The sequence below is a fragment of the Micromonospora sp. DSM 45708 genome, from assembly GCF_039566955.1.
Lineage (GTDB): Bacteria > Actinomycetota > Actinomycetes > Mycobacteriales > Micromonosporaceae > Micromonospora.
In genome coordinates this window covers 1-897,848 of record NZ_CP154796.1, presented here as the reverse complement: position 1 = coordinate 897,848, position 897,848 = coordinate 1, and the positions used below count along the sequence as shown (strand labels likewise).

The 897,848-nt window shown below is 73.3% G+C and carries 855 protein-coding genes, 9 tRNA genes, 13 pseudogenes and 3 riboswitches (1 of these 880 running past the window's edge); of the genes and pseudogenes, 359 read left to right on the top strand and 518 right to left on the bottom strand.

Going from position 1 to position 897,848, the window contains the following annotated elements; all coding sequences use genetic code 11:
- The 3 genes from VKK44_RS04375 to VKK44_RS04365 all read left to right on the top strand — a co-directional run.
- On the top strand, window positions 1-183 hold the 3' end of the coding sequence (locus tag VKK44_RS04375) for an Hsp70 family protein (protein WP_343445549.1). Its footprint begins 2,730 nt before the window's first position; the window shows 183 of its 2,913 coding nt (coding positions 2,731-2,913); the start codon falls outside the window, past its left edge; the stop codon is at window positions 181-183.
- A gap of 113 nt (window positions 184-296) precedes the next feature.
- Window positions 297-2,402 (top strand): M14 family zinc carboxypeptidase, encoded by a 2,106-nt coding sequence (locus tag VKK44_RS04370; protein WP_343445548.1) that lies wholly within the window; start codon window positions 297-299, stop codon window positions 2,400-2,402.
- A gap of 75 nt (window positions 2,403-2,477) precedes the next feature.
- Window positions 2,478-2,729, top strand: a complete 252-nt coding sequence (locus VKK44_RS04365) for a hypothetical protein (protein ID WP_343445547.1) — start codon at window positions 2,478-2,480, stop codon at window positions 2,727-2,729.
- Window positions 2,730-2,880: 151 nt separating this feature from the next.
- Here the strand turns inward: VKK44_RS04365 and VKK44_RS04360 are convergent, their stop codons facing one another.
- Window positions 2,881-3,420, bottom strand: coding sequence for a hypothetical protein (locus tag VKK44_RS04360; RefSeq protein ID WP_343445546.1), 540 nt, complete (start codon window positions 3,418-3,420; stop codon window positions 2,881-2,883).
- Between the two features lie 99 nt (window positions 3,421-3,519).
- On the opposite strand from VKK44_RS04360, the gene VKK44_RS04355 reads away from it, so the two are divergent.
- Both VKK44_RS04355 and VKK44_RS04350 read left to right on the top strand, forming a co-directional pair.
- Complete coding sequence (locus tag VKK44_RS04355) at window positions 3,520-4,740, top strand: GNAT family N-acetyltransferase (RefSeq protein WP_343445545.1); 1,221 nt, start codon at window positions 3,520-3,522, stop codon at window positions 4,738-4,740.
- A gap of 156 nt (window positions 4,741-4,896) precedes the next feature.
- A complete protein-coding gene (locus tag VKK44_RS04350; protein WP_343445544.1) occupies window positions 4,897-5,331 on the top strand; it encodes a hypothetical protein in 435 nt (144 codons plus the stop codon).
- Window positions 5,332-5,366: 35 nt separating this feature from the next.
- Here the strand turns inward: VKK44_RS04350 and VKK44_RS04345 are convergent, their stop codons facing one another.
- The 4 genes from VKK44_RS04345 to VKK44_RS04330 all read right to left on the bottom strand — a co-directional run bounded on the left by VKK44_RS04345 (window position 5,367) and on the right by VKK44_RS04330 (window position 8,361).
- Window positions 5,367-5,837 carry a ribose-5-phosphate isomerase gene (locus tag VKK44_RS04345; protein ID WP_343445543.1) on the bottom strand — a complete coding sequence of 157 codons (471 nt, stop codon included), beginning with the start codon at window positions 5,835-5,837 and terminating at the stop codon, window positions 5,367-5,369.
- Between the two features lie 76 nt (window positions 5,838-5,913).
- A complete protein-coding gene (locus VKK44_RS04340; RefSeq protein ID WP_343445542.1) occupies window positions 5,914-7,113 on the bottom strand; it encodes a DUF1015 family protein in 1,200 nt (399 codons plus the stop codon).
- A 125-nt stretch (window positions 7,114-7,238) separates the two neighbouring features.
- A complete protein-coding gene (locus VKK44_RS04335) occupies window positions 7,239-7,574 on the bottom strand; it encodes a hypothetical protein (protein ID WP_343445541.1) in 336 nt (111 codons plus the stop codon).
- A 163-nt stretch (window positions 7,575-7,737) separates the two neighbouring features.
- Window positions 7,738-8,361, bottom strand: a complete 624-nt coding sequence (locus VKK44_RS04330; RefSeq protein WP_343445540.1) for a mycothiol-dependent nitroreductase Rv2466c family protein — start codon at window positions 8,359-8,361, stop codon at window positions 7,738-7,740.
- 225 nt (window positions 8,362-8,586) lie between these two features.
- Between VKK44_RS04330 and pepN the strand changes: the two genes are divergently transcribed.
- Window positions 8,587-11,133 carry an aminopeptidase N gene (gene pepN, locus VKK44_RS04325; protein WP_343445539.1) on the top strand — a complete coding sequence of 849 codons (2,547 nt, stop codon included), beginning with the start codon at window positions 8,587-8,589 and terminating at the stop codon, window positions 11,131-11,133.
- Between the two features lie 84 nt (window positions 11,134-11,217).
- Window positions 11,218-11,781: a Uma2 family endonuclease gene (locus tag VKK44_RS04320; protein ID WP_343445538.1), complete on the top strand. Its 564-nt coding sequence runs from the start codon at window positions 11,218-11,220 to the stop codon at window positions 11,779-11,781.
- A 65-nt stretch (window positions 11,782-11,846) separates the two neighbouring features.
- Here the strand turns inward: VKK44_RS04320 and VKK44_RS04315 are convergent, their stop codons facing one another.
- From VKK44_RS04315 to VKK44_RS04305, 3 genes are read right to left on the bottom strand one after another with little or no spacing between them, the layout of a single operon-like run.
- Window positions 11,847-12,260 (bottom strand): DUF5130 family protein, encoded by a 414-nt coding sequence (locus VKK44_RS04315; RefSeq protein WP_343445537.1) that lies wholly within the window; start codon window positions 12,258-12,260, stop codon window positions 11,847-11,849.
- Complete coding sequence (ctaJ, locus tag VKK44_RS04310; RefSeq protein ID WP_458351603.1) at window positions 12,247-12,549, bottom strand: aa3-type cytochrome oxidase subunit CtaJ; 303 nt, start codon at window positions 12,547-12,549, stop codon at window positions 12,247-12,249. Before ctaJ ends, VKK44_RS04315 begins: the two co-directional genes overlap by 14 nt.
- A gap of 55 nt (window positions 12,550-12,604) precedes the next feature.
- Window positions 12,605-14,068 (bottom strand): amidase, encoded by a 1,464-nt coding sequence (locus VKK44_RS04305; protein ID WP_343445536.1) that lies wholly within the window; start codon window positions 14,066-14,068, stop codon window positions 12,605-12,607.
- A 192-nt stretch (window positions 14,069-14,260) separates the two neighbouring features.
- Here VKK44_RS04305 and VKK44_RS04300 point away from each other — a divergent pair, with 192 nt between their 5' ends.
- Window positions 14,261-15,205 (top strand): poly(ethylene terephthalate) hydrolase family protein, encoded by a 945-nt coding sequence (locus VKK44_RS04300; protein WP_343447662.1) that lies wholly within the window; start codon window positions 14,261-14,263, stop codon window positions 15,203-15,205.
- 58 nt (window positions 15,206-15,263) lie between these two features.
- Here VKK44_RS04300 and VKK44_RS04295 read toward each other — a convergent pair whose 3' ends face one another.
- From VKK44_RS04295 to VKK44_RS04245, 11 genes are read right to left on the bottom strand one after another with little or no spacing between them, the layout of a single operon-like run.
- The gene (locus VKK44_RS04295; RefSeq protein ID WP_343445535.1) at window positions 15,264-16,265 is read right to left on the bottom strand and encodes an amidohydrolase family protein; all 1,002 of its coding nucleotides are present in this window, start codon (window positions 16,263-16,265) and stop codon (window positions 15,264-15,266) included.
- The gene (locus tag VKK44_RS04290) at window positions 16,265-16,789 is read right to left on the bottom strand and encodes a 3-hydroxyanthranilate 3,4-dioxygenase (protein WP_343445534.1); all 525 of its coding nucleotides are present in this window, start codon (window positions 16,787-16,789) and stop codon (window positions 16,265-16,267) included. Before VKK44_RS04290 ends, VKK44_RS04295 begins: the two co-directional genes overlap by 1 nt.
- Window positions 16,786-17,208: a RidA family protein gene (locus VKK44_RS04285; RefSeq protein ID WP_343445533.1), complete on the bottom strand. Its 423-nt coding sequence runs from the start codon at window positions 17,206-17,208 to the stop codon at window positions 16,786-16,788. The genes VKK44_RS04290 and VKK44_RS04285 overlap by 4 nt, the downstream gene beginning before the upstream one ends.
- The gene (locus VKK44_RS04280) at window positions 17,205-17,978 is read right to left on the bottom strand and encodes a 2-keto-4-pentenoate hydratase (protein WP_343445532.1); all 774 of its coding nucleotides are present in this window, start codon (window positions 17,976-17,978) and stop codon (window positions 17,205-17,207) included. The genes VKK44_RS04285 and VKK44_RS04280 overlap by 4 nt, the downstream gene beginning before the upstream one ends.
- Window positions 17,975-19,030, bottom strand: a complete 1,056-nt coding sequence (gene dmpG, locus VKK44_RS04275; RefSeq protein ID WP_343445531.1) for a 4-hydroxy-2-oxovalerate aldolase — start codon at window positions 19,028-19,030, stop codon at window positions 17,975-17,977. Before dmpG ends, VKK44_RS04280 begins: the two co-directional genes overlap by 4 nt.
- Entirely contained in the window at window positions 19,027-19,965 is a 939-nt protein-coding gene (locus tag VKK44_RS04270) for an acetaldehyde dehydrogenase (acetylating) (RefSeq protein WP_343445530.1), read from the bottom strand. Before VKK44_RS04270 ends, dmpG begins: the two co-directional genes overlap by 4 nt.
- Window positions 19,962-20,756 carry a 2-keto-4-pentenoate hydratase gene (locus VKK44_RS04265; protein ID WP_343445529.1) on the bottom strand — a complete coding sequence of 265 codons (795 nt, stop codon included), beginning with the start codon at window positions 20,754-20,756 and terminating at the stop codon, window positions 19,962-19,964. The genes VKK44_RS04270 and VKK44_RS04265 overlap by 4 nt, the downstream gene beginning before the upstream one ends.
- A 17-nt stretch (window positions 20,757-20,773) precedes the next feature.
- Complete coding sequence (locus VKK44_RS04260) at window positions 20,774-22,255, bottom strand: 2-hydroxymuconic semialdehyde dehydrogenase (RefSeq protein WP_343447661.1); 1,482 nt, start codon at window positions 22,253-22,255, stop codon at window positions 20,774-20,776.
- Between the two features lie 20 nt (window positions 22,256-22,275).
- Window positions 22,276-23,604, bottom strand: coding sequence for an FAD-dependent oxidoreductase (locus VKK44_RS04255; protein ID WP_343445528.1), 1,329 nt, complete (start codon window positions 23,602-23,604; stop codon window positions 22,276-22,278).
- A complete protein-coding gene (gene kynU, locus VKK44_RS04250) occupies window positions 23,601-24,881 on the bottom strand; it encodes a kynureninase (protein WP_343445527.1) in 1,281 nt (426 codons plus the stop codon). Before kynU ends, VKK44_RS04255 begins: the two co-directional genes overlap by 4 nt.
- A 13-nt stretch (window positions 24,882-24,894) precedes the next feature.
- Window positions 24,895-25,779: a tryptophan 2,3-dioxygenase gene (locus VKK44_RS04245; protein WP_343445526.1), complete on the bottom strand. Its 885-nt coding sequence runs from the start codon at window positions 25,777-25,779 to the stop codon at window positions 24,895-24,897.
- A gap of 142 nt (window positions 25,780-25,921) precedes the next feature.
- On the opposite strand from VKK44_RS04245, the gene VKK44_RS04240 reads away from it, so the two are divergent.
- From VKK44_RS04240 to VKK44_RS04230, 3 genes are all read left to right on the top strand, one after another.
- On the top strand, window positions 25,922-26,365 hold the full coding sequence (locus VKK44_RS04240) for an Lrp/AsnC family transcriptional regulator (RefSeq protein ID WP_343445525.1): 444 nt from the start codon (window positions 25,922-25,924) through the stop codon (window positions 26,363-26,365).
- Window positions 26,366-26,445: 80 nt separating this feature from the next.
- Window positions 26,446-26,955, top strand: a complete 510-nt coding sequence (locus VKK44_RS04235; protein WP_343445523.1) for a hypothetical protein — start codon at window positions 26,446-26,448, stop codon at window positions 26,953-26,955.
- 157 nt (window positions 26,956-27,112) lie between these two features.
- Window positions 27,113-27,877: a class F sortase gene (locus tag VKK44_RS04230; RefSeq protein WP_343447660.1), complete on the top strand. Its 765-nt coding sequence runs from the start codon at window positions 27,113-27,115 to the stop codon at window positions 27,875-27,877.
- An 11-nt stretch (window positions 27,878-27,888) separates the two neighbouring features.
- Here the strand turns inward: VKK44_RS04230 and VKK44_RS04225 are convergent, their stop codons facing one another.
- Together VKK44_RS04225 and VKK44_RS04220 are read right to left on the bottom strand one after the other, a co-directional pair.
- On the bottom strand, window positions 27,889-28,428 hold the full coding sequence (locus VKK44_RS04225; RefSeq protein ID WP_343445522.1) for an HNH endonuclease: 540 nt from the start codon (window positions 28,426-28,428) through the stop codon (window positions 27,889-27,891).
- Window positions 28,429-28,910: 482 nt separating this feature from the next.
- Window positions 28,911-29,285: a peptidase inhibitor family I36 protein gene (locus VKK44_RS04220; RefSeq protein WP_343445521.1), complete on the bottom strand. Its 375-nt coding sequence runs from the start codon at window positions 29,283-29,285 to the stop codon at window positions 28,911-28,913.
- A gap of 348 nt (window positions 29,286-29,633) precedes the next feature.
- On the opposite strand from VKK44_RS04220, the gene VKK44_RS04215 reads away from it, so the two are divergent.
- From VKK44_RS04215 to VKK44_RS04205, 3 genes are all read left to right on the top strand, one after another.
- A complete protein-coding gene (locus VKK44_RS04215; protein WP_343447659.1) occupies window positions 29,634-30,662 on the top strand; it encodes a mechanosensitive ion channel family protein in 1,029 nt (342 codons plus the stop codon).
- A 232-nt stretch (window positions 30,663-30,894) separates the two neighbouring features.
- The gene (locus tag VKK44_RS04210) at window positions 30,895-32,262 is read left to right on the top strand and encodes an MFS transporter (protein ID WP_343445520.1); all 1,368 of its coding nucleotides are present in this window, start codon (window positions 30,895-30,897) and stop codon (window positions 32,260-32,262) included.
- Window positions 32,263-32,340: 78 nt separating this feature from the next.
- Window positions 32,341-32,727 (top strand): globin, encoded by a 387-nt coding sequence (locus VKK44_RS04205; RefSeq protein WP_343447658.1) that lies wholly within the window; start codon window positions 32,341-32,343, stop codon window positions 32,725-32,727.
- A gap of 21 nt (window positions 32,728-32,748) precedes the next feature.
- On the opposite strand, the gene VKK44_RS04200 is transcribed toward VKK44_RS04205, so the two are convergent.
- The 4 genes from VKK44_RS04200 to ettA form a co-directional block, all read right to left on the bottom strand.
- Window positions 32,749-33,345, bottom strand: a complete 597-nt coding sequence (locus VKK44_RS04200; RefSeq protein WP_343445519.1) for a type III secretion system chaperone family protein — start codon at window positions 33,343-33,345, stop codon at window positions 32,749-32,751.
- A gap of 131 nt (window positions 33,346-33,476) precedes the next feature.
- Complete coding sequence (locus VKK44_RS04195) at window positions 33,477-34,151, bottom strand: hypothetical protein (protein ID WP_343445518.1); 675 nt, start codon at window positions 34,149-34,151, stop codon at window positions 33,477-33,479.
- Window positions 34,148-34,591, bottom strand: a complete 444-nt coding sequence (locus tag VKK44_RS04190; RefSeq protein WP_343445517.1) for an acyl-CoA thioesterase — start codon at window positions 34,589-34,591, stop codon at window positions 34,148-34,150. Before VKK44_RS04190 ends, VKK44_RS04195 begins: the two co-directional genes overlap by 4 nt.
- Window positions 34,584-36,260: an energy-dependent translational throttle protein EttA gene (gene ettA / locus VKK44_RS04185; RefSeq protein ID WP_343445516.1), complete on the bottom strand. Its 1,677-nt coding sequence runs from the start codon at window positions 36,258-36,260 to the stop codon at window positions 34,584-34,586. Before ettA ends, VKK44_RS04190 begins: the two co-directional genes overlap by 8 nt.
- A gap of 348 nt (window positions 36,261-36,608) precedes the next feature.
- Between ettA and VKK44_RS04180 the strand changes: the two genes are divergently transcribed.
- Entirely contained in the window at window positions 36,609-38,009 is a 1,401-nt protein-coding gene (locus tag VKK44_RS04180; RefSeq protein ID WP_107155943.1) for an alpha,alpha-trehalose-phosphate synthase (UDP-forming), read from the top strand.
- Window positions 38,006-40,606 (top strand): trehalose-phosphatase, encoded by a 2,601-nt coding sequence (gene otsB, locus VKK44_RS04175; RefSeq protein WP_343445515.1) that lies wholly within the window; start codon window positions 38,006-38,008, stop codon window positions 40,604-40,606. The genes VKK44_RS04180 and otsB overlap by 4 nt, the downstream gene beginning before the upstream one ends.
- A gap of 145 nt (window positions 40,607-40,751) precedes the next feature.
- Here the strand turns inward: otsB and cobA are convergent, their stop codons facing one another.
- The 3 genes from cobA to cobC are packed head-to-tail and all read right to left on the bottom strand — an operon-like array spanning window position 40,752 to window position 44,262.
- Window positions 40,752-42,035: a uroporphyrinogen-III C-methyltransferase gene (gene cobA, locus VKK44_RS04170; RefSeq protein ID WP_343445514.1), complete on the bottom strand. Its 1,284-nt coding sequence runs from the start codon at window positions 42,033-42,035 to the stop codon at window positions 40,752-40,754.
- A complete protein-coding gene (locus VKK44_RS04165) occupies window positions 42,032-43,186 on the bottom strand; it encodes a nicotinate-nucleotide--dimethylbenzimidazole phosphoribosyltransferase (RefSeq protein ID WP_343447657.1) in 1,155 nt (384 codons plus the stop codon). Before VKK44_RS04165 ends, cobA begins: the two co-directional genes overlap by 4 nt.
- On the bottom strand, window positions 43,186-44,262 hold the full coding sequence (gene cobC, locus VKK44_RS04160) for an Rv2231c family pyridoxal phosphate-dependent protein CobC (RefSeq protein ID WP_343445513.1): 1,077 nt from the start codon (window positions 44,260-44,262) through the stop codon (window positions 43,186-43,188). The genes VKK44_RS04165 and cobC overlap by 1 nt, the downstream gene beginning before the upstream one ends.
- 121 nt (window positions 44,263-44,383) lie before the next feature.
- On the opposite strand from cobC, the gene VKK44_RS04155 reads away from it, so the two are divergent.
- Window positions 44,384-46,516, top strand: a complete 2,133-nt coding sequence (locus VKK44_RS04155; RefSeq protein ID WP_343445512.1) for a transglycosylase domain-containing protein — start codon at window positions 44,384-44,386, stop codon at window positions 46,514-46,516.
- Window positions 46,517-46,556: 40 nt separating this feature from the next.
- Here the strand turns inward: VKK44_RS04155 and VKK44_RS04150 are convergent, their stop codons facing one another.
- The gene (locus VKK44_RS04150) at window positions 46,557-47,987 is read right to left on the bottom strand and encodes a cobyrinate a,c-diamide synthase (protein ID WP_343445511.1); all 1,431 of its coding nucleotides are present in this window, start codon (window positions 47,985-47,987) and stop codon (window positions 46,557-46,559) included.
- Window positions 47,988-48,126: 139 nt separating this feature from the next.
- Between VKK44_RS04150 and VKK44_RS04145 the strand changes: the two genes are divergently transcribed.
- Window positions 48,127-48,957, top strand: coding sequence for an SURF1 family cytochrome oxidase biogenesis protein (locus VKK44_RS04145; RefSeq protein WP_343447656.1), 831 nt, complete (start codon window positions 48,127-48,129; stop codon window positions 48,955-48,957).
- Window positions 48,958-48,982: 25 nt separating this feature from the next.
- Here the strand turns inward: VKK44_RS04145 and VKK44_RS04140 are convergent, their stop codons facing one another.
- Window positions 48,983-50,566, bottom strand: a complete 1,584-nt coding sequence (locus VKK44_RS04140) for an ATP-dependent DNA ligase (protein ID WP_458351602.1) — start codon at window positions 50,564-50,566, stop codon at window positions 48,983-48,985.
- A gap of 202 nt (window positions 50,567-50,768) precedes the next feature.
- Complete coding sequence (locus tag VKK44_RS04135) at window positions 50,769-50,975, bottom strand: hypothetical protein (protein WP_091571646.1); 207 nt, start codon at window positions 50,973-50,975, stop codon at window positions 50,769-50,771.
- A gap of 252 nt (window positions 50,976-51,227) precedes the next feature.
- Between VKK44_RS04135 and VKK44_RS04130 the strand changes: the two genes are divergently transcribed.
- Window positions 51,228-52,490 (top strand): ISL3 family transposase, encoded by a 1,263-nt coding sequence (locus VKK44_RS04130; protein ID WP_343442779.1) that lies wholly within the window; start codon window positions 51,228-51,230, stop codon window positions 52,488-52,490.
- A 142-nt stretch (window positions 52,491-52,632) separates the two neighbouring features.
- Here the strand turns inward: VKK44_RS04130 and VKK44_RS04125 are convergent, their stop codons facing one another.
- On the bottom strand, window positions 52,633-53,994 hold the full coding sequence (locus tag VKK44_RS04125; RefSeq protein WP_343445510.1) for a dipeptidase: 1,362 nt from the start codon (window positions 53,992-53,994) through the stop codon (window positions 52,633-52,635).
- Window positions 53,969-54,669: pseudogene (locus VKK44_RS04120) on the bottom strand (uridine kinase family protein); the annotation flags it as partial. The pseudogene VKK44_RS04120 and the gene VKK44_RS04125, both read right to left, overlap by 26 nt.
- 110 nt (window positions 54,670-54,779) lie before the next feature.
- Between VKK44_RS04120 and VKK44_RS04115 the strand changes: the two are divergent.
- Window positions 54,780-55,181 (top strand): rhodanese-like domain-containing protein, encoded by a 402-nt coding sequence (locus tag VKK44_RS04115; protein WP_343447654.1) that lies wholly within the window; start codon window positions 54,780-54,782, stop codon window positions 55,179-55,181.
- A gap of 85 nt (window positions 55,182-55,266) precedes the next feature.
- Here the strand turns inward: VKK44_RS04115 and VKK44_RS04110 are convergent, their stop codons facing one another.
- From VKK44_RS04110 to ssb, 3 genes are all read right to left on the bottom strand, one after another.
- The gene (locus VKK44_RS04110) at window positions 55,267-56,811 is read right to left on the bottom strand and encodes a cobyric acid synthase (RefSeq protein ID WP_343445509.1); all 1,545 of its coding nucleotides are present in this window, start codon (window positions 56,809-56,811) and stop codon (window positions 55,267-55,269) included.
- Complete coding sequence (locus VKK44_RS04105) at window positions 56,808-57,860, bottom strand: CobD/CbiB family cobalamin biosynthesis protein (protein WP_458351601.1); 1,053 nt, start codon at window positions 57,858-57,860, stop codon at window positions 56,808-56,810. Before VKK44_RS04105 ends, VKK44_RS04110 begins: the two co-directional genes overlap by 4 nt.
- 111 nt (window positions 57,861-57,971) lie before the next feature.
- Window positions 57,972-58,817 (bottom strand): single-stranded DNA-binding protein, encoded by an 846-nt coding sequence (ssb, locus tag VKK44_RS04100; RefSeq protein WP_343445508.1) that lies wholly within the window; start codon window positions 58,815-58,817, stop codon window positions 57,972-57,974.
- 286 nt (window positions 58,818-59,103) lie between these two features.
- Between ssb and VKK44_RS04095 the strand changes: the two genes are divergently transcribed.
- Both VKK44_RS04095 and VKK44_RS04090 read left to right on the top strand, forming a co-directional pair.
- Window positions 59,104-59,529 (top strand): HPF/RaiA family ribosome-associated protein, encoded by a 426-nt coding sequence (locus VKK44_RS04095; RefSeq protein WP_343445506.1) that lies wholly within the window; start codon window positions 59,104-59,106, stop codon window positions 59,527-59,529.
- A gap of 167 nt (window positions 59,530-59,696) precedes the next feature.
- Complete coding sequence (locus VKK44_RS04090) at window positions 59,697-60,722, top strand: alpha/beta hydrolase (protein WP_343445505.1); 1,026 nt, start codon at window positions 59,697-59,699, stop codon at window positions 60,720-60,722.
- 56 nt (window positions 60,723-60,778) lie between these two features.
- Here VKK44_RS04090 and VKK44_RS04085 read toward each other — a convergent pair whose 3' ends face one another.
- The gene (locus VKK44_RS04085) at window positions 60,779-61,513 is read right to left on the bottom strand and encodes a hypothetical protein (RefSeq protein ID WP_343445504.1); all 735 of its coding nucleotides are present in this window, start codon (window positions 61,511-61,513) and stop codon (window positions 60,779-60,781) included.
- Between the two features lie 169 nt (window positions 61,514-61,682).
- Here VKK44_RS04085 and VKK44_RS04080 point away from each other — a divergent pair.
- Both VKK44_RS04080 and VKK44_RS04075 read left to right on the top strand, forming a co-directional pair.
- Window positions 61,683-61,755: transfer RNA gene (locus tag VKK44_RS04080), tRNA-Arg, on the top strand.
- 344 nt (window positions 61,756-62,099) lie between these two features.
- A complete protein-coding gene (locus tag VKK44_RS04075; protein WP_343445503.1) occupies window positions 62,100-62,915 on the top strand; it encodes a superoxide dismutase in 816 nt (271 codons plus the stop codon).
- Here the strand turns inward: VKK44_RS04075 and VKK44_RS04070 are convergent, their stop codons facing one another.
- Window positions 62,916-63,182 (bottom strand): hypothetical protein, encoded by a 267-nt coding sequence (locus tag VKK44_RS04070; RefSeq protein ID WP_343445502.1) that lies wholly within the window; start codon window positions 63,180-63,182, stop codon window positions 62,916-62,918.
- A 284-nt stretch (window positions 63,183-63,466) separates the two neighbouring features.
- Here VKK44_RS04070 and VKK44_RS04065 point away from each other — a divergent pair, with 284 nt between their 5' ends.
- Window positions 63,467-63,703: a winged helix-turn-helix domain-containing protein gene (locus tag VKK44_RS04065; protein ID WP_343445501.1), complete on the top strand. Its 237-nt coding sequence runs from the start codon at window positions 63,467-63,469 to the stop codon at window positions 63,701-63,703.
- 17 nt (window positions 63,704-63,720) lie between these two features.
- Here VKK44_RS04065 and VKK44_RS04060 read toward each other — a convergent pair whose 3' ends face one another.
- Window positions 63,721-63,993 (bottom strand): hypothetical protein, encoded by a 273-nt coding sequence (locus VKK44_RS04060; RefSeq protein WP_343445500.1) that lies wholly within the window; start codon window positions 63,991-63,993, stop codon window positions 63,721-63,723.
- 51 nt (window positions 63,994-64,044) lie between these two features.
- On the opposite strand from VKK44_RS04060, the gene VKK44_RS04055 reads away from it, so the two are divergent.
- Window positions 64,045-64,494 (top strand): hypothetical protein, encoded by a 450-nt coding sequence (locus VKK44_RS04055; RefSeq protein WP_343445499.1) that lies wholly within the window; start codon window positions 64,045-64,047, stop codon window positions 64,492-64,494.
- A 28-nt stretch (window positions 64,495-64,522) separates the two neighbouring features.
- Here VKK44_RS04055 and VKK44_RS04050 read toward each other — a convergent pair whose 3' ends face one another.
- Together VKK44_RS04050 and VKK44_RS04045 are read right to left on the bottom strand one after the other, a co-directional pair.
- Window positions 64,523-65,107 carry a hypothetical protein gene (locus VKK44_RS04050; RefSeq protein ID WP_343445498.1) on the bottom strand — a complete coding sequence of 195 codons (585 nt, stop codon included), beginning with the start codon at window positions 65,105-65,107 and terminating at the stop codon, window positions 64,523-64,525.
- 78 nt (window positions 65,108-65,185) lie between these two features.
- Complete coding sequence (locus VKK44_RS04045) at window positions 65,186-65,593, bottom strand: pyridoxamine 5'-phosphate oxidase family protein (protein WP_343445497.1); 408 nt, start codon at window positions 65,591-65,593, stop codon at window positions 65,186-65,188.
- Window positions 65,594-65,660: 67 nt separating this feature from the next.
- Between VKK44_RS04045 and VKK44_RS04040 the strand changes: the two genes are divergently transcribed.
- The 5 genes from VKK44_RS04040 (at window position 65,661) to VKK44_RS04020 (ending at window position 70,560) form a co-directional block, all read left to right on the top strand.
- Complete coding sequence (locus VKK44_RS04040; RefSeq protein ID WP_343445496.1) at window positions 65,661-66,494, top strand: alpha/beta fold hydrolase; 834 nt, start codon at window positions 65,661-65,663, stop codon at window positions 66,492-66,494.
- Window positions 66,495-66,646: 152 nt separating this feature from the next.
- Entirely contained in the window at window positions 66,647-67,825 is a 1,179-nt protein-coding gene (locus tag VKK44_RS04035) for a sensor histidine kinase (protein WP_343445495.1), read from the top strand.
- Window positions 67,815-69,059: a hypothetical protein gene (locus VKK44_RS04030; RefSeq protein WP_343445494.1), complete on the top strand. Its 1,245-nt coding sequence runs from the start codon at window positions 67,815-67,817 to the stop codon at window positions 69,057-69,059. Before VKK44_RS04035 ends, VKK44_RS04030 begins: the two co-directional genes overlap by 11 nt.
- Window positions 69,029-69,745 (top strand): response regulator transcription factor, encoded by a 717-nt coding sequence (locus VKK44_RS04025; protein WP_343445493.1) that lies wholly within the window; start codon window positions 69,029-69,031, stop codon window positions 69,743-69,745. Before VKK44_RS04030 ends, VKK44_RS04025 begins: the two co-directional genes overlap by 31 nt.
- 74 nt (window positions 69,746-69,819) lie before the next feature.
- Window positions 69,820-70,560, top strand: a complete 741-nt coding sequence (locus VKK44_RS04020; protein WP_343445492.1) for a hypothetical protein — start codon at window positions 69,820-69,822, stop codon at window positions 70,558-70,560.
- Window positions 70,561-71,196: 636 nt separating this feature from the next.
- Here VKK44_RS04020 and VKK44_RS04015 read toward each other — a convergent pair.
- Window positions 71,197-71,949 (bottom strand): lysophospholipid acyltransferase family protein, encoded by a 753-nt coding sequence (locus VKK44_RS04015; protein ID WP_343445491.1) that lies wholly within the window; start codon window positions 71,947-71,949, stop codon window positions 71,197-71,199.
- Between the two features lie 99 nt (window positions 71,950-72,048).
- On the opposite strand from VKK44_RS04015, the gene VKK44_RS04010 reads away from it, so the two are divergent.
- On the top strand, window positions 72,049-72,708 hold the full coding sequence (locus tag VKK44_RS04010) for an alpha/beta hydrolase (RefSeq protein WP_343445490.1): 660 nt from the start codon (window positions 72,049-72,051) through the stop codon (window positions 72,706-72,708).
- Window positions 72,709-72,717: 9 nt separating this feature from the next.
- Window positions 72,718-73,110, top strand: a complete 393-nt coding sequence (locus tag VKK44_RS04005; RefSeq protein WP_343445489.1) for a VOC family protein — start codon at window positions 72,718-72,720, stop codon at window positions 73,108-73,110.
- A gap of 7 nt (window positions 73,111-73,117) precedes the next feature.
- On the opposite strand, the gene VKK44_RS04000 is transcribed toward VKK44_RS04005, so the two are convergent.
- The 6 genes from VKK44_RS04000 to VKK44_RS03975 all read right to left on the bottom strand — a co-directional run bounded on the left by VKK44_RS04000 (window position 73,118) and on the right by VKK44_RS03975 (window position 79,965).
- Window positions 73,118-75,178: an amylo-alpha-1,6-glucosidase gene (locus tag VKK44_RS04000; protein ID WP_343445488.1), complete on the bottom strand. Its 2,061-nt coding sequence runs from the start codon at window positions 75,176-75,178 to the stop codon at window positions 73,118-73,120.
- Complete coding sequence (locus VKK44_RS03995) at window positions 75,178-75,549, bottom strand: SCP2 sterol-binding domain-containing protein (RefSeq protein ID WP_343445487.1); 372 nt, start codon at window positions 75,547-75,549, stop codon at window positions 75,178-75,180. The genes VKK44_RS04000 and VKK44_RS03995 overlap by 1 nt, the downstream gene beginning before the upstream one ends.
- Window positions 75,550-75,711: 162 nt before the next feature.
- Complete coding sequence (locus tag VKK44_RS03990; RefSeq protein WP_343445486.1) at window positions 75,712-76,128, bottom strand: CBS domain-containing protein; 417 nt, start codon at window positions 76,126-76,128, stop codon at window positions 75,712-75,714.
- Between the two features lie 82 nt (window positions 76,129-76,210).
- Entirely contained in the window at window positions 76,211-77,233 is a 1,023-nt protein-coding gene (locus VKK44_RS03985) for an aspartate-semialdehyde dehydrogenase (protein ID WP_343445484.1), read from the bottom strand.
- 99 nt (window positions 77,234-77,332) lie between these two features.
- Window positions 77,333-78,676, bottom strand: a complete 1,344-nt coding sequence (locus tag VKK44_RS03980; protein ID WP_343445483.1) for a M16 family metallopeptidase — start codon at window positions 78,674-78,676, stop codon at window positions 77,333-77,335.
- Entirely contained in the window at window positions 78,673-79,965 is a 1,293-nt protein-coding gene (locus VKK44_RS03975) for a M16 family metallopeptidase (protein ID WP_343445482.1), read from the bottom strand. The genes VKK44_RS03980 and VKK44_RS03975 overlap by 4 nt, the downstream gene beginning before the upstream one ends.
- Before the next feature lie 82 nt (window positions 79,966-80,047).
- On the opposite strand from VKK44_RS03975, the gene VKK44_RS03970 reads away from it, so the two are divergent.
- The gene (locus VKK44_RS03970; protein WP_343445481.1) at window positions 80,048-80,758 is read left to right on the top strand and encodes a phosphodiesterase; all 711 of its coding nucleotides are present in this window, start codon (window positions 80,048-80,050) and stop codon (window positions 80,756-80,758) included.
- Here the strand turns inward: VKK44_RS03970 and VKK44_RS03965 are convergent.
- Complete coding sequence (locus VKK44_RS03965; protein WP_281937453.1) at window positions 80,733-80,948, bottom strand: hypothetical protein; 216 nt, start codon at window positions 80,946-80,948, stop codon at window positions 80,733-80,735. The genes VKK44_RS03970 and VKK44_RS03965 overlap by 26 nt on opposite strands.
- Before the next feature lie 252 nt (window positions 80,949-81,200).
- Between VKK44_RS03965 and VKK44_RS03960 the strand changes: the two genes are divergently transcribed.
- Genes VKK44_RS03960 through VKK44_RS03950 form a run of 3 tightly spaced genes read left to right on the top strand, consistent with a single transcriptional unit; the run spans window position 81,201 to window position 82,807 of the window.
- Entirely contained in the window at window positions 81,201-82,298 is a 1,098-nt protein-coding gene (locus VKK44_RS03960; RefSeq protein WP_343447652.1) for a 3-deoxy-7-phosphoheptulonate synthase, read from the top strand.
- A gap of 40 nt (window positions 82,299-82,338) precedes the next feature.
- On the top strand, window positions 82,339-82,572 hold the full coding sequence (locus VKK44_RS03955) for a hypothetical protein (protein ID WP_396860818.1): 234 nt from the start codon (window positions 82,339-82,341) through the stop codon (window positions 82,570-82,572).
- Window positions 82,573-82,597: 25 nt separating this feature from the next.
- Window positions 82,598-82,807 carry a hypothetical protein gene (locus VKK44_RS03950; RefSeq protein WP_343445479.1) on the top strand — a complete coding sequence of 70 codons (210 nt, stop codon included), beginning with the start codon at window positions 82,598-82,600 and terminating at the stop codon, window positions 82,805-82,807.
- A 59-nt stretch (window positions 82,808-82,866) separates the two neighbouring features.
- On the opposite strand, the gene VKK44_RS03945 is transcribed toward VKK44_RS03950, so the two are convergent.
- From VKK44_RS03945 to VKK44_RS03935, 3 genes are read right to left on the bottom strand one after another with little or no spacing between them, the layout of a single operon-like run.
- Window positions 82,867-83,427 (bottom strand): DUF1360 domain-containing protein, encoded by a 561-nt coding sequence (locus tag VKK44_RS03945; RefSeq protein WP_343445478.1) that lies wholly within the window; start codon window positions 83,425-83,427, stop codon window positions 82,867-82,869.
- An 11-nt stretch (window positions 83,428-83,438) separates the two neighbouring features.
- On the bottom strand, window positions 83,439-83,756 hold the full coding sequence (locus VKK44_RS03940; RefSeq protein ID WP_343445477.1) for a hypothetical protein: 318 nt from the start codon (window positions 83,754-83,756) through the stop codon (window positions 83,439-83,441).
- The gene (locus VKK44_RS03935) at window positions 83,756-84,055 is read right to left on the bottom strand and encodes a DUF6158 family protein (RefSeq protein ID WP_343445476.1); all 300 of its coding nucleotides are present in this window, start codon (window positions 84,053-84,055) and stop codon (window positions 83,756-83,758) included. Before VKK44_RS03935 ends, VKK44_RS03940 begins: the two co-directional genes overlap by 1 nt.
- Window positions 84,056-84,177: 122 nt before the next feature.
- Between VKK44_RS03935 and VKK44_RS03930 the strand changes: the two genes are divergently transcribed.
- Both VKK44_RS03930 and VKK44_RS03925 read left to right on the top strand, forming a co-directional pair.
- Window positions 84,178-84,597 carry a hypothetical protein gene (locus tag VKK44_RS03930; protein ID WP_343445475.1) on the top strand — a complete coding sequence of 140 codons (420 nt, stop codon included), beginning with the start codon at window positions 84,178-84,180 and terminating at the stop codon, window positions 84,595-84,597.
- A 25-nt stretch (window positions 84,598-84,622) separates the two neighbouring features.
- Complete coding sequence (locus VKK44_RS03925; protein WP_343445474.1) at window positions 84,623-84,952, top strand: DUF3817 domain-containing protein; 330 nt, start codon at window positions 84,623-84,625, stop codon at window positions 84,950-84,952.
- Window positions 84,953-84,959: 7 nt separating this feature from the next.
- Here the strand turns inward: VKK44_RS03925 and VKK44_RS03920 are convergent, their stop codons facing one another.
- Window positions 84,960-85,457, bottom strand: coding sequence for a DUF6232 family protein (locus tag VKK44_RS03920; RefSeq protein WP_343445473.1), 498 nt, complete (start codon window positions 85,455-85,457; stop codon window positions 84,960-84,962).
- 284 nt (window positions 85,458-85,741) lie between these two features.
- On the opposite strand from VKK44_RS03920, the gene VKK44_RS03915 reads away from it, so the two are divergent.
- Window positions 85,742-86,707 (top strand): C40 family peptidase, encoded by a 966-nt coding sequence (locus VKK44_RS03915; RefSeq protein ID WP_343445472.1) that lies wholly within the window; start codon window positions 85,742-85,744, stop codon window positions 86,705-86,707.
- A 71-nt stretch (window positions 86,708-86,778) separates the two neighbouring features.
- Here the strand turns inward: VKK44_RS03915 and VKK44_RS03910 are convergent, their stop codons facing one another.
- The 3 genes from VKK44_RS03910 to VKK44_RS03900 all read right to left on the bottom strand — a co-directional run bounded on the left by VKK44_RS03910 (window position 86,779) and on the right by VKK44_RS03900 (window position 90,082).
- On the bottom strand, window positions 86,779-87,768 hold the full coding sequence (locus VKK44_RS03910) for a sigma-70 family RNA polymerase sigma factor (RefSeq protein WP_343447651.1): 990 nt from the start codon (window positions 87,766-87,768) through the stop codon (window positions 86,779-86,781).
- A 455-nt stretch (window positions 87,769-88,223) separates the two neighbouring features.
- On the bottom strand, window positions 88,224-89,171 hold the full coding sequence (gene murQ, locus VKK44_RS03905) for an N-acetylmuramic acid 6-phosphate etherase (protein ID WP_343445471.1): 948 nt from the start codon (window positions 89,169-89,171) through the stop codon (window positions 88,224-88,226).
- Window positions 89,168-90,082 carry a MurR/RpiR family transcriptional regulator gene (locus tag VKK44_RS03900; RefSeq protein ID WP_343445470.1) on the bottom strand — a complete coding sequence of 305 codons (915 nt, stop codon included), beginning with the start codon at window positions 90,080-90,082 and terminating at the stop codon, window positions 89,168-89,170. Before VKK44_RS03900 ends, murQ begins: the two co-directional genes overlap by 4 nt.
- Window positions 90,083-90,334: 252 nt before the next feature.
- Between VKK44_RS03900 and VKK44_RS03895 the strand changes: the two genes are divergently transcribed.
- Window positions 90,335-91,024, top strand: coding sequence for an SDR family NAD(P)-dependent oxidoreductase (locus VKK44_RS03895; RefSeq protein WP_343445469.1), 690 nt, complete (start codon window positions 90,335-90,337; stop codon window positions 91,022-91,024).
- On the opposite strand, the gene VKK44_RS03890 is transcribed toward VKK44_RS03895, so the two are convergent.
- Window positions 91,009-91,842, bottom strand: coding sequence for a dTMP kinase (locus VKK44_RS03890; protein WP_458351600.1), 834 nt, complete (start codon window positions 91,840-91,842; stop codon window positions 91,009-91,011). The genes VKK44_RS03895 and VKK44_RS03890 overlap by 16 nt on opposite strands.
- Window positions 91,843-91,933: 91 nt before the next feature.
- Here VKK44_RS03890 and VKK44_RS03885 point away from each other — a divergent pair, with 91 nt between their 5' ends.
- The 5 genes and pseudogenes from VKK44_RS03885 to VKK44_RS03865 all read left to right on the top strand — a co-directional run bounded on the left by VKK44_RS03885 (window position 91,934) and on the right by VKK44_RS03865 (window position 94,348).
- Window positions 91,934-92,515, top strand: a complete 582-nt coding sequence (locus tag VKK44_RS03885; protein ID WP_343445466.1) for a nucleotidyltransferase family protein — start codon at window positions 91,934-91,936, stop codon at window positions 92,513-92,515.
- Window positions 92,516-92,571: 56 nt separating this feature from the next.
- Window positions 92,572-92,781, top strand: coding sequence for a hypothetical protein (locus VKK44_RS03880; protein ID WP_343447650.1), 210 nt, complete (start codon window positions 92,572-92,574; stop codon window positions 92,779-92,781).
- Window positions 92,782-92,791: 10 nt separating this feature from the next.
- Window positions 92,792-93,569 (top strand): annotated as a pseudogene (locus tag VKK44_RS03875) (metallophosphoesterase family protein).
- Window positions 93,560-93,706, top strand: coding sequence for a GPGG-motif small membrane protein (locus VKK44_RS03870; protein WP_013288160.1), 147 nt, complete (start codon window positions 93,560-93,562; stop codon window positions 93,704-93,706). The pseudogene VKK44_RS03875 and the gene VKK44_RS03870 overlap by 10 nt, the downstream one beginning before the upstream one ends.
- A gap of 144 nt (window positions 93,707-93,850) precedes the next feature.
- The gene (locus VKK44_RS03865; RefSeq protein ID WP_343445465.1) at window positions 93,851-94,348 is read left to right on the top strand and encodes a TspO/MBR family protein; all 498 of its coding nucleotides are present in this window, start codon (window positions 93,851-93,853) and stop codon (window positions 94,346-94,348) included.
- 42 nt (window positions 94,349-94,390) lie between these two features.
- Here the strand turns inward: VKK44_RS03865 and VKK44_RS03860 are convergent, their stop codons facing one another.
- Window positions 94,391-95,167: a peptidoglycan DD-metalloendopeptidase family protein gene (locus VKK44_RS03860; RefSeq protein WP_343445464.1), complete on the bottom strand. Its 777-nt coding sequence runs from the start codon at window positions 95,165-95,167 to the stop codon at window positions 94,391-94,393.
- 238 nt (window positions 95,168-95,405) lie between these two features.
- Here VKK44_RS03860 and VKK44_RS03855 point away from each other — a divergent pair, with 238 nt between their 5' ends.
- The 5 genes from VKK44_RS03855 (at window position 95,406) to VKK44_RS03835 (ending at window position 101,652) form a co-directional block, all read left to right on the top strand.
- Complete coding sequence (locus VKK44_RS03855) at window positions 95,406-96,746, top strand: ABC transporter substrate-binding protein (RefSeq protein ID WP_343445463.1); 1,341 nt, start codon at window positions 95,406-95,408, stop codon at window positions 96,744-96,746.
- 73 nt (window positions 96,747-96,819) lie between these two features.
- The gene (locus VKK44_RS03850) at window positions 96,820-97,869 is read left to right on the top strand and encodes a carbohydrate ABC transporter permease (RefSeq protein WP_343445461.1); all 1,050 of its coding nucleotides are present in this window, start codon (window positions 96,820-96,822) and stop codon (window positions 97,867-97,869) included.
- A 1-nt stretch (window position 97,870) separates the two neighbouring features.
- Window positions 97,871-98,830 carry a carbohydrate ABC transporter permease gene (locus VKK44_RS03845; protein ID WP_343445460.1) on the top strand — a complete coding sequence of 320 codons (960 nt, stop codon included), beginning with the start codon at window positions 97,871-97,873 and terminating at the stop codon, window positions 98,828-98,830.
- A 67-nt stretch (window positions 98,831-98,897) separates the two neighbouring features.
- Window positions 98,898-99,968 (top strand): LacI family DNA-binding transcriptional regulator, encoded by a 1,071-nt coding sequence (locus tag VKK44_RS03840; RefSeq protein WP_343445459.1) that lies wholly within the window; start codon window positions 98,898-98,900, stop codon window positions 99,966-99,968.
- Between the two features lie 40 nt (window positions 99,969-100,008).
- Window positions 100,009-101,652 (top strand): glycoside hydrolase family 13 protein, encoded by a 1,644-nt coding sequence (locus VKK44_RS03835; RefSeq protein ID WP_343447648.1) that lies wholly within the window; start codon window positions 100,009-100,011, stop codon window positions 101,650-101,652.
- A gap of 56 nt (window positions 101,653-101,708) precedes the next feature.
- Here VKK44_RS03835 and VKK44_RS03830 read toward each other — a convergent pair whose 3' ends face one another.
- From VKK44_RS03830 to xylA, 3 genes are all read right to left on the bottom strand, one after another.
- Window positions 101,709-103,139: an MFS transporter gene (locus VKK44_RS03830; RefSeq protein WP_343445458.1), complete on the bottom strand. Its 1,431-nt coding sequence runs from the start codon at window positions 103,137-103,139 to the stop codon at window positions 101,709-101,711.
- A gap of 107 nt (window positions 103,140-103,246) precedes the next feature.
- On the bottom strand, window positions 103,247-104,674 hold the full coding sequence (gene xylB, locus VKK44_RS03825; protein WP_343445457.1) for a xylulokinase: 1,428 nt from the start codon (window positions 104,672-104,674) through the stop codon (window positions 103,247-103,249).
- A gap of 11 nt (window positions 104,675-104,685) precedes the next feature.
- Window positions 104,686-105,873, bottom strand: a complete 1,188-nt coding sequence (gene xylA, locus VKK44_RS03820) for a xylose isomerase (protein WP_343445456.1) — start codon at window positions 105,871-105,873, stop codon at window positions 104,686-104,688.
- 52 nt (window positions 105,874-105,925) lie between these two features.
- Here xylA and VKK44_RS03815 point away from each other — a divergent pair, with 52 nt between their 5' ends.
- Together VKK44_RS03815 and VKK44_RS03810 are read left to right on the top strand one after the other, a co-directional pair.
- Window positions 105,926-107,191: an ROK family protein gene (locus VKK44_RS03815; RefSeq protein WP_343445455.1), complete on the top strand. Its 1,266-nt coding sequence runs from the start codon at window positions 105,926-105,928 to the stop codon at window positions 107,189-107,191.
- A gap of 129 nt (window positions 107,192-107,320) precedes the next feature.
- Window positions 107,321-108,988: a PP2C family protein-serine/threonine phosphatase gene (locus VKK44_RS03810; protein WP_343445454.1), complete on the top strand. Its 1,668-nt coding sequence runs from the start codon at window positions 107,321-107,323 to the stop codon at window positions 108,986-108,988.
- Window positions 108,989-109,092: 104 nt separating this feature from the next.
- On the opposite strand, the gene VKK44_RS03805 is transcribed toward VKK44_RS03810, so the two are convergent.
- Entirely contained in the window at window positions 109,093-109,671 is a 579-nt protein-coding gene (locus VKK44_RS03805) for a MarR family winged helix-turn-helix transcriptional regulator (protein ID WP_343445453.1), read from the bottom strand.
- A gap of 95 nt (window positions 109,672-109,766) precedes the next feature.
- Between VKK44_RS03805 and VKK44_RS03800 the strand changes: the two genes are divergently transcribed.
- Window positions 109,767-110,900: a PP2C family protein-serine/threonine phosphatase gene (locus VKK44_RS03800; RefSeq protein WP_343445452.1), complete on the top strand. Its 1,134-nt coding sequence runs from the start codon at window positions 109,767-109,769 to the stop codon at window positions 110,898-110,900.
- Here the strand turns inward: VKK44_RS03800 and VKK44_RS03795 are convergent.
- The 7 genes from VKK44_RS03795 to VKK44_RS03765 all read right to left on the bottom strand — a co-directional run bounded on the left by VKK44_RS03795 (window position 110,894) and on the right by VKK44_RS03765 (window position 119,402).
- Complete coding sequence (locus tag VKK44_RS03795) at window positions 110,894-112,375, bottom strand: sugar transferase (RefSeq protein WP_343445451.1); 1,482 nt, start codon at window positions 112,373-112,375, stop codon at window positions 110,894-110,896. The two genes, VKK44_RS03800 and VKK44_RS03795, sit on opposite strands and share 7 nt — an antisense overlap.
- A gap of 212 nt (window positions 112,376-112,587) precedes the next feature.
- Window positions 112,588-114,342, bottom strand: coding sequence for a substrate-binding domain-containing protein (locus VKK44_RS03790; protein WP_343445450.1), 1,755 nt, complete (start codon window positions 114,340-114,342; stop codon window positions 112,588-112,590).
- Between the two features lie 177 nt (window positions 114,343-114,519).
- On the bottom strand, window positions 114,520-115,554 hold the full coding sequence (locus VKK44_RS03785) for a lactonase family protein (protein WP_343445449.1): 1,035 nt from the start codon (window positions 115,552-115,554) through the stop codon (window positions 114,520-114,522).
- A 97-nt stretch (window positions 115,555-115,651) separates the two neighbouring features.
- Window positions 115,652-116,251, bottom strand: coding sequence for a GTP-binding protein (locus VKK44_RS03780; RefSeq protein WP_343445448.1), 600 nt, complete (start codon window positions 116,249-116,251; stop codon window positions 115,652-115,654).
- Window positions 116,232-116,621, bottom strand: coding sequence for a DUF742 domain-containing protein (locus VKK44_RS03775; protein WP_343445447.1), 390 nt, complete (start codon window positions 116,619-116,621; stop codon window positions 116,232-116,234). Before VKK44_RS03775 ends, VKK44_RS03780 begins: the two co-directional genes overlap by 20 nt.
- The gene (locus VKK44_RS03770; RefSeq protein WP_343445446.1) at window positions 116,611-117,033 is read right to left on the bottom strand and encodes a roadblock/LC7 domain-containing protein; all 423 of its coding nucleotides are present in this window, start codon (window positions 117,031-117,033) and stop codon (window positions 116,611-116,613) included. Before VKK44_RS03770 ends, VKK44_RS03775 begins: the two co-directional genes overlap by 11 nt.
- On the bottom strand, window positions 117,033-119,402 hold the full coding sequence (locus VKK44_RS03765; RefSeq protein WP_343445445.1) for a sensor histidine kinase: 2,370 nt from the start codon (window positions 119,400-119,402) through the stop codon (window positions 117,033-117,035). Before VKK44_RS03765 ends, VKK44_RS03770 begins: the two co-directional genes overlap by 1 nt.
- A 304-nt stretch (window positions 119,403-119,706) precedes the next feature.
- Here VKK44_RS03765 and VKK44_RS03760 point away from each other — a divergent pair, with 304 nt between their 5' ends.
- From VKK44_RS03760 to VKK44_RS03740, 5 genes are all read left to right on the top strand, one after another.
- Complete coding sequence (locus tag VKK44_RS03760; protein ID WP_343445444.1) at window positions 119,707-120,306, top strand: hypothetical protein; 600 nt, start codon at window positions 119,707-119,709, stop codon at window positions 120,304-120,306.
- A 12-nt stretch (window positions 120,307-120,318) separates the two neighbouring features.
- A complete protein-coding gene (locus VKK44_RS03755; protein ID WP_343445443.1) occupies window positions 120,319-121,530 on the top strand; it encodes a hypothetical protein in 1,212 nt (403 codons plus the stop codon).
- 141 nt (window positions 121,531-121,671) lie between these two features.
- Window positions 121,672-123,327: a sodium:solute symporter family protein gene (locus VKK44_RS03750; protein ID WP_343445442.1), complete on the top strand. Its 1,656-nt coding sequence runs from the start codon at window positions 121,672-121,674 to the stop codon at window positions 123,325-123,327.
- A 16-nt stretch (window positions 123,328-123,343) separates the two neighbouring features.
- Window positions 123,344-123,664: a hypothetical protein gene (locus VKK44_RS03745; protein WP_343445441.1), complete on the top strand. Its 321-nt coding sequence runs from the start codon at window positions 123,344-123,346 to the stop codon at window positions 123,662-123,664.
- Window positions 123,665-123,750: 86 nt separating this feature from the next.
- Window positions 123,751-124,134: a hypothetical protein gene (locus VKK44_RS03740; protein WP_343445440.1), complete on the top strand. Its 384-nt coding sequence runs from the start codon at window positions 123,751-123,753 to the stop codon at window positions 124,132-124,134.
- Window positions 124,135-124,245: 111 nt separating this feature from the next.
- Here VKK44_RS03740 and VKK44_RS03735 read toward each other — a convergent pair whose 3' ends face one another.
- On the bottom strand, window positions 124,246-126,033 hold the full coding sequence (locus VKK44_RS03735; RefSeq protein ID WP_343445439.1) for a glycoside hydrolase family 6 protein: 1,788 nt from the start codon (window positions 126,031-126,033) through the stop codon (window positions 124,246-124,248).
- Window positions 126,034-126,806: 773 nt separating this feature from the next.
- On the opposite strand from VKK44_RS03735, the gene VKK44_RS03730 reads away from it, so the two are divergent.
- Together VKK44_RS03730 and VKK44_RS03720 are read left to right on the top strand one after the other, a co-directional pair.
- Window positions 126,807-128,159, top strand: coding sequence for a putative sodium/potassium/calcium exchanger (locus VKK44_RS03730; RefSeq protein ID WP_343445438.1), 1,353 nt, complete (start codon window positions 126,807-126,809; stop codon window positions 128,157-128,159).
- A 286-nt stretch (window positions 128,160-128,445) separates the two neighbouring features.
- A complete protein-coding gene (locus tag VKK44_RS03720) occupies window positions 128,446-129,153 on the top strand; it encodes a class F sortase (RefSeq protein ID WP_343447647.1) in 708 nt (235 codons plus the stop codon).
- A 94-nt stretch (window positions 129,154-129,247) separates the two neighbouring features.
- Here the strand turns inward: VKK44_RS03720 and VKK44_RS03715 are convergent, their stop codons facing one another.
- Entirely contained in the window at window positions 129,248-134,308 is a 5,061-nt protein-coding gene (locus VKK44_RS03715; protein ID WP_343445437.1) for an NAD-glutamate dehydrogenase, read from the bottom strand.
- Window positions 134,309-134,595: 287 nt separating this feature from the next.
- Between VKK44_RS03715 and VKK44_RS03710 the strand changes: the two genes are divergently transcribed.
- Complete coding sequence (locus VKK44_RS03710) at window positions 134,596-136,557, top strand: penicillin-binding transpeptidase domain-containing protein (RefSeq protein ID WP_343445436.1); 1,962 nt, start codon at window positions 134,596-134,598, stop codon at window positions 136,555-136,557.
- Window positions 136,558-136,597: 40 nt separating this feature from the next.
- Here the strand turns inward: VKK44_RS03710 and VKK44_RS03705 are convergent, their stop codons facing one another.
- The 4 genes from VKK44_RS03705 to VKK44_RS03690 form a co-directional block, all read right to left on the bottom strand.
- Window positions 136,598-137,800 carry an arginase family protein gene (locus VKK44_RS03705; protein WP_343445435.1) on the bottom strand — a complete coding sequence of 401 codons (1,203 nt, stop codon included), beginning with the start codon at window positions 137,798-137,800 and terminating at the stop codon, window positions 136,598-136,600.
- 65 nt (window positions 137,801-137,865) lie between these two features.
- On the bottom strand, window positions 137,866-138,783 hold the full coding sequence (locus VKK44_RS03700; protein WP_343445434.1) for a tetratricopeptide repeat protein: 918 nt from the start codon (window positions 138,781-138,783) through the stop codon (window positions 137,866-137,868).
- Window positions 138,784-138,917: 134 nt separating this feature from the next.
- On the bottom strand, window positions 138,918-140,606 hold the full coding sequence (locus VKK44_RS03695; protein WP_343445433.1) for an acyl-CoA mutase large subunit family protein: 1,689 nt from the start codon (window positions 140,604-140,606) through the stop codon (window positions 138,918-138,920).
- Between the two features lie 65 nt (window positions 140,607-140,671).
- Window positions 140,672-140,923 carry a hypothetical protein gene (locus tag VKK44_RS03690; protein ID WP_343445432.1) on the bottom strand — a complete coding sequence of 84 codons (252 nt, stop codon included), beginning with the start codon at window positions 140,921-140,923 and terminating at the stop codon, window positions 140,672-140,674.
- Between the two features lie 56 nt (window positions 140,924-140,979).
- Here VKK44_RS03690 and VKK44_RS03685 point away from each other — a divergent pair, with 56 nt between their 5' ends.
- A complete protein-coding gene (locus VKK44_RS03685) occupies window positions 140,980-141,360 on the top strand; it encodes a GntR family transcriptional regulator (protein WP_343445431.1) in 381 nt (126 codons plus the stop codon).
- Between the two features lie 520 nt (window positions 141,361-141,880).
- On the opposite strand, the gene VKK44_RS03680 is transcribed toward VKK44_RS03685, so the two are convergent.
- From VKK44_RS03680 to VKK44_RS03670, 3 genes are all read right to left on the bottom strand, one after another.
- Window positions 141,881-142,294 (bottom strand): Asp23/Gls24 family envelope stress response protein, encoded by a 414-nt coding sequence (locus VKK44_RS03680; RefSeq protein ID WP_343445430.1) that lies wholly within the window; start codon window positions 142,292-142,294, stop codon window positions 141,881-141,883.
- A 131-nt stretch (window positions 142,295-142,425) separates the two neighbouring features.
- A complete protein-coding gene (gene meaB, locus VKK44_RS03675) occupies window positions 142,426-143,409 on the bottom strand; it encodes a methylmalonyl Co-A mutase-associated GTPase MeaB (protein WP_458351653.1) in 984 nt (327 codons plus the stop codon).
- A gap of 5 nt (window positions 143,410-143,414) precedes the next feature.
- A complete protein-coding gene (locus tag VKK44_RS03670) occupies window positions 143,415-144,614 on the bottom strand; it encodes an acetyl-CoA C-acetyltransferase (protein WP_343445428.1) in 1,200 nt (399 codons plus the stop codon).
- A 60-nt stretch (window positions 144,615-144,674) separates the two neighbouring features.
- Between VKK44_RS03670 and mce the strand changes: the two genes are divergently transcribed.
- The 5 genes from mce (at window position 144,675) to VKK44_RS03645 (ending at window position 152,208) form a co-directional block, all read left to right on the top strand.
- The gene (gene mce / locus VKK44_RS03665; protein WP_343445427.1) at window positions 144,675-145,139 is read left to right on the top strand and encodes a methylmalonyl-CoA epimerase; all 465 of its coding nucleotides are present in this window, start codon (window positions 144,675-144,677) and stop codon (window positions 145,137-145,139) included.
- A 296-nt stretch (window positions 145,140-145,435) separates the two neighbouring features.
- Entirely contained in the window at window positions 145,436-146,791 is a 1,356-nt protein-coding gene (gene ccrA, locus VKK44_RS03660; protein ID WP_343445426.1) for a crotonyl-CoA carboxylase/reductase, read from the top strand.
- 274 nt (window positions 146,792-147,065) lie between these two features.
- A complete protein-coding gene (locus tag VKK44_RS03655; protein WP_343445425.1) occupies window positions 147,066-148,322 on the top strand; it encodes a DivIVA domain-containing protein in 1,257 nt (418 codons plus the stop codon).
- Window positions 148,323-148,492: 170 nt separating this feature from the next.
- Window positions 148,493-150,601: a hypothetical protein gene (locus VKK44_RS03650; RefSeq protein ID WP_343445424.1), complete on the top strand. Its 2,109-nt coding sequence runs from the start codon at window positions 148,493-148,495 to the stop codon at window positions 150,599-150,601.
- Between the two features lie 326 nt (window positions 150,602-150,927).
- Window positions 150,928-152,208 carry an AI-2E family transporter gene (locus tag VKK44_RS03645; RefSeq protein WP_458351599.1) on the top strand — a complete coding sequence of 427 codons (1,281 nt, stop codon included), beginning with the start codon at window positions 150,928-150,930 and terminating at the stop codon, window positions 152,206-152,208.
- Between the two features lie 3 nt (window positions 152,209-152,211).
- On the opposite strand, the gene VKK44_RS03640 is transcribed toward VKK44_RS03645, so the two are convergent.
- The 5 genes from VKK44_RS03640 to VKK44_RS03620 all read right to left on the bottom strand — a co-directional run bounded on the left by VKK44_RS03640 (window position 152,212) and on the right by VKK44_RS03620 (window position 157,233).
- Entirely contained in the window at window positions 152,212-153,021 is an 810-nt protein-coding gene (locus VKK44_RS03640) for an alpha/beta hydrolase (protein ID WP_343445423.1), read from the bottom strand.
- Window positions 153,022-153,087: 66 nt separating this feature from the next.
- Complete coding sequence (locus VKK44_RS03635) at window positions 153,088-153,420, bottom strand: hypothetical protein (protein ID WP_343445421.1); 333 nt, start codon at window positions 153,418-153,420, stop codon at window positions 153,088-153,090.
- A gap of 227 nt (window positions 153,421-153,647) precedes the next feature.
- The gene (locus tag VKK44_RS03630; RefSeq protein WP_343445420.1) at window positions 153,648-155,438 is read right to left on the bottom strand and encodes a 3-hydroxyacyl-CoA dehydrogenase family protein; all 1,791 of its coding nucleotides are present in this window, start codon (window positions 155,436-155,438) and stop codon (window positions 153,648-153,650) included.
- 122 nt (window positions 155,439-155,560) lie between these two features.
- Entirely contained in the window at window positions 155,561-156,625 is a 1,065-nt protein-coding gene (locus tag VKK44_RS03625; RefSeq protein WP_343445418.1) for an alpha/beta fold hydrolase, read from the bottom strand.
- 161 nt (window positions 156,626-156,786) lie between these two features.
- A complete protein-coding gene (locus tag VKK44_RS03620) occupies window positions 156,787-157,233 on the bottom strand; it encodes an FHA domain-containing protein (RefSeq protein WP_343445416.1) in 447 nt (148 codons plus the stop codon).
- Between the two features lie 240 nt (window positions 157,234-157,473).
- On the opposite strand from VKK44_RS03620, the gene VKK44_RS03615 reads away from it, so the two are divergent.
- On the top strand, window positions 157,474-158,976 hold the full coding sequence (locus VKK44_RS03615; protein ID WP_343445415.1) for an aldehyde dehydrogenase family protein: 1,503 nt from the start codon (window positions 157,474-157,476) through the stop codon (window positions 158,974-158,976).
- Between the two features lie 13 nt (window positions 158,977-158,989).
- On the opposite strand, the gene nucS is transcribed toward VKK44_RS03615, so the two are convergent.
- Window positions 158,990-159,649 (bottom strand): endonuclease NucS, encoded by a 660-nt coding sequence (nucS, locus tag VKK44_RS03610; protein WP_343445414.1) that lies wholly within the window; start codon window positions 159,647-159,649, stop codon window positions 158,990-158,992.
- A gap of 71 nt (window positions 159,650-159,720) precedes the next feature.
- Between nucS and VKK44_RS03605 the strand changes: the two genes are divergently transcribed.
- Window positions 159,721-160,338 carry a DUF4126 domain-containing protein gene (locus VKK44_RS03605; protein ID WP_343445413.1) on the top strand — a complete coding sequence of 206 codons (618 nt, stop codon included), beginning with the start codon at window positions 159,721-159,723 and terminating at the stop codon, window positions 160,336-160,338.
- Window positions 160,339-160,350: 12 nt separating this feature from the next.
- Here the strand turns inward: VKK44_RS03605 and VKK44_RS03600 are convergent, their stop codons facing one another.
- The 5 genes from VKK44_RS03600 to VKK44_RS03580 all read right to left on the bottom strand — a co-directional run bounded on the left by VKK44_RS03600 (window position 160,351) and on the right by VKK44_RS03580 (window position 166,177).
- Window positions 160,351-160,647, bottom strand: coding sequence for a DUF1540 domain-containing protein (locus tag VKK44_RS03600; RefSeq protein WP_343445412.1), 297 nt, complete (start codon window positions 160,645-160,647; stop codon window positions 160,351-160,353).
- Window positions 160,648-160,694: 47 nt separating this feature from the next.
- Window positions 160,695-162,713, bottom strand: a complete 2,019-nt coding sequence (locus VKK44_RS03595; RefSeq protein WP_343445411.1) for a protein meaA — start codon at window positions 162,711-162,713, stop codon at window positions 160,695-160,697.
- A 112-nt stretch (window positions 162,714-162,825) separates the two neighbouring features.
- Window positions 162,826-164,979, bottom strand: a complete 2,154-nt coding sequence (locus VKK44_RS03590; protein ID WP_343445410.1) for an FtsX-like permease family protein — start codon at window positions 164,977-164,979, stop codon at window positions 162,826-162,828.
- Window positions 164,976-165,656, bottom strand: a complete 681-nt coding sequence (locus VKK44_RS03585) for an ABC transporter ATP-binding protein (protein WP_343445409.1) — start codon at window positions 165,654-165,656, stop codon at window positions 164,976-164,978. Before VKK44_RS03585 ends, VKK44_RS03590 begins: the two co-directional genes overlap by 4 nt.
- On the bottom strand, window positions 165,653-166,177 hold the full coding sequence (locus VKK44_RS03580; RefSeq protein WP_343445408.1) for a PadR family transcriptional regulator: 525 nt from the start codon (window positions 166,175-166,177) through the stop codon (window positions 165,653-165,655). Before VKK44_RS03580 ends, VKK44_RS03585 begins: the two co-directional genes overlap by 4 nt.
- Window positions 166,178-166,262: 85 nt before the next feature.
- Between VKK44_RS03580 and VKK44_RS03575 the strand changes: the two genes are divergently transcribed.
- From VKK44_RS03575 to VKK44_RS03565, 3 genes are read left to right on the top strand one after another with little or no spacing between them, the layout of a single operon-like run.
- Complete coding sequence (locus VKK44_RS03575) at window positions 166,263-167,108, top strand: ABC transporter ATP-binding protein (protein ID WP_343445407.1); 846 nt, start codon at window positions 166,263-166,265, stop codon at window positions 167,106-167,108.
- Window positions 167,108-167,953 carry an ABC transporter permease gene (locus tag VKK44_RS03570; RefSeq protein ID WP_343445406.1) on the top strand — a complete coding sequence of 282 codons (846 nt, stop codon included), beginning with the start codon at window positions 167,108-167,110 and terminating at the stop codon, window positions 167,951-167,953. The genes VKK44_RS03575 and VKK44_RS03570 overlap by 1 nt, the downstream gene beginning before the upstream one ends.
- A gap of 50 nt (window positions 167,954-168,003) precedes the next feature.
- Entirely contained in the window at window positions 168,004-168,813 is an 810-nt protein-coding gene (locus VKK44_RS03565) for an alpha/beta hydrolase (protein ID WP_343445405.1), read from the top strand.
- Window positions 168,814-168,853: 40 nt separating this feature from the next.
- Here the strand turns inward: VKK44_RS03565 and VKK44_RS03560 are convergent, their stop codons facing one another.
- On the bottom strand, window positions 168,854-169,702 hold the full coding sequence (locus VKK44_RS03560; RefSeq protein WP_343445404.1) for a 3-hydroxyacyl-CoA dehydrogenase family protein: 849 nt from the start codon (window positions 169,700-169,702) through the stop codon (window positions 168,854-168,856).
- Between the two features lie 66 nt (window positions 169,703-169,768).
- A complete protein-coding gene (gene murA / locus VKK44_RS03555) occupies window positions 169,769-171,199 on the bottom strand; it encodes a UDP-N-acetylglucosamine 1-carboxyvinyltransferase (protein WP_343445403.1) in 1,431 nt (476 codons plus the stop codon).
- On the opposite strand from murA, the gene VKK44_RS03550 reads away from it, so the two are divergent.
- The gene (locus VKK44_RS03550) at window positions 171,198-171,770 is read left to right on the top strand and encodes a cob(I)yrinic acid a,c-diamide adenosyltransferase (protein WP_343445402.1); all 573 of its coding nucleotides are present in this window, start codon (window positions 171,198-171,200) and stop codon (window positions 171,768-171,770) included. The genes murA and VKK44_RS03550 overlap by 2 nt on opposite strands.
- Before the next feature lie 98 nt (window positions 171,771-171,868).
- Here the strand turns inward: VKK44_RS03550 and VKK44_RS03545 are convergent, their stop codons facing one another.
- The 3 genes from VKK44_RS03545 to VKK44_RS03535 form a co-directional block, all read right to left on the bottom strand.
- Complete coding sequence (locus VKK44_RS03545; protein WP_343445401.1) at window positions 171,869-172,597, bottom strand: DedA family protein; 729 nt, start codon at window positions 172,595-172,597, stop codon at window positions 171,869-171,871.
- Window positions 172,598-172,678: 81 nt separating this feature from the next.
- Complete coding sequence (locus VKK44_RS03540) at window positions 172,679-173,371, bottom strand: response regulator transcription factor (RefSeq protein WP_343445400.1); 693 nt, start codon at window positions 173,369-173,371, stop codon at window positions 172,679-172,681.
- Complete coding sequence (locus tag VKK44_RS03535; protein ID WP_343445399.1) at window positions 173,368-174,540, bottom strand: sensor histidine kinase; 1,173 nt, start codon at window positions 174,538-174,540, stop codon at window positions 173,368-173,370. The genes VKK44_RS03540 and VKK44_RS03535 overlap by 4 nt, the downstream gene beginning before the upstream one ends.
- Before the next feature lie 129 nt (window positions 174,541-174,669).
- On the opposite strand from VKK44_RS03535, the gene VKK44_RS03530 reads away from it, so the two are divergent.
- Window positions 174,670-175,263: a class I SAM-dependent methyltransferase gene (locus tag VKK44_RS03530; RefSeq protein ID WP_343445398.1), complete on the top strand. Its 594-nt coding sequence runs from the start codon at window positions 174,670-174,672 to the stop codon at window positions 175,261-175,263.
- Between the two features lie 40 nt (window positions 175,264-175,303).
- Here VKK44_RS03530 and VKK44_RS03525 read toward each other — a convergent pair whose 3' ends face one another.
- The 13 genes from VKK44_RS03525 to VKK44_RS03465 all read right to left on the bottom strand — a co-directional run bounded on the left by VKK44_RS03525 (window position 175,304) and on the right by VKK44_RS03465 (window position 186,013).
- Window positions 175,304-175,858, bottom strand: coding sequence for a hypothetical protein (locus VKK44_RS03525; protein ID WP_343445397.1), 555 nt, complete (start codon window positions 175,856-175,858; stop codon window positions 175,304-175,306).
- A gap of 491 nt (window positions 175,859-176,349) precedes the next feature.
- A complete protein-coding gene (locus VKK44_RS03520; protein WP_343445396.1) occupies window positions 176,350-176,805 on the bottom strand; it encodes a DUF2550 domain-containing protein in 456 nt (151 codons plus the stop codon).
- Window positions 176,806-176,817: 12 nt separating this feature from the next.
- Complete coding sequence (locus VKK44_RS03515) at window positions 176,818-177,096, bottom strand: F0F1 ATP synthase subunit epsilon (protein WP_343445395.1); 279 nt, start codon at window positions 177,094-177,096, stop codon at window positions 176,818-176,820.
- A gap of 108 nt (window positions 177,097-177,204) precedes the next feature.
- Window positions 177,205-178,347 carry an LCP family protein gene (locus tag VKK44_RS03510; RefSeq protein ID WP_343445394.1) on the bottom strand — a complete coding sequence of 381 codons (1,143 nt, stop codon included), beginning with the start codon at window positions 178,345-178,347 and terminating at the stop codon, window positions 177,205-177,207.
- Window positions 178,348-178,562: 215 nt separating this feature from the next.
- On the bottom strand, window positions 178,563-180,008 hold the full coding sequence (gene atpD / locus VKK44_RS03505; protein ID WP_343445393.1) for a F0F1 ATP synthase subunit beta: 1,446 nt from the start codon (window positions 180,006-180,008) through the stop codon (window positions 178,563-178,565).
- The gene (locus VKK44_RS03500) at window positions 180,008-180,937 is read right to left on the bottom strand and encodes a F0F1 ATP synthase subunit gamma (protein ID WP_281937601.1); all 930 of its coding nucleotides are present in this window, start codon (window positions 180,935-180,937) and stop codon (window positions 180,008-180,010) included. Before VKK44_RS03500 ends, atpD begins: the two co-directional genes overlap by 1 nt.
- A 4-nt stretch (window positions 180,938-180,941) precedes the next feature.
- A complete protein-coding gene (gene atpA / locus VKK44_RS03495) occupies window positions 180,942-182,594 on the bottom strand; it encodes a F0F1 ATP synthase subunit alpha (RefSeq protein ID WP_343445392.1) in 1,653 nt (550 codons plus the stop codon).
- Window positions 182,595-182,679: 85 nt separating this feature from the next.
- The gene (locus VKK44_RS03490) at window positions 182,680-183,501 is read right to left on the bottom strand and encodes a F0F1 ATP synthase subunit delta (RefSeq protein WP_343445391.1); all 822 of its coding nucleotides are present in this window, start codon (window positions 183,499-183,501) and stop codon (window positions 182,680-182,682) included.
- The gene (locus VKK44_RS03485) at window positions 183,501-184,040 is read right to left on the bottom strand and encodes a F0F1 ATP synthase subunit B (RefSeq protein ID WP_091069037.1); all 540 of its coding nucleotides are present in this window, start codon (window positions 184,038-184,040) and stop codon (window positions 183,501-183,503) included. Before VKK44_RS03485 ends, VKK44_RS03490 begins: the two co-directional genes overlap by 1 nt.
- Window positions 184,041-184,069: 29 nt before the next feature.
- Window positions 184,070-184,306, bottom strand: coding sequence for an ATP synthase F0 subunit C (locus VKK44_RS03480; RefSeq protein WP_343445390.1), 237 nt, complete (start codon window positions 184,304-184,306; stop codon window positions 184,070-184,072).
- 70 nt (window positions 184,307-184,376) lie between these two features.
- Entirely contained in the window at window positions 184,377-185,174 is a 798-nt protein-coding gene (gene atpB, locus VKK44_RS03475) for a F0F1 ATP synthase subunit A (RefSeq protein WP_343445389.1), read from the bottom strand.
- Window positions 185,175-185,185: 11 nt separating this feature from the next.
- Window positions 185,186-185,422, bottom strand: a complete 237-nt coding sequence (locus VKK44_RS03470) for an AtpZ/AtpI family protein (RefSeq protein ID WP_107157102.1) — start codon at window positions 185,420-185,422, stop codon at window positions 185,186-185,188.
- Window positions 185,423-185,596: 174 nt separating this feature from the next.
- Entirely contained in the window at window positions 185,597-186,013 is a 417-nt protein-coding gene (locus VKK44_RS03465) for a hypothetical protein (RefSeq protein ID WP_343447644.1), read from the bottom strand.
- 102 nt (window positions 186,014-186,115) lie between these two features.
- Between VKK44_RS03465 and VKK44_RS03460 the strand changes: the two genes are divergently transcribed.
- Window positions 186,116-187,582 (top strand): SDR family oxidoreductase, encoded by a 1,467-nt coding sequence (locus VKK44_RS03460; protein ID WP_343445388.1) that lies wholly within the window; start codon window positions 186,116-186,118, stop codon window positions 187,580-187,582.
- Window positions 187,583-187,738: 156 nt separating this feature from the next.
- Here VKK44_RS03460 and VKK44_RS03455 read toward each other — a convergent pair whose 3' ends face one another.
- From VKK44_RS03455 to prmC, 4 genes are all read right to left on the bottom strand, one after another.
- On the bottom strand, window positions 187,739-189,850 hold the full coding sequence (locus VKK44_RS03455; RefSeq protein WP_343445387.1) for a transglycosylase domain-containing protein: 2,112 nt from the start codon (window positions 189,848-189,850) through the stop codon (window positions 187,739-187,741).
- A gap of 113 nt (window positions 189,851-189,963) precedes the next feature.
- A complete protein-coding gene (locus tag VKK44_RS03450) occupies window positions 189,964-190,575 on the bottom strand; it encodes an arsenate reductase/protein-tyrosine-phosphatase family protein (protein WP_343445386.1) in 612 nt (203 codons plus the stop codon).
- Entirely contained in the window at window positions 190,576-191,220 is a 645-nt protein-coding gene (locus VKK44_RS03445) for an L-threonylcarbamoyladenylate synthase (protein ID WP_458351652.1), read from the bottom strand.
- On the bottom strand, window positions 191,220-192,167 hold the full coding sequence (prmC, locus tag VKK44_RS03440; protein WP_343445385.1) for a peptide chain release factor N(5)-glutamine methyltransferase: 948 nt from the start codon (window positions 192,165-192,167) through the stop codon (window positions 191,220-191,222). The genes VKK44_RS03445 and prmC overlap by 1 nt, the downstream gene beginning before the upstream one ends.
- 73 nt (window positions 192,168-192,240) lie before the next feature.
- On the opposite strand from prmC, the gene VKK44_RS03435 reads away from it, so the two are divergent.
- Complete coding sequence (locus VKK44_RS03435; RefSeq protein WP_343445384.1) at window positions 192,241-193,794, top strand: GGDEF domain-containing protein; 1,554 nt, start codon at window positions 192,241-192,243, stop codon at window positions 193,792-193,794.
- A 36-nt stretch (window positions 193,795-193,830) separates the two neighbouring features.
- Here the strand turns inward: VKK44_RS03435 and prfA are convergent, their stop codons facing one another.
- The 12 genes from prfA to argS all read right to left on the bottom strand — a co-directional run bounded on the left by prfA (window position 193,831) and on the right by argS (window position 213,661).
- Window positions 193,831-194,919: a peptide chain release factor 1 gene (gene prfA / locus VKK44_RS03430; RefSeq protein ID WP_343445383.1), complete on the bottom strand. Its 1,089-nt coding sequence runs from the start codon at window positions 194,917-194,919 to the stop codon at window positions 193,831-193,833.
- A gap of 97 nt (window positions 194,920-195,016) precedes the next feature.
- Window positions 195,017-195,241: a 50S ribosomal protein L31 gene (gene rpmE, locus VKK44_RS03425; protein ID WP_181570044.1), complete on the bottom strand. Its 225-nt coding sequence runs from the start codon at window positions 195,239-195,241 to the stop codon at window positions 195,017-195,019.
- Window positions 195,242-195,580: 339 nt separating this feature from the next.
- Complete coding sequence (locus VKK44_RS03420) at window positions 195,581-199,033, bottom strand: phosphodiester glycosidase family protein (protein ID WP_343445382.1); 3,453 nt, start codon at window positions 199,031-199,033, stop codon at window positions 195,581-195,583.
- A gap of 141 nt (window positions 199,034-199,174) precedes the next feature.
- The gene (gene rho / locus VKK44_RS03415) at window positions 199,175-201,298 is read right to left on the bottom strand and encodes a transcription termination factor Rho (protein WP_343445381.1); all 2,124 of its coding nucleotides are present in this window, start codon (window positions 201,296-201,298) and stop codon (window positions 199,175-199,177) included.
- 339 nt (window positions 201,299-201,637) lie between these two features.
- A complete protein-coding gene (gene thrB / locus VKK44_RS03410; RefSeq protein WP_343445380.1) occupies window positions 201,638-202,540 on the bottom strand; it encodes a homoserine kinase in 903 nt (300 codons plus the stop codon).
- Between the two features lie 94 nt (window positions 202,541-202,634).
- On the bottom strand, window positions 202,635-203,867 hold the full coding sequence (locus tag VKK44_RS03405; protein ID WP_343445379.1) for an MFS transporter: 1,233 nt from the start codon (window positions 203,865-203,867) through the stop codon (window positions 202,635-202,637).
- Between the two features lie 9 nt (window positions 203,868-203,876).
- Complete coding sequence (locus tag VKK44_RS03400; RefSeq protein WP_343445378.1) at window positions 203,877-204,698, bottom strand: polysaccharide deacetylase family protein; 822 nt, start codon at window positions 204,696-204,698, stop codon at window positions 203,877-203,879.
- 123 nt (window positions 204,699-204,821) lie between these two features.
- Window positions 204,822-208,055, bottom strand: a complete 3,234-nt coding sequence (locus VKK44_RS03395) for an efflux RND transporter permease subunit (protein WP_343445377.1) — start codon at window positions 208,053-208,055, stop codon at window positions 204,822-204,824.
- Window positions 208,056-208,142: 87 nt separating this feature from the next.
- Window positions 208,143-209,192 carry a threonine synthase gene (gene thrC, locus VKK44_RS03390; RefSeq protein WP_343445376.1) on the bottom strand — a complete coding sequence of 350 codons (1,050 nt, stop codon included), beginning with the start codon at window positions 209,190-209,192 and terminating at the stop codon, window positions 208,143-208,145.
- Between the two features lie 112 nt (window positions 209,193-209,304).
- Window positions 209,305-210,609 carry a homoserine dehydrogenase gene (locus tag VKK44_RS03385; protein ID WP_343445375.1) on the bottom strand — a complete coding sequence of 435 codons (1,305 nt, stop codon included), beginning with the start codon at window positions 210,607-210,609 and terminating at the stop codon, window positions 209,305-209,307.
- On the bottom strand, window positions 210,606-211,991 hold the full coding sequence (gene lysA, locus VKK44_RS03380; protein WP_343445374.1) for a diaminopimelate decarboxylase: 1,386 nt from the start codon (window positions 211,989-211,991) through the stop codon (window positions 210,606-210,608). Before lysA ends, VKK44_RS03385 begins: the two co-directional genes overlap by 4 nt.
- Window positions 211,992-211,993: 2 nt before the next feature.
- A complete protein-coding gene (argS, locus tag VKK44_RS03375; protein WP_343445373.1) occupies window positions 211,994-213,661 on the bottom strand; it encodes an arginine--tRNA ligase in 1,668 nt (555 codons plus the stop codon).
- Window positions 213,662-213,758: 97 nt separating this feature from the next.
- Between argS and VKK44_RS03370 the strand changes: the two genes are divergently transcribed.
- From VKK44_RS03370 to VKK44_RS03355, 4 genes are all read left to right on the top strand, one after another.
- Window positions 213,759-214,592, top strand: a complete 834-nt coding sequence (locus tag VKK44_RS03370) for a DUF3105 domain-containing protein (protein ID WP_343445372.1) — start codon at window positions 213,759-213,761, stop codon at window positions 214,590-214,592.
- Window positions 214,593-214,602: 10 nt separating this feature from the next.
- On the top strand, window positions 214,603-215,274 hold the full coding sequence (locus tag VKK44_RS03365) for a DUF305 domain-containing protein (protein WP_343445371.1): 672 nt from the start codon (window positions 214,603-214,605) through the stop codon (window positions 215,272-215,274).
- 153 nt (window positions 215,275-215,427) lie between these two features.
- The gene (locus VKK44_RS03360; RefSeq protein ID WP_343445370.1) at window positions 215,428-216,123 is read left to right on the top strand and encodes a winged helix-turn-helix domain-containing protein; all 696 of its coding nucleotides are present in this window, start codon (window positions 215,428-215,430) and stop codon (window positions 216,121-216,123) included.
- Window positions 216,124-216,199: 76 nt separating this feature from the next.
- Window positions 216,200-216,274: transfer RNA gene (locus VKK44_RS03355), tRNA-Arg, on the top strand.
- Window positions 216,275-216,330: 56 nt separating this feature from the next.
- On the opposite strand, the gene ligD is transcribed toward VKK44_RS03355, so the two are convergent.
- The gene (gene ligD, locus VKK44_RS03350) at window positions 216,331-217,290 is read right to left on the bottom strand and encodes a non-homologous end-joining DNA ligase (RefSeq protein WP_343445369.1); all 960 of its coding nucleotides are present in this window, start codon (window positions 217,288-217,290) and stop codon (window positions 216,331-216,333) included.
- 575 nt (window positions 217,291-217,865) lie between these two features.
- Between ligD and VKK44_RS03345 the strand changes: the two genes are divergently transcribed.
- Genes VKK44_RS03345 through VKK44_RS03335 form a run of 3 tightly spaced genes read left to right on the top strand, consistent with a single transcriptional unit; the run spans window position 217,866 to window position 221,147 of the window.
- Window positions 217,866-218,339, top strand: coding sequence for a winged helix-turn-helix transcriptional regulator (locus tag VKK44_RS03345; protein ID WP_343445368.1), 474 nt, complete (start codon window positions 217,866-217,868; stop codon window positions 218,337-218,339).
- Between the two features lie 45 nt (window positions 218,340-218,384).
- Entirely contained in the window at window positions 218,385-218,930 is a 546-nt protein-coding gene (locus tag VKK44_RS03340) for a TetR/AcrR family transcriptional regulator (RefSeq protein WP_343445367.1), read from the top strand.
- A 36-nt stretch (window positions 218,931-218,966) separates the two neighbouring features.
- Window positions 218,967-221,147, top strand: coding sequence for an MMPL family transporter (locus VKK44_RS03335; RefSeq protein WP_343445366.1), 2,181 nt, complete (start codon window positions 218,967-218,969; stop codon window positions 221,145-221,147).
- Window positions 221,148-221,181: 34 nt separating this feature from the next.
- Here the strand turns inward: VKK44_RS03335 and VKK44_RS03330 are convergent, their stop codons facing one another.
- On the bottom strand, window positions 221,182-222,438 hold the full coding sequence (locus VKK44_RS03330; protein WP_343445365.1) for an erythromycin esterase family protein: 1,257 nt from the start codon (window positions 222,436-222,438) through the stop codon (window positions 221,182-221,184).
- 81 nt (window positions 222,439-222,519) lie between these two features.
- On the opposite strand from VKK44_RS03330, the gene VKK44_RS03325 reads away from it, so the two are divergent.
- Complete coding sequence (locus VKK44_RS03325; protein ID WP_343445364.1) at window positions 222,520-222,714, top strand: DUF2795 domain-containing protein; 195 nt, start codon at window positions 222,520-222,522, stop codon at window positions 222,712-222,714.
- 9 nt (window positions 222,715-222,723) lie between these two features.
- Here VKK44_RS03325 and VKK44_RS03320 read toward each other — a convergent pair whose 3' ends face one another.
- The 6 genes and pseudogenes from VKK44_RS03320 to VKK44_RS03295 form a co-directional block, all read right to left on the bottom strand.
- Entirely contained in the window at window positions 222,724-224,337 is a 1,614-nt protein-coding gene (locus tag VKK44_RS03320; protein WP_343445363.1) for a molybdopterin-dependent oxidoreductase, read from the bottom strand.
- 30 nt (window positions 224,338-224,367) lie between these two features.
- Complete coding sequence (locus VKK44_RS03315; RefSeq protein ID WP_343445362.1) at window positions 224,368-225,003, bottom strand: fasciclin domain-containing protein; 636 nt, start codon at window positions 225,001-225,003, stop codon at window positions 224,368-224,370.
- Between the two features lie 88 nt (window positions 225,004-225,091).
- Window positions 225,092-225,829 carry an anti-sigma factor gene (locus tag VKK44_RS03310; RefSeq protein WP_343445361.1) on the bottom strand — a complete coding sequence of 246 codons (738 nt, stop codon included), beginning with the start codon at window positions 225,827-225,829 and terminating at the stop codon, window positions 225,092-225,094.
- Window positions 225,826-226,455 (bottom strand): ECF RNA polymerase sigma factor SigK, encoded by a 630-nt coding sequence (gene sigK / locus VKK44_RS03305; protein WP_343445360.1) that lies wholly within the window; start codon window positions 226,453-226,455, stop codon window positions 225,826-225,828. The genes VKK44_RS03310 and sigK overlap by 4 nt, the downstream gene beginning before the upstream one ends.
- A 133-nt stretch (window positions 226,456-226,588) precedes the next feature.
- A pseudogene (gene erm, locus VKK44_RS03300) lies at window positions 226,589-227,380 on the bottom strand (ErmE/ErmH/ErmO/ErmR family 23S rRNA (adenine(2058)-N(6))-methyltransferase); the annotation flags it as partial.
- 421 nt (window positions 227,381-227,801) lie between these two features.
- Window positions 227,802-228,698 (bottom strand): Gfo/Idh/MocA family protein, encoded by an 897-nt coding sequence (locus VKK44_RS03295; protein WP_343445359.1) that lies wholly within the window; start codon window positions 228,696-228,698, stop codon window positions 227,802-227,804.
- Between the two features lie 149 nt (window positions 228,699-228,847).
- Between VKK44_RS03295 and VKK44_RS03290 the strand changes: the two genes are divergently transcribed.
- Window positions 228,848-229,243: a hypothetical protein gene (locus VKK44_RS03290; protein WP_343447643.1), complete on the top strand. Its 396-nt coding sequence runs from the start codon at window positions 228,848-228,850 to the stop codon at window positions 229,241-229,243.
- Window positions 229,236-229,649 (top strand): hypothetical protein, encoded by a 414-nt coding sequence (locus VKK44_RS03285; protein ID WP_343445358.1) that lies wholly within the window; start codon window positions 229,236-229,238, stop codon window positions 229,647-229,649. Before VKK44_RS03290 ends, VKK44_RS03285 begins: the two co-directional genes overlap by 8 nt.
- A gap of 119 nt (window positions 229,650-229,768) precedes the next feature.
- On the opposite strand, the gene fabG is transcribed toward VKK44_RS03285, so the two are convergent.
- Window positions 229,769-230,527 carry a 3-oxoacyl-ACP reductase FabG gene (fabG, locus tag VKK44_RS03280; protein ID WP_343445357.1) on the bottom strand — a complete coding sequence of 253 codons (759 nt, stop codon included), beginning with the start codon at window positions 230,525-230,527 and terminating at the stop codon, window positions 229,769-229,771.
- Between the two features lie 58 nt (window positions 230,528-230,585).
- Window positions 230,586-232,238 carry an alpha-amylase family protein gene (locus tag VKK44_RS03275; protein WP_343445356.1) on the bottom strand — a complete coding sequence of 551 codons (1,653 nt, stop codon included), beginning with the start codon at window positions 232,236-232,238 and terminating at the stop codon, window positions 230,586-230,588.
- A 53-nt stretch (window positions 232,239-232,291) separates the two neighbouring features.
- Here VKK44_RS03275 and VKK44_RS03270 point away from each other — a divergent pair, with 53 nt between their 5' ends.
- On the top strand, window positions 232,292-232,891 hold the full coding sequence (locus VKK44_RS03270) for a DUF1349 domain-containing protein (RefSeq protein WP_343445355.1): 600 nt from the start codon (window positions 232,292-232,294) through the stop codon (window positions 232,889-232,891).
- Window positions 232,892-232,969: 78 nt separating this feature from the next.
- Entirely contained in the window at window positions 232,970-233,632 is a 663-nt protein-coding gene (locus VKK44_RS03265; protein ID WP_343445354.1) for a DedA family protein, read from the top strand.
- 11 nt (window positions 233,633-233,643) lie between these two features.
- Here the strand turns inward: VKK44_RS03265 and VKK44_RS03260 are convergent, their stop codons facing one another.
- The gene (locus VKK44_RS03260) at window positions 233,644-235,068 is read right to left on the bottom strand and encodes a carbohydrate-binding protein (RefSeq protein ID WP_343445353.1); all 1,425 of its coding nucleotides are present in this window, start codon (window positions 235,066-235,068) and stop codon (window positions 233,644-233,646) included.
- 111 nt (window positions 235,069-235,179) lie between these two features.
- Window positions 235,180-238,491 carry a bifunctional lysylphosphatidylglycerol synthetase/lysine--tRNA ligase LysX gene (gene lysX / locus VKK44_RS03255; RefSeq protein WP_343445352.1) on the bottom strand — a complete coding sequence of 1,104 codons (3,312 nt, stop codon included), beginning with the start codon at window positions 238,489-238,491 and terminating at the stop codon, window positions 235,180-235,182.
- Between the two features lie 210 nt (window positions 238,492-238,701).
- Here lysX and VKK44_RS03250 point away from each other — a divergent pair, with 210 nt between their 5' ends.
- The 4 genes from VKK44_RS03250 (at window position 238,702) to VKK44_RS03235 (ending at window position 243,753) form a co-directional block, all read left to right on the top strand.
- Window positions 238,702-239,850 (top strand): carboxylate-amine ligase, encoded by a 1,149-nt coding sequence (locus VKK44_RS03250; RefSeq protein ID WP_343447642.1) that lies wholly within the window; start codon window positions 238,702-238,704, stop codon window positions 239,848-239,850.
- A 41-nt stretch (window positions 239,851-239,891) separates the two neighbouring features.
- A complete protein-coding gene (locus tag VKK44_RS03245; protein ID WP_343447641.1) occupies window positions 239,892-241,265 on the top strand; it encodes an FAD-dependent oxidoreductase in 1,374 nt (457 codons plus the stop codon).
- Window positions 241,266-241,387: 122 nt separating this feature from the next.
- Window positions 241,388-242,809, top strand: coding sequence for a WGR domain-containing protein (locus VKK44_RS03240; RefSeq protein WP_343445351.1), 1,422 nt, complete (start codon window positions 241,388-241,390; stop codon window positions 242,807-242,809).
- A 68-nt stretch (window positions 242,810-242,877) separates the two neighbouring features.
- Window positions 242,878-243,753 (top strand): aminoglycoside phosphotransferase family protein, encoded by an 876-nt coding sequence (locus VKK44_RS03235; RefSeq protein WP_343445350.1) that lies wholly within the window; start codon window positions 242,878-242,880, stop codon window positions 243,751-243,753.
- A 39-nt stretch (window positions 243,754-243,792) separates the two neighbouring features.
- Here the strand turns inward: VKK44_RS03235 and VKK44_RS03230 are convergent, their stop codons facing one another.
- Together VKK44_RS03230 and VKK44_RS03225 are read right to left on the bottom strand one after the other, a co-directional pair.
- A complete protein-coding gene (locus VKK44_RS03230) occupies window positions 243,793-244,602 on the bottom strand; it encodes an Fpg/Nei family DNA glycosylase (RefSeq protein WP_343445349.1) in 810 nt (269 codons plus the stop codon).
- Window positions 244,603-244,627: 25 nt separating this feature from the next.
- Window positions 244,628-245,128: a hypothetical protein gene (locus VKK44_RS03225; protein ID WP_343445348.1), complete on the bottom strand. Its 501-nt coding sequence runs from the start codon at window positions 245,126-245,128 to the stop codon at window positions 244,628-244,630.
- Window positions 245,129-245,228: 100 nt separating this feature from the next.
- On the opposite strand from VKK44_RS03225, the gene VKK44_RS03220 reads away from it, so the two are divergent.
- The 6 genes from VKK44_RS03220 (at window position 245,229) to rocD (ending at window position 251,450) form a co-directional block, all read left to right on the top strand.
- Window positions 245,229-245,522, top strand: a complete 294-nt coding sequence (locus VKK44_RS03220) for a hypothetical protein (RefSeq protein WP_343445347.1) — start codon at window positions 245,229-245,231, stop codon at window positions 245,520-245,522.
- Window positions 245,523-245,787: 265 nt separating this feature from the next.
- Complete coding sequence (locus tag VKK44_RS03215; protein ID WP_343445346.1) at window positions 245,788-246,525, top strand: cellulose binding domain-containing protein; 738 nt, start codon at window positions 245,788-245,790, stop codon at window positions 246,523-246,525.
- Window positions 246,526-246,575: 50 nt separating this feature from the next.
- Entirely contained in the window at window positions 246,576-248,015 is a 1,440-nt protein-coding gene (locus VKK44_RS03210) for an RICIN domain-containing protein (RefSeq protein WP_343445345.1), read from the top strand.
- Between the two features lie 194 nt (window positions 248,016-248,209).
- Window positions 248,210-249,025 (top strand): DMT family transporter, encoded by an 816-nt coding sequence (locus VKK44_RS03205; RefSeq protein WP_343445344.1) that lies wholly within the window; start codon window positions 248,210-248,212, stop codon window positions 249,023-249,025.
- A gap of 395 nt (window positions 249,026-249,420) precedes the next feature.
- Window positions 249,421-250,236: a dimethylargininase gene (gene ddaH, locus VKK44_RS03200; protein WP_343447640.1), complete on the top strand. Its 816-nt coding sequence runs from the start codon at window positions 249,421-249,423 to the stop codon at window positions 250,234-250,236.
- Window positions 250,236-251,450: an ornithine--oxo-acid transaminase gene (rocD, locus tag VKK44_RS03195; protein ID WP_343447639.1), complete on the top strand. Its 1,215-nt coding sequence runs from the start codon at window positions 250,236-250,238 to the stop codon at window positions 251,448-251,450. The genes ddaH and rocD overlap by 1 nt, the downstream gene beginning before the upstream one ends.
- 61 nt (window positions 251,451-251,511) lie before the next feature.
- Here rocD and VKK44_RS03190 read toward each other — a convergent pair whose 3' ends face one another.
- From VKK44_RS03190 to VKK44_RS03165, 6 genes are all read right to left on the bottom strand, one after another.
- Entirely contained in the window at window positions 251,512-252,663 is a 1,152-nt protein-coding gene (locus VKK44_RS03190; RefSeq protein ID WP_343445343.1) for an FHA domain-containing protein, read from the bottom strand.
- Between the two features lie 243 nt (window positions 252,664-252,906).
- A complete protein-coding gene (locus VKK44_RS03185) occupies window positions 252,907-253,959 on the bottom strand; it encodes a fatty acid desaturase family protein (RefSeq protein WP_343445342.1) in 1,053 nt (350 codons plus the stop codon).
- Between the two features lie 146 nt (window positions 253,960-254,105).
- A complete protein-coding gene (locus VKK44_RS03180; RefSeq protein ID WP_343445341.1) occupies window positions 254,106-257,618 on the bottom strand; it encodes an SCO7613 C-terminal domain-containing membrane protein in 3,513 nt (1,170 codons plus the stop codon).
- A 47-nt stretch (window positions 257,619-257,665) separates the two neighbouring features.
- Window positions 257,666-257,986 (bottom strand): divalent-cation tolerance protein CutA, encoded by a 321-nt coding sequence (gene cutA, locus VKK44_RS03175; RefSeq protein ID WP_343445340.1) that lies wholly within the window; start codon window positions 257,984-257,986, stop codon window positions 257,666-257,668.
- Window positions 257,987-258,042: 56 nt separating this feature from the next.
- Window positions 258,043-259,065, bottom strand: a complete 1,023-nt coding sequence (locus tag VKK44_RS03170) for a 1-acyl-sn-glycerol-3-phosphate acyltransferase (protein ID WP_343445339.1) — start codon at window positions 259,063-259,065, stop codon at window positions 258,043-258,045.
- A complete protein-coding gene (locus VKK44_RS03165) occupies window positions 259,065-259,898 on the bottom strand; it encodes a patatin-like phospholipase family protein (protein WP_343445338.1) in 834 nt (277 codons plus the stop codon). Before VKK44_RS03165 ends, VKK44_RS03170 begins: the two co-directional genes overlap by 1 nt.
- 175 nt (window positions 259,899-260,073) lie before the next feature.
- Between VKK44_RS03165 and VKK44_RS03160 the strand changes: the two genes are divergently transcribed.
- Entirely contained in the window at window positions 260,074-261,588 is a 1,515-nt protein-coding gene (locus tag VKK44_RS03160; RefSeq protein WP_343445337.1) for a serine/threonine-protein kinase, read from the top strand.
- Between the two features lie 4 nt (window positions 261,589-261,592).
- Here the strand turns inward: VKK44_RS03160 and VKK44_RS03155 are convergent, their stop codons facing one another.
- From VKK44_RS03155 to VKK44_RS03120, 8 genes are all read right to left on the bottom strand, one after another.
- Window positions 261,593-262,654 carry a glycosyltransferase family 4 protein gene (locus tag VKK44_RS03155; protein WP_458351651.1) on the bottom strand — a complete coding sequence of 354 codons (1,062 nt, stop codon included), beginning with the start codon at window positions 262,652-262,654 and terminating at the stop codon, window positions 261,593-261,595.
- A gap of 236 nt (window positions 262,655-262,890) precedes the next feature.
- A complete protein-coding gene (locus VKK44_RS03150) occupies window positions 262,891-264,501 on the bottom strand; it encodes a trypsin-like peptidase domain-containing protein (protein WP_343445335.1) in 1,611 nt (536 codons plus the stop codon).
- 62 nt (window positions 264,502-264,563) lie between these two features.
- Window positions 264,564-266,108 (bottom strand): sensor histidine kinase, encoded by a 1,545-nt coding sequence (locus VKK44_RS03145; RefSeq protein ID WP_343445334.1) that lies wholly within the window; start codon window positions 266,106-266,108, stop codon window positions 264,564-264,566.
- On the bottom strand, window positions 266,105-266,806 hold the full coding sequence (locus tag VKK44_RS03140; protein ID WP_088646020.1) for a response regulator transcription factor: 702 nt from the start codon (window positions 266,804-266,806) through the stop codon (window positions 266,105-266,107). The genes VKK44_RS03145 and VKK44_RS03140 overlap by 4 nt, the downstream gene beginning before the upstream one ends.
- A gap of 63 nt (window positions 266,807-266,869) precedes the next feature.
- Window positions 266,870-267,490 (bottom strand): PadR family transcriptional regulator, encoded by a 621-nt coding sequence (locus VKK44_RS03135; protein ID WP_343445333.1) that lies wholly within the window; start codon window positions 267,488-267,490, stop codon window positions 266,870-266,872.
- Window positions 267,487-268,326 carry a DUF4097 family beta strand repeat-containing protein gene (locus VKK44_RS03130; protein ID WP_343445332.1) on the bottom strand — a complete coding sequence of 280 codons (840 nt, stop codon included), beginning with the start codon at window positions 268,324-268,326 and terminating at the stop codon, window positions 267,487-267,489. The genes VKK44_RS03135 and VKK44_RS03130 overlap by 4 nt, the downstream gene beginning before the upstream one ends.
- Window positions 268,327-268,459: 133 nt before the next feature.
- Entirely contained in the window at window positions 268,460-269,341 is an 882-nt protein-coding gene (locus tag VKK44_RS03125) for a lysophospholipid acyltransferase family protein (protein ID WP_343445331.1), read from the bottom strand.
- On the bottom strand, window positions 269,338-270,117 hold the full coding sequence (locus tag VKK44_RS03120) for a GNAT family N-acetyltransferase (protein WP_343445330.1): 780 nt from the start codon (window positions 270,115-270,117) through the stop codon (window positions 269,338-269,340). The genes VKK44_RS03125 and VKK44_RS03120 overlap by 4 nt, the downstream gene beginning before the upstream one ends.
- A gap of 160 nt (window positions 270,118-270,277) precedes the next feature.
- Between VKK44_RS03120 and VKK44_RS03115 the strand changes: the two genes are divergently transcribed.
- The 8 genes from VKK44_RS03115 to VKK44_RS03080 all read left to right on the top strand — a co-directional run bounded on the left by VKK44_RS03115 (window position 270,278) and on the right by VKK44_RS03080 (window position 281,092).
- A complete protein-coding gene (locus tag VKK44_RS03115) occupies window positions 270,278-270,934 on the top strand; it encodes a hypothetical protein (RefSeq protein ID WP_343447638.1) in 657 nt (218 codons plus the stop codon).
- A 136-nt stretch (window positions 270,935-271,070) separates the two neighbouring features.
- Complete coding sequence (locus VKK44_RS03110; RefSeq protein ID WP_458351598.1) at window positions 271,071-272,012, top strand: ABC transporter ATP-binding protein; 942 nt, start codon at window positions 271,071-271,073, stop codon at window positions 272,010-272,012.
- Complete coding sequence (locus VKK44_RS03105; RefSeq protein ID WP_343445328.1) at window positions 272,009-272,833, top strand: ABC transporter permease; 825 nt, start codon at window positions 272,009-272,011, stop codon at window positions 272,831-272,833. Before VKK44_RS03110 ends, VKK44_RS03105 begins: the two co-directional genes overlap by 4 nt.
- Before the next feature lie 257 nt (window positions 272,834-273,090).
- Window positions 273,091-276,837 (top strand): multifunctional oxoglutarate decarboxylase/oxoglutarate dehydrogenase thiamine pyrophosphate-binding subunit/dihydrolipoyllysine-residue succinyltransferase subunit, encoded by a 3,747-nt coding sequence (locus VKK44_RS03100; protein WP_343445327.1) that lies wholly within the window; start codon window positions 273,091-273,093, stop codon window positions 276,835-276,837.
- A gap of 65 nt (window positions 276,838-276,902) precedes the next feature.
- Window positions 276,903-277,082 carry a DUF6104 family protein gene (locus VKK44_RS03095; protein WP_089009804.1) on the top strand — a complete coding sequence of 60 codons (180 nt, stop codon included), beginning with the start codon at window positions 276,903-276,905 and terminating at the stop codon, window positions 277,080-277,082.
- 47 nt (window positions 277,083-277,129) lie between these two features.
- Window positions 277,130-277,825 carry a DUF998 domain-containing protein gene (locus VKK44_RS03090; RefSeq protein WP_343445326.1) on the top strand — a complete coding sequence of 232 codons (696 nt, stop codon included), beginning with the start codon at window positions 277,130-277,132 and terminating at the stop codon, window positions 277,823-277,825.
- Between the two features lie 88 nt (window positions 277,826-277,913).
- Window positions 277,914-279,983: a phosphate acetyltransferase gene (pta, locus tag VKK44_RS03085; RefSeq protein ID WP_343445325.1), complete on the top strand. Its 2,070-nt coding sequence runs from the start codon at window positions 277,914-277,916 to the stop codon at window positions 279,981-279,983.
- Window positions 279,980-281,092, top strand: coding sequence for an acetate/propionate family kinase (locus VKK44_RS03080; RefSeq protein WP_343445324.1), 1,113 nt, complete (start codon window positions 279,980-279,982; stop codon window positions 281,090-281,092). Before pta ends, VKK44_RS03080 begins: the two co-directional genes overlap by 4 nt.
- Before the next feature lie 101 nt (window positions 281,093-281,193).
- Here VKK44_RS03080 and VKK44_RS03075 read toward each other — a convergent pair whose 3' ends face one another.
- Window positions 281,194-281,367, bottom strand: a complete 174-nt coding sequence (locus tag VKK44_RS03075) for a hypothetical protein (RefSeq protein ID WP_343445323.1) — start codon at window positions 281,365-281,367, stop codon at window positions 281,194-281,196.
- A gap of 229 nt (window positions 281,368-281,596) precedes the next feature.
- On the opposite strand from VKK44_RS03075, the gene VKK44_RS03070 reads away from it, so the two are divergent.
- The 3 genes from VKK44_RS03070 to VKK44_RS03060 all read left to right on the top strand — a co-directional run bounded on the left by VKK44_RS03070 (window position 281,597) and on the right by VKK44_RS03060 (window position 284,380).
- Window positions 281,597-282,655 (top strand): alpha/beta hydrolase family protein, encoded by a 1,059-nt coding sequence (locus VKK44_RS03070; RefSeq protein ID WP_343445322.1) that lies wholly within the window; start codon window positions 281,597-281,599, stop codon window positions 282,653-282,655.
- A 126-nt stretch (window positions 282,656-282,781) separates the two neighbouring features.
- Window positions 282,782-283,315, top strand: a complete 534-nt coding sequence (locus tag VKK44_RS03065) for a nucleotidyltransferase domain-containing protein (RefSeq protein ID WP_343445321.1) — start codon at window positions 282,782-282,784, stop codon at window positions 283,313-283,315.
- Between the two features lie 99 nt (window positions 283,316-283,414).
- The gene (locus tag VKK44_RS03060; RefSeq protein WP_343445320.1) at window positions 283,415-284,380 is read left to right on the top strand and encodes an alpha/beta hydrolase family protein; all 966 of its coding nucleotides are present in this window, start codon (window positions 283,415-283,417) and stop codon (window positions 284,378-284,380) included.
- A gap of 13 nt (window positions 284,381-284,393) precedes the next feature.
- On the opposite strand, the gene VKK44_RS03055 is transcribed toward VKK44_RS03060, so the two are convergent.
- The 3 genes from VKK44_RS03055 to VKK44_RS03045 all read right to left on the bottom strand — a co-directional run bounded on the left by VKK44_RS03055 (window position 284,394) and on the right by VKK44_RS03045 (window position 287,051).
- Window positions 284,394-285,356, bottom strand: coding sequence for a zinc-binding dehydrogenase (locus VKK44_RS03055; protein WP_343445319.1), 963 nt, complete (start codon window positions 285,354-285,356; stop codon window positions 284,394-284,396).
- 65 nt (window positions 285,357-285,421) lie between these two features.
- A complete protein-coding gene (locus tag VKK44_RS03050) occupies window positions 285,422-286,597 on the bottom strand; it encodes an NAD(P)-dependent malic enzyme (protein WP_343445318.1) in 1,176 nt (391 codons plus the stop codon).
- A 151-nt stretch (window positions 286,598-286,748) separates the two neighbouring features.
- Window positions 286,749-287,051: a S24 family peptidase gene (locus tag VKK44_RS03045; protein WP_343445317.1), complete on the bottom strand. Its 303-nt coding sequence runs from the start codon at window positions 287,049-287,051 to the stop codon at window positions 286,749-286,751.
- A gap of 87 nt (window positions 287,052-287,138) precedes the next feature.
- Here VKK44_RS03045 and sodN point away from each other — a divergent pair, with 87 nt between their 5' ends.
- The 3 genes from sodN to VKK44_RS03030 are packed head-to-tail and all read left to right on the top strand — an operon-like array spanning window position 287,139 to window position 288,546.
- Window positions 287,139-287,543: a superoxide dismutase, Ni gene (gene sodN / locus VKK44_RS03040; protein WP_107160972.1), complete on the top strand. Its 405-nt coding sequence runs from the start codon at window positions 287,139-287,141 to the stop codon at window positions 287,541-287,543.
- Window positions 287,540-288,106: a GNAT family N-acetyltransferase gene (locus VKK44_RS03035; protein WP_343445316.1), complete on the top strand. Its 567-nt coding sequence runs from the start codon at window positions 287,540-287,542 to the stop codon at window positions 288,104-288,106. Before sodN ends, VKK44_RS03035 begins: the two co-directional genes overlap by 4 nt.
- Window positions 288,107-288,138: 32 nt before the next feature.
- Window positions 288,139-288,546, top strand: a complete 408-nt coding sequence (locus VKK44_RS03030; RefSeq protein WP_107160976.1) for an ATP-binding protein — start codon at window positions 288,139-288,141, stop codon at window positions 288,544-288,546.
- Between the two features lie 27 nt (window positions 288,547-288,573).
- On the opposite strand, the gene VKK44_RS03025 is transcribed toward VKK44_RS03030, so the two are convergent.
- Window positions 288,574-288,966, bottom strand: a complete 393-nt coding sequence (locus VKK44_RS03025; RefSeq protein WP_343445315.1) for a hypothetical protein — start codon at window positions 288,964-288,966, stop codon at window positions 288,574-288,576.
- A 43-nt stretch (window positions 288,967-289,009) separates the two neighbouring features.
- Here VKK44_RS03025 and VKK44_RS03020 point away from each other — a divergent pair, with 43 nt between their 5' ends.
- Window positions 289,010-289,960, top strand: a complete 951-nt coding sequence (locus tag VKK44_RS03020; RefSeq protein WP_281937750.1) for a diacylglycerol/lipid kinase family protein — start codon at window positions 289,010-289,012, stop codon at window positions 289,958-289,960.
- 444 nt (window positions 289,961-290,404) lie between these two features.
- Window positions 290,405-290,662 (top strand): WhiB family transcriptional regulator, encoded by a 258-nt coding sequence (locus VKK44_RS03015; protein WP_013288358.1) that lies wholly within the window; start codon window positions 290,405-290,407, stop codon window positions 290,660-290,662.
- A gap of 63 nt (window positions 290,663-290,725) precedes the next feature.
- Here VKK44_RS03015 and VKK44_RS03010 read toward each other — a convergent pair whose 3' ends face one another.
- From VKK44_RS03010 to VKK44_RS02995, 4 genes are read right to left on the bottom strand one after another with little or no spacing between them, the layout of a single operon-like run.
- Entirely contained in the window at window positions 290,726-291,463 is a 738-nt protein-coding gene (locus tag VKK44_RS03010) for a sirohydrochlorin chelatase (RefSeq protein WP_343445314.1), read from the bottom strand.
- On the bottom strand, window positions 291,445-292,203 hold the full coding sequence (locus tag VKK44_RS03005; RefSeq protein ID WP_343445313.1) for a phosphoadenylyl-sulfate reductase: 759 nt from the start codon (window positions 292,201-292,203) through the stop codon (window positions 291,445-291,447). Before VKK44_RS03005 ends, VKK44_RS03010 begins: the two co-directional genes overlap by 19 nt.
- Window positions 292,200-292,358, bottom strand: coding sequence for an IS1 family transposase (locus tag VKK44_RS03000; protein ID WP_174530537.1), 159 nt, complete (start codon window positions 292,356-292,358; stop codon window positions 292,200-292,202). Before VKK44_RS03000 ends, VKK44_RS03005 begins: the two co-directional genes overlap by 4 nt.
- Window positions 292,355-294,064, bottom strand: a complete 1,710-nt coding sequence (locus VKK44_RS02995; protein WP_343445312.1) for a nitrite/sulfite reductase — start codon at window positions 294,062-294,064, stop codon at window positions 292,355-292,357. Before VKK44_RS02995 ends, VKK44_RS03000 begins: the two co-directional genes overlap by 4 nt.
- 526 nt (window positions 294,065-294,590) lie before the next feature.
- Between VKK44_RS02995 and VKK44_RS02990 the strand changes: the two genes are divergently transcribed.
- Window positions 294,591-296,252: a glycosyltransferase family 39 protein gene (locus VKK44_RS02990; protein WP_458351597.1), complete on the top strand. Its 1,662-nt coding sequence runs from the start codon at window positions 294,591-294,593 to the stop codon at window positions 296,250-296,252.
- A gap of 16 nt (window positions 296,253-296,268) precedes the next feature.
- Here the strand turns inward: VKK44_RS02990 and VKK44_RS02985 are convergent, their stop codons facing one another.
- On the bottom strand, window positions 296,269-297,831 hold the full coding sequence (locus VKK44_RS02985) for a histidine kinase N-terminal domain-containing protein (RefSeq protein ID WP_343445311.1): 1,563 nt from the start codon (window positions 297,829-297,831) through the stop codon (window positions 296,269-296,271).
- 24 nt (window positions 297,832-297,855) lie between these two features.
- The gene (locus VKK44_RS02980; RefSeq protein ID WP_343447636.1) at window positions 297,856-298,884 is read right to left on the bottom strand and encodes an SIS domain-containing protein; all 1,029 of its coding nucleotides are present in this window, start codon (window positions 298,882-298,884) and stop codon (window positions 297,856-297,858) included.
- Window positions 298,885-299,072: 188 nt separating this feature from the next.
- Here VKK44_RS02980 and VKK44_RS02975 point away from each other — a divergent pair, with 188 nt between their 5' ends.
- On the top strand, window positions 299,073-300,686 hold the full coding sequence (locus tag VKK44_RS02975) for a tetratricopeptide repeat protein (RefSeq protein ID WP_343445310.1): 1,614 nt from the start codon (window positions 299,073-299,075) through the stop codon (window positions 300,684-300,686).
- 44 nt (window positions 300,687-300,730) lie between these two features.
- Here VKK44_RS02975 and VKK44_RS02970 read toward each other — a convergent pair whose 3' ends face one another.
- A complete protein-coding gene (locus tag VKK44_RS02970) occupies window positions 300,731-302,320 on the bottom strand; it encodes an MDR family MFS transporter (RefSeq protein ID WP_343445309.1) in 1,590 nt (529 codons plus the stop codon).
- Window positions 302,321-302,438: 118 nt separating this feature from the next.
- Here VKK44_RS02970 and VKK44_RS02965 point away from each other — a divergent pair, with 118 nt between their 5' ends.
- Window positions 302,439-303,008, top strand: coding sequence for a TetR/AcrR family transcriptional regulator (locus VKK44_RS02965; RefSeq protein ID WP_343445308.1), 570 nt, complete (start codon window positions 302,439-302,441; stop codon window positions 303,006-303,008).
- Window positions 303,009-303,023: 15 nt separating this feature from the next.
- Here VKK44_RS02965 and VKK44_RS02960 read toward each other — a convergent pair whose 3' ends face one another.
- Window positions 303,024-303,548 (bottom strand): GNAT family N-acetyltransferase, encoded by a 525-nt coding sequence (locus VKK44_RS02960; protein ID WP_343445307.1) that lies wholly within the window; start codon window positions 303,546-303,548, stop codon window positions 303,024-303,026.
- Window positions 303,545-303,760, bottom strand: a complete 216-nt coding sequence (locus tag VKK44_RS02955; RefSeq protein ID WP_091068708.1) for a biotin/lipoyl-binding carrier protein — start codon at window positions 303,758-303,760, stop codon at window positions 303,545-303,547. Before VKK44_RS02955 ends, VKK44_RS02960 begins: the two co-directional genes overlap by 4 nt.
- Before the next feature lie 226 nt (window positions 303,761-303,986).
- Between VKK44_RS02955 and VKK44_RS30930 the strand changes: the two genes are divergently transcribed.
- Window positions 303,987-304,061 (top strand): 50S ribosomal protein bL37, encoded by a 75-nt coding sequence (locus tag VKK44_RS30930; RefSeq protein WP_369700219.1) that lies wholly within the window; start codon window positions 303,987-303,989, stop codon window positions 304,059-304,061.
- 113 nt (window positions 304,062-304,174) lie between these two features.
- Here VKK44_RS30930 and rsrA read toward each other — a convergent pair whose 3' ends face one another.
- The 5 genes from rsrA to VKK44_RS02930 form a co-directional block, all read right to left on the bottom strand.
- Window positions 304,175-304,462: a mycothiol system anti-sigma-R factor gene (gene rsrA, locus VKK44_RS02950; protein WP_343445306.1), complete on the bottom strand. Its 288-nt coding sequence runs from the start codon at window positions 304,460-304,462 to the stop codon at window positions 304,175-304,177.
- Between the two features lie 2 nt (window positions 304,463-304,464).
- On the bottom strand, window positions 304,465-305,271 hold the full coding sequence (locus tag VKK44_RS02945) for a sigma-70 family RNA polymerase sigma factor (protein WP_343445305.1): 807 nt from the start codon (window positions 305,269-305,271) through the stop codon (window positions 304,465-304,467).
- A gap of 340 nt (window positions 305,272-305,611) precedes the next feature.
- Complete coding sequence (locus tag VKK44_RS02940) at window positions 305,612-306,226, bottom strand: alpha/beta hydrolase family protein (RefSeq protein WP_343445304.1); 615 nt, start codon at window positions 306,224-306,226, stop codon at window positions 305,612-305,614.
- Between the two features lie 166 nt (window positions 306,227-306,392).
- Window positions 306,393-306,785 carry a WhiB family transcriptional regulator gene (locus VKK44_RS02935; protein ID WP_343445303.1) on the bottom strand — a complete coding sequence of 131 codons (393 nt, stop codon included), beginning with the start codon at window positions 306,783-306,785 and terminating at the stop codon, window positions 306,393-306,395.
- A gap of 211 nt (window positions 306,786-306,996) precedes the next feature.
- Entirely contained in the window at window positions 306,997-307,704 is a 708-nt protein-coding gene (locus VKK44_RS02930; RefSeq protein WP_343445302.1) for an SOS response-associated peptidase, read from the bottom strand.
- A gap of 102 nt (window positions 307,705-307,806) precedes the next feature.
- Here VKK44_RS02930 and aroA point away from each other — a divergent pair, with 102 nt between their 5' ends.
- The 4 genes from aroA to VKK44_RS02910 all read left to right on the top strand — a co-directional run bounded on the left by aroA (window position 307,807) and on the right by VKK44_RS02910 (window position 312,093).
- A complete protein-coding gene (gene aroA / locus VKK44_RS02925) occupies window positions 307,807-309,108 on the top strand; it encodes a 3-phosphoshikimate 1-carboxyvinyltransferase (protein WP_343445301.1) in 1,302 nt (433 codons plus the stop codon).
- 204 nt (window positions 309,109-309,312) lie between these two features.
- Window positions 309,313-310,200, top strand: coding sequence for a ribosome small subunit-dependent GTPase A (gene rsgA, locus VKK44_RS02920; RefSeq protein ID WP_343447635.1), 888 nt, complete (start codon window positions 309,313-309,315; stop codon window positions 310,198-310,200).
- Window positions 310,201-310,260: 60 nt separating this feature from the next.
- On the top strand, window positions 310,261-311,079 hold the full coding sequence (gene hisN / locus VKK44_RS02915) for a histidinol-phosphatase (RefSeq protein WP_343445300.1): 819 nt from the start codon (window positions 310,261-310,263) through the stop codon (window positions 311,077-311,079).
- Between the two features lie 60 nt (window positions 311,080-311,139).
- Window positions 311,140-312,093 (top strand): hypothetical protein, encoded by a 954-nt coding sequence (locus VKK44_RS02910; RefSeq protein ID WP_343447634.1) that lies wholly within the window; start codon window positions 311,140-311,142, stop codon window positions 312,091-312,093.
- Here the strand turns inward: VKK44_RS02910 and VKK44_RS02905 are convergent.
- Window positions 311,994-313,244, bottom strand: a complete 1,251-nt coding sequence (locus VKK44_RS02905; protein ID WP_343445299.1) for a glycosyltransferase — start codon at window positions 313,242-313,244, stop codon at window positions 311,994-311,996. The genes VKK44_RS02910 and VKK44_RS02905 overlap by 100 nt on opposite strands.
- A 193-nt stretch (window positions 313,245-313,437) precedes the next feature.
- On the opposite strand from VKK44_RS02905, the gene VKK44_RS02900 reads away from it, so the two are divergent.
- From VKK44_RS02900 to VKK44_RS02890, 3 genes are all read left to right on the top strand, one after another.
- The gene (locus VKK44_RS02900; protein WP_343445298.1) at window positions 313,438-314,439 is read left to right on the top strand and encodes an SDR family oxidoreductase; all 1,002 of its coding nucleotides are present in this window, start codon (window positions 313,438-313,440) and stop codon (window positions 314,437-314,439) included.
- A complete protein-coding gene (locus VKK44_RS02895; RefSeq protein WP_343445297.1) occupies window positions 314,436-315,167 on the top strand; it encodes an ATP-binding protein in 732 nt (243 codons plus the stop codon). The genes VKK44_RS02900 and VKK44_RS02895 overlap by 4 nt, the downstream gene beginning before the upstream one ends.
- A gap of 80 nt (window positions 315,168-315,247) precedes the next feature.
- On the top strand, window positions 315,248-315,820 hold the full coding sequence (locus tag VKK44_RS02890) for a DUF5709 domain-containing protein (RefSeq protein WP_343445296.1): 573 nt from the start codon (window positions 315,248-315,250) through the stop codon (window positions 315,818-315,820).
- Between the two features lies 1 nt (window position 315,821).
- On the opposite strand, the gene VKK44_RS02885 is transcribed toward VKK44_RS02890, so the two are convergent.
- The gene (locus VKK44_RS02885) at window positions 315,822-316,469 is read right to left on the bottom strand and encodes a response regulator transcription factor (protein WP_343445295.1); all 648 of its coding nucleotides are present in this window, start codon (window positions 316,467-316,469) and stop codon (window positions 315,822-315,824) included.
- On the bottom strand, window positions 316,466-317,587 hold the full coding sequence (gene macS, locus VKK44_RS02880; protein ID WP_343445294.1) for a MacS family sensor histidine kinase: 1,122 nt from the start codon (window positions 317,585-317,587) through the stop codon (window positions 316,466-316,468). The genes VKK44_RS02885 and macS overlap by 4 nt, the downstream gene beginning before the upstream one ends.
- Window positions 317,588-317,702: 115 nt before the next feature.
- Between macS and VKK44_RS02875 the strand changes: the two genes are divergently transcribed.
- Window positions 317,703-318,170 carry an ATP-binding protein gene (locus tag VKK44_RS02875; RefSeq protein ID WP_343445293.1) on the top strand — a complete coding sequence of 156 codons (468 nt, stop codon included), beginning with the start codon at window positions 317,703-317,705 and terminating at the stop codon, window positions 318,168-318,170.
- Window positions 318,171-318,233: 63 nt separating this feature from the next.
- Here VKK44_RS02875 and VKK44_RS02870 read toward each other — a convergent pair whose 3' ends face one another.
- On the bottom strand, window positions 318,234-319,172 hold the full coding sequence (locus tag VKK44_RS02870; protein WP_343445292.1) for a ribose-phosphate diphosphokinase: 939 nt from the start codon (window positions 319,170-319,172) through the stop codon (window positions 318,234-318,236).
- Between the two features lie 65 nt (window positions 319,173-319,237).
- Here VKK44_RS02870 and glpK point away from each other — a divergent pair, with 65 nt between their 5' ends.
- Entirely contained in the window at window positions 319,238-320,722 is a 1,485-nt protein-coding gene (gene glpK, locus VKK44_RS02865; protein ID WP_343445291.1) for a glycerol kinase GlpK, read from the top strand.
- Window positions 320,723-320,824: 102 nt separating this feature from the next.
- Here the strand turns inward: glpK and VKK44_RS02860 are convergent, their stop codons facing one another.
- Both VKK44_RS02860 and VKK44_RS02855 read right to left on the bottom strand, forming a co-directional pair.
- Window positions 320,825-321,562 carry a VOC family protein gene (locus VKK44_RS02860; protein WP_343445290.1) on the bottom strand — a complete coding sequence of 246 codons (738 nt, stop codon included), beginning with the start codon at window positions 321,560-321,562 and terminating at the stop codon, window positions 320,825-320,827.
- A 34-nt stretch (window positions 321,563-321,596) separates the two neighbouring features.
- Window positions 321,597-322,430, bottom strand: coding sequence for a phosphoribosylaminoimidazolesuccinocarboxamide synthase (locus tag VKK44_RS02855; protein ID WP_343445289.1), 834 nt, complete (start codon window positions 322,428-322,430; stop codon window positions 321,597-321,599).
- Between the two features lie 121 nt (window positions 322,431-322,551).
- Here VKK44_RS02855 and VKK44_RS02850 point away from each other — a divergent pair, with 121 nt between their 5' ends.
- Complete coding sequence (locus tag VKK44_RS02850) at window positions 322,552-323,871, top strand: ABC transporter substrate-binding protein (RefSeq protein ID WP_343445288.1); 1,320 nt, start codon at window positions 322,552-322,554, stop codon at window positions 323,869-323,871.
- Window positions 323,872-323,931: 60 nt separating this feature from the next.
- Here the strand turns inward: VKK44_RS02850 and VKK44_RS02845 are convergent, their stop codons facing one another.
- From VKK44_RS02845 to VKK44_RS02825, 5 genes are all read right to left on the bottom strand, one after another.
- The gene (locus tag VKK44_RS02845) at window positions 323,932-324,183 is read right to left on the bottom strand and encodes a hypothetical protein (RefSeq protein WP_107161041.1); all 252 of its coding nucleotides are present in this window, start codon (window positions 324,181-324,183) and stop codon (window positions 323,932-323,934) included.
- Window positions 324,184-324,291: 108 nt separating this feature from the next.
- Window positions 324,292-324,365, bottom strand: a tRNA-Met gene (locus tag VKK44_RS02840).
- 164 nt (window positions 324,366-324,529) lie between these two features.
- Window positions 324,530-324,603 (bottom strand) — tRNA-Met (locus VKK44_RS02835).
- A 126-nt stretch (window positions 324,604-324,729) separates the two neighbouring features.
- Window positions 324,730-327,717 (bottom strand): UPF0182 family membrane protein, encoded by a 2,988-nt coding sequence (locus VKK44_RS02830; RefSeq protein ID WP_343445287.1) that lies wholly within the window; start codon window positions 327,715-327,717, stop codon window positions 324,730-324,732.
- Between the two features lie 127 nt (window positions 327,718-327,844).
- Window positions 327,845-328,858, bottom strand: coding sequence for a YlbL family protein (locus VKK44_RS02825; RefSeq protein WP_343445286.1), 1,014 nt, complete (start codon window positions 328,856-328,858; stop codon window positions 327,845-327,847).
- A 184-nt stretch (window positions 328,859-329,042) separates the two neighbouring features.
- Here VKK44_RS02825 and VKK44_RS02820 point away from each other — a divergent pair, with 184 nt between their 5' ends.
- Window positions 329,043-330,245, top strand: coding sequence for a zinc-dependent metalloprotease (locus tag VKK44_RS02820; RefSeq protein WP_343447632.1), 1,203 nt, complete (start codon window positions 329,043-329,045; stop codon window positions 330,243-330,245).
- Between the two features lie 944 nt (window positions 330,246-331,189).
- Here VKK44_RS02820 and VKK44_RS02815 read toward each other — a convergent pair.
- Together VKK44_RS02815 and VKK44_RS02810 are read right to left on the bottom strand one after the other, a co-directional pair.
- Window positions 331,190-331,792, bottom strand: a complete 603-nt coding sequence (locus VKK44_RS02815; RefSeq protein WP_343445285.1) for a hypothetical protein — start codon at window positions 331,790-331,792, stop codon at window positions 331,190-331,192.
- An 89-nt stretch (window positions 331,793-331,881) separates the two neighbouring features.
- A complete protein-coding gene (locus tag VKK44_RS02810; RefSeq protein WP_343445284.1) occupies window positions 331,882-332,403 on the bottom strand; it encodes a M48 metallopeptidase family protein in 522 nt (173 codons plus the stop codon).
- A 476-nt stretch (window positions 332,404-332,879) separates the two neighbouring features.
- Between VKK44_RS02810 and VKK44_RS02805 the strand changes: the two genes are divergently transcribed.
- The 3 genes from VKK44_RS02805 to VKK44_RS02795 all read left to right on the top strand — a co-directional run bounded on the left by VKK44_RS02805 (window position 332,880) and on the right by VKK44_RS02795 (window position 335,695).
- Window positions 332,880-333,047 carry a DUF5679 domain-containing protein gene (locus tag VKK44_RS02805; protein ID WP_012014940.1) on the top strand — a complete coding sequence of 56 codons (168 nt, stop codon included), beginning with the start codon at window positions 332,880-332,882 and terminating at the stop codon, window positions 333,045-333,047.
- A gap of 178 nt (window positions 333,048-333,225) precedes the next feature.
- Window positions 333,226-334,338: a TOMM precursor leader peptide-binding protein gene (locus tag VKK44_RS02800; protein ID WP_343445283.1), complete on the top strand. Its 1,113-nt coding sequence runs from the start codon at window positions 333,226-333,228 to the stop codon at window positions 334,336-334,338.
- A gap of 10 nt (window positions 334,339-334,348) precedes the next feature.
- Complete coding sequence (locus VKK44_RS02795; protein WP_343445282.1) at window positions 334,349-335,695, top strand: ABC1 kinase family protein; 1,347 nt, start codon at window positions 334,349-334,351, stop codon at window positions 335,693-335,695.
- 308 nt (window positions 335,696-336,003) lie between these two features.
- On the opposite strand, the gene VKK44_RS02790 is transcribed toward VKK44_RS02795, so the two are convergent.
- From VKK44_RS02790 to VKK44_RS02780, 3 genes and pseudogenes are all read right to left on the bottom strand, one after another.
- A complete protein-coding gene (locus VKK44_RS02790; protein ID WP_073828771.1) occupies window positions 336,004-336,369 on the bottom strand; it encodes a WhiB family transcriptional regulator in 366 nt (121 codons plus the stop codon).
- 127 nt (window positions 336,370-336,496) lie between these two features.
- Window positions 336,497-336,751 carry a hypothetical protein gene (locus VKK44_RS02785; RefSeq protein WP_343445281.1) on the bottom strand — a complete coding sequence of 85 codons (255 nt, stop codon included), beginning with the start codon at window positions 336,749-336,751 and terminating at the stop codon, window positions 336,497-336,499.
- Between the two features lie 124 nt (window positions 336,752-336,875).
- Window positions 336,876-339,039 (bottom strand): annotated as a pseudogene (locus VKK44_RS02780) (ATP-dependent DNA helicase UvrD2).
- A 90-nt stretch (window positions 339,040-339,129) separates the two neighbouring features.
- Between VKK44_RS02780 and VKK44_RS02775 the strand changes: the two are divergent.
- Window positions 339,130-339,372, top strand: a complete 243-nt coding sequence (locus tag VKK44_RS02775) for a mycoredoxin (RefSeq protein ID WP_343445280.1) — start codon at window positions 339,130-339,132, stop codon at window positions 339,370-339,372.
- Between the two features lie 60 nt (window positions 339,373-339,432).
- On the opposite strand, the gene VKK44_RS02770 is transcribed toward VKK44_RS02775, so the two are convergent.
- Window positions 339,433-340,701 carry an MFS transporter gene (locus VKK44_RS02770; RefSeq protein WP_343445279.1) on the bottom strand — a complete coding sequence of 423 codons (1,269 nt, stop codon included), beginning with the start codon at window positions 340,699-340,701 and terminating at the stop codon, window positions 339,433-339,435.
- A 203-nt stretch (window positions 340,702-340,904) separates the two neighbouring features.
- Between VKK44_RS02770 and VKK44_RS02765 the strand changes: the two genes are divergently transcribed.
- The 3 genes from VKK44_RS02765 (at window position 340,905) to VKK44_RS02755 (ending at window position 342,631) form a co-directional block, all read left to right on the top strand.
- Window positions 340,905-341,876 (top strand): helix-turn-helix domain-containing protein, encoded by a 972-nt coding sequence (locus tag VKK44_RS02765; protein WP_343445278.1) that lies wholly within the window; start codon window positions 340,905-340,907, stop codon window positions 341,874-341,876.
- Between the two features lie 61 nt (window positions 341,877-341,937).
- Entirely contained in the window at window positions 341,938-342,165 is a 228-nt protein-coding gene (locus tag VKK44_RS02760; protein ID WP_343445277.1) for a DUF397 domain-containing protein, read from the top strand.
- Window positions 342,166-342,361: 196 nt separating this feature from the next.
- Window positions 342,362-342,631, top strand: a complete 270-nt coding sequence (locus tag VKK44_RS02755) for a hypothetical protein (protein WP_343445276.1) — start codon at window positions 342,362-342,364, stop codon at window positions 342,629-342,631.
- A 236-nt stretch (window positions 342,632-342,867) separates the two neighbouring features.
- On the opposite strand, the gene nudC is transcribed toward VKK44_RS02755, so the two are convergent.
- The 3 genes from nudC to VKK44_RS02740 are packed head-to-tail and all read right to left on the bottom strand — an operon-like array spanning window position 342,868 to window position 346,453.
- The gene (gene nudC, locus VKK44_RS02750) at window positions 342,868-343,815 is read right to left on the bottom strand and encodes an NAD(+) diphosphatase (protein WP_343445275.1); all 948 of its coding nucleotides are present in this window, start codon (window positions 343,813-343,815) and stop codon (window positions 342,868-342,870) included.
- Window positions 343,812-345,146, bottom strand: coding sequence for a M16 family metallopeptidase (locus VKK44_RS02745; RefSeq protein ID WP_343445274.1), 1,335 nt, complete (start codon window positions 345,144-345,146; stop codon window positions 343,812-343,814). Before VKK44_RS02745 ends, nudC begins: the two co-directional genes overlap by 4 nt.
- Complete coding sequence (locus tag VKK44_RS02740; RefSeq protein ID WP_343445273.1) at window positions 345,143-346,453, bottom strand: M16 family metallopeptidase; 1,311 nt, start codon at window positions 346,451-346,453, stop codon at window positions 345,143-345,145. Before VKK44_RS02740 ends, VKK44_RS02745 begins: the two co-directional genes overlap by 4 nt.
- Before the next feature lie 149 nt (window positions 346,454-346,602).
- On the opposite strand from VKK44_RS02740, the gene VKK44_RS02735 reads away from it, so the two are divergent.
- From VKK44_RS02735 to VKK44_RS02720, 4 genes are read left to right on the top strand one after another with little or no spacing between them, the layout of a single operon-like run.
- Window positions 346,603-347,664, top strand: a complete 1,062-nt coding sequence (locus VKK44_RS02735) for an ABC transporter substrate-binding protein (protein WP_343445272.1) — start codon at window positions 346,603-346,605, stop codon at window positions 347,662-347,664.
- Entirely contained in the window at window positions 347,661-348,440 is a 780-nt protein-coding gene (locus tag VKK44_RS02730) for an ABC transporter ATP-binding protein (protein ID WP_343445271.1), read from the top strand. Before VKK44_RS02735 ends, VKK44_RS02730 begins: the two co-directional genes overlap by 4 nt.
- Window positions 348,430-349,314: an ABC transporter permease gene (locus VKK44_RS02725; RefSeq protein ID WP_343445270.1), complete on the top strand. Its 885-nt coding sequence runs from the start codon at window positions 348,430-348,432 to the stop codon at window positions 349,312-349,314. The genes VKK44_RS02730 and VKK44_RS02725 overlap by 11 nt, the downstream gene beginning before the upstream one ends.
- 4 nt (window positions 349,315-349,318) lie before the next feature.
- Complete coding sequence (locus VKK44_RS02720) at window positions 349,319-349,756, top strand: RrF2 family transcriptional regulator (RefSeq protein ID WP_343445269.1); 438 nt, start codon at window positions 349,319-349,321, stop codon at window positions 349,754-349,756.
- Between the two features lie 242 nt (window positions 349,757-349,998).
- Here the strand turns inward: VKK44_RS02720 and VKK44_RS02715 are convergent, their stop codons facing one another.
- The 7 genes from VKK44_RS02715 to VKK44_RS02685 all read right to left on the bottom strand — a co-directional run bounded on the left by VKK44_RS02715 (window position 349,999) and on the right by VKK44_RS02685 (window position 360,943).
- Window positions 349,999-350,166: a hypothetical protein gene (locus VKK44_RS02715; protein WP_343445268.1), complete on the bottom strand. Its 168-nt coding sequence runs from the start codon at window positions 350,164-350,166 to the stop codon at window positions 349,999-350,001.
- Between the two features lie 178 nt (window positions 350,167-350,344).
- The gene (locus VKK44_RS02710; RefSeq protein ID WP_343445267.1) at window positions 350,345-351,604 is read right to left on the bottom strand and encodes a DEAD/DEAH box helicase; all 1,260 of its coding nucleotides are present in this window, start codon (window positions 351,602-351,604) and stop codon (window positions 350,345-350,347) included.
- 211 nt (window positions 351,605-351,815) lie between these two features.
- Window positions 351,816-352,019 carry a transcription antiterminator/RNA stability regulator CspE gene (gene cspE / locus VKK44_RS02705; RefSeq protein ID WP_013288421.1) on the bottom strand — a complete coding sequence of 68 codons (204 nt, stop codon included), beginning with the start codon at window positions 352,017-352,019 and terminating at the stop codon, window positions 351,816-351,818.
- A 229-nt stretch (window positions 352,020-352,248) separates the two neighbouring features.
- Complete coding sequence (locus VKK44_RS02700) at window positions 352,249-355,653, bottom strand: ATP-dependent helicase (RefSeq protein WP_343445266.1); 3,405 nt, start codon at window positions 355,651-355,653, stop codon at window positions 352,249-352,251.
- A complete protein-coding gene (locus VKK44_RS02695) occupies window positions 355,650-359,357 on the bottom strand; it encodes an ATP-dependent helicase (protein ID WP_343447631.1) in 3,708 nt (1,235 codons plus the stop codon). Before VKK44_RS02695 ends, VKK44_RS02700 begins: the two co-directional genes overlap by 4 nt.
- A gap of 172 nt (window positions 359,358-359,529) precedes the next feature.
- Window positions 359,530-360,075, bottom strand: coding sequence for an LOG family protein (locus VKK44_RS02690; protein ID WP_343445265.1), 546 nt, complete (start codon window positions 360,073-360,075; stop codon window positions 359,530-359,532).
- Between the two features lies 1 nt (window position 360,076).
- On the bottom strand, window positions 360,077-360,943 hold the full coding sequence (locus VKK44_RS02685) for an LOG family protein (protein ID WP_343445264.1): 867 nt from the start codon (window positions 360,941-360,943) through the stop codon (window positions 360,077-360,079).
- A gap of 156 nt (window positions 360,944-361,099) precedes the next feature.
- Here VKK44_RS02685 and VKK44_RS02680 point away from each other — a divergent pair, with 156 nt between their 5' ends.
- Window positions 361,100-361,261, top strand: coding sequence for a hypothetical protein (locus tag VKK44_RS02680; RefSeq protein WP_343445263.1), 162 nt, complete (start codon window positions 361,100-361,102; stop codon window positions 361,259-361,261).
- Between the two features lie 50 nt (window positions 361,262-361,311).
- Here VKK44_RS02680 and dapE read toward each other — a convergent pair whose 3' ends face one another.
- Complete coding sequence (gene dapE, locus VKK44_RS02675) at window positions 361,312-362,382, bottom strand: succinyl-diaminopimelate desuccinylase (RefSeq protein ID WP_343445262.1); 1,071 nt, start codon at window positions 362,380-362,382, stop codon at window positions 361,312-361,314.
- 103 nt (window positions 362,383-362,485) lie between these two features.
- Here dapE and dapD point away from each other — a divergent pair, with 103 nt between their 5' ends.
- Window positions 362,486-363,445, top strand: a complete 960-nt coding sequence (dapD, locus tag VKK44_RS02670; protein ID WP_343447630.1) for a 2,3,4,5-tetrahydropyridine-2,6-dicarboxylate N-succinyltransferase — start codon at window positions 362,486-362,488, stop codon at window positions 363,443-363,445.
- A gap of 52 nt (window positions 363,446-363,497) precedes the next feature.
- Here dapD and VKK44_RS02665 read toward each other — a convergent pair whose 3' ends face one another.
- Window positions 363,498-366,866, bottom strand: a complete 3,369-nt coding sequence (locus VKK44_RS02665; RefSeq protein WP_343445261.1) for a S8 family serine peptidase — start codon at window positions 366,864-366,866, stop codon at window positions 363,498-363,500.
- A 116-nt stretch (window positions 366,867-366,982) separates the two neighbouring features.
- Here VKK44_RS02665 and VKK44_RS02660 point away from each other — a divergent pair, with 116 nt between their 5' ends.
- Both VKK44_RS02660 and VKK44_RS02655 read left to right on the top strand, forming a co-directional pair.
- Window positions 366,983-367,540, top strand: coding sequence for a sugar O-acetyltransferase (locus VKK44_RS02660; protein ID WP_343445260.1), 558 nt, complete (start codon window positions 366,983-366,985; stop codon window positions 367,538-367,540).
- 94 nt (window positions 367,541-367,634) lie between these two features.
- The gene (locus VKK44_RS02655) at window positions 367,635-370,199 is read left to right on the top strand and encodes a hypothetical protein (protein WP_343445259.1); all 2,565 of its coding nucleotides are present in this window, start codon (window positions 367,635-367,637) and stop codon (window positions 370,197-370,199) included.
- 52 nt (window positions 370,200-370,251) lie between these two features.
- Here VKK44_RS02655 and VKK44_RS02650 read toward each other — a convergent pair whose 3' ends face one another.
- From VKK44_RS02650 to fdxA, 5 genes are all read right to left on the bottom strand, one after another.
- A complete protein-coding gene (locus VKK44_RS02650) occupies window positions 370,252-370,899 on the bottom strand; it encodes a nucleoside/nucleotide kinase family protein (RefSeq protein WP_343445258.1) in 648 nt (215 codons plus the stop codon).
- Window positions 370,899-371,540 (bottom strand): SIMPL domain-containing protein, encoded by a 642-nt coding sequence (locus tag VKK44_RS02645; protein WP_343445257.1) that lies wholly within the window; start codon window positions 371,538-371,540, stop codon window positions 370,899-370,901. Before VKK44_RS02645 ends, VKK44_RS02650 begins: the two co-directional genes overlap by 1 nt.
- Window positions 371,541-371,545: 5 nt before the next feature.
- Complete coding sequence (locus tag VKK44_RS02640; RefSeq protein WP_343445256.1) at window positions 371,546-372,571, bottom strand: prephenate dehydrogenase; 1,026 nt, start codon at window positions 372,569-372,571, stop codon at window positions 371,546-371,548.
- 125 nt (window positions 372,572-372,696) lie between these two features.
- Entirely contained in the window at window positions 372,697-373,806 is a 1,110-nt protein-coding gene (dapC, locus tag VKK44_RS02635) for a succinyldiaminopimelate transaminase (RefSeq protein ID WP_343447629.1), read from the bottom strand.
- Window positions 373,803-374,129 (bottom strand): ferredoxin, encoded by a 327-nt coding sequence (gene fdxA / locus VKK44_RS02630; protein WP_007464872.1) that lies wholly within the window; start codon window positions 374,127-374,129, stop codon window positions 373,803-373,805. The genes dapC and fdxA overlap by 4 nt, the downstream gene beginning before the upstream one ends.
- 79 nt (window positions 374,130-374,208) lie before the next feature.
- On the opposite strand from fdxA, the gene VKK44_RS02625 reads away from it, so the two are divergent.
- Window positions 374,209-375,207, top strand: a complete 999-nt coding sequence (locus tag VKK44_RS02625; RefSeq protein ID WP_343445255.1) for a GNAT family N-acetyltransferase — start codon at window positions 374,209-374,211, stop codon at window positions 375,205-375,207.
- A gap of 2 nt (window positions 375,208-375,209) precedes the next feature.
- Here the strand turns inward: VKK44_RS02625 and VKK44_RS02620 are convergent, their stop codons facing one another.
- The 3 genes from VKK44_RS02620 to mshB form a co-directional block, all read right to left on the bottom strand.
- Window positions 375,210-375,674: a hypothetical protein gene (locus VKK44_RS02620; protein WP_343445254.1), complete on the bottom strand. Its 465-nt coding sequence runs from the start codon at window positions 375,672-375,674 to the stop codon at window positions 375,210-375,212.
- Between the two features lie 86 nt (window positions 375,675-375,760).
- Window positions 375,761-376,231 (bottom strand): hypothetical protein, encoded by a 471-nt coding sequence (locus VKK44_RS02615; RefSeq protein ID WP_458351596.1) that lies wholly within the window; start codon window positions 376,229-376,231, stop codon window positions 375,761-375,763.
- Window positions 376,232-376,248: 17 nt separating this feature from the next.
- A complete protein-coding gene (gene mshB / locus VKK44_RS02610; protein WP_343445252.1) occupies window positions 376,249-377,169 on the bottom strand; it encodes an N-acetyl-1-D-myo-inositol-2-amino-2-deoxy-alpha-D-glucopyranoside deacetylase in 921 nt (306 codons plus the stop codon).
- An 87-nt stretch (window positions 377,170-377,256) separates the two neighbouring features.
- Here mshB and VKK44_RS02605 point away from each other — a divergent pair, with 87 nt between their 5' ends.
- Window positions 377,257-379,404 (top strand): S9 family peptidase, encoded by a 2,148-nt coding sequence (locus tag VKK44_RS02605; RefSeq protein ID WP_343445251.1) that lies wholly within the window; start codon window positions 377,257-377,259, stop codon window positions 379,402-379,404.
- A gap of 95 nt (window positions 379,405-379,499) precedes the next feature.
- Here VKK44_RS02605 and VKK44_RS02600 read toward each other — a convergent pair whose 3' ends face one another.
- The 5 genes from VKK44_RS02600 to VKK44_RS02580 are packed head-to-tail and all read right to left on the bottom strand — an operon-like array spanning window position 379,500 to window position 385,419.
- Window positions 379,500-381,245 carry an ABC transporter substrate-binding protein gene (locus VKK44_RS02600; protein ID WP_343445250.1) on the bottom strand — a complete coding sequence of 582 codons (1,746 nt, stop codon included), beginning with the start codon at window positions 381,243-381,245 and terminating at the stop codon, window positions 379,500-379,502.
- A 49-nt stretch (window positions 381,246-381,294) separates the two neighbouring features.
- Entirely contained in the window at window positions 381,295-382,281 is a 987-nt protein-coding gene (locus VKK44_RS02595; RefSeq protein WP_343445249.1) for an ABC transporter permease, read from the bottom strand.
- An 11-nt stretch (window positions 382,282-382,292) separates the two neighbouring features.
- A complete protein-coding gene (locus VKK44_RS02590) occupies window positions 382,293-383,300 on the bottom strand; it encodes an ABC transporter permease (RefSeq protein WP_343445248.1) in 1,008 nt (335 codons plus the stop codon).
- Window positions 383,297-384,328 (bottom strand): ABC transporter ATP-binding protein, encoded by a 1,032-nt coding sequence (locus tag VKK44_RS02585; protein ID WP_343445247.1) that lies wholly within the window; start codon window positions 384,326-384,328, stop codon window positions 383,297-383,299. The genes VKK44_RS02590 and VKK44_RS02585 overlap by 4 nt, the downstream gene beginning before the upstream one ends.
- Window positions 384,325-385,419: an ABC transporter ATP-binding protein gene (locus VKK44_RS02580; RefSeq protein ID WP_343445246.1), complete on the bottom strand. Its 1,095-nt coding sequence runs from the start codon at window positions 385,417-385,419 to the stop codon at window positions 384,325-384,327. Before VKK44_RS02580 ends, VKK44_RS02585 begins: the two co-directional genes overlap by 4 nt.
- A gap of 295 nt (window positions 385,420-385,714) precedes the next feature.
- Here VKK44_RS02580 and VKK44_RS02575 point away from each other — a divergent pair, with 295 nt between their 5' ends.
- From VKK44_RS02575 to VKK44_RS02550, 6 genes are all read left to right on the top strand, one after another.
- Entirely contained in the window at window positions 385,715-385,900 is a 186-nt protein-coding gene (locus VKK44_RS02575; protein WP_343445245.1) for a hypothetical protein, read from the top strand.
- A gap of 33 nt (window positions 385,901-385,933) precedes the next feature.
- Window positions 385,934-387,367: a TldD/PmbA family protein gene (locus tag VKK44_RS02570; protein ID WP_343445244.1), complete on the top strand. Its 1,434-nt coding sequence runs from the start codon at window positions 385,934-385,936 to the stop codon at window positions 387,365-387,367.
- Entirely contained in the window at window positions 387,364-388,773 is a 1,410-nt protein-coding gene (locus tag VKK44_RS02565; protein ID WP_343445243.1) for a TldD/PmbA family protein, read from the top strand. The genes VKK44_RS02570 and VKK44_RS02565 overlap by 4 nt, the downstream gene beginning before the upstream one ends.
- 219 nt (window positions 388,774-388,992) lie before the next feature.
- Window positions 388,993-389,799, top strand: coding sequence for a hypothetical protein (locus VKK44_RS02560; protein ID WP_343445242.1), 807 nt, complete (start codon window positions 388,993-388,995; stop codon window positions 389,797-389,799).
- Between the two features lie 11 nt (window positions 389,800-389,810).
- The gene (locus VKK44_RS02555; protein ID WP_343445241.1) at window positions 389,811-391,721 is read left to right on the top strand and encodes a fumarate reductase/succinate dehydrogenase flavoprotein subunit; all 1,911 of its coding nucleotides are present in this window, start codon (window positions 389,811-389,813) and stop codon (window positions 391,719-391,721) included.
- Window positions 391,721-392,791, top strand: a complete 1,071-nt coding sequence (locus VKK44_RS02550) for a succinate dehydrogenase/fumarate reductase iron-sulfur subunit (RefSeq protein ID WP_343445240.1) — start codon at window positions 391,721-391,723, stop codon at window positions 392,789-392,791. The genes VKK44_RS02555 and VKK44_RS02550 overlap by 1 nt, the downstream gene beginning before the upstream one ends.
- Before the next feature lie 179 nt (window positions 392,792-392,970).
- Here VKK44_RS02550 and VKK44_RS02545 read toward each other — a convergent pair whose 3' ends face one another.
- Window positions 392,971-393,411, bottom strand: a complete 441-nt coding sequence (locus VKK44_RS02545; RefSeq protein ID WP_343445239.1) for a (deoxy)nucleoside triphosphate pyrophosphohydrolase — start codon at window positions 393,409-393,411, stop codon at window positions 392,971-392,973.
- Between the two features lie 184 nt (window positions 393,412-393,595).
- On the opposite strand from VKK44_RS02545, the gene VKK44_RS02540 reads away from it, so the two are divergent.
- The 5 genes from VKK44_RS02540 to VKK44_RS02520 all read left to right on the top strand — a co-directional run bounded on the left by VKK44_RS02540 (window position 393,596) and on the right by VKK44_RS02520 (window position 396,388).
- Window positions 393,596-393,904, top strand: a complete 309-nt coding sequence (locus VKK44_RS02540) for a 4a-hydroxytetrahydrobiopterin dehydratase (protein ID WP_343445238.1) — start codon at window positions 393,596-393,598, stop codon at window positions 393,902-393,904.
- A gap of 31 nt (window positions 393,905-393,935) precedes the next feature.
- On the top strand, window positions 393,936-394,298 hold the full coding sequence (locus tag VKK44_RS02535; protein ID WP_089155136.1) for a PH domain-containing protein: 363 nt from the start codon (window positions 393,936-393,938) through the stop codon (window positions 394,296-394,298).
- 22 nt (window positions 394,299-394,320) lie between these two features.
- Window positions 394,321-395,037, top strand: a complete 717-nt coding sequence (locus VKK44_RS02530; RefSeq protein ID WP_343445237.1) for a SanA/YdcF family protein — start codon at window positions 394,321-394,323, stop codon at window positions 395,035-395,037.
- 51 nt (window positions 395,038-395,088) lie between these two features.
- Entirely contained in the window at window positions 395,089-395,820 is a 732-nt protein-coding gene (locus VKK44_RS02525; RefSeq protein ID WP_343445236.1) for a class I SAM-dependent methyltransferase, read from the top strand.
- Window positions 395,821-395,893: 73 nt separating this feature from the next.
- Window positions 395,894-396,388 (top strand): GNAT family N-acetyltransferase, encoded by a 495-nt coding sequence (locus VKK44_RS02520; protein ID WP_343445235.1) that lies wholly within the window; start codon window positions 395,894-395,896, stop codon window positions 396,386-396,388.
- Window positions 396,389-396,416: 28 nt separating this feature from the next.
- Here the strand turns inward: VKK44_RS02520 and VKK44_RS02515 are convergent, their stop codons facing one another.
- The 4 genes from VKK44_RS02515 to VKK44_RS02500 all read right to left on the bottom strand — a co-directional run bounded on the left by VKK44_RS02515 (window position 396,417) and on the right by VKK44_RS02500 (window position 399,673).
- Window positions 396,417-397,232, bottom strand: a complete 816-nt coding sequence (locus tag VKK44_RS02515) for an ABC transporter permease (protein WP_343445234.1) — start codon at window positions 397,230-397,232, stop codon at window positions 396,417-396,419.
- Entirely contained in the window at window positions 397,229-398,221 is a 993-nt protein-coding gene (locus tag VKK44_RS02510) for an ATP-binding cassette domain-containing protein (protein ID WP_343445233.1), read from the bottom strand. The genes VKK44_RS02515 and VKK44_RS02510 overlap by 4 nt, the downstream gene beginning before the upstream one ends.
- An 11-nt stretch (window positions 398,222-398,232) precedes the next feature.
- Window positions 398,233-399,072 carry a DUF4097 family beta strand repeat-containing protein gene (locus VKK44_RS02505; protein WP_343445232.1) on the bottom strand — a complete coding sequence of 280 codons (840 nt, stop codon included), beginning with the start codon at window positions 399,070-399,072 and terminating at the stop codon, window positions 398,233-398,235.
- Between the two features lie 82 nt (window positions 399,073-399,154).
- Window positions 399,155-399,673: an Arc family DNA-binding protein gene (locus VKK44_RS02500; RefSeq protein WP_343445231.1), complete on the bottom strand. Its 519-nt coding sequence runs from the start codon at window positions 399,671-399,673 to the stop codon at window positions 399,155-399,157.
- A gap of 268 nt (window positions 399,674-399,941) precedes the next feature.
- Here VKK44_RS02500 and VKK44_RS02495 point away from each other — a divergent pair, with 268 nt between their 5' ends.
- Window positions 399,942-400,523, top strand: coding sequence for a Uma2 family endonuclease (locus VKK44_RS02495; RefSeq protein WP_343445230.1), 582 nt, complete (start codon window positions 399,942-399,944; stop codon window positions 400,521-400,523).
- A gap of 21 nt (window positions 400,524-400,544) precedes the next feature.
- Here the strand turns inward: VKK44_RS02495 and VKK44_RS02490 are convergent, their stop codons facing one another.
- The 3 genes from VKK44_RS02490 to VKK44_RS02480 all read right to left on the bottom strand — a co-directional run bounded on the left by VKK44_RS02490 (window position 400,545) and on the right by VKK44_RS02480 (window position 402,196).
- Window positions 400,545-401,030 (bottom strand): SRPBCC family protein, encoded by a 486-nt coding sequence (locus VKK44_RS02490; RefSeq protein ID WP_343445229.1) that lies wholly within the window; start codon window positions 401,028-401,030, stop codon window positions 400,545-400,547.
- A 102-nt stretch (window positions 401,031-401,132) separates the two neighbouring features.
- On the bottom strand, window positions 401,133-401,867 hold the full coding sequence (locus VKK44_RS02485; RefSeq protein ID WP_343445228.1) for a cation transporter: 735 nt from the start codon (window positions 401,865-401,867) through the stop codon (window positions 401,133-401,135).
- Complete coding sequence (locus tag VKK44_RS02480) at window positions 401,867-402,196, bottom strand: ArsR/SmtB family transcription factor (protein ID WP_343445227.1); 330 nt, start codon at window positions 402,194-402,196, stop codon at window positions 401,867-401,869. Before VKK44_RS02480 ends, VKK44_RS02485 begins: the two co-directional genes overlap by 1 nt.
- Before the next feature lie 170 nt (window positions 402,197-402,366).
- Here VKK44_RS02480 and VKK44_RS02475 point away from each other — a divergent pair, with 170 nt between their 5' ends.
- The 13 genes from VKK44_RS02475 (at window position 402,367) to VKK44_RS02415 (ending at window position 414,553) form a co-directional block, all read left to right on the top strand.
- Window positions 402,367-402,858, top strand: a complete 492-nt coding sequence (locus VKK44_RS02475) for a hypothetical protein (protein WP_343445226.1) — start codon at window positions 402,367-402,369, stop codon at window positions 402,856-402,858.
- 127 nt (window positions 402,859-402,985) lie between these two features.
- On the top strand, window positions 402,986-404,395 hold the full coding sequence (locus tag VKK44_RS02470; protein ID WP_343445225.1) for a recombinase family protein: 1,410 nt from the start codon (window positions 402,986-402,988) through the stop codon (window positions 404,393-404,395).
- Window positions 404,396-404,461: 66 nt separating this feature from the next.
- Window positions 404,462-404,896, top strand: coding sequence for a hypothetical protein (locus VKK44_RS02465; protein WP_343445224.1), 435 nt, complete (start codon window positions 404,462-404,464; stop codon window positions 404,894-404,896).
- Between the two features lie 287 nt (window positions 404,897-405,183).
- Window positions 405,184-405,381, top strand: coding sequence for a hypothetical protein (locus tag VKK44_RS02460; RefSeq protein WP_343445223.1), 198 nt, complete (start codon window positions 405,184-405,186; stop codon window positions 405,379-405,381).
- A gap of 71 nt (window positions 405,382-405,452) precedes the next feature.
- Window positions 405,453-405,614, top strand: a complete 162-nt coding sequence (locus VKK44_RS02455; RefSeq protein ID WP_343445222.1) for a hypothetical protein — start codon at window positions 405,453-405,455, stop codon at window positions 405,612-405,614.
- Window positions 405,607-408,141 carry a DNA primase family protein gene (locus VKK44_RS02450; protein WP_343445221.1) on the top strand — a complete coding sequence of 845 codons (2,535 nt, stop codon included), beginning with the start codon at window positions 405,607-405,609 and terminating at the stop codon, window positions 408,139-408,141. The genes VKK44_RS02455 and VKK44_RS02450 overlap by 8 nt, the downstream gene beginning before the upstream one ends.
- A gap of 264 nt (window positions 408,142-408,405) precedes the next feature.
- Window positions 408,406-408,645 carry a hypothetical protein gene (locus tag VKK44_RS02445; protein WP_343445220.1) on the top strand — a complete coding sequence of 80 codons (240 nt, stop codon included), beginning with the start codon at window positions 408,406-408,408 and terminating at the stop codon, window positions 408,643-408,645.
- Between the two features lie 347 nt (window positions 408,646-408,992).
- Complete coding sequence (locus VKK44_RS02440) at window positions 408,993-409,802, top strand: hypothetical protein (RefSeq protein WP_343445219.1); 810 nt, start codon at window positions 408,993-408,995, stop codon at window positions 409,800-409,802.
- Entirely contained in the window at window positions 409,802-410,908 is a 1,107-nt protein-coding gene (locus VKK44_RS02435) for a hypothetical protein (protein WP_343445218.1), read from the top strand. The genes VKK44_RS02440 and VKK44_RS02435 overlap by 1 nt, the downstream gene beginning before the upstream one ends.
- An 11-nt stretch (window positions 410,909-410,919) precedes the next feature.
- Entirely contained in the window at window positions 410,920-411,264 is a 345-nt protein-coding gene (locus VKK44_RS02430) for a hypothetical protein (RefSeq protein WP_343445217.1), read from the top strand.
- A gap of 2 nt (window positions 411,265-411,266) precedes the next feature.
- On the top strand, window positions 411,267-412,337 hold the full coding sequence (locus tag VKK44_RS02425) for a DNA-binding protein (RefSeq protein WP_343445216.1): 1,071 nt from the start codon (window positions 411,267-411,269) through the stop codon (window positions 412,335-412,337).
- On the top strand, window positions 412,334-412,585 hold the full coding sequence (locus tag VKK44_RS02420) for a hypothetical protein (protein ID WP_343445215.1): 252 nt from the start codon (window positions 412,334-412,336) through the stop codon (window positions 412,583-412,585). The genes VKK44_RS02425 and VKK44_RS02420 overlap by 4 nt, the downstream gene beginning before the upstream one ends.
- 219 nt (window positions 412,586-412,804) lie before the next feature.
- Window positions 412,805-414,553, top strand: a complete 1,749-nt coding sequence (locus tag VKK44_RS02415; RefSeq protein WP_343445214.1) for a phage tail protein — start codon at window positions 412,805-412,807, stop codon at window positions 414,551-414,553.
- 49 nt (window positions 414,554-414,602) lie between these two features.
- Here the strand turns inward: VKK44_RS02415 and VKK44_RS02410 are convergent, their stop codons facing one another.
- Window positions 414,603-414,755 carry a helix-turn-helix domain-containing protein gene (locus tag VKK44_RS02410; RefSeq protein WP_343445213.1) on the bottom strand — a complete coding sequence of 51 codons (153 nt, stop codon included), beginning with the start codon at window positions 414,753-414,755 and terminating at the stop codon, window positions 414,603-414,605.
- A 277-nt stretch (window positions 414,756-415,032) separates the two neighbouring features.
- On the opposite strand from VKK44_RS02410, the gene VKK44_RS02405 reads away from it, so the two are divergent.
- From VKK44_RS02405 to VKK44_RS02395, 3 genes are all read left to right on the top strand, one after another.
- Entirely contained in the window at window positions 415,033-415,287 is a 255-nt protein-coding gene (locus VKK44_RS02405) for a hypothetical protein (protein WP_343445212.1), read from the top strand.
- Window positions 415,284-415,544, top strand: coding sequence for a hypothetical protein (locus tag VKK44_RS02400; RefSeq protein WP_343445211.1), 261 nt, complete (start codon window positions 415,284-415,286; stop codon window positions 415,542-415,544). The genes VKK44_RS02405 and VKK44_RS02400 overlap by 4 nt, the downstream gene beginning before the upstream one ends.
- A 117-nt stretch (window positions 415,545-415,661) precedes the next feature.
- Complete coding sequence (locus VKK44_RS02395) at window positions 415,662-416,330, top strand: hypothetical protein (RefSeq protein ID WP_343445210.1); 669 nt, start codon at window positions 415,662-415,664, stop codon at window positions 416,328-416,330.
- A gap of 35 nt (window positions 416,331-416,365) precedes the next feature.
- On the opposite strand, the gene VKK44_RS02390 is transcribed toward VKK44_RS02395, so the two are convergent.
- The 4 genes from VKK44_RS02390 to VKK44_RS02375 all read right to left on the bottom strand — a co-directional run bounded on the left by VKK44_RS02390 (window position 416,366) and on the right by VKK44_RS02375 (window position 419,418).
- Window positions 416,366-416,965, bottom strand: a complete 600-nt coding sequence (locus VKK44_RS02390; RefSeq protein WP_343445209.1) for a hypothetical protein — start codon at window positions 416,963-416,965, stop codon at window positions 416,366-416,368.
- A 20-nt stretch (window positions 416,966-416,985) separates the two neighbouring features.
- Complete coding sequence (gene ychF, locus VKK44_RS02385) at window positions 416,986-418,089, bottom strand: redox-regulated ATPase YchF (protein WP_343445208.1); 1,104 nt, start codon at window positions 418,087-418,089, stop codon at window positions 416,986-416,988.
- A gap of 20 nt (window positions 418,090-418,109) precedes the next feature.
- The gene (locus tag VKK44_RS02380; protein WP_343445207.1) at window positions 418,110-418,862 is read right to left on the bottom strand and encodes a Type 1 glutamine amidotransferase-like domain-containing protein; all 753 of its coding nucleotides are present in this window, start codon (window positions 418,860-418,862) and stop codon (window positions 418,110-418,112) included.
- Between the two features lie 79 nt (window positions 418,863-418,941).
- Window positions 418,942-419,418 carry a hypothetical protein gene (locus tag VKK44_RS02375; RefSeq protein ID WP_343445206.1) on the bottom strand — a complete coding sequence of 159 codons (477 nt, stop codon included), beginning with the start codon at window positions 419,416-419,418 and terminating at the stop codon, window positions 418,942-418,944.
- Between the two features lie 210 nt (window positions 419,419-419,628).
- Between VKK44_RS02375 and VKK44_RS02370 the strand changes: the two genes are divergently transcribed.
- From VKK44_RS02370 to valS, 5 genes are read left to right on the top strand one after another with little or no spacing between them, the layout of a single operon-like run.
- On the top strand, window positions 419,629-421,080 hold the full coding sequence (locus tag VKK44_RS02370; RefSeq protein ID WP_343445205.1) for an AlkA N-terminal domain-containing protein: 1,452 nt from the start codon (window positions 419,629-419,631) through the stop codon (window positions 421,078-421,080).
- A complete protein-coding gene (locus tag VKK44_RS02365) occupies window positions 421,077-421,589 on the top strand; it encodes a methylated-DNA--[protein]-cysteine S-methyltransferase (RefSeq protein WP_343445204.1) in 513 nt (170 codons plus the stop codon). Before VKK44_RS02370 ends, VKK44_RS02365 begins: the two co-directional genes overlap by 4 nt.
- 36 nt (window positions 421,590-421,625) lie before the next feature.
- Complete coding sequence (locus VKK44_RS02360) at window positions 421,626-423,440, top strand: ABC transporter ATP-binding protein (protein ID WP_343445203.1); 1,815 nt, start codon at window positions 421,626-421,628, stop codon at window positions 423,438-423,440.
- Window positions 423,437-425,290: an ABC transporter ATP-binding protein gene (locus VKK44_RS02355; RefSeq protein ID WP_343445202.1), complete on the top strand. Its 1,854-nt coding sequence runs from the start codon at window positions 423,437-423,439 to the stop codon at window positions 425,288-425,290. The genes VKK44_RS02360 and VKK44_RS02355 overlap by 4 nt, the downstream gene beginning before the upstream one ends.
- Window positions 425,291-425,345: 55 nt before the next feature.
- Window positions 425,346-427,910, top strand: coding sequence for a valine--tRNA ligase (gene valS / locus VKK44_RS02350; protein ID WP_343445201.1), 2,565 nt, complete (start codon window positions 425,346-425,348; stop codon window positions 427,908-427,910).
- A gap of 54 nt (window positions 427,911-427,964) precedes the next feature.
- Here the strand turns inward: valS and VKK44_RS02345 are convergent, their stop codons facing one another.
- The 4 genes from VKK44_RS02345 to VKK44_RS02330 are packed head-to-tail and all read right to left on the bottom strand — an operon-like array spanning window position 427,965 to window position 431,416.
- Entirely contained in the window at window positions 427,965-428,675 is a 711-nt protein-coding gene (locus VKK44_RS02345; protein WP_343445200.1) for an ABC transporter permease, read from the bottom strand.
- A complete protein-coding gene (locus VKK44_RS02340) occupies window positions 428,675-429,634 on the bottom strand; it encodes an ABC transporter ATP-binding protein (protein WP_343445199.1) in 960 nt (319 codons plus the stop codon). Before VKK44_RS02340 ends, VKK44_RS02345 begins: the two co-directional genes overlap by 1 nt.
- Window positions 429,631-430,509: an ABC transporter permease gene (locus VKK44_RS02335; RefSeq protein WP_343445198.1), complete on the bottom strand. Its 879-nt coding sequence runs from the start codon at window positions 430,507-430,509 to the stop codon at window positions 429,631-429,633. Before VKK44_RS02335 ends, VKK44_RS02340 begins: the two co-directional genes overlap by 4 nt.
- Window positions 430,502-431,416, bottom strand: coding sequence for an ABC transporter ATP-binding protein (locus VKK44_RS02330; protein ID WP_281937937.1), 915 nt, complete (start codon window positions 431,414-431,416; stop codon window positions 430,502-430,504). The genes VKK44_RS02335 and VKK44_RS02330 overlap by 8 nt, the downstream gene beginning before the upstream one ends.
- Window positions 431,417-431,559: 143 nt before the next feature.
- On the opposite strand from VKK44_RS02330, the gene VKK44_RS02325 reads away from it, so the two are divergent.
- From VKK44_RS02325 to galT, 4 genes are all read left to right on the top strand, one after another.
- Complete coding sequence (locus VKK44_RS02325) at window positions 431,560-432,141, top strand: DM13 domain-containing protein (protein WP_343445197.1); 582 nt, start codon at window positions 431,560-431,562, stop codon at window positions 432,139-432,141.
- A gap of 113 nt (window positions 432,142-432,254) precedes the next feature.
- Window positions 432,255-433,784 (top strand): adenylyl-sulfate kinase, encoded by a 1,530-nt coding sequence (cysC, locus tag VKK44_RS02320; protein ID WP_343445196.1) that lies wholly within the window; start codon window positions 432,255-432,257, stop codon window positions 433,782-433,784.
- Window positions 433,785-433,928: 144 nt separating this feature from the next.
- Window positions 433,929-434,717, top strand: coding sequence for a DeoR/GlpR family DNA-binding transcription regulator (locus tag VKK44_RS02315; protein WP_343445195.1), 789 nt, complete (start codon window positions 433,929-433,931; stop codon window positions 434,715-434,717).
- A complete protein-coding gene (gene galT, locus VKK44_RS02310; protein ID WP_343445194.1) occupies window positions 434,714-435,787 on the top strand; it encodes a galactose-1-phosphate uridylyltransferase in 1,074 nt (357 codons plus the stop codon). The genes VKK44_RS02315 and galT overlap by 4 nt, the downstream gene beginning before the upstream one ends.
- A gap of 310 nt (window positions 435,788-436,097) precedes the next feature.
- On the opposite strand, the gene VKK44_RS02305 is transcribed toward galT, so the two are convergent.
- On the bottom strand, window positions 436,098-437,315 hold the full coding sequence (locus VKK44_RS02305; RefSeq protein ID WP_107158977.1) for an NADP-dependent isocitrate dehydrogenase: 1,218 nt from the start codon (window positions 437,313-437,315) through the stop codon (window positions 436,098-436,100).
- Between the two features lie 100 nt (window positions 437,316-437,415).
- On the opposite strand from VKK44_RS02305, the gene VKK44_RS02300 reads away from it, so the two are divergent.
- Window positions 437,416-438,198 carry an MBL fold metallo-hydrolase gene (locus tag VKK44_RS02300; RefSeq protein WP_343445193.1) on the top strand — a complete coding sequence of 261 codons (783 nt, stop codon included), beginning with the start codon at window positions 437,416-437,418 and terminating at the stop codon, window positions 438,196-438,198.
- A gap of 166 nt (window positions 438,199-438,364) precedes the next feature.
- Here VKK44_RS02300 and VKK44_RS02295 read toward each other — a convergent pair whose 3' ends face one another.
- Window positions 438,365-439,315: a malate dehydrogenase gene (locus tag VKK44_RS02295; protein WP_343445192.1), complete on the bottom strand. Its 951-nt coding sequence runs from the start codon at window positions 439,313-439,315 to the stop codon at window positions 438,365-438,367.
- Window positions 439,316-439,414: 99 nt separating this feature from the next.
- Entirely contained in the window at window positions 439,415-440,278 is an 864-nt protein-coding gene (locus tag VKK44_RS02290; RefSeq protein WP_343445191.1) for a bifunctional methylenetetrahydrofolate dehydrogenase/methenyltetrahydrofolate cyclohydrolase, read from the bottom strand.
- A 46-nt stretch (window positions 440,279-440,324) separates the two neighbouring features.
- Between VKK44_RS02290 and VKK44_RS02285 the strand changes: the two genes are divergently transcribed.
- From VKK44_RS02285 to VKK44_RS02260, 6 genes are all read left to right on the top strand, one after another.
- Complete coding sequence (locus VKK44_RS02285) at window positions 440,325-440,507, top strand: hypothetical protein (RefSeq protein WP_343445190.1); 183 nt, start codon at window positions 440,325-440,327, stop codon at window positions 440,505-440,507.
- Window positions 440,508-440,524: 17 nt separating this feature from the next.
- A complete protein-coding gene (locus tag VKK44_RS02280; RefSeq protein WP_343445189.1) occupies window positions 440,525-442,123 on the top strand; it encodes a peptide ABC transporter substrate-binding protein in 1,599 nt (532 codons plus the stop codon).
- 91 nt (window positions 442,124-442,214) lie between these two features.
- Entirely contained in the window at window positions 442,215-443,153 is a 939-nt protein-coding gene (locus VKK44_RS02275; protein WP_343445188.1) for an ABC transporter permease, read from the top strand.
- A complete protein-coding gene (locus VKK44_RS02270; protein WP_343445187.1) occupies window positions 443,146-444,102 on the top strand; it encodes an ABC transporter permease in 957 nt (318 codons plus the stop codon). The genes VKK44_RS02275 and VKK44_RS02270 overlap by 8 nt, the downstream gene beginning before the upstream one ends.
- Window positions 444,103-444,108: 6 nt before the next feature.
- Entirely contained in the window at window positions 444,109-445,146 is a 1,038-nt protein-coding gene (locus tag VKK44_RS02265; RefSeq protein ID WP_343445186.1) for an ABC transporter ATP-binding protein, read from the top strand.
- Window positions 445,130-446,158 carry an ABC transporter ATP-binding protein gene (locus VKK44_RS02260; protein ID WP_343445185.1) on the top strand — a complete coding sequence of 343 codons (1,029 nt, stop codon included), beginning with the start codon at window positions 445,130-445,132 and terminating at the stop codon, window positions 446,156-446,158. The genes VKK44_RS02265 and VKK44_RS02260 overlap by 17 nt, the downstream gene beginning before the upstream one ends.
- 143 nt (window positions 446,159-446,301) lie before the next feature.
- Here VKK44_RS02260 and VKK44_RS02255 read toward each other — a convergent pair whose 3' ends face one another.
- The 3 genes from VKK44_RS02255 to purN all read right to left on the bottom strand — a co-directional run bounded on the left by VKK44_RS02255 (window position 446,302) and on the right by purN (window position 449,271).
- Entirely contained in the window at window positions 446,302-446,793 is a 492-nt protein-coding gene (locus VKK44_RS02255) for a hypothetical protein (protein WP_343445184.1), read from the bottom strand.
- A gap of 289 nt (window positions 446,794-447,082) precedes the next feature.
- Window positions 447,083-448,654, bottom strand: a complete 1,572-nt coding sequence (gene purH / locus VKK44_RS02250) for a bifunctional phosphoribosylaminoimidazolecarboxamide formyltransferase/IMP cyclohydrolase (RefSeq protein WP_343445183.1) — start codon at window positions 448,652-448,654, stop codon at window positions 447,083-447,085.
- Window positions 448,651-449,271 carry a phosphoribosylglycinamide formyltransferase gene (purN, locus tag VKK44_RS02245; RefSeq protein WP_281937957.1) on the bottom strand — a complete coding sequence of 207 codons (621 nt, stop codon included), beginning with the start codon at window positions 449,269-449,271 and terminating at the stop codon, window positions 448,651-448,653. The genes purH and purN overlap by 4 nt, the downstream gene beginning before the upstream one ends.
- Before the next feature lie 179 nt (window positions 449,272-449,450).
- On the opposite strand from purN, the gene VKK44_RS02240 reads away from it, so the two are divergent.
- On the top strand, window positions 449,451-449,747 hold the full coding sequence (locus VKK44_RS02240) for a CD225/dispanin family protein (protein ID WP_107158938.1): 297 nt from the start codon (window positions 449,451-449,453) through the stop codon (window positions 449,745-449,747).
- Window positions 449,748-449,778: 31 nt separating this feature from the next.
- On the top strand, window positions 449,779-450,405 hold the full coding sequence (locus VKK44_RS02235) for a DUF4190 domain-containing protein (protein WP_343445182.1): 627 nt from the start codon (window positions 449,779-449,781) through the stop codon (window positions 450,403-450,405).
- An 86-nt stretch (window positions 450,406-450,491) separates the two neighbouring features.
- Here VKK44_RS02235 and VKK44_RS02230 read toward each other — a convergent pair whose 3' ends face one another.
- On the bottom strand, window positions 450,492-451,832 hold the full coding sequence (locus VKK44_RS02230; protein WP_343445181.1) for a cell division protein PerM: 1,341 nt from the start codon (window positions 451,830-451,832) through the stop codon (window positions 450,492-450,494).
- A 159-nt stretch (window positions 451,833-451,991) separates the two neighbouring features.
- Here VKK44_RS02230 and VKK44_RS02225 point away from each other — a divergent pair, with 159 nt between their 5' ends.
- Window positions 451,992-452,261 (top strand): DUF4190 domain-containing protein, encoded by a 270-nt coding sequence (locus VKK44_RS02225; protein ID WP_343445180.1) that lies wholly within the window; start codon window positions 451,992-451,994, stop codon window positions 452,259-452,261.
- A 54-nt stretch (window positions 452,262-452,315) separates the two neighbouring features.
- Here the strand turns inward: VKK44_RS02225 and sucD are convergent, their stop codons facing one another.
- The 3 genes from sucD to VKK44_RS02210 form a co-directional block, all read right to left on the bottom strand.
- Window positions 452,316-453,203 (bottom strand): succinate--CoA ligase subunit alpha, encoded by an 888-nt coding sequence (gene sucD, locus VKK44_RS02220; RefSeq protein WP_343445179.1) that lies wholly within the window; start codon window positions 453,201-453,203, stop codon window positions 452,316-452,318.
- A gap of 2 nt (window positions 453,204-453,205) precedes the next feature.
- Window positions 453,206-454,384, bottom strand: coding sequence for an ADP-forming succinate--CoA ligase subunit beta (gene sucC / locus VKK44_RS02215; protein WP_343445178.1), 1,179 nt, complete (start codon window positions 454,382-454,384; stop codon window positions 453,206-453,208).
- 401 nt (window positions 454,385-454,785) lie between these two features.
- Window positions 454,786-455,190, bottom strand: coding sequence for a cobalamin B12-binding domain-containing protein (locus VKK44_RS02210; RefSeq protein WP_343445177.1), 405 nt, complete (start codon window positions 455,188-455,190; stop codon window positions 454,786-454,788).
- A 386-nt stretch (window positions 455,191-455,576) separates the two neighbouring features.
- Between VKK44_RS02210 and VKK44_RS02205 the strand changes: the two genes are divergently transcribed.
- Entirely contained in the window at window positions 455,577-456,293 is a 717-nt protein-coding gene (locus tag VKK44_RS02205; RefSeq protein ID WP_343445176.1) for a M23 family metallopeptidase, read from the top strand.
- A 261-nt stretch (window positions 456,294-456,554) separates the two neighbouring features.
- Window positions 456,555-457,331: a M23 family metallopeptidase gene (locus tag VKK44_RS02200; protein ID WP_458351595.1), complete on the top strand. Its 777-nt coding sequence runs from the start codon at window positions 456,555-456,557 to the stop codon at window positions 457,329-457,331.
- 64 nt (window positions 457,332-457,395) lie between these two features.
- On the opposite strand, the gene pcrA is transcribed toward VKK44_RS02200, so the two are convergent.
- Window positions 457,396-459,795, bottom strand: coding sequence for a DNA helicase PcrA (gene pcrA / locus VKK44_RS02195; RefSeq protein ID WP_343445174.1), 2,400 nt, complete (start codon window positions 459,793-459,795; stop codon window positions 457,396-457,398).
- A gap of 288 nt (window positions 459,796-460,083) precedes the next feature.
- Between pcrA and VKK44_RS02190 the strand changes: the two genes are divergently transcribed.
- Window positions 460,084-460,437 carry a chorismate mutase gene (locus VKK44_RS02190; protein ID WP_343445173.1) on the top strand — a complete coding sequence of 118 codons (354 nt, stop codon included), beginning with the start codon at window positions 460,084-460,086 and terminating at the stop codon, window positions 460,435-460,437.
- Window positions 460,438-460,508: 71 nt separating this feature from the next.
- Here the strand turns inward: VKK44_RS02190 and VKK44_RS02185 are convergent, their stop codons facing one another.
- From VKK44_RS02185 to VKK44_RS02155, 7 genes are all read right to left on the bottom strand, one after another.
- The gene (locus VKK44_RS02185) at window positions 460,509-461,525 is read right to left on the bottom strand and encodes an ABC transporter ATP-binding protein (RefSeq protein ID WP_343445172.1); all 1,017 of its coding nucleotides are present in this window, start codon (window positions 461,523-461,525) and stop codon (window positions 460,509-460,511) included.
- Window positions 461,518-462,546 carry an ABC transporter ATP-binding protein gene (locus tag VKK44_RS02180; protein WP_343447628.1) on the bottom strand — a complete coding sequence of 343 codons (1,029 nt, stop codon included), beginning with the start codon at window positions 462,544-462,546 and terminating at the stop codon, window positions 461,518-461,520. Before VKK44_RS02180 ends, VKK44_RS02185 begins: the two co-directional genes overlap by 8 nt.
- A gap of 25 nt (window positions 462,547-462,571) precedes the next feature.
- Window positions 462,572-463,555 (bottom strand): ABC transporter permease, encoded by a 984-nt coding sequence (locus VKK44_RS02175; RefSeq protein WP_343445171.1) that lies wholly within the window; start codon window positions 463,553-463,555, stop codon window positions 462,572-462,574.
- 75 nt (window positions 463,556-463,630) lie between these two features.
- Window positions 463,631-464,557, bottom strand: a complete 927-nt coding sequence (locus tag VKK44_RS02170) for an ABC transporter permease (protein WP_343445170.1) — start codon at window positions 464,555-464,557, stop codon at window positions 463,631-463,633.
- Between the two features lie 143 nt (window positions 464,558-464,700).
- Complete coding sequence (locus VKK44_RS02165) at window positions 464,701-466,344, bottom strand: peptide ABC transporter substrate-binding protein (protein ID WP_343445169.1); 1,644 nt, start codon at window positions 466,342-466,344, stop codon at window positions 464,701-464,703.
- A gap of 558 nt (window positions 466,345-466,902) precedes the next feature.
- A complete protein-coding gene (locus VKK44_RS02160) occupies window positions 466,903-467,580 on the bottom strand; it encodes a response regulator transcription factor (protein WP_343445168.1) in 678 nt (225 codons plus the stop codon).
- A 2-nt stretch (window positions 467,581-467,582) separates the two neighbouring features.
- Window positions 467,583-468,845 carry a PspC domain-containing protein gene (locus tag VKK44_RS02155; RefSeq protein WP_343447627.1) on the bottom strand — a complete coding sequence of 421 codons (1,263 nt, stop codon included), beginning with the start codon at window positions 468,843-468,845 and terminating at the stop codon, window positions 467,583-467,585.
- Window positions 468,846-469,022: 177 nt separating this feature from the next.
- Here VKK44_RS02155 and VKK44_RS02150 point away from each other — a divergent pair, with 177 nt between their 5' ends.
- From VKK44_RS02150 to VKK44_RS02140, 3 genes are all read left to right on the top strand, one after another.
- The gene (locus VKK44_RS02150; RefSeq protein WP_343445167.1) at window positions 469,023-470,867 is read left to right on the top strand and encodes a PspC domain-containing protein; all 1,845 of its coding nucleotides are present in this window, start codon (window positions 469,023-469,025) and stop codon (window positions 470,865-470,867) included.
- Window positions 470,864-471,325: a hypothetical protein gene (locus tag VKK44_RS02145; RefSeq protein WP_343447980.1), complete on the top strand. Its 462-nt coding sequence runs from the start codon at window positions 470,864-470,866 to the stop codon at window positions 471,323-471,325. Before VKK44_RS02150 ends, VKK44_RS02145 begins: the two co-directional genes overlap by 4 nt.
- Before the next feature lie 179 nt (window positions 471,326-471,504).
- Window positions 471,505-472,752 (top strand): phosphatidylserine decarboxylase, encoded by a 1,248-nt coding sequence (locus VKK44_RS02140; protein ID WP_343445166.1) that lies wholly within the window; start codon window positions 471,505-471,507, stop codon window positions 472,750-472,752.
- A gap of 72 nt (window positions 472,753-472,824) precedes the next feature.
- Here the strand turns inward: VKK44_RS02140 and VKK44_RS02135 are convergent, their stop codons facing one another.
- From VKK44_RS02135 to VKK44_RS02125, 3 genes are all read right to left on the bottom strand, one after another.
- Window positions 472,825-473,736: a CDP-alcohol phosphatidyltransferase family protein gene (locus VKK44_RS02135; protein WP_343445165.1), complete on the bottom strand. Its 912-nt coding sequence runs from the start codon at window positions 473,734-473,736 to the stop codon at window positions 472,825-472,827.
- Window positions 473,737-474,081: 345 nt separating this feature from the next.
- Window positions 474,082-475,020, bottom strand: a complete 939-nt coding sequence (locus VKK44_RS02130) for an NUDIX hydrolase (RefSeq protein ID WP_343445164.1) — start codon at window positions 475,018-475,020, stop codon at window positions 474,082-474,084.
- A gap of 63 nt (window positions 475,021-475,083) precedes the next feature.
- Window positions 475,084-476,031, bottom strand: coding sequence for an NUDIX hydrolase (locus VKK44_RS02125; RefSeq protein WP_343445163.1), 948 nt, complete (start codon window positions 476,029-476,031; stop codon window positions 475,084-475,086).
- A gap of 144 nt (window positions 476,032-476,175) precedes the next feature.
- On the opposite strand from VKK44_RS02125, the gene VKK44_RS02120 reads away from it, so the two are divergent.
- Window positions 476,176-476,493, top strand: a complete 318-nt coding sequence (locus VKK44_RS02120) for a PspC domain-containing protein (protein WP_343445162.1) — start codon at window positions 476,176-476,178, stop codon at window positions 476,491-476,493.
- A 7-nt stretch (window positions 476,494-476,500) separates the two neighbouring features.
- Here the strand turns inward: VKK44_RS02120 and guaA are convergent, their stop codons facing one another.
- Together guaA and VKK44_RS02110 are read right to left on the bottom strand one after the other, a co-directional pair.
- A complete protein-coding gene (gene guaA / locus VKK44_RS02115) occupies window positions 476,501-478,057 on the bottom strand; it encodes a glutamine-hydrolyzing GMP synthase (RefSeq protein WP_343445161.1) in 1,557 nt (518 codons plus the stop codon).
- Window positions 478,058-478,174: 117 nt separating this feature from the next.
- On the bottom strand, window positions 478,175-479,857 hold the full coding sequence (locus VKK44_RS02110) for a GMC family oxidoreductase (protein ID WP_343445160.1): 1,683 nt from the start codon (window positions 479,855-479,857) through the stop codon (window positions 478,175-478,177).
- Between the two features lie 131 nt (window positions 479,858-479,988).
- On the opposite strand from VKK44_RS02110, the gene VKK44_RS02105 reads away from it, so the two are divergent.
- Complete coding sequence (locus tag VKK44_RS02105; RefSeq protein WP_343445159.1) at window positions 479,989-481,089, top strand: LCP family protein; 1,101 nt, start codon at window positions 479,989-479,991, stop codon at window positions 481,087-481,089.
- A gap of 6 nt (window positions 481,090-481,095) precedes the next feature.
- On the opposite strand, the gene VKK44_RS02100 is transcribed toward VKK44_RS02105, so the two are convergent.
- The 3 genes from VKK44_RS02100 to guaB all read right to left on the bottom strand — a co-directional run bounded on the left by VKK44_RS02100 (window position 481,096) and on the right by guaB (window position 485,453).
- Window positions 481,096-482,550: a M1 family metallopeptidase gene (locus VKK44_RS02100; protein WP_343445158.1), complete on the bottom strand. Its 1,455-nt coding sequence runs from the start codon at window positions 482,548-482,550 to the stop codon at window positions 481,096-481,098.
- 185 nt (window positions 482,551-482,735) lie between these two features.
- Window positions 482,736-483,854, bottom strand: coding sequence for a GuaB3 family IMP dehydrogenase-related protein (locus VKK44_RS02095; RefSeq protein WP_343445157.1), 1,119 nt, complete (start codon window positions 483,852-483,854; stop codon window positions 482,736-482,738).
- Between the two features lie 36 nt (window positions 483,855-483,890).
- Window positions 483,891-485,453 (bottom strand): IMP dehydrogenase, encoded by a 1,563-nt coding sequence (guaB, locus tag VKK44_RS02090; protein ID WP_343445156.1) that lies wholly within the window; start codon window positions 485,451-485,453, stop codon window positions 483,891-483,893.
- Window positions 485,454-485,650: 197 nt separating this feature from the next.
- On the opposite strand from guaB, the gene VKK44_RS02085 reads away from it, so the two are divergent.
- The gene (locus tag VKK44_RS02085; RefSeq protein WP_343445155.1) at window positions 485,651-486,055 is read left to right on the top strand and encodes a DUF5319 domain-containing protein; all 405 of its coding nucleotides are present in this window, start codon (window positions 485,651-485,653) and stop codon (window positions 486,053-486,055) included.
- 11 nt (window positions 486,056-486,066) lie between these two features.
- Here VKK44_RS02085 and VKK44_RS02080 read toward each other — a convergent pair whose 3' ends face one another.
- Window positions 486,067-486,879, bottom strand: a complete 813-nt coding sequence (locus tag VKK44_RS02080) for a helix-turn-helix transcriptional regulator (RefSeq protein ID WP_343445154.1) — start codon at window positions 486,877-486,879, stop codon at window positions 486,067-486,069.
- Between the two features lie 252 nt (window positions 486,880-487,131).
- On the opposite strand from VKK44_RS02080, the gene VKK44_RS02075 reads away from it, so the two are divergent.
- Entirely contained in the window at window positions 487,132-487,515 is a 384-nt protein-coding gene (locus VKK44_RS02075; protein WP_343445153.1) for a WhiB family transcriptional regulator, read from the top strand.
- Window positions 487,516-487,673: 158 nt separating this feature from the next.
- On the opposite strand, the gene VKK44_RS02070 is transcribed toward VKK44_RS02075, so the two are convergent.
- From VKK44_RS02070 to groES, 3 genes are all read right to left on the bottom strand, one after another.
- Complete coding sequence (locus VKK44_RS02070) at window positions 487,674-489,317, bottom strand: molybdopterin-dependent oxidoreductase (RefSeq protein WP_343445152.1); 1,644 nt, start codon at window positions 489,315-489,317, stop codon at window positions 487,674-487,676.
- Window positions 489,318-489,441: 124 nt separating this feature from the next.
- The gene (groL, locus tag VKK44_RS02065; protein ID WP_343445151.1) at window positions 489,442-491,088 is read right to left on the bottom strand and encodes a chaperonin GroEL; all 1,647 of its coding nucleotides are present in this window, start codon (window positions 491,086-491,088) and stop codon (window positions 489,442-489,444) included.
- 70 nt (window positions 491,089-491,158) lie between these two features.
- A complete protein-coding gene (groES, locus tag VKK44_RS02060; RefSeq protein WP_088998427.1) occupies window positions 491,159-491,473 on the bottom strand; it encodes a co-chaperone GroES in 315 nt (104 codons plus the stop codon).
- A 256-nt stretch (window positions 491,474-491,729) separates the two neighbouring features.
- Here groES and VKK44_RS02055 point away from each other — a divergent pair, with 256 nt between their 5' ends.
- From VKK44_RS02055 to VKK44_RS02025, 7 genes are all read left to right on the top strand, one after another.
- The gene (locus tag VKK44_RS02055; RefSeq protein ID WP_343445150.1) at window positions 491,730-492,962 is read left to right on the top strand and encodes a THUMP-like domain-containing protein; all 1,233 of its coding nucleotides are present in this window, start codon (window positions 491,730-491,732) and stop codon (window positions 492,960-492,962) included.
- Window positions 492,963-493,018: 56 nt separating this feature from the next.
- Window positions 493,019-493,498 carry a Cys-tRNA(Pro) deacylase gene (gene ybaK, locus VKK44_RS02050; protein WP_343445149.1) on the top strand — a complete coding sequence of 160 codons (480 nt, stop codon included), beginning with the start codon at window positions 493,019-493,021 and terminating at the stop codon, window positions 493,496-493,498.
- A 188-nt stretch (window positions 493,499-493,686) separates the two neighbouring features.
- Entirely contained in the window at window positions 493,687-494,790 is a 1,104-nt protein-coding gene (locus VKK44_RS02045; protein WP_343445148.1) for a sugar ABC transporter substrate-binding protein, read from the top strand.
- A 105-nt stretch (window positions 494,791-494,895) separates the two neighbouring features.
- Window positions 494,896-495,714: an ATP-binding cassette domain-containing protein gene (locus VKK44_RS02040; protein WP_343445147.1), complete on the top strand. Its 819-nt coding sequence runs from the start codon at window positions 494,896-494,898 to the stop codon at window positions 495,712-495,714.
- On the top strand, window positions 495,711-496,970 hold the full coding sequence (locus tag VKK44_RS02035) for a sugar ABC transporter permease (protein ID WP_343445146.1): 1,260 nt from the start codon (window positions 495,711-495,713) through the stop codon (window positions 496,968-496,970). The genes VKK44_RS02040 and VKK44_RS02035 overlap by 4 nt, the downstream gene beginning before the upstream one ends.
- A 34-nt stretch (window positions 496,971-497,004) precedes the next feature.
- Window positions 497,005-498,180 (top strand): ROK family protein, encoded by a 1,176-nt coding sequence (locus VKK44_RS02030; RefSeq protein ID WP_343447626.1) that lies wholly within the window; start codon window positions 497,005-497,007, stop codon window positions 498,178-498,180.
- Between the two features lie 101 nt (window positions 498,181-498,281).
- Entirely contained in the window at window positions 498,282-499,019 is a 738-nt protein-coding gene (locus VKK44_RS02025; RefSeq protein ID WP_343445145.1) for a DUF4142 domain-containing protein, read from the top strand.
- A 61-nt stretch (window positions 499,020-499,080) separates the two neighbouring features.
- Here the strand turns inward: VKK44_RS02025 and VKK44_RS02020 are convergent, their stop codons facing one another.
- From VKK44_RS02020 to VKK44_RS01990, 7 genes and pseudogenes are all read right to left on the bottom strand, one after another.
- Complete coding sequence (locus VKK44_RS02020) at window positions 499,081-500,829, bottom strand: ABC transporter ATP-binding protein (protein WP_343445144.1); 1,749 nt, start codon at window positions 500,827-500,829, stop codon at window positions 499,081-499,083.
- Entirely contained in the window at window positions 500,826-502,532 is a 1,707-nt protein-coding gene (locus VKK44_RS02015; RefSeq protein ID WP_343445143.1) for an ABC transporter ATP-binding protein, read from the bottom strand. Before VKK44_RS02015 ends, VKK44_RS02020 begins: the two co-directional genes overlap by 4 nt.
- Window positions 502,533-502,593: 61 nt before the next feature.
- Window positions 502,594-502,848 carry a hypothetical protein gene (locus VKK44_RS02010; RefSeq protein WP_343445142.1) on the bottom strand — a complete coding sequence of 85 codons (255 nt, stop codon included), beginning with the start codon at window positions 502,846-502,848 and terminating at the stop codon, window positions 502,594-502,596.
- Window positions 502,849-503,912 (bottom strand): annotated as a pseudogene (tsaD, locus tag VKK44_RS02005) (tRNA (adenosine(37)-N6)-threonylcarbamoyltransferase complex transferase subunit TsaD); the annotation flags it as partial. It lies immediately after the preceding gene.
- Between the two features lie 5 nt (window positions 503,913-503,917).
- The gene (gene rimI, locus VKK44_RS02000; RefSeq protein ID WP_343445140.1) at window positions 503,918-504,361 is read right to left on the bottom strand and encodes a ribosomal protein S18-alanine N-acetyltransferase; all 444 of its coding nucleotides are present in this window, start codon (window positions 504,359-504,361) and stop codon (window positions 503,918-503,920) included.
- Window positions 504,358-505,050 (bottom strand): tRNA (adenosine(37)-N6)-threonylcarbamoyltransferase complex dimerization subunit type 1 TsaB, encoded by a 693-nt coding sequence (gene tsaB / locus VKK44_RS01995; protein WP_343445139.1) that lies wholly within the window; start codon window positions 505,048-505,050, stop codon window positions 504,358-504,360. Before tsaB ends, rimI begins: the two co-directional genes overlap by 4 nt.
- 137 nt (window positions 505,051-505,187) lie before the next feature.
- Entirely contained in the window at window positions 505,188-506,450 is a 1,263-nt protein-coding gene (locus VKK44_RS01990) for an ISL3 family transposase (protein WP_343442779.1), read from the bottom strand.
- A gap of 165 nt (window positions 506,451-506,615) precedes the next feature.
- Between VKK44_RS01990 and VKK44_RS01985 the strand changes: the two genes are divergently transcribed.
- Entirely contained in the window at window positions 506,616-507,344 is a 729-nt protein-coding gene (locus VKK44_RS01985; protein WP_343445138.1) for a helix-turn-helix domain-containing protein, read from the top strand.
- Here VKK44_RS01985 and ung read toward each other — a convergent pair.
- The 5 genes from ung to VKK44_RS01960 form a co-directional block, all read right to left on the bottom strand.
- Entirely contained in the window at window positions 507,333-508,034 is a 702-nt protein-coding gene (gene ung / locus VKK44_RS01980; RefSeq protein WP_343445137.1) for a uracil-DNA glycosylase, read from the bottom strand. The two genes, VKK44_RS01985 and ung, sit on opposite strands and share 12 nt — an antisense overlap.
- Window positions 508,035-508,087: 53 nt before the next feature.
- Complete coding sequence (tsaE, locus tag VKK44_RS01975; RefSeq protein WP_343445136.1) at window positions 508,088-508,570, bottom strand: tRNA (adenosine(37)-N6)-threonylcarbamoyltransferase complex ATPase subunit type 1 TsaE; 483 nt, start codon at window positions 508,568-508,570, stop codon at window positions 508,088-508,090.
- Complete coding sequence (locus VKK44_RS01970; RefSeq protein ID WP_343445134.1) at window positions 508,567-509,658, bottom strand: alpha/beta fold hydrolase; 1,092 nt, start codon at window positions 509,656-509,658, stop codon at window positions 508,567-508,569. The genes tsaE and VKK44_RS01970 overlap by 4 nt, the downstream gene beginning before the upstream one ends.
- On the bottom strand, window positions 509,655-510,773 hold the full coding sequence (alr, locus tag VKK44_RS01965; RefSeq protein WP_343445133.1) for an alanine racemase: 1,119 nt from the start codon (window positions 510,771-510,773) through the stop codon (window positions 509,655-509,657). The genes VKK44_RS01970 and alr overlap by 4 nt, the downstream gene beginning before the upstream one ends.
- Before the next feature lie 84 nt (window positions 510,774-510,857).
- A complete protein-coding gene (locus VKK44_RS01960) occupies window positions 510,858-512,327 on the bottom strand; it encodes an NAD(P)H-hydrate dehydratase (protein ID WP_343445132.1) in 1,470 nt (489 codons plus the stop codon).
- Window positions 512,328-512,528: 201 nt separating this feature from the next.
- On the opposite strand from VKK44_RS01960, the gene VKK44_RS01955 reads away from it, so the two are divergent.
- Window positions 512,529-512,879 (top strand): hypothetical protein, encoded by a 351-nt coding sequence (locus VKK44_RS01955; RefSeq protein WP_343445131.1) that lies wholly within the window; start codon window positions 512,529-512,531, stop codon window positions 512,877-512,879.
- Window positions 512,880-512,986: 107 nt separating this feature from the next.
- The gene (locus VKK44_RS01950; RefSeq protein ID WP_343445130.1) at window positions 512,987-514,573 is read left to right on the top strand and encodes an alpha/beta hydrolase; all 1,587 of its coding nucleotides are present in this window, start codon (window positions 512,987-512,989) and stop codon (window positions 514,571-514,573) included.
- Window positions 514,574-514,704: 131 nt separating this feature from the next.
- Here VKK44_RS01950 and glmS read toward each other — a convergent pair whose 3' ends face one another.
- Window positions 514,705-516,618 (bottom strand): glutamine--fructose-6-phosphate transaminase (isomerizing), encoded by a 1,914-nt coding sequence (gene glmS / locus VKK44_RS01945; protein ID WP_343445129.1) that lies wholly within the window; start codon window positions 516,616-516,618, stop codon window positions 514,705-514,707.
- Between the two features lie 327 nt (window positions 516,619-516,945).
- Between glmS and VKK44_RS01940 the strand changes: the two genes are divergently transcribed.
- Genes VKK44_RS01940 through VKK44_RS01930 form a run of 3 tightly spaced genes read left to right on the top strand, consistent with a single transcriptional unit; the run spans window position 516,946 to window position 520,292 of the window.
- The gene (locus VKK44_RS01940) at window positions 516,946-517,971 is read left to right on the top strand and encodes an MmpS family transport accessory protein (protein ID WP_343445128.1); all 1,026 of its coding nucleotides are present in this window, start codon (window positions 516,946-516,948) and stop codon (window positions 517,969-517,971) included.
- A gap of 30 nt (window positions 517,972-518,001) precedes the next feature.
- Complete coding sequence (locus VKK44_RS01935; RefSeq protein WP_343445127.1) at window positions 518,002-519,189, top strand: pyridoxal phosphate-dependent aminotransferase; 1,188 nt, start codon at window positions 518,002-518,004, stop codon at window positions 519,187-519,189.
- Window positions 519,186-520,292: a threonine aldolase family protein gene (locus VKK44_RS01930; RefSeq protein ID WP_343445126.1), complete on the top strand. Its 1,107-nt coding sequence runs from the start codon at window positions 519,186-519,188 to the stop codon at window positions 520,290-520,292. The genes VKK44_RS01935 and VKK44_RS01930 overlap by 4 nt, the downstream gene beginning before the upstream one ends.
- 48 nt (window positions 520,293-520,340) lie before the next feature.
- Here the strand turns inward: VKK44_RS01930 and VKK44_RS01925 are convergent, their stop codons facing one another.
- Complete coding sequence (locus VKK44_RS01925; RefSeq protein ID WP_343445125.1) at window positions 520,341-520,979, bottom strand: PadR family transcriptional regulator; 639 nt, start codon at window positions 520,977-520,979, stop codon at window positions 520,341-520,343.
- 96 nt (window positions 520,980-521,075) lie between these two features.
- Here VKK44_RS01925 and VKK44_RS01920 point away from each other — a divergent pair, with 96 nt between their 5' ends.
- Entirely contained in the window at window positions 521,076-523,898 is a 2,823-nt protein-coding gene (locus tag VKK44_RS01920; RefSeq protein ID WP_343445124.1) for an FtsX-like permease family protein, read from the top strand.
- Window positions 523,899-523,900: 2 nt separating this feature from the next.
- Window positions 523,901-524,650 carry an ABC transporter ATP-binding protein gene (locus tag VKK44_RS01915; protein ID WP_343445122.1) on the top strand — a complete coding sequence of 250 codons (750 nt, stop codon included), beginning with the start codon at window positions 523,901-523,903 and terminating at the stop codon, window positions 524,648-524,650.
- Window positions 524,651-524,666: 16 nt separating this feature from the next.
- On the opposite strand, the gene glmM is transcribed toward VKK44_RS01915, so the two are convergent.
- From glmM to VKK44_RS01885, 6 genes are all read right to left on the bottom strand, one after another.
- Window positions 524,667-526,022 carry a phosphoglucosamine mutase gene (gene glmM / locus VKK44_RS01910; protein ID WP_343445121.1) on the bottom strand — a complete coding sequence of 452 codons (1,356 nt, stop codon included), beginning with the start codon at window positions 526,020-526,022 and terminating at the stop codon, window positions 524,667-524,669.
- Window positions 526,023-526,138: 116 nt separating this feature from the next.
- Window positions 526,139-526,603, bottom strand: a complete 465-nt coding sequence (gene rpsI, locus VKK44_RS01905) for a 30S ribosomal protein S9 (RefSeq protein WP_281596266.1) — start codon at window positions 526,601-526,603, stop codon at window positions 526,139-526,141.
- A gap of 20 nt (window positions 526,604-526,623) precedes the next feature.
- Window positions 526,624-527,067 (bottom strand): 50S ribosomal protein L13, encoded by a 444-nt coding sequence (gene rplM / locus VKK44_RS01900; protein ID WP_343445120.1) that lies wholly within the window; start codon window positions 527,065-527,067, stop codon window positions 526,624-526,626.
- Window positions 527,068-527,275: 208 nt separating this feature from the next.
- Window positions 527,276-528,661: a nitrate/nitrite transporter gene (locus VKK44_RS01895; RefSeq protein ID WP_343445118.1), complete on the bottom strand. Its 1,386-nt coding sequence runs from the start codon at window positions 528,659-528,661 to the stop codon at window positions 527,276-527,278.
- Between the two features lie 122 nt (window positions 528,662-528,783).
- Window positions 528,784-529,077: a type II toxin-antitoxin system PemK/MazF family toxin gene (locus tag VKK44_RS01890; protein WP_343445117.1), complete on the bottom strand. Its 294-nt coding sequence runs from the start codon at window positions 529,075-529,077 to the stop codon at window positions 528,784-528,786.
- Window positions 529,067-529,327, bottom strand: a complete 261-nt coding sequence (locus tag VKK44_RS01885) for a DUF6364 family protein (RefSeq protein WP_343445115.1) — start codon at window positions 529,325-529,327, stop codon at window positions 529,067-529,069. Before VKK44_RS01885 ends, VKK44_RS01890 begins: the two co-directional genes overlap by 11 nt.
- Before the next feature lie 246 nt (window positions 529,328-529,573).
- Between VKK44_RS01885 and VKK44_RS01880 the strand changes: the two genes are divergently transcribed.
- On the top strand, window positions 529,574-530,836 hold the full coding sequence (locus VKK44_RS01880) for an ISL3 family transposase (protein ID WP_343442779.1): 1,263 nt from the start codon (window positions 529,574-529,576) through the stop codon (window positions 530,834-530,836).
- A 122-nt stretch (window positions 530,837-530,958) separates the two neighbouring features.
- On the opposite strand, the gene VKK44_RS01875 is transcribed toward VKK44_RS01880, so the two are convergent.
- The gene (locus VKK44_RS01875; RefSeq protein WP_343445114.1) at window positions 530,959-531,657 is read right to left on the bottom strand and encodes a class I SAM-dependent methyltransferase; all 699 of its coding nucleotides are present in this window, start codon (window positions 531,655-531,657) and stop codon (window positions 530,959-530,961) included.
- A gap of 243 nt (window positions 531,658-531,900) precedes the next feature.
- On the opposite strand from VKK44_RS01875, the gene VKK44_RS01870 reads away from it, so the two are divergent.
- From VKK44_RS01870 to VKK44_RS01850, 5 genes are read left to right on the top strand one after another with little or no spacing between them, the layout of a single operon-like run.
- A complete protein-coding gene (locus tag VKK44_RS01870; RefSeq protein ID WP_458351650.1) occupies window positions 531,901-533,919 on the top strand; it encodes a molybdopterin oxidoreductase family protein in 2,019 nt (672 codons plus the stop codon).
- On the top strand, window positions 533,916-535,439 hold the full coding sequence (locus VKK44_RS01865) for an FAD-dependent oxidoreductase (RefSeq protein ID WP_343445112.1): 1,524 nt from the start codon (window positions 533,916-533,918) through the stop codon (window positions 535,437-535,439). The genes VKK44_RS01870 and VKK44_RS01865 overlap by 4 nt, the downstream gene beginning before the upstream one ends.
- Window positions 535,436-537,967: a nitrite reductase large subunit NirB gene (gene nirB / locus VKK44_RS01860; RefSeq protein ID WP_343445111.1), complete on the top strand. Its 2,532-nt coding sequence runs from the start codon at window positions 535,436-535,438 to the stop codon at window positions 537,965-537,967. Before VKK44_RS01865 ends, nirB begins: the two co-directional genes overlap by 4 nt.
- The gene (nirD, locus tag VKK44_RS01855) at window positions 537,964-538,311 is read left to right on the top strand and encodes a nitrite reductase small subunit NirD (RefSeq protein ID WP_343445109.1); all 348 of its coding nucleotides are present in this window, start codon (window positions 537,964-537,966) and stop codon (window positions 538,309-538,311) included. Before nirB ends, nirD begins: the two co-directional genes overlap by 4 nt.
- Window positions 538,312-539,400 (top strand): uroporphyrinogen-III synthase, encoded by a 1,089-nt coding sequence (locus VKK44_RS01850; protein WP_343445108.1) that lies wholly within the window; start codon window positions 538,312-538,314, stop codon window positions 539,398-539,400.
- A 155-nt stretch (window positions 539,401-539,555) separates the two neighbouring features.
- On the opposite strand, the gene VKK44_RS01845 is transcribed toward VKK44_RS01850, so the two are convergent.
- From VKK44_RS01845 to VKK44_RS01830, 4 genes are all read right to left on the bottom strand, one after another.
- A complete protein-coding gene (locus tag VKK44_RS01845) occupies window positions 539,556-540,173 on the bottom strand; it encodes a GTP-binding protein (protein WP_091065903.1) in 618 nt (205 codons plus the stop codon).
- Complete coding sequence (locus tag VKK44_RS01840) at window positions 540,154-540,516, bottom strand: DUF742 domain-containing protein (protein WP_091065900.1); 363 nt, start codon at window positions 540,514-540,516, stop codon at window positions 540,154-540,156. Before VKK44_RS01840 ends, VKK44_RS01845 begins: the two co-directional genes overlap by 20 nt.
- A 62-nt stretch (window positions 540,517-540,578) precedes the next feature.
- Window positions 540,579-540,986 (bottom strand): roadblock/LC7 domain-containing protein, encoded by a 408-nt coding sequence (locus VKK44_RS01835; protein WP_089155226.1) that lies wholly within the window; start codon window positions 540,984-540,986, stop codon window positions 540,579-540,581.
- Window positions 540,983-544,015 (bottom strand): sensor histidine kinase, encoded by a 3,033-nt coding sequence (locus VKK44_RS01830; RefSeq protein WP_343445107.1) that lies wholly within the window; start codon window positions 544,013-544,015, stop codon window positions 540,983-540,985. Before VKK44_RS01830 ends, VKK44_RS01835 begins: the two co-directional genes overlap by 4 nt.
- Window positions 544,016-544,463: 448 nt before the next feature.
- Here VKK44_RS01830 and VKK44_RS01825 point away from each other — a divergent pair, with 448 nt between their 5' ends.
- The gene (locus VKK44_RS01825) at window positions 544,464-545,645 is read left to right on the top strand and encodes an ABC transporter substrate-binding protein (protein ID WP_343445105.1); all 1,182 of its coding nucleotides are present in this window, start codon (window positions 544,464-544,466) and stop codon (window positions 545,643-545,645) included.
- A gap of 87 nt (window positions 545,646-545,732) precedes the next feature.
- Here VKK44_RS01825 and VKK44_RS01820 read toward each other — a convergent pair whose 3' ends face one another.
- Both VKK44_RS01820 and VKK44_RS01815 read right to left on the bottom strand, forming a co-directional pair.
- Entirely contained in the window at window positions 545,733-546,575 is an 843-nt protein-coding gene (locus tag VKK44_RS01820) for an ABC transporter permease (RefSeq protein WP_343445103.1), read from the bottom strand.
- A gap of 102 nt (window positions 546,576-546,677) precedes the next feature.
- Entirely contained in the window at window positions 546,678-547,706 is a 1,029-nt protein-coding gene (locus VKK44_RS01815) for an ABC transporter substrate-binding protein (protein WP_343445101.1), read from the bottom strand.
- Window positions 547,707-547,990: 284 nt separating this feature from the next.
- On the opposite strand from VKK44_RS01815, the gene VKK44_RS01810 reads away from it, so the two are divergent.
- From VKK44_RS01810 to VKK44_RS01795, 4 genes are all read left to right on the top strand, one after another.
- Window positions 547,991-548,836: an ABC transporter ATP-binding protein gene (locus VKK44_RS01810; RefSeq protein ID WP_343445100.1), complete on the top strand. Its 846-nt coding sequence runs from the start codon at window positions 547,991-547,993 to the stop codon at window positions 548,834-548,836.
- 2 nt (window positions 548,837-548,838) lie between these two features.
- Window positions 548,839-549,789 carry an LLM class F420-dependent oxidoreductase gene (locus VKK44_RS01805; protein WP_343445098.1) on the top strand — a complete coding sequence of 317 codons (951 nt, stop codon included), beginning with the start codon at window positions 548,839-548,841 and terminating at the stop codon, window positions 549,787-549,789.
- Entirely contained in the window at window positions 549,786-550,094 is a 309-nt protein-coding gene (locus VKK44_RS01800) for a cupin domain-containing protein (RefSeq protein ID WP_343445097.1), read from the top strand. Before VKK44_RS01805 ends, VKK44_RS01800 begins: the two co-directional genes overlap by 4 nt.
- A gap of 77 nt (window positions 550,095-550,171) precedes the next feature.
- A complete protein-coding gene (locus VKK44_RS01795; protein WP_343445095.1) occupies window positions 550,172-552,814 on the top strand; it encodes a hypothetical protein in 2,643 nt (880 codons plus the stop codon).
- Window positions 552,815-552,853: 39 nt separating this feature from the next.
- Here VKK44_RS01795 and thiC read toward each other — a convergent pair whose 3' ends face one another.
- The 11 genes from thiC to VKK44_RS01740 form a co-directional block, all read right to left on the bottom strand.
- Window positions 552,854-554,437: a phosphomethylpyrimidine synthase ThiC gene (thiC, locus tag VKK44_RS01790; RefSeq protein ID WP_343445094.1), complete on the bottom strand. Its 1,584-nt coding sequence runs from the start codon at window positions 554,435-554,437 to the stop codon at window positions 552,854-552,856.
- 17 nt (window positions 554,438-554,454) lie between these two features.
- Window positions 554,455-555,243 carry a bifunctional hydroxymethylpyrimidine kinase/phosphomethylpyrimidine kinase gene (gene thiD / locus VKK44_RS01785; protein WP_343445093.1) on the bottom strand — a complete coding sequence of 263 codons (789 nt, stop codon included), beginning with the start codon at window positions 555,241-555,243 and terminating at the stop codon, window positions 554,455-554,457.
- Window positions 555,240-555,911, bottom strand: a complete 672-nt coding sequence (locus tag VKK44_RS01780) for a thiamine phosphate synthase (RefSeq protein ID WP_458351594.1) — start codon at window positions 555,909-555,911, stop codon at window positions 555,240-555,242. Before VKK44_RS01780 ends, thiD begins: the two co-directional genes overlap by 4 nt.
- On the bottom strand, window positions 555,908-556,678 hold the full coding sequence (locus VKK44_RS01775) for a thiazole synthase (RefSeq protein ID WP_458351649.1): 771 nt from the start codon (window positions 556,676-556,678) through the stop codon (window positions 555,908-555,910). The genes VKK44_RS01780 and VKK44_RS01775 overlap by 4 nt, the downstream gene beginning before the upstream one ends.
- 5 nt (window positions 556,679-556,683) lie before the next feature.
- Window positions 556,684-556,884 (bottom strand): sulfur carrier protein ThiS, encoded by a 201-nt coding sequence (thiS, locus tag VKK44_RS01770; RefSeq protein ID WP_343445091.1) that lies wholly within the window; start codon window positions 556,882-556,884, stop codon window positions 556,684-556,686.
- The gene (gene thiO, locus VKK44_RS01765; RefSeq protein ID WP_343445090.1) at window positions 556,875-558,005 is read right to left on the bottom strand and encodes a glycine oxidase ThiO; all 1,131 of its coding nucleotides are present in this window, start codon (window positions 558,003-558,005) and stop codon (window positions 556,875-556,877) included. The genes thiS and thiO overlap by 10 nt, the downstream gene beginning before the upstream one ends.
- On the bottom strand, window positions 557,999-558,625 hold the full coding sequence (thiE, locus tag VKK44_RS01760) for a thiamine phosphate synthase (RefSeq protein ID WP_343445088.1): 627 nt from the start codon (window positions 558,623-558,625) through the stop codon (window positions 557,999-558,001). Before thiE ends, thiO begins: the two co-directional genes overlap by 7 nt.
- Window positions 558,620-558,731, bottom strand: a riboswitch (TPP riboswitch). Its footprint overlaps the gene before it by 6 nt.
- A gap of 350 nt (window positions 558,732-559,081) precedes the next feature.
- The gene (locus VKK44_RS01755) at window positions 559,082-560,044 is read right to left on the bottom strand and encodes an aldo/keto reductase (protein WP_343445086.1); all 963 of its coding nucleotides are present in this window, start codon (window positions 560,042-560,044) and stop codon (window positions 559,082-559,084) included.
- A 170-nt stretch (window positions 560,045-560,214) separates the two neighbouring features.
- Window positions 560,215-561,012, bottom strand: a complete 798-nt coding sequence (locus tag VKK44_RS01750) for a nucleotidyltransferase domain-containing protein (RefSeq protein ID WP_343445084.1) — start codon at window positions 561,010-561,012, stop codon at window positions 560,215-560,217.
- Entirely contained in the window at window positions 561,009-562,688 is a 1,680-nt protein-coding gene (locus VKK44_RS01745; protein ID WP_343445082.1) for an ABC-F family ATP-binding cassette domain-containing protein, read from the bottom strand. The genes VKK44_RS01750 and VKK44_RS01745 overlap by 4 nt, the downstream gene beginning before the upstream one ends.
- Before the next feature lie 41 nt (window positions 562,689-562,729).
- On the bottom strand, window positions 562,730-563,335 hold the full coding sequence (locus VKK44_RS01740; protein WP_343445081.1) for a class I SAM-dependent methyltransferase: 606 nt from the start codon (window positions 563,333-563,335) through the stop codon (window positions 562,730-562,732).
- Between the two features lie 125 nt (window positions 563,336-563,460).
- Between VKK44_RS01740 and VKK44_RS01735 the strand changes: the two genes are divergently transcribed.
- A complete protein-coding gene (locus VKK44_RS01735; RefSeq protein WP_343445079.1) occupies window positions 563,461-564,615 on the top strand; it encodes a hypothetical protein in 1,155 nt (384 codons plus the stop codon).
- Between the two features lie 39 nt (window positions 564,616-564,654).
- Here the strand turns inward: VKK44_RS01735 and truA are convergent, their stop codons facing one another.
- The 59 genes from truA to VKK44_RS01440 all read right to left on the bottom strand — a co-directional run bounded on the left by truA (window position 564,655) and on the right by VKK44_RS01440 (window position 609,115).
- Window positions 564,655-565,488 carry a tRNA pseudouridine(38-40) synthase TruA gene (gene truA / locus VKK44_RS01730; protein ID WP_343445078.1) on the bottom strand — a complete coding sequence of 278 codons (834 nt, stop codon included), beginning with the start codon at window positions 565,486-565,488 and terminating at the stop codon, window positions 564,655-564,657.
- 73 nt (window positions 565,489-565,561) lie between these two features.
- Window positions 565,562-566,122, bottom strand: a complete 561-nt coding sequence (rplQ, locus tag VKK44_RS01725; protein ID WP_343445077.1) for a 50S ribosomal protein L17 — start codon at window positions 566,120-566,122, stop codon at window positions 565,562-565,564.
- A 34-nt stretch (window positions 566,123-566,156) separates the two neighbouring features.
- Window positions 566,157-567,179, bottom strand: a complete 1,023-nt coding sequence (locus VKK44_RS01720; protein ID WP_343445075.1) for a DNA-directed RNA polymerase subunit alpha — start codon at window positions 567,177-567,179, stop codon at window positions 566,157-566,159.
- Window positions 567,180-567,274: 95 nt separating this feature from the next.
- The gene (gene rpsD, locus VKK44_RS01715; protein ID WP_091290324.1) at window positions 567,275-567,901 is read right to left on the bottom strand and encodes a 30S ribosomal protein S4; all 627 of its coding nucleotides are present in this window, start codon (window positions 567,899-567,901) and stop codon (window positions 567,275-567,277) included.
- A 14-nt stretch (window positions 567,902-567,915) separates the two neighbouring features.
- Entirely contained in the window at window positions 567,916-568,323 is a 408-nt protein-coding gene (rpsK, locus tag VKK44_RS01710) for a 30S ribosomal protein S11 (RefSeq protein WP_014440747.1), read from the bottom strand.
- 18 nt (window positions 568,324-568,341) lie between these two features.
- Window positions 568,342-568,722, bottom strand: a complete 381-nt coding sequence (gene rpsM / locus VKK44_RS01705; RefSeq protein WP_013288614.1) for a 30S ribosomal protein S13 — start codon at window positions 568,720-568,722, stop codon at window positions 568,342-568,344.
- Between the two features lie 154 nt (window positions 568,723-568,876).
- Window positions 568,877-568,990 carry a 50S ribosomal protein L36 gene (gene rpmJ, locus VKK44_RS01700; RefSeq protein ID WP_043965539.1) on the bottom strand — a complete coding sequence of 38 codons (114 nt, stop codon included), beginning with the start codon at window positions 568,988-568,990 and terminating at the stop codon, window positions 568,877-568,879.
- 91 nt (window positions 568,991-569,081) lie between these two features.
- Window positions 569,082-569,303: a translation initiation factor IF-1 gene (gene infA / locus VKK44_RS01695; protein WP_007073013.1), complete on the bottom strand. Its 222-nt coding sequence runs from the start codon at window positions 569,301-569,303 to the stop codon at window positions 569,082-569,084.
- 446 nt (window positions 569,304-569,749) lie between these two features.
- Window positions 569,750-570,601 carry a type I methionyl aminopeptidase gene (gene map, locus VKK44_RS01690; protein ID WP_343445073.1) on the bottom strand — a complete coding sequence of 284 codons (852 nt, stop codon included), beginning with the start codon at window positions 570,599-570,601 and terminating at the stop codon, window positions 569,750-569,752.
- A gap of 89 nt (window positions 570,602-570,690) precedes the next feature.
- Window positions 570,691-571,344: an adenylate kinase gene (locus tag VKK44_RS01685; protein WP_281938097.1), complete on the bottom strand. Its 654-nt coding sequence runs from the start codon at window positions 571,342-571,344 to the stop codon at window positions 570,691-570,693.
- Window positions 571,345-572,670, bottom strand: coding sequence for a preprotein translocase subunit SecY (gene secY, locus VKK44_RS01680; RefSeq protein WP_343445071.1), 1,326 nt, complete (start codon window positions 572,668-572,670; stop codon window positions 571,345-571,347). It abuts the gene before it with no gap.
- A gap of 234 nt (window positions 572,671-572,904) precedes the next feature.
- Entirely contained in the window at window positions 572,905-573,348 is a 444-nt protein-coding gene (gene rplO, locus VKK44_RS01675) for a 50S ribosomal protein L15 (protein ID WP_013288620.1), read from the bottom strand.
- Window positions 573,348-573,530, bottom strand: a complete 183-nt coding sequence (gene rpmD / locus VKK44_RS01670) for a 50S ribosomal protein L30 (protein ID WP_012015110.1) — start codon at window positions 573,528-573,530, stop codon at window positions 573,348-573,350. The genes rplO and rpmD overlap by 1 nt, the downstream gene beginning before the upstream one ends.
- Window positions 573,530-574,144: a 30S ribosomal protein S5 gene (rpsE, locus tag VKK44_RS01665; protein WP_013288621.1), complete on the bottom strand. Its 615-nt coding sequence runs from the start codon at window positions 574,142-574,144 to the stop codon at window positions 573,530-573,532. Before rpsE ends, rpmD begins: the two co-directional genes overlap by 1 nt.
- A gap of 33 nt (window positions 574,145-574,177) precedes the next feature.
- A complete protein-coding gene (gene rplR, locus VKK44_RS01660; RefSeq protein WP_343445069.1) occupies window positions 574,178-574,567 on the bottom strand; it encodes a 50S ribosomal protein L18 in 390 nt (129 codons plus the stop codon).
- On the bottom strand, window positions 574,564-575,106 hold the full coding sequence (gene rplF, locus VKK44_RS01655) for a 50S ribosomal protein L6 (RefSeq protein ID WP_343445068.1): 543 nt from the start codon (window positions 575,104-575,106) through the stop codon (window positions 574,564-574,566). Before rplF ends, rplR begins: the two co-directional genes overlap by 4 nt.
- 16 nt (window positions 575,107-575,122) lie before the next feature.
- Window positions 575,123-575,530, bottom strand: coding sequence for a 30S ribosomal protein S8 (rpsH, locus tag VKK44_RS01650; protein WP_343445067.1), 408 nt, complete (start codon window positions 575,528-575,530; stop codon window positions 575,123-575,125).
- A 98-nt stretch (window positions 575,531-575,628) separates the two neighbouring features.
- Entirely contained in the window at window positions 575,629-575,814 is a 186-nt protein-coding gene (locus VKK44_RS01645; RefSeq protein WP_007073023.1) for a type Z 30S ribosomal protein S14, read from the bottom strand.
- Between the two features lies 1 nt (window position 575,815).
- Window positions 575,816-576,385: a 50S ribosomal protein L5 gene (gene rplE, locus VKK44_RS01640; RefSeq protein WP_343445066.1), complete on the bottom strand. Its 570-nt coding sequence runs from the start codon at window positions 576,383-576,385 to the stop codon at window positions 575,816-575,818.
- A complete protein-coding gene (gene rplX, locus VKK44_RS01635) occupies window positions 576,385-576,705 on the bottom strand; it encodes a 50S ribosomal protein L24 (RefSeq protein WP_018217055.1) in 321 nt (106 codons plus the stop codon). Before rplX ends, rplE begins: the two co-directional genes overlap by 1 nt.
- Window positions 576,702-577,070 carry a 50S ribosomal protein L14 gene (gene rplN, locus VKK44_RS01630; RefSeq protein WP_007465279.1) on the bottom strand — a complete coding sequence of 123 codons (369 nt, stop codon included), beginning with the start codon at window positions 577,068-577,070 and terminating at the stop codon, window positions 576,702-576,704. Before rplN ends, rplX begins: the two co-directional genes overlap by 4 nt.
- 97 nt (window positions 577,071-577,167) lie before the next feature.
- Window positions 577,168-577,449, bottom strand: a complete 282-nt coding sequence (gene rpsQ / locus VKK44_RS01625; protein WP_343445065.1) for a 30S ribosomal protein S17 — start codon at window positions 577,447-577,449, stop codon at window positions 577,168-577,170.
- On the bottom strand, window positions 577,446-577,682 hold the full coding sequence (gene rpmC, locus VKK44_RS01620; protein WP_343445064.1) for a 50S ribosomal protein L29: 237 nt from the start codon (window positions 577,680-577,682) through the stop codon (window positions 577,446-577,448). The genes rpsQ and rpmC overlap by 4 nt, the downstream gene beginning before the upstream one ends.
- Window positions 577,682-578,107, bottom strand: coding sequence for a 50S ribosomal protein L16 (gene rplP / locus VKK44_RS01615; RefSeq protein WP_007465292.1), 426 nt, complete (start codon window positions 578,105-578,107; stop codon window positions 577,682-577,684). The genes rpmC and rplP overlap by 1 nt, the downstream gene beginning before the upstream one ends.
- A 3-nt stretch (window positions 578,108-578,110) precedes the next feature.
- Complete coding sequence (gene rpsC / locus VKK44_RS01610) at window positions 578,111-578,983, bottom strand: 30S ribosomal protein S3 (protein ID WP_343445063.1); 873 nt, start codon at window positions 578,981-578,983, stop codon at window positions 578,111-578,113.
- Entirely contained in the window at window positions 578,983-579,438 is a 456-nt protein-coding gene (gene rplV / locus VKK44_RS01605; protein WP_343445061.1) for a 50S ribosomal protein L22, read from the bottom strand. Before rplV ends, rpsC begins: the two co-directional genes overlap by 1 nt.
- Window positions 579,439-579,478: 40 nt before the next feature.
- Window positions 579,479-579,760: a 30S ribosomal protein S19 gene (gene rpsS / locus VKK44_RS01600; protein WP_007073032.1), complete on the bottom strand. Its 282-nt coding sequence runs from the start codon at window positions 579,758-579,760 to the stop codon at window positions 579,479-579,481.
- Window positions 579,761-579,772: 12 nt separating this feature from the next.
- On the bottom strand, window positions 579,773-580,612 hold the full coding sequence (gene rplB / locus VKK44_RS01595; protein ID WP_091065788.1) for a 50S ribosomal protein L2: 840 nt from the start codon (window positions 580,610-580,612) through the stop codon (window positions 579,773-579,775).
- Between the two features lie 12 nt (window positions 580,613-580,624).
- Entirely contained in the window at window positions 580,625-580,927 is a 303-nt protein-coding gene (gene rplW / locus VKK44_RS01590) for a 50S ribosomal protein L23 (RefSeq protein WP_013288632.1), read from the bottom strand.
- On the bottom strand, window positions 580,924-581,589 hold the full coding sequence (gene rplD, locus VKK44_RS01585; protein ID WP_343445060.1) for a 50S ribosomal protein L4: 666 nt from the start codon (window positions 581,587-581,589) through the stop codon (window positions 580,924-580,926). Before rplD ends, rplW begins: the two co-directional genes overlap by 4 nt.
- Window positions 581,586-582,251, bottom strand: a complete 666-nt coding sequence (rplC, locus tag VKK44_RS01580; protein WP_091065776.1) for a 50S ribosomal protein L3 — start codon at window positions 582,249-582,251, stop codon at window positions 581,586-581,588. The genes rplD and rplC overlap by 4 nt, the downstream gene beginning before the upstream one ends.
- A gap of 11 nt (window positions 582,252-582,262) precedes the next feature.
- Window positions 582,263-582,571 carry a 30S ribosomal protein S10 gene (gene rpsJ, locus VKK44_RS01575; RefSeq protein ID WP_007073037.1) on the bottom strand — a complete coding sequence of 103 codons (309 nt, stop codon included), beginning with the start codon at window positions 582,569-582,571 and terminating at the stop codon, window positions 582,263-582,265.
- A gap of 355 nt (window positions 582,572-582,926) precedes the next feature.
- Window positions 582,927-584,120 carry an elongation factor Tu gene (gene tuf, locus VKK44_RS01570; RefSeq protein WP_089155259.1) on the bottom strand — a complete coding sequence of 398 codons (1,194 nt, stop codon included), beginning with the start codon at window positions 584,118-584,120 and terminating at the stop codon, window positions 582,927-582,929.
- Between the two features lie 224 nt (window positions 584,121-584,344).
- Window positions 584,345-586,441, bottom strand: a complete 2,097-nt coding sequence (fusA, locus tag VKK44_RS01565) for an elongation factor G (protein ID WP_343445058.1) — start codon at window positions 586,439-586,441, stop codon at window positions 584,345-584,347.
- Window positions 586,442-586,517: 76 nt separating this feature from the next.
- Window positions 586,518-586,988 (bottom strand): 30S ribosomal protein S7, encoded by a 471-nt coding sequence (gene rpsG, locus VKK44_RS01560; protein ID WP_077938296.1) that lies wholly within the window; start codon window positions 586,986-586,988, stop codon window positions 586,518-586,520.
- A 1-nt stretch (window position 586,989) separates the two neighbouring features.
- Window positions 586,990-587,364: a 30S ribosomal protein S12 gene (gene rpsL / locus VKK44_RS01555; RefSeq protein WP_007465318.1), complete on the bottom strand. Its 375-nt coding sequence runs from the start codon at window positions 587,362-587,364 to the stop codon at window positions 586,990-586,992.
- Between the two features lie 487 nt (window positions 587,365-587,851).
- A complete protein-coding gene (locus VKK44_RS01550) occupies window positions 587,852-588,223 on the bottom strand; it encodes a hypothetical protein (RefSeq protein WP_343447624.1) in 372 nt (123 codons plus the stop codon).
- Window positions 588,224-588,784: 561 nt separating this feature from the next.
- Window positions 588,785-589,153 carry a hypothetical protein gene (locus VKK44_RS01545; protein ID WP_343445056.1) on the bottom strand — a complete coding sequence of 123 codons (369 nt, stop codon included), beginning with the start codon at window positions 589,151-589,153 and terminating at the stop codon, window positions 588,785-588,787.
- Window positions 589,154-589,258: 105 nt separating this feature from the next.
- A complete protein-coding gene (locus VKK44_RS01540; protein ID WP_343445054.1) occupies window positions 589,259-593,146 on the bottom strand; it encodes a DNA-directed RNA polymerase subunit beta' in 3,888 nt (1,295 codons plus the stop codon).
- A 79-nt stretch (window positions 593,147-593,225) separates the two neighbouring features.
- Entirely contained in the window at window positions 593,226-596,657 is a 3,432-nt protein-coding gene (gene rpoB / locus VKK44_RS01535; protein WP_343445053.1) for a DNA-directed RNA polymerase subunit beta, read from the bottom strand.
- Between the two features lie 575 nt (window positions 596,658-597,232).
- Window positions 597,233-597,622: a 50S ribosomal protein L7/L12 gene (gene rplL / locus VKK44_RS01530; RefSeq protein ID WP_089155263.1), complete on the bottom strand. Its 390-nt coding sequence runs from the start codon at window positions 597,620-597,622 to the stop codon at window positions 597,233-597,235.
- Window positions 597,623-597,675: 53 nt separating this feature from the next.
- A complete protein-coding gene (rplJ, locus tag VKK44_RS01525) occupies window positions 597,676-598,224 on the bottom strand; it encodes a 50S ribosomal protein L10 (RefSeq protein ID WP_343445052.1) in 549 nt (182 codons plus the stop codon).
- 316 nt (window positions 598,225-598,540) lie between these two features.
- Window positions 598,541-599,233 carry a hypothetical protein gene (locus tag VKK44_RS01520; RefSeq protein WP_343445051.1) on the bottom strand — a complete coding sequence of 231 codons (693 nt, stop codon included), beginning with the start codon at window positions 599,231-599,233 and terminating at the stop codon, window positions 598,541-598,543.
- Window positions 599,230-600,213, bottom strand: coding sequence for an ABC transporter ATP-binding protein (locus tag VKK44_RS01515; RefSeq protein ID WP_343445050.1), 984 nt, complete (start codon window positions 600,211-600,213; stop codon window positions 599,230-599,232). The genes VKK44_RS01520 and VKK44_RS01515 overlap by 4 nt, the downstream gene beginning before the upstream one ends.
- Window positions 600,214-600,292: 79 nt before the next feature.
- Window positions 600,293-601,009 carry a 50S ribosomal protein L1 gene (gene rplA / locus VKK44_RS01510; protein WP_343445049.1) on the bottom strand — a complete coding sequence of 239 codons (717 nt, stop codon included), beginning with the start codon at window positions 601,007-601,009 and terminating at the stop codon, window positions 600,293-600,295.
- Window positions 601,010-601,095: 86 nt separating this feature from the next.
- Complete coding sequence (rplK, locus tag VKK44_RS01505; RefSeq protein ID WP_107157429.1) at window positions 601,096-601,527, bottom strand: 50S ribosomal protein L11; 432 nt, start codon at window positions 601,525-601,527, stop codon at window positions 601,096-601,098.
- A gap of 187 nt (window positions 601,528-601,714) precedes the next feature.
- Window positions 601,715-602,437 carry a transcription termination/antitermination protein NusG gene (gene nusG, locus VKK44_RS01500; protein WP_343445047.1) on the bottom strand — a complete coding sequence of 241 codons (723 nt, stop codon included), beginning with the start codon at window positions 602,435-602,437 and terminating at the stop codon, window positions 601,715-601,717.
- Between the two features lie 35 nt (window positions 602,438-602,472).
- Window positions 602,473-602,877, bottom strand: coding sequence for a preprotein translocase subunit SecE (secE, locus tag VKK44_RS01495; protein WP_091065734.1), 405 nt, complete (start codon window positions 602,875-602,877; stop codon window positions 602,473-602,475).
- 214 nt (window positions 602,878-603,091) lie between these two features.
- A tRNA-Trp gene (locus tag VKK44_RS01490) sits at window positions 603,092-603,164 on the bottom strand.
- A gap of 127 nt (window positions 603,165-603,291) precedes the next feature.
- On the bottom strand, window positions 603,292-603,684 hold the full coding sequence (locus tag VKK44_RS01485) for a MaoC family dehydratase (protein ID WP_343445046.1): 393 nt from the start codon (window positions 603,682-603,684) through the stop codon (window positions 603,292-603,294).
- A gap of 2 nt (window positions 603,685-603,686) precedes the next feature.
- A complete protein-coding gene (locus VKK44_RS01480; protein WP_343445044.1) occupies window positions 603,687-604,133 on the bottom strand; it encodes a MaoC family dehydratase N-terminal domain-containing protein in 447 nt (148 codons plus the stop codon).
- A 122-nt stretch (window positions 604,134-604,255) separates the two neighbouring features.
- Window positions 604,256-604,423, bottom strand: coding sequence for a 50S ribosomal protein L33 (rpmG, locus tag VKK44_RS01475; protein WP_013288652.1), 168 nt, complete (start codon window positions 604,421-604,423; stop codon window positions 604,256-604,258).
- 132 nt (window positions 604,424-604,555) lie between these two features.
- Window positions 604,556-604,628: transfer RNA gene (locus tag VKK44_RS01470), tRNA-Met, on the bottom strand.
- Window positions 604,629-604,654: 26 nt separating this feature from the next.
- Window positions 604,655-604,727, bottom strand: a tRNA-Thr gene (locus VKK44_RS01465).
- A gap of 95 nt (window positions 604,728-604,822) precedes the next feature.
- A complete protein-coding gene (locus VKK44_RS01460) occupies window positions 604,823-607,351 on the bottom strand; it encodes a putative bifunctional diguanylate cyclase/phosphodiesterase (RefSeq protein WP_343445043.1) in 2,529 nt (842 codons plus the stop codon).
- Between the two features lie 591 nt (window positions 607,352-607,942).
- Window positions 607,943-608,179: a hypothetical protein gene (locus VKK44_RS01455; RefSeq protein WP_343445042.1), complete on the bottom strand. Its 237-nt coding sequence runs from the start codon at window positions 608,177-608,179 to the stop codon at window positions 607,943-607,945.
- Window positions 608,180-608,223: 44 nt separating this feature from the next.
- On the bottom strand, window positions 608,224-608,397 hold the full coding sequence (locus tag VKK44_RS01450) for a hypothetical protein (RefSeq protein WP_343445040.1): 174 nt from the start codon (window positions 608,395-608,397) through the stop codon (window positions 608,224-608,226).
- Window positions 608,398-608,630: 233 nt separating this feature from the next.
- Entirely contained in the window at window positions 608,631-608,975 is a 345-nt protein-coding gene (locus tag VKK44_RS01445) for a hypothetical protein (RefSeq protein ID WP_458351648.1), read from the bottom strand.
- A gap of 5 nt (window positions 608,976-608,980) precedes the next feature.
- Window positions 608,981-609,115 (bottom strand): hypothetical protein, encoded by a 135-nt coding sequence (locus VKK44_RS01440; RefSeq protein ID WP_343445037.1) that lies wholly within the window; start codon window positions 609,113-609,115, stop codon window positions 608,981-608,983.
- A gap of 409 nt (window positions 609,116-609,524) precedes the next feature.
- Here VKK44_RS01440 and VKK44_RS01435 point away from each other — a divergent pair, with 409 nt between their 5' ends.
- Window positions 609,525-610,403: a helix-turn-helix domain-containing protein gene (locus VKK44_RS01435; RefSeq protein WP_343445035.1), complete on the top strand. Its 879-nt coding sequence runs from the start codon at window positions 609,525-609,527 to the stop codon at window positions 610,401-610,403.
- Window positions 610,396-610,593: a DUF397 domain-containing protein gene (locus tag VKK44_RS01430; RefSeq protein WP_343445034.1), complete on the top strand. Its 198-nt coding sequence runs from the start codon at window positions 610,396-610,398 to the stop codon at window positions 610,591-610,593. The genes VKK44_RS01435 and VKK44_RS01430 overlap by 8 nt, the downstream gene beginning before the upstream one ends.
- A gap of 51 nt (window positions 610,594-610,644) precedes the next feature.
- On the opposite strand, the gene VKK44_RS01425 is transcribed toward VKK44_RS01430, so the two are convergent.
- A complete protein-coding gene (locus tag VKK44_RS01425; RefSeq protein ID WP_343445032.1) occupies window positions 610,645-611,331 on the bottom strand; it encodes a hypothetical protein in 687 nt (228 codons plus the stop codon).
- 276 nt (window positions 611,332-611,607) lie between these two features.
- On the opposite strand from VKK44_RS01425, the gene VKK44_RS01420 reads away from it, so the two are divergent.
- Complete coding sequence (locus VKK44_RS01420; RefSeq protein WP_343445031.1) at window positions 611,608-612,168, top strand: hypothetical protein; 561 nt, start codon at window positions 611,608-611,610, stop codon at window positions 612,166-612,168.
- Window positions 612,169-612,440: 272 nt separating this feature from the next.
- On the opposite strand, the gene VKK44_RS01415 is transcribed toward VKK44_RS01420, so the two are convergent.
- Window positions 612,441-612,524 (bottom strand) — tRNA-Tyr (locus VKK44_RS01415).
- 146 nt (window positions 612,525-612,670) lie between these two features.
- Between VKK44_RS01415 and VKK44_RS01410 the strand changes: the two genes are divergently transcribed.
- The gene (locus VKK44_RS01410; RefSeq protein ID WP_343445029.1) at window positions 612,671-613,165 is read left to right on the top strand and encodes a YajQ family cyclic di-GMP-binding protein; all 495 of its coding nucleotides are present in this window, start codon (window positions 612,671-612,673) and stop codon (window positions 613,163-613,165) included.
- An 11-nt stretch (window positions 613,166-613,176) separates the two neighbouring features.
- On the opposite strand, the gene VKK44_RS01405 is transcribed toward VKK44_RS01410, so the two are convergent.
- Window positions 613,177-613,623, bottom strand: a complete 447-nt coding sequence (locus tag VKK44_RS01405; RefSeq protein ID WP_343445028.1) for a MarR family winged helix-turn-helix transcriptional regulator — start codon at window positions 613,621-613,623, stop codon at window positions 613,177-613,179.
- Window positions 613,624-613,712: 89 nt separating this feature from the next.
- On the opposite strand from VKK44_RS01405, the gene VKK44_RS01400 reads away from it, so the two are divergent.
- The 3 genes and pseudogenes from VKK44_RS01400 to VKK44_RS01390 all read left to right on the top strand — a co-directional run.
- Window positions 613,713-614,267 (top strand): hypothetical protein, encoded by a 555-nt coding sequence (locus VKK44_RS01400; protein ID WP_343445026.1) that lies wholly within the window; start codon window positions 613,713-613,715, stop codon window positions 614,265-614,267.
- 151 nt (window positions 614,268-614,418) lie between these two features.
- The gene (locus tag VKK44_RS01395; protein ID WP_343445024.1) at window positions 614,419-614,805 is read left to right on the top strand and encodes a hypothetical protein; all 387 of its coding nucleotides are present in this window, start codon (window positions 614,419-614,421) and stop codon (window positions 614,803-614,805) included.
- Window positions 614,806-614,838: 33 nt separating this feature from the next.
- A pseudogene (locus VKK44_RS01390) lies at window positions 614,839-616,047 on the top strand (MFS transporter); the annotation flags it as partial.
- A 24-nt stretch (window positions 616,048-616,071) separates the two neighbouring features.
- On the opposite strand, the gene VKK44_RS01385 reads toward VKK44_RS01390, so the two are convergent.
- Window positions 616,072-617,331, bottom strand: coding sequence for an MFS transporter (locus VKK44_RS01385; RefSeq protein WP_343445022.1), 1,260 nt, complete (start codon window positions 617,329-617,331; stop codon window positions 616,072-616,074).
- A 191-nt stretch (window positions 617,332-617,522) separates the two neighbouring features.
- On the opposite strand from VKK44_RS01385, the gene VKK44_RS01380 reads away from it, so the two are divergent.
- Both VKK44_RS01380 and VKK44_RS01375 read left to right on the top strand, forming a co-directional pair.
- Window positions 617,523-619,154: an alpha/beta fold hydrolase gene (locus VKK44_RS01380; protein ID WP_343445020.1), complete on the top strand. Its 1,632-nt coding sequence runs from the start codon at window positions 617,523-617,525 to the stop codon at window positions 619,152-619,154.
- A 202-nt stretch (window positions 619,155-619,356) separates the two neighbouring features.
- Complete coding sequence (locus VKK44_RS01375; protein ID WP_343445019.1) at window positions 619,357-620,535, top strand: MFS transporter; 1,179 nt, start codon at window positions 619,357-619,359, stop codon at window positions 620,533-620,535.
- A 51-nt stretch (window positions 620,536-620,586) separates the two neighbouring features.
- Here VKK44_RS01375 and htpX read toward each other — a convergent pair whose 3' ends face one another.
- The 7 genes from htpX to VKK44_RS01340 all read right to left on the bottom strand — a co-directional run bounded on the left by htpX (window position 620,587) and on the right by VKK44_RS01340 (window position 628,029).
- Window positions 620,587-621,465, bottom strand: a complete 879-nt coding sequence (gene htpX / locus VKK44_RS01370; RefSeq protein WP_343445017.1) for a zinc metalloprotease HtpX — start codon at window positions 621,463-621,465, stop codon at window positions 620,587-620,589.
- A 149-nt stretch (window positions 621,466-621,614) separates the two neighbouring features.
- Window positions 621,615-623,081 (bottom strand): NADH-quinone oxidoreductase subunit N, encoded by a 1,467-nt coding sequence (locus VKK44_RS01365; RefSeq protein ID WP_343445015.1) that lies wholly within the window; start codon window positions 623,079-623,081, stop codon window positions 621,615-621,617.
- Window positions 623,078-624,583 (bottom strand): complex I subunit 4 family protein, encoded by a 1,506-nt coding sequence (locus VKK44_RS01360; protein ID WP_343445014.1) that lies wholly within the window; start codon window positions 624,581-624,583, stop codon window positions 623,078-623,080. Before VKK44_RS01360 ends, VKK44_RS01365 begins: the two co-directional genes overlap by 4 nt.
- Entirely contained in the window at window positions 624,580-626,499 is a 1,920-nt protein-coding gene (locus VKK44_RS01355) for an NADH-quinone oxidoreductase subunit 5 family protein (protein ID WP_343445012.1), read from the bottom strand. The genes VKK44_RS01360 and VKK44_RS01355 overlap by 4 nt, the downstream gene beginning before the upstream one ends.
- On the bottom strand, window positions 626,496-626,834 hold the full coding sequence (gene nuoK, locus VKK44_RS01350; RefSeq protein WP_343445011.1) for an NADH-quinone oxidoreductase subunit NuoK: 339 nt from the start codon (window positions 626,832-626,834) through the stop codon (window positions 626,496-626,498). Before nuoK ends, VKK44_RS01355 begins: the two co-directional genes overlap by 4 nt.
- Window positions 626,831-627,445 carry an NADH-quinone oxidoreductase subunit J family protein gene (locus VKK44_RS01345; RefSeq protein WP_343445010.1) on the bottom strand — a complete coding sequence of 205 codons (615 nt, stop codon included), beginning with the start codon at window positions 627,443-627,445 and terminating at the stop codon, window positions 626,831-626,833. The genes nuoK and VKK44_RS01345 overlap by 4 nt, the downstream gene beginning before the upstream one ends.
- Window positions 627,442-628,029, bottom strand: a complete 588-nt coding sequence (locus VKK44_RS01340) for a NuoI/complex I 23 kDa subunit family protein (RefSeq protein ID WP_343445008.1) — start codon at window positions 628,027-628,029, stop codon at window positions 627,442-627,444. The genes VKK44_RS01345 and VKK44_RS01340 overlap by 4 nt, the downstream gene beginning before the upstream one ends.
- A 104-nt stretch (window positions 628,030-628,133) precedes the next feature.
- Between VKK44_RS01340 and VKK44_RS01335 the strand changes: the two genes are divergently transcribed.
- Window positions 628,134-628,709 (top strand): Uma2 family endonuclease, encoded by a 576-nt coding sequence (locus tag VKK44_RS01335; protein WP_343445006.1) that lies wholly within the window; start codon window positions 628,134-628,136, stop codon window positions 628,707-628,709.
- On the opposite strand, the gene VKK44_RS01330 is transcribed toward VKK44_RS01335, so the two are convergent.
- On the bottom strand, window positions 628,690-629,112 hold the full coding sequence (locus tag VKK44_RS01330) for an ester cyclase (protein WP_343445005.1): 423 nt from the start codon (window positions 629,110-629,112) through the stop codon (window positions 628,690-628,692). The genes VKK44_RS01335 and VKK44_RS01330 overlap by 20 nt on opposite strands.
- Before the next feature lie 163 nt (window positions 629,113-629,275).
- On the opposite strand from VKK44_RS01330, the gene VKK44_RS01325 reads away from it, so the two are divergent.
- Window positions 629,276-630,322, top strand: a complete 1,047-nt coding sequence (locus VKK44_RS01325; protein WP_343445003.1) for a glutathione S-transferase family protein — start codon at window positions 629,276-629,278, stop codon at window positions 630,320-630,322.
- 390 nt (window positions 630,323-630,712) lie between these two features.
- Here the strand turns inward: VKK44_RS01325 and nuoH are convergent, their stop codons facing one another.
- Together nuoH and VKK44_RS01315 are read right to left on the bottom strand one after the other, a co-directional pair.
- On the bottom strand, window positions 630,713-631,675 hold the full coding sequence (gene nuoH, locus VKK44_RS01320; protein WP_343445002.1) for an NADH-quinone oxidoreductase subunit NuoH: 963 nt from the start codon (window positions 631,673-631,675) through the stop codon (window positions 630,713-630,715).
- 527 nt (window positions 631,676-632,202) lie between these two features.
- Window positions 632,203-632,799 (bottom strand): annotated as a pseudogene (locus VKK44_RS01315) (NADH-quinone oxidoreductase subunit C); the annotation flags it as partial.
- Between the two features lie 103 nt (window positions 632,800-632,902).
- On the opposite strand from VKK44_RS01315, the gene VKK44_RS01310 reads away from it, so the two are divergent.
- The gene (locus tag VKK44_RS01310; RefSeq protein WP_343445001.1) at window positions 632,903-633,949 is read left to right on the top strand and encodes a glucose 1-dehydrogenase; all 1,047 of its coding nucleotides are present in this window, start codon (window positions 632,903-632,905) and stop codon (window positions 633,947-633,949) included.
- Window positions 633,950-633,961: 12 nt separating this feature from the next.
- Here the strand turns inward: VKK44_RS01310 and VKK44_RS01305 are convergent, their stop codons facing one another.
- On the bottom strand, window positions 633,962-635,278 hold the full coding sequence (locus VKK44_RS01305; protein WP_343444999.1) for a DUF2252 domain-containing protein: 1,317 nt from the start codon (window positions 635,276-635,278) through the stop codon (window positions 633,962-633,964).
- Window positions 635,279-635,315: 37 nt separating this feature from the next.
- Entirely contained in the window at window positions 635,316-635,876 is a 561-nt protein-coding gene (locus VKK44_RS01300) for an NADH-quinone oxidoreductase subunit B (RefSeq protein WP_343444998.1), read from the bottom strand.
- A 195-nt stretch (window positions 635,877-636,071) separates the two neighbouring features.
- Between VKK44_RS01300 and VKK44_RS01295 the strand changes: the two genes are divergently transcribed.
- From VKK44_RS01295 to VKK44_RS01285, 3 genes are all read left to right on the top strand, one after another.
- Window positions 636,072-636,632 carry a SigE family RNA polymerase sigma factor gene (locus VKK44_RS01295; RefSeq protein WP_343444997.1) on the top strand — a complete coding sequence of 187 codons (561 nt, stop codon included), beginning with the start codon at window positions 636,072-636,074 and terminating at the stop codon, window positions 636,630-636,632.
- Complete coding sequence (locus tag VKK44_RS01290) at window positions 636,625-637,821, top strand: hypothetical protein (protein WP_343444995.1); 1,197 nt, start codon at window positions 636,625-636,627, stop codon at window positions 637,819-637,821. The genes VKK44_RS01295 and VKK44_RS01290 overlap by 8 nt, the downstream gene beginning before the upstream one ends.
- A 118-nt stretch (window positions 637,822-637,939) precedes the next feature.
- Entirely contained in the window at window positions 637,940-638,890 is a 951-nt protein-coding gene (locus VKK44_RS01285; RefSeq protein WP_343444994.1) for a hypothetical protein, read from the top strand.
- Window positions 638,891-638,950: 60 nt separating this feature from the next.
- Here VKK44_RS01285 and VKK44_RS01280 read toward each other — a convergent pair whose 3' ends face one another.
- The 3 genes from VKK44_RS01280 to VKK44_RS01270 are packed head-to-tail and all read right to left on the bottom strand — an operon-like array spanning window position 638,951 to window position 642,259.
- Window positions 638,951-640,429, bottom strand: a complete 1,479-nt coding sequence (locus VKK44_RS01280) for a pyridoxal phosphate-dependent decarboxylase family protein (RefSeq protein WP_343444992.1) — start codon at window positions 640,427-640,429, stop codon at window positions 638,951-638,953.
- A 52-nt stretch (window positions 640,430-640,481) separates the two neighbouring features.
- Window positions 640,482-641,912 (bottom strand): MFS transporter, encoded by a 1,431-nt coding sequence (locus tag VKK44_RS01275; protein WP_343444991.1) that lies wholly within the window; start codon window positions 641,910-641,912, stop codon window positions 640,482-640,484.
- A 32-nt stretch (window positions 641,913-641,944) separates the two neighbouring features.
- On the bottom strand, window positions 641,945-642,259 hold the full coding sequence (locus tag VKK44_RS01270) for an MGMT family protein (protein WP_343444990.1): 315 nt from the start codon (window positions 642,257-642,259) through the stop codon (window positions 641,945-641,947).
- A gap of 13 nt (window positions 642,260-642,272) precedes the next feature.
- On the opposite strand from VKK44_RS01270, the gene proB reads away from it, so the two are divergent.
- Together proB and VKK44_RS01260 are read left to right on the top strand one after the other, a co-directional pair.
- Window positions 642,273-643,430 (top strand): glutamate 5-kinase, encoded by a 1,158-nt coding sequence (gene proB / locus VKK44_RS01265; protein WP_458351593.1) that lies wholly within the window; start codon window positions 642,273-642,275, stop codon window positions 643,428-643,430.
- 71 nt (window positions 643,431-643,501) lie between these two features.
- Window positions 643,502-644,743 carry a glutamate-5-semialdehyde dehydrogenase gene (locus VKK44_RS01260; protein ID WP_343444987.1) on the top strand — a complete coding sequence of 414 codons (1,242 nt, stop codon included), beginning with the start codon at window positions 643,502-643,504 and terminating at the stop codon, window positions 644,741-644,743.
- Window positions 644,744-644,819: 76 nt separating this feature from the next.
- Here the strand turns inward: VKK44_RS01260 and VKK44_RS01255 are convergent, their stop codons facing one another.
- From VKK44_RS01255 to VKK44_RS01230, 6 genes are all read right to left on the bottom strand, one after another.
- Window positions 644,820-645,956: a prenyltransferase/squalene oxidase repeat-containing protein gene (locus tag VKK44_RS01255; RefSeq protein WP_343444986.1), complete on the bottom strand. Its 1,137-nt coding sequence runs from the start codon at window positions 645,954-645,956 to the stop codon at window positions 644,820-644,822.
- Between the two features lie 110 nt (window positions 645,957-646,066).
- Window positions 646,067-647,314, bottom strand: a complete 1,248-nt coding sequence (moeZ, locus tag VKK44_RS01250) for an adenylyltransferase/sulfurtransferase MoeZ (protein ID WP_343444985.1) — start codon at window positions 647,312-647,314, stop codon at window positions 646,067-646,069.
- 42 nt (window positions 647,315-647,356) lie between these two features.
- On the bottom strand, window positions 647,357-648,148 hold the full coding sequence (locus tag VKK44_RS01245) for a DUF3152 domain-containing protein (protein WP_343444983.1): 792 nt from the start codon (window positions 648,146-648,148) through the stop codon (window positions 647,357-647,359).
- 75 nt (window positions 648,149-648,223) lie between these two features.
- Window positions 648,224-649,069, bottom strand: a complete 846-nt coding sequence (locus VKK44_RS01240; protein WP_343444982.1) for a DUF3152 domain-containing protein — start codon at window positions 649,067-649,069, stop codon at window positions 648,224-648,226.
- Window positions 649,070-649,074: 5 nt separating this feature from the next.
- A complete protein-coding gene (locus VKK44_RS01235) occupies window positions 649,075-650,130 on the bottom strand; it encodes an alpha/beta fold hydrolase (protein ID WP_343444980.1) in 1,056 nt (351 codons plus the stop codon).
- Window positions 650,131-650,172: 42 nt separating this feature from the next.
- Window positions 650,173-652,893: a hypothetical protein gene (locus tag VKK44_RS01230; RefSeq protein WP_343444978.1), complete on the bottom strand. Its 2,721-nt coding sequence runs from the start codon at window positions 652,891-652,893 to the stop codon at window positions 650,173-650,175.
- A gap of 148 nt (window positions 652,894-653,041) precedes the next feature.
- Between VKK44_RS01230 and VKK44_RS01225 the strand changes: the two genes are divergently transcribed.
- Window positions 653,042-653,680, top strand: coding sequence for a TetR/AcrR family transcriptional regulator (locus VKK44_RS01225; RefSeq protein ID WP_107161786.1), 639 nt, complete (start codon window positions 653,042-653,044; stop codon window positions 653,678-653,680).
- A 66-nt stretch (window positions 653,681-653,746) separates the two neighbouring features.
- Window positions 653,747-653,974: a DUF3107 domain-containing protein gene (locus tag VKK44_RS01220; protein ID WP_107161788.1), complete on the top strand. Its 228-nt coding sequence runs from the start codon at window positions 653,747-653,749 to the stop codon at window positions 653,972-653,974.
- A gap of 46 nt (window positions 653,975-654,020) precedes the next feature.
- Here VKK44_RS01220 and VKK44_RS01215 read toward each other — a convergent pair whose 3' ends face one another.
- The gene (locus VKK44_RS01215) at window positions 654,021-654,662 is read right to left on the bottom strand and encodes a ferritin-like fold-containing protein (RefSeq protein WP_343444977.1); all 642 of its coding nucleotides are present in this window, start codon (window positions 654,660-654,662) and stop codon (window positions 654,021-654,023) included.
- Between the two features lie 282 nt (window positions 654,663-654,944).
- On the opposite strand from VKK44_RS01215, the gene VKK44_RS01210 reads away from it, so the two are divergent.
- Both VKK44_RS01210 and VKK44_RS01205 read left to right on the top strand, forming a co-directional pair.
- A complete protein-coding gene (locus tag VKK44_RS01210; RefSeq protein WP_343444975.1) occupies window positions 654,945-656,603 on the top strand; it encodes a DEAD/DEAH box helicase in 1,659 nt (552 codons plus the stop codon).
- Between the two features lie 193 nt (window positions 656,604-656,796).
- Window positions 656,797-657,933, top strand: coding sequence for a class I SAM-dependent methyltransferase (locus VKK44_RS01205; RefSeq protein WP_343444973.1), 1,137 nt, complete (start codon window positions 656,797-656,799; stop codon window positions 657,931-657,933).
- Here the strand turns inward: VKK44_RS01205 and VKK44_RS01200 are convergent.
- Window positions 657,930-658,361 (bottom strand): hypothetical protein, encoded by a 432-nt coding sequence (locus tag VKK44_RS01200; protein ID WP_343444972.1) that lies wholly within the window; start codon window positions 658,359-658,361, stop codon window positions 657,930-657,932. The two genes, VKK44_RS01205 and VKK44_RS01200, sit on opposite strands and share 4 nt — an antisense overlap.
- 187 nt (window positions 658,362-658,548) lie before the next feature.
- Here VKK44_RS01200 and VKK44_RS01195 point away from each other — a divergent pair, with 187 nt between their 5' ends.
- On the top strand, window positions 658,549-658,968 hold the full coding sequence (locus VKK44_RS01195) for a helix-turn-helix domain-containing protein (protein WP_343444970.1): 420 nt from the start codon (window positions 658,549-658,551) through the stop codon (window positions 658,966-658,968).
- Here the strand turns inward: VKK44_RS01195 and VKK44_RS01190 are convergent, their stop codons facing one another.
- The 4 genes from VKK44_RS01190 to VKK44_RS01175 form a co-directional block, all read right to left on the bottom strand.
- Window positions 658,969-659,892 (bottom strand): hypothetical protein, encoded by a 924-nt coding sequence (locus tag VKK44_RS01190; RefSeq protein ID WP_343444969.1) that lies wholly within the window; start codon window positions 659,890-659,892, stop codon window positions 658,969-658,971. It abuts the gene before it with no gap.
- Between the two features lie 148 nt (window positions 659,893-660,040).
- Window positions 660,041-660,271 (bottom strand): heavy-metal-associated domain-containing protein, encoded by a 231-nt coding sequence (locus tag VKK44_RS01185; RefSeq protein ID WP_343444967.1) that lies wholly within the window; start codon window positions 660,269-660,271, stop codon window positions 660,041-660,043.
- 170 nt (window positions 660,272-660,441) lie between these two features.
- On the bottom strand, window positions 660,442-662,562 hold the full coding sequence (locus tag VKK44_RS01180) for a RecQ family ATP-dependent DNA helicase (protein ID WP_343444966.1): 2,121 nt from the start codon (window positions 662,560-662,562) through the stop codon (window positions 660,442-660,444).
- Window positions 662,559-664,310, bottom strand: coding sequence for an AfsR/SARP family transcriptional regulator (locus tag VKK44_RS01175; protein ID WP_343444964.1), 1,752 nt, complete (start codon window positions 664,308-664,310; stop codon window positions 662,559-662,561). The genes VKK44_RS01180 and VKK44_RS01175 overlap by 4 nt, the downstream gene beginning before the upstream one ends.
- A gap of 142 nt (window positions 664,311-664,452) precedes the next feature.
- Between VKK44_RS01175 and VKK44_RS01170 the strand changes: the two genes are divergently transcribed.
- A complete protein-coding gene (locus VKK44_RS01170; RefSeq protein ID WP_343444963.1) occupies window positions 664,453-665,271 on the top strand; it encodes a hypothetical protein in 819 nt (272 codons plus the stop codon).
- Window positions 665,272-665,328: 57 nt separating this feature from the next.
- On the opposite strand, the gene VKK44_RS01165 is transcribed toward VKK44_RS01170, so the two are convergent.
- From VKK44_RS01165 to VKK44_RS01140, 6 genes are all read right to left on the bottom strand, one after another.
- Entirely contained in the window at window positions 665,329-666,447 is a 1,119-nt protein-coding gene (locus tag VKK44_RS01165) for a branched-chain amino acid ABC transporter permease (RefSeq protein ID WP_343444961.1), read from the bottom strand.
- Window positions 666,444-667,334 (bottom strand): branched-chain amino acid ABC transporter permease, encoded by an 891-nt coding sequence (locus tag VKK44_RS01160; RefSeq protein WP_343444960.1) that lies wholly within the window; start codon window positions 667,332-667,334, stop codon window positions 666,444-666,446. The genes VKK44_RS01165 and VKK44_RS01160 overlap by 4 nt, the downstream gene beginning before the upstream one ends.
- The gene (locus tag VKK44_RS01155) at window positions 667,331-668,056 is read right to left on the bottom strand and encodes an ABC transporter ATP-binding protein (protein WP_343444958.1); all 726 of its coding nucleotides are present in this window, start codon (window positions 668,054-668,056) and stop codon (window positions 667,331-667,333) included. The genes VKK44_RS01160 and VKK44_RS01155 overlap by 4 nt, the downstream gene beginning before the upstream one ends.
- On the bottom strand, window positions 668,053-668,796 hold the full coding sequence (locus tag VKK44_RS01150; RefSeq protein WP_343444957.1) for an ABC transporter ATP-binding protein: 744 nt from the start codon (window positions 668,794-668,796) through the stop codon (window positions 668,053-668,055). The genes VKK44_RS01155 and VKK44_RS01150 overlap by 4 nt, the downstream gene beginning before the upstream one ends.
- Window positions 668,797-668,799: 3 nt before the next feature.
- Window positions 668,800-670,002, bottom strand: a complete 1,203-nt coding sequence (locus VKK44_RS01145; protein WP_343444956.1) for a substrate-binding domain-containing protein — start codon at window positions 670,000-670,002, stop codon at window positions 668,800-668,802.
- 551 nt (window positions 670,003-670,553) lie between these two features.
- Window positions 670,554-671,672 (bottom strand): glycerophosphodiester phosphodiesterase, encoded by a 1,119-nt coding sequence (locus VKK44_RS01140; protein ID WP_343444955.1) that lies wholly within the window; start codon window positions 671,670-671,672, stop codon window positions 670,554-670,556.
- A 106-nt stretch (window positions 671,673-671,778) separates the two neighbouring features.
- On the opposite strand from VKK44_RS01140, the gene VKK44_RS01135 reads away from it, so the two are divergent.
- Together VKK44_RS01135 and VKK44_RS01130 are read left to right on the top strand one after the other, a co-directional pair.
- A complete protein-coding gene (locus VKK44_RS01135) occupies window positions 671,779-673,113 on the top strand; it encodes a TrkH family potassium uptake protein (RefSeq protein ID WP_343444953.1) in 1,335 nt (444 codons plus the stop codon).
- On the top strand, window positions 673,103-673,771 hold the full coding sequence (locus tag VKK44_RS01130) for a potassium channel family protein (RefSeq protein ID WP_343444952.1): 669 nt from the start codon (window positions 673,103-673,105) through the stop codon (window positions 673,769-673,771). Before VKK44_RS01135 ends, VKK44_RS01130 begins: the two co-directional genes overlap by 11 nt.
- Before the next feature lie 69 nt (window positions 673,772-673,840).
- Here VKK44_RS01130 and VKK44_RS01125 read toward each other — a convergent pair whose 3' ends face one another.
- The 7 genes from VKK44_RS01125 to VKK44_RS01095 all read right to left on the bottom strand — a co-directional run bounded on the left by VKK44_RS01125 (window position 673,841) and on the right by VKK44_RS01095 (window position 682,612).
- Window positions 673,841-675,475 carry a serine/threonine-protein kinase gene (locus tag VKK44_RS01125; protein WP_343444951.1) on the bottom strand — a complete coding sequence of 545 codons (1,635 nt, stop codon included), beginning with the start codon at window positions 675,473-675,475 and terminating at the stop codon, window positions 673,841-673,843.
- A 71-nt stretch (window positions 675,476-675,546) separates the two neighbouring features.
- Window positions 675,547-677,100, bottom strand: coding sequence for a fused MFS/spermidine synthase (locus tag VKK44_RS01120; RefSeq protein WP_343444950.1), 1,554 nt, complete (start codon window positions 677,098-677,100; stop codon window positions 675,547-675,549).
- A 36-nt stretch (window positions 677,101-677,136) separates the two neighbouring features.
- A complete protein-coding gene (locus VKK44_RS01115) occupies window positions 677,137-678,177 on the bottom strand; it encodes a coiled-coil domain-containing protein (protein ID WP_458351592.1) in 1,041 nt (346 codons plus the stop codon).
- A 192-nt stretch (window positions 678,178-678,369) separates the two neighbouring features.
- Window positions 678,370-679,179, bottom strand: a complete 810-nt coding sequence (locus tag VKK44_RS01110; protein ID WP_343444948.1) for an inositol monophosphatase family protein — start codon at window positions 679,177-679,179, stop codon at window positions 678,370-678,372.
- Window positions 679,172-679,624, bottom strand: coding sequence for a response regulator (locus VKK44_RS01105; RefSeq protein ID WP_343444947.1), 453 nt, complete (start codon window positions 679,622-679,624; stop codon window positions 679,172-679,174). Before VKK44_RS01105 ends, VKK44_RS01110 begins: the two co-directional genes overlap by 8 nt.
- The gene (locus tag VKK44_RS01100) at window positions 679,621-681,342 is read right to left on the bottom strand and encodes a sensor histidine kinase (protein WP_343444945.1); all 1,722 of its coding nucleotides are present in this window, start codon (window positions 681,340-681,342) and stop codon (window positions 679,621-679,623) included. The genes VKK44_RS01105 and VKK44_RS01100 overlap by 4 nt, the downstream gene beginning before the upstream one ends.
- Window positions 681,343-681,400: 58 nt before the next feature.
- Window positions 681,401-682,612 (bottom strand): PP2C family protein-serine/threonine phosphatase, encoded by a 1,212-nt coding sequence (locus VKK44_RS01095; protein ID WP_343444943.1) that lies wholly within the window; start codon window positions 682,610-682,612, stop codon window positions 681,401-681,403.
- A 296-nt stretch (window positions 682,613-682,908) separates the two neighbouring features.
- Here VKK44_RS01095 and VKK44_RS01090 point away from each other — a divergent pair, with 296 nt between their 5' ends.
- Window positions 682,909-685,287, top strand: a complete 2,379-nt coding sequence (locus VKK44_RS01090) for a M28 family peptidase (RefSeq protein ID WP_343444942.1) — start codon at window positions 682,909-682,911, stop codon at window positions 685,285-685,287.
- On the opposite strand, the gene VKK44_RS01085 is transcribed toward VKK44_RS01090, so the two are convergent.
- Window positions 685,284-686,120: an SDR family oxidoreductase gene (locus VKK44_RS01085; protein WP_343444940.1), complete on the bottom strand. Its 837-nt coding sequence runs from the start codon at window positions 686,118-686,120 to the stop codon at window positions 685,284-685,286. The two genes, VKK44_RS01090 and VKK44_RS01085, sit on opposite strands and share 4 nt — an antisense overlap.
- A 109-nt stretch (window positions 686,121-686,229) precedes the next feature.
- Between VKK44_RS01085 and VKK44_RS01080 the strand changes: the two genes are divergently transcribed.
- Window positions 686,230-686,826: a TetR/AcrR family transcriptional regulator gene (locus VKK44_RS01080; protein ID WP_343444939.1), complete on the top strand. Its 597-nt coding sequence runs from the start codon at window positions 686,230-686,232 to the stop codon at window positions 686,824-686,826.
- A gap of 86 nt (window positions 686,827-686,912) precedes the next feature.
- Window positions 686,913-687,515, top strand: coding sequence for a dihydrofolate reductase family protein (locus tag VKK44_RS01075; protein ID WP_343444938.1), 603 nt, complete (start codon window positions 686,913-686,915; stop codon window positions 687,513-687,515).
- A gap of 48 nt (window positions 687,516-687,563) precedes the next feature.
- Here the strand turns inward: VKK44_RS01075 and VKK44_RS01070 are convergent, their stop codons facing one another.
- The gene (locus VKK44_RS01070; protein ID WP_343444937.1) at window positions 687,564-687,737 is read right to left on the bottom strand and encodes a hypothetical protein; all 174 of its coding nucleotides are present in this window, start codon (window positions 687,735-687,737) and stop codon (window positions 687,564-687,566) included.
- Window positions 687,738-688,053: 316 nt separating this feature from the next.
- Here VKK44_RS01070 and VKK44_RS01065 point away from each other — a divergent pair, with 316 nt between their 5' ends.
- Both VKK44_RS01065 and VKK44_RS01060 read left to right on the top strand, forming a co-directional pair.
- Window positions 688,054-688,245, top strand: a complete 192-nt coding sequence (locus VKK44_RS01065) for a hypothetical protein (RefSeq protein ID WP_343444936.1) — start codon at window positions 688,054-688,056, stop codon at window positions 688,243-688,245.
- A gap of 47 nt (window positions 688,246-688,292) precedes the next feature.
- Window positions 688,293-688,850, top strand: a complete 558-nt coding sequence (locus tag VKK44_RS01060) for an SET domain-containing protein (protein ID WP_343444935.1) — start codon at window positions 688,293-688,295, stop codon at window positions 688,848-688,850.
- On the opposite strand, the gene VKK44_RS01055 is transcribed toward VKK44_RS01060, so the two are convergent.
- Together VKK44_RS01055 and VKK44_RS01050 are read right to left on the bottom strand one after the other, a co-directional pair.
- Entirely contained in the window at window positions 688,841-689,083 is a 243-nt protein-coding gene (locus VKK44_RS01055) for a type II toxin-antitoxin system RelE family toxin (RefSeq protein WP_107161860.1), read from the bottom strand. The two genes, VKK44_RS01060 and VKK44_RS01055, sit on opposite strands and share 10 nt — an antisense overlap.
- On the bottom strand, window positions 689,080-689,379 hold the full coding sequence (locus VKK44_RS01050; protein ID WP_343444934.1) for a type II toxin-antitoxin system Phd/YefM family antitoxin: 300 nt from the start codon (window positions 689,377-689,379) through the stop codon (window positions 689,080-689,082). The genes VKK44_RS01055 and VKK44_RS01050 overlap by 4 nt, the downstream gene beginning before the upstream one ends.
- Window positions 689,380-689,463: 84 nt before the next feature.
- On the opposite strand from VKK44_RS01050, the gene VKK44_RS01045 reads away from it, so the two are divergent.
- A complete protein-coding gene (locus VKK44_RS01045) occupies window positions 689,464-689,913 on the top strand; it encodes a GNAT family N-acetyltransferase (RefSeq protein WP_343444933.1) in 450 nt (149 codons plus the stop codon).
- 117 nt (window positions 689,914-690,030) lie between these two features.
- Here VKK44_RS01045 and VKK44_RS01040 read toward each other — a convergent pair whose 3' ends face one another.
- The 4 genes from VKK44_RS01040 to VKK44_RS01025 form a co-directional block, all read right to left on the bottom strand.
- Complete coding sequence (locus VKK44_RS01040) at window positions 690,031-690,894, bottom strand: alpha/beta fold hydrolase (protein ID WP_343444932.1); 864 nt, start codon at window positions 690,892-690,894, stop codon at window positions 690,031-690,033.
- A 116-nt stretch (window positions 690,895-691,010) separates the two neighbouring features.
- The gene (locus tag VKK44_RS01035; RefSeq protein ID WP_013288724.1) at window positions 691,011-691,265 is read right to left on the bottom strand and encodes a Smr/MutS family protein; all 255 of its coding nucleotides are present in this window, start codon (window positions 691,263-691,265) and stop codon (window positions 691,011-691,013) included.
- Between the two features lie 56 nt (window positions 691,266-691,321).
- Window positions 691,322-691,684, bottom strand: coding sequence for a tetratricopeptide repeat protein (locus VKK44_RS01030; RefSeq protein WP_343444931.1), 363 nt, complete (start codon window positions 691,682-691,684; stop codon window positions 691,322-691,324).
- Window positions 691,685-691,770: 86 nt separating this feature from the next.
- Window positions 691,771-692,541, bottom strand: coding sequence for an ROK family protein (locus VKK44_RS01025; RefSeq protein WP_343444930.1), 771 nt, complete (start codon window positions 692,539-692,541; stop codon window positions 691,771-691,773).
- A gap of 85 nt (window positions 692,542-692,626) precedes the next feature.
- Here VKK44_RS01025 and VKK44_RS01020 point away from each other — a divergent pair, with 85 nt between their 5' ends.
- The 4 genes and pseudogenes from VKK44_RS01020 (at window position 692,627) to VKK44_RS01005 (ending at window position 697,482) form a co-directional block, all read left to right on the top strand.
- The gene (locus VKK44_RS01020; RefSeq protein ID WP_343444928.1) at window positions 692,627-694,264 is read left to right on the top strand and encodes an ABC-F family ATP-binding cassette domain-containing protein; all 1,638 of its coding nucleotides are present in this window, start codon (window positions 692,627-692,629) and stop codon (window positions 694,262-694,264) included.
- 38 nt (window positions 694,265-694,302) lie between these two features.
- Window positions 694,303-694,554: pseudogene (locus VKK44_RS01015) on the top strand (hypothetical protein); the annotation flags it as partial.
- Between the two features lie 308 nt (window positions 694,555-694,862).
- Entirely contained in the window at window positions 694,863-696,062 is a 1,200-nt protein-coding gene (locus VKK44_RS01010; RefSeq protein ID WP_343447622.1) for an IS110 family RNA-guided transposase, read from the top strand.
- Window positions 696,063-696,756: 694 nt separating this feature from the next.
- Entirely contained in the window at window positions 696,757-697,482 is a 726-nt protein-coding gene (locus VKK44_RS01005) for a methyltransferase domain-containing protein (protein WP_343444926.1), read from the top strand.
- 141 nt (window positions 697,483-697,623) lie between these two features.
- Here the strand turns inward: VKK44_RS01005 and VKK44_RS01000 are convergent, their stop codons facing one another.
- Entirely contained in the window at window positions 697,624-698,625 is a 1,002-nt protein-coding gene (locus VKK44_RS01000) for a LacI family DNA-binding transcriptional regulator (protein WP_343444925.1), read from the bottom strand.
- Window positions 698,626-698,776: 151 nt separating this feature from the next.
- Between VKK44_RS01000 and arfA the strand changes: the two genes are divergently transcribed.
- Genes arfA through VKK44_RS00975 form a run of 5 tightly spaced genes read left to right on the top strand, consistent with a single transcriptional unit; the run spans window position 698,777 to window position 704,481 of the window.
- Entirely contained in the window at window positions 698,777-700,288 is a 1,512-nt protein-coding gene (gene arfA / locus VKK44_RS00995; protein WP_343444924.1) for an arabinosylfuranosidase ArfA, read from the top strand.
- A gap of 38 nt (window positions 700,289-700,326) precedes the next feature.
- Entirely contained in the window at window positions 700,327-701,661 is a 1,335-nt protein-coding gene (locus VKK44_RS00990; RefSeq protein WP_343444923.1) for an ABC transporter substrate-binding protein, read from the top strand.
- Window positions 701,662-701,667: 6 nt separating this feature from the next.
- Window positions 701,668-702,630: a carbohydrate ABC transporter permease gene (locus tag VKK44_RS00985; protein ID WP_343444922.1), complete on the top strand. Its 963-nt coding sequence runs from the start codon at window positions 701,668-701,670 to the stop codon at window positions 702,628-702,630.
- A gap of 10 nt (window positions 702,631-702,640) precedes the next feature.
- Complete coding sequence (locus tag VKK44_RS00980) at window positions 702,641-703,465, top strand: carbohydrate ABC transporter permease (RefSeq protein WP_343444921.1); 825 nt, start codon at window positions 702,641-702,643, stop codon at window positions 703,463-703,465.
- Window positions 703,462-704,481 carry a glycoside hydrolase family 43 protein gene (locus VKK44_RS00975; RefSeq protein WP_343444920.1) on the top strand — a complete coding sequence of 340 codons (1,020 nt, stop codon included), beginning with the start codon at window positions 703,462-703,464 and terminating at the stop codon, window positions 704,479-704,481. The genes VKK44_RS00980 and VKK44_RS00975 overlap by 4 nt, the downstream gene beginning before the upstream one ends.
- An 89-nt stretch (window positions 704,482-704,570) precedes the next feature.
- Here the strand turns inward: VKK44_RS00975 and VKK44_RS00970 are convergent, their stop codons facing one another.
- Window positions 704,571-706,067 (bottom strand): APC family permease, encoded by a 1,497-nt coding sequence (locus tag VKK44_RS00970; protein ID WP_343444919.1) that lies wholly within the window; start codon window positions 706,065-706,067, stop codon window positions 704,571-704,573.
- Between the two features lie 298 nt (window positions 706,068-706,365).
- Here VKK44_RS00970 and VKK44_RS00965 point away from each other — a divergent pair, with 298 nt between their 5' ends.
- Together VKK44_RS00965 and VKK44_RS00960 are read left to right on the top strand one after the other, a co-directional pair.
- Window positions 706,366-708,024, top strand: a complete 1,659-nt coding sequence (locus VKK44_RS00965; protein ID WP_343444918.1) for a glycoside hydrolase family 10 protein — start codon at window positions 706,366-706,368, stop codon at window positions 708,022-708,024.
- Between the two features lie 176 nt (window positions 708,025-708,200).
- Window positions 708,201-708,743 (top strand): phospholipase, encoded by a 543-nt coding sequence (locus VKK44_RS00960; RefSeq protein WP_343444917.1) that lies wholly within the window; start codon window positions 708,201-708,203, stop codon window positions 708,741-708,743.
- Between the two features lie 153 nt (window positions 708,744-708,896).
- Here the strand turns inward: VKK44_RS00960 and VKK44_RS00955 are convergent, their stop codons facing one another.
- Window positions 708,897-711,707 (bottom strand): ATP-binding protein, encoded by a 2,811-nt coding sequence (locus tag VKK44_RS00955; RefSeq protein ID WP_343444916.1) that lies wholly within the window; start codon window positions 711,705-711,707, stop codon window positions 708,897-708,899.
- Window positions 711,708-711,832: 125 nt separating this feature from the next.
- Window positions 711,833-712,054, bottom strand: coding sequence for an FmdB family zinc ribbon protein (locus tag VKK44_RS00950; RefSeq protein WP_343444915.1), 222 nt, complete (start codon window positions 712,052-712,054; stop codon window positions 711,833-711,835).
- A 56-nt stretch (window positions 712,055-712,110) separates the two neighbouring features.
- Here VKK44_RS00950 and VKK44_RS00945 point away from each other — a divergent pair, with 56 nt between their 5' ends.
- The 3 genes from VKK44_RS00945 (at window position 712,111) to VKK44_RS00935 (ending at window position 717,859) form a co-directional block, all read left to right on the top strand.
- A complete protein-coding gene (locus VKK44_RS00945; RefSeq protein WP_343447621.1) occupies window positions 712,111-713,403 on the top strand; it encodes a lytic murein transglycosylase in 1,293 nt (430 codons plus the stop codon).
- Between the two features lie 72 nt (window positions 713,404-713,475).
- The gene (locus VKK44_RS00940; protein WP_343447620.1) at window positions 713,476-714,492 is read left to right on the top strand and encodes a GNAT family N-acetyltransferase; all 1,017 of its coding nucleotides are present in this window, start codon (window positions 713,476-713,478) and stop codon (window positions 714,490-714,492) included.
- A gap of 94 nt (window positions 714,493-714,586) precedes the next feature.
- Window positions 714,587-717,859: a lamin tail domain-containing protein gene (locus VKK44_RS00935; protein WP_343444914.1), complete on the top strand. Its 3,273-nt coding sequence runs from the start codon at window positions 714,587-714,589 to the stop codon at window positions 717,857-717,859.
- A 23-nt stretch (window positions 717,860-717,882) separates the two neighbouring features.
- Here VKK44_RS00935 and VKK44_RS00930 read toward each other — a convergent pair whose 3' ends face one another.
- Both VKK44_RS00930 and VKK44_RS00925 read right to left on the bottom strand, forming a co-directional pair.
- On the bottom strand, window positions 717,883-718,506 hold the full coding sequence (locus VKK44_RS00930) for a helix-turn-helix transcriptional regulator (protein WP_343444913.1): 624 nt from the start codon (window positions 718,504-718,506) through the stop codon (window positions 717,883-717,885).
- 573 nt (window positions 718,507-719,079) lie between these two features.
- Window positions 719,080-719,421, bottom strand: a complete 342-nt coding sequence (locus VKK44_RS00925; RefSeq protein ID WP_343447619.1) for a MerR family transcriptional regulator — start codon at window positions 719,419-719,421, stop codon at window positions 719,080-719,082.
- A gap of 63 nt (window positions 719,422-719,484) precedes the next feature.
- Here VKK44_RS00925 and VKK44_RS00920 point away from each other — a divergent pair, with 63 nt between their 5' ends.
- Entirely contained in the window at window positions 719,485-720,063 is a 579-nt protein-coding gene (locus VKK44_RS00920) for an NADPH-dependent FMN reductase (protein WP_343444912.1), read from the top strand.
- On the opposite strand, the gene hemB is transcribed toward VKK44_RS00920, so the two are convergent.
- The 5 genes from hemB to VKK44_RS00895 are packed head-to-tail and all read right to left on the bottom strand — an operon-like array spanning window position 720,057 to window position 725,736.
- A complete protein-coding gene (gene hemB / locus VKK44_RS00915; protein ID WP_343444911.1) occupies window positions 720,057-721,040 on the bottom strand; it encodes a porphobilinogen synthase in 984 nt (327 codons plus the stop codon). The two genes, VKK44_RS00920 and hemB, sit on opposite strands and share 7 nt — an antisense overlap.
- A 13-nt stretch (window positions 721,041-721,053) precedes the next feature.
- Window positions 721,054-722,634 carry a bifunctional uroporphyrinogen-III C-methyltransferase/uroporphyrinogen-III synthase gene (locus VKK44_RS00910; RefSeq protein WP_343444910.1) on the bottom strand — a complete coding sequence of 527 codons (1,581 nt, stop codon included), beginning with the start codon at window positions 722,632-722,634 and terminating at the stop codon, window positions 721,054-721,056.
- A complete protein-coding gene (hemC, locus tag VKK44_RS00905) occupies window positions 722,631-723,599 on the bottom strand; it encodes a hydroxymethylbilane synthase (protein ID WP_343444909.1) in 969 nt (322 codons plus the stop codon). Before hemC ends, VKK44_RS00910 begins: the two co-directional genes overlap by 4 nt.
- Complete coding sequence (locus VKK44_RS00900; protein ID WP_343444908.1) at window positions 723,596-724,969, bottom strand: glutamyl-tRNA reductase; 1,374 nt, start codon at window positions 724,967-724,969, stop codon at window positions 723,596-723,598. Before VKK44_RS00900 ends, hemC begins: the two co-directional genes overlap by 4 nt.
- Window positions 724,966-725,736 (bottom strand): redox-sensing transcriptional repressor Rex, encoded by a 771-nt coding sequence (locus tag VKK44_RS00895; RefSeq protein WP_343444907.1) that lies wholly within the window; start codon window positions 725,734-725,736, stop codon window positions 724,966-724,968. The genes VKK44_RS00900 and VKK44_RS00895 overlap by 4 nt, the downstream gene beginning before the upstream one ends.
- 387 nt (window positions 725,737-726,123) lie before the next feature.
- Here VKK44_RS00895 and VKK44_RS00890 point away from each other — a divergent pair, with 387 nt between their 5' ends.
- Together VKK44_RS00890 and VKK44_RS00885 are read left to right on the top strand one after the other, a co-directional pair.
- Complete coding sequence (locus VKK44_RS00890; protein ID WP_343444906.1) at window positions 726,124-727,428, top strand: sensor histidine kinase; 1,305 nt, start codon at window positions 726,124-726,126, stop codon at window positions 727,426-727,428.
- A gap of 71 nt (window positions 727,429-727,499) precedes the next feature.
- The gene (locus VKK44_RS00885) at window positions 727,500-728,156 is read left to right on the top strand and encodes a response regulator transcription factor (protein WP_343447618.1); all 657 of its coding nucleotides are present in this window, start codon (window positions 727,500-727,502) and stop codon (window positions 728,154-728,156) included.
- Window positions 728,157-728,165: 9 nt separating this feature from the next.
- On the opposite strand, the gene VKK44_RS00880 is transcribed toward VKK44_RS00885, so the two are convergent.
- From VKK44_RS00880 to VKK44_RS00870, 3 genes are read right to left on the bottom strand one after another with little or no spacing between them, the layout of a single operon-like run.
- Window positions 728,166-728,816, bottom strand: coding sequence for an HAD family hydrolase (locus VKK44_RS00880; protein ID WP_343444905.1), 651 nt, complete (start codon window positions 728,814-728,816; stop codon window positions 728,166-728,168).
- A 14-nt stretch (window positions 728,817-728,830) separates the two neighbouring features.
- Window positions 728,831-729,085: a glutaredoxin family protein gene (locus VKK44_RS00875; protein ID WP_343444904.1), complete on the bottom strand. Its 255-nt coding sequence runs from the start codon at window positions 729,083-729,085 to the stop codon at window positions 728,831-728,833.
- Window positions 729,075-730,703: an AMP-binding protein gene (locus VKK44_RS00870; protein ID WP_343444903.1), complete on the bottom strand. Its 1,629-nt coding sequence runs from the start codon at window positions 730,701-730,703 to the stop codon at window positions 729,075-729,077. Before VKK44_RS00870 ends, VKK44_RS00875 begins: the two co-directional genes overlap by 11 nt.
- Before the next feature lie 564 nt (window positions 730,704-731,267).
- On the opposite strand from VKK44_RS00870, the gene VKK44_RS00865 reads away from it, so the two are divergent.
- The 3 genes from VKK44_RS00865 (at window position 731,268) to VKK44_RS00855 (ending at window position 734,356) form a co-directional block, all read left to right on the top strand.
- Entirely contained in the window at window positions 731,268-732,239 is a 972-nt protein-coding gene (locus VKK44_RS00865) for an ECF subfamily RNA polymerase sigma factor, BldN family (RefSeq protein ID WP_343444902.1), read from the top strand.
- A gap of 291 nt (window positions 732,240-732,530) precedes the next feature.
- Window positions 732,531-733,379, top strand: coding sequence for a DUF5667 domain-containing protein (locus tag VKK44_RS00860; protein WP_343444901.1), 849 nt, complete (start codon window positions 732,531-732,533; stop codon window positions 733,377-733,379).
- A gap of 101 nt (window positions 733,380-733,480) precedes the next feature.
- Window positions 733,481-734,356 carry an HAD family hydrolase gene (locus VKK44_RS00855; protein ID WP_343444900.1) on the top strand — a complete coding sequence of 292 codons (876 nt, stop codon included), beginning with the start codon at window positions 733,481-733,483 and terminating at the stop codon, window positions 734,354-734,356.
- Between the two features lie 8 nt (window positions 734,357-734,364).
- Here VKK44_RS00855 and VKK44_RS00850 read toward each other — a convergent pair whose 3' ends face one another.
- The 11 genes from VKK44_RS00850 to VKK44_RS00800 form a co-directional block, all read right to left on the bottom strand.
- Window positions 734,365-735,267 (bottom strand): lysophospholipid acyltransferase family protein, encoded by a 903-nt coding sequence (locus tag VKK44_RS00850; RefSeq protein ID WP_458351647.1) that lies wholly within the window; start codon window positions 735,265-735,267, stop codon window positions 734,365-734,367.
- Between the two features lie 272 nt (window positions 735,268-735,539).
- The gene (locus VKK44_RS00845) at window positions 735,540-736,613 is read right to left on the bottom strand and encodes an NAD-dependent epimerase/dehydratase family protein (RefSeq protein ID WP_343444899.1); all 1,074 of its coding nucleotides are present in this window, start codon (window positions 736,611-736,613) and stop codon (window positions 735,540-735,542) included.
- Window positions 736,614-736,732: 119 nt separating this feature from the next.
- On the bottom strand, window positions 736,733-736,834 hold the full coding sequence (locus VKK44_RS00840; RefSeq protein ID WP_007465623.1) for a 30S ribosomal protein bS22: 102 nt from the start codon (window positions 736,832-736,834) through the stop codon (window positions 736,733-736,735).
- 218 nt (window positions 736,835-737,052) lie between these two features.
- Window positions 737,053-737,262: a helix-turn-helix domain-containing protein gene (locus VKK44_RS00835; protein WP_013288759.1), complete on the bottom strand. Its 210-nt coding sequence runs from the start codon at window positions 737,260-737,262 to the stop codon at window positions 737,053-737,055.
- Window positions 737,263-737,454: 192 nt separating this feature from the next.
- On the bottom strand, window positions 737,455-738,639 hold the full coding sequence (locus tag VKK44_RS00830) for an ABC transporter permease (protein WP_343444898.1): 1,185 nt from the start codon (window positions 738,637-738,639) through the stop codon (window positions 737,455-737,457).
- Entirely contained in the window at window positions 738,636-739,493 is an 858-nt protein-coding gene (locus tag VKK44_RS00825; protein ID WP_343444897.1) for an ABC transporter ATP-binding protein, read from the bottom strand. Before VKK44_RS00825 ends, VKK44_RS00830 begins: the two co-directional genes overlap by 4 nt.
- Complete coding sequence (locus tag VKK44_RS00820; RefSeq protein ID WP_343444895.1) at window positions 739,490-740,887, bottom strand: efflux RND transporter periplasmic adaptor subunit; 1,398 nt, start codon at window positions 740,885-740,887, stop codon at window positions 739,490-739,492. Before VKK44_RS00820 ends, VKK44_RS00825 begins: the two co-directional genes overlap by 4 nt.
- Before the next feature lie 49 nt (window positions 740,888-740,936).
- Window positions 740,937-742,196 carry a hypothetical protein gene (locus tag VKK44_RS00815; RefSeq protein WP_343444894.1) on the bottom strand — a complete coding sequence of 420 codons (1,260 nt, stop codon included), beginning with the start codon at window positions 742,194-742,196 and terminating at the stop codon, window positions 740,937-740,939.
- 960 nt (window positions 742,197-743,156) lie between these two features.
- A complete protein-coding gene (locus VKK44_RS00810) occupies window positions 743,157-743,492 on the bottom strand; it encodes a YrdB family protein (RefSeq protein WP_343444893.1) in 336 nt (111 codons plus the stop codon).
- Window positions 743,489-744,058, bottom strand: a complete 570-nt coding sequence (locus VKK44_RS00805; protein ID WP_343444892.1) for a TetR/AcrR family transcriptional regulator — start codon at window positions 744,056-744,058, stop codon at window positions 743,489-743,491. Before VKK44_RS00805 ends, VKK44_RS00810 begins: the two co-directional genes overlap by 4 nt.
- Window positions 744,051-744,845, bottom strand: coding sequence for an alpha/beta fold hydrolase (locus VKK44_RS00800; RefSeq protein WP_343444891.1), 795 nt, complete (start codon window positions 744,843-744,845; stop codon window positions 744,051-744,053). Before VKK44_RS00800 ends, VKK44_RS00805 begins: the two co-directional genes overlap by 8 nt.
- 103 nt (window positions 744,846-744,948) lie before the next feature.
- Here VKK44_RS00800 and VKK44_RS00795 point away from each other — a divergent pair.
- Window positions 744,949-745,068: pseudogene (locus VKK44_RS00795) on the top strand (VOC family protein); the annotation flags it as partial.
- 1 nt (window position 745,069) lies between these two features.
- Here the strand turns inward: VKK44_RS00795 and VKK44_RS00790 are convergent.
- A complete protein-coding gene (locus VKK44_RS00790; RefSeq protein ID WP_343444890.1) occupies window positions 745,070-745,990 on the bottom strand; it encodes a proline dehydrogenase family protein in 921 nt (306 codons plus the stop codon).
- 73 nt (window positions 745,991-746,063) lie between these two features.
- Here VKK44_RS00790 and VKK44_RS00785 point away from each other — a divergent pair, with 73 nt between their 5' ends.
- Genes VKK44_RS00785 through VKK44_RS00775 form a run of 3 tightly spaced genes read left to right on the top strand, consistent with a single transcriptional unit; the run spans window position 746,064 to window position 748,089 of the window.
- On the top strand, window positions 746,064-746,336 hold the full coding sequence (locus tag VKK44_RS00785; protein ID WP_343444889.1) for a hypothetical protein: 273 nt from the start codon (window positions 746,064-746,066) through the stop codon (window positions 746,334-746,336).
- A 1-nt stretch (window position 746,337) separates the two neighbouring features.
- Window positions 746,338-747,504 carry a glutathionylspermidine synthase family protein gene (locus tag VKK44_RS00780; RefSeq protein WP_343444888.1) on the top strand — a complete coding sequence of 389 codons (1,167 nt, stop codon included), beginning with the start codon at window positions 746,338-746,340 and terminating at the stop codon, window positions 747,502-747,504.
- Between the two features lie 18 nt (window positions 747,505-747,522).
- Window positions 747,523-748,089 (top strand): CGNR zinc finger domain-containing protein, encoded by a 567-nt coding sequence (locus tag VKK44_RS00775; RefSeq protein ID WP_107160407.1) that lies wholly within the window; start codon window positions 747,523-747,525, stop codon window positions 748,087-748,089.
- Window positions 748,090-748,153: 64 nt separating this feature from the next.
- Here the strand turns inward: VKK44_RS00775 and VKK44_RS00770 are convergent, their stop codons facing one another.
- Both VKK44_RS00770 and VKK44_RS00765 read right to left on the bottom strand, forming a co-directional pair.
- Window positions 748,154-748,960 (bottom strand): sugar phosphate isomerase/epimerase family protein, encoded by an 807-nt coding sequence (locus VKK44_RS00770; protein ID WP_343444887.1) that lies wholly within the window; start codon window positions 748,958-748,960, stop codon window positions 748,154-748,156.
- A 76-nt stretch (window positions 748,961-749,036) separates the two neighbouring features.
- Window positions 749,037-749,981 carry a Ppx/GppA phosphatase family protein gene (locus tag VKK44_RS00765; RefSeq protein ID WP_343444886.1) on the bottom strand — a complete coding sequence of 315 codons (945 nt, stop codon included), beginning with the start codon at window positions 749,979-749,981 and terminating at the stop codon, window positions 749,037-749,039.
- A 74-nt stretch (window positions 749,982-750,055) separates the two neighbouring features.
- On the opposite strand from VKK44_RS00765, the gene VKK44_RS00760 reads away from it, so the two are divergent.
- Window positions 750,056-750,865, top strand: a complete 810-nt coding sequence (locus VKK44_RS00760) for a hypothetical protein (protein ID WP_343444885.1) — start codon at window positions 750,056-750,058, stop codon at window positions 750,863-750,865.
- On the opposite strand, the gene rraA is transcribed toward VKK44_RS00760, so the two are convergent.
- The 6 genes from rraA to VKK44_RS00730 are packed head-to-tail and all read right to left on the bottom strand — an operon-like array spanning window position 750,862 to window position 756,224.
- Complete coding sequence (gene rraA, locus VKK44_RS00755) at window positions 750,862-751,347, bottom strand: ribonuclease E activity regulator RraA (RefSeq protein WP_343444884.1); 486 nt, start codon at window positions 751,345-751,347, stop codon at window positions 750,862-750,864. The genes VKK44_RS00760 and rraA overlap by 4 nt on opposite strands.
- A 19-nt stretch (window positions 751,348-751,366) precedes the next feature.
- Window positions 751,367-752,560 carry an MFS transporter gene (locus VKK44_RS00750; protein ID WP_343444883.1) on the bottom strand — a complete coding sequence of 398 codons (1,194 nt, stop codon included), beginning with the start codon at window positions 752,558-752,560 and terminating at the stop codon, window positions 751,367-751,369.
- Window positions 752,561-752,953 carry a universal stress protein gene (locus VKK44_RS00745; protein ID WP_281938332.1) on the bottom strand — a complete coding sequence of 131 codons (393 nt, stop codon included), beginning with the start codon at window positions 752,951-752,953 and terminating at the stop codon, window positions 752,561-752,563.
- Window positions 752,950-754,452, bottom strand: a complete 1,503-nt coding sequence (locus VKK44_RS00740) for a tripartite tricarboxylate transporter permease (RefSeq protein WP_343444882.1) — start codon at window positions 754,450-754,452, stop codon at window positions 752,950-752,952. Before VKK44_RS00740 ends, VKK44_RS00745 begins: the two co-directional genes overlap by 4 nt.
- The gene (locus tag VKK44_RS00735; protein ID WP_343444881.1) at window positions 754,453-755,211 is read right to left on the bottom strand and encodes a tripartite tricarboxylate transporter TctB family protein; all 759 of its coding nucleotides are present in this window, start codon (window positions 755,209-755,211) and stop codon (window positions 754,453-754,455) included.
- Window positions 755,212-755,216: 5 nt separating this feature from the next.
- A complete protein-coding gene (locus VKK44_RS00730) occupies window positions 755,217-756,224 on the bottom strand; it encodes a Bug family tripartite tricarboxylate transporter substrate binding protein (protein ID WP_343444880.1) in 1,008 nt (335 codons plus the stop codon).
- A gap of 99 nt (window positions 756,225-756,323) precedes the next feature.
- Between VKK44_RS00730 and VKK44_RS00725 the strand changes: the two genes are divergently transcribed.
- Entirely contained in the window at window positions 756,324-757,964 is a 1,641-nt protein-coding gene (locus tag VKK44_RS00725) for a sensor histidine kinase (protein ID WP_343444879.1), read from the top strand.
- The gene (locus tag VKK44_RS00720; protein WP_343444878.1) at window positions 757,961-758,635 is read left to right on the top strand and encodes a response regulator; all 675 of its coding nucleotides are present in this window, start codon (window positions 757,961-757,963) and stop codon (window positions 758,633-758,635) included. The genes VKK44_RS00725 and VKK44_RS00720 overlap by 4 nt, the downstream gene beginning before the upstream one ends.
- Window positions 758,636-758,743: 108 nt before the next feature.
- On the opposite strand, the gene VKK44_RS00715 is transcribed toward VKK44_RS00720, so the two are convergent.
- Together VKK44_RS00715 and VKK44_RS00710 are read right to left on the bottom strand one after the other, a co-directional pair.
- Window positions 758,744-759,427 carry a response regulator transcription factor gene (locus tag VKK44_RS00715; RefSeq protein ID WP_343444877.1) on the bottom strand — a complete coding sequence of 228 codons (684 nt, stop codon included), beginning with the start codon at window positions 759,425-759,427 and terminating at the stop codon, window positions 758,744-758,746.
- A 21-nt stretch (window positions 759,428-759,448) separates the two neighbouring features.
- Window positions 759,449-760,741, bottom strand: a complete 1,293-nt coding sequence (locus VKK44_RS00710) for a sensor histidine kinase (RefSeq protein WP_458351591.1) — start codon at window positions 760,739-760,741, stop codon at window positions 759,449-759,451.
- Between the two features lie 178 nt (window positions 760,742-760,919).
- Between VKK44_RS00710 and phoU the strand changes: the two genes are divergently transcribed.
- Complete coding sequence (gene phoU, locus VKK44_RS00705; RefSeq protein ID WP_281938341.1) at window positions 760,920-761,564, top strand: phosphate signaling complex protein PhoU; 645 nt, start codon at window positions 760,920-760,922, stop codon at window positions 761,562-761,564.
- Between the two features lie 100 nt (window positions 761,565-761,664).
- On the opposite strand, the gene VKK44_RS00700 is transcribed toward phoU, so the two are convergent.
- Window positions 761,665-762,432: a phosphoglyceromutase gene (locus tag VKK44_RS00700; protein ID WP_343444876.1), complete on the bottom strand. Its 768-nt coding sequence runs from the start codon at window positions 762,430-762,432 to the stop codon at window positions 761,665-761,667.
- 150 nt (window positions 762,433-762,582) lie between these two features.
- Between VKK44_RS00700 and VKK44_RS00695 the strand changes: the two genes are divergently transcribed.
- Both VKK44_RS00695 and VKK44_RS00690 read left to right on the top strand, forming a co-directional pair.
- Window positions 762,583-763,908, top strand: coding sequence for an MDR family MFS transporter (locus VKK44_RS00695; RefSeq protein WP_343444875.1), 1,326 nt, complete (start codon window positions 762,583-762,585; stop codon window positions 763,906-763,908).
- A gap of 80 nt (window positions 763,909-763,988) precedes the next feature.
- Window positions 763,989-765,239: an MDR family MFS transporter gene (locus tag VKK44_RS00690; RefSeq protein WP_343444874.1), complete on the top strand. Its 1,251-nt coding sequence runs from the start codon at window positions 763,989-763,991 to the stop codon at window positions 765,237-765,239.
- 369 nt (window positions 765,240-765,608) lie between these two features.
- On the opposite strand, the gene VKK44_RS00685 is transcribed toward VKK44_RS00690, so the two are convergent.
- From VKK44_RS00685 to mshA, 3 genes are all read right to left on the bottom strand, one after another.
- Window positions 765,609-766,535, bottom strand: a complete 927-nt coding sequence (locus VKK44_RS00685; RefSeq protein WP_343447615.1) for a hypothetical protein — start codon at window positions 766,533-766,535, stop codon at window positions 765,609-765,611.
- Window positions 766,536-766,723: 188 nt separating this feature from the next.
- On the bottom strand, window positions 766,724-767,257 hold the full coding sequence (locus VKK44_RS00680) for a type III secretion system chaperone family protein (protein WP_343444873.1): 534 nt from the start codon (window positions 767,255-767,257) through the stop codon (window positions 766,724-766,726).
- A gap of 44 nt (window positions 767,258-767,301) precedes the next feature.
- Window positions 767,302-768,663: a D-inositol-3-phosphate glycosyltransferase gene (mshA, locus tag VKK44_RS00675; protein ID WP_343444872.1), complete on the bottom strand. Its 1,362-nt coding sequence runs from the start codon at window positions 768,661-768,663 to the stop codon at window positions 767,302-767,304.
- Between the two features lie 171 nt (window positions 768,664-768,834).
- On the opposite strand from mshA, the gene VKK44_RS00670 reads away from it, so the two are divergent.
- Together VKK44_RS00670 and VKK44_RS00665 are read left to right on the top strand one after the other, a co-directional pair.
- Window positions 768,835-769,599, top strand: coding sequence for an SDR family oxidoreductase (locus tag VKK44_RS00670; protein ID WP_343444871.1), 765 nt, complete (start codon window positions 768,835-768,837; stop codon window positions 769,597-769,599).
- Window positions 769,599-770,381, top strand: coding sequence for a class I SAM-dependent methyltransferase (locus VKK44_RS00665; protein WP_343444870.1), 783 nt, complete (start codon window positions 769,599-769,601; stop codon window positions 770,379-770,381). The genes VKK44_RS00670 and VKK44_RS00665 overlap by 1 nt, the downstream gene beginning before the upstream one ends.
- Before the next feature lie 161 nt (window positions 770,382-770,542).
- Here the strand turns inward: VKK44_RS00665 and VKK44_RS00660 are convergent, their stop codons facing one another.
- Window positions 770,543-771,640, bottom strand: a complete 1,098-nt coding sequence (locus VKK44_RS00660; RefSeq protein WP_343444869.1) for a UDP-N-acetylmuramate dehydrogenase — start codon at window positions 771,638-771,640, stop codon at window positions 770,543-770,545.
- A 70-nt stretch (window positions 771,641-771,710) separates the two neighbouring features.
- Between VKK44_RS00660 and VKK44_RS00655 the strand changes: the two genes are divergently transcribed.
- The 7 genes from VKK44_RS00655 to VKK44_RS00625 all read left to right on the top strand — a co-directional run bounded on the left by VKK44_RS00655 (window position 771,711) and on the right by VKK44_RS00625 (window position 779,231).
- Window positions 771,711-772,466, top strand: a complete 756-nt coding sequence (locus VKK44_RS00655; protein WP_343444868.1) for a maleylpyruvate isomerase family mycothiol-dependent enzyme — start codon at window positions 771,711-771,713, stop codon at window positions 772,464-772,466.
- A gap of 179 nt (window positions 772,467-772,645) precedes the next feature.
- Window positions 772,646-773,953 carry an ABC transporter substrate-binding protein gene (locus VKK44_RS00650; RefSeq protein ID WP_343444867.1) on the top strand — a complete coding sequence of 436 codons (1,308 nt, stop codon included), beginning with the start codon at window positions 772,646-772,648 and terminating at the stop codon, window positions 773,951-773,953.
- 68 nt (window positions 773,954-774,021) lie between these two features.
- Window positions 774,022-775,011: a carbohydrate ABC transporter permease gene (locus VKK44_RS00645; RefSeq protein ID WP_343444866.1), complete on the top strand. Its 990-nt coding sequence runs from the start codon at window positions 774,022-774,024 to the stop codon at window positions 775,009-775,011.
- Complete coding sequence (locus VKK44_RS00640) at window positions 775,008-775,841, top strand: carbohydrate ABC transporter permease (protein WP_343444865.1); 834 nt, start codon at window positions 775,008-775,010, stop codon at window positions 775,839-775,841. Before VKK44_RS00645 ends, VKK44_RS00640 begins: the two co-directional genes overlap by 4 nt.
- Window positions 775,838-777,205 (top strand): GH1 family beta-glucosidase, encoded by a 1,368-nt coding sequence (locus tag VKK44_RS00635; RefSeq protein ID WP_343444864.1) that lies wholly within the window; start codon window positions 775,838-775,840, stop codon window positions 777,203-777,205. The genes VKK44_RS00640 and VKK44_RS00635 overlap by 4 nt, the downstream gene beginning before the upstream one ends.
- 19 nt (window positions 777,206-777,224) lie before the next feature.
- Window positions 777,225-778,232, top strand: a complete 1,008-nt coding sequence (locus VKK44_RS00630; protein WP_343444863.1) for a LacI family DNA-binding transcriptional regulator — start codon at window positions 777,225-777,227, stop codon at window positions 778,230-778,232.
- 93 nt (window positions 778,233-778,325) lie between these two features.
- The gene (locus VKK44_RS00625; RefSeq protein ID WP_343444862.1) at window positions 778,326-779,231 is read left to right on the top strand and encodes a GNAT family N-acetyltransferase; all 906 of its coding nucleotides are present in this window, start codon (window positions 778,326-778,328) and stop codon (window positions 779,229-779,231) included.
- Here VKK44_RS00625 and VKK44_RS00620 read toward each other — a convergent pair.
- Window positions 779,224-779,745: an O-acetyl-ADP-ribose deacetylase gene (locus tag VKK44_RS00620; protein ID WP_343444860.1), complete on the bottom strand. Its 522-nt coding sequence runs from the start codon at window positions 779,743-779,745 to the stop codon at window positions 779,224-779,226. The two genes, VKK44_RS00625 and VKK44_RS00620, sit on opposite strands and share 8 nt — an antisense overlap.
- Window positions 779,746-779,771: 26 nt before the next feature.
- Window positions 779,772-780,563, bottom strand: a complete 792-nt coding sequence (locus VKK44_RS00615; protein ID WP_343444859.1) for an EI24 domain-containing protein — start codon at window positions 780,561-780,563, stop codon at window positions 779,772-779,774.
- 105 nt (window positions 780,564-780,668) lie between these two features.
- Here VKK44_RS00615 and VKK44_RS00610 point away from each other — a divergent pair, with 105 nt between their 5' ends.
- Window positions 780,669-781,655: a helix-turn-helix transcriptional regulator gene (locus VKK44_RS00610; RefSeq protein WP_343444858.1), complete on the top strand. Its 987-nt coding sequence runs from the start codon at window positions 780,669-780,671 to the stop codon at window positions 781,653-781,655.
- Here VKK44_RS00610 and VKK44_RS00605 read toward each other — a convergent pair.
- The 7 genes from VKK44_RS00605 to VKK44_RS00575 all read right to left on the bottom strand — a co-directional run bounded on the left by VKK44_RS00605 (window position 781,646) and on the right by VKK44_RS00575 (window position 786,915).
- The gene (locus VKK44_RS00605) at window positions 781,646-782,560 is read right to left on the bottom strand and encodes an SDR family oxidoreductase (protein WP_343444857.1); all 915 of its coding nucleotides are present in this window, start codon (window positions 782,558-782,560) and stop codon (window positions 781,646-781,648) included. The genes VKK44_RS00610 and VKK44_RS00605 overlap by 10 nt on opposite strands.
- Window positions 782,561-782,653: 93 nt before the next feature.
- Window positions 782,654-783,367 (bottom strand): hypothetical protein, encoded by a 714-nt coding sequence (locus VKK44_RS00600; protein ID WP_343444856.1) that lies wholly within the window; start codon window positions 783,365-783,367, stop codon window positions 782,654-782,656.
- A 251-nt stretch (window positions 783,368-783,618) separates the two neighbouring features.
- On the bottom strand, window positions 783,619-784,356 hold the full coding sequence (locus VKK44_RS00595; protein WP_343444855.1) for an alanyl-tRNA editing protein: 738 nt from the start codon (window positions 784,354-784,356) through the stop codon (window positions 783,619-783,621).
- Window positions 784,357-784,367: 11 nt separating this feature from the next.
- Entirely contained in the window at window positions 784,368-785,255 is an 888-nt protein-coding gene (locus tag VKK44_RS00590; RefSeq protein ID WP_343444854.1) for an alpha/beta fold hydrolase, read from the bottom strand.
- Complete coding sequence (locus VKK44_RS00585) at window positions 785,252-785,566, bottom strand: DUF2516 family protein (protein WP_343444853.1); 315 nt, start codon at window positions 785,564-785,566, stop codon at window positions 785,252-785,254. The genes VKK44_RS00590 and VKK44_RS00585 overlap by 4 nt, the downstream gene beginning before the upstream one ends.
- A gap of 72 nt (window positions 785,567-785,638) precedes the next feature.
- Complete coding sequence (locus VKK44_RS00580) at window positions 785,639-786,319, bottom strand: hypothetical protein (protein WP_343444852.1); 681 nt, start codon at window positions 786,317-786,319, stop codon at window positions 785,639-785,641.
- A complete protein-coding gene (locus tag VKK44_RS00575) occupies window positions 786,316-786,915 on the bottom strand; it encodes a helix-turn-helix domain-containing protein (protein WP_343444851.1) in 600 nt (199 codons plus the stop codon). The genes VKK44_RS00580 and VKK44_RS00575 overlap by 4 nt, the downstream gene beginning before the upstream one ends.
- 111 nt (window positions 786,916-787,026) lie before the next feature.
- Between VKK44_RS00575 and VKK44_RS00570 the strand changes: the two genes are divergently transcribed.
- Entirely contained in the window at window positions 787,027-787,824 is a 798-nt protein-coding gene (locus VKK44_RS00570; RefSeq protein ID WP_343444850.1) for an alpha/beta fold hydrolase, read from the top strand.
- Between the two features lie 87 nt (window positions 787,825-787,911).
- Here the strand turns inward: VKK44_RS00570 and VKK44_RS00565 are convergent, their stop codons facing one another.
- The 4 genes from VKK44_RS00565 to VKK44_RS00550 form a co-directional block, all read right to left on the bottom strand.
- Window positions 787,912-788,871: an asparaginase gene (locus tag VKK44_RS00565; protein ID WP_343444849.1), complete on the bottom strand. Its 960-nt coding sequence runs from the start codon at window positions 788,869-788,871 to the stop codon at window positions 787,912-787,914.
- Between the two features lie 94 nt (window positions 788,872-788,965).
- A complete protein-coding gene (locus tag VKK44_RS00560; RefSeq protein WP_343444848.1) occupies window positions 788,966-789,793 on the bottom strand; it encodes a beta-keto acid cleavage family enzyme in 828 nt (275 codons plus the stop codon).
- Window positions 789,794-789,905: 112 nt separating this feature from the next.
- The gene (gene ygfZ, locus VKK44_RS00555; RefSeq protein WP_343444847.1) at window positions 789,906-791,015 is read right to left on the bottom strand and encodes a CAF17-like 4Fe-4S cluster assembly/insertion protein YgfZ; all 1,110 of its coding nucleotides are present in this window, start codon (window positions 791,013-791,015) and stop codon (window positions 789,906-789,908) included.
- On the bottom strand, window positions 791,012-791,443 hold the full coding sequence (locus tag VKK44_RS00550; RefSeq protein ID WP_343444846.1) for a Fur family transcriptional regulator: 432 nt from the start codon (window positions 791,441-791,443) through the stop codon (window positions 791,012-791,014). Before VKK44_RS00550 ends, ygfZ begins: the two co-directional genes overlap by 4 nt.
- A gap of 69 nt (window positions 791,444-791,512) precedes the next feature.
- Here VKK44_RS00550 and VKK44_RS00545 point away from each other — a divergent pair, with 69 nt between their 5' ends.
- Window positions 791,513-792,373: an aminotransferase class IV gene (locus VKK44_RS00545; protein ID WP_343444845.1), complete on the top strand. Its 861-nt coding sequence runs from the start codon at window positions 791,513-791,515 to the stop codon at window positions 792,371-792,373.
- Between the two features lie 72 nt (window positions 792,374-792,445).
- On the opposite strand, the gene VKK44_RS00540 is transcribed toward VKK44_RS00545, so the two are convergent.
- Together VKK44_RS00540 and mtfM are read right to left on the bottom strand one after the other, a co-directional pair.
- Window positions 792,446-793,036, bottom strand: a complete 591-nt coding sequence (locus VKK44_RS00540) for a heme-binding beta-barrel domain-containing protein (protein WP_343444843.1) — start codon at window positions 793,034-793,036, stop codon at window positions 792,446-792,448.
- Complete coding sequence (mtfM, locus tag VKK44_RS00535; protein WP_013475110.1) at window positions 793,030-793,134, bottom strand: small membrane protein MtfM; 105 nt, start codon at window positions 793,132-793,134, stop codon at window positions 793,030-793,032. The genes VKK44_RS00540 and mtfM overlap by 7 nt, the downstream gene beginning before the upstream one ends.
- A 12-nt stretch (window positions 793,135-793,146) precedes the next feature.
- On the opposite strand from mtfM, the gene VKK44_RS00530 reads away from it, so the two are divergent.
- From VKK44_RS00530 to VKK44_RS00520, 3 genes are all read left to right on the top strand, one after another.
- Window positions 793,147-793,521: a DsrE family protein gene (locus VKK44_RS00530; RefSeq protein WP_343444842.1), complete on the top strand. Its 375-nt coding sequence runs from the start codon at window positions 793,147-793,149 to the stop codon at window positions 793,519-793,521.
- 79 nt (window positions 793,522-793,600) lie between these two features.
- Window positions 793,601-793,984 carry an SCP2 sterol-binding domain-containing protein gene (locus tag VKK44_RS00525; protein ID WP_343444840.1) on the top strand — a complete coding sequence of 128 codons (384 nt, stop codon included), beginning with the start codon at window positions 793,601-793,603 and terminating at the stop codon, window positions 793,982-793,984.
- Window positions 793,981-796,035, top strand: a complete 2,055-nt coding sequence (locus VKK44_RS00520) for an amylo-alpha-1,6-glucosidase (protein WP_343444838.1) — start codon at window positions 793,981-793,983, stop codon at window positions 796,033-796,035. Before VKK44_RS00525 ends, VKK44_RS00520 begins: the two co-directional genes overlap by 4 nt.
- A 10-nt stretch (window positions 796,036-796,045) precedes the next feature.
- Here VKK44_RS00520 and VKK44_RS00515 read toward each other — a convergent pair whose 3' ends face one another.
- From VKK44_RS00515 to VKK44_RS00490, 6 genes are all read right to left on the bottom strand, one after another.
- Window positions 796,046-796,912: a hypothetical protein gene (locus VKK44_RS00515; RefSeq protein WP_458351590.1), complete on the bottom strand. Its 867-nt coding sequence runs from the start codon at window positions 796,910-796,912 to the stop codon at window positions 796,046-796,048.
- Between the two features lie 195 nt (window positions 796,913-797,107).
- Window positions 797,108-797,440: a DUF1416 domain-containing protein gene (locus VKK44_RS00510; protein ID WP_343444836.1), complete on the bottom strand. Its 333-nt coding sequence runs from the start codon at window positions 797,438-797,440 to the stop codon at window positions 797,108-797,110.
- 1 nt (window position 797,441) lies between these two features.
- Window positions 797,442-798,290: a sulfurtransferase gene (locus VKK44_RS00505; RefSeq protein ID WP_343444835.1), complete on the bottom strand. Its 849-nt coding sequence runs from the start codon at window positions 798,288-798,290 to the stop codon at window positions 797,442-797,444.
- 194 nt (window positions 798,291-798,484) lie between these two features.
- Window positions 798,485-798,562 (bottom strand): Ms5788A family Cys-rich leader peptide, encoded by a 78-nt coding sequence (locus tag VKK44_RS00500; RefSeq protein ID WP_311202345.1) that lies wholly within the window; start codon window positions 798,560-798,562, stop codon window positions 798,485-798,487.
- A gap of 60 nt (window positions 798,563-798,622) precedes the next feature.
- Window positions 798,623-799,405, bottom strand: coding sequence for an LmeA family phospholipid-binding protein (locus tag VKK44_RS00495; protein WP_343444833.1), 783 nt, complete (start codon window positions 799,403-799,405; stop codon window positions 798,623-798,625).
- 82 nt (window positions 799,406-799,487) lie between these two features.
- Entirely contained in the window at window positions 799,488-800,537 is a 1,050-nt protein-coding gene (locus tag VKK44_RS00490; RefSeq protein WP_343444832.1) for a hypothetical protein, read from the bottom strand.
- 245 nt (window positions 800,538-800,782) lie between these two features.
- Between VKK44_RS00490 and VKK44_RS00485 the strand changes: the two genes are divergently transcribed.
- The 7 genes from VKK44_RS00485 to pstB all read left to right on the top strand — a co-directional run bounded on the left by VKK44_RS00485 (window position 800,783) and on the right by pstB (window position 807,919).
- Window positions 800,783-801,502, top strand: a complete 720-nt coding sequence (locus VKK44_RS00485; protein ID WP_343444830.1) for a winged helix-turn-helix transcriptional regulator — start codon at window positions 800,783-800,785, stop codon at window positions 801,500-801,502.
- Between the two features lie 155 nt (window positions 801,503-801,657).
- Window positions 801,658-802,488: a polysaccharide deacetylase family protein gene (locus tag VKK44_RS00480; protein WP_343444829.1), complete on the top strand. Its 831-nt coding sequence runs from the start codon at window positions 801,658-801,660 to the stop codon at window positions 802,486-802,488.
- Window positions 802,489-802,555: 67 nt separating this feature from the next.
- Window positions 802,556-803,515, top strand: coding sequence for a mycothiol synthase (gene mshD, locus VKK44_RS00475; RefSeq protein ID WP_343444827.1), 960 nt, complete (start codon window positions 802,556-802,558; stop codon window positions 803,513-803,515).
- A gap of 291 nt (window positions 803,516-803,806) precedes the next feature.
- On the top strand, window positions 803,807-804,907 hold the full coding sequence (gene pstS, locus VKK44_RS00470; protein ID WP_343444826.1) for a phosphate ABC transporter substrate-binding protein PstS: 1,101 nt from the start codon (window positions 803,807-803,809) through the stop codon (window positions 804,905-804,907).
- Window positions 804,908-804,948: 41 nt separating this feature from the next.
- The gene (pstC, locus tag VKK44_RS00465; RefSeq protein ID WP_343444825.1) at window positions 804,949-806,034 is read left to right on the top strand and encodes a phosphate ABC transporter permease subunit PstC; all 1,086 of its coding nucleotides are present in this window, start codon (window positions 804,949-804,951) and stop codon (window positions 806,032-806,034) included.
- A complete protein-coding gene (gene pstA / locus VKK44_RS00460) occupies window positions 806,034-807,122 on the top strand; it encodes a phosphate ABC transporter permease PstA (RefSeq protein ID WP_343444824.1) in 1,089 nt (362 codons plus the stop codon). The genes pstC and pstA overlap by 1 nt, the downstream gene beginning before the upstream one ends.
- Window positions 807,123-807,142: 20 nt before the next feature.
- Complete coding sequence (pstB, locus tag VKK44_RS00455) at window positions 807,143-807,919, top strand: phosphate ABC transporter ATP-binding protein PstB (protein ID WP_343444823.1); 777 nt, start codon at window positions 807,143-807,145, stop codon at window positions 807,917-807,919.
- A 39-nt stretch (window positions 807,920-807,958) separates the two neighbouring features.
- Here pstB and VKK44_RS00450 read toward each other — a convergent pair whose 3' ends face one another.
- Window positions 807,959-808,786 carry an NUDIX hydrolase gene (locus tag VKK44_RS00450; protein WP_343444822.1) on the bottom strand — a complete coding sequence of 276 codons (828 nt, stop codon included), beginning with the start codon at window positions 808,784-808,786 and terminating at the stop codon, window positions 807,959-807,961.
- A gap of 406 nt (window positions 808,787-809,192) precedes the next feature.
- Here VKK44_RS00450 and VKK44_RS00445 point away from each other — a divergent pair, with 406 nt between their 5' ends.
- Window positions 809,193-810,161 carry a Gfo/Idh/MocA family protein gene (locus VKK44_RS00445; RefSeq protein WP_343444821.1) on the top strand — a complete coding sequence of 323 codons (969 nt, stop codon included), beginning with the start codon at window positions 809,193-809,195 and terminating at the stop codon, window positions 810,159-810,161.
- A 74-nt stretch (window positions 810,162-810,235) separates the two neighbouring features.
- Here the strand turns inward: VKK44_RS00445 and VKK44_RS00440 are convergent, their stop codons facing one another.
- From VKK44_RS00440 to VKK44_RS00425, 4 genes are all read right to left on the bottom strand, one after another.
- Window positions 810,236-811,240 carry an inorganic phosphate transporter gene (locus tag VKK44_RS00440; protein WP_343444820.1) on the bottom strand — a complete coding sequence of 335 codons (1,005 nt, stop codon included), beginning with the start codon at window positions 811,238-811,240 and terminating at the stop codon, window positions 810,236-810,238.
- Window positions 811,241-811,244: 4 nt separating this feature from the next.
- Window positions 811,245-811,871: a DUF47 domain-containing protein gene (locus tag VKK44_RS00435; RefSeq protein WP_089157475.1), complete on the bottom strand. Its 627-nt coding sequence runs from the start codon at window positions 811,869-811,871 to the stop codon at window positions 811,245-811,247.
- Between the two features lie 121 nt (window positions 811,872-811,992).
- Entirely contained in the window at window positions 811,993-812,973 is a 981-nt protein-coding gene (locus tag VKK44_RS00430) for a PPK2 family polyphosphate kinase (protein WP_343444819.1), read from the bottom strand.
- Between the two features lie 113 nt (window positions 812,974-813,086).
- Window positions 813,087-813,593, bottom strand: coding sequence for a DUF402 domain-containing protein (locus tag VKK44_RS00425; RefSeq protein ID WP_343444818.1), 507 nt, complete (start codon window positions 813,591-813,593; stop codon window positions 813,087-813,089).
- Between the two features lie 123 nt (window positions 813,594-813,716).
- Here VKK44_RS00425 and VKK44_RS30925 point away from each other — a divergent pair.
- Both VKK44_RS30925 and VKK44_RS30920 read left to right on the top strand, forming a co-directional pair.
- Window positions 813,717-815,051: pseudogene (locus VKK44_RS30925) on the top strand (ATP-dependent DNA helicase); the annotation flags it as partial.
- A 111-nt stretch (window positions 815,052-815,162) separates the two neighbouring features.
- Window positions 815,163-815,849 (top strand): annotated as a pseudogene (locus VKK44_RS30920) (ATP-dependent DNA helicase); the annotation flags it as partial.
- A gap of 52 nt (window positions 815,850-815,901) precedes the next feature.
- Here VKK44_RS30920 and VKK44_RS00415 read toward each other — a convergent pair.
- The gene (locus VKK44_RS00415) at window positions 815,902-817,200 is read right to left on the bottom strand and encodes an AI-2E family transporter (protein WP_458351589.1); all 1,299 of its coding nucleotides are present in this window, start codon (window positions 817,198-817,200) and stop codon (window positions 815,902-815,904) included.
- A 155-nt stretch (window positions 817,201-817,355) separates the two neighbouring features.
- Here VKK44_RS00415 and VKK44_RS00410 point away from each other — a divergent pair, with 155 nt between their 5' ends.
- Both VKK44_RS00410 and VKK44_RS00405 read left to right on the top strand, forming a co-directional pair.
- A complete protein-coding gene (locus VKK44_RS00410; protein ID WP_343444816.1) occupies window positions 817,356-817,703 on the top strand; it encodes a GroES family chaperonin in 348 nt (115 codons plus the stop codon).
- A 75-nt stretch (window positions 817,704-817,778) separates the two neighbouring features.
- Window positions 817,779-817,946, top strand: coding sequence for a hypothetical protein (locus VKK44_RS00405; RefSeq protein ID WP_199199902.1), 168 nt, complete (start codon window positions 817,779-817,781; stop codon window positions 817,944-817,946).
- A gap of 17 nt (window positions 817,947-817,963) precedes the next feature.
- Here VKK44_RS00405 and VKK44_RS00400 read toward each other — a convergent pair whose 3' ends face one another.
- The gene (locus VKK44_RS00400) at window positions 817,964-819,415 is read right to left on the bottom strand and encodes a PrsW family intramembrane metalloprotease (protein ID WP_343444815.1); all 1,452 of its coding nucleotides are present in this window, start codon (window positions 819,413-819,415) and stop codon (window positions 817,964-817,966) included.
- A gap of 23 nt (window positions 819,416-819,438) precedes the next feature.
- A riboswitch (SAM riboswitch) is annotated at window positions 819,439-819,560 on the top strand.
- A gap of 43 nt (window positions 819,561-819,603) precedes the next feature.
- Here VKK44_RS00400 and VKK44_RS00395 point away from each other — a divergent pair.
- On the top strand, window positions 819,604-820,866 hold the full coding sequence (locus VKK44_RS00395; RefSeq protein ID WP_343444813.1) for an aminotransferase class V-fold PLP-dependent enzyme: 1,263 nt from the start codon (window positions 819,604-819,606) through the stop codon (window positions 820,864-820,866).
- 15 nt (window positions 820,867-820,881) lie between these two features.
- Here the strand turns inward: VKK44_RS00395 and VKK44_RS00390 are convergent, their stop codons facing one another.
- Complete coding sequence (locus VKK44_RS00390; protein WP_343444812.1) at window positions 820,882-822,114, bottom strand: FUSC family protein; 1,233 nt, start codon at window positions 822,112-822,114, stop codon at window positions 820,882-820,884.
- A gap of 68 nt (window positions 822,115-822,182) precedes the next feature.
- Between VKK44_RS00390 and VKK44_RS00385 the strand changes: the two genes are divergently transcribed.
- Window positions 822,183-822,818 carry an HD domain-containing protein gene (locus VKK44_RS00385; RefSeq protein ID WP_343444810.1) on the top strand — a complete coding sequence of 212 codons (636 nt, stop codon included), beginning with the start codon at window positions 822,183-822,185 and terminating at the stop codon, window positions 822,816-822,818.
- Here the strand turns inward: VKK44_RS00385 and VKK44_RS00380 are convergent.
- Window positions 822,744-823,097, bottom strand: coding sequence for a DUF4031 domain-containing protein (locus VKK44_RS00380; RefSeq protein ID WP_343444809.1), 354 nt, complete (start codon window positions 823,095-823,097; stop codon window positions 822,744-822,746). The genes VKK44_RS00385 and VKK44_RS00380 overlap by 75 nt on opposite strands.
- A 31-nt stretch (window positions 823,098-823,128) precedes the next feature.
- Between VKK44_RS00380 and VKK44_RS00375 the strand changes: the two genes are divergently transcribed.
- Window positions 823,129-824,529 (top strand): FAD-binding oxidoreductase, encoded by a 1,401-nt coding sequence (locus VKK44_RS00375; protein ID WP_343444808.1) that lies wholly within the window; start codon window positions 823,129-823,131, stop codon window positions 824,527-824,529.
- 1 nt (window position 824,530) lies between these two features.
- On the opposite strand, the gene VKK44_RS00370 is transcribed toward VKK44_RS00375, so the two are convergent.
- Together VKK44_RS00370 and VKK44_RS00365 are read right to left on the bottom strand one after the other, a co-directional pair.
- Window positions 824,531-825,040, bottom strand: coding sequence for a hypothetical protein (locus tag VKK44_RS00370; protein ID WP_343444807.1), 510 nt, complete (start codon window positions 825,038-825,040; stop codon window positions 824,531-824,533).
- Window positions 825,041-825,114: 74 nt separating this feature from the next.
- Entirely contained in the window at window positions 825,115-826,917 is a 1,803-nt protein-coding gene (locus VKK44_RS00365; RefSeq protein WP_343447612.1) for a glycerol-3-phosphate dehydrogenase/oxidase, read from the bottom strand.
- A gap of 68 nt (window positions 826,918-826,985) precedes the next feature.
- Between VKK44_RS00365 and VKK44_RS00360 the strand changes: the two genes are divergently transcribed.
- The 3 genes from VKK44_RS00360 (at window position 826,986) to VKK44_RS00350 (ending at window position 830,862) form a co-directional block, all read left to right on the top strand.
- Entirely contained in the window at window positions 826,986-829,493 is a 2,508-nt protein-coding gene (locus VKK44_RS00360) for a S8 family serine peptidase (protein WP_343444806.1), read from the top strand.
- Window positions 829,494-829,526: 33 nt separating this feature from the next.
- Entirely contained in the window at window positions 829,527-830,459 is a 933-nt protein-coding gene (locus VKK44_RS00355) for a GNAT family N-acetyltransferase (protein ID WP_343444805.1), read from the top strand.
- A gap of 184 nt (window positions 830,460-830,643) precedes the next feature.
- The gene (locus VKK44_RS00350; protein WP_343444804.1) at window positions 830,644-830,862 is read left to right on the top strand and encodes a hypothetical protein; all 219 of its coding nucleotides are present in this window, start codon (window positions 830,644-830,646) and stop codon (window positions 830,860-830,862) included.
- A gap of 69 nt (window positions 830,863-830,931) precedes the next feature.
- On the opposite strand, the gene groL (VKK44_RS00345) is transcribed toward VKK44_RS00350, so the two are convergent.
- The 3 genes from groL (VKK44_RS00345) to VKK44_RS00335 all read right to left on the bottom strand — a co-directional run bounded on the left by groL (VKK44_RS00345) (window position 830,932) and on the right by VKK44_RS00335 (window position 834,506).
- On the bottom strand, window positions 830,932-832,554 hold the full coding sequence (gene groL, locus VKK44_RS00345; RefSeq protein WP_343444803.1) for a chaperonin GroEL: 1,623 nt from the start codon (window positions 832,552-832,554) through the stop codon (window positions 830,932-830,934).
- Between the two features lie 274 nt (window positions 832,555-832,828).
- Complete coding sequence (locus tag VKK44_RS00340) at window positions 832,829-834,193, bottom strand: hypothetical protein (RefSeq protein ID WP_343444802.1); 1,365 nt, start codon at window positions 834,191-834,193, stop codon at window positions 832,829-832,831.
- A gap of 109 nt (window positions 834,194-834,302) precedes the next feature.
- Complete coding sequence (locus VKK44_RS00335; protein WP_067305333.1) at window positions 834,303-834,506, bottom strand: cold-shock protein; 204 nt, start codon at window positions 834,504-834,506, stop codon at window positions 834,303-834,305.
- 222 nt (window positions 834,507-834,728) lie between these two features.
- Between VKK44_RS00335 and VKK44_RS00330 the strand changes: the two genes are divergently transcribed.
- The gene (locus VKK44_RS00330; protein ID WP_343444801.1) at window positions 834,729-835,244 is read left to right on the top strand and encodes a GNAT family N-acetyltransferase; all 516 of its coding nucleotides are present in this window, start codon (window positions 834,729-834,731) and stop codon (window positions 835,242-835,244) included.
- 86 nt (window positions 835,245-835,330) lie between these two features.
- Here the strand turns inward: VKK44_RS00330 and paaN are convergent, their stop codons facing one another.
- From paaN to thrC (VKK44_RS00315), 3 genes are all read right to left on the bottom strand, one after another.
- The gene (gene paaN / locus VKK44_RS00325) at window positions 835,331-837,004 is read right to left on the bottom strand and encodes a phenylacetic acid degradation protein PaaN (protein WP_343444800.1); all 1,674 of its coding nucleotides are present in this window, start codon (window positions 837,002-837,004) and stop codon (window positions 835,331-835,333) included.
- Window positions 837,005-837,056: 52 nt separating this feature from the next.
- Window positions 837,057-838,076, bottom strand: coding sequence for a GNAT family N-acetyltransferase (locus VKK44_RS00320; protein WP_343444799.1), 1,020 nt, complete (start codon window positions 838,074-838,076; stop codon window positions 837,057-837,059).
- Between the two features lie 418 nt (window positions 838,077-838,494).
- On the bottom strand, window positions 838,495-839,784 hold the full coding sequence (gene thrC / locus VKK44_RS00315) for a threonine synthase (protein WP_343444798.1): 1,290 nt from the start codon (window positions 839,782-839,784) through the stop codon (window positions 838,495-838,497).
- A 12-nt stretch (window positions 839,785-839,796) separates the two neighbouring features.
- Window positions 839,797-839,930: riboswitch (SAM riboswitch) on the bottom strand.
- Window positions 839,931-840,142: 212 nt separating this feature from the next.
- Here thrC (VKK44_RS00315) and VKK44_RS00310 point away from each other — a divergent pair.
- The 3 genes from VKK44_RS00310 (at window position 840,143) to VKK44_RS00300 (ending at window position 842,226) form a co-directional block, all read left to right on the top strand.
- Complete coding sequence (locus VKK44_RS00310) at window positions 840,143-840,784, top strand: DUF4232 domain-containing protein (RefSeq protein ID WP_343444797.1); 642 nt, start codon at window positions 840,143-840,145, stop codon at window positions 840,782-840,784.
- Window positions 840,785-840,940: 156 nt separating this feature from the next.
- On the top strand, window positions 840,941-841,417 hold the full coding sequence (locus VKK44_RS00305; RefSeq protein WP_343444796.1) for a hypothetical protein: 477 nt from the start codon (window positions 840,941-840,943) through the stop codon (window positions 841,415-841,417).
- An 8-nt stretch (window positions 841,418-841,425) separates the two neighbouring features.
- Entirely contained in the window at window positions 841,426-842,226 is an 801-nt protein-coding gene (locus VKK44_RS00300; RefSeq protein WP_343444795.1) for a hypothetical protein, read from the top strand.
- 69 nt (window positions 842,227-842,295) lie between these two features.
- Here VKK44_RS00300 and VKK44_RS00295 read toward each other — a convergent pair whose 3' ends face one another.
- Entirely contained in the window at window positions 842,296-842,535 is a 240-nt protein-coding gene (locus tag VKK44_RS00295; protein WP_343444794.1) for a winged helix-turn-helix domain-containing protein, read from the bottom strand.
- Between the two features lie 217 nt (window positions 842,536-842,752).
- On the opposite strand from VKK44_RS00295, the gene VKK44_RS00290 reads away from it, so the two are divergent.
- Together VKK44_RS00290 and VKK44_RS00285 are read left to right on the top strand one after the other, a co-directional pair.
- Window positions 842,753-843,295 carry a hypothetical protein gene (locus VKK44_RS00290; RefSeq protein WP_343444793.1) on the top strand — a complete coding sequence of 181 codons (543 nt, stop codon included), beginning with the start codon at window positions 842,753-842,755 and terminating at the stop codon, window positions 843,293-843,295.
- Window positions 843,292-843,531, top strand: coding sequence for a hypothetical protein (locus VKK44_RS00285; protein ID WP_343444792.1), 240 nt, complete (start codon window positions 843,292-843,294; stop codon window positions 843,529-843,531). Before VKK44_RS00290 ends, VKK44_RS00285 begins: the two co-directional genes overlap by 4 nt.
- Window positions 843,532-843,595: 64 nt before the next feature.
- Here VKK44_RS00285 and VKK44_RS00280 read toward each other — a convergent pair whose 3' ends face one another.
- The gene (locus VKK44_RS00280) at window positions 843,596-844,048 is read right to left on the bottom strand and encodes a DoxX family protein (protein ID WP_343444791.1); all 453 of its coding nucleotides are present in this window, start codon (window positions 844,046-844,048) and stop codon (window positions 843,596-843,598) included.
- 213 nt (window positions 844,049-844,261) lie between these two features.
- Here VKK44_RS00280 and VKK44_RS00275 point away from each other — a divergent pair, with 213 nt between their 5' ends.
- Both VKK44_RS00275 and VKK44_RS00270 read left to right on the top strand, forming a co-directional pair.
- Window positions 844,262-844,630 (top strand): hypothetical protein, encoded by a 369-nt coding sequence (locus VKK44_RS00275; protein ID WP_343444790.1) that lies wholly within the window; start codon window positions 844,262-844,264, stop codon window positions 844,628-844,630.
- Window positions 844,623-846,245: a hypothetical protein gene (locus VKK44_RS00270; RefSeq protein WP_343444789.1), complete on the top strand. Its 1,623-nt coding sequence runs from the start codon at window positions 844,623-844,625 to the stop codon at window positions 846,243-846,245. The genes VKK44_RS00275 and VKK44_RS00270 overlap by 8 nt, the downstream gene beginning before the upstream one ends.
- Before the next feature lie 8 nt (window positions 846,246-846,253).
- Here the strand turns inward: VKK44_RS00270 and VKK44_RS00265 are convergent, their stop codons facing one another.
- Window positions 846,254-847,138: an ABC transporter permease gene (locus VKK44_RS00265; protein ID WP_343444788.1), complete on the bottom strand. Its 885-nt coding sequence runs from the start codon at window positions 847,136-847,138 to the stop codon at window positions 846,254-846,256.
- Entirely contained in the window at window positions 847,138-850,002 is a 2,865-nt protein-coding gene (locus VKK44_RS00260; protein ID WP_343444786.1) for an alpha/beta fold hydrolase, read from the bottom strand. The genes VKK44_RS00265 and VKK44_RS00260 overlap by 1 nt, the downstream gene beginning before the upstream one ends.
- 373 nt (window positions 850,003-850,375) lie before the next feature.
- Here VKK44_RS00260 and VKK44_RS00255 point away from each other — a divergent pair, with 373 nt between their 5' ends.
- From VKK44_RS00255 to VKK44_RS00225, 8 genes and pseudogenes are all read left to right on the top strand, one after another.
- Window positions 850,376-851,527, top strand: coding sequence for a hypothetical protein (locus VKK44_RS00255; protein WP_343444785.1), 1,152 nt, complete (start codon window positions 850,376-850,378; stop codon window positions 851,525-851,527).
- Window positions 851,514-854,381, top strand: coding sequence for a nitrate- and nitrite sensing domain-containing protein (locus tag VKK44_RS00250; RefSeq protein ID WP_343444783.1), 2,868 nt, complete (start codon window positions 851,514-851,516; stop codon window positions 854,379-854,381). The genes VKK44_RS00255 and VKK44_RS00250 overlap by 14 nt, the downstream gene beginning before the upstream one ends.
- Window positions 854,378-854,842, top strand: coding sequence for a roadblock/LC7 domain-containing protein (locus tag VKK44_RS00245; protein ID WP_343444781.1), 465 nt, complete (start codon window positions 854,378-854,380; stop codon window positions 854,840-854,842). The genes VKK44_RS00250 and VKK44_RS00245 overlap by 4 nt, the downstream gene beginning before the upstream one ends.
- Window positions 854,839-855,291 (top strand): DUF742 domain-containing protein, encoded by a 453-nt coding sequence (locus VKK44_RS00240; protein WP_343444779.1) that lies wholly within the window; start codon window positions 854,839-854,841, stop codon window positions 855,289-855,291. The genes VKK44_RS00245 and VKK44_RS00240 overlap by 4 nt, the downstream gene beginning before the upstream one ends.
- On the top strand, window positions 855,269-856,030 hold the full coding sequence (locus VKK44_RS00235) for a GTP-binding protein (protein ID WP_343444778.1): 762 nt from the start codon (window positions 855,269-855,271) through the stop codon (window positions 856,028-856,030). The genes VKK44_RS00240 and VKK44_RS00235 overlap by 23 nt, the downstream gene beginning before the upstream one ends.
- Before the next feature lie 44 nt (window positions 856,031-856,074).
- Window positions 856,075-856,563 carry a hypothetical protein gene (locus VKK44_RS00230; RefSeq protein WP_343444776.1) on the top strand — a complete coding sequence of 163 codons (489 nt, stop codon included), beginning with the start codon at window positions 856,075-856,077 and terminating at the stop codon, window positions 856,561-856,563.
- Between the two features lie 39 nt (window positions 856,564-856,602).
- A pseudogene (locus VKK44_RS30915) lies at window positions 856,603-857,184 on the top strand (AAA family ATPase); the annotation flags it as partial.
- 171 nt (window positions 857,185-857,355) lie between these two features.
- Window positions 857,356-858,918: pseudogene (locus VKK44_RS00225) on the top strand (AAA family ATPase); the annotation flags it as partial.
- 16 nt (window positions 858,919-858,934) lie between these two features.
- On the opposite strand, the gene VKK44_RS00220 reads toward VKK44_RS00225, so the two are convergent.
- From VKK44_RS00220 to VKK44_RS00170, 11 genes are all read right to left on the bottom strand, one after another.
- Window positions 858,935-859,288 (bottom strand): gas vesicle protein K, encoded by a 354-nt coding sequence (locus VKK44_RS00220; protein ID WP_343444773.1) that lies wholly within the window; start codon window positions 859,286-859,288, stop codon window positions 858,935-858,937.
- Window positions 859,289-859,355: 67 nt separating this feature from the next.
- Complete coding sequence (locus VKK44_RS00215) at window positions 859,356-859,595, bottom strand: gas vesicle protein (RefSeq protein WP_343444772.1); 240 nt, start codon at window positions 859,593-859,595, stop codon at window positions 859,356-859,358.
- Window positions 859,586-860,371: a GvpL/GvpF family gas vesicle protein gene (locus VKK44_RS00210; protein ID WP_343444771.1), complete on the bottom strand. Its 786-nt coding sequence runs from the start codon at window positions 860,369-860,371 to the stop codon at window positions 859,586-859,588. Before VKK44_RS00210 ends, VKK44_RS00215 begins: the two co-directional genes overlap by 10 nt.
- Complete coding sequence (locus VKK44_RS00205) at window positions 860,364-860,723, bottom strand: gas vesicle protein (RefSeq protein WP_343444770.1); 360 nt, start codon at window positions 860,721-860,723, stop codon at window positions 860,364-860,366. The genes VKK44_RS00210 and VKK44_RS00205 overlap by 8 nt, the downstream gene beginning before the upstream one ends.
- 1 nt (window position 860,724) lies before the next feature.
- Complete coding sequence (locus VKK44_RS00200) at window positions 860,725-861,042, bottom strand: gas vesicle protein GvpO (RefSeq protein WP_343444768.1); 318 nt, start codon at window positions 861,040-861,042, stop codon at window positions 860,725-860,727.
- Window positions 861,039-861,377, bottom strand: a complete 339-nt coding sequence (locus VKK44_RS00195) for a gas vesicle protein GvpG (RefSeq protein WP_343444767.1) — start codon at window positions 861,375-861,377, stop codon at window positions 861,039-861,041. The genes VKK44_RS00200 and VKK44_RS00195 overlap by 4 nt, the downstream gene beginning before the upstream one ends.
- A gap of 3 nt (window positions 861,378-861,380) precedes the next feature.
- Window positions 861,381-862,136 carry a GvpL/GvpF family gas vesicle protein gene (locus tag VKK44_RS00190; RefSeq protein WP_343444766.1) on the bottom strand — a complete coding sequence of 252 codons (756 nt, stop codon included), beginning with the start codon at window positions 862,134-862,136 and terminating at the stop codon, window positions 861,381-861,383.
- Between the two features lies 1 nt (window position 862,137).
- Complete coding sequence (gene gvpJ / locus VKK44_RS30910; RefSeq protein ID WP_458351588.1) at window positions 862,138-862,548, bottom strand: gas vesicle protein GvpJ; 411 nt, start codon at window positions 862,546-862,548, stop codon at window positions 862,138-862,140.
- Entirely contained in the window at window positions 862,545-863,708 is a 1,164-nt protein-coding gene (locus tag VKK44_RS00180; RefSeq protein ID WP_343444764.1) for an SRPBCC family protein, read from the bottom strand. The genes gvpJ and VKK44_RS00180 overlap by 4 nt, the downstream gene beginning before the upstream one ends.
- A gap of 2 nt (window positions 863,709-863,710) precedes the next feature.
- On the bottom strand, window positions 863,711-864,160 hold the full coding sequence (locus VKK44_RS00175) for a hypothetical protein (protein ID WP_343444763.1): 450 nt from the start codon (window positions 864,158-864,160) through the stop codon (window positions 863,711-863,713).
- A gap of 258 nt (window positions 864,161-864,418) precedes the next feature.
- Window positions 864,419-864,928, bottom strand: a complete 510-nt coding sequence (locus tag VKK44_RS00170) for a GNAT family N-acetyltransferase (protein WP_343444761.1) — start codon at window positions 864,926-864,928, stop codon at window positions 864,419-864,421.
- 256 nt (window positions 864,929-865,184) lie between these two features.
- Between VKK44_RS00170 and VKK44_RS00165 the strand changes: the two genes are divergently transcribed.
- A complete protein-coding gene (locus VKK44_RS00165) occupies window positions 865,185-865,397 on the top strand; it encodes a hypothetical protein (protein ID WP_343444760.1) in 213 nt (70 codons plus the stop codon).
- A gap of 6 nt (window positions 865,398-865,403) precedes the next feature.
- Here VKK44_RS00165 and VKK44_RS00160 read toward each other — a convergent pair whose 3' ends face one another.
- The 4 genes from VKK44_RS00160 to VKK44_RS00145 all read right to left on the bottom strand — a co-directional run bounded on the left by VKK44_RS00160 (window position 865,404) and on the right by VKK44_RS00145 (window position 868,941).
- The gene (locus VKK44_RS00160) at window positions 865,404-865,916 is read right to left on the bottom strand and encodes a DUF3263 domain-containing protein (protein ID WP_343444759.1); all 513 of its coding nucleotides are present in this window, start codon (window positions 865,914-865,916) and stop codon (window positions 865,404-865,406) included.
- Between the two features lie 137 nt (window positions 865,917-866,053).
- Window positions 866,054-867,067, bottom strand: coding sequence for an ABC transporter permease subunit (locus VKK44_RS00155; RefSeq protein WP_343444758.1), 1,014 nt, complete (start codon window positions 867,065-867,067; stop codon window positions 866,054-866,056).
- A complete protein-coding gene (locus tag VKK44_RS00150) occupies window positions 867,064-867,975 on the bottom strand; it encodes an ATP-binding cassette domain-containing protein (RefSeq protein WP_343447970.1) in 912 nt (303 codons plus the stop codon). Before VKK44_RS00150 ends, VKK44_RS00155 begins: the two co-directional genes overlap by 4 nt.
- 180 nt (window positions 867,976-868,155) lie before the next feature.
- Complete coding sequence (locus tag VKK44_RS00145; RefSeq protein ID WP_107161380.1) at window positions 868,156-868,941, bottom strand: DeoR/GlpR family DNA-binding transcription regulator; 786 nt, start codon at window positions 868,939-868,941, stop codon at window positions 868,156-868,158.
- A gap of 197 nt (window positions 868,942-869,138) precedes the next feature.
- On the opposite strand from VKK44_RS00145, the gene VKK44_RS00140 reads away from it, so the two are divergent.
- The 3 genes from VKK44_RS00140 to nagA are packed head-to-tail and all read left to right on the top strand — an operon-like array spanning window position 869,139 to window position 872,103.
- Window positions 869,139-870,068: an SIS domain-containing protein gene (locus VKK44_RS00140; protein WP_343444757.1), complete on the top strand. Its 930-nt coding sequence runs from the start codon at window positions 869,139-869,141 to the stop codon at window positions 870,066-870,068.
- 47 nt (window positions 870,069-870,115) lie between these two features.
- Window positions 870,116-870,997: an ROK family protein gene (locus VKK44_RS00135; protein WP_343447968.1), complete on the top strand. Its 882-nt coding sequence runs from the start codon at window positions 870,116-870,118 to the stop codon at window positions 870,995-870,997.
- Window positions 870,994-872,103 carry an N-acetylglucosamine-6-phosphate deacetylase gene (gene nagA / locus VKK44_RS00130; protein ID WP_343444756.1) on the top strand — a complete coding sequence of 370 codons (1,110 nt, stop codon included), beginning with the start codon at window positions 870,994-870,996 and terminating at the stop codon, window positions 872,101-872,103. Before VKK44_RS00135 ends, nagA begins: the two co-directional genes overlap by 4 nt.
- Before the next feature lie 750 nt (window positions 872,104-872,853).
- Here nagA and VKK44_RS00125 read toward each other — a convergent pair.
- Entirely contained in the window at window positions 872,854-874,116 is a 1,263-nt protein-coding gene (locus VKK44_RS00125; protein WP_458351587.1) for a DUF4032 domain-containing protein, read from the bottom strand.
- Between the two features lie 47 nt (window positions 874,117-874,163).
- Here VKK44_RS00125 and VKK44_RS00120 point away from each other — a divergent pair, with 47 nt between their 5' ends.
- The 3 genes from VKK44_RS00120 to VKK44_RS00110 all read left to right on the top strand — a co-directional run bounded on the left by VKK44_RS00120 (window position 874,164) and on the right by VKK44_RS00110 (window position 878,886).
- Entirely contained in the window at window positions 874,164-874,925 is a 762-nt protein-coding gene (locus tag VKK44_RS00120) for a phosphatase PAP2 family protein (RefSeq protein WP_343444754.1), read from the top strand.
- An 85-nt stretch (window positions 874,926-875,010) separates the two neighbouring features.
- Window positions 875,011-877,575 carry a chitinase C-terminal domain-containing protein gene (locus VKK44_RS00115; RefSeq protein ID WP_343444753.1) on the top strand — a complete coding sequence of 855 codons (2,565 nt, stop codon included), beginning with the start codon at window positions 875,011-875,013 and terminating at the stop codon, window positions 877,573-877,575.
- Window positions 877,576-877,647: 72 nt separating this feature from the next.
- Entirely contained in the window at window positions 877,648-878,886 is a 1,239-nt protein-coding gene (locus VKK44_RS00110) for an APC family permease (RefSeq protein ID WP_343444752.1), read from the top strand.
- Between the two features lie 6 nt (window positions 878,887-878,892).
- On the opposite strand, the gene VKK44_RS00105 is transcribed toward VKK44_RS00110, so the two are convergent.
- Window positions 878,893-880,665, bottom strand: coding sequence for an NAD-binding protein (locus VKK44_RS00105; protein ID WP_343444751.1), 1,773 nt, complete (start codon window positions 880,663-880,665; stop codon window positions 878,893-878,895).
- A gap of 88 nt (window positions 880,666-880,753) precedes the next feature.
- Here VKK44_RS00105 and VKK44_RS00100 point away from each other — a divergent pair, with 88 nt between their 5' ends.
- The 6 genes from VKK44_RS00100 to VKK44_RS00075 all read left to right on the top strand — a co-directional run bounded on the left by VKK44_RS00100 (window position 880,754) and on the right by VKK44_RS00075 (window position 885,910).
- Window positions 880,754-881,233, top strand: coding sequence for an MSMEG_6728 family protein (locus VKK44_RS00100; protein ID WP_343444750.1), 480 nt, complete (start codon window positions 880,754-880,756; stop codon window positions 881,231-881,233).
- A gap of 27 nt (window positions 881,234-881,260) precedes the next feature.
- Window positions 881,261-881,731, top strand: a complete 471-nt coding sequence (locus VKK44_RS00095) for a hypothetical protein (protein WP_343444749.1) — start codon at window positions 881,261-881,263, stop codon at window positions 881,729-881,731.
- A gap of 59 nt (window positions 881,732-881,790) precedes the next feature.
- Complete coding sequence (locus VKK44_RS00090) at window positions 881,791-883,323, top strand: FAD-dependent oxidoreductase (protein ID WP_343444748.1); 1,533 nt, start codon at window positions 881,791-881,793, stop codon at window positions 883,321-883,323.
- A 40-nt stretch (window positions 883,324-883,363) separates the two neighbouring features.
- On the top strand, window positions 883,364-884,482 hold the full coding sequence (locus tag VKK44_RS00085; RefSeq protein ID WP_343444746.1) for a hypothetical protein: 1,119 nt from the start codon (window positions 883,364-883,366) through the stop codon (window positions 884,480-884,482).
- Window positions 884,483-884,692: 210 nt separating this feature from the next.
- Window positions 884,693-885,133 carry an HNH endonuclease gene (locus VKK44_RS00080; RefSeq protein ID WP_343444744.1) on the top strand — a complete coding sequence of 147 codons (441 nt, stop codon included), beginning with the start codon at window positions 884,693-884,695 and terminating at the stop codon, window positions 885,131-885,133.
- Window positions 885,134-885,703: 570 nt separating this feature from the next.
- Window positions 885,704-885,910, top strand: a complete 207-nt coding sequence (locus tag VKK44_RS00075) for a helix-turn-helix transcriptional regulator (RefSeq protein ID WP_343444743.1) — start codon at window positions 885,704-885,706, stop codon at window positions 885,908-885,910.
- A gap of 122 nt (window positions 885,911-886,032) precedes the next feature.
- On the opposite strand, the gene VKK44_RS00070 is transcribed toward VKK44_RS00075, so the two are convergent.
- From VKK44_RS00070 to VKK44_RS00055, 4 genes are all read right to left on the bottom strand, one after another.
- Window positions 886,033-886,632 (bottom strand): hypothetical protein, encoded by a 600-nt coding sequence (locus VKK44_RS00070; RefSeq protein WP_343444741.1) that lies wholly within the window; start codon window positions 886,630-886,632, stop codon window positions 886,033-886,035.
- 60 nt (window positions 886,633-886,692) lie between these two features.
- The gene (locus tag VKK44_RS00065) at window positions 886,693-887,286 is read right to left on the bottom strand and encodes a hypothetical protein (RefSeq protein WP_343444740.1); all 594 of its coding nucleotides are present in this window, start codon (window positions 887,284-887,286) and stop codon (window positions 886,693-886,695) included.
- A gap of 60 nt (window positions 887,287-887,346) precedes the next feature.
- Window positions 887,347-888,105 carry an enoyl-CoA hydratase/isomerase family protein gene (locus VKK44_RS00060; RefSeq protein WP_343444739.1) on the bottom strand — a complete coding sequence of 253 codons (759 nt, stop codon included), beginning with the start codon at window positions 888,103-888,105 and terminating at the stop codon, window positions 887,347-887,349.
- 76 nt (window positions 888,106-888,181) lie between these two features.
- Complete coding sequence (locus tag VKK44_RS00055; RefSeq protein ID WP_343444738.1) at window positions 888,182-890,575, bottom strand: M4 family metallopeptidase; 2,394 nt, start codon at window positions 890,573-890,575, stop codon at window positions 888,182-888,184.
- 168 nt (window positions 890,576-890,743) lie between these two features.
- On the opposite strand from VKK44_RS00055, the gene VKK44_RS00050 reads away from it, so the two are divergent.
- Complete coding sequence (locus VKK44_RS00050; RefSeq protein ID WP_343444736.1) at window positions 890,744-891,307, top strand: hypothetical protein; 564 nt, start codon at window positions 890,744-890,746, stop codon at window positions 891,305-891,307.
- Here VKK44_RS00050 and VKK44_RS00045 read toward each other — a convergent pair.
- Window positions 891,210-892,094, bottom strand: a complete 885-nt coding sequence (locus VKK44_RS00045) for a LysR family transcriptional regulator (protein ID WP_343444734.1) — start codon at window positions 892,092-892,094, stop codon at window positions 891,210-891,212. The genes VKK44_RS00050 and VKK44_RS00045 overlap by 98 nt on opposite strands.
- A gap of 72 nt (window positions 892,095-892,166) precedes the next feature.
- Here VKK44_RS00045 and VKK44_RS00040 point away from each other — a divergent pair, with 72 nt between their 5' ends.
- Complete coding sequence (locus tag VKK44_RS00040; protein ID WP_343444733.1) at window positions 892,167-892,823, top strand: type 1 glutamine amidotransferase domain-containing protein; 657 nt, start codon at window positions 892,167-892,169, stop codon at window positions 892,821-892,823.
- Between the two features lie 73 nt (window positions 892,824-892,896).
- Here the strand turns inward: VKK44_RS00040 and VKK44_RS00035 are convergent, their stop codons facing one another.
- The 3 genes from VKK44_RS00035 to VKK44_RS00025 form a co-directional block, all read right to left on the bottom strand.
- The gene (locus VKK44_RS00035; protein WP_343444732.1) at window positions 892,897-893,508 is read right to left on the bottom strand and encodes a histidine phosphatase family protein; all 612 of its coding nucleotides are present in this window, start codon (window positions 893,506-893,508) and stop codon (window positions 892,897-892,899) included.
- A gap of 65 nt (window positions 893,509-893,573) precedes the next feature.
- A complete protein-coding gene (locus tag VKK44_RS00030) occupies window positions 893,574-893,993 on the bottom strand; it encodes a VOC family protein (protein WP_343444731.1) in 420 nt (139 codons plus the stop codon).
- 10 nt (window positions 893,994-894,003) lie between these two features.
- Window positions 894,004-894,492, bottom strand: coding sequence for an AraC family transcriptional regulator (locus VKK44_RS00025; RefSeq protein WP_343444730.1), 489 nt, complete (start codon window positions 894,490-894,492; stop codon window positions 894,004-894,006).
- A 158-nt stretch (window positions 894,493-894,650) separates the two neighbouring features.
- Here VKK44_RS00025 and VKK44_RS00020 point away from each other — a divergent pair, with 158 nt between their 5' ends.
- On the top strand, window positions 894,651-895,331 hold the full coding sequence (locus VKK44_RS00020) for a DUF4386 domain-containing protein (protein ID WP_343444729.1): 681 nt from the start codon (window positions 894,651-894,653) through the stop codon (window positions 895,329-895,331).
- Window positions 895,332-895,372: 41 nt separating this feature from the next.
- Here the strand turns inward: VKK44_RS00020 and VKK44_RS00015 are convergent.
- A tRNA-Thr gene (locus VKK44_RS00015) sits at window positions 895,373-895,449 on the bottom strand.
- A gap of 364 nt (window positions 895,450-895,813) precedes the next feature.
- Here VKK44_RS00015 and VKK44_RS00010 point away from each other — a divergent pair.
- Entirely contained in the window at window positions 895,814-896,905 is a 1,092-nt protein-coding gene (locus tag VKK44_RS00010) for an ABC transporter ATP-binding protein (RefSeq protein ID WP_343444728.1), read from the top strand.
- A gap of 60 nt (window positions 896,906-896,965) precedes the next feature.
- Here VKK44_RS00010 and rlmB read toward each other — a convergent pair.
- Window positions 896,966-897,848 (bottom strand): 23S rRNA (guanosine(2251)-2'-O)-methyltransferase RlmB (gene rlmB / locus VKK44_RS00005; protein WP_343444727.1); only part of this gene is annotated, 883 nt, incomplete at its 5' end.

The window sequence follows — 897,848 nt, the reverse complement described above, 5'->3', positions numbered from 1 at the left end:
CTCTTCGGCAAGGCGCCGAGCGGCTACGAGGACGACCGGGTGCTCGCCGGGCTGGCGGTGGACGGAAAGCCGGTCGAGATGGGCGACGTGAAGCAGATCCGCAGCGAGTCGTGCTCCTGGAACACCGAGGTGCTGGTGTGCGGCGCGGAGAAGGAGTTCCGGCTGTACCGGTTCGCCGGCTGACCGAAACGACCCGCGCGACCGGCGCGACCGGCGCGACCGAAAGTGAGCTTGACAGCCGTCGATGCCTCGACTGGTCTGGACGTCAGTGAGATCGACGTCCGTCAGGAGGCACCTTGTTCGTCCGACGACGGTGGACCGCACTCGCCACCACCAGCATCCTGATCACCGCCGCCCTGTCCCACCCCGGTCCCGGCGTGGCCGCGCCGGCCGCACCCGCGATCACCCTCGCCTCCACCGAGACCGCTCTGGTCCGGGTGCGGCTGGCCGACGAGGCGCAGCTCGCCCGCCTGGTCGCCGGCGGCGCCGACCTGGCCAACCGACCCCGCTCCCGCGACGGCCACCCGGTCGCCGACCTCGTTCTCACCGGTCGGCAGCTCGCCGACCTCACCCGGCAGGGGGCGGACGCGCTCCAGGTGGTGCAACGCGCCGACGACGGCGCCCGGCGGCTCGCCGAGAGCACCCGCGCCGCGCAGGCCCGTACCCGCGCCGGGCTGCGTGCCGCCGACGGGACCGACACGCTCCAGTTCCTCCAGGCGTACTGGTGGACCACCGGCGGGAAGACGTTCCTCCAGGCCCAGGTGGCCACCACCGCCACCGACGACCCGGACGTGGAGATCACGGTGAGCTGGCGGACGGCGGACGGGGCCACCGGCTCCTTCCCGCTGTACCGGTTCGAGGACTCGGGTGAGTACCAGTACCACTACGCGCTGCCGCAGCCGGTGCCCGGCCGGCCGGTGCAGCTCACCGCCACCTCCAGCCTGGGCGGGACGAGTCGGCCGGTCACCCCCGCGCTCTGGCTGGACGCCGCCCCGCCGCCGCAGCCGGCCGGCTACCAGAAGGACTTCATCGACGCCTACCTGACGCCTGTCGACATCAAGGCGCGGATCGCCCGGCTCGGCCGCCAGTACCGCGACCTGGTCGACGTCATCGACCTGCCGAACCGCACCCAGGGCTACCGCCGCACCGCCGCCGGGTACCTCGGCGACCCGGCCGCCGCCGCGGTGGTCGTCGAGTCGGTCCGCTTCGGCGACCAGGGCATGAACGGGGTGCAGGCGCGCACCGTCGACCCGGGCCGGGCCGGCCGGCCGCTGACCGTCCGGTACCGGGACCGGGTGCTCACGGTCTCGCTGGCCACCGACGCCGCCGGCAAGGTCACCAGCAGCACCGACGACGTCGCCGCCGCGATCAACGCGCGGCAGGGCAGCCGCTTCCGGGCCACCGTGGAGGACGGCTCGGCCGGGCTGCCGATGCCGGTGGCCGGCCCGGTACGCCTCGACGACGGACTCCAGGGCACCGAGGTGCCGGCCCACCCGTGGACCGTGCAGGCGCTGCGGATCGGCAAGCACCGGGACGGCTCCCGCGTCGGGGTGCTCGCGTACTCGCAGGAACACGCCCGGGAGTGGGCGACGCCACTGGTCACGCTGGAGTTCGCGGAGCGGCTGCTGGCCAACGCCCGCACCGACGCGGCGACCCGGCAACTGCTGGAGCAGGTGGACGTGTTCGTGATCCCGACCGTGAACCCGGACGGCGCGAACTACTCGTTCCACGACTACAACCTCCAGCGCAAGAACCTGGTCAACCACTGCACCGGCGCCGCCCGCGACCCCGGGTACCGCACCAGTTGGGGGGTGGACGTCAACCGCAACTACACGGTCGGGTCGCTGTTCGACGGGTACGTGGGCGCCAGCGCCAACTGCCTGTCCGGCAACTACGCGGGCACCGCCGAGCTGTCCGAGGCGGAGAGCCGCAACGTGATCGACCTGGCCCGGGCGCACCCGAACATCAGGTTCGCGATGAACGTGCACTCCTACGGCGGCTACTTCATGTGGCCGCCCGGCGCGTACCGGGCGGACGGCCGGGTGACGCTGCCGCGCCCGTCGATCGACGAGTCGACGCTGTTCCTGGCCAGCGCGCGCCGCATCGTCGGGGCCATCGCCACCGAGCGCGGCACGGTCACCTGGCCGTCACAGACCGGCCCGGTCGCGGACGTGCTCTACTCGGCGGCCGGCAACTCGGCCGACCAGCTCTACTACGAGCTGGGCATCTTCGCCTGGGACTTCGAGGTCGGCAACGACAGGTGGAACGAGGCCACCGGGCAGTGGGAGGGCGTCGGCTTCCAGCCACCCTTCGACGAGGCGCACGGCGAGTCCCAGGAGTACGCCGGCGGCCTGGTGGAACTGGTCCGGGTGGCCCGCGACTACGCGGCCGGCGCACGGTGACCCGGGCGGTCCCCGGCCGGCACGTCGGCCGGGGACCGCGGTTTCCGGCCCCCCGGGCGCGGGTAGGGCGGCCACATGGAGACGAACACGAAGGCGTACCTGGTGGGCGGGCCCAAGGACGGCAGCAGCCAGGACGCGGTTGACCAGGCCCTGGTGGAGATCGAGATCGACGGCATGATCCACCGCTACATCCGGACCACGCAGCAGCACGGCGACGACGGGGTGGTCTACAACTACGACGGCATGGTGGCGCCCGGTGGGGGCGAGCCGGGTGTCGAGGACCCCGCCGCGCGGGTCGCCTCGCCGAAGGCCGACGCCGGGGAGTGAGCCTCAGCCCAACGGGCGACGGATGAACCGGACCGGGCGGGGTAATGCGAGCGCCGTCCTGGTGGAGTGACGGCCGGCGTCGCGGCGTACCGCGACCGGGGCCCGGGCGGGCGGCGGCTTCCGACGCCGACCCGCCCGCGCGTCCCGGACGTCAGTTGCCGGTGACCCAGTTCCAGGCCGAGACCACCCACTCGGTCTGCTGGAGGTAGGCCACCCCGACGCCGGCCAGGAACAACGCCGTGATCATGTGCGCGCCCCGCGCGCTGCGGCGCACCCGACCGAGCTGCCGCTCCAGGATCAGCCGGCCGAGCAGCCGGGCCAGCGCGAACAGGCCGACCGCGGTGAGCAGGCTGAGCACGAACGTGAGCAGCGGGGCGACCAGGTTGCCCCGGCCGGAGATCGCCCAGATGCCCCAGCAGACGAACGTGAACAGGGCGCCGGCCGCGCTCCACTCCCCGCCCCGGCGGGCCTGCGCGAGGTGCCAGCTCATCGACCGGCGCGGCGCCGGCGCGTCGGCCCAGTCGCCGGACACCCCCTGCTCGACGGTGGGGAACTGCTCGGTCCGGGGCGTACGCGGCCGGCCGACCGCCGCCACCCCGCGCTGGAACGCGTCCCGCTGGGAGGGCACCACCCCCGGTCGGGGCGGCACCTCCACGGTGCGCTCCGCCCACGGCTGTGTCTGGTCCGCCATGCCTCGTCCTCCCCCTCGACCGACGTCCGCCTCGTAGTCGAGGGTAGCCACCCGGCAAATAGGGTGCCGACCCCGAGGGCGATGGGGTACACACGTGCGATGAGCGACGCGGTGGTGCCCCGGGCCGACGACTTCGACGAGATCGCCGCCTTCCTGGCGTTCGCCTTCCACGGCGACCTCGACCCCGAGGTGCAGGAGGTCGAGCGCCCGATCTTCGAGCCGGAACGGTCCCTGCTGGTCCGCGACGGTCAGACGGTGGTCGCGCACGCCGCCGCGTTCAGCCGCGAGCTGGCCGTGCCGGGCGGGAGCGTGCCGGCCGCGCACGTGAGCATGGTGGCGGTCGCCCCGACGCACCGCCGTCGCGGCCTGCTCACCGGGCTGATGCGCCGGCAGTTGCGCGAGGTCCGCGACGCCGGCCGGGAGCCGGTCGCGGTGCTCTGGGCCAGCGAGGGCCGCATCTATCCCCGCTTCGGCTACGGCTCGGCGGCGCAGCGGCTGATGCTGACCGCGGACACCACCGGGCTGCGGCTGCCCGCCCCGACGCCCGCCGAGGGCACGCTGCGCCTGGACCGGCCGGCCCCGCACGCCGCCGAGTTGGCCCGGCTGTACGAGCGGGCGCGCGCCGACCGGCCCGGCTGGTCCCGGCGGGACGAGCGCTGGTGGGCGTACGTGCTGGCGGACGCGAAGGGGCGACGGGGCGGCGCCACCGAACGGCGGGTGCTGCTGCACGACGGCCCGGACGGGCTCGACGGGTACGCGCTCTACCGGACGAAGGAAGCCTGGATCGGCGACGTCCCCCGGGGCGAGGTGCAGGTCGGCGAGGTGGTGGCCGTCACGCCGGAGGCGTCCCTGGCGCTGTGGCGGCTGCTGCTCTCCGTCGACCTGACCCGGCGGCTGTCGTTCCCCGTCGCCGCCGTGGACGAGCCGCTGCTGCGCCTGGTGGACGAGCCCCGCCAGCTCGCCCCGCAGCTCGCCGACGCGCTCTGGGTGCGGGTGGTGGACGTGCCGGCCGCGCTCGCCGCCCGCCGGTACGCCACCGACGTGGACGTGGTGATCGAGGTCACCGACGAGCTGCTGCCGGAGAACACCGGCCGGTGGCGGCTGGTCGGCGGGCCGGCGGGCGCGGAGTGCACGGCCACCACCGCGCCGGCCGGGCTGGCCTGCGACGTCCGCGCGCTCGGCGAGCTCCATCTGGGCGGCACCACGCCGGCCGCGCTGGCCGCCGCCGGCCGCGTCCGCGAACTGCTCCCGAACACGCTGACCGCCACCGCCCCCGCGTTCACCTGGCACCGCGCCCCGTCCCCCATGGAGACCTTCTGACCCACCCGGCCCCGGCCCGCGTCGGTGATCATGAGGTTGGCGGTGCGGTGTGTCCGGATCGTCCCCGCCGACTTCATGATCGTCCGACGGTGGCCCCGAGGAACCCGGGGTGGTGGACGGGGGGTGGGCGGTGGGGCGGGGCGGTACGGTCGGGGGGTGGGTGAGGCGGAGCGGCGGCGGCGGAGACTGCGGCATCACGGCGAGGCGACCGAGCCGCCGTCGGCCGGGGAGACGAACGCGACCACGGCCGCGGTCGACGACGACGTCATCCCCCGACCGCCCCGCGTCGCCCGACGCGCCGAGCCGGAATCGTCGGAGGACGGCCGCCGGGCGCCGCGCGGCGCCCGACGCGCCGAGCTGGAGCCTTCGGAGCCGCGGGGACGACGCGGCGCCCCGTCCGCCGATGAGGGCGAACGGGGGCTACGCGGTCTCGTCGGTTCGGGGTCGTCGCAGGTGAGCGTCACCGCCGCGCTGCGGGCCCGGGACGCCGCCCGCCCCGGCGAGGACGACCTCGCCGAGGCCGAGGCGCGGGTGGTGCTGGTGCGCCGCAACTGGGTGCCCCGCGAGGACCTGCCGCGCGGCGGACGCTGACCACCGCGTCGGCCGGACCGGCCCGGCCGCACACGTCAGGCCGGCAGCTCCGGCAGCCGGCGGCTCTGCTCGTAGTCGGCCACCTGGGCGATGCGCCGGCTGTGCCGGGGGTTGCCGGAGAACGCCGTGGTCAGGAACGCCTCGACCAGGGCGGTGGCCTCGTCCAGCGTGTGCTGTCGCGCGCCGATCGCGATGACGTTGGCGTCGTTGTGCTCCCGGGACAGCTGGGCGGTGTCGATGTTCCAGGCGAGCGCCGCCCGGACGCCGGCCACCTTGTTCGCGGCGATCTGCTCGCCGTTGCCGGAGCCGCCGATCACCACGCCGAGGCTGCCCGGGTCGCCGACCACCCGGTCGCCGGTGTGCAGGCAGAACGCCGGGTAGTCGTCGTCCGGGTCGAAGGCGTGCGGACCCACGTCCACCACCTCGTAGCCCTGCTTGGCCAGATGGTTGGCCAGGTGCACCTTCAGCTCGAAACCGGCGTGGTCGGATCCCAGATAGACGCGCATACCGCGCAGTCTGACAGGCCCGCCCCCGGGCCGACGCGCGGGCGGCGACCCGGAGGCGGATTCGTCACACGGACGGTCAGCGGGGCAACTCGGCGACCACCAGGCCGGCCCGCGCCTTCGGGGTGAACCAGGTGCTCTTGCGCGGCATCTTCTCCCGGGCCAGGTTGACCGCGACGAAGTCGTCCACGGTCACCGGCGCCACCAGCACGGCCAGCTCGGCCCGGCCGGCGTCGACCTCACCGGTCAGCCAGCTCGCCGGGTAGTCGCCGCCCACGTACGTGATCCGCTTGTCGCCCGGGTCGAGGCCCAGCGCGTCACGCAGCAGCAGCCGCTCGACCAGCGCGTGGTCGAGGTTCTCCAGCCGGCCGGCGCCGACGTGCGGCAGCGTCACCGCGTACCCCCGGCCGGCGAGGTGCAGGTGCACGGCGCCGCCGGTCGCCGGGACGCCGACCGGGCCGTCGGTCGGGGTGACCTCGGCGCCGGCGGCGCGGAGCCGGTCGAGCAGCTCGTCCGGGGTGGTGGTCAGCTCGCTGACCAGCCGGTTGTAGGGCTGGATGGCGACCGACGCGGGCGTGGTGATCACGGAGAGGAAGCGCGGGAAGCCGCCGGTCTGCGCGGCCAGGCTGCGGTGGTTGCCGTCCGCGACCACCAGCTCGCCGCCACCGGCCAGCGCGGTCAGCTCGTCCTGGGCGGGGCCGGGGCCGACCAGCCAGATCGCGTGCGTCCGGCCGGACTGGTCGACGTCGGTCGCGGCGGGCGCGCCGGCCGTCTCGGTCGCCGCCGCGAGCGCCGCGTGCAGCTCGTCGCCGCGCCCGGTCTGGAGCAGGAGTACGGGGGAGAGCAGGTGGCCGACGGCCTCGGCCAACGCGACGCGCTCCCGCACCTTGGCGATGAACACGTCCTCGTTGCGGATCACCAGGCCCGGCTCGTCGGCGCGGGTGGAGATCTGGTCGGTGTCGACCATGGCCCACAGCCCGTACGCGTTCTCCTCCCCCGGCGCGCTGATCCGGTAGAGCACCACCACCTGCTCGGCCGGGGTGTAGCTGCCGTCCGCCTTGGCCTCGGCGAGGCGGGACACCGCGTCGGGGAGCGCGTCGAGAAAGGACTTCCCCAGGCTGCCCGGCGCCCGGTGGGGCATTTCGATGCCCAGGGCACTGTGCGGATTCGCCTCGACGATGGCGGTGATCTCCGCGTCGTCGGCGAACTCGTCGTAGTTCTGCGCGCCGGTGCCGCCAGTGGTGATCCAGGCCCGGGCGATCGGATGCACGACCGTCATGCCCGCTGACGCTACCCGCGCCCCCGTCGCCCCCGCCGCCGGACTCGCCCCCTTCCACCTGGTGAAAGGAGGGGCCCCCGGTTAACGCCTCAGGTAGCGGCGGGGCCCCCTCTCAACAGCGGCGCTCAGGCCACGGGGTCGCGGTGACGGCCCGGACCGGCCGGGCGTCGGGCCGGCGCGGTCGGGCGGGAGCCGGCGTTGAGGCGTACCGTCGTCGCCCCCGCCGCGGCCGGGTGGGCGGCGGCGCCGGACCGGGTCGGAACGCGGGCGGGGCGGCCCGCCTCGGGCGGAGTCATCCTCGAGGTGGCCACCACCCGGGCCACACCGACCACGATGGGCGGAGCAAGCAGGTCGGCCAGCCCGGCGGGCCAGTCACCATCGGCCACCGACCAGTACGTCGCACCGGAATCCTCGGTCGCCGGCTGCGGCGCGTCGTCGGACAGGCGGCGGTGCTTACCCATGCGGAACGCCTCCAGGAGCTGCCGGGGTGCGGCGGCGATCGGGCCGCCGGCTGGGACACCCGGTGAAACGAGCCCCGCACCGACCCGGTGACGGGCGGCGCGGGTTGTTGAGCGGGGCCCCCTCCTCTGCGGGAGGCGTTAACCGGGGGCCCCTCCTTACACCTCAGTCGAAGATGGGGGCCTGGGTGCGGGTGCGCTTGAGTTCGTAGAAGCCGGGCGTCGCGGAGACCAGCAGCACGCCGTCCCAGAGCCGGCCGGCCGCCTCGCCCTTCGGCGCCGGAGTGATCACCGGGCCGAAGAACGCGACCTGGCCGCCGTCCGGGCCGGGCGCGTGGATGACGGGGGTGCCGACCTCGGTGCCGACCGGGCGCATGCCGGCCTCGTGGCTGGCCCGCAGCGCGGCGTCGTACTGCGTCGACTCGGCGGCGTCGGCGAGTCCCGGGTCCAGCCCGACGTCGGTGAGCGCGCCCGCCAGCATGTCCCGGCCCACCTCCTCCTTGCCGAGGTGGATCCGGGTGCCCATGGCGGTGTAGAGCCTCGCCAGCGTCTCGGCGCCGTGCGCCTGCTCGACGGCGATGCACACCCGGACCGGGCCCCAGCCCTTGCGCATCGCGTCCTGGTATTCCTCGGGCAGGTCCCGGCCCTCGTTGAGCACGGACAGGCTCATCACGTGGAACCGGATGTCCACGTCCCGAATCTGCTGGACCTCCAGCAGCCATCGGGAGGTGATCCACGCCCACGGGCAGATCGGGTCGAACCACATGTCCGCGGTGATACGTTCGGTCACGGTGCCGTCCCTTCGGTCTTCCCCGCGCCGGGGTCCCGGCGCCTTTACCTTCGATCCTCCCCCCGCGCCACATCGACATGCACCCGAATGAGAGCCTGACCTCGGCCGCCGAATGCGGCGTCTGCATGGAAGACTCGGTTTCGGACCGCCCGTCACGAGCGGACGGGGAGGCCGGTGCCGAGGGGCGCGGCGAGACGACTGGGATGGAGACGAACAGTGCCGGGAGTGCGCAACCTGACCCAGGTCGAGGCGATCGAGCGGGCCCGCCTGCTCGAGGTGACCGGGTACGACATCAACCTCGACCTGTCGACCGCCGTGCAGCCCACCGGCCGCACGTTCCGCTCGGTGACCGAGGTCCGGTTCCGCTGCGCCGAGCCGGGGGCGACCACGTTCATCGAGGTGGCCGCCGACGCGGTGCGGTCGGCCACGCTGAACGGTGAGCCGGTCGACCTGTCCGGCTGGTCCGCCGAGCAGGGCCTCACGCTGACCGGGCTGGCCGCCGAGAACGTCCTCGTGGTCGACGCCGACTTCGGCTACTCGAACAGCGGCCAGGGCCTGCACCGCACCGTCGACCCGGTCGACGGCGAGACCTATCTCTACAGCCAGTTCGAGACCGCCGACGCGCAGCGGGTCTTCGCCTGTTTCGACCAGCCCGACCTGAAGAGCGTCTACACCTGGCACGCCACCGTCCCGGACCACTGGAAGGTCGTGTCGAACATGCCGGTGGCCGGGGAGGAGGCCGCCGACGAGGGCATGAAGACGCTGCACTTCGCCCGGTCCGAGCGGATGAGCACCTACATCACCGCGCTGTGCGCCGGGCCGTACCACGAGGTGCGTCACACCCACGACGGCATCGACATGGGCTACTTCTGCCGGGCCAGCATGGCGCCCCACCTCGACGCGGACGACCTGCACCTGATCACCACGCAGGGCTTCGACTTCTTCCAGGAGAAGTTCGGCGTGCGCTACCCGCTGCCCAAGTACGACCAGCTCTGGGTGCCGGACTTCAACGCCGGCGCGATGGAGAACTTCGGCTGCGTCACGCACGCCGAGTCGCACTACATCTTCCGCTCGCAGGTCACCGACTTCGAGTACGAGCAGCGCGCCAACACGATCCTGCACGAGCTGGCGCACATGTGGTTCGGTGACCTGGTCACCATGCGCTGGTGGAACGACCTGTGGCTGAACGAGTCGTTCGCCGAGTGGGCCAGCCACTGGTGCAACACCCACGCCACCCGCTTCACCGACGCCTGGACGACGTTCCTGTCCATCCGCAAGAACTGGGGCTACCGGCAGGACCAGCTCTCCTCCACCCACCCGGTCTACTGCGAGATGCCGGACCTGGAGGCGGTCGAGGTCAACTTCGACGGCATCACGTACGCCAAGGGCGCCAGCGTGCTCAAGCAGCTCGTCGCGTACGTGGGCGAGGAGCCGTTCCTGGCCGGCCTGCGGGCCTACTTCGGCAAGCACGCCTGGGGCAACGCCACCTTCGACGACCTGCTCTCCGAACTGGAGGCGGCCTCCGGCCGGGAGCTGCGCAAGTTCGCCGCCCAGTGGCTGGAGACCGCGCAGGTCAACACGCTGCGTCCGGAGTTGACCATCGGCGCCGACGGCGCGTACGAGCGGGTGGTGGTGCGGCAGGAGGCGCCGACCGGGCACCCGACGCTGCGGACCCACCGGATCGGGGTGGGCCTCTACGACCTGACCGACGGCCGGCTGGTCCGGCGCGAGCTGGTCGAGGTGGACGTGACCGGCGAGCTGACCGAGCTGACCGCGCTGCACGGCCGGCCCGCCGCCGACGTGCTGCTGCTCAACGACGAGGACCTCACCTACACCAAGCTGCGGCTGGACGAGCGGTCCATGTCGACGGTGGTGCAGCACATCGCCGGCTTCGACTCGTCGCTGGCCCGCGCGCTGTGCTGGACGGCCGCCTGGGACATGACCCGCGACGCCGAGCTGTCCGCCCGGGACTACGTGGCGCTGGTGCTGGCCGGGCTGACCGCCGAGACCGACATCAACCTGGTCACCGCCACGCTGCGGCAGGCGACCACCGCGCTCACCTTCTACGCCGACCCGGCGTGGGCGCCGACGGGCTGGGCCGACCTGGCCCGTACCGCGCGGACCGCGCTCGCCGCGGCGGAACCGGGCAGCGGTTTCCAGCTCGCCTGGGCCCGGGCGTACGCCTCGTCGGCCCGCTCCGGCGAGGACCTGGCGACGCTGCGCGGCTGGTTGGCCGGCAGCGGGGTGCCGGCCGGCCTGACCGTCGACACCGAGCTGCGGTGGAGCGTGTTGCAGTCGCTTGTCGCCAACGGCGCGGCCGGAACCGCCGAGGTGGACGCCGAGCTGGCGGGCGACCGCACCGCCAGCGGCGAGCGGGAGGCCGCGTACGCGCACGCGCTGGTGCCGACCGAGGCGAACAAGGCCGCGGTGTGGGCGCAGCTCACCGGCCCGGACGCGCTGCCCAACTGGCGCAACCGCGCGCTGTTGCAGGGTTTCACCCACCCGGCGCAGGTGGAGCTGACCGCGCCCTACCGGGAGCGCTACTTCGCCGCCGTCGACCAGGTGTGGGCGCAGCGGGACAGCGAGCCGGCGCAGGAGTTCGTGCAGCTCGCCTACCCGGCGTACCTGGTCGAGGAGGACACCGTCGCGGCCACCGACGCGTGGCTGGCCCGCGACGGTCAGCCGGCGTCGCTGCGTCGCCTGGTGGCCGAGGGGCGCGACGGCGTGGTCCGCGCGTTGAAGGCCCGCGAGCGGGACGCCCGCAGCGCCTGATCAGCGGTACGACGGCCGGGGCCGGCGCGGGTGGAAGCCCGCGCCGGCCCCGGCCCTTTATCGTGTACGGAGGAGGTGGACGTGATGGCACAGCCGATCTACGAATGGCGGCCGCCCGAGCGCGACTGGCGGGAACAGGATCTGTTCAGCCTGCCCGAGGACGGGAACCGCTACGAGATCATCGACGGGAGCCTCCACGTGGCTCCACCTCCGGGGTTCGCCCACCAGGAGCTGGCTGACGATCTGCGCATGGCGCTACGTCTCACTGCGCCTGAAGGATGGCGGGTCATCCGGGAAGCCGGTCTCCGCGCGCCTGGCAGCAATCTCATTCCCGACATCAGCGTGGTCAAGCCGAATGCCCCGCGCGACGGCCTGTGGCTGCACGCGGCCGACGTGGCGCTGGTGGTGGAGGTGGAGTCGCCGAGCAGTCGGCGGCACGACCGCTTCACCAAGCCATCCGTCTACGCCGAGGCCGGCATCCCGCACTACTGGCGGGTGGAGCGGGGTGAGTTCGGGCCGGTCATCCATCGCTACCAACTGACCAAGGGCGTGCACTACGACCTGGTCGGGACGCTCGGCCCCGACGATCCGGCGCAGATCGACGAGCCGTGGCCGATGCGGCTGGACCCCTCCGCCTGGCCCCGCTGAGCCCACGAGAAAGCCCGGTCCACGCGTTACGCGGGCCGGGCTTCGTCGTGTGTGCGGGGCGGCGCTCAGCCCTTGCCGGCGTGGCTGGCGAGCTGGTCGAGGCCCTGGATGACGCCCCCCGCGAGGTCGCCGCCGCCGAAGGACGCCACCATGGAGAGCGCGGCCAGCTTCGCGTACGTGTCCGGGATGCGCTTGCGGGCGTACTTGCCGGTGACGATCTCCAGTTGCCGCTGGTTGGGCGACACCGCGATCAGCACCGACCGGTCCGGCTCGGCGAGCTGCCGGTGCAGCCGCTCGGCGTGCTCGCGGATCGGCTCGTCGAGGCCGCCCACGTAGACCGAGAAGACCAGGCCGGTGCCCTGGTCGGCCAGGCGGAGCGCCTCGTCGATGCGGAGCAGCTGCCGGGTCGAGAACGGCCCGTCCAGCACGTCGGGCGGGGTGCCCGTCCCGGTCGTGGGCCGCGCTTCACCAACGGTCACTTGCGCCTCCGGTTCCACCGGCCGGCGCCTCCCGGCCGGCCTGCTCCTGCTTGTGGCTGGTCAGCGCCGGCGCCTGCGCGCCGGCGGTCAGCGCGGTGCCGGCCGAGTCGGCCAGCTGCTCCGGACGGCCCAGGAACCAGACCGGAGTGAAGTCGAAGGGCCGGCCCGGCCGGTAGCGCTTGGCGACGCCACCGTGGCCACGGCTGCCGGCAGCCGCCAGACCGGCGATCACCAGCACCGCGGCGACCGGGATGCCGACGAAGACCACCAACGTCTCGGTAACAGACAATCCCAACGCCCCCAGGCGGAAGAGAGACCAGGAATGTTCCGGGTCGGACGGACGGTCACGACGGGCCGCGCCCGACCTCGCTTGTGATGTTCACGTTAGCGGAGTCGACGGCCCGCCAGATTGCGGGGTGCTGATCCCATCCGCCACAGCAGTGCTCCAGTTGCGCGGCAGTGGCGATCAGCGTGGCGTCGTCGCCGTAGCGGCCGGTGAGCAGCACCCCGACCGGCAGGCCCTCGGCGGTCCGGCCGACCGGCAGCGAAACGGACGGGTCGCCGGTGACGTTGAAGACCGCGCAGTACGGCGAGAAGCGCCGCTGCCGGTCGAAATCCTCCGCCGGGTCGAGCGCGGCGAACGCGCCGACCGGTGCCTGCGGGGCCGCCAGGGTGGGGCAGAGCAGCAGGTCACAGCCGGCGGTCCGGCGTGCGCCGCGGCGGACCTGGGCCTGGAGTTCGCCGAGCGCGGCCATCAGTCGGGCCGCGCCGACCGCCTCGCCGCGCTCGCGCAGGAACCGGGTCAACGGCAGCAGCTCGCCCTCCCGCCCGGCCGGAACGGGGGCGAGCGCCAGCGCGTACCAGACGGTTTCGAACATCGGCCACACCTCCGGGCCGAGCGGCGCGGGGACCTCGACCACGTCGTGGCCGGCGTCGGCGAGCAGCGCGGCGGCCCGGTCGACAGCGGTCACGCAGTCGGGGTGGACCGGCTCGTCGGCGAGCATCCCGGTGGTGAAGCGGCCGATCCGCAGCCGGCCGGGCCGGGCGGCGCGGGCGACGCCGAGGTAGCCGCCGGCGGGCGCGGCCGGCGGCAGGTAGGGCTCGCCGGGCGCCGGTTGCGCCAGCACGTCGAGCAGCGCCGCCACGTCGGCGACGGTGCGGCCGAGCGGACCGTTGGTGGGCAGCCCGAACGCGCCGAAGCCGAGCGGGCCGCCGGAGACCAGACCCCGGCTCGGCTTGTGGCCGACCAGACCGCAGAGCGCGGCCGGGATGCGCAGCGAGCCACCGCCGTCGGAGCCCTGCGCGACCGGCACCAGGCCGGCGGCGACCGCCGCCGCCGCGCCGCCGCTGGACCCGCCCGCGGTGTACGCCAGGTCCCACGGGTTGCGGGCCGGCGGCGCGACCCGCCCCTCGGAGTAGAGCGAGCAGCCCAGCTCGGAGGTGGTGGTCTTGCCGAGGCTGACCAGCCCGGCGCCGGCCAGGAAGCGGACCACGTCGGCGTCGACCGGCGGGACGAAGTCGGCGAACGCGGCCGAGCCGAACGTGGTCCGGACGCCGGCGGTCAGCGTCAGGTCCTTGATCGCGGTCGGCACGCCGTGCAGCGGGCCGTGCTCGCCCACCGCCACGGCGTCGGCGGCCCGCGCGGCGGCTCGGGCGCGCTCGGCGGTAACCGTGACGAACGCGCCGACGGTGTCGCCGAGCGCGTCGACCCGGCGCAGGTGGTGCTCGACCAGCTCCAGGCTGGACAGTTCGCCCCGGCGGATCGCGGCGGCCTGCTCCAGCGCGGTCAGGTCGTGCGGCTCGGCCATGGCCACCATCCTGCCCGCTCGGTGGCCGGACCGCCGGGCGACACGTCCGGCCGGGCCGCGGCCCGGCCCATACCCGGCTGGCATGACCGGATCGGGATTGTCGCCCGGTGGACCCGGCACGGACCATCAACTCATCGGTCATCTTCGATCGATTTCCGCCCCGACCACCGCCAGGAGCATGCCGTGCAGCCCATCACCGCCCCGCACGACCGCCCGCCCCGGGGCCGGCCGGCCCGCCGCCGCCTGCCGCGTACCCTCCGCCCGTTGCTCGCCCTCGCCCTGACCGCCGCCGGTCTCGCCACGCTGCCCGCGACGCCGGCCGGGGCCCGCGACGGCGCCCCGGTCGCCCCGCTGGCCGCGAACCCCTACGAGCGGGGTCCCGCGCCCACGGTGGCCAGCATCGAGGCCGCCCAGGGTCCGTTCGCCACCGCCCAGACCACGGTGCCCGCGTCCAGCGTGAGCGGATTCCGGGGCGGCACGATCTACTACCCGACCAGCACCGCCGAGGGCACGTTCGGCGCGGTGGCCATCTCCCCCGGGTTCACCGCCAGCCAGTCCTCGGTCGCCTGGCTCGGACCGCGCCTGGCGTCCCAGGGCTTCGTGGTCATCACCATCGACACGCTCTCCGTCTACGACCAGCCGGCCAGCCGGGGCACCCAGCTCCTGGCCGCCCTGGACTACCTGGCCGGCACCAGCGCGGTGCGGACCCGGATCGACCGCAACCGGCTGGCCGTGATGGGGCACTCGATGGGCGGTGGCGGCAGCCTGTCGGCGGCCAACGCCCGGCCCGCCCTTCAGGCGGCGATCCCGCTGACCGGCTGGCACACCGTGAAGAACTGGTCGTCGGTCCGCGTGCCGACGCTTGTCGTCGGCGCCGAGAACGACACGGTGGCACCGGTGTCGTCGCACTCGGAGCCGTTCTACACCAGCCTGCCGGCGACCCTGGACAAGGCGTACCTGGAGTTGAACGCGGCGACCCACTCGGCGCCGACCTCGCCGAACGTGACCGTCGCGAAGTACAGCATCTCCTGGCTCAAGCGGTTCGTCGACGACGACACCCGCTACGAGCAGTTCCTCTGCCCGGCGCCCCAAGGCAGCGCCATCGAGGAGTACCGCGACACCTGCCCGCACTCCTGAGCGGCGCCGGGCGCGTCCGTCGTCTCCAGGGCGACGGACGCGCCCGCCCGCGCAGCCGTCAGCGGCCGAGGAAGCGCAGCGCGTTGCCGCCGAGCAGCGCGGCCCGCTGCGCGTCGGTGAGGAAGTCGGAGCGGTGCACCACCTGCCCGACCGGCCGCTCCCCCAGCGGGTACGGGTAGTCGCTGCCGAGCAGCACCCGGTCGGCGCCCATGGTGTCCACCAGCAGGCGCAGCGCGGCCGGCTCGAAGACCACCGAGTCGACGCTGAACCGGTCGACGTACGAGCTGGGCGGCGCGGTGGACGCGCCGCGTACCAGGTCGCCGCGGCGGTGCCAGGCGTTGTCGGCGCGGCCCAGCCAGAACGGGAAGCTGCCGCCGCCGTGCGCGAAACAGATCCGCAGCGTCTCCGGCACCCGGTCGAACACGCCGCCGAGGATCAGCGCCAGCACCGACAGGTGCGTCTCCGCCGGCATGCCGGTCAACCAGCGGGCCATCCACCGGTTCAGGCGGGGCCCGCCGGGCATGTCCCACGGGTGCACGAAGACCGGCGCGCCGACCTCGGCGCAGTGGGTCAGGAACGCCACGATGCCGGCGTCGTCGAGGTCCCGGTCGCCGACATGGTTGCCGATCTCCACACCGGCGTGCCCGGCCGCGAGGCAGCGGTCCAGCTCGGCGCAGGCGGCGTCCGGGTCCTGCAACGGCACCTGGCAGAACGGCACCAGCCGGTCGCCACCGGCGGCGGTGACCTCCAGCGTGAGGTCGTTGAAGATCCGGGCCACCTTGACCGCCTGGTCGGCCGGACGGTCGTAGCCGAAGAAGACCGGGGTCGGCGAGACGACCTGGACGTCGACGCCGTCGGTGGTCATGTCGGCGAGCCGGGTGGGCGCGTCCCAGCACGCCGCGCCGACCGGACGGAACTCCGTCTCCCCCACCATGATCATCGCGGCACGCTCGGAGTCCACCCGCAACCAGGGCCAACCGGACCCGCCGCAGGCCACCGCGAGGTCCGGCCATCCCTTCGGTACGACGTGCGTGTGCACATCGACCACCGGCACCGGCATCAGCCCTTGCCCGGGTGCAGCGCGCCGCAGTTGTCGCAGGTGCGGGCCTTCTCGTCGGCGTAGAACGCGGCGAAGACCGGGGGCAGGTCGGCGGCGATGTCGCGCACCTGCAACTCCACCTCGTGCACCTTGTTGCTGCACTCGGCGCAGTACCACTGGAACTTCTCCAGCGTGCCCTCCTCGCGGACCCGCTCGATCACCATGCCGATCGAGCCGGCCTCCGGACGCTGCGGCGAGTGCGGGGTGTTGCGCGGCAGCATCCACATCTGCCCCTCACGCACGTGCACCGTACGCGGCCCCTCGGGCGTCATCAGGTTGACGTGCATGTTGCCCTTGACCTGGTAGAAGAACTCCTCGTACGGGTCGACGTGGAAGTCGGTGCGCTGGTTCGGCCCGCCCACCACCATGACGATGAAGTCGTCGCTGCCGGGCAGCATCTCCTTGTTGCCCACCGGCGGCTTGAGCAGGTGCTGGTTCTCCCCGATCCAGCCGGAGAAGCTGAACGGCTCGGCGATCTCACTCATGACGGACCTCCCGACGACAGTAGGGCGACGGCCTGCATCTCGATCAGCAGGTGCGGGTGCGGAAGCTGGTGCACGGCCACCGTGGTCCGGGTCGGCCCGGTGGCGTCGAAGAACTCCGCCCACACCTCGTTGTAGCCGCCGAAGTCGTTCATGTTGACCAGGTAGCTGGTGACCTGCACCAGGTCGGTCAGCTCCGCGCCCACCGACCGGAGCAGGTCCCGGATGTTCTCGACCACGGCCCGGGTCTGCGCCCGGATGTCCAGGTCGGTGGTGCCGAACTCGTCCACCGACACACCGGCGAACGTGTTGTCCGGCCGGCGCGACGACGTACCGGAGACGAAGACGAACCCGCCCGCCACCTTGACGTGCGGGAACGCGCCGCGCGGCACGGCCTTCCCGGCGACGACCCGGGCGGTCATGGGCGGGCCCTCAGCGTGGCGGACCCGAGCTTCTCCACCACGGCGCGCACGTGCGCGCCGGGTCGCAGCGGCACCGCGGCGGTGGCCGCGCCGGCCAGGAACACCCAGCCCTTGCGCAGCCGGACACCGTGCCGGCCGGCCAGCCGCAGGCCCTCGTCGAGCGCGCGACGCGGGTCACCGAGGATGGCCGCGGTGGAGCCGACCTGCGCCACCCGCCCGTCGACCTCCAGCAGCACACCGAGATTGTCCAGCCCGTCCGGCACCGGTGACCAGGGCCCGATCGCGAACGCGGCGGCCGAGGTGTTGTCCGCGACCACGTCCGGCAGCGAGAACGTGAAGTTCGCGTACCGGGAGTCGATCAGCTCGATCGCCGGGGCGACCGCGCGGACGGCCCGGGTGAACGAGCCGACCGGCTCGCCGGGCTCGGGCAGCCGGTCCAGCAGGAACGCCACCTCCGGCTCGACCCGCGGGTGGATGAAGTCGCCGGTGTCGACCGTGCCGCCGTCGGGCACCCGCATCACGTCGGTGAGCCGGCCCCAGATCACCTCGTCCACGCCGACCTGGGCCATCTTGGCCTTGCTGGTCAGCCCCATCTTCAGGCCGACCAGCCGCTCGCCGCGGTCGAGGCGGCGCTGCACCAGCGCGGCCTGCACCGCGTACGCGGCGTCCACGTCGAGGCCGGCCTCGGCGGCGAGCTGTCCGATCGCGGTGGCGGAGTCGGCCGCCGCGCCCAGCTTCTCCGCGATCCCCGCGACGTCCGGCCCGATCATGAGTTCTCCTTACCGGCCAGGTCCAGTGCCACGTCCACGATCATGTCCTCCTGGCCGCCGACCATCCGGCGGCGGCCCAGCTCGACCAGGATCGAGCGCACGTCCACGCCGTACTTCGCCGAGGCCCGCTCGGCGTGCCGCAGGAAGCTGGAGTAGACGCCCGCGTACCCGAGGGAGAGCGTCTCCCGGTCCACCTGCACCGGCCGGTCCTGCAACGGGCGGACCAGGTCGTCGGCGGCGTCCATCAGCGCGAACACGTCGCAGCCGTGCTTCCAGCCGTGCAGCTCGGCCACCGCCACGAACACCTCCAGCGGCGCGTTGCCGGCGCCCGCGCCCATGCCGGCCAGCGACGCGTCCACCCGGACGGTCCGCCCGGACGGCGACCCGAGCGGGCCGTCGCCGAGGATCCGGCCGTGCTCGACGGCCAGCACGCTGTTGGCCACGCCGAGCGACAGGTTGTGGTGCGCGTGGATGCCGATCTGCGTCTCCGGGGCCAGCACCTGCCGGTACGCGTCGACGCGTTGCGCCACGTCGGACATCAGCAGCCGGCCCCCGGAGTCGGTGACGTAGACGCAGTGCGCGCCGTACGACTCCATCAGCCTGGCCTGCGCGGCCAGCCCGGCCGGGTCGTTCAGGTGCGACATCATCAGGAACCCGGCGACGTCCATGCCGTTCTCCCGGGCCCAGGCGATGTGCTGGGCGGAGATGTCCGCCTCGGTGCAGTGGGTGGCGATCCGCACACTCGTCACGCCGAGCGCCTTCGCCGCCTTCAGGTCGGCGATGGTGCCGATGCCGGGCAGCAGCAGCGTGGTGAGCCGGGCGTTCGTCAGCACCTCGGCGGCGGCCGAGATCCACTCCGCGTCGGAGGCCGCGCCGTGGCCGTAGTTGACGCTGGAGCCGGCCAGCCCGTCGCCGTGCGCCACCTCGATGGCGGCCACCCCGGCGGCGTCGAGCGCGGCGGCGATGGTGCGCACCTGGTCGACCGTGTAGCGGTGGGCGATGGCGTGCATGCCGTCGCGCAGCGTCACGTCCTGGATGTAGAGGTCGGTCATCGCGCGGCCACCTCCGAGGAGCGCAGGGCCACCAGTCGCTCGGCGGTGCGCAGCGCGGCCGACGTCATGATGTCCAGGTTCCCGGCGTACGCGGGCAGGTAGTGCCCGGCACCGGAGACCTCCAGGAACACCGACACCTGAAGCCCGGTGACGTGCCGGCCGAGCACCGGCGCGTACGTGTCCACCGGGTCGAACTGCACCTCCTGCTTGAGCCGGTAGCCGGGCACGTACTCCTGCACCGTGGCCACCATGTCGGCCACCGAGGCGGCGATCGCGGCGCGGTCGGCGTCGGCGTCCGGGCAGAGGCAGTAGACGGTGTCCCGCATCAGCAGCGGCGGGTCGGCCGGGTTCAGCACGATGATCGCCTTGCCGCGTTCGGCGCCGCCGACCACCTCGATGGCCCGGGCGGTGGTCTCGGTGAACTCGTCGATGTTGGCGCGGGTGCCCGGCCCGGCCGACTTCGACGCGATCGAGGCGACGATCTCCCCGTACGCGACCGGGGTGACCCGGCCGACCGCGTGCACGATCGGCACGGTGGCCTGCCCGCCGCAGGTGACCATGTTGACGTTCGGCTCGGCCAGGTGCTCGTCCAGGTTGACCGGCGGCACCACGTACGGGCCGATCGCGGCCGGGGTCAGGTCGACAACGGTCCGGCCGTGCGCGCGCAGCACCTCGGCGTGGCGGCGGTGCGCGCCGGCCGAGGTGGCGTCGAAGACCAGCTCGACGTCGGCGAACTCGGGCAACGCGACCAGCCCGTCGACGCCCTCGGCGGTGGTGGTCACGCCGAGCCGGCGGGCCCGGGCCAGACCGTCCGAGGCCGGGTCGATGCCGGCCATCGCGACCATCCGCAGTCCGGTGCCGAGCCGCAGCACCTTGATCATCAGGTCGGTGCCGATGTTGCCCGAGCCCAGCACCGCCACACCCGTCGTGCTCATGAACCCTCCCGGGAGAAACAGGTACGCACCGAGCCGAGCCCGGAGATCCTCGCCTCGTACGCGGCGCCGGGCGTGACCGGCACCATCGGGCCGAGCGCGCCGGAGAGCACCACGTCACCGGCCTTCAGCGGGTCACCGGCACGGGCCAGCGTGGCGGCCAGCCACTCCAGCGCGTGCAACGGGTTGCCGAGGCAGGCCGCGCCCGCGCCGACCGAGACCGGCTCGCCCGCGTGCTCCAGCACCATGCCGCACAGCCGCAGGTCCACGTCGGCCAGCCGGCGCGGCGCGGTGCCGAGCACGAACAGCCCACTGGAGGCGTTGTCCGCGATCGTGTCCACGATGGAGATGTCCCAGCCGGCGATCCGCGAGTCGACGATCTCGATGGCCGGCAGCACGTGGTCCACGGCCCGGATCAGGTCGACGGTGGTGACCCGCTCGTCCGGCAGGTCGACGCCGAGCACGAACGCGATCTCCGCCTCCACCCGGGGCTGGAGCAGCCGGTCGATCGGCACCTCCACGCCGTCACCGACGGCCATGTCGTCGAAGAGCATCCCGAAGTCGGGCTGGAAGACGCCGAAGCTCTCCTGCACCGCCCGTGAGGTCAGGCCGATCTTCGCGCCGACCCGGCGGCGCCCCTTGCCGAGGCGCTGCCGGGTGTAGACCTGCTGCGCCTGGTACGCGGCCTCGACGTCGCCCTCCGGCAGCAGCCGGCCGCGCAGCGGCGGGCAGGGCTTCCCCTCCTGCCGGGCCACGGCGAGTTCCCGGTTGGCGGCCTCGATGTCCACGGTCATGCCGGCTCCTCGCTCGTTCACGTCAGGTCCACGCAGACGTTCGTCAGTTCCGAGTAGAAGGCGAGCGAGTGCACGCCGCCCTCCCGGCCGACCCCGGACGCCTTCACCCCGCCGAACGGGGTGCGCAGGTCGCGCAGGAACCAGGTGTTGACCCAGACGATGCCGGCGTCCAGCCGCGCCCCGGCCCGGTGCGCCCGGCCCACGTCCCGGGTCCAGACGGTCGCCGCCAGGCCGTAGTCGGTGCCGTTGGCCAGCGCGTACGCCTCCTCCTCGTCGTCGAACGGCGCGACGTGCACCACCGGCCCGAAGATCTCCTCGCGGTTGGTCCGGGCGTCCGGCCCGAGGCCGGTGAGCACGGTCGGCCGCACGTACGCGCCGCCGTCGCGGGCGTCGCCGAAGCGGGGCGTCCCGCCGCCGGCGCGCACCTCGGCGCCCTCGGTGCGGGCCAGCGCGTAGTGGCCGAGCACCTTGTCCCGGTGGGCGTGCGAGATCAGCGGCATGTTCACCGTCGCCTCGTCCGCCGGCCAGCCGTACGCCAGCTCGTCGGCGCGCTTCGCCAGCCGCGCGGTGAACTCCTCGAAGACCGGCCGCTGCACGTAGATCCGCTCGGTGCAGAGGCACACCTGGCCGCCGTTGGTGAAGCTGGACCGGACCGAGCCGGCGACCGCGGCGTCCAGGTCGGCGTCGGCGAAGACCAGGCCGGCGTTCTTGCCGCCCAGCTCGAAGCTCACCGCCTTCACCCCGTCGGCGGCGGCGCGCATGATGGCGCTGCCGGTGGCCGACTCGCCGGTGAACGTGATCGCGTCGACGCCCGGGTGCCGGGTCAGGTGCTCGCCGGCCGAGCCGGGCCCGAAGCCGTGCACCAGGTTGAACACGCCGTCCGGCACGCCGGCCGCGGCCATCACCTCGGCCAGCAGCGTGGCCGAGGCCGGCGTCTCCTCGCTGGGCTTGACCACCACCGCGTTGCCGCAGGCCAGCGCCGGGGCGACCTTCCAGGTGAGCAGCAGCAGCGGCAGGTTCCACGGCACGATGACGGCGACCACGCCGACCGGCTTGCGGACCGCGTAGTTGAGCGCCCGGCCGCCGGTCGGGGTGACCGTGGTGAACGACTCGGTCGGCGCGGTCGCCACGATCTCGGCGAACGCCCGGAAGTTGGCCGCGCCGCGCGGGATGTCCAGCGTGCGGGCCTGCGAGATGGCCTTGCCGGTGTCCGCCACCTCGGCCGCGACCAGGTCGTCGAAGCGGCGCTCCAACTCGTCGGCGACCCGGCGCAGCACCTCGGCGCGTTCCCGCTCGCCCATCCGGCCCCACGGGCCGCGCAGCGCCGCCCGGCCGGCGGCGACCGCGTCGTCGACCACCGACGAGGAGGCCTCCACCACCTCGAAGACCGGCTCGCCGGTCACCGGGCTGCGCTTGGTGAACCGGGAACCGGCGTCGACGAACGCGCCGCCGACGAAGTTGCGCAGCAGGCCGGGGCCGTCCGGCGCGTGGCCGGTCATCAGCCGGGGGTCCCAGAGCGTCACCGCCGCCTCCCCAGCGCCACGCCGACACCGGCGGCCAGCAGCGCCGCCGCACCGGCCGCGACCGCGCCGACGGCGGCGTACTGCCGGCGGACCCGGCGGCGCACCTGCGCGTACGGGGTGGTGGAGAACGAGACCAGCTCGTACTGGGAGACGTAGCGGCCGGGCAGCGCCCGTTCCAGCGCGTGCTCGACCGTCTTGCGGGCCCGGAACACCGGCGAGGCGACCTTGTCCCGCATCTCCACGAAGTTGGCCAGCGCCATCCGGGCGATCGCCTCCGCGTCGTCGCGGCGGCGGTGCTGGAACAGCGGCAGCGCGGCGGCCCACTCGTCGTCGCACTCGTCGAGGCAGCGGTCCAGCTCGACCACGTCCTCGAACGCGCAGTTCGCGCCCTGGCCGTAGAACGGCACGATGGCGTGCGCGGCGTCGCCGAGCAGGCCGACCCGGCCGGCCACCTGCCACGGCGTGCAGCGCACCGTGCCCAGCACCCCGACCGGGTTGTGCTGGTAGTCGTCGACCAGGTTCGGCGCGAGCGGGACCAGGTCCGGGTAGTGGTCGGCGAAGAACCGCTCGATCGCGGCCGGGCTGCTCAGCGACGCGAAGCTGCTCCTGCCGTGGGTGGGCCAGAACAGCGTGCAGGTGAACGAGCGGTCCGGGTTCGGCAGCGCGATCATCATCGAGGTGCCGCGCGGCCAGATGTGCAGCGCGCCCGGGTCCAGGGCGAACTCCCCGCCGATCGGCGGGATGGTCAGCTCCTTGTAGCCGTAGTCGAGGAAGTCCAGGCTCTCGGTCAGGCCCCCGTACGCCAGCAGTTGCCCGCGCACCGCGGAGCCGGCGCCGTCCGCGCCGAGGACGACCGACGCGGTGGCGGTGACCTTGCCCCGCGGGGTCTCGAACGTCATCTCGCCGCCGACCGGGTCGAGGCCGACCAGCCGGTGGTCGAACGCGATCCGCACGCCCGGCAGCGCGGCGGCGGCGTCGAGCAGCGCGTTGTTCAGCGCGCCCCGGCTGATCGAGTTGATCGCCCGGTCCCCGGAGACGCTGTAGGACTGGAACTGCGGCTCGCCCCCGACCGGGTGGATCATCCGGCCGCGCATCGGCAGCGCGTCCGCCATCACCTGTTCGTCCAGGCCGATCCGGCGCAGCGCGTCCAGGCCACGCTCGGAGAGCGCCAGGTTGATCGAGCGGCCCCGCTCGACGGTGCCGGTGCGCGGGTCCCCCCGCCGCTCGTAGAGCGCGACCGGGTAGCCCCGCCGGGCCAGGAAGCAGGCCAGTAGGCAGCCGGCCAGCCCCGCCCCGACCACGGCGACCTCGTCGCGTTCCGTCATGACCCCTCCTTGCCGACCACGGCGGCCAGCGCGTCGGCGACCCGCCAGCAGTCGTGGTACGTCGAGTAGAGCGGCACCGGCGCGAACCGGACCACGTCCGGCTCCCGGGCGTCGGCGATCACCCCGTGCTCGTGCCGCAGCCGCTTGGTCACCTCGTTCGCACCACCCGACCCGATCCGGACGGAGAGCTGGCAACCACGGCGGGCCGGGTCGCGCGGCGTGACCACGGTCAGCGGCCGACCGGGCGTCACCTCGTCGAGCAGCCGCTCCAGCCAGCCGGTGAGCCGCAGGCTGCGCTCGCGCAGCGCCGGCATGCCGACGGCGTCGAACAGCGCCAGCGAGGTGCGCACCGGACCCATCGCGAAGATCGGCGGGTTGGAGATCTGCCACGCCTCCACGGTGGCCGGCGGGCGGGACACCGGCGTCATCTCGAACCGGGTGGCCGCCTCGGTGCTCCACCAGCCCTCGAAGCGGGGCAGCGAGGGGTCGCCGAGGTGCCGCTCGTGGACGAAGACGCCGGCCAGCGCGCCCGGCCCGGAGTTCAGGTACTTGTAGGAGCACCAGGCGGCGAAGTCGACGTCCCAGTCGTGCAGCGCCAGCGGCACGTTGCCGGCGGCGTGCGCCAGGTCCCAGCCGACCACCGCGCCGGCCGCCCGCCCGGCGGCGGTGATCGCCGGGATGTCCATCAGCTCGCCGGTCAGGTAGTTGACGCCGCCGAGCAGCAGCAGCGCCACCGTGTGCCCCTCGGCCGCCAGGAAGTCGGTGACGTCGGACGTGCGCAGGGTGTCCTCACCCGGGCGGGGCTTGAGCCGTACCACCGTGGCGTCCGGGTCCAGGCCGTGGAACCGGGCCTGGCTGCGCACCGCGTAGCTGTCCGAGGGGAACGCGCTGTCCTCGATGACGATCCGGGTGCGCCCGCCCGCCGGGCGGTAGAAGCTCACCATCAGCAGGTGCAGGTTGACCGTCAGCGAGTTCATCACCACGGTCTCGGTGGGCAGCGCGCCGACCAGGCGCGCGGCCGGCGCGGTCAACAGCTCGTGGTACGGCAGCCAGGGCCGCTCCGCCTCCAGGTGCCCCTCGACGCCCAGCCGACGCCAGGCGTCCAGGTCGGCGACGAGTTCGTCCCGGGTGGCCCGGGGTTGCAGGCCCAGCGAGTTGCCGGCCAGGTACGCCACGTCGGGGTGCCGCCCGCCCTCGGCCGGCGGCACGTGGAACAGGTGCCGGTGGCCGGGGTCGGCGGCGTCGAGCCGGTGGGCTTCGCTCTCGGGGGTGATCATGGTTGTTCTCCGGTCACATCGCGGTACGGGCCGACCACAGCTCCGGGAAGACCACCCGGGCCATGCTGCGCTGCAACCATGCCAGCCCGGCCGAGCCGCCGCTGCCGACCTTCGCGCCCATGGTGCGCTGCACCGCCTTGACGTGGTTCCACCGCCAGTCGCCGAACTGCTCGGCCACCTCGGTGAGCGCGTCGCCGAGCAGGCGCAGGTGGTTGTCCGGCCCGCTGTCGCCGTAGACGCGCACCCAGGCCGCCTCGACGGCCGGGTGCGACTCGTGCTCGACCGCGACGTCCCGCTCCAGCAGCTCGGCCGGCAGCGGGAAGCCGCGGCGGGCGAGCAGCGCCACCACGTCGTCCCAGAGGCTCGGCGTGGCCAGCGCGGCGGTCAGCTCGGCGTGCACGTCGGTCTGCCGGCGGAACGGGCGGATCAGCGCCGGGTCCCGCAGGCCGAGCAGGAACTCCAGTTGCCGGTACATCGCCGACTGGAAGCCGGAGCCCTCGCCGAGCCGGTCCCGGAACCGGTTGAAGTCGGCCGGCGTCATCCACCGCAGTCCCTGCCAGGCGGCGTTGAGCCCCTCCAGGTGCAGCGCGGCGCGGCGCAGCGGCGGCAGCGCCTCCCAGATCCGGTTGGCCCGCAGCTCGCGCTGGGCGTGCCGCAGCTCGTGGCAGGTCAGCTTGAAGTACAGCTCCATGATCTGGCTGACCATCAGGAAGGACATCTCGCCCGGGTCGTCGCTGAGCGGCTGCTGGAGCCGGTGCAGCGTGCTGGCGTGCACGTACGCGTCGTACGGCACGCGCTCGGCGAACTCCAGCGTCGGCTCGCCTCCGTTGCGCGCCGCTCGGGCCGCCCGCTGCTGCGAGGTGGCCGGGCGCACCGCCGTCGTCTGTTCCACCGTCATCTCCGTCCGTGCGCGGGGGTAACCGCCATGATCTCGCCGGTGCACGCACCGAGGGAATGCCGGTTCAACGGCGGTATGGTGGTCTGACCTCACGAGCCGAAAGCATCTCGGCTCTACGACTTCACGGAAGAAAGGCCGCCGCGTGGACGACATGGACTGGGCGCTGCTCCGGGAACTCCAGGCCGACGCCCGGCTCTCGTTCAGCGAGCTGTCCCGCCGGGTGCACCTGTCCCCGCCGGCCGTCGCCGAGCGGGTCCGGCGGCTGGAGGAGTCCGGGGTGATCACCGGCTACCACGCCCACGTGGACCTGACCCGGGCCGGGCGGACCGTGCTGGCGCTGATCCGGATGTCCTGTTACGGCTCGCGGTGCATCCTCAACGACCCGCGGGTGGCCCAGTGGGCGGAGATCATGGAGATCCACCGGATCACCGGCGACGCGTGCAGCATGCTCAAGGTCGCCGCCGCCTCGATGGGTGAGTTCGAGGCCGTCATCGACCGCCTGGCCCCCTACGGCCAACCCTCCAGCACCATGGTCCTGTCCACGCCACTGGCCTGGCATCCGGTGGTCAAGGCGATGCCGGGTTAGCCCCTGACCCTGCCGGGAAGGCAGCCCCCGCTGCCCGTCAGCAGGATTCCGGTGCGCCGTCGCACCGGGAGGGGGGAATCATGCCAGGGCTCCTGTCACATCGCGCGCTGTCGTCCGTACTGGGCCTGCTGGGCCTGGTCGCGGCGTTCGTCCTGACCACCGCCGCACCGGCCCGGGCCGGGGAGAGCGTCTTCATCGAGGTGACGCCGAACAGCGTCCAGGCGGGCTCCCGGGTGAACCTCCGGGCCGGCTGCGACGCGAACAACAGCCGCCAGGCCCAGGTCACCTCGGACGCGTTCGGCCGGGTGACGCTGCGGTCGAACAACGGCTTCCTCACCGGCTCGGTCACCGTGCCCGGCAACAAGGCGCCCGGCGACTACCCGGTGAACCTGGACTGCGCCAACGGCAACACCGCCTCGACCATGCTCACCGTGCTGAACATGTCGCAGCCGAGCAAGGGGCCGGCGACCGGCGGCGGGGGCACCGCCGGCGGTCGGGGCACCGGCTCGCTGCTCCTGGTCGGCGGTCTGGCGGCGGTCGCCGTGGTGGCCGGCGTGAGCGCCCGCCGCAAGCCCGGTGGCCGCGTCTGACGCCGGCGCCTCGATGGGCCGCCCAGGGCGCCGCACCGGCACGGGTCGCGGCGGCCGGCACCGCCCGGGCGACGCGCCACGGGACCGCGCGGCACGGAGCCGGACCGCACAGGACCGGACCGCGCGGGGCCGGACCGCGCGGGGCCGGACGGCGCGGCTGCGGGCCGCGCTCCGCCTGACGTCCCGGGCCGCGCGTCGGTTCGCCCACGCCGCCGGGCACGCGTTCTCGGCCAGCGTCGCCACCGCCGACCCGCACGCCCGCCCGGTCGCGGCCCGCGCCACCACGCCCACCACCCGCCGGTACGCCCCGCGCCCCGGCCCCGGCGTCCCGGTGCTGGTGGTGGCCGGCCTGATGGCGCTGATCGTGGCCATGCTCGGGGTGGAGCGGGTGACCGGCGTGAGCGTGCTGCCGGACCGGATCGTCGCGGGCCTGCGCCCGCCGCCGAAGAAGTTCCCGGTGCTGCCGGCCAGCCCGCCGACCGACCTGACCATCGGCAAGCTGGACCTGCGCGCCCCGGTGCACCGGGTCGGCATCGCGCCGGACGGCAGCATCGCGGTGCCGGACGTCAGCCGGGCCGGCGAGGTCGGCTGGTACGACCGGGGCCCCACCCCCGGCCAGTACGGCCCGGCGGTGCTGGTCGGTCACGTCGACACCACCACCGGTCCGGCGGTCTTCCACGGGCTGCGGGAACTCGACGACGGCGACCGGATCGAGGTGACCCGGCAGGACCGGTCGGTGGCGGTCTTCGAGGTGACCTCGATCGAGCGGTACGGCAAGGAGAAACTGCCGGTGCAGGAGGTCTACGGCGACTTCAGCCGCCCCAACCTGCGGTTGATCACCTGCGGCGGGCGCTGGGTGGGCGGCGAGACCGGGTACGCCGACAACCTGGTCGTCTACGCGTCGCTGGTGCAGGCCCGCTGAGTGCCGGCCGGTCAGGCCGCTTCGGGCTCGGGCTCGCGCAGGTCGAGCCAGTCCGCCCAGCGCGGGTCGGGAGCGCGGTGACCCAGCACCCGCCAGGCGTTGCCCTTCGGCGCCACCGGCAGGTGGTGCAGCCGCCAACCCAGCTCGGCCGGCGTCTTGTCGCCCTTGGTGTGGTTGCAGCGCGCGCAGGCCGCCACCACGTTCTCCCAGGCGTGCCGGCCGCCCCGGCTGCGCGGGAAGACGTGGTCGATGGTCTCCGCCGGCCCGCGACAGTAGGCGCACCGCCACCCGTCCCGGGCGAAGATCCCCCGGCGGGAGAGCCCGACCTGGGTGCGGTAGGGCACCCGGACGTAGCGGGTCAGCCGCACCACGGAGGGCACCGGGAGCGCGTTGCGCGCGCTGTGCAGGATGCCCTCGCCGTCGGCCACGCAGACCGCCTTGGCGGAGAGGACGAGGATGGCGGCACGACGCACCGACACGACGCACAGGGGCTCGTAGGTGGCGTTGAGAACGAGTGCACCGGAGCCCGCCGTGGGTCGTATGTCAGGCATCGCGCTCACCCTCCCGGTCCAGCCCTCCCGCCACCACCACGCCGAGACCGCCCCGCACACTGCGCGGAACGGCCCCGACGCCGGCCGGATCACCGACGTCCGTTGGGCCAATAGTCCCTGATCGCGCCCCGGATTGCACGCACTAATCCCGGAAGTGGTTTATTGATCATCTCGAATCGGACAGGACCGGCGGCGCGGCAGCGGGGTGACCATCGACAGTCGTCGACGCGCGACCCCACCTCCCCGCCCTGGCGCACCGGACCCGGGGCCGCGGGCCGCGCCACGCCGACGGCTCGACCGAGCGGCAGCCGCCGCCGTCCGGCCCAGTCCCGCCACGGTGCGCCGGCCCGCGAGGCCCGTCCCACCGGATTCCCCGCACCGGTGCCACTTTCTCGCCGGGTCCACCCGGTCCGAAAAAGCCCACCGGCACGGCTGTGGGACACATTCCGCTCAATAATCGACCACTCCGCCGGAGGCGGTTGTCAGCATCGCTTCAGCGAGCTGATCCTGTTCTCGGTATTCGTGCTCATCACATCAATCTTCTGACCCGCCGGCATGAGCGCGACCAACCCCCCTTGATAGTCCGTCCCATCCCAGACGCACCACGTGTCGGAGGTGCAATTCCACATGCTCTCGGTGTTGTTGTTCATGCCCTGCGGTCCGACACCGTCGCCGAGGTTCGCGTCTCCGTTGCTGTACGAGGCGAGCACCCCCGCCCCGCGAGGTGCGGAGAACAGACAGAACCTCCCCGACGGGCAATCGCTGAACGCCGCCTGGGCCGGAGTGGCGACAGCAAGGGGCGTCAGGAGTACAGGAACTGCCGCCCAACCGAATACGATTCGCTTCATCCTGTTCATGGCGTGAGACTAGGTCTTTCCATCTCAGGCGTCAAACATTCACCTCCATCACGCTCATGTTCGGTGTGGCGAGTGCCGTCCCCGCTTCCGTAAGCGCGCTTTCCCTGCCGGGCAAAGACCCTATCTGATGGTAAATGCGGGTAAGGGAAGGTCGATACCGGCCAATCAGGATCGCCGCACCAATCGTCGGCGCGCTTCCGGGCACCGACACCGGGCGTGCCAGGATGGCCGGTTCGCCCGGGCGGACCGGCGCCGGCGGCCCGCCACCTCCGGGGGCGGGTCCGTGCGGCCCCCGCCCCGCCGGTGCGGTACGAATTTCCCGTGAACGTCTCCGACCTGATCACGGCCGTGCTGTCCGCCGTCTCCGACCGACGCCCGGACTGCCAGGGCAGCAGCTCCTGCGAGTGGGTGTACCGGCTCACCAACTCCGCCTGGTTCGCCGAGAGCAGCTACTGGATCCTGCTGAAGCCGCTGCGGGTGGCGCTGATCCTGCTGCTGGCCGTCGCCGCCCGCTGGGCGTTGCACCGGACCATCAACCGGCTGGTGCGCACCACCACGCAGGGCGCGGTGCCGACCATGCTCCGCCCGCTACGGGAGCGGATCCCCAGCGCCACGCTCGACCCGGAGCAGTTCGTGCCGGAGCGCCGGCGGCAGCGCGCCGAGGCGATCGGGTCGGTGCTGCGCAGCATGGTCACCGCGTTCGTCTTCGGCATCGCGCTGCTGATGGTGCTCAAGGAGTTCAGCTTCGACCTGGCCCCGCTGCTGGCCAGCGCCGGCATCGCCGGTGTGGCGCTCGGTTTCGGCGCGCAGAGCCTGGTCAAGGACCTGATCGCCGGCCTGTTCATGCTGATCGAGGACCAGTACGGCGTGGGCGACACGGTCGACCTCGGCGAGGCGACAGGCGTGGTGGAGGCGGTGGGCCTGCGGGTCACCACGGTGCGCGACGGCCGTGGCGTGCTCTGGTACATCCGCAACGGGGAGATCATCCGGGTCGGCAACAAGAGCCAGGGCTGGGCGCTGGTCGTGGTGGACCTGCCGATCGGCTTCGCCGGCACCGAGGAGGCCACCGCGGTGCTGCGGACCGCGGCGGCGTCGGTGGCGCTGGACCCGGAGCTGGCCCCGGAGGTCGTGGAGCAGCCGGAGGTGCTCGGCGTGGAGCAGATGACCGTCGACGGCGCGGTGATCCGTACCGTGGTCAAGACCACCGCCGACGGACAGTTCGCGGTCGGCCGCGAACTGCGCCGCCGGCTCGCCGAGGCGCTGGAGAACTCGGGGATCACCGCCCAGATCGCCGCCGCCCGGCTCTATCCCGGGCTGCCGCCGCAGCCGCCGTCGCCGCTGCGGCCGGAGGGAAAGGGCCCCGGCGGAGCCGCCTGAGGGCCGGGACGGGCGGACGATTTCCGGGGGTCGCGCGTCGCGCGGCCCCTCGGGTATCGTCCGTTCGTTCAGTCGGAGATGCGACGATCAATCCGTTCGCCCTAGTCAGTTGTCAGACGATCGGGCAGAATCCGGTGAACACGCTCCTTCGGGGAGTGTGTCGTGTCCTCGCCGATCGGTTGATCTGACGACGGTTCCCGGTCGGGCCACCACAAGTGGCCGGCTCGGAACGATGGAGGCGACGGTGTCCGACCAGCGACCCGCCCAGGAGAGCCCGGCCACCTTCCGTGACGTGTTCGGCCAGTCGGAGTTCCGCGCGCTGTTCGCCGCCAACGTCCTGTCCTGGGTCGGCGACTACCTCGCCAAGGCCGCGGTCACCGTGCTCGTGCTGCGCGAGACCCAGTCGGTCGCGCTCTCCGCCGCCGCCTTCGCGGCCAGCTACCTGCCCTGGCTGGTCGGCGGCCCGCTGCTCTCGGCGCTCGCCGAACGGCACCGCTACCGCCGGGTCATGGTGCTCTGCGACCTGATCCGGATGGCGTTGATGGTGCTGGTCGCCATGCCGTTCATGCCGGCCTGGTCGATCCTCGGTCTGATCTTCCTGGCGACGCTGGCCAACCCGCCGAGCCAGGCGGCGCGCTCGGCGCTGCTGCCGCACATCCTCGCCGGCGACCGGCTGGTGGTGGGCCTCGCCGCCTCGACCAGCGCGGCGCAGGGCGCCCAGGTGATCGGCTACCTCGCCGGCGCGACCATCGCGGTGCTGAACCCGAGCACCGCCCTGCTGCTCAACGCGGGCACGTTCGCGCTGTCGGCCGCGCTGGTCCGGTTCGGCCTGCGCGACCGTGCCCCGTCGATGACCGAGGCGCACCGCAGTCACCTGCTGCGGGAGACCGCGCAGGGCTTCCGGATCGTCTTCGAGCGGCCGGTGCTGCGCGCCATCGCGGTGCTGGTGTTCAGCGCCATGCTCTTCTCGATCGTGCCCGAGGGGCTGGCCGCCGGCTGGGCCGCCGACCGCACCGGCGGCGGCATGGACGCCGGCACCGCCCAGGCGGTGATCATGGCCGCCAACCCGGTGGGCTACGTCCTCGGCGGGCTGCTGATCGGCCGGCTCGCCGCCCCGGCCCTCCGGCTGGCCCTGATGCCGCCGCTGGCGGTCCTCGCGCCGGCGGTGCTCGTGCCCGCGCTGCTCGACCCGCCGCCGGCCGTGGTGGCCCTGCTGGCCGCCGCGTGCGGCTTCGCGGTCGGGGGCATCGTCCCGGTCGCCAACGGCCTCTTCGTGCAGGCGCTGCCGGACGGCTACCGGGCGCGGGCGTTCGGCGTGATGGCCAGCGGCACGCAGATCATCCAGGGCGCGTCGGTGCTGGCCACCGGCGCGCTGGCCGAGCGGTTCACCATTCCGACGGTGGTCGGGCTGTGGAGCGCGGCCGGGGTGCTGCTCATGCTCGTCGCGGCGGTCACCTGGCCCCGGCGGGCGACGATCGAGGCGGCCGTCGAGACCGCCCGCGCCGAGTCGGTCGCCGGGAGCGCGCACCCGGCGGCCCGGGAGCCGGCCGGGGGCGACCGGGGGCGGGAGCACGCGCGGCACCGGCACGCGGTGACGTGACCTCCGCCGCCCGGCGGCCGGGCGCGGGTGCCGGGTCACGCCTGGCAGGATGGAGGCGTGACTTCCCCAGGCGAGTCGATGACGCTGTTCGAGGCGATCGGCGGTGAGCCCGCCTTCCGCAAGCTGGTGGACGAGTTCTACGCCGGCGTCGCCGACGACCCGCTGCTGCGGCCGATGTACCCGGAGGAGGACCTGGGCCCGGCGGCGGACCGGCTGACCCTGTTCCTGATCCAGTACTGGGGCGGCCCGCGCACCTACTCGGACCAGCGCGGGCACCCACGGTTGCGGATGCGGCACGCCCCGTTCCGGATCGGCGCCGCCGAACGCGACGCCTGGCTGCGCCACATGCGGCGGGCCGTGGACACGCTGGACCTGCCGCCGCAGCTCGCCGTCGCGCTCTGGGACTACCTGGAACGGGCCGCGTACTTCATGGTGAACGTGGCGGACGACCCGGCCGCGGGCTGACCGGCGCCCGCCGGCGCGGGCTCAGAGCAGGGCGCCCTCGTCGTGCAGCCAGTCGACGAACGTGGTGGCCACCGCCGCACCGCAGTCGAGCATCTCGACCAGCAGCGCGTCGTGGGTGCCGGCGCCGAGCGGCACCTGCAACTCCGCGTAGATCGGGAGCTGGCCACGCTCGGTCGGGTCGCCGATGTAGGCCTTGCAGAACCGTCGGGTGTGGTTCCACTCGTTCACCACCCGGTAGGCCCGGTCCGCCCAGTCCGGCGGCACGGTCGCGTGTGGACGGGCCCGCATCACGAGGATCTCGTCCTCCGGCCCCTCCAGCGCGACCAGCACGGCGTGCCGCTCCCACATGGCCAGCAGGTTGCCGTCACCGTCGGCCAGGTAACGCACGTCGAGCAGGTCGAGCGCGTCACAGACCCGGCTCAGCGTGACCGGGGCGACCGTGGCGGGCATGGCGGGCATGTCCGCGATGCCCGGCCGCTCGGGCGCCGCCGCCGCGTCGTCGTCCGGTCGGCGTGGGGTCGGTGGCCCGACCCGGACGCTGTCGTCCACTGTGGTCCCGCTTCGAGTTTCCGGATCGCCGCCACCGGCGGGACCGGGGCGCCATGACCACCACGGCATCGCTCGCGCACCTCACTCCCCAGCGGATCCAGCCGCCTACGGTGCGTTGGATCCGAGGATGGACGGTACCCGGACAGCCGGCAGGAGGCATCCCCCCACCGACCGCCCCAGCCCGGAAGAACGATGCCGGGTCATCCGTTCGGATGAGTCGGGGTAGGCGTGAGTGCAAGGTCCGCGACGGTCCGCGACCACACCGCCCCGTACGGCCCGACCAGTCCGACCCAGTGGCCGGCCACCCGCACCTGAACGTCCCCGGCGTCGGCGCCGAGGAAGCCGAGCCGCACCACGCCCTGCACCAGCCGCTGCGACACCTCCACCGGCGCGCCCGGCTCCCCGTCCGGGGTCACCACCACCGCCACGTGGTCCAGCAGCGCGTCCCGCAGCACCCGCTGGCCGACCGCCCGGCCCGCCACCCCGTGGGTGGCCGCCTCGCGCAGCGTCCCGGCCGCCGCGTCCGCGATCCGGCGCAGCTCGGCGCCGGGGAGCATCTCGACCGGCCGGCTGACCGGCGGCGGCAGCGGCCAGCGCCAGCCGTCGTCGCGTCGCCGCGGCAGCGCCGCGCCCCCGGCGGAGAGTTCGGCCAGCAGCTCCGCCGCGGCCACCGTGACGTCGCCGGGCGCGGCCCCGGGCACGGTGCGCACCACCAGCACCCCCCAGGGCAGGCGGGCCCAGAGGGCGGTACGGCCGGCGCCGGGCACCGGACGGAGCCGGACCAGGACGGCCGGGTCGAGCCGGACCAGCCGGGCCAGGAAGGCGCCGGCGTCGGCCACCCCGGTCAACCCGTGCCCGCCCGCCGGCCCGGTCATCCGGCCAGCCCGGGGGCGTAGCGGAGCAGGAACGCCCGTTCGTCGGCCGAGATCCGGCGCGGGCGCTGCGTGGACAGGTCGAACGGGACCAGCACCGACCGGGCGGTGCCGGCCAGCGCCTCGCCGTCGTACAGCTCGTACGCGACCGAGAAGGACGCGGCCCGGATCTCGTCGACCCAGAGCTCGATCCGCACGCTCGGCGCCGCCTCCGCGCTGGCCCGGCCGAGCGCGTAGTCGACCGGGCGCAGGTAGTCGACCTCGTGCCGGCGGATGACCACGCCGTCGACGAACGAGCCCACCCCCCACGCCCGGCCGCCGGCGAACATCATCGCCACCCGGGCCTCCTCGTAGAGCGTGAGGAAGCGGGCGTTGTTGACGTGGCCGTACGCGTCCAGGTCGGACCAGCGCAGCGCGCAGTGGTAGACGAACCGGTCAGTCACGGGTGAGCTTGCGGTAGGTCACCCGGTGCGGACGGGCCGCGTCGGCGCCGAGCCGTTCGATCTTGTTCTTCTCGTACGCCTCGAAGTTGCCCTCGAACCAGAACCACTTGGCCGGGTTCGTGTCGTCGCCCTCCCAGGCCAGGATGTGCGTGGCGACCCGGTCCAGGAACATCCGGTCGTGGGAGATGACCACGGCGCAGCCGGGGAACTCCAGCAGCGCGTTCTCCAGGCTGGAGAGCGTCTCCACGTCCAGGTCGTTGGTCGGCTCGTCGAGCAGGATGACGTTGCCGCCGATCTTCAGCGTCAGCGCCAGGTTGAGCCGGTTGCGCTCGCCGCCGGAGAGCACCTTGGTCGGCTTCTGCTGGTCCGGTCCCTTGAAGCCGAACGCGGCGATGTACGCCCGGGACGGCATCTCGACCTTGCCCACCATGAGGTGGTCCAGCCCGTCGGAGACGACCTCCCAGACGGTCTTGTCGCCGTCGAGGCCCTGCCGGTTCTGGTCGACGTACGACAGCTGCACGGTGGGGCCGACCTTGACGTCGCCGCTGGTCGGCTGCTCCAGCCCGACGATGGTCTTGAACAGCGTGGTCTTGCCGACGCCGTTCGGGCCGATGATGCCGACGATGCCGTTGCGCGGCAGCGAGAACGACAGGTTGTCGATCAGCACCCGGTCGCCGAAGCCCTTGGTCAGGCTGTGCGCCTCGATCACGGTGCTGCCCAGGCGCGGGCCCGGCGGGATCTGGATCTCCTCGAAGTCCAGCTTCCGGGTCTTCTCCGCCTCGGCGGCCATCTCGTCGTAGCGGTCGAGGCGGGCCTTGGACTTGGTCTGCCGCGCCTTGGCGTTCGACCGGACCCACTCCAGCTCGTCGGAGAGGCGCTTGCGCATCTTGGCGTCGCGGCGTCCCTCGACGGAGAGCCGGGCGGCCTTCTTCTCCAGGTAGGTGGAGTAGTTGCCCTCGTAGGGGTAGGCCCGGCCGCGGTCCAGCTCCAGGATCCAGTTGGCCACGTTGTCCAGGAAGTACCGGTCGTGGGTGATGGCCAGGACGGTGCCGGCGTACTTGGCCAGGTGCTGCTCCAGCCACTGCACGCTCTCCGCGTCCAGGTGGTTGGTGGGCTCGTCGAGCAACAGCAGGTCGGGCGCCTCCAGCAGCAGCTTGCACAGCGCCACCCGGCGGCGCTCACCACCGGAGAGCTGGGTCACGTCGGCGTCCGGCGGCGGGCAGCGCAGCGCGTCCATGGCCAGTTCGAGCTTGGAGTCGATGTCCCAGGCGTCGGCGGCGTCCAGCTCCTCCTGGAGCTTGCCCATCTCCTCCATCAGCTCGTCGGAGTAGTCCGTCGCCATCTGCTCGGCGATCTTGTTGAACCGCTCCAGCTTGGCCTTGGTCTCGGCGACCGCCTCCTCGACGTTGCCCAGGACGGTCTTGGCCTCGTTCAGCGGCGGCTCCTGCGCCAGCATGCCGACGGAGTAGCCGGGCATGAGCCGGGCCTCGCCGTTGCTCGGCCGGTCGAGCCCTGCCATGATCTTGAGGAGGCTGGACTTACCGGCGCCGTTCGGGCCGACCACACCGATCTTGACACCCGGCAGGAAGTTCAGCGTCACGTTGTCCAGCACGACCTTGTCGCCGTGCGCCTTGCGTGCCTTCTCCAGGACGTAGATGAACTGAGCCACGGTGCGGGCTACCTCCGTCGGTTGCGATCGCGGGCTTGCGGGGTGCGGGGCGCGGGGCGCGGGCTTCGACTCCGCCCGCCGCCGCCGGCCGGGAGCCGGCCGTGCGCACACCGCCGTCAATCCTGACAGGTACGGGCGGCCACGCCCACATCACCCCACCCCAGCACCGGTACGGCGTGCGCGTCGTCACCATTCGGCACGTCTGAGCCGCCGCTGTCGACAAGATCACGAGCAGGGTTCGGCGGTTCCGGGGGCGGGTAGTGGACTCCGGCACGGGGGATCAGACGCCGCAGCTACGCTCAGTACGCTCATCGCGGTGGACCCGTCAGTATCCGGAGGTGGCCGATCGTGACCGTCCGTAGCTCCTTTGTCGTAGTGGCCAACCGACTGCCGGTCGACGAGGTGAGCACACCCGAGGGACGGCAGTGGCGACGCAGCCCCGGCGGCCTGGTGACCGCGCTGCACCCGGTGCTCGCCGAGCACCAGGGCACCTGGGTCGGGTGGGCCGGCGGCACCGGTGCCGCGCCCGAGCCGTTCGACCTGGAGGGGATCCGGCTGCACCCGGTGCCGCTGAGCGCCGAGGAGCTGGAGCGCTACTACGAGGGGCAGTCCAACGCGACGATCTGGCCGCTCTACCACGACGCCGTCGAGACGCCCGCCTACAAGCGGCGCTGGCGCGAGGCGTACCGGTTGGTGAACGCCCGGTTCGCGGAGGCCGCGGCGGACGTGGCGGCCGAGGGCGCCACGGTCTGGGTCCAGGACTACCAGCTCCAGCTCGTTCCGGCGATGCTGCGCGAGCTGCGCCCCGACCTGAAGATCGGGTTCTTCCTGCACATCCCCTTCCCGCCGATCGAGCTGTTCATGCAGATGCCGTTCCGCGCCGAGATCCTGCGCGGCCTGCTCGGCGCCGACCTGGTCGGTTTCCAGCAGCGGCTGGCGGCGCAGAACTTCGTCCGGCTGGCCCGGCACCTGCTCGGTCTGCGCTACGAGGGGCAGATGATCCAGGTCGACGGCCGGCAGGTGAAGGCTGGCGCGTTCCCCATCTCGATCGAGACCCGGGAGATGGAACGGCTGGCCGAGGACCCGACGATCCAGGCCCGGGCGAAGCAGATCCGCGAGGAGCTGGGCAACCCCAAGACGATCATCCTGGGCGTCGACCGGCTCGACTACACCAAGGGCATCGAGCTTCGGCTCAAGGCCTTCCGGGAACTCCTTGCTGACGGAAAGTTGACAGTTCCGGACGCGGTTATGGTGCAGGTCGCCACGCCCAGCCGCGAGCGCGTGGAGCACTACCAGGCACTTCGGGTGAAGGTGGAACGCGAGGTTGGCCGGATCAATGGTGAATTCGGCCGGGTCGGCGTGCCGGCGGTGCATTATCTGCATCAGTCGTACAGTCGCTCCGAGTTGGCGGCGATGTACGTGGCCGCCGACGTGATGATGGTGACCCCGCTGCGAGACGGAATGAATCTGGTGGCCAAGGAGTACGTCGCATCGCGCGCCGACCAGGGCGGCGCGCTCGTGCTCAGTGAGTTCGCCGGCGCCGCCACCGAGCTGCGCCAGGCGTTCCTGTGTAATCCGCACGACCCGGACGCGGTGAAGGACGCGTTGCTCCGGGCCGTGCACGTCGAAAAACCCGAAGCCCGCCGCCGGATGCGCGTCATGCAGCGCCATCTGCGCAGCCACGATGTCGGCCACTGGGCCAAGTCGTTCCTCAGCGAGCTCGGTGTCCCCGATACGGAGGCTGCGTGACCCCGCCCGCTGCCGCCACCTCCTCCGGTGGCGTGCTCGACCCGGAACTGCGTGCCGCGATCGGCCGCATCGCCCGGACTCCCCAACTCCTGATCGCCTGCGACTACGACGGCACACTGGCGCCGATCGTCGAGGACCCGACAAAGGCCGTGCCGCTGCCCGAATCGGTGGCCGCGATCCGCGCCCTGGCCTCGCTGCCGCAGACCAGCGTCGCGGTGGTCTCCGGCCGCGCGCTACGCGACCTGGCCACGCTCTCCCGGCTGCCGAGCGAGGTGCATCTGGTCGGCAGCCACGGCTCGGAGTTCGACATCGGCTTCGTCGAACGGCTCAGCCCGGAGCTGATCGCGGTCCGGCACCGGCTCCGCGAGGCGCTGCGGGAGATCGCCGCCGCGCATCCCGGGGTCCGGCTGGAGCGCAAGCCGGCCAGCGTGGCCGTGCACACCCGCGGGGTGGACCCGCAGGTCGCCGCCGCCGCCGTGGACGCGGTCCGCAGCGGTCCCGCCACCTGGGACGGCGTCACCGTCACCCAGGGCAAGGAGGTCATCGAGCTGTCGGTGGTGGCCACCCACAAGGGCACCGCTGTCGACCAGCTCCGGACCCAGCTCGCTGCCGGCGCGGTGCTCTTCATCGGTGACGACGTCACCGACGAGAACGCGTTCGGCAACCTGCACGGGCCGGACGTCGGCATCAAGATCGGCCCCGGCGACACCCAGGCCGACTACCGGGTGGCCGAGCCGATCGAGGCGGCCCGCGCGCTCGGCCTGCTGCTGGAGACCCGGCGGCACTGGCTCTTCGGCGAGCGGGCGGTGCCGATCGAGCGGCACTCGATGCTCGCCAACGGGCGCACGGTCGCGCTTGTCACACCGGAAGCCAAGATCACCTGGCTGTGCCACCCGAAGCCGGACTCGGCGGCGATCTTCGCCGACCTGGTCGGCGGCAGCCCGGCCGGGCACTTCACCATCGGCCCGGAGCGCGGTGGCATCCCGCTGGGCCAGCGCTACCGCAGCAACACCATGACGGTGGAGACCCGCTGGTCCGGCCTGACGGTCACCGACTGGCTGGACCTGCCCGCCCGGGAGACCACGCCGGACGACCCGACCGTGGTCAGCGGCGACTCGACCCTGGTCCGGGTGCTCAGCGGCACCGGGCGGGCCCGCGTCGAGTTCGCGCCGCGCCCGGAGTTCGGGCAGGTCGCGGTGCAGCTCCAGCCGCTCGACGACGGGCTGCTGGTGCTCGGCTCCAACGAGCCGGTCGCGCTGCACTCCCCCGGCGTCGAGTGGGAGGTCACCAACGACGCCGGGTACGAGACCGCGAAGGCGGTGGTGGACCTGTCCGCCGCCGGCGGGCAGGTGGTGCTGGAGCTGCGCTTCGGCACGCAGAGCCTGGAGCCGCACCGGGTGCCGGTGCACGAGCGGCAGGCCGCCGCCGAGCAGCCCTGGAAGGACTGGGTGGCCTCGCTGCGGCTGCCCACCACCGCCCGGGACCTGGTCGCCCGCAGCGCGCTGACCCTGCGGGGGCTCACCCACGAGCCGACCGGTTCGATCCTCGCCGCGGCGACCACCTCGCTCCCCGAGGAGCTGGGCGGCGTCCGGAACTGGGACTACCGCTACTGCTGGCTGCGGGACGCGGCGATGACCGCGCGGTCGCTGGTCGACCTCGGCTCCACCGAGGAGGCCGAGGGGCTGCTGCGCTGGATCGACGGCGTGGTGGAGCGCACCGGCGGGCATCCGGAGCGGCTGCACCCGCTCTACACCGTCGACGGGTACGAACTGGGCGCCGAGGCGGTCATCGACACGCTGCCCGGCTACGCCGGCTCCCGGCCGGTCCGGGTCGGCAACCTGGCCAACCACCAGCTCCAGCTCGACGTCTTCGGCCCGGTGGCGGACCTGATCGCCGCGGTGGCCGACGCCCGGGGCTCGGTCCGCGACGACGAGTGGCGGGTGCTGGAGAACATGGTCGAGGCGGTACGCCGCCGCTGGCACGAACCCGACCACGGCATCTGGGAGGCCCGCCTCCCACCCCGGCACCACGTGTTCTCCAAGGTCATGCTCTGGATGACGGTCGACCGGGCGCTGCACGTGGTGCGCCAGCACGGCGGCGAGGACCGGCCGGAGTGGGTCGACCTGCGCGACCGGATCGGGGCCAACGTGCTGGAGCACGGCTGGCACCCGGAGGCCGAGGCGTACAGCGTCGCGTACGGGCACGACGAGATGGACGCCTCGTCGCTCTGGATCGGCCTGTCCGGGCTGCTCCCCGGCGACGACCCGCGCTTCCTCTCCACCGTGCTCAAGATCGAGGCGGACCTGCGCAGCGGCCCGGTGGTCTACCGCTACCACTGGGACGACGGCCTGCCCGGCCGGGAGGGCGGCTTCCACATCTGCACGGCGTGGCTGATCGAGGCGTACCTGCGCACTGGCCGCCGCACCGACGCCGAGGAGCTGTTCACCCAGATGGTCGACACGGCCGGCCCCACCGGCCTGCTCCCCGAGCAGTACGACCCGCTCGCCGAGCGGGGCCTGGGCAACCACCCCCAGGCCTACAGCCACCTCGGCCTGATCCGCTGCGCCCTGCTCCTGGACAACATGCTCAAGCAGTAACCCGAACCACACGACGCGGCCCGGGACCCACGGTCCCGGGCCGCACCCGTCCCCCGCCCCACCCCACCGCGTTGATCTTGCACTTACCGCCCCGACAAAGTGGGTGGAACCCGGCAACTCCCGGGCACCAAGTGCAAGATCGACGTCAGGGGGCGGGCGGGAAGGGCGGGGCGGGCGGGGCGGTCAGGGCGTCCACGACGTCGCCGACGACCACGATGGCGGGTGGGCGGAGCGCGGCGGCGGTGACGTCGGCGGCCACCGTGCCGAGCGTCGAGCGGAGGGTGCGCTGGGTCGCGGTGGTGCCCTCCTGGATCACCGCGGCCGGAGTGGTCGGCGGCCTGCCGTGGGCGATCAGCGTCGCCGCGATCGCGGCCAGGTTCTTCAGGCCCATCAGGATCACCAGCGTGCCGCGCAGGCCGGCCAGCGACTCCCAGCTCACCAGCGAGGCCGGTGAGTCCGGCGCGACGTGCCCGGAGACCACCGTGAACTCGTGCGCCACCGCCCGGTGGGTCACCGGCACCCCGGCCACCCCCGGCACCGCGATCGCGCTGGTCACCCCCGGCACCACGGTCACCGGCACCCCGGCCTCGGCGCAGGCCAGCAACTCCTCGCCGCCCCGCCCGAAGACGTACGGGTCGCCGCCCTTGAGCCGGACCACGACCTTGCCGGCGAGGGCCCGGTCCACCAGGATCCGGTTGATCTCCTCCTGGGCGCGCGACGGCCCGTACGGGATCTTCGACGCGTCGACCAATTCGACGTCCGGCCGCAGCTCGTCCAGGAGCAGCCCGGGGACGAGCCGGTCGGCGACCACCACCTCGGCCTCGGTGAGCAGCCGCCAGCCCTTCACGGTGATCAGCTCCGGGTCACCGGGCCCGGCCCCCACCAGCGCCACCCGCCCGCCGGACGGCTCAAGCGGGGCCCCCTCCGCTACCGGATGCGTCAACACGGGGGCCCTCCTTGCGCTCAGGAGGGTGCGGACGGCGTCGCGTACGGCCATCGCACGGTGCGGGTCGCCACCGCCGAGGACCGCCACCGTCACCGGGCCGTGACGGGTCACCGCGGGCGTCCACGCGCTGGCCGCGGCCCGGTCGTCGGCCCGGACGCAGAAGACCCGCCGCTCGGCCGCGGCGGCGCTCACCGCCGCCGCGGCGGCCCGGTCGTCCACCGCCACCTGCACCAGCCACGCGCCGTCCAGGTCGCCGACGGCGAACCGGCGCGGCTCCCAGTGCAGCCGCCCGGCGTCGGCGTGCGCGCGCAGCGCCGGCGTCAGCTCCGGCGCCACCAGCAGGACGTCCGCGCCGGCGTCGAGCAGCGCGGGCACCCGCCGGGTGGCCACCGCTCCCCCGCCCACCACGACCACGCGCCGACCGGCCAGCCGCAACCCCAGCGGGTACGGGCTGGGCGACCCCTCCCGGGCCGGCCCGCTCACTTCTCGGCCACCCCGGCCGCGTCGAACGTGGCCACCTCGTGCAGCACCCGGACCGCGCCGGTGACGACCGGCAACGCGAGCAGGGCACCGGTGCCCTCGCCGAGCCGCAGCCCCAGGTCGATCAGCGGGTCGAGCCCGAGGTGCCGCAACGCCGCCGTGGCGCCCGGCTCGGCGCTGCGGTGCCCGGCGACCATGGCGCCCACCGCGTCCGGCGCGAACGCGGCGGCGGCCAGCGCGGCGCTGACCGCGATCACACCGTCGAGCAGCACCGGCACCCGACGCGCGGCAGCGCCGAGGATCAGCCCGGCCAGCGCGGCGTGCTCCAACCCGCCGACCGCCGCGAGGACGCCCAGCGGGTCGGCCGGGTCGGGGGTGTGCCGCTCCAGCGCGGCCCGCACCACGCCGACCTTGCGGGCGTACGTCTCGTCGTCCACGCCGGTGCCCCGGCCGGTCGCCGCCGCCGCGTCCACCCCGGTGAACACGGCGACCAGCGCGGCGGCCGGAGTGGTGTTGCCGATGCCCATGTCGCCGGTGAGCAGGACGGCGGCGCCGGCGTCGGTCAACTCGGCGGCGACCCGGATGCCGGTCTCCACCGCCGCCCGGGCCTCGTCCCGGGTGAGCGCCGCGGTGACCGTCATGTCCCGGGTGCCGGCGCGCACGTTCGCCGCCACCAGGCGCGGCCCGGCCGGGTCGGCGGGCGTCGCGACGAGGCCGGCGGAGAGCACCGCCGGGGTGGTGGGCGGGCCGTCCGGGTCGGCGGAGAGCGCGGCCGGGTCGGCGGGCGGGCCGATCGGGAGCGGGGTGGCCACGCCGACGTCGACCACGGTGACCGAGGCGCCGGCCTGCCGGGCGAACACGTTGACCACCGCGCCGCCGGCCAGGAAGTTGCCGATCATCTGGGCGGTGACCTCCTGCGGCCACGGGGTCACGCCCTGGGCGTGCACGCCGTGGTCGCCCGCGAAGATCGCCACCGCGGCCGGGTCGGGCAGCGGCGGCGGGCAGGTCCCGGCCAGCCCGGCGAGGCGTACGGAGAGCGGCTCCAGGGCGCCGAGCGAGCCGGCGGGCTTGGTCAGCCGGCCCTGGAGCTCGCGCGCCGCCGCCATGGCCGACTCGTCGAGCGGGCGGATCGCCGCGACGGTGGACTCCAGCATCATGCCTCCAGGATCCGTGCCAGCGTGTCGATGAACGCGTCGGTGGTGGCCCGGTCGCGCACCGCGATCCGGAGCCAGTCCGGGCCGAGCCCGGGGAACGTGTCGCCCCGGCGTACCGCCCAGCCGTGCTCGCGCAGCCGCTCCCGCAGCGCGGCGGCGCCGGGCCGGTGGATCAGGACGAAGGCGCTGGCCGGGCGCCCCGCCACGCGTACGCCGGGCAGGGTGGCCAGGCGGGCCACCAGGTGCTCGCGGTCGGCGGCGAGGTCGGCGGCGATCGCGCGTTCGGCCGCGACGGCGACCGGCGTGGCGCAGGCGGTGGCGGCGGCGAGCGCCGGGGTGGAGACCGCCCAGAGCGGCTGGACGGCGGCGAACCGGGCCAGCAGGCCGGCGTCGCCGAGCAGGTAGCCGATCCGCAGCCCGGCCAGCCCCCAGGTCTTGGTGAGGCTGCGGACCACCACCAGGCCGGGCAGGTCGCGGCGGGCGGCGAGGGATTGCGGCTCGCCCTCGACGCCGGGCGCGACGGTGGTGTCGGCGAACGCCTCGTCGACCACCAGCACCCGGCCGGGGCGCGCCAGCGCGGCGAGCGTCTCCGCCGGGTGCAGCACCGAGGTCGGGTTGGTGGGGTTGCCGACCATGACGAGGTCGGCGTCGGCCGGCACCCGGGCCGGGTCGAGCCGGAAGCCGTCGGCCGGGTCGAGCAGCACCCGGTCCACCCGGTGACCGGCGGCCCGCAGGGCGGCCTCCGGCTCGGTGAACTGCGGGTGCACCACCACCGGGTGGCGGGCGTCGCGCAGCGCGTGGGCGATCAGCACGAAACCCTCGGCCGCGCCGGCGGTGAGGAGTACCTCGTCCGGGGGTCGCCCGTGTCGGTGACCGACGGCGGCGCGGGCGGGCGCCGGGTCCGGGTACGCGGCCAGCTCACCCAGCGCGGCGGTGATCGGGTCGGCCAGCCAGTCGGGCATCGGGGCGTGGCGCACGTTGACCGCCAGGTCCCTCAGTCCGGGCGTGGCTTCGGCGTCACCGTGGTGTCCCAGGTCGGGTTCGGCGGGCGCGGCGGCGGTCGGCGGTACGGGCATGACCGCGATCCTGCCGGGAAGCCGGGTCCCGGGACAGCGCATCCCGGCGTGGGTCGCGTCACGGCCCGCCCGTTTATGAATTCTTCTCATTTCCGAATCGGAAATGTCATAGCTTGACCCCGTGAGCAATCGACCCCTTGCGTCCGCCGGTCGTGCCGTGCCCCTTCTCCGTGCCGGGCTGATCGCCGGCATCGTCGTCGCCGCCGCGTTGTACCCGATGGCCGCCGTCACCGGCATCGGCGCGAAGGCCACCGCGCACGCCGTGGAGCAGAAGACGGACATCCTCAAGACCGCGCTGCCGGCCGAGACGTCGTACCTGTACGCGCCCGACGGCCGGACCGTGCTGACCATGTTCTACGAGGAGTACCGGCAGTACACCAAGATCGAGAACATGTCGCCGAACATCCAGCAGGCGATCGTCGCCGCCGAGGACAACCGGTTCTACCAGCACCACGGCGTCGACCCGAAGGGCGTGGCCCGCGCCTTCGTCTCCAACGCCCGCTCCGGCGGCGTCTCCCAGGGCGCCTCGACGCTCACCATGCAGTACGTCCGGATGGCGCTGCGGGACAGCGCGAGCACGCCGAAGGAGGTCCAGGAGGCCACCCAGCAGACCAGCCTGCGCAAGGTCAAGGAGATGCGCATGGCGCTCGACATCGAGAAGCACCTGAGCAAGGAGCAGATCCTCGAGCGCTACCTCAACTCGGCCTACTTCGGCCACCGGGCGTACGGCATCTACGCCGCCTCGCAGATCTTCTTCTCCAAGACGCCGGCCACGCTCACCCCGGTCGAGGCGGCCACACTGGCCGGGCTGGTGAAGTCCCCCTCCGAGTACGACCCGATCACCTCCGACCAGAAGGACGCCACCGGCCGACGCAACTACGTGCTGGACAACATGGCCCGCCTCGGCTACCTGTCGCCGGACGCCGCCGCGGCGGCCAAGGGCCAGCCGATCAAGCTGAAGCTGACCGACCCGCCGAACGACTGCGCCGCGATCGACGACGCGCACCGGAGCTGGGGCTTCTACTGCGACTACCTGAAGAACTGGTGGAGCGCGCAGCCCGCGTTCGGCGAGAACCGCCTGGAACGGATGGACAAGCTGCGCCGTGGCGGCTACCGGATCGTGCTCGCGCTCGACCCGAAGACGCAGGCGGCGGCCGAGAAGAACGTGGGCGCCAAGGAGAACACCGGCAGCCCGTTCGCCAACGGCATCGTGGTCGCCGAGCCCGGCACCGGGCGGATCAAGGCGATGGCGGTGAACCGGAACTACTCGCTCGACCTGGCCGAGAACCCGAACAGCTCCAACCCGGAGGCCGGCCCGAAGGTCAAGGCGAACTACCCGAACACGGTGGCGCCCCTGCTCGGCGGTGGGACGCTCCCCGGCTACCAGGCCGGCTCGACGTTCAAGATGTTCCCGATGCTCGCCGCGCTCAACGCCGGGATGCCGCTGTCCACCGCGTACGACTCGCCGTACAAGTACCAGTCGGCGATCTACAACGGCTGGGCGCCGTCCAACGCCAGCGCCGCGATGACCGGCCGACAGACCATGTGGTCCGGCTTCGGCAAGTCGGTGAACACCTACTTCGTCCAGTTGGAGGAGAAGGTCGGCGCGGACGCCGGGGTGCGCCTGGCCGAGCAGCTCGGGCTGCGCTGGCGCACCGACGTGGACAAGAACCAGGCGTCGCCGGCCAACGCGAGGAAGTGGGGCGCGTTCACGCTGGGGGTCTCCGACGCCACCCCGCTGGAGATGGCGAACGCGTACGCGGCCGTCGCCGCCGACGGGCGCTACTGCGAGGCGATCCCGGTCAACGCGATCATGAACCGGGACGGCACGCCGGCCACCTGGTCCACCCCCGGCGGGGTGCAGCGCGAGGTGGCCAAGCCCCGGTGCCGTCAGGTGGTCAACGCGGACGCGGCCCGCGCCGCCACCGACGCGGCCCGCTGCCCGACCGGCGACACCCCGGCCAAGGGGAGCTGCGGCGGCTGGTCGACGGCGGACAGCGTACGAGGGACGGTCGGCCGGCCGGTCGCCGGCAAGACGGGCACCACGGACAGCACCCGGTCGGCGTGGTTCGTCGGCTTCACGCCGGAGCTGGCCGCGGCGAGCTTCATCGCCGATCCGGACAACCCGTTCAACGCGGTGGGTGACGGGCAGTCCCAGATCCCGGTGAACGCCGTCGCCGAGACGCTGCGCGACGCGCTGAAGGGCCAACCGACGCGCCAGTTCACCCCGCCGTCCGACCAGATCGTCGGCTGACCGCACGCCGACCACCCGACCGCCCGGGGGTGCGCCCGGGTTAGTTGATCAAGGAGTTTGCGCCTGGGATCGCCTGATCCCCGACGCGAACTCCTTGATCGACGTCGGGGTGGACAGCGGCGGGCAGGGCGGCGGCCACCAGCCGCTCGGCGATCCCGGGAAGCGCGGCCCAGTGCGGCACGAGCTGCGAGGCGTGCACGCCGTGGCGGACGAAGCCCTCGGGCGTGCCCCCGCCCCACTGCCAGGCCGGCCGGTCACCGGCCCGCGGCGTGAGCACCGCCGCGTGCTGCTTGTGCCCGGTCACCGTGACCCCGGCCGACGCCACCACGCTTCCGGTGACCGCGGTCGCCTCCCGGTAGCCGACCACCAGGCCGTCCCGGACCGTGCCGACCGCGTCGAGCACCCCGCACATGGGCATGCCGTCCAGCTCGCGGGCCAGCCAGAGCAGGCCGGCCCCCTCGGCGACCACCGGACGGCCGGCGCGGGCCAGCTCCGCCACCGCGATGCAGAGCCGGCGGTTGGTGGAGAGCTGCTCCGCGTACGCCTCCGGGAGCCCGCCGCCGACGACCAGGGCGCGGGCACCGGCGGGCAGCGCCTCGTCGCGCAGCGGGTCGAACGTGACCACCTCGGCGCCGGCGGCCCGCAGCAGCTCGGCGGTCTCCGGATGGCTGTAGCTGCCGGCCGGGCCACCGGCCAGCGCGACCACCGGGCGTTCCGCCGACGCGGGCGGGCCGTCCGCCGGGCCGGGCGACCAGGGCTCGACGGTGAGTGCGGGGGCGGAGCGGGCCAGTGTCAGCAGCCGGTCGAGGTCGACGGTGGCGGCCACCGCCTCACCGAGCCGGCGCACCCCGCGCTCGGCCTCGGCGTCGCCGCGCACCACCGGCGCGGCGCCGTGCCGGCGGGCGGGCAGCACCGGGGGCAGCTCGTGCCGGCGCAGCGCGCCGTAGACCGGCACCCCGACGTCGTCAAGCGCCTCCCGCAGCAGCGTCTCGTGCCGGGGCGAGGCCACCCGGTTGAGGATCACGCCGCCCAACCAGAGCTGCTCGTCGTAGGCCCGGAAGCCGTGCACCAGCGCGGCCACCGACTGGCCCATCGCGGCCACGTCCACCACCAGCACCACCGGACTGCGCAGCGCCGTGGCGACGGCGGCGGTGGACTCGCTCTCCGGCCGGCCGGCGACCGAGTCGTAGAGCCCCATGGTGCCCTGCACCAGCGCGAACCCGGCCCCAGCCGCACCGTGCGCGAAGAGCGGGCCGATCCGCTCCGGGCCGACCAGCCGCGGGTCCAGCGAGCGCCCCGGCCGGCCGGCGGCCAGCCCGAGGTACGCCGCGTCCACCTGGTCCGGGCCGACCTTGAACCCGGCCACCGGGAGCCCCCGGTCGGCGAGCGCCGCGAGCAGGCCGAGGGAGAGGGCACCGGTGCCGTGCCCCGAGGAAGGCGCGCTCAGCACGACGCGCGGCACGTCGGTCATCATCGACTCCTGGATCCTCCGGGGTGATTTCCGCCCGCGTGACCATACCCGTCCGGTCCGGTCCGCGACGGCCGCCCGGCGCCCCGATCACCACCGGCAACCGCGAGTGGCCCCGCTCATACGGGTAGCCTTGACCACCGTGTACCGGTTCCTGCTGACCCCGCGCTGGCTCGGCTACCTGGCGCTGACCCTGGTGGCCGCCGCGGTGATGGTGTTCCTGGGCAACTGGCAGCTGGACCGCTACCACGGGCGGACCGCGGTCAACGAGCGGATCGACGCCGGCGCCACCATGACACCCGCGCCGCTGCGTGACGCGCTGCCCGCGCCGACCGGCGGCCCGGGCAGCGCGGGTCCGGCCCCGGCGGAGCGCCTCACCTGGAGCCGGGTCACCGCCACCGGCCGCTACGACAGCGCCAACATCGTCCTGATCCGCGGCCGGACCCTCGACAACACGGTCGGCTTCGAGGTGCTCACGCCGCTGGTGCTCGCCGACGGCACCGCGGTGCTCGTCGACCGCGGCTGGATCCCGCCCGTCCCGGGCGCCGGCGCGACCGTCCAGCCCCGGGTGCCGGTGGCGCCGGCCGGCGAGGTGACCGTCACCGGCCGGGTGGTCGGCAGCGAGAGCGGCGGCGGCGCGGTGGCCCGGCGCGACGGCAAGCTGGAGGCGCGCCGCATCGACATCGCCCGCCTGGCGAAGCAACTGCCCTACCCGGTGACCGGCGGTTACGTGCTGCTGGACGGCCAGACGCCGGCCGCCGACCCGGTGTTCCAGGCGGTGCCGATCGGGCACACCAACAACTGGCAGAACTTCGGCTACGTGTGGCAGTGGTGGATCTTCGCGGTGATGAGCCTGGTCGGCTACGGCTGGGTGGCGCGCCGGGAGGCCCGCCGGCGGGCCGGCCTGGACGGCCCGCGCGTGCCGGTGGACCGGGCCGCCGAACCGGCTGCCGCCGAACCCGCCGCCCCCTGAGCCCGGGTCAGCCCGGCCCGCCGGGTCAGCCGGTGACCCGGCCGGCGTGGATCGCCCGGACCGCGTCGATCGTGTCCGCCTCGGCGGCGGTCTTGTCGTCCCGGTAGCGCAGCACCCGGGCGAAGCGCAACGCCATCCCGCCCGGGTAGCGGCTGCTGGTCTGCACCCCGTCGAAGGCGATCTCGACGACCTGCTCCGGCCGCACCCGGACCACCCAGTCGCCCTTCTCCACGGCCAGCGCCAGGAAACGCTCGGTCTGCCAGCGCAGCAGCTCGTCGGTGAGCCCCTTGAACGTCTTGCCGAGCATGACGAACTCGCCGGTGCCCGGGTCACGGGCGCCGAGGTGCAGGTTGGACAGCCAACCCTGACGCCGGCCGCTGCCCCACTCGACCGCCAGCACCACCAGGTCGAGTGTGTGCCGGGGCTTGACCTTGACCCAGGCCGCGCCGCGCCGCCCGGCGTCGTAGGGCGCGGCCGGGTCCTTGACCACCACACCTTCCTGGCCGGCGTCGACCGCCGCGGCGAACACCGCCGCGGCCTGCGCCGCGTCGTCCACCTCCACGCGGCCGACCAGCAGCGCCGGGTCGACCGCACGGGCCAGCGTCGCCCACCGCTCCCGCCCGGGCAGGTCGATCAGGTCGGCGCCGTCGAGGTGCAGCAGGTCGAAGAAGTACGGCGTGAGCACCGGCTCGCCGGCGCGCTCGGCGGCGGCCAGCACGGCCGGCGCGACCGGGCTGCGGCCGGTGGTGCTGGGCGTGGTGCGCCGGGCCGCGTGGCTCGACGTCTGCTGGAACGGCAGCGGCCGGCCGGCGGCGTCCAGCCCGATCGCCTCGCCGTCGAGCACCAGCTCGCGGGCGGGCAGCGCGCGGACGGCGGCCACCACCTCGGGCAGCCGGCCGGTGATCTCGTCGAGGCTGCGGGTGAACACCGCGATGTCCTGGCCGGAGCGGTGCACCTGGATGCGGATGCCGTCGAGCTTGACGTCGACCACCGCCGGGGTGCCGGTGGCGGTGAGCGCCTCGTCGACCGAGGGCGCGCTCTGGGCCAGCATCGGCGCGAGCGGGCGGCCCACCTGGAGCCCGAACCCGGCCAGCGCGGTGGCGCCGCCGGTGAGCGCCGCGACCGCCACCGCCCGCAGGTCACCGGCGAGCAGCAGGGCCCGCCGGACGACAGTGACCGGCACCTCGGCGGCCCGGGCCACCGCCTCGGCGAGCAGGCCGGCCTGGGCGCCCTGGCGCAGCTCCCCCCGGAACAGCCCGACCAGGAGGCGTTGCTCGTCGGCGGTCGCGGCGGCGAAGAGCCGGCCGACCAGCTCCCGCCGCCGGGCCTGCGAGCCGGTGCCGCCGACCCGGGAGATCTCCTCGATCGCCGCGTCGACCCCGGCCACGGTCAGCATCGGCGCGTCGGCCGGTGGCGGCAGGTCACGCAGACCCGCCCAACCGACGCCGGTCTGCCGCTGGCGCAGCTCACCGGCGAGATAGCCGGCGCCGGCCGCGATCTCGGCCGGGTCGAGCCCGCGCAGCGCGGCGGCCAGCAGCTCCACCTTGGCCCGCCGGCCGCCGGTGGCGCCCACCGCGGCCGAGGTGGCCGCCAGCTCCGCGAAACGCACGCCCCACATCCTGCCAGTCACCTGCGACAGCGGGGCGCTTCCGGCGGCCCGGCACACCGCATCGGGTGCGCCGGACCGACCGGATCGCGCGGATCGCGGGACGCGCGGATCGCGCGGCGCGCGGATCGCGGGACGCGCGGATCGCGCGGCGCGCGGCCGAGCGCGCCGCCGAGCCGAGCGCCGCGGCCCGGCCCTTCGACGGTCAGGCCGAGACCGGCTCCTCGACGCGCAGGCCGCGCCCGCGCACGCCGTCGGCGACCCGGGTCAGCAGCGCGTCGAGGGTGACCAGCGTGGCGGAGAGCTCACCGAGCTGTTCCTTGAGCGTGGCCTCGGGCCACGCGGAGACGTCGACGTCCCCCAGAGCACGGACGGCGGCCTGGAGCCGCGCCATCTCGTCGTTCGTACGCATGTTCGAGAGGCTATAACACCCGGCCGACCGACACACCGCAAACTCCGACATCCATCCCGAAGTTACGGTTCCGACACCGGGCGCACCGCGACGGGGCAATGAGGCGGTCGGAAAGCGATATACCGCAGCGGCATAATTATGGGTCTTGTGACGTGTTTGTGGGTGGTTGGGCGCGTCGTTGATGGCGCACGCCGTTGTCCTGCCTAGGTTCTGGCTTGTCGAAGGTCAGAACTGAGTGGGCGGGGCAACGGCGTGCGTTCGGTAAGGGTATGGGCTCGGTTGTTCGGGGTCGAGCAGGCGGTGGTGGAGGGTGTCGAGTTCGATGCGGTCGAGCAGGTGGTGGTGGCTCGGGTGCGGGTGGCTCGGGGTGCTCGGCGGCGGTGTCCGTTTTGCCGGCGGCGGTGTCCTGGTTATGACGCGGGGGTGCGTCGGCGGTGGCGGGCGTTGGATCTGGGGGTGGTGCGGGCGGTGATCGAGGCCGATGCGCCGCGGGTGTCGTGTCGGGTGCATGGGGTGGTGGTCGCGGCGGTGCCGTGGGCCAGGCATGGGGCGGGGCATACCCGGGCGTTCGATCAGGCGGTGGCGTGGTTGGCGGTGCACGCGGCGAAGTCGGTGGTGTCGCGGTTGATGCGGATCAGTTGGCGCACGGTGGGTGCGATCATCGCGCGGGTGTGGGCTGATAGCGGCGCAGCGGTGGATCGCCTCGACGGGTTACGTCGTATCGGTATCGACGAGGTCAGCTACAAGAAAGGCCACCGGTATCTGAGCGTGGTGGTGGATCACGACACCGGCCGGCTGGTGTGGGCCGCTGCGGGCAAGAGCGCGGCTACGTTGCACGAGTTCTTCGACCTGCTCGGACCCGAGCGGGCAGCCGCGATCACCCACGTGTCGGCTGACGGCGCGGACTGGATCACCACCGTGGTGCGCCGTCGTTGCCCGAACGCGGTGCGCTGCGCCGACCCGTTCCACGTCGTGGCCTGGGCCAGCGACGCCGTGGACCGAGTCCGCCGGCAGGTATGGAACGCCGCCGCCGGTCGGGGAACAGGCCGTCGCGGTGTCGCCGTCGGCGAAGCGCGGCTGGTGAAGAACACCCGCTGGGCGTTGTGGAAGAACCCGGACAACCTCACCGGCGCACAACGGGCCACCCTCGACTGGATCGCCAAGAACCACCCCCGCCTACACCGAGCCTGGGCCCTCAAAGAAGGCCTGCGCTACGTGTTCACCCTGGCCAAAACCAGCCCCACCACAGCGGTCCAAGCCCTCGACCAATGGATCGGCTGGGCCCGCCGCAGCCGCATCGACATCTTCGTCGACCTGCAACGCCGCGTGGTCCGCCACCGCGACGCCATCATCGCCTCGCTCGAACACGGCCTGTCCAACGGCCGCATCGAATCCGTCAATGCCAAGATCCGCCTCATCACCCGGATGGCCTTCGGCTTCCACTCACCCCACGCCCTCATCGCCCTAGCCCTACTCAGCCTCGGCGGCCACCGCCCCCAACTCCCCAACCGATGACCCACACATCCAGCACAAAATCCATAATTATGACTGCCAGGCATATCGCTTCCGACCGCATCGTCCCGCCCTGCCGTCACCCACCGTCACGGAAGCCGGCGACGACACCCGCCGTGCCGACGTCCACCGGGCGGCCCGCCGGTCAGGCGCGGCCCGCCTCGGCCACCTTGGCCAGCAACAACGCCTCGGCCAGGCAGACCCGGGCGAACTCGCCCAGGTGCAGGCTCTCGTTCGGCCCGTGCGCCCGGGCGTGCGGGTCCTCCACGCCGGTCACCAGGATCGCCGCCCGCGGGAACATCTCTTGGAACGTGGCGATGAACGGAATCGAGCCACCCACCCCGATGTCGACCGGGTCGGTGCCGTCCCAGGCGCCCCGGAACGCGGCGCGCGCCGCGTCGAACATCGGCCCGCTGGCGTCGATCACGCACGGTGCGCCGTCGTGCTCGAACGTCACCGTCACCTGCGCGCCCCACGGCGCGTTCCGCTCCAGGTGCGCGGTCAGCGCGGCGTACGCCTTCTTCGGGTCGTCGCCCGGCGCCAGCCGTACGCTCAGCTTCGCCTTCGCGGCCGGGACCAGCGCGTTCGGCGCCTCACCGGTGGCCGGCGCGTCGATGCCGAGGATCGCCAGCGCCGGCTTCGTCCAGAGCCGGTCGGTGATCCGGCCGGTACCGAACAACCGCGCGCCGTCGACCAGGCCGGCCTCCGCGCGGAACCGGTCCTCCGGGTAGTCGACGACCGCGCCCTCGCGGCCGGCCAGGCCGTCCACCGCGACGTCACCGGCGTCGTCGTGCAGCGTGCCGAGCAGCTTCACCAGCGCGGTCAGCGCGTCCGGCACGGCCCCGCCGAACATGCCGCTGTGCACCGCGTGGTCGAGCGTGCGCACCTCCACGAAGCAGTTGACGATGCCGCGCAGCGAGGTGGTCAGCGCCGGCACACCGACGTCCCAGTTGGTGGAGTCGGCGATCACGATGACGTCCGAGGCCAGGTCGTCACGGTGCTCGGCGAGCAGCCGCTCCAGCGAGTCCGAGCCGTACTCCTCCTCGCCCTCGATGAACAGCACCACGCCGACCGGGAGCCGGTCGCCGAACGCGCGCAGCGCGGCGACGTGCGCCATGATTCCGGCCTTGTCGTCGGCGGCGCCCCGGCCGTAGAGGCGGCCGTCGCGCTCCACCGGCTCGAACGGGTCGGACTCCCACAACGACAGGTCACCGACCGGCTGCACGTCGTGGTGGGCGTAGAGCAGCACGGTGGGCGCGCCGGGCGGGGCCGCCTTCGTCCCGATCACCGCCGGCTGGCCGCCGGAGCGGACGATCCGGGTGTCGAGGCCGCAGCCGCGCAGCAGCTCCGCCACCGCCTCGGCGGAGCGCTCCACGTGCGAGTGGTCGAAGCCCTCGAAGGCGATGCCCGGGATGCGGACGAGTCGTTCGAGGTCGGCACGGACACCGGGCAGTTCCCGCTCGACGGCGGCCCGCACGTCGGACTCGGAGATGATCGGAGTGGTCATGACCGGAATCGTATGCCGGCCTTACCCGACCACGCCCTCCCAGCCCGGTCGCCGGCCGAACCGCACGTAGTAGCGGTCCGCGTCGTGCGGCAGGTCGGGCGCGCCGTCGACCACCAGGTCCACCGCCGCCGCGGTGCCGTCGGCGGTGAAGTGCGCCCGCTCCCCGGCGTGCCAGCGACGCAACTCCGGCAACACCTGGGCGCCGTCGCGGGCCAGCGCCCGGGCCAGCCGCAGCTCGGCCGGCGCGGTCACCAGCACCGACAGCGTCAGCTCGGGGCGCACCGCGGCGCGCGCCGCGCTCACCCCCTCGACGATCAGCACCGGCCCGGCCGGCACCGGCACCACCCGGTCCAGGAAGCGACGGCGGACCCAGCTGTACCGGCGGTGGCCGCCCGCCCGCCCGGCGCGCACCGGGCCGAGCACCCACTCCTCCAGGCGGGTCCAGAACGTGAGCTGGTCGTCCCAGCCGTCGAGCAGGTCGTCGGTGCGGACCAGCGGTGGCCGGACGCCGCCCGCAGCCGCCGCGAACGCGTCCGCGAGGCGCGTCGCGAACACGCTCTTGCCCGCGCCGCTCGGCCCGTCCACCGCCACCAGCCGGGTACGCCCCAACCGCGCCGGCCCGGCCAGCACCCGGCGGGCCAACCCGGCGTACGCCTCGACCACCTCGACGTTCACCCGACCGACGCTAACGTTCCCCCGTCCGCTGGATCCTGCGACCCGGCGGGCCGTTTCACCGGGCGGCGCGGCGACGTGATGGGCATGATCTGGGGGTGCTCCATGACGTGATGTGTCCGGGCGTCGACGCCCTCCTGGAACAGGCCCGCGCCGGCCTCCGCCGGCTCACCCCGCACGAGACCGTCGAGGCGGTCCGCAACGGGGCACTGCTGATCGACACCCGCACCGAGACGCAACGCCGCGAGGAGGGCGAACTGCCCGGCGCGATCGTCATCGACCGCACGGTGCTGGAATGGCGGCTCGACCCGGCCAGCGCGTGGCGCATCCCGGAGGCCACCGGGTACGACCGCGAGATCGTGGTCGTGTGCCGCCAGGGCTACAGCTCCAGCCTGGCCGCCGCCAGCCTCCAGACGCTCGGGCTGCGTCAGGCGACCGACATGATCGGTGGCGTGCAGGGCTGGCGGGAGGCCGGGCTGCCGATGTCCGACCGTCCGGCCGACGTACGCGTCTGAGCCACCCGCCGCCCGGTCGCGGCGGCCGACTGCCGTCGCGGTCGCCCGTTCGCGGCGGCCGGTGCCGGCGGCCCGACACGGCGGTTCAGTCGGGTGCGCCGGGTGGCACGAACGGCAGGTCCGGCGACGGACCGGCCTCGATCAGTCGCCACAGCGCCCCGGTGTCGAGATGCTCCTCCACCAGGTCGCCGAGCAGGTCCAGGGTCCGTTCCCGGGCCGCCGCGAACGACGTGTCCGGCGCGACCTTGAAGCCGGTCCGACCGGCCGCGCCGGCGACCTCGGTGAGGAACCGGCGGCGGAACGCGTCGGATTCGAAGGCGCCGTGCCAGTGCGTGCCGTACACCGCGCCGAGCCGGGCGCCCTCGCCGCTGCCGTCGGCGTACCGCAGCAGCGGCGGCAGGCCCGGGTCGGCGGCGGAGACCCGACCGTGGTGGATCTCGTACCCGTCCACCGGCACGTCCGTGTCGCCGGCCGCCGTGCCCTCGGCCCGGCGGACCGTCTTGCGCGGGTCGAACGTGACCTCGACCGGCAGCAGGCCGAGGCCGGGGACGCTGCCCCGACGGCTCTCCACCGGGTCGTGGATCGCCCGGCCGAGCATCTGGAACCCGCCGCAGATGCCGAGCAGCGGACGGCCGGCGGCGGCGTGCCCGAGGACCGCGTCGGCCAGCCCGGTCTCCCGCAGCCAGGCCAGGTCGGCGACGGTCGACTTCGAGCCGGGCAGCACCACCAGGTCGGCGGCGGCCAGCTCGGCCGGTTCGACGGTCAGCCGCACCCGGACCCCGGGCTCGGTGGCGAGCGCCTCCACGTCGGTGGCGTTGCTGACCCGGGGCAGTCGGACCACTGCCACGTCGAGCCACTCGGTGCCGCGCGGCGCCGTCGGCCGCCCGAGCACCCGCCCGTACGCGAGCGAGTCCTCCGCGTCCAGCCACAGGTCCAGCGCCCAGGGCAGCACCCCGTACGTGGGCCGGCCGGTGACCCGGTGCAGCATGTCCAGCCCGGGGCGGAGCAGCCCGAGATCGCCCCGGAACTTGTTGATCACGAAGCCGGCGACCAGCGCCTGGTCGGCGGCGTCGAGCAGCGCCACGGTGCCGAACATCGAGGCGAACACGCCACCCCGGTCGATGTCGCCGACCACGATCGCCGGCAGCGCGGCCTGCCGGGCCAGCCCCATGTTGACGTAGTCACCGGCTCGCAGGTTGATCTCCGCCGGGCTGCCCGCGCCCTCGCAGATCACCACGTCGTACTCGGCGCGCAGCTCGGCCAGCGCCGCGTACGCGGTGGCGGCGAGCCCGGGACGCAACGCGTGGAAGTTTCCGGCGGTCACCGTGTCGACCGCCTCGCCGAGCAGCACCACCTGGCTGGCGAGATCGCTGCCCGGCTTGAGCAGCACCGGATTGAAGCGCAGGTCGGGGGCGAGCCCGGCGGCGGCGGCCTGCATCGCCTGGGCCCGGCCCAGTTCGCCGCCCCGACCGTCCGGGCCGACCACGACCGCGGAGTTGTTGGACATGTTCTGCGCCTTGAACGGGGCGACCCGGACGCCCCGGCGGCGCAGCCAGCGGCAGATGCCGGCGGTGAGCACGCTCTTGCCGGCGTCGGAGGTGGTGCCGGCGACCAGCAGCCCGCCGCTCACCGCCCCCTCCCCCGGTTGGCGAACGATCCCGCCGGCGAAGCCCCGGCCACCGCCCGGCAGCCGGCCGCCGTGCGCAGCGCGGCCCGGCCAGCGGCGCCGGCCAACCGGCCCACCGTCACCGGGTAGAGCGCGGCCAGCCCGAGCGCGGCCAGCCCCACCGCGCCGGAGACCCGGGCGGCCCGCTTCAGGTGCCGCGCCTCCGGCCGGGGCCCGTCACCGAGGAACGGCCGCGTCTCCGAGCGACCGAAGTACACGTTGCGCCCGCCCAGCCGGACACCGAGCGCGCCGGCCATCGCCGCCTCGCACTGCCCGGCGTTCGGGCTCGGATGGTCGGCCCGGTCCCGCCGCCACACGTGCCACGCGGCGGCGCGGTTCCCGTGCGCCACCGGCGCGACGGCCACGGTGAGCAGCCCGGTCAGCCGGGACGGCACCAGGTTGAGCAGGTCGTCCAGCCGGGCGGCCGGGGTGCCGAAGCGGGCGTACCGGGGCGAGCGGTGGCCGACCATGGCGTCGAGCGTGTTCGCCGCCCGGTAGCCGAGCAGGCCGGGGAGCCCCGCGACCGCGCCCCAGACCAGCGGCGCGACCACCGCGTCGGAGGTGTTCTCGGCGACGGACTCGACGGTGGCCCGGGCCAACTCCGGTTCGTCGAGCGTCGACGGGTCCCGCCCGCAGAGGTGACCGAGGCGGGCCCGCGCGGCGGGCAGGTCGGCCCGGCGCAGCGCCCGCGCCATCACCCGGGACTCGTGCCGCAGCGTACGCCCGCCGAGCACCGTCCAGGTGCCGGCGGCCACCAGCGCGGCCCGCGCCGCCGGATGCCGTCGGGTGGCGCGCCCGGCGACGGCCCCGAGCAGCACCGGCGCACCGACCGCGAGCGCGGTGAACACGACGCCGGCCGCGCGGTCCGGGCGGTAGACCCGCCGCTCCAGCGCACCGGCGGCGCGGCCGAAGCCGGCCACCGGATGCCACCGGCGCGGGTCGCCGAGCAGCGCGTCGAGCGCGTAGCCCGCCACCAGCCCGGTCGCGTTCGCCATGGCGGTCGCCTGCCGCACCCGTCACCACCTCCGGCCGGCCAGCCTAGCCGCATCCGGTGGCGCGGGCGGACCGTGCCGCGGGGTGGCGACGCCGCCACCACCCCGCGTCCCCGTTGCACGGCCGGAGGCTCAGGCGGGCACCGGCGTACGCCGCCGGCCGCGACGGCCCGAGGCAGCCGCGCCACCCGACCGCGCAGCGCCCGACCCCGCGCCGGCCGTCCCGTCGTCGACCGGCAGCTCGACCTCGGCCAACTCGTCGTCCTCAGCCGGGGCCGGCTCGTCCCCCTCCTCGGCGGCCAACTCGTCCTCCTCCCCCGCCTCCGGTCCACCGGGCCGGACGTCCCCACCACCGGTCGGGCCGCCCGGCCGCGTGCCGTCGCCGGTCCCCGGGTCGGCGGGCCGGTCGTCGAACGGGTCGAGTTCGACCACCCGGTCCAGCGAGCCGGCGAGGCCGACCCGCGCCGTCGCGAACTCCGGCGGCGGGAAGTCGTCGTCGAACCGCCGGTCGTCGAACCGGGTCGGTGCCTGCGCGTCGGGCACCGGCTCGGTCGCCTCGCCGTGCACCCGCTGCTCCGCATCGGCGTCCTCGACCGAGCTGGTGGCCGCACGCGGCTGGTTGCGCAGGAAACGCGACCGTCCCCGGGACAGGTCGTGCCCGACCGCGACCGCCTCCAGCTCGTAGAGCGTGCGGTGGGTGCCGGCCTCGTCGACCCAGTCCCTGGTGTAGAGGCGGCCGGCGACGATCACCGGATCGCCCACCGCCACCGAGGCGGCCACCCCCTCGGCCAGGCGTCGCCAGCAGTTGACGCGGACCCGCAGGCTGTTGCCGTCGACCCAACGGCCGCTGTCCCGGTCGAGCCGGCGCGCGGTCGAGGCGACCTTGAAGTTGGCCACCAGCGTGCCGCTCTGCGTGGTCCGCCGCCACTCCGGCGCGGTCAGCACGTTGCCGACGATCGTGACGTAGGTATCGAACATCGCCCCTCCCAGGGATCGGCTTGTCCGGGAGAGCGTGGGCCGGGCCGGGCCGCCCGGACCACCCGCCGGCCCACGCCTGTGGATGACGGACCGCCTTGTGGACAACCGCCTGATCAAGGTCCCGGTCTGCTAGGCCGATGGCCCCTACGGCGTCGACCTGCGGCGGCACATGATCGGAAAGTGACCGGCGCGGGGCGTTCCGGAAGCACGCCGGTTGGGTAAGTACTTGATCAACCGAGAGAAAGGGAGCGCCGATGCTTCTCCGAGACGTCCGCGAGGCAGCGCGATGAGCGCCGTGGCGAACCCCGCGACCGTGGCCGAGTGCCTGCGCGTCGGCGCCGGGTTCTCCCAGGGCGACCGCAACTGGATCGCCGAGCAGTTCGGGACGCTGGACGCCCGGCTCGCCAGCTTCCACGCCGATGCCACCGAGCTGGAGGTGTCGGTCAAGGACCGCGAGGCCCGGGGCCAGAAGGTGACCCTGGAGTGCTGGGTCGCCGGCCGGCAGAAGATCGTGACCACCTCGACCGAGGAGGACCTGCACGCCGCGCTCAACGACGTCCGGGACGACCTGCGCCGCAAGCTCAACGACGCGAAGACCCGGCAGGAGCCGCGCAGCAACAAGCACCTGCGCCCGACGGAGCAGCCCGCGGCCGTCCCGCTCCAGGTCGGCGAGCACGAGGACGCCGAGCGCGAGGACGCCGAGACCGCCTGAGTTCCGCTGTGCCGCCCGCACCCCGCCGCCGCGCGCGCCCTGGTGCAAGGAAGGGCCCCCGCTTAACAGAGCTGTTAAGCGGGGGCCCTTCCTCTACCGAATGCGTCAAGAAGGGGCCCGCCTCGCACCCCTACCGCCGGGTAGCTCGGCGGCGTACCGTCGCGGTCGTGGAACCGGACGTGCTGGGAGCACCCTACGAGCGGCGCACCATCGAGTTGGGCACCGACGACGAGGGACCGGTGGTCGCGACCCTGGTCCGCCGGCGGGCCGACCGCCCGACCGGCCGCGCCGTGCTCTACGTGCACGGCTTCGTCGACTACTTCTTCCAGACCCACGTGGCCGACTTCTTCGCCGAGCGCGGCTGGGACTTCTACGCCCTCGACCTGCGAAAATACGGCCGCAGCCTGCTGCCGCACCAGACGCCGAACTTCTGCCGCGACCTGAGCGACTACTTCCCCGAGCTGGACGCCGCCGCGGAGATCATCCGCGCCGAGGAGGGGCACGAGACGCTCCTCGCCATGGGCCACTCGACCGGCGGCCTGATCATCTCGCTCTGGGCGGACGCCCGCCGCGACGCCGGCCTAGTCGACGGCATCGTGCTGAACAGTCCCTTCTTCGACATCAACGCCCCCTGGCTGGTCCGTCGACCCCTCGCCGCCGCCGTCTCCCGCCTGGGCCGTCGGGCGCCGCAGCGCATCCTGCCGTTCGGGCTCGGCACCGTGTACGGCGAGAGCCTGCACGCCGACCACCGCGGCGAGTGGCGCTACGACCTGGAGTGGAAGCCGCTCGCCGGGTTCCCGGTCCGGGCCGGCTGGCTCAACGCGATCCGCACCGGCCAGCGCCGGCTCCGGGCCGGGCTGGGCATCCCGGTGCCGGTGCTGCTGGCCTGCTCCACCCGCACCTTCCGGGGCACCAAGTGGCACGACAGCGCCACCGGTGCCGACGCGGTGCTCGACGTGGAGCACATGGTGCGGTGGGCGCCCCGGCTCGGCCGGCACGTCACCCTGGCCCGCTTCGACGGCGGGCTGCACGACCTCACGCTCTCCAGTCCCGCCGTACGCGAAAAGGTCTTCGCGGAGGTCGGGCGGTGGGCAGAGGGCTTCCTCCGGGTGGGCCCGACCGAGCCGGAGGCCGCGCCGCCGGCCCCGCGCCGGCCGGCCGACGAGCCGGCCGACGCCACCGCCGAGGGCTGAACCGGCGACCGACCCGACCCTCCCGTCGCCGGCTCGGCGCGGCCCCGCCGAACCGGTCAGCCGTCGACGACCTCGACGAGCGCGGACCGGATCCGGTCGAACGTGGCGACCGGATGCCCGCCGTCGTGGGCCGGCAGCAGCACACCCAGGCAGCGCGGCACCGGCCCGCCGTCCGGCCCGGCCTCGACCGCGAAGACGGGCGCGCCCACGTACCCGGCGGGCAGTTCGCTGGTCACCCGCACCGCGTCGCCGTGCCGGGCGACCCGCTCGGCCACCGCCTCCAACGGGCGTGACCCGTCGTCGGCGACGCCCAGGGCCAGCACGAACGCCGACCCGGGCGTCGCGCCGATCCGGGCCACCGCGTCGGCCGGCGCGGCGACCGCCTCGGTCACCTGCTGGGTACGCCAGCGCCAGCCCCGGTCGTCGGCGTAGCCGTGCAGCCCACCGGTGGGCATCGCGGCCAACCCCAGCTCCGGCAGGTGCAGCCAGTGGTCGGCGAAGCCGGTCAGCTCGATCGGCTCGTCCGCGCCCTCGGCCGGATCGGTGACGCTGGGCCGCAGCCCGATCTCCCCGTACGCCCGGTCGGTGAGCGCGTCGGCGGTGAGCAGCCACTCGTGCGCGATCTCCCCGTCGGCGGTGGCGCCGACCAGCTCGCTGTAGAAGAACGCGGTACCGACCGTGCCGGCCGGAGCCCCGGGTCCTGTCGCCCCGGAGACGGGCAGGATGGCCCGTCCGAGGTGCTGGCACAGCGCGAAGATGATCTCGTTTTCGGTGTCCTGGTCGAGCAGCATCCGCCGAGGGTACGGATCGAGGTGCGGTCGCCGGGCCGGGACCCGCCGGAACGGGGATGCCGGGCTGGGCACCGGCATGGCACGCTGGGCGGCGACGTGGACGCGCAGACCCGTACCCCCGGCCGGGCCAGGGCCGGCGGTACCCTCTTGGCGCGACGATCGTCGACGCGCGCCCGTAGCTCAGCGGATAGAGCAGGGGACTTCTAATCCCAAGGCCGCAGGTTCGAATCCTGCCGGGCGCACCGCTCCTTCTCGCTCCGATCGAGCCGCGTGGAGCTGTCCGTGGTGCGAGTCCCGCAGCCCGGCTGCCGCCCCCGCCCGATGTGGCCCACCTTGCCAGCAGCTCCGCCGGCGGCGGCGATCAGCAGGTTCGCCACACGCGTTCCGTGCAGCCACTCGTCCCGCAATGGTGAGGTGGCTCCGGCATTTGATCCACAGGTATCCATATATGTGTTCAGTCGCCTAGCGAAGGAGCACGACAGTGCACAGACGAACGCTCTTGGCCGCGGCCGTTGCCGCGCCCGTCGGGGTCGCCATCGGCGCGGCTCCGGCATCAGCCCACCCCGGGAACGGCCGATATCCCTCGGTGATCAACCTGCCGAACGGGTTCTGCCCGGAGGGCATCGCCCGCGGCACCGGCACGAAGATCTACGTCAGCTCCATGGCCGACGGTTGTATCTGGTGCGCCGATCTGCGCACCGGTCACGGGATGCTGCTCGTGCCGCCGGTGGCCGGCACCCAGGCGACGGGGCTGGCCGTCGAACGGGGCCGGATCTGGGCGGCCTGCGGCAAGATGGGCGGCGCGGCCGTCTACCGTGAGTCGACAGGCGAATGCCTGGCGACGTACGACTTCGGCGGTGGGTTCATCGACGGCGTTGCCGCCACGGACAAGGCCGTGTTCTTCACCGACTCGGAGAAAGCCAAGGTCTACTGCGTCGAGTTCGGCCGCCACGGGTCGCTGCCCGGACAGTCGGGCGTACGCGCGCTGCCGTTGCCGGCCGGGCTCGGTGACCCCGACGCCTGCAACACCGGCATCGTCGCCGCCTCGGCGGGCAAGCTCATCGTGGTGCAGGCCAGGACCGGCCGGCTCTACTGCTTCGACCCCCGCGCGGGCATGGCCGCCCGGATCAGCACGGGCGGCGTGTCGGTCGCCAACGGCGACGGCCTCCTGCTCCGGGGGCGCACGCTGTACGTGGTGCGCAACCGGAACAACGTGATCGCCAAGTTCCGTCTCAACGAGCAGCTCACCCGGGCCACGCCGGTCGACGTGATCCGTGACTGCGACCTCGACGAGCCGTCGGCTGTGGTTTCCTTCGGCTCAAGCCTGTACGCGGTCAACGCGCGGTTGTCCGTACCGGCGACTCCCGACACCACGTACTGCGTCGTACGGGTGCGCGACTAATCATTCCTTTGGACATCCGGCCGGGTTATCCCCGGCCGGATTAAAGGTGCGCATCCAGCCGGGCCTCAAGCCACCCTGCATCACGAAGATCGACCGCCGGGCGACGGCGTCGCCTCGCTCGTCGAGCTGGTAGCCGTCCAGCCAGATCCAGCCGTCGAAGGTCGTCCAGTCCAGGGCACGGATGAGGCGGAAGTCGAACGGCCGCACGAACTGAGGGCCTGCCGCTCGCGTGACGTGCAGCAGGTCGCCTGCCTTGAAGCCGCTCACGCCCTCTTGGCCTTCCGCCACGCGCGGATGCGGGCGACAGCCACCACGACGACCGGGCACCACCCTTCGCGACACCTGCCACACCTGCCCCGCGCACGATGGTGATCGAGCGTGTACCAGGCGATCTGGATGTCGAAGGGTGGCTCATCGTCTTCCTTGACGTACCGCCCCACGGCTACCTCCGGAGGTTTGGACTCCCACCCCGAAGGTAGACCTGTACGTCCTGTACGTCCATAGACGTAGCGGGAGCAAGTCGTCTAGAGACGTACAGGGAAGGTGACGTCATGAGCGTCGATCCGTTCTCCCCCACGCCGCTGTACGTCCAGGTGGCGGATTTGATCGCGAAGCAGATCGAAGCGGGGAAGCTGGAACCTCGGAAGCCGATCCCGAGCGAGTCTCAGATCCAGCAGACGTACGGCATCGCCCGGGGAACAGCTCGGCAAGCGGTGGCACTACTACGCGAGCGTGGCCTGGTCGTCACCGTTCCGCATCGAGGCACCTACGTCGCCTGGGAGTCGTGATCCCGAGAGTGCGACCGCTACTCCCGCAGGTAGCCGGTGACCGGGTCGATGTCCCGGAGGAAGGCGCGGATGGCCGCCTCCATCTCCGCCCGGGTCATCGCCGGTCCGGAGCTGGTGAAGCCGTAGTCGTGCGGCCCACTCAACCAGTCGAAGTCGTAGGCGGCGGGCCGCCCGACCCGCCTTCTGACCCGAAACTCCTGCCCGTCGACCGTCATCATGATCGGCTCGTCCAAGGTATGACGGGGTCCCACGTGCTCGGGCGCCAGGCCCGGCTCCGGTTCGGTCGACATACAGGATCCTCGGGGTCCGCGGGCGCGATCGTCTCGACCTATCATCGCCGCATGCGGAGCCGCACACGCAGGCACCTGCGTACGGTGCTGGGACTCGCGGTGGCCGGCGTGCTCGCCGTACCGCTCACCGTCCTCGGCGTCCATGTCACCCATCCTCGGGACGAGGACGGTTACCTGGCCCGCCTCCGGCAGTACGGCGACCGGCAGAGCGACGAGCCGCTTCGAACGCTGCCGCCGACCGCGGATCTGATCGCCGAGGGCGATGCGGCCTGCGGGTGGCTGCGCGAGCAGCCGTACGCGCTCTGGCGGCACGACCGACGGTACCGCGAGATGGTGGTCTACCAGCGCTATCTCGACCAGGTCGGCGACCGCGTGCCGAGGTGGGGCAGCGCGCTGCCGGATCTGGCCTCGGTGGCGGGCGCCGCCTGGAGCCACCTCTGCGCGGCGGACCGTGAGCTGCGGCAACCCCGCCGCAATCCCTTCGCCCCCAGGCCGGACTGACCGACGGCCGGCCCCGTTTCAGGACGGGTCAGGCACCCTTCGCCGGCACGCCGGCCTCCAGTTGACCGATCACCGGGCCGAGCAGTTCGTTGAGTTCCCGCGTCAGCACGACGACCGCCCGCCGGGCCGCGGACGCCACGGAATCCTCCGGGCCGTCGGGAGCGGGCGGCAGGTCCCCGAGCGGGATCGGCGCATCCACCTGCACCATGGCGCGCAGGTGCGGGCTGCGCGTCAGGTCCTGGTCGGTCGGCGTCGTGTACTGGCCGAACACCTGCGGCCAGTCCCGCCATCCCCGGTCGCGTTGCCACTGCCGGGTCCAGGTGAGTTCGGCCGGCCACCGGGAGACCACCGACACGGCACCGATCAGGCTGCCGTCCCACGGGCTCGGCGCGCAGGTCGCCGACACGATCCGCCGGTGCCAGCGGACGTAGCCGGGTGTCAGCCCGGTGGCGAGCCGCCAGGCCGTCGCGGCGAAGGCGACCGGCGCGATGTCACCCCACGTGGCGGCGAATTCATCGCTACGCCGGAGCACCTCGTTCTCGAAGCGACCGCGCCCGTCGGCACCGCGCTCCCGATCGAAGTTCTCGTCGAGCCAGAAGGCACGCTGTTCCACGGTCGTCCTCCCCGTCCGGACTCTCGTACCGGTCTACCACGACCGGCGCGCACATGAGATGCCCGCAGGTCCGAGGCGCTAGCGTGCGGTGCCGGCGAGCAGCCACCGCCGGACCGGGATCTCCAGCAGGACCCGTGCCCCGTCCGGCGTGACCGGTTTCCGGATGTCCCAGCCCGCGTACTTGTCGGCGAACGCTCGGACGACGGCGGGTGGGAAGACGCCGTGGTGCGACCGGGCGTCGCCCTCCGCGACGACCGGGGCGTCGCCGTTCTCCAGGGCCAGGGAGACGCGTGGGTCCGCCGCCACGTTGCGGGCCTTGACGCTGCCGGCCTCGCAACCGACCCACCAGACGCCGTCGGCGTGGACGAACCAGACCGGCGTCACGTGCGGGGAGCCGTCCGGACGCAGCGTGCACAGCCAGACGTTCCGCTCGCGGGCGAGTCGCGCCTCGACGTCGGACGGAAGAGATGCCGGCGGTGGGGCCATCCGGGAAGTTCACCACATCCGCATCCGCGCGGGTGGGAGTGTCGGCGGTCGACGCTAGGGTCCGCCCATGGTGACCGAGACGGATCTCCGCCTGCCCGACGGCCGCGCCCTGCACGTCTACGACACCGGCGGGGCGGGCCGCCTGCCCGTGTTCTGGCACCACGGCACGCCGAACGTCGGCACCCCGCCGGCCCCGCTGTTCGCCGCCGCCGACCGCCTCGGTCTGCGTTGGGTGTCGCACGACCGTCCCGGTTACGGCGGCTCCACGCCGCTGCCGGATCGCGACGTCGCGTCGGCGGCGGCCGACGTGACCGTGGTGGCCGACGCGTTGGGCCTGGACCGGTTCGCGGTGATGGGTCACTCCGGTGGCGGCCCGCACGCCCTGGCCTGCGCCGCGCTGCTGCCGGAGCGGGTGGTCGCGGTGGTGGTCGGCGCCGGGCTGGCGCCGTACGGCGCGGCCGGGCTGGACTGGTTCGCCGGCATGGCGCCGTCCGGGGCGGCGTCGCTGCGTGCCGCCGCCGCGGGACGGGCCGCCAAGGAGGCGCACGAGGCCGCCGACGAGTCGTACGATTTCGGGTTCACCGACACCGACCTGGCCGCGCTGCGCGCCGAGTGGTCCTGGTTCGACAGCGTGGTCGGCCCGGCGGTCGCGTCCGGCCCGGGCGGGCTGATCGACGACGATCTGGCGTACGTGCGGCCGTGGGGCTTCGATCCGGCCGACGTCGCGCCGCCGGTGCTGCTGCTGCACGGCGACCGCGACGGCATCGCGCCGGTGGCGCACGCCGAGTGGCTGGCCGGCCGCTGCCCGTCGGCCGAGCTGCGCCGTTTCCGCGAGGACGGGCACATCTCCGTGCTCCGGCACGCCGGGTCGGCCCTGGAGTGGCTGCGCCGGCACGACTGACCCGAAAACCGGACGGTTCAGCTCCGCTTTGCCGTTCACCGGCGACGCGCCGCACACCGAGGGTGACCGGTTCCGACAAAGCGTGTTATTCTCCGGCGTCAATCTATCCCGCGCGGACCCGGTCGGGTCGCTGCCGGAAGGACACCTCTCCGATGCCGGTGGCTGCCGCCACGACCCTCCCACGGTCCCCATTGGACTGTCCGGCCGGCGGCGCGTTCACGCTCATCTTCACCACGCTGCCGGCGCTGCTCCGGCTCACCTGCGGCCTGGTCGGCGCGGCGGTCGCCCTGTCGGTGCGGACGCCACCGGTGCGGGTGGCACTGCTGGTCCCGGCCGTCGTCGCGCTCACCGCGTGGTCCGGCTGGTACGCGGTCCGCGCGTTCCGGCACGGCGTCGGTGGCGCGTTGGCCGCCGGCGACGTGGCGCTGACCACCGCCACCGCGCTGGCCGTGCCGTGGCTGGTCGCACCGGAGGTGCTGCCCGGCGAGGCGAGCTGGGTCGCGGTGCTGGCCAGCACCACCGTGATCAACGCGCAGGCCACCGCGCCGGCCCGCTGGTCGGTGCCGGCCGGCCTGCTGGTCACCGCCGCCTACGCGACCGGCGCCACGCTGGCCGGGAACCCGGTCGAGGCACGCGCGCACACCGGCACGCTGCTGGTGCAGACCGGCTGCGCGGCGGTGATGACGGCGGTGATGCGCGGCTGGCTCGGCCGGGCCGACGTCGCGTTCGCCGGCTACCAGCGGCTGTCCCGCGAGGCGGTGGTGGCGCGCGCCGCCCGCGAGGCGGAGCGGCGGCACAACCGGGACCTGCACGACACCGTCCTCGGCACGCTGACCATGGTCGGGTTGGGCGCGGTCGGAGGCAGTTCCGTGGCGCTGCGCGAGCGGTGCGCGGCGGACCTGCGTACCCTCAGCGCCCTGGCCGGGGCGCGGACCGCGACGGCGGCCGGCGAGGCGGACCTCGACGAGCGGCTGCGCACGGTGCTGGCCGGGCTGCCGGAGCTGGCGGTGACCGCGACGCTGCCGCCGTGCCGGGTGCCGGCGGAGGTCGCCGCGGCGCTCGCCGACAGCGCCGCCGCCGCGCTGGCCAACGTGGCCCGGCACGCGCCGGGCGCGGCCACCACGCTGCGCCTGGCCCACCCGGGCGGCGCCGTGGTGGTCGAGGTGGTCGACGACGGTCCCGGCTTCGACCCGGCCACGGTCCCCGCCCACCGGTACGGGCTGCGCGAGTCGATCCACGGGCGGATGGCCACCGTGGACGGCCGGGCGGTGGTGACTACCGCCCCTGGCGCCGGCACCCGGGTGCGGCTGGAGTGGTCCGATGGCGACTGATTCGGGTACGGCGCTGACGAGCGTGCCGTCGGTGCACACCGGCCCGGCGGCGCTCACCGGTCCGACCACGGGAACCGGCCCGGCACCCCGGCCCTGGCACGTGGCACGCGGCGGGACGGCCGGGGCGCCGCCCCATGCGCACGCCGTGGCGGACGCGTCGGACCGGGGCGCCCGGCTCGTGGCGGTCGGCATCGCGTTTGCCTGGCACCTGGCGATCGGCCTGCCGGCGGTGCTGGAGGCGGGGTCCGGCATGGCCGCCCCGGCGGTGGTGGCGGCCGGCTGGCTGGTGACCGCGCTGGTCGGCGTCGCCACCGGCGTAAGCCTGCTCGGTGGCGGACTGCCCCCGGCCCGGCGGCTGACCGCGGTGCTGCTGGTGGTCGACGCGGCGGTCTTCGCGGCAGTCGGCGAGCGGTTCCTGTTCACCACCGCCAACTGGGTGTGGGGCGGGCTGGCCTGGTTCCTCCTGCTGGTGCTCTGGCAGCGGCCGGTGCGCTGGCTGCTGGCGCTGCTCGCCGCGCACGCGACGATCGCGCTGGTGGCGGTGGCGCTGCACGACGCGACCACGCCGGCCGACCTGAGCCGCTACGCGATGTACGTCTACGGCACCTCCACACTTCCGGTGGCGGTCTTCGCCGGCGCGGCGGCGCTCACCGCGCTGGCCCGGGACCGGGCCGGCACCGCCGCGGCGGCGTCGGCGGTGGCCGCCGAGCGGGAGGCGGCCGAACGGGCTCGGGGCGAGCGGCAGGCCCGGCTCGCCCTGGTCAGCGGCACCGCCGAGGAGGTGCTCGCGGCGCTGGCGACCGGCGACGCCGACCCGGCCGACCCGGCGGTACGCCGCCGCGCGGCGCTGGCCGCGGCCCGGCTGCGCCGGCTGATCGCCGAGTCCGACGACGTGCCCGACCCGCTGCTGCACGAGTTGCGGGCCGCCGCCGACCTGGCCGAGCGGAACGGTCTGCCGATCGAGCTGGTGGCGGTCGGCGCGCCGCCGGAACTGCCGGTCGACGTGCGTCGGGCCCTGGCCGACCCGCTCACGGCGGCGTTGACCGGTGCCCGTGGCTGGGCGCGGCTGACGGTGGTCGCCGGCCCGGACGAGGTGGTGGTCAGCCTGGTGACACCGGACCACGACGGTCCGGACGACCCGGTGCCGACCCCCGACGGGGACCGGTCGGTGGAGCACCTGCACGAACGGGACGGGGAGATCAGATGGACGCAGACCCGCTGGCGGCAGGCGTGAACGCCGGGCAGCCGGTCGGGGTGGCGATCGTCGACGACCATCCCGTGGTGATCGACGGCGTACGCGCCTGGCTGTCCACCGAGCCACGGCTGCGGGTGCTGGCGACCGGTGACGACCCCGACACGGTGCTACGGGCCGCGCCGCAGGCCGAGGTGGTGCTGCTCGACCTGCGGCTGCACGGGCGGATGGTGCTCGACAAGCTGGCCGAGCTGAGCGCCGCCGGGCGACGCGTGGTGGTCTACTCGGAGCACACCGACCCGCAGACCATGCTGGCCGCGCTGGACGCGGGCGCGGTCGCGTTCCTGGCCAAGCACGAGGGGCGGGAACACTGCGTGGCCACCGTGCTGGCGGCGGCGAGCGACCGCCCGTACGTGCCGCCGGCGCTGGCCGGCGCGATGGTCGCCGATGCCCGCCCGGACCGGCCGTCGCTCTCCGACAAGGAACGTGAGGCACTGCTGCTGTGGTTCCAGTCGATGTCGAAGGCGTCGGTGGCCCGCCGGATGCAGATCAGCGAGCACACCGTGAAGCAGTACGTGGACCGGGCCCGGATCAAGTACACCCGGGCCGGGCGTCCGGCGGCCACCAAGGCGGCCCTGCTCGCCCGCGCGATCGAGGACGGCCTCGTCCGACCGGAAGAGATCGGCATCTACCGGTCGCAGGCGTCGGCCGACCGGCCGACCCCCTAACGGGCGTCATGACAGCCGGCCCCGGAATCGGTCAGGCTCACCGGTACCGCCAACCGTCACCGGGAGGTCGTACCGTGCCGGAGGACGCCACACCCTTCTTCATCGGGCCACACCGGTTCGACACCGACGACGACCCGACCCGCCCCCTGCTCGACCGGCGCTACGCGCTGGTGCTCGATCCCGGTGAGCGGCTGCTCGCCCAGCACCGGCTGCCGGTCACCGGTCACCTGCTCGGCCCCACCGAGGACGTCCGCTGCTGGGCGCTGCCCGACGAGGCGTCGGTCACCGTGACCGACCGGCGGCTGGTGTACCTCTGCACCGGCTCCGAGCTGTCCCTGGTCCCCGGGCGGGACAGCCCGACCGGCGCCCGGCACCGGCGCCCGGTCCGGCTGTCCCGCCTGGTCAGCGGTCAGATCCGCTGGCAGTGGCCGTCCCGGCTGGAGCTGGTCGAAACCAACGGCGACACGGCGGAGCTGCGGGTGGTCTGCGACGCGCTGCGCACCATCCGGCAGCCGGCGCTGGCGCTCACCGGCCCGGTCCCCCTGGTCACCGCGCTGGCCCGGCAGGTACGCCGCGCGGTGGCCGGGTTCCGGCTGGCCCACCCCGATCTGGTTGACCTGTCCCCGCGGGAGCGGGACGCGCTCGCCACCCGGGTCGCCGCCTCCCCCGGCCCGACGCCGGGCGTGGTGACGCTGCCCGGCTCGCTGCCGGTGGAGTTCCTGTCCCGCGACGACTACTACCGTCAGCCGGCGGCCGAGGCGCTGGGGCCCCGGTTCGACTTCCTGGCCCGCGACCGACCCGGCTCCGCCTGCTGACGCCTCGCCGGTCGTCATGCCCGGACCCCGCGCGACGCCGCGCGGGGCCGCCTGGCGGACCGGCGGACCGGCGGACCGGCGGACCGGCGGACCGGCGGACCGGCGGACCGGCGGACCGGCGGGCTGCCCGCCCGATCCTTCGGTCGCCCCAATCGCCCGCCTGATCGCCCGATCGCCCAACCTGATCGCCCGATCGCCCGCCCGGCCGGCCGATCGGCCACTCGGTAGGCCCGACGCGGGCGCGGCTCATGTGTTCGGGGCGCCTACGAACTTGATGGCATGAATGACTCACCACGGGGAGCTCGTGCGTGAGGCCCGGAAGGCGAGCGACGCACGAAGCGGGGCCGGGAAGTCGAGCTGGGCCCGGCGTGCGGGCTCGTCCGCTCCGGCTCGCCCTGCGTCCGCCCTTACCGACCTCCGCGTGCCGTGACCCATTCACGCCATCAAGTTCGTAGGCGGCCGGGACTGCTCTCCCCCACCCGCACGGCAAGGCGTGACCCGGCCCTGCGCCGCACGGCAAGGCCTGGCCCGGCCCTGCACCGCACGGCAAGGCCTGGCCCGGCCCGCACGGCAAGGCGTGACCCGGCCCTGCACCGCACGGCAAGGCGCGACCCGGCCCGCCGGAGGCGGGGTCGGTCAGGAGGTGCTGCGGGAGCGGCGGTCCGAGCGGTCCAGCTCGACGGCCTGCTCCGGGGTGGGCGCGCCGCCGCCCAGGTGAGCCGGCTGCCACCAGGCGTCGTCCGGGCCGGCCGGCTGGTCCGGGTAGTCCCGCTGGGCCCGGTCGACAAGCGCCGACAGCCGGATGCGCAGGTCGGCGGTGAGGGCGGTGGCGTCCGGGTAGGCGGACGGGTCCATCGGCTCGCCGATCATGATGGTGATCGGGGTGTGCCGGCGGGTCAGGGTGCGCGGGCGACCCTTGGTCCAGAGCCGCTGGGTGCCCCAGAGCGCCACCGGCAGCAGCGGCACGCCGGCCTCCTGCGCCATCCGGGCCGCGCCGTTCTTGAGGTCCTTGACGGTGAAGGACCGGCTGATCGTCGCCTCCGGGAAGACGCCGACCACCTCGCCCCGGCGCAGCGCGCCGACCGCGGTGGCGTACGACCCGGCGCCGGCGGCGCGGTTGACCGGGATGTGCTTCATGCCGCGCATGAGCGGGCCGGAGACGCGGTGCCGGAAGACGCTCTCCTTGGCCATGAACCGGACCAGCCGGCGGGACCCGTGCGCGCCGTAGCCGCAGAAGATGAAGTCGAGGTAGCTCACGTGGTTGGACGCGAGCACCGCCCCGCCGGTACGCGGCACGTGCTGGCTGCCCGTCACGTCCAGGCGCAGGTCGAGAGCGCGGAACATCGTCTTGGCGGCGGTGATCACGGGCGGGTACACGAGTTCCGGCATCCGGTGACTTTACCCTGCGTAGGTTACCGGACCGTAGTGCCGCTCTGCCCTCGGCAGAGCCGGGTCGCGGAGCGCTCCGGCCGCGACCACGATGGTGGGATGACCGAACGCGGCGTACTGCTCTGGATCCACGGCGGCGGCTGGCGGGCCCGTTCCTCGGGGGACGGCGTGGCGCTGGCACCGCTCGGCCTGCGGGTGGTCGCCGCCGGCTACCGGTTCTCCCACGAGGCCCGCTGGCCGGCCCAGCTCGACGACGTACGCGCCGCCGCGCGGGCCGCCCGGGCCACCGCGGGCGGCCTGCCGCTGCTGGTCGGCGGCGACTCGGCCGGCGGGATGCTCGCCCTGCACCTGGCCCTGCGCGGGGTGGACCAGCCCGGTGACGTGACGGCCGCGCTGGCGTACTGGGCGCCCGTCGATCCGCTCGACGACGAGCAGCGGCGCCGCCGGCCCCCGGGTGACGACCCGTGGGCCGACCTGCTCGGGCACCCGCCGGCCGCCGGCGATCCGGCCACCGCCGACGCCACCGTCGCCAGTCACCTCGGCGCCGGCGTGCCGGTACTGCTGGTGCAGGGCCGCGACGACGTGCCGGTGCCGGCCGCGCAGGCGGTCGAGCTGGCCGGTCGGCTGCTCGCCGCCGGCCACCCGACGCACCTCTGGCTCACCCACGGTGGTCACGCGCTCGACCTGGCCCGCCCCGACCTGCGCGCGGTCACCGCCGCGTTCCTGGACAACGTCCTGCCGGCGGCCCGCGCCGACTAGGTTCGAGGCATGCCCGATCTCGCCGCGATCGTCATCCACTGCCGCGATCCGTACCTGCTCGCCCCGTTCTGGAGCGCGGTCAGCGGGCTGCCCGTGGTGGAGGCGGACCGGACGAAGCTCGCCGACCGCACGCTCGGGCCGGCCGAGGCGGTGCTGCTGCGCGACCCGCACGGGCGGCGGCCGGACCTGTGGATCAGCCCCGCCGGCGACCTGCCCACGCCCGGCCGGATCCACCTCGACCTGGTCGGCGACGCCGAGGAACGCGCCGCCGTGCTGGAGGCCGGCGCGACGGTGGTCCGCGAGCTGCCCCGGTGGACGGTGCTGGCCGATCCGGAGGGCAACGAGTTCTGCCTGCTGCCGCCGAACGAGGCGCACGCCGACGCACCGCCGGCCGGCCACTGAGCCGGGGTCAACCCGCCAGCTTGTCCAGGTCCAGCCGGCCGCGCGCGAACGCGTCCACCCGCCCCCAGCGGCCCGGGATGTCCAGCACCTCGATCCGCCCCATGCCCACCGGCAGCCGCGGGTCCACCGACAGGTGCCCCTCGTGCGGCTCCAGCCCCAGCATGGTCCGGATCAGCAGCAGCGGCGCGCCGGTCGACCACGCCTGCGGGCTGCACGCGGTCGGGTACTCCACCGGGAACTTCGTCAGCTCCCGCTGGTAGCCGCCGAACGCCTCCGGCAGCCGGCCGTCGAAATAGGTGGCCGCGTCCAGGATGCCGTTGGCCACCGTGGCCGCCTCGTCGGCGAAGCCGTACCGGCGCAGACCCCAGGCGACGAACGAGTTGTCGAACGGCCAGATCGTGCCGTTGTGGTAGCCGATCGGGTTGTAGCGGATCTCGCCCTCGGCCAGCGTCCGCACCCCCCAACCGGACCAGAGCCGCGGCCCGACCAGGTGCTCGGCGATCTGCGACGCCCGGTCGTCGTCGACGATGCCGCTCCACAGCAGATGACCGATGTTGGAGCTGAGCACGTCGCACTGCCGCCCCTCCGGGTCCAGGGCAAGCGCGTAGAAACCGCCGTCGGCGACCCACCAGTCGCGGTTGAACCGCGCCTTCAACTCCGCCGCCTCGCGTTCCAACTGATCGGCGTACGCGGGGTCGCCCCAGAACTCCCGGGCCAGGCGGGCGGCGCGCATCTTCGCGTCGTACGCGTACCCCTGCACCTCGCAGGTCGCCCGCGGGAACGGCGGCAACGTGCCGTCGGCGTACGAGATGGAGTCCCAGGAGTCCTTCCAGCACTGGTTCTCCAGGCCGGTGTCGGTGTTGCGCCGCTCGTACCAGACGTAGCCGTTGCCGGCCAGGTCGGCGTAGTCGTCGATCCACTTCAGCGCGGCGCGGCACTCCCGTTCCAGCTCCTTGACCAGCGCGACGTCCCCGCTCCACCGCTCGTACTCGTCGAGCAGCACCACGAACAGCGGGGTCGCGTCCACCGAGCCGTAGTAGGGCGAGTGCGGCTGCTCCTCGAACGCGGCGGTCTCGCCGTACCGCATCTCGTGCAGGATGCGGCCCGGGTCCTCGTCCCGGAAGTCGTCGAACCGCGTGCCCTGGAGCGCGCCGAGGATGCGCAGCGTGGTCTTGGACATCCCGGGCGCGAACGGCAGCACCTGGAGGCAGGTGAGGATGCTGTCCCGGCCGAACATGGTCATGAACCAGGGCAGGCCGGCGGCGGGCAGCGTCTGCCCACCGAGCGACAGCGGGGAGAAGCGCAGCGCGGCGAGGTCGACCAGGCTCCGCCGGTAGGTCGCGGCGACCCGGTCGTGCTCGCTGTTGACCTTGGGGGCCCGGTCGATCCACTCCTCCAGGTCGTGCTGGAGCGCGAGCCGCTCGTTGCCGTGCGCCCGCAGCCCGAGCCGCAGGTCCCGACCACCCGGGCCGATGGCGAACGTCTGCACGTCGATGAGGACGTCCCACTGCTCGTTGGGCTCCAGGTGGATGCTCCAGGAGACGCCCCGGTTGTCGTAGCGGGCCGGCTGGTTCGCGGAGATGACCGTCTCCCGCTTGAAGTTCCCCCGCCGGTAGCCCAGCCGCAGCCGGTCCGACTCCGCCTCGGCGTACAGTTCGCCCTTCTTGTTGAGGATCTCGTCCTTGACCTGGAAGAGGTCGGCGAAGTCGGCGCCGGCGTCCATCCGGATCTCCAGGTCGACCGCGTTCTCGTCGTGGTTGAGCACGCTCACCGTCTCCCGGAAGCTGCCGCCGACCACCCGCTCCCGGATGACCGACAGCTTCGCGTCGACGTAGTGCGTGGCCATCCCGGGCACCAGGAAGAAACGCGCCTCGTAGTACTGGAGGTCGTCGTAGGAGAGCGCGTTGAGCCGTTCGCCGTCGACCGTGAGCACCCATTTCGACAGGTAACGCGTGTCGAGGGAGAACAGGCCGGTCGGTTCCGTCGGCGTGGCCTCGATGTCACCGCTGTCCTCGGAGACCACGAACGTGTTGCCGTCCAGGATCCGGACGGTGCTGTTCCCGGCCATCAGGCGGCCCTCCTGAAGAATGCGTGGCGCGGCCCGCGGGAGTCCGGCGGGCCGGGGAAGACGCGCTCGACCTGCAACACGAGCCGCAGGTCGCCGACGACTGTCATGTCGCCGCGCAGCAGCGCCGCGATGGCGTTCTCCTCGCCGTCGACGAGCGCCCCGAAGAGCCGGGGCTCGGTGCCGACCACGGTGTCCGCCTCACCGTCCTCCTGCCGGACCCGCAGGTCGCCCCGGTCGATCTCCAGCAGCCAGTGCGTGGTCTGAGCGCCCTCGTGCAGGTCGAACCGGAGCGTGCCGGACGTCTTGACCAGCAGGGGCTCGAACCCCCGCCGGTCCAGGGCCTCGAAGAATCTCGTGGTCGTGTCCACCATCGAAGGTGACTCCTCCCGCGGTCAGCGGCCTCCTCGTCGACCGGACGGGTCCCCGCCGGAGCCCCGGGTCAACCTCGCCCGATTCGGGTGAGACGACCGCACCGGGGTACGCGGGAACGCCGGCCCCCGAACCGGGGGCCGGCGTTCACCGTGTCGGACAGGTCAGTTGTTGGCGTCGTCGGCGCTGATGTCCGCGAGCACCGACTGGGGTTCCCGCTCGACCGCCAGGTCACCCATCGACACCAGGCCGACCAGCTTCCCGTCCTCGATGACCGGGAGCCGGCGGACGGCGTACGTGCGCATCAGGTCGGCGGCGGCCACCGCGTCGTCGTACTGGCTCACCGTCACCACGTCCTTGCTGGTGATCTCGTTGAGCCGGGTGGTGGCGGGGTTCCGGTCCTCGGCCACGCCCCGGACCGTGATGTCCCGGTCCGTGACGATGCCGACCACGTTGTCGCCGTCGGTCACCACCACGTCGCCGATGGCGCTGTCGCGCATCTCCTGCGCCGCGGCGGTGAGCGTGTCGTTGCCGTCCATCGTCACCAACCGGGTCGTCATGAACTCTCCGACCGTTGTCATGGTGCTCCCCTCTCGGTGTCGGCACCGCGGTCTACCCGCCGCCGCAGGTGGGGTAACGCGGGCCGGACGGCCCCGAGCGGGGTCAGCGCTCGGCGGCGACCAGCTCGGCGAGCTGCACGGCGTTGAGCGCCGCGCCCTTGCGCAGGTTGTCGTTGGCGCAGAACAGCGCCAGCCCGTGCTCGACGGTCTCGTCGGCCCGGATCCGCCCGACGAACGTCGGGTCCTGGCCGGCCGCCTCCAGCGGGGTGGGCACGTCGCGCAGCGCCACCCCGGGTGCGCCGTCGAGCAGCTCGCGGGCCCGGGCCGGGTCGATCGGCCGGGCGAACCGGGCGTTGATCTGCAACGAGTGACCGGTGAACACGGGCACCCGTACGCAGGTGCCGGAGACCTTCAGCCCGGGGATCTCCAGGATCTTGCGGCTCTCGTTGCGCAGCTTCTGCTCCTCGTCGGTCTCGAACGAGCCGTCGTCGACGATCGAACCGGCGAGCGGGAGCACGTTGAAGGCGATCGGGCCGGCGAACGAGCGCGGTGCCGGAAACTCGACGGCCGCGCCGTCGAAGGCGAGCGCGCTCGCGCCCTCGGCCACCTTGCGGACCTGGTCGTCCAGCTCGGCCACACCGGCCAGGCCGGCGCCGGAAACCGCCTGGTAGGTGGCGACGACCAGGCTGACCAGCCCGGCCTCGGCGTGCAGCGGGCGCAGCACCGGCATGGCGGCCATCGTGGTGCAGTTCGGGTTGGCCACGATGCCCTTGGGCCGGTCGGCGAGGGCGTGCGGGTTGACCTCGGCGACCACCAGCGGCACCGCCGGGTCCATCCGGTACGCCGACGAGTTGTCGATCACCACGGCGCCGGCCTCGGCGACCCGGGGCGCCAGCTCCTTCGCGGTGGCCTTGCCGGCCGAGAAGAGCACGATGTCCAGGCCGCGGTAGTCCGCGGTGGCCGCGTCCTCGACAGTGACCTCGCCGTCACGCCACGGCAGGGCTCGCCCGGCCGACCGCGCCGAGGCGAACAACCGCACCTGCTCCGCCGGGAACTCGCGTTCCGCCAGCACCTGCCGCATCACGCCACCGACCTGGCCGGTGGCACCCACAATGCCGATCCTCATGACCGCGAGGCTACCCAGCCGGGCCGGCCGGACGGGAAGCGTTTCCCAGCGCGCGGGCCGGGGCGACGGGAATCACACCCGTTCCCGCCGCCCCACCGGTCACGCGTGGTCGACGACCTCCCCCAGGCCGGCGGCCACCAGCTCGTCCCGGATCACCGCCGCGTCCCCCTCGACGACAAGCGTCAACGCCTCCGGGTGCAGGTGCGTCGCGGCGGCTGCGGAGACCTCCTCGACGGTCGCCGCGAGCAGCGCCTCGCGCAGCGTGGCGTGGTAGTCGTCCGGCAGGTCGTGCACCACCAGCGTGGTCAGCGCCGACGCGATCGCCCGCGGGCTCTGCAACTCGACCGAGAGCTGCCCGGCCCGCCAGGAACGGGCCACCTCCAGCTCCTCCTCGGTCACCCCGGTCTCCCGGGTACGCGAGACCTCCCCCACGGACTCGACGAGCGCCGGCGCGGTCACCGCGGTCTGCACGCCGGAACTGACCGCGAACCGGCCGAACCGCCGCGACGAGGCGAAGTCGCCCCGGATGCCGTACGTGTAGCCGCGCACCTCGCGGATCAGGTGGTTGAGGCGGGAGGTGAACGCGCCGCCGAGCACGGTGCCGGCGAGCGTCATCGGCACGTGGTCGGGGTGGCCGCGGTGCGGGGACGGGTGGCCGAGCCGCAGCGTGGACTGCACCGAGCCGGGCCGGTCGACCAGGATGATCCGCCGCCGGTCGGCCGGCGGCACGTCGATCGGGCCGCCCCGGTCGACCGGGCCGCCGCCGGTGCCGACGAACGCCGCCGCGCCGAGCGCGTCCAGGTCGATCCGCTCCAGGTCCCCGGCGACGATCAGCGTGCCGGGGCGGATGAACCACTCGGAGTGGAAGACCGTGACGTCGTCCGACTCCAGCGCGGCCACGCTGTCCGGGTCGCCGTAGAGCGGGCGGCCCCACCGGTGCTCGGCGCCGAACAGGTCGGCGCGCAGCACGGCGTCGGCGCGCGGGCCCGGGTTGGCCCAGTCCATCCGCAGCGCGGTCGCCTCGTCGTCGCGGACCCGCAGCACGTCGGCCGGGTCGAGCCGCGGCGTGCGGACCGCCTCGGCCATCAGCTCCACCGCGGCGCGCAGCCGGTCCACCGGCACCTGCACGCTGACCTGGAAGGAGTCCCAGTCGAGCCCGGTGACCAGCTCGGTGCCGAGCGCCTCGATGGCCAGCGCGTACGCGGTGGCGTCCCGGTGCGCGGTGCCCTCCTCCAGCGCCTTGGCCAGCACCGCGCCGAGGCCCTCCTTGCCGACCGGTTCCCGGCCGGCGCCGCCGTCGAGCAGCAGCAACGCGACGGCGAGGTTCTGCCCGGGCAGGTGCGCGGCGACCACCTGACCGCCGGCCACCGTCCGCCGGACCACCTGGGGGAACCGGTAGGCGCGGGCGGCGCCCGGGCCGGGACGGGTGGCGATCAGCGTCATGAGGTCTCCTCGGGCAGGTAGGTCAGGATCACCCGGTCGGCGGCGCCGAGCAGCTCGGCGGCCTGCTCGGCGATCTGCTCGGCGGTGACGGCGAGCCAGCCGGGCAGCCGGTCCGCGGCCCGGGCCGGATCACCGAACTGGGTGGCGTAGCGGCCGAGCGTGTCGGCGCGGCCGTCCACGGTGGACATCTGCCGCCACCACGAGGTGCTCAGCAACGCCTTGGCCCGGTCCAGCTCGGCGGCGGTCACCGGCACGGTGGCCAGTTCGTCGACCACCTCGGCCAGCCCGTCGCGCAGCCGCTCGGCGGTCACCCCGGGACGCGCGGTGGCGGTGGCGATCAGCGGGGCCGGCGCGTGCGCCAGGTCGACCCCGTACGCCCCGACCAGGTCCGGCTGGGCGAGCCGCTCACCGTCGGCGAGCCGCTGGTAGAGCCGGCTGCCCCGGCCGCTGCCCAGCACGGTGGCGAGGACCGTGGTCACGTCGTACCCGGGGGCGCCGAACGGGTGGGTGCGGTGCGCGAGGTAGACGCGGGGGGCGGGCACGTCGGCGGTGACCGTCTCCACCGCCGGCCGGCCGGCGGTCGGCACCGTGCGGCCGTCCGGGGCGGCCGGGATGTCCGGGCGTGGCGTCAGGGCGCCGAAGTACTTGTCGGCCAGCGCGAACACCTCCGCGGCGGTGGTGTCGCCGACCACGGTGAGCACCGCGTTGTTCGGCGCGTAGTAGGTGGTGTGGAACGCCTGGAAGGTGGCCAGGTCGGCGGCGTTCAGGTCGGCCATCGACCCGATCGTGGCGTGGTGGTAGGGGTGGCCGGGCGGATAGAGCAGCGGCAGCAGCCGCAGCCAGGCGTCGCCGTAGGGGACGTTCTCGTAGCGCTGCCGCCGTTCGTTCTTGACCACGTCGCGCTGGTTGTCGAGCGTCTCCTGGGTCAGCGCCGGCACCAGGCCGCCCATCCGGTCGGCCTCCAGCCAGAGCGCCAGCTCCAGGTGCTCGGCCGGGACGGTCTCGAAGTAGTTGGTCCGGTCCGGGTTGGTGGTCGCGTTGAGCGAGCCGCCCGCGCCCTGGATCAGCTTCATGTGCTCGGTCTTCGCCACGTTCACCGAGCCCTCGAACATCAGGTGCTCGAAGAGGTGGGCGAAGCCGGTCTGGCCCGCCGGTTCGTGGCGGGACCCCACGTCGTACCAGAGGTTGACCGCCACGGCCGGGGCGGTGCGGTCCTCGCTCACCACCACACGCAGGCCGTTGTCCAGTCGGGTCGTCTCGATCGGCCAGGGGAAACCGCTGTCGGGCATGGCACGACGCTATCCGATCCGGTGGACGGAAAGGGGACTCGCGACCCGCGTCGTCGCCGCGCGGCGGGGTACCCAGGTCGGCATGACCTCCGCACCGTCCGCCGTCGAGCGGGTCGCCGCCGCGCTGGCCCGGCTCCGGCACGCCCGGTTGCTGCATCCCGCCGGCCGCGCGTTCGCCGCCGAGGTGATGATCTGGGGCACGTCCGGACCACCGACCGGGGTGCCGTTGCTGGACCTGCCCGGCCGGTGGCCGGCCACGGTCCGGCTCTCCAAGGGGACACCGACGCCGCCCGGCTGGCCGGACGTGCTGGGCGTGGCGGTCCGGCTGCACCGGGACCCGGAACCGCCCGTCGATCTGCTGGTCAGCTCCAGCGGCGCCGCGCCGGTGCTGCGGAACCTGCCGCTGCCCCGGCGGCGCTTCACCGGGACGTACACCTCGATCATGTCGTTCCGGGCCGGGGACCGGCGGCTGTTCCTGGCCGTGCTGGCCGACCCGGACTCACCCGACCTGGGTCGCACGCTGGCCGAGGCCGGCGCGGCGGTGGCCGGCGACGAGCCCCGGCTGGTGCTCGCGGTGGCCTCGGCGGTGGGTCCGTGGCGGCCGTTCGGCGAGGTGCGCCTGGGTGGCCGGCACGGCGACCCGGAGGACGCCGTGCCGGCCTTCGACCCGATCGGCAACGTGCCGGCGGGGCTGCGGCTGGCCGGCCCGCTGGCCCGGCTGCGGGACGCCAGTTACCGGGGGTCCCGCCGCGGCCGGGGCGCGGCGCTCAGTCGGGAGGCTCGACGGGGGTGACGGTCTCGGCGGAGGTGCGGTGTTCCAGCACCGTGTCCGGGGCGGCGTTCTGGTCCTCCTCCCGGAGATCCGATTCGGCGAGGATCGCGTCGGCCTGGGCCTGCGCGTCGTCGCTGCCCGCCGCCGCCTCCTCGGGCAGCAGGTGCGCGCGGGATTCGATCCGGTCCTGGTCGCTCTGATGGTGGCTCATGGCCTCTCCCATACCCCGCGTCCCGCTTGGCGGAACGGCGCGGGCATTCCCGGGCGCGTCGGGTAGGCTGGCCGACGTGACGCGGTCGTATCGATGGTTTAGGCAGCCGGCTGGAGGAGCCGGTGACTCGACCGTGAGCTGACGTCACTTCCTCTTCGAGCCGGCCGGGCAGGGATGATTCCCTGCCCTTTCGCATGCGAGCAGCCGGCTCGACACCCTGGGCGCCGGCCCCGGGGCGCGGTCGGCGGAAGGATTCCCACCGTGACCACGTCCCCGGACGCCCGCCGGGTCATCGACCAGCGGATCGACCGCGTCGTGCCGTTGACCACCCCGGCCCTGCTCCACCATCACCTGCCGCTCGACGCGCCCCTCGCCGAGGCCGTCATCGCCGGCCGACGCGCGGTCGCCCGGGTGCTGGACCGCGCCGACGACCGACTGCTGGTGGTGGTCGGCCCGTGCTCGGTGCACGACCCGGCCGCCGCGCTGGAGTACGCGGGACGGCTGCGTGAGGCGGCCGACCGGGTCGCCGACGACCTGCTCGTGGTGATGCGGGTCTACTTCGAGAAGCCGCGCTCGACCGTGGGCTGGAAGGGTCTGATCAACGACCCGGCGCTGGACGGTTCGGGCGACGTGAACACCGGTCTGCGGACCGCGCGGGCGCTCCTGCTCGACGTGCTGCGGCTGGGCCTGCCGGTGGGCTGCGAGTTCCTCGACCCGATCACCCCGCAGTACATCGCCGACACGGTGGCCTGGGGCGCGATCGGCGCCCGGACCGTGGAGAGCCAGGTGCACCGGCAGCTCGCCTCCGGCCTGTCCATGCCGATCGGCATGAAGAACCGTCCCGACGGCAGCATCGGCACGGCGGTCGACGCGATCCGGGCGGCCGGCGTACCGCACGTCTTCCCCGGCATCGACGTCTCCGGCATCCCGGCGATCATGCACACCCGGGGCAACGCGGACGGGCACCTGGTGCTGCGCGGCGGGGGCGGCCGGCCCAACTACGACGCGGAGTCGGTGGCCGGGGCGCTGGACCTGCTGCGCGCCGCCGGCCTGCCCGAACGCGTGGTGATCGACGCCAGCCACGCGAACAGCGGCAAGGACCACCGCAACCAGCCGCTGGTCGCCGCGGACGTGGCCGGGCAGCTCGCCGCCGGGCAGCGCGGCATCGTGGGGATCATGTTGGAGAGCTTCCTGCGCGCCGGCCGGCAGGACCTGGACCCGACGCGGGAGCTGGAGTACGGCCGATCGATCACCGACGCCTGCATCGGCTGGGACACCACCGACGAGGTGCTCGACCACCTGGCCCAGGCGGTCCGCGCCCGTCGCGCCGCGCTGCCCACCCCCGCCTGAGCTCCGTTGGGCGGCGTTTGACCGGTTCGGGGCCGGGTAGGTGGTCGGCGTGACCGATGACGCGCCCGTGACCGAGCAGCCGGACACCAGGCCGCTCGACGACCTGCTCGACGACCTCTACCACGGCCAGGAGCGGATCAGTCAGACCGACATCTACCGCCGCGCGGTGACCGCCGAGCTTCCGGCGGAGCTGCTCACCCGGATCGCCGCGCTCCCGCAGGGCGAGTACGCGGTGGACGAGGTGGCGGACCTGCTGGGCGGCACGGTCGCCTGAGCCCCCGCCGACGAGAGGACCCGACATGACCGACCGCGAACCCGAGCACGAGCACCAGGCGGCGCTCGGCCAGCCCCCGGAGGGCGTGGACACGCTGCCGGAGCCGGACTTCGCCAACGAGCACGACCGCACCGCGGTGGATCGGGACATCGTCACCGGGGAGGACGAGCGGGAGCGGGAGCCGGAGACGTCGCGCGGCTGGGCCGGCGAGGACCACGGCACCACCCCCACCTGATCTCGGGGCACCACGACGACGGGGCCGGCGCGCACGCGCCGGCCCCGTCGCTGTCGTGCTCAGTCCCGGTGGTGTCCGCCCTCGGCGGCCCGCTGGGCGACCGCGTACCCCATCTGGAGGAAGTCGGAGGCGGCGACCGCGGTCAGCGCGGTGGCCACCAGCCGGGTCAGCCGGGGGGCCAGCACCAGGCCGCCGGTGAGGCCGGTGGCCACCCACACCGCCAGGCAGAACGGGCAGCTCACCAGTTCGCCGAGCGCGTGCCGGGTGGGACTGCCCTCGTCCCGGACGTGCTCCATCACCTCGCCGCTGCCGATCGGGTGGTCGTAGCGGGTGAACGGCGCCCGCAGCGGACTGGTGATGGCGTCCTTGGACAGCAGCCGGCTCAGCTTGTGCGTGGCGATCGAGAGCAGCACCACGTCGCCGGGCGTGGGCCGCTCCGGCACCGGCCGGCCGGTGGCCCGGACCAGCCCGACCAGCACCCCGGTCACGCCGGCGTAGGTGCCCATCGCCTTCAGGTAGCCCTCCAGCGGTCGGTGCTCGTGCGGCGCGTACGCCTGGCGCAGGCGTGCCACCTTCTGCTTCAGGCCACTCCCGGTCAACCCGGCCTCCCTCGTCGTCATGGCGGCCGGGCTCAACCGGCGGTCAGGTTCTCGGCCACCTCGCGGTCGAGGTTGGCCAGGATCTCGTCGGCCAGGCCGTGGTCCGGGCCGGCCAGGTCCAGCCGGACGCGGGCGCCGCCGGCATCGGCCGGTTCCACGTCGATCTCCGCGGACCAGTCGGCGCTGCTCCACCGCGCCCGCATGTCGTCGGCGTCGAGCACCTCCACCCGGCAGGCGCCGGAGCCGCGCAGCTCGTCGGGGAGCCAGGCGGCGGACCGGTCCGGGTCGGTGGCGGTGTTGAACACCACCTCGGGCGGTGCGGACATGCCGCGCTCGGCGTGGCTGGCCATCAGGCGTCCCGCAGCCGGTGCGGGTCGATCTCCCGGCCCGGGTGCCGGGCCAGGTACTCGGTCTCCAGCTCGGCGGTGCGGCGCAGGTGGTTGGCGAGCGCGGAGTCGGTGGCGTGCCGCAGCGTGTCCAGCCGGGTCCGGTGCAGGCTGCGCACCTCCCGGATCAGGTCCTCGTCGCTCAGCTCGGCGGGATCCACCCCGGGCACGTCGTCGTCGTTGGCTGTGGTCCGGGGGTGGTCACCGTCCCACTCGGTGACGCGCTGTTCCGGGCTGGCGTCCCGGCGTACCGATTCGGTCATCGTCGCCCCCTCGTCTCGTTCGGGCTGGCGACTAGACGGATGCCCAACCGCTGTGTCACCAAACCCACGCCACCTACGACGCCGCGTCGGAGACGGCCACCGGCCCCGGTACCCTCGACGACATGCAGCGGCTCCGGACACCGGCGTGGATCGCCCGCCACGTGGCCATGGTCGTGCTGGTGGTGGGGTTCCTCGGGCTGGGCTGGTGGCAGGTCACCCGCGCCGCCGGGGGCAACGCGTTGAGCTTCGGTTACGCGATCGAGTGGCCGGTCTTCGCCGGCTTCGTGGTCTTCGTCTGGTGGCGCGAGGTGCGGCAGGCGCTGCGGGCCGCGCCCGGTGCGCCGGCGGAGGACGCGCCGTCGGCGACCGCCGGCGACGAGCCGGTCGCGGCGACCCCGGCGGTACGCCGGCCGGTGCGCGTCGCCCGGGTGCCGTCGACCCCGACCGAGGGGGCGGACGACGGCGAGCTGGCCGCGTACAACCGCTACCTTTCCTGGTTGAACGCCAATCCGGGCGCCCGGCCCGGCGACTATCCCGGTTGAGGCCGGTACGGAAGGACGGACGACGGTGGGCGGAGCCCTTACCCGGTACCGCGTGATCGCCTGGATCGTGGGCGTGGCGCTGGTGGTGCTGGTCCTGATCGGCATGCCGCTGAAGTACGGCTTCGACAACCCGAGCGTGGTGGCCGTGGTCGGGGTCGCGCACGGCTGGCTCTACATGCTCTACCTGGCGCTGACGTTCGACCTGTCCCGCCGGGCCGACTGGCCGCTGAAGCGGATGCTGCTGGTGATGCTGGCCGGCACCGTGCCGTTCGTCTCGTTCTACGCGGAGCGGCGGGTGAGTCACTGGGTGGCCGCCGAGCGCCGGGCGCGCACCCCGGAGCCGGTCGCCGGCTGATCGGGGCTCAGCGCGCCGGCCGCCACGGGCCGGTGCCCGGCGGGTCGGTCCGGTTCCGCTCCCGGGCCTGGCGCAGCGCGTCGGCGACCTGCTCGAACTGCCGTTCGTCGTCGCTGCTGAACAGCAGTTCCTCGGTGCCCCGGAGGCGGCCCCACAGCTCGTACGCCGGGGGCCGCCAGCGGTCGCCGACGAGCACGAGCAGCAGCGGCAGCAGCCCCACCGCGCCGAGCGTGAGGTACGCCCCGGCGGTGAGCCGTTGCAGGCCGCCGGTGAAGCCGAGCAGCAGTCCGGCCGACGCGATGAGCGCGGCGGTGACGGCGACCGCCCGGAGGGCGAGCCGGTCGTGCGGTCCGCGGGCGGTCCGGAGCTGGGTGATCTCGGCGACCGGCCAGCTGGTGCGGCCGACGGTGAAGCGCTCGGCGGTGACGACGATGCCGGGCCGGGCGTACAGCAGGCCGGGTGCGGTCGCGCGGGGTGGTGGGGTGGCGGAGCGGTCGGTCTGCACGGTGGCCTCCCGGGGCAGGGATCCCGCGATGGGATTCCCGGATCCGCGTCCCATTGTGTGACGCATTAGCCATGCCGGAAACGGTCACCGATCGTGAACGTCATCATTGTCACTTTCCGACACTTTGCCAACTTTCGCCCCTGCTTGAACTCCCGTTCACTCCAATCACGGGTTAGGTTGTCCAGGTCGGTCCGGTCGACCGCCATCCGCCCGGATGGCGCCGGTCCGGCGTCGACGGGTCGTCCAGACGCGGCCCGCCGACCGTGGAGAGGAGCTTTCCGCTCTTGTCGTCCTTACGGATGCTGCTCCGCTCGCTGGCGGTGGCCGGCCTGTCGGCCGCGCTGCTCGCCCCGGCGTCGGTGGCTCGGGCCGAGCCCACCCCCGCCGAGCTGACGAAGCAGATCGAGAAGTCCTCGACTGAGCTGGAGCGAATCGTCGAGTCCTACAACAAGCTCAACGAAGACATCAAGGCCAACAAGGCCGTGGCCGCCACGTTGGAGGCCAGGATCGGCCCGTTGCAGGAACAGGCCGAGCGGAGTCGCGCCGACGTGGGCGTGCTGGCCGCCACGGCGTACAAGACCGGTGGCATGCGCACCGCGGCGGCGCTGCTGGAGCCGGGCGGCACCGCCGCGCTGCCGGAACGGCTGGGCACGCTCGACCAGCTCACCCGCCAGCGGCAGCGCACCATCACCGGCTTCACCGCCGACCAGCGCCGGCTGATCGACCAGAAGACCAAGCTGGACGTCACGCTGGCCCGGGAGGCGGCGCAGGCCAAGCAGCTCGCCGCCGGCAAGAAGCGGATCGAGGCGGACCTGTCCCGCCTCTACGAGATGCGCCGCCAGGCATACGGACGGGCCACCGAGGCGCCGGCCAGGGCGAGTTCGGCGGGTACGCCGCCGGCCGTCTCCGGCAAGGCCGGAGTGGCGGTGCGGTACGCCTACGGCGCGGTCGGCAAGCCGTACGGGTGGGGCGCCGAAGGCCCCGGCAGCTACGACTGCTCGGGCCTGACGCTGGCCGCCTGGCGGGCCGCCGGGAAGTCGCTGCCGCACAACGCGGCGGCCCAGTGGAGCGCCACGACCCGGATCAGCCGCAGCGCGCTGCAACCGGGTGACCTGGTGTTCTACTCCGGGCTCGGGCACGTCGCGCTCTATGTCGGCGGGGGCCAGATCATCGACGCGCCCAGCGCAGGCCGCAACGTCAGCAAGCGCGGCATGAACATCATGTCGATCGCCGGCTACGGCCGGGTCTGATCGTCGACAGCGAAACGGCCGGCGTCCCCCTGTCGGACGCCGGCCGTTTCGTCGTTTCCATTACTACCAGGTCAGGCCGCCTGCAACCCCTCGGCGCGGGCCAGCTCGCGGAGCCGGCCGAGGGCCTGGATCTCGAGCTGGCGGATCCGCTCGCGGGAGAGCGAGAACCGGGAGGCGACCTCGGTCAGCGAGTGCTCCCGCCCGTCCTCCAGGCCGTAGCGGGCCCGCATGATGCCGGCCGACCGGTCGTCGAGGTGGTTGAGCAGCCCCTCGATCCGCTGCCGCTCCAGGCCGGTGAGCACGATCTCCTCCGGCGACGGGGCGTCGCTGTCGGCGACCAGGTCACCGAGGTTGGTGTCACCGTCGTCGCCCACCGGGGTGTCCAGCGAGACGGTGTCCTGCGACCAGCGGACCAGCTCGTTGACCCGCTCGACGGTGACGCCGAGCGAGGCCGCGATCTGCTCGGGCTCCGGGTCGCTGCCCAGCTCGCGGGTGAGCTGCCGGGCCACGTTGCGCATCCGGTTGACGTCCTCCACCAGGTGCACGGGCAGCCGTACGGTCCGCTCCTGCTGGGCGATCGCCCGGCTGATGGCCTGCCGGATCCACCAGGTCGCGTAGGTGGAGAACTTGAAGCCCCGCTCGTAGTCGAACTTCTCGACCGCCCGGACCAGGCCGGTGTTGCCCTCCTGGATCAGGTCCAGCATGGGCATGCCGGAGCGCACGTAGCGTCGGGCGATGGAGACGACCAGCCGCAGGTTCGCGCGGATGAACAGGTCCTTCGCCCGCTCGCCGTCGGCGACCACGCGCTCCAGCTCCTCCCGGGTGGCCCCGTCGGGGATCCGGTCGGAGTCGAGCAGGTGCTCGGCGTAGAGGCCGGCCTCGATCGACTTGGAGAGGTCCACCTCCCGGGCGGCGTCCAGCAGCGGCGTCCGGGAGATCTCGTGCAGGTAGACGCCGACCAGGTCCCGCTCCTCGGCGACCTCGTCGGTACGCATGCCGATGTTCTTGTCCACGATTGCCACGGTCCCCTCGCTCGCGCCGGTTGCCCGGTTCCTTGCCATCCCCACGTTCATCAGCCCTCCCCGTAACCTCCGCTGTGCCCGTAGGTGCTGACACCTACACAACAGATGAGACGTGTCGGGGATTCCATGTCGTGAGTCGAAACTGTCACGAATGCCTGAGTGCTACCTGAGAGCCCGGTCCATGTTTCCTGTCAGGACCCCTGCCCGGGCGGGCCGCGGACCCCCTGGTGAGCGGGGTCCGGAGCAGCGGAATCACCGTCCGCCCATGGAATGGCACCATTGCCTGTTCCATGAACACAGCGAGCCGCGTCACCGCCGCATTGGGATCCTGGTCACTGCGTGATACGCGCCCGTGGACCGGTCGGTTCAGCCACGGGAAGGATTACCCTCCGCCTCGTTGAACAATCCGTAGCGGGAGAGCCGTCCCCTCCCGCCCCGTGATACGCGTCGCACCCGCCGGGCGGATGCGCCCGGCGGGTGGGAATCGGGTGGGTTCAGGAGGCGAGCAGGGCCAGGGCGCCGCGGACCTGGTCGGCGGCGCGGGCCAGGGCGGCCCGGGCGGCCGGCACCTCGGCGCCGGAGACCAGCGAGACGAGGGCGGTCTTGAGGTCGCCGTCGGCCTCCCGCAGCGCGACGGCGCAGACCTCCTCGGCGCAGCCGGTGGCCTCCATCAGGATCGAGATCATCCGGCCGCGCAGCTTGGCGTTGGTGGCCACCATGTCGATCATCAGGTTCGAGTAGACCCGGCCGAGACGCACCATCACGGCCGTGGAGAACGTGTTGAGCACCAGCTTCTGCGCGGTGCCGGCCTTCATCCGGGTCGACCCGGTGACCACCTCGGGTCCGGTGTCCACCCCGATGAACACGTCCACCGACGTGGCGGCCTCGGCCTCCGGATTCGCGCAGAGCAGCACCGTCCCGGCGCCGGAGGACCGGGACGCGGCGAGCGCACCGAGGACGTACGGGGTGCGCCCGCTGGCCGCCAGACCGACCACCAGGTCCCCGGCGCGCACACACTCGGCGGCCTCGGCGGCGCCGCCGCGCTCGTCGTCCTCGGCGTCCTCGACGGCCCGCCACATGGCCTCCGGACCGCCCGCCAGGTGGGCGCAGAACCAGTGCCGCGGCGAGTTGAACGTGGGGGCCAGTTCGGCCGCGTCCAGCACGCCCAGGCGGCCGGAGGTGCCGGCGCCGAAGTAGTGCACCCGGCGTCCGCCGCGCAGCGCGGCCACGGCCAGGTCGACGGTCTCGGCGATCTCGTCCAGGACGGCGGCCACCGCGGCCGGGACCCGACGGTCCGCCTCGTTGATCACGGTGAGCACGTCCCGGGTCGACATCAGGTCGAGGTCGACGCTCTGCGGGTTACGCCGTTCGGTCGGCGCGCCGACCCGCACCACCGGACGCGCCGCGGTCACCTCGTCCCGCTCCACCCGGCCCGCCGTCATGCCCGCCTCCGCCCGGGACCCACCCGACGCGACTGGACCGCCTCGGCGGTGGCCTCGAGGGCCTTCTTGGTGCGGGCCCGGCTCCGGGCGGCCACCCCGACGAAGAGGCAGTCGACCACGGTGAGCTGGGCCAGCCGGCTGGCCGTCGCGCCGGACCGGTAGGTCGTCTCCCGGGCGGCGGTGGTGAGCACGTGGTCGGCGACCTCGGTGATCGGTGAGCGGGGGAAGTTGGTGAGCGCCACGGTGGTGGCGCCGCGCGCCCGGGCCTGCTCCAGGACCTCGATCACGTCGGACGTGGTGCCGGTGTGGGAGATGCCGACCGCGACGTCGCCGCGGCTCAGCAGCGCGGCGGAGGTGAGCGCGGTGTGCACGTCCGGGAAGTAGAACGCGATGCGGCCGATGCGGTGCAGCTTCTGCTGGAAGTCGGAGGCGACGAAGCCGCTGGCGCCCGCGCCGTAGACGTCGATCCGGCCGGCCGCGCCGATCGCCTCGACCACCCGCTCGCAGACCGCCGGGTCGAGCTGCTCGGCGGTTTCCTCGACGGCCCGTGCGTCGTTGAACGCGATGGTGGCGATGATCTGGGCCAGGTCGGCGCCGGGCGGGATGTCGCCGCCGACCACCCGGGCGTCCGGCGGCTCGACCCGGCGGGCGGCCTCGGCGGCGAGCCGGATCCGCAGCTGGGGGTAGCCGTCCATGCCGACCGAGCGGCAGAACCGGATCACGGTCGCCTCGGATGTCTCGGCGCCGGTGGCGAGGTCGGTGATGGTGCGCCGGGCCGCGTCCGCCGGATCGGCGACGACCAGCCGGGCCACCCGCTGCTCGGCCGGGGACAGCGACGGCAGGAGGCCGCTGATGTGGACGATCAGTCCACCGGGCTCGTGACTCGCAGAAATCTTCGGACTCTTCGCCACGGATGAAACTTACTTTCAGAGGGCGTGAGCGTCAACCATGACGCCGCGTATCGGGAAATTTACTGCCATCCGCGGCCGATCCCCGCGTCCAGGGTCCCATCACCGCAGCCCGGCCGCCTCCACGGTCCGGCCGGGTCGCGTCGCCGGCCGGCCGGATGTGCTGTCGGATATCGGCGGGTCCGCCGTCCGGCGTGCCACGGACCCCCGCCGGCCGTCGGCGACGCCTCCGGGCGCTGCGGTTAGCGTGTCCGCATGACGGATCGCACGGTGCTGGTGACCGGCGGCACGGGTGGGCTCGGCGGCGCGGTCACCGCCGCCTTCCTCCGGGCCGGCTGGCGGGTGGTCGTACCCGAACGGGAGGGCGGGGAGACGGCGCCGGAGCCGTCCGGCCCGGTCCGGGTGGTGGCGGACCTGCTCACCCCCGAGGGAGCGACGCGGGCGGTGACGGTGGCCACCGCCGAGGCCGCGGCGCCGCTGCGCGCCGTGGTCAACCTCGTCGGCGGGTACGCCAGCGGCGGGCTGGTGCACGAGACCCCGGTCGAGGAGTTCGAGCGGATGCTGCGGATCAACCTGCGCCCCACCTACCTGGTCACCCAGGCGGCGCTGCCGCACCTGGTCGCGGCCGGCGGCGGCGCGGTGGTCTGCGTGTCGGCACGGGCGGCGGTGGCGCCGTTCCCCGGCGCGGCCGGCTACGCCACCGCCAAGGCCGCGGTGCAGGCGTTCGCCAACGCGGTCGCGGTGGAGTACCGGACACGCGGCGTGCGCTGCAACACGGTGCTGCCCAGCGTCATCGACACGCCGGCCAACCGGGCCGCCCAGCCGGAGGCCGACCACCGGCGGTGGGTGCCGCCGGCCGAGATCGCCTCCGTGATCCACTTCCTGGCCGGCGAGGAGTCCGCACCGACGAGCGGCGCGAGCGTCCCGGTCTACGGGCGGGCCTGAGCCGGCACCGGACCGTCCCGTCCCGCGCCGCCGGACGGCCCGGCGTCACCGTCCCGCCGGGCGTCGTCGCCGGGCGGGGTGCCGCCGCCGGGGCGCGGGGTGCCGTCCGAGGGTGGGCCGGCCACCGCCGGCGGATCGTCCGGCAGCCACTCGCTCAGGTGCGCCCGGATCCGGCGGGACACCTCCTCCGGCGAGCCGCTGCCGTCCACCACCACGAAGCCGGCGTACTCCGGCAGCGCCCGGTAGGCCGCGTCGGCGGCGACGAGCCACCGCATGCTCTCGTGGTCGGTGCCGCGCCGCTCGATCCGCCGGTACGCCTCGGCCGGGTCCACGGTCAGCAGGATGGTGACCCGGGGCGGCGGGAAGAGCCGGTAGCCGGCCCGGGCCAGCCGTTCCCAGCGCTGCCCACCGTGCGCCCGGATGCTGGCGTACTGGCAGGCGGACCAGCGGTCCATCACCGCCATCCGGCCGGTCACCAGGCAGCTCAGCAGCGCGAGCGCGATGGCCAGCCACCGCAGGACGGACTCGACCGCGAGCAGGCCGTCGCGCCCGACGAGGCGTTGCGCGTCCGGCCGGCCGATCCGCTGGGCGAGCCGGCCGAGCCAGCGTCGACCGCCGGCGTTGCGGTGGTAGGTGGCCCGGTGGCCGGCGGCGGTCAGCGCCTCGGCGAGCCGGTGGGCCTGGGTGGTCTTGCCGGAACCGTCGATACCGATCAGGGCGACGGCGCGCAGGCGGGCCCCGCCGCGCCGCGTCCGCAGTGAGCTGGCCACCTCCCCGAGGTTATCCGACAGGTGCTCGCCACCGACATTTTGTCGCATTCCTCCCCAGGTGGATGCGGAAGGTGTGACCGGAGCGTCCGCCGGGTACGCCACTCAATCTCACCGCCCACGACGACGACGGGAGATCCAGATGGCCGAGCGCGGGGACGAGACCCTGGTGCACACGCTCAAGAAGGTCGCCGCCGTGCTCAAGCAGTCCGAGATCCCGTTCGCGCTGGGCGGCAGCTTCGCGGTGTACGCCCACGGCGGCCACTCCAGCGACCACGACGTCGACTTCCTGATCCGTGGGGCGGACGTCGACCGGGCGCTGGAGGCGCTGGTCGAGGCCGGCTTCACCGCCGAGCGCCCGCCGGAGGACTGGCTGGTCAAGGTCTACGACGAGGACCGGATGGTGGACCTGATCCACCGGCCGATCGAGACCCCGGTGACCGAGGAGACGTTCGCCGACACCATCGTGCGGCCGGTCGACGCGATCCACATGCCGGTGCTCTCGGCCAGTCAGCTCATGGTGCACAAGCTGCTGAGCTTCTCCCAGCACTACTGCGACTTCGCCCGCGCCCTGCCGCTCGCCCGCTCGCTGCGGGAACAGATCGACTGGGACCGGGTACGCAAGGAAACGCAGCACTCGCCGTACGCGGAGGCGTTCCTGGTGCTGCTCGACCGGCTGGACGTGCTGCCCGGCGGCGTGCCCGGCGGAAGGGAGACCCCGTGACCGGACAGCCCGGTGACGTGCCGCCCGACGAATACGTCGAGGCCGAGATCCAGAACATGCTGGCGGAGGACCCGTCCGTGGCCGAGCAGGGCATCACGGTGCTGCGCCGCGAGCGCGGGCTGGTGCTCACCGGCGAGGTGGAGAGCCCGCACCGGCGCGAGGAGATCCTGCGGCGGGTGGCCGAGCGCTTCCCGGACACGCCGGTGACCAGCGACATCGGTGTGATCCGTACGCAGGCGCCCACCCAGGTGGAGGAGCTGCCGTGAGGGAGGTTCGATCGTGATCCGGATCGCCGCCGTCGGCGACGTGCACGTGGACGAGGACGTGGTGGGCCGGTTCCGTCCGGCGCTGGAGGAGTTGCCGGACTGCGCCGACGTGCTGCTGCTCGCCGGCGACCTGACCCGGCACGGCACCGAGGCCGAGGCGCGCTGCGTGGCGCGGGAGTTCGGCGATCTCGGCGTGCCGGTGATCACCGTGCTCGGCAACCACGACCACCAGTGCGACCAGGTGCCGCAGGTGGTCAAGGTGCTGGAGGACGCCGGGATCACCGTGCTGGAGGGCACCGGCACGGTGCTGGAGTGCGCCGGTGGGCGGCTCGGCGTGGCCGGCGTGAAGGGCTTCGGCGGCGGATTCGCCGGGCGGTGCGCCAGCGACTTCGGCGAGCCGGAGATGAAGTCGTTCGTGCGCACCACCCGGGAGAGCGCCGACGCGCTGGCGTCCGCGCTGCTCGCCCTGGACTGCGACGCGCTGGTCGCGCTCACCCACTACTCCCCCGTGCCGGACACGCTCGCCGGCGAGCCGCTGGAGATCTACCCGTTCCTCGGCTGCTACCAGCTCGGGCAGGCGATCGACTCGGCGCCCACCGCGTTGGCGTTGCACGGGCACGCCCACCACGGCACCGAGCGCGGCACGACGCCGGGCGGCGTGCGTGTCCGCAACGTCGCGCACCCCGTGATCAAGCAGGCCTACAGCGTCTTCCACCTCGGGGATCAGGCCGACTGAGAGGGAGGTTTCCGGGATCGGGCACCCGGGTATCCAGCCGCCATGGAGCTGATTCTCTGGATTCTCGCAGTCGTACTCGTGGTCGCCGGAATTCTCGCCCTCTTCCGTCGGCAGATCCTCTGGGGCATCGTCCTCATCGTCGTGGGCCTGCTGGTCGGCCCGGGTGGCGTCAGCATCTTCAACACGTAACCGCTCGTCCGCACCACCCGAGACCCGCCGGGGTCGTCGGGCCCGGCGCTCTGTCCTCCCAGACCGGAGCGCCCGGACCCGACGATCCCGGCGTTTTTCCGTCCGGCGGGTTTGCCTCCTGAGGCGAGCGGCAACATCTCGACCATGGAGATGTCGCAGCGCGCCGGCCGGCGTACCGCCGGGGCCCGGAGGTGGTGGGCACTGCTCGGTTTCGGCGCCGCCACGTTCGTCGCCGCCGCCGTCGGCGGGCTGGGCGTCCGGGGCACCTCCGCCGAGTACCAGAGCCTGGAACAGCCGGCCTGGGCACCGCCGTCGTGGCTGTTCGGCCCGGTCTGGACGGTGCTCTACGCGCTCATCGCGATCGCCGGCTGGTTGGTCTGGCGCCGGGTCGGGTTCGGTCCCGCGCTCTGGGCCTGGTGCGTCCAACTGGTGCTCAACGCGATCTGGACGCCGCTCTTCTTCGGCGCCGGCCGCTACGGGTTGGCGTTCGCCGAGATCGTGCTGATGTGGCTGGCGATCGGCGTGACCGTGGCGCTGTTCCGGCGGGTGTCCCGGCCGGCGACGCTGCTGATGCTGCCGTACTGGGCGTGGGTCACGTTCGCCGCCGCCCTCAACCTCGCCATCTGGCGGCTGAACTCCTGACCGGGTGGGCGCGGGAGCTCGACGCCCCCGCGCCCGCCGGGATCAGCAGCGGGGCACGCCGGGGATGTATCCGTCGTAGCCGGTGTAGACGTACGCGTCGGAGATGAACCGGCCGGAGCCGATCCGGTCCCAGATCGAGCTGGTGCCGTACGTGCCGGTGACGCTGGTGCCGCTGGTCTGGCAGTAGATCGTCACCTTGGCCCCGTCGGCCACCGTGCCGACCGCGCTGTAGCCGGTGCCCGGACCGGAGCGGACCGTCAGGGCGGTGCCGGCGGTGTTCACCGTGCCGGCGCCGGTGTCCGCGCCGGCGCAGCCGTTGTCGCTGGTGTAGGTCTTCGTGCCCCAGTAGAGGGCCTGCGCGCCGTTGAAATTGATCTTCACGGCGCTGCCGTTCGAGCGCTGCTCGTAGTGCAGGTGCGGGCCGGTGGAGCCGCCGGTGGTGCCGACGTAGCCGATCACCCGGCCGTAGCCCACGGTCTGCCCGACCGAGACGTTGAACGCGTTGAGGTGCGCGTAGTAGGTCGTCCAGCCGCCGCCGTGGTTGATCCGGACGTACTTGCCGTAGCTCGTGTCGCCGAGGTTCGTCACCACGTCGACGGTGCCGGGCGCGCTGGCCACGACCGGGTCGCCGAGGTCGTCGGTGCGGTTGAAGTCGATCGCGTTGGCCGGGCTGTGGTTGGTGCGTGTCTGGCCGGACCAGGACTGGTTGCACGGGAACGGGACCTTGAACGTCGGCGCGGCCATCGCCGGCGCCGCCGGGATCAGGGTCGCGGCCAGGACCGCCGCGCCCGCCGCCAGACTGAGCCACCGCTTTCGCATCCACTGCCTCCTATGTTGAAAGTCTTCAATCTGATGCGGACAGCGTGGCAGAAAGTTCCGCTCGACGGAAGATATGTGGGAGCGCGCCCAGGTGGGTTGTCCGAATTTCGGGATTGTTACCGGGCCGTGTCCGGCCGGGGGTGGACCGGAACGGGATGCAAGCGCTTACATGTGTGCACGACCATCGGACCGGCGCGCTTTCGACTTCCCCCGCGCGCCGGCAAGGAAGGAGATCGGCATGGCGTTTGCCAGATCGCGCCAGGCTCTCGCGGTCACCGGCGTGCTGGGGCTGGCGCTCGGCGTCGCCGCCTGCGGGACCGGCAACGACAAGAAGAGCGACAAGGCGGGCTCGGCCGAGTGCGCCGCATACGAGAAGTACCAGGGCAACGACGGCAAGAAGGTCTCGATCTACTCCTCGATCCGGGACATCGAGGCGGACCGCCTCGACCAGTCCTGGAAGGAGTTCGAGGACTGCACCGGCATCGACATCGACCACGAGGGCTCCGGCGAGTTCGAGGCCCAGCTCCCCGTCCGGGTGGACGGCGGCAACGCCCCCGACATCGCCTTCATCCCGCAGCCGGGCCTGCTCAAGCGGTTCGTCGACTCGGGCAAGCTGAAGCCGGCCGGCGGCGACACCAAGGCCATGGCCGAGCAGAACTACTCCCCCGACTGGCTGAAGTACAGCACCGTCAACGGCCAGTTCTACGGCGCCCCGCTGGGCTCCAACGTGAAGTCCTTCGTGTGGTACTCGCCGAAGACCTTCAAGGAGAAGGGCTGGTCGGTCCCGACCACCTGGCAGGAGCTGATCGACCTCAGCGACAAGATCGCGGCGAGCGGCACCAAGCCGTGGTGCGCCGGCATCGAGTCCGGTGACGCCACCGGCTGGCCGGCCACCGACTGGATCGAGGACGTCCTGCTCCGCACCGGCGGCCCGGAGGTCTACGACAAGTGGACCACCCACGGCATCCCGTTCAACGACCCGCAGGTCGCCACCGCCGTCAACCAGGCGGGCACCATCCTGAAGAACGAGAAGTACGTCAACGGCGGCTTCGGCGGCGTGAAGAGCATCGCCACCACCTCCTTCCAGGAGGCCGGCACGCCGATCACCACCGGCAAGTGCGCGCTGCACCGCCAGGCGTCCTTCTACGCCAACCAGTGGCCGAAGGGCACCAAGGTGGCCGAGGACGGCGACGTCTTCGCGTTCTACTTCCCGGCCATCGACCCGGCCAAGGGCAAGCCGGTGCTGGGCGGCGGCGAGTTCGTCGCGGCCTTCGCCGACCGGCCCGAGGTCCAGGCGGTGCAGACCTACCTGGCCTCCGGCGAGTACGCCAACAGCCGCGCCAAGATCGGTGACTGGGTGTCCGCGAACAAGAAGCTGGACATCAACAACGTCCCGAACCCGGTGGACAAGCTCTCCGTGGGCATCCTCCAGGACCCCAAGACCGTCTTCCGTTTCGACGGCTCGGACCTGATGCCGGCCGCGGTCGGCGCCGGCACGTTCTGGAAGGGCATGGTGGCCTGGATCAACGGCAAGGACACCACCACCGTCCTGAACGACATCGAGGGCAGCTGGAAGTGATCCGCGTGGGTGGCCCGGTCCGTGTCCCGGGCCGGGCCGCCCGCGGCGCATCCGAACCCTTGAGGGAGGGTTGATGGAGTTCGACTTCGCGGCGGAACAGCCGAAGTTCCTCATGCTGATGTACGGGCTGATCGCTTTCGTCGCGGTGGTGGGCGGGCTGCTCCTGCTCCTCGACGTGGTGCCGACCTGGTTCGCCCGGCGTCGGGAGGCGCACCTGGTCGCGGCCACGGCGGGCGGGGCCCCGCTGCCCCGCCGGCACAAGCCGCGCGAAGGCGTCTTCGCGTTCTTCTTCCTGCTGCCGACGCTGCTGCTGCTGACCATCGGGCTGGTGGTCCCGGCCATCCGCACCACGCTGCTCTCGTTCATGGACTCGGGCAGCACCGACTGGGTGGGGCTGGACAACTACGCCTGGATGTTCGCCGAGGACTCGATCGTCCGGGTCCTGCTCAACACCCTGATCTGGGTGCTCCTGGTGCCGCTGGTCGCCAGCGGGTTCGGCCTGATCTACGCGGTCCTGGTGGACAAGGCCCGGTTCGAGTCGGCGGCCAAGTCGCTGATCTTCCTGCCGATGGCGATCTCGTTCGTGGGCGCCACCATCATCTGGAAGTTCATCTACGCCTACCGGGGCGACGACCAGGAGCAGATCGGGCTGCTCAACCAGATCGTGGTCAGCCTGGGCGGCGAGCCGAGGCAGTGGCTGCTGGACTCGCCGCTGAACACGTTCCTGCTCATCGTGATCATGATCTGGATCCAGGCCGGCTTCGCCATGGTGGTGCTCTCCGCGGCCATCAAGGCCATCCCGGCGGACATCATCGAGGCGGCCCGGCTGGACGGCACCAGCCCGTGGCAGATGTTCTGGCAGATCACCATGCCGAGCATCCGGCCGGCGCTGATCGTGGTGGTGGTGACGCTCTCCATCGCCACGCTCAAGGTCTTCGACATCGTCCGGACCGCGACCAACGGCAACTACGACACCAGCGTGATCGCGAACGAGATGTACAACCAGGCGTTCCGGTACGGCGAGAACGGGCAGGGCTCGGCGCTCGCGGTCTTCCTGTTCATCCTGGTCCTGCCGCTCGTGATCTACCAGATCCGCAACCTGCGTAAGCAGCGGGAGGGCTGAGATGACCACCGCCACGCCCACCGTCGGAGCCGGCGTCCAGGCCGCCGAGCCGACCACCCGGGTCGCCCGGGTCCGTAAGCGGCTGAACAGCCGCACCGCCACGCTGGTCTCGATCGTGCTCGCGCTGCTCTGGACGGTCCCGACCTTCGGCCTGTTCGTCTCCTCGTTCCGGCCCGAGAACCAGATCAAGACCACCGGCTGGTGGACGTTCTTCCGCGACCCCCAGTTCACCCTGCAGAACTACCAGGACGTGCTGTTCAGCACCGGATCGTCCGGGCAGCTCGCCAGCTACTTCATCAACTCGCTGGCGATCACCATCCCGTCGGTGCTGTTCCCGATCGCGTTCGCGTCACTGGCCGCGTACGCGCTGGCCTGGATCAACTTCAGGGGCCGGGACTGGCTCTACATCGGGATCTTCGCGTTGCAGATCGTGCCGCTCCAGATGGCCCTGGTGCCGCTGCTGCGGTTCTTCTCCACCGGCGTCACCGTCGCCGGCGTGCAGATCCTCCCCGCGTGGGACCTGGTCGACGAGCAGAAGTTCGCCCAGGTGTGGTTCGCGCACACCTGCTTCGCGCTCCCGTTCGCCGTCTACCTGCTGCACAACTTCATCTCGCAGCTCCCCGGCGACCTGATGGAGGCCGCCCGGGTCGACGGCGCCACCCACCCGAAGATCTTCCGCACCATCGTGCTGCCGCTGATCACCCCGGCGCTGGCGGCGATCGGCATCTTCCAGTTCCTCTGGGTCTGGAACGACCTGCTGGTCGCGCTGATCTTCGCCGGTGGCGGCGACGAGACCGCCCCGCTCACCGTCCGGCTCGCCGAACTGGCCGGCACCAAGGGCAACGAGTGGCAGCGGCTCACGGCCGGCGCGTTCGTGTCGATCGTGGTGCCGCTGATCGTGTTCCTGTCCCTCCAGCGCTACTTCGTGCGGGGCCTGCTCGCCGGCAGCGTCAAAGGTTGATCCACCGTCCCGCCGCCGCCGGCACGACCGACGGCGGCGGGACACCGGGTCGCAGCGGGGAGCCACGATGACCAAGATTGACGACGTCGCCCGCCTGGCCGGGGTCTCCACGGCCACCGTGTCCCGCGCGCTGCGCGGCCTGCCGACGGTGTCCGCCGCCACCCGCCGCCGGGTGCTCGCCGCCGCCGAGCAGCTCCAGTACGCGGTCTCGCCCAGCGCCTCCCGGCTGGCCGGCGGCCGGACCGGCACCGTCGCCGTGGTGGTCCCGCGGATCACCAGATGGTTCTTCGGCACCGTGGTCGAGGCGGTCGAGGACTACCTCCAGCAGAACGGCTACGACCTGCTGCTCTACAACCTGGGCGGCCGGGAGCAGACCCGCCAGCGGGTGCTGCGCACGGCCAGCCTGCACAAGCGGGTGGACGCCATCATCCTGGTCGCCACCCCGCTGCGCGCGGCCGACGTGCACGCGCTGACCAAACTCGACCTGCCCGGCGTGACGATCAGCTCCGGCAGCGGCGTACCCGGCTGGCCCTGCGTCCGGATCGACGACCTGGCCGCCGCGCGGACCGCCACCCGGCACCTGCTCGGCCTCGGGCACACCCGGATCGCGCACATCACCGGCGACCCGGACGACGAGCTGGCCTTCACCACCCACCTGGACCGGCGGCGCGGCTACCAGGAGGCGCTGCGCGCGGCCGGCCTCCGGCCCGACCCGAGCCTCGACGTCGAGTCCCGGTTCACCATCGACGGCGGCACCCGCGCCACCGCCGAACTGCTGGCCCGCGGCGAGCCGCCGACCGCCATCTTCGCCGCCTGCGACGAGATGGCGATGGGCGCGGTCACCGCGCTGCGCGACGCCGGGCTGCGGGTGCCGCAGGACGTGAGCGTGATCGGCATCGACGACCACGACCTGGCCGGCGTGCTCGGGCTGAGCACCATCGCCCAACCCGCCGCCGACCAGGGACGCCTCGCCGCCCGCATCCTGCTCGACCCGCTCGGTGCGGGCGTCACCGACCCGTACCCCGGCCTGGTGCCGGTGCCGCGCGGGGCCGCCGCCGACGGGCGGACACCGGCCTCGGTGATCCTCCCCACTCGGCTGGTCGTGCGGGACTCGACCGCGCCGCCCCGGGCACACTGAACGGACCCGTTCGTCCCGCATACACGACAGGGAGAAGGCGCTGAACACCGACGCGACGCAGCAGGCCCCGGCCACCGGCTGGTGGACCGAGGCGGTCATCTACCAGGTCTACCCGCGCTCGTTCGCCGACTCCGACGGTGACGGCGTCGGCGACCTCCCGGGCATCACCGCCCGCCTCGACCACCTCACCGAGCTGGGGGTCGACGCGGTCTGGTTGTCCCCGTTCTATCCGTCCCCGCAGGCCGACGCCGGCTACGACGTCGCCGACTACCGGGACGTCGACCCGCTCTTCGGCACACTCGCCGACGCCGACAAGCTGATCGCCGAGGCCCGGGCGCGCGGCCTGCGGGTGATCGTGGACCTGGTGCCCAACCACACGTCGTCCGCGCACCGCTGGTTCGCCGCCGCGGTGGCCGCCGCGCCGGGCAGCCCGGAACGGCAGCGTTACGTCATCCGCGACGGCAAGGGCCCGGACGGCGCCGAGCCGCCGAACGACTGGGAGAGCGTGTTCGGCGGCCCGGCCTGGACCCGGCTGCCGGACGGGCAGTGGTACCTGCACCTGTTCGACCCCGGCCAGCCGGACCTCAACTGGGACAACCCGGAGGTCCGCACGGAGTTCCTCGACGTGCTGCGCTTCTGGCTGGACCGCGGCGTCGACGGGTTCCGGGTGGACGTGGCGCACGGCCTGATCAAGCAGGCCGACCTGGCCGACTGGCAGGAGCCGCAGGAGATCCTCTCCGGCACCGAGGCGGACAAGCCCCGGCCGCCGATGTGGGACCAGGACGGCGTGCACGAGGTCTACCGGGAGTGGCGGCGGCTGCTCGACTCGTACGCCGGGGAGCGGGTCCTGGTCGCCGAGGCGTGGGTGGAGCCGGCCGAGCGGCTGGCCCGCTACGTCCGGCCGGACGAGATGCACCAGGCGTTCAACTTCGAGTACCTGGTGGCCGCCTGGACCGCTCCCGCCCAGTACGCGGTGATCACCCGCTCGTTGGAGGCCACCGACGCGGTCGGCGCGCCCACCACCTGGGTGCTGTCCAACCACGACGTGGTCCGGCACGCCTCCCGGCTCGGGCTGACCACCGGCGGCGGGCGGATGAACGGCGTCGGCGTCGACGACCCGCAGCCGGACGTGGCGCTGGGCCTGCGCCGGGCCCGCGCGGCCAGCCTGCTGATGCTGGCGCTGCCCGGCTCGGCCTACCTCTACCAGGGTGAGGAGCTGGGGCTGCCGGAGCACACCACGCTGCCCGACGAGGCCCGGCAGGACCCGACCTGGGCCCGCAGCGGGCACACCCAGCGCGGCCGGGACGGCTGCCGGGTGCCGATCCCGTGGGAGGCCGACGCCCCGTCGTACGGCTTCGGTCCGACCGACGCGAGCTGGCTGCCCCAGCCGCCGGTCTGGGCCGAGTACGCGCTGGACCGCCAGCGCGGGGTGTCCGGCTCGACGTACGAGCTGTACCGCGCCGCGCTGCGGCTGCGCCGGGAGCACGGGCTGGCCCGGGGCCCGATGCGGTTCCTCTCCTCCGGCGACGAGGTGCTCACGTTCACCAACGGCGACCTCACCGTGCTGACCAACTTCGGCACCGCGCCGGCGCCGCTGCCGGACGGGGCTTCGGTGCTCGTCTCCAGCGCCCCGCTCGACGGCTCCACGGTGCCCACCGACGTCACGGTGTGGTTCCGGGGGTAAGGAGGGGCCCCGCTTGACGCCTCCCGCATGGGCGGGGCCCCGCTTGACACTCACTGTCAGGAGGGGGCCCCGCCTTCGAGGCGGTCGGCGCGGGCGTGCAGCAGCGTGCGCACCTGCGCGATGTCGCGGGGGGACGTGCGGGCCGCCAGCCAGTACATGATCCCGGTCGGCACGAAGAAGAGCTGGAACGCGGCCAGCCCGACCGCGTAGTTCAGCGGCGGCGGGAACGCCACCCGCAGCGCGGCGAACGCCACCCCGACCAGCCCGTTGCCGGCCGCCCGCCCGACGCCGTTGACCAGGTTGCCGAGGCTGTAGACAGTGCCCCGGTGCTCGGGCGGGTTGACGTCGGCGATCAGCGCGAACCAGTTGGGCGAGTTGGCCGAGGTGAGCGCCAGCGCGACCACGGCGGTGAGCAGGCTCAGCCCGATCGTCGGTTCGGTCAGCACGCTGGACAGCACCGCCGCCACCACCGCGCCGGAACTGCCGCCGTCGGGCACGTCGATGCGCAACGGCACGAAGAACAGGACCAGGTAGAACGGCACGGCCGCGAGGACGCCCACGGCCGCGACCCGGGCCCGGCCGCTCGGCGTACGCCGTTGCAGCGCGTCGCCGACCAGCCCACCCACGATGGACAGCACGCCGCCGAGCTGGAACAGGGTGGCGAAGACGCTGCCCACCACCACGGCGGTGGCCGCCGAGTAGCCCTGCGCCTCGGCCCGCTGGCTGAACAGCACCGGCAGCCAGACCAGCGAGCCGAACGCGGCCTGCGCGGTGAGCCCCTGGAGGATCAGCCAGCGGTTGGTCCGCCGGGCCAGGATCCGGGGCAGGTCGGCGCGGCTGATCCGGTAGTCGTACTCGCCACCGGCGTCCAACGCCCCGGCCAGCTCCGGCTCGCTCTGCCCGCGCCGGATGTCGTAGGTGAACAGGTACGCCATGGTGGCGGCCAGGCCGACGCCGGTCAGCAGCAGGAACGGTCGCCGCCAGTCGGTCGCGCCGAGCAGCCCGCCGACCAGCGTGCCGGCCAGCGTGCCGACGCCCTGGGACAGGCCCCAGAAGCTCATCACCAGGCCGCGGCGGCGCGGCGAGATCAGGTCGGTGACCACGGAGAAGCCCACCGAGCCGACCGCGCCCAGCCCGACCGCGGCGACGAGCTGGGCGGCCAGGAACGTCGGGTAGTGCCCGGCCAGCGCGCTGCCGCCGGTGCCGGCCGCCCAGATCAGCGTGCCGACCATGAGCAGCGGCTTGCGGTTGGTGCGGTCGCCGACGTACGCCCAGCCCACCGCCGCCACCGCGCTGACCAGGAAGCTGACGGCGGTGACCAGGCCGAGCAGTCGCTGCGGCACGCCGAGCGCGCCGGAGATCGGCCCGTAGAGCGGGGGTACCAGGCCGATCGCCACGTTGTCCAGCGAGGCGAGCACGACGAAGACCACGACGCTGTAGAACCGGTGTGCCGCGTTCCCGCGCCGGGAGACCCTCGTGCCGCTCATGCCGGCAGCCAACCAGGCTTACGTCTCCCGCGCAGCACGACCCCCCGACGCGTCCGGTGTCAGGCGGGGCCCCCTGTTATGCGCGAGGCGTCAACAGGGGCCCTTCCTTACCCCCGGGCGTGGGCGTAGCGCTCGCGGATGGCGGGGACCGGCTCGGCGGTGTGCTCCTCGGTGTCGCCGACGGACCAGGCCGGCGGGGTGTCGCCGCCCAGCGCCACCCAGGCGGCCTGCCGGGCCGCGCCGTCCGCGACGTACTCGCCGGGCGGCGGGACCACCACCGGGCGACCGAAGACCTGCGGCGCGATCCGCCGGACCGCGGCGGATCGGGCGCCGCCGCCGACCAGGATGATCCGATCCGCGCGGGCGCCCTGCGCGAGCAGCGCGTCGAGGCCGTCGGCCAGCCCGCAGAGCAGCCCCTCGACGGCGGCCCGGGCCAGGTGCGCCGGGGTCGACGTGCCGAGCGTGAGGCCGTGCAGGCTGCCGGTGGCGTGCGGCCGGTCCGGGGTCCGCTCCCCCTCCAGGTACGGCACCAGCACCAGCCCGTCCGCGCCGGGTGGGGCGGACAGCGCCAGCTCGCCGAGCGTGTCCAGGTCGACGCCGAGCAGGGTCGCGGTGGCGTCCAGCACCCGGGCCGCGTTCAGCGTGCAGACCAGCGGCAGGAACCGGCCGGTGGCGTCCGCGAAGCCGGCGACCGCGCCGGTCGCGTCGGCGGCGGGCGTGTCGGCGACCGCGAAGACGGTGCCGGAGGTGCCGATCGACACCACCACGTCGCCGGCCCCGGCCCCGACGCCGAGCGCGGCGGCGGCGTTGTCGCCGGTGCCCGGCCCGAGCAGGACCCGACCGGCGGCACCGGACCCCGCGCCGCCGAGCGCCGCCGGGTCGAGCTGCCCGGCCGCCTCGGCCGGGCCGAGCACGACCGGCACCCGCGGTCGCCGCCCGAAGGCACGCTCCAGCAGGTCGAGCCGGTACTCGCCGGTACGCGGTGACCAGTAGCCGGTGCCGCTGGCATCGCCCCGGTCGGTGCGCAGCGCGTCCAGGCCGGGGGCCCCGGCCAGTTTCCAGGTCAGCCAGTCGTGGGGCAGGCAGACCGCGGCCACCCGGTCGGCGTTCGCCGGCTCGTGCCGGGCCAGCCAGCGCAGCTTGGTGGCGGTGAAGCTGGCCACCGGCACCGCGCCGGTCGCGTCGGCCCAGAACCGGCGACCGGTCTCCCCGTCGCCGGCCTCCTCGACCAGTTCCCGGGCGGCGTCGGCGGAGCGGGTGTCGTTCCACAGCAGCGCCGGCCGGACCACCTCGCCCGACTCGTCCAGGCAGACCATGCCGTGCTGCTGGCCGCCGACCGAGACGGCGGCCACGTCGGCCAGCCCGCCGGCCTCGGCGACGGCCGCCCGCAGCGCGTCCCACCAGGCGTACGGGTCGACCTCGGTACCGTCCGGGTGCGGCGCGCGGCCCTGCCGGACCAGCGCGCCGGTCTCCGCGTCCCGGACCACCACCTTGCAGGACTGGGTCGACGAGTCGACCCCGGCGACGAGCGGCATGGCGGCCCGCCTCAGCGCGCGCCGAGCAGGTGCTCGACGGCGAGCTGGTTGAGCCGGACGAAGCCGAAGCCCTTCGCCCCGGCGGCCTCCGGGTCGAACTCCTCGAACGCGGTCCGGTCGGCGAGCAGCTCGGCGTGGCCCTCGCCGGGGTTCAGCGTCGGCGTGGACAGCTCGGCCACCCGGCTGGCGGCGAGCGCCTCGGCCACCTCGGGGTCGGCGCGGAACGCCTTGGCCCGCTCCTTGAGCAGCAGGTAGGTGCTCATGTTCGCGGCGGCCGACGCCCACACCCCGTCGATGTCCTCGGTCCGGGAGGGCTTGTAGTCGAAGTGGCGCGGGCCGTCGTACGCCGGGCCGCCGTCCGGGCCGCCGTGCTCCAGCAGGTCGACCAGGGCGAACGCGTTGAGCAGGTCACCGTGGCCGAAGACCAGGTCCTGGTCGTACTTGATGCCGCGCTGGCCGTTGAGGTCGATGTGGAACAGCTTGCCCTGCCAGAGCGCCTGGGCGATGCCGTGGGCGAAGTTGAGCCCGGCCATCTGCTCGTGGCCGACCTCCGGGTTGAGCCCGACCATCTCCGGGCGGGCCAGGGTGGAGATGAACGCGATCGCGTGGCCGACGGTGGGCAGCAGGATGTCGCCGCGCGGCTCGTTCGGCTTCGGCTCGATGGCGAAGCGCAGGTCGTAACCGGAGTCGACGACGTACTGGCAGAGCAGGTCGACGGCCTCGCGGTAGCGGTCCAGCGCGGCGCCCACGTTCTTGGCCAGGTCGTACTCGGCGCCTTCCCGGCCGCCCCACATGACGAACGTCTTCGCGCCCAGCTCGGCGGCGAGGTCGACGTTGCGCAGCACCTTGCGCAGCGCGTACCGGCGCACGTCGCGGTCGTTGCTGGTGAAGCCGCCGTCCTTGAACACCGGGTGGGTGAAGAGGTTGGTGGTGACCATCGGCACGACCAGGCCGGTCTCGTCGAGGGCCTTGCGGAACCGGCTCAGCCGGGCGTCGCGGGTGGCCGCGTCCGCGCCGAACGGGACCAGGTCGTCGTCGTGGAACGTGATCCCGTACGCGCCCAGCTCGGCGAGTCGGTGCACCGCCTCGACGGCGTCGAGCTCGGGCCGGGTAGCCTCGCCGAACGGATCGCGGGCCGTCCAGCCCACGGTCCAGAGACCGAAGGAGAACTTGTCCGCGGGGGTGGGACGGGGTGCCATGGGGACCTCCGGATGGTGGTGTCGTCCGCGATTTGTTCAGCGGTTGAATTAAATGGCGGGGATGTGGCAGTGTCAAGTGGTGACCACCGCCAGCACCGCCGGAGCGGTCCGGCAGGGCAGCCTGCGCGAGTTGAACCTCGCGGTCGTGCTCGGGCGGATCGCCGCCGCCGACCGGCCGCCGTCGAGGGCCGGGCTCGCCGCCGGGACCGGGTTGACCCGGGCCACCGTCTCCGCCGTCGTCGACGACCTGATCGCCGGGCGACTGGTCGCCGAGGCGGAGCCGGCCCCGCGTACCGGGGCGGGACGGCCGGCGCGCGGCCTGGTGCTCGCCGCCGACGGCCCGGCCGGGCTGGGCCTGGAGGTGAACGTCGACTACCTGGCGGCCTGCGTCGTCGACCTGACCGGCACGGTCCGGCACCACCTGGTCCGCCGGGCCGACCTGCGTCCGGTCTCCCCCGCCGACGCGCTCGCCCGGCTCACCGCGCTGGCCACCGAGGCGCGCGCCGCCGCCGTACGCGACGGGTTGACGCTGGCCGGCGCGACGCTTGCCGTGCCCGGCCTGGTGGGCGACGGCGGCCTGGTCCGGCTGGCCCCGAACCTCGGCTGGCGGGACGTGGACGTGCCGGCGCTGCTCGCCGGGCGTCCGCTCGTCGAGCCGGTCGACGGCGTCCCGCCGCTGGTGGTGGAGAACGAGGCCAACCTGGCGGCGCTCGGCGAGCTGTACGCGGGACCGGCCGGCCCGCGCAGCTTCCTGCACATCACCGGCGAGATCGGCATCGGCGCCGGGATCGTGCTGGACGGCGCGCTCTACCGGGGCGCACGCGGCTGGAGCGGAGAGATCGGCCACTTCCCGGTCCAGCCGCAGGGGCGGCCCTGCCGGTGCGGGGGCCGGGGCTGCCTGGAGCGGTACGCCGGCCAGGAGGCCATCCTCGCCGCCGCCGGGCTGCCCGGCGCGGAGCTGCCCGCCGACACCGCCGCCACCCGGCTCGCCGACCTGGCCGGGGCCGGCGACCCGGCCACGCTGGCCGCGCTCGCCGACGCCGGCGTCGCTCTCGGTGTGGCGGTGGCGGGCGTGGTGAACCTGCTGGACCTGGACACCGTGGTGCTCGGCGGCGGTTACGCCCCGCTCGCGCCGTGGCTGTGCCCACCGGTGGTGGCGGAGGTCTCCCAGCGGGTGCTCACCGCCGCCTGGTCGCCGGTCACGGTGCGGCCCGCCGCGCTCGGCGCCCAGTCGGCCGCGGTGGGCGGCGCCACCTCGGTGGTACGCCGGATCGTCGACCGCCCGGTCGGTTGGCTCGCCCGCGGCGCCACCGGTTAGCCGGCCGTCCTCGACGGGCATCCGTCGCCCCCGCTCGGTACACTTGCCGCGAGGCAACCGGTTCTCGGACGAGGAGCGCACCGACAGCATGCACACCGGTCGACCGACCGAAGCGCCCGGCCAGCGGCGGTGACCGCCGCGCCCCGGGGCGGTGTCGCCGAGCCGGTCAGCGGCGGTGGACACGGCTGGAGGAAACGACCCCGGCGGGTGGCCGGGGTCGGGCTGCCCGCCGACGACCGGCTCGCCCGCGAGCTGCTGGACGGGCTGGCCGAGGCCGTCGTGACGGTCGACCCGACCGGCGGGGTGACCCTGGTGAACGCCATGGCGGCGGAGCTTCTCCCCGAGCTGACGCCCGGCGTCGGCCTGGCCGGCTGCCGGGTGCCGGCGCTGGCCGAGGCGGCCCGCGACGGCGCCGACACGTTCGAGACCGAGCACCACGGCCGGCGGCTGCGCGGCCTGCGGCGTGGGCTGGCCGGGGAACGCGGCGCCTGGTACGTGCGCGACGTCACCGAGGAGCACGCGCGCACCGACGCGCTGCTCGCCGAGCGGTCCCGGACCGCGTTCCTGGCCCAGGCCGGCAGCCGGCTCGGGCTCTCCCTGCACCGCGACCAGACGCTGCGCGCCGCCGTCGCCCTGCCGGTGCCCTACCTGGCCGACGTCGCCGTGGTGGTGCACCGACCGCCGCCACCGGCCGAGGACGAGCCGCAGTGGGTCCGGTACGCGACCGGCGACTCCGGGCCGACCGCCGGCGTGGCCGGCTGGCGGACCGTGGAGTCCGTCCCCGGCCTGGTCGAGGCGCTCGACGGCGATCTCACCGCGCCCAGCCCCTGGCTCGACGCCGAGCTGGCCGACCTGGCCGAGGTGCTCCCCGCCGACTTCGGCCGGCCGGGCACCGTGCTGATCAGCCCGATGTCCAGCGCCGGCGGGCCGGCCGGGGCGCTGATCCTGGCCCGCCGTCCCGACCGGGCCGGCTTCGACCAACGGGAGATCGCGCTGGCCCGAGAGTTCGCCGGCCGGGCCGGTGCCGCGCTGGCCGCCGCCGAGCTGTACGGCGAGCAGAGCCACCTGGCCCGGGTGCTCCAGAACAGCCTGCTCCCGCCGGAGCTGCCCCGCCTGCCCGGGATGACGCTGGCCGGCGGATACCGCGCCGCCGGGGACAGCCTGCGCATCGGCGGCGACTTCTACGACCTGTTCCCCACCGGCGACGGCGGCCTGTTCGCGCTCGGCGACGTCTGCGGCAAGGGCGTCGGCGCGGCCGTGCTGACCGGGCGGGTACGCCAGTCGTTGCAGACCCTGCGCCTGGTCGAGCAGCGCCCCCGGGAGTTGATGGAGCTGCTCAACCGCGCGCTGCTGGACGCTCCGGGCGCGGCCTCGCGGGCCCAGTTCACCACGCTCCTGCTGGGCATGCTGAGCCGGCAACCCGACGGCGGGCTGCTGGTCCGGGTGGCCGGTGGCGGGCATCCCGCGCCGCTGGTGATCCGCGCCGGCGGTGGGATCGACGCGGTCCGGGTGGGCGGCATGCCGGTGGGCGCGCTGCCCACGGCCCGGTTCGTCCAGGTCGAGGTGCGGTTGGCTCCCGGTGACCTGCTGCTGGCGTACACCGACGGGGTGACCGAGGCCCGGGGCGGCCCCACCGAGCCGGCCATGTTCGGTGACGACCGGCTGCGGCAGGCGCTCGCCTCCGGGGCCGGGCTGCCACCGGCCGCGCTCGTCGACCGGGTGCTCCAACTCGTGGACGAGTGGCTCGGCGGGCAGCCGCACGACGACATCGCCATGCTGGCCGTGGCCGCCGGGTGAGCCCGTCCTGCCGGATCGGGCCGGAGACGCTCGTCGCGTCCCCCCGACCACCCGGACCGGGCCGACCGGGTCCACGGCCGGCGGACGGCGGCGCCGGCGCGATGTCAGGCGGTGCGCACCACCGGGGGTTCGTCGGGCGGGACCGGCTCGGCCGGCGGTCGGGGCGCGACCGGCCGACCGGGCCGGGAGGTCGCGCCCAGACCGGCCAGCGGGTCGCTGATCCGCTCGCCGGAGGGACGCAGCACCGGCCAGTCCTCGGCCACGGTCGCCTCGTCGCGGCGGCCGACCTCGTCGAACTCCCGCATGCCGCGCAGCAGCGCCACCCGTCCCTCGGCGCTCATGCCGGCCAGGATCAGAGCCAGCCGGCGCCGCCGGTCGGCGCGCAGCTCGGCCAGGAGCCGGTTGGCCGCGGGGGTGAGGTGCAGCGAGATCTCCCGGCGGTCGTGGCGGCCCGGCTCCCGCTCCAGCATCCCGGCCGCCACCAGCCGGTCGCAGAGCCGGCTGGCGGAGGAGAGCAGCATGTCGGTCAGCGAGGCGAGCCGGCGGAGGTTGATCCCGTCGTACTGCTCGACGACCATCACCGCGCGCAACTGGGCGCTGGAGAGGCGGCTCGTGGTCCGCTCCCGGGCCGCCTCCCAGACGGAGAGCAGGGTGCCCGCCGCCTCGTCCAGTGCGGCGGACATACTCGCTTCGGGTCCCACGGGACCGGGCTCCTCGGTCATGGTGGGCCCGAGACTACCCCCCGGACCAGCCCGGCGACCTGTGCAAAGGAGCAAACATGAGCGAAGCGGAGGCGCGCGCTCGCCGAAACGTGACGGACGCGCCGACAGATCTCATCCTGGCACGCCTCGCCGTCGAGCTGCGGCGGACGTACGGGATCACCCGGACCGAGCTGTACCAGGTCGACTACCGGCTCGCCGAGCTGCTGCCGCTGGGCGGCGGCGAGGCGCTGACCGGCCCCGGCCACCCGGCCTGGTACGCGTTCGACCACCAGGAGCCGGTGTTCGCGGACGGGACCGGCTGGTTCCCGGTGGGGATGCGGGGCGAACGACGCGGCGTGCTCCGGGTCTCGCCGGTGCCCGCCGACCCGGCCGCCCGCCGCGAGCTGGACACCGTCGCCACCGTGCTCGGGCACGAGGTGGCCGCCGTCACGTCGACCACCGACGTCTACCTGACCGCCCGGCGCAGCCGGCGGCTCACGCTGGCCGCCGAGATGCAGTGGGAGCTGCTGCCCGGCCGCAGCCGCATCCGCCCGTCGTTCAGCCTGGCCGGCCAGTTGGAGCCGGCGTACGCGGTGCGCGGCGACAGCTTCGACTGGTCCGACGACGGCCACCGGCTCTGGCTGGCGGTGCTCAACGGCTTCGGGGAGGGGGTGGCCGCGGCGCTGCTCACCTCGCTGGCCACCTACGCGCTGCGCAACGCGCGCCGCGCCGGGCTGGCCCTGGCCGACCAGGCCGCGCTGGCCGACCAGGCGATCTACGCGCAGCACCGGGGCGAGCAGCATCTCTCCGTGCTCCTGATGGAGCTGGACCTGGCCACCGGGGAACTGGTCGCGGTGGACGCCGGTTCCCCGCACCTGATCCGGCTACGCGCCGGCGAGGTGACCTCCCAGGCGTTGGACAAGCAGTTCCCGCTCGGCATGTTCGACGGCACCGACTACCGCGAGCAGCGGTTCCACCTGGAGCGCGGGGACCGGCTCTTCGTGGTGAGCGACGGCGTGATCGATGCCACCACGGGCCAGGTCCGCTACGGCGAGTCGGCCCTGGACCGGTTCCTGCGCCGCACCGGCCCGATGGAACCGCTGGACGCGGTCCGGTCGCTCATCGGCGACCTGCGCGCCTTCGTGGCCGGTGACCTGGTGGACGACGCGGTGGTCGTCTGCCTGGACTGGCTGGGCCCGCAGGATCAGTAGGCGCCCCGGCTGCCCAGCACCGCGCCGAACGTCTTCCAGAGGATGGTCAGGTCGGCCGCGAGCGACCAGTTCTCCACGTAGTAGAGGTCGAGCCGGATGCCGTCCTCCCAGCTCAGGTCGGACCGGCCGCTGACCTGCCAGAGGCCGGTCATGCCGGGCTTGACCAGCAGCCGGCGTGCCACGTCGCCGTCGTAGCGGGCCACCTCGGAGGGCAGCGGCGGGCGCGGGCCGACCAGGCTCATGTGGCCGAGCAGCACGTTGGCGAGCTGGGGCAGCTCGTCCAGCGACCACCTGCGCAGCAGCCGGCCCGTCCGGGTCACCCGGGGGTCGTCGCGCATCTTGAACATCAGGCCGTCGGTCTCGTTGCGCGCGGCCAGCTCGGCGAGCAGGGCGTCCGCGTTGACCACCATGGTGCGGAACTTGAAGACGCCGAACTCCTCGCCGCCCTGCCCGACCCGGGTCTGCCGGAACAGCACCGGGCCACGGCTGTCCAGCTTGATGGCGAGCGCGAGCGCCGCCAGCAGCGGCGACAGCAGGAGCAGGGCGATCAGCGAGAGCGACCGGTCGACGAATCCCTTGACCAGCTTGCGGGCGCCACGGAACTCGGGCGCCTCGACGTGGATCAGCGGCAGGCCGGCCACCGGGCGGGTGTGGATGCGCGGGCCGGCCACGTCGGTCAGCGCCGGGGCCACCACCAGGTCGACGCCGGTGCCCTCCAGCTGCCAGCCCAGGCGGCGCAACCGGGTCGCGGTCAGCTCACCGGAGGCGGTGACCGCCACCGTGTCCGCGCCGATCGCGGTGGCCGCCTCCGGGATGCCCCGGAACGACCCGACCACCGGCACGTCGCCCAGCCGCTGCGGAACCGGGGCGAGCAGCGCGTCCGGAATGCAGGCGCCGACCACCTGGTAGCCGGCGTACGGTTCGCGGCGCAGCGTGTGCACCAGCTCCAGCACGTGCGCGGTGTCGCCGACCACCAGCACCTTGCGGGACCAGCCGGCGCCCCGGTCGCGGGCGCGGTGCAGTCGCTTGCGGGCCGCGAACCGGGCCACCTCCAGGCCGAGCGTGCCGACCGCGAAGGAGATGGCCAGGAAACCCCGGGAGACCCCGACGTCGGCGATGTAGCCGGCGATGGCGATGCCACCGGCCAGCCGCAGGCTCGCGGAGCTGACCCGGCGGTACTCGTCCGCGCCGTAGCCGAGGACCTGGTCGTCGTAGCAGCGCATGGCCTTCAGCGACACCAGCCAGACCACCAGGAGCACCGGGGCGACCACCACGTAGGGGATCTCGGACCCGGTGGGCTGCTCGTCGCCGAACCGGGCCAGGTAGCCGGCCAGGATGGCCACGGCCAGCACGGCGGTGTCGAGCACCACCAGGACCCGGATGTAGGCCCGCTCCGCGGCTCGTGTCGTCGCGCCGGGTCGATCGCCCCCGGGTCGCGACGTCCTGGCAGGGGTCAACAGCGTCGCCGAGGTCACCGGCCCTCCCACTCCACTCAGGCCCGCCCCGTCCCCGCCCGGTCCCCGGTGGGGGACCCGCGGTCGAGGCACCCGGACATCATGCCAGGACAATTATGGTTACCGATTGATTCGGACACATTACCGTCAGTTCACCCCCCGGGCCTTGACCCGGGAAGCCTTCCGCCGTACCGGATCGCCGGTACGGCGGAAGGTTATCGCTGACCCGCCGGTCAGCGCGGCGCGGGCGGGCGCAACGCGATCGCCTGGAGGAAGATTTCACCGATCTTGCTCGGGTCGGTGGTCACGAACGCACCGCCGCCGGTGACGTCCGTGATGGACTTCAGCTCGGCCCGGTTCACCTCGGTACCGATGCCGATGATGATCACCTGGACCGGCTGCTCGTCGTCCCGGAGCTTCTTGAGCTGATCCAGCAGCGCCTTCTGCGAGATGCCGTTGTCGTCCTCGTTCTTGCCGTCGGTGAAGAGCACGATCGAGTTGACCTTGCCGGGCTCCCAGTCCTGCTGGACCTTCTTGTAGGCCGCGAGCATGGTGTCGTACAGGCCGGTGTCGCCGCTGGAGGGCCGGATGGAGGCCAGCCCACGCTGCAACTCGCCCCGGTTGCCCGACAGCGGCCGGATGCCCACCAGCTCGTTCCAGTCCTGGGAACCCTTCAGGTTGGTGGAGAAGGTCCACAGGCCGATCGACCAGGAGTCGTCGAAGAGCCCCAGGCCCTGGCCGGCAGCCGCGACCGTGACCTGCTCCCGGCTGGCGCCGTTGGCGGTGGCCACCGGCTTCTTCATCGAACCGGAGACGTCGACGACGCAGAGCATCCGACCGGACTGGGTGGCCACCGACCAGGTGGTGGTGGCCGTCGAGATGGCGACCGGGTCCAGGTCGGCCGCGCCGCCCTGGCCGGAGGGCGGGACCTGCTTCTCCCCACCGTTGGACGGGCTCGGCGCACCCGTCGGCGCCTGGAAGCCACGACCCCAGTTGCCGTCCGGCGCGCGCAGCGACTGCGCGGCGAGCCGGTCCTTGAAGTCGGCGGAACGCAGCGCCTCGAAGAGCACCCGCGCGGCCGACGCCTTGCTCGGCTCGATGCCGGGAAGCACCGCGAACGGGAAGTCCAGTGGGATCGGCGGCGGGTCGAGGTAGAGCGCGGCGAGCTTGATCGGCGGCTTCGTGTTGTTGTAGGCGATCACGTCCTCCTCGGACAGCGCCGCCGCGCCCAACCCGTTGGCGATGGCCGTCGGGTCGGACGAACGCGGGAACCGCGCGAGCAGGTCCTGCCGCAGTGAGGAGCGGTTGGTGGCCAGCGCGCGCAGCGCCCCGACCATCGCCTCCTGCGCCTTCGGGGAGCCGGCGTCACCGGTGGAGCTGGCCGCCGCGGTCAGCGAGAGCAGGCCGGACAGACCAGCCGCGTCCTGGGTCGGCTCGACGATCCCGGCCCGCAGCGGCTTGCTGGAGGTCACCTGCTGGAGCAGCTCCGACCAGCGGAACTCCTTGTCCGGCCAGCCGATCCGGGTGGCCACCGGCTCGGGCAGCGCGACCACCACCGGGCTACGCGCGATCGAGGCGCCGTTGGCCGGGGCGAAGGCGCTCGCGCCGCCCGCCTTGAGCCGGACCAGCCAGGTCGAGGAGTCGGGCACCCAGACGTCCGGGGTGACCGCGGTGCCGCTGGCCTGCCCCACGCCGGCCAGCGTGGCGCCGTGCTTGCCCGCCACGGCGGCGGCCACGTCGACCGACTCGGCCGAGGAGACGTTCACCGCGATGCAGGTGCCGCCGACCGCCGCGCCGTTGGCCACCCACTCGTCGGCGGCGCCCTGCACCGCCGGAGCGATCTCCGGAGCGGCCGACACCGACAGCTCGATGCGGCCCGAGCAGTTCGGGCCGGCCAACTGCTGGTAACCGAACCAGGAACCGGCTACGACGGCGACAAGCGCGGTCGCCGCTGCGGCGGCGCCTGCTCCTCGGAGGTTGTGACGCATACGATGGCGGCCAGACACGGTGACCATCTTGCGTATCTCGTGGGGTTACTGCCACAACCGTTCGGACGAAAGTTACGCAGGAGAAACAGTTGATCACTTAATCGGTACGCTGAGTTACGAATCAGTGACCGAGGTGATCGTCATCCACTCCGGACCGCGCGTACGGTCACCGCCCCGTCACACCAGCACGCAGGTCGGACTCGCCATCGGCACCGGCTCCCCCACCGGCTCCGGCACCCCGCTGCCCGGGTCCACCCGGAAGACACGCACCAGGTCGGCCCGCTCGTCGGCGACGTACAGGTGCGCCCCGGCCAGCGCGAAGTGCCGGGGCCAGCCACCACCGGCGTCCACCTCGGCCACCAGCTCCGGCGCCGTACCGTCCAGCGCGAAGACGGCCACCGTGCCCACGCCACGGTTGCTGACGTAGAGGAAGCGCCCGTCCGGCCCGACCGCCACCCCGGCGGGCTGCACGTGCCCGGTCCGGCCGCTGGCCTCGACCCGGACTCGCTGGTGCAGCCCGTCCGGCGTGAGGTCGTACCCGGTGACAGTGGCGTCCAGCTCACCGACCAGCCAGCAGCGCCGCCCGTCCGGGTGCCGGGCCAGATGCCGGGGCCCGGTGCCGGCCGGCGTCCGCAGCCGGGGCCCCCGGGGCACCAGCCGCCCCGAGGCGGCGTCGAGGTCGTACCGATAGACGGAGTCGGTGCCCAGGTCGACGGCGAGCAGCGGGCCACCGGCCGGGTCGGGCGAGACCATGTGGCAGTGCGCCGCCTCCTGCCGCTCCGGATCGGCGCCGTGCCCCTCGTGCCGCACCAGGTCGGTGCGCTCCCCCGGCACGCCGTCGGCGTCCAACGGGAACACCGCCAGGCTGCCGCCGCCGTAGTTCGCCACGAACACGTGCCGCCCGTCCGGCGCGACCGCCAGGTGGCACGGCTCGGCGCCACCGGTCGGGCGTACGCCCAGCGGGGTGAGAGCGCCGTCCGGCGCCACCCGGAAGGCGCTCAGCCCGCCCTCGGGAAGCTCGTTGACGGCGTACAGCACCGGCCGGCCCGGGTGCCGGGCCAGGAACGACGGCGACGGGGTGACCGCCACGGTGCCGAGCGGGGTCAGCGCCCCGGTCACCGGGTCACGCCGGGCCGCGACGATCCCCTCGGCCCGGCCGTCCGACTCCGCCGTGTAGCCCCCGATGTGGACGACCTCGTGCTGCCCCGCCACCGCTTCCCACCTTCCGTCAGGTCCTGCTGCGATCAAACCAGGCTTCCCGGGCGGTCGCCCGGTCAGTCGTCGAACGCCGACGTGACCGGCGGGCGGATCAGCCCACCGGGACCGGTTCGCCGCGTTGCCGGGCCACGTGCTCGACCAACGTGATCAGCACCAGCTTGCCGGACTGCCGGTCCCGGGCGTCGCAGAGCACCAGCGGGACCTCCGGGTCGAGGTCCAGCGCGTCGCGGACCGCCTCCAGGCCGAACCGCCGGGAACCCTCGAAGCAGTTCACCCCCACCACGAACGGAATGCCCCGCTGCTCGAAGTAGTCGATCGAGGGGAAGCAGTCGGCCAGCCGGCGGGTGTCGGCCAGCACCACCGCGCCCAGCGCGCCGAACGCCAACTCGTCCCAGAGGAACCAGAAACGGTCCTGGCCCGGGGTGCCGAACAGATAGACCTGGAGGTCGTCGTTGATGGTGATCCGGCCGAAGTCCATCGCCACCGTGGTGGTCGACTTCTGCTCCACCCCGGAGACGTCGTCGGTGCCCAGGCCGGCCCCGGTCAGCACCTCCTCGGTCTGCAACGGGCGGACCTCGCTCAACGCGCTGACCAGCGTCGTCTTGCCGGCGCCGAAGCCACCCGCGATGAGGATCTTCAGGGCCAGCGGCACCCGCGACGCCGGCTCCGGGTCAAAGCGCACGGAGTCCACTGACCACCGCCTTGAGGATGTTGTCGTCGGGCAGGTACGCGGTGGCCGGTGGCCGGTGCACCGCGACGAACCCATGGGCGAGAAGGTCGCCGAGCAGGACCCGGACCACGCCGACGGCGAGGTCCAGGTCGGCGGCGAGGTCGGCCACGGCCTTCGGCCGCCGGGCCAGCTCGACCAGGCGGCGGTGCTCCGGCTGGAGACCGGGTACGCCGGCCGGCTCGGCCGCGGACGTGGTCAGCACGAACGCCAGCAGGTCGAAGCCGTCGACCGGCGGGCGCACCCGGCCGCCGGTGAGCGTGTACGGGCGGACCACGGGACCAGCCTCGGCGTCCAGCCACTCGTGCTGCGGGCCGGGCCACTCAGCTCGCATCGGTCCGCTCCCCCGGGACCCGGGCCGGCGCGGCCAGGTTCTCCCCGACGCGGATCACCAGCATCGCCATCTCGTACGCCACCAGGCCGATGTCGGCGTCCGCGTCGCTGGCCACGGCCAGGCAGGCGCCCTGCCCGGCGGCCGTGACGAACAGGTACGCCGACTCCATCTCCACCACCGTCTGCCGGACCGCGCCGCCGCCCAGGTGCCGGGTGGCCCCCTTGGCCAGACCGGAGAAGCCGGAGGCCAGCGCGCAGAGGTGTTCCGCGTCGGTGCGGTCCTGGTCGGTGGAGGCGCCGAGCAGGAGCCCGTCCGCCGAGAGCACCACCGCCCGGCTGGCCGCCGGCACCCGCTCCACCAGGTCGTCGAGCAGCCAGTCGAGATCGGCGTTCTGCCGCGTCGTGTGCACCACTAGGCGTCCCTCTCAGTCGCGGTTCGTTGGTCCGACGCCGGCGGGGAGGGCTCCGGGGTCGGTTCCGGCGCGGTGGCCGGCGTACCGGTGTCCGCCGGCACGTCGGTGGGCGGGTCGGGAACGGCGCCCCGGATCCGCGCGACCGCCGGGTTGCCGGCGGCGCGCGTGCCGTCCCGGCGTCCGCGCGCGGTGCCGGCCTGCAACGCGGACATCGCGCGGCGGGCCTCCTCCGGCGGGCGGCTGGCCGGGGTGTCGGTGACCACCGCCCGGGGGCGGGCCGGGCCGCGCCGGCGCACCCGACGGGGCAGGCCGTCGCCGTCGGCGGGCGGCTCCACGGTCGAGGCCCGGGCGGCCGGCAGCGGGATCACGGTCGACTCGGGGCGCTCGCGGCCCGGTCGGGTCGGCCGCCCGCGGGGCACCGTGGTCAGCCGGCTCACCTTCGCCATCCGCCGCCGCTCCGGGCCGGCGGCGGCGTCCGGGCCGACCGGGGGCTCGTCGGTGATCAGGTCCAACGGGACGAAGACCGCCGCGGTCGTCCCGGCCGGACGGGCCCGCCGGAGTTCCACGCGTACGCCGTGCCGCACGGCCAACCGGGCCACCACGAACAGGCCCAGCCGGGCGCTGTCGGCCGGGTCGAACTCGGGCGGGGCGGCCAGCTTGCGGTTGGCCGCCGCCAGGGCCGGCGGCGACATGCCGAGCCCCCGGTCGGTGATCTCGATGGTGTAGCCGCCCGGCACGCTCCGGCCGGTGACGTCCACCCGGGTGCCCGGCGGGGAGAACGCGGTCGCGTTCTCGATCAGCTCGGCGAGCAGGTGGATCACGTCGCCGACGGCCCGGCCGAGCACCCCGGCCGACTGCACCTCGCCCACGTCGACCCGGTCGTACGCCTCGACCTCGGAGATCGCCCCGCGCATCACGTCCACCGCGGCGACCGGCCGGCGCCAACCCCGGCCGGGCGCGGCCCCGGCCAGGATGACCAGGTCCTCGGCGTGCCGGCGGAGCCGGGTGGCGAGGTGGTCGACCTGGAACAGCCCGGCCAGCTCGTCCGGGTCCTCGGTGCGCCGTTCCAGGCGGTCCAGCAGCGCCAACTGCCGGTGGACCAGGCCCTGGCTGCGTCGGGCGAGGTTGAGGATGACCTCGTTGAAGCCGCGGCGGAGGGTGACCTCGTCGACCGCGGCCCGCACCGCGGTCCGGCGTACCTCGTTGAAGGCGTGCGCCACCTGGCCGATCTCGTCCCCGCCGTGGTCCAGCTCCGGGGCCTCGCGGTCGACGTCGACCTCCTCGCCCCGGCGCAGCCGGGCGACCACGTCGGGCAGCCGCTGCTCGGCCACCTCGGTCGCGGCGGTGCGTACGCCGGTCAGCCGGTGCGCCAGCGACCGGCCGACCCGCAGCGCCACCAGCAGGCAGACCACGATGGCGACCAGGCCGAGCACGCCGGCGGCGGCGAGCTGGAGCAGGATGCGCACCGCCATCGGCACCGAACGTTCGGCGAGGCTGTCCGCCCCGCGCAGCTCGAAGTCCCGCAGGCTCTGCCAGACCTCCGCGTGGCCGGCCTCCCAGGCCCGGACGTCGAAGCCGGCGGGCAGGTCGTCGGCGCGGATCAGCGCGTCCTGGAGCGCGCGCAGCCGGAGGAACGCGGCGCCCTCGGTGAGTCGCTGGTAGCCGGCCCGCTCGTCGGGCGGCAGGTCGGCGACCGCGTTCTCGGCCAGGAAACGCTGGTTCTCCACGGTGCGCACCAGTTGCTCGTGCTCGCCGTCGGCGTACCGGCCGGCGGTGACGGCGCCGGCCAGCAGCGCGTCGGCCTGACCGAGCAGCTCCCGGGAGCGGCCCAGCGCGGTGAGCGCGGACGCCTCCCGGTTGAGCCGCACGTCGGGCAGCGTCGCCATGGCGGAGAACGCCTGGAACGCCGAGCCGATCATCCCGCTGTAGAGACCGACCGCGCCGGCCCGGTCGACCTTCCGGTCGTCGATGAAGACCCGCCCCGCGGGGAGCGCCTCCAGCGCCGAGCCCAGTTGGTCGAGGCGCGCGTCGAGCTGGTCGTCGGCCGCGTCGCGCAACTTCCCGCCGTCGATCCGGCGACGCAGCTCGGCGACGGCCCGGTCGGTGCGGTCGCGTTGCGCGGCCAGCTCCGGCAGGACGCCGTCGCCGGCGAGCTGGACCACCGAGAGCCGCCGTTCCCGCTGCAACTCGGCCACCACGTTCTCGCCCGGCCGGCCGAGGTCGTACAGGAGGGTGCGGGCGGCGAGCAGGTCGAGCGCGGGCCCGAAGGTGAGTGTGGTGGCGAAGATCCACAGTGCCAGGAGCCCGGTCACCGGGCCGATGACCAGCGCGGTCAGCTTGGCGCGGATCGGCCAGTCGCGGGTGTTCAATCAGACCTCGCCCGGGAAGGTTCGCTGGGTGGCGCCGGCAGCGGCCGTCGGGTCGACGGTCGCGACGCCGGGACCCGGCCCGGACGCCTTGGGCAGGATACGTAATCCCCGACGGATGCACTACCGGCCGTCTCGCCGCTCACTACGGTCCGAGATGGTCTTGGCGGGCACCGTCGGACCCCCGCCGCATCGTCGGACCGGCGCCTCCGGCGCGGGCCGGTGTCGCGTACCCGGACGGAAAGTGCCCCGGAACGGGATTGGCGATCACCCGGAGGAGGGAATACCAGCTGGCGAAGGAGGAGCCATGTCGTCCACGCAGGTAGTCGTCATAGTCATCGTCGTCGCCGTGGTCGCCGCGCTTGTCGCGTTCGCCGTGGTCGCGAACCGCCGGCGGGCGCTGCGGCAGCGCTTCGGCCCGGAGTACGACCGGGTCGTCGCCGAGCAGGACAGCCGCGGCGCCGCCGAGCGCGAGCTGCGGGAGCGCGAGCGTCGGCACGCCGAGCTGGAGCTGACCCCGCTCAGCCCGGAGTCCCGGGCCCGCTACGCCGCCGCCTGGGAGGAGATCCAGGTGCGTTTCGTGGACTCGCCGGCCGAAACCGTCGGTGACGCCGACGAGCTGGTCAGTCACCTGATCGCGGAGCGCGGATACCCCACCGGGGACTTTTCCGACCAGATCGCCCATCTCTCCGTCGAGCACGCCCGCACGCTCACCCACTACCGCGACGCCCACGAGATCCGGCAGCGCAACGAACGCGGTGAGGCCGGCACCGAGGACCTCCGCCAGGCGCTGGTGCACTACCGGGCCCTCTTCGCCGACCTGCTCGGCGCGGACCCGGTCGGCCAGCGGTCGCCGGAGCAGCGCCACCCCGACCCCGACCCCGAGCACGACGCCACGAGCCGCTGAGGAGCCGCCGCCATGCGCCACGAAGAGCAGCAGGTCACGCCGGACCACCCGGAAACCGTACGATCCGCGCCGGTGCCGGTCCCGCCGCCGGACGACCGCGCCGACGTCGACCGGTCGGGGGCCGACCGCGCCGGCCGGGCCGAGGTGCCCGAGGACGCGCTGGACGACCGGGGCACGTTCGACGACCCGGCCGTGGACGACGGGCCGGACGCGCGGCCCGACGACACCCGGGCGTACGACGCCGGTGAGCTGCGCGACGCGGCCGACCGGTCGGACGACACCGACGGGACGCGCGACGGCGAGCGGCCCGCCTTCCACGAGCCGGCGCCGCTGCCCACGGCGTTCGGAGCGGCCACGGTGGGCGACGCGGTGGCCGCCTCGGCGCTGGCCGGCGGTCGTCCGGAGGACGAGCGGGACGCGCGTCGCGAGGACACCGCCGTGCCGGGCGACGGCGCGCCGGGTCGCACCGACCCGCTGGACGACGAGCGGGCCGACCCGACCGCCGGGGACCGGCTGCACGACCGGGACCGCTGGGCGGCCGAGCACGCCGACGCGGACCGGGACGACGACACGGTGACCGCCGACGACGCGGACCGGCACGACGCGCCGGTCACCGACCGGGACCGGGACGACGCGGTGGCCGCCGGTGCGGTCGGCTACGGCAGCGCCGAGCCGGGTCTGGTCGACCCGGACGCCGTGCCGGTTGCCGCGGGCGCCGACGGCGGTGGGTCCGGCCGGCACCACGACACCGTCGACCCGGGCACCGCCACCGCGGCGGCGGGTACGGCGACCGGCGGCGCGACGATGGGCGGCGGCGCGGCGGGCGCGACCGTGACCGGCGGCGAGGTGGGCGCGGTGGCAGCCAGCGACGCGGCGGGCGTGACGCCGACCGGCGACGCGGCGGACGCGGCGGTGGCCGGGGCGGGCCGCGCCACGTCCGGCGCCGTGCCGGCCGACGCGGCGACGCTGTTCGCCCCGGAGGCGGCGCAGGGCTTCCGGGACCGCTGGCGCGACGTCCAGCTCCGCTTCGTGGACGACCCGAAGGCCGCGGTCGGCGAGGCGGAGTCGCTCGTCGAGGAGGCGATCGAGGCGCTGTCCACGGCACTGCGGGAGCAGCGCACCCGACTCGGCGCCTGGCAGGAGTCCGGCTCGTCCGACACCGAGCAGCTCCGGGTGGCCGTGCGCGGCTACCGCGACTTCCTGGACCGCGTACTGGGCCGCTGACGCCCCTCACCTGCGACGGAGCCCCGGCCGGTCACCCGGCCGGGGCTCCTGCGCGCGCGGGGGATCGAACAGTAGGCATGAAACTTCGCGATCGGGGTACCTGCCGGCCCAGCACGCACCCACACGAGGGGAGCAACAGGCATGGGCAGCGGCCTACGGTTGAACATGAACGCCCTGGACTACCTGATCCTGGCGCTCTACTTCGTCACGGTGCTGGGGGTCGGCTTCGCCGCCCGTCGCGCCATCAAGACCAGCGTCGACTTCTTCCTCTCCGGGCGGTCGTTGCCCGCCTGGGTCACCGGCCTGGCGTTCGTCTCGGCGAACCTGGGCGCGCTGGAGATCATCGGCATGGCGGCCAACGGCGCCCAGTACGGCATCATGACGGTGCACTACTACTGGATCGGCGCCGTGCCGGCGATGGTCTTCCTCGGCATCGTGATGATGCCGTTCTACTACGGCTCGAAGGTCCGCAGCGTGCCGGAGTATTTGCGGCTGCGCTTCAACCGGCCCACCCACCTGCTCAACGCGATCAGCTTCGCGGTCGCCCAGGTGCTGATCGCCGGCGTCAACCTCTACGCGCTCGCGCTGATCATGCAGGCGCTGCTGGGCTGGCCGCTCTGGGTCGCGATCGTGATCGGCGCGGTGATCGTGCTGGCGTACATCACCGTCGGCGGGCTCTCCGGCGCGATCTACAACGAGGTGCTCCAGTTCTTCGTGATCATCGCCGGCCTGGTGCCGATCACCGTGATCGGCCTGGTCAAGGTCGGCGGCGTGAGCGGCCTGATGGACGCGGTACGGGAGTCCAAGCTCGGCGAGGCAGGTCTGCACGCCTGGCAGGGCACCGGCAGCACCGACAACCCGCTCGGCGCACACTGGCTGGGCATCGTCTTCGGCCTCGGTTTCGTGCTCTCCTTCGGCTACTGGACCACCAACTTCGCCGAGGTGCAGCGCGCCCTGTCGGCGCGGAACATGAGCGCCGCCCGGCGTACCCCGATCATCGGGGCGTACCCGAAGCTGCTCATCCCGCTGGTCACCGTGATCCCCGGCCTGATCGCCCTGATCACGGTCAAGGGGCTGGGCGCCGACCAGGGCGACCTGGTCTACAACAACGCCATCCCGCTGCTCATGCGCGACCTGCTCCCCAACGGTGTGCTCGGCATCGCGGTCACCGGCCTGGTGGCGTCGTTCATGGCCGGCATGGCGGCCAACGTCAGCGGTTTCAACACCGTCTTCACGTACGACATCTGGCAGGCGTACTTCCGGCGGGACCGCCCGGACGAGTACTACGTGAAGGTGGGCCGGATCGCCACCGTGATCGCGGTGGTGGTGGGCATCGGGACGGCGTTCATCGCGGCCGGCTTCAGCAACATCATGAACTACATCCAGGCGCTGTTCTCGGTCTTCAACGCGCCGCTGTTCGGCACGTTCATCATCGGCATGTTCTGGCGGCGGATGAGCGCGCTGGCCGGCTTCTGGTCCCTGCTGTCCGGCACCGTGGTGGCGATCGCCACCTACCTGCTCTACAAGACCGGTGTGATCAGCTTCAACTCGGACCTGGAGGAGAGCTTCTGGGGCGCGGGCCTGGCCTTCGTCACCGTCGCCGTGGTCGCCGCGATCATCACGCCGCTGACCCGACCGAAGACCGACGACGAGCTGACCGGCCTGGTGTACGGGCTCAGCGACACCACGCTCGCCGACGACTCGCTGGCCGGCGACGCGGCCTGGTACCGCTCCCCGGTGCTGCTCGGCGTCGTCGCCGTGGTGCTCGCCGCCCTCTTCTACATCCCGGTCTTCTGAGGAAGGGACCCACGTCATGGCAGACAACGCGGACCGTTACTCCGACGGCGAGGCCCACGACCCGCTGGTCGACGAGACCGAGGACGCGCGGGAGGAGCGCTCCGCCGCGGCCCGGCTCTTCGACATCCGCCGGGTCATCGGTGGGCTGTTCGTCGCGTACGGGCTGATCGTCGGGCTGATGGGGCTCTTCGACTCGTCGGCCGAGATCGACAAGGCACAGGGCCTTCGGATCAACCTGTGGGCCGGCGCGGTGATGCTGGTCTTCGGGCTGCTCATGCTGCTCTGGCAGCGGCTGCGCCCGACCGAGGCCCCCGCGGCGCACTCCGACGACTCCTGAGCCGCGCCGGATCCCCGCCCGGCCCGCCGGCATGCCCGGCGTCGCACCGGGTACGCCGGGCACGGATGGGGACAGGAGGCAGCAGCATGACCGATCGTGACCCCGGTGGCGAGCGACCGTTGGAGGAGACCCCCGAGGTGGCCGCCGCGGTGGACGACGAGAGCACGGTGCCGCGGCTGCGCAGCGGCGGCACCGACCCGGACAACCCCACGTTCGCCGAGCCCGACGGCGCGGTGGCCGACACCGGCTCACCGGACATCCTCGGTGACCCGTACGCGGCCGGGACCGGCGCGACCGGCACCGGCACCGGCGCGGGCGGGGACAACATCCGTACCGGCGCCGAGCAGCCGTGGGAGCCGGAGGACCTGGTCCGGGCGCGCGGCCAGGACATGACCCCGGAAAACGTCGAGCGGGCCCGCCGTGACCTGGCCGAGCTGGGCCGGGCGGCGATCGAGAAGACGGTGCCCTGACCCGGGAACGGCCGGGGGCCCCTGGTCGACGTGGGCGTCGACCAGGGGCCCGGGGAAACCCGCGCGGCGGTGCCTCACTCCCGCCGCGGCGGGTGGTCCGGCCGCGGGGCTCTACAGCGCCGGGTAGGCGTTCTGCATGAGCTGCGCGAACTGGGCCGCGAACCAGGCGCCGGAGATCGGCGCGTCCGGCAGGGCACCGGACATGCTGTTGCCGTTGCGGGCGTTGCCGGTGTACGTCGGGTCGCACATCCGGTCGAAGCCCTTGCCCTCGTTGTTCGGGATCTCCTTGCTGGAGCCGTCCGACTCACCCGGGGGCTTCACCCAGACGTAGGCGTCGATGCCCGGCTCCGGGTTGGCCTTCGGCCGCTCGCCGAGGCCCGCACCGGCCTGGTTGCACCAGTTGCCGGCGTGGATGCGGCGGTCGACCCGACCACCGTTGACGTAGGCGTCGACGCTGGTCAGCGGGCCAGGACCGGTCGGCCGAGCCGAGCCGCCCCAACCGTTGCGGGAGGTGTCGATCAGCATGCCGATGTTGCTGTCGAAGCCGATCGAGACCAGCTTCTGCCGGAACGCCTGGGCGAACGAGAGCTCGTCGACGTAGAAGTTCCAGTCGATCCACTTGGCCTGCCGCACGGTCTGGCCGTTCACCGAGTCGGTGATCTTGATGTACGGCTCCTTGAGCGCGGAGTAGTTCGCCGTGTTGACGATGAACCCCTGCACGTTCTTCACGGTGCTGCCGGACGCCACCGCGGCGGCCTTGAGCTGGTCGGCGGTCGGGCCGAAGTTGCTGTCCCAGCCGATCCAGCCGTGGTGCGCGGCGTCGATGTAGTTGTAGACGTTGCCGATCGCACCGAGCTTCGCCAGCGCGTAGCCGACGCCGTTGACGTAGGCGCCGTTGGCCTTGACCGTGTCGCACATCGCGGTGCCGCCCGGCTGGCCCGAGGTGTTGGTCACCAGGTTGGGCAGCGAGTCGATCTCGATGATGTTGACGATGCGCAGGTTCTTGTACTTCGCGTCGGCCTGGATCGCGGCGATCGGGTCGATGTACTCGGTCTTGTAGCGGGGCAGGTCGTCCGGACCCAGCTCACCGTTCGACGCGAGCGCGGCGCAGTCCCGGCCGGGCAGGTTGTAGATGACGAACTGGATGTAGCCGGCGCCCTGGGCGAGCGCGGCGTCCAGGTGCTGACGGACCCCCATCGCGCCGTTGGAGCTGCTGTCCGGCGTGCCGTTGATGGCGGCGATCCGGTCGATCCAGACCGCGGTCGGGTTGTTCGACACCCGGTTGCCACCGGCCACCGACTCGGCCTTGGCCTTCCACTCCGGGTTCACGTACCCCTTGACCCCGGCGTACGGGTTGTCCACCTTCTGCCCCGGCGGGGTGGTGGTGGGCGGCGTGGTGGTGGGGGGCGTGCTCGTCGGCGGCGTGCTCGTCGGCGGCGTGCTGGTGGGGGGCGTGCTGGTGGGCGGCGTGCCGCCGTTGCAGACCGTGCCGTTGAGCGTGAACTGCGTCGGCTTCGGGTTGCTGCCGCTCCAGGCGCCGTTGAACCCGAGGCTGGTGCTGGCGCCGGTGCCCAGCGAACCGTTGTAGGACTCGTTCTGGGCGGTGACGTTCTGGCCGCTCTGGGTCCACTTCGCCGACCAGCCCTGCTGTACGCGCTGGCTGCTGTTCGGGAACGTGAAACCGAGGGTCCACGAACTGACCGGGTCACCGAGGTTCTTGATGACCACGTTCGCGGTGAAGCCACCGGCCCAGTCGTTGGTGGTGTAGTCCACGCTGCACTGCGTCGCGGCCTGCGCCGCGGTGACCGGAAGGGTCACCAGCCCGCCGGCCACGAGGACGCCGGCGCCGGTGAGCGCGAGCGTCCGGCTCCGGCCGGACAGCCTTCTCCACAGATTCATACCACTGATCTCCTTGGGCGAGACCGGATCCGCGAACGGCCCGGCGGAATGGCGGCGGTGGTCGCCCTGCGGGAACGACCGTGCGCGCCACGGGTTACTTCGGGGACGCCCGACCCGGACGGGCGTGAGGGTGGTGGTGGTGCCGACCGGTCCGCAGGACCGGCCGAAGGAGCCGGACGTCGTCCGGTGAGACCGGTTGCCCTCGACGTCTGAGCTCGCGGTGTGGCTCCCCGAACCGCGTGCAGCGATTCTTGCATGGGAGCGCTTCCATGGCAATGGCTCGATACGCCGGCCTCGACCCTACCCCTCACCCCCCGCCCCCCACCCCGCTCACCAATCCCCACCACCACCCCACCCCGTCGATCATGAGGTTGGCAGAAGGTGGCAGCGCTCCCCCGCCCGCCAACTCCATGATCACCGAGAACGGCCGGGTGGGGACCCAGTCCCATGGTCGTCGTCCGATGATCAAGGGGTTGGGGTGGGAGTCGATCTCCGGCGCAGACGCCAACTCCTTGATCACCCGGCGCGGGAGCCCCGGGGGTGGGAGGAGGTCGGGCGGGGGGCGGGGGGTGGGGGGTGGGAGGGGCGGGGCATCGGGCGGGGGGCGCAGATGTCGCAGAGGGTGCGGGGGCGGGCGGGGATGCGCTAATGCCGCATCATCGGCAAACTCCTAAAAACGAATCTTTCCCTGAATAAGACGCGAAAAGGTCTAACGTCGGCTGTAGCTCGACTGACGTCGGGCTCAGGACGAACAGGGATGGAGTGACGCTGGTATGGCTGACAAGATGCTCGGGAAGATCGTCGCGGGTGCCGCTCTCGGCGGTGCGGGCCTTCTCGTGTTCACCCCGGGAATGGCCTACGCAGGCGGGCACGACGACGAGGGCAAGGTGATCGCCAAGCCGCACGTGGTCAAGGCCGGCGACAGGGTGGAACTGCTGGAGATCTGCTCGGAGCCCCAGGAGCACGCCTACGTCTGGTCGAAGGTGACCGGCAAGGTCGACCTCCACCCGGCCCGTGACGGGGAGCACGGCGACTGGGCCGACCAGGGCGGCGACTGGGCCGACCGGGGCGGCGACTGGGCCGGGGACGCGGACCAGGGCCCGGACGGCAAGGACGGGCACGGGGAAGACCACGGCAAGGCCCCGGAGGGCAAGGACGAGCAGGGCAAGGGGCCTGAGAACAAGGGCCCCGAGGGCAAGGGTCCCGAAGGCAAGGGTCCCGAAGGCAAGGGTCCCGAAGGCAAGGGCCCCGAAGGCAAGGGCCCCGAAGGCAAGGGTCCCGAAGGCAAGGGCCCCGAAGGCAAGGACGAGAAGGGCCAGGACGGGCACGGTCCCGGCGAGGCGGGGATGCCGGAGCCGCCGGCCGACGCGCCGAAGCCGGGCGGTGCGGGTGCCGGCATGGCCGCCGACGCCGGGGATGCGGGGCCGCAGGGCCACGAGGAGTACGGCCAGGACGCCGAGCCGGGCTGGGCGGCCACCGACTGGACCCAGGACGAGCACGGCAAGGACGGCAAGGACGGACACGGCAAGGACGGCAAGGACGAGCACGGCGCCCCGCCGGAGGCCAACAAGGACGAACACGGCAAGGACGCCAAGGACGAATACGGCAAGGACGCCAAAGACGAATACGGCAAGGACGGCAAGGACGAGCACGGCAAGGACGCCAAGGACGAATACGGCAAGGACGGCAAGGACGAGCACGGCAAGGACGCCAAAGACGAATACGGCAAGGACGGCAAGGACGAGCACGGCAAGGACGCCAAAGACGAGCACGGCAAGGACGCCAAAGACGAGCACCACGGCGACTGGCAGGAGGACTGGCAGGACGACGAGGGCTACGGCCGGGGCGGGGACGAGGCCGGCTGGGAGCACGGGAAGGACTTCGTCTACTACGGCGAGGCCCGCGTCTCCGAGGACGTCCACCCCGGCCGGTACGAGCTGAACGGCTCCTGCGGCGAGGGCGAGCTGGTGGTCCTGCCGCGGGGCGGGGTCGACGGCGGTGACGGCGGCATGGCCACCACCGGCCTGGACCGTAATCTCGCCACCGGAGGTGCCGGCATGATCGGCGCCGCCGCGCTCGGCGGGCTGGTGCTGCTGCGTCGGCGGCGGGCCGGTGGCCTGGTCTGACCGGACGACGACCCGGGCCGGCGGCCGTCACGGGAAACCGTGGCGCGCCGCCGGCGCGGCCGTCGTCGTCCTCCTCGCCATGGTGGGCTCGGGCCTGATCGGCGCGTCCGTCCGCACCGTCCCGCCACCCACCCCGCCGCAGCCGATCGCGCAGGCCGGACCGGCCGGCACGACTGATGCCGCCGACCCGGCGGCCGGACCGGACGCGGACGTCGAGGCCGCCACGCCGTGGGACGACGTCGACTCCGCGCCGCCCGGCACCGCCCCGACCGGCCCGCCGGGAACCATGCCGGCAGCGCCACCCGGGGGCACGCCGGCGGCACCGAGCGGGGGCGCGCCGTCCGGAGCCGCGTCGGCGACACCGCCCGGTTCCCGCCCGGGAGCCGCTCCGGGCGTACCGTCCGGGACCGTGCCGGGCGTACCGTCCGGGACCGTGCCGGGCGTACCGTCCGGGACCGTGCCCGGCGTACCGTCCGGGACCGTGCCGGCGGCGCCCGGAGCCGCGCCGACCGGGCCCACGGGTGCCCCGGCCGCGCTGCCCCGCTCGGCGCCCACCACCATCGTGATTCCCCGGATCGGGGTCCGTGCCGAGGTCATGACGCTCGGCACCAACCCGGACGGCACGGTCGAGGTGCCCCCGCTGGACCAGGCGATGAAGGCGGGTTGGTACTCCCCCGGCGCCAGCCCCGGCGAGGCCGGCAACGCCGTGGTCGTCGGGCACGTCGACTCCGCCAAGCTCGGCCCGGCGGTCTTCTTCAACCTGGGCGCGCTGGTGCCGGGCGACACCATCGCCGTGTCCCGGCAGGACGGCTCGACCGTCACGTTCACCGTGGAGGAGGTCCGCTCGTACCCGAAGACCGCCTTCCCGGCGGAACAGGTCTACGGGCCGTCCGCCGTGCCGGGTCTGCGCGTGGTCACCTGCGGCGGGGTGTTCGACCGGACCGCCGGCAGCTACCTGAACAACATCGTGGTCTACGCGCGGATGATCCGCTGACCCACCTCATGCACGGAAAGAGTGCCCATCCGAGGCGCGATGGGCACTCTTTCCGTGAATCAGCCAGATGGCAGGGGCAGAGGCAGGTGGAGCGTCAGGCCGCCGACGACGTCCGGACCAGGGTACGGATCTGGCGCAGCAGGACCGACAGCGCGGACAGGTCGGCGCGGGACTCGTCGAACTCCCCCATCGCCCGGTGCGCCCGGTGGATCGAGGTCGCGTTCGCCTGCTCCCACTCCTGCACCCGCTCCACCGGCGGCTGGCTGTCCGAGGTGGAGCTGAGCACCTCCGCGGTGAGCGCGGCCAGCGCGGCGTACAGGTCGTAGCGCAGCGCCATCCGGGCCAGCGTCTGCCAGCGGTCCTCCCGCGGCAGCAGGGAGATCTTCGACAGCAGCGCGTCGACCCGGAACCGGTCGGAGAGCACGAAGTAGACCGAGGCCACCTCGCTCACCTCCCGCCCGGTCGTCTTCGCCGTCTCGACGATGTCGAGCAGGCCGAAGCTGTACATCAGGCGGGTCGCCTGGATGGCCAGCTCACGCGGCAGCCCCTTGCCGACGAGCGCCTCGATGTGCGCCGCGATCGCCTCCCGCTCGGTGCCCCAGAACAGGTGTTCCAGGTCCGGCATCAGGCGGGCCACGCCGTCCCGCAGCCGGGCGATCTCCGCCGGCACGTCGATCGGCGAGCGCCGGTTGGTGACCAGCCACCGCACCGCGCGGTCGAGCAGCCGTCGGGTGTCCAGGTAGACGGCGGTCTGCAACTCGGGCGAGACCTTGTTGTCCAGCGCCTCCACCGCGTTCCACAGGTCGCCCAGCTCGAACACCTCACGGACCACCACGTACGCCCGCAGCACGTCCGCCGCCGAGGCGGCCGTCTCCTCGACCACCCGGAACACGAACGAGATGCCGCCCCGATTGATCGCCTCGTTGACCAGCACCGTGGTGACGATGTCCCGACGCAGCCGGTGCCGGCCCATCCGGTCGGCGAAGCGCTGCCGCAGCGGGGTCGGGAAGTAGTTGACCAGGACGTCGGTCGTCCACTCCTCGTCCGCCAGGCCCTCGCTGACGATCTCCCGCTCGAGCACGATCTTCACGTACGCGAGCAGCACCGCGAACTCCGGCGGGGTCAGCCCGGTCTCGACGCGGACCGCCAGCTCCTCGTCCGACGGCAGCGCCTCCAGTGCCCGGTCCAGCGCGCCGGACCGCTCCAGCTCGCTGATCATCCGACGGTGCACCGGGAGCAGCGAGGCGGCCTGGGCCTGGGCGTTGTTCAGCGCCCGCGCCTGGTCGTAGTTGTCCCGCAGCACCAGCTCGGCGACCTCGTCGGTCATCTGGGCCAGCAGCTCGTCGCGCTCCGGCCGGTCCAGCTCCCCGTCGGCGACCGCGGTGTTCAGCAGGATCTTGATGTTCACCTCGTGGTCGGAGCAGTCCACCCCGGCCGCGTTGTCGATGAAGTCGGTGTAGATCCGGCCGCCGCCGGCGGCGTACTCGATCCGGCCCTGCTGGGTGAAGCCCAGGTTGCCGCCCTCGCCGACCACCCGGCAGCGCAGGCTCTTGCCGTCCACCCGGATGGCGTCGTTGGACTTGTCCCCGACCTCGGCGTTGGTCTGCGTCGACGCCTTCACGTAGGTGCCGATGCCGCCGTTCCAGAACAGGTCCACCGGCGCGGTGACGATCGCCTTCATCAGCTCCTGCGGGCTGAGCTGCGTGACGTCGTCGTCGAGGCCGAGCACCGCCCGGACCTGCGGCGTGATCGGCACCGACTTCGCGGTACGCGGGAAGATGCCGCCGCCTTCCGAGATCAGCTCCGGGTCGTAGTCCTCCCAGGACGACCGGGGCAGGTCGAACAGCCGCTTGCGCTCGGCGAACGAGGTGGCCGCGTCCGGGTCCGGGTCCAGGAAGATGTGCCGGTGGTCGAACGCGGCCAACAGCCGGATGTGCTCGGAGAGCAGCATCCCGTTGCCGAACACGTCGCCGGACATGTCGCCGACGCCGACCACGGTGAAGTCCTGGGTCTGGGTGTCGTGCCCCAGCTCCCGGAAGTGCCGCTTCACCGACTCCCAGGCGCCCCGGGCGGTGATGCCCATCTTCTTGTGGTCGTAGCCGGCCGAGCCGCCGGAGGCGAACGCGTCGCCCAACCAGAAGTGGTGCGCGGTGGAGATCTCGTTGGCGATGTCGGAGAACGTCGCGGTGCCCTTGTCCGCCGCGACCACCAGGTACGGGTCGTCGGCGTCGTGCCGGACCACGTCCTCGGGCGGCACGATCTCGCCGCTGACGATGTTGTCCGTGACGTCGAGCAACGCGGAGATGAACTCCTTGTAGCAGACCACCGCCTCGTCCCGGTCGCCCGGCTTCTGCTTGAGCACGAAGCCGCCCTTGGCACCGACCGGCACGATCACCGCGTTCTTCACCATCTGCGCCTTGACCAGGCCCAGCACCTCGGTGCGGAAGTCCTCACGCCGGTCCGACCAGCGCAGGCCGCCCCGGGCCACCGGCCCGAACCGCAGGTGCACGCCCTCGAACCGGGGCGAGTAGACGAAGATCTCGAACTTCGGCCGCGGCGCCGGCAGGTCCGGGATGGCCTGCGGGTCCAGCTTGAACGCCACGTACGGCTTGGGCCGCCCACCCACCGGCTTCTGGTAGAAGCTGGTCCGCAGCGTGGCCTGGATCAACGTCAGGTAGGCGCGCAGGATGCGGTCCTGGTCGAGGCTGGACACCTCGTCGAGCGCCTCGCCGATCGCGTCGACCAGTTCGGCGCTGCGCTGCCGCCGCTCGTCCATGGTGATCCCGCCGGGCGCGAACCGGATCTCGAAGAGCTGCACCAGCAGCCCGGCGATGCTCGGGTACGCGATGAACGTCTGCTCCATGTACTCCTGGGAGAACACGGTGCCGGCCTGCCGCAGGTACTTCGCGTACGCGCGCAGCACCACCACCTGCCGCCAGGTGAGCCCGGTGCGCAGCACCAGCTCGTTGAAGCCGTCCACCTCGGCCTCGCCCCGCCAGGCGGCGGCGAACGCGTTCTCCACGTGCGGGCGCACCTCGGACAGGTCCTGGTGCCGTTCCGGCAGCTCCAGACCGAAGTCGTAGAGCCAGATCCGGCCGTCGACGCGCTCCACCTCGTACGGGTGCTCGTCGACCACCTTCACGCCGAGCGAGTGCAGCACCGGCAGCACGGCGGAGAGCATCATCGGCTCGCCGTACCGGTAGACCTTGAACCGCACGTCCAGGGACTCGTCGCCGTCGGCGGCCCGGCCCGAGTAGGCCCGCGGCGCCACCTGCTTGCGGAACAGGTGCATCTCGAGCTGGCCGGACTCCTCCAGCAGCTCCAGCTTGGCGAGGTCCTTCATCGCCTCGTACGGCGTGTGCCCGTCCTTGTAGCCCTCCGGGAACGCGTCGGCGTAGCGGCTGAACAGGTGCTTGGCCTGCTCGTCGCCGAGCTTGCGCTCCAGCACCAGCCGGTAGTCGTCGTCCCAGAGCCGGGTGGCGTCGGCCAGCTCCTCGGCGAGCAGGTCGGCGTCGATCTCGCCGGGCGGGTTGTTCGGGTCGGTGCGCACGATGAAGTGCACCCGGGCCAGCATCGACTCGGTGACCCTCGTGGTGTAGTCGACGCCGACGCCGTTCAGCTCGCGCAGCAGGATGTCCTGCATGCGCAGCCGGTTCTGCGTGGTGAACCGGTCCCGGGGCAGGTAGATCAGGCAGGAGATGAACCGCCCGTACGCGTCCCGGCGCAGGAAGACCCGGAGCTGCCGGCGGCCGGCCATCCGCAGCACGCCGATCACCGCGTGGTAGAGGTCGTCGGTCTTGATCTGGAACAGCTCGTCGCGCGGGTAGGTCTCCAGGATCTGGAGCAGGTCCTTGCCGGAGTGGCTGCGCAGGCTCAGGCCGGAGCGGTCCAGCACCTCGGCGACCTTGCGGCGGACCACCGGCAGTTCCTGCACGCTGGTCCGGTACGCGGCGGTGGAGAACAGGCCCAGGAAGCGTCGCTCCCCGACCACCTCCCCGGCGTCGTTGAAGATCTTGAAGCCGATGTAGTCGAGGTAGGCCGAGCGGTGCACGGTGGCCCGGGAGTTGGCCTTGGTGATGATGAGCAGGCGCTTCTCCAGCACCCGCTCGTACGCCTCCGGGGTCATCGAGTTCAGCGCCCGGGCCTCCGGCGAGTCGGACCGCAGGATGCCCAGCCCGGTGCCGAGCACCGCCTCCAGGGCCTGCCCGCCGTCCGCGCCGTCCGCGTCGACCAGGCGGTACTCCCGGTAGCCGAGGAACGTGAAGTGGTCGTGCGCGAGCCAGCGCAGCAACTCCACCGAGTCCGTGATGTCCTTTTCCGGCACCGGCGGGCGGTTGTCCGACGTGCGCGCGGCGGCCAACTCGTCGGCGAGCGCCATCGCCCGCTGCCGCATCTTGGGCCAGTCCTCGACGGCCTCCCGCACGTCGGTGAGCACGCGTTGCAGCTCGCGGCGCACCGCCTCCCGCTCGGCCGGGTCGCGGACCGGGTCGATCTCGATCCGCATCCAGCTCTCGACCAGGTCACCGGCGATCGCGTCGTCCGGCTCCACGTCCGCGGAGACCTCGGTGAGCCGGCCCAGCGGCTCCCGCCGGACCACTACCAACGGGTGCACCAGCAGGTGCACGTCGAGGTGGCGGGAGTTCAGCAGCGCGGTGACCGAGTCGACCAGGAACGGCATGTCGTCGGTGACGATCTCGACGACGGTGTGGTGCTGCTCGGCGTCCGGTTCGTGGATGCGCAGCTTCAGCTCGCCGGGCACCCGCTGCTGGGCCAGGTCCCGGTGGGCCCGGGCCGCCTCCAGCATCTCCTCGGCGGTGAAGCCGATCAGCTCCTCGTCCGGCGCGAACCGCCAGAAGCGGTCCACCAGCGTGGCCGCGTCGTGGTCGTCGCCGGCCAGCGCGACCGCCTGGGCGACCAGCCGCTCCGCGTTGGGCACCGGTTCGTCCAGCTCGGCGTCCTCCACGTCGTCGGCCAGGGCCTGCGCGGGCAGCCCCAGGTCGTAGAGGGTGTCGATGCTGGAACCGGTCAGGCCGGTCACTCCTGTGTCGAGACGGCCGAAACCGTCCCCGTCGGTCGCCGAATCGAAGCTGTCATCGTCCCGGCTGGTGTCAGCCTGGAGATCGGGTCCCGGTTTGATCGCCGGACGCCGGTCCATCGGTGCCACTCCCCTCGACCCACCGCGTTGTGGGTCACTCTGCCGCCCAGCCTAGGCCCTGCCGTTGTGCACCTCGGTCGGCGGACCACTGGCCGGACGTCCGGATCGGGACTGTGCCCTTTCACCTGTTGCGGGTCCGTGGTCGGCCGGTCGCGGATTACCCGGCTGGCGATGTTCATCACACTGCCACATGCCACTTCTGAACCCGCCGCAGGCGGTGGCGGGGCGGTGGGGAGCCGCGTGGCGTACTAGCGTGCAGGTCAGTTTCGCACCGGAGGGACCGCTTCATGCCCCTGTCGTACCCCGCCCGCCCCCGTCGCCAATCCCGCCGCCGGCCGATCGCGGCGCTGGTCGCCGCCCTGCTGGCCGCCGGCGCGGTGACCGGGTGCTCCGGCGAGGACGGGCCGGCCGGCACCGTCGACGCCTTCCTGAGCGGCTGGCGCTCGGGCGACCTGCAACCGGTCGGCTTCATCGCGCCGACCGGCGCGCGGGTGCCGGCGGGCGAGGTGACCAAGCAGTTGAAGGCGCTCTCCGGCGAGCTGGCCGCCACGCCGCCGACGCTGGAGCGCACCGGCGAGATCACGACCGCCGGCGACATCGCCACCGCCCGGGTCCGGCTGACCTGGGCGCTGCCGGGCGGCGTCCGCTGGGCCTACGAGAACCCGGTGCGCCTCAAGGGCGACGGCGACCAGTGGCAGGTGATCTGGGAGCCGGCGGTGGTGCACGAGAAGCTGACCGAGGGTGACCACCTCGCGTTGCGCCGGGAGCCGGCGGAGCGGGCCGCGGTGCTGGACGCCGCCGGCAAGCCGATCGTGGCGCCCCGTCCGGTGGTCCGGGTGCAGGTCACGCCCGGCGAGGTGAAGGACGTGCCCGGCCTGGTGCGTCGGCTCGACGCCGCGTTCAAGGCGGTCCGACCCGCGCTCAGCCCGCCGGTCGACCTCAGCGACCTGCCCGAGCGGCTCAAGCAGGCCGACCGGGACGCACTGGTCGAGGTGGTGACGCTGCGCGACGAGGCGTACCGGCAGATCAAGCCCCGCATCTACGACCTGCCCGGCACCCGGTTCCCCACCGATCAGCTCATGCTGGCCCCGACCCGGGAGTTCGCCCGGGCGCTGCTCGGCTCCGTCGACCAGGCCCAGGCCGACGACCTCCAGGCCCACCCCGACCGGTACGCCCGCGGCGACCTGGTCGGCCACGGCGGCCTCCAGGGCCGCTACGACGAGCGGCTGCGGGGCGTGCCCGGCGTCACCGTGATCACCGAGCGGCCCGCCGCGGAGGGCGCCACCGAGCCCACCGGCACCGAGGTGTTCCGCAGCGACCCGAAGCCCGGCCAGCCGGTGCGGACCACGCTGGACGTGGCCACCCAGAACGCCGCCGACGCCGCGCTGCGGGGCCAGCCCCGCCGCTCCGCGCTGGTCGCGGTGCGGATCAGCGACGGCGCGGTGCTGGCCACCGCGAACGGCCCCGGCGCGGCCGGCGAGAACCTCGCGTTCACCGCCCAGGTGCCGCCCGGCTCCACGTTCAAGATGGTCAGCGCGCTCGGCCTGCTCGACCGCGGCGCGGTGACCCCGCAGACCACGGTGGCCTGTCCGAAGACGGCCGAGGTCGACGGGCGCGTCTTCAAGAACTCGGACAATTTCGAGCTGGGCGCGGTGCCGTTCGCCACCGACTTCGCGAAGTCCTGCAACACCGCCTTCACCGCGCTGGCCCCGCAGCTCGGCCCGGACGGGCTCGCCCAGGCCGGCCGCACGCTCGGGCTGGAGGCCGGCTGGGATCTGGGCGCGGACGTGTTCACCGGCAAGGTCTCCGCGAACGGGGGGCCCACCGAGCAGGCCGCCGCCGCGATCGGCCAGGGCACCACGGTGGTCAGCCCGTTGGCGATGGCCGGCGCCACCGCGGCCGTGGCGCGGGGCCGCTTCGAGCAGCCCAAGCTGCTGCTCGATCCGGCGCCGGGCAAGCCCGCCCCGGCCGGGCCGGCGCTCAAGCCGGAGTCCGTGGCGGCGTTGAAGACGCTGATGCGCGGCGTGGTCACCGCCGGCACCGCCACCGCGTTGGCCAAGGTGCCCGGCGAGCCGGTGCACGGCAAGACCGGCACCGCGGAGTACGACAACAGCCCGGCGCACACCCACGCCTGGTTCGTGGGCTGGCAGGGCGACGTGGCCTTCGCGGTCTTCGTCGAGCAGGGCGGCTCCAGCACGGCCAGCGCGGTGCCGATCGCCGAGCGGTTCCTGCGCGGCCTGGCCCGCTGAGCGGGTCCGTACGGTCCGGGGCGGAGCCGACCGGTGTCGCTCAGGCGGGTTCCCCGGTGGCCGGTGGCGCCTCCCCGAGCGGTCCGCCGTCCATCTCGGGCACCGCGACGCGGCGGAGCGACCCGGGGCCGACGGCCGGCCCGGCGTCCTTCTCGCCCGGCTCCGGCAGCCACGCCGCCGTGTCGTCGTCGCCGTCCCTGACCGCCGGCGGGCCGATCGGGTCCGTCGCGACGGCGGGTACCGGCACCCTCGTCGCCGGGCGCTGCACCCGGCCGTTGCCCGGCCGGGGTGTCGGGCCGGCCGGCAGCAGCCGGGGTGGCACCGCGTCCGGGGCGACGACCGGGGCGAGCCCGGCCACCACCGTGTTCACGATCTCCGCCGCGTACGCCCCGTCCGGGTCGTAGTCGGGGTCGAAGACGGTCAGCTCCACGCCGAGGCAGTGCGGCGTGTCCACCAGCCCGCCGAGCAGGATCTCCAGTTCGGCGAAAGCGATGCCGCCCGGATCGGGCGCGTCGACGGCGGGCATCACGGCCGGGTCGAGCACGTCCACGTCGATGTGCACCCAGTAGCCGGCGCAGTCGACGAGCTGTTCGTGCGCCCACTGGGCGGTGCGGGCCGCGCCCTCGGCGCGCAGCGCCGGCACCGGCCGGGTGGTGATGCCGGCGGCCTGGAGGTCGAGACGGTACTCGTCCTGCGCGCGGATGCCGAGCACCACCACGTCGATGTCCCGGAAGTAGGGGCGCCGCCCCTCGATGGCGGCCAGGTCGGGCTGCCCCCGCCCGGTGACCAGGGCCAGGTCCTCCCCCGCCGCCGCCCCGACGTAGGACGCGTTGCCGGGGTGCCGGAAGTCGGAGTGGCCGTCCACGAAGACCAGCCCGATCCGCCCGCCGACCGCCTCGCCGAGCCGGTGCATGGCCAGCGCCGAGCCGAGCAGCACCGAGCAGTCCCCGCCGAGCACCAGCGGGAACTCGCCCCGGTCGATGATCGCGCCGATCCGGTCGGCGAGCGCCACCGAGTAGGCCGAGATCTCCGGCGCGTGGCAGACGCCGTCGCCGGGCCGCCAGTCGCCCGGGTCGTAGCGGGGTGCGGTGAGGCAGCCGGCGTCGCGGGCCCGCAGCCGGGCGAGCAGCCCGTGGTCGCGCAGCGCGCCGGGCGCCTTGCCGCAGCCGGGGACGGAGCTGGCCGTGGGCGGGCGCAGTCCGAGGTTTGTCGGCGCGTCGAGGACGGCGATCCGGCGCATCATGAGCTCCCGTCCTCGATGGTCGGGCGGGCCGGCGGCGCGCCGGCCCGCGCGGGCGTACGACGAATTCAGAACAAGGCGCTGGCCAGGGCGCGTCGGGCGGAGGCCACGGCGGGGTCGTCCGGGCCGGCGATGGTGAACAGGCCGATCAGGTGCTGGCGGACCCGGTCCCGCTCCTCGCCGGCGGTCCGCCGGACCAGGCCGACCAGTCGCTGGTAGGCCTGGTCGGCCAGGCCGCTGAGCACCTCGATGTCGGCGGCCAGCAGTTGGGCGTCGACGTCGTCGGGGGCCGCCGCGGCGGCGTCGAGCGCCCCCTGCGGGTCCGCGCCGGCCACCCGGCGGGCCAGCCCGACCTGCGCCAGGCCCGCCTCCGCCGCGGCGTCCGTCGGGGACTCGGCCAGGATCTTCCGGTACGCCGCCTCGGCGGCGTCGAGGTCGCCGCTCATCAACGCGTCGTCGGCGGCGTCGAGCCGCGGGTCCTCCGGCTCGGCCACCGTGACGCCGGCGGCCTGGAGCACGGCCTGGAGCCACTTGCGCAACTCCGACTCGGGCAGCACACCCGGGAAGGCGTCGACCGGCCGGCCGCCGACGATGGCGTACGTGGTGGGCAGCGCCTGGAGTTGGAACATCTGCGCGAGCCGTGGCTGCTGCTGCACGTCGACCCGGGCCAGGAGCCAGGCGCCGGCGCTCTCGGCGGCCAGCCGCTCCAGCACCGGGGCGAACTGGTCGCTCTCCGGGTAGCCGGCGGCGCCGAAGAAGACCACGACCGGTGTGGAGAGCGAGCGTTCGAGCACCTCGGACTGGATGTTCGCCTCGGTCACGTCGATCACGGCGGCCGAGCCGGCGGGGCCGCCCGGCAGCCCGGCGGGCGGGCCGCCCTGGGACGGTGTGGCGGGAGAGGTGTCGGCCGGTGCGGGGGTGCGCAGCGCGCTGAGGTCGACCGCGCCGCGGGTGAAGATCGACGAGGTGATCCGTGGGTCGCTCATGGTTGTCTAGTCTCGCACGTGTCGCTCGGAACTCGGCTCACCCGCAACGGCGACGTTGCGACTCTCACCCCTGCTCAGAGTGCGCAAGAAGGGCCTTCCTGACAGACGCCGCGTCAGGAAGGCCCTCCTGGCGCCTAGAAGCGGGCGGGCTCGCGGTAGACGCCCCACTCGCCGCGCAGCGCGTCGCAGATCTCGCCCAGGGTGGCCTCGGCGCGGACCGCGTCCAGCATCGCCGGGATCATGTTCTCGCCGGTCCGGCTGACCTCCACCATCCGGCGTACGGCGGCGGTGACCGCGGCGTCGTCACGGGCCGACTTGCGCTCGGCCAGCACCCGGCGCTGCTCCAGCTCCACCTCGTGCGAGATGCGCAGGATCTCCAGTTCCTTGGCGACCGTGCCGGTGTGGCAGTTGACGCCGACGATCTTCTTCTCGCCCTTCTCCAGCGCCTGCTGGTAGACGAACGCCGACTCGGCGATGTGGCCGGTGAACCAGCCGTCCTCGATGCCGCGCAGGATGCCCGAGGTCATCGGGCCGATCTGGTGCGGGCCGTCGCCGCCGAGCTGCCGGATGCGGGCGAAGATCTCCTCCGCCTCGGCCTCGATCCGGTCGGTGAGCGCCTCGACGTACCAGGCGCCGCCGAGCGGGTCGGCCACGTTCGTCACGCCGGTCTCCTCCATCAGCACCTGCTGCGTGCGCAGGGCGATCTCGGCCGACTCGTCGGTGGGCAGCGCGAGCGTCTCGTCCAGCGCGTTGGTGTGCAGCGAGTTGGTGCCGCCGAGCACCGCCGCCAGCGCTTCCACCGCGGTGCGTACCACGTTGTTGACCGGCTGCTGGGCGGTCAGCGACACCCCGGCGGTCTGCGTGTGGAACCGCAGCCACTGCGCCTTCTCGCTGGTCGCGCCGTAGACGTCGCGCAGCCAGCGGGCCCAGATCCGGCGGGCGGCGCGGAACTTGGCGATCTCCTCGAAGAAGTCCAGGTGGGAGTCGAAGAAGAAGCTCAACCCGGGGGCGAACACGTTGACGTCCAGCCCGCGCGACAGGCCCAGCTCGACGTAGCCGAACCCGTCGGCAAGCGTGTACGCCAGCTCCTGCGCGGCGGTCGAGCCGGCCTCGCGGATGTGGTAGCCGGAGACCGAGAGCGGCTTGTAGCGCGGGATCTCCGCCGCGCAGTACTCCATCAGGTCGCCGATCAGGCGCAGGTGCGGCTCGGGGTCGAAGAGCCACTCCTTCTGCGCGATGTACTCCTTGAAGATGTCCGTCTGGAGCGTGCCGTCCAGCGTGGACAGGTCGGCGCCCTGGCGCTCGGCGGCGACCAGGTACATGCAGAACACCGGCACGGCCGGCCCGGAGATGGTCATCGAGGTGGTGACGCCGGCCAGGTCGATGCCGTCGAAGAGCACCTCCATGTCGGCCGCCGAGTCGATCGCGACGCCGCAGTGGCCGACCTCGCCGAGCGACTGCGGGTCGTCCGAGTCGCGGCCCATCAGCGTCGGCATGTCGAACGCGACGGAGAGCCCGCCGCCGCCCGCGCCGAGGATCATCTTGTAGCGCTCGTTGGTCTGCCGGGCGTTGCCGAAGCCGGCGAACTGCCGGATGGTCCAGGCCCGTCCGCGGTAGCCGGTCGGGTGCAACCCCCGGGTGTACGGGAACTCGCCCGGCCAGCCGATCCGGTCGAAGCCCGGGTAGGCGGTCCCCTCCGGCGGGCCGTACACCGGGTCGACCGGCAGGCCGGAGAGCGTGGTGAAGTCCGCGTCGCGCTTGCGGGCGGCGTCGTAGCGGGCCTGCCAGCGGGCCCGGCCGGCGGCGATCTCGTCAGCGTCCATGCGCGGAGCTCCTCCTCGGGTCCTCGTCAAGAAGACCGAGTGTAGAACGAATGCCTGAACGATCGCTAAGGACGTGCGTACCGGCCGGTAACCCGGGAGCAGGGTCCGTCGTGGTCGGCGCGGAGCAGACAGCGCCGGCCGCCGACCATCCGCAGGTCGCAGAAGACCCGATGGCGTACGCCCTGCTCGTCCTCGGCCGACACGGTGCTCTCGCCGGGATCGGCCGAGGTGAGCACGCCCGACCAGCGGGCGACCACCCGCGCCAGGCGCACCGCGCCGGCCAGGTCACCGGCCACCACGGGCTGGATCGCATCCACGAAGGCACAAGGCTTAGGGCACGGCTGTCGATCCGCGCTCGCACACGCCGGTCTATGTGCAGCTCGCCGACCTGATCCGCGAGCAGATCGAGACAGGCGCACTCCCGGCCGGAGCAAACGTCGGCAGCGAGACGCGGCTGAGCCAGGAGCATCGGATCGGTCGCGATGCCGTCCGCATGGCGATCTCGCTACTGCGACCGGAAGGTCTGGTCACCACCAGCAGACCGTTCGGCACCCGGGTGCGGGAAGCGCCTCGGCGACGGCAGGTCGAACTCGGTCCGGGCAGTTCGGTCGTCGCCCGGATGCCGACCGGCAACGAGCGCCGGACGTTGCAGCTCGACGAGGGCGTACCGGTGCTGGAGGTCCACGGCCCGACGGGCGGCGTGGAGCTGCTGCCCGGCGACGAGGTCGAGCTGGTCCGCCCGCCGGACGCCTGACTCGACCCGGCAGGCCCCGCGCCGGCCCGAGTCGTTACTGCCCTCGGTCGCCAAAGGCACCCGGGAGCGACCCGCGCTCATACCGGTGAGAGATCTTGGTACGAAACGGCCCCTCCAGGGGCGCTCCCGTACCAGGATTCACGCCGAGGCGCGTCCTGCGCCGCCTCGGCCAGCCCCGGGTCCAGCGGCGAGGCGGGACCGCCTGGGCCAGCTCCGGGTCCAGCCGCGAGGCGGGGCCGCCTCGGCCAGCTCCGGGTCCAGCCGCGAGGTGGGGCCGCCGGTCGGCGGGCGCATGTGGGCGAGCCGGCCGGCCCCGACGCCAGTTCGCCGACGTGGCGGCTTCCGACGACGGACCGCTCTGCGTTCCGCCGAAGTGGCGGTGTCCCCGCCCGCGCGAGACCACCACGTCGGCGTACCGGTGTTGATCATCGCTGGGCCCGGCCGGGCGATCCATTCTTGCCATCAAGTTGGTAGGCGACGCGAACCCACTCACCGGCCCGAGCTCGCCCGGCGCGCGGAATCAGCCGAGGGGCGCGCCCGGGTCCCCGATCGCCACGTCGTCCACCCGGATGTTGATCTCGTCGACGCGCAGCCCGTACGCCTCGACCGCCGACGTGACCGCGGCCCGCACGCCGTCGGTGACCTGGGGCACCGGGTGGCCGCCGTCGATCACGATGACCAGGTTCACCACGGCCGCGCCGTCGGTGACGTGGGCCGAGCAACCGCGCCGGGCGTCGCCGACCTGGTCCAGCCCGACCCGGTCCAGCACGGCGTTGAAGAACCGGGCCACGTCGCCGCCCAGCTCGGCCACGCCGGGCACCGACTTCGCGGCGGCCACCGCGATCTTCTCCACCACCTCGTCGGAGACGTGCGTCGTCCCGCCCGCCGTCGCCGCCGGCGTGATCGACAGCTCCTGCGTAGCCTCGTGCTCCACGCTCTCCCCCACCCTCGCTCCAACCGACCCCGGGAGCGTACAAGCCACGCCGCCCCGGCCGCGCCCCCGCCCGACACCACCGTCGATCATGGACCTTGGGCCCGACGAATGCCCCTTGTGGAGGGGAAGGGTCAGGAGGCGAGCTGGGTCAGGAGGTCTTCGGCGGCGGCGTACGGGTCGAGGGCGCCCTCGGCCACCTTCGCGGCCAGCGCCGGGAGCTGCGTACCGTCGCGCAGGGAACCGATCCGGGCGCGGAGCGCGCCGAGCGCGATCGCCTCGATCTCGGCGGCGGCCCGCGTCTCCCGGCGGCGGCGCAGCTCGTCGTGGCGCTCCAGCCAGTCGCGGTGCTTGTCGATCGCGGCGGCGATGTCGTCGATGCCCTCCGCACGGGCCGCGATCGCGCGGACCACCTGCGGACGCCACTCCCCCGGCCCGCGCTCGCCGAGCGCGATCATGCCCTGGATGTCGCGGACCGTGGCGTCGGCGCCGTCCCGGTCGGCCTTGTTCACCACGAACACGTCGGCGATCTCCAGGATGCCGGCCTTCACCGCCTGGATCGCGTCGCCCATGCCCGGGGCGAGCAGCACCAGCGTGGTGTCGGCCAGCGAGGCCACCTCCACCTCGGCCTGCCCCACCCCGACGGTCTCGACCAGCACCACGTCGCAGCCGGCGCCCTCCAGCACGCGCACCGCCTGAGGCGTCGCCGCGGAGAGCCCACCGAGGTGGCCCCGGCTGGACATCGAGCGGATGTAGACGCCGGGGTCGGTGGCGTGGTCCTGCATCCGGACCCGGTCGCCGAGGATCGCCCCGCCGGTGAACGGGCTGGACGGGTCGATGGCCAGCACCCCGACCCGGTGGCCGCGCGCCCGCAGCGCGCGCACCAGCTCGTTCGTGGTGGTCGACTTGCCCACACCCGGTGAGCCGGTCAGGCCGACCACCTGGGCGTGCCCGGCGTACGGCGCGAGGGCAGCCGCGACCTGCGGCAGCGCCTCGTCGCCGGACTCGACCAGGGTGATCAGCCGGGCGACCGCGCGGGGATCGCCCGCGCGGGCCCGCTCGACCAGCAGGGGTACGTCGCGGCTGCGGCGCACCGGACCGGTGGCCGGGATGGTCACGTCACTCACGCGTGGGACTCGCCGCCCGTCGGCACGTGGATGATCAGCGCGTCGCCCTGGCCGCCGCCGCCGCAGAGCGCCGCCGCGCCGGTGCCGCCACCGCGCCGCTTCAGCTCCAGCGCCAGCGTGAGCACCAGCCGGGCGCCGGACATGCCGATCGGGTGACCCAGCGCGATCGCGCCGCCGTTGACGTTGACCTTGTCCGCGCTGATCCCTAGATCGCGGGTGGACTGGATGCCGACCGCGGCGAACGCCTCGTTGATCTCGATGAGGTCGAGGTCGTCGAGGCTCAGGCCGCCCTTGCGCAGCGCGTGGTTGATGGCGTTGGACGGCTGCGAGTGCAGCGAGTTGTCCGGCCCGGCCACGTTGCCGTGCGCGCCGATCTCGGCCAGCCAGGTGAGCCCCAGCTCGGTGGCCTTGGCCTTGCTCATCACGACCACCGCGGCGGCGCCGTCGGAGATCGGCGAGGAGCTGCCGGCGGTGATCGTGCCGTCCTTGGCGAAGGCGGGACGCAGCCGACCCAGCGACTCGGCGGTGGTGTCCGGCCGGATGCCCTCGTCCTCGCTGACCACCAGCGGGTCGCCCTTGCGCTGCGGAATGATCACCGGGGTGATCTCCTCGGCGAAGTGACCGTTCTTCTGGGCGGCGGCGGCGCGCTGGTGGCTGGCTGCGGCGAAGGCGTCCTGCTCCGCACGGCTGATGCCGTGCCGCGCGCCGTGCCGCTCGGTGGACTCACCCATCGAGCAGCAGTCCCAGGCGTCGGTGAGGCCGTCGAGCGCCATGTGGTCCTTGACCGTCACGTCGCCGTACTTGTAGCCGGCGCGCTGCCCGAGCAGCAGGTGCGGGGCGTTGGTCATCGACTCCATGCCGCCGGCCACCACGACGTCGAACTCGCCGGCCCGGATGAGCTGGTCGGCGAGCGCGATGGCGTCCAGCCCGGAGAGGCAGACCTTGTTGATGGTCAGCGCCGGGGTGGACATCGGGATGCCGGCCTCGACGGCCGCCTGCCGCGCCGGGATCTGGCCGGCGCCGGCCTGGAGCACCTGCCCCATGATCACGTATTGCACCTGGTCGGGGGCCACGCCGGCGCGCTCCAGCGCGGCCTTGATCGCGATGCCACCGAGTCTGGTCGCGGGGAGGTCCTTGAGGTTGCCCAGCAGGCGCCCCATCGGGGTCCGCGCGCCGCTGACGATCACCGAAGCCATGCCTGCCTCCGAGGGGTGCCGACCTGTACGCCTTAACGATTGTTCGGTCAGACTAGCGCCATGGCTGAGAACTCCTCCGTCGAGCCCGCTGCCGAGTTTGTCACAGACATCGGTCTGCGCCGCATCGACCATGTCGGGATCGCCGTGGCGGACCTGGACGCCGCGATCGACTTTTACCAGCGCACCTTCGGCATGCGCTGCGTGCACACCGAGACGAACGACGAGCAGGGCGTACGCGAGGCGATGCTGGCGGTCGGACCGGACAGCTCCGGGGGCATGGTGCAGCTACTCGCCCCGCTGTCGCCGGACACCACCATCGGCAAGTTCCTGGACAAGCGCGGGCCGGGCATCCAGCAGGTCGCGTACACGGTGGCGGACATCGACGTGGCCTGCGCGGCGCTGCGCGAGCGCGGCGTCCGGCTGCTGTACGAGGCGCCCCGGCGCGGGACGTCGGACTCCCGGGTGAACTTCGTGCACCCGAAGGACGCCGGCGGCGTGCTGATCGAGCTGGTCCAGCCCGCCTGAGAGGCAAGGAGGGGCCCCTTGCTGACAGACGTCTGTCAGCAAGGGGCCCTTCCTAACAGGTGAGAAGACGCGCGGCCATGCGCGGTTGCGCGTTCCCACGGACATCTCCACGCATCGGTCGATGCAGTTTTTCACACAGCCCTTCCGACCCTAGCTACCGTTCAGTAACGTCCCGGCCCACAGGAACGCGACCGGTGCCGGATGTGTCGATTGCCGACATGGCGGTCCCGTCGCACCGGCGCCGACGATGGCAGCACCCCTGCCCCGGTGCGGGTGCTGACGAACGGGAGGTCACCGTGCAGGACATCCTAGAAGCGATCATGGCGACGGAGGGCTCGGCGCGGCCGGAACGGGAACTCGCCGGCCTCGCCGGCCTGCCGGTGCCGGAGAGCTACCGGGGCGTGGTGGTCCGGGCCGAGGACACCCGGATGTTCGAGGGCATGGCCACCCGGGACAAGGACCCGCGCAAGGCGCTGCACGTCCAGGAGGTGCCCACCCCCGAGCTGGGGCCGGGCGAGGCGCTGGTCGCGGTGATGGCCAGCGCGATCAACTACAACACGGTGTGGACCAGCATCTTCGAGCCGCTCCCCACGTTCAAGTTCCTCCAGCGCTACGGCCGGATCTCCGAGCTGACCCGCCGCCACGACCTGCCGTACCACGTGGTCGGCTCGGACGCGGCCGGCGTGGTGCTGCGGACCGGCCCCGGCGTGACCCGGTGGAAGACCGGCGACGAGGTGGTCGCGCACTGCCTGTCGGTCGAGCTGGAGGACGCCGCCGGCCACGACGACACCATGCTCGACCCGCAGCAGCGGATCTGGGGGTTCGAGACCAACTTCGGCGGCCTGGCCGAGCTGTGCGTGGTCAAGGCCAACCAGCTCATGCCGAAGCCGCGCCACCTGAGCTGGGAGGAGGCGGCCAGCCCCGGGCTGGTCAACTCCACCGCCTACCGGCAGCTCGTCTCGCACCACGGCGCGAACATGAAGCAGGGCGACGTGGTGCTGATCTGGGGCGCCTCCGGCGGCCTGGGCGGCTACGCGACCCAGATGGCGCTGGGCGGCGGCGCCATCCCGGTCTGCGTGGTGTCCTCGCCGGAGAAGGCCGAGCTGTGCCGGCGGATGGGCGCCGAGCTGGTCATCGACCGCACCGCCGAGGGCTTCCGGTTCTGGTCCGACGAGCACACGCAGGACCAGGACGAGTGGCGTCGCTTCGGCGAGCGGATCCGCGAGCTGACCGGCGGCGAGGACCCGGACATCGTCTTCGAGCACCCGGGCCGGGAGACGTTCGGCGCCAGCGTCTACGTCGCCAAGAAGGGCGGCACGATCGTCACCTGCGCCTCCACCAGCGGTTTCCTCCACCAGTACGACAACCGTTACCTGTGGATGCACCTCAAGCGCATCGTCGGCAGCCACTTCGCCAACTACCACGAGGCGTGGCAGGCCAACCGGCTGGTCGCGCTCGGCAAGGTGCATCCCACGGTGTCGAAGACGTACCCGCTGGAGCAGACCGGCCAGGCCGCGTACGAGGTGCACCGCAACGCGCACCAGGGCAAGGTGGGCGTGCGGTGCCTGGCGCCCACCGACGGGCTCGGCGTCCGGGACACCGAGCTGCGCTCCCGGCACGAAAGCGCGATCAACCGGTTCCGCGGGCACTGACCGTACGGTGACGCCGGATTGCCTTTCCGGCGGACCGGGACGCCATTCGACTGTCGCCGAGACAGTCGTGAAGACAGTCGTGAACACAAAGGGTCGCGGGCACCTGTCCGCGACCCTTTCCCGCCACCGTCCCGCGCCGCCGCCCGGCCCGGGACCTGCCAAGATCGCCGATTGGTCCGGTCCCGCCGCCGGCAGAAGTTGACCATGTAAAGAGGACGCGAAAGCTGCCGACCACTCTTGCGAACCACCCTGGGGCGTCTGCGAGTATGTCCCAATGCCCCAGCAGCAGTCCTCCCCTCTTGCGTTCTTCGATAACGCGAACTCACAGCCCGATTTCACTGTTGGCCTGCGCGGATACAACACCAACCAGGTCGACGACTTCATCGGCCGGCTGAGCGCCGCACTGAGCCAGTCCGAGCAGGCCCGCGCCGAGGCCGAGCAGCGGATGAACGACGCCCAGCGCCGGCTCCGGCAGGCCGAGCAGCGCCAGGGCGCGCTCGAGCAGAAGCTCACCGAGACCAACAAGCAGCTCGAGGAGAACAGCCGGCCGACCCTCTCCGGCCTGGGCACCCGCGTCGAGCAGATCCTGCGGCTGGCCGAGGAGCAGGCCAACGACCACCGCAACGAGGCCAAGCGCGAGTCGGAGGGCATCCTCTCCGCCGCCCGCCTGGAGGCGCGCGAGATCACCGACAAGGCACGCGCCGAGGCGGCCGCCATGAAGGCCACCGCCGAGCGGGAGGCGGGCACCGTCCGCACCGCCGCCGAGCGGGAGGCCGCCGAGGTCCGCGTGCAGGCCCGCCGGGAGGCGGACACGCTGCGCGCCGACGCCGACCGGGAGACCAAGCAGCTGCGTACGGTCACCGCACACGAGGTGGCCGAGCTGAAGTCGACGGTGGAGCGGGAGGTCGCCACGCTGCGCGCCACCGCCGAGCGGGAGATCACCCAGCAGCGGGCCAAGGCCGCCCGGGAGGCCGAGGAGAAGCGGGCCGAGGCGACCAAGCTGCTCACCGACGCGCGCGACAAGCGCGACAAGGATCTCCAGGCCCTGGAGCTTCAGCTCGCCGAGCGGCGCGAGAAGTCCGAGCGCGAGGAGTCGGCGCGGCACGCCGCCCAGGTCACGCAGACCCAGAAGATGGTCAACGAGGCCGAGCAGCGGGCCCGGGCCGCCCAGGAGCGGGCCAAGGAAATCGAGCAGCGGGCCGAGGCGCGCCGGGTCGAGTCCGAGCGCACCGCCAACGACACGGTCGACAAGGCCAAGGCGCTGGCCGACAAGACGCTGAGCGAGGCACGGGCCGAGGCGCAGCGGGTGCTCAGCGAGGCCCGCACCGAGGCCGAGCTGACCACGCAGGCGGCCCGCCGCGAGGTCGAGGACCTGACCCGCCAGAAGGACGCGGTCACCTCGCAGCTCGGGCAGATGCTCTCCGGCCTGGCCGGCATCGTGCCGGGCGTGCCGTCGGGCGGCAACAAGACGGCCGAGGCGCCGAAGTCCGACACCTCCGGGCAGAAGATCACGGCCGAGTCGGCCGGCTGAGCCACCACCCGCTGACGGGGCATGAGCCACGGCGCGGGGTGACACCGGGTAACCGGTGCCGCCCCGCGCCGTCATGCTTTCCCGGCCCGTTTCGCCACGAGGGTGAAGTAGGTCCCAGAAGGGGCGTCCGTATCGCCCCCGCAGAGGCGGATGCGTGTGAGGATGGGGGCATGTCGCACGGCGAGGAACTGTTCGCGCTCGGCGGGGACGTGACCACGGAGCCCAGCTTCGAGTCCGCGCTGCGGGGATACGAGAAACGACAGGTCGACCGCTACGTCGCCCGCGCGGAACACGAGATCGCGGCGCTGACCACCGAGCGGGAACAGGCGTACACCCAGATCCACAAGCTCGCGGGTCAGGTCGAGGTGCTCCAGCGCGACCTCGCCCAGGTGCGCAAGCAGATCGGTGTGGTGGACCGCGCGTCGTTCCGGCACCTCGGTCCCCGGGTCGAGCAGATCCTCACCATGGCCGAGGAGCAGGCCGACGACATCCTCGCCGCCGCCAACGAGGAGATCGAGGCCCGCCGGGCCGCCGCCGAGCACATCGTCGAGGAGGCCCGGGAGCAGGCCGCGCAGGCGCTCAAGGACTTCGAGATCGCGCTCGCCGCCCGTCGGGCCGAGGAGGAGCGGCACACCGCCACCCGCAAGGCCGAGGCGGAGGCCACGCTGAAGGCCGCCAGGGACGAGTCCGCCAAGCTGCGCACGGCCGCCAAGGACGAGGCCGAGAAGCTGCGTCGGAGCGCCCAGGACGCGCTGGCCAAGGCGCAGCAGGAGGCCACCCAGCTACGGGACACCGCCAAGGAGATCCATTCCCGGGCCCAGCAGGAGGCGGCCCGGCTGCGCGAGGCGGCCAAGGAGGTGCTGGCCAAGGCGCAGCAGGAGGCCAACCAGCTCCGCGAGGCGGCCAAGGAGGTGCACGCCAAGGGCCAGCAGGAGGCCAAGCGGCTCACCGACGCCGCCGCCGAGGCGGGCCGGGCCACCCACGCCAAGGCGCTGGCCGAGGCCAAGAAGATCGTCGACGACGCGGAGGAGGCCGCGAAGGCCACCCGCGGCCGGGCCCGCACCGAGGCCACCCGGCTCACCACCGAGGCCGCCGAGGCCGGCAAGCGCAACCGCGCCGAGGTCGAGGCGTACGTGCAGCGGATGCGCACCGAGACCGAGGCGTACGTGCAGCAGTCCCGCGCGCAGACCCAGCAGGAGCTGGGCGCCTGGCGGGCCGGGGTGGAGAAGGAGGTCGCCGGGCAGCGGGAGAAGGCGGAGAAGGAGCTGGCCCAGCGCCGCGCCGCCGCCGAGCAGGAGTTCGCCAGGCGTCGCGACGAACTCGACAAGCAGCACACCAGCCGGCACGAGGAGCTGGAGCAGGCGTACGCCACCCGGCGCGACGAGATCGAGCGCAACGCCACGAGCATCCGGCAGGCCGCCGAGGAAGACGCGCTCACCATGCGTCAGCAGGCTGAGCTGGAGGCCGCCGAGCTGCTGCGCCGGGCCGAGGCGGACGCCACCGAGCAGCGCCGCCGGGCCGACGAGCACGTGGCGGCCTCGCGTCGCCAGTTCGAGGAGTACGCGGCCACCACCCAGCAGCACCTGGCCACCACCCAGCAGCACCTCGCCGCCACCCAGCAGGAGGTGGCCGCCGGCCGGCAGCAGCTCGCCCACGTGATGCTGGAGATCGCCACGGCGCAGCAGGAGCTGGCCGACCTGCGTACCGAGACGTGGAAGTCCCGGCAGGAGTCCGACGACCTCCAGCGCCGGCTCACGGAGCAGCGTCGGGACGCCGACTCGGCCGGCATCTCGGCCACCCCGGTCGACCCGGCGGAGCTGGCCACCGCCGCTACCGGCGAGGCCGGCCGCCCGACCGGCAGCGGCACGCGGGCAGGCAGCGGTGCGCCCGCCGACCGCCCGACCGTCACCGGTGCGCAGGCCGACCGCCCGACCGGCGACGGCACGCCGGCCGGCGACGGCACGGCGGCCGGCAGCGGCACGGCGGTGACGACGAAGAGCAGCGCGGCGGCGACCAACGGCGCCGAATCGGAGAACGGCGGGAAGCCGGCCGAGGGCGGGAAGGCGAAGCCGGTCGCCGAGCCGGTGACCACCATGGACTCCGCGACCGGAGCGGGCGTCGACGGGGAGCCCACCGTGGCCGCCGTGCCGGGTGAGGGCGGCCGGAGCGCCACCCCGACGAAGATCACCAGCACCGGGGAGAACGGCAAGCGCCCGACCAAGCCCACCACCGACGAGCGCAGCGCCAAGCCCAGCGCAGTCACCGTCGACAAGGACTGACCCCGCCCCTCCCCGCCCCTCCCCGCCCCCCTCACCTCCCCACACCCTCCCTACGGAGTGATCAAGGAGTTCACGTCACAGTCGATCTCCGCGATGACACAAACTCCTTGGTCACCTAGCCCAACCCCGGGGGAGGGCCGGCCTGGGTGTCGCTTTCCGCGCAGGCAACTTTGGGATCAACTGGGCGGGGGTGAAGGGCGGAGGGATGGTCGGTGGGGGCGGCGGCCACTACCCTGCGGGGCAGAGGGCTGCGGCCTCGGCGACACGCGGGCCGCTGACAAGCGCTCCGACGAGCCGGTCGGGGCAACGGGGAGTTGGGAGGCGCGGTGTCACAGGAGGAATCCGCCGCCCCGGAGAACGATCCGTTCGAGGCGCTGCGCAAGGAGCCGGGGTCGGAGCCGACCGACGCGGACCACGCGCCGACCCCGCCGAACGAGGCCGCCGCGAAGGACACCCCTCCCGCCCGACGTCGCGCCCGCGCCGGACTCGGGCCGGTGACCCCGACCGGAAGCGCAGGCGCCGACGCCACCGCGATCGAGCCCGGCGAGTTCGAGCCGTCGGGGCGGTTCGGCGTGCCCGGGCGACCGCTGCGGCGCAACAGCTTCCTGGTCGGCTTCACCGGCGCGCTCGGCGTGCTGCTGGCGTACGCGGTCTTCCTGGGCGTGCGGAACGCGGCCGGCATCCTGGTGCTGGTGGTGATCGCGCTCTTCCTGGCCGTCGGCCTGCACCCGGCGGTGGTCCGGCTACGCCGCTGGGGTCTGCCGCACGGGCTGGCCGTGGCGGTGGTGACGTTGACCGTGGTCCTGCTGATCGTCGGCGGGCTGCTGGCGCTGGTGCCGCCCGTGGTGACCCAGTCCGGGCAGTTCGTCCAGCAGTTGCCCGGCTACGTCGAGGAGCTGCGCCGCAACCCCACGGTCAACGACCTGGTGGTCCGGTACGACGTGATGGAACGGGTCCGGTCGGCGGCGGACGCCGGCACGATCGGCCGGGCGCTCGGCGGCGTGCTCGGCGGGGCGCAACTGATCTTCGGAACGATCTTCCGCGTGCTGACCGTGCTGGTGCTGACCATCTACTTCCTGGCCTATTTCGACCGGCTGCGCGACCTCGGGTACGCGTTGGTGCCGCGCTCCCGCCGGGAGCGGGTCCGGCTGATCGGCGACGAGATCCTGACCCGGGTCGGCGCGTACATGGTCGGCGCGCTGGCCATCGCGGTGCTGGCCGGGGTGAGCACGTTCGTGTTCGCGCTGGTGGTCGACCTGCCGTACCCGTTCGCGCTGGCCGTGGTGGTGGCGGTGACCGACCTGATCCCGCAGATCGGGGCGACGCTCGGCGCGGTGGTGGTGACCCTGGTCGGTCTCGCCACCGACCTGCCGGTGGGCATCGCCTGCCTGGTGTTCTTCCTGGTCTACCAGCAGGTGGAGAACTACCTGCTCTACCCCAAGATCATGCGGCGGGCGGTGTCGGTCAACGAGGTGGCCGCGCTGCTCGCGGCGCTGCTCGGGGTGTCGCTGCTGGGCGTGGTGGGCGCGCTGATCGCGATCCCCACGGTGGCCGCGTTGCAGCTGATCCTGCGCGAGGTGGTGCTGCCCCGGCAGGACGCCCGCTGAGACCTATTCGGCGCGCCGCTGAGCCGGGCCGGGGACCGGGGTGTCGGCGAACGCGGCCACCGTGCGGTCCGCGTACGCGCTGACGTCGCCGGTCTCCATCGGGCCGTCCCAGGTGGTCGGCAGCGGCACCGGCACGTCGGGGGCGACCCGCCGGACGATCTCGTCGAGCGCCTTCTCCGCGTCGCCGACCCAGAGGTGCTTGGCGCCGTCCACACCGACCACCTCGGCCTGCGGCACGGCGGCGAACCGCTGCCGGGCCTCCTCCGGGCGCAGGTAGTCGTCGAACTCCGGCACCAGCGCGGTCAGCGGACGGCCCGACCCGGCCCAGACCGCGAGATCCTCCGGGGCGGAGAAGCGCAGCGGCGGGGAGAGCAGGATCGCGCCGACCACCGCCGGGTCGCAGCCGTACTTCAGCGCCAGGTCGGTGCCGAACGACCAGCCGACCAGCCAGATGTTCGGCAGCTCGTGGAACTCGGCGTACTCGATCGCGGCGGCCACGTCGAACCGCTCGCCGACGGCGTTGTCGAACGCTCCCTCGCTGGTGCCGCGGACGCTGGTGGTGCCCCGGGTGTTGAACCGGAGCACGGCCAGGTCGGCCAGCGCGGGCAACCGCCAGGCGGCCTTGCGGAGCACGTGACTGTCCATCATCCCACCGTGGGTGGGCAGCGGGTGCAGGCACACCAGCGTGCCGACCGGCTCGCGGTCCACCGGCCGGGCCAGCTCGCCGACCAGCGTCAGCCCGTCGGCGGTGTGCAGCTCGATGTCCTCCCGGCGACCGGGCAGGATCGACGACGCGCGAATCGGAGTGCTCACCATGCCAGTGTCCCGCGCCGCCGGCCCCGCCGCCCGCCGGGGCGGCAACCGGGTGATCCAGATCGCTCAGCCGTGCCGGGGGGCGCCCCGGCCGCGCTGGAGGTTGGGGCCGCGCCGGTCCCGGGCCCGCCAGCAGCCGCTGTGCCAGTGCCGACGGTCGGTCAGGTCACCCCGGTCGTCGGCCGGCCAGGCCACCAGGTGCGCCACGCCCGGGCGGATCTCCTGGTCGCACCCGGGACACCGGTACGTCTTGGCGGACGCGCCGCCGCTGATCCCGCGCACCTGCCAGTCGCCGTCGCGCCACTGCTGCACGGTCGGCACGCCGTGCCGGGCTCGTTCGGCGTCCAGGCCGGGACCTTCTTCCCGGCGGGGCCGATTGCGACGGGGGCTCACGGTCACCAAGCGTACGGCCCGCCACCTGGCGCGACCCGCTCGGGCGTGCGCGCTCCGGCGAGCCGCGACGCCGCCATCCGTCGCTCTGCGTCACGGCGCTCCGGCGAGGTGAACCGGAGAGCGATATACCGCCCGGTCATAATTATGACGAGGCGGTATATCGCTCATCGCCTGATGTCCGCCCCCGGAGCCGACAATTCTCGGCCAGACGCGCACGCGGGCCGTCGACAGGCTCAGCGGTTGGTGTGGTCGCGGAAGCCCCGGCCGCTCTTGCGGCCCAGGTAGCCGGCGGTGACCAGGTGCTCCAGCAGCGGCGCCGGCGCGAAGCCGGGCTCGCGCAGCTCCAGGTACAGCTCCCGCTGGATGGCCAGCGAGACGTCCAGGCCGACCACGTCGAGCAGCTCGAACGGGCCCATCGGGTAGCCGCAGCCGAGCTTCATCGCGTGGTCGATGTCGTCGGCGGTGGAGTAGCTGGCCTCCAGCATCTTCACCGCGTCGTTCAGGTACGGGAAGAGCAGCGCGTTGACGATGAAGCCGGACCGGTCACCGCAGACCACGCCGGTCTTGCCGAGCGCGGCGCAGACCGCGCGGGCGGTGGCCGACGTCTCGGCGGAGGTGCGGATGGTCCGCACGATCTCCACCAGCGGCATGATCGGCGCCGGGTTGAAGAAGTGCAGGCCGATCACGTCGGCCGGGCGCTGGGTGGCCATCGCGACGTCGATCACCGGCAGCGACGAGGTGGTGGTGGCGAGCACCACGCCCGGCTTGCAGATCTCGTCCAGGCTGGCGAAGAGCGCCTTCTTGACGCTCAGCTCCTCGACCACGGCCTCGACCACCAGGTCGACGTCGGCGAGGTGCTCCAGCGTGGCGGACCAGGTGACCCGGCCCAGCGCGGCGTCCCGGTCGGCCTCGGCGAGCTTGCCCCGGACCACGCCCTTGTTGAGCGAGGTCTTGACCGCCTCGCAGACCTTGGCGGACTTCTCCGCGCCCCGGGTCACCGAGATGACCTCGTAGCCGGCCTTGGCGAAGACCTCGATGATGCCGGTGGCCATGGTCCCGGAGCCGACGATGCCGACCTTCGCGATGGCACGGGCGCCGTCGGCGAGCGCGGCCTCCGCGCTCACCGGCGTGTGCTCGTCGGGTACGACCTTCGGCGAGCCCGGCCGCTCGTAGGTGTAGAAGCCGCGGCCGGACTTCCGGCCGAGCAGCCCGGCGGTGACCATCTGCTTGAGCAGCGGGGCCGGGGCGTGCCGGCGGTCCCGGCCGCCGCGCCGGTACATCGTGTCGAGGATCTCGTACGCGGTGTCCAGGCCGATCAGGTCCATCAGCGCCAGCGGGCCCATCGGCAGGCCGCAGCCGAGCTTCATGGCGGCGTCGATGTCCTCACGGGTGGCGTAGCGCGCCTCGAACATGCCGACCGCGTGGTTCAGGTAGCCGAACAGCAGCGCGTTCGCGATGAAGCCGGCCCGGTCGCTGATCGTCACGTCGACCTTGCCGAGCCGGGCGCAGAGCGCCTCCACGTCGGCCACCACCTCGGCGGAGGTGACCACCGTGCGGACCACCTCGACCAGCTTCATCACCGGGGCCGGGTTGAAGAAGTGGATGCCGATGACCTGGTTCGGCCGGGTGGTGGCGACCGAGATCTCGGTGACGCTCAGCGACGAGGTGTTGGTGGCCAGGATGGCGTCGGGCTTGCAGACCCGGTCCAGCTCGGCGAAGATCCGCTGCTTGAGGTCCAGGTGCTCGGGCACCGCCTCGATCACCAGGTCCACGTCGTGCAGCGCGTCCAGCCCGACCCGGAAGTCCACCCGCGCCAGCAGCGCGTCCCGGTCGGCCTCGGCGAGCTTGCCCTTGGCCACCGCACGGTCGGTGGAGCCGGTGAGCGTGACCCGGCCGCGTTCCAGCGCGGCGTCGGAGATCTCGACCGCGGTCACGTCGACGCCGTTGCGGGCGAACACCTCGACGATGCCGGCACCCATGGTGCCCAGACCCACCACGCCCACCCGGGTGAACTCGCGCGCCACGACCGGCCTCCCTCGGTTGCCTCCGCCGTTGCCGACATGAACGGCCGCTAAGGTTATGCGCCGGAGTCTGCCACGTGACGCTGCGTTGTCGAGACGCGGTGGGATATTTCACGCACCGCGCCTCACGCGGGCGCGGGCACCCCGGCGAGCGCCAGCAGTTCGGCGACGAACTCGGCCGGCCGTTCCAGGTGCGGGCTGTGCCCGCAGCCGGGCAGCGCCACCTCCCGGTAGGTCCCGCCGGCCGCCGCGTACCGGTCCAGCACCGCGCGGGTCTGGCCGACCATCGGCTGCGGCGGGCACCGCTCGGCGCCGGGCCAGCCGGGCACGATCCCGAGCTGACCGAGGTACGCCAGGTCGAACAGCGAGGTGTCCGAGACGATCACGTCGGCGTCGCCGCGTACCCAGGTCACCGGCGGCTTGACCGGCGCGGCGACCAGCTCGTCGGCGAGCCGGAAGTGGTCCGGGGCCAGCGTGTTGAGCACGCCGCGCCGCCCGGCGGCGGTCCCCGGCCAGTGGTCCGAGGCGACCGCGGTGCCCGGGTAGTTGTCGTCCCCGGTGGCGGTGGTCAGCATGCTCTCCAGCAGCAGGTCCTCGTGGTCGCCGAGCGACGCCGGGTCGGCCACGTACGCGGCGCGCAGCACGTTGCGCGGGCTGGTCGGGCCGTCGGCGCCCCGGTCACCGGCGGCGAGCCGGGCCACGAAGTCCGGGTTCGCGCCGCCCGCGCCGGTGCCGGCGAAGTCGGGCGTGGTGGGGGCGCCGTCGAGGTCCCGGGTGCCACCGAAGCCGTACGGGGACACCGGCGCCGCCAGCAGCAGCCCGGCCACCCGTTCCGGCCGGTCGACCAGCAGCCGCATCGCCACGCCGCCGCCGAGCGAGTGCCCGACGACCACCGGCCGGGCGCCGGCGGCGAACAGCCCGGGGGCGTCGAGCAGGGCGGCCACGTCGTCGGCGAAGTCACCGACGCCGCGGGTGGCGTCGACCGGGGCGGTGTCGGTCTCGCCGTAGCCGCGCAGGTCGGGGGCGACCACCCGGAGCGTCTCCGGCAGTCTCGGCAGCAGTGGCTCCCAGAACGCCGACGACGAGACGTTGCCGTGCACGAGCAGCACCGGCACGCCGTCCGGTGGCCCGGCCACCCGGACCGCCTGGGTGATGCCGTTGGCCTGGACCGTGTGCCGCGCGCTCCGCATCAGCGCATGCTGGCACACCACCCATCCCGAATCCATGTGCCCGCCCCACACACCGCCCCGCCCGCGCGCCCTGTTTCACGGAAAGTGCGGCTGTCCGGGCCGCGACAGCCGCACTTTCCGTGAACTCGCGCCCAGGGTGAACGCGCACGGGGTGCGGACGGTCAGCGGGCGTCGGCGGGCTGCGCCTCGCGCGACTCGATCGGCTGCCGGGGCGCCGGGACCGGCAGCGGCAGCGTGGGCCGCTGGTCGCGGCGGGGCGCGCCGAAGGTCATCCCGACCGGGTCGGTCCGGGCCACGCCGGGGTCGTAGAGACGCAGGTCGGTGCGGCCGAGCCGGACCACGTCCCCGTCGGAGATCGGCACGCTGCCGGTGATCCGGGTGTCGTTGAGCCAGGTGCCGTTGGTCGAGCCGAGGTCGGTGAGCACCACTCCCCCGGGGGTGGCCTGGACGCTGGCGTGCCGGCGGCTCAGGTGCGGATCGGGGAGCACGACGTCGGCGGTCGGCGCGCGGCCGATCACCTGCACGCCCCGGCCGATCCGAAAACTGAGCCCCCGCATCGCCCCGCCCGACACCGTCAGCAACGGCATCAACTCCGGATGTTCCTCCATGGACAGTCGACCTCCACCCCACATCGCCCCGCGGCGTCAGCCTGCCATCTCACCGTAGTGGCTCCCACCACCGCGCGGTCACCACCGCGACCCCGGCCGGTCATCTCCCGTTCGCCGTTCGGGTGGCCGCACCGGGCGCATTCGGTCATGACGTCCGTCGATGTGACGGGCATCGGTCCGGGCAGCGTAGGGGCCATCCGTCACCTACCCATGAGTAATATTCGGGTCTAGACTGCGGCCATGACCGCAGTGCATGTCCCCGGAATCCCGCTCATCGAGGCCGGTCGACTGGTGTCGACCAGCCCGGCGACCGGCGCGGAGGCCGGGCGGCTCCCGGTGGCGACCGAGGCGGACGTGCGCGCCGCCGTCGACCGGGCCCGCGCCGCCGCCGACTGGTGGGCCGGGCTCGGCTTCACCGGCCGGCGCGACCGGCTCCAGCGGTGGCGCGGCGTGCTCGCCCGGCGCATCGAGGAGCTGGCCGACCTGATGCACACCGAGGGCGGCAAGCCCGTCGCCGACGCCGTGGTGGAGATCCTCACCGCGCTGGAGCACGTCGACTGGGCGGCCCGCAACGCACGGCGCGTGCTCGGGCCCCGCCGGGTCCGCTCCCGGCTGATCCTGGCCGAGTTCACCGGTCACCTGGAATACCAGCCGTACGGCGTGGTCGGCGTGATCGGTCCGTGGAACTACCCGGTCTTCACCCCGATCGGCTCCACCGCGTACGCGTTGGCCGCCGGCAACGCGGTGGTGTTCAAGCCGAGCGAGTACACCCCGGCGGTGGGCCAGTGGCTGGTCGACCGGTTCGCCGAGGTGGTGCCCGAGCAGCCGGTGTTCCAGGCGGTGCACGGGCTCGGTGACGTCGGCGCGGCGCTGTGCCGCTCCGGGGTGGCGAAGGTGGCCTTCACCGGCTCCACCGCCACCGCGAAGAAGGTCATGGCGGCCTGCGCCGAGACGCTCACCCCGGTGCTGCTGGAGGCCGGCGGCAAGGACGCCATGATCGTCGACTCGGACGCCGACCTGGACGCCGCCGCCGAGGCGGCCGTGTGGGGCGGGCTGACCAACGCCGGCCAGACGTGCATCGGCATCGAGCGGGTCTACGCGGTCGACCAGGTCTTCGACGCGTTCGTCGACAAGGTGGTGGCGAAGGCGGGCCGGCTGACCGTCGGCGTCGACGGCGCCGACCTCGGCCCGATCACCATGCCGGCCCAGATCGACGTGATCCGGCGGCACATCGACGACGCGGTCGCCCGGGGCGGGCGGGCGGTGCTCGGCGGTCCGGAGGCGGTCCGGCCGCCGTACGTGCACCCGACCGTGCTGGTCGACGTGCCGGAGGACTCCGCCGCGGTCCGCGAGGAGACGTTCGGCCCGACGCTGACCGTCAACCGGGTCCGCGACGTCGACGAGGCCGTCGAGCGCGCCAACGCGTTGCCGTACGGGCTCGGGGGTTCGGTCTTCGGCCGGGCGCGGGCGGTGGCCGTGGCGCGGCGGCTGCGCTCCGGGATGGCCTCGGTCAACTCGGCGCTGACCTTCGCCGGCATGTCGACGCTGCCGTTCGGCGGCACCGGCGAGTCCGGTTTCGGCCGGATCCACGGCGAGGACGGCCTGCGCGAGTTCGGCCGCCCCAAGGCGGTCACCCGCCGCCGGGCCCGCTCGCTGCTGCCGGCCATGACGTTCGAGCGCACCCCGGCGGACGTCGCCCGCCTGGTCAAGGTCGCCAAGCTGATGTACGGCCGGGGCCGCTGAGGCGCCGGTCGGCTCAGAAGAGCGTCAGCTCGTCGCGCTCGACGCCGCGCAGCCTGTCGTAGTCGACCACGACGCAGCGGATGCCGCGGTCGGTGGCGAGCACCCGGGCCTGTGGCTTGATCTCCTGCGCGGCGAACACGCCGGTGACCGGCGCGAGCAGCGGGTCGCGGTTCATCAGCTCCAGGTAGCGGGTGAGCTGCTCCACCCCGTCGATCTCGCCGCGCCGCTTCACCTCGACCGCGACCGCGCCGGCGTTGGCGTCCCGGCAGAGCAGGTCGACCGGGCCGATCGCGGTCATGTACTCCCGCCGGACCAGCGTGAAGCCCTCGCCGAGCGTGCCCGGGTTGGCGGCGAGCAGCTCCTGGAGGTGCGCCTCCACGCCGTCCTTGCGCAGCCCGGGGTCGATGCCCAGCTCGTACGAGGTGTCCTGGAAGATCTCCTCCAGTGTGATGCGCAGCTCCTCGCCGGCCTTGTTGACCACCCGCCAGACGCCGGGCGCCTCCTCCAGCCGGCACGGCGGGCTCATCCAGTTCAACGGCTTGTAGGCCCGGTCGTCCGCGTGGATCGACACCGAGCCGTCCGCCTTGACCATGAGCAGCCGGGTGGCCGGCGGCAGGTGCGCCGAGAGCCGTCCGACATAGTCCACTGAGCACTTCGCAATGACCAACCGCACCCGACGAGGGTAGCCGAGCCCCCGGTCGGCTCCGACGAGCGCCACTGGCGCACCGGTGCCATATTGAGATTGTGCTCGAAGTCCTCACCGGTTCCGGTCTGGCCGCCTCGGCGGGCCTGAACGCCTACATCCCGCTGATGCTGATGGGCCTGCTGGCCCGCTACACCGACCTGATCGAGCTGCCGAGCGGCTGGCAGTGGCTCGGCAACGGCTGGGTGCTGCTGATCCTCGCCGTCCTGCTGGCGGTGGAGATGGTGGCCGACAAGGTGCCGGTGGTCGACCACGTCAACGACATGGTGCAGACGGTGGTCCGGCCGACCGCCGGTGGTCTGGCGTTCGGCGCCGGGTCCGGGTCGGAGACGGTCACGGTCAGCGACCCGGACACGTTCTTCTCCACCCACCAGTGGGTGCCGGTGGTGGTCGGCGTGTTCATCGCGCTCGGCGTGCACCTGCTCAAGGCCGCCGCCCGGCCGGTCGTCAACGCCACCACTGCCGGCTTCGGCGCACCGGTGGCCAGCACCGCCGAGGACGCGACGAGCGTGCTCATGTCGGTGGTGGCGATCCTGCTGCCGGTGCTGGTGCTGGTGTTCGCGGTCGGCCTGGTCGCCTTCGCGGTCTGGCTGGTACGCCGCCGCCGGGGCCGCCGACGGGAACGCGCGGCGGCTCGGGCCGCCGGCTTCCGCGTCTGACCGCGCCGTGGCTCAGCGGCTGCGGTAGGTCATGCAGTCGGCCAGGTCGTTGTCCGGTCCGACGGTGATGGCGGGGGCGCGGCACTCCAGGTCGGAGTTGTGCTGGCAGTCGGCGCGTGAGCAGGCGCCGACCTGCGCGGTGAGCTGCTCGATGCCGCCGCGCACCGGCATGTCCACGTAGGTGTGGCAGTGTGCGTGGTCGCTGCTGCCGATCGTGATGGCGAACGCGTGGCAGTCGTTCGTGTGGTTGTAGGCGCAGGACCGGACGGCGCACTCCTGGACCCGGGGCATCTCCATCGACGCGGTCATCTTTCCGCCCTTCCGTGGGTGTCTTGCCCCACTTTAGGGCTTTACCCCTACGCCGGGTGGGATTCCCCGCCTTGCACGCTCTCCCGGATGACGGTGACCAGTTCGTCGATGATGCCGGTGAGCGCGAAGTCCTTCGGCGTGAACACCCGGGCCACGCCGGCGGCCCGCAGCGCCTCGGCGTCGGCGGGCGGGATGATGCCGCCCACCACCACCGGCAGGTCGCCCCGGCCGGCCGCGCGCAGCCCGTCCAGCACCGCCGGCACGGCGGCCAGGTGCGAGCCGGAGAGCACGGAGAGCCCGACCAGGTCGACGTCCTCCTCCACCGCGGCGGCCACGATCTGCCCGGCGGTCAACCGGATGCCCTGGTAGACCACCTCGAAGCCGGCGTCGCGGGCGCGTACCGCGATCTGCTCGGCGCCGTTGGAGTGCCCGTCCAGCCCCGGCTTGCCGACCAGCAGCCGCAGCCGGCCGGTGCCCAGCTCGCGCGCGGTCGCGGCGACCCGTTCCCGGACCGCCGCGAGGTTCGCGTCGCCGCCCGCGCCGGCCGCGCCGGCCAGCCCGGTCGGCGCCCGGTACTCGCCGAACACCTGGCGCAGCGCCCCGGCCCACTCCCCCGTGGTCACCCCGGCGGCCACGCAGGCCAGCGTCGCCGGCATCAGGTTCGCGGTGTTCGCGGCGTCCGCGCGCAGGCGCGCCAGCGCGGCGTCGACGGCCGCCGCGTCCCGGCCGGCCCGCCATTCGCGTACGCCGGCCGTGGCAGCCGCCTCGACCGCCGGGTCCACCTGCTCGATCGCCTCGGCGCCGGCCGCGGTCAGCGGGGACGGCTCGGTCTCGGTGAAGCGGTTGACACCGATCACCACGTCGGTGCCGGCCTCCATCCGCCGACGCCGGTCGGCCAGCGAGGCGACAAGCGCGCTCTTGAGGTAGCCGGACTCCACGGCGGTCACCACGCCACCCATCTCCAGCACCTTCTCCAGCTCGACCCGGGCCCCGGTGACGATGTCGTCGACGAGCGCGGTCATCACGTGCGAGCCCTCGAACAGGTCGGGGTATTCGAGCAGGTCCGACTCGTACGCCAGCACCTGCTGCATGCGCAGCGACCACTGCTGGTCCCACGGGCGGGGCAGGCCGAGCGCCTCGTTCCAGGCGGGGAGCTGCACGGCGCGGGCCCGGGCGTCCCGGGACAGCGTGACGCCGAGCATCTCCAGCACGATGCGTTGGATGTTGTTCTCCGGCTGCGCCTCGGTCAGGCCCAGCGAGTTGACCTGCACGCCGTAGCGGAAACGGCGCTGCTTCGCCTCGGTCACGCCGTAGCGGTCGCGGGTGATCTCGTCCCAGAGCGCGCCGAACGCGCGCATCTTGGCGATCTCCTCGACGAAGCGCACCCCGGCGTTGACGAAGAAGGAGATCCGCTGCACCACGTCGCCCATCCGCCCGGCCGGCACCTGGCCGGAGTCGCGCACGGTGTCCAGCACGGCGACCGCGGTGGCGAGCGCGAAGCCGACCTCCTGCACCGGCGTCGCGCCGGCCTCCTGGAGGTGGTACGAGCAGATGTTGACCGGGTTCCACCGCGGCATCTCCCGCAGCGTCCAGGCGATGACGTCGGCGGTCAGCCGCAGCGAGGCGGCCGGCGGGAAGATGTACGTCCCCCGGGACAGGTACTCCTTGATGATGTCGTTCTGCGTGGTGCCGGCGCAGCGGCGCAGCTCGGCACCCTGTTCGACGGCGGCCGTGCCGTAGAGCGCGAGCATCCACATCGCCGGCGCGTTGATGGTCATCGAGGTGTTCATCTCGGCCAGCGGGATGCCCTCGACCAGCGCGCGCATGTCGCCGAGGTGCGCCACCGGCACGCCGACCCGGCCCACCTCGCCGGCGGCCAGCTCGTGGTCGGGGTCGTAGCCGGTCTGGGTGGGCAGGTCGAACGCGACCGACAACCCGGTCTGCCCCTTCGCCAGGTTGCGGCGGTAGAGGGCGTTGGAGGCCGCGGCGGAGGAGTGCCCGGCGTACGTGCGCATCACCCACGGGCGGTCCCGCTCCGGCAGGCGTCCCGACATCGCGTCGTCCATGGCCGGAGTTTAAGTTACCGTTCAGTAAAAGAGGCTGTGCAAAACCACACAGTTGGATGTCCGCGGCGGTGGGCCGGCCGGGCCCTCGGGTGTGGCCGGCCCACCGGTCGGGTCATTCGCTGCGGGCGGTCTGCGGGCCGGTGACGCGTTCCAGCAGTGGCAGCGTGGCGGCGATGACGGCCAGGCAGCCGAGCAGCCCGACGGCCACCACGGCGGCGAACCCGAGCCCGGGCAGGCGCAGGTCGTAGTGCATCTGCGCGCGTAGGAACAGGTGCGCGGCGATCAGGCCCATGCCGACCGCGACCGCGGCGACGGTCAGCATCGGCACCACGCTCTCCAGCGCCACCACCCGGCGCAGCAGCCGCACCGGCGCGCCGCTGAGCCGCAGCAGGCTGAACGGCCGCTTCCGCTCGCTGAGGCCGGCCGCCACACCGACCGCCAGGCTGCATCCGGCGAGCACGAGGCCGGCCACCACGACCACGTCGGCCAACCGCTGCCAGCCCCGCATCGTGTTGGCGAAGTCGGACTCGAAGTCACCGGGCACGTTCGGGGCCACCCTGAAGGCGGGGATCGCGCGTTCGATGACCGTCCGGGCCCGCTCGACCGCGATCGGGCCGTCCGCGTCGACCGCCACGGAGTCCGCCGGCAGCCCGGGGAGGGCGGCCGGGTCGACAGTGGACGCCGGCCAGATCCGGTCCGCCGAGGCGGACGCCCGCCAGGGGATCAGGCCCGATGCCACCTCGGCGACGGTCACCCCGTCGGCGCACCGCCCGTAGGCGGGTGGGATGTCCGTGCAGGCGATGACGCCGGACTCGTGGCCGAGGGCGCGCACCGGGTTCTGCCGAACGACCACCGGGTCGCGCACGCCGGGGACCGCGGCCAGTTCGTTCAGCAGCATGGCGGGCACCGTTGCGTCGTCCCCCGGATAGAAGGAGAGCCGACCGGCCTCCAGCGAACCGCGAGGGGCCGGGCCGCGCTCGGCCGCGATCGTCCCCATCACGCCGACCGCGACGGTCGTGACGAAGAGCGCGAGCATCACGCCGCTGACCGCCCGGAAGCCGGCGGCGGGGTTGTCCGCGAGCCGGCGGGCGGCGATCAGCGCCGCCGGTCGGCTGGCCCGGGCCGCCATCGCCCGCGCCCCCACCATGGTCAACCAGGGGCCACCGGCGATCAGCCCGATCATGATCAGGAGCAGCGCGGGCAGGAAGAGCGCGGTCTGGCCGTCCGCGGTGCCGGGCCGGTAGAGCAACGCGAGGCCCAGCCCGGCGAGCCCGAGCACGAGCGGGAGCAGCCGGTACGCCCGCGGCGGCCGGGGCGTCACCCGCCGGGTCACGCCGAGCGGGGAGATCCGCACCCGGCGCAGGGCGACCCGGGCCGCGACCGCCGCGCCCGCCGGCACCCCGAGCGCCACCAGCAGGACGTCCGGCACGCCGAGGGCGAGGTCGTCGGGGAAGTACGGCATGCCGGTGAACGGGATCCCGGCGAGCTGCGGGCGGAACGCGAGGAACAGCACGAAGCCGACCGCGGCGCCGACGGCCGCGGCGAGCGTGGCTTCCACGGCCGCGACCACCGAGATCTGTCGTGGGGTGGCCCCGACCAGGCGCATCGCCGCGAAGCGTTGCTCCCGGCGGGCGGCGCCGAGCCGGGTCGCGGTGCCGATGAAGATGAGCACGGGGAAGAGCAGCCCGCCCGCCACCACGCCGAGGATGAGGTCGATCGCGGTCTCCGGCAGCGGCGCCTCGTTGCCGTCCAGCCGGGTGACCTCCCGGACCCCGGCCAACGCGCCCACCTGGTCCGGGGTGCCGCCGACGAGGACGAGCAGGGCGTCCGGCGAGGTGAGCGCCGCCGGACCGACGACGCCGAGGTCACGGCCCGGGTAGCGGTCGGCGAGCTGGTCGGCCGGGGTGGTGGCCAGCAGCTTCCGCAACGCCGGGGAGGCGTACCACTCGCCGGGGCCGGGGACGCGCGGCACACCCACCGGAGTGGGCGAGGTCGGTCCGGTGGCGGCGACGTCGACGCGGAGGATCTGCGTGCCGTGGAAGTAGTCGTACCGGGTGGACCAGAGCAGCGGATCGGCGGCGCCCCCCGCCGTCTCCTGCGGGTACATCGAGGCGTAGCGGGTGAGCTGGGCGTTGGTGGCGTGCACGCCGGCCACGGTGGTGAGCAGCAGCCCGGTGCCGATCGCGACGGCGGCGGCGACGATCACCAACCGGACGAGCGCCTCCCGACCGCCCGCGACGGCGAGGCGGAGCGCGAGGGAGATCACGAGCCGACCCCTGCCGGGGCGTTGATCCGCCCGTCCCGCACCACGACCTCGCGGTCGGCGTACGCGGCGACGCGCGGCTCGTGGGTGACCAGGACGACAGTGGTGCCCTGCTCCCGCGCGGTGTCGACAAGCAGGGCCATCACCTCCTCGCCGGTGAGCGAGTCGAGCGCGCCGGTGGGCTCGTCGGCGAAGAGCACCTGGGGGCGGGCGACCAGGCCCCGGGCCAGCGCGACCCGCTGCGCCTGCCCGCCGGACAGCTCCCCGGAGCGCCGGTGCTCCAGGCCGGCCAGCCCGAGCCGCTCGAACCAGTCGCGCGCGGCCCGCAGCGCCGGCGCGCGGCGCACCCCGCCGAGCAGCAGCGGCAACGCGACGTTCTCCGCGGCGGTGAGTTCGGGGACGAGCTGACCGAACTGGAAGACGAACCCGAAGCGGTCCCGGCGCAGCGCGCTGCGCTCCGCCTCGCCGAGCGTGTCGATCCGGTTGCCGTCGAAGCGGACCTCGCCGGAGTCGGGCGGCAGGATGCCGGCCAGGCAGTGCAGCAGCGTCGACTTGCCGGAGCCGCTGGGTCCCATCACGGCGACGACCTCACCGGCGTCGACGGCGAGGCTCGCGCCACGCAGCGCGGGGGTCTCGCCGAACGAGAGCGTGACGTCCCGGGCCTCGATCGTCACGGTCACCGCCGCACCGTCTTCCGCAGCGCGTCCAGCCGCGCGCCGGTCATCTCGATCCATCGCAGGTCGGCCTCCAGGTGGTAGAGGCCGTGGTCGGCGAGCATCACGTCGACCAGCCCGCCGCTGCGCTTGACCTCGGTCAGCTCACGCATCCGGTGCAGGTGGGCGGCGCGCTGGGCGTCCAGGTACGCCTCGGCCGGACGGTCCAGCATCAGCGCCAGCACCACCTTGGCGAACAGCACGGTCTGGAGGTGCGGTTCCGGTTCCACCGGCTCGGTCAGCCAGTGCTCCACCTCGGTGGCGCCCCGGTCGGTGATGACGTAGCGCTTGCGGTCCGGCCCGGCACCGGGGGCGACGTCGCTGACCACCACCTTGCCGTCCCGGGCCAGCCGGCTCAGCGTCGAGTAGACCTGCCCGTACGGCAGCGGTTTGCCGCGCCCGAAGAAGGTGTCGTAGTCGCGTTTCAGGTCGTAGCCGTGGCTCGGCTCGCGTTCCAGCAGGCCGAGCAGGGTCAGGGGAACGGTCATGCGGTGAGACTACACCGGGTGTATACCCCGCGTATATAGCTAACCCCGGCACCGGGGCCGGCGCCGCAGGACGCACACTTGAGTCATGGACCAGCAGCTCGCGATCTCCGTACGGGGACTGCGCAAGACGTACGGCGACAACGTCGCGGTGGCCGGGGTTGACCTGGACGTCCACCGGGGCGAGGTGTTCGCCCTGCTCGGCCCGAACGGCGCGGGCAAGACCACCACCGTCGAGATCCTGGAGGGCTACCGGCACCGCGACGCCGGCGAGGTGCGGGTGCTCGGCACCGACCCGGCCCACGCCGACGCCGGCTGGCGGTCCCGGGTCGGCATCGTGCTCCAGGGCACCGGCGAGTTCGACGAGCTGACCGTCGGCGAGGTGGTCCGGCACTTCTCCGCCTTCTACCCGGACGCCGACGACCCGGCCAAGGTGGTCGAGCGCGTCGGGCTGGGCGCCAAGGCGAAGGCACGCACGCACACGCTCTCCGGCGGCCAGAAACGCCGCCTCGACGTGGCGCTGGGCATCATCGGCCGCCCCGAGCTGCTCTTCCTCGACGAGCCGACCACCGGCTTCGACCCGGAGGCCCGACGCGAGTTCTGGGAGCTGATCCGGGACCTGGCCGCCGCCGGCACCACCATCGTGCTCACCACCCACTACCTGGACGAGGCCGAGGCACTCGCCGACCGGGTCGGAGTGATCGCGGCCGGTCGGGTGGTGGAGGTCGCGCCGCCGAACCGGCTGGGCGACCGGCAGGAGGCGCTGGCGACCGTCTCCTGGCGTAACCCGGACGGGACGCCCGGGTCGGCGCAGACCGCGACGCCGACGGCGCTGGTGGCGGAGCTGGCCGCGCGCTTCGGCAACGAGGTGCCCGGCCTGACCGTGACCCGGCCGACCCTGGAAGACGTCTACCTGCGGATGATCGGACACTGATGACCACCACGACGAAGCCGGCGGCCCCGGTCGCCGCCGCACCGGCCCGGCGGACCGGCGCGGGCGCGCTGGCGCTGCGCCAGGGCCGGCTGGAGATCACCCAGTTCCTGCGCAGCCGGGAGTCCGTCGTGTTCACGATGGGCTTCCCGATCATCATGATCCTGATCTTCGCGGCGATCTTCAGCGACGAGATCGCCCCGGGCGTCAGCTACACCCAGTACTTCATCACCGGCATGATCGCGACCGGCCTGATGACGGTGAGCTTCCAGAACCTCGGCATCTGGATCCCGATCGAGCGGGACCGGGGCGTGCTCAAGCGTTACCGGGGCACGCCGATGCCGAAGTGGGTCTGGTTCGCCGGCAAGGTGATCATGGTGGTGGTCATCGGCATCGCCGAGACCGCGCTGCTGCTCGCCGTCTCGGTGGCGCTGTTCGACCTGGACCTGCCGCAGACCGCCGCCAAGTGGCTCACGTTCGGCTGGGTCGCCGTCCTCGGCGTCACCGCCTGCACGCTCTGCGGCATCGCCATCTCGTCGCTGGCCCGCACCGCCCGCAGCGGCTCCGCCGTGGTCACCCCGGTCGCGCTGGTGCTCCAGTTCATCTCCGGCGTGTTCTTCGTCTTCACCAGCCTGCCCACCTGGATGCAGCAGGTCGCCGCGATCTTCCCGCTGAAGTGGATGTGCCAGGGGCTGCGCTCGGTCTTCCTGCCGGACAGCTTCGGCGGCCAGGAGCCGGGCGGCTCGTTCGAGCTGGGCAAGGTGGCGCTGGTGCTCGGCCTGTGGTGCGTGATCGGCCTGGTGCTCTGCCTGACCACGTTCCGCTGGACCACCCGCCGCGACGGCTGAGGTGTAAGGAGGGGCCCCTCCTCACACCCGGGGGTGGCACACTCGCCGGCATGGCACGCACGTTGAGCCGGCGGACCCTGCTGACCGCCGGTGCCGGGATCGCCGGCGCCGGCCTGGTCGGCGGCCTGGCCGCCCGGCAACTGTCCGGACCCCGGCCCGGGTCGGGGCCCGCCCTGCCGGACGCGCCGGCCGGCGACGAGCGGCTGATCCGCATCGCCTCCGCCGCGCGAGGCCGGGAGGTGGACTTCTGGACCGCCGTGCCGGACGGCTACGGCGACGGCCGCGGCCTGCCCGTCTGCCTGGTCCTGCACGGTGCCTCGGCCACCCCGCGCGACTTCGGCCGGTTCGGGCTGGCCCGCTTCCTCACCGACGCGGTACGCCGTGGCGCCCCGCCGTTCGCGCTCGCCGGGGCCGCCGGTGGTCGGCTCTCCTGGCGCCCGTCGGGCGACGACGACCCGCAGCGGATGGTGCGCGAGGAACTGCCCACCTGGTGCGCCCGGCGCGGCTTCGACAGCAGCAGGCTGGCCGTCTGGGGCTGGTCGATGGGGGGCTTCGGGGCGCTGCTGCTCGCCGAGACGTACCCGGACTGGCTGCGGATGGTCGCGGCCTTCTCACCGGCGGTCGGTCGTGGCGACGCGGTCTTCACCGGCGTGGACAAGCTGCGCGGCACGCCGGTCGGGCTCTGGTGCGGCCGGCAGGACAACTTCCTCTCCGACGTCCGCGCGCTGGCCCGGATGCTGCCCGAACGCCCGGTGCGGGCGGCCTGGGCCGACGGGCGGCACAACTTCGGCTACTGGGGCACCGTCATCCCGGACGCGTTCGCGCTGCTCGGCGCCGCGCTCACCCCGCCCCGGACGTGACCCGCCCCGGCCGGTGACGGCCGGGGCGGGCCGCTCGCGATCAGTACGGGTAGAAGCCCTGGCCGCTCTTGCGGCCCAGGTCACCGGCGGTGGCCATGCGCTGGAGCAGCTCCGGCGGGAAGAACTTCTCGTCGGCCGTGTCGGTGTAGATGTTGCGGGTGGCGTTGAGCAACACGTCCACGCCGGTCAGGTCGACCGTGGCCAGCGGACCCATGGCGTGCCCGAAGCCCAGCTTGCAGGCGGTGTCCAGGTCCTCGGCGGAGATCACGCCGGACTCCACCAGCTTGACCGCCTCCATCGCCAGCGCGCAGATCAGCCGGGTGGTGACGAAACCGGCGATGTCCCGGTTGACCACCACGACGGTCTTGCCGATCTCCTCGGCGAACGACCGGGCGGTGTCCATGGTCGCGTCGCTGGTCTTGTAGCCCCGGACCAGTTCGCAGAGCTTCATCATCGGCACCGGCGAGAAGAAGTGGGTGCCGACCACCGACTCCGGGCGCTCGGTGGCGGTGGCGATCTGGGTGACCGGGATGGCCGAGGTGTTGGTGGCCAGCACCGCGTCCGCCTTGCAGATCTTGTCCAGCGCGCGGAACACCTCGTGCTTGATCTCGATCTTCTCGAAGACCGCCTCGACCACGATGTCCGCGTCGGCCGCCGCCTCCAGCTCGGTGGTCGGGGTGATCCGGCCCAGCGTGGCCTCGACGTCGGACGCCTCGATCTTCCCCTTCTCGGCGAACTTCGCCAGCGACTTCCGGATGCCGTCGACGCCCCGCCTGGTGGCCGCGTCGTCGACGTCGCGCAGCGTCACCTGCCAGCCCGCCTGCGCCGCCACCTGGGCGATGCCCGAGCCCATCAGCCCGGCACCGACGACCGCGAGTCGACCCGCCATCTGCTTCTCCCTCGCCCGTGTTCTCGTCTGTCCCGGAGAACACTACTTAACGAGGGATAAGGATCGTCAGATGGCCAGGTCCGGTTCCTCCGGCGTGGTGCCCCGCTCCACCTCGACGCCGAGCGCCCGCAGGTCCGCCACGAAGTCCGGGTAGCCCCGGTCGACGTGGTGCACGTGCGAGACCTCGGTGAGTCCGTCCGCGCAGAGCCCGGCGATGATCAGGCCGGCACCGGCCCGGATGTCGGTGGCCCGGACCGGGGCGCCGGAGAGCCGCTCCCGTCCGCAGACCAGCGCGTGGTGGCCGTCGGTCCGGATCTCCGCGCCGAGCCGCATCATCTCGTTGGCGAACATGAACCGGCCGTCGAAGATGTTCTCCGTGATCAGGGAGCCGCCCCTGCTCACCGCGGCCAGCCCGATCGCCATCGGCAGCAGGTCGGTGGCGAAACCCGGATAGGGCAGCGTGACCACGTCCACCGCCGCCGGCCGGTCGTCCATCCGTACCCGGAAGGCGTCGCCGCGGGTCTCCACCAGGCCGCCGGCCGAGACCAGCTTGTCCAGCGCGACCTCCAGGTAGGCCGGGTCGAGGCCGGTCACGGTGACGTCGCCCCGGGTCATCGCGGCGGCGAACGCCCAGGTGCCGGCCACGATCCGGTCCCCCACCGTGGCGTGCCGCACCGGGCGCAGGTCGGGCACGCCGACGATCTGCACCGTCGAGGAGCCGGCGCCGGAGATCCGGGCACCCATCCGGTCGAGCATGGTGCAGATGTCGACGATCTCCGGCTCCCGGGCCGCGTTGTCGATCGTCGTGGTGCCCCGGGCCAGCACCGCCGCCATCACCAGGTTCTCGGTGGCGCCCACGCTCGGGAAGTCCAGCACGATGTCCGCGCCGTGCAGCCCGTCCGGCGCCTCGGCGATGACGAAGCCGTGCTCGCCGGAGATCTCCGCGCCCATCCGGGCCAGCCCGGCGATGTGCATGTCCAGCCCGCGTGAGCCGATCGCGTCGCCGCCGGGGTGCGCCACCCGCACGTGCCCGCGCCGGGCCAGCAGCGGGCCGAGCACACAGATCGACGCGCGCAGCCGGCGGACCAGGTCGTAGTCGGCCTCCGCGCCCGGCCGCTCCGGCACGTCGATGACGACCGAGCGGGACCGCTCCCGGCCGCCGCCGGCGACCATCGGGTCGACCGGGTCGTCGGGGCCGAAGCGTACGCCGCAGCCGAGCCGGCGCAGCACCTCGCCCATGATCGCGATGTCGGTGATCCGGGGCACGTTGGTGATCACGCTGCGGCCGGGCGCGAGCAGCGCGGCGGCCATCAACTTCAACGCGGAGTTCTTCGCGCCCACCACGTGCACGGTGCCGGCCAGCCGGGCGTCCCCGCGTACCCGGATGACGTCGACGTCGCTGACCGCCGGGTCGCCGGCGTCACCCGGCCCCACCGTGGTCGGCCGGTCCGGCCGCACCGGGATGGTCAGGTCCGGTATCCGTAGGCTGTGCGTCATGGCCGTCCACCTCACGCGCATCTACACCAAGGCCGGCGACGCCGGCATGACCAGGCTGAGCAACAACGAGCAGGTGCCGAAGACCGATCCGCGGATCGCCGCGTACGCGGACGTCGACGAGTGCAACGCCTCGATCGGCGTCGCGCTCGCCCTCGGGCAGCTCCCGGACGAGCTGCGGGGGGTGCTGGAGTCCGTGCAGAACGACATGTTCGACGTCGGCGCGGACCTGGCGACGCCGGTCGAGCCGGATCCGGAGTACCCGCCGCTGCGGGTCACCGAGGAGTACGTCGAACGCCTCGAGGGCTGGTGCGACGAGTTCAACGCGCGCCTGGGCAAGCTCGACTCCTTCATCCTCCCCGGCGGCACCGCGGGCGCGGCGCTGCTGCACGTGGCACGGACGACCGCCCGGCGCGCCGAGCGTGCGGCATGGGCGTTGGTCGCGCACGACCCCGATCGGACCAGTCCTCTCCCGGCAAAGTATCTCAACCGGCTCTCCGATCTCCTCTTTATCCTGTCAAGAACGGCCAATCCGGGCGGCGACGTGCTATGGGTGCCGGGCGGGAAGCGCTGACCGTCGGCGGGCCGCACCACCCGAAGGGCTGCATACCCGACCTGGCGGCAGCCAGTCGTACCCGGGGCTGACCGGGTTCCGGCGGAGCTGCCGCCCGGTCAGCAGCGGTCGACCGCGCCCCGCCGGACGGGCGCGGTCCGACCCTCCCCCGGGCGGCGGGAACCCGGCCGGCGACGGGTGCCGCCCGCCCGCACGGGCACCGGCCCGGAGCAGGCGCGGCGCGGTGCGCGCCGTCGGCGTACCCGCAGGCGGCGGAACGCCACCGCGAGCGCGACCGCCACCGCCACCGCGACCCCGGCGGCGGCCGGGAGGCCGGCCGGCAGACCGCCGGCCGCCCAGCCCACCAGCACCGTGCCGGGCACCCAGACGACGACCGCCAGGCCGTCGAAGACCACGAACCGGCGGTACGGCAGTCCGGCCGCCCCGGCCACCCGGGGCACCAGCGTGCGGACGAACGCGGTCCAGCGCCCCAGCAGCACCGCGGTCCCGCCCCGGGCGGCGACCAGTTCCTCGGCCCGCCGCCAGCGGTGTTCCCCCACCCACCGGCCGACCGGTCCACGGCGCAGGCGAGGGCCGAGCAGCCGCCCCTCCAGATAACCGAGCTGGTCCCCGACGAACGCGGCGGTGGTGGTCACCGCCAGCGCGACTCCCAGGTCGACGCGCCCGGCACGGGCCAGCAGCCCGACCGTCAGCATGGTGGTCGCGGCCGGCAGCACCAGCCCGACCAGCAGCCCCACCTCGCCGGCGAGCACCGCCGCCGCGACCAGCAGCAGGAGGCCCGGCGGCAGGGTGTCGAGCCGGTCCACCAGGGAATCCAGGAAGGTCATGCCTACCAGCGTCGCCCCGGCGCCGGCCGGCGACGTCCTGCCCACGGCCGGGGCGGGTCCTCCGGGTGGCCGGTCGTGGCCCTAGGGTCCCCCCGGATCCGGCCTCGGGTTGAACCCGTCGTCGACCAGACCGAGCCGGTGGGCCACCACCGCGGCCTGCACCCGGTTCCGCAGCTCCAACTTCTCCATCGCGGCCGAGACGTGCGTCTTCACGGTGGTCACGCCGAGGTGCAGCCGGGCCGCGATCTCCGCGTTCGACAGCCCCGCCCCGACCAGCGCCAGCACCTCCCGCTCCCGGGGGCTGAGCAGGCCGAGCCCCGCGGCGGCCGGATCGGGGGTGCGGTCGCGGTCGTGCGCGGCGAGCGCGCGGCGCAGCACCCGGGCCAGCACCGGCGGGGCGAGCAGCGGCTCACCCAGGGCGGCCCGCCGGACCGCGTCGACCAACTCCTCGGGGGCGCCGTCCTTCACCAGGTAGCCCTGCGCGCCCGCGCCGAGCGCACCGTAGACGTTCGCGTCGTCCGCGAACGTGGTCAACACCAGCACCCGGGCCGCCGGCTGCTGCCGCAGGATCCGCCGGGTCGCCTCGATGCCGTCCAGCCGGGGCATCCGCAGATCCATCAGGATCACGTCCGGCCGCAGCCGCTCGGCGAGCCGGACCGCCTCGTGGCCGTCGCCGGCCTCGCCCACCACCTCGAAGCCCCCGGCCGTCCGCAGCACCAGGCCCACCCCGGCCCGGACCAGCGTCTGGTCGTCGACCACCAACACTCTGATCATTCGTTCTCCCTGATCGGCAGCCGCGCCCGGACCCGCCAGCCGCCGCCGTCGGTGTGTCCCGCGACGAGCGTCCCACCGAGCAGACCGACCCGCTCCCGCATCCCGCGCAGGCCGTGCCCGGAGGCCGGTAGCCGGGGACCCGGGCGCGCCGGACCGCTGTCCAGCACCTCGATCAGGAGCGCGCCGTCGACCACCTGGACGTCGACCGAGACGATCGCGCCCGGTCCGGCGTGCTTCAGGCTGTTGGTCAGCGCCTCCTGCACCACCCGGGCCGCGGTCGTGCCCCCCACCAGCGGCATGTGCAGCACCTCCGGCATCCGTACCTGCACCGCCAGGCCGGCCTCCCGCACCCGCCGGGCCGCATCCCGGATCACCTGGGCCGGATCGACCTGCGACTCGGCCGGCGCGACCGCGTCCGGGTCGCGGAGCACCCCCAGCAGCTCCCGCAGCTCGTCCAGCACCCGGCCGGCGGTGTCCCGCAGCTCACCGAGCGCCAGCACCGCCTCGTCGGGGCGGCCGGTGTGCTGCACCGCGTACCGGGCAGCGCCGGCCCGCAGCGCGATCGCCGCGACGTGGTGGGCGACGATGTCGTGCAGATCCCGGGCGATGGCGGTCCGCTCGGTCAGCCGGACCATCCGCGCCTCCGTCGCCCGCCGCTCCTCCGCCTCCCGGGCCCGCTCCTCGGCCGCTCTCGCCGCCTGGCGCACCCCGCTCAGGTAGCGGCCGAAGGCCACCGGCGCGGCGGCGATCCCGGCCACCATCACCAGCCGGAGCACCCCGAGGCCGCCACGGAGCAGCTCCGTGTTGCCCGGGTCGATCACGTTGACCAGCGTCACCGTCAGAAAGAGCACGTACGCGGCGGCTGTGCCCGGCCAGTCCGACCGGTACGCCACGTAGCCCAGCGCGACCGCGGCGGCGATCTGGGCGGTGTCCGCGCCGGTCACCCCCACCGCGTCGGCGGCGAGCATCAACGCCGACGTGGCGAGCAGCACCGGCCACGGCCAGCGGCGAACTCCGACGAGGGCCACGCCGGCGAGCACCGCGAAGACAGCCGCCCACGCCTCGTGCGGGATGCCGGGGATAGCGGTCCAGCTACTGATCAGTCCCAGGACGGCCGTGCCGAGCCCGAGCAGCAGCTCGGGCCACCAGGTCCACCGCCCGCCCCTCACCCGGCCACCATACGGAGCCGGCGCGGCGGGTCGGCCCTTCCTTCGGCCGGCGCCCCTCCTCCTACTGGCCGGTGTACCGGCCCGCCGCACGAGACCCGGCCGGTGTCAGGACGCCTAGCGTCGGTCGGCGTGATCAGCGACGCCCCCACCTTCCTCGGCCAGTTCGCCCGGCACCCGTTCGCCACCGGCGCGGTGTTGCCGAGCGGGTCGGTCCTCGCCCGGGACATCACCGCCGCCGTGCCCCGCAGCGGGCACCCGCTGGTGGTGGAACTCGGCCCCGGCACCGGCGCCTTCACCCGGGCGATCCAGCAGCGGCTGGCCGGACGCGGCCAGCACCTGGCGGTCGAACTCAACCCGAGCTTCGCCGCCGCGCTGGCACGTCGCCACTCCGCCGTCGAGGTGGTACGCGCCGACGCCGCGAGCCTCGACCGGGTGTTGACCGACCGGCACCTCCCCGCCGCCGACGTGGTGGTGAGCGGGCTGCCCTGGGCGGCCTTCGGCGCCGGGCGGCAACTGGCCGTCCTCGACGCGGTGCGGGGGGCGCTACGGCCGGGCGGCGTGTTCACCACGTTCGCGTACCGGCACGCGCTCGCGACCCGGTCCGCCCGCCGCTTCCGGCAACTGCTGACCGGGGCGTTCGAGGAGGTGACGATCGGGCGGACGGTCTGGGCGAACCTGCCGCCGGCCCTGGTCTACCACTGTCGTCGACCGGTGAGCCGCTGAAGGCCGGCACCCGTTACCGGGTGCCGGCCTTCATGCCGTCTTAGCTGTTCCAGTGCTTGGCGACCAGGTCGGTGGCCTGCTTCTCCCACTGCGCGTACGCATCCGGGTAGGCCGACACCTGCACGGTCTGGGCGGCCTCGGTCAGCGGCATGTCCTGCCAACCGTCGACCTGCTTCAGGCCCTTCAGGAACGCAAGCGTCGAGTACTCGGGATCGGTGATCTGCTCGGGCGTACCCCAACCACTGGACGGACGCTGCTGGAACAGCCCCAGCGAGTCGTGGTCGTTACGGTCGCCGAGATGGCCCAGGTTCTCCAACTTCGACTCCTGCAAGCTCGTCGCGATCGAGATGACCGCCGCCCGCTCCGGCAACCCGGCCTTCTTCGTCGCCGCGATGATCGCCTTCACGTTGGCGGTCTGCTCGTCGTCCAGACCGATCGTCGACTGCTCACCCTGCACCGCGGCAACCGCGACCGGCTTACCAGCCGTGGCGGCGTGGGCGGTGTCGGCGTGCGCGGCGATCGGACCGGCGAACACACCACCGGTAAACGCCAGACCAGCAATACCCAGAACGCTCTTACGCAGAATCGTGTTCACGAGGAGGCTCCATTCGGGGGTCGACACACCCGCACCGGGGGGCACGGGTGGGCGAGCACCGTCAGGCACTCAAGAAAGTTCTCGGGGGATCCGGCTGCTCACGGGGCAGGGCCTCTACGCGGCGCCGGAAGACTGTCCAACGACCGGGGGCCCACCATCATTCCCGGCGGGGGGTCGGCGGGTGCGCGGGGGCGCTCGCCTTCCTCGGCCGTGCACCGGGATACAACGCCGCGACCCCCCGACCCATTCCACCGCCAGGGTGCCACCCACCACCCCGAAACCGGACACCCCACCCACCCGGCACACCCGGTGCGACACCACCCGGCGTTCCACCCACCGGTCCGGGCCACGCTTCGGTGGAACGTCACCGGTGTCTCCGGAGGTCCGGACACCCGTGACGTCCCACCCCAGCTCGCGGACCACCGGGCCTGCCGCCTCCGCGCGTGACGCCCTCGACACCGCGCAGTGCGGGGCCCACGGACGGCGGGAGGTCAGGCGGCGGGCCAGTCCTGGGAGGCCAGACGCGGCGAGACCGCCCCCGGAGGGGCGGCCTCGAGCCAGGAGAGGAAGCCGGTCACCGTGGATCGCGCCATGGCGATCTCGACCGGAGCGTGATGACTGGTACAGCGCAGGATCACCCAGTCGGCCGGCATGGAGAAGCGCTCCTGCCCCTCGGGCAGCCGACGCCGCTCCACCGCCAGATCCTTGCGGGAGAGCACCCGCTTCGGGCGGAGCGCAAAGCTGAACATGCGGTACCAGCGGAGTTGATCGCCGGCGAAGCGACCGAAGCCCGGTGACCAACCACGGCCGTCGAGCATCGTGGTGACCCGGACGCTCAGCCGGATGATGCCCCCGCTACGGGTGAACAGGGCCCGCCGGATGAAGAGGATCAGAAGCGCGACGACGACGACCGCGACGCCGATTCCGATCCCTTCCACGATCTCCATCGGCGGGTCGGCTCAGCGGGCCGGGGTAGCCGGGGTGGCGCTCTCGGCGAGGACGGTCACGCCCTCACCGGTCACCGACAGGAAGCCGCCGGCGACGTCGTACGCGACCTGCTGGCCGCCGGCCTGCTTGATGCGTACCTGGCTGGGCTCCGCGAGCTGGCCGAGCAGCGGCGCGTGCCCCGGCAGCACACCGAGCTCACCCTCGGTCGTCCGGGCGACGACCATCTCGGCCTCACCGGTCCAGACCTTCTCCTCGACGGCTACGAGCTCGACGTGAAGCTGCTTTGCCACGCTGTCTCCTTGCTGCGGCGGGGGGTTGCCGAAAGTCTAGTCGCGCCCCCGAGCGCCACCCAACGCGGGTGGTGAGAGCCGGACCACGACGCCCCGCACCCGCTCAGGCTACTGGGTTTTCTGCTTGAAGTCGGGGTGCTCCAGCAGGAACGCGTCCAACTGCTCGGCACGCAGGGCCGCGAAGAAGTCGTCGGCCGGGGCGAGGAGCTGTTCGCCCCGGTAGGCGCTGCCGCTCCCGATCGGCCCACCGGGCAGCTTGATCGTTTCGATGGCGTCGGGGCGGATGTCCTTGAGGGCGAGCCCGAAGTCGACGACGCTGTTGCCCCGGCCGTTGAAGACCAGCGACTGCCCGGCCGCCCGCAGCACCCGGTCCAGCTTGACCGGGTTGGCCACCACGTCGGCACTGAACGCCTGGCTCACCATCGCCTTGACGAACTGCTGCTGGTGTCGCTGCCGGCCGTAGTCCGCGTCCGGCACGCCGTTCTTCGGGTAGCGCTGCCGGACGTAGTCCAGCGCCTGCCAGCCCTTGAGGTGGGCGTCGCCCTTCTCGTACCGGGCCTGCGGGCCGAGGTAGCCGCCGCCGCCGGGCCTGAGCTGCCGCGGCGAGCCGTCCGGCTGGAGGTGCTCGGACTTCACGTCCCGCTCGATGTACATGTCGACGCCGCCCATGGCGTCCACGATCTTCTTGAACCCGCTGAAGTTGATGATCGCGCCGGCGTCGAAGCGCTTGATGCCGGTGACGCCCTGAACGGTCTTGGCGAGCAGTTCGAAGCCCTGCGCGGCGCTCGGATTCTCCCCCGGCACGTTGCTGCCGTGCGACATGGCGGCGTTGATCCGGTCGGTGCCGCCGGCGTAGTCGGCCTTCGGGAAGGCCGGGATGTCCACCCGCAGGTCGCGCGGGAGCGAGAAGAGATAGCCCCGGTCCATGCCGGCCGGCACGTGCAGGATCATGATCGAGTCGGACAGCGGGCGGGCCGTCGAGGTGCGGGGGTCGATGCCGACCAGCAGGATGTTGAGCGGACCCTTGATGTCGCTCTTCTTCTCCGTGGCGCCGGCGGCCTGGTCGCCGAAGAGGTCGCCCTTGCCGACCGCGCCCTCGTAGCGCGCCACCAGCGTGTGGTAGCCCACCAGCACCGAGCCGCTGAGCACCATCATGACGATGCCGAGGATGGTGCTGACGCGGGCCCACCGCGGCACGCCACGCCACATGGACCGCTTGCCCCGGTCCGTGCCGCCCTTACCCACGAGCATCTCCTATCGTCGCGCCCACGAAGAGGAGACGGGCGCAGGGGTCCGTTTCGTTGCAGAGATCAACGACGGTGACGCGAATTCGTGTCACGAACGGTACCGCGCGCTTCGGCGGACCGCTTGCCGGCGAACCGGGCGTCTGGTACGGGACCGGCACCGAACAGGCGAAGGCCGCCCCGACGAGATGTCGGGACGGCCCTCGTGGTGTGAGCGGGCTCTCAGCCCTCCTCACCCATCAGCTCCTCGGCCTTGGCCTTGAGGTCCTCCAGGCCGCCGCACATGAAGAACGCCTGCTCCGGGAAGTGGTCGAACTCCCCCTCGCTGATCCGGCGGAAGGCGTCGATGGTCTCCGCGATCGGCACCGTGGAGCCCGGCACGCCGGTGAACTGCTCGGCGGCGTAGGTGTTCTGCGAGAGGAACCGCTCGATCCGGCGGGCGCGGCCGACGGTGAGCTTGTCCTCCTCGGAGAGCTCCTCGATGCCCAGGATGGCGATGATGTCCTGCAGGTCCTTGTAGCGCTGCAGGATTCGCTTCACCTCGGTGGCGACGGCGAAGTGCTCCTCGCCGACGAACTCCGGGGCGAGGATCCGGGACGAGGACGCCAGCGGGTCCACGGCCGGGTAGATGCCCTTGTCGGAGATCGACCGCTCCAGGTTGGTGGTCGCGTCGAGGTGGGCGAACGTGGTGGCCGGCGCCGGGTCGGTGTAGTCGTCGGCGGGCACGTAGATCGCCTGCATCGAGGTGATGGCCTGACCCCGGACGGAGGTGATCCGCTCCTGGAGCTCGCCCATCTCGTCGGCCAGGGTCGGCTGGTAACCCACGGCGCTCGGCATACGGCCGAGCAGCGTGGAGACCTCGGAACCGGCCTGGGTGAAGCGGAAGATGTTGTCGATGAAGAGCAGCACCTCCTGCTTCTTCACGTCGCGGAAGTACTCCGCCATGGTGAGCGCGGAGAGCGCGACCCGCAGCCGGGTGCCCGGCGGCTCGTCCATCTGGCCGTAGACCAGCGCGGTCTTGTCGATGACGCCGGACTCGGTCATCTCGGCGATGAGGTCGTTGCCCTCGCGGGTGCGCTCACCCACGCCGGCGAAGACCGAGGTACCACCGAAGTTCCGGGCCACCCGGGTGATCATCTCCTGGATGAGCACCGTCTTGCCCACGCCGGCGCCGCCGAACAGGCCGATCTTGCCGCCCTTGACGTACGGGGCGAGCAGGTCGATGACCTTGATGCCGGTCTCCAGCATCTCGGTCTTCGGCTCCAGGTCCGCGAAGGCCGGGGCCTTGCGGTGGATGCCCCAGTGGTCGTCGGCCTGGATGGTCTCGCCCTCGGTGAGGTTGAGGCACTCGCCGATCGCGTTGAACACGTGGCCCTTGACCGCGTCGCCCACCGGCACGCTGATCGGCGCGCCGCTGTCCCGGACGTCGGCGCCCCGGACCAGGCCGTCGGTCGGCTGCATGGAGATGGCGCGGATCAGGTTGTCACCCAGGTGCTGGGCGACCTCCAGGGTCAGCGTCTTCTCACCACCGGAGAGCGTCACGTCGACGTGCAGGGCGTTGAACAGACCCGGCATGGCGTCGCGCGGGAACTCGGCGTCGACGACCGGGCCGATGACCCGGACCACGCGACCCGTGGCCGTCTTGGTCTCCACTGCGGATACAGTCATCACACTTCACTTCCCGACGCGGCCAGCGCGTTCGCGCCGCCGACGATCTCACTGATCTCCTGGGTGATCCCGGCCTGACGGGCCGAGTTCATCTCACGCGTGTACTTCTCGATCATGTCTTCGGCGTTGTCGGTGGCGCTCTTCATCGCCCGCCGACGGGCGGCCGACTCGCTCGCCGCCGACTCCAGCAACGCCGCGTAGATCCGCGTGTTGATGTACTTCGGCAGCAGCGCGTCGAGCAGCGACTCCGGCTCCGGCTCGAACTCGTACGCCGGAAGCAGGCCCTCGGACCGCGGCCGGTCCTCGACCTGCATCGGGCCGACGATCCGGGTCACCGGGTTCTGCGTCATCAGGGACTTGAACTCGGTGTAGACGATGTGCAGCTCGTCCACGCCGAGGATCCCGTCCGCCCCGGCGTGGCCGTCCGCGTCGTCCGCGCCGGCGGTGAACGCCTTGATCAGCGTGTCACCGACCTCGCGGGCGTCGTCGAACGACGGCTGCTCGGAGAAGCCCGTCCAACTGCCGGCGATCTCCCGGTTGCGGAACCGGTAGAACGCCACGCCCTTACGGCCGATGACGTAGAGCACCGGCTCCTTGCCGTCGGCGCGCAGCCGGGCGATCAGCGACTCGGCGGTCCGGATCGCGTTCGAGCTGTACCCGCCGGCCAGACCCCGGTCGGCGGTGACCAGCAGGACGCCCGCCCGCCGCACCCGCTCACGCGGGGTGAGCAGCGGGTGGTCGATCCGCGCGTTGGAGGCCAGCGCCGTCAGCACGCCGGTGATCGCCTCGGCGTACGGCAGCGAGGCCGCCACCTTGGCCTGGGCCTTGGCGATGCGGCTCGTCGCGACGAGCTCCATCGCCTTGGTGATCTTCTTCATCCCCTTGGCGGAACGGATCCGCTGTCGGAGAACGCGTACCTGGGCGGCCATCGGATCAGCTCTCGGCGGGGCGGTCGGTGGTGCCGTCGCGGAAGCGGGTCACCGTCTCGCGGGTCTGCTCGCCCTCCAGCGGCTCGGCCGGGGCCTCGTTGACGCGGACCTCGTCCTCCTTGCCGAGGAAGACCTGCTTGAACTCGGTGATGGCCGAGTCCAGCGAGGCGATGATGTCGTCGCCCCACTTGTTGTCCGCGATCGAGGCCAGCACACCCTCGTGCTTGTGCCGGAGGTACTGGAGGAACTCCGACTCGAAGCGGCGGACCTCGCCGACCGGGACGTCGTCCAGCTTGCCCTCGGTGCCGGCCCAGACGGAGACGACCTGCTCGTTGACCGGGTACGGCGAGTAGTTCGGCTGCTTGAGCAGCTCGACCAGGCGGGAACCACGGGCGAGCTGGTTCTGCGAGGCGCGGTCCAGGTCGGAGGCGAAGGCGGCGAACGCCTCCAGCTCACGGAACTGGGCCAGGTTGAGCCGCAGCGAGCCGGCGACCTTCTTCATCGGCTTCACCTGCGCGGCGCCGCCGACCCGGGAGACCGAGGTGCCGACGTTGATGGCCGGCCGGACGCCCTGGTTGAACAGGTCGGTCTCGAGGAAGATCTGCCCGTCGGTGATCGAGATGACGTTGGTCGGGATGAACGCCGAGATGTCGTTCGCCTTGGTCTCGATGATCGGCAGGCCGGTCATCGAGCCGCCACCCAGCTCGTCGGAGAGCTTCGCGCAGCGCTCCAGCAGGCGGGAGTGCAGGTAGAAGACGTCACCCGGGTACGCCTCACGGCCCGGCGGGCGGCGCAGCAGCAGCGACACGGCCCGGTACGCCTCGGCCTGCTTGCTCAGGTCGTCGAAGACGATCAGGACGTGCTTGCCGCCGTACATCCAGTGCTGCCCGATGGACGAGCCGGTGTAGGGCGCGAGGTACTTGAAGCCGGCCGGGTCGGAGGCCGGGGAGGCGACGATGGTGGTGTACTCCATCGCGCCCGCGTCCTCCAGCGTCCCCTTGATGGAGGCGATGGTGGAGGCCTTCTGGCCGATCGCGACGTAGATGCAGCGGACCTGCTTCGTCGGGTCGCCGGAGCGCCAGTTGTCCCGCTGGTTCAGGATCGCGTCCAGCGCGACGGTGGTCTTGCCGGTCTTCCGGTCACCGATGATCAGCTGACGCTGGCCACGGCCGACCGGGGTCATCGCGTCGATGGCCTTGATGCCGGTCTGCAGCGGCTCGAAGACGGACTGGCGGGCCATCACGTTCGGGGCCTGGAGCTCCAGCTCGCGGAAGCCCTCGTTGGCGATGTCGCCGATGCCGTCGATCGGGTCGCCGAGCGCGTTGACCACGCGGCCGAGGAACGCGTCGCCGACCGGAACGGAGAGCACCCGGCCGGTGCGCTTGACGCGCTGACCCTCTTCGATCCCGCCGAAGTCGCCGAGGACGACGACACCGATCTCGCGCACGTCGAGGTTCAGCGCCACGCCGAGCGTGCCGTCCTCGAACTCCAGGAGCTCGTTGGTCATGGTCGAGGGCAGACCCTCGACGTGGGCGATGCCGTCGCCGGCGTCGGCGACGGTGCCGACCTCCTCACGGGAGACGTCGGCCGTGTAGGAGGAGACGTAGCGCTCCAGGGCGCCGCGGATCTCCTCCGTCGAGATGGTCAGCTCGGCCATCCTCTGCTTCCTTAAAGTTCAGGGGCCCGGGATACCAGGTACCGACCGGTCCGATGGCGTCGAATCAGGGCTGCTAAGACGCGGTTCAGCGCTTCGCGAGCGCGTTGCGGGTCTCGTTGAGGCGGCGGAGGACGGTGCCGTCGTACAGGTCGGAGCCGACCCGTACGCGCACCCCGCCGAGCACGTCGGGGTCGACCGTCTGCTTGACGGACACCTCCCGACCGTACATGCCGGTGAGGCGGGCACCGAGGCGTCGCTCCTCCTCCTCGGTCAGCGGGGCCGCCACGGTCACGTACGCGACCTGTCGGTCCCGCCGGTCCGCGGCCAGCTCGACCAGCCGGGTGAGCGCCCCGGCGAAGGAGCGTCCCCCGAAGCCCGCGAGCGCGACCTCGACGAGGCGGACGGTGACCGGCCGGGCCTTGCCGTCGAGCAGTTGGCCGGCGAGGCCGGACCGCCGCTCGGCCGGGGCCATCGGGTCGGAGAGCGCGTTGGACAGCTCGGCGGAGCCGGAGACGACCTGCCCGAAGCGGAACAGCTCGTCCTCGACCTCGCCCAGCTCGCCGGCGGAGTCGGCGCTCGCCAGGAGCGCCTCCACGCCGAGCCGCTCGACGCCGTCGAGCAGTTCCGAGGGCGCCGACCAGCGGCCGGCGACCATCGCGGCGAGCAGGTCGAGCGCGTCCGCGCCGACCTTGCCGCTCAGGATCCCGGTGAGCAGCGCGCCGCGGTCCGCACCCGAGCGGGCCGGGTCGGAGAGCGCCCGGCGCAACCGCGGCTCGCGCCGCAGCAGGTCGGCGACGGAGAGGACGTCGTCGGCGGTGGAGGCCACCGCCGACGGCTCCGCGCCGCGGACGTACGCGTCGAGGCGCTCGACCCCGGCGGCGTACGACTCCCGGCTGGCGGCCTGCATCAGCGGGCCCCCGTGCTCTCGAGACCGTTCAGGAACCGGTCGACGGTGCCCTTGCGGCGCGCCTCGTCGGCCAGCGACTCACCGACGATCTTGCTGGCCAGGTCCACCGCGATGGTGCCCATCTCGGTGCGCAGCTCGCGCACGATGGTGGCCCGCTCGGCCTGGAGCTGCTCCTTGCCGGCGGCGATGACCCGGTCGGACTCCTCGCGCGCCTTGGCGAGGATGTCCTGGCGGATGCCCTCGGCGTCGGCCCGGGCGTCGTCCCGGATCCGGGCGGCGTCGGTGCGTGCCTCGGCGAGCTGGGCACGGTACTGCTCGAGCAGCTGGTTTGCCTCGGCCTGCGCGGCCTCGGCACGCTTGATGCCACCCTCGATCGCGTCGACCCGGGCCTGGAACGTCTGCTCCATGCGCGGGAAGACGAACTTCATCAGCACGAAGCAGAGGACACCGAAGGCGACCAGCCCGACCACGATCTCCTGCCAGACAGGGATGATCGGGTTGTGGGTCGTCTCACCACCCTCAGCGGCGAGGAAGAACATGGGAAGACCTCCCGGTCAGAGGGGCTGGATCAGGAGTTGCCGCCGGCCCAGATGAAGCCGAAGGCGATGCCCAGCAGCGCCAGGGCCTCGATGACGGCGAAGCCGATCCAGACGTACGGAAGGGTCATCCGGGACGACTCCGGCTGACGGGCCGTCGACTGGATGTAGGCCGAGAAGACCAGGCCAACGCCGATGCCCGGGCCGATGGCCGCGAGACCGTAGCCGATGGCGGCGGTGCTGCCCTCTACCGCGGCGTAGATGTCCATTGGTTGGTTCCTCCTGGGTATCACGCGTGACTCTCACGCGGGACGACAACGGTTGGTGCGAAAGATCGGATCAGTGCTCGTCGGCGAGCGCGCCCTGCACGTAGCTGGCGGTCAGCACCGTGAAGACGTACGCCTGCAGACAGATCACCAGGAACTCGAGGAAGGTCAGCGCGATCGTCATCACCCACGACAGCACCGACACGGGCGCCAGCCAGACGTTGGCGCTGATCATGGCGAACCCGCCGAGCGTGAAGACCAGCAGGAGCATGTGGCCGGCGAACATGTTCGCGAAGAGACGGACGGCCAGCGAGAACGGCCGGACCAGGAAGGTCGAGAAGAACTCGATCGGAATCAGCAACGGCAGGATGTACCAGGGCGCCGGCGGGATCAGAGAGTTCTTGAAGTACTTCACGAAGCCGTGGTGCCGGATGCCGACGAAGTTGAACATCAGGTAGCTGATCACGGCGAGGAAAGCCGGGAACGCGATGTGCGAGTTCGGCGAGATCTGGAAGAACGGCACGATCGCGAAGAAGTTCGTCAGCAGGATGAAGCAGAAGAGCGTGGTGAAGTACGGAGCGAACCGCACCCCCGCGTGCCCGATCATGTCCACCGCGATGTTGTTGCGCACGAAGCCGTAGATCGACTCGGCGAACCACTGCTTCTTGGTGGGGACGAGCTGCGGCTTCCGGTAGCTGACCAGGAAGAAAATGATCAAGATGCCGACGGCGACCCACACCATCGCCGTGATCTTGGTGAACCAGTACGAGTTCTCCGCACCCCAGGGCAGGATGCTGGGCAGGTAGAAGTCCCCCACCTTCGGCGGGAATTCCGCCTGGCCCTGAGCCAGGACGTTCGCCTGTCCGAACACCGCGTCCCTTCCTAAGTAGGCGTGCCCAGCCGGCGGACGACCAGGATGATGCCCCCGGCCATGCCGAGCACGACCCCGATGCCGGTGGCGACGCCGCCGGTATCGAGCCAACGGTCGACCAGCCAGCCGACGAAACCCCAGACGAGCATGCCCCCGATGAGGTATGAGAGCGCGGTCCAACCCTGACCGGCACCGGACGGAACGTCGCCCGAGCCGCCAGCGTTGGGGGGTTTCTGGTCACCGGCCATGACGGGGCGAACGATATCAGCAAGGCAGAAGAGGTTGTGCCTCACCCCCCGCACAACCTGGTTGTGTGGGACACGGGCGGGCGAAGTCGTCTGGAGGCACGGTACTCCTCCCCCGCCACTGAGAGAATGACCGATCGCCGACACTCCGGCGCGTCGTCCGCAGGATGGGACGCGTCAGCGCGCGACCCGTCGCGCGTGGACGGTGGCCAGCCACCAGATGTGCACGCCGGTCCAGACCACCACGCCCGCCGCGACACCCACGCAGAACGGGATCAGCCCTGGCCAGCCGGTCGAGGCGACCAACGCCATCACGCCGCCGAGCGCGGTCATCTTGGCCACGTAGAGGCCCAGCCCGAACGGCAGCACGAGCTGCGGGTCGCGGGCGTCGGCCCACGCCAGCACCACGGTGGTGAGCGTGTAGCTGACCGCCGTGACGGCCACCCCGGCCGCCGCGCCGAACGCGCCGTCCGCGCCGCGCCACACCCCGCCGGCCACCGCCGCCACCGCGGCCAGCACCGCCACCGCGGCCAGCAGCACGGGCAGGTGGCGCAGTCGCCACCCGCGGTCCGCGACCGCCTCCGCCGCGCCCATGCCCGGCTCAGCCACGGGGGTACGCCGGGAACACCGTGATCATCTGCCGCTCCCTCGCGTTCTCCACAGCGAAGGAGTCTACGGAGCCGCACACTGGAGCCCGTGAGATGCCTCGTCACCGGTGCCACCGGCTACATCGGCGGGCGCCTCGCGCCCCGGCTCCTGACCGAGGGACACACCGTGCGCTGCCTGGCCCGCAAGGCCGGGCGGCTGCGGGACGTGCCCTGGGCCGCCGAGGCGGAGATCGTCGAGGGCGACCTGCGCCGCCCGGAGACCCTGCCGGCCGCGTTCGAGGGGGTGGAGGTCGCGTACTACCTGGTCCACTCGCTCGGTCAACGCGGCTTCGAGGCGGCCGACCGGGAGGCGGCGACGAACTTCGCCGAGGCGGCGCGCGCCGCGGGCGTACGCCGGATCGTCTACCTCGGGGGGCCGGAGCCGGCGGAACGGGACGGCCTGCCCTCGGCGCACCTGCGCTCCCGGGCGGAGGTGGCCCGGATCCTGCTCGACAGCGGCGTGCCGACCGCGGTGCTGCGGGCCGCGGTGATCATCGGGTCCGGCTCGGCCTCGTTCGAGATGCTGCGCTACCTGACCGAGCGGCTGCCGGCGATGGTGACCCCGCGCTGGGTGCGCAACCGGATCCAGCCGATCGCGGTCCGGGACGTGCTGCGCTACCTGGCCGGCTGCGCCCACCTGCCGCCCGAGGTGAACCGCGGCTTCGACATCGCCGGCCCGGACGTGCTGACGTTCACGCAGATGATGCAGCGCTACGCCCGGGTGGCCGAGCTGCGGCCCCGGCTCATCCTGCCGGTGCGCCCGCTCACCCCGGGGCTCTCCTCGCACTGGGTCGGCCTGATCACCCCGGTGCCGAACGCGATCGCCCGCCCGCTGGTGGAGAGCCTGATCCACGAGGCGGTGGCGCACGAGCACGACATCGCCCGGTACGTGCCCGACCCGCCCGACGGGCTGACCGGCTTCGACCAGGCGGTCGGCCTGGCGCTGGCCAAGGTGCGCGACGCGGCGGTGGAGACGCGCTGGTCGACCGCGAGCGGGCCGGACGCGCCGGCCGAGCCGCTGCCGTCGGACCCGGACTGGTCCGGTGGCACCGCCTACACCGACCTGCGGGAGCAGGCGGTGAGCGCGCCGCCGGCGGCACTGTGGCGGGTCATCGAGGGCGTCGGCGGCGAGCACGGCTGGTACTCGTTCCCACTGGCCTGGTCCGTGCGCGGCTGGCTGGACCGGCTGGTCGGCGGCGTGGGGCTGCGCCGGGGCCGGCGCGACCCGCACCGGCTCCAGGTCGGCGAGGCGCTGGACTTCTGGCGGGTGGAGGAGATCGTCCCGGGTGAGCTGCTGCGGCTGCGCGCCGAGATGCGGCTGCCCGGCCGGGCCTGGCTGGAAATGCGCGCCGAGCCGGCCGAGGCCGGCCACAGCCGTTACGTGCAGCGCGCCGTCTTCCTCCCGCACGGCCTGCCCGGCCACCTCTACTGGGCCTCGGTCGCCCCGTTCCACGCCGTCGTCTTCGGCGGCATGGCCCGCAACATCGCCCGCAACGCCGAACACCCCACCCCCTAACCCACCCCCACTCCCCCTCGCCCGCCCACTCCCCTCGCCCGCCACCCCCACGCGGCCTCTTTCCCGGAAAGAGTGCCTATTCCTGGCCGCTTGGCCACTCTTTCCGGGAAACAGCGCCCGACGGGGAGGGGGGCGGGGGGTGAGGGGCGGGGTGGGTCAGTTGCCGGTGCGGGGGCTGGTGTGGTGGAAGGCGACCGCCTCGCCCGGGGGAACGAAGTCGCGGACCGGCTGGTCGCGCAGTGCCCAGGCGAGGATGCGGCCCACGGCGGCGATCTGCCGCTTCTGCACGCCGCCGCCGACCGCGTCGCGCGGGTCGTCCGGGTTCGCGGCGATGGTGGCCACCGCGAGCTGCGGGGTGAACGCGACAACGGTCTCCGTGGCGTTCCGCTCCGAGCTGCCGGTCTTGCCGGCCAGCGGGCGGCGCAGGCCCGGGGCCAGTTCCTCGGCCGTGCCGCCGGCGCACCTGCGGTACATCGACTGGTCGCCCACCGGGCAGCGGCTGGCGTCGGCCGCCGCGCGGGCCACCTCGGTGTCCAGCACCTGCCGGCAGTCGGCGTCGCCGGCGGCAACCCGGCGGCCGGTCGCGTCCGTGATGGAGGTGACCGGGGTGGGCCGGCACCAGGTCCCCTCGGCGGCGACCGTGGCGTACGCGTTGGCCAGGTCGAGCGGCGTGGTGGCGGAGACGCCCAGCGTGAACGGGCCCCAGCTCGCCGCCCCGTCGCGGGCCAGCTTGGCGTCCTGGGGCGCACGGAACACGATGCCCAGCCGTTCGGCCATCTCGACCACCCGGTCCGCGCCGACCCGCTCGGTCAGCCAGGCGAAGTAGGTGTTCACCGAGCGGCCGAACGCGTCCCACATGTCGCGGTCGCCGTCCATCCAGTAGGTGTTGGCGTTCGCCGGGCACCACCGGCCGCCGCAACTGGCCGGGCCGCCGGTGATCGGGTACTTCGTGACGTACACCGGGGGGGCGTCGAACTCGGTGTCCAGCGGCAGTCCGGCCTCCAGCGCGGCCAGCAGCGCGAACAACTTGAACGTGGAGCCGGCCTGGTAGCCGGTGATGCTGCCGCCCCCGGCCACGAGCTGGTTGACCGTGTTCGGGTAGTTCTGCTGCCCGGCCGGGTTGTCGCCCACGCCGTAGCCGCGGTTGACCGCCATGGCCAGCACCCGCCCGGTGCCGGGCTGCACCACCGCGGTCGGCGCGGCCCGCGCGATCGTCTCCGGGTAGATCGTCCGCACCTGCTCGCTCGCCTTGGCCTGCACGTCCGGGTCGAGCGAGGAGACGATCGACCACCCGCCACGGCGCAGCGTGCGCTGCCGTTCGTCAACGGTCTTGCCGAACGCCGGCTGGGCGTTCCACCACTGGGTGAACCAGTCGCAGAAGAAGCCCCAGTCGTTGTGGCCGGCCGGCACCGCCGCGCAGTCGTTCGGGGTGGTGCTGGGCTTGAGGTCCAGCTCGGTGCCCTTGGCCGCGGTCGCCTCCGCCGCGTTCACCCGGCCGGTCTCCACCATCCGGTCCAGCACGTACGCCCGGCGGTCCAGCGCCGCCCCGGCGTCGCCGTTGATCGGGTCGTCGTGGTCCGGCGCCCGCACCAGGCCGGCGAGCAGCGCGGCCTGGTCCAGGGTGAGCCGGTCCGGCGTGGTGGAGAAGTAGCGCTTGCTGGCGGCGGCGATGCCGTACGCGCCGGCGCCGAAGTACGCGATGTTCAGGTAGCGCCCGAGGATCTCGTCCTTGCCGACCTGGCGTTCCAGCGTCAGCGCGTACCGCATCTCGCGGATCTTGCGGCCGGCGGTGATCTCGGTGGCCGCGGTCCGCTGCGCCTCGGTCAGCCGGGGGTCACCGGCCAGCGCGTTGCGCACGTACTGCATGGTCAGCGTGGAGGCGCCCTGCCGGGTGCCCTCCTTGCGGTTGGCCGTCAACGCCCGCAGCACGCCCCGTACGTCGACGCCGTGGTGCTCGTAGAAGCGCACGTCCTCGGCGGCCACGATGGCGTCGCGCATCACCGGCGCCACCTCGCCGACCGGCACGTCCACCCGGTCCTCGACGTAGAACGAGGTGATCAGCGTACGGCCGTCGTTGGCGTACAGGTTGGCGCGTTGCGCCGGCTGCGGCGCCCGGAGCGCCTCCGGCAGCTCGGTGTACGGCATCAGGTTCTTCACGCCCAGCCCGAAGACCAGCGCGGCCGGCAGCGCGGCGGCGGCCAGGGCCAGGCCGGCGAGCACGCCGGCGAGCAGAACGGTGAACAGCTTGTCGAGATGGGCGCGGTTCATCAGCTCTCCCCGCAGGAGCCGGCCGTACGGACCCGTCAAGAATGACCGGATTCGCCGTTTTGGCCGGGCACCTTCGCTGAAATGCGCAGGAAGTTCGCGAGAAAGGATGAACCTCAGGGCAGCAACGCGGCGGCCAGCGGCTGGACCGTCTCCTCGATCTCGTCGGCCACCCGGCTGAAGCACTGGTCGCCCCGACCCCACGGGTCGTCCAGGTCGTCGGTGGGCAACGCGGAGTCGCCCCGGCGGGCCGCGTCGACCGCCGCCACCAACGCGACCCCGCGGGTGTGCACCGCCTCCGGCGTCCGCTCGGCGGGCGGCAGCGCGGACCGGTCCAGCGCGCCCAGCAGCCGGCCGAACTCGCCCAGCACGAACGTGCGCCCGGCGGCGTCCGGCCGCAGCGCCACCACGTACTCCTGCTGGTCGGCGGTGGCGGTGAGCACCAGGTCGGCGGCGTCGATCAGATCCGAGCGCAACCGCCGCGCGGCGAACCCGGCCACGTCACCGCCGCGCGCGGTCACCTGCCGCGCGGCCGGCGGGTTCATCTCCTCACCGGCGTGCCAGCCGCCGGTGCCGGCGCTGTGGCTGTGCACCAGCGCGTCCGAGCCGGTCGGGTCGACGTCGAGCCGGGCCAGCCGCTCCCGCACGGCGAGCAGCAGCAGCCGCTCGGCCATCGGCGACCGGCAGATGTTGCCCATGCAGACGTGCAGGACGGTGAAGGGCGGCACTCAGACCCCCCGGTCGTCGAGAATGTCCGGCGCCACCTCGCGCAGCTTCGCCAACGACACCGCGCCCTGGCGCAGCACCCGCGGCACCTCGCCGGTCAGGTCGACGATGGTGCTCGGCACCGGGTCCACCGCCGGCCCGGCCTCCAGGTAGGCCCGGACGCCGTAGCCGAGCTGGTCGCGGGCCTCCTCGGCGGTGAGCGCGGCGGGCTGGCCGATCTTGTTGGCCGAGGCCACCGCCATCGGCCCGGTCTCCCGCAGCACCTCGAGCGCCACCGGGTGCAGCGGCATCCGCACCGCCACCGTGCCGCTGGTGTCGCCGAGATCCCAGGCCAGGCTCGGCGAGTGCTCCACCACGATCGTCAGCGCGCCCGGCCAGAACGCCTCGACCAGGTCCCGGGCCGCCTGGGGCAGCGAGAAGACCAGGCCGTCGAGCGTGTGCCGGGAACCGATCAGCACCGGCGGCGCCTGCCGGGCGCCGCCCTTGGTGTCCGCCAGGGCCTTCACCGCGTACGGCGTGAACGCGTCCGCCCCGATGCCGTAGACCGTGTCGGTCGGCAGGACGACGAGTTCCCCGTTCTTGACCGCCTCGATGGCAGCGGCGATGCCGCGGTCCCGGTCGGCGGGCGACCGACAGTCGTAGAGCATCACGAGGAGTCAGTCTGCCACGCCGCGCCGGGGTCGGCGTGTCGGCCGTCCGCCGACCGGGACGCGGTCGCCCACCGGGGCCGCCCGGCCAGGTCCCGGTGCTCCGCCACGCGCTCGTACCGGCCGTCGGCGGCGAGCAGGGCCGGCACCGCCGTGGCGTGCGTGTCGTCGTGCTCGACGCCGATCACCCCGCCCGGGCGCAGCAGCGTCGCGGCGCGGGCCACCACCGGCCGGATCACGTCCAGCCCGTCCGCGCCGCCGAACACCGCCTCGTCCGGGTCGTGGCCGGCCACCTCCGGCGGCACCGTCACCGCGCGCGGCACGTACGGCGGGTTGCAGAGCAGCACGTCGACGCGGCCGGCCAGCGCCGCCAGCAGCTCCGGGTCGGTGACGTCGGCGGCCACCACCTCGACCGGCCGGTCGCCGGCGGCGGCCCGGGCGGCGGCGTTGCGGCGCAGCCAGGCCAGCGCGGCCGGCGCGCGTTCCACCGCCAGCACCCGGGCCGACGGGACCTCCTGGGCGACCGCGAGCGCGATCGCGCCGGAGCCGCTGCACAGGTCGACCACGAGCGGCGCGGCGAGCCGCCGGGCCGCGTCGACGCCCCAGCCGGCCAGCAGTTCGGTCTCCGGCCGGGGCACGAACACGCCCGGCCCGACGGCCAGTTCCAGGTGCCGGAAGCCGGCCGCGCCGGTGAGGTGCTGCAACGGCTCCCGGGCCATCCGCCGGTCGAGCAGGGCGGCGAGGCGGTCGCGCTGGGCCGGGGTGAAGCCGTCGGCCAGCGCCAGCCGCCCGCGCGGCACCCCCAGCACGTACGCGGCCAACTGCTCGGCCTCCGCCCGGGGCGCCTCGACGCCGGCGGCGGCCAGCGCGCGGGCCGTCCGGACGATCACCGGCGAGACGCGCTCGCGTTCTGTCCCTTCGGACGGGTGTTGTGGGAGTGTGCTCACGCAATAATCATGAAGCGTCGCGGGTCGCCACACGAGCGGGTGCGTCCGGGCGCACACGGCAGGGAGGTCGCGAGTGGGCTGGCTCGACCAGGTCGAGGACCAGGTTGACGCCCTCCGACGTGCCCGTGCGTTGCAGGAGGCGAGCCGTTCCGCCGAGGCGTGCGTGCTGCTCGAGCGCGTGATCCGCACCACCGACGACCAGTACGCCCGCGCCGACGCGCTGGTGCAGCGCCTGTCCGCGCTGATCAATCTCGGTCGGACCGCCGAGTTCACCCGCGCCGTCGAGGACGCCTCCGCCGCCGTACGGGACCTGGCCGAGCCCTACCTGCACGGGCACCTCAACGCGCTCGCCGCGCTCGCCGCCCACCACCAGGGCGCGCTCGACCGGTGCGTGATGCACCTGGTCCGGGCCGCCCGCGCGCTCGGCGCCGACGACACACCGGACCGGGACACCGCCTGGGGCTGGCACGACCTGGCGATGGCGTACTCGTACCTCAGCTTCCACGGCCACGCGCTCGGCGCGATCGAACGCGCGCGCGAGGTCGGACTGAGCGCGGGCATCCCGGAGGAGACGTTCGCCGCGCCGGGGATCCGGCTGCGCAACGCGGTGGCCCTGGACCACAACGGCGACAGCGACGGCTGCCTGCGGGTGCTGCGCGACGTGGCCGGCGACCTGGCCCGGTTCCTGCGCGGCGGGCGGGCCGGCAATCTGCGGCCCAGCAGCCTCGCCGCCTACGGGTACGCCGCCGCCCGCCGGGCCGCGCTCGGCGACCGGGTGGAGTCCGCCGGGGACGCCGACCCGACCCGCCTGCTCGGCCACGGCGGGGACAGCGCCCGCGCCCGCGACCTGCGCCAGCTCGGCCAGGTCTGCCTGGCGGTCGCCGCCGGCCGGCCGATCGAGGCGGTCACCCGGCTGGACGCGATCCGGGTCTCCGACGAGACGCTCGGCGCGGCCGAGCCGCCCCGGCTGCGCAGCATCGCGCTGGCCCGGGCCGGCGACCACGCCGGGGCGCACCGCGCGGACCGGCACGCGTTCCGGCTGGCCGCCCGGCGCAGCGACCGCCTGCGGGACGTCTACATCGACGGCATCGCGGCCCGGATCGACCACGAGGAGATGCGCCGGGAGGCCGCCCGGTACGAGGGCGAGGCGCTCACCGACCCGCTCACCGGCCTGCCCAACCGGCGCCGGCTGGAGCGCTACCTCGGCGCGGTGGTGTCCCGGGGCGAGCGGGTGGTGATCGGCGTCTGCGACCTCGACGGGTTCAAGGCGGTCAACACCCGGCACGGGCACCACTCCGGTGACCTGGTGCTGCAACGGGTGGCCGGCGTGATCAACCGGGTGATGCGGCGGGGCGACTTCGTGGCCCGCTACGGCGGCGACGAGTTCGTCGTGGTGCTCCCGGACACCGGCATGCCGGAGGCGGTCGAGGTGGCCCGGCGGATCGAGGCGGCCGTGCGCACCGAGGACTGGGACACCCTCGTCCCGGGCACCCCGGTCGGGGTGACCATCGGGTTCGCGGAGGTCGACGGCAGCACCACGATCAGCGTCCGGGAGGCGCTCGGCGCCGCGTTCGAGCTGGCCGACCGGGAGATGCTGCGCGCCAAGGACCGCCTCCGCGCGAGCTGAGGGCGCGAGGCGGGGCGCCCGTCGACGCACCGGCGGTCAGCGGCGGGACAGCTCGGTCTCGCCGGCCAGCCGGGCCGCGCGATCCGCCTCGGTCAGCGCGTCGAGCACCCCGTCCAGCTCGCCGGCCAGCGCCAGGTCGAGGTTGTACGCGGTGTAGCCGATCCGGTGGTCGGTGATCCGGTTCTGCGGGAAGTTGTAGGTGCGGATCCGCTCCGACCGGTCCACGGTGCGGACCTGCGCCTTGCGGGCGTCCGAGGCCGCGGCGTCGGCCTGCTCCTGGGCCGCGGCGAGCAGCCGGGCGCGCAGGATCCGCATCGCCTGCTCGCGGTTCTGGAGCTGCGACTTCTCGTTCTGGCAGGACACCACGATGCCGGTCGGCACGTGGGTGATCCGGACCGCCGAGTCGGTGGTGTTGACCGACTGGCCACCGGGCCCGGACGAGCGGAACACGTCGATCCGCAGCTCGTTCGGGTCGATGGTGACGTCCACGTCCTCCGCCTCGGGCAGCACCAGCACGCCGGCCGCGCTGGTGTGGATCCGGCCCTGCGACTCGGTCACCGGGACGCGCTGCACCCGGTGCACGCCGCCCTCCCACTTGAGACGGGACCAGACGCCGTTGCCACCCTCCGGCACGCCCTTGGTCTTGATCGCCAGCGAGACGTCCTTCACGCCGCCGAGGTCGGAGTCCTGGGCGTCGATCACCTCGGTGGTCCAGCCCCGGCGCTCGGCGTAGCGGGTGTACATCCGCAGCAGGTCGCCGGCGAACAACGCCGACTCCTCACCGCCCTCGCCGGCCTTGATCTCGACGATCACGTCCTTGGCGTCGTGCGGGTCACGCGGGATGAGCAGCTCGGCGAGCCGTTCCTCAAGCGCCGGCAGGCTGGCCGCGATGGTGTCCGCCTCGGCGGCGAACGCCGGGTCCTCGGCGGCCAGCTCGCGTGCGGCGACCAGGTCGGCACGGGCCTGCTCCAGCTCGCCGGCCGCCTTGTGCAGCGGCACCAGCTCGGCGTACCGCCGGCCGACCCGCCGGGCGGTGCCCTGATCGGCGTGGATGGCCGGGTCGGCCAGCCGCTTCTCCAGCTCGGCGTACTCGTCGAGGAGGGCGGCCAGGCGCTCACTGCTCATGCTGCGGATGCTCCTTCGGACGACACGACGACACCGGCGGAAAACGGACGAACGCCCGTGCCCGGCACGGAGCCGGACACGGGCGTCGTCGACGGAGCTACTTGGCCTTCTTGGCCTGGACCTTGGCGTACTTCTGCTGGAACTTCGCGACCCGACCGGCGGTGTCCAGCACGCGCTGCTTACCGGTGTAGAACGGGTGGCAGGCGCTGCAGGTCTCGACGCTGATGGCGCCGCCCTTGGCGGTGCTGCGGGTCGTGAACGTGTTGCCGCAGGAGCAGCGGACCTCGGTGGTCGTGTACTCCGGGTGGATGTTGGGCTTCATGTCGCCTCGGTCCTTTCGTGGGTGGTCGCCGGGTCGCCGTCGGTGTGCCCCGTCGTGGTGACGGGCTCGGGCGTGAACCGGAACCGGTGGCCGATTGACCAGTGTGCCATGGGCGTCGGCCGGCCGGCACAGCAGGTCCGGCAGCCGTAACGCCCGGCCACCTCCCCGCATTCCCACCCGCCGCCCCACCACTCCCCACCCCGCCGCCCGACCCCGTCGATCATGAAGTCGACCGGGGTGTCGGTCCGTTTTGTCGCCGCCAACTTCATGATCGGCGAGACGAAGACCCGGGGGTCCGGCGGGGGCTCCTCCCCCAGGTCGAGGAGCCCCCGCCGGGACCTACGCGGCGGGGCGCGCCTGCGCCGCCGCGGTGGTGGCCACCGTCGCCTCGGCGCGTACGCCGTTGACGGTGACCGTGAGCAGGATCCGTGCGCCGGGACGCAACGCGGTGAGCTGCCCGGTCGACGGGTCGAACCGGGCCACGTGCCACGGGCGTACCCCGGCCGCGTTGCCGACGTGCAGATTGGGCGAGCCGGCCCAGTCGGCGCTCACCGGCGGCCCCACCGGCACCTGCCGACCGCCGGGCTGGGTGAGCGTGGCCGACACCGCCACCGGGGCGCCGAGGCGTACCTGGGCCGGCGCGTCCAGCGCGAGCCGGTCCACGTGGGCGTGCGTCTCCGCGGCCACCCACTCCGGCCCCTCCGCGAGCGGGTCGCGGCGGGCCCGCTCCGCCTCCCGCGCGGTGACCGGGTCCACCCCGAACTCGGTCCAGCCGGTGAAGCCGCCGAGCCCGGCCGGGGTGGACGGGTCCTTGCCCGCGTTCCCGTTGATCACGTACGGAACGCCGTCCACCCGGTCGGCGTGGAACGTGCCGACGTGACCGTTCACCATCAGCGCGCCCTTGCCGGTGCGGTGCTGGAAGTCGGCCAGCCACTGCTCGACCAGGGCCGCCTCCTTCCGGTCGCCGAGCTGGCTGGCCTTGGCCGGGCCGGGATCACGCGGCGGGTGGTGGAACAGCACCGCGACCGAGCCGACGGCGCGGTCCGCCGCCGCCTCGTCAAGCGTCCGGCGCAGCAGCTCCACCTGGTCGAAGCCGCCGCCGCGCAGCGAGCCGCTGGCCGTGCTCAACGTGAGGAACCGGGTGCCCCGGTGGTCGAAGACGCGGGAGGTGTCCCCGAACACGCTCCGGAAGTTGTCGATCGGGGCGCCCATGATCTCGTGGTTGCCCGGCACGTAGTGGTAGGGCACCTCGCCACCCAGCTCCTCGTCCAGGATCCGCTTGGCCAGCGCGAAGTCGGCCGGGTACGCGGTGTCCACGAAGTCGCCGTCGATGATCAGGAAGTCCGGTCGGGCGGCGCGGACCTCGCGCAGCGTACGGCGGGCCTGGGCGACCAGCTCGCTGTCCGGGTCGGCGGCGACGAACTGGGCGTCGGAGAGCACCGCGAAGCGCCAGGGCGCGCCGTCCACGGTGCCGTCGCGCAGCACCACCCGGTCGGTGCGGTTCGGCTCCGGCGGGGCCTGCACGTCCGGCGGCACACGGGCGACCAGGTCGTCGATCACCACCTCGCTGCGGTACTGCTTCGCCGGATCGGTCTCGGCCACGTAGAACCGGCGCACCCGCACCGGGTACTGCACGCCCGGCGGCACCGCGAACTCGACGTACTTCCAGCCGGTCCAGTCGAGGTACGGGCCGCGCAGCACGAACTGGGTGTCCTGCGCGTCGTGCAGGTGCAGGCTCGGCCACTCGCCGGTGCCGTTCGCCCTGATCCACATGCCGAACGCCTGCGGCTGACCCGGCACGTCGATCCAGGCCGGCGGGTCGGCGTACGCGGCGCGGGTGCCGGTGGACCTGTCGAACTCGTACGACATCCGCAGGCCGGTGCCGGTGTGCCCGTCGGCCGGGGCGACCGCGCCGGCGGCCCGGGCCTGGCTGAACGTCCAGGAGGCGGCGTCGTCGAAGCCGGCCACCGGCACGTCGGTCAGCCCCACCGTCACCGGCAGCACCGTGCTGTGCCCACCGACGCGGGCGGTGACCAGCGCCGATCCGGACCCGCCGAGCGCCGTCACGGACAGGTTGCCGTCGGCGGTGGGGGTGACGGAGAGCAGGTCGCGGTCGTACTCCAGCCGCAGGTCGGCCGGCTCGATCGGCGCGGTGTTGCCCTCGGCGTCGTAGCCGACCACGCCGAACAGGCCGGTGTCGCCCGCCCGGTCGAGGCCGACCCGGTCGACGGTGCCGTCGACGCGCGCCAGCGGGCCGAGCACGGTCAGGTCGAGCGTGCCCCGGGCCCGCCCACGCGCGGCGGTGACGGTGCTCCGGCCGGGGCTGCCGGCCCGGAACACCCCGTCGTCGTCGACCCGGCCGTGGGTGGCGTGCCAGCGCGGCGCGCCGGCCGCCGGCCCGTACGTCTCGTCATAACCGGCGGCGGTGAGCCGGCGGGTGAGGCCGGGGAAGACACGGTCCGGCCGTCCACCCCGCACCGGGGCGACGCCGGGCGCGGCGGTCGGGTCGCTGGCGGTCTCCAGCCAGTACCCGGTGAGCCGGCCGCTGCCCTTCGGCGCGTAGACGGCCAGCCCGTTCGGCACCGGCCGCTCGCTGCCGTCGGAGGGGCTGTTCTCCACCTGGACCGCCGCCGCGCCGGGCTCCCGGGCCAGCAGCGTGGAGGAGCCGCCGCCGTCGAGGTTGAGCGCGTTCGCGGCGCCCAGCTCGACCATCATCCGGCCCATCTCGGTCTGGGTGACGCCACGGCTGTCCACCTGCCGGCCGTCCACCGTCAGCATGATCATCCGGCGTCCGTCGGCGGAGAACCCGACCGACGTACGCGGGGCCAGCGACTGGTCGGCGATGGTCTGCACCACGCCGTCCCGGACCAGCACGTTGCCGCCGCCCACCGCGGCGCGCAGGTCGCCGCCGTCGGAGGCGCGCGGACGCCAGGACAGGTCCACCGGGTCGCCGGGACGCAGCGCGGCGAGCGCGTCCGCCCCGGCCTCCCGGCCCAGCAGCACCGTGCTGCCGGCCGGGATCGGCCCCTCCCCCGCCGTGGTGGCGACCGCGGCCACCCGCCCGCCGGTCACCGTCACCTCGACCACCCGCGCCGCGCCGTCGACCGCGCGCTGCCGGGGGTACGCGCCCCAGAGCGGCGTGAACACGCCCACGCCGTCGCGCTGCACCATGTTGTTGAACTGGGTCAGCGGCACCGGCCCGCCGGGCAGTGCGGCGGTGCCCTCGAAGCCGACCTCGACCACCCGGCCGATGCCGCCAGCGCCGATCCCGACCGCGTTGGGGTGCCCGGCCACCGGTGACTGCACCAGCTCGCCGGAGCGGATGCCGACGCCCTGGGCGGCGCCGGAGTTGTTGATGTCGAAGAAGTCGCCGTTGACGGCCGCCACGGCGCGGGACCGGTCCACCGCCGCCCGCAGCGGTTCGTCCCGGGTGACCGCGCCGGAGTTGACGTAGTCCACGGTCAACCCGCCGGACAGGTCGGCGGTGAGCGCGTCGGCCCGTAGCCAGCCGGCGGCGTCGTACCGGTCGAAGGAGGTCAGGTCGAGACCGGGCGCGACCGGCCGGGTGGTCTTCGCGGTTTCCAGGCCGCCGGCGGGTTCCACCCCGGCCAGCGTGACCGCCGACTCGGGCCGGGAGGAGGCCGCCGGCGCGTCCTCGGCCGGCGTGGCCGTGGGGGTGACCGTGGTCGACGGCGTGGCCGCCACGGCCGGCGGCGTCGGCGCGGTGAGGGTGAGCAACGGCGTCAGCAGCAGGACGCCCGCGGAACGGATGGATCGACTGCGCAATCGCATGGACGACAGTCAACCCGACTGTGAATAGAAGTTTCAATACCCAGCGGCTGAACCGTAGAAAAACTTCAGCAAGCCGGGGTGCCGGTCACGCGAACGAGGGGCACGGCCGGTGGCCGTGCCCCTCGTCGTCGGTCCGTCAGGTCACTCGCCCGGAGTGGACTTCGCGATCTGCATCAGGAACTCGATGTTGGTGCGGGACTGCTTGAGCCGGTCCAGCAGCAGGTCCAGCGCGGCCTGCGAGTCCAGCGAGTGCAGCACCTTGCGGAGCTTGTGGATGATCGCCAACTCCTCCGGCGCGAGCAGGACCTCCTCCTTACGCGTGCCGGTGGGGTTGATGTCGATCGCCGGGAAGACGCGCTTGTCGGCGATCTTCCGGTCCAGCTTCAGCTCGGCGTTGCCGGTGCCCTTGAACTCCTCGAAGATGACCGTGTCCGCCATGGACCCGGTCTCCACCAGCGCCGTGGCGATGATGGTCAGCGAGCCGCCGTTCTCGATGTTGCGGGCCGCGCCGAGGAAGCGCTTCGGCGGGTAGAGCGCGGTGGAGTCGATACCACCCGACATGATCCGGCCGCTGGCCGGCGCCGCCAGGTTGTACGACCGACCGAGCCGGGTCACCGAGTCGAGCAGCACGACCACGTCGTGCCCCAGCTCCACCAGGCGCTTCGCCCGCTCGATCGCCAGCTCGGCCACCGTGGTGTGGTCCTGCGGCGGACGGTCGAACGTGGCCGCGATGACCTCGCCCTTGATCGACCGCTGCATGTCGGTGACCTCTTCGGGTCGCTCGTCCACCAGCACCACCATCAGGTGGCACTCCGGGTTGTTGCGGGTGATCGCGTTCGCGATCGCCTGCAACACCATGGTCTTGCCCGCCTTGGGCGGCGACTGGATGAGCGCACGCTGACCCTTGCCGATCGGCATGACCAGGTCGATGACCCGGGTGGTCAGGATGTGCGGCTCGGTCTCCAGCCGCAGCCGCTCCTGCGGGTAGAGCGGGGTGAGCTTGTAGAACTCCGGCCGGCGCTTCGCCTCGTCCGGCTCCATCCCGTTGATGGTGTCCAGCCGGACCAGCGGGTTGTACTTGTCGCGCCGCTGCTCGCCGTCCCGGGCCGCCCGCACCGCGCCGGTGATGGCGTCACCGCGGCGCAGGCCGTACTTCTTGATCTGGGACATCGAGACGTACACGTCGTTCGGGCCGGCCAGGTAGCCGGTGGTCCGGACGAAGGCGTAGTTGTCGAGCACGTCGATGATGCCGGCCACCGGGACGAGCACGTCGTCCTCGCCGACCTGCGGCTCGCGGGCGGTGGCACCGCCGTCGCCGTTCTCGCCCCGCTCGCCGCGGCCACGCCGACGGTCCCGGAACCGGCTGCGCCGGCCCCGCCGGCCGCCGTTCTCGTCGTCGTCGTCGTTGTCCCGGCTGTCCCGGTTGTCCCGCTCGGCACGCTGACCCCGGTCGTTCCGGTCACCCCGGTCGTTGCGGTCGGCGCGATCGTTGCGGTCGCTCCGGTCGCTCCGGTCGTTACGCTCGGCGCGCTCGCCCCGGTCGTTGCGGTCGCTCCGCTCGGCACGCTCGTTGCGGTCGCCCCGCTCGGCACGCTCGCCCCGCTCGGCACGCTCGCCCCGGTCGTTACGCTCGGCACGGTCGCCCCGGTCGGCACGGTCGTTACGGTCGCCCCGCTCGGCACGGTCGTTACGGTCGCCCCGCTCGGCACGCTCGCCCCGCTCGGTACGGCCCCGGCCCTCGGCACGCTCGTCGCGCTCGGCACCGCGCTCGGCCCGCTCGCCGGTCTCGGCGGGCGCCTGCTCGGCGGGCGCCTCGGCCGGACGCGCCTCGACCGGGCGTGCCTCGGCCTGACGTGCCTCCGTGGTCGCGCTCGCGGCCCGGGTGCGGCGGCCACGGGTACGGCCCTCGGTCGCCTCGGCGGCCGGCGCCTGCTCGGCGGGACGACGCCCGCCCTCGGCCCGCTCCTCACGGACCTCGGCGTGCACCTCCTCGCGGGCGGGAGCCGCCGCGGCCGCGACCTCGGCCCGCGGTCGAGGGGTTCCGGCGGCGGCGCCGCCCTGCCGCTCGGTGATCGCACTGATCAGCTCGCCCTTGCGCATGCGAGCCGTACCAGAGATGCCGAGCGACGCGGCCAGGCTCTGGAGCTCCGGCAGCAGCATCGCCGACAGGCCGGTACCGCTGCGCCGACGGCGTGTGGGGGCCGCGGTGGTGGCATCGCCAGCGACGTTGGAAACATCCGACGTCACGTCGGTGGTGTCGCTCAATGGATTCCTTCCCTCGATAGGCCGGGGCTGCCCGGAGTCGTGGAACCAGGTGGCCGGGCGGCCTCGGTGCACCCGCCTCGCATGGACGCGTCGCGGGAGTCTGTAACACAGCAGCAGGGCGGTCTCCCGACTCACCAACCTCGGTGAGCAGGTCTCGCCGTCTGCGGCGACCTGTGGAAACTGCGGTGCGGCGTAGGCCTTGGGCAGGGGTGACGGGCTGACCGCCGAGAGCTTCGGGGGTGCGCCGAACCGCAGGAAGATCGCATGCTTCGCGGCTGTGCTCGGTCTAGAGGGTAATCAACTCTTCCGACCTGCGGCAACAGGGTCCCGCTCGGCGTGTCAAAGTCTACCCCGGAAAACCCGGGCTCCGCTGACATCTGTCGGCAACTCCCACCGGCGCCATTCTGTTCCCACCTCGAAGCCCACCGGCACGTCGGAGAGCGCCAGCACGGTCGGGCCGGCCCCACTGATCACGGCGGCCACACCCGCCTCACGCAGCGCGGCGACCAGCCGGGCGCTGGCCGGCATCCCCGGGGCGCGCTGCTCCTGGTGGAGGCGGTCGACGGTGGCCGGCAGCAGCAGCGCCGGGTCGACGGTCAGCGCGTGCACCAGCAGCGCAGCCCGGCCCGCGTTGGCCGCGGCGTCGGCGTGCGGCACGGTGGCCGGCAGGGCGGCCCGGGCCGCCGCGGTCAGGCCCCGCTCGGCAGGCACGAAGACGGTGGGCCGGACCGCGGTCGCCACCGGCAGCGAGACCGCCCGGGCGCCGGACGGCTCCGTCCAGGCGATCGTGAAGCCGCCGAGCAGGCACGGCGCCACGTTGTCCGGATGCCCCTCAAGCTCCGCCGCCAGGCGCAGCGCGGCATCGTCGTCCAGCCGCTGCCCGCCGTCGACCACCAGCGCGCGGGCCGCCAGCACCCCGGCCACGATGGCCGCCGAGGACGAACCCAGACCGCGGGCCTGCGGGATCCGGTTGACGCACTCCAACGCCAGGCCGGCGGGCTGCGCGCCCAACACGTCGAACGCGGCCCGCATGGCGGTCACCACCAGGTGCCGGTCGTCCGCCGGCAGCTCACCGGCGCCCTCGCCGGTGACCCCCACCCGGACGCCGCCGCCGGTCACCTCGGCCGTCACGTCGTCGTGCCGGCCGAGAGCCAGCCCGAGCGCGTCGAAACCGGGGCCGAGGTTGGCGCTGGTCGCGGGCACCCGGACCCGGACCGGACCGGAGGCGAAAGTCGTCGGCACCGGCTCATGCTAGGGCCTGACCCCGACACCGCGCCGCACCGCCCGCAGCGTGGGACCGCCGGCCCGGCCGCTCGTCCGCCGCGCCCGACCCCGGTCAGCCGGCCGGCGGCTGCGCCGCGTCGGTGAGCGAGAGACGCCGGGTGGCGAACCGCCAGCCGATCGCGTAGACCACGGTGACCAGGCCGCAGCCGGCCAGCACGGTGCGCTCGTCCACCCGGTCCACCACCAACGCCACCACCAGTTGGCTGATCGCGATGGCCAGCGTGGCGAGCATCATGTCGGTGGCGAAGACCCGGCCGCGCAGCCGGTCCGGCACCTCGCCCTGGAGCGCGTAGTTGGACAGCACCCAGTTGCTGCCGCCCCCGAGGTGGGCCAGGAAGACCAGCACCAGCACCAACGGGAACCAGGACACCACCGAGGCCCCCAGGTAGGCCAGGCCGTACGTCGACATGGACAGCGCCAGGCCGGTGAGCAGCCAGGCCCGGTTGCTGAGCACCCGGCGCATCAGGATCGGGCCGACCAGCGCGCCGGCGCCCCGGGCGGCGAACAGCAGCCCGGCGCCGACCGCGCCGACCCCGTACACGCCGGCCAGCAGCGGGAAGACGGTCAGCACGCCGTTGCCCAGGCCGACCGCCGACTTCACCGTCACCAGCGCGAGCACCCGTGGCCGACGGGCGATGTAGCCGAGCGCCTCGCGGATCGCCGCCGAGGGGCGCGGCACACCCGCCGCCGGGTCCCGGGGCGCCTGGAGGGGCCGCCGGATCAGCGCGGCCAGCGCCGCCGCCCCGGCCAGGCCCGCCGCGGCCACCCAGAAGCAGGCGTACGGGCCGGCCGCGGCGCTCAGGATGCCGCCGAGCGAGGCGCCGACCACCGCCATGGTGCCCCAGGCCGAGCCGGCGACCGCGTTGGCCGCCGCCAGGTCCACCGGATCGACCACGTTGGGCAGCGCGGCCTGGGCGGCCGGCGAGTAGAACGCCTTCGCCACGGCCACGGTCGCGATCGCCAGCAGCGCCAGCCAGGCGGTCCCGGCGCCACGGACACCGAGCAGCAGCAGGACGCCGGCGAGCGCCGCCACGTTGGCCGCCATCATGACCTTGCGGCGGTCGAACCGGTCGGCGACGGTGCCGGCGTACGGGAGCAGCAGGGCGGTGGTGCCGGTGTCCACGGCCAGCACCAGCGCGCCCCAGATCCCGCTGCCGGTCAGCTCCGGCAGCAGCACCAGCAGCGGCACCATGACGAACCAGTCGGCGCCGAACACCACCAGCTCGGCGAGGAACAGGTTGCGGAAGTCGCGGTTGCGGACGAGGACCGAGAGGGTGGGTGACACGCCGGCACCCTATCGGGCGGCTCCCGGGCCGGCAGCGCGACGCAGCAGGTCGGAGACGGTGACGAACGCGTAGCCCCGGGCCCGCAGCCCGGCGATCATGTCGGGCAGGCCGCGGAGCGCGACCATCCGCCGCTCGTCACCGACGTCGTGGCCGAGCAGGATGGTGCCGGGCCGCACGTCGGCCACGATGCGCCGGGCGTGCCCGGCCGGGTCGTGCGGGAACTCGCTCTCGACCATCTGGAGTGTCCAGAGCACCAGCCGGTAGTCCAGTTGGGCCGCCGCGTACAGCACCGCGCCGCCCAGGTGCCCCCAGGGCGGGCGGAGCAGCCGGGGCGCCGTGCCGGTGGCCGCGGTGATCGCGTCGTGGCTGCGGCGCAGGTCGTCGTGGACCGTCGCGGCGTCCATCCGGGCCAGGTCGTGGTGCGCCCAACTGTGGTTGCCCACCTCGTGGTCGCCCATCCGGCCGCGCACCAGCGCGGCGTGCCGGCGGGCCCGCTCACCGACCAGGAAGAACGTGGCCGGCACCCGGTGCTCGGCCAGCGTGTCCAGCACCATCGGCGTCCACTGTGGCCGGGGGCCGTCGTCGAACGTCAGCGCCACCAGCGGCTCGCCGGTGCGGGCCCCCCAGACCACCTGCACGCCGCCCCCGCCGACGTCCTGGTGACGGTTGCCGAGGGTCGCGCTGGCCGGGCCGCCGGCCAGCGGCAGCCGGCGATCGGCCACCCACGTGCTCTCCAGCGTCGCGGCCGAACCCAGCGCGGCACCGCCGAGCAGCAGCGCCGACCGGCGCAGCAGCGTACGCCGACCCCACCGGCCCACGCCGTCCGCCATCGCGCCCCCGCACCCAAAGTAGGCACCAGCTAACCGAGCGTACCGCTCGGGGGTGCCCCACCGGGGGGAGGTGTGAGGCGGGGGCCCCGCCCGCGCAGCAAGCGTCGCGCGGGGCCCCGCCTTTCACTCGGCCGGGGGAAGGGGGGAACGGCGGCTCTTCGGCAGGCGGAGCACCTCGAACTGGTCCGTACCGTCGACCAGCGCGCCGGACGGGCGGGCCGGCGGCTCGACCGGGCCGTCCCCGCCCCCCACGGTCACCGGCGCCGGGACCTCGGCCGGCTCGACCGGGCCGAGCGGGCCGGCCGGCTCCGGCGTGCCCCGGCGGCGGTCCCGGACGGAGCCCTTGGTGCGCTCGACCATGGTGTAGAGCGTCGGCACCAGGACCAGCGTCAACAACGTCGAGCTGAGCAGGCCGCCGATCACCACGACCGCCAGCGGCCTGGAGATGAAGCCGCCCTCGCCGGTCAGCCCGAACGCCATCGGCAGCAGCGCGAACACGGTGGCCACCGCGGTCATCAGAATCGGTCGCAGCCGGCGCCGGCCGCCCTCGACCACCGCCTCGGTGACGCCCATGCCCTGCGCCCGGTACTGGTTGATCAGGTCGAGCAGCACGATCGCGTTGGTCACCACGATGCCGACCAGCATGAGCACGCCGATCAGCGCCGGCACGCCCAGCGGCGTCCCGGTCGCCAGCAGCAACGCGATCGCCCCGGTGGCCGCGAACGGCACCGAGATCAGCAGGATCAGCGCCTGGGTCAGGCTGCGGAACGTGGCCACCATGATCAGGAAGACGATCGCGATGGCGGCCAGCACGGCCAGGCCGAGGTCCGCGAACGCGTCCGCCTGGTCGGCACTCACCCCGCCGATGACGTACGTGGCGCCCGGCACGTCCAGCGCGTCCAGCTTCTTCTGGAGCTCCTGCGTCGTCGCGCCCAGGTTCGAGCCGGTGGCCGTGCCGGTCACCGAGACGCTGCGCTCGCCGTCGATCCGGGTCACCTGCTGCGGCCCGTCGACCTGGTTGACGTCGGCGATCGCATCCAACGTCACCGGGCCCACCCGCAGCGCCCGCAGCTCCGCCACGCTCAGCGGCGGCTTCGCCCCGGTGCTCAGCACCACGTCCTGCGCCGTGCCGTCCAGCGTGACCTGGCCCAGCGGCGCCCCCCGGTACGTCTGCGCGACGAGCTGCCCCACGGCCGCCTCGGTGAGACCCGCGCGGGCCGCGGCCACCCGGTCCACGGTCACCTCGACCCGCGGCACCCGGGTGGCCAGGCCGGTGGTGACGTCCTCGACGCCGGAGGTGCCGGCCATCGCGGCCCGGACCTCCTCCGCCGCCCGGGTCAGCGTCTCCTGGTCGGCGGCCTGCACCACCACCTCGACCTGGTTGGCGGAGGCGTCCTGCCCGCCGCCGAAGGTCAGCTCGCCGACCTCCGGGCCGAGCGCGTCGAACTCCTTGCGCAGCGCCTGCCGTACGGTCGCCGCGTCGGTGTCGTCGGAGAGCGCCAGCGACCAGGAGGCGCTGTCGCTGCCGCCGCCCCCGGCGAACGGGTTGTCCCCGCCGCCGGCGCTGACCTGGTAGGTCTCCACCCCCGGCGTCCGCTTCAGCACCTCCTCGATCCGGGCCGCGGCCCGGTCGGTGCCGGTGAGTCCGGTGCCGGCCGGCATCTCCTGGCGGATGGCCAGGGTGTCCTGGCCGGAGTCGTCCAGGAAGTTCGTCTCCAGCTTCTGGGCCAGGCCGAACGTGCCCAGCAGCACCAGCAGGCCGAGCGCCACGGTGGCCCACCGGCTCTTCCGGGAGCGGGTGGCGAAGCCGATCACCGGCAGGTACGCCCGCTGGAGCGGACTGCGCAGCTCCTTCTCCTCGGCGGCCCGGCGGGCGGCCTCGTCGTCCACGCCGGCGCGCGGCCGGAGGAACCAGTAGGCCAGCACCGGGATCACGGTCAACGACACCAGCAGCGAGGCGAGCAGCGCCACCGTCACGGTGATCGCGAACGGCGCGAAGAGCTGCCCGACGAAGCCGCCGACCAGGGCGATCGGCGCGAAGACGGCGACCGTGGTCAGCGTGGAGGCGGTCACCGCGCCGGCCACCTCGCGGACCGCGGCCAGGATCGCGTCGCGCTTCTCCTCGCCGTACTCCAGGTGCCGTTTGATGTTCTCCAGCACCACGATGGAGTCGTCCACCACGCGGCCGACCGCGATGGTCAACGCGCCCAGCGTGAGCAGGTTCAGCGAGTAGTCGCCGGCCCAGAGCACGATCAGCGCGACCAGCACCGACAGCGGGATGGAGACCGCGGTGACCACGGTGGAGCGCACCGAGAGCAGGAACACCAGGATCACCACCACGGCCATGAGCAGGCCGAGCAGGCCCTCGGTGGTGAGGCTCTCGATGGACCGCTCGACGAACGGGGCCTGGTCGAAGACCACCGTCAGCTCCGCCCCGGAGGCGGCCTTCAGGTCATCCAGCCGGTCGCGGATGTCGTGCGAGATGCCGACCGCGTTGCCGTCCGGGCTGGCGGTCACCGCGATGCCGAGACTCGGCTTGCCGTTGGTGCGGGTGAACGACGTCGCCGGGGCGAGCTGCTGCTCCACCCGGGCCACGTCGCCGAGGCGGACCGGCGCGGCCGGCGCGGTGGTGAGCACGATGCCGCGCAGGTCGTCCACGGTGCGGATCGGCGTGCCGACCTGCACCGGCAGCGACCGGTCGCCGTCGGCCAGCGCGCCGGCCGGCACCGCCACCCCGTTGGTCTTCAGCGCCGTCGCGATGGCGGTCGGGGCGACCCGGGCGGCGGCCAGCTTCGCCGGGTCGGGCGTGATCGTCACCACCTGGTCGCGGGCTCCGGTGACGTCCACCGAGCGGACCCCGTCCAGCCCCTCCAGCTCCGGCACCACTGTGGCGCGCAGCTTCTCGGCCAGCGCCCGCTCGTCGCCGTCGCCGGTCGCGGCGACCACCACCGCGGGCAGGTCGTCCGTGCTGCCGGCGATCACCTGCGGGTCGACGCCCTCCGGGAGCTGGGCCCGGTTGATCGCGGTCTCCATCTTGTTGACCACGTCGTCCAGGTCGGTGCCGAACGCGTACTGCACCTGGACGGTGGCCGCGCCCTCGCGGGAGGTGGAGGTGACCTTCTCCAGCCCCGGGATGCCCTGGAGGCTGTTCTCGATCGGCTCGGCGACCTGGGACTCGACGATCTCGGGGGCGGCGCCGGGGTACGGCGCCACGATGAACGCCGCGGGGAATTCCAGCGAGGGCAGCAGCTGCTGCTTCAGCGACGGCACGGCGAACGCGCCGAACGCGGTGGTCACCAACGCGATCAGGGCGATCAGGCCCCGGTTGGCAAGACTGAATCTGGCGAGCAACGACATGGGCGTTGGCCACTCCTGAAGAGGGGTCTGCGGGGTGCCCTGAGTCTGCCGCACCCGATCCCGCTCCCCGCCCGCGGGGCGGGTCGTTCAGGCCAGGTCGAGCGAGCGGGCGGCGGCGAGGGCGTCGTTGGCGATGGTCACCGGCGCCGGGGCCGTCGAGATGGCCCACTCCGGGTCCTTCAGGCCGTGGCCGGTGACCGTGCACACCACCCGCGACCCGGCCGGCACCCGGCCGGCGGCGGCCTGCTGGAGCAGGCCGGCCACGCTGGCCGCGCTGCCCAGCTCGACGAAGACGCCCACCTCGCGGGCCAGCAGCCGGTACGCGGAGAGGATCTCCCGGTCGGTCACCGAGGAGATCAGCCCACCGGAGGCGTCCCGCGCGTCGACCGCCTTCGTCCAGCTCGCCGGGTTGCCGATCCGGATGGCGGTGGCGATGGTCGACGGCTCGGGCACCATCCGGCCGGTGACGATCGGGGCCGCGCCGGCCGCCTGGAAGCCGAACATCCGGGGGGCCCGGGTGGCGTTGCCGTCGCGCAGGTCCTCGGAGTAGCCCATCCAGTAGGCGGTGATGTTGCCGGCGTTGCCGACCGGCAGGCAGTGGATGTCGGGCGCGTCGCCGAGCGCCTCGACGATCTCGAAGGCGGCCGTCTTCTGGCCGTGCAGCCGGTACACGTTCACGGAGTTGACGAGCGCGACCGGGTAGTCCTGGGCGAGCTTGCCGGCCAACGCCAGGCAGTCGTCGAAGTTGCCCTGCACCTGGAGCAGCTTCGCGCCGTGCACCAGCGCCTGGGCCAGCTTGCCCAGCGCGATCTTGCCCTGCGGCACCAGCACCGCACAGGTGATCCCGGCGCGGGCCGCGTACGCGGCGGCCGACGCGCTGGTGTTGCCGGTGGAGGCGCAGATGATCGCCTTGTCACCGCCCTCGACCGCCTTGGAGACGGCGAGCGTCATGCCCCGGTCCTTGAACGAGCCGGTCGGGTTCGCGCCCTCGACCTTGAGCCACACGTCCGCGCCGACCCGGCCGGAGAGCACCGGCGCCGGCAGCAACGGCGTGTTCCCCTCGTGCAGCGTGACGACCGGAGTGGCGTCGGTGATCGGCAGCCGGTCCCGGTACGCCTCGATCAGCCCTCGCCACATGTCGCGCTCCTCGCCTCTCCCGCCCCGGTCAGGGGCCCGTCTCAAGCGTGGACCAGCCTGCCCGACCGGTCACCGGCACACTCCGACCTAACCATCAGGCGGGACGCCGGGGCTACGCGCCGCCCTCGACCCGCAGCACGCTGGTGACCGACCGCACGGTGTCCAGCCCGCGCAGCTCGCGCACGGTGGTCGCGAGCGCGGCGTCCGGTGCGACGTGGGTGACGATGACCAGCTCGGCGTCGCCGCCGGCGGGACCCTGCCGGACGGTGGCGATGGAGACCTCGTGCCGGGCGAACACCCCGGCCACCGACGCCAGCACACCCGGCCGGTCGGCCACGTCGAGGCTGATGTGGTAGCGGGTCAGCGCCTCCCCCATCGGCCGCACCGGCAGGTCCGCGTACGCCGACTCGCTGGCCGCGCGCACCCCGGCGAGGCGGTTGCGGGCCACCGCCACCACGTCGCCGAGGACCGCGCTGGCGGTGGGCGCCCCGCCCGCGCCCCGGCCGTAGAACATGAGCTGACCGGCGGCGTCCGCCTCGACGAAGACCGCGTTGAACGCGTCGCCGACGCCGGCGAGCGGATGGGTCAGCGGGATCATCGCCGGGTGCACCCGCACGTTCACCGTCTCGCGGCCGGTGGCGTCCGCGCCCCGGGCCGCGATGCAGAGCAGCTTGATCGTGCAGCCCATGGCCTTGGCGCTGGCCACGTCCGCGGCGGTCACCTCGGTGATGCCCTCGCGGTGCACGTCGGCGGCGGTGATCCGGGTGTGGAACGCCAGCGAGGCGAGGATGGCGGCCTTGGCGGCGGCGTCGAAGCCCTCCACGTCGGCCGTCGGGTCGGCCTCCGCGTATCCCAGCTCGGTGGCCTCCTCCAGCGCCTCGGCGAAGCCGGCGCCGGTGGCGTCCATGGCGGAGAGGATGAAGTTGGTGGTGCCGTTCACGATGCCGGTGACCCGGGTGATCCGGTCGCCGTGCAGCGACTCGCGCAGCGGGCGCAGCAGCGGGATGGCCCCGGCGACGCTGGCCTCGTAGTAGAGGTCCGCGCCGCCCTCGGCCGCCGCGTCGTGCAGCGTGGCGCCGTCCTCGGCGAGCAACGCCTTGTTGGCGGTGACCACGCTCTTGCCGGCGCGCAGCGCCTCGACCAGCCAGCCGCGGGCCGGCTCGATGCCGCCGACGACCTCGATCACCACGTCCACGTCGTCGCGCTTGATCAGCCCGAGCGGGTCGGTGGTGAACAACGCCGGGTCGACCGGCAGGTCGCCGCGGTCGCGGCCCAGCCGGCGTACGGCGATGCCGGCGATCTCCAGCGGGGCGCCGATCCGGGCGGCGAGGTCGGTCGACTGCTCGTGCAGCAGGCGTACCACGTCGCTGCCGACCGTGCCGCAGCCGAGCAACGCCAAGCGAACCGGTGAGGTCATCCCACATCCAATGCGAGCAGGTCGTCTTCGGTCTCCCGCCGAACGATCACCCGGGCGTGACCGTCACGCACGGCGACGACCGGGGGCCTCGGCACATGGTTGTAGTTGCTGGCCATGCTCCGGCAGTAGGCCCCCGTGCCGGGCACCGCGACAAGATCTCCGGGCTGCACGTCGGCGGGCAGGAATTCATCCTTCACCACGATGTCCCCGGACTCACAGTGCTTTCCCACCACGCGGGCGAGCATCGGCACCGTGGAAGACGCGCGGTTCGCCAGGGTCGCCGAGTACGACGCGTCGTAGAGCGCGGTGCGGATGTTGTCGCTCATCCCCCCGTCCACGCTGACGTACGTCCGCAGGCCGTCCACGTCCTTCACCGTGCCCACCTCGTAGAGCGTGAACACGGCCGGGCCGACGATGGCGCGGCCCGGCTCGACCGAGAGGTGCGGCACGGCCAGGTTCTCCGCCGCGCACTCACCGTCGACGATTTTGCGGAGCCGCTTGGCCAGCTCGTGCGGGGACGCCGGGTCGTCCTGCGTGGTGTACGCGATGCCGAAGCCGCCGCCCAGGTCCAGCTCGGGCAGCTCCACGCCGCGGGCGTCGCGGATCTGCGCCTGGAGGGCGAGCACCCGGCGGGCGGAGACCTCGAAGCCGCTGGCGTCGAAGATCTGCGAGCCGATGTGCGAGTGCAGCCCGCGCAGCTCCAGCACGTCCTCGTCGAGGATCCGGAACGCGGCCGTCACGGCGGCGCCGCCGGCCAGGGAGAAGCCGAACTTCTGGTCCTCGTGCGCGGTGGCGATGAACTCGTGGGTGTGCGCCTCCACGCCGACGGTGACCCGCAGCAGCACCCGGGGGCGGACCCCGCGCTCGCGGGCCAGCGCGGTGAGCCGGTCGATCTCGGTGAACGAGTCGACGATGATCCGGCCCACGCCGGCGTCCACCGCCCGGGTCAGCTCGGCCACCGACTTGTTGTTGCCGTGGAAGCCGATCCGGTCCGGCGGCATCCCGGCCGAGAGCGCGGTGGCCAGCTCACCACCGGTGCAGACGTCGAGGAACAGGCCCTCCTCGGCGATCATCCGAACCACCGCGCGGCAGAGGAACGCCTTGCCGGCGTAGTAGACGTCCGCGTCTGGAAAGGCGGCCCGGAACTCGCGGCAGCGCCCCCGCAGGTCATCCTCGTCCAGCACGTACGCCGCGGTGCCGAACTCGGCGGCCAGGTCGCGGACGTCCAGACCGGCGACGGTCAGCGCGCCGGCCGGGCCGCGCGCCACGTGGCGGGGCCAGAGCTGCGGCACCAGGGCGTTGACGTCGACCGGGGGACGCAGCCAGGCGGGCCCCCGGTTGCCGATGTCGCCGTGCAGGGCGCCGGCCTCATGCGCGCGCACGACTACATCCGCTCCGGCGCCGAGACGCCGAGCAGTCGCAGGCCGTTGGCGATGACCACCCGGGTGGCGTCGTTGAGCCAGAGCCGGGCCCGGTGGGTGTCGGTGATCTCCTCGTCACCCTGCGGCGCGATCCGGCAGTTGTCGTAGAACCGGTGGTACGCCTGCGCGACGCTCTCCTCCAGGTAGCGGGCGATCCGGTGCGGCTCGCGCAGCTCGGCGGCGGTGGCCACCACGGCGGGGAACTCGGCGAGCGCCTTGAGCAGCTCGTTCTCCTTCTCGTGGCCGAGCAGCTCGGGGCGGAACGCGGAAGCGTCGCCCCGGGTCAGCCCGATCTCGGCGGCGTTGCGGGCCACCCCGGCCGTGCGGGCGGCCACGTACTGGACGTAGTAGACCGGGTTGTCGTTCTTGGCCCGGGTCCACAGCTCCACGTCGATGTCGATCGGTGAGTCGGCCGAGTAGCGGGCCAGCGCGTACCGGGAGGCGTCCACGCCGATCGCGTCGACCAGGTCCTCCAGGGTGACCACGGTGCCGGCCCGCTTGCTCATCCGCACCGGGGCGCCGTCGCGGACCAGGTTGACGAGCTGGCCGATGAGGATCTCCAGGTTGCGCGCCGGGTCGTCGCCGAAGCAGGCGGCCATCGCCTTCATCCGGCCGATATAGCCGTGGTGGTCGGCGCCCAGCATGATCACGACCCGCTCGAAGCCGCGCTCCCGCTTGTCGAGGTAGTAGGCGCAGTCGGCGGCGAAGTAGGTCCACTCGCCGTTGGACTTGCGCAGCACCCGGTCCTTGTCGTCGCCGAAGTCGGTGGTGCGCAGCCAGGTCGCGCCCTCGGACTCGAAGACGTGCCCCTGCTCCCGCAGCCGGGTCAGCGCCGCCTCCAGCTCGCCCCGGTCGTGCAGGTCCTTCTCGTTGAAGTAGGTGTCGAACTCCACCCCGAAGTCGTGCAGCGAGGACTTGATCTCGGCGAACATGAGCTGGACGCCCTCGACCCGGAACACCTCCTGGGCGGCGTCGTCGGCCAGGTCCAACACGTCGGGCCGGATCTTGATCACCTCGGCGGCGATCTCCGCGATGTAGGCCCCGCCGTAGCCGTCCTCCGGCGCCGGCTCGCCCTTGGCGGCGGCCAGCAGCGACCGGGCGAACCGGTCGATCTGCGAGCCGGCGTCGTTGAAGTAGTACTCCGTGCCCACGTCGGCGCCGGTGGCGCGCAGCAGGCGGCTGAGCGCGTCGCCGACGGCCGCCCAGCGGACCCCGCCGATGTGCACCGGGCCGGTCGGGTTCGCCGAGACGAACTCCAGGTTGATCCGCTGCCCGGCCAGGGTGTCGCTGCGCCCGTACGCCGGGCCGGCCTCGACGATGACCTTGGCGAGCTGGCCGGCGGCGGCGGCGTCGAGCCGGATGTTCAGGAAGCCGGGACCGGCGATCTCCACCGACTTGACCCCCGGCGCGTTGCCGAGCTGCTCGGCCAGCGCGGCGGCCAGCTCCCGCGGCGGTACGCCGACCTTCTTGCTGAGCTGCAACGCCAGCGTCGAGGCGTAGTCACCGTGATCGGGGTTACGGGGTCGCTCGACGGTGGTCTGCGCGGGGAGCGCGGCAGGGTCCAGGCCCCGCTCGTCGAAGACGGCGTGGGCTGCGGCGAGGACGACCTCGGCGAGTTCTGCGGGAGTCACCGAACCATGTTATCGGGGGTAGACTCGGGCACCGCGGCGGCGACCCAGCATGTGAACGGCCCCGCGCTCCCCTGACCGACCGACCTGACGAGGCACGATGAGCATCAGCACCCCGGGCGGCCCGGAACGCCGTCCCACCGTGGTCAGCACCGGCAAGAAGCCGGCCGCCGGCCGGCCCGCGGCTGCCGAGAAGCCCGCCGCCAAGGCCGGCGCGACCAAGCCCGGCGGCGGCAAGGGCCCGCGGGCGGGCGCCGGGGGCAAGGGCCGCAAGCCGGTGACCCCGGTGAAGGTCAGCCAGGGTCGCTCGTGGGGCCCGATCGCCCTGTTCGTCGCGGTCGGCGTGCTGGCCGTCGGCATCATCGCCGCCGGCGCCATCGCGGTCTACCAGGGCTCCCAGCCCTGGCAGAAGCGGGCCGACGCGATCAACGGCGTGGTCGACTTCCGCAAGAAGGACAAGAACCTGGTCAAGGGCGGAAACCACCAGCCCGGCACGATCAAGTACGACGTCTCCCCGCCGGTCGCCGGCCCGCACAACCAGGCGTGGCAGAACTGCATGGGTGACGTCTACGACGCCCCGATCGCCAACGAGCACGCGGTGCACAGCCTGGAGCACGGCACGGTCTGGATCACCTACCGCCCCGACCTGCCGGCCGACCAGGTGGAGAAGCTCAAGAGCAAGGTGCAGGGCCAGGAGAAGCTGATGCTCAGCCCGTTCGAGGGGCTGGACAAGCCGATCTCGCTCCAGGCCTGGGGCTTCCAGCTCAAGGTCGACAACGCCGACGACGGCCGGATCGACGAGTTCATCAAGACGCTGCGGGTGAACGCCTCGATCGAGGGCCCGAACGCGCTCTGCGACCAGGGCGTGACCGCCACCGGCACCACCCCGCGGGACAACCTCCAGCAGAACATGCCCGAGCAGCCCACCCAGTGAGGACGCCGCGATGACCGCTCCGGTGACCACCGACACCGAGCTGGACGAGGCCCCGGCCGACGCGTCCGGCCGGCCGGCGGCGCGCCGCTACGGCCTGCTGGCCGTGGCCGCCGCCGTCGTGGTCGGGCTGCTCCTCGGGTACGCCGGCGGCCTGCTCACCCCGACGCTGACCCGCCCGGGCGAGAGCTCGGCCGAGGCCGGGTTCGCGCGGGACATGACCACCCACCACAACCAGGCGGTGGCCATGGGCCTGCTGGCGTTCCGCCAGGGGCAGGACGCGGAGGTCCGCCAGGTCGGTGTGGACATCGCCACCGGGCAGCAGGGCGAGATCGGCACCATGCAGACGTGGCTGCGCTCCTGGAAGCTGGACCCGACCGGCGACCAGGCCCCGATGGCGTGGATGCCGGACGGCGCCGGGCTGGTCCGCAACGGTCTGATGCCGGGCATGGCCACCCCCGAGGAGATGGCGAAGCTGCGGGCCGCGAGCGGTCGCGAGTTCGACGTGATGTTCCTGAACATGATGATCAAGCACCACATCGGCGGGGTCCACATGATCGACGGCATCCTCGCCGAGGGTCACGACGACGACGTGCTGGCGGTCGCCCAGGTCATGAAGAACACGCAGCAGAACGACCTGGCCAACCTGACCGCGGCGCTCAAGCGCCTGGGCGGCACGCCCTGACGGTCCCGTCCTCCGCTCACCGGAGCCCGCGTCGCGCTCGCGACGCGGGCTCCGACATGTCCGGGCCCAGCAACTTTGCCCGTTATGCCGGTTCATAGACTTTTTCTACCCACATATCGTGACCAGTTGTGATTCGGGGTCGTTGCGCAGGACGTGGGGGTTGCACTCAGAGACGCAGGGCGGTCGGTGACCAGCTGGTGCCGACGCCACACCATCGGCGGTGACGGAGCGGTGGCAGCCGTCCGTCGCGGACTGCGGCAGGGCGAGCCGGGAACGCTCAGTCGCGAACAGGAACTCGAACTGATCGACGTGCTGCGGGGCGTCCACCCGGACGAGTTCGGCCTCGACGAGGAGCTGTGGACGCGGCAGAGCCTGACCGCGCTCATCGAGCGCCGGTTCGCGCTGGCCATGGACGCCGGCATCGTCGGGGCGTACCTCCGGGCCTGGGGGCTGGGCCCACGCGAGCCGCGCGAGCGGGCCTGCGGGCTCTGCGTCGGCGCGGTCGAGCGATGGGTACGCAGCGAGTACCCGGCGATCACCCGGGCCGCCCAGGAACACGCCGCGGAGATCTACTGGCTCGGCCGGGTCCGGCTGCGCGGCACCATGCCCGCCGCCGACGTGGTCTCGGCGGTCTCCTCCCGGGGGCGGGTGCGGTTCATGGTCACCACCCCGTCGGTGGACCCGCCGCTGCCCCGGGACTTCGTCCTGCGGCTCAGCGGCGCCGAGGAACGCACCGTGCACCTGATCGTGGACGGGTCCTGGCCGCGCAGCGAGTGGCCCCGGCGGCTGCCCCGCCGCATCGCGCTGCACCCGCTGCCGAGCTGCGGTCGCACCGTCGCCGCCGCCTGACCGGCGAAGATCGACTCGCGGGCGATACCGATTCGGTGATCCGGGAAGGGGTTTGCTACTCTTCTCGGGTCGCTGAGCCCCCGTAGCTCAGGGGATAGAGCACCGCCCTCCGGAGGCGGGGGCGCAGGTTCGAATCCTGCCGGGGGCACCAGACATTCTCAAAGCCCGGGCCGCCGCGCCCGGGCTTTCGCGTTGCCGGCCTCCCGGTCAGCCGGCCTCCCGGCGGGCCCGGGCACGCCGCTTGCCCTCGTGCATCGCCTGGACCCGGGCCACCGGGATGGTCCGCCCCTCGGCGACCAGCTCCGCCGGCAGCGACTGCGGCGCGGGCAACGCCTCGACCCACGGGTCACGGTCGCCGAGCAGCGCCGGCACGGTCCGCACGGTGAAGTCGGCGGGCGTCGCCGACTCCAGGTCGGCCCAGCCGATCGGGTACGACACCGGCGTGCCGGGCCGGATCCGCGGGCTGTACGCGGCCACCACCGTCGCCCCGTACGCGCGGGTGGAGTCCACGAAGACCCGGCCCCCGCGGTCGGCCAGGATGAACGCGGTGGTGGCCAGCGCCGGGTCGAGCCGTTCGGTGCGGGCCGCGAGCGCCCGGGTCGCGGCGGCGGCCTCCTCGGCCGTGATCTCCGGCGTCACCGGCACGATCACGTGCAGGCCCTTCGCGCCGCTGGTCTTGACCGCACCGGCCAGCCCGGCGTCGGTGAGCGCCTGCCGCACCAGCAGCGCGACGCGCACCGCCGCGCCGAACGTCTCCCCCTCCGGCGGGTCCAGGTCGAGCACCAGGTGGGTGGGGTGCTCGGGCGCCCCGGCGTGGGCCAGCGTGGGGTGGTACTCCACCGCCCGCTGGTTGGCGAACCAGAGCAGCGTCCGGCGGTCGTCGCAGAGCGCGTACGAGATGCGCCGGTGCGACGCCTCCGCCCAGACCTCGGTGCGGCGCACCCACTCCGGCGTGTACTTCGGCAGGTTCTTCTGCATGAACGGCTCCTGGCCGGGCCGGACCCGCAGCACCGACAGCGGCCGGTCGCGCAGTTCCGGCAGGATCCGCCCGTGCAGCGCGTCCAGGTAGTCGACCAGGTCGCGCTTGGTCGCGCCGGCGGAGTCGAACAGCGGCTGGTCGAGGTTGGTCAGCGAGATCCCGTCCCGGGTCTCGTCAGCGGCGCCCATCCGACCACCTTCCCGGCCCGGGCGCGCCTCGGCAACCCCGACACGGCGGCCAACTCCCCGCGCCCGGCGCGGGATGGCCCGGCGTGGACCGGCGGCGGAGTTCCCCGGCCCGCCACACCGGGCGACCGATCAGCCGCCGGGGCGGCGCACCGACCGGCCGGTCCACCAGTGGTTCCTACAAACTTGATGGCGTGAACGGGTCACGGCTATCCGGCGGACCTCGTCCGAGACGGACGCGGACGCAACGCCCGGGAACAGGACCCGGACACGCACGGGTACGGCCGGCGGCGCGGGTACGGCCGACACGGCACAGGCACGGCCGACACGGCACAGGCACGGCCGACACGGCACAGGCACGGCCGACACGGCACAGGCACGGCCGACACGGCACAGGCACGGCCGACACGGCACAGGCACGGCCGACACGGCACGGGCACGGCCCGGCCGTCGGCCGGCTTCGCCCAGCCCCGACCCATCCATGCCATCAAGTTCGTAGGCAGGAATGCCACAGGTCCTCCTCCGCCTCGACACGTGACAGCCGCAGGCACCCGGCCGCCCGGCGTCACCCATGGCGCATGATGTTTGCCGAGGCCACCATCCGGCCGAGCGGAGGAGGCGCGGTGGGTTTCCAGGACAACCGGTGCGCGCCCGGCCCGGCCGACCCGACCCGGGGCGAGACGCAGGCGTCCGCCTGCACGGTGCGGGAGGCGCTGGACCGGGTCGGCGGCAAGTGGAGCATCGGCATCCTGATCGCCGCCTCGCCCGGCCCGATCCGCTTCACCGAGCTGGAACGGCGGGTGGAGGGCATCAGTCGACGGATGCTCACGCTGACGCTGCGCAACCTGGAGCGCGACGGGCTGCTGGTCCGGCACGTGCATCCGACGGTGCCGCCGAAGGTGGAGTACACCGCCACCCCGATGGCCCGGGAGCTGTACGAGTCGCTGGTCACGCTCACGCGCTGGGCCGAGCGGCACCGCGAGTCGATAAGCGCGGCGCGGGCCGCGTACGACCGGGAGCACCCTGTGGCGAAGCCCACGCGATCCGTCTGACCGATCGGTCAGGTGCTGACCGATCGGTCAGGCATGCTGGAGAGCATGGCACGTGCTACCCCGGCCACCCACGACGAGCTGCTCACCGCCGCGGCCCGTCGGTTCGCCGTCACCGGTTACAAGGGCACCTCACTACAGGACATCGCCCGCGAGGTGGGCTGCTCCAAGGCCACCGTGCTCTACCACTTCGCCAGCAAGGACGCCCTGCTCTGCGAGCTGATGGCCCCGGCCATCGCGATGCTGGAGGCGCTCGACGCCCGGCTCGCCGACCTGACCGGCGCGCCGGCGCAGCAGGCCGCCGCCGAGGGCTTCGTCGACCTGGCGGTCCGCTTCCGCCGGGAGATCGCGCTGCTCCGGGGTGAATTCCCGGATCTGCTCCAGCAGCCGGCGTTCGCGCACATCCAGCAGATCTCCGAACGGCTGATCGCCGCGTTCGCCGGCTTCTCCGACCGGCCGGTGGCCCGCGTCGCCGCGCTGGTCGTGCTGGCCGGCATCGCCGAGACCTGCGGCGAGTTCCTGGACATCCCCGACGAGGAGCTGCGACCCGCGCTGCTCGCCGTGGCACACCGCGCGCTCGAACCCACCACCTGATCCCACCAGTTCGCACCCGAGGACGAAGGAAGGTCCATGGCGACCCTGCTGTACCGGCTCGGCCGGGCATCCCTGCGCCGACGGCGACTCGTCGCCGTCGTCTGGCTCGTCGTACTCGTCGGCCTCGGCCTGGCCGCGGCCACGCTGAGGGGCCCGACGGCGAGCAACTTCACCATGCCCGGCACCGAGTCGCAGAAGGCGATCGACCTGCTCGCCGACCGGTTCCCGGCGGCCAGTGGCGCCACCGGCACCATCGCCGTCAAGGCGCCGCAGGACGGCGCGCTCACGTCGCCGGCCGGCCAGGCGGTGGTCAAGCAGGTCACCCAGGAGGCGGCCACGCTGCCCGGCGTCGTCGGCGCGATCGACCCCTACCAGGCGCAGGCGCTCACGCCGGACGGCCGGTACGCGCTGATCCAGGTGCAGTTCGCCGGCCGCGCGGACGACGTCACCACCGAGCAGCGCGACGCGTACGAGAAGGTCGGCCAGCAGGCCGAGGCGCAGGGCTGGCAGATCGCGCCCGGCGGCGAGGTGCTCAACGGCGAGCCGGAGGTCGGCTCGACCGAGGCGCTCGGCGTGCTGGTCGCGGCGATCGTCCTGGTCATCACGTTCGGCTCGCTGGTGGCGGCCGGGATGACCATGCTGAACGCGCTGATCGGTGTCGGCGTCGGCATGGCCGGCCTGTTCGCGCTCAGCGGCGCGGTCGAGCTGACCAGCACCGCACCGATCCTGGCGCTGATGCTCGGCCTGGCGGTCGGCATCGACTACTCGCTGTTCATCACCTCCCGGCACCGGCAGAACCTGCTCGACGGGCTCTCCCCCGAGGAGGCGGTCGGTCGCGCGGTCGGCACCGCCGGCTCCGCCGTGGTCTTCGCCGGCGCGACAGTGGTGGTGGCCCTGGCCGGCCTGGCCGTGGTGGGCATTCCGTTCCTCACCGTGATGGGTCTGGCCGCCGCCGGCACCGTCACCGTGGCCGTGCTGGTGGCGATCACGTTGGCCCCGGCGCTGCTCGGCTTCGCCGGCCGTAAGGTGCTGCCGCGCAAGCTCCGCAACCGCGAGGCGGTCGCGGACCCGGGCACCGGCTCGGAGGACCGCTCCGGCTTCGGGTTCCGCTGGGCGCACTGGGTGACCCGATTCCGCATCCCGGTGATCCTGGTCGGCCTGCTCGGCCTCGGCCTGCTGGCGATCCCGTCGCAGGACATGCGCCTGGCGCTCCCGGACGCCTCCACCGCCGCCGAGGGCACCCCGGCGCGGGTCAGCAACGACCTGATCCGGGAGGGCTTCGGCCCCGGCTTCACCGGCCGGCTGGCGGTCGTGGTCACCGCCGACTCGCCGCAGGCCACCCAGGCCGCCGTGCCGCAGGTCGCCGCGCTGATCCAGAAGACCGACGGCGTGCTGGCGGTGGCCCCGCCGCAGCTCGACCCGTCCGGCCGCACCGCGCTGCTCGGCGTGATCCCGAAGACCGGGCCGACCGACGAGAAGACCGAGGAGCTGGTGCACGACATCCGCCGGCAGGTCGGCGGCATCGGCAACGCGGAGGTGCTGCTCACCGGCGTCACCGCGATCGGCATCGACGTGTCGGAGAAGCTCTCCGACGCGCTCCCGGTCTACCTGCTGCTGGTGGTGGGACTCTCGGTCCTGCTGCTGATGCTGGTGTTCCGGTCGATCCTGGTGCCGGTGAAGGCGGCGCTCGGGTTCCTGCTCACCGTGGCGGCCACGTTCGGCATCACGGTCGCGGTGTTCCAGCAGGGCCACCTGGCCGGACTGCTCGGCGTCGACACGCCGGCGCCGCTGGTCAGCTTCCTGCCGATCCTGCTGATCGGCATCCTGTTCGGCCTGGCCATGGACTACGAGGTCTTCCTGGTCTCCCGGATGCGCGAGGACTTCGTGCACGGGGACACCGCCCGCCAGGCCACCATCAACGGCATGGGGCACGGCGCCCGGGTGGTCACCGCCGCGGCGCTCATCATGATGTCGGTGTTCGGCGGCTTCGTCTTCCTCGACGACCCGATCATCAAGTCGATGGGCTTCGCGCTCGCGATCGGCGTCGCCATCGACGCGTTCGTGGTCCGGATGACCATCGTGCCGGCGGTGATGTCGCTGCTGAACAACGCCGCCTGGTGGCTGCCGCGCTGGCTGAACAGGATCCTGCCCAACGTGGACGTCGAAGGCGAGGGCCTGCGCGCCCACCTGGCCAAGAAGGAGCCCGCCGAGGTGTGAGCCGTCCGGGTGGGGCCCCGCGGGGCCCCACCCGTCACACCCCGGCCGGGTACGTCTCCATCTCGCCCGGCGTCATCAGCGCCGGCAGCGGGTGCAGCGCGGTCGTCTCGTCGCACCAGACGAACGCGTCGTACCGCTCGCCCAGCCGGGTCGACACGTAGTTGCCCCACGACTCGAAGCTCGGGTCGTACACCACGCCGATGGCCCGGTGGTCCGCCTCCCCGGTGACCCAGCCCGGCTCGTCCGGGCCGCCGAACACCAGCACCGCCCGGTCCGGCATCAACTCGTGCAACAGGTGCTCCACCGACCCCTTCCGGGCCGGCGGCACCACCATCGTCTCCGCCGGGGAACCCCAGCGCGGGGCGGCGACCACGGTGCCCCGGTAACTACCGAGCCCGATCAACGCCACCGCGTCCCGGCCGTGCCGTTCCCGACCGAGCTGACCGATGTTGACCATGCCGTCGGCCGCCATCTCGGTGGCCCGCGCGTCGCCGACGTGCGTGTTGTGCGCCCACACGACGCCGCGCGCGTCCGGCCCGTAGCGGTCGAGCAGCCGGTCCAGCGTGTCGGCCATGTGGACGTCGCGGACGTTCCACGACTCCGGGCCGCCGCCCACCATGGCCCGGTAGTACCGTTCCGCGCCGGCCACCACCTCCGCGTTCTGCCACGCCGAGAAGCGGTCCGGGCCGTCCGCGGCGGCCTGTTCCCGGGTACGCGCCAACAGCCGGACCACCTCCTCCTCGCACCGGGCGGAGACGAACCGGCTGGCCATGCCGTACTCCTCGACCTTTTTGCCGTACGGCTCGAAGCAGCGGTACGCCTCCTGGGCCGCCTCCAGCGACGCCGGGTCCTCCTCGCCCAGGTAGTCGAAGATGGCCTGCATCGACTCCCAGAGCGAGTAGACGTCGAGGCCGTGGAAGCCCGCCCGCTCCCCCTCCGGCCGCTCCAGGTTCCAGGCGCGCAGCCACCGGCAGAACCGGGCCACCTCCGCGTTGGCCCACATCCAGGTGGGCCAGCGTTCGAACCGCTCCAACGCGACCATCGGATCGGCCAGCCCGCCCGGTGCGCCCACCACCGAGCGGTGCACCCGGTCGCAGTCCGGCCAGTCCCCCTCCACCGCGACGAAGTCGAACCCCTGCTCGGCGATGAGCCGCCGGGTCAACTGCTCGCGCAGGCGGTAGTAGTCGTAGCTGCCGTGCGTCGCCTCGCCGATCATCACGATGCGGGCGTCGCGGACGCGCTCCAGCAGCGGGTCGAAGTCGCTCGGCGCACCGAGCCGCTGAACCAGCATGTACGCGGCTACCCGGGCCCCGCCGGGGCAAACCGCCGCCGGGACGGGCATGCCGTCCCGCCCAGCGGGTAGCCGCGCGACATGACCGTGAGCGGCGCGCAGTTGCAGGAGTTCGTCTCCGGGCTCGACTACCCGGTCTCCCGGGAGGACCTGGTCCGCTGGGGCCAGGAGAACGGTGCCAGCACCGAGACGCTCCAGATGCTCCGCACGTTGCCGGCCGAGGAGTTCGACACCCCGGGCGAGCTGGGCGAGGCGCTGGCCCTGTTCACCGGTTAGAAGCGCCCGTCATCGCACCGTGAGGGTGATGGTGTGGTGGCCGGTGGCGCCGTCGGGGAACGGGGTGCGGCGTTGCTCGGGCTGCACCGCGCCGGTGCCGTCGGTGGCGCGTACCCGCAGGCTGTGCGGGCCGGTCGGGGCGGACCAGGCGTACCGCCACTGGACCCAGGTGTCGGTGGAGGCGGTGGGCAGCAGCTCGGCCGCCCGCCACGGGCCACCGTCCACCGACACCTCCACCGCCGAGATGCCCCGGTGCTGCGCCCAGGCCACCCCGGCCACGGTGACCGGTCCGGCCGGGATCCGGGCGAACGGCGCGGGCCGGTCGATGCGGGACGCGGTCCGCACCGGTGCCCGCCGCGCCCAGCCCCGCCGCACCCAGTACGCGTCGAAGGCCTCGAACGTGGTCACCTCCAGGTCGGTGACCCACTTGCACGCTCCCGCGTACCCGAACAGGCCGGGGGTGAGCATCCGGACCGGGAAGCCGTGCGCGAACGGCAGCGGCGCCCCGTTCATGCCGAGCGCGAGCATGGCGTCCCGCCCGTCGAGGAGCGTCTCGATCGGCGTACCGATGGTCATCCCCTCGTCGGAGCGGGCGACGAGCTGGTCGGCGCCGGACCGGATGCCCGCCGCGCGCAGCAACGGGGCGAGCGGCGCGCCGAGCCACCGGGCGGTCCCCACGTACGGGCCGCCGACCTCGTTGGACACACAGCTCAGCGTGATGTCCCGCTCGATCAGCCCGCGATCGAGCAGCTCGGCGAAGCTCACCTCGACCGGCCGCGCCACCAGGCCGTGCAGCCGCAGCCGCCAGGCGTCCACGTCGATCCGGGGCACGGTGAGCGCGGTGTCCACCCGGTAGAAGTCCTCGGTCGGGGTGCGGAAGCCGGGTGCCACGCCGGCGGGCAGCGGCCGGGCCGGCGAGGCCGGCGCGGGCAGCCGGACGGCTTCCCGGGACCGGGCCGCGTCGGCCACGTTCCGCCGGCGTAGCACGGCCGCGCCGGCCCCGGCGAACACGGTGCCGGCGGCGACGAGCGTCGCGTTCCGTACCACCGCCCGCCGCGTCGGCCGGTCCGCCCCGGGCCGGCTCGAACCGGCCGTACCCGAACCGGCCACACCGTCGCCGGTCGCGCCGGAGCCGGTGCCGGGCACCGCCGGACCCACCGGCTCGGGGCCGGCGGCGGGCAGGGGCGGCCGGCGCGGCAGGCCGGGCAGGGGCAGCAGTCGCAGCAGTACGGCGGCCACCACGGCACCGGCCAGGGACGGCAGCGCGTCGGCCGGGCGGGCGTCGGGGCGGGTCAGCGCGGCGGCGACGCCGGCCACCCCGAGCACCGCCGGTCCGAGCAGGCCCAGCGCCGGACGGCGTCGCGCGGCGACCCCGGTCAGCGCCGCGAGCAGCGCCAGCGCCAGCGTGATGCCGGCCAGCAGCAGCGGCTTGTCGTACGTGCCGAACGTGCGCACCGCCCATTCCTTGACCGGGGTCGGCGCGCCGTCCACCACGGCGCTACCGACCGCGACCAGCGGTGCCGCCTGCGGGCGGACGCCGGTGGCGAGCAGCTCCGCGACCGCCACCCCGGCGGCCGCCGCGAGCAGGCCCGTTCCGGCAGCCGCCAGGGTACGGCGGATCATCGGTTCCTCCCCTCGCCGGTCGTTGCCGCGTCAGGACTTCGGCATCAGGACCGAGTCGACGATGTAGACGGTGGCGTTGGCGGTCTGCACGTTGCCGCAGACCACCATGGAGTTGCCGTTCACGGTGAACTCGGTGCCGCTGCCGGCGACCGTCACCTCGCCGCCCTGGAGCGTCTTGTGCGCGCCGGCGAGCTGGTCCGGGCCGAGCCGCCCCTCCACCACGTGGTAGGTCAGCACGCCGGTCAGCATCTTCTTGTCGGCGAGCACCTTGTCCAGGTCGGCCTTGGGCAGCTTGCCGAACGCGTCGTTGGTGGGCGCGAAGACGGTCAGCCCCTGGGCGCTGTTCAGCGAGTCGACCAGGCCGGCCTGCTTGACGGCGGTGACCAGCGTGCTCAGCAGCGGGTTGCCGGACGCGGCGGTGGCCACCGGCACCTGCGCCATGGCGGCGAAGCTGCCGGGGTTCGACGCGTCGGTCGGCACCGCGGCGCAGCCGCTGCCGAACTGGCCGTCGGCCATCGCGGGGGCGCTGCTGGCCGGCGCGGAACTCATCGGGGCGCTGGCGGCCGGTGCGGCGGCGCCGCTGTCGTCGCCGTCCCCGCCGCAGGCGGCGAGCCCGAGGCTGAGCGTGGCGGCGAGAGCGACGGCGGTGAGCTTCATGGGGCGCATCGGAGAAATCCCTTCAAGTGGTGAACTGTCGGTCTGGAAGGGATTCGGCGCTCACCGCCGTCCGGATGGGTCGGTCCGCGAAAAAGAATCAGGTGAGCGCGACCGCCACCAACGGCGTCATGGTCGGGTGCGCCGACCCGCCCGCCGGTTCCTCGGTCACGCCGAACAGGCCCTTACCACGGACACCCGAGAGCAGCGTCGAACCGCCACCCCGACCGGCCGGCAGCACGCCGGCCGAGGTGGCCGTGGTGCCCTCGATCAGCCAGAGCTGGTAGGCCCGCCCCGGCGCGGGCGCGGTCAGCCCGTCCAGCACGGCCACCCCCTCGTCCCGGCTCGCCGACGCCACCACCGTGACCCGGCCGCCGGCCGGCGCGGCGACGGTGCGGACCACCGCGTCCGGGGCGGCCAGCACGGCCCGGATCCGGCCCGCCTCGTCCCGGGCCACGCCGGCCTCGGTACGCGCGTCGCGTACCCGCTGCTCCTGGGTCGTCCAGGCGACCGCGCCCGCGCCGCCGGCCAGCAGCACGGCGGCGGCGGCGACCGCCAGCCGACGCCGCCAGGCCCCGGCCGGGTCCGGACCGGCACGGCCCACCGGACCGGTCCGCTCCTGCGGGGTACGCCGGATCTCCGCCAGCACCTCCGCGCGCAGCCCCGGCGGCGGTACGGACCAGACCGGGTCGGCCAGCCGGGCGACCGCCTCGCGCAGCTCGGCCAGTTCCAGCGCACAGCTCTCGCAGCCGTCCAGGTGCCGGGCGAACGCGGCCTGCTCGACGTCGTCCACCGCGTCGAGCACGTACGCCCCGGCGAGCGCGTGGATGTCGGTCATCGGCTCAGCTCCACTCCCAGACAGTCGCGGAGACGGATCAGCCCGTCCCGCATGCGGGTCTTGACGGTGGGCAGCGCGGCGCCCAGCAGGCCGGCCACCTCGCGGTAGCTGTGCCCGCCGTAGTAGGCCAACGTGATCGCCTCGCGCTGCACCTCGGTGAGCACGTCCAGGCAGTGCCGCACCTGCTGCCGTTCCAGCCGGGCCGCCGCCTCCTCGGCCACCTCGTCGTACGGCGTCTCGGCGGACCCGGCGGCGACGCGGCGGGTGCGCTCGGCGCCGGCCTGCTCCGACCGCACCCGGTCCACGGCGCGACGGTGGGCGATGGTGAAGACCCAGGCGGTGGCCGAGCCCTTGGCGGGGTCGAAGCGGGCGGCGGTGCGCCACACCTCGACCAGCACCTCCTGGGCGACCTCCTCGGCCTGGGCCGGGTCACGCAGCACCCGCCGGGCCAGCCCGTAGACGCGGGGCGACACGATGCCGTAGAGCCGTTCGAACGCCGCCTCGTCGCCGCGCGCCACGGCGCGCAGCAGACCGTCGGTCTCCGCCCGTTGGTCCGGGGCGGCCGGGGGCACGGCGTGCAGCCTCGACCGCCCCGGCACGTCACCGGCGCTGTCGCCCTGGGTCATCCGGTCCCGCCTTCCGTCCGCTCCGTCTGCCAGCACGGTAGGCATTCGGAGCGGGCGGCGGCCCGGATGGCCGCGACTTCCCGGCCCGTCCCGGGTCGGGCGGCTGCGGTTTTCCGGACCGCCCGGGGTCGGTGGCGTGCAGCAGCCGGAACAGCACCAGCCACTGCTCGGGCCAGACCAGCCCGACCGGGGTGTCCGGCGCGATCCGGGCGGCCCGCAGCGCGCCGTCGACCCGGCGGCCCGGGTGGGCGGTGCGCAGCGAGGCCGCGAGCGAACCGCCGACACCGCCGAAGCCCAGCTCCACCATTCTCCGGTACGCGGGCAGCGCGGTCGACGCCAGCAGCGGCGCGGTCCGGCGCTCCAGTCGCAGGATGCCGCCGTCCACGGCGGGCACCGGGCGGAACGCGCCCCGGGGCACCCGGCCAGCCAGCCGCCAGTGGTGTTCCGGCCAGGTGAGCACCGTGAGCCGGCTCCACCGGCCGTGGTCGCCGGTGCGCTTGCGCGCGTAGTCGAGCTGGGTGAGCAGCGTGGCCGCGCGCAGTCCGGGCGCGGCGAGGCACCACCGGACCACGGCCGCGGTCAGCGACCAGGGAATGTTGCCGGCCACCGAGAACGGTCCACCGGGCGGGGGCGCGGCCAGGAAGTCGGCCGCCCGGACCTCGACCTGCGGCAGCGGCGCGCAGGTCGCGGTCAGCTCCGGCAACACGGCCGGGTCCACCTCGTACGCGATCAGCCGCCCGCACCGCGCGGCGAGCGGGCGGGTGAGCTGCCCGCGTCCGGCGCCCACCTCCAGCAGCAGGTCGTCCGGGCCGGGGCGGGCCGCCCGGACCATCCGTGCGACGGCGGCCGGGTCGGCGAGGAAGTTCTGGGACAGTACGCGACGGGACCGGTCGCGTGCGGTGGTGCGGAGTCGGCGGGGCGCCACGGGTTCGTCCTGTCTGTCGCCGGACGGCGACGGATACGGACCGCTGCGCAGGGGTGCCACGCCGGGGTGGCGTGGAGCGGGCGGTCCGAGTGGATCGGGACTCGGACGACCCTGGAAGGTGGTCGGGACGCGGCCGGACCGGACCCCGCGCCAGCTCGGCGAGGTGGCGGGGTCCGTGGAAGCCGGAAGCCACCGCGACGAGGCGGCGGGACCGGCGGGGCGGCTGAGCGTGCGGCGCTCAGCGGCCGGTGGTCAGGTCAGGCGCGGTGGGCGTCCCGGCCGGCCAGGGCCGGGCGCCGGTTCCGCGGGCGGGCGACCAGGAGGAGCCCGGACGCGGCCGGCGCGACGGCCACGTCGATCAGGGCATGCGTGAACATGCCGGCCAGGGTAGCGACGCGCCGGTCGCGCCCGCGACGGATTTCTACAGGTCGACCGTGCGCCCCTGCGTCCGGGCCGTCTCGGCGGCGTCGAGCACCGCCACCACGTCCCGGCCGAACCGCACGTCGCAGCGGTGGTCGCGGGTGCCGGCGTCGACCTCCGCCAGCAACTGGTCGAGCGCGGCGCCGAACGCCTGGAGCGCGCTGCCGTCACCGGGCGGGACGCTCTCGGTGCCGTTCTCGCCGAAGAGGACGACATCCCGGGTGACCGCCCCGGCCGGCGCGTCGAGGGTGAGGGAGAGCGTGCTCGTCGCACCGCCGTCGTGGGTGAGCAGCAGGTGCACCAGGCCGCTCGGCCCGTCCATCGCGGCGACCCGGGTGACCCGGCCGAGCACCGGCAGGATCAGCGACAGCGCGTGCGGGCCGATGTCCCACAGCGCGCCCCGGTCGCGCCGCCACCGCGAGTCGCCGTACGGGTTCCCGGGCTGGTAGATCGAGGCGAACATGGTGCCCCGGGCGTGCTGCCAGCCGCCGGCCGCCGCGGCCGAGGCGAGGACGCCGGTGACGTTGGGGTGGAAACGCTGGGTGAAGAACACCACCGAGGCCACCCCGGACGCCTCGGCGGCGGCGACCACCCGGTCGGCGTCGGCGAGGCTCAGCGCCAACGGCTTGTCCAGCAGCAGGTGCCGCCCGGCGGTGGCGGCCCGGACCGCGATGTCGGCCTGCACGTCGGGCGGGAGCGCCACGGCGACCGCGTCGACGGTGTCGAGCAGCGCGTCGACGTCGGTGAAGGCCGGCACGCCGTGCCGGGTGGCCAGTGCCTCCGCCTTCTCCGGGTTCCGTCCCCACACGCCGGCCAGTCGGGCCCGTGGGTGGGCGTCGATGGCGGCGGCGTGCGTCTCCGCCGCCCAGTGACCGGTGCCGAACAACCCGAACCGCACCCCGACCCCCTGCCGTCGTCGTGGGCCACCGGCGTACGCCGGGACCGTGATCCACGTTAGTCGTCCGGCCCGGCCGGCGTGCCCCGACCCGCGCGCGGAGCCGCTACTACAGCGCTTAGTAGGCTGGTCCGGTGAACGACACTGCGTCGATGACCAGCGCGGCGGCGGCCGGCTCGCCGGTGGACGGGCTCCTCCCCACGATCGCGATCGTGCTGTCGCTGGCGGTCGCGGTCTGGGCCCTGGTGGCCGCCGTGCGCCAGCAGCCGCCGGACCGGATCCAGTTCGCCGGCCTGGCCGTGGTGGAGGTGGCGCTGCTGGCGCTGACCGTGGTGGCGCTCGTCGCACTGGGCGGTGGGGACCGGCCGGGCGAGCCGGGGGCGTTCTTCGGCTACCTGGTGACGCTGGTCTGCCTGCCGCCGCTGGCCTGGGTGCTGGCCCGGATGGAGCCGACCCGCTGGGGTTCGGCGATCGTCTGCGCGATCTGCCTGGTCACGCCCGTCGTGGTGGTGCGGTTGCAGCAGACCTGGGAGGTCGTCGGTGGTTGAGACGCGGGCACCCGAACGGGCCACCAACCGCGGGCCGGGGCGGTTGCTGATCGCGGTCTACATCCTCTTCGCCATCGCCGCGACGTCGCGGGCCGGGCTCCAGATCGCCACGAAGTTCGGCGAGGCGCCGGTGGCGTACCTGCTCTCCGCGCTGGCCGCGCTGATCTACATCGTGGCGGCGGTCGGGCTGGCCCGGGCCGGGCACGCCGGCCGCCGGGTCGCGCTGGCCTGCTGCTCGGTGGAGCTGGTCGGGGTGCTCGCGGTGGGCGTGCTGAGCATCGCCGACCCGGAGCTGTTCCCGGACGAGACGGTCTGGTCCGACTTCGGCAGCGGCTACGGCTACATCCCCCTGGTGCTGCCCGCGCTCGGCCTGCTCTGGCTCTGGCGCACCCGCCGCAACCCCTGACCTCCCCTCCCCTTCCTCCCTCCCCCGCCCTGGGCGCGCTTTCTGGGAAAGAGGGGCCGTGGAGCGCGGAATGGCCACGCTTTCTGGGAAAGCGTGGCCATCCGGTCGTGGGACGGGGGTCAGTCCTTCGGGCCGCCGGCGACGTAGATGACCTGGCCGGAGACGAAGGACGCGCCCTCGCTCGCCAGGAACGAGATGGTGTGCGCGACGTCCTCCGGGTGGCCGGTGCGGCGTACCGGGATCTCGGCGGCGGCGTGCTCCTGGAGCGCGGCGAAGTCGACCTTCATCCGGGCCGCGGTGGCCGCGGTCATGTCGGTGACGATGAAGCCCGGCGCGACCGCGTTGACGGTCACCCCGAACGGGCCCAGCTCGATGGCGAGCGTCTTGGTGAAGCCCTGCATGCCGGCCTTGGCGGCGGCGTAGTTCGCCTGGCCCCGGTTGCCCAGCGCGGAGGTGCTGGACAGGTTGACGATCCGACCCCACTTCCGCTCGACCATGTGCTTCTGGGCGGCCTGGCTGAACAGGAACGCGCCGCGCAGGTGCACGCCCAGGACGGTGTCCCAGTCGGCGTCGGTCATCTTGAACAGCAGGTTGTCGCGGAGCACACCGGCGTTGTTGACCAGCACGGTCGGCGCGCCCAGCTCGGCGGCGACCCGCTCGACGGCGGCCTCCACCTGGGCCCGGTCGGCCACGTCGGCGCCGACGCCGAGCGCCCGGCCGCCGGCGGCGACGATGGCGTCCACTGTCTCGCCGGTGGTGGACTCGTCGATGTCGACCACGGCGACGGCCATCCCGTCGGCCGCCAGCCGGCGGGCGGTGGCCGCGCCGATGCCGCGCGCGGCTCCGGTCACGATGGCGACGCGGGGCTCCTCCGACATGATTACCTCCCGGTAACTTGGGCTCGATCGGAGGAGCCTAACCCGCCGTCACGTCCGTCTACAGCGCCCCACCCCGGCAGAGCCGGATCCAGCGGTAGCCGTGACCGTTCAGCTTCAGCCGGTCGAGCTTGCCCGCCTCGTCGTAGTTGCGGTCGCTCAGCACGTCGATCGGCAGGTCCGCCTCCGGCGCCAGCGTGCTCAGGTCGACCTCCACGTCCTCGGTGCCGAGGTTGTGCAGGAAGACCATGGTCCCGGTCGGCCCGTCGGCGCGGTGCGCGAGCACCCCGGCCGGCATCGGCACGTCGATGTGGGTGGTGCTGCCGGAGCCGACCTCCGGGGCCTCCCGCAGCGTCCGGATCATCCGCTCGAACCAGCCGAGCAGCGAGCGCGGGTCCTTGCGCTGGGCGGTGACGTTGACCTGCTGGTAGCCGTACTCACCCTTGTCGATCACCGGGCGGACCAGCTTCTCCGGCTCGGCGGTGGAGAAGCCGGCGTTCTCCTTGAAGGACCACTGCATCGGGGTACGGATCGCGTCGCGCCCCTTCAACGTCAGGTCCTCCCCCATGCCGATCTCCTCGCCGTAGCGCAGCACCGGCGTGCCGCGCAGCGAGAACTGGAGCGCGTACGCCAGCTCGATGTGCCGGCGGTCGTTGCCGAGCATCGGCGCGAGCCGGCGGCGGATGCCCCGGCCGTAGAGCTGCATGTTCTCGTCCGGGCCGAACTTTGCCAACACGTCGTTGCGCTGGTCCGCGGTGAGCCGGGACAGGTCGATCTCGTCGTGGTTGCGCAGGAACGTCGCCCACTGCCCGCCGGTCGGCAGCTTCGGGGTGTCGCGCAACGCGTCGATGATCGCCTCCGGGTCCTCCCGGGCGAACGCGAGCATCAGGCGGCCGTTCATCATGAAGTCGAAGAGCATGTGGATCCGGTTGCCCGAGCCGCTGCCGTCGCCGAAGTAGACAGGCAACTCGTCCGGCTCGACGTTCGCCTCGGCCAACAGCACCGCGTCACCGCGTCGCCACTGCACGTGCTGGCGCAGGTCGGTGAGGTAGTCGAAGTCCTTCGCCGCGTTCGGGTTGCCCGGCTCGGTCTTCTCGATGATGAACGGCACGGCGTCCATCCGGAACCCGGAGACGCCGAGCTGGAGCCAGAACGAGGTGATCTTCTTGATCTCGGCGCGGACCTTCGGGTTCTCGATGTTCAGATCCGGCTGGAACTTGTAGAACCGGTGGTAGAACCACGCCTTGGCGGTCCGGTCGTAGGTCCAGGTCTCGTGCTGCTCGCCCGGGAACACCATGCCCTGGTGCCGGTCGTCCGGCTCGTGGTCGGCCCAGACGTACCAGTCGCGGTACGGCGAGTCGGGCGAGGACCGGGCGGACTGGAACCACGGGTGCTGGTCCGAGGTGTGGTTGACCACCAGGTCGATGATCACCCGGATGCCCCGGTTCTGCGCCTGGTGCAGCAGTTCGGCGAAGTCGCCGAGCGTCCCGAGTCGCGGGTCGACGTTGTAGAAGTCGGTCGCGTCGTACCCGTCGTCCTTGTTGGGCGAGGGGTGGATCGGGTTGAGCCAGAGGCAGGTCACCCCCAGCCGGGCCAGGTAGTCCAGGCGACCGATCAGCCCCTGGAAGTCACCCACCCCGTCGCCGTCGGAGTCCGCGTACGTGTCGACGTCGAGGCAGTAGACGACCGCCTCCTGATACCACCTGTCACCCATGCGGGCTCTACTTCTCCGAACGCGCGATCCGGCAAACCCGGTACGGTGCCGGCATGAGCGAGGACGCATCCGGCACCGACTGGTCCGGCGGGACGTGGCTCAACCCGCCCGAGCGGGCCGAGGTGGTCGACGGCGACCTGCTGGTCGAGCCGCGCGGCGGCAGTGACTTCTGGCGGCGCACCAGCTACGGCTTCGTGCACGACGACGGTTCGGCGCTGCTCGCGCCGTTCGCCGTGGGCACCGCCGTGGAGGTGTCGTTCCGGCTCGACTACGCCGCGCAGTTCGACCAGGCCGGCGTGCTGGTGCGGGTGGACGAGCGACGGTGGACCAAGGCCGGGGTCGAGGTGAGCGACGGCGCGCCGCAGGTCGGCGCCGTGGTGACCGACGAGTTCTCCGACTGGTCGGTGGCCCCGGTGCCGGAGTGGTCGGGGCGGGACGTGACGGTCCGGGTGAGCCGGGCCGGCGACGCGTTGACGGTCCGGGCCCGCGCCGACGGCGAGCCGTGGCGACTGGTGCGGGTCGCCCCGCTCGACCCGGCGGCGTCGGCGACGGCCGGGCCGTACTGCTGCTCGCCCAGCCACGGCGGCCTGCTGGTCCGCTTCACCGGCTGGCGGCGGGGGCCGGCGGACGAGGCGCTGCACCCGGAGGGTTAGCCCGGTCACCGACGGGTGTGAGCCAGGCTCGCACGGGTACTACCCCCGGATCTCCGGCACCCGTGTGGAAGGACCGCCATGGCCCTGGCCCAGAACGTCGATCCGAACCAGTTCACCGGGCTGACCGGGTGGGTGGCGAGTGTGATCGACGCGTGGGGCGCGGTCGGCGTGGCGCTGCTGGTGGCGCTGGAGAGCATCATCCCGCCGATCCCGAGCGAGATCGTGCTGGCGATGGCCGGTTACCTGTCCGCCGAGGGCCGCTTCAACGTGGTGGTGATCGTGCTGGCCGCGACCGCCGGCTCGCTGCTCGGCGCGCTGGTGCTCTACTGGCTCGGCGCGGCGCTCGGCGAGGACCGCCTCAAGCGGTGGCTGGACCACGTCCCGCTGGTCGACCTGGAGGACCTGGAGAAGGCGGACCGCTGGTTCGAGCGGCACGGCCGCTGGGCGGTGCTGATCGGCCGGGTGGTGCCGGTGGTCCGCAGCCTGGTGTCGATCCCGGCCGGCGCGAACCGCATGCCGCTGGGCGAGTTCGTCCTGCTCACCACGCTGGGCAGCGGGGTGTGGAACACGCTGATCGTCGGCGCCGGCTTCCTGCTCGGGTCGCGCTGGGAGGACGTCGACCGCTACAGCCAGTGGTTCAACTACGCGATCTTCGCGGTCTTCGGCGTGATGATCGTGAGCTGGGCGGTGAAGAAGGTACGCCGGCGACGCGCCCGGCAGTCGGTGACCGCCGGGCGCTGAACCGCGACGACTCAGCGGCGGAACGTGAACCAGTTGACGTTGACGTACTCCGACGGCTGGCCGCTGCTGAACGTGAGGTAGACGGTGTGCCGGCCGGTCACCGCGCCCACGTTGCCGGGCACCGAGGTCCAGGTCTGCCAGCCGCCGGTGTTGCCGACCGCGAAGCTGCCGAGCGGCGGCGCGGTCGGGCTGTCCACCCGCACCTCCACCAGGCCGCTCACCCCGGCCGCCGCGCCGGACGCGACCCGGGCCACGAAGTCCCGTGGCGGCGTGGAGCCGAAGTCGACGTTGTCGTAGCGGGCCCAGTCGCCGTTGGCCAGCCAGCCGATGTCCTGCCCGCCCTCGGCGCACGTCTCCACCTGCACGCCGTTCTGCGCGTTGAACGACTCGGCCTGGATGGTCGCGTACGCGTCCCGCACGCCACCCGGCGGCGGTGTGGTCGGCGTCGGCGACGGGTTTCCGCCGCCGCCCCGTGAGTAGACCGCCACGTAGTCGACGAGCATCGGCCGGCCGGACACGGTCGACGCGGTCGGCGTGGCGGAGCCGGCGACGCCGTTCGGGAAGCCGCCGCCCATCGCCACGTTGAGCAGCAGGAAGTAGCCGGCGTGACTGGTCATCTGCGTCCAGTACGGCTCACCGACCTGGGTCTGGGTGACGGTGTGGAACTGCTGGCCGTCGACGTACCAGCGCAGTTGCTGGGGGCTCACCGAGGTGTCCCACTCGAACCGGTAGGTGTGGAACGCCGACTGGCAGGTGCTGCCCGGGCAGGCGCGGGACGCGCCCCGGCCGTTGAACTCGTCGCACGGGCCGCCCGGCGCGACACCGCAGTGCAGCACGCCCCAGACCGAGTTGATCCCGTTGACGTTCTCCATTACGTCGAACTCGCCGATGCCCGGCCAGTTCTGGTAGTTGCCCCGGTAGGGCGAGCCGAGCGCCCAGAACGCCGGCCAGTAGCCGGCTGCCGCCGCGCCGGTGACGTTGGGCATCTGGATGCGGCCCTCGATCGCGAGCACGCCGCCGCTCGGCGGCTTGAAGTTGCTGCGTACCGTCTCGATGCGCGCCGACGTCCAGCGGCCGGCGCTGTCCTTCAGCGGTGTGATGCGCAGGTTGCCGGCGCCGTCCTGGGACAGGTTGGCGGTGCTGGAGGTGTAGCTCTGGATCTCACCGGTGCCCCAGTTGGCCGGACCGCCCGGGTAGCTGGTGCCGGTGTCGACGATCCAGTTGGCCGACGAGGGCAGCGTGCCGGCCGCGCCGGCGAAGTCGTCGCTCCACACCAGACTCCATCCGGAGGGTGGTGCCGGCACGGCTGCCTGGGCGGTCATCTGGACGCCGGCGAGCGCGGTGGTGGCGGCGAGCACGGTCACGGCCAGGGCGAGCCGGCGACGGGACCGGGGCACGGTGGTGGGGGCGGCCGGGGCCGCCGGGATCGGGTTCATCGGGGTGCCTCTCTGCGGGGACGGGGCGGAGAGCGCTCTCTGACAGCGATTTGTACGCGCCCGCCCCCGCATTTGTCAACAATCTTCAATGAATGCCGGTGGCGGCGGCGGTCAGGAGGACTCGCGGACCAGGGGGAAGGGCAGCGTCTCCCGGATCGAACGGCCGGTCAGCAGCATCACCAGGCGGTCCACGCCGAGCCCCAGCCCGCCGGTCGGCGGCATCGCGTATTCGAGGGCGGTGAGGAAGTCCTCGTCCAACTCCATCGCCTCCGGGTCACCGCCGGCCGCCTGCAACGACTGCGCGGTGAGCCGCCGCCGCTGCTCGGTCGGATCGACCAGCTCGGAGTACGCCGTGCCCAGCTCCATCCCGTACGCCACCAGGTCCCAGCGCTCGGCCAACCGGGGGTCGCGCCGGTGCTGGCGGGTCAACGGTGACACCTCGGTCGGGAAGTCCAGATAGAACGTCGGCGCCCCGGTACGCGCCTCGACCAGCCGCTCGTACAGCTCCAGCAGCACCGCGCCGGCCGACCAGCGCGGGTCGTACGGCACCCCGGCGGCGTCCGCGAGCTTGCGCAGCACGGCCAGCTCGGTGTCGGCGGTGACCTCCTCGCCCAACGCGTCCGAGACGGCCTCGTGCACCGTCCGCGCCGGCCACGCCCCGCCCAGGTCGACCAGCTCGCCGCCGGGTCGACGGGCCACCGGCGCACCGTGCACGGCGGTGGCCGCCGCCACGATCAGCTCCCGGGCCAGCTCCCGCATGTCCTGGTAGTCGGCGTACGCCTGGTACGCCTCCAGCACGGTGAACTCCGGGTTGTGGGTGGCGTCCACGCCCTCGTTGCGGAACGCCCGGCCCAGCTCGTAGACCCGCTCGATCCCGCCCACGGCGAGCCGCTTCAGGTACAGCTCCGGCGCGATCCGCAGACTCAACCGCAGGTCGTACGCGTTGATGTGGGTGACGAACGGGCGGGCGTTGGCGCCGCCGTGCACCCGTTGCAGGATCGGCGTCTCCACCTCCAGGAAGTCACGCCCGGCCAGCCCGGCGCGCAGGCTGTGCAGCGTCGCGCCGCGGGCCCGCAGCAGCTCCCGGGCCGCCGGGTCCAGCGCCAGGTCCAGGTAGCGCTGCCGGACCCGCGCCTCCGGATCGGCCAGCCCGTGGTGCTTGTCCGGCAGCGGGCGCAGGCACTTGGCGGTCAGCTCCCAGCCGGTCACCCGCACCGACACCTCGCCGCGCCGGGTCGCGTACACCTCGCCGGTGACGCCGACGTGGTCGCCGATGTCGACGGTCGACCGCCACCGGTCCAGGTCGTGCTCCACCATCAACTGAAGGTCGCCGCTGCCGTCGCGGACGGTGGCGAACAGGACCCGCCCGTGGTCGCGGACCAGCAGCACCCGGCCGGCCACCGCCACCGTCTCGCCGGCGCCGGTGTCCGGGGCCAGCCCGGCGTGCCGTGCCCGCACCGCCGCGCAGCTCGCCGTGCGCGGATAGCCCACCGGGTACGGGTCGACGCCGGCGGCCCGCAGCCGGTCGAGCTTCGCCAGGCGTACCCGGATCTGCTCCGGGCGGCGCGCGGCGGGCGGCTCCGGCGGGACGGCCCGGACCGCCGCGGCGGCCGGCGGCACGTAGTCGATCCCGCCGCCGGCCGGCGGCACCCCGTGCAGCGGTGTGGGCCGCCCGCCGGGCAGGGCCAGGAAGCCCTCCGCGGCGACCGCCGCGAGGCCGACCCGGGCCAGCTCCCGGCGCTCGGCGAAGCAGAGGTAGCGCGGCACCCAGTGCGGCTGGTATTTCGCGTTGGAGAGGTAGAGCGACTCGAGCTGCCACCAGCGGGAGAAGAAGAGCAGCGTGTGCCGCCAGGCCCGGATGATCGGGCCGGCGCCGATCCGCGCGCCCTGCTCGAACACGGACCGGAACGCGGCGAAGTTGAGCGACACGCGGTCGACGCCGAGCCGCGGGCCGGCGGCCAGCAGCGCGGTCACCATGAACTCGGTGACGCCGTTCTCGGCGGCCCGGTCCCGGCGCATCAGGTCCAGCGACACCCCGTGCGTGCCCCACGGGCTGAACGAGAGCAGCCCGCGCACCCGACCCGTGCCGTCGCGCGCCTCGACCAGCACACAGTCGCCGTCGGCCGGGTCACCGAGCCGGCCCAACGCCATCGAGAAGCCGCGCTCGTGCCCGGTGTCCCGCCACGCGGTGGCCAGCCCGGCCAGCTCGGCCAGCTCCTCCGGCGGGATCTCGGCGTGCCGGCGGACCCGGGCGGTGTAGCCGGCCCGCTCGACCCGGTGCACCGCCTGCCGGACCGGGCGCATGTCCCGGCCGTCCAGGTCGAACTCCCGGGTGTGCAGGATGGCCTCGTCGCCGAGCTGGAGCACCTTCAGGCCGTGCCGGCGGTACGCCCGCGCGCCGGTTTCGCTGGCGCCGAGCACCGCCGGCGTCCAGGCGTACGCCCGGGCCTGGTCCAGCCACGCCTCGATGGCCGGCCCCCACGCCTCCGGGTCGCCGACCGGGTCGCCGCTGGCCAGGCTGACGCCGTTGACGACCCGGTAGGTGAGCGCGGCCTTGCCGCTGGCCGAGAAGACGGCCGCCTTGTCCCGCCGGGTGGCGAAGTAGCCGAGCGAGTCCCGCTCGCCGTGCCGGGCGAGCAGCTCCCGGATCCGCTCCTCCTCGCCGGCGTGCAGCACCGCGTTGGCCCGTTGCGAGCGGACCAGCGTGAACAGCGCGGCCAGGAACGCCGTCGCGCCGAACGCGCCGAGCAGCAGGTTGACCCAGCCGGGCGCCTGCCCCCGCCGGGTCACGTCCAGCGTGATCGCCCCGCCGAAGACCTTCTCCACCGCGTAGCCCAGCCGGTCGGACCAGGTGTGCAGGCTGCCCGGCTCGACCAGGAGCAGCAGGTAGCCCAGGGGAACGAAGACGGCGGCCAGGCCGGCGAAGACGCCCAGGGCACGCCAGGTGCTGCCGGGCCGGACCCGGGCGTAGAACTCCCGCCGGGCGGCGACCAGCAGCGCCACCGCGGCGGCGGCGAACGCGATGCCGACCCAGACGCCGATCGTCTCCAACGTGCCGAAGAGCCGCTGGCCGGCGGCGTGGTTCAGCTCGTTGGCGCCCACCATCAGCAACAGCCCACCGGCTGTCAGGCCGACCACCAGCGTGAGACTGAAGTAGACCAGCAGCACCCACCAGGCCAGCCGCTTGCGCCGCCGGGCCGCGGCGGCCAGGACGCCGAGGAAGACCGCGTACGCGAGGTTCGCCGGCGCGGGCACCAGCAGCGCGTCGACCGCGGTGCGGACCGGTTGGACGTCGGCGGCCACCGCGCTGCTCAGCGCCGCCAGCGCGCACACCGCCGCGATCACCGCGAGCAGGATCGCGAAGCCGCGCGGGACCTGGGCGCGAACGCCGGTCACCGTCCGCGACGTGCCGTTCGGAGTCACCGCGACCTCCTCCGGCCCGGCGACCGCCCGCCGGGCCGGCTCATCGTAGTCCCGAGTTCCGTCGCCCGACGGCCCTCCGTGGCCCCGCGGCGCGCGACCGACCGGGTGAATCGGGCCGACACGCCGTCCGGCGCGTTTTCGGGCCTCGACACGGTGGGTAACAGACCGTCGACCACGCGGCACGGTGCCGTGACCGGTCCGGAGGAGACGGTGGTGACCATGGGCGGCTCAGTGGCGGAGCAGGAACGGAACGCCGCCGCGGGCGGGACGGACCTGCTGACGGTCGGCGTGGAGGAGGAGTTCCTGCTCGCCGACCCGCACACCGGGACCGCCGTGCCCGCCGTCGACCTGGTGATGGAGCAGGTGCCGGCCGAGCTGCGCGGCCAGGTGGAACGCGAGTTCCAGACCAGCCAGATCGAGATCGGCAGCCCGCCGGGGCTGGAGCTGTCCTCGATCCGGCACTCGCTGGGGATGCTCCGCGCCGAGCTTGCCGACGCGGCCGAGCGGGCCGGCGTACGCCTGCTGGCGATCGGCACCGGGCCGGTCGACGGGCCGGTCCCGGCGGTGGTGGACAAGCCCCGCTTCGACCGGATGATCGAACGGTTCCGGCTGCTGGTGCCCGGCCCCGGCAACAACGGCATGCACGTGCACGTCGGCGTGCCGGACCCGGACACCGGCGTGCAGGTGCTCAACCACGTCCGGCCCTGGCTGCCGATCCTCCAGGCGGTCACCACCAACTCCCCGTTCTCCCGGGGCGAGGACACCGGCTACGCGAGCTGGCGCTCGATCGAGTGGGAACGCTGGCCGTCGGTGGCGCCCACGCCCTGGCTGGAGTCGCACGAGCACTACCAGCGGCTGATCCGGCAGCTCATCGCCAGCGGCGTGATGCTCGACGAGGGAATGCTCTACTGGTACGCCCGGCTCTCCGCCAAGTACCCGACCGTGGAGATCAGGATCGGCGACGTCTGCCCGTCCGTGGACGACGCGGTGCTGGTGGCCGCGCTGGTCCGGGGCCTGGTCGCGACCGCGCTGACCGACATCGCGGCCGGCCGACGGGCCGTCAACACCGACCACCACCTGCTGGTCGCCGCGCACTGGCGGGCCGCCCACGACGGGCTGGAGGGCCAGGGCGTCGACCTGAGCGACGGCGAGCTGCGCCCGGCCTGGGAGCTGCTGGAGCGACTCGTCGACCGGCTCCGCCCGGAGCTGGACCGGCACGGCGACCTCGACCAGGTGACCGAGCTGCTGGACGGGCTGCGCCGGCACGGCAGCGGCGCGGCACGGCAGCGGGCGGTGTTCGCGCGCACCGGCGAGCTGGTCGACGTGGTCGCGGACGTGGCCCGGCAGACCCGTGGTTGAGCTGCCCCGCGGCCCGGTCGGGGCATGACAGGATGAGCGGCGTGGCGGAGCGGATGATCGTCGTCGGCGGGGACGCCGCCGGCATGTCGGCGGCCTCCCAGGCGCGGCGCCGCCGCGACCGGGCGGACCTGGAGATCGTCGCGTTCGAGCGGGGCCACTTCACGTCCTACTCGGCCTGCGGCATCCCGTACTGGGTCAGCGGCCTGGTGCCGGAGCGCGACCAGCTCGTCGCCCGCACCCCGGCCGCGTTCCGCGACGAGTTCGACATCGACGTCCGGACCCGGCACGAGGTCACCGCCATCGACCTGGACAGCCGCGAGGTGGTCGCCCGGGACCTCGACGGCGGCGGCGAGGTCCGCGCCGGCTTCGACACCCTGGTGTACGCCACCGGCGCCACCCCGGTGCAGCCGGAGTGGGCCCGCGACGAGGTGGCCGGCGTGTTCGGCGTGCAGACGCTCGACGACGGCGCCGCGCTGCTCGACTGGCTCGAACGCGAGCCCCGGCCACGACACGCGGTGGTGGTCGGCGGCGGCTACGTCGGCGTCGAGATGGCCGAGGCGCTGGTGCAGCGCGGGCTCTCGGTCCAGTTGGTCGAGCAGGCCGCGCAGCCGATGGCCACCGTGGACCCGGACATGGGCGAGCTGGTCGCCGAGGCGATGCGCCGGGTCGGCATCGGCATCCGCGCCGGGCTGACCGTCACCGGCCTTGAGGAACGGGACGGCCGGATCGTCGCGGTGGTCACCGACGAGGGGCCCGTCCCGGCCGACGTCGTGGTGCTGGGGCTCGGCGTACGCCCCAACACCCGGCTCGCCGAGGCCGCCGGCCTGCCGCTCGGGCCGTCCGGCGCGATCCGGGTGGACCGCCGCATGCGGGTGCCCGACGTCCCGGGCGTCTGGGCGGCCGGCGACTGCGTGGAAACCCTGCACCGGGTCAGCGGCATGCCGGTGCACATTCCGCTCGGCACGCACGCCAACAAGCAGGGCCGGGTCGCCGGGATCAACATCGGCGGCGGGTACGCCACGTTCCCCGGCGTGATCGGCACCGCCGTCACCAAGGTCTGCGAGCTGGAGGTCGGGCGCACCGGGCTGCGCGAGCGGGACGCCACCGAGTCCGGGTTCGAGTTCGTCACGGTGACGGCCGAGTCGACGAACCGGGCCGGCTACTACCCGGGCGCGCAGAAGATGACCGTGAAGCTGATCGCCGAGCGGCCCAGCGGGCGGCTGCTCGGAGCGCAGATCGTCGGCTGGTCCGAGGCGGCCAAACGGATCGACGCGCTGGCCGTGGCGCTGTGGAACGGCATGACGGTGGACGAGATGACCGCGCTCGACCTGGGCTACGCGCCGCCGTACGCCCCGGTGTGGGATCCGGTGCTGATCGCCGCCCGGAAGGCCGTCGACGCGCTCGCCGCGAAGTAAGGAAGGGCCCCCTCTTTACGCCTTCCGCACAGGAGGGCGCCCCGCTTGGCATCCGCGTCCCTGTCGGGGGGTGGGATTACCTTGTGCGCGTTGCTGGTTCGGCGCTTTCCTTGGAGGACCCCTTGTCGCAGGAGACGACTTACCTCGAACTGTCCGAAGTGGATGGTGCGGCTCACAAGTTCTACGAGGTGGTGGTCGACGACACCGTGCTGACGGTCCGCTACGGGCGGATCGGGGACCAGGGGCAGGTGAAGACCAGTGCCTTTCCGGACAACACCCGGGCCCGGGCCGCCGCGGCGAAGAAGATCGGCGAGAAGATCCGCAAGGGCTACGCTCCGGCGGTGCCCGGCCTGCGCCAGAAGCGGCAGGTCTCCCGCCGGCAGATCGTCAGCACCCGCTCCACCGCCCGCACCGCCCCGGTCCTGTGGCGGTACGCCTCGGGAGCGCCCGCGTTCGGCATCTTCGTCGACGGGCGGCACTGCATGGTCGGCAACGAGCACGGCGTGATCACCACGCTGGACCACGACGCCCGGATGGTGAACCAGGTCCGGCTCCCCGAGGGCGTGAAGTGCATCGTCGCCGACGACGCCTGGGTCTACGCCGGCTGCGACGACGGCAACGTCTACGACCTCTCCGGCAAGGTGCCCCGGGCGGCGTACGCGATCGCGCCGGAGATCGACATCTACTGGCTGGACATCCACGACGGCGTCCTCGGCGTCTCCGACCACGAGGGCGGCGTCGCCGCGTTCGACCACGAGGACGAGTTCCTCTGGCGCCGGGCCGGGCGCGGCCGGTCCGCCTGGATGGTGCGCTGCGACGCCGACGCGCTCTACCACGGTCACTCGCAGGGGGTCACCGGCTACGACTGGCGCACCGGGCGGGAGCTGTGGCACACCCCTACCGGGGCGGTGCTCTTCGGCTGGCAGGAGCGCGACGCGGTATTCGCCGGCACCGGCACCCGGGAGGTGGTGCGACTGCGCAAGGACGGCCGGGCCGAGCGGACGTACCGCTGTGACGCCGCGGTCTTCTCGTGCGCCACCGCCGAGGACGGCCGGTACGTCTTCGCCGGGGACAGCGCCTCCTCGGTCTACTGCTTCGACGAGGCCGGCAACCGGCTGTGGAAGCTCGGCACCGGCTGCGGCTCGGCCTACTCCATGCAGTACCACGACCAGCGGCTCTACGTGGTGACCACCAGCGGCTACCTGGCCTGCATCGACGCCGGCGAGGCGGCGATCCGGGCGGCCGAGGCGGGCGACGTGCCCGAGGTGGTGGACGTCAAGGCACCGGCCCGGCTGCCCGAGCCGGCCGCCTGGGCCACGGTCGAGGTGACCACCGACAGCCGGGACGGCGTGCTGGTGCAGTGCGTCGAGCACGGCGGCCGGCTGCGCGTCCACGTCCTCTCCGACGGCTACCAGCGGGACTGGTCGGTCCAGTTCCCCAAGGGCATCCGGGAGCCCGGCGCCCGCTACCTGGTCAGCGAGATCCGCGAGTCCGGCCGGGGTGGCTTCTACCGGGCGTACGGCGACATCCGGCGGCTGCGGTGACCGCAGCCCGCGGCCCGACGGGCCGGGGTCGGGCGGCCCCGGTCACCGCGCTCGGCCAGGATGGCCGGATGCGGTGGGAGATCCCGGAAGGATTGCGGTGGACCGAGCGGACGCCGCTCGGCCGGGCGTGGCTGGCGGAGCTGCCGGACCGGTTGGCGGCGTGCGTGGCGCGGTGGGAGCTGACCGCCGTCGGGCCGCCGTTCGACTACGCGTACGCCTCGCTGGCCGTGCCGGCCGAGCTGCCGGACGGCACGCGGGCGGTGCTGAAACTCCAGTACCCGGACGACGACAGCGTCCACGAGGCCACCGCGCTGGCGCACTGGGCCGGCCGGGGCGCGATCCGGCTGCTCGCCCACGACGCCGACCGTCGCGCGCTGCTGGTCGAGCGCTGCGATCCGGGCGTACCGCTGCACACGCTGGCGGCCGACGCCGCGCTCGACGCCGCGGTCGGCCTGCTGCCCCGGCTCGCGGTGCCGGCCGGCCCGCCGTTCACGCCGCTCGCCGAGGAGGCGACCGGCTGGGCCGAGCGGATGCCGGCCAACTGGCGGCGGACCAACCGGCCGTACGAGCGACGGCTGCTCGACGCCGCCCTCGGCCTGCTCGCCGAGCTGGCTCCGGACCAGGGCGAACAGGTGCTTGTCAACCAGGATCTGCACGCCGGCAACGTGCTGGCGGCCGGCCGCGAGCCGTGGCTGGCCATCGACCCGAAGCCGCTTGTCGGCGAGCGGGAGTTCGCGGTCGTGCCACTGGTCCGGGGTGCCGAGCTGGGCCACTCCCCGGCGGCGGTGCGGCACCGGCTCGACCGGCTCACCGGCGAGCTGGGCCTGGACCGGGCCCGGGTCCGCGGCTGGGCGATCGGGCAGACGCTGGCCTGGAGCATCGACGGCGACCAGGTCTTCCCCGGCAACGTCGAGACGGCCCGCTGGCTGCTCGACGAGTGCTGACCGGCCGGCGACCGAGCCGACCGGGGCCGCGCGGCGCGCTCAGCCGGCCTGACAGGTGGGGCACCAGTAGAGGTTGCGGCCGGCCAGCGTGCCCCGGCTCACCGCGGTGCCGCAGACGTGGCAGGGCGCACCCGGGCGGCGGTAGACGTACACCTCGCCGCCGTGCCGGTCGACCCGCGGCGCCCGGCCGGTGGCCTCCGGCAGGTGCACGTCGCGCACGGTGTCGATCCGGCCGCGCCCGACCGCGCGGGTCATCAGCGTCACCAGGTCCGCCCAGAGTTCCGCCCAGCCGGCCGGCGTCAGCTCCCGTCCGGGCAGCAGCGGCGGCAGCCCGGCGCGGAACAGCGCCTCGGTCACGAAGATCAGCCCGGTGCCGGCCACCACGGACTGGTCCAGCAGCAGCGCGGCGAGCGGGGTGGGGCTGCGCCGGATCCGCGCGTACGCCCGGTCCGGGTCGGCGTCGGCGCGCAGCGGGTCCGGGCCGAGCCGGCCGCGCAACGCCGCCACCTCGGGCGGGGTGAGCAGCTCGCAGGCGGCGGGGCCGCGCAGCTCCAACCAGTTGCGGTCGCTGTGCAGGCGCAGCCGGAGCTGGCCGACCGGGGCCGGCGGCTCCCCCGGCCCGTCGGCGACCCGGCCGTACAGCCCGAGGTGCACGTGCAGCGTCAGCTCGCCGGCGTAGTGGTGCAGCAGGTGCTTGCCGTACGCCTCGGTGCCGTCCAGGACGGTGCCGGTGAGCCGGGCCGCGCCCTCGGCGAAGCGCCCCTGCGGGCTGTCGGCGTGCACCTTGTCGCCGGCGAACAGCTCGGCGTGGCGCGCGGCGAGGCGGTGGATGGAGTGTCCCTCTGGCACAGGTGCCAAGCGTAGTCAGCGGTTCTCACCCCTGCCGGCTGACCGCCGCCAGGTCGAGCAGGTGGGCCAGGCGGTACCGCAGCACCCGCGCCTGCCCGGTCGACAGCACCACGGCGGAGGCCGCGCCGCTCAGGCTCACCATCGTCCGGGCGGCGGGATGCAGTGCCCGCACCAGCCCGACCTCGACGGACGACTCCGAGCGGTTGGTGTCCAGCCGGCGGGCACGGGAACAGTGTCGGCCGCGGAGCCGGCAGCGGTCCCGGTCGCACCAACGTGGGTGGGCCAGGTCGTCCGGGGCGGCGAGGTTACCGGTCGGATAGACGAACACGTGCCCGCAGGGCCGCGACACCCCCGGCCCCAGACCGATCGGGTACGCGTCCAGCCCGGCCCGGCCCAGCGCGCCAAGCGCGTGTGGGGTGTGCGCCGCACAGGTGTACGCGCAGGCGTCCAGGGAGTCCGTCGTGTACAGCTCGATCCGCAGCGTCGCCGGTTCTCCGCACTCGGGCAGGGTGGGTAGGTTGCTCACGGACGCCTCCTCGTGGGTGGCTGAGGTCGCCTGACTCGACGCCAAACTACCAGTCTTCATTTGGCCTTATCAAGTAGGTCTTCTTGTTGATGGTTGGCCAATGACGATTGCGAAATTCACGCGACATTTGGCCGATGAGATCATCTGTGGCATGGCCAACCGACTGGCGGATGCGGTGCGCGCGTTTCACATGGCGCAGGCGACCGCCGCTGCCTCCGCCCAGCGCGCGGCGGAGGATCGGGAGAAGGTCACCGAGGCACGCGACCAGCTCGCCACCGCCATCGTGGAGGCGTCCCGGGGCGGCATGCGCCAGGTCGACATCGTGCGGGTCACCGGTTACACGCGTGAGCGCGTACGCCAGATTCTGCGCTCCCACGGCATCGCGCCCGACTAGTCCGCGTCGCCCGCCAGCAGGGTGACCACCGCACGGGACGTCATTGAATCGACGTTTGTCGAATGACAGACTGGCTGGAGTTCGCGCTCGGGAGCCGGGGCGAGCCGCTCGATCCAGCAGGAGAGTGACGCGCGGGGTGGTGCGCCACCCGGCGCCGGGCAGTCCTCTCCGGCAGTCCGCCGTGCCGCCGTTGCGCCACCGGGGCGGTTGAACGCCACCACCGCCGATCGCGCCGCGGGGCCCGCAGCTCAGCTCAGGAGCGCAGATGATTCGTACCCTCGGCGCGGCTCTGGCCGCCGCCCTCACCCTGACCGGCCTGGCCGCCTCGACCGGCGCCGCCCGGTCGCCCGCCACCGTCCTGACGACACCCGCGCCCACTCCGACGCTGGTGTGCCCGCCGGCGCTACCGGTCAGCGGCCAGGTGACCGGCACCACCGCCACCAGCCTCACCGTCAGCTACTCGATGCTGCTCAGCCCGCCCTGCGGCTACGACCCGCCGATGGTCGTCAGCCTCTTCACCAGCCGCGAGGACGCCACCGGGTGGCGCAATCCGGTGGCCGAGGCCGTTACCGGGCCGGAGCGGTACGGGACGGTTACCGTCGGCGGGCTGACCCCGGACACCGACTACTGGTTCCGGTTCGGCGACACCCACGGCACGCGCGATCCGTACCTCATCGGTGGACCGGCGCGGACGCTGCCGATGTCGACGTGCACCGCGACGGTCACCATCGACAGCCGGTGGTACGGCGGCTTCATCGCCACGGTCACCGTGCGCAACACCGGGGCCGAGTCCACCCACGGCTGGGTCGTCTCGTGGCGGTGGACCGGTGACGAGCGCATCGAGTCGATCTGGGGCGGGGTGGCGGAGCGCGCCGGCGAGAACGTCGCGGTCCGCAACGCCTCCTGGAACGGGACGCTGGCACCGGGCGGCTCGACCACGTTCGGCGTGTTGGTGGCCGCCAGTAGCGCGTCCGCCGGCATCTCGCCGGTCTGCGGGCGGTGACCGGCATGCGGTCGACGGATCGGGCGGTCCCCCACGGAGGAAACGACCGGATGAGCCGGGGCGGACGACTCGGGGCGGCCCTCGCGGCGCTCACCGTGGCCGTCGCGGCGGTGCTGGTCGGGCCGGCCACGGGCGCGCTGGCGGCGCCGGTCACCGTCACCAACGGCACGCAGTTCACCGACACGAGCGGCGCCGTGGTGCACGCCCACGGCGGCGGCGTCCTCAAGGTCGACAACTACTACTACTGGTTCGGCGAGAACCGCAACCCGGACAACACGTTCCGGGCGGTTTCCGTCTACCGCTCCACGGACCTGCGCACCTGGGAGTTCCGCAACAACGTGCTCACCCCGTCGTCGGCCACCGAGCTGCGGGGCGCCAACATCGAACGGCCGAAGGTCATCTACAACGCGGGCACCGGCCGGTTCGTGATGTGGATGCACAAGGAGAACGGGTCCGACTACAACGAGGCGCGGGCCGCGGTCGCGTCGTCGACGACGGTGGACGGCGCGTACACGTACCACGGCAGCTTCCGGCCGCTCGGGCAGCACATGTCCCGGGACATCACGCTCTACAACGACAACGGCACCGCGTACATGATCTCGGCGGCCGACGACAACTACGACCTGAACATCTACCGGCTCACGTCGGACTATCTCAACGTCGCCGGCCTGGTCGGCAACTTCTGGGACGGCGCGCACCGCGAGGCACCCGCGATGTTCAAACGGGGCAGCACGTACTTCCTGCTGACCTCCGGCGCGACGGGCTGGAGTCCGAACCAGGCCCGGTACGCGACCGCGCCGAGCATCTCGGGCCCGTGGACCGGCTGGACCGACGTGGGCAACGGCACCACGTTCAACTCGCAGCCCGCCTTCGTGCTGCCGATCCAGGGCACCGCCGCCACCAGCTACCTCTACCTGGGTGACCGGTGGGCCGGGGCGTGGGGCGGGCCGGTCAACGACTCGCAGTACGTGTGGCTGCCGATCTCGTTCCCGACCAGCACCAGCATGAGCCTGACCTGGTACCCGTCCGTCACCATCGACACGGCCGCGGGGACGGTCACCGGCGACGCGCCCGTCTCCTACCGGGTCACCGCCCGACACAGCGGTCGGGTGCTGGACGTGATCGGCAACTCCACGGCGAACAACGCCGAGGTCAAGCAGTGGACGTGGAACGGCGGCGGGAACCAGCGGTGGGAGTTCCAGGACGCCGGCGGCGGCTGGTTCCGTCTCGTGAACGCCAACAGCGGCAAGTGTCTCGACGTCGCCGACGCGTCCACCGCCGACGGCGCGAACATCATCCAGTACACCTGCGGCGGGGGCACCAACCAGCAGTGGCAGTGGGCCGCGGTGGGCAGCTACTTCCAGCTCCGCGCCCGGCACAGCGGCAAGTGCCTGGACGTGGTCGACGCCGCCACCGGCGACGGTGCGGACGTCCAGCAGTACACCTGCGGCGGTGGCACCAACCAGCAGTGGTCACGCACCCAGTCGTGACGCCGCCCGCCTGACGGCGTCGGGCCGTCCCCGCCGACCCGACGCCGGCCGGGCCGGCCCGGTGCCGTCACCGGGTGTCGATTTCCGCACGCCTGGGTACCTCCTCACTGTCATGCGCGGCCTCCGCGCCTGTATCAGGAGGTACCAACGTGAACATCCTGTCCCGCCGGAACTCTCCGGCGCGTAGTACCGATGTGAACGGCGACGGTGTGGTGGACGCCCGCGACGAGACCCCGGTCGCGGACGGAACGGCCGGTCGGCCGGTGGTGACCGACCGCGACGCGGCACGGACCACGTACCGCAGCGACGCGACCGCCACCGAGGCGGAGCGGGCCGCCGACCCCGAGCGGACCGCCGAGACCGGGCCGGTCACCGACGCCGCGCGCGTCGAGACCGTGCCGCGTACCGGCGAGGCGGAGCGGCGGGCGGCACAGCGGGCCGCCTCGGCACGGGCGGCGACCAGCCGGCCGTTGGGCCGGCCGACGCGGCCCGTCGACCCGGAACCCACCCAGGAACACACCGTCGACCTGAACGGGGACGGCCGACCGGACCGCGCCGTCGACCTGAACGGGGACGGCCGACCGGACCGCGCCGTCGACCTGGACCGGGACGGCCGACCGGACCGCGCCGTCGACCTGGACGGCGACGGCCGACCCGACCGGGAACTCGCCCCGGAGCTGACGAAGAAGCCGCGGGCCAGCCTGCTCGCCACGCTCGGCCTGATCGTGTCCGTGGTCGGCGCGGTCTTCGTGCTCTCCGGCACGCTGGCCGGCTACGGCATCGGGCTCGGCGCGGTCGGCGCGGTGCTGGCGGTGCTGGGTCTGATCGCCACCCGACGCCGGCACGTGGCCGGGAAGACCGACGCGCTGATCGGCATCCTGGTCGGCCTGGCCGCCGTGGTGCTCGGCATCGTGGCGATGACCGGCCAGTTCGACTGGCCGACCACCGACGGCGAGTGGGTGGGCCGGTTCCGCGAGTGGCTTGATTCACAGTTTGTCGATCGGTTCTGAGGGCACTTCTCCGATCGCCGGCAGCGACCGGCAGCCCGATACAGCTCCGGTGGTTCACCGGGCAGTTCCGGTGGTTCACCGGCCGGGTAACACCTCTTTCGGGGGCGGCGATCTCGCCGCCCCCGAAGTGTTTCCCGCCCCGGCCGACTCGCCACCCGGGCGGCCGTGCACGAACAGCGCACGCCCGAGAAGCGGTGGTGCGGGAGCCGAACGGACCCGGAGCGCGTAGACGCAACGATCGGCCGGCCTGGAGCCGGTAGACGCAACGATCCGCTGCTCCACGCAAGTTCTCACGGTGGATGTCGTCGTGTCGGGGCGCATACGGTTGAGCCACGGCGCCAGCCCGTGGGCCGACCGTGGCCGGGCGCGTCCGACCCTGGGAGCACCACATGACGATGGACGCCACCCGCCAGCGCTTCCTGATGTGCCGGCCGACGTACTTCGCCGTCGACTACGCGATCAACCCGTGGATGGACCCCACCGCCCCGGTCGACGCCGACCTGGCGATCCGGCAGTGGGAGCAGCTCCACCAGACGTACCTCGACCTGGGCCACGAGGTGGAGCTGATCGACCCGGTCGCCGGCCTGCCGGACATGGTGTTCGCGGCCAACGGCGGCACGGTGATCGACGACAGGGCCATGGCGGTGCAGTTCCGTGACCCGCAGCGCGCCGACGAGGCGCCCGCGTACCGCGCCTGGTTCGAGGCCGCCGGCTTCGAGATGTACGACCCGAAGCACGTCAACGAGGGCGAGGGCGACGTCCTGCTGGTCGGCGACCACCTGCTCGCCGGCACCGGGTTCCGCACCGCGCACGCCTCGCACGCGCAGCTCCAGGAGGTCTTCGGCTACCCGGTGGTCACCATGCAGCTCGTGGACGCCCGCTTCTACCACCTGGACACCGCGCTGACCGTGCTCGACGAGCGGACCGTGGCGTACCTGCCGGAGGCGTTCTCGCCGGGCAGCCGGGCGGTGCTGCGCCGGCTCTTCCCGGACGCGATCCACGCGACCATGGCCGACGCCGAGGTGCTGGGCCTGAACGCGGTGAGTGACGGCCGGCACGTGGTGCTGCCGGCGCAGGCCGTCGACCTGGCCGCGAAGCTGCGCGACCGGGGTTACGAAACCATCGGGATCGACCTGTCCGAGCTGCGCAAGGCCGGCGGCGGACCGAAGTGCTGCACGTTGCGACTCCGTCAGGGAAAGGCAATCAAGTGATCATCGACGACATGCTGCGGACGCCCTCCGCGGTCCGGGACGCGGAGCGCCACACGGCGCACAACTACCACCCGCTGCCCGTGGTGATCTCGTCGGCCGAGGGCGCCTGGCTGACCGACGTGGACGGCCGCCGCTACCTGGACTGCCTGGCCGGCTACTCGGCGCTGAACTTCGGCCACCGGCACCCGAAGCTGATCGAGGCGGCGCACGCCCAGCTCGACCGGCTCACGCTGACCAGCCGCGCGTTCATCCACGACCAGTTCGCCGACTTCTGCCGGGAACTCGCCGCGCTCTGCGGCAAGGAACTGGTGCTGCCGATGAACACCGGCGCCGAGGCGGTGGAGACCGGCATCAAGGTCGCCCGCAAGTGGGGCTACCAGGTCAAGGGCGTCGCGCCGGGCCAGGCCAACATCGTGGTGGCGGAGGGGAACTTCCACGGCCGCACCACCACCATCGTCAGCTTCTCCACCGACTCCGACGCTCGGGCCGACTTCGGGCCGTACACGCCGGGCTTCACGGTGGTCCCCTACGGCGACCTGGCCGCGCTGACCGAGGCGATCGACGAGAACACGGTGGCCGTGCTGCTGGAGCCGATCCAGGGCGAGCAGGGCGTCGTGGTGCCGCCGGAGGGCTACCTACCCGGCGTGCGCGAGGTCTGCACCGAGCGCAACGTGCTGTTCATCGCCGACGAGATCCAGTCCGGTCTGGGGCGCACCGGCGCGACGTTCGCCTGCGACCTGGAGGGCGTCGTCCCGGACATGTACCTGCTCGGCAAGGCGCTGGGCGGCGGCATCGTGCCGGTGTCGGCGGTGGCCGCGAACGCCGACGTGCTGGGGGTGCTCCAGCCGGGCCAGCACGGCTCGACGTTCGGCGGCAACCCGCTGGCCTGCGCGGTCGCCACCGAGGTGGTCCGGCTGCTCGCCACCGGCGAGTTCCAGCGCCGTTCGGCCGAGCTGGGCGAACGGCTGAAGGCCGGCCTGGAGGCGCTGCTCGGCAAGGGTCTCGTCGCCGTCCGGGTGCGCGGCCTCTGGGCCGGCGTCGACATCGACCCGGCGCTGATGAGCGGCCGGCAGGCGTGCGAGCGGCTGATGGAGCGCGGGGTGCTGGCCAAGGACACCCACGGCTCGACCATCCGGCTCGCCCCGCCGCTGGTGATCACCGCCGACGAGATCGACCACGCGGTGGCGCAGCTCGCCGCCGTGCTGGCCGGCTGACGCCGTACGCGGAAAAGGGCGCCGGGACCACGACGGTCCCGGTGCCCTTCGCGCCCGTCGGTCAGGGGCGCGGCAGCCGCATCGCCATGGTCGGCGCCTCGGCCATCACCGAGTTCGGGGTGTAGGTGGCGTCGCTGGTCGTCTCGGCGGCCCGCCCGATCTGCACGCCCGGGTAGAGCTCGATCAGGTCGCCCTCGCCCAGCGCGCGGGACTGCTGCGGCGGCAGCGGGATCCGCTCCGTCTCGACCATCGACCCGCCGGGCCGGATGCCGGAGCCGTTGGTGCTGGTGTCGGTGACCACCACCTCGCCGCCGCGCCCCAGGTCGAAACGGACGTGGCTGCGGCTGATCCAGCGGCGGGCCTCGTCGTTGAGCCACTGGCCGAGCGTCACGCCGCCGGGGCCGTCCGGGGCCCGCCCGACCGCCACCGGCTCGGTCTCGGTGAGCACGAACCGCTTCCGCACCAGCCCGCCGATCCGCACCGCCAGCACCTCGCTGCGGGGGCGCTGCCCGGCGTCGGAGAGGCGGCTGCCGTGCCGGGGGCAGGTCGGCACGCCGGTGCGCAGCGTGGGCGGGGGCTGCTCGGACGGGGTCCGGTCGATCGCGGCCAGGTCGGCGAAGGCGCCGCCGCCCCCGCCGCCGCCGAACAGCGCGCAGCCCGGCTCGGGGCAGCGCCACTGCCGGGAGAGCAGCTTGACGCCGGCCGGTGAGCGGGTGCCGGTGACCGGGTCCTGGCCGCCGCCGACGTGCGCGATGAAGACCGGCCCGCCGGCGCCGGGCACCGGCGCGAGCACCCGGCCGGCCTGGCCGACCCAGGGGTACCGACCGACGAGCCCGTCGAGCCGGGCCCGGGTGAGCACCGGCAGGCCGAGCAGGTCGGCCACCTCCAGCATCCGGTCGCCGGGCTGGTCGAGCACCTCCACCAGGCCGTCGTCGGCCCAGCGGCGGACCACCATCCGCTCGTTGGAGGTCAGGTCGGCGTCGGACAGCAGCGCCCGGTGCACGATCGCGTAGACCTGGACGCTGTCCTCGCCGATCTGCCGGGACAACGCGTCGATCACCATCCCGAGCCGCAGCAGACTGGCCGGTCGGCCGCCGTCCAGGTTCTGCCAGCGGATCACCTCGGCCAGGTCGACCACGGCCCGCGCCAGCGACGGGTCGGTGCAGACCCGCCCCTCGATGGCGTCCAGCACCTTGCTGATCTCGAATCTCATGCCGCGCTCCGCACCATGTCGTCGCTTGACCCGGTCGCGGCCGGTCGCCCGCCGCGCCGCGCGTCACCCCGGTGACGCCCCCGTCCCACCACTGCGACGACCCTACCGGCCGCGTCCGACGACGGCCTTCCGGCGCACGCCGGAAGCGGCGCACGCCACCGGCGGGCGGTGGCCTCTGGGGGGCGCGTCGCCGGCCGCCCCGGGCGGGGACCCCCCTCGACGCCCCCGCCCGGCCCGCCCGGCTCAGCCCGCGCGCAGCGGTCGCCCCACGTCGTGCAGGTGCGCCAACCCCTGCCGGTACGACTCGACCAGCCCGGTCTCCGCGTACGGGATGCCCTGCTCGGCGCAGTAGGCCCGGACCAGCGGTCGGGCCCGGCGCAGGTTGGCGCGCGGCAGGTTCGGGAACAGGTGGTGCTCGATCTGGTGGTTGAGACCGCCCAGCGCCAGGTCGACGAGCCGGCCGCCGCGCACGTTGCGGGCGGTGAGCACCTGCTTGCGCAGGTAGTCGAGGTCGTCGTCGGCGGTGGGCATCGGCATGCCCTTGTGGTTCGGGGCGAACGCGCACCCCATGTAGAGGCCCCAGAGTCCCTGGTGCACGGCGGCGAAGAGCAGCGCCTTACCCGGTGACATCACCGCGAGCAGCAGGCCGACGTAACCGGCGGTGTGCGCCGCGAGCAGCGTCGCCTCCACCGCCCGGTGCCGCACCGGGACGCGCCACCGGCCGTCCGGCTGCCGGTCGGCCAGCGCCCGGATGCTCGCCACGTGCAGCGCCAGCCCCTCCAGCAGCAGCAGCGGGAAGAACAGCCACGCCTGGTGACGGGCCAGCCACCGGCCCAGGCCCCGGGTCGCCATCGCCTGCTCGTACGTCCAGACCAACGCGCCCGCGCCGACGTCCGGGTCCTCGTCGGCGTGGTTCGGGTTGGCGTGGTGCCGGTTGTGCTTGTCCACCCACCAGCCGTAGCTGAGCCCCACGGCGAGGTTGCCGGCGACCAGACCGGCAACCTCGCTGGGCCCGCGCCGGCGGAACATCTGCCGGTGCCCGGCGTCGTGCCCGAGGAACGCCACCTGGGTGGTGGCCACCGCCATGCCGGCCGCCAGCGGCAGTTGCCACCAGGAGTCGCCGACGGTCGCCACCAGCACCCAGCCGGCCAGGAACACGCCCAGGGTGAGCGCGATGCGGACCGCGTACCGGCCCGGCCGCCGGTCGAACAGCCCGGCCTCGGCGACCCGGCGGGACAGGCGTGCGTAGTCGCTGCCCCGCCTGCCCTCCGGTGCCGCCACCGTCGAAGTCGTCATGCGCGCTCCCCCCGCTTGCCGTGGGCCACGGCCAACCGTGACCCTCGGTCACCATCCTGCCGAAATTCGTGGCCCTGGGTAATCCCGCCATCCCCCGAACCACCGGTAGGGTTGCCCCCACCCCTGGCCGGCGGACGACTTGTCGCTCAGGTCAGGCGGGTCACGGCGGCGCGGAGGCGGGTCAGGTCGCGGCGGCGCCGCTCGTACGTGGCGGCCAGGCCGATCAGCGCCAGGCCCCCCAGCGCGAGGAAGATCCAGCGGGGCAGCAGATCCCAGCTCCGGGCCAGCTCGTGCAGCGCCAGCGGCACCAACGTGGCCGCGCCCAGCAGGACCGGCGCCTGCCAGCGCCGGGCCGCGCCGCCGAGCACGGCGCCGAGCGCCACCACGCCCAGCGCCAGCCGGCGCAGCGGCTGCGGGTCCGCTGCGACCAGCACCGAAACCAGGCTGGGCAGCAGCGCCGCGCCGAGCCCCGGGCCGAGCGCCAGCCAGCTCGTCAGCCCGGGTCGGCGCCGCAGCGCGAGCAGGCCCGCGCCGAGGGCGAGCACCGCCGCCGGCACCGTGTACGCCTCCAGCACCGCCACCCCGCCGGCCGCCAGCAGCAGCCAACCACCGAGCAGTTCGCTGCCGCCCGCGACCGCCGCGAGACCGGTGCGCCGGGCCGGCGTCTCACCCCGGCGCAGCACCCGGACCGCCACGACCACGCCCCACAGCACGCAGACCGCCGCCGCGTGGCGCAACGCGCCAGCGGTGAGCAGCAGCGCGAGCAGCGCCACCGCCTGCGCCGCCCCCTCCAGCGCCGCCCCCGCCCGCCGGAGGGTGGTCCGCAGGGCCGGGGCCGCGTGCAGCGTCACCGCCGCGACGGCCAGCACCGTGAACCCGGCGGTACGCAGCGGCAGCCCGCCGGCCAGCGGCGCGGTGACCGCGAAGCCGGTGGCCGCGGCCACCGCGCCCAGCCAACCGGCGGACCGGACCACGCCCGGCCGCCCGGCCACGCCCGCCACGACCCCGGCCACCACCAGCGCCCCCAGCCCGACCAGCGTCCCCGCCCGGGTGGCGACCAGGCCGCCGAAGCCGAACCCACCGAGCACCGCCCCCAGCAGCACCAGCACCGCCGGCCACCCGCCCACGTCCGACGCCGGTCGGGCACCCGCCGGGCCGGCCGTCGACGCCGGACGCGCACCCGCCGCGGCGACGCCGCTTGCACCCGCCGCCGACATCGGAGCGTCGCCCACCGGGGCGGCCAGGCCCCGGCCCGCCGTGGCGGCGGTCAGCAGCGCGGCGAGCCCGATGCCGAACGCCACCGCCGGCACCACCGGCCAGGGCGCGCCGGCCGCCGCGAGCAGCACCGGCAGGGCCACCGCGCCGAACGGCAGCGCCGCCAGCACGCGCCGGCCGACCGGCGTCCCGATCCGGGCGTACGCCGCCGCGGCGGCACCCAGGAGCAGCAGCGTCAGCCCGGCCCGGGCCGCCTGCGCCGGGGCCACCGTGCCGGCGGGCACCCCGGACCAGGGCCGGACCGGCAGGTCCCCCAGCACCGCCAGCGCGCCCGGCGCGGCGGCCAGCAGGGCCAGCCCGGCCAGCGCCGCGCCGACCGCCCGCAGGGCGTACGCCGGCCGGGTCCCACCGCCGCCGGCCAGCGCCAGCAGCACTCCCGCCGCGGCGTAGAGCGCCACCGGTTCCCGGCCCGGCACGACCAGCGGCCCGAGGCCGACCACGGCGAGCGCCACCGCGAGCCCCGTCGAGGCGTACCCGGTCAGGTCGGGCCACCGACGGCGGACCGTGAGGACGGCGACCACCGGCACCACGACGGCGGCCGTCCCGCCCCGCACCTGCCACCAGGTCGGCGCGCCCAGGCCGAGCAGCGCGACGGCCACCGCCGCCGGTACGGCGAGCAGCGCCACGGCCAGCGCCAGCCCGGCGACGACCGGCTGGGTGCCCGCGCCGCGCCGGCCGAGCGCGGCCACCGTCACGCCGAGCACGGCCGTCACCGCGAGCACCGCGACGGCGCCGGCCGGTGCGGCGCAGCCGACCAGCAGCGCGTGCCCGGCCAGCACCGCGCCGGTCGACGCGGCGACCGGGACGACGACCCGGCCCCGGCGCGGCCGGACCACGGCGCCCAGCAGCAGCGCGGCGGCCACCGCGAGGTCGGCGACCAGCACCGCCGGCCACGGCGTGCCGGCCACGGCCGGCGCGGCGAGGACGGCCAGCCCGGCGGCCACCACCCCGACCACCGGCCGGGCGGCCCGGGGCGTCAGCAGCGCCACCGCGCCGGCGACGAGCAGCAGCGCGGGCGGTAGCTGCCAACCCCAGGACGGCACGGACCCGCCCGGCCCGGCCCGGAACGCGGCGACCGCGGTCGCCGCGGCGACCACGCCGGTCAGCACGACGGTGACCTGCCCCAGCCCGGCGGCCACCGCGAGCGCACCGACCCGTGGCCCGGTCCGCAGCCGCGCCGGCAGCGCCCGGACCGCACCGGCCAGCACCGCCACCGCGAGCCCGGCCGCGAGCAGCAGCAGCCCGGGACGCTCGGCGGCGACCGGGCGCACCAGCGCGGCGGCGAGCACCGGCACCAGCAGCCCGGCGGTCACCGCGCGCCACACCCGGCCGCCGGCCGCGCCCGCGCCCACGACCGAGGCGAGCGCCACCGCCAGCAGCGGACCGCCGGCCAGCAGCGGGGTACCGGCCGCGCGACCGACCGCCAGCGGCACCAGCGCGCAGCCGGCGGCCAGGGTCAGCGCCACGCCGTGCCCGAGCAGGCCGAGCACCTGCCCGGCCCGGACCGCGCCGCCGGCCAGCACCGGGCCGGCCGCGGTCCGGCGTCGCAGGGCGACCACCACCGCCAGGTCACCGAGCGCCAACACGGTCAGGGCCAGCGCCCACCCGGCCGCCGCCGGCCGGGCCGCCGCCACCGCCAGCGGCAGCACCGGCTGGGCCGCCAGCCACGCCGCGAACCAGGGGGCGGTCAGGCGGCTGAGTCGCCCGTAGCCGGCCGCCACGGCGGCGCTCACGGCCGCGACCAGCGCGGCGTACCGGCTGCCCGGCCAGCCGGCGACCCCGAACAGGTCCACCGACCAGGCGGCGTACCCGTCCAGAAGCACCAGCAGCAGCCCCACCGCGGCGATCGTCTCGGCGGTGCCGCGCAGCCCGCGCGCCCGGGCCAGCAGCGGCGCGGCGAGCGCCAGCACGGTGACGGCGAGCAGGATCAGCGCCCGGCCGGCCACCCCGAACGCGGCCCAGGCGACCGCGGTGAAGACGATCGCGGCGGTGCCGAGCAGCAGTCCACCGAGCACGAAGAGCAGGCCCTGCACGGCCCGGCCGGACGTCTCCGCCCCGCCGGCGCGGACCGGCGCGGCCACGGGCGGCGCCGGCCGCACCGGCTGCGGCGGCACCGCGGCGACGGCCGGGCGCGGCGCGGGGATCTCCAGACGGATCCGGGCCGCCAGCGCCGCCCGTCGCTGCCGGACCGTGGACAGCCGGCCGGCCAGCTCCTGGTACGCGAGCCGGGCGGCGTCCACCCGCGGGGTCAGCGCGGCGATCTCCCGGTCCAACCGGACCACCTCGGCGGCGGGCGGGTAGGGCGGGCGACCGCAGGCGCGGCAGCCGGCGACGAGGTCGGCCGGTGCGCCGCACCCGGGGCAGGGGTAGCCGGTGTTCTCCACCCGGCCAGCCTCGCCGGTGGCGGGGCGGGCGGACAGAGTAGGGGTACCTAGGGACGGGTGTGTTCGTGTACCCAGGCGGTGTAGTCGGGGTTGCCGCTGTCCTCCCGGGCGACCAGGATCTCCGGCACCTCGTACGGGTGGCTGGCCCGGATCTGGTCGACAAGCGCGTCCACCCGGTCCGGCGTGGTCTTGAAACGCACCGACCACTCGGCGGTGGTCTGGATCGCCGACTGCCACCAGTAGGTGCTGTCCACCGGGCCGCCGACCTGGGCACAGGCCGCCAGGCGGCCGGCGACAGCCGCAGCCGCCAACACGTCCGCCACCCGGCGGGCGTCCACCACCGTCGTCACCACGCAGATCTGATCCACCAGCGCACCCTACGCGGCGTCCGGGCCGCGCCGCCGCAACCGGGCGCGAAAGCCGCTCAGGCGTCGGCCGCGCCGTCCCGGTTGGCGGCGATCCACCTGTCGATCCGGGCCCACCAGTCGAATAGCCAGTCGATGCGCTCCTGCTCGCCGGCGGGGATCTCCGCCGGCGGCACGGACCAGAACCGCATCACGATCCGCTTGTCCATCGGCAGCTCACGCCACACGTCCGCGACCGTGAGCAGTTGGTCCAGGCCGGTGTGCGCCACGAAGACCACCCCGGCGTCCGGCGCGGCGTCCAACGCGGCCAGCAGCCCACCGGGCTGCGGGGCGAGCACGTGCTGCATCCGCTCGGCCCGCATCGCCATCCGCTCCAGCCCGAGCGACCGCAGCCGGGCGATCGCCCGCAGCCGCCGCGACGGGGTGAAGTTGCCGCCCTCGGGGAAGATCACGAAGGCGTCGTCGTCGTCGAGGCCGGTCGCCAGGTGGCTGATCTGCCGCACCGCCGACTCCCGACCGTCCGCGCCGGGCGCGATGAACCGGTTGGGCAGCCGGTTGAGCAGCACGTCGATCGCCGGGTCCCACTGGAGGCTCTCCTTGAGCACGATGCGGGGCTCCCGGTGGAACCAGTTCACCAACGCGTGGATCAGGATGAACGAGTCACCCGGCCCGGCGTGCCGGCAGAGCACCAGCTCGGGGCGGCCGGGCAGCGCGGTGTCCGGGTCGGTGCCGACCACGTCGATGCTCAGTCGCAGCGTCCACCGGGCCTGCCAGAACAACACCCGCAGGAAGCGGCCGGCGACCACGTAGTGGGCCCGCTGGAACGAAGGCGACCGCTTGTACCGGCCGAACCCGGAGGCCAGCCAGAGCACGAAGAGCGTCAGCAGCGCGGCGGCGTCCCAGACCAGGTAGACGGTGCCGATCCAGAGCAGCCGCAGCGGGCGCAGCCGCCCCGGCACCAGCGGCGACGCGGCCAGCGCGAGCAGCGCCCAGCCCGGCAGCGTGGTGACCACGGCGACGGCGAGCAGCACGACGCCGGGCGCGAGCAGCAGCCGGCGCAGCCAGCGGGGTGGCAGCGGCATCAACGCTCCAGCGCGGTGTCCAGGTAGCGGCGGGAGGCGGTGTACGCCCGGCTGATCCGCCGCCCCACGGCCGCCATGTCCCGGTACGCCCACGGGCTGTCGTCGCGTGGCTCCAGCCCACCGGTCGGCAGCACGTGCACCTCGACGCCGTCGGGCAACGCCGCCATCTCCCGGGCGAACCGGTGCCGGCGGGCCACCTCGAACGCGACCTGGGCGACCTCCCACGGCCGACGCGGCGGGCTCAGCTCGCGCTCGATCCGGCCCACCTGGAGCACGAAGATCTGCGTCGCGCCGGCCGCCACCGCCTCCCCGACCGGGATCGAGTTGACCACCCCGCCGTCGATGTAGTGCTGGCCGGCGATCTGGGCGGGTGGCAGCAGCCCGGGCACCGAGGCGGACGCGAGCACCGCCGGCACCACCGGCCCGTCGGAGAACCAGTACTCGGCGGCGCGCTCGATGTTCGCCGCGCAGCACCGGAACGGCACGGCCAGGTCGGCGAACGTGGTCGACTCGCCCAGTTCGCTCTCCAGCAGGCGGCGCAGCGGGCGGGGCGAGTGCAGGTGGGTCCGCGCGGCGAAGCGACGTAGCTGCCGGGCGACCGAGTCGCCGTACACCTCGCTCGCCTCCGGGGAGGCCCAGAGCCGGACCAGCCGGTCGGTGACCGCCTCGGTCGGGTCGGCGGCGACCAGGGCGCCGTTGACCGCGCCGATCGAGGTGCCGAGCACCAGGTCGGGCCGGATGCGGGCGCGGAACAGGGCGCGCAGCATGCCGACCTCGACCGCCCCCAGCACTCCCCCGCCGCCGAGCACGAACGCCACCGGACCGCCTGCCATGCCGTTCATCCTGGCACGTGGCGCGCGGTCCGGCCCGTCGTGCCGGCGGGGGCGCCCGGCCGCGCACGGTGCGCCACGGTCGACGCGCGGATCGTGACGGGGTTCCGGACGCCCGTTGACAGGCCGGACACATTCCCGCAACCTGGTAGCGCTCCCGAGCCCAGGCAGGTGCGAGGTGAAGGCGACACTCCAGGCCGGCCGTCTGCTGGCCCGGCGGTACCGGCTCATCGACCGGATCGGTGCCGGCGGCATGTCGGTGATCTGGCGGGCCCGCGACGAGGTGCTGGACCGGGTGGTGGCGGTGAAGGTGCTCGCCCCCTCGCTCGCCGCCGACGCCCGGTTCCGCGACATGGTGCGTGAGGAGGCGCGCTCAGCCGCCCAGCTCGACCATCCGCACGTCACCGCCGTGCACGACTACGGCGAGACGGTGGCACCGGACGGCTCGATCACCTCGTTCGTGGTGATGGAGCTGCTCAGCGGCGAGGAGCTCGAGCACCGGCTGACCGAGGGGCCGCTGCCCTGGCCGGCGGCGGTGGAGACGGGCGCGCAGGTGGCCGAGGCGCTGGCCGCGGCGCACCGGCTCGGCATCGTGCACCGGGACGTCACACCGGCCAACGTGATGATGACCGGCATCGGGGCGAAGGTGCTCGACTTCGGCATCGCCACCCGCGTCGGGGCACCGGACGAGGACGAGGACGGCGGCACGTTCGGCACGCCGGCGTACGTGGCGCCGGAGCGGCTGGACGGGGCGCCGGCCCAGCCGGCCACCGACGTCTACTCGCTGGGCGTGCTGCTCTTCGAGACGCTGACCGGCCAGCCGCCGTACCCGGCGGACACCTGGGAGCAGCTCAGCGCCGCGCTGGCGGAGAACGCGCCACCCACGCTCGACGGCGTACCCGGCCTGCCCCGGCCGGTCGCGGACATCTGCCTGCGCTGCCTGGCCCGGGACCCGCGGGACCGACCCACCGCGCACCGGGTGGCGGCCGTGCTCCGCGACCAGTTGCTCCCCGCCGATCCGCAGGCCGCCACCATGCTGGCGCCGACCGTGACGCTGCCCGCACTGACCCGCGCGGCGGCCCCGCCGACCCAGCCGGTCCCGGTCCCGTCGCCTCCGGCGGCCCCACCCGGTCCGGCGGCCCCACCCGGTCCGGCGGCCCCCGGTCCGGCGGGCGCACCGGCGCCGGCCGGCGGGGCGGGGCGGCGACGGGTCCTCGCGCTGGCGGGCGCCGGGGTGGTGCTGGTGGCCGCCGCCGCGTTGCTGGTACCGGCGCTGACCCCGGACCGGCCGGTCGAGCCCCGGGTGCTGCCGACCGCCGGGCCGGTGGAGGCACCCACCGGCGCGTCGCCCGGTGACGAGGAGCCGGCCACCACGCCGCCGCCCGAGCCGACACGTGGGCCGGCCACCACCGTCCCGGCCGCGCCGACCGACGAGCCGGCCGACGCGGCCGAACGGGTGGACGGGCTGATCGAGGCCGGGCTGACCGACGGTCAGATCCGCAGCGACGTCGGCGTGGACCTGCGCAACCTGCTGCGCAACGCGGTGGCCGCCAGCAACGGGGAGGCGGTGACCGCCGCGGTGGCACGACTCCGCGGCAAGATCGCCGAACGCCGGCGCGAGGGCAGCATCAGCCCCGGGTACGCGCGGCAGCTCGACGCCGCGGCGGCGGCGCTGGTGGTCGGACGCACCTGACCGGTCAACCGGCGACGAGCCGCGCGACCGCCCGGGGGCCGTCCGCCGTCGCCTGCCCGGCCAGGAAGCTCCGGTACACCGCCTCGTAGCCGGCGGCCATCCGCTCCACCGAGAAGCTCTCGGCGACGTGCGCGACGCAGTCGGCCGGGTCCAGGTCGGCCGCCGCGCGCAGCGCCGCCGGCAACTCCTCGGCGCGGTCGCAGACCAGCCCGGTGATCCCGGGACGGACCAGCTCCGGCACCGCGCCCCGGCGCAACGCCACCACCGGCGTACCGGTCGCCATGGCCTCCACCATCACCATGCCGAACGGCTCCGCCCACTGGATCGGCATGACGAGGCAGCGCGCGTCGAGCAGCAGCCGCAGCACCGCGTCCCGGTCCGCGTTCACCACCAGCGTGACGTCCTCGCCCAGCAACGGCTCCACCACCTGTTCCAGATAGCGGCGCTCGGTCGGCTCGTTGCACTTGCCGGCCAGGGTGAGCGGCAGCCCGGCCACCCGGCAGGCGCGGATCGCCACGTCGGGGCCCTTGTCCGGGCTGAACCGGGCGAGCCAGAGCACCGGACCGGCCCCCGGTGCGTGCTTGTGCGGGAAGTCCCGCAGCGGCATCGCGTTGTGCACCGTGCCGACCCACGGCAGGGCCGGGTTCGCCCGGCGCTGGGCGTGCGAGATCGCGATCAGGCCGACCCCCCGGTCGGTGTTGCTGAGCACGGTGCCGTACTCGCCGACCGGGTTGCCGTGCACGGTCGCCACGGTGGGCACCCGGCGGCGGCCGGCCACCATCGGGCCGATGGTGCTGTGGTCGTGCACCAGGTCGAAGTCGGCCGGGTCGACCAGGTGGTCGACGTGCGCCAGGTGGGCCAGCTCGGGCAGCGACTCGCCCAGCCGGTCGTACTGCAACTCGGGACAGGTGGAGACGAACTCGGCGGCGGTGCCGTGCTCGGTGCCGGCGCCGAACAACGTCACCGCGTGCCCGCGGTCGATCAGCGCGTCGACCAGCCCGGCCACCAGCGTCTCCAACCCGCCGTAGCCGGGTGGCGGCACCGACAGCCACGGCGGGACCACCATCGCGATCCGGAGCGGCCCCGCCCGGTCAGACAGCGGCTGGTTGACGGCCACGAGTCCCTCCCCGCTGGTCCCCGGCGTACCCGATCTGCGGCGGGTTCCCGACGCGGCACGCGGTAAACGGCGTCCGCGCCGGCCTCACCCGGACCGGGTGGGACGCGAAGAGGGGCGGTGGGCGACGAAGCCAACCCCCTTGGCTCCGTCGCCCACCGCCCCGGGAGGGAGGTAGGTCTCGAGGACTATGACGTCTCGGCGAGCGTCACGGTTGCCGTCTCGTCGGATCCGTTTCGCTTGTACTGGAGTTCGACCCGGTCGCCGACCTTGCCGGCCTGCACGGCGCCGACCAGGTCGTTGGAATCGTTGATCACCTTGTCGCCGAACTTGGTGATCACGTCGCCCCGCTGGATGCCGGCCTTCTCGGCGGCGCTGCCCGGGGTGACCGCGGCGACCATCGCGCCGCCGTCCTCCGCGGCGTTCACGCTGACCCCGAGCGACGGGTGGCTGATCTTCTCGCCGCGCTGGAGCTTCTCGGCCACGTCCTTGGCCTTGTTGCTCGGGATGGCGAAGCCGACGCCGATGTTGCCGTTGCTGCCCTGCCCGGCGGTGGCGATCGCGGTGTTGATGCCGATCACCTCGCCCCGGGTGTTGACCAGCGCGCCGCCGGAGTTGCCCGGGTTGATCGGGGCGTCGGTCTGCAACAGGCCGGAGATCGAGCTGGCGCCCTGCTGCGGGTTCTGCTGCTGGCCGCCCTCACCGGCGGAGATGGTGCGGTCGCGGGCGCTGAGGATGCCGGCGGTCACCGAGCCCTGGAGGCCGAGCGGGCTGCCCAGCGCGAGCACCTGGTCACCGACCTGCATGCCGTCGCTGTCGCCGAACTTCGCCGCCTTCAGGTCGCTCACGCCGCTGGCCTTGACCACCGCGAGGTCGGTCTTCGGATCCGTGCCGACGATCTTCGCCGAGGCGTTCTTGCCGTCGGCGAAGACCACCTTCACCGTGTCGCCGCTGGCGGAGGCGACCACGTGGTTGTTGGTCAGCACGAACCCGTCGGCGCTGAGGATCACCCCGGAGCCCTCACCGCTGTCCGTCATGATCGTGACGATGCTGTCCTGCACGGCAGCCGCGATCTTGGGCAGGTCGGCGCTGTTGATCACCGGCGCGGCCGTGTAGGTGCGGGTGACGCCACCGCCGTCGTCGAGCGCGAGGGCCAGCGCGCCACCCGCCACGCCCGAACCGAGCATCAGGGCCAGCGCCAACGCGCCCGCGCCGACGAACTTGCCGGCCCGGCTGGGCCGTGCCGGCTGCGGCTGGCCCCACGGCGGGACCGGCTGCCCGGCCTGGTGCGGCTGGTGCGGGGGGTACGGCTGCGCCTGGTACGTCGGGACGGGCCCGCCGGCGGGCGAGGACGACGGGTAGCCGGAGCCGCCCTGCTGCGCCCACCCGCTCTGCTGCGGCGAGCCGTACCAGTTCTGCGGCTGCCCCGACGCCGGGTACGGCGGCGCGGAGGGCTGGGCGTACGGGCTGCCGGACGACTGGGCGTACCCGCCACCCGGCCCGGCCGGCGCGTACGGGCTGGCCGGCGCGTCGGACGACGGCGCGTACGGGCTGCCCGGCGCGTCCGACGACGGCGCGTACGGGCTGGCCGGCGCGTCCGACGACGGCGCGTACGGGTTGGTCGGCGCGTCGGCGTGGGCGGTGGTTCCGGCGGCCGGGGAGTCGGCCGGAACCGACGCGACGGCCGGGGTGGAGTCCGATGTCCCGCTCTCGACGCGGGGCAGCTCGGCGGTGTGGTGCGACGGCTGGGCGTCGGCAGGTGCCGGCGACCGCTGCGGCTCGGTCTCGTGGTCGGTCATGACTACAGCTTTCCCCGTGCCACTGTCACCAGCCTGGAATCCGCCTGAATGTTTTCTGTAAGTCACTCGCCCGACTCCGGCGTCTCGGGCAGCAGCGGCAGTTTCACCCGGAACGTGGCCCCGCCTCCGGGCGTGTCGACCGCCTCGACGGTGCCGTGGTGCGCCGCCACCAACGCGGCGACGATGGCCAGGCCGAGGCCGGTGCTGGTGGGCCCGGCGGCCCGCCGGGTCCGGGCCGCGTCCACCCGGTAGAACCGCTCGAAGACCCGCTCGGCCTGCTCCGGGGTCAGGCCGGGGCCGGTGTCCGCCACCTCCACCACGGCGACGTTCCCCGGCTCGGCCCGCAGCCGCAGCGTCACCGCGGCGTCCGTCGGGGTGTGGGTGAGCGCGTTGGTCATCAGGTTGCCGATCACCTGCCGCAGCCGGGCGTCGTCACCGAGCACCACCAGCGGGCCCGCGCCCGGTTCCAGTTCCAGCTCGATCCGCCGCTCCGGGTCGACCACCCGGGCCGCCTCCACCGCGTCCGAGGCCAGCACCGGCAGCTCCACCGGGGCCAACGCGATCGGCCGTTCCCGGTCCATCCGCGCCAGCAGCAGCAGGTCCTCGACCAGCAGGCCCATCCGGGACGCCTCGTCCTCGATGCGGCGCAGCAGGTCGGCGGTCTGCTCCGGGGCCCGCGCCGCGCCCTGCCGGTACAGCTCGGCGAAGCCCCGGATGGTGGTCAGCGGCGTCCGCAGCTCGTGCGACGCGTCCGCGATGAACTGCCGCATCCGTTCCTCGGACCGGCGGGCGCGCGCCTCGGACGCCTGTGCCAGGGCCGCGGCGTCCCGGGCGCCCGCCTCGGCGCTGCGCGCCGCCGCCTCGGAGGCGGCCCGCGCGGTGAACGCGGCCTCGATCTGCGCCAGCATCGTGTTCAACGCCCGGGAGAGCCGACCCAGCTCGGAGGTGGGGCAGGCCCGCCCCTCCTCCGGGTCGGGCACCCGCCGGGTCAGGTCGCCGCCGGCGATGGCCCCCGCGGTCCGCTCGATCTCCACGAGCGGCTTGAGACTGGTACGCACGATGCCCGCGCCCACCGACGCCAGGATGATCAGCACCGCGCCGCCCACCAGCAGGTCTATCCAGAGCAACTGCCGCACGGAGAGGTCGACGTCGTCGAGGTTCTGCCCGATCGCCCGGTACGAGTCGTCGCTGTCCTGCCGGATCATGATCCGCCAGCGGACCTGCTTGTCCGCGCCGTCGGCGGTGAACGCCTTCCCGTTGGCGTGCTCCTCGTACCAGGCCTGCTGTTTGATGCCGGCCGGCAGGTCCTGCTCGCTCAGTGCCCGGTCCCGGGCGAACGCCACCCGCTGGTAGGTGCTGTTCCACTGCGCCACCATGTAGTCGGTGGGCAGGGTGCTGAGGTTCTCCTGGCTGACTGTCACACCACGGTCGAGCTGGTCGTCCAACTCGCCGTCGATCCGGCCCACCAGGTAGTTGTGCAGGAAGTACGCGGTGGAGACGCTGATCACCAGCAGCGCGCCGGCCACCAGCGCGAGGACCGCGGTGACCAGCTTGAGCCGGAGCGGGATCCCGCGCAGCCAGCCCTTCGCGTCGTGGACGGCGTTCACGCCGCCGGCTTGCGCAGCACGTAGCCGACCCCACGCAGCGTGTGGATCAGCCGGGGCTGGGTGTTGTCGACCTTGCGGCGCAGGTAGGAGATGTACGACTCGACGATGTTGTCGTCACCGCGGAAGTCGTAGTTCCACACGTGGTCGAGGATCTGCGCCTTGCTGAGCACCCGGTTGGCGTTGAGCATCAGGTAGCGCAGCAGCTTGAACTCGGTCGGCGAGAGCTGCACCCGCTGGCCGGCCCGGTGCACCTCGTGGGTCTCCTCGTCCAGCTCAAGGTCCGCGAACGTGAGGCGGGACGGCGCGTGCTCGCCGGTCGCGGTGCGGCGCAGCACGGCCCGGATCCGGGCGGTCAGCTCCTCCAGGCTGAACGGCTTCGTGACGTAGTCGTCGCCGCCCAGCGTCAGCCCGCGGATCTTGTCGTCGGTGGCGTCCCGCGCGGTCAGGAACACCACCGGGGTACGGGTACCGCCCTCGCGGAGCATCCGGATGACCTCGAAGCCGTCGAGGTCGGGCAGCATCACGTCGAGCACGACCAGATCGGGCCGGTGGTCCTTGGCGGCGTGCAGCGCCGCGCTGCCGCTGGTCGCGGTCGCGACGTCGAAGCCCGCGAAGCGCAGGCTCGCGGAGAGCAGTTCGAGGATGTTGGGATCGTCCTCGACGACGAGCAGTCGAGCCTCGGTCTGGGTAGCCGCCATGGCCCCATCATCCGTGCTCCGGCTGCGGTCGCGCTGGGTGGTGGCTGGAAACAACCTGTGAGCTCAGCGGAGCAGTCGACGCAGCCCGTCGAGCGCGCCGTCGAGCAGCCGGATCGCGGTCCGGAGCTGGTTGTCGCTGAGCCGCCCGGCCCGGACCAGCGCGCCGACCTCGACGGTGAACGCGGCCAGCCGCTTGTCGAACTCGACGAGCAGTGGCGCCTCCGCCGGTCGGGCCGCACCGTCGTGGTCGCCGGGCCGGGTGGCCGGTGGCGGCGTCCAGCGGCCCTGCCGGGTCTGCCGGGCCACCTCGCGCAGCTCCCGCTTCAGGTCGCGCACCGAGCCGCGTACCTCGGTGCGGATCTCACCGGCCAGCGCGGAGAGGTCCTCCACGGAGGCGCTGATGTCGGCCTCCAGCGTAGCCAGCTCGTCGGCGCGCTGTCGCAGCTCGGCGCGGCCCGCCTCGGTGATCTCGTAGACCTTGCGACCGCCCACCGCGGTGTGCGTGACCAGCTCCTCCACCTCCAGCCGTTGCAGGCGGGGGTAGATGGTGCCGGCGCTGGGCGCGTACAGGCCGAGGAAGCGCTCCTCCAGCAGGCGGATCAGCTCGTAGCCGTGCTTCGGCCCGTCGTCGAGGAGTTTGAGCAGGTAGAGCCGGAGCCGCCCGTGGCTGAACACGGCGGTCACGGCAGGTCCTCCACGTCGTCGGCGTCCGCGACCGGGCGGGCCAGCAGCGCGATGCTGCCGGACGTCGCGGACGCCCAGAGCTTACCCGCGCCCCCGCCCAGCACCCCGTGGCTGTCCTTGACCGCGCCGAAGCCGTGCTGGCCGCCGCAGATCTGCGGGAAGCCGCTGGTGATCCGGCCGGAGGTGGTGTGCAGGTGCACGCTGAGGTCGCTGTCCTCGCGGACCCGGACGGTGATGCTGCCGGAGATGGCGCTGAGCCGGATCTCGCTGCCCCGCGGGTTGTCCAGGTCGCACGTGATCGAGCCGGAGACGGCGTGGGCCCGCACCCGCTCGGGCGCGCTGTCGGCCAGGATCAGCTCCCCGGAGACCGTCTCCAGGTCGAGGTCACCGCCGATGCCGAGCGCCTCCACCGGACCGGAGACGACCTTGGCCCTGGTGCGACCGCGCAGCCCCATCAGGGTGACCTGGCCGGAGGTGACGTCGACCCGGGTGTCGCGGCGCAGCCCGGAGGCGACCAGCGCGCCGTCGACCAGGTGCAGGTCGGCCAGCGCCTGGGCCGGCACGGCGACCGAGACCTCGGCGCGGAACCGGCGGCGGAGCTGGCCGAGCCACCAGAGCACGCCCGGCCAGCGGGGGGTCCGCTCGTGCCGGACGGTCAGCCGGCCCTCGTGCAGCTCGACGACGACCGGCCGGCGGCTGATCCGGGTGACGTCGACCCGGGCCGGGCCGTCGGCGCCGACCACGTTGAGCCGGCCGCTGACCAGCCGCACGTCCAGCCGGGTGACCGGCTCGTCGAGCGTGATCCGTCGCGGGCTGTCGACCGTCCACCTGGCCATGACGCGCTCCCCTCGGTCGGCGTGCCACCCGGCACGCCGCGCTTGGAGAGAACCATAACGCGATACATCGCGACTCAACAAGACTGTGTCGCGTCCCCGACCCAGCCCTCATCCGCCGGTCGGTGCGGGAGGTTCAGGCCGCCAGATCGACCAAGGACGGGACCGGGGACACCAACGGGACCGGGAAGCGTCGGGGCGGGGCCGGGTGGATCGCGGCCTCGGCGGCGCGGGCCAGCAGCCGCCGGTCCGCGCCGTCGGCCGGGTGCAGCGCGGCGGCCACGGTCACGGTCACGGTGAGGTCGCGGGCGGCCAGCACCCGGCGCAGCGACGCCCAGAGCGTCTCCTCGCCGAGGAACGCGGGCAGCGTGCTCGCGTCACCGGCGTGCCGGTAGCCGATGCCCAGCGGCACCACCGGCGCGCCGGCGACCACCGCGGCCTCGAACATCGCCGGGCGGAAGCCGTGCGTGGGGCGGCAGCCGGACGGCGCGCCGCACCACGTCGTGCCCTCCGGGAACACGGTGACCGGATGCCCGGCGCGCAGCGCGTCGGCCACCCGGGCGACGGTGGTCGGCAACGCGCGTGGCCGGGACCGGTCCACGAAGACGGTGCCGGCCGCCGCGGCGAGCACGCCCACCACCGGCCAGCTCCGGACCTCCCGCTTGGCCAGCATCCGGGCCGGCGACACCGCGAACACCGCGAGGATGTCCAGCCAGGAGACGTGGTTGGCGACCAGCAGCGCGCGGCGGCGCGGCGGCCGGCCCCGGACCACCAGGCGTACGCCGAGGACGCGCAGCGTCGCGCGGGCCCAGGCGCGCAACGCGGCCCGCCGGTCGGCCGCCGGCAGCAGCGGCAGCAACGCGGCGAGGGCGGCGCCGGTCAGCAGCATGCCCAGTACGCCGAGCAGCCGGCCGACCCGGCGCAGCGCGCAGACGTCCGGGACGGTGGCGTGGGGCAGGCACCGCGGCCCGCAGCCGGAGGCGGGCCGCCACAGGCCCTCGCCCCGGGGAGGTGTCACGATCCCACCTCGCCGAGGAAGTGCCGCAGGTGACGCGGGTTCATCCGGTCCAGCGAGAACAGCACGTAGAAGTCGGCGCAGCCGAAGTCCGGGTCGTACGCCGGCTCGCCGCCGACCCAGGCGCCGAGCCGCAGGTAGCCGCGGAGCAGCGGCGGGACCAGCGCACGGCGCTCGGCCGGGGTGAGCACCCCCGGCGTGGGCACGGCGGGCGCCTCGGCGAACCAGGGCCGGCGCGGGGTCACCCGCAGCGGCGGCGGGGCGAGGTGCCGGTCGGTGACCTGCGCCCACACCTCGGCGGCGGCGGTCCCGCCGTCGGCGACCGGCACCGAGGCGCAGCCGCCGAGCCAGCGGGAGCCGCGCAGGTGCAGGTAGCGGCAGATACCGGCCCACATCAGGTTGATCACGGCGCCGGTGCGGTGGTCCGGGTGCACGCAGGAGCGGCCCGCCTCGACCAGGTCGTCGCGCAGCGGGGCCAGCGGGGTCAGGTCGAACTCGCCGTCGGCGTACCGGCGGTCGGTGCGGCCGGGTGGCAGCAGGCGGTAGGTGCCGACCACCTCGCCGGTGTCCTCGCGCAGGACCACCAGGTGGTCGCAGTGGGCGTCGAACTCGTCGGTGTCGAGCCCGGCCGCGCCCGGTGGCAGGGTGGCGCCGAGTTCGCCGGCGAACACCTCGTGGCGCAGGCGTTGCGCGGCGGCGACCAGGATCGGGTCGTCGGCGATCAGCAGGGTGTAACCGCTGGTCGTGATGGGTGCGCCAGCGGCGTGCAGAACGGCCATGGGTCCTGTGTAAGGGGCTCGGGTTGCCGGGTCCGGGGGGAGGGATGTCGATCCGGTGAACGCCGGTCGGCGGCGGCGTGCGGACCCGGGCCGGCGGGTGTGCGAGGCTGCCGGGCGACCGCCGGCGACGACGCCGGCGGACCATCATCCGGAGGTGCACGTGCTGGTCGAGGCCCGTTTCCACGGACCGGACGGTTCCGGCAACGGCGGCTGGAGCGCCGGGATCTTCGCCGCGCTGATCGACGACCGGGGACCGGTGGAGGTCACGTTGCGCCGGCCGCCGCCGCTGGACACGCCGCTGACCGCCGCCGACGGCGCAATCCGCGACCCGGCGGGCCGGCTGGTCGCCGAGGTACGCCGGGTCGGGCCGGTGGACGCGGTGGTGCCGCCGGTGGACCGGGCGACGGCCGAGGCCGCCGCGCGGGCGTACCCCGGTCTGGTGGACCACCCGTTCCCCGGCTGTTTCGTGTGCGGCCCGGACCACCCGGACGGCCTGCGGATCTTTCCCGGCCGGCTGCCGGACGGGCGGACCGCCGCGCCGTTCCGCGCGCCGGCCGACGTGGTGCCCGCGACGGTCTGGGCGGCGCTGGACTGCCCGGGCGGCTGGGCGGTGCTCTCCGCCGGCCGCCCGTACGTGCTGGGTCGGATCGCCGCGCAGATCACGGCGCTGCCCCGGCCGGGCGACGGGTGCGTGGTGACCGGTCTCGCGGTCGGCGTCGAGGGGCGGAAGGCCGAGGTGCACACCAGCCTGTACGGTCCGGACGGCGCGCTGCTCGGCCGGGCGCGCGCCACCTGGGTCGCGCTCCCGGCCGGCTGATCTCCTCCTTGAGGAGGACGGCGCGTACACATCCCGCCTGATTGACCCCGTTGCGCCGGGTTGGAAGGCTGAGCGGGGCGCCCCCGCAACGGCGTCCCACCGGCGTGCGTCCAGCGCGCCGGGGCAGGAGAGGAGAATGATGTCCGACGGGCAGCCACGCCCCAGTGCCGGGACCGGCCAGATCATCGTGTCCGGCCTGACCAAGCAATACAAGAACGTTCGCGCGGTCGACAACCTGTCGTTCACGGTCGAGCCGGGCCGGGTCACCGGCTTCCTCGGCCCGAACGGCGCCGGTAAGACGACCACGCTGCGCATGTTGCTCAACCTGGTCACGCCGACCGCCGGCACGGCCACCATCGGCGGCCACCGGTACGCCGACCTGACCGACCCGCTGCGTACGGTCGGCGCGGTGCTGGAGGCGTCCAGCGCGCACAAGGGCCGCACCGGGATCAACCACCTGCGGGTGATCTGCGCGGCGGCCGGTCTGCCGAAGTCGCGGGCGGACGAGGCGTTGGCGCTGGTCGGGCTCTCCCCGGCGGCGAAGCGCAAGTTCAAGGGCTACTCGCTGGGCATGAAGCAGCGGCTCGGGATCGCCGCCGCGATGCTCGGCAACCCGCAGGTGCTGATCCTGGACGAGCCGGCCAACGGCCTGGACCCGGAGGGCATCCGCTGGATGCGCGGCTTCCTCAAGGGCCTGGCCGCCGAGGGCCGGACGGTGCTGGTCTCCAGCCACCTGCTCTCCGAGATGCAGCTCCTCGCCGACGACGTGGTGATCATCGCGGCCGGCAAGCTGGTCCGGCAGGGCCCGGTCGAGCAGGTGATGGGCTCGATGACGCACGGCGCCCGGATCCGGGTGCGCACCCCGCAGGCGGACGAGCTGGCCGCGGCGCTGCGCGAGCAGTCCGCCACGGTCGAGGCCGACCCGAACGGCGCGCTGCTGGTCAGCGGCGTGGACGCGCCTACCGTGGGGCGGATCGCGCTGGCCGCGAAGGTGGAGCTGCACGAGCTGACCACCGAACGTCCCGACCTCGAAGGGGTCTTCCTGGAGCTGACGGCCGGAAAGGCGGAGATCCGATGACGCTGGTCCGATCCGAGTTGCTCAAGATCCGTACCACCAACACCTGGTGGGTCTTCGGGCTGATCAGCGTGCCGCTGTGGGCACTGGCGCTGGGCTTCAACTGGTTGCAGACCGATGCCCTGACCAGCGGCAACGTGGGTGACGTGCCAGCCGACCAGGCCGACCAGATCCAGGCGGTCTCCAGCGCCGACAGCATCGCCGCCAACCTCTACACCAACGGCCAGTTCTTCGGACTGCTCATCGTGATGCTGCTCGGCATCGTGGTGGTGACCAGCGAGTTCTTCCACCAGACGGTGACCACCACGTTCCTCACCGCGCCGCACCGCACGGCGGTGATGCTGGCCAAGCTGGTCGCGGCCGGCGTGCTGGCGCTGCTGTTCTGGGTCGGCACCACGGTGCTCAACCTGATCTTCGCGCCGCTGATCCTGAACGCGGTGGACGTCGGCTCGCAGCTCGGCAGCGGGGCGGTCTGGCGCGCGGTCGCGCTCAACGGGCTCGCCTACCTGCTCTGGTCCGTGCTCGGCGTCGGCCTCGGCGTGCTGATCCGCAGCCAGATCGGCGCGACGGTGACCGGCATCCTGCTCTACCTGGGCGGCACCATCGGCGCGGCCATCGCCATCGGCCTGCTGGCGTCGCGCTTCGGCGACTGGATCAACGAGCTCCAGTTGCTGGTGCCGTCGCTGGCCTCCGGCCTGATGGTGAGCGGGGCCGAGATCCCCGGCAACCCGCCACGCTGGGCGGGCGCGGCGGTGCTGATCGGGTACGCGGTGGTGACCGGCGTGATCGGCGTGCTGACCATCCGGCGGCGCGACATCTCCTGAGCCGTCGTTCCGCCTCGGCCCCGGCCGGTGACCCGTGTCACCGGCCGGGGCCGTCGCCGTCTAGCAGGAGTCGACCGGACACGCAGCGTTTGCCGAACTTCTGGCATCTTCTGTGAAACGGGCCACCAGCCGGAGGCGAGAATGCCGGTGGCAATCGCACGGCGTAGCCTGGGATCCGTCCCCTGTGCGCCGGAGTGCCGGGCACGGGGCCCCACCGCGTGACATTCACAACCGCGTGAAAGAGGCGATTAGCGGCCGTGTCGACCCAGCAGACATCGCAGGAGAACCCACTGGCGGGTTTCGGCCCGAACGAGTGGATCGTCGAGGAGATGTACCAGCGCTACCTCGCCGACCCGTCGAGCGTCGACTCGGCCTGGCACGACTTCTTCGCCGACTACCGGCCGGCGCCGGGCGCGGCGACCCCGCGCCCGGACGGCCAGGCCAAGCCCGCGGCCAAGCCGGCCGCCCGGCCGGAGCCCGCCGAGCAGCAGGAGGCCGTCGCCACGGTCACCGAGCAGCCGGCCCCCGCCAAGGCCGAGCCCGCGCCGGCGAAGCCCGCCGCCAAGCCGGCGGCGAAGACGCCCGAGCCGGCCCCGGCGAAGAAGGCCGCCCCGGCGAAGCCGGCCGCCGCCAAGGCGCCGGCCGCGAGCGCCGCCGGCACCACCCCGCTGCGGGGCGTCGCCGCCAAGATCGTCCAGAACATGGAGGCGTCGCTCGCCGTCCCGACCGCCACCAGCGTGCGCGCGGTCCCGGCGAAGCTGCTGGTCGACAACCGCATCGTGATCAACAACCACCTGGCCCGCGGTCGCGGCGGCAAGGTCAGCTTCACCCACCTGATCGGGTACGCGATGGTCCGGGCGCTGATCGAGCACCCGGAGATGAACAACTCCTTCGTCGAGGTCGACGGCAAGCCGGCGATGCTCCGGCCGGAGCACGTCAACCTGGGCATCGCCATCGACCTGGCCAAGCCGGACGGCTCCCGCAACCTGGTCGTGCCGTCCATCAAGGCCTGCGAGCAGATGGACTTCCGGCAGTTCTGGCAGGCGTACGAGGACGTGGTCCGGCGCGCCCGCCGCAACGAGCTGACCATGGAGGACTACTCCGGCACCACCATCTCGCTGACCAACCCGGGCGGCATCGGCACGGTGCACTCGATCCCACGCCTGATGCCGGGGCAGAGCGCCATCATCGGCGTCGGCGCGATGGAGTACCCGGCTCCCTACCAGGGCATGAGCGAGGCCACCCTGGCGGAGAACGCGGTCAGCAAGGTCATCACGCTGACCAGCACGTACGACCACCGGATCATCCAGGGCGCGCAGTCCGGCGAGTTCCTGAAGGTGATGCACGAGCTGCTGCTCGGCGAGCACGGCTTCTACGACGAGATCTTCACCTCGCTGCGCATCCCGTACGAGCCGGTGCGCTGGATGCGCGACGTGGCCGTCGACAGCGAAGGCCAGATCAACAAGACCGCGCGGGTGCACGAGCTGATCCACGCGTACCGGGTGCGCGGTCACCTGATGGCCGACACCGACCCGCTCGAGTTCGAGATCCGCAAGCACCCCGACCTGGACGTGCTCCAGCACGGGCTCACGCTGTGGGACCTGGACCGGGTCTTCCCGGTCAACGGCTTCGCCGGCAAGCAGCGGATGAAGCTGCGCTCGATCCTCGGCGTGCTGCGGGACTCCTACTGCCGCCGGGTCGGCATCGAGTACATGCACATCCAGGACCCGGAGGAGCGGCGCTGGATCCAGGAGCGGGTCGAGCGCAAGTACGAGAAGCCCAGCTCCGACGAGCAGAAGCACGTGCTCAACCGGCTCAACGCGGCCGAGGCGTTCGAGACGTTCCTCCAGACGAAGTACGTCGGCCAGAAGCGCTTCTCGCTGGAGGGCGGCGAGTCGCTGATCCCGCTGCTCGGCGAGGTGCTGGAGTCCTCCGCCGAGGCCGGGCTGGACGAGGTCGTCATCGGCATGGCCCACCGTGGCCGGCTCAACGTGCTGGCCAACATCGTCGGCAAGCCGTACGAGAAGATCTTCTCCGAGTTCGAGGGGCACCTCGACCCGCGGTCCACGCAGGGCTCCGGCGACGTGAAGTACCACCTCGGTCAGAACGGCAAGTTCACCACGCCGGACGGCGACCACGCGGTCAAGGTGTCGGTGGTGGCGAACCCGTCGCACCTGGAGGCCGTCGACCCGGTGCTGGAGGGCATCGTCCGGGCCAAGCAGGACCGGATCGACCTCAAGCTGGAGGGCTACACCGTGCTGCCGCTGGCGGTGCACGGTGACGCCGCCTTCGCCGGCCAGGGCGTGGTCGCCGAGACGCTCAACCTGTCCCAGCTGCGCGGCTACCGCACCGGCGGCACCGTGCACGTGGTGGTCAACAACCAGGTCGGCTTCACCACCGCCCCGGAGTACAGCCGGTCCAGCCTCTACAGCACCGACGTGGCCCGGATGATCCAGGCGCCGATCTTCCACGTCAACGGCGACGACCCCGAGGCCGTGGTCCGGGTCGCCCGGCTGGCCTTCGAGTACCGGCAGGCGTTCAACAAGGACGTCGTGATCGACCTGGTCTGCTACCGCCGGCGCGGGCACAACGAGGGCGACGACCCGTCGATGTCCAACCCGCAGATGTACAAGATCATTGACTCGAAGCGGTCGGTCCGGAAGCTCTACACCGAGGAGCTGATCGGGCGCGGCGACATCACCGTGGAGGACGCCGAGGAGCTGCTGCGCGACTACCAGGCGCAGCTCGAACGCGTCTTCAAGGCCACCCGGGACGCGGCCACCACGCCGCGGCAGCTCGGCCGCCCGAAGCGGGAGGAGGAGCCGGAGCCGCAGGTCGACACCGCTACCGACGCCTCCGTGGTGAAGGCGATCGGCGAGGCGCACGTCAACCTGCCGGAGGGCTTCACCCCGCACAAGCGCATCCAGCAGCTGCTGGAGCGGCGCCGGAAGATGTCCGTCGAGGGCAACATCGACTGGGGCTTCGGCGAGATCATCGCGTTCGGCGCGCTGCTGCACGACGGCGTCACGGTCCGGCTCGCCGGGCAGGACTCGCGTCGCGGCACGTTCGTCCAGCGGCACGCCTCGGTGGTCGACGCCCGCACCGGCGACGACTACCTGCCGCTGAAGACGTTCACCGCCGACGGCGAGCGGTCCCGCTTCTTCGTGCACGACTCGCTGCTCTCCGAGTACGCCGCCATGGGCTTCGAGTACGGCTACTCGGTGGAGAACATCGACGCGCTGGTGGCCTGGGAGGCCCAGTTCGGTGACTTCGTCAACGGCGCCCAGTCGGTGATCGACGAGTTCATCTCCTCCGGCGAGGTGAAGTGGGGCCAGCGTTCCGCCATCACCCTGCTGCTGCCGCACGGCCACGAGGGCCAGGGGCCGGACCACACCTCCGGCCGCCCGGAGCGCTTCCTCCAGCTCTGCGCCGAGGACAACATGCGGGTGGCCATCCCGACCACCCCGGCGAACTACTTCCACCTGCTGCGTCGCCAGGCCCTGTCGCCCAAGCGCAAGCCGCTCGTGGTGTTCACGCCGAAGTCGCTGCTGCGGCACAAGCTCTGCGTGTCGCCGGTGGAGGACTTCACCACCGGCACCTTCTCCCCCGTGCTGGCCGACACCGCCGCCCCGGCGCCGGAGCAGGTCAAGCGCGTGCTGCTCTGCTCGGGCAAGGTCTACTACGACCTGTTCCAGGCCCGGCAGGAGCGCGGCGTCACCGACACCGTGATCCTCCGGATGGAGCAGCTCTACCCGCTGCCGGTCGACGAGGTCCGGGCCGCGCTGGCGCAGTACCCGAACGCCGAGGACTTCGCCTGGGTCCAGGAGGAGCCGGCCAACCAGGGCGCCTGGTCGTTCGTGGCGCTCAACCTGCTGGAGCACCTGCCCGAGGTCCGGCTGCGCCGCATCTCCCGGCCGTCCGCCGCCGCCCCGGCGGTCGGCTCGGCGAAGATGCACGAGGTCGAGCAGAACGCGCTGATCGAGGCGGCCCTGCCCCGCCCGTGACACCCACCGCAAGCGGCCCGTCCCTCCACCGGGGCGGGCCGCTGCCGTACGACGAGAGGACGACCGTGTACTTCACCGACCGTGGCATCGAGGAGCTGGTCGAGCGCCGGGGCGACGAGCAGGTCAGCCTGGAGTGGCTGGGCGAGCGACTGCGCGACTTCGTCGACCTGAACCCGGAGTTCGAGACGCCGATCGAGCGGTTCGCCACCTGGCTGGCCCGCCTGGACGACGAGGACGATGAGTGACCGTTCGCGTTTGACTAGTTCCGCTGCGTGACGTCCACTGTTGAGGTATGGAACCTGGGAGCCGCAAGCCACCGCAGGACGCGGTGACCGTACGCCACCTGCGCCTCGGCATCGGATCGGTCGGTCTCGCGCTGCCGGTCGTGCTGGTGGTCGGTCACGTCGTCGCCACCCGACGCCTCACCCTGCTCGACTCGCTCAGCGGGTACTACCACTCCGAGATGCGGGACGTCTTCGTCGGCGCGATGTGCGCCGTCGGCGTCTTCCTGATCAGCTACCGCTACCGCCGGCCGGAGGACGTGCTGGGCACGTGCGCCGGCGTGCTGGCGATCGTGGTGGCGCTGTTCCCCACCACCACGGGCGCGCCGGCCGCCTCGGTCGACGGGGTCGACCGGACGGCCGGTCTGGTGCACCAGGTCGCCGCCGCCGGGCTCTTCGCCCTGCTCGCGGTCTTCTGCCTGGTGCTCTTCGTCCGCCCGGACCGGGCCGGGGTGCCGCCCCGGCGCGCGGCGCAGGTCTTCTACCGGGCCTGCGGCGGGCTCATCCTGCTCGCCGTCGCGCTCGCGCTGGCCAGCACGCAGCTCCCGGCCGACGTCCGGCACACGCTCAAGCCGGTGCTGTGGTGCGAGACGCTCGCCGTGTTCGCCTTCGGCGCGGCCTGGGTGGCGAAGAGCGACGCGCTCCTGCGCGCCGCCGAACCACCCCCCGTCCTCGACCCCACTCCCCACTCCCCCACCCCCGCATAACCCCCACCCCCACACACCCCGGGGGGGTGGGGTGGGGGCGGGGACAAGGACCCGGGCGGGGGGATGGGCGATCTTGTAGCGTGAGGTCGTGGCGCGCAGCGTGTACCTGACCGGCGTGGGGTCCGGCGGAGGGAAGTCGACGGTGGCGCTCGGCCTGGCCGAGCTGCTGTCCCGGCAGGTCGAGCGGATCGGCGCGTTCCGGCCGCTGGTCGCCGGCGGTGACACCCCGGACCCGATCCTGGCCCTGCTCACCGAGCGCTACCGGGTGGAACTGCCGGTCGACGAGCTGCACGGCGCCACCTACGCCGAGGCCACCGCGCTGGTCACGAACGGCCGGCGGGAGGAGCTGATCTCGGCGATCGTGAACCGCTACCGGGAGGTGGAGCGGCGCTGCCCCGCGGTCGTGGTGGTCGGCAGCGACTTCGCCGACGGAGACGGCGCCGGCCCCCGCGAGCTGGCCTTCAACGCCCGCCTGGCGATCGAGTTCGGCAGCGTCGTGGTGCCCGTGGTGGACGGGTTCGACCAGCCGCCCGAGGCCATTGCGGCGGCGATGCGCGGCGCGTACCACGATCTGGCCGACCTCGGCGCGACAGTGGTGGCGGTGGTCGCCAACCGGGTGCCCGGCCCGATGACGCTGCCCGAGCTGCCGGTCCCCGCGTACGCGATCCCGGAGGTGCCGACCGTGTCGGCGCCGACGGTGGCCGAGGTGGCGACCGCGCTCGACGCCACCCGGCTCGCCGGCGACCGGGCCGCGCTGGACCGCGACGTGCTCGACTACGTGGTCGGCGCGGCGCACGTGCCGACGCTGCTGGACCACCTCACCGACGGCGCGCTGGTGATCACCCCCGGTGACCGGGCCGACCTGCTGGTCGCCGCCGGCGCCGCGCACGTGGCCGGGCAGGTGTCGCTGGCCGGGCTGGTGCTCACGCTCGGCGAGCAGCCCGACCCGCGCGCCATGCGGCTGGTCGAGCGGATGAACACCGGGCTGGCGGTGCTCTCGGTGACCAGCGACAGCTACGACACGGTCGAGGCGTCCAGCCGGATCGAGGGCCGCCCCAGCACCGCCAACCCGCGCAAGGTCGAGGCGGCCCTGGGCGCGTTCGAGCGCTGCGTGGACACCGACGACCTGGCCGCCCGGCTCCGGGTCACCCGCTCCGCGCGGGTCACCCCGCTGATGTTCGAGAACGACCTGATCGACCGGGCGCGGGCGCGACGCCGCCGGCTGGTGCTGCCCGAGGGCGCCGAGGAGCGCATCCTGCGGGCGGCGGAGGTGCTGCTGCGCCGCGGCGTCGCCGAGCTGACGCTGCTCGGCCGGCCGGACGAGATCGCCCGGCGGACCCGCGAGCTGGGCGTCGACGTCGGCGACGCGCAGCTCGTCGACCCGGCGACCAGCGAGTGGCGCGACGAGTTCGCCACCGCGTACGCGAAGCTGCGCGCCCACCGGGGCATGACGCCGGAGCTGGCGTACGACATCGTGGCGCAGCCCAACTACTTCGGCACCATGATGGTGGAGGCCGGCCGCGCCGACGGCATGGTTTCCGGCGCCACCCATACCACGGCCGCCACCATCCGGCCGGCCTTCGAGATCATCCGGACCGTGCCCGGCGTCTCGGTCGCGTCAAGCGTCTTCTTCATGCTGCTCGCCGACCGGGTGCTGGTCTACGGCGACTGCGCGGTCAACCCCGACCCGGACGCCGCCCAGCTCGCCGACATCGCCATCTCCTCGGCCGACACCGCGGCCCGGTTCGGCATCGAGCCGCGGGTGGCGATGCTGTCGTACTCCACCGGCAGCTCCGGCGCCGGCGCGGACGTGGAGAAGGTCGCGGCGGCCACGAAGCTGGTCCGGGAACGGCGGCCGGACCTGCTGGTCGAGGGTCCGATCCAGTACGACGCGGCGATCGACCCGCAGGTGGCCGCCACCAAACTGCCGGACAGCCCGGTGGCGGGTCGGGCCACCGTGTTCATCTTCCCGGACCTGAACACCGGCAACAACACGTACAAGGCGGTGCAGCGCTCGGCCGGCGCGGTGGCGGTCGGCCCGGTCATGCAGGGCCTGCGCCGGCCGGTAAACGACCTGTCCCGGGGCGCGACCGTGCCGGACATCGTCAACACGGTGGCGATCACCGCCATCCAGGCCGCCACGGAGGCGTCGGAATGAGCCGCATCCTGGTCCTCAACAGCGGATCCTCGTCGGTCAAGTACCGGCTGTACGACGGCGACGACGTGCGCGACAGGGGCACCGTGGAGCGGGTCGGCGAGCCGGGCGGCGGGCCGGCCGACCACGAGAGCGCGGTCCGGGAGATCATCGAGCGGCTCGACCTCGACGGGCTGGCCGGCGTCGGGCACCGGGTGGTGCACGGCGGACGGCGGTTCAGCGCCCCGGTGCTGATCGACGACGCGGTCGTCGCCGGGATCGAGGACCTCGTCCCGCTGGCCCCGCTGCACAACCCGGCCAACCTGGCCGGCATCCGGGTGGCCCGGGAGGCGCTGCCGGACACCCCGCAGGTGGCCGTCTTCGACACCGCCTTCCACCACACGCTGCCCGAGGCCGCCGCCACGTACGCGATCGACCGGGCGACCGCCGAGCGGTACGACATACGCCGCTACGGTTTTCACGGCACCTCGCACGCGTACGTGTCGCGGCGGACCGCCGAACTGCTCGACCGGCCGTACGCCGAGCTGAACACCATCACGCTGCACCTGGGCAACGGGGCGAGCGCCTGCGCGGTGCGGGGTGGTCGGAGCGTGGCCACCTCGATGGGCATGTCCCCGCTGGAGGGCCTGGTGATGGGCACCCGCAGCGGCGACCTCGACCCGACCGTCATCTTCCACCTGCGCCGCGAGGCGGGGATGGGCGTGGACGAGATCGACGACCTGCTCAACCACCGCAGCGGCCTGCTCGGGCTGACCGGTGTCAACGACATGCGGGAGGTGCTGGCCCGCCGCGACGCCGGCGACCCGGCGGCGACGCTGGCGTTCGACGTCTACTGCCGGCGGATCACCGGCTACGTGGGCGCGTACTACGCGCTGCTCGGGCGTGTCGACGCGATCGCGTTCACCGCCGGGGTCGGTGAGCGCGCCGCCGGAGTGCGGGCCGCGTCGCTGGCCGGCCTGGACCGGCTCGGCATCGCCGTCGACCCGGCCCGCAACGACGACGCCGGTGATCGGCTGATCTCGCCGGCCGGCGCCGAGGTCGCGGTGCTCGTGGTCGGCACCGACGAGGAGCGGGAGATCGCCCGGGAGACCCGCGAGGTGCTCGCCGCCTGACCGCTATCGACGCCACCTCGGGGAGAGGGGGCGTTGACCCGGCGCGTCCGACGCCGCCACGACGTGCCGGCGGCGGAGCGCTCGCCGGCCGTGGACCGGGGTCAGCCCAGGGCGACCCAGGCGACCAGGGCGACGACCACCACGGCGGCGACGGCGAGGCCGGCGATCAACGGCAACCGGGACGGCGCGGGCGCCGCCACGGCCGGCTCGGGCGTGTCCACGAAGGCGCGGAACTGCGCGGTGTTGCCGCTGGGGTCGGTGTAGTTCTCAGCCATGCGGGTGACCCTAGCGAAGCCCACCGCCCACCAGTGTCCCGCCGGGCCGGAGCCGGCGGGCACGGGCGGCCGGGTCGGGCAAACCCCGGCCGGGTGGTGGAGGCGTGGCCCGGCCGGGTGGTGGAGGCGTGGCCCGGCCGGGTGGTGGAGGCGTGGCCCGGCCGGGTGGCGGGGGCAGCCGCCCGGACGGCGGGCGCGGTCGGCCCGCTCGGCTGCCTACCGTGCAGGCATGACGGGGCGGCGGCTGGTGGCCGTGTTGACGACGGCGCTGCTGGCCGGCTGCGGGTCGGCCGTCGCCACCACCGGCCCGGTCCCGGCCGGCGTCCGGACCGCCCCGGAGCGCCCGTACGCGGTGGGGATGCGGCAGTTCACCGTCGACCCGGACGGCCCCCGTCCCCTGCCGGTCACCGTCTGGTACCCGGTGGACCCGTCCGCCTTCCCCGGCCCGGTCACCGCCCTCCCCGCCACGCCGCGCCCCGCCGGCACCCCGGGACCGCGCTCCCCCGGACCGCGCTTCCCCGACCCCTCCGGACGGGATCGGGCGGCCGTCCCACCGAGCCCCGGCACGGCGGCCGGGCCGATCGTCCGGGCGCGGGCGCCGGTGGCCGCCGGGCGGTTCCCGGTGGTCGTCTTCAGCCACGGCCTGCGCAGCCTGCCCGCGCTGCACGCGCAGCTCACCACCCGCTGGGCCGCCGCCGGTTTCGTGGTGGCGGCGCCCACCTACCCCCGGACCAACCTGCGCGCCCGCGCCTTCACCCGCGACGACGTCCGCAACCAGCCGGCCGACGCCCGGCGACTGGTCGGTCACCTGGTCCGCCTGGGCGCCCGCCCCGGTGACCCGCTCGGCGCGCACCTGGCCGTGGACCGGTTCGCCGCCGCCGGGCACTCGGCCGGTGGTCACACCACGCTCGGCATGTTCGTCTCCGGGCGACCGTCCCCGCTGCGGGCCGGGATCGTGATCGCCGGTGGCCGGCCGGTCGCCGGTCGCGCGCGACCGGCGGTGCCGATGCTGTTCGTGCACGGCGCCGCCGACCGGATCGTGCCGGAGTCGGTCGGCCGGGCCGCGTACGCCCGCTGCCTCGGGCCGGCCGCCTTCCTCAGCCTGCCCGGTCAGGGCCACGGCGAGTACCTGAACCCGGGCCGCCCCGGCTTCACCGAGGTGCTCGCGACCACCACGGACTTCCTTCGCTGGACGCTCTACGCCGACCGGGCCGCCCTGCGTCGCCTCCCCGCCGACGCCACCACCCCCGGCGTCACCACCCTCACCACCCGCGCCCTCCCCACCTGACCGCCCCTGTCTCGATGATCAAGGAGTTCGGGTCACCCGGGCTGACCACCGCCGACGCCAACTCCTTGATCACCGGGTGTCGGCGCCCGGGAGAGCGGGCGGGGTGGGCAGGGTAGGTTCGGGCAGGTGGACGGGCTGACGGAGCGGCAACTGGGTGCGATCCGCGAGGTGGTTGAACTGGCCGACGCGGACGACATCGAGGTGTGGCTGCGCGGCGGCTGGGCGATGGACTTCCACCTCGGCGCCGTGAGCCGGCCGCACGTCGACGTCGACTGGTACTGCTGGCGGCGCGACGCCGAGCGGCTGGCTGTCCGGCTCGGTGGGCAGGGCTGGCGACCCGATCCTCGGATGCCGACCGCGCAGCAGCTCGACCTGCTCCGGGGCGATGTCGAGTTGAGCTTCGCCTACCTGGAGCGGGACGACGCGGGCCGGGTGGTGGTCGGCGCCGGGCCCTGGGCCGGCACGCCCCTGCCGGCGGGGATGCTCGACGCGCCGGCCGGCCGGATCGGGTCGCGCACCGCACCGGTGATCAGTGTCACCGCGCAGATCGAGTTCAAGGAGATGTTCCCGGTCTGGATGCCGGCACGGCCCCGTCGTGCGAAGGACGCCGCCGACCTGGCCCGCCTCCGGGCATCGGTCGGCGGCCCTCCGGCGGGCTGACCCGGCCACCGCCCGCCACTCGCCGCCCGCCCCAGGTGTTGAGCGGGGACCCCTCCCTACCCGCCCGGTGGCCCGCTGACCCGAGGCACAATCGAGGTCATGCGCCCTCGTCCCGTCGCCCTGGCCACCGCCGCCGCCCTGCTCGGCGCCGGTCTGGCCGGCTGCTCGGAGCCGACCGCCCCGGCCGGGCGGCCCGCCCCCGACATCTCCCCGAAGAGCGCCACCCCGACCCCCCGGGTGCCCGCCGGCAAGGCGCCCGCGAAGAGCTTCGCGGTCGGCGTACGCCAACTGAAGCTGAACCGCGACGGCGACCGGCCGTTGCCGGTGTCGCTCTGGTACCCGGCGGCGGGTCCGGCCGGCGGAGCGGCGGAGCGGTCCGTCCCGGCGGCGGCCGGCCGGTTCCCGGTGGTGGTGTTCAGTCACGGGCTGGGTGCCCGGCCGGAGGACTACCAGGTGTTGCTGACGCGCTGGGCGGCGGCCGGGTTCGTGGTGGCCGCGCCGCGCTTCCCGCACACCTCCCGGGGGGCCGACGGCAACCCGCTCGACGTGCTCAACCAGCCGGCCGACGTGTCGTACGTGCTGAGCCGCATGCTCGCGCTCGACGGTACGGCGGGCGATCCGCTGCGGGGCCGGCTGGACCCGGACCGGGTGGCCGCGACCGGGCACAGCGCCGGCGGGGTGACCACCATCGGGCTGTTCACCACCGGCCGGGACGAGCGGCTGGACGCGGGCATCGTCTTCGCCGGCACGGCGCTCGGGGTGGGCACCGGGTTCGCCGGCGCCGCCGCACCGCAGCTGTTCGTGCACGGTGAGGCGGACGAGGTGGTGTCGTACGCGGCGGGCCGGGCCGTCTTCGACGCGGTGCCGTGGCCCAAGGCCATGCTCAGCCTGCCGAAGGGCGACCACGGCCGGGCGCTGCTCGGCGACGGGAAGGCGCTGCGGGTGGTCGCCGACACCACCGTCGAGTTCCTGCGCTGGACCCTCTACGGCGACCCGGCCGCGAAGGAGCGCCTTCCCGCCGACGCCGCCCGGGGTGGCGTGGCCACCCTGGACGACCGGCTGTAGCGCGACGCCCCGCTCAGGCGGTGTGGTCGACGACCACCTTGCCGAAGACCTCGCCGGAGTGCAGCCGGGCGAACGCGTCGGAGATGTCGCTGAACGGCACCACCCGGTCCACCACCGGCCGGACCCCGTGCTCGGCGCAGAACGCGAGCAGCTCGGTCAGCTCGTCCGGGGTGCCCATGGACGTGCCGAGGATCTCCAACTGCATGGCGAAGACCCGGCGCAGGTTGACCTTGGGCTCGTGCCCGGCGGTCGCGCCGGAGACCACGATCCGGGCCATCGGCGCGGCCGACTTCAGCGAGTGGTCGAACGTGGCCGCGCCGACCGTCTCGACCACCACGTCGACCCGCTCCGGCAGGCGCGCGCCGGGCTCCAGCGCGGTGGCGCCCAGCTCGGTGATCCGCTCCCGCTTGGCGGCGTCGCGGCTGGTCGCGTACACCCGCTTGCCGAGCGCGACGCCGAGCGCGACCGCCGCGGTGGCCACGCCGCCGCCGGCGCCCTGGACCAGCACCGACTCGCCGTCGGCGACCCGGCCCTTGGTGGTGAGCATCCGCCACGCGGTGAGCCAGGCCGTGGGCAGGCACGCCGCGTCGGTGGCCGACAGGCCGTCGGGCAGCGGCAGCAGGTTCATCCGGGGTACGGCGACCAGCTCGGCGAACGTGCCCGGGAAGTGCTCGGAGAGGATGGAGACGCCACGCGGGTCGCCCGGGGTGGGCACCACCGGGTAGATGACCACCTCGTTGCCGTCCGGGTCGGTGCCGACCGCGTCGCAGCCGAGGATCATCGGGAGCTGGTCGGCGGTCAGGCCCACGCCACGCAGCGACCAGAGGTCGTGGTGGTTGAGCGAGCTGGCCCGCACGCGCACGGTGACCCAGTCGTCCTGCGGGTGGACCGGCTCGGGACGGTCGCCGACGGCGAGCGCGGCGAGCGGTTTGTCGGCGTCGAAGGCCGAGGCATAGGCAGCACGCATGATCGGCACGGTAACAAGCTGAGCGGGCGTTAAGAAGGGGCCCTTCCTATGCGGAAGGGGCCCCTCCTTGCACCTCAGCGGCGGGCGACCCCGTCGCGGCGGGCGGCTTCGGCGACCGCCTCGGCCACCGCCGGGGCGACCCGCGGGTCCAGCGGGGACGGCACGATCGCGTCCGCGGTCAGCGATCCGGCCACCACGCCCGCGATGGCGTCGGCGGCGGCCACCTTCATCGCGTCGGTGACGCGGGTGGCCCCGGCGTCCAGCGCGCCCCGGAACACGCCCGGGAAGGCGAGCACGTTGTTGATCTGGTTGGGATAGTCGCTGCGGCCGGTGGCGACCACCGCGACGTGCCGGGCGGCCACCTCAGGGTGCACCTCCGGGGTGGGGTTGGCCAGCGCGAAGACGATGCCGCCGGGGGCCATGCCGGCCACCGCCGCCTCCGGGATCTGACCGCCGGAGACACCGACCAGCACGTCCGCGCCCCGCAGCGCCTCGGTGACGTCGCCGTGGCGGCCCTCGGCGTTGGTCAGCTCGGCCAGTTCGGCCTTGGTGCCGGTCAGCTCGCGGTGCCGGCCGATGATGCCGCGCGAGTCGCAGACCACCACCCGGGCCGGGTCGACGCCGCCGGCGATCAGCATCTTCGTGACCGCCACGCCGGCCGCGCCGGCGCCGCTGACCGTCACCCGCAGGTCACCGAGCTTGCGGTTGAGCAGCGTCGCCGCGTTGCGCAGCGCGGCCAGCACCACGATCGCGGTGCCGTGCTGGTCGTCGTGGAAGACCGGGATGTCGAGCGCCTCGTCCAGCCGGCGCTCCACCTCGAAGCAGCGCGGCGCGCTGATGTCCTCCAGGTTGATGCCGCCGAACGAGGGCGCGATCGCCCGGACCGCCGCGACGATCTCGTCCACGTCCTGGGTGTCCAGGCAGACCGGGACCGCGTCCACGCCGCCGAACTGCTTGAACAGCACCGCCTTGCCCTCCATCACGGGCAGCGCGGCGCGCGGGCCGATGTTGCCCAGACCGAGCACGGCGGAGCCGTCGGTGACCACGGCGACGGTGTGCGACACCCAGGTGTAGGTGTCGGCGAGGTCGGGGTCGGCGGCGATCGCCTCGCAGACCCGGGCGACCCCCGGGGTGTACGCCAGGGAGAGGTCCTCCCGGCTGGTCAGCGGCACGGTGGAGGCGACGGCCATCTTGCCGCCGAGGTGGAGCCGGAAGACGGGATCAGCGGGGTCCGGGGTGGACGCAGACATGGTGACTCCAGGATCTGTCGAGCAGACGGACCGGCCGGCGCGGTCAGCGGTGGTCAGCGACCGGCGGGGCGGCGGTGCGGGGGTCACCCGGGCACTTTCCGAGCATAGTCACGCACCGGCTACCAGGATGTGAGCGGGGTCATATTCATGGCTACCCCTGCCGGCCCCTGATCCATCCCGGACGCGGCCACCATCGCGCCACCACCCGGCCCCGGACGTCGGCCACCCCGTAGGCCCGGGAGTCGTCGGTGACCAGGTCGTTGTCGCCGCGCAGCCACCAGCCGCCGTCGCGCGGCTCGACCGCGCGCTTCACCACCAGCAGGTCCGGGCGGCTGCGGAAGACCGCAACCACCACGTCGCCGGCGCGGACCGGTCGTCCACCGGTGCGGACCAGCACCGCGTCGCCGTGGCGCAGCGTCGGGGACATGGACGGGCCGGTGATCAGCACGGGCATCACGGGGTTTCACCTCCCGCCCGCCGGAAAGCATCTCCAGGAGTAATGTCGTCTTGGATCATCGCAAACATCCCATGGAGGACCCTGATGCGCCTTCCTCGCATCCTCACGCCCCGGGTGACCGCCAGCGCCCACTGTGACCTGCCCTGCGGCGTCTACGACCCGGCCCAGGCCCGGATCGAGGCCGAATCGGTCAAAATGATCTGCGAGAAGTACCAGGCGAACACCGACCCGGAGTTCCGCACCCGCGCCATCCTGATCAAGGAGCAGCGGGCCGACCTGGTCAAGCACCACCTGTGGGTGCTCTGGACCGACTACTTCAAGCCTGCGCACTTCGAGAAGTACCCGCATCTGCACCAGCTCTTCAACGAGGCCACCAAGCTGGCCGGTGCGGCCGGCGCCAAGGGCGGCACCGACCCGGCCAAGGCCGACGAGCTGCTCTCGAAGATCGACGAGATCTCCAAGATCTTCTGGGAGACCAAGCAGGCGTGACCTCGCCTGTCGCCGCACCGACGATCCGGCCGGTACGTCCCGAGGACGTACCGGCCGTCGTCGCCATGGTGCACGAGCTCGCCGAGTACGAGCGCGCCCCGGAGCAGTGCCACCTCACCACCGGACAGCTCCACGCGGCGCTCTTCCCGGGCGCTCCGGGTGGCGGCGCGGCCCCGGACCCGCCGGGCGGGCGCACGCCGGCGCTGTTCGGGCACGTCGCGGTGGACGCGGCGGACCAGCCGGTGGGCTTCGCGCTCTGGTTCCTCAACTTCTCCACCTGGGCCGGCGTGCACGGCATCTACCTGGAGGACCTCTACGTCCGCCCGGACGCCCGGGGCACCGGCGCCGGCCGGCGACTGCTGGCCACGCTGGCCGCGATCTGTGTGGAGCGCGGCTACCAACGGCTCGACTGGTGGATGCTCCACTGGAATCCGGCGGCCCGGTTCTACGCCGCGATCGGGGCCACCCCGATGGACGAGTGGACGCCGTACCGGCTGGCCGGGGCCGCGTTGCGCGATCTCGCCGCGCAGGTGACGCCCGCGCCCACGCGCCCGGCCGCCTGACCGGGTAGAGTCCCGCACCGGGGGGATGAGGCGTGACTCAACTGACCGGGCAGCCGACGACGGACGACGACGTCGTGCACCTCACCGTGCCCGCCGACGGTGGTTACCTCGGCGTGCTCCGCACCGCCACGGCCGGCCTCGCGGCCCGGCTCCAGTTCGCCCTCGACGAGATCGAGGACCTGCGCATCGCGGTCGACGAGGCGTGCGCCATGCTGCTCGCGATCGCCACCCGCGACGCCGAGCTGGAGTGCCGCTTCGCGGTCACCGAGGACGCGCTCACCGTCGAGGTGACCGTGCCGACCGTGCGGGGCGCCACGCTGCCGTCCGAGTCGTCCTTCGCGTGGAAGGTGCTCACGGCGCTGACCACCGGGGCCGGCGCCAAGGCGGTCGACGGTCGCGCCACCATCTCGCTGCTGACCCGCCGCGCCGGCGGCTACTGAGCGCCCGCGCCCGGCCGGCCCCGGCGGCTACGGACCGAAGCCGAGCGCCCGGTTGGTGGGACCGCTCACCAGCAGCGCGACCGTGCCGATCCCGAGCGCCATCAGCGGCAGTCCGAGCCAGCCCAGGCCGCCGGAGATCATGTACCACCCGATCGGCAGCAGCATGAGCTGGAGCACGATGGCCGGCGCGCGGGCGCCGGACCGGCGCCGGGACAGCGCGCCGCCGAGCGCCCAGAGCACGACGGCCCCGGCCACCGCGAACGCGGTGATCAGCAGCGCGGAGGTGAGGTCGGTGGTGCGGGCGGTGAGGTCGGACCAGATCAGCCACACCGCGACCAGCCCGAGCGCCACCGCCTCGGCGCGCAGCAGGAGCACCGCCGCGCGGAGCGGGCCGGGGGCCGGGTCCGAGTCGATCGTCACGGCCGCCACGATACCGGTGGGTAGGCGCGGTAATGTGCCGCCCATGCGGGCCGTCCTGGTGGTCAATCCGAAGGCCACCACCACGAGTGAGCGCAGCCGGGACGTGCTGGTCCGGGCGCTGCGCAGTGAAGTCGACCTGTCGGTGCGCTACACCCGCCGGCGGGGCCACGCCATGGATCTGGCCCGGGAGGCCGCCCAGGAGGGCGTCGACCTGGTGGTCACGCTCGGCGGCGACGGCACCGTCAACGAGGTGGTCAACGGGTTGATGGCGGCGGAGCCGCCGACGTTCCGCACCGGGCCGACCTCGGCCGAGCGGCTGCCGGCGCTGGCCACCGTGCCGGGTGGTTCGACGAACGTCTTCGCCCGCGCGCTCGGGCTGCCGCGGGAGTGGCCGGACGGCACCAGCATGATCCTGGAGGGGTTGCGCCTGGGCCGGTCCCGCACGATCGGGCTGGGCCGGGCGGACGACCGCTACTTCACGTTCTGCGCGGGCTTCGGGCTGGACGCGGCCGTCATCCGCCGGGTGGAGCAGGCCCGCAAACGGGGCCGGGTGTCCACCCCGGCGCTCTACTTCCGGTCCACCGCGAGCCAGTACTTCGTCGGCTCGGACCGCCGCCACCCGTCGATCACGCTGGAGCGGCCGGGTGAGGCGCCGGCGACGGAACTGTCCACGGCCATCATCCAGAACACCGCGCCGTGGACCTATCTCGGCGACCGCGAGATCAACCCGAACCCGGAGGCGTCGTTCGACCTCGGGCTGGACGTGCTCGCCCTGCGACAGCTCAAGGTGGCCAGCACGGCACGGACAGTGACGCAATTCTTCTCCCGGCAGCCCGATCCGCATGGCAAGCAGGTGCTGCGACTGCATGACCTGTCGGAGTTCACGCTGCTCACGGCGCGTCCGTTGCCGTTCCAGTTGGACGGGGACTACCTCGGCGAGCGGGAAAAAGTCAGATTCACCTCCGTACCCGCCGCACTGAGAGTAATCTGCTAGGCCTCGGGTATCCCCGTCGGTTGACGCGGACTCCACCGCACCGGGTGAGGGCCGCCACGCCGAGGGAAGGATGCCGGAAATGTCAGCAACGTCACGCAGACCGTACTATATTGATCCTCGACTGTGGCACGCCGGGTAACGAGAGCCCTCGCAAACCGGGACAAACGGGTGGTGAGGCCGCTCACTGTTCGGAGTTTTTCCGAGCGTCACCCTTGACATCGCTGTAGTTCGTGAAAGTATTCACAAGCGAACTCGTGTTACCGGGACATTGCCTGGATATGCTCGTCAGGTTGAGCTGTTCCAGCAGGTCCCGGGGCCCGCAGCCTGCTCACGCAGCGCCGAATTGACGGATGCTGACCGTCACCGATCGGCAATGCGGATGCATATAGGAATAGCAACGAAACGTTATCTGGCCATCCACTAAGAATGAGGAGTGTTGCCGCCATGGACTGGCGCCACGATTCGGTCTGCCGCGACGAGGACCCGGAGCTGTTCTTCCCGATCGGGACGTCCGGCCCGGCTCTCCTGCAGGTGGAGCAGGCCAAGGCCGTCTGCCGGCGCTGCCCCGTGACCGACCAGTGCCTGCAGTGGGCGCTGGAGTCCGGTCAGGACGCCGGCGTCTGGGGCGGGATGAGCGAGGAGGAGCGCCGCGCGGTCAAGCGCCGCGGCGGTCTCCGGGTGCTGCGCGCTCACTCCGCCTGACCCACACACACGCCGCACGCCCCGGCCGGGATCCCGGCCGGGGCGTTCTGCTGTCCGGGGCCGTCAGCCCGCCGACTCCACCCGCCGCCGCACCAGCGCGGCGAGTTCCGGAAGGTCGGTGAGCGGGTCGGCGACCGCCACCGCGCCGGCCGAGCGGGCCGCCGCGCGTACCCCGTCGTGGAACCGGCCCGGTGCCAGGAAGTAGGCGGCCACCGCGACCCGGCGGGCGCCCGCCGCACGTAACCGCCGCACCGCGCCCCCCACCTCCGGCGGCGCCGCCGACGCGTACGAAACCCGACAGGGCACACCCAGCCCGGTGCCGAGCGCCGCGGCCACCCGGCCCACCGAGGCCCGCGCGGCGGCATCCCGGGTGCCGGCCGCGGCCAGCACCACCGCGTCCGCGTCCGCCCCGGCGGCCTCGCCCAGCCGACGCCGCAGGCCGGCCAGCAGCCCGCCGTCGACCACGCCGCCGGTCGGCCCCAGCACCTCGGTCACCCGCACGTCGAGGCCCGCGCCGGCCGCCGCGACCGCCGCCGGGATGTCCACCTTCCGGTGGTACGCGGCGGTCAGCAGCACCGGCACCAGCACCACCCGGGAGTGCCCGGCGGCGGCCAGGTTCCGCAGCACGTCGGCCGGCCCGGGATCGGTGTGGTCGAGCCAGGCCGGCAGCACCGGCCGGCCGGGCCAGCCGGCCCCCACCGCCCGGGCCAGTGCCCGCGTCGCCTCGGCCGCGCGCGGGTCACGGCTGCCGTGCGCCACCAGCACCACCGGCGACGCGTCGGTCAGGTGTGCAGGCCGCACTCGGTCTTCTCGAACATCGCCCAACGCCCGGCGCGCGGGTCCTCCCCCGCCTTGATGCGGCGGGTGCACGGCCAGCAGCCGATCGAGCCGTAGCCCTTGGCGAACAGCTCGTTGACCGGGATGTCGTGGCGGGCCACGTACGCGTCCACCTCGCGCTGCGTCCAGGCCGCGATCGGGTTCACCTTGACCTTGCCGCGACGCGGGTCGAAACCCACCACCGGCGTGTTCGCCCGGGTCGGCGACTCGTCCCGGCGCAGCCCGGCGGCCCAGGCGTCGTACCCGGCCAGCGCCCGCTCCAACGGCTCCACCTTGCGCAACTGGCAGCAGTCGTCCGGGGACCTGTTGAACAGGCGGGGCCCGTACTGGCCGTCCTGCTGGCCGACCGTCATCCGGGGCCGGATCGAGCGGACCCGCACCGGCATCCGCCGGGCCACCTCGTCGCGCACCCGGAGCGTCTCCGGGAAGTGCAGCCCGGTGTCCAGGAACACCACGTCGACGCCGGGCGCGACCCGGGAGACGAGGTGCGCCAACACGCCGTCGGCCATCGAGCTGGTCACGCAGAACCGCTCGCCGAACGTCTGCACCGCCCAACGGGCGATCTCCAGCGCGGGCGCGTCCGCCAGTTCCCGCCCCGCCTCCTCGGCCAGCGCGCGCAGCTCCGCCGGGTCGCGCCGGGCCGGGTCGGCCGGGCCGGCAGCGCCGACCAGGCCCAGGCCCGCGGCGGAGACCAGGCCGCTCACCGGGCCACCGCCCGGCCCAGCAGCCCGGTGAACTTCACCGAGAAGACCCGCGCGCAGGCGTGGCACTCCCAGGCGCCGTGCCCGGCCTCGTGCGGTCGCAGGTCCTCCTCCCCGCAGTACGGGCAGTAGAGAGGCGCAGATCGAGCGTCACTCACCGAAGCTCCTCCTCGTCGACTCTGATGACCCAGTTGGCGAAGCTCTCGCCGTCGGTCCGGCCGGCCAGGTAGCGGCGGGCCAGCCGTTCCACGTACTCCGGAAGCTCGTCGGCGGTGGTCTTCAGGCCGCGCAGCTTGCGGCCGAAGCCGGCGGTCTGCCCCGCGGCCATGCCCAGGCCGCCGCCGAGGTGCACCTGGAAGCCCTCGACCTGCCGGCCGTCCGGGCCGACCACGAGCTGGCCCTTGAGCCCGATGTCCGCGACCTGGGTGCGGGCGCAGGCGTTCGGGCAGCCGTTCAGGTGGATGGAGATGTCCGCGTCGAAGTCGCGCAGCCGCTCCTCCAACCGGGCCACCAGCTCCTCACCGCGCCGCTTCGTCTCCACGATGGCCAACTTGCAGAACTCGATGCCGGTGCAGGCCATGGTGCCGCGCCGCCAGGCCGACGGCCGGGCCTCCAGACCGATCCCGCGCAGCGCCGTCACCAGCTCCTCGGTCCGCTCCGGCGCGACGTCCAGCACCAGCAGCTTCTGGTACGGCGTGAGCCGCACCCGGTCGCTGCCGTGCGCCTCGACCACGTCGGCCAGCTCGGCGAGCTGGGTCCCGGAGACCCGGCCCACCACGGGGGCCGCGCCGACGTAGTTCGCGCCGTCGCGCTGCGGGTGCACGCCGATGTGGTCGACCGGCTTCGCCGGCAGCTCCGCGGCCGGCCCGTCGAGCAGCGCCCGGCCCAGATACTCCTTCTCCAGCACCTCGCGGAAGTGCGCCACGCCCCAGTCCGCGACCAGGAACTTCAACCGGGCGCGGTTGCGCAGCCGGCGGTAGCCGTAGTCGCGGAAGATGCCGACCACACCGGCCCACACGTCCGGCACCTCGTGCAGCGGCACCCAGACGCCGAGCCGCTTGGCCAGCATCGGGTTGGTGGAGAGCCCACCGCCCACCCAGACGTCGAAGCCGGGCCCGTGCTCCGGGTGCTCGACCCCGAGGAACGCGATGTCGTTCGCCTCGTACGGGGTGTCGACCAGCCAGGAGATCGACGTCTTGAACTTGCGGGGCAGGTTGGAGAACTGCTTGTCCCCGACGTACCGGCGGACGATCTCGTCGATGGCCGGGGTCGGGTCGAGCACCTCGTCCCGGGCCACGCCGGCGACCGGGCTGCCGAGCACGATCCGGGGGCAGTCGCCGCACGCCTCGGTGGTCTGGAGGCCGACCGCCTCCAACCGGCGCCAGATCTCCGGCATGTCCTCGACCCGGATCCAGTGGTACTGGATGTTCTGCCGGTCGGTGATGTCGGCGGTGTCCCGGGCGAACTCGCGGGAGATCTCCGCGACCACCCGGAGCTGGGCCAGGCTGAGCTGGCCGCCGTCCACCCGCACCCGGAGCATGAAGAACTCGTCCTCCAGCTCGTGCGGCTCCAGCACCGCGGTGCGCCCGCCGTCGATGCCGGCCTTGCGCTGCGTGTAGAGCCCCCACCAGCGGAACCGGCCACGCAGGTCCTGCGGGTCGATCGAGGCGAAGCCCCGGTGGGCGTAGATGTTCTCGATCCGGTCCCGGACGTTGAGCGGGTCGTCGTCCTTCTTGATCCGCTCGTTGGGGTTGAGCGGCTCACGGTGCCCGAGCGCCCACTGGCCCTCGCCGCGCGGCCGGCGGGGCGCCCGGGCGACGGGAGCCGAATCGTCCGAGCGGGTCGGGGTGCTGCTGACCGCCATCGCGGCGTCCTCCGTTTGTCTGCTGCGGTGCCTGGAGCGCGGACGCGGCGGCCGGCCCTGGGGAGGGCCGTGGACGGCGGTGTCGCTGACGGCCGGCGCGGAGCGCCCGAGACAGATGGGTCGGGCGTCGTCAGTGGGCCGGACAGATCGCGCTGCGCACGCGGCCGTAATCAACGTGGCGACGGGCCACGAAGCGGCGGACGACAGCGCTGGTCATGTGCCTCATGCTGCCACACCGCCGGACCACCGGGCTACCGGCCGACCCGGTGATCCCACATCACGGGCGTCCCATCTCAATCGACACCCGTCCACCCCTCACCCCTCGTGACCAGCATCACTCCCTCACCCACCGAATCGCCCCGCACCACCCCCAGCCCGTTGATCATGAAGTGGACGGCGACAAAAGGGACGGCGGACGCGGTCAACCTCATGATCGCCCGTTGGGCGTCGCCGTCGGGTGGACCGGTGGGGGTGGAATCGGTGGTGCGGGCCGGCGGGAGCGGGCCGGCGTGTGACGCTGCGGGGTGTGAGCGCGTCCGCCGAGCCTGCGCCGTCCCGAGCCCGCCCCGGTTGGCCGGCGTGGGCGGTCCCCGGGCTGCTCACGCTGGCGATCACGCTCGTCGGGCTCGGGCACGCGCAGCTCTGGCGGGACGAGCTGGCCACCTGGAGCGCCGCCACCCGACCGCTGCCGGACCTGGTCCGGCTGACCCGCACCATCGACGCCGCCACCGGGCCGTACTACCTGCTCACGCACGGGTGGACCACGCTGGTCGGCACCTCCCCCACGGCGCTGCGGCTGCCCTCCGCACTCGCCATGGCGGGCGCCGCCGCGCTGACCGCCCGGCTCGGCGCGCGCCTCGCCGGTGACCGGGCCGGGCTGCTGGCCGGGCTGTTGTTCGCCGTGCTGCCGGCCACCTCGCGCTACGGCCAGGAGGCCCGCCCGTACGCGCTCGCCACGCTGCTCGCCATGCTCGCCACGCTGCTGCTGGTCGACGCGTTGCGTCGGCCGTCCCGGCGGCGCTGGGCCGGGTACGCGGTCGCCGTCGCCGCACTCGGCCTGCTCCACCTGATCGCGCTCACCCTGCTCGCCGCGCATGCCGTGGCGGTGCTGCTGACCGCCGCCCGCGGCCCGACCGCCGCCGGCCTCGGCCCGGCCGACCAGCCCCGACCCGACGTCCCCGACGCAAATTCACCCGGCGAGCCCGGCGTGGAACCGAGGCACGTGGCCGGCGAGGCCCGGGAGGCACCGGCGCGAGGCCGGCGAGTGTTCGTCCGGTGGCTGCTGGCGCTGGTCCCGGCCGTCGCGCTCGTCGCGCCGCTGGCGCTGGTGGCCCTGGGTCAGCGCGGCCGGCAGCTCGACTGGGTGGACCCGGCCCGCCTGCCGGATCTGGCGTCACTGCCCGGTGGGCTGGCGCAGAGCGGCGTGGTGGGCGGGTTCCTGCTGGGGCTCGCCGCGCTCGGGGCGGTCCGGCTCGGTCGGCGGGCGCTGCTGCCCGGGGCCGCCGTGCTGCTGCCGGTGCTGCTGCTCTTCGTCGCCGGCACGGTGGTGCCGCTCTGGGTGACCCGCTACCTGCTCTTCGTCGTGCCGTTCGCCTGCCTGCTGGCCGGGGCCGCGCTGGCCGCGGCGACGCCGGCCGGCACCCGACCGGCGTTGGCGGGACCACCCGAACCGGAGCCGCCCGGAACGGCACCGCCCGGAGCGAGGCCGGGCGGAACGGGGCTCGTGCCGGCGCTCGCCGTGGTGGCCCTGGTCGGGCTGCTCGGGCTGCCCGACCAGGCGGCGCTGCGCCGTACCCACGAGTGGCCCCGCAGCGCCCCGGTCGACTACGCGGGCGCGGCCGGGATCGTCGCCGCCGGTGAGCGGCCGGGCGACGCGATCGTCTACTCCCCCCGGGACGGCTGGCTCTTCCCGGATCTGGGCCTGGCGTACCACCTGGGGTCGGGGCTGCCGCGCGACGTGCTGGTGGTCCGCGACCAGCGGGCGGAGGCGAGCCTCTGGGCCACCGAGTGCGGCGACCCGGCGCGGTGCCTGGCCGGCGTGGACCGGGTCTGGCTGGTGGTCGCCGGCCGCCGGGCGGACCCGCTGGCGGCGGTGCCCGGCGCGAAGGGCGAGGCGTTGCGGGACCGCTTCACGGTCCGTCAGGTCTGGCCCCGTCCGGGGCTCACGGTGGCGCTGCTCGCCCGGTGAGGCGGTCGCGCGGGCATCAGGGCGGCCCGGCCCGGCCGGTGAGGCGGTCGGTGGTGCCGCGGGCCAGCGGGACGACGAGCACCGCCTCGGTGCCGCCGGCGGTGCCGTTGCGCAGCTCGATGGTGCCGCGCAGCTCGCCGGTGACGAGCGCCCGGACGATCTGGAGCCCCAGGTTGCCGCCGCGCTCGGCGTCGAACTGGGCGGGCAGGCCGCGACCGTTGTCGACGACCGAGACGTGCAGTTGCTTGCGGTGCCGGTGCACCGAGACCACCACCTCGGGCCGGGTCGCGTCCGCCGGGGCGGGGGCGGCGTCCTCGTCGGCCGGCGGGAAGCCGTGTTCCACGGCGTTGAGCAGCAACTCGTTGAGCACCATCACCAGCGACGTGGCGATCTCGGCGGGCAGTACGCCGAAGCTGCCCTTGCGACGCATGCCGACGGTCACCTCGGTCGCGGCCACCTCGGTCGCGGCGCTGGCCACCCGGTCCACGATGCCGTCGAACTCCACCGCCTCGTCGCTGGACATGGAGAGCGTCTCGTGCACCAGCGCGATCGAGGCGACCCGGCGTACCGACTCCTCCAGCGCGACACGGGCCTCCGGCATGGACACCCGGCGGGCCTGGAGCCGCAGCAACGCGGCGACGGTCTGGAGGTTGTTCTTCACCCGGTGGTGGATCTCCCGGATGGTGGCGTCCTTGGTGATCAGGGCGCGGTCGCGGCGGCGTACCTCGGTGATGTCGCGGACCAGCACCAGCGCGCCGATCGGCACACCGGCGGGCATCAGCGGCAGCGCCCGGGTGAGCATGGTGGCGCCCCGGGCGTCGATCTCGCGGCGGGGCGGGGCCTCGCCGCGCAGCGCGGCGAGCACCGCGTTGCCGGCGTCGGTGCCTTCGAGCGGGTCGCCGGCGAGCCGGCGGTGCAGCTTGGCCAGGTCCTCCCCGACCAGGTGGGACGCGAAGCCGAGCCGGCGGTACGCGGACTGCGCGTTCGGGCTGGCGTAGGTGACCTTGCCGTTGGCGTCGAGCCGCACCAGCCCGTCCCCGACCCGGGGTGCCGAGGTGGTCTCGCCCGGGTGCCGGGGCGGCGGGAACGTGCCGTCGGCGATCATCTGGGCCAGGTCGTCGGCGGTGGTCAGGTAGTTGAGCTCGAGCTGGCTCGGGGTACGCGCGGTGGAGAGGTTGGTGTCCCGGCCGACCACGGCGATCACCTCGCCGCCCTCCCCGTCGCCGGTGCGCAGCCGCACCGGGATGGCCTCGTGCCGGGCCGGCACGTCGCCGTACCAGACCGGGTCGCCCTCCCGCCAGATCCGGCCCTGCCGGTGGGCCACCTCCAGGTGCGCCACCTCGGGCCCGCCGACGATGCGGCCGACCTGGTCGTCGAGGTAGGCGGTCGGGGCGGTGGTCGGGCGGACCTGGGCCACGCAGAGGAAGGTCCCGTCGCCGTCCACCGGCACCCAGAGCAGCAGGTCGGCGAAGGAGAGGTCGGACAGCAACTGCCAGTCGCCGGCGATCCGGTGCAGGTGGTCGATGTCGGCCGGCCGGAGCGTGGTGTGCTCCTCGGCGAGCTCACGGAGGGTGGACACGCCCCACAGCGTGCCACGCCCGGCTCACATCGTGGTCGTGACCTTCTTCAACCCGCGCGGCGCGTCCGGGTCCTGGCCGCGGGTCAGCGCCAGCGCCAGCGCGAGCCGTTGCAGCGGCAGGATGTCGAGCAGCGGCGCGTACCGCTCGTCGACCTCCGGCACCGCCATCCGGGTCTCCCCGACGTCGGCGGAGCCGACCACCACCACGTCAGCCCGGCGTTCGCCGAGCCGGGGCAGCACCTCCCGCATCGACGTGCCACCGGGGCCGGAGCCGACCACGGCGAGCACCGGCACGTCCGGGTCGGTCATGGCGAGCGGGCCATGCAGCAGGTCCGCGCCGGAGAAGGCGAGCGCCGGCAGGTACGACGTCTCCATCAGTTTGAGCGCCGCCTCCCGGGCGGTCGGGTACGCGTAGCCCCGGCCGGTGGTGACGAGCTGGGCGGCGAACCGGTAGCGCGGGGCGAGCCGGGCCGGGGTGTCGTCGGCGAGTGTGCGCGCGGCCAGCTCGGGCAGGCGGGCCAGCGCGGCCCGCTCGTCGGCGGGCAGCACGCCGTCGCCGGCGCGTACGCCCTCGATGAGCATGAGCAGCGCGAGCAGCTCGGCGGTGTAGGTCTTGGTGGCGGCGACCGCCCGCTCGTGGCCGGCGGCCACGTCCACGCTCAGCTCGGCGGTCTCCACCAGCGGTGAGTCGGGGTTGTTGGTGACGGCCAAGGTGAGCGCGCCGGAGGCCCGGGCCACCCGGAGCACCTCGGCGAGGTCGGGCGAGCCGCCGCTCTGGCTGACGCCGACGACGAGCGCGTCGGAGAGGTCGGGGCGGGCGCCGAAGACGGTGACCGCGCTGGGCGAGGCGAGCCCGGCGGGCAGCCCGAGGCGGATCTCGGTGAGGTACGCCGCGTAGAGCGCCGCGTGGTCGGAGGTGCCCCGGGCGGTGAAGACCACGTGCCGGGGTCGCCGCTGCGCGACGGCCGCCGCGACCCGGGCGATGGCCCCCGCGTGCTCGGCGGTGAGCAGACGCTCGTAGCCGGCCGGCTGCTCGTCGATGTCGGCGGCCATGCCGGCCCCTGGACGTGTCACCCAGCACCCCCTTCTGCGCGATTGCCGCGCGTTCGATGCTCAGTCTTGCACGTTTGCGACACGAGCAGCAACGCAACGAGCAGTAGTGCGCAGTGGATCACCACTCGTCGGCAAGATCCCCTAGGCTTGCCCGGCTGACCGACCGACCCCGCCGGCGAGAGGACGACGTGCCCGAGGACGACGCCGCGCTCTCCGCGGAGGAGGAGCTCGCGCTGGCCCGGCTGGCGCTGGGCGAGGGCGACCTCCGGCACGCCGCCGACCACGTGGCCGCCGCGCTGGTGCGCGCCCCGACGCTGCCCGAGGCGCACGAGACGCTCGCCCGGCTGGCCGCGGCCAGCGGCGGTGACCTGGATCTCTTCCCGCTCGGCCAGCACGCCTTCGTCGGCGCCGTGGTGGCCCGGGCGCACCTACTCGCCGCCGCCGGCCGCCCCGCCGAGGGGCTCGACCTGCTGGCCGCCGCCACCGGCTACGCGCCCGGCGCGCCGTGGGCCGCCGTGCCCTGGGTGACCGCCGCCGAGCTGCCGGAACGGCTCGACCCCGAACGTACGGCCCGGATCCTCATGCAGGTCTGCGCCGCCGCGCCCGACCCGGTCCCGCGCCGGCTGCGCGAGCCGCTCCAGCCGTACCTCACGCTGGCCCGCAACGCGATCACCGTGCATCCGGACCACCCGCTGCTGCTGGGCGCGGCGTCCGCGCTGGCCCGGCGGCTCGGCGAGGTCGCCCTCGCGGTCACCTGGGCCACCCGGGGGGTACGCGCGAAGCCCACCAAGCTCGGCGAGGTGTGGCTCGGGTACGCGTACCGCAGCGCCGGCCGGACCGCCGACGGGCTGGCCGCGCTGGAACGTGCGGTCGCACTCGACCCGGACGACCTGGCCGTCTACGCCGACATCGCCGGCACGCTTGCCGACCACGGCCGGCTCGACGCGGCGTTGGGCTGGGTCGACCGGGCGCTGGCCAAGGATCCGACGTTCGACTGCGCCGTGCACACCGCGTACCGGCTGCGCTTCCTGCGCGACGGGAACGTGGATCACCTGGTGGCGCTCGCCGACTTCGTCCGCGACCACCCGGACGACTCGCACGAGCACGGTGATCTCGCCGAGTGCTGCCGCGGGCGTCCCTGGCTCGGTCAGGTGACCCCGGCCACCGCCGACCGACCGCCGCCGGACGACGACGCCACGCGCCCGTCGGCCGACGCGGTGCTGCGGCTCCAGCAGGTGGCGCACCCGGCGTGGCCGCATCCCCCGGCCGCGTACGACGCCGCGGTCGGGCTGGCCACGCTGGACCTGGCCGACCTGCTCGGCCTGCTGGCGTACCCGCCGGACGCGCCGCCGACCGCGCTGGGCCGGGTGCTCGGCGGCCAGGACCCGGCGCTCTGGGCCCGGTGTGCGCAGGTCTGGGCCTGTCTCGGCCTGCTGCACCACCGCACCGACGAGCCGTGGGCGGAGTCGACCCGCCGCCGGGTGCTGCGGGACCTGGTCGCAGGCGAGCCGGGCCCGGTCGCCGAGGCGGCGCTGTTCGCCCTGATCACCGCCGCCTGGGTGGACCCCGCGGTACGCGCCGACGTGGCCGCGCTGGTGACCGGGCGGCTCGCCGGGGTGGCGACGGGTCGCGTCCGCCGCACCCCGGCGGCGGTGTCCCTGGCCCATCTGGCGCGGGCCACCCCGGCCCTCGACGCGCTCACCCGCGCGACGGCCGACGCGCTGGTCGCCGCCGCCGACGCCGGTCCGCTGCGTCGTCTCTGGCGACGCCTCACCGGCCTGTTACACCGCGGGCGGCGTTAGGAGGGGCCCCGGCACATCGCCAGGCGTTAACCGGGGCCCCCTCCTTACACCGGGGCCTTGCCGAGCGCGATCTCGGCCTCGTCCTCCGGCGTGGCGCCGGCCGGCGGGGCGTCGTTCGTCGCGCGCAGCGGCACCTCCTTGATGAACCAGGCGAGCACCGGCACCGCCACGGTGATGAAGACGGCCCAGAGGAACACGTGCGAGATGGCGTCGGAGAGCGCGCCGAGCACCACCTCCCGGGCCGGGCCGGTGAGCTTCCTGAGCGCCTCCAGGTTCATCGCGCCGCCCTCGCCGCCGCCGTTTCCGGCGAACGCCGGGCCGGCGGCCGAGTCGGCGAGCCGGTTGGCGAAGACGGCACCGAAGAGCGAGACACCGAACGAGCCGCCGATGGACCGGAAGAACGTGGCCGCGCCGCTCGCCGCGCCCAGGTCCTTCTGCTCGACGCTGTTCTGGGCGATCAGCATCGACGTCTGCATCAGGAAGCCCATGCCGACGCCGAGCACGACCATGTAGAGCGAGGACTGGGCCTTGCTGGTGTCGAGGTCGAGCAGGCTGAGCAGGCCCATGCCGGTGGCCATCACCACGCCGCCGACGATCGGGAAGGCGCGGTAGCGACCGGTCTTCGTGATCGTGCGGCCGACCACCAGCGAGACCACCAGCATGCCGAACATCAGCGGGAGCAGCAGCAGGCCGCTGTTGGTGGCCGTGGCGCCCTGCACGGTCTGCTGGTAGAGCGGCAGGAAGTTCATCGCGCCGAACATGGCGAAGCCGAGCAGGAAGCCGATCACCGAGATGAGCGCGAAGTTGCGGTTGGCGAACAGGTTGAGCGGCAGGATCGGCTCGGGCACGCGCCGTTCCACGACCGCGAACACGGCCAGGGCGAGGGCCGCCAGCACGGCCAGGCCGAGGATCTGCGGCGAGGCCCAGGCGTACTCGTTGCCGCCCCACGTGGTGACCAGCACGATCGCGGTGATGCCGACGGAGAGCAGCGCCGCGCCCAGCCAGTCGATCTTGTGTTCGGTGCGGTACTTCGGCAGGTGCATGGTGGTCGCGAGCAGCAGCAGCGCCACGCCGCCCAGCGGCAGGTTGACGTAGAACGCCCAGCGCCAGGAGAGGTGGTCGGTGATGAAGCCGCCGACCAGCGGGCCGGCCACCATGGCGATGGCCATGATGCCGGCGATCATGCCCTGGTAGCGGCCCCGCTCGCGCGGCGGGACCAGGTCGCCGATGATCGCCATCACGCCGACCATCAGACCGCCGGCGCCGAGGCCCTGGACCGCCCGGAACGCGATCAGCTCGATCATGCCCTGGTCGGTGCCGCCGAAGACGCCGGAGCCGGACATGCCGCAGAGCGCGGAGCCGATCAGGAAGACGACCACCGCGGTGAGGAAGACCGCCTTGCGGCCGTAGAGGTCACCGAGCTTGCCCCAGATCGGGGTGGAGACGGTGGTGCCCAGCACGTACGCCGTGACCACCCAGGTGAAGTGGTCGGCGCCGCCGAACTCGAACACGATGCGTGGCAGCGCGGTGCTGACGATCATGTTGTCGAGCATCGCGAGCATCATCGCGATCATCAGGCCGAACAGGACGACGCGGACGTTGGGTCTCGCAATGCCCGGGGCTGGTTGACTCATCGGTAGGCTCCCCCGCAGATCGGTGATCGACTTACTTGCCGCCCGGCTAGTGAACTTACTAGCCGCACGGTAAGCTGGCTACGGACGAACGTCAAGCGGATTGGAAGGTGTCGGTCGGGTGAGCGAGAGCACAGGCGGCACGCGGCAACGGATCCAGGCCGTCGCGCTGGAGCTCTTCACCGAGCAGGGCTACGAGAAGACCTCGCTGCGGGAGATCGCCGAGCGACTCAACGTGACCAAGGCCGCGCTCTACTACCACTTCAAGAGCAAGGACGAGATCGTCACCAGCTTCGTCGACGACCGGCTGCGCCGGATGGACGAGCTGATCGCCTGGGCCGCGGAACAGCCCGCCACGCTGGCGACCCGACGCGCGCTCATCGCCCAGTACGCCGACGCCATGTTCGCCGGCGAGCTGCCGAAGGTGATGCGGTTCTTCGAACAGAACCAGACCGTGCTCAAGAGCCTCGCCGCCGGTCAGCAGATGCGTGACCGGATGATGCGGCTGGCCGGCGAGCTGAGCCGCGGCGACGACTCGCCGGCCGCCCAGCTACGCGCCGCGCTCACCCTGTTCGCGGTGCACAGCAGCTGGTTCGCGGTGCGCACCCCGGGCGTCACCGACGAGGAACGCAAGAAGATCGCCCTTGAGGTGGCCGACGAGCTGCTCGCGAAGATCGGCGACGAGGGCTGACCCTCCGCCCGGCGATCAGGGCGTCAGGGAGGGCGCGGCGGTCAGCACGCGCCGCAGGCCGAGCAGCTCGACCCCGGGCAGCGGGGCCCAGTCCTTCTCCGGCGCCCGGACGAACCCGAACCGGTCGTAGAGGCGTCGCGCGCTCGCCGCCATACCGGCGCGTACGCAGATCACCACCGCCGAACAGCCCAGCTCGGCGGCGCGCGCCACACACGCCTCGACCAGCGCCACGCCGGCGCCCCGGCCCTGCGCGGCCGGGTCCACCGCGAGCATCCGGAACTCCGCCTCACCGGGACCGGCGAGTTCGGCGTACGGGGTGCCCGACAGCACGAACGTCACCGCGCCGAGCACCGTGCCGGTGCCCCCGTCCACGACCACCAGCACCTCACCGGTCGCCGCCCGGCCGGCCACGTCGGCGAGCACCGGCGCGTACCCGGTCTCGCCCTTGAGCTGGCCGTCCGCCTCGTACGCGGCCACCGTCAGGCGGGCCACCGCCGGGAAGTCCGCCGGCTCGGCACGGCGGACGAGCAGGCCGGTCAACCGATCACCGCGATCAGGTCGCCGTCCTGCACCACGTCGCCCTCGTTGACCGCCAGCTGCTGCACCACGCCGTCGGACTCGGCGACCACCGGGATCTCCATCTTCATCGACTCCAGGATCACCAGCGTGTCGCCCTCGGACACGGTGTCCCCGGCCGACGCGACGACCTTCCAGACGTTCGCCACCATCTCGGCGCGGATCTCCTCGGCCATCTCCCGGCCCTCCCTCTTCCGACAGTCCTGCGGACGGTCATCCAATCATGACGCCGGTCACGTCGAATCTCTGACCACCGGTGCTCGGACGCGCCCCACCGCGCCCCGGGCGCGGTCGACGGCACTAGCATCGTCCGGGTCGGCACCCGGGGCGACCCGGGGACCGTACGCGACCTCCGCCGCGCTCGCCCGCGGCCGGACCGTGACCAGTACTAGGAGGCAGAGCATGGCGAAGAAGGCCCGGAAGAAGAAGGCCCGGAAGAAGAGCGGCGCGAACCACGGCAAGCGTCCCAACTCCTGATCACCGATCAGCGCAGGGCCGGGAAACCGGCCTGAGCCGGCCCGTGGGCCGGACACACCGGTGGCCCGGGTCCGTGCGGACCCGGGCCACCGGCGTGTGGTCTGTCGTGCTCGTCAGTCGGTCAGCTCGCGGGACTCGGTGGTCTCGAAGACCACCAGCTCGGTCAGCCGCAGCCGCAGCCGCTCGCGCAGCTTCTCCGGCGCGGCCTCGTTGCCGCAGCAGCGGGCGACCAACGCCTTGACCTCCTGCTCGATGCCGTACTCGCGCAGGCACGGGCCGCACTCCTCGAGGTGGTGCCGGATCAGCGTCCGGCGCTCCTCGGCGCACTCCAGGTCGAGGTAGAGGTAGACCTCGGCGAGCACCTCGTGGCAGTCCGTCTCGTGCGGTTGTCCACAGCTCACGGTCACACCTCCCGGCTGGCGGCGGCGGTCGAACCCTTCGACGGCGCGGCGCTGAATCCGCGCTCCGCCGCGTATCGCTCGAGCAGCTTCCGCAGGTTGCGGCGGCCACGGTGCAGGCGGGACATCACGGTGCCGATCGGCGTGCCCATGATGTCGGCGACCTCCTTGTAGGAGAAGCCCTCGACGTCGGTCAGGTAGACCGCGAGGCGGAACTCCTCCGGCAACTGCTGGAGGGCCTCCTTGACATCGCTGTCCGGCAGCCGGTCGAGCGCCTCGGTCTCGGCCGAGCGCAGACCGCTGGACGTGTGCGACTCCGCCTCGGCGAGCTGCCAGTCGGTGATCTCGTCGGTCGGCGCCTGCACGGGCTGCCGCTGCCGCTTCCGGTAGGAGTTGATGTAGGTGTTGGTCAGGATCCGGTACAACCAGGCCTTCAGGTTCGTGCCCTGCTCGAACTGGTGGAAGGCGGCGTACGCCTTCAGGTACGTCTCCTGGACCAGATCCTCGGCGTCCGCCGGGTTGCGGGTCATCCGCAGCCCGGCAGCGTAGAGCTGATCGACGAAGGGCATCGCGTCCCGCTCGAAGCGGGCCCTCCGCTCGTCCGTCTTCTCCGTGGTCAACCGCACATCCCCTCGCGTCGGATGCTTTCCCGCCGAGGATACGCGTACCCGCCTGCCGGCAGATTCACTTCCCGAGTGTGTGCCGGTGCTCACGGCCGACACCGACGCGGGCCACTCCGGCGCGTCGAGCAGCCGTCTGAGCTGCCGTTCGTCCCGTTCGTCCCGCTCCCGGCTCCGTGTCTGGATCGGCACCGGTCACCCCCCTCACGCTGGCCGTGTCTTCCAAAGGGCTCAACGCGACCCACCGCCCCCGACATTCCGCCGCCCTCCCGGCACCACCCCGACCGCTGCGATGATCATGAAATTGACCGCGCGATTCGTCCGTTGCGCACCCGCCAACTTCATGATCGACGGAGCCGGGCCGGTGGCCGGGCGGGGTGGGGTTCGCCGTTCCTGGTCCCAGCCTCGGCCGCGACCGATGGCTGGGACCAGGAAGGGCCTGGGAGGTGGCCCCGGGGCCGCCCGAGCCGGGCGGCCGGCGCCATCCGGTGCAACGACCGCCACCGGGGACGGTCACGCGCCCGCGACCGGCTCAGGACAGCCAACCCCGCGCGGTGAGCCAGCCCCGGACCACGGCAGCCGTGCCGGTCGGGTCGATCCGCAGGTCGTGCCGCTCCCCCGGCCGGACCACCACCTCGATCCCGGGCCCGGGACCGGGTACGCCGAACGGATCCCGGTCGCCGTTGACCACCAGCGTCGGCAGGCCCGTGCCCAGCTCGGCGGCCCGCGAACGGTCCGGCCGGCCGGGCGGGTGCAACGGGAACGCCAACGCCACCACGCCCACCGCCCCGACGGCGCGGGCGGTCCGGCAGGCCACCCGGGCACCGCTGGAGCGACCGCCCACCGCCCAGCGGCCGGCCTCCGGCAGCCGCCGGCGCAGTGCGGTCAGCACCGCGGTCCAGGCCTCGTCGAGGTGCCCGGCCGGCGCGGGCGCGCGTCGGCCGGCGACCCGGTACGGCTGGGTGACCAGGACCACGCCCGCTCCGGCGGCGCGGACCGCGTCGCGGACCGCCACGAGATCGGGCGCGTCGACGTCGCCGCCCGCGCCGTGACCCAGCACCAGCACGGTGCCGCCGGCCGTGACCGGCGGGTCGAGGCGGATCCGGGCCGGGCCCCGTGGTGTGTCGATCTCGTCGTCGTGCCGCACCGGCCCATTCTGCGCACGCCGGCCCACCCGGCGAAGGCTGGGCGGGTGAACGCCGACGGCATGTCGCCGCCCGGATGCGCGCTCGCCTCCGGCGTCCCCACCTCCGGGCCCGGCAACGGCGGTGCCCGCGGCGCGGGGGAAACCGGGCCGCGGACGGCGGCCGGGATCAGCTCAACGGCACCAGCGTCAGCAGGCGGTCCCGGACCGGCGGGCCGGGTTCGTCGACCGCGTCCGGATCCGGCTGCACCTCGCTGCGCCAGGCGACCAGCATGGCCCGTCGCTCACGCGGCGTGGTGGCGCCCCAGACACCGTGGCAGTCACCCACCTCCAACGCCCAGGCCAGGCAGGAACCCTGGACGTCACAGGTGCGGCAGAGCGCCACCGCCGCGTCGGCCGGCTCGTTGGGCGCCGGAAAGAACGTCTCCGGATCGACGCTCTGGCAGGTGCCCCTGGTGCGCCACGCCTCGTCCTGTCGTCGTTCGCGCAAGGCCCGCAGCAGTCGCGGATCACGCCGCGCGGCGGCCACCTCGTGCGGGCGGGGCATGCGTGCCCGTGTCAATACACCCACCTCCCCCGTGGGACCGGCGAAGACCCTCTGAAGATCGATGAATGTCATTCGCCCCGTGCGAACGGACACCCATCACCGGCGCTGTGTTCTATCGCATTCGCGCACACGGGGACAAGAGTCTTCAGTAAACATGACTAAACGGCCGGGCGACGTTTCAGGCGCAACCCCGGCAAATCAGCACTCGACAATGTGCTGAGCGTGATCAGAACAGCCCCGGTTCGGAGCCCGCCTCCGCGCCCTCCGGAGCGACCCGGACGATCAGCTCGGGACCGTCGTTGCGGACGTCGCCGACCGCCGGGGAGACCGGACGGATCTCCAACCCGGCGAGTTGCCCGGCGTCGGGCGGGACGAGCAACGCGGCGGGCTCGTCGGTCGGGCCGAGCCAGGCCGCCCAACGCTCCGGGGGCAGCAGCAGCGGCATCCGGTCGTGCACCTCGGCCAGCTCGCCGAGCGCCGCGGTGGTCAGCACGCTGAACGTGAGCCGGGCCGACCCGGCCGACTCCCAGACCGACCAGATGCCCGCGAAGGCCAGCACCGAGCCGTCCCGCGGGGTCATGAAGTAGGGCTGCCGGCGGCCGTCGGGACGGCGGACCCACTCGTACCATCCGTCGGCCGGCACCAGGCAGCGGCGGCGGGCGAACGACGGGGCGTACGCCCGGCTGGTGGCGACCGTCTCGGCCCGCGCGTTGATCATGCGGGCGGCGCCGGACGCGCTGCGGGACCAGGGTGGGAGCAGCCCCCACCGGCCCAGCGAGAGCAGCCGGTGCCCCTCCGGCGCGAGCCGGACCAACGGCGCCGGATCGGTCGGGGCGACGTTGAAGTCGGGCCCGACCTCGCCGGTCGAGTCGACGGACTCGAACAACGCGCTCAGGTCGCCCGCGTTCCGGGTCGTCGCGTACCTCCCGCACATGGCGCCCACGCTAGCCCCACCCGCCCGTTCCGGCTGTCCCGCCCAACGGGAGCGGGCCCGCGGGCCGGTCCCACCGGACCGTCGGCTTGGCAGAATGTGGGCGTGGGGAATCTGACCGCTACGCGTCCGCCGCAGCCGTGGACCGCGCCGACCGCGGGCGACCCGGTCGCCGCGACGCTGCGCCTGCCCGGCTCCAAGTCGATGACCGCCCGGGCGCTGGTGCTCGCGGCGCTGGCCAGCGGGCCGTCGACGCTCGACCGGCCGCTGCGCGCCCGGGACACCGAGCTGATGGCCGGCGGCCTGCGCGAGCTGGGGGCCCACATGTCGGTCTCCGACGACGACCGCTGGCTGGTCCGGCCGCATCCACCGGTCGGTCCGGCGCACGTCGACGTCGGCCTGGCCGGCACCGTGATGCGCTTCCTGCCCCCGGTGGCCGGGCTGGCCGCCGGACGGGTCACGTTCGACGGCGACCCGCACGCCCGCACCCGCCCGCTCGGGCCGCTGATCGGCGCGTTGCGCGCCCTCGGCGTCCGCGTCGACACCCCGCCGACCGGCAGCCTGCCGCTGGTCGTCCTGGGCACCGGCCGGGTGACCGGTGGCGAGGTGGTCATCGACGCCTCCGCGTCCAGTCAACTCGTCTCCGGGCTGCTGCTGGCCGCGCCCCGCTTCGACCGGGGCGTGGTGGTCCGGCACGAGGGCCCGCCGGTGCCGTCCGCGCCGCACGTGCGGATGACCGTGCAGATGCTGCGCGCCGCCGGGGCCGCCGTGGACGACACCACCCCCGACGTCTGGGTGGTCGAGCCCGGCCCGCTCACCGGGCGCGGCTGGGAGATCGAACCGGACCTCTCCGGCGCCGCGCCGTTCTTCGCCGCCGCGCTGGTCACCGGCGGCCAGGTCACCCTCCAGGGCTGGCCGCGCAGCAGCCTCCAGCCGGTCGAGCGGCTGCGCGCGCTGCTGCACCGGATGGGCGCCGAGGTGACGCTGGGCACCGACGGGCTGACCGTGCGGGGCACCGGCGCGGTGCGCGGGCTGGACGCCGACCTCTCCGACGTCGGCGAGCTGACCCCGGTGCTGACCGCGCTCGCCCTGCTGGCCGACGGCCCGTCCCGGCTGACCGGGATCAGTCACATCCGGGGCCACGAGACCGACCGGGTCACCGCGCTGGCGACGGAGTTCACCGCGCTCGGCGCCGACATCACCGAGACCCGCGACGGCCTGGAGATCCGGCCCCGCCCGCTGCGCGGCGGGACCTTCCGGACGTACGCCGACCACCGGATGGCGCACGCCGCGGCGGTGGCCGGGCTGGCCGTCCCCGGCATCGAGGTCGACGACGTGACATGCACCTCGAAGACCATGCCGGAGTTCCCGGCACTATGGTCGGGGATGGTGACCGGCAAGAACTGACAGTGGGGGGACGCCCTGGCGACCAGGCGGCGGGAGTACGACGAGGACGACGTCCGGGTGCGCCCCGGCCGGTCGTCACGGCCGCGCACCCGCACCCGGCCCCGGCACGCCGACGCGGTCGACGGGTTCGTGATCGCTGTCGACCGGGGGCGCTACACCTGCGTCCGGCCGGACGCCGGCCCGGACGATCCGGTCGTCACCGCCATGCGCGCCCGCGAGCTGGGCCGCAAGTCGGTGGTGGTGGGCGACCGGGTGTGGCTGGTCGGTGACGTCTCCGGCGCGCCCGGCGCGCTGGCCCGCATCGTGCGCATCGCCGAGCGCACGTCGGTGCTGCGGCGTACCGCCGACGACGACGAGACCACCGCCGAGGGGCGGCTGGAGCGGGTGGTGGTGGCGAACGCCGACCAGTTGGTGATCGTCAGCGCGCTGGCCGACCCGCCGCCACGCACCGGGTTCATCGACCGCTGCCTGGTCGCCGCGTACGACGCCGGCATCGAGCCGTTGCTCTGCCTCACCAAGGCCGACCTGGCCGGCCCGGAGGCGGTGGTCGGCTACTACACCGAGCTGGAGCTGCCGTACGTGCTGATCCGCCCGGGCTCCGACCTGGCCGACCTGCGCGCGCTGCTCGCCGGCCGGGTCTCGGTGCTGGTGGGGCACTCCGGGGTGGGCAAGTCGACGCTTGTCAACCGCCTCGTCCCGGAGGCGGAACGGGCGGTCGGCACGGTCAGCGCGATCGGCCGGGGCCGGCACACCTCGACCAGCGCGGTGGCGCTGCGCCTGCCCCCGGGCCCCGACACCGGCCCGGGCTGGATCGTCGACACCCCCGGCGTACGCAGCTTCGGGTTGGCGCACGTGTCCGCGGAGAGCCTGCTGCACGGCTTCCCCGACCTGGTCGAGGCGACCGTCGACTGCCCGGCGAACTGCGCGCACGGCGCCGACGAGGCGGACTGCGCGCTGGACGCCTGGGTGGCCGCCGGGAAGGCGGACCCGCGCCGGCTCGCCTCGTACCGGCGGCTGCTGGCCTCGCGCAACGGCGAGGGCGACGCGCGGGAGCCCGAGCGCAACCCGGGCGATCCGCTCGCCGGGTCCTGACCGGCGGGCCGACGGCCACCCGCCGGCACCGGCCGGGCACGCCGCACTACCGTGTCGACCATGACCGGGTACGCCGACGACCTCACCCTCGCCCACCTGCTCGCGGACGCCGCGGACGCCGTCTCCTCGGCCCGGTTCCGCGCGCTCGACCTGCGGGTGGAGTCGAAGCCGGACCTGACCCCGGTCTCCGACGCGGACACCGCCGTGGAGCGGGAGATCCGGGCCCTGCTGGCCGCCCACCGACCCGCCGACGGCCTGCTCGGCGAGGAGTACGGCGAGCAGCCCGCCGCCGGCCCGGACGGGCGGCGCTGGGTGGTCGACCCGATCGACGGGACGAAGAACTTCGTCCGGGGCGTACCGGTCTGGGCCACGCTGATCGCGCTGCTGGAGCACGACCGGCCGGTGCTCGGCCTGGTCTCCGCGCCGGCGCTGGGCCGACGCTGGTGGGGCGCGCTCGGCGCCGGCGCGTTCGCCGGTCCCGGCCCGGCGGAGGCCACGCCGATCCGGGTCTCCGGCGTCACGGCGCTGGCCGACGCGAGCGTCTGCTACTCGTCGCTGACCGGTTGGGAACAGGCCGGCCGGCTGGACGCGATGCTGCAACTCATGCGGGACACCTGGCGCAGCCGGGCGTACGGCGACTTCTACGGCTACATGCTGTTGGCCGAGGGTGCACTGGACGTGATGGTGGAACCGGAGCTGTCGCTGTGGGACGTCGCCGCGCTGGTGCCGATCGTCACCGAGGCCGGCGGCCGGTTCACCGACCTGGCCGGGCGTCCCGCGCCGGCCGGCGTCGACTCGGCCGACATCAGCGCCGTGGCCAGCAACGGCCCGCTGCACGACGACATCCTGGGCCGGCTCGGCCGGCCGACCGAGCGCTGACCGGGCCCGAGCCTCTATCCTCGCCAGGTGGTGTCCTCCGGCTGGTGCTTCCTCGCGGCGATGATCGTCGCGTACGGCTTCGCCAACCTCCTCCAGTCGGTGGCCGCCGCGCGGACCACCGTGCACCACACGTTCGACCCGGGGCTGCTGCTGCGGCTGGCCGGCCACCGGACGTACCTGATCGGGTTGACCTGCCAGATCGTCGGTTTCGTGCTGGCCTTCCTGGCCCGCCGGGACCTGCCGCTGTTCCTGGTCCAGGCCAGCGTGGCGGCCGGGCTGGGGGTGACCGCGGTGCTCGGCGTGCTGGTGCTCAAGTGGCGGCTGCCGGCCGCCGAGGTCGGGCTGCTGGTGCTGCTGTTCGGCGGGATCACCGCGCTGGTGCTGTCGGCCGAGCCGGCCCCGTCCCGGCAGCTCGGCACCGCCGGGCTGGTCGGCCTGGTGGCGGCGCTCGGCGCGATCGCCGCGTCCGGCTTCTTCGCCGCCCGGCTGCACGGCGCGCCCGGGTCGGTGGTGCTCGGTTCACTGGCCGGGATGGCGTTCTCCGCCGCCGCGGTGGCGGCCCGCCCGCTGGCCTCCGCCGAGTCGACCGAGGCGTTCGTCCGGGACCCGCTGCTCTACCTGCTGATCGCGCACTCGCTGGTCGGCCAACTCCTGCTGGGCCTGGCCATGCAGCGCGGCTCGACCACCGCGGCGGTGGCCGCGATGGACGCGGCCGGCGCGGTGCCCGCGGCGATCATCGGGGTGCTGCTGCTCGGCGACAAGATCTGGCCCGGCCGGGAGTGGCTGGCCGGGTTGGGCTTCCTGGTCACGCTGGCCGCCGTGGTCGGCCTGACCCGGTACGCCCAACCGCAGCACCACCACCCGGCCGTCCGCGACCGGGGGCCGGCGATGATCGGCGTCGGGGTGGTGCCGGCTCAGGCCGCCTCGACCGGCCCGCGTCCGGCGACCACCTCGACCGGCGGCGTCGGCTCCACCGGGGTGGCCGGCCGGCGACGCCCGATCACCCGTTCGTAGAGCCGCTCCAGCGCCGCGGCCGTCCGCTCCCAGGTGTAGCTGCACCGCACCCGGTCCACCGCGGCGTGGCCGTACGCGAACCGCCCGGCGTTGTCGGTGAGCACCCGGCGCAGGGTGACCCCGAGCGTGCGGACGTCGCCCGGCGGCACCAGCTTGCCGGTCACCTCGTCGACCACCGCGTCGGCGATGCCGCCCATGGCGTAGCCGACCACCGGCACGCCGCAGGCCATCGCCTCCAGCGACACCCGCCCGGCGGACGAGTAGTGCGGCGTGCAGGCCACCACGTCCGCGGAGCGGTACCAGGTGGCCATCTGGTCGTGCGGGACGGCGCCGACCAGGTGGATCCGCTCCGCCACCCCGGCCCGCTCGGCCAGTTGGCGCAGCCGGCGCGCCTCCGCGTGCCCGGCCAGCCGTTCGGCCGGCGGCCCACCGGCGATCACCAGCTCCGCGTCGCCGACCAGCCGCATCGCCCGGATCAGGTCGTCCTGGCCGTGGCCGGGGGTGAGCCCGCCGACGGAGAGGATCCGTGACCGCTGGTCGCGGGGCGCGGCCTCACCGTCCGGGTGGAACTGACCGGTGTCCACCCCGGTCGGCACCATCGCCACCGAGGTGCGTTGCAGGCCCATCCGGGTCAGCTCGTCGACCTCGTCGTTGCACTGGGCGACCGCCACGTCCACGGCCCGGGTCAGCGCCCGTTCCAGCGGGATGCGCTGGCCCGGCCCGGCGTAGCCCCGGCCGAGGTGGCGGAGCTGCTCGACGCCGAGCGAGTGGAAGGTCTGCACGACCGGGATGTCGGTAGCGCGGACCGCGTGGGCGGCGGCCAGGCCACCCACCCAGTAGTGCCCGTGCACCACCTCGGGCGTCCAGTCGCCGGCCCACTCGCCGGCCAGCCAGCGGCCGAACTCGGCCACGTACGGCACCAGGTCGCCGGTGGGCAGCGGCGCGGGCGGGCCGACCGGAACACGTTCCAGGCGGTAGCCGTCCAGCTCGGCCAGGGCCGGTTGGGTGGCGGCGTCGCGGCGTTCGTACACGCGGACCTCGTGGCCTCGGGCGGCGAGCTCAGCCGCCACGCGCGCAATGTGCTCCTGAGTCCCGACGGTGGGACCGTCGGTGGACGAGCCGGCGTGCGCACAGACAAGGCCGACGCGCATGGTGCACCTCCATGCGTTCTAGCTGGCGGGTTCTCCCGATCAGAGCGTCCCATTAACCCGGGGTCGGTGCCCGCAAACCTGGCAGATCGGTACGGCGGCGCGGCGTCGCACGGACGGGACACCGGTTCCGACCGAACCCGATCAGCGCGTCGCGAATCGGCATGACCGGCCGGTGCCGGGGTACCGCTCGGGAATGCCGCTCACCCGCAGTCTCGCCGACGCCACCGTCGTCATCACCGGCGCCTCCAGCGGGATCGGCGCGGCCACCGCCTACGCGCTCGCCGCCCGGGGCACGACCGTGGTGCTGGCCGCCCGTTCCGAGGACGCGTTGCGGCGCGTCGCCGCGCACTGCCGGGAGCTGGGCGGGCGGGCGCTCCCGGTACCCACCGACGTGACGGACGCGGACGCGGTGCAACGGCTGGCCGCGCGCGCGGTCGCCGAGTTCGGCCGGATCGACGCCTGGATCAACAACGCGGCCGTCGGCACGGTGGGGCTGTTCGACGAGATCCCGGTGGCCGAGTTCCGCCGGGTGGTCGACGTGAACCTGCTCGGCACCGTGCACGGGACGCGCGCCGCGCTGCCCCACCTGGCCGCGGCCGGCGGCGGGGTGCTGGTCAACAACGCGTCCGTGCTGGCCGAGGTGGCCATGCCGTACCAGTCCGCGTACAACGCCACCAAGCACGCCATCCGGGGACTGACCGACACGGTGCGGCAGGAGCTGCGGGTGACCGGGCGCGGGCAGGTCTCGCTCTGCACGGTGCTGCCGGCCACCGTCGACACGCCGTTCTTCCGGCACGCGGCCAACCACACCGGGCGGGAGCTGACGCCGCCACCTCCGGTCTACCCGCCGGAGCTGGTGGCCGAGACCATGGTCCGGCTGCTGCGACGGCCACGACGCGAGGCGTACGCGGGCGGCGCGGCGCGGTTGGTGGGACTCCAGTGGCGGCTCGCCCCGGCGTTGGCCGAGCGGGCGCTCGGCTGGTACACCGCGCGCACCCAGTTCGGCCCCGGCGGACGCCGGGACGCCGACGGCAACGTCTTCACGCCGGACGCGACGGGGACCCGGACCGACGGCTGGTCCGGCCGGCGCGGCCAGTTGCTGCGGCTGACGGCCGCCTTCGGGCTGGCCGCCGCCGGCACCGCGGTCGGCACCGTCGCGGCGATCAGCCGACGATCCCGGACGGAACGATCATGAGTCCCGTCGACCGGACCGATGCGCGTACGGCGACCGGCGTGCACAATGGGACGATCATGCCGACGGACGCGCGTTGCCTGGTGGAGCCCGACGAGTCCTCCGCGACGGTCAGGCTGACCGGCGTGCTCGACCGGGCCGGCGCCGGGGCCGTGCGTGACGCGCTGCTCGCCCGGTGCTGGCAGCGGCCGGGCCCGGTGCGCGTCGACCTGTCCCGGGTGCGCATGCCCGACCCGGGGGTCCGCGACATGCTCGACGAGGTCCGCGCCGAGGTCGCCGACTGGCCCGCCGCGGAGCTGCTGCTCGATCCGGCCGGGCCGCCCAGTCCCGGGCCGCCCGAGCTGCTCGAAGCCGATCTGCCCCCGGTGGCGGAGTCCGCCCGCCGGGCCCGGTCGCTGGTCACCGACGGGTGTCTCGGGTGGGGCCTGCCGGAGCTGGTGGAGCCCGCCTGCATTGCGGTCACCGAGATGGTCAACAACGTGGTCGCGCACGCCGCGACGCCGATGACGCTCCGGCTGGCGGCGCGCGGCAGCGCGTTGCACGTGGCGGTCCGCGACCACGCCGCCGGGCGTCCCGCGTTCGCCGGTTCGGCCCCGGTCGACGCCGTCGGCGGTCGGGGGCTGCTGCTCATCGACACGGTGGCCCGCCGCTGGGGCAGCACCGCGTTGCCCGACGGCAAGGTGGTGTGGTGCGTGCTGTACGCCGAGGACGAGGCCGCCTTCCGCAACTGAGGTGCGGTTTCGCCCTGTTGGTCCCGATCCACCCCGCCGGTTGCGGTTAGTGCGGTGAGCGCAGTGGGTAGTTCCCCCTCATGCGCGACGACGAGTACCCCACCCCCGTTTCCGACCCCGAGGCGGAGGGCCTGCCCGACACCGCCGACGACGACTCGACCGCGAACGACGACGTGCTGACCGGGCGCGAGGCGGACGGCCCGGAGCCGGCCCAGATCCCCGGCGACCGCACGCCGGTCGCCGCGGACCGGTTCGGCACCACGGCCGAGGAACAGCTCGACGGCGAGTCGCTCGACTACAAGCTCGACCGCGAGCGGTACGAGCGTCCCGCCGACGACCCGCTGGCCGGCCCGGTCGACCCGGCCATCGCCGCCGAGGCGGACAGCGAGGAGGCCGCCGCGCAGGCCCAGCTCGACGCGGACGTGATCGATCCGGGCCCGGTCTCCGACCCGCACTCCCCCGTCTCGATCTACGACCACGGCCAGCTCGGCACCGTCGCCGACCACGAGGTGGGGCGGCTGGTCGAGCCGGACGAGGGCGCGCACACCGACCAGGAGACCGACAACGTCGCCTACGACGCCGGCGCGGCCGGTGGCGGGGCGTCCGCGGAGGAGCTGGCGGTGCACGAGACGCAGCCGCCGCCGGCGCACTGAGTCACTCGTCCAGGCCCCGTTCGATGGCGTACCGGGTCAGCTCGACCCGGTTGTGCAGCTGGAGCTTGCCGAGCGTGTTCTGCACATGGTTCTGCACGGTCCGGTGGGACAGCCGGAGCCGCTCGGCGATCTGCTTGTAGGACAGCCCCTTGGCCACCAGCCGCAGCACCTCGGTCTCCCGATCGGTGAGCCGGGGCGCGTCGTCGTGCGGGGCCGGCGGCGCGGCGGCCAGCCGGCGGTACTCGCCCAGCACCAGCCCGGCCAGGCCCGGCGTGAACACCGGCTCGCCGGCCGCGGTGCGGCGCACCGCGTCGAGGAACTCGGCCGGGGCGGCGGACTTGATCAGGTAGCCGGTCGCGCCGGCCTTGACCGCGTCCAGCACGCTCTGCGGCTCGCCGCTGGCCGACAGCATGAGCACCCGCACCTCGGGCAGCGCGGCGCGCAGCCCCCGGACCACCTCCACGCCGGAGACGTCCGGCAGTTGCAGGTCGAGCACGACCAGGTCGGGACGGGCCGCCGCGGCCACCCGGACCGCCTGCCGTCCCTCGCCGCTGGTCGCCACCACGTCCAGGCCGGCCTCGGTGAGGTCGCGGGCCACCCCTTCCCGCCACATCGGATGGTCGTCCACCACCATCACCCGGATGCTCATCGACGGCTCCTCGGCACGGTCAGCTCGATCTCGGTGCCGGCGCCCGGGGCGGAGGCGATCCGCACCTCGCCGCCCAGGTCCGCCACCCGGCCCCGGATGGACTGGGCCACCCCGAGCCGGCCCTGCGCGGCGGCCTCCGCCAGCCGCCCCTCCGGGATCCCCGGCCCCTCGTCGCGTACCGAGACGGTCACCGTCTCCTCCTCGTCCTCGATCAGCACCCAGGCCCGCCCGCCGGCGTGCCGCGTCACGTTGTCCAGCGCCGCGCCGACGGCCGCGGCCAGTTCCCCTGCGGCCTGGGCCGGCAGCGGCACCGGCGTGGCCGGCGCGGCCACCTGGACCTCGGTCGAGGCGTAGCGGTCGAGCAGGTCACGCAGGTCGCGGTCGGCCCCGGCCTGCTCCGGCACGGCGCCCGTGCGACCGATCAGCGCCCGCAGCGCGGCCTCCTGCTCGCCGGCCAGCCGGGCCAGCTCGGCCGCCTCGCCGTCCAGGTCGGCGCCGCGCCGCCGCACCAGCGCCAGCACCTGGAGCACCGAGTCGTGGATGTCGCGGGCCAGCCGTTCCCGCTCGCGGGTGGCCGCCTCCAGCTCCACCGCCCGCTGCAACCGGGCCTCCGCCTGGACCGCCAGCCGGGCCACGTGCCCGACCACCACACCGGCCAGCAGCAGGAGGATCGCCCCGGTGAACGCGGACGGGTTGATCGGGTCCCGGGTCGCGAGGTCCGCGCCGCCGAGCACCAGCGCGGCCACCGTGCCCCGCCGCCGGCCGCCGGAGACCGCCCAGGCCAGCACCGGCCCGGCCAGCCAGGCGGAGGTCAGGACCGGCACGCCGGCGGCGAGCGCCGGCCGGCCGACCACCCACGGCGTGGCCAGGATGATCCCCAGCACCACGCCCAGGTCGGCCAGGAGCAGCGGCCAGCGCCGCCCGGCCGGCCGCCGGTAGCCGGCCGCGGTCACGCCGCTCCAGGCCAGCATGCCCAGCAGGACGCCGCCGGCGGCCACCGGGTGCGCGTACTGGCTGCCGTCGCGCAGCACGAGCACCCCGACGTAGGCCAGCGAGGCGAACCGGAACACCGCGATGGACCGCCAGAACGGGCCGACCAGGCCGGGGGACGACGGCATGGGCGTCACCCTGCCACAGTCGGTCACGCGGGGACCGGCCGGTGCGGGTCAAGAAACCCTGACGTACGGTGGAAAAGCCGCGAAAGTCGTCGAGGAGCATCGCCGGGACGGGGTCATGACAAACGCAGAACTCCCCGCACCGCGTACGGTTGTGCCCATCGAACCTTCCCTTCTGATCGCCGAGGCCTTCGATCAGGCACAGGTGACCGAGCTGCGGCACTCGGTCGCCTCCTGCGCGCACGCCGCCGGGCTCGCCGGCCAGCGGCTCGACGACTTCGTGCTGGCGGTCAACGAGCTGATCACCAACGCGGTCCGGCACGGCGGCGGGCGGGGCCGGCTGCGGCTGTGGCGTCGCGACGGCGAACTGGTCTGCGAGGTCGCCGACCACGGGCACGGGATCAGCGAACGGCGGCTGCACGACCGCGACCGGCCGGCCCCGGAGACCGCCGGCGGCTGGGGCCTCTGGCTGGCCCGGGAGCTCAGCGACACCATGGAGGTCGAGACCGGCGACGCCGGCACGGTCGTCCGGATCACCGCCGCGTTGACCACCCGACAGCCCGCCGCCCGCCCCCTGGACGGCTGACCCGACGCCCGACCTCGCGGGCCCGCCGCAGCGGCGGTGGACGGCCGTCGGGCCACGGCGGGCTCAGCCGAAGAGCGCGCTCACCGACTCGCCGTTGTGGATCCGCCGCATCGCCTCGGCCAGCGCCGGCGCCACCGAGAGCACCTCCAGCTTCGGCACCCGCTTCTCGGCCGGGATCGGCACCGTGTTCGTGCAGACGATCTCCAGCACGCCGTCCTGCGCGCTGAGCCGCTCCAGCGCGCCGCTGGAGAAGAGCCCGTGCGTACAGGCCAGGCGGATCGAGCGGACCTGCCGCTCGCGCAGGTGCGAGATCAACTCGATCACGGTGCTGCCCTTGGCGATCTCGTCGTCCAGCACGATCACGTCCCGGTCCGCCACGTCCCCGATGATGGTGCTGATCTGCACCCGGTCGTCGCTGAACCGCTGCTTCGCGCCGGCCGCCACCGGGGTGCCGAGCATCCGGGCGAACGCCGCCGCCTCCTTGGCGTTGCCCAGGTCCGGCGAGACCACCACCGCGTTGCCCAGGTCGTACCCGCGGAAGTGGGCGGCGAGCTCGCGCAGCGCGTGCAGGTGGTCCACCGGGACGCTGAAGAAGCCGTGCACCTGCGGCGAGTGCAGCGTCATGGCCAGCACCCGGTGCGCGCCGGCCGAGGTGAGCAGGTCGGCGACGAGCCGCCCGCCGATGGAGATGCGGGGCGCGTCCTTCTTGTCCGACCGGGCGTACGCGTAGTGCGGCAGCACCACGGTGATCCGGCCGGCCGACGCGCCCCGGGCCGCGTCGATCATGAGCAGCAGCTCGACCAGGTGCTCCTGCACCGGCGGCACCAGCGGCTGGATGAGGAAGACGTCCCGCTCCCGGCAGTTCGCCTGCAACTGCACCTCGAGGCAGTCGTTGGCGAACCGGGACACCCGTACCGGGTGCAGCGGAACGGCGAGGTGGGCGCAGATCTCGGCGGCGAGGTCCGGGTGGGCGGTCCCGCTGAACACGGCAATGTCACGCACGTCTGCTGATCGTACGGGTCGACCGGAGGCAGACGGTGGACGCTCCCGGCGGGTACGGTGCCTGCGTGACCGGAGAGTTCGTCGCCGCCATCGACCAGGGCACCACCTCCTCGCGGTGCATCGTCTTCGACGCCGACGGCGAGATCGTCGCCGCGGCCCAGCGCGAACACCGGCAGATCTTCCCCAGGCCGGGCTGGGTCGAACACGACGCGGAGGAGATCTGGACGAACGTCGAGCACGTCGTCCGGGAGGCGCTGGCGGGCGCCGACCTCGGGCCCGAGCACCTGGCCGCGGTGGGCATCACCAACCAGCGGGAGACCACGGTCGTCTGGGACCGGGCCACCGGCCGGCCGGTGGCCAACGCGATCGTCTGGCAGGACACCCGCACCGGCCCGCTGCTGCGCGAGCTGGCCGAGGCGTACGACGAGGAGCGACTGCGCGCCCGCACCGGGCTGACGCCGGCCACCTACTTCGCCGGGCCGAAGCTGCGGTGGCTGCTCGACCACGTCGACGGGCTGCGCGAGCGCGCCGAACGCGGCGAGGTGCTGTTCGGCACCATGGACAGCTGGCTGATCTGGAAGCTGACCGGACGGCACGTCACCGACGTGACGAACGCCAGCCGCACGCTGCTGATGGACCTGGAAACGCTCGACTGGGCCCCGGAGCTGCTCGACGCGCTCCGCGTCCCGGCCGCGATGCTGCCCGAGATCCGCTGCTCGGCCGAGGTCTACGGCACCGCCGAGGGCGTGCTCGCCGGGGTGCCGGTGGCCAGCGCGCTCGGCGACCAGCAGGCCGCGTTGTTCGGGCAGACCTGCTTCCGCCCCGGCGAGGCCAAGTGCACCTACGGCACCGGCAGCTTCCTGCTGCTCAACACCGGTGCCAGCCCGGTGCCGTCGCGGCACGGCCTGCTCACCACCGTGGCCTACCAGATCGAGGGCCAGCCGGCCGCGTACGCGCTGGAGGGTGCCATCGCGGTCACCGGCTCGCTGGTGCAGTGGCTGCGCGACAACCTCGGCCTGATCTCCACCGCGTCCGAGGTCGAGGAGCTGGCCCGCACCGTCGACGACAACGGCGGCTGCTACGTGGTGCCGGCCTTCTCCGGCCTGTTCGCGCCGCACTGGCGCAGCGACGCGCGGGGCGTGATCGCGGGCCTGACCGGCTACATCACCAAGGGTCACCTGGCCCGGGCGGTGCTGGAGGCGTCCGCCTTCCAGACCCGCGAGGTGGTGGACGCCATGAACGCCGACTCCGACGTGGCGCTGCGCCGGCTGCGGGTGGACGGCGGGATGACCGGCAACGAGCTGCTGATGCAGTTCCTCGCCGACGTCCTCGACCTGCCGGTGGTCCGCTCCCGGATCACCGAGACCACCTGCCTCGGCGCCGCGTACGCGGCCGGCCTGGCCGTCGGCTTCTGGCCCGATCTGGCCACGCTGCGGGACAAGTGGCGCTCCGACGCCCAGTGGGAACCCGCCATGGACCCGACCCACCGCCACCACGAGCTTCACCAGTGGCACAAGGCCGTCCAACGCACCCTGAACTGGGAAAACTAACCCCCCACCCCACCCCGGCGATCTTGCACTTTCTGCCCCGACATCACGGGCGTTCCGGGCGCGTCCGCGGCCGAAAGTGCAAGATCGCGGACGACGGCGGTGTCAGGCCGGGGTGAGGAGGCAGAACTCGTTGCCCTCGGGGTCGGTCAGGACCATCCAACGGATGTCGGCTCGGCCGAGGTCGACGCGGGTCGCGCCGAGCGTCTCCAGGCGGGCCGCCTCGGCCGCCAGGTCGTCGCCCGGGTAGGGGCGGACGTCGAGGTGCACCCGGTTCCACACCGTCTTCGGGTCGGGGTTGCGGACGAACTCCAGGTAGGGGCCGACGCCTGCGGTCGAACGCAGCGAGGCGTGCTGGTCGGTCACCTCGTGCACGGTCCAGTCCGTCGCCTCGCCCCAGAAGCGGGCCATCCCCCGCGGATCGGCGCAGTCGACCACCACCGCCGCGATCGGCCCGGTGTCCCGGTAGACCGGCCGCGGTTCCAGCACGCAGAACTCGTTGCCGTCCGGATCGGCCAGCACCGTCCACGGCACGTCACCCTGGCCGATGTCGGCGGGCGTCGCGCCCAGCTCCGTCAGGCGCGCGACCAGTTCCGCCTGCTGCTCCGCTGACGTGCTGGCCAGGTCGACGTGCACCCGGTTCTTACCGACCTTGGGTTCCGCGGAACGGACGAGGTCGATGCAGACGGCGACCGGGTCGGGATAGACGAAGCCCTCGGGTTCGAGGTTGGTCACGCCCGGTTCCTCGCTGTCGATCCCCCAGCCGAGCGTCTTCGCCCAGAAGCCGCCCAGCGCGGCGTCGTCCCGGGCCTTCATGTTGATCTGCACGAGCCTCGTCGACATGCCGACGAGACTAGACCGCCCGCACCGCCGGCGGTCAGTCCCAGCGGTTGCCGGTCAGCTTCTCGTACGCCTCGACGTAACGGGCGCGGGTCGCCTCGACCACGTCGGCCGGCACCTCCGGCGCCGGCGGGCGCTTGTCCCAGCCGCTCTCGACGGCCCAGTCCCGCACGTACTGCTTGTCGAAGGAGAACTGGGCCCGACCCGGCTGGTAGGACTCGGCCGGCCAGAACCGGGACGAGTCGGAGGTGAGCAGCTCGTCGCCGAGGACCAGCGTGCCGTCCGGCGTCCAGCCCAGCTCCAGCTTCGTGTCGGCGATCAGGATGCCCCGGTCGGCGGCGATCTCCGCACCACGCCGGTAGACGTCGATGGTGATCTCCCGCAGCCGCTGCGCGGTCTCCGGCCCCACCTTGTCGACCACCTGGTCGTAGGTGATCGGCTCGTCGTGCTCACCCTTGGGCGCCTTGGTCGACGGCGTGAAGATCGGCTCGGGCAGGATCGACGCCTCCACCAGACCCCGGGGCAGCGGCACGCCGGAGACCGCGCCGGTGCGCTCGTACTCGGCGAGGCCGCCGCCGGTCAGGTAGCCCCGGGCCACGCACTCGACCGGCACCATCTCCAGCCGCCGGCACCGGATCGCCCGGCCGGCGACCTCCGCCGGCACGTCGGTGGCGGAGAGGACATGGTTCGGCACCAGGTCCGACAGCTGCTCGAACCACCACAGCGAGAGCGCGGTGAGCAGGCGGCCCTTGTCCGGGATCGGGGTCGGCAGCACCACGTCGTAGATGGAGACGCGGTCGGAGGCGACCAGGATCAGGTCCGCGCCGTCGGCGTAGACGTCCCGGACCTTGCCCGAGTGCAGAAGTTCCACGGCGGTAAGTACACCATGGGCGGGGCACGTCGACCGGCGCGCCCACCGGCCGTCCCGCCCGCCGTTGACACCCCCGGCCGGGGCCGATGGAATGATCCGTCCACCCACCCTCGGAGAGACCGTGCGCGCTCAGTGGTCCGTCCCCCGTCCCGGCCTCGACCGGCGGCGGTTCCTCGGCGCGCTCACCGGCCTGCCGCTGCTCGCCGGCGGGCTGGCCGGCTGCGGCCCGGAGGAGGAGGCGGCTGCCGTCGACGAACCGGTCGAGCTGTCGGTGTTCTGGTGGGGCGGCAACCGCCGGGCCCAGGCCACCGAGCAGGCGCTCCGCCTCTACACCCAGCAGAGTCCCCGGGTCAGCTTCCGGATCACCTGGCAGGGGCTGAACGGCTACTACGACCGGCTCGCCACCCAGGCCACCGGCGGCAACGTGCCCGACCTGTTCCAGATCGACGACACGCTGCTCACCGAGTACGACCGCCGCGACATCCTGCTCGACCTCACCCGCCACATCACCGACGAGCGGCTCGACCTGCGCGGCCTGCCGGAGCAGTTGGCCCGCTACGCCCGGGTGGACGAGCGCACCGTGGCGGTGCCCGCCGCGCAGACCAACGCGGCGCTGGTCTTCAACCGGGACCTGCTGCGCCGGCTGGACCAGCCCGAGCCGCGCACCGGCATGTCCTGGAAGGAGTACGCCCGCTGGGCCGCCCGCGTCACCCGGGCCTCCGGCAACCGGGTGGCCGGCACCATGGATCCCTCCGGCGACTACCGGGCGCTCTGGCTCTGGCTGCGCGGGCAGGGCAGCGAGCTGTACCAGGGCCGGCAGCTCGGCTTCAGCTCGGCCGAACTGCTCGACTGGTTCGAGTTCTGGGAGGTCGCCCGCTTCGACCGGGCCACCCCGAGCGCCGCCCTGGTGGAACAGGCGGACAGCGGCGAGCTGTCCCGTCAGCTCGTGGTCACCGGGCACGCCGCGGCGTCCTTCGCCTGGTCGCACCAGTTGCCGGAGCTGCAACGCCTGACCGGGGACGAGCTGGGCGCGGTCGCCTTCCCCGGCACCCCGGCCGCGCAGTGGCCCCGCGCGTCGATGTACTGGGCCGGCTTCCGCGGGACCCGCCACCCGGGCGTGGTGGTGGACGTGCTCAACTTCCTGACCACGAACGTGGCGGCCGGCCGGATCCTCGGCTTCGAACGCGGCCTGAACCCCAGCACGCAGGTCCGCACGTACGTCGCCGCCGGCGTCACCGACCGGACCGAGAAGCGGGTGGCCGCCCTGGGCGTCGAGTTGGACGGGCTGGCCGGCCCCGCGCCCGCGCCGCCGCCGAAGGGACACGCCGCGGTGCGGACCCTGCTCATCGACGCGGCGGAGAGCATCCGGGGCAAGCGGGCCGGCGCCCGCAGCGCGACGTCGCGGTTCATGGCCCGGGCGAACGCCGCCCTCGCCGGCTGACGGCTGCGGGCCCCCGCTCGACGCACGCGGCGCGGTCGGGGGCCCGTCGGCACCGACACGTCAGCGCGGCGGGCGGTTCCGCCGGTTCCGCATCAACATCAGCACCAGCAGCACGATCCCGCCGACCACCACCAGGCAGCAGAGCAGGCCGAGGATGCCGAAGCCGCCGCCCCGGGAACGCCGTCGCGCGGCCTCCACCACGACCTCACCGGTCCCGGTCGACGCCCAGGCCGCAACCGGTACGAAGACCGAGAGCACGACCGTACCGATGACCGCGCTCAGGCGGCCCCACCATCTGTTCCATCCAGCCATACCCCCCATCCTCGCCGAGGCGCGCAACCGGGGCACGCCGGACGGGACGGAAAGATCCGGATACGACGAAAGGCCCCGGAGTTTTCTCCGGGGCCTTTCGCGATCACGTAGCGGGGACAGGATTTGAACCTGCGACCTCTGGGTTATGAGCCCAGCGAGCTACCGAGCTGCTCCACCCCGCGTCGGTATGTGTACAGCCTATCGCATCCGGATCGCGGAGATCAGCCGGGTCCCCGATTCCGCCGGACCGGCCCGCGCCGGCACGCCGGACCGACGGCGGACCCGACATCGCCACAGGGAAACGGCGAAGGGCCCCGGAGCGAACTCCGGGGCCCTTCGTCACGAGTAGCGGGGACAGGATTTGAACCTGCGACCTCTGGGTTATGAGCCCAGCGAGCTACCGAGCTGCTCCACCCCGCGTCGGCTCGTTAACCCTAGCGCACCGGCCCGACGAGGTGCAAAACGGGTGCCGGACACGACCCGAGCCCGTGGCCGGCGACCGCTGGGGCCACCGGACCACGGGCTCGTGGTGGTCGTCGCCCGACGTCAGCCGTTCGGTGACGACGAGGGCGAGGCCGAAGCCGGCGCCGACGGCGAGGCGCTGCCCGAGGGTGCCGGGGTGCCGGACCCCCTCGCCGCCGCCTGAGCCTGCTGGAACGCGGTCATCGCCTCGTCCAGCGCCTTCAGCGCCCGCCCGTACCGCTCGAAGTCACCGGACGTCTGCGCGGCCTTGACCTCGGCGATGGCGCTCTGCACCTTGCCGGCCGCGTCGGCCAGCTCGCCGGTGAGCGGCGGCGGGGTGTTGTTGCCGCCGGTCGGCGGTGGGGTGTTGCCGTCCTCGCTCGGCGGCGGGGTGCCGGACCCGGCCCGCTTGCCCTGCTCGACCAACTGTTTGATGCCGTCGCCCAGGTTGTTGGCGAGCACCACGTACGAGCCGCCGTCACCGTACGAGAGCAGCACCTTCTGCAACAGCGGGTACGCGTCCTGGCTGCTGCTCTTCACGTAGACCGGCTCGACGTAGAGCATCCCGTCGGCGAACGGCAGCGACAGCAGGTTGCCGTACTGCACCTGGGCCTGGTTGGAGGAGAGCAGGTTGAGCTGCTGCCGGATGTCGCCGTTGTTGGTCATCTGTTGGTGGACCTGGGTGGGCCCGGAGATCCGGGTCTGGTCCGGCAGCTCCAGCACCTCCAGGCGCGGCTTCCCGTCCACGTACGAGCCGGAGACCAGCGCGGCGAGGTTCTGCCGCCCGTTCGGGGTGACCGCGGAGGTGAGCTGGAAGCGTGGCCCGTCCTGCCCCGGGAACTGGGTGAACAGATAGTAGGGCGGCTGCTTCTGCCCGCTGTCCGGCGCGTCCGGCACGTTCGGCACCTGCCAGAAGTCCTGGCCGGAGTAGAAGTCCCCGGGGTCGGTGACGTGGAACTTGGTGAGCAGGTTGCGCTGCACCTTGAACAGGTCGGCCGGGTAGCGGAAGTGCTCGGCCAGCTCCGGCGGGATGTCGCCCTTGGGCAGCACGACGTCGCCGCCGAACGCCTTGTTCCACGCCTTCAGCACCGGGTCGGTGTCGTCGTACGAGTAGAGCTTGACCGTGCCGTCGTACGCGTCGACCGTCGCCTTCACCGAGTTGCGGATGTAGTTGACGTTCTCCCGGGCGAGCTGGAACGTGCCCCGACCGGTCAGCTCGTCGGCGGTCTCCGACTGGAGGTTGACCCGCTCGGCGTACGGGTAGGTCGCCGCCGTGGTGTAGCCGTCGATGATCCACAGCACGCGGCCGTTCACCACGGCCGGGTACGGGTCGCCGTCGAGGGTGAGGAACGGCGCGACCTTCTCCACCCGGTCGCGCGGGTTGCGCACGTAGAGCAGCTTCGAGTTCTCGTTGACCGCCTCGGAGAGCAGGAAGTTGGACTCCTGCTCCTTGATCGCGTAGAGCAGCCGCCGGGGGAACGAGCCGATCTTGACGCCGCCCTCGCCGGTGTAGGTGTAGTACTGCTCGCCGCCGGTCTGGGTGGGCCGGTCGAACTCGACGTTGCGGTCGCCGTTCTGCCCGACGATCGCGTAGTCGTCGGGCTCCATCCGCTCGCCGTAGTAGATCCGCGGCTGCTGGGCCGGGATCTCCTCGGTCGGCGAGGAACACGCCTCCTGCGCCTTCTCGCCGAGGAAGCCGGAGACGAAGTACGGCTGCCCGCCGCAGACCACCTGGTTCGCCGGCGCGGCCACCAGGCCGTACCCGTGGGTGTAGACGGTGTGCCGGTTGATCCAGTTGCTCTGCTGGTCGGTCAGCTCACCGTAGTTGATCTCCCGGACGCCGACCACGTAGTCGGAGGTCTTGTCCTTGACCGCGTACCTGTCGATGTCCAGCTTCGAGCCGAAGTCGTAGAAGCCACGCACCTGCTGGAGCTGCGTGTAGGTCTCGGAGACGAGCTGCGGGTCGAGCAACCGGATGTTCGACACCACCGACGTGTCGGTGGACAGGCTGGCGGGTGGCACGAGATTGCTGGCCGCGTACGGTGTGGTCTTCGTGCCGTCGAGGCTGAACGCGGACCGGGTCGCCTTGATGCTGCGTTCGATGTACCGCGCCTCCTTGTCCCGGGCGCTCGGCTTCACCTCGAACGTCTGCACGGCCCACGGGTAGATGCCGCCGATCGCCACCGCGGAGACGCCCAGCAGGGCCAGCGAGATGCCGGGCCAGACCAGGTTCCGCATCACCGCGTTGGAGAACACGATGATCGCCACGGCCACCAGTACGGAGATCCAGGCGAGGATCTCTTTCGCCGGCAGCAGCGCGTTCACGTCGGCGTAGCCGGCGCCGTAGAGCTTCGCGCCCTCGTTGTACTCCAGCAGCATGGCGCGCCGGTCCAGCACGTAGGCGACGGCCTTGAGCAGGACGAAGACGGCGACCAGCGTGCTCAGGTGGGCGCGGGCGGAGTTGGTCATCCGGTCACCGACGCCCTGGAGGCGCACCCCGCCGAAGACGTAGTGCACGGCCAGCGCGCCGAGCAGGGCAAGCACCACCGCGGTAAAGCCGACGCCGAGCGCGTAGCGCCAGAACGGGAGCTGGAAGACGTAGAAGCCGACGTCGATGCCGAACTCCGGGTCCTTGACGCCGAAGTCGCCGCCGTTGCGGAACAGCAGCCACTGGGCCCACCGGGTCTGCGCGGAGAGCCCGGCGAAGAGCCCGACGACGGCGGAGGCCAGCGCGATCCAGGTGCCGAGCCGGGGGCTCAGCAGCATACGGTAGCGCTCCAACGTGGCCTGCTCGGCCGAGTGCGGACGCATCCGGGGCCGCAACCGGTACGCCAGCCACAGGTTGCCGGCGATGATCAGCGCCATCCCCACGCCGACCACCAGGAACAACAGCAGCCGGGTGGCGAGCACACCGGTGAAGACCTGGGTGTACCGGACCTCGTCGAACCACAGCCAGTCGGTCCAGGCGTTGACCCCCCACCCGAGCAGGGTGAACAACACGAACACCCCGACCAGGACCCCGATGGTGACGCGTCCGCGTCGGCTCATCCTCGGCAGGGGACTGCTACGCATGACCACTATTGGCTCCGCACGTTTGATGTGATCGGCTCCGACCAGGCACCCAAGAGTACGGGGTGTTCCTGAACACGTCGGGTCAAGGTCACGTCACGATCGCCCGGCGGAAGGTGACCGGTCCTGCTCAGCAGCGGGTCGGCTGCCCTCCGGCACGGAGCGTCTCCAGCGCCTTGAGCGCGTCGGAAAGCGTCGCCACCCGGAGCAACGGCAGATCCGGTTGCGGGTTACGGACCGCCTCGGCGCAGTTGTCCGCCGGCACCAGGAAGACCTTCGCGCCGGCGTCCTTGGCGCCGACCAACTTCTGCGCGATGCCGCCGATCGGGCCGACCCGGCCCTCGTCGTCGATGGTCCCGGTGCCGGCGACGATCTTCCCGCCGGTCAGGTCGGCCGGCTCCAGCTTGTCGATGATGCCCAGCGTGAACATCAGGCCGGCGCTCGGCCCGCCGATGTCCCCGAGGTCGATCTTCAGGGTGAACGGGTGCGGCTGCTGCTGGTCGATCTCGACCCCGATGCGCGGCCGGCCGTCCTGCTCCCGGCTGGTGACCGTCGCGGTGCCCGGGGTGCCGCCCCGGGTGTAGCCGATCCGCAGCGCGGTGCCGGCCGGCTTGGCCCGGATCAGCTCGGTGAGCTTGGCCGCGCTGGTCACCGGCGCCCCGTCGACCGAGGTGAGCACGTCGTCCGCGCGGAGCACGTCCACCGACGGCCCGCCCGGCGTGACGGTCTTGACCAGCACCTTGATCGGGTAGCCCAGCTCGCGCAGGGCCGCCGTCTCGGCGCTGGTCTGCGAGTTCTGGAAGTCCTCCGCGTTGCGCTTCTCGACCTCTTCCTGCGACTCCCCCGGCGGATAGACCAGCTCCCGGGGCACCACCGCCTCGTCCGAGGAGAACCAGCCGGCCAGCGCCGACCGCAGCCGGACCGTGGGCTGCACGCCGACCGTGGTGAGCCGGAGCTGCCCGGCCGAGGTGGACGTCGCGCGGCCGGAAACCTGGATGATCTCCTTGCCGTTCTCACTGCCGAGCGTGTTGACGGTCGGGCCGGGGCCGAGCACCACGTACGGCAGGGGCACGCTCAGCACGCCGACGCTGAGCAGGGCGGTGAGCAGGGCACCGAGCAGGACGGTCACGCCGCGACGTCTCATGCGCCAGAGCGTACCGATCCGTCCCCCGCCGTCCGGCGCGGTGACCGGCGGACTTCGCCCTCAGCGCAACGCCGACGGGCCCGACCTGCGGCGGGGCCCGCGTACCGTAGACGTCGTGCCTGATATTCCGTTCGGCTTCGCGCTCCCGGGTGGGCAACCACCAGACCCCAACGATCCCGCGCAGATGCAGCAGTTCATGTCGCAGTTGCAGCACCTGCTGTCCGCGCCGGGCAGCGGGCCGGTCAACTGGGACCTCGCCCGGCAGGTGGCCGCGAGCCAGCTCGCCGCCGCCGGCGACCCGGCGGTCTCGCCGTTCGAACGCAACGCGGTGGAGGACGCGCTCCGGATCGCCGACCTCTGGCTGGAACCGGCGACCTCGTGGCCCTCCGGCATCCGCTCGTCGGTCGCCTGGAACCGCAACGAGTGGATCTTCAAGACCCTCGACGTGTGGCGCAAGCTCTGCGACCCGGTGGCCAGCCGGATGGTCGGCGCGATGGGCGACCTGGTGCCGCCGGAGGCCCGCGCCCAGCTCGGCCCGATGCAGTCGATGGTCGCCACGCTGGGCGGAGCGCTCTTCGGCGGCCAGCTCGGCCAGGCACTCGGCTCACTCGCCGCCGAGGTGCTCTCCGCCGGCGACATCGGCCTGCCGCTGGGCCCCGCCGGCACCGCCGCGCTCATTCCCGCCAACATCAAGGCGTACGGCGAGGGCCTGGAGCTGCCGGAGGACGAGGTACGCCTCTACGTGGCCCTGCGCGAGGCCGCCCACCAGCGCCTCTTCCAGCACGTGCCGTGGTTGCGCGGGCACGTGCTGACGGCGGTGGAGAACTACGCCGCCGGCATCCGGGTCAACCGGGAGGCGATCGAGGAGGCGATGGGCCGGGTCGACCCGACCGACCCGGAGTCGATGCAGGCGATCGCCCTGGAAGGCATCTTCACCCCCGAGGACACCCCGGCCCAGAAGGCCTCCCTGGCCCGGCTGGAGACCGTCCTCGCGCTGGTCGAGGGCTGGGTGTGCCACGTGGTGGACAGCGCGGCCGGCGACCGCCTGCCCAACGTCGTACGCCTCGGCGAGGCGTTCCGCCGCCGCCGGGCCGCCGGTGGCCCGGCCGAGCAGACGTTCGCCGCCCTGGTCGGCCTGGAACTGCGACCGCGCCGGCTGCGCGAGGCGACCGTGCTCTGGGCGGCGCTGACCGAGCAGCGCGGCATCGCCGGCCGGGACGCGATCTGGGGTCACCCCGACCTGCTGCCCTCGGACGACGACTTCGCGGCCCCGGAGGCGTTCGCGGCGAGCGGCAGCGACCTGGACGATGAGCTGGCCAGCTTCGACTTCTCCGCGCCGGGTGCGCCGGAGGAGCCGGCCCCGGGCGAGGACGACGGCAAGGCCTAGACGCCGCACGTCGGTCGGGGCCCGCACGGACGTCCGTGCGGGCCCCGCCGCATCCCGCAGGCCACCGCACTGTCCCCCACCCGGGCGGCGCGGCGCGGGGCGAGCGGCACGGCGCGGCGCGGGCAGGCGGCGCGGCGCGGGCAGGCGGCGCGGCGCGGGCAGGCGGCGCGGCGCGGGCAGGCGGCGCGGCGCGGGCAGGCGGCGCGGCGCGGGCAGGCGGCTGACCGGGGCGCGGCAGGAGCGAACGGCCCTGCGTGTGGGCGGCCGGCGCGTTGCCGTTGACGACCTCGGTTGCGTCGTTCCAATGCGTTTCGGGCACGGTTCATCCCGGCAGCAGGGGTCATGCCTCGGCGCCTACGAACTTGATGGCGTCGATGACTCACCGCCGTATCCGGTCGACGACTCACCGCCGCAGCCTTCAGAAGCCGCTATCGACCCGCGAACCGGCAGAGCCGCGACCCGTCCACGCCATCAAGTTGGTAGGCGCGGACGAGGCGTTCCTCCGCCGCTCGGCGGCCGGCGCGCGAACGACGCACACAGCACCGCCCCCGGCATGCGAATCAAGTCCGGCCCGACAAGCGAACCGAGGGGGACCGGCCCCGGCACAGTCCCCGACCGCCGGCGGCACGCCGGGTCGGGCCGCGTCGGGCCGCCGGCGGCACGCCGGGTCGGGCCGCGCCCCGTGCCGGCACGGGCCGGCACGGGGGAGGCGAACCGAGGGCGGCACGGTGAAGGGAACCGAGGCCGGCACGGTGAAGGAAACCCAAGGCCGGCACGCGGGAAGCGGAGCGCGAAACCGGCGCGGGAAGCGGAGCGCGAAACCGGCGCGGGAAGCGGAGCGCGAAACCGGCACGGCGGGCACCCGTGAGGCAGCCCGGCGGCACCGGTGAGGCAGCCCGGCGGCGCGCCGCCCGGGTGGGGAGGACCAGCGCCGCGGCGGACGGTCAGCCCGGGTGGCCGGAGAGCAGCGCCCGCGTCGCATCCCAGCCCTCGAACGCCGGGTCGAGGGCGCCGAGGTCGGCCGGACCGCGCAAGCGACGCCACCCGGCGGTCACCGCCACGTCGCCGGGCCGGGGTGCCGCGGCCCGCACCTCACCCGGCACCGCCGTGTCGAGATCCAGCACCGGCAACCACTCCGGTACGGGCAGACGCGCGGCCACCCCGAGCAGGCCCGGCCCGTTCCCCTCCGCCGGGGCGACTGCCACCGGCCGGCTGGACAGCGGCCGGAGCAGCTTGCCGAGGGTGAGTCCGGGCACGTCGGGCGCGTCGGCGGCGACCACCGCCGCCTGGTCGTAGCCGGTGAGCGTCGCGAAGACCGCGTTCGGCGTGGGTTGGGGCACCTCGTGCACGGCGGTGCCGGGCCAGACCACCGCGTCGGCCAGCCAGCGGTCCGCCGGGGTGACCGCCACGGCGGTCTCCACCTCGTTCAGCGTGGCCAGCAGGTCCACCACGTCCTCGGCGAGGGCGGTCCGCCACCGCGCCGGCTCGACCCCCGGCGGCGACCAGGTCACCGGGCCGAGCAACGCCACCACCACACGTCGCACCATCCGCCGACCCTAACCCCGCCCCGAGCGCCCCGCCCGCGCCCCACCCGCCCCCGCTGCGTGCAGAACAGGCGCGAGCCGTGGGGGTGGGGTCAGGGGAGGCCGGCGGTGGCGGCCACGCCCTCCAGGTAGCCGCGGGCCCGCTCCGACCTCGGGTAGCGGGCGACCAGGGCCCAGAACCGGGCGTTGTGGCTGGGCACGATGAGGTGCGTCAGCTCGTGGAGCAGGACGTAGTCGATCACCCAGTCGGGCATGTCCTGGATCCGGTGGGAGATCCGGATGGTGCGGTCGGCCGGGGTGCAGGAGCCCCAGCGGCCGTTCTGGTTGGTCACCCAGCGGACGCTCGCCGGCTCGGCTGCCGACCGGTGTTCGGACAGGTAGAGGCCGATCAGGCGGGTGGCCCGGGCGAGCAGCTCGGCGTCCGAGCGGGCGAACCGGCCCTCCCGGGCGGCCAGCCGGGCCAGCATCCGGTCGACCCATTCGCTCTCCTCGGCCCGGGAGAACTGGTCGGGGATGAGCACGACGACGCGCTCCCCGTCCCGGTACGCGGACACCGTGCGTCGCCGGCGCTGGCTGCGCCGCACCTCGACGACGGGCTTCCGCGTCCCGGCCATTACCGGGCCGCGCAGCCTCGGTTGACTGTCACGAGGGAAAGGTAATGCGTACTGACCAGGGCTCCGCAAGAGTAAACAAGACGACACGCGCCCGGAAAGTGACGGTTGGTAGTCAGGAGTCCTGAAAAAATTCTTTGCGGCGGTAGGTGACCATCGCCCGCCGGCCGCCCCTCACGTTAGGTGATCTACGACGGGCCGGTGCCGGCGGGACCCCGCGAAGGGGATCTGAGCGCATTTACCCGGCGTGTCCTACCGAAACTCACTTATCCGACGTTACTCGGCGTGCACACTCTCGTCGTCGACTTGCTCACAGAGTCGGCGTACAGCTGACATGGAACCGCCCAGACCTGGGTAGGGTCCGCCAACCAGTGGTCAGGAGACTGATCGCGGAGAACCCCCCGGCGCCGGTGCCACGCGTGGCCCGTCGCAGGGATAACCCGCCGGGCACCTCCGGCGGACGAGACGAGGAGGCTACCGTGGCCGACCAGGCCCAGACCTACAACGGTTACTGCGTCAAGTGCAAGGAGAAGCGGGACTTCGAGGGGCGCGTGGAGGTCTCGAAGACCGGCATGAACATGGCCAAGGGCAAGTGCCCGGTGTGCGGCACAACAGTGAACCGCATCCTGGGCAAGGCCAAGGTCTGACCCGTCCGGGTCGCGCGGGGAGGGGTGGCTTCGGCCGCTCCTCCCCCGTCGCGTATCCGACATGATTACCGGCCGGTTGTGGAAAACCGGCGATTTCCTGTGGACAGCGCTGGCTGTGGCACACCGAGCCTGTGGACAACGAGCCACCGAGCGCACAGACACGGTCACCATTCGTGGCGTGACGCATCCGACTCCGCTTCCCCGCCCGACGCTGCTGCCCGGCCTGACCAGGCTGTGGCGCGACCGGCGCACGCTCCAGCTCGGCGTGGAGCCCGGCCCGGCGGTGCTGGTCGAGGTGGCCACCCCGGGCACCACCCAACTGCTCGACCTGCTCGACGGCACCCGCAGCGAACGCGCCGTCCTGGCCGCGGCCACCGCCGCCCGGGTGCCACCGGGCGAGGCGCGCGCCCTGCTCGACGCGCTCCGGGCCGCCGGTCTGGTCGTACCCGCGCAGACGCTGCTCCCCCGCGACCTCACCGGGCCGGTCCGGGCCCGGTTGACCGCGGAGGCGGACGCCCTGGCCCTGGCCGTGCCCGACCTGCCCGGCACGCCGGCCCGGCTGCTGCGCCGCCGCCGGGCCGCCCGGGTGCTGGTGACCGGCGCGGGCCGGCTCGGCGCCGCGGTCGCCGTCGCGCTGGCCCAGGCCGGGGTGGGGCACGTCGTACCCGATCTGTCCGGCCCGGTCCACGCCGGCGACCTGGTCGGGACCGGCCTGCCCGGCACGGAGCTGGGTCGGCCGCTGGCCCCGGCGGTGTGCGCGGCGCTGGTCCGCTGCGCGCCGGGCACCGCCACCGGGCCGCTGCGGTCGGGTCGACCCGACCTGGTAGTGCAGCTCGGCGTGGGCCGGCCGGCCGAGGCGCTCGCCATCGGGTACGCCCGCCGACGGCAGCCCCACCTCCTGCTCGACCTGCGCGGCGGCGTACCCGTGGTCGGGCCGCTGGTCCGCCCGCCTGCCGGCCCCTGCCTGCGCTGCCTCGACCTGCACCGCGCCGACCGCGACCCGGACTGGCCGGCGCTCGCCGCCCAGCTCGCGACCGACCGCGGCGAGCCGGCCTGCGCGGCCACCACCCGGCTCGCCGCGACGGCGTTCGCGGCGGCCGAGGCGCTGGCCCAGCTCGACGGCGGCACACCGGAGACGCTCGGCGCGGCGGTGGAGGTGCGGGGCGCGGGTCGCCTCCGGCACCGCAGGTGGCCCCCGCACCCCGCCTGCGGCTGCTGCGGGCGTCGCCCGATCCGGTCGGCCCCACCCGCTCCCGGCCGCACGGCAGCAGCGAGCCCCTCGCGTCGGTAACAATGGCCGGGTGACCGACATCCCGCGCCGCGCCGTGTCCCGCACCGCCAAACTCGCCGCCCTGCCGCTCGGATTCGCCGGTCGAACCGTCCTCGGGATGGGCAAGCGGGTGACCGGTCTCGCGTCCGAGGTCATCTCCGCCGAGATCCAGCAGCGCACCGCCGAGCAGTTGTTCAGCGTCCTCGGGCAGCTCAAGGGCGGTGCGATGAAGTTCGGCCAGGCCCTGTCGGTCTTCGAGGCGGCGCTGCCCGAGGAGGTCGCCGCGCCCTACCGGCAGGCGCTCACCAAGCTTCAGGAGGCCGCCCCGCCGCTGCCCGTGGCGACCGTGCACAAGGTGCTGGCCGAGCAGCTCGGGCCGGACTGGCGGGACCGGTTCGTCTCCTTCGACGACACCCCGGCCGCCGCGGCCAGCATCGGCCAGGTGCACCGGGCGGTCTGGCGTGACCCGGGGTACGGACCCCACGGCGGCCCGCACCACCGGGACGTGGCCGTGAAGATCCAGTATCCGGGCGCCGGTGACGCCCTGCTCGCCGATCTCAAGCAGCTCTCCCGGCTGGGCGGCATGTTCCGGGCCATCCAGCCGGGCCTGGACGTCAAGCCGCTCCTGGCCGAGCTGCGCGAGCGGATCACCGAGGAGCTGGACTACGAGCTGGAGGCCGAGTCGCAGCGGGCGTTCTCCGCCGCGTACGCGAACGACCCGGACATCTTCATCCCGGAGGTGCTCGACGCCGCGCCCCGGGTGCTGATCACGGAGTGGGTGGAGGGCATCCCACTGTCCACGATCATCCGGGAGGGCACCGAGGAGCAGCGGAACGAGGCCGGACGGCTGATGGCCGAGCTGCACCTGTCCGCGCCGGAGCGGGCCGGGCTGCTGCACGCCGACCCGCACCCGGGCAACTTCCGGCTGCTGCCGGACGGCCGGCTCGGTGTGATCGACTTCGGCGCGGTGGCCCGGATGCCGGAGGGCACGCCCGAGCCGATCGGCCGGATCGCCGCGCTGGCGCTGCGCGGGGACGCCGACGGGGTGGTGGAGGGGCTGCGCGACGAGGGCTTCGTCAGCCGGACCGAGCCGATCGACGCCCAGGGGGTGCTCGACTTCCTCCGCCCGATGCTGGAGCCGATCGCCGCCGACGAGTTCCGCTTCACCCGGGCCTGGCTGCGGGCCGAGGCGGGCCGGCTGGCCAGCCCCCGCTCCCCCGCGTACCAGCTCAGCCGGCAGCTCAACCTGCCGCCGTCGTACCTGATGATCCACCGGGTGACGTTGGGGTCGATCGGGGTGCTCTGCCAGTTGGAGGCGAAGGCGCCCTACCGGGCCATCCTGGAACGCTGGCTGCCCGGCTTCGCGCCGGTGGCCTGACGACGCGCGTACGCCGAAGGGGCGGTGACCATCGGGGTCACCGCCCCTTCCTCAGGGTGTCGATCTAGAGAACGCCCAGGTCGCGTGCCGACTGGCTGCGACTCCGCATGGCGACGGTACGGGCGGAAAGGGTTGCCTCAGTGCTCGTGGTGGTGCGACCGGCCTGAGGCCGGCGCATTCGAGCCCTCGACAGCGCTTCGTGGAGTAGTTGCATCTCGGTTCCGTTCGGCAGGTGCAGCATCGGTTTTTCTCTCTCGTTCGGCCGGTGGAGGGACACCGGCGTCGGTCGGCTTCGGAACGTAGGTGTGTCAGGCTGCCAGCCGGACGGCGCTACGCGACTCGGACAGCCCGCTGGCCGCCAGTCGCGCCTCCGCCTCGACCCGGAGCTGGGCGTCACGGGCGAGGTCCTCCTTGCGCGGACGGCCACGGGGCCGCTTGCGCGGGACGACCGCGCCACGCTCGAAGATCTCGCCGCCCCAGACGCCCCAGGGCTCGGCCCGCTCCACCGCCCCGGCCAGGCACTCGACGCGCAGCGGGCAGTCCCCGCAGAGCGACTTGGCCAGCTCGAGCTCGGCGGGCGAGTCGGAGAACCACAGGTCGGGGTCGAACTTCCGGCAGGGCAGGTTCGCCTCCACCTCGACGCTCACGTCGAGTGGGGCCAACGCCAGACTCATCCTCCGGTCACCTCTCTCTCACTTCGATCTCGTGGATCGCATTCGGTACTTCGGCAGGGCAAAAAACTGAGGCCGCGGATCCCGGTAGCGGGTTCCGCGGCCTCGAGGTGAGCCGGTGTCTGATGGATCAGACCGGTCTACCTCGAGGTGGAACGCCGCGGACGTCGGTGCGCTTCTTGCCGCCATCGACGCCCATGCCCGTGAAGCCACTGGTCCCCTCGACTCCGTGCAGCGGTGCGACGGTCAGGTTCAGCTCGGCCTGAACCTGGGCCTGGTGCACCTGCGGAGCCGACGGTCGAGCGGCGAGGGCCACCCGGACAGCCGACAGCGGAGCGCAGGCAGCTGGCATCGCCGCCGGACGCTCGTTGAGGTAAATCGCCATTGGTGCCACCTCCCTGACTTTCCTCGTGCCGACCATGGACTCATCCCCCGTGAGCAGCCAGAACGGCGCCGCTCGCGTGGTGTGTCCTGAGGCTATTCCTCGCCCTCGGGGGAGGGCAAACGATTTACGGACTGATTTCGAAAGTTTTCTGCGGGCAGAACGTCGTCCACCGTGGCGCCGGCCACCAGGGCCAGCACCGGGTCGCCGTACAGGCCCACCTTCCGGGGCCCGATCCCGGCGATCGCGACCAGTTCCTCGGTGCGCCCCGGCTTCCGCTCCGCCAGCGCGGTGAGCGTGGCGTCGGTGAAGACCACGTAGGCCGGCACCCGCTGCACGCCGGCCACCCGCTGCCGCCAGTCGCGCAGCCGCTCGTACAGCTCCTCGTCCAGGTCCGACGGGCAGGTGGGGCAGCGGCCCAGCTTCCGGTCCGCGCCGGCGAGCAGCGTGGCGCCGCAGATCCGGCAGGAGACCACCTGCGGTCGCCGCCGCTCGGCCCGCCGGACCGGGCTGCCGCCGGCGGCCCGCTCACCGCCGCCCGAGCGGTCGAGCTGCGGCAGGAAGCGGGACGGCCGCCGGGCCCGGCCGCCGGGCGAACGCGCCACCGCGTACGACAGCCAGAGCCACTCCCGCGCCCGGGTGATCCCCACGTAGAGCAGCCGCCGCTCCTCCTCGACCTGCTCGGGCGTCTTCGCGTACGTGGTGGGCAGCGTGCCCTCGGCCAGCCCGACCAGGAACACCGCGTCCCACTCCAGGCCCTTCGCCGAGTGCAGCGAGGCCAGCGTCACGCCCTCCACGGTCGGCACGTGCTGCTGGGCGGCCCGCCGGGCCAGCTCCTCGGTGAAGCCGGTCAGCGTCACCGGCCGCTCGACCGCGGCGGCCTCCCCGATCGGCTCGATCTCGGGGGTGGCCGCGTACTCCTCGGCGAGCTGCACCAGCGCGGCGAGGGCCTCCCAGCGCTCACGCGCGGCACCGCCGGCCGGTGGCGCGCCGGGTGCCCAGCCGACCGCGGTGAGCGCCTCCACCACGGCGGCCGGCAGCGGCGTCTCCCCGGGGACGGACCGGGTGGCGGCGCGCAGCGCGATCATCGCCTGGCGCACCTCGGGCCGCTCGAAGAACCGCTCCGCGCCCTGGAGCACGTACGGCACCGCGGCCTCGGAGAGCGCCTTCTCGTACGCCTCGGACTGCGCGTTGGCGCGGAACAGCACCGCGATCTCCCGCGCCGGGGTGCCGCCGGCCACCAGCGCCCGGCAGCGGGCCGCGACGGCGGTGGCCTCGGCCGGCTCGTCGGTGAAGATCCGCAGCTCCGGCTCGGGGCCGGGCCGGCGCTGGCCGTGCAGCTCCAGCCGCAGCCGCGCCTCGGCACCCCGGGCCTGCGAGATCACCGCGTTGGCCAGGCCGACCACCTGCGGGGTGGAGCGGTAGTCCCGGACCAGCCGCACCACCGTCGCGCCACGGTGGTGACGCGGGAAGTCGACCAGGTACGACGAGGTCGCGCCCGTGAACGAGTAGATGGTCTGGCTGGCGTCGCCGACCACGGTGAGGTCGTCGCGCCCGCCGAGCCAGACGTCCAGCAGCCGCTGCTGGAGCGGGTTGACGTCCTGGTACTCGTCGACCACGAAGTGCCGGTACTGGCTGCGCACCTGCTCGGCCACGTCCGGGTGCTCCTCGATCCCCCAGACCGCGGCGCGCAGCATGTCCTCGAAGTCGATCACTCCGTTGCCGCGCTTGAGCCGCTCGTACGCGACGAACACCTCGGCCACCCGCGCCGGCTCGTACGGTGTCTCGCGCCGCGCCTTGGCCGCGGCGACCACGTACTCGTCCGGCTCGACCAGGGAGGACTTGGCCCACTCGATCTCGGCGGCGAGGTCGCGCGCGGCGGCCCGGTCGGTGCGCAGGCCCACCTTGGCGGCGGCCAGCGTGACCACTCGCACCTTGCTGTCCAGCAGCTCCGGCATGGCCCGCCCCGCCAGCAGCCGGGGGGCGAAGTAGCGGACCTGGCGCAGCGCCGCCGCGTGGAACGTCCGCGCCTGCACCCCGCCCACCCCGATCACGCCGAGCCGGCTTCGCATCTCGGCCGCGGCGCGGGCGGTGAACGTGACCGCCAGCACGTGCCGGGCGGAGATGTCGCCGCTCAGCGCCCGGTAGGCGATCCGCGAGGTCACCGCCCGGGTCTTGCCGGTGCCGGCGCCGGCCAGGATGCAGACCGGGCCGGCCGGGGCGGTCACCGCCGACCGTTGCTCCGGATCCAGCCCGGCCAGCACCCGTTCCGCCGCTGAGTGAACCCCCACGACAGGGAATCATCCCAGCCCCGTCCGACGTTGCAGCGGTTAGCCTGGCCTGATCGGACCGGGCGCGAGCCACCCTTGGGAGGACCAACCATGTTGACGATGTATTCCACCCCGTGGTGCGGCTACTGCCACCGGCTGAAGTCGCAGCTCGACCGGGAGGGCATCGCGTACGAGGTGGTCGACATCGAGCAGGACCCCGCGGCGGCGGAGTTCGTGATGGGCGTCAACGGCGGCAACCAGACCGTGCCGACGCTGCGCTTCGTCGACGGCAGCGCCCTGACCAACCCCTCGATCAACCAGGTCAAGCAGCACCTCGCCGCCCTGCCCGGCTGACCTGCCCGCGCACGCCCGAGCGGCCGGACCCGGCATCCGGGTCCGGCCGCTCGTCGCCGTTCAGGGCGTCCGACGCCGACGGCTGGCGGCGAGCAGCTCGTCGTCGAGCGGCCGGCGGGGCACCGGGACGCGGGCCGGGCCGGCCGCCCCCGGCGGGGTGAGGCGGCGTCCCCGCCAGAGGTAGAGGCCGCCGCCCGTGGTGATGGTCCCGACCAGCACGAACAGCAGCCGGTAGTCGAAGACGCCGACGAGCAGCGCGCCGGTGCCGATGGACACCGCCTGCGGCCCGCTGACCAGCGCCTTGGACGCGGCGGTGACCCGGCCCAGCAGCCCCGGCGGCGTCCGTCGCTGGACCAGCGTGTGCAGCCCCACCATGGTCAGCGGCAGCGAGACGCCGGCCAGCAGCAGCGCCACCACCCCGAGCCAGAGCCGGGGGTACGCCAGCGCCAGCGCGGCCGGGCCGAAGAACGTCACGCCGGCGGCCAGGGCGCCCAGCTCACCGAGCCGGCGGACCACGGCGGCGGAGAGCAGCCCGCCGACCAGGCCGCCCACCCCCTGCACCATGACCAGCACGCCGACGAACGCGGCGTCGCGACGCAGGCCCAGGTCGACGTACGCGAAGATCAGCGACTCGGTGAAGCCCATCACCAGCGAGGCCGCGCCGTAGCCGACCAGGGCCCGGCGCAGCGCCGCCTCCCGGGCCAGGTGACGCAGCCCGGCGCCCAGCCCGGCCGGCCAGCGGCTGCCGGACCGGGTCGGCGTGCTCTCGTCCGCCCGGAGCAGCCCGACCATGGCGGCGGCGACCAGGAAGCCGACCATGGCCAGGAGCACCAGCAGCCAGCCACCGACGGCGGCGTAGACGCCGGCCCCGGCGAGCGGCCCGACCAGCCGCAGTCCCTGGCGGACGGTCTGGAGGGCCCCGTTCGCGTCGGCCAGCAGGTCGGCCGGCACGAGGTGCCGGATCAGCCCGTTGAGTACGGCGCTCAGTGTGATCGAGGAGAGGCCGTAGAGCGCCGCGACCAGGTAGATCACCCACACGTCCCCTCGGTCGCGGACGGTGAGCAGCGGGCCGAGGAGCACGGCGGCGAGCAGGTTGGCGGCGATGAAGAAGGGCCGGCGGCGGTAGCGGTCGACCACCCAGCCCACCAGCGGGGCGAGCGCCATCGGCGCGATCACGGCGAAGATGGTGGCTCCGGCCATGCTGTCCGAGCCGGTCAGGTCCTTCACCCAGACGGCGAGCGCGAGCAGCAGGATCGACTCCGCCGCCATGCTCGCCACCATCGCGGCGAAGAGCAGGCGGAAGTCGGGGCGGCGCAGGACGGTGCGCATCGGTTTCCCTCCGGCGGGTGCGCCCGTGGGCGCGTCGGGGGCGGGCGCCGACGAAGGCGCTCTCCACAGTCCTCTTTTTGTCTCTCGTGACACGCCCTCGCCGGACCTGCCGACACCGGTCGCGCCGTCCATACTGACCGTGGGGGGCGAATTCCATACAGTTACCGTCGCGTCCTGCGACGGTCGACGGAAAAGAGGACGCCGTGCCTCCTGCCGTACCAGGCCCGTTTCTGCGCCGTCGTCGCCTCGGCATCGAGCTGCGCCGGCTCCGCGAACAGGCCGGTCTCACCGGTGACCAGGTTATCGAGGGGATCGGCTGGGCCTCCGCTTCCAAACTGTCCCGCCTGGAGAACGGCCGCAGCCGACCCGACCCGGAGGACGTGGCCGCCCTGCTCACGCTCTACGGGGTCACCGGCGGGCTGCGTGCGGAGCTGGCCGGGATCGCCCACGAGGCCGGCGACATGCGCGGCTGGCTGCGCACCTTCCCGGTGATGACCCAGCAGCAGCGCGCCTTCGCCGAGCTGGAGGCGGGCTGCGCGGAGATCTCCGAGTACAACCCGGTGCTGGTGCCGGGGCTGTTGCAGACCCCCGGCTACGCCCGGCACCGGATCCTGTCCGCGGCCCGGGTGGCCGAGGAGGCCGGCGACCCGGAGTCGGAGGACCCGGAGACCGAGGTGGGCGCCCGGCAGGCCCGCCAGTCGCTGCTGACCCACGTGCCCCGTTACACCGCCGTGCTGGAGGAGGCCGCGCTGGACCGGCGCGCCGGCCCGCCGGACGTGCTGCGGGACCAGCTCGTCCACCTGTGCGAGCTGGCCGACATGCCGAACGTGGAGCTGCGCCTGCTGCTCCGGGACACCCGGGTCGGCGACTGGTACGTCCCGCCCACCGCGTTCTCGCTCTACCGGTTCGCCGACCCGCTCGATCCGGAGACGCTGGCCATCGAAAGTGGGTTCACCGACGTCATGTCGACCGAGGCGAACACCCTAAATCGCTATAAAGTGGTGTTCGAGTGGCTGTGCAGGTCGGCACTCTCCGCATCGGACACCCGCTCCTGGCTGACCGAGGCGACCGGACGGCCGACCGGCACGGCAGTCGAGTCCACCGCGGCGTACGGGCCGGCAACGGCGCCGACCCAGCGCCGCCGTGACTCGGGGCGCCTCACGTCGGAACGGTGATCCCCGCTCCGGCGCGGCGTCGCTCGTCCCCATCGGAGCACCTCACCAGGAGCAGGACACCATGAACGAGATCCGCACCAGCACGACCTCCCTCGCCGGCGCCGCCTGGCGCAAGAGCACCCGCAGCCAGACCTCGAACTGCGTGGAGGTCGCGCCGCTCGGCACCGGGCCGGCGACCATGGCGTTGCGGGACAGCAAGGACCCGAGCGGGCCGGTGCTGCTGTTCAACCGGGCCGGCTGGCTCGGCTTCATCGCCGGCGCGAAGAACGGCCAGTTCGACCTGAACTGATCCGGCGAACGCCAGAGGGCCGTCGGCATCACGCCGGCGGCCCCTCGCGTCTCCATTCCGGACAACCGTCCTGACCTGGCATCCTCCGAACGGTTGAGCGGCCTCGTTTCACTTGCTGGGACGACCTGCGGGCGTACGATGTCGCTGGAGTGACGTGGAAGTTCCACCGCGTATCCGTCCACTTCCGGGGGACACCATGCGGTTCCTGATCGTCCGCACCGAGATCCGCAGCGCCGCCGACGCCGACATCGCCGCCGCCTGGGCCGGCGGGGGCCGCCTGCGGGACGAGACCCGTGCGCCGGAGCCACGCCGTCAGGTCGTGCACGCCGAGAACCGGGATGCCGCACTCCTGCTCGCCCGCGCCCTGTCCGCCGTCGGGGCGGTCCGCGCCGGCCGGCACCGGGTCAAGGTGCTGCCCATCAAGGAGCCCGTCCCCGGCCGCCCGTACCGGTGGGACGGCGGATGACCGACCGCTGACGTCCGTCGTGGCCGGACCGGCTCCCCCGCCGTGCTCCACGCCTCACCCGGCCACGACGGCCCGTGTTCCCGGCCCGGGACCGCCGCGGCAACGACGGTCCGGGCCGGGACCGCGTAAGGGAGGGGCCCCCGCTCAACGCCTACGGCCTGGGCGGGGCCCCTTCTCAACGCACCGGCGCGCTTCGGCGGCTCGCCGCAGCGGGGACAGCGGCCCGGCCGCCCCGGTCAGCAGTGGCCGTCGAGCCAGCGGTGCACCAGGAACAGCGCGATCGACGACGGCGGCGGCAGCAGCAGGTGGTCCCCGCCGTCCGCCCGGACCGGTTCGCCGGCCAGCGCGGCGCCGATCTCCCGGCGGCTGAACCACCGCGCGTGCGCGATCTCGGTCGGGTCGACCCGGATCGGCTCGTCGGCGTCGGCCCGGGCCAGAAAGCCGAGCATCAGCGAGCCGGGGAACGGCCAGGCCTGGCTGGACACGTACGCGATCTCCTCGACCGCGACGCCGACCTCCTCGCGGACCTCACGCAGCACGGCCGCCTCGGCCGACTCGCCGGGCTCGACGTAACCGGCCAGGCAGGAGTAGCGACGCCGGCCCGGGGTGCCCGGCCAGGCGGCGTTGTTGCCCAGCAGACAGCGGCCCTCCGGGCCGTCCACCCCGTCGTGCACCAGCACGATCATGGCCGGGTCGGTACGCGGCCAGGTCCGGTGGCCACCCGGGTCTACCCGGGACCAGCCGGCCTCGTCGACCTGCGTCGGCTGCCCGGTGGACGCCGAGTAGCCGTGCCGGAGATGCCAGTTGAGCAGCGCCAACGCGGTGGTGAACAGGCCCGCGTCCCGGTCGGTCATCAGGTGGCCGACCTCACGCAGGTGCGCCCGGCGGGTGCCGGGCAGCGTGGGCAGCGGGCTGTCCACCGCGAACACCGGCACCCCGTCCGGCTCCACGCCGAGGAACATCGGCACCGAGCGCGGCACCTCGGGCAGCTCACCGGCGCCGACCAGGACCAGCTCCGGCGGGGCCGTCTCGCCCCGGACCAGGGCGCGACCCTCGTCGGTCGAGTCCAGCACCAGCACCCGGGCCTGCTCCCACGCCTCGGCCAGCCAGGCCGGGTCGGTACGCCGGTGCGCGGCCCGGTCCACCGTGGACCGGGCCAGCGGCGGCGCCGGCTCGCCGCTCACGTGGATGCACCCTCCGTACGCACGGGGACGAGCGCGGCGAGCGAGTCGGCCACCCGGGCCGCGTCGCCGAGCACCACGGTGACCGCCTTCGCCGGGGCGAGGTACCGGGCCGCCACCTCGGCGACGTCGTCCACGGTCGCCGCGGCCAGCCGGGCGGCGTGCTCGGCGAGGAAGTCCAGCCGCAGCCCGTTGCCGGCGTACGCGCTGGTCAGTGACGCGAGACCGGCCTGGGTGGACATGCCGAGCTGGAGCGTGCCGAGCGCGTACTGGCGGGCCTGCTCCAGCTCGTCCGGCTTCGGCGGCACGGTGGCCAGCCGGCCCAGCTCGTAGCTGGTCTCCAGCAGCGCGGGCGCGGTCACCTCGGTGGCCACCTCGGCGCCGGCGACGAGCACCGACCCGGCCACCGAGTGCTCGACCACCGAGTGCGGCCCGTACGTGTAGCCCTTGTCCTCCCGGATGTTCTCCACCCAGCGGGACGAGAAGTAGCCGCCGAAGAGCAGGTTGGCGAGCTGCAACGCGGCGTGGTCGGGGTGGGTGCGGGGCACCGCCGGCAGCGCGAGGCGCAGCGAGGACTGCACCGAGCCGGGCCGGTCGACGAGCAGCAGCGGGCCGGGCTCCAGCGGCGGCGCGGGCGGCAGCTCGGCGACGTGGCCGTCGCCCCGCCAGCCGGCGAGCGCCGCCTCGGCCGCGTCCAGCGCCCGCGTCGGCTGCACGTCGCCGACCAGCACCAGCACCGCCCCGGCCGGGTGCACCCGCTCGGCGTGCAGCCGGCGCAGCGCGGCCGGGCGGACCGCCCGGACCTGGTCGGGCTCGGGCGTCTGCGTCGCGTACGGGTGGCGGCCGTAGACGCGCGTGAGCAGCGCGGTCCGGGCCAGGTGGGACGGCTGGCTCTGGGCGACCTGGATCCGGTCGACGAGGCGGTCCCGCTCGGTGGCCACCCAGTCGCCCGGGTAGCTGGCGCCGGTGAGCACCTCGACGAGCAACTCCAGCATCCGGTCCAGCCCGGTCACCAGGCCGGCGCCGGAGAGCATCAGCCGGTCCGGGTCGACGCCGGCGGAGAGCCCGCCGCCGACCTTCTGGAGTTCGGCGGCGATCTCGGTGGCGCTGTGCGCCTCGGTGCCGGCCAGCACGGTCTGCGCCAGCATCGCGCCACGGGCCAGGTGGGCCCGCCCGAACGGCATCCAGAGCCGCAGCTCGACCAGGGGTACGGCGGGCCGGCGTACCGCGATCACGGTGAGGCCGTTGCCGAGCGTGCGCTCCGCCTGCTTCGGCACGGTGAGCCGCCGGTTCGGGCCGAGCGCCGGCAGCGGACGGACGGTGGTGGTGGTCATCTGGCACCTCCGGCGACGACCTCGACGGATGCGCGGCGCTCGGGCCGCAGCGTGGCGGCGGCGGCGCGGACCTGCTCCTCGGTGACCGCGCCGACCAGTCGGGGCAGTTCGTTGAGCAGCCCCGGTTCGCCGCGTTGCTGCTCCAGCACGGCCATCCGCAGCGCGCGGCCGAGCACCGCGTCGGTGTCGCGCAGCAGGTGGGTGGCCATCCGGGCCTGGGTACGCGCCAGTTCCCCGTCGGTCAGCCCGTCGGTGGCCAGCCGGTCCAGCTCCTCGTCGATCGTGCGCAGCACCTTGTCCACGTCGCCGCCGGGCGGCAGGTGTGCCTGGAGCAGCAGCGCGGTGGGGTCGCGCACGTCGAACGGGTCCCCCATGAAGCTGAGGTAGCCGCCCAGGCCGGTGACCGTGCGGTCGCGCTGCACCAGTCGCTCGACCAGCCGGGACGCGTCGCCGTCGGTGAGCACCTCGGCGAGCACCACGAAGGGGAGGTAGCCGGCGAAGTCGGTGACCGGGTCGGGCACCCGCCAGGCGCTCGCCACCGCCGGCAGCGGGGCCAGCGCGTCGGTGTACGTGCTGCGCCGCTCGGTGGTCAGGTCGGGCTCGGCGAAGTCGGGCCGCTCCGGGGCGGGGCGGGCCGGCACGTCGCCGAAGTGCCGTTCGATCAGCGCGGTCGCCTCGGCCACGTCGATGTCGCCGCTGACCGCCAGCACCGCGTTGCCGCTGGCGTAGTAGTGCCGGAAGAAGTCGGCGGCGTCGGCCACCGTCGCGGACTCCAGGTCGTCGAAGGAGCCGTAGCCGTCGTGCGCGTTCGGGAACGTGTCGAACATCACCGGCGGCAGCGTCAGCCAGGGGAACCCGCCGTACGGCCGGTTGAGCACGTTGACCCGGATCTCCTCCTTGACCACGTCGACCTGGTTGCGCAGGTTCTCCTCGGTGAGCCGGGGGCCGCGCATCCGGTCGGCCTCCAGGAAGAGCGCCCGTTCCAGCGCGTTGCTCGGCAGCGTCTCGAAGTAGTCGGTGTAGTCGAAGTGGGTGGAGCCGTTGAACGTGCCGCCGGCGCCCTGCACGTGCCGGAAGTGCGCGAGTTTCTCCAGGTTCTCCGAGCCTTGGAACATGAGGTGCTCGAAGAGGTGGGCGAAGCCGGTGCGCCCCTGCGGCTCGGAGCGGATGCCGACGTCGTAGACCACCGCCACCCCGATCACCGGGGCGCTGCGGTCCGGGGTGAGCACCACCCGCAGGCCGTTGTCGAGGGCGAACCGCTCGACCGGGTACTTCGTCGCTGGGATCTTCGCTCTCCTGGTCGGCACGAGATCGACACTAGCGCCTCCGTACCGGCCACACCGGCGGTGTGCCGTGGCCGAACGGTGGACAGATGCGGGACGGGTCTTGACGCCGCCCGGCACCCTGCCCCACTCTTCCTACCAACTAAATAGGAATACTGCGGATTGGACTTTCGATGAGACGGCTCCCCCTGCGCCGCCTGGTCACGCTGGCCACCCTGGCCGCGGTCGGCGCGGCCACACTCGGCACCACCGCCGCCTGCGGCGGCGACAGCGACGCCGCCGGCGACTCCGGCCCGGTGACGCTGCGCCTGGGCTACTTCCCCAACCTCACCCACGCGCCGGCCGTGGTGGGCGTGGAGAAGGGGATCTTCAAGGAGAAGCTCGGCGGCGACGTGACGCTGGAGACGAAGACCTTCAACGCCGGCCCGGCGGCCATCGAGGCGGTCTTCTCCGGCGCGCTGGACGCCACGTACATCGGTCCGAACCCGACCGTGAACGCCTTCTCCAAGTCGAAGGGCGAGGCGGTCCGGGTGGTCTCCGGCGCCGCGTCCGGCGGCGTCGCGCTGGTGGTCAAGCCCGGCATCACCTCGGTGGAGCAGCTCCGCGGCAAGAAGATCGCCACGCCGCAGCTCGGCAACACCCAGGACGTCGCGCTGCGCTACTGGCTCAAGGAGAAGGGCCTGGCGACCACCAAGGAGGGCGGCGGCGACGTCAAGGTCGTCCCGCAGGAGAACGCACAGACCGTCGAGACCTTCGGCAGCGGTGCCATCGACGGCGCCTGGGTGCCGGAGCCGTTCGTCTCCCGCCTGGTCAACGCCGGCGGCAAGGTGCTCGTCGACGAGCGCGACCTCTGGCCGGACAAGAAGTTCGTCATCACGAACCTGCTGGTCAGCACCAAGTTCCTCAAGGCGCACCCGGACGTGGTGAAGAAGCTGGTCGAGGGCCAGGTCGCGGCGAACGAGTTCGTCAACACCAAGCCGGACGAGGCGCAGCAGGCCGTCTCCGAGCACATCGGCAAGATCACCGGCAAGCCGCTGGACATCAAGCTGATCAAGCAGGCCTGGCCGACGCTGGAGTTCACCAACGACCCGATCGCGGCCTCGCTGAAGGCCGGCCTGGACCACGCCGTCGCGGTCGGGCTGACCCAGCCGGTCGACCTGAACGGCCTCTACGACCTGAAGTACCTCAACGAGGTGCTGAAGGCCGAGGGCAAGCCCGAGGTCACCCAGCCGTGACGTCGACCACGACGACCCCGCGCAGCGCGACCGGCTCGGTCGCGCTGCGCGGCGTGACCAAGGTGTACGGCCAGGGCGAGCAGGCCGTCCTGGCGCTGGACGGGGTGTCGCTCGACGTCGCGCCGGGCGAGTTCGTCTGCCTGGTCGGCGCGTCCGGCTGCGGCAAGAGCACGCTGCTGAACCTCGTCGCCGGCCTGGACCGGGTCAGCGGCGGCGCGATCGAGCTGGGCGAGGGCGTCAACCCGGGCCTGATGTTCCAGGAGCCGGCGCTGTTCCCGTGGTCGACCGTCGAGGGCAACGTCGAGGTGCCGCTGAAGCTGCGCGGGCTCCCCCGCGACCAGCGCCGGGCCCGGGTGGCCGAGCTGCTGCGTACGGTCCACCTGTCCGACTTCGGCCGCAAGCGCCCGCACCAGCTCTCCGGCGGCATGCGGCAGCGGGTCGCGTTGGCCCGCACGCTCGCGCTGGACACCCCGGTGCTGCTGATGGACGAGCCGTTCGGCGCGCTCGACGCGATGACGCGGGACATCCTGCACGACGAGCTGGAGCGCATCTGGGCCGAGCGCAAGCTCACCGTCCTGTTCGTCACGCACAACGTTCGCGAGGCGGCCCGGCTCGCCGACCGGATCGTGCTGCTCTCCAGCCGGCCCGGCCGGATCATCTATTCCACCCGGGTCGACGTGCCACGACCCCGACGGATCGACTCGCCGGAGGTCTCGGCCATCGCCGCCGAGGTCACCGACCGGCTGCGCAAGGAGGTGGGCCGGCATGGCCAGTGACACCCTCGCCGCGTCGGCGCGTACCGACGCGGAGATCTCCGGCCTCGACGCGCTGGAGATCGCCGGCCGGGAGAAGGGCCCGTCCCGGCTGCGCCGGCTCTGGTCCGCCACCTGGCCAAAGTTCGCCGCGCTCGCGATGGCGATCGCCCTCTGGCAGGCGGTGGTCTGGAGCGGGTGGAAGGAGCCCTGGGCGCTGCCCGGTCCGGCGGTGGTCTTCGGCGACCTCGGCCACTACCTGGTCAGCTCCGCACTCTGGGAGGGTCTGGCCACCACCGCCCGGCGGGCGGCGGTCGGGTTCTCCGCCGCGGTCGCGGTGGGCCTGCTGCTGGGCCTGGGCGTGGCCCGGGTCAAGGTGCTCCGGGCCGCGCTCGGCTCGATGATCACCGCGTTGCAGACCATGCCGTCGATCGCCTGGTTCCCGCTGGCCATCCTGCTGTTCCAGCTCAGCGAGCAGGCCATCTTCTTCGTGGTGGTGCTCGGTGCCGCGCCGTCGGTCGCCAACGGCGTCATCCACGGCGTGGACTACGTGCCGCCGCTGCTGGTCCGCGCCGGCCGCAACCTCGGTGCCCGCGGGCTCAACCTCTACCGGTACGTGATCGCACCGGCCGCGCTGCCCGCCATCGTGGCCGGGCTCAAGCAGGGCTGGGCGTTCGCCTGGCGCAGCCTGATGGCCGGTGAGCTGCTGGTGGTCATCGCCACCCGCACCTCGATCGGCGCGCAGCTCACCTACGCCCGCGAACTGAGCGAGGCGCCCCGGCTGATGGCCATCATGATCGTGATCCTGGTGGTCGGCCTACTGGTGGACACCGCGTTCGGCGCGGCCGACAAGGCGATCCGCCGCCGCTGGGGCGTGCTGGACCAGGCCGGCAACTGACACCGTGTACATCTCCGCGCGCGCCGACTACGCACTCCGGGCCATGCTCGCCGTCGCCGACGCCGGATCCACCGGCGACGGGGACCCCGGCGGCGAGCTGGTCAAGGCCGCGAGCCTGGCCGAGCGCCAGGACATTCCGCTCAGCTTCCTTCAGGGGATCCTGCTCGACCTGCGGCGGGCCGGGTTGCTGCACAGCCACCGCGGCACCGAGGGCGGGTACGCGCTGACCCGGCCTCCGGGCGAGATCAGCGTCGGTGACGTGCTGCGCGCGGTCGGCGGCGCGCTCACCAGCGTCCGGGGCATGCCGGCGGACCGGGCCGGCTACCACGGGGTGGCCACCGGGCTGCGGGACGTCTGGCTGGCGGTGGACGGCGCGATCGCGCTGGTGGTGGATCGCACCACGCTGGCGGACCTGCTGGCGGACCGCGCCCCGGCCCCCTGAACCGGGCGGGCCCTGAACCGGGCGGGCCCTGCACCGGGCCGGCCCGGAGGCCGGGCGGGGCCCGGTGCCGGGGCCCCGCCCGGCTGCTCGCGCCCCGCCCGGACAGGGCTTCAACCCGGTGAGGTCGGCTCGCCGGAAAGGCATCGCTCGGAAGCGATATGACCGTGGGGCATATTTATACCGCTGAGGTATATCCGTCGTCACCGAACACCCGTCCGCCGACGTCACTCCGCGTGACGACCTCAGCCGGGATTGAAGGTGCGGGCCGCGCCCCGATCCGGCGGGCCGCCCGCGGCCGGGTGCCAGGGGCCGAACGCGGCCACCACGGCGAGCGCCAGACCGGCACCCGCCACCGCGAGCACCAGCAGCACCTCCCGGGTCCCGCCCCCCGAACCGGCGTCACCCGCCATGGTCGCCCCTCCCGCATCCGGCCGGTCCCCCCGACCGACTCACGGAACCCAGCATCGTCGCCCCGACGACAGCGGACAGTCGGCCACCCGACTGAACATTCGCTGATCCCCGACTCAGCGAGGAGCCACGAAGCAGCCGGTCAGCGACCCCAGGACGGCCGACCAGCGGGACGGCCGGTCAGCGGCGGCGCGGGCGGCGGCGGGGCCGCGTCCCCGGGGCGGGGTGCGCGGCGACCGGCGGCGGGACGGCGATGGTCACCGGCGTGCCGGAGGGCTCCCGCGCCCCGGTCAGCCGGCCCAGCTCCGCGTCGCCGGCGCGGACCCGGGTGGTCTGCGGGTTGATCCCGGCGGTGCTCATCAGCCGGGCTACGTCCCGGCGCTGCTCCGGCAGGACCAGCGTGACCACGGTGCCGGACTCCCCGGCCCGGGCGGTCCGGCCACCCCGGTGCAGGTAGTCCTTCGCCTCGGTGGGCGGATCGGCGTTGACCACCAGATCCAGCCCGTCGACGTGGATGCCGCGCGCCGCCACGTCGGTGGCCACCAGCGCGGTGACCTGGCCGGTGCGGAACTGCTCCAGGATCCGGGTGCGCTGCGGCTGCGACTTGCCGCCGTGCAGCGCCGCGGCGCGTACGCCCTTGGCGAGCAGTTGGCGGGCCACCCGGTCGGCGCGGTGCTTGGTGGCGATGAAGACGATGGTGCGGCCCTCCCGCGCGGCGATGTGGGCCAGCGCGGCCGGCTTGTCCTCCGGCTCCAGGTGCAACACGTGGTGCGTCATCGCGGTGACCGTGGCGGTGCCCGGGTCCACCGAGTGCGTGACCGGGTTCGCGAGGAAGCGGCGGACCAGCCGGTCCACGCCGCGGTCCAGGGTGGCCGAGAAGAGCATCCGCTGACCGCCCGGGGCGACCTGCTCCAGCAGCTTCGTCACCTGCGGCAGGAAGCCCATGTCGGCCATCTGGTCCGCCTCGTCGAGCACGGTGATCTCGACCTGGTCCAGTCGGGCGGACCCGCGGTCGATCAGGTCGTGCAGCCGGCCCGGCGTGGCCACCAGCACCTCGGCCCCGGCCCGCAGCGCGTCCGCCTGGCGGGTGAGGGAGAGCCCACCGACCACGGTGGCGCAGCGCAGCCCGAGCGCGCCGGCGTACGGGGTGAGCGCGGCGGTCACCTGCGCGGCCAGTTCCCGGGTGGGCACCAGCACCAGCGCGAGCGGGCGGCCGGGACGCGCCCGGCGGCCGGCCGTACGGTGCAGCAGCGGCAGCCCGAACGCGAGCGTCTTGCCGGAGCCGGTCCGCCCGCGGCCGAGCACGTCCCGGCCGGCCAGCGAGTCGGGCAGGGTCGCCGACTGGATCGGGAACGGCGCGTTGATGCCCTGCGCGGCCAGCTCGGCGACGAGCGCCGGCGCCAGGCCGGTGGCGGCGAAGGTGGGCAGGGTCGTGGTCATACGGAAAGCCTTCCTCGAGGCGGCACGTGTCGAGGAAGGGCGCCGGACGACGGCGCGTCACCGGCATGGCCGGTGATCACAAGCACGAACCGAAAGGGACGGGCCGGCCCGCCTCGGCGCGCCAGCTCCCCGGTACGGGAGGGCGGCGCGGCGGGCCGGCCCGTGCACCACGCCCGGCGGGGCGCGGTGGTGGTGCCGGTTGATCCGAAGATCAGAGCGGGCGGATGTTCTCCGCCTGCGGGCCCTTCTGGCCCTGGGTCACCTCGAACTCGACCCGCTGGTTCTCGTCCAGGCTCCGGTAGCCGGAGGTCTGGATCGCCGAGAAGTGGGCGAAGACGTCGGCGCCGCCGTCGTCCGGGGTGATGAAGCCGAAGCCCTTGTCAGCGTTGAACCACTTGACGGTGCCAATTGCCATGTGTTTCGTCTCCTTGACGGAACGGTCGGCCCGCACGTGTTGCGGGCCGGAGAGGAGCCCACCACGCATGGGCTGCGTGGCGTGCCTGTCGCTGCTGGTCGCCCCGCCCGGAGAACTCCGGACACAACAAAGAGCGCCTGGGGCCACAATCCGCCAGGCGCACACAGAGTCTCTGGAAACCAAAACTGCAACGAGAGCAACGTACCACGGATCTCGCCCGGTGGGGAGATCACGTCGAAATTTCCGGCACGGCGGCCACCAACGCGGTCAGCCCCTCGACGTCGAGCAGGTCGGCCGGGCGGACGGTCACCGCGTCCCGCACGTAGTGGAACGCCGCGCCGACCCGTTCCACCGGCACGCCGGCCAACTCGGCCCAGGCCAGCCGGTAGACCGCAAGCTGCACCGCCGCCGCCTCGGCCTCCGGGCCGGTGGGCTGGCGGCCGGTCTTCCAGTCGACCACGTCGTAACGCCCGCCGGGGCGGGCGAACACGGCGTCCATCCGGCCCCGGATCACCACCCCGGCGATCACTGTGACGAACGGCACCTCCACCTCCACCGGCACCCGGTCGGCCCACTCGCTGGCCAGGAACCGCTCCTGCAACTCGGCCAGCGCCCCGTCCGGGGCGGCGCCGTCGTCGGCGGCACCTGGCAACTCGTCGACGTCCAACAGCCGGTCCGCGCCGAAGCGCTGCTCCAGCCAGGCGTGGAAGGCGGTGCCCCGCCGCGCGTACGGGCTGGGAGCGCTCGGCATCGGGCGGCGCAGCGTCCGGGCCAGCGACTCCGGGTCCCGGCGCAACGCCACGAGCTGGGTCACCGAGAGCTGGCCGGGCAGCTCGACCTCGACCGCCTCGGCCCGGCGGGCCAGCTCCACCTGCTCGGCGAGGAGCAGGTCGGCCTCCCGCCGCCAGCGCTCCACCTCCGCGTCGGCGTCGTCCGGCGGGGTCGTGACCGACCCGACGGTGGCCAGCAGCGCGGCCTCGCGGCGGGCCGCGTCCGGGTCGGCCAGGTGGCGGCGGACCAGCGCCGCCGCCTCGGTCAGCGCCGGCCGACGCCCGCCCAGCGGGTCGGCCGGCCACTCCGCCCGCGGCACCGTCTCGGTGGTCGGGTTCACCGCGTCCCCGGCCGGCTCCGGCGCCCAGGCGTCGACCACGTGCCCGTCCGTCCCGGCCAGGCCGACGTCGTACACCTCGCGCAGGAACACCGACGGGCCGCGGAACCGCTTCGTCCCCTCCCCCCACCAGTAGCCGGAGCAGAGCAGCAACCGGCGGGGCCGGGTCACCGCCACGTACGCCAGCCGGCGCTCCTCCCGCTCGTCGTGCGCCCGCCAGGCGTCGGTGAACTCGGCCAGCGCACGGGCCACGCCGCGCTGGTCCGCCGCCTCCGGCAGGGCCAGCTCGGGCAGCCCGTCCGCGTCGCCGCGCAGCGGGAACGGCAGCACGCCGAGCCCGCCGAGCCAGTGGTCGGAGTTGCGGACCGGCCCCGGCCAGACGCCCCGGGTCAGCCCGGCCACCGCCACCACGTCCCACTCCAGGCCCTTCGCGGCGTGCGCGGTGAGCACCTGCACGGCGCCGGCCACCACCTCGACCTCGCCCGGGGCCAGCCCGCGCTCCTCGTCCTCGGCGGCGGCCAGGTAGGCCAGGAAACCGGCCAGCGTGGCGCCGGGCGTCTCGCCGCTGAACCGCGCCGCGACGTCGCCGAGCGCGTCCAGGTGGGCACGGGCCAGCCCGGCGTCGCCGGCACCGTCCCGGCCGGCCCGGACCGCCACCTCGACGTCCAGCCCGATGGTCCGTTCGATGTCCGCGATCAGCTCCGGCAGGGACTGGTCCAGCCGGTACCGGAGCAGCGCCAGCTCCATCCCGTACGACCGCAGCCGCGCGAACCCCTCCGCCGAGTACGCCTGCGCCGGCCCGAGGTCGGCCAGCGCCTCCACCAGCGTCGCCTCGTCCAGCACGTCCACGGTGATCTCCGGCCCGTCGTCGCCGGTCAGCTCGCGGCGGCTGCGGGCGATGGCCCGGGCGCGACGGTGCAGGGCGACCAGGTCGCGCGGACCGATCCGCCAGCGCGCGCCGGTGAGCAGCCGCAGCAGCGCCGCCCCGTCGGTCGGATCGGCCAGCACCCGCAGCGTGCAGACCACGTCCCGGACCTCCGGGGTGTCCAGCAGGCCGCCGAGCCCGACCACGTCGACCGGCAGTCCCCTGCCCCGCAGTGCCGCCTCGAGCGCCGGGATCTGGCTGCGCAGCCGCACCAGCACCGCCGTGGTCGGGCGACGGTCCGCCGGTATGTGCTCGGGCAGCGCGCCCGGCATCCCGGCCGCGCCCCGCCACGCCGCCAGCACGCTGTCCGCGATCCAGTCGGCCTCGTCGGCGTACGTCGGGAGCAGCGCGCAGTGCACCGTGCCGGCGGCCTGACCGCCCGGCGTACGGTGCGGGATCGGATCGCGGACGCTGAGCGCGGCGTGCAGCTCGGGCACCCGGGCGCCGGCCGCCCGCAGCGGCACCGAGAGCGCGTTCGCGACGCCGAGGATCTCCGGCCGGTTACGCCAGCTCGTGGTGAGGCCGAGCACGTCGGCGGGGGTGCCGTCGGCGCGGGCGAACTCACCGGGGAAGCGGTCCAGCGTGCCGGCGCTCGCCCCCCGCCAGCCGTAGATCGACTGGCAGGGGTCGCCGACCGCGGTGACCGGGTGGCCGCCGCCGAACAGCGCGTTGAGCAGCACCACCTGCGCGTGGCTGGTGTCCTGGTACTCGTCGAGCAGCACCACCCGGAACCGGTCCCGCTCGATCACGCCGACGCCCGGGTGGTCCCGGGCCACCCGCGCCGCGCGGGCGAGCTGGTCGGCGAAGTCCATCGCCTCGAAGTCGTCCTTGCGCCGCGCGTACGCCCGGACCAACGGCAGCAGCTTCAGCCGGGTCCGCTGGAGCTGGAGCGCCTTGCGCACGTCGGCGTAGACCCGGCCGGGGCGGGACTGCACCTCGGCGAAGAAGCGGCCGGTCCAGCCGGCCAGCTCGTCCGGGTCGACCAGGTGCTCGTCCAGCTCGCCGGCGAGCGCGAGCACCGCGTCGGTGATGGTGGACGGCATCCGGTCCACCTCGGACATGTCACCGTCGTAGTTGCGCACCAGCAGGTCGACGAGCTGCCAGCGGGACGCCTCGGTGAGCAGCCGGGTGGTCGGCTCGTACCCGGCCCGCAGCCCGTGCTCGGTGACGATCCGCCCGGCGTACGAGTGGTACGTGGAGACGGTCGGCTCGCCCGCCAACGGGTCCTCGCGCGGGTCCCCCCGGGGGCGGCCCAACCGGCGCACGAGCTGGTCGAGGCGGGTCCGCACCCGATGCGCCAGCTCGCCGGCGGCCTTGCGGGTGAAGGTGAGCCCGAGGATGTGCTCGGGGCGCACGTACGCGTTGGCGACCAGCCAGACCACCCGCGCGGCCATCGTCTCGGTCTTGCCCGAGCCGGCGCCGGCGACCACCAGCAGCGGCTCCACCGGCGCCGCGATGATCGCGGCCTGTTCCCGGGTGGGCGCCGGCAGCCGGAGCAGCCGGGCCAGCTCGACGGGGGTGTAACGGGGCCCCGCGTCGGCGGCCCGGGGCGCGGGCGGCGGCGTACCGGTGGCGTCGAACAGCGCCGGCTGGCTCGTCATGTCTGCTCCGGGGGCGGCTCGACCACCTGGCGGCCCTGGCCGGAGACCGGGCAACTGGTGCGTACCGGGCAGACCCGGCACTTCGAGTTGGCCACGGCGGCGAACGTGGCGGCGGCCATCGTGTCGGCGGTCCGGCGGACCAGCGCGGTGGCCCAGCCGGCCTCCGGGCCCTCCCCGGCCGCGGCCTGGGCCTGCTCCTTGGCGTCCCGGGCGCCGGTGCCGAGCTGCACCAGCGCGGCCCCGCCGGACTCCGCGCCGAACTCCGCGAACCCACCCGCCTCCACGGCCGCCTGGTACGCCCCGAGCTGCGGGTGCTCGGCGACCTCCCGCTCGGTGACCGCGGTGGACTTGCCGGTCTTCAGGTCGATCACCACGAGCCGGCCCTCGGCGTCGACCTCCAGCCGGTCGACGCGGCCGGTCAGCTCGATCGGCCGGGCCGGATCGTCGAGGCGGACCGCGAACTCGTGTTCGATGGCGAGCAGCCGGCGCGGGTTGCCGGCCAGCCAGCGCAGCAGCTTGTCGACCATCGCCTCGGCGCGCTGCCGCTCCGGGCCGACCATCCAGCGGGCGGCCAGCTCGATCGCGTCGAACCGGGCGGCCACGTACTCCAGCAGCGCCTCGCGGTCGACGCTCGCGTCCTCGGCCAGCATCGCGGCGGCGTGCACCAGGTTGCCGACGCCCTGCGCGGCACTGGCCGGCCCGCTGCCGCCGTGCCGTTCCAGCAGCCAGCGCAGGCTGCACCGCAGCGCGCTCTCCATCGCCGAGGGGGTGACCCGCACCGGCTCGCCGTCGTCGACAAGCGGCCGGTCGTCGGAGAGACCGCGCAGCCCCCACCAGTCGTCCGGGTGCGCGCCGGGCACCCCGGCGGCGGCCAGCCGGGCCAGCTCGCCCGCCGCCGCGTGCCGCCGGCTCACCGGCGCCGCCGGGTCGGTGATCGCGGTACGCAGCTCCGCCACCAACGCGGACAGGGTGAGCCCGCGCGGCGGCAGCGTCACCGGGAGCGCGCCGGACGGCGCGTCCTGCGGGTGGTCGTCGCCGTGCGGCACCGGCCCGTCCGGCGGACCTGCCGTGCCGGCCGTCGTCCGGCTCCGGCCGCGCTCCCCCGGACCGGCGCCGCCCCCGTCGGGCCCGCCACCGGTCCGGCCCTTGCCGTCCGGTCCGTCGCCGTGCGGGCCGTCGCCGTGCGGGCCGTCGCCGTGCGGGCCGTTCGGGGCGGTGCCGCCGGCGCCGGTGGCGGGCGGTTCGCCGGCGGCCAGCTCGTGCAGGAAGCGGCTGGGCTGCTCCTCGTGGTTGTCGCCGCCGACCGCCGCGGAGGCGACCGCGGTGACCAGCAGCCGACGCCGGGCCCGGCTGACCGCGACGTGGAACAGTCGCCGCTCCTCGTCCAGCAACGCGGACGTCTGACCGACCAGGCTGGCCCGCAGGCCCGCCCCGTCGGCCCGGCCGGCGAGCACGTCGACCAGCCGCTCGGAGCCGAGCAGGCTGCCGCGCAGCCGCAGGTCGGGCCAGACGCCTTCCTGGACCCCGACGACGGCGACGAGATCCCACTCCAGGCCCTTGGCGGCGTGCGCGGTGAGCAGGCGGACCGCCTCGCCCCGGTCGGCGGCGGCGGCGAGCGTGTCCGCCGGCAGCTCCTGCCCGAGCACGTGGTCGAGGAAGACCTCGGTGCGCGCCCCCGGCAGCCGGTCGGTGAACCGGGCCGCGGCGTCGAAGAGCACCAGGACGGCGTCCAGGTCGCGGTCGGCGGCCTCGGCACGCCAGCGCCGGGCGGTCTCGTGCTCGCCGGTGGCCTCCCGCCCCCGGGTGACCGCCCCGGCCCAGCGCTCGGCCAGCCCGCTCTCCCGCCACACCGCCCAGAGCACGTCCTCGGCGGTGGCGCCGGGGGTGGCGGCGGCCTCCCGGGCGGTCGTCAGCAGGTGCGCCACGGCCTGCGCGGGCGCCGCCCAACGCCGCTCGACGGTGGTCAGCTCGGCCGGGTCGCGTAGCGCCTCCACCAGCAGCTCACCGGAGGGGCGGCGGTCGCCGCCGGCCAGCGCGAGCGCCCGCAGCCCCTGACGCAGCCGCCGCTCGGCCAGCGGGTCGGCACCGCCCAGCGGCGAGTGCAGCAGCGCCACCGCCGCCTCCTCGTCCAGCCGGTCGGGTTCGAGCGCGCAGCGGAGCAGGAGCAGCAGCGGGGCCACCGCCGGCTGGAGGTGCAGCGGCAGGTCCTCGCCGTGCACGACGGTGGGCACCCCGGCGGTGTGCAGCGCGCGCCGCAGCGACGGGAGCTGCCGACCGGTGGACCGGACCAGCACCGCCATCCGGGACCAGGGCACGCCGTCGAGCAGGTGCGCCTCGCGCAGCGCGTGGGCCAGCCAGGCGGACTCGCTGGTCGCCGAGCGGAACGTGCGCACCTCGACCGCCCCGGCCGGCGCGTCCGGGAGCGCCCGCAGCCGCCGGTGCGCCGCCGGGCCGCGCAGCCGCCGGGCCAGCCGGGCGGTCGCCGCCAGCAGCTCCGGCCCGGCCCGGTAGGACGTGGTCAGCGTGACCTGGGCGGCTGGCGCGCCGGACGCGGTCCGGAACCGGTGGCCGAACGTGGCGACCACGGCCGGATCGGCGCCGCGGAAACCGTACGTGGAGGAGTCCGGGTCGGCGAAGGCGACCAGGGAGCCGCCGTCGCCGGCCACCACGGCGAGCAGGTCGACCTGGGCCGGGTCGGTGTCGGCCAGCTCGTCGACGTAGACGTGGGCCAGGCGGCGGCGTTCGGCGGCGAGCAGCCCGGGATCGTCGAGCAGCATCCCGGTGGCGGCCCGCACCAGCTCCGCCGGGTCGTACGCGACCGACCCCCGGTTGCTCACGTCGCGCAACGCGAGGACGGCGACGTACTCCCGGAGGAAACGGGCGGCGGCCGGCCAGTCGGCGCGGCCCAGCTTCTCGCCCAGTCGGGCCAGCTCGACCGGGCCGACGCCCCGCTCGGCGGCCCGCATCAGCAGGTCGCGGAGCTGCTGGGCGAACGCCCGGGTACGCAACGCGGGGCGCATGTCCTCCGGCCAGCCGACCGGGTCCTCCGCCGGCTCCTCGCCCACCACGTCGAGCAGCTCCCGGATGATCAGATCCTGCTCCGGGCCGGTGAGCAGCCGGGGCGAAGGCTCACCGCGTTCGGCTGCGGCGCGGCGGAGCAGCCCGAACGCGTACGCGGGGAACGTGCGGACCAGCGGCTCACGCACCACCCGGCGGCCGTCGCCGGCGATCCGCGCCTCGATGCGCCGCCGCAGCTCGGTGGCGCCGCGCCGGCTGAACGTGAGCACCAGCACGCGCTCCGGGTCGACGCCTTCGGCGACCCGGGCGGCGACCGCCTCGACCAGCGTGGCGGTCTTCCCGGTGCCGGGGCCGCCGACGACCAGCATCGGCCCGTCGGTGTGCGCGACCACCTCGGCCTGCACCGGGTCGGCCCGACGCCGCCCGTCCGCGGCGGTCCCGGAGTCGAGCCGCGCGGGCCCGACACCAGCCGGAGGACGGGTGGACTCCGCCGACGCCGGGCGGGCGTCGTCCGGAGAGGACGCGGCGGCGGCCGGTGGGTGCGCGGCATCGCCCGTCGACCCCCCGGATCGCGGCTCCGACACGGCCGGCCCGTCGGACCGGCCCACCCCCTGCCCCGCCCCGGCGTCGTGGGTGACCCCCGCCCCCATGTCGCCGGGCCGGCGCACCAACCGGTACGCCTGCATCACGGACATCCCACCACGCCGGTACGACACCCGGAAACCGACGCCGCCCCACGCGCCACAGCTCACCCGGGCACCGGGCACCGCGGCCAGACGTCACACAGCGTTCCACCCGTCCGGCCTGCGCGCGGTGAGTGGAACGCTATGGCGGTCCAACGGGGGCGGGCGCGGGCGGTCAGGTGAGGCGGGCGTCGATGAGGTCGAGGGCGGCGGGCACGCTGTCGGCGACCATCAGCAGGTCGAGGCCGGCCGGCTTGAGGAAGTGCCGTTCGGCCAGCGTGCCGAGCCAGTCGAGCAGCGGCCGGTAGAACCCGTCCGCGTCGACGAGCACCATCGGCTTGGCGTGCAGGGCGAGCGTGGCGGTGGTCCAGACCTCGAACAGCTCGTCGAGCGTGCCCAGCCCGCCGGGCAGCGTGACGAAGGCGTCCGACCGGTCGACCATCAGCGTCTTGCGGCTGGCCATCCCGTCGGTGACCAGCAGCTCGTCGGCGGCCAGGTCGGCGACCTCCAGGTCGACGAGCGACTGGGGGATGACGCCGAGCGTGCGACCGCCGGCCGCCCGCGCGCCGTCCGCCACCGCGCCCATCATCCCGACGCAACCGCCGCCGCTGACCAGCGTGTGCCCGCGCCGGGCCAGCTCCGCGCCGGTCTCGGTGGCCAGCGCGAGCCAGCGGGCGTCGAGGGTACGTGAGGACGCGCAGAACACGCAGACGTCGGCCATGTCAGCGCGACCCGGCCGGGCCCTCGGGTGCGGCCTCGGCGGCGGCGTGCTGGTCGGCGGCCACCCGGGCGACCGCCTCCTCGCGTACCGCCTCCTGCTCGGCGGAGAGCACCGCCTCGGCCTCCACGATGTGCCGGACCGCCTCGTTGACGTCGTCGGTGACACGGATCAGGTCGAGGTCGCTCGGCCCGATCTTGCCGTCGGCCGCCATGGTGGCGCGCATCCAGTCGAGCAGGCCGCCCCAGTAGTCGGCGCCCATCAGCACGACCGGGAACCGGGTCACCTTGCCGGTCTGCACCAGGGTGAGCGCCTCGAACAGCTCGTCCATGGTGCCGAAGCCGCCGGGCAGCACCACGAACGCCTGCGCGTACTTGACGAACATGGTCTTGCGGGCGAAGAAGTAGCGGAAGTCGATGGCCAGGTCGACCCAGTCGTTGAGGCCCTGCTCGAACGGCAGCTCGATGCCGAGCCCGACGGAGAGACCACCCGCCTCGCCGGCACCCCGGTTGGCGGCCTCCATCACGCCCGGCCCACCGCCGGTGATCACCGCGTAGCCGGCCCGGGCCAGGGCGCCGCCCAGCTCCTCGGCCAGCCGGCACTCCGGGCTGTCCGGCTTGCTGCGGGCCGATCCGAAGACACTGACGGCGGGCGGCAGGTCGGCGAGCGTGTCGAACCCCTCGACGAACTCGGACAGGATCCGCAGCGCCCGCCAGGCGTCCTTGGTCTTCCAGTCGCCGCGGCCCCGGGAGTCGAGCAGCCGCTGGTCCGCGGTGCTGTTCGGGATCGCCCGGTTGCGCAGCGTGACCGCTCCGCGGTGCCGCTCGACCCGCGGCCCCTGCTCAGTCGGCCTCCCGGTGCTCTCGCTCATGGGGCCACCGTAGTGGAGCGGCGGCGACGGGGCGCGGAGGCCGGCGAGCCGGAGAAAATCTTTGCGATCAAGGCAACTAATTCGCTCGCCCGTACGTCTTACTATTCACATACCCGGTATGCCCGGGGGACGCGCCTTCGGGGGAGGAGCCAGCGTTTGATCAGCAACAGCGAGATGATCCGGATCCGCCGGCAGATGCAGCGGCGGATCCACGACGTGGTGGCCGAGCGTCGCCGCGCCCGGATGATGGAGGCCCACCACTCCGAGCCGGCCGGTGACACCGACGAGGCGGACGCGCCGCTGACCGCGCGCGCCTGACGGTCCGCAGGCCCGCGACGCCGGGCGCGGGCCTGCGGATCGTCGGTACGTCAGGCCGCCAGCCAGCGGTGCAGGGTGGCCGCGCCGTCCCGGATCTTGGTCAGCTCGACGTGCTCGTCCTTGTGGTGCGCCAGGTTGGGGTCACCGGGGCCGAAGTTGAGCGCCGGGATGCCCATGGCCGCGAACCGGGCCACGTCGGTCCAGCCCAGCTTGCCGATCGGCGCGGCGCCGACCGCGGCCAGGAACTCCTGCGCCGCCGCGTTGTCCAGCCCGGGGGCCGCACCGGCCGCCGCGTCGGTGACCGTCAGGTCGAAGCCGGCGAAGACCTCGCGCAGGTGGGCCTCGGCCTCCGCCGGGTTCCGGTCCGGGGCGTACCGGTAGTTGATCTCGATCTCGCAGCGGTCCGGGATGACGTTGCCGGCCACCCCGCCGTGGATCCCGGTGGCGTTGAGCCCCTCGCGGTAGTCGCAGCCCTCGATGGTCACCCGACGCGCCTCGTACGCGCCCAGCCGGCGCAGCACCTCACCGGCGCCGTGGATGGCGTTCACCCCGTGCCAGGACCGGGCGGCGTGGGCGCGCTCGCCGTGCGTGGTGACGGTGGCCCGCATCGTGCCCTGGCAGCCCGCCTCGACGATGCCGTACGTGGGCTCCAGCAGCACCGCGAAGTCGGCCGTCAGCCACTCGGGGTGGCTCTGCGCCACGAGCGTGAGGCCGTTGTAGCGGGACTCGATCTCCTCGGCCTCGTAGAAGAAGTACGTGACGTCGTAGCGCGGGTCGGGCAGCGTCACGGCCAGGTGCAGCGCGAAGGCCACCCCGGACTTCATGTCGGAGGTGCCGCAGCCGTACATCAGGTCGCCGCGCATGGTCGACGGGAAGTTGCCGTTGAGCGGCACGGTGTCCAGGTGGCCGGCGAGCACCACCCGCTGCGGGCGGCCCAGGTCGGTGCGGGCCATCAGCGTGTTCGAGTGCCGGTAGGTGCTCAGGTGGGGTACGCCACGCAGCACCTCCTCGACGCAGTCGGTGATCGCCTTCTCGTTGAGGGAGACCGACTCGATGTCGACCAGGGCACGGGTCAGCGCCACCGGATCGGCCAGGACCTCGGGGGTCAACGGGTTCTGCATGTCTCGCACGGTACCGTCATCCCCGGTGGGTGCGAGGAACACGTTCCGCGCCCGCGGCCGCGAGCAGCGGCGGACGCCGCCGCCGGAGCAGAAGGGTGACACCGTGACGTCCGCACCATCCGCCTGGGGCATCGGCCTGGCCACCGTCACCGCCGACGACCAGGTGCTGGACACCTGGTACCCGACCGGCAAGCTGGGCCTCGGCGAGCTGCCGCTGGTGCCCGGGGAGGACCAGGCCGACGTGCTCGACCTGCCACCGGGCGCGATCGGCGAGCGGGCGCTGCCCGGCCTGCGTACCGTCGAGGTGACCACGGTGATCGGTTCGCTGGACGACCCGATCAAGGACGCTGCCGACGCGTACCTCCGCCTGCACCTGCTCTCCCACCGCCTGGTGCGGCCGAACGAGCTGAACCTCGACGGCATCTTCGGCAAGCTGGCCAACGTGGCCTGGACCTCGGCCGGGCCGTGCCCGCCGGAGCGGGTCGACGAGCTGCGGGTGATCGAGCGGGCCGCCGGCCGCCACCTGGCCGTCTTCGGGGTGGACAAGTTCCCCCGGATGACCGACTACGTGGTGCCGGCCGGGGTGCGGATCGCCGACGCGGACCGGGTCCGGCTCGGCGCGCACCTGGCCGCCGGCACCACGGTCATGCACGAGGGCTTCGTCAACTTCAACGCCGGCACGCTGGGCACCTCGATGGTCGAGGGGCGGATCGTGCAGGGCGTGGTGGTCGGTGACGGCTCCGACATCGGCGGCGGCGCCTCGATCATGGGCACGCTGTCCGGCGGCGGCAAGGACCGGGTCCGGATCGGCGAGCGCAGTCTGGTCGGCGCGAACGCGGGCGTCGGCATCTCGCTCGGCGACGACTGCGTGGTCGAGGCGGGCTGCTACCTCACCGCGGCCTCGAAGATCACCCTGCCGGACGGCCGGGTGGTCAAGGCCCGCGAGCTGTCCGGCGTGGACGGGCTGCTGTTCTGGCGCAACTCGGTGACCGGCGCGCTGGAGGCGAGGCCGCGGACCGGCCGGGGCATCGAGCTGAACGCCGCCCTGCACGCCAACAACTAGACGGTCCCCGTCCGGGTCCGCGGCGCGACGCCACGGACCCGGACGGCCGGGCTCACCGCAGGCGGTACGCCTGGATGATCCGCTGGGTGACGGTGTTGCCGGCGTCGTCACGGGCCGAGGCCCGCAGCGACACGTAGCCGGGGCCGGCCGGGTGCACGACGGTGGCCGTCCAGCCGGTGCCCTGCTTCTTCAGCGGCGCCTTGCGCCACGTCTTCCCGCCGTCGTAGGACACGTCGACGGTGAGCGCCGCGACCGTGCCGGCCGGCGCGCCGGGCTGGCGCTGGACCGCCACCGGGACCGCGAACGTGCGACCGGCGGGTGCGGTGCCGTCCACCGTGAGCGGCGGGGTGAACCGGACCGCCATCGCCGGCAGCCGGGCCGGCGTCTCGCCCGGCACCCGCTTCGAGCGGAACGTCCAGCTCGCCGAGACCTCGGTGCTGAGGTCGGTGAAGGAACGCTTCGCGACGGTCTCCAGCCGGTAGTTCGCGAGGCCCGGGGGCAGTTCCTCGAACACGCCGTAGCCGGGTGCGGCGACCTCGCCGACCAGCTTGCCGTTGCGGTAGAGCGCGGTGCGCTCGGTGTCGTTGAGCGAACCGCCCAGGTGCCCGGCCGCGTCGCTGTGCATCGGCAGGGAGACCACCATGGTGTCACCGGTTCGGGTGATGCCCTGCTCGGGCCAGCGCGGCTGCGGGAAGGACGGCCCGTACGGTGCGGCGTTCCAGTTCTCGGCGTAGCTGTGGCCGGCCCGGTAGCGGGTCGGTCCGGACTCCAGCACCGCCTGCGTGTTCAGCCAGCCCTCCTCGTCCCGCTTGCCGAGGTCCAGCTCGAAGTTCCAGCGCGTACGGCTGGTGCTGAGGTGCTCGATCCGCTTCCCGGGCGTCGGGACCGGCAGGATGATCGCCGAGCCGCCCGTGTTGTAGTCGAGCTCCGGGTAGACGATCCACTCGCTCTCCAGCCCCGCGTAGCCGTTCGCGAAGCGGCTGGTGACGTGCGCCAGGTCGGCCGGCTGGTAGTGCCGGACGAATCCGGTCGGGAACCGGCCGGGGAACACGTCGCTCAGCCCGTAGAAGTAGGGGCTGCGCTCCGGGGCGGTCGGTTCGGCCCACTGGCTGGCCAGCGAGCCGACGAAGACCTTGTCCGAGACGGTGCGACCGAGCTGGGCCGAGTACAGGCCGTCGAAGGTGCCCGTCCACAGCCCGAAGCTGGCGTAGTAGTCGCCGAAGTTCCAGGCGGCGGTGAAGTCGATCAGCAGCGGGGCCGCGCCGCGCTGCGGCACGGTGGTGCGGACCGGCTTCGCCCGTCGGGCGTCCAGGGTGAGCCGCTGGTTCCCGGTCACCACCAGTTCCGGCTGGGTCAGCATGGAGATCTCCGACCAGCCCTCGTCGCCGTCCACGAAGAGCAGGCTCTGCACGCCGTACCGGCCCTTGGGCACCCGGATCGTGGCCTCGCCGTCGGCGTCGACCACGTCCCGGGTCGCGCCGTCGTCGAGCCCGATCAGCGTGGTGTAGAAGTCACCGGTGAGCGCGCCGGCCCGGTTCCGGTGGGTGACGGTCAGGTCGTAGCTCTCCACCTCCCGGTTGACCGCCAGCGGGGTGACCGCGACGGTGTCGCCGGACCGGGCGGTCAGCCGGCCGGTCCAGTACCCGTCGGCACCGCCGAGCCGGGTGTCCACCACGACGGTGACCTGGCCGGTGCCGCCGGCCGGGACGGTGAGCCGGGAGGCGCTGAGGGTGAGCATGCCGGCCGGCGCGGACTGCCCGTCCGGGCCGGTGAACCCGGCGTTCAGCTCCAGCGTGAGCGGGGCCGTGCCGCCGTTGCGGTAGGTGACGGTCCGGCTGATCGGCTTGTCGTCGGCGTGCGGCCAGACCGCGACGCCGAACGAGAGCGAGGACGGTTCGCTGGTCACCTGCTCGGTGATCGCGTGGGCCACGTCGACCCGACCGGCGCCCTGCTGGAACGCGGTCTGGTCGGGGTGCGGCCGGGCCGAGGCCATCAGCGTGGCCTTGTAGCGGCCGGCGTTCCAGCCCGGGTGCTGCTGGGCGATCAGCGCCACCGCGCCGGCCACGTGCGGGGTCGCCATCGAGGTGCCGGAGAGGGAGACGTACCGGTCGCCCACCGGGTCGCCGATCTGGCCGTTGGCGGCGCGGGCGGCCACGATCTCCACACCCGGCGCGGTGATGTCCGGCTTGATCGCCCCGTCGCCGGCCCGCGGACCGCGGCTGGAGAAGTCGGCCAGGTCGTCGTTGCGGTCGACGGCGCCGACCGACAGCGCGGCGTCGGCGGTGGACGGTGAGCCGACCGAACCGTCGGCGCCGTCGTTGCCGGCGGCGACCACGAAGAGCGAGCCGGTCTGCGCGGTCAGCGTCTCGACCGCCTGCTCCAGCGGGTCGATCTCCGGCGTGTCGAAGCCACCCAGACTCATGTTGATCACGGTGGCGTGCTGCTCGGCCGCGGCCCACTGCATGCCGGCCAGGATCGCCGACTCGGTGCAGCCGTACGTCTCGCAGACCTTTCCGGACAGCAGCGTGGCGTCCGGGGCGACGCCCCGGTACTTCCCGCCGGAGGCGGCTCCGCTGCCCGCGATGATCGAGGCGACGTGGGTGCCGTGCCCGACGAGGTCGTCCGGGTCCGTCTCCTCGCTGAAGTTGCGCGACTCGGCGACCTTGCCGGCCAGGTCCGGGTGGGTGAGGTCGACGCCGGTGTCGAGCACCGCGACCTTCACGCCCTTGCCGGTGTATCCGGCGGCCCAGGCGGCCGGCGCGCCGATCTGCGGCACGCTGTGGTCCAACGTCAGCCGCCGCCGCCCGTCCAGCCAGATCCGGTCGACACCCCCCGCCGCGTCGAGCCGGGCACCGGAGCGGTCCGCGGCGACCGCCCGCCAGAGCGGGCCGGCGTCGGCCTTGGTCGCGGTGAGCGCCGCGCCGCCGATCGCCGGCAGGTCGCGGGTCACCCGGGTGCCGGCGAGCGGGGCCGCGGCCCGCCGGGCCACCCCCGGCCGGTACGACACCAGCAGCGGCACGGTGTCCCGGTGCGCGTCGTCGTAGCCGGCCGCGATCAGGCCGGTGACGTCGAACAGTCGCCGGTCGAGCCGGCCGGAACGGATCAGCGCCAGCGCGTCCTGGGGGATCACGCTGAGGCCGTCGTGCTCACGGCGGACCAGGAACTGGAAACCGGCGCGGCCGGCGCCGGGGCGGACCGCGGCACGATTGCCGGCGGCGACGGTGACCTGGTCACCGGTGATCAGGGTGACGGTGGCCGGCCGGGTCGACGACCCGGTCGGGGCGGGCTTGGCGGTCGGGGCCGCCGACGTGGCGGCGTGCGCGGGCACGGGTAGGCCGAGTGCCAGGCCCAGGGTGAGGCCGAGCGCGGCCAGCTTCCTGCGGTTCCGGGGCAACCTTTCCTCCTCGGTGAGGCGTCTCATCGACAGAAGGCACATCGATGCGGACCATCAGAATTGCATACCGGGTATGCAACCGGAAGTCAGCTATCCGACCGAACCGGTTCCCGTCGAGCGGCCGGACCGTGGATGATCCACCAATGAGCGCCATGAAGGACCGGATGCTGGCCGGCGAGCCGTACCTCGCCGACGACCCCGCGATCGTCGCCGACCTGGAGCGCGCCGCCCGGCTGACCGAACGCTTCAACCGCAGCGCGGCCGGCGACCCGCAGGGCCGCCTCGCCGCCCTGCGCGAACTGCTCGGCACGCTCGGCGAGGACGCCTGGATCCGGCCACCGTTCCACTGTGACTACGGCTCCCAGACCCACCTCGGGCCACGCAGCTTCGTCAACTTCAACGCGGTCTTCCTCGACGTCGCCCGGATCACCATCGGCGCCGACGTCCAGATCGGACCGAACGTGCAGCTCCTCACCGCCACGCACCCGGTGGAGCCGGAGGCCCGCCGGGCCAAGTGGGAGGCGGCGAAGCCGATCACCATCGGCGACAACGTCTGGCTCGGCGGTGGCGTGATCGTGCTCGCCGGCGTGACCGTCGGCGACAACACGGTGGTCGGCGCCGGCGCGGTGGTGACCCGCGACCTGCCGGCGAACGTGGTGGCGGTGGGTAACCCGGCCCGGCCGATCAGGACCCTTACCTGACGCCTGAGCTGCCAAAACAACTCTCCGGGGGGATGCGGATTCCGGATTCAGCGCGCACTCTGGGTAGTGAGATGCTCACTCTGGGGAGGCCCCGATGGAGCGCGTGCTGGAACTACGGGTGCACGGGGTGTCGAACACCCCGCCGGATCAGCTGCTGGGCCTCCCCGGACCGGGTGGTGACGGCCCCCAGCCGGAGCTGGTCGCCGGCGGACAGGTGACCGGTTTCTACCGTTCGTCCCGGGCAATGCGGGACGAACCGATCAGCGTCGAGGCGTACAGTTGGGGGAAGCTGACCTCCGGCGCGCGGACCCGGCGGGACATCGAACGCGCGCTCTGGACGCTGCTGCTGCCCTTCGCGCTGGCGAACGTCGCGCTGCACGCCCGGGCCGGCATCCCGGCGGACCCGGACCGGGAACGCTGGGCCAGCCGCTCCGGCATCACCGCCTGGCTCATCCGGCTGTTCTGCCTCAGCCTGACCTGCACCCTGGTCATCGCCGTGACCGGGATCGGCGTCGACCTCATCGGCTGGCAGTGCGTGGGACGGGAGTGCCTGGGCCAGCTCCCCGGCCCGTGGGAGTTCCTCGGCAACGCCTGGTGGCGCCGGGACACCCGGGCGCTGGCCCTCGGGCTGCTGCTGCCGCTGCTCGTGCTGGCCGCGATCGGGCTGGTCGCCTGGCGCACCTACCAGTACGAGGCGGAGATGCCGGCCGAACCCCGCTCCCGCCCGGACGGGAGCGGGCCGGCCGAACCGCCGGAACCGTTGGAGAACCCGTTGCAGGACCCGACGTTCTGGAACGGTGAGGGGCAACTGCGCCGCGCCGCGGTGCTGCACCTGTGCGCCGGGGCGGTGACCGCCGCCGCCGTGCCGGTCACCGCGGTGCTGCTGATGGACCCGCCGCGCGGACTGCGGGCCGTGGTCGCCTGGCCGACCGTCGCGCTGTTCGTCGCCGTGGTGACGATCGCCGTGGTCGCGGTCGGCCGCCCCTGGCTGACCCGCCGCCAGGGCGCCACCCCGCTGGGCCGGTGGAGCATCGCGGTGGCGGTGCTCACCGCGCTCGGACTGGTCGGCACGTTCGTCCTCCTGCTGCTCCCGGACGGGCCGGCCGGCCGGCCACTGGCGACGTACCGGCCACCGGTCGGCTGCCCGGCGGTCCCGGACCTCGCCGGCTGCCGCGCCGCCCGCCCGCTCCCCGGCTACGAGACCGCGCTCGCCTGGCTCGTCACCTACCAGGTGCTGCTGCTGGTGGCCATCGGCGCGGCGAACCGCTCCGGGCGGCGGGCACTGGCCGGGCCGGGCGTCGCCGCCGTGCTGCTGCCGCTCGGGGTGGCCTGGATCGAACGCGGCCTGCCCGGCCTGCCGGCCGCACCGGCCGGGCTGCACACCTGGATGCTCGTCGGCCCGGCCATCGCGCTCGCCATCGCCGGGCTGCTCATGCCGCGCCTCCGGCCCGCCGTGCCGACCCAGCCGCTCGGCGCGTACACCGGCCTCGCCTGGTACGGCTGCGCGCCGGCGGTCATCGCGGGTTTCGGCTGGATAATGGCGGTCGCGTACTGCGCCGGGCTGCTCTACTGGGTCAGCGAACGGCTCGACGGGCCGGTCGACTCCGCCGACCGGGGGCGCGTGGTGCCGCCGCTCGCCGTCTTCTGGGCCGGGCTGGCCTGCGTGATCGGGCTGCTCATCCTGCTCGGGCTGCTGTTGCGCGCCGGGTACCTGCTGCAACGGCTGCGCCGCGCCGAGTACGCCCGGCTGACCTCCGCCGACGGCCTCTCCCCGCACGACCTGCGCCGCTGCCGCGACGTCAGCACCTACCGGGCGCTGCACCGCCTGGTGGGCGAGCACGCGGTCCGGCTGATCGGCTGGTTCGCCGCCGGGGCCGCGCTCCTGATCATCCTGTGCTGCACCGCCGCGCTCTCCGGCCACCGGCCCGGCCCGCTCTCCCCGGCCGGCTGGCAGACCGCGATCCACTGGACCGCCGAGCTCGGCGACGCCGTGCTCGGCTGGCTGCCGGTGGTGACGAGCGCGCTCGGGCTGATGGTCTACCGCACCGACTCCGTCCGCCGCTCGGTCGGCGTGATCTGGGACGTGTGCACGTTCTGGCCACGGGCCGCACACCCGCTCGCCCCGCCCAGCTACGCCGAGCGCGCCGTACCGGAACTCCAGACCCGGGTCGCCGGGCTGCTGGCGCTGCCGCCCCACCACCCGGACCGGATGGACGGCGTGATCCTCTCCGGGCACAGCCAGGGCACCGTCATCTGCGCCGCGGTGCTGCTGCACCTGCCCCGTCGGTGGCGGCAGCGGACCTGGTTCTTCTCCTACGGCTGCCAGCTCACCCGGCTCTACGGCCGGATCTTCCCGTCCTACTTCGGGCCGGAGCGGCTGCGCACGCTGGCCCGGGCGGTCACCTGGCCCGGCGGCCACGTCGCCTGGACGAACTTCTGGCGGGACACCGACCCGCTCGGCTGGCAGGTCAGCGCCGGGCAGCGGGACGTGTCGGTGGCCGACCCGGAGGCGCTGCACCCGACCGGCGGCGAGGTGGCCGACCCGCCGATCCGCAGCCACAGCGGCTACCCGGAGGCGGTGGAGTTCATCCGTGAACGGGCCGTGGTGGCCCGCCTGCTGCGCCGGAGCGTGCCGTCACCGCGGCCCGGCGTCGGCTGACCGGGACCCGCCGACGGCACCCGACCGGCGGAACCGCGCCGGGGCCGGGCCGTCACGCCGACGGCGGCTCGGCCAGCCGGACCACCAGGTCGGCGTGCCCGGCCGTGCCGGCGACCAGCCGGGCGTTCTCCTCGTCGCTGCCGAGCGCCCAGGCGCGGGCCTGCTCCGCGGACTTCCCGTACGCCTGGTGCCGGACGGTGAGGCGGCGCAGCCGCAGCTCCGCGTCCAGGTCGAGGAACCATGCCTGGTGCAGCAGGGAGCGCACCTCCTCCCACGGGTCGTCCCGCAGCAGCAGGTAGTTGCCCTCGGTGACCACCAGCCGCACCTCGGGCGGCACCTCGATCGCCCCGGCGACCGGCTCCTCCAGGTCGCGGCGGAACTCCGGTGCCCACACCGAGGTCGGCTCCAGCCGCCGCAACCGGCGCAGCGTGGCGACGAAGCCGTTGACGTCGAACGTGTCCGGCGCGCCCTTGCGCGCCGCCCGGCCCAACCGGGTCAACGCCGACCCGGCCAGGTGGAAGCCGTCCATCGGCACCAGCCGGGCGGCCGGGCCCACCTCGGCGACGATGCGCTCCGCCAGCGTGGACTTGCCCACGCCGGGCGCGCCGGCGATGCCGAGCAGCTGCCGCGGGCCGTCCCCGGCGAGCGCCCGCGCCCGGGCGACCAGCTCGGCCAACGGGAGCACCTGTGCCGGCGGCATCAGCCGAGCACCGGCTCGCTGATGGTGAACCGCGCCTCGACCGCCGCGTGCACCGGCTGCGGGGCCGGATCCAGCTCCAGCTCCGGCACGGACTCACCGGACCGGGCGTACGCCGCCTTGGCCAGCATCGGCGGGGCCGCGGTCAGGCCGGTGTCGGCCAGCTCCCGCAACGCGGTGACCCGGGCGCCGAGCGCCTCGGCGTACTCCCGCGCCCGGGCCAGCGCGTCCGCGATCGCGGCGTGCCGCACCTCCCGGTACGCCGGGCTGTCCGGCCGCAGCGACCACACCGGACCGGCCACCTCGACCTGCTCGTGGTCGGCCAGGCGCAGCATCAGCTCGCCGAGCGCGCTGAAGTCGGTGACGGTGACCGTGGTGCTCACGCTGCCCTGGTAGGCCACCACCCGGTCGCCCGAGCGCCTGGTCACCGGCCAGACGTTGACCTGACCGGTCTCCCGCCGCGCCACGGTCGGCCCGGCCGCGTCGAGCAGCGCCCGCACCGCGGCGGCCCGCTCGGCCAGCCGGGTCAGCGTGGTCTCCCGGTCGCGGTCGCGTACCGCCGCCGTCACCGTGAACCGGGCCAGCTCGGGAGCGACCTCCCGGTACGCCTCGCCGCGTACCGCCACGACCGGTGCGTCCGCCATGCCGCTCAGCCTAACGGCGGGGTGGCCGGCAGGTGCGCGGTGTACGCGACCGCGCCGGCCGTGACCCGGCACCCGGTCAGGTGACCGCCCGCCGCGCCCAGCTCCCGCAGGTAGGCCAGCTCGCCGGCGTGGTCCGCGTCGGCCGGGAACTCCCGGCGGTGCGTGCCGAACTCCCGGCCGCGCAGCGCGGCGCGCGCCGCCCGCCCCTCGGCCAGCCGGCCGGCCAGCGCCTCGGCGTCCCCGGCCCGCAGCGCGGCGGTCAGCTCGGTCAGGACGTCACCGACGCCGGCCAGCTCGGCGAGCACCCGGTCCCGGTTGCCGAGCAGCATGTTCGCGGTCCGCTCGGGCGGCCCCCCGGCGACCCGGGTGCCGTCGGAGAAACTGCCGGCGGCCAGCGCCAGCACCGCGTCCCGCAGCGCCGAGCGTTGCACCGTGCCGGCCAGCGCGCCGGCGAGCACGTGCGGCACGTGCGACGCGAGCGCGGCGGCGGCGTCGTGCTCCGGCGCGGACATCGGCACCACCCGGGCGTGGAAGACGTCGACGAGCAGCGCGGCCAGCCGCCGGAAGGCGGTCAGCCCGGTGGGCCCCGGGCAGAGCACCCAGGCCGCGCCGTCGAGCAGGTCCGGGCCGGCCGCGCCGAGCCCGGCCCGGTCCGCGCCGGCCATCGGGTGACCCGGCACGAACCGGTGCCCGAGACCCTGCGCGGTCGCGGCGGTGGCCACCTCCGCCTTGACGCTGCCCACGTCCGTGAGCACACACCCGTCGTCGGTGGCGGCGGCCACCCGGGCCAGCGTGGTGGGCAGCGTGGGCAGCGGGCCGCAGACGAACACCACGTCCCGGCCGGCCACCGCCTCCTCGACGGTCCCGGCGACCGCGACGCCGCGCTCGGATAGCTGCGCCCGGACGGCCGGATCGGGGTCCCAGCCGGCGACGCCGAGCCCGGCGTCGCGGATCCGGAGCAGGATCGAGCCGCCGATCAGCCCGGTGCCGACCACCGCCGCGCGTGCCAGCCCGCCGGCCTCGCCCACCATCGGTCCACCTCGGGTCCGCGTCGTCGGCGGAGCCGGGGCGGCCCCGCGGGAAGTCCCGCCGAGGATATCGCCCGGCACGCCGCCGGGGGCCACGGTGTCGGGTGGGTCCCGGAAGCGTCCGGCGGTCAGGAGTGGGCGAGCCGGCCGGCCACCGCGTCGACGTGCGCGTCGGACTCGGTCAGCGCCACCCGGACGTGCCGGGCGCCGGCCGGGCCGTAGAAGACGCCGGCGGCCACCAGGATGCCCCGCCGGGCCAGCCAGTCGACCGTGTCCCAGCAGTCCTCGCCGCGGGTCAGCCAGAGGTAGAGCCCGGCCTCGGAGTGCTCGACCGTGAAGCCGGCGCCGGTGAACGCGGCCCGCAGCTTCTCCCGCCGCGCCCGGTAGCGTTCCCGCTGGGCGTCGGCGTGCGCCTGGTCGCCGAGCGCGGCCACCATGGCGGCCTGCACCGGCGCCGGGACGATCATCCCGGCGTGCTTACGGATCTTGAGCAGCTCGGCCACCAGCGCCGGGTCACCGGCCACGAAGCCGGCCCGGTAGCCGGCCAGGTTCGAACGCTTGGAGAGCGAGTGCACCGCCAGCACACCCGCGTAGTCCCCGCCACACACCTGCGGGGACAGCACCGAGACGGGTTCGGCGTCCCAGCCCAACGGCAGGTAGCACTCGTCGCTGGCGACCACCGCACCGCGCTCCCGGGCCCACTCGACCACCTTGCGCAGGTGGGCGGCGGGCAGCACCCGCCCGGTCGGGTTGCCCGGCGAGTTGACCCAGACCAGGCGGACCCGCGGGTCCGGGCCGAGCGCGGTCAACGAGTCGCTGCGCACCGTCGTGGCACCCGCCAGCCGGGCCCCGTCCTCGTACGTCGGGTACGCCACCGGCGGCACCACGACCACGTCACCCGGGCCGAGCCCGAGCAGCGTGGGCAGCCAGGCCACCAGCTCCTTGGAGCCGATGGTCGGCAGCACGCCCAGCCCGTCGACGCCCGCGCCGCAGGCCCGGGCCACCCAGGCCGCGATCGCCTCCCGCAGGGCGGGCGTGCCCGCGGTCAGCGGGTAGCCCGGCGCGTCCGACGCGTCGGCCAGCGCCTGCCGGATCAGCGGTGGCACCGGGTCGACAGGCGTACCCATGGAGAGGTTGATGAGACCCTCCGGATGCGCCGCGGCCGTGACGGCCGCGGCGTCCAGCGTGTCCCAGGTGAACTCGGGCAGCCGTGCCGAAACCGGCGCGGGCCGGCTCAGTGGCCCTCGCCGCGCGGCGGCTGCGCGGCGACGAAGGTGGCGTCCTTCTCCACCTTGCCGATCTTGGAGGCGCCCCCGGGCGAGCCCAGGTCCTCGAAGAACTCGTAGTTCGCGCCGGTGTAGTCCTTCCACTGCTCCGGCACGTCGTCCTCGTAGAAGATCGCTTCCACCGGGCAGACCGGCTCGCAGGCCCCACAGTCGACGCACTCGTCGGGGTGGATGTAGAGCATCCGATTGCCCTCGTAGATGCAGTCGACCGGGCACTCCTCGATGCATGCCTTGTCGAGCACATCCACGCACGGCTCGGCGATGATGTAGGTCACCGGTCTTCTCCTCCGCAAGACTCGTCGCGATCATCCGCAACGGTAAGAGCCTAGTATCTCGCCGGGGAGGAGGTCGATCGTGCTCCGACAGCAGGATGTGGGACACCGGATCGTGGTCCGCCGGATCGTGGAAATTCGCGAGGGCCGGCCGCTGTTCTCCGACGCGCTCGGCGAGCTGGTCGAGCTGACTGAGACGCACATTACGCTGGTCACCGCCCATGGCCCGCTGCGCGTGCCGGTCGACGAGGTGCACCGGGCGAAGCGGGTGCCACCGGCCCGCCGGCCCACCGCCGCCGCCGTGGTCGAACTGGAAAGCGCAAGCGATGAGGCGTGGCCGGCCCCGGTGAGCGGCCGGCTCGGCGACTGGCGGCTGCGTTCCGCGGCCGGTTGGACCGGCCGGGCGAACAGCGCGCTGCCGATCGGCGACCCCGACCGGCCGCTGCCGGCGGCGCTGGACGCGGTGCAGCGCTGGTACGCCGACCTCGGCCAGCCGGCCCTGGTGAACACGCCGCTGCCGCTGGCCGCCCCGGTCGGCGCGGAGCTCGACGCGCGCGGCTGGACGGCCCGCCCACCGGTGCTGGTCCAGACCGTGCCGCTCACCACCCTGACCGCCCCGCCGCCCGTGTCGACGGACGGGACCGCGCCGGACCGGACCGCCCCGGCACCCGCCGCCGGACCGCCGCCGGTGGCGCTGGCCACCGCGCCCACCGACGACTGGCTGGCGATCGCCGCCGACCGCAAGGGCGGGCTCCCGGAGGCCGCACGGCACGTGCTCACCGCCGTGGACCGGGTCCGCTTCGCCGAGCTACGGGTCGACGGCCGGCTGCTCGCGGTGGGGCGCGGCACCGTCACCGGCGGGGGTCGGTGGTTCGGCGTGAGCCTGCTCGAAGTGCTGCCGGAGGCCCGCCGGCGCGGGTACGCCGAAGCGGTCGTCCGCGCGCTCGCCCGCTGGGCCGCGACCGAGGGGGCCACCCGGGCGTTCCTCCAGGTCGAGCAGCACAACGTGGGCGCGGTGGCGCTCTACCGCCGGCTCGGCTTCACCACCCACCACACCTACCTGACCCGGGTGGCGCCCTGACGTCAGCGGCGGACGATCCGGCGGGGCCGGGACGCCTTCAGCTCGGCGTACCGCTTGAGCTGGCGGGAGCGGAAGTCACGGCCCAACGCGGTGAGCGTCAGGTAGCCGACCAGCACCCCGGCCGCGGTGGCCGCGAGGTAGAGCCAGATCTGGGCGAAGAAGAGGCCGGCGCCCCCGCCGAACGGGTTCTCGCCGACCAGCAGCGGGCCGACGAACACGGTCAGCGCCAGCGCCGCCACCACCGCGACGGCCAGGTCACCGGCCCAGTGCCCGACCGGCCGGGCGGCGCCCCAGCGGAACGACGCGCCGGCCAGGATCAGGCCGATCGCCAGGAACATCACCAGCGAGACCCGGGCGGCGGCGGTGTCGTCGTCCGGGAAGGCGAACCTGATGACCAGCCGGGCCACCACGTTGACCGCGAACAACGCGGCCGTCAGCACCCCGACCGCACGCCACCGCTGACCCATCGCACGCCTCCCGCACGTACCGCCCGCCCCGGCGGCGAGCCTCTGGCAGGAATGTCTACCACCGCCGCCTGTGCGGCGTCAGCATCTCAGCGGTCAACCGGCGGCGTCACCACGTGCCGGAAGCCGAGCACCGCGAAGGTGACCGCGCCGGAGACGATCAACGCCAGGCCGAGCACGTTGTCGCCGGCGAGCGCCAGATCGCCCTCGGTGGTCCGGAACCCGCCCACGACGATCACCAGGAACCACGGCAGCGCGGCCAGCGCCACTGCCCACCGGCTGCCCGTCGCCAGGTGCGCGAACCAGCCCAGCAGCACCGTCGACGCCGCCACCGCGGCGATCCCGGCGACCGCCAGACCGATGCCGACGAGCGCCTGGGCGGCCCCGGACCGGCCCTGCACCACCGCCCAGGCCCAGGTGGCGAAGATCAGATCGAGCAGCGCGAACAGCGCGCCGGCCCAGACCGACACCACGCCGCCGGCCACCCGCAGTACGCGGTCCAGCGCCCGCTGGGCCGCGCTGGGCGGTGCGGGCGGCTGCTGCTCCGGAAGGACCGACACGGCTACGGCGGGCGACGTCACCGGAGACCGGCCGCGACCGGGGAACGGTCCGACCCGTCCAGGGCCAACCCGGCGAAGAGGTCGTCCTCCCAGCCGTACGGGCCGCCGCCCGGCCCTCTCTCGCCGACCGCGAGCGTGAAGTACTCCACCCCCATGAACTCGGCGCCGAAGTTGCCGGCGATCGCGTAGAGCCACGAGTCGGCCGGGATCTGCGTGGCGTGGGCGCGCATCGCCGCCTCCTTGGCGGCGTGCTGCTCGGTGGCGTCGACCCGCGCCGCGATCTGCGCGTCCGGCGTGCCGAACGGCAGCTCGTCGGCGTCGGAGATGCCGGCGAAGGGGTTGTCCGACGACTCGGTGAACGCCTCCAGGCCGGCGTCCAGCACGCTGCGCGGCATCGCCGTCCAGTAGACCTTCGCCGGGGCGGCCCCCTCGGCCGCGGCCAACTCCACCGCCCGCATCGTCACCCGGTGCGCCTGGATGTGGTCGGGATGGCCGTAGAAGCCGTTCGGGTCGTACGTGACCACGACCTGGGGGCGGACGTCGCGGATCACCTCCAGCAGGTGCCCGGCGGCGGCGTCCAGGTCGGCCCCCCAGAACGCCCGGGGGTGCTCGTTGGTGGCCATCCCCATCATCCCGGAGTCGCGGTAGCGGCCCGCGCCGCCGAGGAACCGGTGGTCGGTGACGCCGAGCGCGGCACAGGCCGCGGCCAGCTCCGCGATGCGGTAGCCGCCGAGCTGGTCGGCCTCGGCCGCGGCGAGCCCGGCCAGCGCCGGCACGTGGATCTCGCCCTCCTCGCCCAACGTGCAGGTCACCAGCGTGACGTGGGCGCCGGCGGCGGCGTAGTGCGCCATCGTCGCGCCGGTGCCGATCGACTCGTCGTCGGGATGCGCGTGGACCAGCAACAGGCGTCGGTCGGGCAGCGTCGTCACGCCCGTCACTCTAACCGGCGGTCCTGCCCGTCCGGCGGTGATGCGTCCGCCCAGGTCGGCCACATCACGCCCGGTGCCCGCCTACGATCTGCAGGCGTGGACTTTCCCGAGCTGGCCGCCCGTACCCGTCGGTTCAGCCTGGGGGCGCCGCGCGCCGTGACCGTCGCCGGTGACGGCTCCCGGGTGCTCTTCCTGCGTTCCGCCGGCCCGGAGGACCCGGCCGACGCGCTCTGGCTGCTCGACGTCGACACCGGCGAGGAACGCCTGGTCGCCGACCCGGCGGTGCTGCTCGGCTCGGACGCGGAGCCGGCCCGTCCGGCGCCCGGCGAGCGGGCGCTGCGCGAGCGGCTGCGGCTCAGCTCCGGCGGCATCGGCGGCTACGCGCTGGACGCCCCCGGCCGGGTGGCCGCGTTCGCGCTGGCCGGGCGGCTGTTCCGGGCCGACCTCCGGCACGGCGACGTGGTCGAGGTGGCCACCGTCGGGCCGGTGATCGACCCGCGTCCGGACCCGACCGGCGAGCGGCTGGCCTACGTCACCGACGCCGCCGAAGGCGTCCGCCGGGGCCAGCTCCGGGTGGTCGAGCCGGACGGTACGGACAACCTGCTCGCCGGCGAGGACAGCGGCGTGACCTGGGGGCTGGCCGAGCACATCGCGGCCGAGGAGTTCCACCGGTACCGGGGCTACTGGTGGGCCCCGGACGGGCGCGCGGTGCTGGCCGCCCGGGTCGACGAGTCCCGCCTGCCACGCTGGTACCTGCACGACCCGGCCGAGCCGGCGACGCCGCCGACGTCCCTGGCGTACCCGGTGGCGGGTGGCCCGAACGCGGAGGTCAGCCTGCACCTGCTCGACCTCGACGGTGGCTGGGTCGACGTGCACTGGGACCGGGAGACCTACCCCTACCTCAGCTCGGTGGAGTGGGCGGACGGCGGGCCGCTGATCACGGTGCTGCGCCGCTCCCAGCAGCACGGCCTGGTGCTTGCGGTCGACCCGCGTACCGGGGAGACGCAGGTGCACGCCGAGCTGGCCGACCCGCGCTGGGTGGAACCGATTCCCGGCACCCCGGCGCACCTGCCCGACGGCCGGGTGCTGGTCGGCGGCGAGCTGGCCCACGACGGGTACGACGCCCGCTGCCTGTTCGCCGACGGCACGCTGCTCACCCCGCCCTCGCTGTACGTGCGGCGGGTCGTCGGGCGGCTGCCGGCCGGCCCCGACACGGCCGCCGACCTGCTGGTCGAGGCGAGCGAGGGCGAACCGAGCCAGCGCCACCTCTACCGGGTGCGGACCACCATCGGCGGTGGGATGGACGCCCGCCGGATGGGCAGCGACCCGGGCTGGCACACCGCCGCCATCGGCGGGTCCACGCTGGCGGTGGGTGTCGCCTCGCTGGAGTACGCGGGGGTCCGCTGGCGGGTGTGGCACGGCGACCGTGAGGTGGGCGAGCTGCGCTCGCTGGCCGCCACCTGCCCGTACGCGCCGCGCCCGACGCTGGTGCGGGTGACCGACCGGCGGCTGCCCAGCGCGGTGCTCTACCCGGCCGAGCACGTCAAGGGCACCCGACTGCCGGTGCTGGTGGACGTCTACGGCGGCCCGGGCCACCAGGAGGTGATCGCGGCGCGCAGCGCCTGGCTGGAGCGGCAGTGGTGGGCCGAGCAGGGCTTCGCGGTGGTGACCGTGGACAACCGGGGCACGCCCGGCATCGCGCCCTCGTTCGAGAAGGCGATCCACCGCCGGGTGGCGGACGTGATCCTGACCGACCAGGTGGACGCGCTGACCGCGCTCGCCGGGAAGCACCCCGACCTGGACCTGGACCGGGTGGCGGTGCGCGGCTGGTCGTTCGGCGGTTGGCTCGCCGGCCTGGCGGTGCTGCGCCACCCGGAGCTGTTCAAGTGCGCGATCGTGGGCGCGCCGGTCACCGACTGGGCGCTGTACGACACCGCGTACAGCGAGCGCTACCTGGGCCTGCCGGAGGACGGCATGGACATCTACGCGCATCACTCGCTGGTGGAGCTGGCCGCCGAACCGCTCGGCGCCCCGGCCGACGCCCGACCCATGCTGCTGGTGCACGGCCTGGTCGACGACAACGTGCTGGCGGCGCACACGCTGCGGCTCTCCGCCGCGCTGCTGGCCACCGGCCGGCCGCACGCGGTGCTGCCGCTCACCGGCGCGAGTCACCTGGCGGCGGGCGGCGTCGCCGAGCGCCTGCTCCGCCTGGAGCTGGACTTCCTCCGCCGCTACTTGATGTAAGGACGGGCCCCCTGTCTACGCCTCGGGTAGAGAAGGGGCCCCCTCTCACACGCAGGTGTCGAGAGGGGGCCCCTCCTTACCGGAGGGCCGGCGGGCTACTGCTTGACGTACGCGTTGACGAAGTTCGGGTAGCCGAAGACGGAGGAGATGAAGACGCCGCCGGCCTTGGAGCCGTGCACGTTGTACGCCACGTCGACGTAGAGCGGCACCACCGGCGCGAACTCCTTCATGATCCGCTCGTCGAGCTTGCCCCACTCCGGGCCCTGCTCGCCCGGGGGCATGGCCAGGATCCGGTCCATCTCGGCGTTGATCGCGTCGTCGTTGAAGTACGACGAGTTGCTGTTGCCCTCGGCCTTGATGGTGCGCCCGTCGTAGAGGACCGGCAGGATCGACGCGCCGCTGGGCCAGTCCGCGGCCCAGTTGCCGATGTAGAGGTCCCAGGGGTTGTTCTTCTTCTTGACCTCGTCCAGCTTCGCGTCGTCCGGGATGTTCCGGACGGTGATCTTGAAGCCGGCGCGCTCCAGGTTGCCCTTGAGCTGGATCGCCTGCTGCTGCTCGTTGGTGTTGTCCGCGACGCCGAGGACCAACTCGGGCGTCTGGCCGCCGAGCAGCTCCTTCGCCTTCTCCATGTTGCCGTTGGCACCCGCCGGGTACGCGTCGTACGCCTTGTAGCCGATGGTCGACGGCGGCATCAGGGTGGTGATCGGCTGGGCGACGGTCTGGCCGCCGAGCGCCTTGACCAGGCCCTCCCGGTCGATCGCGTAGTTGAGCGCCTGGCGGATCTTCAGGTCCTTGACCCGCTGGGTGTTGATCACGAGCTGGTTGGCGCTCGGGGTCGGCGACAGCAGGGTGCGGGACTTCAGCGCCGGGTCACCGGCCACCTTCGCGACCAGCGAGAACGGCACCGAGTTGAAGGCCAGCGCGCTCTGGTCGGCGCCGTTGTCGGCGATCACCCGGTTGTTGGCGGCGTCCGCGGTCGGGCCGAAGGTCCAGACGAACTGGTCCGGGTACTGGTGCCGCACCGGGTCGGTCTTCGCGTCCCAGTTCGGGTTGCGGTCCAGCGTGAGCTGCACGCCGACCTGGTTCTTGGCGACCTTGTAGGGGCCGGACGAGAACGGCTTCTGGTCCAGGTTGACGCCGGTGTCCTTCTCCGGCTTCAGCGGCGCGGTGGTGGGCAGCGAGACCGCGAACGGCAGGTCGCAGCGGGGCTTGGCGAACTCGAAGCGCAGCGTCTTGTCGTCCGGCGTGGTCAGGCCCGGCGGCAGCGACGTCTTGTTCTTCTTGAAGTCCCACTTGGTGTCGAACTGCGGGGTGTCGGCCAGCCACTCCTGGAGGTAGGTCGGGCCGCCGGTGAGGTCCGGGTCGAAGGACCGGGCGATGCCGTACGCGATCTCCTTGGCGGTGATCGGGCTGCCGTCCTCGAACTTCACCCCGTCCTTGATGGTGAATTCCCAGACCTTGCAGTCGTTGTTGACGTTCTTGCCCGGGGTCTCGGCCAGGTCGCCGACCAGCACCAGGCCGCCCTTGCCGTCGTCCTTCCAGGTGGTCAGGTAGCGGGCGAAGAGCGGGTTGGTCATCAGGCCGGCGAACGAGTACGTCCGCTGCGGGTCCAGGTGGGAGATGGGGGTCTCCCGGATGATGGTGAAGGTGCCACCCTTGGTCGCGCCGTCCACCTCCGCCGCCGGCCCCTGGGAGTCCTTGGGGTCGGTCGCGATGACGCCGGTCTGCTGCCGGTTGCCGTCCACCTTGGTGCCCTCGCCGGTGTTCTCCGAGCAGGCGCCCAGTCCCACCACCAGTGCGATGGCGCCGCCGACGGCGACCGCTGCGCGTGGTCGTCGCATCTTCTACCTCCAGGAAATAGTTTCGATGGGTTTCGTCAGCCCCGGGCGCTCAGCCGAGCCGCACCCGGGGATCGATCACCGCGTAGAGCAGGTCCACCACCACGTTGGCCAGCACCACGAAGACCGCCGCGATCAGCACGGTCGCCATGATGGTCGGCAGGTCACCGGCGCGGACCGCGTCCACCGCCGTCCGGCCCATCCCGTTGAGCCCGAACGTCGTCTCGGTGATCACGGTGCCGCCCAGCGCGCCGCCGACGTCCAGGCCGGCGATGGTCACCACCGGCGTGATCGCGGCGCGTAGCGCGTGCCGCCCGTAGACCGTCCGTTTGGCCAGGCCCTTGGCCCGGGCCGTGCGGACGAAGTCCTCGGACAGCGTCTCCAGCATCTGTGCCCGGGACAGCCGGGCGTAGATGGCGGAGAAGAGGAAGGCCAGCGCCACCCAGGCCAGCACCAACCCACTGCTCCACTTCAGCGGATCGTCGAACAACGAGGTGTAGCTCGGCACCGGCAGCAGCCGCAGGTTGTAGACGAACACGATGAGCAGCACCGCGCCGACGAAGTAGAGCTGCAACGAGGCGCCGGTCAGCGAGAAGCCGATCGCCGCCCGGTCCAGCCAGCTACCCCGGCGCAGCGCCGAGAGCATGCCCAGGCCGACGCCGAGCAGCAGCCACAGGATCGCCGCCGGGATGACGATGCTCAGCGTCACCGGAAGGACCCGGGCGATGGTGTCCGAGACCGCCTCGTTGGAGACGTACGACCAGCCGAGGCAGGGCGCGTCGCACCGGCCACCCTGGGCGCTGCCCAGGTCCCGCCCGGTGACGATGCCCTTCATGTAGCCGGCGTACTGGCTGATCAACGGGTCGCGCAGGCCCAACTCCTGGCGGACCCGCTCCAGCCGCTCCGGGTTGCAGTTCTTCGGGCACATGCCGGTGACCGGGTCACGTGGCAGGGCGAAGAACATCAGGAAGCTGAGCACGCTGACCGCGAAGAGCGTGAGCGCGGCCGAGAACAGCCGGCGGATGAGGAAACGCGTCATGGGTCGGCCTCCTACCGGGACGACTTCGGGTCGAGCGCGTCGCGCAGCGCGTCGCCGAAGAGGTTGAAGGCGAACACGAGCGCGAAGATCGTGATGCCGGGGAAGAAGACGTATGCCGGGTCGGTCTGGAGGTAGTCGAGGCTGCGGTAGATCATCCGCCCGAAGCTCGGCGTCTCGTCCGTCAGCCCGACGCCGATGAACGACAGCGCCGCCTCGCTGGTGATGTACTGCGGGACCGCCAGCGAGAAGGCGACCAGGATCGGCGCCCAGACGTTCGGCAGCAACTGGCGGAACAGCATGTGCCCCAGCCCGGCGCCGCTGGCGCGCGCCGCCTCCACGAACTCACGCTCGCGCAGTGCGATGATCTGGCCCCGGACCAGCCGGGCCGTGCTGGTCCAGCCGAACAACGCGAAGATCGCGATGAGCACCCCGATCTGGAAGTACGCCGGCACGGCCTCCCGCTGGCCGTAGAAGCGCAACGCGACGGTCGGCATCAACGCCAGCGCGATGATCAGGAACGGCATGGCCAGCGTCAGGTCCGTGATCCAGTTGATCACCGTGTCCAGCCAGCCACCGAGGTAACCGGCGAGCGTGCCCAACATGACACCGATGACGGCGGTCAGCACGGCGGCGACGAACGCGATGAACAACGACGTCCGCAGCCCGTGCACCATCCGGATGAAGATGTCCCGACCCAGGCCGGGCTCCAGCCCGAACCAGTGCTCGCCGGTGACCCCGCCGGCGTAGCCCAGCGGCATGCCGTAGCCGTCGAGCCGGCTCTGGAACTGCTCTTTCGGGCCCACGCCGTACAGCGCCTCGATCAGTGGCACGGCCAGCGCGACCAGCACGAAGAAGACGAGCAGACCGCCGCTGAGCAGGGCGGTCCGGTCGCGGCGCAGCCGCGCCAGGGCCAACTGGCCCGGCGAGCGGCCGACGAACTCCTCGTCCCGCCGCGCACCGCCGTCGGCGGGCGTCTCGATCTCGGCGAGGGCCACGCCCTCGACCGGGGACAGACTCATTCCGTCACCTCCTGCGCGTCTGCGGCGTCGGCGACGCCGACCGCCACCGGACCCGCCTCCGGGTAGTGGCAGGCGGTGAGTTGGGTGCCGCCGTCGCGGGTGGTCAGTGCGGGTTGCTCGGTGGCGCAGCGGTCGGTGGCTTTCCAGCAGCGGGTGCGGAAGCGGCAGCCCGAGGGTGGGTCGAGGGGGGTGGGGACGTCGCCGGTGAGGCGGATGCGGCCGGCGGGGCCGAGGGTGGTGACGTCGGGGATGGCGGAGAGCAGCGCCCGGGTGTAGGGGTGCTGCGGCCGGGTGTAGATGGCGTCCCGGTCACCGATCTCGACGATGGTGCCGAGGTACATGACGGCGACGCGGTGGGAGAAGTGACGGATCACCGCCAGGTCGTGGGCGATGAACACGAACGCCAGGTCCAGGTCGCGTTGCAGGCCGCGCAGCAGGTTGATGACCTGTGCCTGGATGGAGACGTCGAGGGCGGAGACGGGTTCGTCGGCGACGATCAGTTTCGGTTTGAGCGCCAGGGCACGGGCGATGCCGACGCGTTGGCGTTGGCCGCCGGAGAACTCGTGCGGGTAGCGGTTGTAGTGCTCGGGGTTCAGTCCGACCAGCTCCAGCAACTCCTGCACGCGTTTCTTCACGCCGCCGGGTGGGGTGATCCCGTTGACCTGCAACGGCATCGCCACGATCCGCCCGACGGTGTGCCGGGGGTTCAACGACGCGTACGGGTCCTGGAAGATGATCTGGAGGTCCTGCCGCAGGCCGCGCAGGTCACGGCGGCCGGCGTGGGTGATGTCCCGACCGGCGAACGTGATCGACCCGGCGGTGGGCTCCAGCAGCCGCACCAGCATCCGCCCGGTCGTGGTCTTCCCACACCCCGACTCCCCGACCAGGCCGAGCGTCTCCCCCGCACGCACGTCGAAGTCCAACCCGTCGACCGCCCGCACCACCGCCTTCCCCCGCAGCCCCTGCCGTACCGGGAAGTGCTTGCTCAACCCGCGCACCCGAAGCAACGGCTCGGTCTCGACACTCATCGGGCCACCCCCACCTGCGCGACGTCCTGCTGGTAGATGCGGGTCCGCTCGTCGGCCGGCAGGTGGCAGGCCACCCGATGCCCCGCCTGACCGGCGTCACGCAACTCGGGCACCTCCGCGCGGGACCGGTCGTCGGCGTAGCGGCAGCGCGGATGAAACGCGCACCCCGACGGAAGATGGATCAGGCTCGGCGGGTTACCCGGGATCGGCACCAGGTCCGCGTCCGCGTCACCGCGCAACGACGGCACACTCGACAACAGACCCCACGTGTACGGATGCTGCGGCGACCGCAACACCCGCGCCACACCACCCTGCTCGACCGCCCGCCCCCCATACATGACGAGAACGTCATCAGCCACCTGCGACACCACACCCAGATCGTGGGTGATCAACACGATCGCCGACCGGAACTCCTCCTGAAGATCCGCCAACAGATCCAGGATCTGCGCCTGCACCGTCACGTCCAACGCCGTCGTCGGCTCGTCGGCGATCAGCAGATCCGGATCGTTGACCAACGCCATCGCGATCATCGCCCGCTGCCGCATCCCACCGGAAAACTCGTGCGGGTACTGCTCGAACCGCCGACCCGGCTGCGGAATCCCCACCCGACCCAACATGTCCACCGCCCGCGCCCGCGCCTCCCGACGGCCGGCCCCCGGATGATGCACCCGATACGCCTCCGCGATCTGCCTACCGATCGTGAAGTAGGGATGCAACGCCGACAACGGATCCTGAAAGATCATCGCCATGTCCCGGCCCCGCAGCCGCCGCACCTGCTCCTCCGCAAGGCCGACAAGCTGACGCCCACCCACCCAGATCTCCCCCGAGATGGTGGCCCGCCGCGCATCGTGCAGCCCCAGGACCGCCAACGACGTGACGCTCTTACCCGAACCGGACTCCCCCACGATCCCCAACGTCCGACCCCGCTCAACGGCGAACGACACCCCATCCACGGCCCTGACCACACCGTCCTCGGTGTCGAACCGCACCCGCAGGTCCCTGACCTGGAGATAGGGCGCTTCGCCGGAGCGCTGTTCCGGCACCTCGGGGCGGTCCGGCTTCCCGGACGGCACCGTTTCCGACCTGCCCATGACCGCCTCCCCCTCGATGGTGAAGAGAACCTACAGGAAACCTCTGGAGGCGAAAATAAGCTACATCGAGCGGTCTGTCAGCGGCCAGAGCGTAACGACTGGGTTTCCGACCTGAACAGCCCTCACCTGGGACATTCACCGACGCGACTGGGCGTCATCGTGCCGGATACCCATTCCCGACCTGGTCGTCACCGAGCCGATCGACTCCGACGAACCGATGATCGAGGCGCGGGACGTGCGGCTCGTGTGCGAGGTCATCTGACCGGGCAACGCGGCGACCGACAAGGTGCTCAAGATGCACTACTACGCCGCTGCCGACATCGAGTGGTACCTGCTGGTCGGGCAGGAGAGCGGCACGCTGCACCTCTACCGGCGGCAGGGGCGGCACCACCGGGAGGTGTCCGTGACCAGGCCCCGGGAACTCCTGGCGTTGACCGAGCCCGTCCGGGCGACGATCCGGCCGGAGGATCTCGTCCCCTGACGGATGTCGGTGCGCTCGCCTAGGGTCGGGCGCATGGGATTCGATGCGGCGACCGCCGCCGTGCAGGCCGCCCTCGACGCGGGAGCCCGCTACGCGGACGCCCGGGTGATGCACCGCCGCTACGAGTCGATGTCGGCGCGCAACGGCGACATCGAGGAGCTGGCCCAGCACGAGAGCATCGGCCTGGGGGTGCGCGCGCTGGTCGGCTCCGGCTGGGGCTTCCACGCCGTACCCGAGTTGTCCGACGCCGCGGCCCGCGACGCCGGCCGGCGCGCCGCGGCGATCGCCGCCGCGAGCGCGCGGGTCCCCGGCCCACCGATCGACCTGGTGCCGGTCGGGGCGGCGGTGGCGAGCTGGGCCTCGGAGTGCGCGGTCGACCCGCTCGGGGTGCCGCTGTCGGACAAGGGCGACCTGCTGGTCGGCGCCACCGCGACGATGCGGGAGCACGGCGCCGACCTGGCCGAGGGGCTCTACCAGGTCTGGGACACCACGAAGTGGTTCGTCTCCAGCGAGGGCCACCGGATCGACCAGCACATCCGGGAGTGCGGCGGCGGCATCTCCGCCACCTCGATCGGTGACGGCGAGACGCAGCGACGGTCCTACCCGAGCTACCGCGGGCAGTACGGCACCACCGGCTGGGAGCTGGTCACCGCGCTCGACCTGGCCGCGCACGCCGCCCGGATCGCCGAGGAGTCCCGCGAGCTGCTCAGCGCGCCGGAGTGCCCGGCCGGCGAGACCGACCTGATCCTCGGCGGCGAGCAGCTCGCGTTGCAGATCCACGAGTCGGTCGGGCACGCGATCGAGCTGGACCGCATCCTCGGCTGGGAGGCGGCGTTCGCCGGCACGTCCTGGCTCGACCTGACCCGCCTCGGCTCGCTGCGCTACGGCTCCGAGCTGATGAACGTGACCATCGACCCGACCATCCCGGGCGCGCTGGGCAGCTTCGGCTTCGACGACGAGGGCTCACCGGCGGTCCGGCGGGACGCGGTCCGCGAGGGGCGGTGGGTCGGGGTGCTCGCCGGCCGGGACTCGGCCGCCGTCGCCGGCCTGGACTACGGCGGCAGCGTACGCGCCGACGGCTGGGCCCGGCTGCCGATGGTGCGGATGACGAACGTGGGCCTGGAACCGGGCCCGCACACACTCGACGAGATCATCGCGGCCACCGACGACGGGGTGCTGATGGACGTCAACCGCTCCTGGTCGATCGACGACAAGCGGCTCAACTTCCAGTTCGGCTGCGAGGTCGGCTGGGAGGTGCGCAACGGCCGACGGGGGCGGATGCTGCGCAACCCCACCTACACCGGCATCGGGCCGGTCTTCTGGCGTTCGATGGACATGCTCTCCTCCGAGACCGTCGCGTGGGGCACACCCAACTGCGGCAAGGGGCAGCCGGGCCAGGTCGGGCACACCGGCCATCCGGCCGCACCGGCCCGGTTCCGCGGCGTCCGGGTGGGGGTGCGGGCATGAGCGACGAGCGGGACCTCGCGGCCCGGGTGGTGGAGTTGGTCCGGCGCGCGGCCGGGCCGGGCGCCGAGGCCGAGGTGCTGGTGACCCGGTCCGATCTGGCGCTGACCCGGTTCGCCAACTCGTTCATCCACCAGAACGTGGCCGAGACGGGCACCGCGGTGCGGCTGCGGCTGCACGTCGACGGCCGGACCGCCGCGGGCGGCGGCAACCGGGTCGACGCCGACGGGCTGGCCGCGCTGGTCGACCGCACCCGGGCGGCGGCCCGGCTCGCCCCGCCCGACCCGGCCTGGCCGGGCCTCACCGCGCCGACGCCGGTGCCGGCCGGTCCGGCCGTCGACGAGGCCACCGCGTTCGCGTCGCCCGACGAGCGGGCCGCCCGGGTCCGCGCGTTCGTGGACGCGGTCGAGGGGTTGGAGGCGGCCGGCTACTGCCGCACGGCGTACCGGTCCGGCGCGTTCGCCAACTCGGCCGGGCACTCGGTGGTGGGCCGGGCCGCCGAGGCGGCGCTGGACGGCATCGCCCGTGCCGGCGGCGCGGACGGGGTGGCCCGCCACTGCGCGGACCGCCTGGCCGACCTGGACGGCGCCGCGCTCGGCGCCCGCGCCGCGGCCAAGGCGCGGGCCGCGGCCGACCCGGTGGAGCTGCCGCCGGGGCACTACGAGGTGGTGCTCGAACCGGCCGCCGTGGCCGACCTGCTCCAGAACCTCGCCTGGTTCGGCTTCAACGGCAAGCGGCACGCCGAACGCCAGTCCTTCGCCGAGCCGGGCGCGGCCCAGTTCGACCCGGCGGTGACGCTTGTCGACGATCCGCTGCACGCCTCGACGCTGCCGTTCGACCTGGAGGGCACGCCCCGGCGGGCGCTCACTCTGGTGCGGGCCGGCACCACCGGGGCGGTGGCGCACGACCGGCGCAGCGGCGCCGCGGCGGGCACCGGGTCCACCGGGCACGGCATGGCCGGCGGGTCGACGTTCGGCCCGATCCCCAGCAACATCCGCCTGCTGCCGGCGGGCGCCGACCCGGGCGCGACCGTCGACGGTCCGGCCGGGACGGTGGGCGCGGGGGTGACCGGGGCGGTGGGCGACCCGGACACGGCGGTCCTGGTGGCCGGCGTGCGACGCGGGCTGCTGGTCAGCGACTTCTGGTACACGCGGGTGCTGGACCCGAAGCAACTGGTCGTCACCGGCCTGACGCGTAACGGCGTCTGGCTCGTCGAGGACGGCGTACCGGTGCGGGCGGTGCGCGACTTCCGGTTCACCGAGTCCTACCCGCGTGCGTTGGGGCCGGGCCGGGTGCTCGGCCTGGGCCGGCGGCCGGACCGGCAGCCGGACCGGTCCGACGGCTCCTGGTGGGAGGCGCCGGCGGCACGGCTGTCCTCGTGGAACTTCACCGGCGGGGCGTCCGGCTGACCGGTCGGCCCACGCCGGTGACCGGTGGGCGCGCCGCTCGCCACGCCACGCATATTGATCATGACTCGGGTCTTTCCAACCAGCGGGACACACGGGACACTGCGTTGCGCGGCCGGGCCGTGAAGATCGGCGTAACGTGTGTCACTTAGCCGCGCCGGTTCACCGGCGTGGTCTCACGCGTGCGCAGGACGTGACAGTGACGTCAGGGAGATGACTCGAATGACATCAACGGCGACGAGGCCGCGGGGAGCGCGGGCACGAGCCGCCATCGCGGCGAAGACGTTGCGGACCGACCGCTGGTGGCTCGCCCCACTGATCACCGTGGTCGGGCTCAGTGCCTGGGTCATCTACGCGACCGTCCGGGTCTTCATGCACAAGTGGTACTGGGTGGACCAATACCACTACCTGACCCCGTTCTACTCCCCCTGCGTGACCGAGCGGTGCGTCGAGGGCTCCTCGCACTTCGGCAGCTTCCTGCCCGGCTGGTGGATCATCCCGGACGCGGCGCTGACCCTGCCGTTCCTGCTGCTGTTCCGGCTCACCTGCTACTACTACCGCAAGGCGTACTACCGGTCGTTCTGGCTGTCGCCGCCGGCCTGCGCCGTGCCGGACGGGCACCAGACGTACAGCGGGGAGACGCGGTTCCCGCTGCTCGGGCAAAACCTGCACCGCTACTTCTTCTACGCCGCCGCGATCATCTCGCTGATCAACACCTGGGACGCCGTCCTCGCCTTCCACTCCCCCGAGGGCTTCGGCTTCGGCCTGGGCAACGTCGTCCTGCTGGTCAACGTGGTGATGCTCTGGGCGTACACGATCTCCTGCCACTCCTGCCGGCACATCATCGGCGGCCGGCTCAAGCACTTCTCCAAGCATCCGGTGCGCTACAAGGCGTGGACCGGAGTGTCCTGGCTGAACGTCCGGCACATGCAGCTCGCCTGGATCACGCTGGGCACCCTGGCGTTCACCGACTTCTACGTGATGGCGATCGCCGCCGGCTGGTTCAACGACCTGCGGTTCATCAACTGAGGGCCCCTGACATGACTGAAACGCGAATCGAACGACACCACTACGACGTCGTCGTGATCGGGGCCGGCGGCGCCGGCCTGCGCGCGGCGATCGAGGCCCGGCTGGCCGGCAAGAAGACCGCGATCATCTCGAAGTCGCTGTTCGGCAAGGCGCACACGGTGATGGCCGAGGGCGGCGCCGCGGCGGCCATGGGCAACGTGAACTCGCGGGACAACTGGCAGGTGCACTTCCGGGACACCATGCGCGGCGGCAAGTTCCTCAACAACTTCCGGATGGCCGAGCTGCACGCCAAGGAGTCACCGCAGCGGATCTGGGAGCTGGAGACGTACGGTGCGCTCTTCGACCGCACCAAGGACGGCAAGATCTCGCAGCGCAACTTCGGCGGCCACGAGTACCCGCGCCTGGCGCACGTCGGCGACCGGACCGGCCTGGAGCTGATCCGCACGCTCCAGCAGAAGATCGTCTCCCTCCAGCAGGAGGACAAGCGCGAGCTCGGCAGCTACGACGCGCGGATCCGGGTGTTCTCCGAGACCACGATCACGGAGCTGCTGCTGGACGGCGACCGGGTGGCCGGGGCGTTCGGCTACTACCGGGAGTCCGGCGAGTTCATCCTCTTCGAGGCGCCGGCCGTGGTGCTGGCCACCGGCGGCGTCGGCCGGTCCTACAAGGTCACCTCGAACTCCTGGGAGTACACCGGGGACGGCCACGCGCTGGCGCTGCGCGCCGGGGCCACGCTGATCAACATGGAGTTCCTCCAGTTCCACCCGACCGGCATGGTCTGGCCGCCCTCGGTGAAGGGCATCCTGGTCACCGAGTCGGTGCGCGGCGACGGCGGCGTGCTGAAGAACTCCGACGGCAAGCGGTTCATGTTCGACTACGTCCCGGACGTGTTCCGCAAGCAGTACGCGGACAACGAGGCCGAGGCGGACCGCTGGTACACCGACCCGGACAACAACCGGCGTCCGCCGGAGCTGCTGCCCCGCGACGAGGTCGCCCGCGCGATCAACAGCGAGGTCAAGGCCGGTCGGGGTACGCCGGCCGGCGGCGTCTACCTGGACATCGCCTCCCGCCGGTCGGCGGAGGAGATCCGTCGCCGACTGCCGTCGATGTACCACCAGTTCAAGGAACTGGCCGACGTCGACATCACGAAGGAGCCGATGGAGGTCGGTCCGACCTGCCACTACGTGATGGGTGGCGTGGAGGTGGACCCGGATTCCGGCGCGGCGGCCGGCACGGTGCGTGGGCTCTTCGCCGCCGGTGAGGTCTCCGGCGGCATGCACGGCTCCAACCGGCTCGGCGGCAACTCCCTGTCCGACCTGCTGGTCTTCGGCAAGCGGGCGGGCGGGCACGCCGCGACGTACGCCGACCAGCTCACCGCCCGCCCGGCGGTGTCGGTGGCGGCGGTGGAGGCCGCGGTGGAGACGGCGCTGGCGCCGTTGCAGCGCGACACCGGGGAGAGCCCCTACCAGCTCCAGCAGGACCTCCAGGTGGTGATGGGCGACCTGGTCGGCATCATCCGGCGCGAGGGCGAACTGGCCGACGCGCTCGGTCGGCTGGCCGAGCTGCGGGAGCGGGTGGCGAAGGTGAGCGCGGTCGGCGGCCGGCGCTACAACCCGGGCTGGCATCTGGCGCTCGACCTGCGCAACATGCTGGTGGTCTCGGAGTGCACCGCGAAGGCGGCGCTGGAGCGGCAGGAGTCGCGCGGCGGGCACACCCGGGAGGACTACCCGGCGATGGACCCGAAGTGGCGGCGGGTCAACCTGGTCTGCTCGCTCGACGGCGACGCGGTCCGGCTGACCCACAAGCCGCTGCCGAGGATGCGGCCGGAGCTGATCGGGCTGTTCGACCGGGCCGAGCTGTCGAAATATCTCACCGACGAGGAGCTCGCCGAGTTCGACGCCCGCACCGAGGAGGAGCGCTGATGGGAAGCAAGCGACAGTTCCGCATCTGGCGGGGTGACGAGACCGGCGGCGACCTCCAGGACTACGCGGTCGAGGTGAACGAGGGCGAGGTCGTCCTCGACGTCATCCACCGGCTCCAGGCCACCGAGGCGCCGGATCTGGCGTGCCGGTGGAACTGCAAGGCCGGCAAGTGCGGCTCCTGCTCGATGGAGATCAACGGCAAGCCGCGGCTGGGCTGCATGACGCGGATGTCGACGTTCGAGGAGGCGGAGACCGTCACGGTCACGCCGCTGCGGACCTTCCCGGTGATCCGGGACCTGGTCACCGACGTCTCCTTCAACTACGAGAAGGCCCGGGAAACCCCGGCGTTCGCGCCGCCGGCCGACGTGGCACCCGGCGACTACCGGATGCAGCAGGTCGACGTCGAGCGCTCGCAGGAGTTCCGCAAGTGCATCGAGTGCTTCCTGTGCCAGAACGTCTGCCACGTGATCCGCGACCACGACGAGAACAAGCCGGCGTTCTCCGGTCCCCGGTTCTTCATCCGGGCCTCCGAGCTGGACATGCACCCGCTCGACACGCGTACCGACCGCAAGGAGTACGCGCAGTCCGAGATGGGGCTCGGTTTCTGCAACATCACGAAGTGCTGCACCGAGGTCTGCCCCGAGCACATCAAGATCACCGACAACGGGATCATCCCCATGAAGGAACGGGTCGTGGACCGCAGGTACGATCCCCTTGTGTGGCTCGGTAACAAGATCTTCCGGAGGGGTCAGGTGCCTCAGACCAGCGCGACCAGCGGGCATTCCAGCGGTGCGGTGACCACCGGCGCGGCCCACCCCGGGGTGCACTCGCACGCCGGCGGCTCGCACGACAGCGGCGCCGAGCGCCAGGCCCAGCAGGGCGTCAACTGGCAGCGTGAGGTGCCGCACCCGACGGCCCCGGCGGTCGACGCCAACGGCAAGCTGCCGCTGACCGAGCTGACCTTCGACCGGGCCGCCGCGCCGTCGCCGTTCGGTGACGACGTGGAGTTCCCGCTGCCGCCGGAGCACCTCAACTTCGCCCACCCGCAGCAGGACGAGCCGAAGCACTGACCAGCGGCGCGACGATGACGGGGGCCAGCGGCACACGCCGCCGGCCCCCGTCCCGTTTCCGACCGGCTGTCCGGTTCGGCGGGCGGGCGCGGCGCGGTTCCGAACACGGTGGGCCCATCGCGCGTGATCCCGAACGCGGCGGGCGCGCGCGGCGCGGCGCGGAAGCCGACGGGCGCGGCTCAGAAGCCGGCGAGCAGCGGACGCAGCGCGGGCACGATCGGCACGTCGGCCGGCAGCCACTCGACGGTGTCCAGCTCGGCCGCGGAGAGCCAGCGCAGCTCGGCGTGCTCCAGCGCGCTCGGCTGGTCGCCGTGGAGCAGGCGGGCCGCGTAGACCCGCAGGACGGAGCGACCGTGCGCCATCCGGACGTCCCGCCCGACCCGTGCGCCGACCTCGACCCGGACGCCCAGCTCCTCGGCGCACTCCCGGGCCAGCGCGTCGGGTTCGGTCTCCCCCGGCTCGACCTTGCCGCCGGGGAACTCCCACCGCCCCGCCACCTCGGGCGGCGCGGCGCGCTCGCAGGCCAGGACCCGGCCGGCCACGATGATGGCCGCTCCGACGACCACCCTCGGCTCACGCCGGTCGGCCTGCCCGTTTCCGCTAAACCGTTCGGTCCGCACGGGCCACCAGCGTGCCAGATCAATCGGCGGTTTGGGTAGCTGAGTCGGCCATCAGGCCAGCAGAAGACGGAAGTGTGGGCGTGGACACACCATCTGCGCAACGACAGACTAGAGGGCGTCGACTGGGACACGGGATGGCGACGATTTGGCCACAAGCCGGCAACGACGCCTGGGAGGTGCGGTGATGCGCGTGCTCTTCAGCAGCCGGGCGAAGCACGACTACCTCAGCGACGCGCTCGCCCTGCTGTCCGGGTGGACGCGCGAGGGCGAGCAGCTCAGCCGCATGCTCACCCTGGACGACACCCAACACGCCGCGCTCACCGAGCGGGTGGCGGTGGTCGCCGACGCGCTCCGGCTGCGCCCCGAGATCAGTCGCCAGGCCGGGCGGACCCGGATCAGGCTGGGGCACGACGACGGCGAGCCGCTCACCGAGGGTGAGGTGCTGCTCGCGGCGCGCATCGAGGACGCGGTCCGGGCGGTCACCGCGCCCTGAGCGCTGGCGCGCCTGCCCTACCGTCGAAGGCATGTCTGGCCCGACGTACGACCGCAAGGAACAGTTCCAGCAGATCCAGAGCGGCCTGCTGCCCGGTGAGCAGATCATCGCCGTCTACGACGCGATCGGCACCGGCACCGGCTTCATCGGCCTGACCGACCGGCGGGTGATCGTCCAGGACCGCTCGTTCGTCGGCAAGCGGTACGCCATCACGAGCATCCCGTACTCGAAGATCACCAGCGTGAGCGTGGTGAGCAACAAGTCCTGGGGCGGCTCGTTCTTCTCCACCGGGGCGATCGCCGTGCACGTCGGCACGCACACCTACGAGGTGGAGTTCCGGGGCGCGGAGAAGAGCCACCACGTGCACAACGTCATCCTGCACCACATCTCCTGAGCGGCCTGGCACAATCGCCGCCATGCGGGGGCTGACGGCGCGCTGGCGCACCTGGCGCGACGGGCACCGGCGGGCCGTACGCCTGCTCCGTCGACTCATCCTGGTCGGCGCCGCCGGCGCGGTGCTGCTGGCCGTGGTGACCGCGGCCAGCGTGGCCTGGGTCCGTGGCGACGCCGACGGGCACGTGTTCACCGCCGCCGACGTGCCGGACGCGCCGGTGGCCCTGGTGCTCGGCGCCAAGGTGGAGCCCGACGGCGCGCCCTCGCCGTTCCTGGCCGCCCGGCTGGAGATCGCCCGGCAGTTGTTCGCGGCCGGCAAGGTCAAGGTGGTCCTGGTCTCCGGCGACCACATGAACTGGGACTACGACGAGCCGGACGCGATGCGGCGCTGGCTGGTCGACCGGGGCGTGCCGGCGGAGAAGGTGGTGCTCGACCACGCCGGCTTCGACACCTACGACTCGTGCGCCCGGGCCCGGCGGATCTTCGGCGTGCGGCGGGCCACAGTGGTCACCCAGGCGTTCCACCTGCCCCGCGCGGTGGCGCTCTGCCGGCACCTCGGTGTGGCGGCCAACGGCGTGGGCGACGACACCGCCCGCCGGTACGCCCAGCAGTGGCGGATCAGCAGCGCCCGGGAGTACGGCGCCAGCGTGAAGGCCGCGGTGGACGTGCTCTCCGGCCGGGACCCGGTGCACCTCGGCCGCCGGGAGACCGGAGTGGACGACGCCCTGCGGGCGGGCTGACCGCCGGTAATCCGGTTGTGGTGCCGGGACCGCGACTGGTCTGCTGGCGCAATGTCCGTCTTCGATGATCCCGGCCACTTCGGACGGCTCTGGGCCGCCACCTACGACGGCCCCGGCAACCCCGATCCCCTCCCGGCCGTCGACTTCCTCACCCCGCTCGCCGAGGGCGGCCCAGTGCTCGAGCTGGCCGTCGGCACCGGCCGGGTGGCCCTGCCGCTGGCGGCGCGCGGCCTCGCCGTGGAGGGCGTCGAGGCGTCCCCGGAGATGGTCGCGCAGCTACGCGCCAAGCCGGGCGGCGAGCACATGCCGGTCACCATCGGCGACATGGCGGACGTCCCGGTGTCCGGGCCGTACCGTCTGGTGTTCCTGGTCTTCAACACGCTGTTCAACCTGGTCGACGCGGAGCGCCAGGCGGCGTGCTTCCGCAACGTCGCGCGGGTGCTGGCCCCCGGCGGGGCCTTCGTCATCGAGACGTTCGTGCCCGACCGGGCCGACTTCGACCGCGACGAGCAGGTCCAGGTCCGGGAGGTGACCGAGGACTCGGCCACCATCCGGATGCACCAGTACGACCGGGCGGCGCAGACGTTCGTGCGGCAGACCATCACGTTCGACGCCGAGGGCGTGCACCTGAGGCCGTTCGCCATGCGCTACGCCTGGCCGGAGCAGATCGACGAGATGGCGGAGCGGGCCGGGCTCCACCTCGCCGAGCGGTACGCCGACTGGGACCGCACGCCGTTCGACGCGGACAGCCGTACGCACATCTCCGTCTACCGGCTCGGGTAGCGGACGCGCCGAGGCCGGGACGCTGGTCCCGGTCCTCGGCCGGCCCGGTTAGGCTGACCGGCCGGGAGGGCCGATGACCGTCACCGTTACCGCGATGGACGACGCGCACGCCGATGCCGTCCTGCAGATCTACCGCCTCGGCATCGCCGAGGGCCACGCCACGTTCGAGACCGAGCCGCCCGGCTGGCCCCGGTTCACCGCCGGCCGGTTGCCCGACCACCGGTGGGTGGCGCTCGACGCGGGCGGACGGCTGCTCGGCTGGGTGGCCTGCTCGGCGGTCTCCGACCGCTGCGTCTACGCCGGCGTGGTCGAGCACTCCGTCTACGTGCACCCCGACGCGCGGGGGCGTGGCGTCGGCCGGCTGCTGCTGGACGCGCTGATCGACTCCACCGAGGCCGCCGGCGTCTGGACCATCCAGTCCGGCGTGTTCCCGGAGAACACCGCCAGCCTGGCGCTGCACGCGGCCCGCGGGTTCCGGGTGGTCGGCACCCGGGAGCGGATCGGCCGTCACCACGGCGTCTGGCGGGACGTCACGCTCATCGAACGCCGCAGCCCCCGGATCCGCTGACGCGGACCGGGGGCCGAGCGCCGGGAAGCTACCGGGACTCGCGGTTGAACAGCCGTCTCGACCAGAGGTACCCACCCAGCGCGATGGCGGCGCACCAGCCGAGCGCGACCCAGCCGTCGTTCCCGATCGGCGTGCCCATCAGCAGGCCGCGCAGGCTCTCGATGATCGGGGTGAACGGCTGGTACTCGGCGAACCAGCGCAGCCCGGCCGGCATCGAGTCGGTGGGCACGAAACCGCTGCCGAGGAACGGCAGCAGGATCAGCGGCATCGGCAGGTTGCTCGCGGTCTCCACGCTCTCGCTGACCTGACCGAGCGCGACGGCCAGCCAGACCAGCGCGAACGTCACCGCCGCGAGCAGGCCGACCGCGCCCAGCCAGCCGGCCGGCCCGGCGGTGGGGCGGAAGCCGACCAGCAGCGCCACGCCGATCACCACGGCCAGGCTGACCGCCGCCTGGATCATGCTGCCGAGGACGTGGCCGGTCAGCACGGAGACGCGGGCGATGTGCATGGTGCGGAACCGGGCGATGATGCCCTCGGTCATGTCCATCGCGATCGAGATGGCGGTCCCCTGGACCGTGGCCGCCACCGTCATCAGGATGATCGCCGGCGCCACGTAGTTGGCGTACGCGGCCCGCGCGCCGCCGCCGGACGTCGACCCGACTATCCCGGCGCCCAGCGTGCCGCCGAGCACGTAGACGAAGAGCAGCAGGAAGACCACGGGCATCCCGACGAGCATCACGGTCATCGACGGGTAGCGCAGCATGCGCCGGAGGTTGCGGCGCAGCATCGTCACCGAGTCGCGCAGCGGGTGGAACCTGAGATCGGCGTGGGTGGAGACGCTCATCGCGTGCTCACCTTCCCGTCGGTGGGCTGGTCGGTGCGGGTGTCGGTGGGCCTGCCGGCCAGGATGTCGGTGGGCCTGCCGGTGAGGGCGAGGAAGACGTCGTCGAGGTCGGGGGTGTGCACGGACAACTCGTCGACCTCGACGCCACCGTCGTCGAGCCGGCCGATCAGCGCCCGCAGCGAACGCAGACTGCCGTCGCCGGGCACCCGCAGGGTGAGCGTGTCGTCGCGCGTGGCCCGGTCGAGCACGCGTACCGCCGCGTCGAGGCCCGCCGGTTCGGCGAACCGCAGCCGGACGTGTCCGCCCGGAATGCGGCGCTTCAGCTCCTCGGCGGTCCCCTCGGCGACCACCCGACCGTGGTCGAGCACCGCGATCCGGTCGGCCAGCTCGTCCGCCTCCGCCAGGTACTGCGTGGTCAGGAAGATGGTCACGCCGCCGGCCACCAGCTCGCGCACGATCTGCCACATGTCCCGGCGGCTGCGCGGGTCCAGCCCGGTGGTCGGCTCGTCCAGGAAGATCACGCGGGGATCGCCGACCAGCGTCATCGCCAGGTCGAGTCGCCGCAGCATGCCCCCCGAGTAGGTCGACGCCGGCTTGCCGGCCGCCCCGGTCAGGTCGAACCGTTCGAGCAGCCGGACGGCCCGCCGCCGGCCCTCGTCGCGGGAGAGATGGTGCAGGTCCGCCATCAGCCGCAGGTTCTCCGCGCCGGTGAGCAGCCTGTCCACCGCGGAGAACTGACCGGTGACGCCGATCGCGGCGCGTACCGCGTCCGGCTCGCGGGCCAGGTCGTGCCCGGCGACCCGGACCTCACCGCCGTCGGCGGCGAGCAGCGTGGACAGGATCCGCACCATCGTGGTCTTCCCGGCACCGTTCGCGCCGAGCAGCGAGAAGACCGTGCCTTCGGGTACGCGCAGGTCGACGCCGTCGAGCACGACGTGGTCGCCGAACGACTTCCGCAGCCCGGTCACGGCGATCTGATACGTGGTCATGGTGCCCTCCGTCAGGACCGGTGGATGGTGATGTCGCCGTAAGAGGTCCGGCCGCGTACCTCGACGGTCTCCTCGGTGCCGCCGGGCCGCCCGGTGCTCTCCAGGTGGTTGTGCACCTGACCGAAGCTGGTGTCGACCTCCAGCCACGCGGCGGTGCCCGCCGCGACGCCGATGTCCAGGTCGCCCATGGCGGTGCCGAGCACCACCGAGCCGCGCGCCACCTCGGCGACCCGGATGCCGCCGTTGGAGGTCTTCGCGTCGACGCCGGCGCGGGCGCGGGCCACCTCGATGGCACCGTTGGCATTACGCACCCGCACGTCACCGGTGGCCGCGTCGATCGTGGTGTCGCCGTTGGAGTTCTTCACCGCCACGGCGCCCTCGACGTCGCCGACCCGCACCGTGCCGGAGCCGGTGGAGATGTCCGCGTCGCCGGTGACGCCGTCGACGGTGACGTGGCCGACGCCGGTGTGCAGGCGCAGCGGGCCGGTCCGCTCCAGCCGGACGTTGCCGGTGGTCTTCACCCGGGCCTCGCCGAGCCGTCCGGTGGCGTGCACGTCGCCCAGCAGCAGGTGCGCGGAGAGCCGGGAGTCGCTCGGCAACTCGATGGAGACGTCCACCGACCTGCTCTTCTTCGAGAAGTCGAAGGCACGCCGCGGGCCGGTCACGTGGAGCGTGCCGTTGGTGAACTCGACGCGTACCTGTGCGGCGGCCTGGACGTCGGACTCGTCGGTGCCGTCGCTCGGGCGGACCTCGACCACGGTGTCGGCGCGGTCGCTGGCGGCGATCCGCACGGCGGCGACGCCGAGTTCCATCGTGACGGAGATCGATTCGGGTGTGTCGAAAACAGGCATGGTTGTCCCCACATCCTGGGTCGGTGAGTCGTCCCCGCAGGTCAGGGGGACGTGAGAGGAAAAGCTCTGTGGAGCGGTGCGGTCAGTGCACCCAGCCGGTGAAGCGCTGCGAGGACCGCTTCCCGCTGGCGCGCGGCTCGGGACGCGGCTCCCGGTCGCCCCTGGGCAGGCCGGCGGCGGCGGCCCGGACCAGCCAGGCGTTGACCGAACGCCCCTCGGCGGCAGCGGCCTCCTCGACCGCGGTCTTGAGCTGCTCCGGCATGCGTACGTTGATCCGGGCGACCGGGCCGTCCTCGCTGATCGGCAGGTCGTTGTCCGGTGCCGTGCCCTGGTCGGAGGCCACCGGTTGCGGCTCGGCCGGCGGCGGGGTCACCACGAAGTTCGGGTCGCGCCCGCGCAGGCGCAGCTCCACCGAGCCGGGGGCGAGTTCCCGGGTGATCTCGTCGGCGGCGGCCGACAGCGCGTCCAGCAGCGTCATCCGGATCGCCGACTCCAGCGGCCCGGTCAGGCGCTCGACCAGCGCACGCGACTCCTCACCACCGGCTTCGGCGAGCGTGGCGAACTCCCGCCCGAGGTTGCTCACATACGAGGTCAAGTCCATGGCATTACTATGGCACATCAGTGGCACCGTGACAAGCTTCAGTGATGCCACTATGGCACGCGCCCTGAGTTGATTCCTGCATCAACCCTGCTCAAGAGCCATCCTTAACTTGGCATCACCATGACGCCACGCCACCTCATCTGCCGTCGCCAGCACCCGAGGCGTGCTCTTGATCTCTCGCAGAGCACCGCCGACAGGGTTGCTCGAAGAACGCGCCGACCGTGTGAGCGCGCAGGTCGGCCCGTCACCGAGTGCTACCGTGAGGCCCATGACTGCGGTGCCCGAGTGGATGCGGCCACCTCGCCCCGAAGGCTGGTATTCCGAGGACCTGGACAAGCTCGCCGAAGCGCCGCGTCACACCGAACTCATCGATGGAGCACTCGTCTTCATGATGTCCCCTCAGCGGGTCTGGCACGCCCGGATGGTCACCGCACTGGTGATCACCCTGACCGAGCAGGCTCCGGCAGGCGTCGAGGTCGATCGGGAAATCACGATTCGACTCGACCGATGGAACCGCCCCGAGCCCGATCTTCTTGCCACAACGGCGCCCTACGACCCGTCCCGCACCTTCTACACACCCGAAGAGACGCTGCTGGTGGTCGAGGTGGTCTCGCCCGAGTCGGCGCACCGGGACCGCAACGTCAAGCTACGCAAGTACGCGGAAGCGGGGATCGCGAACTACTGGCGCATCGAGGACGAGGACGGCTCCCCAGTGGTCTACACGTACGAGATCGACGGCCCCACCCGGTCGTACGCGCCGACCGGAATCCATCGGCGTGAGCTGCGCACCTCGTTGCCGTTCCCGATCAAGATCGACCTGACCGGGTTGGTGCCCGGCCGCAAGAGCTGACCCGATCCCTGCCAGGTGGTTTCACTTCGCCCCCTCAGCTTGGCGTTGAGGCCGGGCCAAGGTGTCCGCGAGATAGGCGTTGCGGCGGGCGATGAGGCGTCGCAGGTACGGCCGCAGGATCAAGCGGGCCACCAGGCGACCGAGGGGGCCCATCGGAGCCGCGAAGTCGATGACGTCGCGCATGACGGTCGCCGCGCGGTCGGCCGGGTTCCGGGTGAACGTGTGCTCGTGGTGCCATCGGTGGAACGGGCCGCTGATCTGCTCGTCCGTGAAGCCGTGCGGTCGTCGATAGTGGGTGATCCGGACGGCCATCCGCCACGGCAGGCCAAAGTGCCGCGCTTCCCACGTCACGGTGTCGCCGGCCGCCAACCGGCCGGTCGTCACGCCGGCGACCGCCCGTTCGGCGCTGTTCCCCATGGACTCGGTGTGCGTGTCAACGTCGAGGCAGGCGTCGAAGACGGCTTCCGGCGCTGCCCGAACGTCAGTGGTCAGCTCGATGCGCGGCACACCGCCAACGGTAGGCCCCGCGTCTTGGACGCATCGACAGGGTGTTGCTTCTCGCCCCGCCGCACGGTCAGACGTCGAAGCGGAACACGTAATGTTGGAAGATCACTTCGTCTCGCCGGAGCAGCAGGAACAGCCGGGTTCGCACGCGCAGGTGTCGGCGCTGTCACGCTGACCGGCAGGTGGAGCCGAGCCGTTGACCGGCATCGCACAGCAGGCGTCCCCGCGCCATGCCGCTCGCCCCTCCTTGATCGCCACCACGGCGATGACGAGCGCGGCGAGCGGATCGGCCCAGGACCAGCCGAAGAGGCTGTTGAGGCCCAGGCCGACGAGCAGCACGGCGGACAGGTAGGTGCAGAGCAGGGTCTGCTTGGAGTCGGCCACCGCTGACCGGGAGCCCAACTCGCGCCCGGTCCGCCGCTGCGCGGAGGACAGCACCGGCATGATCAGCAGTGACAGGGCGGCCAGGACCAGGCCGACGGTGGAGTGTTCGGCCTCTCCGCCGCCGGCCAGCGCTCGCACCGACTCCACGGTCACGTACGCGGCCAGCGCGAAGAACGACACCGCGATGATCCGCAGTGCGGCCTTCTCCCGCGCCTCGGGGTCACGGCCGGCGAACTGCCACGCCACCGCCGCCGCCGAGGAAACCTCGATCACCGAATCCAGACCGAAGCCGATGAGGGCGGTGGAGGAGGCCGCCGCACCGGCCGTGATCGCCACCACCGCCTCGATCACGTTGTAGGTGATCGTCGCCGCCACCAGGAACCGCACCCGTCGGGCAAGCGCAGCACGACGCGCGGCGCCGCTACCGGACCGGACCTGTAGCAGAGGGGCGGACATCAGCAGCAGCCCTTCTCGTCGGCGTCCGCGCATATGGTCGGGTCGACCGTCAGCACCAGATTCAGCAGGTCACCGAGGGCATGCGCCAGCCGCGCGTCGGTCAGCTCGTAGCGGGTCCGCCGCCCCTCGGGCACCGCCACGACCAGACCACAGCCGCGCAGGCAGGCAAGGTGGTTGGACAGGTTCTGGCGAGTCGTCCCGAGCAGGTCGGCCAGTTCCGCCGGATAGCCCGGAGCGTCCCGCAGCGCCAGGAGCAGCCGCGCTCGGATGGGATCGGACAACGCATGGCCGAACCGGGCCAGCACATGCCCGTGAGTCAGGATCTCCACCCCACGACAGTACAGCGATCGCTGAATTCAGCGCCAGCCGTACTGGCCCGGCCATTCCGGCGGGCTGGGGTCGGACGCTGAAGCGGATCTCAGACCGGCTCGCACGTGCTGCCACCAACCCACCAAGGACCACGTCACCCGCCGCACCGCAGACTGCTCACGTACTCCGCATGGCCAACATCGGTCTCGACACCACTAGCCAGATCGGGCACGCTGCACCGGTGGCCATCGACACCACCGGCACATTCTGGCGCGGCGACGACTTCACCGACCTCGCCGGCTACCTCCGCGAGTACCAGCCCGGCGGCTACCCGGTGACTCCGGTCAAGGAGATGATCTGCCAACGGTGCGGCGGCAAGACCTTCGCGGTCCTCGCCGACGACGAGAACGGGTGTGCACAAACACGGTGCCTGAGCTGCGGCGACCACGCCTTGATCGCGGACAGTGCCGACTACTGGCAAGACGCCGACCCTGAGGAGTGCGCCTGCCCGTGCGGCGGTGAAGCCTTCCAGGTCGCCGTCGGGTTCGCCCTGCGCGCCGATGGTGAAGTCCGGTGGGTCAGCGTCGGACTCCGCTGCACCCAGGATGGCACCCTTGGCGTCTACACCGACTGGAAGATCGACTACTCCCCGACCGGCCACCTGCTGATCGGCGCGGCATGACTCGCGCGGCAACAGGGCAATTCGCGCCCCGAGCACAGGCTCGCCCTGCGGGAACACCGGAACAGGCCAGAGTCAGACGTTGAAGCGGAACTCCACCGGTTGACGTAACCGTGCAACACTAACCGGCATGACTGCAACGTACGCCGCTCTCTACCTCCGCCAGTCCCGCGACTTCACCGGGGAGGGCCTGGCGATCGAACGCCAGGAGGGAGAGGCACAGGGCCTCATCGAGCGGCGCGCCTGGACCGTCCGCGAGGTGTTGCGCGACAACGACGTGAGCGCCGCCGGGAAGAAAAAGCGGCCCGGTTTCGAGCGCTTGCTGGAGCTGATCGAGCGCCGGGAGATCAGCGTGGTGGTCGCCTGGGACCTGACCCGGCTCACCCGCAACGCCCGGGACACGCTCCGGCTCCTGGAGGCCGGGGAGGCCGCCGGGATCACGCTCGCCCTGGTACGCGGTTCTGACATTGACCTATCAACTCCGGCGGGCCGCCTCACGGCCTCGGTGCTCGCGGCCGTCGCCCGACACGAGATCGAGCAGAAGGCCGACCGCCAGCGGGCCGCCGCCGCCCAGCGCGCGGACCAGGGACGGCCGCCGCTGGGCGTACGGCTGACCGGCTACACGGTGGCCGGGGAGGTCATCGAGGCCGAGGCCGCCACCGTGCGGACGCTGTTCTCCCGGTTCGCGGCCGGGGACAGCCTGAAGGGCCTCGCGGCGTGGCTCACTGAGACCGGCGTACCGACCCGGCACGGCGGCCGGTGGATTGCTTCCACGGTCCAGGGCATCCTCCGCAACCCCCGCTATGCCGGGCGTGCGGTCTACCAGGGGCAGACCACGGGGAAGCCCGGGGCCTGGCCCGCGCTGGTAGAGCCCGAGGTGTTCGATCAGGTGGCCGCCCGGCTGGCCGACCCCCGGCGCGTCACCAACCGGATGGGCACCGACCGGAAGCACCTGGGGGCGGGCCTGTTCCGGTGCGCTGTGTGTGACCGGCCGTGCTCCTCCTTCTCCGGCCACCGGTACCGGTGCCCCGACGCGCACGTGATGCGCTCGCGCCCCCAGGTGGACGAGTTCGTCATCACGTTGGTCCGGGCGCGCCTGGCCCGCCCCGACCTGGGCGACATCCTCCCCCAGGTGGACAACGAGGAGGTGGCCCGGCTGAACGCCGAGATCGGCCGCCTGGAGGGTCGCGTCCGGCGCATCGAGGAGGACTACGACGCCGAGCTGATCGACGGCCGCCGGTACAAGGTGGCGACCGAGAAGGCGTCCGCCGAACTGGCCGCCGCCAGGGCGGCCCGAGCCCGGCTCACCGCTCCAGGAGCGGCCTCGGGGGTGCTGGCCGCTGATGACCCGGTGGCCGCGTTCGATGCCGCGCCGCTGATGATCCGGCGGGCCGTGATCGAGGCGCTGTGCGTGGTCCGCCTGGCCTCGGCTCCTCGGGGCAGGAAGACGTTCGACCCGTGGACGCTAGGCGCGTCCCGCTGGACCGATGACCCGATGACCTGGGCCGAGCACTGGGAGGCCGAGGGTCTGGCCGCTTGACACTCCACAGTCATGCCGGTTGCTCGGAATCCCTTGTGTCGCAGGCGTACGCCACACTTCACAGTCATGAAGACGCCAGAGATTCTGTCCGTGATCGCCATCGTGATGAGCAGCATCACGCTCACCTGGCAGATCATCTCCTGGCGACGGACCGGCGCGGTGGTGAAGGTGACCGCCAAGCTGGGTTTCGTCCCGGGACTCGATGGCAACTTCGTGGTGATCGAGGCCAGCAACTCGGGCCGTACGGCGGTCACGGTGACGGGCTACGGCTTGAAGTGCCCGGACGGCGGCAACTTGATCCAGTTCGACCGGGTGCCGCTGTCCGCTGAGATCCCCCACCGGCTGGAGCCCGGAGCCGAGGCGTCATGGTTGATGCCGATCGAGAACGTCCAGGCGGTGTGTGCGGAGCGGGGCGTCCGGTATCAGGACGTGGTCGCCTGGGTAAGGCTCGGTAGCGGTGGGACCGTCATGGCGAGGAAGCGCGGGGTGGGCCTGAAGTAGGCCGCCCGTCTGACGATCAGGTGCCCGGAATCCGTTGTGGCGTAAGGACTTTGCCGTCATGACTGGTGACGCCGGGCACTCGGCTTGAACTTCCCAGGCGTTCGGGTAGGTACCTATGGTTAAGGCACCTACGGGGTTGCTCGCCCAGAGTGCCAACCCGTAGAGGGAGTGCCCCGCAAGGGGCCAAGGCGCGCACCGCGCCCCACGGTAGACGTTGAGCAAGGCAACACAGAGCTGTCAGGTCGGTTGGGACTCCGCCGGTAGCTCCTCGAATCGAGGAGCTTTCCGTGACGCACAAGTGCCCCACCATCACCGGGTCCAACGAGGACCCCGAGTTCCGGCGCAAGCGCGCCAAGCTCGCCAGCGAGGCCGCCCAGTCCGTGGACCGCTACGTTCGCGCGCTGGTGAAGCGCGCCCCCCAGCTCACCGAGAACCACCGCTCCCAGCTCCGCGCGCTCCTCGCCTCCACGGACGGGGGCAAGTGATCATGCCGGAGAAGACGAACGGCTCCCCCTCGCCCAAGGGGAAGCCGTCCCAGAAGAACAACAAGACCACTGTGAAGTCTACCCGCTCGTTCGATCCGAGCCGCTGTGACGAGGGCTGCGGCGCGTGCTGGATCACGTTCGCCGGGGATCGTCGGTGGTGCGAGGCCGAGGCCACCAACGTGGCGCGCCGGGACCTGGCCGAGGCGCTGGCCGGGGGTGGCGACCGTGGCTGAGCTGACCCCGGACCACCGCGAGTTCCTGGCCGCCCAGGCCGTGAACCTGGACCTGGCCGAGACGCTGGGCGTCCGGTCCCTCCTGAGCCGCGAGGACACGGCCGACCTGGGCGGGGTGTGGGAGAACTGGGCCAACTTCCCCGCGATCCTGTTCCCCTGGACCAGCCCGGACGGCCGGGTGGAGTACCAGGTCCGCCCGGACCACCCGACCGAGGACGGCCGGGGCCGCCCGAGGAAGTACGTGTTCCGGCGGGGGATGGAGCCGGTTCTCTGGGCGCTCCGCCCGATCACCGGGACCACCGAGCGGGTCCTGATCGTGGAGGGCACCAAGCAAGCGCTGGCCGCCGCCACGTACGCGCCGGAGACCGTCGCGGTGTACGGCATCGCGGGGTGCCGGATGTGGCAGAAGGAGGGCCGCCCGATCCCCGACCTCGGGGTGGTGGACGGCTACCGCGTGGTGGTCTGCCTGGACTCTGACTCGGCCACCAACCTGGACGTGTACCGTGCCGGGGCCGAGCTGGCCGAGGCCCTGGAACAGGAGGGCGCGACCTCGGTCCTGTTCACCCGGATCAAGGGCGGGGAGAAGGACGGTCTGGATGACGTGCTGGCCGCCCGCGAGGAGCACCGGCGGGCCGCCTGGCTCGCGCGGGCCATCGACTCCGCCAAGGTGAACCCGGCCGACAAGCGGCCCAAGGCCAAGGCCACCCCGAGCGGCGCTGGTGACGCGCGGGACGAGATGCTTCCCTCCCCGGCCGAGCCGCTGGCCGTGGCGCGCGTGATCGAGCCGGAGCTGATGGTGGGCTCCACGCTCACGATCCGGAACTGGCGCGGTGGCTGGTGGGAGTGGCGTACCGCGCACTGGTCCGAGATCGAGGAGCTGGCGTTCTCCAAGCGGCTGTACGAGCGGACCGAGCACGCCCGGTACGAGCACCACACGGAGAAGAGCGTCCAGGTCAAGCCCTGGGCACCGACCCGGACCAAGGTCGCGTTCCTGGCGGACGCGCTGGCCGCCATCACGCACCTGGACCAGGCGACCCACGTCCCGGCCTGGCTGTCCGGCGACCGCCCCGAGGGGACCATCGTGGCCTGCCAGAACGGGCTCTTGCGGCTGGAGGGCCGGGAGCTGATGGCGCACGATCCGGGGTACTTCAACCTGGTCTCGGTGCCGTTCGACTACGACCCGGCCGCCCCCGAGCCCATCGAGTGGTGGCGCTTCCTGGAGGTGCTGTGGCCGGACGGCGGGGAGGGCCAGGTGGACGCCCTCCAGGAGTGGTTCGGCTACGTGATCTCCGGTCGGACCGACTTCCAGAAGATGTTCGCCATCATCGGCCCGCCGCGCTCGGGTAAGGGCACCATCGCCACGGTGCTGACCTCGCTCATCGGCGCGATGAACACCGCCGGGCCGACGCTGGCCGGGCTGGCGACCAACTTCGGGCTTCAGCCGGTGCTCGGGAAGTCCCTGGCCCTGATCTCGGATGCCCGGATCGGGCGTCAGACCGACGTGTCCGTGGTGGTCGAACGCCTGTTGACCATCTCGGGGGAGGACATCATCCAGGTGGACCGCAAGAACCGGGACGCCTGGGTGGGCCGCATCCCGGCCCGGGTGATGCTGATGTCCAACGAGCTCCCCCGGTTCAGCGACGATTCCGGCACCATCGCTACCCGCTGGGTGGTCGTGGAGACCGTCCAGAGCTTCCTCGGCCGTGAGGACCGCACGCTCAAGCCCCGGCTCCTCCAGGAGCTCCCGGGCATCCTCAACTGGGCGTTGACGGGGCTCGACCGGCTCCTGTGCCGGGGGTACTTCCAGGACACGGCCGTGGGCAACGAGGCCGTGGACATCATGCGCGAGGGCGCGAGCCCGTACGCGGCGTTCAAGGCCGAGGCGCTGGAGGAAGGCCAGGGGTACGAGGTGGCTCTGGACGATCTGTGGTCGGCCTGGGGCTTCTGGTGCAAGGAGAACGGACGGGACCACCCGGGCACCAAGCCTCGGTTGGCCCGCGACATCAAGACCGTGGCCCCCGGGGTCCGCACCGTTCAGCCCCGGCGGCCGGACGGCTCCCGGTACCGGGCGCTCCAGGGGATCAGGCTCCGCGACGGGTACGCGGGCCTGGGCCTGGACTGTGGCACGGGTAGCCGTGCCGCTGGCACGGGTAGGGGCGGCCCTGGCACGGGTAGTGGCACGGGTAACCAGGGGACGAAAGCCCAGGTCAGCGGCTTTGGCACGGGTAGGCACGGGCAGAATCACAACTCTCGCGTAAGTGAGAGCACCGGTTCTGATACGGCCGTCCCTCCCCGTACTGCACATGTTCTGAGTACGGACCGAAATGCTGTTCTACCCGTGCCAGCCCGTGCCAAGGCTCCGGAAACCGCCTCTGACCTGGGCAAACGCTCTGGCACGGGTAACGGGCCTGCCCGTGCCACTACCCGTGCCACGCCGCTTCGGTCGGCCGGGTGCTCGGACTCGATCTGTGGTTGCGGCTCTTGCCGCTGGGACTCGGCCTCTGGCCGGTACCTCCCCGCCGCTTGACCCCTCCCCCGGCCGGACCCTCGCCGGTCCGGCCGGGGCCATCCCAGCACCGAGGAGCCCCGCTCGTGAACCCGTTGTACCGCCCCGATCTGGCCCGCCTCCTGGCCCTGGTGACCGCGTTCGCCATCGCCTTGATGACCGTCCGCCCCTGATCCCCCGAGACCCCAGCCCCGGGCCGTTTACTGGTGACGGTCCGGGGCTGGCCACCGCCCGGTCGTTGCTGGGACCACACTGGACCGGATCAGCCGCATGGAGGAGAACGAGATGCAACCTGCTGTCAGCTTCGGGGCCTGGCTGGCCCTCCAGACCGACCGTCGTGATCCCGTGGGAGACCTGGCCCGGGACTTCCTCGGTGACGACGGATGCGGCCGGTGCTCGGACATCACCGAGGAGGCCCCGTTCATGGGAGTCGAGGACGTGGCCGCGACCCTGACCGAGCACCGAGCCGCCCAGCCCGCGTTCGACGCCTTCAACATGGCGTGCGCCGAGTGGACCGGTCGCTGACCTGACCCGCCCCAACAGCCCCGGTCGTCCGCCCCGGACAGCCGGGGCTGATTGCTGTCCGGCCCTGCCCCGGAGCCCCCGCCGAGATGTCCCCTCGATCCGCGAGATGCCCTCTGGCCGTGATCCCTTGGAAGGGACAACCTTGATCACGGGGCCGCCGCGCCCCGGCGCACCTGGCGTCTGATTCGTCCGGCCAGGGCTGCCCGATCGAGAGGCCCGCTCCACCCGTCCCCCGGTCGCTGATTCGTCCAGGACCGCTCCGCCCGCCAATCCCTATCCGCCCAGTAGGAAAACACCAAAAGGATTCTTATGGTGCATCCACAATTCACCGCAACGAGGACAAAGACATGGCCCTGATCCCCGGCCTGACCGTCGCCCCGCCCGAGCCCGGCCTACGCCGGTACGGCCTGTTCAACGCCGCTTCCGGCCCGCTGGACCTCCCCGCCCCGCACGGTGAGGGAGGCGGCATCCGGTACACCCCTGTCACGTGCGGCGCGGCGTACGCCTACGGCGTCAACTGCTACGGGGGCGAGGTGGACGCCCCCGAGAAGCCGCTGGACGGCGGCAACCCCGAGGTGGCAACCGGCGTGTTCCTCACGCTCGCCACCCTGGAATGCACCCAGGTCGGTTACACCGAGGCCGAGCTACGCGCCACGCTCCTTCGTCGCTTGGAGGCCAGCGAACAGCCCACCGTGGAGCGCGCCCTCTGGTCCGGCCTGGACTTCGAGGGGAACGCCCTGGACATCCTCTCCCTGGACACCGAGGCCGAGCCGGTTCCGGGCGGGTACGACCCGGACCTGATCACGGACGTGGTGGGCGCGCTAGAGCGCTACGCCTACACCGAACAGGGCTACGGCTACGGGGCCACGATCCACGCCCCCATCGAGGCCGCCGCGTTCGCTGCCGAGGCCGGGCTGATCCTCCAGGACGGCCCGCGCAAGGTCACCCCGCTGGGCTCCGTCTGGGCGTTCGGCGCGTACCCGCTGGGCGAGGTCATCGTGACCGGCCAGGTGACCCTCTGGCGCGCCCAGGAGGCCCAGGTCCACACCGCGTTCGACCGTGAGACGAACCTCCGTCTGATGGTCGCTGAGCGGGCCTGGGCGGCATCGTTCGATTGCCTCGCGGGCCGGGTCACCTTCGCCCCGCTGGGTTCCTGATGAGCAGCCAGGGCCGCCGCCAGAACCCGCCGCCGGTGAAGTGCGAGGCCAAGTCCAAGCGCACCGGGAAGACGTGCCAGCGGTGGGCCGTCCCTGGCCGCCTCCATTGCCCGAACCACGGCGCGTACGCCGGTCCCGCCGGACGGGCCGTTGCCGAGGAGCGCGCCGGAGCCGTGATCACGCTGGCCGAGATGATGGCGAACAGTCCGCGCCGCCCGATCTGGGAGGTGATCCTGGACGCCATCGACACGGTGGACGTGCTCGCCGCGAACGCCAAGGCCGAGGTGGCCGCCGGTCGGATCACCAAGCCCGAGGACATCGAGCGCGTGGCCGCCCTGGGCCGGGCGGCCCACGCGATGGGTGCCAGCGCAGTGGCGACCAAGGCCCTGGACATGGCGAACCAGGCCGCCGATCGCTGGGGCGATGTCGTGGCGGACCGCCTGATCGTGCTCGTGTCGGACTGGCTCGGCCTTCCCGTTGCCGGGCACGCGGTCACGGCCGCCATCACGGCCACGCTGCGCTTCAACCCGAGTGATCCGAGCCCGATCCCCCGGCCGGACGGCCCACCGCTCCTGGCGCTCGTGAGCCAGGCCCAGGCCGCCGCGCTCGCGCCCCGGCTCGGCCTGTCCGCCGGGGACCTGGCCGCCTGGTTCTCCCGGGTGGTGGACGCGGTGGCGGATGGCCGCCCGGTGCCCGATCTGCCAGGCGCTCCGATCGCCGCGCTCCCGGCCGCTCCCACCCCGGAGCCTCCCAGCCATGACAGCAAGGTGGCCGGCTCAGGTGACGAGGAGGCGGAACCCCAGGCCAGCGATTCCGCTCCGCCGGTGGCCGCTCAGACCGTGCTCGCCGCGCTGGCCGAGGCCGCCCGCTCCTTGACACTTCACGGTCAAGCCCAGGCCCCGGCCGAGGAGCCCGAGATCGTGGATGCCGAGCTGGTGGACGAGCCGGAGCCCGAGCACCAGCCGTCCCGGATCTTCGATGAGGGGCGCCGGATCTACGTCCGGAACCCCAAGTACGTACGGCGCGCCAGCGGCTCCAGCGGCGTGACCACCCTCGGCTATCGCGGGGGCGAACCCACCATGCCGACCAGCCGCCTGAGCTACTGAAGGAACCCGCCATGACCACCCGCCCGAACCAGCTCCAGGCCGCGATCAGCGGCGCGCTCGATGCCGCGCTGTCCCGGCGCTCCCAGCCTGCCGAGGCCCAGCGCTACCCGAGGGCCTGGGCCAAGTACGTCAACGAGATCTGTCCGCGCCTCGGCCTGGCCCCGAGTGCGGATCGCTTCCGGCTGGCTGTCGCTCGCCACGAACTCGGCCGCTCCCTGGCCGCCAGCGCCCAGGGGCTCGCGCTCGCCCGGCGCGAGCACAGCGCCGCGCTCCTGGCCGCCCTGGACCGGCGCACCGAGGCCGCCCTGGAGCGCAAGCGGCGGCTGGTCCCGCAAGGCCCGATCCGGCTGCTCTGACCGTGACCGAGTTCGTGGGCTACGAGGCCGCCGCCGATTACCTGGGCATCGGCCGGGACGCCCTCCGCAAATCGGCACGGCTGGGCACCGGCCCCGCGCCCGAGCTGGATCGGGTGCTGGTGGACGAGGCGTTCCAGGTGGTGTTCACCAAGGACGAGCTGGACCGCTGGCTGGACGACAACCCCAAGATCAAGCACCGACTGACCACGGAGGACCGGGACATGTTCGCTCGCAAGACCAAGACCCCTAGGCCCGCCCAGGCCAAGACTCCCGACCCCCGCGCCGCGCTGGTCCACGCGCTGGCAGATGCCGGGGAGGTCATCGCGTCGGCGTGCGGCACGTGCGGGGCCACGGTCGCCAAGGACGACCCCGAGGCCGAGCAGACCTACCGCCAGGTGGGCACGTGGCCCTACTCCCGCCAGGTGCGCTCCTGGCGCTTCCACCGGGTGTGCTCCCTGTCCACCGGCGGTGCCGAGCTCCTGGCGCTGGCGCTGGACCCCGACGCACGCCCGGTCCGGGTCACCCGGGCTCACTACGACGTGTCCCAGCAGATCGGCGCGCCGCTGGCGTACCGGGAGCTGGAGAAAGCCTCGTCCACCGACGCGGGCCGGGGCCGCTCCCCGTTCCAGCACATCCCCCGTGCGGAGCTGGCCGAGCTCCGCGCCGCCGTGGAAGAGCGCCACCGGGAGCTGACCGTCCCGGTCCCCCACTCCTCCGGCTGGCCGTGCGCCGGGTGCGGCCGGTCTCACGAGCTGGCGGACGCCTGGGGCACCTACCAGGGCCGCCCGGTGTGCGCCGGGTGCTCCCAGCTCATCCAGCGCGCCAAGATCCCGGGTAACCGGCGGGTGGAGGAGTACGCCCTGGAGGCGGCCCGGGACCTGATCCCCGCGCGCCGCCAGGTGAACCCGTTCCCGCTGGCCCGCGAGATGGCCTCGTACCGGCCGCTCGGTCCCGAGGAGCGGCGCGAGCCCTGGGCGTACGTGACCGACCTCCCCGAGGTCCCGCTGACCACGGAGGAGCGGCTGGCCGCTCGCCTGGCCGAGCTGGAGAAGCTGGCGGGGGTGGCGGCATGAGCACGGCCGCGTTCATCCCGGACGGCATCCAGCAAGACATCAGCCGGACGCCGCGCCAGATGCCGCCCCAGGTCGATGGGGAGCACCTGTTCACGATCGAGCAGCACTCCAGGGTCACCAACCTGAACCCGGAGGACGGCACGTTCCTCCTGGACGCGGAGAACCTGATCGCCGTCATCGGCCCCCAGTGCTACTGGTGCCTTGCCACCACTGACGACGGGTCACCCTGTCCGGGACTTCCCGGCTGAAACACCCTCTGTCCACCTCCCCCATGACCGGGGGACATTGGATTTAGCCGGGCGAGCGCCCCCAGCGCGACGACCCCGGCACCTCGCGCAGACGCGAGGCACGCACGGCGGCCGGGCACCTCGCCCGGTCCGCCGCTGGCCTAACGCCAGCATCCCGGCTCGGCGGTATGGGAGAGCCCGCCCGGGTGCGGAACACGACTCCAGCCAAGGAGCGGTTCCGTGTCGGATGTCGGCTCTGCCCGCGTAGAGGTCACCGGCGACGTTCGCAACTTCGCGCGCCAGACCGAGCGCGACCTGGACCGCGCCCTGAGCCGGATCAAGACCCCGACCGTCGACATCAAGGCGGATGTGGACGTGGACCGGGAACGCCTCGGCTCCTCGTTCGCCGGAGCGGGGACCGAGGCCGCCCAGGCGATGACCGAGAGCATCGGGAAGGGCCTGGGCGGGCTCTCCTCCGCGCTGGGGAGCAACCCGTACGTGGCCGCCGCCGGTGCCGCCATCGCGGCCACCATCGCGGCCGTGGCCGCCCCCGCGATCGGCGCGCTCCTGTCCGGCGCGCTCATCGGTGGCGCTGGTCTCGGCGTGATCGGGCTCGGGGCGTGGTTGCTCCGGGAGGAGCCCGCTCTCAAGGCCGCCGCCAGCTCGTTGACCGGCACCCTGAAGTCGACCTTCACCGACGCGGCCAAGCCGATGCTCGGCCCCCTGGTGGAGGCGCTGGGCAGGTTCGAGGAGCTGGTGAAGCGGATCAGCCCCCAGGTTTCCGCGATGTTCAAGGGGCTGGCGGACTCGGGCGCGATCCAGGCGCTGGCCGAGGGGCTGGCCGGGCTGGTGGAGAACGCCCTCCCCGGGTTCCAGGAGCTGATCACGGCGGCCGGGCCGTTCCTGAAGGAGATGGCCGCCGCGCTGCCGATCCTCGGGACCGGGCTGTCCGTGTTCTTCTCCGCCATCGCGGACGGGGGGCCGGGGGCGGCCCTGTTCTTCAAGGACTTCCTGACCTTCATCAGCGCCATGATCGCGGGCCTGGGCGTGATGCTGGGCTGGCTAAGCTCGGTCTACCCGACCGTGCGTCAGTTCTTCATCGACGCGGCGGCCTGGATTCAGGGCGCGATCGGGTGGCTGGCCCAGTTCGGCGCGTCGGTGGGGGCGGCCCTCGCTCCCCTGGTCCCGATCTTCACCGGCGTGTGGCAGACCATCAGCGCGGTGGTCAGCACCGCGTGGAAGCTGATCGTGAACGCGGTGACCACCGCCATCAACGTGGTGAAGGGCGTCATCGCCGCTGTCTCGGCCGCCATCCGGGGCGACTGGCAAGGGACCTGGAACGGGATCAAGTCGGTGGTCTCGGCCGTGCTGAACGGCATCCGGACGGCGGTCTCCACCACCCTGAACGGCATCAAGGGCGTGATCTCCGGCGCGCTGAGCACCATCCGGGCCGCCTGGACGGCTGGGTGGAACGCGATGGTGTCGGTGGTCACCGGTGCGGCGTCCCGGGTGCGCTCGGCCGTCACCGGCCTACGGCAAACCGTCATCGGCGCGTTCGCCGCCGCCGGTAGCTGGCTGGCCGATGCGGGCCGCCGGATCATCGACGGTCTGATCTCCGGCATCCGGTCCGGGTTCGATCGGGTGCGCTCCACCCTGAGCTCCCTCACCTCGATGTTGCCCGACTGGAAGGGTCCGGCGGAGGTGGACGACAAGATCCTGTACGACGCGGGCCAGCGGGTGATGAAGGGCTTCCGGCTCGGCATCGAGGACCAGCGGCGCTCGATCCAGGACACGCTCCGGGGCCTGACCGGGGACCTCCCCTCCTGGACGGCCGGACGGCCGCGCGGTGGGGATGGGGCCAGCGCGGGCGGGTCGTTCAGCATCGGGGAGCTTCACGTCCACGTCTCGGGCGCGACCGGGCGCGAGGCCGGGGAGGAAGCGGCCGAGGCGGTCCTGGAGCGGCTGGGCGCTGCCACGCTCGCCCGGTGACGCGGGGACCGGGTCTTGCGGCTCCGGGGCCGGGCTTGACAGTTAAGCGTCAGGATTCCCGGGTGCCCTCGGGCTCCACACCGTTGGCCCGCAAGATCCGCCGGACCTGTTCGCGGCCGTAGCCGCTGACCCGGGCGATCTCCCCCACCCGCTGGCCGTCCCGGTACGCCGTGACGATCGCGGCGGCCAGACGCTCACGCACCCTCGGCACATCGGCACGGGCTGAGGCGACTTCCGCGAGGCCATCCTGTACCCGCTGGAGCGCGGCCCGGTACGCATCTGCCGCTGCCTCAAGGTCGCCCGCCACGTGGCCACTCTGGCACGCGCACCGCCTCCCACCTGCTGGCATATCGAGGTGGCCGCCTTGATGGTTCCCAGGTGGCCACCTGTGGCTTACGGTGGTGGAAACCTTGCAGTCGGCCCCCGGCTCGCGTGGTAGCGCTCACCGGGGGCCTTGATCGGACACGGGAGGTCCGACCGTGAACAGTTTCCCCGACCCAGCTCCCCCGGACGAACCCACACCCGCCCGCCTGATGGCGCTCTACCCGCCCGGCAAGAGCCCGGTCATCGACCGGGCGGAGAACGCGCTCCGGGCGTTCGAGGCCACCGACCGGCCCAGCGCCGAACGTCTGCTGTCCCAGTGGCACCACAGCCCCGAGTTGTCCCGCCGGGAGCGGGCGGCCGTGCTGGCCCGGTTCGACCCCACCAGTTCGAGCGGGAGGGGGTGGACGTGATCCAGCTACCGGCGGTGCGCGTGGTCGTCACCGACGCTCCCCCGGGGCGGCCGGTCATCGCGTGGCTGGACACCGGGAGCGGCCCCGGGCTGGAGTTGGTGGTCCCACCGGAGCAACGCTGGCGGATCACGCGGCGGGGTGACGATGACGTGCTGTTGCTCATGCCGAAGCCGGAGGACGTGGAGGCGTTGCGCATCTTCTCGAACGCTCATCAGCTCTGGAACGCCTACGACCCCGAGGAGCAAGACCCCCTCTGACCGCCGGGGGCTGACCCGAACAGCTCCCGGCACGCGGAACCCCCGGCGACACGCCGGGGGTTCCGTGGTGCACGTGGGCTCTGTCGAGCCCTGGTGAGCGTCTGCCACTGTGGGGCAGTGCGGAATGTCCTCATCGGCGGCCTGATCACCTTGATCGGGACCATCCTCGTCCAGATCCTGATCATCCCCTCTGTTCAGCGCCGTACCCGCAAGCGGGAACGGTGGGAGCGGGACATCACCGAACTCCAGAATCTGATGGAGGCTGATTTCCCGAAGCATTTCCGCACCCTACGACGGGCCATCGTGCCGTTTTTGGCGTTTCATGCGTTTCCGCAGGGTCACCGCGCTGAAGCACTGGAACAGTTGGCCTACAAGACCGCCGTCGCTGACGCGGTAGCGGCACACGACGAACTGCGCGACACCGCTATGAGGGCGCTGTGGCTCGCCCGCCGTGCCGCCGTTTACAAACCCGGTCATAACCCCTATTGGTCTCGACTGCTCACCGATATCGCGAAGCTGAGCGTCAGCGTGGGCGCTTTGGAGCCAGGGAAGTTCACCGAGAACGCGGACACTGCCGCGACAGAGTTCGAGCACCTGCTGGACGAGGCGCACAGGGAACAGGGCCTGATCTACGGCACCCTCGCGTATGCGGCGGACCCCCTGGAGCCACCCAGGACGCGCCCTCTGGTGAGACAGCGCCGCTGGCTCAACGAGCACCGGCGTCGGATCGCGGGGCGACTGAGCCGCCGGAAGTTGGTCCCGCCTGACCAGCCGAGCAATGGGTGACGACGTCCGGCTGACGCTGCCTGCAACGAACGCGATCAGCGGGGGAGCGCGCGTCGCGCTGCTCTACGACGTCGGATCTGCCACCATCTGATCGGTTGGGGATCTTCGATGGTGATCCACAACAGGGGCAACGCGGCGTTCCGGATGTCGATCGTCGCTCGGCGGAGACGGCCCAGGTACTTGAGCGACTCCTCCACAGCGCCGAAATCCGATTTGCGCTTCTTGTCAGTCACAGGACCCATCATCTGATCCGACACGTTGAGCCACAGATCGTGGAAGACGTGCACGGCCTGTTGGAGGTGCGAGTCACCGACGAGTCCGAGGAGGTGCTTCAGCTCTTTGGTCACCGAGTACCGGAGTTCACCGGCTCGCTTGGTCATCTCGCTGTTGCTCAGCTCGATCATGTCCTGATCGGTGGCCTTCCACATCACCACGATGACGATGTCCATGTGGGAAGCCCACTCATCGGCGTTGATCAGAAACTCAACGATGTGGGTGCGCAGCTCTGCGCGGCGCTTGTCGGCGCGCTCCATAGCCGCCGTCCGGCGTTGATGCTGCTGTGTTAGCGCCACGCCACCGAGCGAACCGACCAGAGCGCCAACCGCCGTGATGATCTGCGGAACGTAGTCAGCCACGAGGTCGCCTCTGAAGCCGCTCAGCCCTTGCTCTTAGACGTTAGTCCGCTACGGAACTCGACCACATCGCCGTCCTGCATGACGTACTCCTTGCCCTCGATCCGGACCTTGCCGGCGGCCTTCGCCGCCGCCATCGATCCGGCCGCGACCAGGTCGGCGTAGGAGACCACCTCGGCCTTGATGAAGCCGCGCTGGAAATCGCTGTGGATCACCCCGGCGGCCTCCGGCGCGGTCGCCCCGATCGGGACGGTCCAGGCCCGCGCCTCCTTGGGGCCGGCCGTGAGGTACGTCTGGAGCCCCAGCGTCCGGAAGCCCACCCGGACCAACTGGTCCAGACCCGGCTCGGACTGCCCGATCGACTCCAGCAGCTCGCGGGCCTCGTCCTCGGGCAGGTCCACCAGCTCGGACTCGATCTTGGCGTCCATGAAGACCGCCTCGGCGGGCGCGACCAGGGCGCGCAGCTCGTCGAGGAACGCCGCGTTGCCCAGCTCGGCCTCGTCGACGTTGAAGACGTAGATGAACGGCTTGGTGGTGAGCAGGTGCAGCTCGCGCAGGTGCTCCAGCTCGACCTTCGCGGCGGCGGCGCCCGCGTACAGCGTGGTGCCGTTGTCGAGCACCTCGACGGCCTTCTTCGCGGCCTCGACGGCGGCGGCCCGGTCCTTGCGGAGCTTGGCCTCCTTCTCCAGCCGCGGCAGCGCCTTCTCCAGCGTCTGGATGTCGGCCAGGATCAGCTCGGTGTTGATCGTCTCGATGTCGTCGGCGGGCGAGACCTTGCCGTCGACGTGCACCACGTTCGGGTCGGAGAACGCGCGCACCACCTGGCAGATCGCCGAGGCGTCACGGATGTTGGCCAGGAACGCGTTGCCCCGGCCCTGCCCCTTCGACGCGCCCCGGACCAGGCCGGCGATGTCGACGAACGAGACCGGCGCGGGCAGCACCTTCTGCGAGGAGAAGATCTCGGCCAGCTTGCCCAGGCGCTCGTCGGGGAGCCCGACCACGCCGACGTTCGGCTCGATGGTGGCGAACGGATAGTTCGCGGCGAGCACGTCGTTCTTGGTCAGCGCGTTGAACAGGGTGCTCTTGCCCACGTTGGGCAGGCCGACGATGCCGATGGTGAGACTCACGACGAGCCAGCTTACGCGGTCTACCTGCCGTCCGGCCGGGCGGGCAGCAGCCGGGGCTCGATCCGGGTCTCCCGCACGGTGCCGTCGTCGGCGCGCACCAGCTCGTACGCGGCCACGTCGGGCCGGTCGGCCACCGCCTCGACCAGCCGGGTCCCCCGGTAGATCAGCCCGACGCCGTCGTCGGTGCAGTGGCTGGTCGGCAGCGTGCCGTCGGCGACCAGCCGGTGCATCAGCGGCCGGCGCTGCTCCTCGCTGTCGTAGTGCACGCCGTTGCCGTACGGGAGCCAGCCCAGCCCGTCGGTGAACGGGCGCAGCTCCGGGCCGTAGCTGTCGGTGGCGCCGCCGAGGTGCCAGCAGATCGAGCCGGCGGAGACGCCGCCGAGCACCACGCCGGCCTGCCAGCACTCGTGCAGGATCTCCGGCAGGCCGTGCACCCGCCACACCGCGCAGAGGTTGGCCACGCTGCCGCCGCCGACCCAGATGATGTCCTGGGCGAGCAGGTGGGCGCGGATGTCGTCGACGTTGGGCATCGGGTAGAGCGCCAGGTGGGACGCGCGGAACCGGGTGCCGGCGAACGCGCCGTAGAACACGGTGAGGCCGGTCGGCTGGTCGCCGACGGCCTGGCCGAGATAGCAGACCCGGGGCGCGTCACCGGCGTCCGCCAGCTCGGCCATGAGGTCGAAGAGCTGGCTGGGCCGGGCGTCCCAGGGGCCGCGCCGCCGGCTGAGGTATCCCATGCTGGTGGCGACGATGGTCGGTTCGGTGGCGGGCATGCGGGTCCTTCCGGCGGGCGACGGTGGAGATCATTGTGCCCCCGTCCGACGCTTCGGCCCCGGCCGGTGGCCGACCCGTTCAGCCGGCCCGCAGCCGGCGCCAGGCGTCCGGCCGGGCGTCGGCGGCCACGCCCTCGGGCAACGCGCCGGGCGGCAGCTCCGTCGCGGCGGCGAGCGGCAGGGTGAACCGGTGGCCGGCGGCGGGGCCGGCCGCGTGCGAGCGGTCGAGCAGCCAGCGCACCTCGTCGGCGGTCCAGCCGAGGCCGGGCCGGGCGGCGATCGCCCGGACCAGGCGCAGGCCGACCCGGGTGTCGTCGTCGTAGAAGCGCATGCACCAGTGGTGCGCCCACATGCCGAGCGCGCGCAGGCCGGCCGCGTCGAGCGAGTCGACCAGCCGGCCGCAGGCGGTCTCGGCGAAGGGCCGTTCCGGGTCGTCGTCGCGATCCCGCTCGATCGCGCCGTAGGCCGCCGGCGCCACCGCCCGCATCCGGTCGTAGAAGCCCTGCACCACCGCGGTGTCGAGTGGTGCTCGCCCCCGCCCGGCCACGCTCGCCATGCCCCGCACCCTTTTCTTGAGTTGGTGGCGGGACGGTACCGACCACTTACGACACTTTCCCCGCCCCGCCAGCAAGATCCACACCACGTCGCCGAAGTGGCGGTATCCGAGGGCCGGGGACACCGCCACTTCGCCGAGCTGGCGCGACTGCCGCACGTCAGGTCCGAATCCCGCCAGCCGAGCGGCCGGTCCGGGAGGCAGGATCGGGGCATGGAGCTGGACTTCGAGCGGTGCTACCGGGCCGTCGACAGCCGCGACCCGCGGTTCGACGGCTGGTTCTACACCGGCGTCACCTCGACCGGGATCTACTGCCGGCCGTCCTGTCCGGCGATGACGCCGAAGCGGCAGAATGTCCGGTTCTTCCCGTCCGCCGCCGCCGCGCAGGGCGCCGGGCTGCGGGCCTGCCGCCGGTGCCGGCCCGACGCCGCGCCCGGCTCCCCGCAGTGGGACGTCCGGGCCGATCTGGTCGGCCGCGCGATGCGGCTGATCGCCGACGGCGTGGTCGACCGGGACGGCGTCCCCGGGCTGGCCACCCGGCTGGGCTACACCGAGCGGCACCTGCACCGCATGCTCCAGGCCGAGCTGGGCGCCGGCCCGCTGGCGCTGGCCCGGGCGCAGCGCGCGCAGACCGCCCGGATCCTGGTCGAGACCACCGGGCTGGGCCTGGCCGAGGTGGCCTTCGCCGCCGGGTTCGGCAGCGTGCGGCAGTTCAACGACACCGTCCGCGAGGTGTTCGGCGTCACCCCGTCCGAGCTGCGGGGCGGCCGGAGCAGTGGGCCGACGGCCGGCGGGGCGGGCACCATCACGCTGCGACTGGCCTACCGGCCGCCGCTGCACGCGGACGCGTTGCTGGACTTCCTCGCCCTGCGCGCTCTGCCCGGCATCGAGGAGGTCCGCGACCGGACGTACCATCGCGGGCTGCGCCTGCCGCACGGCCCCGGCACGGCGGCGCTGACCCCGGCCGGCGGGCACGTGGCCGCCACGCTGCGGCTGGCCGACATGCGCGACGTGGCACCCGCGGTGGCCCGCTGCCGTCGTCTGCTCGACCTCGACGCGGACCCGGTCGCGGTGGACGCCGTCCTCGCCGACGACCCGGCGCTGGCCCCGGCGGTCGCCGCGGAGCCCGGCGTCCGGCTCCCGCACGCGGTGGACGGCTTCGAGACGGCGGTCCGCGCCGTCACCACCCAGCAGGTCTCGCTCCGCTCGGCCCGGACCACACTCACCCACCTGATCACCGCCGCCCGGTCCGGCGACGACGGGGCCGGCGACGGGCCACCGGGTGGCCTGCGGGCATTTCCGAGCGCGGCGGAGGTGCTCGCCGCACCGGATGCGGCGTTCCGGATGCCCGGGGCCCGGCGGGAGACGATCCGGGCGTTGGCCCGCGCCGTCGTCGACGGGGAGCTGGACCTGGAAGCGGGCGGCGACCGGGAGGAGGCCGGCCGGCAGTTGGTCGCGCTACCCGGCGTCGGGCCGTGGACCGCCGGTTACCTGGCCATGCGCGCGCTCGGCGACCCCGATGTCGTCCTCGCCACCGACCTGGGCGTCCGTCGCGGCGCAGCCGCGCTCGGCCTGCCCGACGACCCGAAGACCCTGCACGCGTACGCGGACCGCTGGCGCCCCTGGCGGTCGTACGCGACGATCCGACTCTGGAGAGCAGCATGAGCACTGTGGACAGCACCGTCATCGACACTCCCGCCGGGCCGCTGAGCGTGCTCGCCGGTCCCGGCGGGGCGGTGCGTGCGGCCGGCTTCACCGCCGACCCGGCGGCCCTGATGCCGTTGACGCACCCGAGCCTGCGCGGCGACCTGCGGGAGCGGGCCGACCTCGGGCCGGTGACCGCGGCCGTCCGGGCCTACCTCGACGGCGACCTGACCGCGATCGACGCGGTCGAGGTGGAGCAGCACACCGACGGCGTGTTCCTGGCACACGCCTGGCGGGTGCTGCGCGACGTGAAGCCGGGTGATCCGGTGACCTACACCGGGTTCGCCGCGCTGGCCGGCCGGCCGGCCGCGGTCCGCGCCGCCGCGGCGGCCTGCGCCCGCAACGCCGCCGCGCTCTTCGTGCCCTGCCACCGGGTGTTGCGCACCGACGGCGCGCTCGGTGGCTACCGCTGGGGGCTGGACGTGAAGAAGTGGCTTCTCGGGCATGAGGGACGGGTGACGGCTAGCTGACCCCGCACCGGCGCACCCGGCCGCTACCGTCGGTTGGTGCCCGCGCCCAGCGACGGCAATCCCGCGGCGCGTACCGACGCCCGGTCCCAGCCGCTGCACAATCTCTGGCGGCTGCGGTCCTACCTGCGCCCGTACGCGACGGAGTTCGCCTGGCTGCTGGTCGCCGCGCTGGCCGCGACCGCGGCGAGCCTGGCCGTCCCACTCGTGGTGCAGCGGGTGGTGGACGGGCCGGTGGCCCGGCACGACGGGGCCGGGCTGCTCCGGCTCGGCGCGCTCGCGCTGCTGCTCGGGCTCGCCGAAGCGGTGCTGATCTTCATCCGGCGGTGGACCCAGTCGTCCTCCTCGGTGGGCATGGAGGCGGCCATCCGGGCCGACATCTACGCGCACCTGCAACGGCTCCCGGCCGGCTTCCACGACCGCTGGCAGTCCGGCCAACTGCTCTCCCGGATCACCAGCGACCTCTCGGTGATCCGCCGGTTCCTCTCCTTCGGCCTGCTCTTCCTGGTGCTCAACCTGGTCACCTACGCCGCCGTGGTGGTGCTGCTGATCCGGCTGCACCCCTGGCTGGGTCTGCTGGTCGCGGCCAGCGCCGTGCCGCTGTTCCTGATCAGCCGCCGGTTCGCCCGGCACTACCACGCGGCCTCCCGCCGCATGCAGGACCAGCAGGGCGACGTGGCCACGCTGGTCGAGGAGACCGCGCAGGGGCTCCGCACCATGCGGGCGTACGGGCGCGGCCCGGAGCTGGCCGCCCGGTTCGCCGCCGGCACCCGCCGGCTGCACGACACCGGGATCGGCAAGGCCCGCCTGCTGGCCCGCACCTCCGCGCTGTTCGACCTGGTGCCCAACCTGACGCTCGGCGCGGTCCTGGTGGCCGGCGCCGCCGCCGTGGCCGGGGGTGCGCTCACCATCGGGCAACTGGTCGCGTTCGTCAGCCTCCAGCTCATGCTGATCTGGCCGGTGCAGTCACTCGGCTGGATCATCGCGAACGGGCAGGAGGCCGCCACCGCCGCCGACCGGATCCAGGAGGTGCTCGACACGCCGCCGACCATCGTGGACGCCCCGCACGCCCGGTCGCTGGGCCGGGGCGAGATCCACGGCCGGCTCCGCTTCGAGCGGGTGAGCTTCCGCTACCCCGGGGCGACCGCCCCGGTGCTGCACGAACTGGACCTGACCGTCGAGCCGGGCGAGACGCTCGCCCTGGTCGGCGCCACCGGGTGCGGCAAGAGCACGTTGCTCTCGCTGGTCCCCCGGTTGCACGAGGTGACCGACGGCCGGATCACCCTCGACGGGCACGACGTGCGGGACCTGCGACTCGGCTCGCTGCGCCGGCTGGTCGGGGTGGCCTTCGAGGAGCCGACGCTGTTCTCCATGTCGGTGCGGGAGAACCTCACCCTGGGCCGGCCCGAGGCCGGCGAGGAGGAGCTCCGGGCCGCGCTGTCGCTGGCGCAGGCGGAGTTCGCGTACGAGCTGCCGTGGGGGTTGACCACCCGGATCGGTGAGCAGGGGCTGTCGCTCTCCGGCGGGCAGCGGCAGCGGCTGGCGCTGGCCCGGGCGGTGCTCGGCCGGCCCGCCCTGCTGGTCCTCGACGACCCGCTCTCCGCGCTGGACGTGCACACCGAGGCGCTGGTCGAGGCCGCGCTGCGCCGGGTGCTGCGGGACACCACGGCGCTGCTGGTGGTGCACCGGCCCTCGACCGTGGCGCTGGCCGACCGGGTGGCGCTGCTGGAGGCCGGCCGGGTGGTGGCCGTCGGCACCCACTCCGAGATGCTGGCCGGGGTGCCGGCGTACCGGGCGGTGCTCTCCGCCGCGCCGGAACCCCGGCCGGGCGGCGTCGGCCTGGTGCGTTCGTGACCGGGCCGGACGCCGACCTGTCCCGGTGGCGGGGCCGGTCCACCGACCCGGACGCCGACCGCAGCCGCGCCGAGGGTCCGTCACCGGCGGCGACGGCCCGGCTCCGCGCCCGCAGCCGGCTCCTGCTGCGGCAACTGCTCCGCCCGCACCGGGCGCCGCTCGGGCTGGCCGTGTCGCTGCTGCTGGCCCAGAACGCGGCGGCGATGACCGGCCCGTACCTGGTCATGCTCGGTATCGACCGGGGCATCGGGCCGCTGCGGGCCGGTGACGCCGGCCCGCTGGTCGCGGTCGCCGCCGCGTTCGTCGTGGCGACCGCCGTCGAGTACGCGGCCCGGCGCGCGTTCCTCGCCCTCGCCGCCCGGATCGGTCAGGCCGTCCTGCTCGACCTCCGCCACCGGGTGTACGGGCACTTCCTCCGCCTCGACGTCGGCTTCCACGAGCGCTACACGTCCGGCCGGATGGTGTCCCGGCTGACCAGCGACCTGGAATCGATCGGCGAGCTGGTCGACGGCGGGATCGACCGGCTGGTCATGGCCGTGCTGTCGGTGCTGTCGGTGGCGGGCATCCTGCTCTGGCTGGACCTGCCGCTGGCCGGGGTCACGCTGTTCGCGTTCCCGTTCCTGTTCGGGCTGTCCCGCTGGTTCGCCCGGGCCTCCGCCGGGGCGTACCGGCGCACCCGGGAAGCGGTGGCGCTGGTCATCGTGCACTTCGTCGAGTCGCTGCGCGGCATCCGGGCCGTGCAGGCGTTCCGCCGCGAGCCCCGCAACCAGCGCATCTTCGCCGCGGTCAACGACGACTACCGGCGGGCCAGCCTGCGCGCGTTCCGGCTGATCGCGATCTACTCGCCGGGCATCCGGCTGATCGGCAACCTGACCGCCGCCACGGTGCTCGCGTACGGCGGCTGGCGGGTGCTCGGCGGCGACACCGAGGTCGGGGTGCTCGCCGCGTTCCTGCTCTACCTGCGGCGGTTCTTCGAGCCGATGGAGGAGCTGAGCCAGTTCTACAACTCGCTCCAGTCGGCGACCGCCGCGTTGGAGAAGCTGGCCGGGGTGCTGGACGAGCGCCCGGCGGTGGCCGAGCCGGCGCGGCCGGTGCCGCTGCCCGCCGGGCCGCCGCGCGGCGCCGTGCTCTTCCGCTCGGTCTCCTTCGGCTACCGGCCGGCGACGCCGATCCTGTCCGGTCTGGAGTTGGCCGTCCCGGCCGGGCAGACCGTGGCGTTGATCGGGCCGACCGGTGCCGGGAAGTCCACGGTGGCGAAGCTGCTGGCCCGCTTCCACGACCCGGACGCCGGCTCGGTCCACCTGGACGGGGTGGACCTGCGTGACCTGGCCGACGCCGAGCTGCGCCGGGCGGTGGTGCTGGTCACCCAGGAGACCCACCTGTTCAGCGGTTCCGTCGCGGAGAACATCAGGTTCGGCCGCCCGGACGCCGACGACGCCGACGTGGTGGCCGCCGCCCGGGCCATCGGCGCGCACGGGTTCATCGCCGCGCTGCCCGACGGGTACGCCACCGACGTGCACCGGCGCGGCGGCCGGCTCTCCGCCGGGCAGCGGCAACTGGTCGCGTTCGCCCGCGCGTTCCTGGCCGACCCCCGGGTGCTGATCCTCGACGAGGCCACCTCGTCGCTGGACGTGCCGACCGAGCGGCTGGTGCAGCGCGCGTTGCGCAGCGTGCTGCGCGACCGCACCGCGCTGGTGATCGCCCACCGGCTCTCCACCGTGGAGATCGCCGACCGGGTGCTGGTGCTCGACGCCGGCGGCATCGTCGAGGACGGCCCCCCGGCCGAGCTGGCCGTCGCCGGTGGCCGTTACGCCGCCCTGCACCGCCAGTGGCGCGACTCGCTGATCTAGCCACGGTGCCGGGAAAGGCGTGGAGCGTGCCGTCGGGGGTGCCTACCATCGGCGGATGAGTGACACGACGAGGACGGGGCGTGCCGGGGTCCCCGAGCGGCCGAGCCTGGACGGGCTCGAGGAGACCTGGGCCGACCGCTGGCAGTCCGACGGCACGTACGCGTTCGACCGCGCGAAGGAGCGCGCGGACGTGTACTCCATCGACACCCCGCCGCCGACCGTGTCGGGCGAGCTGCACATGGGGCACGTCTTCTCGTACACGCACACCGACGTCGTGGCCCGGTTCCATCGGATGCGCGGTCGGGCCGTGTTCTACCCGATGGGCTGGGACGACAACGGGCTGCCCACCGAGCGCCGGGTGCAGAACGTCTACGGCGTGCGCCCCGACCCGACGCTGCCGTACGACAGGGACTGGCGACCGCCGGCCACGCCGGTGAGCGCTGACGCCCGGAAGAACCCGACGGCGATCTCCCGACGCAACTTCATCGAGTTGTGCGAGACGCTGACCGTGACGGACGAGCAGGCGTTCGAGGCGCTGTGGCGGCGGCTCGGCCTGTCCGTGGACTGGTCGTTGACGTACACCACGATCGGGACGGCGGCCCGGGCGGCCAGCCAGCGGGCGTTCCTGCGCAACCTGGCCCGCGGTGAGGCGTACCAGGCCGAGGCGCCGACGCTCTGGGACGTCGGATTCGGCACCGCGGTGGCGCAGGCGGAGCTGGAGGACCGGGTCCGGCCCGGCGCGTACCACCGGCTGCGGTTCGCCGGGCCGGACGGGCGCGAGGTGCTGATCGACACCACCCGCCCGGAGCTGCTGCCGGGCTGCGTGGCGCTGGTCTGCCACCCCGACGACGAGCGGTACGCCGACCTGGTGGACACGGCTGTGCGTACCCCCGTCTTCGGGGTGGAGGTGCCGGTGCGCGCGCACGCGCTGGCGGACCCGGCCAAGGGCACCGGCATCGCGATGGTCTGCACGTTCGGTGACCTGACGGACGTGACCTGGTGGCGGGACCTGCGGTTGGACACCCGGGTGGTGATCGGCCGGGACGGTCGGCTGCTGCCGGAGCCGCCGGCGGACGTGCCGGCGGGGCCCTACGCGGCGCTGGCCGGGCAGAGCGTCAACGGCGCGCGGCGCACGGTGGTGGAGCTGCTGGCCGACGCCGGCGACCTGGTCGGCGAGCCGCGCCCGATCACCCACCCGGTGAAGTTCTACGAGCGCGGCGATCGGCCGTTGGAGATCGTCTCGACCCGGCAGTGGTACCTGCGCAACGGCGGCCGGGACGCCGGCCTGCGCGACGAGCTGCTGGCCCGGGGGCGTGAGCTGCGCTGGGTGCCGGAGCACATGCGGCACCGCTACGAGCACTGGGTGGGCGGCCTCACCGGTGACTGGCTGGTCAGCCGGCAGCGGTTCTTCGGCGTGCCGGTGCCGGTGTGGTACCGGCTCGACGACGCTGGCGAGCCGGACTGGACCCACCCTCTCACACCGGACGAGGCGGCGTTGCCGATCGATCCGACCAGCGAGCCGCCGCCCGGTTTCGCCGAGTCGCAGCGCGGTCGGCCCGGTGGCTTCACCGGTGATCCGGACGTGCTGGACACCTGGGCCACCTCGTCGCTGACCCCGCAGCTCGTCGGCGGGTGGGAGACCGACCCGGACCTGTTCGGCCGGGTCTTCCCGATGGATCTGCGCCCGCAGGGGCACGACATCATCCGCACCTGGCTGTTCGCCACCGTGGCCCGCTCGCACCTGGAACACGGCGTGCTGCCCTGGCGGACGACGGTGCTCTCCGGCTGGATCCTCGACCCGGACCGGAAGAAGATGTCCAAGTCCAAGGGGAACGTGGTCACGCCGATGGGGCTGCTCGCCGAGCACGGCTCCGACGCGGTCCGCTACTGGGCCGCCAACGGCAAGCCGGGCATGGACCTCGCCTTCGACCCGGCCCAGGTCAAGGTGGGCCGCCGGCTGGCCACCAAGCTGCTCAACGCGTCCCGCTTCGCGCTCGGGCTGGGCGCCGCCGACGCGCTGCGGGCCCCGGCGACGGCACCGTTGGACACCGCGATGCTCGCCGAGCTGTCCGGCGTGGTCGGGGTGGCGACGTCGGCCCTCGACGGGTACGACCACACCGCCGCCCTGATGGCCGCCGAGGCGTTCTTCTGGCGGTTCTGCGACGACTACATCGAGCTGGTGAAGCAACGCGCCTACGGCGACGGGCCGGCGGCCGACTCGGCCCGGGCGGCGCTTGCCACCGCGCTGTCGGTGCAGTTGCGACTCTTCGCGCCGGTGCTGCCGTTCGTCACCGAGGAGGTCTGGTCCTGGTGGCGGTACGGCTCGGTGCACCGCGCGACGTGGCCGACCACGTACGAGGTGGACCGCGCGCTGGCCGCGCCCGGCGACCCGGAGCTGCTGCGGCTGGCCGCCGACGCGCTGGGGCAGGTCCGCCGGGCCAAGTCGGAGCGGAAACTGTCGATGAAGGCGGACGTGCCGCTGGCCGAGGCGCTCGGGCCGGCGGCCCTGCTCGACCAGCTCAGCACCGTCGCCGACGACGTGCGCGCGGCGGGACGGATCGCCAAGCTCGACCTGCTGCCCGACCGCACCCCCGAGCTGGTCATCGCCTGCGCGTTCTGACGCCGGCGGGCGCCCCGCCCGATCGACTGACGTCGAGCGGGGCGCCGCGCCGGGTCAGCTCGTTTCGCCGGCGACGCTGAACGAGCGGAGCCGGTCGACCGCCAGCACGGTGAAGCCGACCGTCACCAGGGCGGTCAGCACGACCGCCACCGGCACCGAGACGGTGGTGCCGAGCAGCGCGGTCGGCGCGATCCGGTCGGCCAGCGCGATCACCCACTGCTGGATCGAGAGCACCTTGGTGCCGTCGACGAACCGGCCGAGCAGCCCCTCCCAGATCAGCACGTAGACCAGGCCGAGCAGCACCGGTCGCCGACTCACCAGGCTGAGCGCCAGGAACAGCGCCGAGTAGGCCAACGCGCCCGCCACCGACGCGACGACCAGGGCCAGGCCGAGGCGTACCGAGTCGGCCAGCACGCCGGCGACGTAGAGCGGGACGGCGACCGTGACCGCGCTGACGCCGGCCGCCACCGCGAGCTTCGGCAGCACGATCTGCCAGCGGGGCAGCGGCTTGGTGAGGATGTGCACCACCGTGCCGTCGTCGATCTCGGCGCCGAGCACGCCGGTGCCGACGATCAGCGCGACCACCGGCAGCACCACGGCCAGGCCGAGGCCGACCAGCACCGGAGGCCCCCACTGGCCCGGGTCCACGCCGAGCGCCCGGCAGAGCACCGCCAGGCCGATCAGGACCAGCGGCAACGGCAGCAGCATGAGGAACCGGCTCCGGCCGAACAGGCCGCGGGCGGTGATCCAGGTAACTGTCGACATCAGGCCTCCACCAGATACGAGAAGACGCTCTCCAGCGACTCGTCCTCCGGCAGGAGCTGCCGGACCCGGATGCCGTGGCGGAGGGCGATGCGGGGCAGCGCCCGGGTGAACGCGCCGTAGTCGCCGGCCTTGACGGTGAGGCCGGTGCGGCCCAGCTCGACGCCGGAGACCGAGGACTCGGCGATCAGCGCCACCGCCAGCGCCCGGTCGTCGGTGGAGCGCACCGCGAAGACGTGCGGCCGGTTGGTCATCAACCGGCGGATGGTGCGGTAGTCGCCGGAGGCGGCCAGCCGGCCGGCCACCATCACCTGGACCGTGCCGGAGACCTGCTCGACCTCCTCCAGGATGTGCGAGCTGAACAGGATGGTCCGGCCGGCGTCGCCGAGCCGGTGCAGCAGCGCCATCATGTGCAGCCGCTGTCGCGGGTCCATCCCGTTGAACGGCTCGTCGAGCAGCAGCACCTGCGGGTCGTGCACCAGCGCGGCGGCCACCCGGGTGCGCTGCCGCATGCCCTTGGAGTAGGTGCCGATCTTCCGGCTCTGCGCGCTCTCCAACTCGACCAGCTCGATCGCCCGCCGGGCCGCCGCCTCCGGTTCGGGCAGCCGGTGCAGCTTCGCGCTGGCCAGCACGAACTCGTACGCGCTGAGGAACGTGTGCACCGCCTCCCGCTCGCTGACCAGGCCGAGCCGCCGGTAGACGCCCGGGTTGCGCCAGGTCGGCTCCCCGTCCAGCGTCACCGCGCCCCGGGACGGGGCGAGGAAGCCGGCCATCATGTGCAGCAGCGTGGTCTTCCCGGCGCCGTTCGGGCCGAGCAGGCCGGTCACCCCCGGGCCGAGCCGCATGGTGACGTCGTTGACCGCCACCACGTTGCCGTACCAGCGGGAGACGCCGGCCAGGTCGAGGGTGCTGGTCGTGGCGGCGGGCACGCCGGCCGCCGGGTGCGTGTGCAGCGCCGTCATCGGGCGGCCACCTTCCGGTATCGCAGGAGCAGCAGGCTGACGCAGGCGGCGACCAGCAGCACCGCGACGACCGCGTAGACCGGCCCGAAGTCGCCGATCGGCATGCCGCCGCGTCCCTGGGTCAGCCGGTCGCCCAGCGCCCAGTTGCCCACGCCGCCGACGAGCGTCGACGGGGAGGCGAGGAAGGCCAACTGGTTGACCGTCGGGGAGGGCATGATGGACAGCACGCCGACCACCGGCGCGGTCATCAGGAAGACCGCCACGATGCCGCCGGCGGCGAACGCGCGCTTGCCGGTGAGCGAGGCGACCAGCAGGCCGATGGAGGCGAACACCACCGCCCACAGCCCGGCGTAGAGCAGGCCGGGCAGCAGGTCGAGCAGCTCGTCCCACACCCCGCGCATGCCCCGCGAGGTGGTGAACGCGGCGCCGAGGAACATCACCAGTTGCGGGCCGCCGAGCAGCAGCCAGAGCGCGGTACCCAGGGACAGCAGCTTGGCCAGCGCGTAGTCGCCGCGCGGCAGCGGCCGGGAGAAGTAGAGCGGGAGCACGCCGCTGCGCAGGTCGCGGGAGACCAGCTCGGGCGCGGCCACCGCGACGAAGAAGATGACCAGCCAGCTCATCGCGTCGGCGAACTGGGCGTACGTCATCACCACCTCGCCGATCTGGCTGCGTACCGCGGTCAGCCCGGCGGCCACCACGGTGACCACGGCGACCACCAGCCACGGGAAGATCTTCGCCTTGGCGCTGCGGCCCAACCCGAAGACGGTACGCAGACCGTGGCCGTAGAGCGCGCCGAAGACGTGCCGGCGGCCCAGCCGTGGGCCGGTGTAGCGCTGGTATCCGATGTCGTGGATGACGCCGGTCGCGTCAGACATGGCTGGGCTCCCTCGGGGCGAAGAGCTCGGCCACCCGGTGCCGCCGCTGGTCCAGCCGGTGCAGCGGCAGGTCCAGCTCGGCGACCGCGCCGAGGATCAGGTCGTAGGTGTGGTCGTCGGCGAGCGGGACGAGCAGCAGCCGCCCGTCCCGGGTCACCGGCAGGTCGAGCGCGGCGAGCCGGGCGGCCAACTCCTCCGTGCCCTCGCTCACCTCGACGGCGAGCACGTCGGTGGCGGTGGTCATGGCGGCGACCCGGTCGGCGCGCAGCAGCCGGCCGCCGTCGATGGCGACCAGCGTGTCGCAGATCCGCTCCACCTCGCCGAGCAGGTGGGAGCAGACCACCACCGAGATGCCGAACTCGGTGCCGATCCGGTGGATGAGCGCCAGCATGGCGTCCCGGCCGGCCGGGTCGAGGCCGTTGGTGGGCTCGTCGAGCAGCAGCAGGTCGGGGTCGTGCACCAGGGCCTGGGCGAGCTTGACCCGCTGCTTCATGCCGGTGGAGTAGCCGCCGACGGCCCGGTGCCGCTCCTCGTGCAGGCCGACGTGGCGCAGCGCCTCGGAGGCGCGTTCCCGGGCGACCGTGCGCGGCAGCCCGCTCATCCGGCCCAGGTGGGTGACCAGCTCGGCGGCGGAGAGGTCCGGCGGGAGGGCGTCGTGCTCGGGCATGTAACCGACCCGGGCGCGGACCTGCGCCGGATCGGTGGTGGGGTCGAGGCCGAGCACCTGCACCCGGCCGCTGGTCGGCGGGAGCAGACCCAGCAGGATCTTGATCAGGGTGGACTTGCCGGCGCCGTTGGCGCCGACCAGCCCGATGATCCCCGGCTCGACCGACACGGTGAGGTCGGCCAACGCGGTGACCCGGCCTCCGTACGTCTTGGTCAGCGACTCGGTCGCGAGCAGTGTCACGCTGCCAGCCTAGGAAGCGCGGGCCCGCCTTTGCACCGGGAAACGCTCGGGGTTGTCCCTGATTCGGCCCGGACACCGCCGGTAAGGCTTCCGTAAGCGGCCGGACCGGTGACCGTCGTGCCCGGCCCCGGGAGACTCGACACATGCCGATGCGTCTGCTGCGTGCCCCGCTGACCTGGGTCGTCGTCGCCGTCCTCGTGGTCGGGGCGGCGACCGCGCTGTACTGGTTCCAGCCCTGGAAGCTGGTCACCGACACGGAGGTGCACGAGGAACTGGTGGCGGTGCCGTCCACGGCGCCCTCCGCGACGCCGTCCACGGGGTCGGCCGCGCCGCCGCGCCCGGCCACGCCGTCGCCGACGCCCGCGGGGCCGGTGCTGCTCGGCGGCGGCGAGTTCGTCAGCCACGAGCACGACACCCGGGGCGCCGCCCGGATCGTCCGCACCGTCGACGGGCGGCACCGGCTGGAACTGGTCGGGCTGGACACCTCGAACGGTCCGGATCTTCAGGTCTGGCTGACCGACCAGCCGGTTCGGACCGGGCCGTCCGGGTGGCGTGTCTTCGACGACGGCCGGCACGTGGCGCTCGGTCCGCTCAAGGGAAACCGGGGCGACCAGGCGTACGAGATCCCCGCCGGAACCGATCTGACCGGGCTGACCAGCGTCTCCATCTGGTGCGAGCGGTTCGCCGTCTCGTTCGGCGCGGCGGCGCTGACCACCGCCGGCTGAACCCGCCCGGCGACACCCGGCCGACCTCCGGGTGGCCGGGAGGTGGAGTGGCGCTCTCGACCGATCGCCGGTGGGCTGCGAAACTGTGTGCCGGCCGGCGAGTTGGGGGTTCGATGAGCAACGGGTGGATCCTGCCCGAGGATGTGCTGCGGGATGCGCCGTCGTACGCGCCAAGACCCGCTGAGCTGGCCGATCTCGAGTTGTTGCTGACCGGGGCGTACGCGCCGCTGAGCGGTTTCATGACCCGGGCGGACCTGGCCTCGCTGGGCCGGCGGGGCCGGCTCGCCGACGGCACGTCGTGGCCGGTGCCGGTGACGCTCCAGGTGCCGGCGGCGCTCGCCGACGGGCTGGAGCTGGCCGACCCGGCGCGTCGGGCGCTGGTGCTCACCGACGGCGAGGGCGCCCCGGTGGCGGCCATGGACGTGGTCGACGTCTGGCCGGCCCGCGAGGGCACGGTCGGCGTGGGCGGCGCGGTACGCCGGCTCGGTGACGGCGGCCACGGTCCGTTCCAGCGGTTGCGACGCGGCCCGGACGAGGTGCGCGGGCTGCTGCCGCCGGGCCGGGTGCTCGGCGTCTTCGCCGACCGTGCGTTGCACCGCCCGCAGTTGGCCCAGATCGCGCACGCGGCCCGGACGCTCGGCGCGCACCTGCTGGTGCTGATCCCGGTGGGCGAGGAGTCCAGCGGTGGCCTGCCGGCCGAGGCGCTGGTGCGCAGCGTGTTCGCGGCCCGCGACCGGATGCCGCCGGCGACGCTGGTGGCGGTGCCGCTGGCGCGGCGCAGCGACGAGATCAGCGACGCGTTGCTGCGGGCGCGGGTCGCCGCCGCGTACGGCGTGACCCATCTGCTCTCCACCGAGGGCATGCTCTCCGGCGCCGGCCTGCGGGTGCTGGTGCCGCGCGAGCTGGCGTACGACAACCGGGACGGGCAGTGGCGCTGGCGGGAGGACATCCCGCCGCGCAACCGCCGGCTGGCGCTCAGCCAGGACGAGATCGACGACCTGCTGGACCGGGGCTTCCCGCTGCCCGAGTGGCACACCCCGCCCGCGGTGGCGCGGGAGCTGACCCGGGCCCGTCCGCCCCGGCGGCACCGCGGTCTGGTGATCTTCCTGACCGGTCTCTCCGGCTCGGGCAAGTCGACGATCGCCCGGAGTCTCGCCGACGTGCTGCGGGAGCAGGGCGACCGGACCATCACGCTGCTCGACGGCGACGTGGTGCGGCGGGAGCTCTCGGCCGGGCTGGGCTTCAGCAAGGCCGACCGCGACCTGAACGTGCGCCGGATCGGCTGGGTGGCCGCCGAGATCGCCCGGCACCGGGGGGTCGGCATCTGCTGCCCGATCGCGCCGTACGCGGCGGCCCGGGCGACCGCCCGGGAGATGGCGCAGGCGGCCGGCGCGGGCTTCCTGCTGGTGCACGTGGCGACCCCGCTGGCGGTCTGCGAGCAGCGCGACCGCAAGGGCCTCTACGCCCGGGCCCGGGCCGGCCTGCTCACCGGCATGACCGGCATCGACGACCCGTACGAGGAGCCCACCGACGCCGACCTGGTGGTGGACACCTCGGACCTGACCGTCGAGGAGGCGGTCCAGCGGGTGATGGAGCATCTCACCGAAACCGGCTGGGTGGAGCCCCGCCTCCAGCCGGCCTGACCGGCAGGGATTCGTCGACCGCCGCCGACCCGTCCCGGGGCGGCGGCGGTGTCGCGTCCGCCCACGTCGACCGGTAGTGTTCGTCTTTGTTGGAACACGTTCGACCGCGTTCGCGGTGGGACAAGGGTCGGGAGGTGACCGGCGATGCTCGCGCGACAGCGGCAGACCGCCATCCTGGAGCGGGTCCGTGCCGCCGGCGGGGTCCGGGTCACCGAGCTGGCCGCCGAGTTCGGGGTGTCGGACATGACCATCCGGCGGGACCTGGAGACGCTGCACGACCAGGGCCTGCTCGCCAAGGTGCACGGCGGGGCGACGCTGGCCGGCCCCGGCTCGACCGACGAGCCCGGCTTCCGGGCCAAGTCGGTCCGCCAGGCCGCGGAGAAGGCCGCCATCGCCGACCACGCGGCGCGGCTGGTCCGCCCCGGCGCCGCGATCGCGCTCTCCGCCGGCACCACCACCGCCGCGCTGGCCCGCCGGCTGGTGGACGTGCCCGGCCTGACGGTGGTCACGAACTCGCTGCCGGTGGCCGAGATCCTGCACATCGGCGGCCGGCCGGACCAGACCGTGGTGCTCACCGGCGGGGTCCGCACCCCGTCGGACGCGTTGGTCGGCCCGCTGGCCGTGGCCGCGATCGCCACGCTCCACCTGGACCTGCTCTTCCTCGGCGTGCACGGGATCAGCGAGCGGGCCGGGTTCACCACGCCCAACCTGATGGAGGCGGACACGAACCGCGCGCTGGTGCTGGCCGCCGACGGGCTGGTGGTGCTCGCGGACCACACCAAGTGGGGCACGGTCGGCATCTCGTCGATCGTCGGCCTGGACGCGGCGGACGTGCTGGTCACCGACGACCGGTTGGCACCCGACGCGCGACGGGTACTCGAGGACCGGGTGGGTGAGCTGGTGGCCGCGCCCGCGACGGAGGGAGCGGAGTGAAGCGTACGCAGATCGAGCTGGCCGACGGCCGTGAGCTGATCTACTTCGACGAGCGGGACGACGCGGTGCGGGACCAACCGGACCGGCGGGACCTGCCCCCGCCGCCGCCCGCCTCACAACTGCGGTACGACCCGCTGACCGACGAGTGGGTGGCGGTGGCGGTGCACCGGCAGACCCGCACGTTCCTGCCCCCGGCCGACCAGTGCCCGCTGTGCCCGTCGCGCGGCGACCGGCACAGCGAGATCCCGGCGCCGGACTACGACGTGGTGGTCTTCGAGAACCGCTTCCCGTCGCTGAGCCAGCGGGTCGCCGAGGAGCCGGCCGAGATCACGCCGTTCACCCCGGTCCGCCCGGGGCTCGGCCGGTGCGAGGTGGTCTGTTTCACCGACGACCACAACGCCTCGTTCGCCCGCCTCTCCCCCGGTCGGGTGCGGACCGTGCTGGACGCGCTCGCCGACCGCACCACCGCGCTGAGCGCGCTGCCCGGCGTGGAGCAGGTCTTCCCGTTCGAGAACCGGGGCGTGGAGATCGGGGTGACGCTGCACCACCCGCACGGGCAGATCTACGCGTACCCGTTCGTCACGCCGCGGACCCGGAGCCTGCTGGCCGCCGCCCGGCGGCACGCGGAGCGCACCGGCGGCAACCTCTACGCCGACGTGCTGGCCGCCGAACGGGCCGCCGGCGACCGGGTGGTGACGAGCAACGAGCACTGGACCGCGTACGTGCCGGCGGCGGCCCGTTGGCCGTTCGAGGTGCACGTGGCCCCGCACCGGCCGGTGCCGGACATCCCGGCGCTCGACGACGCCGAACGGGACGCCTTCGGTCCGCTCTACCTGGACCTGCTGCGCCGCTTCGACGGGCTGTTCGACATGCCGATGCCGTACATCGCGGCGTGGCACCAGGCGCCGGTGCACGTCGACCGGGAGCTGGGCCACCTGCACCTCCAGCTCTTCACCGTCCGCCGGGCGAAGGACAAGCTGAAGTACCTCGCCGGTTCGGAGTCCGGCATGGGCGTGTTCATCAACGACATCGCCCCCGAGCGGGCCGCCGAACTCCTGCGCGCCGAGTGAAAGGCGGGGCCCTTCTCGACGCCTCCGGTAGAGGTCGGCGCCCCGGTCGGCACCCCTCCGGGCGCCCGCGCCCCGGAACAGGGCGCGGGGGCCCGGTGACCGGGCCCCCGCTGGGAAGGGACGGGTGGACGGGACTGGCATCGCGTCCACCCGGTGCAACGAGTCCGGCCGGTCCGGGTGACGCCCCCACCGCGTGCGTACCGCACGGCAACGACGACGCACGGACACGACACCGCACGGCAACGACGCACGGACACGACGGAGCCCGCCGGTACGCGCCGGCGGGCTCCGTCGTGATCGGCGAGGAGGCTCAGGCCGCGAGCTTGCGGGCCAGGTTCTCGTCGAGCGCGTTCATGAACTCGTCGGTGGTCAGCCACGGGGCGTCCCGCGAGATGAGCAGCGCGAGGTCCTTGGTCATCTGGCCGCCCTCGACGGTCTCCACGATGACCTGCTCCAGCGTGTTGGCGAACTCGGTGACCGCCGGGGTGCCGTCCAGCTTGCCCCGGTGGGCCAGGCCCCGGGTCCAGGCGTAGATCGAGGCGATCGGGTTGGTCGAGGTCTTCTCGCCCTTCTGGTACTGCCGGTAGTGCCGGGTGACCGTGCCGTGGGCGGCCTCGGCCTCGACGGTGCGGCCGTCCGGGGAGAGCAGCACCGAGGTCATCAGGCCGAGCGAGCCGAAGCCCTGCGCCACGGTGTCGGACTGCACGTCACCGTCGTAGTTCTTGCAGGCCCAGACGTACCCGCCCTCCCACTTGAGCGCGGCGGCGACCATGTCGTCGATCAGCCGGTGCTCGTAGGTCAGGCCGGCGGCGTCGAACTCGGCCTTGAACTCGGCCTCGAACACCTCGGCGAAGATGTCCTTGAACCGGCCGTCGTACGCCTTGAGGATGGTGTTCTTGGTCGACATGTAGACCGGGTAGTTGCGGTCCAGGCCGTACCGGAACGAGGCACGGGCGAAGTCCCGGATCGACTCGTCGAAGTTGTACATGCCCATGGCGATGCCGCCGCCGGGGAAGTTGGCGACCTCCATCTCCATCGGCGCGCCGCCGTCGGCCGGGGCGTACGTGATGGTGACCTTGCCGGGGCCGGGGACGACGAAGTCGGTGGCCTTGTACTGGTCGCCGTGCGCGTGCCGGCCGATGATGATCGGCTTGGTCCAGCCCGGGACGAGCCGCGGCACGTTCGACATGATGATCGGCTCGCGGAAGACCACGCCGCCGAGGATGTTGCGGATGGTGCCGTTCGGCGACCGCCACATCTTCTTCAGGCCGAACTCCTCCACCCGGGCCTCGTCCGGGGTGATGGTGGCGCACTTGACGCCGACGCCGTGCTCCTTGATGGCGTTGGCGGCGTCGACGGTGACCTGGTCGTCGGTCTCGTCGCGGTACTGGATCGACAGGTCGTAGTAGTGCAGGTCGACATCGAGGTACGGCAGGATCAGCTGCTCCCGGATCTGCTTCCAGATGATCCGGGTCATCTCGTCGCCGTCGATCTCCACGACCGGGTTGTTTACCTTGATCTTCGCCATCGGCCGGCGCTCCTCTCGGGGGACACGTGCTCAAGCAGTACGAGCGTACTGGAAACCGTCGGAGGTGACCCAGCCGGCCTCGCGGTGACATCCTTCCCGCATGCCGCTGACGCACACGCTCGGGTCCATCACGATCACCTCGCTGCTCGACGGAGGGGGCCCCTTCTTCATGCCGCGCGAGGAGGCGTTCCCCGACGCCACCGAAGCGAACTGGCGCGAGGCGGACCGGCGGGACCCGGACGCGATCGGGCCGGACGGCGGCTGGTGGCTGCCGTTCCGCGCGTTCGCGCTGCGTACCGGTGACGGGCCGGTCACCCTGGTCGACGCCGGCATCGGCCCGGCGGACGCGCCGGCCGCGAGCTGGGCGCCGGTGCCCGGCCGGCTGCCGGCCGAGCTGGCCGCCGCCGGCATCGACCCGGCGGACGTCCGCACGGTCGTCCTCACCCACCTGCACAGCGACCACGTGGGTTGGGCCGGGCCGCTGTTCCCGAACGCGGACCACCTGGTGCAGCGCGCCGAGCTGGACGCGCTGGAGCTGTTCCACCCGCAACTGCCGGCCCGGCTGCTCGGGCCGTTGCGCGCCGACGGCCGGCTGCGGGTGCTCGACGGCGACACCGACCTGACCCCCGGCGTACGCGTGCTGAGCACGCCCGGCCACACCCCCGGGCACCAGTCCGTGCTGGTGGAGTCCGGCGACGACCGCCTCCTGGTCACCGGCGACCTGCTGGTGCACACGATCCAGTTGGTCGACCCGGCACTCTTCTACGTTCACGAGGAGGACCGGGCCGGGGCCGGCCGAACCCGCGAGCGCGTCCTGTCGTCCCTCTCCCCGCTCCTCCTGGCCACCCCCCACCTGGGCTCCCCCTTCACCCCCCACCCCTGACCCCACCCACCACCCCACCGCCCGCAGATTCACGGAAAGAGTGGCTCTCCCGGGGAGAATGGCCACTCTTTCCGTGAATCTGCGCGCGTGGGGTGGTGGGTGGGTGGTGGGACGCGCGGGGGCGGCCGGCGGAACGCCGGCCGCCCTCGCGCGGGTGGTGCTCAGGTCACAGGGAGGAGATGTCGCTCTGCTTGGCGCGGACGGCCTCGGCGGCCTCCTTCAGGGCGGCCAGCTCGTCGGCGTCCAGCTCGGTCTCGACGACCCGTTTCACGCCCTCCGCGCCGATCTCGGCCTCGACGCCCAGGTAGACGCCGGAGATGCCGTACTCACCGTCGACCCAGGCGCAGACCGGCATGACGTCGCCGGAGTCCTCGGCCACGGCCTTGGCCATCCGGGCCGCGGCGGCGGACGGCGCGTAGTACGCGGAGCCGGTCTTGAGCAGCGCGACCACCTCGGCGCCGCCGTTGCGGGTCTTGACGACCAGCTCCTCGATCTGCTCGGCCGGCATGACGTCGCGCAGCGGCCTGCCGTTCACGGTGCTCTTCGACGGCACCGGGACCATGGTGTCGCCGTGCGAGCCGAGCGTCAGCGTCCGGACCGACTTCACCGGTACGCTCAGCGCCTCGGCGACGAAGTTGGTGAACCGCGCGGTGTCGAGCATGCCGGCCTGGCCGAGCACCCGGTTCTTGGGGAACTGCGTGGCGATCTGGGCCAACGCGGTCATCTCGTCGAGCGGGTTCGACACCACGATGACGACGGCGTTCGGGGCGTACTTGGCGACGTTCTCCGCGACCTGACGGACGATCTTGGCGTTCGTCTCCAGCAGGTCCATCCGGCTCATGCCCGGCTTGCGCGGCAGGCCGGCCGTGATGACGACGACGTCCGAGCCCTCGATGGCCTCGTAGCCCTCGCCGTTCGGGCCGGTGGTGACGCCGACGACGGTGGTTTCGAAGCCCTCGACCGCCCGCGACTGGTTGAGGTCGAGAGCGAGGCCCGCCGGCTTGCCCTCCACGATGTCGGTGATCACGACGGTCTCGAAGATGTCGTACTCGGCCAGGCGCTGTGCGGTGGTGGAGCCGTAGAAGCCGGCCCCGACGACAGTGACCTTCTTACCCATGGTCGTCCCACTCCCTGATACCAGTCGGTTTTCCGGACCGTATCAGCCATCCTGGCACCGATCGGGCGAGGGGCGGACGGTTATGACCTGTCTGGGTGGTCAGCCGTCCCGCTCGGCGCGTTCGACCACGTTGGTGAGCAGCATGGCCCGGGTCATCGGGCCGACCCCGCCAGGCATCGGCACCATCTTGCCGGCCACCTCGGCCACCTCGGGGTCGATGTCGCCGGTGTAGCGCCCCTTGCCGTCGTCGCCGATCACCCGGGTGATGCCGACGTCCACCACTGTCGCGCCGGCGGTGATCATGTCGGCGGTGAGCAGCCCCGGCACGCCGGCGGCGACGATGACGATGTCGGCGGCACGGGTGTGCCCGGCGAGGTCCAGGGTGCCGGTGTGGCAGAGCGTGACGGTGGCGTTCTCGCTGCGCCGGGTGAGCAGCAGGCCGAGCGGGCGGCCGACCGTGTTGCCGCGACCGACCACGGCGACGTTCGCGCCGCGCAGCGGCACGTCGTGCCGGCGCAGCAGCTCGACGATGCCGCGCGGGGTGCAGGGCAGCGGGGCGTCGTAGCCGAGCACGAGCCGGCCCAGGTTGACCGGGTGCAGGCCGTCGGCGTCCTTGTCCGGGTCGATCGACTCCAGCGCCCGCTGGGTGTCCAGGTGGGCGGGGAGCGGGAGCTGGACGATGTAGCCGTGGCAGGCCGGGTCCGCGTTCAGCTCGGCCAGCGCCGCGTCGAGCTGCTCCTGGGTGGCGTCGGCGGGCAGCGTGACGCGCAGTGAGGCGATGCCGACCTCGGCGCAGTCGCGGTGCTTGCCGTTGACGTACGCCTGGGAGCCGGGGTCCTCCCCGACCAGGACCGTGCCGAGCCCGGGGGTGATGCCGCGCTCCGCCAGCGCCTTCACCCGCGCTCGCAGCTCGTCCTTGATCTCCGCCGCGGTGGCCTTGCCGTCCAGGATCGTCGCCGTCACGCCGTGATCGTCTCACGTTCCCCGCCGAGCCGGACGACGACGGCCGGTGATCACGCTCCGCAACGTGGTTTCCATCACTGAGAGTGATCAGCCGTTGCGCCAAACGGGACGTGTCGACACGTTCTGTTACCAGCTCGCAACGCATCCGTTGTCGATCCGCCGCAGCGCGACCTACCGTTACGGCTCGTTGCGCAGCGTCACCCAGCGTCGGGCCGACCGCGCAGCGTGAGGAGATGAGGAGACTCCATGCGTGTTCGTAGGCTCGCGGCCTGGGCCGCTCTGCCGCTCGCGGTGACCCTGGGCCTGACGGCCTGCGGCTCCGGCGGCGGAGGCGGCGGCGCAAGCGACCCCGACGCGGCCGTGCGGATCGAGATCGCCGAGCCGCAGCACCTGGTGCCGACCAACACCAACGAGACGAGTGGCTCGCAGGTGCTGTCGGCACTGTTCAGCCCGCTCGTCGACTACGACGAGGCGAACAAGCCGCACGAGGTGGCGGCCGAGTCGGTGACGTCGTCGGACAACAAGGTCTGGACGATCAAGCTGAAGCCCGGCTTCACGTTCCACAACGGCGAGAAGGTCACCGCCGACAACTACCTCGACGCCTGGAACTACGGCGCGTACGCCCCGAACGGCCAGAACTCCAGCTACTTCTTCGAGAAGATCGCCGGCTACGAGGACCTCCAGGGCGAGAAGCCGAAGGCGGAGACGCTCAACGGCCTGAAGAAGGTCGACGACCTGACGTTCACCGTGACGCTCACCGAGCCGTACGTGGACTTCCGGACGATGCTCGGCTACACCGCGTTCTACCCGCTGCCCAAGGCGGCCTTCTCCGCGCCGGGCGTGCTGGCCGAGGGGTACGAGCAGGCGCCGATCGGCCAGGGCCCGTTCAGGATGAAGGGCAGCTGGCAGCACGACGCCAAGGTCGAGGTGGAGAAGTACGACGCGTTCCCGGGCCAGCAGCCCAAGGTCGGCGGCGTCGAGTTCCGGATCTACCAGCAGCCGACCGCCGCGTACGCGGACGTGCTGGCGGACAACCTCGACGTGATCAAGACGATCCCGACCGAGAACCTGTCGACCGCCGCCACCGACCTCGGCGACCGGTTCCAGCAGAGCCCGGCGTCGTCGCTCCAGGTGCTGGCGTTCCCGACGTTCCAGAAGGAGTACAGCAAGCCCGAGGTGCGCAAGGCCATCTCGATGGCGATCGACCGGGACGAGATCACCAAGTCGATCTTCAAGGACTCGCAGCAGCCGGCCCGCTCGTTCGTCTCGCCGGTGGTCGCGGGCTACCGGGAGAACACCATCGGCGCCGCCGGCGCGTTCGACCCGGTCAAGGCCAAGGCGATGTACGAGGCCGCGGGCGGCCCGAAGAAGATCGAGCTGTCCTACAACGGCGACGGCGGCCACAAGGACTGGATCGACGCCACCTGCAACCAGCTCAAGGCCAACCTGGGCGTGGAGTGCGTGGGCACCGCCGAGCCGAAGTTCGCCGACCTGCTGACCAAGCTCAAGCAGAAGCAGTCGGTGGGCCTGTTCCGGATGGGCTGGGTGATGGACTACCCGTCCATGGAGAACTACCTGGGCCCGCTGTACAGCACCAATGGCTCGTCGAACTACTACGGCTACTCCAACCCGGAGTTCGACAAGCTGCTCGCCGAGGGCGCCCGCGCGGCGTCCGCGGACGAGGCGGTCAAGAAGTACCAGGCGGCGGAGGACCTGCTCGCGGAGGACCTGCCGGTGATCCCGCTGCGGTACGGGCAGAACAACTTCGGCCACTCGACCAAGGTCAAGAACGTCCACGTGGACCTCTTCGACCGGGTGGATCTGCTGAAGATCGAACGCGCCTGACCCACCCCCGGCCAGGGCCGGGCCACCCCCACCGGGTGGCCCGGCCCTGGCATTGGCACGCTTTTGAACCGCTTTCGGCAGACTTGCCAGCATGCTCCGGTTCATCCTGCGGCGACTGCTCCAGATGGTCCTCGCGTTCTTCGGGACCACGCTGATCGTCTACGCGTTGATGTTCGCCGGGCAGGGCGACCCGATCCAGGCGCTCGCCGGGGAACGACCGGTCACCGCCGCCCAGCGCGCCTACCTGACCGAGAAGTACCACCTGGACGCGACAGGGGTCGGCGGCTTCTTCTACCGCTACGCCAACTACCTGGGCGGCCTGCTCCGCGGTGACCTCGGCCAGTCGCTCACCGGCCGGCAGATCGGCGACATCCTCGCCGCCGCCTGGCCGGTCACCGTGAAACTCGCGCTGATCGCGATGGCCGTGACCATCCTCGTCGGCGTCACCGCCGGAGTGATCGCCGGGATCCGGCGGGCCGGCGTCTTCGACCACGCCACGCTCGTGCTCACGCTGCTGGTGCTCGGCATCCCCACCATCGTGCTGGCCCCGCTGGCACAGTACTTCCTCGGCGTACGCTGGCCGATCTTCCCGCCCACCGCCGGCGCCCAGCCCTCCTTCTGGGCGCTGCTGCTGCCCGGCATCGTGCTCGGCTCACTCTCGCTGGCCACCGCGCTGCGGCTGACCCGCACGTCGGTGTCGGAGAACCTCCGCGCCGACTACGTGCGCACCGCCCGGTCGAAGGGCCTGGTACGCCGCCGGATCGTCGGCGTGCACGTGCTGCGCAACTCGCTCATCCCGGTGGTCACGTTCCTCGGCGTCGAGCTGGGCAACCTGATGAGCGGCGCGATCATCACCGAAGGCGTGTTCAACATCCCCGGCGTCGGCTTCAACCTGTTCCGCGGCATCCGCACCGAGGACGGCCCGCTGGTGGTGGGCATCGTCAGCGTGCTCGTCGTGGTCTACCTGCTGTCCAACCTGGTGGTGGACGTGCTCTACGCCGTACTCGACCCGAGGATCAGATATGAGTGACTTCGAGACGGTGGCGGCGACGGAGGACCAGTCGGCGCGGCGCGGCGTCTCCGGCGAGCCCGGCACCCCGGACCGGGCCGGCCGGCCCGGCAGATCCCGCAGCCTGGCCGGCGACGCCTGGCGGGACCTGCGCCGCAACCCGATCTTCTGGCTCAGCCTGCTGCTGGTCGTGCTGGTCGCCGCGATGGCCGTCGCCCCCGGCCTGTTCACCGCCAACGACCCGCGCGACTGCGTGCTCTCCCGGCAGCACGCCGGACCGTCCGGCGGGGCCATCTTCGGGTACGACTTCCAGGGCTGCGACACGTTCGCCCGAGCGGTCTACGGCGCACGGGCCTCACTGCTGGTCGGCGCGTTCTCGGCGTTGATCACCGGGGTGATCGCGCTGGTCGTCGGCATGCTCGCCGGCTTCTTCGGCGGTTGGGTCGACGCGGTGCTCTCCCGGGTGATCGACATCGTGCTCGGCATCCCGCTGCTGCTGGCCGCGATCGTGCTGCTCAAGCGCGTGAGCACCAGCGGCGAGACGGTACGCCTGCTCGCCGTCATCCTGGTGCTGGCGCTGCTCGGCTGGACCACGGCGGCCCGCGTGGTGCGCTCCTCGGTGATCACCGCCCGCGAGCAGGACTACGTGGCCGCGGCCCGGATGCTGGGCGCCGGCGACGGCCGGATCATGTGGCGGCACATCCTGCCGAACGCGCTCGCGCCGGCCATCGTGGTGCTCACCATCGCGCTCGGGTCGTTCATCGCGGCCGAGGCGACGCTGAGTTTCCTCGGCATCGGGCTGAAGGCGCCGACCATCTCCTGGGGCATCGACATCGACGCCGGCCGGGTGCACATGCGCGAGTCGGCCACGCCGCTGATCGTGCCGTCGGTCTTCCTCGCGCTGACCGTGCTCGCGTTCATCATGCTCGGCGACGCGGTCCGCGACGCCTTCGACCCGAAGTTGCGGTGAGTTCTCATGACCGAGTCCGCGGTCCGGCCCACGCCGGCCTCCCCCACCCCGCCCGGCGGGCACCTGCTGGAGGTACGGGACCTGCACGTCGAGTTCCGCACCCGGGAGGGCGTGGCCCGGGTGATCAACGGGGTGACGTACCACCTGGACGCCGGCGAGACGCTTGCCGTGCTCGGCGAGTCGGGCTCCGGCAAGTCGGTCACCGCCCAGGCGATCATGGGCATCCTGGACACCCCGCCCGCGTACGTGCGCGCCGGCCAGATCCGCTACCAGGGGCGGGACCTGCTCACCCGGTCGGAGGAGGAGCGCCGCCAGGTCCGGGGCACGGAGATCGCGATGATCTTCCAGGACGCGCTGTCGGCGCTGAACCCGGTCTTCCCGGTCGGCTGGCAGATCGGCGAGTCGCTACGGCAGCGGGCCGGACTGTCCCGCGCCGACGCCCGCCGACGCACGGTCGAGCTGATGGACCTGGTCCGGATCCCGGCCGCCGCGAAGCGCCTCGGCGACTACCCGCACCAGTTCTCCGGCGGAATGCGCCAACGCGTCATGATCGCCATGGCACTGGCGCTGGACCCGAAGGTGCTGATCGCCGACGAGCCCACCACCGCGCTCGACGTCACCGTGCAGGCGCAGATCATGGACCTCCTGGCCGACCTGCGCCGGGACCTCGGCATGGCGCTCATCCTGATCACCCACGACCTCGGCGTGGTCGCCGGCGTGGCGGACCGGATCGCGGTCATGTACGCCGGCCGGATCATCGAGCACGCCGACGTGCGTTCGCTGTACCGGGCGCCGGCCCACCCGTACACCAAGGGGTTGCTGGAGTCGATCCCCCGGCTCGACGTGCGCGGCCAGGCGCTGTCCACGATCCCGGGGCTGCCGCCGAACCTGATGCGGATCCCGCCCGGCTGCCCGTTTCACCCCCGCTGTCCGTACGCGCAGCAGGTCTGCGTGGACGAGGTGCCGCACGACCTGGTCCTCGGCGACGGCCGGACCAGCGCGTGCCACTTCGCGCAGGAGGTCCACGATGACCGCGCCCGCTAGCCCGGCCAAGGTCCGCGGCGAGACCATCCTCGCCGTCGACGAGCTGGTCAAACACTTCCCGATCACCCAGGGCGTCCTGTTCAAGCGGCAGATCGGCGCGGTACGCGCGGTCGACGGGGTCAGCTTCGCGCTGCGCCGCGGCGAGACGCTCGGCGTGGTCGGCGAGTCCGGCTGCGGCAAGTCCACGCTGGCCCGGCTGCTCATGCGGCTGGAGACGCCGACCTCCGGCCGGGCCACGCTGGAGGGGAGGGACCTGTTCCAGGCGTCCGGCGGGGAGCTGCGCCGGCTGCGGCGGAACATGCAGATGGTGATGCAGGATCCGTACACCTCGCTCAACCCGCGGATGACGGTCGGCGACATCGTCGGCGAGCCGTTCGCGATCCACCCGGACGCCGCCCCGAAGGGCAGCCGGCGGCAGCGGGTGCAGGAGCTGCTGGACGTGGTCGGGCTCAACCCCGAGCACGTGAACCGCTACCCGCACCAGTTCTCCGGCGGCCAGCGGCAGCGCATCGGCATCGCCCGCGCGCTCGCGCTGCGTCCGGAGATCATCGTCTGCGACGAGCCGGTGTCGGCCCTGGACGTCTCCATCCAGGCCCAGGTGATCAACCTGTTGGCGCAGCTCCAGGACGAGTTCGGGCTGTCGTACATCTTCATCGCGCACGACCTGTCCGTGGTCCGGCACATCTGCGACCGGGTGGCGGTGATGTACCTGGGCCGGATCGTGGAGATCGGCACCGAGGAGCAGATCTACCAGCGCGCCACCCACCCGTACACCCAGGCGCTGCTCTCGGCGGTGCCGGTGCCCGACCCGGAGGCCCGCGACCGCCGGACCATCATCCGGCTCAGCGGCGACGTGCCCAGCCCGGCCGACCCGCCGTCGGGCTGCCGGTTCCGCACCCGGTGCTGGAAGGCAGAGGAGGTCTGCGCCGTCCAGGACCCGCAGACCGTGCCCCGCGCCGCGGATCCGCACCCCAGCGCCTGCCACTTCGCCGAGGTGCGCACGGATGTCTGAGGCCCCGCCCCCGGAGGAAGGGGGGCGGGGCCTCAGTGGGACGCGAACGGGGGCGTGAGGTGCGCCCCCGTGGGCGACGGCAGCGCACGGTGGAACCGCCGGGTCGACGCGGCAGGCTCCGGCGCGGCAGGCTCCGGCGCGACTCAGGCGGTGGGCGGCGCCCGCGCCGCCAGCGCGCCACGCGGCGGCAGCGGCCGGGTCGGTGACCGGTGCGCCGGCGCGAGCCGCGCCGACACGACCGGGCCGGCGACGCTCGGCGGCGCGGCCGGGAGCGGCTCGTCCGGCCCGTCGCCGTAGGCGAGGCCGCCGCGCCGGTCACCCCACCACCCGCCGGACAGCTCCGCGCACCGCCGTTGCGGGTACGCGCCGAGCGACGCGACCGGCCCGGCCCGGCACCCCGAGGCGGGTACGACGGCAGCCGGCCCGACGGCGTTCCCGCCGACGACGGACGGGTCGAGGGTGGGCGTGCCGACGACGGAGAGGCCGACCGCGGCCGGGCCGAGGGTGGGCTCGCCGACTGTGGACGGGCCGACTGCGGGCAGGGCGGCGGCGGGCGGGCCGGCGGCGGAGCCGAGCGCGGCCAGGACGAACGCCAGCGTGACGACGACGGCGGTCAACCGGTCGCGCACGCGCATGGCACACCTGCCGGGGCTCACGGACAGTGGAGACGGTCGATCGATCGTCGCCGGCACACGCTAGCAACCGCCCGCGGGGCCGGCAACGACGCGCGGCGGCGGGCTACCCGGTCCGGCGCGTTTCGCCCCCAGCCCCCGGCGTGTCGGGGCAGGGGCACCAATGGTGTCGGAAGCGGTATACCTCAGAGTCATAAATATGCCTCTGAGGTATACCGCGCAGATCTGATTGTCCCTCCGCCGCGGCTACGCACGGTAATCGGCGGCGAGGTGCAACCCGTGCGGATCAGACCTAGTGGAAGAAGTGGCGGGTGCCGGTGAGGTACATCGTCACGCCGGCCGCCTTGCAGGCCGCGATGGTCTCCTCGTCGCGGATCGAGCCCCCGGGCTGCACGATCGCCCGGATGCCGGCGTCGATGAGGATCTGCGGCCCGTCGGCGAACGGGAAGAACGCGTCCGAGGCGCAGACCGAGCCGCGGGCCCGCTCGTCGCCGGCCCGGCTGACCGCCAGCCGCGCCGAGTCGACGCGGTTGACCTGGCCCATCCCGACGCCGACGGTGGCGCCGTCGCGGGCCAGCAGGATGGCGTTGCTCTTCACCGCGCGTACCGCCCGCCAGGCGAACGCGAGATCGCGCAGCGTCTCGGCGTCGGCCGGGTCGCCGGTGGCCAGCGTCCAGCCGGACGGGTCGTCGCCGGGCGCGTCGACCGCGTCCCGCATCTGCACCAGCACGCCGCCGCTGACCTGCCGCCACTCCGCCGGCCGGCTGGCGAACGCGGGCGCCCGCAGCAGCCGGATGTTCTTCTTGGCCCGCAGCAGCTCCAGCGCGCCCTCGTCGAAGCCGGGCGCCACCAGCACCTCGGTGAAGATCTCCGCGACCTGCCCGGCCAACTCCACACTCACCGGCCGGTTGACCGCGATCACGCCGCCGAACGCGGAGACCGGGTCACAGGCGTGCGCCTTGCGGTGCGCCTCGGCCACGTCCGCGCCGACCGCGATGCCGCACGGATTGGCGTGCTTGATGATCGCCACCGCCGGCTGGTCCGCGAAGTCGTGCGCGGCACGCCAGGCGGCGTCCGCGTCGACGTAGTTGTTGTAGGACATCTCCTTGCCGTGCAGCTGCTCGGCCTGGGCCAGGCCGGCCGGCGCGCCGGGATCGGTGTAGAGCGCCGCCGCCTGGTGCGGGTTCTCGCCATAGCGGAGCACGGCCTGGCGACGCAGCGCCAGCCCGGCGAACTCCGGCCAGCCGTCCTCGGCCGGGGCCACCGTACTCGCGAACCAGTCGGCCACCGCCACGTCGTAGTCGGCGATGTCGGCGAACGCCCGGGCCGCCAGCGCGCGACGCCGGGCCAGCGTGAACCCGCCGTCAGCGAGCGCGGCCACCACCGCCGGGTACGCGGCCGGGTCGGTCACCACCGCCACCGAGGCGTGGTTCTTCGCGGCGGCCCGGACCATCGCCGGACCGCCGATGTCGATCTGCTCGACGCACTCGTCGGCGTCGGCGCCGGAGGCGACAGTGGCCTGGAACGGGTAGAGGTTGGAGACCAACAGGTCGATCCCGGCGATGCCGTGCTCGTCGAGCTGGGTGGCGTGCGAGTCCTTGCGCAGGTCGGCGAGGAGGCCGCCATGGACCTTCGGGTGCAGCGTCTTCACCCGGCCGTCGAGGATCTCCGGAAAGCCGGTGACCTGCTCGACCGGGGTCACCGGCACCCCGGCACCGGAGATCGTCGACGCGGTGCTGCCGGTCGACACGATCTCCACGCCGGCCTCGTGCAGGGCGCGGGCCAGCTCGACCAGGCCGGTCTTGTCGTAGACGCTGACCAACGCACGCCGGATCGGACGGCGGCCTTCCTCGACGGTGCTCACGGAACGGTGACCTTTCTGCCGGTGATCGTCCAACCTTCACGGACCAGGCGGCCGACCTGCTCGACGAGCTGGCGCCGCTCGGCGGACTTGATGCGCTCGGTGAGCGTCTCCTCGTCGTCGTCGTCGAGCACCGGTACGGCGACCTGGGCGACGATCGGGCCGGTGTCCATCCCGGCGTCGACGAAGAACAGCGTGGCCCCGGTGACCTTCACGCCGTACGCCAGCGCGTCGCGGGGGCCGTGGATGCCGGGGAACGCCGGCAACAACGTGTTGTGCGTGTTCAGGTAGCGGTCACCGAACGCGGTGAGGAACTCCGGGCCGACCAACTTGAGGAACCCGGCGCTGATCACCAGGTCGGGCCGGTGCTCGGCGACCCGGGCCGTGAGCGCCTTGTCCCAGTCGGCCCGGGTGGGGTGGTCCTTGACCCGCTCGACGAAGGACGGCACGCCGGCCGCGGCGGCCCGGTCCAGGCCGGCGATCCCGTCCCGGTCAGCGCCCACGGCCACCACCCGGGCTCCGTAGCCGGGGTCGGTGGCGGCGTCCAGCAGCGCCTGGAGGTTGCTGCCGGAGCCGGAGACGAGGACGACGAGGCGGGCGACGGACGCGGGCTCGGTCACGCGGCCACCCTATCGGGCAGGCCGGGCGGTCCGGCTGTCGGGCGGCGGCTTGTCGGATGATCTCCCCGGTGGTGGGGTCGCGGTACGCTGCCGGTCGCCCGGTGTCCGGCGTACGCCCGACCCGCACCCCCGAACGAGAAACCGGCACGCGCCGTGCCGCCGGCCCGAGGAGCCACCCCATGCAGCCTGGATACCCCCAGCAGCAGCCGTCGCAGATCGACAACAACATGACGATGTCCATCGTCGCGATCTTTCTGTTCTGGCCGCTCGCGATCCCGGCGATCATCAACGCTTCCAAGGTCAACCCGCTGATCCAGCAGGGCGACTACGCCGGCGCGCAGGCCGCCGCCGCCGAGTCCAGGAAGTGGTCGAAGTGGGCCCTGATCGTGGGCCTGGTCTGGATCGGCATCATTGTGGTGTGTTGCCTGTTCGGTGGCCTGGCGGGTCTCGTCGGCGGCAGCACCGGCACGAACTGACCGACAGCCCACAACTGAGGAGTTTCCCGACATGCAGCCCGGACACCCCGGACAGGACCCGTACGGCCAGCAGCCGAACCAGGACCCGACCGCCCAGCCGCACGACCCGTACGCCCCGCCGCCGCAGGCCCCGCAGTACGGACAGCAGCCGCAGTACGGACAGCAGCCGCAGTACGGACAGCAGCCGGACTATGGGCAGCAGCCGCAGTACGGGCAGCAGCCGGACTACGGACAGCCGACCTCGGGCCAGCCCTACGGACAGCCCACCTCCGGCCAGCCCTACGGCCAGCCCACCTCGGGTCAGCCCTACGGCCAGGACCCGTACGCGCAGCAGCCGTACGGCGCCGCGCCGCAGTACCCGGCCGCCGGCTACCCGGCCGGCCCCGGCCAGGGCCGGAACAACACCATGGGCCTGATCGGCATGATCGTCGGCATCGCCTCGATCGTGCTCGGCCTCTGCTGCCCGCTGCTGGGCGTCCCCGCCGGCATCGCCGGCGTGGTGCTCGGCGTGCTGGGCCAGAAGAAGGTCCAGGCGGGCGAGGCCAGCAACCCGGGCCAGGCCAAGGCCGCCCTGATCTGCGGTGGCGTCGGTGTGGTCATCGGCATCATCAGCGCCATCGCCGGTGCCGCGATCAACATGAACAACTTCGGTTCCTGACCGACTCCGACGAGGGGCGTCCGGCGGTTGCCGGGCGCCCCTCGCGCGTCCCCACCCGGGTGGGTGCCACGGTGCGGCTCGGGAGGTCAGCGTGCGGTGGGGGCGGCTCGGGGGGTGGGCGGGGCCGACCGGGGAGAGGGCGGAGCGGACCGGATGGTCAGGGTGCGGGTGGCGGCGGCGCCGAGCACCGCGCCCACGGCGATCACCAGCGTGGCCACGGCGGCCACCGGCCAGGGCGCCGGGCCGATCTCGGCCAACCGGCCACCGCCGAGCGAACCGCCCGAGGCCGCCGCGACCAGGCCCAGCAACACCCCGGCGACCGGCCCGGCGAGCACGGCCGGGACCAGCAGCGCGGGCCACCCGACCTCGACCCGGTCCTCGGCCGCCGCACGCAGCAGTCGCCGGGCCAACAGCCAGCCGGCCGCCATCGCGACCAGCACCGGCACCGCGAGCAGCCCGGCCCCCAGCCCGTCGACCGGGCCCCGCGGCAGGCCGGCCAGCAACGGCACGGCCGGCAGCGCGCCGACCGACACCTCGCTGGTGCGGACCGCGGTGTCCGTGCCGACGGCGAACCCGGGACCGAGCAGGTAGCTTGCCGACCAGGCGGTGGCGTTCGGCGCGTACGCGAGGCTGACCAGCGTGATGCCCGCCTGACCGGCCACCCCGGTCCGGTACGCCCCGATCATGTCGGCCGCGTCGCCACCGCCGGTGGCCACCGCCAGCCCGGCCGCGCCGGCACTCGCGCCGAGCAGCAGCAGCACCGCGACCAGCCCGGCGCGCAACCCCTCCCGCACCGGCCGCGGGCAGCGCGTCGCCAGCAGCGCCCAGACGCCGGTGGTGCGCAGCGCGCCGACCAGGGCGGCCGGGGCGGCGAACGCGGCGAACGTGAGCGCCGCGGTGACCGGGGACACCCGCAGCCCGCCCGCACCGACCGCGAGCGCGGCGACGGCGCCGAGCAGCGCGTACCCGATGGCGACCGCGACCGCGACGGCGAGCGCCTGCCGGGGCGAGCCGGCGCCGCGAGCGCCCACGGCCCGGCTGACGTGCACGCCGGCGCGGGTGAGCCGCCAGACGACGAGCGCGCTCAGCGCGAGCGGCGCCAGGCCGAGCGGCCCGGCGGCGGTCTGCAACGGCACCCCGTGCCCGAGCAGCCAGCCGGCCAGGCCGGCGCGCAGCGCGCCGCCGAACGACCCGGCGTCCTCGGTGAGCTGGGCGAGGCCGAGCACGACGACGACCGGCAGCAGGGACGTCGACGCGGCCCAGAGCGCGGCCACCCCGGCGGCCACCGGCAGCGGGGCCCGGCTGCGCGACGACTCACCCGGCCGGGGCGCGGGCACGCGCGTAGCGGGGCGGGCACGACCGCGCGGCCGGGCGCCGGTGGTGGGGCCGGCGGCCGGGCGCGGCTGGTCAGGGGTGACACGTGACATCGCGTCTACTCTGGCACGCCACGCCGAGGACGGCAGTCCGATACCGGGCCGGGACCGGGGCGAGTTCGCCGAACCCCCGGATCAGCGGCGGTGATCCGGTCTAGCCTCGGCTTCAGACGCGACCGTTCCCGTCGCGGCACCGACCGCTCGGAGGAATCCGTGAACGCTCCGTATCCGCCGCCCCCGCCGCCACCGGCTGCCGGTCGGGACCGGAGCACGCTCTGGGGCGTCCTCGGCATCGTGTTCGGCCTGTTCTGCTGCGGCATCCTGGGCATCGTCTTCGGCTGGTTGTCGATCCGGGACGCCCGGCGCCACGGCAGATCGCCACTGCTCGGCTGGCTGGCCATCGCGTTCGGTGTGGTCAACATCGTGGCCAGCGCCATCGTGCGGGCCCGGGGCAGCTACTACTACCCGTACTGGTACCGCTGAGCGTGAGGGGGCCGACCGGACCCGGTCGACCCCCTCGGCACGTCAGGTGACCGCTCAGCGGCCGGACATGAGCTCCCGCATCAGCTCGGCGGTCTCGGTCGGGGTCTTGCCGACCTTGACGCCGACCGCCTCCAGCGCCGACTTCTTGGCGTCGGCGGTGCCGGCCGAGCCGGAGATGATCGCGCCGGCGTGACCCATGGTCTTGCCGGGCGGTGCGGTGAAGCCGGCGATGTAGCCGACCACCGGCTTGGTGACGTTGGCCTTGATGAACTCGGCCGCCCGCTCCTCGGCGTCACCGCCGATCTCACCGATCATGACGATCGCGTCGGTCTCCGGGTCCGCCTCGAAGGCGGCCAGCGCGTCGATGTGGGTGGTCCCGATGATCGGGTCACCGCCGATGCCGACGCAGGTGGAGAAGCCGATGTCACGCAGCTCGTACATCATCTGGTAGGTCAGCGTGCCGCTCTTGCTGACCAGGCCGATCCGGCCGGTGCCGGTGATGTCGGCCGGGATGATGCCGGCGTTGGACGCGCCCGGCGAGGCGATGCCGGGGCAGTTCGGGCCGATGATCCGGGTCCGCTCGCCCTTGGCCACGTTGTACGCCCAGAACGCGGCGGTGTCGTGCACCGGCACGCCCTCGGTGATCACCACGGCCAGGTCGATGCCGGCGTCGATCGCCTCGACCACCGCGGCCTTGGTGAACTGCGGCGGCACGAAGATGACCGTGACGTCGGCCCCGGTGGACTTCATCGCGTCCGCGACGGAGGCGAAGACGGGCAGCTCGGTGCCGTCGAAGTCGACGGTGGTGCCGGCCTTGCGCGGGTTCACGCCGCCGACCACGGTGGTGCCGGCGGCAAGCATCCGCCGGGTGTGCTTGGAACCCTCGGAACCGGTCATGCCCTGCACGATGACCTTGGAGTCCTTGGTCAGCCAGATAGCCATTGTCAGACCCCCGCAGCTGCCAGCTCGGCGGCCCGCTCGGCCGCGCCGTCCATGGTGTCGACCCGCTGGATGAGCGGGTTCGCCGCGCCGTCGAGGATGGCCCGGCCCTCCTCGGCGTTGTTGCCGTCGAGGCGGACCACGAGCGGCTTGGTGGCCTTCTCGCCGCGCTGCTCCAGCAGCGCCAGCGCCTGCACGATGCCGTTGGCGACCGCGTCGCAGGCGGTGATGCCGCCGAAGACGTTGACGAAGACGCTCTTCACCGACGGGTCGGAGAGGACGATCTCCAGGCCGTTCGCCATCACCTCGGCGCTCGCGCCGCCGCCGATGTCGAGGAAGTTGGCCGGCTTGACGCCGCCGTGCCGCTCACCGGCGTACGCGACCACGTCGAGCGTGGACATGACCAGGCCCGCGCCGTTGCCGATGATGCCGACCTCGCCGTCGAGCTTGACGTAGTTGAGGTCCTTGGACTTGGCGGCCTGCTCCAGCGGGTCCACCGACGCCTGGTCGACCAGGGCCTCGTGGTCCGGGTGCCGGAACCCGGCGTTCTCGTCCAGGGTGACCTTGGCGTCCAGGAGCAGCAGCTTGCCGTCCTTCGTGGTGGCCAGCGGGTTCACCTCGACCAGGGTGGCGTCCTCGGCGACGAACGCCTGCCACAGCCCGACCGCGACGTCGACGATCTGGTCGGCGACCTCGGCCGGGAAGCCGGCCGCGGTGACGATCTCACGCGCCTTGGCCTCGTCCACGCCGGTGTTCGCGTCGATCGGCGCCTTGACGACCTTCTCGGGGGTCTCGGCGGCGACCGCCTCGATGTCCATGCCGCCGGCGACGCTGGCGATGCAGAGGAAGGTGCGGTTCGCCCGGTCGAGCAGGTACGAGAAGTAGTACTCCTCGGCCACGTCCGCGGTCACCGTGATCATGACCTTGTGGACCGTGTGACCCTTGATGTCCATGCCGAGGATGTCGGTGGCCCGGGCCACCGTCTCCTCCGCGCCCTCGGCCAGCTTCACGCCGCCGGCCTTGCCGCGGCCACCGACCTTCACCTGTGCCTTGACGACCACCCGGCCGCCGAGGCGTTCGGCGATCGCGCGGGCCTCCTCCGGGGTAGTGGCGACGCCGCCGGCGAGCACGGGCAAGCCGTGCCGCTCGAACAGGTCCCGCCCCTGGTACTCGTACAGGTCCACGATTGCGCGTCCCGTCCCGTCTCCGCGGCGCGCCGTCGCGCCGCCACCAGCGTTGGAAAATCAGTTTGACGCCTGTCATCAGAACAGACAGGCCATTTGCCGCAGCCTAACGAGATGGGAACCGGCGGCAACCGAGCGGGTGCGGGGTGTGCGGTAATGCACAACCGTCGTCGCGGGAGCGCACAACGGGAGACGCGGCGTCAGCCGTCCGAGGGAGGGGATGTCCGCGCCGGGGCGTAACCCCCGGTCAGGGGCGTCGTTGAGTCTGATGTCGGAGCGCTGGTCAAAGCGCGATGACGGGAGCGGCCGATGCCCTGTCGGTCGAGGGGTGGCGGCGGGGCATCGTGCATAGAGGGGCCGGGCGTGTGAGGGGTGCGTCCGGCCCCTCCCCCTGCCCGGAATCAGCCGACCGGCTGGGCCACGTTCTCCCGTACCCAGTCGACGATCGATCCGGTGGTGGCGCCCGGGGTGAAGATCTTCGCGACGCCGAGCCGCTCCAGCTCCGGGATGTCGGCCTCCGGGATGATGCCGCCGCCGAAGACCACGATGTCGGCCGCCTCGCGTTCGGTGAGCAGCTCGACGACCCGCTTGAACAGCGTCATGTGCGCGCCGGAGAGCACCGAGAGCCCGACCGCGTCCGCGTCCTCCTGGATCGCCGTCTCGACGATCTGCTCGGGGGTCTGGTGCAGGCCGGTGTAGATGACCTCCATGCCGGCGTCGCGCAGCGCACGGGCGACGACCTTCGCGCCGCGGTCGTGGCCGTCCAGGCCGGGCTTCGCGACGACGACCCGAATCCGAGAGCTCATCTGCGCACACCTTTCACCGGCACCGGCACTGCTGACCTGAACGAACGGTAACCCGGGCGGACCGGGGTCGGGAACCCGGGCTGCGCCATACCGCCCGGCCGGGCCCATCGGAAGCCGGACACCTCCGCCGAATGGTCACGGTCCGCGACGAAAGGCCAGTCGACGGGCCAGCCGACCGGTGACACGAGATATCACAAGCCAGGATAGAAATGTACATAACGAAACGCCGGTTCGGCGCTTCGGCTTGTGACAGGAGTGGCTGTTGGCTAACGTGTCCACGGTTGTCATCAAGTCCACGGACGGGTGACGACGCGGCACCGGAGGTTCGGTCGAGCTTCACCGAACGGTCCGAGGTCGCATCGGATCCCCGACAACGGAGGGTGTGCGTGCGCCAGCGCCTGTCGTCTGAGCCCGATCGATATCGCGGTCGCCGCCGCGTACCCACCCCCCCGCGGAGCCGCTACGCGGCGGTCGTCACGACCGCCTTCGTCGGTGCCGGCATCGTCGCCCTCGGCGCGAACGCCCTCCCCGACGCCAAGAGCGTCAGCCCGTCCGTCCTCGACGAGCTCCGGCAGGCCTCGATCGCCAGCCAGGACGCCGCGGCCCGGGCCGACACCGCCGACCGCGCCACCCGGGACGACCGGTCCGGTGGCGACGCCGCCGCCACCGAGCAGGACCCCTGGCTCCTCCCCCTGCACGGCTACGACTTCAAGTCGCCCTACGGCATGCGCTGGGGCAAGCTGCACACCGGCATCGACCTGGTCGCGCCGGAGGGCACGCCCTACAAGGCGGTCCACGCCGGCACCGTCACCAAGGCCGGCTGGTTCGGCGGCTACGGCTACGCCGTGATCGTCCGGCACGCCGACGGCAGCGAGGCCATCTACGGCCACTCCTCCGCGGTCACCGTCAAGGAGGGCCAGGAGGTCAAGGCCGGCGACCAGCTCGGTCTGGTCGGCAACACCGGCCACTCCTACGGCTCGCACCTGCACCTCGAGGTCCATGTCAACGGCGAGCCTCGGGACCCGGTGACGTTCCTCCAGGAGCGCGGAGTGGACATCAAGCTCGAAACCGAGGCACTCTACGGCGACGTAGCCGCTTCCTGACACTCCGTACCGCCCGACAACCGCCCGGATCCTGCGATCCGGGCGGTTTCGCGTGCACGGATGTCAGCCCCGTCACACCGCACGATGTGAGCGGCGCCACACCACCTGATGATCGACGCTTGTCGGGAACCGCCCAGCCGGCACGATCGGGGACACGATCCCGCGGCGCACCCCGCCGGGCCGCGAACCCGCCACCGGCGCGCTCGGAGCACGACACCAGTATTTCCAGGTCCACGTGCCCCTCAACTGGTGAAGGTTCCCGTGCAGCACAGCAGTCCCACCCCGAACGGCACCACCCCGGACCGCGCCCCCGCCCGGCACCGGCGCACCGGCCGGCGGACCACGTACCTGATCACCGGCGCGCTGGCCCTGCTCGGTCTCGGCCTCGGCGGCGTCGTGGTCGCCACCGACGACAGCCCGGCGCCCGCCCCGGCCGCGGTCGACTTCGACGCGCGGGCCCGCGCCGAGGCCGCCGCCCGCGCCGACCGGTCGGCGCGCGAGTCGGTCAGCCCGGTCACCCCGTCCGCGACGCCGGCCAGCCCGTCCCCCAGCCCGAGCGCGACCACCCCGAAGCCGAAGAAGACCGTGCCGCCCAAGCCGACGCCGACGCCGACGAAGAAAAAGGCCGCGCCGAAGCCGAGCTGGGTCATCCCGATGAAGGGCGCCGACATCACCTCCTGCTTCGGGCAGCGGTGGGGCACGCTGCACGCCGGCATCGACTTCGCCATGCCCGCCGGCACCCCGATCCGCGCCGCCGCGTCCGGCACCGTCGTCAAGGCCGGCGACGTGGGCGACGGATACGGCACCTCCGTCTTCGTCGACCACCACAACGGCTACCTGACCCACTACGCCCACCAGAGCCGGCTGCTCGTCGACGTCGGCGACAAGGTCAAGGCCGGTCAGATCATCGGCTACGAGGGCGCCACCGGTGACGCCACCGGCCCGCACCTGCACTTCGAGGTGCACCAGGGAGCCATGTGGAACCAGATCGACCCGGCGCCGTTCCTGCGCGCCCGCGGCATCGACGTGGCCTGCTGAGGGCCACGGCACGGGAAAGGGGCCCGGCCCGGCACGACCGCCGACCCGGGCCCCTCCTCGACGCTCAGAGCTTGTCGATCGGCGCGTGCCGCAGCACCAGCCACATGGTCTGGTCACCGAAGTTGATCTGGGCCCGGGCACCCGGCCCGGCGCCCTCCACCGCCAGCACCCGACCCAGGCCGTAACGCTGGTGGTTGACCCGGTCGCCCACCGAGACCTTGGGGGCCTGCTTCAGGTCGCTCGCGGTGGCCAGCCGGCTGGCGTCCACGCCGAGACGCTTGGCGAGCTGGGTGGCCTTGGGCGTGCCGCCGGTGAAGCCGCCCCGGCCGCCCGACAACCGGTCCGCACGGCCGCCGACGCCACCGCCGCCGCCACCCCACGACGTGTACGACCCCTCGGTGCGCTCCCACCGCACCAGCTCCGGCGGCAGCTCCTCCAGGAACCGGGACGGCGGGTTGTAGGCCGGTGCGCCCCAGGCCGACCGGGTGACCGCCCGGGACAGGTAGAGGCGCTGCCGGGCCCGGGTGATGCCCACGTACGCCAGCCGGCGCTCCTCCTCCAGCTCGCGGGAGTCGCCGAGCGAGCGCAGGTGCGGGAAGACGCCGTCCTCCAGGCCGGTCAGGAACACCACCGGGAACTCCAGCCCCTTGGCGGTGTGCAGCGTCATGAGCGTGACCACCCCCTGATGGTCGGGGTCGTCGGACGGGATCTGGTCGGCGTCGGCGACCAGCGCGACCTGCTCCAGGAAGCCGGCCAGCGTGGCCCGCTCGTCGTCGGCGCCCAGCGACTCGATCCGCTCGGTGTACTCCCGGGCGACGCTCACCAGCTCCTGGAGGTTGTCCACCCGGCCGGCGTCCTGCGGGTCGAGGCTCTCCTCCAGCTCGGCCAGGTAGCCCGAGCGGGTCAGCAGCGCCTCCAGCACCTCCTCCGGGGTGCCGGTGGCGGCCAGCTCACGGGCCGAGTCGAGCAACGCGACGAACTCGGCGATGCCGTTGGCCGCCCGGGTGGAGATGCCCGGCGCGTCCTTCGCCCGGCGCAGCGCGGCGCCGAAGGAGATGCGGTCCCGCGCGGCCAGTGCCTCGACGCACGCCTCGGCCCGCTCGCCGATGCCCCGCCGGGGGGTGTTGAGGATCCGGCGCAGGCTGACGGTGTCGTCGTCGTTGACCACGGCCCGCAGGTAGGCCAGCGCGTCGCGGACCTCCTTGCGCTCGTAGAAGCGCACCCCGCCGACCACCTTGTAGGGCAGGCCGACGCGGATGAACACCTCCTCGAACACCCGGGACATGGCGTTGGTGCGGTAGAAGACGGCCACGTCGCCCGGCCGGGTGTCGCCGGCGTCGACGAGCCGGTCGATCTCCCGGGCCACCCAGTCCGCCTCGGCGTGCTCGGTGTCGGCCACGTAGCCGACGATCTGCTCACCGGCGCCGGCGTCGCTCCACAGCCGCTTGGGCTTGCGTGAGGTGTTCCGGTCGATGACCGCGTTGGCCGCGTTGAGGATGGTCTGGGTCGAGCGGTAGTTCTGCTCCAGCAGGATGGTGCGGGCGTCGGTGAAGTCCCGCTCGAACTCCAGGATGTTGCGGATGGTCGCGCCCCGGAACGCGTAGATCGACTGGTCGGCGTCGCCGACCACGCACAGCTCGGCCGGCGGGACGCCCTCGGTGCCGGAGACCAGCTCCTTGATCAGGACGTACTGGGCGTGGTTGGTGTCCTGGTACTCGTCGACCAGCACGTGCCGGAACCGGCGCCGGTAGCTCTCCGCCACGTGCGGGTGCGACTGGAGCAGGTGCACCGTGGTCATGATCAGGTCGTCGAAGTCCAGCGCGTGGGCCTCGCGCAGCCGTCGCTGGTAGAGCGCGTACGCCTCGGCCAGCGCCCGCTCGTTGGGCCCCTTGGCCCGGCCGGCGAACTCCTCCGGGTCGACCAGCTCGTTCTTCAGGTTGGACACCTGGGCCGCCAGCCCCCGCGCCGGATAGCGCTTCGGGTCCAGGTCCAGCTCGCGGGTCACCAGTTGCATCAGGCGCCGGGAGTCGTCGGCGTCGTAGATCGAGAACGACGACTTCAGGCCGGCGTGCTCGTGCTCGGCCCGCAGGATGCGGACACAGGCCGAGTGGAACGTCGACACCCACATCATCCGGGCGCGCGGGCCGACCAGCGCGGTCACCCGTTCCTTCATCTCGCCGGCGGCCTTGTTGGTGAACGTGATCGCGATGATCTCGCCGGGGTGCACGTCCCGGGCGGCGAGCAGGTAGGCGATCCGGTTGGTCAGCACGCGTGTCTTGCCCGAGCCGGCGCCGGCCACGATCAACAAGGGGGAGCCGGCGTGGGTCACCGCGTCCCGCTGCGGGCCGTTCAGGCCGTCGAGAAGGGCCTGCGGATCCGACCGGGCGGCCCCGGAACGGCGCGGCGGGGTCGGCCGGGACTCCGGCGCGGGCGGGGACGCGGGAATGTCGAAGAGAGGATGCATCGCAGCCCGAGTCTATGCCGTCGGCCGGACACTTCCCCGCCCGCGCGCCCGGGTGCGCGGGCGGCGTCACGTCCCACCTGTTGGCCGGTTTCCTTGCGCGTCCGCCCCGGCGGTCGGCATACTCGACGACGTGTTCGATCAGCGCTTCTTTTACTACGGCACCGGGAGTCCGGCAGCCGTGGGTCGCGCCTGATCGAATCAGACCTACGAAAAGCCCCGGGCTCCCGAGCCCGGGGCTTTTCCGTCCCGGGATCCGGGTACCGGGACCGAGCCCCGAGAGGGACGACGATGATGACTGACGTGGTGGAGTCCAGCGGCGGCCCGGCGCGGCACGACCGGAAGCCCGGCGGTGACCCGACCGGCGCCGCGGCGGCCCGGACCGGCACCGACGACTCGGCGGCGGCCGAGCGGATCGGTGAGATCCGGCACCGGATCGACGAGATCGACCGCATGCTCGTCGCGCTCTGGCAGGAACGGGCCGCGCTCTCCCAGGAGGTCGGCGTGACCCGGCTGGCCGCCGGGGGGACCCGGCTGGTGCTCTCCCGCGAGCGGGAGATCCTGGAGCGGTTCCGCGCGGAACTCGGCGCCGACGGCACGCAGCTCGCGCTGCTGCTGCTGCGCGCCGGCCGCGGCCCGCTGTGACGCGCCCCGCCCGGCAGACGACGAACCGCCTGCCGGCGTCGGGCTGACGTCGGCAGGCGGTCCGGTCTGGCTCAGGCCACCTCGTGGGTGACGACGATCTCCCGCTTCTCGGCGAAGTGGCAGGCGCTCGGGTGGTCCGAGCCCGGCCGGATCTCCAGCAGCGGCACCTCCTGGGCGCAGACGTCCTGCGCCTTCCAGCACCGGGTGCGGAACCGGCAGCCCGAGGGCGGGCTGACCGGCGAGGGGACGTCACCCTGGAGCCGGATGATCGCCTTGCTCTCCCGCACGGTCGGGTCCGGCACCGGCACCGCCGACAGCAGCGCCTGGGTGTACGGGTGGGTCGGCCGCTCGTAGATCTCGTCCTCGGTGCCGATCTCCACCATCTTGCCCAGGTACATCACGGCGACCCGGTCCGACAGGTGGCGCACGACCGACAGGTCGTGGGCGATGAAGACGTACGACAGCCCGAACTCGGCCTGGAGCTTCTCCAGCAGGTTCATGACCTGGGCCTGGATGGACACGTCCAGCGCCGACACCGGCTCGTCGCAGACGATCACCTCGGGCCGCAGCGCCAGCGCCCGGGCGATGCCGATGCGCTGCCGCTGACCGCCGGAGAACTGGTGCGGGTACCGGTTGATGTGCTCCGGGTTGAGGCCGACCAGGTCGAGCAGCTCCTTGACCTTGCCGCGCCGGCTGCCGCGCGGAGCCACCTCGGGGTGGATCTCGAACGGCTCGCCGATCAGGTCACCCACCGTCATCCGGGGGTTCAGCGAGGTGTACGGGTCCTGCATCACCAGCTGGATCTGCCGGCGCAGCCGCCGCAGCGCGCCACCGGAGAGCTTGGAGATGTCCTGGCCCTTGTAGAGCACCTGGCCGGCGGTCGGCTTCTCCAGGTTCATCAGCACCCGGGCGAGCGTCGACTTGCCGCAGCCGGACTCGCCGACCACGCCGAGCGTCTCGCCGGCCTTGAGTTCGAAGGAGACGCCGTCGACCGCCTTGACGTGACCGATGGTCTTCTTGAACACCACACCCCGGGTCACGGGGTAGTGCTTGACCAGGTCACGAACCTCGATGATGTTCTCAGTCACGGTTCACGAGCTCCTCGGCGAAGTGGCAGGCGCTGGCCCGGCCGTGGCCCAGTTGCAGCAGCGGCGGGACCTTCTCCCGGCACACCGGCTGCGCCATCGGGCAGCGCGGGTTGAAGGCGCAGCCCGGCGGGATGTTCATCAGGTTCGGCGGGAGCCCCTTGATGGTCCGGAGCTCCTGCCCCTTCTCGTCCATCCGCGGGATCGAGTTGAGCAGGCCGAGCGTGTACGGGTGGGCCGGCTTGCGGTACAGGTCGTAGACGTCCGCTTCCTCGACGATCCGGCCGGCGTACATGACCGCGATCCGGTCCGCGACGTCGGCGACCACGCCGAGGTCGTGGGTGATCAGGATCATGCCCATCTGCCGTTCCCGCTGGAGTTCGCTGAGCAGGTCCATGATCTGGGCCTGCACGGTCACGTCCAGCGCGGTGGTCGGCTCGTCGGCGATCAGCACCTCCGGGTCCAGGGCCAGCGACATCGCGATCATGGCGCGCTGCCGCATGCCGCCGGAGAACTGGTGCGGGTAGTTGCTGAACCGACCCTTGGCGTTGGGGATCTTCACCTGGTCGAGCATCTCGATCGCGCGCTTCTTGGCTTCCGCGCGGCCGAGGCCGCGCCGGATGCGGAACTGCTCGGCGATCTGGAAGCCGACGGTGAAAACCGGGTTGAGGGCCGAGAGCGAGTCCTGGAAGATCATGGCGATGCCCTCGCCACGGATCCGCCGCCGCTGCTCGGCGGACATCGTGAGCATGTCCTTGCCGTGGAAGCGGACCTGGCCGCCGGTGACGAACCCGGGCGGGGTGTCCAGGATGCCCATGACGGTCTGCGCGGTGACGCTCTTGCCGGAGCCGGACTCGCCGAGCACGGCGAGGGTCTCCCCCGCGTCGACGTGGTACGTCACTCCGTTGATGACCTTGGCGACGCCGTCCCGGGTGCGGAACTCGACCCGCAGGTCGTCGACCTCGAGCAGGCGGCCCGAGGGGCGGCCGGATCCGTCGGCGCCGGCCGCGGACTGCTCGGACACGAGAATGTCGGACAACTCAGTTCCCCTATCGGAGCTTCGGGTCGAGGGCCTCGCGGACCGCCTCGCCGAGCATCACGAAGCTCAGCACGGCGGTGACGAGGAACGCGGAGGGGAAGAACAGCAGGAACGGCGAGACCCGGATGTAGTTCTGCGCCTCGCTGATCATGATGCCCCAGGAGACCACCGGGCTCTTCAGGCCGATGCCCAGGAAGGAGAGCGTGGCCTCCGCGCCGATGAACGAGCCCACCATGATCGTGCCGTAGACCAGCAGCGGCGCCAGGCAGTTGGGCAGCAGGTGCTTGAGGATGATCCGGCCGGTGCCGGCGCCCAGCGCACGGGCCGCGACGATGTAGTCGGCCTCCTTGGTGGCGAGCACCGAGGAGCGCATCAGCCGCATCACCACCGGCCAGCTCAGCACGCTCAGGGACAGGATGACCAGCCCCATGATCGTCCACTCGCCGTTGTCGGTGCCGGACCCGTTGAACGTGGTCAGGATGACGATCGCGCCGAGCACGAACGGCAGGCCGAAGAAGATGTCCGCGATCCGGGACAGCAGCGCGTCCACCCAGCCGCCGCGGTAGCCGGCGATGATGCCCATCGCGCCACCGAACAGCAGGGTGAGGATGGTGGAGACCAGGGCCACCACGATCGACGCACGGGCGCCGTAGATGACCCGGGAGTAGACGTCGCGGCCCTGCACGTCGTAGCCGAACCAGGCGGAGGACGACGGCTCGACCCGGCTGCGCTCCAGCGCGCCGTTGACCGCGTCACCGGACGTGAACAGCGACGGGAACGCGGCCATCACGATGAAGAGCATGATGAACGCGGCGGAGATCCAGAACAGCGGCTTGCGACGCAGGTCGAGCCAGGCGTCGCCGAGCAGGCCACGCGGCTTCTGCTGCTTGGCGCTCTCCGGCAGGCCGGCGTTGGTGGGCGCGCCGGACCCGGCCTCGGTGGGCATGGTCGCGGGCGGCGTCGACACGATCGACGCGGAACTCGGGTCACTCATGCCCGCACCTCGCTGCGCTCGGCGCGGGCCTGGTTGCCCGCGCAGACTGCTGGGACGATTCGTTCGCTGCGGCGGTCACTCATAGCGGATCCTCGGGTCGAGGGCGGCGTAGAGCAGGTCCACCAGCAGGTTCATCACGAGGTAGACGACCACCAGCACCACCACGATGCCGACAACGGTAGCGCTCTCCTTCGTCACGATGGAGCGCAGCACCTGCCGGCCGATGCCGTTGATGCCGAAGATGCCCTCGGTGACGATCGCGCCACCCATCAGCGCGCCGAGGTCGGTGCCGAGCAGCGTGACCACCGGGATGAGCGAGTTGCGGAGCAGGTGCACGCCGACCACCCGGCGCATCGGGAGGCCCTTGGCGATCGCGGTACGGACGTAGTCGGCACGCCGGTTCTCGGCGATGCTCGTGCGCGCCACCCGGGCGATGTACGCCATCGAGGCGCTGCCGAGCACGAAACCGGGCACGATCAGCTCGCTGAACCGCATCTCGTTGGAGACGGTCGGGTTGATGATGCCCCACTTGACGCCGAGCACCCACTGCAACACGAAACCGACGACGAAGACCGGCAGGGCGATCAGGAACAGGGTGGAGACCAGGACCAGGTTGTCCAGGAAGCCGTTGCGTCGCAGACCGGTCAGGATGCCCGCGCCGAGACCGATCACGGCCTCGATGGCGAGAGCGACCACCGCCAGCTTCAGGGTGTTCGGGTACGACGTGGCGATGATGTCGCTGATCTCGCGACCGCCGAACGTGATACCGAAGTCACCCTGGAACAGGTTCTTCATGTAGCTGGCGTACTGCACCCAGATCGAGTCGTCGAGATGATACTTCTCGGTCATCATGGCCCGGTAGTTCGGCGGGCAACCGCGGTCACCGCACTTGCCGGCGAAGGGGTCACCGGGCACCGACCAGACGAGCCAGTAGATCAGGAACGTCGTGCCGATGAACACCGGTACGAGTTGCAGCAGCCGTCTCAAGAGATAACGGCCCATGGGGTGGTCCTCCAGACAGGGAGCGCCGGGCACCCGACGCGGTGACGACAACGTGCGAGGGGTTTGTTGTACACCCCCTCGCGGAACGGCCCCGGGCCGGGCTCACCGGTAGGCGAGCCCGACCCGGGGTCAGACCGTTCGGATCAGAGTTCGACCGAGGTGATGTCGAGCTCGCCGACGTTGGTCAGCTCCAGCTTCTTGATCTTCTCCGAGTGGCCGGACTGCTCGCCGCTGAAGTAGATCGGGATCGTCGGGACGTCCTGGTCGATCAGCTTGACGGCCTCGGCGAACTTCTTGTGGGCCTCCTCGATGCTGGGGGCCGCGGAGGCCTCCTTGGCGAGGGCGTCCACCTGCGGGTTGCTGTACTTGCCGTCGTTCGAGGAACCGCCGGTCACGTAGAGCGGGTTGATCCAGTTCTCGACGTCCGGGTAGTCCTGCTGCCAGCCGGCGCGGTACATGCCGGTCATCTTGTAGTTGTTGATGTTGGCACGGAAGACCGCGAAGGTCGGCACGCCGACGGCGACCGCGTCGATGCCCAGGTTGGTCTTGATCTGCTGGGCGACGGCCTCCATCCACTCCTTGTGGCTGGCGTCCGCGTTGTAGGACAGGGTCAGCTTGCCCTGGAAGCCACCGGCCTCCTGGAGGAGCTGCTTGGCCTGCGCCACGTCGAACTTGCAGGCGGTGCAGTTGCCCGGCTCGGCGCCCGGGGTCAGCGGGTTGGCCCAGCTGTCGGCCGGCTTGCGGTTACCGAAGAAGATCTTGTCGGTGACGGCCTGCCGGTCGATGGACAGCGAGATCGCCTTGCGCAGCTTCGGGTTGGTGAAGCGCTTGTCGTAGATCGGGAAGGCGATGATGCCGGTCGACGGGACCGTCGTCTGGATCGCGCGCTCGCCCAGGTCGGTCTTCCACTTGTCACCGGCCAGCGACGAGACCGGAACCTGCTGCTGGAAGTCCAGGTTGTTGGCGAGCAGGTCGTTGTAGGCCGCCGTGTCGTCCTGGTAGATCTTGACGGTGACGTCCTTGATCTTCATCTTGTCGCGCAGGCTGTAGTCGTCGAAGCGGGTCAGCTTGATCTCGACATCGTCCTGCCAGGAGACGAGCTTGACCGGGCCGTTACCGATCGGCTTCTTGCCGAACTCCGCCGGGGTGGTGGCGAAGAACGCGTCCGGCAGCGGCATGAAGGCGCTGTAGCCGAGCTTGGTCGGGAACACGGCGGTCGGCGCGGCGAGCGTGACCTCGAAGTTCCAGTCGTCGACGACCTTGAGGCCGGACATCTCCTTGAGCTTCGGCTCCGGGGCCTTCTTCGGGCCGTCCGGGCCGTCCGGGTCCTCGGTGTAGACGTCGCCGAAGCCCTGGATGTCGGAGAAGAAGGAGGCGTTCTGCGCGCCGTTCGGGCCGTAGGCCGCCCAGTTCCAGGCCTTGACGAAGCTCTCGGCCTTGACCGTGGTGCCGTCGTGGAACTTGGTGTTCTGCTTGATCTTGATCTTGAAGACCTTCGAGTCGCTCGTGTCGATCGACTCGGCAAGCAGGTTCTGCGGCGCCCCACCGTTGTTGGGGTACTCGACCAGGCCGCTCCAGACCCAGTCGATGATCTTGCCGCCACCGGTCTCGGTGGTGTTCGAGGGAACCAGCGGGTTCTCCGGCTGGGTGCCGTCGATGACGATGGCGCCGTCCTTGCTCGCGCCGGCGTCGCCACCGTCGTTGTTCCCGCTGGAGCAGCCGGACGCGACGAGCGCGAATGCCGCGCCCACCGCGAGCGCGCCGCTCGCCCGCTTCGAGACTCTCATTGCGAGGGGCCTCCTCTTTCTAACCTGGTTCCGTCGTGGGTTTCACGCACGTGTGGGGGGTGACACCGCCGACGACCCGAACCACAGGCCGCCGGTTTACCGCAGAGGAAATCGGGACACCCCTGGGGTACCGATCCGCCGGGCGCCACACCCTTCGACGAGGACATCACGCAGGATCGACACCACGGGGCGACGCGGTTGCGGCGTTCCGTGGTCGGCGGGCCCGACGAGATGCCTCACACCGGGGGGTGAGGTGCTGCCACTGTGACACCCACCGGCCCTTTCCGTGAAGGTGCCGTTATCAAGCCGTTAGTTGCCCGCCACGTTGCCGATACTTGAGAAAAGATCACAAACGGCGCGGATCGCAGGGCTCCGAACAGGCAAGACGTGTCCACACCGATCCAGACCACCCCATGCGTCCGGTGCCGTGAGCGCGCCGCGCCCCCCGGTGGGACCTCCGGACGAGCGCCGGGTACGCGCAGTTTTTACCCGTACGGCTGAGGTCGTCGTCGACTGTGCGGGCACCCCCGCCGACCGGGTGGACGAGGGCGCCGGCGGTCAGACCAGCCGGCGGTCGGCGGCCCAGCGGGACAGCTCGTACCGGTTCGACATCTGGAGCTTGCGCAACACGTTGGAGACGTGCGTCTCCACCGTCTTGATGGAGATGAACAGCTCCTTGGCGATCTCCTTGTACGCGTACCCCCGGGCGAGCAGCCGCAGCACCTCGCGCTCCCGGTTGGTGAGCTGATCCAGCTCGGGGTCGGCGACCGGCGCGTCCGGCCGGGACGCGAACGCGTCCAGCACGAACCCGGCCAGCCGCGGGCTGAACACCGCGTCCCCGTCGGCCACCCGGCGGATCGCGTCGGTCAGCTCCTCCGGCGAGATGGTCTTCGTCACGTACCCCCGGGCACCCGCCCGGATCAGCCCGATCACGTCCTCGGCCGCGTCGGACACGCTCAACGCCAGGAACTTCACCTGCGGGTGGGTACGCCGCATCGCCTCCAGCACGGCGCGGCCACCGCCGTCCGGCATGTGCACGTCCAGCAGCACCACGTCCGGCTGGGTGGCCGCGATCCGGGCCACCGCCTCCGCCACCGAACTGGCCTCGCCCACGACCTCGACCCGGGTGCCCAGCTCGGCACGGACGCCGGCCCGGAACATGGCATGGTCGTCGACGAGGAACACCCGCAGCGGCCCTCGCGGCGCCGCGCCCTCGACCGGTTCCTGCTCCGACATGGTCACCTGTCCCTTTCCGCCGTGGAGCCGGAACCGGAGCCGGAGCCGCTGATCGGCAGGATCAGCCGGACCTCCGTGCCCTCTCCCGGCTCGGACCGGATCTCCGCCCGGCCGCCGTGCCGCTTCATCCGTCCGATGATCGAGCCCCGGACGCCGTGCCGGTGATTCTCCACCGTATCCGGGTCGAAGCCCTTGCCCCGGTCCCGCACGAACGCGCTCACCTGCTCCGGCTCCACCTCGGCGTAGAGCGAGACGGTCTGCACCCCGGCGTGCCGGGCCGCGTTGACCAGCGCCTCCCGGGTGGCCGCGACCAGCGCGCCGACCCGCTCGTCGGTCTCCCGGTCGCCGACCACCACCGCCTCGACCGTGATGGCGAACGTGTCCTCCACCTCGGCGGCGGCCTGCTCCAGCGCCGCCGCGAAACGCTCGGTCGGCGACGCGGCCGGTTTGTAGAGCCAGTTGCGCAGCGAGCGCTCCTGGCCCCGGGCCAGCCGCTGCACGGTCTTGACGTCGCTGGCGTTGCGCTGGATCAGAGCGAGCGTGTGCAGCACCTGGTCGTGCACCATGGCGGCCAGCTCGGCGCGCTCCTGCTCGCGGATGCGCCCCTCCCGCTCCGACCGGAGCTGGGTCCAGGTGCGCCACAGCACGGGGCCGGTCACCACGCCCACGCCGGCCAGCCCGACCAGCGCGAAGATGACGCCGTTGAGCACCGCGTCGAAGTTCTGCGCCGGCGAGTAGACCGCGGCCACGCCGATGATGCCGACCGCGACGAGCACGCCACCGCCGATGAAGCGGAGCACGAACGCCCGCCGGTCGCTCTCCTCCACCACCGCGCCCAGCCAGGGCACCGCCGAGTCGCCCCACTGCCGGCGGCGCTCCGGCCCGGACTGGTGCCAGATGACACCGGCGCCGACCGCGATGATCGCCACCAGCCAGCCGGCGGTGCCGGCCGCCCCGACCGAGTCGAACGCGACCACCTGGAGCAGCAGCACGCCCAGCCCGATCACCACGAACGGCAGCAACTGGGCGAGGTCGCGGCGCGGCGGCGCGGCGGTGTCGCCGGGCCGGGGCGGGACCACCGCCCAGAAGGCGGCGTAGAGCAGCAGCCCGAGCCCGCTCAGCCCGAGCAGCACCATGAACGCCACCCGGACCCGGAGCACCGGGATGCCCAGGTGCTCGGCGATGCCGGCGGCCACCCCGGCGGCCAACCGGTGCTCGGTGGCCCGGTAGAGGCGCGGGGGGTGCGGCGTGACGGTGCTGCTGATCGGAGGCTCCCGGGTCGGTGCGGAGGTGCCGGCGGCGGCCGGCGTCCCGATCGTCACACGACGGGAACGCCCCGGACCACGGGGACGCCCCGGACATTCACCGCCGGAGGATCTCAGGGTGGGGTCAGGGTCGGTTCCTGAGGCCGTCCGGGCGGCCGGGGCAGCACTATCGGAGGCATGACCGAGGACGCTGCCCGTCCGCCCCGCCCCTGGGCGGCAGCACAGGACGACCCACCGCCGCCCCCGCCGGGGACGGCCCCCACCGACGACGACGCGACCCCGCCGCCCGGCGGCGGCGCGCCGTTCGCCGAGCCACCCCCCGGCGGGTACGCCCCGCCGCCCGGCGCCGCCGGCTTCACCACCCGGTACGGGCTGGTCCGCCCCCGGGAGGGCCGCTACCTGGCCGGGGTGTGTGCCGCGATCGGCCGGGCCACGAACACCGACCCGGTGCTGTGGCGCGTCCTGCTGGCCGTGCTCGGCTTCTTCGGCGGCATCGGCATCCTGGTCTACGTCGCCGCGTGGCTGATCATCCCCGGGGAGGGCGACACCGCCTCCCCCGTGGAGTCGATGCTCGGCCGGGGCCGCTCCAGCATGTCCCCGGTCACCGTCATCGTGCTCGGCATCGTGGTCGCGGTCGGCTTCGCGTACGTCGTCACCGACGGCTTCCGGGCCATCCTGCTCGGCGCGGTGATCCTGATCGGTGGCGCGCTGATGCTCAACCGGGACCAGCGCGGGCCCGCGTCCCGGGCCGGCACGTACCCCGGTCCGGTGCCGCCGACGGCCGGGCCGTTCCCCGCGCCACCGACCGCGGCCTGGGCCGGCCCGCCCGCCGGAGCCGGACCGGCGCGGCCCGCGTCGCCGTGGCCCGGCGGACCCGCCGGGTACGCGCCGCCGACCGGGGCCGGCGCCTCGTCCCGACCCGACGAACCGGTCGGGGTCCCGTCACCGGGATGGCCCGCCGCCGCGCCCGTCTCCGGCTACCCGCCCGCACCGCCCACCGGCACCGGGCCGGCCCGTTCGCCCGCGCCGGCCGGCCACACCGAGCCCGGCTACCCGCCCGCACCGGCCGGGACCGGCTACCCGGCCACGCCGCTGCCCGCCCCGGGTTGGCCCGCCGCGGCCGGCACCCGCCCGGTCCGGCCCGAGCCGGTGACCGCCGCGATGCCCGCGGTGACCTCGCCGGCCGGCGACACCGGCACCGGGCCGACCTTCGGCGCGGCCCCGGCCTGGCCCACCGCGCCGACCACCGGCGCGCCACTCGGCGAACCGGCCGCCGTGCCCCCGCCCGCCCCGATGGGCGCGCCGCTGCCGCCGGGCGGCTACCGACCGCCGTTCGCCCCGCACGGCCCGTACGCCGGGTCGCCCCCCGCGCCGGTGCCGGTCCCGCCGCCCCGGCCGCCGAAGCGGCCCAGGGAACGCTCCCCGCTCGGTGCCATCACGTTCTCGCTGATCTTCCTGGCGCTGGGCCTGGTGGCGATGCTCGACCTGCTCGACGTGTTCCCGGTCGGCGCGGCCGGCTACTTCGCCGCGGCACTGGCCACCATCGGCCTCGGACTGCTCGTGGGCACCTGGTTCGGCCGGGCCCGCTGGCTGATCGCTCTCGGTCTGGTGACGGCGGCGGCGCTCGGCGTCGCGACCGTCGCCGAGTCCTACGACCGGGTACGCGGCATCGACGGCAACGTCACCTGGGCGCCGACCGACCGCCGCGACCTGGCCGACCGGTACGAGAACAACCTCGGCGACGCGGTGCTCGACCTGCGGGCGATCGACTTCGACGCGCAGGACATCCAGGTGACCGTCGACGTGAACCTCGGCAACGCGACGGTGGTCGTACCGCCGGACGTCGACGTGACCACGGTGGCCGATGTGAACGCCGGTGACGCCTCCGTCTTCGGCCGGCACACCGGCGGGCTCAGCGGTCGCCGCTGGGAGAGCACCGACGCCGGCGCGGACGGCCCCGGCGGGGGCAAGCTGCGCCTCTACGTCCACGTGAACGCCGGCAATCTGGAGGTGACCCGGTGAAGGCCCACCGTACGGACATCGTGTCGTTCGCGTTCGGACTCGTCTTTCTCGGGCTCGCCCTCTGGTGGCTGCTGGCCCGGATCCTCGGGCTGGACGTGCCGCCGGTGGGCTGGTTCCTGGCCGGCGGGCTGGTCGTGATCGGGTTGCTCGGCCTGGTCGGCGCGCTGCGCTCGGTCCGCGGCCCGGACCAGCCGGCGTCGCCGGACCAGCCCGACCAGCCCGACCAGCCGGGCGGGGCGGACGCGACAGTGGCCGCGCCGTACCGCGACGGCACGCCGGCCGGCGACGCCGCGACCCCGGACGGGGTGGACGAGTGGCCCACCGGCGCGGTGACCGACGTGCCGGCGTCGGCCCGCGAGGACCGGTCCGGGCCGGACACCCGCGAGCTGCCCGCGGTCGACCCGGGGACCGTCGCGCCACCGGCCGGGCGGCGTACCCCCGGGGAGCCACCGGCCTGACCGCGCCGGTGCGGCGGCCCGTTCGCGCGGCCTATGCTGGGTCGAGGGAGATCTCGCCTCCGCCGTCCGGTCCGGGCCGCCCCCGACCACGCCCGGCGCTCCCCGTTCCGCCCCGGCCGGCCGGTCGCGTCGCCGTAGCGGTCCCCGTCCGTCTCTACCGCGTCAGGAGCTCGTCCGACATGACCCAGTCCCCCGCCGTGCGCGTCACCGGTCCGTCCGGTGCGGTCCGCATCGGCGAGCGCGCCGCCCGTACGCTCGTCAGCGAGTTCGCCCGGCGCAACGACCCGAAGACCGGCCTGCTGGTCGGCGCGACCCCGGAGTCCGCGGTGCTGGCCGCGGCGATCGAGGCGCTGCTCCCGGGCGACCGGCTGGTCGTGGCGCCGGCGGAGGGCGCCGCGGCGGCGGCGCTTCGCGAGCACGTGACGGCCCAGAGCCACTGGGTCGCCGAGCGGGTACGCGTGGTCGACACGCTCGCCGAGGCGGACGCCGCGGCGGCGGTGATCGTCGCCGAGCCGTTCACCGGCACCGCCGAGGAGGCCCGTGCCGCGGTGGACGGCCTGTCCAAGTACCTGGCCGACGGCGCGGTGCTCAGCGTCGCCGCGCCGCTGTTCCGCACCGAGGGCGCCGGCCCCGAGCTGGACCGGCAGGGTGTGCTGCACGGCGTCCGCACCGACGTGGTGCTGCGCAACTCCCCGCCGGTCCGCGTGCACCACCTGCGCTTCACCCCGGCGCCGGCCGCGCTGGCGGCCTCGCTGTCGCCGGCGTACCGGCCGTCGAGCGTGCCGGTGACCCGGCAGATGCACATCGACTCCAACGGGGTGGCCGCCGCCGGCATCACGCTCGGCCTGGCCGCCCTGACCCGGGCCGCCCGGCCGAAGTCCAAGCTCTGGCTGGTGCCGGCGCTGGCCGCGGCCCCGGTGGCCGCGTTCTTCCGGGACCCGCAGCGGGACGTCCCGGAGGACCCGTCGGCCGTGGTCGCGTCCGCGGACGGCCGGGTCCTGTCCGTGCAGCGGCTCACCGACGAGCGTTTCGGCGACGGCGAGTGGCTGCGGGTCGCGGTCTTCCTGTCGGTGCTGGACGTGCACGTCAACCGTGCTCCGGTGGCCGGCAAGGTGGTCGACTACTTCGTCGCCGACGGTGGTTTCGTCAACGCGATGAAGCCGGACGCCGAGCACAACGTGGCGGCGTACACGGTGCTGGACACCGACCACGGCACGGTGGTCGTGGCCCAGCGCACCGGCCTGATCGCGCGCCGCATCGTGCAGCGGGCGCCGGTCGGCTCGCTGCTGGCGAGGGGCGAGCGCTTCGGCCTGATCCGGTTCGGCTCGCGTACCGACATCTACCTGCCGGTCGACGCCGCGGACCCGCTGGTCGGCCCCGGCGACAAGGTGATCGGCGGGTCGACGGTCATCGCCCGCTGGCGCTGACCCGCCGGAGGGTATGCAAAAGGGGCGCCGCTCTCGCGAGCGGCGCCCCTTTTCGTCGTTACGTGACGCGCCTCAGGCGGCGCGGCGCTGGTGCAGCCAGAGCAGCGGGCCGCTGGCCAGGTAGCCCACCACCACGAGGGCGAACGTGAGCCGGATGTCGACGAGCGCGCCGACCACCGGGGCCACCCAGAGCCACGGCGGCAGCTTCACCAGCCGGGCGAGCTTGGCGTAAGGGAAGCTGGACACCATCGCGAAGGCGAGCAGCGCCACGCCGGCGACCATGACCAGGCCGGGGACCGGCACGCCGATCGCCACGGTCAGGGCGAGCACCATCGCCGCCATGGTGGTCGGCACGCCGCAGAAGAACCGGCCGTCCTTCGGCGAGACGTTGAACCGGGCGAGCCGGATGGCCGCGCATGCCGCGACCAGGGCACAGGCGACCGCGGCGGCGGCCGGCGGCACCGAGCCGGCCAGCGAGGCGTAGACCACCACCGGCGCGGCGAGGCCGAACGAGCACATGTCGGCCAGCGAGTCCATCTGCGCGCCGAACGGGCTGGCCACACCGAGCTTGCGGGCCAGGGCGCCGTCGAGGCCGTCGAACGCGACGCACGCGATCAGGCAGACCGCGGCGATCCGCACCTCACCCTGCATGGCCAGGAAGATGGCCAGCATGCCGAGCATGAGGCTGCTCAGGGTGCACGCGTTGACGAGCGCGAACTTGGCCCGCCGGGCGGCGGTGCGCTCTCCCGGCAGCAGCGGGATCGACATCGCGGGGGACTCGTCGACCGGCGCGCTCATCGGGAGCGCCGGGCTGATCGGGCGTACCGCTTCGACGTCGGCGTCGAACCGGCCGTAGCGGAGGCGCTGGCGGTCGGCGTAGCGGCGGTCGGGGGTGACCAGGTCGGTCCCGGGGCCGGTCAGGCCGTCCCGGCGGCCCACCCGGACGAGCAGCACCTGGCGGGCGAACGTGCTGCTGCGGCGCAACCGGCCCGCCCAGCGACGCCCTGCGGGGCGCGGACTGTCAGTCGTACGACGCCGGCGCCATGGGGCTCTCGGCACGTTTCCTCCATCACCGGATCGGCTGGCCGCCCACGTCGGGACGGGTGTCCGGCTGTCTCGTGCCGGACCTTTCGGGCCCGGCAGCCCATTTGCGGAGTACACCATTGCACAGGGGACGGGGGCTTGGCGATAGCTGCCGGCAGTACTTATATCTGCCTCAACCGCACGAACCGCTCAGTTATTCCCATCTCGGGCCGCAACGCCCTTTTCTCTCCGTCATCCCACCTCCTGACTGTACCGGAGGTGGCCCAGGGCGGCTCGGTGAGCGGTTCAGCTCACCCGTCGCCCGGTGGCCCGGACCGCCACCTCGGTCATCGACAGACCGGCCACCTGCGGTCGGGTGAACCAGGCGGCCCGGGCGGTCGATCCGCCGGCCAGTTCGGTCACCACCGCCTCGGTCGGCGCGTCCACCCGGACCCGGTAGATCACCCGGATGCCGTGCCAGTCCAGCGGGCGGCCCTCCGGACCGAGCGCGGCGGGCGTGTGCAGGTTGTCCACCGCCAGCAGCTCGACCACCCGGCCCAGTTGACCGGCCTCCTCGACCAGCTCGCGGAGCAGCCCGGCGGCCGGCTGCTCGCCGTGGTCGGTGCCGCCGCCGGGCAGGTGCCACCTGCCGGCGCCCGGATAGCCGGGGGCGATCATGGTGAGCAGCACCCGGTCGTCCGGGTCGGTGACCAGCCCGTACGCGGCGAAACGCTGCCTGCGGTCGGTGGCCGGCGCGGCCGGCGGCACCCGGGGCAGGTCGGCCGGCAGCGGCGACACGGGCAGGCCGAGCAGTTCGGCGGTGAACGGCATCAGCAGCCGGTCCGTGGCCTCGTCCGGGGTGAACCAGCCCAGCTCGTCGCTGCCGCCGGCCGGCTCGGGCCGCGACCGTCCGCCCCGGCCCTCGACCTCGAACACCAGCCGGTCGGTGTGCACCGCCACCGCGTCGGCGCGGAAGACGGCCACGTCGGCGACCGCGGCGCGGACCGCGCCGACCGCCACGGTCAGCCCGGTCTCCGCGGCGAACCCGCGCACCACGGCGTCGGCCGGGTGCTCGGCGTGCTCGACCGCACCGCCGGGCAACTGCCACACCTCCGGGTACGGGCCCCCGGCCGCCCCCCGCGCCAGCAGCACCCGCCCCGCCCCGTCCCGAAGAACCCCGTACGCCCCCACCCGCCGCCACCGCTCCACCCGCACCCCTCCCCGGCCCATTCCCGCGTCGATCATGAGGTTAGCGGTCCCGGGACGGACATTTCGTCCCGCCAACCTCATGATCACCGACGCGGGGGGTCAGAGAAGGTGGGCGGCCTGGACGGCTTCGGCCGTCACCTCGGTGAGGCGGTCGGTGGGGAGGGCGCCGAGTTCCTCGCGCCGGAACCAGCGGGCCTCGCACGTGGAGCCGCCGACGTCCGCCACGGTGGGCGGGGCGGGCTGGTCCACGACCACCCGGTAGAAGGCGCGGACGCCGTGCCAGTCGATCGGGTAGCCCTCCGGGCCGAGCGAGGCGGCGTCCCGGTGGCTGGCCACCCCGAGCAGCTCGACCAGGCGGCCGGTCTGCCCGGTCTCCTCGACCAGCTCCCGGATCAGCGCGGCGGCGGGCTGTTCGCCGTAGTCGGTGCCGCCGCCGGGCAGGTGCCAGCAGCCGGCGCCCGGGTAGCCGTCGGAGACGCGGGTCAGCAGCACCCGCTCCTCCGGGTCGGTCACCACCGCGTACGCGGCGAAGCGCTGCGCGCGGTGCAGCCCGTCCGGGCCGGGGACGGCGTAGAACGAGGGGAACTCGGGGACCTCCTCCGGCACCACGTCGTGGGAGGAGGTGGGCAGCCCGAGGGCACGCGCGGTGAACGACCGCAGCGGCAGCCCGCGGGCCTCGTCGAGGCTGAACCAGCGGGCCAGGTCGGTGGGGCGGTCGACCCGTTCGGTGAGCGTCCCGCCCCGCACCGACACGGTGTAGAGCAGGCGGTCGGTGTGGATCGTGATGTGCCGCTCGGGCAGCGCCCGCATGTCGGCCAGCACGTCCTGGAGGCCGGCGACGGCGACGGAGAGCCCGGTCTCGGCCGCGGTCTCCCGGACGACTGTGTGTTTGGGGTCCTCACCGTGGTCGACCGCCCCTCCGGGGAGCGACCAGGTGCCGGGGGTGCCGGAGCGCTCCGATGCGCGGACCAGCAACACTCGGCCGTTCGAATCAGCACAAACTGCGTATGCCGCGATCCTGCGCAGCGGCTCCAGCGAGGTGGTCACGGAAGCAAATTCTCCCCGGCTGCCGTTACCTCCATCGAAAAGAGTCAGATTCCTGACTCTTGGCTGGCACCTCAGGGACGGGTCAGGGTAAGTGTCCGGGCGGTCACCGAGGTCGATCGTCGAACCGCGCGGGACCGTGGACACATGACCTCCACGAACCCCTTCCAGACCCCGTACAAGCAGCTCCGCCGGCCGGTGAGCGACCGCATGATCGCCGGCGTGGCCAGTGGCCTCGGACGCTACTTCGCCATCGACCCCACCCTGGTCCGGGTGGCCTTCGCGGTCACCACCGTGCTCACCGGCGGGCTGGCCGCGCTCGCGTACCCGGTGATGTGGTTCCTGATGCCCGAGGAGCCGGCCGGCGCGCCCGCCTGGCCGCACCCGCCGGGCACCGCGCCGGGCTGGCCGCCGGTCCCACCGGCCGGGCCGGGGCCGCAGGCCGGGCCGCCGCCCGCCGCCTGACCCGGCGTCACTCCCACTCGATGGTGCCCGGCGGCTTGCTGGTCACGTCCAGCACCACGCGGTTGACCTCGGCGACCTCGTTGGTGATCCGGGTGGAGATCCGGGCCACCACCTCGTAGGGCAGGCGGGACCAGTCGGCGGTCATCGCGTCCTCGCTGGAGACCGGGCGCAGCACCACCGGATGCCCGTAGGTGCGCCCGTCGCCCTGCACGCCGACGCTGCGGACGTCGGCCAGCAGCACCACCGGGAACTGCCAGACTCCCCGGTCCAGGCCGGCGGCGGTCAGCTCCTGCCGGGCGATCAGGTCGGCCTTGCGGAGCACGGCGAGACGCTCCTCGTCGACCGCGCCGATGATCCGGATGGCCAGGCCCGGGCCGGGGAACGGGTGCCGCCAGACCATCGCCTCGGGCAGCCCCAGCTCCAGGCCGATCGTGCGGACCTCGTCCTTGAACAGCGTGCGCAGCGGCTCGACCAGGGAGAACTTCAGGTCCTCGGGCAGGCCGCCGACGTTGTGGTGACTCTTGATGTTGGCGGTGCCGGTGCCGCCGCCGGACTCCACCACGTCCGGATAGAGCGTGCCCTGCACCAGGAACTCGACGTCGCCGTGCGCGGCGATCTCCCGGGCGGCGGCCTCGAAGACCCGGATGAACTCCCGACCGATGATCTTGCGCTTCTGCTCCGGATCGGTCACCCCGGCGAGCGCGCCGAGGAACCGCTCGCGCGCGTCGACCACCTTGAGCCGGATGCCGGTCGCCGCCACGTAGTCCTTCTCCACCTGCTCGGCCTCACCGGCCCGCAGCAGCCCGTGGTCGACGAAGACGCAGGTGAGCTGGTCCCCCACGGCCCGGTGCACCAGCGCCGCCGCGACCGCCGAGTCGACCCCGCCGGAGAGCCCGCAGATGACCTCCTTGTCGCCGACCTGCTCACGGATCCGGGCGACCTGCTCGTCGATGATGTTCTCCGGCGTCCAGGTCGGGGCCACGCCGGCGATGTCGTACAGGAAACGGGTCAGCATCTCCTGCCCGTGCGCGGTGTGCCCCACCTCGGGGTGGAACTGCACGCCCGCCCGCCGGCCGGCCAGATCCTCGAACGCGGCGACCGGCGCGCCCGCCGACTCGGCGGTGACCGTGAAGCCGGCCGGCGCCTCGGTCACGCAGTCACCGTGACTCATCCAGACCGGCAGGTCCGCCGGCAGGTCACGCAGCAGCACGCCGGGCTCGGTCAGGCGCGGACGCAGCGGGGTGCCGCCGTACTCGCGGTTGCCGGTGCGCGACACCGTGCCGCCGAGCGCCTGGGCCATCGCCTGGAAGCCGTAGCAGATGCCGAAGACCGGCACGTCGGTGTCGAACATCCCGGCGTCGATCTGCGGGGCGCCCGGGGCGTAGACGCTGGACGGACCACCGGAGAGGATGATCGCGGCCGGATCCTTCGCCAGCATCTCGGACACCGGCATGGAATGCGGGACGATCTCCGAGTAGACCCTCGCCTCCCGGACGCGGCGCGCGATGAGCTGGGCGTACTGGGCTCCGAAGTCCACCACGAGGACGGGGCGAGGCGTGCTCATGTGCGCAAAGCCTACCGACAGTCACCGGCGCGGCGGACGCGCCCCGGCGGCGCGTCGCTCGCCGGGTGTCAAGAAGGGGCCCCGCCTCTACCGGAGGCGTTGACAGGGCCCCTCCTTTCACCTGAGCGCGGCGGGAGCGTGCGGGGGGACGGCCGGGTTGCGCGGCGGGACCGGGGCCAGCCGGGTGTACGCCGAACCCGGCGCCGGCCGCGGGTCCGCGTCGCCCTTGTTCGGCCAGAACGACATGGCCCGCTCCGCCTGCGCGGTGATCGTCAGCGACGGGTTGACGCCCAGGTTGGCCGAGACCGCCGCGCCGTCCACCACGTGCAGCCCCGGATGGCCGTACACCCGGTGCCAGGGGTCGACGACGCCGTCGGCCGGGGTGGCGCCGATCACCGCGCCGCCGAGGATGTGCGCGGTCATCGGGATGTTGAACGGCTCGGTCACCGCGCCGCCCGGCGTGCCGTCGATCTCCTCGGCGAGCAGCCGGACCGCCTCGTTGCCGGCCGGGATCCAGGTCGGGTTGGCCGCGCCGTGACCCGGCCCGCTGACCAGCCGGCGACCCCGCCAGCGGGTGGTCAGCGAGTTGTCGACCGACTGCATGACCAGCGCGATCACGGTGCGTTCGGACCAGCCGCGGACGGAGAGCATCCGGGCGGCCAGCCCCGGCTGCCGGACGATGCTGCCCAGCCACCGCCGGACCCGGTGCGGCCCGCCGTCGACGAGCAACGACTGGAGCAGGCCCATCGCGTTGGAGCCCTTGCCGTAGCGGACCGGCTCGATGTGCGTCTGCGGATCGGGGTGGAACGAACTGGTGATCGCCACCCCCGCGGAGAAGTCCAGGCCACGCCGCCGGGCCGCGCCGGAGCCCACCGAGGCGCCGAGGATGGCCTCCGAGTTGGTCCGGGTCAGCTCGCCCAGCCGGGGCGAGAGCGCCGGCAGCGCGCCGGTCGCCTTCATCTCGTGCAGCAGCCGCTGGGTGCCGAGCGCGCCGGCGGCGAAGACCACCTGGTCGGCGTGGATCACCGCGCGGCGCTTGCGCAGCCAGGCCCCGGTGCGCGCGGTGTGCACCGCGTAGCCGCCGGCCGGGTCGGGGCGCACCGCGGTCACCGTGGTCAACGGATGGACCTGCACGCCGAGCCGCTCGGCTAGCCAGAGGTAGTTCTTGACCAACGTGTTCTTGGCGCCGTGCCGGCAGCCGGTCATGCACGACCCGCAGTGGCTGCACCCGGTGCGCTCCGGCCCCACCCCACCGAAGTACGGGTCGGGCACCCGCTGGCCCGGCCGACCGATGTGCACGCCGACCGGCGTCGGGTGGAACGTGTGCGCCACCCCCATCCGCTCGGCCACCGCCCGCATGGCCCGGTCCGCGCCGGTGTCGACCGGGTACGTGGTGACGCCGAGCATCCGCTTCGCCTGGTCGTAGTGGCGGGCCAGCTCGTCGCGCCAGTCGGTGATGTCCCGCCACTGCGGGTCGGCGTAGAACGCGTCAAGCGGCTCGTAGAGCGTGTTCGCGTAGACCAGTGAGCCGCCGCCCACCCCGGCGCCGGAGAGCACCAGCACGCCGCCGCCGGCCTTCCGGTCGGCGGAGCGGAGCAACGTGATCCGTTGCAGGCCGAAGCAGCCGAGTCGCGGCGCCCACAGGAACCGCCGGGCCTGCCAGGAGGTACGCGGGAACTCCTCGTCGGCGAAGCGACGGCCGGCCTCCAGGACACCCACCGAGTAGCCCTTCTCGGCCAGCCGGAGCGCGGTGACGCTGCCGCCGAAGCCCGAACCGATGACGACCACGTCGTAGCGCATGAACGCATCATTACCGACGGGTAGCTATGGCGCCAGCACGCGTTTTTCGCAGATCATGCAGAGCGCTCGACCGCCGGTGCAACCTCTGGTACCCCCGGACGCGTCGAATCCGACGGGGAGAGGAAACAGCCGTGACGAGACGACGCCTGCTGGGCCTGGCCGCCCTGGTGGCGGCACTGCTGGTCGCCGGTGGGGCGGTGGTGGCCACCCGACTGACCGGGCACCACACGCCGACCCCCGCCGCCGCGCCGACCACCTCGCCACCCGGCTCACCCACGCCCGCGCCGACCACCGCCAGCCCGACCCCGCCGCCCGGCGCCGACCTGACCGGCCCGCTCAACCTGATGCTCGTCGGCGTGGACACCCGGGTCAGCATCCCCGGCTGGGAGCCGCACGCCGACGCCGTGCTGCTGCTGCACGTGCCCGCCGGGCTGGACCGGGCCTACCTGTTCTCGCTCCCCCGCGACCTGGTGGTCGACATCCCCGCCTACCCGAAGGCCCGCTACCCGGGCGGGCGGACCAAACTCACCCACGCGATGAGCTACGGCAGCCGCGTCCCCGGCGACAAGGCCCACCCGAGCACCGCCCAGGGCTACGAACTGCTGCGCGCCACGGTCGCCCGCTACACCGGGCTGCGCGTCGACGCCGGCGCGGTGATCACCTTCGGCGGCTTCGACAAGCTGGTGGACACGCTCGGCGGCGTCGACCTCTACGTCGACCAGAAGGTCGCCTCCCGGCACCGCCGCCCGGACGGGACGATGCGACCGCTCGGCGGCGGCGGGTACACCGGACCGCAGATGATCTACCAGAAGGGCGACCGGCACCTGGTCGGCTGGCAGGCGCTCGACTACGCCCGGCAGCGCTACACCGCCGGCGGCGACTACACCCGGCAGCGGCACCAGCAGCAACTCGTCCGCGCGCTCGCCCGCAAACTCCTCGACCAGGGCACGGCCCGCGACCCGCAGCGGGTCGAGCAGGTCGTCGCCGCGCTCGGCAAAACCCTGGTGTACGTCGGCGGCGGCCGGAAGCTGGTCGACTTCGCGTACGCCCTGGGCGGGATGCCGGCGGACCGGATCACGCTGGTCGGGCTCCCCGGCACCGGGGTGGGCAGCGGGGGCGCGTACCGCGGCGAACAGCTCCAGCCGCTGGGCCGCGACTTCCTCACCGCGCTGCGCGGCGGCCGGGCCGACGCCTTCCTGTCCGCGCACCCGTCGCTGCGGGTCAGGACCTGAGGTGGCTCACCGGGCCTTCGGCATGGCCGGACGCTCGGTGCCGAACAGCCACGCGTCGAAGACCTTGTCGAGCTGCCGGCCGGCCACCCGCTCCGCCAGCGCCACGAAGTCCGCGGTGGTGGCGTTGCCGTTCTTCCGATCGGCCGCCCACGTCCGCAGGATGGTGAAGAACGCGGTGTCGCCCACCGCGGTCCGCAGGGCGTGCACGGTCATCGCACCGCGGTCGTAGACCGAGCTGCCGAACAGGTTCTCCACGCCCGGCTTGCCCGGCGGCGTCCGCCACACCAGGGCGGAGGCGCCCGCGTACTTCTGCTCGAACGTGCGCTGCACGGTCGAGGACCCGCTGTGCTCGGCCCAGAGCCACTCCGCGTACGTGGCCAGTCCCTCGTTGAGCCAGATGTCCTGCCAGCGCTGGACGGAGACGCTGTCGCCGTACCACTGGTGGGCCAGCTCGTGCGCCACCACGTCGGTGTTGTCGCCCTGCCGGAAGAACCCGGCCGAGTAGACCGGCCGACTCTGCGTCTCCAGCGCGTACCGGATCCGGGAGTCGGAGACCACCACACCCCCGTACGCGTCGAACGGGTACGGGCCGAACAGGCTCTCCAGGTAGTCGGCGACCTCGACGGTGCGGGCGATCGAACGGTCCGGCGCACCCTCGGGCAGTTGCGTGGTGACCGCGCTGAAGACCGGCCGGCCCTTGTGCTCGGCGGTGGTGACCCGGAACTTCCCGATCGCCACGGTGGTCAGGTAACTGGCCATCGGCGAGGTCTCCGACCAGCGCCACGTGGTCCAGTCGCCGGCCGTCGACCTACCCTTCGGCACGCCGTTGCCGACCGCCGTCAGCCCCTTCGGCACGGTGATCTCGACCTCGTAGGTGGCCTTGTCCGACGGGTGGTCGTTGACCGGGAACCAGGTGCTCGCCGACTCCGGCTGGCCGAGCGCGATCGCCCCGTCGTCGGTGTGCAGCCAGCCGCCCTCGCCGAGCGCCTCGGTGCGCAGCGCCGTCGGCTTGCCGTCGTACCGGATCTCGGTGACGAAGCCGTTGCCGGCGGTGAGCCCGGTGGCCGGCGTGACGACCAGCTCGTCGTCGGTGCGGGCGTGCCGGGCGGCGGCGCCGTCCACGGTGACCGACCGGACGGTCAGCCCGGCCAGGTCCAGGTTGAACGCGGACAGGTCGGCGGTCGCGGTGGCGCGCACCGTGGTGGTGCCGGTGAGCTTGTCGGTGTCCGGGTCGTAGCGCACCTTGATCGTGTAGTTCGCGACGTCGTAGCCGCCGTTGCCGTAGCTCGGGAAGTAGGGGTCGCCGGCGCCGGCCGCGCCCGGCGCGAAGCTCCGGGCGGCCGTGGGACCGGGTGCGGTCGTCGCGGCGCCCCGGTCCGGTTCGGCCGGTCCGCAGCCGGCCAGCAGCAGCGTCCCGCAGGCAAGCAGCCCGAGCCGTCGTCGTCCGCCGCGCCGCGCCATCGTTCCGATCCCTTCCGGGCCCCCGTCCGGCGGCCCCGCCCGCGGGCCGCTTCGCCCGCGGCAGCCTACCCAGCACCGGTCACACGCCGGTCACGCGCCGCCGCCCCGCCTCACCGGGGGAGCCTAGACGCGCGGCGGCGCGGGCGAGGCCGGAACCCGCACCCGCGCCGCCGTGCGATGCCCGCTCAGCGGTCCAGGACCAGGCCGACCTTCTGGAACTCCTTGAGGTCGCGGTAGCCGCACTTCGCCATCGCCCGGCGCAGGCCGCCGAAGAGGTTGAGCTGGCCGTCCGGCTCGTCGGCCGGACCGAACAGCAGCCGCTCCATCGAGCCGATCGGCTCACCGGCCACCTCGAACGCGCCCCGGGGCAGCGACGGGTGGCTGGCCGCGGAGTGCCACCAGGCGCCGCCGGCCGGGGCCTCCTCGCAGAGCGAGAGCGGCTCGCCGAGCATCACGGCGTCCGCGCCGCAGCCGAGCGCCTTGGCGATGTCGCCGGAGGTCTGCATGTCGCCGTCGGCGATCAGGTGCACGTACCGGCCACCGGTCTCGTCCAGGTAGTCACGGCGGGCCGCGGCGGCGTCCGCGATCGCGGTGGCCATCGGCACCCGGATGCCGAGCACCGACTCGGTGGTCGACCAGTCGTCGCCGCCGATGCCCACGATCACGCCGGCCGCGCCGGTGCGCATCAGGTGCAGCGCGGTCTTGTAGTCGGTGCAGCCACCGACGATGACCGGCAGGTCGAGGTCGGCGATGAACTCCTTGAGGTTCAGCGGCTCGTCGGTGGTGGAGACGTGCTCGGCGGATACCAGCGTGCCCTGGATGACCAGGATGTCCACGCCGGCGTCCAGGATCACCGGGGCCAGCGCCAGGGTGTGCTGCGGCGAGACCCGGACGGCCACCGTGCCGCCGCCGGCCCGCAGCTCGCGGACCCGCTCGGCGATCAGGTCGGGGCGGATCGGCTCGGCGTAGACCTCCTGGAGCCGCTTGGTGGCCCGGGCGTCCTCGCCGAGGCCGGCCAGCTCCTCCAGGATCTTGGCCGGGTTCTCGTAGCGGGTCCAGAGGCCCTCGACGTTGAGCACACCGAGGCCGCCCAGCTCGCCGAGGCGCACCGCGGAGGCCGGGCTCATGGTCGCGTCCGAGGGGTGCGCGACGCAGGGGATGCCGAACTGGTAGGCGTCGAGCTGCCACGCGGTGGAGACGTCGTCGACGTCCCGGGTGCGGCGGCTCGGCACGATGGCGATGTCGTCCAGGTGGTAACCGCGCTGCGCGGTCTTGCCCAGCCCGATCTCGACCACGTCACGCATGGGGACTCCAGGTGTGTTCGGGGGTGGAGGGAGAGGTCAGCGGGAGTGGTAGTTGGGCGCCTCGACGGTCATCTGGATGTCGTGCGGGTGGCTCTCCTTCAGCCCCGCCGCGGTGATCCGGATGAGCTGGCCACGTCGGTGCAGCTCCGGGATGCTCTCGGCACCCACGTAACCCATGGCGGCGCGCAGGCCGCCGATGAGCTGGTGGGCGACCTGGGCGAGCGGCCCCCGGTAGGGCACCTGGCCCTCGACACCCTCCGGGACGAGCTTGTCCTCGGCCATCACGTCCTGCTGGAAGTAGCGGTCCTTGGAGTACGACTTGCCCTGACCGCGCGACTGCATCGCGCCGAGCGAGCCCATCCCCCGGTACGCCTTGTACTGCTTGCCGTTGATGAAGATCAGCTCACCGGGGCTCTCCTCGCAGCCGGCCAGCAGGCTGCCGAGCATCACCGTGTCCGCGCCGGCCACCAGCGCCTTGGCGATGTCGCCCGAGTACTGGATGCCGCCGTCGCCGATCACCGGCACGCCGGCCGGGCGGGCGGCCCGGGCCGCCTCCATGATCGCGGTGACCTGCGGCACGCCCACCCCGGCCACGATCCGGGTGGTGCAGATGGCGCCCGGCCCGACGCCCACCTTGACGCCGTCGGCGCCGGCTTCGACGAGCGCCTTCGCGCCCGCGTACGTGGCGATGTTGCCGCCCACGATGTCGATGGTCACGTCCCGCTTGAGCCGGGCGACCATCTCCAGCACGGCCCGCTGGTGACCGTGCGCGGTGTCCACGATGACCACGTCGACGCCGGCGTCGACGAGCGCGCGGGCCCGCTTGTAGCCGTCCTCGCCCACGCCGACCGCGGCGGCGACCCGGAGCCGGCCCGCCTCGTCCTTGGTGGCGTTCGGGTACTGCTCGCTCTTGGTGAAGTCCTTGACCGTGATCAGGCCGCGCAGCGCGCCGGACCCGTCCACGATCGGCAGCTTCTCCACCTTGTGGCGGCGCAGCAGGTCGAGCGCGTCGTCCTTGCTCACGCCGACCGGCGCGGTGATCAGCGGGGTGCGGGTCATGATGTCGCGGACCGGCGTGGCCGGGTCGGAGACGAAGCGCATGTCGCGGTTGGTCACGATGCCGACCAGTTGGCCCTGCCCGTCGACCACCGGGACGCCGGAGATGCGGTAACGGCCGCAGAGCGCGTCGACGTCGCGGAGCGTGTCGTCCGGGCTGGCGGTCACCGGGTTGGTGATCATGCCGGATTCGGAGCGCTTGACCAGGTCGACCTGGAGCGCCTGGTCCTCGACGGAGAGGTTGCGGTGCAGCACGCCGATGCCGCCCTGGCGGGCCATGGCGATCGCCATCCGGCCCTCGGTGACGGTGTCCATCGCGCTGGAGAGCAGCGGCACGGTCAGCTCGATGTTGCGGGTGAGCCGGGTCCGGGTGTTCACCCGGCTGGGCACCACGTCCGACTCGCCGGGCTGGAGGAGCACGTCGTCGAAGGTCAGCCCGAGCGGCACCACCCGGGCGGAACCGGCCGGCAGCTCGGGCAGATGGCCGCCCAGCTCGCCGCCGTCGGGGCCGGCCGGGTTCTCGGTGCTGGGCGAATTCTCCACGATTGCTCCCCTGAGCTGGTCGAACGGGCTGCAGCGAGGCGGTGCGCGCGGACACCGGCGCGCACCGGTGTGACGGCGCGTCGCCTCATCGTACCCACTGGCCCGGTCCGCCCCGGGCAGCGGCGGGCCCGGCGTAGGCCGGGCCACAGCGGGGCAGGGGGCGGGCTTTCCGGCGGCGCGGGGTCTACGGTGAGGGGGTGCACGACGAGCCCATCGACCCGTTCAACGGCGACCCGGCCGATCCGGCTGCCGGCCTGCACGATTCCGGCGACGAGGACACGCTCGACCCGCTGACCGAGGTCGAGCGTCAGGACGTGCTGGAGGATCTCGCCGATCTGGAGATCTACCAGGCCCTGCTCCAGCCGATCGGGGTGCGTGGCCTGGTGATCGAGTGCGAGGACTGCCGCGAGCCGCACTACTTCGACTGGGACCTGCTCCGGGGCAACCTGCGCCACCTGCTGAACTCGGGGCGTCCCCGGGTGCACGAGCCGGCCTACGACCCCGATCCCGACCACTACGTGAGCTGGGACTACGCCCGGGGCTACGCGGACGGCGTGCACGACACGCTCACCGAGGGCACGGACGACGCCGCGTCGGAGTGAGCCGGCCGGGCTCAGGCGACCAGGCCGGCCCGGAAACCGGCGGCCACCGCGTGCGCGCGGTCGCGCGCGCCGAGCTTGCGGAACAGCCGCCGGGCGTGCGTCTTGACGGTGTCCTCGGAGACGAACAGCTCCCGCCCGATCTCCGCGTTGCTCTTGCCCTCCGCCATGCCGAGCAGCACCTGAAGCTCACGCTCGGTGAGCCCGATCGCGCTGCGCGGCGTCCGCGCCGGGCGCTGGCCGGCGCCCGGCTGGGGCGCCTCCGCCCCCTCCGCCGCCGGGTCGTTGGCGTCCTCGCCGCGCTGCACCGGCACCACCGTGGGCAGGCCCGCGGGATCCGTCGCCGTCGCCGGCCAGCCCGGCCCGCCCGGGGTACGCCCCGGCGTCGCCGCCCGGGTCGGCCCGCCGACCGCCGCCGCGTCCCGGGCGGTGTCGGCCACCCGGTGCCGGTTGGCCCGCCCCGGGGCGGAGAGCAGCAGCAACGCCTTCGCCACCGCGCTGGTCAGGTCGTGGTCGGCATTCTGGATCAGGCCCCGCGCCCCGGCGCTGATGGTGGCCGCCGCCGACTCCGACTCCTCGGCGCCGAGCAGCAGCACCGCGGCCTGGGGGGCGCGGGCGAGCACCCGCCGCACGAAGCCGGCACTGTCCGGCCGGGTCAGGGCGGTGTCGGCCAGGACGACGTCGACCGGGCGCTCGGCGAGCCGCAACATCACCTCGGGATCGGAGACGGCCGTCCGGACGGCGCCGGACAGCCCGAGCCGCGCTGCCGCGGAGGTCAGATGCTGGGCTGCCAGTGGTGTCCGAACGCAGATTAGAACGCTACGCACTGTGGTCTCCTCTCCGACTCAGAGCAGACCACGTGCGGGTCGGGTCGGGAGGGGGTTCCGAGCAATCATCCGAACTTTTCCGACAGATGGGGCATATGCCACCCAGTGTCCGAGGTTTTCGATCACAGATGTGTGAGCCGGGGACGGCTCGGGTACCGAGTGGTCCAACCGGAACCGGCATCCCGCGCGGACCGCCGCCCGGTAGCTGGCCACGAACATTCTCCGCGGTGCCGCGCGGGAGGAGGGGTGCTGATGTCGAACGTACGTAGGCTGCCTGGACCCATCGTCGACCTCTGGGACTGGCAGCGGCTCGGCGCGTGCCGGGGCCGCGACAGCGCCCAGTTCTTCCACCCGGACGGCGAGCGCGGCTCGTCCCGGCTGCGCCGCGAGTCCGGCGCGAAGTCCGTCTGCCGGGCCTGCCCGGTGCGCGCCGAGTGCGCCGCGCACGCCCTCGCCGTCCGCGAGCCGTACGGCGTCTGGGGCGGCTTCAGCGAGTCCGAGCGGCTGCGTCTGCTCGCCCTCGGCTGGGAGGACGCGGCCGACCGCCGGCAGGCCCGGGTCGACGTCGCCCGCCTGGAGGCCCGCCTCGGCCGACCGCACAAGACCGCCGTCCCGGACCAGCGCAAGGTCGCCTGACCTCGCTCGCACTTCGCGCCGCCGCGCCCCTCCCCGGGGCGCGGCGGCGTTTCGTCGTCCGACCCTTCCGGTGATCATGAGGTTGGCGGGGCGAATCGTCCGTCCCGAGGCAGCCAACCTCATGATCGACGGAGGCGGGCCGGGCGACGGAGCCCGGGTCAGGCGACGGTCACCGGGACGGTGTGCCACCCGGTCGCGCCGTCCGGGGCGACCGGGCTGCGCTGCTCGGGCTGCGTCTCACCGGCCGCGTCGGTGGCGCGCACCTGGAGGGTGTGCTCGCCGGGGGTGGCGTCCCAGCGCCAGGACCACTGGACCCAGGTGTCCGACGACACGGCCGGGGCCAGCGTCGCCTCCCGCCAGGGGCCGTCGTCGACACGTACCTCGACGCGGCGGACGCCACGGTGCTGCGCCCACGCCACCCCGGCGACCGTCACCGGGCCGGCGGCCGGGCGGCTGCGGGCACGGGGCGTGTCGATCCGCGACTGCGTCTTGACCGGGCCCTGGGCGGACCAGCCGCGCGGCACCCAGTACGCGTCGAAGTCGGCGAAGCTGGTCAGCTCCAGCTCGGTCAGCCACTTGCACGCCGAGACGTACCCGTAGAGGCCGGGCACCACCATCCGGACCGGGAAGCCGTGCGCGACCGGCAGCGGCTCGCCGTTCATCCCGACCGCGAGCAGGGCGTCCCGCCCGTCGCGCAACACCGATGTGGGGGTGCCGCAGGTCCAGCCGTCGACCGCGCGCCCGACCACCTGGTCCGCGCCCTCCTCCGGGTCCGCCTCGTCCAGCAGTTCCTTGAGCGGCACACCGAGCCAGCGGGCGTTGCCGATCAGATCGCCGCCCACCTCGTTGGAGACGCAGGCCAGCGTCACGTAGCGCTCGACCATCGGCCGGGCGAGCAGGTCGTCGAAGCTCAGTTCGATCGGGTTACGGACCCGGCCGTGGATGCGCAGCTTCCAGGTGACCGGGTCCACCTGCGGCACCACCAGCGCGGTGTCGATCCGGTAGAACTCCCGGTTCGGCGTGACGTAGGGGGCGAGCCGGGGCAGGGACAGGTCCGCGCCGGCCGGCACCGGCGGGGCGGGCGCGGCCGGCGCGGGCAGCGTCACCGCCTGCCGGGCCGCCGAGACGCCCCGCCGCCCGGCGAGCCAGTGCCCACCGAGCCCGGCCACCGCCGCGCCGCCGGTCAGCAGGCCGACGCCGCGCAGGAACCGGCGCCGCGACTCCTGGTCCCCGCCGTCCAGGGGCTCCCAGTCGCCCGACGCCCTCTCCTCGCGGGCGAGCGCGGCGACTGCCGGGGGCGGCGTGGGACCGGGCCGGGACGCCGTCGCGCCGTCCGGGGACGTCGTGGGGACCGCCGGGTCGCGGTCCGCGCGCAGCGGGCCGGCGACGAACGCCCAGAGCGTCAGCCCGCCCAGGCCCGCGCCGACGAGTGAGGGCAGCGCGTCGAACGCGTCCGCGCCGGCCCGGGTCAGCGCGGCGGCGACACCGAGCACGGCGAACGCGGCGATGCCGGCCAGGCCGAACACCAGCCGCCGGGCCGCCGCCAGGCCGAGCAGCGCCGCGAAGCCCACCAGCAGCAGCGCCGTCCCGACCAGCAGGGCGATCTTGTCGTACCTGCCGAAGACGTCGATGGCGAACTGCTTGAGCGGCTCGGGCACCAGGTCGACCACGAGGCCGCCGACGGCGATCAGCGGGGCGGACCGGGGACCGGTCAGGACGGCCACCGGCTCGGCGACGCCGAGCGCCACCACGGCGGCGACGACACCGGCCAGCGCCGCGTGGCGGCGGGAGATCGTGCTCACGCGACCCAGTCTGGTCGACCGGTCGGGCCGGCCGCCAATCTCGTCAGAGTTCCGTAAGCGGATACGGGTCGGGGCACCCCGCCGGCTCGGCGGTGTGCCCCGACGTCGGGCCGTACTCCTCGGGTCAGAAGCCCGGGCCGTGCTGGTGGCCGTGGCCGTGCGAGTGGCCGTGCCCACCGGCCGCGGCCGGCTCCGACTCGGCCGGCTTCTCCACGATCAGGCTCTCGGTGGTGAGCAGCAGGCCGGCGATCGACGCGGCGTTGGAGACCGCGTTGCGGGTCACCTTCACCGGGTCGAGGATGCCGGCCTTGGCCAGGTCGACGTACTCGCCGGTGGCCGCGTCGAGGCCGGTGCCCCACTCCTGGCCGACGACCTTCTGCACCACCACGTAGCCGTCGTGGCCGGCGTTCTGGGCGATCCAGCGCAGCGGCTCGACCAGCGCCTTACGCACGATCGAGACGCCGACCTTCTCCTCGCCGGTGAAGCCCAGGTCGTCGTCGAGCACCGGCAGGATCTGGGCCAGCGCGGCGCCGCCGCCCGGGACCGTACCCTCCTCGACCGCGGCCTTGGTCGCGGCGATGGCGTCCTCGATGCGGTGCTTGCGCTCCTTCATCTCGACCTCGGTGGCCGCGCCGACCTTGATCACCGCGATGCCGCCGGAGAGCTTCGCCAGCCGCTCGGCCAGCTTCTCCCGGTCCCACTCGGAGTCCGAGGCCTCGATCTCCTTGCGGATCTGGGCGACCCGGTCGGCGACCTCGGCGGACTGGCCGCCGCCGTCGACGACAGTGGTGTTCTCCTTGTCGACCACGACGCGACGGGCGGTGCCGAGCACCTCCAGGCCGACCTGGTCGAGCTTGTAGCCCAGCTCCGGGGCGACCAGCTCGGCGCCGGTCAGGATCGCCATGTCCTGGAGCATCGCCTTGCGGCGGTCGCCGAAGCCGGGGGCCTTCACCGCGCAGACCTTGACGGTCTTGCGGATGGCGTTGACCACCAGCGTGGACAGGGCCTGGCCCTCGACGTCCTCGGCGATGATGAGCAGCGGCTTGTTGTTCTGGAGGACCTTCTCCAGCAGCGGCAGCAGCTCCTCGATCGCCGAGATCTTCTGCGTGGTGATCAGGATGTACGGGTCCTCCAGGACCGACTCCTGCCCCTCCACGTCGGTGACGAAGTTCGGCGAGATGAAGCCCTTGTCGAACTGGAGACCCTCGGTCACCTCCAGCTCGGTGGTGAGCGCGGAGCCCTCCTCGACGGTGATCACACCGTCGCGGCCGACCCGCTCCATCGCCTCGGCGATCAGCTCGCCGATCGTGGCGTCCTGCGCGGAGATGGTCGCGACGTGCGCGATCGACTCCTTGCTGGCGACCTCGACGGCCTTGCCGAGCAGCGCCTCGGAGACCTTGGCGGCTGCCGCGTCGATGCCCCGCTTCAGGCCGGTCGGGTTGGTGCCGGCGGCCACGTTGCGCAGGCCCTCACGGACCATGGCCTGCGCCAGCACGGTGGCGGTGGTGGTCCCGTCGCCGGCGACGTCGTTGGTCTTGGTCGCCACCTCCTTGACCAACTGCGCGCCGAGGTTCTCGTACGGGTTGGTGAGCTCGATCTCCTTGGCGATGGTCACGCCGTCGTTGGTGATCGTGGGCACACCGAACTTCTTGTCCAGGACGACGTTGCGCCCGCGGGGGCCGAGCGTGACCTTGACCGTGTCCGCGAGGGCGTTGACACCGTGCTCGAGCAGGTGCCGGGCGTCATCCGAGAAGCTCAGGATCTTTGCCATCGGTATCCCTTCGAAGCGACGTTGCCCCGGCCCGGCGAGCCGGACCGGGGCAACGACACTGATCGGTTGCTTACTTCTCGATGACCGCGAGGACGTCGCGGGCGGAGAGCACCAGGTACTCCTCGCCGGCGTACTTGACCTCGGTGCCGCCGTACTTCGAGTAGAGGACGGTGTCGCCGACCTTCACGTCGACCGGCACGCGGTTGCCCTTGTCGTCGATCCGGCCCGGGCCGACAGCGAGGACGGTGCCCTCCTGCGGCTTCTCCTTGGCGGTGTCGGGGATCACGATGCCCGAGGCGGTGGTGGTCTCGGCCTCGTTCGCCTGCACCACGATGCGGTCCTCGAGCGGCTTGATCGCAACCTTGGTCGCGGTAGTCACGGGCATACCCTCCTGGGGTACTTGGTGTCGTTGCCGGTCGGCACGCCGACCAGCGTCAATCTGCCACATGCCACCGGGCGGGGCCGTCGTCGCGGGTGCCGGTCCGCCTGGCGTTCAACGCTCGGGCACGGGGCCCGGGCGTTGGCACCCTCAGGGTGAGAGTGCTAATCGCAGGTTATTCCTCGGCTAGCACTCCGTCAAGGAGAGTGCCAGCGCGTCGCCCGTCGTGTCGCCCCCGGGAGCCGGCCGGGAGAATGGGCGGGTGGATCTCGACCAGCTCACCGCGCTGCGTACCCCCGAGGGGTCGACCGCGCTCGCCTCGGCGGAGCGGGTGGCCGGCGGCGACCCGCTGGCGGCAGCCGCCGCGCTGCGCTCGGCCGGAATCCCGGGCGGGCTCGCGGCGGCGGCGCTGACCCAGGCGGAGCTGCGTCGCCGGGCGGTCGGCAAGTTCGGCGCGGCGGCGGCCCGGATGTTCCTCACCCGACCCGGGCTGGAGCAGGCCACCCGCCGGGTGGTCGCCGACCGGCGGGCCGCGCGGCTGCGCGCGGCGGGCGTGACCACCCTGGCCGACCTCGGGTGCGGGCTGGGCGCCGACGCGCTCGCCGCGGCCCGCGCCGGCATCCGGGTGTACGCGGTGGAGGCCGACCCGCTGACCGCGGCGATGGCCACCGCGAACGCCGAGGCCGCCGGGCTGGCCGAGCTGGTCACTGTCGAGTGCGGCGACGCCACCGCGTTCGACGTGTCCCGGGTCGACGGGGCGTTCTGCGACCCGGCCCGGCGGCGGGCCGGCACCGGGCGGCGCATCTTCGACCCGAACGCCTACTCGCCGCCGTGGGACTTCGTTACCGCGCTCGCCGAGCGGGTGCCGCGCACCGTGGTCAAGGTGGCGCCCGGCCTGGACCACGCGCTGATCCCGGCCGGCGCCGAGGCGGAGTGGGTGAGCGTCGACGGCGACCTGGTGGAGGCCGCCCTCTGGTGCGGCCCGCTGGCCGGCGTCCCCCGCCGCGCCACCCTCCTGCGGAGCAAGGAAGGGCCCCCGGTTGACGCCTCCGGTAGAGACGGGTCCCCTTCTCACCACCTCACCGGCAGCGGCGCGGACGAGGCGCAGGTGGGCCCGCTCCGGCGGTTCCTGTACGACCCGGACCCGGCGGTGGTGCGCGCGCACCTGGTCGCCGAGCTGGCCGCCGACCTCGACGCGACGCTCGCCGACCCGTCGATCGCCTACCTGTACGCGGACGCGGCGCGGCCCACGCCGTTCGCCCGCTGCCTGGAGATCACCGACGTGCTGCCGTTCTCGCTGAAGCGGCTGCGCGCGCTGCTGCGGGAGCGCCGGGTCGGCCGGGTGGAGATCCTCAAGCGGGGTTCGGCGCTGGAGCCGGAGAAGCTGCGCCGCGACCTGCGCCTGTCCGGCGACACGGCGGCCAGCCTGGTGCTGACCCGGGTGGCCGGCGCGCCCACGGTGCTGATCTGCCGTCCGGTTCCGGCCACCGGCTGATCGGACTCCGCCGGCTCGGGTCGCCGGGCGGCGGCGGCCGGGTTAGCTTGACCGTCATGGCGGGACAGGGCACTCCGGCGACCGCGCTGCTGACCAGGCGGAAGATCGCGTACCGCACCCACCGGTACGACGTCCCGCCGGACGCGCCGAACTACGGCGCGCTGGTCGCCGACGCGCTCGGGGTGCCACCGGCGCAGGTGTTCAAGTCGCTCGTCACCGACGTCGACGGCGTGCTGACCGTGGCGGTGGTGCCGGTGACCGGGGAGCTGGACCTGAAGGCGCTGGCCGGGGCGGTCGGCGGCAAGCGGGCCGCGCTGGCCGACCGGGCGGTGGCCGAGCGGGCGACCGGATACGTGCGGGGCGGGATCAGCCCGCTGGGGCAGCGCCGGGCGCTGCCGACAGTGGTCGACGTGTCCGCGCTGGCGCACCCGACGGTGTACGTCTCGGCCGGCCGTCGCGGCCTCCAGGTGCAGCTCGCGCCGGCCGATCTGGTGGCGCTGACCGGGGCCGTGACCGCCCCGATCGCCGCCCGCTGATCCGGACGTCTGGGAGCGTTTCCGCAGCCGGTGTCGCTCAGGTGACAACCGCGTTGCTGAATTGTTACCGCCGCCAACAAACTTCTGACCTCGGCACTCTTGCGGAGCGCGGGAAGCGGGGAATACGTTGCCGGACACAACAAAACATCGAACGCAACTCCCCCCACCCCCCGAAAGGACCCGTGCACATGCGCAAGGGCTTCCTCACCTTCGCGGCCGTCGGTCTCCTCGCGACCGGCAGCATGGCTGCCTGTGGTGACAACGGCAATTCTTCCGACCAGGCCGGCGGTTCGAACGACAAGAAGCCGAAGATCGGCGTGATCCTGCCGGACAGCAAGTCCTCCGCCCGCTGGGAGGGCGCGGACCGCAAGTTCCTCAAGGCGGCGTTCGACGCGGCCGGCGTCGAGTCCGACATCCAGAACGCGCAGAACGACAAGACCGCGTTCCAGACCATCGCCGACCAGATGATCACCAACGGCGTCAACGTGCTGATGATCGTCAACCTGGACTCCGGCACCGGCAAGGCCGTGCTCGACAAGGCCAAGTCGCAGGGCGTCGCCACCATCGACTACGACCGGCTGACCCTGGGCGGCTCCGCCCAGTACTACGTCAGCTTCGACAACGAGGCCGTCGGCAAGCTCCAGGGCGAGGGCCTGAGCAAGTGCCTGACCGACAAGGGCGCCAAGAACCCGTCGATCGCGTACCTCAACGGCTCGCCGACCGACAACAACGCCACCCTGTTCAAGAACGGGTACGACTCGGTGCTCAAGCCGAAGTTCGACTCGAAGGAATACACCAAGGTCGCCGACGACCCGGTGCCGGCGTGGGACAACGCGCAGGCCGCGACCATCTTCGAGCAGCAGCTGACCAAGGCCGGCGGCAAGATCGACGGCGTGCTCGCCGCCAACGACGGCCTCGGCAACGCGGCCATCTCGGTGCTGAAGAAGAACAAGCTCAACGGCAAGGTCCCGGTGACCGGTCAGGACGCCACCAAGGAGGGCCTGCAGAACATCCTCGCCGGTGACCAGTGCATGACCGTCTACAAGGCGGTCAAGAAGGAGGCGGACGCCGCCTCCGAGCTGGCCATCGCGCTCGCCAAGGGCGAGAAGAAGGACACCGGCCAGACCGTCAAGGACCCGGAGGGCAACCGGGACGTGCCGGCCGTGCTGCTGGAGCCGAAGGCCATCTACAAGGACAACGTCAAGGACGTCGTCGCCGACGGCTACGTCACCAAGGAAGAGCTCTGCACCGGTGCGTTCGCCAAGCTCTGCACCGACGCCGGCGTGAGCTGACCCCACCCGCCTCAGGCGGCGCCGCCCGGCACGGGACCACCCCGTGCCGGGCGGCGCCCACGCCGGACGGGATCCGAGACCTCCCTCCGCCCAAAGGAGACCCCCGTGTCCGCAACCCCCCTGCTGGAGCTACGCGGGATCGACAAGAGCTTCGGTCCCGTCCAGGTGCTCCGTGACGTCGCCTTCGCCGCGCACCCCGGCGAGGTGACCGCGCTGGTCGGCGACAACGGCGCCGGCAAGTCGACCCTGGTCAAGTGCATCAGCGGCATCTACCCCACCGAGGCCGGCGAGTTCCTCTACGACGGCAAGCCGGTGAGCATCAACAGCCCCCGGGACGCCGCCGCGCTCGGGATCGAGGTCGTCTACCAGGACCTGGCGCTCTGCGACAACCTCGACATCGTGCAGAACATGTTCCTCGGCCGGGAGAAGCGCAGCGGCATCGTGCTCGACGAGCCGACCATGGAGCAGATGGCCGCCGAGACGCTGGCCGGCCTCAGCGTGCGCACCGTCAAGTCGCTGCGCCAGCACGTCTCCAGCCTCTCCGGCGGCCAGCGGCAGACCGTGGCCATCGCCAAGGCGGTGCTCTGGAACAGCCGGCTGGTCATCCTGGACGAGCCCACCGCCGCGCTCGGCGTCGCGCAGACCGCTCAGGTGCTGGAGCTGGTCCGCCGGCTGGCCGACAAGGGCCTGGCCGTGGTGCTCATCTCGCACAACATGAACGACGTCTTCGCCGTCTCCGACCGGATCGCCGCGCTCTACCTCGGTCAGATGGTCGCCCAGGTGAAGACCACCGACATCACCCACTCGCAGGTGGTCGAGCTGATCACCGCCGGTCGCTCCGGCGACCTCGGCCTCGCCGGCGAGCCGGGCAGCCACGGTACCGGCGCCGCGCCCGCCGACATCACCCCAGGAGCCGTCCGATGACCGCCACCGCCGTGAAGAAGGAAGGCCCGGCCAGCGTCATCCCGACGCCGACCATGGGCAGCCACGTGAACAACTACTGGCGCCGGGTACGCGGCGGCGACATCGGCGCGCTGCCCGCCGTGATCATGTTGCTCGTACTGGCCGTGGGCTTCTCGATCGCCCGCCCCTCGTTCTTCACCGCCGGTAACCTGGCGAACCTGTTCACCCAGGGCGCGGCGGTCACGCTGATCGCGATGGGCCTGGTCTTCGTCCTGCTGCTCGGCGAGATCGACCTCTCCGCCGGTTTCGCCAGCGGCGTCTGCGCCGCGATCCTGGCCAACACCGCCACCGTGGTCGGCTACCCCTGGTACGTCGCGGTGCTCGCCGCCGTCGTCACCGGCGTGGTCATCGGCATCGTGCTCGGCCTGCTGGTCGCGAAGGTCGGCATCCCGTCCTTCGTGGTGACGCTCGCCGGCTTCCTGGCCTTCCAGGGCGTCGTGCTGACGCTGATGGACGAGGGCGCGAACATCGCGGTCCGCGACGACGTGCTGGTCGCGATCGCGAACCGCAACCTCTCCCCCGCGCTGGGCTGGGCGCTTGCCGCGGCGGCCGTCGCCGGGTACGCGGCCGTGCAGTTGCTGCGGCACCGCAACCGGTCCGCCCGCGGCCTGCTCACCGACCCGATCGCGGTGGTGGCCGCGCGGATCGGCGGCCTCGCCGTGATCCTCGGCGTCGCGGTCTACGTGCTGAACCTGGAGCGCAGCCGCAACGTGCTGGTCAGCTCGCTCAAGGGCGTGCCGATCGTGGTGCCGATCATCGCGCTGCTGCTGATCGTCTGGACGTTCGTGCTCCAGCGCACCAGCTACGGCCGGCACATCTACGCGGTCGGCGGCAACGCCGAGGCCGCCCGCCGGGCCGGCATCAACGTGGACAGGATCCGCGTCTCGGTCTTCGTCATCTGCTCCGGGATGGCCGCGATCGGCGGCATCGTGGCCGCCAGCCGGGCCAACTCGGTCGACCCCAACACCGGTGGCAGTAACGTGCTGCTCTACGCCGTCGGCGCGGCGGTGATCGGCGGCACCAGCCTCTTCGGCGGCAAGGGCCGCGTCCTCGACGCCGTGCTCGGTGGCGCGGTGATCGCGGTGATCGACAACGGCATGGGACTGATGGGATACAGCTCCGGCGTCAAGTACGTGGTCACCGGCGTGGTGCTGCTCGCCGCCGCGACCATCGACGCGCTGTCCAGGCGGCGGGCCGCCGCCACCGGCACGCGCTGACCCCGGGGGGTACGGACACACCATGGCAGTGGCAATGCGCGCGGGTCCCAGCCAGGACGAGATCCGACGGCAGAACCTGGGCGCATTGCTCCGCTACGTGCACGTGCACGGCGCCACCACCCGCGCGGAGCTGACCACCGCGCTCGGGCTCAACCGCAGCACCATCGGCGCGCTGACCGCCGACCTGGCCGGCGCCGGTCTGGTCAGCGAGGGGACGCCGAAGGAGACCGGCCGGGCCGGACGACCGTCACTCGTCGTCCGGCCCGAGTCGGGACGGGTCTACGCGTACGCGTACAGCGTCGAGGTGGACCGGCTGCGGGCCGCGCGGGTCGGGCTCGGCGGTGAGGTGCTCGACCGCCGGGAACTGGACCGGCCGCGCAACCTCGTCGCCGGCGAGGCCGCCCCGCTGCTGGCCGGCGCCGTCAAGGAGATGCACCAGGCGGTACCGGCCGGCTCGTTCTGCGTCGGCGCCGGAGTGGCGGTCTGCGGCATGGTGCGCCGCGACGACGGGCTGGTGCGGCTCAGCCCCACCACCGGCTGGGTCGACGAGCCGATCGGCGCGGCGCTCGCCGCCGAGCTGGGCATCGACGTCCCCATCACGGTGGGCAACGTGGCCGACGTGGCCGCGTTCGCCGAACACGCCCGCGGCGCGGCCACCGGCTGCGACAACGTCATCTACCTGTACGGCGACGTCGGCGTGGGCGCCGGCATCATCGCCGGCGGCCGGCGGCTGACCGGACACGGCGGCTACGGCGGCGAGGTCGGCCACATGGTGGTGGTCCGCGACGGGGCGCGCTGCGACTGCGGCCGGCACGGCTGCTGGGAGACCGAGATCGGCGAGCACGGGCTGCTGCGGGCCGCCGGCCGGGCCGAGGCGCGCGGCCGGGACGCGCTGCTGAGCGTCTTCGACGCGGCCGACCGCGGGGACGCCCGCGCGCAGAGCGCGGTACGGCAGGCCGGCGACTGGCTCGGCTTCGGCGTGGCCAACCTGGTCAACATCTTCAACCCGGAGATGGTCATCTTCGGGGGCACCATGCGTGACCTCTACCTGGCCGCCGCCGCCCAGGTGCGCAGCCGGCTCAACCGCAACGGGCTGCCCGCCTGCCTGGAGCACGTGCGGCTGCGGACCCCGGAACTCGGCGGCGACGCGGCGCTGATCGGCGCCGCCGAGCTGGCCTTCGAACGCCTCCTGGCCGACCCGCTGAACTGATCGGCCCGGTGATCCGTACCAACGTGCGGGCGGGTGGCCGGTGGGCGCGCGGCCGTCCCGCGACCCCGCGTACCGGTCCGGACCGAGGAGGCACCGCAACCATGGCATCGCTGGAATCCGCACGTCGCCGACTGGCGCACCGGGTGACCCTGCTGCTCGTCGCGATCGGCGCGGGGATCGGCGTTCTTCCCGGCGCGGCGCAGGCCGCACCCAATCCCGGGGTGCAGATGAACGCCGCGGACATGACGCTGCTCAACGGCGTACGACTGGCCGGGCTGTGGGAGATGCCGGCCGGCACGATGGCCGCCGAGAAGGGCCAGTCCCCCCGGGTACGGGAGGTCGGCGCGGAGATCGCCCGCCAGCACGGTGTCCTGGACCAACTGGTGGTCGAGGCGGCGAACAAGCTGGGGGCGGTGCTGCCGACGGACCCGACGACCCAGCAGAAGGGCTGGCTGACCGAGATGCAGAACGCCAGCGGCGCGCAGTTCGACCAGATCTTCGTCACCCGGCTCCGGGTCGCCCACGGCAACATCTTCCCGGTGATCGGGGCGGTGCGGGCGAGCACCAAGGACCCGGTCGTGCGCAAGCTCGCCGAGGACGCCAACAAGTTCGTCAACGACCACATGACCATGTTGGAGAGCACCGGACTGGTCCGCTGGCAGCAGTTGCCGCCGCCCGCGCTGCCGGCCGCGCAGAGCGACTCGCTGGTCGCCGCCGCCCAGGCCAACGCGTCCAGCGGCGGCGGGCTCCAGGTGGGCACCGGGATCGTGTGGGCGGTCTTCCTGCTCGCGCTGGGCACCGGCGGGTACACCACCTGGCGGCTGATGCGCCGCGCCTGACGGGCGTCAAGCGGGCCCCTTCCTATACGCCAGGCGTTAGGAAGGGGCCCGTCCTTTCACCTCAGCCGTGCCAGGAGCGCCAGAGCGCGGCGTACGAGCCGCCGGCGGCGACCAGCTCGTCGTGCGACCCCAGCTCGGTGATCCGACCGTCGGACACCACCGCCACCCGGTCCGCGTCGTGCGCGGAGAACAGCCGGTGCGCGATGGCGATCACGGTCCGCCCGTGCAGCACCGCGGCCAGCGACCGCTCCAGCGCCCGGGCGGCCCGGGGGTCGATCAGCGAGGTGGCCTCGTCCAGCACCAGCGTGTGCGGGTCGGCGAGCACCAGCCGGGCCAGCGCGAGCTGCTGCGACTGCGCCGGGGTGAGCGGATGCCCGCCGGCCCCGACGGTCGTCTCCAGGCCCTCCGGCAGCGCCTCCGCCCAGTCCAGCGCGTCGACCGCGGCCAGCGCGGCGCGCACCGCCGCCCGGTCGGCGGCCGGCCGGACCATCGCCACGTTGTCGGCGAGCGTGCCGATGAACACGTGGTGCTCCTGGCTGACCAGCGCGACGTGGGTACGCAGCTCGTCCAGGGGCAGCTCGGCGAGGGGTCGACCGTCGACGGTCACCGCACCGGCGGACGGCGTGTGCACACCGGCCAGCAGCCGGCCCAGGGTGGACTTGCCCGCCCCGGACGGGCCCACCATCGCCAGCCGTTCCCCGGGCCGGGGCACCAACGTCACGCCGTGCAACACGTCGTGGCCGGCGCGGTACGCGTACCGGACGTCGTGCGCGGCGAGCCGGCTGTCGGTGGTCGGCCGGCGCGGCGCGGCGGGCGCCGGGGGCCGCTCGTCCGGCGCGCTGGCCACGCCGAGCAGCCGGGCCAGCGAGGCGCCACCCACCTGGAACTCGTCCAGCCAGCCGAGCAGCCGCTCGATCGGGTCGGTGAGCTGCTGGGCGTAGAGCGTGGCGGCGGTGACCTGGCCCAGGGTGGCCCAGCCCTTCAGGTGGAACCAACCGCCGATCAGCAACGTGGCCACCATCGGCACCAGGTAGCCGAACTCGGCCACCGGCCAGAACACGGTCCGCAGGTACAGCGTGTAGCGCTCGGCCGCGTACGAGCGACGGATGTCGGCGTCGCCACGGGCCCGGCGGCGGGCCGCCTGACGCAGCGCCTCGGTGGTCCGCGCCCCCTCGACCGTCTCGCTGATCCCGTCGGTGATGTCCGAGTAGGCGGCGTTCTCCCGCAGGTAGCCGGCCGGCGCGCGGCGCAGGTACCACCGGGTGCCGGCCCAGATCACCGGCACCGCGAGCAGGCTGGGCAGCGCCAGCAGCGGCCCGGTCAGCACCAGCGCGCCGAGGATCAGCAGCACGGTGACGGCCGCGATCAACGTCTCCGGCCCGGCGAAACGGACCGTCCTCGACAGCGCGGACACGTCCCGGGTGGTGCGGGTGAGCAGATCACCGGTGCCGGCCCGCTCCACGGTGGACAGCGGCAGCGCCAGCACCCGGTCGACGAACTCCTCACGCAGCTCGGCGAGGACCCGCTCACCGAGCCGGGCCGAGGCCAGGTGCGCGAAACGGACCAGCACCGCCTGCGCCACCACGAACGCGGCGATGGCCGCCACCACCCGGTCCACGGTGGTGGCCGCCACGCCTTGCGAGATCCCCTCGACCAGGTCGCCGAGCAGGCGCGGGGTGACCAGCCCGGCCGCCGCGGCGAGCGCGTGCAGGCCGAGCGCGGCGGTCAGGCCACGCGGGTGCCGGCGGACCAGCTCCCGCACGTACCGGCGGACCCGCGCGGCGTCGGCGACGGGCAGCGCGTTGCTCATCGGTCCTCCTCCCGGCTCACCGTGGCCGCGTACCGGGGCTCGGCCGCGAGCAGTTCCTCGTGCCGCCCCTCGGCGACGACCTTGCCGTCCTCCACGAAGACCACGTGCGCGGCGCGCCCGAGCACCAGCGGGCTGGTGGTGCAGACCAGCGTGGTGCGGCCGGACCGGGCCGCGGCCAGCCGGTCGGCGACGCGCGCCTCGGTGTGCGCGTCCACCGCGCTGGTGGGCTCGACCAGGATCAGCGTCTCCGGGTCGGCGACCAGCGCGCGGGCCAGCCGCAGGCGCTGCCGCTGCCCGCCGGAGAACTCCCGGCCCCGCTCGGCGACCGGGCCGTCCAGGCCGCCGGGCAGCGCCTCGACGATGTCCGTCGCGCTGGCCGCGGCCAACGCCGCCTCGACCGCGGCGCGGTCCGCCCGGTCGTGCGGGTCCAGCTCCGTGCGGAGCACGCCGCTGAACAGCTGCGCGTCGTTGTCGGCCACCAGGATCCGCTCCCGCACCGTCGCCAGCGCCACGTCCCGCAGCGGTACGCCGTGCAGCGTCACGTCCCCGTCGGCGTACCGGCCGAGGCGGTCGGCGATCTCGGCCGCGTCCTGCGGTTCGGTGGCGGCCAGCGCGGTGAGCCGGCCCGGCCGCAGCACCAGCCCGGAGCGCGCGTCCACCAGCTCCCCCGGCCCGGTCGGCACCGGCACCGGGCGGGCCGGGTCGGTGAACTCCGGCGCGAGCCGCAGCAGCCGGACCACCCGGCGGGCCGCGACGTGCCCCCGGGTCAGCTTGTCGGCCGCCTCGGTGAGGTTGCGCAGCGGGCTGACCAGGAACGCGGTGTAGCCGTAGAAGGACACCAGCTCGCCGGCGCTGATCTCGCCGCGCAGTGCGAACCGGGCGCCGAGCCACGTCACCAGCACCACGAACACGCCGGGCAGCAGGATCTGGGCGGCCTGGAGCAGTGACTCCACCCGGGCCACCCGCAGCCCGTCGGCGCGCAGCGCCTGCGACCGTTCCCGGTAGCGGGCGGCCAGCACCGGCTCCCCGCCCACCCCACGCAGCACCCGCAGGCCGGAGACGATGTCCGCGGCGCGCGCGGTGAGCCGGCCGGTCGACTCCCGGTACGCCGCCTGCTGCCGGTGCAGCGGCCGGATCAGCAGCGCGACCAGCGCCATCAGCAGCGGCACCCCGAGCACCACCACCAGCCCGAGCGGCAGTGACGCGGTGAGCAGGATGGTGGCGACGGTGACGATGCCGACCACCGCCCCGGCACCCCGGGCGGTGATGTCGACCGCGCTGCCGATGTGCTCGATGTCGGAGGTGCCGATGCTCACCACCTCGCCGGCGGCGACCCGGCGCGGCAGCGCGGCGCCGAGCCGGTTGGTGGCGTCCACGGTGACCTGCACGGTGCGGTACGCGGCACCGAGCCAGTTGTGCACCGCGCAGCGGTGCCGCAGGATGCCGGCGCCGGCCTGCACCAGGCCCAGCCCGAGCAGGGCCAGGCTCCAGCGCACCAACGCGTCCGGGTCGCGCTGGGCGAGCCCGGCCTCCACGGCCCGGCCGATCGCGGCCGGCACCAGCGCCTGGGCCAGCATCCAGGTCACGCCGAGCGTGAGGCCGCCGCCGAAGTACACGGGATGTCGCCCGGCGAGCCACACCAGGTAACGGGTGGCGGACCGCGCGTCGGGGGTGCCGGGATCGCCGGCCGGTGAGAAGCGCATGACCCACCGACGCTAGGTGCCGGGACGGGCCGCACGCCAATCATTTCCGGCTGGTCGCGGCCTAGCGGTCGACCTCGGTGAAGTCCCAGCTGTGCGGCGGGCGGGCGACCAGGCGCACGGGCGGCTCGGGCAGCTCCCGCGGGTTGCTGCGCCACTTCGAGATGACCACGAGCCGGTGGTCGGTGGAGGAGAACACCTCGCTGCCGACGTGCATCGGGTCGTGCTCGAACTCGGGCAGCGCGGTGTCGCACACCCAGGTGATCAGGTCGGCGAAGCCGTACGGCTCGGCCTTCGCCTCCCACATCCGGACGATCATGTCGGTCTCCTCCCCGGTCAGACGCTGACCACGGTCAGCGGCATGGCCGAGTCGGCCGGCAGGTCCAGCCGGCTCGGAGCGACGCCCGCGGCGACCAGGTGCGAGCCGAGCGCCGCCACCATCGCGCCGTTGTCCGTGCAGAGCTTCGGCCGGGGCGTACGCACCCGGACGCCGTGCTTCGCGGCCCGCTGCTCGGCCATCGCCCGCAGCCGGGAGTTGGCCGCCACCCCGCCGCCGATCACCAGCGTGTCGATCCCGCTGCTGCGGCAGGCGTCCAGCGCCTTGCCGACCAGCACGTCACAGACCGCCTCCTGGAAGGACGCCGCCACGTCGGCCACCGGCACCGGCTCGCCGGCCCGCTGCCGTGCCTCCACCCAGCGGGCCACCGCCGTCTTCAGGCCGGAGAAGGAGAAGTCGAACCGGTGCCCGGCCAGGTCCTTGGCGGCGGTCAGCCCACGCGGGAAGACGATCGACGCCGGGTCGCCGGCCCGCGCCTCGCGGTCGATGTACGGGCCACCGGGGAACGGCAGCCCGAGCAGCCGGGCCACCTTGTCGAACGCCTCCCCGGCCGCGTCGTCGATGGTGGCGCCGAGCGGCACCACGCCCCGGGCCAGGTCGTCGACGCGCAGCAGCGAGGAGTGCCCGCCGGAGACCAGCAACGCGATCGCCGGCTCGGGCAGCGGGCCGTGCTCCAGCGTGTCCACGGCCACGTGCGCGGCGAGGTGGTTCACGCCGTACACCGGCTTCTCCGCGGCCACCGCGTACCCCTTGGCGGCGGCGACGCCGACGAGCAGCGCGCCGGCCAGCCCCGGCCCGGAGGTGACCGCGATGGCGTCGATGTCGGCGATGGTGACGCCGGCTTCCCTCAGCGCCCGGTCCATGGTGGGCACGATGGCCTCCAGGTGGGCCCGGCTGGCCACCTCGGGCACCACGCCGCCGAAGCGGGCGTGCTCCTCGACGCTGGAGGCCAGCGCGTCGGCGAGCAGCGTGTGCCCGCGCACGATGCCCACGCCGGTCTCGTCGCAGGAGGTCTCGATGCCGAGCACCAGGGGTTCGTCAGCCATCCGCGTCAGTCCTCGGTGCGCTGCATGACCAGCGCGTCGGTGTTGCTCGGTTGGTAGTAGCCGCGCCGCACGCCGATCGGCTCGAAGCCGTACGTCGCGTAGAGCCGCTGCGCCGGGGCGTTGTCGGCGGCGACCTCCAGCAGCGTGCTGCGCACGCCGCGCCGGGCCCCCTCGGCGAGCAGCGCCTCCAGCAGCAGCCGGCCGACGCCCCGGCGTTGGGCGTCCCGGCGGACCGCGATGTTCTGCACCCACGCCTCGTCGGGCGGGGCCACGGCCAACCCGGCGTAGCCGGTCACCGTACCGTCGTCGTCGGTGGCGACCAGGTAGAAGTGCCCGTTGGCGAGTTCGTTCCAGAACATGCCCGGGGACCACTGCTCGGCACCGAACAGGTCCGCCTCGATGGGCAGCACCTCGTCGACGTGCCACCAGCGGAACCGGCCGAGCCTCATCGCAGGACCGGCTTGTGGCCGGTGGCCGCCACCGCGTCCGGGCGGCGCAGGTAGAGCGGGGTGAGCGCCTCACCCGGGGCGCCCGCGCGGATCCGCTCGGCGGCGAGACGGGCCAGCGCCAGCGGGTCCGGGTAGCGCGGCTCGGCCCGCACCGGCAGGCCGAGCACGTCCGCGTACCGCTGCGCGCCGTCGCCGACCGCGACGGTGACCGCCAGGTCCCGCGCCCGCCCGGCGACGACCACCGGGGCGGCCACGTCCGGGCCGGCGACGCGCCGCCCGGCGCCGTCGTAGACGGCCCAGTAGACCTCCCGCCGCCGCGCGTCGGTCGCCGCCAGCACCAGCTCCCCGGCGGCCGGCTCACTCGCGCCGGTCGGGTGGCCGAGGCCGTCGAGCGAGCAGACGCCGTACGTGGGGACGCCGAGCACCTGACCCATGGTGGCGGCGGTGACCAGCCCCACCCGCAGCCCGGTGAACGGGCCGGGGCCGAGCCCGGCGACGATCCCGGCCAGGTCGGCCGGGCGCGCGCCCACGTCGGCGAGCACCGCGTCGACCTGCGGCGCGAGCAGCTCGCCGTGGGCCCGGGCGTCGACCGTGCACCGGGACGCGCGCAGCACGACGCCGTCCGCCGAGACCTCGGCCAGCGCCGCGGTCACCGCAGGCGTCGAGGAGTCCACCAGGAGTACGAGCACGGTAAGCCAGCCTAGCCGTCCCCCGACCTGGCCCTCCCACCCCATGCCGTCACGGAGGGTAGCGCCCGGAGGGAACACCTACGGTGAAGCGGTATACCTCAGAGTCATAAATATGGATTTTGTGCTGGATGTGTGGGTCATCGGTTGGGGAGTTGGGGGCGGTGGCCGCCGAGGCTGAGTAGGGCTAGGGCGATGAGGGCGTGGGGTGAGTGGAAGCCGAAGGCCATCCGGGTGATGAGGCGGATCTTGGCATTGACGGATTCGATGCGGCCGTTGGACAGGCCGTGTTCGAGCGAGGCGATGATGGCGTCGCGGTGGCGGACCACGCGGCGTTGCAGGTCGACGAAGATGTCGATGCGGCTGCGGCGGGCCCAGCCGATCCATTGGTCGAGGGCTTGGACCGCTGTGGTGGGGCTGGTTTTGGCCAGGGTGAACACGTAGCGCAGGCCTTCTTTGAGGGCCCAGGCTCGGTGTAGGCGGGGGTGGTTCTTGGCGATCCAGTCGAGGGTGGCCCGTTGTGCGCCGGTGAGGTTGTCCGGGTTCTTCCACAACGCCCAGCGGGTGTTCTTCACCAGCCGCGCTTCGCCGACGGCGACACCGCGACGGCCTGTTCCCCGACCGGCGGCGGCGTTCCATACCTGCCGGCGGACTCGGTCCACGGCGTCGCTGGCCCAGGCCACGACGTGGAACGGGTCGGCGCAGCGCACCGCGTTCGGGCAACGACGGCGCACCACGGTGGTGATCCAGTCCGCGCCGTCAGCCGACACGTGGGTGATCGCGGCTGCCCGCTCGGGTCCGAGCAGGTCGAAGAACTCGTGCAACGTAGCCGCGCTCTTGCCCGCAGCGGCCCACACCAGCCGGCCGGTGTCGTGATCCACCACCACGCTCAGATACCGGTGGCCTTTCTTGTAGCTGACCTCGTCGATACCGATACGACGTAACCCGTCGAGGCGATCCACCGCTGCGCCGCTATCAGCCCACACCCGCGCGATGATCGCACCCACCGTGCGCCAACTGATCCGCATCAACCGCGACACCACCGACTTCGCCGCGTGCACCGCCAACCACGCCACCGCCTGATCGAACGCCCGGGTATGCCCCGCCCCATGCCTGGCCCACGGCACCGCCGCGACCACCACCCCATGCACCCGACACGACACCCGCGGCGCATCGGCCTCGATCACCGCCCGCACCACCCCCAGATCCAACGCCCGCCACCGCCGACGCACCCCCGCGTCATAACCAGGACACCGCCGCCGGCAAAACGGACACCGCCGCCGAGCACCCCGAGCCACCCGCACCCGAGCCACCACCACCTGCTCGACCGCATCGAACTCGACACCCTCCACCACCGCCTGCTCGACCCCGAACAACCGAGCCCATACCCTTACCGAACGCACGCCGTTGCCCCGCCCACTCAGTTCTGACCTTCGACAAGCCAGAACCTAGGCAGGACAACGGCGTGCGCCATCAACGACGCGCCCAACCACCCACAAACACGTCACAAGACCCATAAATATGACCCAGCGGTATATCGCTCGACGGTGACATGCCACCCTGCCGGGATGACGGAGAGTCGCCTGGCCCACCAGCTCGCCCGCACGCTGCGGCACGAACGGGACCGGACCGGGCTCACCCAGCAGGCCCTGGCCACCCGCGCCGGGCTGAGCCAGGCCGCCATCGCCCGGATCGAACGCGGTGACCGGCTGCCCAGCCTGACCACCGTGGAGCGTCTCCTCGCCGCGCTCGGACGGCAGCTACACATCGAGGCGGAGCCGCTCGACAGCCACCTGGACGCGGCGCTCGACGAGCTGGCCGGCACCGATCCGGTCGCGCGGCTCGAGCGCCTCGGGCTGGACCGCCTGGTCGACGCGCTCGGTGACCTGCCCTACGTGCTGGCCGGCAGCACGGCGGCGATGTTGCAGGGCGTGCCGATACCGGTGGAGGCGGTCGAGATCGCCGTGCGGTGGCGGGACGCTCCCTCGTTTACCGCGTTCCTGGAGCGGGCGCTCGCGCAGCGGTGGAACGCCCGCTGGGAGGAGTGGGGCGGAGTGCGCCACGAGCCCGAGGAGCCGGGCGAGCACCGCTGGCGGACCCGCCACGGCGAGCTGCGGGCCCGGATGGTCGAGGAGCTGCCCCAGCCGATCGAGGTGCGGCTGGGCGGGCGCACCTACCCGGTCGAGCCGCTGGTCCAGGTGGAGGTGGCCGACCGACGCGCGGCCGAGCTGCTGCGCCGGCACCGGCAACGCCTCGCGGCCGGCGCCGGCGACCAGCCCGACGGGTCAGCCGGCTGAGCGTTCCCAGTCGACGGTGGGCAGGCCGGCGTCGGCCAGCGCCTTGTTGGCCGCGCTGAACGGGCGGCTGCCCAGGAAGCCGCGCGGGTTCATCGGGCTCGGGTGCCCGGCCTCCAGCACCACGTGCCGCGGATTCGTGACAAGCGCCGCCTTCTTGCGCGCGTAGCCGCCCCACAGCAGGAAGACCACCCGCTGGTCGAGCGCGTCGAGCGCCCGGATGGTGGCGTCGGTGAACTCCTCCCAGCCCCGGTTGGCGTGCGAGCCGGGGGTGGCCTGGCGGACCGTGAGCACCGAGTTGAGCAGCAGCACGCCCTGGGCGGCCCAGCCGTCGAGGTTGCCGCTGCGCGGCTTCGGCACGCCCAGGTCCTCGCCCAGCTCCTTGAAGACGTTGCGCAGCGACGGCGGGACCGCCACACCCTCGCGCACGCTGAAGCTCAACCCGTGCGCCTGCCCCGCCTTGTGGTAGGGGTCCTGCCCGAGAATGAGCACCCGGGTCTCCGCCGGCCCGCACAGCCGGTAGGCGGAGAACAGGTCCGCCAGCGGGGGGAAGACCGTGGCTGTCGCGTACTCCCGGGCGACGAAGTCGGCCAACGCCGCGGTGCGGGCCGGATCGAGGTGCGGGGTGAGGGCCTCCCGCCACGGCTCGGGCAGGAGCGCCAACAGGTCGAGGGCGGGAACGTCGTCGGGCATCGGCAACCTTTCGCAGTCGTCCCCGGGACTCTAGGCAGCGGGTACGACAGCGCTCAGTCGAGGGTCGCCAGCCGGGCCGCCCAGTCGCCGCCCACCGGCTCCAGCGTGACCACCCGCGTGTCGTCGTCCCGCCGGTCGATGCGGACCCGCAGGTGCGCGTCGACCAACTGCTCGACCATCCCCTCGCCCCACTCCACCACGGTCACCGCCTCGTCCACCGAGGCGTCCAGGTCGAGGTCGTCGATCTCGGCACGCGGATCGGCGGACTCCCCCAACCGGTACGCGTCGGCGTGCACCAGCGTCACCCGGCCGCCGCGCGCCGGGTCCGGCCGGTGCACCCGGGCGATGACGAAGGTGGGCGACGTGATGTCGCCGCGCACCCCGAGGCCGGCGCCGACGCCCTGGGTCAGCGCGGTCTTGCCGGCCCCCAGCGGACCGCTGAGCAGCAGCAGGTCACCGGCGCGCAGCACGCCGGCCAGCCGCCGCCCGAACCCGTGGGTGTCCTCGACGGTCCGCAGCTCCACCACCACGGTCACCCGGTCACCGACTCCAGGAACCGCTGCACCGCCGCGTTGACCTCGTCGGCGTGCTCCAGCATCACCACGTGCCCGCTGTCGTGGATCTTCACGAACTCGGCGTCCGGCAGTCGCCGGATGATCTCCTCCGAGTGCGTCACCGGCGTGATCATGTCCTTGTCCCCCACGATCACCAGCACCGGCGTGCCGGCCAGCGCGGCCAGCGCCGGGAACCGCGAGTGCGTGGCCAGCGTCCGCAGGTAGCGGGTGACCGTGTCGGCCGAGGTGCGCGAGTTCATCGTCTCCACGTACGACACCAGGGCCGGGCTGGGCTTCGAGGTGCCGAAGCCGTACTTACGGGTGAGCAGCCAGGCCACGTTCGACGTCGACTTGCGCGCCTTGTCGATCACCGTGCCGCCGTACCGGGTGGCGTTGCTCATCATGTAGAGCACCGGCGCGCCGACCCGGCCGAGCAACGCGGGCGCCACCAGCTTCGTCTCGGCCGCCAGGCCGCCGGAGGTGGCCATCAGCACGGTGCCGACCACCCGGTCGCCGAACAGCTCCGGGTACAGCTCGGCCAGCGCCATGATCGTCATGCCGCCCATCGAGTGCCCGATCAGCACCAGCGGCCCCTCCGGGACCACCTCGTCGAGCACCCGGCGCAGCGTGCGGCCCAGCGCGGTCAGGTCGTACTCGCCGGTCTCCAGCCGCCCGGACCGGCCGTGCCCGGGCTGGTCGTACGCCACCACCCGGTAGTCGCCCCGCTCGGCGAGCAGCTTGCGCTGGAAGTGGAACGTCCCCATGTCCAGGCAGAAGCCGTGCACCAGCACCACGGTCGGGTGCCCGGCGACCGGACGGGTCGGCTCGACCACCTCCACGTGGATGTCGGTGCCGTCCGGCATCTCCAACCGGTACGCCTCGTCGTAGCGCTGCCGGCCGAAGACCTCGTGGGCGTACCGGTCGGCGGGATCGTTCTTGAGCCGGCGGACCAGCACCCGTTCGCTGACCACGCCTGCCGCGAGCCCGGCGGCGGCCACCCCGACGGCGGCGCCGACCAGCCCGGCGACCTTGCCCGCGGCACCTCGCGGACGCGGCACCCTGGGACTCACGGCTTCTCACCGTCGTAGACGCGGGGCACCCGCACGCCGCCGAACCGGGTGACGATCTCGTAGTTGATCGTGCCGACCGCCTCGGCCCAGTCGTCGGCGGTGGGCTCGCCGGCCGCGCCGCTGCCGAACAACGTCGCCACGTCGCCGGCAGCCACCTCGTCGTCACCGCAGTCGACCACGAACTGGTCCATGCACACCCGCCCGGAGATGGTCCGCCGCTCGCCGCCGAGCAGCACCGGACCGGTGTTCGAGGCGTGCCGGGGCACCCCGTCGGCGTAGCCGAGCGGCACCACGGCCAGGTTGCTCTCCCGCTCGGTGAGGTAGGTGTGGCCGTAGGAGACGCCGGTGCCGGCCGGCACCCGCTTGGTCAACATCACCCGGGCCCGGGCGGTCATCGCCGGGCGCAGGCCGAACCGCTCGCCCGCGATCGGCGACAGGCCGTAGACGGCGATGCCGGGACGGACCAGGTCGAAGTGGGTGTCCGGCCGGGTCAGCGTGGCCGCCGAGTTGGCCAGGTGCCGGTAACGGGGCCGCAGGCCGGCCCGCGCCACCATCTCCAGCCCCTCGCGGAAGACGGCGAGCTGGCGGTCCGTGGTGGGGTGGCCGGGCGAGTCCGCGTACACGAAGTGGCTCCACACGCCGACCACCTCGACCAGGCCGTCGGCCTGGGCCTTCGCGGCGGCCTCCAGCAACGCCGGCCAGTCGGCGACGGTGGCCCCGCCCCGGGACAGCCCGGTGTCGATCTTGAGGTGCAGCCGGGCCGGGCGGTCCGCCCGCCGGCTCGCCTCGATCATCTCGTCGAGCTGGCTCAGGCTGGCGCAGCCGAGGTCGACGCCGACCGTGATCCCGTCGTGCAGCGGCAGGCCCGGATCGAGCAGCCAGGCCAGCACCGGCGCGGTGATCCCCTCCTGGCGCAACCGGAGCGCCTCGTCCAGGGTGCAGACGCCGAGCTGGTCCGCCCCGGCGTCGAGCGCCGCGCGGGCCGCCGGCACCATGCCGTGCCCGTACCCGTCGGCCTTGACCACCGCCATCAGCTCGGCGCTGGTGCCGGCCTTGAGCCGGGCCACGTTCTCCCGGATCGCGTCGAGATCGACACGCACCTCCGACTGCCACATGCCCCCAGCCTACTTCCGCCGGTGATCATCCTGGCCGGGAGCCGCGCGGCCGGCGCCGCCGCCCGACCACGGTCGGCACCCGGCTCAGCCCAGGCGGGCGAGCACCGGGCGCAGCGCGGCGGCCACGTCGGGCGCGGTCACCGGGCCGCCACGCGCCGCCTCCCGGCCGGCCAGCCCGTGCAGGTACGCCGCGGCGGCAGCCGCGCGCTCGGGGGGCAGGCCCGCCGCGAGCAGCGAGCCGAGCATCCCGGCCAGCACGTCGCCGGTGCCGCCGGTGGCCAGCGCCGGGGTGCCGGTCGGGTTGACGTAGGCCCGGCCGTCGGGCGTCCCGACGATCGTCCGGTCGCCCTTGAGCAGCACCACCGCGTTCATCCAGGCGGCCAGCCGCAGCGCCGCGGCGACCCGGTCCTCACCGGGCATCTCGCCACAGAGCCGGGCGTACTCCCGGTCGTGCGGGGTCACCACGATCGGGGCGTCCCGCCCGCGCAGCCGATCGGCGAGCTTGCCGTCGACCAGCAGCGTCAGCGCGTCGGCGTCCAGCACCACCGGCACCGGCGCGGCCAGCACCGCGCGCAGCTCGGCCGCCGACTCGTCGCCGGTGCCGAGCCCGGAGCCGCAGACCCAGGCCTGCACCCGGCCGGCGTCGGCGACCCGGTCGGTGGCGATCACGGACGGGTGCTGGCGCACCACCTCGGCCCGGGCCCCGCCGGCGTAGCGGACCAGGCCGGTGGGACCGGCCAGCGCACCGCCCACCGACAGCACCGCCGCGCCCGGGTAGGTCGCGGAACCGGTCGCCACCCCGACCACACCCCGGGAGTACTTCTCCGACGCGGCGCCCAGCACCGGCCACCAGCCGGCCACGTCGGACCACTCGGTCACCCGCAGCGCCGGGGAGCCGCGCAGCCACGGGGTGAGCCCGATGTCGACCAGGTCGATCTGCCCGGCCAGCGTGGCGGCCGGGCCGACCACCAGGGCCGGCTTGAGCGCGCCGAACGCCACTGTCACGTCGGCGCGGACCGCGCGGGGCCGGCCGGCGTCGGTCAGCGGGACGTGGCCGGTGTCCACCGCGACGCCGCTCGGCACGTCCACCGCGACCACGGTGGCCCGCGTGCCGTCCCGGCCCCGGCGCTCGGTCAGGCTCGCGGCGAGCTGGTCGGCGGTCTCCCGCAGCCCACCGGCGCCGCCGATGCCCACGATGCCGTCGAGCACCAGGTCGACCCCGGCAGGCGGCCGGTCGACCACCCGCCCGCCGGCGGCGCGCAACGCGGCCAGGCCGGCGGCGTGTGCGCGCTCCGGGGTGAGGAGCAGGGCGGCGACCGCCGCGCCCCGGCGGGACAGGCTCGCCCCCGCGAAGAGCGCGTCGCCGCCGTTGTCTCCGGAACCGACCAGCAGCAGCACCCGGGCGCCGTAGACCCCGCCCCGGTCCGCCAGCAGCAGCGCGCAACGGCGGGCCAGCCCCGCCGCCGCCCGTTGCATCAGCGCACCGGGCGGGAGGGTCGCCATCAGCCCCGCCTCCGCCGCGCGGACGTCCGCGACCCGCCACACCGGTCTCATGCCGGCCCGCCCCGTTCGTTCCCGTCGGCTGCGATCACGGACCTCACCCTACCGGCGGCGCGGGGGCCGGGCGGGGCGCCGGGACGGCCCTGTGGACAACCGGGGACGTTGTCCACAGGGTCGGCGCGGACGGTTCCCGCCCGCCTAGCGTCCCCGCTGTCCGGGTCCGGCCGATGGGGTCGGCGGGGTGGGGAGGTCGTCGTGGTCGAGGAGCCGTTCACCGTCGATCCGGAGCTGCTGCGCGCGGTGGCCCGGGAGCTGACCGACGACGCCCACCGGCTGGCCCACGGGCCGGGCGGGGCGCCGGGGCCGGTGGCGCCACCGCCGGACGGGTGGCGGGCCGACACCGCGCTGGACGAGCTGGACGCCGCGCTGCGCCGCTGGTCCGGCGCGCTCGCGGCCCGGGTGGCCGCCACCGCCGAGGCGCTGCGCGGCGGCGCGGACGGCTACGAGGCGGTGGACGACCGGGCCGCCCGCCGCCTCGCGGTGCGCAACGCCGGCGTCCCCGCCCGCCCAGGTCCGGCGGGCGCCGCTCCGGGCGGCGCCCGGTGAGCGGCGGCGAGACGCGTCGCCGCCCGCGCCCGGCAGGTGCCGCCCGGGGCCCGGGGCCGGCGGGCCCCCGCCCGCGCCCGGCGGCTCCCGCCCGGGACTCGGGCCCGGTGGGCTACGCGCAGCTCTGGCGCGCCGATCCGGGCGCCTGGCTCGCTGCCGGGGCGGCCTGGCGCGGGCTCGCCGACCCGGTGCGCCACCGGGCCGCCGGGCTGGCCGCCCGGGCCGGCGCGCTCCGGCCCGGCTGGTCCGGCGCGGCCTCGACCGCCGCGCAACGGCGCATCGGTGAGCTGCGCACCGCGCTGACCGACGTGCTGCCCGTGCTGGTCGAGGTCGACCAGGCGCTCGCCGAGTTCGCCACCCGGGTGGGCGCGGCAAAGGCCCGACTCGACTCGGCGGTGGCCCGCGCCGAGACCGGCGGCCTGCGGGTGGACCGCTCCGGCGCGGTCCGGCCGGACCCCACCCGGCCCGCCATCCGGACCGGCCCCGCCGTGGTGCTGGCGCAGGCCGGGATCCGGGACGCGCTCGCGCTGGCCGGCGCGGCGGACCGGGAGGCGGCCGGCCGGCTGGCGGAGGTCACCACCGCGGCGGTCACCGGCTGGGTCAGCGTTCCGCCCGCCTGGCGGCCGGGGCCCGGTGCCGGCCCGGCCGAGGTGAGCCGCTGGTGGGCCGGTCTGAGCCCGGCCGAGCGGCGGTGGCTGGTCCGGCACGAGCCGGGCCGGGTCGGCCACCTCGACGGCGTGCCGGCGACCGCCCGCGACCAGGCCAACCGGCTGCTCATCGCCGACCGGCGGGAGGAGTTGCTGGCGCGTCGCCTGGCGCTGCGGCGACCGCTGCCGGCCGGCCCGCTGGAGGTGGCCCGCCGGGCCCGGCTGGCCGGGGTGGAGGCGGCGTTGCGCGGCCTGGACGGGCTGGCCGGGCGGCTGGCCGCGCCGGGGGCGCCGCGGGCGTACCTGCTGGGGCTCGACCCCGCCGGGGACGGTCGGGCGGTGGTGTCGCTCGGCAACCCGGACCGGGCCGGCGCGGTGCTGACCTACGTCCCCGGGATGACCGCCGACCTGGCGGACGCGCCGGCCGAGTTGGGTCGGGCCGCCCGGGTGCTGGAACGGTGCGCGGCGATCGGGCCGGGCGAGGAGGCGGCGGCGGTCCTCTGGCTGGACTACGACGCGCCGGACTTTCTCCCCGAGGCGTCCGGCACCCGGCCGGCGGAGGCCGCCGGCCCGGCGCTGCACCGGTTCCAGGAGGGGCTGCGGGCCACCCACGACGGACCGCCGGCCCGGCAGACCGTGCTCGGGCACAGCTACGGCTCGCTGGTCGTCGGCACCGCCGCCCGCGACCACGGGCTGGGCGCCGACGCGCTGGTCTTCGTCGGCTCACCCGGCGTCGGCGTCGACCACGCAGCCGAGCTGCGGATGCCGGCCGGCCAGGTCTGGGCGTCGACCGCGCCCGACGACGTGATCCGGCTGGCCCACCCGCCGGACGAGTTGGCCCGCCGTGCCGTGCTGGCCGGTACGCCGCTCGGCCCGGTGCTGGCCGCGCACGACCGGCACGCCGAGCGGCTCTGGTTCGGCGCCGATCCGAGCGCGCCAGGCTTCGGCGGCCGGCGTTTCCCGAGTGCGCGGCACGGCCACACCGGCTACTGGGACCCCGACAATCCGGCCCTGGACGGGATGGCCCGGATCGTGCTGGGCCGGTGAGCGGACGCCGTGGCGCGGGCCGCCCGGTCGGAGCGGCCGACAGGCGGGCGGCGGGCGGAGCGGGGTTCCGGGCGGAAGACGCCACGGCCCCTCCGGTGTGGGCGGAGGGGCCGTGGCGGAGGCGGGGTCGGCTACTCGACCGTGACCGACTTGGCCAGGTTCCGCGGCTGGTCGACGTCGTGCCCACGGGCAGCGGCGATCTCCGCGGCGAGCACCTGGAGCGGCACGGTGGTCACCAGCGGCGCCAGCAGCGTCGGCGTACGCGGCACGTAGATCAGGTGGTCGGCGTACCGGACCACCGCCTGGTCGCCCTCCTCCGCGATCACGATGGTGCGGGCGCCCCGGGCACGCACCTCCTGGATGTTGGAGACGACCTTGTCGTGCAGCATCCCCCGGCCGATCGGCGACGGCACGATGCAGATCACCGGCGTCCCCTTGTCGATGAGCGCGATCGGGCCGTGCTTCAGCTCACCGGCGGCGAAGCCCTCGGCGTGCATGTACGCCAACTCCTTGAGCTTCAGCGCGCCCTCCAGCGCCACCGGGTAACCCACGTGCCGGCCGATGAACAGCACGGTCGGCTCGGACTTCAACTCACGGGCCAGCTCGCGCACCGGCTCGATCCGGTCGAGCAGCTCACGCAGCTTGCCCGGCATCTCCTGGAGCTGGGCCACCACCGCGCCCACCTCGTCGGCGAACTTGATGCCCCGCACCTGTGCCAGGTGCAGGCCGATCAGATAGCAGGCCACGACCTGGGTGAGGAACGCCTTGGTGGAGGCGACAGCGATCTCCGGGCCGCCGTGGGTGTAGAGCACCGCGTCGGACTCGCGCGGGATGGTCGAGCCGTTGGTGTTGCAGATGGCCAGCACCCGGGCCTTCTGCTCCTTGGCGTGGCGCAGCGCCATCAGCGTGTCCATGGTCTCGCCGGACTGCGAGATCACCACGATCAGCGTGGACCGGTCCAGCACCGGGTCGCGGTAGCGGAACTCGCTGGCCAGCTCCACCTCGCAGGGGATCCGGGTCCAGTGTTCGATGGCGTACTTGGCGACCAGACCGGCGTGGTACGCGGTGCCGCAGGCGACGATGAAGATCTTGTCGACGTCGCGCAGGTCCTGCTCGCTGAGGCGGACCTCGTCGAGCGCGATCTCGCCGCTCTCGGTGAGGCGGCCGAGCAGCGTGTCGGCGATGGCCTGCGGCTGCTCCTCGATCTCCTTGAGCATGAACCAGTCGTAGCCACCCTTTTCGGCGGCCGACGAGTCCCAGTCGATGTGGAAGTCCTTGCCGGCCGCGGGCTGGCCGGCGAAGTCGGTGATCTCGATGCTCTCCGGTGTGATCAGGACGATCTGGTCCTGCCCCAGCTCGACCGCGTCCCGGGTGTGCTCGATGAACGCGGCCACGTCGCTGGCCAGGTAGTTCTCGCCGGCACCGCGACCGACCACCAGTGGCGAGTTGCGCCGGGCGCCGACCACCGCGCCGGGGATGGCGGCATCCACGGCGAGCAGCGTGAACGCGCCTTCGAGGCGCTCGCAGACCACCCGCATGGCGGAGGCGAGCAACTGCGGGGTGTCAGTCTCACCGGCCGAGCGGAGGTCGGCCAGCGCGCGGGCGATCAGGTGCGCCGCGCACTCGGTGTCGGTGTCGCTCGCGAACTCGACGCCCTCGTCCTCCAGCTCGGCGCGCAGCTTCGCGAAGTTCTCGATGATGCCGTTGTGGATCACCGCGACCCGTCCGTCCGGGGAGACGTGCGGGTGCGCGTTGCGGTCGGTCGGCCCGCCGTGCGTGGCCCACCGGGTGTGGCCGATGCCGGTGGTGCCGTCGCCGATGCCGATCGGGCTGGCGGCGCAGTCCTCGGGGTTGTCGGCGGCCCGCTCGGAGAGCACCTTCTCGAGGTTGGCCAGCTTGCCGGCCTTCTTCTCGGTCAGCAGCTCGTCGTCGCAGACGACGGCGACGCCGGCCGAGTCGTAGCCGCGGTATTCCAGTCGCCGCAGTCCGTCGAGCACGATGCCGAGCGCCGGGCGCGCACCGGCGTAACCCACGATTCCACACATGGTCCGCAGCCTAGCCGAGTTTCGCTCATTGCGCGTGCGCGGAAGGCGGCTCAACGATCACCGAACATGAGCGAACCGGTCAGCGGAGCCCGTCAACCGGACAAAGCACCCGCACCTTCACCGCCAGCCTGTCTGCTTCGCCGGGCGGGTCCGAGAATCTTGGAAGAATCACGCCCCGCCAGGACCGTTCCGTACCAAGATCCGGCTCGACCGTTGGTCGGCGGGGCCGTGTGGATGGCGGTCGCGCCCTACATTGAGGGGCCCGGGCGGCAGCCCCGGTCCACCCCCACCGCGGTCGTCCGCGCCGTACCCCTGTGAGCTGAGCCGATGTCCGAGACGCCCGCCACCCCCGAGCCGGCTTCCGGCCCGAGTGACCCGACCGCGCCGCCGGCCGCCGGGGAGCATGGCTCCTGGACGCCACCGGACCCGCTCGCCGCTCCGCAGCCCTGGACCCCACCCTCGCCGTGGTCGCCGCTGGCGTGGGAGCCGAGCCCCTGGGCGTCGCCCGACCCGCCGGCCGCCCCCGCACCGTTGCACCCGGGCAGCCCGCACGGGTCACCGCCCGACGGCCCGGCCGCCACACCGTCCGGCGGCCCGGGCGGACCGAACCACCCGGGCGGGCCGAACGATCCGAGCAACCCGAACGGTCCAAACCACCCGCACGGTCCGAAGCACCCAGGTCACCCGGACCACCCGAACCACCCGGGGGCGTCCGGCCAGCCGCCGACCGCGTACCCGCCGGGGCCCTACCCGCCGGCCGCCCACCCGCCCGGGTCGTACCCGCCGGCCGCCTACCCGCCGGCCGCGTACCCGCCCGGGCCCTACCCGCCGCCGTACGCGTATCCCGGTGGGGCGCCGCGCCGGTCGAACGCCGGCTGGGCGATCGGGCTGGTGATCACCCTGGTCGTCGCGCTGGTGCTGGCCGTCTGCGGCTGCGTCGGCCTGGGCGCGCTCGGCGGTCTCACCGACCGGAGGAGCGGCTCCGGCGAGCCCTACGAGCGGCCGTTCATCGACGGGCCGGCGGAGCCCGACGGGTTCGCCGACGAGCCGACCCCGGCACCGGACGTCCCGGTCACCACGCCCTCCGGCGGGCCCGGCCGGTTCACCGTCGTCTACGAGGTGACCGGGACCGGCCGGATCCCCGTGCAGTTCTACGACGCGGACGCCACCTTCCACCAGATCGACGTCAAGGCGCCCTGGCGGCTGCGGTTCACCGCGAACGATCGCCAGCGGGTGCAGGTCATCGTCGCCAACTCGACCAGCGTCGGTGAGGTGAGCTGCCGGATCACCATCGACGGCACTGTCGTTTCGCGAAGATCAGGGGAGTGGGGGGTGGCCTGCTTCGGGTGGTGAGGGTCCGGCGGCGGGCCGTAGGCTGGCGCCGTGACGACGACCGATCCGCTGGTGGCCCGGATGCGGCCGTTCGGCACCACCATCTTCGCCGAGATGTCGGCGCTGGCCGTGCGCACCGGCGCGGTCAACCTGGGGCAGGGCTTCCCCGACACGGACGGCCCACCGGAGATGCTCGCCGCCGCCGCGGAGGCGCTGCGTACCGGTCACAACCAGTATCCGCCCGGGCCGGGTGTCCCCGCGTTGCGCGCGGCCGTCGCGGCCCACCAGCGCCGGTTCTGGAACCTGGAGTACGACCCGGACGGCGAGGTCGTGGTGACGGCCGGCGCGACCGAGGCGATCGCGGCGAGCATCCTCGCGCTCTGCGAGGCGGGTGACGAGGTGGTCTGCTTCGAGCCGTACTACGACTCGTACGCCGCCTCGATCGCGCTGGCCGGCGCGGTCCGCCGCCCGGTGACGCTGCGCCCGGACGCCGACGGCCGGTACGCCTTCGACCCGGCCGAGTTGCGCGCGGCGTTCGGGCCGCGGACCCGGCTGGTGCTGCTGAACTCCCCGCACAACCCGACCGGGAAGGTCTTCACCGCCGACGAGCTGGCCCTGGTCGCCGAGCTGTGCCGGGAGCACGGCACGTACGCGGTCACCGACGAGGTCTACGAGCATCTGGTCTTCACCGACGCCGCCACGGCGCACGTGCCGCTGGCCACGCTGCCCGGCATGCGGGAGCGGACGCTGCGGGTCTCCTCGGCCGGCAAGACGTTCTCCTGCACCGGCTGGAAGGTCGGCTGGGTGAGCGGCCCGGCGGCCCTGGTCGCGGCCGTGCTGCGGGTGAAGCAGTTCCTCACGTTCGTCAACGCGGGCCCGTTGCAGCCGGCGGTGGCGGTGGCGCTCGGCCTGCCGGACGCGTACTTCACCGGGTTCCGGGACGACCTGCAACGCCGTCGGGACCAACTGGTCGCCGGGCTGGCCGACGCGGGGTTCGGTGTGCTCGCGCCCGAGGGGACGTACTTCGTCACCGCCGACGTCACCCCGCTCGGCGGCCGGGACGGGGTGGAGTTCTGCCGGGCCCTGCCGGAGCGGTGCGGCGTGGTGGCGGTGCCGACCCAGGTCTTCTACGACGACACGGCGGCGGGGCGCCGGCTGGTCCGGTTCGCGTTCTGCAAGCGGCCGGAGGTGCTCGCCGAGGCGGTGACCCGGCTGCGTCGGCTCCGGGAGCACGGATGAGCGACGGGTACGCCGAACGGCTGCGCCGGCTCGCCGCCCAGCGTGGCTGCGACACCATGCTCTCCGGCGTACGCCCGGAGTCGGTGCGGGAGCAGGTGGCCGCGCTCGCCGCGCTGGCCGGCGACGACCTGCCCGACTTCTACGGCGAGGGCGGCCCGGTCGCGGAGTTGGAGCGGCGGGTCGCGGGGCTGCTCGACGCGGAGGCGGTCGCCTTCTTCCCCACCGGCACGATGGCCCAGCAGGTCGTCATGCGGCACGGCGCGGAGCTGACCGGCCGGTCCGGGGTCGGCCTGCACCCGCTCAGCCATCCGCTGCTGCATGAGCGCGACGCGTACGCGCTGCTCGCCGGCGTGCGGGCGGTGCGCACGACGACCGCGCCGCGCAATCCCACGGCCGAGGAGGTGGCGGCGCTCGACGAGCCGATCGGCACGCTCTTCCTGGAGTTGCCGCTGCGCGACGCCGGGTTCGTGCTGCCGACCTGGGACGAGTTGGTCGCGGTCGTGGCGGCGGCCCGGGAGCGGGGCGCGCGGGTGCACGTCGACGGCGCCCGCCTCTGGGAGTCGACAGTCCATCTGGGCCACTCGGCGGCCGAGATCGCGGCGCTGGCCGACAGCACGTACGTCTCGTTCTACAAGTCGCTCGGCGGCCACTCCGGGGCGGCGCTGGCCGGCGACGCGGAGCTGGTCCGGTACGCCCGCGCCTGGCGGCACCGGTACGGCGGCACGCTGTTCCAGCAGTGGCCGGCGGCGCTCGCCGCGCTCGCCGGGCTGGCGCGGGAGCTGCCCCGGCTGGCCGGGTACGTGGGGCACGCGAAGGTGGTGGCGGAGGCGCTGGCCGCGCTGCCGGGCGCCCGGGTGCATCCGGCGCCGCCGCACACCCACCAGTTCCGGTTCTGGCTGCCGTATCCGGCGGAGGCGCTGGACGCGGCCAATCTGGCGCTCGCCGAACAGGAGCGGGCGTGGTTCGTCGGCGGCTGGCGGGACAGCGAGGTGCCGGGGCTGGCGCTGGCCGAGGTGACGGTCGCCGGGCCGGCGCTGGAGCTGGACGCCGACGGCGTACGCGATCTGGCCGCCCGTTTCCTGCGCCGCCTGCCCAGCTCCTGACCGCGCCGGCGGCCCGCACCTGGGCGCGGCGGCCCACCCGGCGGCGGCTCAGCCGGCGGCCCGCACCGGGCCGTCGTCCTCGGTGGAGCCGCCGGCTGAGCCGGCAGTCGAGGACCCGCCGGCCCCGGCGGACGCGGCCTGGGCGGCGAGGCCGGCGAGCGTGGCGCCGCCGTCGGCGAGCAGCGCCGCCTCGGCGTCGTCGACGAAGGCGAGGTCCGCCTCGACGTGCCGGCCGGCGGCCGAGAGCAGCAGCCGGACCACCGGGTCGTCGGCCTGCCGGCGCAGTCCGTCGAGGTTGCGCAGCTCCCGCATGAGGTGGCCGCGCTGGTTGGCCAGCACGGTACGGACGGTGGTGGCCCGGCCGGACCGGGCGGCGGCGGTCACCTTGAGGAAGAAGTCGTCCCGGAAGCCGCCGCTGCGCGGGCTGGGCGCGGTCAGCCAGCGGTCGAGTTCGGTGCGGCCGTCGGTGGTGATCTCGTAGACCACCCGGTCGGGCCTGACCGGTTGCGGCTGCCGCTCGGCTACCACCAGGCCGTCCCGGGAGAGCCGGTCGAGGATCTGGTAGATGTGCCCGATGTTGAGCGGGCCCCACTGCGGCCCGACCGCCGCCTCGAACGCGCCCTTCAGCTCGTAGCCGTAGCTGGGGCCGCGGGCGAGCAGGGCCAGGACCGCGTGCTGGATAGCCACCGTCTTCTCCGATCCGGTTCCGGACAGGCACCCGGGTGGGGCCTTGCATTGTCACAATGTATCGCGCAGAGTGTGCTCAGCACACGGGGAGGCGCGATGGTCGGGTTCATTCTGGGTCAACTCCGCGGCCGGGCCGGCCGCTCGATGGCGCTGCTGGTCGGCGTGCTGGTGGCCACCACCGGCTTCGTGGTCCTCACCGGTGCCACCACCACCTCCCGGCTCGCCGTCACCGGCACTGTGGAACGGAACACCCGGGCCGCCTACGACATCCTGGTCCGGCCGAAGGGGACGCGCACCCCGTTGGAGGCGGAGCGCGGCCTGGTCCGGCCCAACTACCTCTCCGGCAGCTACGGCGGCATCACCACCACACAGTACGACCGGATCAGGGCCGTCGAGGGAGTGGACGTCGCCGCGCCGATCGCCATGCTCGGCTACTCCACCACGTCGATCGAGATGCCGCTCGACGTCACCTCGGCCGTCGACCCCGCCCTGGACCGCCAGCTCATCCGCATCGACCGCGAGTTCCTCGCCGAGCGCGGCCTGAGCCACGCGCCGGCCCAGCCCACCTACGTGTACGTCACCACGCACCCGCTGGTCTATCCGGTCATCGGCGACGAGTACTACCCGGACGCGGTGCGCTACACCGACGGACGGACGTACGACACCAACGACTGCGGGCTGCTGCCCCGGGAGGTGCTGCCGGGCGGGCGCACCGCGCCGATCTGCGACCTGCGCGTCGAGCAGTCGAACGGGTTGCAGGACGCCAGCGAGCGACAACTGTGGCGGGTGGAGACGTTCCGGATGCTGCCCGGTGGTCGCTTCGAGCGCCCGGCGAACGAGGGCGTCACCAACCTCGACGCCCCCGCCGTCGGGGCCGCCCGCCTGACCGTCACGGTGCGCCTGACCGTGCCGTTCCTGCTCGCCGCCGTCGACCCCGGCCCGGAGCAGGAACTGGTGGGCCTCGACGACGCGGTGGTCACCGGCCGGCGGCTCACCGCCTCCGACACCACCGTGGTGACCCGGGGGGGCGGTCTGTCCAGCCGGACCCTACCGGTGCTCGCCACCAGCCGCCCGTTCCTCGACGGCGCGATCCGGGCCACCTACACCCGCACGCCGCTGGACCGCACCATCGCCGGCGTGCCGCCCCGGGAACTGGCCGAACGGCTGCGCGGCGAGCCGGCCACCCCGGCCGGCGGCACGCAACGGGACGCGCTGGGCGCGTACCGGGCCCAACTCGCCGGAGGGCTCGGCCCCCGCACGTGCTGCCAAGGACAGTTGCAGATCGTCGTGCAGCCGGGACCGGCCGGCTACGACCGGTTGCCCGACGGCACCCTGCGGGTCCACCCGGCGCCCACGGACCCCGGCGTGTACGGCGACTCGCAGGACCTGGTGACCCTGCCCCGACCGTGGCTCAGCGAGGACACCGGATACCGGCCGCTGACCCAGTTGCGGCTGGGCCGTGGCGACCGGGACGCCCGGCAGTGGCAGGCCGTCGGGCTCTTCGACCCGGAGAAGCTGACCGGCTTCAGCGACCTGGGCAAGGTGCCGCTGGAGACGTACGAGCCGCCGCGCGCCGACGGGGCCGACGACCGCAGCCGGGCGGCGCTGGGCGGGCGGCCCCTGGAGCCGAGCGGCAACCCGGCCGGCTATCTGTCCGCGCCGCCGCTGCTGCTCACCAGCCTGTCCAGCGTGCCCGGGCTGCTCTCGGCCGGCAGCAGCCCGCAACGCACCGCGCCGATCAGCGCGATCCGGATCCGGGTGGCCGACGTGGACGGCTGGAGCGAACGGTCCGCCGAGCGGGTCCGGCTGACCGCCGAACGCATCGCCACCACCACCGGCCTCGACGTGGACATCACGCTCGGCTCCTCCCCCGCCCCGCAGACCGTCGAGCTGCCGGCCGGCGCGTTCGGCCGCCCCGACCTGCGGCTGACCGAGAACTGGTCGGCCCTCGGCGTCGCCTCGGTCATCACCCGCGCGGTCGACCGGAAGAGCGCCGTGCTGTTCGCGCTGGTGCTGGTGGTCTGCGCGCTCTTCCTCGGCAACGCGGTCACCGCCGCCGTCCGGGACCGCCGGTCCGAGCTCGCGGTCCTGGCCTGCCTCGGCTGGCCGGCCCGCCGCATCGGCGCGCTCGTGCTCGGCGAGGTCGCCACGCTCGGTCTGGTCGCCGGGCTGCTCGCGGTCGGCCTGGCCGTCCCGCTGGGCCGCGCCCTCGACATCGGCGTCGACTGGCGGCGGGCGCTGCTCGCCGTACCGGTGGCCCTGCTGCTGGCGCTGGTCGCGGGCCTGGCGCCGGCGCTGCGGGCCGCGCGCGCCCACCCGGCCGCCGCGCTGCGCCCGCCGGTGGCCGGCGCGCTGCGGGCCCGCCGGTCCCGGACCATCGCCGGGATGGCCCTGGTCAACCTGGCCCGCGTCCCCGGGCGCACCTTGCTCGGCGCCGCCGCGCTCGCCATCGGCGTGGCCGCGCTCACCCTGGTCGGCGCCGTCGGCTACGCGTTCCGCGGCGCGGTCGTCGGCAGCCTGCTCGGCGACACCGTGTCGTTGAGCGTGCGCGGCGCGGACACCCTCGCCGCGGTGGCCACCGTGCTGCTCGGGGCCGCCGCCGTCGCCGACGTGCTCTACCTGGACGTCCGGGACCGCGCCACCGAGTTGGCCACGCTGCGGGCCACCGGCTGGACCGACGGCGCGCTGGCCCGCCTGATCGGCTACCAGGCGCTGTTCCTCGGTGGGCTGGGCGCGCTCACCGGTGCCGGGCTCGGCCTCGGCGGCGCGGCCTGGCTGGTCGGCGAGGTGCCCGCCGCCCTGGTGACCGTCGCTGTCCTGGTCGCCCTGGCCGGGGTGCTGCTCACCTGCCTCGCGGCGCTCGTCCCGGCCGGACTGCTGCGCCGCCTGCCCACCGCGCGTCTACTGGCCGAGGAGTGACAATGGAACCGACCACCGGAAGCACCGTGCGCGCGGAGGGGCTGGTCCGCGCGTTCGGCGCCGGCACCGAGCGGCTCACCGCCGTCGACGACGTCTCCCTGGAGGTCGCGGGCGGCTCGGTGGTGGCGTTGACCGGGCCGAGCGGCTCCGGCAAGTCCACGCTGCTGCACCTGATCGGCGCGATCGAGCGGGCCGACCGGGGCCGCCTGACCGTGGACGACGTCGAGGTCACCGCGTTGCGCCGGGCCGTGCTGGCCCACTACCGACAGCGGGTCGGCTTCGTCTTCCAGCGCTACCACCTGCTGCCGGCGCTGACCGTGCTGGACAACGTGATCGCCCCGGTGCTGCCGCGCCGGGCGGGCCGCGCCGACCATCCGGCCCGGGCCCGGGAGCTGCTGGCGGCCGTCGGGCTGGCCGGGCGGGAGCGGGCGCTGCCGGCCCAGCTCTCCGGCGGTCAGCAGCAGCGGGTCGCCATCGCCCGGGCACTGATGGGCCGGCCCCGGCTGCTGCTGGCCGACGAGCCCACCGGCAACCTGGACTCCACCACCGGCGCGCAGATCCTCGACCTGCTGCTCGACCTGCGGGAACGGCACGGCATGACGATCCTGTTGGCCACGCACGAGCGGGCCGTCGCCGCCCGGTGCGACCGGCTGATCCGGCTCGGCGACGGCCGGATCGTCGAGGACGTCGACCTCACCGACGGCGAGGACCCGGCCGACACGTTCGACCGGGCCACCCGATTGCGGCTCTGACCGGCCGCCGGCCCGGTCAGGCGACCGGGCTGGCGGTGCGGACCTGCTCGGCGATGCGCTCGGCGACCTCACGCGCGGTGCCCTCGGTGGCCGCCTCGACCATCACCCGCACCAGCGGCTCGGTGCCGGACGGGCGCAGCAGCACCCGGCCGGTCTCGCCCAGCTCGGCCTCGGCCCGCTCGACCTCGGCGCGGACGGCCGGCGCGGCGGCGCCGACGGTCCGGTCGCCGACCGGCACGTTGATCAGCACCTGGGGCAGTTTGGTGACCACGGCGGCCAGCTCGGCCAGCGAGCTGCCGGTGGCGGCCATCCGGGCCATCAGGTGCAGACCGGTGAGCACGCCGTCGCCGGTGGTGGCGAACGCGGGCAGCACGATGTGGCCGCTCTGCTCGCCACCCAGCGCCAGGCCGGACGCGCGCAGCTCCTCCAGCACGTACCGGTCACCGACCTTGGTCTCGACCAGCCGGATGTCGTGCGCGGACATGGCCAGCCGCAGGCCGAGGTTGCTCATCACGGTGGCGACCAGCGTGTCCTGGGTCAGCTCGCCGGCGTCCCGCATGGCCAGCGCGAGGATCGCCATGACCTGGTCGCCGTCGACCTCCACGCCGTCGGCGCTGACCGCGACGCACCGGTCGGCGTCGCCGTCGTGGGCGAGGCCGAGGTGCGCGCCGTGTTCGACCACCGCGGCGCGCAGCGCGTCGAGGTGGTTGGAGCCGCACCCGTCGTTGATGTTGAGGCCGTCCGGCTCGGCGTGGATGGCGATCACCTCGGCGCCGGCCTCCCGGTACGCCACCGGGGCCACGTCGGCCGCCGCGCCGTTGGCGCAGTCCACCACGACCTTGATCCCGTCCAGCCGGTGCGGCACGGTGCCGACCAGGTGCTGGACGTAGTGGTCGGCGCCGTCGAGCAGGTCGTTCACCCGGCCGACACCGGCGCCGACCGGCCGGTCCCAGGCGGTGGTGGCGTTCGCCTCGACGGCCGCCTCGATCCGCATCTCGAGCTCGTCGGGCAGTTTGTGCCCACCGGCGGCGAAGAGCTTGATGCCGTTGTCCGGCATCGGGTTGTGCGAGGCGGAGAGCATCACGCCCAGATCGGCCTTGATCTCGGCGGTGAGGAACGCCACCGCCGGGGTGGGCAGCACACCCACCCGCACCACGTTGGCGCCGGCGCTGGTCAGGCCGGCGACCACCGCCGCCTCCAGCATCTCGCCGCTGGCCCGGGTGTCCCGGCCCACCACCGCGAGCGGCGGATGACTCCGGTCGGTCTCGGCCAGTGTGTGGGCCGCGGCCACCGCGACCGCGAGCGCCAACTCCGGGGTGAGATCCGCGTTCGCCCGCCCGCGTACGCCGTCCGTGCCGAACAACCGGCCCATACCCGCCAACCTCCGTGGAACTGCCGTTGAGGAGAGAAACGCGAAACGGCCGGGCCGCCCCCGCAGAAGGGAGGCGGACCCGGCCGTCCGTCAGAAGTACAAGACGCTGTGTGTGATCAGCGCTTCGAGTACTGGGGAGCCTTACGGGCCTTCTTGAGGCCGTACTTCTTGCTCTCCTTGACCCGGGCGTCACGGGTCAGGAAGCCGGCCTTCTTCAGGGCCGGGCGGTCGTCGGGCTCGCTGACGATCAGCGCCCGGGCGATGGCGAGCCGCAGCGCGCCGGCCTGGCCGGTGGTGCCGCCGCCCCGCAGGTTGGCGATCACGTCGAACGCCTCGGGCTTCTCGGCGGTGACCAGCGGGTCCTTGATGAGCTGCTGGTGCACCTTGCTCGGGAAGTAGGCCTCGAGGTCACGGCCGTTGCAGGTGATCTTGCCGCTGCCCGGGATGATCCGGACCCGGACGATGGCTTCCTTGCGACGGCCCACGGTCTGGATCGGGCGGTCACCGCGGGGCGCGCGCGCGACGGGCGCCGGCGCCTCGGTGGCCTCGGGGGCGACCTCGGTCTCGGTGATGTCGGTCATGCTGCTTCCTTCGCCCGCGCTCACTGCGCGATCTGCTTGATCTCGAACGGGGCCGGCTGCTGCGCGGCGTGCGGGTGCTCGGCACCGGCGTAGACCTTCAGCTTCTTGAGAATCTGTCGGCCCAGCTTGTTGTGCGGGAGCATGCCCTTCACGGCCAGCTCGATGGCCCGCTCGGGCCGCTTGGTGAGCAGCTCGTCGTAGCCGACCCGCTTCAGACCACCCGGGTAACCGGAGTGGCGGTAAGCGACCTTGGTCTGGCGCTTGTTGCCGGTCAGCGCGACCTTGCCCGCGTTCACGATGACGACGAAGTCGCCCGTGTCGACGTGCGGCGCGAAAGTCGGCTTGTGCTTGCCACGCAGCAGCGTGGCGGCGTGGGTCGCCAGGCGGCCCAGCACGACATCAGAGGCGTCGATGACGTGCCACTGACGCTCGATCTCACCCGGCTTCGGGCTGTACGTACGCACAGGTCTACCTTGTCTCGTCGTCGGTCTGGGGTCGCGCGCCGAGGTAACCGGGGCTTCCCAGTCGAACCAGCGCGCACGAACGACCAAGCGTACCTGATGCGGCACGCCTAAGAATGTCGTACAACAGCAGGCAACGATACCCGGCCGCCCGGCGGCAGGTCAAAACGGGGTCGCCCCGCGCCCGACCTGCGCCTTCGCATGGCGCCTGTCACACGCCGACCAGCGTACGCGCCCCCGGTCGCAGGTACACCGCCCAGGTCACCAGGAAGCACATCGCGTACCAGCCGACGAAGGCCAGATAGGCGGCGTCGGCGGTGCCGGAGGTCAGGAACGACTGCCGGAACGCCACGTTCACCAGCACCCCGCCGGACGCGCCGACCGCCCCGACGATGCCGATCAGCGCGCCGGACAGGCGTCGGGCCCGGCGCTGCGCCGCCTCCCGGTCCCCGGTCAGCTCGGCCTCGGCGGCGGCCCGGGCCCGGAAGATCGCCGGGATCATCTTGTAGGTCGAGCCGTTGCCGATCCCGGAGAAGACGAAGAGCGCCAGGAACCCGGCCAGGTAGAGCGGGAAGGACCGGTCCCGGGCGGCGTACAGCACCAGCACGGCGCCACCGGCCATCGCGACGAAGTTCCAGAACGTGACGCGCGCCCCACCGAGCCGGTCGGCGAGCTGGCCGCCGACCGGCCGGACCAGCGAGCCGACCAGCGGCCCGAGGAAGGTCAGCCAGGCGGCGTCGACCGGGGTCGGGAACCGGTCGTGGAACTGGAGCTGGAGCACCTGACCGAAGGCGAAGCCGAAGCCGATGAACGAGCCGAACGTGCCGACGTAGAGCAGCGACATCACCCAGGTGTGCGGGTCGCGGGCCGCCGCGCGCAACGCGCCCGGCTCGTTGCGCGCCCCCGGGACGTTGTCCAGCCCGCGCGCCGCGACCAGCGCGGCGAGCACGATCAACGGCAGGTAGACGGCCGGCACGAGCCAGGGGTACGCAGCCCCCGCGGTGGCCAGCACCGCCAGCCCGACGAGCTGCACCGCCGGTACGCCGAGGTTGCCGCCGCCGGCGTTGAGCCCCAGCGCCCGGCCCTTCAGACGCTCCGGGAAGAACAGGTTGATGTTCGCCATGGACGATGCGAAGTTGCCGCCGCCCACGCCGGACAGGCAGGCCAGCACCATCAGCGTGGCGTACGACACGCCGGGCCGGATCAGCACCGCCATCGGCACCGCCGGCACCAGCAGCAGCAACACGCTGACGATGGTCCAGTTCCGTCCGCCGAACCGGGCCACCGCCAGCGTGTACGGCAGCCGCAGCACCGCGCCCAACGCGGCCGGTACGGCGGTGAGCAGGAACTTCCCGGCCGGGTCGATGCCGTACCCGGGGCCGAGGAAGAGCACGGTCACCGACCAGAGGCTCCACACCGAGAAACCGACGTGCTCGGCGAAGATCGACACCCACAGGTTGCGCCGGGCGGTGCGGGCGCCGCCCGCGGCCCAGAACGCCGGGTCCTCCGGGCGCCATTCGGTGATCCGCCCCGGGCGGCCGGTGGTGGCCGGCGCCGGGGGCGCGGTCGGGGTCGGGGCTGAAGCGAGCGTGCTCACGGCGACTCCTCCTCGTCGGTGACGAGGGGGACGCTAGGAACGGGTGGTTTCCCCCGGGTGCCCCGCGCGCGTCGGTCCGGAAACGGAGACCGCACGTCCGCCGGACGGCGACGGTGAGACCGTCACAGCTCCTGGAGGATGCGCAGCGCCCGGGCGACCCGCTGCATGGTTTCGGTGTCCGCCACGTCCACGCACTCGGTGAACCACTTCTTCATCGGCGAGGAGAGCCGGTCGGGCATCACCACGAAGCCGCCCATCCGCACCGCGAGCGGCGAGTCGCGCAGCAGCGACTCCTCGACCACCTCGGCCACGATCACGATCGGCACGTCGGTGGAGTTGTAGACGTCGGAGCTGACGACCAGGCCGTACCGTTCCCGGGCGCCGGAGATGCGCCAGATCTCTCCCCTACGCAGCACGCGGACGCCCGCCGCCGAACATGGCGTCGTCGACCATCGCGGCCTCCTGGGCGTCGGCCAGGGCGGCGGATTCCAGGTCCAGGCCGGCCCGGGCGACCGCGGCGGCGTGCGCGGTGAAGACCTCGCGCAGCGCCTTCTCCCGGGCGGCCTGGTCCATCCAGGCGGAGAGGGAGAGCCCTTCCCGCTTGGCGAACCGGCGCGCCTCCTCGATCGTCTCGTCGGAGAACGACAGTGTCACCTTGGCGGTCATGCCAGGCAGCCTACCCAGCGGTATGACCGCCAGTCATCCCCGCTCGCGCGGATCAGAAATTTCGACACGTCAAGTGCGTGACGGCCGCCGGATGATGTGCACTTCTCCGCGATATACCTCAGGGTCATAAATATGGGTCTTGTGACGTGTTTGTGGGTGGTTGGGCGCGTCGTTGATGGCGCACGCCGTTGTCCTGCCTAGGTTCTGGCTTGTCGAAGGTCAGAACTGAGTGGGCGGGGCAACGGCGTGCGTTCGGTAAGGGTATGGGCTCGGTTGTTCGGGGTCGAGCAGGCGGTGGTGGAGGGTGTCGAGTTCGATGCGGTCGAGCAGGTGGTGGTGGCTCGGGTGCGGGTGGCTCGGGGTGCTCGGCGGCGGTGTCCGTTTTGCCGGCGGCGGTGTCCTGGTTATGACGCGGGGGTGCGTCGGCGGTGGCGGGCGTTGGATCTGGGGGTGGTGCGGGCGGTGATCGAGGCCGATGCGCCGCGGGTGTCGTGTCGGGTGCATGGGGTGGTGGTCGCGGCGGTGCCGTGGGCCAGGCATGGGGCGGGGCATACCCGGGCGTTCGATCAGGCGGTGGCGTGGTTGGCGGTGCACGCGGCGAAGTCGGTGGTGTCGCGGTTGATGCGGATCAGTTGGCGCACGGTGGGTGCGATCATCGCGCGGGTGTGGGCTGATAGCGGCGCAGCGGTGGATCGCCTCGACGGGTTACGTCGTATCGGTATCGACGAGGTCAGCTACAAGAAAGGCCACCGGTATCTGAGCGTGGTGGTGGATCACGACACCGGCCGGCTGGTGTGGGCCGCTGCGGGCAAGAGCGCGGCTACGTTGCACGAGTTCTTCGACCTGCTCGGACCCGAGCGGGCAGCCGCGATCACCCACGTGTCGGCTGACGGCGCGGACTGGATCACCACCGTGGTGCGCCGTCGTTGCCCGAACGCGGTGCGCTGCGCCGACCCGTTCCACGTCGTGGCCTGGGCCAGCGACGCCGTGGACCGAGTCCGCCGGCAGGTATGGAACGCCGCCGCCGGTCGGGGAACAGGCCGTCGCGGTGTCGCCGTCGGCGAAGCGCGGCTGGTGAAGAACACCCGCTGGGCGTTGTGGAAGAACCCGGACAACCTCACCGGCGCACAACGGGCCACCCTCGACTGGATCGCCAAGAACCACCCCCGCCTACACCGAGCCTGGGCCCTCAAAGAAGGCCTGCGCTACGTGTTCACCCTGGCCAAAACCAGCCCCACCACAGCGGTCCAAGCCCTCGACCAATGGATCGGCTGGGCCCGCCGCAGCCGCATCGACATCTTCGTCGACCTGCAACGCCGCGTGGTCCGCCACCGCGACGCCATCATCGCCTCGCTCGAACACGGCCTGTCCAACGGCCGCATCGAATCCGTCAATGCCAAGATCCGCCTCATCACCCGGATGGCCTTCGGCTTCCACTCACCCCACGCCCTCATCGCCCTAGCCCTACTCAGCCTCGGCGGCCACCGCCCCCAACTCCCCAACCGATGACCCACACATCCAGCACAAAATCCATAAATATGACTCTGAGGTATATCGCTCTTAGGGCTACTTCTTCTCTTGCGCGACACGCCCGAGTACGCCGTAACGCGGGAGCACCCAGGTTCGCCCGGTCACTCGAAGCCGGGGCGGCGGCCGCCGAAGACGGCGAAGCGCCACTCCTTGAAGAAGCAGTCCACGTCCGTCAGACCGGCCTCGCCGAGCCAGCGACACTGGTCGGCCACGGTGGCCGGCCGGTCGTGCCGCATCCGTTCGCGGGCCCCGGCGACCTCCTCGGCGTCGGAGCCCAACTCGGTGATCCGCGCCGTCCACACCTCGTCGTAGCGCCGGTCCAGCGCCGTGGTGGGGCCGGCCACCTGCTCGGCGTTGACGAACACGCCGCCGGGCACGAGCGCGTCCGCCGCCCGGCGGTAGAGCGACCGCTTGCCGTCGTCGTCGAGGTGGTGGATGGCCAGCGCGGAGACCACCGCGTCGTAGCGGCCGGCGGGCAGCGGGTCGGCCAGGTCGGCGTGGACCGTGCGGTGCGGCACCCCGCGGGCGGCCAGGTGACCGGTGGCGACCGCGAGCATGGCGGGTGCGCCGTCCACAAGCGTCAGCCGGACGCCGGGGACCGCTGCGGACAGCAGCAGGGAGAGCAGGCCGGTGCCCGCGCCCAGGTCCAGCACCTCGGGGGTACGCCCGGCGGCCAGCGCGGCCCGCAGCGGCGGCGCGGCCACCTCGATCGCCGTGCCGTAGAACGCGTCGAAGCAGGGCACCAGCCGGCGTCGGGCCTGGTCGTAGCGGCCGGCCACGGCGTCGAAAGCATCCGTCACGCTCACATCAGTCTCCCATTCTGTGGGATTATTTTCTCACATTCTAGACCAGTCGATCCGTTCCGTCAGCCCTGTGCGGTGTGAGGCGCTCTTGACAGGACCGAAACAGAAGGGACCCGGGCCGGAAACCGCCCGGCGGCACGCTTTTCCGACATGACAGACGGTGCACGCGTGGCGACGCGATCGGGGGTGCGCCCCCGGGAGACGGCCACGCACTGCCCGTACTGCGCGTTGCAGTGCGGCATGGCGCTGCGCGGCGACGGCGACGGCGTCGAGGTCGCCGCGCGGGACTTCCCCACCAACCGGGGCGGGCTGTGCCAGAAGGGCTGGACCGCCGCCGAACTGCTCGACCACCCGGAGCGGCTCACCACGCCGCTGCTGCGCGACCGGCCCGGCGGGGAGCTGCGCCCGGCGAGCTGGGACGAGGCGCTCGACCGGGTCGCCGCCGGCCTGCACACGGTGCGCGAACGGCACGGGCGGGACGCGGTGGCGGTCTTCGGCGGCGGCGGGCTGACCAACGAGAAGGCGTACGCGCTGGGCCGGTTCGCCCGGGTGACGCTGCGCACCCGGCACATCGACTACAACGGACGCTGGTGCATGTCGTCGGCCGCCGCGGCCGGCAACCGCGCCTTCGGCGTCGACCGGGGCCTGCCGTTCCCGCTCGCCGACCTCGGCCGGGCGGACACGCTGCTGCTGGTGGGCGCGAACCCGGCCGAGACCATGCCGCCGCTGATGCGGCACGTCGCCGACCAGCGGGAGCGCGGCGGCCGGCTGATCGTGATCGACCCCCGGGCCACCGCCACCGCCCGCCAGGCCGACCTGCACCTGCAACCGCTGCCCGGCACCGACCTGGCGGTGGCGAACGCGCTGCTGCACATCGCGCTCACCGAGGGCTTCGTCGACCGGGCGTACGTCGCGGCGCGTACCACCGGGTTCGACGAGGTCCGGCGCACCGTCGCCGGCTGCTGGCCGGCGGAGGTGGAACGCCTCTCCGGGGTGCCGGTGGCCGACCTGGAGGCCGCCGCCCGCGCGCTGGCCGGCGCGGACCGCGCGATCATCCTCACCGCCCGGGGCGCCGAGCAGCACGCCAAGGGCGTCGACACCGTCACCGCCTTCATCAACCTGGCGCTCGCGCTCGGCCTGCCCGGCCGCCCCGGCTCCGGCTACGGCTGCCTGACCGGGCAGGGCAACGGGCAGGGCGGACGGGAGCACGGGCAGAAGGCCGACCAGCTCCCCGGCTACCGGCGGATCGACGACCCGGCGGCCCGGGAGCACGTGGCCGGCGTGTGGGGCGTCGACCCGGCGACGCTGCCCGGCCCGGGGGTGCCCGCCTATCAACTGCTCGACTCGCTCGGCACCCCGTCCGGGCCGAGGGCGCTGCTGGTGTTCGGTTCCAACCCGGTCGTCTCCGCGCCGCGCGCGGCCCGGATCGAGTCCCGGCTGCGCGACCTGGACCTGCTCGTGGTCGCCGACTTCCTCCGCTCGGAGACGGCCGAGCTGGCCGACGTGGTGCTGCCGGTGACCCAGTGGGCCGAGGAGGACGGCACGATGACCAACCTGGAGGGTCGGGTGCTGCGCCGCCGCGCGTTCCGCGCGCCACCCGCCGGCGTCCGGACCGACCTGGAGATCCTCGCCGCGCTGGCCGCCCGCCTGACCGACGACGCACCGCTGCCGACCGACCCGCGGACGGTGTTCGAGGAGCTGCGCCGCGCCTCGGCGGGCGGCCCCGCCGACTACGCCGGGATCACCTGGGACCGGATCGACGCCGACGGCGGCGTGTTCTGGCCCTGCCCGGACGTCGACGGACCGGACCGGCCCCGCCTCTTCGCCGACCGGTTCCCCACCCCGGACGGCCGGGCCCGGTTCCACCCGGTGACCCACCGCCCGGCCGCCGAGCCGGTCTGCGCCGAGTACCCGCTGCACTTCACCACCGGCCGGGTGCTGGCGCAGTACCAGTCCGGCACGCAGACCCGACGGGTCGCCGCGCTGCGCCGGGCCGCACCGGGCGGCTTCGTCGAGCTGCACCCCGACCTGGCCGCCCGGCTCGGCGTGACCGACGGGACGCCGGTGCGGGTGGTCTCCCGCCGGGGCGAGCTGCGCGCGCCGGCCCGGCTCAGCCCGGCGATCCGGCCGGACACCGTCTTCGCCCCGTTCCACTGGCCCGGCGCCGCCCGGGCCAACTCGGTCACCAACGACGCGCTCGACCCGGTCTCCGGGATGCCCGAGTTCAAGATCTGCGCGGTCCGGGTGGAGCGGGCATGACCGCGCGCATCGTCGTCGTCGGGTACGGCATGGCCGGGGCCCGGCTCGCCGCCGAGCTGCACGCCCGGGGCGGTGACCGGCGGATCACCGTGCTCGGGGCGGAACCGCACCGGGCGTACAACCGGATCATGCTCTCCACGCTGCTCGCCGGAAAGATCGGCGAGCCGGACGTGGAGCTGGTCGAGGCGATCGGTCCACGGGTGGACGTGCGCACCGGCACGTCGGTCTCCACCGTCGACCGGGCGGCCCGGGAGGTCCGCACCGCCGACGGCGGCCGGTACGGCTACGACCACCTGGTGCTCGCCACCGGCAGCCGGGCCGTGGTGCCGCCGCTGCCGGGGCTCGACCCGCTGCCCGACCGGGTGGTCCCGTTCCGCACGCTGGCCGACTGCCGGCGCATCCTCGCCGTGGCCCGGGACGCCCGTCGCGCCCTGGTGCTCGGCGGAGGGCTGCTCGGGCTGGAGGCGGCCCGGGGCCTCGCCGCCCGGGGCCTCGACGTGACGGTGGTCCACCCGAACGGGCACCTGATGGAACGGCAGCTCGACCCGGCCGCCGGCGCGGTCCTCGCGGGCACGCTGACCGGGTTGGGCGTCCGGGCCCGGCTCGGCGTGCCGGCGACCCGGGTGACCGCCGACGCCGACGGCGTCCGGCTCCACCTGGGCGACGGCGAGCCGCTCGCGGCCGACCTGCTGGTGCTCTGCTGCGGCGTACGCCCCGACACCGCGCTGGCCCGGGCTGCCGGGCTCGCCGTCGACCGGGGCGTGGTGGTGGACGACCGGATGCGGACCAGCGACCCGCGCATCTCGGCGGTGGGCGACTGCGCCCAGCACGACGGGACGCTGACCGGGCTGGTGGCGCCGGCCTGGACGCAGGCGCGGGTGGTGGCCGGCGTGCTGACCGGGGAGGACGAGGCGGCCCGCTACCGCCCCCGACCGACGGTGACCCGGTTGAAGGCGGCCGGGATCGACCTGGCCGCGATGGGCGACATGGCCGACCCGCCGGCCGGGAACGGCGCAGCGGCCGGCGACGGCTCGGGGCCGACCGGCGACGGTCCGGTGGAGGAGCTGACGTTCGCCGACCCGGCCCGGGGCACCTACGCCCGGCTGCGGATCCGCGACGAGAAGCTGACCGGCGCGATCCTGCTCGGCGACAACCCGGCGGTCGGCACCGTGGTGCAGCTCTTCGACCGGGGTGCGCCGGTGCCGGCGGACCGGCGTGCGCTGCTGCTCGGCCGCGCGGTCGGCGCACCGGCCGAGCCGGCCGCGTCCCCGGCGCTGATGCCGGACGCGGCCACCGTGTGCCGGTGCAACGACGTGACCAAGGGCGCGCTGGTGGCGTGCTGGCGGGGCGGCGCCCGGAGCGTCGCGGCCCTGTCCGGGGCGACGAGGGCCGCCACCGGCTGCGGCGGCTGCCGGGACGCGGTGGCCGGCATCGCCGCCTGGCTCGCCGAGGTGGACCCGCCCACGACCGACGAGGCACGCGAGACGGATGCGGATCGGGAGGCGGTGGAGGTGTCATGAGTGAGCGGACCAGCAGGCTGGTGGTCGTCGGCAACGGCATGGTCGGGCAACGCTTCGTGGAGGCGCTGCGCGCCCGCGACCGGGACGGGCGGTGGCGGGTCACCGTGCTCGCCGAGGAGCGGCGTCCGGCGTACGACCGGGTACGGCTCTCGGCCGTCTTCGACGGCGTCGACGCGGACGAGTTGAGCCTGCACACCCCGGACGACGGTGTGGAGCTGCGGCTGGGCGAGCCGGCGACCGGCGTCGACCGGGCGCGGCGGGTGGTGACCACGGCGACCGGCGAGCACCCGTACGACGCGTTGGTGCTGGCCACCGGCTCATACGCGTTCGTCCCGCCGGTCGACGGCACGGACCTGCCCGGCGTCTTCGTCTACCGGACACTCGACGACCTGACCGCGATCCGGGCGCACGCCCGGGGGCGGCGGACCGGCGCGGTGATCGGCGGCGGCCTGCTCGGCCTGGAGGCGGCCAACGCGCTGCGCCTGCTCGGGCTCGCCACCAGCGTGGTCGAGTTCGCGCCCCGGCTGATGCCGGTGCAGGTGGACGACGCCGGTGGGGCGATGCTCCGCCGCTACGTGGAGGAGCTGGGCGTCACCCCGTACCTCGGGGTGGCCACCACGGCGCTGCGCCCCGGACCGGACGGCACGGTGACCGCGCTGGACCTCGCGGACGGCCGCTCCGTCGACGCGGAGCTGGTCGTGGTCGCGGCCGGGATCCGGCCCCGGGACGAGTTGGCCCGCTCCGCCGGGCTGCCGCTGGGCCCGCGCGGCGGGGTGCTGGTGGACGCGGTCTGCCGGACCGCCGACGAGCGGATCTGGGCGGTCGGCGAGTGCGCGGCGGTGGAGGGCGTCTGCCACGGCCTGGTCGCGCCCGGGTACGCGACCGCCGAGGTGGTCGCCGACCGGCTGCTCGGCGGCGCGGCCACGTTCCCCGGCGCGGACACCGCGACCAAGCTCAAGCTGCTCGGCGTGGACGTGGCCTCGTTCGGCGACGCGCACGGCGTCACCGCCGGCTGCCTCGACGTGACGTACACCGACCCGGCCACCCGGTCGTACGCGAAGCTGGTCCTCTCCGACGACGCGCGGACGCTGCTCGGCGGCGTGCTGGTGGGTGACGCGAGCGCCTACCCGACGTTGCGGGCGAGCGTCGGCGGGCCGCTGCCCGGTCCCCCGCTGGCGCTACTGGCCCCGGCCGGCGGCCCGGGGGCCGGGGCGGGCGCGCTGCCGGCCGCCGCGCAGGTCTGCTCCTGCAACGCGGTGACCCGGGCCGACCTGGACGCGGCGATCGCCGGCGGGGCGACCGACGTGCCGGCGTTGAAGGCGTGCACCCGGGCCGGCACGAGCTGCGGTTCCTGTGTGCCGATGCTGAAGCAGCTGCTGGACGCCGCCGGGGTGCGGCAGTCCACCGCGCTCTGCGAGCACTTCGACCTGAGCCGGCAGGAGTTGTTCGACCTGATCCGGGTCCGGGGCATCGGCACGTTCTCCCGGCTGGTCGCCGAGCACGGGCGCGGGCGCGGCTGCGACATCTGCAAGCCGGTGGTGGCCTCGATCCTCGCCTCGCTCGGCACCGGCCACGTGCTCGACGGCGAGGCGGCGTCGCTCCAGGACACCAACGACCACTTCCTGGCCAACCTGCAACGCGACGGCAGCTACTCGGTGGTGCCCCGGATACCCGGCGGGGAGATCACCCCGGAGAAGCTGATCGCGATCGGCGAGGTGGCCCGGGACTTCCACCTCTACACCAAGATCACCGGCGGGCAGCGGATCGACCTGTTCGGCGCGCGGGTCGACCAGCTCCCGCAGATCTGGCGCCGACTGGTCGACGCCGGCTTCGAGTCCGGGCACGCGTACGGCAAGGCGCTGCGCACGGTGAAGTCCTGCGTCGGGGACACCTGGTGCCGGTACGGCGTGCAGGACTCGGTGGGGCTGGCGATCGCGTTGGAGCTGCGCTACCGGGGCCTGCGCGCGCCGCACAAGCTGAAGTCGGCGGTCTCCGGCTGCGCCCGGGAGTGCGCCGAGGCGCGCGGCAAGGACTTCGGCGTCATCGCCACCGAGACCGGCTGGAACCTGTACGTCGGCGGCAACGGCGGTTTCCGGCCCCGGCACGCCGACCTGTTCGCCACCGACCTGAGCACCGACGAGCTGGTCACCCTCATCGACCGGTTCCTCATGTACTACGTGCGCACCGCGGACCGGTTGCAGCGTACGGCTGCCTGGATCGAGGCCATGGACGGTGGCCTCGACCACCTCCGGTCGGTGCTGGTGGACGACACGCTGGGGCTCTGCGCCGACCTCGACGCGGCGATGGCCCGGCACGTCGACGGATACTCCGACGAGTGGCGGGACGTGCTGGAGGACCCGGAACGGCTGCGCCGCTTCACCTCGTTCGTCAACGCGCCGGACGTGCCGGACCCGTCCATCACCTTCGCGGTGGAGCGGGGCCAGCCGGTGCCGGCGCGCGGCACGCCACCGGGCGCGGAACGCCGGCGGCAGCCCGTCGTGCTGGGCCTGCCGGAGGTCCGGCGATGAGCCCGACCGCGACGCTGCGCTGGACGCCGGTGTGCCCGCTGGACCGGCTCGACCTCGACCGTGGCGTGGCGGCGCTCGTGGACGGGGTGCAGGTCGCGCTCTTGCGCACCGCCGGCGGGCTGTTCGCGGTGGACAACCTGGACCCGGTGGGCGGCGCGTACGTGATGTCGCGGGGCCTGGTGGGCAGCCGGGGCGGGGTGCCGACGCTCGCCTCCCCCCTGCACAAGCAGGTGTACGACCTCACCACCGGGCACTGCCTGGACCTTCCCGGGGTGACGCTGCGGCGGCACCGGGTGCGTTGCCGGGACGGCCTGGTCGAGGTGCGGCTGCGGCAGGAGGAGTGAATGCGGGACGAACTGGCGGGCTTCACCATCGGGGTCACCGCGGACCGGCGGCGCGACGAGCTGGCCGCGTTGTTCCAGCGGCGCGGCGCCCGGGTGGTGCTCGCCCCGGCGCTGCGGATCGTGCCGCTGGCCGACGACACCGACCTGCGCGAGGCGACCCGGGCCTGCCTGGCACACCCGCCGGACGTGCTGATGGCCAACACCGGCATCGGGATGCGGGGCTGGCTGGAGGCGGCCGAGGGCTGGGGGCTGGCCGAACCGCTGCGGAACACGCTCGCCCGCGCGTACGTGGTGTCACGCGGGCCGAAGGCGACCGGGGCGATCCGCGCGGCCGGGCTGCGTGAGCACTGGTCCCCCGCCTCGGAGAGCTGCGACGAGGTGGTCGAGCACCTGGTCCGGCGCGGCGTGGCCGGCCAGGTGGTGGCGCTGCAACTGCACGGCGACCGGCAGCCGGAGTGCACCGAGGCGCTGGTCGCGGCCGGGGCCACGGTGATCGAGGTGCCGGTCTACCGCTGGGCGCCACCGGCCGACCCGGCGCCGCTGCACCGGCTCATCGACCTGGTCGCCGGGCGACTGGTCGACGCGGTCACGTTCACCTCCGCCCCGGCGGCGGAGGCGCTGCTGCGGGCCGCCGGGGACCGGACCGAGACGGTGCTGGCGGCGTTGCGCGGCGACGTGCTGGCCGGGTGCGTGGGCACGGTCACCGCCGAGCCGCTGGTGCGGCGCGGGGTGCCGGTGAGCGCGCCGAGCCGGGCCCGGCTCGGCGCGCTGGTCCGGACGATCGTCGAGGAGCTGCCCCGCCGCACGGTCTCGGTGAAGGCGGCGGGGCACGTGCTCACGTTGCGCGGTCACGCCGCGGTGGTGGACGGGGAGCTGCGCCAGTTGGCGCCGGCCCCGATGGCCGTGCTGCGGGCGCTGGCGGCGTCGCCCGGGAAGGTGCTCTCCCGCACCGCGCTGCTGCGGACGCTGCCCCGGGGCGCGGACGAACACGCCGTCGAGATGGCGGTGGCCCGGCTCCGGGTGGGACTGCGGGCGCCCCGCGTGGTGCAGACCGTGGTGAAGCGCGGCTACCGCCTCCGGGTGGACTGAGCCGGCTCAGCTCCGGCGGGCGTTCCGGTCCCCGCCCGTGCCGCCTGGTACGGGTACGTGGTGGTCGGATCTGCGCAGCTCGGGGGCGGGACGACAGGTGATCGAGGCGCCGCCCGTCCAGGACGGGCACCGCCGCGAACAAGGACAGATCCGGTTCACCCCACCGAGGCCGGGTAGCCGTGCTCGGCCTGGAGCCGGAGCATGGCGTGCTCGACCACGGTCACCAGCACCTGCTTGACCGAGTCCCGCCGCCGCGCGTCGCACATCACCAGCGGCACGTCCGGCGAGATGGCCAACGCCTCCCGGATCTCCTCCAGCTCGTAGTGCGGCGCGTCGTCGAACCGGTTCAGCGCCACCACGTACGGCAGCTTGCGGTTCTCGAAGTAGTCGAGCGGCGCGAACGCGTCGGTGATCCGGCGCGTGTCCACCAGCACCGCCGCGCCCACCGCGCCCCGGATGATCTCGTCCCACATGAACCAGAAGCGGGTCTGGCCCGGCGTGCCGAAGAGGTAGAGGATCAGGTCCTCGGCCATGGTGATCCGGCCGAAGTCCATGGCGACCGTGGTGGTCTCCTTGCCCGGCACCTTCGACGGATCGTCGATGCCCACCCCGGCCGCGGTCATCAACGCCTCGGTGGTCAGCGGCTGGATCTCGGAGATCGCCCCGACCAGGGTGGTCTTGCCCACCCCGAAGCCACCCGCGATCACGATCTTCGCGGAGATGATCTCCCGGCCGCGGCTCGCCCCGTCGGGGTCATAGTTCGCGAAGTCCACTTAGCACCCTTCCAAGCAGGTTCATCCGCGCCGCGAAGCCCGTCGCGGGAGCGGCACTGTGTAGCGTCAGCAGGCCCTCGGCCACCATGTCGGCGACCAGCACCCGGGTGACGCCCAGCGGCATCCGGGTGTAAGCGGCGATTTCCGCCAGCGACTGCGCCCGGCCTTCACAGACCGAGGAGATGCGGTATTTGTCGTGCCCGGCGAACCGCGCCTCGGCGGACTGGGTGGCCGTGCTCGACAGCACCGCCTCGAGCGCGATGTTCTGCAACGGCTCGGTGCGGCCGCGGGTGACCGCGTACGGTCGCACCAACGCGCCACGCGGATCACGTCGCGGTTCCATCTCGCGATCACCTCCCCTCGTACGGAGCCGGAGCGGCTCCGGCTCACCAGGTCAACGGAGCGTCAGGAGCGGACGGCGTCCCGCGGCAGCGGCACCAGCGCCTGACCGACCCGCTCCACCAACAGCGCCATCTCGTAGCCGACCTGCCCGACGTCGCAACTGCGCGCCGCGAGCACGGCCATCGACGAACCGTCGCTGATGGACATCAGGAACAGGTAGCCGCTGTCCATCTCGATCACGGTCTGCAACACCCCGCCGGCGCTGAACATCCGCGCCGCGCCCTCGGTGAGGCTGACCACGCCGGAGGTGATCGCGGCGAGCTGGTCGGCCCGGTCCTGCGGCAGGTCCCGGGAGGAGGCGAGCAGCAACCCGTCCGCGGACACCGCCACCACGTGGGCGATACCCGCCACGCTGTCGGCGAAGTTGGTGAGCAACCAACCCATGTCCTGCATGGCCGCCGGCCTGTTCATCGGTTCGTCTCCTTGTTCGAGGTGCTGTTCAGGTCGGTGCCGGCCGTACGGCCCCGCTGGACGCCACGGTGGTAGGCGGAGAGCAGACCCCGTACCTCGTCCGGCGTGCGTCGGCTGCGGTCCCGGCCGCTCTTCGGTTCGATCCCGCCCGGCACGAGCTGCGCCTGCGGCACCCGCTTGGGCAGGCCGGACCGGGTCGTCCCGCCGGTGGTGGGCTCCGCGGCCTGGCTGGCCCGGGTCCATCCGTCGTCGGCTGCCGTCCGCCACGCCTCCGGGTCGACCGGCGGGGCCGGCGCGGGTTCCGGCACGGGCGCGGGCACGGGCGGTGGCGCCGCCGCGGCGGGCGGTGTGGACGGGGCCGCCGGCGGGCTGTACGCGGGCGGTGTGGCCAGCCCCGCCGCCTGGGCACCGGGGGTACGGGTGGGCAGCGGCGGCCGTGCCGACGCGGCGGGCTGCGCGGGGGCGGGCTGCGTCGCAGCGGGTGGCGGCTCGTCGAACCGGGGTCGGGTGAAGATGGTGGTCTCGTCCTCTCCGTGCGAGCGGAACCAGACCGCCTCCATCTCCCGGAATATCGGCGCCTCGGCCGGCCGGTCCGGTCGGGCCACCACCGGCGCGGCCGGGGTGGTCTCCACCGCCGGCGCGGCGGCGAGCGGCTGGTAGGCCGGCGGCGCGGGAGTGGTCGTCGTCGCCGTCTCGCCACTCGGCGTCCGCTTGGGCAGCGGATCGAGAGCCGGGTACGCGACCGTCGGGCCCCCCGCCGACCAGCCCGTCTCCTGGTTCGGCGCGGCGGCGGCCGGGACGGCGGCGGGCACCGGGGGCAGCGCGCTGGACATGCCGCCGAACTGCACGGCCGGAGCGGTGTCCCGCGCCTCGGCGGGCGCCTGCCACCGCGCGGGCGGCGGGGTCACCGTGCTGCGCCACTGGTCGGCCAGGGTGGCGGTGCCGCCCCGCCCGGCACCGGCCAGCGCGTCGGCGGCACCGACCTGGCTCAGCGGCGACTGCTCGACCGCCAGCGGCTGGCGCGGCCGGGTCAGCGGGGCCTGGCCCCGGTTGGCCGGCAGCACCACCGTCGAGTTCGGCAGCGTGACCTGGGCGACCGTGCCGCCCTCGACGTTGCGGCGCAGCTCGACCCGGATCCCGTGGCGGGAGGCGAGCCGGCTGACCACGGCCAGACCCATCAGCCGGAACGCGGCCACGTCGACGGTCGGCGGCGCGGCCAGCCGTCGGTTGAGCGAGTCGAGCTGGTCGTCGGTGAGGCCGAGGCCCCGGTCCTCCACCTGGATCAGCACGTAGTCACGGATCCGCCGGCCGTCGGCCACCACCACCGTGTTCGGCGGCGAGAACCGGGTGGCGTTGTCGAGCAGTTCCGCGACCAGGCGGACCACGTCGTTGACGGCGTGCGCGGCCACCGAGATGTCGATGTCGACGGTGCCGAACTCGATCCGGTTGTAGAGCTCCACCTCGGACTGGGCGGCGCGCAGCACGTCGACCACGAGCGCGTCGTCGCGGCGCGGCACGGCCGAGTCGGCGCCGGCCAGGACCAGCAGGTTCTCGTCGTTGCGGCGCATCCGGGTGGCCAGGTGGTCCAGCTCGAAGAGCTGGGCGAGCCGCTTCGGGTCCTCCTCACCGCGCTCGATCGCGTCCAGCTCGCCGATCATCCGGTCGACCAGGCTCTGCGAGCGGCGGGCCAGGTTGAGGAACATCGCCGAGACGCTGGTCCGCAGCGCGGCCTGCTCGGCCGCCACCCGGACCGCCTCCCGGTGGACCACGTTGAAGGCCACCGCCACCTGGCCGATCTCGTCGCGGTTGGTCAGCTTGATCGGGTCCCGCACCTGCTGGACGATCTCGTCCACGCCACCGTCACCGATGGCGTTGACGTTCTGCAGCCGGCTCACCGCGTCCGGCAGGTCGTGGTTGGCCACCGAGAGCGCGCCCTCACGCAGCCGGCGCAGCGAGTCGTTGAGCGAACGGGCCAGCACCACGGCGAGCGTCACGGCGACGGCCAGCGTCAGCAGCACGAGCAGGCTCTCCACGAACGCCTGCCGGATCACGTCCGTGCGGACCGCGTCGGCGTCGGCGAGCAGGTCGTCGAGGAGCTGGATCTCCGCCCACCGCATCAGGTCGTCGACCGCGCCGATGGCGGCGGACGCCTCGTCGCGGGTGACCAGCGCGGGCTTGCCGACGGACCGGGACAGGTCGGCCGCGACCCGGTCGGCGAGCTGGACGGCGTCACCGGATACGGTGCGGTCCACCAGGCCCCGCTGCTCCGGGGCGGCGGCCCGGGAGAACGAGAGCAGGGCCTCCTGCTGGCCGGTCAGCGTGGCCACGAAGGAGGAGAACTGCTCCTCGTCGATCCGGTTGCCGACCGCGAGGGCGGTGAACACGACCGCCTGCTCCTCCGCCACCTCGGCCTTGGCGTGGGCGAACGCGGCCACCGCGCGGCGGGCGTCGGCGAGGCTCTCCGCGCCGGGCTGCTGGGCCAGCGTGTCGCCGTACGCGACGAGGTCGTCGAGGACGATGCCGTAGCGCAGGCTCGCCTCGGCCACCGGCATCTGGAGGCGGTCGAGCACCTCCTGGCGGGTGCCGTTGAGCGTCTCCAGGTGGTCGTCGATCACCTTCAGCCGGTCCCGGACCGCGGCCGGCACGTCGCCGAGTGTGCCGCGCTCCTCCCGGTAGGCCGCGATGCGCTCGTCGGTGCGTCGGACCCGCAGGTTGTAGTCGTCCGGCTTCTGGTTCGTGTCGGCCAGGAAGGCGGCTGCCGCCATCCGCTCCTTGTGCAGGTCCTGGGTGAGCGCGGAGACGTCGACCGAGACCGCGGTCAGCGCCCGGACCTGGTCCGCGTCGTACGCGCCCTGGCCCACCGAGATGAGTCGGATAGTTGCCAGTGCGATGACAGCCGCCACCGGGACGACCAGGATGAGGGCGAGTTTGGAGCGGATCCGCGCGTCACGCAGCCGAGGCAGACGCCGTCGCCGATTCCGCTGTTCGGCGCTGGGGCTCCCGGGCAGGGTCGTAGGTCCGGTGCTCACGACATCGCCTCCGTCGTTTCTTCCACGCGTGACCCGCTGACCCGTGCCTGGTGCAGCGGCCAGCGCCACGCGCGGCACGGCCGAGATTTCATCAGACGAGATCCTTTTTGGGAAGCCGCGGTGAGGCAGGAAACGGTCGGTGTCGACTCAACCCGTGATCCGGTCACCTAATACCTTCTTTTCTCCAACCCCCTGAACAGGGGATGTCACTCCAGAGTGGCCAAGCGCATCTGCGCAGTAATTGTCAGTTAACGTTTCGTGTCCCCAACATGTGGGATGCCCGTCCCGAAACGGCATCCGGCATCCCCGCTTGACCACAGGGCCCGGCATTGGCAAGGTTTTGCAAGCTTCGCGCACACCGTACGGCACACCAATCCCGTTCCTCCACTGAGGACGGACAAGCGGCGGTGATCGGGCGCCGGCCCGCGCCGCACCCTGGAGGACTGAGTTGAGCCCCATCCGCTCCGCGAGCACCGCGATGCTCGCATCGGCCGTGCTGGCCACCACGCTCACCGGCTGCGGGATCGGCGGGGAACCGCAGGACACCAGCCCCATCGTGATCGCCGCCGACCTCGAACTCTCCGGCGCTTCCGCGCCGATCGGCAAGGTGTACCAACGGGCGCTGGAACTGAAGGTCGACCAGATGAACGCCTCCGGCGTGCTGGGTGGCCGGCAGATCAAGCTACGAGTCAAGGACAACCGCTCCGACGCGGCCGAATCCTTGCGGAACATCAATGATTTCAGCGGCGACGCAGAGGTGAGCGCCGTCATCATGGGCGGTTGCAACGAATGCGCCGTCGGCGCGGCGCGCACGATCAGCGACAAGCGCATTCCGACCATCGCGCTCGCTTCCGCCGGCGCGGTCACCGAGCCGGTGGACCAGCGCCGCTACGTCTTCAAGCTCGCCCCGAACGCCGCCGACAGCGCGGCTGCGCTCACCACCGAGCTGACCCGCCGCCAGATCCGCAAGGTCGCGGTGCTGCACAGCGCCGACGGGTACGGCCAGGAAGGGCTCGCGGCGCTGCGCCGCGAGTTCGGCAAGACGTCGGTGAAGTTGGTCGCCGCCGAGGCGGTGCGGATCACCGACACCGAGGTGAGCGGGCAGATCGACGACCTGGTCGACAAGAAGCCGCAGGCCCTGATCCTCTGGACGCCTCCGGAGCAGGCGACGCTGGCCGCCACCACGGCCCGGCAGCGCAACTACCGCGGCGCGCTCTTCTTCGACGCCTCGGCCGCCGGCGAACTGTTCCTCGGCCCCTCGGCCCGCTCCACCGAGCTGGCCACGCTGATCTTCACGCAGACGATGGTGATCGACGACGTCATCGCCACCACCCCGGCCAAGGCCGCCCGGCGGCAGTGGTTCCAGGACTACACCGCCCGGTTCGGCGGCTACAACGGCTTCTCCTCGTTCGCCGCCGACGCGGTCCAGCTCATCGCGGACGCCGAGCAGCGCTCCGGCGGCGAGCGGGGGAAGGTGGACCGGGACGCGCTGCGCGACGTGCTGGAGACCTCGCAGCTCGACGGCCTCTCCGGCCCGATCCGGATGACGCCGGACAACCACTCCGGGCTGATGCCGCAGGCGTTGACGACGCTGGTGGCGCGTGGGGGTCGGTGGCGGTTGGCCGGCTAGAGGTCACCGTGGTGGGTGTGGCCCCACCGCAACCGGCTCCGGGCGGTCAGGCTTGATCCCTGCGCCGGTTGCGGTGGGGCCACCCGGTCAGCGGGCGGAGGTGGTGGCGCGCACCCACGGCAGGGCGAACCGCTCGATCGCGCTCAGGGCCGCGTAGAGCACGATGCTCATCAGCGCGACCAGCATGATGGCCGCCCACGCGGTCGCCGTGTCGCCCACGCCGTTGTACTGGAGGATCTGGTAGCCCAGGCCGGGCCGGTCCGAGTAGAACTCCCCGATCACGGCGCCGATCGCGGCCAGCGGCATGGCCACCTTGAGGCCGACGAAGATCTGCGGCAGCGCGGCCGGCAGGCGCACCTTGCGGAACGCCTGCCACCAGGAGGCGTTGAGCGACCGGCCCAGCTCCGCCAGGTCGGCCGGGGTGGTGGTCAGCCCGGTGGCGGTGGAGAGCACGATCGGGAAGAAGCAGAGCAGGAACACCATGGTCAGGATGGGCTTCTGGCCGAATCCCACGGCCACCACGAGCAGCGGGCCGAAGGCGATCTTCGGGACCGCGTTCACCGCCACCAGCAGCGGCGCGAACATCCGCTCCACCCGGCGGGACGCGGCCAGCGCCATCCCGATCAGCACGCCGACGACCGACGAGAGCAGGAAGCCCGAGAGCGTCATCCAGGTGGTGATCCCCAGCGCGGGCAGCAGCACGTCGGTGGTGGCGACGAGCGAGCGGGCCACCGCCTGCGGCGGCGGCAGCGCGACCGGGTGCACCAGGTGCAGCACCGACGTGACCAGCCACCAGGCGGCCACCGCGATGACCAGCCCGAGCAGCGGCAGGCCGACCGCCGCCGGGGGTACGCCCCGACCGCGCCGGGCGCGCGCCGCCGGGGCCGGCTCCGCCGGCGCCCCCGGCCGGGCCTCGGTCAACTGCGTCAACGTGTCCTCCTTCTCCGGCCGGTCGGCACGACCGGCACGCGAAGGGGGTGCGCCCACCGGGTGTCCCGGCGGGTCGCACCCCCGTGGTCCCGAGCCGACCGGTCAGGCCTTCGGCGCGAGGTCGAAGTCGATGACCTGGTCGGGAGTGAGGTTCTGCTTCAGCGCGCCCGCGCCCTGGAGCAGCGCGATGCTCTTGGCCACCCGGCCGCTGTCCAGCGTGCCGATCGCGGTGCCGGAGTTGCTGGACCGGACGTACGCGGCCATCAGCCGAAGCTCGGCGGCGGACGCGGCCGGAACGGCGGCCGGCACGTTCTTCTTCAGGATCTCGCCCGCCTCGTCCGGGTGCTCCAGCGCGTACTCCAGGCCCTTGAGCAGCGCGGCGGTGAACTTCTTCACCATCTCCGGCTTCTCCTTGGCGATCTTGGAGGAGGTGATCAGCGCGTTGCCGTAGAGGTCCTGCATCACGTTGCTGTACGGCAGCACGACCGGCTTCTTCTTGGTCACCACCTCGACGGTGGGCTGACCGACGACGAACTGGCCGATGCCGTCCACCGAGCCGGAGCCCAGCATGCCGATCAGGCCCTGCGCCTCACCGTTGACCCAGGTCACCTTGCTGTTGTCGATGCCGGCCAGCCGGGCGTACGTGGGGAAGAGGTTGCGCACGACGGAGGTCGGGGTGTCGGCGAGCTTCTTGCCCTCCAGGTCCTTCGGCGTGGCGATGTTCTTGCCCTCGACCGTGACGATGGCGGCCATGGTGCGCTGCTGGATCGCGGCCACCGCGACGAAGTCCTTGGCCTGGCCGTTGCCGAGCTGGAGGATGCCGCCGGTCAGGTCGATCGGGCCGAAGTCGGCCTGGCCGCCGGTGATTGTCTGGATGACGGAACCGGTGCCCTGGCCGGGCTTGATGTCGACGTCGAAGCCGGCCTCCTTGAAGAAGCCCTTGTCCTTCGCCACCCAGGCGTAGGAGTCACGGCCGAAGTTGCCGAACGAGGTGAGGTAGGTCACCTTCTCCAGCGCCGCGCCGTTGCCGCCGCCGCCCTCGGACTTGTCCGAGTCGCTGCTGCAACCGCCGACGAGGGCGAGTGCGGTCGCCAGCGCCGCCGCGGCGACCGTACGGGTCAACCTTCTCATCAGTGCACCATGTCCTTTCCGACCAGGGCTTCATCGCCGGTCGGGTCGTGGGTCCGACGGGGTCGGCAGGGGGGTCGGCCGACCGGACCGTCGCGAGGGGACTCTTCGCGCGCAACAGCGTACGAGAAGCCAGATGACGCGCAGCAACCGTCCGGGTTGCGGAACGGAAACGAACGTGCATAAGGGGGGTGGCGCAGCGTCCACCCCCGACGGAGGCCGGGGATGAGCCCCGCTACGCTAGCCGGATTCGCATTCGGACGACGCGGGAAGGGAGCCGGCGGGAGATGATCCGACTGTCCGGGGTGTCCCGCACCTTCGACGGCCGCTCGGGGCGGGTGGAGGCGCTGCGCGGCATCGACCTCGACGTCGCCGAGGGTGAGTTCGTCGCCGTCCTCGGTCGTTCCGGCTGCGGGAAGTCCACCCTGCTGCGCATGGTCGCCGGTCTGCTGCCGGCGACCGCCGGCGAGATCACCGTGGCCGGCACCCCGATCACGAAGCCCCGCCAGGACGTCGCCATGCTGTTCCAGCGGCCGGCGCTGCTGCCCTGGCGCACGGTGCTCGACAACGTGCTGCTCCCGGTGGAGATCTTCGGCTGGAGCCGGGCGAAGCACCGCGACCGGGCCCGGGCGCTGCTGGAGATGGCCGGGCTGGGCGGCTTCGAGAAGCGCCTCCCGCACGAGCTGTCCGGCGGCATGCAGCAGCGGGTCTCGCTCTGCCGGTCGCTGATCGGCTCGCCCCGCGTGATGCTGATGGACGAGCCGTTCTCCGCGCTCGACGCGCTCACCCGGGAGGAACTCTCCGGCGAGCTGCAACGGGTGCACATGGACACGAAGGCGACCATCGTCTTCGTCACCCACTCGATCGACGAGGCGGTGCTGCTGGCCGACCGGGTGGTCGTGCTCAGCCCGCGACCCGGCCGGATCCGCGAGGTGGTCGAGGTGGCCGTGCCCCGGCCCCGCACCCTGGGCCGGCACGCGCACCTGGCCGACGTCGCCCGGATCAGCGCCGAGCTGCACGAACTGCTGATGGAGCGGGACGCCCCCGGCGTACCCGCGTCGGCCGGCCCGGCGGGACCGCCGGCCGCACCAGCCGGGACACCGCCGCGGGCCGCGGCGACGGGAGGACGGTGAGCATGCGGGTCTCGGTCTTCACCGAACCCCACCGCGGCGCGGACTACGACGACCAGCTCCGGTTCGCCCGGCTGGTCGAGGACGCCGGCTTCGAGGGCTTCTTCCGCGCCGACCACTACCGGTCGATGGGGGACGAGCCGGCGCTGCCCGGCCCCACCGACGCCTGGCTGACGCTCGCCGCGCTCGCCCGGGAGACGTCCCGCATCCGGCTCGGCACGCTTGTCACCTCGGCCACCTTCCGGCTCCCCGGGCCGCTGGCCGTGATGGTCGCCCAGGTCGACCGGATGAGCGGCGGCCGGGTCGAGCTGGGCATCGGCGCCGGCTGGTTCGAGCGGGAACACACCGCTTACGGCATCCCGTTCCCGCCGGTCAACGAGCGGTTCGACAGGCTGGCCGAGCAGTTGGAGATCGTCACCGGGCTGTGGCGCACCCCGTCCGACGAGACGTACAGCTTCACCGGTGAGCACTACCGGCTGGTCGACGCGCCCGCACTGCCCAAGCCGGTGCAGCAGCCCGGCCCGCCGGTGATCGTCGGCGGCAAGGGCCCCAAGCGCACCCCCGAGCTGGCCGCCCGGTACGCCGACGAGTTCAACATGCCGTTCAAGAACGTCGCCGAGACGGCCGCCGCCTACGAGCGGGTCCGCGAGGCGTGCGACCGCACCGGGCGCGACGCGTCCGGGCGCGCGCCGCTGACGCTCTCCGCCGGCATCGTGGTGGCGATCGGGCGCACCGACGCCGAGGCGCAGCGACGGGCCGCGCCGCTGCACGTCGCCAGCGCGCTCCCGCCGGAGGACCCGGTGGTCGGCTCCCCCGCCCAGCTCGTCGACCGGCTCGGCGAGTTCGCCGCGGTCGGGACCACCCGGGTGCACCTGCGGCTGATCGACTTCGACGACCTCGACCACGTGGAGCTGATCGCCGCCGAGGTGCTCCCCCAACTGGACGGACCACGATGACCCACCCGCACGCCGACCTCGAACTCGGCCCGGTGGGCCAGGAGATCGTCTACGAGAACGACCGGGTCCGCGTCTGGCACATCCGGCTGGAGCCGGGCGAGCGTCAGCCGCTGCACCGCCACGACCATCCGTACCTGGTGGTGGCGATCCAGGGTGCGAAGAACGTGGTGCAGACGATCGACGGCACCACCATCGACGCCGACGAGCCCACCGGCGGGGTGGTCTACCGCGACCCGGGGGCGGTGCACATGCTGACCAACGTCGGCGACACCACCTACCTCGCCCGGCTGGTCGAACTGAAGTAGCCACGCCGACGGCGGGTTCGCCGCGCCGCGCGGTGGCAAGGTGGCGAACCACCCCACCGGGCCGTAACGTGCCCGACATGGCCTTTCGGACGTGGGGCAGGCTGCTGCTCACGGCGCTCGGGGTGAGTGTGCTGGCCGCTGCCGGCCAGCTCGGCGTCGCGTACGGCTTCGGAGTCGTCCGCCTCGACGACGCGTTCGTCGACGCCTCGGTCAACCGGTGGCCCGCCCAGCTCGTCTGGGTCGCCTGGTTCGCCGCGGTCGCCACCGTCGCCGGAGCCGTGCTCACCGAGCGCCTCGCCCGCCGGGACGACCTCCCCGGTGGCACCACCGAGCTGCTCTCGATCGCCGGCGTCAGCGCGCTCGGCGCGATCGTGGTCGCCCCGCTCTGCATGCAACCGGCCCGCGCCGCCGAGCTGGGCGGCTCCGTCGACCCGGCCTGGGCGGCCGGCATCTGTGCCGTCCTCGGCGCGGTGGTGGGCGCGGGCGCGGCGATCGCCGTGCTGCTCAAGCCGCCGTTCGGCTGGGGCGTCGCGATCACCACCGGAATCGTCTGGCTGCTGGCCCTGCTCTCCGTCGCACCCACGATCGTCGCCAACCGGTCGCTGGCCACCGTACGCCTCGGTGTCCTCGAACCGTCCTGGCTGGGCGCCCCGGCGGCGCAACGCCTGGCCATGCTGCTGCTACCCACGCTGGCCCTGCTCGCGGGCGGCGCGATCGGTGTGCTGGCCCGCCGGGCCGGGCATCCGCCACTGGTCGGCGGCGCGGCCGGCGCGGCCGGGCCGGTGCTGGTGGCGTTCGCCTACCTGACCGCCGGTCCGGGCACGGCGGCCGACCGCTACCAGCTCGCGCCCTACTACGGCGCGCTGATCGCGGTCGCGGCCGGGGCGCTCGGCGCGACCGCCACCTCGATGCTGCCCCGAGCGGGCACCGGCGACGCCCTCGACCCGACCGACATCCTCGCGCCGCTGCCGGCCACCGCGCCCGCTCCGACGACGCCGGCCGCCACCGCGCCGGTGCCGACCACGGCCGGCGCGCCGGCCCCCGCGCACTGGGACTGGCCGGAGACCGGCGGGTCCGTCACGCCGTCGTCGGCACCCCGGCACGCCGGGTCGGCGTCGCCCGCCGACGACGAGCGACAGGCCCGGTCGGTCGCGCCGGCCGTCGCCCGGCACGACGAGGATCCGACCCGCACGTCCCCGCTGCCCGGCCTGCTGCCGCCGGTCCGGCGCACCTCGGCCATCGACGTCCTCGCCGCCGGCCGCCCCGAGCCGCAGCCGTCGACCCGGCCGGCTCCGGCCGACCCCGACACGCCCGGGACGGGGACCTCCGGGCCGGGCACCGACGGGCCGGCAGCCAGCGGTTCGGGGGCCAGCGGGACCACTGTCGGCGGGGCGGGGACCGGCCCGCTCGGGACGGGGGCCGACACCGCCCGTCCGGGGGCCGGCGCTTCCCGGGCGGCCGGCGGCCACGAGCCGGCGGATCGCGCTCCCGAGCCGGTTCCCGCACCGCCGGCGGCCGGCACCGATCCGGCGGCCGGCTCACCGGCGGTCGCGATCACCCCGAAGGCCACGACCAAGGCACGCCCGAAGGCCACGGTCACGGCCCCCGGGGAGCCCACCATCCCGGCCGGCGCGGAGCCGACGGCCGACGCCACCGTCGAGCCGACGGAGGCCGCCCCGCGCGCCACCCGGGCCCGCCGGAGCCGCGCCGCCGCCCGGCCCACGCCGCTCACGGACGATGCGACCGGTGATCCGGCCGAGGCCCCCCGGACCGGTCGCGCGGGCCGCGCCCGTCCGGCGCGCTCCACCGGCGAGGACGCCCGCCCGACCGCCGCCACGCCGCCCGCCGCCACGCCGGTCACGCCGGTCACGCCGGAAGGTAGTCCCGAGGCCACCGACACCGCCGGTGTCACCCGGGCCGCCGACGCGGTGCGGGCCACCCGGCCCGCCGGCCCGGCCGGAGCCGCCGACGCGGCCACCACCGCAGCCGGGTCCACCGGCCCGGTCCCGGGTGGCACCGACGTGCCGCGAACCGGGGAGTCGACGGACGCGCCGGAACCGGCCCGGAGGCCACGCAGCTTCTTCTTCGACCCCGAGCCGGCCGATCGGCCCGTGACCGCGTCACCCCGGCCACGGTTCCCGATCTTCGAGGACGCGACCGAACGAGCCGGGGACGTGCGCCCGGCCTGGCCGATCACGCCGGCCACCGGTCGGCCGGCCCGGCCACCCGCCGCCACCACGCCGGCCACCGGCCGGGACGGCGACGACGCGGCCACCCGGCCCGGGTCGACGCCCCGTCCCCACCATCAGGGCCTGCCCGAGCCGGGTCGGAGCACCGGGTGGGACGCGCTCGCCACCAACGCCCGGCCGGCCGGGCCGACCGCTCCGGAGGGCGCCGCACCGGCTCCGGCCGGTGGCGCGAAGACGGGCGCGACCGTCCCGGAGCAGGCCGGCCCCGGCTCGGAGAACGTCGACCGGGAGGCGTCCCGGGGGCGGCACGCCGGGACGGACGACGCCGAGACGGCCGGCGGCAAGCCGAAGGGCCGCCGCGGGCTGTTCCGACGCAACCGGGCCAAGGGCGACCCGGAGCCGGTCGACGAGACCGCCGAGCCGGGCGCCACGACCGACGACGAGTACGTCGACTGGGTCGCCGGTCTCGCCTCGGACGACAACGCCGACGACGCCCGCTCCCTGCGTACCGGCCGGCACCACCGCGACTGAGCCGACCCGGGGCCGGACCGCGCCCGGCCCCGGTCACGCTCAGGCCAGCGGCAGATAGACCCGCGAGCCGGCGGCGACGAACTCGTCGGACTTGCCGCGCATGCCCCGCGCCGCGTAGTCCTTCAGCTCCTGGGTGATCTTCATGGAGCAGAACTTCGGCCCGCACATCGAGCAGAAGTGCGCGGTCTTGGCCGGCTCGGCCGGCAGCGTCGCGTCGTGGTACGCGCGGGCCGTCTCCGGGTCGAGCGCCAGGTTGAACTGGTCCTCCCAGCGGAACTCGAACCGGGCCCGGGAGAGCGCGTCGTCCCACGCCTGCGCGCCGGCGTGCCCCTTGGCCAGGTCGGCCGCGTGCGCCGCGATCTTGTACGCGATCACGCCCGCCTTCACGTCGTCCCGGTCCGGCAGCCCGAGGTGCTCCTTCGGCGTGACGTAACAGAGCATCGCGGTGCCGAACATGCCGATCATGGCGGCGCCGATCGCGGACGTGATGTGGTCGTACGCGGGCGCGATGTCGGTGGTCAGCGGGCCCAACGTGTAGAACGGCGCCTCGTGGCACCACTCCTGCTGGAGGTCCACGTTCTCCTTGATCTTGTGCATCGGCACGTGCCCGGGGCCTTCGATCATCACCTGCACGTCGTACTCCCAGGCGATCCTCGTCAGCTCGCCGAGCGTGCGCAGCTCGGCGAACTGCGCCTCGTCGTTGGCGTCCGCGATGGAGCCGGGGCGCAGCCCGTCGCCGAGCGAGAACGTCACGTCGTACTTCGCGAGCAGCGCGCACAGCTCCCGGAAGTTGGTGTAGAGGAAGTTCTCCTCGTGGTGCGCCAGGCACCAGGCGGCCATGATCGAGCCGCCCCGGGAGACGATGCCGGTGACCCGGTCCACGGCCAGCGGCACGTACGGCAGCAGCACCCCGGCATGCACCGTCATGTAGTCGACGCCCTGCTCGGCCTGCTCGACCACGGTCTCCCGGAACACCTCCCAGCTCAGCTTCACCGGGTCCCCGCCGACCTTTTCCAGCGCCTGGTAGATCGGCACGGTCCCGATCGGCACCGGCGCGTTGCGCACGATCGCCTCACGGGTCTCGTGGATCCGCCTGCCGGTGGACAGGTCCATCACGGTGTCCGCGCCCCACCGGGTGGCCCAGGTCAGCTTCTCCACCTCCTCGGCCACCGACGACGTCACCGCCGAGGTGCCGATGTTGGCGTTCACCTTCACCAGGAACGCCCTACCGATGATCGCCGGCTCGCACTCGGGGTGGTTGACGTTGAGCGGCAGCACGGCCCGGCCGGCGGCGATCTCGTCTCGGACGAACTCCGGCGTCACCCCCTCCCGGATCGCCACGAACTCCATCTCCGGCGTGACGGTCCCGGCCCGGGCGTACGCGAGCTGGGTCGGACGGGTCCCCGCCAGCGGGCTGCCGGCGCCCCGTACCGGCGCGACGTCGCCCCGTTCCGCGATCCACGGCCCGCGCAGCGCGGGCAGCCCCACCTCCGGGTCCGACCCCGGCCCCGAGGTGTCGTAGAGCCGCACCGGCGGGTTGTCCCCGGTCAGCGTCACCTCGGCGAACGGCACCCGGACGTCCGGCCGCGACCCTTCCACGTACACCTTGCGACGTGCCTGCATGACAGCCTCCCTGTCGCTCAAGCGGACCATCCGAAGTGGTCCAGCGGGCCGCGTCCCGCGCCCAGCTCCCAGCTACGCGCGCCGGTCAGCGCGCGGGTCACGTACTCCTTGGCGGCGGTCACCGCGACCGGCACCGCGTCACCGGCCGCCAGCCGGACCGCGACGGCGGCGGCGAACGAACAGCCGGTGCCGTGGTGGTGCCGGGTGTCCACCCGGGGCGCGCGCAGCAGTCGGATGGTGCCGCCGCCGGCCAGCACGTCCACCGACTCGCCGGCCGCGTCGACGTCGCCGCCGGTCACCACCACGAACGCCGGCCCGCGCGCGGCAAGCGCCTCGGCCGCGGCGACCATCTCCTCGACCGTGCCGACCGGGCGTCCGGTGAGGGCCGCGGCCTCCGCGCAGTTCGGCGTCGCCACCTCGGCGTACGGCAGCAGCCGCTCGACCGCCTCCGCCACGCCGAGCCGGTGCCCGCTGGTGGCCACCAGCACCGGGTCGACGACGAGCCGGGGCAGCCGGCCGTCCCGGGCCGCCCCGGCCACCACCTCGGCGACCGCCGGCGTGCCGAGCATGCCGGTCTTCACGGCCCGGACGTCGAAGTCGCCGAGCACACTGTCGAGTTGGTCGCGGACGGTCTGCGGGGGCAGCGGCAGCACCGCGTCCACGCCGCGCGTGTTCTGCGCGGTGACGGCCGTGAGCACGCTCGTGCCGTACGCGCCGAGCGCGGCGAACGTCTTCAGGTCTGCCTGGATGCCGGCGCCGCCACCGGAGTCGGAACCGGCGATGGTGAGGACTACCTGCGGCGTCACTGCGTTCCTTCTCTGGTTGCGGTGGGGGCCGCCTCCTCGAAGGCGCTGCCCAGCGTGGCGGCGGTCGCCGCCGGGTCGGGTGCGCGCATGAGCGCGCCGAGCACGGCGACGCCGACCGCGCCCGCGTCGACGCACGCGCTCACGTGGTCCGGGGTCTCGATGCCGCCGAGCGCGAGCACCGGCACCGGGCTGGCCGCGACCAGCTCGCGCAGCCCTTCCGGGCCCAGGGGCGGCCCGTAGCCGGGTTTGGAGCGGGTGGGGAGAACCGGGGACAGCGTCGCGTAGTCCTCGGTGGTCAGTCGCGCCAGCTCGGCGGCGTCGTGGCAGGAACGGCCGACCAGCCCGAGGCGCGGCGGCGGGTACGGGCCGGCGGCCGGCAGGTGCACCGCGTCGCCGTCGAGCGGGTCCGGGCCGGCCACGATCAGCGTGCCGCCCACCCCGGCGAGGATCGCACGCAGCTCGACGGCGAGCGCGAGGCGCTCGGCGCGGGGCAGGTCCTTCTCCCGCAGCACCACCCACCGCACTCCCCCACCCAGCGCGCCCGCCACCACGTCGACGAGCGGCTCCCGCGCGACGCGCCGATCGGTCAGCAGCACCACACCGGCCGGACAGTCGCGGATGCTGGTACGCGTCCGCCCGCCGGGAACGGTGGCACGCGCGCCGGTCACAGGTCGGGCCGACCGTCGTCGGGAGTGGACGCAAGCGCGTGGGAGCGGCGGGGGATGCGGCCGGCGTGCCGGGCCAGGTGGCCGGCCTCGACCGCGTGGCGCATGGCGGTGGCCATGGCCACCGGGTCGGCGGCACGGGTGACGGCGCTGGCCAGCAGCACCGCGTCGCAGCCCAGCTCCATGGCGAGCGCGGCGTCCGAGGCGGTGCCGATGCCCGCGTCGAGGATGACCGGCACGTCGACGGCCTGCCGGATCAGCCGGATGTGGTGCGGGTTGCCGATGCCCAGGCCGGAGCCGATCGGCGAGCCGGCCGGCATGACCGCGGCGCAGCCGACGTCGGCCAGCCGCCGGGCCAGCACCGGATCGTCCGACGTGTACGGCAGCACGGTGAACCCGTCGGCGACCAGCTCCTCGGCGGCACGCAGCAGCTCCACCCCGTCGGGCAGCAGCGTGCGCTCGTCGCCGATCACCTCCAGCTTCACCCAGTCGGTGTCGAACGCCTCCCGGGCCAGGTACGCCGTCTTCACCGCCTCCACGGCGGTCCGGCAGCCGGCCGTGTTCGGCAGCAGCCGTACGCCGCACCGCTCCAGCAGGTCGAGCAGGCCGCCCGGACCGCCCGGCGTGGTGTCGACCCGGCGCAGCGCCACCGTCACCAGTTCGGTGCCGGACGCGCGGACCGCCGCCTCCAGCACGTCCAGGCCGGCCGCGCCGCCGGTGCCGAGCACCAGCCGGGAGCCGAACGGCACGCCGCCGATCTCCAGGGACATCCCGGTCACCCGCCCTGCGCGGCGCTGAGCACCTCGACGCGGTCGCCGTCGCGCAGCACGCTCGCCGGCCAACCGCCGCGCGGCACCACCTCGCCGTTGACCGCGACCGCGAGGCCGCGCTGCTGCCCGGTGACCGTGCGGACCACCTCGGCGAGCGTGACGCCGTCGGGCAGCGTCCGTCCCGTGCCGTTGACGATCAGTTCCACCGGGGCTCCTTCCCGAACCGTGCCGGGGTGAAGGGGGCGAGCGCCGGGTCCGGCTCGCCGCTGACGATCAGTTGGGTGACCAGGTCGGCGGTGACCGGGGTGAGCACGATGCCGTGCCGGTGGTGCCCGGTGGCGGCGAGCACGCCGGGCCGGCCGGGCAGCGCCCCGATCACCGGCGCGTTGTCCGGCGTGCCCGGACGCAGCCCGGCGACGGCCTCCACCAGCGCGTACTCGGTCAGCTCGGGAACCAGCTCGACGGCGGCGCGGAGCAGCCGCAGCACGCCACCGGCGGTCACCTCGACGTCCGCGCGTTCCTCGACTGTCGCGCCGACCACCACCTCGCCGCTGGCCCGGGGCACCAGGTAGACCGGCTCGCCGTCGGCGTACCCCCGGATCACGTGCCGGAAGCCCGGCGGGCCGCCGGCGGGCGCGCGGAGCCGCAGCACCTGGCCCTTGACCGGCCGGACCGGCAGCCCGGTCAGCGCCGCCGCGCCGCAGCCGGCCGCGACCACGGTGACCCGCGCGTCCACCTCGGACAGCGCGCCGACCCGCGTCGGCCGGAACGTCACGCCGGCCCGCTCCGCCGCGACCCGCAGCGCGGCGACCAGGCGACGCGGGTCGACCTGGTGGTCGCCGGGTGCGACCGCGCCGCCGCGCACCCGGGTGGCCAGCGCCGGCTCGCGGTCGCGCAGCGCCGACGGGCGCAGCGGCGTGATCGGCAACCCCAACCCCTGCTGGTACGACCACAGCCGCCCCGCCTCGGCCAGGTCGTCGGCGGTGAGCCCGACCACCAGCGTGCCCTCGGTGCGGTGGCCCAGGTCGACGCCGCTCGCCTCGGCCAGCTCGGCGGCGAACCCGGGCCACCGGGCCGCGGACTCGACCAGCAGCCCGGTCAGTTCCCGCTCACCGAAGTACGCCTCGGCGACCGGGGAGAGCATCCCGGCGGCCACCCGCGACGCGCCCGACCCGGGCCGGTCGTCGTACACCACCACCCGCAGCCCGCGCTGCGCGCACCGCCACGCGATCGCCAGCCCCACCGGCCCCGCCCCCACCACCCCCACCTCGGTAAGGACGGGCCCCCTGTCAACGCCTCCGGCAGAGAAGGGGGACCCGCTCAACACGTCAGCGCCCCGAGCAGCCCGGCGGTGGCGCGCGCGGGGTCGGCTGCCCCGCTGAGCGCCCCGACCACCGCCACCCCGTACGCCCCGGCGGCCCGCAGCGCCGGCACCGACGCGGCGGTCACGCCACCGATGGCGATCACCGGAACGGTCACCGCGCCGGCGACCGCGCGTACCCCGTCCGGGCCGATCGGCGCGGGCAGGCCCGGCTTCGTGGTGGTGGCGTGGCAGGGGCCCACGCCCAGGTAGCTCGCTCCGGCGGCGACCGCCGCCCGGGCCGTCTCCGGCGCCCGGGCGGTCGCGCCGAGCACGGCGTCGACGCCGAGCACCCGGCGGGCGGCGGTCACCGGCAGGTCGTCCGCGCCGACGTGGCCACCGGCCGCGCCCACCGCGAGCGCCACGTGCAACCGGTCGTTGACCAGGCAGCGCGCGCCGTACGGGCGGCACGCCTCGACCACCCGGCGGGCCAGCTCGTACGCCTCCCGGTCGGTGGCGTCGTCCGCCACCCGCACCTGTACGACGAGTTCTGCGCGGGCCACCGGCAGGGCGGCACGCAGCACGCCGAGCGGATCCCGCCCCGGTCGGGTGTCGGTGATGAGATGCAGTCGTCCGAGGGACGGCACGGCAACGCTCCTCCCTGCGCCGGCATTACCCGGATCAGGTTCGACGGTCGGGGGCTGTCAGCCCCCCTCTCAGCCCGGTCCACACCGGGCTCCCGTGGGTCACTTGCGGCCTACCGTACGACGCCTCCCCGGCCGGACGGAAGACCGGATGACGTTTTTCCCAGGATCGCGCCACCTGGCGGAGCGGGACGGCGGGTGAGCGTACGGTCACGACACGCTGCCGGGATGCCGCCCCACGCCCGCGTTCCGCGTGACCTGTCCGCGAGGCCGTTCCGAGCCGGCCGAGCGAGCGCCGAGGGCCTTCTCACCCGGCCGATGCGGCGCGGCCCGACGTGGGTCCGCCTGCTGCCCGACGTGTACGCGCACCGCGACGCGTACCGCGCCGACGACCACCGGATGTGGTGTGACGCGGTCGCGTTGCGCCTACCGCCGGGTGCCATGGGTGGGTGGGGACGGTCAGAGGAGGGCGTCGAGGGCGTCCAGGTCCTCGTCGGAGGGCTGCCAGGTGCCCGCGTCGGCGTTGGCGCGTACCTGGTCGGGGGTGGTCGCGCCGGCGATCACCGAGGTCACCGCCGGCCGGGCGGCCAACCCGCCGATGGCCACCTGGAGCATGCTGATGCCGCGCTCGGCCGCGTACGCCTCGATCGCCTCGATGGTGTCCCAGCGCGCCGCGGCCAGCCGCTCGGCGTACCGGCCGCCGCCGGCCAGCCGGCTGCCCGCCGGGGGTGCCTCGCCGCGCTTGTACTTGCCGGTGAGCAGCCCGTTGGCCAGCGGGAAGAACGGCAGCATGCCGAGGCCGAACCGCTCGCAGGCCGGGATCACCTCGTCCTCCACGCCCCGCTCCAGCAGCGAGTAGTGGTTCTGCGCGGAGATGAACCGGGTACGCCCCTGCGACGAGGCGGTCCAGTCGGCGTCGGCGATCTGCCAGCCGGCGAAGTTGGAGTTGCCGAGGTAGCGCACCTTGCCGGCGGTCACCAGGTCGTCCAGCGCGGCGAGCGTCTCGTCGATCGGCGTGCCCGGGTCGGGCTCGTGCATCTGGTAGAGGTCGATGTGGTCGGTGCCGAGCCGGCGCAGCGACGCCTCGACCGCGCGGGCGATGTAGCGACGTGCGCCCCGGGCGCCGTGGTCCGGCCCGTTCGCGCCGTGCATGTCCATGCCGAACTTGGTGGCGACCACCACGTCGTCCCGGCGCCCCTTGAGCGCCTGACCGAGCAGCTCCTCGGAGCCGCCCTGCGGTTCGCCGTAGATGTCGGCGGTGTCGAAGAAGTTGATCCCGGCGTCGAGCGCGGCGTCGACCACCGCCCGGGTGCCGTCGCTGTCGAGTTTGCGGCCGAAGTTGTTGCAGCCGATGCCGACCACGGACACCACGAGTCCGGAGTCGCCCAGCCGACGGTAGGTCATCTCACTCACGAGATCCACCCTATGCCGCCCGCCGCGCACCCACCCGGCCACCGCCGGCGCATGCCACCGCTGAGGTGACTCATCCGCGCCATCACGTTTGCAGCGGCCCGCCGGACCCGCCGACGGCCGCGAGCCCACCGACCGCAAGCCCGCCGCCTGGCCGAGCCGGACCGGGCCGCGCCGGCCCGTCAGCCGAGCACGTCGCGGGCCAGCGCCCGGGCCGCGTCGACCGTCGCCGCCAGTTCCCCGGGGGTACGCCCCACGGCGCCGAGCAGCCCGTGCGCGCGGGCGGCGAAGTCCGGTGGGGCGCCCGGCAGCCGCCCGGCCGAGGCGAGCATGCCCTTCTCGTTGACCAGCCATCGCCCGGCCCGGCCGTGCAGCGCCTGCGCCAGCACCCCGATCACCCGGAACAGGCACCCGGCCACGTACCCGGCGTCACCACCGGCCGCGCCCTTGGCCGCGCCGTCGAGCAGCAGCCCGGTCTCCCAGCCGCCGGCCACCAGTGCCGCGCCGAGCGCGGGCGGGTAGTGGACGGTTTCGGCCCGCAGCGCGGTCAGCTCGCCGGTCGGGTCGCCCAGCACCCGGCCGAGCGCGACCTCCCCGGCGTACGCGTGCGAGTAGAACCCGAGCGGGTGCCCGGCCTGCGCCTGCACCGTGTAGCGGCCGGCGCGGCAGTCCGCCCAGACCCGGTGCACGCGGCCCAGGTCCCGGTAGATCCAGTCCACCGCCACCCCGCCGACGCGCAGCCAGCCGCCGCCGTCGACCCACGGGCCCCAGCCGCCGGGTGCGGTGAGGTCCACCGGGCCGTCGGCGACCGAGCCGGCCACCGCGCGCAGCCCGGCCACGTCCGGCGTACCCCGGTAGTAGAGGCCGACGTCCCAGTCGGAGTCGGGCCGGTGCTCGCCGCGGGCCCGGCTGCCGCCGAGCGCCACCGCGACCACCCCGTCGACCGCGCAGAGCCGGTCGACGAGCTCCTGGTCGATCATCCGACGTCCCAGACCGGCTCCGGCGTCTCCACCACGTCCCCGTCGCCCCGGAACAGCACGAACCGGTCGAAGGTCCGGGTGAACCACCTGTCGTGCGTCACCGCGACCACCGTGCCGTCGAACGCGGTCAGACCGGCCTCCAGCGCCTCGGCGGAGGCCAGGTCGAGGTTGTCGGTCGGCTCGTCGAGCAGCAGCAGCGTGGCCCCGGACAGCTCCAGCAGCAGCACCAGGAAGCGGGCCTGCTGGCCGCCGGAGAGCGTGCCGAAGCGCTGGTCGCCCTGGGCGGCCAGCTCGTAGCGGGACAGCGCCGCCATGGCCGCGTGCCGGTCCATGCCGGCCCGGTGCTCGTCGCCCCGCCACAGCACCTCGACCAGCGTCTTCGCCATCAGTTCCGGCCGGTCGTGGGTCTGCGAGAAGTGCCCCGGCCGGACCCGGGCGCCGAGCCGCACCACGCCGCCGTGCGCGACCGGTGCGAGCGCGGCGGCGCCGTCGACAGGCGTGTTGCCCGGTTCCGGGTCGGTGCCGCCGCGGGCCAGCAAACGCAGGAAGTGCGACTTGCCGGTCCCGTTCGCGCCGAGCACCGCGACCCGGTCGCCGTACCAGAGTTCCAGGTCGAACGGGTAGGTCAGGCCGTCCAGCTCCAACTGCTCGGCGATCACCGCGCGCTTGCCGGTCCGCCCGCCGGTCAGCCGCATCCGGATGTCCTGGTCCTTCGGGGGTACGGGCGGCGGCCCGGCCTCCTCGAACTTGCGCAGCCGGGTCTGCGCGGCCTGGTAGCGGGAGGCCAACCCGTCGTTGTACGCGGCCTTCTGCTTGTACATCAGCATCAGCTCGCGCAGCTTCTGGTGTTCCTCGTCCCAGCGCCGGCGCAGTTCGTCGAGGCGGGCGTGCCGGGCCACCCGCGCGTCGTGCCAGCTCGCGAAGCCGCCCGGGTGCACCCAGGCGCTGCCGCCCTCCACGGCGACCACCCGGTCGGCGGTCTGCGCCAGCAGCTCCCGGTCGTGCGAGACGTAGAGCACCGACTTGCCGGACTCCCGCAGCCGCGCCTCCAGCCACCGCTTGCCGGGCACGTCGAGGAAGTTGTCCGGCTCGTCGAGCAGCAGCACCTCGTCCGGGCCGCGCAGCAGCAGCTCCAGCGCGAAGCGTTTCTGCTGGCCGCCGGAGAGCGTCCGGACCGGCCGGTCCCGGGCGGTGTCCCAGGGCAGGTCCAGCACGATGGTGGTGACGGTGTCGAAGAGCACCTCGGCGTCGTACCCGCCGGCTTCGCCCCAGGCGGCCAGCGCGTCGGCGTACGCGAGCTGGGCCTTGCCGGCGGCGGAGCTGAACTTGCCGCGGACCTCGGCCGCCCGCATGGCCGCCTCGGTCTCGACCAGCCGGCGGCCGGCGTCGCGCAGCGCCGGCGGAGCGAGTGACAGGGCCAGGTCGGCGAGCGTCGAGTCGTCACCGATCATGCCGATGAACTGCCGCATCACGCCCAGCCCGCCGGCACGGGCGATCGCGCCGGTGGGCACCGGCAGGTCACCGGCGACCATGCGGAGCAGCGTCGTCTTGCCGGCGCCGTTGGGCCCGACGAGGGCCACCTTGGCGCCCTCACCGACCCGGAACGACACCTCCCGGAACAGTTCCCGCCCGTCCGGGAGGATGTGCCCGGCCCCTGCCACGTCCACGTATCCCACGCGGGCATCCTGCCCGAGGCGGGGGCCCGGCCGACACCGGATTACCGGGTGACGCGGAGCACCCGGAAGCCCTTCTGGCTGGCGTGCCGCTGCACCTGCCACCCCTGCTCGACCAGCCACCGGTGCAGCGAGTCGCCGCCGAGGTGCCGGGCGACGACCAGCCACGCCACGCCGTCCGCGGTGAGCCGGGGCAGCCAGCGCAACAGCAGGCCGTGCAGTTCCGCCTTGCCGATGTGGATCGGCGGGTTCGACCAGATCTGTGCGAACGTGACGTCCGGCGGCAGCTCGTCCGGGGCGACGGCGTGGACCCGGTCGGCCGCGCCGACGCGGGCGGCGTTGGCGGTGGTGAGCGCGCGGGCCCGTTCGTTGACGTCCACGGCCCAGACCGGGGCGGTCGGCGCGACCGTGGCCAGGACGCAGGTGATCGGTCCGAACCCGCAGCCGATGTCGAGCATCGGGCCGGTGGCGTCGGCGGCCGGCAGGTCGGCCTTGCGCAGCAGCACGGCGGTGCCCGGGTCGAGCCGGTCGGCGGAGAAGACCCCGCCGGCCGAGGTGAGCGTGTAGTCGCGCCCGGCGACGGAGAACTCGACCTCGCGCGGGCGGGCCGGGGTCGTGGGCTCAGCGGTGAAGTAGTGGTCGCCGGTCACGCGGGCATTCTCGCACCGGCCGGCAGCGGGTCGGGCGAGGGTACGGCGGGCAGGACGCGACGCCACCCCGTCAGACTTTCCCGATATTCCCCCCGAAAGGGATAATCGGCCCTACTCTATCCCACATGGTGTACCGGTACGAGTCCGATGAGGACGCCTTCCTCGAATATCCGGAGCGCGGGCCGGCCCCGGTCGGGCCCGTGGCCGCGACGCCGCCACCGGCGGGCCCGTCGCCCTCCCGCTTCCCCACGCCGTCACTGCCGCCGGCCCGGGCCACCCGCCCGGCCCTCGAGGACGCCCGGGCGCCCGCCCCCGCACCACCCGCACCGGTGCCCGCGCCGCCCCGGGAGCCCACCCCGGTGCCCCAGCCCGCGCCACCGGCGCCGCAGCCGCAGCCGGTGCCGGCCGCGACGGCACGCCCGACCGTGCCGGTCCCGGCCAGCCCGGCGTTCCGCACCACCGACCTGCCCGACCGGTCGCGGAACCGGCGGGCCGGCCGCCGCGGCGGCGGCCGGGTCTGGCAGGCGCTGATCGGCGGCGCCGCCGTGCTGCTCCTGCTCTCCCTCACCGGCCTGGCCGTGGCGGCGCTGCTCGACGAGCGGGCCGACACGCCGCCGACGAGCGCGCAGACCCCACCGGCGACGGTGCCGGAGTCGGGCCCGCCGAGCCGGTCCGACCTGGACTCCCGGGACACCGACCAGGCGACGCTCACCGCGAAGGAGCTGTTCCCGGGCAAGCAACTGGTGGTCACCGACGGCAGACCGGCCTACCGGGTGCTCAAGACGCAGGCCAGCGCCGACTGCGCGGTCGCGGCCACCGGCGAGATCGCCGACCTGCTGGTCCGGCTCGGGTGCAACCAGGTCGTCCGGGGCACGCTCCGCTCCCCCGACGGCGACCACCTGCTCACCGCCGGTCTGTTCAACCTGACCGACCTGGCCAGCGCCCAGCGGGTACGGGATCGGATCCGGCCACTGCTGGACGACCGCCAGGGACGGTTCCGGGGCCTGTCGGCGGGTGAGGGCACCGAGGCGGTGGAGAAGGCCGCCGCCCGGGTCGGTTGGCAGGTACGCGGCCACTACCTGGCCTTCTGCGTGGTCACCCGCGCGGACGGGGAACGGATCCCGACCGACGACGCGGGCGCCCGCGAGATCATGTACGACCTGATCGAGCTGCACCTGAACCGGACCGTGCTGGACCACCGGGCCGCCGGCGGCACGGCCGGCCAGCCCACCGGCGGTCCGTCCGAGGACAGCACCGGCCAACACGGCACCGACGACTGAACCGGCGCTCCCAGGCCCGTCCTCCGCGACCCGACGGGCTCAGCCCTCGGCGACCGGGACCCGCAGCCGGCGGGTGAGGTCGGCGCGGCGGGCGTACCCCGCCGGGTCGGCCGGGTAGCCGACCTCGACCAGGGCGAGGCCGTGCGCGGGCGCCACGGTGACCTCGCTGGACCGTTCCCGGCGGGTCAGCAGGCCGGCCGGCCACTGGACCGGCCGCCGGCCGTCCCCGGCGACGAGCATGGCGCCGACCAGGCTGCGCACCATGTTCTGGCAGAACGCGTCGGCCTGCACGGTGGCGACCAGGATGGCGTCCGGGTCACGCCGCCAGTCCAGCCGGGTCACCTCGCGCAGCGTGGTGGCGTTCTCCTTGCGCCGGCAGTACGCGGCGAAGTCGTGCTCGCCCACCAGGCCGGTCGCGGCGGCGTTGAGCGCCGCCAGGTCGAGCGGCTTCGGCCAGGCCAGCGTGTCGCGCCGGCGCAGCGGCTCGGCGCCCCACGGGGCGTCGGTGACCCGGTACTCGTAGCGCCGGAACGTGGCCGAGAACCGGGCGTCGAAGTCGGCCGGCACCTCGGTCATCGCGCGTACCCGGGCGTCCGGCGGGAGCAGTCGGGCCAGCCGGCGCAGCAGCCGCCCCTCGTGCGCGCGCCACACCTCGGTCGGCAGGTCCAGGTGGCAGACCTGCCCGGTGGCGTGCACCCCGGCGTCGGTCCGCCCGGCCACGGTCAGGCCGGTGACCGTGCCCGCGCCGAGCACCAGGTCCAGCGTCTCCATGAGCACTCCGGCGACCGTACGCCGGGTGGGCTGGGGGGCCCATCCGGAGAAGTCGGTGCCGTCGTACGAGACGTCCAGCCGCAGCCGGGTCCGCTCGTCCACCTCGTACCTCCCGTTGACGGCGACGGGCCCGGCACCCCCGTGGGGATGCCGGGCCCGTCGATGCTGCCGGCGATCAGGCCTTGTTGTTCTCGGCGGCCTCGTCGCTGTCCTCGCGGGCGGCGGCGGTGTCACCGGAGGCGGAGACCGGAGCCTCGGCGTCCTGGTCACCGGCGCTGGCCTTGGGGGCCTCCTCGGCCGGGGCCAGGGCCTCGACCTTGTCCTGCTGGGCGGCCTTGCGGGCGGCGGTCTTCTTGTTCGCCTTCGGCTCGGCGACCGCAAGCTCCTCGACCAGCTCGATGATCGCCATCGGAGCGGCGTCGCCCTTGCGCGGACCGGTCTTCACGATCCGGGTGTAGCCACCGTTGCGGTTGGCGTACCGGGGCGCGATCTGGTCGAACAGGGAGTAGACCACGTCCTTGTCCTTGACGACGCCCAGCACCCGGCGGCGCGAGGCGAGGTCGCCGCGCTTGGCCTTGGTGATGAGCTGCTCGGCCAGCGGACGGAGCCGCCGGGCCTTCGTCTCGGTGGTCTGGATCTTGCCGTGCTGGAACAGCGCGGTGGCCAGGTTGGCCAGCATCAGCCGCTCGTGCGCGGGGCTGCCGCCGAGGCGGGGGCCCTTGGTGGGCGTGGGCATGCTTGGTGCTCCTCAGGTATGGCGGCAGCGCGGACTAGAGCTGCTCGGTCTCGCGGTAGTCGTCGGTGTCGTAGTCGGCCTCGCCGAAGGCGTCCACGACGTGCGCCGGGTCGAAGTTCGGAGCCGAGTCCTTCAGCCCCAGGCCCATCCCGGCGAGCTTCATCTTGACCTCGTCGATCGACTTCTGACCGAAGTTGCGGATGTCGAGGAGGTCGGCCTCGGTACGCCCGATCAGCTCACCAACGGAGTTGATGCCCTCGCGCTTGAGGCAGTTGTAGGAGCGGACGGTCAGGTCCAGCTCCTCGATCGGCAGAGCCAGGTCCGCCGCCAGCTGGGCGTCCTGCGGAGACGGCCCGATGTCGATGCCCTCGGCGGTCTCGTCCAGCTCGCGGGCGAGCCCGAACAGCTCCACCAGCGTCGAACCAGCCGAGGCCAGCGCGGTACGCGGGCCCATCGACGGCTTGCTCTCGACGTCGATGATCAGCCGGTCGAAGTCGGTCCGCTGCTCGACCCGGGTCGCCTCGACGCGGTAGGTCACCTTGAGCACCGGCGAGTAGATCGAGTCGACCGGGATCCGGCCGATCTCGGCGCCCGCCTGCTTGTTCTGCGCGGCGGTGACGTAGCCCCGGCCCCGCTCGACGGTCAGCTCCATGTCGAGCCGGCCCTTGCCGTTGAGGGTGGCGAGCTTCAGGTCCGGGTTGTGCACGGAGACACCGGCCGGGGGCTGGATGTCACCGGCGGTCACGTCGCCCGGGCCCTGCTTGCGCAGGTACATGCTGACCGGCTCGTCGTGCTCGGAGCTGACGCACAGCTCCTTGATGTTCATGACGAGCTCGACCACGTCCTCCTTGACACCGGGGATCGTGGTGAACTCGTGCAGCACGCCGTCGATCTTGATCGAGGTGACCGCCGCGCCCGGGATGGACGACAGCAGCGTGCGCCGGAGCGAGTTGCCGAGCGTGTAGCCGAAGCCGGGCTCCAGCGGCTCGATGGTGAACTTGGACCGGGTCTCGTTGATCGACTCTTCGGAGAGAGACGGTCGCTGGCTGATGAGCATCTTTTCTCTTCTCTTCCGGGGCGCCCGCTATTTGACGCCCACCACACAACTGTTCCGGTGGCCCGCCCCGCAGGACGGGCCACCGCAACGAGCCCTTACTTGGAGTAGAGCTCGACGATCAGCTGCTCCTGGACCTGGGTGTCGATCACCTGACGGGCCGGGAGCGAGTGCACGAGGACCTTCATCTGGCTGGGGATGGCCTCGAGCCACGCCGGAACGGTCTTGGAGCCGGCCTCGGCCTGCGCGACGATGAACGGGGTGAGCTCCTTGCTCTTGCCCCGGACCTCGATGATGTCGTGCTCCTTGACGCGGTACGACGGGATGTCGACCTTCTTGCCGTTCACCGTGAAGTGACCGTGCTTGACCAGCTGACGGGCCATGTCCCGGGACTTGGCGTAGCCGGCCCGGTAGACCACGTTGTCCAGCCGCGACTCGAGGATCTGGAGCAGAACCTCACCGGTCTTGGCCTTCTTGCCCACGGCCTCTTCGTAGTAGCCGCGGAACTGCTTCTCCAGCACGCCGTAGACACGACGGGCCTTCTGCTTCTCACGGAGCTGGAGCAGGTACTCCGTCTCCTTCGTGCGGCCGCGGCCGTGCTGCCCGGGCGGGAACGGCCGGGACTCGAACGGGCACTTCGGACCATCGCACTTGCTGCCCTTGAGGAACAGCTTCATCTTCTCCCGCCGGCAACGGCGGCAGTCAGCACCGGTGTAACGAGCCATCTCTCTCTAACCTCTCAGACCCGGCGACGCTTCGGCGGACGGCACCCGTTGTGCGGCTGCGGCGTGACGTCGGAAATCTGCCCGACCTCGAGACCGGCGGCCTGCAGCGAACGGATGGCGGTCTCCCGGCCGGAGCCGGGGCCCTTGACGAACACGTCGACCTTGCGCATGCCGTGCTCCATGGCCCGACGCGCGGCGGCCTCGGCGGCCAGCTGCGCGGCGAACGGGGTCGACTTGCGGGAGCCCTTGAAGCCCACCTGGCCGGAGGAGGCCCAGGAGATGACCGCACCGGTCGGGTCCGTGATGGACACGATGGTGTTGTTGAAGGTGCTCTTGATGTGCGCCTGCCCGTGGGCGACGTTCTTGCGTTCCTTGCGCCGGACCTTCTTGACGGCGGCTCCGGCACGAGCCTTCGGTGGCATAAGTCTGTGCGCTCCTAGTTACTTCTTGCCGGGCTTCTTCTTGCCGGCCACGGTCCGCTTCGGGCCCTTCCGGGTCCGCGCGTTGGTCTTGGTGCGCTGACCGCGCACGGGCAGACCGCGACGGTGCCGGATGCCGGCGTAACAGCCGATCTCGACCTTGCGGCGGATGTCAGCGGCGACCTCGCGGCGCAGGTCGCCTTCAACCTTGTAGTTGCCCTCGATGTGGTTCCGGAGCTCGACGAGCTCCTCGTCCGTGAGGTCCCGAACGCGCTTGTCCGGCGAGATGCCGGTCGCGGCGAGCGTCTCCAGGGCGCGGGTACGGCCGACCCCGAAGATGTAGGTGAGCGCGATCTCCATCCGCTTCTCGCGGGGGAGATCCACGCCGACTAGACGTGCCATGTGCGGGCGTACTCCTCATGTTTTGTGGCGGAGGTGTGGACCCGTCCCACCCCGCTGCCCGAGCGGGCCCCGGCCTCCGACCGGGGGTCAACCACGAGGGGTACGCGTGAGGCGCACCGTCCGCGGCTGGGACGAGCTGGTGACGTGTGGGGCGTCAGCCCTGGCGCTGCTTGTGACGCGGGTCGCTACAGATGACCATGACCCGGCCGTGCCGACGGATCACCCGGCACTTGTTGCAGATCCTCTTGACGCTCGGCTTGACCTTCACGGTTGCCTTACTTCCCATCTGGCCCGGAACGCGACGGATCGCGACCCGGACGTCGAAGACGGATACGGGGACTTCCCGGCCGTCGTCAGGCTTACTTGTAGCGGTAGACGATGCGCCCGCGGGTCAGGTCGTACGGCGAGAGTTCGACGACGACCCGGTCCTCCGGCAGGATGCGGATGTAGTGCTGCCGCATCTTGCCGCTGATGTGAGCCAGCACCTTGTGGCCGTTCGCGAGCTCCACCCGGAACATGGCGTTCGGCAGGGGCTCGATGACCCGACCCTCGATCTCGATGGCTCCGTCTTTTTTCGGCATGTACTCCGCTGTCCTGACGTCGGTTGCTCCGGACGGCCCACAACGTCTTACACGGGTGAACTGACCAAGATCAGTAAACCCGCGCCAGCCGCGGCTCCGACTCCCACCGAAGCGCAGGGTGGGCATGGCGGAGTGGACGCTGTGCGCCGATCTGAAAGTGTACGCCCGCCTGCACGCCGTCGCCAAACCGGCCGGCCGTCAGATCCCTCGAACGGCGGATTTCCGGCCCCGCTGTGACCAGCCACACAGCGGTGGGAGGGTGAGGCGGCCAGCGGACCGGCAACTCCGGGGCGATATGCCTACGAGTCATATTTATGACCAGGAGGTATATCGCCGAAAAGTAGATGCCTCAATCGGCGGCGCGGTCCGCGCACGCCGCAGGCGCGGGCACGGCACGGACCCAGACACGGCACGGGCATGGCGTGGGCATGACGTGGGCGGGCGGGTCAGCGGGCCGGGGAGTTCGCCGGCTGGCGGGAGGTGACCAGCTCGCCGAGGCGGGCCCGGCCGCCGTCGGAGGCGGTGAGCACCCACACCCCGTCCGCCAGCAGCGCCATCGAGTGCTCCACGTGCACCGCCATCGAGCGGTCCCGCGTCACCACGGTCCAGCCGTCGGCCAACTCGACGGTACGCGGGGAGCCCGCCGTGATCATCGGCTCGATGGCGAGCGCCAGGCCGGGCACCAGCCGCGGCCCCTTGCCGGGGCGACCGTGGTTGAGCACGTGCGGGTCCTGGTGCATCTCCGTGCCGATGCCGTGGCCGCCGTAGCCGTCGACGATGCCGTACCGGCCGCCCTTGCGGACCGCGGTCTCCACCGCGTGCGAGATGTCGGTCAGCCGGCCCTTGCCGGAGGCCGCGCCCCGGGCCGCGGCGGCGATCCCGGCCCACATGGCGTCCTCGGCGACCTCGGCCATCCGCAGCAGGGCCGGATCGACCTCCCCCACGGCCACCGTGATGGCCGCGTCGCCGTGCCAGCCGTCGAGCACCGCCCCGCAGTCGATGGAGATCAGGTCGCCCTCGCGGAGCACCTGCTCCGGCGACGGGATGGCGTGCACCACCTGCTCGTTGACCGAGGAGCAGATCGACGCCGGGAAGCCGTGGTAACCCTTGAACGACGGGACCGCGCCGGCCTCCCGGATGGTCGCCTCGGCGATCGCGTCGAGATCGGCGGTGGACACACCGGGCGCGACCGCCTCCCGCATCCGGGCCAGGGCGCGGGCGACCACCAGACCGGCGGCCCGCATCAGCTCGATCTGCTCGGGGGTCTTCAGCTGGATGTCCAGCTGGGGACGGCGCATGACGGCGTCACCTTTCGTTACACCGAACAGCGGGGCACGTCGCGCGTACCCCGCTGTTCGTCATCTATCCGCCGGGCGGCGGTGGGAGGTCAGCCGCCGTACGACCGCAGCGCGTCGATGGCGCGGACGGTGACGTCCTCCACCGGCCCGGTCGCGTCGATGCCCACCAGCTTGCCCTGGGCGCCGTAGTAGTCGACGAGCGGCGCGGTCTTCTCGGAGTATTCCCGGAGCCGGGCGGCGATGGTCTCCGGCTTGTCGTCGTCGCGCTGGAACAGCTCCGCGCCGCAGCGGTCGCAGATGCCGTCCCGGGTGGTCGCGTCGAACTCGACGTGCCAGATCTTGCCGCAGCCCCGGCAGGTGCGCCGGCCGGAGAGCCGCCGGATCACCTCGTCGTCGTCGACGACCAGCTCCAACACCAGGTCCAGCATCGTGCCCAGGTCGGCGAGGAGCTTGTCCAGCTCGGCGGCCTGCGGCGTGGTACGCGGGAAGCCGTCGAGCAGGAAGCCCTCGCCGGCGTCCGGCTCGGCGAGCCGGTCCCGGACCATGTTGATGGTGACGTCGTCCGGGACCAGCTTGCCGGCGTCCATGTACCGCTTCGCCTCGACGCCCAGCGGCGTGCCCTGGGTGACGTTGGCCCGGAAGATGTCACCGGTCGAGATCTTCGGCACCGAGAGGTGCGCGGCGATGAACTCCGCCTGTGTGCCCTTGCCCGCGCCCGGCGGGCCAACCAGAACGAGTCGCATCTACCGCAGGAACCCTTCGTAGTTCCGCTGCATGAGTTGGCTCTCGATCTGCTTCACGGTCTCCAGACCGACGCCGACCATGATGAGCACAGCGGTGCCGCCGAACGGGAAGTTCTGGAACTGCTGGTTGTCCAGCCAGATGAAGAAGAAGTTCGGCAGGATCGCGACGATGCCGAGGTAGAGCGCGCCCGGCAGGGTGATCCGGCTGAGGATGAAGTCGAGGTACTCGGCGGTCGGCTTGCCGGGGCGGATGCCCGGCACGAAGCCGCCGTACTTCTTCATGTTGTCCGCGACCTCGGTCGGGTTGAACGTGATCGACACGTAGAAGTACGTGAAGAAGATGATCAGCAGGAAGTAGATCGCGATGTGCTCCGGCGCGCTCGCCTTCACGATGTGGTTCTGGATCCAGGCCTGGACCTTGCCCGGGTCGTTCTGGTCGAAGAACTGGAGCGCGAGCGTCGGCAGGTAGAGCAGCGACGAGGCGAAGATGACCGGGATGACGCCGGCCTGGTTCACCTTGAGCGGGATGTAGGTGGAGGTGCCGCCGTACATCCGCCGGCCGATCATGCGCTTCGCGTACTGCACCGGGATGCGGCGCTGCGCCTGCTCGATGAACGTGACCGCGGTGATGACCAGCAGCACCAGGGCGATGACGAGGAGGAACATCCCCCAGCCCTTGGTGGTCTTGATCTTCCAGCCCTCGCTGGGGAGCCGGGCCGCGATCGAGGTGAAGATCAGCACCGACATGCCGTTGCCGACGCCCCGGTCGGTGATCAGCTCGCCGAGCCACATCACCACGCCGGTGCCGGCGGTCATCGTCATCACCAGGACGGTGAGCGTCAGCCAGTCCGGGATGCCGGTGCCCTTGGGCACGATCGGGAACTGGTCGCACTGGTTGTTGAACAGCTGCCCGGAGCGGGCCAGCGCCACGAACGCCGAGGACTGGAGGATGCCCAGGCCCAGCGTCAGGTAGCGGGTGTACTGGGTGATCTTCGCCTGACCGGCCTGGCCCTCCTTGCGGAGCTGCTCCAGGCGCGGGATCACCACCGTCAGCAGCTGCAGGATGATCGACGCGGTGATGTAGGGCATGATGCCCAGCGCGAAGACCGAGAGCTGGAGCAGCGCGCCGCCGGAGAAGAGATCCAGCAGGTTGAGCACACCCGTGCTGCCCTGGATGGTGTCGAGGCACTTCTGCACGTTGCCGTACGAGACGCCCGGGCTGGGCAGCGTGGCGCCCAACCGGTAGACCGCGATGATGCCTACTGTGAACAGCAGCTTCTTGCGCAGGTCAGGCGTACGGAACGCACTGAGAAAGGCGGACAGCAACTTCTTCCTCCTGCGCGACGCGGGCCGCCGGTGACGATCCTGGCGGGGCGGGGTGGGTGCCGGGCGGAGTGCCCGGTATCCATGGCTGGCAACGGACTCTAACAGCCCGATCCCGGTCCGGGCAGATGTGCCCGGCTACATAAAACGAATCCGATGTTACCCGGCGCACACGCGACCGGTAGACCATGACGCCCGCCCAGTCGCGAACAACTGAGCGGGCGCCACGAAACTGCCTTACAGCTCGGTGACCGAGCCGCCGGCCGCGGTGATCTTCTCCTTGGCCGACGCGCTGAACGCGTGCGCCGACACCTGGAGGGACACGCCGCCGAGGTCGCCGGTGCCGAGCACCTTGACCGGGTGGCCCTTGCGGACCGCGCCGGCCTCGACCAGCTCGACCGGGCCGACCTGGCCGCCGTTCGGGAAGAGCTCCGCGAGCCGGTCCAGGTTGACCACCTGGAACACGACCTTGAACTTGTTCTTGAAGCCCTTCATCTTCGGCAGGCGCATGTGGATCGGCATCTGCCCACCCTCGAACGCCGCCGAGATGTTCTTGCGGGCCTTCGAGCCCTTGGTACCGCGTCCGGCGGTCTTGCCCTTCGAGCCCTCACCGCGACCCACACGGGTCTTGTCGGTCTTGGCCCCCGGAGCGGGACGCAGGTGGTGCACCTTGATCGTCATTACTCGACCTCCTCGACCTTCACGAGGTGGTTGACCGTGAAGATCATGCCGCGGATCTCCGGCCGGTCCTCCTTGACCACCACGTCGTTGATCCGCTTGAGACCGAGCGAACGCAGCGAGTCACGCTGGTTCTGCTTGGTCCCGATCTCGGACCGGACCTGGGTGACCTTCAGACGTGCCATCAGGACGCCACCCCCGCACGCGACGCCAGCATGGCGGCCGGCGCGACGTCCTCCACCGGCAGGCCACGACGCGCCGCGACCTGCTCGGGGGACTCGAGCCCCTTCAGGGCCGCCACGGTGGCGTGCACGATGTTGATCGGGTTGGACGATCCGAGGCTCTTGGAGAGCACGTCGTGGATGCCCGCGCACTCCAGCACGGCACGCACCGGGCCACCGGCGATGACACCCGTACCGGCGGAGGCCGGCTTGAGCAGCACCACACCGGCGGCGTCCTCGCCCGTGACCGGGTGCGGGATCGACTGACCGATCCGCGGCACCTTGAAGAAGTGCTTCTTGGCCTCCTCGACGCCCTTGGCGATCGCCGCGGGCACCTCCTTGGCCTTTCCGTAGCCCACGCCGACGGTGCCGTCGCCGTCGCCCACGATCACCAGGGCGGTGAAGCTGAAGCGACGACCACCCTTCACGACCTTGGCGACGCGGTTGATCGCGACGACCCGCTCGAGGTGCGGGGTCTTCTCGACGGGCGCGTTTCCGCGACCGCCCTCACGGCGGTTGTCGCGGCGACCACCCTCGTTGCCACCGGACCCGCCGCCACGGCGCTGTTGACCTGGCATCAGCAGCCTTCCTTATCTCTCGTGACGGGGTTTCTAGAACTCGAGCCCGGCTTCGCGGGCGGCCTTGGCAAGCGCGGCGACCCGCCCCGCGTACCGGTTGCCACCGCGGTCGAAGACGACCTTCGAGACGCCGGCGGCCTTGGCCCGCTCGGCGAGCAGCGCGCCGACCTTGCCGGCCAGGGCGCTCTTGTCGCCCTCGGTGCCGCGCAGCGAGGCGTCCATGGTCGAGGCCGACGCCAGGGTGTGACCCTTGGTGTCGTCGACGACCTGGGCGATGATGTGCCGCAGGGAACGGGTGACGACGAGGCGGGGACGCTCGGCGGTGCCGTTGACGTTCTTGCGAACCCGGAAGTGCCGACGCGCACGCCCGACGGCACGCTTGGCGGCAACGCCGCGGCGGCGCTTGAGCAGCGTGGCGCTCACTTCTTACCTGCCTTTCCAGCCTTACGGCGGATGACCTCGCCCTGGTACTTCACGCCCTTGCCCTTGTAGGGCTCCGGCGGGCGGATCTTCCGGATGTTGGCGGCGACCTCGCCGACCTGCTGCTTGTCGATGCCGGCCACGTGGAACAGCGTCGGCCGCTCGACCGTGAAGGTGATGCCGTCCGGCGCCTGCACCACGACCGGGTGCGAGAACCCGAGCGCGAACTCCAGGTCCTTGCCCTTGGCGGTGACGCGGTAACCGGTGCCGGCGATCTCCAGGCTCTTGCGGTAGCCCTCGGTCACCCCGACGATCATGTTGGCCACCAGCGTACGGCTCAGGCCGTGCAGCTCCTTGGCCTTGCGCTCGTCGTTGGGCCGGTTGACGTGCAGCTCGCCGTTCTCGCTGCGCTCCGCCGTGATCGGCTCGGCCAGCACGTGGCTCAGCTCGCCCTTGGGGCCCTTGACCTTGACGGTCTGGCCGTCGATCGTGATGTCGACGCCGGATGGCACCGGGATCGACTTACGTCCAATACGCGACATTTCTACCTGTCTCCCGTTACCAGACGAAGGCGAGGACTTCCCCGCCAACGCTCCGCTTGCGGGCCTGCCGGTCGGTGAGCAGCCCCTGGGACGTCGAAATGATCGCCACACCCAGCCCGCCGAGCACCCGCGGGAGCCCGTCCGACTTGGCGTACACCCGGAGACCGGGCTTGGACACGCGCTTGATGCCGGCCAGGCTCCGCTCGCGGTTCTGGCCGTACTTCAGCTCGACGACCAGTCGCTTGCCGACGGCACCCTCCTCGGGGTCGTCGACCGACCAGGTGGCGATGTAACCCTCGGACTTGAGGATCTCGGCGATGTTCGCCTTGATCTTCGAGTAGGGCATCGTCACCCGGTCGTGGTACGCCTGGTTGGCGTTACGCAGACGCGTGAGCATGTCTGCGATCGGGTCGGTCATCGTCATGAAAACTCGTCAACCTTTCTCGCCGGGGTTCCCCGGGCCAGGCCCGGGGCCTACGGCGAAGAGACAGTTCAGCTGACGCGCCGGAGCGCGCCGGGCTATTACCAGGAAGCCTTGGACACGCCGGGCAGCTCACCGCGGTGGGCCATCTCCCGGATGCACACCCGGCAGAGACCGAACTTGCGGTAGACCGCCTTCGGACGCCCGCACCGCTGGCAGCGGGTGTACGCGCGAACCGAGAACTTCGGCTTCGCGGCCGCCTTGAGGATCAGCGCCTTCTTGGCCATCTCAGTTCTCCTTGAACGGGAAGCCCAGGAGCTTGAGCAGCGCCCGGCCCTCGTCGTCGGTCGTGGCGGTCGTGACCACCGTGATGTCCATGCCCCGCTGGCGATCGATCTTGTCCTGGTCGATCTCGTGGAACACCGACTGCTCGGTCAGACCGAACGTGTAGTTGCCGTGCCCGTCGAGCTTGCGCCCGTCCAGACCGCGGAAGTCACGGATACGCGGCAGCGCGATGGAGAGCAGCCGGTCCAGGAACTCCCACATCCGGTCGCCCCGGAGGGTGACCTTCGCGCCGATCGGCATGCCCTCGCGGAGCTTGAACTGCGCGATGGACTTGGTGGCCCGCCGGACGAGCGGCTTCTGACCGGTGATGGTGGCCAGGTCGCGGACGGCGCCGTCGATCAGCTTGGCGTCGCGAGCGGCCTCGCCGACACCCATGTTGACGACGATCTTGACCATCCGCGGCACCTGCATCGGGTTGCCGTAGCTGTACTGCTTCTGCAGCTCGGCCACGATCTCGTTGCGGTACCGCTCCTTGAGGCGCGGCAGGGTCTTGGTTTCGGTAGCCGTGGTCATCACAGGTCCTTACCGGTGCTACGCGCGATGCGGACCTTCTGGCCGTTGTCGTCGATGCGGTAGCCGACGCGGGTCGGCTTGCCGTCGGAGTCCACGACCATCACGTTCGAGACGTGGATCGGGGCTTCCTGGGTGACGATGCCGCCGGTCTTGGCGCCACGCTGGGTGGTGCTGATGCGGGTGTGCTTCTTGACCCGGTTCACGCCCTCGACCAGGACCTTGTCCTGCCGCGGGTAGGCCGCGATGACCTTGCCCTTGGCACCCTTGTCCTTGCCGGCGATGACGACGACCGTGTCGCCCTTCTTGACCTTCACGGTCACAACACCTCCGGCGCGAGAGAGATGATCTTCATGAACCGCTTGTCCCGCAGCTCGCGGCCCACCGGGCCGAAGATGCGGGTACCGCGCGGGTCCCCACCGTCCTTGATGATGACGGCGGCGTTCTCGTCGAAGCGGATGTACGACCCGTCCGGCCGCCGCCTCTCCTTGGCGGTCCGAACGACGACAGCCTTGACGACGTCGCCCTTCTTCACACCGGCACCGGGGATCGCGTCCTTGACGGTGGCCACGATGACGTCGCCGATGCTCGCGTAGCGCCGACCGGAGCCACCGAGAACCCGGATGCACAGGATCTCCCGGGCACCCGTGTTGTCGGCGACGCGCAGTCGCGACTCCTGCTGAATCACGTCTATCTCCTATGTCTGCCGGTTCTCCGGCCGCCGGGGGCGGCCGGAGCCTGGCGGAACCTGCGCCCGACCGATCCCGGCCGAGCTCGAGCCTTCGCTACTTGGCCTTCTCGAGGATCTCCACGAGCCGCCACCGCTTGGTGGCGGAGAGCGGCCGGGTCTCCATGATCAGGACCCGGTCGCCGGTGCCGGCCGAGTTCTGCTCGTCGTGCACCTTCAGCTTGCGGGTACGACGCATGATCTTGCCGTACAGCGCGTGCTTGACCCGGTCCTCGACCTCGACCACGACGGTCTTGTCCATCTTGTCGCTGACCACGAGGCCCTCGCGCACCTTACGGCGGGACCGCGCGGCGGCGGTGGTGGTCGTGTTCTCACTCATGATGCAGTCACCTCAGTCGGCGCGGTCGAGAGACCCAGCTCACGCTCACGCATGATCGTGTAGATCCGGGCGATCTCCCGACGGATGACCTGCAGCCGCCGGTTGTTGTCCAGCTGCCCGGTCGCGCCCTGCACGCGGAGGTTGAACAGCTCCGCCTTCGCCTCGCGCAGCTTCGTGACCAGCTCCTCGTCGGAGTGCTCACGCAGCTCGGAGGCCTTGACGCCCGCTGCCATCAGGATTCACCCACTTCGCGCGTAACAATGCGGCACTTCATCGGGAGCTTGTGGATCGCGCGACGCATCGCCTCTCGCGCGATCTGCTCGTTGGGGAAGGACATCTCGAAGAGGACCCGCCCCGGCTTGACGTTGGCGACCCACCACTCGGGCGAACCCTTACCGGAACCCATCCGGGTCTCGGCCGGCTTCTTGGTGAGAGCCTGGTCCGGGAAGATCGTGATCCAGACCTTGCCACCACGCTTGATGTGGCGGGTCATCGCGATACGTGCCGACTCGATCTGACGGTTGGTCACGTACGCCGGCTCAAGAGCCTGGATCCCGAACTCGCCGAACACCACCCGGTTACCACCCTTGGACGCGCCACTGCGGTCCGGGTGGTGCGGCTTGCGGAAGCCCTTCGGGGGCTTGCGCGGCATCAGCATCTGTCAGCCCTCCTGCTGCGTTTCTGCCGGCTGGGTCGCGACCGCGGCCACGGCTCCGGCGTCGACCGGCTCACCGGCCGGCGTCTCCGCCTGCTGCGCGATGGTGGTCGCGGCAGCCCGGCCGGCCTCGGTGCCACCGGCGGTCGTACCCGACGAGCCCGACCGGCCACGACGCGGCCGGTCCGGCCGGTCGCCGCGGTCGCGGCGCGGGCCGCGCGACGGGGCGGCCTCGGCCGGGGCCTCGCGGCCCGGCACGGCGTCACCCTTGTAGATCCAGACCTTCACGCCGACCCGGCCGAAGGTGGTACGGGCCTCGAAGAAGCCGTACTCGATGTTGGCCCGCAGCGTGTGCAGCGGGACGCGACCCTCGCGGTAGAACTCGGTCCGGCTCATCTCGGCGCCGCCGAGACGGCCCGAGACCTGGACCCGGATGCCCTTGCAGGCCGGGTTCTTCATCGCGGACTGCATCGCCTTGCGCATGGCCCGACGGAAGCTGACCCGGCTGGACAGCTGCTCGGCGACGCCCTGGGCGACCAGCTGCGCGTCCGACTCGGGGTTCTTCACCTCGATGATGTTCAGCTGGACCTGCTTGCCGGTGAGCTTCTCCAGCTCGCCGCGGATCCGGTCGGCCTCCGCACCCTTACGGCCGATGACGATGCCCGGCCGGGCGGTGTGGATGTCGACGCGGACCCGGTCGCGGGTGCGCTCGATGTCGACCTTGGAGATGCCGGCACGCTCGAGGCCCTTGGACATCATCCGGCGGATCTTGACGTCCTCGCCGATGTAGTCCTTGTAGAGCTTGTCCGCGAACCAGCGGGACTTCCAGTCGGTCGAGATGCCGAGCCGGAACCCAGTGGGGTGAACCTTCTGACCCATTACTCGGCACCCTCCGTCGTGCTCTGCGCCTGCGCCGGCTCGGCCTGCTTGGCCGGAGCGGCCTTCTTGGCCGACTTCTTCGGCGCGGCCGGCGCCACGGCCTCGACCGCCACCGTGATGTGGCAGGTCCGCTTGCGGATCCGGTACGCCCGGCCCTGCGCCCGCGGCCGGAACCGCTTCATCGTCGGGCCCTCGTCGACGAACGCCTCGCTGACGAGCAGCGCGTCGGGGTCCAGCCGCTCGTTGTTCTCCGCGTTGGCGATCGCGCTCGCGAGCACCTTGTACACCTGCTCGCTCGCAGCCTGCGGCGCGAACTGCAGCACCGTGAGCGCCTCCTTCGCGGGCAGGCCGCGGACGAGGTTGACCACCCGGCGCGCCTTCATCGGCGAGATGCGCACGTGCCGCGCAACCGCCCGCGCGCCCGGAAGCACCGGAGCGTCGCCCATTCCTGGCATCGCTGTAACCCCTTGTTCCTCTATCCGTATGCCCGCGGCGTCAGCGCCGGCGGCTCTTCCGGTCGTCCTTCTCGTGACCCTTGAACGTGCGGGTCAGCGCGAACTCGCCGAGCTTGTGCCCGACCATGGCCTCGGTCACGAAGACCGGGACGTGCTTGCGTCCGTCGTGCACGGCGATCGTGTGTCCCAGCATCTCCGGGATGATCGTCGAGCGCCGCGACCAGGTCTTGATCACGTTCTTCGAGCCCTTGTCGTTCTGCGTCTCCACCTTCTTGAGCAGGTGGTCGTCGACGAACGGGCCCTTCTTCAGGCTGCGAGGCATGTCTTATCTCCCTCAGCCGCGCTTACGCGTGGCGTAGCGGCGGCGGACGATCAGCCGGTCGCTCGGCTGGCCCTTACGACGGGTGCGGCCCTCGGGCTTACCCTGCGGGTTGACCGGGTGGCGACCACCGGAGGTCTTACCCTCACCACCACCGTGCGGGTGGTCGACCGGGTTCATGGCGACACCACGGACGGTCGGGCGCTTGCCCTTCCACCGCATGCGGCCGGCCTTGCCCCAGTTGATGTTCGACTGGTCGGCGTTGCCGATCTCGCCGACGCTGGCGCGGCAGCGCACGTCGACCCGCCGGATCTCACCGGACGGCATACGCAGGGTCGCGTACGCGCCCTCGCGGCCGAGGAGCTGGATGCCGACGCCGGCCGAGCGGGCCAGCTTGGCGCCGCCGCCCGGACGCAGCTCCACGTTGTGGATGGTGGTACCGACCGGGATGTTGCGCAGCGGCAGGTTGTTGCCCGGCTTGATGTCGGCGCCCGGACCGGACTCGACGCGGTCGCCCTGCTTCAGGTCCTTCGGCGCGAGGATGTAGCGCTTCTCGCCGTCGGCGTAGTGCAGCAGCGCGATGCGCGCGGTGCGGTTCGGGTCGTACTCGATGTGGGCGACCTTCGCCGGCACGCCGTCCTTGTCGACCCGCTTGAAGTCGATCAGACGGTACTGGCGCTTGTGACCGCCACCGTGGTGCCGCGTGGTGATCCGGCCGTGGGCGTTACGCCCGCCCTTCTTCGGCAGCGGAGCCAGCAGCGACTTCTCCGGCGTGGACCGGGTGATCTCGGCGAAGTCGGCGACGCTGGAACCTCGCCGGCCCGGCGTCGTCGGCTTGTACTTACGGATAGCCATTGTCTACACCCCTCAGCTGACCGGGCCGCCGAAGGCCTCGATACGGTCACCGTCAGCCAGCTTCACCATCGCGCGCTTGGTGTCCTTGCGCTTGCCGAACCCGGTACGGGTCCGCTTGCGCTTGCCCTCGCGGTTGAGCGTGTTGACCGTCAGGACGCGGACGTTGAAGATCTGCTGGATAGCGATCTTGATCTCGGTCTTGTTCGCGTCCGGGTGCACCAGGAAGGTGTACCAGTTCCGGTTCAGCTCGCTGTAGCTCTTCTCCGAGACGACCGGCGCGACGATGACGTCACGCGGATCGGCGATCGTGCTCACTTGCCATCCTCCTCGGTGGTCTCGGCGGGCACACCCAGGAACTCGTCCAGGGCCTCCTTGGTGAAGACCACGTCGTCGGCCACCAACACGTCGTACGTGTTGAGCTGGCCGGCCTCGATCAGGTGCACCAGGCTGTCCCGCGTGTTACGCAGGTTCCGCAGCGACACCCAGTTCAGCTCGTCGGTGCTGCTCAGCACGACCAGCACCCGCCGGGCGGAGGTCAGCTTCGTCAGCGTGGCCAGGGCGGCCTTGGTCGACGGCTTCTCGCCCGAGACGAACGCCTCGACGACGTGCACCTGGCCGGCGCGGGCCCGGTCGGAGAGGGCGCCACGCAGGGCGGCGGCCTTCATCTTCTTCGGGGTGCGCTGGCTGTAGTCGCGCGGCGTCGGGCCGTGGACCACGCCACCGCCGGCGAACTGCGGCGCGCGGGTCGAGCCCTGACGGGCCCGACCGGTGCCCTTCTGCTTGTACGGCTTCCGGCCACCGCCGGAGACCTCGCCGCGGGTCTTGGTCTTGTGCGTGCCCTGCCGGGCCGCCGCGAGCTGAGCCACCACGACCTGGTGCATCAGCGCGACGTTGGCCTGGACGTCGAAGATGTCGGCCGGCAGCTCGACGGAGCCGCTCTTGCCGCCTTCGACGTTGAGGACGTCAACGGTGGTCACTTGGCCACACCGCCCTTCTTCACCTTCGCCTTGGCCGCGGTGCGGACCAGGACGAGCGCGCCCTTCGGGCCCGGGATGGCGCCACGGACGAGCAGGAGGTTGTTCTCGGTGTCGACCGCCTGGACGGTCAGGTTCTGGACGGTGTAGCGCACGCCACCCATCCGGCCCGCCATCCGGGTGCCCTTGAAGACGCGACCCGGGGTGGCGCAGGCGCCGATCGAGCCGGGCGAGCGGTGCTTGCGCTCGACACCGTGGCTGGCGCGCAGACCGTGGAAGCCGTGCCGCTTCATCGGGCCGGCGTAGCCCTTGCCCTTGGTCTTGCCGGTCACGTCGATCACGGCGCCGACCGGGAACTCGCCGACCGTGACCTCCTGGCCCGGCGCGTAGTCCGCGGCGTCGGCGGTGCGCAGCTCGACGATGTGCCGGCGCGGCGCGACGTCCGCCTTGGCGTAGTGCCCGGCGACCGGCTTCTTGACCTTGCGCGGGTCGATGGCCCCGTAGGCGAGCTGAACGGCGGAGTAGCCGTCCTTGTCGGCGCTACGAACCTGGCTCACGACGCACGGGCCGGCCTCGACCACGGTCACGGGGACGACCTTGTTGTTGTCCCAGACCTGGGTCATGCCGAGCTTGGCGCCCAGGATCCCCTTGACTTGCCTGTCCATTTGATCGATCCCTACAGCTTGATCTCGATGTCGACGCCAGCCGGCAGGTCGAGGCGCATGAGCGAGTCGACCGTCTTCGGGGTCGGGTCGATGATGTCGATCAGACGCTTGTGCGTGCGCATCTCGAAGTGCTCGCGCGAGTCCTTGTACTTGTGCGGCGAGCGGATGACGCAGAAACGGTTGATCTCCGTGGGCAGCGGCACCGGGCCAGCGACCTGCGCCCCGGTACGCGTCACCGTCTCGACGATCTTCCGAGCCGAGGAGTCGACGACCTCGTGGTCATAGGCCTTGAGCCGGATGCGGATCTTCTGTCCCGCCATGGTGGCTTCTGTTCCTTCTCTCGATGCCGCTGTGTTGCGGGCACCTGTACCGGCTGGTACAGGCCCACTTCCGCCGACCCCCGCGGTCGGGCGTGTCGCGCCCGTGGACCAGGCTCCGCCCCGAGGCTCCGGAGCGATTCTCTGACCGCGCGGTGGGTCATGGCGCCGATCGCGATAACCGCGACCTGGACGCCGCGCGAGGGTGGTTGACCGCCGATGGCGATCAACCACCCCACGCGAAACGATCTGACTCCCGGAGGTCCAGCCTCAACCGGACGCAGGTGACCGACCGTCGTTACGCAACCTGACTAGTATGCCGCACGACCGGCGGCGACGCTAATCGGGGTTACCCAGCTCACTTAACGATCTTGGTGACGCGACCCGCGCCAACCGTACGACCGCCCTCGCGGATCGCGAACTTGAGGTTGTCCTCCATCGCGATGGGCTGGATGAGCTTCACGGACATCGTGGTGTTGTCGCCCGGCATGACCATCTCGGTGCCCTCGGGCAGCGTGACGACGCCGGTGACGTCCGTGGTGCGGAAGTAGAACTGCGGGCGGTAGTTCTGGAAGAACGGGGTGTGCCGGCCACCCTCCTCCTTGGAGAGGATGTAGACCGTCGCCTCGAACTCCGTGTGCGGGGTGTTGCTGCCCGGCTTGATGACCACCATGCCGCGCTCGACGTCCTCGCGCTTGGTGCCACGCAGCAGCAGACCGACGTTCTCGCCTGCGCGGGCGTCGTCCAGGGTCTTCCGGAACATCTCGATCGCGGTGACCTTGGTCTTGAAGCCCTTCTCGCGGATGCCGACGACCTCGACGTCCTCGTTCGGGAGCAGCACGCCACGCTCGACACGACCGGTGACGACGGTGCCACGACCGGTGATCGTGAACACGTCCTCGACGGGCATGAGGAACGGCTTCTCGGTCTCGCGCTCCGGCTGCGGGATCGCGGTGTCGACCGCGCTCATCAGCTCGAGCAGCTTCTCGGTCCAGACCGGGTCGCCCTCGAGCGCCTTCAGCGCGGAGACCTGGACGACCGGCAGGTCGTCACCCGGGTACTCCTGCGCCGACAGCAGCTCGCGGACCTCGAGCTCGACGAGCTCCAGGAGCTCCTCGTCGTCGACCATGTCGCTCTTGTTGAGCGCCACGACGATGTACGGCACGCCGACCTGACGGGCCAGCAGCACGTGCTCGCGGGTCTGCGGCATCGGGCCGTCGGTCGCCGCCACCACCAGGATCGCGCCGTCCATCTGCGCGGCACCGGTGATCATGTTCTTGATGTAGTCGGCGTGACCGGGGCAGTCGACGTGCGCGTAGTGACGCGCCTCGGTCTGGTACTCGACGTGCGCGATCGAGATCGTGATGCCGCGGGCCTTCTCCTCCGGCGCCTTGTCGATCTCGTCGAACGGCGTGTACGGGTTCAGGTCCGGGTACTGGTCGTGCAGGACCTTCGTGATGGCCGCCGTCAGCGTCGTCTTACCGTGGTCGATGTGACCAATGGTGCCGATGTTGACGTGCGGCTTAGTCCGCTCGAACTTCGCCTTCGCCACTGGTGTCCTCCTGGTGGACTTTCTTGGTTCGTTCGCCCCGGTGCGCCGGTCGGCGCGTAGGACTCTGTCGACAGCCTTTCCGGCCTGACGGCCGGATAGCCTTTGTGGGTTCTGCGGCGATGAAGCCTACAGGCCCGGATTCACACAACCCGACCGAGGTGGCCGCGGGCGGGAGATCCCTCCCGCGACCGGCCCCGGATCACCGGGTCAGCGCAGGGTGAGCCTCACTCACCCGTCGCCTTGGCGATGATCTCCTTCGCCACGCTCTGCGGCACTTCGGCGTAGGAGTCGAACTGCATGCTGTAGCTAGCCCGGCCCTGGGTCTTCGACCGCAGGTCGCCGACGTAGCCGAACATCTCCGACAACGGCACCAGAGCCCGGACGACGCGAGCGCCGCTGCGCTCCTCCATCGCCTGGATGATGCCCCGCCGGGAGTTGAGGTCGCCGATGACGTCACCCATGTTCTCCTCCGGAGTGGTGACTTCAACGGCCATCATCGGCTCGAGCAGTGCGGGGTCGGCCTTGCGGGCCGCCTCCTTCATCACCATCGAACCGGCGATCTTGAACGCCATCTCGGACGAGTCGACCTCGTGGTACTGGCCGTCCAGCAGCGTCAGCTTGAGACCCACCAGCGGGAAGCCGGCGAGAATGCCGTACTGCATGGCGTCCTGGGCGCCGGCGTCCACCGACGGGATGAACTCCCGCGGGATGCGGCCACCGGTGACGGCGTTCGCGAACTCGTAGGTCGGCGAGTCGTTGCCCAGGGGCAGCGGCTCGAGGCTCACGATCACGCGGGCGTACTGGCCGGAACCACCGGTCTGCTTCTTGTGGGTGTACTCGACCTTGTCCACCTTGCGGCGGATGGTCTCGCGGTACGCCACCTGCGGCTTGCCGATGTTCGCCTCGACGTTGAACTCGCGGCGCATCCGGTCGACCAGGATGTCCAGGTGCAGCTCGCCCATGCCGGAGATGACCGTCTGACCGGTCTGGTCGTCCAGCTTGACGCGGAAGGTCGGGTCCTCCTCGGCCAGCCGCTGGATGGCGGTGCTGAGCTTCTCCTGGTCGGCCTTGGTCTTCGGCTCGATGGCCACCTCGATGACCGGCTCCGGGAACGTCATCGACTCGAGGATGACCGGGTTCGCCGGGTCGCACAGGGTGTCACCGGTGGTGGTCTGCTTCAGACCCTGGACCGCGATGATGTCGCCGGCCTTGGCGGAGCCGCGCTCCTCACGCTTGTTCGCGTGCATCTGGTAGATCTTGCCGATGCGCTCCTTGCGGTCCTTGGTGGAGTTGACCACCTGGGACCCGGACTCGACCACGCCGGAGTAGACCCGGACGTAGGTGAGCTTACCGAGGTGCTTGTCGGTCTGGATCTTGAACGCCAGGCCGGAGAACGGCTCGGAGGGGGACGGCTTCCGCAGCATCGGCGTCTCGCCGTCGGTGGCCGTACCCTCGATCGCCGGGACGTCCAGCGGCGACGGCAGGAAGTCGATGACGGCGTCGAGCATGGGCTGGACGCCCTTGTTCTTGAACGCCGAACCGCAGAGCACCGGGTTGGCCTTGCCGGCGATGGTGGACCGGCGGATGGCGGCCTTGATCTCCTCGGCGGAGATCTCCTCGCCCTCCAGGTACTTCTCCATCACCGAGTCGTCGACGTCGGCGAGGGTCTCCATCAGCTTCTCGCGCCACTCGGCCGCGGAGTCGGCCAGCTCGGCCGGGATCTCCTCGATCGCGTAGTCCTCACCCTTCTGGGTCTCCCCGCGCCAGGTGAGGGCGCGCATGCCGATCAGGTCGACGACGCCGATGTGGTCGCCCTCGAGGCCGATCGGGATCTGGAGCACCAGCGGGGTGGCGTTGAGCCGGTCGATCATCATCTGCACGCAGCGGAAGAAGTCGGCGCCGGTCCGGTCGAGCTTGTTGACGAAGCACATGCGGGGGACGTTGTACTTGTCCGCCTGCCGCCAGACGTTCTCCGTCTGCGGCTCCACACCGGCCACGCCGTCGTACACCGCGACCGCACCGTCCAGAACACGCAGCGACCGCTCCACCTCGACCGTGAAGTCGACGTGGCCGGGCGTGTCGATGATCTGGATCGTGTGGCCCTTCCACTCGCACTTCGTGGCGGCGGAAGTGATGGTGATACCGCGCTCCTGCTCCTGCTCCATCCAGTCCATGACGGCGGCGCCCTCGTGGACCTCGCCGATCTTGTACGTGATGCCGGTGTAGAACAGGATTCGCTCGGTGGTAGTGGTCTTACCGGCATCGATGTGCGCCATGATGCCGATATTGCGTACGTTGGCGAGCGCGTCTGCGGCGGCCACTTCAATCCCTACTTATCGTCGTCTCGACACAACTGGTGGCGGTTCCGGCGCCTGGTGGGCGCCGGAACCTCAGGTGTTACCAGCGGTAGTGCGCGAAGGCCTTGTTGGACTCCGCCATCTTGTGCGTGTCCTCACGCCGCTTGACGGCGGCGCCGAGGCCGTTGCTCGCGTCCAGCAGCTCGTTCATCAGCCGCTCGATCATGGTCTTCTCGCGCCGGGCCCGGGAGTAGGTCACCAGCCAGCGCAGACCCAGCGTGGTCGCGCGGGCCGGCCGCACCTCGACCGGAACCTGGTAGGTGGCGCCACCGACACGACGGCTGCGCACCTCGAGGGTCGGCTTCACGTTGTCCATCGCACGCTTGAGCGTGACGACGGGGTCGGTGCCGGACTTCTCGCGGCAGCCCTCCAGGGCGGCGTACACGATGCGCTCGGCGAGCTGACGCTTGCCGCGCAGCAGGATCTTGTTCACCAGCTGGGTGACCAGGGGCGAGTTGTACACCGGGTCAGCGACCAGCGGCTTCCGCGGAGCGGGTCCCTTACGCGGCATGTCAGCTCTTCTCCTTCTTCGCGCCGTAGCGGCTGCGAGCCTGCTTGCGGTTGCGGACACCCTGGGTGTCCAGCGAGCCGCGAACGATCTTGTACCGCACGCCGGGGAGGTCCTTCACACGGCCGCCACGCACGAGCACGATCGAGTGCTCCTGGAGGTTGTGGCCGACGCCCGGGATGTAGGCGGTCACCTCGATCTGGCTGCTGAGCTTGACACGAGCGACCTTGCGCAGCGCCGAGTTCGGCTTCTTCGGGGTGGTGGTGTACACGCGGGTGCACACACCGCGCCGCTGGGGAGAACCCTTGAGCGCAGGGGTCTTGGTCTTGGTCGTCTTGGCCTGTCGGCCCTTTCGGACCAGCTGCTGAATGGTGGGCACCGGGTTTCTCCGCTCCCTTCGGCCGCTGCGAGGCGACCGCGCCGTCTGCTCTAGCCGGCCTGATGGACGGCTCTCCTACATTCCAGCCGGGGCCACCTGACGCGACCCCAGCACCCGCGGTCGGGCGTGTCGCCCGAGTCACGGTTCCGGTGTCGGCCGCTGACGCGTCGTACCGGATTTTGGTCTTGGTGGTGCGACCACACGATCACCGACTGAGCGGCTCCAGCGCACGCACGCATTGCCCGGGCGAGCCCGGGCGCAAGGGGAAAGAGTACCTACCACAGCCGCGCCGGTCAAAACGGATCGACTCGGGAGGACTGCGCCGCAGCCCCACCGGTCGGCTTCCGGGTCACCGGTACGCCCCCGACAGGCACCTACGGTCACAAGTGTACCGGCTCGTCCGGCGTACGGCCCGGCGGCCCCGACACCGGATGAGCGCCCGAGACCCGGACATCCTCGCCTCAACCGGTCAGCGACCGGCCAGCCGTCACGTGATCTGCACCACCAGGGCGATCCCGAGCCCGAGCACGCTCAACAGGAGCCCCACCGCGCCACAGCTCAGCCCCGCCACGGCCAGGCCGCCACCGGTGAACCGGACCGCCGGCGGCGGCGCCGGCCGCCGGATCTGCCGACGGGCGAGCAGCCAGGCCACTATCGCCCCGACCCCGGCCAACGCGCCGAGCACCGTGAAGGCGCCCGCCGCCCACGCGCCGCCGTAGTCCGGGCCGGCGATGCCGAAGCAGAGGACCAGCAGCGACACCAGGATCGAGGCGACGCCGGTGACCAGCGAGCCGATCGCCAGCCCGGAGGTGACCGGCGGCACGTCCAGGTGCACCACCCCGAACGGGGTGCCCGGCACCGCGTCGACCCGCTTCGGCGGCCGGGGCGCCTCGCGCGGGGGCGGCGGGAGCGCCGGTGCCCCCCACCCGCCGCCGTGGCCGGGCCCGTTCCCCGGGTACGCGCCCGGAGCGCCGTACCCGTGCTGCCCCGACCGGTACGCCGGACCGTGCCCGAACGGTCCGGGATGCGCCGACCCCGGCCCGGGCTGCCCCGCATGGTGGGGCGGCGCGGACGCCGGGCCGTGCCCGCCCGACGGATACGGTCCCGCCGGCGGCCAGGGACCGGGCGGCGCGGAGTGCGGCGCGGCCGGGTGCGGTGGCGCGGCCGGGGCCGGGGCCGACGGCGGGGTGGAGTGCGGCGGAAGGTGGGACGGCGCGGCCCACGGACTGACCGGGTCGGGGCCCGGCGACGCGGCGGCGTCCGGCGCGGGACCGGGGCGGATCGGGTCGCCTCCCGGCGCGGCCGGTTCCGTCACGGGGTCCTCCTGTCACCTGGCTCACCCGCCACGCGGCGGACACCGGCCAGGCTACCGCCGCGGGTCACGAGCGGGTGGGCGGGCGCGGGCCGCTCCCCCGCCGGGTCAGTCGAAGTTCGGGGCGAAGTCGTGCCCGAACGAGGTGTCGGCGTGCCGGACCACCCCGATCACCACCGCGGCCACCACCACCACGGCGGTCAGCACCAGGCCGATCCGGGCCAGCCGCTCACCGCGCCGCAGCCAGTCGGCGCCGGTCAGGTAACCCCCCGACGCGTACGCCTCCCGGCGGGCCTGCCGGGCCAGGGTGAGCGCGATGGTCGACGGCACCACCCCGCCGACGAAGAAGCCGGTCAGCGCGCCGATCAGCCCGAGAGCGAAGACGGCGCGGGCCTTCGTGGAGCGGACCGGCTCCGGGTCGTGCGGGTGGCGGTACGCCTGCGGCGCGAGGGGCACCTGCGCGGGCACGGTCGTCATGCCCTCCATCATGCCTCCGGGGACGCCGCGACCGGGACCGGTCGGCCCCCGGACGCGACGACGGCCCCCGGCGGGGTACGCCGGGGGCCGTCGTCGTGCGTGCGATTAGCGGTACGACCCGAAGTCGAAGTCGTCCAGCGGCACCGCCTGGCCGCTGGCCGGCCCGAAGCCGTAGTCGGTCTCCGGGTAGCCGGTCATCGAGTAGACCTTGGCCTTCGCCTCCTCGGTCGGCTCGACCCGGACGTTGCGGTACTTGCTGATGCCGGTACCGGCCGGGATGAGCTTACCGATGATCACGTTCTCCTTGAGGCCGATCAGCGAGTCGCTGCGGGCGTGGATCGCCGCGTCCGTCAGCACCCGGGTGGTCTCCTGGAAGGAGGCCGCCGACAGCCAGGAATCCGTGGCCAGCGAGGCCTTGGTGATACCCATCAGCACCGGACGACCGGCGGCGGGCTCGCCACCCTCGCCGACGAGCCGGCGGTTCTCCGACTCGAACAGCGCCCGGTCGACCAGCACGCCCGGCAGGAACTCGGTCGAGCCGGAGTCGATGACCGTCACCCGCTTGAGCATCTGGCGGATGATGATCTCGATGTGCTTGTCGTGGATGAGCACACCCTGCGAGCGGTAGACCTCCTGGACCTCCTGGGTCAGGTGGACCTGGACCGCGCGCGGGCCGAGGATGCGCAGCAGCTCGTGCGGGTCGATGGTGCCCTCGGTGAGCTTCTCGCCGACCTCGACGTGGTCGCCGTCGTGCGCCCGGAGCCGGACCCGCTTCGAGATCTTGTCGTAGACGATCTCGTCGCTGCCGTCGTCCGGGATGACCACGATCTTGCGGGACCGCTCGCCGTCCTCGATCCGGATGCGGCCCGGGGTGTCGGCGATGGGCGCCTTGCCCTTCGGCACCCGGGCCTCGAAGATCTCCTGGACACGGGGCAGACCCTGGGTGATGTCCTCACCCGCGACACCACCGGTGTGGAAGGTACGCATCGTCAGCTGCGTACCCGGCTCACCGATCGACTGGGCGGCGATGATGCCGACCGCCTCGCCGACGTCCACGGTCTTGCCGGTCGGCAGCGAGCGGCCGTAGCACGCACCGCAGACGCCCAGCTTCGACTCGCAGGTGAGCACGCTGCGCACCCGCACCGTCTCCACCCCGGCGGCGACGATCGCGTCGACGCCGATGGAGTTGATGTCCTGGCCGCGGTGGGCCACCACGGTGCCGTCCGGCCCCTTGATGTCGTCGGCCAGCGTCCGGGCGTGCACGCTGGTCTCGGCGTGCTCGTGCACGACCAGCTTGCCGTCGGCCCGCTCGCCGATCTGCATCGGGATGGCCCGGTCGGTGCCGCAGTCCTCCTCGCGGATGATGACGTCCTGCGAGACGTCCACCAGACGCCGGGTCAGGTAACCCGAGTCGGCGGTACGCAGGGCGGTGTCCGCGAGGCCCTTACGGGCACCGTGCGTGGAGATGAAGTACTCCAGCACGGACAGACCCTCCCGGTACGAGGCCTTGATCGGCCGCGGGATGATCTCACCCTTGGGGTTGGCCACCAGACCACGGATCGCCGCGATCTGCCGGAGCTGGAGCAGGTTACCGCGGGCACCCGAGTTGATCATCTTCCACAGCGGGTTCTCCTGCGGCAGCGCGGTGTCCATCTCCTTGGCGACCTCGTTGGTCGCCTTGGTCCAGATCTCGATCAGCTCGCCGCGGCGCTCCTCGGCGGTCATCAGACCACGCTGGTACTGCTTGTCGATCCGGTCGGCTTCCTTCTCGTACCGCTCCAGGATCTCCCGCTTGCGCGGCGGAGCGATGACGTCCTCCATGCCGATGGTGACGCCGGACCAGGTGGCCCAGTGGAAACCGGCCTCCTTGAGCCCGTCCAGGGTGGCCGCCAGGGCCACCTTCGGGAAGCGCTCGGCGAGGTCGTTGACGATCGCGGAGAGCTGGCCCTTGCGGATCTCGTAGTTCACGAAGCGGTAGCCCGGGGGCAGCGTCTCGTTGAACAGGACCCGGCCCAGCGTGGTCTCCACCGTCACCGGCTGACCCTCGACCCAGCCCTCGGGCGCGGTCCACGGCTCGGCGCCGGCGCCGTTGTCGACCCCGACCACGTCGTGCAGCCGGATCTTGACCGGGGTCTGCAGGTGCAGCTCGCCGTTGTCGTACGCCATCCGCGCCTCGGCGTCCGAGCTGAACGCCCGGCCCTCGCCCGTGCCACCCGGAGTGAGGTGGGTGAGGTGGTAGAGGCCGATCACCATGTCCTGGGTGGGCATGGTGACGGGCTTGCCGTCGGCCGGCTTGAGGATGTTGTTCGACGACAGCATCAGGATCCGCGCCTCGGCCTGGGCCTCGGCGGACAGCGGCACGTGGACCGCCATCTGGTCACCGTCGAAGTCGGCGTTGAACGCGGTGCAGACCAGCGGGTGGATCTGGATGGCCTTGCCCTCGACCAGCTGCGGCTCGAAGGCCTGGATGCCCAGGCGGTGCAGGGTCGGTGCGCGGTTCAGCAGCACCGGGTGCTCGCCGATGACCTCTTCCAGCACGTCCCACACGACCGGCCGCTGCCGCTCGACCATCCGCTTGGCGGACTTGATGTTCTGCGCGTGGTTGAGGTCGACCAGCCGCTTCATCACGAACGGCTTGAACAGCTCCAGCGCCATCTGCTTGGGCAGGCCGCACTGGTGCAGCTTGAGCTTCGGGCCGACCACGATGACCGAACGGCCGGAGTAGTCGACGCGCTTGCCCAGCAGGTTCTGGCGGAACCGGCCCTGCTTGCCCTTGAGCATGTCGGAGAGCGACTTCAGCGGCCGGTTACCCGGGCCGGTCACCGGACGACCACGACGGCCGTTGTCGAACAGCGCGTCGACGGCCTCCTGGAGCATCCGCTTCTCGTTGTTGACGATGATCTCGGGCGCGCCGAGGTCGATCAGTCGCTTGAGGCGGTTGTTCCGGTTGATCACCCGGCGGTAGAGGTCGTTCAGGTCGGAGGTCGCGAAGCGGCCACCGTCGAGCTGCACCATCGGGCGCAGGTCCGGCGGGATGACCGGGACGCAGTCCAGCACCATGCCCAGCGGGGAGTTGCGGGTGTTCTGGAACGCCGCGACGACCTTCAGCCGCTTGAGCGCCCGGATCTTCCGCTGGCCCTTGCCGGAGCGGATCGTCTCGCGGAGGTTCTCGGCCTCGGCGGTGAGGTCCATGTTCTGGACCAGCGCCTTGATGGCCTCGGCGCCCATGCTGCCGGTGAAGTACTCACCGAAGCGGTCGCGCAGCTCGCGGTAGAGCAGCTCGTCGGTGACGAGCTGCTTCGGCTCCAGCTTGCGGAAGGTGTCGAGGACCTCGTCGAGGCGGTCGATCTCGCGCTGGGCCCGGTCGCGGATCTGGCGCATCTCGCGCTCTCCGCCCTCCTTGACCTTGCGCCGGACGTCCGCCTTCGCGCCCTCGGCCTCCAGCTCGGCCAGGTCGGCCTCCAGCTTGGCGGCCCGCTTCTCGATCTCCGAGTCGCGGCTGTTCTCCGACTGCCGCTTCTCGGCCAGGATCTCGTTCTCGATGGTCGAGAGGTCACGGTGACGCGACTCGGCGTCCACGCTCGTCACGACGTACGAGGCGAAGTAGATGATCTTTTCGAGGTCCTTCGGGGCGAGGTCCAGCAGGTAGCCCAGCCGGCTCGGCACGCCCTTGAAGTACCAGATGTGGGTCACCGGAGCGGCCAGCTCGATGTGACCCATCCGCTCCCGGCGAACCTTGGAGCGGGTCACCTCGACGCCGCAGCGCTCACAGATGATGCCCTTGAAGCGGACCCGCTTGTACTTACCGCAGTAGCACTCCCAGTCCCGCTGCGGACCGAAGATCTTCTCGCAGAAGAGCCCGTCCTTCTCCGGCTTGAGGGTGCGGTAGTTGATGGTCTCGGGCTTCTTGACCTCGCCGTGGGACCACTGACGGATGTCGTCGGCGGTGGCGAGACCAATGCGCAGCTCGTCGAAGAAGTTGACGTCGAGCACTGTGTCCCCTATGTCGTCGTCTGTACTGCTAGCTAACGGGCGGGATCGGGGGCCGGCGAGCCGGCCCCCGAATCACGCCTCAGACCTCTTCGACCGAGCTCGGCTCGCGCCGGGACAGGTCGATGCCCAGCTCCTCCGCGGCCCGGAACACCTCGTCGTCGGTCTCGCGCATCTCCAGGGCCACACCGTCGCTGGACAGCACCTCGACGTTGAGGCACAGCGACTGCAGCTCCTTGAGCAGCACCTTGAACGACTCCGGGATGCCCGGCTCGGGGATGTTCTCGCCCTTGACGATCGCCTCGTAGACCTTGACCCGGCCGAGGACGTCGTCGGACTTGATGGTCAGCAGCTCCTGCAGGGCGTAGGCAGCGCCGTACGCCTGCATGGCCCAGCACTCCATCTCACCGAAACGCTGGCCACCGAACTGCGCCTTACCACCCAGCGGCTGCTGCGTGATCATCGAGTACGGGCCGGTCGACCGGGCGTGGATCTTGTCGTCGACCAGGTGGTTGAGCTTCAGGATGTAGACGTAGCCGACCGCGATCGGGTCGGGCAACGGCTCGCCGGAACGACCGTCGAACAGGTGCGCCTTGCCGGTGCGCCCGATCATCTGGTTGCCGTCCCGGTTGGGCAGGGTCGACGCCAGCAGGCCGGAGATCTCCTCCTCGCGGGCACCGTCGAAGACCGGGGTGGCCACGTTGGTGTCCGGCTCGGACTCGTGCGCGTTGATCGACTTGAGCTGGCGCTTCCACTCCTCGTCGTCGCCCTCCACACTCCAGCCGGTCTTGGCCACCCACCCGAGGTGGGTTTCCAGAACCTGGCCGATGTTCATCCGGGAGGGCACACCGAGCGGGTTCAGCACGATGTCGACCGGGGTGCCGTCCTCCAGGAACGGCATGTCCTCGACCGGCAGGATCTTGGAGATGACGCCCTTGTTGCCGTGGCGGCCCGCGAGCTTGTCACCGTCCTGGATCTTGCGCTTCTGGGCCACGTAGACCCGGACCAGCTCGTTCACGCCCGGGGGCAGCTCGTCGCCGTCCTCGCGGGAGAAGGTACGCACGCCGATGACCGTGCCGGTCTCGCCGTGCGGCACCTTCAGCGAGGTGTCCCGGACCTCACGCGCCTTCTCCCCGAAGATCGCGCGGAGCAGCCGCTCCTCCGGGGTCAGCTCGGTCTCGCCCTTCGGCGTGACCTTGCCGACCAGGATGTCGCCGGGGACGACCTCGGCGCCGATCCGGATGATGCCGCGCTCGTCGAGGTCGGCGAGCATCTCCTCGCTGACGTTCGGGATGTCGCGGGTGATCTCCTCCGGGCCGAGCTTGGTGTCCCGGGCGTCGACCTCGTGCTCCTCGATGTGGATCGAGGTGAGGACGTCCTGCTGCACGAGGCGCTGCGACAGGATGATCGCGTCCTCGTAGTTGTGGCCCTCCCAGCACATGAACGCCACGAGCAGGTTGCGCCCGAGCGCCATCTCGCCCTCGTCGGTGCACGGACCGTCGGCGATGACCTGGCCGGCCTCGACGCGGTCGCCCTCGAAGACGACCGGCTTCTGGTTGACGCAGGAGCCGGCGTTGGAGCGGCGGAACTTGTGCAGCAGGTACGTCCGGCGGTGGCCGTCGTCCTGGTGGACGGTGATGTAGTCCGCGCACAGGTCCTCGACCACACCGCCGACCTCGGCGACGACCACGTCGCCGGCGTCCACGGCCGCGCGGTACTCCATGCCGGTGCCGACCAGCGGGGCCTCGGCCTTGACCAGCGGCACCGCCTGACGCTGCATGTTCGCGCCCATGAGCGCGCGGTTGGCGTCGTCGTGCTCCAGGAACGGGATCATCGCGGTGGCGACCGAGGTCATCTGCCGCGGCGAGACGTCCATGTAGTCGACGGCGCTGGGGACCACGTCCTCGGTCTCGCCACCCTTACGGCGGCACAGCACCCGGTCCTCGGCGAACGTGCCGTCCGCCCGCAGCGGGGCGTTGGCCTGCGCCTTGACGAACCGGTCCTCCTCGTCCGCGGTCAGGTAGTCGATCTGGTCGGTGACCCGACCGTCGATGACCTTCCGGTACGGCGTCTCGATGAAGCCGAACGGGTTGACCCGGGCGAACGTGGACAGCGCGCCGATCAGGCCGATGTTCGGGCCTTCCGGCGTCTCGATCGGGCACATCCGGCCGTAGTGGGACGGGTGCACGTCCCGGACCTCGAAGCCGGCCCGCTCACGGGACAGACCACCCGGGCCGAGCGCGCTCAGCCGGCGCCGGTGGGTCAGACCCGCCAGCGGGTTGGTCTGGTCCATGAACTGGGACAGCTGCGACGTGCCGAAGAACTCCTTGATCGCCGCCACCACCGGGCGGATGTTGATCAGGGTCTGCGGCGTGATCGCCTCGACGTCCTGGGTGGTCATCCGCTCGCGGACGACCCGCTCCATCCGGGAGAGACCCACCCGGACCTGGTTCTGGATCAGCTCGCCCACGGTACGCAGGCGACGGTTGCCGAAGTGGTCGATGTCGTCGGCCTCGTAGCCGTCCTCACCGGCGTGCAGCCGGCAGAGGTACTCCACGGTGGCGACGATGTCGTCCTCGGTCAGCGTGCCGGTGTTCATCGGCACGTCGACTTCGAGCTTCTTGTTGAACTTGTAGCGCCCGACCTTGGCGACGTCGTACCGCTTCGGGTTGAAGAAGAGGTTGTCGAGCAGGGTCTGGGCGTTCTCACGGGTCGGCGGCTCGCCAGGGCGGAGCTTCCGGTAGATGTCGAGCAGCGCCTCGTCCTGGCCGGCGATGTGGTCCTTCTCGAGCGTGGTCATCATGAGCTCGGACCAGCCGAACTTCTCGCGGATGCGCTCCGCGGACCACCCGATGGCCTTGAGCAGGACGGTGACGGCCTGCCGACGCTTGCGGTCGATGCGTACGCCGACCGTGTCGCGCTTGTCGATGTCGAACTCCAGCCAGGCACCCCGGCTCGGGATGACCTTGACGCTGGAGAGGTCGCGGTCGGAGGTCTTGTCCGGCTGCTTGTCGAAGTAGACGCCCGGCGAGCGGACGAGCTGGCTGACCACGACGCGCTCGGTGCCGTTGATGATGAAGGTGCCCTTCGGCGTCATCATCGGGAAGTCACCCATGAACACCGTCTGGCTCTTGATCTCGCCGGTGGTGTTGTTGGTGAACTCCGCGGTCACGAACAGTGGCGCGCAGTAGGTCAGGTCCTTCTCCTTGCACTCCTCGATCGAGGCCTTGACCTCGTCGAAGCGCGGAGCGGAGAAGGAGAGCGACATGGTGCCGGAGAAGTCCTCAATGGGACTGATCTCGTCGAGGATCTCCGCGAGACCCGAGCGTGCGTGCGGGTCGTCCGCCGACCGGCCCTGCCAAGCCTCGTTGCCGACGAGCCAGTCGAAGGACTCGTTCTGAATGGCGAGGAGGTTGGGGACCTCGAGGTGTTCGGTGATCCGGCCGAATGAAACTCGGCGGGGTGCGAAAGCGCTCGACGTACGACTGGTCTTCGCAGGGCGGGAAGCTGCCAAGATGCGTCCTTCCGAGGACCGGTGCTGCAGAACGGCTGGTACGCGTGCACTCCAATGACCCCACCAGAAATATCCGCAATCGGACATTTCCGAGCAGGGGTCAAGTCGGAAGGCAGCGCAAACTAGCAGTGTAGCCGAGAGGCTAACCGCTGTCCAGCCCACCCCGCAGGTCGTCGCGGAACAAGCCCTGGGACCCCGGAAAAACCGGGTTCACCGGGCCGCTCGGAACGCGACGCTCCTGCCGGTCCGCTCGGGAGCCGCGGCGGTGGTGCTGCCGTTGGCCTTACCCGAGTGGCGGCCGTTGCAAGCGCGGAAGGTCTTGCTGATGCCAGCGTGCCTGCCGGCAGGTGCCGCGTCAAGGGCCGGTTACCGCTCAGAGTGTCTTTCCCACCGACGGGCTACCGGCTCCGCCCTGCTGAAAGGCCGGTACGAGGAACCTGTACGCCCTGCTCACGGCGCTTCCAGCGGGTGACACCACGACAGCGGGCGGTGACCCGGTTTCCCGGATCACCGCCCGCTGCGACACGGTGTGCCCCGGCTCACGTGAGCCGGACGCGCGTCAGGTCAGCACAAGGTCACTTGAGGGTGACCTTGGCGCCCTCACCCTCGAGCTTGGCCTTGGCCTTCTCGGCGGTCTCCTTGTTGGCCTTCTCCAGGACGGCCTTCGGAGCGGCCTCGACCAGGTCCTTGGCCTCCTTGAGGCCCAGGCCGGTCAGCTCACGCACGACCTTGATGACCTGGATCTTCTTGCCACCGTCGGCGTCGAGGATGACGTCGAACTCGTCCTTCTCCTCCTCGGCCGGGGCGGCGGCAGCGCCACCGGCACCGCCGGCCGCGGCAACCGCGACCGGAGCGGCGGCGGTGACCTCGAAGGTCTCCTCGAACTGCTTCACGAACTCGGAGAGCTCGATCAGCGTCATCTCCTTGAACGCGTCGAGCAGCTCGTCGGTGCTGAGCTTCGCCATGTCTGGCGTCCTTTCTGCAAGTGGAAACTAAGAATGTGGTGCGCCGTGCGGCCTCAGGCCGCCTCGGCGCCCTCCTGCTCGCGCTTCTTGTCCGCCAGGGCGGCCGCCGCGCGGGCGGCCTTGGAGAGCGGAGCCTGGAACAGGGCCGCGGCCTTGCTCAGGTTGCCCTTCATGGCGCCGGCCAGCTTGGCCAGCAGCACCTCACGGGACTCCAGGTCGGCGAGCTTCGTGACCTCGGCCGCGGAAATGGCCCTGCCCTCGAAGACACCGCCCTTGATGACGAGCTTCGGGTTGGCCTTCGCGAAGTCGCGAAGCCCCTTCGCCGCCTCGACGACGTCGCCCGAAACGAAAGTCAGCGCGGTAGGACCGGTGAACAGCTCGTCGAGGCCGGAGATGCCCGCATCGGACGCGGCACGCTTGGCCAGCGTGTTCTTCGCGACCGTGTAGCTGGTCTCCTTGCCGAGCGTGCGCCGCAGCTGGGTGAGCTGCGAGACCGTGAGCCCGCGGTACTCGGTGAGCACGGTGGCTCCCGAGGTGCGGAAGCTCTCGGTCAGCTCGGCGACGGCCGTGGCCTTGTCGGCCCGGATCGGCTTGTCCGCCATGTCCCTCCTCTCTCGTTACTCGGAGCTGGCACGCCGGCGATCGGGATCGCGACGGCGGCGGAGGCACCACGACAACGAAAAAGCCCCGGCGCGGGGCGCACGGGGCGAGGGCCGGGATCATGGAGCACAGTCGGCGGACCGTGCCTGACACACCGAGTTTCGCTTGCCGCCCTGCGCGGGTCGCCCGTCGTCGCGGGACCTTCGACCGTGCCGGGGCACGGTGACCAGCGGTCTTTGGGTGGAACTACCGCTTCAGGTTACGCGACGTGCGTCGGAGCGCCAAATCGCCGCCGGGTGGGCCCGGTCACCCCGCCGGTCAGGCCCGGGTGCGCCGCCCCCAGGCGTAGCCGGCCAGCGCCACCGCCACCCACAGCGCCGCCCAGCCGGTGAGCAGCAGCCCGGTGCCGGGCGAGATCGGCGCGCTGACCGCCCGCGCGGTCGCCATCACCGGTGGGACCAGCCACGGCACCACCGAGTCGGACAACCCGCACACCACCACCCCGACCACGCCGACCGCCAGCACGGCCACCCCGTAACCGGCGGTGCGGGTGATCGCCCGGCTGGCCAGCGCGCCGATGGCCACCGCCGCCGGCAGCGCGAGCAGGTGCGCCCAGATGCCGAGCGCCACCCCGACGAGAGCCGGCCGACCCGCCGGCCCGCCCACCGGCGACACCGCGCCCAGCGGCCACGGCATCGCCAGCGCGACCACCACCACGGCGAGCCCGGCCACGAGCGCCGCGAGCAGGCCCGCCGCCCGTTCCCGGGCCGGCCCGACCACCACCCGGGCCAACCGGCGCTGCACGTCGGGCTCGACGTTCAGCAGGATCTTGGTCTGCCAGGCCAGCACCGGGAAGATCACCACCGCGGAGACGCCGTAGACCTCCGCCGGTCGGGCCCCGCCACCGCCGCCGTAGAGGATGCCCAGGACGAGCAGGCCGGCGAGCACCGGCGCGAGCGCCCGTCCGGTACGCACGAAGCCGGCCAGCCGCAGCCGGACCAGGGCGATCACCGGGTCACCTCCGACGTCCCCGCACCGGCGGCGCGCTCGATGCCTGGCAGGTCGGGTCCCGGCGACCCGGCGACAGCCTCGACCACCGACGGGCCGGGGCCGGCGCGGTCCGGTGCCGACGAGCCGGCGACGACCTCGACGCCCGACGGGCCGGGGCCGGCATGGTCCGGTGCCGACGAGCCGGCGACGACCTCGACGCCCGACGGGCCGGGCAGAGCCGGTGCCGGTGACTCGGCGGTGGGCGGGACGGCAGGTTCGCGTACCCGAAGGATCTGGTGGCCGTCGGCGCGCAGGCGGGCGACGGCGGCGGCAAGCCCCGCGGCCGGCACCGCCAGCTCGACCACCGCGACGGCCGAGCCCCCGGGCGACGCCGCCTCGGTCAGCGTGCCCTCGGTGACCGACCACCGCCGGGCGCCGGGCAGCCGGACCGTCTCGCCCCGGTGGTCGCTGACCAGCACCGCGCCGCCGCCGGCCAGCACCTCGCCGATCATCTCGGGGACCAGCTCGCGGGCCGCCGCGTCGAGGCCCTCCCAGGGCTCGTCGAGCACCAGCAGGCCGGGCGGGCGCAGCAGCGCCTGCGCCAGGCCGACCTTCTGCGCGGTGCCCTTGGAGAGCTGCGGCAGGCGCACGTCGGAGAAGCGGGTCAGGCCCAGCCGCTCCACCCAGTGCCGCACCGCCCGGTCGGCGGCGGCACCGGGCAGGCCGGCGACGCGGCCCATGGCGGCCAGATAATCCCCGACGGTGAACGGCTGGTCGGCGGGGAAGCGCTCCGGCACCCAGCCGACGGTCGCCGGCCGGTCGACCACCCGGCCTCGGCTCGGCCGCAGCACCCCGGCGGCGAGCTGGAGCAGCGTGGACTTGCCGGCGCCGTTGCGGCCGAGCACGACCGCGACCTCGCCCGGACCGATTGTCGCGTCGACCTGTCGCAGCACCCACGGGCCGTGCCGGTGGTAGCGGAGCCAGACGCCGTCGAGCCGCATGCGCCGAGCCTGCCACAACGGACAGACGGACGGGGCCCCGCCACCTGGTGGTGGCGGGGCCCCGTCGGGAAGAACGTGCTCAGCCCTCGGCCGAGCCCTCCTGCAGGTTCTTGACCACCTTCGGGTCGACCGGGACACCCGGGCCCATGGTGGTGGCCAGCGTGACCTTCTTGAGGTACGTGCCCTTGGCCGCGGACGGCTTGGCGCGGAGCACCTCGTCCAGCACCGCGGCGTAGTTGTCGATCAGCTGGCTCTCCGAGAAGGAGGCCTTGCCGATGATCAGGTGCAGGTTGGAGTGCTTGTCCACCCGGAAGGTGATCTTGCCGCCCTTGATGTCCGCGACGGCCTTGGTGACGTCCATGGTCACGGTGCCGGTCTTCGGGTTCGGCATCAGACCGCGCGGGCCCAGGATCCGCGCGATCCGGCCGATCTTGGCCATCTGGTCCGGCGTGGCGATCGCCGCGTCGAAGTCCAGCCAACCACCCTGGATGCGGGCGACCAGCTCGTCGGTGCCCACCTCGTCCGCACCCGCGGCGGCGGCCTCCTCGGCCTTCGCGCCGGCGGCGAAGACGATCACGCGGGCGGTCTTACCGGTGCCGTGCGGCAGGTTGACCGTGCCGCGGACCATCTGGTCCGCCTTGCGGGGGTCGACGCCGAGGCGCATCGCGACCTCGACCGTGGCGTCGAACTTGACGTTGGTGTTCTCCTTGGCCAGCTTGACGGCCTCGGCGGGGGCGTAGAGCTTCGACCGGTCGATGACCTCGGCGGCCTTGCGGTAGCTCTTGCTGCGCTGCATTTCTGGTGACTCCTGTGGTCTCTGGCGGGCGCGCGGGACTCGCGGCCCTCCCACGAACGGATCGGGTGGAGCGGGGTGCGACGAGATCAGTCGGCGACGGTCAGGCCCATCGACCGGGCGGTGCCGGCGATGATCTTCTCGGCCTGCTCGATGTCGTTGGCGTTGAGGTCCGCCATCTTCTTCTCCGCGATCTCGCGCAGCTGGGCGCGGGTCACCGAGCCGACCTTCTCCTTGTGCGGGACGCCCGAGCCCTTCTGCACGCCGGCGGCCTTGATCAGCAGCCGGGCGGCGGGCGGGGTCTTCAGCACGAAGGTGAAGGTGCGGTCCTCGTAGACGCTGATCTCGGCGGGGACGACGTCGCCACGCTGGGACTCGGTCTGCGCGTTGTAGGACTTGCAGAACTCCATGATGTTCACGCCGTGCTGGCCGAGCGCGGGGCCGACCGGCGGCGCCGGGGTGGCCTGGCCCGCCGGCAGCTGAAGCGTGAACGTCTTGACGAGCTTCTTCTTCGGAGGCATGTCTCTTCCTGGGGCTTGAAACTGGGATTCTCCGCCGCCCGCGGGCGCGCACGGTCAGCGCGGTGCGGACGGCCGACGTTCAAGGGTAGCGCAAACCTCTACCGGGTTTTCCGCCGAGGTCGGCGGGCCGGTGGAACGGCGCACCGGCGGCCGGCCCGGAAAGGCCGACCGCCGGTGCGGACGTCCGTCAGATCTTGGCGACCTGGTTGAAGTTCAGCTCGACCGGGGTCTCCCGACCGAAGATCGACACCAGCACCTTGAGCTTCTGCTGGTCGGCGTTGATCTCGCTGATCGTCGCCGGCAGCGACGCGAACGCGCCGTCGGTGACGGTGACCGAGTCGCCGACCTCGAAGTCGAGGACCTTGATCTCGGGCTTGGCCTTCTTCTGCTCGGTCTCGACCGCCGGGGCGAGCCACTTGAGCACCTCGTCGAGGCTCAGCGGCGCCGGCCGGTCGGCCCGGTCGGTGGCCCCGACGAAGCCGGTGACCCCCGGGGTGTTCCGGACGCAGGAGTAGGACTCGGCGGTCAGCTCCATCCGGACCAGGATGTAGCCCGGGAAGACCTTCGCCTGGACCTGCGACCGCTTGCCGTTCTTGACCTCGACCTCTTCCCGGGTCGGCACCTCGACCTGGTAGATGTAGTCCTCCATGTCGAGGGACGTGATCCGGGTCTCGAGGTTGGTCTTGACCTTGTTCTCGTAGCCGGCGTACGAGTGCACCACGTACCAGTCGCCGGGCGCGTAGCGCAGCTTCTGGCGCAGCTCGGCGACCGGGTCGAAGTCTTCCTCCGGCGCCGGCTCGGTGGTCGGGAACTCCGGCTCGCTGGCGGCCTCGACCGACTCGTTGTTGGCCGCCGTCGCCACCGCGGACTGCTCGTCCGGGGTCTCGGCGGTCTCGTCGTACTCAGGCACGCTTGCTCACTTCCGTCAGTATTACCGTGCGCAGGTCAGCTGGGGTTGCCGAAGACCCACAGCACCGCCTTGGCGAAGCCGTAGTCCAGGCCGGCCACGATCGCCAGCATCACCGCCACGAAGGTGACCACCACGGCCGTGTAGGTCAACAGCTCCTTGCGGGTCGGCCAGATGACCTTACGCAGTTCGGCCACGACCTCGCGGAAGAACCGCGCGATGCGGGCGAACAGCCCGATCCGCTCGGTGTCCTTGCGGGTCTTCCGGCCCTCGGCGGGCTCGGCGTGGGCCCGCTTGCGGGTCGCGGTGCCGCCCCGGGAGACCGGCTCGTCCGCGTCGGCGGCGTCGTCGGCCACGTCGTCGTCGGCTACGCCGTCGACGGTCGCGTCGTCGTTCAGACGCTCGTCGCCGTCGTCCTCGCCGCGCCGCTTCTTCTCGGCCACTTCGCCCTCCGTGCGGGTATGGGGTCGCACGCCGGGCGGCGTGCGCGGCGTGTTGGTCACGCCGGCCGGACCAACCGTCCCGCGACGGGCCGCGGCCGGCGGACCGGACGGGAGGGCCCCGAACGCCTCGGAACCACCCCACCGGTGCCACCACCACGGGCCGGACGCCGCCAACGAGGCGGCGCGACCCACGGGAACGGTCAGGCCTGAGGCGCAGGGGTGACAGGACTTGAACCTGCAGCCTGCGGTTTTGGAGACCGCTGCTCTGCCAATTGAGCTACACCCCTGTGCGGCAACTCACCTCCACCCGGACACGTTGTGCCGAGCGGGGGTCACTTGCCCCACGGCGGACCAGTGTACGGGTAGTCGTGCGACTTTCCCAACCGGTCCACCCCCAGCGCGTCGGACCGGTTCTCAGCCCGTCGTCCGGATCAGTGCCCGGGCCTGCGACAGCACCTTCTCGCCCCGACAGGTGGCGGTGATGTCGAGCCTGGTCAGGCCCGCCTCGGTGACCTCCTTGACCACGGCGGCGACCTCGATCTCGGTGCCCTCGTCGGTGTCCGGCACGACCACCGGCCGGGTGAAGCGGACGCCGAAGTCGACCACCGCGTCCGGCGCGCCGGCCCAGCCGGCGACCGCGCGACCGACCAGGGCCATGGTGAACATGCCGTGGGCGATGACCCCGGGCAGACCCACGCCGGTGGCGGTCCGGTCGCTCCAGTGGATCGGGTTGAAGTCCCCCGAGGCGCCGGCGTAGCGGACCAGGTCCGCCCGGGTCACCCGGAACGTCTGGACGGGCAGTTCCATGCTCACGCCTCCCCGCGTACGACGATCTTGGACCAGACCGCGACCACCGGCTCACCGGCCACGGTGCTCACGTCCGTGCGGGTGGTCAGGAAACCGTGCCCGCCCCGGTTGGTCACGTCCTCGATGACGCTGACGCAGACCAGCTCGTCGCCGGCCGCCACCGGCCGGGTGTACGCGAAGCGCTGGTCGCCGTGGACCACCCGGCTGTAGTCGACGCCCAACGCCGGGTCATCGACGATCTGTTGGTTGGCCGCCATAGTGATGATCACCGGGAAGGTCGGCGGCGCGACCACGTCGGGGTGGCCGAGCGCCCGGGCCGCCTCCGGGTCGTGGTGCGCCGGGTCGGTCGCGCCGACGGCGGTGGCGAACTCGCGGATCTTTTCTCGGCCCACCAGGTAGGGGGCGGTCGGCGGATAGGTCCGGCCGACGAAGGACGCGTCCAGGGACATGCCGCGAACCTACACGGAAACACGAACGCCGATCCGCGCGGTCGGGCGGCCTGCTCAGGCCGTCGACCCGTGCGGATCGGCGTACGGGATGCTGCTGCGGGGCCGGCGGTGCCGGCCCGGCGTCAGCGGGTCTCGCGGTGGACGGTGTGCTTGCCGTCCCGGGGGCAGAACTTCTTCAGCTCGATGCGGTCCGGGTCGTTACGGCGGTTCTTGCGCGTGATGTAGTTGCGCTCCTTGCACTCCACACACGCCAAAGTGATCTTCGGCCGGACATCGGTCGCCTTCGCCACGGCGGAGTGCCTTCCTCGCTCACGGATATCAACTACAGCGTGTCAGCCTACGCACTGACCACGCGGACATGCAAAGTGGGCGCCCTGTGGCGCCCATCCCACCGACCACCGGGCTGACCCGGAGGACGAGAGTAGCGGTGGCCGGACTTGAACCGGCGACACAGCGATTATGAGCCGCTTGCTCTACCATCTGAGCTACACCGCCGTGGCGGGTCCAGCCGGACCCTTTTGAGCCCCCTTACGGAATCGAACCGTAGACCTTCTCCTTACCATGGAGACGCTCTGCCGACTGAGCTAAGGGGGCCTGCTCGATCACCCTTCGGGTGTCGCGCAGAGGAAACAGTACACGACCGCGTCGCGGAGGTGAAATCGGATCCCCCCGACAGGTGCCACGCCTGCTCAGGGCACCACACGCAGGCGCGGCAGCTCCCCCGCGACGACCGTCTCGGGGTCGACCTGGGCGCCGAACCACGCCTCCAGGCGCTCGTACGGCAGCGGCCGGCTGAACAGGAAGCCCTGGCCGATCTCGCAGCCGATGTCCTGGAGCAGCTCCAGCGTCAGCTCGCTCTCCACCCCCTCGGCCACCACGGTCAGGCCGAACTGCTGGGAGAGCGTCACCACCGCGTTGACGATGGCCAGGTCACCCGGATCGGTCGCCATGCCCTGCACGAACGACCGGTCCACCTTCACCTCGTGCACCGGCAGCCGGCGCAGTTGGGCCAGCGACGAGTTGCCGGTGCCGAAGTCGTCCACCGAGAGCCGGACCCCGAGGTCGCGCAGGCAGCGCAGGATCGGCACGGGCCGCTCGGTGCCGTCCAGCACGCCCGCCTCGGTGATCTCCAACGTGAGCCGCTGCGGCGGTACGCCGTACTCCGTCAGCAGTTCCCGCACCAGCCCCGGGAAGTGTGGGTCGTTCACCGTCCGGGCGGCCAGGTTGACCGAGACGCAGAGCGGCTGCTCGCCGTGACTCCAGTCGCGGCTGCGCCGCAGGCTCTCCCGCAGCACGAACTCGGTGAGCCGGCCGAGCTGGCCGGTGTGCTCGGCCACCGCCACGAAGTCGTCCGGCGAGACGGTGCCGTGCGCCGGGTGCTCCCAGCGCGCCAGGCACTCCACGCCCACCAGGCGGCGGTCCCGCAGCGTGACCTTGGGCTGGAAGTAGACCTCCAGTTCGCCGTCCGCCAACGCCCGCTTCAGGTCGCCGGCGAGACCGAGTCGGCGCAGCGACCGCGACTCCAGCGCCGGGCTGTAGAGCTGCACGCTGCCCGGGACCGACTTCGCCGCGTTGGCCGCCAGGTCGACGCGCTGGAGCAGCGCCACCGCGTCCCCACCGTGGTCGGGGTGGACGGCAACGCCGACGGCGGTGTCCACGTCCAGGGTGAGCGCGTCGAAGACCATCTCGTCCCGGATCTGCTCCCGGAGCTGGGTCGCCAACTCCAGCGCGGCGTCGACGCCCTCCAGCCGGAGCGTCACCAGGAACTCGTCCCCGCCGGCGCGACCCACGAGCGCCGAGGAGGGCGCGCAGGCCCGCAGCCGCTCGGCCACCTCGACCAGCACCTTGTCGCCGGCCGCGTGGCCCAACGACTCGTTGACCTGGCGCAGCCGGTCGACGTCGAAGAGCAGCAGCGCCACCACCTCGCCGGGGGCACGGATCTTGACCGCCTCCCCCACCGCCGCGATGAGTCGCCGCCGGTTCGGCAGCCGGGTCAGCGTGTCGTGCTCGGCGTCGTGCCGCAGCCGGTCCACCAGGCGGGAGTTCTCCAGCGCGACCGCGGCGTGCGCGGCGACGGTTTCCAACAGCGGCACGTCGGTGCGGCTGAACGAGTTGCTGGCACCGAGCCGGTTGGCCACCTCCAGCGTGCCGACGACCGCCTGCCCGGAGCGCAGCGGCACCACGATGACGTCCTTGACCCGCTGCTCGGTGAGCGCGGTCCGCAGTTTGCCGTCGGCGCCGGCGCCGCGGGTCAGCACCAGCGTCTGCCCCTCGCGGCGGACCTGCTCGCGCAGGGCGGCGGGCGTGGGCGCCACGTCCAGCAGCCCCGGGTCGGCGATCCGGGAGGTCAGCAGCACCTCCGGGTGCCGGCGCTGGGCCGGCAGCCAGAGCGTCGCGTACTCCGCCTGGAGCATCGCCCGGACGCGGCCCAGCAGGGCGTCGGCGAGCGTGCCGTCCTGGCCGCTGCCGCTGACGGCGCGGCTCAACTCGTACATGTCGGAGAGCGTGCGGTGCTGCCGGAAGAACTGCGCGTACGCGCGGTAGATCAGTGTCAGCGCGGTGATCAGCGCGGACAGCAGGACCAGCGACCACCAGTTGGAGGTGATCAGGATCAGGACGATCAGACCGGCGACGATCTGGATACCGGCGGAGAGCAGCGCGGAGGGCGCCCTGCGGAACGCGTCGCGGCCGGTCTGCCAGCCCTGGAGCAGCGTGTAGACGCCGGCCACCGACGTGATGCTGACCAGGTTGACCATGATGGCGGCGGTGAACAACGTCAGCCAGGTGCGCGGGCCCACGCCCTCGACCGGGGGCAGCACCTGCAACACCAGCACGGCGAGCGAGGAGCCGGCCGCCGCGCGGGCGACGTTGAACCAGAACTTCGCCGCACCCATCCGGTGCCACAGATGGGTGAGGATCGCGGCCCCGGTATAGATCGCGACCACCGTCAGCGGACGCGTCAGATAGAACGCGAGCACCAACGGGATCTCGGTGATCGTCACACCGAGCGACTGTCGTCGTACGGTGAAGTTGAGCACCGGGAGCCCGGCGGCGACCATGGCCACCAGCAGCACCGCCGCCAGCGGCCAGCCGCCGAACGGATGGTCACTGAGCAGACCGGTCACCGTCGCACAGACGACGGCGAAAAGGACGAGTGGCCCGGTGATCAGCCAAGCGTGATCATTGGACCGCGAGCCCTTGACGGGCTGTGCGGACATGCCGCCCCTTCCGTCGATCGACTTTCGCCTGGCTCGGAGGGGACGGTGAACGTCAGCGAGTCGCAGGCATGTTCCAGATGACGTCCGCGGTCTGCATGTCGCCGAGCTCCGGCCCTGCGCCGACCAGGACGCCACTCATGACGGCGGCAAAAACCAGCATTGAGCCAAGCAGCCGGCCCAGTCTTCGACCAGACATGTTCGCTCTCCTGTCGGGGATGGGACACCGGGGATGGTGGAGGTTCCACGATCGTGCCACAGGGCCCGCACGCAGGAAAGCCGTGGGAACAGGCCCGATCCGACCGTCGAAAAGGTTTCGCCGATCGGCCCGGTGCCAGAGGGACGCGTAGCCAGATCAGCGGGCTCACGGGCCCCGCGGCCGTCCGTCCATTGCGTATTCCGACCTTCAACGCGAACTGATCTAGGCGGCCCCGAAAGCGATCGGGCCGCTGCGCCCGGCCGTGCTCCCCATCCCGTGGCTCGGACGACCCTGGGCATAGACCACCATACCTATAACTCGCCCGAGCACCAGAGGGCGATACGGGTCAATCGCTGGTGAATCACCGACACATCCCCTCACCTGCCGGTTGCGCCTCAGTCGTCCGGCGGCATCGGCCACACGTCCCGGGCGTCGTTGAACGCGGGCCCCGGCGGCGGCTCGACCGTGAGCGCCCGCAGTTGGCCCGGCAACGCCCGAAGCCGGGCCGGCAGCGCCGCCACGCCGCGTCGCGTCGACCGCCACAGCCACCGCGCGAGGCAGACGACGGCGACGACCGCGGCGAGGGCCAGCACGTGGATCAGCACCCAGCCGAGCAGGCCGACATAGAGCATGACCGCACGGTACGACCTTTTTCTTGTACGCGGCGCGGCGGCGCTCAGACCAGGCGTTGGATGCGGACCGTCGGGCGCTCGTTCCGCAGGTGGCCCTGCTTGTGCTGGCGCACCTGCTCGTTCCAGACCTCCTGGTCGTAGTCCGGGTCCGGCGGGATCCACCGGTGGGAGCCGTCGCTGTAGTGGAACTTCTCGTCGCCGGTCCGAAGGATGCTCACCGCGCCCAACCCAGGAACCGGCGGCGCAGACGATCGGCGGGCACGTCGACCAACTGGGCCGCCGGCGTGCGGCGAGTGGTCATCGCGGCTCCTCCCGACCCGGCCCGTGGGTGTGGTCGACCGGATGAGGTGGCGGCCCCGGACGTGATGCCCTGACCTCGGCGAGCATCCGCTCCCGGTGCGCGGCGACAGGAGCCTCATCGAGGTTCATCCGGGAGCGGGTGTCCCGCCAACTACGCACCATCAGTCCGTCCCTGTCCTGTCCATTGCCGCGCCGAGCGGGGAGAGGGGCGGCTGGCCGGCACCCGCGCTCTATTGCTCCGGCGCCCGCCGTCCGGAGCCGGCCTCATCCCCAGCATTCGTTGTGAAGAAGCGGAGCCTGCGCTCAAGCCGCACCGCTTGACGAAGATCGACCGACGCGCCACGGCGTCGCCCTGCTCGTCGAGCTGGTAGCCGTCCAGCCACGTCCAGCCGTCGTAGGTGCTCCAGTCGAGGACGCGGATCAGCCGGAAGTGGAACGGCCTCGCGAACTGCACGCCGGCCGCCCTGCCGACGAGGAGCAGCACGCCGGGCTTCAGCTCCGTCACTGCCCACAGGCCTTGCGCCAGGCGCGGATGCGGGCGCGGGCGACGACCACCCGGGGACACCATCCGTACGGCCGGCAACGCGGGCAGGTGTACGCCACGTGGTAGTCGATGACGGCCCAGGACACCGCCACGATGAGGGGCGTGTCCGGTCTCCGCTCCGGCCTCACGGCTCGTCACCGTGACGACGCTTCCCGCCATCTTCTGTTCGCGCCTGAGCGGCCCGGGTCGCTGGAGAGCGGACCAACGGCAGGACGTTGGCGCCGTCGTTCCGTTTCCCGGTTTCGCCAGGACGCTCGTTGTTGGTCGGCCGCTGCACCAGATCGACCGGCTCGTTGCTGCGTTGGAACCACTTCCAGCGGGGCATCGCGCACCTCCGGCGAATCGTCAACCGACCCCTTCGGCTGCCAACGTGGCGTAGTGGCACCGTCACTGCAACATCTCATCGCGGGTTTCAGACATCGAGATTGACGTCGTGCCATCCGGGCGGGCAGGGTGGCTGAAGTGAGACACACAGGCGGTTGAGGTGAGATTGGGGATCAGATGGCCGAGACGGGATCTTCCGTCCCGCGTCGGCAACTCGGCCGGCTGCTGCGGCAGGCGCGCGAGGAAGCCGGCATCAACCTGGAAGCCGCCGCGAAGACGCTGGAGTGGTCACGGGCGAAGATGTACCGGCTGGAGGCCGGCCACACCTCGCTCCGCACCCACGACGTGAACCTCATGTGCCAGCTCTACGGCACCTCGACCGACCTGACCGAAGTCCTCGTCTCACTCGCCCGGGAAAGCAAGAGCCGGGGCTGGTGGCACGCCTACGGCGATGCGATCCCCGCCTGGTTCGAGCTTTACGTCGGGCTGGAGGCTGCCGCCTGCCACATCCGGCAGTACGAGCCGAATCTGATCCCGGGACTCCTTCAGACACCCGAATACATGTCGGTGGTCTTCGAGACCAAGCCGGGCCGCACAACGCAGGAGGTGGCCCAGAAGGTCGCCCTCCGGATGGAGCGGCAAAAGCTTCTCGCCCGGCGGAGTCCGGCAGCACCTCTCTTCGAAACGATCGTCGACGAGGCTGTCCTGCATCGGCCGATCGGTGACGTGGAAGCGTGGCGGGCGCAGTTGGCCTACCTGGTCAACGCGGCCCAGGCAACGAACATCAGGGTCCGCGTGCTGCCGAGGGACATCGGCCCACACCGAGCATCCGTCGCTGGCAACTTCGTGCTGCTCGACTTTCCCGCGAAGGGCACCCGGCCTGCCGAGCCGACCACGGTCTACAGCGAGTCGATGACCGGCAGCATCTACCTCGATCGGAGGAGTGAGGTGGAGACTTACTCGTCGGCTTGGGAGACTCTTTGGAGCCTTGCCCTGGACGAACGCGCCTCCGAAGATCTGGTGGGCGCCGTGATCAAGGAGACCTACGATGACTGAGCTGACCACGATCCACTGGCGCAAGAGCAGCTACAGCGGCAACGAGGGCAACTGTGTCGAGGTTGCCGACAATCTTCCGGGCGTCGTGGGCGTACGGGACAGCAAGGACGTCGCCGGTCCGTCGCTGACGTTCAACTCGGCCCAGTGGGCTTCCTTTGTCGAGTTCGTCAGGGACGGATCCCGCAACTGAGCTTCGGATCCCACAACGGGCCGCCCTTGGAGCGTGTTCGACAGTGCCCGCCTACGCGTCCGGGCAGTCGTAGATGCCCTCGGATACTGGTTGCCAGGCGCCGTGGTCCTCGCGCGCGCTCAACCGGTCCGCCTCACGGGCGGCTCGCACCAGTTGATCGGTGGTGCGGGGGACGGCGGCCAAGAACACCGCGCCGACGTGGTGACAGAACATCGGACCGTATTCGAGGGGTTGCAGCGGCTCGCCCGCCAGGGTGGCCAGGTCCTCCGTGCTCCAGCCCAGCGGACCGGCCACGGCTTGCAGTTGGGAGAGCCGGTGCCATGCCCCGCCCAGCATGCCTCTGAGGGTGCTGATCGACAGACCGACGAACGGGAACTCCCGCACCCCAAAGCCTCGGTTACGCATAAGACCGTGTAGGACGGCCGGGAACGGGCCCGGGTCGGCCGGATCGCGAGCCGGCCGAGGCTCAGGCGCCGCGCCTTCATCCGGCATGGCGAGCAGGAACTCGCGCAGCGCCGCCAACTGAGGGTGGTTGCAGTAGGTCACGCGGTAGGCGAACGCCCGCATGACGGTCTTATCGCGGTCGGGCGGCAGCAGGTCCCCCGGTACCGGGTGGCCCGCGACTACGAGGACGTCAGCCACGGGTAGGTCGAGTTCGACGGCGATCGCCTCCAGCCGTGGAGTGTCGCAGTCCCGGCCGTTGTCCAGCAGATCACGCAGAGCCTCGGTCCGCGTCATGTCGATCACCGTATGGCACCGCGAGGTTGTCGAGGGTCCAGGCGTGCTGACGGCGAGGACGTTGCCACTGAGTTGCGACATCATCCGAGCGCATCGCCGATCTTGTCGTTCATGGTGTCGTCTCCGCCGTCGATCCAGTTGGCGTAGACGCGGCGCAGCGGCGACGCTGTGGCCTAGGCGTCGGGCAACCTCGGTCGGCGGGACACCGGCATTCAACCAGAGCCGAGCCTCGTCGTCGCTGGCGCCGATACGGCCGGCAGGGGCAGGCTCTGCGGCGTGGAGCACCCGCCCGATCTTGATACCCGCATCTCGGCTGCTGTTGCCCGTCTCCAAGCGGGGGACGCTCCGGGCCAGGCCTTCGGCCGCCTCGCCACGACTGGAGGCGATCTGCGCCTGACGGCGATAGCGGTCTGCGTGGCTGGCGGCACCAGCGTCAGTGAGGCCGATCAGCGCTTGTTGGAGTACCTCGGGTTGTTCGACGAGGTGCCTCCCGACGAGGAAGGTGTCATCGGGGAGGTGCTGGAGAGCGCGGGGTACTTCGACCATCAGATCAAGCTGGATGAGGCCAGCACCGAAATCGCGAAGACACTTCGTGAAGCGCTGAAGGCGGCCGGACCGATCCCCAGCGGCTGGGCTCTCACCTTCCATCGGTCGATGACCACGGGGAAGATGCTCCAAGCCTTCCTCTCGGCGGAAGCCCTGTGGTGCAGGCGGACGCCAGCAAACGCGCAGGTCTTCTGGACTCACATGGCAGACGCTGCTCGCCTCCTGGGCGACAGCGCAGAGCCCGGATTCACCGAGGCCGCCCGGCGTTGTCGTGGCCGGTTGCACGACTGAGATCATTCGTGCGCGTCGCCGATCTTGTCGTTCATGGTGTCGCCTCCCCCGATGATGCAGTTGGCGTGGACCCGGAGCAGGACGGCGATGCCGTGGCCGAGCCACCAACCACAACGTTCGCAGCCCGAGAAGAGCCCTCAGTCGGCAAGATCGACCTGCCCACCATCTGCCCACAACCAGTCGTAGACGGCTGGACCCAGCCGGACTCCCCCCAGACAGACGACAACGGCCCCCGATCAGCATTCCTGCTGTTCAGGGGCCATTGGTGCACCTGGTGGCGGGTAGAGGATTCGAACCTCTGAAGCTTTCGCGACGGATTTACAGTCCGCTCCCATTGGCCGCTCGGGCAACCCGCCAGGGCACCCACCGCGTCGTGACGCGGCAGCGGAAGCAAGGATAGCGGTTGTCCCGGCCCCCTGCGCAACGGGGTACCGTCAGGGGGTCCCACGCTGGTCAGTGCGGGACGGATCAGGACACACCGCCGGACAGCAGGAGCATGATCATGGCAGCGAGCCCGTCGTTCGACATCGTGAGCAAGGTTGACCGCCAGGAGGTCGACAACGCCCTCCGCCAGGCGGAGAAGGAGCTCGCGACGCGGTTCGACTTCCGCGGGACCGGGGCCGAGATCTCCTGGTCGGGCGAGGAGGCGATCAGCCTTCAGGCGGAGACCGAGGAGCGGGTGCGCGCCGCGCTGGACGTCTTCAAGGAGAAGCTGGTCAAGCGGAACATCTCGATGAAGTCGCTGGACGCCGGCGACCCGCGCGCCTCGGGCAAGATCTTCAAGATCGACGCCAAGGTGATCCAGGGCATCGACACCGACAAGGCCAAGGCGATCAGCAAGAAGATCCGCGACGAGGGTCCGAAGGGCGTGCAGGCGCAGATCCAGGGTGACCAGCTCCGCGTCACCGGCAAGAAGAAGGACGACCTTCAGGCCGTCATCTCGCTGCTCAAGGGCGAGGACTTCGGGGTGGCGCTCCAGTTCACCAACTACCGCTAGGGGAGCCGGCGTCAGTCGTCGCCGACGTGCTCGGCCAGGATCGCCAGGAGGCGGTTCAGCTCCCGGTGGTCCCGTTCGCCGAGCCGCCGCCGGGTGGAGTCGTCGAGCGCGTCGACCAACCCGGCCGCCTCCCGCAGCAGCGCCGCTCCGGTGTCGGTCACCTGGATCGGCGCGGCTCGGCCCCGACCACGGCCGGCGGTCCGCTCGACCAACCCTCGGGCCTCCATCTGGTCCAGCAGTGGGCCCATGCTCTGCGGGGTGGTCAGCACGGCCCGCGCGAGGTCTGCGGAGGTCACGCCGGGCGATTCGGTGAGGACCGCCAGCACGCTGAACTGGCGGGGTGAGAGCCCGGTCGGGGCGAGCGCCGAGGCGAAGCGGCGTTCCAGCCGGCCGGCCAACCGGACCAGGCGGTATTCCAGGAACTCGTCGGGCAGTCCCCCGGGTGCGCGGCTCGTCACGGCTCCACCGTACCGAGCGCGGCTGACGTGGCAGCGAGAATCAGTTGCCTGATACCTTGGTATCAGGCAACTGATTCTTGGGAGGTTCCATGTCCACGATCACCCCTGACGCGACCGGGGTCGCGCTGCTCCGGTCCACCCGGGCACTCACCCTGGCGGCGGCGCTCTGCCTCGCCGTGCAGCTCTTCGGCAATCTCTACGAGGAACTGGTCAGCAACGTCGCCGTCCTCGCCCGACCACAGCCCGGCGAGGCGGTGGGTGCCCTCGACGCCGGCAGCCCGATGTACTACTACCTGCCCTGGGCGCCGCTCGGGGTGGTCCTCGTCGCGGTGCTCGCGCACCGGCTCGCCACCCGTGGCGCACCCGACTGGGTGGTCCGCCGGCTGCGCCTCGCCCTGGCCACGCTGGGCGTCGCGGTGGCGGCGAAGGCGGTGCTGATCTCGTCGGTGAACCCGCGCTTCCGCGACCCGGCCGAGGACGCCGCGACGCTGCGGGAGCTGGCGACGCTCTGGGCCGGCATCAACGGGCTGGCGATCGTCGCGGTGGCCGTCGCGTTGACCCTGCTGCTGTCCTGGCGCGCACGGGTCGCCGACCACGGCCCGGTCGCCGCGACCGGGTCGGTCCCCCGCGTCGCGGTCGGCTGACCACGGGACCGGAAGGCTTCCCCTGTACCAGCCCGTCGTCGTACGGGACGACCGGCCTGGCGCCCCACCTCGCGGCAGCCGGCAGGAATGTTGAGGCGAGACAGCGACATACTGCCGCGACCTTCGCCCGCCGCGCCGCTACGCTGCCGGCATGTGCCGGTACGCCCAGACCTTCTACCGGGTCCACTACGTGTGCGTGCCGTGCCGTCGCAGCCACAAGTACGCCTGGGACGACGCCACCCACCGCTGCACGTCGTGCCGGCGGCCCATGGTGTTGGCCGGGCACGACTTCGCGGCGCCCCGCCGCCGGAACGACTCCGGCTGGGCGGCGGTCGCGGCGGTGCTCGGGGCGGGCCTGCGGTACGAGGGGTTCGAGGTGTGCGGCTGCGGGCGGGAGCCGAAGTTCCGGCCCCGCACGAGTGCCCAGGTGCGGGCGCGGCGGCGGGTCGGCCACCGGCTCGGGGTGTCGGAGGCCGCCGCCCTGGCCGCCCGTGACCCGTACGACGCCAGTTCTTCTGCCCTGAGGCAACTTCGTTGAGGTGAGGGCCCACCGTGCGGTCGGGTGGGAGGCATGCCACTCCTCCCCTACCGCCCGGTCCTCGCCCAACCCGTGCTGCGCCGGCTACTCCCCGGGCTGGCGGTCTCCGCGCTCGGTGACGGGCTGGCCCTGGTCGCGGTGACGTGGCTGGCGCTGGAACTCGCGCCGGCCGGTCAACGCGGCACCTGGACGGCGTTCGCGGTGGCCGCGTACACGTTGCCGGGCGCGGCCGGCGCGGTGCTGTTGGGGCGCGTGCTGGGCGGGCGGAGCGGGGCGCAGCTCGCCGGCTGGGACGCGACGCTGCGGGCGCTGGCGTTGGGGGCGATCCCGGTCGCGCACGTCGCCGGGATGCTGGACGTCGGACTGTACGTGGCGCTGCTCGCCGCCTCCTCGCTGCTGCACCCGTGGGGGTCGGCCGGCCGGTTCACGCTGGTGGCCGAGCTGTTGCCGCAGCGGCAGCACCTGGCCGGCAACGCGCTGCTCGGGCTGTTCGGGCAGGCGGCCACCGTCGTCGGGCCGCCGCTGGCCGGGCTGCTCATCGCCGGGATGGGTGCGGTGTGGGTGATCGCGATCGACGCGGCCAGTTTCGCGGTGCTGGCGGTCAGCTACCGGCTCGTGGTCCCGGCCGTACGCCGTCGCGCGGGTCGGGCGGCGGGCACCGGCCCGTCGCGTACCTCCGGTTTCCGGGTCATCGGCCGGGACCGGTCGCTGCTCGGCCTGCTGGCGTTGAGCTGCGGGTTCTTCTTCCTGTTCGGGCCGTTCTACGTGGCGATGCCGGTGCACGTGACCGAGGACCTGCACGCGTCCGCCGCGACGCTGGGCGGCTACTACACCGCGTTCGGCGTCGGGTCGCTGCTCGGCGGCCTGCTCACCGGTCACCTGCGGGACCGGCCGCTGCGGCCCACGCTGCTCGGCATCGTGGCGGCGTTCGGGGCCGCGCTGCTGCCGCTGGGCCTGGGCGCGCCGGTCGCGGTGTCGCTGCCCGCGTTCGCGGTGGCCGGCCTGGTCTGGGCGCCCTACCTGCCGACCGCGACGGCGTTGTTCCAGCGGCGGGCCGGCGCGGCGGAACTGCCCCGGGTGCTGGCCGCCAACGGCGCGGTGACGGTGCTGGCGGTGCCGCTGGGCACGATGCTGGGCGGCCCGTTGACGGCCGCGCTGGGCGCGCGGCCCACGCTGCTGGTGTGCGCGGTCGCGACCGTCGCGCTGGGCCTGCTGGCGGCCGGGTCGGGCACGCTACGCCGACCGGGTGGCGGTCGCCGGGCGGGCTCAGGCGGCGAGCGACTGCTCGGCGCGGACCGCGGACGCCTCGGCGCGGGCGATCGGGCCGGTGGGCAGCGCGGCGACCACGGCCCCGACGGCGACGGCCGCGCCGGCGAAGAGGAACGCCCACGGCACACCGCCGGCGTGGTCGACGATCAGGCCGGCGACCGCGCCGCCGGCGGCGCTCGCCGCGACCGACATGGTGACCACCCAGGTGTACGCCTCGTTGAGCATGCCGGCCGGGGCGATGCGCCCGACGAGCGTGTTCTCCAGCGTGAGCGCGGGGGCGATGGCGGCGCCGCCGAGCACCAGCGCGACGCCGAGCGCGGCCGGGCCGGGCATCACCGCGAAGACGGCGAAGCTGGCCGCCACCGCGCCGAGCAGCCAGGCGAACTGGCGGGTCATGTTGGCGGCCGGCTTGCGTACGCCGAAGGTGAAGCCACCGGCGGCGCTGCCGATGCCCCAGACGGCGAGCAGCACGCCGGCCAGGCTCTCCGGGTCGGCGGTGCCGCTGTTGCCGGCGAAGGCCGGGACGATCACGCCGGAGGCGCCGAACGCGATGCCGAGGCTGGCCACGCAGAGCAGCAGCGCGGGGAAGCCGCCGACCCGCAGCGGGCCGAGCCCTCGGGCGTGGTGTTCGCGCGGGTGCGGGCGCCAGCCGCGCATCACCCGGCCGAGCGCGACCGATCCGGTGCCGACCAGGGTGACGACGGCGGCGCCGAGCAGGGCGGTGGACGCGTCGGCGAACAGCACGAAGCCGGCCACCAGCAGCGGGCCGAGCACGAAGACGACCTCGAACAGGGAGGTCTCGGCCGCGAGCGCGGTGTTGCGCAGGTGCCCGCGCCCGCTGGCCGGCGTGGTCAGGTCGTTCCAGGCGCCCCTGATGGCAGCGGTCAGCGGCGGGTACGTGCCACCGGCGACGCCCGCCGCGAGGTAGATCAGGGCGAGGTTGCCGGCGTCGGAGCGGCTGGCGCCGAGCAGCCCGAGCAGTGCCAGCGGGTGGGCCAGCGCGGTGGCCAGCAGCACGGGGGTGGGGCCGACCCGGTCGGCGATGCGGCCGGCGATCGGGCTGAGCGCGGCGCCGGAGAGCGCGTAGATGCCGCCCGCGACGGCGGCGAGCGAGTAGCGGCCGGTGACCTGCTCGACCACCAGCAGCAGCGCCAGCGGGGTCATGCCGATCCCGAGCCGGCCGATGATGCCGAGGATCAACAGCATCGGCGCGCCGGGAATCCGCCAGACACCGAGGTACTGGCGCAGCGCGGCCACCGTCGACCTCCAGGATGTAATGAGTCAGAAGCCCTTCGACCCTAACGCCGACCTGGGGTGGGGGGAACGGTCGGCTGTCTCACAGTGGCCCGGCCCACCCGGGTCGCGCCAGCGATTTCCGGCATTCCGTCCCGCGCGGCCACCCGACGTCGGAGAGTCGGGGACGGGGACCGGGGTCGAGGAGGAGCGCGGTGAGCCACCCGAGGGGCAGGTTGCTCGGGCTCGTCGCGCTCGCGGCGGCCGTCCCGGTGGTGCAGAACGTGCTGTTCCTGACGTTGGACTTCCGCAGCGCGGAGGGCCTCTCACCGCAGGGCTCGGCCGTCTGGCCGTACGACTCGTACAACGACATGCGGTGGCTGCTGGTCTACCACGACTCCTGGCAGGAGTACGCGCTCGGGCTGCTGGTCGCCATCGGGCTGCGGGGGCTGCTCTGCGCGGGCCTGGTGAGCCTCGCCTGGCCGGTCGAGGCGCCCCGGCCGGACCGCCGGCGCATCCTGCTGCGCAACCTGGGGACCGCGGCGTTGACCGCGGTGGTCGTCACCCCGTTCGCCGCGCTCGCCGTCGCCGCCGGCGTGGTGTCGCTCTCCTGGTTCGTGTTCGCCGCGGTGGGGCCGATGCTGCTGCTCGCGCCGTTCCTGCAACGGGCGGCGGTCAACTACCACGGGTGGCGCGGCCTGCCGTCGGCGGCACTGGTCGGCTGGTCGCTGCTCGACTTCGCGTTGATCACCGTCGCCGGTGCGGTCGTCTGGCGGGTGCCCGGCTGGTGGACGCTGCTGGTGGCGGCGCTCGCCGGGGCCGCCAACGGGCTGCTGTGGAACCGGTCGGTACGCGCGGCGGTGCTGCCGACCCGGGTCCACTGGCCCCGCGTCCCGGTGGTCCCGATCGTGGTCGTGCTCGCGCTGGCCATCCCGCTGGCGGCCCAGGTGGTGACGTCGCGTCCGGCAGACCAGGTGAAGACGTTCCGGCCTTCGCTGCTCGACCGGCCGCTGCCCGCCTCGGTCCGGTACGCGGTGATCGTGCTCGGCACGCACGACTCGCGGTACGACGGGCGGTCCGCCGTCGACCCGGCGGCGGAGACGTTCTCCTACGCCGGCCAGGACGCCGCCGGCCGGCCGCTGCCGTACGGCCCGCTGGACACGCACCGCTCACTGGAGTCGAGCGCGGCCCTGCTCGCCCGGCAGGTGGACGCGTTGCACGCCCGCACCGGCCGGCCGGTGGCCCTGCTCGGCGAGAGCGAAGGCGCGATGGTGGGCCGGACCTACCTGCGCGACCACCCGGGGTCGCCGGTCAAGGCGCTGCTGATGTTCAGCCCGCTGGTCCGCGCCGCCCGCACCTACTATCCGCCGGAGGACGCGGCGGCGGGCTGGGGCATCGCCCCCGGCTGGCAGTTGCGCGGGGTCTTCGCGCTGGTGGCCCGCGTCAGCGGGGGTCGGGACAGCCCGGACGAGCCGTTCATCCGCTCGCTGCTGGCGAACGCCCCGTTCTACCGGTTCCAGACCATGTGCCCGGTCCCCGGCGTACGGATGATCGCCTTCCTGCCCACGGTCAGCGCGACGGAACTCCCGCCCGGTCCGTTCACCCAGATCCCGGTCTACGAGGTGCCCGCCCTGCACGGCGGGCTGCTGGGCCGGCCGGACATCACCGACCGGGCGATCGACTTCCTGGAAGGCAGGGACGTCCAGTCGCAGCGGTCCGAGTACCCCACCCTGCAACTGCTCGGCGCGGCCTGGCAGGCCCCGGCGCTGGCGGCCACCATCAACCCGGTCTGGCGGGGCCAGGTGGCGCCGGGACCGCCGTTCTCCCAGGCACGGTTCTGCGGGTAGCGGAGCTGACGCCGGCGTCGCGACGCAGGTCGGGGCCACCGTCACGATCAGGGGCTGCCGTACCGATCGGTACGGGGTAGGTTCCTCATCGAATTGAGTCCATGCCAACGGCGGCAGGGTCGGCCGCCGGCGTCTACGGAGGTCGGATGAGCGGCACGGCGGGCGCGCCGTCGCGGGTCGAGACAGCGGACCCGTCAGCCCGATGACCGACCCCGCGACGCCCGGCTACCGGGCGCTCTTCCGGCACCCGGTGGCGTCCCGGCTGCTGGTCGCCCGGGGCATCTCCGAGCTGGGTGACTTCGTCGGGCTCGCCGCGCTGCTGCTGCTCGCCTACGACCAGACCGACTCGGTGCTCGGGCCGGCCGCCGTCTACGCCGCCCGGACGCTGCCCGCGCTGCTGGTCGCGACCGTGTTCAGCGGCTGGCTGGACGTGCCGGCCCGACGCACCATGCTGGTCGGGCTGTCGCTGGCCGGCGCGGCGCTCATCGCCGTACCGGTGGTGGTGCCCGAGCCGCTGCCGGCGATCGTGGCCGCCGGGCTGCTCGGCGCGGTCCGGGCCGGCTATTCGAGCGTGCACGTGGCGGTCACCGCCGAGGCGGTGGCGGTGCCGCTGCGGTTGCCGCTGTTCGGGCTCTCGGCGTTCGCCAACCAGAGCGGCCAGGTCGTCGGCCTGCTCGCCGGCGCGAGCATGACGGTGGCGCTCGGTCCCCGCACGGCCCTGGTGATCGACCTGGTGTCGTTCCTGCTCGCCGCCGTGGTCCTCGCCGGCCTGCCGGTGAGCCGGCAGGAGAGCCGGGGTCCCCGCCCGCCCGCCACCGCCGGCCTGCGGATCATCGCCGGTCATCCGGTCCTGCGCGGGGTGGCCCTGCTCACCGTGACCACCGCGCTGTCCGGGGCGCTGCCGGAGACGCTCGCCCCGGACCTGGCCGGTGGGGCCTGGCGGCCGGCGCTGCTGGCCGCCTCGTCGTTCGGTGGGGCCGTGTTCGTGCTGGTGGTCGGGCGTCGTCGCTGGCTGGCCCGGGTCGCCGGTCAGGTCATGGCCGCCCGTGCGCTCGGCCTGGCGTTCCTGCTGGCCAGCCTGCTGGTGGCGGTCGGCGCCCCGATCTGGGCCGTGGCCGTGGCGAACGCGCTGATCGGCGCCGGTGGCGGCTGGCTGATCGGCGCGCAGGCGACGTTCGCGCGGTTGGCGCCCCGCGAGCGGATGGGGCAGGTGGAGGCGACCATGGTGGCCGGCAACATCATGCTCTCCGGTGTCGGGATCTTCCTGCTCGGTGGCGCCGCCGCGCTGTTCGGTCCGGCCGCGGCCTACCTGGCGGCGGGGCTGATGCTGCTCGTCGTGGTGCTGCTCACCCGGGTGGACCGGCTGCCCGAGCCGGCCTGAGGACACGCCTCCGCCCGCGTCCGGGCCGGACGCGGGCGGAGCATGGACGGGTCAGCGCTGGAACTGCACCGGCCCGGAGTTGCGGGCCATCTGCTCCAGCCGCGCCACCCGCTGCTCCATCGGCGGGTGGGTGGCGAACATCGCGGCGATGCCGCCGCCCCGCTTGAACGGGTTGTCGATCATCAGGTGCGCGGTGCTGGTGAGCTGGCCCTGCGGCGCGAGCGGGCGGGCCTGCGTACCCATGTGGATCTTCTTCAGCGCGCTGGCCAGGGCCAGCGGGTCGCGGCTCAGCTCCGCGCCGGACTGGTCGGCCTGGTACTCCCGGCTGCGGCTGATCGCCAACTGGATCACGGTGGCCGCGATCGGGCCGAGGATCAGGGTGAGCAGCAGCACCGCCGGGTTCGGGCCGTCCTCGTCGTCCGAGGAGCCCAACGGGATGAACCAGGCGATGTTCGCCAGCATGGTGATGATGCCGGCCAGACCGGCCGCCACGCTGGAGATCAGGATGTCCCGGTTGTAGACGTGGGACAGCTCGTGCCCGATCACGCCCCGCAGCTCCCGGTAATCCAGGACCTCCACGATGCCCTGCGTGACGCAGACTGCCGCGTGCTCCGGGTTACGCCCGGTGGCGAACGCGTTCGGCTGCGACGTCGGGCTCACGTACAGCCGGGGCATCGGCTTGCCGGCCTGCGTGGACAGCTCCCGCACCATGCGGTAGAGCTCGGGGAACTGGGCCTCGCTGACCGGTTGCGCCTTCATCGAGCGAAGGGCGAGCTTGTCGGAGTAGAAATAGGTCACGCCGTTCATCACCAACGAGACGAGCACGGCGATGACGAGACCGCCGCTACCGCCGAACCAGTAGCCGACCGCGAGGATCAGCGAGGTCAACAGGCCGAGCAGCGCTGCGGTCTTGAGACGGTTGTGATGCACGATCGCTCCTTCGGTGCCGCGGGCCCACACGGGAACCCGCTGACCGGTCCAACACACCGGTACCCGTCAACCATCCGGCTCATGGCTGAAAGTTGACTGGGGATTCCTGTGCGCCCGCTGAACCGACCGCCCAGCCGGGCAGGAACCGGTCAGCGCGCCGCCACGTCCAGCACGAGCTGCGGTGCGACCCCGATCACCACGGCCGCCACGGTGGCCACCCCGAGCGCGATCGCCACCGCGCGGGCCGGCCGGGTCGCGGCGACGCCACCGGGCACCGCGTAGAGCGACGCCGCCACCCGCAGGTAGTAGGCCAGGCCCAGCACCGCGTTCAAGGCCACCACCAGGGCCAGCCAACCCGCGTGCCCGGCCAGCAGCGACCGCACCACCGTCACCTTCGCGAACAGCCCGGCCAGCCCCGGCGGCAGCCCGGCCAGCCCGATCAGCGCCAGCGCGAACGCGCCGCCCACCCACGGGTGCCGGCGGGCCGCGCCGCGCAGGTCGGCGAGCGTGCCGCCGTCGCCGTCCGCCGGCCGCAACGCCACCACCGCGGCGAACGCGGCCAACTCCAGCAGCACGAAGAACACGGCGTACGCGACCGCTGCCGCGTACGCCCCGGCGCGGGCGTCGGCGGTGCGCCCCGCCGCCAGCGCCAACGCGCCCAACGGGGCCAGGATGTAACCCGCCTGGGCCACCGACGACCAGGCCAACAACCGCACGGTGCGCCGCTGCCGCAGCGCCACCAGGTTGCCCACGGTCATCGTTAGCACCGCGAGCAGCGCCAACACCGGACCGGTCACACCGGCCGGCAGCGCCCGCTGCACCACCGCCAGCAACGCCACCACACCGCCCAGCTTCGAGGCGGTCGACAGGTACGCGGCCACCGGCAGCGGTGCCCCGTCGTAGGTGGCCGGCGCCCAGGCGTGGAACGGCACGGCGGCGACCTTGAACGCCAGCCCGGCCACCACCAGCGCCACCGCGACCGTGGTCAGCGGCAGCTCCCGCAGGTCGTCCCGGGCCGCCAGGGTGGCACCGAGCCGGTCCAGGTGCAGGCTGCCGGTGACCGCGTAGAGCAACGCCGCGCCGAGCAGCGTCACCGTGGTCGCGACCACGCTGACCACGAAGAACGTCACCGCCGCCTCGGCCCCGGCCAGGCTGGCCCGACGCAGCCCGACCAGCACGTACAGCGGCAGCGTCAACGTCTCCAACGCCACCAGCAGCGTGATCAGGTCGCCGGCCGCGCCGAGCACCACACCGCCGGTCATCGCGCAGGCGAGCAGGAAGCAGTATTCGCCGGCCGGCGTGCGCCCGGCGCGCAGCAGCGGACCGGAAATCGCCAGCACGCCGACCGTGAGCAGCGCGATCACCACCGCCACCAGCGCGGCCCGGCCGTTCCACACCCAGGAACAGTCCGCGTCGACGCAGAACGTGCGCCGGGTGCCAGCCGCGCCCACCACCGCCGCACCGGCCGCCGTGCCGGCCGCGCCGAGCGCCGCCACCGCCACGGTCACCGCCCGGCGGGCCACCAGCAGGTCCACCAGGAGCACCAGGATCGCGGTGCCGGCGGCCAGGTAGCCCGGCAGCAACGCCACGTTGTCGACGCTCTGCACCAGACTCATGGCACGACCCCCAGCAGCGCCTCCACCGGGCCGGAAGCGTAGGACAGGACCAGCGCCGGGGCCAGGCCGACCGCCAGCGCCAGCAGCACCAGCGGCGCCCACGCGGTCAACTCCGCCCCGGCCACCCCCGGCCCGAGCGGCGCCACCGCCGGAGAGGGCCGGCCGTGGGTGACCCGGCGCAGCAACCGCAACAGGTACGCGGCGGTCAGCGCGCCGCCCAACGCGGCCAGCACCGCCAGCGTCAGCCACAGCGGGCCGCCCCGCCGCACGGCCGCCACCACCGCGAACGCCTCACCCCAGAAGCCGGCCAGGCCGGGCAGCCCCAGCGAGGCCACCGCCGCGAAGCCCAGCAGCCCGGCCAACCGGGGCGCGGTCTCCCGCAGCCCGGACAGCTCGGTCAACGAACCGGTGTGCGTCCGGTCCTTGACGGCCCCGGCCAGGAAGAACAGCAGGCCGGTGATCACCCCGTGGGCGATGTTGCCGATCAGCGCCGCCTGGAGCCCGGTGGCGGTGAGCGTGGCCACCCCCAACAGCACGAAACCCATGTGCCCCACGCTCGAATACGCGATCAGCCGCTTCAGCTCGTCCTGCGCCAGGCAGACCAGGCCACCGATCAGGATCGCCGCGACGGCGAGCACGCCGAGCACCGGCGACGCCCAGCGGGCCCCCTCCGGAGCCACCCCCACTGCCACCCGGATCAGCCCGTACGTGCCCATCTTCAGCAGCACCCCGGCCAGGATCACGCTGCCCACGGTCGGCGCCTGGGTGTGCGCGGCGGGCAGCCACGAATGCAGCGGCCAGAGCGGGCTCTTCACCGCGAACGCCAACGCCAGCAACGTGAACGCGGCCAACTGGGTGCCCCGGGACAGGCCCGCGCCGCCGGTCAACGCCACCAGGTCGGCGGTGCCCGCGGCGGCCACCACCACGTAGACGCCGACCAGCAGCAACACCGAACCGAACAGCGTGTAGAGCGCGAACTTGCGGGCCGCCCGCCGCCGGTCGTCGCCGCCCCAGCCGGCGATGATCGCGTACATCGGCAGCAGGACGACCTCGAAGAAGAGGAAGAACAGCACCAGGTCCAGCGCCAGGAACGTGCCGAGGATGCCCACCTCGACCACCAGCAGCAACGCCACCAACGCCCGCCCGCTGCCGCCGCCGGCCGGCACCCGCCACAGCGTGTACCCGCAACACAGCAGCGTGAGCAGCGCGGTCAACACCACCAGCGGCCAGGAGATGCCGTCCACGCCCAGATGGAAGCGCAGGTCGAGGCCCGGCACCCAGGGCACGTCGAGCCGGTGCCACGGCTGCACCGCCGGGCGCGGGCCGTACCCGAACCAGCCGTGTTCGCCGCCGACCAGCGGCAGCGTGGCCAGCAGCGTCAGCGCGGCGGCGACGGTGCCGACCAGCCGGCCGGTCCGGTCACCCGGCACGGCGGCGGTCGCCACCGCGCCCAGCGCCGGGACCGCGACCACGGCCACCAGCAGGACCTGCCCGAACGTCATGAGGTGGCTCCGATCAGGACGACCGCCAGGCCGATCAGCAACGCGCCGGCCAGCACCCCGGCCGCCGCGCGGGGCAGCGCCGCCCGGTGCAGCGCGGCCAGCCCGCCGCCCAGCTCCACCGCCGCCCGGCCGGTGCCCTCGACCAGGCCGTCCACGCCCACCTCGTCGCCGGCCCGCACGGCCCGCGCCAGCGCGCCGGTCGGGCGTACGACCAGGGCATCCTGGACGTCGTCGAGCCGGAACGCCCGGACGAACACCGGCCGCAGCGGACCCAGGAAGCGGGCCGGGTCGGCGGCCGGGTCCCGTCGCCAGCCGGCCCAGGCCACGCCCGCACCGGCCAGCAGCAGCAGGAACGGCAGGATCAGGTTCGGCGCCAGGTGCACCAGCTCGACCGCCTCGCCGGAGGCGTCACCCGGCACCCGCAGGCGGTCGGCGAACCAGGGCGCGAACGCGGCCAGCCCGAGCAGCGCGGCCGGCACCGCCAGCAGCAGCACCGGCCAACGCAGCGACGCCGGCGGGTCGTGCGGCCGGAGCAGCGGCGTACGGGTCACGCCGAAGAACACGCGCAACAGCAGGCGGGTCGCGTACCAGGCGGTGACCGCCACCCCCAGCAGCCCGGCCAGCCAGACCAGCCAGCCCACCCAGGGCGCGGTCGGGCCGGCGTCGTCCAACGCGGCGGCCTCGGCGGCGGCGAGTACACCGTCCTTGCTCCAGAAACCGGACAGCGGCGGCACCCCGGCCAGCGCGCCGAGCCCCACCACCATGCACCAGAACGTCACCGGCATGCCGGCGCGCAGGCCGCCCATCCGGGACATCAGCGTGGTGCCCACCGCGTGGATCACCGCACCGGCGGCGAGGAACAGCAGCGCCTTGAACGCGGCGTGGGTGAGCAGGTGGAACAGCGCGGCGGCCGGCGCGCCGACCGCCAGCGCGCCGGTCATGTAACCGATCTGGGACACCGTCGACCAGGCCAGCACCCGCTTGAGGTCGTCCTGCGCGGTGGCCGCGAACGCGCCGAGCAGCATCGTGACCGCCGCCATCACGCCCAGCACGGCGAGCGCGGCCGGCGCCTGCGCGAACAGCGGAAACAGCCGGGCCACCGCGTACACCCCGGCGGCCACCATGGTCGCGGCGTGGATCAGCGCGGACACCGGCGTCGGGCCGGCCATCGCGTCCGGCAGCCAGGTGTGCAGCGGGAACTGGGCGCTCTTGCCGGCCACCCCGGCCAGCAGCAGCAGACAGGCCGCGGTCAACGTGCCGGTGCCGTAGTCGTGCGCCAACACGTCGGCGATCCGGAAACTGCCCGCGCCCACGCCGAGCAGCGCGATGCCGAGCAGGAAGCCCACGTCACCCACGCGGGTGACCAGGAACGCCTTCACCGCCGCGCCGGGCGCCTCCGGCAGCCGCCGGTCGTGGGCGATGAGCAGGTACGAGCAGATGCCCATCACCTCCCAGCCGACCAGCAGCATGATCAGGTCACCGGACACCACCACGGTCAGCATGGCGGCGGTGAAGAGGCTGAGCTGCGCCGCGTACGGCGGATAGCGGTGGTCGACGTCCACGTCGTCGTGCGGGCCGCGCCGCAGGTAACCGGTCGAGTAGACCTGCACGGCCAACGCGACCACGGCGACCGCGGTGGCGACCAGCACGGCCACCCCGTCCAGCCGCAGGCCCAGCGTGACCCGCAGCCCGCCCACCTCGACCCAGGTGGTGGCCGCCTCCACCGGCCCGTCCACCCGCACCAGCAGCGCCAGCGCCGCCAGCACCGCCACCGCCGCGCCGGCCACGCCCAGCCCGACCGCCAGCCGCCGGGCCGGCGCCTCCCGGTGGTCGCGCGGGGCGGGCGGCAGCAGCAGCCCGAGCAGGCCGGCGACCAGCGGCGCGGCCGGCAGCACCGCCGCGAGCCAGAGCGTCATGGGGCCACCTCGTCCGGTACGGCGGTCGGACGCTCGGTGAGCGGGACGTCGTCGACCGTGACGCTGGCCCGCAGCCGGTAGAGCTGGAGCACGATGGCCAGCCCGACGCCGATCTCGGCGGCGGCCAGCACGATCACGAACAGCGCGAACACCTGCCCGGAGTGCGGCAGCGCGGCCCGGACCGTGGTGTCCGCGGTGACCAGGACCAGGTTGACCGCGTTGAGCATCAACTCCACCGCCATCAGCACCAGCACCGCGTTGCGGCGCCGCAGCACGCCGTAGACGCCGAGGCCGAACAGCAGCGCGGCGGTGACGTACGGGATGACCGGCCTCACCGGCGCCCGCCCTCATCGGCGGCTGCGGCGGCCGGTTCGAGACCGGCAACCGGGCCGGGTCCGCCCGCCGGACCGCTGCCCGCGGTCGGGCCGGCGGCGTCGACGGGTGGGGTCCGGCGGCCGATGTCCGGGCGGGAAAGCACGATCGCGCCGACCAGCGCGGCCAGCAGCAGCACCGAGAGCACCTCGAACGGCAGCACCCAGGAGCGGAACACCTGCTCGCCGAGGCGCTCGGCGGTCCCCGCGGCCGGCAGCTCCACCCGCGACCAACGGAACGCGTCGACAAGCAGCACGGCCAGGCCGAGGCCGCTGCCGGCACCGACCAGCGCGGCCGGCCAGCCCGGCCGGTCCAGGTCGTCCGAGGGGCCGATCGGGGCCCGGGTCAGCATCACCGCGAACAGCAGCAGCACCACCACCGCGCCCACGTAGATCAACACCTGCACCCAGGCCACCAGCTCGGCGGTGAGCACCAGGTAGTCACCGGCCAGCGCGCCCAGGCACACCACCAACCACAACCCGGCCCGGACCAGATGGCGGGTGCCCACCACCAGCGCGCCCGCGCCCACCGCCACCGCGCCGAGCGCGAGCAGCAGCACGTCCGCACCGGTCATGAGGCCGCGCCTCCGTCCGGCTCGGCGGCGTCGGGGCGTACCCGGGTCGGAGCCGGCCGGGCGGCGGGCGCGGCGGCCTTGCGAGCGGCGGTGGTCTCCTCCTTCGAGGGGTCACCGAGCGGGTCGTGGGCCGGCGGCGGCGGTACGGTGCCCATCCACTCGCCCAGGTGGTCCTTGTCGTGCAGCAGATCCTTGATGTCGTACTCGGCGTACTCGAACTCGGGCGACCAGTAGAGCGCGTCGAACGGGCAGACCTCGATGCAGATGCCGCAGTACATGCAGAGCGAGAAGTCGATGTCGAACTTGTCGAGCACGTTGCGCTGGCGGGGGCGGGCGGCGCCGGGCACCGCCACCTCCTCCTTGTGCGAGTCGATGTAGATGCACCAGTCCGGGCACTCCCGGGCGCAGAGCATGCAGACCGTGCAGTTCTCCTCCAGCAACGCGATCACGCCACGGGAGCGGGGCGGCAGCTCGGGTGCGACGTCCGGGTACTGCTGGGTGGTCGACCGGCGGGTCATCGTCTTCAACGTGACCGCCAGGCCCTTCACCAGCCCGCCGCCGGGCACCCCACCGTGCTCGCTCATGCCGCCCATCCTGCCCTGTGCCCCCGGCGCGCGCGACCACCACCCGACTCTTGGCGGAGCTATCGTGAGCGCGGGGAGAACGACACACCGGGAAGGGCTCACCGATGACCGCCGCGCTGGAGAGCGACCACCCGCAGGAGCGCGAGTGGACGACCGACGATCTGGACGCGCTGCCGGAGGACGGTCGCCGCCGGGAACTGCTCGATGGAGTGCTGCTCATGTCCCCCTCCCCCACCCGGATGCACCAGAGCATCGCTGCCCTGCTCATGGTGGCTCTCGACGAGGACTGCCCCGACGGGTACGACGTGACCCAGGCGGTCGGCGTGCGGATCAACCGCACCCGCTACTTCATCCCGGACGTGCTGGTCACCACCGCGGCAGCCGCCGCCCGCGAGCCGGCCCGGTACGAGCCGCACGAGGCGGTGCTCACCGTGGAGATCGTCTCGCCCAGCACGCGGTCCATTGACCGGGTGCTCAAGCCGGCGCTCTACGCGCAGGCCGGCATCCCGTTCTACTGGCGGATCGAGATCGAGGACGAGGGCCTCGTCGTCCACACCTACAAGATCGATCCGGTGCACGAGGTCTACACGGAAACCGGTCGGTGGACCAAGTTCGTCGACACCGGCGAGCCGTTCCCGGTGAACCTGCCGATCAGCCGGATCACGCCCCGCCGGGTGTGAGCGGCGGCAACATCTCCACACCGAGCTGCTGGAGCACCTGGAACAGCTCGTTGACGCTCCACACGTCCACGATCCGCCCGGCGTCGTCGAAGCGCAGGAACGACGCCCCGGAGTAGCTGACCACCCGCCCGGTCGGCGGCACCGGGCCGAACTGCCCGGCCTGGGTGCCGGCCGCCCGCCAGTGCACGGCGACCCGCCCGTCGCCGGCCACCAGCTCGACGATCTTGTAGCGCAGGTCCGGGAAGGACGCCCGCCGGTCCCGGTGCCCGGCCAGCACCGCCTCCGGCCCGGCGCCGCCCAGCCCGGGGCACTCCGGGGCCACCAGCTCGTACGCGCTCTCCTCGTGGCCGGCGTTCCACACGTCGGCGATGAAACGTCGGGCCGCCGCCTCCAGATCGGTCACGGCCGGCAGCCTATGCCGGGTCGGCGGCACCCGCCCCGCCGGGACGGACCGGCGCGACGGTCTCCGCCGCCCGAACGGTCATGGCGGCCGTCTCCGCCGCTCGAACTGCCGGGACCGGTCCGAGCGACCATGATGGGAAGCGACGACAACCTGGGAGGTGGGCATGGGCGGCAGCGACGACGAGGTCCTCGACCGGACCGGCGGCAAGTACGTGGAACCGGGCGGCGAGTTCACCCGCGACCAGCGGTACATCGCCACTCGGATCACCGCCGACGGGCGGGACGGCTGGCCGGTGGAGCCGGGCCGCTACCGGCTGGCGGTCAGCCGGGCCTGCCCGTGGGCGAACCGGCTGATCATCGTGCGCCGGCTGCTCGGGCTGGAGGACGCCATCTCGCAGGCCGTGGCCGGCCCCACGCACGACAAGCGGAGCTGGACGTTCGACCTCGACCCCGGCGGCAAGGACCCGGTGCTCGGCATCGAGCGGCTCGCCGACGCCTACTTCGCCCGCTTCCCCGGCTACGAGCGGGGCATCACCGTGCCGGCGCTGGTCGACGTGCCCACCGGCCAGGTGGTGACCAACGACTACGCGCAGATGAGCCTGGACCTGTCCACCGAGTGGACCGCGTACCACCGGCCGGGCGCGCCCGAGCTGTACCCGGAGCCGCTGCGCGCCGAGATCGACGAGGTCAACAAGGTCGTCTTCGCCGACGTCAACAACGGTGTCTACCGGTGCGGCTTCGCCGGCAGCCAGGAGGCGTACGACAAGGCGTACCACCGGCTCTTCGACCGGCTCGACTGGCTGAGCGAGCGGCTGACCGGTCAGCGTTACCTGGTCGGCGACACGATCACCGAGGCGGACGTGCGGCTGTTCACCACGCTGGTCCGCTTCGACCCGGTCTACCACGGACACTTCAAGTGCAACCGGCAGAAGCTGAGCGAGATGCCGGTGCTCTGGGCGTACGCCCGGGACCTGTTCCAGACCCCCGGCTTCGGGGACACGATCGACTTCGACCACATCAAGCGGCATTACTACGAGGTCCACCGGGACATCAACCCGACCGGCATCGTGCCGCTCGGCCCCGACCTGTCGAACTGGCTGACCCCCCACAACCGCGAGGAGTTGGGCGGCCACCCCTTCGGCGACGGCACCCCACCCCCGCCTCCGCCCCCCGCCGAGCGCGTGGACCCCGCCCACACCCCCTTGCACTAACCCACCTCGCCCCACCCGCGCCCCGCCCCACCCGCGCCCGCCCCGTCCCGTCCGCGCCGCGCCCCGCGCCCCGCGCCCCGCGCCCCGCGCCCCGCGCCCCGCGCCCCGCGCCCCGCGATCTTGCACTTTCACGGAAAGAGTGGCTATTCGGGCCCAGATAGCCACTCTTTCCGTGAAAGTGTGCGGCGGCCTGCACGGCGGGCGCGGACCCGGGCGAACGGCGCGGCGGGGGCACGGGCGATGGTGCGGGGCGCACGGCGCGGCGCGGCGCGGGGCGCACGGCACGGGGCGCGGGGCGCGCGGCGCGGCACGGGGCGCGGGGCGCGGCACGGGGCGCGGGGCGCGCGGCGCGGCACGGGGCGCGGGGCGCGGAGGAGGTGTCGGGCGGGGTTAGAGGGCCAGGCGGACGGCGACGGTGAGGACGAGCTGGGCCAGCGCCAGGGGGACCAGGACCAGCCAGCAGAGGCGTTGGAGCTGGTCCTCGCGGAGCCGGGGGTAGCTCACCCGGAGCCAGATGATCACGAATGCCACGGCGAACACCTTGAGCAGCGTCCACAGCCAGCCGAGCTGCGCGTCGGCGAACGGGCCCTGCCAGCCGCCGAGGAAGAGCACCGTGGTCAGCGCCGCGATCACCACGATGCCGACGTACTCGGCGAGCAGGAAGAACGCGAACCGCAGGCCGGTGTACTCGGTCATGTAGCCGAAGACCAGCTCGGAGTCGGCCACCGGCATGTCGAAGGGTGGGCGGCGGATCTCGGCCAGCCCGGCCACGAAGAAGATCACCATGGCTGGCGCCTGCCAGAGTAGCCACCACGGCCGCCAAGCCTCGACGATGCCGCTCAGGCTCAGCGTGCCGGCCGCCATCGCCACCGAGGCGGCGGCCAACACCAGCGGCAGCTCGTAGCCGAGCAACTGGGCCGCGCCGCGCAGCCCGCCGAGCAGGCTGTACTTGTTGGCCGACGCCCAGGCCGACATGAGCACCGCCAGCACTCCGATGCCCACCACGGCGAGCACGAAGAACAGGCCGATGTCCAGCGGCTGGGCGACCAGGCCCGCGGGGCCGAGCGGGATGACCAGCAGCACCAGCAGGTACGGCACCAGCGCCACCGCCGGCGCCAGCCGGAACACCGGCCGGTCCGCCTCGCGCGGGGTGACGTCCTCCTTCTGCACGAACTTGATGCCGTCCGCGACGAGCTGCGCCCAGCCGTGGAAGCCGCCCGCGTACATCGGGCCGAGCCGGCCCTGCATGTGCGCCATCACCTTGTGCTCGGCCTGGCCGACGATCAGCGGCAGGGTGAGGAACGCGACCAGCACGCCGGCCACCCGCAGGACCAGCTCCAACCAGTCCGGCATCAGTCCTCCCCCGCTTCGACGCCGGAGCCCGCGTCGGGCCGGGCCGGGCCGGCGGGCCGGTCGTCCGCCGGTTCCTGCCGTGCGGGGCCGGTCGGTCGCTCCCCCGGCAGCGGGCGCCCGAGCGGGCCGGGTTCCGCCAGCGGCGGGGCGGGTTCCCGCCGGGCCGGGCCGGTCGGCCGGGACGTGCCCGGGACCGGACGAGCCTCGGGGCCCGGCCGCGTCCCACGCCCAGCAGAGGCCGGAGGCGCGAAGCGCTCACCGGAGATCGGAGGTGCAGGGCGCCCGCCGGACTCCGGGCGCTCGCCCGCCTCCGGACGCGGCGGACGCTCACCGGAGGTCGAAGGTGCAGGGCGCCCGCCGGACTCCGGGCGCTCGCCCGCCTCCGGACGCGGCGGACGCTCACCGGAGGCCGGAGGTGCAGGGCGTTCACCGGATGCGGGGCGCGCCGGACGCTCGCCCGGGGCCGGGCGTGCGGGGCGCTCGCGGGCCGGGCGCGCCGGCGTACCCCCGCGTGGGCCCTCGCCGACGCCGGCCGCGCCGGCCGGGGTGGGCGTCGTCCCCCACTCCCCCGGCGCTGGCACGCCCGGCGGCCGGACCGGCCGGCGACCGCCGCCCGCCTCCGACTCGCCCGGCTCCTTCGCGCCCGGCCATGGCTTCGCGACGCGGGAGGCCAGCACGAACTCCTTGCGCAGCGGGTGACCCTCGAACTCCGGCGGCAGCAGCAGCGGTCGCAGCTCGCCGTGCCCGGCGAAGTCGATGCCGAACATCTCGTGGGTCTCCCGCTCGTGCCAGGCCGCGCCGGGGAAGACGTCGACCACCGAGGCCACGACCGGTGTGTCCCGGGGGACCCGGGTGCGCAGCAGCAGGCCGTGCCGGTGCCGCACCGACCAGAGGTGCGCCACCACGTCGAAGCCGTCGGCCAGCTCGTCCACCGCCGACAGCCAGTCGAGGAAGTCGCAGCCCAGCTCGGCGTCGTCGCGCGCCGCGCGCACCGCGTCCGCCCAGCTCGCCGGCGGTACGTCGACGGTGGCGCGGGCGTACCCCTGACCGCCGGAGACCGACGCGGCGGCCTCGACGGGCGCGAGCAACGCGACCACGCGGCGGCCGACCTCTTCCGGAGTCATGCGCTGATCCTATGGCCGTCAGCTCCCGGCCGGGTCGGGCCGTCCGGGCCCGGTTCGTCGCTTTGCCGGGCGGACGGGCGGCCGGCGGGGAAAGATGAGGCTCGTGCGCGCTGTGACTGTGACCCCGGGTGTCCCGGACTCGCTGCGGCTCACCGAGGACTGGCCCGAGCCGGCGCCCGAGGACGGCGCGATCCTGGTCGAGGCGCTGGCGGTGGGCGTCTGCGGCACCGACCACGAGATCATCGCCGGGGAGTACGGCGAGGCGCCGCCGGGTCAGGAGCGCCTGGTGCTCGGGCACGAGTCGCTGGGCCGGGTGCTGGAGGACCCGACCGGCACGTTGCACCCCGGCGACCTGGTGGCCGGGGTGGTCCGCCGCCCCGACCCGGTGCCCTGCGCGAACTGCGCGGTCGACGAGTGGGACATGTGCCGCAACGGGCGGTACACCGAGCACGGCATCAAGGCGTTGCCCGGCTTCGCCCGGGACCGCTGGCGGCTGCCGCCCAAGTTCGCCGTCGGCCTGGACCCGGCGCTGGCGTCGGTGGGCATGCTGCTGGAGCCGACCAGCGTGGTGGCGAAGGCGTGGGACCACATCGAGCGGATCGGCCGCCGGGCCGAGTGGAAGCCGAAGACCGCGCTGATCACCGGTGCCGGGCCGATCGGTCTGCTGGCCGCGTTGCTGGCCAGCCAGCGTGAGCTGTCCGTGCACGTGCTGGACCGCAACACCACCGGCCCGAAACCGGACCTGGTCCGCGCGCTCGGCGCGACCTACCACACGTCGACGGTGGCCGAGCTGGACCTCGCACCGGACGTGGTGGTCGAGTGCACCGGCGCGCCACCGGTGGTGCTGGACGCGATGTGCAAGGCCGCGCCGAACGGCATCGTGTGCCTGACCGGCGTGTCCAGCGGCGGCCGGACCATCGACTTCGACGCCGGCGCGCTCAACCGGGAGCTGGTGCTGGAGAACAACGTGGTGTTCGGCTCGGTCAACGCCGGCCGCCGGCACTGGGAGCTGGCCGCCGAGGCGCTCGCCCGCGCCGACCTGTCGTGGCTGACCTCGCTTGTCACCCGCCGGGTGCCGGTCTCCGCGTACCGGGAGGCGTACGCGTCGACCGGCGACGACATCAAGGTGGTGCTGGACTTCGCGCAGTGAACCGGCGCCGGCTCAGATGCCGGGCAGCTGGCCGTTGCGGAACAGGTCCACGAAGAGCTGGTGGTCCTCGCGGGCCCGGATGCCGTACCGGTGCGCGAAGTCGACCAGGTAGCCGGTGAAGCCGTCGGCGTCGGCGTCCACGGCCGCGACGACGGACTCCTCGGTGGAGTAGTCGACCAGGTCGTGGCTGGACTCGTCGTCGGCCACCGAGTGCATGCGGGCCACCGCCCGACCCAGGTCGGTGAGCACCCCGGCCAGGTCCTCGGGCTCGTTCACGTCGGCCCAGTCGAGGTCCGCCGCGTACGGGGAGACCTCGGCGACGAGCTGACCGACGCCGTCCAGCTCGGTGAAGCCCAGCCACGGGTCGGCGTGCGCCTGCAACGCCCGCTGCGACTCGGCGGTGCGGTGCCCCTGGTGCCGGAAGTACGACCGGACCTGCTCGTCGTCGATGTGCCGCGCCACGGCCGGCACCTGGGCCTGCTTCATGTAGATGACGACGTCGTTCTCCAGCGCCTCGGTGTGCCCCTCCAGCAGGAGGTTGTACGACGGCAGCCCGGCCGAGCCGATGCCGACGCCCTTGCGCAGCACCACGTCCTTGATGGTGGCCGCCACCGGTCGCAGCCGGGCGCTCGACTCCGGCAGCGTGTCCAGGTAGCCGCCGAACGCGGCGCAGACCCGCTCCCGGGTCTCGGCGTCGATCTCGTACACGCCATCGCCCAGCGAGAAGCGGCGCTCGTAGTTGTCGACGGTGGTCTGCGCGGCGAGCAGGTCCACCCGGGTGCTCAGCCGGGCCTGCTGGAGCACCCGGCGCAGCACGCCGTCGGCGTTCTCCAGCGTGATCGAGCCGATCGCGTCGTCCCCACCGGCGGCGATCGCCCGCAGCTCGGCCAGGTACGACCGGGCGAAGCCGGTCACCAGGTCACCGATCACCCGGTCGGAGAGCGCCTTGGCGTAGCCGAGCAGGGCCACACTGGCGGCGAACCGCTTCAGGTCCCAGGTGAACGGCCCGACGTACGCCTCGTCGAAGTCGTTGACGTTGAACACGAGCCGGCCGGAGGCGTTCATGTAGGTGCCGAAGTTCTCGGCGTGCAGGTCGCCGTGGATCCACACCCGGCTGGTCCGGTCGTCGAGGAACCGGTCGCTGGCGAAGTCGCCGCGCTGGTCGGCGTAGAACAGCGACGCGCTGCCGCGGTAGAACGCGAACGGCGAGGCGGCCATCTTGCGGAACTTCCGGCGGAACGCCGCCGGGTCGATCGCCATGGACGCGCCGAACTCCTCGGTCAGCACGTCGACGATGTAGGCGGAACGCTTCTCCGCGGAGTCGGTCATGGTCCGCAGGCTAGCCCCGCCGCGCCACCGGGGCGGCTCAGCCGGCCGGGGGACGCACCGGGGGCGCGGTCAGCGCCTCGACCGGGCGTGGGACCACGTCCGCCGGGGAGGCGAGCCGGTCCGGGCGGGGCACGCCGCCGACGCCGGACTGCTCGGCGGCGATCTTCTCCTGGAGGCGGAGGATGCCGTGCAGCAGCGCCTCGGGGCGGGGCGGGCAGCCGGGCACGTAGACGTCGACCGGGATGAGCTGGTCGACGCCCTTGGTCACCGAGTAGGAGTCCCAGTACGGGCCGCCACAGTTGGAGCAGGCGCCGAACGAGATCACGTACTTCGGCTCGGGCATCTGGTCGTAGAGCCGCTTGACCGCCGGGGCCATCTTGTCGGTGACCGTGCCGCTGACCACCATCAGGTCGGCCTGTCGGGGGCCGTGCGCGAACGGGATCACGCCGAGCCGCATGAAGTCGTGCCGGCCCATGCTGGTCGCGATGAACTCGATGGCGCAGCAGGCCAGGCCGAAGTTGAAGACCCAGAGCGAGTAGCGGCGGCCCCAGTTCAGCACGAACCGGATCGGCTCGCCGAGCACGGCCGGTAGCTGCACCTGACTCCTCCTCCACGGTCCCCGAACCGACAGTCAACCACAGCATCCGGGGCCCGGGCCCGCCACCGGCCACCGCCGCTGTCCCCGACCGGACAGTCGGCCTCCTGCCGGTACGGCAACCCCCGCAACCCGTGCCGGCGTCCGGACGTGTGACCGGTGTGACCGCGCCGGCGGCATGCTCACGGGGAGGACCGGATGACAGTGACGAGGGAGCCGCGGGTCGACGACCCGCCACCCGAGGCGACAGCGACGCGCCCGGACGAGCGTGCGTCCGTCGACTTCGACGGCCTCTACCATGCGCACTTCCGGTCGCTGACCGTCCAGCTCGCCGCCTACTGCGGTGACCTGACCCAGGCGCAGGACCTGGTGCAGGAGGCGTTCTGCCGGGCGTTCGCGCGCTGGCCCCGGGTGTCCCGCTACGACGACCCGCTGGCCTGGATCCGCCGGGTGGCCTGGAATCTGGCCACCAGCCGCTGGCGGCGGGTACGCACGGCCCAGGCGTGGCTGCACCGGCAACGTGAGGAGCACGTGCCGGGGCCGGGACCGGACCGGGTCGCGTTGACCGCCGCGCTGGCCCGGTTGCCGGCCAACCAGCGCCGCGCCGTGGTGCTGCACTACCTGGCCGATCTGGGCGTCGCGCAGATCGCCGCGCAGGAAGGCGTGCCGGAGGGCACCGTCAAGTCCTGGCTGTACCGGGGGCGGGCCGCGCTGGCCGCCCAGCTCTCTTCCCCGAACGAGGTGAACCACCATGACTGAGCCCGAGGACGTGCTGGTGAGCGGTGAGTTCGCCGCGTTTCGAGCGGCGTACGTGCCGGTGGTCCACCCGGCCGGGACGGACGCGGTCCGGCGGACCGTCCGCCGGCGCCGTCGGCGGACCGCGGTGGTGACCGCCGCGGCGGTGGTGCTCGCCGTGGCGGTCCCGGTGGGTGCCAGCGCAGCCCTGCACCGGCGGCCGGACCCACCTCCGGTGCCGGCCCAGACCGTCACCCCGAGCCCTTCCGTGACGGCGTCGCCACCCCCGCCGCCGACGACGCCGGTGCCGAGCACCGCCAGCCCGAGCCGGGCCGCACCGGACGGACGGATCAGCCGGTCCCAACTGCTGGCTGCCCGGGTCGACCTGCCGGCCTGGACACCCGACCCGGACTGCACGGCGGGTCCGACCCGGATCGCCGCCAGCTACCGCAAGGAGGGCGACGTGCTGCTGGAGGAGCTCGTCCACGGCGACGTGGACGGCGACGGCACGGTGGAGACGGTCGCCCTGCTCCGCTGCCAGATCTTCCAGCACGGCCCGTCCCAGGTGGTGGCGCTCGACCGGGACGCCGACGGCCGGATCGTCGTCCTCGGCCAGGTCGCCCGGTCCGCGAGGACGGCTCCCGAGTGGCTGCTCGACGCACAGGTCACCGACCGCGGCACGGTCCGGGTGGAGATGGCGGACATCGCGCCCGGCGGCGGCTGGTCGCTGGACTGGTCGCAGCGGCAGTGGCGCGGCTACCGGTGGACCGGGAAACGTTTCGACCAGGTGGACGGGCCCACCTCGTTCGGCCCGAACCCGCACCTGGCCGACCTGACGGTTTCCGCCGGGAACGTGACGTGGAGCGCGCCCGACGCGGACGGCGCACGTACCGGAACGATCGCGGTCACGGTGCGGAACCTCAGCGCGGTCCCGGCCGACCTGGTCGAACTGCACCTGCGGATGCAGGTGGGCACCGTCGCGGACGGCACGGAGTGGTCGGCCTGTCGGGACGGGGCGCCGCCGACCGGGCCGATCATCTGCCGCTTCGGTCCGCTCGGCCCCGGCGCGGAACGGACCTTCCGGTTCGGCCTGCGCAACACGAACAGCGCCAGCGGCACCGGCATCGCCGAGGTGACGCCGGTCCGCAGCGACGCCGACCCGCTGATGGACCCGAACCACGAGAACAACGAGGACCGCTACACGTACCGCTGACCCGCTGTCGGATTCCTCGCAGAAAAAGATCGCAACCGGATCGACGTCCGTCGCGTGCTACCGGTGACGCCGCGCGGACCAGCCGCGCGGTGACGGGGACCTTGGGAGGACCTTCCAGATGAGGACACGTACCGGAGGCCGGCTCGCCGGCGTCCTGCTCGGCTCGGCCGCCGCGCTGCTGGCGCTCACCGCTCCGGCCGCCGCCGCGCCCACCGCCGACCCGGCCGCCGACATCTCGGTGGGTCGGCTGGTGCTGGAACCGGGCGCGCGCGGCTACCACGGCAGCCTGCCGGTCACGGTGACCAACAACGGCCCGGTCGCCACCTACTTCAGCATCTTCCTGGTGGAGCCGGTCGCCGGCTCGTTCCGCGGCCTGAGCCCCGAGGAGGCGTGCGGCTTCGGGGCGTTGCAGGACAACCGGCGGACCGCCACCTGCGGCGTGCCCGGCGGCGACATCGAGCCGGGCGAGAGCCGGCAGTTCGCCATCAGGTTCGAGGTGCTCACGCCGCCCCGGGACGTCGCGATGATCGCGAAGGGCGGCAAGGTCTCGGTGAACGTCGGCGACGGCCGGGACGAGGTCGCCGACCGGGCCAGCTACGCGGCGCGGTTCCGCTCCACCACGGGGTCGCTGCGCAACCCGGTGCCCTACGTGCAGGACACCCAGGCCCGCGCCTCGATCACCACGGCCGGGGCCGCCACGCTGACCCGCCAGGAGGACGGCAGCTACCTGGGCCGCCTGCCGGTGACGGTCGGTTGGGCCGGTGACGCCGCGCACGACCTGCTGTGGGCCGAGGCGGTCGGGCTGCCGGCCGGCGTGCGGATCTGGGGCACCGACCCGCAGGACATGCCGAGCTTCTTCACCAGCTTCACCGTGCCGGGCGAGCGGCTCATGGCCGGCGAGCAGCGCAGCTTCGACGTGCTGCTCTACGCCGAGCCGGGAACCGCGCCCGGTGACCTCGGCACCGCCACGTTCCAGCTCGGCACCCAGTGGGACGCCATCACGGTGCCCGACGCCAACCCGGCGGACAACACCGCCTCGTTCACCGTGACGGTGGCCGACGCGGGCTGACGCCCCCTCGCCCGGCCGGCGCCCACGCGCCGGCCGGGCTGCTCCGGCGGCCGGCCGGGCTCACCAGGCCGGGCGCTGGAGCAGCCCGACGAACTCCGCCAGCAGCCGCTCCCGTACCGCCGCCGGGGCGGCGTCGAGCAGCGTGTTGACCACCGCCATCCGGTCCGGGACCCCGGTGCCACCGCCCAGGCCGAGCCCTTCGGCCAGCCCGGCCACCAGCTCCGGGGTGAGCGCCTCCGGGGCCAGGCCGGCGGCCAGCGTCAGCAGCTCCGGCGGCAGCACGACCGGGCCGGCGGCCCGCGCCGCGGCGACCGCGTCGGCCAGCGCCGGGGAGAACTCGGCCACCCGGGGCGCCACCGCGGCGGTCACCGTCAGGTGCACACTCGCCGGCAGGTCGGCGTACCGAAGTTGGGGCTGGGTGTGCCAGCCGCGCGCGGTCAGCTCGTCGACCAGCACGAACAGGTCCAACGTCGGGTCGTCGGCGGCGAAGCAGACCACTGTGGATTCCGGCTCGGCCATCAGCCGCAGCCCGTCGGTCGCCCGCACCGCGTCGGCCAGCCCGGCGACCGCGTCGCGGGTGGACGCGGCCAGCCGCAGGTAGCCGTCCTCGCCGAGGTGCCGCAACGTGGCGTAGGCGGCGGCGATCGGGCCGCCGGACCGGGTGGAGGCGATCACCGGGTTGACCATCGTGTAGCCCGGCCAGTCCGCGTACGCGAAGAACTGCGGGGCGCGCAGCGCCGGATCGCGGTGCAGCAGCACCGACACGCCCTTCGGCGCGTACGCGTACTTGTGCAGGTCGACCGAGATCGAGGTGACGCCGGGCACGGCGAAGTCGAACGGCGGCACCGACGCGCCGAGCCGGCGCAGCCAGGGCAGCGCCCAGCCGCCGAAGCAGGCGTCCACGTGGCAGCGCACCCCGGCCCGGGCCGCCACCTCGGCGATCCCGGCCACCGGGTCGACCACGCCGTGCGCGTACGACGGGGCGGACGCGACCACCAGCACGGTCTCCGGCCGGATCGCGGCGGCCACGTCGGCCACCGCCGGGCGCAGCGTCACCGGGTCGACCGGCACCGTGTCCAGCGCCACCCGCAGGTAGTGGGCCGCCTTGGCGAACGCGGCGTGCGCGCTGGCCGGCACCACGATCCGGGGTGCGGTCAGCTCGGGGTGGGCGTCCCGGGCGGCCTTGACCGCGAGCAGCAGCGACTCGGTGCCGCCGCCGGTGACGCTGCCCACCACGTCCGGCGCGGCGGTGCCGGGGCCACCGCCGAGCAGCCGGGCGGCGGCGCCGACGAGCGCGTTCTCCATCGCCAGCAGCGACGGGAAGGCGGTCGGGTCGAGGCCGTTGACGTGCGCGCTCGCCGCGTACGCGGCCTGGGCCAGCTCGTCGAGCCCGGCCACGCCGGGGTCGTAGACGTAGGCGAACAGCCGGCCGCCGTGCGTCGGACGGTCGGCCGCCCGCAACGCGCGGATCTCGTCGAGCACCCGCGCCGCCGGCACCCCCTGCGCGGGCAGCGCGCCCGTCCCCGCCGTGTCGCTCATCAAATGTTCCTCTCGTGACGGTCCGCGCCGACCGGCGGACGGGTGCGGTGCCTCACGCCCGAGCCACCGGCGCGGTAGCGGTGCCGCCGGACCCGGACCCGGTGCCGTCGGATGCGCCGGACCCGGACGCGCTGCCGTCGGACGCGTCGGCGCCGGACGCGGTGGTCAGGTCGGCCGGGGTCAGCGTGTAGCCGCGCAGCAGCGCGACCGGGGCGGCCACCAGCAGGGCGGGCAGCACGGTGAAGCCGAGCAGCACCCCGAGGCGGGCGGAGTCCGGCTGGGCGGCGGCGGCGCCGGTCGACGAGGAGACGTAGCCGGAGAGCTGGAGCACCAGGCCGTAGATGCCGGGCCCGAGCGCCAGGCCGAACGTCTCGCCGGCGGTCCACAGGCCGGTGAACACGCCGGCCTGCCGACGGCCGGTGCGCGCGGTGTCGTACGCGATGCAGTCCGGCAGCATGGCCAGCGCGAAGACCTGCTGGCCGGCGTAGCCGACGCCGATCAGCGCGACCACCGCGTACACCCCGGCGGCCGGCAGCGCGGGCGCGGCGACCAGGGCCAGCGCGCCGGCCGCGAAGAGCAGCGACGCGGCGACCAGCGAGGTGCGCTTGCCGAGCCGGTCGCCGGCCCGGCGCCAGAGCGGCATGACCAGCAGCGCGGGCGCGACGAAGCAGGCGAAGAGCAGGGTGGGCCCGCTGTCCGGCGCGCGCAGCACCTGGTCGGCGAAGTACTTCACGCCGGCCAGCACGGTGGCCACCCCGGCGGACTGGAGCACGAAGCAGACCAGCAGCACCCGGAACGGCCGGTTGCGGCCGGCGACCGCGAGTTGGGCGCGCAGGCTCGGCTCGCTCTCCCCGACCGTCCCGGCCGGCGCGGACCGGGTGCCGAGGAACGCGCCGACCGCGCCCACCACGATCAGCGCGGCGACGAACAGGCCCATCCAGCGGTGGCCGGGCACGCCGTCGCCGCCGGCGGCCACCACCGCCGGGGCCACCGCGCCGGAGACCAGGATGGCCAGCGCCAGCACCGCGATCCGCCAGGTCATCAGCCGGGTACGCTCCGCCGGGTCGGCGGTCAACTCGGCCGGCATGGCCACGTAGGGCACCTGGAAGAACGCGAAGGCGGTCGCGGTGGCCAGGAACGCCAACGCCACGTACCCGGCGGCGGCCGGACCACGCCCGAACGGCGCGGCGAAGATCGCGGCGAACAGCACCGCCAGCGCCAGCCCGCCGCCGAGCAGGTAGGGCCGGCGGGCGCCCCAGCGCGAACGGGTCCGGTCCGAGACGCGCCCGGCGACCGGGTTGACCAGCACGTCCCACGCCTTCGGCAGCAGCACCAGCAGCGCGGCGAGCCCGGCCGCGACGCCCAGCGTGTCGGTCAGGTAGGGCAGCAGGAGCAGCCCGGGCACGGTCCCGAACGCGCCGGTGACCAGCGAGCCCGACGCGTACCCGAGGTGCACCCGGCGGGGCAGGCCCGAAGCTGTCATGGAGCCGAATGCTACTCACGTTATGGTCGCGGTCACATCCCCTGCTCCGGCGACCACGCGGCCGACGCCAGGTCCACCCGGTCGCCGCGCAGCGGGCAACCCTCGGCGCGCAGCCGGGCCCGCGCCTCAAGCTCGTGCCCCGGCGGCAGCCGGCCGGCCGCGTTCACCACCCGGTGCCACGGCACCCCGCCCCCGTGCCGGGCCATGATCGAGCCGACCAGCCGCGCCGACGCCCGGCCCGACCGCTCGGCCAGCGCGTCGGCCACCGCCCCGTACGACATCACCCGCCCGGGCGGGATCCGCTCGACCAGCGTCAGCACCGCCTCGACGTACTCGTCAGGTGTCACGAGCTGCCACGATATGGGAACGCGCCACGATCGGGCGGGCCGCGACCCGCAGAATGGTCGGGTGCGTGAAGCAGTCACCTCGGCCCGCCGGATCGTCGTCAAGATCGGATCGTCCTCGCTGACCACCGCGACGGGCGGCCTGGACGACGCCCGGGTCGACGCGCTCGTCGACACGCTCGGCGCGCTGATCACCGCCGGACGCGAGGTGGTGCTGGTCTCCTCCGGCGCGATCGCCGCCGGCCTCGCCCCGCTGCGGCTGCCCCGCCGCCCGCGCGACCTGGCCACCCAGCAGGCCGCCGCCAGCGTCGGCCAGGGCCTGCTCATCGGCCGCTACGCGACCGCGTTCGCCCGGCACGGGCGCACCGTCGGGCAGGTGCTGCTCACCGTCGACGACGTGACCCGGCGGGCGCACTACCGCAACGCCTACCGCACGCTGCGCAAGCTGCTCGACCTGCGGGCCGTGCCGATCGTCAACGAGAACGACACGGTGGCCACCGACGAGATCCGGTTCGGCGACAACGACCGGCTCGCCGCGCTCGTCGCCGCGCTCGTCGACGCCGACCTGCTGGTGCTGCTCTCCGACGTGGACGCGCTCTGGACCGGCGACCCGGCCCGGCCGGGCAGCACCCGGGTCACCGAGGTGCACGGCGAGGGCGACCTGACCGGCGTCGACGTCGGCGGGGCCGGCCGGGCCGGGGTGGGCACCGGCGGCATGGTCACCAAGGTCGAGGCGGCGCGCATCGCCACCGGCTTCGGCATCCCGGTGGTGCTCACCGCCGCGCCGCTGGCCGGCCCGGCGCTGGCCGGCGAGCCGGTCGGCACGCTCTTCCACGCGAGCAGCCGACGCCCGGCCGCCCGACTCTTCTGGCTGGCGCACGCCACCGCGCCGCGCGGCCGGCTGCACCTCGACCCGGGCGCGGTGCAGGCCGTGGTGGGCCGGCGCAAGTCGCTGCTGCCGGCCGGCATCACCGCGGTCGACGGCGCGTTCACCGCCGGGGACCCGGTGGACCTGGTCGACACCGCCGGCGCGCCGGTGGCCCGTGGCCTGGTGAACTACGACGCGGTGGAGCTGCCCGGCCTGCTCGGCCGTTCCACCTCGGAACTCGCCGCGGCGCTCGGCCCGGCCTACGAACGTGAGGTCGTCCACCGCGACGACCTCGTTTTGTTGTAAGCAGGGGCCCCCTGTTAACGCATTCTGCGTAACAGGGCCCCTCCTGACGCCACTGCGAAGGAGAGCGCACCATGAGCGTCGTCGAGCAGGCCCGGCGGGCCCGGGACGCGGCGGAGGCCCTGGCGGCGGCCACCCGTACGGTCAAGGACGCCGCGCTGCACGCGATGGCCGACGCGCTGGTGGCGCGTACCCCGGAGATCCTGGCGGCGAACGCGACGGACCTGGCGGCCGGGCGTGACGCCGGGCTGAGCGCGGCCGTGCTGGACCGGCTCGCGCTCGACGAGGGCCGGGTGGCCGCCATCGCCGACGCGTTGCGCGAGATGGCCGCGCTGCCCGACCCGGTCGGCGAGGTGGTCCGCGGCGCGACGCTGCCGAACGGGCTGGAGCTGCGCCAGGTCCGGGTGCCGTTCGGGGTGGTCGGCATCGTCTACGAGGGCCGGCCCAACGTGACAGTCGACGCGGCCGGCATCTGCCTGAAGTCCGGCAACGCGGCGCTGCTGCGCGGCTCGTCCTCGGCGGCGCACTCCAACGCCGCCCTGGTCGCGGTGCTCCGCGACGCGGTCGTCGGGGCCGGCCTGCCGGCCGACGCGGTGCAACTGCTCGACGCCAGCACGCGCGACTCGGTCAAGGAGCTGATGCGCGCCCGGGGCCTGGTCGACGTGCTGATCCCGCGCGGCGGCGCGTCGCTGATCCGCGCCGTGGTCGAGGAGTCGACCGTGCCGGTGATCGAGACCGGCGTGGGCAACTGCCACGTCTACGTGGACGCCGCCGCCGACCTCGACAAGGCGGTGGCGATCACGCTGAACGCCAAGACGCAGCGGCTGTCGACCTGCAACACCGCCGAGTCGCTGCTGGTCCACCGGGCCGTCGCGGACGCGTTCCTGCCGGTGGTGCTGGCCGCGTTCGCCGAGGCCGGGGTGACCGTGCACGGCAGCCCGGAGGTGGCCGCCCACTCCGGCGCGGTGGTGCCGGCCACCGAGGAGGACTTCGCCACCGAATACCTGTCCGCCGACATCTCGGTCGCCGTGGTCGACTCGCTCGACGCGGCGGTCGCGCACATCCGGCGGTACGGCACCGGCCACACCGAGGCGATCGTCACCGACTCGCAGCGGGCGGCGCGGGAGTTCGTGGCCCGGGTGGACGCCGCCGCCGTGATGGTGAACGCGTCGACCCGGTTCACCGACGGCGGCGAGTTCGGGTTCGGCGCCGAGATCGGCATCTCCACCCAGAAGCTGCATGCCCGCGGCCCGATGGGCCTGCCGGAGCTGACCAGCACGAAGTACGTGGTCACCGGCGACGGTCACCTGCGCTGAGCCACGCCCGGCCCCGGCCCGCCCACCGGAGAAGGGCCCGCGGAGGGCCCCGGACCTCCACGGCTCCGGGAGTCGGCTACGCCACCCGGAGCGGATTCGGGGCCGGCAGCACGGTCGGGGCCGGCGGCGGGGACAGGGCCGGCAGCACGGTCGGGGCCGGGGCCGGGGATGGGGCCGGCAGCACGGTCGGGGCCGGGGACGGCAGCAGGGTCGGGGCCGGCGGCGGGGACGCGTCGGGGACGCGAGGCGCGGGCAGGGCCGGCGGGGCCGACGGCAGCTCGGGCCCGCCCGAGGGCGGCGTCGGCGCGGGGCGGCGGGACGGCGGGGCGGGCAGCACGGAGGCGCGCGGCACCACGAACGGGGCCCCGGACGCCGGGGCCTCCGGCTCGGTCGGACGGCAGGCCCGGATCGCACGCAGCGTGGTGTGCACGTCGAACTGGCGGCCGTCGTCGCTGTCCCAACCGCCGTCGCTGCGTTGCGTCTCGGCCAGCCGACGCCGCGCCGAGACCAGCAGCCACTGCTCCTCGCCCACCTCCACCCGGCGCAGCGTGGCGGCGAGCCATGCCACGTCCGCCGGGGACATCTCCGGGATGCGGTCGGCGAGCACCGCCTGGATCCGGGCCGACTCGTGGTACATCCGCTGGCGGTGCAGCACCGCCGCGGCGAGCCACCCGGCGGGCAGGAACGACGGCCAGGTCCCGTCCGACGCGAGTTGCGCGGCGAGCGTGTGGGCCGCCGCCTGCACCACCCCGGCGTACGCCCCGCCGACGCGGTGGTCGAGCGGGCCGGCGGCACGGGCGTCCAGCCCGGCCACGGTGAGCCAGAACCCGGCGCCGGCGGTCAGGTAGAACCGCGCCTCGGGGTCGCCGGGGGTGGCCCACTCCGGCGCGAACCCGGCCAGCGACAGGTGCTCGTCCCAGCCGCCGTCGGCGAGCTGGCCGGCGGCCAGCCAGTCCAGCGCGTGCCGGGCGGCGGGGCGGCCCAGCGCGCCGAGATCGTCCAGCTCGGCCAGGCGGAAGCAGGTCGCGTCGACGGAGGCGACGTCGCCGTCGAGCACGGCGGGCCAGCCGCCGCCCGGGACCTGACCGGACTCCGCCGCGTCCAGCACCTGCGGCGGCACCGGCGCGCCGGAGCGCAGCCGGGACAGGCGGGCGCGGTCCACCGCGTCCCCGTGTGCCACGACGAACCCGATCGCCGCTTCCAGATCGACCACGGTCGTGACGCTACCTGCGCGGACGCGGTTACGCCTCGGTAGCTCGGCCAGAAACGGGGAGACGCCGAGGGCCCTCCCGGCGCACCGGAAGGGCCCTCACGACATCGACGTCAGTACGCGGGCAGCGACGGGTCGACCTGCTTGATCCAGGAGAGCACGCCACCCTGCACGTGAACGGAGTCCTTGAACCCGGCCGCCTTGAGCGCGGCCAGCGCCTCGGCCGAACGGACGCCGGACTTGCAGTGCAGCACGATCTGCCGGTCCTGCGGGAACTTCGCCAGCGCCTCGCCGGAGAGGATCTCCCCCTTGGGGATCAGCGTCGCGCCGGGGATGCGGACGATCTCGTACTCGGCGGGCTCACGCACGTCGACCAGGAAGATGTCCTTGCCGGCGTCCTGCCACTCCTTCAGCTCCCGCGCGGTGATGGTGGAGTCGACCACCGCCTCCTGCGCCTCCTCGGAGACCGCGCCGCAGAAGTCCTCGTAGTCCTCCAGCAGGTCGGTGACCGTGGGGTTCTCGCCGCAGAGCGCGCAGTTCGGGTCCTTGCGCACCTTGATCTTGCGGTAGCTCATCTCCAGGGCGTCGTAGACCATCAGCCGGCCGACCAGCGGCTCGCCGATGCCGGCGAGCAGCTTGATCGCCTCGTTGACCTGGATCGACCCGATGGAGGCGCAGAGCACGCCGAGCACGCCGCCCTCGGCGCAGGAGGGGACCATGCCGGGCGGCGGGGGCTCCGGGTAGAGGCAGCGGTAGCACGGGCCGTGCTCGGCCCAGAACACCGACGCCTGGCCGTCGAACCGGTAGATCGAACCCCAGACGTACGGCTTGCCGAGCAGCACGGCCGCGTCGTTGACCATGTAGCGGGTGGCGAAGTTGTCGGTGCCGTCGACGATCAGGTCGTACCGGGAGAAGATGTCCCGGACGTTCTCCCGGTCCAGCGCGGTGTCGTGGATCTCCACGTTCACCAGCGGGTTGATCTCGCGGATCGAGGCGGCGGCGGACTCAGCCTTGGACCGGCCGATGTCGGAGACGCCGTGGATGATCTGGCGCTGGAGGTTCGACTCGTCGACGGTGTCGAAGTCGATGATGCCGAGCGTGCCGACACCGGCGGCGGCGAGGTACATCAGGGCCGGCGAGCCGAGGCCGCCGGCGCCCACGCAGAGCACCCGGGCGTTCTTCAGCCGCTTCTGCCCCTCGACCCCGACGTCCGGGATGATCAGGTGGCGCGAGTAGCGGCGGATCTCGTCAACGGTCAGCTCGGCGGCGGGCTCGACGAGCGGGGGCAACGACACGGTGGACTCCCCGGGATCGGCGGTGGGACCGCGCCATTGTCGCTCGCCGTGGTGGGGAACGGCCATGACGAGGGACACCCGGCCCGAACTGCGGGACCGGGAATAACCTCAGACGCCGTCGGTCCGTTCGCCGGAGTATCGCGCCCCGTCGACGTACGGCCACGCGTTCGGCACGCAGCCGTCCAGCCCGTACGTCTGCTGCTGCATCACCGGGGCCGGGGCGCCGGGGTGCGGGCACGCCTCGTGCAGCTCGCCGAACTCGTGCCCGACCTCGTGGTTGACCACGTACGTCCGGTAGACGTCGAGCGGGGCGCCGTAGTCGGGCACCGCGGTCATCCAGCGCGCCAAATTGAGCACGACCCGGCCGGGCAGGCGGCACGACGTGTACCGCTCGGTGCGCAGGCCACCCTCGGCGCACATCCGTTCCGAGGTGGCCGGCGTGGCCAGGTAGACGGTGAAGTCGGCGGCAGCCGCCTCGGGGACCCGCTGCACCCGCAGCTCCCCGGAGGCGATCCAGCTACGCGGGTCGCCGAGCACCGCGTCCACGGTCGCGGCGAACGCGTCGGCGTCCTGCCCGGTGCCGTGCTCGACCTCGATCCGGTAGCGGCGCAGCGGGCCGGCGTGGCCGCGTACCGGTGATCGTCCGGCGGCCACCGCGAACGTGCCGGGGCCGGCGGTGGGGTAGCCGGTCGGCGACGCGGCGGTGTCGGTGTCGGCGTCCGGCATCAGCGTCGGCTCGGCGGCGAGCGGGACCCGCGTGGCGCGCGGCGGCTCGCTCAGCCGGGTGATGCCCACCGCGCCGCCGACGGCCGCGAGCAGCATCGCCAGCAGCAGCACCGCGCGCCGGCGACGGCGGCGCATCCGGCGCAGCCCGGGGCGTTCGGGTGGGGACGACGTCATGACGTCAGCCTGCCACGCAATTCGGGCATTTAGCTGCTTTTACGGCTCAAGTCGCGAAGATTGCTCGCAACCAGGTCACCGCGCCGGCCCGGTGTACCGCTTCCCGCCCAGGTACGGCCACGGGTTCGGCCGGCAGCCGTCGAGGAACAGCGTCTGCTGCTGCATCACCGGCGCGGCCCGCCCGACGCCCGGACACGCCTCGTGGTGGTGCCCGAGCTGGTGCCCCACCTCATGGTTGACCACGTACAGCCGGTACGTGTCCAGCGGCATCCCGGCGGCCACCAGGTGCGGCGCCGACCTCCGCCACCGGTCCAGGTTGATCACGACCTTGCCCGGCACCCGGCAGGACGTGTACGGCACCCCGCCCTTGCGGATGTCGATCCCACCCGCCCCGCACAACCGGCCGGCGGTGTCCCGGGTCGCCAGATAGATCGTGAAGTCGTACCGGCTGCCCGGCGCGACCCGCTGCAACCGCAGCCGGCCGCTGTCCACCCAGCTCCCCGGCCCGGCCAGCGCCCGCTGCACCGCGTCCCCGAACGCCCGGACGTCCTCGCCGGCGCCCCGCTCCACCGCCACCCGGAAACGGCGCAGCTCACCGGCCCGGCCGAGCACGCCGCCGGCCCGCTCGTCGTACCCGAAACCGCCCGCACCCCGCACGGGCACCGGGCCGGGCAGACTCAGCACCGGCGCCGGCGGGCGGGGCGGCGCGGGCGGCGACGGCGAGACGCTCGGCGCCGGCTCCGGCGGCCGGGCCGCGAACCCGTCGGTGACCACCTCCCGCGCCCCGGCCGGCGGCAGTCGCAGCGCCACGCCGACGCCGACCCCGGCGGTGGCGAGGAACGCGCAGACCACCACGGCGGAGCGCCAACGGCGGGCAGCGGACAGGGACCGCGGGAGACGCGGACGGCGGGAGCGGGGCATCCCGCTCAGCCTGCCATGTCGCGGACGCCGCCGCTCTCCCCCGTTCCGGTGACCAGGGCCGTGGCCTGCGGTTCCCGGCCCTCCGGCCCCGGCGTGGCGACCTCCGCCGACCCGTCCGGGGCCCCGTCGGCGAGCAGCGCCAGCACCGCCCGCGCCACCGTCCGGGGCACCTCCAACTGGGCCACGTGCCCGACACCGTCCAGCATCAGCAGCCGGCTGTCCGGGATCACGCGGGCGGCCTGCGGGGCGACCCGCACGTCGACCAGGCGGTCCTGCCGCCCACCCACCACCAGCGTGGGTGCCCGCACCGCCGCAGCCTGCCGCCAGAGCGCGCCCTCCCCCGGCAGGTACGACCGCAGGAAGCTGCCGACCAGGCCCCGGAACGTCCGGACGTAGGCGGCGGCGTAGTGCGCCGCCTCGTACCGGATCCGGATCTCCTCGATCGCCTCCTGCCGGCGCTGCTCGCTGATCCGGGTCAGGTCCGCCACGCACGACTCCATCACCTGCTGCGCCATCGCCTCCGGGGCGAGCTGGGCCAGCCGCCAGGCGGCCAGCCGCTCGCCCCGGGGGATCACCAGCACCGGCAGCATCCGCCCCTGCAACGAACGCCGGAAGTCCAGAAACGGCAGGGCCGGCGAGATCAGCGTGAGCGTGCGGACCAGGTCCGGGCGCAACGCCGCCACCCGGACCGCGACCGCGCCGCCGAGCGAGTTGCCGAACAGGTGCACCGGCCCCCGGTCGCTGTGCTCGATCCAGCGGACCACCCGCTCCGCGAACGCCGGGATCGTGTAACGCCGGCCGGGCTCGCTGCGCCCGAAGCCGGGCAGGTCGATCGCCTGACCGTCGAGCCGGGGCGCCAACAGGCCGGCCAGGTCCGTCCAGTTCTGCGCGGAGCCCCCGAGCCCGTGCACGTAAAGCGCCGGCTCGGCGTCGGGCCCGGTGGCCGGCGTGTCCCGGACGTGCACGAGCGTGCCGTCGAGACGCACGTGCCGGCCCGGCCAGGGCGGCGGGAGACGATGCGCGGGAAGAAGATGCTCGGGCCCGAGTACGGCACGCTTCATGACGTCCAGTCTTCCCCGCGCCGGCCCCGCCCGCACAGCCGCCTAGGCGAGCAGCGCCTCCAGACGCCGGTTCACCGCGGCCAGGGTGGCGCGGACCACAGCCTGCCGCTGATCGCCCGCGACCAGGGCGGAACCGGCCAACTGCTCCACCCACCCGTCACAGACCAGCAGCACCACCACGGTCGCCACCTCGCAGTTGCCGAACGGCACCACGGCGGCGTGCTCGACGAAGCACCGGCCCCGCTCACCCGCCGGCTGGGCCGGACCGAGCAGCTCGTCCACCGCGGCAGCCGCGGCCACCGCGCAGAGCCGGAGCACGTACCCGTCGACGGCCGGCCCGGTCGCGTGCCCCTCGGCCGTCCGGTCCCCGGCGAGCAGGCGGACCTCCGTGGTGGCGTCCAGCCCCAACGTGCTCACCAGGACGTGGTCGATCACCACCCGGGGCCCGGGCACGCCGCCCGGATCCAGCGGTCGCGACGGCGCGGTCTCCGTCGTGGTCATCTGCCCACCGGAGTACGAGGTGCCGAGCGTGACCGGACTGCCGGTGGAGATGCCGGTGGGCGCGGCGGCCAGCGACGTCTCGTCCACCGTGGCCCGGCCCCGGTGGGTGGCCTGCCGGCGTCGGCGCGGCGGCTCGTCGGCGTCCTCCCCCGGCGCGTCGACCGGCCGGCCGGCACGCGGCTCCACCCCGCCGAAGCGGCTCTCACCGGAGCGGTTCTCGGCGGGCCGGTTCGACGCCGGCCGCGCCACGCCGCCCCGCGTCGGCGCGTCCGCCTCGGCGGGACCGGACGGGGTCCCGCCCCGCGCCAAAGCGCCCGGCTCGTCGTCGGCGCGCGGCGTGCCGGGTCGGGGCTCGGCCGGCGGGGCCTCGGTGAGGCGGTCGGCCCGGCCCGACAGTGCCTCCACCGGACGGTCCCGGCCGGCCGGGGCCTCGGCGATGCGGTCGGCGCGCGTGGCGGCGGACCGGCGGCGGATCGGCGGCGGCGGTACGGCCGGCGCGCCGGGCAGGTTCTGCGGGGCGGCGGCCAGCCCCATCCGCTCCTGGAGCAGGCGGGCCACCAGCCGGCTCACCTCGGCCGGATCCGCGCCGTCGGCCAGGTCCAGCCGGAGGCTGTGCGCGCCGGCCGGGGTGCGGCGGAGCGCGGCGTCCCGGACGCCGGCCACCTCACGCACGGCGTCCAGGATCGCGTTGACGTCGAAGCCCTCCGGTCGCTCGCGTAACGGCGCCGGTTCGTCGTCCCGACGCAGGTGGGTGGCGATGCGGGCGCTCGTCGGGTGGGGCGCGGGAGACGGGTCGAAACGCGCCGGCCCGCCCGACACGGGGACGGCGGAGACCGGCGGAACGCCGGCCGGCTCGCCGGGCGACGACTCCGGTGCGTGGTACGCGTCGGCGGGCTCACCGACGGCCCGGGACGCCGGCACCGGGGCGTACGCCGCCGGCGGTGGACCGGCCGGCGCCTCGCGCTCACGGGGGACCGGCGGCGCGCCGGCCGGCTCGGGACGCGCGCCGAACGGGGTCACCGGCACCGGCGGACCGGCCCAGGAGGGCCGCTCGGCGGGCGGCCCGTGACCCGAGCGGGGCTCGGCGTCCTCGCGGGGGAGCCGGAACGGCCGGGTCGCCTCGGGACGCGGCAGCTCGTGGGCGGCCACCGGCTCCGGCCGCACCGCCTCGTACGGCCGGACCGGCTCGGGCCGGGGCTCGTAGGCGGTGGCCGGATCGACACGGGCCGGCTGGTAGCCGGTGGGCGGATCGACGCGGGCCGGCTCGTACGGTCGCATCGGTTCGGGCGCCCACTCGGACGCGCGGTCCTCGCGGGCGGCGCGACGGCCGGTCGGCTCGTCGTCCCCGGCCCGCCGCTCGGCCGGCGCGTCGTCGCGGGCCGACCGGCGGCCGGTCGGCTCGTCGGTGCGGGCCCACGGCGGGGCCCAGCCGTCGCCCCAACTCGGGCGGTTCCAGGACGGCCCGGGCCACTCCGGCTCACCCGCCGGCCCCGCGCCCGGGTCGTTCGGCGCGGCGGCGTGGGGATCGACGGCGGCCCGCTGCCCCTCGGCGGGGTGGGCGTCGCCCGGGTGGTGCTCCGCAGCCGGCGGCTCGACCCTCCCGGGAGCCGTCACCGGCGGCTCGGCCGGGCCGCGGTCGGGCCAGCCCCGGTGCAGCGCCGGGGCCGGGTCGACGGTCGGGGCGTGGAAGCCCTGCGGCACCTCGAAGCCGGAGGCGGCGGCGCCGACCGGCGGCACCTGGAGCGCCGGGGGCGCGGAGGCAGGACCGCTCTCCGCCCAGCGGGGCGCCCGCCCGGCGGACGTGTCGTCCGAGGCGTGCCGGGAGTTGGCGGGGTCGGCCGGGCCGGGATGCTGCTCGATCGCGGGCGCGGGGCGTGGGGCGGGCACGGCCAGCCGGTCGCCGTCCGTCTCCCGGGGCGGCTCGCCCACGGGCGGGGCACTCACCGGTGCCTGGCGGGTCACGGGTGACTCCTCCCCGGCGTGGTGCACGCCGTTGACGTGGCGGCCGTTGACGCGCGCCGGCGACCCCTCGGCCGGGTGACCGGGCAGCGGGGCCGGCAGGTCGCCGTGCCGGGGCGAGGACGCGGCCCAGCCGCCGCCGAGGTCGCCGTAGGGCCAGCCACCGGGCGCCGGGGCGCCGCGGGACCAGCCGTCCGCCGGGGGCGCCCATCCGCCGCCGGTGCGGGCCGGGTCGTCGTGCTGGCCCGTCCCGTCGCCGTGCTCTCCCGGGGTGGCGGCTCCGGGTTGCCCTGTTTCACTCACCGCGCGCTCCTTGGTCGCCCCCGCTGAGGCTACCGTGTGGTGACAGTGGCGATAAGTTACAGCGGCGGGCCAATTCCGCGACGGGTTCACGAACCCGGACCGGTTCGGGCGATACGTGCCGGCTCGACGCAGATACTCGGAGGTTCCCATGACCGCAGTGGGGAACGGTGCACACACGGCCGGCCGGCCCACCCGCCTGCCCCGCTCGGCGCGCCGCAAGCAGTTGCTCGCCGCTGCCCAGGAGGTGTTCGTCGCGCACGGCTACCACGCCGCCGCGATGGACGACATCGCCGAGCGGGCCGGCGTCTCCAAGCCCGTTCTCTACCAGCACTTCCCCGGAAAGATGGAGCTCTACCTGGCGCTGCTGGACACGCACTGCGACGCCATCGTGGCGAAGGTGCACGACGCCATGCGCGGCACCAACGACAACAAGGAGCGGGTCGGCGCCGCGGTGCGGGCCTACTTCGACTTCGTCGACCACGAGAGCGAGGCGTTCCGGCTGGTCTTCGAATCCGACCTGCGCAACGACCCGGCCGTGCGGCAGCGGGTGGAGCGGGTCGAGCAGGGCTGCATCGCGGCGATCACCGACACCATCATCTCGGACACCGGGGTGAGCCGGGCGCACGCCGAGCTGCTCGCGTCCGGTCTGGTCGGCGCCGCGGAGACCGCCGCGCAGTTCTGGCTGGCGGGCGGCCGGCAGGTGGCCAAGCCGGAGGCGGAAGCGCTGGTCGCGGCGCTGTCCTGGCGGGGCATCGCCAGCTTCCCGCTGCAAGGTGAGTCAGCCTGACCATCGCGCCGCCCGATCGGATAGCCTTCCCACGGCGGCTCTTTCGCCCCAGTCAGAGGAGGCACAGTGGAGGTCAAGATCGGCGTGCAGTACGCGCCGCGGGAGCTGGTCCTGGAGAGCGCGCAGTCGCCGGCCGAGATCGAGCAGATCGTGACCGACGCCTTCGCCGGGAGCGAGGGCACGCTCTCCCTGACCGACGAGAAGGGCCGACGGGTCATCGTGCCGGTCGGCAAGGTCGCCTACGTCGAGATCGCGGAGGCCTCGCCCCGCGCGGTCGGGTTCACCGTCCGCTGATCCGCGTCGCACCGGTCGCCGTGGCGGGGAGACCCGCCGCGGCGGCTCAGTTGTTCAGCCCGACCGCCGACATCCGCGCGGTGTGCGCCTCGGTCAGCCGGCCCAGCAACGCCGGCACGTCGTCACCGGCCCTTCCGATCAGCGTGGCGAGCGCGCCCCGGTCGGCGGCGGCGACGCGTCCGGCCTGCGAGAGCGCCTCGCCGAGCAGCCGTCGCGCCCACATCGAGAGCCGTCCGGCCGCCCTCGGGTCCGCCTCGATCGCGGCCCGGATCTCGGTGGCGGCGAACTCGGCGTACCGGGAGTCGTGCAGGACGTCGAGCAGCAGCGCCCGGTCCGGTCCGGCCAGGCCGCCGGCGATCCCGCGCAGGAAGTCGTCGGTGACCGCGTCGCCCACGTACGCCTTGGTCACCGCCTCCGCCCAGTCCCGCGGCTCGGTCGAGTCGTGGTACGCCCGCAGCGCCTCGACGTAGGGGGCCATCGCCTCCTCGGGGGCCACGCCCAGCGCGGCGAGGCGGTCGGTGAGCCACCGGTAGTGCGCGATCTCGGCCGCGGCCATCTCGCTGAGTGCGGCCCGGCGTCGCAGGTCGGGGGCGAGCCGGGCGTCGGCGGCCAGCCGGTCGAAGGCGAGCAGTTCGCCGTACGCGACGAGCCCGAACAGGTCGGCGGCGGCGGGATCGGGGGCGGACACGAGCGCAGGCTACCGCCCACGTGCTGTGATGCAGGTCACATGCGGTGCCCCCGGATGGCCGACCGGCACCTGGAATCGGGACGGCCCGGAGGCCGTTCAGGTAGAGTGAGGCAGTTGCCGTGGGCACCGACCTGGTCAGCATCGCTGATCAGCACCGGTCCCCGGCGCGCGTGCGGCCCGGTCCGGCTCGGCGAAACCGCCGCCGACCGCGTGGCCCGCGCCAAACCGTTCGCGCCCTGAGGACATGAGGGGCGCACCACGAGAGGGCACCCCTACATCCACATGAGTGAGCAGAGCATCGGCCAGCCACTGGCCCCCACCGCTCCGGTTCCCCCGGAGGCACCCACATTCGCCGCGCTCGGCGCCCGTCAGGAGACCGTCGAGGCGCTCGCCGCCGCGGGCATCACCCGCGCCTTCGCCATCCAGGAGTACGCGCTGCCGATCGGCCTGCGCGGCGTCGACCTGATCGGGCAGGCCCCGACCGGCACCGGCAAGACGCTCGGCTTCGGCATCCCGCTGCTCGAGCGGGTCTTCGCCCCGTCCGAGGGCAGCGACGGCGTACCCCAGGCACTTGTCGTCGTCCCCACCCGCGAGCTGGGCATCCAGGTCGCCAAGGACCTCGACGCCGCCGGCCGCACCCGGGGCGTCCGGGTGCTGCCGATCTACGGCGGCGTGGCGTACGAGCCGCAGATCGAGGCGCTGCGCAAGGGCGTCGAGATCCTGGTCGGCACGCCCGGCCGTCTGCTCGACCTCCAGAAGCAGAAGCACCTGCGGCTCGACCGGGTCCGCGCGCTCGTCCTCGACGAGGCCGACCGGATGCTCGACCTGGGCTTCCTGGACGACGTCGAAAAGATCCTGGCGATGCTGCCGGAGGACCGGCAGACCATGCTGTTCTCGGCCACCATGCCGGACCCGATCGTGGCGCTGTCCCGGCGGTTCCTCCGCCGGCCGGTGACCATCCACGCCGGGCACACCGCCGAGACCGGCCCGTCGCCGCAGACCCAGCAGCTCGCCTACCGCACCCACTCGATGAACAAGGTCGAGATCGTGGCGCGGATCCTCCAGGCCGAGGGTCGCGGGCTCACGATGATCTTCTGCCGCACCAAGCGGGCCGCCGACCGGGTCGCCGAGGATCTCGACTTCCGCGGCTTCGCCGTGGCGGCCGTGCACGGCGACCTGGGCCAGGGCGCCCGGGAGCGGGCGCTGCGGGCGTTCCGCGCCGGCAAGATCGACACGCTCGTCGCCACCGACGTGGCGGCCCGGGGCATCGACGTCACCGGCGTCACCCACGTGATCAACTACGACTGCCCCGAGGACCAGGACACCTACACCCACCGGATCGGCCGCACCGGCCGGGCCGGGGCGACAGGTGTCGCGGTGACGTTCGTCGACTGGGACGACATGCCCCGCTGGCGCATCATCGACAAGACGCTCGGGCTGGACATGCCGGAGCCCCCGGAGACGTACCACACGTCCCCGCACCTCTACACCGACCTGGACATCTCCCGGGACGTCAGCGACACCCTGCCGACCGCCGCGCGCACCCGCGCCGGGCTGTCCGCCGAGGTCGAGGAGGACCTGGGCGGCGGCCGGTCACGGCGGGACAGCCGGCGCGGCGACAGCCACGGACGCGGCGGGGACCGCCGGCGCGGGCGTGGCGGCGAGACCGGCGGCGCACCCGCCGAGAGCGGAGCGACAGCGGTCGCGACGGACGAGGGCACCCGTACCCCGCGCCGGCGGCGTCGCCGCCGGGCCGGTGAGACGGTGGTCGGCGAGCAGTCGACCGGAACGGTCACCGCCGAGGGCGCGACGGAGCAGCCCACCGCCGCCACCGCCACCGCCGACGGTGAGACCGCGACCAAGCCGCGCCGTCGTCGGCGTCGCCGCGGCGGAGGTGGCACCGGCACGACCGCCGAAGCCACCGCCACCACCACCGACTGACCAGCACACACACGACGGCCCCCGGGACCCACTCCGGGGGCCGCTCCCTGTCCCCACCCCACCCGGCACTCCCCTCGTCGATCATGAGGCTGGCGTCCGTCCGCCCGGCGTGCGCGCCGCCAACCTCATGATCGACGGGCGAGAGCCGGCGGGTGAGGGGGACGGGAGGCAGCAGGGGACGGAAGGAGCAGGGATGCCGGAGGCGTTGGACGCGGCGCTGCGGGAAGTGCGGGCGCTGCTGCTCGACCCCGGGCTGACCCGGGCGGTGGCCGCGGGGCGGCAGCGAGGTCGACGACCCTCGGTGGTCCGCGCGGAACTGCGCCCCGTCACACTGAAAGCCGGTGCCCGGTTGCAGATCGCCACCTCCGACGGCGCCCGGCCGCACACCCGTAACGTCACCCCCGGCACGGCGGAGGCCGACACGGCCGTCGACGAGCTGCTCGCCGAGCCGTTCGGCAACTGGCACGTCGAGACCACCGACGCCACGCTCCAGCTCCGGGTGACCAAGTCCGGTGAGGCGCAGGTGCACCGCGCCGCGGCCAGCCGCCCGGCCGTCGAGCCCGGCGGGCACGACCGGGCCAAGGACTGGCTGCTCGACCCGGGCGACCCGCTGTTCGCCGCGATCGGTGGCTCGGCGGCCAAACGCCGCCAGGTCGACGCGTTCCTCCGCGCGCTGGCCGCCACCCTGCCGGACGACCTCACCGGCCCGCTGCGCGTGGTGGACCTGGGCTGCGGAAACGCCTACCTGACCTTCGCCGCCCACCGTTACCTGACCCGGCGCGGCCTGGACGTGACGCTGGTCGGCGTCGACGTCCGGGAGGACCAGCGCCGCCGCAACACGGAGCTGGCCGAACGGCTGGGCTGGGCCGATCGGGTGAGCTTCATCGCCGGCACCATCGCGCAGGCGCCTGTCGAACCGGCTCCCGACCTGGTGCTGGCGCTGCACGCCTGCGACACGGCGACCGACGAGGCGTTGGCCCGGGCGGTGCGCTGGGAGGCCCGCTGGGTGCTCGCCGCCCCGTGCTGCCACCACGACCTGGCCGCCCAACTCCGGGCCCGCCCCGAGCCGGACGGACTGCTCACCCGCCAGGGCATCCTGCGCGAACGCTTCGCCGACGTGCTCACCGACGCGCTGCGGGCCGGGCTGCTCCGGCTGCACGGCTACCGCGCCGAGGTGGTGGAGTTCGTCGACTCGCAGCACACCCCACGAAACCTGCTCATCCGGGCACGACGGACGGCCGGCACGCCGACCGACGACCAGCGGGCCGAATACCGCGAGCTGGTGGACCGCTGGGGCGTCACGCCCCGGCTGGAGACACTGCTCGCCTAGCGACGCCGCTCGCCGCGGTTCCGGTCGCTGCGGTCCAGCGCCGACACCCGCTCGCCGGGGCCGCGGTTGGTGGCCCGATCGCCGTCCGGCGACATGGTCGGGAACGGCACCACCTTCGCCGCATGGTCGGAATTGCCGGCGGCGGCGAACGCGTTCCAGGAGATGTCGACGAGCAGCCGCTTCAGCTCGGCGTGCCGGGCGGCGGCGTTGCGCTGGAGCGCCATCCGCGCGCCCAGCACCACGCCGGCCAGCGTGGTGCAGATCGCGCCGGTCGCGGCGATCAGGTGCACGCCCTCCGCCGGGTCGCCCTGCACGGCCAGCACCAGCAGCCAGACCCAGAAACCCAGCGCGAACACGCCGGCCTTGACCACGAAGAAGAGGCTCACCGCGCCAGGACGGTGTGGAACGGGTCGGTCCGGCTCGGCCATGCTGCTCCTCTGAAGTCGCTGCCGGGGAGGTTCATCCAGCTTAGTTGACTGTTCACAACTGTTCACGCTCCGAAGGGTCCCGCCCACGGGACCTTCGGACCGGTCGGTCAGTTACTTCTTCACCCGGGCGTACTAGGCTCGGGGCGCAGAGCCGGGCGCGCCGGCGGAAGGGGACAGCCGAGGAGGGATGGGCTCCGCAGAGATTTCGCCGCAGATGGCCTTCGCACGCTTCGTGCGACGGGCGATCGACGACGCGCGTGAGGAACGCGGCTGGACGGTGACCGACCTCGCCACCCACACCGGCGTCGGCCGCTCCACCGTGTTCCGCTGGCTGGCCGGCGACTGGCAGGACTATCCCGAGCTGGCCAAGGTGCGCGGCTTCTGCGCCGCCCTCGACCTGCCGGTGGCCGCCGCGTTCCGGGCCCTGGGCCTGCCCGACGCCGGGGCGGTGCCCCGCCGACGCGCCGCCGAGGACGGTCCGGTCGAGGCCGACGTGCGGGTGATCCTGGAACGGCTGGCCGACCCGAACGTCCCCGCCGAGGAGAAGCACCACATCCGCGACCTGCTGCGCTACCTGGCCCGCCGCCCGGTCCGCCGGGCCGGCTGATCAGGCGACGGTCAGCGTGAACTCGGCGGTCCGCACCACGCCGCCGACCTGGAAGTCCAGGAACATGCGGTAGCGACCCGGCCCCGGGGCGGTCAACCAGAACGTCACCGCGTCGCCGTCCCGCACCGGCTCCGGGTGCACGTGCAGGTAGCCGAGGTCACCCTCGCGCAGCGCCACCAGATGCCCGAACGCGCCCAGGTACGGCTCCAGCGGAGCGGCCGTGCCACCGGCGCCGGTGACCCGGAACCGCAGCGGCACCGACCGTCCCACGTCCGGCACGCCGGTGTACGCGACGGTGAACCCGTCGACAGCGGTCGACGTGACCGGGGCGGGCAGTGGCCGGGGCCGGTAGGCGCCCGGCACGTCCAGGTCGGCGCCGAGCACGGCGGCGACCTGCCGGCCGTCGTCGGCCACGGCGGTGAAGTCCGCGTACATCCGCCAGGCCCCCGGCTCGGAGGGCGTCAACGGCACCGACCAGGTGCCGTCGGCGGCCATCGTCGGGTGCAGGTGCCGGTAGCCGGTGAGATCGCGGCGTACCACGATCACGTGCATCGGCTTGTCGTGCACGACGGCGAACCGGGTCACCGCCCGACGCTTGTCGTCGCGGACCTGGAACCGCAGCTCACCGGCGCGACCGGCGGTGAGCGGCCCGGTCGACGGAACGAGCGTGTAGCCGGCCGAGCTGATCGACAGGCCGGTCGCGCCGTCGCCACCGCCCTGGGTGACCGTGGCCCCGTCGTGCGAGTGCGCGCCCGTGCCGGGCGCGTGGGAGTGGTCGCCGCCGGCCGGGACCGTGCCGGTCGGAGCCGCGGCGCCGCCCGGGTTCGCCGGCGGGTTCAGCCGGCCGAGCCCGAAACCGAGCAGTACGGCGAGCACCAGGCCGCCCACCACCAGGGCGAGCCGCACGGTCTCCCGGTCCACCACCGCCGGACCCGCCGCCGCGCCCGCACCACCGGAGCCCGGCCCCAATCCGTCGGAACCCGGCGCGGGACCGTCGGAACCCGGCGCGGGGCCGACGGAACCCGGCGCGGGGCCGGCGACGTCGGGCGCGCGGCCGGCGAGGGACGGCGACTCAGGCAACGCCGCCGGCCAACTCGTAACCCGCCTCGTCGACGGCGGCGCGGACGGACTCCACCGGCAGCGGGGCCGCGCTGGTGACCGTGGCCGTGCCTCCGGCCAGGTCGATCCGGACCTCCTCGACGCCCGGCAGCGCGGACAGCTCCCCGGTCACCGCCCGGACGCAGTGTTCGCAGGTCATCCCGGTCACGGTGTACGTCTGGACGACGGGTCGCTGCTCGGTCATGGCCCCACGGTACCGCCGGCCGAGGGGCCCACCGACGACGGCCGCGCGAACGGTGGCCCGGCTCGCACCGGCCGGCCCGCTTTACGCCGCGGTCCTCGCGCAGCGGCGGAGGTGCTAAGCGGGGCCCCCGCCTATGCAGGATGCGTGAAGAAGGGGCCCCGCCTTACCCGTCAGCCGGCAAGCGCGAGCGTCAGGGGCAGCACGTCCGGCGCGCCGGCACGCCGCAGCAGGCGCGCCACCATGCCCATCGTCCAACCCGAGTCGACCAGGTCGTCGACGAGCAGCACCGGCCCGTCCAGCGTGGTCAGCGCGTCGGCCAGCTCGTCCGGCAGGTGGAACGCGTCGTGCAGCGCGCGTACCCGCTGGGCGCTGTTGCCACGCGGCCCGCCTGCGCCGGCCGGACCGGTCGGGACGACCACGCCGAGCAACGGCAGCCGGCCGACCTCGGCGATCCGCTCGGCCAGCGAGCCGACCAGCAACGGGCGGGTCCGGGAACCGACCGCGACCACGCCGGCCGGGCGGCGGGGCCACGGGTCGTCGCCGTGCGCCCACGCCTTCAGCACCTCGACCACGGCCGCCGCCACGTCGTCGGACACCGGGCCGTCCGGCGCGTCCGGGCCGACCAGGCCCCGCAACCGCCCGCCCCACCCGAGGTCCGACAGGCGGCCCACGGCCCGCCCGGGCAGCGCCTGCTCCGCCGGGGGGATGCGGCCCTTCAGGGGTACGCCGACCACGTCCAACCCGGTCGGCCAGAGCTTCTTCGGCGCGATCTGGACGCCGGGACGGCCGAGGAAGGTCTGCGCGGCGGTGAGCGCCTCCGGTGAGACGTCGGCCTCGAACAGCGGGCCGGCGCAGTTGTCGCACCGGCCGCAGTCCGCCGCCCCGGTGTCGTCGAGCCCTTCGCGCAGGAAGCGCATCCGGCACCCGGTGGTGGCCGCGTACTCCCGCATGGCCCGCTGCTCGGCGGTGCGCGCGTCGGCGACGCGCCGCAACCGGGCCTCGTCGTAGGTCCAGGGCTCGCCGGTGGCGAGCCAGCCGCCGCGCACCCGGCGGACCGCGCCGTCCACGTCGAGCACCTTGAGCATCAGCTCCAGCCGGGCCCGGCGCAGGTCGACCACCGGCTCCAGCGCCTGCGTGGAGATCGGCCGGTCGGTGTCCAGCGCGGCGAGCACGGCACGGACCTGCTCCTCCGGCGGGAAGGCGAGCGAGGCGAAGTAGCGCCAGATGGCCGCGTCCTCGACGCCCGGCAGCAGCAGCACCTCGGCCTGCTCGACGGCGCGGCCGGCGCGGCCGACCTGCTGGTAGTAGGCGATCGGCGACGGCGGCGCGCCGAGGTGCACCACGAAGCCGAGGTCGGGCTTGTCGAAGCCCATGCCGAGCGCGCTGGTGGCGACCAGCGCCTTGATCTTGTTGTCGAGCAGGTCCTGCTCGGCGGCGCGGCGGTCCGCGTCCTCGGCCTGCCCGGTGTAGGACGCCACCGACCAGCCCCGGCCGCGGAGGAAGTCGGCCGTCTCGGTGGCCGCGGCCACGGTGAGCGTGTAGACGATCCCGGAGCCGGGCAGCCGGTCCAGGTGGTCGGCCAGCCAGGCCAGGCGGTGGGCCGGGCTCGGCAGGTCGAGTACGCCGAGGCGCAGCGACTCCCGGTCCAGCGTGCCGCGCAGCACCAGCGCGTCGCCCAACTGCTCCGCCACGTCGCGGGTGACCCGCGCGTTGGCGGTGGCCGTGGTGGCGAGCACCGGCGTGCGCTCGGGCAGGTTGGCCAGGAACGTGCGCAGCCGGCGGTAGTCGGGGCGGAAGTCGTGCCCCCAGTCGGAGACGCAGTGCGCCTCGTCCACCACCAGCAGCCCGGTGGTGGCGGCCAGCTTCGGCAGCACGCCGTCCCGGAAGTCCGGGTTGTTGAGGCGTTCCGGGCTGATCAGCAGCACGTCGACCGCCCCGGCGTGGATCTCGGCGGTGATCTCGTCCCACTCGTCCAGGTTGGCCGAGTTGATGGTGCGGGCCCGGATGCCGGCGCGGGCGGCGGAGTCGACCTGGTTGCGCATCAGGGCCAGCAGCGGCGACACGATCACCGTCGGCCCGTGCTCGCCGCCGGACCGCAGCAGCGCGGTGGCCACGAAGTAGACGGCCGACTTGCCCCAGCCGGTGCGCTGGACGCAGAGCACCCGCCGCCGGTCGACCACCAGCGCCTCGATGGCCCGCCACTGGTCCTCGCGCAGCCGGGCGTGGTCACCCGCCAGCCGCCGCAGCACCGCCTCGGCGCGGTCCCGGACGGCGTTCCGATCCTGGCTCATCCGGCATTTCTACCAGGGGGAGCCGACGACGCCGGCGGGCCGGTCAGCGGCTCGGGCGGCAGGAAGAGCAGCAGGTCGCGCAGCGGTTCGGTGGCCGACGACGGCAGGTGGCACCGGCCGGCCAGTTCCTCCAACGATCCGTACGGGCCGCGCAGCCAGCGGTCCACCGCGATCTGGCGGCACTGCTCGGCCGTCAGCCGGGGCAGCGTCGCGAGCACCGGCTCGGGTACGGCGTTGACGTCGACCAGACCACCGTCGTCGTAGCCGCGGAGCAGGTCCGGGCGGCCGATGCGCAGTTCCGTCCGGGCGGCCGGATAGTGGTGCAGCAGGTAGCGGGCCTGTTCCCGACGCAGGCGGCGCTGCTCGTCGCTGCGTTGCCGGCCGGTCCAGAACAGCGCGCCGAGGGCCGCCCAGAGCGCCGGGTTGAGCAGCAGCACGTGCCCGGCGCCGAGCAACCAACAGATGCCCATCGCCCCGATCAGATACAACGCCTCCGCATCCGTCACCTCCTCGTTCTCCGGCATGTTGAGCGCGACGACGACCAGGACGAAGATGAGCAGGAAGTAGCCGACGCCGGCCAGGGCCAGCCGCCAGCTCCGTCGCCACAGCGCATACCCGAGGACCACGGCCCAGGTGAGCGACCCGAACGAGAGCAGCACGGTGGCCGTAGCGAAGACGGTCGCGGTGACCTGGACCCACGTCGGCGAGCGGCGCGGCGTGGCCTCCGGCGGCGGGTTGAGGGCGAGCAGCAGCGCGTGCGGGAGCGGGGCCGGTCCGGCCCATCCGGCCCAGCCGGGCGGGGGCGGCGTCGGCGTCGGGGGCGGGACGGTCGGGGGCGGGACGGTCGGGGGCGGGACGGTCGGGGGCGGAACGTGCGCGGGCACGGGTGCGGCCGACACCGGCGGCACGGGCTCGGACGGCGGCGACACGGGTCCGGGCCACGCCGACACGGGCGACGGCACGTCCGCGACGGGCGGCAGCAACGCCGGATCCGAGCGGAGGATCCGCCGGTGCAGGTCCTGGAGCGACCCGCCGGGCTCGATCCCGTAGTCCTCGCGGAGCAGGTCGGCGAAGTCCCGGTAGGCGGCGAGCGCCTCGGCCTGCCGACCACTGCGGTACAGCGCCAGCATGAGCTGGAGCCGCAGCCGCTCCCGGACCGGGAACTCGGCGACCAGCTCGACCAGCCGGCCCACCGCCTCGCCGTGCCGGCCCGCGGCCAGCTCCAGGTCGGTACGCGTCTCCAGCGCGACGGCCCGCAACTCGACCAGCCGGTGCCGGGCGGCGTCGAACCAGAGGCCGGTGAACCCGGTGAACGGTTCGCCCTGCCACAGCTCCAGCGCGGCGTCCAGCTCGGCCAGCGCCTCCGCCGTGAGCCCGGCCGCCTGCGCCTGCCGGGCGCGCTGGACGCCCCGCTCGAAGCGCGCCGCGTCCACGCTCTCCGGCGGGACCCGCAGCACGTACCCGGCGTCGGTGAGCGTGAGCACCCGGGCCGGCGTACGCGGCGACCGGTCGGGCTCCAGCATCCGGCGCAGACCGGCCACGTGCTTCTGCACCACGTTGGGGCCGTTCACCGGCGCTTCCTCGGGCCACACCGCCTCGACGATCTGCCCGGTGGGGACCGGGCGGCCGGCGGCGAGCAGCAGCACGGCCAGCACGGCGCGCTGTTTGGCGGGGCCCAGATCGAGCGGACGGTCGGCGTACCAGGCCCGCTGTGGACCGAGGAGCTCGAAGCGCAGCACCTCTGACATGCGAGTTTCCGCCCCCGTACGTCCCAGCCGTCGCCCGCCGTGGCCGACGGCAGTCGGACGGCAGCACAACGGCAGTGGGGCGACGGTGGCGGCCTGCGATGCTTCGCCGGCAACAGCCACCTGGGAAAGTGAGTCGAACAAGATGACGCAGCGAAACGGCACCGCCGCAACCGTCCGGCGGATCGTGCTCCGCGCGACCGCCGTGCTGGCCACCACCGCGCTGGCCGCCGGGTGCGGTGTCGGGGACGCCTCCGAGGGCGCCGGTCCCGCGCCGGCCCCGTCGGCCGACCCGAAGGCCGCTCTGCTGGCCGCCGTGCCGACCGAACAGGACCCGGCTTTCCGGTTCTCCGCGCAGGACGGCACCGACCGGTGGATCGGCGTGGTGGATCCGGCCGCCAAGGGCATCGACCTCGGCATGAAGCAGCAGAACGACGACCCGAAGTTCACCATGGACATGACGTTCCGGCTCATCGACGAGAACCTGTGGATGCGGGTGAAGTTGACAGGCATTCCCGGGCTGCACGACATGCTCAAGTTGCCCAAGACCTGGATGACGGTGGACCGCGCGCGCCTGGCGGACGCGTCGAGCGTCCCGGTCTTCCAGGGCGCCGACCCGGGCAACACCGCGGCGATCATCCGGACCGCGGAGACGGTCGAGGACAGGGGCGACGGCACGTACACCGGACTGGCCGACCTGGCCGACAACGACGACGTGAAGAGCACGTTCGACGGTGTCGACCTGGCGGCGTTGGACGCGGCGGGGAAGAAGGTGCCGTTCACCGCCGTGGTCGGCGCGGACGGCAACCTGACCTCGCTGACCCTGGACGTGCCGGCGGCCGGCAAGCACAAGGCGATGAAGCTTGTCACGAAGTACTACGACTACGGCAAGGCGCCGAGGGTCGCCCCGCCCGCGGGCGCGAAGGCGGCGCCGTCCTCGGCGTACGAGATGCTCAACGGCTGACCCGCGACCAGCGCGACGGGCGGCGGCCACACGGGGGGCCGCCGCCCGTCGCGGCGCTCAGCGGCGCGGGCGCAGCGCGGTCCCGAGGGGGGCCAGTCGGGTGCGCAGGCTGGCCAGGCCGCCGGGGAAGAAGTACACCGCCAGGATGAACACGGTGCCCAGGACGAACAGCGGTTGGCTGAGCGGGTGACTGAGGAACGCGGGCAGGCTGTTCACCGCGTCGCTGCTGCCGAACGCGGTGAGCCGGTGGTCGAGGTACATGTAGAGGATGCCGCCCAGCACCGGCCCCCAGCGGGTGCCGGGGCCGCCGAGCACCACCATGACCAGCAGCGACAGCGTCAGCTCGGACGACGTGATGTGCGGGCTGGCACCGCCCACGATCAGCACGTAGACCACCCCGCCGGCGCTGGCCAGGCCACCGGCCAGGGTGAACGCGACAAGCTTGAACCGGTACGGGTCGAGCCCGAGCACCCCGATCCGCCGCTCGTCGTCGCGCAGCCCGGCCAGCACCCGCCCGGTCGGCGAGCCGCTGACCCGGTGCACCACCAGCACCACCAGCGCCAGGTACGCCAGCGCCAGCCAGTAGAGGTTGACCGTGTTGGTGACGCCGACGAGCGCCGACGGCAGCCCTGACACGTCCAGCGGCAGCCCCTCCTCGCCGCCGGTCAGCCCACCGAAGTCGCGGGCCACCAGGATCGCCCCGACCTGCGCGAAGGCCAGCGTCACCATGGCGAACGCGATGCCCACGGTGCGCAGCGCCACCGCGCCGAGCAGCGCGGCCAGCGTGGTGCCGCCGGCCACGGTGAGCACGGCGGCCTGCCACAGCGGCAGCCCGGCCTTGGTGACCAGCACGTCGGTGCCGTAGACGCCGGCGGCGAAGTAGAGCGCGTGCCCGAACGAGAGCATGCCGGTGCGCCCGAACAGCAGGTCGTAGCCGGCCGCGAGCCCGCCGAAGACCAGGCAGATGGCGAGCAGTTGCAGCGTGCCCGGCGAGTTCAGCGGCCCCTCGAAGATGCCGGGCAGGTTGAGCGTCGAGTAGGGCAGGACCGCGGCCACCACCAGCGCGACCAGCGGCAGGTACGGGCGCAGCCCGTGCCAGCGGCGGCGGCCGGGGGTCAGCTCGTCGGGCACCGTGGCCGGCGGCGCGGGCACCTCGGCACTCTTGACCTCGGTCATGCGTGAGCCACCTTTCCGGCCAGGCCCTGCGGACGCAGCAGCAGCACCACCGCGAGCAGGCCCACGACGCACAGGTCGCCCAGCCCGGACGTGCCGTAGTAGTTGACGAACTGTTGCAGCAGCCCCACCGCGACCGCCGCGTACGCGGACCCGACCACCGAGCCCATCCCGCCGATCACCACCACGATGAACGCGAAGATCAGCAGCGAGCCGCCCTGGCCGGGTGAGACGGTGCCGAAGTAGACGCCACCGAGCGCACCGGCCAGCGCGGCGGCGGCCCCGCCGATCGCGAAGACCAGCGTGAACGCCTTGCGCACGTCGATGCCGAGCGCGGTGACCATCTCCCGGTTCTCCACGCCGGCCCGGATGATCAGGCCGTAGCGGGTCCAGCGCAGGAACGCCAGCAGCGCGCCGAGCACCAGCACGGCGGCGACGATCAGCAGCAGCCCGGCGTTCGGCACCTGCGCGCCGAGCACCGAAGTCACGTTCCGGCTCCAGTCGGGGCGCGGGAACGTGCGCGGGTCCGCGCCCCAGGTGGCCTGGAGCAGCGCCACCCCGGCCAGCGACAGGCCGACGGTGACCAGCACCTGTTCGATGGTGCGGGAGTAGAGCGGCCGGATCAGCACCAGCTCGACCAGCACCGCGACCAGCGAGCCGGCCAGCACGCCGAAGAGCACCGCGACCACGAAACCGAGGCCGTCCGGCCCGGCGCCGGGCAGGTTGCCCGCCGCCCACCAGGTCGCGTACGCGCCGACGCCGAGGAACAGGCCGTGCGCGAAGTTGAGCACGTCGGCGAGGCCGAACACCAGGGACAGGCCGGACGCGACGAGGAAGTAGAGCGCCGCCAGGCCGAGCCCGGTCAGCGTCAACAGGACCACCGTGTTCACGCCCTGACCTCCGCACCCACGCCCAGCAGCGACCTGGTCAGCGCGGTCTCCAGCAGCAGTTCGCGGGCGTCGCCGGTCCAGGCGACCCGGCCGGCGGAGAGCACCACCGCGTCGGACGCCAGCCGTCGCACCACCGCCAGGTTCTGCTCGACCAGGAGCACCGGCACGGATTCCGCGACCCGTTCCAGCACTTCGGCCACCTCGGTCACCACCTTCGGCGCCAACCCCTTGGTCGGCTCGTCGACCAGCAGCAGCCGGTTGTCGTTGAGCAGCACCCGGCCGATGGCGAGCATCTGCTGCTGCCCGCCGGAGAGCGAACCGGCCCGTTGCCGTCCGCGCCGGTCCAGCTCCGGGAAGAGCGCATAGACCTTGTCGTACGCGGGGCTGGTGCCCCGCCGTTCGGCGAGCCGCAGGTTCTCCGCGACGGTGAGCCCGGCGAAGACGCACCGGTCCTCGGGCACGTAGCCGAGCCCGTCGCGGACCAGCCGGTGGGTGGGGCGGGCGAGCAGGCTCCGCGCGCCCATCCGGACCGTGCCCCGGACCTCGCCGTTGCGCGGGGTGAGCCCGACGATCGCCCGCAACGTGGTGGTCTTGCCGACGCCGTTGCGCCCGAGCAGCACGGTGACGCCGGTCGGCGCCACCTCGAACGACACGCCCTGGAGGATGTGCAGCCCGGCGATCCGCACGGACAGGTCCTCGACCGACAGGATCGGTTCCGTCACAGCGACTCCCCCAGGTACGCCTCCTGCACGGTGGCGTTGGCCATCACCGTGTCCGGGGTGTCGCAGGCCAGCAGCGCGCCGTGGTGCATCACGGCGATCCGGTCGGCCAGTTCCAGGATCACGTCCATGTGGTGCTCGACCATGAGCACCGCCCGGCCGCTGTCCCCGGTGAGCGATTTGATCACGCGGACCAGCTCCGGCACGTCCTCGGCGCTCACCCCGGCCATCGGCTCGTCCAGCAGCATCACCCGGGGTTCGCCGGCGAGCAGCAGGGCGATCTCCAGTTTGCGTTTCTCGCCGTGGGCGAGCGTGCCGGCCAGCGCCGTACCCCGGTGGTGCAGGCCGACCCGGTCGAGCGCCGCGTCGGCGGCGGCGGCCACCTCCCGGTCGGCCGCCGCCCGCCGCCACAGCTTCATCGAGCCACCCCGGTGCGCCTGGACGGCGAGCCGGACGTTCTCCCGGACCGTCAGCGAGCCGAAGACCGAGGACGCCTGGAAGGTACGCCCCAGGCCGAGCCGGGCCCGCCGGTGCACCGGGAGCGTGGTGACGTCCGCCCCGTCCAGCAGGACCTTCCCTTCGGTGGGCCGACGCAGGCCGGTGATCAGGTTGAACAGCGAGGTCTTGCCGGCGCCGTTGGGCCCGATCACGCCGAGGAACTCCCCCGGCGCCAGATCGAGGTAGACGGAGTCGACGATGGCGACCTCACCGATCCGCCAGGTCAGACCGCGGGTGGCGAGCATCGGTCAGCCCTTCATCTGCGCGACCGGCGGCGCGCTCTCGTCACCGGTCAGGGTCTTCTGCGCGGTGGCCGTGAACGCGGTGCCGCTGCCGGTGAGCTTGGCCTGGTACATCGGCTGGAGCAGGGCGTGGTCCTCGGCGCGGATCTTCATGGTGCCCTTGACGCCCTCGAACTCCCAGCCCTCCAGCGCCTTGACCATCTTCTCCACGTCGTCGCCGCCCTCCTGCACCGCGCGCACGACCATCTGCGCGGCGGCGAACCCGTCCGGGTGGAACAGGTCGAGCGTGCCGCCGGGGATCTTCGCCTTGGCGGCCTTGGCGGCCTCGGTGTCGCTGGCCCCGTCGAAGTAGTGCGACAGGAACGAGATCTTGCTGCCGGCCGCGCCGAACGTCGGCCAGGAGGCGCGGATGTCGAGGCCGGTGACGACCGTGGTGGCGGCGAGGACGCCCTGCTGGTCGAGCGTCTGCCACATGGCGCCGGCGGTGGTGCCGGCCCAGGCGACGAAGAGCAGGTCCGGCTTGGCGGCCTTGATCTGGCTGGCGAACGGCGTGAACTCGGTGGCGCTGGCCGGCGCGCGGACGCTGCTCACGGTCGCGCCGGCGCCGCCGATCACGGCCTTCACGGCGGCCTCGTTCGCGTCGCCGAACGCGCCGTCCTGGGCGAACACCACGACCTTCTTGCCGGCCGCGTCGCCGATGAACGACTTGGCGGTCACCACGTCCTGCCAGGACTGCCGGCCGGACCGGAAGGTGTACTTGTTCGCGCCGGTCACCGCGTCGGTGGCGGCCGGCCCGGAGATGAACAGCACCTTGTTCTGCGCCGCGATCGGGGCCACCTGGAGCGCCACCCCGGAGGACGTGGAGCCGGCGATGATCTTCGTGCCCTTGCCGATCAGGTCCTTGGCGGCCGAGACGGCCTTGGCCGGGTCGCCGGCGTCGTCGGCCTCGCTCAGCTCGATGGTGCGATCGCCGACCTTGCCGGTGCCCTTGGTGGCGAAGTCGAGGCCGGCCTTGAACCCCTCGATGTACTGCTTGCCGTAGCTGGCCAGCGGCCCGGACTGGGAGTAGACCAGGCCGACCTTGACCGGCGCGGCGTCGCCGCCGCCGGAGGCGGTGTCCTGCGGGCTGCCACAGGCCGTGGCGGCCAGCGCGACCGCCGTCATCGTGGCGGCGGAAAGGAACACCCGTCGCGTGTGCCGGAACGTCATTACGACTCCAGGTGAGGACAGGAGGATTGTCAGTTGTCGGCTCACGCTAGAAGTGACGTCACCCACGGGCTATGTGGTCGACGCACACAAGTGCCCGGGGCGGGATGGCCGCACGTTACAACCCCGGACACCACCTCGTAACCCGGCCGACCCGGGGTGGCCCGCCGCACCACGCGGGGCCGGGTCGCGGTGTCGGCCCCGCCCATTCACCGCGGCCCGCACTCCCCGCCCGGTCGCGGCACCTCCGTCGTCGAGCCGCCAGCCCGACAGCCTCCGAACCCCTGGCAACTTGATGGCGTAAGTGGGTCACGCCATCCACGCCGCGCGGGCACACCATCCGCCAGCCGGGACGACTCGCGCCCGTCAGCCGAAGTCGCGCCGAATGGCCCCGGCCCGGGATCGACTCATTCCCGCCATCAAGTTCCCAGGCACCACGCGGGCCACTCTCCCTCGCCGCCTTCAGAGCTGACCGCAGCGCACGCGCACGGCCACCGAACGCGCGTCGGGGCGCCCGCGTGACGCGGGCGCCCCGACGAGGCGACAAGCGGGCGTCAGCGGCCGGCGCGGGCCGCCACCGCCGTGTCCGGCTGGTCGGCGAACGCGCCGTCCAGGCCCAGGTCGAAGAAGAGCTCATACTCGGACGTGATGTCACCGCGCGCGTTCGGGTCGGCGCCGAGCCGGAAGTCGGCCGGCAGGAACTGGTTCTCGACCCGGAACGTCCAGGCGTGCACCACCAGCTTCAGCCGGTGCGCGTCCGGGATCACCGAGGTCGGCGCCAGCAGCCGGCCGGCGGCGTCGCGGGGCACGATCAGGTTCTTGTTCAGGCCGACCCCGTCGGCGTACCGGGAGACCCAGGCCAGGCCCGCGGCGGTGGCCAGGTCGGCGTAGGTCCGGCGGTCGCCGGCGGCGGCGAGGTCGTAGGGCGCGCCGGTCGCGTCCATGAGCTGCACCAGCCGTACGTCGATCATCTTGTCGAGCTTGCGCAGGTTGCCGGTCTCGAAGCTCTGGACGAAGACCGGGTCGTTCCGGTGCGTCAGCCGGTTCCGCCGGAGCGTCGCGACCAGCGGCTCCTCCAGCGCGAGCCCGATCGACGCGAAGTAGGTCGGGTGCTTCGTCTCCGGGTAGACGCCGATGGTCCGGCCGCGCGCCGTCGACTCGGCCCGCGCCAGGTCGATGACCTCCTGGAAGGTGGGGATCTCGAACCGGCCGTCGAACGCGGTGTTCGTCACCCGCACCTGGGGCAGCCGCTCCTTGGCGCGCAGCGTCTTCAGCTCGGCGAGCGTGAAGTCCTCGGTGAACCAGCCGGTCACCGTCACCCCGTCGATGGTCTTCGTCGCCTTGCGACCGGCGAACTCGGGGTGGGCCGCCACGTCGGTCGTCCCGGAGATCTCGTTCTCGTGCCGGGCGACCAGGACGCCGTCCCGGGTCGAGACGAGGTCCGGCTCGATGAAGTCGGCGCCCTGCCGGATGGCGAGCCGGTACGACTCCAGGGTGTGCTCCGGGCGGTAGCCGCTCGCGCCCCGGTGGCCGATCACGATCGGCCGTTGGGTCGCGCGGGGGCGCTCGGCGCGTGGGTCCGGGCCGGCCTGGGCGGCCACGGCCGGCACCACCACGGCCGCAGCCGCGAGCAGTGCGCCGGCCACGCCGAGGGCAGAAAGGGTACGTCGCAACGCCGTCTCCTGTCGTCGATGGGTACGCACAGCAGACCCGGCGTGGTTGACGCCCAGTTGGTCGGTTCCTGACCTGCCGGTGAATCTCCGGACGGAAGATGACCTGGTGCGCCGCCTGCTCCGGAAACCGGTCCGGCTGGTGCCGCTCGGATTCCTGGTGGTGATCCTGGTCGGCACCGGTCTGCTCATGCTGCCCTGGGCCACCAGTACGCAGCGCTGGACGCCGTTCGAGACCGCGCTGTTCACCGCCACGTCGGCGGTCTCGGTGACCGGCATGGCGGTGACCGACACGCCGAACTACTGGACCGACTTCGGGCTCGTGATGATCACCGTGCTCACGCAGCTCGGCGGCCTCGGCATCCTGACCGGCGCGTCGCTGCTGATCCTGGCCGTCTCCCGTCAGCTCGGACTACGCAACCGGCTGCTGGTGCAGGCCGAGACCGCCGAGTTCGGCCTCGGCGACGTACGCCGGCTGCTGCTCCGCATCGCGGCCACCGTCTTCGTCACCGAGGCGCTGATGACCGCCGTGATCGGCGGGCGCTTCTGGCTGGCCCTCGACTACCCGCCGGGGCGCGCGCTCTGGTACGCGGTGTTCCACTCGGTCCAGGCGTTCAACAACGGCGGCTTCGCGCTCTACTCCGACGGGCTGGTCGCCTTCGCCCGGGACCCGTGGGTGGCGTTGCCGCTCAGCGTCGGCGCGATCATCGGCGGGCTCGGCTTCCCGGCGCTGTTCGAGGCGTTCCGGGAGTGGCGGCGGCCGGACCGGTGGGCGGTCGCCACCAAGCTCACCGTCTGGGGCAGCCTGGTGCTCACCGTCGGCGGCTTCGGCTACCTGCTGCTGGCCGAGTGGACCAACCCGGCCACGATCGGCAGGTTCGACGTGCCGGGCAAGACGCTCGCGGCATTCACCCAGATCGCGCTGAGCCGCACCGGCGGCTTCGACGTGATCCACGTCGGGCGGCTCACCGAGGAGAGCTACCCGATGCTCATCGGCCTGATGTTCATCGGCGGCGGCAGCGCCAGCACCGCCGGCGGTATCAAGGTCTCCACGTTCTTCCTGCTCGGCTTCGCCATCTGGGCGGAGCTGCGCGGCGAGCCGGACACCACGGTCGGGAACCGCCGGGTGTCCCCGGCCAGCCAGCGGCAGGCGTTGACGGTCGCGCTGCTCAGCGTGGCGCTGGTGGCCGCCGGCACGGTCGGCCTGATCGCGATGACCGCGCACGTACGCCTCTACGCCGCGCTCTTCGAGGTCACCTCCGCGTTCAGCACCACCGGCCTGACCGTCGGCCTCACCCAGCGGCTGCCCGCGCCCGGCCAGTACGTGCTGACCGCGCTCATGTACGTCGGTCGGATCGGTCCGCTCACGCTCGGCTCGGCCATCGCGTTGAACACCCGACGTCGTCTGTACCGCTACCCGGAGGAGCAACCCATTGTCGGCTAGACGCGCGGACGACACCGGTGTCGTCGTGATCGGCCTGGGCCGGTTCGGCCACCACCTCGCCGGCTCGCTGGCGCGCCTCGACCACGAGGTGCTCGCCATCGACCGGGACCCGGCCCGGGTCCAGCGGTGGTCGGCCGAGCTGGACCGGGTCGTGCAGGCGGACGCCACCGAGGAGACCGCGTTGCGGCAGCTCGGGGTGGCGGACTTCGGCCGGGTGGTGGTCGCCATCGGCGCCTCGGTCGAGGCGAGCGTGCTCACCGTGCTGGCCCTGGCCGAGCTGGGCGTCCCGCAGATCTGGGCGCGGGCCACGTCGGACAAGCACGCCAAGATCCTGCACTCGGTCGGCGCGCACCACGTGGTGTTCCCCGAGGCGGAGACCGGCGAGCGGGTCGCCCACCTGATCGTCAGCCGGATGCTCGACTTCATCGAGTTCGGCGACGACTTCGCCATCGCCAAGGTGCGGGTGCCGCCGCCGCTGGTCGGGCGCGCGCTGGGCGAACTGTCCCCGCAGGACCGGTACGGGGTGATGGTGGTCGGCGCGAAGCTGCCCGGCCAGCCGTTCCGCTACGCCGGGCCGGAGACGGTGCTGGCGCCGGACAGCGTGCTCATCGTGGAGGGCAGCATCACCCAGGTGCAACACTTCGCGGCGCTCACCTGACCGGGCGCCGGCCCGACCGTCAGTCCTTCGGCCCCTTGCCCTTGCCGTGCCCACCCCCCTTCGGCTGCTTCACTTCCCTTTTCCCTTACCACTCTCCTTGCCCTTGGGCTTCGGCTTCGGCTCGGCCTTGGGCTTCGGTGCCGGCTTCGCCTCGGCCGGCCCGCTCTTGGCGGCCGGCTTGGCGGCCGGCTTGGCGGCCGGCTTGACCGGCGCCCGGGTCGTCTTCGGCGCGGTGGTGATCGGCACCGAGCCGGCGATGCCCGACACCTGCACGCCACAGGTGCTGTTGCCGAGCTTGAACTCCACCGGCAACGTGTTGCTCCCGGTGTAGCGCCCGCTCAGCGTCAGCTTCGTCGACGCGCCGGGCGCCAACGCCGCATCCGGCGTCGGGGCCGCCACCGACACGGTGCGCCCCACCTGCCGGACCGGGGGCTGGGCCGCGGTGATCGCCTGCTTGCCGGGGAAGCTGAAGCTCATCGTCCAGCCGCGCAGTTCCCGGGGACCGGTGTTGGTCAGCGTCAACTCGGCGGAGAAGTCCTTGCCGGTGTCGCGGCGCAGCGAGTAGTCGACCGCGCAGGGCACCGGCTCGGGCAGCCCCATCCGCGCCTCGGTCGGCTCCACCCCACCGCTGGCCGGGCTCCGCGACGTCAGCCCCCACATCGTGGCGGTCACCGCGATCAGCCCGGCAGCGGCCACCCCGGCCTCCACCTTGCGCCGCCGTGCCGCCGCGCCCCGGGTCCGGGTGCGGATCGCCGAGTACGGCACCGCGTCGGTCGCCGCCGACCAGGGCAGGATGGTGGTGCCGGCGTTCGCCATCAGCGCCGGGTCGATGCCGCCGAACGCCGGTGACACCGGCACGATCGACGCGATCCCGACCGCCTCGGCGAGCGTACGGGCCACCTCGGCGGTGGGCGGGCGGTCCTCGGGGCGCTTCGCCAGGCACCGCTGGACCAGGTCGGCGACCTGGCCGGGGAGGCCGGGCACCGGCGGCATCGGGTCCGGGTCGCGGTACATGTGCGCGCGCAGCATCTCGGTGGTGGTGCTGGCCTGCCACGGCAGCCGGCCGGTGAGCATCCGGTAGAGCAGCAGGCCGACCGCGTAGATGTCGGTGGCGGGCGAGACGTGGCCGTTGTCCAGGCGCTCCGGGGCCAGGTAGGCGGGCGTGCCGAGCAGCGCGCCGTCCGGTCCCTTGTCGCTCTCCCCCACCAGCGCCGAGATCCCGAAGTCGACGACCTTCACGCCGGTCGCGGTGAGCATGACGTTGCCGGGCGTGACGTCCCGGTGCACCACACCCCGGGCGTGCGCGGTGGCCAGCGCGGAGGCGACCTCCGCGCCGATGGTCAGCGCCTCCCGCCAGGGCAACTGCCCGTCCCGGCCGAGCCGGCTGCTGAGCGGGCCGCCGTCGACCAGCTCCATGACCACGTACGGCACGGTCAGCCCGACCTGGACGGACTCGCCGTAGTCGTACACGTTGGTGATGTTGGGGTGGCAGAGCCGCGCGGCGGCCTGCGCCTCGACGCGGATCCGGTGCCGGAACGCCTTGTCGCTGGCGAGCCGGGAGGCCAGCACCTTGACCGCCACCTGCCGGCCGAGCACCTCGTCGTAGCCGCGCCAGACCACCGACATGCCGCCGGCACCCAACTGCTCGACCAGGCGGTACCGCTCACCGAGCAGTTGCACGCCGTTCCTGACCGGTCCACCCATGGTCGGTGCAGTTGCCCGAAGTGGCCCCGGCTACACCTGACCGGTCGGAATCGGTCAGGAACATCACCCGATCAGGCGGTCGCGAGGAGTTGGTCCACCGGGGCGTAATCGTCCGTGAGCACCCGCGCGTCCCCGGTCCACGTCGCCGTCGCCGCCTCGTCGAGCAGCTCGGCCGGCTCCGGGAGCGGCTTCAGGCCGGCCGGGACCGCGGTCAGCGGCAGCGGTGCGTCCGAGGCGACGATCACGAAGTTCGCGCCCTGCCGGCCGTCGACCGCGCCCGGCGGGGCGATCAGCGCGACGTGGTCGAACACGGCGGAGACGGTGGCCAGCTCGGCCCGGATGAACCGGCCCGGCGGGTGGTCGATGACGTTCTGCACGTAGATCCCGTCCGGGCGGAGCACCCGCCGGATGTCGGCGGCCATCTCCCGGGTGGCCAGGTGCCACGGCACCACCAGGTGGCCGAACGCGTCACCGACGATGAAGTCCCGGCTGTCGGTCGGCTCGCCGCCGAGCAGCACCCGGGCGTCACCCACCCGGGCGGTCAGCTCCGGCCCGGTCTCCAGGCCCAGCTCCCGACGGTCCAGCTCGACCAGGCCGCCGTCGACCTCGAAGACCAGGTTGTCGGTGCCCGGCCGGGTGGCGGCCAGGTAGCGCGGCACGGTGAATCCGCCGCCGCCCAGGTGCAGCGCGTCCATCCGCTCCCCCGCCGGTCGCGCCACGTCCGCGACCAGGCCGATCCACTGGGTGTACGCGTACTCCAGGTGTCTCGGGTCGGTCAGGTCGACGTAGGAGTGCTGGGCCGAGTTGAGGTAGAGCGTGCGCCCGTCCGGCCGGTCCGGGGCCGCCTCGACCCGGGCGCAGTGGTAGGCGGTCTCCACATCGCACGGGTTCGGCGCCGCCGCGCTGAGCCCGGCGGCGGCGAGCCCGATCAGCGCCAGCGCCGCCTTGGCCCGGCCCGGCGTGGACAACGCCGCGCCGGAGCGTCGCCGCAGCCAGAACCCGAGCACCAGCCCGGTCACGCCGAGCACCGCGGCCAACGCCAGCACGATCACCGAACTGGGCAGCGCCGCCACCAGGATGAAGCCGGTGCCCAGCGTGGCGGTGATGCCGCCGAGCGTGCCGATGCTGGACAGCCTGCCGACCACCTGACCGGTGCGGCGCAGGTCGGCGAGCTGGAGCTTCACCACCAGCGGGGTGATCCCGGCCAGGAGCGCGGCCGGCAGCAGCACGGTCAGCGCGGTCAGCAGCAGCACCGCGCTGGCCGCGCCGCCGCGCAGCGCCTCACCGGCGTACCTGACGATGGGCAGGGTGACGGCGGTGGCGATGCCGGCCAGCACCAGCGCCGGGGCGAGCAGGGCGCGCGGGTCCCGCCGGTCGGCGAGCCACCCGCCCATCCACGCCCCGTACGCGATGGCCGCCAGTGCCATGCCGATGACCGAGCTGGTCACCTGGAGCGTCACCCCGACGTACGGGCCGACCAGGCGCAGCGACACGGTCTCCAGCACCAGCACCGCCCCGCTGGAGAGGAAGACCAGGAAGGCGGCCAGCCCGTTCGGCAGGGCGCGCGGCGGGGCCGGCGCGACGGTCGCCGGCGCGGTGACGAAATCGGACGATGTGCTGCTCACCGTGGCGAGGGTACGCGGCGTTCCTGGCCGTCCGGGTCAGTACATCGAAATATGAACATGGTTCGTGTGGTCGGCGGCCGGACTGCCACCCCCGCTGTACGCCCGCCAGCCGGTGTTCGGCATCCAGATCTGCCGGTACCAGATCACGTACATGATGCCGAGCCGGTTCGCGTTGTTCTTCGCCCAGTTGGCGAGGCTGTCGCCGTACGACTTGTCGCCGCCGGTCGCGGTCTTGTCCTCGAAGCCGCCGCTGGCGGCGGAGAAGTCGCAGGCCCGCCCCTTGGGGTGCTCGCCGCCCCCGCCGCTGCGGTGGCAGGACGCATACCGCTTGTAGCCGGCGGCCTGGGCCTGCTGGAGCATGTGCAGCGTGCGCGGTGTGATGCAGCCGTCGGCCGGCGTCGGGTCGCTCACCGAGCAGGACTCCGACGGCCACGAGCCGTCCGAGTTGCGCGGCGCCGGCTTGGCCGACGAGGAACTGCCGCTGAACCCGGACCCGGAGCCGGAGCTGACCTTGGCGAGCGCGACCTCGGCGTCCTTCTTCTTCTTGGCCAGCACGGCGAGCTGCTTCTGCTGCTCGCGCACCTCGGCGTCGAGGGCCAGCTTCGACTCGGTCGCCTCGGCCTTCGCGTCGGCCAGGTCACCCAGCCGCTTGCTGTCCCGCTGGGCCATCATGTCCAGCTCGGCCGCCCGGTGCAGGAAGTCGTCCGGCCCGGAGCTGGCCAGCAGCATCGACGTCGGGGCCAGCCGACCGATCCGGTAGGACTGCACGGCCACCTCACCGGCCTGGGCGGTCAGCCCGACGAGGCGTGCCTCGATGTCCTTGATCTGGGCGGCCAGCGCGACCTGGCGACGCTTGGAGTTGTCCAGCCGGTTCTTCGCCTCGATGTGGCCCTTCGCGGCGGCCTCCAGCGCGTCCCGGAGCTGCTTGCTGCCGCCCTCGTCGGGGGCGTTCGGGCTGGGCGCGGCGGCGGCCGGGCCGGCGGTGGCGAGGCCGGCGCCGAGCAGCACGGCCGTCGCGGCGAGCAGCGCGAGCAGCGACCGGCGGACGCGGCGGCCGGTGAGCCTGGTCCTGGGCACGTGATGGTCCTTCCGTCGACCGCCGGCCCCCCGAGTCGACCGTGCGCGGCGGCGGCTCCACCGGCGCCGGGCGGCGGCCTGCTGGCGGAAACCGCCGGTCACGATACCGGACCGCGCGCGCCACGCCAGGCCGGTGACCGCGCCGGACGCGCATCGTCGACGCAGCGTGCCGGCGGTGTCGCGGAGCGCTGCTCAGCTCGCCAGCAGCGCCGCGTACACCTCGTCCCAGATCGCCTCGCTGGCCGCGACCAGCAGGCCCCGGCCCTCGTCGGCGGGGTGGTAGTCGGTGCCGTCGAAGCGGCGGGCCACCCCGCCGGCCTCCCGGACCAGCAGCGTGCCGGGGGTGTGGTCCCACGGCAGCGTGCGCCAGAACAGGACGAACTGCTGCGCGCCGGTGAGCAGGTCGAGGTATTCCCGGCCGGCGCAGTGCTGGCCGGGCAGCAGCTCGCCGATCCGGCGACCACCGGCCTCGACGTCGCGGCGGAAGTCGCCGGGCAGGAACCGCGTCATCGCGGTGCCCCGCAACGCGCCCACCTCGGGCACCGGCCGGCCGGGCCGCACCGGCGTGCCGTCCAGCCGGGTGCCCGCGCCGAGCCGGCCGGCCGCCATCGTGTCGTCAAGCGGGTCGTAGACCCAGGACGCCACCGGTACGCCGTCGGTGAGCAGCGCCGCCATCAGCGCGAACGGCCGCTTCCCGGCGGCGAAGTTGGAGGTGCCGTCGACCGGGTCGACCAGCCAGACGTCACCGCTGCCGCCCAGGTGCCGGAGCAGGCCCGGATCCTCGGCGACGGCCTCCTCGCCGACCACCACCGAACCGGGACGCAGCCGCCGCAGCCCGTCGGAGATGAGCTTCTCGGCCTCACGGTCGGCGACGGTGACCACCTCGCCGGGCGCCTTCTCGGAGATGTCGGACGGGTCGAGCCGCCGGAACATCGGCACCACGACCTCGGCCGCGGCCTCCCGCAGCAGCCCGGCGACGTCGTCCAGCAGCGGGTCAGCCACGCGGCGGCAGCTTGACCACGCTGACGAAGAACTCGTCGATCTGGCGGACCACCGAGATGAAGCGCTCGAAGTCCACCGGCTTGGTCACGTAGGCGTTGGCGTGCAGCTGGTAGCTGCGCAGGATGTCCTCGTCGGCCTGCGACGTGGTGAGCACCACGACCGGGATCCGGCGGAGGTGCTCGTCCTTCTTGATCTCCTCCAGCACCTCCCGGCCGTCCCGGCGGGGCAGGTTCAGGTCGAGCAGGATCAGGTCGGGCGCCACCGCGTCCGTGTACTGGCCCTCACGGCGCAGGTAGGCCAGCGCCTCGGCGCCGTCGGAGACGACCGTCAGGCGGTTGCGGAGCTTGTGCTCCTCGAACGCCTCCTGGGTCATCAGCACGTCGCCCGGATCGTCCTCGACGAGCAGGACCTCGATCGGGCTCTTGCCGTCCGCAGGCGCGGTCATCCCACCGTCTCCTTCATGCCACCGTTGGTGTCGTGCCGGTCCGCCGCCGCGGGCGGCTCCTCGCTTGCCGCGCCGTCCGGCTGCCGGGCGACGTCCACCGGGGCGTCCTCGGCCGGCTCGGCGGTCCCGGCCTCCGCCGCCGGGTTCTCGGCCGCCCGCGCGGCCTCGATGTCGGCCTCCAGCGCGGGCAACGTGAACCGGATGGTGGTGCCCTCCTCGACGTCGGTGTCCACCCAGACCCGGCCGCCGTGGTATTCCACGATCTTCTTGACGATCGCCAGCCCGATGCCGGTGCCCGGGTACGCGTCCTTCGAGTGCAGCCGCTGGAAGATCACGAAGATCTTGTCGGCGAACTCCGGCTCGATGCCGATGCCGTTGTCGCGGCAGCTGATCTCCCACTCGTCGTCGACCAGCCGGGCCGACACGTGCACCTTCGACGGCACGTCGGGGCGGCGGAACTTCACCGAGTTGCTCACCAGGTTGACCAGCAGGTTGGTCAACAGCGGCTCCTCGCCGCGGATCGTCGGCATCTCGTCCCAGGTCAGCTCCGCGTCGGCGTACTGCCGGGCCGCCTCGGTCTGCCCGGCCACGTCACCCATCACCCGGTTCAGGTCGACCTCGGTGAAGCCGGTGGTGAGCCGGCCGATCCGGGAGAACGCGAGCAGGTCGTTGATGAGCCGCTGCATGCGCTGCGCGCCGTCCACCGCGAACGCGATGTACTGGTCCGCCCGCTCGTCGAGCTGCCCGGCGTAGCGCCGCTGGAGGAGCTGGCAGAAGCTGGCCACCTTGCGCAGCGGCTCCTGGAGGTCGTGCGAGGCCACGTACGCGAACTGCTCCAGGTCACGGTTGGAGCGGGTCAACTCCTCGGCCTGCTTCTGGAGCTGGTCGTTGACCCACTCGATCCGCTCCCGGGCCTGGCGTACCTCGTCCAGCTCCTGGGCGATCTTCTGGCGCATCTGGTCGATGTCGTCGGCGAGCCGGCGGAACTCCGGCGGGCCGGACCCGGAGATGCGGTGCTGGTAGTCGCCCTCGGCCACCTCCCGCACCTGCCCGACCAGCGCGGCCAGCGGGCGGATCAGGATCCGGTCGAGCGAGAGCAGCATGACCGTGCCGGCCACCGCCACCACCAGCGCCGCGATGATCAACAGCAGGACCAGCGCGTTGCTCGTCGAGTTGACCCGGTCGGCGGCCTCCTTGCGGACGGTGAGGATCTCGTCCTGGAGCGTGGTGACGGACGCCCGTATCCCGTCGAACTGCTGCCGGGTCCGGTCGGTGATCAACGCCCGGCCGGCCGCCGGGCCGCTGCGCTCCGTGGTCGCGATCACCGGCTCGGCCACCTGGGCCCGCCACTGCGTGGTCCGCTGCTCGACCACGCCCAGCTCGCGGCGCACGTCCGGGTAGCTGGCGGACAGGTCACGGATCGAGGCGAGCAAGCTCTGCTCGCGCTGCACGCCCTCCTGGTAGGGGGCCAGGTCGCTGCGGTCGCCGTTCACCGCGTAACCGCGAACCGCGGTCTCCTGATCCAGCAGGACGCTCATCAGCTCCTGCGCCTGGACCCGCAACGGGCCGGTCCTGATCAGCACCGCGTCGATGTTCTGCCGGTTCTTCGCGGCGACCACCGCCTCCGCGGCGGCCAGCCCGAGCAGCAGCGCGAGGACCACGCCGAGCAGCGCGGCCACCCGCCGCCGCAGCGTCCACCCCTGCTCGTACGCCTTCATCGTGCCGTCTCCGTTCGCGACCGCGGGGCTCGCAGACCCGGCTCACTCCCCGCGCTCACTACCGTCCCCCGCCACGGGTCACCAGCAGCATCGCCACGTCGTCGGCGAGCGGGCCGCCGTTGATCTGCTCGGCGCGGCCGACCAGCCACGCGGGCAGCTCGGACAGCGGCACCGCCCGGTTGGCCGGGTCGGCGAGAAGGCCGGTCAGGCCGGGCACGTCGAGCCGTTCGTCGCCGCCGTCGACCCGGCCCTCGATGAGGCCGTCGGTATACATCAACAGGGACCAGTCATCGGTGTCGAACTCCAGATCGAAGGCAACGGGACGGCGGGGCCGGACGCCGAGCAGCAGCCCGCCCTTGGCCGGCACCGGGGCGACCTTACCGCCGCTGAGCAGCAGCGGCGGCGGGTGACCGGCGAGTCGTACGGTGGCCCGCGCGGACGCCAGGTCGAGCCGGGCGGTGGCCACCGTCGCGAAGATCTCCTGAAGCCGGCGCTCGCTCATCAGCACCTGCTCCAGCGCGGGCAGCACCTCGTCGTCCGGCACCCCGGCCAGCACCAGCGCCCGCCAGGCGACGCGCAGCTCGACGCCGAGCGCGGCCTCGTCCACGCCGTGACCGCAGACGTCGCCGACGATCAGGTCGATCCGGTCCGGGCGGGTCTGCACCACGTCGTAGAAGTCGCCGCCGATCAGCGCGGCGTGCCGACCGGGCCGGTAGAACGTGTGCACCGACACCTCGTCGGTGGTCATCAGCGGCTGCGGCAGCAGGCCGCGCTCCAGGCGGGCGGACTCGGCCTGGCGCAGCTCCACCTCGCGCAGCCGGCGGGCGTTCACGTCGGCGCGCTTGCGCTCCACCGCGTAACGCAGCGCCCGGGTCAGGAGCACGCCGTCGACCTGCCCCTTGACCAGGTAGTCCTGCGCGCCCTCGGCGACCGCCACGATGCCCAGGTGCTCGTCGGAGCGGCCGGTCAGCACGCAGACCGCGGCGCCGCTGGCCATCTCCAGCACCCGGCGCAGCCCGTCCAGGCCCTGCGCGTCGGGCAGGCCCAGGTCGAGCAGGACGCAGTCGACGCCCATCACCCGCTGGCGGGCCTCGCTGAGGCTGGTCGCGACCAGCAGATCGATCATCGAGTTGGTCTCGGCGAGCAGCTCGCCGACCAGGAAGGCGTCGCCCTCGTCGTCCTCGACCAGCAGCACCCGCAGCCGTTCGCCCGGCGGCAGGCCGCTGGGCAGCCCCGCCCCGGCGCGGGGCACGCCGACGGCACCCGGCACGTCGGTCCCCCGGTGCGGCCGGGAAACCGCCGCGAGTCGCGGGAGGTCGCTGGTGATGTCGGACTCCTTCCGAGCGCCGTGGGCGATCCAGGCTAAGACAAACGGTCGCACACCGTACGACCGCCGTCGGCACAGGCGACTGGGTGAGCCCGTTCACCCGGACAGCGACGCGGCCGACCCCCGATGTTACGCGGGAGCGCTGCCCGTTCGGCAGCGCACCGACCGGGGAGTGCCGCCACGACCGCCGGGGGTGCAGGATGATGCCCACCCCGTAGATCCACCCCCGAGGAGTCCCCGTGGGCGCACCCCCCACCCGCCCCGCCGACCGGGCGTTCGCCAAGCCCCGCCGCCGCCTGCCCGCCGCCGTCGCCGCGCTGGTCGCGCTGCTCGCCGTCGGAGCGGGCGTCCTGGTCACCCTGTCCACCCCGGCGCCGCGCCCGGCCGACGCGCCGGCCGGCGAGTTCAGCGCCGCGCGGGCGTACCGGAACGTCGAGGTGATCGCGGCCCGGCCGCACGTGGCCGGCAGCGCGGCCAACGACCGGGTACGCGAGCACCTGGTCGGCACGCTGCGCGGGCTGGGCCTGGAGACCGAGGTGCAGGACGCGGTGGCGCCCGAGGCCGGGCAACTGTCCGGCGCGGCCGGCGGCGCGACGCTGGCCCGGGTGCGCAACGTGGTGGCCCGCCTCCCCGGCACCGACCCGACCGGCAAGGTCTTCCTGGTCGCCCACTACGACTCGGTGCAGACCGGGCCGGGCGGCAACGACGACGCGGCCGGCACCGCCACCATCCTGGAGGTGGCCCGCGCGCTGACCACCGGCCCGCGTCCCCGCAACGACGTGGTCTTCGTGCTCACCGACGCGGAGGAGGCGTGCCTGTGCGGCGCGGCCGGCTTCGCCGCCGACCACCCGCTCGCCGCCGACGGCGGAGTGGTGCTCAACCTGGAGGCACGCGGCTCCACCGGCCCGGTGATCATGTTCGAGACGTCCCGGAACAACGCGAAGCTGGTGGACGTGTTCGGCCGGGCCGCGCCGCACCCGGTGGGCACGTCGTTCGCGGTGGAGATCTACCGGGCGCTGCCCAACGACACCGACTTCACCGCGTTCGGCGACGCCCGTTTCGTGGGCCTGAACTCGGCCTACATCGACGGCGGCGCGATCTACCACACCCCGTTGGACGTGCCGGCCCGGATGGACCGGGGCAGCCTCCAGATGCACGGCGACAACGCGCTCGGCCTGGCCCGCGAGTTCGGCCGCACCGACCTGGGCGACCTGCGCTCCGGCCACGACGACACCTACTTCCCGGTGCCGGGCGGGCTGGTCCGCTACCCGGGCGGGCTGACCCTGCCGCTGGCGGTGGCCGCGCTGCTCGCGGTCGGCGCGCTCGGCTGGCTGCTGCGCCGCCGGGGCCGGGCCACCGCCGGCACGCTCGCCGCCGGCGCCGGCCTGGCCCTGGTGCCGGTCGTCGTGGCCCCGCTGGGCGCCTGGCTGCTCTGGGCCGCGATCACCACGATCCGACCGGGGTACGCCGAACTGCTCGACCCGTACCGCCCGGTCTGGTACCGCCTCGCCGTGGTGGCGCTCGCCGCCACGGTGCTCCTCTGCTGGTACGCGCTGCTGCGCCGCCGCGTCGGCCCGGCCGCGCTGGCGTTCGGCGGGCTGCTCTGGCTGGCCCTGTTCGGCGTGCTGCTCGCCGTGCTCGTACCCGGTGGGGCGTACCTGACGACCCTGCCGGCGCTGGCCGGCGCCGTCGCCGGCCTCGCGGCGCTGGCCACCCGCCTGGACGGCCCGTGGCCGGTGGTCGCGGTGACGCTGGCCGGCGCGGTGGCCGTGGTGGTGCTGCTGCCCCCGGTCGTGCTGCTGTTCCCGGCGCTCGGCATGGGCATGGGCGCGGTGGCCGCGCTGGTCGCGGTGCTGCTCGGCCTGGCCCTGCTGCCCGTGGTGGACCTGCTGCACCCGCGCGCCGGCGGCCAGCGGGGCATGCTGGCGCTGCGCGCCCGCCGCCTCGGCGCGCTGCCGGCCGGCGCGGCGTTCGTGGCGGCGGTGACGCTCGCCGGGGTCGGCCTGGCCGTCGACCGCTTCGACGACGCACACCCGGTGCCCACCCACCTGATGTACGCGCTGGACGCCGGCTCGAAGAAGGCGGCCTGGCTCAGTCACGAGGACATCCCGCAGCCCTGGACCGACCGCTACGTCGACCGGACCATCTCGGTGGCCGACGACTTCCCCGGCCTGGGCGACGGCGAGCTGCGGGCCGGCCCGGCCCCGGCGGCGTCGCTGCCCGCGCCGAAGCTGGAGACGCTCGCCGACACCCGCAACGGTGACCAGCGGGTGCTGCGGGTGCGGGTCACGCCGCAGCGGACGGTACGGCTGCTCACGCTGCACGTGGACACGCGCACCGCCACCGTCCGGTCCGCCTCGGTGGCCGGGCGGGACGTGCCGGTCAAGGCGCGCGAGGGCCGGTGGGGCTTCGGGATCGTGTTCCACGCCCCGCCGCCGGAGGGCGTCGAGGTGACGCTGACGTTGACGACCTCGGCCGACACGGTCAACCTGCGCGCCATGGACGCCAGCGACGGGCTGTCCACGCTGCCCGGCTTCCGGCAGCGGCCGGGGAACGTGGGCGTGGTCGGCTCGCACACCTCGGAGATGCTGGCGGTGGCGCAGACGTACGCGCTCTAGCGGGCCGTTCCGGGGGCGGGCACCGCGTGCTCGGCGGCGCGGCTGACCCGCTCCCAGCCGGCCCAGGTGTCCATCCGCCGGCGGGCGATGTCGAACGCCAGGTCGTACACCATGCTCCCGAGCAGCAGCCGCAGCGGCGGGTCGTCGCTGTCGACGAGTCGCAGCAGAGCCTCGGCGGCCAGCCGGGGCTCGCTGTCGACCGAGTCCTCCGCCCACTGTCGCGCCAACTCGGCGCGCAGCGGCGCGTACGCGTCCATCGGGTTGGTGGCGCTGACGCTGGTGTAGAGGTCGGTCCAGTAGCCGCCCGGCTGGATGATGCTGAGTCTGACGTCGAAGGCCGCCGCCTCCATCGCGAGGGCCTCGCTCATGCCTTCCAGGGCGAACTTGCTCGCGCTGTACATGCCCGTGCTCGGGAAGCCACCGAGGGCGGCGATGCTGGAGACCTGCACGATGTGGCCGGACCGTTGGGCGCGCAGGTGCGGCAGCACCGCCTGGCTGACCCAGAGCGCGCCGAAGAGGTTCACCTCGAACTGGGCGCGCGCCTCCGCCTCGGTGAACTCCTCGACCATGCCCATGGACAGATTGCCGGCGTTGTTGACGACGATGTCGAGCCGCCCGAAGTGCTTGACCGCGGTGGCCACGGCGGCGAAGACGGCCGCCCGGTCGGTCACGTCGAGGGTCTGGGCCAGCAGCCGGTCGCCGTGTCGCGCGTCGAAGTCGTCCGGGGTAACGGTCCGGGCGGCGGCGACCACCCGGTCACCCCGGTCGAGCGCGGCCTCGGCGAACGCGCGGCCCAGGCCGCGGCTGGCGCCGGTGATGAACCAGGTCCGCATGTCGGCGTTCCCCTTCGGCTGATGAGACGAGACGGTCCGTCTCGACTCTCCACCCTGACCCCCCATTCGTCAAGACGAGACGGTTCGTCTCGCTGATATGGTGCTGCTCATGACGCCGCCGAACACGGCCCGCCGGAGCGAGACCTCCCGCCGCGCCATCCTCACCGCGGCCTTCGAGCTGTTACGGGAGGTCGAGTACGCGAAGATCAGCATCGAGGGCATCGCCAGCCGCGCCGGCGTGGGAAAGCAGACCATCTACCGTTGGTGGCCGTCCAAGGGCGCGGTCGTCTTCGACGCGTTCCTCATGCTCAGCGAAGGCGCCGAGGGCGAGCCGGTGCGGCTCCCGGACACCGGCGACCTGGCCGCCGACCTGACCGGGGTGCTCCGCGCCACCGTGGCGGAACTGACCGACCCCCGGTACGAGCAACCGATGCGCGCGCTGGCGACCGAGATCGCCCACGACCCCGAGCTGGCGGCGACCTACGCCGAACGGCTGGACGGGCCGCTGCGGGAGGCCAAACGGCAGCGCCTGCGCAGCGCCCAACAAGCCGGACAACTCGCCGAGAACGTCGACCTCGACGTGGCGGTGGACCTGATCTGGGGCCCCGTGTTCCAACGCTGGCTCCACCGCGGCGGACCGCTCACGACCGAATACACCGACCGGCTCGTCGCCACCGCGCTCGACGGGCTGCGGCCCCGCCGCTGAACTTTTTTCCGGCCGGATGTCGAGGACGGGTCGTTCGGCTTCTACCCCCGGGTGAAAGCTGGTTCACGCGACCCGAGGAGCACACGATGAGCAAGGTGACCACCGGCGCGACCATGTCCCTGGACGGCTACGTCGCCGACTCGTCGCACGGCGGCTTCGACCACCTCTTCCAGTGGTACAACAACGGCGACGTGGCGGTGCCGACGGCTCATGCCAACATGACGTTCCGGACGTCGGCGGCCAGCGCCGCACACATCCGGGCGCTGACCGAGCGCACCGGCGCGCTGGTCGTCGGCCGCACGCTGTTCGACCTGACAAGCGGCTGGGGCGGCCGGCACCCGCTGGACATGCCGGTGGTCGTGGTGACCCACCAGGTGCCGGCGGGCTGGGCGCCCGAAGGCGAGTCCTTCGTGTTCGTCACCGACGGCATCGAGCGGGCGGTCGAGCGGGCCCGCGCCCTGGCGGGCGGCAAGGAGGTCGGCGTGAACGCCGGGACGATCGCGCGGCAGGTGCTGGAGGCGGGGCTGCTCGACGAGGTGCACGTCGACCTGGTGCCGGTGCTGCTCGGCGACGGGATCCCGTTCTTCTCCGGGCTGGGCATCGCGCCGGTGGAGTTCGACGGGCCGTTCCGGGTGGTGGAAGGCGTCGGCGTCACCCACCTGGCCTACCGGGTACGCCGACCAGCCTGATCTGCTGTCGCCCCGGCTTCCCGATCACCACCGGGGGCTGGGGCGAGGTCAGATCGAACGGCGCGCGACGCCCGGTCGCTTGGGTGGCCGGAGGTGCTTCTCCTTGTGCTGCCGGACCATCTCGTCCCACACGTCCTGAGGGAAGTCGGGGTCCGGCGGAATCCACCGGTGTGAGTTGTCGGAGTAGTGGAACTTCTCGTCACCGGGATTGATCGCGCTCACGACAGCCAACCGAGGAACCTGCGGTGGAGAGCACCAGCGGAGGCCCAGCTCAGATCCTGCATGGCGGACAGCAGATGTGAGGCCATGTAGATCGACAGGGACACCCGAGCACAGCGGAACTCGGCCAGCAGCTCGCGGCGACGTGCGGGACAGGGCCAGGGCAGGTCGCACCCGGCACACGTCCAGAGGGGCAGAACAGGTCCGTGGTCCGTCACCGCCTCATCGCATCACATGGAGTTGTCTTTGTACAACCCCCTCGGGAGTTGTCTTGCCCTGTTTATCTTTATGCAACACCCTGAGGCCATACCGTCGGATCGTGGAGCTGCTCGGGTTGGATGAGATCCGCGATCTGCTGGGCGGGATCAGCAAGCAGCGGGCCACGATCATCGTCGGTCGGAAGGGATTCCCCGACCCGCTCGTCACCCTGAAGATGGGCCGCGTCTGGGACGGCAGGGCCGTTCGATCGTGGATCGCCAAGAACCGTCCCGGCCCGGCCGACGAGGACTGACGCTGTCGCCGCTTGAGTCGCCTGGGCAGCGGGGCGAAGGTGGACGGGTGTGGAACGCTCCGGAACCGGACTGCTGGCTTCACCCGGACGTCGAGGTCCGTCCGTCCGGGATCTCGGGTGAGGGCCTGTTCGCCTGCGCTCCCCTCCCCGCCGGGACGCCGGCGTCCCGGCTCGGCGGTCGACTCGTCACCGACGCAGAACTACGTGACCTGCTCGCCCGACCGGACCGCCCCTACATCGACACCATCACGGTGTGGGAGGACCGGCATCTGGTCCTCCCACCCGGTCGCCCCAACGGCAAGGGCAACCACGGCTGCGACCCGAATCTGTGGTGGGACGCGCCGTTCACCCTGGTCACCCGGCGGGACGTCGCAGCCGGTGAGGAACTGACGAACGACTACGGCACCAGCACCGGCACCGCCGATTTCGTCATGGCGTGCGGATGCGGCTCGGCGCGCTGCCGTCGGATCGTGACCGGCGACGACTGGCGGCTGACAGACCTCCAACACCGGTACGGGAACCACTGGGTTCCCGCTCTCCTGACCCGGATTCAAAGATCGCAGCCCATCAACTCACCCGGGCTGACACGAGCGGATCAGGAGTAGACGTCTTTCCGGTGTCCGACGGCGTGGATGGTCAAGTCGTCGCCATCGAGGCGATAGAGCACCCGGTAGTCACCGACGCGCAGACGACGCCCAGATCCGTCACGCATCTCGGTGGAGTTCTGCGGCGCGGGATCGGAAATCAAACCAAGGATCGCGCTCAGGACAGTGAGGAAGATGTTCCGCGGCTGCTTGTGCAACCACACCAGCACGTCACGGTCGATCTGGACCTTCATGCCGCCTCACCGTTGGCCCGGTCGGCCAGGAGGGCCTCCACCTCCTTCGGGTCGACCCCGAGCGACTCCAGGGCAGCAGAAAGCGGCACGAACTGACCGTCCGCGCGGGACCGAGCGATCACCTGCGAGTCCCGACGGTCCCGAAACGCCTCGATCTCTTCCCACTCGTCGATGCCCACCAGCACGGCGACGGGTCGTTCGTACTTGGTGATGATGACGGGCTCGCCGGTGCGTTCGACCGCTTCCAGCACGCGACCAACGCCGTCGCGAAACTCTCGTAGCGTCATCGTCGTCATGTACCGTACTGTACCACGCGGTACCGTTTGGCAGATCAATAGCCTCCTGGCCGGGCGCGCACCATGCTCGCTACGCTGCGCCGCATGCGGCTGGAGAAGATCACCCCCGACAACTACGAGGCGGCTCTCGCGCTGTCGGTGCACCCCGACCAGGAGGATCTGGTGGCGCCGGTGGTCAAGTCGCTGGCCGAGGCGTACGTCTTCCCCGAGCACGCCTGGCCGAGGCTGGTCTACGACGGAGATCGGCTGGTCGGCTTCCTGATGGCGTTCTTCGACATTCCGTGGGGCGACAACCCGGACGACCTGCGGGCCGGCCTCTGGCGGCTGAACATCGCGGCCGACGCGCAGGGCCACGGCTTCGGCCGGTTCGCGGTCGACGCGGTGTGCGAGGAGATCCGAGCCAGAGGCGGCAACCGGGCGTACGTCACCTGGGAGCCCCGTGTCGGCGGTCCGGAACCGTTCTACCTGAAGCTGGGCTTCCGCCCCACCGGTGAGCAGAGCGGTGGCCAGACGGTCGCCGTGCGGGACCTGTAGACCGGCACGATCCACCAGCCCCGCGAGGTAGGCGGCATTCGAGCGACCGGGACACCGCCACCTCGGCGAGGTGAGTGGATCAACCGCCGAGCGGCCCGAACGAACGCGGCGAAATCGTCAGGCGAGAAAGCCGTGCAACGCCGCGGTCAGGTCGTCGGGGTTCTCCTCGGCGACGTGGTGTCCGGACTCGATCGGATGGCCCCGGAGATCGTCGGCCCACGCCGCCCAGATCGCGAGCGGGTCACCGTACAGGTCCGCCATGTCATCCCGGCTCGACCAGAGGAAGAGCGTCGGACACGCCACGGTGCGACCGGCGCGCCGGTCGGCTTCCTCATGCTCCCGGTCGACTCCGAGGCCGGCGCGGTAGTCCTCCAACATCGCCCGCACCGTGGCCGGGTCGTGGATGGCCTGCCGGAACTCCCGATAGTTCTCAGCTCCCATGTTGTCGGGCCGCGCCTTGCTGGCGTACCAGGCATCGGGATCGGCGTTGATCACCCGCTCCGGCGTGTCGGGCTGGGCGAAAAAGAACCAGTGGTACCAGGCGCGGGCGAAGCCGGCGTCGCAGCGGGCGAGGGCCTCGCTGAGCGGTACACCGTCGAGGACGACCAGGTGACTCACCGCCTGCGGATGGTCCAGTGCCAGGCGCAGCGCCACGTAAGAGCCGCGGTCGTGCCCGACAGCGGCGAATCTCGAATGACCGAGAGCGGTCATCAGCCGGACCAGATCCGCCGCCACCGCGCGCTTGGACTGCTGGGCATGGTCGGGAAGGACGCGCGCCTTCCCGGACTGGCCATAGCCGCGCATGTCCGGGCAGACGACGGTGAAGCCCCGGTCAACCAGCTGCGGTGCGACCCGATGCCACGTCGACCCGGTGCGCGGATGGCCGTGGATGAGAAGGACCGGACGGCCGTGCCCGGCATGGCGAACGCGGAGTTGCACCTCTCCGACGTCGATCCGCTCGTCCGTGAAGTCCTCGAACATGACCGACAGGTCTCCCGATGGTCCGCCGGGCAAACGTCCACCCGTCGATCGGAGGCGGATGCGCCACCCGGATCGACGATGACTCTCCGGACGGGCCCGTCACGGCTTGGCGGATATTACTTCCAGCGGAAGTGGACGAAGAGGCGGCCGAAGTTCTTCGAGTCCTTCTCGACGCGGTGGTAGAGCTGCTTCACGTCCTTCTGGTCGAGGAAGCGCAGCACCTTCTTCTTCAACGCGCCGGAGCCCTTGCCCGGGATGATCTCCACGAGCGTGGCCTTCTTCGCCACCGCCTCGTCCATGATCCCGCGCAGCGCGCGGTCGATGTCGTGGCCCTTGTTGTAGATGTCGTGGAGATCGAGCTTGAGCTTCACGGTTCACATCCTAGGTACGCCGAGGGGCAGCCCACCCGGGCTGCCCCTCGACAGAACTAACGACCGACCCGACCCTCGACCCGCTTGAGCGCGGTGGTGTAGTCGGCGTTGGTGGAGTGCATGGCCGCCGCGATGCGCAGGTGCCGCAGCGCGTCGGCCGGCCGGTTCATCCGCTCCAGCGTCCGACCGAGCACGTGGTGCGCGTAGTGGTCGCTCGGGTCCCGGTCGACCAGCTCACGCAGGTGCGCCTCGGCGCGGTTGAGCTGCGCCGACTGGAAGTACGCCCGGGCCAGCAACTGCCGTACCGAGGAGTTGTCGGGCTCCGCCTCGATGATCGGCTCCAGCAGCCGGGCCGCTCCGGTCGGGTCCCCCGAGTCGAAGAACATGGTCGCCCGCCGGTACTCCGCCAGAAGGTCCACTCGACCCACCTCCTCGTGTCGCGTCAGCCCTTTGTCCGACGCTGGCACAACACCGGCGGAAGCGCGAGTGTTCCACGGGGTAAGGATCAGGGCGTGGGGTCGTACCTGTCGCCCACCAGGTCCCAGGCCCGGACACCACCCACGATTCCGGCCGTGTTCGGGACGACCACGACATCGTCTCCCATCCGGGCCACCTGCTCCGGCCGGATCAGCCGCGAGTTGCCGCCGCCCAGGTAGAGCCGGTCCCAGTGGAACACCGGCCGCAGGCCGTCCACCACCTGCCGGATCCGCCGGGACCAGAACGCGTCACCGAGGCGCCGCCGTTCCGGCTCCCCGACATACGTGTCGTAGGTGGTGTTCCACCGCACCGGCGCGTGCGACAGCTCCAGGTGCGGCGCGATCGTCCCGCCGTCGAAGAGCGCGCTGCCCAGCCCGGTGCCGAGCGTCAGCACCAGCTCGCACCCGGTCCCGGCGACCACGCCGGCGCCGTGCACCTCGGCGTCGTTGAGCACCAGCGCGGGCATCCCGAACGCCTCGGCGAGCGCGCCGCGCGCGTCGTACCCGGACCATTCCGCGACCAGCTCCGGGTCGACGCGGCTGCGCGGCCCGGCCCGGGTCACGTAGTGCGGGGTGGCCACCACGACGCCGTGCCGGATCATGCCGGGCATGCCGACGGTGAGCCGGTCCGCCGTGGGCAGCCGGGCGCCGAGATCCAACAGCGTCCGCACGAACAGGGTCGGGGGCAGCGGGTACGGCGTGGGCACGCGCAGCGGACGGGCTCGCATGGTGCCGGCGGCGTCCAGCACGGAGGCCTTGATCCCGCCGCCCCCGCAGTCGATCGCCAGTGTGGTCGCCACGGCTGTGAGTGTCCCTCAGCGGTGTTCCCGCCCGAGCGCGGGTCACGGTAATCCGGATGCGCGCGCCGGTAGGCTCGGTGACCTGATGAGCGCCACGTTGATCGCCAAGGATCTCACCGCCGGCCACGGTGACCGTCTCCTCTTCGAAGACCTGAGCCTGGTCGTCGCGCCCGGCGACGTGATCGGCCTGGTCGGGGTGAACGGCGCCGGCAAGTCCACGCTGCTGCGCACGCTCGCCGGGCTCCAGCCCCGCGAGCAGGGTTCGGTGGCGTTGAGCCCGCCCGGCGCCACGGTCGGCTACCTGCCGCAGGAGCCGGAACGTCGGCCGGGCGAGACGGTCCGGGACTTCCTGGCCCGGCGTACCGGCGTGACCGCCGCGCAGGCCGCGCTGGACGCCGCCACCGAGGCGCTGACCGCCGGCGCGGCCGGCGCCGACGACGCGTACGCGAATGCCCTGGAACGCTGGCTCGACCTCGGCGGCGCGGATCTGGACGAACGGGCCGAACAGGTCGCGGCCGAGCTGGGCCTCGACGTCGGCCTGGACCATCCGACGACGGGGCTCTCCGGCGGGCAGGCGGCCCGCGCCGGGCTGGCGTCGCTGCTGCTCAGCCGCTACGACATCTTCCTGCTCGACGAGCCCACCAACGACCTCGACCTGGCCGGGCTGGACCGGCTGGAACGCTTCGTCACCGGGCTGCGCGCCGGCACGGTGCTGGTCAGCCACGACCGCGAGTTCCTCACCCGCACGGTCAACCGGATCGTCGAGCTGGACCTGCACCAACGGCAGGTCAACCACTACGGCGGCGGCTACGCGGCCTTCCTGGAGGAACGCGCCGTGGCGCGCCGGCACGCCCGCGAGGAGTTCGAGGAGTACGCCGACACGAAGGCCGACCTGGAGGCACGCGCCCGGACGCAGCGCGCCTGGATGGAGAAGGGCGTGAAGAACGCCCGGCGCAAGGCCACCGACAACGACAAGATCGGCCGCAAGTTCCGCACCGAGTCGACCGAGAAGCAGGCCGCGAAGGCGAAGCAGACCGCCCGCCTGATCGAGCGGCTGGAGGTGGTCGAGGAGCCGCGCAAGGAGTGGGAGCTGCGGATGGAGATCGCCGCCGCGCCCCGCGCCGGCGCCGTCGTGGCCTCGCTCCGAGGAGCCGTGGTACGCCGGGGCGGCTTCACGCTCGGCCCGGTGGACCTCCAGATCGACTGGGCGGACCGGGTGGCGATCACCGGGGCGAACGGCTCCGGCAAGAGCACGCTGCTGGCCGCGCTGCTGGGACGGCTGCCGCTCGACGAGGGGCACGCCGCGCTGGGGCCGGGCGTGGTGGTGGGCGAGGTGGACCAGGCGCGAGGGCTGTTCCTCGGCGACCAGCCGCTGCTCGACGCGTTCGCCGCCGCCGTACCGGAGCTGAACCCGGCGGACGTACGCACGCTGCTGGCCAAGTTCGGCCTGCGCGCCGACCACGTGCTGCGGCCGGCGGCGACGCTCTCCCCCGGCGAACGGACCCGGGCGGCGCTGGCGCTGCTCCAGGGGCGCGGCGTCAACCTGCTGGTGCTCGACGAGCCGACCAACCACCTCGACCTGGCCGCGATCGAGCAGCTGGAGTCCGCGCTGGCCACCTATCCCGGCACGCTGCTGCTGGTTACCCACGACCGGCGGATGCTGGACGCGGTGAGCGTGAACCGGCGCCTGCGCGTCACCGACGGACGGATCGCCGAGGACTGATCCGTGCCGACCGGCTGGTCCGGGGCCACAATGACGTCATGCTCAAGTGGGAGTACGCGCTGCTGGTCCGCCGTCGCCAGCCGGTCACCAACGACGTCGGGTGGGAGATCGTCTTCATCTGGTACGGCCCGGACGGCTCCATGATCGACGTCACGCCGTACGGCGACACCGCGCTGGCCCACCTGAACCGGGCCGGCGACCAGGGCTGGGAACTGGTGGCGATGAGCGAGGACCCGTCCCTGGCCGGCAACAACGAGCTGCACCGCTACCACCTGAAGCGCCCGAAGTCCGCGGCCCCCCAGCCCCGCCAGCGCATGCGCCCCTCCCGCCCCACCCGCCGAACCCTCCCCACCTGACCCGTTACCTTTTTGATCGTCCCCAGCCGGGGACTCTCGGTCGCTCGGCCCGGTATGACTTCCTGCCCCTGTCGTTCGGATGATCCGGGGGGTGTTGTCGCCGGGTCGGGTGGCGTCGGTGGACCGCTGATAGGGACACGGCCACCCGTGTTCGGGGTAGGTCTCTTCGTAACGTGGCTGCCGGCAGTCCGACGCCCTGACTGCGGCCGAGGCCACGATGCGATGCGTGGAGGCGGGTCTTGGTGCACGACGGATACGGCGTCTTCCTGGGCTTGGACGTCGGTAAGGGTGATCATCACGCGGTCGGTTTGGCCCCGGACGGCAAGCGGCTGCACGACGCGGCGTTGCCGAATACCGAGGTCCGGCTGCGGCAACTGTTCGACAAACTCGCCCGTCACGGTCGAGTCCTGGTCGTGGTCGACCAGCCCGCCTCGATCGGCGCCTTGCCGGTCGCGGTGGCTCGGGCGTGTGGGCATCAGGTGGCCTACCTGCCCGGACTGGCGATGCGGCGGATCGCCGATCTGCACCCCGGCACGGCGAAGACCGACGCCCGCGACGCCTACGTCATCGCTGACGCGGCCCGCACTCTGCCGCACACACTGCGGCGGGTCGACACCGGCGACGAGACCCTGGCTGAGCTGGAAGTCCTGGTTGGCTTCGACGACGACCTCGCTGGCGAAGCCACCCGCGTGTCCAACCGCATCCGGGGCCTGCTGACGCAGATCCATCCCGCCCTGGAACGGGTTCTCGGCCCGAAGGTGCAGCACAGGGCCGTGCTGGAGCTGCTGTCACGCTGCGGTGGACCGGCTGGTCTACGCAAGGCCGGCCGCCGCAAACTGCTCTCGATCGCCGCCGTCCACGCACCCCGCATGGGGGACCGACTCGTCGAGCAGATCATGACCGCCCTCGACGAGCAGACCGTCACCGTCCCCGGCACCCAGGCTGCGGAAACGATCCTGCCCCGCCTCGCCGACAGCCTCCGCGAGACCCTTCGCCAACGCGACCAGGTCGCCACCCAAGTCGAGGGGATGCTTGATGCGCACCCTCTTGCCCCGGTCCTGACCTCGATGCCCGGCATCGGCGTCAGGACCGCCGCCCGGATCCTGCTCGAAGTCGGCGACGGCACCGCCTTCCCCACCCCCGGCCACCTCGCCGCCTACGCCGGGCTTGCCCCCGTGACCCGACGATCCGGCAGCAGCATCCGCGGCGAACACCCACCGAGAGGCGGCAACAAGAACCTCAAACGAGCCCTTTTCCTCGCCGCGTTCGCCGCCCTCGCCGACCCCGTGAGCAGGGCCTACTACAACCGCAAGAGAGCTGAGGGCAAACGCCACAACGCCGCCCTCATCTGCCTCGCCCGACGCCGCTGCGACGTCCTGTTCGCCATGCTCCGCGACAAGATCCCCTACCAACCCCGCCCAACCGCCTCAATCGCTGCTTGACGAAACCCATAGGGACACCCCCCCGCCCCCTCCCTCTCGCCCTCCCTCTGCGTTGATCATGAAGTTGGCCGCAGCCATCGCCCGTTTGTCACCGCCAACCTCATGGTCAACACACGAGGGCACGGCGCTCCCGCCAGCCCTGACCGGCCCTATCGGAGTTGACCAAGGAGTTCAGGTCACCGACGGGAGCCTCTGGCGACGCAAACTCCTTGATCACCGTCTGGATTCACTTCGCCTGCGGCGTGTTGCCGTTCCGGAAGGGGTTACTGGGGGGAGCGATATGACGCAGAGGCATAAATATGCCTGGGAGGCATATCCGGTTCGAGTGGCCATTGGATTGGCGGCCCGATCGGGAGGAGGGCCGACCCATGCGGCGCACCGGCGGCGGCTGCTGCTGTGCCCTTCACACCGGGCGCGCCGGTGTGCGGATGCCTGCGTTGCCGCACCGGGCCCAGAACGGCGGGATTCGGGAAGCCGGATTGGCCGCGGTCGGCCCGACGAGCCGGGCTGGCTGGACGAGCCGGGGCTGACCGGGCTGGTCGGGGCAGACACGCCGGGCGAGCGGGTTGGCCGGACGAGGCAGGCCGACCGGGCTGGTCGGGGGCGGTGACCGGCGGGGCGGCGAGGTGGGCTTGAGCAGGAGGCCGGCGTGTATCCGGGCGGAATGGGGGTAACGCGCGGCCGGAGGTGGCGCATGGTGGCGATGGGGCAGGCCGCGCTCTCGGGTGAGCGGCTCCGGCAGGCCGACGGCTTCCTCGCCGAGGCGTGGGCCGACCTGGCCCGGCACGACGAGCGGCTCCGTGGCACGACCGTCGAGGTGCGCTTCGACCGGGGCGTGGCCCACCTGACCGGGGAGGTTGCCGACCCGGCGGAACTGCGGCTGGTACGGGAGTTGATCGGCCGGCTGGCCGGGGTGCTCGGGGTCTGGTGCCGGGTCGGCGTGGCCGGTCGACCGCCGGTCGTGGTCGACCTGGGCTGCGGTGCCACCAAGCAGTGGCCGGGCAACCTGGGGTTGGACATCTACCCGGCGCCGGGGGTGGACGCGGTCGCCAATCTGTCCGGCTCGCTGCCGCTGCGGGACGACTCGGTGGACGTGTTCTTCGCGGTGCACATCGTCGAGCACCTGATCGATTTTCTGCCGCTGTTCGACGAGTGCCACCGGGTGCTCCGGCCCGGCGGCGTACTGCACGTGATGAGCCCCTGGTGGCGGCACGTCAACGCGGTGGCCGACCCGACCCACGTCCGTCTGCTCGACGTGCAGACGTTCAAGGGCATCTGCGGTCAGCGCCCGCCCGGCACCCCGCGCTGGTATCCGCTGCACGTCGGCTGCGACGGCGCCTCCGTCTTCGCCGACCTGACCCCACTCCCACCGAACGCCCCCGCCCCGCCCCCCTCCCACCTGGCCCGCTTCTTCGACTGATCCCTCACCCACCCCACCCCCGAACCCACCTCGCTGATCTTGCACTCTGGGCCCCGCGGGTGAGGCATATGACCCGAATGTCGGGGCACGAACTGCAAGATCGCCGGGGAGAGGGGCGGGAGAGAGGGGCGGGGAGGGGGGTCAGGGGGCGGATTCTCGGAGGGCCAGGCGGTGGGGGGCGAACAGTTCGCGCGGCGGGGCCTCGCGGTCGGGGCCGAGACGGCCGGCGAGCAGTTCCACGGCGAGTCGGGCGATGCGCTCCTTGTCCGGGGCGACCGTGCTCAGCGTGGGGATCGAGAACCGGCCGTCCTCGATGTCGTCGAAGCCGGCGACCGCGACGTCATCCGGCACGCGCAGGCCGGACTCGTGCAGGGCGCGCAGCGCGCCGAGCGCGAGCGTGTCGTTGAAGCAGAAGACGGCGTCGGGGCGCACCTCGGCGGTGAGCAGGTGCCGCATGGCGGCGGCACCGTCCGCGCGGTGCCAGGCCGGCGCGGGCGCCACCAGGCTGTCGTCGTACTCGATGCCGGCCTCGGCCAACGCGCTGGCGTAGCCGGCCAGGCGCAGCCGGGCGCTGGCGCCCTCGGGGGTGCGCTGGGAGCCGATGGCGGCGATCCGGCGGCGGCCGAGCCCGACCAGGTGGGCGGTGATCTCCCGGGCGGCGGCCACGTTGTCGATCATGACGTGGTCGGCGGGGCCGTGGTCGACGCGCTCGCCGAGCAGCACCATGGGCAGGCCGTCGAGGCCGACGAGGTCGTCGGCGGTGAGCGCGAGCGGGCTGAGGATCAGGCCGTCGATCATGTGGTCGCCGATCCCGCTGGCGGCCTTGCGCTCCTGCTCCGGGCCGCCGCCGGTCTGGTCGATCAGCACCGTCCAGCCGTGCTCGGCGGCGGCGGCGACCACGTGCCGGGCCAGTTCGGCGAAGTACGGGATGTCGAGCTCGGGCACGGCCAGGGCGATCACGCCGGTGCGCCCCTTGCGCAGGTTGCGGGCCGACAGGTTGGGTCGGTAGTGAAGCTCGGCGATGGCCTCCTCGACCCGGGCCCGGGTGTCGGCGCGCACGTGCTGGTAGCCGTTGACGACGTTCGAGACGGTCTTCACCGACACGCCGGCCCGCTCCGCCACGTCCTTGAGCCTGTGCCGCACTGAACTTCCTCCCCGCTGAGCACTCCGGCCGCACTCTACCGCGTCACGACGACGTAACGACCTCTTTACATTGCGGGTTACAACGTTGTAGAAACCAGAGGCACGGTGACCACGGTCACCGGGGAACAGCTCCGACGGAAAGGTGGCATCCGTGCCGAACGCGCAGCTCACGGTCGACCCGGCGTTCCGGGTCGGTCCGGCCGACCGCCGGATCTTCGGCTCCTTCGTCGAGCACATGGGGCGGTGCGTCTACGGCGGGGTCTACGAACCGGGGCACCCGGACGCCGACCCGCGCGGCTTCCGTCGCGACGTGCTGGACCTGACCCGGGAGATGGGCGTCTCGGTGGTCCGCTATCCCGGCGGCAACTTCGTCTCCGGCTACCGCTGGGAGGACGGCGTCGGCCCGGTCGGTGACCGTCCGCGTCGGCTCGACCTGGCCTGGAAGACGATCGAGACCAACGCGTTCGGGCTCAACGAGTTCATGACCTGGGCCGCCGAGGCCGACGTCGAGCCGATGATGGCGGTCAACCTCGGCACGCGGGGCGTCGCCGAGGCCTGCGACCTGCTGGAGTACGCCAACCACCCGGGCGGCACCCAACTGTCCGACCTGCGCCGCAAGCACGGCGCCGAGCAGCCGTACGGGGTACGGCTGTGGTGCCTCGGCAACGAGATGGACGGGCCGTGGCAGGTCGGCCACAAGACCGCCGACGAGTACGGCCGGCTGGCCGCCGAGACCGCCCGCGCGATGAAGATGGTCGACCCGTCGATCAGCCTGATCGCCTGCGGCAGCTCCAACCGGGGCATGCCCACGTTCGCCGGCTGGGAGGCGACCGTGCTGGAGCACACCTACGAGCACGTCGACTACATCTCCGCCCACACCTACTACGACCCCTCCGACGGGGACCGGGCCAGCATCCTCGCCTCCGCCGTCGACATGGACGCGTTCATCACCGAGGTGACCGCCACCGCCGACTACGTCGGCGCCAAGCTGCGGCAGAAGCGCAAGCTGAAGATCTCCTTCGACGAGTGGAACGTCTGGTACCAGTCGCGCCTCCAGGCCGACCTGGACCGGCGCGGCTGGGTGGAGGCGCCCGCGCTGATCGAGGACGACTACACCGCGGACGACGCGGTGGTGGTCGGCGACCTGCTGATCACGCTGCTCCGGCACGCCGACCGGGTCGGGGTGGCCTGCCAGGCCCAGCTCGCCAACGTGATCGCCCCGATCCGCACCCGCACCGGCGGTCCCGCCTGGCGGCAGAGCATCTTCCACCCGTTCGCGCTGACCGCCCGGTACGCGCGCGGCACCGTGCTGCGCACCGAACCGGTCGGACCGACGTACGCCACGAAGCGGTACGGCGACGTGCCGGTGCTGGACACCGTCGCCGTGCACGACGAGGAAACCGGCGAGCTGGCCGTCTTCGCGGTCAACCGGGGTCCGCACGACCTCCCGCTCGACCTGGACCTGCGCGGCCTGCCGGGGCTGCGCGGGACGGCGCACACCACGCTCGCGGCCGGGGACGACCCGGCTGCCACGAACACCGAGGCGGACCCCGAGCGGGTCACGCCCCGGGAGCTCACCACCCCCACCCTCGACGGCGGGCGCTGCTCCGTGGCGCTGCCCGCCACCTCCTGGAACCTGCTGCGCTTCACGCCCCAGCAGTGACCAGGCCATACTCCACATCCGTCCCCCAAGGAGTTCGCATGATCCAGAACGAGTTGAGCCGGCGGCGCCTGCTCGGCCTCGGCGTCGGCCTCGGCGCGGCGGCCTCGCTGACACTGGCCGGCTGCGGTGGTGGCAGCAGCAGTCCCGACCGGGCCGGCACGGCCGGCAACGGCGGCAAGGACTACACCGGCCCCAAGGTCGACCTGAAGCTGTGGAACGGCTTCACCGGCGGCGACGGCGAGATCTTCAAGACGCTCGTCCAGCAGTTCAACAGCGAGCACCAGAACATCGCGGTCAGCGTGGTCACCTACGAGTGGGCGGACTACTACAGCAAGCTGCCCGGCGCGGTTTCCAGCGGCAGTGGGCCGGACATCGCGGTCATGCACATGGACCAGCTCGCCACGTTCGCCGCCCGCGGAACGATCAGCGAGCTGGACGACGTGGCCAAGACGCTGGAACTCAGCGAGGGCGACTTCGCCCCCACGGTGTGGAAGGGCGGCCTCTACAACGAGAAGCGGTACGGCATCCCGCTGGACATGCACCCGCTGGGCTTCTACTACAACAAGGCGGTCATGCAGAAGGCCGGCCTGGACCCGGAGAAGCCGCCGACCACCCGGGACGAGTACACCGCCGCGCTGACCGAGCTGAAGAAGTCCGGCGTGCAGGGCTTCTGGGTCAGCCCGTTCCAGTTCACCGGCGGCATGACGTTCTACAGCCTGCTGCACCAGTGGGGCGGGACGCTCTTCGACGCCGAGGTGGCGAAGGCGACGTTCAACTCCGACCCGGCGGTCGAGGCGTGCACCTGGCTGGTCGACATGGTCAAGCAGGGCTTCTCGCCGGCCAACGTCGGCCAGGACGCCGACTACCTGGCGTTCAAGGGCGGCAAGAACGCCTTCAACTGGAACGGCATCTGGCAGATCAACGATCTGAAGAAGAGCCCGAACGTGCAGTGGGGCGTGGCGCCGCTGCCCCAGATCGGCAGCCAGAAGGCCGCCTGGGCGAACTCGCACAACTTCACCATCGTCAAGCAGCGCTCGGCGAACGAGAACAAGGTCTCCGGTGCCAAGGTCTTCATCAACTGGCTGAGCGAGCACTCGCTGGACTGGGCCAAGGGCGGCCAGGTGCCGGCCCGCAAGGAGGTCCGGGAGAGCGCTGACTTCACGGCGCTCACCGAGGTCAACGCGCTGGCCCCGGAGCTGGAGTACGCGGCGTTCCCGCCGGCCACGCCGGGCCTCGGCGAGGTCATCCTGACGTTCTACAACGCCTTCAACGAGGCGGCGCTGAACAAGAAGTCGCCGAAGCAGGCGCTCGACGACGGCGTGGCCAAGGCCAACAAGCAGCTCGAGGACAACCGCAAGAAGTACGGGAACTGATCCGTCGTGGCGGACGTGATCGAGGTCGGGGCGGCGCGTGACGGCGCGCCGCCCCCGGCGGTGCGTACCCGGCGCCGGCGCGCGACGGAACGCGGCAACCGGACGACGCCGTACCTCTTCCTCGCGCCGTACCTGATCCTGTTCGGCGTCTTCGGTCTGGCGCCGATCCTGTTCGGGCTCTGGATCAGCCTGCACCAGTGGGACCTGCAACTGCCCAACCGGCCGTTCATCGGGCTGGACAACTACCGGGATCTCTTCTCCAGCGAATCGGCGATCTACGGGGACTGGTGGTCCAGCGTCCGGGCGACCGGCATCTTCACGCTGTTCTCGGTGCCGCTGCTGGTGGTCATCCCGCTGGGGTTGGCGCTGCTGCTCAACCGCTCGTTCCCCGGGCGCACGTTCTTCCGGGCCGCGTTCTTCGCCCCGTACGTGCTGGGCGTGGCGGTGATCGGCCTGCTCTGGCGGTTCCTGCTGGACGCCAACCTGGGCCTGGTCAACCGGCTGCTCGGTCTGGTCGGGCTCCCCTCGGACACGCCGTGGGTCACCGACGTGCCGTGGGCCTGGGTCTCCCTGGTCGGTGTGACGGTGTGGTGGACGTGCGGCTTCAACGCGGTGATCTACCTGGCCGGGCTCCAGGACATCCCCGCCGAGCTGTACGAGGCGGCGAAGGTCGACGGGGCCGGCGGGTGGGACCGGTTCCGCCACGTCACGATCCCCGGCCTGCGCCCGGTCATGCTCTTCGTCTTCACCACCACGATCCTCGCCTCGGCGAACGTCTTCGGGCAGGCGTTCCTGATCACCCAGGGCGCGCCGGGCGAGCAGACCCGGACCGTGGTCTGGCGGATCGTGGACGAGGGCCTGCGCGACTACGACGCCGGTCGGGCCGCCGCGATGAGCGTGTTCTTCGCGCTGATGCTGGCCGTGGTGAGCATCGTCAACTTCCGGCTGTTCCGCTACCGGGAAGACTGAGGGGCCGACCATGTCGAAAGTCCGTCCGGTGCTGCGCTACGCCGTGCTGCTCCTGATCACCGCGGTCTTCGTGACCCCGCTGGTGTGGATGCTGCTGACGTCGGTGAAGACGTACGACGCCGCCCAGCAGGTCCCGCCGAGCTGGCTGCCGAACCCGTTCTCCACCTACGGCTACGACCAGATCCTGAACAACACCGCCAACCCGGTGCTGCGCTGGTTCCTCAACAGCATGCTGGCGGCGACCCTGCACACGCTGCTGGTGCTGGTCACCGCGTCGATGGCCGCGTACGCGCTGGCCCGGATGCGGTTTCGCGGTCGCGGCGTGCTGTTCGCGCTGATCGTCGGCACGCTGTTCCTGCCGCCGACCTCGCTGATCATCCCGAACTTCATCATCGCCGAGAAGCTGAGCTGGATCGACACGCTGACCGTGGTGGTCGTGCCCGGCGCGGCGAGCGCGTTCGGGGTGTTCTTCCTGCGCCAGTTCTTCCTCTCCATCCCGGCGGAGCTGGAGGAGGCGGCGGTGTTGGACGGGGCGAACCAGTGGCAGATCTTCCGTCAGGTGCTGCTGCCGCTGTCGAAACCGGCCCTGGCCACGCTCGCGGTGCTGTCGTTCCTGACCAACTGGAACGACTTCCTCTGGCCGGTGTACGTGTTGTTCAGCCCCGAGCGGTTGACCCTGCCGGCGGGCCTGGGCCTGCTCCAGGGCGCGTACGTGACCGACTATCCGGTGATCATGGCGGGCGCGATGCTGGCGAGCGTACCGGTGCTGATCCTGTTCGTGTTCGCCCAGCGTCACGTCATCCAGGGCGTCTCCCGCAGCGGCCTGAAGGGATGACCGGCCGGCTCCGGCGGCGCGGCGCGGTGGCGGTGGCCACCGCGCCGCTGCTCGCCGCGCTGCTCGCCGCCGGTTGCGGCGGCGGCTCCACCCCATCGAGTACGCCGGAGGGCGCACGCGTGTTCACCAACCCGGTCGTGCGGACCGACGCCCCCGACCCGCAGGCGATCCGGGTCGGCGAGACCTGGTACCTGTTCCACACCAACGCCGGGGGCCGGAACGTCCCGGTGCTCACCTCGCCCGACCTGGTCGAGTGGACCCCGGCCGGTGACGCGCTGCCGGAGCTGCCGGACTGGGCGGACGGGGGGAAGACGTGGGCGCCGGAGGCGATCCAGCTCGCCCCGGACCGGTTCGTCCTCTACTACACGGTGGCCGACCGCGCGTCCGGCCGGCAGTGCCTGGGCCGGGCGGTGGCCGACACGCCGCTCGGGCCGTACGCGGACGATTCCGACAAGCCGCTGGTCTGCCAGCCGGAGCTGGGCGGTTCGATCGACGCCAGCCCGTTCCGGGACACCGACGGCAGTCTCTGGCTGCTGTGGAAGAACGACGGCAACGCGATCGGCGTGGACACCTGGCTCTGGTCGCAGCGCCTGACGCCGGACGGGCTGCGGCTGACCGGCCCGGCGACGAAGCTGCTGCGGCAGACCGAGCCGTGGGAGGGCACCCTGATCGAGGGGCCGTTCTTCCACCGGCACGACGGGAAGCTGTTCCTGTTCTTCGCCGCCAACGCCTACGACAAGGACGTCTACGCCGAGGGGTACGCGGTCTGCGAGAGCCCCACCGGGCCGTGCGTGAAGGCGTCGGAGAACCCGATCCTGGCCAGCAACGACGTGGCCACCGGGCCGGGGCACGCCTCGCTCGTCGAGCAGGACGGCCGCACCTGGCTGCTCTATCACGCCTGGTCGCCCGGCCAGGAGGGCACCACCGACCCGGGCCGCCAGGTCTGGCTGAACGAGCTGGTCTGGACCGACGGCAAGCCGTCCGTACGCGGCCCGCTCCGCGAGGTGCAGCGGTAAGGAGGGGCCCCCTCTTAACGCCTGCGGTATAGAAGGGGCCCCCTCTCACCACCGGGTGTTATGAGGGGGCCCTTCCTTCAACTGCGGCCTCAGGGGGTGGGGGCGGGCTCGGGGGTGTCCTCCGCGTGCTCGCGGCGGGCCAGCCGGTTCTTGCGGTGCCCGTAGCCGAAGTAGATGACCGCGCCGAGCGCCATCCAGATCAGGAACCGCACCCAGGTCTCCACCGACAGGTTGAGGCTCAGGTAGAGGCAGGCCACCGCTGTGACGATCGGCAGCACCGGCGAGAACGGCACCTTGAACGGCCGCTCCAGGTCGGGGCGCCGCTTGCGCAGGATCGGCACCGCGAGCGCGACCAGCATGAACGCGCAGAGCGCGCCGATGCTGACCAGGTCGGCCAGCGCGGAGAGCGGCAGGAAGCCGGCGAGCAGCGCCACCACCACCGTCATGATCCCGGCGATCCGGTACGGGGTGCCCCAGCGCGGGTGCACCTTCGCGATCGACGGGGGGATGAGCCCGTCCCGGGCGATGGCGAAGCCGATCCGGCCCATGGCCACCAGGTCGACCAGGATGACGCTGGTCAGGCCCGCGACGGCGGCGATGGAGACGAGCACCGCGGCCCAGCCGGCGCCGACCGCCCGGAACGCGGACGCGATCGGCGCGCCCTCGTCGATCTCGGTGTACTTCACCATGCCGACCACGACCAGCGAGACGCCGATGTAGAGCGCGGTGGAGATGACAAGCGTGCCGAGCAGTCCCAGCGGCAGGTCCCGCTTGGGCTTGCGGGTCTCCTCGCCCAGGTTCGCCACGGCCTCGAACCCGGTGTACGCGAAGAACACCACCGCGGCGGCGGTGAGCACCCCGACGAAGCCGAACACCGACGGCTCCAGCCCGAAGAGGAGCTGGGTCACCGGCTGCTTGATGCCGTCGTCACCGGCCCCGGCCGGCTCGGCGGACGGGATGAACGGGCTGAGGTTGGCCGCCTTCACGAAGAACAGGCCGGCGATGATGACGAAGGCGCAGATCGCCACCTTCACCAGCACCAGCACGTTGGTGACCCGGGCGGACTCGCGGATGCCGACGATGGCCACCACGCCGAGCACCAGCACGATGCCGATCGCGCCGAGGTTGACGATGCTGCCCTCCTCGGCGAACCAGGCGCTGGGCAGGCCGAACAGGTCGGTGAGGTAGCCGGACCAGCCCCGGGCCACCACCGCCGCGCCGAGTGAGAACTCCAGCAGCAGGTCCCAGCCGATGATCCAGGCGACGATCTCGCCCATGGTCGCGTACGCGTAGGTGTAGGCGCTGCCGGCGGTCGGCACGCTGGAGGCCAGCTCGGCGTAGCAGAGCGCGGCGAGCAGCGCGACCACGCCGGCGATGCCGAAGGAGATCACCACGCCCGGGCCCGCGCTGTTCTTCGCCTCCACGCCGGTCAGCGTGAAGATCCCGGTGCCGATCACGATCCCGATGCCGAAGCCCATCAGGTCGACCGGCCCGAGCCGGCGGCGAAGCCCCGGCCTGCCGTCTTCGCCGTCGGCGTCGCCCTGGGCGATCACGTCCTGGATCGGCTTGGTCCGTAGGACTGACATGGATCACCTCCCCCAACGGTGCGACCACCACGGTCGGCGGTCCGTGACCGGCCAAGCTACCCAGCCGTTCCGATCCCCAATCCGGTACGCGAGGTGTCGGAATGGTCACGATGCGGCGGCGTGGCCCGGCTCACCCGTGGCCCGTTCCGGCACGGCCGGCATCGATCCGGCCCGGGGTCTTGCGCCGACTCGGGATTGATGAAAGTTTTCTACCCGTGGCGCACGCCGTGCGGCGAATCTTGCCGATCACGCCGGCCGCCGCCCGTCCCCCCGGGACCCGACGAAGGGACCGCACCACATGAAGGCAACTCCGCTCAGAGCCGCCGCGCTGGCCGTGGCGCTGCTCGGCGCGCTGGTCGCCGGCACCCCGGCGCAGGCCGCGCCGAACGAGACGACACCTACCGGTTCCACCGACTGCGTCACCAACCCGGCCACCCCCAAGCGGCAGTTCCGGGCCATGTGGATCGCCTCGGTAACGAACATCGACTGGCCCAGCAAGGACTCCTGGACCGCGCCGGACCAGGTCGCCAAGCAGAAGGCGGAGTACCTGGGCTGGCTCGACCTGGCCCAGAAACTCCACCACAACGCCGTCGTGGTCCAGGTCCGCCCGACCGCTGACGCGTTCTGGCCCTCGCCGTACGAGCCGTGGTCGGAATACCTGACCGGGGTACGCGGCAAGAACCCGGGCTGGGACCCGCTGGCCTTCCTGGTCGCCGAGTCGCACAAGCGGAACCTGGAGTTCCACGCCTGGTTCAACCCGTACCGGGTCTCCATGCCGGCCCCCGGTGGCGCCGGCGCCGACCTGTCGCAGCTCGCGCCGGACAGCCCCGCCCGGGCGCACCCGGACTGGGTGTTCGCCTACCCGCCGGCCGGCGTCGCCGGCAGCCGGCTCTACTACAACCCCGGCGTCCCGGCGGTCCGCGAGTTCGTCCAGACCGCGATGATGGACGCGGTCAACCGGTACGACGTCGACGGCGTGCACTTCGACGACTACTTCTACCCGTACCCGAGCGGCACCCACCAGGTGCCGGACGACGCCACGTTCGCGCAGTACAACCGGGGCTTCACGGACAAGGCCGACTGGCGGCGGGACAACATCAACCTGCTGATCCAGGAGATGAACGCCAAGATCAAGGCGGCCAAGCCGTGGGTGAAGTTCGGGGTCAGCCCGTTCGGCATCTGGCGCAACGCGTCCGCCGACCCGAACGGCTCGGACACCACCGGCTCGCAGTCGTACGACATCATCTCCGCCGACACCCGCACCTGGGTCAAGCAGGAGTGGATCGACTACATCGTGCCGCAGCTCTACTGGTACATCGGCCAGTACCCGGCCGCCGACTACGCCCGGCTGGTGCCGTGGTGGGCGGAGACGGTGCGCGGCACCAAGGTCCAGCTCTACATCGGCCAGGCCGACTACAAGAGCGGTGACCCGGCGTACGGCTCGTTCTGGATGAACCCGCAGGAGCTGTCGAACCACCTGACGCTCAACCGGTCGTACCCGGAGGTGCTCGGCAACGTGCACTTCTCGGCGGTGCAGGTCCGGGCCAACCGGCTCGGCGCCACCGACATCTACGCGGCCGAGCACTACTCCCGCCCCGCGCTGGTGCCCACCATGACGCACCTGCCGCACAAGCCGCTGCTGTTCCCGGTGGTCACCGGAGCCCAGCGGGAGGCGGACGGGGTGCGCCTGAGCTGGCGGCAGCCCGCCGACGGCAAGGGCCCGCTCGGCACCGCCACCTCGTACGCGATCTACCGGTTCGACGGCACCGGCCTGGCCGGACGCTGCGACTTCGCCGACGCGTCCCACCTGGTCGGCACCGTCCGGGCCACCGACGGTGACGTGCAGTCCTGGGTGGACACCACGGCGGTCGCCGGCCAGCGCTACACCTACCACGTGACCGCGCTGGACCGCCTGGCGAACGAGAGCCCGGCCAGCCCGCCGCGCTTCGTCCGCTGATCCGCCGCGAATGCCCCCGGACCGCTACGGCGACCCGGGGGCATTCGTCTGTTTACGCGGATGTCAGCAAGCGGCCTTCCGGGCCATCCCCCCACGCCACCCCATTGATCGACACTTCTCGAACTCCGGTGATCCCGGACCGCCCGTCCCGACGCCCAACCCCGCGGAGGTCCCCCATGTCCCGTCGCCTCGCCACCACGCTCGCCACCGGCGTGATCGCCCTGCTCACCACGCTCGGCCTGGCCTCACCGGCCGTCGCCGCGGTGAGCACTCAGCAGAAGCTGTCGGTGCTGTCGAGCTGGACCCAGACCAGCGCCGCCAGCTACAACGCCTGGAACAGCGCCCGGGTGAACCGGGCCCCCTGGACCGAGTACGGCTTCGACTGGTCCACCGACTACTGCTCGTCCAGCCCGGACAACCCGCTCGGCTTCACGTTCAACCTCTCCTGCTACCGGCACGACTTCGGCTACCGCAACCACAAGGCGATGGGCATCTTCCCGGCCAACAAGTCCCGCCTGGACAGCGCGTTCTACGAGGACCTGAAGCGGGTCTGCGCCACCTACAACTCGGTGGTCCGGCCCGCCTGCTACAGCCTCGCCTGGACCTACTACCAGGCGGTCAGCGTCTTCGGTTCGCTCGCCGCCGTGCAGCAGGCCGACCTCGACCGCGCCGCGCGGATGAAGGCCGACGCGGAACGCCACGCCACCGCCCGCAACTGACCCACCCCACCCACCCACGCCCGCCGGGCCCACCCCCGGCCCCGCCCGACTTCACGGAAAGAGTGGCTATCCGGGCCCGGATAGCCACTCTTTCCGTGAATTTGCGCGCAGGGCGTGAGGGGTTGGGCGTGAGTGGAGGGTGGGGTGGGGTGGTCAGCCGGTGGTGCTGCGGGGCTCGGCCGCCGGCCGGGGCGTGGTCGGGCCGAACCAGAACGAGTCCGCCGACAGGTCCGGATGCTCGACGTGCAGCGCCAGCGCGGCGGCCTCGTCCAACCGCAGGCCCGCCCCCGCACCGTACGCCGCGTCGAACGCCTCGTCGCCCAGGCTCCGGCGCAGCTCCGCCTGTCTGGCCAGCCAGTACGGCTCGTAGATGCCCGGGGTGGCGCGCAGGCTCGCCCGGGTGGCCTGTGCCGCGCCGAAGAGCCGGGCCGCGGCCACCGCGTCCCCGGCCAGCGCGCAGCGCACCGCGATCGCGTTGACCGTGTCGCAGGCCCGGCCCAGGTAGCCGTGACTCATCCGGGACCGCAACGCCACCAGCAGGTGCTCGTGCGCCGCGACGAGATCGCCCCGGGCCAGCGCCACCATGCCGAGCAGCATGTCCACCGAACGGCGGCCCCGCTCCACCGGGCGGGTCGCCTCCACCGGGCGCGCCGCGCCGAGCACCTCGGCCGCCTCGTCCAACGCGCCGCGGCGCCAGAGCAGCTCGGCGAGGTTGTAGACGGCGAGCAGCGCGTCGCCGACCACGTCCTGCGCGTACGCCCAGTCGATCACCTCGCGGCAGACCCGTTCCGCCTCGGCGAACTGGCCCATGTCGACCAGCGGCGCGGCGCGCCCGGCCAGCACCCGGGCCAGCAGCCCCAGGTCACCGGCCTGCCGGGCGGCTGCCTCGGCCCGCTGCGAGTAGCGCAGCTCCTCGGCGAACTCCCCGTCCGCGCCGGCGTGCAGCGAGTGCATGTGGTACGCGGCGGCCAGCTCGGCCTCCGGGATGTCCTCGCCGGTCTCGGCGATCCGGCCGTAGAGCCGGAACAGCCAGAGCCGCCCCTCCCGGGCCAGCCCACGCTCCCGCCACCACTGGTCCAGCCCGCCGGCCAGGTGCAGCCCCGACCGGGCGCTGCCACCGGTGGCACACCAGCGCAGCGCGGCCCGCAGCTCCCCGGCCAGCGGGTCCAGCACGTACAGGGAAAGCGTCACCGGTCGGCCGTCCGGACCGAGGTGCGCCCGGTCCAGCGCGTGCCGGGACCAGGCGACGTGCCGGTCCCGGGCGCTCTGCTCCTCACCGGTCTCGATCAGCCGGCGGGCCGCGTACGCGCGGATCGGGTCCAGCATCCGGTAGGTGCTGCCCGAGGCGTGCGGCTCGGCCAGCACCATCGACTTGTCCACCAGCACCGACAGCGGGTCCAGCGGATCCTCGTCCAGCAGCCACTGCACGGACGGCAGGTCCACCGGGCCGGCGAAGACCGCCATCCAGCGCAGCAGCCGGGACGAACGCGCGCCCAGCGTCCGGTACGACCAGGTCACCGTGGCCTGGATGGTCAGGTGCCGCTCGTTGGCCGACCGCTGCACGGCCCGGGTCGCGGCCGTCGGCGGGGCCGCCCCGGTCGCGGCGGCCACCAGGTCGACGGTGTCCTGCTGGTTGCCGCTCCAGCCGGCCTCGACCGGCGGCGGCTCCGCCGACTCGCGCCCGGCGTCCAGCGTGCCGAGCATGTCGTCGAGCCGCTCGGCCAACTGACCGGCCGAGAGCACCCGCAGCCGCGCCGCGGCCAGCTCGATGGCGAGCGGCAACCCGTCCAGCCGACGCACCACCCGGCGCAAGTCGGCCTGCTCGGTCGGGTCCGGCGGCCGGCCGCCCCGGGCGGCTGCGGTGCGGTCCAGCAACAGGGCCACCGCGTCGCTCGCGCCGCCGTCGGGCACCTCGTCCACCGACAGCGGCGGAATCCGCCACACCACCTCGCCGGGCACGCCGAACGACTCCCGGCTGGTCGCCAGCACCCGCACCCCCCGGCCGCCGGCCAGCAGCCGGGAGATCACCTCGGCCGACGCGGCCGGCTGGGCGTCGCAGGTGTCCAGCACCACCAGCATCCGGCGCGGCGCCGCGTACTCGACCAGGGTGTCGACCATCGGCCGGCCCGGCTCCGGGCGGAGGCCGAGCACGGCGGCGATCTCGAACGCGACCAGCCCCGGGTCGGTCACCGCGGCGATGTCGACGAACCAGACGCCGTCCGGGTAGTCCTCGACGATCCCGGAGGCCAGCTCCACAGCCAGCCGGGTCTTGCCCGCGCCGCCCGCGCCCAGCACGGTCACCAGCCGGTACGCCTCGACCAGCCGCCCCAGCTCGGCCCGCTCGAAGTGCCGGCCGACGAACGAGGTGACCTGGGTGGGCAGGTTGTGCGCCGCCGCGTCGGCCGTACGCGGACGCGGGAACCGCCGCTCCAGACCGGGCGCGACGAGCTGGAACAGTCGTTCCCGGTCGTCGAACCCGCGCAGCCGGTGCAGGCCGAGATCCAGCAGCGACGCGCCGTCCGGCAGCGGATCCGCGTGTCGGGCGGTGGACGCCGAGCAGAGCACCTGACCGCCGTGCGCGGCGGCGGCCACCCGGGCCGCCCGGTGCACCTCCGGACTGGCGTACTCACCGTCGCGGGGCTCCGCGTAGCCGGTGTGCAGGCCCATCCGGACCCGGGGGATGGCGTCTGCGTTGGGCCAGTCGTGGCCGGCGAGCGCGCGTTGCGCGGTCAGGCAGGCGCGCACGGCGGCGGCGGCGTCCGGGAAGGCGAGGAAGAACGAGTCGCCCTCGGTCAGCAGCTCCGACCCGTCCGTGCCGGCGAGCGTGTCGCGCAGCAGCCGGCGATGCTCCCGCAGCACCGGACGGTAGACCGGGCCGAGCATCCGGGCCATCCGGGTCGAGCCCTCGATGTCGGTGAATACAAAGGTCACCCACCCGCTGGGGAGGTGGATCGGTGGCGACATGCGTCGAACCTCCCCCCGCTGACGTCGGGTCCATGCTGCCCTATGACCGCGTCGTCACGCATCGTGAGAACGGGTAGGCGGATTCCGACCAAAAGTTCTCACCGGCGAAGAACGCCCGCCGAGGATCAGCAGCCGCAGGCGCCGCCGCAGCAGCCTCCGCCGGCCGGCGCGGGTCCCCCACCGGTCGGGCCGGCGCCGCCCCGGCCGGTGAACGCCACCGTGGAGAGCAGCTTCACCGTGTCGGCGTGGCCCTGTGGGCAGGTGGCGGGCCGGGCGGCCTCGGCCATCGGGCGGTTGACCTCGAAGGTGTCGCCGCAGGCGCGGCAACGGAACTCGTACCGGGGCATTCGCACAGCGTACGGCCGGGCCTGACGCTGTCGCACGGATGGGTGATACTCGACGGGTGGTGGACGGCGAACGGCGAGCGACGGCCCGGCCCCTGCGACCCGCCGCGCCGCCCGACGGCGGCGCCGGGCGGGTTCCCGGCGCGCGGCGCGGCGAGCCCGCTCCGCCCGCGGCGTCCACGGAGAAGTCCGCGACGTCACCGGAGAAGTCCGCGACGTCACCGGAGGCCGCATCCGCCCCCGGGGTGACGCCCGCGTCCGGGGCCGCGTCCGCCCCTGTCGCCACGCCCGCGTCCAAGGCCGTGTCCGACCCTGTCGCCACGCCCGCGTCCAAGGCCGCGCCCGACCCTGTCGCCACGCCCGCGTCCGCATCGGAGTCCGGGCCGCCCGCGGTCGGCCGGCGCCGACGGATGCCGTTCGCGCACGCCGGCCGGGTCCGGCCACGGCAGCTCGCCGCGGGCGCGGCCCGCGCCACCCGGGACTGGTCGCGCCGGCCCAGCGGGCGCGCCACGCTGCCCGCGCTGCTCCTGCTCGCCCTGGTCGGGGCCGCCGTGGCGGCCGGCGCGGTGCTCGTGCCGGCGGCCGTGCGCAAACCGGAGCCGGTCGCGGTCGAGGCCACCAGCGCTCCCCCGGGGCCCGGCGTGCCGGAGACCGGTGCCGTGCCGGGGCTGACCGGGGCGCCCACGCTCCCCGCCCCGACCGGCCTGCCGGGCACCGTCGGGCCGGCCGGCACGCCGCTGCCGGGCGGGCCGACCGCCAACCCGGCCCTGCCCGGTGGCCGCCCGGCCGACGCGCTGGCCGGTTGGGCGGAGCGGGTCGGCCGCGCCACCGACATCCCGACGGTGGCGCTCCAGGCGTACGGCTACGCCGAGCTGGTGCTGGCGCAGACCCACCGCAGTTGCCAACTGAGCTGGACCACGCTCGCCGCGATCGGCTTCGTGGAGTCCGGGCACGGCTCGGCCAACAAGGCCAGGCTGGGCGCGAACGGGGTGGCCGTGCCGGAGATCCTCGGCGCGCGGCTCGACGGGCAGGGCGGCCGGTCCCGGATCCTCGACACCGACCAGGGCCGGCTCGACGGCGACAAGGAGTTCGACCGGGCGCTCGGCCCGATGCAGTTCATCCCCAGCACCTGGCAGGAGATCGGCGCGGACGCCGACAACGACGGCGTGAAGAACCCGCACGACATCGACGACGCGGCGCTGGCCGCCGGCGAGTACCTGTGCAAGGGTGGCCGGAACATGACCATTCCCGGCGACTGGTGGGGCGCCATCCTCTCCTACAACGATGTACGCCGGTACGCCCAGGACGTCTTCACCAAGGCCGACGAGTACGGGCGCCGGAGCGGCACGTGACGTGACGACGCGCGTACATTCGCGGACTCAACCCTTCCGTCTAGCTGCGGTTGACGGCAAGCTGTACGGGTGATGGTGCGCGAGTGGGACCCTCGGACCGCGTCGTCCGCCGAGATCGCGTCGCTGCTGGACACGTTGAACGCGGTCCTGGCGGCCGATCTGCCCCAGGACCCTCCCTGGCAGGCGAACTCCCTGCGGGAGTACCTCTCCGAGGTGATGCTCGGCGAGCGGCGGATCTCCTGGGTCGCCCAGGGCGATCCGGCGCCGGACGGCACGCCCGGCGCGATCGTCGGGCACGTGCACGTGCTGCTGCTCGGCGGCATCGGCGTGCTCGAGGTGCTGGTGCACCCGACGCTGCGCCGCACCGGGATCGGCCGCGCACTGGTGCGGGTGGCCGCCCGCCGGGTCTGGGACGAGGGCTTCCAGTCGATCGGCGTGGAGGTGGTCGGCGACACCCCGGCCGTCGCGTTCTACGAGGCGCTCGGCTTCACCCGGGAGTACGTCGAGACCCGCAGCGTGCTCGACCTGGGCACGGTGGACTGGCCGGCGCTGACCGAGATGGCCGCCGAGGTGGGCGCGGGCTACCACGTCGAGTTCTGCCCCGGCGGGCCGCCGGACGAGCTCATCGAGGCGTACGCGCGGGCCAAGGCCGAGGTGCGCGACATGGAGGACGGCGAACTGCGCCCCAGCTCCTACGATCCGGAGCGGCTCCGCGACAGCCTCGCCACGTTGCACCGGCGCGGCATGAAGCCGTACATCGTGCTGGCGCTGCACGAGCAGACCGGCGAGGTGGCCGGGCTGACCGAGGTGGTGGTGCCGGCGCAGCACCCGACCCGGGCCGACCAGTACGACACCATCGTGGTCCGCGACCACCGCGGCTACGGCATCGACCGGGCCATCAAGGCGCGCATGCTGCTGGAGCTGCGCTCGGCCGAGCCCGAGCTGGCCGAGGTGCAGACCTGGAACGCGCAGGCCAACGAGTCGATGCTGAAGGTCAACGCGGAGCTGGGCTACCGACCCGACCGCGACTGGTGCGAGTACGGCGTGGACGTCGCCGAGCTGGTGCACCGGCTGGACACCCACCGCTGACGCCTGTTCACCAAACGGCTGCCCGGGGGATGGACGCAGGCCCGCCACGACCCTTAACGTGCGTTAGTTCCCGCCCACCCATCGTGGAGGCTCCATGCGCCCGCGCCGCACCTTAGCCGCGCTCGCGACCACCGCCGCCGTCTCCGTCACGGCGATCGGGATCGCACCCCCCGCGGCCAGCGCCGCGCCCACCGACCTGTTCATCTCCGAATACGTCGAGGGGTCGTCCAACAACAAGGCCGTCGAGCTGTTCAACGGCACCGGCGCGCCGGTCGACCTGGCCGCCGGCGGCTACCAGCTCCAGCTCTACTTCAACGGCGCCACCACCGCCACCACCGTGGCGCTGACCGGCACCGTCGCCGGCGGGGACGTGTTCGTCTTCGCCGCCGCGTCGGCCGCGCCGGCGATCCTCGCCCAGGCCGACCAGACGTACGGCGGCGCGCTGTTCAACGGCGACGACGCGATCGTGCTGCGCCGGGGCGAGACGGTGGTCGACTCCATCGGCCAGGTGGGCGTGGACCCGGGCACCGAGTGGGGCAGCGGGCTCACCAGCACGGCCGACAACACGCTGCGTCGGCTGCCCTCGGTGAGCACCGGCGACACCGACCCGGCCGACCCGTTCGACCCGACCGCCCAGTGGGCCGGCTTCGCCACCGACACGTTCGACGGGCTGGGCAGCCACGCCGTCGACGGCGGCGGCCCGGTCGACCGGCCGCCGACGCTGACCTGCGGCGGCGCGCTGACTCTGGAGGCGGGCGCCACCGCCACCCGCGAGGTGACCGCGACCGACGCCGACGACACGATCACCGACCTGGCGGTCACCTCGGTCGTCCCGTCGCCGACGAGCGGCTCGATCAGCCGTACCGCGTTCACGCCGGCGACCGCGGCCGGCGCCACCGCCACCGCCACGCTGACCGCGACCGGCCTCCCGGCCGGCGCCTACACGGTCACCGTGACCTCGACCGACGCCGAGGGCGGCACCGCCACCTGCACGCTCGCCGTGCAGGCGACAAGCGTGCTGTCGGTGGGCGAGGTGCAGGGCCGCACCGCCGACGACGAGAGCGGTCGCACCGACCGGTCGCCGTTCGCGCCGGCCACCGGCAACGGCACCAGCACCACGCTGTACGACGTGCGCGGCGTGATCACCGGCAAGTCGCTGACCCGCACCTCGGCCGGGGCCGACCAGTGGGGCTTCTACCTTCAGAGCCGGCTCGGCAGCGAGGACGGCGACCCGCTCACCTCGGACGGCATCTTCGTCTTCATGGGCTCGTTCACCACGCTGATCGGCGGCTACGCCCCGACGGTCGGTGACGAGGTGGTGCTGCGTGGCCGCGTCTCGGAGTACTTCAACCAGACCCAGCTCTCCAGTGCCTCGCTGGTCCGCAAGCTCGACTCCGGGCTCGATGTGGACAGCGCGGTCCGGGTGGTCGACGCGGTCCCGCCGGCCGAGGCGGACGCCGCCGACCTGTTCTGGGAGCGGCACGAGGGCGAGCGGGTGCGGGTCCGCGCCGGCAGCGGCGTCTCCGCACCCCGGCACATCTACTCCTCCACCGCGGACTCCGAGATCTACGTGCTGGACCGCGAGGACCCGGTCATGAAGCGGTCCGACCCGTACGCCCGCCGGGTGTTCCGGGACGCGCACCCGCTGGACGACATCCCCGGCACGCTCTTCGACAACGGCAACAACCAGCGCATCCTGCTGGGGGCCGGCGGCGTGAAGGCGACCGCCGGTGACTCCGGCGCGCTGCTGCCCGAGGCGCGCACGTTCGACACGCTGACCGAGGACGCCTACGGCTCCGTCTCGTACGCGTTCAGCAAGTACAGCGTGCAGCCCGAGCAGCTCACCCTGACCGGTGGCGCGGACCCGGCGGAGAACAACCCGCCGCGGCCGGCGGACCGGAACGGCGAGGTCGCGGTCGCCACCTACAACGTGGAGAACCTGTACGACTACCGGGACGACCCGTTCGACGGCTGCGACTTCGCCGGCAACAGCGGATGCCCCGGCGTCAGCCCGCCGTTCGACTACGTGCCGGCCAGCCCCGAGGCGTACGCCGCCAAGCTGGCCACGCAGGCCCGGCAGATCGTCGACTCGCTGCACAGCCCGGACCTGATCCTGGTGCAGGAGGCCGAGGACCAGGACATCTGCTCGGTGGTCGACGGCAGCCTGGCCTGCGGTGACGTCAACAACGCCGACGGCGCGCCGGACACGGTGCAGGAGTTGGCGCTGGCCGTCGCCGCGAACGGCGGGCCCGCCTACGCCGCCGCGTACGACCGGACCGGCGCGGACGCCCGGGGCATCGCCTCGGCGTTCCTCTACCGCACCGACCGGCTGACGCTGGCCCAGGCGACCGCCACCGATCCGCTGCTGGGTTCCGCGCCGACCGTCCAGTACCGCTCGGCCGCGCTGCCGTCCAACGCGGACGTGCAGAACCCGAAGGCGTTCAACGCGGTGCTGCCGGACGACGTGGACCGGTCGACCGGTGTGGACGGCAGCAACGTCTACACCCGCGCGGCGCAGCTCGCCCGGTTCACCGTGAAGGCCGCGCCCGGCTCGGGCGAGCACTTCACGCTCTGGGCGGTCGCGAACCACTTCTCGTCCGGGCCGGACAGCCGGGTCGGGCAGCGTCGTGAGCAGGCCGCGTACGGGGCCGCGCTGGTGCGGGCCGTCGAGGCGACCGACCCGGACGCCCGGGTGGTCTACGGCGGCGACCTGAACGTCTTCCCGCGCCCGGACGACCCGATCGCGACCGCGCAGAACCCGACCCCGTCGGACCAGCTCGCTCCGCTCTACCAGGCCGGCCTGCACAACCTCTGGGACGACCTGGTCGCGGACGCCCCGGCGGCGGCGTACTCGTACACGTTCAGCGGGCAGGCGCAGACGCTCGACAACATGTTCGTGAACGACCCGATGCACGACGACCTGGTCCAGGTCCGGACGGCGCACATCAACGCCGACTACCCGACCGACGCCGCGGACCTGGGCGACCGGGGCGCCAGCGACCACGACCCGACGGTGGCCCGGTTCCGCTCCCGCGCCGCGCTGCGGGTGGCGGACACTTCGGTGACCGAGGGCGACAAGGGCACCACCACGATGACGTTCACCGTCACCGTGTCCCGCCCGCTCTCCGAGCCGGCCCTGCTCTGTGCCGCCACCTACGGCACCACGGCCCAGGCCGGCTCGGACTACGACCCGTACGTGGGCTGCCGGGTGCTGGCCGCCGGCCGCACCTCGCTCGCCTTCCCGGTCACCGTCCGCGGCGACCGCAAGCGCGAGGCGAACGAGCAGCTCACGCTGTACGTGGCCGGCGTGCCGGGGCTCCGGCTCGCCGACCCGTCCGGCGTCGGGACGATCCTGAACGACGACTGAGCGGTGTTCCGCGCGGCGGCCCGTCATCCGGCTCTCCAGCCGGGCGGCGGGCCGCTGCGGTATCCGCGCCGCTGCGGGTCGGGCGGGGGCGGCACGTTCCGGTACTTGGCCACCCGCACCTCCCACTGGCTGCGGCGCCGCAGCGCGTCCCGGACGGCGCGGTCCCGGTAGAACGTCTCCGGCGGCCGGGCCAGCCCGTACCGGTCGGCCCACCACTCCCCCGGCTCCGGGTCGGTGACCACGTCGAGGTGGGACGGGTAGCGACGTTCGGCGCCGTCGCGCAGGTCGGCCCGGTCACGCATCGGCTTGAGCACCGTGCCGGCCTCGTCGACGACGACCAGCCGGAAGCCGGCGGTGCCGAGGATGCGCGACAGCATGGCGAGGCTGGGCGCGAGCGTGCCGGCCTCGATCCGCCCGACGGTGGTCGGGTGCACCCGCGCGAACCGGGCCAGCTCACGTTGGCTGGCGTCGGCGCGACGGCGGACCGCGCGAACGATGCCGGCCGCCGGGAAGCGCACGTCGAACGGCTCGGTGAGCAGCGCCGGCGGGCCTTCCCCGGGGGCGCGGCCTCCAGCGGACGCCGTGGCTGCTTCGCCCGCGCCGAGTTCCGTTGCCGCCTCGGGCGGGCTGTCGCCGGTTTCTGTCACCCCGCCACGCTCTCGCCTCCGCAGGGAGCCCGGCAACCCCGGCACCTCACGCTGTGGAAAACCCGTCAGCCGGTGCCAACAGCCGCTCCCGGCCTCGGTGATAGCGCGCTTCGCAGACACGGAGCGTAAACATGACTGTCAGTGATGCCGATTGCTTGCCGCGTCACACTCTACGAAGCATCCAAGACGCAAAAGCGGACAAATTAACGCCGTTGCCGCTCGCCCGTGCCGCTCCCGCAATCGCCTTTGCTCTGCAACCATCCAGGCATCAGTAGCTAACCGTTACCGATGCGCCATTGTCTGCAGAGCAAAGGCAGCAAACGAGGAAGGCATGGGAAGCAGGAACTTCCACTCTCCGTAACCAGAAGGTGCGCGACAGGCGGGCACCAGGGAGCCGCGCCGGGGGCAGGCGACACGCGAAGGCAGGGAGGCGCAGGCGAGACAGACGCCCACGCGCGAGCGGACGCGGGCGGGCGGACGCGGGCGAGCGGACGCGGGCGAGCGCAGGCGAGCGAGCGGGCACCCCGGGGGCGGGCGGGCGCCGAGCCGGGTAGGGAGCGAGAGTAGCTCGGGTCACAGGTCGCAGAGCCGGCGGCCGGAGCGGATGTCGTCGAGCGCGGTGTGCAGCTCGGCGATACGCCGTTCGGCCTCGGCGGTGAGCCCGTCGTGCAGCCGCTGCCAGTCGGTCAGGTCCGGCTCGGGCGGCAGCGCCGCGAGCAGGTCGCGGATCTCACCGACGCTGAGGCCGATCCGCTGCGCCACCCGGGCCACCCGCACCCGGCACGCCGCGTCGGGACCGAACCGACGCTGGTTGCCGCTGGTCCGGCTGGCCGTGATCAGGCCCTGTCGTTCGTAGAAGCGGATCGCGGAGCCGGTCGCCCCGGCCTCCCGCGCCACCTCGCCCACCGTCAGCATGCCCACGGCACTCCCCCGGAACGGCTTGACTTCAACAATTGTTCAAGTCTTAGCGTCCGTCCCATGATGACGCAAGAACCGCCACTGAACCTCGCCGTGCTTGTCGCCAGCGTCCGCCGGCCCCGGATGGGCCGGTTGATCGCCGACTGGTTCGTCGACCACGCCGGGCGCCGTGACGGCCTCCGGACCGACCTGATCGATCTTGCCGAGGTGCCGCTTCCGCTGGCTGACACGCCGCCCGGCGGCAACCCGGCCAGCCCGATCGCCGGCCGCCTCGATGCCGCCGACGCCTTCGTCGTGGTCACGCCGGAGTACAACCACAGTTTCCCGGCGGCCCTGAAGAACGCCATCGACTGGCATCACCGGGAGTGGGTGGCCAAGCCGGTCGGGTTCGTCTCGTACGGCGCCGGGTCGGGTGGGATCCGCGCGGTCGAGCAGCTCCGGCTGGTCTTCGCCGAACTGCACGCCACCACCACCCGCACCGGCGTGGTGCTCACCGCACCGTGGGACCGCCTCGACCAGCAGGGCCGGCTGGTCGACGACGGTCCGCTGGGGCAGGCCGCCGACGCGACGCTCGACGAGGTGGGCTGGTGGGGAGAGGCGCTGCGGGCCGCCCGCCGGCGTCGGCCGTACGGTCAGTAGCGCTCGCGGAGCAACTGGGCCGCCTCGACCGCCCAGTAGGTGAGGATGATCTGCGCGCCGGCCCGTCGGATCGAGGTGAGCGTCTCCAGCATCACCCGTTCCCGGTCGACCCAGCCGTTGGCGGCGGCGGCCTCGACCATGGCGTACTCCCCGGAGACCTGGTAGGCGGCGACCGGGACGTCCACCGCGGCGCGTACCGCCGACACCACGTCGAGGTAGGGCAGCGCCGGCTTGACCATCACCATGTCGGCACCCTCGGCGACGTCCAGCTCGACCTCGCGCAGCGACTCCCGCAGGTTCGCCGGGTCCTGCTGGTAGGTGCACCGGTCGCCGTCCAGCGCCGACTCCACCGCGTCCCGGAACGGGCCGAAGAAGGCGGAGGCGTACTTCGCGGCGTACGCGAGCACCGAGACGTCCTGGTGCCCGGCGGCGTCCAGGGCCCGGCGGACCGCGCCGACCTGCCCGTCCATCATCCCGGACGGCCCGACCACGTGGACCCCGGCGTCGGCCTGGGCGACCGCCATCTCGGCGTACGCGGCCAGCGTGGCGTCGTTGTCCACGCCGCCGTCCGGGGTGAGCAGGCCGCAGTGCCCGTGCGAGGTGAACTCGTCCAGGCAGAGGTCGCTCATCACCACCGTCGAGTCACCGACCTCGGCGATCACGTCCCGAATGGCCACGTTGAGGATGCCGTCCGGGTCGAGGCCGCCGGAGCCGGTCTCGTCCCGCGTCGCCGGCACCCCGAACAGCATGATCCCGCCGACCCCGGCCTGGACCGCCTCGACGGCCGCCTTGCGCAGCGAGTCCCGGGAGTGCTGGAGCACCCCCGGGAGCGACGCGACGGCCCGTGGCTCGGTCAGCCCCTCCTTGACGAACATCGGCACGACCAGCTCGGCCGGGGCGACGCGGGTCTCGGCGACCAGCCGTCGCACGGCTGCGTTGCGGCGCAGCCGGCGGGGCCGGATCTCGGGGTACGGCATGAGGGGCCTCCTGTCAGCGGAACCTCAGGGCGGTCGGGCCCTGCACCTTCGAGCCGCGGCGCTGCTTCGCCGGCATGGCGGCGAGCTTCTCGCGCAGCTCGACGGCGTAGGCGGCGAGCGCCTCCACCAGGTCGGGGACCGAGGCGTGCGGCGGCTGCACGTCGACCCGCAGGCCGAACTCCGTCGCGGTCTCCGCCGTCTTGGGCCCGATGACGGCAACAACGGTACGCGCGTGCGGCTTCCCGGCGATGCCGACCAGGTTCCGGACGGTCGAGGACGAGGTGAAGAGCACCGCGTCGAACCCGCCCGACTTGATCGCGTCGCGGATCTCGGCTGGCGGCGGCGCGGCGCGCACGGTGCGGTACGCGGTCACGTCGTCGACCTCCCAGCCGCGCTCGGTGAGCCCGGCCGCGAGCGTCTCGGTGGCGATGTCGGCGCGCGGCAGCAGCACCCGGCCGACCGGGTCGAGGATCTCGTCGTGCGGCGAGAACTCGGCCAGCAGGCCCTCGGAGGACTGCTCCCCGGCGGGGACCAGCTCCGGCTGGATGCCGAAGGCGCGGACCGCGTCGGCGGTCGCCTCGCCGATGCAGGCGATCTTGACGCCGCCGAAGTGCCGGGCGTCCAGCCCGTGCTCGCCGAACTTCTCCCAGACCGCCCGGACCGCGTTCACGGAGGTGAAGATCACCCAGGCGTACCGGCCGTCGACCAGGCCCTTGACCGCCCGCTCCATCTGGGCCGGGGTGCGCGGCGGCTCGACCGCGATGGTCGGCACCTCGCACGGGATCGCCCCGTACGCGCGCAGCCGCGCGCTCATCGCGCCGGCCTGCTCCTTGGTGCGGGGCACCAGCACCTTCCAGCCGTACAGCGGGCGGTTCTCCCACCAGCTCAGCTTGTCGCGGTCGGTGACGCCCGCGCCGACGGTGAGCACGACGCGGCCGGTGAAGCCGAGCGCCGCCGCGACGAAGGATTCCACGGTCGACGTGGTGGTGTACTGCGTCTCGCCGGTGCCGTCGCCGGTCACCCCGACCCCGGTGGCGCCGTCGACGCCGGCGGCCAGCAGGCCGTCCCGGACGGCGGCCAGGTCACCGGCGTCCACGGCCAGCGCCAGCGAACCCCGGCCCACCGCGGTGGCGAGCGCGTCGAAGTCCAGCGTGGTGACGTCCTCGACGTCGGCGGCGGTGCGTACGCCGGGCAGCGGGACGCCCGCGTAGGTGGCGACGCCCTCGGCCTGGCCGACGCCCGGCACCACCTCGAAGTGCGCGGCGGTGCGGGCCACCGCCTGCACCTCCTTGACCACCGAGTCGTGGCCGAACGGGTCACCGGCGACCAGGTGCACGGCGTTCTGCCCGGAGCGGGCCGCGGAGATCAGCACCTTCGCCACGTCGCCGGGGACGCCCTCGGCGGGGCTGAACTCGGCGTCGGGCCGGGCCTGGGCGCGGACGTGGGTCAGCAGCGACTCGGGGACTCCCCGGTCGTACACCACGTGGTCGGCCTCGACCAGGGCGTCGAGCGCCCGGCGGGTCAGCAGGCCCGGGTCGCCGGGGCCGGCCCCGACGAAAGCGATCCGGCCTACGGGCTTACGGGTGCGGGTCATTCTGTGCTCCCAAGTTGCTGGGTCCCCGGGCCGGCGTGTCCTTCTTGGCCGAGGATCGAGTCGGCGCCGAGTTCGAGGAGTTCGGCGGCGAGTGCCTTGCCGATCTCCGCCGCGTCGGCGGGCGTTCCGGTGCGGGACAGTCGGAGGTCACGGGAACCGTCCGGGCTGATCACCGCACCGCGCAGGTAGATCTCCTCACCGGTGTCACCCTCGGCGAGTTCGCCGTAGGCGGCCACCGGTGCGCTGCACCCGGCCTCCAGGGTGGCCAGCAGCGCCCGTTCCGCGGTGACCGCGGCGCGGGACGGTGCGTGATCGAGCAGCGCGAGCAGCTCGACCAGGTCGTGGTCGTCGGCCCGGCACTCGACGGCCAGCGCGCCCTGGGCGGGCGCGGGCAGCATGAGCATCGGGTCGAGCGTCTCGGTGATGACGTCGGTGCGGCCGATCCGGGTGAGCCCGGCCCGGGCCAGCACGACGGCGTCGAGGTCGGCGTCCGGGCCGAGCACCCGGCCGAGCCGGGTGTCGATGTTGCCCCGGATCGGGGTGACCTCGAACTGCATGCCCAGCGCGTGCAACTGGGCGATCCGGCGCAGCGCACCGGTGCCGATCAGCGCGCCGGGCGGCAGCTCGGCGAGCGTACGGCCGCCGGTGGCGACCAGCGCGTCGCGTGGATCCTCCCGGGACGGCACGGCCGCGATGTGCAGGCCGGGCGCCGCCGCGGTGGGCAGGTCCTTGTACGAGTGGACGGCGAAGTCGATCTCGCCGGCGGTCAGCGCGTCCCGCAGCGCGGAGACGAAGACGCCGACGCCGAGCCGCTGCACCGGGGCGGTGGAGCGGTCCCCGGCGGTCACCACCTCGACCAGCTCGACCCGGCGGCCGGTGGCCGCGGTGAGGGCCTCGGCGACGTGGCCGGACTGGGCCAGCGCCAGGACGCTGCCCCGGGTGCCGAGGCGCAGGGGGGCGGTCATCGCGCACCTCCGGTGGGCGGGACGTCGGACGCGTCGAAGGACGGCCGGCCGTCGGTGTCGGTGGCGACCACGTCGGGGACGGTGTCGACCGGGGACGTCTGCGGCACTTCCAGGTCGAACAGCTCGCGCAGCAGGGCCGCGTACTGGTCGCCGCCGGGCTCGGCGGCGAGCTGGCGGACCCGTACGGTCGGCTGGTGCAGCAGTCGCTGCACGACGCGGTGCACGGTGCGGGCCACCTCGGCGCGCTGGTCGTCGCTGAGGTCGGGGCGGCGCTGGCCGAGCCGGCGCAGCTCGGCGGTGACCACGTCGTCGGCCCGGCCGCGCAGCGCGGCCACGGTGGGCGCCACGTCGGCGCCGCGCAGCCAGGTCAGGAACGCCTCGACCTCACCGGCGACGATGCGGCCCACCTCGGCGGCGTCGGCGGCGGCCGGCCCGTCGGCGAGGACGGTGGCCATCCGGTCGATGTCGATCACCTCGACGCCGGACAGCTCGGCGACGCCGGCCTCGACGTCGCGCGGGACGGCCAGGTCGAGCAGGACCAGCGGGCCCCGGTCGGCGTCGCGGCGGGCCAGCGCCCGGGTCACCACGTCGCGGGTGAGCACCGGCTCGGCGGCGGCGGTGGCGGCGACCACGATGTCCACCGTGGAGAGCGCGTCGACCAGCTCGGCCATCGGCACGGCGGTGGCGCCGTACGACTCGGCGAGCCGGACCGCGCGGGCGGCCCCCCGGTTGGTGACGGCGAGCGGGCCGGCGCCCTGCCGGGACAGCGTGGCCACGCTCAGCGAACCCATCGCCCCGGCGCCGACCACCATGGCGGGTCGGCCGGTCAGGTCGCTGTCGAGCAGGCCGGCGGCGAGGTCGAGCGCGGCGGTGACCACGCTCTGCCCGGCCCGGTCGATGTTGGTCTCGGCGTGGGCCCGCTTGCCGACCCGCAGCGCCTGCTGCATCAGCTCGTGCAGCAGCCGGCCGGCGGAGTCGGCGCCGCCGGCGCAGTGGTAGGCGTCGCGGAGCTGACCGAGGATCTGCGCCTCGCCGACCACCATGGAGTCCAGCCCGGCGGCGACCCGGAAGACGTGGTCCACGGCGGCGGCGTCGTAGTGCACGTAGAGGTGCGGGGCGAGCGCCGCCGGCGGGCAGTCGGCCTGTTCGGCCAGGACCGCGCAGATGTCGCCGAGCCCACCGTGGAAGCCGGAGACGGCGGCGTAGACCTCCACCCGGTTGCAGGTGGAGACCAGCACGGCCTCGGCGACGTACGGCTGGGCGACCAGCCGGTCCAGCGTGCGGGTGAGATCCGCGGGCGGGACGGCCAGTTGCTCCAGGACGGCGACCGGGGCGGTGCGGTAGGACGCGCCGACGACGAGCAGTTTCACGTGCCGATCGCCTCCTGGGTGTCGGTGGCAGCGAGCCCGCCGGGCAGGGCGGTGAGCGCGGACCCGCCGGTGGCGGGCAGCGCGGTCAGCGACGCCTTGCGGTGCTCGTGGAAGGACAGGATCTGCAGCTCGATCGCGAGGTCGACCTTGCGCACGTCGACTCCTTCCGGGACCGAGAGTACGCAGGGCGCGAAGTTGAGGATGCTCGTCACGCCGACGGCGACCAGCTCGTCGGCGACCGCCTGGGCGGCCGGCGCCGGGGTGGCGATCACGCCGATCGAGATCGACTCCTCGGCGACCACCCGGGACAGCTCGTCGACATGCCGGACGACCAGCCCGTTTATCCGCTCGCCGACGCGGGACGGGTCGGCGTCGAGGAGCGCGGCGATCCGGAACCCGCGGCTGGCGAAGCCGTCGTAGCCGGCCAGGGCGTGACCGAGATTACCCACGCCGACCAGCGCGACGGCCCGGCACTGGGTGAGCCCGAGCACCGACTCGATCTGGTCGATCAGCAACGCGACGTCGTAGCCGACGCCGCGGGTGCCGTACGAGCCGAGGTGGGAGAGGTCCTTGCGGAGCTTGGCGGAGTTGACGCCGACGGCGCTGGCCAGGCCCTCGCTGGACACGGTCTCGTGGTCGGCGTCGGCGAGCGCGTGCAGCGCGCGCAGGTATTCCGGGAGCCGGGACACGGTCGCCTCGGGCAGGTCCGGAAGCGCCGGTACGGCACCGGTGCGGCCGGGCGCGCCAGGGGGACGGTGCTGACTCATGAGACTCCGTGCGGTGCGATCCTCGACCGGCGACGGGGGCCGGCCGTTTCGGGACTCCCGCTGGCGACCGATGTTGCCGGCTGTGCTAGCAGGGCGCGTCGGAACTACAGAGTAGGCGCTTGTGAAGACGTGCACAAATCGCGATCTTGATGACTCGCGATGCGGCTCCACCTGCCCCTCCATTCCCACAAGATCGATCACCGCGCTCCTCGGCGGCGCGAGGCGATTATTGCTCAATCCCGACTTCTCTGACCAATCGCGTGCGTGCGGTAACGCTTCGTGAGCGACCTGGAGAGGCGCTTCTCACGTGCCGGTAGGGAGAACCCCACCCCGGACCGGCCTGCGTACGGGATGGGCCGGCCGGGACCGGGCCCATAGCCTCGAACCATGACCGCCGCGCCGTTGGCCACCACACCCGTTCCCTCGTCACCCGTCCGGAGTCTGCTCCGCCGGCTCGCCCGCGACACCGGCTACGTGCTCTTCAGCCTCCCGCTGGCGGTGGTCGGGTTCGTGCTCGCCGTGGCGGGGATCTCACTCACCGCCGGGCTGCTGGTCACCACGCTCGGCCTGCCGATCCTGGCCGGCGTGCTCTACGCGGCGCGCGGGCTGGCCGACCTGGAACGGCTCCGGCTCCCCGGCGTGCTCGGCCGGCCCCGGGTCCGCCCGATCTACCGGACGCCCGAGCGCGGGGCGGGGCTATGGCGTCGGATCTTCACCCCGATCCGCGATCCACAGTCCTGGCTCGACCTGCTGCACGCGTTCCTCCGGCTCCTGGTGACCCTGCCCACGTTCGTGGTGGTGCTGGTGTGGTGGGCGCTGGCGCTGGCCGGCTCGCTGTACGGCGTGTACGACGGCGCCATCCCGCGTGGGCCGGACGACCAGGACCTCAGCCAGCTCCTCGGCATGGGCGACGGCGCCCGCGAACGCATCGCGCTGAACACCGCGATCGGGCTGTTCGCCCTGTTCACCCTCCCGCTGGTGGCCCGGGCCTGTGCCCGGATCCAGGCCGCGCTGGCGTACTCGCTGCTCACCGGCGTGGCCGAGATGCGGCAGCGGATCGTCACGCTGGAGGAACAGAAGCGGGCCGCCGCCTCGGCCGAGGCGTCCGCGTTGCGCCGGTTGGAGCGCGACATCCACGACGGGCCGCAGCAGCGGCTGGTCCGGCTCGCCATGGACCTGGGTCGGGCCCGCCACCAGCTCGCCGCCGACCCGGAGGCGGCCCGGCGCACGCTGGACGAGGCGGTCGCCCAGACCCGGGAGACGCTCGACGAGCTGCGCGCGCTCTCCCGGGGCATCGCGCCGCCGATCCTGGTCGACCGGGGGCTGCCCAGCGCGCTCGCCGCGCTCGCCGCCCGGGCGCTGGCGCCGACCGAGCTGCTCGTCGACGACGACCTGGGCACCGCCGACGGCCGGCTCGACCCGGGTCTGGAGAGCACCGCGTACTTCGTGGTGGCCGAGGCGCTGACCAACGTCGCGAAGCACAGCCGGGCTGACGCCTGCCGGGTGGAGGTGACCCGGAAGGTGGGCCGACTGGAGATCACCGTCGCCGACGACGGGGTGGGCGGCGCGCACCTGGCCAAGGGGCACGGGCTCAGCGGCATCGCCGACCGGGTCCGGGCGGCCGGCGGCACGCTGGAGGTGGACAGTCCGGCCGGCGGGCCGACCCGGATCCACGCGGAGCTGCCCCGGTGACGTCCCCCGACGACCCGCCACAGCGGGTCGAGGACGCACGGTGGGACCCCGACGTGGTAGACACCGGACCCATGCGGGTGGTGATCGCGGACGACGCCGTACTGCTCCGGGAGGGGCTGATCCGGCTGCTGACCGACTTCGGGCACCAGGTGGTGGCCGCCGTCGGCGACGGGGACGCGCTGGTCGAGGCCGTGGTGGCGCACCGGCCGGACATCTCGGTGGTGGACGTGCGGATGCCGCCGTCACACACCGACGAGGGGCTGCGCGCCGCGGTGGAGGCCCGCCGCCGGGTGCCGGGCACGCCGGTCCTGGTGCTGTCCCAGTACGTCGAGGTGTCGTACGCCGACGACCTGCTGGACACCGCGGGCGGCGCCGGCGGCGGCATCGGCTACCTGCTGAAGGACCGGGTGGCCGCGATCGACGAGTTCCTGGACGGGCTGGCCCGGGTGGCCGCCGGCGGCACCGTGCTCGACCCGGAGGTGATCAGCCAACTGCTGGTGCGGCGGCGGCGCGACGACCCGCTGGCGGCGCTGACGCCGCGCGAGCGCGAGGTGCTGGCGCTGATGGCCGAGGGCCGCTCCAACACCGCCATCGCCCGCGCCCTGGTGGTGAGCGACGGCGCGGTGGAGAAGCACGTCCGCAACATCTTCACCAAGCTCGACCTGCCGCCGGACGCCACCACCCACCACCGCCGGGTGCTGGCCGTCCTGGCCCACCTCCGCGCCTGACCCGCCGGCTCAGGGCAGCGCACGGGCCAGCGTGACCGCCTCGGTGAGGGTGTCGGCGGTCGGGTGGCCGCTGGCGCGCAGCCGGGCCGGGTCGGAGAGGCCGCCGGTGTAGAGGACGGCCGCGCCGCCGACCGAGGTGGCCGCGTCGGCGTCGTCCAGCGAGTCACCGATCAGCACCACGTCGGAGCCGGCCAGCCCCAGCTCGGCCAGGTGCTTCTCCAGCCACTCGGCCTTGGGCCCGCCGCCGACCGTGGCGCGCAGCCCGTCGACGCGGCGGAAGTGCGGGGTCAGCCCGTACGTGTGCACGGTGGGCACCAGCTCGTCGTGGAACCACATGGACAGCAGCGACTGGCTGCCCGGCCAGGCGGCGATCGCGGCGGTGGCGTCGGCGGCCAGCGCGCAACTGGTCAGCCCGGCCCGGTACGCGTCGTGGAAGACCCGGTCGAGCACGCCGAACGCCTCGGCGTCGACCGCCCGGCCGAGCATCTCCGCGTAGTAGTCGACGATCGGCCGGCGGAACCGCACCCGGTGCTCGTCCGCGCCGACCGCCGGACCGCCGGCGCTGGCGAACGCGACGTTGGTGGCGCGCACCACCAGGTCGAGGTCGTCGAGCAGGGTGCCGTTCCAGTCCCACACCAGGTGGCGCCGCGTACCCGTCATCCGAGCACCATAGTTCACAGTTGCGGGGTGGTCAGGTCCCGCAGCAGCCGGTCCTCCTCGACCCGCCAGTAGCCGTGCTCCTTGCCGTCGAGCAGCACCACCGGCAGCCGGTCGCCGTAGTCGCGTTCCAGCTCGACGTCGCCGGTCACGTCCTTCTCCACCCAGCGGTCGCCGGTGACCGCCACCACCCGGTCGAGCGCGGCCTTCGCGTCCTCGCAGAGGTGGCAGCCGGGCCGGGTGATCAGGATGAGCCTCGCGTCACTGGACATCGGGTACCTCCGTGCGGGTCTCGGTCGGCGGTGCCGGCGACGGCACCACGGGCGCCGGGCGCAGCTCGGTCTTGCGGACCTTCCCGATCGCCGAGTACGGCAGGCTGTCGACGAACTCGACGGCGGTCGGGCACTTGAACCGGGCCAGGTTACGCGCGCAGTGGGCGAGCAGGTCCGCCGCCGTCACCGACGAGCCGGCCGTGCGCACCACGTACGCCCGCACAGTCTCGCCGGTCCGCGGGTGCGGCACGCCCAGGACCGCCGACTCGGCCACCCCGGGGTGTGCCCGGAGCACCGACTCGACCTCGTGCGGGTAGACGTTGAAGCCGTTGACCAGGATCAGCTCGCCGAGCCGGTCGACCAGGAACAGGTCGCCGTCGCCGTCGGCGTACGCCACGTCGCCGGTGGCCCACCAGCCGTCCGGGCCGGGCCCGCCCCGCCCGTCCGGCCAGTAGCCGGCGAACAGGTTCGCGCCGCGCACCACGATCTGCCCGGGGTCGGTGCCGGTCGGGTCGTCGGTGAGGTCCATCCCGTCGTCCTCGGCCTCGGCGGCGGGCACCCCGTCGCGCCACAGTTCGTCGCCGTCGGACCCGACCAGGCGCAGCGCGACGCCGGGCAGCGGGCGACCGATCGAGCCGGGCTTCGGCTCGCCGCCGACAAGCGTGGAGGTGAGCACCGGCGCGGTCTCGGTGAGCCCGTAGCCGACGTGCACCGGGTGCCCGGTCAGTTCGGTGAAGCGCGCGCCGACGGACGGCGGCAGTGGTGCCGCACCGCACACCGCGACCCGCACGCCGGCCAGCGCCGACGCCGGGTCACCTGCCGCTTCGGCCCAGGTCAGGAACATCGACGGTACGCCGAGCAGCACGCTGACCCGGTGCCGGGCGATCTCGTCGAGCGCCCCGGTCGGGCCGGGCTCGTCGACCAGCACGCCGGTGGCGCCGTGGTGCAGCACCGCCCCGAGCCCGGAGTTCAGCCCGTACGCGTGGAACAGCGGCAGCGCCAGCAGCACGGTGTCGTCGGGGCCGACCACCGGGGGTTCGATCCGGTCGGTCTGGGCGTGGTTGGCGGCCAGCGCCCGGTGCGACAGCATCGCGCCCTTGGGCCGGCCCTCGGTGCCCGAGGTGTAGAGCAGTACGGCCAGGTCGTCCCCGCCCCGCGTCGGGAACCGGGCCGGGGCGTCGTCGGCGGCGACCGGCGGGGTGGTGTGCACCGCGCGCAGCGCGGGCAGGTCGGCGGGGTCCACCCGGGCGGTCACGTCGGCGGCGCCGACCAGGATGGCGGCGCCGGAGTCGGCGAGCACGTGCCGCAGCTCCCGGCCGGTCAGCGCGGGGTTGACCGGCACGGCGACCAGGCCGGCGCGGAGCACGGCCAGGTAGGTGACCACGAAGTCGGGGGTGTTGCCGAACGCGATCGCCACCCGGGGCGGGTGCGGCGTCCGGTCCGCCGGCGGCGCGGCGGCGTGCAGCGCGCGGGCGGTGGCGGTGACCGCGGCGTCCAGCGCGGACCAGGTGAGTGTGGCGTCGCGCCAGTGGAGCGCGGCCCGGTCGCCGTGGTCGGCGGCGGCCCGACGGAGGCGGTCGGCGAGGTTCGGCGCGGGGCTGTCGGCGGCGTCCTGCACGGTGGCTGAGTCTGGCACAGCCGGGTGCGCCGGGCCATGCCCCGAGCGCCCGGCCGGGTCCGCCGGACGAGATCGCAATTGGTAGTGGACGGGATTCCCACGGGTGGGATCGGGATCTTCACCGGCCATCGACGGGGCGCGCGGACACAGCCTCACGAACCGCGCCCACGACACGCCGAGCGGCAGGAAAATCGCCCGCCACCTGGACGTTCCACTCCCGACCAGGTTGTCGCGCGAAAGTCAACCACTGGCGACGGACAACCGGTCCGGTAGGAGTGCGACCACGCGGGAAATACTTCCGCTCTGTGTAACGGACTTGCCACGCGCGGGTGACGTTGGGCCTATCATCACTCGGGTCGGCTCACCCCATTTGACGTGAGTCGACACCCCTCAGCCCGAGGAGGCCCCCGTGCCCGTGAGCGCATTGGACCAGCACCTCAAGGGGATATGCCGCCCGCCGGCACGTCCCGGACCGGCCGCGCCCCACCGGGTCGTACCCGGCCCCGCGGCGCCGCCACGGCGGCGCCCGGTGAGGTCGCTGCCCACCTGGACCGGGGAGGCACGGTGACCACGTTCGGTTACGCGGAACGGCCGGCCGGGGTGACCGGCCCGACCCAGCGGAATCCGCTCAACGAGCGCGCCGATCCCGCGCCACGCGCGGACGGCCTGCTCGCGGTGCGCGGTGAGGGATGGCGGGCCCGGAGCCGCGCGCACCACGGCAACGAGGCGCCGCTGCGCCCGGCCCCACCCGGCGGCAACGCGAAACCCGCCGCCGGTCGGGTCGGCGCCCCGCCCCGCCCGACCGTCCCGCCGGCCCAGGCCCGACGCGGTGACGCGGCGACCAGCGCCGAACCCCCCGCCGCCGAGACCGCGGTGCTGCCCGTGGTGACCGTCGGCGACACCGCGGTACTGCCGGCCGTCCCGGCCGCCCCGCCGGCCACCGGCTTCCCGAGCCGCCCCGACCCGTCCGACCCGGCCACCGAGGTCTGGGCGCTGGTCGAGCGGGCGCAGGCCGGCGAGGCCGAGGCGTTCGGCCTGATCTACGACCGGTACGTCGACACCGTCTTCCGGTTCGTCTACTTCCGGGTCGGCAACCGCCAACTCGCCGAGGACCTCACCTCCGACACGTTCCTGCGCGCGCTCAAACGCATCGGCAGCTTCACCTGGCAGGGGCGCGACCTGGGCGCCTGGCTGGTCACCATCGCCCGCAACCTGGTCGCCGACCACTTCAAGTCCGGGCGCTACCGGCTGGAGGTGACCACCGGTGACGTCCTCGACGCCGACCGGGAGGACCGCGGGCCGGAGGGCAGCCCGGAGGCGGCGGTGGTCGAGCACATCACCAACGTCGCCCTGCTCACCGCCGTCAAGCAGCTCAACCCGGAGCAGCAGGAATGCATCGTGCTCCGGTTCCTCCAGGGCTTCTCGGTCGCCGAGACGGCCCGCGCCATGGGCAAGAACGAGGGCGCCATCAAGGCTCTGCAGTACCGGGCGGTGCGGGCGCTGGCCCGGCTGCTGCCCGACGGCTTCCAGGCCTGATCCGCCGCATCCCCGTCCCGTCCACCGGCCCCACGCCGGTGGATGACGCGCGCCCGGCGCGCTCGCGACCGCCGTCACACCCGGTTATTTCGCCCCCGAACGGCCCGTAACCGGCGACCGGCGCGAACCGTTTCTCCGGGTGCGACCAGTGGTTGTCCCGGCGTCCCCCGGGCCCACCCGGTCCGGCGGGTCAGGTCGGCCGTCCCGGTCGACCCTCGGCCACACGCTGCCACGGGTCGCTGGTGACGACGACGGCCGTCCGGCCGTGACCAGCGAGAGGGGGTGCCCGCGGTGGACAGCGACCTCTTCTCCGGTCGGCGAGCCGAGCGCTTCGCGCAACTCCTCGACGAGGCCAACGGCGGACGCCGACACCACGTCCGGTCCCGGGCCGACGGCGAACTCACCGCGCTCGTGGAGGTGGGCCGCCGGCTCACCGTCGAGCGGCCCACCGTCGAGGTCGACGCCGAGTTCCGCACCGGCCTGCGGGCGATGCTCGTGGCCACCGCCGAGCGCGAGGGCGTCACCGCCGCCACCGGCACCGGCGGGCTGGGCGCGCTGCTGCCCGCGATCACCGGCCGCCGGGCGCGGGCCCGGGGCGCGATCCTGGTCGGCGTGGCCGCCGGCGCGATCGCCCTCTCCGGCATCTCCGCTGCCAGCGAGAACGCGCTGCCCGGCGACGCGCTGTACGGCATGAAGCGCTCCACCGAACGCGCCCAGCTCGCACTGGCCAGCTCGGACATCAGCCGGGGGCAGCTCTTCCTCGACTTCGCCCGGACCCGGCTCGACGAGGCCGCCTCGGTCCGCGACGACCGGCTCGGCTTCAGCGCCGTCCTGGACGACATGGACGCGGACACCCGCCAGGGCGTACGCCTGCTGACCACGGTGGCGGCGCAGCGCTCCGACCCGACCGCGCTGGACGCCGTGGACACGTTCCTCGCCGGTCAGCGTCGGATGGTCAGCGGCCTGCTCGACCGGCCCGACCACGCCGACCGGGACCGCACCCACCGCTCGCTGGCCCTGCTCGACGCGGCCGGCCGGCGTGCCGACGCACTGCGCGAGACGATCGCCTGCGGGCTGCCCGCGCCGACGGCCAGCGACACGCTCGGGCCGGCACCGACCACCTGCCCCGGCGACCGCTGAGCGCACGGCCACACTTCTCCCGACGGACACCCGACCGTCACGGGACGCCGGATACGCTCGACGCGCCACGCGCGAATGGTCGTCGAGGGAGGGAGGTCGCCGTGACCGGGTCCCGCAAGGTGACGGTCAGCACCGACGTCCACGGGCACACCGCCGGTTGGGCGGAGACGCCGGCGGCACCCGCGACCACGATCGCACCGGACCCGACGTCCGCCGCGTTCTTCGACGTGGACAACACCATGATGCAGGGCGCGTCGATCTACTGGTTCGCCCGCGGGCTGGCCGCCCGGAACTACTTCACCGCCGGTGACCTGGCCCGGTTCGCCTGGCAGCAGGCCCGGTTCCGGCTGCTCGCCACCGAGGACGCCGGCACCATGTCGCAGGCCAAGGAGGCCGCGCTCGCCTTCGTGCAGGGCTGGCGGGTCGACGACGTGGAACGGCTCACCGAGGAAATCTTCGACGAGCTGATGGCGCCGCGCATCTGGGCCGGCACCCGCCGGCTGGCCCAGCGCCACCTCGACGCGGGCGAGCGGGTCTGGCTGGTCAGCGCCGCCCCGGTGGAGATCGGCCGGGTGATCGCGGCCCGGCTCGGCCTGACCGGCGCGATCGGCACGGTGGCCGAGGTGGTCGACGGGGCGTACACCGGTCGGCTGGTCGGCGACCTGATGCACGGGCCGGCGAAGGCCGAGGCGGTTCTCCAGCTCGCCGCCGTGGAAGGGCTGGACCTGACCCGTTGCGCGGCCTACAGCGACTCCGCCAACGACCTGCCGATGCTGTCCGAGGTGGGCCGCGCGGTCGCGGTCAACCCCGATCCGGAGCTGCTGCGGCGGGCCCGGGAGCGGGGCTGGGAGGTCCGTGACTTCCGCACCGGCCGCCGGGCCGTCCGCATCGCCGTGCCTTCGACCGTCGCCGCCGGGCTGCTCGCCGGTGCGGTGACCGCCGGGCTGGCCCTGCACCGCCGCCGCCAGCACGGCTGACCAGACGCTCAGGGGCCGAACGGGTCCGGACGGCGTTCGAGCAGCTTGTGCAGCGTCTGCTGGATGGTCTCCCGCACCTGGTCGGCGAGGTTGAACACGACAAGCGGGTCGTCCGCGGAGTCCCGCAGGTGCGCGGTCGGGATCGGCGGGCAGAACTCGATCAACCACTTGCTCGGCAGCGGCACCATGCCCAGCGGCCCCAGCCAGGGGAACGTCGGCGTCACCGGAAAATAGGGCAGCTTGAGCAGCCGGGCCAGCGGCTTGATGTCGGCGAGCATCGGGTAGATCTCCTCGCCGCCGACGATGGCCACCGGCACGATCGGCGTGCCGGTGCGCAGCGCGGCGGAGACGAAGCCGCCCCGGCCGAACCGCTGGAGCTTGTAGCGGTCGGAGTAGAGCTTGCCGATCCCCTTGAAGCCCTCCGGGAACACGCCGACCAGCTCGCCGTTGCCGAGCAGCCGTTCGGCGTCCGGGTTGCAGGCCACCGTGCCGCCGGTCTTGCGGGCCAGCTCGGACACCACCGGCATCCGGAAGACCAGGTCGGCGCCGAGCAGGCGCAGGTAGCGGTGGCTCGGATGCCGGTCGTGCAGCGCCGTGGAGAGGATCAGCGCGTCCAGCGCCACCGTGCCGGAGTGGTTGCCCACCACCAGGCCGGCGCCCTCGGTCGGCACGTGCTCCAGGCCGCCGACCTCGGTGCGGAACCAGTCCCGGTAGAGCAGCCGGACCAGCGGATGGAAGACCGCGTCGGTGAGGTCCGGGTCGAAGCCGAACTCGTCCACCTCGTAGTCACCGGCGAGCCGGCGGCGCAGGAACGCGAGCCCGCGCGCGACCCGGCGGTCCCACTGGTCCCCCGGCCGGTCGTGCACCGCCGGCCCGGACGGCGCGTCCCCGGGGGCGGCGTTCTCCGCCACCGTCTTCTCCGCCACCGCCTCCTCCGCGACCGCCTTCTTCGCGACCGCCTTCTTCGCCACGGTCTTCTTCGCCACGGTCTTCCGGGTGGCCGGCTCGTCGGTCGAGGTGTCCGGCTCGTCGGCCGCCGCCGGCTCCGCGGGCGCGGGCGGACGGGCGGCCGGCGCGGTGACCGGCCGGTGCCCGTTGCGCCGCGCCGGCTCCGGGTCCGGCCCGGCCCCGGCCGCGGCCGCGGGCACGTCGAAGCGGGCGTCCCACCGCTCCCCTGGGCTGGTCACGAGCGCTCCCGGACGGTCGAGCGGACCTGACGGATGCTCTCCAGCACCAGTTGCTCGGCCGCGGCGAGCTGGTCCCGGGTCACCACCACCCCGCCGTGGTGGGCGCGGACGAAGTCGTCGAAGGCGGCGGCGGTCGAGCGGGGGGTGAAGCCGAACTCGTGCTCCAGCCGGGTGGTGTCCACCACCCGGCCGTGCACGAACAGGTCGACCTGGTCCAGGCCGTACCGGCCGAAGCCCAGGGTGCGGGCGATCGCGGCCACCCCGGCCAGGCCCGGCTCCAGCACCGGCACGGCCACCCGGCCGGCCCGGCGGATGGCCTGCGACAGCGACAACACGCCCGGCCCGGCCACGTTGTACGTCCCCGGGTGCTCCTCGGCGACCGACCGGTGCAGCACCGTCAGTGCGTCGTCGATGTGCAGGAACTGGAGGCGCGGGTCGCGGCCGAAGATGGTGGGCACCACCGGCTGCGCGAAGTAGCGGGTGAGCGTGGTGTCGGCCGTGTAGCCGATGAACGGCGCGAAGCGCAGCACGGTCGCGGTGACGTCGGGCCGGCGGCGGCGGAAGCCGCGAACGTACCCCTCGATGTCGAGGATGTCGCGGCCGAACCCGCCGCGCGGCACCTCGCGCGGCTCGGTCTCCTCGGTGAAGACGGCCGGGTCACGGAACGACACCCCGTACGCGGCGGTCGACGAACGGACCACCAGCCGGCGCAGGCGCGGCGCGCGCTGGGCGGCGGCGAGCAGCTGCATGGTGCCGATGACGTTCTGTTCCTTCATCGCCGCCCGGCCGCCGTGCTGCGCGTCGGGTGCGGTGACCAGTGCCAGGTGCGCCACGGCGTCGACATCGAGGTCGATCAGGAGGCCGCCGAGCGAGTCGAGGTCGAGGCGGACCAGCTCGACGTCGGCGAGCAGGTCGGCCAGCTCGGGGTTGGGCGGAGCCGGGTCGACGCCGATGACGCGCTCGATGCGCGGGTCGGCGGCGAGCCGGGCGGCGACGTTGGCGCCGAGGAAACGGCCGACCCCGGTGACGACGACGACCCCCGGGGCACCGGAGGTGCCACCGGGGGTCATGTCGTGCGCCTTGCGCGACAGGCAGGATCGAGCCGGGACGTCCGCGGCCTGATCACCTGAGCCTCCGAGGGTCGACAGTTGGCAAGTGGTGCCGGTGCCGGGTCAGCGCCCGGCCCCGGTCACTTGCCGAGACGGCGACGCTGGACGCGGGTCTTACGCAGCAGCTTGCGGTGCTTCTTCTTAGCCATGCGCTTGCGGCGCTTCTTGACCACCGAGCCCATACGACAGCCTTTCGATGCAACGTGCGGGGCGGACCGGGAGGCGCCACCAACCGGTGGCACCGTGCCCGCTTGCGGACAACGGACCGGACCAGCGTGGTGGGCCGGGCACACCAGAAGCGATCACGGTCGGGCTCCAGGGTAGCCGGAGTGCGTCAGCAGGACCAACGCGCCCCCGTCGATGCCCCTTTTCGTCGCACTCGGCGGACGTCGCCGAGGGCTCAGGCGGACTCCTGGAACGCGCCCCGGAGGTATTCGTGCACGGCGTGCTCGGGCACCCGGAACGAGCGGCCGACCCGCACCGCGGTCAGCTCACCGCTGTGCACGAGACGATAGACCGTCATCTTGGAGACCCGCATGACCGTGGCCACCTCGGCGACGGTCAGGAACCTGACATCCGACAGCCGTGCGTCGGACTGCGACCCGGCCATGGCTCACCGACCCATTCCCGTGCCCGGCGCGTGCCACCGGGCAGGTGCTCCCGCCTCGACGAGCGACGCGCGTGTAATGAGTACGGTAGCGGGACGGCTGTGACCGGCGCGATCCCTTCCGACCTTTGATCATGGCAGGACGAGCGTCCGTCAGGGCTTTTTCGCCCGGACGGGTGGCGCGTCCGGATCCGCCTACTCGGCGCGCAACGCCACCACCGGATCGAGCCGGCCGGCCCGCTGCGCCGGCACCACGCCGAACACGATGCCCACCGCCGCCGAGACGCCGAACGCCAGCGCCAGCGACCACCAGGTGATCGCGGCCGGGATCGGGGAGAACGCATCGACGAGCAACGCGGTGCCCACCCCGAGCGCCATCCCGGTCAGCCCGCCGATCGAGGTGAGCAGCACCGCCTCCAGCAGGAACTGCACGCCGATGTCCCGGGGCCGGGCGCCGACCGCCTTGCGCAGGCCGATCTCGCGGGTGCGTTCGCGTACCGAGACCAGCATGATGTTGGAGACACCGACGCCGCCGACCAGCAGCGAGATGCCGGCGATGGCGGCGAGCACGCCGGTGAGCACGCCCAGGATGTCGCCGAGCACGCCGAGGATCTGCTGCTGGGTGACGGCGCTGAACTCGGTGTCCGGGTGCCGGCGGGACAGCTCCGCGACGATCCGCTCGCCGAGCTGGTCGATCCGCTCCCGGTCCGGCGCCTTGACCGCGATGCCGTCGATGCGCTGGGTGCCCCACAGCCGCTGCGCGGCGGTCACCGGGACGTGCACCTCGTCGTCCCGGTCCACGCCGAGGCTCTGCCCGAGCGGGGCGAAGACACCGATCACCCGGAACCGCACCCCGGCCAGCGTGACCTGCTGGCCGAGCGGGTCACGGTCGGGGAAGAGCGTCCGGGCCACCGAGGCGCCGAGTACCGCCACCCGGCGGCTGGTGTCGACGTCGGCCCCGGTCAGGTAGCGGCCCCGGGCCAACGACCGGGTGAACACCGACGGGGTGGTCTCCAGCACGCCCTGCACGGTGGTGAAGTCGGAGCGGTTGCCGGCCCGCGCGGTCGCGCCGGAGGCCACCGTCACGGCCACCCGGCCGGGGTCGCCGACCACCCGGGAGACGGCGTCGACGTCCTTGAGGTCCAGCGGCGACACCACCGGCGCGGTGCCCACCTCGATCTTCCCGGGCACCACCAGGAGCAGGTTCGAGCCGAGCCCCTCGACCTGCTGCTCGACCTGCCGCTTCGTGCCGGTGCCGATGGCCACCAGGATCACCACCGAGGCGACCCCGATGATCACGCCGAGCATGGTCAGCAGGCTGCGCATCCGGTTGGCCCGCAGCGCGTCCAGCGCCACCCGCCACGCCTCGGCCAGCCTCACCGGGCCGCCCCGTCGCCGTCGCGCGGAAGGCGTCCGGTGGCTCCGGTGGCGCCACCGGAGCCACCGGACGGGTGCCCCGGGCCGCTTCCGGACGCGGACCGGGGCTCCGCGCTGGGAGCGTGCTCCAGTGTCGCAGGTCCGCCCACGCCGTCCGACCCCGGTCGATCATGAACGGTGTCGGACCGGATCAGCCCGTCCCGGACCGCGATCCGCCGACGCGCGCGGGCCGCCACCTCCTGGTCGTGCGTCACCATCACCAGCGCCACTCCGGACTCGGCGTTCAACCGCTCCAGCAACTCCAGCACCGCCTCGCCGGTGACGCTGTCCAGGTTGCCGGTGGGCTCGTCGGCGAGCAGCACCGCCGGCTCGGTGACCAGCGCCCGGGCGATCGCCACCCGCTGCTGCTCGCCCCCGGAGAGCTGGTTCGGCCGGTGGTGCAGGCGGTGCCCCAGCCCGACCCGGCCCAGCACCGCCGCCGCCCGCTCCCGCCGCTGCCGCGCACCGACGCCCCGGTAGACCAGCGGCAGCGCCACGTTGTCCACCGCGGACGTACGGGCCAGCAGGTGGAACGCCTGGAAGACGAAACCGATCGTCTCGTTGCGCAGCGTCGCCAGCTCCGGCGCGGTCAACGTGGCCACGTCCCGGCCACCGATCACCAACCGGCCGCCGGTCGGCCGGTCCAGCCCGCCGAGCAGGTGCATCAGCGTGGACTTGCCGGAGCCGGAGGGACCGATCACCGCCACGTACTCGCCCTGGTCGATGGTGAGCGAGACGCCGCGCAGCGCGGACACCGACACCCCGTCCAACTCGTACGCGCGGGAGACGTCGACCGCCTCGATCGCGGCGACGGTCACGGCAGCTCCTGGCCGTCGCGCACCTGGTCGGCGCCGCGCACCACCACCCGGTCGCCGGCCCGCACCCCGTCGACGATCTGCACCAGATCCTGCCCCTGCACGCCGACGGTCACCGGCACCCGGTCCGCCCGGCCGTCCCGCAGCACCCAGACCGCGTCCCGCCCGTCGGCGGAGAAGACCGCCGAGGCCGGCACCGCCACCGCGTCCGTCGCCTCCCGGACCCGGAGCCGGACCACCGCGTTCATGCCCGGGCGGGGCGCCGGGGCGGCCTCCTCGCCGAGCCGGCCGGCGCCCAGGTCGAGCCGGACCCGGTAGGTGACCCCGCCCCGGGCCGAACTGGTGGGCAGCATGTCCACCGAGCGGACCGTCGCCTCGTACGTCGCGCCGGTCACCGCGTCCAGCTCCACCGAGGCGGACACCCCGGCGCGGACCAGCAGCACGTCCGTCTCGTCCACCTCGGCGAGCAGGCCCAACCGGCCGATGTCCACCACGGTCAGCACCGGCGTGCCGGCGGTGACCCGGCCACCGGCCGGCACCGCGTCGTCGACCCCGGCCGTCGGGCCACCACCCGACCCGGCCGCGCCCGACGCCGACGGGTCGAGGCCGGGCACCCCCGCGCCGCCGGCCGCGCCGAGCAACCCGGCCAGGTCGGTCGGCGCCGCCGCCCGGGTACCGCCCGGCTGCACCACGCCGGCGATCGGGGCGCGCAGCGTCAACGCGTCGACGGTCGCCTTCGCCAGGTCGTACGCCTGCTGGGCCTGGAGGCGCTGCGCGGCCGACAACGCGCCGACGGCGCTGTTCAGGCCCGCCAGGCCGCGTTGCACGGCGGTCACCGCGCGGTCGGCGGCGCGGGCGGCCGACGCGTACTGCCGCTGCGCGGACTCGACCTGGAGCAGCAGCGCGGCCCGGGCCTGCGGATCGCCGACCTTGCCGGCGGCGGCGCGGGCGGCGGCGAACGCCTCGTCGGCGGCCCGGTCGGTGCCGCGCCGGGTGCCGCCCAGGTCGCCGACGCCGACGCCCCGGCCGGCGCGCTTCGCCGCGCGCAGCGCGTCCCGGGCCCGGGCGAGGCGCTCCCGCGCCGACGGCGAGTCGATCACCGCGAGCACCTGACCGCGGGTGACCCGCTGTCCGGGTTGGACCTTCAGGCCGGCCACCGTGCCGTCGGCGGGGGCGGTGAGCGTCGCCGCGGCCCGGGCGGTCACCGTGGCCGGCGCGTCGATCACCTCGGCGACCGGCGCGCGCCCCACGGCGGCGACGCTGACCGCCGGGGTCTCGTCACCGCACCTGGCGGCGGTGGTGCCGGTCAGCGCGACGGCGGCGAGGAGGGCGGTGACGAGACGGGGGCGGCGGGCCGCGGGCAGCCGCGGCGAGGGGGTGCGGGCCACCCGGCCCATGCTACGACCCGTCGACCGGTGTCGACGCCTCGGCGCGTCGGGTCGCCGCTCAACCGGCGGCCGACCGGACGTAGGCGACGCAGTCGTCGTGCAGCGTCGCCCACTCGTCGCCGAACACCTCGTCGGCGGCCACGTCCGGGGAGCGGCGCTCGTGCACCACGGCCCGGAAGAAGTCCAGCACCCGCTGCTCGCCGTACCGGTCGACCAGGTGGCGCACCGCCAGGTACCCGACGCCGTAGGCGCCGCCGACCCGGGCATCGGTCGCGTCGTCGGCCGGCGCCACCGCGTCGAGCCGGCCGGACCACCCGCCCCGGACCAGCTTGCGCACCTCGGCCAGGCCCTCGTAGCGGTCCACCGGCTGACCGTCCGCGCCGGCGTACTCGGCCAGCCCCTCCACCAGCCACCAGGCCGCGTGGTCCGCGTAGCCCTGGTCGGGCAGCGAGGCGGCGTGCGTCAACTCGTGCCGGAGCAGGTCGTCGACGCCGGCCGGGGCCAGGCTCTGCGCGTTGAGCACGACGTCGTGGCGGCCACCCCCGACGCCCACCGCGTAACCGGCGGTCCACTTCGGGCGGCCACCGCCGTACCAGCGCTGCCACTCGGCCCGGCCGGCGTAGTAGACCAGGTACCGGTCCGGCGGCGGGCCGACCGCGTACCGGTCGGCGGTCCGGGCCGCGGCCTCGGCCTGGGCGAGCAGGCCGGGCAGCTTGGCCCGCTGGGCCGGCGTGGTGGCCACCAGCGCCCGCTTCCCGACCGCCACGGCCAGCTCGTCCACCTCCCACGGGCGGACGCCGGTCGGGTCCGTCCGGGACGGTTCCACCGCGATCAGGCGCGGCTGCTCCCCCACCACCCGCCACCGGGTGCCCAGCTCCACCGTGCTCGGCGCGCAACCCGGCACCACGAAGCAGTAGCCCACCGTCACGGTCAGCCGCCACTGACCGGGCTGCCCGTCCACCGCCACCGGCACCCGCTCGGTGGTCGGCCGCCACGTCGTGACCCGGAGCGCCCGCAGCGCCGCGTACCGCCGGGTGAGCGCCGGCCGCACGGTCGACTCCGCTACGGCGAGGAATCCGGCCCGGTCGCCGCGCAGCAGCGCGCTGCCCTGCCGGTCGAGCTGCGCGACCATCCGCGCGGCGAGTTGCCGCTCGGCCGCCGTACCGGGGGCCTCCCGGCCCGCCGCCGGCCGCCCGGCCGCGTCCGGCGACAACTGCCGCAGGAGTACGCCGGGCACCGCGCCCGCGACCAGCCCCAGGGCCAGCCCGAGCACGGTCCAGAGCGGCCACCGCCGGCGTTTCCCGGTCGGGGCGGGCACAGCGGGTACGACGGCCGCCTGTGCCGGCCAGGTGAACGGTGCGGGCGGAGCCGCGCTCGACGCCGCCGACGCCGGCTCGCTCGGTTCCGGCACGACCGACGCCGGCTCGCTCGGTGGCGGCACGACCGACGCCGGCTCGCTCGGTTCGGTGGCGCTCGCCGTCGGCTCGCTCGGTTCGGTGGCGCTCGCCGTGGGGGCGGTCGACCCCGGTTCGGTCGACGCCGAGGCGTGCGGTGTGGCGCCCGCCGCCGGGGCGGTCGATGCCGGCGTGGGCGGGTCCGGCGCAGGTGGCGCCGTGCCAGGCAACTCCGGCGCGGTCGGCGCAGACGGTTCCGGGGCAGGTGGTACGGGGGCAGGTGGTACGGGGGCAGGGGTGGCCGGGCTCGGTTCCGGAGCGGCCGGCTTCGCGGCGGGGCCGGTCGGCCTCGGCTCGGGCAGGGCCGCCGTCACGGCGGGGACGCAGGCGTCCACCTCCGAGGCCACGAAGGTGCTCGCGTCGGGGCTGCTGTCCTCGCTCGACTCGGGCACAGGAGGGCTCGGGACCGCGGCTCCCGCTGGCGGGCTGGACGCGTCCGGTCGGGGTGTGACCGGGTCCAGCGGCGACGGGGGCGGACCATCCGTCGGGGTCTTCGCTGCCGGGGTCGGGCTCAGCGGCACCTCGTCGGCCTCGGCGCGGGGGTGCTGCCCCGCGCCGTCGGTCCCGACGCACGGCTCGTCGCCGTCGGCTGCCCGGCCCGGGGGCTCCTCGTCGCCGTCGGTCACCGGCGAAGGGTACGACCAATCGGGCGTTCCGGGAAAGAGGTCTGCAAGTAATCCCCGCACCAGATCTTGGAAGAAAACGGCCCGCACAGGGGGCCTCGGCTTCCACGCTTCGTGGAGTTCACCGAGATCCTGGTATCGATCCGACCCTCCGAGGGCGTCCTCGTGCCAAGATCCGGCCGCCCCGGGTGGGAAGCGCGGTCAGACGGGGTCGCCGGCGCGGATCAGGAGCGTCTTGGTGAGGGACCAGAGCAGCACCAGCGCCGCGCCCGCGAGGAGGTGGCCGGTCAGGGTCAGCAGCACTCCGCCGGTGAGGAAGCAGGCGGCCTGGACGCCGAGCTTGGCCGGGGCGGGCAGCGGCACGTTGGCGCGGGGCGAGCAGAACAACCCCCAGACCAGGGCCAGGATCAGCGGCGCGCCCAGGCCGGCGAGCAGCCGTACCGGCCAACCCGCGTCGAGCGTGCAGCCCCAGAGGCCGGCCGCGGCCAGCAGCGCCAGCTCCAGCAGGAAGATGACGCCGAGCAGCACGGCCCTCATCGGGACCGCCAGCCGCGGTACGCGAGGTCGAGCCCGTCGATCATCCGGTCGAACGAGCGGTCGACGTCGCGGGGCAGCCCGAATCCACCCGCCGCCTCCAGCGTGACGAAGCCGTGCACGGTGGCCCGGAACATCCGGGTGGCGTCGACGGCCGCGTCCCCGTCGACGCCGTACCCGCGCAGGATCGCGAAGATCGCGCCGACCGCGCGCTCGGCGGCGGCCAGGTGCTCGGGGTCGGTGGGGTCGGGCGCGCGCTGGGTGGCCGGGTAGCGGCCGGGGTGTCGCCGGGCGTACGCCCGGTAGGCGGTGGCGACCGCGCGCAACGCGTCGTCGCCGGCCCGGCCCGCGGCGGCGCTGGTCAGCACGTCGGCGATCTCGGTGGTGGCGAGCACGGCGAGCTTCTGGTGCAGCGCGTCCACGCCCCGCACGTGCTTGTAGAGGCTGGGCAGCGCGACGCCGAGGCGGCCGGCGAGCGCGGCCAGGGTGAGCCGGTCGTGGCCGACCTCGTCGGCCAGCACGGCGGCCTCCCGGACCACCGTCGCCGGGGTCAGGCCGGCCCTAGGCACGCGCGGTCACCGCCAGGAACTCGACCAGGTCGGCGGAGGTGGCGTCGGGCTGGTCGGCGTGCGGGTAGTGGCCGGAGTCGGCGATCATGCGCGCCTCGGCGACGGCGAACTGCCGGCGGGCGGCGCGGGCCTCGGCACCGGGGTCGGGGAAGTCCGGGTCCTTCGTGCCCATCAGCACCAGCACCGGCTGTCGCACCTCCCGTGCCCGCGCGGTCCAGTGCGGGTCGACCTGCGCGACCACGCCGCGTACCGCGTCCATCCGGCCGCGCAGCTTGGCGACCAGTTCCTTGCGGTACGCGGCGTCGTCGGCCGGCCGCCCGCAGGGGAAGAGCGTGCGGTGGAACATCCCGAACAGTCGTGGGCTGCGCAGCACGGCGGCCTGCGCGACGCGCAGCAGCGGATTCGGCTTGGGCTGACCGACGAACGGGCTGATCTGCACGATGCCGCTGACCAGCTCCGGCGCGTCGGCGGCGGCGAAGACCACGCCGGCCCCGCTGGACGAGCTGCCGACCAGCGTGGCCGGCCCGCCGCCCAGCTCGCGCACCACGGCGAGCAGGTCGCCACCGACCTCGGCCGGGGCGTACGTGGGCCAGTGCGGGCTGGAGTCGCCGTGCCCGCGTACGTCGATCGGAGCGACCCGGTAGCCGGCCGCCACCAGCAGCGGCAGCAGGTGCCGGAACGCCGCCCGGTTCTCCCCCATGCCGTGTGCGAGCACCACCAGCGGCCCCGCGCCGTGTACCTCGTACGCGATCGTCCCGCCGTCCCGCGCCACCTGGCTAACTGTCATAGCCATAAAGCTAATGGCATTAGCTTTATGCGTCAAGGCTTGACCCCAACCCGACCTGAGGTCGCACGATCACCGGCATGCCGCTCGCCTGGTGGCGAGACGGGAACGGGCCGGCGGGACCAGGGTCTCCGCCGGCCCGTACTGGGACAGGTGGGGGATCACGTTCGCCGACCCGGACGGCTACCGCCTCGTGCTCTGCACCCGGACCTGGTCGAACGACTGACTCACTTCTTCGACATCACCGCACGGCCGAAGAACGCCAGGTTGGCCGGTCGCTCGGCCAGCCGGCGCATCAGGTAGCCGTACCACTGGTCGCCGTAGGGGACGTAGGTGCGCACCGTGTAACCCTCGCCGACCAGGCGCTGCTGCTCCTCCGGGCGGATGCCGTAGAGCATCTGGAACTCGAACCGGCCCGGGTCGCGGTCGAACCAGCGCGCCCGGTCCTCGCCGATGGCGATCAGGCGCGGGTCGTGGGTGGCGAGCATCGGGTAGCCGTCACCGGCCATCAGCACGTTCATGCAGCGCACGTACGACTTGTCCACCTCGCGGGCGGACTGGTAGGCCACCGACTCCGGCTCCTTGTACGCGCCCTTGCACAGCCGCACCCGGGACCCGGCGGCGGCCAGCTCGCGGCAGTCCGACTCGGTCCGCCGCAGGTACGCCTGGAGCACCGCGCCGGTCGACGGGTGGTCCTTGCGCAGCTTGGCCAGCACGTCCAGCGTCGAGTCGGTGGTGGTGTGGTCCTCCATGTCCAGCGTGACAGTGGTGCCGGCCGCGTCGGCCGCCACGCAGATCTGCCGCGCGTTGTCGTACGCGAACTGCTCGTCGAACGCCTGGCCGAGCGCGGACAGCTTCACGCTGACCTCGGCGGCCGGGGTGAGGCCGGCGGCGCCGAGCAGGCGCAGCAGGGTGAGATATTCGTCCCGGGTGGCGTTCGCCTGCTCCGGGGTGGTGGTGTCCTCGCCCAGATAGTCGAGGGTGACCGCTTGGCCGTCGCCGACGAGTGCGCGGGTCGCGCGCAACGCGTCGTCGGTGCCGGCGCCGGCGACGAACCGGCGGACGACGTCCCGGGTGAACGGGGCCGTCGCGACGAGCCGCTCCACCTGGGATGACCGGGAGGCGGCGAGGATGACGGAACGGAGCATGAGCCGAGCGTAACCCCCGCCCCCGACCTCCCGCCGGGTACCCGAAGTGGCGACGATCGGCTACAACGTTCACGTGGAACGACACCCCCGCCGCCGGCTCCGCTCCGCCACCGTGCAGCTCGGCGCGCTGACCGCGCTGGCGCTCGCGCTCTCCGGCTGCAACAACGGCTACGACGACGACGATGACGACTGCGCCCTCGGGCCGGCCGGCGGGGGCGGCGACACCGTCGCGGTGGCGCTGCGGGTCCCCGCACCGGTCGCCACGCGCGGCGACACCGCGCCATCCACCGCCGCGCTGCCCGACCGTGGCGGCTTCGGCACCTTCCTCGCCTCCTGCGGCGGCTGACGTGCGCCGCGAGGCCAGCACACCGCGCCCCGACTGGGACGACACCATCCGGGCCCAGGGCCTGGTGTACGTCGACACCGAGCTGCCCGACGGCGAGATCATGTCGTACTGGGACGAGACCGCGGCGTACGCGTTCACGCTGGACGAGGTGCTCCGCCTGGAGGAGGCGACCGAGGAGCTGCACCGGATGTCGGTGGCCGCCGCCGAGCATGTGGTGGCCCGCCGCCGGTACGCCGAGTTCGGCATCCCGGAGTGGGCCGCCGAGGCGGTCGCGCGCTCGCTGCGGGAGGCCCCGCCGACGCTCTACGGCCGCTTCGACCTCGCCTACGACGGCACCTGGCCGCCGAAGATGCTGGAGTACAACGCGGACACCCCGACCGCGCTGGTCGAGGCCAGCATCGTGCAGTGGTACTGGCTGGAGCACACCCACCCGGACGCGGACCAGTGGAACAGCCTGCACGAACGGCTGGTCGGCGCGTGGGCCAAGATCGGCGCCGGGCTGCACGACCCCCGGGTGCACGTGCTCTGGTCGAACGAGGAGGAGTCGGGCGAGGACCAGATCACCGCCGGCTACCTCGCCGAGACGGCCCGCCAGGCGGGGCTGGACGTGACGCTCATGCCGATCCAGCGGGTCGGCTGGGACGGGCGGCGTTTCGTCGACGGCGACGACCGGCCGATCACCACCTGCTTCAAGCTCTACCCGTGGGAGTGGATGCTCGCCGAGCCGTACGGGCCGCCGGCGCTGGATCCGGGCACGCCGACCACCTGGATCGAGCCGGCCTGGAAGCTGCTGCTGTCGAACAAGGCGCTGCTGGCCGTGCTCTGGGAGCTGTACCCCGGGCACGAGCTGCTGCTGCCGGCACACCTGGACTCGCCCCGTCAGATGACCGAGTACGTGGCCAAGCCGCTGCTCGGCCGCGAGGGCGGCTCGGTACGCATCGTGACCGCCGGCACGGAGATCACCAACCCGGGGATCTACGGCGACGAGGGCTTCTGCTTCCAGGAGTTCCGCGCGTTGCCCCGGTTCGACGGCAACCACATGGTGCTCGGAAGCTGGGTCGTGGACGGCGAGTCGGCCGGCGTGGGCGTACGCGAAAGCGAGAGCCTCATCACAGACGGTTACGCGCGGTTTCTGCCCCACTACATCGACGCGCCACGTCCGCGCTGAGTCGTCTACCGTTGGTCCGTGAACTTCGACGCGTACGCCCGGACCGGGGTCGAGCTCGTCAACGCCCGGCTGGACGACCTGGACGGCCTGCGGGCCCTCTTCCCGGACGAGAACGCCTGGATGCGCGACGAGGTCGCGGAGCGGGACCTGGCGATCTTCCGGCGGGCGCAGAAGCGCCTCCGGGACGTCTTCGAGTACGGCACCTCCGGTCGGGACGCCGACGCGGTGACGGAGCTGAACGCGCTGCTGGAGGCGTTCCCGGTGCAGCCCCGCATCTCCGGGCACGACTCCTCCGACTGGCACATGCACGTGACCAGCCGGGGCGCCTCGGTCTCCGCCGAATACCTGGCCGGCGCGGTCTGGGGCCTGTCGGTCTGGCTCTGCGAGTACGGCAGCGCCCGGTTCGGCGTCTGCGCGGACGAGCGCTGCGGCAACGTCTACCTGGACACCTCGTCCAACTGCTGCCGGCGGTTCTGCTCGGAGCGCTGCGCCACCCGCTCGCACGTGGCGGCGCACCGGGCCCGCAAGCGCGCCGCGGTCGGCGAGCAGCCGGTGCCGGCCCAGCCGCTCGCCCCGGTGAGCTGACGTCCGGGCGGCGGCCCGGTTCCGGGTCCGCCGCGTCGGGTGCCGCTGACGCCGGCCCGGCCGGTCAGGCGTCGACCGGGGAGGGCGCGGTCAGGTTCGCGCGGGCGAACTCCAGCGCCTCGCGCAGATCCGCCTCGCGGACCGCGCGACTCTTCGCGCCCCGGGTGGTCACCTCCACCGCGACCGAGCCGGTGAAGCCACGCCCGGCCAGCGAACGGAGCAGCTCCGCGCAGGGCTGACCGCCCCGGCCGGGCACCAGGTGCTCGTCCCGCCCCTCGCCGGTGCCGTCGCCCAGGTGCACGTGCGCCAGCCCGGCGCCCATCCGGTCGGCCATGGCCAGCGCGTCGGTGTGCGAGGCCGCGCAGTGCGACAGGTCCAGCGTGTAGGAGGCGTAGCCGGTGTCGGTCGGGTCCCAGCCCGGCACGTACGGCACGAACTGCCGGCCGGCCATCCGCACCGGGAACATGTTCTCCACCGCGAAGCGGAGCCCGCCGAACCGCCCGGCGATGGCGTCGAGCCCGTCGCCGAACGTGCGCGCGTAGTCACGCTGCCAGGTGAACGGCGGGTGCACCACCACGGTCGGCGCTTCGAGCGTCTCGGCCAGCTCGGCGGCCCTGCGCAGCCGCTCCCACGGGTCGGCGCTCCACACCCGCTGGGTGACCAGCAGGCACGGCGCGTGCACCGAGAGCACCGGGACGCCGTAGTGCTCGGAGAGGCCGCGCAGCGCGCCCGCGTCCTGGCTCACCGGGTCGGTCCAGACCATCACCTCGACGCCGTCGTACCCGAGCGCGGCGGCGAGCTGGAACGCCGCCGCGGTCCGTTCGGGAAAGACCGAGGACGTGGACAGGAGCACCGGGACGCGGGAAGTCACGCCCCTCAGGGTAGCCGCACCCGCCAGGAGGCATCGGGACGAGCACCCGCAAAGCGCCCGAAGCGAGCGCCCCGGATCACATCGGCGCGAGCTGATCCAGCCGGCGCAGGATGACCCCCTCCCGCAACGCCCACGGGCAGATGTCCAGACTGTCGACGTCGAGCCGGCTCATCACCGCCTCGGCCACCACCGCGCCCGCGAGGAGCTGGTGGGCCCGCTGCGCGCTGACCCCCTCCAGCTCGGGCAGGTGAGCCGGTGGGATGTGCCGGACGAAGCCGAGCACCTGCCGCAGCCCGGTACGGGTCAGGCTGCGCCGGGCCCAGAGCCCGGCGCCGGACGGCGCGGCGCCGGCCAGCCGGGCCAGCGTGCGGAATGTCTTCGAACTTGCCACCGGACGCTCCCAGCCCACCTCGGTCAACTGCTCCACCACCGGGTCGAGTTGCGCGTCCACGTACTCCCGCAGCCCCTCCACGGCCTCCGCGGACGGCGGCATCAGACCGGCCGGATCGACCGCCAGCCGCTCCCGGCTGAGCCGGCCCGCGCCGAGCGGCAGCGAGACCGCGACGTCCGGGTGCTCGTCGATGCCGGCGGCCAGCTCCAGCGAGCCGCCGCCGATGTCCATCGCCAACAGCCGGCCGGCGGACCACCCGAACCACCGCCGCACCGCGAGGAACGTCATCCGCGCCTCGTCCGCGCCGGAGAGCACCTCCAGACGTACGCCGGTCTCGTCGCGGACCCGGGCCAGCACCTCGCCCGCGTTGGTGGCGTCGCGGACCGCGCTGGTGGCGAACGCCAGCAGGTCCTCGGCGCCCAGCCCGTCGGCCGCCGCCCGCGCCATGCCGACCGCCTTGACCAGCCCGTCCGCGCCGGCGTCGGTCAACGCGCCGTCCGGGCCGATCTGCTCGGCCAGGCGCAGCACCACCTTCTCGGAGTGCGCCGGCCAGGGGTGCGCGCCGTGATGGGCGTCGACCACCAGCAGGTGCACCGTGTTGGAACCGACGTCGAGGACACCCAGTCGCATGGGGAAGACCCTAGGGGCAACACGTTTCGTCGGCTCGCCGGCCGGGCGGGGAAAGCGCGCGTACGCTGGTCCGAGTGACAGGGCAGATCGAGCTTCGCGTGCTGGTGGACGACCCGGCGGACCCGCGCAGCCGCGAGGTCGGGCTGGACTTTCCCCGCGAGTGGATCGAATTCGTCGACCCGGCCGACCCGAAGCACGTCGTCCGCGCCGACCTGACGTGGCTGCTCTCCCGCTGGACGTGCATCTTCGGTCAGGGCTGCCACGGCATCGTCGCCGGGCGGGCCGCCGACGGGTGCTGCTCGCACGGCGCGTTCTTCACCGACGCCGACGACGAGAAGCGGGTGCGGGCCGCGGTCAAGCGGCTCACGCCGGAGACCTGGCAGCACTTCCGTCGCGGCTTCAAGAACTGGACCGAGAACGACACGGTCGACGGCAAGACGCCGGCCCGACGGACCGCCACCCGGGACGTGGACGCCCCCTGCGTCTTCCTCAACGACGCCGACTTCCCGGCCGGAGGCGGCTGCGCCCTGCACGCCCAGGCGCTGCGCGACGGCGTGCACCCGCTGGAGTACAAACCCGACGTCTGCTGGCAACTGCCGGTCCGCCGGGACCAGGAGTGGCACACACGGCCGGACAACACCAAGGTGCTGATCTCCACGCTGGCCGAGTTCGACAGGCGCGGCTGGGGCGCGGGCGGGCACGACCTGGACTGGTGGTGCACCTCCTCCACGGACGCGCACGTCGGCGCCGACCCGATGTACGTCTCCTACGGCCCGGAGCTGACCGCGTTGATCGGCGCGCCCGCGTACGCGAAGCTGGCCGAGCTGTGCGCCGCCCGCCTGCGCCAGGGCCAGATCGCCCCCCACCCGGCCAGCGAGGGCTAGTCCCGCCCGGCGACCGGCAGCACGACGACGCCGTCGTCGTCGGCGTGCACGAGGGCGCCCGGCGGGAAGACGCAGTCACCGAACGACACCGACACGTCCCGTTCGCCGGCACCGGTCTTGGCGCTCTTGCGCGGGTTCGTGCCGAGCGCCTTGATGCCGATCGGCAGGGCGCCGAGGGCCGCCGCGTCGCGGACCGCGCCGTTGATCACCACGCCGGCCCAGCCGTTCGCCGCGGCGGCGCCGGCGATCAGGTCGCCCATGAGGGCGGTGTGCAGCGAGCCGCCGCCGTCCACCACCAGCACCCGCCCCTCGCCCCGTTCGGCCACGATCGACTTGATCAGGGCGTTGTCCTGGAAACAGCGCACCGTGACGGCACGGCCGGCGAAGACCCGGACGCCGCCGAACTGGCGGAGCTGGGTGTCGCACGAGCCGAGGGCGTCGCCGTGCCGGTCGTAGAGGTCGGCGGTCGTCGGGGTCTCCATGGCGTCCTTCTTTCTCTTCTCAGGGATGCGGGTCCGCGGGTCGGTGCAGGCGGGTGGCGGCGACGGCCGCGCCGGCCAGGCCGGCCGCGGTGCAGCCGAGCACGCCGGCCGCGCCGGTGCCGGCCGCGAGCGCGCCGGCCGCGCTGGGGATGAGCACCTGACCGAGCCGGTTGCCGGTGAGCCGCAGCGACATGGCCCGGCCGCGCAGCCCGGGTGGAGCCACCTCGGCCAGGAACGACATGGTCAGCGGCTGGCCGGCACCCAGCCCGAGCCCGGCCACCGCGACCACCACCAGCAGGACCGCGAACGGCAGCGGCGGCAGCAGCAGGGCCAGGCCGACGGCGGAGAGCGCCACCGTGCCGACCAGCACGACCCGCCGGCCGAGGGCCGCCACCAGCCGGCCGAGCAGCAGCCGGGACGCCATCGAGGCGACCGCCCGGACCCCGAGCAGGATGCCGATCGAGCCGGCGGCGATGCCGCGTTCCGCGCCGAGCGCGGGCAGGTAGACCAGGGTGATGTCGACCGCCGCCAGGACGACACAGCTCACCGTCAGGGCACGGACCAGGCCAGGCTGGCGGAGCAGGTCGCGCAGCCCGCCGGCGTCGCGGCCGTCGGCGGCCCGCCGGTGGTGTCCGGACGGGCGCAGGAACAGCGTGACGACCAGCAGTGGCAGCGCCACCACCGTGGCGCCGAAAAAGATGGCCCGGGTGTCGGGGATCGTGCGGTCCCCGCCGAAGAGCACGATCAGGCCGGGGCCGAGTGCCTGCCCCAGTGAGGCGGCGAAGGTGTAGTAGCCGAACGCCGCGTCGTACCGGTCGGCCGGCGTGCGGTTGGCGACCAGCGCCTGCTGGGCGACCACCGCGCAGAGGTGCGCGGTGCCGAGCGCCATGCTGGCCAGGACCAGTCCGACCACCGAGCCGGCGAGCAGCACGAAGCCGAGGCCGGCGGCGACCAGCAGGACCGACCCGGCGAGCGCGACGCGGCGCTCGCCGAACCGGTCCACGGCGTGCCCGGACGGCACGGCCAGCACCAGGGGTACGACGGCGAAGCTGGCCCCGAGCACACCCAGCCAGGCCCCCGGCACGTCCAGTTCCAGCGCCCGGTACGCGGACGCCGGCCGGAGCATGAAGGTGACCGCCTGCACGGTCACGGTGTGCGCGAGCAGCAGGCCGGTCTGGGCGCGCCCGGGAACCGCGGGGTCCCCGGGCGCCATTCAGCCGGCCTTCACGGCGAGCACCGGACAGGGCACCCGGAGCAGGATCTCCTGCGCCGTCGAGCCCATGATCAGCTTGCCGACCGGCGTGCGGTGCCGGATGCCGATCACGACCAGCGACACGTCCTCCCGCTCGACGATCTCGACGATCTCCTCCGCCGCGTCCCGGCCCCGCATGAGCTGCCGGACATTGTGTGGCACCCCGGCGGCGACCAACTCGCGGACCACCCGCTCCAGGTCCGGTTCCGGGGCGAGCCGCGGGTCGGCGTACGCGTCGCCCCGTGAGGTGTTCACCACCAGCACCGGCTCGCCCCGGAACCGGGCCTGCTCGATCGCGGCGCGCAGCGCCGCCTCGCCCAGCGGCGAGGGGACGTACCCCACCAGCACCGTCATGCCGTCACCCACCTTTCGCGCAGCGGACGGACCACGAACCGGCCGATCAGCGGCCAGAGGAGCACCACGGCGATCGTGGCGTAGATCAGCCAGGACACCCAGCCGCCGATCAGCCCGTGCAGCTCACCGCCGGAGAGCTGCAACGCGCGCCGACCCTGCAACTCGGCACGCGGTCCGAGAATCGTGCCGACGATCAGCGGCAGGATCGGCAGCCCGAAGCGGCGCATGCCGAAGCCGAGCAGACCGAGGGCGAGCAGCAGGTACAGGTCGAACGGCTGCGCGTTGACCGCGTACGCGCCCATCGAGGCGAAGAAGAGGATCCCGGCGTAGAGGTAGGGGCGCGGGATCCGCAGCAGCCGCGCCCAGGCCGGGGCGAGCGGCAGGTTCAACACGAGCAGCAGCAGGTTGCCGATGAAGAGACTGGCGATCAGCGTCCAGACCAGGCTGGACTCCCGGGTGAAGAGCAGCGGGCCGGGCTGGATGCCGTACCCCTCGAAGGCGGCCAGCATCACCGCGGCGGTGGCGTTGGTCGGCAGGCCGATCGCCAGCATCGGCACCAGGGTGCCGGCGGCCGAGGCGTTGTTCGCCGCCTCCGGCCCGGCGACGCCCTCGATCGCGCCCCGGCCGAACTCCTCCGGGTGCTTCGTCAGCTTCTTCTCGGTGACGTACGACAGGAACGTGGGGATCTCCGCTCCGCCGGCCGGCACCGCGCCGAACGGGAAGCCGAACGCCGTGCCGCGCAGCCACGGCTTCCAGGACCGCTTCCAGTCCTGCTTCCCCATCCACGGCTGGCCCACCGGGATCACCTCGCCGGACTTGCGGCGCAGGTGCGCGGCGATCCAGAGCGCCTCGCCCACGGCGAAGATGCCCACCGCCACCACGACCACGTCGATGCCGTCGGCGAGCTGCGGCAGCCCGAAGGTGAGCCGCTGCTGGCCGGACTGGTCGATGCCGATCACGCCGATCACCAGGCCGATCAGCAGCGAGGCGAAGCCGCGTACCCGGGACGCGCCGAGCACCGCGGTCACGGACACGAACGCCAGCAGCATCAGCGCGAAGTAGTCGGGTGCGCCGAGGCTGATCGCGAACTGCACCACCGGCGGGGTGACCACCACCAGCAGCACGGTGGCGATGGTGCCGGCGACGAACGAGCCGATCGCGGCGGTGGCCAGCGCCTGGGCGGCCCGACCCGCCTTCGCCATCTTGTTGCCCTCGATCGCGGTCACCACCGACGAGGACTCGCCGGGGGTGTTCAGCAGGATCGAGGTGGTGGAACCGCCGTACATGCCGCCGTAGAAGATGCCGGCGAACATGATGAACGCCTGGGCCGGCTCCATCCCGTAGGTGACCGGCAGCAGCAGCGCCACGGTCATCGCCGGGCCGATGCCGGGCAGCACGCCGACGGCGGTGCCGATGGTCACCCCGATCAGCGCGAACAGCAGGTTCATCGGGGTCAGCACACTGGCGAACCCGTCGAGCAGGTTGGCGAGGTTGTCCATCTACAGAATCCCTTGCAGCACGCCGGCGGGGAGGTCGACGCCGAGCCCGATGGCGAAGGTGTAGAACGTGATCAGGGACATCGCGACGGCGATCAGCAGGTTGCGCACGTAGTGCCGGTTGCCCAACGCGTACGCGGACCCCCAGAAGAGGATCGTTCCGCTGATCACCCAGCCGAGCCGGTCGATGAGCACGGCGTTGACCGCGAACGCGCCGATCAGCAGCAGCACCGTGCGCCAGTCGACGGGAAGACTCAGGTCGACGTCCTCGCCGGCCTCCGGCTCGCCGGCGCCGCCGCGGGCCACGTCCACGCCGTAGATCACCGCGACGACGAGCAGCAGCACGCCGAGCAGGATCGGCACCGGCTTCGGGCCGATCGGGTCGGCCGTGTTGATCGCGCTTCCGATCCGGGTCGTGGCGTCGACGATGACCAGCCCGCCGACCAGGGCGAGGAACGCACACACGCCGTACTGCGCCCGGTCCGGCTTCGGGGCCGGCTCCGCCACGGCGTCCGCCGCCGGGTCCGTCCCGGCCGTCGCCGCCGGCTCCTGCGGCGTGCCCGGCGCGGCCGGCTCGACGCCGACCGCCCCGGTCACGGGCGGTGCCGGTGCCGGATCGACCGGTGCGGCCGGATCGACCGGTGCAGCCGGTGTGGGGGCCGCGCCGGCCGGCGGGGTCGCCGGGCCCGGCTGTGCCGGGACGACCGGTACGCCCGGAGGCCGGGACGGCGGGTCGCCGCCCCGGTCCGGTCGCGTCGTCATGCCGCTCATGCCAATCCGAGCTGCTTGAGCACGTCGGCGACTGCCTTGTCCTGCTCGGTCAGGAACGTGCCGAACTCGTCACCGGTGACGAACGCGTCGGTCCAGCCACGCTTCGTCAGCTCGGCCTTCCACTCCGCGGAGTCGTGCATCTTGGTCAGCGCGTCGATCCAGACCTTCCGGTCGGCGTCGCTGATCCCGGGCGGCGCGACGATGCCCCGCCAGTTGGTGAAGACCAGGTCGATGCCGGCGGACTTCAGGGTCGGCACGTCCTTGAGCGCCTCGATCGGGGCCTCGCTGGTCACCGCGAGGACCCGGATCTGGCCGGCCTCGACCTGGTCGAGGAACTCGCCGAACCCGCTGGCGCCGAAGGCCACCTTGCCGCCGAGCACGGCCGGCAGCAGTTCGCCGCCGCCGTCGTACGACACGAAGTTGACCTGCTTCGGGTCGATGCCGACGGTCTTGGCGAGCTGCATGGGCAGCAGGTGGTCCGGGCCGCCGGGCGAGGAGCCGCCGCCGACCGCGATGCCCTTGGGATTGGCCTTCCACGCCGCGACCAGGTCGTTGATGGTCTGGTACGGGGAGTCCTTCGGCACCACGATGGCGCCGGCCTCCTCGATCATCTTGGCCAGCGGGGTGGTCTGGGTCAGCGTCGCCGCGGACTTGGAGGTGTAGGAGGCACCGACCACGCCCAGGCCCATCTGCATGGCCAGCTTGCCGTTGCCCTTCTCGTTCACGGTCCGCTGGAGGCCGACCGTGCCACCCGCGCCGGGCAGGTTGAACACCTGCACGCCGGTGGCGATCTTGGCGTCCTCCATCACCTTCGCGGCGGTCCGGGCGGTGGTGTCGTATCCGCCACCGGGCGTGTTCGGCACCATGATGCGGAGGCCGCTGACCGGTTTGCCGTCGTCGCCGGAGCCGCCCTCGTTCTTGTCGGCGGTGGCGCCGCAGGCAGCCAGGGCCAGCGCCGTGGCGGCGGCGACCCCCATGACCAGCACGTTTCTTCTGGTTGCCATCTTGTTTCTCTTCCGTTTCGACTGAGTCCAGCGGCAAGATGGTGGCCTCCACGTGGGCGCCTTGTCTGCGTTCTGTCACCAGCGGAAGTTGAGGTCTTTGTGGTCGCGGTCACGTCCCGGCGTCGTACGCTCGCCGGGCAGCTGCTGATCCTCCAGCTCGCGATCATCGTCGTGGTGCTGGTGGCGGTGGCCGCCGTCTCGCTGGCGCAGTCGGCGGCGACCTTCAACCGGGTCGAGGGACGCCGGGTCGCCACCCTCGGCGAACGGCTCGGCGGCAGCCCGCTGCTCCGCGACCAGCTCGACCAGCCCTCGCCCGGCGAGGCGATCGCCCCGCTGGTGCAGAACACCCTCACCCAGTACGGCGTCACCTCGGTGACCGTGGCGAACGCCCGGGGCCGGGTGGTCGCGTCCACGAACCCGACGCTGGTCGGCACCCCGGTCGTGCTCGGCGACCCCGTTGTCGCGCAGGGCCGGAGCTGGTTCGGTGAGCTGGAGACCGACGGGTCACGGGAGCTGACCGCCCAGGTGCCGGTGCTCGGCGACGACCCGGAGAAGAACCTGGGCCGGTACCTCGGCGTGGTGGTGGTCGGCGAGGCGTCACCGACCTGGTCGCAACGGCTGGTCGGCGCCTCGTCGTACCTGCTCACCTACCTGGGCATCGCCTGCGGCCTCGGCGTGGTCGGATCGTGGCTGCTCGCCCGCCGGATCAAGCGGCAGACGCTCGGCCTGGAACCCCGCGAGATCGCCGGGCTGGCCGAGCACCGGGAGGCGCTCCTGCACGGCATCGCCGAGGGGGTGATCGCACTGGACACGCAGCACCGGGTCACCCTGGTCAACGCGGTCGGACGGCGGCTGCTCGACCTCCCCGAGCAGTGCCTCGGCCGGAGCCTCACCGAGCTGCGGATCACCGGCCGGCTGCGGGACGTGCTGGCCGGTGCGGGCAGCGGCACGGAGGCCCGGGACCAGGTGGTGGTCCGGGGCGGCCGGGTGCTGGTGATGAACCGGATGACGGTGCACAAGGACGGCCGGCGGCTCGGCTCCGTCACCACACTGCGGGACCGCACCGAGCTGGCCCGCCTGGAGCAGGAGATCGGCTCGTTCCGCAGCACCACCGAGCTGCTCCGGGCGCAGACCCACGAGTTCGCCAACCAGTTGCACACCATTTCCGGGCTGATCCAGATCGGTGAGCACGACGAGGTGGTCCGGTACGTCGACACGCTGAGCCGGCACCGCGCCTCGCTCGACCTGACGGTGACCAGCCGGATCCACGACACGGCGGTGGCGGCGCTGCTCATGGCGAAGTCGGCGGTGGCCGCCGAGCGCCGGGTGGAACTGCGGATCTCCGAACGGACCGGGCTGGACCGGCTGCCGCCGGAACTCGCCGCCGACGTGGCCACCGTGCTCGGCAACCTGCTGGACAACGCGGTCGAGGCGGTGGCCGGCGACCCCTCCGACCAGGCCGCCTGGGTCGAGGCCGAGCTTCGCCAGGACGCCGCCTCGGTGGAGATCGTGGTCCGCGATTCCGGCCCCGGCGTGGCGCCGGAACTGGCCCAGGAGGTGTTCACGCACGGTTTCACCACCAAGGCTGCCGAGGGCGGCGAGCGCGGTATCGGTCTGGCGCTCACCCGGCTGGTCTGCCACCGTCGTGGGGGCGAGGTCGCGGTGACCAACACCGACGAGGGAGCGATGTTCACCGCCCGGATGTCGGTGCGCGCGGGCGTGCCGGAGGTGGCGCGATGATCGACGTACTCGTCGTCGACGACGACTTCATGGTGGCCCGGATCCACCGTGGCTTCGTCGACCGGATCGACGGCTTCCGGGTGGTCGGCACCGCCAGCACCGGCGAGGAGGCGGTGGCCGCGGTCGACCGGCTCCGCCCCGACCTGGTCCTGCTCGACCTCTACCTGCCCGACATGTTCGGCCTCGACGTGGTGACCCGCATCCGGGCCGCCCGGCACGACTGCGACGTGCTGGTGATCAGCGCTGCCCGGGAGGCCGAGGCGGTCCGTCGCGCGGTCCGCTACGGCGCGGTCAACTACCTGCTCAAGCCGTTCGGCTTCGACGAGCTGCGGACCCGCCTGGAGCAGTACGCCGTCCGCCGGACCGCCGTCCGCGCGACGGTCGTCGCCGACCAGGCCGACGTCGACCGGGTGCTGTCGCGCAGCGGCTCGCCCGCTGCCACCGCGACCCTGCCGCGGGGCCTCAGCTCGGAAACCGCCGAGCTGGTCGAGCGCGCCCTGCGCGCGCACGAGGGGACGCTCTCGGCCAGCGAGTGCGCCGATCGGGTCGGCATCTCCCGGGTCAGCGCCCGCCGCTACCTGGAGCACTTCTCCGGTACGGGCCGGGCCGAGGTCACCCTGAAGTACGGCGCGGCGGGGCGCCCCGAGCGCCGCTACACCTGGCGGGCCTGACGCCCCCACCCGACCCCGACCCGCCGATCATGAAGTTGGCGGCACGGTTCGGTGCGATTTGTCCGCGTCAACTTCATGATCGACGCAGCGAGAGGGGGCGGATGGTGGTTAGGGCTCGAACTTGTAGCCCAGGCCCCGGACCGTGACGATGTAGCGCGGCGTGGACGGCTCCGGCTCGACCTTGGAGCGCAGCCGCTTCACGTGCACGTCCAGCGTCTTGGTGTCGCCCACGTAGTCGGCGCCCCAGACCCGGTCGATGAGCTGACCCCGGGTGAGCACCCGGCCGGCGTTACGCAGCAGCAGCTCCAGCAGCTCGAACTCCTTGAGCGGGAGCTGGACGCTTGCGCCCTCCACGGTCACCACGTGCCGCTCGATGTCCATCCGGACCGGGCCGGCGGCCAGGGTCGGCGCGCCCGACTCGTTCGCCTCGGGGCTCTGCCGACGCAGCACCGCCCGGATCCGGGCGACCAGCTCCCGGGGCGAGTACGGCTTGGTCACGTAGTCGTCGGCCCCGATCTCCAGGCCGACCACCTTGTCGATCTCACTGTCCCGGGCGGTGACCATGATGATCGGCACGTGCGACCGCTGGCGGAGCTGGCGGCAGACCTCGGTGCCCGACATCTCCGGCAGCATCAGGTCGAGCAGCACGATGTCGGCGCCGGTCCGGTCGAACTCGGTGAGGGCGGAGGTGCCGGTCGCGGCGACGGAGACCTCGAAACCCTCCTTGCGGAGCATGTAGGACAGGGCGTCGGAGAACGACTCCTCGTCCTCGACCACCAGTACGCGGCTCAACGGGTGTTTCCTTTCCTGTGGTCAGACCTGCCGGAGCTCGGCCGGGCCGGCCTCGATCCCAGCGGAGGCGAGTGTCGCCTCCAGGTCGTCCGGGGGGCGGGCAGGCAGCCGGAGGGTGAACGTCGAGCCCCCACCAAGGGTGCTCGACACATCCACCCGACCGCCATGGTTGCTGGCGATGTGTTTCACGATGGCCAGCCCCAGGCCGGTGCCACCGGTCGCCCGGGAGCGGGCCTGGTCGGCGCGGTAGAACCGCTCGAAGATCCGGTCGACGTCGTTCGGGGCGATGCCGATGCCCTGGTCGGCCACCGCGATCTCGACGTGTTCGTCGGTGGCCCGCGTGGTCACCCGGACCGTGGTGTCCTCGGCCGAGTAGGTGACCGCGTTCTCCACCAGGTTGGCCACCGCGGTGGCGAGCTGACTGTCGCTCCCGTACGCGGTCAGGCCCCGCTGCCCGGCCACGACGATCTCCACCCGGCGGGCGGTGGCCGCGGTGCGGGTCCGGTCGACCACCTCGGCGAGCACCCAGTCCAGGGAGACCGGTTCGGGCGCGGGCTGGGGTTCGGCGCCCTGGAGCCGGGTCAGCTCCAGCAACTCCTGCACCAGCCGGCCGAGCCGGGTCGACTCGTGCTGGATCCGCTCGGCGAACCGCCGCGCGGCGATCAGGTCCTCGGACAGGTCGGGCCCGTCGTCGACGGCCGGCTCGGTCGCGTCCACCAGCGCCTCGGCGAGCAGTTGGAGCGCGCCGATCGGGGTCTTCAGCTCGTGGCTCACGTTGGCCACGAAGTCGCGGCGGACCCGGGCGAGACGGTGCGACTCGGTGACGTCGACCGCCTCGATCGAGATGTAGCCCGAGCCGAGTCCCATGGCCCGCAGGTGCACGCCGAGCGGGTTGTCGCCGGCGCTGTCGCGACCCCGGGGCAGGTCCAGCTCGATCTCGCGACGCACGCCGGTGCGGCGGACCTGCCCGGCCAGCGTACGGATCAGCGGGTGCGCCGCGATCGAGCCCGGGGTCGCCCCGGCGCGGAGCAGGCCCATCGCGCGGGCGGCCGGGTTCACCAGCACCGGCACGTCGTCGGGGTCGAGCACCACCACGCCGGCGCGCAACGAGTCGATCGTCTTGCGGCCGAGCCCGGAGAGGCCCCCCTGTGCTTCGTCCGGAATCGTCGGCCTCCCTGCGTCACGGCGGGTGGGCCCGCCGCCCCGCGACGCCCGGCGGCGCCGCCATTCGTCCACGGGTCCGGACAGCAGCGACCCGGCGACCAGCCCGGTCACCAGCGCCACGGCCACCGCGATGGCCACCGCCCACTCCACCCGGCGATCGTAGGGTCATTGTTCACCCAGGGATCGGTCACAAGGGGACGAATCACTCTCGCTTCCGGGAATGTTCACCCACGGGTCCCGCGTCGTTCATCCGCGTTCACCCTGGTGCCGGCCGTCCGGCCTACCGTGGGGCGCGCACCTGCTCATGCCGTACCCGAAGGAAGTGACGATGCGCGACGAGTTCCGGGCCGACCTGCAGATTGTCAGCCAACTGCTGGTGGACATGGCCGAGGCGGTGCGCGCAGCCATGCGGCAGGCCACCAGAGGGCTGCTCACCGCGGACCGCGTGGCGGCCGAGACGGTGATCGCGCGGGACGCCGAGATCGACGATCTCTACCGGCACGTGGAGGAGCGGGTCTGCGACCTGCTGGCGCGGCAGGCCCCGGTGGCATCCGACCTGCGGGCCATGATCACCGCGCTGCACGTGGCGGCCGACCTGGAGCGGATGGGCGACCTGGCCGACCACGTGGCCAAGACGGCGTTGCGCCGGCACCCCTCCCCGGCGGTGCCGGCCGAGCTGCGGCCGGTCTTCACCGACATGGCCGGCATCGCCGACCGGATGGCCGAGAAGATCGGCGCGGTGCTGGCCAAGCCCGACGCGGACGTCGCCGCCGAACTGGACCGCGACGACGACGCGATGGACGACCTGCACAAGAGCCTGTTCGGCGTACTGCTCGGCGACGACTGGCCGTACGGGGTGGAGACCGCGATCGACGCGACGCTGCTGGGCCGCTTCTACGAGCGCTTCGCCGACCACGCGGTGAACGCCGGTGAGCACGTGGTCTACCTGATCACCGGCTCCTCGTCCGCCTGACCCGACCGCCCGGGGGAAGGAAGGGCCCCTTCTCAACAGGGGAGTGTTGAGAAGGGGCCCTTCCTCTACCAGAGGCGTCAACAAGGGGCCCGGCCTTACATCAGCGGCCCTGGTTGGCGACCGCGGCGGCGGCGGACTTGGCCGCCTCGGGGTCCAGGTAGGTGCCGCCGAGCACCTGCGGACGCAGGTCGGCGTCCAGGTCGTAGCGCAGCGGGATGCCGGTCGGGATGTTCAGCTTGGCGATGGCCTCGTCGGAGATCTGGTCGAGGTGCTTGACCAGCGCGCGCAGCGAGTTGCCGTGCGCCGCCACCAGCACCGTCCGGCCGGCCAGGATGTCCGGCACGATCGAGTCGTACCAGTAGGGCAGCATCCGGTCGACGACGTCCTTGAGGCACTCGGTGCGCGGCATCAGCTCGGTCGGCAGCAGCGCGTACCGGGGGTCGCCGACCTGCGACCACTCGTCCGCGTCGTCGATCGGCGGCGGCGGCGTGTCGTACGACCGGCGCCAGAGCATGAACTGCTCCTCGCCGTACTCGTCCAGGGTCTGCTTCTTGTCCTTGCCCTGGAGCGCGCCGTAGTGGCGCTCGTTGAGCCGCCACGACCGGCGCACCGCGATCCAGTGTCGGTCGGCGGCGTTCAGCGCCAGCTCGGCGGTGCGGATCGCCCGGCGCAACAGGCTGGTGTGCACCACGTCCGGCAGCAGGTCGTGCTCGCGGAGCAGCACGCCGCCGCGCCGCGCCTCGGTCTCGCCCTTGTCGGTCAGGTCGACGTCGACCCAACCGGTGAAGAGGTTCTTGGCGTTCCAGTCGCTCTCGCCGTGCCGCAGCAGGACCAGCGTCCCGATGGTGGGCCCTTCGCTCGCAGTCATGCGGATCATCCTGCCGTACCGGCCCGGCGGACACGCGGCGACCGGTGGTGACGACCACCACGTGGAAATGCGGGTGACCGGCATTCCGGCAGGCCACTAGGTTGTAAGGCATCCGAGTTTGATCGGTCATTACCAAACGGGGGCGTCGGGATGCGGACGGTACGGGGCTGGTTCCGGGACACGGCGGGCGGCCTGCCGCGCTCCTTCTGGTACCTCTGGACCGGCACGCTGATCAACCGACTCGGCTCGTTCGTGCTGATCTTCCTCGCCATCTACCTGACCCGGGAGCGCGGCTTCTCGGCGGTCCAGGCCGGCCTGGTGATCGGCCTCTGGGGCGTCGGTGGCGCGATCGGCACCACCGTCGGCGGCACCCTCACCGACCGGTGGGGGCGGCGGCCCACGCTGCTCACCGCGCACCTCGGCGCGGCCACCATGATGGTCGGGCTCGGCCTGGCCCGCCCGCTCTGGGCGGTGGCCGCGGGCGCGCTGCTGCTCGGCCTGTTCGCCGAGGCGGCCCGCCCGGCGTTCGGCGCGATGATGGTCGACGTGGTGCCGGAGAAGGACCGGCTCCGCGCGTTCTCGCTGAACTACTGGGCGATCAACCTCGGCTTCGCCTGCGCCGCCGTGCTGGCCGGGCTCGCCGCCGAGGCCGGCTACCTGCTGCTGTTCCTGGTGGACGCCGCCACCACGCTGGTCACCGCGCTGATCATCTTCACCCGGGTGCGCGAGACCCGGACCGCGCCGACCGCCGTGGTCGCCAAGGGCGTGGCGGCCCCGGCCGGCGCGTTGCGCACCATCCTCCGCGACCGGGTCTTCCTCGGCTTCGTGGCGCTCAACCTGTTCGCCGCGCTGGTCTTCCTCCAGCACATCTCGATGCTGCCGATCGCCATGGGCGACTCCGGGCTCAGCCCGGCCACGTACGGCTCGGTGATCGCGCTCAACGGCGTGCTCATCGTGATCGGTCAGCTCTTCGTGCCCCGGCTCATCTCCGGCCGCAGCCGGTCGCACGTGCTGGCGCTGGCCGCGCTGATCATGGGCGTCGGGTTCGGGCTCACCGCGTTCGCGGACACGGTCTGGCTCTACGGCCTCACGGTGCTGATCTGGACGCTCGGCGAGATGCTCAACTCGCCCTCCAACGCCACCCTGATCGCGGAGTTGTCGCCGGCCGCGCTGCGCGGTCGCTACCAGGGCGTGTTCTCCCTCTCCTGGCAGCTCGCCGGCGCCAGCGCGCCGATCCTCGGCGGCCTGCTCCGGGAGCAGGCCGGCAACACCGCGCTGTGGCTGGCCTGCGCCGCGATCGGCGCGCTGACCGCGATCACCCACCTGATCTCCGGTCCGGCCCGGGAACGACGGGCCGCCCAGCTCCGCGCCGCCGGCACCCCGGTCGCGCCGGTCACCCTGACCCGCACCCCGGTGCCGGAGGCGGCCGAGGCCGCGGCGGCGTCCCCCGCCGCGCCGGTCCGGGCCGGTTCCTGAGTACGCCCGCGCGCGCCGGCCGCCGACCCGCTCGCTACCGTGTCGGAAAGAATCGGTAAGGAAAGTTTTCTGGAGGACGGGTGCGCGGCCTGCGACGCTGGTGGGACGACACGGCCGGCGGACTGCCCGCCACGTTCTGGTACCTCTGGACCGGCCTGCTGATCAACCGGGCCGGCGCGTTCGCGCTGCTCTTCCTGTCGCTCTACCTCACCGCCGCGCGGGGCGCCTCGCCGTCGCTGGCCGGGCTCGTCGTCGGCGCGTACGGGATCGGCGGCGCGGCCGGCACGCTGCTCGGCGGCGTACTGGCCGACCGCTGGGGCCGGCGGGCCACCCTGCTCGCCGCCCACCTCACCGCCGCCGGGCTGATGGCCGCGCTGGCGTTCAGCCAGCACCTGGCGGTGATCGCCGCGCTGGCCACGCTGGTCGGGGTGGCGCACTCGATGCCGGGCCCGGCGTTCGTGGCGGCCATCGTGGACGTGGTGCCGGAGGCCCGCCGGTCCCGGGCGTTCAACCTCCAGTTCTGGGCGTTCAACCTGGGCATGGCGGTCGCCTCGCTGCTGGCCGGGGCGCTCGCCGAGGCGAGCTTCCGGGCGCTGTTCCTGGTCGACGCCGGGGCCACCCTGGCAGCGGCCGTGGTGATCGCGCTCAAGGTGCCGGAGACGCTGCGCCACCGTCCGGCGGTGACCCCGGAGGCGGTGGTGGGGCGGCGACCCGGGCTGCACACCGCGCTGACCGACCGCACGTTCCTCGCCTTCGTCGGGCTGACGTTCCTGCTCGCCGTGCTGACCATGCAGACGTCGACGATCATGCCGCTGGCGATGCGCGCGGACGGCCTGCGCTCGTCCACGTACGGGCTGGTGGTGGCGCTCGGCGGGGCGCTGATCGTGGTCGGGCAGCTCTTCGTGCCGCGACTGATCGAGCCGTACCGGCGCTCGACCGTGCTGGCCGTCTCGACCGGGCTGATGGCGCTCGGCTTCGGCGCGCTGACCGTCGCCGACGGGCTGCCGCTGTATCTCGGCGCGGCGGTGGTCTGGACGGCCGGGCAGATGCTCGCCGCACCCCCGAACGCGCAGATCAACGCGGATCTCGCGCCGCCGGAGCTGCGCGCCCGGTACCAGTCGGTGTTCTACCTGACGTTCCCGGCGGCGTCCTTCGTGGCGCCGGCGCTCGGCGGGCTCAGCCTGGAGCGGCTCGGCGAACGACACTGGCTGGTGGTGGGCGCGCTGGGCCTGCTGGCCGCCGCCGGCCACCTGCTCGCCGGGCCGCCACGGGAACGCCGGATCGCCGCGTTGCGGGCCACGTCCCGACCGGTGGAGGCGATCCGCCGGTGAGAACGGCCGAGCGCCCACCCCGACCCCCGTCGAGATGGGCGCTCGCACCGTACGCCCGGCGGCGGCGGGCGACACTCACCCCCGTAAGCGTCGCCCGCTCGCGCCGCCGGTTTCCACGGGCGGCACCGTCCCCCAACGGTGTGCTCCACCCGATCTTCGCGTCGCGCCTGCGCGGATCTGATCGATCCGCCGCTCCCCCGAACGAAAACAAGCGGGACGCGGTGCAATAAAGTTAGTTCGCCCGGATTCCGGATTCAACCCGGATCGCTGTCTTACCCGTCACAGCACCCGTGTCGGGAATCCGGCTGTCCCTGCTGCGGTCTCCGGTGTGGCCAACAAGCGGGTTCCCGCCGGGCATTCCCGTAAACCTCAGCCGTCCTCGCGATTCGGGTTCTCGGTACGGAAGAAGTTGCTCTGCCGGCCGTCCCGCATCTGCTCCTGGTAGATCAGGTTGAGCCGACGCGAGTCGAACGTCCGGAACCAGTCGTCCCAGGTGATCTCCCGGATCCGGCTGCTCTCCCGGTATCCCGGCAGGTTGAACGTCAAGACCCCGGGCCGGTCGCCCCGCTCGGTGCCGGCGATGGTGGCCGGCTTGGCACCCCGGGCCCCTGCCCAGCGCTGGATGACCTCGTGGTTGCGGGTCACCAGGCTGCGTCCCGGACGCTCCGGACGGTCCGCGACGGACGTGATGAGCTGGGACGATCCGATCGACCGACTGGACGCCGGCCCCCGCGTCGGCGCGGCCTGCGCCCGTGCCGGTGCCGCCTTGCCCGCCGGAGCCGCCTTCGCCCGGGAGGGCGCGGCCTTCGCCCGAGAGGGCGCCGCCTTCGCCCGGGACGGCGCCGCCTTCGCCCGAGAGGGCGCCGCCTTCGCCCGGGACGGCGCGGCCTTGGCCCGGGACGGGGCGGCCTTGGCCCGGGACGGGGCGGCCTTGGCCCGGGACGGGGCGGCCTTCGCGCGGGATGCGGTCGCCTTCGCGCGGGCGGGGGCCGCCTTGCGCGTACCCGTCGCCTTGGCCCGGGCACCGGTGGCCCGGGCAGCCGGCGCGGCCTTGGCCGCGGAGGTGGCCTTCCGGCGGGCCGACGTGGACCTGCCGGCCGTGGCCTTCTTCGCCGCGGTGGTCTTCTTCGCCGCCGCCGGGCGACCGGCCGGGCCGGTGCTCCGCCGCGCCGCGCCGCCGCGTTCCTCCGCGCGCATGGTCCGCGCGAGCGTCCTCACCAGCTCCGGCTTGCGCAGCGCGGAGGTCCCGGAGACCCCACGCCGGCGGAGCTGGCCCCGGATGTCGTCGACCTTCATCCGGGAGATCTCGGACTCCGACACCTTCGGGGTGTTCGGCGTCCGGTTGTCGGTTTGCCGCTTCGTCCGGGTCGCGGTCGCGCCGCGACCTGAGCTGTTGCGCTGAGCCATGGGAAACGCTCCTCGACAGTCCGTCCTCGGCCCGCGGTGGGTCCCAGTGCTCCGCACCGCGCGGTGCGGCATACCCGTCAGGCGGCCCCTGAACCTCCGGCGGCCGGGCCGGACGGGTTCGACGGCTCGAAGAGGTGGGCGAACGCGGCCAGGTTGGCTGTCGACTCGCCGCGCTTCACCCGCCACTCCCACTCCCGGCGGATGGCGGTCCCGAAGCCGATCTCCAGCATGTTGTCGAACGACTCGTCGGCGTAGGTCAGCACGGCACCGAACAGGCGGTCCAGCTCGTCGGCGTCGATCCCGGCCAGGTTCACCCGGCCGGTCAGGTAGACGTCGCCGACCGCGTCGATGGAGAACGAGACGCCGTACATCCGCGCGTTGCGCTGCAACAGCCAGGCCCACAGCTCCTCGCGGCGCTCGTCGGGCTGGCGCATCACGAACGCCTCGACCCGCAACGCGTGCTCGCCGACGATCAGGTTGCAGATCGTCTTGAGCTTGTGGGTGCCCGGCAGCGTCACCGCGTACGACGCCTCGCCGGTGGACTCCCACTCCAGCTCGCGCTCCGCGCAGACGGCCTCGATCAGCGCGGCGATCTCACTCGTACGGCTCATCGCGCCCACTCTACGGTCGGCGGACCCCGGTCGCCCGGCGACGGTCACCAGGAGCAACAGAGCGCCGGGTCGCCGAGCCGGCCGGCCAGCCGGGCCCGGTGCTCGGTGATCGCCTCGCCGTAGACCGCGAGCAGCCCGGAGACGGTCCGGTGCCAGGAGAAGTCGCGGGCGTGCTGCTCGGCGCCCCGGGCCAGCACGGCGCGACGCCTCCGCTCGGGAAGCAGGCGGGCCAGGGCGCCGGCCCAGTCGACCGGGTCGTGACCGTCGATGAGCATCCCGCTGACGCCGTCGCGTACCGCGGTGACCAGGCCGCCCACGGCGGCGGCCAGCACCGGCGTCCCGCAGGCCTGCGCCTCCAGCGCGACCAGCCCGAACGACTCGTTGTGCGACGGCACCGCGACCAGGTCGGCCGCGCGGTAGAGCGCGGGCAGGTCGTCGCCGGTGCGCGGCGGCAGGAAGCGGACCCGGTCGGCCACGCCGAGCGAGTGGGCCAGTTCCATCAGCGCGGTGGGCCGGTCCAGCCCGCTGCCGCTGGGGCCGCCGCAGATCACCACCGTCAACTCCTCGGCGAGCGCGGGGTCCCGTTCGCGCAGCGCGGCGACGGCACGGACCAGCACGTCCGGGGCCTTGAGCGGCTGGATGCGGCCGACGAACGCGACCACGTAGCCGTGTACCGGCAGACCGAGCCGGCGACGCGCGGCGCGGGCCGCGGCCTCCCGGTCACCGTGCGCGGGGCGGAACCGGTCCAGGTCCACGCCGGGCTCCACCACGGCCACCCGGTCGGGGTCGGCCGCGTACCTGTCGAGCAGGTCGCGGGCCTCCACCCGGGTGTTGGCGACCAGTCGGTCCGCCTCCGCGACCACCTGCTCCTCGCCGATCACCCGGGCCTTCGGCTCCGGCCGGTCGCCGGCCGCGAGCCGGGCGTTCTTGACCTTCGCCAGCGTGTGGGCGGTGTGCACCAGCGGGACGCCCCAACGCTCCTTGGCCAGCCAGCCGACCTGGCCGGAGAGCCAGTAGTGCGAGTGGATCAGGTCGTAGTGGCCGGGCGGGCGGGCCGCCTCGGCCCGCAGCACGCCGGCGGTGAACGCGCAGAGCTGTCCCGGCAGCTCCTCCTTGGTCAGCCCCTCCAACGGCCCGGCGGTGACGTGCCGGACGGTCACCCCGGGCGCCATCTCGACCACCGGGGGCAGGTCACCGGCGGTGGCCCGGGTGAAGATCTCCACCTCGACGTCGGCCTCGGCCAGCCGCCGGGCGACCTCCAGGATGTAGACGTTCATGCCGCCCGCGTCGCCCGTGCCGGGCTGGTGCAGCGGCGAGGTGTGCACCGAGAGGGTGGCGATGCGGCGCGGCCGGGGCCACGGCAGGGCTCCTCGTTGACGACCCACACCGGTGTGCAACTCCGCCACGTCCGCTCCCTCTGTCACGGTTGATGCCGTCCCGCACGACCGGCGCCTCTCGGTCAACCCGTACGCCGGGTGTCATCTTCCCCATCGGGGTTCGGAAATGCCTGCCGCGGGTTCCCGGGCGTGACGGACCTCATCACGGCGTGGACCGCGACGGCGGGGGACAATGACCGGATGACCTCAGTCGCCATCGTCACCGGAGCGTCCAGCGGGATCGGCGCGGCCACCGCCCGCCGGCTGGCCGCCGAGGGTTTCCACGTGCTGGCCGCGGCGCGGCGTACCGACCGGTTGGCCGCGCTGGTCACCGAGATCGAGGCGGCCGGCGGCACGGCCACCGCGGTGGCGTGCGACGTGACCTCGGACGAATCCGTCGCCGGCCTGGCCGCCGCCGCGGACGCCGCGCCCGGGCCGGTCACGCTGCTGGTGAACAACGCCGGCGGTGCACGCGGCCTGGACCCGGTCGAGACCGCCGACGTCGGCGACTGGCAGTGGATGTACGACGTCAACGTGCTCGGCACGCTGCGGGTCACCAAGGCGCTGCTGCCCGCGCTGGAGCGCTCCGGCGCCGGCACGGTGGTGATCGTCAGCTCGACCGCCGGGCACGTCGTCTACGAGGGCGGCGGCGGCTACACGGCGGCCAAGCACGCGCAGACCGCGATCGCCGGCACGCTCCGCCTGGAGCTGTGCGGCCGGCCGGTCCGGGTGGTCGAGATCGACCCGGGCATGGTGCGGACCGAGGAGTTCGGCCTGGTGCGGTTCGGCGGGGACGCGGAGCGCGCCGAGGCGGTCTACGCCGGCGTGGCCGAGCCGCTGGTCGCCGACGACGTGGCCGACTGCGTGGCCTGGTGCGCGACCCGACCGCACCACGTCAACGTCGACCGGCTCGTGGTCCGCCCGCTGGCCCAGGCCGCGCAGCACAAGGTGCACCGGACGCCCTGATGGAGCGTCCGCTCGGGGTGGTCACCCGGGGCACGACGAACCCGAACCGGCTCCGACGGGTGGACAACTGGATCGTCGGGACCTGCGGCGACGCGCTCCGCGCCGCCGCCGACCCGCTGGTGGTGGACCTCGGCTACGGCGCCACCCCGGTCACCCCTGTGGAACTGCGGGCCCGGCTCGCGACCGGCGTCCGCGCGGACGTGCGGGTGGTCGGGCTGGAGATCGATCCGGTACGCGTCGCCGCCGCCCGGCCGGCCGCGGACCCGCCCGGGCTGACGTTCGCCCGGGGCGGCTTCGAGCTGGCCGGGCTGCGTCCCGCCCTGGTGCGGGCGTGCAACGTGCTGCGCCAGTACGACGAGAGCGAGGTCGTCGACGCCTGGCGGACGGTCACCGGGCGGCTGGCGCCGGGCGGGCTGCTGGTCGAGGGGACCTGTGACGAGCTGGGCCGGCTCGGCGCCTGGGTGCTGCTGGACGCCACCGGCCCGCGCACGCTCACGCTGGCCGCGAAGCTGACCACGCTGTCGAGCCCGGCGACGCTGGCCGAGCGGCTGCCGAAGGCGCTGATCCACCGCAACGTGCCCGGGGAACGCGTGCACGAGCTGTTCGGCGCGCTGGAGCACGCGTGGCGCTCCGCCGCCGGCTACGCCCCGTTCGGCCCCCGCCAGCGCTGGCTGCGCACGGTGGCGGCCCTGAAGGAGGCCGGCTGGCCCGTCCAGGACCGCCCCGCCGCCTGGCGGCACGGCTACCTGACCCTCCCCTGGCCCGCCGTAGCCCCCACCTGACCCCCGCCCCGCCCCGCCCCGCCCCGCCCCGCCCCGCCCCGCCCCGCCCCGCCCCAGCGATCTTGCAGTTGCCGCCCCCGGAACGGGGCATTAGCGATGATTGTCCGGGCCAAAAGTGCAAGATCGACGGGCGGGGGCGGGGGCGGGGGCGGGGCGGGGGGTCAGATGGTGCAGTTGACCAGGACGGGCTCGGGGTGGAGGGGGACGCCGAAGCGGGCGTGCACGCCGTCGCGGATCTCCCGGGCCAGCGCCACCAGCGCGGCGGTGCTGGCGGTGCCGGACCGGTTGGTGAGCGCCAGCGTGTGCTTGGTCGAGATGGCGACGCCCTCCCGGCCGGCGTACCCCTTGCCGAAGCCGGCCCGCTCGATCAACCAGGCCGCGCTGACCTTCACCACGTCACCGGCGCCCGGCCAGGCCGGCGGCTCGCCCACGCCCAGCTCGGTCGCGCGTGCCCGGAGCAGCTCGTACGCCTCGCGGTCGAGCACCGGGTTGGTGAAGAACGAGCCGACCGACCAGGTGTCCGGGTCGGTCGCGTCGAGCACCATGCCCTTGCCGGCGCGCAGTCGGCGCACGGTGGCCCGGGCGTCGGCCAGTGGCGCCCGGTCCCCCACCTCGACGCCGAGCGCACGGGCCAGCTCCGCGTAGCGGATCGGCCCGGAGAGCGGTGAGCGGGTGAGCCGGAAGTCGACCGAGAGCACCACCCAGCGGTCGCTGTACTTGAAGATGCTGCCCCGGTAGGCGAAGCCGCAGTCGGCCGCCGGGATCCGGACCACCTCGCGGTGGGTGCGGTCGTACGCCTCGACCGCGACGATCGTGTCGGCGACCTCCTGGCCGTACGCGCCGACGTTCTGGATCGGCGTCGCGCCGGTCGAGCCGGGGATGCCGGAGAGGCACTCCAGTCCGGCCCAGCCGCGCTCGACGGTGGCCGCGACGAGGTCGTCCCACGGCTCGCCGGCGGCGACGCGTACGGTGACGGTGTCGCCGTGCTCGGCGACGACCGTGAGGCCCCGGGAGCGGACGAGCACGACGGTGCCGGGGAAGCCCTGGTCGCCGATCACCACGTTGCTGCCGCCGGCCAGCACCAGCACGGCCTGCTCGCGGGCCTCCGCCTCCCGCACCTTGCGCACCATCGCGGCGGCGTCGCGGGCGATCTCCAGCCGGCCGGCCGGGCCGCCGAGCCGCAGCGTGGTGTAGTGCGCCAGGGTGGCCGGATCGGTCGGTCCGGCGGCGGTCGTCGGTTCGGCGTAGACGTCTGGCACGCCTTTCACCCTAGGCTGAGGGGTAGCCGCGGCACCCACTGGTGGCCCGGTCACCCCCGGGAGGATGGCGATGAGCAGACTGCACCACACGAAGGACTTCTGGATCGGCGCGTTGCGGACGGAGGGGCCCGCGTTCGCCGCGGCGGTCACGGAGGCGCCTCCCGAGACACCCGTGCTGTCCTGTCCCGGCTGGACGGTCACCGATCTCGCTCATCACCTGAGCCGCGTCTACCTCTGGGTGGGCACCGTGCTGACCGCCGGCGGCACCGGCCGTCCCGAGCGGCACGAAGCGGAGCCGCCGGCCGGGCTCACCCCGGCCCAGTGGTACGCCCAGGAGTACGAGCGGCTCACCGCGCTCCTGGAGGGGCTGGACCCGGAGGCGCCGGCGTGGAACTTCGCGCCCCAGCCGAAGAAGGCAGGTTTCTGGCCACGCCGGGTGGCGCACGAGACGGCGGTGCACCGCTGGGACGCCCAGCTCGCCATCGGTGCGGGCGACCCGATCGAGGCCAAGCTCGCGTCCGACGGGGTGAGCGAGGTGCTGGACACCTGGTTGCCGGCGGGCCGGCGGATCCGGTCCGGCCAGTGGCACGGGGTGGTCCAGTTGACCGCGACCGACGCCGCGCAGGAGTGGTACCTGCGGTTGCGGGGCGAGGGGGTCGCGCTGCTGGACACCGCGACGATCCTCGACCACGACGACCACCGGGCGCGGGCGCAGGTGACCGGCACGGCCAGTGATCTGCTGCTGGCGCTGATGGGCCGGATCAGCTTCGACACGCTGGGCGTGGCCGGTGACCGCAGCCTGCTGGACGGTCTTCGGGTGGGCTGACACAGCACCCGATATCGGGCGGAGAGGGGCGGTGACCGCCCCTCTCCGCTTTTTTCGGACGCTCTGAGAGCGCTCTCTTGACAGGCGTCGGGGCCGACCAGCAGGCTGTCGTGAGAGCGCTCTCTAAGTACCGGAACCGCCTTCCACCACCCGTTACGACCCCGAGAGGTCAGGACAGCATGCTCACCTTCACGCGCCGTCGACTGGCGGCGGTGGCCCTCGTCGCCGCCACCGCACTGCTCGGCACCACCGGCTGCGGTGGCGGCGACGAGCCCGCCGCCGACGGGCCGGTCACGCTCACCGTCGACGTCTTCGGCCAGTTCGGCTACGCGGACCTCTACCAGGAGTACATGGCCAGCCACCCCGACGTGAAGATCGTCGAGCGGGGCACCGGCAGCAACCTCGACGAGTACTCGCCGAAGCTCACCCAGTGGCTCGCCGCCGGCAAGGGCGCCGGCGACGTGGTCGCCATCGAGGAGGGGCTGCTGGTCGAGTACAAGGCCAACCCGCAGAACTTCGTCAACCTGCTCGACCACGGCGCGGCCGACCTGAAGGGCAACTTCCTCGACTGGAAGTGGAACCAGGGGCTCACCGCCGACGGCAAGCAGCTCATCGGTCTCGGCACCGACGTCGGCGGCATGGCCATGTGCTACCGCAAGGACCTGTTCGCCAAGGCCGGCCTGCCCACCGACCGGGAGGCCGTGTCCAGGCTGTGGCCCACCTGGCAGGACTACGTCAAGGTCGGTGAGCAGTTCACCGCGAAGAAGACCGGCGCCGCGTTCCTCGACGCCGCCACGAACACGTTCAACACCATCCTGCTCCAGACCGCCGGCAACGCCAGCGGCTACAGCTACTACGACACCAGCAACAACCTGGTCGTGGGCAGCAACCCGGCGGTGCGGCAGGCGTACGACACCACCATGGACATCATCGACTCCGGCCTCTCCGGCAAGTACGGCTCCTGGTCGGAGGAGTGGGTCTCCGCGTTCAAGCAGTCGAAGTTCGCCACCATCGCCTGCCCGGCGTGGATGACCGGGGTGATCGAGGGCAACGCCGGCCCGGCCGCCAAGGGCAAGTGGGACATCGCCCAGATCCCCGGCAACGGCGGCAACTGGGGCGGCTCCTTCCTCGCCGTGCCGAAGCAGAGCAAGCACCAGGCCGAGGCGATCGAGCTGGCCAAGTTCCTGACCAGCGCGAAGGGCCAGATCGGCGCGTTCAAGCTCAAGGGCCCGCTGCCCTCGTCCCCGCAGGCGCTGACCGACCCGGCGATCGTCGACTCGAAGAACGCCTACTTCTCCGAGGCCCCGGTCGGCAAGATCTTCGCCGAGGGCGCCAAGAACCTGAAGCCGGTCTACATGGGCCCGAAGAACCAGGCCGTGCGCACCGAGGTGGAGAACGCCGTGCGCACCGTGGAGCTGGGCAAGCGCTCCCCGCAGCAGGGCTGGACCGATGCGGTCGCCAACGCCGAGAAGGCCGCCGCCAAGTAACCCGAGCAGTGCGTGCGGGCGGTCCCGGCGACGGGTGCCGCCCGTACGGCGGAAAGGAGTTCCGGGTCATGGCAGTCCAGCTCGACGCCCGCCCGCCGGTCGCACCGGCCCCCCGCAGCACCCGCCCCGTCCGGGGCGTCCGGCTCAGCCGGTTCGACACGAAATACTCGCCGTACCTCTACATCGCCCCGTTCTTCCTGCTCTTCGGCGTCTTCGGGGCCTACCCGCTGGCGTACACGTTCTGGGTCTCGCTGCACGACTGGGACCTGCTCGGCGCGGAGCACCCGTTCATCGGCCTCGACAACTACAGCCAGCTCCTCGCCGACCCGGACTTCTGGCACTCCGTGGTCAACACGCTGGGCATCTTCGTCATCTCCACGGTCCCGCAGCTCCTGGCCGCGCTCTGGCTGGCCAACCTGCTCAACCGCCAGCTCCGGGCCCGCACCACGTGGCGGATGGCGGTGCTGGTCCCGAACGTCACCTCGACCGCCGCGGTGGCGATCGTGTTCGCGGTGCTGTTCGGCCGCGAGTTCGGCATGATCAACTGGCTGCTCGACCACGTCGGCGTGAGCGCGATCGACTGGAAGGCCAACAGGTTCGCCGCCTGGGTCGCCATCTCCACCATGGTCGACTGGCGGTGGACCGGCTACAACGCGCTGATCTTCCTGGCCGCCATGCAGGCCATCCCGCGCGACCTGTACGAGTCGGCGTCGATCGACGGCGCCGGCCGGGCCCGGCAGTTCTGGTCCATCACCGTGCCGCTGCTCAAGCCCACCATCATCTTCGCGGTCATCATCTCCACCATCGGCGGCCTCCAACTCTTCACCGAGCCGCGGATGTTCAACTCCGGCACCAACGCGATCCGCGGCGGGCCACTGCGCGAGTCACAGACGGTGACCATGTACATGTTCGAGAACGCGTTCGCGCCGCACTACAACTTCGGTTACGGCTCCGCCATCGCCTGGCTGCTCTTCGCGCTGATCGCGGTGGTCGCGGCGATCAACGTCCTGCTCCTGCGCCGGCTCGGCGGCGGCTCCCGCAAGGAGGTCTCCCGATGACCCGCGTCTGGTCGGCCAGCCGGCTCACCTACCTGGCACTGGCGCTGTCGGCGCTGCTGTCGATCTTCCCGATCTACTGGATGTTCGTGGTGGCCAGCCGCACCAGCGACGCGATGGGTCAGGTCCCGCCGCCGCTGACCCCCGGCGGCAACCTCGGCGCCAACATCGCCCGGCTGTTCGACAACACCGACGCGTACTTCCTCACCGGGCTGATCAACTCGACGATCGTGGCCGTCACGGTGACCGTCTCGGTGGTCTTCTTCGCCACGCTGGCCGGGTTCGCGTTCGCCAAGCTGCGCTTCCGAGGGCGCAACGCGCTGCTGCTGGTCATCGTCGCCACCATGATGGTGCCCACCCAGCTCGGCGTGATCCCGCTCTACCTGCTGATGACGAAGCTGAACTGGAACGACCGGCTGCCGGCGGTCATCGTGCCGGCGCTGGTCACCGGCTTCGGCGTGTTCATGATGCGGCAGTACGCCGGCCAGGCGGTCAGCACCGAGCTGATCGAGGCGGCCCGGATGGACGGCTGCAACACCGCCCGGATCTACTGGAACGTGGTGCTGCCCGCGCTCCGCCCGGCCGCCGCCGTACTCGGCCTGCTCACGTTCATGACCACCTGGAACGACTTCCTGTGGCCGTACGCGGTGCTCAACGACCCGGAGAACCCCACCGTGCAGTTGTCGCTGCGGGCCCTCTCCGACGGGTACTACCAGGACATGTCGCAGGTGTTCACCGGCACGGCCATCGCCACGTTGCCGCTGCTGCTGGTCTTCGTCCTGTTCGGCCGCCAGATCATCGGCGGGATCATGGAAGGTGCGGTGAAGGCATGAGTGAGCTGCGTTTCCCGGAGGGCTTCGTCTGGGGGGCGGCCACCGCCGCGTACCAGATCGAGGGTGCCGCCCGGGAGGACGGCCGCGGCCCGTCGATCTGGGACACCTTCAGCCGTACGCCGGGCGCGGTGCACTCCGGCCACACCGGCGACGTGGCCTGCGACCACTACCACCGGTACGCCGAGGACGTCGCGCTGATGGCCGAGCTGGGGTTGCGCGCGTACCGGTTCTCGGTGGCCTGGCCGCGGATCCAGCCGGACGGCACCGGCCCGGTCGAGCCGCGCGGGCTGGCCTTCTACGACCGGCTCACCGACGCGCTGCTGGCGCGGGGCATCGACCCGATCGTCACGCTCTACCACTGGGACCTGCCGCAGTCGCTGGAGGACCGGGGCGGCTGGACCGTCCGGGAGACCGCCGAACACTTCGCCGAGTACGCGGTCGCGGTGCACCGCTGCCTCGGCGACCGGGTCCGCACCTGGACCACCCTGAACGAGCCGTGGTGCTCGGCGTACCTCGGCTACGGCAACGGGGTGCACGCGCCGGGCCGGCAGGACGCCGGGGACGCGTTCCGGGCCGTACACCATCTGCTGCTCGGCCACGGCCTGGCCGCGCGGGCGCTGCGCGCGGCCGGCGCGGAGACGCTCGGGATCACGCTCAACCTGGCCGACGTGCAACCGGCGGACGCCGGCAGCGCCGCCGACGCCGAGGCGGTACGACTCGTCGACGGCCTGCACAACCGGATCTTCCTGGACCCGCTGACCGGCGCCGGCTACCCGGAGGACGTGCTGGCGCACGTCAACCGGATCGTCCCGACGGACTTCGTCCGGGACGGCGACGAGAAGATCATCGCCGCGCCGCTGGACCTGCTCGGCCTGAACTACTACTCCCCCACCTACGTCGCCGGACGGGCGGACGGCGCGGGCAGCGGCGCGTACCCGGGCACCACCGGCGCGGTCGAGTTCCTGCCGGCGACCGGGACGCTCACCGACATGGGCTGGTCGATCGAGCCGGCCGGGCTCACCCGGCTGCTGGAACGGGTGGCCGCCGACCACCCCGGGCTGCCGCTGATGATCACCGAGAACGGCGGCGCGTTCCCGGACAGCACCCGGGACTCCTCCGGCCGGGTCGCCGACGCCGACCGGACCGACTACCTGGACGGCCACCTGCGCGCCGCGCACCAGGCCATCGCCCGCGGGGTCGACCTGCGCGGCTATCTCGTATGGTCGTTGCTGGACAACTTCGAATGGGCCGAGGGTTACCGGAAGCGGTTCGGGATCGTCCACGTCGACTACCTGACCCAGCGGCGCACACCCAAGCAGAGCGCCCGCTGGTACCAGGAGGTGATCGCCCGGAACGGGCTGTGACGAGGTGGTGGTAACGGGGATGACGACGGCACAACGGCCGACCCTGGAGGCGGTGGCCCGGCGGGCCGGCGTCTCCCGGGCCACGGTCTCCCGGGTGGTCAACGGCTCGACCACGGTCGCCGAGTCGATCCAGCAGGCGGTGCGTCGGGCGGTCGAGGAACTCGGGTACGTCCCGAACCTCGCCGCCCGCAGCCTGGTCACCCAGCGCACCGACTCGGTGGCGCTGGTCATGCCCGAGGCGGCCACCCGGGTCTTCTCCGACGACCAGGTCTTCCCCGGCATCATCCGGGGCGCCGCGCAGGAACTGGAGGCGGCCGACAAGCAGCTCGTGCTGATGCTGGCCGGCTCGCCGGCCGGGCACGAACGCGTCGAGCGGTACACCACCGGGCGGCACGTCGACGGCGTGCTCTTCGCCTCGCTGCACGGCGAGGACCCGCTGCCCGGCCGGCTGGCCCGGCTCGGCATCCCGGTGGTGTGCAGCGGCCGGCCGCTCGACGCCGCCGACGTGCCGTACGTGGACGTGGACCACGAGGGCGGCGTCACCCGGGCGGTGGAGCACCTCATCGCGACCGGCCGGCGGCGGATCGCCACCATCGCCGGGCCGCAGGACATGGTCGCCGGCATCGAGCGGCTGATCGGCTACCGGGCCGCGCTCACCGCCGCGGGGCTTCCCGAGCTGGTCGCGTACGGCGACTTCACCCGGGAGTCCGGCACCGCCGCGATGCGTGAGCTGCTCGCCGCCGACCCGGAGCTGGACGCGGTGTTCGCCGCCTCCGACCTGATGGCGCACGCGGCCCTGCGGGCGCTGCGCGAGGCCGGGCGGCGGGTGCCCGAGGACGTCGCGGTGATCGGGTTCGACGACATCGAGACGGCCGCGTACACCGAGCCGCCGCTGACCACCGTGCGGCAGCCGATAGTGGAGCTGGGTCGGACGATGACCCGGCAACTGCTGCGCATCGCCGCCGGTGAGCACGTCGAGCAGGCGCTGATGCTCCCCACGGAACTCATCCTGCGCGATTCCGCGTAAGGCGGGGCCCCCGGTTAACGCATTCGGCAGCGGAGGGGGCCCCGCTCAACAAACCGGTCGCGGCATCGACGCGGGGTGGCTAGCGTCGCGCGGATGAGTGAAGCCGTGATCCGTCGCGCTCTCGTCGACGACGCGCCCGCCGTGGTGGCGCTGCGCAAGCTGGTCTTCCCCTACCTGGTGCGGGGCGTCGAGTCGACCCGCCGGATGATCGGCCATCCGCCGCCCGGCGAGGACTGGGCAGCCTGGGTCGCCGAGGCGGACGGGCAGGTGGTCGGCTGGGCGTCGGCGTACCGCAACACGCAGACCTCGACGCCCGGGGTGGGCGAGGTCTCCACGCTGCACGTCCACCCGGACCATCGCGGCCAAGGCGCCGGCACCGCGCTGCTCGACACCGCGCTCGACCACCTGCGGACGCTCGGCTCGACGCGAGTGCTCGGCCACGCCCGCACCGACTCGCTGCCGTTCGCGCAGCGGCACGGCTTCACGCCCAGCCGGGAACTGCGCTACTCCGCGCTCGACCTGCGCACCGCTCCGCCGATGCCGGAGCCGCCGCCGGGCGTACGGCTGCTGCCGGCCGCCGGCCTCGACCCGCGCCGGGTCCACCGGGTGGACGCCGAGGCGTCCCGGGACGAGCCGGGGGACGTGCCGACGGACGCGCTCGACTACGACCTCTGGCGCCACGAGTGCTGGGAGAACCTCGGGCTGGACCGGGAGGCCAGCACCGTCGCCGAGATCGACGGTGAGCTGGTCGCGTTGAGCCTGGTGAAGCGCGACGGCCACCGGATGTGGTCGGACTTCACCGGCACGCTGCCCGCGTACCGGGGGCGGGGGTTGGCCCGGCTGACCAAGCAGGCCGCGCTGCACGCCGCCGCGGCGCGCGGGGTGCGGGCCGCGTACACCTCGAACGACGAGGCGAACGCGCCGATGCTGGCGATCAACGCGGCGCTCGGCTACCGGCCGGTGGACAGCCAGTGGTCGTGCCGGCGCACGCTCAGCTGAACCGCCCGGCGGCGACCCGCGCCGCGGTCGCGTACGTGTCCGCGCCGAACAGCACCAGCCGCGCCTCGACCAGGTGCGCCGGGCTGGCCGCGTGCAGCACGGTCAGCGCCTGCGCGACCGCGTCCTCGACCGGCCAGCCGTAGATCCCGGCCGAGATCAGCGGGAACGCGATCCGGGTCGCGCCCAGCTCGTCGGCGACGCGGAGGCTGTTGGCGTAGCAGTCCCGCAGCGACGCCGAGCGGTCCTCGCGCGGCGAGAAGACCGGCCCGACGGTGTGCACCACCCAGCGCGCCGGCAGGTCACCCGCCGTGGTGGCGACCGCCTGCCCGGTCGGCAGCCCTCGCCCGTAGCGGGAGGCGCGCAGCGCCTCGCACTCGGCCAGGATCGCCTGCCCGCCGCGCCGGTGGATCGCGCCGTCCACGCCCCCGCCGCCGAGCAGCGACGAGTTCGCCGCGTTGACGATCGCGTCGACCTGCTGGGCGGTGATGTCGCCCTGGATCAGCACCGTGTCCATGGTGTCAGCGCTCCTCGTTCATGGTGTCAGCGCTCCTCGACGTGCTGGCCCAGCGACCGGCGGGTCAGCAGGGCGGCCCCGGCGACGGCGGCCGGCATGACCAGCACCGCGCCGAGCGGGATCAGGAAACACAGGAAGACCGCCACCCCGAAGCCCAGCGCGGTCGGCCGGTCCGCCCGTAGCTTCGACCGCCGGTCCGGCAGCCGCATCCCGCGCCGCTGGAACGGCGCGCCGACCAGCTCCAACGCCAGGAACCAACCCCCCACCAGGGCGCCGACCACCGGCACCACCGTCTGCCCCACCAGCGGGATGAAACCGGCCACGAAGAGGGGTACGCCGACCAGCGCGGAGATGGCCACCAGGCGCAACGAGTCGGCGATGCTGCGCCGCATGGAGGCCCAGAACGGCACGTCCACCTGGCCCGGGGTGCCGCCGAGGCGGTCCTCGACCCGCTCGGAGATGGCCTCGTAGAACGGGTCGCCGACGGCCAGCGTGACAGCGGTGAACGTGAGCACCCCGACCAGTGCGGCCACCCCGACGACGGCCAGCCCGGCGGCCACCCGCAGCAGCCCGCGCGCGGTCGACGACCAGCCGTCCGCGAACGGGGTGAGCCAGGCCGCCAGGTCGTCCACGAAGTACAGCAGGGTGGCGAAGAGGGCCAGGTAGAGCACGCCGGAGATGAGCGCCGGCACCACACCGAGCAGCATCAGTTTCGGGCTGCGGACGTACATGCCGAAGCCACGCAGCAGCAGGCCGACGCCGCCGAGGAAGCGGGTCACCGCGCCGGTGACGGGCGCGACGGTACGGGAGGCGTTCACGACGGCACAGCCTAGTGGGCCGCCGCGCGCGCCGCCCGGGCGTGAGGAGGGGCCCTCTCCAATCCGTGTGCGTCAAGAGGGGGCCCCTCCTTACACAATGGGTGGGTGCGTGCGTCTCGGCTGATCTCGTTGGTGTTGCTGCTCCAGTCCCGGGAGACGATGACGGCCGCCGAGCTGGCCCGCGAGCTGGAGGTCTCCGAACGCACCGTCTACCGGGACGTGCTGGCGCTCTCCGCCGCCGGTGTGCCGGTCTACGCCGACCGGGGCCGGGCCGGCGGCTACCGGCTGCTCGGCGGCTACCGGACCCGGCTCACCGGGTTGAGCCGCGACGAGGCCGAGGCGCTGTTCCTGGCCGGGCTGCCGGGGCCGGCCGGCGACATGGGACTGGCCGACGCGGTGGCCGCCGCCGAGTTGAAGGTGCTGGCCGCGCTGCCGCCGAGCCTGCGGGACGCGCCCGCGCGGACCGGTCAGCGGTTCCACCTGGACGTGCCGGGCTGGTTCCGGGAGAGCGCGCCGCCGCCCCGGCTGGCCGAGCTGGCCGGGGCGGTCTGGCAGGACCGGACCGTCGAGCTGCGCTACCGGCGCGGCGACCGGGAGGTGACCCGCACGCTGGCGCCGTACGGGCTGGTGCTGAAGAACGGCGTCTGGTACCTCGTCGGCCGCGTCGGCGACGGGTGGCGGACGTACCGGGTGGACCGGGTGGTCGACGTCGCTGTGGGTACGGAGCGTTTCGAGCGGGACGAGCGCTTCGACCTCGGGGCGTACTGGCGGGAGCAGGCCGGCGCGTTCCTGCGCGACCTGCTGCGGGAACGGGTCACCGTGCGGCTCGGGCCGGCCGGGCTGCGGGTGCTGCGGCACCTGGTGGACGCGCCGTTCGTCTACTCCGAGGCGGTCGCCGCGGCCGGCCGACCCGACGGGCAGGGCCGGCTGGTGCTCCGGCTGCCCGTCGAGTCGGTCGACGTGGCGTACGGCCAACTGCTGGCGCTCGGCCCCGAGGTGGAGGTGCTGGCGCCGCCGGAGCTGCGGGCCCGGTTCGCCGAGGCGGCCCGCCGCGCGGCGGCGCTCTACGCCGACGACACCGGTCAGCGGTAGCCGGCGTCGTCGGCCGGCTTGCCCGGCGCGACCACCTCGTCGTGGTAGCGGGCCCAGTGCGGGCGGGTGCCGTCGAGGTCGGTGAAGCCGTACACCTGGGCCAGTCCGCCGCTGTCCAGCGACTGCCCGTTCCAGCGGGCCCGGTCCGGGTCGGCGGCCAGCGCGGCCACGGCCCGCCCGACGAACGCCGGCGTCTCCGACATGACGAAGTGCGGGTCGGTCCGCGCGCCGTCGCGCCAGTTCGCCTCCGTGACGCCGAAGTGCTCCAGCATCGCCTCGGAGCGCAGCCAGCCGGGCGTGAGCGCGACCGCGGTGCCGCCGTGCGGGGCCAGCTCGTGCGCCTGGGTGAAGCCGAGCCGGTTCACCGACACCTTCGCCAGGTCGTAGAAGACGGAGAGGCGGTAGGTCGTGTCGTTGTACGCCTTCGTGCCGTCGCCGATCTCGACGACCAGCCCGCCCGGGTTGCGGATCAGCAGCGGCAGCGCGAAGTGGCTGGTGATGATGTGGGTGTCGACGGCCAGCCGCAGCATCCGGAAGCCGGCGTCGAGCGGCTGCTCCCAGACCGGCTTCTCCCAGGTGATCAGCGGGTCCGCGCCCCAGATGTCGTTGACCAGCACGTCGAGGCGGCCGTGCTCGGCGTCGATCCGCTCGACCAGCTTGCGTACCTGGTCCGGGTCGAGGTGGTCGACCGCGACCGCGATGCCGGTGCCGCCCGCGGCGGTGACCAGCTCGGCGGTCTCCTCGATGGTTTCCGGCCGGTCCATCTCCGAGCGGCGGTCCCGGGTGGTGCGGCCGGTGGCGTAGACGGTGGCTCCGGCGGCGCCGAGCTGGACGGCGATCTGCCGGCCGGCGCCCCGGGTCGCGCCCGCGACGAGCGCGACCTTTCCGGTCAGTGGTGAGTTCATGGGTTCACCGTGTCACCGATACCTGACAGCCGAAGTCCGGTTTTAACAGAACCTCAACCAGCCAGGTGGGCAGTTGAGGAAGCGCAGTGCCCGTCAACTCCGGCCAGCGGCTCTTCTGCTGGCTCTCAACTGCGCGACAAACCTGGGGTAGTCCGCTCCGGTCAGGCCGGACCGGGCCTCGTCTAGGCGCTCCATGAGCGTCGTGTAATGCCTGTCAAATCCGGGCCGCGAGACAACCAGCAAGTGGACGAGATCTCCGATAACCACGATGATCTTCCGCCGACTCTCGATCTCACAGTAATTCAGCACCTCGGGCGCCCGGCTGGGTAAGAACTGGTTCTCCTTCCCGCTCTTCAGCCGCCACACCCATTGGCCGTGCGCGGCCTTGTTTCGGTCCTCTATGACCGGCCTGAGGTCACCGTCAAGCAGCTTCCGAATTTCTTCGAATCTGGCGAAGGGCGCCACCCCCACCGATGCACTGTCCACTGCGAGGTGCATCAACACGCTATAGTGCCGTCGAAATGCGAAATCCAGAGCTTCGAGCCATCTGTCCACTTGAGACTTTGCCCGCCCCACCAAATCCCGTTCCCGGTCATTGAAGCCGTTGGGATCGGCCAGCACCTGGCGAAGCCGCGCCTCTGCCAACATTCCCAGCACGAGGATATGCATCCTCGAGAATGCCTTCACAGCCGCCTGATCATTGTGACGAATCGCCTGCTTGTGGGCACGTTCTAGCTGAGTCAGTCCGCGCTTGATTTCAGCTAGGTTCTCACTGTGCTTCTCGAACTCGCGAGAAGTGTGGAACAAGCCCTTGCCAACCCTTCGACTCCTGAACGCCACGCCACACGCGCATGTCATGCGGCCTGGCGTCCAGGAGTCGAACCTGGCATCTCCTCCGACTTTTCGGAGGCGCGCTCCGAGCGCCCACGCCCACAGTGAAAGTACCGCAGCGTATACCAGGGAGGCCAGACCCGAGCACCGCTCGACTTCCTGGCCGGCTCGACCACTTCGGTGGAGGAACCGCGGCGACGCCTGTCCGCCCGGCCTGCCCCGCTGACTCAGTCCGCCAGGCGGACCCGGACCCGGCGGTTGGCCCGGCCCTTGCTCTCCACCTTGACCACCTGGACCTTGCCGATCTGGGCGGTGGAGGCGACGTGCGTGCCGCCGTCGGCCTGCACGTCCAAGCCGACGATGTCGACGATCCGCACCTCCTGCTCGTCCGGTGGGATCAGGTTGGACTGGGTACGGATGATGTCCGGCAGCGCCAACGCGTCGGCGCGCGGCAGCACCCGGACCGCGACCGAACGGTCGGCGGCCACCTCGGCGTTGACCAGCTCCTCGATGCGGGTCTTGAAGTCCGACGGCACCTCGGGCAGGTTGAAGTCCATCCGGGCCTCGCCCGGTTCCATGTTGCCGCCGGTGACCAGCGCGCCGAAGTCCCGGAACACCACGCCGCACAGCACGTGCAGCCCGGAGTGGGTCCGCATCAGCATGGTCCGGCGGGCGTCCTCCACCGCGCCGGTGACGTCGGCGCCGACCGGCGGCACCGGGTCACCCTCGGCCGGGATCAGCCACAGGTCGTCGCCCTTGCGGGTGCCCACGACCCGGGTCTGCACGCCCTGCCAGAGCAGCACCCCGTGATCAGGTGGCTGGCCGCCGCCGCCCGGGTAGAACGCCGACCGGTCCAACACGATGCCCTGCTCGGGGTCGGCCGCCAGCACCCGGCACGTCCACTCACGCAGCGTGGGGTCGGCGAGGTCGAGGCGGTGCGTACGGCCGTGGTGTGTGACGCCCATGCCGGCCGACGTTACCCGTTCAGGAACGACGAGACGCGCTCCCGCAGGTCGGCGCGTTCGGTCCAGAGCACGGCGGGTCGGTCGTACACGTGCAGGGTGGCGGCCGGCAGCGCGGCGGCGAGCTGCTCGGCCACGGCGACCGGGTGCAGGTCGTCGTCGACGCAGCCGATCACCAGCGCCGGGGCGGTGACCGCGGCGAGCGCGCCGGCGTCGTCCAGCGGGGCCTGGCCGGGCAGGCCGGCCAAGCCGGGTGCGAGCCCGTCGCGCAGCAGTTGGTCGAGCCGTTGCCGCAGGTAGGCCCAGCCGGCCGGGGTGTTGCGGACCGACGGCGGCAGCTCCAGCGACACCACTTCGGCGAGCGCGTGCGCGTCGCCGTCGGCCACCGCGTCGAGCAGGCCGGTGAGGCGGGTCCGCGCCACCTCGCCGCGCGGCGTGTCCAGCACGGCGGGAAGGAAGAAGACGAGCTTCTCGAAGCGTGCCGGGCTCTCGGCGAGCAGCCGGCACAGCGCGCCCGCGCCGAGGCTGGCCCCGAACGCGCGGGTGGCGCCGCCGAGGTCGGCGACGGCCCGCAGGTCACGGGCGAGGTCGAGGTAGTTCCACGGCCCGGGCGGGGAGTCGGACCGGCCGTGCCCGCGGAACTGGAAGAAGATCCGTCGACCGGTCACGCCGCTGCCGAACGGCCGGGTGGTGGCGATGCCGTTGCCCAGCCCGTGGGCGAACACGGTGACCGGATCGCCGACGCCGGTGACCAGGCGTTCCAGGCTCACCCCGTGCGGGGTGTCGACGAGTTCCGTCTCCGGTTCGGGCAGCGCCGGCCGGCCGGTACGCGGGCCGCCGGGGCCGGGCCCCCAGGTGCGGGGGCCGCCGTCCGGCGGCGGGGGCCAGCGGAAACCTCTCACCAGGACCCTCGGCCGTCGTGCAGGTCCCGCAGGCCGGGTCGCACGTCGAGCAGGTAGATGAGGCCGGCCGCGATGCCGACCAGCCCGAAGAGGCTGATCGGGCCGAAGCCCAGCAGGGTCAGCAGCAGGCAGACCGCCAGGATGGCGATCCAGCCGCCCTTGGGCAGCGTGCCGAGCGCGGCGAAGCCGTCGCCGCGCTGGGTGAGTGCGTGCACCAGGGCCACGCCCTGGATGACCAGGGCGAAGACGAGCAGGATCAGCTGAATCACGGAGCGGACTTCGAACGCGAAGATCGGCGCGGCGTAGGCCATGCCGGCAAGCTTATGCCGAGACCCCGGAAACGTCCGACAGGACGCTGTCCGGGGTCCGGGTGGAGAGTCGGGTCACTCGGCGGTCGGGCTGGTCCGCTTCGTGGCCTTCGGCAGCTTCGCCGACGGGGTGGCCGGCTTGGCGGCGGCGGCCTGGGTGGCGGTCGCCTTGGTGGCCCGGGTCCGCTTCACGGCGGCCGGCTTGGCGGCCACCACCTCGGCGACCTCGGCCGGGCTCGGCACCTCGGTCTTCGGGGTCACGGTCGTCGGGGTGACCGGGGTGGTCTCCTCGGTCGCCTCGATGTCGGCGTTGACGGTCTCGGCGGCCTCCAGCACGCCGGCGCCGACGACCCGCTCGCCCCGGGCGACCAGCTCGGCGTACGCGGCCAGGGCACGCTCCTGCGCGGCGTATGCGCCGGACACCACGGCGGCGGCGTTACGGGTGGCGGCCTCGCGGAGCTTGTCCAGGTTGGCGGCCTCCCGGAGCTTGTCCAGGTTGGCGGCCTCGCGGAGCTGGTCGAGGTCGGTCGAGCGCAGCCCGGTGGCGGTCAGGTTGGCCGTCTTGAGCGTCTCGGTGGCCTTCTGGCGCAGCTCGTAGCCGGTGCCGACGGCCTTGCCGCCGAGGTCGGCGACGACCCGGGTGCCCAGGCCGCTGACCACGGTGGGCAGCTTGCGGAGCTGCTCCAGGGCCAGCTCACCGGCGCCGGCGGCGGCGTAGAGCGGGGCGGGGATGCGGTTGGTCTTCGGCTGGGTCATGACTGCTCCTCTTCGGCCGCACCGGCGGCCTTCCGGGCCGCCCGGCGGGCGGTCGTGCGTTCACGGGCGGCGGTGGGCGGCGCGGGCGCGGGGCCCGCCTCGGTGACGGCGACCGATTCGAGGACCGCCTCGGTCGGGGTGCCGTCGGGTGTCACGGGGCCGGTCGCGGCCGGCGCGACGGTGGCCGGGGCCTCGGGCGCGGCGGCCGGCTCGGTGGGCTCCACCGGTCCGGCCGTGCCGGTCGCCTCGGCCAGGCGCGCGTTCTCCCGGCGAAACGTCTCGTAGATCTGGGTGAGCGACTGCTTCTGGGCCATGGTCAGCTCGGCGTCGACGGCGATGGCCGCGAGCACGCCCTGCCCCTCCTTGTCGTCCAGCAGTCCGGCCCGCAGGTACATGGCCGGCGTGGAGACGCGAAGCGCGCTGGCGAGCTGCTGGAGCACCTCGGCGCTCGGCTTGCGCAGCCCGCGCTCGATCTGGCTCAGGTACGGGTTGCTGACGCCGGCCTGCTCGGCGAGCTGACGCAGTGAGATCTTCGCGTTGCGCCGCAGGTCGCGAATGAACCCGCCGACATCGGGAAGGTCCTTGCTGGTGGCCATGACTCCACGGTAACGCGGTCTGCTAGCTGCTGCAAGCAAAGTGCTAGCCAGAGTTAGCGATGTCACCCGAATCCGGTTGCGGGGGCGATGTCCGCTCCGTACCGTTCCCCCGTGACCAAGATCGAGATCAACGGCGCCGCGCTCGCCTACGACGAAGCCGGCAGCGGCAGCGCCGTGGTGCTGCTGCACGCCGGCATCGCGGACCGGCGCATGTGGCGCGAGCAGGTGCCGGCGCTCGCCGCCCGGCACCGGGTGGTCGTCCCGGACCTGCGCGGCTACGGCGAGTCGGAGTTGCCGCCCGCCCCGTTCGCCCACCACGACGACCTGGTCGGGCTGCTCGACGCGCTGGGCGTCGAGCGGGCCGCGCTGGTGGGCTGCTCGTTCGGTGGCCGGGTGGCGGTGGACACCGCGCTGGCCCACCCGGAGCGGGTGAGCGCGCTGGCGCTGTTCGGCGCCCCGCTCTCCGGCTACGAGTGGTCCGAGGAGACCGAGCAGCTCTGGGAGGAGCTGGTCGGCGACGTGGACCCCGAGGACTTCGGTGCCATGGCCGCCGGCGAGGTGCGGTTCTGGGTGGTCGGCCCGACCCGGCAGCCGGCCGACGTCGACCCCGAGCTGATCAGGTTCGCCGAGGAGATGGACCGCCGCGCGCTCGCCGCAGAGCAGGCGCTCAGCGCGATCGAGGTGGCGGAGCTGGACCCGCCGGCCGTCGACCGACTGGCCGAGCTGCGGGTGCCGGTGCTGGCCGCGGCCGGGGCCGACGACCTCCCCGACATCCGCCGCCTGGCCGACCGCATCGCCGCCGAGGCCCCCCACGGGGTACGCCTCCCCGACCTCCCGAACGCCGCCCACCTGTTCCCCTTGGAGCACCCCACCGAGGTCAACACCGCCCTCCTCACCTTCCTCCCCTGACCCACCCCTCGTTGATCTTGCACTTGCCGCCCCGGCAAACCGTGCACAACGGGCGGGACATGGGCCGCAAGCGCAAGATCAGCGGGGTCACCAGAGGGGGCGGACGGCACCCACCTTCAGGCCGCCACCCAGGAGGGGCACCTCGGCGTACTCGGTGAGGATGGGGGCGGTCAGGCCCAGGCGGGTCAGCGCGGACGTCAGGACCGGCATCCGCGGGCGGGCGGCGCCGTCGTCGATCTTGAGGGCGACCGCGCCGACACCCGGGACCGCCGCCGCGATCACCCCCTCCGCGCCGATCTTGGCGAGCAGCCCCGGTACGCCACGCATCAGCCGGGTGTCGTCGGCCTGGGTACCGCCGACCAGCTCCGGGTACGCCCGCATCGCGTCCGCCACGGTCCGCTCCACGGCGCCCGGCTCGGCGGTGACCAGCCGCAGGAACGCGCGCGCCAGCCCGGTCAGCGAGACGGCGTGCACGGGTGCGCCACAGCCGTCCACCCCGACCGCCGCCGCCCGCTCCCCGGTGAACTCCTCGACGGTGGCGGTCAGCCGCTGCTGGAGCGGGTGCTCCGGCCGCCAGTACCCGTCGAGCGGCCAGCCGGCCGCCCGGCAGGTCAGCACCATGCCGGCGTGCTTGCCGGAGCAGTTCATCAACACCCGGGACGGGCCGCCGCCGGCCCGCAGCACCGCCTCCCGGGCGGCCTCACCGAACGGCAGGTCCGGCGGGCAGTGCAGCGCCTCCCCGGTCAGGCCGGCGTGCCCGAGCAGCGCGGTGACGCGCTCGACGTGGAACTCCTCACCGGCGTGACTCGCGGCGACCAGCGCCACGTCGGCCGGGTCGGTCAGCGCGAGCCCGGCCCGGAGCATGCCGATCGCCTGCATCGGCTTGTTCGACGACCGGGGGAAGATCGGCGAGCCGACGTCACCGGCGCCGGCGACCGGCGAGCCGGTGGCGTCCAGCACCACCACGGAACCACGGTGGACGCCCTCCACGAACCCGGAGCGGACCACCTCGGCGAGCGGCACGCCGCCCTCGTACGTCTTTCCCACACGATGGACGGTACCGACGGGGCGATCACGGCCGGCAGCGGGGTGACCTGCGACGTCGGCCGCGCCCGTACAGGTGCGGGTGCGCGTGCGCCGCTTACACGCCGAGCAGCGCGCGGGCCTCGGCGGTGGTCAGCGGCGGGCGCTGGGCGAGCTGGGCGAAGCCGACCGCGCGGGCCACGAGCTGCATGTTCGACTCCACCGGGCGGCCCTTCGCGTAGGTGACCGTGTCCTCCATGCCGACCCGGAGGTGACCGCCGGTAGCGAGCGAGGACAGCATCACCGGGATGGTGCTGCGGCCGATGCCGGTGGCCGCGAACGTGGTGCCCTCGGGGAGGTCACGCAGCATCTGCTGGGCGGCGACAAGCGTGGCGGCGGTGCCCGGCATGCCGCCCGGCACGCCCATCACGAAGTCGACGTGGACGTGCCCGCCGTGCGGCAGGCCGTACTTGCCGAGCAGCCGCTGCAACGCGGTGAGGTGGCCGAGGTCGAAGATCTCGTACTCGGGGACGACGCCCCGCTCCTGCATCCGGGTGTGCAGGTCGACGATGAACTCCCAGCGGTTGAGGAACACGTCGTCACCGAAGTTGACCGTGCCCATGGTGCAGGAGGCCATGTCCGGCCCGGCGTCGAGCACCGCGAGCCGGTGCGCCTCCGGGTCGGTCACCGCGCCGCCGGAGGAGATCTGCACGATCAGGTCGGTGCTCTCCCGCAGCGCCGACACGGTCTCCCGCAGCCGGGCCGGGTCGAGCGTGGGCCGCGCCTCGTCGTCCCGGATGTGCACGTGGATCACGGCCGCGCCGAGCGCCTCGCACTCCTTGGCGGTCAGCAGCAGTTCGTCGAGCGTCACCGGCAGCGCCGGCACCTCCGCCTTGGCCGACTCCGCACCGGTGGGGGCAACCGTGATCAACGTCCCTGTCGTCATGCCCCGGATCCTAGACCGGCCCCCGGCACCGGGTCGACCGTAGGATTTCCGGTGCGAGCGGCGTCAAGAAGGGAACCTTTCTCTACCGCAGGCGTTAATAAGGGGCCCTTCCTTACACGTCGATGGCGGCGGCGGAGTCGCCCACCATCAGGCGGGCGTCGTCGGGGGTGTTGCGCTTGAGCACGGCGAGCGCGATCTGCCCCAGCTCGTAGTGGTGCACGGCGGTGCCGACGAAGCCGACCGTCCGGCCGTCAAGCGTGACCGGCGTGCCGGCGGGCGGCGGCTGGTCGGTGGTCACACCGTCCAGGTGCAGCAGCGCGAGCCGGCGCGGCGGCTTGCCGAGGTTGTGCACCCGGGCCACCGTCTCCTGCCCCCGGTAGCAGCCCTTGTCCAGGTGCACGGCCGGGGCGATCAGGTCCACCTCGGCGGGAATGGTGCGGTGGTCGGTCTCCACCCCGGCCCGGGCCCGCCGGGCGGCCACCCGGATCGCCTCGTACGCCCACAGCCCGGCGACCGGCACGCCCGCGCCGCGCAGCGCGGCCACCACGTCGGCCATCGCCGGGCGCGGCACCAGCAGGTCGACGCCGAGCGCCACCCGGCGGGCCCAGCCGCCGGACGGCAGCGGCGTGACGTCGTACACCACGGAGGGCCGCGCGGGCAGCTCGCCGGAACGGAACTTCGGACCCGGCACCCCGAGCACGTCGGGTGCGGCCAGGCCGGTGACGCCGAGCGCGCCGGTCGCGTCGGCGGCCTCCGGCCCGACCAGGGAGAGCAGCGCGTGCCCGGCGGTGACGTCACGCGGCTCGACCTTGCTGAAGAAGCGCATCTTCTCCAGGTACGACAGCAGCCCGCCGGTCATCCCCGGCTCGGTGTCCAGCCAGGTGGTCTCGCCGTCCTCGGCGACCAGCGCGTGCTGCTCGACGTGCCCGTTCGGGGAGAGCACCAGCAGCTCGGTGCCCTGCCCGGGCGCCAGCGCGGCCAGGTGCTGGCTGGTCAGCGTGTGCAGCCAGCCGATCCGTTCCTCGCCCGGCACCGCGATGACGCCCCGGTGCGAGCGGTCCACCAGGCCCACGCCGGTGGCCAGCACGCGCTGTTCGCGCATCGGGTCGCCGTAGTGCGCGGCCACCGGCGCGACACCGGCCGCCCGGTGCGCCGGCTCGGGCTGGTCCCGGGTCTCCTCGTCGATGGCGTCGGCGGCCACCGCGCCCGCGATGTCGATCATTTGCGTTCCCCGTCCTGTGCGCACCGACCGCAGACCCCGAAGAGCGCCACGTGCCCGATGTCGACCTGAAATCCGCGTTGCCGGGCGAGCTGGTCGGCGAGCGGCCCGAGCATTTCCGGGGAGATCTCGTCGATCGCCCCGCACTCCCGGCACACCAGGTGCACGTGCTGGTGCTCGCCGGCCGCGTGGTAGGTCGGCGAGCCGTGCGACAGGTGGGTGTGGGTCACCAGGCCGAGCCGTTCCAGCAGCTCCAGCGTGCGGTAGATGGTGGTGATGTTGACCCCGGCCGCGACCTCACGGACCGCCGTGTGCACCTGCTCCGGGGTGGCGTGCCCCAGTTCGAGGACGGCCCGCAGGACCAGCTGCCGCTGCGCCGTGAGCCGTAGCCCGCGCGAGCGGAGCAGTTCCGCGAGGGAGGATTCCGACACCCTCCGATCATAGTTCGGCCGCCGCGCCGGTCCCGGTCGCCGCCGGGGTACGCCACTACGCTGCGCCTCGTGGAGGCGATCCGGGTGGCGGTGCCCGGCCGGGGGCTGGTCCCGGCCGGCGAGCCGGTGCTGCGCGGCGACGACCTGGGCGTCCTGCACGGCGACGGCCTGTTCGAGACGCTGCACCTGCGCGCCGGCCGTCCCTGGTTGCGCGACGAGCACCTGGCCCGGCTGCGGGCCGGCGCGGCGGCGATCGACCTGCCGCTGCCGCCGGTCGAGGCGCTGGTGGAGCTGCTGGACGCGGTACGGGTGGGCTGGCCGGCGCAGACCGAGGGCGCGTTGCGGCTGGTCTGTACGCGCGGGCCGGAGGGCGACGGCCCGCCCACGGTGTACGCCACGCTCGGCGAGGTGCCGGCGGCCACCCGACGGGCCCGGCACCTGGGGGTGACGGTGGCCACACTGCCGCTCGGCGTGACCGCCCGGTCCCGCCCCGAGCTGGGGTGGCTGCCGGCCGGTGTGAAGTCCACCTCGTACGCGCCGAACACCGCCGCCCGACGGTGGGCGCGGCGTGCCGGCGTGGACGACCTGCTCTGGGTCTCCACGGACGGCTACGTGCTGGAGGCGCCCACCGCGAACGTGGTGTGGCTGACCGCCGGCACACTGCTGACCGTGCCGGCGGCGGCCACCGGCGTGCTGCCCGGCGTGACCGCGCACCACCTGCTGGGCCGGGCGGCCGAGCTGGGCCTGACGGCGGGCGAGCGGCTGCCCACCGTGGCCGACCTGCACGGGGCCGAGGCGATCTGGTTGACCAGCTCGCTACGCGGCCCCGCCGAGGTCACCTCCCTGGACGGAACCCCCCGCCCCCGTTCGCCCCTGACCCCGCACCTGCACACCCTCCTGGGCTTCCCCCACCCCACCGGGACGCGGTGATCAAGGAGTTCGCGTCGGAGTCGATCTCTCCGGTGACGCGAACTCCTTGATCAACGCGGGAAGGGTGGGAGGTCAGCCGGCTACCCGGGTCAGGCGGGCGGAGAGGTGGGGGGTCAGGGGGTGGCCCATGGCGGCCATCTCCTGCGCGTAGAGCAGGGCGCCCTCCACGATGCCGAACAGGCGGGCGCCGGCGGTGACCTCCTTCGCGGTGCCCGTACGGACGACCGCGTCGGTGGCGAACTCGATCTGGGTGCCCTTGCGCTTGCCGATGTGCAGCTCCATCACGCCGGTCGGCACGCTCATCAGCGCCTCGATCTCGTCGGTGACCCGGTCACCGTCGAGCACCGGACGCCACCAGCCCACCTCGCGACCGGCCGGGCGGACCGGGCGGCTCTGCTCGTCCAGGAGCCACGCCCGGGACTCGTAGAACAGGAACGGTCGGCCGTCGTGGCTGATCCGGATCTCCTGCGCGTAGTCGAAGTCCTCGATCGTCGGGAACCCGCCCCGACCCCGGCCGCGCCACACCCCGATGTACGGCAGCAGCCCGTCCAGGCTCGGGTGCAGCTTGGGGCCGACGCGCAGGTCGTGGCTCTCCTCGTACGGGTACGGGTCGACCGGCGGCGCGTTCAGCCACGGCGGCTGGAGCGGATTCTCACTCACCATCTACCTCTTGCTATCCGGACTGCGACATAGACCAGACCGCCGGCGAGCGCGCCCAGACCGGCGACCAGCAGGCTGACGAACCCGATCTCGGTAACCATCCGGGCCATCCTATGCTGGACGGCATGACGCGCACTCTCGTCGTCAAGGCCACCGCCGGCGCGGACGCCCCGGAGCGGTGCGCCCAGGCGTTCACCGTCGCCGCCACTGCCGCTGCGGCCGGGGTCGACGTGTCGCTCTGGCTGACCGGCGAGTCGACCTGGTTCGCGCTGCCCGGGCGGGCGGAGTCGTTCGAGCTGCCGCATTCCGCGCCGCTGGGCGAGCTGCTGCACGTGGTGCTGGCCACCGGCCGGGTGACCGCCTGCACCCAGTGCGCGGCCCGGCGGAACATCGGCCCGGACGACGTGATCCCGGGTGTCCGCATCGCGGGTGCGGCGGTCTTCGTCGAGGAGGCCATGACCGAGGGCGCGCAGGCCCTGGTCTACTGACCACCCTCCGGGGTTGTCCATTCTGACCGGTACGCCGATCCTGACCCGATATGCCTGTTCCCCGCCTACCATTCGGATGGTGAGCGAGGCGATCGAAAGGTTCTTCGCGTCGTTGCCGGCGCGCGCCCCCGTCGTGCTGCGCAGCCCGATCGGCGGCACCCTCCGGATCGACCTGACCGACGGCAACCGCACCGAGCACTGGTACGTGACGCTGGCGCCCGGGTCGGCCCGGGTACGCCGGGAGGAGGACCGCCCACCCGACGCCGTGCTGACCGTCGGCACCCAGCTCTTCGAGGAGCTGGTCACCGGGCGGGAGGCCGGGCTGGCCGCGGTGCTGCGCAACGAGGCCACGTTCGGCGGGCACGTCGTGCTGTTCCTGGCGCTCCGCCGCTTCCTGCCCGACCCGCCCGGCGCGCGGGACCCGAGGGAAATCGCCCGTGAGCACGTCCGGCGGTCGGCGTGAAGGAACGGGTCAGCATCCTCGACGGCAACACGTTCCTGGTCAGCGACCGTCGCGGCAACATCGAGCCGTCGTTCGACTTTCCCACCGGGTTGTTCTCCTTCGACACCCGGTTCCTCTCGACCTGGATCCTCTCCCTGGACGGCCAACCGCTGCACGCGCTCTCCATCGACGACTCGCTGTCGTACAAGACGCGGTTCTTCATGGTGCCCGGCGAGCCGACGCACTACCTGGACGCGGCCGTCTCGGTGATCCGCAGCCGATCGATCGGCGGCAGCTTCGACGAGGAACTGACCCTGCTCAACCACGCCGATCAGGAGAAGGAGTTCCGCCTCCGGCTCGACATCGGCTCCGACTTCGCCGACCTGTTCGAGATCAAGCACAAGCGGCAGAAGAAGGGCAGCACCACGCCCACCGTGGAGGAGAACGGGCTGCGGCTCACCTACCGGCGGCAGGGGTTCCACCGGGAGGCGATGATCGGCAGCACCGCCCCGGCCGAGGTGGACCGGGGCGGGATGACGTTCCGCATCCGCGTCGAGCCGCACGGCGAGTGGACCACCCGGCTGCACGTCACCACCATGATCTACGGGGCCCGGGGTGAGGACATCCGGGCCACGCTGCCGCTGGGCGGGCACCGCTCGGTGGCGGCCATCGAGGCCGACCAGCAGGCGCTGACAGCCAACGCACCGAAGCTGGGCTGCGACTGCCAGCCGCTGGCCGGGGCGTACCGGCGCAGCCTCACCGACCTGGCCGCGCTCCGGTACGAGTCGATCACGCTCGGCGTCCGGCTGGTCGCCGCCGGCCTGCCCTGGTTCATGACGCTGTTCGGCCGGGACAGCATGTTCACCTCACTCCAGATCCTGCCGTTCCTCCCCGAGCTGATCCAGCCGACCCTCCTCATGCTGGCCGGGCTCCAGGGCGGCCGGATCGACGACTTCCGCGACGAGGAGCCCGGAAAGATCCTGCACGAGCTGCGCTACGGCGAAACCGCCGGCTTCGAGGAGCAGCCCCACTCGCCGTACTACGGCGCGGCCGACACCACCGCGCTCTTCGTGATCCTGCTCGACGAGTACGAGCGGTGGACCGGGGACGGAAAACTGGTGCGGCAACTGGAGCACGAGACGCGGGCGGCGCTGGCCTGGCTCGACACGTACGGCGACCTGCTCGGCACCGGGTACGTCTGGTACATGTCCCGCAACCCGGAGACCGGGCTGCCGAACCAGTGCTGGAAGGACTCCCCGGACGCCATCTCCTACTCCGACGGCCGGCTGCCGGAGTTCCCGCGCGCCACCTGCGAACTACAGGGATACGCGTACGACGCCAAGCTGCGCGGCGCCCGGATGGCCCGGACCCACTGGCAGGACCCGGCGTACGCGGAACGCCTGGAACGCGAGGCGGCGGCGCTGAAGGAGCGGTTCAACCGCGACTTCTGGATCCCGGACCGGGAGTACTACGCGCTGGCGCTGGACCCGCAGGGGCGGCACGTGGACGCGCTCTCCTCGAACATCGGCCACCTGCTGTGGAGCGGCATCGTCGACGAGGCCCGGGCACCGGCGGTCGCCGCGCACCTGCTCGGCCCGCGCCTCTTCTCCGGCTGGGGCGTGCGGACGCTCGCCGACGACCAGGGCCGGTACAACCCGATCGGCTACCACGTCGGCACCGTGTGGCCGTTCGACAACTCGATCATCGCGTGGGGGCTGTGGAAGTACGGCTTCCGCGAGGAGGCCGGCCAGATCTGCGACGCGATGCTGAACGCGTCCCGCTACTTCGACGGTCGGCTCCCCGAGGCGTTCGCCGGCTACGAGCGCGGCCTCACCGACTACCCGGTGGAGTACCCGACCGCGTGCAGCCCGCAGGCCTGGTCCGCCGGCACTCCGCTGCTGCTGCTGCGCGTCATGCTCGGGCTGGAGCCGCAGGGCGAACACCTGATCATCGACCCGGCCGTGCCGCCGGGGATGGGCCGGGTGGAGCTGCTCGACATCCCGGGCCGGTGGGGCCTGGTGGACGCGCTGGGCCGCAGCCGCACCCCGCACGACGACAACGACCGGGCCTGACCCGGCCGGGTCAGGCGCGGCAGGGGCTGGTGACCGCCACCCGGACCCGCCCGTCGACCCGTTCCGCCAGCACCGCCGGTTCACCCGGGCGGGCGTACCGGTCGGCGGAGTCCACCACCGGCGCGGCGCCCGTGCCGAACGCGGCGGCCAGCGGCTGGTCGGCCGCCACGGTGGCCTCGCCCCGGGCGGTCCGGGCCGTCCCGCCGCCCGGGCACGGCGCGGTCAGCACCTGGACCGTCCCGGTCGGGCCGCCCCAGCGGCCCAGCGCACGGGCCAGCGCGGCCGACTCGGCGGCGGCGTCGGCGGCCGGTGCCCGGTAGCCGTCACCGGCCGGACGGCAGCCGGTGTCGGCGGTCAGCAGCACCCGACCGGGCCCGCCGGACCGGCCCTCGACCGCCACGAAGTCGCCGGCGTCGGCGCGCAGCAGCGGCTCGCCGTCGAACGTCGAGACGCCCGCCCGCCACTGCGGCGGCAGCCGGTCGGCCACCCGGCGCAGCACCTCGCGGACGTCATCGTCGCCGGTCGCCACCTCGACGCCGCGTTCCAGCGACACGCCGTCGTCGAGCGGCGTCACGCGGCAGCCCCGCTCCAGCCGGTCCGGCAGGAGCGCCGGCACCCCGGCCGTCCCGACCGCGGCGGTCAGTTCACCGATCGCCCGGTCCACCACCGGGCCGGCCTGACTCAGCGAACGTTGCTCCTTGACGGTGGGCGGGTCGTGGCGCACCGACCACCAGGTCAGCCCGGCGAGCAGCACGGCCCAGACCACCGTCACGGCCACCAGCCGGCGTTGCCGACGCGGGTCGGGCGCCTGCTGGCCGGGGGCCTGCTGGTCGGGTCGGGACGGCGGGGCGTACCCCGGCTGGACGGCACCGCTCACCGGGCCATGGTGTCACGCCCCGGCGACCCGATGACCGTGGCCGGTCACCCCGCCGTAGATCTTGGTACGAAACGGCCCCAGGGGCGCACGTTCTGACCCGGTGGCCCCGGCACGGCTCGGGCCGGTCACCCCTGGACGGGGCGACCGGCCCGAGCCGATGCGCGTGGTGCGGAGGTGTTGAGCGGGGGCCCCTTCTTACGCCTTGACGGTGACGGTGACCTCGTTGATGCCCCGGGCGGCGGTCACGGCGGTGTCGCCGTTGCCGTGCCGGGAGAGCGCCCGCAGCGTCCACGAGCCCGGCGCGGCGAAGAACCGGAACTGGCCGGCCGCCGAGGTGACCACCTCGGCGGTGAACTCACCGGTCGAGTCGAGCAGCCGGACGTACGCGCCCGGCACGACCTCGCCGGACTCGGCCAGCACCTGACCGGTGATGACGGTTTCCTTCTCCAGGTCCAGGCTGGCCGGGAGCGGGGCGGCCTGGTCCGGCGCGGCGCAACCGGCAGCGGTGGGAGCCGTGGGAGCGGTCATGTCAGGCCTCCCCGGGCTCGTCGCCGAGCGCCACCGGCACGCCGACCAGCGAGCCGTACTCGGTCCAGGAACCGTCGTAGTTCTTCACGTTCCGGTGCCCGAGCAGCTCCTGGAGCACGAACCAGGTGTGCGAGGAGCGCTCGCCGATCCGGCAGTAGGCGATGGTCTCCTTGCCGTCGTCCAGCCCGGCGTCGGCGTAGATCTTGCGCAGCTCGTCGTCGGACTTGAACGTGCCGTCCTCGTTGGCCGCCTTCGACCACGGCACGCTGATCGCGGTCGGCACGTGGCCGGCGCGCTGCGCCTGCTCCTGCGGCAGGTGGGCCGGGGCGAGCAGCCGGCCGGCGTACTCGTCGGGGCTGCGCACGTCGACCAGGTTCTTGGTGCCGATGGCGTCGACCACCTCGTCGCGGAACGCGCGGATCGAGGTGTCCGGCGCCTGCGCGACGTACTGCGTGGCCGGGCGGGTCACCGCGTCGGTGACCAACGGGCGGGCGTCCAGCTCCCACTTCTTGCGACCGCCGTCGAGCAGCTTGACGTCACGGTGGCCGTAGAGCTTGAAGTACCAGTACGCGTACGCGGCGAACCAGTTGTTGTTGCCGCCGTAGAGGATGACGGTGTCGTCGTTGGCGATGCCCCGCTCGGAGAGCAGCTTCGCGAACTGCTCCTGGTTGACGAAGTCCCGGCGGACCTGGTCCTGGAGGTCGGTCCGCCAGTCGAGCTTGATGGCGCCGGCGAGGTGGCCGGTGTCGTAGGCCGAGGTGTCCTCGTCGACCTCGACGAAGACGACGCCCGGGACGTCGAGGTTCTTCTCGGCCCACTCGGCCGAGACGAGTGCGGTGTCGCGACTCATCAGATCACTCCCTGGTGAAGATGGGTGGTGAGCCTGCGCGCGGAGATCGAAGCCGGTGGTAGTCGCACCACGCGCGGGACCCTGAGCTAGGAACGGATCACGGGTACGTGCGACGGCGCCGCTGCCGGGCGTTCGGGGGGTGTGAGAAACCCTTGGTGCCGGTGGCCGCTAGGCGGCCGGAGACAGCCCCGCCGTCAGATGACGGGGCGACACAGGCAGGTGGCCACGCGGCACAGGTCGACCGCGCGCCGTTTGGTGAGGAGGGTCCCCATGGGAGGGGACATTACCAGCCGGCCCGGCATGTGCCACCGGGCCGACCAGCATGCGAGACGTCAGCGGGCGGAATTGAGCGGCACGTTCGCCGCGTCCGCGGTGACCACCAGGCCCTCCGGCCTCGGCTCCACCTTGCGGACGTTGAGCTGGAACGGCAGCTCCGGCAGCGGCACGTCGATCGAGATGCTCCGGGCGTAGTTGGCCAGCAGCGTCCGCGCCAGCGCCACGTTCGGCAGGCCGTCGGCGGTGAGGTCGCTGAAGCGCAGCGCCACCTTGCCGTCGGCCACCGTCACGGCGGCGGTGCCGTTGACGGTCAGCTTGACGCCGAGAATGTCCACCGGGGCGGTGACCGCCAGCTTGCCGTCGCGCTCGCCGAGCGTCAGGCCGGGCCGCTTCAGCAACTTGGCCAGGCTGTCGTAGGTGACGGTGCCCCGCCCGTCGACGCGCTCGGCCACCACGTCGCCCCGACCGGAGCGGATCGTGTCCAGGGACGCGGTCACGTCGCGGGCGTCCACGTCCAGCCGCGGCACGTCGACCGTGTCGCCCTGCACGCTGCCCTTCACGTCGGTCAACTGGATCGAGATGCGCTCGTACCTGCCGGCGAGCACCTGGTTGAGGAACGGGAAGCCGCCCACCTCGACCTTGGGCGCGGCGGACTGGGCGTCCTGCTTGGCGACCTCCTGCCGCACCTGGTCGGCGATCGCCCGCTCGGCCACCCCGGCGGCCACCCGGTCGGCGACGACCAACAACCCGGCCAGCACCAGCAGCAGCACGAGGAAACCGATCAGCACCTTCCGACCCCGGCGACGGGGCCGGCCCTCCGTCGGGTACGCCTCTGCCACGCCGCCTCCAGTCCTCGCCGCCGTCACCGCGTCTCGCGGCGCAACCGTACTTACCCGGGGCGGGGTTTCCCCAACCGGGCGCTCAGAGGAAGAGCACGCACATGGCGTACGCGGCCGGCGCGGCGAGCGCGAAGCCGCCCAGCGGCCCCTGCATGTGCCGGGCCGCCCACATGGTCGGCGGCTCCCCGGCCATCAGCCGGCCCGCCTCTGCGTACCCGACGGCGAGGTCGGCCAGCACGGCGGTGGCGGCGGTGACCACCCCGACCAGCGCGGCGCTGGTCGGGGTGAAGCCGACCAGGTAACTGCCGAGCACGGCGCTGGTCAGCGTGCCGAGCATGGCGCCCGCCACCACGCCGGTAGCGCCGCGCGGCACCTGCGGGGCGAGCCGGGGCCACGGGGCCACCGCGTCGGTCAGCCGGGCCACCAGCAGGGCCACCCCGGCGGCGGTGAGGCAGACCGTGATCGCCTGGGTGCCCTTGGGGATCCGGCTGAGCACGATGAGCGAGGCGAAGGCGACCACCCCCACCACGATGAGCAGGGTGCCGCCCAGCGAGTCGGTCACCCGGACCCGGTCCACCCGGCGGACGAGCTGGCCAAGTACGCCGAGCACGAGGCCGGCCACCGCGGCGTACCCGAGCGGGGCCAGGCCGGCGACGTCCGCCCGCACGGCGGCGACGTCGGCGATCACCGCCGTGCCGGCGCTGACCAGCGCGACGACCAGCAGCGCGGGCGGTCGCATGGCCATCGTCCAGGCGAGCACGTAGAGCAGTTGGACGCCGAAGATGATGGCCGCGAACGGCAGCCGGTGGCCCGGACCGGCGGTCTGCGCGCCGAGCACGAGGCCGACGCCGAGCAGCGCGGCGAAGCCGGCCACGGTGAGCGCCAGCGGCCGGCGGAACTCCACCGGCGGCACCTCGTCCTCGGGCACCTCGTCGGGGGCGTCGTCGGGACGCCGGCTCGGGCCGCCCTTGCGGAGCCGGCGGGGCCCCTTGCGCTCCCGCTGCTCCCCCTCCTCCTCGCCGGACCCGGCGCGCGGGGTGGGCGGGTAGCCACGGGCCGGGCCGGACGGCCCGGAGGACGGGTCGTCGGCCCACGGTTCACGACCGGCGTCGCGCGAGGTGGAGGGAAACACGCCCCGATCGTGCCAGACCCGGGCGGTCGGGCGGAGGTCACGGTTTCGGCAACGTTAAAACCTGCGCCGCGATCGAGGGCAGAAAGGGCAAACAGGAAAAGACGTGAAGGTGACGGCCGGACCATCGGTTACGCTCAACCCGTTCCCCCGCCCGTCAGCGACGCCGGGACCCACGCAAGTTCACAGCGCCGCCCCCACCGGGCGTGCCGCTGGTCGCGCGCGGCCAAAGGGCCGCCGGGACGGAGGTGATCGTGGAGCTCCTGATGCTCGTGACCGCACGGGCCGGCGAGCCGTCGGCGGTGTTGCCGGCACTCGACCTGCTGCCGCATGCGGTGCGCACCGCACCCCGCGACGTCCGCACGCTGGTCTCCGGCCCGACGCCGGACGCCGTCCTGGTGGATGCCCGCTCCGAGCTGAGCGAGGCACGCGCCACCTGCCGGATGCTGCACGCCACCGGGCTCGGCGTGCCGCTGGTCGCGGTGGTCACCGAGGCCGGCCTGATCGCGCTGAACGCCGACTGGGGGGTGGACGACGTGATCCTCGCCGGAGCCGGCCCGGCCGAGGTGGAGGCGCGGCTGCGGCTGGCGGTCGGCCGGCTGAACAACGCCGTCGCGGGCGCCGGCGGCTCGATCCGGGCCGGCGAGCTGAACATCGACCCGGACACGTACGCCGCCAAGCTGAAGGGCCGGCCGCTCGACCTGACCTACAAGGAGTTCGAGCTGTTGAAGTTCCTCGCCCAGCACCCGGGGCGGGTGTTCACCCGGGACCAGTTGCTGCGCGAGGTCTGGGGCTACGACTACTTCGGCGGCACCCGGACGGTCGACGTGCACGTCCGGCGACTGCGGGCGAAGCTCGGTTCGGAGTACGAGTCGATGATCGGCACGGTCCGTCAGGTCGGCTACAAGTTCGTCGTGCCGCCGTCGCGCTCGCTGCCGGAGTCGGAGCCCGCACCGCTGCCGGTCTGACCGGCGTCGACGCGTCCCTCCACTCGGGGACATCTTCCCCATATGCCCCATTTGCCCGCTGAACCCCTCATATCCTGACTGCCTGGTTTGTCAGGACCGAGGGGGGCCACGGTGCACGCGGTGACCACGGGGGCGGCGAACGGCCGGTACCACTGATGTCCGGCTCGACGCTGAAGACGGTGACGGTGGTGACCGCGGTGCTCGTCGGGCTGCTGGCCTCGGCGTACGCGCTGGGCCGCGGGGTGGTGCCGGAGCGGCATCCGACAGCCGCGGGCGTGACCGCCTCCGCCACCGCCCCGCACTACGCCGACCAGCCGCCGACGGGCGACCGGCCGAGCCCGGACGCCGCCACGAGCGCGCCGGACGTCACCGGGGACGGCGCGGGCCCGTACGGCGCACACGTCACCACCGGCTCGTCCCGGGTCGCGTTGACCTTCGACGACGGCCCCGACCCCCGGTGGACGCCACAGGTGCTCGCCCTGCTGAGCCAGTACGGCGTGAAGGCCACGTTCTGCGTCGTCGGCGAGAACGCGGAGAGCTACCCGGACCTGGTCCGGTCCATCGCGGCCGAGGGGCACACGCTGTGCAACCACTCCTGGAAGCACGACGTCAACCTCGGCCGGCGCACCCCGGAGACGATCCGGGCCGACCTGAGACGCACCAACGACGCGATCCTGGCCGCCGCGCCGGGCGCCCGGATCGCGTACTACCGGCAGCCGGGCGGCGCCTGGACCGCCCCGGTCGCGTCGGCCTGCGCGGAGCTGGGCCTCACGCCGCTGCACTGGAGCGTCGACCCGTCGGACTGGCGGGCGCCGGGGGCGGAGACCGTGGCGGCGCGGGTCCGCGCGCAGATCGCGCCCGGCGCGATCGTCCTCATGCACGACGCGGGCGGGGACCGCTCCGGCACGGTCGCGGCGTTGCAGCAGCTCCTGCCGGAACTGCTCGCGCGGTTCGAGCTGGAACCGCTGCCCACCCGCGCCCCGTGACGAGCGCCACCACAGGCCGTCGCCGCCCCGCGGGAACGACCGCCCGCCGGCCACTAACGTGACGGGGATGAGCAGCACCGAGCCGACGAGCGGTCCCGGACCCGAGGCAGTGACCCCGACCGGCCGGGGGGTCACGTCCACCGACCGGCTGACGACGGCCGAGGTCGCCGACGTGCTGGCGCTGGCCCGCGCGGCCGGCGACGCCGACGGCGCCGATCCGCTCGACGAGCACGTGCTGCTGCGGCTGCGCGACCCGGAGGCGCCGGCCGTGCACCTCACCGCCCGCGCCGCCGACGGCTCCCTGACCGGGTACGCACACCTGGACACCACCGCCCCGGCGGAGGGCGTCGGCGTGGAGCTGGTGGTGCACCCGGCGCACCGGCGGCGCGGCACCGGCCGGGCGCTGGCCCGGGGCGTGCTGGCCGCCGCCACCGGTCCGCTGCGGGCCTGGGCGCACGGCGACCACCCGTCCGCCGCCGCGCTCGCGGTCGACCTGGGCTTCACCCGCGCCCGGGTGCTGTGGCAGCTCCGCCGCCCGCTGACCGGGGCGGTGCCCGCGCCGGTCCTGCCCGAGGGTGTGGAGCTGCGCGCGTTCCGCCCCGGCGAGGACGACGAGAGCTGGCTGGCGGTCAACAACGCGGCGTTCGCCCAGCATCCCGAGCAGGGCCGGTGGACGCTCGACGACCTTCGGGTGCGCCTCGCCGAGCCGTGGTTCGACCCGGCCGGCTTCCTGCTCGCGGTGGACTCCGCCACCGGCCGACTGCTCGGCTTCCACTGGACCAAGGTGCACGAGCGGCCCGGCTCGGCCCGGATCGGCGAGGTCTACGTGCTCGGGGTGGACCCGTCCGTGCACCGCGGCGGGCTCGGCCGGGCGCTCACCGCCGCCGGCCTGGCCCACCTGCGCGACCGGCGCGGGCTGGACCGGGTGATGCTCTACGTCGACGAGAGCAACGCCGGCGCGGTCTCGCTCTACGAGCGGACCGGTTTCGCCCGCTGGTCCGCGCACGTCAACTACCAGCTCGGCTGAGCGCCGGCAGGGCACCCGACGCCGGTCACGGGAGCATCACGCCGGAGCCACGGCGCGATAACAGTCGCCCGGATAAATCACGCTAAAAGCGATAGCGGGCCGCGAGTTCACGAAATGGACAGGCTCACCTCAGCATACGGCCACCTCGCCGGCCGGACGTGTTCATCCCGCGTTCACTTCCGACCGGCGAACCGTCCACCTGGTCCTCCTAACTTTCACGTCAAGCCGGTCAGCGCCGGCCCCCGGCAACCCCGGGCGACCTGACCAAAGACGTGAAGGGAAACCTTTCAAGTGAAGCTCCAGCGGCACGGCGCCATCGCCTGTCTCGCTCTTACCGCGGTTCTCGGTCTCAGCGCCTGCGGCTCGGACAACAACGAGCCGGCCGCCGGCGCCTCCGGTTCCGCCGCCGCGGTCGACTGCGGCAAGGGCACGCTGAACGCGCAGGGCTCCTCCGCGCAGAAGAACGCCATGGCTGAGTGGATCAAGGCGTACCAGCAGAAGTGCGCGGGCACCACGATCAACTACGAGCCGAGCGGCTCCGGCGCCGGCATCCAGGCGTTCATCGCCGGCACCGCCGACTTCGCCGGCTCCGACTCCGCGCTCAAGCCGGAGGAGCAGCCGCAGGCCGACGCCAAGTGCGCCGGCGGCCAGGCCCTCAACCTGCCGATGGTGATCGGCCCGGTCGCGGTCGTCTACAACGTCAGCGGCGCGGACAACCTCCAGTTCAGCCCGGCCACCCTGGCGAAGATCTTCGCCGGCAAGGTGACCAAGTGGGACGACGCCGCGATCAAGGCCGACAACCCGGACGCGAAGCTGCCGTCGACCGCGATCCAGGCGGTGCACCGCTCCGACGAGTCGGGCACCACCGACAACTTCACCAAGTACCTCTCCAAGACCGCCGAGGCGGACTGGACCCTCGGCAACGCCAAGGCGTGGAAGGCGCCGGGCGGCGTCGGCGCGGCCAAGTCCGACGGTGTGGCCAGCAAGGTCAAGAGCACCGAGGGCACCATCAGCTACGTCGAGTGGTCGTACGCCGAGAACTCCGGCCTGAAGATGGCCAAGGTCAAGAACGGCAACGGCGAGTTCACCGAGCTGACCGCCGAGTCGGCCGGCAAGACCATCGCCGGGGCCAAGTTCGAGGGCCAGGGCAACGACCTCAAGATGTCGATCGACTACAACACCAAGGAGGCCGGGGCGTACCCGATCGTCCTGGCGACCTACGAGATCGTCTGCAGCAAGGGCCTCGCCGCCGACAAGCTGCCGCTGGTCAAGGGCCTGCTCGGCCACGCGGCCAGCGCCGAGGGCCAGCAGGAGCTGGTCGAGCTGGGCTACGCCCCGCTGCCCGACGAGGTCCGCACCAAGGTCGAGGCCGCGGTCAAGAGCCTCTCCTGACGCCCTGATCGACACCTCCTCAACGCGAAGCGAGCGAGCAGATGGGTGACACCCCTCAGCGCTCGGCGCACGCCGGCACCGGCGGGACCCCCGTGGCCACGAGCCACGAGCGGCCCGCCGGTGCCTCGGCGCGTGTGGCCGAGCGCTCCGGCAACCCTGGCCGCCCCGACGGCGGCCTCGGCGGGGGCGGCGGCCTGCCCCGCGCCCGCGCCTTCGGCGCGGAACGGGCGTTCCGTGGCCTGACCCTGGCCGCCGGCAGCACCGTACTGATCATCATCGCGGCCATCGCGATCTTCCTGATCGCCAAGGCCGTGCCGGCGCTGCGGGCCAACACCGAGTCCTTCTGGACCTTCGAGGGCTGGTTCCCGAACGACGACCCGCCGAAGTTCGGCATCGGCGCGCTCGCCTTCGGCACCGTCCTGAGCTCGCTGCTGGCGCTGCTCATGGCCGTGCCCGTCGCGCTGGGCATCGCCCTCTACCTGTCGCACTACGCCCCACGCCGACTCGGCAACAGCCTGGGCTTCCTGATCGACCTGCTGGCCGCCGTGCCGAGCGTGGTCTTCGGCCTCTGGGGCCGCGACTACTTCGCCGGCCCGGTCGCCGACCTCTCCGCCTGGCTGCACACGTGCTTCGGCTGGATCCCGATCTTCGGCGAGGGGCCGTACGGCAGCTCGATCCTGCTCGGCTCCGTGGTGCTGGCGATCATGGTGCTGCCGATCGTCACCTCGCTCTCCCGCGAGGTGTTCCGGCAGACCCCGACCGCCAACGAGGAGGCCGCGCTCGCGCTCGGCGCCACCCGCTGGGAGATGATCCGCACCGCGGTCCTGCCGTACGGCCGGCCGGGTGTCATCGCCGCGGTGATGCTGGGCCTGGGCCGGGCGCTCGGCGAGACCATCGCGCTCGCGCTGACGCTCGGCTCGACGTACGCCATCTCGTTCAACATCCTCGAAGCCGGCGGCAACTCGATCGCCGCGAACATCGCCAACCGCTTCGGCGAGGCGAACGACACCGGCCGCGGCGCGCTGATCGCCTCCGGCCTGGTGCTGTTCGCGATCACGCTGATCGTCAACATCACCGCGCGGGCGATCATCTACCGTCGCCGCGAGTTCACGGAGTCGGCTGCCTGATGACCACCACACTCCCCACCCACCGCCCGCGCCCGCCGGCCCAGCCGGCCACGCTGCGGGCCCGGCGGCTCCCGGCGTACGCCGCGCCCGCCATCGCCGTCGCGGCGCTGCTGCTGTCGGCGGGCCTCGTGTACGGCGCCGGGATCGGCGGCCCGGTCCTGGTCGTGGTGGTCGGCGCGCTGCTCTACCTGGCCGGTCTCTTCGCCGCGGCGAACGCGGTGGAGGGCCGCCGGTCGGCCCGCAACCGGACCTGGAGCGCGCTGATCCACTCCGCGTTCGTGCTGGCCGTGCTGCCGCTGGCCTCCGTGGTCTGGACGCTGGTCAGCAAGGGCTCCGAGCGGCTGGACGCGAACTTCTTCGGCACCTCGATGAACAACATCGGGGCGCGGGACGCCAACGGCGGCGCCTACCACGCGATCATCGGCACGCTGGAGCAGGTCGGCATCGCCGCGCTGATCACCGTGCCGCTCGGCGTGCTCTGCGCGATCTACGTGGTCGAGTACGGCCGCGGCCGGTTCGCGTTCACCATCCGCTTCTTCGTGGACGTGATGACCGGCATCCCGTCGATCGTCACCGGCCTGTTCGTGCTGGCGTTCTGGGTGCTGATCGTCTCGCCGTGGTTCAACGACGGCCGGCCGGGCTTCTCCGGCTTCGCCGCCGCGCTGGCGTTGAGCGTGCTCATGCTGCCCACCGTGGTCCGCTCCACCGAGGAGATGCTCCGGCTGGTGCCGGCGCCGCTGCGCGAGGGCGCGTACGCGCTCGGCGTGCCCAAGTGGAAGACCATCCTGCGGGTCGTGCTGCCGACCGCGCTGCCCGGCATCGTCACCGGCATCATGCTCGCCATCGCGCGGGCCGCCGGGGAGACCGCGCCGGTGCTGCTCGTCGCCGGCGGCGGCGCGGCGATCAACTTCAACCCGTTCGAGAACAACCAGTCGTCGCTGGCCCTCTTCGTCTACCAGCAGGCCGGAGAGGCGTCGAGGTACTCGCCGGCGCGGGCGTGGACCGCGGCGCTGACCCTGGTCGCGCTGGTCCTCGTCCTGACCATCGCGGCCAAGCTGCTGGCCCGTCGAAACCGGCTCGGCCGATGAACCCCGGAGGTACCGTCACCATGGCCAAGCGCGTCGAAGCCTCGAACGTCACCGCCTACTACGGCGGGTTCAAGGCGATCGAGAACATCAACCTCACCGTCGAGCCGAAGACCGTGACCGCCCTGATCGGCCCGTCCGGCTGCGGCAAGTCGACGTTCCTGCGGTCGATCAACCGGATGCACGAGGTGCTGCCCAACGCCCGGGTCGAGGGCAACCTGACCATCGACGGGCAGGACGTCTACGACCGCGACGTGGACGTCACCGCGGTCCGCCGGATGATCGGCATGGTCTTCCAGCGGCCGAACCCGTTCCCCACCATGAGCATCTTCGAGAACGTGGTGGCCGGCCTGAAGCTCAACGGCGTCCGGCGCAAGTCGATCCTGGAGGAGGCGGCCGAGAAGGCACTCCGCTCGGCCAACCTCTGGGACGAGGTGAAGGACCGGCTGGGCAAGCCCGGCGCCGGCCTCTCCGGCGGCCAGCAGCAGCGGCTCTGCATCGCCCGGACCATCGCGGTCGAGCCGCAGGTGGTGCTGATGGACGAGCCGTGCTCGGCGCTGGACCCGATCTCCACGCTGGCCATCGAGGACCTGATGTTCCAGCTCAAGGACAAGTTCACCATCATCATCGTCACGCACAACATGCAGCAGGCCGCGCGGGTGTCCGACCGCACCGCGTTCTTCTCGATCGAGAAGACCGGCGACCCGGGCCGGCTGATCGAGTACGACAACACCCAGAAGATCTTCAGCAACCCGACCCAGAAGAAGACCGAGGACTACATCACCGGCCGCTTCGGCTGAGGTGGCGGCGGGCCCCGGTTCACCGCTCCGGGGTCCCGCTCAGCGCAGCAGGAAGCGCGGCGCGGCACCGTCCAGGTCCTCGATGCGCGGCACGATCGGCGTACCCGGGTCGCGTTCCGCCGCGGCGCGGGCGACGCCGCCGAGGTCGCCGGCGGCGGCGACCTCGCCGAGCGTGACCATGGTGGGCGGCAGCATGGTCAGCTCCCCGGCCTCCGCCCGGGCCAACGCGTCCGCCGGCCGCAGCCACAGCGTGTGGTCGGCCTCGCCGGAGACGTCGCGGGTCCGCTGCCCCTCGGGCAGCAGGGCGACGAAGAAGTACGTGTCGAAGCGGCGCGGCTCGAACTCCGGCGTGATCCAGCGGGTCCACGGCAGCAGCAGGTCGGACCGGAGCGTGAGCCCGCGCCGGGCCAGCAGGTCCGCGAAGCCGGTGCGCCGGCCCACCAGGTCCTGCCGGGCCGCCTCCCAGTCGTCGCCGCTGACGTCGCCGACCACGGTGTCGGCGTCCGGGCCGGCGAGCAGCACGCCCGCCTCCTCGAAGACCTCGCGCACGGCGGCGCAGACCACCGCCTGCGCGGCCGGCGGGTCGAGGCGCAGCCGTTCGCCCCAGGCGGCCGGCGTCGGGCCGGCCCAGCCGAGGTGCGTCTCCGAGTCGGAGCGGTCCACCCCGCCGCCGGGGAAGGCGTACATCCCGCCGAACGTCATCGCCGCCACCCGCCGGATCAGGTAGACCTCGAAGTCGTCGCCGGCCGGGCGGAGCAGCAGCACGGTCGCGGCGACCCGGGGCGCCGCGGGCTCGCCGCCCTCGGCGTGGAACCGGCGGGCGTGCTCCACCAGGGCGGGGGGTGCGGCGAAGCCGTCGGTCGTCATGTGCCGAGCCTAGTTCCCGGTCCGGCAGCTCGACCGGGTCGGCTCCCGCCCTCGCCGTCGCGCTGGGTGACGGCTTCTCCCGCCGCCACCACGCCGCTCGCCGCCTTTGCTTTGCAGCCAATCGCGCATCAGCGACCGGCAGTGACCGCTGCGTCGACGGCTGCAGAGCAAAGGCAGCGCAAGGAACCACCGCCCCGGGGACGCCGGGGGATGCTATGTCCAAATATGAGGCTTCCGTGCACGCGGACCCCGCGCGACGAGGATCGACGCCCACTACGCTACGCAACCCTCACGCTCCGTGCTCGACACCGGTGACCGGGGGCCGTGCGCCGACCGGGCCGGGCGGAACATCCCGACGGGTGGATCATCTCGCCGGGCGCGGAGCCGGCCGGGATAGCGTTCCCGCATGACGCGTTGGGGAATCCTGGCCACCGGACACATCGCCGCCTGCTTCGCCGCCGACCTGCGCCTGGTGCCGGACGCCGAACTGGTGGCGGTCGGCTCGCGTACCCGGGACAGCGCCGAGGCGTTCGCACGGCAGCACGACGTGCCGCGGGCGTACGCCTCCTGGGCCGAACTGGCCGCGGACCCGGACCTGGACGCGATCTACGTGGCCACGCCGCACGCGGCGCACCACGAGGCGGCGCTCACCTGCCTGGCCGGCGGCAAGGCCGTGCTGGTGGAAAAGCCCTGCACGCTGGACCTGCCGACCACCGTCGAGCTGGTGGAGACGGCGCGCGCCCGTGGGCTCTTCCTCATGGAGGCCATGTGGATGCGGACGAACCCGCTGATCCTGCGCGTGCTGGAGCTGATCTCCGACGGCGCGATCGGCGAGGTCACCCACGTGCGGGCCGACTTCGGGTTGGCCGGGCCGTTCCCGCCGGAGCACCGGATGCGGGCCCGGGCGCTGGGCGGCGGAGCGCTGCTCGACCTCGGTATCTACCCGCTGAGCCTCGCCCACCTGGTGCTCGGCGCGCCGCAGCACGTGCAGGCGTGGGCCCGGCTGGGCCCGGAGGCGGTCGACGAGAACACCGGCCTCGTCCTCGGCTGGGACTCCGGCGCGGTCGCGACGCTGAGCTGCGGCATGGTCGGCGCCACCGCGATCACCGCGTCGATCACCGGCACCACCGGCCGGATCGACCTGCCGGAGCCGTTCTTCCGGCCCGGGTCGGCGGTGCTGCACCGGCCCGACGCCGAGCCGGAGACGATCCCGGCGGACCTGACCGGCGGCGGCTACCAGTACGAGGCGATCGAGGTGGGCCGCTGCCTGGCCGCCGGGCTGACCGAGAGCCCGCTGGTGCCGCACGCCACCACGCTGGAGATCATGACCCTGATCGACGACATCAAGGCCCGGATCGGCGTCTCCTACGCGTAATTAGGGGCCCCTCCCTCACACCGGGTGTGAGGAAGGGGCCCCTGCTCGACCGGAGGCGTTAACTGGGCCCCGCCTTAGAACAGCGGGCGGACCAGCAGGTACGCGAGGCAGGCGATGGCCGCCGCCGCCGGGAACGTGATGATCCACGCGATCACGATGTTGCCGGCCACGTTCCAGCGGACCGCGGAGAGCCGCTTGGTCGCGCCGACACCCATGATCGCCGAGGTGATCGTGTGGGTGGTGGAGATCGGGGCCTTGAGCACCAGCGCGTTGAAGTAGAGCACCGCGCTGGCCACCGTCTCGGCCGCGAAGCCCTCCGCCGGGCCCAGGTCGATGATCTTCCGGCCCAGCGTGCGGATGATCCGCCAGCCGCCCGCGTACGTGCCGAGCGCCAGCATCGTCGCGGAGGTCCAGAACACCCAGCCGGGGATGTGCGTCTTGCTCTCCTGGAAGCCGCCGGTGTAGAGCGCCAGCACGATGATGCCCATGGTCTTGGCGGCGTCCTGCATGCCGTGGCCGACCGACATCGCGGCGGCGGACACGGTCTGCGCCCAGCGGAAGCCGCGGCTGAGCTTGCCCGGCTGCCCCTTCCGGAACAGCCACATGATCGCCAGCATCACCAGGAAGCCGAGGATCAGGCCGACCACCGGCGACAGCACCATCGGGATGAGGACCTTCTCCACGATGTTGCCCCACTGGACGATGCCGTCGGCGGCGAACAGGGTCGCCCCGACCAGGCCGCCGAAGAGCGCGTGCGAGGAGGACGAGGGCAGGCCGAAGTACCAGGTGATCAGGTTCCAGGCGATCGCGCCGAGCACACCGGCGAAGACCACGCCGAGACTCTCCACGCCGGTCGGGAGCGTGACCAGGCCGTCGCCGACCGTCTTGGCGACCCCGGCGCCGAAGTGCGCGCCGACGAAGTTGCCGACGGCGGCCAGGCCGAGGGCGATCCGGGGCGTCAGCGCCCGGGTCGAGATGCTGGTGGCGATCGCGTTGGCCGCGTCATGGAAGCCGTTCGTGTAGTCGAACGCCATGGCGACCGCGATCACCGCCAGCACGGCGATGAGTTCGGGGCTCACAGGATCAGGACTCCTTGACCGCGATGGTCTCGACGGTGTTGGCGACGTGCTCGAAGGCGTCGCAGGCGGCCTCCAGCTCGTCGGCCACCTCCTTCATCTTCAGCACCGTGAGCGCGTCGTACTCGCCGGAGAAGAGACGCACCAGCAGCATGCGGTACGCCTGGTCACCGTCGTTCTCCAGCCGGTTGCACTCGATCCAGTAGTCCTCGAGGTCCTTCATCGACTTCAGTCGGGGCATCGCCTCGGCGGTGAGCTTGGCCTGCTGGTCGAGCACGTTGACCAGCTCGTGCAGCTCACGCGGGAGCGACGGGAGCTTGGTCAGGCCGTACAGGTAGAGCAGGTTGCCGACCGCCTCCAGGTGGTCCATCACGTCGTCGAGCAGCGAGCCCAGCCGGTAGATGTCCTCCCGGTCGAACGGCGTGATGAACGTAGAGTTGATCTTCTTGTAGAGGTCGTGCGTGATCTGGTCGCTGTCGTGCTCGACCTCGGTCAGCCGCTCGCTGATCGACTGCACGTCGGCACCGGGAAGGCCCAGCTCGTTGAGCAGGTCGGTCCCCTTCACCAGGTTCTGCGCGGCCCTGGTGAAGAGCTCGTAGAAGGCGCCCTCGGTGGGACGGAAGGAAAACTTCACAGCACGGACCTCGTCGTGTCGGTGGAAGGGTGGCCGTCGCCTACGGGAGGCGCCTGCTCTGGGCATGCTAGGGACCCGCCGGAACCGGGCATCGACCGGCCCACCCCTGGTCAGACCCGATTCACCGCTCGTTCACCTGCTGTTCACCTGAGTGCTCCAGGCCCTGGTCACGCAACCGGTCACGCTCCCGTTCCACGTCGAAATCGGCAGCCGGATACCCGAGATCCAAGCCGTCGAACGTCTCACGCAGCAGGTGGGCCAGCGCCCAGTCGCGGTACCACTTGCGGTCCGCCGGCACCACGAACCAGGGCGCGGCGTCCGTGCCGCAGCGCTCCAGCGCCTCGGCGTACGCGGCCTGGTACTCGTCCCACCGGGCCCGGGTGTCCAGATCGCTCGGGTTGTACTTCCAGTACTTTGTCGGGTCGGTCAACCGTTCCATCAGCCGCTCGCCCTGCTCGGCGTAGGAGATGTGCAGCATGACCTTGACCACGGTGACCGCCTGCCCGGTCAGCTCCCGCTCGAAGTCGTTGATGATCTCGTAGCGGGACCGCCAGGTGGCGTCGTCGACCAGCCCCTCCACCCGGGCGATCAGCACGTCCTCGTAGTGCGAGCGGTTGAACACGCCCACGTAGCCCGGGGGTGGCAGCGCCCGCCGCACCCGCCACAGGAAGTCGTGCCGCAGCTCCTCCTCCGTGGGCGGGCCGAACGAGCGGATGTGCAGCCCGAGCGGGTTCATCGCACCGGCCACCCGCTTGACCGCGCCGTCCTTGCCCCCGCAGTCCATGGCCTGGAGCACCAGCAGCACCCGACGCGGCCGGCCCTCGCCCAGGTGTGCCCCGGCCCGGGTGGGCGCGCTGGTGGCGCTTCCCGGGCCGGCGGCGACCTGGGCGGCGGCGTACAGCATCTCCTGCTGCCGGCCCAGCTCCGCACCGATCAGTTCGACCTGGCCACGGGCCCATTCCTTACGCGCCGTCCCACGGCCGGCCGCCCTCGGCAACCCCGGCATCGAGCGGGGGTCCACCGCCGTCAGGTCCACCGACCCCGGCCCCACCCGCAACAACTCCCGCATCGACCCGTCCTCGGGCCTCACCACCCCAGTCATCCCCCGATCCTCACCCGCCCGGCGGGATCACGGGTATGACGCGTCCGGTACGCCCGCTTTGCCACCCACAACCCGTCGGGAAGCGGCCGGCCGCCGCGCCGGTGACGCGCGGCTCAGACCACCAGGGCCAACCACTTCCGGTACGAGGTGGCGAACGGCTCGGTGCCGTCGCCGAGCGCGCCGAGCAGCCAGCGGGACGCCGCCTCGGCCTCGGCGACCAGGTCGTCCGGGTAGTTCCACCGGGCCCGGTGCTCGGCGAACTCGTCCTCGTCGCGCAGCTCGACCAGGCCGGTCTCGCGGCGACGCACCACGTCCAGGTCGAGGTCGACCAGGTGGACCGTCTCGTCGCCCTCCCACCGGGCCGGGGTGGCGATGTCGCAGTAGACCTCGCTGGTGCGCGGCGGCGGGTTGAACATGCCCGTCCACCAGGCGTGCCGGGGCACCAGCAGGACGAACGGGATCTGCTCGACCGACGGGCGGCCGTGGTAGACCGACTCGGTGCCGGCCGGCACGCCGAGCCAGACGCCGAGGTCGTCCTCGGCGAGCCGACGGGCCGGGTAGTCGCGGTGGGCGCTGCCGTCGTACTTGCGGTAGATCACGCGGACCACGTCGCTCGGCATGCCTGGCACCCTAACCGATTCCGGCCACGCCACGCGATCGGCAGGTAACCGGACGCGACCCGCCCTGCGCCACGCCGCCGGCGCGACGGGACCGGCGTCGGTGCCGGCGGGTACGGTCGCACGGTGAGCCCGTCCCGCACCGCCACCCCCGTCCCGAAGAAGCGCCGGAGTGGCCGCGCGAGCGGCGCGGAGCTGCTGGCCGCCGCGGTCGGTGCGGTCCCGGGCGGCGCGACCCGGCCCGGCCAGCAGCTCATGGCCGAGGCGATCGAGCGCAGCATCGCCTCCGGCGAGCATCTGCTGGTGCAGGCCGGCACCGGCACCGGCAAGTCGCTGGCCTACCTGGCGCCGGCGCTGACCGTGGACGGCCCGGTGGTGGTCTCCACCGCCACGCTGGCGTTGCAGTCCCAGCTCGTCGACCACGACCTGCCCCGGCTGGCCGACGCGGTCGAGCCGGTGCTCGGCCGTCGGCCCACGTTCGCCGTGCTGAAGGGCCGGCACCACTACCTGTGCCTGGCCCGGTTGGACAGCTCCGTCGAGGACGAGCCGGACGACGCGCTCTTCGACGCGCCCCGGCCCGGCGGCACGAAGTGGCTCGGCGAGGCGGGTCGGCTGGGCAAGCAGGTGCAGCGGCTGCGCGACTGGGCGGAGGAAACCGCCACCGGCGACCGGGACGAGCTGGATCCGGGCGTCGACGACCAGGTCTGGCGCAGCGTCTCGATGCCGGCCCGGGAGTGTGTCGGCGCGAGTCGCTGCCCGTTCGGGCAGGAGTGCTTCGCGGAGGCGTCGCGGGCCCGCGCCCGGGAGGCCGACCTGGTGGTGACCAACCACAGCCTGCTCGCCGTGGACATGCTCGCCGATCGGCACATCGTGCCGCCGCACCGGCTGCTCGTCGTGGACGAGGCGCACGAGCTGGCCGACCGGGTCTCCTCGGCGGCCCAGGCCGAGCTGGTGCCGGAGCTGATCGACAGGTCCACCCGACGCGCCCGGCCGCTGCTGCGCCCCGACCACGCCGACCGGCTCACCGAGGCGGGTGACGCGCTGGCCGTGGGGCTGGCCGAGGCACCGGCCGGTCGGCTCACCGCCGGCCTGCCGCCCGCGCTGCGCGAGGCGTGCACGCTGCTCGACTCGGCGACCCGGGCCGCGCTGGAGGCGATCGGCGACGTGAAGGGCGACGACCCCGACCCGGTCCGCAAGCAGCAGGCCAAGGCGGTGCTCGACGAGCTGTCCACCACCGCCCAGCGGTTGCTGGAGGAGGGCGACCACGACGTGGCCTGGGTGGAGAAGCCGGAGAACGGCAGCCGCCGGGCGCTTGTGGTGGCGCCGCTGTCGGTGGCCGGCACGCTCGCCGCCAACCTCTACGACGAGCGCACCGTGGTCGCCACCTCGGCCACCCTGGCGCTGGGCGGGCGCTTCGACACGGTGGCCCGGGCGCTCGGGCTGGAGGCGCCGCCGCCGGCCCCGCCGTCGCCGGCCGCCGCCGCGCTGGCCACCGCTGCCGCCGCCGGCCGCGGCACCGACCCGGCACCGGTGGCGAGCACCGAGGGCAGCCGGGCGGCCATCGGCACCGTACCGGCCACCGAGGGCCCCGGCTGGCGGTCGCTCGACGTCGGCTCGCCGTTCGACTACGCCCGACAGGGCATCCTCTACGTGGCCGCGCACCTGCCCCGCCCCAGCGTCTCCGGGCTGCCCACGGCGGCCGGCGAGGAACTGCTGGCGCTGGTCGGCGCGCTCGGTGGGCGTACCCTCGGGCTCTTCTCCTCCCGGCGGGCCGCGCAGCAGGCGGCGGAGCTGGTTCGCGCGCGGACCGACCTGCCCGTGCTGCTTCAGGGCGAGGAGGCGTTGCCGCTGCTGGTCCGCCGCTTCCGGCAGGAGCGGGAGAGCTGCCTGTTCGGGGTGATGTCGCTCTGGCAGGGGGTGGACGTGCCGGGCGATGCCTGCCAGCTCGTGGTGATCGACCGGCTGCCGTTCCCCCGGCCCGACGAGCCGCTCGCCGCCGCCCGGGCGGCGGCGGTGGACGCGGGCGGCGGCTCCGGGTTCGCGGCGGTCAGCGTGCCGATCGCGGCGGTCCGGCTGGCGCAGGGCGTGGGCCGGCTGATCCGGGCCACCGGCGACCGGGGCGTGGTGGCGGTGCTCGACTCGCGGCTGGAGACGGCGCGCGGCTACGGCCCGTTCCTGCGCCGGTCGCTGCCGCCGTTCTGGTACACGACCCGCCCCGAGGTGGCCCGGGGCGCGCTGGAGCGGCTGGCCAAGAGTTGACGCCCGCGCCTCCCCGGGCGGGGTGACGCGGGCGTCGGCGGATCGGGTCGGGTCAGGGCGCCTGGGAGGCGACCACCACCGCGTCCGGCGGGGTGTCCGGCACGGTACGCGCGGCGAGCCGGCGGACCGCGGTGTTGAGCACGGCGATCAGCGGCACCGAGACCAGCGCGCCGGCGATGCCGGCCAGCACCACACCGGCGGCGATGCCGATGATCACGGCGAGCGGGTGGATGGCCACCGCGCGGCCCATGATCAGCGGCTGGAGCACGTGGCCCTCGATCTGCTGCACGCCGACGACCACGCCCAGGATGATCAGGGCGGTCACCGGGCCGCTGTCGACGAGCGCCACCAGCACGGCCACCACGCCGGACAGGAACGCACCGACGATCGGGATGAACGCGCCCAGGAAGACCAGCGCGGCCAGCGGGAACGCGAACGGGATGTCGAAGACGACCAGGAAGATGCCGATGCCCACGGCGTCGATGAACGCGACCAGCACGGTGGCCCGCACGTACGCGCCGAGCGTCGCCCACGACGCGCGCCCGGCGTCGTCGACCTTCCAGCGCGCGGCCACCGGCAGCAGCCGGACCAGGAACCGCCAGATGTTGTTGCCGTCGCGGAGGAAGAAGAACGTCGCGAAGAGCACCAGGACGGTGCCGGTGAGCACCTCGGCGAGCGTCGCGGCGGTGCTGAGCGCGCCGCTGGTGAACCGCTCGGTGTTGCCGTTGATCCAGGTCTGCGCCTCGTTGATGTAGCGGTCGAGCTGGCTGTCGGACAGGTGCAGCGGCCCGGTCTTGAACCAGTTCTGGATCTGCCGGACACCCTGCGACGACTTCTCGCTCAGCTCCGGCACGCCCTGGATGAACTCGTTGACCACCAGCGTGAGCGTGCCGATCACCGCGGCCAGACCGCCGACCAGCACCACGCCGGTCGCCAGCGAGCGGGGGAACCGGGCCTTCAGCAGCCAGCCGACCGCCGGGGCGAGCAGCGCCGAGAGCAGCAGCGCGACGGTCAGCGGGATGATCACGATGCTGATCGTGCCGACGATCTTGAGCAGGGCCCAGGTGACGATGCCGATCACGAGCAGTCGCCAGCACCAGGCGGCGGCGATGCGCAGCGCGTGCGGCACCTCGGTGTCGTCCCGGCTGACCGTCGAGGAGTGCATCGCGGCCGGCGGCGGGGCGCCCAGCACGGTCGCCGACGACGACGCCGCCGGACCCGGTGAGGTGGGCGACGCGACGCCCGCGTCCTCCGGCGTGGCGTCGGCCCCGAACTGGCGGGACCGGGCCGACTCACGGCCCGTCTCGTACGCGCGGCGGAGTCGTCCGCGCATCCGCTCGAAGCGGCTCAAGCGCACCTCCCGCACAGTTGGTCCACCCACGTCACAGGGGGGGACAGGATACGTCCGACCGCCCCACCCTAGGGCGGTCCCGCCACACATTGCCCCGCCGCCGCTCCCGGCAACCACGACGGAAGCGGCCGATCGGCACGCGGTAGCGTCTTCGCGTGACCGCCGACCAGAGTCTCGACGCCGGGCTGCCCATCCGCCTGCTGCACGACCGCGTGCTGGTGCGTACCGAAGGCGGTGAGGGGGAACGCCGCTCCACCGCCGGCATCGTGATCCCGGCGACCGCGGCGGTCGGCAAACGGCTCGCCTGGGCCACCGCGGTCGGCGTGGGGCCGCACGTACGCTCGATCGTGGCCGGGGACCGGGTGCTCTTCGACCCGGACGACCGCTCCGAGGTCGAGCTGCACGGCCGGGCCTACGTGCTGCTGCGCGAGCGCGACGTGCACGCGGTGGCGGCGGAACGGGTGGAGGACAGCGCGACCGGCTCCACCGGGCTCTACCTCTAGGGCCCGCCCCGAGCGCCGTTTGCGGCGCTGCCCGGCGGGAAGCCCAGGCACCTCAGTGCGCCCTGGGGAGGGACCATGCCGATCGTGATCAAGAGGATTCTCGCCTGGGGGTTCCTCGCGTTCCTGATCTACTTCATGGCGTTCCGGCCGGACGGCGCGGCGCAGCTGTTCCGGGGGATCGGGGCCGCACTGATGGCCATCGCCCAGGGGCTCGGCGACTTCCTCACCGGCCTGATGGCCTGACCCCACCCCGTGCGGGCTCAGCCGTGCGGGTGCCAGGCGTGCGGGCCGTAGCCCGGGGGCGGGGGCGGCGGGGCCAGCACCACCGGGATCGGCACCACCGGCTCGTCCGGCGCCTCGACGGCCCGCCGGGAGCCGTCCGGGAACCGCAGGTGGTAGCGCTGCCCGTCCCAGACGCCGACCGGCGCCTGCGGGTCGCGGCCGACGAAGAACGACCGGTACGCGCTGATCGCGTCCAGCAGTTCCCGTTCCTCCCGTGCCGTCCGGTCCCGCTCGGCGGGCTTGCGGTCCAGCCCCCGGCGCATCCCGTCCCGCAGCAACGCCAGCCGGGTCGCGGCGAACTGGTAGCCCCGCATCGCCCTCACGCCGCCGTCGCCGGCCACCCGCCGGGCCCAGGTGCGGGCCGCGTGTCGCCGGCCCAGGCTGCCCAGCGCCGCCACCTCGGGCGGGGTCAGCCAACCCGCCCGGACGTAGTCGGGCAGCGTGCGCTCGGTGAGCCGCCCCTCCCAGGCCCGCAGCCAGACGGCCAGCCCCACCATGCCGAAGAAGATGGGCACCATCACGCCGATGTAGCCGTAGAGCACGATCACCTGCTGCCCGGTGGCCTGGGCCAGTGAGGGCAGCAGGTTCCAGGTGCCGTGCAGCATCATGGCCAGCAACAGGCCGGCGAGCGGGGCGAGGATCCGCACCCGCCGGTCGGCGGTGCGCGCGGCGACGCCCAGCCCGACGCCGGTCATCGAGGTGAACAGCGGGTGGGCGAAGCCGAAGAGCAGGATCCGCACGATGAAGATCGCGATCACCTGCTGCGCGCCGGTGGCCGGGCCGTACTCCTCCACGCCGGTGCGGTAGCCGTACCCGCCCAGGTAGAGGATGTTCTCGACCATGGCGAAGCCGACCGCGGAGAGCCCGCAGTAGACCAGGCCGTCGGTGATCCCGGAGAACTCCCGGCGCCGGAAGATCAGCAGCAGGATCGGGCCGGCCGCCTTGGTCAGCTCCTCGATGAACGGCGCGACCAGGACGGCGGTCAGCGCGGCGGGCAACCCGTTGTCCTCGAACAGCCGCGCCCCGGTCTCGTTGACCAGCAGCGAGATGGCGGTGGAGACGAACGCGCCCCAGGCGAAGCAGAAGATCAGGTATTTCAGCGGCTCGGGCTCGTAGCGGTCGAGCCAGAGGAAGCAGGACACCAGCACCGGCACCGGCAGGATCGCCGCGATCACGCCGACCAGCAGCGCCTCCGCGCCCAGGCTCTCGCCCAGCGTGAAAACCATGAACAGCGCGCCGGCCGCGATCAGCAGCACCACCGCGGCCAGCGCCAGGAAACGCCGCCAGCCGAGCCGGCGCAGCGGCATCCGCGGCGTCGGCGCCCCGGGCGGCGGGACGGCGGGCGCGGGCGGCGGCGGCAGTGCTCCGCCGGGCGGGGTGACGGCCATGCGGTCAGCGTAGCCACCCGCGCCCCACTGGTCCGGCCGCATCGTGACGGCTATGCTGCCGGGCAGGTCACGAGCGCCAGCGTCAAGCCCCGGCTTGCTGGCCGGCAACCCTCGTCGAGTTCGCGGTGGGGTGCCCCGGGTGATGACCGGGCCCAGCGCCGCGTCGCGTGCTGGGCAAGCGCGGACCCCGTCCCGGCACCCGGGGTCCCCTGTGACCCGGAGGCTCCGCCATGACCGTCACCCTCGTACCCGCCCTGCCCACGCTGCCCACGCCGGTCCGGCCGGACCCGCTCGGCGTGCTCGGCGTACCGGGAGAGATCAACCTGGACCACGCCGCCAGCGCGCCGTGCGCGCGGGCCGCGGCCGACGCGGTGGCCGAGCTGTTGCCCTGGTACGCGAGCGTGCACCGCGGCGCGGGCGCGCTGTCGCGGCGCTGCACGCTGGCCTACGAGCGGGCCCGGCAGACCGTGGCGGACTTCGTCGGCGCGCGTCCCACCGACCATGTGATCTTCACCCGGAACACCACCGACGCGGTGAACCTGCTGGCCCGGGCGCTGCCCGCCGGTACCACGGTGGTCACGTTCGGCGGCGAGCACCACGCGAACCTGCTCCCCTGGCCGCGCGGCTCGGTCCGGCTGCCGGTGCCGGCCAGCCCGGCCGACGCGGTCCGGTCGCTGGGCCTGGCGCTGGGTGAGCTGGCCCGCGACGCCCGGCCCGGCCGGCCGGTGCTGGTCGCGGTGACCGGCGCCAGCAACGTCACCGGCGAGTGCTGGCCGGTCGCCGAGCTGGCCCGGGTGGCCCACCGGCACGGCGCCCGCATCCTGGTGGACGCCGCCCAGTTGGCCCCGCACGCGCCGGTCGACCTGACCGCGCTGGACGTCGACTACCTGGCGCTCTCCGGCCACAAGCTGTACGCCCCGTTCGGCGCCGGCGTGCTGGCCGGGCGGGCGGACTGGCTGGACGCCGCCCCGCCGTACCTGGCCGGCGGCGGGGCCACGGGTCACGTCGGCGCGGCCACCCACCAGGTGCGCTGGGTGACCGGCCCGGCCCGGCACGAGGGCGGCACCCCGAACCTGCTCGGCGCGGTGGCGCTGGCGGCGGTCTGCGCGGCGTTCGCGGCGGCGGACCGGACCGCGCTGCACGCCCGGGAGCAGGCGCTGCTGGCCCGGCTACGGTCCGGTCTGGCCGCGCTGCCGGGCGTGGTGGAGCTGCGCACGTTCGGCCCGGACGCGCCCCGGGTCGGCATCGTCAGCTTCGTGGTCGCCGGGCGGGACTCCGCCGAGGTGGCCGCGCACCTGGCGGCCCGGCACCGGATCGGCGTCCGGGACGGCCTGTTCTGCGCCCATCCGCTGACCCGCCGCCTGCTGACCGAGGCCGCCGCCCGGTCCGCCCGCACCGACCTGCCTCCCACCGCCCTGCGCGCGAGCCTCGGCCTGGGCACCACCACCCACGAGATCGACACCCTCCTGACCGCCCTCACTTCCCTCCCCTGACCCCGGCCCCGGGGGTCAGCCGACGGGAGGGGCGGTGGGGGGAGCGTCGGAGGGCTGGTTCTCTCCGTGGAACGCCTGCCGGACCAGGCGGTTCGCCTCCTCCTGGTCGATGCCGGAGGCGACCATCAGGTCGCTGGCCGCGGTCCGCACCTGGGCGATCACCACGCTGCCGGAGAAGCCGACCCCCTGGGCGTACGCCCGGCCGGCCTCGCTGACCGCGCGCAGCGCCCGCTCCCGGGCCTGTTCCGGCTCCTTGCCAGCGGCGAACTCGTGCCGGAGCAGGCGTACCGACTCGGCGAGATGGGCGACGGAGTCGGGCATCGGCTCGGGGACCGGCTCCTCGTCCTCGATCATCGTGACCGCGCGGCGGATCAGTGTGCCGCTGTTGCGCATCGCCCGGTCGATCGGCTCGGCCGCCTCCGCGTAGTGGGTCAGCTCGCTGCGCCGGTGCCAGCGGGCCGGCGAGATGGTGGTGGTCTCCTTGGCGCCCTCGATCGCCTCGCCGAGCGCGGCCAGTTCCTCCTTGTTCTCCCGGAGCCGGAACAGCGCCCGCTGGGCCGCGCCCCGGTCCCGGTTGCGCAGCGCCTCGGCGCACGTGTCGAGCTGCGCGGCGAGCAGGTCCAGCGCGGGTCGGGCGGCCCGGTTGATCACCCGGAGCGGGTTGAGCGGGAGCAGGACGGCGGTCACCAGCAGCGCGATGCTGCCGCCGATGAAGGCGTCGACGAAGCGCGGGAACTCGATGTTCTCGGTGGACGGGCTGAGCGTCACGATCAGCACCGCGGTGGCCGCCGCCTGGATGACGATGGCCACGCTCGCCCCGGCGAAGATGGTCAGCAGGATCGCCGAGGTCACCACCAGCGCGAGCTGCCAGGCGCCGGTGCCGAGGAAGTAGATCAGCACGTCGCCGACGAGGACGCCGATCGCCACCCCGATGATCAGCTCGACGGTACGCCGGAACCGCTGCCCCACCGAGGCGGCGAGCGTGCCCACCGCGGAGATCGGGGCGAAGACCGGCTGCGGGTTGTGCAGCAGCCGGTGCGAGACCAGGTACGCCAGGCCGGCCGCGAGCCCCGCCTGCAACGCCAGGCCGAACGCGGTCCGGACCCGGTGCAGCCGGTCGTGCAGGGTGGCCTTGCTCCGGTCGCGCAGCTCGTCCACGGCGGCGGCGATCCGTGGCCCGTCGAGGTCGCCCAGCGTCTCGCGCGACGTTATGCGCCGCAGGAACGGCGGTCGTCGGTCCCGGGCCATGGCGGGTACTACCCGTCCCGTCCCCGGTGAATCCTCGCCCCGGCGACGGAGTGGGGCAGACTGCACCGGTGGACGAGTTGACGGCGCGGTGGCGGGCGACGGCCCGGGCGGCCGGCGCGACCGACCCGGACGGCGTGGCGCGGGCCGGGGCGCGGCTGCTGGCCGGCTGGCGGGAGCCGCACCGGCACCACCACACGGAGGAGCACCTGCGGGCGGTGCTCGACGTGGTCGACGCGTACGCCGAACGGGCCCGCCACCCGGACCTGGTCCGGCTCGCGGCGTGGTGCCACGACGCGGTCTACGACCCGCGGGCGGGCGGCGACGCCAACGAGCGGGCCAGCGCCGACCTGGGGGACGCGCTGCTCACCGCCGTCGGGCTGCCGGCCACGGCGGTGACCGGGGTACGCCGCCTGGTGCTGCTCACCGCCGGCCACGCGGTCGGGCCGGACGACCCGGACGGGGCGCTGCTCTGCGACGCCGACCTGGCGGTGCTGGCCGCCGCACCGGACGACTACGACCGGTACGCCGCCGCGATCCGCCGCGAGTACGCCCACGTCCCGGAGCCGGACTTCCGGGCCGGCCGGGCCGCCGTGCTGCGGCACCTGCTCGCCCTGCCGGCGCTCTACCGGCTACCCGAGCCGCACGCCCGCTGGGAGCACCGGGCCCGCGCCAACCTGGGTCGGGAGCTGAGCGGCCTCACCTGAGCCACGGCCGGGCAGCCGGGCGGCCCGGGGCTTCGGGCGGCGCAGCCCGGCGTCCCGCAGCAGGCGGACGATCTCGCGGGACGGGACCACCGTCGCGCCCAGCCAGACCGCCACCCGGAACCGCTCGGCGGGCAGGTCGTAGTGGTCCCGGTCGAAGCCGCGCCGGCCGGCGCCGAGCAGCTCGGCGAAGGCGTGCAGCTCCGCGAAGGAGACGTCGCTGATCAGGTGCGACCAGAGCCGGCCGCGCCAGGGCACCGCGGGCGGGTCCAGGTAGAGCATCGTTCCAAAGTACGCCGGTAGCCTTCCCGGCATGGCTGCCCATCCCCTCCTCGACGAGCTGCGGGCCGCGCTCGGCGAGTCCGCCGTGCTGACCGACCCGGACCTGCTGGCCGGGCACGAGCGGGACGAGGCCGACCTGTGCGCCTCGGGCACCCCGCTGGTGGTGGTCCGCCCCCGGGACACCGCGGGCGTGGTCGCGGCGGTGCGCGCGGCCGGCCGGCACGGCGTACCGGTGGTGCCGCAGGGCGCCCGGACCGGGCTGGCCGGCGCGGCGAACGCGGTGGCCGGCGCGATGGTGTTGAGCACGGTGGCGATGGACCGGATCGTGGAGGTCGACCCGGTGGGCCGGATCGCCGTGGCGCAGCCCGGCGTGGTCAACGCCGCGCTGGCCGGGGCGGTGCGGGCGCGTGGGCTCTGGTACCCGCCCGACCCCGGCTCGTGGGAGTCGTCCACCATCGGCGGCAACGTGGCCACCAACGCCGGCGGTATGTGCTGCGTGAAGTACGGCGTGACCAGCGAGTACGTGCTCGGTCTGGAGGTGGTGCTCGCCTCCGGCGAGGTGCTGCGCACCGGCCGGCGCACCGCCAAGGGCGTCGCCGGGTACGACCTGACCCGGCTCTTCGTCGGCTCGGAGGGCACCCTCGGGGTGATCACCGAGGTGACCGTGGCGCTGCGCCCGGCGCCGGAGGCGTCGCTGACCCTGGTGGCGGTCTTCGGCACCACGGCGGCGGCCGGCGGCGCGGTGGCCGGCCTCGCCGAGCGGGGACTCACCCCGAGCCTGCTGGAGCTGCTGGACCGCACCCACCTGCGGGCCATCGAGGCGTACCGGCCGATGGGGCTGCGGACCGACGCGGAGGCGCTGCTGCTGGCGGCGGTGGACACCGGCGACCGGGCGGCCGGTGACCTGGCCCGGATCGCCGAGGTCTGCACGACGGCCGGCGCCGACGAGGTCTGGGCGGCCACCGACGCGACCGAGGCCGCCGCGCTGCTCCAGGCGCGGCGGCTGGCCCACCCGGCGATGGAGCGCTTCGCCGCCGAGACGTTCCCGGGTGGCAACGGCGGCCTGGTCATCGACGACGTGGCGGTGCCGCGCGGCCGGCTGGCGGAGCTGCTGGACGGGGTGGCCCGGATCGCCGCCGCGTGTGACGTGCCGATCGGGGTGGTCGGGCACGCCGGTGACGGCAACATGCACCCGAACATCGTGGTCGACCGCGCCGACCCGGCGAGCCTGGAGCGGGGCCGGCGGGCCTTCGACGAGATCATGCGGCTCGGGCTGGACCTGGGCGGCACCTGCACCGGCGAGCACGGCGTCGGGCTGCTCAAGCGGGACTGGCTGGCGCGGGAGATCGGCCCGGTGGGCGTCCGGGTGCATCAGGCGATCAAGGCGGCGCTGGACCCGGCGGGGCTGCTCAACCCCGGCAAGGTGCTCTGACTCAGCCCTTGTCGTCGGCGGGCGTGGCCTGGGTGAGCAGCAGCAGCACCTCGTACGCCACCGGCGGCGCCGGCTCGCCCGGGCAGTCCTGGATGGTGACGGTCAGCCCCGGCGGGATCAGCAGCGTCGAGGTCAGCACGCCGATGCAGAGCTGCCGGTACTGCCGGGCCTGGTCGGTTTCCCGGGCCAGCGCCGGGTCGGCGAGCATCCGCTGCAACCGGGACGTCTGCTCGGGGTTCAGCGCGCCGGTCGCGTCGACGCCGTCGCCGGCGCAGTCGCGGCACTGCCACCGGCCGGTCGGCTCCACGTCGAGCGTGCGGACCGCGCCGTCCCCGCCCAGCCGCTGCATCAACGTGACGAGGTTCCCGGTCGGTGTCGGTGTGGCCGAGCCCTGCCGACCGGGTGCGGTGGTGCCCTCGGCGTTGCCGAGGAGCGCGCAGCCGGTCAGGGCGGTCGCCAGCAGGACACCGGCGGACAGGGCGGGGACGCGCGACCAGGATGGGCGAACCACGCGGGAAACCTACACTTCCGTAGGTAGCGCGCACTAGCCGTCGAGCGGCCGTTAGGGGTCGGGTTCGGGTCGGCCTAGCGGGGCGAGGCCGGGAGGTCGGTGCCCCGGTCGGCCGCGAAGCCCCGCACGTCGGGCGCGCCGAGCCGGGCCGCGTCGGCCGCGACGTCGTCCGGCATGAGCTGCGACGCCCGCTCGGCCTCCACCCGCGCCCGGTAGTGGGCGACCTCCCGGGCGCGCGTCGCCGCGTCCCAGCCGAGCACCGCGCCCATCAGCTCCGCGACGTGCTCCGCCGACTCCAGGCCGCGGTGGCTGGTCTCGATGGAGATCCGGGTACGCCGGGTGAGCACGTCCTCCACGTGCAGCGCGCCCTCGGCCCGGGCCGCGTACGTGACCTCGGCGGCGAGGTACTCCGGGGCGCCGGCCAGCGGCGAGCCCAGCAGCGGATCGGCGTCGACCAGGGCGAGCAGATCCAGGGTGAGGGTGCCGTAGCGCTCCAGAAGGTGCTCCACCACCCCGACCGGCACCCGGTGCCGGCGGGCCAGGTCGGCCCGGTCCCGCCACATGGCGGCGTACCCGTCGGCGCCGAGCAGCGGCAGGTCGGCGGTGCGCGACGGACGGGCCCGGCCGAGCCGGCGTGCCGCGTGGTCGACCACGTCGGAGGCCATCACCCGGTACGTCGTGTACTTCCCGCCGGCCACCAGCAGCAGGCCGAGCATCGGCTCGACCACGGCGTGCTCCCGGGACAGCTTGGAGGTGGAATCCGCCTCGCCGGAGAGCAGCGGGCGCAGCCCGGCGTAGACGCCCTCGATGTCGGCGGTGGTCAGCGGCCGGTCCAGCACGGTGTTGACCTGTTCCAGCAGGTAGTCGATGTCACGCGCGGTGGCGGCCGGGTGGGACCGGTCGAGCTGCCAGTCGGTGTCGGTGGTGCCGATGATCCAGTGGCCGCCCCACGGGATGACGAAGAGCACGCTGGTGGCGGTGCGCAGGATCAGCCCGGTCTCGCCGACGATCGCCGAGCGCGGCACCACCAGGTGCACGCCCTTCGACGCCCGGACGCGCAGGCCGGGACGCAGCCCGACGTCGTTGAGCATCCGCGACATGTCGTCGCTCCACACGCCGGTCGCGGCGATCACGGTGCGGGCACGGACCTCGAACTCGGCGTCCGGCGAACCGGCCGGCGCCTCCAGGTCCCGCACCCGGACGCCGGTCACCTCGCGGGCCTGGCGGATCAGGCCGACCGCCCGGGCGCTGGTGACGACCGTCGCGCCGAGACTGGCCGCGGTGCGGGCCAGCGTGACCACCAGGCGGGCGTCGTCGACCTGGCCGTCGTAGTAGCGGATCGCGCCGGCCAGCGTGTCGGGCCGCAGGCTGGGGAAGATCCGGCGGGCGCCCTCGCGGGTGAGGTGCCGGTGCAGCGGCATGCCGCGCCCACCGCCGAACACCCCGGCGAACACGTCGTACGCGGCCACGCCGAGCCCGTAGTAGGAGCGGCGGAGGACCCGTCGGGGCAGGTCGCGTACGCCGCCCTCGGCCGGCAGCGGCACCAGGATCGGCACCGGGCGGACCAGGTGCGGGGCGAGCCGGGTGGCGAGCAGCCCGCGCTCGGTGAGCGCCTCGTGGACCAGGTGGAACTCCAACTGTTCCAGGTAGCGCAGGCCACCGTGGATCAGCTTGCTGGACCTGCTGGACGTGCCGGCGGCGTAGTCGCGCGCCTCGACCAGGGCGACCTTCAGCCCCCGGGAGGCGGCGTCCAGCGCGGCGCCCGCCCCGGTCACCCCACCACCGATGATCAGCACGTCGAACCGCTCGGCGCGGAGCCGGCGCAGGTCGTCGGCGCGGCGCTCGGCGGAGAGCTGGCCGGCCACGGATCGGGACACGTTGGGGTCGCGCACCCGTCCACGGTAGCCGTCCGCACGCCACGGCGACACGTCCCGGCCGTACCGTGATGACCATGCTGACCGGCCCGCCCGCTGCGCCCGTACCCCCGCCGTCGCCGCGCGAGACCGGGCCGTGGCCGGTCGTCGCGGCGGTCGCGGCCGGCGTCTGGGCGGTGCTGGTGACCGTGCCCGGCCAGGTCACCGGCTGGCTGGTCGACCAGGTGGTGCTGGTCACCGGGCTGGACCGGGCGGTGGCGGTCTGGCCGGTGGTCGCGGCGGGCACCGTGCTGCTGGTCGGCGCGCCGGTGCTGGCGCTGGCGCTGCTGCCCCGCTCCCCGGCGCTGCGCGCGGCCGGGCGGGCGTGGGCCGGCGGCGCGGCGACGCTGGGCGCGGCGACACTGCTCCGGGCGCTCCCGCCGGTGCACCACGAGGCGTACCTGGCGGCGCTGGCGGCGACCGCCGCGCTGCTGGCGTTCGCCGCCGCCCGGCTCACCCGCCACCGCCCGCCCATTCCGGCGGCCACCGCCGGGCCCCCCGGCCCCATCCCGGCGGACGGCCCGGCGACGACGGCCGGACGGACCGGCCCGAGGGCGGCGGACGGCGGAACCGGGCCGGCCGGTCGCGGGGGTGCGCGGCCCGACGCGGTGCCGCTGCTGGCGGTGGCCGCCGGGCTGGCGGTCCTGTTGCCCTGGGTGTGGGTGGGCGCGCTGGGCGGCGCGCTGGAGACGCTGCTCGCCGGCCTGGCCGCCGCCGCGTTCGGCGTGTTGGCCGGCGTGCTGCTCGGCCCCGGGTTCTGGGCCGCGTTCGCCGCCGGGCCGACGCCCCGGCCGGTCCGGCTGGTGCTGGTCGGTGGTCTGGTCGCGGGCGTCACGCTGACGATGCTGGCCGCCGGCGCCGGGCAGTCCGGCGCGCAACTGCCGGGCCTGGTGCTGCTGCCGCCGCTCGGCTTCGTGCTGGCCGCGCTGGAGGCCGCGGCCCGGCGTGCCGGCCGTCCCGCCGGGGCGACACCGGCGCGCTGGCTGGTCGGCCTGGCGCTGGCCGGCCCGCTGGCCCTCACCGACCCGGAGGAGATCACCCTGCTGCTGGCCAGCAGCCGCGACGTGCCGTTCTGGGTCGCGGTGGGCACCGGCGCGGCGTTCGCCGTCGCGGTGCTGCTCGCCGTCGGGTACGCCGTGCTGCTCGCCCGCCGCCGCGCCGGCGTGCCCCGCCGGGGCGTGGCCGGGCTGGCCGCCGGGGCCCTGCTGGCCGCCGTGGCGGTGGTGTACGTGGTCCCCGGCCAGCCGGGCCTGTACGGCGAGCGGCTGCTGGTGGTGCTGCGCGAGCAGGCGGACCTGAGCGGCCTGCCGGCCGGCGCGCCGGGCCGGGCGGGGCGGGACGCGCGGGCCGCCGAGGTCTACCGGCGGCTGGTGGCGACCGCCGACCGCACGCAGGGCGACCTGCGCCGCACGCTGACCCGGCTGCGCCTGAACCCGACGCCGTACTACCTGGTCAACGCCATCGAGACGGACGGCGGGCCGGGCATCCGGGCGTGGCTCTCCGGCCGGCCCGAGGTGGCCCGGGTGCTGGTCGACCAGCGCCCGCGTCCGCTGCCCGCGGCGGCGCCGCCGGCCCGGGGCGACACCCCGGCGCCGACCGGCCCCACCTGGAACGTGTCGCTGATCGGCGCGGACCGGGTCTGGTCGGAGCTGGGCGTCACCGGCGCCGGCGTGGTGGTGGGCAGCTCCGACTCCGGGGTGGACGGCCGGCACCCGGCGCTGGCACCCGGGTTCCGGGGCGGCGACGACTCCTGGTACGACCCGTGGGAGCACCGCCGCACGCCGGCCGACCGGGGCGGCCACGGCACCCACACGCTCGGCAGCGCGGTGGGCCGCGACGGGATCGGGGTGGCGCCCGGGGCGAGCTGGGTGGGCTGCGTCAACCTGGACCGCAACCTCGGCAGCCCGGCCCGCTACCTCGACTGCCTCCAGTTCATGCTGGCGCCGTTCCCGCCGGGCGGGAACCCGCTGACCGACGGCCGGCCGCAGCGCGCGCCGGACGTGCTGACCAACTCGTGGGGCTGCCCCCCGCTGGAGGGGTGCGATCCGGGGGCGTTGCGCCCGGCGACCGCCGCGCTGGCCGCGGCCGGCATCCTGGTGGTGGCCGCCGCCGGCAACACCGGCCCGTACTGCGGGTCGATCGTCGACCCGCCGGCGCCGTACCCGGACGTGCTCACGGTCGGTGCGGTCGACCGGGCCCGCCGGCTCACCGAGTTCTCCAGCCGGGGCCCGACCGGGGAGGTTCCCAAACCCGACCTGGTGGCGCCCGGCGCGGCGGTGCCGTCGGCGTTCCCCGGCGGCGGGTACGCCACCCTGGACGGCACCTCGATGGCGACACCGCAGGTGGCCGGCGTGGTGGCGCTGATGTGGTCGGCGAACCCGGCGCTGATCGGGGACCTGGCGCGGACCCGGGAGATCCTCACCGGGACCGCCACCCCGGTCACCGTTCCGGCCGGCACGACCTGTGGCGGCACCCACGACCTGGTCGGCGCCGGCCTGGTCGACGCGTACGCGGCGGTGCGGGCGGCGCGGGCCGGTTAACAACCCTGCCGGAATGGCCTAGGGTCGGCGACCATGGACGTGGAGATCATCGAGCTGGGCCGGGACCGTCTGCCCGAGGTCGTCGCACTCTGCCGGCGGTCGCTGGACCTGCCGGAGGACGCGGCCGAGGCGCCGGCCGTGGTGGCCACGCTGGCGGAGCGGGCGGCGGCCGACCGGCCGGTGCTGCGGCTCGGCGCGGTCCGCGACGGCACGTTGCTCGGGGTCCTGGTCGGGTCCCGGTCGGCGACCGATCCGCGGCTCGGTCACGTCGACCTGGTCGCGGTGGCCCCGGCGGAGCGCCGCCGGGGGATCGGCGCGGCGCTGCTGGCCGACGCGGAGGGCCGGCTGGCCGCGCTCGGCGCGTCCGAGGTGCTGCTCGCCGGCAACCCGCCGTACTACGCCTGGCCCGGCATCGACGTCCGCTACACGCCGGCGGTCTGCGCCGCGCTGCGGCTCGGCTACCGGCAGGACCGGACCGCCTGGAACATGACCGCCACGCTGGCCGAGGGGTCGGCGGCGCTGCGTCCCACCGAGGCCAGCGAGCGGCGGCTGGCCGGGCAGGGCGTGACGGTACGCCGGGCCACGTCCACGGACCTGCCGGCGCTGGCCGCGTTCGCCCGGGCCACGTTCGGCGGCGCCTGGGACGGTGAGCTGGCCGGTTCGGTGGGCCGCCCGGACGCGGGCGCGCACCTGGCCGAGCGGGACGGCGAGATCCTCGGCTTCGCCGCGTACGGGTCGGCGCGGCCGAGCTGGTTCGGGCCGATGGGCACCGCCCCGGCGGCCGAGGGTTCCGGGATCGGTGGGGTGCTGCTGCGCCGCTGCCTCCGCGACCAGGCGGCGGCCGGGTTCACCGAGGCGCAGATCGGCTGGGTCGGCCCGGTGCCGTTCTACTCGGGTGCGGCCGGGGCCCGGATCGAGCGCGTCTTCTTCCTCTACCGGAAGGCCCTTCAGGGGCGCACCCGGTAGCACACGTGGAGCACCCGGTCGCGGCACTCTGGACACGTGCTCCATGCCCACAGCATCGCCGACGCCCCGCCGGCACCGGACACCCGGTCTATCGGCGTGAAGAGCCATCAATCGGGCATAACGCCGTTCGCCCTCCACGCCCATCGACCGGCCCCTACCGTTCGAGGGGCAGAGGAGGCGCGCAATGACCACGGATGACGAACGGACCGACGGCCCGGCGACGGGCCGGCGCCCGGCCGGCGAGCTGCCCACCGAACGGCTCGACGTGGGCGACGCCGAGCAGGACGCCGCGGACCAGCCGGCCGTGGAGGAGCCCCGGCAGCCGGTGGACGAGCCGAGACGGCTGCTGCCGCCGTACGACCGGGCACACAAGCGACGCAACCAACGCCCGCTGCCCACCTGACGCGGACGCGGAAGGGGGCGGACCGCTGACGCGGCCCGCCCCCTTCCGGCGTACTGGGTGAAGCTGGACTCAGAAGTCCATCTCCCCGCCACCCGGGCCAGCCGGGGCGGCCGGGGTCTTCTCCGGCTTGTCCGCCACGACGGCCTCGGTGGTGAGGAACAGCGCGGCGATCGAGGCGGCGTTCTGCAGCGCGGAACGGGTCACCTTGGCCGGGTCGATGATGCCGGCGGCCAGCAGGTCGACGTACTCGCCGGTCGCGGCGTTGAGGCCGTGACCCGGGTCGAGGTTGCGGACCCGCTCGACGACGACGCCACCCTCGAGGCCGGCGTTGACGGCGATCTGCCGCAGCGGGGCGTCCAGCGCGATCTTGACGATCTGCGCGCCGGTCGCCTCGTCGCCGGCCAGGTCCAGCTTGTCGAAGGCGGTCTTGCCGGCCTGGACCAGCGCGACGCCACCACCCGGGACGATGCCCTCCTCGACGGCGGCCTTCGCGTTGCGGACGGCGTCCTCGATGCGGTGCTTGCGCTCCTTCAGCTCGACCTCGGTGGCCGCGCCGACCTTGATCACCGCAACACCGCCGGCCAGCTTGGCCAGACGCTCCTGCAGCTTCTCCCGGTCGTAGTCGGAGTCGCTCTTGTCGATCTCGGCCCGGATCTGGTTCACCCGGCCCTGGATCTGCTCGGCGTCACCGGCGCCGTCGACCACGGTGGTCTCGTCCTTGGTCACCACGACCTTGCGGGCGCGGCCCAGCATGTCGAGGGTGACGGCGTCCAGCTTGAGGCCGACCTCCTCGCTGATGACCTGGCCACCGGTGAGGATGGCGATGTCGCCGAGCATGGCCTTGCGGCGGTCACCGAAGCCCGGCGCCTTGACGGCGGCCGACTTGAAGGTGCCCCGGACCTTGTTGACGACCAGCGTGGCGAGGGCCTCGCCCTCCAGGTCCTCGGCGATGATCAGCAGCGGCTTGCCCGACTGCATGACCTTCTCCAGGATCGGGAGCAGGTCCTTCACCGACGAGATCTTGCTGTTGACGATCAGGATGTAGGGGTCGTCGAAGACGGCCTCCATACGCTCCGGGTCGGTCATGAAGTAGGCGGAGATGTAGCCCTTGTCGAAGCGCATGCCCTCGGTGAGCTCGAGCTCGAGGCCGAAGGTGTTGCTCTCCTCGACGGTGATGACGCCTTCCTTGCCCACCTTGTCCATCGCCTCGGCGATGATCTCACCGACGGTGCTGTCACCGGCGGAGATGGAGGCGGTGGAGGCGATCTGCTCCTTGGTCTCCACGTCCTTGGCGAGCTTGAGCAGCTCCTCCGAGACGCTGGCCACGGCGGTCTCGATGCCCCGCTTCAGGGCCATCGGGTTGGCGCCGGCGGCCACGTTGCGCAGACCCTCGCGAACCAGGGCCTGGGCCAGGACGGTCGCCGTCGTCGTGCCGTCACCGGCGACGTCGTCGGTCTTCTTCGCGACCTCCTTGACCAGCTCGGCGCCGATCTTCTCGTACGGGTCCTCGAGCTCGATCTCCTTGGCGATGCTCACACCATCGTTGGTGATGGTGGGGGCACCCCACTTCTTCTCGAGCACGACGTTGCGGCCCTTGGGGCCGAGCGTCACCTTCACGGCGTCGGCGAGCTGGTTCATGCCCCGCTCGAGGCCGCGGCGCGCCTCTTCGTCGAACGCGATCATCTTGGCCATACGGCGTTGTCCTCCTGGACACTCACGGGCCACCCGGGATGCCCGGATGGGCCGTCTGGTGTACGCACCTTGGGGACGTCGCCACCTGGCGACGACGACGTCCTCCTCGGTCGGGCCGGACAGCCCGCGACGACCGGCCCCGTTCCGCTCCGGCACCCTGGAGGCACCGGCGCGGCCGTGGCCCTACCGCCCCGACCATTGGCACTCACCGTACGCGAGTGCCAATGACTTGTTTAGCACTCTCCCTAGCCGAGTGCAAGCACGACCGCACCGCTCAGCCGAGTTCCGCAGCCAGTCGGGCCGCGTTCACCGGGCCTTCGTGGGCCCGCTGCTCGGCGTACGCGACGACCAGCCCGACGAGCTGCGCGAGGTAGGCCGGCGCGGCCAGCGCGGCGCCGACCACGGCCAGCGTCACCGCCCCGACCGCGGTGCCCGGCGCGGACGTCGGATCGGCGCCGAACGCCGCGCCGCTCACCGCGCCCACCACGACGTCCAGCACGCTCGCCGCGAGCAACGCGCACGCCACCAGCGCCACCCGGCCCAGCACCATGCCGAAGCGGGTGTGGAACATCCGCCAGGACCGCCCGATCGGGTCCTGCCGCTCGAACAGGTAGACCGGGCCGAACAGCGCGACCGCGAACCCGACGTAGATGCCGGGCAGCAGGCAGAGACAGGCGCCGACCGTGATCAGCAGCGAGACGACGATCGTCCAGCCCCAGAGGCCGAGCGCGCGGCGCGCGCCGTACCGGAGCGCGCCGCCGAGGCCGGCCGGCTCCCCGGCCGCCTGCCGGGCGACCACCCAGGTGCCCGCGCCCCAACCGACCGCCTGGAGCGGACCGAAGACCAACGCGGCGAACAGGACCACGCCGTAGAACGCGAACAGCTGCCCCAGGTAGCCGTCCGGCAGCACCGGCGCGCCGTCCGGGCCGGTCGCCAGCTCGTCGGTGGGGACCAGGAAGAGCGAGAGGACGGAGATCACCGCCGCCGGTACGCCCTGGGTGAGCAGCATGATCGGCAGGAGTTGCCGCCAACCGCGCCGGACCGCGCCGGCGCACCGCGCGAACCAACCCCCAACGCCCGCGTACGGCGGGGTGACCAGCGGATCCTGCGGGTCGGGACCGGGGTACCAGCCACCGGGCACCGGGTGACCGGGGTACGCCGCACCGGGCATCGGGTGACCGGGGTACGCCGCGCCCGGCATCGGATGACCGGGGTAGGTGGGCCCGGTGGCCGGCCAGCTCCAGCCGCCGGGCGGAGCAGCGTCCGGCGCGGGCCAGCCGGACGGGGTGCTGCCTTGCGGCGCGGACCAGCCGGACGGGGTGCTGCCCTGTGGCGCGGGCCAGCCGGGCGGGATGCCCTGTGGCGCGGGCCAGCCGGGCGGTGGGGTGGCCGAGCCGGACGGGTGCGGGTGGGCAGGCGGCGGGCCGTACCCGTCCGGGTTCGGCGCGTCCGGGTCGGAGTCCGGCCGGTCGGCGGCGGTCCGGTCGGCCCACGGGTCGACGGCCGGTTGGCCGGCGGTGGGCGGCGTCCCGGGCGGCCCCGACTGCTCCGGCACCGGCCCGGCGGGCGGCGGCGCGGGCCGGGCCGGATCGGCCGGGTGCACCGGCTCGGTGGAACCCGACGGGGGCAGGTCGGACATGGGCCCTCCTCAGCGGCGACGGCTGGAACGGCTCATGATCTTCCACGGTGCGGGGCGGCAACGCAGCCCCGGTCGGGGTGGTTCGGCCGCGGGCGACGGCCGGCAGCGATCAGGCGATGACGCGGACGCGCTCGGCCTGCGGGCCCTTCTGGCCCTGAGCGATCTCGAACTCGACCCGCTGGCCGTCGTCCAGAGCCTTGTAGCCGTCCATCTCGATCGCGGAGAAGTGGACGAAGACGTCCTGACCGCCGTCGACGGCGATGAAGCCGTAGCCCTTTTCGGAGTTGAACCACTTCACGGTGCCCTGTGCCACGGTGCACTTCCTCACTCTGCGCGGCGTCCAACACCCGGAAACCGGCGGACCGGCACCGGCGGCACACCGGTTTCGGCGATCGGCGACGGCCGCTGAATCGGTGACCGAAATCGCACGCTACACGAGGAGTGACGACCGCGCACGACCACAAATCGGGCATATTCCGGAGCTGGTACGGCACCCGGACGCGCCCGCTCCGGCCCGGTCCGGTATGTATGCGGCATGACCAGCGTGCCCGTCCCACCCACGGTCCGGCGGATCCGCCCGGAGGACGCCGCCCGGATGCGGGCGCTCCGGCTGGAGATGTTGGCCGACAGCCCACTGGCCTTCCTGGAGACGGTGGCCGAGGCCGCCGCGCGCCCGCACGCGGACTTCGCAGCCCGGGTGGCGACCGTCTCGCGGGGCGACCAGATCGGCCAGTTCGTCGCCGAGGCGGACGCCCGCCTGGTCGGCCACGCCGGTGGCATCGCCGCACCGGACGAGCCGGGCCTGACGCTCGTCTACGCGGTCTACGTGACCCCGGCTCGACGGGGCACCGGGCTGCTGGCCGCGCTGGTGGACGCGGTGGCGGCCTGGTCCCGGGCCTGCGGGCGGCCCGAACTGATGATGGAGGTGGTGGTCGGCAACGACCGCGCCTGCCGGGCCTACCGGAAGCTGGGCTTCACCGACACCGGGGTACGCGTCCCGCACCCCCGGCTCCCGGTCCTGCGCGAACTCCAGATGCGCCGCCCGGCCTGACGCCCGGCTGGTGAGCGGGGCCCCCGCACCGGCGGGGGCCCCGCACCGGCGGGGGCCCCGCACCGGCGGGGGCCCCGCTTTCCACCTCACGCGTGCCGGCGGCTCTGCACCACCCGGAACCGGTTCGCCACGTACGCGCCGTCGGTCAGCGCCGAGTTGGCCGCCGCGTTCGCGCCCGAGCCGTGGAAGTCGGAGAACGCCGCCGACTGGTTGACGAACACGCCACCGGTCAGGTTGCAGGACAGGTGCACGCCGGCGTCGATCGCCGCCGCCTCGGCCGCGTCCAGCACTGCCTCGTCGGTGGAGTAGACGGCCGCGGTCAGCGCGCCCTTCTCCCCCACCGTCTCGCGCAGGATGCGCAGGCTGTGCGCGGTCGAGTCGGTCGCGATGGCGAACGAGATCGGCCCGAACCACTCCCGCGCGTACGTCGCGGTGTCGGCGGCGTCCAGCTTGACCACCGTCGGCGTACGCACCACGGCGCCCGGGAAGGACGGGTGCTCGACGGTGCGCGACTCCAGCACCGGCTCGCCGACCTTGGTCACCTCGTCGAGCCGCTCCAGCACCCCGTCGTTGACGATCGCGCCGGTCAGCTCGACGCCCCGCGCCGGGTCGGCGGTGAGCTTGGCGACCGCTCCGGCGATCCCGGCGGCCACCTCGTCGAAGCTCTTGTGCCCCTGGTCGGTGTCGATGCCGTCGCGCGGGATCAGCAGGTTCTGCGAGGTGGTGCACATCTGGCCGCTGTAGAGCGTGAGCGTGAAGCCCAGGTTGCGGCAGAGCCCGGCGAAGTCGTCGGTGGAGTCGATCACCACCGTGTTCAGGCCGGCCTTCTCGGTGTAGACGGCGGCCTGCCGGGCGTTCGCCTCCAGCCAGTCGCCGTACTCGGTGGAGCCGGTGAAGTCGACGATCTTCACGGCCGGGTGCAGGGCCAGCGTCGAGGCGAGCTTCTCGCCGGCCGCCTCGGGGGCGAGCTGCACCAGGTTCGGGTCGAAGCCGGCCTCGGCGAGCACCTGGCGGGCGTACTTCACGGTGACCGCCAGCGGCAGCACGGCGCGCGGGTGCGGCTTCACGACCACCGGGTTGCCGGTGACCAGCGAGGCGAACAACCCGGGGTACGAGTTCCAGGTCGGGAACGTGTTGCAGCCGATGACCAGTGCCACCCCGCGCGGCACCACGTGGAACGTCTTGGTCATCCGCAGCGGGTCGCCCTTGCCGGCGGCCTTCTCCCAGCCGGCCGTCCCGGGGTGGCGGGTCATCTCGGCGTACGCGTAGGCGACCGCTTCCAGCGCGCGGTCCAGCGCGTGCGCGCCGCCGGCCTGGAACGCCATCACGAACGCCTGACCGCTGGTGAACTGCACGGCGTTGGCCAGCTCGAACACGTTCTTGTGCAGCCGGTCGAGGATCTCCAGGCAGACGCCCGCGCGGGCCTTCGGGCCGGCGTCGCGCCAGGCCGGCAGCGCGGCGGTGGCGGCGGCCACCAACTCGTCCGCGCCGGCGTGCGGGTAGCGCACGTCCAGCGCCACGCCGAACGGGCTGACCTCGGTGGCCACGGTGGTGCCGTCGCTCGCCTGGTCGAGCGGGAAGTCGCCGCCCAGGTACGCCTCGAAGGCGGCCTTGCCGTCGGCGGCGGCGGTCTCGCCGTACACCCGGGGGCTGGGCGACTCGGGATAGGCGGACCAGTACCCGCGCTCCGTGATGGCGGTCAGCGCCCGGTCGAGGGTCTCGGCGTGCCTGGCGTACAGGGGGTGCGGGGTCTCCGTCATGCCCGCCATCATGCAACAGAAAGGCACCAGATCAGTAGGGGCGTGTCACAACTCAGATCGTCAACTGCCAGTCGACCGAGCCGGCGACCGGGCGGAAGCCGAGCTGCTCGTTGATCACGATCATGTGACCGTTGGCGGCGGCGTTCCAGGTGTCGACCGTCCGCAGCGCCGGCTCGCGGCTCAACGCGTACCCCAGGTTGGCGGCCTTGCAGAGCAGACCCAGCCGGTGGCCGCGGTGGCCGGGATCGACGATGGTGATCTGCTGCCAGGCGTGGTCGGTGCTGCTCGCCGCCAGGCTGAGCTGGCTCCAGCCGACCAGCCGGCCGGACGCCTCGTGCACCGCGCCGGTGTTGTAGCGACGCACGCCCCGGGCGTCGAGCGCCCGCTCCACGCCCCGCTTTCGTTGCGCGTCCATCTTCTGCTGCTCCCACGCCAGCTCACCCATCGGCGCGTCGAGCAGCAGCCGGCCCTCCAGGTGCGCGGTGTCCGCGACGTACTCGTCGGGCGTGTGGTCGCGCCAGTGCACGGTCCGGTAGCCGGTGGCCGCCGCGCGGGCGTCGGCCAGCAGCGCGGCCAGCCGGGTCCGGTCGAGCGCGGTCACGTCGAGCCGGCGGCGGACATCGGCGTTCGCCGGCCTCGCCCCCACGGCGGCGGCGAACGCCGCACCCGGGAACACCCGCTCCGCCTCGCCGGGCAGCGCGGCGGCGGCGGAGCCGACCAGCCGCTTGCCGCCGTGCTCCCGGAGCAGCCGTACGCCGGGCCCGTGCAGCGCGCGCCCGATCCCGCGACGCCGGTGGGCCGGGTCGACCACCAGCTCGACGGTGGCGTTCTCGACGTTCTCCAGCGTGTGCAGGTGGAGCCGGAGCCAGCCGACGGGCTCCCCGTCGAGGCGGGCGACGAGCCACCGCCCGTCGACGCCGGGCATCGGGTGCCGCAGCAGCGCCTCGAACCGCCGGCGGCAGGTCGGCGGCAGGTCCGGCTCGTCGACGGCGCGGGCCGCCTCCGCGATCCGGTACGCCGCGTCGAGCGTCGGCAGGTCGGCGGCGTCCAGCGGGGTGACGGTCAGGCCCATGGCGGCGAGCCTGCCGTGGAAAAAGCGACAGGGCCAGCGGTTTTCCGCTGGCCCTGTCGCACGTTGGTCGGGAGGGACGTCCGCACAACGCCTCCGGCGTTGGGTCGCAAAACTTTGAAAAGTCTCCGGCGGATGCCCTCCCGCACCGAGCATCTTGCGCCGTCCGGTTCCTGCCGTCAAGTCCTCCACTGACAGTTTTTCGACACGCGCCGCACATCCCCCGTCACCCCTGGTCGCCCCCGATCCCCCTCCCGGGCGAGCCCACCCCACCGCCCTTCCCCCACCGCCCCTCCCCCCACCGGCCCCCGCCGCCGGCTCGCGAGTTGACCAAGGAGTTTGCGTCGGGGCCGACCCCGCACGCCGACACAAACCTCTTGATCACCTCTCGGGGGGCGGGGGCGGGGTGGGGTGGGTGGGGTCAGGAGAGGAGGCCGGCGTCTCGGGCGGCGCGGAGGCTGGGCTTGATGCGGTGGGTGGGGCCGGAGGCGGCGGCCACCGCGTCCAGCGTCTTGAGGCCCTCGCCGGTGTTGAAGACGACCGTCTCCGCCGTCGGGTCCAGCCGGCCCGACTCCACCAGCTTGCGCAGCACCGCCACCGTCACGCCGCCCGCCGTCTCGGCGAACACGCCGGTGGTCCGCGCCAGCAACGTGATCCCGGCGCGGATCTCGTCGTCGTCGGCGTACTCCATCCAGCCGCCGGTGCGGCGGACCGCCTCCAGCGCGTAGAGGCCGGCGGCCGGGTCGCCGATGTTGAGCGACTTGGCGATGCCGGTCGGCTTGACCGGGACGATGGTGTCGCGGTCGTCGTGCAGCGCGGTGGCGATCGGGTTGCAGCCGGCGGACTGCGCGCCGAACACCTTCCAGCCGCCGGCCGGCGCCTCGACCAGCCCGATCTCGACCAGCTCGGCGAACGCCTTGTCGATCTTGGTGAGCAGCTCGCCGCTGGCCATCGGGATGACCACCTGGGCCGGGATCCGCCAGCCGAGCTGCTCGGCCACCTCGTAGCCGAGCGTCTTGGAGCCCTCGGCGTAGAACGGCCGCACGTTCACGTTGACGAACGCGGTGTCCTCGAACTCGTCGGTCTCCACCAGCTCGCCGCAGAGCCGGTTCACGTCGTCGTACGAGCCGTCGATGGCGACCAGGTCGCCGCCGTAGACGGCGGTGGTGACCACCTTGCCCTGCTCCAGATCGCTGGGGATGAACACCACCGACGGCACACCGGCACGGGCCGCGTGCGCGGCGACCGAGTTGGCCAGGTTGCCGGTGGACGCGCAGGCGTAGCGGGTGAAACCGAGCGCCCGGGCGGCGGTCAGCGCCACCGACACGACCCGGTCCTTGAACGAGTGGGTGGGGTTGGCGCTGTCGTCCTTGACCCAGAGCGGCGCCGTGATGCCCAGCTCGGCGGCGAGGTGGTTGGCGGCGACCAGCGGGGTCAGCCCCGGGTCGAGGGTGACCCGGGTGGCCGGGTCCTGACCGGCCGGGAGCAGGGCGGCGTAGCGCCAGATGCTGTTCGGGCCGGACTCGATCTGCTCGCGGGTGACGGCGGCCAGCGCGGCCGTGTCGTAGTCGACCTCCAGCGGGCCGAAACACTCGTAGCAGGCGTGCTGCGCGGCCAGCGGGTAGCGCGCGGAACAGGCGCGACAGACCAGGGCGCGGGCCGGGCTGCGGGAGGTGTCGATGCCGGAGACGGCGGGAAGCGTCGACGTCATGTCGAGGAATTCCTCTCATCTTTCCCCGCATCGCCGGGTGCGGCGGGGACGGAATTGGCACCTGCCCGCAGGACACTCGGCATCGAGCGTGCGGGTGGTTGCCGGGGCGTCGTCGGGCCGTATCCCTCAGCCCCTCTGGATGAGGTATGCAGTTGTGCCGTCGAGTCTATGCGCCGCGCACCGCCCCGCCACCCCGGGTCCCACGGTGTGGGCCGCCCCACCGACCCTCGCCTCCCCCTCCCGACCTCGGTCGATCATGAGGCTGGCGGCAACAAATCGGACGATGGCCGCCGCCAACCTCATGATCACCGGGAGGTGGTGGGCCACGGGTCGGACGATGGGGTGGGAGGATCGCCGGATGCGACGTGGGGTTGGCCGGATCGGAGGGCTCGCGGGGGTTGTGCTGCTGGCGGGCTGCGCCGCGACACCGTCCCGGGTCGACCCGCTGCCCACGCCGCCGGACCGGCCGGCCGCCCAGGTCGCGCCGTCCCCCTCGGCGGCCTGCGCCCCGGAGGGCATCCGGATCACCGAGCTGGGCGTGAGCGCCGCGATGGGGTTGCGGGCCATGGGCCTTGACCTGGTCAACTGCGGAACCCGGCCGTACGAGCTGCGCGGCTACCCGGCGGTCAGCATGCGGGACGCCGACGGGGACCCGATCAAGGTCAAGATCGTCCCGGGCGCGACGGGGATCACCTCCGGCTTCGACGCCCCACCCACCCGGCTCGTGCTGCGCCCCGGCGAACGGGCCGGCGCCGCGCTGCTCTGGCGCAACACGGTCACCGATCCGACCGTGGTGGCCACCGAGGGCGCCCAGCTCGACGTCGCGCCGGTGGCCGGCAGGCCGGCGCACGCGGTGGCGCTGGACGGGCCGATCGACCTCGGCAACACCGGCCGGCTCGGGGTCAGCGCCTGGAAGCGCCGCGCCGCCGACCCGACCACGGAACCGATCACGCCGAGCGGGCCGCCCTCATCGGCCTTGACCCCGGACAACCGGCTCTGACGGGCAACCCGCGGGCTCAGCCTTCGTCGATGTCGGGTTGCCGACTAGACGCGCCCCTCTAGAACACGGCTGTCGTGACCGTCTCCGATAGTGTCCGACCCGACGCAGAGCGAGGTGGCCTCACATCGCCACCTAGGCGACCGGGAGGGGGCGATCATGAGTCGGCAGGTATCTCACCTGATGACGGCCGCCAATCTCGGCACGTTGCTGTCGCCACTGGCAGAGGCGGTGACGGTTGGGGGCATCACGTGGGTCACCAAAAACCAAGTCGTCAGAGAAGGCGTCCTTCGGGTCGACACCGTCATCCGTGCGCTTGCTCCATGCCGGCTTCGTGTGACGATCAGCGATTTGAGACCGAGCGAGCCGGCACTTCAGTATCTTGCCGGCGAGGGCCGCTCGGGCTTCTCAGCACGTCGACTGTGCATAAACACGCCACATCGCCCCTTTCCCGGCACTCACAAGCACCGGAGCGAGCCCGGCGGGGGCGAGGAGGCAGCCTATGAACCGGACGACATCCCCGCCGTTCCGCTTCAACCGAGAGTCGCACCCGGCACCTATCGTGCGATCCTGGAAGCGTTCGCCGCGGAGTGCTTCATCGCGATAGGGGACGACTTCATCTGGCGGGAGCCTTGAGGAGGGACATGACTGTGGATGCCACGACTGTCATCGGCGCTGTCCTCCGGGCTGTCAACGACAACACGGTCGTCCACCCGTACGGAGATGGCCTGCTCATCGACTTGCCGATGACCTACGGCGACGGCGACGGCGTTCGGGTGCTTGTCGAGCCGATGGGCTCCGGCTGTCGAGTGACCGATCGGGCCGCCGCCGCGTCTCTGCTGGCCATGGCCGGGGTGAACCTGTTCGCCGGCCGGGCAGCAGAGGCGTTCGCCGAGATCATGGCGGGCGGCGGGCTTAACGGAGTCAATGCGGCACCCGGTGAGATCGCGACCTTCGGCAGCACCAACGAACTCGGGAGGCTGGTCCTTGATGTCGCACAGGCATCGCTACGCGCCGACCAACTTCGATGGCTTGCGCCCCGTCAGGCAGGCATCAGGTTTGTCGATCGAGTAACAGACCGGGTCACCGCTTGGGCCGGACGCGGTCGCAAGCTTCAGCGGGATGCTCCCATCCCGCTAGAATCCGGCCGCAATCGCTCGGTCACGCTGCGAGTAGCCAACGACGGCAAGGCTGCCTACGTTCAGGCCGTCAGCCTGCGTGATCCAGATCAGGCAGCCGAGCATTGCTACCACGTCTTCGGCCTGTCCACGATCGCCAAAGAAAGCCGGATCGCCGCTTTGGACGGCTCAGCGCGCGACTGGCCCGCGCCGATCGTCGCCGAACTTCGAACCGTCAGCGACGTTGAGTTTTTCGATGACCCGCTAAACCTTGAGCGGCAACTCGACAAGGTAGTCCCGCCCTCACAAGCCGCGCTTCGGCCGTAGTGCACCCGGTTGAAGTAGTCGTCCGGCCGATGTTTACTCCATGCAGTTGACGACAGCAGTCAACGCTGCCTACTTGGCGGTGCCGGGTACGAACACGCCCAAGCCCTGGTGGCCGTACAACTCCCCGGTCTCGATCAGGATCGTGATGGCCTGCCGGACGGTGGACTGGCTGCCTACTTGGTAGAGGTCTGCCAACTCCTTCGTAGAGGGCAACTTGTGACCGGGCGGCCACTCGCCTTCTGCGATGCGCCTCCTGATGTCACCGATGATCCTTCGGTAGTGCGGCTCGAACCTGCGCGGCGCGGACATGCGAATACTCCCAGCTAGGCATGTCCATCTGATCACAAAACCAGGAGCAACCTCAAGCGCATCGTTGACTTTACCAGCATTATCGATAAAGTTTTGGTCAGGAGCGCCCAGCTAGGCACTGGTCGATCCCCAGTCGGGGCAGCGCGCACCCAACCGGACGTCCTCCGGGCTGGGCGACGCGCTGCCCCGGCACCCCACCAGGCGAAGGAGACGTGGTGTGACGGATGCGGAGACGAGTTCGGAGGTGCCCGTCGCGAGCGCGATCTGGGCGGTCGAGCAGGTCACCGGTGAGCTGCGGGAGGCGTACCTCGGGGTGGCCGCCGCCACCGTGCTGCTGGAGCGCGTCGGCGCGGGCTGCGCCCACCCGGCGATCAAGCTGGCCCGGCGCAGCGGCGAGGACGCCCTCGACCTGGCCGGAGACGCCGAGTTCCAGGTCAGCGACGGGGTACGTCGGCTGCGCGTCGCCGCCGGCCACCGGGAGACCGCCACCATCGGCGGGCTGGTCGAGGCGCTGGACGACGTCCGGGACCGGTTGGGCACGGCGGCCGATCGGATCGGGCGGCTTCCGGCCCGGATCACCGCTGCCGGGCAGCAGCTCTCCGACGCTGGCCGGACCGACGACCCGATGACCGGGACGACCGTTCGGCAGTGGCAGGACGGCGCCGAACGCCTCGCCCTGATGGCGGAGAGCCTGACGTCGGCCGCGGCGGCGCTGTCGTCGTACACCGAGGGGTTGACCGACGGGGGTCGGCCACGGTGACCGAGCCGCACTGGATCATCCACCTGCCCACCACGCTGACCAGTGTGGACGAGGCCGCCGCGCTGTCCATGGCGCTGCGCCGCTCGCTCGGTCACGTGCTCGCCATCGACTTCGGCGAGACCACGCTGTCCGAGGAGGACCGGCAGTCGGTGCGTACCCGGGTCTGGTGCGACGCCCCGCTCCCCCGCTCCCGGCGCTGCCTCCTCCCGGTCGCCCATTCCGGCCGCTGCCGCTGACAGATCTTGGTACGGAACCGCCCTCGAAGGGGCGCTCCCGTACCAAGATCTGGCGCGCGGCGGGTCAGGCGGGGACGGAGGCGCGGCGGGTCGCCGGGGTGGCGTCGGCGGGGGCGGTGCGGCGGCGGGAGATCAGCGCGTCGAGCGCCCAGGTGCCCGGGCCGAGCACCGCGACCAGCAGGAACGACCAGCAGAAGAGCGCGGCCAGTTCGCCGCCGTTCTTCATCGGCAGCAGGCCGTGCGGCTGGTGCACCACGAAGTACGCGTACGCCATCGAGCCGGAGGCGAGCAGCGCGGCGGGCCGGGTGGCCAGGCCGACGAGCACGAGCACGCCGCAGACGAGCTGGATCAGCGCGGCCCACCAGCCGGGCCAGGTGCCGACCGGGACGGCGCCGCCGGTGGCCGGGTTGCCGCCGAGTATTCCGAAGATCGACGCGGCACCATGGAGCAGGAAGAGGAAGCCGACGACGATGCGGAACAGGGAGAGTACGGGACCGTTCAACTGCGGCGGGACCATGGGAATCCTCCTGGGACGGGTGTGGGACGCGTCCAGGATGGCCGGCATAAAGATTGAAGGTAATCAATTCCTTGCTGGCGGGACAATCTCGTGGGAACGCTCCCATGATATGGAAGTCGGGTAGCCGACAGGAAGACCTCCGGCCGGTCGGAGTGTGGCGTCGATGCACTAGCGTGCTCATTGCTCCCCAGTGGACCGTTCGGGAGGTGACCGGTGGGATCGGAGCGGGTCACGCTGGTGGCGGTATGCGCCGAGGATGCCGCACAGCCGCTGGTCGACACGCTGAAGGCGCGCGGGGTCGCCGCGCAGGCGTCCGGGCGGCGCAACCTCGACGGGGCCGCCGTCACGTCGTGGATGGTGGTGGCCGGGGTGGCGCTGAAAATGGCGCCGGACATCCTGCGCGCCCTGGCGGAGCTGGTCAAGCAGTTCCGGGTCGGGCGGGTGGAGATGAACCTGACCGAGCGCACCTTCGCCGTCGACAACCCGGGGCCGGCGGACATCGAGGAGCTGTTGCGCCAGTTCCGGGCCGCGACGGAGCTGCCGGAGGGCGACGACGCGGCGGACCGACGTCCGGATGCTTGACGACACCGTTCTCGACCACATCGTCCGGTCGCAGGTGGGTGCCTCCGTCCGGACGTGGCGGCACGGACGCGACGGCCTCAGCCCGATGAACGTCGTCCTGGACGTCGTGGACGAGGTGATCGGCCACCCCTACGCGGTCTACTGGGTCGACGGCGACGTGCCGGAGATGTTCTCCCTGCCGGCCCTGGACCCGTCGATCGTGCTGTTCAACACGCGCTACCTCGAAATGATCGGGCACCTGCGGGGGATCGTGACCGCCCGCCACCTGTCTCCCGAGCTCATGGCGGAGGTGGCCGAGCAGGTCAGCCTGCGCATCATCGCCGAGCTGGCCCTCCGGTACGGCGATCCGGGCCTGGCCTGTCACCTGCTGGTGGAGTCGCTGCCGGCGAGCACGACGTACTACGCGCCGGTGACGCTCAGGGATCTCGAGCGGACACCGATCGGCCACCACTACATGTCCGTGTGGTTCTACCCCCTGCTGCACGAACTCGGCCATGTCCACGCCATCACCCACCCACCCGGACGGCCGGAGCCGGCCGACGCCACGGAGCACCTCGACCGGCTCATCGACGGGGTGACCCGCAGGTTGTTCGCCGGCAGCCTCGACGACGACGTCCGGGAGTGGCGTCACCGCAGATCGCGGCGTGACTCGCTGGACCACGGGGTGCTCCGGGAAGAACTCGACGCCGACATGTTCTCGGCGCAGGTGCTGTTCACGGCCACCGCCCGCGTCCTCCAGCGGAACGGCACGCCCGACGCGTTCCGCGCCGACCAGCTCGCCGGCGAGATCATGCTGATGTTCGGCCTGATGCAATACATGAACAGTTGCGTCATGGTCGCCCGCTACGGGGCCCGGCTCGGGCGGGACGCGATCGACGCGTTCAACGCCGTGGCGAACAGCGTCCGCCTCAACGCGATGATCAACTTTCTGTCGCTACACCTGGCGTCCGGCGGTCGCCCCGTGCGGGGCGCCGACCCGGAGGCCGTCAACGAGATGCACGCCTCCCTGCTGGCGATGCACGCCCGGATGAACGAACAGTTCACCGCGTTCGAGGTGGGGCACATGCGGGCGATGCGGCACAGCGTGTTCCCGGAGGAGCGGGGGCTCAACGTCTTCGACCGCCTGGCCGAGGCGTTCACGCACGAGGCGACCGCAGCCGTCATCCGGTTGGAGACCGAGCGGTTCCTCGACCTGGCCCGGACGCTGGACGTCCAGCACCCGGACCTCGACCTGCTCGCCGCGTTCGTCGCCCGGCCCGCCGACGCGGCGGAGACACTCGGCCGCCAACAGCGCGTCTTCCTGGTCCCCTGGGTGAGCGGCGAGGGCGTCGACCAACCGTTCTGCCTGACCGCCCATGACGAAACGGTGGTCTTCGTCTTCGCGAGCCAGCACGCCGTCGAGTACTTCATCGAGGAGTCCCGGCCGATACTCGTTCCCGGTCTCGAGCTGACGATCGCCGCTTTCCTCAGCCCCACCAACCAGAACGTGATCACGCTGCTGTTCCGGCGGCTGCCCGAGCACCGGCCGCACATCCAGGTGGTGTTCCAGGGCAGCGACGCGTTCGCCGACCGCATCCGCCAGCTCAACGACGGGACGTTCTGGCCACCGGAGTGACGCGCCCCTCAGCTCGTGATGTCCTTGCGGGTGAAGCGCCAGAAGGCGAGCCCCCAGAACAGCGTGGCGTAGACGATCGCCGAGATCGCGCCCTTGACCACGTCGTCGGTCTGCATCGGCGACGACAGCAACCCCAGCCAGGCGCTGCTGTAGTGGGTCGGCAGCAGGTTGCGCAGCCCGCCCAGCGCGGTGATCTGGTCGAGGATGCTGGACAGGATCCAGAGCAGCACCGCCCCACCGACCGCGCCGAGCGCCGCGTCGGTGGTCACCGAGAGCAGGAACGCCAAGCCGGCCACCACCAGCAGCACCACCGCCAGGTAGCCGAGCACGCCGACCAGCCGCAGCAGCCCGTCCGCCGGGGCCAGCTCCGCGGAGACCTGACTGCTCAGCGGCTTCCAGCCGTAGCGCAGCGTGCCGGCGAGCAGCGCGGTGCCGGCCAGCAACACCAACGCCAACCCGGAGTACGCGAGCGCGACCACCAGCTTCACCGCCAGCAGCCGGGCCCGGGGCACCGGCACGGCCAGCAGGTAGCGCAGGCTGCCCCAGCTCGCCTCGCTGGCCACCGTGTCCCCGCAGAACAGCGCCACCACCACGACCAGCAGGAACGACGCCGACACCAGGATCGAGAACAGGGTGAAGTTGAGCCCGCCCGAGGTCGCCAGGTCGGCCAGGCTGGCGAACTCGCCCCGGCCGCCACCGTCGTCGTCCCCCGAGTCGAACTGGAACGCCACCAGGATGATCAGCGGCAGCAGCACCATGAACCCGAGCGCCAACTGGGTACGCCGCCGCGACGCCTGCCGCCGGAACTCCGCCCCGAACGGCAGCGTGGCCGACGGCCGGTAGCCGCCCGCCGCCCCGCCACTGCCTTTCGACGCCACCGAAGAGTCCACCATCACCGGTCACCGCTTCCCCGAGAGTTCTCGCCGACCAGGGCGAGGAACGCGTCCTCCAGACGGCGTCGGGGCACCACCCGGTCCACCCCGATGCCGGCCCGGACCAGTTCGGCCACCACCTCGCGGCGGGCGGTGCCGTTGGTGTCCACCACCAGCCCGCCGTCGGCGTCCGGCAGCACCCGTACGCCGTCCAGCCGGTCGAGCACGGTCCGCGCGGCGTCCGGGTCGCTCACCTCGAACAGCACGCTCGGCGACTCGCCGACGATCTCCTCGACCGGGCCGGACGCCACGATCCGGCCCTTGTTCACCACCACCGCGTGCGTGCAGGTCTGCTCCACCTCGGCCAGCAGGTGACTGGAGACCAGCACCGCCCGGCCGTCGGTGGCGTAGCGCTGGAGCACCCGGCGCATCTCGGCGATCTGCGGCGGGTCCAGCCCGTCCGTCGGCTCGTCGAGCACCAGCAGCTCGGGCAGGCCGAGCATGGCCTGCGCGATGGCGAGCCGCTGCCGCATGCCGTGGCTGTACTTCTTCGTCCGCCGGTGCACCGACGCGCCCAGGCCGGCGATCTCCAACGCCTCGTCGAAGTGCGCGTCCGCCCAGGGCCGTCCGGTGGCCCGCCAGTACGCCCTGAGGTTGTCCAGCCCGGACAGGTGCGGCAGGAAGCCCGGCCCCTCGACCAGCGCGCCGATCCGGGACAGCACCGGCGAGCCCGGCACCAGTCGGTGCCCGAACACGTAGATCTCCCCGGCGGTGGGCTGGGTCAGCCCCATCAGCACCCGCAGCGTGGTGGTCTTGCCCGCGCCGTTCGGCCCGAGCAGGCCGACCACCTGCCCGGGATGCACCTCGAAGTCCACGTCGGAGACGGCGACGAAGCCGTCCGCGTACTCCTTGCGCAGGTTGCGCACGGCGAGCGGGACGCCCGCGTACTCCGGGTGGATGGAGCGGTCCTGGCGGCGGTGCCGGCGGCGGGCGAGCAGCACGACCACGACGAGCCCGACCGCGATCGCGGCGAGCAGGCCGGCCAGCACCCAGCGCCAGATCGCGGCCGAGGTGGGGATCGGTGCGGCGTCGACGGTGGGCAGCACCAGCGGGCCGTCGCCGAGCGCCACGGTGTGCACCGCCGGCTCGGCCGGCGTGGCGTACGCCTGGTCGGACGTCGCCACCACGAGCCGCAGCCGGTGCCCGGCCTCGACCCGCCGGACGATCGCCGGCAGCGTGACGGTGACCGGCGTGGCGGTGTCGAGCGTGGCCGGCAGGCCGGTCAGCCGCACCGGCGCGACCAGGCCGTCCGGGAGCGTGGCCGCGCCCTGCGGGTCGACGTCGTAGAGCTTGACGAAGAGCACCGCCTCGCCGGTCGGCGACGCGGCCCGGATCCGCACGGTCGGCGCACCCACCACGTCGACCGGGTCGTCCAGCGGCGCCGACTCGAAGCGGGCGTGCTGGCCCGGGATGTCGCCGGCCACGCCGTCCAGCAGCGAGCCGAGCGCCCCGGCGAACGGGATCGCGGAGATCGCCGCCGGGTTGCCGTTCGGCGGTACGGCGACCGGCTGCGCCGGGCCGGTCAGCGCCACGTCGCGGCGCTGCTGCCCGGCCACGCCCGGATAGTCGTCGGTGCGGTAACCGGTGGCCACCAGGCCCCGGTCCAGCGCGTCGAAGCCGGCGATCCGGGAGAACGTGAAGGTGTCGCCGGGCGCCGCCCCCTCGCCCTTGACGTAGTGGTCGAGCCACTGCGCGGTCAGGAACTTCACCCGGTCGGAGTCGGAGGTCGGCCCGGCGCCGCCGTCGTGGCCGCCGGTGAACCAGGCGACCCGCACCGGCGTGCCGGCGGCGGCGATGCCGCGCGCGTTGGCGTCCGCCTCGGTGAGCGGGAACAGCGTGTCCGCCTCACCCTGCACCAGCAGCGTGGGCGCCTTGATCCGGTCGAGCACGCCAGCCGGCGACGAACGGCGCAGCAGCTCGACCGCGGCCTGGTCGGCGCGACCGGTGGTGGCGATGCGCAGGTACGCGGCGCAGACGTCCGCGGCGAACCGCCCGCAGGACGGGTCGGCGGCACCCCCGGGCGTCCGGCCGGAACCGCTGCCCGGGCCCGCGCCCGGCTGCGGGCTCGCCGGCCCGGCCGAGGCGGGCGCGCCCTCCGGCACGGCGGCGGTGGCCCCGGACAGCCCGGCCGGCCCGGAGCCGGCGTTGCCGCCGCCACCGAAGAAGATGCCGGCCCAGCCCTTCTTGAACACGCCCTCGGTGGGCGGCTTGCCGGTGCTCTCCGGCAGGAACGCCCGGGACAGGTCGTTCCAGGTGATCATCGGGACGATCGCGTCGACCCGCTTGTCCTGCGCGGCCAGCAGCAGCGCCAGGCCGCCGCCGTACGAGCCGCCGACCACGCCGACGCGCGGGTCGCCGGCGGAGTCGAGACGCACCTCGGGACGACCGGCGAGCCAGTCCAGCAGCCGCTGACCGTCGCGCACCTCGTAGTCGGGGCTGTCCAGGTGGATCTGGCCGCCGGAGCGGCCGAAGCCGCGGGCGGTCCAGGTGAGCACCGCGTAGCCGCGGGCGACCAGGTCCTCCGCGTCCGGGCGGACCGACTCCTTGGTGCCGCCGAAGCCGTGCGCCAGCAGCACCGCCGGCACCCGGTTCGCGTCCGAGGCGTCGCCGGGCAGGTAGAGCGTGGTGTCCAGGTCGACCGGCTCGGTCCCGTCCGGCCCGGACCGCACGGTCAGCAGCGCCGACTCGGTCCGGAACTCCGCCCCCTGCGGGCGGACCGCCCAGACCAGCGCGGCGGCGACCAGGACGACCACCAGCACGGCGACGACGATCCGGCGCGGGTGGCCGGCCAGGGCGCGCCGGACCCGCGCGACGGGTGATCTCATGCGGCACACGGTACGGGCCGCCGGCTGAGCATTCCCTGAGATCCGCCGTACGTTCGTCCGGTTGCGCCGTTCGGCGCGCGCCGCCCGTCGTCCGCAGAAGATCCAGAGCATCCCAGCGGGATGTATTCGGATCACGTGAATTCACATCTACAGCCGCAAATCAGTGCTCAAGTCGCGACTCGACGACCCGATCGGACGCAGCGTGGCGAGTGACTCGACGGTCGGTCACCCCGGACGAACTGACGTGAAGCCGACTCGGCGACTCCGGTTCAGGCCCCGCCCGGTTCGACTAATTTTCCGGTCCGGTGCACGGGACCTCCTGCGGCGACCCCCGGGGCATCGACCGCCCCGCCGTCGCCGGAGGAGACAGACCATGACAGTTCCCGCGCCGCGGGTGCGTCGGCGGCCCTCCGTACCGGGCCGTCTCCTGCCCCTGCTGCTGGCGCTGGCGCTCGTCGCCCCGCTCGGGCTGCTCTTCGCGCTTGTCGACGGCAACACCACCGACGACCACGAGCTGGCGTCCCGGGAACGGCTGGGGGTCCGTTACCTGCGCGCCCTCGGGCCGGTCACCGACGCGCTGGTGGAGGCCCAGTCCACCGCCGTCGCCGGGGCACCGGTCTCCCGCGCGTCGCTCAACGCCGCGATCGAGCAGGTGGCCGCCGTGGACGCCGCCGTCGGCGACGAGCTGCGCAGCCACGAGCGCTGGGCCGGGCTGCGGGCGAAGCTCGAAGGGCTGCCGGACCGCGGGTTCGCCGACCCGGAAGCCGCCTACCGGGCGTACGGCGAGGCCAACGATTTGCTGCTCGCACTCCACCGGAAGGTCCGGGAGAGTTCCGGCCTGATCCGCGACCCCCGGTCCGACTCGTTCTTCCTCCAGGACGGCATCGGCGGGGACCTGCCCACCGCGACGGTGCTGGCCGGCCGGCTCGCCGACCTGGTCCGGCTGGCCGCCAAACGCCCCGCCGCCGAACGCGCGAAGACCGGCATCGAGCTGGCCGAACTGCGGGTGGCCGCGTTCGGCCCGGCCAACGACCTGGTCACCGACCTGCGCGTGGCGGTGGACAGCTCGGAGAGCACCGACCTGGGCGCCAACGTGCTCACCCCGCTGGACGCCTACCAGCGGTCGCTGGAAGCGTTCACCGCCGCGGGCGGCGGCCGGGCCGCGCCGAACCCCGCCCAGCTCACCGCCGCCGGGCTCGCCGCCCAGTCCGCCGCCAAGCAGCTCCGCGCCGTCATCCTCGACCAGCTCGACACGTTGCTCAAGGAGCGGCTGGACGCGCTCGACCGGGACCGGCTGCTGGCCCGGATCGCGGCCGGCGTGGCGGTGGCGTTGCTCGTCGGGCTCGCCGTGACGCTGCTCCGGCGTCCGGCCGCCGGGCCGCACCACGAGCCGGCCGACGCCGTGCTGCCCCCGGCCGTCCGACCCGACCCGCCGGGCGCCGGCCGCGACGCCGACCGCCAGCCCGTCGCGGTGGGTAGGGGCGTCGAGGCCGAGCGGTGGAGGCCGTTCGATGCTGCTCGCTAGGCTGCGGATCCGGGGCAAGCTCGCCCTGCTGGTGATCATCCCGCTGCTCAGCATGGTCGGGCTGGCCGTGCCGGTGGTCGTCGACCGGGTGGCCACCGCGCAACGCGCCGCCGACACCGCGGAGACCGTCCGGGTCGCCAGCCGGATCGGCAGCCTGGTGCAGGACCTCCAGCAGGAACGCCTGCTCTCGATCGGGTTGCTGCTGGCCCGGGTGACCCGCACCGAGCTGATCCAGAAGTCCGCCACCGTCGACGACCGGGTCGCCGACCTGCGCGCCGAGGCACTGCCGGCACCGGTCCACGAGGCGCTCGACGGGGTACGCCGGCTGGCCGACGTCCGTACCGCCACGCTCGCCGGACGGGCCACGCCGGAACAGATCCTGAACACCTTCGCCCGGGTCGACCTGGCGCTGATCGAGGCGCTGCGGCTGCCGTTCCGGGTGGACACCGACACCTCGGCCGGACGGCAGGTGCTCGCGCTGGACGCGCTGCTGCGCACCGACGAGGCGCTGAGTTCGTGCGCCACCCAGATCGTGCTGGTCCGGGCGACCGGTGATCCGCAGGTGTCCGCCTCGTACATCGCCTGCATGGCGGCGCTCGACGTGGACAACGACCGGTTCCGCAAGCTGATCACGCCGGAACAGTTGAAGCTGGCGCTGCTGGACGACGCGGCGGTGGCGGCCCGGACCAGCCAGACCTTCCTGCGGGACAGCATCCGGGACCCGGTCGGCGCGATCGCCCCGCTGCCGCTGGACGTGCTCTTCCCCTCCGTCCGCTCGATGATCACGCTGGGCCAGTTCGTGGAGAAGAAGGTCGTCGCGGACGTCATCGCGGAGACCCGTACCGAGGAGCGGGACGCGCTGATCACGGCCTGGCTGGTCGCCGTGGCGGCGGTCGCGATCCTGCTCCTGGTGGTGCTGCTGAGCATGACGGTCGCCCGTACGGTGTCCCGGCCGCTGAGCCGGCTCACCCGCTCCGCCGAGCGCGTCGCCCGGGTCGCCGAGGCGGAGCTGACCCGGGTGGCCGACGACGAGACCGAGTCGGTGCCGCCGGTACGCCTCGACTCGGTCGACGTCCGCGCCCGGGACGAGATCGGCGACCTGGCCCGCGCGTTCGAGCGGGTGCAGCACACCGCCGCCCGGCTGGTCGAGCGGCAGGTGGCCGGCCGGCGCAACGTGGCGCAGATGTTCGGCCACGTCGGCCGTCGTACGCAGAACCTGGTCGGCCGCCAGATCGCGCTCATCGACCGGCTGGAACGGCAGGAGGCCGACCCGGGCCGGCTGGAGCACCTCTACCGGCTGGACCACATCTCCAGCCGGCTGCGCCGCAACGCCGGCAGCCTGGTGGTGCTCTCCGGCGCCACCGGCTCGGACGGCCACGTGGCCCCGGTCCCGCTGGCCGACGTGGTCCGGCTCGCGCTCGGCGAGATCGAGGACTACACCCGGGTCGACGTGCAGGTTCCGCCCGGCGTCTCGGCGGCGCCCGCGATCGCCGGCGACCTGGTGCTGGCGCTGGCCGAGCTGATGGAGAACGCGACCGCCTTCTCGCCGCCGCACACCCGGGTCGTGGTGGCCGGCGAGCTGACCGACGGGGGCGCCCGGCTCGCCGTGGTGGACCACGGCATCGGCCTGACCGCGGAGCGGCTCGCCGAGGAGAACGCCCGGCTGACCCGCCGGGAGCGGCTCGATCTCGCACCGACCGAGGTGCTCGGGCTCTTCGTGGTGGGCCGGCTGGCCCGCCGGCACGGCTGGACCGTACGACTGGTGGCGACCGCGGGCGGCGGGATCACCGCCGGTCTGGAGATCCCGGCCGCCTCGCTGGTGGTCCGCCGGCCGGAGCCGGCCGGAGCCGTCGTGGCGCGGGCCGCCGCGCCGACCGCGGAACGGCCCCCGGAACCCGCGCCGGTGAGCCGGCCGGTCCTGGCCCCGCCGGCGCCCGCCGAGCCGGCCGGGTTCGACGCGGCGTTGCTGAGCCGGGCCACCCGCAGCATCTCCAGCGGCGACTCGTGGAACGCCTTCGGCAACCAGGGCGACGACGCCGAGGTGGCCGGCGCGGCGGCCACGACCGGCCGCCGGGAGAACCCGGAGCGCCCGGCCGCCCCGGAGCGCACCCCCGCCCTCGACCGCACCGCGAACGGCGACCGCGCGGCGAACCGGGACCGCGCGGCGAGCGCCGACGGCCCGGTCGCGGCGCCGGCCGTCGCCGGGCCGCCGGTCGAGGACTTCCGCTTCCCCACCGGCGGTCCGCCGCCCGCCTGGCCGCCGGCCGCCGCGCGGTCCACCACGCTGCCCGCCGGCCCGGCGGCGCACCCCGCCGGCACCACTCCGCCGACACCGGTCGTCGGCCCGGCACCGGCCGCTCCCCCGGCCGCCGGGCCGACGACCGGCTCCGCCCCCATCCCACCGCCGCGCGGGCCACGGCCCACCGTGCCCGGTCTGGTCGGCCGGCCGTCCGGACCGCCCGGGAACCGTCCGATCCGGAAACGGGTGCCCGGCGCGAACCTGCCGGTCGGCCCGCCGGGCGGGCCGGCCGGACCGGTGATCGGGCCGCTGATCGCCGTCCCGGACGACCCGGCCGCGGTCCGCGCCCTGGTGGAGGCGTTCCAGGACGGGGTACGCCGGGCCGAGGACGACATCGACCCGGCCGGCCCGGCGCACGAACGGCCCCGGCTCAGCCGGCGGGTCCCCGGGGCGAACCTGGCCGTCTCCGCGGTGCCGCCCGCGCCCCCGGTCAGTTCCGACCCCGGCGACCCGGTCGAGGTCCGCGATCTCATCACCGATTACGAGGCGGGCGTCGCCCGTGCTCTGCGTGAAGTCAGCACCGACCACCGCTATGAAGAGGATCCGTCACGGTGACCAGCCCGTACCTGCACGACAACGTCGAACAGAGCGCGCCCGGCGACCTCAGCCCCGAGGCGCGCACCTTCAACTGGCTGCTCGACTCGTTCACCTCCAGCACGGCCGGGGTGATGGAGGCGATCGCGGTTTCCTCGGACGGGCTGCTGATGGCCATGTCCGCGATCAAGGACCGGTCCAACGCGGAGCGGCTCGCCGCCGTGGTCTCCGGCATGACCAGCCTGGCCGGTGGCGCCGCGAGCTGGTACGCGCTGGGCGGGCTCAACCGGGTCATCGTCGACATGGCCGAGGGCTACCTGCTGATCAGCGCGATCAGCAGCGGCTCGGTCCTCGGCGTGGTCGCCGACCGCTCGGCCAACCTGGGCACCGTCGCGTACGAGATGACGCTCTTCGCCGGCCGCGCCGGCGGCGCCCTGAGCCCCCGCCTGATAGCCGAGCTGAAGAACGCCGTCCAGCAATGAACCAGGGGGTCGCCGGCGAGGACCCGGAGCCGGAACCCGGCGTCCGGATCCGCCCCTTCCTGCGCGCGTCCGTCCCCGCTCCGGGACCGGACGCGGGCGACGGGGAGCAGCCGACCGGCCCACGCCCGTTCGTGCTCACCTCGGGTCGGGTGGACGGCGACCCGACGATCAGCCTGGAGACCCAGGTGACCGCCCGGCCGGGCAGCGGCTCGTGGGCGGTCACCGCCCGGCTGACCCCGGAACTCGCGGCGATCGTCGCGATCTGTGTCGAGCCGGTGTCGGTAGCCGAGATCTCCGCCCGGACCCGGATGCAGTTCGGCGTGACCCGGGTGCTGGTCGGCGACCTGCGCGCCGCCGGACACCTCGACGTGCACGTCGCGGACGTCGACGACGCCCTCGATCCCGATCTCATCCTGCGAGTGATTGATGGACTTCGTGCGATCTCCTGAATGGCGGGCGGCGGCCCCGGGCGGGCCGTCCGCGAACAACGTCCCCACCCGCTACGGCAACCCCGCCCCGCTGATCGGCCGCGCCACACCGCCCCCGCCGGCCGGGCCGCCGCTGCCGTACCGGCCGCCAGGTGGCCCCGGCGAGCCGGCCCCGATCGTCAGCCGGGTGCCCGCGCCACGCCCGCCGATCCCGGTGAAGATCCTGATCGCCGGCGGCTTCGGCGTCGGCAAGACCACCACGGTGGGCGCGATCTCCGAGATCGCGCCGCTGACCACCGAGGCGGAGATGACCACCGCCGGGATCGGCGTCGACGACCCGGGCGGGGTGGCCGGGAAGACCACCACCACGGTGGCGATGGACTTCGGCTGCGTGACCATCGACCGCAGCCTGAAGCTCTACCTCTTCGGTACGCCCGGCCAGGCCCGGTTCGGCTTCATGTGGGACGACCTGGCCCGGGGCGCGCTCGGCGCGCTGGTGGTGGTGGACAGCGCCCGGCTCGACGACTGCTATCCGGCGATCGACTTCTTCGAGCGGGCCGGGCTGCCGTTCGCCGTGGGCGTCAACGCCTTCGACGGGCGGCTGGCACTGGACCTGCCGTCGGTCCGCTGGGCGCTGGCGATCGCCGAGCACGTGCCGCTGGTGCAGTTCGACGCCCGGGACCGGCTCTCCGTACGGGACGCCCTGCTGGTCGTCCTGGACCGGGCGCTGGACCGGGCCACCCGGTCCCGGGAACGCTGAACCGCCCACCGGTTCGGTCCGTGCTCTTCGAAGGGGTGGACACGATGAGGGGTGATCTGGACGAGACACTGGCCCGGCTGGCCCGACGCGAGGAGGCGCAGCGCCAACGCGTGCCGCTGCCCGGCGAGCCGGCCGAGGCGGTCGACCGGGGCACGCCCGCCGGGGCCGAACCGGCGGAGGACCGGGCGGGGCACGGCGCGTACCGGCTGCGGGGCGGCTCGGCACCGCCGCGGCGGGACCCGGTCGAGGAGGTCGCCGAGGCGGTCCGGCGGGTGGTCGCCGCGCATCGCGGGCTCGCCGTGACGCTGCGGGTGGAGGTGGGCGTGCAGGCGTACCCGTTGCGGGTCTCCTGGTCGGGGCCGGAGGTGACGGTGGGTCCGGCGTCCGCGCCGACGCCGCCGCCGGCCTGGCCGATTTCGGTGAAGACGGTGGCCGCCCCCGGCCACGACCCGCGGGAGGCCGACCCGGCGGCCCGGCTCGCCGAGCTGATCCGCCGGAACCCCTCGCTCCTGGACGACCCGGGCCCGCGCTGACCCCGACGGGCCGTGGTGTTCGGCGGCTACTGTCGGCGGGTGGCGGAACCCGACCTGACCCTGACCGCGAGCCTGCGGCCGGCCGCGCTGGACGCCCGTCGCGGCGTCGTACGCCTCCACCCCGAGGTGCTGACCGCGTTGGCGCTGCGGCCCGGCGACCCGGTGCGGCTGACCGGCCGCCGGGTGACCGCCGGCATCGCCGCCGCCGCCGACCCGGGCACCAGCAGCGCCCTGCTGTACGCCGACGACCTGCTGCTCGGCAACCTCGGCCTGCGGGCCGGCGGCCAGGTCACGGTGAGCCCGTTGCCCTGCGCCCCGGCGGGCCGCGTCACGCTGGCCGGGCCGGTCGCGGTGACGGCCGCGGTCCCCCCGGAGATGCTGCGGCTCGCGTTGCTGGGCAAGGTGGTCACCGCCGGCGACGACGTCTCGCTGCTGCCCCAGGACGTGCTCCCGGACGCCGCCGTGCGCGGCCTGGTCGAGGCCGCGCGACGCAGCCTCGCCAGCTCCGTCGGGTACGCCTGGACGAGCACGCTGCTCAGCGTGGTGGCGGCCGAGCCGGCCACCGGCGCGCTGGTCACCATGGACACGGTGGTGGCCTGGGAACACGGCCCGGCCACCCACGGCCCCGGTCCGGCCGGTTCGGGCGGCCCCTACGGCTCGGCCGGTTCGGGCGGCTCGGGCGGGTCCGCCGGGTCGGGCGGGTCGGGCGGGTCGGGCGACTCGGGCGGCTCGGGGTCCGCCGGGCCGACCGGCTCGACGACGGCCGGGGGCGACGGCCTGCTCGGGCCCGAGGACGCGCCCGACGTGGACGAGCTGCCCGGCCTGCGCGCCCAGGCCGAGGAGCTGACCGAGCTGCTGGACCTGGGCTTCCACCACCGCGAGGTGCTCGGTCGGCTGGGCACCACGGTCGCGCTCGGGGTGCTGGTCGAGGGTCCTGCCGGCTCGGGCAAGTCGTCGCTGGTCCGTGCCGTCGCGGCCCGGGTCGGTGCCCGGGTCCGCCCGCTGTGGGCACCGGAACTGGCCGCGCTGTCGAACGACGCGGCGGCCCGCCGGCTGCGGGAGGCGGCCGAGGCGGTACGCGCGGGCGGGCCGGCCGTGCTGCTGGTCACCGACGTGGAGGCGCTCGCCCCGGCCGACGACCCGGGCCCGCTGGCCACCGTGTTCCGCCAGGTGGTCGCCGAGACGGTACGGGCCGGCGCGGCGGTGGTCTGCACCACCGGCCGCCCCGAGGCGGTGGACCCGGCGTTACGCGGGCCGGACCTGTTGGCGCTGCGGATCACCGTGCCGCTGCCCGATCCGGCGCTGCGCCGGGAGCAGTTGACCGTGCTGACCCGGCAGGTGCCGCTGGCCGGTGACGTCCGGCTGGACGAGGTGGCGGCGCGTGCCCCCGGTTTCGTCGCCGCGGACCTCGCCGCGCTGGTGCGGGAGGCCGGGGTGCGGGCGGCGCTGCGGCAGAAGACGGCCGAGACGCCGACCGTGGCGATGGCCGACTTCCTCGCCGCGCGGGAGGTGGTCCGGGCCACCACCATGGCCGCGTCCACGCTGGAGCTGGCCTCGGTGACGCTCGACGACGTCGGCGGCCTGCACGAGGTGAAGCAGACGTTGACCGAGTCGGTGCTCTGGCCGCTGACCTATCCGGACACGTTCGCCCGGCTGGGCGTGACGCCGCCGCGCGGGGTGCTGCTCTACGGTCCGCCCGGCTGCGGCAAGACCTACCTGGTCACCGCGCTGGCCGGCTCGGGGCGGGCGAACGTGCTGTCGGTGAAGGGCGCGGAGCTGCTCTCCAAGTGGGTGGGCGAGAGCGAACGCGCCGTCCGTGAGCTGTTCCGTCGGGCCCGCGAGGCGGCACCCACCCTGCTGTTCCTGGACGAGGTGGACGCGCTCGCGCCGGTACGCGGTCAGGCCACCGACGGCGGTACGACCGACCGGGTGGTGGCGGCGTTGCTCACCGAGCTGGACGGGGTGGAGGCGCTGCGCAACGTGGTGGTGGTCGGCGCGACGAACCGGCCGGAGCTGGTCGATCCGGCGCTGCTGCGCCCCGGCCGGCTGGAGCGCCTGGTCTACGTGCCGCCGCCGGACGGGTCGGCCCGCGCGGAGATCCTCCGGGCCACGGCCCGGGACGTCCCGCTCGCGCCGGACGTGGACCTCGACGCGCTCGGCGCGGAGCTGGCCGGCTTCTCCGCCGCCGACTGCGCCGCGCTGATACGGGAGGCGGCGCTGGCCGCGATGCGCGAGTCCCTGACCGCCACCACCGTGACGGCGTCCCACGTGGAGTCGGCCCGCGCCCGCGTCCGCCCCTCCCTGGACCCCACCCAACTGGCCCACCTGGAGTCCTACGCCCAGACCCGCCGCTGACCCCCCGGGGGTGGGATCAGTCGGTGGGGAGGAGGGGACCCAGGGGGCCCAGGTCCAGGTTGAGGTCCTCGGGGGACAGGCCGAAGTACGCGCGGAGCTGGGTCATCTGCTCCTCCAGCGCCATCAGGGTGGTGCCGATCCGCTCGACCTGCTCGTCGGTGAGGTCACCGAGGTCGACCCGGCGCAGCGCCTGCCGTTCCATGAGCTGGCGGAGCAGTTCGACGACGGTGAGCACCAGGCTGGCCAGGCCGCGCTCGACCGAGTCCTGGTCGACGGCGAGCCGGCGGTCCAGCGGCTGGACCCGGGGCGCCCGCCACTGCGGCTCGCCGAGCGCCGCCGCCAGCTCGGCCGCCTCGTCCCGGCCGGTCACGACGCGCCACCGCCGCCCGCTCGGCCGGGCCGGTCACGACGCCCCGCCCCGTCACCGCGACGGCCGGTCACGACGACCCCACCGGCGCGGGCGGGGCGACCGGGTCGGTCGGCGGGGCGAGCGCACCGACGGACGCGATCAGCGCGCGCAGCGAGATCCGCACCAGGTCGACGTCGGCGATGGCCAGCGTGATGTCGCCGCTGACCACCACGCCGGCGGCGAGCACCCGGTCGAGCAGGTCGACCAGGGCCACCGTCCGGTAGCCGGGGTCGTCTGCCGCGCTGGGCGCGAGCGTGGTCACGCCCATGCCGGCGCCGCCTCCGGTTCCGCCACGAAGGAGTACGGCGGCCACGGGCCGGTCAGCTCCAGGCGTACCGCTGGGTGCTCGTCGGCCAACCGACGGGCGGACGCGGCGAAGTCGGGCCACCGGTCCCGGTCGATCAGGTACGCGCCGTTGAGCACCATGGCGGTCGCCGCGCCGGAGAGCCGCCGGTCCTGCGGGGCGTGCCGGTGGGCGGCCACCGCCAACCCGGCGAGCGCGGCGTGCACGGCGGCAGCCGCATCGGCGGCGGCCTGCTGCCCCAGCTCCCGCGCGTTGAGCTGGGCCCGGCGCCGACGCAGGTAGGCGGCCCCGGCGCCGCCACCACCGGCGGGCGCCTCGACGCTCGGCAGGGCGCCGGGCACCACGTACCCCTTGACGCCCCACTCGGTGCGGTCGGCGAGCCGGGCCAGCGTGCCGGACAGTTCGTCGCGCCGCTCGGCCAGCACGCCGGCCACCCGGGCGTCGTCGCGGTGCACGGTGGCGAGCCGGGCCGGCACCACCGCCCCGGCGCGGGCCAGCGCGTCCACCACCGCGTGGTGCGCCCGGGCGGCCCGTTCCAGCCAGGCCAGATCCTCCAGGTTGCGGCGCAGCGCGGTTTCGCCGTACTCGCGCAGTGGCACGTCGCTGACCACGGCGGCCAGACCGGCCCCGGGCACCACGCGCACCGGCGTACCGGCGATGCCCGTCAGGTCGGTCGGACCGCTCCCGTCCGCGACCACACCGTGCAGCCAGACCGCGGTCCCGGCGTCCGGCTCACTCATCACGGTCCCTCCTCGCGGCCCGGGCGGCGACGCGCGGCCGGCGGGACGCCTCGACCTCCTCCGGGTCGCGCGGACCCGGCTCGACCGGCGGGCGGGCCCGGGAGCTGAGCCACGGATCGTGCTCCCACCAGTCGATGCCGATCTGCCGGGCGGTGTCCACCGAGGCGATGACCAGCCGCAGTTTCAACGTCAGCAGCTCGATGTCGAGCAGACTGACCCGGATGTCACCGGCGATGACGATGCCCCGGTCGAGGACCCGTTCCAGGATGTCGCCGAGGTTCGCCGGCTCGTGGCCGGCCGGCAGCACCTGGCCGGAGTTCTGCACCACCGAGGGCTCCCGTGCCGTGCTCATGTCAGCCCCCGTCGCCCTTGCCGCGCTGGTAGCGGCGCGTCCGCCGGTAGCCGAGCAGGCTGCCGGTCATGTCCAGCTCGACCTCGTAGAGCCCGAGCAGGTCGGTCGACGTCGGGATGCGATGGTCCTCGACCACCTCCACCCCGACCAGCCAGCCGTAGTCGGCGGGTTGGATCGAGGTGATCCCGAGCGCGTCCTTGCCGGTCAGCGCCACCACCTGACGCAGCCCCTCGCGGGCCGCCTCGGCGGTGCCGACCGCGTCCTCGTCGTCCTCGTCGAGGTACCGCTCCCGGTCGTCCCGGGCCCGCGCCGACGTCATCGTGGTCCCCCTCGTGGCCGGCGCGGCCCACCGCCGCGATCGGTGGTCGGCCGCCGGCCGGCCGCCGGCCGCCGCGCCGCACCGTCGCGCCGAGCCGGGGTACGGCCGGCAGCCGGCCCGGTCAACCGCTCCAGCACCTGCTGCTGCCCCCGGTCCCGTTCCTCCGGCGTGATCTCGCCGGCGGCGGCGGCCCGGTCCAGCTCCTCCAGCTCCCGCCGGACGGTGACCGGGTTGTGCTGCTGCGACTCCGCCTCCCGGGCGACCACCTTGACGATCGCGGTGAGCCCGCGCACCGGCGCGTACGGCAGCGTGAGCAGCGTCCACAGGATGTCCACGGTTCACTCCACCAGTTGGTGTGCGCTCACGAAGTCGTACGGCGCCAACGGGCCGATCAGGCGCATCCGGATCAGCTCCCGACGCTGCTCGGCGAAGTCCTCCACCGCCCGGATGAACGCGTCCTCGTGGCCGCCCGCGACCAGGAAGGCGACGCGCACGGCGTCCATCTCGTGACTCGGCGGGCGGACCGCGTCCGCCTCCGCGTACCGGCCCACCGCGTCGATCAGGTCGCGGCTCTCGGACTCCCGGCGCAGCTCGACCGCCTGGCTGATCATCTCGCCGAGCCGGATGCGCTGCTCCCGGCTCTGTGCCTCCGGCCGGCCGCGCACCTGGTCGGCGAGCGCGGCGGCGTCGCGGTTGCCGGCCAGCATCCCGCCGATGAACTCCGGCTCGTCGAAGCGGCCGTGCACGGTGTACTGCACCCGGTCCTCGAACTCGTCGAGCGCCGCGGCGAACCGGTCGTGGTGCGCGTCGAGCAGGTCCGCGACCGCGTCCTCGCCGGTCACCACCGTGCCGAACCGCACCGGCAGCACCGGCGCGACCTCCGCCGTGCCGTCCAGCAGCCGCTCGTACGCGGTCAGGTCGGTGGGCCGGCCCAGCGGCTCGTCCAGCCCCACCTCGCTGACCAGCGCGGCCAGTTCGCCGTGCCGGACGGCGCTCACCTCGCCGGGCGGGGAGCCGACCCCCTCGGCGTCGGGGGTCGGCTCCACGTCGGACGGCACGATGCCGTAGATGAACAGCCCGCTGTCCCGGCCCATCTCAGCGCTCCCCGTCCCGCCGGCGCGGCCGGTCCCGCCCGACCTCGCGGTCGCGCGGCGCGTCCACCACCGCGCCGCCGATCCCCCGGGCCGCCTCGCCGACCCCACCGACCGCACCGCCGACCGCACCGGCGACGCCGTCGACCAGGTCGGGCAGCGTCTTCTGGTCCTTCGGCACGATGTTCATCCGGTCGACCGTGTCGGCGAACCGCAGGTACGTCTCGATGCTGGAGATCACCACCCGGGCGTCGATCTCCAGGAGCTGGATCCCGACCACGGCGATCGACACCTGGGCGTCGATCACCACGCCCTTGTCCAGCACGGTCTCCACCACGTCGGCGAGCGCGCCCCCCGCGCCGCCGGCGGTGCGTTCCAGCGCGCTGCCCGGCCGGTCGGCCGTCGCCACGCTCATTCGCCACGCTCCTCACGGCGACGCCGGACGACCGGCCGGCGGGGCGCCTCGGGAGCACGTCGGGCCCGCTCCTCGCGCGGTTCCCGCTCCTCGCGCTGCGGGCGGCGGGCCCGCTCCGGCTGCCGGCGGCGCGGCGGCGGCTGTTCCTCCGCCGGCTCCTCGTCGTACTCCTCGTCGTCGAAGTCGTCGCCGGCGTCGTAGTCGTCGTACTCCTCCTCCTCGACCGGGCGACGGCGCTGCGGCGGACGGCGACGACCACGCTCGGCGGGCCGGCGCTCCTCCTCGGCCCGCTCCTCCGGGCCGCGGCCCGGCTCCGGCTGCTCGCCGCCCTCCTGCTCCTCGCGGAGTGCGGTCTCGTGGTCCTTGACCACCTGGGAGTCCTGGATCTCGCCGCGCCAGCCCTCGACGGAGTCCGGGTCGAGCACGGTCTCGGTCATCACGTGCCGGACGAAGTGCTTCAGCTCCAGCCGGACCCGGCGGCCCTGGGCCCGCCACAGGTTGCCGGTGTGCTCGAAGAGGCCCTGCGGGTGGTACTCCAGCACGACCAGGATGCGGGTCAGCTCCGGGCCGACCTCGTGGAAGCTGACCGTGCCGTCGACCGAACCCTTCTCGCCCTTGGACCGCCAGTGGATGAGCCGGTCCGGGATCTGCCGGACGATCGTCGACTCCCAGGTGCGGTGCGACCAGAGAACCTGCGCCTTCCAGGTCATTTTCTCGTCGGAGTCGTTGTCGGCCTGCTCGACCTTCTTCATGAAGCTCGGGAAGTCGCCGAAGGTGGTCCACTGGTTGTACGCGACCCGGACCGGCACGCCGACCTCGATGGTCTCGACGATGTTGGTGACCTTGAGCTTCTTGCCGCCGCCCTTGCCACCCTTGCCGCCGCCGAACGCCGACATCAGCTTCTCCTTACCGCCGGCCAGGCCGGCATGGAACATGGCCTTCAGCGGGGAGTGGCCGTCGGCGAGCTTCTGCGCGCCGGTGGCCGCGGCGACCAGGCCGGGGCCACCGCCCTGCTTCGCGTACTCGCTGAGCCGCCCGGTGGCGCCGGTGACCCGCTCGGTCACCACCTGCACGGCACGTTCGCCGATCGCGGAGGCGAGGTTGCGCAGTTCGCCGCCGATCTGGTCGCGGGCCCGGTCGGTGAGTCCGGTGGTGGGCATGATCACCGCCCCCGTCGCCGGCGCGCGGGGCCCGGCTGCTCGTCGTCGTCGGCCTCGTCGTCGGCCCCGGGCTGCTCGTCCAGCTCCGGCTCCTCGTCGGGCGCCGAGCGCCGGCCGTCCGCCGACTGCCCGCCGGACCCGGCGGAACGACGGCGCAGCGCGTCGGCGCTGCCGCGCAGCCGGCCGCTGACCGCGTCGATGCCGCTGCCGGCGGCGGCGGTCGCGGCGGCCCGGCCGGCGGTGACCAGCGGCGCGCCGAGCCGGGAGAGGTTGCCCAGTTGGGGGCTCGATCCGAGCAGGCCGGTGGCCATCTGCTTGAGGCCGCCGGGATTCTGGCTGGCCCGGCCGGCAGCCACGGCGGCGGCCAGGGTGAGAGCCGTCCGCAGCTTCCTGCGCCGGCCGAGGACATATCCGAAACCGACCGCCAGGGCGATCCGAGCTCCGCTCTTCATCAGTTCTCCTTCGCTCCCCGGCGGAAGGGACACCTCACGCGTGGAGCAGGCCCGGAAAACGGCTGCCGAGGATCAGCGAAAAAGGGGCCTGCGGCCGGTGTCCCGCATCAGCGGACCCGGCGGGCAGTACCCGCCATGCCACTCGCAAAACATTTTCCCAGCGGAAGGGAAACGCTTCGCAGGAAGGGCGAAAGTTCGCATTGAACCGCGAACGAGCAGGGAGGACGCGCAAACGTTGTCACGCGGCAAGCAGTGGTCTCAGTGGGTCGGCAGGGCCGAATCCAGACACATCCGGGCGGACAGCTTTCCGCCTTCTTCGTGCAATTCCGCGCCGCATTTACGGAGGACGGAAATGGCACCGGCATTGTCCGGCGTCGTATCGGCGACGACCGTACGCATGCCGGCCGCCGCAGCGGCGTGCAGCAGTTCCCGCAGCGCGGCGGCGCCCAACCCCCGACCACGCGCCGACCGGCCCAGCCACATCCCGGTCTCCACCGTCCCCGGCTCGTCACGGCGCGTCATCCGCACCATGCCGACCACCTCACCGCCGGACACGATCGCGTACATCAGCGTGCGGGTCGGGCCGTCCAGGCCACCGAAGCTGGCGCGGTGGAACTCGCGGAACGCGTCCCGGCGGGCCAGTGACCAGCCGGCCGGGGCGTCCACCGCAGGCATGACGTCCTCCGGTTCCGCCTCCGCCGCCGCTACGGAGAGCAACGGTTCCAGGTTCCGCTCGTCCACCGGCTCCAGCCGTACCACACCCGTCACGAGGCGGAGTCTGCCGGCCGCCCCGGCGCGCGTCCACCCCTTTGCGGACTCATTGCCGGTACGGCGGAGCGGGTCGACCGGTCGTACCCCCGGGGCGTTCCGCCTCACGCTGCGTTGTCATCCGACCGGTCCTTCCGGGCGTGAGGGTGCTCACCCTCGAAGGCCTCGACCGCACATCCGGCAACTTTGCGTCACCGCAGCGGCGCTACCGGTAGCGTCGGATGCGACCAATCGGACCGGTGACAGGGGGATCGCCATGTTGGAGCGGTTGCACGAGTCGGGAATCCGCGCGGAACACGCCTATCTCGCCGGGTTCGTCAGCATCGGACTCTCGTTCACGAGCTGGTTCCTGTCCAAGAACCTGGAACGCGCCGGCGTGGCGCGGGCGGACCGCTGGGGCATCTTCATCGGCGAGTGGGCGCCGACGTTCTTCGCCATCGGCAACGGCCTGCGCTCGTACGAGAAGTGAGGCCGGTCAACGCCGCCGGTTGCGGGCCCGCGACGAGCGGAGCCGACGCAGCCGGCCGATCAGCACCGGCTCGGCCGCCAGCGCGGCGGGATGGTCGAGCAGCGCGTTGAGGAGCTGGTAGTAACGGGTCGCGGAGAGGCCGAACGTGTCCCGGATGGCCTGCTCCTTGGCCCCGGCGTGCTTCCACCACCGCGACTCGAAGGCGAGGATCCGCAGCTCCCGCTCGGTGAGCCCGGCGGCCGGCTCCGCCGGAGCGGTCCCGGCGGCGGCATCCATCGACGGTGTGGCCTCGACCGGCGACGCGGGCTCCGTCGACGGGACGGACTCGGCCGGCGACGCGGGCGCGGGCAGCGGCGCGGCCACGGCCGGCGGGACGGGCTCGGCCGGCGGGACCGACTCGGCCGGCGGCGCGGTGCGGGGCGGGGGGACGGCGACACCGGGCGCCGCGCGCGTACCCCCGACCGGTGGTGGTGGGTCGGGCCGCCCGGTGGTGGCCCGGTCCGTGGCGTCGGCGGACATGGTGCTCCTCTCCGACGGCGGCTGACCGGCGCGGGAGACGCGCCGGCGGGAAGACCCCAGCGTAACCAGGGCCGTCCCCGGCCGCATCGCCCCGCGCGGTCCGCGCCGCCGGCGTCCGGCCGGCGGCGCGGAGAGCGTCAGGCGACGTCCCGCCGGCGCATCGTCCAGAACGCGGCGACCAGGGCCGCCACGGCGCCGATGCCGAACACCACTGCCGACTGCTGCCAGGTGACCACGTACTTCGCCGGCTCGCAGGCGCCCCGGGCGAACTCGCAGGTGTCGTAGTCGAACAGCTCCGCCTGCTTCAGGAACCACGACTGGGCGTACGTGGAGAGCACGTAACGGTCACCGAACGGCACCGACAGCACGCCGACCGCGATCCGGATGCCGATCTCGCTGATCGCGAAGAGCGCCACCGCCGCGCCGAGCGCCATCGCGGTGTGCCGGCCCAGCGAGGCGAGCGCGAACGCGACCGCGCCGACCACCAGGATCAGCGCCACGGCGCGCAGCCCGTCCAGCCCGATCGAGCGCCACACCCCGGCGGTCATCTTCGCGGTGGTGCCCCGCTGCGTGCCGATCAGCCAGAACACGGCCGTCCACAACGCGCCGAGCACGACGCTCAGCCCGAGCACGGTGGTGAGCAGCGCGGCCAGCTTGGTACCCAGCACGGCGAGCCGTTTCGGCCGCCAGAGCAGCAGGTTCATCATCCCGCCGGTGTTCCACTCGGCGCCCACGAAGGAGGCGCCGACGATGAACGCGAAGAGCGCCACCGCGCCGGCGAACACGGCGATGAACGTGGGGAACTCGGCCCGGAAGTCGAACTGGTAGGGCAGGTTCCACTTCGGGTCGAACATCTCCGGCTGCGGCTGGAAGTCCTTGCCGCAGTTCGGGCCGTAACGCTCCTCGGTCTGCTCGCCGCGGGCCTGGGCGGCCTCGCACTCGGTGACGCTACGCTTCCACTCCTCGACCGACTTGCGGTACTGCGCATCGGAATCGGCCTGCGCGGCGGCCACCACCTCGGGCGAGAGCTTGTGGCTGGAGAAGCTGAACGCGGTGGCCACGGTGGCGAGCCCGACCACCAGCAGGACGAGCAGCAGGCGGGTGACCCGGCGCTTGGTGAGCCGGCGCAGCTCGGTGACGAACAGGCTCATGCGCCCCAACCTCCTGCGGTGCCGGTCTGGTCGACCTTGGCGGACTGATCGACCTGACGGTTCTGGCCGGGGACCGGCGCGGTGGCGGTCAGTTCGAGGAAGACGCTCTCCAGGTCGACAGCGACCGGGGTGAGCTCGCTGACGTACAGGTCCTGCTCGGCGAGGAGCCGGCTGACCACGGCCGGCTTGTCCACGCCGGACAGCATCAGGTGGTCGGCCTCGGCGGCGACGCGGACCCCGGACCGGGTCAGCGTCTCCTGGGCCCGGGGCAGGTCGGTGACCGCCTCCAGGCGCACCCGCACGGAGCCCTGGGAGTGCGCGGCGAGCACCTGCTCGACCGGCCCGAAGGCGACCCGCCGGCCGAGCGAGATGATGGTGACCGAGTCGCAGATGAGCTGGATCTCGCCGAGGATGTGGCTGGAGAGCACCACGGTCATGCCGGATTCGGCCAGCTCCCGCATGAGCCGGCGCATCTCCCGGATGCCGCCCGGGTCGAGGCCGTTGGCCGGCTCGTCCAGGATCAGCAGCTTGGGGTTCTTGAGCAGCGCGGACGCCACGGCGAGCCGCTGCTTCATGCCGAGCGAGTAGGTCTTCACCCGCTCGCCGGCCCGGTCGCGCAGCCCGACCTGCTCCAGCACCTCGTCGACCCGCTGCTTCGGCAGCTCGCCGGCCTGGGCGAGCAGGCTCAGCGTGTCCCGCGCGGAGAAGTGCGGGAAGAACTGCGGGCTCTCCACGATGGCGCCGACCTGGCCGGCCACCGCCGGCAGCGCCAGCGGCAACTCCTGGCCGAGGATGGCCATCCGGCCGCCGTTGGGCCGGATCAGGCCGAGCAGCGTACGCAGCGTGGTGGTCTTGCCGGAACCGTTGGGGCCGAGGAAGCCGTGCACCTGGCCGGCCTCGACCCGCATGTCGAAGCCGTCGAGCGCGTGGCGGACCCCGCGTTTCCGGCTTCGGTACGTCTTACGGAGACCCTCGATCTCCAGGACAGCCGACACAGCTGACCTCCCCCGATGTAGGTGACAGCGACACCATACGCGGTATGCAGGGGAAGGCAATACCCGGTATGCACAGGGGTCGGCGTGTCACTCTCAGGCGCAGACGACGTGCACACCGGCGTCGCGGAACGCCTGCACCACGTCCGGGGCCGCGCCGGAGTCGGTCACCAGCGTCTCCACCCGGTCCACCGGGCAGATCCGGGCGAACGCGTGCCCGCCCAGCTTCGACGAGTCGGCGATCACCACGACCCGCTTGGCACGGGCCACCATGAGGCTGTTCATGGCCGCCTCCCCCTCGTGGTGCGCGGCGGCGCCGAGCTGCGGGTCGATCGCGTCCACGCCGAGCAGCGCGACGTCCAGGGTGACCTCGCGCAGCAGCGCCCCGCCCAGCGGGCCGACCAGCTCGAACGACTTCGGCCGGACCACACCGCCGGCCACCACCACCTTCATCCGCGACCGCACCAGCAGCTCGTTGGCGATGTTCAGCGCGTTGGTGACCACGGTGAGCTGGGCGCCCTCGGCGCTGGTGTTCAGGTCCGGGCGGACGGCCAGGGCGCGCGCCACCTCGGTGCTGGTGGTGCCGCCGTTCAGGCCGACCACCGTGCCCGGGGAGACCAGTGCGGCGGCGGCGGCGCCGATCCGCTGCTTCTCCGCCGAGTGCTTGGCGGTCTTGTAGCGCAGCGGCAGGTCGTAGGAGACGCCGTTGGCGACCGCGCCACCCCGGGTCCGGGTGATCATCTGCTGCTGGGCGAGCTGGTCGAAGTCCCGCCGGATGGTGGCCTGGGAGACCGCCAGCCGCTCGGCCGCCTCCTCGACGCTGACCCGGCCGCTGTCGGTCAGCATCTCGAGCAGCGCGTTCCAACGCGCGTAGCGGTCCACCGCGGGGCCCTCCCCTGACTGTGCACGTACGGTGATTGGTTGCGTGCACCGTAGTGCGCGAAACTGCGTCTGCGCAAAACCCTGGCCTGCGCGAATGGGGAGACGGTTGCCACGCCCACCCCACTTCGCGCAGAATGACGCGCGAAAGCAGGCCCTATCGCGCTGTATTGCGCAAGGTCTCCCGGCAAGGAGTTGTCATGGCGTACGTGCACGCGGAGATCGCGAGCCAGCCCGACTGCTGGCGCGAGGCGGCCCGGCTCGCGCCGACCGTCGCCGACCACCTGCCGCGCCCCGGCGAGCGGGTCGCCGTGGTCGGCTGCGGCACGTCGTGGTTCATGGCCGCGGCGTACGCCGGGCTGCGCGAGCACGCCGGCCAGGGCGAGACCGACGCCTTCCAGGCCAGCGAGTTCCCCACCGGCCGTCGCTACGACCGGCTCATCGCGATCACCCGCTCCGGCACCACCACCGAGGTGCTCGACCTGCTCGCCGCGCTGCACGGGCGGGTCCCCACCACGGGCCTGGTGGGCGACCCGGCCTCGCCGGCCGTGTCACTGGCCGACGCCACTGTCGCGCTGCCCTTCGCCGACGAGCGCTCGGTGGTGCAGACCCGCTTCGCCACCACCGCGCTCGCGCTGCTCCGCGCCCACCTCGGCGAGGACCTCGGCCGGCTGGCCGCCGACGCCGAGGTGGCCGTCCGGGCCCCGCTGCCGATCGACCCGGCCCGCATCGAGCAGGTCACGTTCCTCGGTCGCGGCTGGACCGTCGGGCTGGCTCAGGAGGCCGCGCTGAAGTGCCGCGAGGCGGCCACGTTCTGGGCCGAGGCGTACCCGGCCATGGACTACCGCCACGGCCCCATCTCGATCGCCGCCCCGGGCCGGCTGGTCTGGGCGTTCGGCGGGATCCCGGACGGGCTGGCCGAGGACGTCGCGGCCACCGGCGCGGCGTTCGTGCACAGCCGTACGCACGGGTGCCGCACGGTGCTGACGAGCTGGGCGGCCGGCCGCAACCCGGTCGACCCGATGGCCGACCTGATCCTGGCCCAGCGGTTCGCCGTGGCGCTGGCCACCAGCCGCGGCCTCGACCCGGACGCGCCCCGCCACCTGACCCGGTCCGTGGTCCTGGCGTGAGGGCGCGCGACGAGGTCGTCGTCGCGCTGGACGTGGGCGGCACCGGGATGAAGTGCGCCCTGGTCCGGCCGGACGGCGCGACAGTGCACACCGAACGGCACGCCACCGGCGCGCAGCGCGGGCCGGACGCCGTGGTCGGCACCGTCCTCGACGTGGCCGAAGGGCTGGCCGACAAGGCCCGCGCCGACGGGCTCACGCCGGTGGCCTGCGGCATCGCCGTGCCCGGGGTGGTCGACGAGGCCGGTGGCGTGGCGGTCTGGTCGGCGAACGTGGGCTTCCGGGACGTACCGCTGCGGGACCTGGCGGTCACCCGTCTGCGCCTGCCCGCGGCGCTCGGCCACGACGTGCGGGTGGGCGGCCTGGCCGAGGCCCGGCTCGGCGCCGGCCGGGACGCCGGCCACGTGCTGTTCGTCGCGATCGGCACCGGCATCGCCGCCGCGCACGTGGTCGACGGGTCGGCCGCCACCGGCGCGCACGGCGCCGCCGGCGAGATCGGCCACATCCTGGTACGCCCCGACGGCCCGCGCTGCGGCTGCGGTCGGGTCGGCTGCCTGGAGGCGGTGGCCTCGGCCTCGGCGATCGGTCGCCGCTACACCGAGCTGGCCGGCGCGCCGGCGACCGCCGCCGAGGTGGCCGACCGCGCGGCGTCCGGTGACCAGCTCGCCGGCGCGGTCTGGCGGGCGGCGGTCGAGGCGCTCGCCGACGGCCTCGCCACCGGGCAGGCGCTGTACGACGTGGCGACCGTGGTGATCGGTGGCGGGCTGGCCCAGGCCGGTCCCCGGCTGTTCGACCCGCTGCGCGAAGCGCTGCGCGAGCGGTTGACCTTCCACCGCGAGCCGCGCCTGGTCGCGGCTGCTCTCGGCGACGAGGCCGGCTGCCTCGGCGCCGCCCTGCTGGCCCTGGACACCCTGGTGAAGGAGAGTCGATGACCCGGCGCGTGACCGGCAAGGTGGTGACCCCGACCGGCGTCATCCGGCAGGGCTGCGTGGAGATCCGGGACGACCGGATCACCGCGGTCGCCGACTACCCGTCGGTACGCGACGGGCACTGGATCGTGCCCGGCTTCGTGGACATGCACACCCACGGCGGCGGCGGGCACACGTTCACCACCGGCGATCCGGACTCCGCCCGGCAGGCCGCCGCGTTCCACCTCGGCCACGGCACCACCACGTTGCTGGCCAGCCTGGTCAGCTCCCCGTTCACGCTGATGCGCGACGCCACCGCCGCGTTCCGGCCGCTGGTCGAGAACGGCGTGCTCGCCGGCCTGCACTTCGAGGGCCCCTACCTGTCGGCCGACCGCTGCGGCGCGCAGAACCCGGAGTTCCTCCGCGACCCGTCCACCGACGAGCTGGCCGAGCTGATCGAGCTGGGCGGCGGCACGGTGCGGATGGTCACGCTGGCGCCCGAGCGGGCGGGTGCGACGGCCGCGATCGAGCTGCTGGTGGCGAACGGCGTGGTGGCGGCCGTCGGGCACACGGACGCCACCTGGGCGCAGACGCGCGCGGCGGTGGCCGCCGGCGCCAGCGTCGGCACCCACCTGTTCAACGGCATGCGCCCGGTGCACCACCGCGAGCCGGGCCCGGTGGTGGCGCTGCTGGAGGCCCCGAACGTGGTCTGTGAGCTGGTCGCCGACGGCGTGCACCTGCACGACGGCATGCTCGGCTTCGCCACCTCGGTGGCCGGCCCGGAGCGGGCCGCCCTGATCACCGACGCGATGGCCGCCGCCGGCATGCCCGACGGCGAGTACGAGCTGGGCGGCCAGGCGGTCACCGTGGCCGGCGGCGAGGCCCGGCTCAGTCGGGACGGCGCCATCGCCGGCAGCACGCTCACCATGGACGCCGCGCTGCGGCACGCGGTCGGCGCGGGCGTCACGCTGCCCGACGCCGTCCGGATGACGGCCACCACCCCGGCCCGCGCGCTCGGGCTGGGCGACCGGGTGGGCGCGCTCCGGGCCGGCCTGCGCGCCGACCTGGTGGTGCTGGACGACGACCTGAACGTGGTCCGGGTGATGCGCGCCGGCGACTGGGTGGAGTGAGCCCGGCAGCGCGAGCCCGGCAGCGCGAGCCCCTCAGCGCGAGCCCGGCAGCGCGAGCCCGGCAGCGTGCCTCGCGGCGGCACGCTGCTGGTCCGCGGGACGTGGCCGGGTGTTCCAGGCGATGCGACACCTCGTCTGCGGCACGCTACAAACTTGATGGCGTAAACGGTTCGCCGGCAATGCTCAGCCGCCTGCCGACCCAACGCCTCGACGGCACGGACCCCCAACGGCACAGACGCCCGACGACACGCACATCCGACGACACGCACGCCCGACGGCACAGACGCCCGACGACACGCACGCCCGACGGCACAGACGCCCGACGACACGCACGCCCGACGGCACAGACGCCCGACGACACGCACGCCCGACGGCACAGACGCCCGACGACACGCACGCCCGACGGCACAGACGCCCGACGACACGCACGCCCGACGGCACAGACGCCCGACGACACGCACGCCCGACGGCACAGACGCCCGACGACACGGACGGCGGACGGCGGGCGGCGGGCGGCGGGCGGCGGGCGGCGGGCGGCGGGCGGCGGGCGGCGGGAAGAGCCGGGGCACACCCACCGAGGGCACGGACAACCGACGGCCGACGGCTCCCGCAGCTCACGCGTCTGACTCATTCTTGCCATCAAGTTCGTAGCGCAACCAGGACACCCGTTTCACCTGCCGCCCAGGACGTCGCACGGGCCGCCGGGCCGCGTCAACCGACTAGCCGCGCCAGCCCGGCTCGGGGCGGGGATCAGGAGGTGGGGACCTCGACGCCCAGCACGGCCTGCTCGTCCGGGCGGTGCACCAGCACGTCGGCCAGGTAGGAGTGGACGGCCCGGCGCATCCCGACGTCCCGGCCGGCCTGCTCGGAGAGCAGCCACTTGTGCTCGATGATCTGGGCGAACAGCTCCTGCGGCTCCAGCTTGCGCCGCAGGTGCGCCGGCACCGCCCGGACCACCGGTTCGAAGACCTCGGTGAGCCAGCGGTGCGCCGCCTGCTGTTCGTCGGTCAGGTCGCTCTCCACCCGGTAGGCGTCCAGGTCGTTGAGGAGCTTGCGGGCCTGGTTCTCCTCGGCGTCCAGGCCGGTGAGCCGCAGCAGCCGGCGGGTGTGGTAGCCGGCGTCGACCACCTTGGGCCGCACCAGGTAACGCCCGTTGTCGACGGTCGACAGCGCCACCTCGGCCACGTCGAAGCCCAGCTCGTTGAGCCGGCGGATGCGGCCCTCGATGTCGTGCCGGGCGGCGCGCTCGACCTGCTGCTCGTAGGTGATCTCGTGCCAGAGCCGCTCGTAGCGCCGCACGACCTCCTCGCAGACCACCTCCGGGTCGATCGACTCGTGCAGCAGGCCGGCGGCCTGGAGGTCGAGCGCCTCGCCGAAGATGTTCACCCGGGCGATCTCCAGGTCCTCGCCGCGCTGGCCGTTGGAGAGCGACGGGTGCAGCGCCCCGGTCTCCGCGTCCACGAGGTAGGCGGCGAACGCGCCCGCGTCGCGCCGGAACAGCGTGTTCGACAGCGAGCAGTCGCCCCAGAAGAACCCGGTCAGGTGCATCCGCACGATCAGCGCGGCCAGCGCGTCCAGCAGCCGGTTCATCGTCTCCGGGCGCAGCGTGTTGGAGAACAGCGCGCGGTAGGGCAACGAGAACTGGAGGTGCCGGGTGATCAGCACCGGATCGAGCGGCTCGCCGTCGTCGGTCTGCCGGTCGGCCACGATGGCGATCGCCTCGACCGACGGGAAGTCGATCCGCTCCAACGCCCGCAACAGGTCGTACTCGCGTTCGGCGACCCGCTCGCCGGTCTCCTTCACCGCGTAGACGAAGCCGCCGAGCCGGACGAACCGCACGATGTGCCGGGAGATGCCCTGGGGCAGCGCCACCAGGTGCTCGGCAGGCCACTGCTCCAGCGGGGTCGACCAGGGAAGGTCGAGCAGCGCCGGGTCGACGAGGGCCGAGGTGATCCGCACGGCAACCAGTGTGACCGCTGACCCGGCGGAGCGCTTCCCTTCGTGGTTCGGCACACAACCGCCGATGACCGGCCGCCGTCGCCGGCCGGTAGCGTGGTCGCGTGCGCCAGACCTCAGGGGTACGCCGCGACCTGCGGCTGCGGCCCGTCCGACCGGCCGGTTGGTGGTACGACGGGCTGCTGCTCGCCGCGCTGGTGGCACTGACCGTGGCGCTCGCCGCCGGCCACCTGTTCGGGCTCGACCGGGCGGTCGCCGACTGGTCCGCCGCGCACCGGCCGACCGCCGCCCGGTGGGTGGCGATGGCGTTCAACCTGCTCGGCCAGGGCACCCCGCTGACGCTGCTGGCGGCCGGGCTGGGCGTGCTGCTGGCGCTGCGGCTGCGCTCGGTACGGGCGGTGCTGCCGCCGGTGACCGCGTTCGTGCTGACGTTCTTCACCATCGGTCCGCTGAAGGTGTGGACCGCCCGCCCGGCGCCGAGCGCCAGCGTCAAGGAGCCGTTCCTGCCGCCGGAGCAGACGCTCCCGCTGTTCCAGCACGACCTTCCGGTGCGCTTCGCCCAGTCGTACCCGTCCGGGCACGTCGCCAACGCGATCGTCTGGTACGGCGTACTCGCCCTGCTGCTGGTCCCGCTGCTGCGCACGGTCGGCCGCACCGTCGGGCCCCGGCTGGTCACCGTGATCCGGGTGGTGCCCCCGACGGTGGTCTTCTGCACCACCGTCTACCTGGGCTGGCACTGGCTCACCGACTCGGTCGCCGGCCTGCTGCTCGGCCTGCTGCTGGACCGGCTGCTGCGCCGGGTGCCCTGGAACGCCCTACCGCTGCCCGCCCGGCTCGGCGTCCGGCCGGTGGACCAGCTCGACTGAAAATCCGCCTCTTGTCCCGGCGCATCGACGCCGGTATACATTTAGCAACCTTAACAGTTAAGTTTGTTAAATGTAGGAGGTGCGCGTGCTGGCGAGACGAATCAGCCGCTGGCTGTCGACCGGTGCCGCCGGTCTGCTGACCGCGACGATGGCGGTGGTCGTGGCCGCCCCGAACGCCCGGTCGGCCGCCGCCGACGACGAGGCGTGCCGTCCCGACGGGCTCTACCGCACGCCCGGTGTGTCGGTGCCCTACTGCACCGTCTACGACACCGCCGGCCGGGAGAAGATGGGCGCCGACCACAGCCGCCGGATCATCGGCTACTTCACCAGCTGGCGGACCGGCCGCAACGGCGCCCCGGCCTACCTGGTGAACCAGATCCCGTGGCAGAAGGTCACCCACATCAACTACGCCTTCGCCCACGTCGACGGCGGCAACCGCATCTCCGTGGGCAACCCGACCGCCGCGAACAACCCGGCCACCAACATGACCTGGCCCGGGGTGGCCGGCGCCGAGATGGACCCGACCCTGCCCTACACCGGGCACTTCAACCTGCTCACCAAGTACAAGAAGCAGAACCCGAACGTCCGCACGCTGATCAGCGTCGGCGGCTGGGCCGAGACCGGCGGCTTCATCGACGACAACGGCGACCGCCTCGACTCCGGCGGCTTCTACCGGATGACCACCACCGGCACCAACACGGTCAACACCGCCGGCATCAACACGTTCGCCGACTCGGTGGTCACGTTCCTGCGCACGTACGGCTTCGACGGGGTGGACATCGACTACGAGTACCCCACCTCCAACAACAAGGCCGGCAACCCGCTCGACTTCGCCCAGGCCGACGCCAAGCGGGCCGGCCTCAACGCCTCGTACCAGGTGCTGATGCGCACGCTGCGGGAGAAGCTCGACCGGGCCGCCGCCACCGACGGCCGGCACTACCTGCTCACCGTGGCCGCGCCCGCGTCCGGCTGGCTGCTGCGCGGCATGGAGTCCTACCAGGCGTTGCAGTACCTCGACTACGTCAACGCGATGTCCTACGACCTGCACGGCGCGTGGAACCACTTCGTCGGGCCGAACGCGGCGCTCTACGACAACGGCGACGACGCCGAGCTGGCCTCCGGCGGCGTGTACGGCGCGTACTCCGGCATCGGCTACCTGAACACCGACTGGGCGTACCACTACTTCCGGGGCGCGCTGCCCAGCGGCCGGGTGAACATCGGCGTGCCCTACTACACCCGGGGCTGGCAGGGCGTCACCGGCGGCACCAACGGCCTGTGGGGGCGGGCGGCGCTGCCCGACCAGACGAAGTGTCCGGCCGGCACCGGCGGCTCGATCGGCTCCACCACCCCCTGCGGCAACGGCGCGGTCGGCATCGACAACCTCTGGCACGACCTCGACGCCGCCGGCAACGAGGTGCCCGGCGGCGCCAACCCGATGTGGCACGCGAAGAACCTCCAGGCGGGCATCACCGGCGACTACCTGACCGCGTACGGGCTCACCCCGGCCACCGACCCGGCCGACCGGATCAGCGGCAGCTACGCCCGGAACTACTCGCCGGCGCTGGTCGCGCCCTGGTTGTGGAACGCCGAGAAGAAGGTCTTCCTCTCCACCGAGGACGACCAGTCGCTCGCCGCCAAGGCCGACTACGTCGCCGCCCGGGGCATCGGCGGCGTGATGATCTGGGAACTGGCCGGCGACTACGCCTACGACTCCGCCAAGGGCCGGTACGGCATGGGCGACACGCTCACCACGCTGCTCTACGACCGGCTGAAGGCCGCCCCGGCCTACGGCGCCCGCAAGGCGACCAGCACCATGCCCACCCGGACGCTGGACGTGGCGGTCGGCATGGGCGGCTTCGCGCTCGGCGACAACAACTACCCGATCAACCCGGAGCTGCGGCTGACCAACAACACCGGCGCCCCGATCCCGGCCGGCGCGCAACTGGAGTTCGACTACCCGACCACCACCCCGGCCACGCTCAGCCAGCAGTCCGGCTGGGCGCTCACCACGGTCTCCACCGGCCACACCGGCAGCAACGTGGGCGGCCTGAAGGGCGACCACAACCGGGTACGCCTCACCGTGCCGGCCGCCATCGCGCCCGGCGCGTACGCCGAGGTGACGCTCAACTACCAGCTCCCGATCTCCGGCCCGGCCAACTTCACGCTCGCGTTCGGCGGCCAGACGTACGCGCTGACCGGCGACTGGGCGCGCGGCGGCGCGGTGGTCACCCCGTCGCCGACCCCGAGCGGCTCCACCCCGCCCGGCGGGGGCACCTGCGCCGCGCCGGCCTGGTCGGCGGCCACCGCGTACTCCGGTGGCGCGACCGTCTCCTACGGCGGGCACACCTGGAGCGCGAAGTGGTGGACCCAGGGCGAGACGCCCGGCAGCGCGGCGGCCTGGGCCGACCAGGGCGCCTGCGCCGGCTCCCCGACACCCACCCCGACCGGCACGGCGTCGCCGACGCCCACCGGCTCGCCGTCGCCCACGGGTGGGGCGTGCACGACGCCCGCCTGGGTCGCCGGCACGGCGTACCCCGGTGGTGCGGTGGTGTCCCACGTCGGACACCGGTGGACCGCGCGGTGGTGGACCCAGGGTGACGTCCCGGGGGCCAACAGCCAGGGCGTCTGGACCGACAACGGGCCCTGCTGAACCGGGACCGGTGCCGCCGGCGGATCACGCCGGCGGCACCGGTCGTTCACGTCCCGCCCCTAGGCTGCGGGTGTGGAACGACTGGTACGACGGCTCGGCGTGCCCGACGCGGTCGTCATCGGGTTGGGGTCGATGCTCGGCGCGGGCGTCTTCGTGGTCTTCGCACCGGCCGCGTCGGCGGCCGGCGGCGCCGGGCTCCTGGTGGCGCTCGCGCTGGCCGGCTTCATCGCGTTCTGCAACGCCACCAGCTCGGCGCGGCTCGCCGCCCGCTACCCGGAGTCCGGCGGCACCTACGTCTACGGCCGGGAGCGCCTGCACCCGTTCGCCGGTTTCGTGGCCGGCTGGGGGTTCGTGGTCGGCAAGACGGCGAGCTGCGCGGCCATGGCGCTGACCGTCGGGGCCTACCTGTGGCCGGGGCGGGCGCGGCTCGTCGCGGTCCTCGCGGTGGTGGCGGTGACCGCGGTGAACCTGCGCGGGATCGGCAAGACCGCGACCGCCACCCGGGTCCTGGTCGCGGTGGTGCTCACCGTGCTGGCCGTGGTGGCGGTGACCGGGGCGCCGCAGGTGACTGTCGACCGGCTCACCGGCGCCGCCGACGTCGGGGCGCACGGCGTGCTCACCGCGGCCGGCCTGCTCTTCTTCGCGTTCGCCGGCTATGCGCGGATCGCCACGCTGGGCGAGGAGGTCCGCGACCCGCAGCGCACCATCCCCCGCGCGGTGCCGCTGGCGCTCGGCGCGGTGCTCGCCGTCTACCTCACCCTGGCCGTGGTCGCGCTCGGCGTGCTGGGCACCGGCCGGCTGGCCGCCTCCTCGGCGCCGCTGGTCGAGGTGGTGACCGCCGCCGGCCGCCCCGGGCTGGCCTGGCTGGTACGCGCCGGGGCCACCGTCGCGGTGACCGGGGTGCTGCTCTCGCTGCTGGCCGGCGTCGGTCGCACCACGCTGGCGATGGCCCGCCGCCGGGACCTGCCGGGCGCGCTGGCCGCCGTGCACCCACGCCACCGGGTGCCGCACCGCGCCGAGCTGGCCGTGGCCGCCGTGGTGATCGTGGTGGTGGCGCTCGCCGACGTCCGGGGCGCGATCGGCTTCTCCAGTTGCACCGTGCTGGTCTACTACGCGATCACCAACGCCGCCGCGCTGACGCTCGACCGCGACCCGGCCCGGAGGCTGCCGGTGCGGCTGCTCGCCGCGCTGGGGCTGGTGGGGTGCCTGGTGCTCGCGGTCAGCCTGCCGCCGGCCAGCGTGCTCGCCGGGTTCGGCGTGCTCGCTCTCGGCGCGGCCGGGTACGCCCTCCGCCGCTCCCGCACGGCCTGACCCGGGTCACTCGTCCGGTTGGCGGGGGACCGGCGCGGTCGGCGGCAGGGGCGTGGTCTCGCGCAGCAGGGCGGTCAGCCCGGCCCGCCGGGCCACCACGGTCAGCCGGTCGCCGGCCTGCACCACCACGCGCGGATCGACCGACCAGTCGCCCTTCTGCCCGGCCCGGGTGTGCGCGAGCAGACGCACCTCGCCGGGGCGGGCCACCGCGCCGAGCGGACGGCCGTCCAGCGGCGAGCCGGCCACCACCGGCACCTCGGTGACCAGCAACGCGTGCCGGTCGACCGGGATGGTGGCGATCACCGCGCGGTCCAGCAGGGCCGCCGCGAACGACGGCGCGGCCAGGTAGGAGACGCTGCGCGAGATGCCGATGCCGAACGCCTGCTGGATCCGCTCGGCGAAGTCGCCGTCGAACAGCCGGAGCACGACCCGCAGGTCGGGGTCGAGGGAGCGGGCGATCAGCGCGGCGCGCAGGTTCGCCCCGTCGTCGGTGGAGACCACCACCAGCGCCTGGCTGGTGTCGACCGAGGCGGAGCGCAGCGTCTCCTCCAGGCCGGCGTCGCCGACGATCACCGGCACCCCGAGCCGGTGCGCCAGCGCGGTGCCGCGCGCGTCCGGGTTCTTGTCGATGGCCACCACCTCGACGCCGAAGTCGTGCAACTGGGCCATCACCCGGGTGCCGATGTTGCCCAGCCCGACCACCACCACGTGCCCGGAGCGGTCGGGCTGGATCCGGCCGGTGTGCAGGGCCAGCCGGGCGTTGACGATGCCGTCGACCACGGCGGCCGTGATCAGCGGGATCAACGCCAGCCCGGCCAGGTTGAGCACCACCTGCATGACCTGCGCGGCGACCGGCTTGTTGACGTCCGGGTCCTGCCCACTCAGCGTGGTGACCAGGGTGAGGTAGAGCGCCTCGCCCCAGGTGACCGCGGCGGCCCGGGCGTTGAGCCAGCCCAGCACCGCGATCACCCCGAGCAGCACCAGCACCGCGATGCCGATCTTGCGGGTGGCGAAGCTGCGGATCGCGCGGAGCAGCACCTCCACCGGCTGCCGGCGTCGCCGGGCCCGGACCAGTCGGCGGGCGGCCAGCTCGGTGCCGGGCGGTCGGCCGGTCGCCTCGGCCAGCACCACGTCGGCCGTCGCCTCGTCGGCGGGCAGCACCCGGACCAGCTCCGGGTCCGTCGTGACGGCCAGCCCGCAGACCACGTCCTGCGGGCGTACGTCGGCGCGGCGGGCCACGTAGAGCGTACGGCCGGCGTGCCGGAAGTGGGTCGGGGCCAGCTCGCCCAGCGCGGCGGCGACGAACGCGGGCGCGGCCATCGACGCGTCGGAGAGCACCGCCGAGCCGGGGAAGAGCTGCCGCAGCCCGTCCGCCAGGTTGGTGTTGAACATCCGCGCCACCAGGCGCAGCCGGGGCTCGACCTCCTGGGCGCAGAGCGCGGCGTGCATGTTGCCCACGTCGTCCTGGTGCAGCAGGGCCAGCCCGTCCGCGTCGGCCAACCCGGCCCGGCGGAACGCGGCCTCGTCGAGCCGGTCGGCCCGGATGACGCGTACGCCGGGCACGTCCCGCCCGTCGGGGCCGTCGGAGCGGCGGCGCTCCGGCACCACGAGCGTGACCCGCACCTGACCGGCGGTCGGGCCGGCGCCGAGCAGCGCCCGGACCACCCAGTAGGCCAGCGGGTCGGAGCCGCAGACCACGAAGTGGGGACGTTCGTCGCCGTTCGACCGGAGCCGCCACCCGGTCGCGCGGCGCGCGCGGTCGCGCAGGGGCTCGGCCATGACCGGATCGTAGTCAGCCGCTCGCGGCGCGCACAGCCCCCTTCGATCTTGAAGGCATGGCGCCGCCCGGGACGGGTAGAGCACCGCCATGCAGACGTTCCTGCCGTATCCGGACTTCCTGGCCAGCGCCCGGACCCTGGACCAGAAGCGGCTGGGCAAGCAGCGCGTGGAGGCCATCCAGGTGCTGCGCGGGCTGACCCGCCCGGACTACGGCTGGCGCAACCACCCGGCGGTGAAGATGTGGGCCGGGTACGAGGAGGCGCTGACCCGCTACGGGCTGGACATGTGCGCGGTGTGGTGCGAACCGGGTCGGGCGGACACCTGCGCGGCGACGCTCGCCACCGACCTCGCCGCGGCCTGCGGCGTCACGACGATCCGGACCCAGGACGCGCTGGCCACCGCCGGCGACCTGCCGCCCTGGCTCGGCCGCGACGACCTGCACCGCAGCCATCGTTCGTCGCTGCTGCGCAAGGACCCCGCCCACTACGCACCGCTCTTCCCCGACATCCCCACCGACCTGGAGTACGTCTGGCCCCCCTCCGACCGCCCCCGCCGCTGCCTACCGTGAGAGGAGGTCCCCTCTTAGGGTGTGGGGATGACGACCGCGCCCCGGGAGGCAGAGACGCGCATCGGTCCGGTCGGCGCGCTGCTCTGCCGAGTGGTGTTCTCGGCGATCTGCCTGCCCGGCCCGGTCCTGCTGGTCGTCGCCGTGTCGCAGAGCCGGAGCCTGTCCGCCGAGGACCGTTGGGGCCTGCTCGCCGGGGGCCTGTTGACGACGCTCATGGGCGGCGGCTTCGGCCTGTGGGGCCTGCGCCTCGTCACCCGCTCGCGCCGCGACGCGCAGCGGCTCGCCGCCACCGGCGTCGCCGCCACCGCGGAGGTTCTCACGGTGGCCGACCACCCGGGTGAGGGAGCCGCCGAGCTGAGACTCCACCTACGGATCAGCGGTACCGGCTTCGCCACCTTCGAGGTCGAGACGATCCGCGCCGACAACCCGGCCCTCGTGCCGGGAGCGCTTCTGGCCGTGGTCGTGGACCCGCAGGAACGCGTCTTCTCGATCGTGTAGCTGAGCCCCTTCCGTACGCCTCGGGCAGGATGGGGGCACTGTTGAGCGGAGGGTGGGGCGTGGGGCTGTCGCAGAGGGTTGGTCGGCTCATCGGCGTACGCGAGCACGTGGTGGACCCGGGCGGCGGTGGCGTGCCCCGCGTGCCGCGAGCGGCGTCGGCGCTGGTGGTGGGCGGCGGCATCGCCGGCATGTCGGCGGCGGTGGTGCTGGCCGAACGCGGCGTGGCGGTGACCGTGCTGGAGGCCGCGCCGCACCTCGGCGGCCGGCTCGGCGCCTGGCCGGAGGCGCTGGCGGACGGCGTCCAGCGCAACGAGCACGGGTTCCACGCGTTCTTCCGGCAGTACTGGAACTGGCGGGCGATCCTGCGCCGCGTCGACCCGGCGCTGGGTTTCCTCAAGCCGATCCCCGGCTATCCGATCCTGTCCGCGCAGTGGCCGACCGAGGAGTTCGGCAAGCTCCCGCCGGCCCCGCCGGCCAACCTGCTGGCGCTGCTGCTGCGCAGCCCGAGCCTGCGCCTGGCGGACCTGCGCGCGATGGACCGGGACGCCGCGTTGCCGCTGCTCACCTACGATCCGGTGCGCACCTACGCGGAGTTCGACGAGCGGACCGCGGACGAGCTGCTCACCTCGCTGCGGCTGCCGGACCGGGCCCGGGCCATGCTGTTCGAGGTCTTCTCGCACTCGTTCTTCAACCACGAGGCGGAGATGTCGGCCGCCGAGATGATCGCCCAGTTCCACTTCTACCTGCTCGGCAACCCGGAAGGGCTGGCCTTCGACTGCCCGGACGAGGACTACGCGACGGCGATCTGGGAGCCGCTGACCCGACACGTGGAGAAGCACGGCGGCCGGGTGCTGACCGGCACCCCGGCCACCCGCCTGGACCGTACGCCGGACGGCTGGCGGGTGACCGGCGCGAACGGCGACACCTGGGCGGCCGGGCACGTGGTGCTCGCCGTCGATCCGCCGGCGCTGGCCGCGCTGGTCGCGGACTCCCCCGGCCTGGTCGCGGCGGCGCCCGAGCTGGTGGCGCGGATGCCCGCGTTCGGCCGGCCCGGCCCGCCGTACGCGGTGGCGCGCTACTGGATGGACGGGGACGTGCGCCCGGACCGGGCGGTGTTCAGCGGCGTCTCCCGCCAGCCCACGCTGGACTCGGTGACGCTCTACCACCGACTGGAGGCCGAGCCGCGCCGCTGGGCGGAGCGCACCGACGGTGCGGTGGTGGAGCTGCACGCGTACGCCTGCGAGCCGGACGTGCCGGCCGACGAGCTGGCCGCCCGCATGCTGCGGGAGCTGACCGCGCTCTGGCCGGAGGTGGCCGCCCTGCGGGTGCGTGAGTTGCGGGCCCGGGTGGAGGCGCAGGCCCCGGCGTTCACGCCGGGCAGTCACGCCGGCCGGCCGGGGGTGCGGACCGACGCGGCCGGGCTGTACCTGGCCGGGGACGGCATCCGCACGGAGTTCCCGAGCGCGTTGATGGAGCGTTCGGCGGCCACCGGGATCATCGCGGCGAACCACATCCTGCGCGCCGAGGGCGCGGCGGCCGAGCCGGTCCGCTCGATCCGCCCGCGCGGCCTGCTGGCCGGTCGGGCACGATGATCCGTCAGTAAACGGTTAAAAAACACATTAAGGTCAAGCGGTGAGCACCGCGACGCGGACGGAGGAGCGGCGGGACGAGCGTTCGGTCGTGGTCACCGCGCTGCGGCTCGGCTGGTCCATGGCGGACGCCTACCACCACGCGCAGACCGCCGACCTGACCGACGGCGGGGACCGGCCGGCGACGGCCCCGGCGAAGCTGTCCAACCTGACCGAGTTGCCGGGCCGGCACCGGCTCGGCATGTACCTCGACGGCGTGGACGTGGCGCTGGCCCAGATCGCCGCGCTGACCCCGGCCGGCCGGGTGCTGCCGTCGACCGCCGCCGCCAGGCGGTCCGCCGGGGCGGACCGCGACCCGCTGCTGTTCGCGCTCGACGAGCTGAACGTCGACGTGCTGCGCTGGACGATGGCCACCGACCACCGGGTCGGGGTGGCGTACCGGCTCGGCCGTTCGCTCGCCGACACGGTCCGACGCGGCGACGGCAGCGAGCTGATCCCGCGGTTCGGCGGGCGGCAGTTCCAGCTCAGCCGATGGCTGGACGAGCTGGCCAGCGTGCTGCCGCCCTATTCGGCCGCGGTGGTACGCCGCTCGCTGTCCGCCTGGGCCACCGCCGTCGGTCGCGCCTCGGTCGGCGACCCGACCGAGGCCGGGCTCGCCGAGCTGGCCCGCGAGCTGCGCAACCAGGGCGACCTGTGGCGGGACGTGCTCACCGGCGGTCTGCATCCACGGGACCTGCTGGACGAGGAGAACTGGGCGGTGGTGGCCCGAAACCTGATCATTCGGGACCGGAAGCTGGTGGCGCAGGCGGCCCGGGGCATCTTCTGGCCGGTGCTGGCGCCGCTGCTGGTGGTCCTGCTGGCGGTGGTCGGGGTCAGCGCCGCGGCGGCGGCCGGCTCCCCCACCACCCGGGCGGCGGTGGCGCTCGTCGGTCTCGGGGCCGGACTCACCGCGATCTGGCGGTCGATCTCCACCCCGACGCTGTCGGTGGCCGCCGAGGTGAACCGGCCGCTGTTGGAGAGCGAGCTGGTGGCGCAGATGAGCGCCCGGATCGACCGACCGCTCACCGCCGCCCGCCGGGCCGGACGGGCCGGTCGGCAGCGGCCACCCTCCGACGGCGGATCGAAATACGTTGCCCGTGTCTCCGGCGCGGATCTACCGTGAACGCGCAAGGTCAACCACCGCTCCGGGAGCCGTCCATGTCGCTGCGATCCGCCACCACGATGACGTCGTGGCTGCTCGACGACGGCTGCCCGTGGTCCGGGAGGCCCGACTGACGCGCACGTCGTGCGCCCATGTCGTCGCCGCCCGGTCCGTGGACCGGGCGGCTTTTTCGTCGCCGTACCACCTGACCGATCGTGAAGGGAGAGCCCGGTGGACGCCGTCCTCGTCATCAACGCCGACCTCGGCCCGCTGCACCGGGTCACCGTCCAGCACGCGATCCGGATGCTCTGCCGCCGGGTCGCGGAGATCCACGAGTCCGAGCCGGACCGGCTCATCGGCGTCTTCCCGATGCCGCGGGTGGTCCGTCTCGTCCGGTACGTGGTGACGCGCTGGCGGTTCAGCGCCGGGCCGGCCTGGTCCCGGGCCGGGGTGCTGGCCCGCGACGGTCGGCGGTGCGCCTACTGCGACGGCCCGGCCACCACGATCGACCACGTCCTGCCCCGCTCGCGCGGTGGCCGCAACACCTGGGGGAACACCACCGCCGCCTGCTACGCGTGCAACCAGCGCAAGGGCGACCGGACCCCGGCCGAGGCGGGCATGCCGCTGCGGCGGGAGCCGGCGACGCCGAGCTGGGTCGCGCTGGCGCGGTGACGGACGGCCGGCGGGCACAGGGGGCGGTGCCGGGGGTACGCCTCCGGCGCGGCGCCCGCCGGCCCCGTCCGGTACTGGCTGTCGGTTGAACCTCCCCGGGCGGGACGCGGCGATCGGGAGCCGCTCCCGAAGTGGCCGGCGTTGCGTGCCCGGTTCCCGGCGAGGTGCCGCACCCAACCCAGGAACCTGCCATACATCGCCACCCCGTCCGGCGACTCGGGATTCAGCCGGGTCAGGTCGGCGATCGCCTCGTGCAGCAGCTCGGCCATGTCGACGGCCAGCCACTTCGGTTCGCCGGCGTACTGCGCGGCCAACTCCAGCCGAGCCGGTCCGCAGGGCCACGGGTTGGCGCAGGCCGCACAGAACCACAGCGGCTTGACGGGTGCATGGCGCTGCATGTCCACCTCCGGACGGTCGGCTCGGATGGGCCCGACCAGGTGTGACGTCCAACGGGCGGGTCCAGCCCATCGCACACCAATCTCCACCCCTGTCAATCTGGGGACCCCTGATCGAGGATCCCCGGTCGGGGATCCCTGCCTGGGGAGATTAGTCTGTGCATATGTTCAGCCCATGGCCAAGGGACCCGGCACGCTGATGGGACCGTGGGAGATCTGCGAACGGCTCGGGGTGTCCCGATCGCGGTTCCAGCAGATCGCCATGCGCCCTTCGTTCCCGAAGCCGTACCAGGAGCTACGCGCCACGAAGGTGTGGTTGGCCGCCGACGTGGAAGCCTGGATCGCCGAGCACCGACAGCCTCGACCGACCGACGACGAGTAGGCCCGCCCCGCAATCGGCCGAGGATCGGATGATCGACTCCAGTACGCCGAAGTAGCGGGGTCGCGGCTCTCGGGATGCCGCCACTTCCCCGAACCGGAGCCCGGTCCGTCCCCGGGAGCCCTTCAGAGCGGTTCAGTCGCCGGGTCGGCGGGATGCGCCCGCAGGAACGCCTCGGCCCGGCGCGCGTCGCGGAGAATCCACCAGCAGGCGATGCCGAACATGACGCCCGTGATGCCGATCAGGGCCAGCCAGATCGGGGCGAGACTGAGCAGGGCCTGGCCGAGGTTCATCGTCAGCAGGCCACCGAACAACGGGAGGAGACGCCGCTGGCGGACTATCTGCGCCGCGGTCGTGCGCAGCCAGGGCAGATCCTCCGGGGAGGCCACCACATTGCGACGGACCGCCCGTGCCAGCTCGCGGCGGCGACGCCAACTCACCGCCCACAGCGGTGACTCCTGGCCGGCGCGGTGGCTGCTGCCGCGGAACATCCGGATCAGCGCGACGACCTCGACCGCGAGACCCAGCACCGCCAGGATCCCGCCGGTCACCTCCAGCCAGGCCGGCGGGTCACCGCGCTCCAGCCAGGTCGCCGCAAAGCCCTCCGCCAGCAGCCCCACCAAGAACGACACCAGCGCGAAGGCCAGGACCACGCCGACGACCAGCAGCCGAACCCGCCGGCGTCCCCGCCGGATCTCCCGACCTTGCCCCGTGCCATCCATCATGGCCTCCAATGTGGATCTCGGAAGGAAATGGCCCTCGGCGGGGCCGGAATCCTCCAAGGTCTAGTGCGGCGCGCGAGTCGGCTCGGTCGAGTGGTGGTGGCGCAGGTACGTCGCCGCCCGGCGGGCGTCCCGGTGGACCTGCCATCCGGCCAACGCGAACAGCGCCGCCACCAGGCCGAAGACGGCCAGCGCCACGGGCGAGGCGAACCGGGCCAACGCCTGCCCGAGGTTGACCATCACGAGCCCGGCCGCGAGGGTCGCCCACCAGCCGCCGTCCACCATCTGGCGGGCGACCACGGTGAGCGTCGACGGGTCGGCGTCGGTGTCGCCGCGTCGCACCTGCCTGACCAGCCGGGACCGCTCCCGCATGCCCATCGCCCACAGCGGGGACTGCCGGCGGGACCGGAGCCGCCCGCGCCGGGCGGCCCACACCAGCGCACCGACCTCGACCAGCAGGCCGAGGACGGTGAGCGCGATCCCGGTGATCGACGCCCACTCCGGCGTCCGCCCCTGCGGCCAGGACGGCAGGTTGCCGCCGTTCACCTGCCGGGCGATCAGCACGCCGAGCACGCCGCCCAGCAGCGGCACACCGAGCATGAGCCAGAGGAATTGCCGGCGTCCGCGCCGGATCGCACGCTGCTCCGTACCGTCCATCGTGGCCCCCCGTTCGACGGCTCGGGACGTACCCGAAAAGGGCGGCCGGTCAAACGGCGGTCAGCGAGGGGCCCAGCCGAAGCGCGGCGGCCGGCGTTCGTTGGCCGCCGCGACCCCCTCGCGGGCCTCGCCGCTGTCCCGCACCTGCGCGTGCCACCAGGCGACCCGGTCGGCGTCGGCGCGCCCGTCGACGATCTCCTTGGCGGCCGTGACGGTGAGCCGGGAGCGCCCGGCCACGGTGGCGGTCAGCGCCGCCACCCGGTCGGCGAGCGCGGCGGCCGGCAGCACCTCGTCGACCAGGCCGATCCGCAGCGCCCGCTCGGCGTCGACGAGGTCGCCGGTGAACAGCAGGTGCTTGGCGGCGGACGGCCCGACCAGGCCGGCCAGCCGGCGGGTGGTCGGCGCGGGGTAGACCAGGCCGAGCCGCGCCGGCGGTACGCCGAACCGGGCGTCCGCCGCGGCCAGCCGCAGGTCGCAGGCGACGGCGAGCTGACAGCCGCCGCCGACGCAGGCGCCCTCGATCGCGGCGACGGTGGGGCGGCCGAACGCGGCGAGCCGTTCCTCGGCGGCCACCGCGATGCTGCCGTCACCGGCGGAAAGCAGCTCGTCCAGGTCGCCCAGGTCGGCGCCGGCGCAGAACGTGCCGCCCGCTCCGGTGAGCACCAGCACCCGGACCGCCGGGTCCGCCTCCAGGGCGTCGAGCAGCACCGGGAGCTGCCGCCACATGGCCGGGGTCATGGCGTTGCGGCGGGTGGGGTTCCGGATCACCACGGTCGCCACCGGGCCGTCCACCGTGACGGTCAACTCCGCGTCGGACATGGGTCCGACGGTAACGGGCGGGGCCCGGTGACCACCCGCGTGGGGTGGCCGCCGGGCCCCGGGTCGGGCGGTCAGGTCAGGAGACGTCGACCGCGGTGTCGTCGATGACGAACGACGTCTGGAGGGACGCGTCCTCGGTGCCGGTGAACTTCAGCGTGACGGTCTGCCCGGCGTACGCGGCCAGGGAGAACGACTTCTGGGTGTAGCCGGTGGCCTTGTTCAGGTTCGAGTAGGTCGCCAGCGTCGCCAGCACGGTGCCGGACGAGTTGAGCACCTGCACGGTCAGCTTGTCGTACTGCACGGTGGTGGTGGACTCCGCCGAGTCGATGTGCAGCCAGAAGCTGAAGTTGTAGGTCGAGCAGCCGCTCGGCAGCGCCACCGACTGCGCGATGTTCTCGTTGCTGCTGTAGCCGTAGCCGTTCAGCCAGGCGAACCGGGTGCCGCCGTGCGCCGACTGGCCGGTGAAGGCGCCGATCGCGCCGGTGGTGCCGGTCCACGGGCTGGTGCCGGTCTCGAAGCCCGCGTTGCCGAGCTTCTGGCCGGCGCCGGTGCAGCCGCCGCCGGTGCCGGTGACGGTCAGCGAGTACGTGGCGGACTTCGCGCCCGACGTCGCGCTGCCGGTGACGGTCACCGAGTAGGTGCCGGTCGGCGTGCTCGCGCTGGTGGTGATGGTGAGCGTGGACGAGCCGCCCGAGGTCACCGAGGCGGGGCTGAACGACGCGGTGGCGCCGGTCGGCAGGCCGGACGCGGAGAACGTCACGGTCTGCGCGGTCCCGCTGGTGGTGGCGGTGCCGACGGTGGCGGTGGCGGAACCGCCCTGGGTGACCGAGCCGGCGGTCGGGGAGAGCGAGACGGAGAAGTCGTTCCCGGTGGAGCTGCACGGCGCGTCGTTGCCGGCCACGTTCACCGCGGTCCACGCCGCCTGGACGGCCTTGTACTCGGTGGAGCAGTTGCCGTACAGGTCGGTCGCCGCCCGCAGGGTGTACGCGCGGGCCGTGTTCGACGGGGTGGTGGTGTTGACGTACGAGGTGTTCGAGGTGAAGTACACGTCGAGCGCCCGGTACCAGATCTTCTCCGCCTTGGCGCGACCGATGCCGGTCACCGCCGGGGCCGAGCCGCAGACCGGCGAGGTGCCGTACGCGGTGGCGCCGGTGCCCTCGGCCAGGTTGAAGTAGAAGTGGTTGCCCACGCCGGAGGAGTAGTGCACGTCCTTGTTCTTCGTGCTGGTGGACCAGCAGGAGTCGGACGAGCCGTCCAGCGACGGGTTGTACATGTAGCGCAGCGGCGTGCCGTTGCCGTTGATGTTGATCTTCTCGCCGACCTGGTAGTCACCCGGGTCGCTGGGCGCGGCGGCGTAGAACTCCATCATGTTGCCGAAGATGTCGCTGGTGGCCTCGTTGAGGCCGCCGGACTCACCGGAGTAGACCAGGCCGGACAGCGCCTCGGTGACGCCGTGGCTCATCTCGTGGCCGGCCACGTCCAGCGAGACCAGCGGGCGGGAGTTGCTCGACCCGTCGCCGTAGGTCATCTGGGACCCGTCCCAGAACGCGTTGACGTAGTTGTTGCCGTAGTGCACCCGGCTCGGCACGCCCTGGCCGTTGCCGAAGATGCCGTTGCGGCCGTGCACGTTGAGGAAGTAGTCGAACGTCTTCGCGGCGCCGAAGTGGGCGTCCACGGCGGCCGACTGCCGGTTGGAGTTGGCGCCGTTGCCCCACGCGTTGTCGGCGTCGGTGAACGTGGTGCAGGTCGAGGTGCCGTTGTTCATGTCGCAGGTACGGCCGTTGCCGTGCGACGGGTCGATCATCGAGTAGGTGCTGCCGGAGAGCGTGGTGTCGATGCTGACCGAACCGGTGTAGATGCCCTGGCCGCTGCCGACCACCGACTCGATCTCGTCGTACGAGCCGATCACCTTGCCGGTCGTGGCGTCCGTGATGACGTGCAGCTTCGACGGCGTCTGCTTGTCCGCCTTCCAGCCGGAGGCGACCGTCTCCCAGGCCAGCCGGCCCTTGCCGCTGCTGGCGTCCACGAACAGCTCGGGCGCGCCGACCGAGGTGAGGCTGCCGGAGAACGCCTTGCGCGCGCTGGCCTTGGCGGCGTCCGCGCCGACCTTGGCGCTGGTGCCGAGCGTCAGCGGGGCGGACAGGCCGACCGAGGTGCCGCTCATGGTGCCGTTCGGAGCGGTGTGGACGACGAAGTCACCGCCGTAGACCCGCAGGCCCTGGTAGGTCCGGGTGTAGCGGGTGTGGGCCGCCCCGGAGGGGTCGACCTTGGTGCGGACGGCCTGGTACGCCTCCCCGCCGGCACCCTGCACCGCGCCGGGGTTGGCGCGCAGCAGGCTGTCGGCGCGTGCCGCGGCGGCACGCTCGGGGCTGGGGGCGCTGGGCGCTGCCGCTTGCGCCGTGGTGGTGACGCAGGCCAGCACGCCGCTGGTGAGCAGCGCTGCGCTGACGGCGGCGACGGTTCTTTTCACATGCCCTCCTGGAAGGAAGTTGTGACGGGGGTAGTCACTGATGTAGATATAGCTGAGACATCGACGGACGTGAAAGAGGGCGACGGCTTCCCGTCCCAGACACTGACCGAACGGATGAGGGGGCACGGTGGTCCGGAACCAGGTGGCCCCGTCGCGCGTCCGATCGGCATGAGAGCAGCCCCCGCCGTGGCGGTCGCCGTCGCCGCCGTCCTCACCCCGCTCGCCGGCTGCGCCCGGGCCGACGCGCCGGCCCCCGTCGGACCGGCCGCCACCCCACCGCCCGGCGTCGAGGTGGTGCTCGTGCGTTCCGGCGGCATCGCCGGGTTGAGCGACACCGTCACCGTGCGGCCGGACGGCCACTGGACGAAGACCGACCGGGCCGGCGCCGCCCGCGACGGCCGCCTCACCGACGCCGACCTCGACCGGCTGCGGCAACTCACCGCCGATCCCCGCCTGGCCGCCGAGGCCGCCGTCACCGTGCCGGCCACCATGTGCGCCGACGCGTTCACCTACCGGCTCACCGTCGGCCCGACCACCAGCTCCTACGTGGACTGCCCGCCGCAGGCGACCCCGCCGGCCGCCACCGCCGAGGTGGTCGGCCTGCTCACCCGCGTCACCGGCGGACCCGGGCCGGTCACCAGCCGGGCGCCGCCGCGAGCAGCGCCCGCCGCACGGCCCGCGTCTCGCGCCGGCCGGCCGCCGCCGGCCGGGCCGCGAGGAAGAGCGTGTTGAGCGGCGGCACCGGCGGCGCGAGCAGCGCCCGCAACGCGCCGGAGGCCAGCTCGCCCCGGCAGAGGTACGCCGGCAGCACGCTCGCGCCCGCGCCCGCCACCACGGCCGACCGGACCGCCCGCAGGTCGGCCACGACCAGACTGGGCACCCGGGTGAGCCGGGTGTCGAAGACGGTGCGCCAGTACCGGCGCAGGATCGGCGCCTCCTCGCCCCAGGCGACCAGCGGCACGTCCCGCAGCGCCGCCGGGGTCACCGGCCCGGTCAGCCGCTCGGCCCACGACGGCGCCGCCACCAGCACGAACTCCTCGTCGTAGAGCGGCTCGACGGCCACGCCGCGCCGGCGCGGGCGCACGCTCGTCACCGCCAGGTCGAGCCGGCCGGCGACCAGGTCGTCCAGCAGCCGATCCGGCATCCCGGCCACCACCCGCAGCTCCAGGCCGTCGGCCACCAGGCCGGCCAGCGCCGGCAGGACCCGCTCGGCGAGCAGCTCGGCCGGCCCGCCGAGGAAGACCGTCCGGGCGTACGCCGTGTCCGGCGTCTCGGTCAGCACGGCAGCGAGGCGGTCCAGCGGCTCGGCCACCCGGCGGGCCAGCTCGTCCCCGGCGGCGGTCGGGGTGACGCCCCGGGGCAGCCGGTCGAAGAGCGGCCGGCCGACCGCCTCCTCCAGCGCCCGGAGCTGGGCGGTCACCGTGGGCTGCGCCACACCGAGCAGCTCGGCCGCGCCGGTGACCGAACCGGCGCGGTGCACGGCGAGGAAGCTGCGGAGCAGGTCCAGCGACACCTTCACATCAGCAAACCTATCGCCGACGTGACTCTCGCCTATTGGTCAGCTATGGCTCGGCGCGTCAGCATGGTGGTCATGACTCGTGCACTCATCGCGCTGACCAGCCATTCCGACCTCGGCACCACCGGCCGAAAGACCGGCTACTACGTCGGTGAGGCCGCCGAACCGTGGGAGGTCCTCCGGGCCGCCGGATATGACGTCGACCTGGTGTCGGTGGCCGGCGGCGAGCCGCCGACCGACGGCCGGGACACCGACGACAAGACGCAGAACGACTTCCTCGCCACCGCCGGCGTGACCGACACCCCGAAGGCGGCGGACGTCGACCCGTCCGGCTATGACGTGATCGTCTTCGCCGGCGGCCACGGCACGATGTGGGACTTCCCCGACGACCCGGACCTGGCCCGGATCGCCCGCTCGGTCTACGAGCGCGGCGGTGTGGTCGCCGCCGTCTGTCACGGCCCCTCCGCGCTGGTGAACCTCACCCTCACCGACGGCTCGCGGCTGGTCGCCGGCAAGCGGGTGGCCGGCTTCACCAACGACGAGGAGGCCGCCGTCGGCCTCACCGAGGTGGTGCCGTTCCTGCTCGCCGACAGGCTCACCGAGGCCGGCGCGCAGCACGTCCCGGCACCGAACTTCACCGAGCACGTGGTGGTCGACGACCGCCTGGTCACCGGCCAGAACCCGCAGTCCGCCCGGGCCCTGGCCGAGGCCGTGGTGAAGCTGCGCGGCTGAGCCGCGGCGCCGGCGGCGCGGTCGCCGGATGCCGGGTGCCCGGCGCGACGCCGACTTGTGTGGTGTGCGCGCCTCAGAAGCGGTAGTCGTCGGGCAGGCCGGTGGCGCGCAGCTCGGGCGGCAGGTGGGCGGCGTCGTTCAGCGCGACCACCGTCGGCGGGCCGGCCGAACTGTAGCGGATCACGGTCAACGCGCAGTTGGCGTAGGCGAGCCCGATCCACCGGCGCTCCGGCGCCTCCAGGGCGTGCCGCACCAGCCAGGCCACCAGGAAGTTGTGGGTCACCACCAGCTCACGGACGTCGCCCTCGGCGGGGGCGGTGGCGAACCGGGCCACCGCCCCCGCCGTCACGCGCGGTCCCTCCCGGCGTTCCCGCTCGGAGAACTGGGTGAGGAACGCCGCGTGCCGCTCCGGCAGGCCGGCCGGGTCGGTGTCGTGCGGCATGTGGTCGCCGGCCCGGTCGTCGGAGCCGACCGGGACGCCGGGCAGCTCCGCGCCGACCAGCGCGGCGGTCTCCGCGGCGCGGGCCAGCGGCCCGTGGTGCACCGCGTCGAGGCGCGCGCCGCGCAGGCGTTCCCCGAGCAGCGTGGCCTGCCGACGGCCCCGCGCCGAGAGGCCGGTGTCCGCCTCCGCGTCGGGACGGTCCTGCTCGCCGTGTCGGGCCAGGAACAGCAGGCGGCTCGCCATCGGTCACCTCGTCAAGATCGGGAGGCCGACCCTAGCCCGCCGCTCGCGATCCCCGCAGCCCGCGATCAGCCTCGCGGATGCATCTGGCCGATCCGGATCCGGTTGCCGAACGGGTCGCGGATGCCGAAGTCGATCCCGTACGGCCGGTCGGTCGGCTCGTCGATGACCTCCACGCCCTTGGCCACCAGGTCCGCGTACGTCTGGTGCGCGTCGTCGGTGGTGAGGAACAGGAAGCCGCCGGTGGCGCCCTTGGTGAGCAGCTCCCGGACCTGCTCCGCGGTCTTCGGGTCCAGCGCCGGCGGGCCGGGCTTCTCCAACAGGATCTCCCGGTCGGGGTCACCCGGCACGTTGACCGTGAGCCACCGCATGAAGCCGAGATCCTGGTCGGTGTGCACCTCCATGCCCAGCTTGCCGACGTAGAAGTCGAGGGCCTCATCCTGGTCGAGCACGTAGATCTGGGAGCGGGAGATCGAAGTCATCGTCATACCGAGGACGCTAGAGCAGGCTCCCGGCCTGCTGCTTATCCAAAACTGCACGTTCCGGCCGCGGCACACGTCCGTCCGGTGCCGGCACGGCGGGCCGGCCGACGGCGGCGCTCGGGCGCATCCATGCCCTGGTGAAGCAGCTCGGCACGTCGGCCGGGGCGGCCTTGCGACGCCGGTAGGCCGAGGGCGACTCGCCGACGATGTCGTGGAACGTCCGGCTGAACGTGCCGAGGCTGCCGAAACCGACCAGGTGGCAGATCTCGGTGACCGGTTCCGCGGTGCGCACCAGCAGGTACATGGCCCGCTCGATCCGGCGACGTTGCAGGTAGCGGTGCGGCGTCTCGCCGAACGTGGCCCGGAAGGTGCGGATGAAGTGCGCCTCCGAGACGAACGCGATCCGGGCCAACGCCGGAATGTCCAGCGGCTGCGCGTACGCCCGGTCCATCGCGTCCCGGGCGCGCAGCATCGCCCGGTTCGACTCCTCCACGGCACGGCTCATCGCCGCTCAGGCTACCCGGGGCCTGGTCAACGCATTCCGCGCAGTCCCGGCCCCGGTTCGACATGCGGTCGGACACGCGACCTGAGGAGGATGCCCGAGCGGCCGATTCGCAGCCGGCAATCGATCGAAGAGGATAAAACAATGACGGGAGGGCACTGATGGACTCACTGCGGAAGACCGCGCTGGTCGCGGGCGGGTGCTACGTGCTCACCTTCGCCTCGATCCCGACCCTCACCCTGTACGCCCCGGTGCGCGAGGCCGACTACCTCGTCGGCACCACGTCGGACACCCCGGTCGTGGCCGGCGGCGTCCTCGAGGTGATCGTCGCGCTCGCCTGCATCGGCACGGCCGTCGCGCTGTTCCCCGTGCTCAGGAGGCAGGGCGAGGCGCGGGCGCTGGGCTTCGTCGCCGCCCGGGTCCTCGAAGCCGCCGGCATCTTCGTCGGCGTCGCCAGCCTCCTGACGCTCGTGGCCCTGCGGCGGGCCGGAGCCGGAGCGGACGCGCTGGTCACCGGCCAGGCGCTGGTCGCGCTCTACGACTCGATGTTCCTGCTCAGCCAGAGCCTCATCCCGGCCGTGAACGCGCTGTTGCTGGGCTCCCTGCTGTACCAGTCACGCCTCGTCCCGCGCGTTCTGCCGCTGCTCGGGCTCGTCGGGGCACCCCTGCTCGTCGCTGCCGACGTCGGCGTGCTCTTCGACCTCTGGGACCGGCTGTCCCCGGTGACCGCGATCGCGGCCCTCCCGATCGCGGTGTGGGAGTTCTCGCTGGGCGTCTACCTGATCGTCAAAGGCTTCCGGCCCGCGCCGCTCACCACCGGCGCCCGGGACGCCGCCGGCTGACCGTCGCGCGAGGGCTGTCGGCCGGGAACGTCCTGTGGAATTGGAGCCCCCGGCCGGGATCGAACCGGCGACATCTCGCTTACAAGGCGAGTGCTCTGGCCAGCTGAGCTACAGGGGCGCGTGTGACGGGCTCAGCATAGCGACTGGGCTCGGAAAATCCCGCCTGGCAGGGGTCCCGAGCACGGAAAACGTCACTTTCCTCACCGGCTTGGCCGACCGATCGTCCACTGATCGCGCTCTCCGCGGGGAGATTGATGCCTCTGAGTGCCCGACTGACCGAAATGTGTATGCGGTCCGTCCCACCCGCAGCGTCTCGTCTTGGCACGAACGCGAAAGCCGTTTACGGTGCAGTGACACGGACGACACTCCGGCCGGCCCCGGCTGCCCGGACGACGCCCCCGTTGGCCGGCACCTCGGGTGCCGGTCGCTCCTTCACTCGGATCGTCCGGCACGTTCCTGCCGGTGAAAGGAAGCGCTCCCTCATGGCTACGGTCACCTACGCGAAGGCGTCCCGGATCTATCCGGGCACCGAGCGCCCCGCCGTCAACCAGCTCGACCTCCAGATCGGTGACGGGGAGTTCCTCGTCCTGGTCGGTCCGTCCGGCTGCGGAAAGTCCACCAGCCTGCGGATGCTCGCCGGCCTGGAGGACGTCGACGACGGCGCGATCTACATCGACGACCGGGACGTCACCCACCTCCCGCCGAAGGCCCGCGACATCGCGATGGTCTTCCAGAACTACGCCCTCTACCCGCACATGACGGTGTACGAGAACATGGCGTTCGCGCTCAAGCTGCGCAAGACCTCGAAGTCGGAGATCGACCGGCGGGTCAAGGAGGCGGCCGGGCTGCTCCAGTTGGAGGAGTTCCTCAGCCGCAAGCCGAAGGCGCTCTCCGGCGGTCAGCGCCAGCGGGTCGCCATGGGCCGCGCGATCGTCCGGGAGCCGCAGGTCTTCCTCATGGACGAGCCGCTGTCGAACCTCGACGCCAAGCTCCGCGTGCAGACCCGTACGCAGATCGCCTCGCTCCAGGCGAAGCTCGGCGTCACCACCGTCTACGTCACCCACGACCAGGTCGAGGCCATGACCATGGGCCACCGGGTGGCGGTCATGCTGGACGGTGTGCTCCAGCAGGTGGACACCCCGCGGGCGCTCTACGACACCCCGTCCAACGTCTTCGTCGCCGGCTTCATGGGCTCCCCGGCCATGAACATCAAGACGGTGAAGCTGACCGACCAGGGCGGCGTGTTCGCCGAGATGGTCATGCCGCTGACCCGCGAGCAGATCGAGGCGGCCCGCGGCGAGGGCGGCGACGGCAAGGTCACCGTCGGCTTCCGGCCGGAGGACTGCGACCTGGTGAGCCCGTCCGAGGGCGGCATGCCGGTCGTGGTCGAGCTGGTCGAGGACCTGGGCTCCGACGCCAACGTCTACGGCCACGCCGCGCTGGAGGGCCACAACGAGCGGTTCGTGGTCCGCACCGACCGGCGCAGCATGCCGAACATGGGCGACACCGTGTTCGTCAAGCCGCGTGCCGGCCGTAGCCACGTCTTCCACGCCACCACCGGCCAGCGGATCTGACGTACGCGAAGAAAGGGGCGGCCCGCCACCGGCGGACCGCCCCTTTCTCGTGCTTGCGGGTCAGGCCTCGACGGCGCGACGGCGCGCGACCTCGGCGAGCGTGACCGCGGCGGCGACGCTCGCGTTGAGCGACTCCACGTCGGAGATCATCGGGATGCTGACGGTCAGGTCGCAGGTCTCGCCGACCAGGCGGGACAGGCCGCGCCCCTCCGAGCCGACCACCACGACCAGCGGGCCGACCGCGGCCTCCAGGTCGTAGAGGTCGGTCTGCCCGTCGGCGTCCAGGCCGACCACGATGAAGCCGGCCTCCTTGCATGCCTTGAGCGACCGGGTCAGGTTGGTGACCTGGGCGACCGGAACACGCGCGGCAGCGCCGGCGCTGGTCCGCCAGGCGGTCGCGGTGATCCCGGCGGCACGCCGCTCGGGTACGAAGACACCCTGCGCGCCGAACGCGGCGGCCGACCGGATCACCGCGCCGAGGTTGCGCGGATCGGTTACCCCGTCCAGCGCGACCAGCAGCGGGGCGGGCTGCTCCAGCGCGGTGGTGACCAGGTCCTCGAACGGCTCGTAGGCGAACGGCGGCACCTGGAGGCCGACGCCCTGGTGCAGCACCCCACCGGTCATCCGGTCCAGCTCGGCGCGGCCGACCTCGAGGATCGCGATGCCCCGGTCGGCTGCGGTGCGGACGATCTCCTTGACGCGGTCGTCCACGTCGATGCCCTGCGCGGTGTAGAGCGCGGTCGCCGGCACCTGGGCGCGCAGCGACTCCAGCACCGGGTTCCGCCCGACGAGCAGCTCGGGGCTGTCCTTCGCCGGGTTCGACTTGCGGCCGGGGGCCACCCGGGGCCCGCCGGACCGGCCGGTCGGCTTGCCGCCGCTGCGGCCCTTGGCCGTGGGTACGCCCCGGCCACCGCCCCTGCCCCAGGTGGTGTCCTTGCTGCCG

Excerpts from the sequence above, each read along its gene's own strand:
- VKK44_RS04365 (WP_343445547.1), top strand. The coding sequence starts at position 2,478 with ATGGAGACGAACACGAAGGCGTACCTGGTGGGCGGGCCCAAGGACGGC.
- VKK44_RS04360 (WP_343445546.1), bottom strand. The coding sequence starts at position 3,420 with ATGGCGGACCAGACACAGCCGTGGGCGGAGCGCACCGTGGAGGTGCCG.
- VKK44_RS04355 (WP_343445545.1), top strand. The coding sequence starts at position 3,520 with ATGAGCGACGCGGTGGTGCCCCGGGCCGACGACTTCGACGAGATCGCC.
- VKK44_RS04345 (WP_343445543.1), bottom strand. The coding sequence starts at position 5,837 with ATGCGCGTCTATCTGGGATCCGACCACGCCGGTTTCGAGCTGAAGGTG.
- VKK44_RS04340 (WP_343445542.1), bottom strand. The coding sequence starts at position 7,113 with ATGACGGTCGTGCATCCGATCGCCCGGGCCTGGATCACCACTGGCGGC.
- VKK44_RS04335 (WP_343445541.1), bottom strand. The coding sequence starts at position 7,574 with ATGGGTAAGCACCGCCGCCTGTCCGACGACGCGCCGCAGCCGGCGACC.
- VKK44_RS04320 (WP_343445538.1), top strand. The coding sequence starts at position 11,218 with ATGGCACAGCCGATCTACGAATGGCGGCCGCCCGAGCGCGACTGGCGG.
- VKK44_RS04305 (WP_343445536.1), bottom strand. The coding sequence starts at position 14,068 with ATGGCCGAGCCGCACGACCTGACCGCGCTGGAGCAGGCCGCCGCGATC.
- VKK44_RS04295 (WP_343445535.1), bottom strand. The coding sequence starts at position 16,265 with ATGCCGGTGCCGGTGGTCGATGTGCACACGCACGTCGTACCGAAGGGA.
- VKK44_RS04290 (WP_343445534.1), bottom strand. The coding sequence starts at position 16,789 with ATGAGTGAGATCGCCGAGCCGTTCAGCTTCTCCGGCTGGATCGGGGAG.
- VKK44_RS04285 (WP_343445533.1), bottom strand. The coding sequence starts at position 17,208 with ATGACCGCCCGGGTCGTCGCCGGGAAGGCCGTGCCGCGCGGCGCGTTC.
- VKK44_RS04280 (WP_343445532.1), bottom strand. The coding sequence starts at position 17,978 with ATGATCGGGCCGGACGTCGCGGGGATCGCGGAGAAGCTGGGCGCGGCG.
- dmpG (WP_343445531.1), bottom strand. The coding sequence starts at position 19,030 with ATGACCGACCTCTACATCCAGGACGTGACGCTGCGCGACGGCATGCAC.
- VKK44_RS04270 (WP_343445530.1), bottom strand. The coding sequence starts at position 19,965 with ATGAGCACGACGGGTGTGGCGGTGCTGGGCTCGGGCAACATCGGCACC.
- VKK44_RS04265 (WP_343445529.1), bottom strand. The coding sequence starts at position 20,756 with ATGACCGTGGACATCGAGGCCGCCAACCGGGAACTCGCCGTGGCCCGG.
- VKK44_RS04260 (WP_343447661.1), bottom strand. The coding sequence starts at position 22,255 with ATGACCGGCCACGCGCCGGACGGCCCCGGCCTGCTGCGCAACTTCGTC.
- VKK44_RS04255 (WP_343445528.1), bottom strand. The coding sequence starts at position 23,604 with ATGACGGAACGCGACGAGGTCGCCGTGGTCGGGGCGGGGCTGGCCGGC.
- kynU (WP_343445527.1), bottom strand. The coding sequence starts at position 24,881 with ATGATCACCCCCGAGAGCGAAGCCCACCGGCTCGACGCCGCCGACCCC.
- VKK44_RS04245 (WP_343445526.1), bottom strand. The coding sequence starts at position 25,779 with ATGACGGTGGAACAGACGACGGCGGTGCGCCCGGCCACCTCGCAGCAG.
- VKK44_RS04235 (WP_343445523.1), top strand. The coding sequence starts at position 26,446 with ATGCCAGGGCTCCTGTCACATCGCGCGCTGTCGTCCGTACTGGGCCTG.
- VKK44_RS04225 (WP_343445522.1), bottom strand. The coding sequence starts at position 28,428 with ATGCCTGACATACGACCCACGGCGGGCTCCGGTGCACTCGTTCTCAAC.
- VKK44_RS04220 (WP_343445521.1), bottom strand. The coding sequence starts at position 29,285 with ATGAACAGGATGAAGCGAATCGTATTCGGTTGGGCGGCAGTTCCTGTA.
- VKK44_RS04210 (WP_343445520.1), top strand. The coding sequence starts at position 30,895 with ATGGAGGCGACGGTGTCCGACCAGCGACCCGCCCAGGAGAGCCCGGCC.
- VKK44_RS04205 (WP_343447658.1), top strand. The coding sequence starts at position 32,341 with ATGACGCTGTTCGAGGCGATCGGCGGTGAGCCCGCCTTCCGCAAGCTG.
- VKK44_RS04200 (WP_343445519.1), bottom strand. The coding sequence starts at position 33,345 with ATGCCGTGGTGGTCATGGCGCCCCGGTCCCGCCGGTGGCGGCGATCCG.
- VKK44_RS04195 (WP_343445518.1), bottom strand. The coding sequence starts at position 34,151 with ATGACCGGGCCGGCGGGCGGGCACGGGTTGACCGGGGTGGCCGACGCC.
- VKK44_RS04165 (WP_343447657.1), bottom strand. The coding sequence starts at position 43,186 with ATGCTGGAGTCCACCGTCGCGGCGATCCGCCCGCTCGACGAGTCGGCC.
- cobC (WP_343445513.1), bottom strand. The coding sequence starts at position 44,262 with ATGCCCGTACCGCCGACCGCCGCCGCGCCCGCCGAACCCGACCTGGGA.
- VKK44_RS04150 (WP_343445511.1), bottom strand. The coding sequence starts at position 47,987 with ATGACCGACGTGCCGCGCGTCGTGCTGAGCGCGCCTTCCTCGGGGCAC.
- VKK44_RS04135 (WP_091571646.1), bottom strand. The coding sequence starts at position 50,975 with ATGCGTACGAACGACGAGATGGCGCGGCTCCAGGCCGCCGTCCGTGCT.
- VKK44_RS04125 (WP_343445510.1), bottom strand. The coding sequence starts at position 53,994 with ATGACCACTCCGATCATCTCCGAGTCCGACGTGCGGGCCGCCGTCGAG.
- VKK44_RS04115 (WP_343447654.1), top strand. The coding sequence starts at position 54,780 with ATGTGTCCGGGCGTCGACGCCCTCCTGGAACAGGCCCGCGCCGGCCTC.
- ssb (WP_343445508.1), bottom strand. The coding sequence starts at position 58,817 with ATGTTCGATACCTACGTCACGATCGTCGGCAACGTGCTGACCGCGCCG.
- VKK44_RS04095 (WP_343445506.1), top strand. The coding sequence starts at position 59,104 with ATGAGCGCCGTGGCGAACCCCGCGACCGTGGCCGAGTGCCTGCGCGTC.
- VKK44_RS04085 (WP_343445504.1), bottom strand. The coding sequence starts at position 61,513 with ATGCTGCTCGACCAGGACACCGAAAACGAGATCATCTTCGCGCTGTGC.
- VKK44_RS04065 (WP_343445501.1), top strand. The coding sequence starts at position 63,467 with ATGAGCGTCGATCCGTTCTCCCCCACGCCGCTGTACGTCCAGGTGGCG.
- VKK44_RS04060 (WP_343445500.1), bottom strand. The coding sequence starts at position 63,993 with ATGTCGACCGAACCGGAGCCGGGCCTGGCGCCCGAGCACGTGGGACCC.
- VKK44_RS04055 (WP_343445499.1), top strand. The coding sequence starts at position 64,045 with ATGCGGAGCCGCACACGCAGGCACCTGCGTACGGTGCTGGGACTCGCG.
- VKK44_RS04045 (WP_343445497.1), bottom strand. The coding sequence starts at position 65,593 with ATGGCCCCACCGCCGGCATCTCTTCCGTCCGACGTCGAGGCGCGACTC.
- VKK44_RS04040 (WP_343445496.1), top strand. The coding sequence starts at position 65,661 with ATGGTGACCGAGACGGATCTCCGCCTGCCCGACGGCCGCGCCCTGCAC.
- VKK44_RS04035 (WP_343445495.1), top strand. The coding sequence starts at position 66,647 with ATGCCGGTGGCTGCCGCCACGACCCTCCCACGGTCCCCATTGGACTGT.
- VKK44_RS04030 (WP_343445494.1), top strand. The coding sequence starts at position 67,815 with ATGGCGACTGATTCGGGTACGGCGCTGACGAGCGTGCCGTCGGTGCAC.
- VKK44_RS04025 (WP_343445493.1), top strand. The coding sequence starts at position 69,029 with ATGGACGCAGACCCGCTGGCGGCAGGCGTGAACGCCGGGCAGCCGGTC.
- VKK44_RS04015 (WP_343445491.1), bottom strand. The coding sequence starts at position 71,949 with ATGCCGGAACTCGTGTACCCGCCCGTGATCACCGCCGCCAAGACGATG.
- VKK44_RS04010 (WP_343445490.1), top strand. The coding sequence starts at position 72,049 with ATGACCGAACGCGGCGTACTGCTCTGGATCCACGGCGGCGGCTGGCGG.
- VKK44_RS04005 (WP_343445489.1), top strand. The coding sequence starts at position 72,718 with ATGCCCGATCTCGCCGCGATCGTCATCCACTGCCGCGATCCGTACCTG.
- VKK44_RS04000 (WP_343445488.1), bottom strand. The coding sequence starts at position 75,178 with ATGGCCGGGAACAGCACCGTCCGGATCCTGGACGGCAACACGTTCGTG.
- VKK44_RS03995 (WP_343445487.1), bottom strand. The coding sequence starts at position 75,549 with ATGGTGGACACGACCACGAGATTCTTCGAGGCCCTGGACCGGCGGGGG.
- VKK44_RS03990 (WP_343445486.1), bottom strand. The coding sequence starts at position 76,128 with ATGACAACGGTCGGAGAGTTCATGACGACCCGGTTGGTGACGATGGAC.
- VKK44_RS03985 (WP_343445484.1), bottom strand. The coding sequence starts at position 77,233 with ATGAGGATCGGCATTGTGGGTGCCACCGGCCAGGTCGGTGGCGTGATG.
- VKK44_RS03980 (WP_343445483.1), bottom strand. The coding sequence starts at position 78,676 with ATGACGCTGATCGCCACCCGTCCCGGCCCGGGCGCCGCCCGCGCCTAC.
- VKK44_RS03975 (WP_343445482.1), bottom strand. The coding sequence starts at position 79,965 with ATGCCCGACAGCGGTTTCCCCTGGCCGATCGAGACGACCCGACTGGAC.
- VKK44_RS03970 (WP_343445481.1), top strand. The coding sequence starts at position 80,048 with ATGACCTCCGCACCGTCCGCCGTCGAGCGGGTCGCCGCCGCGCTGGCC.
- VKK44_RS03965 (WP_281937453.1), bottom strand. The coding sequence starts at position 80,948 with ATGAGCCACCATCAGAGCGACCAGGACCGGATCGAATCCCGCGCGCAC.
- VKK44_RS03950 (WP_343445479.1), top strand. The coding sequence starts at position 82,598 with ATGACCGACCGCGAACCCGAGCACGAGCACCAGGCGGCGCTCGGCCAG.
- VKK44_RS03945 (WP_343445478.1), bottom strand. The coding sequence starts at position 83,427 with ATGACGACGAGGGAGGCCGGGTTGACCGGGAGTGGCCTGAAGCAGAAG.
- VKK44_RS03940 (WP_343445477.1), bottom strand. The coding sequence starts at position 83,756 with ATGGCCAGCCACGCCGAGCGCGGCATGTCCGCACCGCCCGAGGTGGTG.
- VKK44_RS03935 (WP_343445476.1), bottom strand. The coding sequence starts at position 84,055 with ATGACCGAATCGGTACGCCGGGACGCCAGCCCGGAACAGCGCGTCACC.
- VKK44_RS03930 (WP_343445475.1), top strand. The coding sequence starts at position 84,178 with ATGCAGCGGCTCCGGACACCGGCGTGGATCGCCCGCCACGTGGCCATG.
- VKK44_RS03910 (WP_343447651.1), bottom strand. The coding sequence starts at position 87,768 with ATGGCAAGGAACCGGGCAACCGGCGCGAGCGAGGGGACCGTGGCAATC.
- murQ (WP_343445471.1), bottom strand. The coding sequence starts at position 89,171 with ATGACGGCGGGCCGGGTGGAGCGGGACGAGGTGACCGCGGCGCGTCCG.
- VKK44_RS03895 (WP_343445469.1), top strand. The coding sequence starts at position 90,335 with ATGACGGATCGCACGGTGCTGGTGACCGGCGGCACGGGTGGGCTCGGC.
- VKK44_RS03890 (WP_458351600.1), bottom strand. The coding sequence starts at position 91,842 with ATGCGACAAAATGTCGGTGGCGAGCACCTGTCGGATAACCTCGGGGAG.
- VKK44_RS03885 (WP_343445466.1), top strand. The coding sequence starts at position 91,934 with ATGGCCGAGCGCGGGGACGAGACCCTGGTGCACACGCTCAAGAAGGTC.
- VKK44_RS03880 (WP_343447650.1), top strand. The coding sequence starts at position 92,572 with ATGCTGGCGGAGGACCCGTCCGTGGCCGAGCAGGGCATCACGGTGCTG.
- VKK44_RS03870 (WP_013288160.1), top strand. The coding sequence starts at position 93,560 with ATGGAGCTGATTCTCTGGATTCTCGCAGTCGTACTCGTGGTCGCCGGA.
- VKK44_RS03865 (WP_343445465.1), top strand. The coding sequence starts at position 93,851 with ATGGAGATGTCGCAGCGCGCCGGCCGGCGTACCGCCGGGGCCCGGAGG.
- VKK44_RS03860 (WP_343445464.1), bottom strand. The coding sequence starts at position 95,167 with ATGCGAAAGCGGTGGCTCAGTCTGGCGGCGGGCGCGGCGGTCCTGGCC.
- VKK44_RS03855 (WP_343445463.1), top strand. The coding sequence starts at position 95,406 with ATGGCGTTTGCCAGATCGCGCCAGGCTCTCGCGGTCACCGGCGTGCTG.
- VKK44_RS03850 (WP_343445461.1), top strand. The coding sequence starts at position 96,820 with ATGGAGTTCGACTTCGCGGCGGAACAGCCGAAGTTCCTCATGCTGATG.
- VKK44_RS03845 (WP_343445460.1), top strand. The coding sequence starts at position 97,871 with ATGACCACCGCCACGCCCACCGTCGGAGCCGGCGTCCAGGCCGCCGAG.
- VKK44_RS03840 (WP_343445459.1), top strand. The coding sequence starts at position 98,898 with ATGACCAAGATTGACGACGTCGCCCGCCTGGCCGGGGTCTCCACGGCC.
- VKK44_RS03830 (WP_343445458.1), bottom strand. The coding sequence starts at position 103,139 with ATGAGCGGCACGAGGGTCTCCCGGCGCGGGAACGCGGCACACCGGTTC.
- xylB (WP_343445457.1), bottom strand. The coding sequence starts at position 104,674 with ATGCCGCTCGTCGCCGGGGTCGACTCGTCGACCCAGTCCTGCAAGGTG.
- xylA (WP_343445456.1), bottom strand. The coding sequence starts at position 105,873 with ATGGCACCCCGTCCCACCCCCGCGGACAAGTTCTCCTTCGGTCTCTGG.
- VKK44_RS03815 (WP_343445455.1), top strand. The coding sequence starts at position 105,926 with ATGGCGGGGATGTGGCAGTGTCAAGTGGTGACCACCGCCAGCACCGCC.
- VKK44_RS03805 (WP_343445453.1), bottom strand. The coding sequence starts at position 109,671 with ATGTCCGCCGCACTGGACGAGGCGGCGGGCACCCTGCTCTCCGTCTGG.
- VKK44_RS03800 (WP_343445452.1), top strand. The coding sequence starts at position 109,767 with ATGAGCGAAGCGGAGGCGCGCGCTCGCCGAAACGTGACGGACGCGCCG.
- VKK44_RS03790 (WP_343445450.1), bottom strand. The coding sequence starts at position 114,342 with ATGCGTCACAACCTCCGAGGAGCAGGCGCCGCCGCAGCGGCGACCGCG.
- VKK44_RS03775 (WP_343445447.1), bottom strand. The coding sequence starts at position 116,621 with ATGCGAGCTGAGTGGCCCGGCCCGCAGCACGAGTGGCTGGACGCCGAG.
- VKK44_RS03760 (WP_343445444.1), top strand. The coding sequence starts at position 119,707 with ATGTCGTCCACGCAGGTAGTCGTCATAGTCATCGTCGTCGCCGTGGTC.
- VKK44_RS03755 (WP_343445443.1), top strand. The coding sequence starts at position 120,319 with ATGCGCCACGAAGAGCAGCAGGTCACGCCGGACCACCCGGAAACCGTA.
- VKK44_RS03750 (WP_343445442.1), top strand. The coding sequence starts at position 121,672 with ATGGGCAGCGGCCTACGGTTGAACATGAACGCCCTGGACTACCTGATC.
- VKK44_RS03745 (WP_343445441.1), top strand. The coding sequence starts at position 123,344 with ATGGCAGACAACGCGGACCGTTACTCCGACGGCGAGGCCCACGACCCG.
- VKK44_RS03740 (WP_343445440.1), top strand. The coding sequence starts at position 123,751 with ATGACCGATCGTGACCCCGGTGGCGAGCGACCGTTGGAGGAGACCCCC.
- VKK44_RS03735 (WP_343445439.1), bottom strand. The coding sequence starts at position 126,033 with ATGAATCTGTGGAGAAGGCTGTCCGGCCGGAGCCGGACGCTCGCGCTC.
- VKK44_RS03730 (WP_343445438.1), top strand. The coding sequence starts at position 126,807 with ATGGCTGACAAGATGCTCGGGAAGATCGTCGCGGGTGCCGCTCTCGGC.
- VKK44_RS03720 (WP_343447647.1), top strand. The coding sequence starts at position 128,446 with ATGCCGGCAGCGCCACCCGGGGGCACGCCGGCGGCACCGAGCGGGGGC.
- VKK44_RS03715 (WP_343445437.1), bottom strand. The coding sequence starts at position 134,308 with ATGGACCGGCGTCCGGCGATCAAACCGGGACCCGATCTCCAGGCTGAC.
- VKK44_RS03710 (WP_343445436.1), top strand. The coding sequence starts at position 134,596 with ATGCCCCTGTCGTACCCCGCCCGCCCCCGTCGCCAATCCCGCCGCCGG.
- VKK44_RS03705 (WP_343445435.1), bottom strand. The coding sequence starts at position 137,800 with ATGATGCGCCGGATCGCCGTCCTCGACGCGCCGACAAACCTCGGACTG.
- VKK44_RS03700 (WP_343445434.1), bottom strand. The coding sequence starts at position 138,783 with ATGAGCGACCCACGGATCACCTCGTCGATCTTCACCCGCGGCGCGGTC.
- VKK44_RS03695 (WP_343445433.1), bottom strand. The coding sequence starts at position 140,606 with ATGGACGCTGACGAGATCGCCGCCGGCCGGGCCCGCTGGCAGGCCCGC.
- VKK44_RS03670 (WP_343445428.1), bottom strand. The coding sequence starts at position 144,614 with ATGGCTTCGGTGATCGTCAGCGGCGCGCGGACCCCGATGGGGCGCCTG.
- mce (WP_343445427.1), top strand. The coding sequence starts at position 144,675 with ATGGCTGAGAACTCCTCCGTCGAGCCCGCTGCCGAGTTTGTCACAGAC.
- VKK44_RS03655 (WP_343445425.1), top strand. The coding sequence starts at position 147,066 with ATGCCCCAGCAGCAGTCCTCCCCTCTTGCGTTCTTCGATAACGCGAAC.
- VKK44_RS03650 (WP_343445424.1), top strand. The coding sequence starts at position 148,493 with ATGTCGCACGGCGAGGAACTGTTCGCGCTCGGCGGGGACGTGACCACG.
- VKK44_RS03625 (WP_343445418.1), bottom strand. The coding sequence starts at position 156,625 with ATGCGGAGCGCGCGGCACACGGTCCAGGCCAACGGCATCACCCAGGCG.
- VKK44_RS03620 (WP_343445416.1), bottom strand. The coding sequence starts at position 157,233 with ATGGAGGAACATCCGGAGTTGATGCCGTTGCTGACGGTGTCGGGCGGG.
- VKK44_RS03615 (WP_343445415.1), top strand. The coding sequence starts at position 157,474 with ATGACCGCAGTGCATGTCCCCGGAATCCCGCTCATCGAGGCCGGTCGA.
- VKK44_RS03600 (WP_343445412.1), bottom strand. The coding sequence starts at position 160,647 with ATGACCGCGTCGATGGAGATGCCCCGGGTCCAGGAGTGCGCCGTCCGG.
- VKK44_RS03595 (WP_343445411.1), bottom strand. The coding sequence starts at position 162,713 with ATGGACGACGCGATGTCGGGACGCCTGCCGGAGCGGGACCGCCCGTGG.
- VKK44_RS03580 (WP_343445408.1), bottom strand. The coding sequence starts at position 166,177 with ATGACCGTTCCCCTGACCCTGCTCGGCCTGCTGGAACGCGAGCCGAGC.
- VKK44_RS03575 (WP_343445407.1), top strand. The coding sequence starts at position 166,263 with ATGGACCAGCAGCTCGCGATCTCCGTACGGGGACTGCGCAAGACGTAC.
- VKK44_RS03570 (WP_343445406.1), top strand. The coding sequence starts at position 167,108 with ATGACCACCACGACGAAGCCGGCGGCCCCGGTCGCCGCCGCACCGGCC.
- VKK44_RS03565 (WP_343445405.1), top strand. The coding sequence starts at position 168,004 with ATGGCACGCACGTTGAGCCGGCGGACCCTGCTGACCGCCGGTGCCGGG.
- VKK44_RS03560 (WP_343445404.1), bottom strand. The coding sequence starts at position 169,702 with ATGGCGGGTCGACTCGCGGTCGTCGGTGCCGGGCTGATGGGCTCGGGC.
- VKK44_RS03550 (WP_343445402.1), top strand. The coding sequence starts at position 171,198 with ATGGCCGTCCACCTCACGCGCATCTACACCAAGGCCGGCGACGCCGGC.
- murA (WP_343445403.1), bottom strand. The coding sequence starts at position 171,199 with ATGACGCACAGCCTACGGATACCGGACCTGACCATCCCGGTGCGGCCG.
- VKK44_RS03545 (WP_343445401.1), bottom strand. The coding sequence starts at position 172,597 with ATGACCTTCCTGGATTCCCTGGTGGACCGGCTCGACACCCTGCCGCCG.
- VKK44_RS03540 (WP_343445400.1), bottom strand. The coding sequence starts at position 173,371 with ATGATCAGAGTGTTGGTGGTCGACGACCAGACGCTGGTCCGGGCCGGG.
- VKK44_RS03520 (WP_343445396.1), bottom strand. The coding sequence starts at position 176,805 with ATGGAGATCGTGGAAGGGATCGGAATCGGCGTCGCGGTCGTCGTCGTC.
- VKK44_RS03510 (WP_343445394.1), bottom strand. The coding sequence starts at position 178,347 with ATGCTCGTGGGTAAGGGCGGCACGGACCGGGGCAAGCGGTCCATGTGG.
- atpD (WP_343445393.1), bottom strand. The coding sequence starts at position 180,008 with ATGACTGTATCCGCAGTGGAGACCAAGACGGCCACGGGTCGCGTGGTC.
- VKK44_RS03500 (WP_281937601.1), bottom strand. The coding sequence starts at position 180,937 with ATGGCCGCCCAGGTACGCGTTCTCCGACAGCGGATCCGTTCCGCCAAG.
- atpA (WP_343445392.1), bottom strand. The coding sequence starts at position 182,594 with ATGGCCGAGCTGACCATCTCGACGGAGGAGATCCGCGGCGCCCTGGAG.
- VKK44_RS03490 (WP_343445391.1), bottom strand. The coding sequence starts at position 183,501 with ATGCAGGCCGCCAGCCGGGAGTCGTACGCCGCCGGGGTCGAGCGCCTC.
- VKK44_RS03485 (WP_091069037.1), bottom strand. The coding sequence starts at position 184,040 with ATGTTCTTCCTCGCCGCTGAGGGTGGTGAGACGACCCACAACCCGATC.
- VKK44_RS03480 (WP_343445390.1), bottom strand. The coding sequence starts at position 184,306 with ATGGACATCTACGCCGCGGTAGAGGGCAGCACCGCCGCCATCGGCTAC.
- VKK44_RS03470 (WP_107157102.1), bottom strand. The coding sequence starts at position 185,422 with ATGGCCGGTGACCAGAAACCCCCCAACGCTGGCGGCTCGGGCGACGTT.
- VKK44_RS03465 (WP_343447644.1), bottom strand. The coding sequence starts at position 186,013 with ATGGGCGCGGCGGAGGCGGTCGCGGACCGCGGGTGGCGACTGCGCCAC.
- VKK44_RS03455 (WP_343445387.1), bottom strand. The coding sequence starts at position 189,850 with ATGAACCGCGCCCATCTCGACAAGCTGTTCACCGTTCTGCTCGCCGGC.
- VKK44_RS03445 (WP_458351652.1), bottom strand. The coding sequence starts at position 191,220 with ATGCTCTACGACTGTCGGTCGCCCGCCGACCGGGACCGCGGCATCGCC.
- prfA (WP_343445383.1), bottom strand. The coding sequence starts at position 194,919 with ATGAGCAGTGAGCGCCTGGCCGCCCTCCTCGACGAGTACGCCGAGCTG.
- rpmE (WP_181570044.1), bottom strand. The coding sequence starts at position 195,241 with ATGAAGCCCAACATCCACCCGGAGTACACGACCACCGAGGTCCGCTGC.
- VKK44_RS03420 (WP_343445382.1), bottom strand. The coding sequence starts at position 199,033 with ATGCGATTGCGCAGTCGATCCATCCGTTCCGCGGGCGTCCTGCTGCTG.
- VKK44_RS03400 (WP_343445378.1), bottom strand. The coding sequence starts at position 204,698 with ATGGCGGACGGCGTGGGCCGGTGGGGTCGGCGTACGCTGCTGCGCCGG.
- VKK44_RS03395 (WP_343445377.1), bottom strand. The coding sequence starts at position 208,055 with ATGTCGTTGCTCGCCAGATTCAGTCTTGCCAACCGGGGCCTGATCGCC.
- thrC (WP_343445376.1), bottom strand. The coding sequence starts at position 209,192 with ATGTGGCGAGGGCTGATCGAGGCGTACCGGGACCGGCTGCCGATCACC.
- VKK44_RS03385 (WP_343445375.1), bottom strand. The coding sequence starts at position 210,609 with ATGACCTCACCGGTTCGCTTGGCGTTGCTCGGCTGCGGCACGGTCGGC.
- VKK44_RS03370 (WP_343445372.1), top strand. The coding sequence starts at position 213,759 with ATGAGCATCAGCACCCCGGGCGGCCCGGAACGCCGTCCCACCGTGGTC.
- VKK44_RS03365 (WP_343445371.1), top strand. The coding sequence starts at position 214,603 with ATGACCGCTCCGGTGACCACCGACACCGAGCTGGACGAGGCCCCGGCC.
- ligD (WP_343445369.1), bottom strand. The coding sequence starts at position 217,290 with ATGGGCGCCGCTGACGAGACCCGGGACGGGATCTCGCTGACCAACCTC.
- VKK44_RS03345 (WP_343445368.1), top strand. The coding sequence starts at position 217,866 with ATGATGTTTGCCGAGGCCACCATCCGGCCGAGCGGAGGAGGCGCGGTG.
- VKK44_RS03340 (WP_343445367.1), top strand. The coding sequence starts at position 218,385 with ATGGCACGTGCTACCCCGGCCACCCACGACGAGCTGCTCACCGCCGCG.
- VKK44_RS03335 (WP_343445366.1), top strand. The coding sequence starts at position 218,967 with ATGGCGACCCTGCTGTACCGGCTCGGCCGGGCATCCCTGCGCCGACGG.
- VKK44_RS03330 (WP_343445365.1), bottom strand. The coding sequence starts at position 222,438 with ATGCTGGTTCAGCGGCTCGGTGCGCCGAGCGACTTCGACCCGCTGCTG.
- VKK44_RS03325 (WP_343445364.1), top strand. The coding sequence starts at position 222,520 with ATGACCGTGAGCGGCGCGCAGTTGCAGGAGTTCGTCTCCGGGCTCGAC.
- VKK44_RS03320 (WP_343445363.1), bottom strand. The coding sequence starts at position 224,337 with ATGATCCGCCGTACCCTGGCGGCTGCCGGAACGGGCCTGCTCGCGGCG.
- VKK44_RS03315 (WP_343445362.1), bottom strand. The coding sequence starts at position 225,003 with ATGCGCCCCATGAAGCTCACCGCCGTCGCTCTCGCCGCCACGCTCAGC.
- VKK44_RS03310 (WP_343445361.1), bottom strand. The coding sequence starts at position 225,829 with ATGACCGACATCCACGCGCTCGCCGGGGCGTACGTGCTCGACGCGGTG.
- sigK (WP_343445360.1), bottom strand. The coding sequence starts at position 226,455 with ATGACCCAGGGCGACAGCGCCGGTGACGTGCCGGGGCGGTCGAGGCTG.
- VKK44_RS03290 (WP_343447643.1), top strand. The coding sequence starts at position 228,848 with ATGACCAGCGCGGCGGCGGCCGGCTCGCCGGTGGACGGGCTCCTCCCC.
- fabG (WP_343445357.1), bottom strand. The coding sequence starts at position 230,527 with ATGTCGGAGGAGCCCCGCGTCGCCATCGTGACCGGAGCCGCGCGCGGC.
- VKK44_RS03275 (WP_343445356.1), bottom strand. The coding sequence starts at position 232,238 with ATGGGTGACAGGTGGTATCAGGAGGCGGTCGTCTACTGCCTCGACGTC.
- VKK44_RS03270 (WP_343445355.1), top strand. The coding sequence starts at position 232,292 with ATGAGCGAGGACGCATCCGGCACCGACTGGTCCGGCGGGACGTGGCTC.
- VKK44_RS03265 (WP_343445354.1), top strand. The coding sequence starts at position 232,970 with ATGGCCCTGGCCCAGAACGTCGATCCGAACCAGTTCACCGGGCTGACC.
- VKK44_RS03260 (WP_343445353.1), bottom strand. The coding sequence starts at position 235,068 with ATGAACCCGATCCCGGCGGCCCCGGCCGCCCCCACCACCGTGCCCCGG.
- VKK44_RS03235 (WP_343445350.1), top strand. The coding sequence starts at position 242,878 with ATGCGGTGGGAGATCCCGGAAGGATTGCGGTGGACCGAGCGGACGCCG.
- VKK44_RS03220 (WP_343445347.1), top strand. The coding sequence starts at position 245,229 with ATGACGATTGCGAAATTCACGCGACATTTGGCCGATGAGATCATCTGT.
- VKK44_RS03215 (WP_343445346.1), top strand. The coding sequence starts at position 245,788 with ATGATTCGTACCCTCGGCGCGGCTCTGGCCGCCGCCCTCACCCTGACC.
- VKK44_RS03210 (WP_343445345.1), top strand. The coding sequence starts at position 246,576 with ATGAGCCGGGGCGGACGACTCGGGGCGGCCCTCGCGGCGCTCACCGTG.
- ddaH (WP_343447640.1), top strand. The coding sequence starts at position 249,421 with ATGGACGCCACCCGCCAGCGCTTCCTGATGTGCCGGCCGACGTACTTC.
- VKK44_RS03190 (WP_343445343.1), bottom strand. The coding sequence starts at position 252,663 with ATGAGATTCGAGATCAGCAAGGTGCTGGACGCCATCGAGGGGCGGGTC.
- VKK44_RS03185 (WP_343445342.1), bottom strand. The coding sequence starts at position 253,959 with ATGACGACTTCGACGGTGGCGGCACCGGAGGGCAGGCGGGGCAGCGAC.
- VKK44_RS03170 (WP_343445339.1), bottom strand. The coding sequence starts at position 259,065 with ATGCCGCTGCCACCCCGCTGGCTGCGCCGGCTGCTGCTCGCGCCCGGC.
- VKK44_RS03165 (WP_343445338.1), bottom strand. The coding sequence starts at position 259,898 with ATGGCAGGCGGTCCGGTGGCGTTCGTGCTCGGCGGCGGGGGAGTGCTG.
- VKK44_RS03155 (WP_458351651.1), bottom strand. The coding sequence starts at position 262,654 with ATGGTGGTCCCGCCGTGGCTGTCGGTGCCGCCACCCGGCTACGGCGGG.
- VKK44_RS03150 (WP_343445335.1), bottom strand. The coding sequence starts at position 264,501 with ATGACCGACCACGAGACCGAGCCGCAGCGGTCGCCGGCACCTGCCGAC.
- VKK44_RS03140 (WP_088646020.1), bottom strand. The coding sequence starts at position 266,806 with ATGGCGGCTACCCAGACCGAGGCTCGACTGCTCGTCGTCGAGGACGAT.
- VKK44_RS03130 (WP_343445332.1), bottom strand. The coding sequence starts at position 268,326 with ATGGCCAGGTGGACGGTCGACAGCCCGCGACGGATCACGCTCGACGAG.
- VKK44_RS03120 (WP_343445330.1), bottom strand. The coding sequence starts at position 270,117 with ATGGCCGTTCTGCACGCCGCTGGCGCACCCATCACGACCAGCGGTTAC.
- VKK44_RS03110 (WP_458351598.1), top strand. The coding sequence starts at position 271,071 with ATGATGTCCGACGGGCAGCCACGCCCCAGTGCCGGGACCGGCCAGATC.
- VKK44_RS03105 (WP_343445328.1), top strand. The coding sequence starts at position 272,009 with ATGACGCTGGTCCGATCCGAGTTGCTCAAGATCCGTACCACCAACACC.
- VKK44_RS03090 (WP_343445326.1), top strand. The coding sequence starts at position 277,130 with ATGGAACCTGGGAGCCGCAAGCCACCGCAGGACGCGGTGACCGTACGC.
- VKK44_RS03080 (WP_343445324.1), top strand. The coding sequence starts at position 279,980 with ATGAGCCGCATCCTGGTCCTCAACAGCGGATCCTCGTCGGTCAAGTAC.
- VKK44_RS03075 (WP_343445323.1), bottom strand. The coding sequence starts at position 281,367 with ATGGCTGAGAACTACACCGACCCCAGCGGCAACACCGCGCAGTTCCGC.
- VKK44_RS03070 (WP_343445322.1), top strand. The coding sequence starts at position 281,597 with ATGACGGGGCGGCGGCTGGTGGCCGTGTTGACGACGGCGCTGCTGGCC.
- VKK44_RS03060 (WP_343445320.1), top strand. The coding sequence starts at position 283,415 with ATGCGCCCTCGTCCCGTCGCCCTGGCCACCGCCGCCGCCCTGCTCGGC.
- VKK44_RS03050 (WP_343445318.1), bottom strand. The coding sequence starts at position 286,597 with ATGTCTGCGTCCACCCCGGACCCCGCTGATCCCGTCTTCCGGCTCCAC.
- VKK44_RS03045 (WP_343445317.1), bottom strand. The coding sequence starts at position 287,051 with ATGCCCGTGCTGATCACCGGCCCGTCCATGTCCCCGACGCTGCGCCAC.
- sodN (WP_107160972.1), top strand. The coding sequence starts at position 287,139 with ATGCGCCTTCCTCGCATCCTCACGCCCCGGGTGACCGCCAGCGCCCAC.
- VKK44_RS03020 (WP_281937750.1), top strand. The coding sequence starts at position 289,010 with ATGCGGGCCGTCCTGGTGGTCAATCCGAAGGCCACCACCACGAGTGAG.
- VKK44_RS03015 (WP_013288358.1), top strand. The coding sequence starts at position 290,405 with ATGGACTGGCGCCACGATTCGGTCTGCCGCGACGAGGACCCGGAGCTG.
- VKK44_RS02995 (WP_343445312.1), bottom strand. The coding sequence starts at position 294,064 with ATGGCGGTCAGCAGCACCCCGACCCGCTCGGACGATTCGGCTCCCGTC.
- VKK44_RS02980 (WP_343447636.1), bottom strand. The coding sequence starts at position 298,884 with ATGGCCGCCGACATCGACGAGCAGCCGGCCGGCTACGAGCGTCTGCTC.
- VKK44_RS02970 (WP_343445309.1), bottom strand. The coding sequence starts at position 302,320 with ATGAGTCAACCAGCCCCGGGCATTGCGAGACCCAACGTCCGCGTCGTC.
- VKK44_RS02955 (WP_091068708.1), bottom strand. The coding sequence starts at position 303,760 with ATGGCCGAGGAGATCCGCGCCGAGATGGTGGCGAACGTCTGGAAGGTC.
- VKK44_RS02930 (WP_343445302.1), bottom strand. The coding sequence starts at position 307,704 with ATGTGCGGGAGGTACGCGACGACCCGGAACGCGGGCGACCTGAGCGCG.
- rsgA (WP_343447635.1), top strand. The coding sequence starts at position 309,313 with ATGCGCGCCCGCGAGCTGGGCCGCAAGTCGGTGGTGGTGGGCGACCGG.
- hisN (WP_343445300.1), top strand. The coding sequence starts at position 310,261 with ATGACCGGGTACGCCGACGACCTCACCCTCGCCCACCTGCTCGCGGAC.
- VKK44_RS02910 (WP_343447634.1), top strand. The coding sequence starts at position 311,140 with ATGATCGTCGCGTACGGCTTCGCCAACCTCCTCCAGTCGGTGGCCGCC.
- VKK44_RS02905 (WP_343445299.1), bottom strand. The coding sequence starts at position 313,244 with ATGCGCGTCGGCCTTGTCTGTGCGCACGCCGGCTCGTCCACCGACGGT.
- VKK44_RS02900 (WP_343445298.1), top strand. The coding sequence starts at position 313,438 with ATGCCGCTCACCCGCAGTCTCGCCGACGCCACCGTCGTCATCACCGGC.
- VKK44_RS02895 (WP_343445297.1), top strand. The coding sequence starts at position 314,436 with ATGAGTCCCGTCGACCGGACCGATGCGCGTACGGCGACCGGCGTGCAC.
- VKK44_RS02890 (WP_343445296.1), top strand. The coding sequence starts at position 315,248 with ATGCGCGACGACGAGTACCCCACCCCCGTTTCCGACCCCGAGGCGGAG.
- VKK44_RS02885 (WP_343445295.1), bottom strand. The coding sequence starts at position 316,469 with ATGAGCATCCGGGTGATGGTGGTGGACGACCATCCGATGTGGCGGGAA.
- macS (WP_343445294.1), bottom strand. The coding sequence starts at position 317,587 with ATGCCGTCGTCCCCCGGCCTGGTCGGCCCGTTCTGGCGGTCCATCGCG.
- VKK44_RS02875 (WP_343445293.1), top strand. The coding sequence starts at position 317,703 with ATGACAAACGCAGAACTCCCCGCACCGCGTACGGTTGTGCCCATCGAA.
- VKK44_RS02860 (WP_343445290.1), bottom strand. The coding sequence starts at position 321,562 with ATGTCGACGAGGCTCGTGCAGATCAACATGAAGGCCCGGGACGACGCC.
- VKK44_RS02845 (WP_107161041.1), bottom strand. The coding sequence starts at position 324,183 with ATGGCTGGATGGAACAGATGGTGGGGCCGCCTGAGCGCGGTCATCGGT.
- VKK44_RS02830 (WP_343445287.1), bottom strand. The coding sequence starts at position 327,717 with ATGCGTAGCAGTCCCCTGCCGAGGATGAGCCGACGCGGACGCGTCACC.
- VKK44_RS02825 (WP_343445286.1), bottom strand. The coding sequence starts at position 328,858 with ATGAGACGTCGCGGCGTGACCGTCCTGCTCGGTGCCCTGCTCACCGCC.
- VKK44_RS02820 (WP_343447632.1), top strand. The coding sequence starts at position 329,043 with ATGCAGCAGTTCATGTCGCAGTTGCAGCACCTGCTGTCCGCGCCGGGC.
- VKK44_RS02815 (WP_343445285.1), bottom strand. The coding sequence starts at position 331,792 with ATGGTGCGACGTGTGGTGGTGGCGTTGCTCGGCCCGGTGACCTGGTCG.
- VKK44_RS02810 (WP_343445284.1), bottom strand. The coding sequence starts at position 332,403 with ATGGCCGGGACGCGGAAGCCCGTCGTCGAGGTGCGGCGCAGCCAGCGC.
- VKK44_RS02790 (WP_073828771.1), bottom strand. The coding sequence starts at position 336,369 with ATGAGTCTGGCGTTGGCCCCACTCGACGTGAGCGTCGAGGTGGAGGCG.
- VKK44_RS02785 (WP_343445281.1), bottom strand. The coding sequence starts at position 336,751 with ATGGCGATTTACCTCAACGAGCGTCCGGCGGCGATGCCAGCTGCCTGC.
- VKK44_RS02775 (WP_343445280.1), top strand. The coding sequence starts at position 339,130 with ATGTTGACGATGTATTCCACCCCGTGGTGCGGCTACTGCCACCGGCTG.
- VKK44_RS02770 (WP_343445279.1), bottom strand. The coding sequence starts at position 340,701 with ATGCGCACCGTCCTGCGCCGCCCCGACTTCCGCCTGCTCTTCGCCGCG.
- VKK44_RS02760 (WP_343445277.1), top strand. The coding sequence starts at position 341,938 with ATGAACGAGATCCGCACCAGCACGACCTCCCTCGCCGGCGCCGCCTGG.
- VKK44_RS02755 (WP_343445276.1), top strand. The coding sequence starts at position 342,362 with ATGCGGTTCCTGATCGTCCGCACCGAGATCCGCAGCGCCGCCGACGCC.
- VKK44_RS02745 (WP_343445274.1), bottom strand. The coding sequence starts at position 345,146 with ATGACCACCACCACCGTCCGTCCGCTGCCGGCGCTCGGCCCGAACCGG.
- VKK44_RS02735 (WP_343445272.1), top strand. The coding sequence starts at position 346,603 with ATGAGACGGCTCCCCCTGCGCCGCCTGGTCACGCTGGCCACCCTGGCC.
- VKK44_RS02725 (WP_343445270.1), top strand. The coding sequence starts at position 348,430 with ATGGCCAGTGACACCCTCGCCGCGTCGGCGCGTACCGACGCGGAGATC.
- VKK44_RS02715 (WP_343445268.1), bottom strand. The coding sequence starts at position 350,166 with ATGGCGGGTGACGCCGGTTCGGGGGGCGGGACCCGGGAGGTGCTGCTG.
- VKK44_RS02710 (WP_343445267.1), bottom strand. The coding sequence starts at position 351,604 with ATGACCACGACCCTGCCCACCTTCGCCGCCACCGGCCTGGCGCCGGCG.
- cspE (WP_013288421.1), bottom strand. The coding sequence starts at position 352,019 with ATGGCAATTGGCACCGTCAAGTGGTTCAACGCTGACAAGGGCTTCGGC.
- VKK44_RS02700 (WP_343445266.1), bottom strand. The coding sequence starts at position 355,653 with ATGACGAGCCAGCCGGCGCTGTTCGACGCCACCGGTACGCCGCCGCCC.
- VKK44_RS02695 (WP_343447631.1), bottom strand. The coding sequence starts at position 359,357 with ATGCAGGCGTACCGGTTGGTGCGCCGGCCCGGCGACATGGGGGCGGGG.
- VKK44_RS02690 (WP_343445265.1), bottom strand. The coding sequence starts at position 360,075 with ATGGCCGACGTCTGCGTGTTCTGCGCGTCCTCACGTACCCTCGACGCC.
- VKK44_RS02685 (WP_343445264.1), bottom strand. The coding sequence starts at position 360,943 with ATGAGCGAGAGCACCGGGAGGCCGACTGAGCAGGGGCCGCGGGTCGAG.
- dapE (WP_343445262.1), bottom strand. The coding sequence starts at position 362,382 with ATGCAGAACCCGTTGACCCCCGAGGTCCTGGCCGATCCGGTGGCGCTG.
- VKK44_RS02665 (WP_343445261.1), bottom strand. The coding sequence starts at position 366,866 with ATGAGACGCCTCACCGAGGAGGAAAGGTTGCCCCGGAACCGCAGGAAG.
- VKK44_RS02660 (WP_343445260.1), top strand. The coding sequence starts at position 366,983 with ATGAGCGCCATGAAGGACCGGATGCTGGCCGGCGAGCCGTACCTCGCC.
- VKK44_RS02655 (WP_343445259.1), top strand. The coding sequence starts at position 367,635 with ATGGAGCGCGTGCTGGAACTACGGGTGCACGGGGTGTCGAACACCCCG.
- VKK44_RS02650 (WP_343445258.1), bottom strand. The coding sequence starts at position 370,899 with ATGCCGCCGGCACAGGTGCTCCCGTTGGCCGAGCTGGTCGCCCGGGCG.
- VKK44_RS02645 (WP_343445257.1), bottom strand. The coding sequence starts at position 371,540 with ATGGCGGACGCACCGGTCGTGGCGGTACGCGGCGAGGCGTACCGGGAG.
- VKK44_RS02640 (WP_343445256.1), bottom strand. The coding sequence starts at position 372,571 with ATGGTGGGCGAGGCCGGCGGGCTGGCACGCGCGGCGGTGGTCGGCACC.
- VKK44_RS02620 (WP_343445254.1), bottom strand. The coding sequence starts at position 375,674 with ATGGGTCAGCGGTGGCGTGCGGTCGGGGTGCTGACGGCCGCGTTGTTC.
- VKK44_RS02600 (WP_343445250.1), bottom strand. The coding sequence starts at position 381,245 with ATGCGACGACCACGCGCAGCGGTCGCCGTCGGCGGCGCCATCGCACTG.
- VKK44_RS02595 (WP_343445249.1), bottom strand. The coding sequence starts at position 382,281 with ATGACGCGTTTCCTCATCCGCCGGCTGTTCTCGGCCGCGCTCACGCTC.
- VKK44_RS02590 (WP_343445248.1), bottom strand. The coding sequence starts at position 383,300 with ATGAGTCTGTCCCCGGTCGAGGGCGTGGCCCTCGCCGAGATCGAGACG.
- VKK44_RS02585 (WP_343445247.1), bottom strand. The coding sequence starts at position 384,328 with ATGAGTGTCGAGACCGAGCCGTTGCTTCGGGTGCGCGGGTTGAGCAAG.
- VKK44_RS02580 (WP_343445246.1), bottom strand. The coding sequence starts at position 385,419 with ATGGGCAGGTCGGAAACGGTGCCGTCCGGGAAGCCGGACCGCCCCGAG.
- VKK44_RS02575 (WP_343445245.1), top strand. The coding sequence starts at position 385,715 with ATGCACTACTACGCCGCTGCCGACATCGAGTGGTACCTGCTGGTCGGG.
- VKK44_RS02570 (WP_343445244.1), top strand. The coding sequence starts at position 385,934 with ATGGGATTCGATGCGGCGACCGCCGCCGTGCAGGCCGCCCTCGACGCG.
- VKK44_RS02565 (WP_343445243.1), top strand. The coding sequence starts at position 387,364 with ATGAGCGACGAGCGGGACCTCGCGGCCCGGGTGGTGGAGTTGGTCCGG.
- VKK44_RS02560 (WP_343445242.1), top strand. The coding sequence starts at position 388,993 with ATGACATCAACGGCGACGAGGCCGCGGGGAGCGCGGGCACGAGCCGCC.
- VKK44_RS02555 (WP_343445241.1), top strand. The coding sequence starts at position 389,811 with ATGACTGAAACGCGAATCGAACGACACCACTACGACGTCGTCGTGATC.
- VKK44_RS02550 (WP_343445240.1), top strand. The coding sequence starts at position 391,721 with ATGGGAAGCAAGCGACAGTTCCGCATCTGGCGGGGTGACGAGACCGGC.
- VKK44_RS02540 (WP_343445238.1), top strand. The coding sequence starts at position 393,596 with ATGCGCGTGCTCTTCAGCAGCCGGGCGAAGCACGACTACCTCAGCGAC.
- VKK44_RS02535 (WP_089155136.1), top strand. The coding sequence starts at position 393,936 with ATGTCTGGCCCGACGTACGACCGCAAGGAACAGTTCCAGCAGATCCAG.
- VKK44_RS02530 (WP_343445237.1), top strand. The coding sequence starts at position 394,321 with ATGCGGGGGCTGACGGCGCGCTGGCGCACCTGGCGCGACGGGCACCGG.
- VKK44_RS02525 (WP_343445236.1), top strand. The coding sequence starts at position 395,089 with ATGTCCGTCTTCGATGATCCCGGCCACTTCGGACGGCTCTGGGCCGCC.
- VKK44_RS02520 (WP_343445235.1), top strand. The coding sequence starts at position 395,894 with ATGACCGTCACCGTTACCGCGATGGACGACGCGCACGCCGATGCCGTC.
- VKK44_RS02515 (WP_343445234.1), bottom strand. The coding sequence starts at position 397,232 with ATGAGCGTCTCCACCCACGCCGATCTCAGGTTCCACCCGCTGCGCGAC.
- VKK44_RS02510 (WP_343445233.1), bottom strand. The coding sequence starts at position 398,221 with ATGACCACGTATCAGATCGCCGTGACCGGGCTGCGGAAGTCGTTCGGC.
- VKK44_RS02505 (WP_343445232.1), bottom strand. The coding sequence starts at position 399,072 with ATGCCTGTTTTCGACACACCCGAATCGATCTCCGTCACGATGGAACTC.
- VKK44_RS02500 (WP_343445231.1), bottom strand. The coding sequence starts at position 399,673 with ATGGACTTGACCTCGTATGTGAGCAACCTCGGGCGGGAGTTCGCCACG.
- VKK44_RS02495 (WP_343445230.1), top strand. The coding sequence starts at position 399,942 with ATGACTGCGGTGCCCGAGTGGATGCGGCCACCTCGCCCCGAAGGCTGG.
- VKK44_RS02485 (WP_343445228.1), bottom strand. The coding sequence starts at position 401,867 with ATGTCCGCCCCTCTGCTACAGGTCCGGTCCGGTAGCGGCGCCGCGCGT.
- VKK44_RS02475 (WP_343445226.1), top strand. The coding sequence starts at position 402,367 with ATGGCCAACATCGGTCTCGACACCACTAGCCAGATCGGGCACGCTGCA.
- VKK44_RS02470 (WP_343445225.1), top strand. The coding sequence starts at position 402,986 with ATGACTGCAACGTACGCCGCTCTCTACCTCCGCCAGTCCCGCGACTTC.
- VKK44_RS02465 (WP_343445224.1), top strand. The coding sequence starts at position 404,462 with ATGAAGACGCCAGAGATTCTGTCCGTGATCGCCATCGTGATGAGCAGC.
- VKK44_RS02445 (WP_343445220.1), top strand. The coding sequence starts at position 408,406 with ATGCAACCTGCTGTCAGCTTCGGGGCCTGGCTGGCCCTCCAGACCGAC.
- VKK44_RS02440 (WP_343445219.1), top strand. The coding sequence starts at position 408,993 with ATGGCCCTGATCCCCGGCCTGACCGTCGCCCCGCCCGAGCCCGGCCTA.
- VKK44_RS02435 (WP_343445218.1), top strand. The coding sequence starts at position 409,802 with ATGAGCAGCCAGGGCCGCCGCCAGAACCCGCCGCCGGTGAAGTGCGAG.
- VKK44_RS02430 (WP_343445217.1), top strand. The coding sequence starts at position 410,920 with ATGACCACCCGCCCGAACCAGCTCCAGGCCGCGATCAGCGGCGCGCTC.
- VKK44_RS02420 (WP_343445215.1), top strand. The coding sequence starts at position 412,334 with ATGAGCACGGCCGCGTTCATCCCGGACGGCATCCAGCAAGACATCAGC.
- VKK44_RS02380 (WP_343445207.1), bottom strand. The coding sequence starts at position 418,862 with ATGCCCGCCACCGAACCGACCATCGTCGCCACCAGCATGGGATACCTC.
- VKK44_RS02375 (WP_343445206.1), bottom strand. The coding sequence starts at position 419,418 with ATGGCGAGCGTGGCCGGGCGGGGGCGAGCACCACTCGACACCGCGGTG.
- VKK44_RS02370 (WP_343445205.1), top strand. The coding sequence starts at position 419,629 with ATGGAGCTGGACTTCGAGCGGTGCTACCGGGCCGTCGACAGCCGCGAC.
- VKK44_RS02365 (WP_343445204.1), top strand. The coding sequence starts at position 421,077 with ATGAGCACTGTGGACAGCACCGTCATCGACACTCCCGCCGGGCCGCTG.
- valS (WP_343445201.1), top strand. The coding sequence starts at position 425,346 with ATGAGTGACACGACGAGGACGGGGCGTGCCGGGGTCCCCGAGCGGCCG.
- VKK44_RS02345 (WP_343445200.1), bottom strand. The coding sequence starts at position 428,675 with ATGTCGACAGTTACCTGGATCACCGCCCGCGGCCTGTTCGGCCGGAGC.
- VKK44_RS02340 (WP_343445199.1), bottom strand. The coding sequence starts at position 429,634 with ATGACGGCGCTGCACACGCACCCGGCGGCCGGCGTGCCCGCCGCCACG.
- VKK44_RS02335 (WP_343445198.1), bottom strand. The coding sequence starts at position 430,509 with ATGTCTGACGCGACCGGCGTCATCCACGACATCGGATACCAGCGCTAC.
- VKK44_RS02325 (WP_343445197.1), top strand. The coding sequence starts at position 431,560 with ATGCCGATGCGTCTGCTGCGTGCCCCGCTGACCTGGGTCGTCGTCGCC.
- cysC (WP_343445196.1), top strand. The coding sequence starts at position 432,255 with ATGAGCAACGGGTGGATCCTGCCCGAGGATGTGCTGCGGGATGCGCCG.
- VKK44_RS02315 (WP_343445195.1), top strand. The coding sequence starts at position 433,929 with ATGCTCGCGCGACAGCGGCAGACCGCCATCCTGGAGCGGGTCCGTGCC.
- VKK44_RS02305 (WP_107158977.1), bottom strand. The coding sequence starts at position 437,315 with ATGGCGAAGATCAAGGTAAACAACCCGGTCGTGGAGATCGACGGCGAC.
- VKK44_RS02300 (WP_343445193.1), top strand. The coding sequence starts at position 437,416 with ATGCCGCTGACGCACACGCTCGGGTCCATCACGATCACCTCGCTGCTC.
- VKK44_RS02295 (WP_343445192.1), bottom strand. The coding sequence starts at position 439,315 with ATGGGTAAGAAGGTCACTGTCGTCGGGGCCGGCTTCTACGGCTCCACC.
- VKK44_RS02280 (WP_343445189.1), top strand. The coding sequence starts at position 440,525 with ATGCGTGTTCGTAGGCTCGCGGCCTGGGCCGCTCTGCCGCTCGCGGTG.
- VKK44_RS02275 (WP_343445188.1), top strand. The coding sequence starts at position 442,215 with ATGCTCCGGTTCATCCTGCGGCGACTGCTCCAGATGGTCCTCGCGTTC.
- VKK44_RS02270 (WP_343445187.1), top strand. The coding sequence starts at position 443,146 with ATGAGTGACTTCGAGACGGTGGCGGCGACGGAGGACCAGTCGGCGCGG.
- VKK44_RS02265 (WP_343445186.1), top strand. The coding sequence starts at position 444,109 with ATGACCGAGTCCGCGGTCCGGCCCACGCCGGCCTCCCCCACCCCGCCC.
- VKK44_RS02260 (WP_343445185.1), top strand. The coding sequence starts at position 445,130 with ATGACCGCGCCCGCTAGCCCGGCCAAGGTCCGCGGCGAGACCATCCTC.
- VKK44_RS02255 (WP_343445184.1), bottom strand. The coding sequence starts at position 446,793 with ATGCGCGTGCGCGACCGGTTGACCGCCGTCGTCGTCACGCTGGCGTTC.
- VKK44_RS02240 (WP_107158938.1), top strand. The coding sequence starts at position 449,451 with ATGCAGCCTGGATACCCCCAGCAGCAGCCGTCGCAGATCGACAACAAC.
- VKK44_RS02235 (WP_343445182.1), top strand. The coding sequence starts at position 449,779 with ATGCAGCCCGGACACCCCGGACAGGACCCGTACGGCCAGCAGCCGAAC.
- VKK44_RS02230 (WP_343445181.1), bottom strand. The coding sequence starts at position 451,832 with ATGTCACGTGTCACCCCTGACCAGCCGCGCCCGGCCGCCGGCCCCACC.
- sucD (WP_343445179.1), bottom strand. The coding sequence starts at position 453,203 with ATGGCTATCTGGCTGACCAAGGACTCCAAGGTCATCGTGCAGGGCATG.
- VKK44_RS02210 (WP_343445177.1), bottom strand. The coding sequence starts at position 455,190 with ATGAGCTCTCGGATTCGGGTCGTCGTCGCGAAGCCCGGCCTGGACGGC.
- pcrA (WP_343445174.1), bottom strand. The coding sequence starts at position 459,795 with ATGCATCCTCTCTTCGACATTCCCGCGTCCCCGCCCGCGCCGGAGTCC.
- VKK44_RS02190 (WP_343445173.1), top strand. The coding sequence starts at position 460,084 with ATGATGACTGACGTGGTGGAGTCCAGCGGCGGCCCGGCGCGGCACGAC.
- VKK44_RS02175 (WP_343445171.1), bottom strand. The coding sequence starts at position 463,555 with ATGAGTGACCCGAGTTCCGCGTCGATCGTGTCGACGCCGCCCGCGACC.
- VKK44_RS02170 (WP_343445170.1), bottom strand. The coding sequence starts at position 464,557 with ATGGGCCGTTATCTCTTGAGACGGCTGCTGCAACTCGTACCGGTGTTC.
- VKK44_RS02165 (WP_343445169.1), bottom strand. The coding sequence starts at position 466,344 with ATGAGAGTCTCGAAGCGGGCGAGCGGCGCGCTCGCGGTGGGCGCGGCA.
- VKK44_RS02160 (WP_343445168.1), bottom strand. The coding sequence starts at position 467,580 with ATGTCGGAGCAGGAACCGGTCGAGGGCGCGGCGCCGCGAGGGCCGCTG.
- VKK44_RS02150 (WP_343445167.1), top strand. The coding sequence starts at position 469,023 with ATGACCGAGGACGCTGCCCGTCCGCCCCGCCCCTGGGCGGCAGCACAG.
- VKK44_RS02140 (WP_343445166.1), top strand. The coding sequence starts at position 471,505 with ATGACCCAGTCCCCCGCCGTGCGCGTCACCGGTCCGTCCGGTGCGGTC.
- VKK44_RS02130 (WP_343445164.1), bottom strand. The coding sequence starts at position 475,020 with ATGATCGACGCGGGAATGGGCCGGGGAGGGGTGCGGGTGGAGCGGTGG.
- VKK44_RS02120 (WP_343445162.1), top strand. The coding sequence starts at position 476,176 with ATGACCTCCACGAACCCCTTCCAGACCCCGTACAAGCAGCTCCGCCGG.
- guaA (WP_343445161.1), bottom strand. The coding sequence starts at position 478,057 with ATGAGCACGCCTCGCCCCGTCCTCGTGGTGGACTTCGGAGCCCAGTAC.
- VKK44_RS02110 (WP_343445160.1), bottom strand. The coding sequence starts at position 479,857 with ATGCGCTACGACGTGGTCGTCATCGGTTCGGGCTTCGGCGGCAGCGTC.
- VKK44_RS02100 (WP_343445158.1), bottom strand. The coding sequence starts at position 482,550 with ATGGCGCGGCGCGGCGGACGACGACGGCTCGGGCTGCTTGCCTGCGGG.
- VKK44_RS02095 (WP_343445157.1), bottom strand. The coding sequence starts at position 483,854 with ATGCGTGACGTGGTCGAGATCGGGCTGGGCAAGACCGCGCAGCGCGGT.
- VKK44_RS02075 (WP_343445153.1), top strand. The coding sequence starts at position 487,132 with ATGTCGAACGTACGTAGGCTGCCTGGACCCATCGTCGACCTCTGGGAC.
- groL (WP_343445151.1), bottom strand. The coding sequence starts at position 491,088 with ATGGCAAAGATCCTGAGCTTCTCGGATGACGCCCGGCACCTGCTCGAG.
- groES (WP_088998427.1), bottom strand. The coding sequence starts at position 491,473 with ATGCCCGTGACTACCGCGACCAAGGTTGCGATCAAGCCGCTCGAGGAC.
- ybaK (WP_343445149.1), top strand. The coding sequence starts at position 493,019 with ATGGCGGGACAGGGCACTCCGGCGACCGCGCTGCTGACCAGGCGGAAG.
- VKK44_RS02045 (WP_343445148.1), top strand. The coding sequence starts at position 493,687 with ATGCGCAAGGGCTTCCTCACCTTCGCGGCCGTCGGTCTCCTCGCGACC.
- VKK44_RS02035 (WP_343445146.1), top strand. The coding sequence starts at position 495,711 with ATGACCGCCACCGCCGTGAAGAAGGAAGGCCCGGCCAGCGTCATCCCG.
- VKK44_RS02030 (WP_343447626.1), top strand. The coding sequence starts at position 497,005 with ATGCGCGCGGGTCCCAGCCAGGACGAGATCCGACGGCAGAACCTGGGC.
- VKK44_RS02025 (WP_343445145.1), top strand. The coding sequence starts at position 498,282 with ATGGCATCGCTGGAATCCGCACGTCGCCGACTGGCGCACCGGGTGACC.
- VKK44_RS02020 (WP_343445144.1), bottom strand. The coding sequence starts at position 500,829 with ATGAGCAACGCGCTGCCCGTCGCCGACGCCGCGCGGGTCCGCCGGTAC.
- VKK44_RS02015 (WP_343445143.1), bottom strand. The coding sequence starts at position 502,532 with ATGCGCTTCTCACCGGCCGGCGATCCCGGCACCCCCGACGCGCGGTCC.
- VKK44_RS02010 (WP_343445142.1), bottom strand. The coding sequence starts at position 502,848 with ATGATCGTCCGGATGTGGGAGGCGAAGGCCGAGCCGTACGGCTTCGCC.
- rimI (WP_343445140.1), bottom strand. The coding sequence starts at position 504,361 with ATGAGGCTCGGCCGGTTCCGCTGGTGGCACGTCGACGAGGTGCTGCCC.
- VKK44_RS01985 (WP_343445138.1), top strand. The coding sequence starts at position 506,616 with ATGACGGAGAGTCGCCTGGCCCACCAGCTCGCCCGCACGCTGCGGCAC.
- ung (WP_343445137.1), bottom strand. The coding sequence starts at position 508,034 with ATGCCCGACGACGTTCCCGCCCTCGACCTGTTGGCGCTCCTGCCCGAG.
- alr (WP_343445133.1), bottom strand. The coding sequence starts at position 510,773 with ATGTGGCAGTCGGAGGTGCGTGTCGATCTCGACGCGATCCGGGAGAAC.
- VKK44_RS01960 (WP_343445132.1), bottom strand. The coding sequence starts at position 512,327 with ATGAGACCGGTGTGGCGGGTCGCGGACGTCCGCGCGGCGGAGGCGGGG.
- glmS (WP_343445129.1), bottom strand. The coding sequence starts at position 516,618 with ATGTGTGGAATCGTGGGTTACGCCGGTGCGCGCCCGGCGCTCGGCATC.
- VKK44_RS01940 (WP_343445128.1), top strand. The coding sequence starts at position 516,946 with ATGTCCGAGACGCCCGCCACCCCCGAGCCGGCTTCCGGCCCGAGTGAC.
- VKK44_RS01930 (WP_343445126.1), top strand. The coding sequence starts at position 519,186 with ATGAGCGACGGGTACGCCGAACGGCTGCGCCGGCTCGCCGCCCAGCGT.
- VKK44_RS01920 (WP_343445124.1), top strand. The coding sequence starts at position 521,076 with ATGGTCGGGTTCATTCTGGGTCAACTCCGCGGCCGGGCCGGCCGCTCG.
- VKK44_RS01915 (WP_343445122.1), top strand. The coding sequence starts at position 523,901 with ATGGAACCGACCACCGGAAGCACCGTGCGCGCGGAGGGGCTGGTCCGC.
- glmM (WP_343445121.1), bottom strand. The coding sequence starts at position 526,022 with ATGGGCCGGTTGTTCGGCACGGACGGCGTACGCGGGCGGGCGAACGCG.
- rpsI (WP_281596266.1), bottom strand. The coding sequence starts at position 526,603 with ATGACCGACATCACCGAGACCGAGGTCGCCCCCGAGGCCACCGAGGCG.
- VKK44_RS01885 (WP_343445115.1), bottom strand. The coding sequence starts at position 529,327 with ATGACCGCCAAGGTGACACTGTCGTTCTCCGACGAGACGATCGAGGAG.
- VKK44_RS01870 (WP_458351650.1), top strand. The coding sequence starts at position 531,901 with ATGGCGCTGCGCGGCGACGGCGACGGCGTCGAGGTCGCCGCGCGGGAC.
- VKK44_RS01865 (WP_343445112.1), top strand. The coding sequence starts at position 533,916 with ATGACCGCGCGCATCGTCGTCGTCGGGTACGGCATGGCCGGGGCCCGG.
- nirB (WP_343445111.1), top strand. The coding sequence starts at position 535,436 with ATGAGTGAGCGGACCAGCAGGCTGGTGGTCGTCGGCAACGGCATGGTC.
- nirD (WP_343445109.1), top strand. The coding sequence starts at position 537,964 with ATGAGCCCGACCGCGACGCTGCGCTGGACGCCGGTGTGCCCGCTGGAC.
- VKK44_RS01850 (WP_343445108.1), top strand. The coding sequence starts at position 538,312 with ATGCGGGACGAACTGGCGGGCTTCACCATCGGGGTCACCGCGGACCGG.
- VKK44_RS01840 (WP_091065900.1), bottom strand. The coding sequence starts at position 540,516 with ATGGAACCGCGACGTGATCCGCGTGGCGCGTTGGTGCGACCGTACGCG.
- VKK44_RS01835 (WP_089155226.1), bottom strand. The coding sequence starts at position 540,986 with ATGAACAGGCCGGCGGCCATGCAGGACATGGGTTGGTTGCTCACCAAC.
- VKK44_RS01815 (WP_343445101.1), bottom strand. The coding sequence starts at position 547,706 with ATGAGAAGGTTGACCCGTACGGTCGCCGCGGCGGCGCTGGCGACCGCA.
- VKK44_RS01810 (WP_343445100.1), top strand. The coding sequence starts at position 547,991 with ATGATCCGACTGTCCGGGGTGTCCCGCACCTTCGACGGCCGCTCGGGG.
- VKK44_RS01805 (WP_343445098.1), top strand. The coding sequence starts at position 548,839 with ATGCGGGTCTCGGTCTTCACCGAACCCCACCGCGGCGCGGACTACGAC.
- VKK44_RS01800 (WP_343445097.1), top strand. The coding sequence starts at position 549,786 with ATGACCCACCCGCACGCCGACCTCGAACTCGGCCCGGTGGGCCAGGAG.
- VKK44_RS01795 (WP_343445095.1), top strand. The coding sequence starts at position 550,172 with ATGGCCTTTCGGACGTGGGGCAGGCTGCTGCTCACGGCGCTCGGGGTG.
- thiC (WP_343445094.1), bottom strand. The coding sequence starts at position 554,437 with ATGCAGGCACGTCGCAAGGTGTACGTGGAAGGGTCGCGGCCGGACGTC.
- VKK44_RS01775 (WP_458351649.1), bottom strand. The coding sequence starts at position 556,678 with ATGTCCCTGGAGATCGGCGGCGTGCCGTTCGGCTCCCGGCTGGTGCTC.
- VKK44_RS01750 (WP_343445084.1), bottom strand. The coding sequence starts at position 561,012 with ATGATCGACCAGGAGCTCGTCGACCGGCTCTGCGCGGTCGACGGGGTG.
- VKK44_RS01735 (WP_343445079.1), top strand. The coding sequence starts at position 563,461 with ATGGTGTACCGGTACGAGTCCGATGAGGACGCCTTCCTCGAATATCCG.
- rplQ (WP_343445077.1), bottom strand. The coding sequence starts at position 566,122 with ATGCCCACGCCCACCAAGGGCCCCCGCCTCGGCGGCAGCCCCGCGCAC.
- VKK44_RS01720 (WP_343445075.1), bottom strand. The coding sequence starts at position 567,179 with ATGCTCATCAGCCAGCGACCGTCTCTCTCCGAAGAGTCGATCAACGAG.
- rpsD (WP_091290324.1), bottom strand. The coding sequence starts at position 567,901 with ATGGCTCGTTACACCGGTGCTGACTGCCGCCGTTGCCGGCGGGAGAAG.
- rpsK (WP_014440747.1), bottom strand. The coding sequence starts at position 568,323 with ATGCCACCGAAGGCTCGTGCCGGAGCCGCCGTCAAGAAGGTCCGGCGC.
- rpsM (WP_013288614.1), bottom strand. The coding sequence starts at position 568,722 with ATGGCACGTCTAGTCGGCGTGGATCTCCCCCGCGAGAAGCGGATGGAG.
- infA (WP_007073013.1), bottom strand. The coding sequence starts at position 569,303 with ATGCCGAAAAAAGACGGAGCCATCGAGATCGAGGGTCGGGTCATCGAG.
- map (WP_343445073.1), bottom strand. The coding sequence starts at position 570,601 with ATGCGCCGTCCCCAGCTGGACATCCAGCTGAAGACCCCCGAGCAGATC.
- VKK44_RS01685 (WP_281938097.1), bottom strand. The coding sequence starts at position 571,344 with ATGCGACTCGTTCTGGTTGGCCCGCCGGGCGCGGGCAAGGGCACACAG.
- rplO (WP_013288620.1), bottom strand. The coding sequence starts at position 573,348 with ATGACGATCAAGGTGCACCACCTGCGTCCCGCTCCGGGGGCCAAGACC.
- rpmD (WP_012015110.1), bottom strand. The coding sequence starts at position 573,530 with ATGGCACGTCTGAAGGTCACCCAGGTCCGGTCCGAGATCGGGACCAAG.
- rpsE (WP_013288621.1), bottom strand. The coding sequence starts at position 574,144 with ATGCCAGGTCAACAGCGCCGTGGCGGCGGGTCCGGTGGCAACGAGGGT.
- rplF (WP_343445068.1), bottom strand. The coding sequence starts at position 575,106 with ATGTCGCGTATTGGACGTAAGTCGATCCCGGTGCCATCCGGCGTCGAC.
- rpsH (WP_343445067.1), bottom strand. The coding sequence starts at position 575,530 with ATGACGATGACCGACCCGATCGCAGACATGCTCACGCGTCTGCGTAAC.
- VKK44_RS01645 (WP_007073023.1), bottom strand. The coding sequence starts at position 575,814 with ATGGCCAAGAAGGCGCTGATCCTCAAGGCGGCCGCGAAGCCGAAGTTC.
- rplE (WP_343445066.1), bottom strand. The coding sequence starts at position 576,385 with ATGACCACGGCTACCGAAACCAAGACCCTGCCGCGCCTCAAGGAGCGG.
- rpsQ (WP_343445065.1), bottom strand. The coding sequence starts at position 577,449 with ATGAGTGAGAACACGACCACCACCGCCGCCGCGCGGTCCCGCCGTAAG.
- rpmC (WP_343445064.1), bottom strand. The coding sequence starts at position 577,682 with ATGGCAGCGGGCGTCAAGGCCTCCGAGCTGCGTGAGCACTCCGACGAG.
- rplP (WP_007465292.1), bottom strand. The coding sequence starts at position 578,107 with ATGCTGATGCCGCGCAAGCCCCCGAAGGGCTTCCGCAAGCCGCACCAC.
- rpsC (WP_343445063.1), bottom strand. The coding sequence starts at position 578,983 with ATGGGTCAGAAGGTTCACCCCACTGGGTTCCGGCTCGGCATCTCGACC.
- rplV (WP_343445061.1), bottom strand. The coding sequence starts at position 579,438 with ATGCCAGGAATGGGCGACGCTCCGGTGCTTCCGGGCGCGCGGGCGGTT.
- rpsS (WP_007073032.1), bottom strand. The coding sequence starts at position 579,760 with ATGCCTCGCAGCCTGAAGAAGGGCCCGTTCGTCGACGACCACCTGCTC.
- rplB (WP_091065788.1), bottom strand. The coding sequence starts at position 580,612 with ATGGCTATCCGTAAGTACAAGCCGACGACGCCGGGCCGGCGAGGTTCC.
- rplC (WP_091065776.1), bottom strand. The coding sequence starts at position 582,251 with ATGGACAGGCAAGTCAAGGGGATCCTGGGCGCCAAGCTCGGCATGACC.
- rpsJ (WP_007073037.1), bottom strand. The coding sequence starts at position 582,571 with ATGGCGGGACAGAAGATCCGCATCCGGCTCAAGGCCTATGACCACGAG.
- rpsG (WP_077938296.1), bottom strand. The coding sequence starts at position 586,988 with ATGCCGCGTAAGGGACCCGCTCCGCGGAAGCCGCTGGTCGCTGACCCG.
- VKK44_RS01545 (WP_343445056.1), bottom strand. The coding sequence starts at position 589,153 with ATGACGACCGTGCCCGCGCAGGTGCCCCTCGCGCCGCAGGCGTACCGC.
- rplL (WP_089155263.1), bottom strand. The coding sequence starts at position 597,622 with ATGGCGAAGCTCAGCACCGACGAGCTGCTCGACGCGTTCAAGGAGATG.
- rplJ (WP_343445052.1), bottom strand. The coding sequence starts at position 598,224 with ATGGCGGACAAGCCGATCCGGGCCGACAAGGCCACGGCCGTCGCCGAG.
- VKK44_RS01515 (WP_343445050.1), bottom strand. The coding sequence starts at position 600,213 with ATGCGGCTCGACGGCGTCTGGCTCCGCTACCACCGGCACGGCCCGTGG.
- rplA (WP_343445049.1), bottom strand. The coding sequence starts at position 601,009 with ATGCAGCGCAGCAAGAGCTACCGCAAGGCCGCCGAGGTCATCGACCGG.
- rplK (WP_107157429.1), bottom strand. The coding sequence starts at position 601,527 with ATGCCTCCGAAGAAGAAGCTCGTCAAGACGTTCACGCTTCAGCTGCCG.
- VKK44_RS01485 (WP_343445046.1), bottom strand. The coding sequence starts at position 603,684 with ATGGAACTGCCCGTCCAGACGTTCCGGGTGACCCGGGCGGACCTGGTC.
- VKK44_RS01480 (WP_343445044.1), bottom strand. The coding sequence starts at position 604,133 with ATGTCCCTGGACGCGTCCTTCGTCGGCCGGACCTATCCGCCGACCGCC.
- VKK44_RS01460 (WP_343445043.1), bottom strand. The coding sequence starts at position 607,351 with ATGTCCGCACAGCCCGTCAAGGGCTCGCGGTCCAATGATCACGCTTGG.
- VKK44_RS01455 (WP_343445042.1), bottom strand. The coding sequence starts at position 608,179 with ATGCTCTATGTCGGCCTGCTCGGCTGGGTGCTGATCCACGTGCTGGCC.
- VKK44_RS01435 (WP_343445035.1), top strand. The coding sequence starts at position 609,525 with ATGGCCGAGACGGGATCTTCCGTCCCGCGTCGGCAACTCGGCCGGCTG.
- VKK44_RS01430 (WP_343445034.1), top strand. The coding sequence starts at position 610,396 with ATGACTGAGCTGACCACGATCCACTGGCGCAAGAGCAGCTACAGCGGC.
- VKK44_RS01425 (WP_343445032.1), bottom strand. The coding sequence starts at position 611,331 with ATGACGCGGACCGAGGCTCTGCGTGATCTGCTGGACAACGGCCGGGAC.
- VKK44_RS01410 (WP_343445029.1), top strand. The coding sequence starts at position 612,671 with ATGGCAGCGAGCCCGTCGTTCGACATCGTGAGCAAGGTTGACCGCCAG.
- VKK44_RS01400 (WP_343445026.1), top strand. The coding sequence starts at position 613,713 with ATGTCCACGATCACCCCTGACGCGACCGGGGTCGCGCTGCTCCGGTCC.
- VKK44_RS01395 (WP_343445024.1), top strand. The coding sequence starts at position 614,419 with ATGTGCCGGTACGCCCAGACCTTCTACCGGGTCCACTACGTGTGCGTG.
- VKK44_RS01375 (WP_343445019.1), top strand. The coding sequence starts at position 619,357 with ATGACCGACCCCGCGACGCCCGGCTACCGGGCGCTCTTCCGGCACCCG.
- VKK44_RS01365 (WP_343445015.1), bottom strand. The coding sequence starts at position 623,081 with ATGAGTCTGGTGCAGAGCGTCGACAACGTGGCGTTGCTGCCGGGCTAC.
- VKK44_RS01360 (WP_343445014.1), bottom strand. The coding sequence starts at position 624,583 with ATGACGTTCGGGCAGGTCCTGCTGGTGGCCGTGGTCGCGGTCCCGGCG.
- VKK44_RS01355 (WP_343445012.1), bottom strand. The coding sequence starts at position 626,499 with ATGACGCTCTGGCTCGCGGCGGTGCTGCCGGCCGCGCCGCTGGTCGCC.
- VKK44_RS01345 (WP_343445010.1), bottom strand. The coding sequence starts at position 627,445 with ATGACCGGTGCGGACGTGCTGCTGCTCGCGCTCGGCGCGGTGGCGGTG.
- VKK44_RS01340 (WP_343445008.1), bottom strand. The coding sequence starts at position 628,029 with ATGAGCGAGCACGGTGGGGTGCCCGGCGGCGGGCTGGTGAAGGGCCTG.
- VKK44_RS01335 (WP_343445006.1), top strand. The coding sequence starts at position 628,134 with ATGACCGCCGCGCTGGAGAGCGACCACCCGCAGGAGCGCGAGTGGACG.
- VKK44_RS01325 (WP_343445003.1), top strand. The coding sequence starts at position 629,276 with ATGGGCGGCAGCGACGACGAGGTCCTCGACCGGACCGGCGGCAAGTAC.
- nuoH (WP_343445002.1), bottom strand. The coding sequence starts at position 631,675 with ATGCCGGACTGGTTGGAGCTGGTCCTGCGGGTGGCCGGCGTGCTGGTC.
- VKK44_RS01305 (WP_343444999.1), bottom strand. The coding sequence starts at position 635,278 with ATGACCGACTCCGCGGAGAAGCGTTCCGCCTACATCGTCGACGTGCTG.
- VKK44_RS01295 (WP_343444997.1), top strand. The coding sequence starts at position 636,072 with ATGACAGTGACGAGGGAGCCGCGGGTCGACGACCCGCCACCCGAGGCG.
- VKK44_RS01290 (WP_343444995.1), top strand. The coding sequence starts at position 636,625 with ATGACTGAGCCCGAGGACGTGCTGGTGAGCGGTGAGTTCGCCGCGTTT.
- VKK44_RS01285 (WP_343444994.1), top strand. The coding sequence starts at position 637,940 with ATGAGGACACGTACCGGAGGCCGGCTCGCCGGCGTCCTGCTCGGCTCG.
- VKK44_RS01280 (WP_343444992.1), bottom strand. The coding sequence starts at position 640,429 with ATGAGCGACACGGCGGGGACGGGCGCGCTGCCCGCGCAGGGGGTGCCG.
- VKK44_RS01275 (WP_343444991.1), bottom strand. The coding sequence starts at position 641,912 with ATGACAGCTTCGGGCCTGCCCCGCCGGGTGCACCTCGGGTACGCGTCG.
- proB (WP_458351593.1), top strand. The coding sequence starts at position 642,273 with ATGGGAACGCGCCACGATCGGGCGGGCCGCGACCCGCAGAATGGTCGG.
- VKK44_RS01260 (WP_343444987.1), top strand. The coding sequence starts at position 643,502 with ATGAGCGTCGTCGAGCAGGCCCGGCGGGCCCGGGACGCGGCGGAGGCC.
- moeZ (WP_343444985.1), bottom strand. The coding sequence starts at position 647,314 with ATGGCCGTTCCCCACCACGGCGAGCGACAATGGCGCGGTCCCACCGCC.
- VKK44_RS01245 (WP_343444983.1), bottom strand. The coding sequence starts at position 648,148 with ATGACGTCGTCCCCACCCGAACGCCCCGGGCTGCGCCGGATGCGCCGC.
- VKK44_RS01240 (WP_343444982.1), bottom strand. The coding sequence starts at position 649,069 with ATGCCCCGCTCCCGCCGTCCGCGTCTCCCGCGGTCCCTGTCCGCTGCC.
- VKK44_RS01235 (WP_343444980.1), bottom strand. The coding sequence starts at position 650,130 with ATGAAGCGTGCCGTACTCGGGCCCGAGCATCTTCTTCCCGCGCATCGT.
- VKK44_RS01225 (WP_107161786.1), top strand. The coding sequence starts at position 653,042 with ATGACCGCAGTGGGGAACGGTGCACACACGGCCGGCCGGCCCACCCGC.
- VKK44_RS01210 (WP_343444975.1), top strand. The coding sequence starts at position 654,945 with ATGAGTGAGCAGAGCATCGGCCAGCCACTGGCCCCCACCGCTCCGGTT.
- VKK44_RS01205 (WP_343444973.1), top strand. The coding sequence starts at position 656,797 with ATGCCGGAGGCGTTGGACGCGGCGCTGCGGGAAGTGCGGGCGCTGCTG.
- VKK44_RS01200 (WP_343444972.1), bottom strand. The coding sequence starts at position 658,361 with ATGGCCGAGCCGGACCGACCCGTTCCACACCGTCCTGGCGCGGTGAGC.
- VKK44_RS01195 (WP_343444970.1), top strand. The coding sequence starts at position 658,549 with ATGGGCTCCGCAGAGATTTCGCCGCAGATGGCCTTCGCACGCTTCGTG.
- VKK44_RS01185 (WP_343444967.1), bottom strand. The coding sequence starts at position 660,271 with ATGACCGAGCAGCGACCCGTCGTCCAGACGTACACCGTGACCGGGATG.
- VKK44_RS01180 (WP_343444966.1), bottom strand. The coding sequence starts at position 662,562 with ATGAGCCAGGATCGGAACGCCGTCCGGGACCGCGCCGAGGCGGTGCTG.
- VKK44_RS01175 (WP_343444964.1), bottom strand. The coding sequence starts at position 664,310 with ATGTCAGAGGTGCTGCGCTTCGAGCTCCTCGGTCCACAGCGGGCCTGG.
- VKK44_RS01170 (WP_343444963.1), top strand. The coding sequence starts at position 664,453 with ATGACGCAGCGAAACGGCACCGCCGCAACCGTCCGGCGGATCGTGCTC.
- VKK44_RS01165 (WP_343444961.1), bottom strand. The coding sequence starts at position 666,447 with ATGACCGAGGTCAAGAGTGCCGAGGTGCCCGCGCCGCCGGCCACGGTG.
- VKK44_RS01150 (WP_343444957.1), bottom strand. The coding sequence starts at position 668,796 with ATGCTCGCCACCCGCGGTCTGACCTGGCGGATCGGTGAGGTCGCCATC.
- VKK44_RS01145 (WP_343444956.1), bottom strand. The coding sequence starts at position 670,002 with ATGACGTTCCGGCACACGCGACGGGTGTTCCTTTCCGCCGCCACGATG.
- VKK44_RS01125 (WP_343444951.1), bottom strand. The coding sequence starts at position 675,475 with ATGGGTGGACCGGTCAGGAACGGCGTGCAACTGCTCGGTGAGCGGTAC.
- VKK44_RS01105 (WP_343444947.1), bottom strand. The coding sequence starts at position 679,624 with ATGACCGCGCCTGCGGACGGCAAGAGCCCGATCGAGGTCCTGCTCGTC.
- VKK44_RS01100 (WP_343444945.1), bottom strand. The coding sequence starts at position 681,342 with ATGAAGGCGTACGAGCAGGGGTGGACGCTGCGGCGGCGGGTGGCCGCG.
- VKK44_RS01085 (WP_343444940.1), bottom strand. The coding sequence starts at position 686,120 with ATGCGGACCTGGTTCATCACCGGCGCCAGCCGCGGCCTGGGCCGCGCG.
- VKK44_RS01080 (WP_343444939.1), top strand. The coding sequence starts at position 686,230 with ATGACGCCGCCGAACACGGCCCGCCGGAGCGAGACCTCCCGCCGCGCC.
- VKK44_RS01075 (WP_343444938.1), top strand. The coding sequence starts at position 686,913 with ATGAGCAAGGTGACCACCGGCGCGACCATGTCCCTGGACGGCTACGTC.
- VKK44_RS01055 (WP_107161860.1), bottom strand. The coding sequence starts at position 689,083 with ATGAAGGTCCAGATCGACCGTGACGTGCTGGTGTGGTTGCACAAGCAG.
- VKK44_RS01050 (WP_343444934.1), bottom strand. The coding sequence starts at position 689,379 with ATGACGACGATGACGCTACGAGAGTTTCGCGACGGCGTTGGTCGCGTG.
- VKK44_RS01045 (WP_343444933.1), top strand. The coding sequence starts at position 689,464 with ATGCGGCTGGAGAAGATCACCCCCGACAACTACGAGGCGGCTCTCGCG.
- VKK44_RS01040 (WP_343444932.1), bottom strand. The coding sequence starts at position 690,894 with ATGTTCGAGGACTTCACGGACGAGCGGATCGACGTCGGAGAGGTGCAA.
- VKK44_RS01020 (WP_343444928.1), top strand. The coding sequence starts at position 692,627 with ATGAGCGCCACGTTGATCGCCAAGGATCTCACCGCCGGCCACGGTGAC.
- VKK44_RS01005 (WP_343444926.1), top strand. The coding sequence starts at position 696,757 with ATGGTGGCGATGGGGCAGGCCGCGCTCTCGGGTGAGCGGCTCCGGCAG.
- VKK44_RS00990 (WP_343444923.1), top strand. The coding sequence starts at position 700,327 with ATGATCCAGAACGAGTTGAGCCGGCGGCGCCTGCTCGGCCTCGGCGTC.
- VKK44_RS00980 (WP_343444921.1), top strand. The coding sequence starts at position 702,641 with ATGTCGAAAGTCCGTCCGGTGCTGCGCTACGCCGTGCTGCTCCTGATC.
- VKK44_RS00975 (WP_343444920.1), top strand. The coding sequence starts at position 703,462 with ATGACCGGCCGGCTCCGGCGGCGCGGCGCGGTGGCGGTGGCCACCGCG.
- VKK44_RS00970 (WP_343444919.1), bottom strand. The coding sequence starts at position 706,067 with ATGTCAGTCCTACGGACCAAGCCGATCCAGGACGTGATCGCCCAGGGC.
- VKK44_RS00965 (WP_343444918.1), top strand. The coding sequence starts at position 706,366 with ATGAAGGCAACTCCGCTCAGAGCCGCCGCGCTGGCCGTGGCGCTGCTC.
- VKK44_RS00960 (WP_343444917.1), top strand. The coding sequence starts at position 708,201 with ATGTCCCGTCGCCTCGCCACCACGCTCGCCACCGGCGTGATCGCCCTG.
- VKK44_RS00955 (WP_343444916.1), bottom strand. The coding sequence starts at position 711,707 with ATGTCGCCACCGATCCACCTCCCCAGCGGGTGGGTGACCTTTGTATTC.
- VKK44_RS00950 (WP_343444915.1), bottom strand. The coding sequence starts at position 712,054 with ATGCCCCGGTACGAGTTCCGTTGCCGCGCCTGCGGCGACACCTTCGAG.
- VKK44_RS00940 (WP_343447620.1), top strand. The coding sequence starts at position 713,476 with ATGGTGCGCGAGTGGGACCCTCGGACCGCGTCGTCCGCCGAGATCGCG.
- VKK44_RS00935 (WP_343444914.1), top strand. The coding sequence starts at position 714,587 with ATGCGCCCGCGCCGCACCTTAGCCGCGCTCGCGACCACCGCCGCCGTC.
- VKK44_RS00925 (WP_343447619.1), bottom strand. The coding sequence starts at position 719,421 with ATGCTGACGGTGGGCGAGGTGGCGCGGGAGGCCGGGGCGACCGGCTCC.
- VKK44_RS00920 (WP_343444912.1), top strand. The coding sequence starts at position 719,485 with ATGATGACGCAAGAACCGCCACTGAACCTCGCCGTGCTTGTCGCCAGC.
- hemB (WP_343444911.1), bottom strand. The coding sequence starts at position 721,040 with ATGCCGTACCCCGAGATCCGGCCCCGCCGGCTGCGCCGCAACGCAGCC.
- VKK44_RS00910 (WP_343444910.1), bottom strand. The coding sequence starts at position 722,634 with ATGACCCGCACCCGTAAGCCCGTAGGCCGGATCGCTTTCGTCGGGGCC.
- hemC (WP_343444909.1), bottom strand. The coding sequence starts at position 723,599 with ATGACCGCCCCCCTGCGCCTCGGCACCCGGGGCAGCGTCCTGGCGCTG.
- VKK44_RS00895 (WP_343444907.1), bottom strand. The coding sequence starts at position 725,736 with ATGAGTCAGCACCGTCCCCCTGGCGCGCCCGGCCGCACCGGTGCCGTA.
- VKK44_RS00890 (WP_343444906.1), top strand. The coding sequence starts at position 726,124 with ATGACCGCCGCGCCGTTGGCCACCACACCCGTTCCCTCGTCACCCGTC.
- VKK44_RS00885 (WP_343447618.1), top strand. The coding sequence starts at position 727,500 with ATGCGGGTGGTGATCGCGGACGACGCCGTACTGCTCCGGGAGGGGCTG.
- VKK44_RS00880 (WP_343444905.1), bottom strand. The coding sequence starts at position 728,816 with ATGACGGGTACGCGGCGCCACCTGGTGTGGGACTGGAACGGCACCCTG.
- VKK44_RS00875 (WP_343444904.1), bottom strand. The coding sequence starts at position 729,085 with ATGTCCAGTGACGCGAGGCTCATCCTGATCACCCGGCCCGGCTGCCAC.
- VKK44_RS00845 (WP_343444899.1), bottom strand. The coding sequence starts at position 736,613 with ATGACCCCCGGTGGCACCTCCGGTGCCCCGGGGGTCGTCGTCGTCACC.
- VKK44_RS00840 (WP_007465623.1), bottom strand. The coding sequence starts at position 736,834 with ATGGGCTCGGTGGTCAAGAAGCGCCGCAAGCGCATGGCTAAGAAGAAG.
- VKK44_RS00835 (WP_013288759.1), bottom strand. The coding sequence starts at position 737,262 with ATGGCCGGGTCGCAGTCCGACGCACGGCTGTCGGATGTCAGGTTCCTG.
- VKK44_RS00820 (WP_343444895.1), bottom strand. The coding sequence starts at position 740,887 with ATGGGCCGGGTGGCCCGCACCCCCTCGCCGCGGCTGCCCGCGGCCCGC.
- VKK44_RS00810 (WP_343444893.1), bottom strand. The coding sequence starts at position 743,492 with ATGAGGGCCGTGCTGCTCGGCGTCATCTTCCTGCTGGAGCTGGCGCTG.
- VKK44_RS00800 (WP_343444891.1), bottom strand. The coding sequence starts at position 744,845 with ATGACAGTTAGCCAGGTGGCGCGGGACGGCGGGACGATCGCGTACGAG.
- VKK44_RS00790 (WP_343444890.1), bottom strand. The coding sequence starts at position 745,990 with ATGCTCCGTTCCGTCATCCTCGCCGCCTCCCGGTCATCCCAGGTGGAG.
- VKK44_RS00765 (WP_343444886.1), bottom strand. The coding sequence starts at position 749,981 with ATGCGACTGGGTGTCCTCGACGTCGGTTCCAACACGGTGCACCTGCTG.
- rraA (WP_343444884.1), bottom strand. The coding sequence starts at position 751,347 with ATGGAGACCCCGACGACCGCCGACCTCTACGACCGGCACGGCGACGCC.
- VKK44_RS00750 (WP_343444883.1), bottom strand. The coding sequence starts at position 752,560 with ATGGCGCCCGGGGACCCCGCGGTTCCCGGGCGCGCCCAGACCGGCCTG.
- VKK44_RS00745 (WP_281938332.1), bottom strand. The coding sequence starts at position 752,953 with ATGACGGTGCTGGTGGGGTACGTCCCCTCGCCGCTGGGCGAGGCGGCG.
- VKK44_RS00740 (WP_343444882.1), bottom strand. The coding sequence starts at position 754,452 with ATGGACAACCTCGCCAACCTGCTCGACGGGTTCGCCAGTGTGCTGACC.
- VKK44_RS00735 (WP_343444881.1), bottom strand. The coding sequence starts at position 755,211 with ATGACGACGCGACCGGACCGGGGCGGCGACCCGCCGTCCCGGCCTCCG.
- VKK44_RS00730 (WP_343444880.1), bottom strand. The coding sequence starts at position 756,224 with ATGGCAACCAGAAGAAACGTGCTGGTCATGGGGGTCGCCGCCGCCACG.
- VKK44_RS00720 (WP_343444878.1), top strand. The coding sequence starts at position 757,961 with ATGATCGACGTACTCGTCGTCGACGACGACTTCATGGTGGCCCGGATC.
- phoU (WP_281938341.1), top strand. The coding sequence starts at position 760,920 with ATGCGCGACGAGTTCCGGGCCGACCTGCAGATTGTCAGCCAACTGCTG.
- VKK44_RS00700 (WP_343444876.1), bottom strand. The coding sequence starts at position 762,432 with ATGACTGCGAGCGAAGGGCCCACCATCGGGACGCTGGTCCTGCTGCGG.
- VKK44_RS00695 (WP_343444875.1), top strand. The coding sequence starts at position 762,583 with ATGCGGACGGTACGGGGCTGGTTCCGGGACACGGCGGGCGGCCTGCCG.
- VKK44_RS00685 (WP_343447615.1), bottom strand. The coding sequence starts at position 766,535 with ATGAAGGTCGACGACATCCGGGGCCAGCTCCGCCGGCGTGGGGTCTCC.
- VKK44_RS00680 (WP_343444873.1), bottom strand. The coding sequence starts at position 767,257 with ATGAGCCGTACGAGTGAGATCGCCGCGCTGATCGAGGCCGTCTGCGCG.
- VKK44_RS00670 (WP_343444871.1), top strand. The coding sequence starts at position 768,835 with ATGACCTCAGTCGCCATCGTCACCGGAGCGTCCAGCGGGATCGGCGCG.
- VKK44_RS00665 (WP_343444870.1), top strand. The coding sequence starts at position 769,599 with ATGGAGCGTCCGCTCGGGGTGGTCACCCGGGGCACGACGAACCCGAAC.
- VKK44_RS00655 (WP_343444868.1), top strand. The coding sequence starts at position 771,711 with ATGAGCAGACTGCACCACACGAAGGACTTCTGGATCGGCGCGTTGCGG.
- VKK44_RS00650 (WP_343444867.1), top strand. The coding sequence starts at position 772,646 with ATGCTCACCTTCACGCGCCGTCGACTGGCGGCGGTGGCCCTCGTCGCC.
- VKK44_RS00645 (WP_343444866.1), top strand. The coding sequence starts at position 774,022 with ATGGCAGTCCAGCTCGACGCCCGCCCGCCGGTCGCACCGGCCCCCCGC.
- VKK44_RS00640 (WP_343444865.1), top strand. The coding sequence starts at position 775,008 with ATGACCCGCGTCTGGTCGGCCAGCCGGCTCACCTACCTGGCACTGGCG.
- VKK44_RS00635 (WP_343444864.1), top strand. The coding sequence starts at position 775,838 with ATGAGTGAGCTGCGTTTCCCGGAGGGCTTCGTCTGGGGGGCGGCCACC.
- VKK44_RS00630 (WP_343444863.1), top strand. The coding sequence starts at position 777,225 with ATGACGACGGCACAACGGCCGACCCTGGAGGCGGTGGCCCGGCGGGCC.
- VKK44_RS00625 (WP_343444862.1), top strand. The coding sequence starts at position 778,326 with ATGAGTGAAGCCGTGATCCGTCGCGCTCTCGTCGACGACGCGCCCGCC.
- VKK44_RS00620 (WP_343444860.1), bottom strand. The coding sequence starts at position 779,745 with ATGGACACGGTGCTGATCCAGGGCGACATCACCGCCCAGCAGGTCGAC.
- VKK44_RS00605 (WP_343444857.1), bottom strand. The coding sequence starts at position 782,560 with ATGAACTCACCACTGACCGGAAAGGTCGCGCTCGTCGCGGGCGCGACC.
- VKK44_RS00595 (WP_343444855.1), bottom strand. The coding sequence starts at position 784,356 with ATGGGCGTCACACACCACGGCCGTACGCACCGCCTCGACCTCGCCGAC.
- VKK44_RS00585 (WP_343444853.1), bottom strand. The coding sequence starts at position 785,566 with ATGGCCTACGCCGCGCCGATCTTCGCGTTCGAAGTCCGCTCCGTGATT.
- VKK44_RS00580 (WP_343444852.1), bottom strand. The coding sequence starts at position 786,319 with ATGACCCAGCCGAAGACCAACCGCATCCCCGCCCCGCTCTACGCCGCC.
- VKK44_RS00575 (WP_343444851.1), bottom strand. The coding sequence starts at position 786,915 with ATGGCCACCAGCAAGGACCTTCCCGATGTCGGCGGGTTCATTCGCGAC.
- VKK44_RS00560 (WP_343444848.1), bottom strand. The coding sequence starts at position 789,793 with ATGACGACAGGGACGTTGATCACGGTTGCCCCCACCGGTGCGGAGTCG.
- ygfZ (WP_343444847.1), bottom strand. The coding sequence starts at position 791,015 with ATGATCGACATCGCGGGCGCGGTGGCCGCCGACGCCATCGACGAGGAG.
- VKK44_RS00540 (WP_343444843.1), bottom strand. The coding sequence starts at position 793,036 with ATGGTGAGTGAGAATCCGCTCCAGCCGCCGTGGCTGAACGCGCCGCCG.
- mtfM (WP_013475110.1), bottom strand. The coding sequence starts at position 793,134 with ATGGTTACCGAGATCGGGTTCGTCAGCCTGCTGGTCGCCGGTCTGGGC.
- VKK44_RS00530 (WP_343444842.1), top strand. The coding sequence starts at position 793,147 with ATGCTGGACGGCATGACGCGCACTCTCGTCGTCAAGGCCACCGCCGGC.
- VKK44_RS00510 (WP_343444836.1), bottom strand. The coding sequence starts at position 797,440 with ATGACCGCTCCCACGGCTCCCACCGCTGCCGGTTGCGCCGCGCCGGAC.
- VKK44_RS00505 (WP_343444835.1), bottom strand. The coding sequence starts at position 798,290 with ATGAGTCGCGACACCGCACTCGTCTCGGCCGAGTGGGCCGAGAAGAAC.
- VKK44_RS00500 (WP_311202345.1), bottom strand. The coding sequence starts at position 798,562 with ATGGGGACCCTCCTCACCAAACGGCGCGCGGTCGACCTGTGCCGCGTG.
- VKK44_RS00480 (WP_343444829.1), top strand. The coding sequence starts at position 801,658 with ATGTCCGGCTCGACGCTGAAGACGGTGACGGTGGTGACCGCGGTGCTC.
- mshD (WP_343444827.1), top strand. The coding sequence starts at position 802,556 with ATGAGCAGCACCGAGCCGACGAGCGGTCCCGGACCCGAGGCAGTGACC.
- pstC (WP_343444825.1), top strand. The coding sequence starts at position 804,949 with ATGGGTGACACCCCTCAGCGCTCGGCGCACGCCGGCACCGGCGGGACC.
- pstA (WP_343444824.1), top strand. The coding sequence starts at position 806,034 with ATGACCACCACACTCCCCACCCACCGCCCGCGCCCGCCGGCCCAGCCG.
- pstB (WP_343444823.1), top strand. The coding sequence starts at position 807,143 with ATGGCCAAGCGCGTCGAAGCCTCGAACGTCACCGCCTACTACGGCGGG.
- VKK44_RS00450 (WP_343444822.1), bottom strand. The coding sequence starts at position 808,786 with ATGACGACCGACGGCTTCGCCGCACCCCCCGCCCTGGTGGAGCACGCC.
- VKK44_RS00445 (WP_343444821.1), top strand. The coding sequence starts at position 809,193 with ATGACGCGTTGGGGAATCCTGGCCACCGGACACATCGCCGCCTGCTTC.
- VKK44_RS00430 (WP_343444819.1), bottom strand. The coding sequence starts at position 812,973 with ATGACTGGGGTGGTGAGGCCCGAGGACGGGTCGATGCGGGAGTTGTTG.
- VKK44_RS00425 (WP_343444818.1), bottom strand. The coding sequence starts at position 813,593 with ATGCCGAGCGACGTGGTCCGCGTGATCTACCGCAAGTACGACGGCAGC.
- VKK44_RS00405 (WP_199199902.1), top strand. The coding sequence starts at position 817,779 with ATGCCGATCGTGATCAAGAGGATTCTCGCCTGGGGGTTCCTCGCGTTC.
- VKK44_RS00400 (WP_343444815.1), bottom strand. The coding sequence starts at position 819,415 with ATGCGGCCGGACCAGTGGGGCGCGGGTGGCTACGCTGACCGCATGGCC.
- VKK44_RS00395 (WP_343444813.1), top strand. The coding sequence starts at position 819,604 with ATGACCGTCACCCTCGTACCCGCCCTGCCCACGCTGCCCACGCCGGTC.
- VKK44_RS00390 (WP_343444812.1), bottom strand. The coding sequence starts at position 822,114 with ATGGCCCGGGACCGACGACCGCCGTTCCTGCGGCGCATAACGTCGCGC.
- VKK44_RS00380 (WP_343444809.1), bottom strand. The coding sequence starts at position 823,097 with ATGCTCTACCTGGACCCGCCCGCGGTGCCCTGGCGCGGCCGGCTCTGG.
- VKK44_RS00375 (WP_343444808.1), top strand. The coding sequence starts at position 823,129 with ATGGCTGCCCATCCCCTCCTCGACGAGCTGCGGGCCGCGCTCGGCGAG.
- VKK44_RS00360 (WP_343444806.1), top strand. The coding sequence starts at position 826,986 with ATGACCATGCTGACCGGCCCGCCCGCTGCGCCCGTACCCCCGCCGTCG.
- VKK44_RS00355 (WP_343444805.1), top strand. The coding sequence starts at position 829,527 with ATGGACGTGGAGATCATCGAGCTGGGCCGGGACCGTCTGCCCGAGGTC.
- VKK44_RS00350 (WP_343444804.1), top strand. The coding sequence starts at position 830,644 with ATGACCACGGATGACGAACGGACCGACGGCCCGGCGACGGGCCGGCGC.
- groL (WP_343444803.1), bottom strand. The coding sequence starts at position 832,554 with ATGGCCAAGATGATCGCGTTCGACGAAGAGGCGCGCCGCGGCCTCGAG.
- VKK44_RS00340 (WP_343444802.1), bottom strand. The coding sequence starts at position 834,193 with ATGTCCGACCTGCCCCCGTCGGGTTCCACCGAGCCGGTGCACCCGGCC.
- VKK44_RS00330 (WP_343444801.1), top strand. The coding sequence starts at position 834,729 with ATGACCAGCGTGCCCGTCCCACCCACGGTCCGGCGGATCCGCCCGGAG.
- paaN (WP_343444800.1), bottom strand. The coding sequence starts at position 837,004 with ATGACGGAGACCCCGCACCCCCTGTACGCCAGGCACGCCGAGACCCTC.
- VKK44_RS00320 (WP_343444799.1), bottom strand. The coding sequence starts at position 838,076 with ATGGGCCTGACCGTCACCCCGCTGGACGCCGCCGACCTGCCGACGCTC.
- thrC (WP_343444798.1), bottom strand. The coding sequence starts at position 839,784 with ATGACGTCGACGCTTCCCGCCGTCTCCGGCATCGACACCTCCCGCAGC.
- VKK44_RS00310 (WP_343444797.1), top strand. The coding sequence starts at position 840,143 with ATGCGACGTGGGGTTGGCCGGATCGGAGGGCTCGCGGGGGTTGTGCTG.
- VKK44_RS00305 (WP_343444796.1), top strand. The coding sequence starts at position 840,941 with ATGAGTCGGCAGGTATCTCACCTGATGACGGCCGCCAATCTCGGCACG.
- VKK44_RS00300 (WP_343444795.1), top strand. The coding sequence starts at position 841,426 with ATGACTGTGGATGCCACGACTGTCATCGGCGCTGTCCTCCGGGCTGTC.
- VKK44_RS00295 (WP_343444794.1), bottom strand. The coding sequence starts at position 842,535 with ATGTCCGCGCCGCGCAGGTTCGAGCCGCACTACCGAAGGATCATCGGT.
- VKK44_RS00280 (WP_343444791.1), bottom strand. The coding sequence starts at position 844,048 with ATGGTCCCGCCGCAGTTGAACGGTCCCGTACTCTCCCTGTTCCGCATC.
- VKK44_RS00270 (WP_343444789.1), top strand. The coding sequence starts at position 844,623 with ATGCTTGACGACACCGTTCTCGACCACATCGTCCGGTCGCAGGTGGGT.
- VKK44_RS00265 (WP_343444788.1), bottom strand. The coding sequence starts at position 847,138 with ATGGTGGACTCTTCGGTGGCGTCGAAAGGCAGTGGCGGGGCGGCGGGC.
- VKK44_RS00260 (WP_343444786.1), bottom strand. The coding sequence starts at position 850,002 with ATGAGATCACCCGTCGCGCGGGTCCGGCGCGCCCTGGCCGGCCACCCG.
- VKK44_RS00255 (WP_343444785.1), top strand. The coding sequence starts at position 850,376 with ATGACAGTTCCCGCGCCGCGGGTGCGTCGGCGGCCCTCCGTACCGGGC.
- VKK44_RS00250 (WP_343444783.1), top strand. The coding sequence starts at position 851,514 with ATGCTGCTCGCTAGGCTGCGGATCCGGGGCAAGCTCGCCCTGCTGGTG.
- VKK44_RS00240 (WP_343444779.1), top strand. The coding sequence starts at position 854,839 with ATGAACCAGGGGGTCGCCGGCGAGGACCCGGAGCCGGAACCCGGCGTC.
- VKK44_RS00235 (WP_343444778.1), top strand. The coding sequence starts at position 855,269 with ATGGACTTCGTGCGATCTCCTGAATGGCGGGCGGCGGCCCCGGGCGGG.
- VKK44_RS00230 (WP_343444776.1), top strand. The coding sequence starts at position 856,075 with ATGAGGGGTGATCTGGACGAGACACTGGCCCGGCTGGCCCGACGCGAG.
- VKK44_RS00215 (WP_343444772.1), bottom strand. The coding sequence starts at position 859,595 with ATGGGCGTGACCACGCTCGCGCCCAGCGCGGCAGACGACCCCGGCTAC.
- VKK44_RS00210 (WP_343444771.1), bottom strand. The coding sequence starts at position 860,371 with ATGAGTGAGCCGGACGCCGGGACCGCGGTCTGGCTGCACGGTGTGGTC.
- VKK44_RS00205 (WP_343444770.1), bottom strand. The coding sequence starts at position 860,723 with ATGAGCACGGCACGGGAGCCCTCGGTGGTGCAGAACTCCGGCCAGGTG.
- VKK44_RS00200 (WP_343444768.1), bottom strand. The coding sequence starts at position 861,042 with ATGACGTCGGCGCGGGCCCGGGACGACCGGGAGCGGTACCTCGACGAG.
- VKK44_RS00190 (WP_343444766.1), bottom strand. The coding sequence starts at position 862,136 with ATGGGCCGGGACAGCGGGCTGTTCATCTACGGCATCGTGCCGTCCGAC.
- gvpJ (WP_458351588.1), bottom strand. The coding sequence starts at position 862,548 with ATGAGCGTGGCGACGGCCGACCGGCCGGGCAGCGCGCTGGAACGCACC.
- VKK44_RS00180 (WP_343444764.1), bottom strand. The coding sequence starts at position 863,708 with ATGCCCACCACCGGACTCACCGACCGGGCCCGCGACCAGATCGGCGGC.
- VKK44_RS00175 (WP_343444763.1), bottom strand. The coding sequence starts at position 864,160 with ATGAAGAGCGGAGCTCGGATCGCCCTGGCGGTCGGTTTCGGATATGTC.
- VKK44_RS00165 (WP_343444760.1), top strand. The coding sequence starts at position 865,185 with ATGTTGGAGCGGTTGCACGAGTCGGGAATCCGCGCGGAACACGCCTAT.
- VKK44_RS00160 (WP_343444759.1), bottom strand. The coding sequence starts at position 865,916 with ATGTCCGCCGACGCCACGGACCGGGCCACCACCGGGCGGCCCGACCCA.
- VKK44_RS00155 (WP_343444758.1), bottom strand. The coding sequence starts at position 867,067 with ATGAGCCTGTTCGTCACCGAGCTGCGCCGGCTCACCAAGCGCCGGGTC.
- VKK44_RS00150 (WP_343447970.1), bottom strand. The coding sequence starts at position 867,975 with ATGCGGGTCGAGGCCGGCCAGGTGCACGGCTTCCTCGGCCCCAACGGT.
- VKK44_RS00140 (WP_343444757.1), top strand. The coding sequence starts at position 869,139 with ATGGCGTACGTGCACGCGGAGATCGCGAGCCAGCCCGACTGCTGGCGC.
- VKK44_RS00135 (WP_343447968.1), top strand. The coding sequence starts at position 870,116 with ATGAAGTGCGCCCTGGTCCGGCCGGACGGCGCGACAGTGCACACCGAA.
- nagA (WP_343444756.1), top strand. The coding sequence starts at position 870,994 with ATGACCCGGCGCGTGACCGGCAAGGTGGTGACCCCGACCGGCGTCATC.
- VKK44_RS00105 (WP_343444751.1), bottom strand. The coding sequence starts at position 880,665 with ATGGCCGAGCCCCTGCGCGACCGCGCGCGCCGCGCGACCGGGTGGCGG.
- VKK44_RS00100 (WP_343444750.1), top strand. The coding sequence starts at position 880,754 with ATGCAGACGTTCCTGCCGTATCCGGACTTCCTGGCCAGCGCCCGGACC.
- VKK44_RS00095 (WP_343444749.1), top strand. The coding sequence starts at position 881,261 with ATGACGACCGCGCCCCGGGAGGCAGAGACGCGCATCGGTCCGGTCGGC.
- VKK44_RS00075 (WP_343444743.1), top strand. The coding sequence starts at position 885,704 with ATGGCCAAGGGACCCGGCACGCTGATGGGACCGTGGGAGATCTGCGAA.
- VKK44_RS00070 (WP_343444741.1), bottom strand. The coding sequence starts at position 886,632 with ATGATGGATGGCACGGGGCAAGGTCGGGAGATCCGGCGGGGACGCCGG.
- VKK44_RS00065 (WP_343444740.1), bottom strand. The coding sequence starts at position 887,286 with ATGGACGGTACGGAGCAGCGTGCGATCCGGCGCGGACGCCGGCAATTC.
- VKK44_RS00060 (WP_343444739.1), bottom strand. The coding sequence starts at position 888,105 with ATGTCCGACGCGGAGTTGACCGTCACGGTGGACGGCCCGGTGGCGACC.
- VKK44_RS00050 (WP_343444736.1), top strand. The coding sequence starts at position 890,744 with ATGAGAGCAGCCCCCGCCGTGGCGGTCGCCGTCGCCGCCGTCCTCACC.
- VKK44_RS00040 (WP_343444733.1), top strand. The coding sequence starts at position 892,167 with ATGACTCGTGCACTCATCGCGCTGACCAGCCATTCCGACCTCGGCACC.
- VKK44_RS00035 (WP_343444732.1), bottom strand. The coding sequence starts at position 893,508 with ATGGCGAGCCGCCTGCTGTTCCTGGCCCGACACGGCGAGCAGGACCGT.
- VKK44_RS00030 (WP_343444731.1), bottom strand. The coding sequence starts at position 893,993 with ATGACGATGACTTCGATCTCCCGCTCCCAGATCTACGTGCTCGACCAG.
- VKK44_RS00025 (WP_343444730.1), bottom strand. The coding sequence starts at position 894,492 with ATGAGCCGTGCCGTGGAGGAGTCGAACCGGGCGATGCTGCGCGCCCGG.
- VKK44_RS00020 (WP_343444729.1), top strand. The coding sequence starts at position 894,651 with ATGGACTCACTGCGGAAGACCGCGCTGGTCGCGGGCGGGTGCTACGTG.
- VKK44_RS00010 (WP_343444728.1), top strand. The coding sequence starts at position 895,814 with ATGGCTACGGTCACCTACGCGAAGGCGTCCCGGATCTATCCGGGCACC.